Below are 905,303 nucleotides of genomic sequence, written 5' to 3'. Positions count from 1 at the left end.
GAAGCTCGATCGCGGCGAATTGGCGGTGGTGGTGGGCAGCCCGGAACGAATCGAGGCGCTTGTCCCGATCGACGCGCAATCGGGCGTCTATCTCTACAATGCGCGCACCACCGAAGAAACGATGTTCAATTCGTGGTCGCGCGCGCAGTCGATCGTCACCGCCTATGATCGTTTGACCGGCAGCGCGCGGACCTTGCAGCTGCGCTTCAATATTGCGCTGGTCGCGGTAAGCCTGCTGTTGGTGGGTCTTGCGATCTGGTTCGCCTTGCGGTTCGCCGACCGGCAGGTCGAGCCCTTGACCAATCTGGTCGCGGCGGCGCGCAAGGTGGGGCAGGGCAATTTCGCGCTGCGTCTGGAGGGGCGGACCGGCGCGGACGAGATCGGGTTGCTCAACCGCGCATTCAACCGCATGACCGCGCAGCTTGACAAGCAGACGCAGGCGCTGGTCAGCGCCAACCGCCAGATCGATGATCGCCGCGCATTTACCGAGGCTGTTCTCGAAAGCGTGACAGCAGGCGTCGTTTCGGTCGATCCACAAGCGCAGGTGACGCTCGTGAATTCTTCGGCGCAGGCGATGCTCGCGCATGAGGGATTGCCGGGAGCGTTGACTGGCCAGTCGCTTCACACGCTGGCTCCCGAACTTGCCCGCATTCTTGGCGAGGGTAAGGAGCGCGGAATCGTGACCCATGCGAAGGGCACCGAATTGCTGACGCTCGCGGTCAAGATCGCGCCGGGCAGCGGCGGCGGGCATGTGATCACATTCGAGGATATCACCCGCCAGCTCCTCGACCAGCGACAGGCCGCATGGTCCGATGTCGCGCGCCGGATCGCGCATGAAATCAAGAACCCCTTGACCCCGATCCAGCTGGCGACCGAACGATTGAAGCGTCGCTATCGCAAGCAAGTGACCGATGAGGACCGTGAGCTGTTCGACGAGCTGACCAGCACGATCGTGCGTCAGGTCGGGGGCTTGCGCACGATGGTCGATGAATTTTCATCCTTCGCACGCCTGCCCACGCCCGTGTTTCGCGATGAAGATGCGCTCGATCTGGTGCGGCAGGCGGTATTTCTCCAGGAAGTCGCGCACGCCGGGATCGCATTCAGTGTCGCGTCGTCGGAGCTTGTCGACCGCGAAATCCGCTGCGACCGCCATCAGTTCGGTCAGGCGATGACCAACGTGCTCAAGAACGCGGTCGAGGCGGTCGAGGCACGCGCGACCGGTGAAGCCGGCTTTGCAGGCCAGATCGCGGTTGCGATGCGCGATGCGGGCGAGAGCATCGTCGTCACGATCGACGACAACGGGATCGGCTTGCCTGCCAACCCCGAACGCTTGACCCAACCCTACGTCACGACCCGCGAAAAAGGCACCGGGCTGGGGCTCGCTATCGTCAACAAGATCGTCGACGAACATGGCGGCGACATGAGTTTCGCTGGCACACCCGGCGGCGGGACGCGCGTTACCTTGCGGTTCGCGCGCAATCCGGCTCCGGTCGAAGGCGGGCCCGCGTGATATCGTTCGATCCAGATCTTTCGTTTTTGTGTGAAGGACTTGCCTGATGGCTCTCGAAATCCTCATCGTCGATGATGAACGCGATATCCGCGAGTTGGTGGCGGGCGTGCTGGGCGATGAAGGCTATGCCTGCCGCACGGCGGCCGACAGCACCGAGGCGCTGGCAGCGATCGACGAACGGCGTCCGTCATTGGTGCTCCTCGATGTCTGGTTGCACGGGAGCCAGATGGACGGGCTGGAGCTGCTCGACGCCATCAAGACACGCGAGCCCAACCTTCCGGTGATCATTTTCTCCGGCCACGGCAACATCGACACGGCTGTGGCTGCGGTTGGCCGCGGGGCGATGGATTTCATCGAAAAGCCCTTCGAGGCGGAGCGCCTGCTGCTGCTCGTCGAACGCGCGACCGAGACCGAGCGTCTGAGGCGGGAGAATTCGCGGCTGCGCGAGGGGAGCTGGGGGAATGCCGAATTCACCGGCAATTCGCCCGCGATCAACGCCGTGCGCGCGACCTTGAAGCGGGTTGCGAGCACCGGCAGCCGTGTGCTGATCTCGGGCCCTGCCGGTGCGGGCAAGGAAGTTGCGGCGCGGTTGCTGCATGCCTGGAGCGGGCGGGCCAATGGCGCGTTCGTGCTGGTCAACTCGGCACGCATCACGCCCGAACGGTTCGAACAGGAATTGTTCGGCGAAGAAGCCAACGGCAAGCAGGTGCGCCCCGGGCTGCTGGAAATGGCTGACGGCGGAACACTTTACCTTGATGAGATCGCGGACATGCCGCTCTCGACGCAGGCACGCATCTTGCGCGTTCTGACCGACCAAAGCTTCGTTCGGGTTGGAGGAACACGGCAGATCGGCGTGGATGTGCGCGTGGTGTCATCCACGACCCGCGACCTAACGGTCGAGATGGCCGAGAAACGTTTTCGCGAGGATCTGTTCTACCGGCTCAACGTGGTGCCGGTGGTCTTGCCCGCGCTGTCGCAACGACGCGAGGATGTGCCTGCGCTGGCCGAACATTTCTTCACGCGCTATTCGACCGATCAGGGCCTCGCGCCGCCGGAAATTTCGGCCGAGGCGATGGCTGCTCTTCAGGCATACGACTGGCCGGGCAATGTTCGCCAGCTGCGCAATGTCGTCGAACGCACGATCATCATGACCCCGCGCGACCGGCTCGGGGTGGTCGAGCCGGACATGCTTCCGCCCGAAATCATCGGAGGGCAGATCGGCTTGGCCAGCGACAGCCTGACAGCGATCATGGGCGTGCCGCTGCGCGAGGCGCGGGTAAGTTTCGAACGCGAATATCTGTCGATCCAGATCCGCCGCTTTTCGGGCAACATTTCGAAAACCGCGAGCTTCATCGGGATGGAACGGTCGGCACTGCATCGCAAGCTCAAGCTTCTGGGGATGGGGGACCGCCGCGACGAAGAGGAATAGCCGCCGCGTCCCCATGGTGCGTGAATGCGAAAACATGCCTTGTCGGCGCGGATCGCAATCGCCATTATGGGGGAACTAAGCTGTCGCCTTTCGCTTTTTCGCAGCAGCCATTCAAAACGCGGACCGCGCGTCGGTGCGCCAAGAAACAGGAGCCACGACCATGCCCAGCGGGCGAACGCTCTCCCCCCGTCCGATCACGCGTGCAGCCACGCAGGCCGATGCCGCAGATATCACATCGCCCGCGACCGTAGTCCGGCAAAGCGGCAATTTGCAGGATGCCTTTCTCAACCTGCTGCGTAAGCACAAGATTCCGGTGACGATGTTTCTGGTCAAGGGTGTCAAGCTGCAAGGCATCGTGACCTGGTTCGACAACTTCTCGATCCTGCTTCGCCGCGACGGACAGTCGCAGCTCGTCTACAAGCACGCGATCAGCACGATCATGCCCGGACAATCGCTCGACCCGGCGCAATTCGGTAGCCAGAGCGGCAACCGGCGGCAAAAGCTGCTGCAGGATATTTTCCTTAGCCGCGTGGCCGAAGCCGAAGTGCAGGTTACCATGTTCCTCGTGAACGGGGTAATGTTGCAAGGACGGATCGCTGCCTACGATCTGTTCTGCATGTTGCTCGAACGCGATGGCGCTGTGCAGCTTGCCTACAAGCACGCAGTGTCCACCATCCAGCCTGCCTCGCCTGTCGACCTTAGTGTCGACGATGATGATGCAGACATTGAAGATCGGACAGAAGACTGAGTTTTGACAGCGAATTTCAGGACGAGGTGACGCGCGGGGCGCGGGCCGTTGTGCTGTGCCCCGATATCCGGTCGATCCGTTACGATCTCGATTCCGCAGAACGGCTTGCCGAAGCCGAAGGGCTGGCGCTGGCGATTGGCGTGGTCATCGCGCATGCCGCGGTCCTGCCCGTGCGTCAGATGCAGCCCAACACGCTGTTCGGTTCGGGTCAGGTCGAGAATATCGCGATCTGGTGCGAACAGCACCAGGCCGAGCTTGTCATCGTTGACGGCGCTTTGACCCCGATCCAGCAACGCAATCTTGAAGACCGTCTGAAACGCAAGGTGATCGACCGCACCGGTCTGATCCTCGAAATCTTCGGAGAGCGGGCCGCCACCGCCGAGGGGCGCTTGCAGGTCGAGCTTGCCCATCTCGATTATCAGCAGAGCCGCCTGGTGCGAAGCTGGACTCACCTCGAGCGCCAGCGCGGGGGCTTCGGGTTCCTTGGCGGTCCGGGCGAAACCCAGATCGAAGCCGACCGGCGGATGATCCGCCAGCGCATGGGGAAATTGCGCCGCGACTTGGAGCAGGTGAAAAAGACCCGCACTTTGCACCGCGATCGCCGGGGGAGGGCGCCCTGGCCGGTGGTCGCGCTGGTCGGATACACCAATGCCGGCAAATCCACTCTATTCAATCGCCTCACCGGGGCGGAGGTGATGGCGGAGGATCTGCTGTTCGCTACGCTCGATCCGACGATGCGGGCGATCGGGCTGCCGGGTGTCGAGAAGGTGATCCTGTCAGACACCGTCGGTTTCATCTCGGACCTGCCGACGCAGCTCGTCGCGGCATTTCGCGCGACGCTCGAAGAAGTGACTGCGGCCGACGTGATCTGTCATGTGCGCGACATGGCCAATCCGAGCCACGCCGCGCAGAAAAAGCAGGTGCTCGACGTGCTGGCCGATCTTGGCGTGGTCGACGGCGAAACAGGGACCAGCAGCATCCCGATCCTCGAAGTGTGGAACAAGTGCGATCTGCTCGCCGCAGACGACCTTGCCGAACTGCGCGAGGCGGCGACCGGTCAGCCGGCCGTGATGCTGTCGGCGGCAACGGGGGAGGGGATAGACCTCCTCGAAGCCGAACTGGCGCGTTTGCTGACGGGCGAGGCGCGCGAGGTGAGTTTGCTGCTGCCGGTCAGCGACGGACGCAGGCTTGCCTGGCTTCACGCGCACGGCGAAGTGATATCCGATGAGGATGGCGGCGCGAGCGAAGAGGGGCCCTTCCGGCGCATCACGGTGCGGCTCAACCCCAAGGAACTCGGGCAATTCGCGAGCATTTCGTGAAGCTTAAGAGGCTTTCTTGACCTGCTGCCAAAGCTCTTCCTGCGCTTCGAGCGACAATGCCGCGAAGGCTTCGATCCCGGCAAGATCCTCCATTGCCCGGAACCGCCGTTCGAATTTGGCATTGGCCTGACGCAATGCTTCTTCCGCACTGATACCATGGGCGCGGACGAAATTGACGACGGCAAAGATAAGGTCGCCGGCTTCCTCGACCCGCAGTGCATCCGACGGCGCGCTCTTCAATTCCTCGATCTCTTCGCTGATTTTCGCCTCCGATCCCGAGGGATCGGGCCAATCGAAGCCGGTTCTTGAAGCGCGCTTCTGAAGTTTTTCTGCACGCATCAATGCCGGCAGTGCGAGCGCCACCCCGTCGAGCGCCGAGCGCGTGCCCTTGGCGCGGCGTTCCTGGGCCTTCAGGTCCTCCCACCGGGCATTGTCCATCGTTCCGCCGGCATTGCCGAAGATATGCGGATGCCGCGCTTCCATCTTAACGCTGATCGCGTTGGCGACATCGCCGAAAGAAAAGGCACCGGCTTCTTCGGCTATCCGGGAATGGAACACGACTTGAAGCAACAAATCACCCAATTCGTCGCGCAGATCGGCGATATCGTCGCGCGCAATCGCATCGGCAACCTCGTAGGCTTCTTCGATCGTATAGGGCGCGATCGTTGCAAAGTTCTGCGCACGATCCCATTCGCATCCGTCTTCCGGATCGCGCAGGCGGGCCATGATCGCGAGCAAGCGGTCGATAGGGGCTATATCCGGCATGGGCGAAGTCCGCGTTCTGATAGGTGGATAATATATATTATGTAAAATTCATGCCGGCGATTGTCCGTCACCGCTTGCGTACATTACCCATTCGACGATCACCAAAATGCCACCGAAAATCACCAACCATGCCAGCGCCATCTTGATCATTTGACCCCAGCCGAGCCGGCGCGATGCCAAAGCGCTCATCATGACAGCGATCCACGCGATGCTGCTTACGAGCGGCAGCAGCAGTTCGCTGTTCATGCGACGAGCTCCAGTCCGTCATAACCGACCGTGACGAAGTCCGGCACCTCGCTGCACAAGGTCCGATAATCCATGCTCTTGTCCAAATGACTGAGCACAACGCGCCCGGCGCGTGTTTGCTCGCCGAGTTCGATCGCCATTGCCAGATGCGCGTGGGTCGGATGCGGATCGCGCCGCAAGCAGTCGCTGACGAGAATGTCGACTTTGTAGAACAGGTCGATCATTTCATCCGAAATTGCACTGAAGTCCGTGGCATATCCGATCGACTTGCCATCGGCTTCGAAGCGGTATGCGGTCGTCTCGCCGGGTCCGTGCGCCATCTGGCACCAATCGACACCGAAGCCGGCTGTCATGCGCAGCCGGTCCAGCGTGTCGAGCGTGCAGATCGTGGGATAACCTTCCTGCCCGGCAAAGACATAGCCGAACCGCTGGCGCAGGCGGCGCACGGTTTCGGTTTCCGCAAACCCGGGTATCGGCCCGCCGCGGCCATACCGCAGCACGCGCAGATCATCGATACCGTGGCAGTGATCGGCGTGATCGTGCGTCCAGAAAACCGCATCAATATGGCCGATCCGGTTGGCCAACAGCTGGGCGCGGCAATCCGACGACGTATCGACGAGGAGACGTTTGCCCTCGTTGCTTTCAACCAGGATCGATACGCGCGTGCGCCGGTTACGCGGCTCGGCGGGATCGCAATCGCCCCAATCGCCTGTCCCGTCCGGGCCCCCCAGTCGCGGCACTCCGGTCGAAGTGCCCGACCCAAGCATGACCAGTTTCACAGAGCGGCCTTGGTGAAAAGATTGAAGAAATTCTTGGAAGTCGCCGCTCGCAGCGTGGCAACATCGATCCCCCGCAGATCTGCAACGAAAGCGGCGGTGTCCGCCACGAAAGCCGGTTCGCACACCTTTCCGCGGTGTGGCACGGGCGCGAGGAACGGACTGTCGGTCTCAACCAGCAGCTTGTCCTGCGGAATCGTCTTGGCAATCGCCTGCAAGTCCTTGGCATTCTTGAAGGTCACGATCCCCGATAGTGAAATCGTAAGGCCCAGTGCGAGCACCTTTTCGGCAAAGTCGGCCGACGCGGTGAAGCAATGGATCAAAGCAGGATAAGCCCCCTTCCCCATCTCTTCGGCAAGGATCGCATGGGTATCCTCTTCGGCATCGCGGGTATGGATGATCAGCGGAAGCTGGGTTTCGCGTGCAACGTCGATGTGCATGCGAAACAAAGACTTCTGCGCGTCTCTGTCCGACTTGTCGTAATAGTAGTCGAGCCCGGTTTCGCCGATGGCAATTACCTTGGGATCACGCGTCGCGGCGAGCAAGGCCGCGCGGCCGAGATCCTGATGGGCGTCGGCCTCATGCGGATGGATCCCGACGCTGGCGAAGACATCGGGTTCGCGTGCGGCGGTCGCGATCACCTGGTCCCATTCGCTTTGCCGGGTCGAGATGTTGAGGAACGCCCCCACGCCCGCTGCCCGCGCACGCGCCAGCACATTGTCGCGATCCTCGACGAGGCCTTTGTATTCGAGATGGCAGTGGCTATCGACCAGCATCAATCGGCCTCAGCGGGAAGTTCGAGCCGGGGGAACAGCGGCGTCGGCGCGGCGATCTTGTATCCGCTTTCGGCCAGCCCCGAATACCAGTGGCTGCGGATACCGTCGATGGTGCGCAGCACTTCGGGCACTCCCATCATGTCCAGCAGCTTCGAACTGCTGGCAGGGATCACCGGACAAATCGCGACCGCCAACTGGGCGATGCAGATATAGAGTGTCGCCAGAACCGTCTCCATGCGCTCGGGATCGGTCTTGCGCAGCGTCCAGGGGGCCTGCGCATCGATATAGGCATTGCAGGCGAAGACCGCCTGCAGCCAGGCCTCCACCGCCTGCTGAAGTGCCAGGTTGTCGAAGGCCTGCGGAATGTCCTGAGTCAACGCACGATCGACCGCCTCGAACAGGGCGGTGTCCGTAGCGTCATGCGTGTGGATCGCGGGAAGATTGCCTTCGAGGTTCTTGGCGATGAATCCGAGCGTGCGTTGTGCAAGGTTGCCGAAAGCGTTGCCAAGCTCGCCATTGGCGCGCGAGACGATGGCTTCGGGCGAATAGCTGCCGTCCTGTCCGAAGGCGACTTCGCGGATCAGGAAATAGCGCAGCGCGTCGACCCCGAAGCGTTCGGCCAGAGCCACGGGATCGGTGACATTGCCGAGCGACTTCGATTCCTTCTGGCCGCGGTTCAACAGGAAACCATGACCGAACACCTTCTGCGGCACCGGCAGATCGGCGCTCATCAGGAAGGCTGGCCAGTAGATCGTGTGGAACCGCACGATATCCTTGCCGATGAGATGAAGACTGGCGGGCCAGAAATTGCCCATGTCGCCGGGGTAACCAAGACCTGTGAGGTAATTGGTGAGCGCATCGACCCACACATACATCACATGGCCTTCGCTGCCCGGAACCTTGACGCCCCAGTCGAAGGACGTGCGGCTGACCGACAGATCGCGCAACCCCTGCTCGACGAATGCGATCATTTCGTTGCGGCGGCTTGCCGGTTCGAGGAAGCCGGGGCTAGCAAGCAAATCAAGCAGTTGCTGCTGATAGTTTGAAAGCCGGAAGAACCAGCTTTCCTCGACGGTCCACTCTACGGGCGTCCCCTGCGGGGATAGCTTGGCTTCGCCCTCGCCCTCGACCAATTCGCTCTCGTCGTAATAGGCTTCGTCGCGGACCGAATACCAACCCTCGTAGCGGTCGAGATAAAGGTCGCCCTTGGCTTCCATCGCCTGCCAGATCGCCTGACTGGCCTTATGATGATCGGGCTCGCTGGTGCGGATGAAGCGGTCATACGAAATATTCAGCGCGTCGCACATGCTACGGAAATAGCCCGACATTTCATCGGCAAGTTCGCGCGGTGAGCGGCCCTGTTCTTCGGCTTTGCGGGCCATCTTGAGGCCGTGTTCGTCGGTGCCGGTCTGGAACCGGACCGTACGGCCCTGCAACCGCTGGAACCGCGCGATGACATCGGCAGCGATCGCCTCATAGGCATGGCCGATATGCGGCTTGCCATTGGGATAGCTGATAGCGGTGGTGATATAGAAGGGGGTGGTGTCAGCCATGGGCCGCAGCGCTAGCGGGCGCGGCGGTGACAAGCAAGCTGCCGATCTCGAATGGCAGCAGCGACGCATCGAAATTGGCGGTCGGAGCCTCGCCCGCCAGCCGCACCAGGCTTGCGTGAATATCGACCAGTTGCATCCGGCGTTCGGGATCCTGCGCCGTGCGCGCAGCATGTGCGGTGAGCGACTGTGCAAGTTCCAGCACGGCCTGCAAACGTTCCCGGTCGGCACGCGGCCCGATCAACCGCGCAAGTTCGCCGCGCCCGGTCATCCCGCTGTCGCCGACTGCCAGCAACCCTGCGACGATCCGCGCGATCGGCGCAAGGTCCTGCTTGGCAAACCTGACCGCCGCACCGAACGAACCCTCGGCCGCAGCGATCGCCTGCGGGTCGGATGCGAGGCCCGCTTCGCCGAGCATCGCGCTCAATTGGCTGTCGGTCAGAACCGGAAAACGCAACGTCCGGCACCGCGACCGAATGGTGGGCAAGAGGCGTGCAGGACGGTGCGTGACCAGCAGGAAGAATGTTCCGGCGGGCGGCTCCTCCAGGCTTTTGAGCAAGGCGTTGGCAGCGGCCTTTTCCATGTCGTCGGCAGGATCGATAATGATCGCGCGTTTGCTGCCGAGCGTCGGCCGGGTGATCAGGCGCTTTTGCATTGCGCGGATCTGCTTGATGCGGATCGAACGGGCGAGATCGAAGGGTTTGCCATCGGCTGCAGCGCGTTCGGCCTTGTCATCCTTGGGGCCATAGGACAGCGTCAGAATATCGGGGTGTTCGCCGGCGGGCTGCGCGACGCCGGGCTCTGCCACCAGCGCGCGGGCAGCAGCCTCGGCGAAATCGCGTTTGCCCAGCCCTGCTTTTCCGGCAAGCAACCAACCGTGATGCATCCGCTCGCTGCTCATCGCATCGCGCCATTGGCGCCAGGCTTCGGCGTGGTTGGGCCAGTCGGTCATGGCAGCAGATCCGCGATCGCCCGCATGATGCGCTGATGAACCGCAGCGGTGGACCCGACGGCATCGATCCGGGCAAAGCCAGAAGGATCGGCATCGGCAAGATCGGCGAAGGACTGCGCCACCGCGCGGTGATAAGCCGCGGACCTCGCCTCGATCGCATCGGCGGCCTCTCCGCGCGCCGCCAGCCGCTGCGTCAGCGCAGCTTCGTCTCCTTCGAGCAGGATCACGCGGTCAGGACGCAGACCCCCGCTACCGAAGAGGTGCAGATCCGTGATCGCCTGATCGCCGAGATGCCCCGCCCCGCCCTGATAGGCGCGGCTCGAATCGATGAACCTGTCGCAGATCACCCAATCGCCGCGCGCGAGCGCCGGTCGGATAAGCTGCGCGACATGATCTGCGCGCGCTGCCGCAAAGAGCAAGGCTTCGGCCTCTGCCGTCCAGCCGCCGGTTTGGGCGGCCTGCGGCGGATTGAGCAGCAAGGCGCGGATCACCTCTGCGCCCGGTGTGCCGCCCGGCTCACGGGTCACGATGACGCCGAGGCCGCGCGCGCGCAGGGCATCGGCCAGCATCCGTGCCTGGGTCGATTTGCCTGCCCCCTCCCCGCCCTCGAAGGCGATGAAGCGCGCGGGCGCGATCATGAAAACACCGCAGCAACGGCGTTGATGACCCGGTCCACCGGGCCGGCGACGGCCACGTCCTGTGCGGCATACAGCGGAATACGGGCCGGCGCGGCGCCTTCGGCGGTAATTTCGAGCAGCGCGACTTCCTGTCCGGCTTTGATCGGCGCGCGCAAGGGGCCTTCATAGCGGATCGTTGCGGTCAACGCGCTGTTGCTGGCGCGCGGCAGATTGATCGCGACCGGTCCTGCGGCCTTGAGCGGCACGCCGCGTGTTTCGCCATCCTGCACGCGGGCGCTTCCGACAACCGCGCCATTGGCGAACAGCGTTTTCCGGTCGAAGGCCGAAAACCCCCACTCGATATAGGATTTGGCAAGCTTGGCGCGCAGCCGCCCGTTCTCCACGCCCGCCAGCACCAGCACCAGCCGCTGCCCATTGCGCCGTGCAGTGCCAAGGTAGGAGAAACCGGCTTCGTTGGTGAAGCCAGTCTTGATCCCGTCGGCGCCCGGCACGCGGCCGATCATCGGGTCGTGATTGACCTGCGCGATGCCTTTGTAATCAAGCCCGGCGCGGCCGATGTAATAGCCGAATTTGTCCGGGTGGCGCATAACCAAAGCGCGCGCGAGCGTCGCAAGATCGTTCGCCGTGGTGAAAGTACGCCCTTGGTCGGGCCACCCGTTCGGGCTGGAGAAATAGCTTCCGGTCATCCCGATCGAACGGGCGGTGGCATTCATCTGCGCAGTCCAGGCGGCGAGCGAGCCTGCCTGTCCTTCGGCGAGCACGGCTGCGCCATCATTGGCCGAGACATTCGCGATCCCGAGCAGGAGATCATCGACGCTGACCCGTTCGCCCTGGGTGAGGAACATCGTCGAACCCTTTCGCCGCCACTCGCGTGCGATCTGCGGGCTCATTTCGAAAATCTGCGCGGGGTCGAGGCGCCTTTGCTCGATCAGTTCGAATGCCAGAAACAGCGTCATCACCTTGGTGACCGATGCCGGCATGAAGCGCGCATCGGGATGGCGCGCATGCAGCACCTGACCGCTGCCGACATCGACCAGCAGGGCGACCGGCGCTTCGATTGCATCGGGCACCGCAGGCAAAACGGCAGGCGCAAGCGGGGCGGGATGCGCCGGGGCTGCCAATGTCAATGCAGTCAGGGCAAACAAGGGCGCCGCGCGCCGCAATCGTCGAGCAATCATCACGCGCCCGCCTATACCCACCGCGTGCACGCTTGGCGAGGCGGCGGATAGGCTCAGTTCACGATTTCATCAGCCAGCAATCCCACGCTCAGGGCATAATAGCTTGAGCAATTGTATTCGAGGATCGCGCGGTAATTGCCAGTCAGAAGCCAGGCCCGCGTTCCCGGACCATCGGGCTGGAAGAACGACACCATGACGTCATCGGCCAGAGCGCGCTGCGGCACGACGCCGGCATTGCGCCATTCAGCGACCGTCATCCACCGGCTGAGCCGCTCATGCACCCGCGGGCAGACCGGTGAGGCCAGCCGCGTGGCGTAGGGCGATACATCGAAGCCCGAAGGCACGGCGGCGCGCACGCCCCAAGGCTGACCCGGGCGCCAACCGGCATCGCGGAAATAGTTCGCGATCGAGGCAAAGGTATCCGCACGGTTCGCCATGATGTCGGCTCGGCCATCGCCATCGCCATCGGTGGCGAGCCTCAGATACACACTGGGCAGGAACTGCGGATTGCCGAAGGCACCGGCATAGGATCCCACCAGCTGGCTGCGGTCATATCCCTTGTCCGCGACTTTCATCAACGCGACGAATTCGCCCGCGAACAATTCCCGCCGCCGCCCCTCCCAGGCAAGCGTGGCAAGGCTGCGCGCAAGATCGAAATCGCCCTTCACCCGGCCGTAGCTGGTTTCATGCCCGAAAATCGCGACGATGATCTCTGCCGGCACGCCGTACTGCGCCTCGATCCGCGCCAATTGCTCGCGGTGCTGTCCGATCACCGCGCGCCCGCCCCCGATCCGTGCATTATCGACATGGGTGGCGATGTAATTCGCCATCGAGGGGTAGCCGCTCGAGGTTGCAGTGCCGGGTTGGCTGTTGTCGAGCGCGATGACCCGCGGGTTGGGGACCAGCCCGGCGGTCATTCGTTCAAGCGTGGATTCGCGCACGCCCTCGGCCCTTGCCCGCGCCTTGAGCAGTTCGAGATAGGCATCGAACGGAACGCCGTCCACGCTGCTTTGCGCAGCAGCGGGCGCGGCTGCGGGAGGCGCTCCCAGAGTGGCGAATGCCGCAAGCGCGAGCGCGGTGGCAGAAAGGGTCCGGGGAATCATCTGTGCGGGGATGTCACACTCTGTCTGAATTCCCAACAACAGGAACGCCTTTCTCCCCCCCTTGGCATGCCGAAGCCCACAAGATAGGTGACAAGAGCGCAGCACGCGGTTAGCGGATGGCGCCCAAGGACAGGTGGCCGAGTGGTTTAAGGCAGCGGTCTTGAAAACCGCCGTAGGTGCAAGCCTACCGTGGGTTCGAATCCCACCCTGTCCGCCAGTGTTGTTGCGGCTTTTATGACAACCCGCGCCGCGTACGACGCCGGCAGCGATGGCAATGGATCAGAGCGCGCCGACCGGCATGGCCGCCGCGCTCACTGCTGCCTGGATCGCGGCGCGCTCGGCCGGCGACAGGTCGGGGTGCCAGATATCGAAGATGAGGATGACCCGCAGCTCGTCGGTTTCGTTCTTCGCCTCATGTTCGATCGTATCGTCGAACACCCATGCCCGCCCCTCGGCAAAATCGCGCGTGTCCGCGCCGACGCGGAACCAGCAGCGGTCGGGAACAATCAGCGGCAGATGGCACAGCAGGCGGAAATTGCCAACCCCGACATGCGGCGGGATGTGGGTGTTGGGCGCCAGCAGCGAGAACATCGCATTCGCGGCGCAGCCGGCGATGTTCGGCTGCTCCATCCGCGCGAGGAGGCCCATGGTTTGCGGGCAATGCGCTGCGTTGCCCGCGATGGTCGTGCCGCGCTCGATGAGATGGATCGCGGTCCAGTCGCGGCTGAAATTGAGCGCGCGCCATTGGGCCAGCGGCGTGCTGTCCGCATAGGTGACATAGGGCACCAGCGCTGCGTCGGGTGCGCCCGCCACGGCTTCCATTTCCGCGCGGATCGCAGGCGTGAGGGCTTCGAGTTCCTCGATCCAAGGGAATGCGGCGCGGTCGTGGAACTCCGCTTCGCGCAGGCCCGGCCAGGCAAAGTGCGTCGGTTCGGAGTGATAGCACCGCGTCTTGCGCGCGATGTTGCTTGCGAACCGCTCAGCGCGGGCGCGTTCCGAGGGGGTGAGATCGGCGCCGCTCGCCTCGACCGCGCTCGCGAGCAGTGAGGTCATCGATTGCTGATGCTCGGCCCATTTGACCTGCGCACGCTCGAGCGTCCGGGCCAGCATCGGCGGCAGCGGATCGGGCCGCGGTTGTGCCAGGGCCCGGCCATAGGCCTCGCCCGCCTCCGGATGTCCGGCACTGTCCAGCAGATGCGCCCGCATCAGCAATCCGAAGAAGTCGAGCGGCGCGAGCGCCAGCGCCCGGTCGATCGCCTCGACCGCGAGCATCGGCGCCCCGCCCATCTTGCGCACCGTCGCCAGGCGGTGCCAGAATTCGGTCGAGGGCGGATCGAGCCGCGCCGCCTCTTCGAGAATATGGCGCGCCTGCGTTACGTTGCCCCCGGCCAATGCGCGGTCGGCAGCATTGATGCGCATGGCGAGATCGGACGCGTGCTGGTTCACGCGTCCTTTCTGCCTCAGATTACTAACCTATGCAAGAATGCCGAGGGTGCGGTCGAACGGCATGTCCGACCGATCGGCGGCGCTCCCGCAGGCAATCAGATGTGCAACGCCCGGCCATAGGCGGACAATACGCTTTCGTGCATCATCTCGCTCAAGGTCGGATGCGGGAACACCGTCTGCACCAGCTCTGTCTCGGTGGTCTCAAGCGTCTTGCCCACGGTGTAACCCTGAATCAGCTCGGTCACTTCCGCGCCAATCATGTGCGCGCCTAGCAATTCGCCGGTCTTGGCATCGAACACGGTCTTCACGAAGCCTTCGACTTCGCCCAGCGCGATCGCCTTGCCGTTGCCGATGAAGGGGAAGTTGCCGACGCGCACCTCGTATCCCGCTTCCTTCGCCCTGGCTTCGGTCATGCCGACGCTGGCGATCTGCGGGTGGCAATAGGTGCAGCCCGGAATGTTGTTGCGGTTGAGCGCATGGGGATGAACCTCGGTGTTGCCGAGCTCCTGCGCGATCGCCTCGGCGGCGGTGACGCCCTCGTGGCTGGCCTTGTGCGCGAGCCACGGGCCGGGCGTGCAATCGCCGATCGCCCACAGGCCCTTCGATTTCGTCCGGCCATAGGGATCGATCTGGATGAAGCCGCGCTCCATTTCGGCAAGCCCTTCCAAACCGATATTCTCGGTATTGGGCACGATCCCGACCGCGACGATGACATGGGTGAAATCGCTCTTGGCGCTCTTGCCCGCCTTGTCCTTGATCGTTGCCGAGACGCCCTTGTCGCTCACCTCGATGGCCTCGACCCCCGCGCCGGTCATGATCGTGATGCCTTGCTTCTTGAGGCTCTTTTCAAGGAAGGTCGAGATATCCGCATCCTCGACCGGAACGATCCGGTTGAGCATTTCCACCACGGTCACTTCGCTGCCCAGATCGTTGTAGAAGCTGGCAAATTCGATCCCGATCGCGCCTGATCCGATCACCAGCAGCTTTTCGGGAAGCTCTGCCGGCGTCATCGCGTGGCGATAGCTCCACACGCGCTTGCCGTCGGCCTTGGCAAAAGGCAGGTCGCGCGCGCGCGCCCCCGTGGCGACGATGATGTGCTTGGCGGTGAGCTGTTCTTCGCCCTGCTCGCCCTTCACGCTCAGCGAGTTCGCGCCGGTCAGCGTGCCTTCGCCCATGTGGACAGTGATCTTGTTCTTCTTCATCAGGTGCGCAACGCCCTGATTGAGCTGCTTGGCGACGCCGCGGCTGCGCTTGACGATCGCGGCCAGATCGGCCTCGATCTCGCCTGCGACCTTGAGGCCGTAATCGCCCGCATGGCTCATGTAGTGGAAGATCTCGGCCGAACGCAGCATCGCCTTGGTCGGGATGCAGCCCCAGTTGAGGCAGATGCCGCCCAGGTTCTCGCGTTCCACGATCGCGGTCTTCAGGCCCAGCTGCGCGCAGCGAATCGCTGCGACATAGCCGCCGGGGCCCGAACCCAGCACGATCACGTCATAATTGGCAGACATTCAGATAATCCCTCGATTGGCTGTCTGTTGGAGACACATGAGACACTGTTCAGGAAAGGAAAACTCGTCCCTGCACGGGTGCCTTGGAAACGGTGCGCGCCGGGCGCGGCAAGGAGTGGTGGCGGATCATCGCGCGGATGATGCCTGCCGCGGCATGAGTAGGAAAGCGGCTCATGCCGCGCCGCCCCGAGCCAGCGCGCGCGGGCGGCCATCCTCGCCGATCAGCACGAACTTGAAGGTGCCGCGCGCGACGGTCTGCGTGGCCTCGCTGTTGCGTTCCCGCGCAATGGCTTCGGCAGCGATGGTGAGCGAGGTGGTTCCGGTGGTGAGGAGGTCGCAATATACGCTGAGTTCGTCCCCCACCGCCATCGCGCCCGGAAAAGCAAAGTCGGTCGCCGAGACGACCACCGCCTTGCCCTGCCCCACGCGGCTTGCAAGACTGCCAGCGCCCAATGCCATCTGCGCCATCAGCCACCCGCCAAACACCCCGCCATAGGGGTTCGTGTCGGCGGGCATGGCGGTGACGCGGATAAGGGGATCGCGGGTCATTGCCTTTCTCCCGCTGTGGGAGAGGGGTTGGGGAGAGGGGGCTGCGCTGCGTCGAGAATGACGCGCGCCACGCCCTCGGGATTTTTCAAAATATCGTTGTTCCAAAATCTGAGCACTCGGAACCCCTGAACCTGCAACCATCCATCACGCACCGCGTCGCTCGCACTTTCGGCGTGCTGCGAACCATCGGCTTCGACAATCAAGCGCGATCCGAAGCAGACGAAATCGACGATGTAATCGCCCAACTGCTCCTGTCGCTTGAACTTCAATCCCCCGAGGCGCTGGCCGCGGACCATCGACCAAATTTCTGCTTGGGCCTCAGTGGGTTCGCGCCGCATCTTCTTTGCCAGCGGCAGAAGGTTGCGCGTGCCCCCTCTCCTTCCCACCGCTGCGCGGCGGGCCCCTTCCTCTCCCACAAGGGGAGAGGAGTTGGTGGACCGAACAGTCACCTCAAACAACCAGCCCCATCGGGTTCTCGACCAGCTGCTTGATAGCCTCCATCAGCTGCGCGCCGTCGGCGCCATCGATGGCGCGGTGGTCGAAGCTTCCCGAAGCGTGGAGAACGGTCGCGACCTTGATCTCGCCATCGACCACATAGGGCGCCTGCTGCCCCGCCCCGACCGCGAGGATCATGCCCTGCGGCGGGTTGATCACCGCGTCGAACTGCTTGATCCCGAACATGCCGAGGTTCGAAAGGCTCGCTGTGCCGCCCTGATATTCGTGCGGCATCAGCTTGCCATCGCGCGCCTTGCCCGCAAGCGTCTTCATCTCGGTCGAGATCGCGGCGAGGCCCTTGGTGTCGGCATTGGTGATGACGGGCGTGATCAGACCCGAGGGCGCGGCGACCGCGACCGAGATATCGGCGCGTTCATACCGGCGCAGCGTATCGCCGTGATAGCTGACATTGCACTGCGGCACGCGGATGAGCGCGCGGGCGAGCGCCTTGATGAGGAGGTCGTTGACCGACAGCTTCACGCCATCGGGCTCGAGCGACTTGTTGAGCGCGCTGCGCAGTTCCAGCAGCGGATCGAGCCGGATGTCGATGGTGAGATAGAAGTGCGGGACGGTCTGCTTGCTCTCAGTGAGGCGGCGGGCGATGACCTTGCGCACGCCCGACAGTTTTTCTTCCGAATAGGGCGCGCCGCCTTCGATTTCGGGCTGCGGCTTTGGCGCTGGTGCTGTTTCCGAAGGCGCCGCAGTATCCGCCTTCGCCGGGGCAGCTTGGGCGGCAGGCGTGAAGTTGTCGACATCGTCCTTGACGATCCGGCCATTGGGGCCGCTGCCGGTCACTGCGCCAAGGTCGATGCCCCTGTCGCTCGCCATACGCTTGGCCAGCGGCGAGGCGACGATGCGTTCGCCCGAAGGGGCCGCGGCTGGTGAGGTCTGTGCGGGCGCCGCTGCGGGCTTGCCGCCGGCCTTGGCGATTGCCGCCTCGACATCTTCCTTGGTGACCTTGCCCTTGGGTCCGGTGCCTTCAAGGCTCGCCAGATCGATGCCGTTCTGCTGGGCAATCCGTTTCGCGGTCGGGGTCGCAGCCGGACCATCGGCTGCGGCCGGGGCGGCAGGCGCGGTTGCCTTGGGCTGGGCTTCGGCATCCTTCGGTGCGGCGGGAGCCTTGGCGGGGGCCGCTTCCTCGCCTTCGGCTGCGAGCCGTGCGATCACCGCGCCGACCTTCACGCCTTCGGTGCCCGCCTCGACCAGAATTTCCGAAATCACGCCCTCGTCGACCGCTTCGAACTCCATCGTCGCCTTGTCGGTCTCGATCTCGGCCATCACGTCGCCCGATGATACCGTGTCGCCGACCTTGACCAGCCACTTGGCCAGCGTGCCTTCTTCCATCGTGGGCGACAATGCCGGCATCTTGATGTCGGTGGCCATGATCCAGTGATACTCCCGTAAGCTGCTTGGCCCCGTCTCTGGCCAATTCCCTAACGTCGGGCAAGGCCCCGAATCGTCAGGATACGCGCAGGTCTTGCCAATCCATACGAATGCATTGATACCTCGCGCGCAAAACGGGGCCGATCACATGCGCACATTCCTGGTCATCATCGACGAAAGCGAAGAGGCGACTGCCGCGCTGCGCTATGCCGCGCAGCGCGCGGCGGCGGTGAACGGTGCGGTGCATCTGCTTGCGCTGGTGCCGCAGCAGAATTTCAGCGCGTTCGGCGCGGTGCAGGCGACGATCGAGGAAGAAGCGCGCGACCGCGCCGAAATGCTTGCACACGGGGTGGCAGGCAACCTCTTCGCCACCAGCGGGATCATGCCCACGATCTCGGTCAAGATCGGGCAAGGTCAGAAGATCGTCACCGAATTCCTCGCCGAACATGCCGAGGTGGCCGCGCTTGTGCTCGGCGCGGCGAAGGACAGCGCACCCGGCCCGCTGGTTACCCACTTCTCGGCCGCGGCGGGCAGCCTGCCCTGCCCGCTCTACATCATCCCCGCCGATTACGACGAGACAACGCGCGATCACACCGTCTGACGGCGCGGCCTACTTCTTGCGCCCCTGATGCCGGATATTGCCCGGACGCCCGCGCTTGCCCGCCATGAACTTGCCCGCCTTCTTCGGCCCTGAATTAGCACCGCGCCGCCATTCATCGGGCCGCGCGCCGCGGGCTTCGATCCGGCCCGTATCGGCATCGGGCAGCACGAACTTCAATGCACCGGTAAGCGGGTTGGCTTCGGCCAGTTTCAACTTCAACCGGTCGCCGCTGGCATAGGTGGTGCCGCTGTCGCTGCCGACCAGCGCCTGTGCTGCCTCGTCGTGGCGGAAATATTCGCCGCCCAGCGTCGAGATCGGCACCAGCCCGTCGCCGCCCAGCCCGACGATCGTGGCGAAGAACCCGAACGCCTGCACGCCGGTAATCCGCGTTTCGAACACCTCGCCCACGCGGCCAGAAAGCCAGGCCGCGACATAGCGGTCGATGGTGTCGCGCTCGGCTTCCATCGCACGGCGCTCGGTCTGGCTGATCGCGTCGCTGACCTGTTGCAGGCTTGCCCGGTCGCGGTCGGACAATCCGCTGGTGTCGGGGATCGATCCCGGCGGCGCGGGCTGCTCGAGCTTGAAGGCATCGACCAGCGCGCGGTGCACCAGCAGATCGGAATAGCGCCGGATCGGCGAGGTGAAATGCGCGTATGATCCCAGACTGAGGCCGAAGTGGCCTGCGTTGGCCGGCCCGTAATAAGCCTGCGTCTGGCTGCGCAGCACCGCCTCCATTACCAGCGCCTTTTCCGCCTCGTCGGTGACATCCTTGAGCATCCGGTTGAACAGGCCCGGCGTCACCACCTGCCCCAGCGCCAGCTTCTTGCCCATCGTGGCGAGGTAATCGCGTAAAGCCGTCAGCTTCTCGCGGCTCGGCGGCTCGTGGATGCGATAGACCACAGGCGCGGCCTTGGCTTCGAGCGCCTTGGCCGCTGCGACGTTGGCCGCGATCATGAAATCCTCGACCACGCGGTGCGCGTCGAGCCGCTCGCGGATCGCGATTTCGGCAATCTTGCCTTGTGCATCGAGCACCACGCGGCGTTCGGGCAGCTCCAGCTCAAGCGGATCGCGCGCATCGCGTGCAGCGGCGAGCGCCTTCCACGCGGCCCACAGATTGGCGAGATATTCGGGCGGATTGCCGCTATCGACCGCCTTTTGCGCGTCTTCATAGGCGATGTTGTGCGCAATCCGCACCAGCGCGCGAGAAAAGCGGAAGCTCGACATCTTGCCATCGGCGTTGATGTGCATGTGGCAGGCCATCGCCGCGCGGTCCTCGCCTTCCTTCAGCGAGCAGACATCGGCCGAGAGCACCTCGGGCAGCATCGGCACCACGCGGTCGGGGAAATAGACCGAATTGCCGCGCTTCCTCGCCTCGCGGTCGAGCTGGCTGCCGGGGCGGACGTAGAAGGACACATCGGCAATCGCGACCAGCGCGTTGAACCCGCCCTTCCCGTCGGGCTCGGCCCAGATCGCGTCATCGTGGTCGCGCGCATCGGCGGGGTCGATCGCGACGATCGGCAAGTGGCGCAGGTCCTCGCGCGTCTTGTCCGACAGTTTCAGCTTTGCCGCGACCGGGGCTTCGTCGAGCACTTCCTCGGGGAAGATGTGCGGAATACCGTGCTTGGCAATCGCGATCATGCTGAAGCTCTTGGGGGCGAGCGGATCGCCGATCACCTCGATCACCTTCAGGCCGGCGCGTTCCGAACGGCCCACGCGCTCCGCGATCACCAGCTGCCCGGCCTCGGCCTCGCCGATATCGGCGATCGGCGAGGACTGGCGCACCCGCTTGTCGACCGGCGCAAGCCACGCCTTGCCGGTCTTGTCGATCTCGACCACGCCCATCAGCCCCTCGGTGCGCGCAGGCAGTTTCTTCATCGGGACTGCGACCCAGCCTGCATCGGTTTCCTCGGTGCGCGCAAGAATGCGGTCGCCGCGCTTCAACGCCGGGGGCCGCTTGGCGGATTTGGCGTTACGGGCAACCTTCGGTTCGCGCACGATCAGGCGCGGCGCGTTGCCGGGGGCTTCGGGGTCCCAATTGTCGGGCTCGGCAATCAGGTCGCCGTCCTCGATCGCGACGATCTTCAAGGTCGTCACCTTGGGCACGCCGCCCATCCGGTGAAAGGCGCTTTTGCTGCCGTCGATCAGGCCTTCTTCGGCCATGTCGCGGAGCAGAGCCTTCAGCTTGATCTTCTCCTGCCCTTTCAACCCGAAGGCCTTGGCGATCTCGCGCTTGCCGGCAGGAATGCTTGAGGACTGGATGAAGTCGAGCACTTGGCTCGCGGTTGGCATTCCTTGGGGAAGCTTGGGAGGTTTGGGCATGGGACAGGCCCTAGCCGATCTCCCCGATCATTGCGACCCCGCTCGGGTGAGGTGCCATCGGTGCGGGCGGATCACTCCTTGGCGACGGGTTCGAAGGCTCCGCCCGGAACCGCGCTCGACACCGGCGAGCAATAGGTGTCCGCGCAGGCGGCCACGCCGAACATCCAGTCATCGCCGCGCAGTTTCCTGATGTGCGTAAACTTCCGTTCTGTCGTCATTTCCGACATCGGCCCGTCAACATAAACCAGCGCGACATCCTCGCCCCAAGCCGGCGCATCGGTGGCGCGGGTGGCGACGGCATAGACCTGCGCGCCGGGCACCGCCTGCCACGCAAGTTCGGTATCGGTGCGCACTGCCGCATCGACGCTGACCTTGGGCGGCATCGGCGCGCGGGCGAGCGCATCGAGCGCGCGCACGTTCAGCTTGGTGACGCCGGCGAGATAGCCAAAATCCATCTCCTCGATCGTGTCGCCGAACTTGATGCCATTCTCTGTGCGAAGGTCCTGATGCTGGTGGTCGTAATCCTCGACCCCCACGGAAAAGCGGATCGCGGGGTAGCCCTTTTGGAGGAATGGTACCTGATCCCCGCCCCGCCCCATGCGGTCGGTGCGCCAGATTTGGCGGACTTGCAGGCCGTCGGGATGCTTGGCGGAAAGAGCCGCTACCCAGCGCGAGAGGTTGCGCGAAGGCGTGTCGTTCTCGCCGCCGAACCGCGTAGCGGAGGCGCGGAGTTTTTCGGTGAAATCGGCGCGCGGGCCTTCGGAAAAGACGCGCACCACTTTGGGTTCGCAATAGCCGTCGCTGCCGCAGGAATTGCCAACGATGTCGTTGTTCAGCACCGCCTTCACCGTAAAGCCTTGGCGCTCGGCCCAGTTGGCGAGGATCTGCCCGCCGTGAAGCCCCTGCTCCTCGCCCGACAGCAGCGCATAGATGATCGTGGTGGGATATTTCTGGCCCGAAAGCATCCGCGCCGCCTCGATCACCAGCGCCGTGCCGCTGCCATCGTCGTTCGCGCCCGGCGCGTCGGAGGTGGCATCCATCACGTCGCTGACGCGGCTGTCGATGTGACCCTGCACGATCACGACCTCGTTCGGCCGCTGGGTGCCGCGCTGGATCGCTACCGCGTTGCGCACCAGCGTTGGCGTTGGAACGCGCGGACCGGTGACGGTCTCGCCCACGGGCAGTACCTCAAGGCAGCCGCCGCACTTTGCACCGATCCGCTTGAATTCGGCCAGCCCCCAATCGACCGCTGCGCCGATCCCGCGCCTGGGATCGGTTTGCGAGGACAATGTGTGGCGGGTGCCGAAGCTGACGAGCTTTTCGACATCCTTCTCCAGCCTATCGGCAGAGACGGAGTCGGCAGGATGCGTCTGGGCCGCGAGCGGCGCGGATACGGCGGCGGCGAGCAGGAGGAAGCGTTTGACCATCCCCGCTTTCTGCCCGCGCGCCTGCCGCGGTGCAAGCGTCAGTAGGCGCGTGCTACAAGGATGCGTTCTGAGGCCGGCTCGCCCGAGAAGATGCAAGACCCCGTCGCCGCATCGCTGCCGCGCGGCACGTTGCGGATGGTGAGCTTGGCCGCCTTCAGCTTTTCGACCACCGCTTCGAGCGCCGCGCCGGTGGGCTTGGCCCATTCGACCTCGACCCAGCCCGGGTACTTGCCGCCGTTCTCGAAGTGCTCGGTGACCGCCTGCCACTCGGTCACACCGCGCGTGATGTTGGCATCGCGGCGCGCGCGGGCTTCTTCGTAGAGGCCTGTCTGGATCGCTTCGAGCATGGCGCCCGCCTCACCGGCAAACGCGCCGTGCGCGGGATAGGCGAAGGCGGGCTTGCCGTTGGCGGTGTTCCACAAGCGGTCGCGGCGCAGCACCGCGATCTTGCCTTCGGCCATGTCGCGCGGGCCGACCTCGATGATGATCGGCGCGCCCTTGCGCACCCAGTCCCAGCGCTTGGCCGCGGCCTTGCCGGGTTTTACATCGAGCAGCACGCGCACCCGCTCGCCCAGCGCGGTCTGCGATGCGAGCGCCGCGCGGACGGTTTCGCAATAGGCGATCAGTTCCGCATCCTCAGGCGCTTCGCGCAGCATCGGCAGGATGACGATTTGGTGCGGCGCGATAGCCGGGGGAACGCGCAGGCCATCGTCGTCGCCGTGGGTCATGATGACGCCGCCGATCAGCCGCGTCGACACGCCCCAGCTGGTGGTGTGGCAGAACTGCTGCTTGCCCTCGCGATCCTGGAACTGGATGCCGGCGGCGTGCGCGAAATTGGTGCCGAGGTAGTGGCTGGTGCCGGCCTGGAGCGCCTTACCGTCCTGCATCATCGCTTCGATCGACCAGGTCTCGACCGCGCCGGGGAAACGCTCGTTCTCGGGCTTCTCGCCCGCAATCACGGGGAGCGCGAGATCATCCTCGGCGCAGGCGCGATACATTTCCAGCGCGCGGTGCGTTTCGGCGAGCGCGTGCTCGCGGGTTTCGTGTGCGGTGTGGCCTTCCTGCCAGAGGAATTCGCTGGTGCGCAGGAACATCCGCGTGCGCATTTCCCAGCGCACCACATTGGCCCACTGGTTGGTCAGCAGCGGCAGATCGCGCCAGGATTGCACCCAGCGTGCCATCGCATCGCCGATGATCGTTTCCGAGGTCGGGCGGACAACCAGCGGTTCTTCGAGCTTGGCCTCGGGATCGGGGATCAGCCCGCCCTTGCCATCGGCGATCAGGCGGTGGTGGGTGACGACCGCCATCTCCTTGGCAAAACCTTCGACGTGCTCTGCCTCGCGGGTGAAATTCGCCAGCGGGATGAACAGCGGGAAATAGCAGTTCGAGACGCCGGCCGCCTTGATCCGGTCATCCATCAGCCGCTGGATGCGCTCCCAGATGCCGTAGCCCCACGGCTTGATCACCATGCACCCGCGCACACCCGATTCCTCGGCCATGTCGGCGGCGCCGATGACCTCCTGATACCACTTGGAAAAGTCGTCTTCGCGCTTGGTCGTGAGCGCGTGGCGGATCTGGGACACGGGTCTGGTCTTTCTGCTGGAGGCGTTGCGGCGGGCGCTTTTGGGCTATTTGCCGAGTTCGTCCAGCTTCTTTTGCATGGCGGCCATCTGTTCGCGCAGCGCGGCGAGTTCGTCGCGGTTGTCGCCAGCGGGCTTGGCGGCGGTGGCGGCGGGCTTGTCCTTGGCCTTGGCAAGCCCCGGCAGAAACACATCGGCGGCGGCGCGCATCATCGCCATGTTGGTTTCGTGGATCGCGGCAAACGGCGTCGCGCTCAACCCCTTGTCGAAGGCTTCGCGGATCTTCGTCTGGTTGTCGCGGAAATTGGCCATGCTGGCTTCGAGATAGGACGGCATCATCGCCTGCATCGAATTGCCATACATCCCGATCAACTGGCGCAGGAAGCTGACGGGGAGCATCTGCTGTCCGCCGCTGGCCTCTTCGTCCATGATGATCTGGGTCAGGATCTGGTGGGTGATGTCGTCGCCGGTCTTGGCGTCGAGCACCTGGAACTCGACATTTTCGCGCACCATCTTGGCGAGATCTTCAAGCGTGATGTAGCTTGACGAGGCTGTATTGTAGAGACGCCGGTTGGCGTATTTCTTGATGGTGATCGTATCGCCCGTAGCAGCTTTCGTTCTGACCATTTTGTTCGATCCCGCGCCATTTTTTGTTGTGCGCCGCATCTTAGCATTTGCACACGCTGCGGTGCAACAGGATCGCGTCAAACGATCACCCGTTCTTGAGGCGGCGTCCGATCACGGTGAGCATTTCATAAGCCGTCAGAGCATTTTGCTGCGCAGCATCGGCGATGTTCCACGGCACATCGACCCACGTCCCGGCCACCGCTTCGGGCGCTGCGGCAAGATCGACCACGACCATGTCCATCGACACCCTGCCAAGCAGCGGCAAGGCGCGGCCTTGATGGCCAAAGGCGTTTCCCGGCCCCCGGCTGCGCAGGAACCCGTCGGCATATCCGATCGAAACCGTGCCGACGCGCATATGCGTGGGCGCGATGAAGGTGGCGTTGTATCCGACCGCCTCGCCCGGCGCCAGATCGCGACATTGCAGGATCTGTGCCTCGACCCTGACGACGGGCCGGATATGGCCATCAAGCTCGGGCCGGGGAATGCCGCCGTAAAGCGCAAGGCCGGGGCGGGTGAGATCGAAGGCGAAGCTTTCGCCCAGCGCAATCCCGGCGCTGTTGGCGAGGCTGAGGCGCTGGTGGGGGATTGCCGCGGCAGCTTCGGCGAACAGTTCGGCCTGCATCCGGTTCATCGCGGTGCGTTCGTCCGCGCTGGCAAGGTGGCTGAGGAGGATGTCGATAGCGAGCGCCTGAATGACCGGATCGTGCGCCTGCGACGGCGCGATCCCGAGCCGGTTGATCCCGGTATCGACCATCAGATGGCAGCGCCCGCCGCCGGTCGACTGCCACAGCATCGCCTGTTCGCGCGAGTTGATAACCGGGATCGCGCCGATGTGCCGGGCATAGGCGCAGTCGGCTTCGGACAGGACCCCGTGCAGCACCGCGATCTGATCGGCGGGAACGTGGCGGGCCACGGCGGCAACCTCGCTCCAGTGCGCGACGAAGAATGTCCGGCAGCCCGCATCGCGCAGCACCGGGACGCAGGTGTCCGTGCCGAGCCCGTAGCAATCGGCTTTCACAGCCGCGCCTGCGGCCGCCGACCCCGAAAGCGTATCGAGCGCACGCCAATTGGCGGCCAAGGCCTCACGAACGACCGTCAGACGCAGGCTGGCGGGAGGCAGAAGGGGGTCTGGAACGGGGGGCATTTCGGGCAGGTAGCTATCAATCATCGACAAAGTCTCGCGGCGGGCCTCCCGGAAGTCCCCACCATGCGACCACCAGCCCGAAGGCGACCACCGCAAAGGTATACCACAACCCGGCATAGATATCGCCGGTGCGCGCGACGATGACGCCTGCGATCAGCGGCAGGAACCCGCCAAGATAGCCTGCGCCGATGTGATAGGGGATCGACATCGAGGAATAGCGGATGCGCGGCGGAAACATCTCGGACAGCAGCGCCGCGACCGATCCATAGGTCAGCGCCGACAGCATGCCAAGAGCCAGCAGCACGCCGACGATGCCCAGCACGCGGCCGAGCGGCGGGCTCTGCTTGGCAAAGTCGAAGCCATAGGCGCCAAGCGCCGCCTGCAAGCCATTGCGCCGCGCCGCGCCATCGGCAAGCCAGGCCGGATCGATCGCGACCGGCTGCCCGCCTGCCGTGATGCTCAGCGCCGGCGCGGGTTGCAGGGTGTAGGCGACGCCCGAGGCGGTGAGCGTTTCCAGAACCTTGCCGCAATCGGTCTGCTCGCGCTTGAACAGTTCGGCAAAGGGATCGGTCTCGCAAGCAGGGCCGCTGACGACGATCGGCGTCCGTTCCGCCGCGGCGGCAAGCTCGGGATTGGCAAAGCTGCCCATCAGCCAGAACAGCGGGAACAAGAGCGCCAGCGTCGCGACCGAACCGATGATGATCGGCAGCTTGCGCCCGACCTTGTCCGACCACTTGCCGACGATGACATAGAAACTCATCACGATGAGGCCCGAGAACAAGAGGACCAGTTCGACCGTCAGATCGGCAACGTGCATCGGCCCGCGCAGGAAACTCATTGCCGAGAAAAACCCGGTGTACCAGATCGTGGTGAGGATGCCGGTGATCCCGAACAATGCGACGAACAAGCGCTTGGGGTTGCCCGGATAGGTCATGCTTTCGATGAAGGGATTGCCGCTGGTCTCGCCGGCGGCCTTCATCGCCTGGAACACCGGGCTTTCGGAGAGCTTCAAGCGCATCCACAGCGAAATCGCCAGCAAGGCGATCGACAACAGGAACGGCACGCGCCAGCCCCACGCGGCAAAGGCATCGGCGGGTATCAGCGCGCGGCAGGCGATCACGACGATGATCGAGAGCACGAACCCGCCCGCAACGCTGGCCTGAATGAAGCTGGTGTAGAACCCGCGCTTTTCGGGCGGCGCGTGTTCGGCGACATAGATTGCCGCCCCGCCATACTCGCCGCCCAGTGCAAGCCCCTGAATCACGCGCAGCAGGATGACGATGATCGGCGCGGCAATTCCGATGGTGTCGATCGTCGGGATCAGGCCGACGCCTGCGGTCGCGATCCCCATCAGCGTGACGGTGACGAGGAAGGTGTATTTGCGCCCCAGCCGGTCGCCCAGAAATCCGAACAGGACAGCGCCCAGCGGCCGGAAGGCAAAACCGACGGCAAAGGTCGACCACACCAAGAGCAGGCCGAGCGTCTCGTTGTCGGTCGCGTAGAACGCGTCCTTCAGGATGTAGGCGAGCGTGCCGTAGATGAAGAAATCATACCATTCGAAGATGGTACCCGCGCTCGACGCGCCGATCACCAGCCGGATTTCCTTCTCGGACGGCTCGCGTGCTGCGAGCGCCTGCGCCTCTGCCATGTGCCTTTTATCCCCTCTGACGCTGCCGGCCGAGCCTCGCGCGCCGGTCTCTCGGGCGCAGTTCCTAGCGCGGCTCGCCTGCTTCGCAAAGCGCCTGCGCGGCGGCCTTCCACGGCAATAGTAGCGCGCCGTGGCGACCAGGGTGCGGCAGCGCCGGCGCCAGCGCATCGATGCCCGGCCAATCGGGCAGATCGCCTGCGCCTTCGAGCCATGCGCCAAGTGCGTCGCCCGCGGCGATCACCGCATCGGGCGCGCGGCCTTTCGCGCTTTGCGCCAACAACGTGGCCGATGCCTGTCCGATCGCACAGGCCGATACGCGCATCCCGATGCGCTCGATCAGGCCCGCATCGTCCAGCGCAAAGCCGGCGGCAATCACGCTGCCGCAACTGCGCGAGCGCGCTTCGGCCCGCAGCGGCAGATCATCGCTCAAGCCGTAGCGCGCAAGCAGCGTCGCCAGCCCGAGCAGTTCGGGCGAATAAAGCCTGGCAGAGGCACGCGTGTGCACGGGCGCAAATTACCTGAATTCAAGCCCGGCAGCGGCGCGCGCTTCGCTTTCGCCGCGCAGCCGGTCGCGGCGGATCGCGATTTCGGGCAGCAGCTGGCGCGAAAAGGCATCGGCTGCGGCATAGGTGCGCGCCGAAGTGATCCATTGCGGCCGCCCGGCATAGCCCCAGCTTTCATCGAACCCGGTCACCAGCAGCGCAAAGCCGAACACCGCGATCAGCGCGCCCTTGACGCCGCCGAAACCGAATCCGAGCACACGGTCGATCGGGCCCAGCACCGCCCCATCCGATGCCCCGCTGGCGGTGCCCATGATCACCTTCATCGCGGCATAGGGGATTAGCAACAGCAACACGAAGGCAAGCAGCGAAACCGCCGGTTCCGCCCGATACAATGTGCGCAGCCCATCGGTCAGCGCGGGGTGGAGGAAATGCACCGCAAAGGCTGCCATCACCCACGCGGCAAGGCTCAGCACCTCCTGCACAAGCCCGCGCATGAACCCGCCGATTGCGGCGATGGTGACGATGATGCCGATGATGATATCGAGGAGCGCCATAGGCGCGCAGGATTATGCGCTGCCCATCACCTGGTCAACGACGTTCGCCAGGGCCGCCATGCCGCGGTAATCGCCGCCGCGTTCGCCGGTCGCTGCGCCCGCGGGGCCATAGCACCGCGCAAAGCCCAGCTTCGCCGCCTCGCGCAGCCGCAGCGGCGCGTGCGCCACGGGCCGGATTTCGCCCGCAAGACTGACTTCGCCGAACCACGCGGTCTTGTCGGGCAAGGCGCGGTCGGCAAGCGCGGAGACGAGCGCGGCAGCCACCGCCAGATCGGCGGCAGGATCGGTCAGGCGATATCCGCCCGCGATGTTGAGATAGACCTCGGCGGAGGAGAAATTGAGCCCGCAGCGCGATTCGAGCACCGCGAGCAGCATCGCCAGCCGGCCGCTGTCCCACCCCACCACCGCGCGGCGCGGCGTCGCGCCCGATTGCAGCCGCACGATCAGCGCCTGAATTTCGACCAGCACGGGCCGCGTGCCTTCGAGCGCGGGGAACACCGCACTCCCCGCCAGCGGCGTTTCGCGGCCCGACAGGAACAGCAATGAGGGGTTCGCTACCTCTTCCAGCCCCTCGCTCGCCATCGCGAAGACGCCAATTTCATCGACCGCGCCAAAGCGGTTCTTGAGCGCGCGCAGGATGCGGTACTGGTGGCTGCGTTCGCCCTCGAAACTCATCACCACATCGACCATGTGTTCGAGCACGCGCGGCCCGGCGATCGTGCCGTCCTTGGTTACGTGGCCGACCAGCACCAGCGCGCAGCCGGTTTCCTTGGCATAGCGGATCAGTTCCAGCGCGCAGCCGCGCACCTGTGAGACGGTGCCGGGCGCACCTTCGATCGTGTCGGAATGCATCGTCTGGATCGAATCGATCACCAGCAGCGCGGGCGGTTCGCCCTGCCCCAGCGTCGTCAGGATATCGCGCACCGAGGTTTCGGACGCGAGCCGGATCGGCGCATCGGCAACGCCCATCCGCGACGCACGCAGCCGCACCTGTCCCGCGGCTTCCTCGCCGCTGACATAGACCACATCATTGCCGCCGCGCGCGATGGTGGCGGCGGTTTGCAGCAGCAGCGTCGATTTGCCGATCCCCGGATCGCCGCCCAGTAGCACCGCGCTCCCCGGCACCAGTCCGCCGCCCAGCGCGCGGTCGAATTCTGCAAGGCCGGTCGATTTCCGGACCGGAAGCTGCGTGGGGGCATTGAGCGGTTCGAACGCGATATTGCGACCACCGCTCGACAGGCTGTGCTTCTGCGAGAACACGGTCGCAGGCACATCCTCGACCAGCGTGTTCCACTGCCCGCAATCGGCGCATTGCCCCTGCCAGCGGTGTGACACGCTCCCGCATTCCTGACACACGTAGCGGCGTTTTGTCTTTGCCATAGGCAATGCCCCATATCTGGAACAGAAGACGAACGCAATTGCATTGCGCGCGTTCTTCCCGCTAGACCACCCGGCATGCGGCAGAAAGAATTGCGTCTTGCTCTGGTATGTTACGGCGGGGTCAGCCTTGCGGTTTACATGCACGGGATCACCAAGGAGGTGTGGCACCTTGCCCGCGCAAGCCGCGCGTTTCATCACCCCGATGCGCCGCATCTGGATGGGGTCGCGGCGGTCTATCGCGACTTTCTGCAAACGATCGAAACCGCGCACGGCCTGCGGATCAGAGTGCTGCCCGATATCCTCACCGGGGCAAGCGCGGGCGGGATCAATGCGGTGTTTCTCGCGCAGGCGATCCATGCAGGGCACAGCCTCGAACCCTTGACCGACTTGTGGCTTGCCAATGCCGATGTCAGCGAATTGACCGATCCCGATGCCGAGCCGCTGTGGCGTTTTGCCAAGCTTTGGGCGCAACCGATCGCCGAATGGTTCCTGAGCCGCCCGGGCAACGCGGTCAGCGCGACGGTCTCGCGCGAGACCCGGGCCGAGGTGCGCGCCAAGGTCTCGCGGCTTGTGCGCGGACGCTGGTTCAGCCCGCCGTTTTCGGGCGCGCGGTTTTCCGGCATGCTGTCCGAAGCCTTGCGCAAGATGGCCGAGGACGGCGACAATATCCCGCTGCTGCCGCATGGCCATCCGGTCGATCTGATGGTCACCGCGACCGATTTTCGCGGCCACGCCGAAACACTGCGATTGCATTCGCCGCCGCAGGTCGAGGAGACCGAGCATCGCCTGCCGATCACCTTCCGCCGCCGTGTCGGCGATGGCGCGCCGCTGGCCGATCCGCTCGAACTGGTGTTTGCCGCCCGCGCGACGGCGAGCTTTCCGGGCGCGTTTCCGCCGCTCACCCTCGCCGAGATCGATAGGCTCGTTGACGCGGAGCAGCGTGACTGGGCCACCCGTGACACGTTCCTGCAACGCATCATGCCAGCCCATTTCGCGCGCGGCACGCTGGACGAGGTCGCGCTGATCGACGGCGCGGTGCTGGTGGGGGCGCCGTTCGGGGCGGCGCTCGCCGCGCTCTATGGCCGGCCCGAGCAGCGCGAGGTCGACCGGCGGTTCGTCTATCTCGACCCGCGGCCCGAAGGCACCGCGCCCGCGCCTGACCCGGCCAGGCGCCCGCGCGAGATCGGGTTCTTCGGGGCGATCTTCGGTTCGCTGTCGACCATCCCGCGCGAACAGCCGATCCGCGACGATCTGGAACGCATCGCGCAGCAATCGCGCGATGCGACGCGATTGCGGCGGATCGTGCTCGAACTGCAGGGCGACATCGACCGCGCGGTCGAGCGCCTGTTCGGCTACACCTTCCTGCTGTCGCGCCCCACCCCTGCGCGGCTTGCGGGATGGCGGGCAAAGGCGCAGCAGGCCGCCGCCGAACAGGCAGGCTTTGCCTTCGGCGCCTATGCGCTGACCAAGTTCGAAGGCATCCTTGACCAGCTTGCACGCATCACGCTGAAAGCTGCCGGGCAATCGCTCGCCGACCCTGCGCCCTTGGCCGCCGCCTTCCGGCGCGAGCTTGAGCGCCGCGGCTGTGCCAGCCTCACCGCTGCGGACGGCGGCGCGAGCCCGGAAGCCATCGCATTCTTCCGCGCGCACGATACGGGGTTTCGCATCCGCCGGCTCCAGTTGCTTACCCGCAAGCTTGCGCGTGACTGGGAACTCGAACCTGGCATCCCCGAAGACGCATTGGACCGCGCGCGGGAACGCATCTATGCGATCCTCGCGCTCTATTTCGATGCGGAGGAGCGCGCGCTGCAATGCCCGCGGCTTGCCGCACTGGCGGGGGATGCGATCGCCCGGCCGGGCGCGGTGCTGGATATTCTGGCGGCCGAGCGGTTGCTGCCGGCGACCGATCTGCGCGCCGAGGAAATGCTGATCGACGCGATCGAGGACATGCCCAAACCGCTCAAGCGGCGGATGCTGCTGACCTATCTGGGTTTTCCGTTCTACGATGTCGCTACGCTGCCGCTGTCACGGCGCGAAGGGCTCGACGAATTCAACCCGGTCAAAATCGACCGCATTTCCCCCGATGATGCCCTGTCGATCCGCGAAGGCGGGACGGCTGCAACCCTGCGCGGGACCGAGTTCTATAATTTCGGGGCGTTCTTCAGCCGCGACTACCGCGAGAACGATTACATGTGGGGCCGGCTGCACGGGGCCGAACGGATGCTCGATCTGCTCGCCTCGACCGTTCCAGGGGCCGTTGCCCCTGAAGCCTTGCGCGCGGCAAAACGCGCAGCCTTTCTGGCGGTGCTGGACGAAGAGGAAGCCGCGGGCCGGTGCCAAGGCGGGCTTATCGCGCAGATCCGCGAGGAAGTGCGCGAAAAGCTCGGCTAGGTTCCGAAGGCGTCCTTCAGCTTGGCAAAGAAGCTGCGGCTTTCAGGGCATTCCTCGCCCGTCTCGGTCGCCTTGAATTCCTCGAGGATTTCCTTCTGGCGGCGCGAGAGCTTGGTGGGCGTTTCGACCACGATTTCGACCACCAGATCGCCGCGCCCGCGCCCCTGCAGCACGGGCATCCCCGCACCGCGCACGCGCAACTGCTTGCCCGACTGGATGCCGGCAGGAATGTCGAGCCGGTTGGTCGATCCGTCGAGGTCGGGGATCTCGACACAGCCGCCCAGCGCCGCGGTGGTGAAGCTCACCGGAACGCGCGTTGCTAGCGTCGTGCCTTCGCGTTCGAACAGCGGGTGCGGTTTGACGTGGAGGAAGATGTAGAGATCGCCGGGGGGCGAACCGCGCTGGCCCGCCTCGCCCTTGCCCGACAGACGGATGCGCGTGCCGGTGTCGACCCCTGCGGGGATATCGACCTTGAGCGTTTGCGGACGATCGACGCGGCCCTCGCCGCGGCATTCGCGGCAGGGGTTCTCGATCACGGTGCCGCGCCCGTTGCAGGTGGGGCACGGGCGTTCGATCACGAACAGGCCCTGCTTGGCGCGCACGCTGCCGATGCCATGGCACAGGTTGCATTGGCGTTCGGAAGTGCCGGGGGTCGCGCCGCTGCCGTCGCAGGTTTCGCACGATTGCGAGACCTCGATCTCGATCTCGGTCGATTTGCCGTGGAAGGCCTCTTCGAGGGTGACCTGCATGTCATAGCGCAGATCGGCCCCGCGGCGGTTCTGCTGGCGCTGTGCGCCCGCGCCGCCGCCGCCAAAGGCGCTGCCGAAGAAAGTTTCGAATATGTCGCCGATGTCGGCAAAATCGCCGCGGCCGCCGCCGAAGGGACCACCACCGCCGCCGCCACTATTCATGCCCTGCGTGAAGGCTTCGTGGCCATAGCGGTCATAGGCCGCGCGCTTTTGCGGGTCCTTGAGGCAATCATAAGCCTCGCTGATCGCCTTGAACTTGGCTTCGGCCGCAGCATCGCCCGGATTGCGATCCGGGTGCCATTTCATCGCAAGCTTGCGGTAGGATGATTTGAGCGTCGCCCCGTCGCAATCGCGACTGACTTCGAGCTGGGCGTAATAATCGAGCTGTGCGGTGGGCATGTCTTTGACCTTGTTCCCCGTAGCCGCCGCCTGCCGGCCGGTGCCCGAACGCCAAGGGGCTCGGGCACCGGCGGCAGGCCAGCGGAATGTAGCGGGGCCTTAGCCCTTCTTGTCTTCGTCCACTTCAGAGAACTCGGCGTCGACCACCTCTTCGGCCGGCGCTTCGTCTGCCGGGGCAGCAGCATCGCCATCGGGGCCGGCGGCCTGTCCGGCTTCGTAGATCTGCTGGCCCATCTTCATCGCAATCTGGGTCAGCGCCTGTGCCTTGGCGTTGATGTCATCGGCATCGCCGCCTTCGAGCGCGGTCTTGACCGCCGCGATGGCTTCCTCGACTTCGGTCTTGGTCGCCGCGTCGATCTTGTCGCCGTGCTCCTCCACCTGCTTTTCGGTCGCGTGGACAAGGCTGTCGGCCTGGTTACGCGCTTCTGCGGCAGCCCGGCGCTTCTTGTCTTCCTCGGCGAACTTTTCGGCATCCTTGACCATCTGGTCGATGTCGCTGTCGCTGAGGCCGCCCGATGCCTGGATCTTGATCGTCTGCTCCTTGCCGGTGCCCTTGTCCTTGGCGGCCACCGACACGATGCCGTTGGCATCGATGTCGAAGGTCACCTCGATCTGCGGCACGCCGCGCGGCGCAGGCGGAATGCCGATCAGGTCGAAATTGCCCAGCAGCTTGTTGTCCGCCGCCATCTCGCGTTCGCCCTGATAGACCTTGATCGTCACCGCGTTCTGGTTGTCTTCGGCGGTCGAGTAGGTCTGGGTCTTCTTGGTCGGGATGGTGGTGTTGCGGTCGATCATGCGGGTGAACACGCCGCCCAGCGTCTCGATGCCGAGCGAAAGCGGGGTCACGTCGAGCAGCAGCACGTCCTTGACGTCGCCCTGCAGCACGCCCGCCTGAATGGCCGCGCCCATGGCGACGACTTCATCGGGGTTCACGCCGGTGTGCGGCTTCGCACCGAAGAACTGCTCCACGACTTCGCGCACGCGCGGCATGCGGGTCATCCCGCCGACGAGGATCACTTCGTCGACCTGATCCTTGGAGATGCCGGCATCGGCCAGCGCCTTCTTGCACGGATCGAGCGTGCGCTGGATCAAGCCGTCGACCATCTTTTCAAGGTCGGCACGGGTGATCGTTTCGACGAGGTGCAGCGGGGTGGTGCTACCACCTTCCATGCGCGCGGTGATGAAGGGCAGGTTGATTTCGGTCGTGGCCGCGCTCGACAGTTCGATCTTCGCCTTTTCCGCCGCTTCCTTCAGCCGCTGCAGCGCAAGCTTGTCGGTCTTGAGATCCATCTGTTCCTTCTTCTTGAGGGAATCGGCGAGGAACTCGACGATCGCATTGTCGAAGTCTTCACCGCCGAGGAAGGTGTCGCCGTTGGTCGACTTCACTTCGAACACGCCGTCGCCGATTTCGAGGATCGAGACGTCGAAGGTGCCGCCGCCAAGGTCATAGACCGCGATGGTCTTGCCATCGTCCTTGTCCATTCCGTAGGCGAGCGCGGCCGCGGTCGGCTCGTTGATGATGCGCAGCACTTCGAGACCGGCGATCTGGCCGGCGTCCTTGGTCGCCTGACGCTGCGCGTCGTTGAAATAGGCGGGCACGGTGATGACGGCCTGCGTCACGGTTTCGCCAAGATAACTCTCGGCGGTTTCCTTCATCTTCTGGAGGATGAAGGCGGAAACCTGCGAGGGGCTGTAGTCTTCGCCGCCGGCGTTGACCCAGGCATCGCCGTTCTTGCCCTTGGTGATCTTGTAGGGGACAAGTTCCATGTCCTTCTTGGTCAGCGGGTCTTCGAACCGGCGACCGATCAGGCGCTTGATCGCGAACAGCGTGTTGTCGGGATTGGTGACCGCCTGACGCTTGGCCGGCTGGCCGATCAGGCGCTGGCCATCCTTGGTGAAGGCGACGATCGACGGCGTGGTGCGCGCGCCTTCCGAATTCTCGATGACCTTGGGCTTGCCGCCGTCCATGACAGCGACGCAGGAGTTGGTGGTGCCGAGGTCGATACCGATTACTTTACCCATTTTTTCCCCATCCATAGGAACATTGTTGGACACCGCGGCTGCCTGCTCCCCAGTTACCGGCAGAGCATCGTGGCGGCTCGATTGTGACCGCGATATAGGTGTGCTTTTGCTTGGCACAAGATACCGCCCGTTCTAGATTTCGGCGCAATCCCCCGTGTTCTATCAGGAGACAATCCGATGACTTCGCTCCGCAATGTCGCGGCCGCCACGCTGGCCGCGGCGATGATCCCCTTCCTTGGCGCATGTGCCGACAAGGCCGACGCGCCGGCGCAGGAGGCCACCCCCGCCGTCGCCGCCGCCGCGGGCCTCACGGTCAGCAACGCGCGCGTGGTGCTGCCGCCGGTCGCGGGCAATCCGGCCGCGGTCTATTTCGATCTGTCCTGGGCGGGCGCTTCGGGGGTGACGCTCGATGCGGTCGAGGTCGAGGGCGCGGGCATGACGATGATCCACGATTACGCCGAGGCGGATGGCAAGATGAAGATGGTGATGGCCGATTCTGTGCCGCTGACGCCGGGCACGCCGGTCACCTTCGCGCCGGGCGGTCTGCACGTGATGGCGATGGAACCTGCTGGCGTGCTTGCCCCCGGCGGAACGGCGAAGGTAACGCTGACGCTGTCCGATGGCACCGTCACCACGGTTGATGCACCCGTCCGCGCCGCGGGAGACGAGCGCTGAGCGTGTCCGCGCCTTCGTCCCCGCTCGTCTGCGAAGTTGGCGGGGCGCGCCCGCTGACGCCGGGCGAGGTCGCGCTTGCCCGCACTGTCTTCGGCGATGCGATCGATTATGCGCCGGTGAAGATCAAGCGCCGCAAGTTCTTCCCGCTTCAACCGCGCGGGGTGACGATGGCGCCGATGGGGCACTTGCACTTCCACCCGGAAGCCGCGCATTACTGCGACGATTTTTCCGCCGCCTCGCTGTCGCGCCAGGCGCATTTCATTCACGAGATGACGCATGTGTGGCAGGCGCAGACATTGGGCCGCTGGTATCTGGTGCTGCGCCGGCATCCGTGGTGCCGCTATGACTATGCGCTGCGCCCGGGCTGGAAGCTCGAACAATACGGGATCGAGCAGCAGGCAGAGATCGTCGCGCATGCCTTCACCTTGCGGCGCGGCGGGATGGTGCGCGGGGTCGGGGATGCCGCGCCCTATAGAGCGCTGGTCGCCTTTCCCGGGGCGCAGCGGTAGCCCTACCCCAAAAGACGAACGGCACCGGCGCCTTGCGCGCCGATGCCGTCCGGTCCATTCGATTTCAACCGCAGCGGGTCAGTCGGGCTTCTTCGCAACTGCCACCATTGCGGCGCGCAGCAGACGATCCTTGATCATCCAACCGGCCTGCATTTCGGAGACCACCGTGCCCGGTTCGTGATCGGCGCTCGGCACTTCAAGCATCGCCTGATGCTGGTTGGGGTCGAGCGGCAGACCGACGGCGGCGATGCGGGTGATGCCGTTGGCGGCGAAAACCTTTTCCAGCTCGCGCTGTGTCGCTTCCAACCCGATCACCAGACCCTTCATCGTGTCGTCGTCGCGCAACCCTTGCGGGATCGCGTCGATCGCGCGCGACAGGTTGTCGGCAACGCTCAGGATGTCGCGCGCAAAGCCGGTCGCGGCATAGGCGCGCGCCTCGTCCTTCTCGCGTTCGAGCCGGCGGCGCACGTTCTGCGTTTCGGCCTGCGCGTAGAGCACCTCTTGCTTGGCCGCATCGAGATCGCGGCGCAGCGCGTCGAGCGCCTCGGCGGTGCCATCGGTTTCATCGGCATCGCCGCGCAGGTGTTCGGGCACGCCCTTCAATTCGTCTTCAGCCGCCTGATCCAGCGGCTTTTCATTCTCGGTCATGTGTTGTGGCTTTCCATTCAAGCGATGAGCTTGCCCAGCGAACGGGCGGTCAGATCCACCATGGGGACAACCCGCGCATAATTCAACCGCACCGGGCCAATCACACCCAGCACGCCGACCACGCGCCCCTCGCGGTCGCGGTAGGGCGAGGCGATCACGGACGAGCCCGACAGCGCAAACAGGCGGTTTTCCGAACCGATGAAAATCCGCGTGGCATCGGCCTCCCGCGCCGAATCGAGCAGCTCTGCCACCGACTGCTTGTTTTCAAGATCCTCGAGCAGACTGCGCACCCGTTCGATATCGCCCAGCGCCGCGTCGTCGAGCAGGTTGGCCGCACCGCGCACGATCAGCACGGGCCGCGCGGCGGCATCCTGGCTCCACACGGCAAGCCCGCGTTCGACCAGATCGCGGCTTGCCGCATCGAGCTGCGTCTCGCCCTTGCCGATTTCGGCGCGCATCGCCGCTGCGGCCTCGGCCAGCGTGCGCCCGGCAAGCCGCGCGGTGATGTAATTCGAAGCGCGATCGAGCGCGCCCGGATCGAGCGCGCCGCCGATCTGGATCACCCGGTTTTCGACTGCGCCATCCTCTCCCACCAGCACCGCGAGCGCGCGCCCCTGCCCCAGATCGACGAGGCTGAACTGCGCCAGCCGCTGTTCGCGCGGCGCGACGAGCACCATGCCCGCCGCACCCGACAGGTCGGAGAGGATCGCGGATGCCTGCTTCAATGCCGCCTCGACCGGCCCCGCGCCCGCCAGCCGCGCCTCGATCGCGGCCTGTTCCTCGCGCGTCGGTTCGGCCACGCGCATCATCCCGTCGACGAAAATGCGCAGGCCCGCATCGGTCGGCAAGCGCCCCGCGCTGGTGTGCGGCGCGGCGAGTAGTCCTGCCGTCTCCAGATCGGCGAGCACCGACCGGATCGAGGCGGGCGACAGGTTCAGCGTGCCATCGGCGGCAAGCGTCTTCGAACCCACCGGCTGCCCGCTCGCGATATATTCCTCGACCACGCGCTGAAAGATGTCGCGCGCGCGGGCGGTCAGTTCGGTCACGGGGAGCGCAGTCATGGGCGCAATCTTAGTCTTTGCGCTTGCCGCGACAAGTGGCCCACGCCTATTGGCGCGCAACCAATCAAAGGAATTTCCATGCGCCCTTCAGGACGCGCGCCCGATGAAATGCGCGCCATTACGATCGAGACCGGATACACCCGCCACGCCGAAGGATCGGTGCTGATCGGTTTCGGCGACACCAAGGTGCTGTGCACCGCCAGCGTCGAGCGCGGCGTTCCGCCATGGCTGCGCGGCAAGGGCGAAGGCTGGGTAACGGGCGAATATTCGATGCTTCCGCGCGCCACCCACACCCGCGGCGCACGCGAGGCGGCCAAGGGCAAGCAATCGGGCCGCACGCAGGAAATCCAGCGGCTCATCGGGCGTTCCTTGCGCGCTGTGGTCGATCTGCAAAAGCTCGGCGAACGGCAGATCACTCTGGATTGCGACGTGATCCAGGCCGACGGCGGCACGCGCACCGCGGCCATCTCGGGCGCGTGGATCGCTCTGCGCCTTGCGGTCAACGGCCTGATGAAGTCGGGCGATATCAAGCACGATCCGATTTCTGCGCAGGTCGCCGGCATTTCCTGCGGCATCTTCAAGGGCACCCCGGTGCTCGACCTCGATTATGACGAGGATTCGAACGCAGAAGCCGACGGCAATTTCGTGCTGCTGACCGGCGGCAAGATTGCCGAAGTGCAGGCCACCGCCGAAGGCGCGACCTATGACGAGGAGGGCTTGCTGCGCCTGTTGCGCCTCGCCCGGATCGGCGCCGACCGGATCTTCGCCGCGCAATTGGACGCGGTGAAGTGACCGACCGCCGTCTCGGCTCTGGCACCCTCGTGATTGCCACGCACAATGCGGGCAAGCTCAAGGAAATCGGCGCGCTGCTCGATCCTTACGGGGTGCGTTGCATCTCGGCGGGGTCGCTGGGCCTGCCCGAGCCGGCCGAGACGGGCACCACCTTTGTCCAGAACGCGCTGATCAAGGCGCGCGCGGCGGCGGAGGCTTCGGGGCTGGCGGCGCTGGCGGATGACAGCGGGCTCAGCGTTGCGGCGCTGGATGGGCGCCCCGGGGTCTACACCGCCGACTGGGCCGAGCGGCAATGGTTCGAAGGCGCACCGGGCCGCGACTGGTACATGGCGATGGGCAAGGTCGAAGGAATGCTCGCCGAAAAGGGTGATGGCGTCGACCGATCGGCGGCGTTCCATTGCGTGCTGGCGATTGCCTGGCCCGACGGGGAACACGCGGTTTACGAAGGCACGTGCACGGGCACGCTGACATGGCCGCCGCGCGGGACGCTGGGCTTCGGTTACGACCCGGTGTTCGTTCCCACCGGCGCAGAGCAGACCTTTGCCGAAATCGCGCCGGAAGCGAAACACGCGATCAGCCACCGCGCCGATGCCTTCGCCAAGCTGGTCGCCGCGCAGTTCGGCGCCTGATCAGCGGCGCGCGCGGCTCCCCCGCGCGTCGATGCGCTGTCCCCAGATGTTGCCCGCGGGCCAGTAACGGCACACCAGCACTTCCTCGGCGCGGGTATAGGCGATCGCGCAGCCGACCTCGCGCGTTTCGGGCCAGATGATCTGGGTATAGTGCCCGACATCGTTCCAGCGGCCCGTGCGCGAAATGTCGGGGAAATTGCCGGGACGGAAATGCCGCTTTTCCTCGATGAAGAAGCCGACCTTGTCCCACACCGACCACTGATCGCGCGGACCGCGCCACAGGTTCTCGCCCTGCCCGCGCCGCTGATCGGGCGAGGCGTGCTCGTAGAGATCGCGCGCTGCCAGATGCCGCGCCCACGCCATCGCATCGCGTTCGAGCCGGTCGCTCCACACCAGCGGCGGGGCGCCCGCATCGCCTCGGGCTTCGTTGTGCGCGGCGAGGAAATCGCGCTGGTCGGGGGTTGGATAGGCGGAACCCTGCGCATGAGCGGCGGATGCGAGGACGGCGAAACCCGCAGCAAGGGCTTGGGCAAAGGCGGATGCAAGGGTAAAGCGGCGCATGATGCTCCCCTACCCCCACACCCTTAAGCGAGGCTGAAGCAAACCACCGTGGCCCGCGCGCTTTATATTCACTGGCCGTTCTGCGCCAAGAAATGCCCTTATTGCGATTTCAACTCGCATGTGCGCGACGGGGTGGACGTGCCCGCGTGGCAGGCCGCGCTGATCGCCGACATGCGCGCCGAAGCGGCGGTTGCCGGCGGCGAGACGCTGACCTCGATCTTCTTCGGCGGCGGCACCCCGTCGCTGATGCCGCCCGCGCTGGTCGCTGCATTGCTCGCGGAGGCTGAACGTTTGTGGGGCTTCGCTCAGGGAATCGAGATCACGCTGGAGGCCAACCCCTCATCGGTCGAGACGGCGAAGTTTGCCGCGCTCGCGCAGGCCGGGATCAACCGCGTGTCGCTGGGGGTGCAGTCGCTCGACGATGATGAATTGCGCTTTCTGGGACGGCTGCACGGCGCGGACGAGGCGCTGGCGGCGCTGGAAACCGCGCAGCGGCATTTTGCGCGAGTCAGTTTCGACATGATCTACGCGCTCCCCGGCCACACGCCCGATTTGTGGGAAGCGCGTCTGGCGCGCGCACTCGGTTTCGGCACGGGGCATATGTCGCTGTATCAGCTGACGATCGAGCCGGGCACGCGCTTTGCCAGCGATGTGCGGCGCGGGCGATTGGTGCCGCTCGGTGATGACGAGGCGGCGGCGCTGTTCGACATCACCCAGACGATGACGGCGGCTGCGGGGCTTCCCGCCTACGAGACAAGCAACCATGCGCGGGATGGCGAGGAAAGCCGCCACAATCTCGCCTATTGGCGCTATCAGGATTATGCCGGGATTGGTCCGGGCGCGCATGGAAGGCGCGGCGCGGTTGCCACGGTGCGGCACAAGAAGCCCGAGAATTTCCTCGCCGCGGTCGCAGCGCAGGGCGACGGCATCGTCGAAGCCCGTGATCTGGCGGTGAGCGATCAGGCGGCCGAAGCCTTGCTGATGGGCTTGCGGCTTGCCGAGGGGGTCGATCTTGCCGCGCTGTCCGCAAGGTTCGGACTGACGCGGGCGGGTCTGATCGAGGAAGCGGCGCTGGCGCGGCTGTCAGGGCTGGGCCTGATGTGGGCCGATGGCACACGGATCGGGGTGATGCCGCAGGGCCGCGCGCTACTCGACAGCCTGCTGGCCGAAGTGGTCGCCGATACGCTGGTCGCTGCATGACCGCGCCCGCGCTGCTCGAAGCGTGGCGCACGCATCTTGCCGATGGAAGGCGCCGGTCGCCCCACACCGTGCGCGCCTATGTCGCGGCGGCGCAAAGGCTGATCGCTGCGCGCGGGTTGAGCGACTGGGAAGCGGTTGCAAGAACCGAAGCGCATGATCTGCGCGCCCACTTGGCCGCCCGGCGCGGCGATGGCCTTTCCAACGCCAGCACCGCGCGCGAATTGTCGGCGCTCAAGGCCTTTATCGCTTTTGCCCGCAAGCAGGCAGGCGATCCCGACCCCGCCCCGCCGCGTCTTCGGGGCCCGCGGATCAAGAAGGGATTGCCCCGCCCCGTCACCCCCGACGAGGCCAGCGGGCTGGTCGATCTGGTCGACGATCTGGCGCGGACCGACTGGGTGGGCGCGCGCGACCGTGCGGTGCTGCTGCTGCTCTATGGATCGGGTCTGCGGATCGCCGAAGCGCTGTCATTGAAGGGCCGCGATGCAACGCCGGGCGAGGTGCTGGTGGTGACCGGCAAGGGCGGCAAGCAGCGCACGGTGCCGGTGCTGCCGATCACCCGCGCGGCGATTGCCGACTATGTTCGTGCCTGCCCTTGGCCGCTCGATCCCGCAACGCCGCTGTTTCGCGGGGAAAAGGGCGGGCCGCTGTCACCCGGAGTGGTGCAGCGCGCCGTGGCGCAGGCGCGCCGCGCGCTGGGCCTGCCCGATACCGCCACCCCGCACGCACTGCGGCATTCCTTTGCAACGCATCTTTTGAGCGCGGGCGCGGACCTGCGCAGCCTGCAGGAACTGCTCGGCCACGCATCGCTCGGCTCGACCCAGATCTACACCCGCGTCGATGCGGCGGCCTTGCTGGAAAACTACCGCAAGGCTCACCCGCGCGGGTAAGCGATCAAAGCTGCGTGCGGTCCTCGGCCTCGTGTTCCTTGACCGGCTTCCACGTCACCACGCGGTAGATGTAGAAGACGACCCCGGCGAGCACGAAGGCGGCGATCCCGTAGCCTGCAAACTTCTCGAACCGCTCGATCAGCGGTTCGAGCGCCTTGCCGCCGAAAATCAGGATCGCGTTCCAGATACCCGAACCGAGGAAGGTGAACAGGCAGAAATGCCACAGCTTCATGTGCGCAAGGCCCGCGGGCAGCGAAACGATGGTGCGCAAAATCGGCGAAAAACGCAGCGCGAAAACGATCCCGTCGCCATATTTGCGGAAGATGTCGCGCGCCTTGGTGAACTCGTCCCATTCGAAGGTCAGCCAGCGGCCCCAGCGGTCGATGATCGCCTTCAACTGCTCCTCGCTCCAGCGCACGCCGATCCAGTACCAGAACAGGTTGCCCGCAACCGTGCCTGCGGTGGCCACGACCCACACCATCCAGAACGTCATCTCGCCGCGCGCGACCAGCACGCCGGCCCCGCCCATGATCACCTCGGACGGGATCGGCGGGAAGATGTTCTCGGCAGCCATCAGCAGGAAAATGCCGATATATCCGCCCTTGTTGAGCAGTTCGAGGAGGAATGCGGTCATGGTTCGTATGTCGCCTTGGCGGGAGAGGTCGGGTCAGGTCGCGGTGTGACGGTCTGCCAGTCGCCGTTCGATCGCGTCCCAGATCATTCCCGCCGTATCAGTGTTGTTGAACCGGTCAATCGCCACGATGCCCGTGGGCGAGGTGACGTTGATTTCGGTGAGCCACTTACCGCCGATCACGTCGATGCCAACAAAGGTCAGGCCCAGGCGTTGCAAATCCGGGCCGAGCGCCGCGCAGATTTCCTCTTCGCGCGGCGTCAGCTGCGTCGCCTGCGCGCTGCCGCCCATCGCCAGATTGCTGCGGAACTCGCCCTCGCCCGGCACGCGGTTGATGGCGCCCGCGACCACCCCGTCGATCAACACGATCCGCTTGTCGCCTTCGCGCACTTCGGGAAGGAAGGGCTGGACCATGTGCGGCTCGGGCCAGGTCTGGTTGAACACCTCGAACAGGGCGGTCAGGTTCTCGCCGTTTTCGCCGATGCGGAAGATCGCCTTGCCGCCGTTGCCGTGGATCGGTTTGACCACCACCGCACCGTGCGTGTCCATGAAGCGGCGCACTTCCTCGACGCTGCGGGTGACCAGCGTCGGCGGCATGAAGCGGCGGTAGTTGAGCACCATCACCTTTTCGGGGCTGTTGCGCACATTGGCGGGATCATTCACCACCAGCGTGTGGTGCGCGATCCGTTCGAGCAGGTGCGTCGCGGTGATGTAGCCCATGTGGAACGGCGGGTCCTGCCGCATCAGCACCACATCGACATCCGCCCCGAGATCGAGCCGTACCTGCTCGTTCCGCGTGAAATGATCGCCTTCGACCCGCTGCACCGTCACCGGATAGGCGTGGGCAAGCAGGCGGTCGTCCTCGTCGAGCGTCAGGCTTTCGACGTTGTACTCGTAAAGCGTGTATCCCCGCGCCTGGCCCGAAAGCATCAGCGCAAAGGAACTGTCGCCCGCGATCTTGATCTGGTCGAGGGGGTCCATCTGGACGGCTACGCGCAAGGACATGTCTTCACTCCGATCGGTCAGCCAAATGGCATCCAGGCGTTTTCGATGTGGGCGGGCTTTATGCCCGGTGCAAGCAGGATGACATCGATGCGGATGTCCTCGCCCTTGGTGGCAAAGTCCTGCCACACGATTTCCACCGCGGCGGCGACGCGCGCCAGGCGGCGTTCGTCGATGGCGTCGGCGAGGCTCGCGGCCTTTGCGCGCCATTTCACCTCGACAAAGGCGACGATCCCCGCGCGCGCGGCGACGAGATCGATCTCGCCCGCCTTGGTTTTCACCCGCTCGGCAAGAATCTGCCAGCCCGCCTGCGCGAGATACATCGCCGCCGCCGCCTCGCCCTCGCGCCCGCGAGTGTCGGCATCGCGGCGCTGTTCGGGAGAGCGCGGCAGGGTCATCCGCCCTTCAGTTCCAGGGCGCGGGCATAGAGCACCGCGCGGTCGATTCCGGTGGCCTTGGCGACCAGCCCCGCCGCCTTGCCCGGCCCGGCGCCGGCCAGCGCATCGCGCAGCAGTGCATCGGTGTCGAGCACCGGTGCCTCGTCCGCGCCCGGCGGGCCGATCAGCAGCACGATCTCGCCCTTCGGTGGATGGGCCTCGTAATGCGCGGCGAGCTCGGCCGCAGTGCCGCTGCGGCATTCCTCGTGGAGCTTGGTCAGCTCGCGCGCGACCGCGACTTCGCGCGTCGGCCAGATTTCGGCAATCGCCAGAAGCGCTTTCGTCAACCGCGGCGCGGTTTCGTAGAAGATCAGCGTCGCGGCAATATCGGCCAGCGCTTCGAGCGCCTCGCGCCGCGCCTTGTCCTTGACCGGCAGGAAGCCTGCAAACAGGAAGCGGTCGGACGGCAATCCGGCAATCGCCAGCGCCGATACCGCCGCGCAGGGGCCCGGGATGGTGACGACATCGATCCCCGCCTCACGCGCCTCGCGCACCAGCCGGTATCCCGGATCGGAGATCAGCGGTGTGCCCGCGTCCGACACCAGCACGACCGCCGCCTGCCTCGCTTCATCGACAATCCGGCTGCGCACCTCGGGCGATGCATGGTCATCCAGCCGTTGCAGCCGCGCCCTTATTCCGTAATGTTTCAACAGCTTGCCCGTCACCCGCGTATCTTCGCAGGCGATCAGCGCGGCGCCCTGCAAAACGCTGAGCGCGCGCAGCGTGATATCGGCCAAGTTGCCAATCGGGGTGGCAAGGATATACAGCCCGGCGACGGGTTTCCATTCGGGAAGCAAGAGGGGTTCCAGCGGTTTCACGCAGGTAGCCATGGCGCACAGCTGAGGGGTCGGCAAGAATGAAGCTTGATGATTGCAACGATTGGGCAAAGCCGGTGACCGCTCCGGTCTGGCAGATCGCCGCACGAGGCTTTGCACTGTGCGGCGCGGCGCTGCTTGCGGCGGGCTGCGCGGTCGTGCCCAAGGGCGAGGTGGCCACAGGCTCTGCGCCCGCGCCTTCGGCCGAGCCTTCGGAAAGCGTGCTCCCCGCCGATCGCGGCCGTCACCGGATCGCGCTGCTGGTGCCGATGGCGGGCGATACCGCCGCGGTGGGACAGGCGATCGCCAATGCGACCACGATGGCGCTGCTCGATACCGGCGCGGACAATCTGCGCATCACCACCTATGACACCGCGCGCGGCGTCGGCCCCGCGGCGCAGAAGGCAATTGCCGATGGCAACAAGCTGATCCTCGGCCCGCTGTCCGCCGATGCGGTGCCTGCGGTGCAGGCCGCCGCGCGCCCCGCGGGCGTGCCGGTGATCGCCTTTGCCAATGACGCCTCGGTCGCGAGCCCCGATGTCTTCGTGATCGGCCACCTGCCCGAACAATCGATCCGCCGCACGGTTCAGTATGCCCGCAGCAAGGGCGCGGCGCGCTTCGCCGTGCTTGCGCCCGAAGGCGATTATGGCAGCCGCGCGCTTTCCGCCTTCGACAATGCCTTGCGCGATTTCGGCGGCGCGCTGGTGCGCCGCGAAGGTTATGCGCGCGGCAACACCTCGATCGTCAGCGCCGCGGCAAGGCTGCGCGCGGCGGGCGGATACGATACCGTGCTGATCGCGGACAGCGCGCGGCTCGGGATCGATGCGGCAAGCGAGCTCAACAAATCCTCGCGCAACCGCGCGCGCATCCTCGGCACCGAATTGTGGAGCGGAGAATCCTCCATCACCCGCAGCCCCGCGCTCGAAGGCGCGCTGTTCTCGGCCGTGTCCGACCAGCGTTACAAGCGTTTTGCCGACAGCTACGCCGCACGCTTCGGCGCGCAGCCCTATCGCATGGCAACGCTGGGATATGATGCGGTGCTGCTGACGCTGCGCGTCGCGCGCAACTGGAAGGTGGGATCGACCTTCCCCAAGAAGGCGCTGTACGACAAGGGCGGGTTCCTGGGCGTCGATGGCGCGTTTCGGTTCAACACCAATGGCGTGGTCGAGCGCGCGCTCGAAGTGCGCGAAGTGCGGCGCGGCGAAGTGACCGCGGTCGATCCCGCGCCGGCGGGTTTCGGCGGTTGAGCAAAACCAGCGGGGGTGGCTTGTGACGCAGCCTCGCTGCGCTCTATAAGCGCCCCCCTATGGCCGCACCCGACCCCGACGATCTCTTCGCCAACACCCCCACCTCCAGCGGCGATTACAACGCCTCTGCGATCGAGGTGCTCGAAGGGTTGGAGCCGGTGCGCCGCCGCCCCGGCATGTATATCGGCGGGACCGACGACCGCGCCTATCACCACCTCGCTGCCGAAGTGCTCGACAACGCGATGGACGAAGCGGTCGCGGGCCATGCGACCCGGATCGAGATGCGGCTCGATGAGGGCAACCGGCTCTCGATCTCGGACAACGGGCGCGGCATCCCGGTCGATGAACACCCCAAGTTTCCGGGCAAATCGACGCTCGAAGTGATCCTGTCGACGCTGCATTCGGGCGGCAAGTTCTCGGGCAAGGCCTATGCTACCAGTGGCGGTCTGCACGGGGTGGGGATCAGCGTCGTCAACGCGCTGTCGATCGACACCCGCGTCGAAGTCGCGCGCGACAAGCAGCTTTACGCGCAGGAATTCGCGCAAGGGATCACCAAGGGGCCGATCCAGAACCTCGGGGCCACCCCCAACCGGCGCGGCACCACGGTCAGCTTCATTCCCGATCCCGAGATTTTTGGCGACCGCAGCTTCAACCCCAAACGCCTGTTCAAGCTTGCGCGGTCCAAGGCCTATTTGTTTGCGGGCGTCGAGATCCGCTGGAAATGCGCCCCCTCGCTCGCTTCGGAGGATGTGCCCGCCGAGGCGGTGTTCAAATTCCCCGGCGGGCTGGCCGATCACCTTGCCGAACAGATCGGCACCCGCGAATGCGTCACCGCGCAGGCCTTTTCCGGCACGCAGGATTTTCCGCAAGTCGACGGGGTCGGGCAAGGCCGGGTCGAATGGGCGATCGCCTGGCCGCTTTATTCGGACGGCGCGACGAGCTGGTATTGCAACACCGTGCCCACCCCCGATGGCGGCACGCATGAACAGGGCCTGCGCACTGCATTGACCCGGGGCCTGCGCGCGTTCGGGGAACTGGTCGGCGCGAAGAAAGCCAAGGACATCACCGCCGATGACGTGATGACCGGCGCCGAGGTGATGCTCAGCGTCTTCATCCGCGATCCGCAGTTCCAGTCGCAGACCAAGGATCGCCTGACCTCGCCCGAAGCCGCGCGGCTGGTCGAGAACGCGGTGCGCGATCGCTTCGACCTGTTCCTCACCGACAATATGGAACGCGGCAAGGCCTTGCTGGGCGAGGTCATGGAGCGGATGGACGAGCGCCTCAAGCGCAAGCAGGAACGCGAGATCAAGCGCAAGAGCGCGACCAACGCCAAGAAGCTGCGCCTGCCGGGCAAGCTCACCGATTGCAGCGGCGAAGGCGGGCGCGAAACCGAATTGTTCATCGTCGAAGGCGACAGCGCAGGCGGCAGCGCCAAGCAGGCGCGCGACCGCAAGAGCCAGGCGATCCTGCCGATCCGCGGCAAGATCCTGAACGTGGCCTCGGCCACCGCCGACAAGATCCGCGCCAATTCCGAAATCGCCGATCTGGCGCTGGCGCTGGGCTGCGGCACGCGCAAGGACTGCAACGCCGACAACCTGCGTTACGACCGCATCATCATCATGACAGACGCGGATGTCGACGGCGCGCATATCGCGACGCTGCTGATGACCTTTTTCTTCCAGGAAATGCCCGACATCGTCCGGCGCGGGCATCTGTTTCTCGCCCAGCCCCCGCTCTACCGCCTGACTGCGGGCAAGGAGAGCCGCTATGCCCGTGACGATGCGCACCGCGCGGAACTCGAACGCACGGTGTTCAAGAACAAGAAGGTCGAGGTCAGCCGCTTCAAGGGGCTTGGCGAAATGAACCCGCAGCAATTGCGCGAAACCACGATGGCGCCCGAAACGCGCGGGTTGATCCGGATCACGCTGCCGCCCGAATTCGAGGACCGCGCGGGCGTTGCGCGGCTGGTCGACGAGCTGATGGGACGCAACCCCGAACACCGCTTCAACTTCATCCAGAACCGCGCCGGCGATATCGACCGCGACCTGATCGATGCCTGATCGCGGCGGCGCGCAGGAATTTTCGGGCTCCGTGTAAGAAATCCGTGCCGGCGGCGACTAAAGGAGCATGACCGGCACAACCGAACAGCTTTACACCGAGGCGGGCCGCCAGTTTGCTCCCGCACTGGCGCGGCTCGCGCGCTCGGTCGAGCGTGACGGCGACAAGGCGCGCGATCTCGAACAGGAAATGCACTGCGCGCTGTGGCGCAGTCTCGCCCGCTTCGACGGGAAATGCGCGCTCAAGACCTGGGTCTACCGCGTCGCGCACAATGTCGCTGCTGATCACGTCGCCCGCGCCGCGCGCACGCCGCGCCGGGTGCCGCTTGCCGATATCAAAGCGCTGCCCGCTCCCGGCAATATCGAGGCTGCGACCGCCGATGCGGTGGTCATGGCGCAGGTCGCCGAACTGATCCGCCGCCTGCCGCCGCCCGACATGCAGGTGATCGTGCTCTGGCTCGAAGGCGAAAGCGCCGCCGCGATCGCCGAGATCACCGGCCTGTCGTCAGGCGCCGTCAATGTCCGCGTCCACCGGATCAAGACGCTGCTCGCCAGCCACTTCGCCGCCCCCGATCACCCGGAGCACCCCGCATGAGCACGCCCCCTCTGCCCTTCTGGACCACGGCCGCGAGCGATGCGGTCTTCACCGAACCTGCCGGCATCGCAGCGCGCGCGGACCGTTTCGCGCAAGCGATCGCGCGCCGCAACCGGATCGAACGGTGGACCGCGCTCGCGCAGCTGCCGGTGTGGGGGGCAATGGCGGGGTTCTTTTTCTATGCCGGCGAATGGCTGGTCGCCGCCGCGATGATCGCGGTGGGGGTGGGCGTGGTGATGATCCTGCGCAACCTGACGCGTCATGCCGCATTGCTCGAGCCTCGGCCTGAAGAGCCCTGCGTGATGCATCTCGAGCGGCAATACGCGCATCAGCTGAAGGCCCTGCGCAGCGCCGCGCGGTGGTATGTCGCACCGGTGATCCCCGGAGTGGCCGCGCTGTTTGCGGCGATGATCGCGGGCGTCGCGGAGGTGCAGGGCTGGCGCGCGGCGCTCTCGGGCGCGGCGGTGCCGATGGGTGTGATCGCGGGAATTTTTGCCGCGGTGATCGCGCTCAACCGGATCGCGGCGCGGCAACTCGCGCGCGATATTGCCGCGCTCGCTTCGCTGGCCGAACGCGCATGAACAGGTTATCCGAACGTCTTCAAGGGAGGGAACAAAGTCCATGATCCGCAACGCCATTTTCGGGATCGCTCTGGCAGCAGGCATGCTGGCCCCGCTGCCGCTGGCCGCACAGCAGACCGAAACCGCCGCGCCGCCTGCCGCGCGCTCCGCACTTGCCGCCCGCGCCGATCAGGTCGTCGCGCTGATAAACGGCGCGCTTCAGCCCGAGGACATCTTCACCGACGCCTTCCGCGCCGCCGTCGCCGATGCGCAGATCAGGACGCTTTCGGCCAACCTTACCGCGCAGTTCGGCAAGGCGGTCGAAGTCAGCCTGCTCAATCCCGCCGAAGGCACGCGCGCGGCGCTGGAAATCCGCTTCGAGCGCGGGCTTGCCAAGGGCGGGATCGCGATCGACCCGGCGCAGGAGGGCCGGATCAATGAACTGCGCTTCACATCCTTCGATGCGGTCGCGGTTGCCGGCGACACGCCCGCCGCGATCCTTGCCGATCTTGCGGCCCTGCCCGGCACCACCAATGCCTGGTTCGGCCCGGTGGGCGGCGCGCCGGTTCTTGCCCGCAATGCCGACACGCGTCTTGCGCTGGGATCGACCTTCAAGCTTTATGTCCTTGCCGCGCTGGCCGAGGATGTGAAGGCCGGCCGCCGCAAATGGTCCGATGTCGCGGCGCTGAGCCAGAACAGCTATCCCAGCGGACAATTGCAGAACTGGCCGCAAGGTGCGCCGGTGACGCTGCACACGCTTGCCGGCCTGATGATTTCGATCAGCGACAACACCGCCACCGATCAGCTGATCGCGGTGCTGGGCCGGGCTCGCATCCTCAAGCTGATGGCCGACAGCGGGCACAGCGATCCTGCCGCCAATACCCCGTTCCTCACCACGCGCGAGTTGTTCGTGATGAAGGCCGGTTCGCGCGAAGACATCGCGTCATGGCGCAAAAGCGATGCGGCGCGGCGCGCAGCCATGCTCGGCCGCCTTGCAAGCCAAACCACCAGCCTCGATGCGGTCAACGCGGCCTTCGCCGGCGGCCCCAAGGCGATCGACATCGAATGGTTTGCCTCGCCCGCAGACCTTGCCAAGCTGATCGCGCATATGCGCAAGACCGCCGATCCCAAGGCGTTCGAGATCATGGCGATCAGCCCTTCGGCGACCGACACGATCAAGGGCAAATGGCCCTATATCGGGTTCAAGGGCGGCTCAGAGCCCGGCGTCCTCAACCTCACTTGGGCCTTGCGCGATGCGGCGGGGCAGGACTGGCTGCTCACGCTCGGCTGGAACAATGATGCCGCCGTGGTCGATCAGGGCAAACTGGAGGCGATCGCGCAGCGGATCCTGCTGCTCCCTCGCTGATTTGCGAGTGCCGCAGCCCTTGCGTGCTGCGCGCCTGCCGCTTATCGCTGGGTGCAAATTCAGTCTCACAGGAAAACCCATGACCGACCAGCAGCAGCGTTTCGAAGGCACCCAGTCCTATATCGCGACCGAAGATCTGAAGGTTGCGGTCAACGCTGCGGTGATGCTGCGCCGCCCCCTGCTGGTGAAGGGGGAACCCGGCACCGGCAAGACCGTGCTCGCGCACGAAATCTCGCGTGCACTGAACGCGCCGCTGATCGAATGGAACGTCAAGTCGACCACCAAGGCGCAGCAGGGCCTTTATGAATATGACGCGGTGGCGCGTCTGCGCGATGGCCAGCTGGGCGAAGAGCGCGTCCACGACATCCGCAACTACATCAAGAAGGGCAAGCTGTGGGAGGCCTTCACCTCGCCGCAGCTTCCCGTCCTCCTGATCGACGAGATCGACAAGGCCGATATCGAGTTTCCGAACGATCTGCTTCAGGAACTCGACCGGATGAGCTTCGACGTTTACGAAACGCAGGAGCGCATCACCGCGAAGGAACGCCCGATCGTCGTCATCACGTCGAACAACGAGAAGGAACTGCCCGACGCGTTCCTGCGCCGCTGCTTCTTCCACTACATCAAGTTCCCTGATCGCGACACGATGCAGGACATCATCGACGTCCACTTCCCCGGCATCCAGAAGGCGCTGGTGAAGAAGGCGATGGATGTGTTCTACGACCTGCGCGAAGTGCCGGGCCTGAAGAAGAAGCCCTCGACCAGCGAGCTGCTCGACTGGCTCAAGCTGCTGCTGAACGAGGATATGCCGCTGGAAGTGCTGCAGAACAGCAATCCGGCGAGCGCGATCCCGCCGCTGCACGGTGCGCTGCTCAAGAACGAACAGGACATCATGCTGTTCGAACGCCTCGCCTTCATGGCGCGGCGCAACCCGACCTGATCTAGCTCACCGGAAAACAGGCGATCCCGGCGCGTTTCAACGCCGCGCAGGCCGAATGCGCGCCCGCGGCTGACGCACGCAGGCGGTAATAGCGGGTGCCGTTCACCATCGCCGGGATCACCGCCATCTGCATCGCGCGCAATTCGGGGCGCTGCGCGGACAGTTCGGCCCAGCGGGCCGATGCGCGTTCGGCGGTCAATTCGGCGGCAAGCTGGATCGTCTGCCCCTTGCCCGCCGGCATCGCTGCGACACCTGGGGCAGCCGCCGGCGGAGATGGCGGCGGCACCAGTTCGGGGGGCAACAATTCGGTCGGCGTCAGCAATGGTGCGGGCGGCGGTGCGGCGATGATCCGCGCTGCGGGCAGCCGTGCTGATGGCACCTGATCGGCCTTGGCCAAAGCTGCCGCCTCGCGGCGCAGCAGGTCGGCCGGGATCGGCACTGTGCCTTTCGTGGCGCGGGCAAGCGCGAGCGCCTCGTTCCCGCTTTTTGCCGGTTCGTCGACCACGATCACCGCGGTCGATGCGGCATTGGTGAGCCTGAACAGTTCCGCCGCGAAGGGCTTGGGAATGCGGATGCAGCCGTGCGAGGCGGGGTAGCCCGGCAGATCGCCTGCATGGATCGCGATCCCGTCCCATGTCAGCCGCTGCATGAACGGCATCGGCGCGTTGCTGTAGAGGTTCGAGCGGTGGAAGGTCTTCTTCTGCAGGATCGCGAAGACGCCCGTGGGGGTTTCCTTGCCGCGCTTGCCGGTCGACACCGGGCTTGAATGCCACAGCACCCCGTCGCGGAACACGTGCATCTGCTGCGAGGCGAGGCTGATAGTGATCACTACCCCGCTTTGCAGCACATCATCGACGTTGCGGGTGGGCACCGGCGGGGGGAGCGCCGCAGCGGGTTCTGGCGCTAGCGCTGGCGCTGTCAGGGGTGCCGCCGCAATGTCCGGCGGATCTTGCGCAAGCACCGTCAGCAGCAGCAGACTGCCGCTGAGCATTCCCGCAGCCTTGAAAGGCAAAAGCGGCAATCCGCACCTTCTTTCCGTTCACCAGACAATGGTTAACAGTTAGGCGCGGATCGTTAACCCGGCAAGCTGCCGCCGTGGTGCGCGCAGGGTAAGAAAACAGGCATGGTTCGGCCCATGCCTGCGCGTTTTAGACCCTCTTCAGACCCCCTCTAGACCAATTCAGACCCCGTTTTGCGGCGGTTCAGCCAGGCAAAATGGCGATGTTTCATGTGAAACATCGCGTGGTGGACGCATTCAATCGAAGCTGTAAGCCAGCTCGAAATCGCCCCAGCGCCGTCCGCCGATCACCAGCGGAACATAGACATTGCGCACCACCACGTAGGAATCGCCGTCGCCCTCCTGCCGGTAGACCGCCATCATGTAGGACGCGGGCGAATGCTTGGCCTTGTAATCGATCGCTTCGAGCATGATCCGGCCATTGCGGCAGAACTGTGTGTCGTGGTTCAAATCGCCCGTCGGCTTGCGGCTGCGCTCGGTTAGGTGGGTGGGCAGGAACCCGTTGATATCGGTGCAGGCCGCCGCCAGCACGCGCGCATCGCTCGCCTTGGCGCGGTCGAGGAAGGGGCGCCATTCCTCGTGCGCCCAATCGGTCAGCCGGGTGCGGAACAGCGGCGGGTTAGTGCCCGGAACGCTCTGGTAATCGGTATCGAACAACGCTGCCGCGCTGATCGCGCCGCGGGCCAATGCGGTTTCGGTGTGCGCGACGATCTCCTGCATCATCGCCTGCGCCTGCGCGACCATCGCGCTGTCCTCGGGGCTCAACCCGGCGTGGACGATGCGGTCGAACATCTCGGAGGCGGTGATTTCCAGTTCCTCCATCTTGCGATGCGCGCCGTGTAGGCGGTCTTCGTTTTTCCGCGATGCCGCGTCATATCCGGCCAGAACGCGTTGGACTTTGTCGACATGGCCCGAGATCGTTCCGGTCGACCGCGCGATGACATCGTTCTGCTTGTCGACCTCCTCCACCAGCGACCCGACATTGGTGATCGTGCTCTCGATCCGGGCCACGCTGGCGCGCGCCTCGCCGCTGGCGGTTGCGCCGGCTTCGATCCGGCCGATCACGACCGCTGCCTCGCCGCCCAGCGCGTCGATCGTCGCCGCGATTTCCTCGGTCGCCTTGCGCGTGTCGTTGGCAAGGCTCTTCACCTCCGCCGCGACCACCGCGAATGTCCTACCCGCGTCCCCTGCCCGCATCGCCTCGATCGTGGCGTTCAATGCGAGGATATTGGTTGTCTCGGCGATCTCGCCGATGTCCTGCGCGCTGCGGCGCACCTGCTCCATCGCGGCCGAAAAGCTGGTGACGTGCTGGCCCAGCGTGTCGACCAGTTCGATCAGCCCGGCGATCTGGCCGAGCGACGACTGGATCAGCGCGGTGCCTTCATTGAGGCGCTCGATCGCGCGTTCGGACAAAAGCCGCGCCTCGTCGCTCGCTTCGGCCACCTTGGTCTGGTCGGCCTCCAGCGCGCGCACCGTCTCGGCCAGCGCCTCGTGCTCCGAGCGCAGCGTTTTGGAGGACTGGATCACCGCTTCCACAACACCGGCGACATCGGTGCACCCCACCGTCACCGCGCCGCAGCTTTCGGGGATCATGCCCAGGGCATGGGCATTGGCGGTATCGATGGCGAGACTGTTCATGTGTGCGAGCGACCCTGTGTTTCTGTCGGGCCGAACTCTACGCGCAGGATGGTAAGCCAAGCGTTAAGCAGGGGCCGTTTTGCCCTCATAAAGGGGACTGGTCAGGGGAACATGCGCGGTTTAAGCATCGTGCCATGTTCTTCAACTTCGTCGACGAATTGCGCGCCGCCGGGATCGGCGCTTCCTTCAAGGAACACCTCACCCTGCTCGAGGCGCTCGAGAAGGACGTGATCGAGCAGACGCCCGAGGCGTTTTATTACCTGAGCCGCGCAACCTTCGTGAAGGACGAAGGCATGCTCGACCGGTTCGATCAGGTGTTCCAGAAGGTTTTCAAGGGGATCATGGCGGACTACGGGCAGAACCCGGTCGACATTCCCGAAGATTGGCTGAAAGCTGTCGCAGAGAAATTCCTGACACCCGAAGAGATGGAGAAGATCAAGTCGCTGGGCGACTGGGACGAGATCATGGAGACGCTGAAAAAGCGTCTGGAAGAACAGGAAAAGCGCCATCAGGGCGGCAACAAGTGGGTCGGCACCGGGGGCACCAGCCCGTTCGGCAATTCGGGCTACAACCCCGAAGGCGTGCGGATCGGCGGGGAATCGCGCCACGGCAAGGCGGTGAAGGTCTGGGAAAAGCGCGAATTCAAGAACCTCGACTCCACGCGCGAACTGGGCACCCGCAACATCAAGATGGCGCTCCGGCGCCTGCGCCGTTTCGCCCGCGAAGGCGCGCAGGACCAGCTCGACATCGACGCGACGATCGCCGGCACGGCCAAGCAGGGCTGGCTCGACATCCACATGCGCGCCGAACGCCGCAATGCGGTGAAACTGCTGCTTTTCCTCGATGTCGGCGGGTCGATGGACCCCTTCATCAAGCTGGTCGAGGAGTTGTTCAGCGCGGCTACCAGCGAATTCAAGAACATGGAGTTCTTCTACTTCCACAACTGCCTTTATGAAGGCGTGTGGAAGGACAACAGGCGCCGCTGGCAGGAACGCACCAAGACCTGGGACGTGCTGCACAAATACGGCCACGACTACAAAATCGTGTTCGTCGGCGATGCGGCAATGAGCCCCTACGAGGTCACGCATCCGGGCGGCAGCGTCGAGCACATGAACGAAGAAGCGGGCGCGGTGTGGTTGCAGCGCGTGACCAACACCTATCCGGCGACCGTGTGGCTCAATCCGGTGCCGGAAAAGCAGTGGGGGTATTCGCAGTCGACCAAGATGATCAAGCAGCTGGTCAATGACCGGATGTATCCGCTCACGCTCGACGGGCTCGACGATGCGATGCGGGAGTTGAGCCGCAAGCACGGGGCCTAATCGACTGTTCGCCGCAATTGGAGAATGGTAATGAGAACGGTGATTTGTTTATCAACCGTGCTTGCGATCACTCCGACTGCCGTTCCCGCTACCGCGCAGGTTGCTCTGCCGTTCGATAATCCTACCTATGTGCGCTCGCTTAAGCAGGAAGCGTTGATCGAGGCGGCGCAAGGCGCCAAGGTCCCGGTCGCCGCGCAGTGCGCGGCAGTCGCGCGCGCCGGCTCGCAGACCACTGCGGCCGATGAAACGCCCGCCGGTGGTCAGCCCGGAAAGCGTCGCGACTGTCAGGCAGCAACCGGGCGACCGGCGTCGACGCCTCTGCCGTCCGGGCAAAAAGACAGCCCCGAAACCTCAACACAACGCAAGCGCGATTGACCGGGCCCTACATTCCGCTGCGCGCTGAACAGCAGCGCAGCGGAACGCCGGCATCAAGCGCCCTTCTGATCGAGTTCGTTATCGAGGTGCAGGCTGCATCGCCAGAAGAAAAACGCCGGGACCAAGCCAAGAAACGCTGCGCCGTATAGGACGTAACGTACGGATTCCTGCCCGTAAGCCGGTTGCAGCGCATCCGACAGCATTCCGAAGAACAGTGGCCCCAGCCCAAGACCGATAAGGTTCTGGACGAACAGCAGGCATGCCGCTGCGATCGCCCGCGCACGCATCGGGACAAGGCCCTGCGCCGCCGAATAGGTCGGGCCATAATAGAGTGAATTCAGCACCGTCGGCACGAACAGCAGCGTCAATGCCAAGGGCCAGGTTGGCGCCTGATAGGCTGCAAACGCAAGCGGAACGGCAATCGCCATCCCGATCGCGGGCGCGCTCAGGACATGGCGGCGGCTGCGCGCGCCGAACCGGTCGGCAAGATAGCCGCCGAGCCAGGTTCCGAGGATCCCCCCTACCCCGCCCAGTAGCCCGAACCACAGCCCGACCTGTCCGGGGGTAAGCTCATGCGTGCGCTGGAAGAAGATCGTGGTCCAGGTGGTCTTGCCATAGGACAGGAATGCGGCGGCCGATCCGGCGCACAACAGCAGCACATAGGCGCGCGAGCCCATCACTTCCTTCAAGGCTGCACGCAGCGGCAATGCAGGCACCGGGTTCTGCGCGCGCAGGATCGACGCCGCATCGGCGCGGCGCGGGTCTTTCAGCACGAACCACACCACCAGCGCCAGAATGACGCCGGGCAGGCCGACGATCACGAAGGCATCGCGCCAGGTCATCAAGTCAGCCAGTGTGCCGCCGATAATCATGCCCATCAGCGTGCCGATGGGAATGCCCAGCGAGTAGAACGCCAGCGCCGAGGCGCGCTTTTCGGGCGGAACGATGTCGCTGATCAATGAATGCGCAGGCGGGGTGCAGCCGGCCTCGCCCACGCCGACGCCGATACGCGCAAGCAGCAATTGCCAGAAATTCTGCGCAAAGCCGCACAGCGCGGTCATCGCCGACCAGACCGCAAGCGCAGCAGCGATCAGCCGGGGGCGATTGGTCGTAGGTCGGTCTGCGAAGCGGGCGATCGGGATGCCCAGAACGGTGTAGAACAAGGCAAAGGCGAGCCCCGTCATCAACCCGATCTGCGTGTCCGACAGTTGCAAATCGCGCGCGATCGGCTCTGCCAGGATATTGACGATCTGCCGGTCAATGAAATTGAAGATGTAGACTATCAGCAAGATCCACAAGGTCAGCCTGACGGATCGCGCGCCCGAAGCGGGCGGTGCTGTGGTTGCCATTGCTATTCTCTCCCATCGGCGGCGCTTGATGCGCCTGCCGCCATGTCACACGCTTAGCAGCGTCATGACGTCACATTCTGTAAAGTAGGTAAGGACGCACCTCGGCGACCCACCCGGCCTCATCATGTGACGCCAAGGCGTCAAGATCGTCGGGCGCGGCGCGCTCATCGTCGACCCATTCGCGCAAGGCGGGGCCGCCATTGATGACGTCGATCGCAAGCCGCTCGAGCTCGTACTCGTAGGGAAAATCGCGCCACAGCGGATAGTCGGGATAAAGGCGCCGGATCGCCTTGAAGGCCAGCGCCTGCAAGCGCCACGGCCGGAATGCATTGTGATCGTAGAAATTGAGTTCTGCGTGGATCATCAACCCATTGCACAGCGATCCTGCGTGCTTGTGGAAGGTCGGCTCGAACCAGCACTCCCGGATCGCGCAGCCTTCCAGCCATTCAGGCGCAAGCTTGCGCATCACTTTGAGCACGCCGGCTGCGTCGATGTCGGGCGCGCCAAACAGCACTTCGAGCGGGCGCGTGGTGCCGCGGCCTTCGGACAGGGTCGTCCCTTCGAGCATCACCGTCCCGGCATAGGCGCGCGCCATGTTGATGTTGGCGGCATTGGGCGACGGATTGATCCACAGCCGCGTTGTCGGCCACCCATGCCCTTCGCCGTCAGGCTGCCAACCTTCCATCGGCACCACCTTGTATGCGACGTCGAGGCCGAAGTGCGCGATGAACCATTGCCCCATTTCGCCCATTGTCAGCCCGTGGCGCATCGGCATCGGCGCCGCCCCCACGAAACTTTCCTGCCCCGGCACCAGAAGCGTGCCTTCGACCGGGCGGCCAGCGGGATTGGGGCGGTCGAGCACCCAGACTTCCTTGCCTGCCTTTGCCGCTTCTTCGAGAAGATAGAGAAGGGTGGTGACGAAGGTGTAGATCCGGCAGCCAAGATCCTGAAGGTCGAACAGGAATACATCCGCGCTCGCCATCATCGCCGCAGTCGGCCGGCGCACTTCGCCATAGAGCGAGAAGATCGGAATGCCGTAACGCGGATCCATCTCGTCCGCGGTTTCGACCATGTTGTCCTGCTTGTCGCCTTTGAGACCATGCTGCGGGCCGAAGGCGCTATTGATCTGCACCCCTGCGGCGATCAGCGCGTCCAGACTGTGGGTCAGATCCGCTGTGACACTGGCCGGATGCGCGACCAGCGCGGCGCGGCGGCCCTTGAGCTGGGCAAGGAGTTCGGGGTCGGCGAGCAGCCGGTCGATACCGTTCTTCATAACCAAAGCGTTGGATCACTCCACCGCCAAAGGCAATGGCCCTCGCAAAGCTGCTGGGAACATCGCCCACATTATGCCAAGGCGTTGCCCATGGAAATCGACTGGACAAATGCCGCGATTGCCGCCGGGTGGGCGATCATCCTTGGCGGAGCGGGCGGCGCGTTGACCGAAATCGGTCCGTGGTATCGAAACTTGCGCAAGCCGCCGTGGCAACCGCCCGACTGGCTGTTCGGTCCGGCCTGGACGACCATTCTGGGCCTTTCGGGATGGAGCTTCTATCTCGGCCTCACACATGCACCCTCGGCCGGGGCGCAGACCGCTGTGTGGGCGCTTTTCATCGTCAATTTCGCGCTGCACCTGCTGTGGTCGCCGCTGTTCTTCAAATTCAAGCGGCCCGACTGGGCGCTGCGCGAAAACGCGTTTCTGTGGCTGTCGGTGGTCTCGTTGATGGTGGTGCTGCCCCGCCTCATCGGTGACAGTTTCGCAGGCTGGCTCAACGTGCCCTATTTCGTTTGGGTCAGCTTCGCCGTGGTGCTCAACTGGAAGATCGACGTGCTCAACCGCCCGTTCGGCAAGGCGGGCGGCGCCTAGTTAACGAGCAGCGTGCGGTTCGCTTCGGCGTGGAATTCGGGCTGGCCTTCCGGAAAGGCGAGCGCCCAGAACTGTTTGGTCCCGTCGGCAATCTCGACCACGGCGTTGAGCGCTATCCTGGCAGGACGAGGCAAGTCGGAAGCGATCGACGCCGTCAGCACCAGCGCCTCGCCATCGTGGCTGCACGCGAGTGCGATCGCACCCACCGCTGCATCGCGCATGCCTTGACGGAAGGCATCGAAATCATATGCGGCCCATTGTCCTGAAGGGGACAGGTTGAATTCGCGGTAAGCCGCTCCGTCCAAGGGCTGCCAGAAGATTTCGAAACAGGTCGTCTGCCACAGGTTGTCACGCCGTTCGCACGGCTTGCTTGGCGGCACCACGATTGCGCCGATCTCTCCCGTCAGGCGGAAGACGGCTTCACAGCCCGAGGGCGTGGGCGAAATCGTGGCAGTGATCGCGCGGGCGGGACCGGGCGCACATGACGGATGAAGGACAAGCGGCGACATCGGCGCAATGTGCCGCTCGCCGGCGCACGGGGCAAGCCACTTCACGCCAGCCCTGTGCGCTGATAGGGGCGCTTGCCATGAGCACCTACGAATCCGATCTCCTGCGCACACTCGACGAGCGCGGCTACATCCACCAGATGACCGACGCGGCCGGGCTCGATGCCCTCGCCGCCAAGCAGATCGTGCCGGGCTATATCGGATTCGATGCCACCGCGCCCTCACTGCATATCGGCAGCCTGGTGCAGATCATGATGCTGCGCCGCTTGCAGCAGACCGGGCACAAGCCGATCGTGCTGATGGGCGGCGGAACGACGCGGATCGGCGATCCGACGGGACGCGACGAAAGCCGCAAGATGCTGTCCGACGAAACGATCGAGGCCAACATCCGCTCGATCTTCACGGTGTTCGACAAGCTCCTGACTTTCGGTGACGGACCGACCGACGCGGTGATGGTGAACAATCACGATTGGCTGGGCCAGCTTGGTTACATCGAACTGCTCCAGCAGGTCGGGACGCATTTCACCGTCAACCGGATGCTGACTTTCGATTCGGTCAAACTGCGGCTCGAACGCGAGCAGCCGATGACCTTCCTCGAATTCAACTACATGATCCTGCAGGGCTATGATTTCCGGCACCTGTCCAAGGAGCGCGGCGTGCGCCTGCAGATGGGCGGCAGCGACCAGTGGGGCAATATCGTCAACGGGATGGAGCTTGGCCGGCGGATGGACGGGTCCGACCTGTTCGGGCTCACCACGCCGCTGCTGACCACCGCCAGCGGCGCGAAGATGGGCAAGACCGCATCGGGGGCAGTCTGGCTTAACGAGGATCAGCTGCCCGCTTACGATTTCTGGCAATATTGGCGCAACGTGGACGATGCCGACGTGGGCAAGTTCCTGCGGCTGTTCACCGACCTTCCGCTCGATGAAATCGCGCGCCTGGAAAAGCTTGAAGGCGCAGAGATCAATGCCGCCAAAGTCGTGCTGGCCAACGAGGTTACGGGTCTTGTGCGCGGCACCGATGCCGCGGCGCGCGCCGAAGCGACCGCCCGCGAAACCTTTGCCGGTTCGGGTGCAGGCGAGGATTTGCCGAGCATCGCGACCGGCGCGGAAGGCATGCGTCTGGCGGCTTTGCTGACCGAGCTCGGGCTGACGGCATCGAATGGCGAGGCCAAGCGCAAGCTGGCCGAAGGCGCAGTCAGGCTCGATGGCGAAGCGGTCAGCGATCCGGCATTGTTGGTGCTCCCCTCCGATGGGCAGACCCTGCGGCTCAGCCTCGGCAAGAAACGTCACGCGCTGGTGACCAGGTAAGTATTACCCTTTACCAATTGTCAGCCTTTCTCCTTCATTCCGCAAAGCCTGGCTTAAGCGAACGGAAGGATCGCAGCGCGTGGCGGGTGGAGCAAATCTGAGTGTGACAGACCTGCGCCGTGCGGCGCGGCATCCGGTCGATTTCCCGGCAATCGTCGAGCATTTTTCGCACGGCGATCTGCATCTGCATATTTGCAACCTTTCCGCGCACGGCTTCATGGTCGATGATGGCGCAAAGCTCACGCGCGGCGACCGCGTGATCCTGCGGCTGCCCGTCGTCGGGCGGATCGAGGCCTATGTCATCTGGACCCGCGATGCGCGCGCCGGTTTCCAGTTCGAACGCATCATCCGGCTCGACGATTTCGTCGCGATCATCGATCAGTTGCAGCCCAACCCGCGGCTGCGCCGTTCGCGCTGATCGCTTGCCGCGCGGGCGCGATGCCCTGGCTTCCCGCTTTGCAAGTTTCGCATGCTTGGCAGCGCGCGATCCGCCTGCCATGGCGCAGGTGTGACTGACAGCCTTACCACGCCAACATCCCCGCTGCAGATCGGCGATTACCGCCGCTATTGGCTCGCGCGTTTCATGGGCGTGTTTGCCACGATGTCGATGGTGGTGTTGCTGGGCTACCAGCTCTACGCCGTCGCGCGCGACGATTACGGGATGAGCATCGGCGAGGCCTCGTTCCAGCTCGGTCTGCTCGGCCTTGCGCAGTTCATCCCGCTGTTTGTGCTGACGCCCGTGGCAGGGCTTGCCGCCGACCGGTTCGACCGTCGCCATGTTGCAGCCTTTGCCAATGGCATCGATGGTCTTGTCGCGGTGCTGCTTGCGGCGCTGACCTATGCCGATGCTTTGAATTTGCCCGTCCTGTTCGCGCTGGCTGCGGCGCACGGAGCCGCGCGGGTGTTCCTTGGCCCTTCGATGAGCGCGATTGCGCCCAACATCGTGCCCCCTCGACTGCTGCCGCGAGCGATCGCGCTGTCTTCGATCGCGTGGCAGACCGCCAGTGTCGCGGGGCCTGCGGTTGGCGGGCTGGTCTTTGCGGCGATCCCTTGGGCACCGCACGCGCTCTCGGCGGTGCTTCTGGGTTGCGGCATGATCCTGATCCTTACGGTGCGCCCCGTTCGCGCGGCGCAGGACGGGCCAAAGTTGAAGCCGCTCAAACAGATCGCGCAAGGCATGATCTTCGTGTGGCGCGAACGCTTTCTGCTCGGCTGCATCACGCTCGATCTTTTCGCGGTGCTGCTGGCGGGGGCGACAGCGCTGCTGCCAGTGTTTGCGCGCGATATTCTCTTCGTCGGGCCGGAGGGGCTTGGCCTGATGCGCGCAGCACCTGCAGTGGGCGCCGCAGCGGTGGCGCTCTGGCTGTCGTTCCGGCCGTTGCAACGCGAAGTCGGCGTCAAGATGCTCTGGGCAGTAGCGGCATTCGGCGCCTTGACCGTGGTCTTCGCCTTGTCCCGCAGCTTTGCGCTGTCGCTGGCGATCCTTTCGATGATGGGCGCGGTGGACATGATTTCGGTCTTCATCCGCAGCTCGCTCGTCCAGCTGTTCACGCCCGACGACAAGCGTGGCCGGGTTTCTGCCATCTCGGGGCTCGCGATCTCTGCCTCAAATGAACTTGGCGAGATGCAGTCGGGTCTGGCCGCAGGCCTGCTCGGCGCGGTCGGCGCCGTTGTATTTGGCGGCATGGGTGCGATAGTCGTGACATTGGTATGGGCGTGGTATTTCCCCGAATTGCGCCGCGCCCGCAGTTTCGAGCCGCAGGAGCTCAAGAGAGAGGTATCGACATGAAGGCTGACAACATCCTCGCCACGATCGGCGGCACCCCGCATATCCGGCTTGCCAAGCTGTTCCCCGACCATGAAGTCTGGGTGAAGTCGGAACGGTCGAACCCCGGTGGTTCGATCAAGGACCGCATCGCACTGGCGATGGTCGAAGATGCCGAGGCGCGCGGGAGCCTGAAGCCCGGCGGCACGATCGTCGAGCCGACTTCGGGCAACACCGGCATCGGTCTCGCGATGGTCGCTGCGGTCAAGGGGTATCGCCTTGTTCTTGTGATGCCGGAGTCGATGTCGGTCGAGCGTCGCCGGCTGATGCTCGCCTACGGCGCGAGCTTCGATCTCACTCCGCGCGAAAAGGGAATGAAGGGCGCGATCGAACGCGCAATGGAACTGGTGGCGCAAACGCCCGGTGCGTGGATGCCCAGCCAGTTCGACAACGGCGCCAACCCCGCCGTCCACGCACGCACCACCGCGCAGGAAATTCTGGCCGATTTTGCCGATACCCCGATCGATGTGATGGTCACGGGCGTGGGCACCGGCGGCCATCTCACCGGCTGCGCAGAGGAGCTCAAGAAGCACTGGCCCCAATTCAAGGCTTACGGGGTCGAGCCGGCACTGTCGCCGGTGATCAACGGCGGTCAGCCCGGCCCCCACCCGATCCAGGGCATTGGTGCCGGTTTCATTCCCGGGAACCTGCACACCAATGCAATCGACGGTGCGATTGCCGTCGATGCCGAAGATGCCAAGGACATGGCCCGCCGCGCGGCGCGGGAGGAAGGCATGCTTGTCGGAATTTCCTCGGGCGCCACGCTGGCCGCGATTGCATCCAAGCTTGCGGAATGGCCGGCGGGCACACGTGTGCTGGGGTTCAATTACGATACGGGCGAGCGTTACCTCTCGGTCCCCGACTTTCTGCCCACCGAATAGGCGGTCGGCGACAAGCCCTTCACGCAGGAATTTTAGACCGTGCTGGCCCCATTGCCGGCGCGGTCTGCCTTCCATATGAGAACCGGCCGGCGCGCCATAACCACTTCCTTAACTCTGCGCGATCTAACATCCTGACGGGATTGCGCAGGCAATCGGCTGACGATGGGAAGAACGGCGCTCATGAAGTTCATCAAGCTGGAATCGCGCGGCGGAAATTACCTCGTCGTCGCGTCGAACGTGGCGTGGTTGCGCACGGCCGAAAACGGGCAGACCACCGTGGGCATCGTCGGCGGACAGCCCTTGCTCGTCGTCGGTTCGGTGGAAGAAGTCGCTGACAAGATCCTGCAGGGATTGGCGGATTCTGGCGGAGAGGCTCCAATCCCTGCCCCCGTTACGCCGGCCACGTCCGAGCCGACCGGGCAAGCACAGGCTGCCGAAGTCGGCGCTCCGGAACCGCAGCCCGAACCGGAACCGGCGACCGATGCGAAGCCCGCCGCCCCCGCAGACCGTGCGTCAGCGCCCGCCAGACCAAGAGCGGTAGCTGTCCGTTCGGCGGCGATGTGGGAACGTCCTGCCAAGACTGCGCCAGCTGCTCTCAAGCTCAAGTCGGGTTCGCAGCGCATGATGGGAATGCTTGAATAGAAGAGCGCTCTCAGGCCGCGGCAACCCGCGGCCGCCAATGCTCTGCCTTATCACCCGTTCGGAACCCCGCGACGAGCGTATTGAGCTCGCTGGCTTGACGGGCAAGACCGCTTGCCGCAGCCGTAGTCTGTTCGACCATGGCGGCGTTCTGCTGGGTCATGCGGTCCATCTCGCGTGCGGCGATCCCCACCTGATGGAGACTTTCGGCCTGCTGCGCACTGGCCTGCGCGATTGCGCTGATATGGTCGTTGAGGTCGGCCACGTGGACCAGTATGGTGCTAAATGACTGCCCGCTCTGACCCACCAAAACCACGCCGCGTTCGACATGCTGTGTGCTCTCGTTGATGAGCGCGGTGATCTCTTTCGCCGCATCGGCGCTGCGCTGCGCCAATTCGCGCACTTCGTTCGCCACGACGGCAAAGCCTTTGCCAGCCTCGCCTGCGCGCGCGGCCTCGACCCCGGCATTGAGGGCAAGCAGGTTGGTCTGAAAGGCAATGCCTTCAATAAGGCTGATGATCTTCCCCACTTCGCACGCAGATTGCTCGATGGCACCCATCGTTTCCTGAGCTTCGCGCAGCACCGCACTCCCCTCGGTCACTTCGATATGCGCGTTGCTGACCGCGATGGCGGCCTGCTGCGCGCTATCGGCCGTGTTCCGAACACCCGCCGCGATTTCGTCCATCGCGGCCGTGGTTTCTTCGACCCGCGCCGCCTGAAGTTCGTTGCGGCGGGCAAGATCGTCGGATGCGGCGTGGATTTCGCTCGATCCGCCGCTGACACCGCCCGCTGCGCTGACGACATCGCGGATCACCGCGGACAATTCGTGCGCGGTCCGGTTGAAATTCTCGCGAAGCGCTTCGTATTCGGCAGCGAACGGCGTTTCGAGCCGGAAACCGAGATCGCGGCTCGCCAGATTTTGCAAACCTGCTGCAAGATCCTCGACCACCGCGCGCTGCGAGGCATCGGATTGCGCTTTTGCGTGCGCGGCCTTGCGAAACACTTCGGCAGCACCGGCAATCGCGCCGATCTCGTCGCGCATGTCGGCCCCCGATATTTCGACCTCGTAATTGCCTTGGGCCATGGCCTGAATATTACCCGATACGGCTGCAAGTCGTTCCACGATCACATTCTGCACGCTGCGGATCGTGAACAGGATGATGCCGAGGGACAGCAGGGCAAAAGCGACAAGGATGATCCACCCGCTGGCCTGCGCATCCTGGTTGCGCGCCGCAAGTTCGCCTTCATAGGCAATGCCGATCGCCTCCATCGACGTCTCGAGCTTGCGAAATTCCGCGTCGAACCTGGGAAACTGTGCCTCGGCTGCAGCGCGATTTCTTCCTGCGGCATCGATAATTGCCCGGCTCGCAGCCAGGTATTGCGTCACATTCTCGCTGGCGGTTTCGAGCAGTTGGGCGATCTTGGGCGAGGCGGCATTTTTGCGGTTTGCCGCCATGATATTGCGATAGGTTCCGGCATAATCGTCGAAGTCCTTCCGCGCCTCGGCGACCTGTTCGGCTTCGCCCGCCGCCGCGCCGTACAGCGCGCGGTACACCGTGCCGCGCAGGGCATCGTGCATCATGTCGCCCACCATGTGATTGCGCAGCGCGGCGACCAGCTTCTCGACTGCGGCATCGTTCTGCATCCGGGTGTAATCACGCCACGCCGTCACGGCCGTTTGCGCCATGACAAGGCCAAGCAATATCGCAGCCAACAGGATTGCCCGTTTCTTGATTGTCATCATTCAGGCTCCGTGAGAGATCATGCAGTCACCATCCGGCCGCGCCGCTCACAATCAGCCGAAGCCCGACGATGATGGCATCGCGCGCGCCGGGTGAGGTTTGCGTGGTTCGGACGTATTGGGCATCACCCTGAACAGTCAGCCATGGGGCGAGGCGATCGGCATAGGTTACCTCGAACCCGGTTTCGCGTGAGCGGCGGGCTATGCCGGCATCGGCTTCGTTGCTGCGGAATTTGCCGGTCAGGAATGCCTGATTGATCCCCAGTGAGAGTTGGCTGTGGGGCCGACCTTTGACGAGCGATGAAGCCAGGAGTCCCGCCTGCCAGCCGCCGGAATAGGGTGTGGTGTCGCCGTCGGAGACACCGGCGCGCGCGAACAGGGCGGCGGATCGCGTGATCGGCATTTCGGCGAGCACATAGCCGCCACGTGCGCGGCGTCGCAGCGGCCGGCCCGCCGCATCGGCAAGGCGCACATCGTCCTGGCGGCGGGTGTAGCCCCAGGTGCCCAAAGCCAGCTTGCCCGAGCGGACAAGACCCGCTTCGGCGATGAGCAGAGCGCCTTGTTCGAACATGGCCGACACCCCGTGCCGGTCGCCGAGCACGCCGGCTTCGGCATTGACGATCGCGCCTGCGACATAGGTGCCTCTCACGGGTTCGGCGTGGAGCATGACGCTGAGCGCGGTCGACGGAAAAATCGCCGGACCGTTGGGACCGGTCGCCGCCAGTTCGGACCCGATGCCGAACGCAGGCGCGATCAGCAGGCCGGCGGCATCGGTGGCATAGAAGTGGGCGTTGAGATCGATAAAGCCGGCGCGCAGTTCCATGGGAAGCGCGGCCAGTTCCTGCGTCAGGTAGAGCTGGTAGAGTTTGACCCGGTTCGCGGTAACTTCAGCATTGTTGATGCCCTGCAAGGTGCCAGCCAGCAGGTTGGGCTGACCGCCTGTTCCCGCAATCAACTCGCCAACGATGTGCGCGCCGCGCCATCCAGCGGCGCGATCAAGATCGACGGTTCCTGTCAGCGTCAGCAGATCGACGTGCCGCAAGCCGGCCTGCGAGCCTTGCGCAACGCCCACAAGATCGAAGACATATTCGCCTTCGATCGTAACGGTGTCGGACGCATCCTCCCCCTCGTCGCTCTGCGCAGCAGCACCTTGAAAGGGGACAAGCAGCGCAGAGAACGCAAACGCGATCTTCACCGGACCACGCAGGTTCCGCCGCTGCTGCTGGCATGCGAATGCGCGAAAAGGATGCCGCATATCCTGCACCTTCATGACCTTTCGCCCTGCGGAAAGAGCAGGCGGTTGATGTCATGCTGGCGCTAGCAGGGGGGCCGCTAAAAGAAGGACGGAAAGAGGCTTGGGATTCCCACTAAGGGAAAGCCGAAAGACAGGGGGCCGCGCTGCCGAATGACAACGCGGCCCCGACTGACTTCTGTTTCCGCTTACGCAGCGGTGGCAAAAGCCTCGGCAGGAAGCTTCATCATATTGTCGCTGCCTGCTTCCAGTTTGCGCCTAAGCGCGCCAGCATCGGGCAGGAACCGTTCGGCATAATAGTTGGCCGAAACGAGCTTGGCCTCGTAGAATGCGATATCGTCGGTGCCTTGCGCAAGCTTGGCCTGCGCGACCTTGGCCATCTTGAGCCAGAAGAAGCCGAGCGTCACCACGCCCATAATGTGCATGTAATGATGCGCGCCGGCCCCCAGGTGATTGGGGTTGGCCATCGCGTTCTGCATGAACCACATGGTCGCCGCCTTCTGCTCGCCCAATGCCTTTTCGAGGCGTTCGGCAAGGGCTTTCAGGGTTTCGTCCTGCTTGGCCGAAGCGATTTCTTCATCGATCATCGCGAAGAACGCCTGGATCGCCTTGCCCCCGCCGGCTGCCAGCTTGCGACCGCAAAGGTCCATCGCCTGCACGCCGTTGGCGCCCTCATAGATCATCGCGATCCGGCTATCGCGCACGAACTGTTCCATGCCCCATTCCTTGACGTAGCCGTGGCCGCCGAAGACCTGCTGCATGTTGGTGGCAATGTCATAGCCCTTGTCGGTGCCATAGCCCTTGATCACCGGGGTCATCAGGCCGATCAGCAGATCGGCCATTTCGCGTTCTTCGGCGGTCTGCGCCTTGTGGGTCAGATCGACCTGCAAAGCGCCCCACAGGCACAGAGCGCGCATGGCCTCGGTGAAGACCTTGGCGTCCATCAGCATACGGCGCACGTCGGGGTGGACGAAGATCGGATCGGCCTTTGCCGCAGGATCGGCAGGGCCGGTCAGCGCGCGGCCCTGACGGCGATCGAGCGCATAGCTCACCGCGTTCTGATAGGCGACCTCAGCCTGGGCATAGCCCTGGATGCCGACGCCAAGGCGCGCCGCGTTCATCATGATGAACATCGCGGCAAGACCCTTGTTCTCCTCGCCCACCATGTATCCGGTCGCGCCATCATAGTTCAGCAGGCAGGTCGCGTTGCCGTGGATGCCCATCTTCTTCTCGATCGAGCCGCAGGTCACGCCGTTGCGCTCCCCCGGATTGCCATCGGCATCGAGCACGAACTTGGGCACGATGAACAGCGAGATACCCTTGACGTTGTCGGGCGCATCGGGCGTCTTGGCTAGCACCAGATGGATGATATTGCTGGTAAGGTCATGCTCACCGGCAGAGATGAAGATCTTGGTCCCGGTAATCGCGTAAGTGCCGTCGCCATTGGGCACGGCCTTGGTGCGGATCATGCCCAGATCGGTGCCGCAATGCGGCTCGGTCAGGTTCATCGTGCCCGACCATTCACCCGAGATCATCTTGGGCAGATAGGCTGCCTTCTGCTCTTCGCTGCCCTTGGCGATGATCGCCGAGATCGCGCCGGCGGTAAGGCCGGGATACATCGCGAAAGCCTGATTGGCGGTGCCGCTGAATTCCTCGAGCGCGAAGCTCAGCACATGCGGTAGCCCCTGCCCGCCGAATTCCACCGGCTGACCCAGTGTGCCCCAGCCGCTTTCGACATAGGACTGATAGGCTTCCTTGAAACCCGGAGGGGTCGTGACGCTGCCGTCATCGTGACGCTTGCAACCATGTTCGTCACCCGCCTGATTGATCGGCGCGAGCACCTCGGCACAGAACTTGCCCGCTTCATTGATGACCGTGTCGATCATATCCGGCGTGGCATTTTCGAAGCCCGGCAAATTGCCATAGCTGGCAAGATCGAGCACTTCATTGACGACAAAACGCGTGTCGCGGGTGGGTGCGGTATAGGTCGGCAACTGGTGATCCCTTCAGTATGCAGTCGATGTGAAGCGGTTGTGGCCTTGCAGGCTCAGCGCAGATCGAGCTTTTCGATCTCGCCAACGAAGTCGGTAAGCTCGTTGATGGCCGAATCGATGTCATCGCGCTGCGCCGTCAACTTGGCGATGTGAATGCGGCATTTTTCGATCGTCACCCGCCGCTGTTCAACGCGTCCGTCATCAAGATCGTAAAGGTCGATCATTTCGCGGATTTCGGTGAGCGAGAAGCCGACATTCTTGGCGCGCATGATCCACGCAAGCCGGGCGCGGTCGCGCTTGGAATAGACCCGGGTCAAGCCGACGCGCGCGGGACTGATCAGTCCCTCGTCCTCGTAAAAGCGGAGCGCGCGCGCCGTGCAGCCGAATTCCGAAGTCAGATCGGAAATGGTGAACTGTTCGCGTTCATGAACATCGGGCCGTTCAAGATGAGCGCCATTGCGGCGGGCATCGCTGGACGAATCGGCGGGAAGCGGAGCGGGTGCAGTGGCCATGCACCGAGAATTGCCTTACGTTTACGTGAGCGTCAAGTACCTATGAGCTCAAGTCCCAGCGTTCCGTCCTCCGCTGTAAGCAGGCGGTAGAAGCAACTTTCCGCGCCCGTGTGGCACGTGGGCCCCGCAGGATCGGCGCGAATGACCAAGGCATCCTGGTCGCAATCGACTGCGATCGAGACAACCTCGAGCACATTCCCAGAGCTCTCCCCCTTCATCCATAGCTTGCCGCGCGAACGCGACCAGAAGTGCACCTTGCCCGTTTCGATGGTGGCCGAAAGCGCGGCGTCATTCATATGCGCGACCACAAGCACCGCGCCGCTGCTGGCATTCACCACGACTGCCGTCAGCAACCCGGAAGCATCATACTTGGGCGCAAAGACACGGCCGGTTTCGCGCTCCTCGGGTGTGATGGTGGTATCGGGCATTGACGCAACTCCTCGCATGCTTGCCGCGCGCTCATGCCAGATTGTTGCAAGCAGACAACAGGCTGTAACAAAAAACAGCGTTGGTTGCTGTTTCCTCTTTCTGAAGGCGCGCTGCGATGAAAGAACAACCTCGGAGTTGCCGCAAAGGCGCTTCCAACCGAGATCGTGACACCGCCCGGTGTCAGGTTCAGGGGGTGATCGGACCGCATCTGGCAGCGGGGTGCCAGCGCGACCGATTGAACGATAGGGATTGGATCCTGGCAGCGAAATTAGGGGGTCGCTGCCCGAGCTCGCAAGAGCGGATCCTCACCGTTTCGTCACGTGGCGCCCGGGGTCCAAAAGACCTCGGGCGTTATGTTTTAGAGGCAGCATACGTTTGGTAACGGATCGTCCGTCGGATCAGTCCGTGACCTGCGCAAAGCACGTGATCGCAATCGACGCAGGATGCGCAGCCTGAAGCGCCGCCACGCAGGCGCGGCTGGTAGCGCCGCTGGTCAGCACGTCGTCGACCAACACCACATCGCGCGCCTTGATCCTTGCGGCAAATCCGGCGCTCAGCCTGATCGCACCCTTCAGGGCAAGGTCGCGTTGCTGCGCGCCCAGCCCTCCGAGCGAAGGCGTGCGCCGATGCCGCTGAAGCGCGCCAACCATCGCCTGCCCCCTGCCCAACTTGGCCAATTCCTGCGCAAGCACCGCCGACTGGTTGAATCCGCGTCCCCACAATCGCCAGCGATGCAACGGCACCGGAATAAGCAGCGGAGGACGATGGCTCTGTCCCGGCGGCGGCAGGTGCGATGCCATAAGCTGCGCCATCAACCGCGATAAGCCGATCTTGCCGCCATGCTTGTAAGCCAGAACGAGTTTGCGCGATGTCGCGTTGTAACGGGTCGCGGCATGGATCGGCACTAGCTCTCCGGCAGGATGCCAAAGCAGTTGCGGACCACCCGGAATATCGAGCGAGGCCCAGCATTCGGCGCAGAGCCCTGCCTGACTGGCCACTCCCGACCCGCAGGAAGGGCAGCGCGGCGGGTAGAGAAAATCCACGAGCGGCGCAAAATGCCGGGCAAGCTGAGCTACCTGATCCATGTTGCCCGTCTCGCATGGCTTGCGCCGCGCTGGCAAGCACGGCAGGGCCGCATGTCATGGTTGAAAATTCCGTCCCCGCAATCTTTTCCGAACCGCGCCGGATCGCTCGCGTGCGCCGGGCCGCCGTGCGCCAACACGTTCGCGGCGCGCCTGCACGCTTTCTCCTCGACGACATGGCCGAAGACATGGTCGAGCGACTGCGCTTTGTCCGACACCTACCGCGCCGGGCCTTGATCATCGGAGATACCGCGCCGACCCTCCTCGCCTTTCTTGAGCAGTCGGGCAGCGACGTCACCCTTGCGCTCGATGCGGATCCGGTGCTCCCTCAACTCTCGCCGGGTTTCGATTTCATCGGCGTGCTGGGACAGCTCGATGCGGTCAACGACTTGCCCGGCGCCTTGATCCGGCTCAGAGCCGCGCTTGTTCCCAATGGTTACGTGATCGCGAGTTTCATCGGTGGGCAAAGCGTGCCGGTCTTGCGCGACGCGATGCTTGCTGCCGAACCCGATCGGCCCGCGGCAAGGATCCATCCGCTGGTCGATGCCCGGGCAGCGCCGTCCCTGCTCCAGCGGGCGGGGTGGAAAGACCCGGTGGTCGACACCCATACGCTGTTGGTGCGGTATGCACGCTTTTCGCAGTTGATCGACGATCTGCGCGACCAGGGGCTTGGCAGCGCGCTTGCCAGGCCCGCCCCAGCGCTGAGCCGCGCGGCGCTTGCCCGCGCACAGGCCGCTTTTGCAGCGCATGCGGGAGCCGATGGCAAGGTGAGCGAACGCTTCGAGATCGTCACCCTGACAGGCCGCCGCTCGCTCGCTGGAACCTAGCCCTGCTTCAGCGCCGCTTGCGCCGCGGCAAGCCGCGCGATCGGCACGCGGTAGGGCGAGGCACTGACATAATCGAGACCGACCTTCTCGCAGAACGCGATGCTGGCCGGATCGCCGCCATGCTCGCCGCAAATCCCCAGCTTGATGTTGCCCCGCGTGGCCCTGCCACGTTCAGCAGCCAATTCAACCAGTTGCCCGACGCCTTCGATATCCAGACTGACGAAAGGATCGCGCGGGAAGATGCCCTTGTCGACATAGACACTCAGGAACCGTGCAGCATCGTCACGCGAGACGCCGAGCGTCGTTTGGGTGAGATCGTTCGTCCCGAAGGAAAAGAACGCGGCCTCCTCGGCAATCTCGCCCGCCATCAATGCAGCGCGGGGCAGTTCGATCATCGTGCCGACCAGATAATCGACGCGCGTGCCGGTCTGCGCGAACACGGCTTCGGCTTCCTTGTCGACCACCGCCTTCAGCAGTGCCAGTTCGCGTTTGGTGGCGACCAGCGGGATCATGATTTCGGGCAACGGCGCCTCGCCGCTGGCGATCTTTACCGCACACACTGCTTCGAAGATCGCCCGCGCCTGCATCGCGTAGATTTCGGGGAACGTGATCCCCAGGCGGCAACCGCGGTGTCCGAGCATCGGATTGAATTCGTGCAACTCGGCCGCGCGGCGTTTCAGATGATCGACCCCCAACCCGGTGGCGTCCGCCAGTTCGGCAAACTCCTCGTCCGCATGCGGAAGGAATTCGTGCAGCGGCGGATCGAGCAGGCGGATCGTGCAGGGAAGCCCCGCCATCACTTCGAAGATCGCGGTAAAATCGGCCCGCTGTTCGGGCAGCAATTGTTCCAGCGCCCGCCGCCGACCGGCCTCGTCTTCTGCAAGGATCATCTGCCGCACCAGAGAGATACGCGAGGCCTCGAAGAACATGTGTTCAGTGCGGCAAAGGCCGATACCCTCGGCGCCGAACTGGCGCGCCATGCGGCAATCGTCCGGCGTTTCAGCGTTAGTGCGCACCTTCATCCGGCGCAGTTTGTCCGCCCATACCATCAGCGCGCCAAAATCGCCCGCAAGCTCGGGTTCGACCGTGGGCACGATGCCGAGCATGACTTGCCCGGTCGCCCCGTCGAGCGTGATCGCGTCGCCTTCCTTGAGTTCGGTCGCGCCGATCCGAAGGGTTCGCGTCGCGCGGTCGATCGACACCTGACCCGCGCCGGAAACACAAGGGCGGCCCATGCCGCGCGCGACCACGGCGGCGTGGCTCGTCATCCCGCCGCGCGCGGTGAGGATGCCCTGTGCCGCGTGCATCCCGTGAATGTCCTCAGGCGATGTCTCCACCCGCACAAGGATCACCTTTTCACCCCGCCCCGCCCATTGTTCGGCAGTATCGGCATCGAGCACGATCTTGCCCGCTGCTGCCCCCGGAGAGGCGGGAAGCCCGGTGGTGAGCACATTGCGCTCGGCCTCGGGGTCGAGCGTGGGGTGCAGCAACTGGTCGAGCGCCATCGGATCGACACGGCGCACGGCTTCGCGTTCGTCGATCAGCCCTTCGGCCACCATGTCGACCGCCATCTTGAGCGCGGCTTTCGCGGTACGCTTGCCCGAACGCGTTTGCAGCATCCACAGCTTTCCGCGTTCTACCGTGAATTCAATATCCTGCATGTCCTTGTAATGAAGTTCCAGCAGGTCGAAGACGCGCGCCAATTCGGCGTAGGCTTCGGGCAGTGCCTCTTCCATCGAAAGCGGCTTGGCACCCGCAGCCTCGCGCGCGGCGATGGTGAGGTATTGCGGCGTGCGGATGCCGGCGACGACATCCTCGCCCTGTGCGTTGATCAGGTATTCGCCGTAATAGGCGCGCGCGCCGGTCGCCGGGTCGCGGGTGAAGGCGACGCCCGTGGCGCTGGTTTCGCCCATATTGCCGAACACCATCGCTTGCACATTGACCGCGGTGCCCCAGTCGGACGGAATGTCGTTCAGCCGGCGGTAGACCTTCGCGCGGTCGCTGTCCCAGCTGTCGAACACAGCGCGGATCGCGCCCCACAGCTGCGCGTTGACATCTTGGGGAAAGGGCCGCCCAAGTTCCTGTTCGACGATCCCCTTGTATTGGCCCACCAAGGCCTGCCAATGTTCGGACGACATCTCGGTATCGTTATAGAAACCGTTGTCTTCCTTCACGATTTCGAGCGCTTCTTCGAACAGGCCGTGGTCGATCCCCAGCACCACGTCCGAATACATCTGGATGAACCGGCGATAGCTGTCCCAGGCAAACCGCGCATCGCCCGAAGACTGCGCCAGACCCGTAACGGTATCGTCGTTGAGGCCGAGGTTGAGCACGGTGTCCATCATCCCGGGCATCGATACCCGCGCGCCCGACCGCACCGATACCAGCAGCGGATCGCCCGGATCGCCGAACCGCTTGCCGACCGTCCGCTCGACATGGCTGAGCGCATCCAGTGCCGCAGCTTTCAGGCTTTCGGAAAAATCACCGCCATCATTCAAATAGGCAACGCATTCTTCGGTCGTGATCGTGAAGCCCGGGGGCACCGGCAGCCCGATGCTGGCCATTTCGGCAAGGTTCGCCCCCTTGCCCCCGACGATCGTCTTGTCCTTCTGGCGGGGATCGGAATGTGCGGCGCTGCCGCCAAAGGGATAGACTGTCTGCACGTCACATCATCCTGTTAAGCTAGCGCGCCGCAAGCATGAACCATGCGACACATGAGACACAGTCCTAAGATCGAAAAACCCTTACCCCTCGATCCGGCTGAAATCGGCCACGCGGTGAACAGCGTCGCGGAACCGCGCGAGCAGCGCAAGCCTTGCGGCGCGCTTGCCGGCGTCGGCATCATTCACGGTCACCTCTTCAAAGAACCTGTCCACCGCCGCGCGCAAGGTGGCAAGCGCGGCCATGGCATCGGCGAACCGCTCGCTATCCACCGCCGCGGCGGCGCGCGGAGCGGCAGTATCGAGCGCGTCGATCAGCGCCTTTTCGGCCGGTTCGGGCGTGTAGGAAAGCGTCGATGCGGCCGCGTGGCGATCGGCCATCTTGGCCGCGATCACCGGCGCAAGATCGGGGTCGTCGACCCCCGCAAGCGGATCTTCCTCGCCGGTGGCGGCGATTTCGCCTTCGATTCCGTGCCAGTCTTCCTTCTTGAGGATGTTGGCCGCGCGCTTGTAGCCGGCGAGTAGGTTCGCACCGTCCTCGGTGGTGACGAAAGCCTGCAGCGCATGGACGCGGGCGAGCAGGCGGACAAGATCATCCTCGCCGCCGAGCGCGAAGACCGCATCGATCAGATCGTGGCGAACGCCTGCCTCGCGCTGCTGAACCTTGAGGCGGTCCGCGAAGAAGTCGAGCAGATCGCCCTCCGCGACGCCGAGCCTCAGGTCATTTTCTGCAATCAACCGGATAACGGCAAGTGCCGCCCGGCGAAGCGCGAACGGGTCTTTCGATCCGGTGGGTTTCTCGTCGATGGCGAAGAAACTGCGCAACGTGTCCAGCTTATCTGCCAGAGAGACTGCCACAGTAACCGGCGCGGTGGGCACGTCGTCGCCCTGCCCGACCGGCTTGTAGTGATCGCGGATCGCGTCCGAAACCTCCTGCGGCAGACCTTCGCGAGCAGCGTAATAGCCGCCCATAAGCCCTTGCAACTCGGGGAATTCGCCGACCATCTCGGTGACGAGATCGGCCTTGGCCAGCCGCGCCGCCTGTTCGGCCAGCGCCGGGTCGCCAGCGACGATCCCTTGCTCGCACAGCCAGCGCGCGAGGCTGGCAACGCGCTCGACCTTGTCCGCAACCGTGCCGAGCTTTTCGTGGAAGGTGATCCGCGCCAGCTTGTGCGCGTGCTGGGCCAGCGGGGTCTTCTGGTCCTGCTCCCAGAAGAACCGCGCATCCGAAAGCCGCGCGGCGAGGACCTTGCGATTGCCGTCGACCACCACGCTCGCGTCGCTGGGATCGATGTTCGCGGTGCAGACGAAGGCATTGGCGAGCTTGCCGTCAGCATCCTCGCAGACAAAATACTTCTGGTTCACCCGCGCGGTGAGCTGGATTACTTCGGGGGGCACGTCGAGAAAGTCCTCGTCGAACCTTCCGAGCAGCGGCACCGGCCATTCGGTCAGCCCGGCGTTTTCGATCACCAGCCCTTCATCCGCCACCAGCGTAAGGCCAGCGTCGGCCGCAGCCTTCGCCGCGCCTTCGCGAATGATCGCGGCGCGCTCTTCGTGGTCGACGATGACATGCGCCGCGCGCAGCTTTTCGGCATAGTTCCCGGTCGAAGCGATCGTGATGTCGCCATCGTGGTGGAAGCGGTGGCCGCGGGTGGTCGCACCCGACCGGATGCCGCCGACCTCAACGTCGATCACCGCACCATCGAGCAGGGCAACGATACCCGACAGCGGCCGCACCCAGCGCAGCGCATCGGTGGTGATCGACGCCGCGCCCCAGCGCATCGATTTGGGCCACGAAAAATCGCGAATGATCGCCGGGATCGCCGCAGCAAGCACATCGGTCATCGCCCGGCCCGGTTGCGCGATCACCGCGAAATAGGTCATCCGGCCCTTCACATCGCGCAATTCGAGCTGTTCGCGGGTCACGCCGGCTTTCTTGCAGAACCCGTCGATCGCGGCATCGGGCGCGCCTTCGGGCGGACCCTTGGCTTCTTCGCTGACCGCTTCGGTCGCGAGCGGCAATCCGCGTGCGATCAGCGCCAGACGGCGCGGGGTCGACCAGATGGTGAGCTCACCCACCTTGACCCCGGCAGCGTCAAGCTCGCGCCGGAACAGCTTTTCCAGTTCGGCGCGCGCGCCCGCCTGCATCCGGGCAGGGATTTCCTCGCAGCGCAGTTCGAGCAGGAAGTTGGCCATCAGACGAGGCTCCATCCGGGGTATTTCGCTTCCCATTGCGGGGTCATCTTCTTTGCATAGGCTTCGCACGATGCACGCGCGAGGTCGCGCACGCGGCCCATGTAGCTGGCACGCTCCTGCACCGAAATCACGCCGCGCGCCTGCAGCAGGTTGAACACGTGGCTGGCTTCGACCGCCTGTTCATAAGCGGCGATCGGCACGTCCGCGGACAGCGCGTTGCGGCATTCCGCCTCGGCCTTGGCGAAGAGGTCGAACAAGGCGTCGGTGTCGGCGACCTCGAAGTTCCACTTCGACATCTGCCGCTCGTTTTCGAGGAACACGTCGCCATAGGTCACGCCCGACGTGTTGAAAGCCAGATCGTAGACGTTGTCGACGCCCTGGATATACATCGCCAATCGTTCGAGCCCGTAGGTAAGCTCGCCTGCGACAGGCTTGCAATCGAAGCCGCCCATCTGCTGGAAATAGGTGAACTGGGTGACTTCCATCCCGTCGCACCAGACTTCCCAGCCCAGCCCCCACGCGCCCAGCGTCGGCGATTCCCAGTCATCCTCGACGAAGCGGATATCGTGCGCCAGCGGGTCGATGCCGATCGCGGCGAGACTTTTGAGGTAGAGCTCCTGAATATCCGAAGGGCTCGGCTTCAGGATTATTTGGTATTGGTAGTAGTGTTGCAGCCGGTTCGGGTTCTCGCCGTAGCGTCCGTCGGTCGGACGGCGGCAGGGCTGGACGAAAGCAGCATTCCAGGGCTCCGGCCCAAGCGCGCGCAGCGTGGTTGCAGTGTGGAAGGTGCCTGCGCCCATCCGCATGTCATAGGGCTGGAGAATGACGCAGCCGGCATGCGCGCTCCAGAAGTCGTGAAGCGTCAGGATCATGTCCTGAAACGAGCGCGCCGGATCGCGGGCGGGCATGCCCCCGGCGGGTGCAAAAGAGGGTGCTGCATTCATGGCGGCTCGCAATGGCCGAACACCCCCACAGCGTCAATGCCGCAGCTTTTGTAGAGCCGCCAATCACAATCCGAAGTCGCGCCTTCACGACATAAAGTCAGGTTATGTTGACATAGTCAGCGAATCACGACATAAAGTCAGGCATACCTGACAAAAAGGAACTGCGATGACGAGCGAGAAACGAACCATGATCTATCTGACCATGGCCCACATCGGAGGGCTCGCCACGGTGTGCACTTGCCTTGCCTTCGCGTTGGACTGGCCCGATTTTGCCAAGGGCTTTAGCATCGGGGTGATGGTGGCACCGTTGATCGTGATGCTTCTCCCGCGTTTTCGTGACGAATATATCGAGACTTTGTGGCAGGCAGGAACCGCGCTGGCCTTTGCCGCGGTGGTCATCGGTCTGATCGCGCTGCCGTTTCTTGAAGGGGTGTATGACGGCTTCAGGGGCAATGGCTCGGGTCAGGATATCCCGGCCGAGATCGCGGGGTTCGGGGCGATAGCGGCATTCTATCTGGGCTTTCATACCCGCTGGATCAGGGGGCTGCGTTGAGGAACCGGCTCAAGGTGCTGCGTGCCGAGCGCAATTGGTCGCAGGCAGAACTCGCCGGACGGCTGGACGTGTCGCGCCAGGCGGTGAACGCGATCGAGACAGGAAAGCACGACCCCTCCCTCCCCCTCGCGTTCCGCATCGCGCGGCTGTTCGCCATGCCGATCGAGGAGATTTTTGACGATGCTTCAGACAGTTGATCTGCACGCCCGCATGACTTCACCGGCAAGCATAAGCTTGCAATCCCGCAATCTTTTCCCACTCAATGCAAAATCGAGGAGACGTTCCATGACACTGCGCACCCTGCTTTCGATCACCGCCCTGCCGCTTGCGCTGTTCGGCGCGCATCCCGCCGCAGCCGAAGCCGGGACGGATGCGGCGGCGACAGCCCCCGCAGGCAGGGGCCCTGCCCTGTGGAAGGTCGCCGACGAGGACACCACGATTTACCTTTTCGGCACGGTCCATGTGCTGCCCAAGGATGTCGTGTGGTACACGCCCACGATCGCCAAAGCGTTCGAGGCCTCCGACACGCTGGTGACCGAAATCCCGATGGATCCCGCCAGCGAGGCGCAGATGGCGCAGCTGTCCCAGACGCTGGGCGTGCTGCCCGAAGGCACCACACTGCGCAGCCTCCTGACCGGTGAGCAGAAGCAGCAATACGAAGCCGCACTCGCAGACCTTGGCCCGCGCATCGAAGCCCAGCAGCTCGCCGCGCTCCCGGCCGAGGCGCGCGCCGGATACGAGGATGCCAAGGCCAAAGGCCTGGTGCCGAAACCCGCCGATGCGCTGGCTGCTCAGTTCGATCGCATGAAGCCCTGGATGGTCGGCCTGACGCTGTCGATCCTGCCGCTCACGTTGCAGGGTTATGATCTTGCCAGCGGCACGGAAAAGGTGCTGCTCACCAAGACGGGCGACAAGCAGAAGGACGCGCTTGAAACCGCCGCGTTCCAGCTCGGCATCTTCGATGGGATGCCGCAGGATGCGCAGATCGCCTTCATGATGGAGGCCGCCACCAGCATGGACGAAGGCAAGGCGATGATCGACCGCATGGTGTCCGCATGGGTCAAGGGTGAGCCGGAGGCACTTGCCGAGGTGATGAACGAAGGCCTCGATGATCCCAAGGTCGCCGAAGCCCTGCTCTACAATCGCAACGCCAATTGGGCCGAGTGGATCGGCAAGCGTCTGGAAACGCCGGGCACCGTGTTCGTTGCGGTCGGCGCAGGCCATCTGGCGGGTGAGCGGAGCGTGCAGGATTACCTTGCCAAGAAGCGGATCGAGACCACGCGGGTCAAGTAAGGGGCACGGCATCATGGCCATTCCCGGCAGATCACGGCACCCCCCGGCAGGTGCCCGGCTGCGGCGCTGGATCGCCGCGCTCATCATCCCCGCACTGGTGCTTGGCCTGTCCGGGTGCAGCGACGGGCGCAGCGAGGCAGACGCGGACCGCGACCCGCCCGCACCGCTGCTCTATGAACTTGCTGCGGCCGATGGCACGGTGGAGGGCTGGATGGTGGGAACCATCCACGCCCTTCCCGATGGCATCGACTGGCGGACTGCGGCAGTCCAGCGCGCGATCGACGAGGCCGATGTGCTGGTGGTCGAGGTTGCAACGCTCGGCGACACGGCGGCACTGGGCACGACGTTTGCGCAGCTTGCCACCAGCCCCTCCCTGCCCGCGCTCGCCGATCGGGTGCCCGCCGCCCAGCGCGCGCCGCTTGCCGCGCTGATGCACCGCGGCGGCCTCAGCGACGAGGATTTTGCCTCGACCGAAACCTGGGCAGTTGCCCTCGCGCTCGCACGGGTCGATGCGGCGGGCGACCCGGCCAACGGGGTCGATCGAGCGCTGATCAATGATTTTGCCGATCGCCGCGTTTCCGAGCTTGAAGGCGCAGCCGGGCAGCTCGCGATATTCGACCGCCTGCCCGAAGCCCGGCAACGCACCATGCTGGCTGCGGTGATTGCCGAAAGCGCCGCGGCGGACAAGGATCCCGAACGGTTGCAACGGGCTTGGGCTGCGGGCGATGCGGAAGCGATCGAAACCGCCTCGCGCGAAGGCATTCTGGCTGATCCTGATCTTCGCGAGGCGTTGTTGACGGCGCGCAATCGCCGCTGGGCTGCGGCCTTGTTGCCGGTGCTGCGCACCGAGCCCCGCCCGCTGATCGCAGTTGGCGCGGCGCATCTGGTCGGGCCCGACGGCCTCGCCGCGCTGCTTGCGGCGCAAGGCTACCGCGTCCGGCGCATCGAACAGCGCTGAGGCGCTACGGCAAACCGGTTGCCAATCGCGCGATCTGCCTCTAAGGGCCCGCGCTTCGGTGCATTCCCGGTCATCCCTGGAGGCGGCTTGCACCGGATGGTTATTTTTCAAACATGCATTCGAAAGGCATTCGTATGAGCGAGACTCTTACCCTGCCGGCTGAATCGCGCGAACGGGCTGGCAAGGGAGCCTCCCGTGCACTTCGTCGCGATGGTCGGACACCTGCTGTCATTTATGGCGGCAAGGAAGAACCTGTCATGATCCACGTCGAACAGAAGGAACTGGTTCGCCAACTCGGCACCGGTCACTTCATGAATTCGATCGTCAACATCGAGATCGATGGCAAGACCGTTCGCACGCTGCCCAAGGATGTCGCGTTCCACCCGGTGACCGACCGCCCGGTCCACGTCGATTTCCTGCGCCTCTCGGGCAATTCGGAAGTCACCGTGCAGGTGCCCGTGGTGTTCACCAACGAAGACGCTTCGCCCGGCCTCAAGAAGGGCGGCGTTCTCAATGTCGTGCGTCACGAGCTTGAGCTCGTGTGCCCGAACAACGCGATCCCTGACCAGATCGAGATCGACGTCACCGGCAAGGATGTCGGCGATTCGATCCACATCAGCGAAGTGAAGCTGCCCAGCAAGGTCAGCAGCGCGATCACCGATCGCGACTTCACCATCGCCACCATCGTCGCCCCCTCGGCGCTGAAGAGCAGCGAAGGCGACGCGGACGACGCCGAAGCGGCTGGCGCCGAATAAGCGCTCGCCTCTGCGACGATTTTCGAACGCCGGGCTTCGCAGGAAGTCCGGCGTTTCGTTTTGGGCTGCCGTGCCGTAGAGGCTGCGCCATAGGAGCATGTGATGCAAATCTGGGTCGGCCTCGGAAATCCCGGACCGCGCTATGCGCTGCACCGGCACAATGTCGGCTTCATGGCGCTCGACGTTATCGCCGACATGCACAGCTTCGGCCCGGTGCAGACGAAATTCAGCGGATGGGCGCAGGAGGGGCGCATCGGCAGCCAGAAAGTGCTGCTGCTCAAGCCCGCCACCTTCATGAACGAAAGCGGGCGCAGTGTCGGTGAGGCGCTGCGGTTCTACAAGCTGGGCACCGATGTGTTGACCGTGTTCCACGACGAACTCGACCTTGCCCCCTTCAAGGTCAAGGTGAAGCAGGGCGGCGGGCACGCCGGGCACAATGGCCTGCGATCGATCGACCAGCATTGCGCCAGCCTCGGCGCACCCGACTATCGCCGGATCAGGCTCGGCATCGGCCATCCCGGACACAAGGACCGCGTCACCGGCCATGTGCTGGGCAATTTTGCCAAGGATGAAGGCGACGACCTTGCCGAAATGCTGGGTGCGATGGGTGCCGAAGCCGAATGGCTGGCCAAGGGTGATGACGTTCGCTTCATGAACGATGTCGCGCTGCGGATGCAGGGTTAACGGCGCGTTCGCCATTCTGTTTCATTTCGCAACATCTCTGACAGGCCGCGGGAAACGCGTCCGATTGTGCGTTACAACCGGGGTCTCGCCGTCAGGATGATCTTGCCGGCTGCAACTCTCGAAGAGGCAGACGATGACCCGCACGCTGTTTTCCGGATCGCTTGCAATCATGATGGCGGCCGCATCGGTCGCTGTTCCCGCCCATGCCATGAAAGAAACCCCGACCGAGCCCACCGGAACTTCCGGCGGGACCTCCTCGGGCGGCACGGCGGTTCCCGAACCGGCGATGGCCGCGCTGTTCGGCGCCGGCGCCGCAGCAATCCTGCTGGCCAAGCGCCGCCGCAAGGATACGCCCAAGTCCTGAAGCTTCGCGCACCCTACCCCTGCGCCTGACTTTGCGCATTGCACTTGGCCCAAGCTTGCGGGAAACTGTAGCCATGCGCCGCGTCCTCATCATCGGCCCGTGCGGAGCAGGCAAGAGCACGCTGGCGCGAGAGCTTGCGCCGAGCCTCGGATTGCCGCTCGTGCACATGGACAGGCTCGGCTGGCAGCCCGGTTGGTTCGAAACCGACAAGGCGCAGCTCTCGGCAAGGCTTGACGAAATTGTCGCGCAGGATCGCTGGCTGATCGAAGGCAATTACGGTAGCACGCTCGGCCCTCGGCTCGCGCGGGCAGACACCGTGATCTATCTCGATTTTCCCGTTACCCTTTGCCTGTGGCGACTGGTGCGGCGGATTGTCACCCTGCGCGGCACCTCGCGCCCTGACATGCCCGACGATTGCCCCGAACGCTTCGATGTAGGCTTCTTCTGGTATGTGATGAACTGGAATTCCGGCCCACGCCTGCGCACCGAGGCGGCCTTGTCACAGTTCAGCGGCACGCTGGTGCGTCTGACCAGCCCTGCCCGGCTTGCCGCTTGGCGCCGCGACAACGGCCTTGGCTGACGACGGCCTCACCCCACTGGTCATCGCGGCGATCCGGCGCTAAGGGCCTGCGCTTTCCAGATAGCCAAGGCACAATCATCATGGGTTTCCGTTGCGGGATCGTCGGCCTGCCCAATGTGGGCAAATCCACCTTGTTCAATGCGCTCACCGAGACGCAGGCTGCGCAAGCGGCCAACTATCCCTTCTGCACGATCGAACCGAATGTGGGGCAGGTTGCCGTGCCCGATGACCGGCTCCAGCAGATTGCCGCTATCGCCAAGAGCGCCAAGATCATCGAGACGCAGCTCGGCTTTGTCGACATTGCGGGTCTCGTGAAGGGCGCGAGCAAGGGCGAAGGCCTCGGCAACCAGTTCCTCGGCAATATCCGCGAAGTCGACGCCATCGTCCACGTGCTGCGCTGCTTCGAAGACGGCGATATCCAGCATGTCGCGAACAAGGTCGATCCGATTGCCGATGCCGAAGTGGTCGAGACCGAACTGATGCTGTCCGACCTCGAAAGCCTCGAAAAGCGCGTGCCGGCTGCGGCCAAGCGCGGGGCGGCCGGGGACAAGGAGGCCAAGGCGATGGCCAGCGTGCTTGGTCAGGCGCTTGATCTGTTGCGCGAGGGCAAGCCTGCCCGCCTCACCGTTCCCAATGACGAGGAAGAAGCGCGTCTGTTCCGTCAGGCGCAGCTGCTTACCGCGAAGCCCGTGCTCTACGTCTGTAACGTCGCCGAAGAGGACGCCGCCGAGGGCAACGAACTTTCTGCCAGAGTCTTTGCCAAGGCCGCGGCAGAAGGCGCGCAAGCTGTGGTTGTCTCCGCTGCGATCGAAGCCGATTTGGTGACGATGCCGGTCGAGGACCGCGGCGAATTTCTCGAAGCGCTGGGCCTCACCGAAAGCGGTCTCGCGCGCGTCATCCGCGCCGGATACAAGCTGCTGGGCCTCAAGACCTTCTTCACCTGCGGCCCCAAGGAAGCCCGCGCATGGACCTTCCCCGATGGCGCAAAGGCGCCGCAGGCAGCGGGCGAGATCCATTCCGATTTCGAACGCGGCTTCATCCGGGCCGAAACCATCGCCTTCGACGATTACGTCGCCCTCGGCGGCGAAGCGGGCGGGAAGGAAGCAGGCAAGCTGCGGCAGGAAGGCAAGGAATACGTCGTCCAAGACGGCGACATCCTGATGTTCAAGTTCAACGTCTGATCGCTTTCATGGCAGCGGCAATCCGGTAAAGGCCAGCTCATGCGTATCCTTATGATGGTGGCAGCATTGCTGCTTGTGCCGGCCGCCGTGTCGGCCAGAACCGCAGCGCAGCCGGTTACGGTTCTGGTCGGGATCGACGGGTTTCGCGCCGATTACATCGATCGCGGCCTTACCCCGCGCATCGCCCGGCTTGCGAAGACTGGCGCCAGCGGGCCGATGCGGCCGAGCTTTCCGACCAAGACCTTCCCCAATCATTTTGCCATCGTCACCGGCAAGCGGCCCGATCGCAACGGGATCGTCGGGAATTCGATGATCGACCCGCGCCGGCCGGGCGTGATGTTCAGCCTTGGCAATGCAACGCAGGCGCTCGACCCGTTCTGGTGGAGCGAGGCCGAGCCGGTGTGGATCGCGGCCGAACGTGCCGGTCTTCGCACGGCAACGATGTTCTGGCCGGGCAGCGAGCTGGCTTATGGCAACCTGCGTCCGCGCGACTGGATGCGCTTCGATCAGAACATCGGCAATGTGCAGCGGGTCAACACGCTGCTCGACTGGCTGCGGCGCCCGGCGGCGATCCGTCCGCAATTCGCGACGATCTATTTCGACACGGTCGACACGGCGGGTCACCGGTTCGGTCCCGACAGCGCCGAAGTCAACGCCGCGCTGGCCGAGGTGGACGCGCGGATCGGCGAACTGGTCGACGGCGCGGCAGCGATGCGCGTGCCGCTCAATCTGGTGATCGTGGCCGACCACGGGATGCGCGCGACCGATGAAAGCCGTGTGATCCAGCTCGACACACTGATAGACCGGGCGAGCTATATCGCGGTCGAAACCGGCCCTTATGCGGCGATCGAGCCTGTCACCGGCACCGACGACCGCGTCGCTGCCGCGCTGCTGGTGCCGCACGAACACATGACCTGCACGCGCAAGGAAGATTTGCCCGAGCGGCTGCATTACGGACGCAACCCGCGGGTCGCGGCAATCATCTGCATCGCGGAAAATGGCTGGACAATCCTTGCCGGACCGTCTGCCTATCCCGTCAAGGGCGGCGCGCACGGATATGACAATGCCGATCCCGAAATGCTCTCCTTGTTCGTCGCGAGCGGCCCGGCATTCTCCCGCGGCGCAACCTTGCCCGTGTTCGATAACGTCGCCGTCGCGGCACTGCTTCGCGCAGTGCTGGGCCTGCCTGTCGATGCCGATGCCGATGGCAAACTGGACGATGTAAAACCAGCACTGCGCCGTTAAGCTCGCGTCTGGCGCGGCATCTGCCGGTTCTTTGCGGCACCAAGGGAACAAGTTGCCTGTCTGAACGCTCTTGCGTCCCACAAATTCATGGGAGCGGTGCAGTGACGGGACAGGCAGGGAAGATCGAAACGCTGGTTCGGGTGGGCTATTTCAGCCGTGCGATCCTTTACATCACGCTGGGGCTTATCGCGCTGGGTGCGCTAGGCCAGATCAGTCAGGGCACTGCCGGAATATTCGAAACCGTCGATTCGATCCCGGGCGGCAATGCGCTGTTATGGGTGCTGGTGATCGGGCTCACCGCCTATGCCCTGTTCCGGTTCGCCTCCCCCGCCTTCGATATCGAGCACAAGGGTTCGGATGCCAAAGGCTGGGCGCAGCGGATCGGCCATGCCGGCAGCGGCGTCGGCCATCTGGCGCTTGCTTGGACAGCATACCAGTTCGCAACACGCGATGCGGGCCGAGGCGGCAATGGCGCTGCCGAAGCGGCACAGGGTGTGCTGTCCTTCGGCCTTGGCGGCACGGTGATCGGCATCCTCGGCATCGGCTTTTTCGCTGCGGCATTCGCGCAGGCGGAAAAGGCGGTCACGGCGAAGTTCATGGACAAGATCTCGCCCGCTGCCCCGTCGCAGACCAAGCTGATCGGACGGATCGGCTATGCCACGCGTGCGGTCATCTTCACCATCATCGGTTGGTCGCTGATCGAGACCGGGTTCTTCAAGGAAGGATCGGGCAATGTGAAGACGCTGGGCGAAGCGGTCGCATCGCTTGCCGGAACGGGCTGGCTGCTGACCGTGGTCGCGATCGGCCTTTTGACCTTCGGGCTCTTCAGCCTCGTGCTCGCGCGTTATCGCACGATCCCCGATATCGAGGCGCATGCCCGCAAAGCTGCGTCGCGGTAATCCAAGCCGATCTAGTGGCGACCGAACAGCTTCTCGACATCGTCCATGCCGAGTTTGACCCAGGTCGGCCGCCCGTGATTGCATTGGCCCGAGCGCGGGGTCGCCTCCATTTCGCGCAGCAGGGCGTTCATTTCGGCAACGCTGAGCGTGCGCCCTGCCCGCACCGATCCGTGGCAGGCCATCGTGGCGAGCACCAGTTCGAGCCGTTCCGCAAGAAGCAGCGCGCCGCTGTCCTCCTGCTTGCCATGCTTGGCGATGTCGTCGGCAAGATCGCGCAGCAATGCGCCGCTGTCCGCATTGGGCAGCGCGGCAGGTAGCGCACGGACCAGCATCGCCGATGGACCGAAACGCTCGATCGCCAAGCCGAAGCGTGCGAAACCAGCCGCCGCATCTTCGAGCCGGTCGCAATCGACCTCGTCCATCTCGACCACATCGGGAACCAGCAACGCCTGGCTGCGGCGGTTGGCTTCTTCCGCACCCGCGGCCCGCAGCCGTTCGAGCACGAGCCGTTCGTGCGCCGCATGCTGATCCACCAGAACCAGCCCATCGGCAGCCTCGGCAACGATATAGGTGTTGGCCACCTGCCCCCGCGCAATCCCGAGCGGATAGGCCTGCGCTTCGGCGGGCACCGGAACGGCTTCTTCCGCGCGCCCCTGCGGCTGCGCGAGCGGTGCGGCCCACGACGTGCGGGCTTCGCCGAGGCGTGGTTGCGGCGCGTTCCAATCGCGGTTGAGGAACACGTTTTCAAGCAGCGGTGCAATCGGCGCGGATGATGGCGCGACCGGCTCGGATACCCAGCGCGCCATTGCTGCGCGGTCGGGACCTTGCGCGCTGCGCCGATCGCCTGTGCCAAGCGCATGCCGCAGCCCGCTGACGATGAAACCGCGCACACCCGCCGAATCGCGAAACCGCACTTCAGTCTTGGCCGGGTGTACATTCACGTCGACATCCGAAGGCGGCAGATCGAGAAACAGCGCGAGCACCGCATGGCGATCGCGCGCCAGCATATCGGCATAGGCGCCGCGCACCGCGCCCACCAGCAGGCGATCCTTCACGGGCCGCCCGTTGACGAACAGATACTGATGATCGGCCACGCCCCGGTTCCAGGTCGGCAGACCCGCGACCCCGGTCAGGCGCATCACGCCGTGAACGGTGTCGCGCTCGAGTTCGATCGGGACCGAATTGTCCTTGAGTTCGTGCGCGATGATCCGCGCGACGCGGGTGTCCAGCGCTTCTCCCGGCTGAAGCGACAGCACGGTGCGCCGGGCGTTGTCGGTGGCGGTTTCCAGCGTGAAACCGATGTCGGGACGCGCCATGGCCAGACGCCGCACGACATCGAGGCAGGCAGCATATTCGCTGCGCGCGGTGCGCAGGAATTTGCGCCGCGCAGGCACTCTGGCAAAAAGGTCTTCCACCCTGACCCGCGTTCCGGGCGGCAGCGCTGCTGGTTCATCGGCAACGACAGCGCCGTGATCGACGATGCGCCGCCAGCCATCGGTTGCCGACCGCTCGCGGCTTTCGATCGTGAGCCGCGCGACACTGGCGATGCTGGGCAGGGCTTCGCCGCGGAAACCCAGTGTCGTCACCAGCTCGATCGCACCTTCCGCGCCAATCAGCGATTCGGGCAATTTCGAGGTCGCGTGCCGTTCCAGCGCGAGCGCCATGGCCTCGGGCGCCATGCCGCAGCCATCGTCGACCACTTCGATCCGCTGCAGTCCGCCATCGCACAGAACCACACCGATTCGCTGCGCGCCGGCATCGATCGCGTTCTCGACCAGCTCCTTCAGCGCGGCTGCGGGCCGTTCGACCACTTCGCCCGCGGCGATGCGATTGACCAAATCGGAGGGGAGGCGGCGGATTTCGGGCATTGCCACCCGAGGTTAGCGGTAGGCGGCCCCTTTTTCGAGAGCAACCGTGTGCAAAATCGCCGCTACCGTGGACAAATATTTTGGCGTTTTGTCCGTAGATTCGCTAGGCGCGGCGCATCATGTCATAAACCGGCTGGCCAACGTGTCTCAGTCATGTCCTGCGACACGCCTGCGCCCCCACGACCACCTCCACCAACATTGGAAACACGATGAGCTTCCTGTCCAATCTCTTCAAGTTCGGCTCGCAAAACATGGCGATCGATCTCGGCACTGCTAACACGCTCGTTTATGTCCAGGATCAGGGGATCGTCCTCAACGAGCCTTCGGTGGTCGCGATCGAGACGATCAATGGCATTCGCCGCGTGAAGGCGGTGGGCGACGATGCGAAGATGATGATGGGCAAGACCCCTGACACGATCGAGGCGATCCGCCCGCTGCGCGACGGCGTGATCGCCGACATCGAGGTCGCCGAGCAGATGATCAAGCACTTCATCCAGAAGGTCCACGGCAAGAAGTCGATGTTCCGCTATCCCGAAATCGTGATCTGCGTGCCCTCGGGTTCGACCTCGGTCGAACGCCGCGCGATCCGCGATGCCGCCTCGAATGCGGGCGCTTCGGACGTGCACCTGATCCTCGAGCCGATGGCCGCCGCGATCGGGGCCGACATGCCCGTGACCGAACCCGTGGGTTCGATGGTGGTCGATATCGGCGGCGGCACCACCGAAGTTGCCGTGCTGTCCTTGCGCGGCCTCGCCTACACCACCTCGGTCCGCACCGGGGGCGACAAGATGGACGAAGCGATCGTTTCCTACGTGCGCCGACACCACAACCTGCTGATCGGCGATGCGACCGCAGAGCGTATCAAGAAGGACTACGGCATCGCCATGATCCCCGAAGACGGCATCGGCGAAATCATCACCCTGAAGGGCCGTGACCTCGTCAATGGCGTTCCCAAGGAAATCACGATCAATCAGGCGCATGTCGCCGAAGCCCTGAGCGAACCGATCGGCGCGATCGTCGAAGGCGTGCGCATTGCGCTGGAAAACACCGCGCCCGAATTGGCGGCAGACATCGTTGATCAGGGGATAGTGCTCACTGGCGGCGGTGCCTTGATCCGGCGGCTCGACGAGCACCTGCGCGAAGAAACCGGCCTGCCCGTTTCGGTTGCGGAAGATCCCTTGCTGTGCGTCGCCATCGGCACCGGGCGCGCGATGGAAGATCCGATCTACCGCGGCGTGCTGCAGACCGCCTGATCCGCATGCGTATGAGCCGGTCGCAGCGGCAGAAGGGACTGTAAAGCCATGGCGCCCCCCTCTTCGCGCCGCACGGGCTTCTCGAAGAAAGCGCAATATTCGCGGTTTACCGGCTACCTCGTGGCCGCGGGCGGCGCTGTGGCCGGGCTTGGCCTGCTTACGCTGTCGTTGTGGCAGCCGGATGCCTTTGCGCCGGTGCGCGGGGTGGCTAGCGATGCGATTGCGCCCGTGGGTTCGGGCACCGCTGCTGCGCGCGAGCAGAGCAAGGGCCTGATTGCGACGGTTGCAGGCTACCTCAGCGCAGGCGCGCAGAACGCCGAATTGCGCCGCGAAAACGGGCTGGCCCGCATCCGTCTGGCCGAAGCCGACGCGGTCAGGGCGGAAAACCGCCGCCTGAAAGGGCTGCTCGGGCTGCGTGATGCAGAGAACAAGCCGGTCGCCTTTGCGCGTCTGGTCGGTTCCACCGCGACCAGCGCACGGCGGCACGCCTATATCAGCGCCGGCTCGTCGCGCGGGGTGCGGCCGGGGATGCCGGTCATATCCGAACGCGGCGTGATCGGCCGCGTTCTGGAAGCCGGCCGCAGCTCCGCCCGCGTGTTGTTGCTCACCGACAGCGAAAGCGTGCTGCCCGTCCGCCGGGCGAAGGACAATGTGATCGCGTTCGCAGAAGGACGCGGTGACGGCCTGCTGCGCATCCGGCTCGTCAACCTCGGCGTCAATCCGCTCAAGGTGGGCGACCTGATGGTGACCAGCGGGGCCGGCGGCTATTATCGCCCGGATGTTGCGGTTGCGGTGATTACCAAGCTGACCCCCGATGGCGGCATCGGGCAACTGGTCGCAGAACCCGCGGCCACGAATTACGTCTCGGTCATGCCGGTTTACGAAGCGCAGGCCTTGGCCGAACTCGAAGCGGCGGAGACCCCGGCCGCTTCGCCCACGCCCGCGCCCTCCCCTGCCAGCGCCGCGCCCGCCTCTTCGCCCGCGGAGGAATGATGGAGCGGTTCGATCCCCGTGCCCGCTCGGACATCTACGGCCCGCGGATCAATCGCGCGGCTGATCCGTTGCGTGTGCGCCTTGTGCCCTATGCATCGATCATGCTGGGATCGATGCTGCCGGTGCTGCTGATCGCCGACACGATGCCGCTGCTGCCTTCGGTCGGCCTGCTGGTGCTGCTGGCATGGCGCATGGTCCGCCCCGGTCTGCTGCCGCTGTGGGCGGGAGCGCCGCTCGGCGCGTTCGACGATCTGTTCAGCGGACAGCCTTTCGGGAGCGCGGTGCTGTTGTGGTCGCTGGCGATGCTGGCGATCGAGGCCGTTGAAACCAAGTTTCCTTGGCGCGGCTTCTGGCAGGACTGGTTCACCGCCAGCGTGATTTCGCTGTCTTACTGGTTTTTGACGCTGGTCGTCTCCGGTGCGCAGCTAACCCCCGAACTGTTCATCGTCGCTGCACCGCAAGCCGTTTTTGCGGTTCTGCTCTATCCCTTCGTGGCGCGGATGGTGGCAGGGTTCGACCGGTTTCGGCTGTCTCGATCGCGGAAACTCGGCTGATGAAGTTGCCCTTCCTTCGCAAAGGCCCGCAGAAACCCTCGCGGATGATCAGCGCATCGATCCTGCGCGACACCTTCGAACGCCGGGCGGTAATCATTGGCGCGGTTCAGGGCGGCATCGGCGCGCTGCTGGCGCTACGGCTCGGCTATCTGTCGGTAGCCGAGAACGAGAAATACCGGCTCGAATCCGAGAGCAACCGGGTCAACCTGACGCTGGTGCCGCCGCGCCGCGGGTGGATCCTCGACCGGCACGGCGCGCCGCTGGCATCGAACCGGGCCGACTTCCGCGTCGATCTGATCCCCGAGCGTCTGGTCGATGCCACGGCGACGATCGACCAATTGGGCGCGCTGCTCTCGCTTGAACCTGCGCGGATCGCCGACATCAAGGACAAGGTCGCCAGCGCGCGCGGGTTTCAGCCGGTCGAGGTTGCCAGCGGTCTGCGTTACGAGCAATTCGCCGCGCTGAGCGTGCGTTTGCCGGATTTGCCCGGCGTGGTGCCGCAGCGTGGTTTTTCGCGGTTCTACCCCACCGCTTCGAGCGTGGGTCACCTCATCGGCTATGTCGGTCCTGCCTCGGCCGAGGAATACGAAAAAGATCCGAACCCGCTGCTGATCACGCCGGGCTACAAGATCGGCAAGGACGGGCTGGAAAAGCAGTTCGAGAAGAACCTGCGCGGTGTTCCGGGTGCGCGGCGCGTGGAAGTGACCGCTGGCGGGCGGATCGTCCGCGATCTTGAAACCCGCGAGGACGTGCAGGGCAATCCAATTCGCCTCACGATTGACGGGCCGTTGCAGGATTACGCTGCCCGGCGGATCGGCCTTGAAAGCGGGTCGGTGGTGGTGATGGATTGCCATTCGGGCGATCTGCTCTGCATGGCCTCGATGCCCAGCTTCGATCCCAACTCCTTCTCGGACGGGATCGGCGGCGTCGAATACGCGATGCTGCGCGACGACGAACGCGTTCCGCTGCGCAACAAGGTTTTGAAAGGGCTTTATCCACCCGGCTCCACGGTCAAGCCGATGGTGTCGATGGCGCTGATGCAGGCCGGGGTCGATCCCGATGAGACCGTGTATTGCGGCGGCGGTCTGCGTGTGGGCAACCGCGTGTTCGGATGCTGGAACCGGCGCGGTCACGGGCCCACCAACATGGCCAAGGCGATCTACCAGAGCTGCGACGTCTATTTCTATGCGATGGCGCAGCGCACCGGAATCCAGCCCATCGCCGACATGGCGCGGCGTTGCGGGATGGGGCAGGAATTCCCGCTGCCCGTCACCAGCCAGTTTTTCGGCACCGTTCCCGACCCCGCCTGGAAAATGAAGAAGTGGGGCCGCGAATGGCAGGCCTTTGACACGGTGAATGCGACCATCGGGCAAGGCTACATGCTTTCAAGCCCGTTGCAGCTGGCGGTGATGGCTTCGCGCCTTGCCACGGGCAAGCACGTAATGCCGCGTCTGACGCTCGATACGCAGCCGAAGGGGTTCGACAAGATCGATTTTCCCGCTGAACAGGTCTCCTATGTCCGGCAGGCGATGAGCGATGTGGTCAACGGCCCCGGCACGGCGGGCCGCGCGCGGCTGCCGATCGACGGCACGCTGATGGCCGGCAAGACTGGCACCGCGCAGGTCGTCTCGCTGTCGAAATCGAACGGCAAGTCGGGTCCTTGGAAATACCGCGACCATGGCCTGTTCATCTTCTTCGCGCCTTACGACAATCCGCGCTATGCCGGGGCTGTCGTGATCGAGCACGGGGGCGGGTCGGGCGCGGCCTATCCGATCGCGCGCGATGTCATGACCTTCATGTTCGATCCGGCCAAGGGACTGGAAGCGCTCGCCGGGCTCGAGGCCGAATGGGGCGGAACCGCCCAGCAGCGGCTCGAACGGCGCTATGCCGCCTATGCGGCCGAACGCGGGGCAACCGTCAACCGCCCGCCGCGCCGCGAGGAGGAAATCTTCGACCGAGTCGAGGCCGAGGCCCGCCGTGCAGCGGCACAGACCGATGCGATTGCCGGCGAAGCGATTGCACCGCGCCCCGAAGCCAACCCATCGGGCACGCCTCCCGGCGGCGCGGCAGCAGCAGGCGCGACCCCCGTTCCGACAAACGGCGCGGCGGCTGCCGGTTCCGCTTCAACGCCAGCCTCTGCCCCTGCGGCCCCGCCCGCAGCGCCGGAGGGTCTGTAATGAACAGCTTGGGCGCACGCGGCATCGTGCCGGAACCTATCGCGCGCCAGCCTTGGGAGATGCTCATCCCGCTGGTCCTGCTGACCGCTTTTGGCGGGCTGGTGCTTTATTCGGCAGGCGGCGGGGCGATGCAGCCCTTTGCGCTGTCGCATTTTGTCCGGTTCGGTGTTTTTTCGGTAATGACCGCGATCATCGCCTCCTTGCCCCGCGATGCGGTGCGGCTCCTGACCTATCCGGCCTATACGGCGGTGCTGCTTTTGCTGCTCGCGGTCGAAGTGGTGGGACAGGTCGGCGGGGGAAGCCAGCGCTGGCTCGAATTCGGCCCGATCCGCATTCAGCCATCGGAGCTGATGAAGCCTGCCGTCGTGCTGGCGATGGCGCGGTTTTACGAAACCTTGCCGTCGGGGATGATCGGGTCGTGGCGTTCGGTCGTGCCGTCGGGGATGCTGATTGCCTTGCCGATCGGGCTGGTGCTGATGCAGCCCGACCTTGGCACATCGGTTGCCATCGCGTTTGGCGGCGTTGTCGTCATGTTTCTGAGCGGACTGCCGCTGTGGTGGTTCCTGACCGCAGGGGGGCTCGGGATCGCCGCCCTGCCGCTGATTTATTTCTTCGCGCTCCACGATTACCAGCGTGCGCGCGTTACCACCTTCCTCGATCCCGAGAACGACCCGCTGGGCGCAGGTTACCACATCGCGCAATCCAAGATCGCGATCGGATCGGGCGGGATCTTCGGCAAGGGCTTTAATAACGGCACCCAGAGCCACCTCAATTACCTGCCCGAACCACACACCGATTTCGTGTTCGCGACGATGGCCGAAGAATGGGGCTTTGTCGGCGGGATTTTCGTGCTGGCGATGTACACGCTGATCCTGCGCTGGGGCTGGAAGGTTGCCAGCGAAAGCCATGACCGCTTCTGCGCGCTGCTGGCTGCCGGCGCGACGGCGACGATCTTCTTCTATATCGCAATCAATCTGCTGATGGTGATGGGCATGGCACCGGCCAAGGGCATCCCGCTGCCGTGGATGAGCCATGGCGGTTCGTCGATGATGACGAACATGATCTGCATCGGCCTGCTGATGATGGTCAACCGCTGGAACCGCGAGGCGCCGCGCCGCGGCCTGGCAATTTAAATTCGCCGAAGTGTAATTAACGTCTTGCCATCGAATCAGGACGCGCTAAATGCAGCGCCTCACGCGAATCAAGGCGCGGCTCCGGCCCTCCTGATCGGTGTTTCCGGCGGCCCCATCCTTGGGGAATTTGACGGAATGGACGCATAGCTCAGTTGGTAGAGCAGCTGACTCTTAATCAGCGGGTCCTAGGTTCGAGCCCTAGTGCGTCCACCACCCCCCTTCCTCTACATCGGATATCACCACTCTCTCTCAGGGAGAGTGTCACATTTGTTATCTCTCGCCGGATTGCATTCACATTGCGATGTGATACTTAGGTGCTATGAGCACATCGACCATCACACGCGTCCGCGATCTCGTCATCTCCGGTGTCATGACACGTGCGGGGCTTGCCCGCGCTGCCGGTCTGCACGCCAATACCTTGCGCGATTGCGGCGAGGATAGCTGGAACCCGACGGCCGATACGCTTGCCAAGCTTGAAACCTTTCTCGATGCCAATGACGGACGCCCGGTCCTCGCCACGATCGAGGAGATCATCGACGAAGCGCGCAATGGCCGGATGTACATTCTGGTCGATGACGAAGACCGCGAGAACGAGGGCGATCTGATCATTCCGGCGCAGATGGCGACCCCTCAGGCGATCAACTTCATGGCGATGCACGGCCGCGGCCTGATCTGCCTTGCGCTGACCAAGGAGCGTGTCGATCATCTTGGCCTGCAGCCGATGAGCCGCAACAACAAGGAATCGATGCAGACCGCCTTCACGATCTCGATCGAAGCGAAGGAAGGCGTGACCACCGGGATTTCGGCAGCAGACCGCGCGCGCACGATCTCGGTCGCGATCGATGCGGCAAAGGGCGCGGATGACATCGTCACACCCGGACACGTCTTCCCGCTCACCGCGCGCGATGGCGGAACGCTTGTGCGCGCAGGCCATACCGAAGCCGCGGTCGATATCTCGCGGCTTGCCGGGCTCAACCCCTCGGGCGTGATCTGCGAAATCATGAACGAGGACGGGACAATGGCCCGGCTCGACGACCTCATCAGCTTTGCCCGCAAGCACAACCTCAAGATCGGCACGATCCGCGATCTGATCGCTTACCGGATGCGCAACGATCATCTGGTCGAGCGGTTGTCCGAGAGTGCGTTCACCTCCGACTACGGCGGCCAGTGGCGGATGATCACCTATCGTGACCGTGTTGCGGGCAGCGAAGCCTATGTCCTCCAGAAAGGGCATGTCGTCCCCGGCCAGCCCACCCTCGCCCGGGTTCACCCGATTTCGGTGTTCGACGATGTGCTCGGCGCACCGGGCGCGCGCAAGCGCACGCTGCAGCGCGCGATGCAGGCGATCGGCACGCATGGATCGGGTGTTATCGTGATACTCACCGGGCGGGTAGGCACCGGAACCTGGTCGGCCAGCGAGGAGCAGCGCAACATCGGGATCGGCTCGCAAATCCTCGTCGACCTTGGCGTGAAGGATATGGTGCTGCTGTCGAACAGCCGCCCCGATCTGGTCGCGCTCGAAGGCTATGGCCTGACCATCACCGACTTCCACCCCATTCCGGAGTAATTGACCCATGGCCCGTATCCTTATCGTCGAAGCGCGCTTCTATGCCCATCTTAACGACATGCTGGTCGCGGGCGCGCGCGCCGAGCTTGAGGCGCATGGCCATACGGTCGAAGTGCTCACCGTGCCCGGCGCGCTTGAAATTCCCGGCGCGATTTCACTGGCGGCAGAGGCGGAGCTTTACGATGCCTATGTGGCGATCGGTGTCGTGATCCGCGGCGAAACCTACCACTTCGAGATCGTCGCAGGCGAAAGCGCGCGCGCAATCATGGCCTTGACGATGGATGGCATTGCGATCGGTAATGGCATTCTGACCGTCGAAAACGAAGAACAGGCGCTGGTGCGCGCGGACCCTGCGCAAAAGGACAAGGGCGGTGAAGCGGCCAAGGCCGCGCTCGCACTGCTGTCCTTGCAGGAACGGTTCGGTTGACACACCGCGGTGCGGGCGTGCCGTTATGGAGCGCGCCCGCCACTACGTAGTTTCCCTCTGTAGATTTCCATAAGCCATTAACGCGATATCCGACCAGCTTCTGCTGTCCCCCGTTGGTCGCGCGGGTTAGCAGTCCCTCTTGGATTATCGTGGAAATCTCGCCTTGGAAAATGTCGGTTCTGCACTCCCCCGCGACCGGGACTTGCAGCAAATCCTGTCAGACCTGGAATCCCAGCTCGCCGTTCTGGATCGGATCGGGGCCCATATTGCCGCTGCACACATCGATGCCGCGATCCAGCAATTGCGGCTCGACCAGGCGCGACGCGGCGCGCAAGCCAATGGGTTTGCGACGGAAAAATAACCGACTGCGTATTCCCACGTAAAGCCAGATCATTTTGGCGTGCCTATGAAATGCAGAGACATGGCCGGTTGGGGGTAGCCGGATCACTCTTTTGGGCAAGGCGATGGGCAAGATGAAACGCGAGGCGGAGCATCAGATCGGCAGCGAAAGCTTGCCTGATGCCGCTTCGCCCTTTCATCCGCTGGCAGACGAACTGATGGCGATTGCGCTCAGGCTTCGCGGTGAGGCGGGCGTAGGCAATCTGGTGGATGAAAAGCCCGCCGGGACAATCGCTGCCTCCCGCCCCACCCGCAACCATCGCAGCCACCTGGCTCTCGCGCGGCAGGCCTACACGCTACGCCGCAAACGCGCCGCCATTTTCGGCAATCCCGATCTGTTCGGGGAGCCGGCGTGGGATATCCTGCTCGATCTTTACATCGCCCATGGCGAAGGCAAGCAGGTTTCGGTGTCGAGCGCGTGCATCGGATCGGCTGCGCCGTCCACCACCGGCCTGCGCTGGCTGGGCGTGCTGGCGGACGAAGGCCTGGTGGTGCGCGAAGCCGATGCCGACGACCATCGCCGCGTGCTGGTCAGGCTGACGCCTGCCGGACAAGCGGCGATGGATCGCTTTTTCGATTGCGTCGATTAAGCCCGCCCGCCGAAACACCCGCGCCCGGCGAAGGCCGCGCTGTCGCCAAGCTCTTCCTCGATGCGGATCAGCTGGTTGTATTTCGCAAGCCGGTCCGACCGCGCGAGGCTGCCCGTCTTGATCTGACCGCAGTTGGTCGCCACAGCCAGATCGGCAATGGTGGCATCCTCGGTCTCGCCCGAGCGGTGGCTCATCACGCAGGTGTAACGCGCGCGGTGTGCCATATCGACCGCAGCAAGCGTTTCGGTCAGCGTGCCGATCTGGTTGACCTTGACCAGCAGCGAGTTGGCAAGGCCCCGGCCGATCCCGTCCGACAGGCGCGCAGGATTGGTGACGAACAGATCGTCGCCAACCAGTTGCACCTTGTTGCCCAGCAGGCCGGTCAGCGCGCCCCAACCTTCGAAATCATCCTCGCTCATGCCATCCTCGATCGAGCGGATCGGATAATCGTCGCACAGCTTGGCGAGATAATCCGCCATTTCATGCGGGGTGAGGCTGATGCCTTCGCCGCTGATTTCGTAACGGCCATTCTTGAAGAACTCGGTCGCGGCGCAATCGAGCGCAAGCACGATGTCCTCGCCCGGCGTGAACCCTGCCTTGGCAACGCTTTCCATGATGAAATCAAGCGCGGCGCGAGTGCTGGCAAGATTGGGCGCAAACCCGCCTTCATCGCCAACCGATGTCGCCAGACCTTTCTGGGCCAGACCCTTCTTCAAGGTGTGGAACACCTCAGCGCCCCAGCGCACGGCTTCGGCGAGCGAATCCGCGCCGACCGGCATGATCATGAATTCCTGGATGTCGATCGGATTGTCGGCGTGTTCGCCGCCGTTGATGATGTTCATCATCGGCACCGGCAGAACGTGCGCCGACACGCCGCCAAGGTAGGAGTAAAGCGGGAGCCCGCGCGCATTGGCCGCGGCCTTCGCGACCGCCAGCGACGTGCCGAGGATCGCGTTGGCCCCAAGCCGCGCCTTGTTCGGCGTATCGTCGAGCGCGATCAGCGCAAGGTCCACGTCGCGCTGGTCCTCGGCATCGAAGTTGTCGATCAACAGATCGCGGATCTCGGTGTTGACGGCTTCGACCGCTTTCAGCACGCCCTTGCCAAGATAGCGCGCGGCATCCCCGTCGCGCAGTTCGACCGCTTCGTGCGCGCCGGTCGATGCGCCCGATGGCACCGCTGCGCGGCCGAAGCTGCCGTCGTCGAGCAATACATCGACTTCAACGGTCGGATTGCCACGGCTGTCGAGAATTTCGCGGCCGTGAATGTCGATGATCGCGGTCATGTTTGGCTCCGGCAGGATTGTGTTGTAAATTGCAGGCAGCACGCGCGCCATCTGTCGCACGGACTGTGTGGTTTGGTCCTATGCGGTGGAACATTACCGCGCAAGCACGCTTGACCATCTATACCTACACCCCGTTGAAGAGAGTAAGATAATGGCAAACGAAACAAACCCCGGCGCAGGCTCGACCAAGGCCGACACCACGGTTTTCACCCCCGCCAATGGCGGCGTTGCCGATGTCTCGGTCACGCCGGTGCCAGCGGTTCCGCTCACCTCCGGTGCATCCGATGCACCCGCGATCGGCTCCGCGCCCACCAGCCCGCAGGTCGCCGAGGCCAAAACTCGTTTTAATGCCGCGCTTGAAGAAGCCAAGGCTGGCGCGATGGCGCTGCGCACCGAAGCGGAAAACCGCTTCAGCAACGCCAGCGGGCAGGCAAAGGCCAAGAGCAACGATCTGCTCGGCGAAGCGAAGAATTACGGCGAGCAGGCACGCGGCAAGGCCGGCGAACTGGCTGTCGAAGGCAAGAAGGTCACCACCGATGCAATCGCGTCGCTGGGCAAGGTCGTTGGTGATACGGCTCCGCAGATCGACGAGAAGCTCGGCGAGCAATATGGCGACTATGCCCGCAAGGCATCGCGCGTGCTTCAGGAAACCTCGGCCAAGCTCGATGCCAAGAGCGTCGATGAATTGAGCGATGAAGCGCGCGAGATGATCCGCAAGAGCCCCGGCGTCGCCGTTGGCCTCGCGGCGGTTGTCGGCTTCCTCGTCGCTCGCATGTTCCGCGGTAACCGCAGCTGAATCCGCGCCTGAAAGGCGAAATTATGCAAAATATCGAACCCGGCGCAGACGCGCGGGTGTCCGATCCTGGTTTGGTCGACCCGGCAGCAATGCCGGGTCCGGCTGACCCGCAGGATGGCACCTCGGGCTTTTCCGACCTTCGCGCTGAAGTGGGCGCGCTGGTGGAAGACGCGCGAACTTATGCCGAAGCAGAGATCGCTTTTCAGAAAACCCGGGCGAGCCTTGCCGGAAAGCACGGCGCTCGCGCGCTTGGGCTCGTGGTTGTTGCCCTAGTGCTGTTGCATATCGCGCTTATTGCACTTGCGGTCGGCGCGGTGATCGCCTTGGCTCCGCTCGTCACCATCTGGGGGGCGATTGCGATCGTGGTCGGCGTTTTGCTGGTCGGCGTTGCCGTTCTGATCCGGCGCGCGATGCATGATGGCCGCGTGCTTTCGGCCATGTTCGGATCGGGAGATGCGCGATGACCCGGCTGCCCGACCGTTATCTCGAAGACCGCGCGCTGCGCGATGCGGCCCGCGCTGTGCTGACCGAGGACGTGACGGTGCTGCGCGGAAGCCTCGCCGAGGAAGGCATCGCTTCGCGTGTCTCCTCGGGCGTCGCGAGCCGCATTTCGAGCCGTGTGAAAACCGGTGCCAGCGATGTGTGGGCGCAAGCCAGCGCACAGGCTGGCGAGCGCAAGGGTGTGCTCGGCGTGATTATTGCGGCCGTCATCCTGTGGTTCCTGCGCGCACCGATATTCGATTGGCTCGATGAACTGGCAGGGCCGGACACGCCCGCCAAAACCGATGACATGACAGGCGATGACGCTGCACACGGCGCGCCTGAAGGAGATACCCCATGACCGACATTACCCCCGCACCGGCCACCGACAAGCGGGATGCGCTGCGCGCGCGGATCGAGGCGTCCGAGCGCCGCAACGCCGATCGCACGCTGGCCGATCAGGCACGCTCCGCGGCTGATGCGGCCGTGACTTATACCCGCGAAAATCCGCTGAAGGTGGTCGGTGCCGCGGTTGTCGTCGGCGCGGCAGTGGGTCTCGCAAGCCGGCCCGGCCGCAGGGCCGCGTCAAAGGCGCTGCACACCGCGAGCGGAGCCTTTGCTAGCGCCAAGTCGAGTGCGTCGTCGTCGGTCAAGTCTTTGACCGGACACCGGCCTTCGCGACTGCGCAGTCTGGTGAGCAAGTCGGTGATGACCTATGCGATGGCGCTGATCGATGATGTGATCGACGCCGCCGAAGAAGGCCGCAGCAAGGCAGGCGATCTGGGCGATGCGGCCAGCGCCAAAGCCCGGCGCCTGTCGAAGGATGCCTCGCACGCAGCAGGTTCGGCAGCCGATGGCACGCGTGCATTTGCGCGCAAAGCCCAGGGTGCTGCCGCAGACGCAATCAACGATCTGCGCCGCAAGGCCGGGGTCTGATACCTACCTGCGCACGAAGGCTTGCTCTTGAGGATGCGCGCATTTAGGGCGCGCGCATCCTTCCTCCCCAAGGGCAATTATCATGGCAGAAACCACCCCCACCCAGCGCCTCCACCTCGTGATGGGAGGCCGTGTTACCGATCCGCGCGGAATCGAATTCCAGGATCCCGAAAGCCTCCATGTCGTCGGCGTATTCAGCTGCTACGAAGCCGCCGTCGATGCCTGGCGCGCACAGGCGCATCGCACCGTCGACGATGCCGAAATGAAATACGTGGTCGTGCCGATCCACAAGCTGCTCACGCCTGAGGATTGAGCGCGGTGGCGGTCATGAGCCGCCCTTTGCGCGATACCCAAACACCTGCGTTTGAACCTTTGCTGCTCGCGTAAGTCCGCGGCACGGGATCGCGCGCCTACCGAGCCGGTCGCCTGACCGGAACGGTTTTCATCCGACCGAATGTTCACGCGTGCCGGAAGCGATGCGGCGGTGACGATCTATCCACGTGCCAAGGTCGCGTGGTGGTTTGCCCAAGCCGGTTGGCTGGGCCGACCAGCATTCTGCCGCGGGCTGTGCGCGGATTGCGCGCCGCGGTTTCGCGATTGCGCCCGGGCGCCGCGAGATCCCGCTCCGCCGTTGGGCGCTGGAGAAGATGCTGAGCGAATGTTTCACATGAAACATCGCCTTCGGCAGGGCCGAAACGGGGGCGAAACGCGCTTGAAGGGGGTCTGGACAGGGTCAAAGCCGCCCCGAAACCCCACTAGGATCAGCGCAAGGCCGCCGCTGCCGCGACTGCGCCAAACGCGATCAGCGCTAGCACCGCGCGCGTGCGGCGGTGGGAGCGCCGCTGCCGCCACTGCGCTTCATCGAGCCACCACCTGCCCTGCCCGTCGGTGCACAGCACATCGGCGCCCTTGAGCCGCGCAAAGGCACGGTCCTCAGCCGCGGACGCGCAGGTATAGGCGATGGCATCGGCCATGCTGACCGCGCTGGCAGCGACAAAGTGCCGCGCCAGCCTGCGCTCGGCGGCCGGGCGATGCGGAACACCCGCCATGTGCTTTCCCCGTGCGCGCGCAGATGCGTTGCGTCAGATGAATTCGATCTTGTCGACGAGGTAGAACTTCTCGCCCGACGGGACGGTCACTTCGATCTCGTCGCCGACCTGCTTGCCGATCATCGCGCGCGCGATCGGCGAGGAATAGCTGATCCGGCCCTTGTTGGCATCGGCTTCGGTCTGGCCGACGATCTGGTAACGCACCGGCTTGTCGTCTTCGTCGAGCAGCGTCACGGTCGCGCCGAAGATGATCTTGTCACCCGACAGCGTGGTCGGATCGATGATCTGCGCGCGGCTGACCATGCTCTCGATCTCGCCGATCATCGCTTCGACCTGGCCCTGGCGTTCCTTGGCGGCGTGATATTCGGCGTTTTCCGACAAATCGCCGTGCGCGCGCGCTTCCTCGATCGCCTCGACGATCTTCGGGCGTTCGTCGCGCAAGGCCTTGAGGTCGGCGGTCAGCCGCTCGTAACCTTCGGCCAGCATCGGCACCTTTTCCATCGTCGCCATCTTTCTTGTCTTTCTATTGCCCTGCTGCACCCCCGGCCCCGAAAAGCGAAAGAGCGTTTCTATCGCCGTCCAGATGGCTCGACGTCAGACACGCTCGATTTCGGGGGGAAGTTCAATCAAACCCCATAATAGTCCTGCAGACTGCGGACTTCAAGCTGATCGGGCCGGATCGCCGAAATCGCCATCGCCGCGGCGACCGATGCGGTGGCGGTGGTGTAATAGGGCACCTTGCCCGCAAGCGCGGCCTGACGGATCGATTTGCTGTCTTCGAGCGACTGCCAGCCTTCGGTGGTGTTGAAGATCAGCGCGATGTCGCCGTCGATGATCTTGTCGACGATATGCGGCTGGCCTTCGGCGACCTTGTTGACGCGTTCGACCGCAAGCCCTTGCTCGGCGAGGTAGCTTTGCGTGCCGCCGGTCGCGATCACGCGGAAGCCGTGGTCGATCAACTGGCGCACGCCGGGCAGGATCACCGCCTTGTCGGTGTTCTTGACGCTGACGAAAACCGTGCCCGATTGCGGGGGCACCATGCCTGCGCCGAGCTGCGATTTGAGGAACGCGGACTCGAAGGTCGCGTCGATCCCCATCACCTCGCCGGTCGATTTCATTTCGGGGCTGAGCACGGGGTCCGCGCCGGGGAAGCGCGCAAACGGGAACACTGCTTCCTTGACTGCCATGTAGGGCAGATCGCGCCGGAACGCGGGGAAGTTTGCCAGCGGCTCGCCCGCCATGACGCGCGCGGCGATCTTGGCCACCGGCTGACCGATCGCCTTGGCGACGAAGGGCACGGTGCGGCTGGCGCGTGGGTTGACCTCGATCAGGTAGACCTCGCCATCCTTCACCGCGAACTGGATGTTCATCAGGCCCTTCACGCCCAGCGCATGCGCAAGCGCTTCGGCCTGACGCTCCATCTCGGCGATGATTTCGGGCGGCAGGCTGTAAGGCGGCAGCGTGCAGGCGCTGTCGCCCGAGTGGACGCCAGCCTCCTCGATGTGCTGCATCACGCCTGCAATCCGCACCTCGGTGCCATCGCAAAGCGCATCGACATCGCATTCGATCGCATCGCGCAGATACTGGTCGATCAGCACCGGACTATCGCCCGACACGTTCACCGCGGTGGCGATGTAATTGTCGAGCTGCGCTTCGCTGTCGACGATCTCCATCGCGCGGCCGCCCAGCACGTAGGAGGGGCGCAGCAGCACGGGATAGCCGATCCGTGCGGCGACCGCCGCGGCCTCGTCGCGGCTGCGCGCGATGCCGTTGTCGGGCTGACGCAGCTTGAGCTTGCTCACCAGCTTGGCAAAGCGTTCGCGGTCTTCGGCAAGATCGATCGCATCGGGCGAAGTGCCGAGGATCGGAATGCCCGCATCCTCCAGCGCCTGCGCGAGCTTCAGCGGGGTCTGCCCGCCGAACTGGACGATCACGCCCACCAGCTCGCCCCGCGATTGTTCGACGCGCAGGATTTCGAGCACGTCCTCATCGGTCAGCGGCTCGAAATAAAGCCGGTCCGAGGTGTCGTAATCGGTCGAGACCGTCTCGGGGTTGCAGTTGACCATGATGGTCTCGAACTCTTGCTCGGCAAGCGCGAAGCAGGCGTGGACGCAGCAATAGTCGAATTCGATCCCCTGCCCGATCCGGTTCGGCCCGCCGCCGAGAATGACGATCTTCTTGCGATCGGATGGCATGGCTTCGCATTCGGGCTCGCCGAAAGTCGGGGCCTCGTAGGTCGAATACATATAGGGCGTAACCGCCTCGAATTCGGCGGCGCAGCTGTCGATCCGCTTGAACACCGGGTTCACGCCGAGCTTCTGGCGCAGGCGGCGCACCTCGTCCGCGCTGGTCGCGCCTGCCATCGCCTGAAGCGCATCGTGGAGCAGCCCGGACCGCTTCGCCTGGGTTTCGCCCAGACCGCCCGCCACCCCGACCGAACGCACCGCGAGCGTGGCAAGGCGCTTATCCGAAAAGCCCATCGACTTGAGCCGGCGCAGCAGTGCAGCATCGCTCGGCAGGCCGTTGGTCTGCACTTCGGCCTCTGCTGCGATGATCGCTTCGATATGGCGCAGGAACCATGGATCGTAGAAGGTGACCGCGGCGATTTCTTCCACGGTCATGCCTTCGCGGAACGCCTGACCGACTTTCAGCAACCGGTCGGGCGTGCGGCGCGACAGGGCGGCGGTGATGACTTCGCGCCCTGCCCCTTCGAGCTCGGGCACGCGGTTGAAGCCATCCAATCCGGTTTCGAGACCGCGCAGCGCCTTCTGCATCGATTCGGCGAAATTGCGCCCGATTGCCATGACTTCGCCGACGCTCTTCATCGCGGTCGAGAGGTCGGTCGCGGCGCCCTTGAACTTTTCGAAGGCGAAGCGCGGGATCTTGGTGACGACGTAATCGATCGTCGGCTCGAAACTCGCTGGCGTCGCGCCGGTGATTTCGTTGGTCAGCTCGTCGAGCGTGTAGCCGACGGCAAGCTTCGCCGCGACGCGCGCGATGGGGAAGCCGGTGGCCTTGGATGCCAGCGCCGAAGAGCGCGACACGCGCGGGTTCATCTCGATCACGATCAGGCGGCCGTCCTTGGGATTGACCGCGAACTGGACGTTGGAACCACCTGTTTCCACACCGATTTCGCGCAGGCAAGCGATGCTCGCGTTGCGCATGATCTGGTATTCCTTGTCGGTCAGCGTCAGCGCCGGGGCGACGGTGATGCTGTCGCCGGTGTGAACGCCCATCGGATCGACGTTCTCGATCGCGCAGATGATGATCGCGTTGTCCTTGCGGTCGCGCACCACCTCCATCTCGAACTCTTTCCACCCGAGAAGCGATTCCTCGATCAGGACTTCGGTGGTGGGCGAGGCGTCGAGGCCTTCCTTGACGATCTTTTCGAACTCGGCCTTGTTGTAGGCGATCCCCCCGCCCGTCCCGCCCAAGGTGAAGCTGGGGCGGATGATGCTCGGAAGGCCGGTGCGTTCAAGGATCGCAAAGGCTTCATCGACCGTATTGGCCACGCCCGAGCGTGCGGATTCAAGCCCGATGCTGGTCATCGCATCGCGAAACCGCTGGCGGTTTTCCGCCTTGTCGATCGCGTCGGCCTTGGCGCCGATCATCTCGACCCCGTATTCGGCAAGCACGCCCATCTCGTCGAGCTTCAGCGCGCAGTTCAGCGCGGTCTGCCCGCCCATCGTGGGGAGCAGCGCATCGGGCCGTTCCTTGGCGATGATCTTGGCGACGATATCGGGCGTGATCGGCTCGATATAGGTGGCGTCGGCAAACTCCGGATCGGTCATGATCGTCGCGGGGTTGGAGTTGACGAGGATGACGCGGTAGCCCTCCTCCTTCAACGCCTTGATCGCCTGCGTGCCGGAGTAATCGAACTCGCACGCCTGGCCGATGATGATCGGGCCAGCGCCAATGACGAGGATCGAGGAAATGTCTGTTCTTTTGGGCATTAGAAGCCGAACCTGTTTCTTGAGCGATCACTACGCAGAATTTTTACTGCAACACGGCGGAGCGGCGTTTTGGTTTGCCAACGGAGTATGTGTTCCGCAAATCTCGAGGCTCGGTCCGCACTCAATCCATTTGGAAGCACCACCTTGACTAGGCGATTGGTGTGAATCTCAACTGTCATACCGTACAGCTTCACGATGCGACCAAGGCCAGCCTTCTTAAAGTAACGCCCACTATAAATCGGCGGCGTGAAGCTCCGCTTTCCCGACTTGCGAAAATCCCTCCGCAAATGAGTCAGTGATCCCCGGGAGCCGAATTGCCAGCGTGTCATGCGCTCACCCCAGCCCCCCGACGAACTTCTCGAACAGATAGAAGCTATCCTGCGGCCCGGGCGACGCCTCGGGGTGATATTGCACCGCAAACGCCCGCTTGCCCTTGATCGCGATGCCGCAATTCGTCCCGTCGAACAGGCTGACATGGGTCTGCTCGACATTCTCCGGCAAGGTCGCCGCGTCCACCGCGAAGCCGTGGTTCATCGAGGTGATCTCGACGAGGCCCGACGTCTCCCCCCAGCCTTCACCGACACGCTGCACCGGATGGTTCGCGCCGCGGTGGCCCTGGTGCATCTTGATCGTCTTCGCGCCTGCGGCCAGCGCGAGCAATTGGTGGCCAAGGCAGATGCCGAACAGCGGCACATCGGCGTCCAACAGCGCCTTGATTACCGGCACGGCATATTCACCGGTCGCCGCCGGATCGCCGGGGCCGTTGCTAAGGAACACGCCATCGGGCTTGAGCGCCATCACTTCGTCGAACGAGGTCTTGGCCGGCACCACCGTCACCCGCGCGCCTGCGCGAACCAGATTGCGGAAGATGTTGTCCTTCGAACCATAGTCGATCGCAACGACATGCGGCTTGGCATCGAAGGCCGCGCGGCCATAGCCTTTGCCCAATGTCCAGTAGCCGCCTTCCCAGCCTTCGTGCTTGTCGCGGGTGACGCGCACCGCGAGGTCCATGCCTTCGAGCCCCGGCCAGCCTGCTGCACGCTCAATCAGCGCGTCGAGGTCGAACACCCCGTCGGGCGCATGGGCGATCACCGCATTGGGCGCGCCAAGCATGCGGATGCGGCGGGTCAGCGCGCGGGTGTCGACGCCGGCGAGCCCGATCTTGCCGTTGCGGGTCATCCATTCGACGAAGCGTTCGGCCGATCGGAAGTTCGAAGGCTCGGTCACGTCCTCACGCACGATGCAGCCCACCGCGCCCTCGACGCGGCTTTCAACATCCTCGCCGTTCGCCCCGACATTGCCGATATGCGGGAAAGTGAAGGTGACGATCTGCGCAGCGTAGGAAGGATCAGTCATCACCTCCTGATAGCCGGTCATCGCGGTATTGAAGCACACTTCGCCAACATTAGCGCCAACCGCGCCGAAACCGCGGCCCCAGATCACCGTCCCGTCAGCCAGGACAAGACAGCCCGTTGCCCCTGAAGGTTGCGCGCGAAAAGATGCGGGGTCGGCCATAGGGGGGCGCTCCGTTGGGGGTGTTGCCAGCGATGTTGCTAAGTTTCGCCCGCTAAGCTTCTGCGCCGCCCGCGTCAACCTAGGCTTGCGCGGATATTTGCGTTAGGGGCGCGGCAACAACCCCCGTTCCACAGGAAAGACCCCATGATCCGCGACGATATCAAGGCTGCCACCATCACCGCCATGAAGGCCGGCGAAAAGGACCGCACCGCCGCGCTCCGCCAGATCAGCGCCAAGATCAAGGACCGCGATATCGAGGAACGCACCGCCGCCGCGCCCGCCACGGACGATGATGTGCTGGTGACGAGCGTGCTGCAAAAAATGGCCAAGCAGCGCCGCGAATCGATCGAGATGTACGAAACCGGCGGGCGGCAGGAGCTGGCCGACAAGGAAAAGGCCGAGCTTGCGGTGATCGAGGAATTCTTGCCGCAGATGATGGACGAGGACGCCACCCGCGCCGCGATCGAGGCGATCAAGGCAGATCTCGGCGCGTCCACGATGAAGGACATGGGCGCGGTGATGGGCGAATTACGCACCCGCCACGGCGCGGTGCTCGACGGGAAGCTGGCCAGCGGTCTGGTGAAGGCGGCGCTTTCGTAAGTCACAGGCCCGTCCACAGGGCGCGCTTGAACCTTTGCGGGTTCGGGCGCACCTAACCGCATATGGCGATAACCCCGCAATGGAAGGACGAGCTGCGTGCGCGGATCACGCTGTCTTCGCTCGTCCAGCGCAGCGTCAAGCTGACCCGTGCGGGGCGCGAGTGGAAGGGGTGCTGCCCGTTCCACGAGGAAAAGACGCCGAGTTTCTACGTCAACGACCAGAAACAGTTCTACCATTGCTTCGGCTGCGGCGCGCATGGCGATGCGATTTCATGGATGGTCGACCAACAGGGTCTGCAATTCATGGACGCGGTCAAGGAACTGGCCGGTATTGCCGGGATGGAAGTCCCCGCCCCCGATCCGGGAATGGCCAAACGCGCCGAGGCTCGCGCCAGCCTGATCGATGTGACCGAGGCGGCGCAGCGGTTCTTTGTCGAAGCACTAGGCGGGCCGGGCGGCGGCGCGGCGCGTGAATATCTTACGCGGCGCGGATTTTCCGCTGCGGTGATGCGCGAATTCGGCTTCGGCTGGGCACCAGACGACCGGCAGGCGCTCCCCAAGGCGCTGCCGCAATTCGGCGAGGATATGCTCGAAGGCGCAGGGATGCGCGCCGCCAACGAGAAAGGCGAGCGTTACGACCGGTTCCGGGGCCGCGTGATGCTGCCGATCCAGGATGCGCGGGGCCGCGTGATCGCCTTCGGCGGGCGCATCCTCGACAAGCGGGATGGCGTTGCGAAGTATCTCAATTCGCCCGATACCGAACTCTTCGACAAGGGGCGCACGCTCTACAACCTGCACCGCGCCGCGCCGGCTGCGCGCCAGTCGGGCCGTGTGGTCGTGGTCGAAGGCTATATGGACGTGATCGCGCTCGCCAATGAAGGGATCGCCGATGCGGTTGCGCCGCTGGGCACCGCGCTCACTGAAATGCAGCTCGAATTGCTGTGGCGGATGGTCGAGGTGCCGGTCTTGTGTTTCGATGGCGATGCGGCCGGCCAGCGCGCGGCGATGCGCGCAATCACGCGCGCGCTGCCGCTGCTCGCGCCGATGCGCTCGCTCGGCATCGTGCGGCTGCCCGCGGGCCTCGATCCCGATGATCTGATCAAGGCGCAGGGCAAGGGCGCGATGGAAAAGCTGCTCGCGGCCCCGTCCAGCCTGATCGACACGCTGTGGGAGTTCGAACGCGATGCGCAGCCGCTCGCCACGCCCGAGGCCAAGGCGGGTCTCAAGGCGCGGTTGATGGCGCATGTCGAAACCATCGCCGACCCCGAGATCAAAAGCCTCTACCGGCGCGAACTCTCCGACCAGTTTTCGGAATTTGCCTATCCGCCGCGTGCGCCGCGCGCTGCCCCCGCCCCCGGCCAGCGCAACGGACAGCAGCGCGGAGCGTGGAAGGGCGCTCCCCCCGCCCTGCCCGGCCTGTCGGACGAGGCGCGCGCACGGCTTGGCGCCCTCATGGGCGGCGGCCAGCGGGACAGCTTGCTGAGCGCGGTTCTCGCCGGATTGGCGCGCTATCCGAGCCAGATCAGGCGCCACACCGAACCACTCTCGGCGCTGGCGCGAATCCGGCCCGAAGCAGCCGATACGATCGAATCGCTGTTCGAAGTTGCAGAAACGCTTGATTCGCACGGGCCTGTCGCCATATGCAGCGCAACGCGAAGCCAACCTGCCCCGTCGGCAGACATCCGATACGCCTTTCTCGATGAAGGCACCGATCCCGACGCTGCGTGTGAGGAACTGGCTGAAGCTGTGTCGCTGTTGGTCGAAAGGCCGGCACTTGAGGCTGCGCTTGCGGCCACGATAGCGCGTTTCGACAGCGATCCCGAAGGATCGTTTGCCGAGCAGACCAGGCTGCGCACACAGCTCATGGCAGTGGAAGAACGCCTCAAGGTCTTCGGTCGCCGCAAGGCGGGCGCAGGCCACACGGGTGATGAGACCGCCTAGGCGGACAAGACATGGGATCAACAGGCGGCCGCCCCGGATCGGCGGTTCGCCCGGCAACGGATAGACACGAGACATATGGCCGAGAAGGAAGACGCTCCGCTGATCGACCTGAATGAAGCTTCGATCAAGAAGCTGATCAGCAAGGCGAAGAAGCGCGGCTACGTCACCTATGACGAGCTCAACGAGGCGCTGCCTTCGGGCGAGATGAGCCCCGACCAGATCGAGGATATCCAGACCGCGCTGTCGGAAATGGGTGTCCAGATCGTCGAGAGCGACGAGGACGCCGAGGCCGAAGCCGAGGACCGCGAGGAAGGCGAAAGCGAAGACACCGTCGCCGACGACGATGACGACGACGATGACGATGGCAAGAAAGCGCCCAAGGATGCGCGCGCGGCCAACAAGAAGATGGCTACCGGCGAGCGCACCGACGATCCGGTGCGCATGTACCTGCGCGAAATGGGCGCGGTCGAACTGCTCAGCCGCGAAGGCGAAATCGCCATCGCCAAGCGGATCGAAGCGGGCCGCGACATGATGATCATGGGGCTGTGCGAAAGCCCGATCACCTTCCACGCGATCATCCAGTGGTCCGAAGCGCTCAATAACGGCGACATGCAGCTGCGCGAGATTCTCGATCTCGATGCGATGCTCTCCAAGGAACCCCCGGCCGACAAGTTGGCCGAAGGCGCCGAGGATGACGACGACGACGAAATCTCCGAAGCCACCGCCGGCCCGACGATCCGTGAAGACGACGACGTCAAGGACGAGCCCGACGCGGATGGCGAGGACGACGAGGATGGCGAAGGCCGCCCCAAGCGCGAAGAGGAAGAGGAGGAAGACAACACCCTCTCGCTTGCGCAGATGGAAGCGCAGCTGAAGCCCGAGGCGCTCGAGACGTTTGCGCGGATCACGACGCTGTTCCTCGCCTTCGAGAAGCTGCAGAACGAACGGGTCGATACGCTTGCCGCGGGCAATGCCTTCCCGGCGGCCAAGGAAGCCAAATACGAGGCGCTGCGCGAAGAGCTCACCGCCGAGGTCGAAAGCGTCCAGTTCCACGCGACCAAGATCGAATTCCTGGTCGACAACCTCTATGCCTACAACCGCCGGCTGACCACGCTGGGCGGGCAGATGCTGCGTCTGGCGGAGCGTCACAAGGTCAAGCGCGTCGATTTCCTTTCGGCCTACATGGGCAACGAAATGGACGACAGCTGGATCAAGGAGCGCGCCAAGAAGGACAAGAAGTGGGCCGCCTTTGCCGAGCGCGAGGAAGAGCCGGTCGAGCGCATCCGCAGCGAAATCGCCGATATTGCCGCGCAGACGGGCATGAGCCTTCCCGAGTTCCGCCGCATCGTCAACATGGTCCAGAAGGGCGAGCGCGAGGCGCGCATCGCCAAGAAGGAAATGGTCGAGGCGAACCTGCGTCTGGTGATCTCGATCGCCAAGAAGTACACCAACCGCGGATTGCAATTCCTTGATCTTATTCAGGAAGGCAACATCGGCCTGATGAAGGCGGTCGACAAGTTCGAATACCGCCGCGGTTATAAATTCAGCACCTATGCGACGTGGTGGATCCGGCAGGCGATCACCCGCTCGATTGCCGATCAGGCGCGCACCATCCGCATCCCGGTCCACATGATCGAGACGATCAACAAGCTGGTGCGCACTTCGCGCCAGTTCCTCCACGAGGAAGGCCGCGAGCCGACCCCGGAGGAAATGGCCGCGCGGCTTTCCATGCCGCTCGAAAAGGTGCGCAAGGTGATGAAGATCGCCAAAGAGCCGATCTCCCTCGAAACCCCGATCGGGGACGAGGAAGACAGCCACCTCGGCGATTTCATCGAGGACAAGAACGCGATCATCCCGGTGGATGCCGCGATTCAGGCGAACCTCAAGGAAACCGTCACCCGCGTGCTCGCCAGCCTCACCCCGCGCGAGGAACGCGTGCTCCGGATGCGCTTCGGCATCGGGATGAACACCGATCACACGCTCGAAGAAGTCGGCCAGCAGTTCTCGGTGACCCGCGAACGTATCCGGCAGATCGAAGCCAAGGCGCTTCGCAAGCTCAAGCATCCGAGCCGTAGCCGCAAGATGCGCAGCTTCCTCGACCAGTAACCCCCGGAAGACCCCGCTGCGGCGGGGTTTTTCATGCCTCATATTCCCTCAGGCTGCCTTTCCGTATTCGGGGTCGCCCATCAATCCGTGCGCGCGTTGCCTGCCCGGTACGGTTGACCAGCGCCCCTTGGCCTTCGTAAGTGCCTGAGCGTACCGTAGGGGGGATTGATGCGCATCTGCCAACAATTGGCCGTGATCGGCTTGTTTTTACTGCTTTCGGCGCCGGCAGCCAGTCAGGTGCTGTTGCCGACAGGTGTCGTTGTGTCCGCCGATAAAATGCGCAACGCCGATGAGGCGTGCGATGCGAAGATCGCTGATGCTTGTCTGGCTATCGGCTTTGCCGAATATCGCGGCATGGGCCGCATGGTTGATATGGTTAAAGCAACCGCGGCTTTCCAAAAGGCGTGCGAACTGGGCTCGGGCGCGGGATGCGAATACCTCGCCGCTTTCATCGATCAGGTCGATTCCCCTCCTGACGCCGAAACAAAAGCCAAAGCCCTGAAGGTCAAGGCATCAGAAATTTACCAGACAAAGTGCGATCAGCGTGCTTTTGCGGCATGCCACAGCCTTGCCGAGTTGCTGGCTGCTGGAAGCTCAGCATCCGACAAGGCGCGCGCAATCCAGTTTTACAGCAAATCCTGTTTTGAGTTGAATTACGGGCTTTCCTGTGCGCGAGGCGCACAGTTGGTGAACAAGCCCGGTACCGCCACCTACGATGAAGACCTCGCCAACCGGATGACCGCTGCGGTCGAACCCGCGTTCGAAACCGAATGCCGCAATGGTGTGATCGGCTCCTGTGAAAAGCTTGCCGAATGGATTGTTGAAGAGCGCGGCGAGAACGAAGCGTCCTATCTTGCCGAGCTTGCGCAGCAGGCTTGTTCGGGGGGCGTGGCAGGCGGCTGCCTTCGCGCTGCATCGATCGCGCAAAAGATGGACCAGGGACAAGCAGGGTGGGATCGCCGGTTTTCTTTCATGGAGGCGGCGTGCAATCTCCTGCTGGGAACCTGCGACGAGTTGGCCGATCTGATGCGGCGCCCGCGCGCCGGGCGGCAATTTGATCCTGACGAAATTTTCCGGACCGACATGCGTGCCTGTGTTGGCGGGATCGATTCGTCGTGCATCGAATTGCTCAAAATCGCCGGTCCGCTGACAAGCGAGAATGGTTCAGCCGTGATCACGGCCTTCGATCATATCTGCCTGCGGGGACATTACACCTTGGCCGAATTCTGCACCGCCGCTGCCAGAAATCATCTTGAGCGGGCCAAAGCCAATCCCGCAACGTCCGCTGCCGATCGGGCTGAGGCCGCAAATCTCTACCGGCGCGCGCTCGTCCGCACTGACGATATTTACAACACCGATGATGCCCATGGCGAAGCACGCGCTTTCCTGAGCGGTGGAACCTAACGGAGCAGCACGAAAAGCACACCCTTAAGGGGTGGAGAATCTATGCCCATGCGACTATGGGGCTGCCATGCGCATCGCCATTGCTTCCGATCACGCGGCCGTCGACCTGAAGGCCGAGCTTGCCGAATGGCTCATCGAGGAAGGGCACGAGGTCGCCGACCTCGGCCCCGAACCCGGGCAGAGCGTCGATTATCCCGATTACGGGTTTCGTCTCGCCGAGATCATCGCGGAAGGCACGGTCGAATTCGGCGTCGCCCTGTGCGGGTCGGGCATCGGCATCTCGATCAGCGTCAACCGCCATCCGCAGGTGCGCTGTGCCCTGGTCAGCGAGCCGCTCTCCGCTGCGCTGGCGCGCGAACATAATGATGCCAATTGCATCGCAATGGGCGCGCGTCTCGTAGGGATCGAGATGGCCAAATCCTGCATCGCCACGTTCCTCGACACCGAATTCGCCGATGCCGGCGATCCGGCCGGCCGCCACCAGCGCCGCGTCGGCAAGCTCGGCAAGCCGCCCTTCTCTCCCGACCATATCGAGACCCACCAATGAGCACCGCGCCCGTAGACTTCGCCGCCCGCACCGCCGCCCATTCGATGGATGGGTTCTGGAAGGATGACCTTGCCCACGCCGACCCGGAAATCGCGGCCGCGATCGGCAAGGAACTCGCCCGCCAGCGCGACAAGATCGAGCTGATCGCGTCCGAGAACATCGCGAGCCGTGCGGTGCTCGAAGCAGCCGGCAGCGTCTTCACCAACAAGTATGCCGAGGGCTATCCGGGCAAGCGCTACTACGGCGGCTGCGACTATGCCGACGTTGTCGAAACGCTGGCAATCGAACGCGCCAAGCAATTGTTCGGATGCAATTTTGCCAATGTGCAGCCCAACTCCGGCTCGCAGATGAACCAGGCGGTGTTCCTTGCCCTGCTCAATCCGGGCGACACCTTCATGGGGCTCGACCTCAATTCGGGCGGGCACCTCACCCACGGATCGCCGGTCAACATGAGCGGCAAGTGGTTCAACGTGGTGTCGTATGGCGTTGCCCGCGAGACCGAGACCATCGACATGGACGAAGTCGCCGCCAAGGCGCGCGAGTCCAAGCCCAAGATCATCATCTGCGGCGGCACCGCCTATTCGCGCACTTGGGATTTCCCCGCCTTCCGCGCCATCGCCGACGAAGTGGGCGCAGTGCTGCTGTGCGATATGAGCCACATTTCGGGCCTTGTCGCAGGCGGCGCGCACCCTTCGCCCTTCCCTCATTGCGACATCGTCACCTCGACCACCCACAAGAGCCTGCGCGGTCCGCGTTCGGGCATCATCCTGTGGAATGACGAGAAGTATACCAAGCCGCTCAACATGGCGGTCTTCCCCGGCCTTCAGGGCGGCCCGCTGATGCACATCGTCGCGGCAAAGGCGGTGGCCTTCAAGGAAGCGCTCGATCCCTCGTTCCGCGACTATGCCCGGCGCATCGTCGAAAACGCCCGCGCGCTTGCGGCCAGCCTTGAGGAAAACGGATTGCGGATCGTTTCCGGCGGCACCGACAACCACTCGATGCTGGTCGACCTCACCGCCAAGAACGTCACGGGCAAGGACGCCGAGAAGGGCCTCGACCGCGCCTTCCTCACCTGCAACAAGAACGGCATCCCCTACGACACCCGCTCGCCTTTCGTGACCAGCGGGATCCGCCTGGGCACGCCGGCAGGCACCACCCGCGGGTTCGGCGTCGAGGAGTTCCGCACGATCGGCAAGCTCATTGCCGAAGTGGTTGATGGCCTTGCCAAAAACGGCCCCGAGGGCGATGCGCAGATCGAGGAAAGCGTGCGCCAGCGCGTTGCCACGCTGTGTGCGGCCTTCCCTGTCTATCCCGGCATGTGAGGAGACTTTTGCGATGAACGAACGTCAGGACTGGGTCGAAGACGTGAAGACCGAAGTCGCCGGCATGGCAAAGGAAGGGGTCAACCACCCTTCGACCGCCCCCGTGCTCACCGGCGCCGCGATCGGTGCTGTGGCCGGCGCGGTATTGCCGGTGGTCTCGTGGCCGATCGGGCTCGCGATCGGTGCAGGCTTTGCACTGTATCAGAGGATCAAAAAGTAAGCCTGTGTAATGCGTTGTCCATTTTGTGCCCATGACGATACCCAGGTAAAAGATAGCCGCCCGACCGAGGACAATGCCTCGATCCGGCGGCGTCGGCAGTGTTCGTCATGCGGCGCGCGCTTCACCACGTTCGAGCGCGTGCAATTGCGCGAAGTCGTGGTGGTGAAGTCGGGCGACCGGCGCGAGCCGTTCGATCGCTTGAAGCTCGAACAATCGATCGCGCTCGCATCGCGCAAGCGCGGGATCGATCAGGAACGGCTCGACCAATTGATCAGCGGCATCCAGCGTCAGGTCGAAACCTCGGGCGAGGCCGAGGTTCCGTCCTCGCGTATCGGGGGGATGGTGATGGACGGCCTGCGCCAGATCGACAGCGTCGCCTATATCCGCTTTGCCAGCGTCTACCGCGATTTTTCCGAGGCCCGCGATTTCGAGGAATTTGCGAGCACCGTGCAACAGGCCGCGAAAGATTAACGACAAAATGGCTGGTCTCAACAAGCCGGTGATCGTGCTGGTGCGCCCGCAACTGGGCGAAAACATCGGCAAGGCTGCACGCGCGATGCTCAATTTCGGGCTGACCGAACTGCGGCTCGTGACCCCGCGCGATGGCTGGCCCAACCCCTCGGCTGGCCCGGCGGCAGCGGGCGCGGACATCGTGCTGCAGCAGGCCAAGGTGTTTGTCACGACCGCCGAAGCCGTGGCCGATTGCCAGTATGTCCACGCCACCACCGTGCGCAAGCGCGGCGTGACCAAGCCCGTGATCGGCGCGGACGAGGCCGGGCGGCAGATCCACCAGCTTGCCGGACGGCACGCGATCATCTTCGGCCCCGAACGTTCAGGGCTGGAGACCGAAGACGTGGCGCTTGCCCGCAGTATCCTGACGATCCCGATCAATCCCGAATTCGCCTCGCTCAATTTGGCGCAGGCGGTGATTCTGGTCGCCTATGAATGGGCGCGGATCGGGCGCGAGATGGCGGGCGAAGGCTCGGATGCGGGCGGAACGCTGGTGCAGCCGACGCGCGAGGACACCCTTCCGCCCGCCCCGCAGGAAGAGCTCGAAGGCCTGATCGCGCATTTCGAGACGCTGCTCGAACCCAAGGGCTATTTCCTTCCCGAGGGTCGTGCAGAGGCCACGCGGCGCACGCTGCGCGGGGTGCTGACGAAGCCGGGCTGGAACCACCTTGAAGTGCGCACACTGCGCGGGATCCTCAGCTATATGGCGCGGCGCGAACGCAGCGAATAGCGCGGAGTGTACGCAGGCGCTTGACCTGTGCCCCCATCCTGCTATGCGCGCGCCTTCGCAATTGGCCCTGCACCCCGGTGAAGCAGTGGCCGCATCCCGCCTGAGGCGGGATGGTGCGGTGCCGGGTTCAACAGCTGCCCGATGGGGGCGGCTCAGCAAATGAAGGATACGACGTATGTCGAAGCGTAAAAGCGCCAAGTACAAGCTCGATCGCCGCATGGGCGAGAACATCTGGGGTCGCCCCAATTCGCCCGTGAACAAGCGCTCCTACGGCCCCGGCCAGCACGGTCAGCGCCGCAAGGGCAAGATGAGCGACTATGGCCTGCAGCTGCGCGCCAAGCAGAAGCTCAAGGGCTACTACGGCGATGTGACCGAAAAGCAGTTCAAGCGCACCTATGCCGAAGCATCGCGTCTGAAGGGCGACACCAGCCAGAACCTGATCGGCCTGCTCGAGCAGCGCCTGGACATGGTCGTCTACCGCGCCAAGTTCGCGCCGACCATCTTCGCCGCGCGCCAGATCGTCAGCCACGGCCACATCTACGTCAACGGCGTGACGTGCAACATCGCATCGCGCCGCGTGAACGTCGGCGACGTTGTCAGCCTCGGCAGCAAGGCCAAGGAAATGGCACTCGTGATCGAAGCGCAGAGCCTCGCCGAGCGTGACATTCCCGATTATGTCCAGCCCGACGGCACCGACAAGATCACCTTCACCCGCGTTCCCAAGCTCGACGAAGTCCCCTACCCGGTGACGATGGAACCGAACCTGGTGGTCGAATTCTATTCGCGCTGATCCTGCAAGGGACACAGCAGCCAAACAAAAAGGGCGGCCCTTCGCGGGGCCGCCCTTTTTCGTTGGGTCGCTGCGGATCGCATCAGGTTCGGGTGCGGTCCCATTCGTCGAGTTCATAGGCGATCGAACCTTCGACGAGCCGTTCCCAGATATCGCGGATCACGTCGCTCGGAAGCTTGTGAGCCTCGGCTTCGGCGACGGCCGCGGCGATCACACTGGCCTTGCGCTCCTCGTCGCGCACCGCATCGCGGCCCGGCTTGATCCGGGCGGCGGCGCGCATGTAGCCGAAACGGGTCACCAGCAGCGCCACCAGCTCGCGGTCGAGTGCGTCCACCCCGGCGCGCACCTCGGGCATCGTCTGGCAATCGTCGGGCATTTTGGGCATCAGGCGGAACTTCCAAGATAATCGCGCCGGAACGTGGCGGCAAATTCGGCAAATGTGCCAGCGGCAATGGCAGTCCGCATGCCAGCCATCAAGGCCTGATAAAAGCTCAGATTGTGCTCGGTCACCAGCATCGCGCCGAGCATTTCGCCCGACTTTACCAGATGATGGATATAGGCGCGGCTGTAGGTGGTGCAGACCGGGCAGGTGCAGCGGTCATCCAACGGTCCGGTGTCCTCGGCAAAGCGCGCGTTCCTGAGGTTGAGCGGTCCGTTCCAGGTGAACGCCTGCCCGTTGCGGCCAGACCGCGTTGGCAGCACGCAATCGAACATGTCGATGCCGCGTTCGACCGCACCGACCAGATCATCGGGCTTGCCCACCCCCATCAGGTAACGCGGGCGATCCGCCGGCAGCATGTCGGGCGCGTAATCGAGCACGCCGAACATCGCCTCCTGCCCCTCGCCCACGGCAAGCCCGCCGACTGCATAGCCATCGAAACCGATGTCGGTGAGCTTGTCGGCGCTGATCCGGCGCAGGTCTTCGTGCAGCGCGCCCTGCTGGATGCCGAACAGAGCTGCGCGCGCCGCGTGCTCTGCGCCGCTGTCGAAGCCTTCGCGGCTGCGGCGCGCCCAGCGCATCGACAATTCCATCGAAGCCGCGATATCGTCGCGCGGGCGATCGGCGCGGGGGCATTCGTCGAAGGCCATCACGATGTCGCTGCCGAGCAGGCGCTGGATCTCCATGCTGCGCTCGGGGCTGATCATGTGCTTGCTGCCATCGATATGGCTGCGGAATTCGACGCCCTGTTCGGTCAGCTTGCGCAGTTCCGACAGGCTCATCACCTGATAGCCGCCGCTGTCGGTAAGGATCGGGCGGTCCCAGTTCATGAATTTGTGCAGCCCGCCGAGCCGCGCGACGCGTTCGGCACCCGGACGCAGCATCAGGTGATAGGTGTTGCCGAGGATGATGTCGGCACCGGTCTGGCGCACGGCCTCGGGCTTCATTGCCTTGACCGTGGCGGCCGTGCCGACCGGCATGAAAGCCGGCGTGCGGATCTCGCCGCGCTGCATCTGGATGACGCCGGTGCGGGCCTTGCCGCTGGTGGCGTGGAGGGTGAAGGAGAAACGGGGCAGTGTCATCGCGCCAAGCGCCCTAGCCGCGCCGCGCCCCGCTGTCACGCGTGCGCGGATGTGTCGCGGAGGGACATAGGCTGGGATGCGCCTCCGCCAGATACAGCAATGCGGGGCGACCATGGGCCGCCCCGCATCACGTGATCACTTCGGCTCACAGCAAACGGCCGGGCCGTTCGTGTGTGCCTGTCAGTGTCGGATCAGAACTTGAAGCCGACGCCGGCGGTCGCACGCAGGGTGTCGAACGCAACGGTGTCGACGTTTGCGCGAAGCACAAACGAGCTCACCGGAACTTCAACGCCGACGCCGACGAGGTAGTCGCCTGCAACGTCCTTCACGTCGATGTCGTTTTCATCGAGGAAGTCTTCGCTGACGCCGGTCAGGTTTTCGAGGTCGAGGTCGACCCACTGGTAACCGCCGCGTGCGAAGATCTTGGTGCCGCCTTCGGTGCGGAAGCCGAGACGGGCTGCAGCGCCGTATTCCGATTCGATCGGGCCGTCGCCGAAGTGGAAGTTGCCTTCAACACCGGCAAACATGCTTTCGCCGATCGGGAAATCGGCTGCAGCGAAGCCACCGAAGATGGTCGAATCGTCGTCGATGTTCAGATCGTCGAACTCGCCGTCGTCGGCGTCGAGGTCACCGAGGTCGATGCCGAGATCGTGCGTACCAACGGTCGCGCCGATGGTGATGTCGGGGCGGGTTTCCGTCTGTGCCTGAGCGGCAGCGGGAACTGCAAGCGCGCCGGCTGCGGCGAGCGAAGCGAAGACAAGCTTCTTCATGATATTCTTTGTCCTTTTCGAACCGCCGCGGGAGGTGCGACGTCTCGCCGCAGCTAGGTATTCGATCGTTGCCGCGCAATGAACGAAATCTGTGTTGTTCATTAATGTCCGACGAATGGTTCGATATGGCCGACGAAAGACGGAGTTTCTAACCTGGTTTAGTCTCTTAGGCGCCACCCTGTGCGGAAAATGACGGTGATGACGATCGTGCAAAGGGTCAGAAATCCCAGCGTGAGCCCGAGCGACAAGGCAATCGGCACGTCCCCCGTCCCATAAAAGCTGTAGCGCAGCCCGCTGACCAGAAACGCGATCGGATTGGCCAGCGCAATCGTCTCCCACAGCGCGGGCAGGTCGCGGATCGAGTAGAATGTTCCGCCGAGGAACGTCAGCGGGGTCAGGATCAGCATCGGAATGATTCCCAGCTTTTCGAACGAGTCGGCCCAGATACCGAGGATGAACCCGAACAGCGCGAAGCTGGCGGCGACGAGCATGATGTAGATCACTGCCAGCAGCGGGTGCGCTATCTCGTAATCGACGAAACACCGGGCGGTGGCGAGAATGATCGCGGCAAGGATCAGCCCCTTGGTGGCCGCCGCGCCGACGAAACCGGCCAGCGTTTCGGCCACTCCGACAGGTGCGGACAACAGCTCGTAGATCGTCCCGGTGAAGCGCGGCATGTAGATCCCGAAGCTGGCATTGCTGGTCGTCTCGGCCAAGAGGGTCAGCATCAGCAGGCCGGGGATGATGAAGGCGCCGTAGGGCACGCCTGCAACCGATTCCATCCGGGCCCCGATCACGGTGCCGAACACCACGAAGTAGAGCGAGGTGGTAAGCACCGGCGCGAGGATCGACTGGAAGGCGGTTCGAAAAGCGCGCGCCATTTCGCGCTGGTAGATCGCAAAGGCGCTGCGAAGATTGAAGTGCATCACGCAGGCTCCCCTTGCGCGCCGAGAAGACCGACGAAAATATCCTCGAGTGACGAATCGTGGATGTCGAGGCTGGTGAAGGTGATCCCGTCGCGTGTCAGTTGCTGGGCGAGCTGCGCCACCGCGGCGCGGCCCTTGCCCTCGCCATTGCCGCCGCGGTAGATCAACCGCCGCCCGCCATCGGCAAGCTCGAGCGCGTAGGCTCCGAGGCTGGCGGGGATCGCGGTCATCGGTTGCGCCAGATCGATCACGGCTTCGGTCGTTCCGAGCCGTTCCATCATCGCGCGCTTTTCATCGACCATCCGGATCCGGCCGCGCTGGATGATGCCCACGCGATCGGCCATTTCCTCCGCCTCCTGGATATAGTGGGTCGTCAGAATGATCGTCACCCCGCGTTGCTTGAGCGCGGCGATCTGCTCCCACATGCCCTTGCGCAGTTCGACATCGACGCCCGCGGTGGGTTCATCGAGGAACAGGAGTTCGGGATCATGCGCCAGCGCCTTGGCGATCAGCACGCGGCGCTTCATCCCGCCCGACAGCGCGCGGATCTGCGCGTCCTTCCTGTCCCACAGCGACAGGCTCTTCAGGATTTCCTCAAGCCGAGCAGGGTCCGAAGGCTTGCCGAACAGACCGCGCGAATAGGCGACCGCGCGCCAGACCGTTTCGAACATGTCGGTGCTCAGTTCCTGCGGCACCAGCCCGATCCGCGCGCGTGCGCTGCGCCAGTTGGACGCCAGGTCCTGCCCGAACGCGGTGATCGTGCCCGCGGTAGGCCGCACCAATCCGCACACCGCCCCGATCAAGGTGGTCTTGCCCGCTCCGTTCGGCCCGAGCAGTGCAAAAATCTCGCCCTTGCGGATATCGAGATCGACCGCGTCGAGCGCGCGTGTGCCGCCGCGATAAGTCTTGGTCAGCCCGCGGACCGAAAGAATGGGTTCGTGCATGCAACCGGGTTACGGGAGCAGCAGCGAGGAGTCACCATAGGAATAGAAACGGTAGTTGCTAGCGATCGCATGGGCGTAGGCCGCCATCATCCGCTCGCGTCCCATCAAAGCACTGACCAGCATCATCAGAGTCGATTTGGGCAGGTGAAAGTTGGTCATCAGGCCATCGACTGCGCGCAGCCGAACACCGGGGGTGATGAAGATCGCGGTGTCGCCTTCGAAAGGGTGGATGATCCCATCGGCATCGGCAGCGCTTTCCAGCAAGCGGAGCGAGGTCGTGCCGACCGCGATGACTCGCCCACCCGCCTCGCGTGCAGCGTTGAGCTGCGCTGCGGTGGCAGGCGAAATGCGTCCGAACTCGGCATGCATCCGGTGATCGTCGGTGTCGTCCGCTTTGACCGGCAGGAACGTCCCTGCCCCGACATGCAGCGTCAGCGTCGCACGGCCGATCCCGGCGTCGTCGAGCGCATCGACCAGCTCTTGCGTGAAGTGCAGCGAGGCCGTGGGCGCGGCCACCGCGCCTTCCTCGGCGGCGAACATCGTCTGGTAGTCTTCGAGGTCCTGACGATCGACCCCGCGCTTGGAGGCGATGTAGGGCGGCAGCGGCATCGTGCCTGCGCGGTGCAGCAGCACTTCGACCGGTTCATCGCCTTCGAACATCAGGGTCAGCGATCCGTCATCGTGGCGGTCTTCGGCAATCGCGGTGACGCCGCCGCCGAAGATCAGCTGATCGCCCAGCTTCACCCGCTTGGCATTCTTCAGAAACGCCTGCCAGCGGCGCAGGTCGATACGCTTGTGCAAGGTTGCGCCCACCTTGGCTTCGCCGCCGGCGCGCCGACCTTCGAGCTGGGCGGGGATCACGCGCGTGTCATTGAAAACGAGGACATCGCCCGCTTCGAGAAGCTGCGGCAGATCGCGCACGCCACGATCTTCGAACGGCGCATCCTGCCCCTGCACCACCAGCATGCGCGCCGCATCGCGCGGACGCGCCGGGCGCAGCGCGATGCGTTCGGGCGGCAGATCGAAATCGAACAGGTCAACCTTCATGCCGCGCGCCCATAAGGGGTCAGCGCGCGGCGCGAAAGGGGCTTACTTGGTCGGGAGCGGCGCGCTCAGCATGTCGGCCGAGATCGGCTCGGCTGTGGCCGGTGCCGGCGGCGGCGGCGGTGCCTTGTTGTCCGATGCGATCGAGGCCTGGACGATATAGGTCGGCGTTGCAGGCGGCTCGCCCCGGGTGATCGCGTCGACCGCTTCCATGTTCTCGATCACGCGGCCGAAATTGGTGTATTTCTTGTCGAGGCTGAAACGCGGATAGAAGACGATGAAGAACTGGCTGTTGGCGCTGTCGTCGCTCGCCGCGCGGGCCATCGACAGCGTGCCGCGCACATGCGGCATCGGGTTGAATTCGGCCTTGAGATCGGGAAGCTCGCTGCCGCCCTGTCCGGTGCCGGTCGGATCGCCGCCTTGGGCCATGAAACCGTCGATCACGCGGTGGAACACCACCCCGTCGTAAAAGCCCGCACGGGTCAGTTCCTTGATCCGCGCGACATGCGCGGGCGCCCAATCGGCTTGAAGACGGGCCTTGACCCGCTGACCGTTCGACAGGTCGAGCACCCAGATATTGTCCGGGTCCGACGCCACATCGTAATCGATCATCGCATATTGGCGAGGGGCCTTGGGCGCGGTGTCCTCGGCAGCGGCTTCCTTGTTCTCACCGAAGGCCGTCGGCGGGGTGTCGTCCTTGGCCTGCGCAAAGGCAGCGTGCGGCGCGGCCATCAGGGCAAGAGCGGCAAAGGCGGTGGCAAGCTTGGCTGTCATCATGGTTCCGTCCGGATTTGAACCGCGCATGTAGCCACGGCGTTCTGACACTGCAATGAATGAACGAAGGGCAATGGTTTCAGGCGGCGATCAGTAATCGCCCTTCAGTCCCAGTTCGCGCACGCGCGCGACGACTTCCTCGCACACCGGCGCGCTGACAAAGCGGGCGATATCGCCGCCATAGATCGCGATTTCCTTGACCAGCTTGGACGCGATCGGTTGCAGCGACACGTCGGCCATCAGGAACACGGTTTCGATCGCGTGGTCGAGCTGCTGGTTCATGCCCGCCATCTGATATTCGTATTCGAAGTCCGCCACCGCGCGCAGCCCGCGAATGATGACGCTGGCGCGCTGCTTTTGCGCAAACTTCACCAGCAGCGCGTTGAAGCCCACCACTTCGACATTGGTGAGGCCGAGATTTGCAACCTCGCGCTCGACCATCGCGAAACGCTCTTCGGTCGAGAACATCGGGTTCTTCGACGGGTTCGTCGTCACCCCGATGATCAGGTGATCGACCAGCTTCGATCCGCGCCGGATGATGTCGGCGTGGCCCAGCGTGATGGGATCGAAGGTGCCGGGGTAGATTCCGATACGGCGGGTCATGGCAAGTCCTTGTCCGGGCGCCGCGATCAGCGGTCGCGCTCGACGATGTAACGGGCGAGCGCGCGCAGCACGTCGGCCTCCGGCCCATAGGACGCAAGCCGCAGTTCGGCCTGATCGACCAGCGCACGGGCCTGTTCGCGCGCGCGCTCGACACCGAGCAGCGTGACGAAGGTCTGCTTGCCCTGCGCATCGTCCTTGCGCAGCGCCTTGCCGGCCTTTTCGATATCGCCTTCGACATCGAGCAGATCATCGACGATCTGGAAGGCGAGCCCGATGTCGCGGGCATAGGCGCGCAGGTGCGCCCTGCCCTGCGGCGCGACCTTGCCGAGGATCGCGCCCATTTCGACCGCCGCAGCGAGCAGCGCGCCGGTCTTCAACTGCTGAAGCCGGGTGACCGCGTGAAGATCGTAAACCACGCCTTCGGCATCGGCGACCATGTCCATCATCTGGCCGCCCGCCATCCCGCTCATCCCGCTTGCCTGGCCCAGCGTCAGGATCAGTTCGCTGCGGGTGAAGGGATCTTCCGAGGTCGCATCGTCGGCAAGGATTTCGAAGGCGAGCGCATGGAGCGCGTCGCCCGCCAGCACCGCGGTCGCTTCGTCATAGGCCTTGTGCAAGGTCGGCTTGCCGTGCCGCAGATCGTCATTGTCCATGCAGGGCAGATCATCGTGGATCAGCGAATAGACATGGATCGCCTCGATCGCCGCGCCCGCACGCAAGGCGGCATCGCGCGATACGCCGAACAGCGCTGCCGTGCTGCACACCAGCAGCGGACGCACCCGCTTGCCGCCGCCGATTGCGGCATAGCGCATCGCCTCAACCAGACGCGCGCTGGTATCGCCCGGCACCGGGAGCAGCGCATCGAACAGCGAATCGATTTCGGATTGGGTGCGGGTGATCGCTTCGCGCAGCACGTCGCCTTTCGTTTCGAGCAGCATCGCTTACCCTTCCGCGTCGAACGGCTTGGTCGCGCCCGCGCGGCCATCGGCAGCGGTGACGATCCGTTCGATCCGGGCCTGCGCTGCATCGAGCCGCGTCTGGCAGGCTGCACGCAGCGCCTCGCCGCGTTCGTAAAGCCCGATCGACTGGTCGAGCGGCACGTCGCCGCGCTCAAGCTGTTGCACGATCTGTTCGAGTTGGCCGAGCGCCTGCTCGAAACTCAACCCGGCGATGTCCTGTCCGGCGGTTGCCGGTGATGAAGTGCCCTCGTCCATGCCTGCGAGCATTGACGGCGCGCAGCGGTGCGGTCAAGGCTGGCGGCAACGGGCGGGTTCAACCAACACAGGATAAGCCGACATGCTGCTGAAGTGGATCATTGCCTATGGCGTCGCGGCAGTCGCCTTTCTGGCGCTCGATGCGGTCTGGCTGCGCTGGGCTTCGGTCAATCTCTACAAGCCGGTCATCGGCGAGATCATGGCCAAGGATTTCAACCTGCGCGCGGCGATCGCGTTCTATCTGATCTATATCGCGGGCATGTGCTGGTTCGCGGTTCGGCCAGGCCTCGAAGGCGGCGGCGTGCAGGCCGCGATGCTCAACGGAATTTTGCTGGGCGCACTGTGCTATGCCACCTTCGATCTTACCTCTCAGGCGGTGATGAAGGTGTGGGCGACGCAGATCAGCGTGCTCGACATCCTGTGGGGGGCGTTCGTTACCGGGGTTGCCGCATCGGCAGCGACCTGGGCCGCACTGCGGTTTGCGCCTGCGGCACCGGTGGTCGCGGGCTGATCGGGCTCAGGGGGGGGCAGCATCCATGTTCATCGGTCACTTCGCCCCCGCCTTCGTCGCTGCCACGCTGACACCCGAACGGCCGCGTCTGGGCGTCATGTTCGTGGCAGCGCAGCTGGTCGACTGGGCGTTCTTCACCTTTGCCCTGTTCGGGGTGGAAGCGATGCGGATCGACCCGGCGGCGAGCGTGATGGTGCCATACGACCTCTATCACATGCCCTATACCCACAGCCTGCTGGGCACGGGCATATTCGCCGCCGCCTTCATGGGCGTGGTCGCGCTGCACCGCCGCGATCTGCAGCTTGGCGTGCTTGCCGGGATGGTGGTGCTGTCGCACTGGCTGCTCGATTTCCTCGTCCATGTCCCCGATCTCACCATCAGCGGCACCGAACCCAAATTCGGGCTGGGCCTGTGGAATGTGCCGTGGGTGGCCATCCCGCTCGAGCTGGGATTGGTGGCCGCCGGGTTTGCGTTCTACATGCGCCGCACGCGCGGCCCGGCGGGACCGCCGATCGTGCTGATCGCCGCGATGCTGCTGTTCCAGCTCGTCAACTGGCTGGCCCCCCATCCCGCCGCCGCCGGCCCGTTCCTCTATCTTCAGGCACTGCTCGCATTCGCGGTGCTGACCGCACTTGCCGTATGGACGGGGAAGAATCGCTGGTTCAGGAAACGCGGCGGCTTGGCCTTGCAGCCGTGGTGATCTAGGGGCCTGCCGCAAGGAGACCCTCTCATGTCCACCATCACCCCTGAAATCGTCGAACAGCACGGTCTTTCGCCCGAGGAATACGAGCGCGTCCTGTCCGCGCTGGGCCGCGAGCCCAACATGGTCGAGCTTGGCATCTTTTCGGTGATGTGGTCGGAGCATTGCTCCTACAAATCCTCGCGCTTGCACCTCAAGAAACTGCCGACCGAGGCGCCGTGGGTTATCTGCGGTCCGGGCGAGAACGCGGGCGTGATCGACATCGGCGACAATCAGGCCGCGATCTTCAAGATGGAGAGCCACAACCACCCCAGCTACATCGAACCCTATCAGGGTGCGGCGACCGGGGTTGGCGGGATCCTGCGCGATGTCTTCACGATGGGCGCGCGCCCGATGGCCAATGCCAACGCGCTGCGCTTCGGGCGGCCCGAACACCCCAAGATGAAGCATCTGGTGCAAGGCGTGGTCGCTGGCATCGGCGGATATGGCAATTGCGTCGGCGTGCCCACGGTTGCGGGCGAAACCAATTTCCACCCCGCATATGATGGCAACATCCTCGTCAACGCGATGACCGTCGGCGTGGCCGATCAGGACAAGATATTCTATTCCGCCGCCACCGGCCTCGGCAATCCGATCGTCTATGTCGGCTCAAAGACCGGGCGCGACGGGATCCATGGCGCCACGATGGCGAGCGCCGATTTCGGCGAAGATGCCGAGGCCAAGCGCCCGACGGTGCAGGTCGGCGATCCGTTCACCGAAAAGCTGCTGATCGAAGCCTGCCTTGAACTGATGGCGACCGATGCGATCGTTGCGATCCAGGACATGGGCGCAGCCGGCCTTACCTCCTCCAGCGTCGAAATGGCGACCAACGGCAAGGCGGGTATCCGGCTCGACATGAACAAGGTGCCGTGCCGCGAAACCGGGATGACGCCCTATGAAATGATGCTGTCCGAAAGCCAGGAGCGGATGCTCATGGTGCTGAAGCCCGGCAAGGAGGCCATGGCCGAGGCGATCTTCAAGAAGTGGGAACTCGATTTCGCGGTGATCGGCGAAGTGACCGATACCGGCCACATGGTGCTCGAATTCGATGGCGAGGTGGTGTGCGACATTCCGCTCGGCCCGCTCGCGGCCGACGCGCCGCTGTATGACCGGCCCTATCTTTCCAGGGACGAATACGCAGCATGGGCGGGCGTCAAGCCGCTCGGCGAAGTGCCGTCGAGCGACGATATTGCTGCCGATCTGCTGACGATGATGGGCTCGCCCGATCTCGCCTCGCGCCGGTGGATTGCCGAACAATACGATTCGCAGGTCGGCGGCGATACGCTTCAGACCGGCGGCGATGCGGGCGTGGTCCGCGTCCACGGGACGGACAAGGCGTTGGCGATCACCACCGATTGCACCCCGCGCTACGTTTATGCCGACCCCTACGAGGGCGGCAAGCAGGCGATTGCGGAGGCCTATCGCAACCTATGCGCTGTGGGCGCGCGGCCGCTTGCGGTCACCAACTGCCTCAACTTCGCCAATCCGCAGCGGCCCGAAATCATGGCGCAGATCGTCCATGCGCTTGACGGCATGGGCGATGCCTGCCGCGCGCTCGATTTCCCGATCGTGAGCGGCAACGTCAGCCTTTACAACGAATCGAAGGCGACCGGCGGCGGCAGCGCGATCCTGCCCACACCCGCGATCGGCGGCGTCGGCATCATCACCGATCTCGACAAGATGATGACGATGCACTTCAAGAACGAAGGCGACGCGATCTATCTTGTCGGGCCGGAATTCTGGGCCAAGCCCGATCCGACCCGCTCGCACCTCGGCCAATCGCTGTGGCTGCGCGTGGTCAAGGGTATGGAAGCCGGCCGCACCCCACCGACTGATCTCACGGTGGAAAAGAACGCGGGCGAGATCATGCACGAACTGATCGCAGACGGCCTCGTCAACGCGGTGCACGATCTTAGCGACGGCGGGCTTGCGGTCGCGCTTGCCGAAATGGCCCTCGCGGGCGGGATCGGCGCCGAGGTAGAGGCGGCGAACCCCGCCTACACCCCGGCGCAGTGGTGGTTCGGCGAAGATCAGGGCCGCTACCTTGTCACCGTCCCCGATGTCGCCGCGCTCAACGAAGCGCTCGCCAAGGGCACGCGCAACGACGAGACCGCGCAGATCGGCTTCCAGCGGATCGGCACGGTCGGCGGCGACAGCGTTCTGGGCGTCGCGCTCGAAGAATTGCGCAGCGCCAACCAGCGGTTCTTCGCGGAGTGGATGGAGGGCTGATGCAGCCGCCTGCCGCACCCGCTCTGCCGCTGGTGAAGCGGCTGACGTTGCGTGACGGGATGCGGGTGTGGTTCCACGCCATGCCCGAACACGTGATCGACGAGATCGACGAATATGCGCTCGAACTGTTCTTCGTCGCCGACCCGGCGCAGGGGATCGACGCGGCGCATATCTTCGTGACGCACCAAAGCGAACTGGCAGAGCAGCTTGCCGCGCTGCGCAGCGCGCTATCGCCCGAAGGTCAGATCTGGGTAAGCTGGCCCTGCGGCGCAGCGGGAATTGCCACCGACATCACCGAAGATGCGGTCCGCGCCGCGGGCGAACCGCATGGGCTGATCGCGACCAAGGGCTGCGCGATCGACGCGGACTGGGCGGCCCTCAAACTGGTGATCCGCAAGGAGCTGCGCTGACGCGTCAGCCCGCAGCGGTTACGCTGCGAGCAGTTCGGCGGGCTCTTCGGGCACGGCGCTGGCGAGCAGGTTGTAAGGGTTCACCCCTTCTTCGGCCCAGATCCGGTGGCATTCGCGGTATTGCACCGGTTCGGGGATCTTCATTTCGGCGCGCACTTCGGCAAGCGGGCGTTCGAGCAGCTGGCGTATCGGCTGCGCGATCAGTTGCGGCGCGCCCTTGCCGATCCGGTGCGCTTCGCGAACCGCGCGCATCACCGGCGCTTTGCTGGGCTTGACCATGTTGCGGATATTGGCCGCGCCGGCATAGCCGATCAGAAGGTGCCCCTGGCTAGGCATCTGCCCGTGGGTAAACAGCAGCACGCTCGCCTCGCCCAAGGCATCGCGGCCATAGCCGGTGAGGATATGGAACATGTCGTGCGTGTCGCGCGTGCGGTTGATGTACCATTCGACCAGATCGGGAAAACGCGGACGGCCCGCACGCTCGCTTTCGGCCACCAGCCCGGCAGCCGACAGGCCCTCGGACTCCATGAAATCGCAATAGGCATGCGCAAGGCTGCCCTTGGGCGTGCGGCGCAGCATCGCGTGATCGTCGAGGATCTCGGGCAGATAGGGCTCGGTCGAACGCAGGTATTCACCTTTCTCGGACACCACCAGATCGGCGATCCGGGGGAGAAAGTCCTTCGACGGCAATGATTCGAAAATCCGGAACACCGCCGCGGTGTCTTCCTTGTCGCGCATCAGCATCCGGAAGTTCTGCAAGGCGCGCAGCGGGCGATACTTCGCCTCGGGGCGGTCGGGATGGAGCAGCACGGTACCATCCTTGGCAAACATACGGGTGTATTGATCGCGAGCGGTCTGTTTCATGCGAGCGGTTCCTGTGCGTTGGCGCAGAGCGATTGCCACTCATTGCCAAAGCTTGCTTACATGAGTGTTAATAGCCGATTCGGTACGTCGATCAAAACCCTTTTTTTCACGCGTGGCAGCGCTGCCCCGGTGTCAGGCCCGCGAATTCAATCTGTGCGCCACTCGCTTTGCGGGATGCCCAGCAGGATCAGCACCGCGGTCAGATTGCCGCTGTCGACCCGACCATTGGCCGCGTCGCGCGCCTTGGGCTTGGCACGGTAGGCAAAGCCGTAGGTCGCCGCCGCGATCATCGGGATGTCGTTGGCGCCGTCGCCTGTCGCAAGGCTGGGCGTGCCGTCGCCGAGCAGGGCAAGCTCCTCGCGCAGCACCGCAGCCTTGACCGCGCTGTCGGTGATCGGGCCGATCAGCCCTCCGGTAAGCTTGCCGCCGGCCACTTCCAGGCGATTGCCCACCACGCGGTGGAAGCCGAGCATCTCGGCCACCGGATCGGCGAAGTGGTGAAAGCCTCCCGTCACCAGCACCGAGCGCGCGCCCAGCGCATTGAGCGTCGCCACCAGCACCTTTGCCCCGGGCGAAGCGGTGATGCGTTCGGCAAGGCAGGCGGCAATCGCGCGCTCTTCCAGCCCCGCAAGCAAGGCGACGCGCTCGCGCAGCGCTGCTTCGAAATCGAGTTCGCCCTGCATTGCGCGCTCGGTGATGTCGGCGATCTGCGGCTTGATGCCTGCGTAATCGGCCAGCTCGTCGATGCACTCCTGCCCGATCATGGTCGAATCCATGTCGGATACGAACAGCCGCGGCACCACGATCGGCCCGCGCGCCACCAGCATCGCAGGCGCTTCGAAGACGCTGTCGATCGCGGCGAGCACGGCGGCCGGGTCGCCCTCGCCCATCTGCAGTTCGAGCACGCCCGCATCGCCTTCGGGCATCGCCGCCGCGGCAACGGGCGATCCCGCCGCGGCAAGCGCGCCCGACAAAGCATCGAGACGTGTTTCACAAGCGTCAGTCTCTGCTATCAGCCGCGCAATGAGCATTCCTGTATCTCCACCAGCACCCCTCGCGCTCATTGCAGGGCCGACCGCCAGCGGCAAGAGCGCGATTGCGATTGCGCTGGCGCAGCGCCTTGCCGCCGACGGGCGGAAGACGGTGATCGTCAACGCCGATTCCGCGCAGGTCTATGCCGATCTGCAAATCCTCTCCGCACGGCCCACCGAGGATGAGATGGAAGGGATAGAACACCGCCTGTTCGGCGCGTGGGACGGGGCCGAAGCCTGTTCGGCCGCCGCCTGGGCCGCGCGTGCTGCGGCCGAGATCGCCGATTGCCATGCGGCAGGCATCGTCCCCATCCTCGTCGGCGGCACGGGAATGTATATCAAGGTGCTGCTTGAAGGCATCGCGCCGATCCCGCCGATCGATCCTGCGGTGCGCAATGCCGTGCGCGCGCTGAGCGAGGCGGACGCCTACAGCCTGCTTTCGATCGAGGATCCCGAACGCGCCGCGATGCTCGCCCCCGGCGACACGCAGAGGATCGCCCGCGCGCTTGAGGTCAAGCGGTCGACCGGGGTGACGCTGGGCGATTGGCAGCATGCCAAATCTGGCGGGATCGGCGATGTCGTGACGCTGCACCCGCTCATCATCGAGCCGGAACGCCAGTGGCTTTATGATCGGTGCGATGCGCGGTTCGAAGCGATGCTCGATTCCGGCGCGGTGGCCGAGGTCGAGGCCCTGCTCGCCCGCGGGCTCGATCCCGAATTGCCCGTGATGCGCGCGATCGGCGTCCCCGAAATCGCCGCCTGGCTTGCCGGAGAGATCGACGCCGAAGCGGTGATCGCTGCCGGCAGTCAGGCGACACGCAATTATGCCAAGCGGCAGTTCACCTGGTTCAGACGCCAGCCGCCTGCCGATTGGCCGCGGGCGCACCCAACATGGGAATCCGAAAATATCGACATTGTGGCGGCTTTTGCATCATTATTGCGCAAATAGGGGTTGACCCATCAGATTATGACCTTTAGCGCGGCCATCAGTCGGCCCGCTGCGCAGCTTTGTGCACCGGGCCGGTTTTCATATTGAAGCGCGTTTACAGATGGAGTTTCCCGTGCCCGGCCATCAGGCTCCTGCCTCGCCCCCTTCGGATACCCCCGCCACGATGAGCGGCGCGGCGATCCTGGTGCAGTGCCTGATCGATCAGGGGGTGGAATTCGTCTTTGGCTATCCCGGCGGCGCGGTGCTCCCGATCTACGACGAATTGTTCGGCGACGAACGCATCCGCCACATCCTCGTGCGCCACGAAGCCGGCGCCGCACACGCTGCCGAAGGCTATGCCCGCGCCACCGGCAAGCCCGGCGTGGTGCTGGTCACCAGCGGCCCCGGCGCAACCAACGCAATTACCGGGATTGCGGATGCGTGGATGGATTCGATCCCGATGGTGGTCATCACCGGGCAGGTGCCGACAGCCTTGATCGGCACCGATGCCTTCCAGGAAGCCGACACCATCGGCATCACCCGCCACTGCACCAAGCACAATTATCTGGTCAAAGACCCGGCCGATCTTGCCGCGACGATTAAGGAAGCCTTCCTGATCGCCACCACCGGCAGGCCCGGCCCGGTGGTGATCGACATCCCCAAGAACGTCCAGATCGCCGTCCCCTCCGAACGCCGTTCGCTGACGCGCGCGGGCGCGCACCGCTATGCGCCGCAGACCGTTGCCCCGCCCGAACAGGTGATCGAGGCGGTGGAAATGATCGCCAATGCGCAGCGGCCAATCTTCTACACCGGCGGCGGCATCATCAATTCCGGCCCCGAGGCCAGCCGCCTGCTGCGCCAGTTGCAGGACATCACCGGCGCGCCGGTCACGTCGACCCTGATGGGTCTGGGCGCCTTTCCCAGCAACCATCCCGATTGGCTGGGGATGCTGGGAATGCACGGCACCTACGAAGCCAACATGGCGATGAACCAGTGCGACGTGATGGTTTGCATCGGTGCGCGGTTCGATGACCGGGTGACCGGCAGGCTGGATGCCTTCTCGCCCGGTTCGAAGAAGATCCACATCGATATCGACCGCTCCTCGATCAACAAGGTCGTGCCGGTGGATCTGGGAATCCTTGGCGATTGCGGCACGGTGCTGGCGCAGATGATCGCGGCCTGGGGCACGCGGCAGGCGCAGAATCTCGGCGAATGGAAGGCGCGGATCGCGGGCTGGCGCGCGCGTGAAAGCCTCGCCTATCCCGAACGCTCGGCCAAGAACCCGGGCATGATCATGCCGCAAAAGGCGGTCGAGCGGCTGCACGCGCTGACCCATGCGCGAAAGCCGATCATTTCGACCGAGGTCGGCCAGCACCAGATGTGGGCGGCGCAATATTTCGGGTTCGAGGATCCGAACAAGTGGCTCACCAGCGGCGGCCTCGGGACGATGGGCTATGGCCTGCCCGCCGCGATCGGCGCGCAATTGGGCCACCCCGATGCGCTGGTGATCGACATCGCGGGCGAAGCGAGCATCCAGATGAACATCCAGGAACTCGGCACCGCATCGCAATACCGCTTGCCGGTCAAGATTTTCATCCTCAACAACGAATACATGGGCATGGTCCGCCAGTGGCAGGAACTGACCTATGAGAGCCGCTATTCGAACTCCTATTCGGACAGCCTGCCCGATTTCGTGAAGCTCGCCGAGGCGTATGGCTGGAAGGGCATCCGCATCACCGAAGAACGCGAGCTGGACGACGGCATCATGCGGATGCTCGACCATAACGGCCCGGTGATCGTCGACTGCCTCGTTGCGCAGGATGCCAACTGCTTGCCGATGATCCCGTCGGGCGCGGCGCATACCGAAATGATGCTTTACGGCGACATCGTGGACGGCACGATGGACGACGAAGCCAAGGCGCTGGTCTAGGACACCCCGACAATGCCCATGAAGATTGCCGAAGCGGCCTCCGAGCGTCACGTGCTCGCCGTCACCGTCGATAACGAGCCGGGGATTCTCGCCAAGATCACCGGCCTGTTCACCGCGCGCGGTTACAACATCGACAGCCTGACCGTGGCAGACATCTCCGAAGACCACGCGATCAGCCGCATTACCATCGTCACCAACGGCCCGCCGCAGGTGATCGACCAGATCGAGGCACAGCTCGAGCGGCTGGTGCCGGTGCACAAGGTCACCGATCTCACCACCGCTGGGCCGCACGTGGAGCGCGAACTCGCTCTCATCAAGGTTACCGGCACGGGCGAAAAGCGGGTCGAGGCACTGCGCCTCGCCGACATCTTCCGCGCCCGGCCCGTCGACACCACCACCGAAAGCTTCATCTTCGAGATCACCGGCCCGCCCGACAAGGTCGACAGCTTCATCGGCCTGATGCGCGAACTGGGCCTCGTCGAAGTCGGCCGCACCGGGATTGTCGGCATGATGCGCGGGGCGCAGGCCGTCTAACCAAATCCAACGAATACAATCTGCAAGAGAGAACACTGATGAAAGTCTATTACGACGCCGACGCCGATCTCGATCTGATCAAGCCCAAGAAGGTCGCCATCGTTGGCTATGGCTCGCAGGGCCACGCCCATGCCCAGAACCTGCGTGACAGCGGTGTGGCCGAAGTCGCCATCGCGCTGCGCGAAGGTTCGGCCACCGCGAAGAAGGCGGAAGATGCTGGCTTCAAGGTGCTCAGCAACACCGCGGCCGCGCAATGGGCCGATATTATCATGATCCTCGCGCCCGACGAGCATCAGGCCGCGATCTGGGAAAACGACCTCAAGGGCCACATGAAGCCCGGCGCCGCGCTCGCCTTTGCCCACGGGCTCAACATCCACTTCGGCCTGATCGAGGCGCCGTCGGACATCGACGTGATCATGATCGCCCCCAAGGGCCCCGGCCACACCGTGCGCAGCGAATATGTGAAAGGCGGCGGCGTGCCCTGCCTCATCGCGATCCATCAGGACGCGACCGGCAGCGCGCATGACGTGGCGCTTGCCTATGCCTCGGCCGTGGGCGGCGGGCGCAGCGGCATCATCGAGACCAACTTCCGCGAGGAATGCGAAACCGATCTGTTCGGCGAGCAGGCGGTGCTGTGCGGCGGGATCACGCACCTTATCCAGGCTGGGTTCGAGACGCTGGTCGAAGCCGGTTACGCCCCCGAAATGGCCTATTTCGAGTGCCTCCACGAAACCAAGCTGATCGTCGACCTGCTCTATGAAGGCGGCATCGCCAACATGCGCTATTCGATCAGCAACACCGCCGAATATGGCGACATCACCACCGGCCCGCGCATCATCACGCCCGAAACCAAGGCCGAAATGAAGCGCGTGCTCGCCGACATCCAGTCGGGCCGTTTCGTGAAGAACTTCGTGCTCGACAACCGTGCGGGCCAGCCAGAACTGAAGGCCGCACGCAAGCAGGCCGCCGCGCACCCGATCGAGCAGACCGGCGAGAAGCTGCGGGCAATGATGCCGTGGATCGCCGCCAACAAGCTGGTCGACAAGGCCAAGAACTGACGCCACAGCACCGGCCGGATGTTCGACGGCCCGAAACTGAAACTGGTCTATGCCGCGATCGCCATCCTGTGGGTGGCGATCGTCGTGCATTCGGCGTGGACCGTGAAGGGACCGGAAGACTTCGTCGTCACCGTCTCGCAAGGCGAAGTGCAGGATTTCGCGGCTGCGCGTCTCGATGCGATGCAACCGCGCTCCTTTGCCGAAAACGTCGAACTGTGCGCGATCATCTTCGAGGATGACACGGGCGCGCTTGGATCAAGTCCGGTGCGCGCCGGTGACGAGGCGACCTGCGACCTCAGATATTTCGATGAGCCCGGCATGGCGCCCGTGGCAACGATCCATACCCACGCCGCATTCAGCGCCGAATATGACAGCGAAGTGCCATCGGTGACCGATCTCCAGGGCGATATCGGCGAGGGCTTCGACGGCTATATCGCCACCCCGGGCGGGCGCCTGTGGCGCAACGATGCCAACACCGGACGCGCGGTGCTGGTCTGCGGCGAAGGCTGTCTGACTAGCGATCCCGCGTATCGTGCCTGCTCCGATGATACGGTTGCGCAAAGCTACACCCTGGCCCAGCTTGCCGCGCGCGCACGGCGGCCTGTCGCGGAATGCTGATCGCCTGCACGATTGCTGGAACCGGGGCGTGATGCGCGGATTGGCACGGCAAACAAACAGGAGAATTGTCCGATGAAGCAACGCAATCTGTATCTCGCCGCGGCGAGCGCGCTGGTCGCCGTGACTGCCGGAATCACCGCCGCCCCTGCCATCTTCGCGCAAGCCGCCATGCAGGTTCCGGGCCAGCCCGATGCATCGCGCGTGACCGCGGGCACCTATGCCGCCGATTCCGCGCACTCCCTGATCGCCTTCGAGGTCAACCATTTCGGCTTCAACGACTATTACGGACTGTTCGGCGATGTCGCGGGCACGCTCGTGATCGATCCGGCCAATCTCGATGCCGCAAAGGTCGATGTGACGATCCCGATCGCCAACGTGACCACGGCCAGCAAGGGTCTGACCGATCACCTGCTGCGCGCCGGCAAGGACGGCGCCAAGCCCGATTTCTTCGGCCCTGCGCCCGCGCCCGCTCGCTTCGTTTCCACCAGTGTCAAGGCCGACGGGATGAAGGCGACGATCACCGGCGACCTGACGATGAACGGCGTGACCAAGCCCGTCACCTTCGAGGCCGAATTCACCGGCGCGGGCAACAACCCCATGAACAAGAAGGCGACGATCGGCTTCGAAGCCGAAACCAGCATCAAGCGGTCGGACTTCGGGGTGAATTACGGCATCCCGATGGTCAGCGATGAAGTCGAACTCGACATCAGCGTAGCATTCGAAAAGCAGTAAAAAGCCCGCTCGACTTGGGCAAAGCAATCGGGCAGGCGTGTCACTACGATGCGCTTGTCCGATTGCCACAACATCGACGATTTCCGGAAGCTCGCCAAGGCGCGGCTTCCCTTCCCCGTGTTCGATTACATCGACGGCGCCGCCGATGACGAGCGGACCAAGACGCGCAACACCGCCGCCTTCGACGATGTCGATCTGGTGCCCGATGTGCTGGCAGGCGTGGCAAACATCGATACTTCCTGCACCATCCTTGGCCGCAAGTCGGCGCTGCCGCTGATCCTGTCGCCCACCGCGGTCCAGCGCGCGTTCCACTGGCAGGGCGAAACCGCAGTGGCGCGTGCGGCCGAGAAATTCGGCCTGTGGTTCGGGATTTCCAGCCTCGCGACGCGCAGCATCGAGGAGATCGCCGCGCTCACCGCCGGGCCCAAGCTGTTCCAGCTCTATGTTCACAAGGACAAGGGCCTCAACGCCAGCATGATCCAGCGTTGCCAGAGCGCCGGGTTCGATGCGCTTGCGCTGACGGTGGACACCATCGTCTCGGGCAAGCGGGAGCGCTGCCTGCGCTCGGGCTTTACCACCCCGCCGCGCTTCACCCCGGCCAGCATCGTCAGTTACGCCACCCGTCCGCGCTGGACGCTGGACTATGTCTTGCGCGAAAAATTCCGTCTCCCCAACCTCGACACACATGTCTCCGAAGGCACCGGTAAGGCGGTGAGCATCGCCGAATATTTCAACACGATGCTCGACACCGCGATGGATTGGGACACGGCGGCACGGATCCGGCAGGACTGGGGCGGCACCTTCGTGCTGAAAGGCGTGATGAGCGCGGGCGACGCGCGCCGCGCGGTCGAGATCGGCGCCGATGCGATCATGATCTCCAATCACGGCGGGCGGCAGCTCGACGGCAGCCGCGCGCCGTTCGACCAGCTCCCCGAGATCCTCGATGCGGTCGGCGGGCGGATCGAAGTGATTTGCGATGGCGGCGTGCGGCGCGGCACCCACGTGCTGAAGGCGATGTGCAGCGGGGCCAACGCCGCATCGGGCGGGCGGCTCTATCTCTATGCACTCGCCGCGGCAGGACAGGACGGGGTCGAACGCGCGCTCGGCATCCTGAGGGACGAGATCGAGCGCGGGATGCGATTGATGGGGGTGACGCGGATCGACCAGTTGACGGGCGATCGGCTGCGGCGGCGCTGACGCGAAAGAGTGTTTGTCACAAGCCTGTCATTTCATGCAGTCTATGGGCCGCCGAACGCACTTCCTCATGGAGAACCAACGATGATCCGCGCCGCCGGTCTTTGCCTCAGCCTTGCCGCTCTTGCCTTGACCGCCTGCGACAGCGCGCCTGCGACGCCGGGCAATGACGCGGACAGCTTTGCGCAGCGGATCGGCCAGCCCGGCACCGCGCCCGCCGCGTCCTCTCCGGTGGCCAATGCGACCAATGCCCCGCAAGTCGCTGCCCCCCTGCCCGGCGCAGCGCCCGGTGCCTTTGCCCGCGGCACCCTGACCGATCCTGCCGCCGCCAACTGCGGTGCGCCGCTGATGGCCCCCTTTATCGGCCGCCCGGCAGACCAGCCGACCCGCGCCGAAATCGCCGGAGCGCTGGGCCGGACGGACAACCTGCGCTTCGTCGCCTTCGGATCGACTGCGACCGTCAATCCCGATCCAACAAACCCGCGCTTGTCGATCATGCTCGACGGGCAGAACATCATTCGCGACGCCCGCTGCGGGTAGGCGCGCGACACGCGGGCCATTCCCGGCTTGCGCGCCGCGCAATAATCGGCAATGACGCGAGCCATGATGCGTAACGGACTTTCGCTGCTTCGACTTATCCGCCCTTGGGCGTAGGCAGTCGCGCGTCAGGAACGCTCGCGGCGCTGCTCCCAAGGGTCACCGCCGACAGCATTCCTTCCCGCTTCATGACGAGCCTTCCACCATGCCCATGCTCAAGCAGCCTTCCGCGAAATACCGCGCCTTTGGCCAGATCGATCTGCCCAACCGCCAGTGGCCATCAAGGCTGATCGAAAAGGCCCCGCGCTGGCTGTCGACCGATCTGCGCGATGGCAACCAGTCGATCATCGACCCCATGGATGCGGTGAAAAAGCGTCGCTTCTTCGATCTGTTGGTCGAAGTCGGTTTGAAGGAAATCGAAGTCGGCTTCCCCAGCGCAGGCGCGACCGAGTTCGACTTCATCTCGGGCCTCGTCCAGTCGGATGCGATCCCCGAAGACGTAATCGTCCAGGTGCTCACGCAAAGCCGCGAGGATCTGATCCGCACCAGTTTCGCCAGCCTGGAGGGCGCGCGCGCCGCCATCGTCCATCTCTACAATGCGGTCAGCCCCGCATGGCGCGATATCGTCTTTCGCATGTCGAAGGAGGAGGTGAAGGCCATCGCGGTGGCCGGCGCCAAGGTGATGCGTGACGAGGCCGCAAAATATCCGGGCACCGATTGGCACTTCCAGTACAGCCCCGAAACCTTCTCCACCGCCGAACTCGATTTCTCGATCGAGGTTTGCGCCGCGGTGATGGACGTTCTGCGGCCCACGCCCGATCATCCGATCATCCTCAACCTGCCTGCAACGGTCGAAGCGGCGACTCCCAATGTCTACGCCGACCAGATCGAATATTTCTGCCGTCACCTGCCGAACCGCGACGCGGCGGTGATCTCGCTGCACACGCACAACGACCGCGGCACCGGCGTTGCGGCGGCGGAACTGGGGCTGATGGCGGGCGCGGACCGCGTGGAAGGCTGCCTGTTCGGCAATGGCGAGCGCACGGGCAATTGCTGCCTCGTGACGATGGCGCTCAATCTCTACACGCAAGGCGTCGACCCCGAACTCGATTTTTCCGACATCGACCGGGTGATCGAGACGGTCACCTATTGCAACGATCTGCCCGTCCACCAGCGCCACCCCTATGGCGGCGAGTTGGTCTATACGGCGTTCAGCGGCAGCCATCAGGACGCGATCAAGAAGGGCTTCGAAGCCCGCGAGACGCAGAACGACGAAGCATGGCGCGTGCCCTATCTCCCGATCGACCCGGCCGATCTCGGGCGCAGCTACGAGGCGGTGATCCGCGTCAATTCGCAGTCCGGCAAGGGCGGCTTTGCCTGGGTGCTGGAGAAGGATCAGGGCCTCAAGCTGCCCAAGAAGATGCAGGCCGACTTCTCGCGCCACGTGCAAGCCATGGCCGACGAACTGGGCCGCGAATTGAACGCGGGCGACATCTGGGACGCCTTCCGCCGCGCCTATCACGTCAAGATCAGCCCCAAGCATTTCCAGCTGGTCCGCTACGAGGAAAGCCGCGCCGCCGATGGCACGCGCATCTTTGCCGGAACGATCGCGGTCGATGGCGCCGAACAATCGGTTTCGGGCCGCGGCAACGGCCTTATCTCCAGCGTGATGGGAACGCTGCGAGATGCCTTCGGGGTCGAGCTTGAGGTCGTCGATTACACCGAGCACGCACTGGGCGCAGGCACCGATGCGCGCGCGGCTGCCTATCTCGAATGCCGCACCCCCGATGGCCGCACGATCTGGGGCTGCGGGATCGACGAAGACATCGCCACCGCCAGCGTGCGCGCGGTGCTTTCAGCGGCGAATACGGCGGTCGCACCAGCCTGAGGCGTTTCGCGATCGCCCCCCCGCCCGACGCTCCCCGCTTTCCTACCCGGTGCGCGCGACCTATCAATCGCCCGATGACGGCGCGCGCACTCTCCCCTATCGTACCTGCAACAGAGCCTGATGCGGCGTGAGACATTTTCTGTTCCTGGACAGTGTCTCATGTGTCTCCAACAGGCCGCCCACCGATGGAGAGAATGACCGATGACCGAGCTGCGCGAACCGATTCTCGATCCCGATCTGCCGATCATCGATCCGCACCATCACCTGTGGGATCTGCGGCCCATGGTGCCGATGTTCCCGACGCCGCATCACCCCTTCATCGCCGCGATCGCGCCCAATGCGCATTACACCTTCGACCAGCTCCACGCGCATCTGACGACCGGCCACAACATCGTCGGCACGGTCTTCATGGAATGCGGCGCGTTCTACAACGGCGCCTATGGCGACGCGCTCAAACCCGTGGGCGAGGCTGAATTCGTCAACGGCGTCGCCGCGCAATCGGCGAGCGGGCTTTACGGCCCGTCGCGCTATTGCGCTGGCATCGTCGGCCATGCCGATCTGATGCTGGGGAGCGGGGCCGGCGCGGTGCTCGATGCATTGCACGCTGCCGCCCCGCGCCGCTTCAAGGGTATCCGCCATGCGGGCGCATGGGATGCCGATGCCAGCGTGCTCGGCGCGCCGTTCCATCACCCGCAAGGGCTCTACCGCGACACCACCTTCCGCGCAGGCTTTGCCGAGCTGGGCAAGCGCGGACTGACCTTCGATGCCTGGGTGCTCGAACCGCAACTGCCCGATGTGATCGATCTGGCGCGCGCCTTCCCCGATCAGCCGATCTGCCTCGATCATTGCGGGACGCCGGTGGGCCTGGCGCGTTACAAGGGAACCCTGCCCGAACGCTTCGACGAATGGCGCGGCAATATCCGCGAACTAGCGCGGTACGAAAACGTGGTGGTCAAACTGGGCGGGCTGGCGATGGCCTTCTGCGCGCTGCCCGAAGACGGTCCTTGCGCAGGCCATGGTTCGGAGCATCTCGCCGGCCTGTGGCGGCCCTACATCGAAACCTGCATCGAAGCCTTCGGCCCGGAGCGCGCGATGTTCGAAAGCAATTACCCGGTCGATTACTGGGGCGCGGATTACGCCACGCTGTGGAACGCCTTCAAGCGGCTGTCGCGCGGGGCCGGCGCGGATGAGAAGGCGGCGCTGTTCGCCGGTACGGCGGCGCGCTTCTACGGACTTGAAGACCTGCTCGCCTGACGCAGCGTCACCCACAAAATCGCGCTTGGCAGGTGCGCCGTCCGCGTTAGAGACGCAAGCGAACACATCAGTCCCGAGGAGAAACCGATGCCCCTTCCCGCTCCGTTCGATCGCCTGCGCCTGCCGCTGATCGGCTCTCCGCTGTTCATCGTGTCCGGCCCGGAACTGGTGATCGCGCAGTGCAAGGCGGGGATCATCGGCAGCTTTCCCGCGCTGAATGCGCGCCCGCAATCGCAGCTCGACGAATGGCTGCACCAGATCACCGAGGAACTGGCAGCGCACAACCGCGCCAATCCGGATCGCCCGGCAGCGCCCTTCGCGGTGAACCAGATCGTCCACAAGACCAATGACCGCGTCGATGCCGACATGGCCACCTGCGCGAAGTGGCAGGTGCCGATGGTCATCACCTCGCTGGGCGCGCGCGAGGATATCTATACCGCCGTGAGGAACTGGGGCGGCGTGACGATGCACGATGTCATCAACAACCGCTTCGCAATGAAGGCGATCGAAAAGGGCGCGACCGGCCTGATCCCGGTGGCAGCGGGCGCTGGCGGGCACGCAGGCGCCTTGTCGCCGTTCGCCCTGATGCAGGAAATCCGCGAATGGTTCGACGGCCTTGTCGCGCTGTCGGGCAGCGTCGGCCACGGCGCGACGATCCTTGCAGCCCAGGCGCTGCGTGCCGATTTCGCCTATGCCGGCAGCGCCTTCATCGCGACCAAGGAAGCAAACGCCGATCAGGCCTACAAAAACGGCATCGTCGAGGGCTCGTCCGAAGGGATCGTCTACACCAACCTGTTCACCGGGGTGCACGGCAATTACCTGCGCTCCTCGATCGAGGCGGCGGGGATGGACCCGGACAACCTGCCCGAAAGCGATCCCAGCAAGATGAACTTCGGCAGCGGCGGCAACACCAAGGCCAAGGCGTGGAAGGATATCTGGGGTTCGGGCCAGGGTATCGGCACGATCAAGGAAATCGGCAGCGTCGAGGATCTGGTCGCGCGGTTCGAATGCGAATATCACGAGGCCAAGGCGCGTTTGATGGGCAATTCGGCCTACGAAGCGTGGACGGCGGCTGCGGGCAGCGCCTGATGGCCAGGGCCGCGGGCGGTCAGCTTGCGGCCCACAATTCCTCGGCCATCGCATCGAGCTGCGTGAAGTCGAACCCCGTGCCCAGCGGGTCCTTGCGGCTCAGCACGATCCGGCGGCTTTCGGCGAGCAGCTGGCGGCGCAGCGCGGCTTGCAGCAGGTGCAGCCGCATCAGCGCCTCGGCAAGCGCCGCGCCGGAATCGCGTCTGCGCACCGCCTCCCAGCGCGCCTCGATCCGGCCCACGCGCGCGATCACCACTTCGTTGTAACGGCGGTGCGGCCCGCGGTGCAGCGGCATCCCCGTCAGCGCGGAATAGCTTTCGGTTGCGGGCAGGAGCAGGCCGTTGCGGCGGAAATCGTCAAACCCGACATCGCTCAGTCCGACCTCTGCGAACATGCGGCCGAAACAGCGCTGGGAAAGCACCTGGCAAGGCAGGAGACGGTGGCGCTGCAGACCCGGGTTGTATCCGGCGGCCCCGCGCGTGTTGACCGTGCGAAATGTAAGCGGCGGCCGCTTATGCCTGTGCGCCCCCGGCCGCAGGGCTACTCACGCAGCACACTGACCACCGCACGATCGCGCGAAAGGCGCAGCAACAGCCGCGTGCCATCGGGAGCCGTGATGCGATCATCGTTCACAAGCCCCCCTGTAAGCACGAGATGGTTGACAACCCGTATCCCAAGCCGCGTCGCCGCGACCCGGTCGGCGCTGAGCGGCGCTTCGATCCGCAGCTCCTGTCCGATCCAGAACGCAAGGCCGATGCTCTCCAGCGCGCCTTCGGATGCCTCCTCGAAGGCGGCAAGCCCGAGCGCGGGAAACGGCCCGCCTTCAAGCCAAGCGGTGGTCGCGGATTCGAAGAACCGTCGCCCGGTCGCGCTGTTAGCCGGCGTCCAGATCACCGCTGCCAGATCGCCGAACTCGCGCACCAGATGGCACGCGAGCGCCAGCAAACTGCGCATCAGCGGCATCGCGCTGCCTGCACCGGCCAGATGAGGCCCGGGCCGCAGCACAACTGCGTCGAAATCCTGCGCCGCAGGCAGGCTTGCAAGATCGAAGCGGTGACGCACTGCGGGAAAGGCGGCCGAGGGACCGGGCGCCAGACCGCCCATATCGAAGGTCAGGCCATCGTGCAGAAGCTCGGCCCAGATTTCCGCGTCGTGCGATGCAGCGGCGGTTCCGGACGCCGGATGCACTGCCCGGTCATGCGTTACCATCAGCCCCGGCAAACCTTCGGCAAAGGCCCGTATCGCCGCCACATCCGGCCGCTTGTCCCTTGCAAACAGCAGATAAAGCTCAGGCTCAAGGGTGCGCGGCGACTGTGCCATCGTCGAGGCCCCTCTCTGCGTCAGTTGCCCATGTAAAGCCGATACTTGCGCTCCATTTGGCGTGTTTGCCAAGCCGCGTCGAGTCCCCAAAGGGGACGCTTGTCCCATATTGGTGCAATCTTCAGAACAGCCCCATCCGCAATCCTTCGGCAAGCGCAGCCCCGATGTCATGCGCGGTCGCCAGCGTCGATGCCGGAACCTGCTTGGGGGCCGTGATTGCCTCGGGTGTTTGCGCGCCGAGCACGGCGATCACCGGTTCGGCCACGCGCTTCAGCCGCCAGCCCGTGACGATCCGGTCGATCTGACGCTGCGCCCCTGCCCCGTCCGATCCGGCTGCGATCAGCGTGGCGTAGGGCCGCCCCTCGATCCGGCCGAGCAGCGGATAATAGGCGCGGTCGAACATCTCCTTCATCGCGCCGCTCATGCTGCCGAGATTTTCGGGACAGACGAACAGGTATCCGCCCGCTGCCAGCAATGTCGCCGGATCAGCCTCGGGCGCAGCCAGCAGTACCGCGCCCACGCCCGCGCCCTGCGCTGCGGCCGCCGCCAGCGCCGCGCTTGCGCCGGTGCGGCTGTGCCAGACGATCAAAAGGTGCGGTTCAGCAGGATGCATGGCCAATCGCTGCGCCCGCCGCCTGTCGATTGTCAACCACGCGCCGCTGTCAGCCGGCGACACTTTGCGCTATTGCGCGCTGATGGCCACATCTCCCCTTACCGCTCCCGGCTTCGCGCCGGTTCTTGGTGTTGCATCGTCGCTTTCTGGCAAGGCGTGGCGCTGGCGCGGGGGCAACATGGAACTGGGCGACGGCGCGCACAGCCTCGGCCGCTCGATCCTCGACCAGCTGCTGCTCACCCGCGGGGTGGCCGAGGACGATCTGGCGCGCCACGCCGCTCCGACCTTGCGCGCCTTCCTGCCCGATCCCTCGACCTTCCGCGACATGGATCAGGCCGCCGCGCGCCTTGCCGATGCGGTGATCGCGGGCGAGCGCGTGACGATCTACGGCGATTACGATGTCGACGGCGCGACCAGTGCCGCGTTGCTGGTCGAACTGCTGCGCCAGCTCGGGCTGGAAGCGGGCTATTATATCCCCGACCGCCTGCTCGAAGGCTATGGCCCCTCGGGCGAGGCGCTGGTCAGGCTTGCCGAAGCCGGTTCGCAGCTGATCGTCACGGTCGATTGCGGCGCGATGGCGCACGAAGCGCTGGGCATGGCGCGCGATGCAGGCGTCGATGTGATCGTCGTCGACCACCACAAGTGCGCCCCCGACCTTCCCCCCGCGCACGCGCTGGTCAATCCCAATCGCCTCGACGAAAGCGACCTTGGCGCGGCCCACGGCCACCTTGCCGCGGTAGGTGTTGCCTTCCTGCTCGGCATCGCGTTGGTGCGCGTTTTGCGGAGCCGCGGCTGGTTTGCGGGCGAGCGGCGCGAGCCTGAACTGATCGGGCTGCTCGATCTGGTGGCGCTGGGCACGGTCGCCGATGTCGCCGCGCTGCATGGACTCAACCGTGCCTTTGTCGCGCAAGGGCTGAAAGTGCTCGCCAAGCGGTCGCGGATCGGGATGGCGGCGCTGATGGACGCAAGCCGGCTCTCACGCGCGCCGCAATGCAGCGATCTGGGCTTCGCGCTCGGCCCGCGAATCAACGCCGGCGGACGGATCGGCGAATCGACGCTGGGCGTGCGGCTCTTGACCACCACCGATCCCGAAGAAGCGCGCGAGATCGCCGCGCAGCTCTCGGTGCTCAACGACGAGCGCCGCGCGATCGAGGCGGCGGTGCAGGAAGCCGCCGAAGCGCAGCTTGCCGGACAGCACAACATGGCGGTGCAGGTGATCGCCGGCCATGGCTGGCACCCCGGGGTGATCGGGATCGTCGCCGGGCGGATCAAGGAAAAGACCGGCAAGCCCGCGGTCGTGATCGCGCTCGACGATGCCCAGGGCAAGGGTTCGGGCCGGTCGATCAGCGGGGTCGATCTGGGCGCTGCCATCATCGCCGCGCGCGAGGCCGGGTTACTGGTCGCAGGCGGCGGGCATGCGATGGCGGCCGGGTTGACGATCGATCCTGCGCGCCTGGCCGATTTTGCCGAGTTTCTCGACACCCGCCTCGCCCGCGATGTCGAGCGTGCGCGCGCTGGCGCGGCGATGCTGTTCGATCTCGCGCTCGCCCCCGGTGGGCTCACCCCCGACCTCGTCGACACGCTGGAGGCGGCTGGCCCTTACGGTGTCGGCTGGCCAGCCCCGCGCGTCGCGGTGGGGCCGGTCAGGATCGTGAAGGCGGATATCGTCGGCAAGGATCACGTGCGGATCATCGCCAGCGGCAATGACGGCAAGAGCTTCAAGGCCATCGCCTTTCGTGCGGGCGAAACCGAAATGGGCCAGACGCTGCTGCACCGCCATCAGGGCCGCCGCTTCTATCTTGCCGGACGCGCGCGGATCGATGACTGGGGCAGCCGCCCTGCCGCCGAACTGCAATTGGAAGACGCAGCCTTCGCGGATTGAGCACGCGGAACCGCCGGAAAAACGCGCCTGTGCATAAGTTTTTGGCCAACTTGCGGCAAACACCGCTTGACCGTTCCGAAACACCCCCCTATTGGCGCGCTTCGCAATCGCGACGGCCCCTTCGTCTAGCGGTTAGGACGCGGCCCTTTCACGGCTGAAACACGGGTTCGATTCCCGTAGGGGTCACCATCTTCGCGGATGGTTGAACGCTTAAGCGGACAGGGCGGCGGGCTTCGGCTTTGCCGCCCTTTTCGCGTTCTGCCCTCGCTGACGGGCTGCGCTCCCCGGCGACATCCGGAATTTGTGACAAGCCACGCCAGCGCCTTCCCTCGCCCGGAAGTTGCGCGTAAGGGCGGCGTCATGGGCAGCGGCCAGAACATTCCCATAGCCGGCATCAGCCTTGCGGTGGTGACCTTCCTGGCCCTGCTGATGCTGGGCACCGATTTCGTCATTGCGCTGTCGGTGCTGACCGTGTGGGTGGGCTCGCTGCTCGTTGCCGCAGGCCGTCCGCCCGATCCGCCCAAGGCCAAGAAGAAGCAGCCGCTCACGCTCGAATCGATCAGCGACCTGATCGAGAATTCTTCGATTCCCCTCGTCATCACCGATCGCAGCACAGTCGCGCTGGCCAATCACGCGGCGCGCAAGCTGCTGGGGCAGCACGTGATCGGCCAGGACACCCGCGTTGCGCTGCGCAACCCCCAGGCCGTCAAACTGCTTGGCGACAGCAGGCAGAACGAGGCGATCGTGCGCGGCCTCGTGCGGCGCGGCGATATCTGGCAGATCAACCGCCAGATGATCGACGACCGGCTTGCGATCCTCGAATTCATCAACCAGACCGCCGAGGCCGACATCAGCCGCGCGCACACCGACTTCGTCGCCAACGCCAGCCACGAACTGCGCACCCCGCTCGCTGCGATCCTCGGCTATGTCGAAACCTTGCAGGAAGACGGCGGCAACATCGACACGCCGACCGCGCGCAAGTTCCTGGGCACGATCGAGCGCGAGGCGCAGCGTCTTCACGCGCTGGTCAGCGATCTGATGAGCCTGAGCCGGGTCGAGGCCGAAAAGCACGATCTTCCGACCGAGCGGATCGATCTTGCCCCGCTGCTGGAACGTGCCGCCCGCGATGCCGCCGGGCTCAGCCGGGTCGATCGCCTCGCGCTTGAGATTACGGCGCAGCCGGTCGTCACCGGCGATCGCCAGCAGCTTGAACAGGTGGTGCGCAATCTCGTCGACAACGCGCTCAAATACGGCGCGGCGGATCGGCCTGTGGTCGTCACGCTCGATCTGACGCAGAACGATCTGGCACGGATCACGGTGACCGACGAAGGCGAAGGCATCGCGCCCGATCAGATCCCGCATCTCACCCGGCGATTCTATCGCACCGATCCGGGCCGCAGCCGCGCCTCGGGCGGGACCGGGCTCGGCCTCGCCATCGTCAAGCATATTGTGGAACGCCACCGCGGGCGGCTCGACATCACCAGTGCGCTGGGGAAAGGGACCAGCGTGGTGGTGCGGCTACCTGTCGCGCAGGACGGGCTTTCCGCTGCCGCAGAACCTTATTCGGATCAAACCGCGCCTTTGTCACACTAGTGTCTTATTTCTCCAACATGGCCCCGCGATAGCGCAGCCGCCGCGGCCTTGCGGCGCTTGCAAAACCGGGGTGCCAAGCCATCATGCGCCGCAGCAACCATCCGGCAGGGAACACAGGTCTTTCTTCATGTCGCCGATCACACTGATCCTGATTGCGCTGGGCCTCGGCCTTGTCGGCTGGCTTGCGGGCCGCGCCAAGGCGTGGGGTTTCCAGACCGGCGACGCGGCGACGCGTCCGGCCTCGCGCCCGGTCTATCACGCCTGGTATGTCGCGCTGTGGGTGGTGCTGCCCGTCCTCGTCTTCGTGATCGCCTGGGGCATCATCGCCCCGCAGCTGGTGATGCAATCGGTGCTCGCCTCCCCTGCGGCCGAAAGCCTGCCGATCTTCGGGTTCGAGCGTGACGCCTTCCTCGGCGAAGCGCGCGCGGTCGCGCTGGGGCAGGCGCCGGGCGTGTTCAACGACGAGGCAGAGCCGCTGATCGCGCCCTTCCGCGAAGCCTTTGCCCGCTACAACACGATCGGCATTATCGTCACCGTGCTGATCGCGCTGGCGGGCGGCGCGCTCGCCTTCCTGCGCCTGCGCCCGCAATTCGGGGCGCGCACCAAGGTCGAGCGGACCGTGCTCACGATCCTCATGCTCGCCTCGCTGGTGGCGATCCTCACCACGCTCGGCATCTTCGTCAGCCTCGTGTTCGAGACCGTCCGCTTCTTCGGCATGGTCTCGCCGATCGATTTCCTGTTCGGCACCAAGTGGGGCCCGGACACGATGGGCAATCCCGAGGCGGTCGATGCCTCGCGCTACGGTGCGGTGCCATTGTTCTGGGGGACGATCTTCATCGGCGCGATCATCGCGATGATCGTCGCGATCCCGCTCGGGTTGATGAGCGCGATCTACCTTACCCAATATGCCGATCCGCGCGTGCGCCGCTGGATCAAGCCGCTGCTCGAACTGCTCGCGGGCGTTCCCACCGTGGTCTACGGCTATTTCGCCGCGCTAACGCTCGCCCCGATGATCCGCAACGCCGCGGTCGCGGTCGGGATCACCAACGCCTCGACCGAAAGCGCGCTCGCCGCAGGGATCGTGATGGGGGTGATGATCATTCCCTTCGTCTCCTCGATGGCCGACGATTCGATGGCCGCCGTGCCCGGCGCGATGCGCGACGGCAGCCTGGCGATGGGCGCGACCAAGTCCGAGACGATCCGCCGCGTGCTGTTCCCCGCCGCGCTGCCGGGCATCGTCGCCGGCATCATGCTCGCCGTCAGCCGCGCGATCGGCGAGACGATGATCGTGGTGATGGCCGCATCGCCCGCCGCCAATCTTACCGCCAACCCGCTTGAACCGATGTCGACCGTCACGGTCCAGATCGTCAAGCTGCTGACCGGCGAGCAAAGCACCGATCACCCCGCAACGCTCAGCGCCTATGCGCTCGGCTTCGTGCTGTTCATGGTGACGCTCGCGCTGAACTTCATCGCGCTGCGCGTCGTCAAGCGCTTCCGTGAGGCCTACGAATGAGCGATCCCGCCCTCCCCGCAACAACCGTAGATGCGCCCGCCGCGCTCGGCCCGACGCGCACGCCCGCGTTCGAAGCGCGCCTTGCCCGCCGCTATCGGCAGGAACGCAATTTCCGCCGCATCGGGCTTGGCGCGGTGGTGTTCTCGGTTGCGGTGCTGGTGTTCCTGCTCGGCAACATGCTGATGAACGGTGTCGCCGGGTTCCAGCGCACCGAAATGGCGGTCACGATCGACTTTCCCGCCAGCGGCCTTGCGGGCGATGCGACCTCGCTCACCGCACCCAGCGCTGCGCAGACGCTCGAAATGCAGGGTCTGCCCAATATCGTCACCACCTTCGCAAGCGAGCAATTGGGCGCGGATGCCGCCGCCCAGATCGCGCCCGATGCCTGGCGCGATATCGCCGCCGCGCTTGCGGAAGATCCCGATCTCATCAACCGCACCCAGACCTTCCAGCTGCCGACCACCTCGGCGATGTCGGGCGCGCTGCGCGGTGAAGGTTCGCCCGAGCTTCAGGCGCTCGCCGCGCGGTTGCAGGATCAGGGCAAGCTGGGGCGCAATTTCGACGGGGGCTTCCTCACCCGTTCGGATGCCACCAGCCCGCAATCGGTGGGCATCTGGGGCGCGCTCAAGGGCTCGATGCTGACCATGCTGGTGACGCTGGTGCTGGCTTTCCCGATCGGTGTGCTCTCGGCGCTCTATCTCGAAGAATACGCCCCGCGCGGCCGCTGGACCGACATTATCGAAGTCTCGATCAGCAATCTGGCTGCGGTGCCTTCGATCATCTTCGGTCTGCTGGGCCTGTCGCTGTTCCTCGCGGCCTTCCCCGGCTTGCGCTCTGCGCCGCTGATCGGCGGGATGACGCTGGCGTTGATGACGATGCCCGTGATCGTGATTTCGGGCCGCAACGCAATCAAGGCGGTGCCGCCGTCGATCCGTGACGGCGCGCTCGCCATCGGCGCCTCGCCGGTGCAGGTCGTGTTCCACCACGTGCTGCCGCTTGCGCTGCCCGGCATGCTGACCGGCACGATCATCGGCATGGCGCGCGCGCTGGGCGAAACCGCGCCGTTGCTGCTCATCGGGATGCGGATTTTCGTCGCTACCCCGCCCGAAGGCTTCGCTTCGCCCGCCACGGTGCTGCCGATGCAGATCTTCCTGTGGTCGGACGAAATCGACCGCGGCTTTGTCGAACGCACCAGCGCGGCTATCATCGTCCTGCTCGCGTTCCTGCTCGCCATGAACGGCCTCGCAATCTACCTCCGCAACAAGTTCGAGAAACGCTGGTGACTGTAATCCATCCCAACATGGCCGACGAGAACGCGAAGATTCGCGCGCGTGACGTCTGCGTCTTCTACGGCGAGAAGAAGGCGATCGATCACGTGTCGATCGACATTTCGCCCAATTACGTCACCGCCTTCATCGGCCCGTCGGGCTGCGGCAAGTCGACCTTCCTGCGCTGCTTCAACCGCATGAATGACACGATCGGCGCAGCCAAGGTAACGGGTCTGATCGAACTCGACGGCGAGGACATCCACGGCAGCCGGATGGACGTGGTGCAACTGCGCGCGCGCGTCGGCATGGTTTTCCAGAAGCCCAACCCCTTCCCCAAGTCGATCTACGAAAACATCGCCTATGGCCCCAAGATTCACGGGCTGGCCGAGAAGAAGGCCGATCTCGATGTGATCGTCGAACGCTCGCTGACGCGCGCCGGCCTGTGGGACGAGGTCAAGGATCGGCTCGACGATTCGGGCACCGCGCTTTCGGGCGGTCAGCAGCAGCGCCTGTGCATTGCGCGCGCGATTGCGGTCGATCCCGAAGTGATCCTGATGGACGAACCGGCCTCTGCGCTCGATCCCATCGCAACCGCCAAGATCGAGGAACTGATCGACGAGCTTTCGGGCCGTTATGCGATCGTGATCGTCACCCACTCGATGCAGCAGGCCGCGCGTGTCAGCCAGCGCACCGCATTCTTCCACCTCGGCAAAATGGTCGAGTATGGGCCCACCTCGGAAATCTTCACCAATCCCATCGAGGAGCGGACGAAGGATTACATTACAGGACGTTACGGCTGATGGCTGAACATACCGTCAAGGCATTCGACGAAGACATCACCCGCCTGCGCGGCTTGATCGCGGAAATGGGCGGTCTGGCCGAGGTGGCGATTGCCGAATCGCTCGACGCGCTGGTGCGCGGGGACGAGGCGCTGGCCGAACAGGTGGTGGCGCGTGACAAGCGCATGGATGCGCTCGAAATGGAGGTCGACAAGCTCGCGGTGCGGATCATCGCGCTGCGTGCGCCGATGGCGGACGACCTGCGCGAAGTGATCGCCGCGCTCAAGATCGGCGGCGTGCTCGAACGGATCGGCGACTATTCGAAGAACATCGCCAAGCGCACCGGAATGATCGAAGGCCGCGGCCGGTTCGAACCGTTGACGCTGCTGCCCGTGATGGGCGAGCTCGCGGGCGAAATGGTGCACGATGTGCTCACCGCCTATGCCGCGCGCGATCCCGATCTGGCGCGCGAAGTGATCGCGACCGACGTGAAGGTCGACGGGTTCTACAACTCGATCTTCCGCAACCTCGTCAGCTACATGGTCGAAAACCCCTCGACCATTTCGAGCGCGGCGCAGCTGCTGTTCGTGGCGCGCAACATCGAACGCATCGGCGACCACGCGACCAACGTGGCCGAAATGGTCCACTTCGCCGCGACCGGAACCTACCCCCCCGAAGGCGACCGCTAGGCCCGTTTTGACCCGCGCTTGACCCCCTCTAGGGTCGTTTTGCGCCGCCTTTCCGCGCGTTTTCGGGTCGATTTTGCGATGTTTCATGTGAAACATTGCGCCGATTTGCAGCGCATGGTTGAAATCGACGGGCCTTTCATCAAACTGTCGTTTGAGTGACACATAGCGTCCGGGCACCGCCCGCACGCTTGCGGGCCTCGGGGAGACACCTTGCGCATGTCCGCTGCCAAACTGCTGCTTGTCGAAGATGATCCGGCGCTGTCGGAACTGCTGGAATACCGCTTCCAGAACGAAGGCTACGCCGTGCGCTGCACCGGCGATGGCGACGAAGCGCTTGTTTTGGCTGCGGAAGAAACCCCCGACTTGATCATCCTCGACTGGATGATCGAAGGCACCAGCGGGATCGAAGTCTGCCGCCGCCTGCGCCGCGACAAAGACACCGCGCACGTCCCGATCATCATGCTCACCGCGCGCGAGGCCGAGGACGATCGCATCCGCGGCCTTGAAACCGGAGCCGACGATTATCTCACGAAACCCTTTTCCCCCCGTGAGTTGCTCGCCCGGGTCGCCGCCGTCATGCGTCGCATCCGCCCGGTCCTGGCAGGCGAGACGGTTGAGGTGGGCGATCTCAAGCTCGACCCCGTCGCACACAAGGTCCAGCGCCGCGGACAGGCGCTTCAGCTGGGGCCTACCGAATACAGGCTGTTGAAATTCTTCATGGAAAGTCCCGGCCGTGTGTTCAGCCGGGGTCAGCTCCTCGACGGGGTGTGGGGCAATGGCTCGGACATCGAGCTGCGCACGGTCGATGTCCACATCCGGCGGCTGCGCAAGGCGATCACGATCGACAGCGCCCGTGACCCGATCCGCACCGTGCGATCGGCCGGCTACGCGCTCGAACCTGTGTAACGCTCAGCGGCAGACGCCGCTCCAGCGATCGTCCTGATCGAAATGGAAGTGGTCGGCATGTGCGGCGTTGTATTCGGGTGAGAGCACCGTGGCAAAGCCGTTGCACGCCCCGTCACGCACCGCGCGCAGGAATTGTGCCTTCGGCCCTTCGCTGTCCCAATCGCGCAACACGCTGATTTTCTGACCGTCTTCAAGCACGAATCCGGCAATGTCGATCGCGTTCGCAGTGGCATGCTCGCTCCACGCGCCCGCTTCGCTGCCATTGATCCGCCGGCACGAATAGGCACCGAAATGCTCGATCCGGGCGATATCGCTTCCCATGATGTCGCGCGCTGCCGGCCCGACACTGTCGCGTCGCCAGATTTCGAGCGCGGCGGCGACCGGGCAGGTTACCGCGGGCGTATCGGGGCTTAGCGGATAGTCCCCCAGCTGCGTGCGGTCGGTTCGCGCGCATTCGCCCTCGCCCGCCGGGTCGAGCACGGTGAAGGCCACCTCGCTGCGTTCGAGCACCGCACGGCATTCGCCCACATCCTCGCGCAGCTTCGCGATCTTGGTGCGCGTCGCCCAGCCCGGCGGATCATCGAGATCGAGCGGCGCCATCGGGTTGTGTTCGGGATGGTTTTGCAGCCACTGCCAGCCTGCGATCGCGCCGATCAGCACGATGAGCAGGAACACCGCGCGCGCGGCGGCGCGGTAATGCGAATTGGTTTTGCTACGAGACATCGGTGAGCCCTTAATGGAAATCCCGCGATTTGGGCAGAATTCTGTGATCGCGCGGATGCCCCGTCACATTGGGCAGCGGCGCCATTTCATCGATCATGTCGCGCGGCCGCACCGCTTCGCGGGGGTGGGCGGGCTTGCGACCCGACAACGGCGCATTGACATGGTCGGCGCGGGCAAGTGGCGCATCGAGCAGGTCGTCGGACAAGCGGTGCAATGTCCGGGTCGCGTCAGTCATGTGCGCGGCGATGACGTGGATCACTTCATCGTCATACTCCACCCGCCCGCGCACCTCCATCAACCGTGCGCCCATCACGACCTTGCGCTGCTTCTCCTTGAGATCGGGCCAGATCACGAGATTGATCACGCCCGTCTCGTCCTCCAGCGTGATGAAGGTCACGCCCTTGGCGCTGCCGGGACGCTGGCGGATCAGCACCACGCCGGCGACCTGCACCATGCTGCGGAACTTGCGGCTGCGCAGATCGGCCGCGCGCACGAAACCGCGTGCGGCCAGATCCGCGCGCAGGAATGCCATCGGGTGCGCCTTCAGGCTGAGGCGTGTGGTCTGGTAGTCGGTCACGACTTCCTCGGACAGCGGCATCGCGGGCAAGCGGATCGCACTGCGTTCGGCCCCCTCCTCGCGCACACCGGCGGCACGGAACAACGGCAGATCGGGAACGGCGATCAGGCTGCGCGCATCCCACAAGGCCTGCCGGCGGGTCAGCCCGATCGACGTGAAGGCATCGGCGCTGGCGAGCCGTTCGATATGCGCAGGCGAAAGCCCGGTGCGCGCGCGCAGATCGGCGATGGTCGAGAAAGTCCCCCCCGCCTCCCGCTCGGCCACCAATGCAGCGGCAATATGTTCGGGCAGCCCATCGATCTGCCGCAATCCCAGACGCAGCGCATGATTGCCGCCTGCCCCCTCGAGCGTGCAGTCCCACGCGCTGGCATTGACATCGATAGGCCGCACTTCGACCCCGTGCTCGGCCGCATCGCGCACGATCTGCGCGGGCGCATAGAACCCCATCGGCTGCGAATTGAGCAGCCCGCAAGCAAAGGCCGCGGGATAATGGCATTTGAGCCAGCTCGACACATAGACGAGCTGCGCAAAACTTGCCGCGTGGCTTTCGGGAAAGCCGTATTCGCCAAAGCCGCGGATCTGGTTGAAGCAGCGCTGCGCAAAGTCGCGGTCGTACCCGCGTGCGACCATGCGTTCGACCATCATGTCCTGCAGCTCGTCGACCATCCCGCGGCTGCGGAAGGTCGCCATCGCCTTCCTCAGCCGGTTGGCTTCGAGGCTGGAGAATTTGGCCGCATCCAGTGCGATCTTCATCGCCTGTTCCTGAAAGATCGGCACGCCCAAGGTGCGCCCCAGAATGCTGGTCAGTTCGTCGGGCGGGCCGTATTCGGGCGCGGGCGCAGGGATCTGGACAGGCTCGGCCCCGCGCCGCCGCTTGAGATAGGGGTGGACCATGTCGCCCTGGATCGGCCCCGGGCGGACAATCGCGACCTGAATGACGAGATCGTAAAATTCGCGCGGGCGCAGACGCGGCAGCATGTTCATCTGCGCGCGGCTTTCGACCTGAAACACGCCGAGCGAGTCGCCCTTGCGCAGCATCGCATAGGTTTCCGGGTCTTCGCGCGGGACAGTCGCAAGCGTCAGGTCGCGGCCATGATGCGTGGCCAGCAGATCGAGGCACTTGCGCACGCAGGTCAACATCCCCAGCGCCAGCACATCGACCTTGAGGATGCCCAGCGCCTCGATATCGTCCTTGTCCCATTCGATGAAGGAACGTTCCGGCATCGCGCCGTTGCCGATCGGGACGGTCTCGGTCAGCGCGCCTTCGGTGAGGATGAAGCCGCCGACGTGCTGGCCGAGATGGCGCGGCATCCCGATCATCTGCTCGGTCAGCCTTAGCACGCGTCTGAGGTGCGGATCGGTGATGTCGAGCCCGGTTTCGGCAGCGTGCTTCTCGTTGATCTCGCGCCCCCATCCGCCCCACACGGTGCGGGCAAGCGCGCTGGTGATGTCTTCCGACAATCCCATTGCCTTGCCCACTTCGCGGATTGCCATGCGCGGGCGATAATGGATCACGGTCGCGCACAGGCCCGCGCGGTGGCGGCCATATCTGCGGTAGATATACTGGATCACCTCCTCGCGCCGCTCATGCTCGAAATCGACATCGATATCGGGCGGTTCTTTCCGTTCTTCGGAGATGAAGCGGTCGAACAACAGTTGGTGCTTGGCCGGATCGACCGAGGTGATGCCGAGCACGTAGCAGACCGCCGAATTGGCCGCGCTCCCCCGCCCCTGACACAGAATCGGCGGATCGCAGCCGCGGGCGAAATCGACGATATCCTTGATGGTGAGGAAATAGCGCGCCAGATCGAGCTTGGCGATCAACGCGAGCTCGCGCGCGAGCGTGGCGCGGACGGTTTCGGGCACGCCTTCGGGATAGCGCCGCGCAGCCCCCGCCAGCACCTCGCTTTCCAGAAAGCTCTGCGGGGTCTGATCGTCGGGGTAGATTTCCTGCGGGTATTCATAGGACAGTTCATCAAGGCTGAACCGGCACGCATCCGCCACCTCGCGCGCCGCGGTAATCGCGTGGGGCCAGCGCGCGAACAGGTGCTGCATCGCTGCGGGCGATTTGAAATAGCGCTCGGCATTGGGGTGCAGCAGATGGCCGGCCGCCGCGACCGTGGTCTTGTGCCGGATTGCGGTCATCACATCGTGCAGCGCGCGGCGTTCGGGGGCGTGGTAGTGGACATCGTTGGTCGCCAACAGGCCAAGGCCATTGGCCCGCGCAAGCTGATCGAGCCGCTCGATCCGGGCGATATCGTCACCACGGTAAAGATAACTGGCCGCAAGGTGCCGCAGCGTTGGAAGCTGGTGGACAAGGTGCGGAAGCAGTTCGGGCAAAGGCGCTGCCAGTTGCATGGCCTGCCCGCCCCGGACCGGATCGGCAGCGTCGCCTTCCGGCGTGCTGTCATCCGAGGCAGACGGCGGTGCGGGACGCGCGAAAGGGATCACGTTGCTGGGCACGATAACGGTGATCGGCAGTTCCAGATCATCGGGCGGGATGAGGATCAGCTGCACGCCTTCGGCATGGCCCGCGAGCAGCGCAAGATCGATCTCGCACACGCCCTTGTCCTGCCATTCGCCGCTGAGCGTCTGCATCCGCCCGGCGCTGATCAGGCGGCACAGCCGGCCATAGGCGGCGCGGTCCTGCGGATAGGCGAGGAAAGCCAACCCCTCGACGGTTTCGATCCGGCAGCCGATCAGCGGTCTGATCTTGAGCGTCTTGGCCTCGGTGTGGATGCGTACCACGCCGGCCATCGAATTGACATCGGCGATCCCCAGCGCATCGTAGCCCAGCGCATGTGCGGTCAGCACCAGATCGACCGCATCCGATGCACCGCGCAGGAAACTGAAGCAGCTGGCAAGCCCGAGTTCGACAAAGGGCGCGCGCGGCGGAGCGGCGACCGCGTCGGGGTCGATGTCGAGCGTGCGTTTGTCGGGGGTCAGCGGAGCGTCGGGCATATCAGCCCGCAAGCTCCGCGAGCCGTCCCTTCACCGCTGCCAGATCGGCGGCAAACAGCGCCGTCTGCGCTTGCCGCGCGTCGCCATCAAGGCGCAGCAGATAGGACGGGTGAACTGTGAGCCACAGTTCCGACCCGTCGTCGAGCATCACCGGGCGGCCACGTTCGCGCGTGACGCTGACCGTGCGGCCGAGCATCGCGCGCGCCGCGCTGGCACCCAGCGCAAGCACGATCCGGGGCTGGACGATCGCGCGCTCGGCATCGAACCACCAGCGGCAGGTGTCGATCTCTTTCGCGCCGGGCGACTGGTGCAGGCGGTGCTTGCCTTTCCACGTGAACTTGAAGTGCTTGACCGCATTGGTGAGATAGGCGGCACCGCGTTCGATCCCGATGCGTGCCAGATGATCGTCCAGCAATTGTCCCGCCGGGCCGACAAAGGGCCGCCCGGCCAGATCCTCCTGATCGCCCGGCTGCTCGCCGACGATCATCAACCCTGAGAAATCCGGTGCATCCGGCGTGCCTTCGCCCGGCACCGCGCGGGTGCCACATTCGGCAATCGGGCAATCGCGGCAGGTAGCAATGGCCTGCGCCACCTCCGCGAGCGAGGCGGGACGCACGCGTTCTTCGCGTTCGCCCGCCTTGACCATTGCTGCCTCACGCGCCTGAGCGCCCGCGATCAACTGCGGGATAAGCTCTGCCTCTGGCAGGTTCTTCCAGTATTTCTTGGGCATTTCCGACAGCATCGCGCCGACCTTCAGCCGCGCCGGATTGAAGATCGAGGCGTAGTATGAACGCCACAGGTCCTCGACCGGATCGCCGCCGGGGGCATCCTCGCGGCGCGCAGGCGGGCCTTCGCGCATCGTCTCGCCATCCCAGTGGACGCTGCCTTGCGGGGTCAGGATCGACCAGCGCATATTGGCAAAGCGGCGCATGAAGAACGCCGCCTCGGCGCGCACGATATGGTGATCGGGCTCGAACCAGGCGACGAAGTGCGGCGTGCCGTCTTCTTCGGCGACTTCGCGGAAACGCACAAAGGCATGCATCTTGTGCGCATCGCGGCGCACAGATTTGGCAAGTTCCTCAAGCCGTCGCACCTCGGGATCGGCCTTGTCCTCCATCAGCCGCGGGTTGCGCTGTAGCCGCCACAGCAGGCGGTAAAGCAGCGCAAACCGCGTGGGGTCGGAATGCAGCGCGGCGCTGCGGGCAAGCGTCAGGAACCGCTGGCTGGCCCGCACCGCCGGGGCATCGGCGGGCGGCACGGGCAGGCGCTTTTCGCTGCGCGCGGGGCTTTCGGAGGCGAACAGATCGCCCGTTCCGCCGGGCTCGACCCAAGAAACGCGGTCCGGCGGCACATCGGCCTGCACCAGCCCGCGCGCCCGCTCACGCCAAGCGGCAAAATCATCGGGCGCAGGCAGATGCACGGCATAATGCGCGCCGAAAGACACGTGCTTGCGGGGGCCCATCAGAACAGTTCCAGCTGCTCGGACTTGGCGACCAGCATGCCGCGCAAATCCGCGCGGTCGGTGAGGAAGGTCGGGCGCCAGTCGAGGGTGCAGATGAAAGGCCGCACCTTGGCCACCGACACCGTCAGCCGCGCGATATCGTCCAATCGCAGCGTTCGGTGCCGCCGCGAGGCGAGGATGCGCGCCACCGCCTTGGTGCCCAGCCCCGGCACGCGCAGCAGCATTTCCTTGGGCGCGCGGTTCACATCGACCGGGAAACTTTCGCGGAATTTGAGCGCCCAGGCGAGCTTGGGATCGATATCGAGCGGCAGATTGCCATCGGCCTCGGCCGCATCGGCGACCTCCTGCGCGGCAAAGCCATAAAACCGCATCAGCCAGTCGGACTGGTAAAGCCGGTGTTCGCGCAGCAAGGGCGGGCGCTTCAGCGGCAGCACGGCGCTGGCATCGGGGATCGGGGAGAAGGCGCTGTAATAGACGCGGCGCAGACCGAAGCTGCCGTAAAGCCGGCTCGCCTTGCCGATGATCGCGGTGTCGTTGGCATCGTCCGCGCCGACGATCATCTGGGTCGATTGGCCCGCGGGCGCAAAACGCGGCGCGTGGCGGAACCGCTTGCGCTCGTCCTTGGCCTCGATGATCCGTGCCTTGGTGCGCGCAATCGCGCCTTCGATCTGGCCTTCGTTCTTGTCGGGTGCGAGCCTAGTCAGGCCGGCATTGGTCGGCAGTTCGACATTGATCGACACGCGGTCGGCATAGAGCCCGGCGGTATGGATAATCTCGGCATCGGCCTCGGGGATCGTCTTCAAGTGGATGTAGCCGCGAAAATCATGCTCCTCGCGCAGGATGCGCGCGACCTCGACCAGTTGCTCCATCGTGTGGTTGGCGTTCTTGACGATGCCCGAGGACAGGAACAGCCCTTCGATATAATTGCGCCGGTAGAAATTGAGCGTGAGGTCGACCACTTCCTGCGGCGTGAAGCGCGCGCGCGCCACGTTCGAGCTCTTGCGATTGATGCAGTAATGGCAATCGAAAATGCAGTGGTTGGTCAGCAGGATCTTGAGCAGCGAGATGCAGCGCCCGTCCGGCGCGTAGGCATGGCAAATGCCCATGCCTTCGGTCGAACCGAGGCCCTTGCCGCTCAGTGAATTCTTCTTGGCCGTGCCCGACGACGCGCATGATGCATCGTACTTTGCCGCATCGGCAAGGATCTCGAGTTTCTGGCGAAGTGTTTGTTGCATGAACCTGGAACACCTTTCGTGTTCCATATATGTTCTCGCAAGCGCTATGCCAAATGCAAAGCGTGCAAGCGCGCGATTACAGCACGCGGCGCAGCTTGCTGGCTTCGTCGCGCCCTGCCCCTTCGTTGCAAAGATAATCGATCACGGCAGGATGCATCGCGCCTTCGAAGGCCACCCCGGCAAACCCGCCATCGACCCAGGCAATTATCCCGAGCGGCGCATTGATAGTGCCGACCCGCATCGTCACGCTGTCGCCCACTTGCGCAAAGCCCGGCTTCGCGCGGATCTTGCAGCCGCCTTCGGACAGGTCGACCAGTTCGACGAATATCATCCGTGAACGCACCCGGCTTTTCACCGTCAGGTGCATCGGCCGCCGATCGGATGCGCGCGGGATGGAAGTCAGGTTCATGGTTTACGTATCGCACGAATTTCTAAAAGGAAAACTAAGCAGGTTAGAACTTGAAACTACGCACAAAGGCCCTGTAGGAACCAGTCGGGCACCCCGCCGCGGCCGTCGCCCGCGAGCCCTTGGCGGTAGATCCAGTATCGCCGCCCGCTGTCATCCTCGATCCGGTAATAATCGCGCAGCCGCGTGGTCGACCGTTCGCGCCACCATTCGGGCGCAATCCGTTCGGGCCCCTCGACCCGCGCCACATCACGCACCTGCCCGCGCCAGCGGAACCGCTGGGGCACCCCGTCGGGCGAGGCATAAAGCACCGCGATCAGTTCTGGCCGGTCGAGCATTTTCAGCGGACGGGTGTGGAATGCGAGCCGGCTTTGTATCGGCGGAACAGGTGCAAGCGGGGGCTGCCAGCCCTGTGCGCGTTCGGGGATGTGGCTCGCACGGGCAACGGGGCGGGTAACGGCCTTGGCCCCGAGCCGGACGGTCAGCCGGTCGATGCACGCGGCAAGCGAAGTGCCATGGTTTTCGGCCGCTGCATCGAGATCGGCCTGCGACAGATGCAAGGGCTCGGTCCAGCTGGCGCGCAGTTGCACCATCTCGATCCCGAAACCTGCATCGACATCGTCCAGCCGCGCGGCAAACAGCCGGGTGATGTGGTCCGCCGCGCGGGTTGCGGCGGCGAGTTCGATCCGGCGTTGCAGCACCTCGCCATCCACCCGCCACAGCGCCAGTTCAAGCCGCCGTGCGCCCTCCCCCGATGCCTCGAGCGTGCGGACCATGTCGGCGGCAAGATCGGCCACCACGGTATCGAGCGGGGTGCGATGGCGCAGCGGCTCCATCAACCGGCGCTGGACCATCGGCATCGGCCGCGCGAGCACCGGGAGCAAGGGCTCAGGCACGCGGCCGAGCAGCTGGTCGAGACGCAGCAGCGGATTGGCCGCAGGCGCGCGGTGATTGCGAAAGCGGCGGCGCAGCGCATCGCGCGCGGCCGCTTCGCTGTCCGGATCATCGCCCGCACCGCTGACGCCGGCCAGTTCGCCCAGACGCTTGATCCCCAGGCGGCGCAGCACGGTCAGCACATCGTCATCAAGGCGAAGCGCAGCAGCGGGCAAATCGCCCAGCAGATGCAGCGGATCATCGCCGGGGGCAAGGATCGCCGGCCCGCGCGCATAATGCGACAGTGCCCAGGCGGCGCCGGCCGTCGGGGCAATCGCGGCGCGCGCGGTCAGTCCGCGCTGGGCAAAGCCGCGCACGGCGTCTTCAAGCAAGCGCGCCTCGCCGCCGAACAGATGGGCGACCCCGGTAATATCGACCAACAGGCCATCAGGTGGATCAAGCGCGCTCCATGGCCCCCAACGCTGGGCCCACAGTGCAAGCTTTTCGAGCATCGCAAGATCGCCTGCCGGATCGGCCGGCACCGCCGCCAGTTCCGGACACAGCGCACGCGCATCGGCGAGCAGCATCCCGGTGCGCGCACCAGCCTCCGCCCCGCAATCATTGACCGCAACGATGCGCGGCCCGTGCGCGGTATCGAGGATCAGCGCCGTGGGCGCGCGGTCCGCCTCAGCCGAGGACGTGCGCCGCCAGCGATCGACCGACAGTCGCGCGAGCCAGATCGACATGATCCGGCGCGGCAGCGGCATCGTGGTCGGATTCGCCGGCGATGCGCAGGGTTCCTGCATCATCGCTGAGGCTCCATTGGCCGGGCTGATGGGTGCGCGCCCGGAACAGTTCGGCGTACCAGGTCGCCGTGCCCGGCGCCGCCGGGTTCCAGCGCGGGGGCGCAGAACGTGCCGCCGCCACCTGCCAGCGCATCCGGGCCGAAGACAGGTCGGGCGCTGCATCCAGCCGCACCAGCCACAACCGCACGCCGTGCCTTTCCGCCATCAGGCTGAGCCGGCGCGAGGCGGTAAAGCCGAGCGCCTTGGGGTTGCCTGCGATCTCTCCGATCACGCAGGCAAGCTCGCGGCATTTCAGACCCTCCTCAAGCGCAAACAGCGCATCTTCGGGGGTGAGCGCCGCGACATGGATCAGGCGGTGCGCAAGGTCTTGCGGCAAGCCGGCAAGACAGGGCCGTCCGCCCAGCCTGATCGCCGCGCGGTCCTGCACCCACAGAATCTGGCGGGCGTCGTCGTCGCCGCGATCTTCGGCACATGACGTCAGAGCGTCACGAGCAAAGGCCAGCGCCAGCCCTGCGCCGCTTGCCTCATTGGCCGAGGCGAAGATTTCCGAGTGGAAAGGCTGCGCAGCAAGGCCCGGACGCCAGCGCGCATCGGGCAATGCGCAAGGCACATCGCGCGTCAGGGCGCGCGGCAAAATACCGTGGGGCAGCGGCACAGAAGGCATCAAGGACATGGGCGAACGACTCATTTGTTCGCCTTATGTTCCAATCTTGGCGTGCTGACAATGCAAAGGGCGCGAGAAGCTGTGTGCTTCCCGCGCCCTTCGATTTGCGTACCGCTGCGACTTATTCGTCGATCACGGGCCCGGGAAACTCGCCCATATCCGGCGCATCGTCCTGTGTCTCGCCATGCTGCAGGTTCGAATTGCGCAAGCCATAGACGAAATACAGCGCGACTGCCCCGACCATGAAATAGGCGAAGAAGGTCAGCACATTCAGAGGCACGGTCGTGATGAGATAGACGCACGACAGGATGCCCAGCACCGGCAGCACCGGATAAAGCGGTACCTTGAACCCGCGCGGCAGATCAGGCGCCGCGCGGCGCAGGTAGATCACCGAAAGGCATACGATCGCAAACGCCGCCAGCGTGCCAACCGACGTCATGTCGCCCAGCACGTTGATGTCGAAGAAACCTGCCGCGACAGCGGTCACGATCCCCACCACGATGGTGTTGAGCGCAGGGGTCTGGAACCGCGGGTGAACATTGCTGAACACCTTGGGCAGCAACCCGTCGCGCGCCATCGTGTAGAAGATGCGTGTCTGGGCATACATCAGCACCAGCACCACCGAAGTCAGACCGATGATCGCGCCGACCTTGATGATCTTCGCCAGCCAGCCCCACTGCGGACCGAAGTTATCGACCACCACGGCAACCGGATCGGGCACGTTCAGCGTGCTGTAGGGCACCAGCAGGGTCATGATCGCGGCGACCAGCATATAGATCACCGTGCAGACGATAAGGCTGCCGATGATACCGAACGGCATATCCTTCGCAGGGTTCTTGGCTTCCTGGCCCGCGGTAGAAACCGCTTCGAAGCCAATATAGGCGAAGAACACGATCGAGGCGGCGCGCATGATCCCGTCGACCCCGAACTGGCCGGGGCCGGTGTTTTCGGGAATGAAGGGCACCCAGTTGGTGGACACCAGCGTCGGCAGGTTGCTCAGCACGATCCCGCCGCCAACGACGATGAAGGCGGCAAGCACGCTGACCTTGATCGCGACGATGACGTTATTGACCTTGGCGCTTTCCGAGACGCCGACCACCAGCAACAGCGCCAGCGCCATGCAGATCATGAACGCGGGCAGGTTGAAAAGCGTCGTCACAGTCTGACCGTCGACCAGCACCGGTGCGCCGTCACGCATCAGCGTATAGCCGGCAGGCCCGGTAAATTGTGGCGGGATGACAAGGCCGAAGTCTGCCAGCAGGCTGACGACATAACCCGACCAGCCCACCGCCACGACCGACGCGGCGAGACCATATTCGAGCAGCAGCAATGCGCCCATGATCCATGCGACGAATTCGCCCAACGTGGTGTAGCTGTAAGTGTAGGCCGACCCCGACACCGGCAGCGTCGAGGACAGTTCGGCATAGCACAGGCCGGCAAAGGCGCACACGATGCCCGCGACAACGAAGCTGAGCAGCACGGCAGGGCCGGCATGCAGCGCGGCCGCGCTACCGGTGCGGACGAAGATGCCCGCGCCGATGATGCAGCCCACGCCGAGCAGGAGAAGATTCCACTTGCCCAGCGAACGCTTCAGTTCGCTTGTCGCGCTTTCGCGCTGCACCTGTGCGATGGATTTGCGCGCGAACATGCGCGCAGCGATGCTGCCATTTGGTTTGCTGGCCATTACCAGTTCCCCCTGCACGCCTGCGCGGCGCGCGGCTTTACCCGATCAAGAAACATCTGAGTTAGGTCTCCCACTGATCGCAAGCAGATCCCCCGCGCGATCGAATGGGCGCAACGCTAGCGCAACTGCCTCGCAAAACAAGCCGCAATGCGCAGGCTTTCCCCCAGCCTGCACACCCGCTAGAGCCTCGACCCATGTCCACGACCTTCCAGCTCGACACGAGCACAAGCCGCGCCAACCCCACTCCTGCCCCGATGAAGCGCCTGACGGTGCCTGCCATCCGCGCGCGCAAGGTGAACGGGGTGACGGGCGAACCGCTGGTGATGCTGACCGCCTATACCGCGCGGCAGGCGCAGCTGCTCGATGCGCATTGCGATCTGCTGCTGGTGGGCGATTCCCTCGGGCAGGTGATCTATGGCCTGCCCTCGACCGTGCCGGTGACCTTGGAGATGATGGCGAACCACGGCGCGGCGGTGGTGCGCGGCAGCTATCATTCGGTGGTGGTGGTCGACATGCCTTTCGGAAGCTACGAAGCCTCGCCCCAGCAGGCGTTCGAAAGCGCGGCTTTTCTGATGAAGCAGACCGACGCGGCCGCGGTCAAACTGGAAGGGGGCGCGGCGATGGCGCCCACGGTCGCCTTCCTCAACAGCCGCGGCATTCCGGTGATGGGCCATGTCGGCCTCACCCCGCAGGCGGTCAATGTGCTGGGCGGCTATGGCGCGCGCGGGCGTTCCGATGCCGAAGCCGAAAAGATCGTTTCGGATGCCAAGGCGCTCGATGATGCGGGCGCTTTTGCGATCGTCATCGAAGGCGTGGTCGAACCGATCGCGATTGCCGCGACGAAGGCGGTGGCTTGCCCCACGATTGGTATCGGCGCTTCGGCGCAATGCGATGGGCAGGTGCTGGTTACCGAAGACATGCTCGGCATGTTCGAGCGCGTGCCGCGTTTCGTGAAACGGTACGAAGACATCGCCGGTGTGATCGACCGCACTGTCGCGCAGTATGCGGCAGAAGTGCGCGATCGCAGCTTCCCCACCGCAGACCAGACATATCAGCCCAAGGCCTGATCTTTAGGGCCACGCGCCAATCGCCCGGCAAGCGGTGCCGCGATCACAAGCTGCGCAAGATGGTAGAGCAGCAGCGGCGCAATCACGAACCCTGCACTTGCCGGAGGAAACAGGATAGCGGCCAGCGGCGCGCCGATGGCGACGCTTTTTTGCGATCCTGCGAACAGGAACGCGATTCGGTCGGGGCGAGGCAGGCGCAGCAGCCGGGCCACGCTCCAGGCGCTCGCCAGCGCCGCGACCAACATCGCGAGCACCAGAACGACCAGCGCTGCCCAGTCTGCCGTGCCGAACATCGTTCCCAGGCCTTGCTCGACCGCGCCCGAAAACGCGACATAGACCGCAATCCCGATCACCGCTCGGTCAAGCCAGGCCGCGGTGGACTTGTGCGCGATCAGCCGGTCGATGAAACGGTCCTGCACCATCTGCCCAATAGCGAATGGCAGCACGAGGATCAGCACGATCCGCAGGATCGCGCTCGTCCCGATATCGCCTGCCGCTCCGCCGCCAACCGCGGCAAACAGCGGCGCGCTGATGATCACCCCGGCAATATTGATCAGAGCCGCGCCCACCACCGACAGCGCGACATTGCCATTGGCAAGGCTGGTGTAGGACGTGGCTGATTGCACCGTCGAAGGCAGGCATCCCAGATAGATGAAACCCAGTGCGACCAGCGGCGGCAGCCACGGCGCGGCGAGTTTGGCAAAGGCAAGCCCGATCAGGGTCATCGCGCCGAACACGAACAGCATCAGCGGCCCGAAATAACGCCAGTTGGCAAGCCCGCGGCGGATTTCGGACCGTCGGATGCGCATCCCGTTGACGAGGAAAAGGACAAATATCCCGACATTGGAAATCGTCGTCGCGACGGCACGCGCCGGGCCTGCGGCAGGCACGATCAGCGCAAGAAGCGTGGCGAGCACCAAGACCGCGATCATCGGATCACGCAAGGCGGCAAACCGCGCGAGGATTGGCGTAGAACCGGGCATCAGGCGTGCGTCCCTGCCGTGCGTGGACGCAGATGTCGAGCGCGCTTCTACCGCGCAGCAAACTTCCGCGGTCTGATTTCCGCCAAAAGCGCCGCCATTTTTTCTGCGGCTTGCCGGTCGCCCATCGCCAGAGCCGCCCGCAGGCGCAGACCCAGCACAGCCGGATCGTGCCCCGCACCAAGGCCGATGGCATGATCTAGCAAGCGGGCTGCGCGTTCCCATTCGCCGCGATTAGCCTTCCACCGGGCAAGCGCAATGATGGCGCTCGCGGTCCGGGGCTCGCCCTTTACCTGTCGCATAAGCAGGACTCCGGCAGCGGCCCGGTTACCGTGCCGGGCAAAAGTCCACACCGCCTTGCGCGCAGTGGGCCATGGCCGCCGCGCTTCGGAAGCAAGCGCATAGTCGGTCAATGCAGCGCGCGGATCGCCCGCCCCCAGCAAGGCGTCGCCCGCCAGCGCGGCAACATCGGCGGATGCGGGAAAGCGCAAACGCAGCGTGCGAGCTTGCGCGGCGGCACCGTCACGATCGCCATTCCACAAGGCGCGGCGCACATTGCTGGTGGGTTGCGGAAGCCCGTCGCGCAGCGCTAGCACGGCCGCCTCGTCCCGCACCGGACGATAGGCGCGCGCCAGCAAAGGCGCCGCCGCTGCGCGATTGCCCAATCGTTCGTGCGCGCGGGCGACCAGCATCAGCAGATAGGGCGACGTTTCGGGCAAGTCGGCTTCCGGCCCGAACCGGGTGACAACGGACTGGAACTGCCCGCCCATCATCAACGCACAGGCCAGCAGTTCACGCAACCGCGGATTGGCAGGTTGCCGCGCGGTCAATGTCTCCAGCGTTGCCGCAGCACTTTCGCCGTTGCCTTGCGAAAGACTGATCGCTGCATCGAGCAACATCGCGGCCGGAATGCCGCGCTCGGTGATGCGGCTGCGTTCAAGCAGGCTGCGCGCAAGGACGAATTCCTGTCCGCGTGCGGCGAGCACGGCCTGAAAATACAAGGCACGCGGATCGTTGGGAGCGCGTTCGGCCAACTTGCGCACCCCTTCGAGCATCGCTGCCGCATCGCCGCTATCGCCGAGCGTGGCTGCATATTCGGCCAGGATATCGGCGTCTTCCGGATCTGCTACGTGCGCTGCATCGAACCATCCCAAGGCATCCGGCGCGCCGTGGGCATCGCGCACCATAAGCCCGCGCAGACGCAAGGCCGGGGCATAATCCGGCCCGAACGCCAGCGCGCGGTCTGCCGCCTCGAGCGCAGTGAGATGTTCACCGCCGCGCAGGCGAAGCCGCGCGATCGCAAGCCAGAGGTCGGGATTTTCAGGGCCCAGCGCGCGCGCCTCGTCAAGCGTTGCGCCTGCCGCCGCGAGCGCGCCTTCGTCTATCGCGGCGTTGGCATCGTTGATCAGCCGCGTGAATTGCGGGCTGCCCTCACCCGATCCTGACCGCGGCGCCGATACCGGGGTTTGCGAGCAGGCTGCCATCCCCAGCAAAAGCGCCGCCCAAAGACATGCAGCAAACCTACGGCTGAAGGTCATATTGCTTCAGCAGATCGTACAATGTCGGGCGACTTATCCCGAGCATCTTGGCCGTGCTGGAGATATTGCCTTCCGACCGGGCGAGCGCGTGCCGGATCACCCGGCGATCGGCCGCTTCGCGTGCGGCCTTAAGGTTGAGGACATCGCCGTCCTCTTCGTCGCTTGGGCCGAAATCGAGGTCGCCTGCGTTGACCAGCTTGCCATCGGCCATGATCACCGCGCGTTTGACGCGGTTTTCAAGCTCGCGCACGTTGCCCGGCCAGTCATGGGCATCGATCGCCGCCAGCGCATCAGGCGAAAAGCCGGTGACCGCCGGATTCATTTCGGCTGCGAACCGCTTGAGCAGCGCTTTGGCCAGCAACACCGGATCGCCGTGCCTTTCGGCAAGGCCGGGAATGCGGATCACGATTTCAGCGAGGCGGTAGAACAGGTCCTCGCGGAAAAGACCCGCAGTGATCATGCTTTCGACATCCTGATGGGTGGCGCAAACGATGCGGGTGTTGACCGCGATCGCGCGGCGCCCGCCCACGCGTTCGATCGTGCGTTCCTGCAGAAACCGCAGAAGCTTGACCTGTAGCGGGAGCGGAATGTCGCCAACCTCGTCAAGAAACAGCGTGCCCCCATCGGCACTTTCGATCTTGCCTTCGGTAGTCTTGACGGCGCCGGTGAACGCGCCTTTTTCATGCCCGAACAGTTCGCTTTCCAGAAGGTTTTCGGGGATGGCGGCGCAATTGATCGCGACGAACGGCCCGCTTGCCCGGTCGCTTGCCTCGTGCAGCCCCTTGGCCAGCAATTCCTTGCCCGTGCCGCTCGCGCCCAGCAGCATTACCGAAACGCTGGTGCGGGCCACGCGCTCGATCGTGCGCGCGACCTTGACCATTTCGGGCGCGCCGGTGATCATCCGGCCAAGCACGGTCTTGTCCGCACTGGCAGAGGCGACCAGCCGCCGGTTTTCCTCCTCGATTGCGCGCAGGTTGAAAGCGCGCCGCACGATCAAGCCAAGGGCATCGATATCGATCGGCTTCTGGTAGAAATCATAGGCACCGCGGGCGATTGCGGCCAAGGCACTTTCGCGCGCGCCGTGGCCCGATGCGACGATCACCTTGGTATCGGGTTTCAGCGCCATGATCGCGTCAAGCACTGCAAAGCCTTCGCTGGTTCCGTCCGGATCGGGGGGCAGCCCGAGATCGAGCGTGACCACGCCCGGCGCCTCGGACCGCAGAGCCGCAATCGCGCTGTCGCGATCGCCCGCAATCACGACCTCGAAATCATCATAGGCCCATTTCAACTGGGCTTGCAGACCGGGATCGTCCTCGATCACCAGCAATACGGGTTTCTTGTCAGCCATCACGCGACCTCTTGATGGATGGAATTGTCGGTTTCTCCCTGCGCCAGCAGGCTCGCGGCGGCAGCAAGCGGCAGCGTGACGGTGAAACGGGTGCCGAGCCCCTCGCGGCTTTCGACCATCAGCCGCCCGTTCATCGCGCGGATCAGTTCGCGCGCTTCGAAGGCACCGATCCCGAAACCGCCAGGCTTGGACGAGATGAACGGCTTGAATAGTCCGGTCCGCACGAATTCGGGGCTCATACCTTCGCCGGAATCGATCACTTCGATCGTGCCGCTGAGGCCTTCGGCCGTGATATCCAGAAACACCGGACTGCCGGGCGCACTGGCGTCGATGGCGTTCTGGACCAAGTGGATCAGCGCCTGCTCCAACGCCTCGCGTTTGCCCATCACATGAACCGGCAACTCGCGAGTCAGCGCAACGGGATGCACGCTTGCAAATTGTGCGGCAATGCCGCGCGCCAGCGACACCAGATCGATCGGGCCGAGATCGGCAACATGGCCAGACCCGTAACGCCCGAGGCGGGCCAGCAAGGCCGACAGCTTTTCCGAAGAATTGCGCAGCGTCACCAGCATGTCGGCCCGGAACGCAGGATTGTCGGCATGCTTTTCCGCATTTGCAGCCAACAGCGACAACTGGCTGACGAGGTTCTTGATGTCATGCATCACGAAGGCCATGCGCCGGTTGAATTCGTCAAAGCGGCTGGCATCCATCAAAGCCTGCTGGCCGGCCTGTTCCGCAAGGTAACTTGCCAATTGCTGGCCGGCGACGCGCAACAGGTCGAAATCCTCCCAGTCGAGTGGGCGCGGATTGCGCGGGCGGGCAAGGACGATGACGCCCACCAACCGGTCGAAATGGATCAGCGGGACGAGCGCCCAGGCATCCTCGGCCTCCATCAGCCAGCCCGGAACCTGTGCCGCTTCGCCCGCGTGATCGATCCCGGCGCGGGCTTCGTCAAACGCGAGGATCAGGTTGTGCTGTTCGAGCACTGCAGCAAGCGCATTGTCAGCTGCCACTGCCGGGACCGCGAGAGTGGGCCAGTTGAACCGCGCCGTCAGCTCAAGCTGGGCCTGTTCGTTGGGCATCAGCAAGAGCCCGGCCGGGCTTTCGGTGATGTCGGCCAAGGCCTTGACGATCCGCTCCTCAAGGCTTGCTCCGCCCGCGCTGCCCTGCCCGATGGTGCGGGTGAACCGCAGCCACTCCTCGCGGTAATCATAGCGATGCTGAAACAGGTGCTTGGTCGCGGTCACCCGCAGCCACCCGCGCAGCCGCGGCGATGGCAGCGCCAGGCCCGCAGCGACAATCGCAGCGATCACGAATACCGCCTGGCTCGCATGGGCCATGTCGCCGCCAATCATCGCAATCGCCTTGGCTCCGACCACCAGCATGGTCAGATAGACCCCGATCAGAACCAGCGAGAGCGTCCGAAAGGCGACGGCGCGCGAAGGGCTGAATTGCACCCGCGGCCCCGCCGCGCTCAACCCCAGTGCCGCCAACACGGCCATTGCGCCCGAAAACAGTCCGCGCAGGTCTCCCAATGGCTGGGGCAAAGCGCCGCCCAGATAGGCCAGCGTATCGAGGTTGAGGTCGAAAACGAAAATCCCGCCAAGCGCGATCCCGGTCCAGCGCAGCACCGGCCGCATCGCGCTTGCCGCGCCTGCATAAAGGTTATGGAGCAGCATCAGCGCGCCGATTGCGACCAGCATGTCGATCAGCAGCCGCACCGCGAAAATATCCTGCGCGCCGGCCGCGCCATTCGCCGTGGCTGGCAGATCCTGCGCCAGAACGAGCGCGGGTTGCAGCAATTGGACGAGGACGAGCGACACAATCAGCGGACGAACGGGTTTGAGCGTGGCGGTTCTGCCATCCGCTTTGAAAAGGCAGTAGATCGTCGCGATCAGAGCGAGATTGCGCGCCGCAGCGGCAATCGTCGCTGCGGTATGATCGGCGCCCAGAATTGCGGCCAGCAGGCACCAGACAGTGCTGGCGGCTGATGCGGCCAGCAAACCGCCGCGGTCGGGCCGCGAAGGGTCAGCGCGGTAAAAGATGCACAGGATCGCTGCGCCGTTCAGCGCCGCGCCTGCAAGCCAGATCCCCAGCCCCGCCAGCGGCAGGAGCGCACCAAGCCCGGTCATCGCGCACCTTCGGGCCAAAGGATGACCCGCAAGGTCTGCAACAGGATCACCAGATCGAGGAACGGTGTGTAATTCTTGGCGTAGTAGAGATCATATTCGAGCTTGCAGCGGCTATCCTCGACCGACGCGCCATAGGGGTAGTTGATCTGCGCCCAGCCGGTGATGCCCGGTTTCACCATGTGGCGCTCGCTGTAGAACGGAATCTGATCTTCGAGCGATTCGACAAAGGCCGGCACTTCGGGTCGCGGGCCGACGAAACTCATTTCGCCTTTCAGCACGCTCCATGATTGCGGCAATTCGTCGATCCGGACCTTGCGGATAAAACGCCCGAGGCGGGTAACGCGCGGATCGTTCTTCTCGGCCCATTTGGCCCCGTCCTTCTCGGCATCGGTGCGCATCGAGCGCAGCTTGATGAGCGTAAACGGCTCACCATAAAGCCCGACGCGCTGCTGACGGAAAAATGCCGGCCCCTTGCTGTCGAGTTTGACCAGCAGCGCGAACAGCACGATCACCGGCGCGGTCAGCACCAGCAATACGGTGCTGGCCGTGATGTCGAAGATCCGCTTGATCGCGCTTGAAAACATCCGCGAACTTGAAAACCCGTCCGAGAATATCAGCCAGGAAGGGTTGATCGTCTCCAGATCGACCCGCCCGGTTTCGCGTTCGATGAAGCTCGAAAAATCATTGACGTGGACGCCCTTGGTCTTGATCCGCAGGAGATCCTTGAGCGGCAGGGCGTTGCGGCGTTCCTGCAATGCGAGCACCACTTCCGATACGCCGAGATTTTCCACGAACCGGCCAAGATCGTGAATGGCGCCGCGCGCGATCGCCTCTTCGACGACACGGTTGTCCTCGCTCATGGCGACATAGGAAACGACGGAAAATCCGGTTTCGGGCTTGTCGCCCAGTTCCCGCAAGCGCTGCGCCCGCGATCCGGCGCCCAGCACCATGACGCGGCGCCGGAAAGCGGAGGACCCGAGAAAGGAATTGAGCAGCAAGCGGTCGGCGACCAGCACGACGATCGCCAGCCCCATTGTATAGAGCAGCGTCGAGCGCCAGAACATGTCGCTGCGGATCACGAAATCGACCACGGCGAGCGCAATGATCCCGAGACTGATCGCGACCAGCACGCGGGCACCGGCAAAACGCAGGGACCGAAGGGCGTATGGGCCGTAAACCCCAACGGCAATCATCGCCAGCCAGATGACCAGAGCCGTGCCCACAAGCGCGAAACCGCGACCTGATAGGGCACCCAGATCCATGCCGATCTGATGCGCGCGCCATTGCCATGCAAGCTCGCTCGCGATGACCAGCAAGATCAGATCGAGCAGCCCGAGCAGCAGCACGGCGTGCGGGATATAGTGCTTGAACAGGCGGATCATTTGGTCGCGGTCCGGTTAACCATCACAGCCAACCGGACTACGCGCAAGAAATGAAATGTCGGTAAACTTTACACTGTGTCCATTAAGACAGCGAACGCCTTACTCGCCGGTGACCCGGTCGGCGGCATTCTCGATCGCAGCGCCGGCTTTCTGCGCGCTCTCGCCGACTTGGTTCGCTGCATCGGTGATTGCGGCATCGCGGACGATCTCGGAATCCTGACTGCGCATGAAGAAATATCCCGCCGCAAGCAGTGCGACGACCACCAGTGCGATAACGACAAAACCGCTCGACCCGCGCTTTTCGCGAACGATGGTGGTGTGCGTTGCGGGCGCCGCAGCAGGGTTGGCCGGATTGGCAGGCTCGCGGATCTGCGTTTCGGTTTCATATTCCATGATAATTCTCCCTCGTGATGTCAGATTGTTTCAGGGAGCGGCAATCAACCATTCGCTGCAAATGTTCCGCAAGCCGATCAGAGGGCTCGCACATCAGGGCTGCATGACGCTTGCCAGCCGGGCCGTTGCGGGGGTCAGACATTCGATCTTCCCGCAACGTCCGCAGGGTTGGCTAAGCGGCACAGCATCGAGCCGGTCGAGCGAGACACCGCGGGCATGGGCAAGATCGCTGGCAAACCGCGCCTCGATCCCCAGCACGACCGCGCGCCTGCCCGAGCACATGACGCCGTCCCCATCAACGGTGCGGGTGATCGTGAACCAGTGCCGCGCCGCACCCTCGCTTTCCCCGAAGGTGGCCGCCTGCGTCAGCACACTGCCGGGCCGCTCGAACGCGGCGTAGGGTATCCAGGCAGGCCAGCGCGCCCCATCGAGCGGATAGTGCGCGCCGCTCCCTCCGGCAATGAAATGGGTCAGCCGCCCGGCCCTGTCGATCGTGGCAACAAAGAAGGGGAGACCGCGCTCACCGACCCGGCCGAGCGTGGTCAGCCGCACGGCAACCTGATCGAAACTCACCGCAAACCGGCGTTGCAACACCGCCAGATCATAACCGGTCGCCTCGCACGCACGCAGGAACCGGCGATAGGGCAGCAGCAATGCGCCCGCGGCATAATCGGCAATATGTTCGCGCAAGGCGTCGCGTGCTTCGGGGCTCGCCAGATTGGCGCCGCTAACCAGCAGTTCGATGCTGTCGCGCATTTCCAGCTGCGCAACCTGCCGCGCAATCTGAAACCGCCGCGCTGCACCCGGCAGCATTTCCGACAATTGCAGCTGGCGCGCATGGAGATCGAGGCGGTGAACCTGGCCGGGCATAATCTCCGCCGGGAGAATCCGAACCTGCAGCTGGTGCCGTTCACGAAGCTTTTCGGACAGAGCGGCGCTGATTTCTCCGCGCGAAAGCCGCAATTCGTCGGCCAGCGCTTCGGCCGCGTGATCGAGATCGGCAAAGTGGTTCTGCCATCGCTCGACTGCACGGCGCACAGCGGCAGCGGGATCTTCACCCGCGATCTGCGCAGTATCTCCAAATTGGCCGCTCGTGCCCGTAGCGTCATACATCCGCGCAAAGGCAGCCGCGATTTGCGGTGCGGCGGCAAGGAACTCCTGCACCTCCTCGCGGTCGATCCCCAGATCGGCGAACCGCTTGTCGGCCATTCGCCGCGCCAAACCATCGAGCCCGCCGATCGCATCATCTTCGCGCAGGCTTCTGGGATCGAAATCGAAGCGTTCGATAACCTGGACAAGCACGCGCGCGGAAAGCGGACGCTGATTGCGTTCGATCAAATTGAGATAGGAAGGGGAAATGCCAAGGAGGCTTGCCATGGCTGCCTGGGTCAGTCGCTCGCGCTTGCGAAGGCGACGCAACGCGGGTCCGGCGAGAAGGTTTGTATCCTGCATAACCGATTTGTAAAGTTCTTCACCGATTTACACAAGTCGAAGCGCATTTGTGCCCATAGCTACACGATTATCTGTCAATTTTTCTGTCGCGACTCGATCCGGGGGTTCAAACGCTGTCCATCCCCGGCGCCAGCCTCCAACGGCCAGCGTCACTCCCCAGGACGGACAGGAGAACGCCATGACCTACCAAAACACCATTGCCCGGATGCGCGACGTTGTGACCAATGGCGGGCCGGGCTGGAACGCCATCGATCCCGAAAGTGCGGCGCGCATGGTCATCCAGAACCGCTTCCGCACCGGTCTGGATATCGCCAAATACACCGCCGGGATCATGCGCGCCGATATGGCCGCCTATGACGCCGACTCCGCCAACTACACCCAGTCGCTCGGCTGCTGGCACGGCTTCATCGCGCAGCAGAAGCTCATCGCGATCAAGAAGCACTTCGGCACCACCAAGCAGCGCTACCTCTACCTCTCGGGCTGGATGGTTGCCGCGCTGCGCAGCGAGTTCGGCCCGCTGCCCGACCAGTCGATGCACGAGAAGACTTCGGTGCCCGCACTGATTGGCGAGCTTTACACCTTCCTCAAGCAGGCCGATGCCCGCGAACTGGGCATGATGTTCCGCGCGCTCGATGAAGCGCGCAAGGCCGGCGACGCAGTCGAAGCGAAGCGGCTCGAAAACGCGATCGACAATTACGAGACCCACGTGGTGCCAATCATTGCCGACATCGACGCAGGCTTCGGAAATGCCGAGGCGACCTATCTCCTCGCCAAGAAGATGATCGAGGCCGGGGCCTGCGCGCTCCAGATCGAAAATCAGGTGTCGGACGAAAAGCAATGCGGCCACCAGGACGGCAAGGTTACCGTCCCGCACGAGGATTTCCTCCAGAAGATCCGCGCCTGCCGCATGGCCTTCCTTGAAATGGGTGTGGATGACGGCGTGATCGTTGCCCGCACCGACTCGCTTGGCGCCGGTCTTACCAAGCAGATCGCCTTCTCGAAGGAGCCGGGTGATCTTGGCGACCAGTACAACAGCTTCCTCGACGCCGATGAAGTCGATCCGGCCAACATCACCAACGGCCAGGTCTTCATCAGCCGCGACGGCAAGCTGCTTTCCCCCAAGCGCCTGCCCTCGAACCTCTACCAGTTCCGCGCCGGAACGGGCGAGGACCGCGTCGTGCTCGACTGCATCACCTCGCTCCAGAACGGCGCCGACCTGCTCTGGATCGAGACCGAGAAGCCCCACGTCGAACAGATCGCCGGCATGGTCGACCGCATCCGCGAGGTCGTGCCCAATGCCAAGCTGGTCTACAACAACTCGCCCAGCTTCAACTGGACGCTGAACTTCCGCCAGCAGGTGTTCGATGCGTGGCAGGCGGCGGGCAAGGACGTGTCGGCCTATGATCGAGCCAAGCTGATGAGCGTCGATTACGACGGCACCGAGCTGTCGGACGAGGCCGACGAGAAGATCCGCACCTTCCAGCGAGACGCTGCGGCACGGGCGGGCATCTTCCACCACCTCATCACCTTGCCGACCTACCACACGGCGGCGCTGAGCACCGATAATCTCGCGAAGGAATATTTCGGCGAGGCCGGTATGCTCGGCTACGTCAAGGGCGTGCAGCGCGAGGAAATCCGTCAGGGAATCGCCTGTGTGAAGCACCAGAACATGTCGGGCAGCGACATCGGTGACGATCACAAGGAATATTTCGCGGGTGAAGCTGCACTCAAGGCCGGCGGCGCGCACAACACGATGAATCAGTTCGAGGCGGCCTAAGACGCCCGGGAGAGGGCCGGAAGGATGCACATTTGCAGCCTTCCGGTTGCCCCCAAAGCCGCCTAGACAAACGCGGGTGACATCACCCAGCGGAGAGTGACATGACCGATACCGATACCCCGAATGCCGAACCCGCACGCGCCCGCGCGCTGCTCTCGACCGCCGACATGAAGCTGCTGCGCCGCGCGCTCGAAAGCCATGCCCGCGCCACCGAAGACCGCGAGGAAATCGCCAAGATCAACGCGCTGCACCACCGCCTTGGCACCTATGTGCCCGCTTCAGGCGAGTAGGCGCGATACCACCCGTTTCACAGTTCTCCTGGGGAGGAGAAACGGCCGCCGGAGCGCCTCTTTGCAAAAAGGGATCGTTCCGGCGGCCGCCTTTTTTCCGGGCGCATCGACGCGGTTATTTTTTCATGAGTTCCAGTGTTGCCGCCGTCATCGCTTCGGTGGCGGTGGCGATCACCACGGGCGCATCGGGGGCCCAGAAGGGTGAATGCAGCGACGGCAACGTGATTTCGCCCTTCTGCGCCTTGTCCCACTGGTCTTTCGGCACGCCGCCGACCCAGAAGATCAGGCTTTCGAGATTGGCCTTGTCCGCGCGGTAGAACCGGCTGAAATCCTCGCCCCCCATCACCGCAGGGGTTTCCATGATCCGCCCCTCGAACCGCGGTTTCAGCCCGGCCATAACCCGGTCGGTGAATTCAGGCGTGTTGTAGGTCGCCGGCGTATAGGGATCCTGCACGGTGACCTTGGGCAACTTATCGTCCGGCATCCCGGCGGCCATCGCTTCGGCGCGCGCGATCCGCGCGATCCCGTCGAGCAAGTGCTGGCGGGTCTTGTCCTCGTAACTGCGCACGGTGAGCTGCAGGCGCGCTTCGTCGGGGATGATGTTGTGCTTGGCGCCGGCCTGGAAGCTGCCCACCGTGACCACGGCGGAATCGGTGGGGTTCAGTTCGCGGCTGACCAGTGTCTGCAGCCGCATCACGATGCTCGACGCGATGACGATGGGGTCCTTTGCCGTGTGCGGATAGGCCCCGTGCCCGCCCACACCCGGCACCACGATGTCGACCGAATCGACATTGGCCAGCGCAAACCCTTTCGAATAGCCGATCTGCCCGGCCGGAAATTGCGCCGCGTCGTGGAAGGCGAGCACGTAATCGGGCTTGGCGAAGCGGGTGAACAACCCATCATCGAGCATCGCCTTTGCGCCCTGCCCGATTTCTTCGGCGGGTTGCAGGATCATGATCAGCGTGCCCGACCAGTCGCCCTTGCGCGCGGCAAGCTGCTGCGCAGTGCCGATCCACGCGGTCATGTGCGTGTCGTGGCCGCAGGCGTGCATCACCCCGGTTTCGGTGCCGTTTTGCGCCACCGCGCGAACCTTGGAAGCGTAAGGCAGGCCGGTCTGCTCGATCACCGGCAACCCGTCCATATCCGCGCGCAGCATCACCACCGGGCCGGGCCCGTTCTCCATCACCGCAACCACGCCGGTCTTGCCCACCCCTTCGGTGACGACAAAGCCCAGCGCGCGGGCGCGGTCGGCAAGTTTTCGCGCGGTTTCGGTCTCCTGAAACGACAGCTCGGGATGAGCGTGCAGATCCTCGTAGAGCGCGACCAGCGCAGGCAGATCGCTCGTGACCGAATCACGCAGTTCGTCCGCCTTTGCCGGCACCGCGCCCAGCACCATCATGCTGGCACCCGCTGCCCAAGCTGTCATCGCGCGCATCGTCGATCCTTCCATCATTCCATCGGCCGCTAGAGACCGTACCACAGCACCAGCAGCACCGAGAGCACCGCGACCATGATCGCCACCAAGGGCGTTCCAGCGCGCACGTAGTCGCGGAAAGTGTAGCCGCCCTCGGACATGATCAGCAAGTTGGTCTGATAGGCGATCGGTGTGGCGTAACACAGGTTGCAGCCGAACAGCACGGCGAGCACCAGAGGCTCGGGCGGAAGCCCGATCTGGGCCGCGATGTTATAGGCGATCGGTGTGCCGATCGTCGCCGCGGTCGCATTCGATGCAAAGTTGGTGAGCACCGTGACGAACAGCATGATCGCGGCAAGCGTGAGGGCTGGCGGCAGATAGGCAAGCCCCAGCGACAATGCTTCGCCCAGCCAAGCTGCCGCGCCGCTGTCATCGATCACGCGGCCGATCGCAAGGCTGGCGGCGATAAGCACGATAACCTTGGCCGAAAGCGCCCGCCCCACCCGGTCGAATTTCACGCAGCCGGTAACGAACATCGCGATCGCACCGGCAAGCGAGGAAATCGCGATCGGCAGCTTGATCGGAGCATACTGGCCTCCGTCGAACCACGGCAGGCCCAGCGATGCCGTGGCGATCGCAGTCAGCATGATGGCCGCCGCCAGCACGGCTTTGGACCGGCGCGGCAATTCGCGTGCGCCTTCGAGCCGCAGCAGCGCGTCGGCACGGGAAAACGCGGAGAGATCTTCGTCGATCCCCATCACCAGCAGCACATCGCCTTCACGCATGACCGGGTTGGCGTCCGCCTCGGCAGCATTTGCGCCGGGGCGGTGAATGCCCAGCACTGCGACGCCGAACAGATCGGCGATCCCCGAGGTTGCCAGCGTATGTCCGATCAGGCGCGAATCGGCCGTCACGGTCATTTCCACCGCGACGATATCCTCGCCCCGGGCCTTGGAAATCTGCCGGATACGCTCGATGATCCAGACCGGGGCCAATTCGCCCTTCAGCGCGCGGGCCGCATCCGCGATCGCTTCGTGCGTGCCCGAGATGTGGAACGGCCCGATATCCGTTTCCGCGTGATTGTGAAGGGTGATCCCTTCGGGCAGCGTGCCGCCGCGCATCGGCGGCTCCCCGCCGCGCAGCCGGGTGTGGAAAATCCGCGCACCTTGCTCCGGGGCGACGCTGTTGTCCCGCAGCAACCGCGGCATCACCAACCACAGATAGGGCAAGGCGATGATCCCGGCGACCAGCACCAACGGGGTAAACTGGAACACGCTGATCGGATCCATGCCCAGATCATCGGCGATGCTGACGACAAGGATATTGGTCGAGGTGCCGATCGTTGTCGACATTCCCCCCAGCAGAACCGCGGTGTTGAGCGGCATCAACACCCGCGAGGACGGCATCAGTCCCTTGGCCGCAATCGCCATCACGATGGGAATGAGCAGCACCATCACCGGCGTGTCGTTGACGAACATCGACATCAGGAACGCCGCCACCAGCGCGACCAGCAATCCCAGTTGTCCGTTGATCCGGAATACCTTTTCCAGTCCCGCCGCAACGGGTTCAAGTGCGCCGGTCACCACCAGCCCGCGCCCCATGATCATCAGCGCACAGATCGTCACCAGCGCCGAATGACCGAAGCCCGCGAACGCCAGCGTTAGCCCGTCGGTGGGCCGGGTTCCCGGCAGTGGCGCGAAATAGAGGCCGACCCCGATCACCGCGATGGTGACGAGCGAGATGATCTCCTCAGGGTATCTGCCGCGGGCAAAGGCAATGAACATCGTGACGGTCACGGCCATTGCGGCGATAGCGTGCGGATTTGGAGCTTCGAACATAGCCTGCCGGGCTAGCCGTTGGACTGCGCGGCGCACAGCACTAAATTTCGGGAGCCGCACACCTTGGGGCGGAAGCGACGATCAGATCGCACTTCAACGCTTTAGCCTTGCACACATGACGTGCGATCGGGAAATGCTCGGGAGCGGCCTGACGCTGCTTTTGGCGTGAAGGTGGTGCCCCTGGCCAGACTCGAACTGGCACATCTTTCGATAACCGATTTTGAGTCGGTCGCGTCTACCAATTCCACCACAGGGGCAACCCGGACGGACCGCGCGCTGTTAGCGGGCGTGATGCTGGCTGGCAAGCAGCGCGGCGCAATGTTTCACGTGAAACAGCCGCGCAAACGCGAAAAACACGCCGTTTTGCAGGGTCGAAACCGGGCTGAAAGGGGGCAAGGCGGGGTCTGGAGGGGGTCAAACCGCTCCAGACCCGGTGCCCAAACGGGCTAGCGCAGCGCGCCGGCCAAAAGCTTGTGCAGCTTGGAGTGCAGCGCGTCGTTCGCGGCGAGCACCTGGGCCGAATGGATCGCCTCGCTGCGGCCGCGGAAGTCGGAGACGAAACCGCCCGCCTCGCGCACCAGCAGGCACCCTGCCGCGGTGTCCCAATCGGACAGACCGCTTTCCCAGAACCCGTCGAAGCGCCCTTGCGCGACATAGGCCAGATCGAGGCTGGCAGCACCGAAGCGGCGGATGCCCGCGACCTCGGGGCCGATCGCGCCGAAGATGCGCGTCCATTCGGAAAAATCACCGTGGCCGAAGAAGGGCACTCCGGTCGCAACCAGCGCATCGGACAGCCGCGAGCGGGCCGAGACGCGCAGCCGCGCATCGTGCAGCCATGCCCCTCGCGACTTTTCCGCCCAGAAGGTCTGGTCGGTGATCGGCTGATAGACCACGCCGGCCACCACATCGCCCCAGCCCTTGCCGTCCGCGCGCGGCTCCTGCGCGGCGATCGAAATCGCGAAGTGCGGGATGCCGTGGAGGAAGTTGCTGGTGCCGTCGAGCGGATCGACGATCCAGCGCGGCATGCCGGGGTCGCCCTCGATCACGCCCGCCTCTTCCATCACGAAGCCCCAACCCGGACGGGCTGCGGTCAGTTCGTCATAGATCGTGCGCTCGGACCGCATATCGGCCTTGCTGACGAAATCGGCCGGGCCCTTGCGGGAGACCTGGAGGTGTTCGACTTCGCCGAAATCGCGCCGCAAACGCCCGCCCGCCTTGCGCGCGGCGCGTTCCATGACGCGGATGAGGCCGGAAATAGCTGCCATGTGCTGCTTAACCCGCCTTGCCGACGTAGGCTTGTTCATACACATCGACGATGATGCGCGTGCCGCTGCCGATGTGCGGCGGCACCATGATGCGCACGCCGTTGTCGAGGATCGCGGGCTTGTAGCTGGAAGAAGCGGTCTGCCCCTTCACCACTGCGTCGGCTTCGACGATGGTGGCTTCGATCTGCGCGGGCAGTTCGACCGAGATCGGCTTTTCGTCCCACAGTTCGAGCGCGACCTGCATCCCGTCCTGCAGGAACGGGCGCGCATCACCCAGGAGATCGCCCGGAAGCGTGATCTGTTCGTAGGTATCGTTGTCCATGAACACCAGATCCTCGCCTTCGGCATAAAGGAACTGGAAATCCTTGGTGTCGAGCCGGACGCGTTCGACCGTGTCGGCGCTGCGGAAGCGCACGTTGGTCTTGCGGCCATCCTGCAGGTTCTTCATTTCGACCTGCATATAGGCCCCGCCCTTGCCCGGCTGGGTGTGCTGGATCTTGGCGACTTTCCAGATGCCTTTTTCATATTCCAGGATGTTGCCGGGGCGAATGTCGACGCCGCTGATCTTCATGGGCTGTGGGCCTTTTTCACGAGGTGGAAAGAGCTTTTGGGTGCGCAGCCGGAAAGGCGCGCGCCCGAAAATGATGCGCGCCCATAGCCGCGCATCGCGCGCGGGGCAAGCATGGCGCAGGCCCCGCGCCTCAGGAACCCCGCGCGCATCGGTATCAACCAAGGACAGGCGCGCGGTAATGCGTGGCGCACACGCCCGGGCGGTGTTAGAGCGGCGGGCATGAAGACGCGATACATCGTTCTGCTGGTCGTCAGCGCCGCTGCGGCTGCCGCCCTGTCACCGGGCAAGGGCATGGGTCAACAGGTCCAGAGCAACCGCGATGCCGCGCGCCCGCAGGCCGCTGCCGGGATGGCCAGCGGCGGCATGCTGGGCATCCTGCGCCACGGCGAATGGGACTGCGCGCTGCCCGGCGATGCCGGGGGCGAGGCGTTCGTATCGGTCGCGGCCGAAAGCTTCCGGATCGGCACCGCGTCAAGCTATGTCAGCGATGCGGGCAACGGGATCTACCTGCTGCGCGGCACAGAACTGGTCTTCACCCGCGGCCCCAAGAAAGACCAGCGGTTCCGGCTGATCGGCGAAAATTCGCTCCGCAAGCTGAACGCGGACGGATCGGACAGCAAGCTGCTGTGCACGCGCACGGGCAGCGGCAACTAGGGCGGCAGGCTCGCGCAGCGCGGGTCGCCGCCGCGACCTTCGTGACCACGGCGGCATCGCGCGCGGCGATTATTCCGTTTCGGGCCGCTGTTCCTTGATTTCCTCGGCGCCGGTCATTTCCTCGGCGCTGTGCTGCATGTTAGGGTTCATCTTGACGTCGACATCGTCGACATCCTCGCCGTTTGCAGTCCCGAGGCTGGGCGTGGAAGGATCGGCGGAGGGTTCCGCTGCGGGTGGATCGGGCGTCGGGTCGCCCGTGCCGCAACCCATCACCGCAAGGCTGGCCAGCGAGAGCGCAAGAATTCCGTGAAGCTTCTTCATGTCGAACCTCTCCAATTGCCCGAAGGCGATCATCCCGGTTCGGGTGGTGCGCCAGAATTGACCGATCTTCAATGGTCAACGTCGCACAGGTGTCGCACGCAGCCGCGATCGGGACGGGCCGGAAAGCCCGGCTTTGCCGAGCGCGCTATCCCCGCATGACCTTGGCAAACGCCTCGATCGCGGCGACCTCGTCCCCGCCCCACACCGCGTGGCTGACCGCGAGGAAATCCGCGCCCGCATCGATCAGGGGCCGGCAATTGTCAGGCGTGATCCCGCCGATCGCGACGCAGGGAATTTCGAAGATCTCAGTCCACCACTTGAGCAATGCGAGATCGGGCACCTCGGCATCCGCGCCCTTGTCCTTGGTGGCGGAAGGATAGAATGCACCGAAGGCGACATAGTCCGCGCCCGCCTCGCCCGCTTCCATCGCCATGTGGCGGCTGGCGTGGCAGGTGACGCCGATCTGCGCCTCGCGGCCCAATTCCTCGCGCGCATCGCGCGGATCGCCGTCGTCTTGGCCCAGATGCACCCCGTCGGCCTTGAGGCGCTTGGCGAGGCTCACCGAATCGTTGACGATGAAGGCGACATCATGCGCCGCGCAAATCGCTTGGAGCGGCGCGGCCAGTGCTGCGGCGGTGTGGCTGTCGACATCTTTCACCCGGAACTGGAACGCGGTGACAAGGTCGCCGTGCCGCCGCGCGCCGGCGGCCAGCGCGCGTTCGAGCCGGTCGGGAAAATCGCCGCCGCAATCGAGCGGGCTGATGAGATAGAGCTGGGTCTGGGTCATGCGCGCTTCCGCTAAAGCCTTGTCGCGCGCCTGTCACCTGTTCAGGCGCGGCTCAGGCGCGGCCGCGCTTTAAGCTGCGGCATGATCAAGATGTATCGCACGCTCGCCCCTGCCCTGCTCGCCCTGACCTTGGGCGCCTGCGCGGTGATTCCCGACAAGCCGCAGCCCGAAAGCGTCGCCTTGCCGCAAGGCACGCCGGTCGCGTTGGGCCAGTCGGTCACGGTGGGCGGCGTGGTCGTCACGCCGACCAAGGTTGTCGAGGACAGCCGCTGCCCGATCAACGCGCGCTGCATCTGGGCCGGACGGCTGGTGGTGACGACGCAGATCGACGGCGCGGGCTGGCGCGACACCGCCGACCTCACGCTGGGCGAGCCGTGGAGCACGCATGGCACCGTGCTCGCGCTGACTTCGGGGGAGCCGGGCCGCGAGGCGGGCGAAGGCAAGGAAACCCCTGCCAGCGCCTATCGCTTCACCTATGAGGCGCGTGAGGGCTCGGCGCGCTGAACGATCAGACGCTGGCCGAGGCGATCTGGTCGATCGCCTTGCCCAGCACATTGTCGAATTCCTCGTCCGACTGGCCCTGGCGCAGATCCTGCAACAGCCCGCGGCTGAAGCTGGCGATCATGCCGGGGTTGGCGGCAAGGCGCTCGCAAGCCTCGTCGGTCGAGAACCCGCCCGACAGCGCGACCACGCGCAGCACCTTGGGGTGGCCCACCAGCGGAGTGTAGAGGCCAGCCTTCGCCGGGATCGACAGCTTGAGCATCACCTGCCGGCCTTCGGGCAGCGCATCCAGAGCCTTGGTGATTTCGGCGAGCAGCATTTCCTCGCCTTGCGCGCGGGTCTGGGCGGTGATGTCGAATTCGGGCTCGATAATCGGCATGAGCCCGGCGGCGCTGATCTTTTCGCCCACTTGGAACTGCTGCGCGACGACGGCGGCGATGCCGGCGGGGTTCGCGGTCTTGATGACCGAACGCATCTTGGTGCCGAACATTCCTGCCGCGACCGACTTTTCGAGCAGTGCGTCAAGCTTCGTCATCGGCTTCATCAGCTGAACGCCGTCCGCTTCCTCGGCCAGACCCTCGTCGACCTTGATGAAGGGGACGATCCCGCGCGCCTTCAGCGCATCGCCCGTGGTCTTGCCGTCGACCTCGCCATCCATCGTCCGCTCGAACAGGATCGCGCCGATCACCTTGCCGTTGGCAAAGCACGGGCTGGTGATCACCCGCGCGCGCATCGCGTGGATAGCGGCGAACATTTCCTCCTCGCCCGACCATGCGCTGTCATCGACGCCGTAGCCCTGCAGCGCCTTGGGGGTCGAACCGCCCGACTGGTCGAGCGCGGCGATGAAACCCTGTCCGGTGGCGATGCGGTGCGTCATTTCAGCGGTGTTCATGGCGGGCTCTCTTTCAGGCGTGGATGATGTTCCGGTGCGGCGCCGCCCTCTTATGCATAGGTATGCAGAACCGCTCGCAAGCGCCCTTAGCGAGGCCGCAAGCGTGCCGCAACCGCGAAAGAATTACCGCTTGGAGAGGCGGCGGATGATGCCGGAAAAACTGAGCGCGGGCTTGCCGTCGCCGGTCACCGTGCCGCGCACGAAGATCGTCTTGCCCCCGCCGCGCGTCACTTCGCCGCGCGCTTCGACCAGCGCGCTGGATGCAATCGGCCCGAGAAAATCGCCCGACAGGTTGAGCGTGACCGCATGATCGCCTGCCAGTGCATCGGTGGCGATCGCGAACAGCGCGAAATCCGCAAAGGTCATCATGCAGCCGCCGTGCATCGACCCGCCGCCGTTCATATGACGGTCCTCCGCACGAAAGGCGCTGACATAGCTGCCGTCATCCTCGCGGCGATAGAAGAACGGGCCCGAGCGCGTTTCGAACGGATCGCCTTCCCAAAACCGCCAACCGGCAAATTCGCCCTCTTCCATGACCTTCAGGGCGCCGTAGCTGGTTTCGACTGCTTCGCTCATGCTCACTTCCACAATTGCAGGCGGCTGATCGCCGGGGCGAGGGTTTCATCGCCGTCCATCCGCGCAAGACTGCGTTCGGCGAGCTTCCACCCGCCGATCGCGCCCTTGCGCCACAGATCGGTGAGCAGAAATCCGCCGCGCCAGATTTTTGCGCCCAAGGCAAGATCCAGTTCCGCCCCTGCAGACAGCCACGCGGTCTTGCCGTGGCTGCGCACGATGACTTCGCGCATGGTGAACCGCGTGCAGGCGAACCCTTGCCCGGCTGCGGCCAGAAAACTTGGCCGGTCAAGCAGTTGCGGGGGCGTGCTGCCAACCAGCATCATGAAATCGCGGGCCAGCAGCTTCTTCATCGCCTTGGCATCACCCGCGACCCAGGCACGCATCATGCCAAGCGTCAGCGCCTCGATTTCCGCTGCGGGATCGGCCATAGCTCAAACTTCGAGCGCGGCGACACCGGGCAGCACGCGGCCTTCCATCCATTCGAGGAATGCGCCGCCAGCGGTTGAAATATAGGTGAAATCTTGCGACGCTCCCGCGTGGGCCAGCGCTGCGACAGTATCGCCGCCGCCCGCCACGCTGATCAGCGATCCTTCGAGCGTCAACGCCGCAGCGGTGCGCGCGAGCGCCACGGTAGCGGCATCGAACGGCTCGGTCTCGAACGCGCCCAGCGGACCGTTCCAGACCAGCGTGCGGCAGGTCTTGAGCACATCGGCCAAGGCCTCGACCGCCTGCGGACCGAGGTCGAGGATCATCTCGTCCTCGGCAACCTCGTGAACGTTGCATGTGCGCAAGGATGCCGGGTTGGCCGCAAATTCCTTGGCCACTACCACGTCATAGGGAAGGTGCACGGTGCAGCCCTTGGCGTCGGCCTCGTCCATGATGCGGGCGACGGTGGGGGCCAGATCGTGTTCGCACAGGCTCTTGCCGACATTGACCCCGCGTGCGGCGAGGAAGGTGTTGGCCATGCCGCCGCCGATGATGAGGTGCTGCACCTTGCCCACCAGATGTTCGAGCACGGCAAGCTTGGTCGAAACCTTCGCCCCGCCGACCACCGCCGCGACCGGCTGTTCGGGCGTGCCGAGCGCTGCATCCAATGCCTTCAGCTCGGCTTCCATCGAGCGGCCGGCATAGGCGGGGAGAAAATGTGCGAGGCCTTCGGTCGTGGCATGCGCGCGGTGCGCGGCGCTGAAGGCGTCGTTGACATAGAGCGTGCCGTGCGCGGCGATTGCCTGCGCCAGATTGGGGTCGTTCTTTTCCTCGCCCGGCCAGAAGCGCGTGTTGTCGAGCAGGCCGATATCGCCATCGCGCAGGATCGAGGACACCGCCTGCGCCACCACGGGCCCGGCGATCTCGGGGATGAACATGATTTCCTTGCCGATCACCCGCTCGACATCGCCGATCACCATGCTGGTCGACAGCATCGAGGACCGCTGCCCGCCCGGCCGCCCGAAATGCGCGAGCAGCAGCACCTTGGCGCCGCGGCTTGCGAGTTCGAAGATGGTAGGCTTCACCGCTTCGACCCGCGTCACATCGGTCGCGGAACCATCCTTCATCGGCAGGTTCAGATCAACCCGCACCAGTGCGACTTCGCCGGTCAGATCGGCAGGGAGATCATCGAGGGTCTTGAAGCTCATGGTGCGGCAGGTCCGTTCGGTAGGAGCGTTGCAGGCAATGGCCGTGCCGATGCCCCGAGGGACGCGCGGCACGGCCGGGATCAGATCACAGGAACTTTGCCACCACGCCGGCGGTGTCGATCATGCGATTGGAGAAGCCCCACTCGTTGTCATACCAGCTGACCACGCGCGCAAGCTTGCCTTCCATCACGCTGGTTTCCAGCGAATCGACGGTAGAAGACGCCGGGTAGTGATTGAAATCGCTCGAAACCAGCGGCTGGTCGGTGTAATCGAGCACGCCCTTCATCGCGCCATCGGCAGCCGCCTTCAGGGCGGCGTTGATTTCTTCGGCGGTGGTGTCGCGGCTGGGCACGAAGACCAGATCGACCATCGAGACATTCGGCGTCGGCACACGGACGGACGAGCCATCAAGCTTGCCCTTCAGCTCCGGCAACACCAGCCCGACCGCGCGCGCCGCGCCGGTGGTGGTCGGGATCATGTTCTGCGCGCCCGCACGCGCACGGCGCAGATCCGAGTGGATCTGGTCGAGCATGCGCTGGTCGTTGGTGTAGGAGTGGATCGTGGTCATGAATCCGCGCTCGATCCCGATCGCGTCGTTCAGCACCTTGGCCACCGGCGCAAGGCAGTTGGTGGTGCACGACGCATTGGAGATGATCACGTCATCGGCGGTGAGCGTTTCATGGTTCACGCCGAACACGATGGTCTTCGACACACCGGTCGCGGGCGCGGAAATGATCACGCGCTTGGCCCCTGCGGCGATATGCGGGCGGCTGGCTTCGTCGCTCTGGAAGAAGCCAGTGCATTCGAGCACGATATCGATGCCCATTTCGCCGTGCGGCAGGTTGGCCGGATCGCGCTCCTTGGTCACCGCGATGCGCTTGCCATTGACGATGATCGCATCGCCGTCGGCGGTCACATCGCCGTCGAAGCGGCCGTGGACGGTGTCATGCTTGAAGAGCAGTGCATTGGCCTTGGCATCTGCCAGATCGTTGATCGCGACCAGATCGAGATCGTGGTCGGTGCGTTCGAGAATGGCGCGTGCGACAAGACGGCCGATACGGCCGAAGCCATTGATCGCAACTTTGGTAGCCATGCGAGGTTCTCCTGCTTAAGCGTTCAATTTCTGAAGGATTTGCGGGACAATTGCCGCCGCGGTGAAGCCGAAATGGGCAAACAGATCTTCCGCCGGGGCCGAAGCGCCGAAGGTGTCGAGCCCGATATTGATGCCACTGCGCCCGGTGTAACGCTGCCACCCGAGGGTCGAGCCCGCCTCGATCGAGACGATCAACGCGTCGGCAGGGAGCAGATCGGCGCGGTAGGCTTCGTCTTGGGCGTCGAACAGTTCCATGCAGGGCATCGAGACGACATCGGCGCCGATGCCCTTCTCCTCGAGCGCCGCGGCGCAATCGACCGCGAGTTCGACTTCCGATCCCGTGGCGACCAGCACCACCTTGCGCGGGCCATCGGCGGCATGGAGGCGGTAGGCCCCCTTGGCGCTGCGGTTGGTTTCCTGCGTCCAGTTACCCTCACCCTCACCGCGCAGCTGCGGCAGATTCTGGCGGGTCAGCGCGAGCACTGAAGGCGTCTCGGGCGTCGAGAGCGCGAGTGCCCAGCATTCCGCGGTCTCGACCACATCGGCAGGGCGATAGACGTTGAGGTTGGGGATCAGACGCAGGCTCATCACCTGTTCGACCGGCTGGTGCGTCGGCCCGTCTTCGCCCAGCCCGATGCTGTCATGCGTCAGCACATAGACCACGCCGGTCTGCTGCAACGCCGAGAGGCGGATCGCGTTGCGGCAATAGTCGGAGAAGATCAGGAAGGTGCCGCCGTAAGGCACGATCCCGCCGTGCAGCGACATCCCGTTCATCGCCGCGGCCATCCCGAACTCGCGGATGCCGTAATAGACATAGCGACCCGCATAATCATCGGCGCTCATCGGCAGGGTCGAGGGCGTCTTGGTGTTGTTCGATCCGGTGAGGTCGGCCGAACCGCCGACCAGCTGCGGCAGCGCGGCGGTAAGCGGGCCAAGCGCCATTTCGGACGCCTTGCGAGTGGCGACCTTTTGCGGATTGGCGATCAGACCGCGGACATACTCCTCGATCGCAGGCGCCACGCGTTCGGCGATCGGCGCGAGCTGTGCAAGGAAGGCGTCCTTGTGCGTCGATGCTTCGAGCCGCTCTGCCCAGGCACCGTGCGCAGCCCGGCCTGCCTCGCCGGTCTGCTGCCAGTCGGCAAGGATTTCGGACGGCACCACGAAGGGTTCGTGCGACCAGCCCAGCGCCTCGCGCGCGGCGGCAACTTCCGCAGCCCCTAGCGCTGCGCCGTGGACGCCGCTGGTGCCCTGCTTGTTGGGCGCGCCCTTGCCGATCATGGTCCGGCAGGCGACGAGCGAGGGGCGCGGATCGGCCTTGGCTTCGGCCAATGCGCGGTCGATATCGGCAAAATCGTGGCCGTCGCACTCGGTGACGTGCCAGCCCGTCGCGATGTACCGCGCCTTGATATCCTCGGACGAGGACAGATCGGTCGCGCCGTCGATGGTGATGCGGTTGTCGTCCCACAGCACGTTCAGACGGCCTAGCTTCAGATGCCCTGCCAGCCCGATCGCTTCGTGGTTGATGCCTTCCATCAGGCACCCATCGCCCGCGATTACCCAGGTGTGGTGATCGACCAGATCATCGCCGTAGACCGCATTGAGATGCCGCTCGGCCATCGCCATGCCGACCGCCATCGCGAGGCCCTGCCCCAGCGGGCCGGTGGTGCATTCCACACCGTCGATCAGGAAGTTCTCGGGGTGGCCGGCACACGGGCTTCCGAGCTTGCGGAAATTGCGGATGTCGTCGATCGTGGGCGCGGCATAGCCGGTGAGATAGAGCAGGCTGTAGATCAGCATCGAGCCGTGGCCCGCCGACAGCACGAAACGGTCGCGATCGGCCCAGTCGGGCGCGGTCGGATCGAACTTCAGGTGGCCGCCGAACAACACCGCGGCGACATCGGCCATGCCCATCGGCATCCCCGGATGGCCCGAATTGGCGGCTTCGACCGCATCCATCGAGAGGGCGCGGATGGCGTTGGCCATCGGCTGAAGACGGGCGGCATCGAGGGTCATCGGCACGCTATTCTCCTGGCTGGGGAAACACGCGCACAGTTGCGCGATTCGACCCCTGTTCCGGTCGCGCGTGCCATTGCCGAGGGGACGGAGCAGGTCAACCATGCGTGCACAGGATTCCCGGAGCACTTCGGCGCGTTTCTTTATCAACAGCCGTGCGCAAGGCTTTGCGCGCGCAGCCGTGTATTGGTATCTGTCGCCGCCATGAGCGTTGACAGAATTGCCGCAGCCCTTGCCCGCACCGAGGCTGCCCTTGCCCGTATCGAAGCGGCCACCGCTGCCGTGCCGCGCGGCGGCGCGGGCGGCGCGCGTGTGGTCGGGCTGGTCAATGTGCACGAGAAGTTGCGCGAGCAGGTGTCTGAATCGCTTCGCGAACTTGACGATCTGCTCGAACAGCTCGACGAACAGGCCGCATCATGAGCACGGTCACGCTGAGCATCGGCCCCAAGTCCTACACCATCGCCTGCGGTGATGGCGAGGAAGCCCACGTCCGCGCGCTGGGCGCGATGATTGCGGAAAAATACGCCAAGCTCGGCACCGCGCGCGCGCCGCTCGAAGCGCAGAATCTGGTGTTTGCCGCCCTGTTCATGGCCGACGAGCTCGATCAGGCGCGCAAGCGGCTCGCCGAAATCGACGCGGCCCCGCCCGCTCCGGTCGCCGAAGCGGTCGATCCCGAAGCCATCACCGCCTTGCAGAACGCGATCGCCGCGCTCGAAGCCGATCTGGCCGCCGCCCGCGATGCGGCTGCCGCAGCGGCAGAGACTGCTGCCCCGAGCGACCTGTTCGGCGGCGCGGACGATCAGGAAATCGACGGCGAGGCGCTGGCCGCGCGGCTCGAAGCGATCGCCGCCGAGGCCGAGGCCCATGCCGCAGCGCTTGAAGCGATCGCCGCAAGCGCCTAGATAGCAAGGCGGCGGGACTGCCCGGCACGAGCCGATTGAATATCCCTGAGGCTATAAGTAATCCAAATGGGAGTTGTCCCTGCCCTTGCGTGCCGGTTCGTCCGGAACTCTTGGGCATACGGCGCCCACCTGACGTACCACGCGTCAGAGGATTTCTAGCGCAAACGACCCATGGTGGTTCCGTCACTTTTTTGTTTTCCGCAGCCCATCCGGGCTGCGGTCCTCGCTGGACGCGCAGCATAGCTGCGCACGCTGCGGGCGGCCGTTCGGCCTTGCGGCCTTTGCGGCCGATCTTGTTCTTGATTGACGCGCCTTGGCCGTAACCTGCGCCGGGATGCGCAGTGAAGCTGCGGACGACTGCTTGCACTGCGTTCGGGCGGTCGCCCTTGCGGGCCTGCGGGCCGTGGCCTACCTTTAACCGTGAAATGACCATTCCCACAAAATCGGACCTGCGTCGCACCCTGCGCGCCGTGCGCAAGGCGCATGTCCAGGCTTTGCCGCAGAACATTCGCGGCCTGCTGTTTCACCGCCCCCCTGCCCCCTTGCTCGCCCGGATCGGCGACGAGGCGGTGATCGGGCTTTATCACGCAGGACCCTTCGAAGCGCCGGCTGGCGGTTACGCGCGGTTCTTTCACGATGCCGGGCACCGGCTCGCGCTGCCCCGTTTTGCCGCAATGGGCGCGCCGATGACGTTTGCGCAGCACACCGATCCCTACGCGGAAAGCGATCTCGAAGTCGGCCCATACGGCATGCTGCAACCCGGGGCCGATGCCGAAAGGCTGATCCCCGACGTGTTGTTCGTGCCGCTGGTGGGCTTTACCGCCGATCTTGACCGGCTGGGACAGGGCGGCGGGCATTACGACCGCTGGGTCGCGGAACATCCCCTGCGCCTTGCCGTTGGCCTGGCATGGGACGCGCAAGCCTGCGACACCTTGCCGACGGAACCGCATGACAAGGCGCTCGACGCTGTCGTCACCACCACCCGAATCTACGGAAAGTTGTAAATGCGCGAGACCCCTACTTGGCGAATCCCGTTCGGCATCGTCAGCCTGTTCGTTCTGCTGATCGTCTACGGGGTGATCGTGGCGCGCTATGCCCCCGATATCATCGGCAACTGGGGCGGCGCGGCGCAGACGGTCGTCTATGTGGTGCTGGGCCTGATCTGGCTGCTGCCCTTGCGGCGGTTTCTGATCTGGATGGAAACCGGCAGCTGGCACCCGCCCGAGTAAGCCGCGCGTCGCGACCCGGCCCCGCCGGGCGCGATCCGGACAAAAGAAAAGGCGGGCCGAAGCCCGCCTTATCCGTGCCCTTCTGGGCGTTTCCATGAAAAACAAGTGGCGCGAGTGACGGGGCTCGAACCCGCGACCTCCGGCGTGACAGGCCGGCACTCTAACCAACTGAGCTACACCCGCACATCTTGTTTTTCGGAGCGTTCCGGCTGGGCCGTTCCGCTCTGGAGCGCCGCCAATAGGGGGGTCATCAAAAGCTGTAAAGCCCTCTTTTGCCCCTTTGGCGGTTTATTTTTTTCCTAATCCACAAGCAGCAGCGCAGGGGTTTCGATCAGGCGCTTGATCGCCTGCACGAAGCTTGCCGCATCGTGGCCGTCGACCACGCGGTGATCGCAGGAAATCGAGATGTTCATCAGCTTGCGCTTGGCAATCCGTTCGCCGCCCATGCCGTCGGACACGAACATCGGCCGCTCGATGATGCGGTTGGGGCCGATGATCGCGACTTCGGGGCGATTGATGACGGGCGTGGTCGCGACCCCGCCAAGGGGCCCGAGCGAAGTGACCGTCAGTGTCGAGCCCGAGAGCTCTTCCGAAGTCGCCTTGCCGCTGCGCGCCGCTTCGGCCAGGCGGGCGATCTCGCGTGCGAGCTGCCACAGGTTGCGACTTTGCGCGTCGCGAATCACCGGCACCATCAGCCCGGCATCGGTCTGCGCCGCGATTCCCAGATGCACCGCGCCGTAACGGGTCACGACGTTCGCTTCGTCGTCGAAGCGCGCGTTGATCATCGGGAAATCGGGGATCGTCTTGCAGATCGCGCTGATCAGCAGCGGCAGCATGGTGAGCTTGGGCTTTTCGCCCCGCGCGGCGTTCAATTGCGCGCGCAGGGTTTCCAGATCGGTGACGTCGCACTCCTCGACATAGGTGAAGTGCGGGATGTGCCGCTTGGCCGCGGCCATGTTCTGCGCGATCCGCTTGCGCAGACCGATCACCTTGATCGCCTCGTCGGCGCGCGCCTTGCCGCTGCCGAAACCGCTTCCTGCATTGTAAGCAAGGAAGGCATCGAGATCGGCGTGACGCACGCGGCCATCGGCGGCCGGCTTCACCTCAGCCAGATCGATGCCAAGATCGCGCGCACGCTGGCGCACCGCAGGGCTGGCCAGTACCTTGGCATGGGCCGCGGGCGCTGCTGCGGTCGCGGCCGGCGTCGAGGTCGTGGCGGGCGCAGGTGCAGGCGCTAACGCGGCGGCAATCGCGTCGTCAGCGTCGGAGGCATCGGGGTTCTCGACCTCGATTCGTTCGGCAACGCGGTCGGCGCCGTCCGCATCGTCCGCATCGGACATTTCGTCCTCGATCTGCTCGGCTGCGGCTTCGGCCTCGGCTTCCTCTGCGGTGGCTTCGCCTTCGGTTTCGATCACCAGCAGCATCGCGCCGATCGCGACCACATCGCCCGCCTCACCTGCGAGCGTGGTGACGATCCCCGATACCGGGCTTTCGATGTCGATCGTCGCCTTGTCGGTCATCACATCGACGATGTGCTGGTCTTCCTCGACCCGGTCGCCGACCTTCACGTGCCATTCGACGACTTCCGCCTCGGCCACGCCTTCGCCCACATCGGGCATCTTGAAAATGAACTTCGCCATTTGCGGTTACTCGCTCAAAAGCTTGTCGATGGCCTCGCCGATACGGACGGGACCGGGGAAATAGGCCCATTCGAGGCTGTGCGGATAGGGCGTGTCGAACCCGGTGACGCGTTCGACCGGGGCTTCGAGATGGTAGAAGCAGCGTTCGGTGACGAGCGCGGAAAGCTCTGCGCCAAAGCCGCTGGTGCGGGTCGCCTCGTGAACGATCAGGCAGCGCCCGGTCTTCTCGACCGAGGCTTCGATCGCCTTGATGTCGAGCGGAACCAGCGTGCGCAGGTCGAGGATTTCCGCGTCCACGCCCTTCTCGCGGCACACGGCCTCGGCGACGTGGACCATCGTGCCATAGGTCAGCACGGTCAGCGCCTCGCCTTCGCGCACGGTCCGCGCCTTGCCCAGCGGCACCTTGTAATAGCCTTCGGGCACCACGCTGTCGGGATGCTTCTTCCATGGTTCGACCGGCTGATCGTAGAAGCCGGTGAACGGGCCGTTGTAGATCCGCTTCGGTTCGAAAAAGATCACCGGATCATTGTCTTCGATCGCGGCGATCAGCAGGCCTTTGGCATCATAGGGCGTCGCCGGGATCACGGTCTTGAGGCCGGCCACATGCGTGAACAAGGCCTCGGGGCTCTGGCTGTGCGTCTGCCCGCCGAAGATCCCGCCGCCGAAAGGCGAGCGCACCGTCATCGGCGCGATGTAATCGCCCGCCGAACGATAACGCAGCCGTGCCGCTTCCGAGATCAGCTGGTCGAGGCCCGGATAGATGTAATCGGCAAACTGGATTTCGGGCACGGGGCGAAGGCCATAGGCCCCCATCCCCACCGCCGCGCCGATGATCCCGCATTCGCTGATCGGCGTGTCGAACACGCGGTTCTTGCCGTGCTTGGCCTGAAGCCCCGCAGTCGCGCGGAACACCCCGCCGAAATAGCCCACGTCCTCGCCCATGATGATCACATCGGGATCGCGGGTGAGCATGATGTCGAGCGCTTCGTTGATCGCTTCGATCATGTTGATGCGGCGTTCGGGCAACACGTTGTCGCCGAGGCTTGCCGGTTCTTGTGCAGTATCGCCGCTCATCCGAAGGGCCTTTCGGTGCCGAACTTGGTGATGCGTTCGCGGATCGCCTGCTCGGCCTGTTCTTCGAGGTGCCAGGGCAATTCCTCGTAAACGTCCTCGAACATGGTGTGGAACGGGTGGTGCAGGCCGTGGCCCAGGATGCCGTTCTTTTCGGCCTCCTTGGTGTGGCCTTGACCGCTTCGGCGCATTGGAGGTCCATCGCCGCGTGGCGCTCCTCGTCCCATTCGCCGATCGCGATGAGGTGCTTTTTCAGGCGCGTCACCGGATCGCCCAGCGGCCATTCCTCGCGCTCCTGCGCAGAGCGATAGCCCGAGGGATCGTCCGAGGTGGAGTGCCCTTCGGCGCGGTAGGTGAAGTATTCGATCATGGTCGGACCGTGATTGCCGCGTGCGCGGTTGGCGGCCCATTCCGCCGCCGCATAGCAGGCCAGCGCGTCATTCCCGTCGACCCGTAGCGCCGCGATGCCATAGCCAAGGCCGCGCGCGGCAAAGGTCGTGCGCTCGGCCCCGGCAAAACCGCTGAAGCTCGAAATCGCCCACTGGTTGTTGACGACGTTGAGGATCACCGGCGCATTGTAGACTGCGGCGAAGGTGCAGGCGGCGTGGAAATCGCCCTCTGCGGTCGAGCCTTCGCCGACCCAGGTCGCGGCGATCCGGCTGTCGCCCTTGGCCGCGCTCGCCATCGCCCAGCCCACGGCCTGCGGGCATTGCGTGGCAAGGTTGCCCGAAATGCTGAAGAAGCTGTGCTCGCGGCTCGAATACATGATCGGCAGCTGACGGCCCTTCAGCTTGTCCGCCTTGTTCGAGTAGATCTGGTTGATCATCTCGATCAGCGGATAGCCACGCGCGATCAGGATGCCCTGCTGGCGATAGCTGGGGAACACCATGTCGTCGCTCGCCAGCGCCATCGCGGGCGCGATCGAGGTCGCCTCCTCGCCGGTGCACTTCATGTAGAAGCTGGTCTTGCCCTGCCGCTGGCCGCGGAACATGCGCTCATCGAAGGCGCGCACCATCGCCATGTGGCCGAGCATCGCACGCAGTGTGTCGGGGCTAAGACGCGGGTTCCAGGGGCCATGCGCCTGATGATCATCGCCCAGCACGCGCACCAGACCATAGGCCAGGCCCGGCATCGCCGATGGGTGGACGCTTTCATCGGGGCGCGGCTGATCGCCGGGCTGGCCGATATCGATATGCGAGAAATCCGCTTTGTCGCCGGGCCGGTACTTGGGCTCCGGGACGTGCAGTGCGAGCGGCGCGCGATTGCCGCCGTCGGCGTTGGCCCCTCTTTCGGCTGGATCGGCCATCGGACACGCTCTCCCGTTGATGATGCGCGGCGTGATGCCGGTGCAATCATTGCTTGTATACGTATTTTTATTTCAAGCCCGGGGAGCGGTCAAGCACGCCGCGTGGACAGCCTCAAACCGCAACAGGTGCGCTGATCGGGGCCTGCGGCGTGTAATCATGCACCGTGAAATCCTCGATTCGGTAATCGAATATTGTTTCGGGCCGTCGCGCAATAACAAGCCGCGGGTGGCCGCCGGGCGTGCGCGAAAGCTGTTCCTCGATCAGGTGCGCATGGTTGCGATAGAGGTGCACGTCCCCGCCCATCCACACCAGCTCGCCCGGCTGCATCTCGGTCTGCTGCGCGATCATCGCAGTCAGCAATGCTGCCGACCACAGGTTGAACGGCAGGCCCAGCGCAACGTCGCAGCTGCGTTGATAGAGCACGCAGTTGAGCCGCGCGCCCTCCTCCTCGCCCGACACGTGAAACTGGTAGGTCTTGTGGCACGGCGGCAGCGCCATCCGGTCAAGCTCGGCGACGTTCCAGCCTTCGATGATGTGGCGGCGGCTGCCCGGCGATGTGCGCAAGCTGTCGATCACCGCGGCGATCTGGTTGATGCCCTCGCCCTTTTCGTAAAGCCCGTCCGCGCGGTAGCGATAGGTCGGCCAGTCGACCCATTGCTTGCCGTAGACAGGACCCAGATCGCCCCAGCGGTTGGCGAAAGTCTCGTCCTCGGCGATGCGCGCGACGAAATCGTCGAGGCCGATCGGATCGCCGGTTTCGCGCACGTAATTGGCGTGCGGCCACTCGTTCCAGATCTTGACGCCTTGCAGCACCAGCGGGCGGATGTTGGTGGAGCCGGTCAAGAACCACAGCAATTCACGCGTCGCGGTTTTCCAGTAGACCCGCTTGGTGGTGAGCAGCGGCATCGCGCCATCGGCAAGATCGAATCGCAGCATCGCGCCGCAGATCGACCGCGTGCCGATTCCCGTCCGGTCGATCCGCTCGCTTCCTGTCTCCCAGATCTGTCGCATCAGATCGAGATATTGCTGTTCGGGATGGATATTGCCCGAGGGAGAAAGGGGATTCGCGACTGTGACCATGCCAATGACCATAGGCCGAAATTGCCCGCTTGCCACCCTGCACATCCCCCCCTATAGGGCGCGCCTTGCCTCGATCCGCAGGTCCTTTCGGGGGACTTTCGGAACGACACGGTCGGGGAGTAGCTCAGCCTGGTAGAGCACTGTCTTCGGGAGGCAGGGGCCGGAGGTTCGAATCCTCTCTCCCCGACCAATTATCGCGCATGATCTTGCGTGTTTTTATCATCATGACGAATACCTTGCGGAACCGATGCCGCGCTTTGGCGTTTTTCGGCGACCGAACGCTCGATCCTGCAATTTGCACAATCGATTGCAGCACAATCCCGGCCAAGTTTGAGACCAAGTGACTGTTCCGGCGATGTGATCGATTCCACGCGAGCAAGTCTTGCGGCCAGACAAGGAAGGCTGCAATCGCAATATTCGTGCGCGCCGCCGACGGATAGTTGCCAATTTGCGCGGCTACCTATTTAGTATTAGTCCGCCTGGCCTAAGGCTTCACACGGAGCTGCGGAATCTTCGCAGGGCACGATACCCCGCTCAAATCCCGAAAGATTTTTCAAAGACGACCATAGGCCTCCCTCAAGGTTTTGATGGTTGTCTTGACCCCAACAAACCTGGTCGACTGCTCTGGTGATGAGTGGTAAATCATATTCCGGCGGGGGGATTGATGATGCAGGTCATCTGCAACACCCCGAATCATAAGAAACCGGGTCTGCTTACCTCTTCAACCTACGTGCGGGGTTCGGGAAGATGACTAGCTATGACATTGACGTTTCTATTGTTTGCCCAAATTCTTTAGTAAAGGAAGGCCTCAGTCGCATTCTTTCGGAAGACTGCTTCAAGGTCCGCAATTCGTTTCAGGACGCCGGTCCGTTTCTTAGTGAAGCGCCGGGACACGTATTTGTCCGGGACGGGGAAATCATCGTCTTCGAGGGGTCGGTCGCGGATGTTGAACGCCATATATCCGCTCTGCGGGAACGGCTGCCCAACTGCCGGCTGGTTCTGCTTGCCGACAGCTTCAACTTCGACACGATGACAAGCGTCTTTCGTGCCGGGGCGGACGGCTATCTGGTCAAGGATATCGAATGCCGGTCGCTGGTGGAATCGCTCAAGCTGATTGCCTGCGGCGAAAAGGTGCTGCCCAGCCAGCTGGTCAAACACCTGCCCCCCAGCAACGGAATGGCGAGCACCGATCTCAACGATGGAGCCGACCTGCTCGCTACCCTGTCCGAACGCGAACTGGGAACGCTGCGGTGCCTGATCATGGGATACCCCAACAAGGTCATCGCCTACCGGCTCGACATCAGTGAAGCGACCGTCAAGGTTCACGTGAAGGCGATCCTTCGCAAGCTGGGAGTGCAGAATCGCACCCAGGCCGCGATCCGGGCGGTGAACAGCGGCCTCGGTGCGACGGCAACCTTGTCATCGATCTACAGCGCCAACGATATCGTGCTGGATGAAGACGAGGACTATCTGCCTGACCAGCGCCAAATTCCGGCCTGACGCGGCGGAGCCCGGATCAGGCGGATCAATCAATACAAGTCATGGGATCACGCAGTCGGGGCTGGATTACTCAGCCTCGACTGGTGAGAACGCGCTCTTGCGTTCGAATTTGCAACAGGCGGGCCTGTTTGACCATCGCCCCGGGATGGTCGTTATCAAACCCGCATCCGGGGACTGCGATGACCCACAAGGCGAGAACCGAACTGTTCACGATCTTGCGCTTTGTCGCCGTGGGGATATTCAACACCGCGATCGGGTATGCAATCATATTGCTGGGTCTGTCGTTTGGCCTTGGCGACTTTGCCGCCAATGCTCTCGGCTTTGCGCTTGGCATACCTCTCGCGCATCGTCTGCACCGCCATTTCACCTTCCGGGCAGCGCGGGTTGCCGGAGTATCCGAACTGGTCCGGTTTGCACTGGTGCTCGCCGCTGCTTACGGCGTGAACGTGGCGGTGCTTGCGGCCGGGCGGCAGCTTGCATGGCTTGATGGGGTGATTGTCCAGCTCATCGCGATCTGCACCTACGCGGCGGTTTTCTACGTTCTCAATCGACTGATTGTATTCCGCGCAGGCGATACGGCTTCGGTTCCTCGAAGTTCAGCTTCGCCTCGATGATCGGATCGACATTGGTGCGCGACTGCACGAACAACCGGCCGATATATTCGCCGATCACACCCAGAAACATCGCGTTGAGCGAGATCGACATCAACAAAAGGATCGTCGTGGTGGCAAAGCCGGCGGGCCAGTCCTGTCCGAACAATACCCGCCCCACGATATAGCTGCAGGTCAGCACGAGACAGATCAGTCCCACCCCAAGCCCGGCGAACGACGCGAGGCGCAGCGGCAGAAGCGAATGGTTGAGCATGCCGTCGACCGCGAGCGAAATCATCGACTTCAAGGGAAACTTGCTCGTCCCGGCGATGCGATCGGCACGGTCGTATTCGAACCCGACCTGGGAGAACCCCATCGCGCTGATCAGGCCGCGCATATAGGGTGTTGTGTCGTTGACCTTGCGCAGTTCGTCGAGAATGACCCGGTCGCAGAGCCGGTATTCGCCGGCGTTGATCGGCAGGTTGTCGTCGCTGATGCTTGCGATCAGCCAGTAGAACGCCCGCCGCAGCGAGGCCACGACGAAGCCGTCGGCCAGCGTGCGGCGGATACCAAACACGACCTGGTGCCCCATCCGCCACAGTTCGAGCATCTTGGGAATGAGTTCGGGCGGATCCTGCAAGTCGCAGTCGATCTGGATGGAGCACGCGCCCGACGCGCTCTTGTAGCCATAGAGCAGAGAGCGCTGGTATCCAAAATTCCGCGAAAACCGGGTCACCTTGACCCTCTGATCCTCTTTCGCGATCCGCTGCAGGATCTCGAAGGTCCGATCGGTGGAATGATTGTCGGTGAAGATGATTTCGCATTGATAATCGGGCAACCGCTCGAACGTCCGCACGATCGTCTCGTAAGCGCGTTCGACATTCTCCTCTTCGTTGAATGCCGGGACAAGAATCGAAACAAGCGTGGCGCTGCTGCTCTTACCCATAGGTGTCCGCCCTATCCGGTAAATAATGGGAATGGCCCGGGGTGCGCCGGCCTGCGACGAGCTGCCTGATCCCCTGCCGCAGGCTGCATTGCGGGGACCAGCCGTACAGCGCGCGGGCAAGCGACGGATCGCTGCGCAGTTCGGCGAATTTCTCGCCAGCCGATTGCGCACGGTGAACGATAAGCGCGGGACTGCAGCCGCTCGCCGAGACAATCTCGGCGGCGACCTCGCGCATGCTCGGTGCAGCGCCTGTGCCGATGTTGATGATCCTGCTGCGCGGATCGCGCGCGCAAGCAAGCGCAAGCATTGCCGAAACCACGTCGTCGACGTGGATCAGATCGCGCCGGTCACCGGGACGGCGGACTTCGACGCTGCGCCCGCAAATGGCCGCGTCGACAAGCCGCGGGATCAGGAACGCGTCTGACTGGCCGGGGCCATAGGTGAGCGCGAGCCGCGCAGTCGTGACGGGAAAGGCGAGCCCGGGCGCCAGCATCTCGATGGTGCGGGTCGCGGCCAGCATCGCCGCGCCATAGGCGTTGACCGGTTTTTCGCGGTCGCTTTCGCGATAGGGCAAGGACGAGAGGCCGTATTCGGCAATCGTCCCCGCGCGCACGACCGCCCGCGGCGCGGCTGGCAATTGTGCTAAGGCGTCGATCAGGTTGATCGCTGGCGGAAGGATCGCGGCCAGCGCCTTGCGCGCAGCGTTCGGACTGGCCGTATCGAGCCCGCGGTTCTGGCCTGCAAAATGAAACACGAGATCGGGCCTCGCTGCCGCAACCGCCGATCTGACCGCGCAGGCATCGTGCAGATCGACCGGAGCCATCCGGATCTTGTTGCAGAGGGCCTCAAGCCTGACGGGTGCGCTGCCCGGCCGGACCAGCGCATGAACCTGTGCGCCCTCGGCGACCAGGCGCCGCACCATGTGCGACCCGATGAAGCCGGCCGCACCTGTCACAAGACAGATGCGCCCTTGCAAGATCCGCCCTTCCCCCACGTTTCAATCAGGAAACGAGATGCGGTCTGGGGAAGGGAACCAGGAACTGCCCTCCCCGCTCACGGAACGCGCTTTGCTGCGCGTAGATCTCGTCGAAGAAATTCCACGCCAGCATGAACAGCACGTCGGGGCGTTCTTCCTCGATCGCTTCGACCGGTTTGATCGGAATGCGCGTGTTGGGCGAAAACAACCCCTGCTTCAGTGGATTCTTGTCGACGAGGAAATCGAGATGCTCCGGGCCAATCCCGTAATAGGTGATCGTGGTGTTGCCGCGGGCGGAGGCACCGTAGCCTGCGATCTTCTTGCCTTGCGCTTTCAGGTCTTCGATGATGCTCACCAGCACTTCGCCGGTTTCGTCGAATTCCCTTTTGCGCGCATCATAGGTCGCCTTGTCGAACATGCCGACCGCACGTTCTTCGGCGAGCAGCTTGGCGACATTGTCCGAGATGGGAAAACCGGCGGTCTGGCGCGTCATGAAGACCCGGATCGATCCGCCGTGAATGCCCTTCAAGAAGGTCACGTCGCTGACTTCGAGATCGAACTGCTCGGCCAGTTTGACCATCGAGAGCATGCTGAATTCCGACACGTGTTCATGGTACATGTTGTCGAATTCGGCACGCTCGAGCATTTCCTTGGCCCAGGGCACCTCGATGATGAAGGTTCCGTCGGCGGACAGCAAGATGCACACCGCCTCCATGAACTGATGGAGGTTGCCGATGTGATTGAAGGTGTTGGTGGTGGTGATGACCGTTGCCGGCCCGTATTTTGCCAGCAACTCGCGCGCCGAGGCCGGATGGAAATAATCGACATGCGTCTCGACCCCGCGTTTTGCGGCGAGCGCGGCGATGTTCTTTGCAGGGTCCACGCCAAGCGTTGCGCAGCCGCGCGCGTTGCACGCCGCGAGCAGCAGCCCGTCGTTGCTGCCGATATCGACGATCAACCCCCGCGCGCCGACGCGATCGGCGATCACTTCGGCAAATTCCTCGAAATGGCTGTGCATCGTGGCCGCGCCCGAAGGCACGTAGAGGTAATGGGCAAAGAAATTTTCGGGGATCTGGTCGGCCACCGCAATCAGTCCGCAGTTGAGACAGGCCTGCGCGTTCAGCGGGAAGGTGGGCTGCGGTTCGTCGACGCTTTCCGGCCGGATCAGCATTTGGGCCGGCGAATGTTCGCCGTAGGCCAGAAAGAGATAGGGATCGGGCGCACCGCAGGCGCGGCACTTGTCCATCGTCGAAGCGGGAAGCGTCTGGGTCATAAGCGGATCAAGCATGGACGGCCTCGCTGGTCTGGATGCCCGTCCGGGTGCGGGCAAATTCACTGAAACATTCGTGGAGATAGTCGAGCTGCTGGTCGGTCAGCCCGTGATGGCAGGCAAGCAGGATGCCGCCGCGCATGACGGCATCGGACGCCGGGTATCCGCCGTCATGCGTCTTGCACGCGACATTGCGCATCGCCGGCTGGCGCAGGATGTTGCCGGTGAAAACGACCCGCGTCTGGATGTCGTGTTTTTCGAGAAATATCTGCATCTCCCGGCGGCTGAAGGGCGCACCGGGCCGCAGCGTGAGCGGAAAGGCGAGCCAGCCCGTCCGCGAATGCTCTATTTGGCGGGGCAGAACGAACCAGTCCTCATACTGGCTGAAAAAGGCCAGTTGCCGGGCAAAATTGTGTTCGCGAAGCGCGATATTCCGGTCGAGCTTGTCGAGCTGGACGAGGCCGAAGGCGGCCCCCATTTCCGACGGCTCGACATTGAAGCCGAGTTCGGAGAACACGAATTTGGCATCATATTCGATGCCATCGAGCTCGATGTTGAAGCGGTTTTCGATGCTTTCGGAATCGCCCGCATCGGTAAACAGCGACGATGACCGCCCCCACGATCGGAGCAGCAGCGCCTGCCGCGCCAGATCCGGATCGGATACGCACAGCATCCCGCCATTGCCGCCGGCGTTGATCACGTGGCTACCGTAAAAGCTCGTCGTGCTGATATGCGAGCGGGTGCCGGTGCTGGTGCCGCGCAGCGTCGCGCCCAGGGTATCGGCGCTGTCCTCGATCACCATCAGGCCGTGCCGATCAGCAATTTCGCGGATGCGGTCCCAATCGGGAAGGTTGCCGATCAGCGAGGGGATCATCATCGCCCTGGTCTTCGGCCCGATCATCTCCTCGATCCGGTCGGCATCGATGTTGTAGGTGCCTTCGCGGCAATCGACGAAAGCGGGAACCAGCCGCCCGCGCACGATGGGCGCAACGGTTGTCGCAAAGGTGAGCGCCGGGGTAATGACCTCGCTGCCTTCGGGAAGGTTGAGCAACTCCATCGCAAGATAGTTCGCCGAGGACCCCGAGTTGACCATGATCCCGTGGTTCTTCGCAAACAGCTTTGCAACGCGTTGCTGCATCAGGCGCACCTTGGGCCCCATCTGCGTCGAGGTGCGCAGCACATCGACGACCGCAGCGATTTCTTCTTCCCCGTGAACGGTCTGTCCGTAATTCACACGCATAATGGCATCTTCTCTGCTGGCTGAGGGATGGACGTTTCGCCGCCGACATATTCCCCGATCTGGGCACGGGTGAATGCCTGCATGTCGGCATCGCCCCCGGCAAAGGCGCGGTACCAGTCGGCGGTCATCGCAATGGCCGCGTCGGTCGACAGACGCGGGCGCCAGCCGAGCCGCTGACGCGCCTTGCTGCTGTCGAGCGTGAGCATGCCCGCCTCGTGCGGATCGCAAGCGCTGGCGCCCAATTCGATTTGCGGCCGGCCATCGCCCCACTGCGCAAGCAGTCCCCGCGCGATATCGTCGACCCGCAGGAAGGCGTCGGCGGGCGGCCCGAAATTCCACGCTCCGGCAAATTCGCCGCCGCGTGCCGACATCAGCAGGCTGCCGAGCAGGAGATAGCCCGACAGCGGTTCGAGCACATGCTGCCACGGGCGGACACTGGCAGGATTGCGGATCCGCACGCTCCTGCCGGCCATCGCCGCTCGGATGATATCGGGGATCAGGCGGTCGGTCGCCCAGTCCCCTCCCCCGAACACATTGCCCGCGCGAACGGTCGCCACATGAGCCGACCCGGGTTCGGAGAAATAGGAGCGGCGAAAAGCGCCCGCGACGATTTCAGCGCAACCTTTCGAGGCGCTATAGGGATCAGCCCCGCCGATCTGGTCGTTCTCGCGGTAGGGCCAGGCCCATTCGTGATTTTCGTAACATTTGTCGCTGGTGACAACGACAATCCCCTTGAGCATCGGCAAGCGCCGCGCCCAGTCGAGCACGACTGCGGTGCCCGTCACGTTGGTGGCGAAGGTGCCCGCCGGGTCATCGTATGACGGCCGCACCAGTGACTGCGCAGCCATGTGGATCAGCAGATCCGGCTGGCACCCTTGCGTTGCCTCGGCGAATTCCTCGGGCTTGCGGATATCGGCGATCCGGTGGTCGACGAATTGCGCGATACGCGCGCTTTCGAACAGCGAGGGTTCTGCTGCTGGCGGCAAGGAAACGCCCGTCACATGCGCGCCCATTTGCGATAGCCAGAGGCTCAGCCAGCCACCTTTGAAGCCGGTGTGGCCGGTGACGAGCACCCGCCGGCCGCGGAATGCCTCCGCGATCGCGGTGAAATCTGTAGCCGCCCGGTCACGCACTGATCAGCTCGGCGGGGATATCGGTGCTGGTGATCGCTTTGCCGTTTTCGAAATCCATCCAGGGTGGCAGCACGCGCGCGCCCAGATTTTCGAGCAGGTCGCGGTCGCGGATCGTGTCCATCGGATGCCAGAAACCGTGATGCCTGAACGCCATCAGTTCGCCATCGCGCGCGATCTGCGTCAGCGGTTCCTTTTCCAGCGGTTCGTCGTCCCCGGTCAGGTAATCGAGCACCGCAGGCTCGAAGACGAAGAACCCGCCGTTGATCCAGGTTTCGTGACGCTGCACCTTTTCGGTAAAATCGGTGACCTTGTCGCCGGCCAGTTCGAGATTGCCGAACCGCGCAGGCGGCTGGACCGCCGTCACGGTCGCCAGTTTGCCGTGCGCCTTGTGGAACGCGACAAGCTTGCCGATGTCGACATTGCCGACCCCATCGGAATAGGTGACCATGAAAGGCTCATCGCCGATCCAGTCGCGCAGCCGCCTGATCCGCCCCCCGGTCATCGTCGACAGGCCCGTGTCGACCACCGATACCCGCCAGTTGAGCTTGCAGGTGGGCGAAAGGCACATTTCCCCGTCGCCGATCCCGACCGTGAAGTCGTTGTTCATCAGGTGTAGATCATGAAAGAACTTCTTGATCAGCATGCCCTTGTATCCGCATGCGACGATGAATTCGCTGAACCCGAAACTGTGATAGATATCCATAACGTGCAGGATGATCGGGCGCCCGGCGACTTCGACCATGGGCTTGGGAATACGGATGGTTTCTTCGGCAAGCCGTGAACCCATCCCGCCAGCCAGCAAGACAACCTTCATCGCCACACCCCTATACTTGGCAGAACTGCGGCTTTCGCGTGCCTGCCTGATCGGGAACAATTCTACGCGCTGCGCCGGCACCGCTGTAATGGGCATTCGGAGTAGGCAGCTTTATCCACCCGCACTATCTTCTGGCTGATGGCGGGCTTGCGGCATTCCCGCTCGAAGGAATGTAAAGGTCGAAGCTGCCGTACCTGTTGAGGTTGTCCAGGCGAACGAACCCACGCGCCCGCGCATATTCGGCAAGGCGTGTCTCGATCGGTTCGGCAGGATTGACGAGAATGCCGGCCGGAGGGTTGGCATCGAGAAACTCGAACAAACCGGCCGGCGAGGTCGTTCGGTAGAAGCGCCGGTCGGCTGGCGCGATATAAGGCGCGACGCGGTAGACGAACTGCCCCGCAGCAAATTCAGGGTAGATCGCGTATCCCCCTTCGAGGGCCGGCACCGGGGTAAGCGCAGCAATCCGCGCCCCTTTGGCAAGGCCGGCAGCGCGCCCCATCTCGCGGATTTCGCGGTGAATTTCGAGCGATTGCCAGCTTCCGGGATCGCGAAACGCGAGCAGTCCCGGCAAAACCCGCGATGCGCCTGTAACAAGACCAAGCAGCGCAAACACGATCATCAGCACTTGCACGAAGGCCCGGCTGCCGCCCTCGACCATGCTGGCCAGAACGATCATCAGCAGGATCAGAAATGGCACCGGCGGGACGAAATATTGCGGGAACGAGGGGGTGGGCACGAAAGCCACCAGCACGCTGCATGCAAGCAGGCCCGACAATATCAGCACACGCCAATCGAGAAGCCCCCGCGCGCCCGATCGCAGAATCACGATCCCGCACAGAACCGCGCTGGTAGCCGCAGCCATCAGGACGACGCCGCTCATCCAAACCTCTTCGGCGAGCAGGATCTTGTCCGCGATGCTGACGGTTTTGGGGCCATCGACGCTGCGCCAGAATGCCGGCTGCAATTCGGTGAAGTAGCGCAGCGTATGGGCGATAAAGCCTTGGGGATCGAGCGCCATATGGATCAGAACAGGCAGCCCGCCGACCAGACCGCCGATCGCCAGCGGTAGGCTTCCCCTGAGAAGGCGCTGACCGATCGATAGAGCCCTTGGTGCGATCACGGTCGCCAGTGCGAAGAATGGCGCAAGGATGATGTAATTCGCCTTGAGGCCGATTGTCAGAGAAACCAGCACTCCGGCAACGAATGCGTCGATGCTGCGAGGGGGCCCGTGTTCGAGCGCGCGCCACAGGAGAAAGAACGCGAACAGGATGCAAGGGATCGGGATGAAGTTGTTACTGACCAGCATTCCCGAGGGGCCAAGCAAAAACACATTGCCCACCAGCAGGGCCGAGGACGCGAAGAAAAGCTCGATACCCTGCCGCGCTTTTCTGACCAGCAGCCAGATTGCGCAGAGCGCCGCAATCCACCCGACAAACATGAGGAGGCGGCCTGACAGCAGCAGATATTGCGCATTCGTGAGCCGGTAGAAGCCCCCTAGCAGATAGGCGAAGTTGGGAAGATGGTTATAACCGAGGTCGCGGTAGAGGTCCCCGCTGCCAAGCTGGCTCGCTGCGGCGATGAACAGGTTTTCGTCACGATTGAGGGGATAGGAAAGGATCCGCCCCGCGATACCTGTCAGGATGAGCGAAAGGGCGGCAAAGCCGGCGAATGCCGCCGGGCGCCGCATCGGATGCTCACCTCTGCCTGTCGCCACGCCCCGGGTCTCCCGCGTTTTTAGTATTCCTGCTTTGCCGCGATGATCCTTGTTGCCGTCTCAAGCGAGCGCAAAACCGGCGTAATCATTCTTGGCGAAGCGCGCGCCATCCAGGTTTGGCGCAATCGGCGCCTTTCCAAAACGGGGTAGCCCGCAAGATTACTTCAGCGTGCGGGCCACGCTGCTACTACCTTGCATGCAACAGCGTTCGGGGTGGACGATCAGTGTCGGCGCAAAAGCACATCGCGATCCTCATCACCGCGCTTGGCGCAGGGGGCGCCGAACGGGTGATCGCGATGCTTGCGCACCATTGGGTCGATCGCGGGCACCGCGTGTCGATCATCACTTTCGACCGGGCCGACGATCCTGTCTATCACCCATTGCCCGCGCAGGTGACGCTATGGAGGCTCGGCGCGCAGGTCTCGGTGGGGTATCGCGGGAATGCCAGACGCCTGCTTCGCCTGCGCGAAACGCTTGGCCAAATCCGGCCCGACGCGCTGGTTTCCTTCCTCACCAAGAACAATCTGCTCGCCGCGCTGGCCTGTCTCGGCACGCCCACGCCTTTGATCTGTTCGGAGCGCAACAATCCCGAACGCCAGGATGCCAACCGGCTCTGGAACCTGCTGCTCAAGGTCGGTTATCGCCGCGCGGATTTCATCGTCTGCCAGACCAATGCGATCAGGCGCTGTTTTCCGCGTTCGGTGCGCGACCGCCTGGTCGTGATCTACAATCCGATTGCGGGCTTCGATCGCGATCCGGACGCAGACGATGCCAGGACGCTGTGTGCGGTGGGACGGTTGACGCCGCAGAAAGGCTTTCCGCACCTGATCGATGCCTTCGCGAAAGTCGCCGATCATCACCCTGAATGGAACCTCACGATCTGGGGCAACGGGGAGATCAGGGCGGCGCTGGAACAACAGGTCGAACAAATGGGACTAGGCAGCCGCATCAGCCTTCCCGGGACGACCGAACAACCAGGTGACTGGGCGCGCCATGCGACCATATTCGTCCAGTCATCGCTCTATGAAGGCTTCGGCAATGCCCTGGGCGAGGCACTGGCATCGGGTTTGCCGGTGATTGCGACCGATTGCGATTTTGGCCCTGCAGAAATGATCGCCAACGGTGAGAACGGGGTGCTCGTCCCGGTGCAAGATGCCGATGCGATGGCAGATGCAATCTCCGGCCTGATAACCGATCACACGCTTCGCAGCAGCTATGGAGCGATGGCCAAAGTTTCGATGCGGAAGTTCGAGCCCGCAGCCATTCTGTCACGCTGGGACGATCTGATCGAAGCGACCACCCGCTCGCGGCGAAAAGCAGCGCCTTGGCCGCAGCCCGAACTCGTTATCGAAAACACCGCCTCGTGAGTGGACAAGTGCTTCGCATCCTCATCACGTCGGCGGGGCGCCGGGTCGAATTGATCCGCTGTTTCCGCAAGGCGGCCATGAGCATCGGGATGGGCCTCGAAGTTCACGCCTGCGATTTCGATCCCGCGCTCAGTGCCGGGTGCCGGGAGGCCGACCACTCTTTTGGCGTCCCGCTATGCAGCGCACCGGATTATGCCGATGTCCTTTTCGATTATTGCCGGACTAATTCCATCGGTTTGCTGGTTCCCACGATCGATCCGGAGCTGATGCCGCTTGCGCAAGCGCGCGACCGCTTCGCTGCCGCCGGGACGCTGGTTCATGTCAGCGGGCCGGAAACGATTGCCATCGTGCGCGACAAGGAGAGAACCACCGATGTCTTGCGGGCGGCGGGGGTTCCGGTGCCGCGGACCGGCACGCCCGAAGAGGTGCTCGCAGCGCCTGATGACTGGATGTGGCCGCTGTTCATCAAGCCTGCGGGCGGAAGCGCGAGCCGCGGTATCGGCGTGATCCGTTCGGCCGATCAGCTTGCCCGCAATTATTCCGAGCCGATGATCCTTCAGGAACTCCTGCAAGGCAACGAATTTACGGTCAACATCTACGTCGATCAGGCCGGAGCGCTCATGGCCGCGATCCCGCACCGCAGATTGTCGATCCGCGCCGGCGAGGTCGAAAAGGGCGAGACGGTGCGCCGGCCCGAGTTCGAAGAAATAGCCCGAACGCTGGTTGCGGCCCTGCCCGATCCTGCCGGAGTGATGTGTTTCCAGCTAATCGATGATCGCACCCACGGGCCAAAAGTGTTCGAGATCAACGCCCGTTTCGGCGGCGGATACCCGCTGGCTGACAGGGCAGGCGGCCGCTTTGCCGAAAGCCTGCTCGCGCGCGCGATCGGGCAGCCAGAATGCGCCAGCAATGCCTGGCGCGAGAACGTGCTGATGCTGCGCTACGACGCAGCGGTCTACCATGAATGACCTCGTCCGGATCGCGGCGGAAGTTGTGGTCTTCGATCTGGACGACACGCTGTATCTCGAACGCGATTTTGCCCGTAGCGGGTTCATCGCGGCAAGCCGGCAGTTTGGCGGACAATTCAATCCGGAAAGATTTTCCGCCTGCTGCCTGCAACTGCTCGATGCCGGCCAGCGGGGCGATGTCTTCGACCGGGCATTGGAGATTATGGGCGTCACTCCGCCGGTCGGACTGATCGAAAATCTCGTCGAAGCTTACCGCAGCCATCGGCCCCAAATAACCTTGTGCCTTGATGCAGAGCGCTTTCTGGCGCGGACGGTGGTGAAAGCGACGGGTCTGATCAGCGATGGACCTGCCCCGACCCAGACGGCGAAGGTCGTGGCGCTGGGTCTTGCCGACCGGATCGGTCACATCGTTCTGACAGGCGCCTTCCCGGCAGGGTATGGCAAACCTCACCCGCGAGCGTTCGAACACATCGAAGAGGCGACCGGCTTTTCGGGTTCCGCCCTCGTCTATATTGCCGACAATGCCGCGAAGGACTTTATCGCGCCGAACAGGCGGGGATGGCAGACGGTCCAGATCCTTCGTCCGGGCCGGATCCACAGAGGTGCGCCCATCAGCCCCGACCGTGCAGCCGGGCATGTCGTGACGAGCCTCGACCAGATCATAGTCGGCACAAAGGCGCATAGTAATGATGCGGCGCGCGGCGTGATGGTGCATGCGGGCCGAAAAGAGCGCTGACCCCTCACGATTTTTCGCCCTGGTGAGCTGCACGCCGGACGGCCTCGGTGTCCTTTTCACCCAGGGTCATCACCGAAAAAGTGCGGGCGAGAATCCGCAGATCGAGCCAGCGGCTGCGATTGGCGATATACCAAAGATCAAGCTCGACCTTGCGATCCAGCGGAAGTTTGGTGTTGCCATTGACCTGGGACCAGCCGGTAAGCCCGGGCTTGACCGTGCCCCGGGCAACGCCCTTTGGCCCAAGATCGCGGATCGTTTCCGGAAGCAGCGGCCTCGGTCCCACAAAGGCAATGTCGCCGGTGACGATATTGGCAAGCCCCGGCAGCTCGTCGAGCCGCGAACGGCGCAGAAACCGCCCGAATGCCGTGACCCGCCGATCATCGGGCAGCAACACACCGTCCGCGCCTTTGGCATCATGCATGCTGCGAAACTTCAGCATCGCGAACGTCCGCCCCCCCTGCCCCGACCGCGTCTGGCGGAACAGGACGGGCGATCCCACGGACGCAAACACGCCCAGCGCGAGCAGCAGCATCAGCGGCGCCAGCACAGCCAGCAGTACAATCGCAAGAAGCCGGGCGCCCATCTTGTTCATCCCGTAGGGAGCAGTGCCGCGAAGTTCATGCCGCGCGCGGCACGCCCCCGACCATCGCGCCCCGCCGCCTGCCAAGGAACCCCGAACCCGGCTGAGCCGTGGGAGGCAGAGTGTAATAGTCCGACGACGCCATGTAGAACTGGATGGAATCGCCGTAGCGGCGACGGGCGTGCTCGGCGAAGTCGACATGGTCGAAGATCACCGCGCTCGTCTGATAGCTGACCAGTTGCAGCGCAGCACGCATCTGCTCGCTGGTGGTTCGTCCCCAGCGTGCGACCATGATCGTGTGATCGGCATAATCGCACATCGTCCGGGCATCGCGGACAGCGAGGACCGCCGGTGCATTGATGACCACCAAATCGAAACGCTCGCGCAGCGCGCCAACAAGCTTGATAAGGCGGCGCGAGGAGATCATCGAGTTAGGATGGTCGACCTTGCGGTTGGAGCTCAAGACAAGCACTTGCCCGATCTCGTCATCCCCGGCGTCCTTCGGGACATGCCGCGGAATGAGCGTGTCGAGTTCGATCTTGCCCGCAATCAGATCGATAAGATCGGCAGTGGGGATCGATTCCTGCAATTGCTGGAGCAGACCACGCTTGCGCAAGTCCAGATCGAGCACGATCGTGCGGTCGCCCAGCGCCGCGCCCGCAGCGGCAAGCGCCAGCGACACTGTCGATTTGCCATCTCCCGGAAGCGGCGATGTGATCAACACCACCTGGCAGCCGCTCCCCTGCTGCAACCCCCGGACATCGCTGTAAGCCGAGCGTGCCACTTCCGCGAACAGCGATTGCGGGTCCAAAATCACGGGGCTGTGGTTGGGATCTTCCAGCAGGGCTTCGCGCGGAATCAGCGGCAACATGCCGAAGGTGGGAAGGTTGAAATGGCGGCTTACCTGCGCGGCCGTGCGCAGACGGTCGTCGAGCAGTTCGCGGATATAGGCGAGCATGAAACCGAGCATCAGAGAGGCCAGGATCGCGAACAGCGTGGTCTTGACCGGAGAGGGAGAGATCGGGTCGAAGCTCGGCACGGCAGGCGATACCACCGATGACGACACGCCTTCGGGCTGCATTTGCGCCCGAACCTGTTCGAGGCGCTCCGCAATAGACTGATAGGCCTTGTCCGAAAGTTCGGAAGCACGCACCAGTTCGGCCAGTCTTACCGAGTTGGCGACATTCTCGAACGCCTTGCTCTCGATGCTGGCCGCAATCCCCGAGAGACGCCCGGCCGCAGCTGCATCGCGGGCCATTTCGCTTTGCGCCAGCCCGGTCATCCTTCCCGCCTCGGCAGCGTTCATCTCGGCCGCATTCGCCCGAGCCTGGCTGCGCTCGATCCGGATGTTCGCGTCAACCTCGGCAAGCTGCGATGTCACCTTGACCATTTCGGGATGGTTAGGGCCGAAGGTGGGCGCCATGCGCGACCGGTCGGCAATCAGCTGCGCGCGCTGGCGTTCGAGCTGATCGAGCACTGCCGACGTGGCGGTTGCCGTGCTGGAATAATTCGCAGCCGCAGCCACGCCGCTTGCGCGTGCGGCTGAACCTGCGCGGCCGGAACTGGCATTGGCTGCTGCAGCCGCGATCTGGTTCAGTTGCGACAAATCCTCGATCCCGCCTGCACCGACCAGCATCCGGTTGTCGCGCCGGAATTGCGCGACCCTTTCCGAGGATACGACCGCGGCCTTGCGGCGCAATTCGAGCTCCTGTTCGAGCGCGCCAAGCAGCTTTTTCCGGCGTTCGGTGATGATCGCATTGCGCACCGCGCCGACAGATTCCGGAAGCTGGTTTGCAATCCGCGCCGACAGTGTGGGCGAACGGCTCGACACCGAAACCTGCAGCAGATCCGATTTCGGCTCGGACGTGACCTCGATCATCGACAACAGCGTGTTCGTCGCGCGCTGGCGGACTTCATCGCGGGTCCCCGACAGATCGCGCACCTCCTTGCGGAAATCGGGATCGTTGATGAGATCAAGGTCGTCCAGCACCCGCGCGGCAGAGGTGCGCGATCGGTGGAGGCGGACGGCATTGGTCACTCGCTGACTGTTGAGCGACGCCACATCGGCCTGGTTGAGCCCCACCGCGTCGATCAGTTCGACCTGAACATGGGTCGTCGACTGGTAGATTTTCGGCGAAAGCAATTGCTGGGCAAGAACGGGGATCGTCACCAGCAGCACGGTGGCGATGATCATGACCCGGTACCGGCTGGCGATGCGGACCAGATCGCGCAGTGTCACAGGCGCATTGTCGGCGGGCAGCATGCCGCCGGAATTGAACGCTGCCGGCGCCTCTGCGGGCGGCGGGAACTGGGGATTTGCGGTCAGAGCCTGTTGCATGTCTTGATCCCCTGCATCTCGTCCATCCCGGTGCGCGCAAGAAAAGGACCGGTTTTCCGAGTCCCGAAAGCGCGCGCGCCCCTTGGCGGATACTATGCGGGTTCTGCGGCAGGCTTTCTAACGCGCATCGGGATGGAATACTGGCACTTTCATCCTAGCCCCATTGGCGCAGGCCCTATCCATTGGAGACCAGCGAGGCATAAAGGGCGCGGTGATCGGCGGCCGTCGCTTCGACGGTGAACTGCCGCCCCGTTGCACGCGCGCCATCCGACATGCTTGCGTAAAGCTGCGGATCATCCGCCAATCTTATGATCGCATCGGCAATCGCGCCGGGGTCGTCCAGCGGCGCGAGCAGACCATTGTGTCCGGGGACGACAAGATTGCGGTTCCCCGGCACATCGGTCGCCACGACGGGAAGCGCCATCGCCATTGCCTCCAGCATCGCGATCGACTGGCCTTCGTAGCGCGAAGTGTTGAGAAACAGATCGGCAGTGCCCAGCAGGATCGGCACATCGGACCGCTCTCCCACGAATTCAACGCTGCCCGCAAGCCCCGCCGCATCGACCTCGCAGCGGAGGCTGTCGAGGGATTGCCCGCCGCCGGCGATCCTGAATTTTACAACCGGATTGCCGGCAGCACGATTTCGGATTTCGCGGGCGGCGGCGATGAGCAGCCGGTAATTCTTCTGTTCGGATATGGCGCCGACGCTCATAACCGTGAACGGGGGTCGGCGTGGCGCGGACCTGCGTTCCGAAAGGAACGATTCGGGCACGCCGTTCGCTATTCTTCGCACAGGCTTGCGGCACACCGCGCGGTATAGCGCTTCGGTCTCGGCACTGATCGCGACATAGGTGTCGACCACGAGATCGAGATAGCGGAACGCACCGCGGGGAAATGACAGGCGGCTGTTGTGATGGGTCATCACCAGCGCGCCGCGATGCCGCGAATGCGCGGCGATGGGCACCGCCCTTGCGGTATGCGCGTGGATGACGTGCGGCCTGCCAGTTTGCAGCAGCCTGTTCAGTGCGGCGATTCCGGCAAGGGGATTGCGGTTCCGGCTCAGCCCCAAACTTACGAATGTACCGCCATCGTCCTCGATCCGGTTCGCAATGCGCCTTTCGGTCTTGCACGAATTGCCCAGCGTTGCGGCATCGCACAGCGCAACGACCTTATGGGTCATTCCCGCTTGCCGGAAGCTGCGGTCGAGATTGACCACCAGACTTTCCGCGCCGCCCGTCGTCAGACTTGTCAGGATCGACCAGACCTCGAGTCCGCCGTGCGGTTGCGGGGCCAGCGAGCAGGCGGGCGCTATGGTCTGCGGCGCGTTCAACCCACCAACTCGCGCGGCTGCCGTCCGATGCCGCGCCACAGAGCGGCGTCGAGCGCGATCGCTGTGACGATTCCGAATGCGATATGCGCGAAATTGGCACCGATTGCTCCGTAGTGCGGAATGGCAAACAGCGCCGTCGCAAAGAAGACAACGGTCGATACCGCTGCTGTCGCGAGTACGAATGCGGGGCGGTTCATCGCCAGCAGCGCGGACCGGGAAGGCGCGGCGTGCAGGATCAGGGCGACCGCCACCAGCTGGGCCAGCAGCATCGGGTAGGCATCGACGAAATCCGGACCGAAGGCCGCAGCGAGAACCGGTTTCCCGAACAACCAGACACCAAAAATCGCCGTCAGACCAAAGCCGGCAAGGACGATCTGGACGAAACGTACCAGCCGACCGAAGGCCGCCCGTTTCGCCGCATGCCAGCTGCGGGCAAGGTCGGGATAGGTCACCATCTGGACAAGGTCGCCGATCTGTTGCGCGACTTTGGCGATGCGCCGGGCAAGGAAATACAGACCGGCGGCTGCCGGCCCCATGAAGAACCCGACCAGCAAGGTATCCGCCTCATGCGAAAACGTGCGCAAGGTGGAGGACAGGTTGGTCGACATCGCGAACCGCAGAAACCCCGGAAAGGCTTGCCGCAGGCCCCGCCAGCTCACCGAAAAGAGCGAAGGCACGCCCTGATCGCGCAGGCTCTTCAGGCCGAGCAGAAAAAAGATCGCCGCATCAAGGATCTGAATGGCAGTCCACAGCACCACGAAAGCGGCAAGCCCCGCCCCCTGGAACAGCAGGACGAAAGCCAGTGCCAATCGCATGATTGCCGACACGGCCTGAATATAGGCAAGCGTCCTGAACCGCCCCGCCATCCGCAGTGCGGCACTCGGCACGCCGCGGATATTGCAGGCAATCGCCAGGGCATAGATCGCGACCAGTCCGGCGTGTTCCGGTCGAAGCCCGATATAGGGGCCAAGCACTAGACCCGCACCAACCGCGACCAGTGCCGCGGCAAAGGCGGCCGTGATGTCGAGCAGCAGCCCGTAAAGATAGAGGCGGGCGATATTGGCGTTGTTACCGGCTGCTTCCTCGAGCGCGACATAGCGGATCAACGGCTGCCATGATTCGAACCGCAGCAACCGCTCGCACACCCGGCCGATCGCAAGGATGAGCACGAGCGTGCCGAATGCCGCCGGACCGAGCGCCCGTGCCGCGATCGAGATGCTGGCAAACATCAGCAATGCCGTGCCGATGCTCCCCCCGATCAGATGAAGCAGGCTTTCCGATCGGCGCCGGAAAAGCGATTTTTCGGTGTTGAATCTACCTTCGGGGTTTTCGGAATGATCGGAGGTGCCGGCGATCGCGCTCCGCAAATGGCTTGACCGACCGAGGTTCATGAACCGGCCCCGGAGAAAGAGGTTGCAGCCGAAGGTGATGCCGAACGCGCAAAACCCCTGATCGCCGCGACCCGCGGGACAAGATAATACGTGTAAATCAGCAAGACAGGCCCGAACCAGTGGCGGGCATACATGTGCGGCAACGACATGATGTAGATCATCAGCACCGTAAGTGCGGCAAAGCAGATGGCGCCGCCAACCGTATCGGTGCCCCCGGCCATGGCCGATGAAAAAAACAGGCAGATCACAAGAATCGCAAGTCCGGCGAAGGACAGCAGACCGCCCTCGTTCAGCAGCAGCAGCGGCAGATTATGGACAGGCGCGCCGTAGATGCTCGCATCGCGGAACTGATCGACCCCCAGCCCGACAAGGAGGTTCCCATTGGCAAGGTGCCAGGCATCGAGGATCAGCGACGTGCGGCCTTCGAAGGTTCCCGCCTTGCTCAGGTCCCATTCGATGATGGCGCTGCCGACCCGTTCCATGAAAATGTCGGGGATCGGGCCGCCCAAGCCGATATAGACCGTCGCCAGCATGATGCCCGCCACCGCGACGCGATTGAAGCCGCGCGACCAGGTGAGCGGCGCGATGATCGCGGTTAACGCAACAAGCGCAAGCAGCGAAGTAAAGCTGGCGCTGAACACAAGGCCCGCGACCACCGTTGCCACCGTCGCCGCACAGAGGAGCGGCCGGATCCGGCGTTCGAGCAGCGCCGATGCCAGGATCACCAGGGCAAACACACAGACCGCCCCATTGGCATTGGGCTCGGCAGTCAGCGCACCGATCCGGTCGTTACCCAGGACAATGGTTCGACCGACGATCGGCGTGAGCTGTTCGTAGCCCACGAGTTTCAGCGCCGCGATGCCCACCACCTGCGACACCGCGACGCCATAGGCGAAGGCAAGACCGGCTTTGCCCAGAAATTCCCGGTCGAAACTGGCCAGCACCAGCGGAAGCACGAACAGCGCGAGCAGATATTGCACCGCGACATTGAACCAGCGCTCGACTTCCTCATGGAAAAGCGAGCCGAGAAACAATCCGCCGAGCAACAGCAGGACGCCCACCATCCACATCACGGTAAGTCGTCCGAATGGGGAAGGCGTCAGCCTCCCCCCCAGCAGCACAGCTCCCAGCGCAACCAGAAATGCGGCATCGGAGATGGTGAAGTTGAATTCGGGGATGCGTACGAGTTGCCATGACAAAAGGAACGCGCCTGCAAGCGCGAACATCCGAGCGGTCTTGTCGACCGACGACATCGCAAGCACCGGCGCCGGACTGCGCGCCAGGAGCATCTGGCTTTCGTGGAGGCCTTCACCGCCATATCTCGCCGCTGTCGACATCGCGCGATTTTGCGCGAACATCAGCGCTTTGACAAAGGAGCCCTTGGGCTAGCTTGGGGGGCATTGGCAGTACGTCGTTTGGCAATATGCCAGACATCGTCATCTCCAATTGATAGCTTTCTCGGCGCACGATCCGCGGATTAGATGCACGGCTACGCAGATGGCTGCACGTGGCAGCCAAAGCACGGCGGTCCGATGCGATGGCTGATTTGGTCAGGTCCTGTCTTGATGCGCGCCGGTTGTGGCGCAGCGCATGCGCTTGTCTGCTGTGGCCCATGGTCTTGTCGGCGCAGGCCTGTGCCCAGACGCCGTCCAGACCAGACCAGTCACCGCCATTGCAGACTGGCGATATTGCCCCTGGCGGTCCGTCAATCGCCTTTCCCGCAGCGGTCGGCCACGGCAATCAGAGCCGCGGCGGACAGGGCGGGCAGATCATCGAAGTCACCAATCTGTCCGATGCAGGCGCAGGCTCCTACCGCGCCTGTGTGGAGGCATCGGGCCCGCGGGTATGCGTTTTCCGGGTCGATGGGGTGATCCGCTTTTCGACCCGGCCGCCTGTCATCCGCAATCCGTTCCTGACCATTGCCGGGCTCACCGCGCCGGGCAACGGCATCACGCTCAGCCATGCGGGGGGGCCAAGCGGGCGCACCCCGCTGGTCATCAAGAACACCCACGATGTGATCGTCAGGCATATCCGCATCCGCCTCGACCGGCCCGGCGCGGACCGGGCGGCCGAAGACGCGATCACGATTGAAAACAGCAGAAACGTGATCATCGATCACGTCAGCGCGTCGGGTGCCCGCGACGAACTGGTCGATGGTCATGGCGACAATGACGCCATTACGGTGAGCCACTCGGTGTTTTCCCATGGCGTGCCGGGCCATGACAAATGCGCCCTGCTCGCGAGCGACCCCACTGGCCCGGTGCGGTTCAGTTTTGTCGGCAATATCTGCGCCCATAACGGCGACCGGAACCCCGACGCCAATTTCCCGCCCGGCTCCTGTGTCGAGGTGGTCAACAACGTGCTTTACAACGCCCAGTCCGAATTTGCCGAAATCTGGGAAAGCGAGGGCGGAACGCCGATTGCGCTTGTGGGCAACAGCTTCATTGCCGGGCCCGATACGCACAAGGCTTCGGTGGGGATCGAAAATGACCGGACCGCATCGACCGGGCGGGCGCGGCTTTATGCGAACGACAACCAATTCGAAGGGTTGTTCGTGCCGATCAGCCCCAATGCGAAGGAAATCCTCGTCGCTTCCCCGCCGTGCAAGCTGACTTTGCGCCCGCTTGCCGCTTCGGCTGCGGTGGGCCGAGTGCTCGACACGGCCGGGGCTTTTCCGCGCGACCCGATCGATACCCAGGTGGTCGCGGAAATTCGCAGCCGCACGGGGAGGATCGGCTATCTGCCACGCGATCTTGCCGCATCGACCGGGGCCGATGCCTATAAGGATGCGGACAGTGACGGGATGGACGACTGGTGGGAACGCAACAACGGCGCCGATCCAAAGCGCGCCGACCCGTGGGCGATCGTCGGAACCACGGGCATCAGTAATTTCGAAGCCTTCCTCGCGTGGCGCGAGAATGAACTGATGCGCTGATGCGAATCTCTCCCGCGTCACCCCTGTCGGCCTCAGCATTGCCGGAAGGCGCGCTGGCGGCTGCGCCCCGGCAGTTGACCGTTTTCTACCCGATGGCGGGCGACACGATGGGCGGCAGCCATGTATCGCTGCTGGGGTTGCTGGAAGGGCTCGATCCGTCACAGGTGAGGATCCTGATCGGGCTGGAAGTGCCGCATGGGCGCCTTGCGGCACATTACGCGAAATTCGAGCAGGTGGCAGATCCTGCCCCGCCTGCCAGATCCTTCGACGCCGGCGCGCGTTTCGGACCGCTCAGCGTGCTGCGGACCTTGCGCGGACTGAAGCGACGGCGCGATTTTCTGATGCGGAACGATATCGACATCGTGCATACGAATGACGGCCGCACGCATGCCACATGGGCGCTTGCCGCGAAACTGGCCCGCAAGCGCCTTGTCTGGCATCATCGCGGCAGCCCCGATGCCCGGGGTGTGCGGCTTGCGGCACCATGGCTGGCAGACCGGATCATCACCGTGTCGTCCTTCGCCCTGCCAGCCCAGCCAGGTTCCCTGCGGCGTAAGGCCAGCGTGGTCTACAGCCCCTTCGATGTGTCGGTTACTGTCGACCGGGCGGCCATGCGCAAGCTGATCCTCGCCGAATTCGATCTGCCTGACGACGCTGTCATATGCGGCTTCTTCGGCACGTTCATCCCGCGCAAACGCCCGCAAGCCTTTGTCGAAGCAATCGATGCGTTGTCCGCAATCAGCTCCAGACCTGTAAAGGGCCTCTTGTTCGGCGAGGCCACAAATGCTGCCGAACATTATGCGATCCGCCGGAGCATCGACGGCAGCAAAGGCCGCGTCGAGGATGCCGGATACCGCACGCCGGGGCACGAGTGGATCGGCGGCTGCGACCTTCTGCTCGTCCCTGCGGTGGACGAGCCTCTGGGGCGCACTCTGGTCGAAGCGATGCTCGTGGGGACGCCCGTCATCGCGACGCGTTCGGGCGGCAATCCGGAAGCGCTTGCGAATGAGTGCGGCGTTCTTGTGCCTGATCTCGATCCGGCCACCATGGCACAGGCGGCCAGCGATCTGCTCGCGGACCGCCCCCGCGTCGAGGCGATGGTTGCACGGGCCATGACCGCCGCACGCACGCGATTTTCGCGCGAACGCCATGTCGGCGAGATAATGGAGACATACCGCGCGCTGACGGTGCGCCGGGAACTCGTCAGAACCTGAACCGGATGCCGATATTCGCGCGAAGGCGTTCGAATTCATCGCGCGCCAGGTCGCTTTCGCGCGTCCCGTAGGTGATGTTGCCGACCAGCGAGAGATTGCGGGTCATGAGATATTCCAGACCGCCCGACGCGATGAAAGTCTGTTCCTCGATACCCGATCCGATGAAATCGCTTTTGCGGTAGCCGGCAGAGACACTGGACAGGAGATTGTGGCGGATCTCGTGTTGCCAGACGAGCCTCAGCACCGTGTCCGTCCGCCCGCTTGTCCCGCCGCGGAATGTCGCGACATCGCCGTTGAAGGCATCGAGCACCAGCGCCATCCGCCTTGTCGGCCGATATGTGAGCAGCCCGTTTAGCGAAAATCCGGTCCGCGCAGTCAGCTGCGGGTCCGATGGCTCGTTGCGGAAGACCCCGGCAGAGATGCTGCCTTCGAAAAACCCACCGGGTATGAATTCGATGCCTGCACGCGCACCATAGATCGTGGCATCGCGATTGATCCCGCCAAAGTCGGTCGCCAGCCTGAAATCCCGGACCGACACGAAGGCTGTCGCGGTCGCATACATCCGCCCCCCCGTACGCACACCGAGCTTGGCGGTGCCCCCATAGACGGTGAAGTCACGATCACCATCGAGCTGATCGACGGCATCGAGCTCGGTCACCTCACCCGTCAGATCGAACAACAGCTTGCCCCGTGCCCGGTGATAACCCGCGACCACCGATGCGATGTCGATCAGGCGCGGCCCGCGGTCGAGTTCGAGCCGCGCTTCGGGGTCGCCGCGATCCTCGACCCCGCGCTGCAAGGTGCCCGAGACTTCGAAGGTTTCTTCCTGATGCGGCTCCCAGGCCAGCCCCGCCCGCACCCGCATGGCCTCCGAATCCTGCGAGGTTTCTTCGAAGAACCGGCGCGCGGTTACGGACGCATCCAGCTTAGCGGTAAACGCGCCGGCGCGGTGCTGCAGTCCGGCCTCGAGCGAGGCGACCGCGATCCCGTCGCTCGTCGGATTGTCCGGCAAGGCAAAGACATTGTCGTCATATTCGATCCGGACATTGCCATCGATGCTCAATCGCACCGGCCCGATATCGATCGGGGCCGGCTCGTATTCCGGATCGAAGCGGGCGATTGCGGGTGTGATATCGGGCAGGGTCTGGGCCGACAGCGCGGCCGGGATCGCGCCGGCAGAAACCGCAAGCACCGCGCCCGATAGCGCGCGCGACCGGTTCAGAACCATTTTTCGAGCACGCGAACGCGGTCGCCCGGCGTGATCGGGGTGAGGTTTGTCGCCGCGCCGACCACTTCGCGCCCGTTCACCGTGCGGGTGATCTCGACCACGTCGCTTTTCGCGCGATAGGTGTAACCGCCCGCAGCCGAGATCGCTGCCTGCACCGTCATGCCCTGCCGATACGCGAATTCGCCGGGCCGGTTCACTTCTCCCGCCACGTAATAGGGGCGCAGGACAGCGGGCTGGACGTTCACCTCGGGCGTCACGAAAATGCCGGCCGACCGGTAAGCTTGCACGATGTTCGCCTGAGCCTGCGCTATCGTCAGGCCGCGGACGGCAAGTTCACCGACGAACGGCAATGTAACCGTGCCCGCACCATTGACGACATATTGCCCGTCGCCGTCCTCGATATCGTTGACTTTGACGCGGATGCTGTCGCCGGTTTCCAGCGGCTGAGGCCCGGGCGGAGCGGCAGCAATCGGGGCGAGCCGGTCCAACCCGCTGCTGCATCCTGCAACCACGAACAATGCTGTCGCGGCGAGAAATGCCGTCTTTGCTGCATGCCTGAAAATCGTCACTTCGCCCTCCCCGTCAGATGATGATCGAAATCCTTATCTCTTGCGTGTCCGCCGCCAGCGTCATGTCATGGCCGCTGCGCGAACAACGGCGCCATCCCCGTTGCGCCAGCCTGACAAATCCAACTCCAGCAGGCTTTCGGCCAGCGCGATGTCTTCGCGGTAAAATTCTGCCAGATGACAGCGCAGATCGTCGGGCAAGGGGGGATAGGCGATCTCTTTTGCGAGCAGCGAACGTGCGCCCTCGAACCATGGTCTGCCGCGAAACGGCTTCGCGCTCTGTTTGAGCGGACCAAGCAGGTTGCGCACCGGAAGCGGAAGTATGCGGGCACGGCTATCGTTCTCGCGCTGGCTCGCGGCTGCGGGATCGAACACCGTTTCGGCACCGATGTGCCGGCTGACCCGCCCGACGATGCGCTCGGCGTCTGTTCCGACATCCTCGTATCGGAAGGCGAGGATTTGCCGCTTGTCGAAATGGGCCTGCCAGTTCCGGATGTGGCGGCCGTAAAGGCCATCGAGCAAAAACTGCGGAAACGCGTTGTCGGGACTGCGCAGATATTGCTCGGGCGAGGCGCTGACGAGGCCGCGCCGGAAGAACATCTTGTAATGCGAATAGGCCCGCTCGACAGGATCGCGCAATTGCACGACCAGCCGCGCATCGGGCAGCATCGCAGCGATCCGGCGAGGCACTTCGGGATCGGAAAGATAATCGGCCGATTTCTCCCCGACAAGGCTGGCGCCGCGCGGGGCGGGTTCGAACCAGCTTCGATAATGCTCCTTGCCCAGATGATATTCCCGCGAGAAGAAATGCGGTTCGGGATCGGGCATGAAGATCGCGGGATTGGCCTGCAACTGCACCTGAATCCAGGTCGTCGCCGCCTTGACCGCGCCGATCACGATGAAATCCGGTAATCTGCCCCTTGCCATCGCGCTATACCTCCAGTGCCTTGAGCAGTGCATCGGCCATGCGATGCATCGCTTCATCGCCCAGCGTATGATCGACCGGCAGCATCACGGTGCGGCGGCCAAGGCGGCGCGCTTGCGGAAGATCGCCGTCGCGGCGGATGTCCATGTTGGCGAATGCGCCCTCGCGGCTCATGTCGGGACACGAACCCGATCCTGCCGGAATCCCCGCAACCTGCAACCTGCCGATCACCTGCGAACGGTAGCCCGGCAAATCTTCCGCGCCCGGTAGTTGCAGGTAGAACTTGTACCAGGCGTGGGTGATGTCGGGCCCCGGCAAAGGCAGTCGGATGCGGTCGTCGCCCGCAAGCCGCATCATCAGCACCCGCGCATTGTGCCGGCGCGCGGCCAGCCACTGCGGGAGCTTGGACAGCTGACAGTTTCCGATTGCTGCCTGGAATTCGGTGAGCCGGAAATTCGAGCCAGCAAAATCGTGGATGAACCGGAACTCGCCGGGGCGGCCCTGCCCGTCGGCCATGCGTGCGAAGTTCTTGCCATGATCCTTGTAACTGAAACCGGCCTCGCAGTGGCCTGCGGTCCTGAACAGCACCAGTCCGCCCTCGCCCGCGGTCGACATGATCTTGTCGGTGCAGAACGAAAAGGCCGCAGCATCGCCGAAGGAGCCCACCTTATGCGATCCGATCGCGGCACCGTGAGCCTGCGCGCAGTCTTCGATCAGGAACAGCCCGTTGCTGTCGGCAATGCCTCTCAATGCTTTCATGTCGCATGGCCAGCCTGCCAGATGCACGGCCAGGATTGCCTTGGTCGCCGGACCGACAAGCCGAGCGACCGACTGCGGGTCGATGTTCTGGCTGTCGGGACAGACATCGGCAAAAGCGGGCTTTGCTCCCACTGCCAGCACCGCGCCTGCGGACGCGAAGAACGAGCGCGCGGGCACGATGATCTCGTCGCCCGGTCCGATCCCGAGCGCGCGCATCGCAACTTCGAGTGCGAGCGTGCCGTTGGCCACGCAAAACCCGTGTTCCATCCCGCAAAACGCGGCAAAGGCGCGCGCCAGTCTGGTCGTCTGCTCGCCGTGGAGAAGGGCGTTGACCCGGCCGCTTTCCAGCACCGAAAGAGCGGCATCGATCTCGTCCGGCTCATGGCGCGGCCATTGGCTGACGACGGGCACCGCGGCGGGCGCGGCAGGCGAAAGGGGCATAAGATCCGCGCGGCTCATGACACGGTATCGATCGAAAGGATCTTGCCGCGATTGGTGTGTGGCGGTGGCAGATTGAATTGGACACCGCTGTTGGGCAATCTGGCCAGATGATGCGTAACGCGCACCGCCTCGTCGTGGTCACCCGCGCGAACCGCTCTTTCCAGCTGCTCGATGCTTTTCTTGATGAAGGGGAGCGGGATCGGCTGTGAACGCGCTTCGAGAATTCCCTCGAGCCGCGACTCCAGTTTTTCCTCGCAGGTGTCGAACAGTTCCTCGAACAGCTTTTCGCCCGGCCGCAGGCCAACGATCTTGATCGGGACATCAACCTCGGGCTCGAGCCCGTAGGCGGCAATGAGGCGATAGGCCAGATCGATGATCCGCACCGGATTTCCCATGTCGAGCACGAAGATGGTTCCGCGTTCGGAATCGGTTTCCAGCGCGGACGAGCTGCTTTGAAGGATCAGTTGCACAGCCTCGCGAACGGTCATGAAATAGCGTTCGATCTCGGGATGCGTCACGGTCAGCGGCTTGCCCTGTTCAAGCTGCCTCTGGAACAGCGGAAGGATCGATCCGCTCGAGCCCAGAACATTGCCGAACCGCACGGTCATGAACCGCGGTGCGTTGGGATCATCGACCCCGCACATGTCGAGCGCCTGGCAGTATAGCTCGCCCACGCGCTTGGTCGCGCCCATCATTCCCACCGGGTTCACCGCCTTGTCGGTGGACACCTGAACCATCGCCCGCGTGCCGAATTCGCACATCGCATCGGCCACGATTTTTGTGCCGAGAATGTTGGTGTGAACGCCGCCGCACGGGTTTGTCTCGACAATCGGCACGTGTTTCAGCGCAGCGGCATGATAGACGATCGAGGGCCGGTGCGCGTCGAACACCCGGCGCACCTCGCCCGCGTCCCGGATGTTGCAAATCTCGGCGCAGATATCGAGCCCGGGGTATTGTTCGCGCAAGGCCAGCTCGATCTTGTAGAGATTGTATTCGCAGTGATCGACCAGCACGAGGCGCGAAGGCTTGAAGCTTGCCAGTTGCCAGCACAATTCGCTGCCGATCGTGCCGCCGGCTCCTGTCGTCAGGACGCAGTTGCCTTCGACTTGCCCCGCCACGATCGCGCCGTTGGTCTTGTATTCGGTCCGGCCGAGCAGCGACCTCAGATCGACGTCCTGTGTCCGGCTGCTGTTGCTGTTGAGCAGGATCTGGCTCCAGCATTCGCGGATTTTCGATACTTCCAGTCCCAGTTCCTTGGCGCGGTGCGACAGGCGCGCCATTTCGCGCTGGCTGAGATGGATGCCGTCCGCACTGGCGATCAGGATGGTGGGGCGGCGGCCCTGCAACGCCAACCCGTTCACCACGTCGACAAGCATGTCGTGGCTGCCAAGAACCCTGGCCTTGCCGACACGGTCGATCGGATCGCTGAGCGAGGGAAGCAGCAGACCGGCGACCTCGAAGCTCGGGCTGTCCTCGGCCTTGATGAGTTCGAGCACCGACATGGCCCATTGCGGCGACCCGACCAGCAGCGCGATGGCCTGCCCTTCGCTCGCAGGCCCGGCCATCAGCGCACCGACCGCCCTGCCCGGTCGCACCCATTGCCGAAGCGACCGGCGCAGCGAGCGCGCACTGAGCATGAAGGCGGTCGCCAACAGCAACTGCAGAAGCGCGGCCGCGATAAAACCGAGCCCCGGAGCCTTGCCGAGCAGCGACAGCGCGAACGCCCACGCGACGCCATGCGCGAAAAGACTGACCGCCACGACGTGGATCGCGTGGCCGAAGCTGAAGAACCGCCAGCTGAAATTGTAGAGACCCGACGCGTAGAACGTGAAAGCCGTTATTCCGGCAAAGGCAGCGATCAACGGGGCTGTCTGGAACTGTTGCGCCAGATCCGGCGAAAACACCAGCATGACCGTGACGAGATAACTGCCGACAACCGCGCCGCTGTCGAAGCCGAGCAAAATTACCCGTCGCAGCACGCGGCGCAGGCTCACCTTGCGTTTGCGGGTGTTTTGCGATCCGGTTGCCGCACCCTTGCCGGGCAATTCGGGCACGCGCCACAAGTCGGCATCATATGAGCGAGCAGGGATTGGCGAAGATTTCTCGTTCATCCTCTTTCTCCGCAACCCCGCACCGGCCCGTCCTGTCCCCTTGTCGGGGCGATGACATATCCACGAGCCGATGAAATATCCGATCCGATGGCGGTCGCTAGGCGGGCAGAGTGGCGATAGCCGAAATGGTCATGCCTCCATCGAAGGGATGGGGCCTGCGCGGTGCTGCGCCGCGATGTGGCTGGTGCGAGGCGGGGAGCCGGCGCTGCAAAGCTTCGCCATATCGGATGGATATGCCCGTAATGCCGATTGCCGCTACGCCCGCGCGATCCGTATCCCATTGGCGGACGCTGGCTTCCCAAATGCCGCCAGCGGGGGAAGGTTTGATAACGCCATGAAAGTCGTCGTGCTGTGCAGTCTGGCCTATTCGTTGACCAATTTCCGCGGCAATCTGTTGCGTGCCATGCGCGCCAACGGCCACCAGGTCATCGCGGTGGCCCCCGATTACGATCCCGCCGTCGCCAAGGAGCTGGCCGACAGCGGGATCGCGTTCAGGGTCATCCCGATGCAGCGAGCGGCCGTTAATCCATTCGCCGACATCCGCCTTCTTGTTGCCTATTTCTGGCTGATGCTGCGCGAGCGCCCGCAGCTCGTTCTGGCCTATACGCAAAAGCCGATCATCTACGGCGGGCTGGCCTCCCGCCTCGCTGCCGTGCCGCGGTTCTATGCGCTGATGACGGGACTGGGCCACGTTTTCAGCGCCGGAAGCAGCGTGAACCCGGCAGTCAGGCGCCTTGCGGCCGCGCTGTACCGGGCAGCTATCCGCCGGGCGCGCGCGATTTTCGTGTTCAACGCGGATGACCGCAAGGACATGATCGCACTTGGCATCATCGACCAGGCCCGGAAGGTGATCCGCGTTCCGGGCTCGGGGGTGGATCTGGCAAAATTCGAAGCACGACCCGTTCCGGCAGGGCCGCCCTTGTTTCTGATGATTGCGCGCCTGCTGCGCAACAAGGGTATCGCCGAATTCGCCGAGGCTTCGGCACTGGTCAGGCAAGCGCACCCGGACGCGCGTTTTGCGGTCCTCGGACATCTCGACGACCAAAACCCCGAAGGCTTCGGCCGGGCCGAAATTGCCGAAATTGCGCGCCGCTACCCGGTCGATTTCCTCGCGGGAACATCCGATGTCCGGCCCTGTCTGGCCGATGCGGCGGTTTTCGTTCTTCCCTCCTATTACCGCGAAGGGCTGCCGCGGACGATCCTCGAAGCGATGGCGACAGGCCGGGCAGTGATTACCACCGACCAGCCGGGTTGCCGTGATCCGATCGAGGAGGGGGGCAACGGCTTTCTTGTGCCCCCGCGCGATCCGCGCGCGCTGGCCGCTGCCATGATACGGTTTGCCGAAGACCCGATGCTTGCCGTGCGCATGGGTGCGCGATCCCGCGAGATCGCCGAGGCAAGCTACAGCGATGCGCTCGTCAACCGGATGCTGCTCGATGCGATGGATCTGGCACCCGCATCATATCGGTTCGCGCCCAGACAGGCGGACAGCACGCCGGCAGACGCGCGTCTTCCGGGGGCGGATGCCGCAGCTGATCCTGTCGTCTGATGCGGGCAGCGGTCATCGGGGCGGTCGGCAGCACCGCGGTACTTCTGGACGCATTGCGCGATGCCGTTGGCTGGGAGGTGCCGATCATCGTCACGTTGCCAACGGACCAGTATCACCGCCATTCCGATGTGGTCGAACTCGCCCCCTATGCCAAGACGCTGGGGGCCAGACTGTACCGCACGGCAAAGACGAACGATCCTGCAACGCTTGCGGCGATCGAAGCTGCCCGCCCCGATTATCTCTTCGTGGTTGGTTGGTCGCAGCTGTGTTCGGACGCGTTCCTCGCTTTGCGACCCGGGAAGGTCATCGGCTATCATCCGTCGGCCTTGCCCCGATTGCGTGGCCGCGGCGTGCTTGGCTGGACAATCCTGCTTGACGAAAGGATCACTGCCGGAAGCCTGTTCTGGATGGCAGGCGGGGTCGACGACGGCGATCTGCTAGCCCAGAAATTCTTTCATCTGGCCGGCGATACCACGGTTGCCGAGCTTTACGACCGACACATGGAATGCCTGCGCGAAATGCTCGCAGAGGTTTTGCCGATGCTGCAGATCGGCACGGAGCGGCGCGTCAAACAGGACGAACGCTTTGCGACATGGGCGACAAGGCGCACACCTGCCGACGGGCTTATATCTTGGCATAGAAGCGCGCGGGACATCGACCGGCTGGTTCGCGCGGCAGGTCGCCCCTATCCCGGGGCATTCTGCTATGCGCGCGGGCGCAAACTGGTGGTCTCGGCCAGCAGGATCGAGCCGGATGAAAAGCGATACCACGCGATCATCGGCCAGATTGTCGAACGCAGCGATCGTGGTCTTTGCGTCCAGACCGCGGACGGCATGCTGCTGCTGACTGATTGGGAAATCGAAGGCGGCGACGCCCCTCCCCTTCACACCGTGCTGCGGAGCGACCCTGGCCATGATTGAAACATTCGGGCGCGTGCTGGTCGTTGCCCCCCACCCCGACGATGAGGTGCTGGGGTGCGGCGGAACGATTGCGCGGCTGACGGCCACGGGCATTGAGGTTCATGTCCTGGTCGCAACCGTAGGCAAGCCTCCGCGCTATACCGCCGACAGCGTCGCGCAGGTTCAGGCCGAAATGCGCCGCGCGCATGCGGTTCTGGGCGTGCACGAGACGCATCTGCTCGATCTTCCGGCGGCCGAGCTCGACACGGTTCCTGCCAGCCGCATCAATGCAGCGGTCGGCGACGTCATCGCCGGCGTGCAACCCGACACGCTGTTCCTGCCATTTTTCGGCGATATCCACACCGATCATCAGCTCATCTTTACCGCGGCGATGGTCGCAGCCCGGCCGCGCAGCACGACAGCCGCGCGGCGTATCCTGTGTTACGAAACCCTCTCGGAAACCAACTGGTATGCGCCGCCGGTGACACCAGCTTTCGTGCCGGACATATTCATCGGTATCTCCGACACTCTCGAACGGAAGATCGAAGCTTTCCGGCACTTCGAGAGCCAGGTCCGACCGTTCCCGGACGAACGCTCGGTCGAAGCGATCGAGGCGCTTGCGCGGCTGCGGGGTGCCACAGCATTCCTGTTCGCAGCGGAAGCTTTTGTAAATATTCGCCAAATTATCCAGTAATCGTTCGTCGCGAAAATTTTTCTCCAAGTATTCAATACGATATTTAAGATGACGATTCGCGGTCTGACAGCAAAACCCGACCAATGCACTTGGCGGTTTGCCGGATCGCAACATATCTTTTGGCGAATTACTGGTCGATCCGCCGATTATTTGCCACGTCTTGGCCGACATCGGACACGTCTGCGCCATGGGACGGTTGCCCGAAAATCCTGATCGATTGTAGCGGCGTGCCCGATCCACTCGGATCAGTCGCGCTCCCCCCCTTCGGACAGGTCGATGCCCACCAAACCTTTCGTCTCAATGCCGTTGCTCGCGGCCACGCTGCTTTCGCTTAACGCCTGTGGAGGAGAGGACACCGCCGGGCCTCCATCCCCGACCGGAGGGGCGGCCACGCTGACACCCAGCGTCCCCCCGGTGGCAACGACCGCGCTGAGCGCGACGACGACACTGACCTCCGGAACAGGCACTGCGGATGCGTTCACAAACCCCGACAACGGCAACATCCCCGACCGGGCGAAACATCCGCTGGCGTTCCCCACCGCCATCGGCTTCGGAAGTGCCACATCGGTGCGTGCTTCCAATGCTGTCGTCTACAAGATCAACTCGCTCGAAGACAGCGCGGTTCAGGGCGATGGCAAGATCACCTATCGCGAATGTGCGCTGGCCCTGCCGGTTACCTCGCCCTACCAGATTCCCGGCGGCCGGCCGCGCTATTGCGTCTTCGAAGTGGCAGGCGCGATCGTCATCCAGTCGCCGATCCGCATTACGACCCCGCGCATCTACATTGCCGGACAGACTTCGCCTGGCGGTATCGAATTGCGGCTCGGGGCGAACTACAACCCGGTCGATGCGCTGATCGACACGCGGCGCGGCGGGGACCACATGATCCTGCGCCATATCCGCGCCAGACTGGGCGAACATCCCGGTCGCACATCGATCAACGGGGATCCGATCCGCATCAACGTGTCGAAATACCAGATCATCGATCACGTTTCGTCGATGTTCGGGACGGACGAAAGCCTCGAGCTCGCCGATTGCACGAACTGCACCGTGCAATGGTCGATCATCGGCCCGAACATCTGCCGCAATGCGGGCCACACGTCTGCGCTGCACTGCAAGACCTTCTTCATCAAGCCGGGCAACCGCGTCTCGATCGCCTACAATCTTACCCAGCATGGCGAACAGCGCGGGATGAACCTTGCTCCCGGCGTGAGCCCGGTGACCGCTGGCACGACAAGTCAGGCCGATATTTTCAACAACGTCATGTATCACTTCGTCGAAGAAAACGGTCTGCTGTCGAACCAGTTTGCAAGTCCTTACGCAAACTACATCGGCAATGTTTACCTGCGCGGACCGCGATATCAGGCGAGCCAGCCCAATTATCTTCTTGCGCTCTACAGCGGCGCGACATCCAATCCGCGCGGTTTCAGTGTCTACATGAAGGACAACGTCACCCCGCGCCGCAGGATGGCGGGCCAGTTCGGTCAAAGCGTTACCGATCCGTTCCTGCGCAGCGTCGGCCTTTTTCCGGGTGTTTCGGCAGGCCAGGTCTGCGGTCTCAACACCGATGGCAGCGTGAACTGTTCGATCACCGGCCTCAACGTGGTGAAAGACACAAGCCCCGTCAGAGCGCCCGGCGTAACCGCGCAAGCGTTCGAGCCGTGGATGATTTCGACGCCGGAACAGGCGATGCGCAACGTGCTCGCGTTTTCGGGCGCCGATTTATGCCGCCACGGCAGCTGCCGCGACAATGTCGATGCGCTTTATGTCGAAGATGTGCGAACCTGCGACCGCGCGCCCTATCTGTTCGAAACCGGCTGGACGTCACGCGTTGTGGATTCGGGCGGATTTGCGAAGCTTTCGACCAGCGGCGCAGTGCCTTCCGATCAGGACAAGGACGGCATGCCCGATGCCTGGGAGCGCCTGTATTCCGGCACCAATCCGGCGGTGTGGGATGCAAACGCCGATCCCGACGGCGACGGCTATCCCAATATCGAGGAATATCTCAATCTGCTCGCCAACGAGCATACGCGGTATCGGGGGATCTACACAGCCGGTACCGGAACGCTTCCGGCCTATAACTGCGGCCGGCCGATGGCCTGACATGCGGTGTGTGGGGGCGAAGGCACAGCGCCTTCCCCCCGCCGCCTTCAGCTGCCGACGAGGAATTTGGATCTGTTGCCCGCAGCGATCTTCACGACGTGAACGACCAGCCATGTCAGCACCAGCGCTGTAACGAATGACGCCATGACAGCGAGCACCAGCGCCCATGCCGGATTGCCTGCCGGAACCAGCGGGCCGATCACGCCTACAATCGGGCGAAGCAGCGGCGCGTGCAGGAAATAGATCCCGAACGAATAGGCGGCGATCCGGTCCAGCGCACGCCGCGCGGCCGGGCCGAGCGACCCCATTCCAGCCCGCAGCCCGATCAGCATCAGAACGGCAAGGCTCATCCGCAGCACATAGATCGCGCTTTCGCGGAACGAAACCGGCCCTGCAAACTCGATCCCCGAACGGTCCAGCAACCACACCGTGACAGCCGCGCCTGCGGCGACAAACGAAAGCGGGGCGATGCTGCGTGACAGGCGCGCGAGGATCCTCTCGGGATCGCGTCCGATGACAAGGCCCGCCGTGTAAACGCCGGAGAAATACACCAGCATCGCAATGGTGATATCTGTCGCGGTCCGCGAAAACACCAAGGGCAGGCAAACCATCGTCACCGCGAATACGCGGCCCGTGCGCGGATTTTCCACCGCCCGCAAAAGCAATGGGCTGATCAGGTAAAGGATCGCCACGACCGGAATGTACCACAGATGATTCCAGGCATCGCCGGTCAGGATATTGCCGATGATCCGAAGCAGCGCTTCATGGGCGCGGGGCCATTCGCCGCTGCGGCGGGCCGCCATCGCAAGCATGAGCGCGGTCAGCCCCGTCGACACCAGGACGTAGGGAATGATGACCGCCTCGAAGCGGGAACGCAGAAAGGCGGCGTGCGGCTTGTCGTGAAGGCGATAGGCGTAAAGTATGCCCGATATCAGCGCGAAGTAGACGGTCGCGTTGTGCGACAGGATGTGAAAAGCCGTCCAGACCGGTGAGAACGCGTCAGGGGTCAGCGCGACACCGCGTTGCAACATCGCATTGTTGGCGTGGATCAGCACGACGAATATGATCGCCACCCCGCGAAATCCGTCGAGGTATTCGAGACGAGCCGCCTTAGCCGGGGCCGAGGACTGCACCGCCGCCGGGATCGATCCCACTGAAAGCTCTATCCCGCCGCTCATCGCGCATTCCGTGAGAGGGTGCGTGGCAATACGATCGCTGCGGGGTGTTCGCGCGGGAGCATGCTCGCCGGGGGATCGGGACAGCAAACCGCCGGATCGAACGAGCGTTTATCGTGGAGCGGTGGCAGGTTGACCGCAAGGCTGGCGGCAGCCGCCGCTCCGGCCCAGGCAGCAACGCCGCGAAAATCGGGCGATGCGGCGAAAAACACGGCAAGCAGCCACTGCGGACTGTAAAGCAACGCTTCGTCCGGGTTGAACAACAGATAGAACAACAGGATCAGCGCCACTGCGGCAAGGATACCGCCGACTTCTGCTCCGCGCGCCTTGCGCGCCGAGCGCGCGATGCCTGCGATCAAAAGCGTGATCACCGATGTCCACGCGATCACAGCAATCGGACGGTCGAAAAGTGCGAACAGGTGTTCGACCACAAAGCGGCACTGGATGAAATCGAGCGGTGCGACAAACGAGAACACCAGCACTGCGGCGGCATAGTTTGCCAGAGTTTGCACGTCGGTCAGGTTGTCCGGACTGGCATAACGGCCGAGATAATCGCGGTGCCACGCGGTCCCGCCCACGCCTTCGGCGACAATTGCCGGGGCGATGACTGCAAGCAAGGTCATCAGCATCGGCAAAACGATACAAAGGCCGAGCTTGCGCCGGTCCGCCCGGCTGCCGGGCTTCAGCGGCAGGCAGGCATAATAGACCAGCATGAAGGCAATCGCCGGAGCGTTGGCGAGCGCGAGCCCCGCGCCGACAGCGCCAGCCATCATCGCGCTTTCGGCCGTATGTCCGGCTGCGATCGCGGCCGCTGCGGGAAGGATCAGGCAGGCGACTGCGATCATCAAGACGGTAACGCCGTAAGTCTCGACGATGCCGGAATGCGTTATCAAACCGAAACTCGACATCGCGAGGGCGGTGAAAGCTGCCGATGCAAGCCGCGCCATTTTCGCCTGGCGAAAATAGAGGAATGCGGCCCCTGCGCCGCCGCCCCAGATCGCGGCCATGGCCAGCCCCGCCGCGATCCGTTCGGGCACGCCTGCAAAAGCGAGCGGCTTTGACAGCGCCCCGACCAGCAGGACTGCGAGCGTATGCTTTTTCACCCCTAGGCCCAAGGGATTGCCGGCATCGAGCCACATCGCGTAGGTCGCGGAATCGGCACCGAAAATGCAGTTGTTGACGATGGTTGCCAGCTGGGTGTCCCTGATCCGCCACGCCGACACTGCCGTCATCATCAGCCCGGTGGCAATCGCGGCATACATGTCCCTGGAATCCAGCCCGGAAAAATACGCGCGCAGTTCCTGCAGCACCGCAATCGCGCGGTGCGCGGGCTGCGCTTCGGGGTCTGCCGGGATGCGCATGTCAGACCGCAGCAAAAGCGATCAGCGCCACAGCCAGCGTGCAAATCTGACTTTTGCGATCCTTGAAGGTGAAAACCACCGGGTCTTCCCTGATCTTGCCGCGGTTCGCCAACAGGATCATGCGCAGCAGCCAGAAAACAATCACCGGCACGACAAGCCACAGCGTATCGGGATTGCGGTAACTTTCCGTGACGGTCTTTGAATCAATATACCGCATCAGGATCGCGATCGAGGCCATCGCGGAAGCCGCCGAGAACGCCATCAGGACGGGGAAGTCCTCGGTCCTATAGGAGCGCCCGGCCATGCGCCCGTCGACTTCTGCGCGGATCGCAGAAAGGTCCGAGCACCGTTTGACGAGCGCGAGTGACAGGAAAAACAGGCAGCAAAAGCCGAGGATCCAGTTCGATGAATCGATCCCGTCGAATTGCGCGCCGATCGCCTCGTCGCCTGCGACAATCCGCAAGACGTAAAGACAGGCGATCGTCACGACATCGATCGCCAGCATCCGCTTCAGCACCAGCGAGTAGGCAAGAGAGCCAGCCACATAGAGCAGCAGGGCAACCCCGAACTGCCATGGCAGGCGGGTTGCAAGCAGAGCCGCCGCCATCCCGAGTGCGGCTATGAGCGCAAAGCCCGCAGGCGGCGACATCTGGCCAGATGCAAACACCCTGTACCGCTTGTGATGGTGATTGCGGTCGGCTTCGCGGTCGACAAGGTCGTTGACGACATAGGTTGCCGAAGCAGCGAGGCAGAAGGCGACGAAAGCCGTCGCCGCGTCGAAGACTGTCTGCGCGTCGAATGACCGGGTGACCGATACGGGGGCGAAGATCAGCAGGTTCTTCGACCATTGCGGGACACGTAGCGCCGAGACAATATTCCGCCACAACATGCTGTTGGACGATCTGCCGTGTATCGGCATGCCTTCCATCGCTCTTTGGTCTGCCTTGCTCACGGGTGTCAGCGCCTTTGCTTTGTCGTGCTCCTCTCGGGGGTCGCAATCACTATAGGGCGGTTCGTCTTGGCCGGTGTGACCATTCGGGATGATCATCATTGTTGGCAGCGGACGCGGCCCAGTAATCACACCCCGTAATATTCGCGGTACCACGCAACGAACTGCGCGACGCCTTCGCGAAACGGCGTTTGCGGGGCGTAGCCGGTGAGCGCCCTGAGCAGCGAGGCATCAGCCCAGGTCGCGGGCACATCGCCTTTCTGCATCGGCAGGTAGTTGCGGATCGCGGCGCGCCCGCATTCGGCTTCGATCGCCTCGACGAAATCGAGCAACCGCACCTTGTCGCCATTGCCGATATTGACCACGCGGTAGGGCGCAGCCGGGGAAAGGCTGTCGCCGTCCGCGATGTCCTCCGGGCTCTCGGGCCGCACCGGGGCGGCATCGATCAGCAGCCGGATCCCGCGCACCAGATCGGTAACGTAAGTGAAATCGCGGTACATCGCGCCGTCGTTGTAGATGTCGATCGGCGTGCCTTCGAGGATCCCGCGCGTGAACTTGAACAGCGCCATGTCGGGCCGTCCCCAGGGCCCGTAGACCGTGAAGAACCGGAACATCGTGGTCGGCAGGTTCCAGAGGTGCGCGTAGGAATGCGCCATCGCCTCGTTCGCCTTCTTGGTCGCGGCGTAGAGCGTGAGCGGCGTGTCGACCTTCTGCGCTTCGCGGAACGGCATGTCGGTCTCGGCCCCGTAAACCGATGAGGTCGAGGCCATCAGCAGGTGTTGGACGCCAAGCTCGCGCGCGCATTCCATCACGTTGAACGCGCCGACCAGATTGGCATCGACATAGGCACGCGGGTTTTCGAGGCTGTAGCGCACCCCCGCCTGCGCGGCGAGATGAACGATCACATCGGGCTTTTCCGCCAGCGCCAGCGCGTGCAGTGTCTCGAAATCCTCCAGCAGCCCCTCGGTGCAGGAAAAGTTCGGATGCTGGAGCAGCATCTGGTGCCGCCGCTGTTTCAGCCGGACATCGTAATAGTCCGTCATCCCGTCATAACCGACGACGCGGAACCCCTCGGCCAGCAACAGCGCCGACAGGTGATACCCGATGAACCCGGCTGACCCCGTGACGAAAACAGTGCGCATTTCGGTCGCCCCCCTTCCGGCTCCTTGCCGCTTCGCCAATGCCCCCTCACACACCGGCGCGAGAAAAGCCGGGTTCCGGCATCGCATCCGGGCACCGGTCTTGTGCTGTTGCGCAAGGCGAGGAATACCCGACGAAATCAGCCGCAGAACGCCATAGCCCGCAGCGCCTGCCATTCAAACGCGCGACAGGGGTTGATATCTTTATTTCCGGCGATGCCAGTTGGACCCTAGGAACACGGTCAAATGGATTAGCCGAGAGGCCAAACTGGCGATACGCCAGCCCGTCCGGATCAGGCTGTCGGCTGCGATCAGGCCGGCGATATCCGCCAGCGGCGCTCCGCGAGCCATAATGCGCTACTTGCCGCGAGCCAGCCAAGCAGCCACGGCCATGCCGGACCGCGCCTTTCGGTGTCTTGCGCGCTCGTCGCGGTGCCCGATCGCTGCGTCGCAGCCCATCGCGCGGTCGCTTCGCCGGTTTGGGCCGCGCGCATGGCACCAAATCTTTGTGCAGGCACAACGGCAAAATCCCATGTCCGCTCGCCCTGCTCGCCCGGCTGGATGATCGTGTGGACCCCAGTGCGTTCAGGCCAATAGGCAGCGCAGCCGCGCGGGCCTGCGCGCGGGTCGATCGCCAGCGCGGTTTCTCGCCCGTCGGGTGCGCGCACGCGCGGCGCGCCCGTCAACCCGCACAAGGCGGTGCGTTCGCCGGTCATGACCAGCGGCGCGGTCTCGGCCCGGAATGCGCGGGTGGGCCGGGCCACGGCGCTCACCATCGTGCTCCACCACTGGTAATAGCGTTCCTGCTGCCCGCCCAGCACCAGCGCAAAACTGCCCGCCACCGCCCACAGTCCGGCGCGCCCCTGCCCGCGCTGCTGCCATCCGGCGAGCACCGCGCCTTCGGCATCGCGCAGCGCGGGCACGAAATCGCCCCCTCCCCGCACCGCGAAACGCGCCAGATCCGGCATGGGGTCTTCAAGCGTGTTGAGCGATGCCGGAACCTCTCCAGCTGCCGGTCCGCGGCGCACAGCGAGCGTTTCGGCATCCTCGGCGAGCGGTGCCAGCGCGAGCGGCACGGCATCGCCCCCGCCGCCGACATCGATGCCCAGCGCGCGCCAGTTCTGCCGCGCCGCGCCGGTCGCGGGCCCCGTCATCCGCACCACGACGCCGAGCCCGCCCGCCACCGCCCGCGCCAGCGCCGCCCGCGTTCCGCCGCCCAGCGCGCTATCGTCGATGATCACCACATCGGCCTTGGCCAGCGCGCCCGGATCGAGGCGCGCGCCGCCATCGCCCAGATCCACGCCCCCGCCCGCTGCCAGACTGATCGCAACGTCCAGCCCCGCGTCTTCGGCCCAGCGGCGCAGATACTTGTTCTCGGGCGATGGCGCACCGATCAACAGCAGGCGCACCGGTTCGGGCTCGGCCAGTGTGCGCAGCGGCACCGGCGTTTCGGATACCGTGCTGCCATCGTTGCTCCGCAGCCGCAGCGTGAACAGCGTCAGACCCGGCGCGCGCGCGGCAGCGCCGAGCGTGAAGCCGCCATCATCACCGATCACTCGGCGATCCACCCGCGCGCCCGAAGGATCGAGCAATTCGGCCCAGCCGCCTGCAAGCCCGTGTGCCGCGCCGCCGAGCACGAAGACCGCGCCCGCCGGCGTATCGGCGGGAGGGTCGAGCCGCACCAGACCGCGCGGCGCCGGCAGCGGGGTAAAGCGGGTGGGGAGGCCGGCGGCCTGTTCGCGGTCGCGCGATGTGAGCCCGCGCCCAAGGATCGTGAGCGCGGAGCCGCGCGGGTGGCGGCGCAGCGCGGTTGCCAGATCGGGGACACGCTCGGCCCCGGAAATCGGCGGGGCTTCGGGCAGTGCGATCAGCCGCTCGCCGACCCCTGCTTTGGTGGTCGCAGGCGTTTCGGCGGTGGCAATGATCAGCCGTTCGCCTCCCAAGGGAAGCATCGGCGGGAACAGCGTGAGGTATAGCAGCGCGCCGCTGGCCAATGTCAGCAAGGCAAGCGCGGCGGTGCGCAGGTCGCGGCGCATCACCAGCCAGCGAATTGCGGCAAGCGCCGCGCCAGCACCGATCAGCACCGCAGCAAGGGTTTCGGGCGCTGGCATCATCGCAGGCCCCCGGCATAGCGGCGGCCCATATCACCGCCATCCGGACGCCGCCGCACTGTCGCAGGGGGCCGCGTGAGCACGCTCCACAACTGCGCGCGCAGTTTTTCGCGCGCGGCCTTGGATGATGGCGCGCTGCGCAGGCCATCGACCGCGGCCAGCACGCTCAGCGGATCGCGCAGCCGCGCGCTGTTGACGCGCAGCCACTGGTCGAGCCCGGCCAGATCGATCGCGCCCGCCGCCGCCAGCGCGCGCCACGCGGTTGCCGGCACCGCATCGGCGATCGCAAACGGCTCCAGCACCGCGCCGCGCCCGACGATGCCTTCGCGCTTGCCCGTCATCCGCCGCGCCATATCGACCGGCGGCAACTGCGTGCCCACGCGCGGCAGATAGATCCGCGTCGCCTGCTGGATACGCTTGATGTAATCGAGCGCGGTGTTCTCGAACGGCAGCGCGGCCTCGGGCTTGCCGGTGCGCAGATTGACCTCTGCCTCCCACATCGCATCGAGCGCCAGCTTCAAGAGCGCGCGGGTATCGGGATCGAGCAGCGTCGCCGCTTCGCTTTCGTCATGCGTATGGCCGAATTCGGCGAGCACATTGCCGAGCCCGCCGAAGGTCGGGTTTTCGGGCGCTTCGCCGTGATCGTGGCCGTCGCCGTCGTAATGATCGGGCTCGGGCGGCGCGCCATCTTCCTTGTCGCTGACGGGCAGCGGCGGGCGCGGGGTTTCCTCCGCTTCCATGCCAACGAACTGTCCGTATCGCAGCCGCAGCAGCCGCTGATCGACCCCGATCGTGTCGGAGCGGACGAGGAATTCGTCGGCGGAAAGGCTGCGGCGCTGGCGGATCAGCGCCTCGGTATCGATGATGACTTGCCGCTGGCTGCGGAAATAGGCGGGCATCTGCTGCTTCGCCATGAGGTCGAGACCCGCCACCTCGGCGAGTCTGGGCGCCGGGTAGCGAAGGATCACGCCCGGCCCGCGCACCACTTGCGGCGCGCCTTCGCGGGTGTCGGCAACGGTCAGTTGCACCACCAGATCGCTCCCGGGCTGAAGGCCGAATCCGCCAAGCGGCAGGTTGATCGCAAAGCGGCGGCGGCGCGGATCGCCGGTTCCGGTGACGGTGATGCTGCGCTCGGCAAAACGCACGTTCTCGCCCTCGCCGATCGCGGTGGTGATCGCGGCGCGAGCCCCCGCCGCGACCGCGTAATCGTCCGATGCCTCGAACACCACGCGCCAGCGGCTCTGCCCCGGGCGCATCGTGGCAAGGCCCGAGGCAGGCTCGATCACGCGCACCTGCGGGGGATCATCCGCGATGGGTTCGAGCCGGTGCACGGGCTGCTGTGCGCCGAGGCCCTCGGCGGTCAGGCGATAGAGCGAAGGGATGTCGAGCCGCACTCCGCCCACCCATCCCTCACTCGCGCGTGTGAGCGGGATCGCCTGACCCCCGACCAGTTGCACGGCGGCGGCGGCGGGTTCGGGATCGAAGGCAAAAGTCCACTCGATCCGCGAACCCTGCGGCGCACGGATGTCGAGGCTGTCGGAATAGCGCGGCGGCAGGCGCGTGTAGGCAGGCGGGATGATCCGCACGCGCTGGCCGACAAGCCGCGGCGCGCCAGGCGCGGCGGGGGCCGTGGCCGGGTCCGCCGGGGAAAGCGGGGGCACCGCAGGCTCTTGCGAATACCATACTGCAATCGCTGCAAGCGCAGCAGCGGCTAGCATCCAGGCCAGCGCGATGCGGCGCTGCGCCAGATCATCGGCAAGGCCGGCGGGGTCGAGCGCGGCAATCCGCGCAGCGATGCGCCGCGCCTGAAGCTGTTCGATCCCGGCGAGCGGCTGCCCGCCGAAGACCAGCGCGGCGCTGTCCTCTAGCGCGGCTTCGCGCGCGTTAAGACGCAGGATCAGCCACTGCGCATCGAACCGCGCAGCCGCAGCGCGCGCCGCCCAAACAACGGCAAGCGCGCTGACCACCAGCATCGCCACGGTTGACCACGTACCGGCCAGCACGAACACCAGCGCGGCACAAACCAACGCCAGCGGGCTCCACACAAGCACAGCGCCGAGTGCCGCGCGGCGGCGGGCGGGCGCAAGCCAGTGCGCGGGATCGGGCATGTTGCTCACGGCGCGAACCGCGCGGCGCGGCTGGCGATCCAGCGTTCGGCGAGGAACAACGCGGCGATGAGTAGCGCAAACCATTCGCCAAGCTCGCGCGGCAGAAGCGGAAAGGGCGCTGCTCCTGCCATCGGCGCAAAGCCCGCCGCATCGACACGCGCGGGCGCTGGCGCAGGGGCGGCGATCATATCGCGCAAGGCTGCCGGAAAGCTCCCCGCGACCAGATCGGGCATGGCAGCAGGCGCAAGCGGCCGCGTGAAACGGATCAGCCTGCCTTCGCCCAGCGCCCCGCCTTCGGCCAGCACCGCCCCGCCCTCGTCCCGCCACAGCGGCGCGGTGGTGGCAGGCATGGCGATCTCGGCCTCGGCGGCGAGCAGCGCGGTGCCACCGGCGCTGACCCAGTCGCTGACAGCCGCAGGCACGCGGCCCGGCTTCAGCCATACCAGCACCGTGCCGCGCTCCGGCAGATCGCTTGCGGTCGAGGCATCGAAACCGGCCTTCCCGCCCCACGCTGATGAGGCCGCGCGGAAGAACCGCAAGGCGCCGCTTTTCCCTTCGGCGTAACGCAGCGCAAGCGCAGGCACGGGCGGCGCAGCGGGGGCGGCGGCGGCGGCGGGCGCGGCGATGATGCGCCAGTCGACATTGCGGGTCAGCCGCAGCTTTTCGGCATCGACGCTGCCAAGAACCGGCGGGACGAGGATCGTCAGCGCAGCACCTTCCGGCAGTTCGGCATCATACTGGCGGATCAGACTGGACACCGGGATCAAGGCAGAGGCGGGCGAAGTGCGCTCGCCCACCAGCGGAAAACCCGGTGCGATCCAGCGCAGGTCGGCTTCCTCCCCGGCAGCCGCGCGTGCAGCGGCAACATCCACCCCCGGCGCGGCGAGCACGCGGGGGCCATCATCCTCCCACCCCAGCACCGCGGGCCGCGCGAGCAGCAATGCGAGGGCGGCAACGATCAGCAAGCGCAGCGCCAGCAGCAGCCATTCGTCGAGCCGCAGCCGGCTGCGTGGACGCGGGCGCGGATCGAGCCAGCGCAGCGCCGCAAAATCGAGCGGAATCTCCTCGGTGCGGCGGTGAATATGGATTGCCAGCGGCACCGCGAGCGCGGCCAGCGCCAGCAGGCCCAGCGGCGCAAGCAGCAGCGGTGTCATGCGGCGCGGCCCTTGGCTGCGAAGAACGACTGCAACGGCGCATCGACCGGCTGGTCGAGCACATAGGCGGCGTGGCGGATTCCAGCGGCATCGAGCCGCGCAGCCAAGGCTTCGCGCGCAGCGGCAAAGCGCTCGAGGAAGGTTTCGCGCAGCATCGCGCCGTCGGTCACCAGTTCCTCGCCCGTTTCGGGGTCGCGAAACCGGAAGCCGCCATGGAAGGGAAAGTCACGCTCTTCGGCGGTGAGCATCTGCACGCTGAGAACCTCGCGCCCGGCGCGCGCGAGACGTTCGATCATCGCGATCCCGCCCTCGTCGAAACAGTCGGACAGGAAAATCACGAGATCGCGCGCGGCGATCCGGTTCCACAAGGGCGCGAGCGTTGCTGAGTCGGCAAAGGTGCCGCTTGCGCCAAGCCGCGCAAAATCGACCTGCATCCGCGCCATCTGTGCGCGCCCGCGGCGGGGATCGGCAAGCCCCAGCGCGCCTTGCTTCGGCGTGATCCAGCCAAAGCGATCGCCCTGCATCGTGGCGAGTTCGGCGATGCACAGCGCGATGAGCTTGGCTGCATCGAGCCGCGACCAACCGGGCCGGGCGCGGTCGGCCTGCGCCATCGAGGCGCTGGCATCGATCAGTACCCAGACCGAAACCGGGCTTTCCTGCTCGGCCTCGCGGACGAAGAACCGGTCCGAGCGCGCGAACAGTTTCCAATCGATCCGGCGGGGCTCGTCGCCGGGTTCGTAGCTGCGGTATTGCGAGAATTCGATACCCGAACCCTTGTTGCGGCTGGCGTGCATCCCGAACCCGGCATCGCCCCTGTCGCGCCGGGTGCGCAAGGCGAGCCGCCGCAGCCGGCTGCGCACCTCGGGCGGGATGGTGAGCGGCGCGCGGGTCATTGGGGTCAGGCCGCAGGCGGCGGCAGGTGAGCGAGCAGCGCGGCCACGATATCGTCGGCGCTGCGCCCCTCGGCTTCGGCAGCGAAGGAAAGCAGCATGCGGTGGCGCAGCACGGGGGCGGCCAGCATCGCGATATCCTCGCGCGTGGCGGCAAACCGCCCGTGGAGCAGCGCGCGCGCCTTGGCACACAACACCAGCGCCTGTCCGGCGCGCGGGCCGGCGCCCCAGCGCACGTAATCGGCGACAGCCTGCGGCGCATGCGCATCACCGGGGCGCGTCGCGCGCACCAGCGTGGTGATCCATTCGAGCAGATCGTCGCTCAGATAGACCCCGCGCACATCGGCCTGCAGCGCCAGCACATCGCCCGCTTCCATCACGCAAGGCACCGCCTCCGCCGCCGTGCCCGTCGTCATCGACAGGATCGCGCGCTCTTCAGCAGCGGTGGGATATTCGACGCGTACCAGCAGCAGGAAGCGATCGAGCTGGGCCTCGGGCAGCGGATAGGTGCCCGCCTGTTCGAGCGGGTTCTGCGTCGCCAGCACGAAGAACGGCCGCGGCAATTGATAGGTCTGCCCGCCGTAGCTGACGGTCTTTTCCTGCATCGCTTCCAGCAGCGCCGCCTGCGTCTTGGGGGGCGTGCGGTTGAGTTCGTCGGCGAGCAGCAGGTTGGTGAAAACCGGGCCCTGCTGGAACCGGAAGCTGCGGTGGCCGGTGCCGTGGTCTTCCTCGAGCAGCTCGGTGCCGAGAATATCGGATGGCATAAGATCGGGGGTGAACTGCACCCGCCGGAAATCGAGCCGCAGCGCCTCGCCCAGCGTGCGCACCAGCAGCGTCTTGCCGAGGCCCGGCACGCCTTCGAGCAGGCAATGCCCGCCCGCGAGCAACCCGATCAGCAATTGTTCGACCACATCGCCCTGCCCCACGATCGCGGTCGCAATCGCGCCGCGCAGATCGTCAAGCTTGGCGACGCGCTGTTCGATGGCGGCGGCGCTGTCGGGGGCCTGCTGTGTCACTGGTCAAAACCCTTCAATTGGTCAGCGCATACATCACGATGTTTACCGCAAAGCGCGTGTTGTCGACGGCAAGGAAACGCTTGTTGCGCCAGTCGTAATCCCATTCGCAGCCGTAATCCTTGTTGCTGTAGAGCAAGCCGAGCCGACCATTGATGGTGATGCCCTTCAGGTAGTCATGGACGAGATCGTCGCCCCAACCGTTCAACTCGAAGGACGTCGCCGGCGGCCCGTCGAACTTGAAGAAACTCGAGTAGAGCGGGTGGCTGTTAGGCAACTTCTTCAAGGCGTCGCCTCCGAAAATGCGGCCCATCTGCATCTCGAAGGATTTGGCGAAAAGCCCGTCGATATCGTGGTTGCAATCATCCACGAACACGAAGCCGCCATTCCTGACATAGCGTTCGAAATTGCGCGCCTCGACACCCGAAAACTCGACCGCCTTGTGCCCGGCCAGATAGCAGAACGGGGCGGACAGCATCGCCGGATCGGCAAGGTCGACGACATGCTCCTTGGGGTCGACCCGCAGGCTGGTGTAATCGACCAGCGAGGTGAGGATGTTGGCAGGCATGCGCTGGTCGACATCCCAATCGCCCGAATTGTAGCGCAGCCGCGTGAACCAGAAATCATAGCCGCCCGCCGCAGCCCCGCCCGCTCGCTGAGCAGCGGCCAGCGGCCCGCCCAGCAGCGCACCGCCAGCTATTGAGGCAGCAAGCCGGAGAAAGCCGGCGCGGGTCATGGCTGGATCGCGCATGTCTCCCGCGCCCGCGTTCGCCGCGCCTTCAGACCGCGTCGGAAAGCGAGGTGAAGGTGAAATCGCGCAGCTTCATCGGCGGCAGCATCATCGAGCTGCCCTCGTCCGCCTTGACGCGCACTGTGCGGCCCAGTTCGTCGATGTTGTTGAGCATGATCACCGGGCTTTCGTTGAAGCGGAAGTTCTTGATCGGATACTTCAACTGCCCGTTCTCGATGTAGAAGGTGCCATCGCGGGTGAGGCCGGTAAGCAGCACGGTCTGCGGATCGACCATACGGATATACCAGGTGCGGGTCAGCAGGATGCCGCGCTCGGTCCCGGCGATCAGATCGGCGGTCGACTTGGTGCCGCCTTCCATGATCACATTGCCCCAGCCGGCGGTTTCGGGCTTGCCCTGTTTCTGCGCCCAGAACCGCGAATATTCGAGATTGGCGACCTTGCCGTTCTCGATGATGTTCGTCCGTTTGCGCGGCAGACCCTCAGAGTCCCACGGCAGCACCGGCACCACCGGATTGGCGGGGTCGGTGTAGATATTGACGCGCGGGTCCATGATCTGCTCGCCGATCTTGTTGCCGCCGCCCTGCTTGGACAGGAAGCTGCGCCCTTCGTCGGCCGAGCGGGCATCGAAGAAACCCATCATGAAGCTGATGAGCCCGGCTGCGGCCGCCGGTTCGAGGATCACGGTGTATTTGCCCGGCTCCAGCGCCTGCGCATCGACCGATGCGGCCGCCTTGCGCATCGCAATCTGCACATCGCGGCCCGCATCGAAATCGGCGATGTCCTTGATGCTGCTGCCGACCCAGCCCGATCCGCGCCCGTCTTCGGTGCGCACCGTGCAGGTGTAGTCGGCGCTTGTCGATTGCTGGTATCCGAAATTGCCGTTCGAATTGGCATGCGCGAAGAAACCCGTGGCATCTTCGAGGAAGCCTGCGGCCACCAGCCCCTTTTCGCGGCACGGCGCAATAGAGGCTTCGGCGATCCTGGCGCGCGCTTCGGGTGTCAGCGCTGCGGTCGAGGCGCTGTAGGTATCGGTTGCGCTGTAGCTCTGCTTGCCCACCGCGGGCACAAATTCGGGATTTTCGGGCGCGAGTTTCGCCAGATCCTCCGCGCGGCGCACCACGCGTTCGAGGCTGGCGTCGTCGAACTGGTTGATCGTCGCGGTGCCGACGCGCTTGCCGAATGCGACCTGCACGCCAAGCTCGGTGCTGTCGACGATCCCGGCGGTCGAGATGTCGTTGCGGGCGAACCGGACGTTGCCCGAAATGCCCCCGCCCAGTTGCGCGCTGCATTCGTCGGCGGTGGAATAGGCGATGACCTTGTCGAGGATGGCTTTCGCCTGCGCTTCAGTAAGGATGCTCATGTCTGCTTCTCCTGCGCTGGCTTAACCGAGCGACCGGGCGGTGCTGATGACGTTGATGCCGTCGAAACGGGTGGTCGAGGAGCCGTGGCTCACGGCCGAGACCTGGCTGGGTTGGCCCTTGCCGTCGAAGAACGAGCCGAACAGGCGGTAATCGCTCTCGTCGCAGATGGCCGAACACGCGCCCCAGAATTCGGGGGTGCGCATCTGGTAGGCGACATCCTCGATCATCGGGCCCAGCTTGCCATTCTTGATTTCGTAAAACACCGTTCCGCCGAACTGGGCGTTGTAACGCTGCTGGTCGATCGAGAACGATCCGCGCCCGGCAATATAGATGCCGTTTTCGACACCCGAAATCATGTCCGCGGGGCTCATCTTGGTCTTGCCCGGTGCAAGGCTGACGTTCGCCATCCGCTGGAACTGCACCGAAGACCAGCTGTCGGCATAGCAGCAACCATCGGATTCGTTCTTGCCGACGATGTGTGCCTGATCGCGGATCGTCTGGTAATCGACCAGCACGCCGTCCTTGATGAGATCCCAGCGCTTGGTTTTGACGCCTTCATCGTCATAGCCGACCGCACCGAGCGATCCTGCCTGCGTCTTGTCGGCGAACAGGTTGACGATGTCGCTGCCATATTTGAACGCGGCATCGCGCTTGTCGAGCGTGGCGAAGCTGGTGCCGGCGTAATTCGCCTCGTAACCCAGCACGCGGTCGAGCTCGAGCGGGTGACCGACGCTTTCGTGGATCGTGAGGCCAAGGTGGTTCGGGTCGAGCACGAGGTCATACTTGCCCGGCTTGACCGAGGGCGCCTTCAGCTTTTCGCGCGCATCGCGGGCGGCCGCGACAGCATCTTCCTTCATGTCATAGGAATTGCCATACGTCGTCAGCCCGTTCGACAGCACGAACTTGTCTTCGCTGCGACCATCCATGTATTCCCAGCCCAGCCCCATGGGCGCCGATAGCCCTTCGCGCGAGCGGAACTTGCCCGTGGTCTTGTCGACCGCAGTGACCGTGATCGGCGCCCAGATGCGATGGACGTCCTGATCGATGTATGACCCGTCGGACGAGGCGAAATATTTCTGCTCGTTGACGAGGAACAGCAGCGAGTTGACGAAGCTCGCGCCGGCCCCGAACGCCGCCTCGTTCACGCCCATCAGCAGATCGACCTTGTCGGCGATCGGCACGTCCATCGCATTCTTCTTGATCGGGGTGCGCCAGCTCACCTCGCCCACACCGGGCGTGGGGGCGAGCTGGACGGGCTTGAGCTGCGTGCGCGCATTGGCCTTGGCCATCGCGGTCGCCTGACGCGCGGCATCGGCCACGGCATCTTCGGTCATCGCGTTGGTCGCGGCAAAGCCCCATGCGCCATCGGCAATCACGCGCACGCCGGTGCCGGTGGATTCGGTGTTGACGATATTTTCGACGTTGCGGTCGCGGGTAATCACGAACTGGCGGAGATACCGCCCGACGCGCACGTCGCAATAGGTCGCGCCGGCTGCCTTGGCAGAGGTCAGCGCGGCATCAGACAGACGCTTCTTTACGGCGATGTCGATGCCGTCCTGCAACTGGCTGGCGGCGATCGCCTTCCCGAAAATCGAGGGTGAAAGCGCAGCGCCTGTAAAAAAGGTGCTGAGCGCCAGAAAATCCCGTCTGTCCACTTGCGTAACTCCCCGATCCGGCCGGTCGCGGTGTCCCGGGGCATCCGGTCACTGCGCAAGGCGGTTGTCTTGTTGTGGGGAGAACAAGTGCATGGCGCCGGAAGCATGGTCAAACGCTTTGACCCTGACCCGCATCCGGTCTGCATGCACCCTTGGTGCCGCCCCTCGCCATCATCCATGCAGGCGCGAGGGGCGATTGCGGCACTCCAGACGACGAAAGGCGCCCGTCGCTCGACGAATGTTTGCGCCTGAGTTGTGAAAATGGGGGGGACATGACCGGAGAATAAGAGAGCCGCGGCTGGTCAGCGGCGATTCGCAAAGGTTAACAACAGCCTGCGAGGCAACGCGACAGATGGCTCGAAGGGCTTTGCCGCACAGCGCGGATAACCAACAAAAAAAGGTGCTAGAACGAAAAAAGCCCCGGTTTCCCGGGGCTTATCCTTGATTACGTCAAGCGCAAAATTAGCGCGAGCCGAACAGGTAACCGAAATAGGCCCACATAAGATTTCTCCATCCAGCGCCAAAAGCTGTAGGATGGGTTTAACACTTTATTAACCTTAATCAAGCGGTAAGTATGGCTTGCCGAACTCCCATCATCGCGAGCAGTTCAGGCATCGCGATGGCTTGCGAGAAAAGATAGCCCTGGGCCTGATCGCAGCCCATCGCGCGCAAGGCGGCGGCGACGGAAAATTCCTCGACCCCCTCGGCGACGACGATCTTGCCGAGCGAATGCGCGATCTCGATCGTGGCGCGCACCACGGCGCGGCTTTCCTCCGAGGTCGCCATGTGCTGCACGAAACGCTTGTCGATCTTCAGTTCGGAGCTTGGCAGCTTCTCGATATATTCGAGGTTCGATTGGCCGGTGCCGAAATCGTCGATCGACAGGCCGATCCCGCGGGCCTTCAACGCCGCGATCTGCGGCGCGATGCGGTGATCCTCGAGCTTGGCGGTTTCGGTCAGTTCGAGCGTCAGGTTCTCGGCCGGGAAATCGAAGCGGCCCAGCAAGGTCATGATGTCGAACAAGAGGTGCGTATCCGACAGGCTCTTGGCCGACATGTTGACGGCAAGCTTGAAGCGCGGGTCGAGCGTGATCGCCTGCTTTCCGTCGATCAGCGCCGCTTCCATCACCACCAATGTCAGTTCGTTGATGCGGTCGCCGGCCTCTGCGGCGAGCACCAGATCCTGCGGGTTGATCAATTCGCCGCCGTCGGGCCGCCAGCGGATCAGCGTTTCCGCGCCGACGATCCGGCCCGAGGACAGATCGATCTTGGGCTGGTAGGCGACGCCGATATCGCGGTCGCGCAACCCCTTCTCGAGCACGCGAATGAGGCCCAGCCGGTGATTGCGGGCCTCGAGATGTGCGGCATCGTTGATGATGAAGCGCACGCCGCGCGAGGCAGCCTCTTCGGCCGCCTGCATCGCCCGCTTGATCCGCAGCGCGACAGGTAGATCGTGGTTGGTGTCGATCCCCAGCGCCGGCGCGCCTTGCGAAGATTGCCAATCGTGGCTGATCGCGGTCTTGAGCATCATCGCCAGACCATCGGCATGGCGTTCGAGATCGGCAGTTTCCATCCGCGGGGCGAGCCATACGAGGATATCGCGGTCGAACGCGATGTCGCCGACTTCGCCAGGGCCGCGCACATAGGCGATCAGCGTGTTGACGAAGTCGCCGATCTCGCGCTCGCTCCAGTTTTCGGACAATTCGGCAAGATTGGCGATCTTGAGCGCATAGACATCGCGCTCGCTGCTGGGCCGCTCCGAACTGATCGCCGATGTCGTCATCGCATCGACCCCGACATTATAATATTTGCGGTTGATCCGGTGGAACCCGAAGGCGGCAAATCCGATCGCCAACAGCGCGGGCATGATATCGGCGTGGATTGCGAACTCGTCGAGCACGAACGGCACCAGAAGCAAGGCGAAAACCACGATCCACAAGTCCCGGGCACCCCTTGGCCGGCCACGCGTCTGCGCAAAGATGACCGCGGCGGCCAGCAGCATCGCGGGATACCAGAGCAGATCAATGGGCGTGTCGCGCCTGAGGGTGTGCGCCCCGAGTATGTGGAAGTAAGGGCCGGCAAGCCGACCGTAGATTGGATGATTATGAAAATCGGGCGATTCGATAAAGGTGCGGCCGACTACGACACTCTTGCCGGCAAGCTCCCCTGATTTAATTCGGCCATGCAAAACATCGACATAGCGAAATGTAGGAATGGTCTTCGGATCAAAAGCATAGTCTGGCCGATACTCTTGCGTCGGCCCGTTATAACCCGACAAGAGCGCCGAAATCGAGGGATAGGCTGTGCCAGCCATCTCTACTCTGGTTGGGAATTTGACGGAAAATCCGAAAGGACCAACGTAACCCGCCATCGATGCTTGGAGTGCCACATCGCTGAATTGTTTGAGTGGAACGATCGGGTCAGAAATTCTGAACCCGTTTGCGATCGGCGTAGCCATCCCCAGCCACACCTTCCCGCGGTGCCGGGCAAGCGTCTGCGCGAAAATCGCATCGGTTGCGGCTGTTTCGGGATCGGCATGGGCGCGGTCGAAAACGATCTTCTGCACCCCGGCGGCCACAAGCTGATCGACGACCTGGCTGTCATGCGCCCGCGTCGGCAGGGCGACCCGTAACTCATTAAGCGTCGCATCGTCGATCGCGATCATCGCGATGTCCTGCGGTGCCGGGCGCTGCCGAAGCTGCGCGCGCGCGGCGGTGTAGGCGTCTTCGGCCGGCAACGGCAGTTCGATGATTGCGCTGAAGATGCCGAACAACACCGCGCACACAGCGACCATCAGCCGCTTCTTGCCCAGCAGCTCGGATGCCGAACGCCGCCGCGCGCTGTCCGTGCGGACAGCACCCTGCCCCCCGGTCGTGCCGAGGCTCTGGCGCATCTGATCGGCCATCTGCTGAAGCCTTGCGTTCATTAACCGGACTATCCTGTCGGCAAACCCTTCGTCTGCCCTAGGCTTGGGTGGTTAATTTATCGCAAAGGTTTGAGAGGGGCGTTCTGCGGCAACCGCGCTCAGAGCACCTGCGGCGCGAGCAGGCCCAGCGCGATCGTCAGGCTGCCCAGCCCGATCGACAGATGCCAGCGCAATTTCAGGAAATCCGCGCCCGCAAATCCGAGCCCGCGGTCGATCAGCGGCGAGCCGAGGATCAGCGCGCCGAGATACAGAAGCGCCGGACCCGGCCAGTCCCACCCGAAGCTCCACGGCAGGAACAGGCCAACCGCCAGCAAACTTGGCATCACCGCGAGCAGATAGGCCCCGGTGGTCGCGCGCCCGCTCTGCACCGCCTGCCCCCACCAGACGCCGCCCAGAAAACTGAAGATCGCCGCAGAATAGGCGAACCCGCCGGCGAGCGCGGCATATCGCCATTCATGGCCCGCCAGCACCATCGCGACGCAGAAGATCTGCGGCAAGAGCCCGGCATAGCCCAGCGCCCTGGCGGCGGATGGCAGGGCGGGCGCGGTGTGCGGTGATCGTTCGTTCATGCCGCGGGTAACCACAGGGCGGACGCGCGGTTCCCGCCGATCGCTATCGCCGCCTTGCGCGGCCCCCGGCTTTGCGCCAGTTTCATGGCCATGACCCTGTTCGATCTTACGGGCCGCACGGCCCTCATCACCGGCGGCAATGGCGGGCTGGGCCTGTCGATGGCGCGCGGGCTGGCCAAGGCTGGCGCGAATGTCGCAGTCCTTGCGCGCAATGCCGAAAAAAACGCCGCAGCTGCGGCGGAATTGCGCGGTCTTGGCGCAGGCGAAGTGATCGCGCTGGCCTGCGATGTGGGCGAGGATGACGCAATCGAGGCCGCGGTCGCGCAGACGCTTGCCGCGTTCGGGCGGATCGATGCATGCTTTGCCAATGCCGGGATTTCGGGCGCAGGCACCGCGATCCCCGACATTACCGCCGATGGCTGGGATCACACGATGGCGGTCAACACCCGCGGCGCGGCGCTGGTTTACAAGCATGTCAGCCGCCACATGATCGCGCGCGCGAAGGATGGCGATCCGGGCGGCAAGCTGATCGCGACATCGTCGGGCCAATCGATCATGGGGGTCAACCGCTCGTCCGATTATGCCGCATCGAAGGCCGCGCTCAACGGGCTGACCCGCGCCGCCGCATTCGAACTTGCGCGTTACCGGATCACCGCCAACGCGCTGCTTTTCGGGTTTTACGAGACCGAGATCACCGCGAAGGCCGATCCCCGCTTTGCCGAGTGGATGAGCCGCCGGATTCCGCTGCGCCGCGCGGGCGATCATGCCGGGCTTGAAGGGCTGGCGGTGTTCTATGCCTCGCCGCATTCGGATTACATCACCGGGCAATGCCTGCCGGTGGATGGCGGGCTGTCGATCTCGTAAGGCGTGGAACAGGCGCGCGGGCGGATCGTTGGCGATCACACTGGCCCTTTCCGGAAAGCCCTCCCCACCGTGTCCGACGATAACCTTCCCCCTGAATTTGCCGATCTTCCGGAAGACCGCAGCCGCCAGCGCGCGGTACCTGCCGGGCGGATCGCCCGGCTGGGCACATTCGGCCGTCTGGTCGGCGGGGTCGCGGGCGGAATGGTGGCCGAAGGCGCGCGGCGGATCGCCAGCGGCGAAGGCATCAATGCGCGCGACCTGATCCTCACCCCCGGCAACGTCCAGCGCCTCACCGACCGCCTGTCGCACCTGCGCGGCGCGGCGATGAAGATGGGCCAGATGATCAGCCTCGACGCGGGCGATTTCCTGCCCGACGAATTGTCGACGATCCTCGCGCGTCTGCGCGATCAGGGCAATTTCATGCCCGCGCGCCAATTGGACACCGTGCTGCGCGCCGAATGGGGCGCAGACTGGCGCAAGCAGTTCCGCTGGTTCAACCCCCGCCCCATCGCCGCCGCGAGCATCGGGCAGGTCCACAAGGCGCTGACCCGCGATGGCGAGGAACTGGCGATCAAGGTGCAGTATCCGGGCGTCGCCAAATCGATCGACAGCGATGTCGACAATGTCATGACGCTGCTCAAGGTCGCAGGTTTCGCGCCGCCCGAACTCGAAATGGGCAAGCTGATGGCCGCGGCCAAGCAACAGCTGCACGAAGAGGCCGATTATGCGCGCGAAGGCCGCCAGATGGCGCTGTACCGCGACATGCTTGCCGACACGCCGGGCTTTGTCGTCCCGCGCCTGCACGAAGGGCTGACCCGCGGATCGATCCTCGCGATGAGTTTCGAGGACGGGGTCAGCATCGAGGAACTGGCGAACGAACCGGCCGAGGTGCGCGATGCGGTCTTTGCCCGGCTGCTGCGGCTGGTGACGCGTGAATTGTTCGATCTGGGGGTGATGCAGACCGATCCCAATTTCGCCAATTTCCGTTATCGCCGCGGCACGGGCGAGATCGTGCTGCTCGATTTCGGCGCATGCCGCCCCGTCGATCCGGTGGTGGCGAACGGCTATCGCCGGATGCTTGAAGCCGGGCTTCGCGGCGATGCCGAGCAAGTGCTTGCCGCGACAATCGAAGCGGGGTTCATGATGCCGATCGTCGCCGAGAAACACCCCGAACGCGTGCGCCGGATGATCGATATCGTGATCGGCGAAATGCGCGCCGATGCGCCGTTCGATTTCGGCGACCGCGCCTTCATTCCGCTGCTGCGCGAAGAAGGCTGGGCGATCGCGCAGGACAAGGACACCTGGGCCTTCCCGCCGATCGAAACCCTGTTCGTGCAGCGCAAGGTTTCGGGCATCGCGCTCCTGGGCGCGCGGCTCCAGGCAAAGGTGAATGTGCGCCGGATCGTGGAGGACATTCTCGGCTCGACAACGCCGCGCGCCGCCGACCCGTCGTGACAGCGTTTCGGTGCCGCCTCGACCCCGCCTTGCCCCACGTTAGCCCGGGTTTGCTGCCATCGTGCCCCCGGCCAGCCGTCGCCCGCATCATGTTTCACGTGAAACCAACATGATAGCGTGTGGACACCCGAGTTTGTTTGTTATAGGCGACCCCGATGCATGGGGGGGCTCAACATAAGATCGGCGTGCTGTTCGTGTGTCTCGGCAATATCTGCCGGTCACCGATGGCCGAAGGCGCGTTCCGCGCCGCTGTGGCAACGCGCGGGCTGGAGGTGATGGTCGATTCGGCGGGAACCGCTTCCTACCACATCGGCCACGCGCCCGATCCGCGCGCGGTGGCGGTTGCGGGCCGGAACGGGATCGACATTTCCGGCCAGCAGGCACGGCAGGTGGAACGCGACGATTTCTACCGCTTCACCCACATCATCGCGCTTGACCGCGCCAACCTCGAAGGCTTGCGCAGCAAGGCCCCGCGTGATGGGACGGCGCGGCTGGCGATGCTGATGGATGCGGTCGACGGGTGCCGAGGACAACCCGTGGCCGATCCCTACTATGGCGATGCGGCGGCCTTCGAGAAAGCGTGGGCAGACATCGTGCTCGGAACGCGGGCTTGGGCCGACCGGCTGGCAAGCGAATCCGCGCTGCGGCAGCCGGTCTGAACTAACCGCCGCGCAGCAGCTGAACGCCCCAGTCGCGCTCGAACAGATAGAGCAGGATCCGTGCCGCTTCACCGCGCGGGCTGGTAAGGCCGCCGTCACGCTCCATCAGCAGGCGTGCATCGGAATGCGCGATGGGCAGCAGACGCTGGGTCTGTTCCAGATCGGCGATCCGGAACCCTGCTTCGCCCGATTGCCGCGTGCCGAGCAGTTCGCCCCCGCCCCGAAGCGTCAGGTCTTCCTCGGCGATCCGGAACCCGTCCTGCGTCTCGCGCATCAAGGCCAGCCGCGCGCGGCCTGTCTCCGACAACGCCGCCCCGCGCAGCAGCAGACAGGTCGACTTCTCCGAGCCCCGCCCTACGCGCCCGCGTAACTGGTGCAGCTGCGCAAGGCCGAAGCGCTCGGCCTGCTCGATCACCATCAGCGTTGCCGAGGGCACATCGACCCCCACCTCGATCACTGTGGTCGCGACCAGCAAGCGGGCTTCGCCGCTGGCAAACCGCTCCATCGCGGCGTCTTTGACCTCGGGCCGCAATTGCCCGTGGACCAGCACCACCGCTTCGCCAAACCGCTCCTTCAGACTGGCATAACGCGCTTCGGCCGCGGCGATGTCGGCCATATCGGGCGCGCCGTCGGCCTCGCGCACCATCGGGCACACCCAATAGGCCTGCTGACCGCCCGCGATATGCCGCGCGACGCCTTCGATCACCTCGCCTTCGCGCTCGATCGCCACCACGCGGGTGTCGATCGCCTGCCGCCCCGGGGGAAGCTCGTCGAGCCGGCTGACATCCATCTCGCCATATTGCGCCAGCGTCAGCGAGCGCGGGATCGGGGTCGCGGTCATCGCCAGCGTGTGCGGGGCGCGGCGACCCTTTGCCGCCAGCGCGAGCCGCTGCGCCACACCGAAACGGTGCTGCTCGTCGATCACCACCAGCCCCAGATCGCGGTAATTGACCGTGTCCTGAAAGATCGCATGCGTGCCGACGAGCATCTGGATCGACCCGTCGAGCAGGCCCATCAGAATACTCTCGCGCTCGCGCCCCTTGGCGCGCCCCGTGAGCAGCGCAATTTCGGCGCCCGTTGGCCCGAGCATCTTGCGCAGCGTTTCGAAGTGCTGGCGCGCGAGGATCTCGGTCGGTGCCAGCAGCGCCGCCTGCTTGCCCGCCTCGACCGCGATGAGCATTGCGTTGAGCGCGACGACGGTCTTGCCCGCGCCGACATCGCCTTGCAGCAGCCGCAGCATCGGAGCTTCCTGCGCCATGTCACCGGCAATCTCGGCAATCGAACGCGCCTGTGCGCCGGTCAGCGCGAAAGGCAGTTGCAGCTTTGCGCGCAGGGCACCGTCACCCACCAGCGCCTGCCCCCGGCGGCGGCGGCCATCGGCCTTGACCAGCAGCAGCGCGAGGCTGTTCGCCAGCAATTCGTCATAGGCGAGCCGGTCGCGCGCCTTGGGATCGGTGCTTTCGTGCGCCAGCCGCAGGGCCTCGCGCCATGCGGGCCAGCCTGCGCGCTCGAGCTGTCCGGGTTCGATCCACTCGGGCAGATCGGGCACGCGCCCAAGCGCTTGTCGCGCAAAGTCGGCGATGCGCGGCTGGGTCAGCCCGTCGGACAGGCGGTAAACGGGTTCCGAAAGCCGCGCCATGTGCGCCGCGCTTTCGGTTTCGATGTGGTCGGGATGGACGATCTGGAGCATGTCGCCATAACGGTCGAGCCGCCCGGCGACCCAGCGTTTCTCGCCCACCGGAACCAGCTTCTTGCCGCTGAAGGCTGCCCTGCCGAACCATGTCAGCGCGCAGATATTGCCCGCATCGTCCTGCGCGAGGACACGATACGGACCACGGCTGCCAGCGCGCGGGGCGCGGTGTTCGATCGCGGTCAGCGCGATCACCACCTGTTCGCCTTCGCTCGCCGAATCAAGATCGGCCACCGCCCGCCGGCTGACGAAGCGTTCGGGCAGATGATAGGCGACATCCTTGATCCGGGTCAGGCCCAGTTTTTCGAGCGGCTTCATCAGCTTGGGGCCGACGCCTTCGAGCATTTCGACCTGAGCGAACAGCGGATTGAGGGCCTCGGGGCGCATTGCCGCTCTCGCTAACACCGTGCTTGCATGATTGCGAGTTGAAGCGTCCGGCAGCTGTGGCTAGGTGATTTTCATGACCCAAACGCCCCCCTTCGAACAACGTCTCGCCCGGGCCAAGTTCCGCGCCTGGCACCGCGGCACGCGTGAGGCCGATTACATGATCGGCGGGTTCTTCGATCGCTATCACGGTGCATGGGGCGAGGCGGAGCTGCAATGGTTCGAAGCGCTGCTCGACGAAGACGATGTCGATGTCATGGCGTGGGCGCTGGGCACGCAGCCGCCGCCGCCCGCGATCGCAGGCGACTTGCTGACCGCGATGCAGCGGCTCGATTACGTCGATATTCCGCGCTGACCTGCGCGCGCGGGTTCGACAAGGTGCGGCGCCGCGGATAAAGGCTGGAACGAAAGCGCCAGCGCGGCTGTTAGGCCTGTGCGCGATGCGCTCTGCAACACACCTTTCTGCGCGCCTGCGCCGGAGGGAAATCTGCGTCCCTGTTCCGGCTTCGAGTGAAGTGATCTTATGCCCGACCTCAACCGCATTCTGGCCGCCCGCGAACCGCTGACCCTTGCGTCGCTGCCGCGTGGCAGCCTGCCGATGGTGCTGGCCGATCTGGCGCGCGCGGCGAAGCGGCGCGCGGTGTTCATCGCGCCCGACGATGCCGCGATGCGCGCCGCTGCCGAAGCCGCCCGGTTCTTCGCGCCCGAGGTCGAGGTGGTGACCTTCCCGGCGTGGGATTGTCTCCCCTATGACCGCGCCAGCCCCGCGCTGTCGATCAGCGCCGAACGGCTGGCGGCGCTCCACAAGCTGCAATCTCCCGGCAAACAGCAGCAATTGCTGGTGACCACAGTGAATGCCGTGCTGCAACGCGTGCTGACGCCGTTCCGGGTGCGCGAGAGCGTGCGCGAGTTCAGGGTGGGCACGCAGATCGGGCACGAAAGCCTTGCCGCGCTGCTGGTGCGGCAGGGTTACAGCCGCACCGACACCGTGATCGATCACGGCGAGTTCGCGGTGCGAGGGTCGATCGTCGATATCTTCCCCTCCTCGCTCGAAAGCGGCCTGCGGCTCGATTTCTTCGGTGACGAGCTCGAATCGCTGCGCCTGTTCGACCCCGCCACGCAGCGCACGGTCGAGCGGATCGACAGCCACCTGCTGCTGCCCGCTTCCGAAGCCCTACTTGACGAGGACAGCATCAAGCGGTTCCGCAGCCGTTACCGCGAATTGTTCGGCGCCAACGCGACACAGGACCCGCTTTACGAGGCTGTCTCCGAGGGACGCCGGCTGGCGGGGATGGAGCACTGGCTTCCGCTGTTTGAGACCAAGCTTGCAACCCTGTTCGATCATCTGGGCAAGGACGATGTCGTCGTTATCGATCAGGGCGCGCTCGGCGCAGCCGATGAGCGGTTGACCGACATCCGCGACTACCACGATCAGCGTGGACGGATCGCGGGTGAGAAGAAGGGCAGCTACCGCCCGCTGGCGCCCGATGCGCTGTATCTGTCACGCGCCGAATTCGATGCGGCCCTGGCCGGAATGCCCGCCCACCGCGCAACCGGCTTCGCCTCGGAAGAAACTGCGGGCGTAGTCGACTTCGGGTTCCGTTCTGCACGCGACTTCTCGCCCGAACGCGGGCGCGGCGAGAATGTCTACGAGGCTGCGGCTGCGCACCTGAAGAAGGTCGCCAAGTCTTCGCGCAAGTCGCTGGTCGCGGCCTATTCGACCGGCAGCGCACGGCGCATCGCGGCGATCATCGACGAAGCAGGCGCGCCCACGGCGCTTGCCGAAAGCTGGCAGCAGGCGCTGGGCCTTGCCGCGAAAGGCACGACCGCAGTGGTCGTTCTGCCGCTCGAGACCGGGTTTGCGAGCGATGCCCTCGAAATCCTGACCGAAGCCGACATTCTCGGCGACCGCCTCGTGCGCCGCAAGAAGAAGCGCAAGGATGCCGATGCCTTCCTCGCCGAGCTTCAGGCGCTCAGCCAGGGCGATCTGGTGGTTCATGTCGAACACGGGATCGGGCGCTATCTCGGGCTTGAGGCGATTCCCGTCGGCAAGAGCAAACATGATTGCGTCGCGCTCGAATATTCGGGCGGCGACAAGCTGTTCATCCCGGTCGAGAATATCGACGTTCTCACCCGCTATGGCTCGTCCGATCAGGTCGTCGCGCTCGACAAGCTGGGCGGCGAGGCATGGCAGCGCCGCCGCGCGCGCCTCAAGGAGCGGATTACCGCGATCGCGGGCGAGTTGATGCAGGTCGCCGCCGCGCGCGCGCTGCGGCAGGCCCCTGCCCTCCCCGCCGATCCGGCCACGCTCGGCCAATTCACCGATCGCTTCCCGTGGTCGGAAACCGAGGATCAGGAACGCGCCATCGCCGATGTGCTGGGCGATCTGGAAAGCGGGCGGCCGATGGACCGGCTGGTGTGCGGCGATGTCGGTTTCGGCAAGACCGAGGTGGCGCTGCGTGCCGCCTTCGTTGCCGCGATGAACGGCCAGCAGGTCGCGATCGTCGCGCCCACCACGTTGCTTGCCCGCCAGCACTACCAGAACTTTGCCGAACGCTTTGCCGGCTTCCCCTTGCAGGTCGGGCGCCTGTCGCGCCTCGTCACCGCCAAGGAAGCGGCCGAAACGCGCGAGGGCCTTGCCAATGGCCAGATCGACCTTGTGGTGGGCACCCACGCGATCCTGTCGAAGAACACCAAGTTCAAAAACCTGGGCCTCGTGATCGTCGACGAGGAGCAGCGCTTCGGTGTCACGCACAAGGAAAAGCTGAAACAGCTGCGCGCCGATGTTCACGTGCTCACCCTCACCGCCACACCGATCCCGCGCACGCTGCAGATGGCGATGAGCGGCCTGCGCGAACTCAGCACGATCCAGACCCCACCGGTCGACCGCCTCGCGGTGCGGACCTATGTGATGGAATGGGACGACATGGTGATGCGCGAGGCGCTGCTGCGCGAGCATCACCGCGGCGGTCAAAGCTTCATCGTCGTGCCGCGCATTTCCGACATGGCGGTGATCGAGGACTGGCTGCGCGAAAACGTGCCCGAGGTGAAGACCGTGTCGGCCCACGGCCAGATGGCACCGGGCGAAGTCGAGGAGCGCATGGGCGCGTTCTACGACCGCAAGTATGATGTGCTGCTGTCGACCACGATCGTCGAAAGCGGGCTCGACATCCCGAGCGCCAACACGATCATCATTCACCGCGCCGACCGCTTCGGTCTTGCCCAGCTCTACCAGCTGCGCGGACGCGTGGGCCGGGCAAAGCTGCGCGCCTATGCCTATCTGACGCACGAGGCCGGCGTGGCGCTGTCCGAAGTCGCGCAAAAGCGGCTGAAGGTGCTGGGCGATCTCGATACGCTGGGCGCCGGCTTCCAGCTCGCCAGCCACGATCTCGACATTCGCGGCGCGGGCAACCTCCTGGGCGACGAGCAATCGGGCCACATCCGCGAGGTCGGCTTCGAATTGTATCAGGCGATGCTGGAGGAAGCGATCCTGGCAGCGAAGGCGGGCGAGATGGGTCTGGAGCGTCCGCGCGACAAGGTTTCCCCGCAGATCACCGTCGATGCGCCGATCATGATCCCGGAAGATTACGTCCCCGATCTGGCGGTCCGCATGGCGCTTTATCGCCGATTGAACCAGGCCGACGGGCAGCACGAGATCGAAAGCCTTGCCGCCGAAATGATCGACCGCTTCGGCGATCTGCCGCAGCCGACCAAGAACCTCATCCGCCTGATCGAGATCAAGCATCAGGCGATCGAGGCCTGCATCGCCAAGATCGATGTCGGCGCGCGCGGGACGCTCGTGACGTTCCACAATGACGACTTCCCCGATCCGGCGGGCCTGATCGCCTATGTCGCGCGGCTCAACGACGGCGGCAAGGATACTGCCAAGCTGCGCCCCGACATGAAACTGGTGATCAACCGCGCATGGGGCGATCCGCTCAGCCGGTTGAACGGGCTGTTCCAGCTGACCAAGGGCTTGTCCGGGATCGTGAAACGGGCCGCCAAGGCGAAGAAGGCCGCCTAGCGGCGCACCAGCCGTGGTGGTGCGCAAAGGCCACAAGCGGCACTGCCAATCGCGCCCGCGGATTGGTCTCGCTTGCTGTGCCCAGATCGGTGTGACACCTTTTGCCTCTTACAAATATCAGAGACTAAACTCTGGATTGAGAGGGCACTCACATGATGAAATCGGTCGATCACCGCCACCTTCGGCGCGCCATTCTGCTGGCTGGCGCGGCTGCCGTGCTTGTCGGCGCACCCGCCGCTGCGCAGGATGCCGCGGCAACCGCGGCGCAGGAAACGGAAGCCTATGACGGCAACGTCATCATCGTGTCCGCGACCAAACGCGATACCACGATCCAGGACGTGCCTTTCTCGATCAACGCGCAGACGCAGGAGGACATCCAGCGCTCGGGTGCGGTGACGCTCGAAGACCTGTCGCGCAATGTCGCCGGCCTGACGATCCAGAATTTGGGGCCGGGCCAAAGCCAGGTTTCGGTGCGCGGGATTTCGGCAGGCCAGGTCGTGCGCGATCAGCCGGGCGTGAAGGAACAGGTCGGCGTCTATCTCGACGAATCGGTGATTTCGCTTTCGCTGTTCACCCCCGATATCGACCTGTTCGATCTGAATCGCGTCGAGACGTTGCGCGGGCCGCAGGGCACGCTGTTCGGCTCGGGCTCGGTCGGCGGCACGATCCGTTACATCACCAATCAGCCGACGCTGGGCGTCAGCGAAGGGCAGGTCGAAGCCAACATCAACCTGATCGACGGCGGCAATATGGGGGGCCACCTGAAAGGCGCGATCAATGTGCCGCTGGGCGATAATGCTGCAATCCGCGCGGTAGGCTATTACACCCGCTATGCCGGGTTTATCGATGCGCAGGGTCCGGGCGGTGGCGAGAACGTCAACGATGGCGAGCGTTACGGCGGTCGCCTCGCGCTGACCTTCGCGCCCACCGACACGCTGTCGATCACCCCGCGCGTGATCTATCAGAAGATCAAGGCGAACGGGTTCAACCGGCAGGAAATCTTCAACCTTTTCGCCAACCGGTTCACCACCACCCGGCCGGCGGTGCAACTGGGCGAGCGCGAGCAATATCTCTTGCTGCCCGAACGCTTCGAGGATGAAACCTTCATCGCCGACCTCACGGTCAATATCGGCGTGGGCGAACACGAGCTCACCTCCGTCACGTCCTATATCAACCGCGACATCCTCGTCAGCCGTGATGCCAGCGCGCTGACGGGCTCGGTGTCGGTCGATCTGGAATTCCCCGATGCCGCCGTGCTGCTGCCGTCGAACCTGCGCGACACGACCGACCTCCAGACCTTCACGCAGGAGCTGCGGTTTGCTTCGGATTACGACGGCCCGTTCCAGTGGCTGATTGGCGCGTTCTATTCCGACGTGAAGCGCGACTACCGCCAGCGCCTGCCCACCCCGGGCTATGATGCCTTCACCGATGCTACCCTGGGCGCAGGCACCTCGGCGGCGGTGGCAAACGGGTTCCCGGCCAACTCGCCGTTCAATTCCGATCTGCCGTTCGATATCGAGCAATTCGCTGTCTTCGGCGAGGCGAGCTACGAAATCACCGACAGCCTGACCTTTACGGCTGGCGGGCGCTATTACGACTTCGAGGAAACCCGCACCATCACCACCGGCGGGTTGTTCGCCAACGGCGATGCCGGCGTGGTCGATCGCACCGCATCGAACGGCGTCACGCCGCGCTTCCTGCTCAGCTACAAGGCGAGCGACAATGTCACCGTCAACGCGCAGGCCGCTCAGGGCTTCCGGCTGGGCGGGGTCAACGATCCGCTCAACACCCCGCTGTGCAACGCGACCGATCTGGCGCTGTTCGGCGGCTTCCAGGATTACGGCGACGAGAAGCTGTGGAACTACGAGTTGGGCGTGAAGACGCAAGGCAGCGGCTTCACCTTCAACGCGGCGGCGTTCTATAACGACATCAGCAATCTGCAGGTCACGCTCGATGCGGGCAGCTGCTCGTCACGGATCGTGTTCAACGTGCCCGAAGCCTTTGCGGCCGGGGTCGAGGCCGAAATCGGCTTCGAACCGTCACCGGGGCTCAACTTCAACCTGTCGGGCAGCTACGTGAAGTCCGAATTCAACAGCACGCTCCCGGGCGCGCTGGCGACTGCGACGGGGATCCGCGATGGCAATCGCCTCCCCTCGGTGCCCGAGTTCCAGTTCTCGGCGAGCACGAGCTACGAATGGGATATGGGTGACAGCGCGACCGCGTTCGTCAACGGATCGGTGCAGCATGTCGGCTCGCGCTACACGCAGCCGTCGGATCAGGAAAACAACCCGCGCACCTTCGTCCACGGCCTGCCCTTCGGCGGCGCGCCGGCCACGGCGGCGACCACGGTCGATCTGCTGCTGCCCGACTATCAGCTGGTAAACCTCAGCGCCGGGGTCGAGCTCGACAGCGGATTGTCGTTCACCGCCTACGTCAACAACCTGTTCGACGAAAATCCGCTGCTCTCGTTCGATCGTGAACGCGGCGGCCGGGCGCGGCTGGGCTACAATATCGGCCAGCCCCGCACATTCGGCATCACTGCGCGTCAGACGTTCTGACAACGGCGCCGTGGCGGCGGGTGGGTCTGGTCCCGTCCGCCGCGACGCGTCTGTCAGCCGTGCCCCATGCCGCGTGCGGTGCGCGCGAGTGCGAGCACATTGGCGCTCGGCATCGGCTGCGCGCGCAGGAACCCCTGCCAGTAATCGCAGCCCTCCGCCGTGATCGCCGCGCGCTGGATCTCGTCCTCGATCCCTTCGGCATAGACCGTAAGGCCCAATGCCCTCGCCAGCGCCATGATCGCGCGCAGCACGGCCAGCGCGGTGCCGTCGGCGGGCACACCCTCGACCATCGCCTTGTCGAGCTTGAGCGCATCCAGCGGCAATTCGCGCAAGTAACGGAAGTTGCAGAAGCCCGCACCAAAATCGTCGAGCGCGGTGCGAAAGCCGAGGCCGCGCAGCGCCTTCAGCGCGCTGACCGCCTGCGCCAGATTGCGCAGCAGCACGTCCTCGGTGATTTCGAGCATGAGGCGGCCCGGCGCAATTTCGGATTGCCCGATCAGTGCGGCAAAATCGGCGGCAAATCGTGGATCACCCAATTCTTCGGGCGTGATGTTGAGCGACAGCGTCAACCCCTCGGGCCAGGTCGCGGCATCTTCCAGCGCACGGGCGACCACATGGCGCGACAGCGGCGCGACCAGCCCGGCGCGTTCGGCCACCGCAAACAGATCGCGCGCGCCGATCGAGCCCAGCGTCGGATGGCGCCACCGCGCCAGCGCCTCGGCCCCCACCACCGCCCCGCTGGCGCAGGCAAATTGCGGCTGGAACAGCACCTCGATCTCGCGCCGGTCGAGCGCGCAGAGCAGATCAGCCTCCAGCACCCCCGCGCTCACGCCCGGCAACCGGCCGCGTGTCAGCGCCCCGCGCAAGGATGTCCTGCCCTTTTCCATGATGATTCCTCTGCGCCCTGTCGCGACCATAGCCTTTGCTGGCTTGCACTGCGCGCATCAATTGCAATCCGCCCGAATCTGGCACATCAGGTCAACCGCTTAGCGTCCCTGCGGGGACGACATCGGCCATCGCGTCGCGGTGGCTGAAGGGGAGAGAATGGCAAGCAACGGCAACACCTATCAGCGCCTCGCACTGCTCGCGTCGGATACCGAGCGCGCGCAGGAAGCGCACGCCGCCCTCATCGCGCAAGGTGACTGGGTGCCGTTGGCCGAGGCCGATGCGGTGGTTGTGCTGGGCGGCGATGGGTACATGCTGCAGGTGCTTCACGCGATGCTCGATGCGGGCCGCGTGATCCCGGCTTACGGCATGAATCTCGGCACGATCGGTTTCCTGATGAATCGCTACGACAAGCGCGCGGTATTGCCGACACGGGTGAACAAGGCGCGCCGCTGGACGATTTCGCCCTTGCGGGTGGAGGCAGTCACCCATGACGGGCAGATCCACGTGCTCAACGCAATCAACGAGATCTCGCTGCTGCGCGAAACCCGCCAGACCGCCAAGATCGAAGTCACCGTAGGCGACCGCGTGCGGATCCGCGAACTGGTGTGCGACGGCGTGCTGGTGGCAACGCCCGCAGGCTCCACCGCCTACAACCTGTCGGCGCAGGGGCCGATCCTGCCGCTCGACAGCAAGATGCTCGCGCTCACCCCGATCAGCCCGTTCCGCCCCCGGCGCTGGCGCGGCGCGATCCTGCCCGACCGGATGAAGATCGTGCTGCGCGTGCTCGACCCCGGCAAGCGCCCGGTGGCTGCGGTGGCGGATCAGAAGGAACTGCGGGACATTTCCGAAGTGCGGCTCGAAATCGCACACGACAATGATCTGACCCTGTTGTTCGACCCCGGACAAAGCCTTGAGGAGCGCATCGTTGCCGAGCAGTTCATCACCGCGTGATGCGCTTGTGCGGGGCGCTTTTCACCCCCTCGCGACACGCAAAATGCATTAAGCGCAAACAGAGTGACAAAACCCTCTTGCAATCCGAATCCGCCCCCCATATAGGCGCGCTTCCGCTCTTCCTGACACCGCTTGGAAGAGTTGCTCCCCGATAGCTCAGCGGTAGAGTAGGTGACTGTTAATCACTTGGCCGTAGGTTCGAATCCTACTCGGGGAGCCAATTTCTTCTTCCAGATCCAGCGCTGACTGACCGCGATTGTCGCGGCCTTTGGCGTGCGTGATTTTTGCACGTCTTGCGCGGCAGCAGCGGGCCGCGCTGTCAGATCCCCGCCAGCAGGCGCACGCCGACGACCGCGACCAGCAATGCGGTGAGCCAGCGGATCCAGTGCGGCGGCAACAGCCGCGCTGCCATCAGGCTGCCGATCTGCCCGCCGATCACCACCGCCACCAGCAGCGGCAACGCCGCGCCCAGCGCCTGCCCCAGCAAGCCGGGGCCGTGCTTGATTACCTGCCCGCCAAGCCCGAAGATCGAATTGACGAGGATAAACAGGCTCGCGGTCGCGGCGATGCCTCGCGCACAATGCCAGCGGGCAAGGTGCAGCAGCGGCGCCAGAAATATCCCCCCGCCGATCCCCACCAATCCTGCGAAATAGCCAAGGGGCACAGCCGCCAGCGGCATATAGCGCGCGGCCCTGGTGGCCCTCCCCCCTTCAGCCTCGCGCACGGGAATCAGCATGGTCAGCGCGGTCAGCACCAGACTGCCGCCGAGCAGCGCAAGGAAGGTCGCTTCCTTGATCGGGGTCAGCCCGCCAAGGAAACTCGCCGGTGCGCCCAGAAGGACGATCACCGCCGCCTTTTTCCATGGGGTCAGACCGGCGCGCGCAAAACGGATGCTCGCCCCGGTCACGACCACGATGTTGCACGCCAGACTGACCAGCGGGAGCAGCCGGTAATCGAGCCCCGACAGCGCGAGCAGCGCCGAATAGGTCGAACCCCCGCCGAAGCCGACGCTGGCATAGAGCAGCGCGGTCACCAGAAATGCTGCCGCAAGCAGCACCGGGACCGCGCCGATCATCGCCTATCTCCCCCCGCCAACAGCGTCAGACAGTCTGGTTCGCGCCAACCGCGCCGTGGCAATGCTTGTACTTGTTGCCCGACCCGCACGGGCACAGCGCATTGCGGCTGATATCGAGGTTCGCCCACGGGTTCTCCGGGTTGACCCCGCCCGGCCCGAAGGCTGCGCGCGGGCTGCCGGCGAGCGAGCCGAACAGTTCGGGGCGCATCTCCGATCCGTCGCCATCATCCGAATTGTCGAGGCCGGTCAGCGGATCGATGTGACCGGTCAGGAAATCGGGCAGTTCGGGCAAGGCTGCGGGCGCGGGCTCTTCGAAGCGCAGTTCGGCGCGGAACAGGATCTTCGTCACCTCCTCGCGCAGATCGTCGAGCATGGTTTCGAACAGCACGAAGGCTTCCTGCTTGTATTCGTTGATCGGCTGCTTCTGCGCGATCCCGCGCATCCAGATTACCTGCCGCAGCGCGTCGAGCGTCGAAAGGTGCTCCTTCCAGTGATGGTCGAGCTGGCGCAGCAGCACGTCCTTTTCGATCATCCGCCAGATCGAATGGTCCTGCTCGCCCATCTTGTCGGCCATCATCTGATCGGTCAGCGCGCGCAGACGCTCTTCGAGCATTTCGGGCTCCACCTCGTCTTCGGCGAGCCATTCGTCATAAGGCGGAACGAAGCCGAAGATCTCCTCGGTGCGCGCCTTGAGCCCGGCAATATCCCATTGTTCGGGATAGGAACCCGGAGGGCAAGCAGCGCCCACCATCGCGTTGACCGTGTCGTGGCGCATGTCGAGCACGACATCGTCGACCGCTTCGCTGTCCATGATTTCCGAGCGCTGTTCATAGACGACCTTGCGCTGGTCGTTCATCACGTCGTCGTATTGGACGACCTGCTTGCGCATGTCGTAATTGCGCGCCTCGACCTTCTTCTGCGCGGTCTCGATCGCCTTCGAAAGCCACTTGGAACCGATCGCCTCGCCATCGGCAAGGTTGGAATTCATCATCTTGGAGAACAGCGTATCGGGGCCGAAGATGCGCAGCAGATCGTCTTCGAGGCAGAGGTAGAAGCGCGACAGGCCCGGATCGCCCTGACGGCCCGAACGGCCGCGCAGCTGGTTGTCGATCCGGCGCGATTCGTGGCGTTCGGTGCCCAGCACGAACAGACCGCCTGCAGCGCGCACCTGATCCTTCTCGGCGGCGACTTCGGCCTTGATCCGCGCGACGGCGGCATCGCGTTCGGGGCCCTCGGGCATGTCGCCCAATTCGTCGAGCACGCGGTATTCGACATTGCCGCCCAGCTGGATGTCGGTGCCGCGGCCCGCCATGTTGGTCGCGATCGTCACCGCGCCAAGCCGCCCTGCCTGCGCCACGATGCGCGCTTCCTGTTCATGGAAGCGGGCGTTCAGCACCGAGTGCTGCACGCCTTCCTTGTCGAGATAGTTGCTGAGCAGTTCGGACTTCTCGATCGACACGGTGCCGACCAGCACCGGCTGGCCGATCTCCTGCTTCTCGCGGATTGCCCGCGCGATCGCACCGAACTTGTCGGCGGTGTTCTTGTAGAATTCGTCGTCCTCGTCGATGCGGGCGACGGGCAGGTTGGTCGGGATTTCGACCACCCCGACCTTGTAGATGTCCCAGAATTCGGCCGCTTCGGTCGCCGCGGTCCCGGTCATGCCCGAAAGCTTGGGATACATGCGGAAATAGTTCTGGAAGGTGATCGAGGCGAGCGTCTGGTTTTCGGGCTCGATCCGCACGCCTTCCTTGGCTTCGACCGCCTGGTGCAGACCGTTCGACCAGCGCCGGCCATCCATCATGCGGCCGGTAAATTCGTCGATAATCACGACCTTGTCGTCCTTGACGATGTAGTCGGTGTCGCGCTTGCGAGCGAAATTGGCGACCAGCGCCTGGTCGAGGTGATGGACGACCTGCGTGTTCTCGACATCGTAGAGATTGTCGCTCGCCAGCAGGCCCTTCTCGATCAGCAGCGCCTCGACCTGCTCGAGCCCGTCCTCGGTCAGCTGGACGCGCTTGGACTTCTCGTCGATGTCGAGCCATTCGATCGGGATCTCGCGCGCGACCTGATCGAGCTGGACGTAAAGCTCGCTCTTGTCCTCGGTCGGGCCGGAGATGATCAGCGGGGTGCGCGCTTCGTCGATCAGGATCGAATCGACCTCGTCGACGATCGCGAAGTTGAACGGCCGCTGCGCCATGCCGCTGCGTTCGTGCTTCATGTTGTCGCGCAGGTAATCGAAGCCGAATTCGTTGTTGGTGCCGTAGGTGATGTCGGCATTGTAGGCGTCGCGCTTGTATTCCTCGGGCATGCCGGGGACGATCACGCCGACGGTCAGGCCGAGCCAGTTGTAGAGCTTGCCCATCTCGGCCGCGTCGCGGCGGGCGAGGTAATCGTTCACCGTCACCACGTGCACGCCCTTGCCTTCGAGCGCGTTGAGGTACACCGCGAGCGTCGCCATCAGGGTCTTGCCTTCGCCGGTGCGCATTTCGGCGATCTCGCCGCGGTGGAGCACGAGGCCGCCGATCAGCTGGACATCGAAATGGCGCATCCCGAACACGCGCACCGATGCCTCGCGCACCGTCGCAAAGGCTTCGGGCAGGATATCATCGAGCGATGCGCCGCCATCGATCAACCCGCGCAGCTTGGCGGTCTGGCCCTGCAGTTCTTCGTCCGACAGCGCCTGAAGCTGGGGTTCGAGGCCGTTGACCTGCGCAACGATTTTCTGGGCGGACTTGATGTAACGCTCGTTCGCCGAGCCGAAGACGGATTTGATGAGGTTCTCGAACATGGAAATAGGCCTTTGATTCGCAGCCGCCGCCCGTCGCAATGCGGGCGTCATGCAGAAGCTTTTGAAAAAATCACGGCGCGCCAAGCCGGATCGGGGCGCGCCCGGAAACGGGAAAGTCGAACGAATGCGCGCCTATTCGAAGGCGCGTTCGATCCCCATCAAGACCGGCAGACGCAGCGCATCGGGCCGCGGGGCGCGCCGCTCGGGCGCTTCGATCTCGCGGCTTTCATGAACGGTCGCAGGCACCGGCTGGATCGCGACGTGTTCGCAACCCTGCGCTTCGTCCCCGCTTGCCGCAGCAATGCTCGATCCGCAGGCCAGCGCCTCGGCCAGCGACGCGTTCGCCGGGCCGCCAAAGGCGACGAGCCCTGTAAGCAGGGCCAGAAAGGCTAGAAAGCGCCGGGTCATCGCTGCGTCAGATAGGTAATCGCGGGCGCTTCGTCCACCCGATTTGCCGATTTACGCCATGCGCGCGGGCTTATAGAGGCCGTAAGCCATGCAGATCGATCGTTCCCCCCTCGCCCGCCCCTTCCCCGCGCTTCCTGCAATTGCGGGCGTCACGCTGCGCGTTGCCCGGGCGCGGTACAAGACATGGGATCGCTGCGACCTGACGATCGCCGAACTGGCCGAGGGCACCAGTGCCGCAGGGGTCTTCACCAAGAGCGCCTGCGCCTCGTCCGAAGTCGAACTGGGCCGCGAGGCGGTGAAGCTGGGCCGCGCACGGGCGCTGGTGGTCAATGCGGGCAATTCCAACGCCTTTACCGGCTGGCGCGGACGCGCCGCGGTCGAAGCGATCCGGGCGCAGGTATCGGGGGCGCTGGGCTGCGGTCTCGACGATGTGTTCGTCTCCTCGACCGGCGTGATCGGCGTGCCCTTGCCGATCGACAAGGCCGAGGCCGGGATCGCCGCCGCGCTCAATGCGCAGCCGTGCGGGTGGGAGGATGCCGCCAATGCGATCGGTACCACCGACACTTTCACCAAGGGCGCGGGCGCAGCTGCGATGATCGGGCCCTACCGCGTGGAACTGGCGGGGATCATCAAGGGATCGGGCATGATCGCCCCCGATATGGCGACGATGCTGGGTTATGTCTTCACCGATGCCGACGTGGCGCCGGCCTTCCTGCAAGAGGCGCTGGAACGCGCGAACGCCGCGACGTTCAGCTGCATCACCGTCGATGGCGATACGTCGACCAGCGACACGGTGATGGCATTCGCGACCGGCAAGGCCGGCAACCCGCGGATCGAAAACTGGGACAGCGCGGGCGCGGATGCCTTTGCCGCGGCGTTGACCGATGTCTGCCGTCAACTCGCGCAGCTCGTGGTGCGCGATGGCGAAGGCGCGCGCAAGTTCATCACCATCCGGGTAAGCGGCGCGGCGAGCGATGCCAGCGCGCGCACGATCGGGCTGGCGATCGCCAATTCGCCGCTGGTCAAGACCGCGATCGCGGGCGAGGATGCCAATTGGGGCCGCGTGGTCATGGCGGTGGGCAAGGCCGGCGAGCCGGCGGACCGCGACCGGCTGTCGATTGCGTTCGGCGGGGTCTGGGCCGCGCGCAACGGGGTTCCGGTCGAAGATTACGACGAGGCCCCCGTCGCCGCGCACCTGAAGGGCGAGGAAATCGATATCGCGGTCGATCTCGGGCTTGGCGATGGCCACGCGATCGTGTGGACCTGCGATCTCACGCATGGCTACATCGCGATCAACGCGGATTATCGTTCGTGAGCGCTTTGAACGATGAAATCCACGACCTGATGCGGTTTGCCGCGCAGCGTTCGATGTTGCCGCGGTTTCGCAACCTTGCCGCCGGTGAGGTCGAAATGAAGGGCAAGGACGATCCGGTCACGATCGTCGACCTCGAGGTCGAAGCCTTCCTGACCGAGGCGCTGACCCGGCTTGCCCCCGGGGTCGCGGTGGTGGGCGAGGAAGCGGTGCATGCCGACAAGGCAGTGCTCGACCACCTCAAGCACCAGTGCTGGATCATCGATCCGCTCGACGGGACGGCCAATTTTGCCGAAGGCAAGGAACCCTTCGGAATCATCATCGCGCTCGCCGATGCGGGCGAGACGGTGGCGGGGTGGATCTACGATCCGCTGAAAGACCGGTTCTGCCACGCGCAACGCGGGGCGGGCGCATTCGTGAACGGTGAACAGGTCATCGCGCGCACCACCGGGCAGACCCCGCCCGTCACCGCGGTCAGCCGGATTTTTCTGACCCCCGAACAATCGGCAATGGTCGATGAAAAATTGGCACCGCATTACACGCTGGTCGACATTCCGCGTTGCGCTGCCGAACAATATCCGCGCCTCGCGCTGGGCGAAAACGACGTGTCGAGTTTCCAGCGCACGCTCGCCTGGGATCATGCCGCGGGCGTGTTGTGGCTGAACGAGGCCGGCGGAAAGGCAGCCCGGCTCGACGGCAGCGCCTACCGGGTCGACCAGCACGATGCGCCGGGACTGGTGGGCGCATCATCGCCCGCAATCTGGGATGCCTTCGTCGGCCGCGCGCTGGGCTAGACAGGGCTTTCCTACCTGCCCGCGCGCTGCCAGCCTGCGGGGTATGTCCATGCCGCAAAATCAACCCGCCCCTGTCGCCGCATCATGCGCGGCAGGGGCGGGTTTTTGCGTTCTGGACAGTGTCTCATGTGTCTCCAACACGTGCCGGAGACGAGCGGGCGATCAGAGTTCGCTTTCGAGCCAGGCCTTGAGCTGGCTCTTGGGCGCAGCGCCAAGCTTGCGCGCGACGACTTCGCCATTCTTGAACAACAGCATCAGCGGGATCGACTGCACGCCCATCTGGGCTGCGACATCGGTGTTTTCCATGATGTCGACCTTGGCGATCTTGACCTTGTCACCAAGCTCGTCGCTGATTTCCTCGAGCGCAGGCGCGATCATCTTGCACGGGCCGCACCAGTCCGCCCAGAAATCCACCAGCACCGGGGTTTCGCTGTTCAGCACATCGGCGGCAAAGCTCGCATCGGTTACATTCACGGTTGCCATTATCTGTCTCCTTTGCCGGCCTTCATAGGGGTGCCGGCGTTGCTTGTGCAATCTAATGCGGCCCGCCGTTCACTCAATATGGGCTGGTAACAAGGATTGCTGCGGCATCTGCAACGCGTTCTTGTGTAGCGACAGTGTCGGCGGGTCGAGTTCGAACATCTGCGGCGCATGGGTGTAAAGCACCAGCGCGCGCACCGCGCGGCCGGGGTAGATCGTCTCGAGCGCCGCGACATAGGCAGCCATCTGGCGGATGGTCGCAACCGGAATATCGGCAGCGCTTACCGGTGGTCGCCGGGTGGTCTTGAAATCGACCACGGTCACGCTCGAATCCTCGATCAGCAACCGGTCGGCGGTGCCTGCCACCACCACCCCGCCAACGGTCGCGGCCAAGGGCACTTCGGCAAGCGCCGCGGGCGAAAACAGCGCGGCAAAGGCGGGATCGCCGATCACGCCAAGCGCGGCGGCGAGCATCTCCTCCCGCGCGTCGTCCGCAATGTCCGCTGCCTGCCGCAGCAACCAGCCGCGCGCCGCCTCCACGCGTTCGGCAGGCGGCACGTCGGGCAGGCGTTCGAGCAGGGCATGGATCAGGCTCCCGCGCCGGGCGGCAAGGCGGTTGGCCTGCGGATCGAGCGGCGGCTGGCCTGCGCCATCCTCGCCTGCGGCCGAAGGCGCGAGCGGGCGCGGCGGGCGCGGTTCTGGCCCGATCGGGGTCACCGCCCAGTCGGGCAGGCTGGCTTGGGCGGGTGCATCGGGGTGGATGTCGGCATCGCTCACCAGTGGTTCGGCAGCCTCGCCCCATTCCTTGCGCCAGCCCCACAGATTGTCGGGCAGTTCTTCGCCCTCGAACAGCGGGGCGAGCCTTGCATACCAGCTGTCGTCATGCGGAACGCGCTTCTTCGCCTCGTTGCGGTTGAGCGATCCGCCGATGAACAGCGCCTCTTCCGCGCGCGTGATCGCGACATACAGCAGCCGCCAATGCTCCTGCAGCGCGGCCCGCTTGCGCGCTTCCTCAGCCTCGACGATGGGGCCGCGCTTCTCGTCCTTGGTCAGCGGCGGCAACGGAACGGCGCGGCGGCGATCGGGCTTGTGGCCAAGCGGCGCATCGTCGAGTGCAAGATCGCCCGCCTCCCCCGGCGCACCGGTTGCATCGGCGAGGATCACGATCGGGGCTTGCAAGCCCTTCGATCCGTGCACGGTCATCACCCTGACCTGCCCGCTCGCCGCATCCGAATCGCGTTTGAGATCGCCCGTCCCGGCATCGAACCACGCGATGAAACCCGAAAGGCTGGGCCAATGCTCGGCTTCGTAGGCGAAGGCGGCGTTGATCAGTTCGTCGAGCGGATCGTTGGCCTCGGCCCCCAGCCGTTCGACCAGCCGCGCCCGGCCCTGCCACGGGCCGGTCAGGAGCCAAGTGATGAGCGCCTGCGGAGTCTGATAATCCGTGCGCCGCAACAGATCGCGCAGGCGCTCGGCGGTTTCGAGCACCGGCTCAGGCGCATCCGGCCGCCGCAAGTGGTCCCAAAGGCGCACCTTTGCGGGACGCGGGACATGCGCCAGAATGTCGTCTTGGCTCCACCCGATCAGCGGCGAGGCAAGTAGGTTTGCGAGGCTGAGATCGTCCTGCGGCTGCGCGGCAAAGCGCAGCGCCGCCAGCACGTCCCTGACCGCCAGCGGCGCACCCAGCCGCAGCCGATCGACCCCGGCAACCGGCACACCGCGCGCATAAAGCTTGGCCACGATCTGCGCGGCGAGTTCCTTGCGCTGGCGCACCAGCACCATGACGTCTCCAGCGGCCGCGTGACGACGCGTCCCCTTTTCGAGAACGAACGGCTCGGCCCCGCTGACCCAGCGCTGCACCTGCTGCGCGATCCGGTCGGCCAGCAGCGTATCGTGACGGGGCAACCAGTTCTGCTCGCCGCTCGCCGCACCGTCATCGGTGATATCATCGTCGCTCTGTGTCTCGCCCTTGTCGGGCATCACCGGAGGCCACAGCGTGACCAGCCCGGGACGCTGCGCGCCAACATGATCGGTCGGCGGCTTGTCGAGCCCGAATTCGCCAAAGCCCAGATGCGCGATCACCCGGTTGACGAAACCTAGCACGATATCGGCGGTGCGGAAGGACCGGCCGAGGTCAAGATCGTGCCAACCCGGTTCGCGCCGGTTCTCGCGCGATGTCCGGATGCCGTGCCGCGCGGCTTCGATCCTTGCGTGTATGCGCACTTTGGCCTTGGCGAAGTTTTCGGGACTGGTGCCCTGAAATCCGAAGATCGCCTGCTTGTAATCGCCGACGGTGAAGATCGTGCGCAGCTTGTCACCGCGCGCGCCTTCACCGCTGAAGAAGTCGTCGATCAGCGCCTCGACGATATCCCACTGGTTCTGGTTGGTATCCTGCGCCTCGTCGATCAGGATGTGATCGAAATGGCGATCGAGCTTGTAGCGGATCCAGTCCGCGGCATCGGACTGTTCGAGCAGGCTGGCCGCCTTGCGGATCAGGTCGGGAAAATCGAGCAGGCCCTCACGCGCCTTGCGCGCTTCCCAGCGCACCGCGAACGCCCGTCCGATTTCGAGCGAAGACGTAACGATCTCGGCGCAGGACAGCATCGCGCGCCGGGTTTCGTATTCGCGCAGCGCGTCGGCGATAACTTGCTGATAGGCCGGTATGTCGGGATCGTGCTTGACCGCGCCGTCCATCTTGCGCGGTTCGCCATCGGCCTTCAGCACGGTCGAGAGAAATCGCGATACCGCCAACACCCGATCGGCCAACGCCATGTTCACCCATTGCCTGATGAACGCGGCACTCTCAATTCCGGTCTTGGCTGTTTTCCAGGCGTCGAGCGCTGGCAGCATCGCGATCAGCGCATCATCGGGGAAGATATCGGGATCCAGCGGCTCCGCGGCCCACGCCTCGTCCGCGTCCGCGTCCGCCGGCATTCCAAGCGTCTGGCGCACCCGCGCCGCCATCGGCGATTGCCAGCTTCCGGGCCCTTCCCACATCTCGTGCGCATCGGCAGCGCGCATCAGCCACTTGTGGAGCGCGCCAGGATCCTTGCGGGTGGTAAAGAGAGCGAGCCCGTCGAGCACGCGGACGTCATTCGTGCGTTCGGCTTCCTCGAACAGATCGGTGAGCACTTCGCGCGCCAGCAATTCGCGGCTGCGATCGTCGAGCACCACCGTTCCGGGGGCAAGCCCGGCCTCCTCGGGGAAATTGCCGATCAGGAACTGGGCAAAGGCGTGGATCGTATCGATCCGCAGGCCGCCGCCCGGACAATCGAGCACGCTGGCAAACAGACTTCGCGCGCGCGCGATCGTCTCCGGATCAAAATCGGCTCCCAGATGCCTGAGTTCCTTTGCAAGCGCGGTTTCCGGCAAACGCACCCAGCGCGCCAGAACCGCGTTGATGCGGTTGGCCATCTCGGCGGCGCCGGCCTTGGTGAAAGTGAGGCACAGGATCTGCGACGGCGCGACATCCTCGCGCAGCAGCAGTCGCAGCACGCGCGCGGAGAGAACCTGCGTCTTGCCCGTCCCCGCCGACGCCGAAAGCCAGACATTCGCTTCCGGGTCTGCGGCCAGCAGCTGGTTGTCCTGCAAGGGATGGACGAGGCCGTTGCCGCCGCTCATGCTTCGGTGTCCTTGTCCGTCATGCGCACCAGCCATTCTTCGAGCCGCATCAGCTGGTCATATTCGTTATAGCCTTGGTAATCCGGATTTTCCCGCGCCAGAAAAGGTTCGCTGCCCTTGATGAAGCGGGTGATCGCCAGCTTCAGCTTGTCGGCGTGATGCGGCAGGAATTCTTCGGGAGGAAGCCCGCTTCTGGCATCGCCGATTTTCAACGGCGTCTCGGTGTAGCCGAACCCGCCCTCTTTCTTGGACCGGCCAAGCGACCAATATTCGAACGTGCCGGCCGTTCCCGTGACGACCTGGCCCGTCTTGTCATCGGCAAACCGGCCCTGTCCGGCGATCAGGCCGAGCAATCCGAGCTGCAATGCGAAGCCCTCTTCAACCTGCTTTTTCGAAGGGGGGCTGCCGGTCTTGTAGTCGACGATCGCAAGCGTACCGTCGGCGAGCCTGTCGATCCGGTCGGCGCGGCCGATCACCTTGACGCCGGCAACCTCCATCTCGCCCGCGATCTCGGCGGCGAGCACCGTGCGGCCATCCGCCTGTGCCTTGTCGACCCATGTTTCGAACCGTTCGAGCGCGGCAATCAGCCGCGGCTGCCACAGGGCGCGGAACAGCGGATGCACGCGTTCGGCCGCGAAATGCGCCGCGGCGAAAGGGGCAATCGGCAATCCCGGCTGATCCTTGCGCGCCTTGTGCCATTTATCGAGGATGTCGTGCACCAGTGTGCCGCGCAGTGCAGGATCGCTGAAGGGATCGGCGGCAAGCGGCGACAGTTGCCGCAGATCGAGGATCGCCTGCGCGTAGAACTGGTAAGGATCGCCCAGCAGCCGGTCGAGCGCGGTGACCTTGATCGGGACATCGCGCCGCGCTGGCGAAGGATCGGGCGCGGGGCGCGGATAGGGTGCGGATGGCGGACGCCGACGATCGATCAGCGGCAGCATCGCCGGGATCGCGCGCTCGCGATGCTCCTTGTCGAGATCCGCGCCGAGCAGCGCTTCGACCCGCAGCAGGAAGCGCGACGGCAGCGCCGGCCCTTCGGCGTCGCGCAGACTGCGCGACAAGACCACCTGCGGCGCGCCCATTGCGCCCGCCAGATCGTGCGCGGCCAGCCCGATGCGAAAATCCGCGCCCGGCACACCCAACGCGCGCAGGATCGCGGGGGCAAGCAGCGCGTCCGCGCCGGGCGGCTGCGGCCAGCTGCCCTCGTTCAGCCCGCCGCAGATGATCAGATCCGCGCGCGCCATCCGCGCTTCGAGCAATCCGTAGATCGCAATCCGCGGATGGCCGCCATAACCCGGACGCACCGCGACAGCTTCCATCGCATCGCGCAATGCGCCGGCAAAGTCCGCCGTTTCGATCCTGGTCCCCAGCATTGCCGCGGTCGACCGCAGATCCTCGACGAAGGCACCCAGCGCGCGACCATCCTCGCGCTCCCAGATCATCGTCCGGGCAAGCGCTTCGGCCACCGCAGCCAAACGGTCGAGCGCATCTTCGAGCGCGATTTCGGCAGGCCAGTCGATCAGTGGCGCGATCAGCGCCTCGGCCTCGCCCCACCACCCTTCAACCTTGGCCTTGGCGGCGGCGATGCGCAGCGGCTCCATCCCGGGCGCGGGCGCAGGGCCGCGCAGTTGGCGGTCGAATGCACGCAGACCTTTCAGCCACTCCGCGCGCACCTCGCCGTCCCACCCGCGCACCAGCGGGTGACCGAAGGTGGCGATCAGCCCGGCAGGGTCCGCGCCGTTTGCGGCAATCCCGGCCAGCAGCCCGAACAGGCGGCCCGCGGGCGTCAGCGGCAAGGGACGACCCGCGGTGTCGTCTGCGATGATATTCCAGCGTTCGAGATGCTGCGCCACCCGCCGCGCAAGCCCGCGATCGGCGGTGACGACGGCGACACGCTTTTCCGGGGCAGCGATGGCTTCGCGCACCAGCAACGCGATCGCTTGGGCTTCCTCCTCGATCGTCGCGCTCGCCATCAGCCGCACGCCATCGAGCCTGCGGTCCTTCGCCTCGAGCGAAATCCACGAACGGCTGGCCTGCGGGGGCAGAAACAGCGAGGAGATGGCGCGCGCGCGCGCCGGATCGGCCGCGCCGATTCCGCGGCGGTGCCATTGCTGCACCTCGCCGCGGTTCACACCCATGCGGTTGAGCAGCAGCTTGAGGTGGTATTGCGGGTGGCTGAGCGCGTCGCCAGCGGCAAACACCGGGCCACCGGGTTCGGTGCTCGCGCCCGCCAGCCCGAGTTCCTCCCAGGCATCGTCCGCCATCGCAAGGTCGAGGTCGGGTAGCACCACGGCGCCTTGCGGTAGTCCCGCGACCACGCGCAGCAAGCGCGCCAGCGCGGGCGATGCGCTGGTCACGCCGGCAGCGACCACAGGGTGCGCTGGCGGCGTTTCCCGCCAGCGGCGCGCGGCACGGTCGAACAGCAAGTTGCGCCGTGTCGCGGCATCGACTTCGCCCCGCGCGGCGAGTTCGGCCTGCCAGCGCACAATGACCCGCAGAAACAGCCGCACCGATCGCTGCCAGTGTCCGGCAAGCCCTGCAACGCTGTCGAGCACCGCCTCGCTTTCCCACAGGTCGCTGACCGCTTTTTCCTCGACCAGCAGCCGGTCCATCGTTTGCGCCATTTCGCGTGCGAGATTGAGCCTCGCCCTGCCCGGCAACGGGTTCATTCCCTCGCCCGCTCTTTCTTCGGCGATCAGCCGGTCGAGCGTCAGCCAGCGGCGCACCGGATCGCTCGCAGGCGGAATGTCGGCCGCCCCCAGCGGATCGAACGCCGCGCCCAGTTTCTCGTCAAGATCAAGGTCGCCCACCGCCACCATGCGGGGCATCAGCAAACCGCCTGTGCCGGTTTCGCCCGCGTGACGAATAAAGGCCTCCGACAGCGTCCGCGCTGCGCGGGTCGAAGGCACCAGCAGCGTCAGCCGCGCAAGCCCGAAGCCCTCTTCGCGGTAACGCGGAACAATGCCGGCCACCAGCGCATCGGCAAATCCGCGATGCGCCGCAATCGAATAGACGTTGAGCCCGCCGCCGCCTCGATCAACCACCACTGAGCGCTTCTTCGGTCGGCCGGATCATCTGCGGGGTGCCCACTTCGAACCACTGGCCGGTAAAGCTGATGCCGAACAGGCGCCCTTCCTCCATCGCCCGGTTCCAGAGAATGTTGGTCGAAAACGGCCCTTGGGGCGCATCGCGCAGCAGCCGGTGACTGACCAGCTGGATGCCAGTGAAGATGAAGGGTGCAATGCGTCCAGCGCGGCGGCGGGTGACATGACCCAGCGGGTCCATGTGAAAATCGCCCGGCCCCGCAAAATTCATCGCCCGCGCGTGCGGCACTACCAGCAGCAGTGCATCCATTGTGTCCGCATCCCACCGCCGCGACAGATCGTGGAACGCGCTCTTTGGCCCGTCCAGCCAGATATTGTCGGCGTTGAGCGCAAAGAACGGATCGGGCAGCAGCGGCAGCGCCTTGACCATCCCGCCCCCGGTTTCGAGCAGCTGCGCCCGCTCGTCCGAAACCGTGACCGCAGGATTCTGACGCGCCAATACATGGGCTTCGAGTGCGTCGGCGAGGTAGTGCACGTTGACCACCGCGCGCGCCACACCCGCATCCGCGAGCCGGTCAAGCGCGTGATCGATCAGCGCCTTGCCTGCCACGCGCACCAGCGGCTTGGGCTGACTGGCGGTCAGCGGCCGCATCCGCTTGCCGAGCCCTGCGGCAAGGATCATCGCGGTGTCGGATGCAAGCTTCGTCATTCGGCAAAGGCGCCATTGCGGGCGCGCAATTCGTCCGGGATATTGGCATCGAACCACCGGGCGACGGGTGCCAGCGCAGGGTGCGCCAGATCGCGTTCGAGCGCGGCCCATACCCGCGGGATCATCGCCAGATAGCGCGGCTTTGCGTCACGGGCATTGAGCCGGGTAAAGATGCCGACGATCTTGGCATTGCGCTGCGCGCCAAGCGTTGCGTAGTCGGCGAGAAAGTCATCGCTCGCAACGCCGGTCGCCTGCGCGTAATGCAGCAGCATCGCGGTTTCCAGATGCACATCGACATCGCGCCGCGCATCCTGAAGCAGCGATACCAAATCATAGGCGGGATGCCCGACCAGCGCGTCCTGAAAGTCGATCAGCCCCTGCGGCGCGCCGGGCTTTCCGCCCAGCAGCATGATATTCTCGGCGTGATAATCGCGCAGCACCGTAACGCCCGGGTTCTGGCGCGCGATTACCGGCTGCATCACTTCATCCCATGCCGCAGCATAACCGGGGTTATCGACATCGAATTCTTGCGCAGGGCACCACCATTCGGTCAGCAGCGCTGCCTCGCGCTGATAGACCGCCATGTCATAGGGTGCGAAGGGGCCGGGCGGAAGGCGGTGGAGCGCCACCAGCGCATCGACCGCGGCCTGATAGGCCTCATGCTCGTCGCCGGGATGCACATCGAGCCAGTCGCGCATCCGGTCATCGCCGAAATCCTCGGTCAGCACCCAGCCTGCCGCAGGCTCGGCAGCGAGGATTGCCGGGCCACGCATGCCGCCTTCGGTCAGCCACTGCGCGACGTCCAGAAACGGCGCCGGATCCTCGTGCGGGGGCGGCGCGTGCATCAGCATGGCCGTTTCGCCGCCCGCGTGCGTCAGCCGGAAATAACGCCTGAACGAGGCATCGCCCGGCAGGGGATAAATCGCGGCATCGGCCCAACCGGCGCGGGCAATGAATTCGGCAAGACCTTGGGGCAAATCGCTCATGGCATCCGCCCTACCCAATCCGCGCCCCCGTGGGCAATCGCAATCCGCCCGCCTTGGCCGCTTTCCCCCAGCCCCGTCAGGGCGATCGCGAGGCACCCTCGTTCCTGCCCAAAACCACCTGCATGGTCGGGCCATTCGGCGATCAGGGCCGCGCCGTCGCGATAATCGTCGAGCCCGATTTCCGCGAGCTCCGAAGGATCGTCGAGCCGGTAGAAATCGGCATGCACGACCGGCAGGCGAAGCGGCGGCGCGGCATAGGCTTCGATGATCGTGAAGGTGGGCGACGGCACCTCGCCATCGTGACCGAGCGCGGCAAGGATGGCGCGCGCCAGCGTGGTCTTGCCTGCCCCCAGCCCGCCTTCGAGCGCGACGACATCGCCGGGTTGCAATCGCGCAGCGATGCGCTCGCCAAACGCGGCCATGGACGCAAGATCGGGCAGAACCTCCCGCGAGCCCGTCATGGCAGCCGGATGGTCGCGGTGGTGCCGGTACCCTTGCGGCTGACGATATCGAGCGTCCCGTCATGGGCGGCGATCAGTTGCCGGGCGAGCGGGATGCCCAACCCGGTGCGGCGCTCGCTCGCCTCGCCGCTGCTGCGGCTTGCCCCGCCTTGGGCGATAGCGAGTTCCTGCGCGCTCATTCCGCGGCCATTGTCGGTGATGCTGATTTCGATCCCCGCGCTCCCGTCCTCGCTCGCGCGCCTGATTTCGATGACGATGCGCCCGCCGCTCGGGGTGCCGTTGATGGCGTTGTCGAGCAGATTGCCGATTGCGCGTCCCATCTGGCGTGGGTCGGCATCGATGATCCGGCCGCGCCGCGCCTTCAGATCGAGGCTCAGCCCTGCGCCAATGATTGCCGCCTCGCGCTCGCGCACCAGCTTGGTGAGGAACTCGAGCAGGTCGAGCCGTTCCTTGCGGATCGGCAGAAGGCCCGCCTCGCTCTGCGACAGATCGAGCACGTTTTCGACCTGTTCGGTCAGCCGCTCGACCGCCGAGAGAATGGCATCGACATACTCGCTTGCCGCCGCGGGATCGCTCGCAGCCCCGCTCTTGAGCAGTTCGGCATAGCCGCCGATGGTGGTGAGCGGGGTGCGGAATTCGTAGCTCATGTTTGCGAGGAACCGGGCCTTGACCGCGTCGGCCTCTTCCAGCGCCTCGGCGCGTTCGCGCAGCGCTTGCTCCGCTTTTTGCGATGCGGTGATATCGAGCACGGTCAGCAAGCCGTTGCCATCGGGAAGCGGAATGCCTGCAAAGCGCAAGGTGCGCCCATCGGCCAGATCGACGCGCCCCTCCTTCTCGCGCCGGTCAAGCGTTGCGGCCCGAACCGCCGCGCCGATCAGGCTTGCCTCTTCGGGCCGCACAAGATTGCGGCCGATCGCGTTCAGCAACTCATCGGCGCTCGGGTGCTGGTCGAGCAGTTCGGTATTGAGACCCCATGTCCCGGCAAAGCTGCGGTTCCACAATTGCACCGAACCATCGGGGGCGAAAATCGCCAAGGCCTCGAACAGACTGTCGAGCGTCGCGGTGCGCGTGCGCAGCAAGGTATCGCGCACCGCCGACAGCGCGAGGCTTTCGGTGCGGTCTTCGGTAATCAGCACCAGCCCGCCATCGGGCATCGGCTGCGCCACGACGCGCAGGTGCGTGCCACCGGGCAGCGGCCATGCTTCTTCATAGGCGGCCTGCAAGCCGAACCAGGATGCGCGCTCGCGTCGCCATTCGGGAAAATCGCGCACTTCGGGTGTGCGCCCGCGCTCGCGCGCTTCGGCAAGGAAGCGGTCGAACGGGGTGAGCGCTTCGACCGCATCCTCCGTCAGGCTGAACAGTCGCCGGAACGGGCGATTGGCAAAGGTCAGGCGCTCCTCACCGTCGAACAGCGCAACCCCGACCGACAGCTGATCGAGCAAGGCGCGCTGGGCATCGCGGAACGCCCGGAATTCGCGTGCGACCTGTTGCTGCTCCTCGATATCGATCGCGTATCCGGCAACGCCCTCCTGCCCCAGCGGGAGGTCGGAGACACGCAGACTGCGCCGTGCGCCGTGGATCGTGGCAGCAACGATCCGTTCGGACGCGGTCTGGCTTTGCAGCGTGGCGCGCGCGATGTCGGCCGGAGCATTGCCATCTTCGGGTTCGAGCAGTTCGATCTGGCCCTGCACCACTTCTGCCGCGCCCGGCGCTCCCACGGCATCGACATAGGCCTGATTGACCAATTGCAGCTTCAGCCCGTCGTCGCGGAACCACATCGGCATCGGCGCGGCTTCGATCAGGCCGACAAGCGCCGCAAAATCGCCGGTCGCACGCGCGGCGGCCGCGCGCAGGCGGGCCATTTCGCTGTGGCTTTCGGTAAAGTCGAAAATCCACACCAGCGCCGCGCCGCCCGGCGACACCTGCGGATCGGCGAGCGTGCCATACAGCGCGAGGCTGCGCTGCGACCCGGGCAGATTGATCGCCATGCGAAATGGTGCAGCGCTTTTCTGGGTGGTCTGGATCTTGCTCCACAGCTGGTCGAGCTGGCTCTGCGCCAAACCACCGCCACGCGCGCCGCCCACGGGCGCGGCAAGTTCGGACAGATATTGCGGCATCGACGCCAGTCCCAGCATCCGCGCCAGTCTGTCGGGGGCTTCGATCCGGCCATCGACCCGCACCAGCAAGGGCAAGGCAGGCGCGACATCGAGCAGAGTCTGCATCCGTTTGAGGCCAGTGCGCATGGCCTTGGCCCGGCGTGCGCTGCGGCTTGCCCGCAAAACGACAACGCCCGCCCCCACCGCCCAGGCGGCAAGAACGAGCGCGATCAGCACCAGCGAGAGCGGCGTTACATCCATTGCACAACCGCTATGCGCGTGCGCGCGGGAGTGCAACGGGGGAAGCACCGCCCGCCCCCAACCCCGTGATAAAACAAGGCGGAGCGGGCGGGTTCATGGCTTAGTAGCGGTAGTGGTCCGGCTTGAACGGGCCAGCCTGCGGCACGCCGATGTAGCTGGCCTGCTTGTTCGACAGTTGAGTCAGCTTGACGCCCAACTTTTCGAGGTGAAGCGCGGCGACCTTTTCATCGAGGTGCTTGGGCAGCACGTAGACGTCGTTGTTGTAGTTGTCCGACTTGGTGAACAGTTCGATCTGCGCCAGCGTCTGGTTGGTGAAGCTTGCGCTCATCACGAAGCTGGGGTGGCCGGTGGCGCAGCCCAGGTTCACCAGACGACCCTTGGCGAGGATCAGGATCGACTTGCCATCGGGGAAGGTGACGAGGTCGGTGCCTTCCTTGATTTCCTTCCACTCGTAGTTCGACAGTGCCGAAATCTGGATTTCGCTGTCGAAGTGGCCGATGTTGCAGACGATCGCCATCGGCTTCATGTTCATCATATGATCGGCGGTGATCACGTCTTCGTTGCCGGTGGCGGTGACGAAGATGTCGGCGCGCTTGACCGCGTCTTCCATGGTGACGACCTCAAAGCCGTCCATCGCGGCTTGAAGCGCGCAGATCGGATCGATTTCGGTGACCATGACGCGGGCGCCGCCGTCACGCAGCGAAGCGGCCGAGCCCTTGCCGACATCGCCGTAACCGGCAACACAGGCGACCTTGCCGGCCAGCATCACGTCGGTCGCGCGGCGGATCGCGTCGACCAGCGATTCCTTGCAGCCGTAAAGGTTGTCGAACTTCGACTTGGTGACCGAATCGTTCACGTTGATCGCCGGGAAAGGCAGCTTGCCCTGCTTGGCGATCTGGTAGAGGCGCATCACGCCCGTGGTGGTTTCTTCCGAAACGCCCTTGATCGCCTTCACCGTCTTGGTGAGGTAGCCCGGCTTGGCAGCGACGAAGGCCTTCAATGCGCGCTGGAACTCGATTTCCTCGGCGTTGGTCGGCTCGCCCATTTCCTCGCCCGCTTCGATGCGCGCGCCCCACAGCGCAAACATCGTGGCATCGCCGCCATCGTCGAGGATCATGTTGCAGGTGAGGTCGGCGTCAGCCTCGCTCGACCAGTCGAAGATGCGGCCCACATAGTCCCAGTAATCGGCCAGCGTTTCGCCCTTGATGGCGAAGACGGGGATGCCGCGCGCGGCGATCGCGGCAGCGGCGTGATCCTGGGTCGAAAAGATGTTGCAGGTCGCCCAGCGGACTTCGGCACCCAGTGCGACCAGCGTTTCGATCAGCACGGCGGTTTGAATTGTCATGTGGAGCGAGCCGGTGATGCGCGCACCCTTCAAAGGCTGCGATGCGCCATATTCTTCGCGCAGCGCCATCAGGCCGGGCATTTCGGTTTCGGCGATCATAATCTCGTCGCGGCCGAACTGGGCAAGCGCGATGTCCTTGATCACATATTCATGGGTCTGCGTGGCAGCGAGAGTGGCCATCATTCTATCTCCTAAGCACAGCGTCGCGCCCGCACAGGCGGGCGGTCTGTTCATGCGGCGGCTCCCTAGCGTCAGACGGTTCCGGAGGCAAATATAAACTTATCTTTATATGTCTATTTGTTGCTCGACAGGTGGCTGCGCGATAAAGGTCGGGAGCACTTCCGCAAAACAGGACAATCCGATCATGACAATTTCCGTCGGCGACAAGATTCCCGAAGTCACCTTGATCAAGGCCACTGCCGAAGGGCCGCAGCCGGTCAAGTCCTCGGAATACTTCGCGGGCAAGCGCGTCGCGCTGTTTTCGGTTCCGGGCGCCTTCACCCCGACCTGCTCGGCCAAGCACCTTCCCGGCTTCGTCGAAAAGGCCGATGACCTCAAGGCCAAGGGTGTCGACGAGATCGTCGGCACGGCGGTCAACGATGCCTTCGTGATGGGCGCGTGGAACAAGGCCCAAGGCTCGGAGGCGATCACGATGCTGGCGGATGGCAATGCCGATTTCGTCGAAGCGATCGGGCTGACCATGGATGGGTCGGGCTTCGGCCTCGGCAAGCGCGGTCAGCGTTTCTCGATGGTGATCAACGATGGTGTGGTCGAGCAGCTCAACGTCGAGGAACCCGGCGATTTCCGCGTTTCGAGCGCGGAGCACATGCTCGGCCAGATGTAAGGTTGCAGCACCGCGCTGAAATTCGAAAGGGGCGTTCCGGAAACGGGACGCCCCTTTTTTCGTGGCTCAGTTCAGCCGGAATGCTCGCATCCTGCGATCAAGCAGGCTAGCACACCAAGCAGCGTCGCCTAACCGCGCGGGGTGGCAGCGGCGCTGTCAGCTTCGGCAAGCAACGCAGCACGGTCGATTTCCACCAGCGCCATCATGCTGCGCCGGAATTCTTCCCGGCGACCATCGACCAACTTGTCGATAGCCTTGGCGTTGGTTTCGCACCATCCGGACCGAGTGCCCTTGGCGACATTGTCGCGGGTCAGCGTCCGGTGCGACTTGACCGCTTTAGCGAGGTCTGCCGCGCGTTCGACAGACAGCTTGGCGCTCCACCGGCACGCCAGCGTGCTGGGTCGTCCAGCCGCCCCCACGGTTCCGGTTTGCGCCGTGGTGATCGTCACAGTCCCGCGATAATCGGCGGCAATCGGACCGGCATCGTGTTCGATCACGACGGTATGTTCGAGCGCAAGCGTAGGGGCGGACACCGCCGCCGCAATACCTGCAAGCGCCAGGGCAAGCCTGTTCATCGTTTTATCTCCTGCAAAAGCCCGACCTTTTTGGCCGTAGCGATTGCAGCAAATAGCATTGCTCTACTGCGCATCCAAGGCAGCCGGCACCGCCGTTATGATGGCTGGCTGGAACGGATCGACAATCAGCCGCGCACGATAAACCGCGCGGTCAATAGCCCATCAGGCTCATGACTTCCTTGCGGCTGCTGCCGTTGTCGAGGAAGCAGCCGAGCATCCGGCTCGTGATCATGCCGACGCCCGGGGTTTTCACCCCGCGTCCGGTCATGCAGCCATGCTGAGCCTCGATCACGACCGCGACGCCCTGCGGGTCGAGGTGATCCCAGATGCACTGCGCCACCTCGGCAGTCAGCCGTTCCTGAATCTGCAACCGCCGCGCATAGCCGTGCAGCACGCGTGCGAGCTTCGAGATGCCCACCACCTTGTTGCGCGGAAGATAGGCGATCGCCGCCTTGCCGATGATCGGGGCCATGTGATGTTCGCAATGCGACTGGAACGGGATGTCCTTCAGAAGCACGATCTCGTCATAACCGCCCACCTCGCTGAACTGGCGGGTCAGGTGGATCGACGGGTCTTCGCGGTAACCCTCGCAATATTCGAGCCATGCGCGCCCCACGCGCTTTGGCGTATCGAGCAGTCCTTCGCGCGCCGGATCATCGCCCGCCCATGCGATCAGCGTACGGATCGCATTCTGGACGTCTTCGGGGACCTCGGGCTTGCCCAGCGGATTTTCCGGATCGAAGGTTTCGTCGTGATCGTGGGCGGAGATGTAATTCATGGATGTGTTGTCTTTCTCGCTCATCGGCCCTTGCGGAGACCCCTCGCCTGTCAATCCCGAGTGACCTCAACCACCCAGTCCGCAAGCCGTTCCGTAAAAGTTACGCCGGTTGCAAGGATGGATGCCGCCCCCATTTCGGCGATGTAATAGGATTTTCCCGCAATTCATCCCCTTGCGGACAAGAAAGAAAGCAAAACCGCCATGTCCGAGCCGAGCATCGCCGCATTCGAAACCGCTGCCGCCGAGGTATTGGCGCGTCTTCCCGCGGTCTTCCGCGACGGCCTGGCGGGCGTCGTCCTCAAGGTCGAGGAATTTGCGACGAGGGAGCAGCTGGACTCGCTCGACATCGACGATCCGCTCGATCTGACCGGATTGTATGAAGGTGTCGCGCTTACCGAAAGATCGCAGTTCGAGAGCGACGGGCTGCCGCCGGTCATCACGTTGTTCCGCCAGCCCCTGCTCACCGAGATGCGCGAAACGGGGGTGAGCTTTGCCGAACTGGTCCGGCACGTGGTGATCCACGAAGCGGGCCACCATTTCGGCCTTTCGGACGATGACATGCACAATCTGGAAGACAGCGTCGCAGACTGAACGCGAGACCGGCCCGAAACGACAACGCCCGCCTCTCTTGCGAGAGGCGGGCGATATTGGCGCACCCGGAACGATTCGAACGTCCGACCCCCAGATTCGTAGTCTGGTGCTCTATCCAGCTGAGCTACGGGTGCGCTCTGGAGGGGCGCCTTTACGGGTGCCCTTCAGGCTTGGCAAGGGGTTTTGGAAGAATTTTCGATATTTTCGAAAAGTCTCTGTGCCAGCGCGATGTCCAGTGGCGGTTTGGGCAGCGCCAATGCCTCGGCAGGAGTGAACCAGCCGACAGTGCCACCTTCGAGTGCCTGCGGATCGCCTTCCCAGTCGTTGACGATGTAAAGCAGGATGACAATCGGCGGATTGGCGCCCGTGTCACCCGTTTCGGCGAACCCACAAGGGCTTAGCGCGTCGGCGCGGCAATTAATTCCCAGCTCCTCGCGCAATTCCCGGCATAAAGATTGCGCAGGCATTTCAGAGCCTTCAACCTTACCCCCGGGGAATTCCCATAGGCCGGCGTGGTGCTTTCCTTCAGGCCTGCGCTGCATCAACCAGCGACCATCGGGGCCATGCAAGGCTCCCGCCACCACTGCGATCCATCCTCGTGTCATGTCGGAATTTCTTCCACCCTCGCCCATGCTCTCAACCTTTTCTTAACAGATAGGCGCGAATTATGCGGATGTCAGAACGAAGAATGTGGGGGGCACCCTGATGTTGTCGATTTTCATCAGAGAACTGATCGACGACCAGTCGGGCGCAACTGCAATCGAATACGGTCTGATCGTTTCGCTTATCGTCGTCGCGATGATCGCCGCGCTGCAAGGTGTTGCCGGCAGCACGATCGCCACGTGGACGAGGGTCGAGACGGAGAGTGTTGCAGCGATGGGAGCATAGGCGAAGCCAGGGGCACCCCGCTTCGTGCATTTCAGCCGCTGCATCACGATCGTCATCGAGCCCGCCATGACCAGGCGGGTGCGGGTACCGAAGACCAAACCAGGAGACTACACATGACCTTCTTCAAGAACCTCGTCCGCGACGAACAGGGCGCCACCGCCATCGAATACGGCCTGATCGCTGCGCTGATCGCCGTTGCTGCCATCACCGCGATGACCTCGCTGGGCGGCACGCTCTCGGGCACCTTCAACAACGTCAACACCAAGATGGCCCCCGGCACCGGCGCGTAAGACGCGAAGGGCTTTAGCCACACAGACGAAGCGGCGGGGAGCGATCCCCGCCGCTTTTTCATTTGTGCAAACGGTCGACACCGCACTGCAGAGCCCCACTCCGACGGCGCGGAGAAAGGTTGATGGCAATCCAAACATTCCAACCCGTGTTAGGAATTCTTCAACCAGTCGGGGGCTAGCAGATGAGTGTCCACCGTGACCGGGGGGCACGGGTACCGAAGACCAAACCAGGAGACCAGACATGACCTTCTTCAAGAACCTCGTCCGCGACGAACAGGGCGCCACCGCCATCGAATACGGCCTGATCGCTGCGCTGATCGCCGTTGCTGCCATCACCGCAATGACTTCGCTGGGCGGCACGCTTTCGGGCACCTTCAACAACGTCAACACCAAGATGGCTCCCGGCACCGGCGCGTAAGACGCGACGGCCAAAAGCTAGACAAACGAAGCGGCGGGGAGCGATCCCCGCCGCTTTTTCGTGTGCGGTACATCAGACACGGAATGTGATCGGACATCGCCCCCGTGACCCGTGGCAAGCACCTATCTCGAATTCGGCAATTTTCTAACCACCATCGTCCTAGACCGCACCGGCACGCATGGCACCCGATCGCACGGGGCAATCGCGAGCCAGCGTCAGGAGATGCCGAATGACCTTTTTCAAAAATCTCGCCGCCGACGAAAGTGGCGCCACTGCGATCGAATACGGCCTGATCGCTGCGCTGATCGCCGTTGCCGCGATCACCGCGATGACATCGCTGGGTGGTACGCTGGCGGGCACCTTCAACAACGTCAACACGCAGATGACCCCGGGCACAGGCGCATAGCCAAACGCGCCCACAACCAAAAACGGCGGGGAAAGATCCCCGCCGTTATGGTTTTGTAAAAAAGCCCTGATGCCGGAACCGAATCGCACATTCCGGCGGAGCGAATCGCCTAGCGGGCGCGAACCACCAGCTTCACCTTCTGACCCGGCGTCAGAGTGCTGCTGCTGGTCAGCGCATTCAGAACCCGGAACCGCTCTTCCTGCGCGCTGTCGTAGGCCATGCGGCGGGCGAGACTTGCGACCGTATCGCCGCGGGCGACCGTCACCACCTGCAAGCGACGCGGAACAACAGAGCTTGCTTCGGTTTGCGAAATCCGGCGCATCGACTGGAACATCGGATTGAACGTCGCCGCGCCGCCTGCGGGCGCGATAACGGCGAAGTGATAGGCGCGGTCGCGTGCGAATTCATAGGCAAAGACAATCACATCCACCTGCGAATTGCCGTTTGCCACACGCGCGGTCCCATAGACAGCCGGAAGACCGTTAACGGTCGTGCGCTGCAATTCCTGCGGTGCGAGCTGCGAATTCTGGCCGCCCAGCGCGGTGAAAGCGGTGCGCACATAGGTTTCGAGATTGCCGTTATAGGCCGCGGTCGTCATCTGCGCCTGGCCGCCCTGCCCCTGGATCGTCACCGCGCGGGTGCCGTTGACCATGTAGAAGCCCTGCGGCGCATTGAAGCTGAGCAACAGTTCGGGGTGAATGAACCGGCTGCCTTCGATCAGGCCCTGGGCCGGATCATCGCCATAACGCAGGCCATCGATCCGCGTCAGGAACGTATCGCGATTGGTGATGCCGCCGGCGGTTGCCGGACCGGCCTTGGTCAGCGCGGCCTGCACGCGGCTGGCCGGATCGGGGTGGGTCGACGCCCATTCGGGAACGCTCGCATTGCGGCCTGCAAGGCGCGCATCAAGGCTGTTCTGCGCCGCAAGGCTCGCCAACACCGTGCCCATGGCGCGGCGATCATATCCGGCCTTGCCGAGATACTCGATCCCCAGATCATCGGCCTGCAATTCCTGTTCGCGCGAGAAGCGCAAGGTCAGAAGCTGCGAGCCCTGCATCAAGGTGCGCGAAAGCGTCTGCCCGGCTTGCGAATTGCCCAGCAGCACCGACGATCCGATCGCACCGAGCAGCCCGAAGATCGAGTTGCGCTGCGCTGCCTGCTGGCGCCGTTGCGAATGGCGCGCGGCGACGTGGCCGACCTCGTGGCCGAGCACTGCGGCCAGTTCAGCCTCGTTGTTCATCAATGTGACGAGCTGGCGCGTGGTGTAGACATAGCCGCCGGGCACCGCGAAAGCGTTGTGCACGGGCGAATTGAGCAGGCTGACAGTGAAGCTTTCGCGTGCATTGCCAAGGCCCGACTGGACGGCGACGTTCTTGCCGATCTGTTCGACGTAAGTAGCCTGCGATCCGGTCATCGCGCCGCCGAATTCGGCGAGGAACTGCGGATGGTATTCCGCGCCCATCCGGGCTTCGTCCTGCGTGATCGGGGCAGAAGCGGGGGGAATCGAGCCGGCGGGGCCCATGCAAGCGCCAAGCGCCAGCGAAAGCGTTGCGGCGCCTGCCGCCAGAAGAGTGCGTGAAATTCGTGCCATCGGTTGTCTCCCGCAAGAATGGGTCAGGGACGGGAAATCATGTCCCGTGCGAACCAATCCTGACCTGTTGCGGGGGGCGTTAACCGCCGATCGCGAGAAAACGTTCCTCTCGTTCCGAAATCAATTCAGACGGGCTTTTCGCGCCGAGATTGGCGATCTCTTCGCCCAGCGCCTCGCCCAGCATCCGGGCTGCGGCCGCCGGGTCGCGGTGCGCGCCGCCAAGGGGCTCCTTGACGATCCGGTCGATCACATTGAGCCGCTTGAGATCCTGCGCGGTAACCTTCATCGCCTGCGCGGCATCAGCAGCCTTTTCAGAAGTGCGCCACAGGATCGAAGCGCAGCCTTCGGGCGAAATCACCGAATAAACTGCATGTTCGAACATCAACACGCGGTTGGCCGCTGCCAGCGCGACCGCGCCGCCGGAGCCACCCTCGCCCACGACGGCTGCGACCATCGGCACGCCGATCGCAAGACAGGCCTCGGTCGAACGGGCGATGGCCTCGGCCTGGCCGCGTTCCTCGGCCTCGATCCCCGGAAACGCACCCGAAGTATCCACCAGCGTCACAACCGGCAAACCGAATCGGCCCGCCAGTTCCATCAGGCGGATCGCCTTGCGGTAACCCTCGGGCTTGCCCATCCCGAAGTTGTGCGCGATCCGGGTCTTGGTGTCGTTGCCCTTTTCGTGGCCGATCAGCATCACCCGCTGGCCGTTGAGCCGGGCAAAGCCGCCCATGATCGCCAGATCATCGCCATATAGGCGGTCACCGCCCAGCGGCATGAAATCGGTGAAAGCATGCGCGACATAGTCGCGGAAATGCGGGCGCTGCGGGTGCCGTGCGACCTGCGTCTTCTGCCAAGGCGTGAGCGAGGCATAGGTGCTGGCAAGGAGCTCGGCGCTCTTGTTTTCAAGCCGGCCGATCTCGCTCGCGACATCAACGTCGTGCAGCGCGTTGACGCTGCGCAACTGGGTGATGCGCTCTTCCAGCGCGGCGACGGGCTTCTCGAAGTCGAGGTAGGAAATCATCGCAGCGGGCTAGTCGGATGCGCGCGATGTTGCAAGCGGATGACACGAATTGACCAGAGCAATCAGCCGTGACGGCTCGACATGGGTGTAAATCTGGGTCGTTGATATGTCGGCATGGCCGAGCAATGTCTGGAGCACGCGCAGATCCGCCCCGCCTTCGAGGAGGTGCGTGGCAAAGGCGTGGCGCAGCACATGCGGGCTGATCGCGGCAGGATCGAGCCCCGCCCGTCCAGCCAGCGCCTTGACCAGCTGGAACAGCCTGACGCGCGAAAGATGGGGCTCCTTGCCGCGCGAGGGAAACAGATAGCGCGACGGCGGCACTGCCGGGCGCAGCGCCAGCCAGCGGCCCAGCGCCGCGGTTGCGCGCGCGCCGACCGGGACCAGACGGGTGGCCCCGCCCTTTCCTGTCACGGTGATGAAGGGTGCATCGCGCGGCACTGCGGCAAGCGGCAAGCCGACCAGCTCCGTGGCGCGCAGACCCGATCCGTAAAGCAGTTCGATCAGCGCCAGCAGCCTTACCGCTGCCGGCTCGCCGCTCTCCGCCTCGTCCTCCGCACGTGCAAACAGCGCGGTGATCGCATCGTGGCTCATCACCTTGGGTAGCGGGCGGCGGGTGCGCGGCGCAGGCAATGCGCCCGAGGGATCATCGGCGCGCCAGCCTTCGTCAGCAGCGAAACCAAAGAACTGGCGCAGCGCCGACGCCTTGCGTGCGGCGCTCGACGGGGCAAGATCGGCCCAAACCCGGGCAAGCCCCGCCACCGCATCGCGCGGCGCATCGGCAAGATCGCCGATGGCCTCTTCGGCCTGTTCGAGGTCGCGGCGATAGGCCGCCAGCGTGTTGCGCGCGGCACCGCGCTCGGTCGCCAGCATCGCCAGAAACGCCTCTGTCGCGGCGGACATCAGCCGCGGGCAACCGCCTCGGCCGCGATCATCCGCGCCTCGCCTTCAAGCCCGACACGGTTCAGGGCCGAGGTGATGTGATAGAGATGCAGCGGGGTCATCTGCGACCAGCTTGTCCCCTGCATGCCAAGACCTGCCAGCAAGACCACCAGGGCCGGGTTGCCGACCTGCGCCGCGCGGTCGATCGCGCCGCTCCACCGGGTGCGGCGCGAAAGGTCGAAGCCCTTGTCGCTGGCGATCGAGGCCGCATCGTCCATCCCCAGCCGGCCAAGCCCCGCAAGACCCGCGACCAGAAAGGCCGATTTGCGCGCCTTGTCGCTCGTATCGCCATCGATGAAACCTTCGACCGCGCCTTGCGACACCTCGGTGACACGCGGATCGGACAGCGCGATCAGCGCCCAGCCCAGCGAACCTTCCTCGACCACCCCGGCCCAGCGCACGGCATTGGCATCAAGCCCGGCAGAGAGCATGGCGGCGATCAGATCACCCGATGCTGTCACATGCGCGGCGTCCGCGCGGATGCGCGCCGCGGCATAGGCCGTCATCACCCGTGCACCATACCCGTCACCGCCGCCAAGTTTGGCACCATCTGCCCACAACCGCTGCATCGCTGCAATCCGCGCCGCCGGATCGGCTGCCAGATAGGCTTCGCGCAAGGCCGAAGCATGGGCCTGCGGATCGCCGCTGGCCGCCGAATCGGCATAGACCTCGGAATAGATGTCGATCATCGCATCGGCCGACAGGATACCTTCGCTGGCCGCTTGCCCGGCAAAGGCTGCACGTTGCAGCGCAGGGAGCATCGGCAGCACCGCGCCCGATCGCGCATAATAGCCGCCGTCCGGCTGCTTCATCGCCGCGGCGAGCAGGCCGTCGGGCAGGGGTTCGCCGACTGCGCTCGCCAAGCCGAATCGCCACGGATTGAGGTCGTCGACCCCGTTCCACTCGATCTGCACACCGCGTTGCCCGCGCCCGGCAGCGCCCGCAAACCGCCGCGCAAGGAGAACGTCGATGCGCGGCGCCGCGCCGCGGAACAGCGCGCGGTCAAGCTTGGTCGCTGCGAGCGCGTTTTCGCCGGCATAGGCGCTGCAAACTGCGGTCCACATCTGCCACTGTCCGTCGTCGCGCTGTGAACCCTGCTGGCGCACCGCCGGACACGCCCCGGTGATATCGCCGCTCGCCAGATAGGCGGTCAGCGCTTCCTGCGTCAGCGCGGGCGACCAGCGGGCGGTGTCTACATCCTGCACCACCGCGCGGGCGACCGCATATTCGCCGATCCGGTTGAGCACGCCGACCCGCAACGCGGCAAATTCGACCGGGTCCATGCTCAGCGGCGCGGCCATACGGCTGGCCAGCGCGCGGCGCATGAGGATGTGTCCCCAGCGCGACACCATCGGCGCCTGCGTGCCCTGCAGCACCGCGCGCACCAGCTTGTCCGACTGGTTGGCCAGTGCGCCGGGCGGTAGCCCGCCCTCGTCCGCGGCCATCACCCCCACCCGCGTCAGCGCACGTTGCGCGCCGGCAGGCATGTCCGATTTGGGCCTCAGTCCGAGCAACGTGTCGAGCTCTTCGGTCGACATGGCCTCAAGCTCGGCAAGACTGGGAAGCCGCGACAGATCATCGCGGCTGATCGCGGGGAGCGGCGGCAGGCTTTGGGGCTGCGGCGATCCCGACACGTCCGGTGCCGCGCCGGGGACAGGCGCCTGAGCCCCCGCTTGCGGCGCTGCGGGAGAGCGCGGACCGGCCGATGGCGAAGGGGCCGGCGCAGGGGCTGGATCGTCGAACCCGGGCGGAAGCAGCGATTCGGGCCGGTTCTGGGCGAAAGCAAGCCCGGCCAGTCCTGCCGCGCCCAAGGCCCCGGCAAGGCCGATCGCGATCATGCTCGCGCCAAGCCTCACCCGTTTGCGGCGCTGCATCGTCATTGCCCCTGCTCCGGCAGCGTGATTTCCTCGGCAATCGGGCGCAGCGGTTCCTCGCCCCCTTCGAACCATGCCAGCGCGATCACCACCACCGCGCCAAGCCCCAGCACCCACGGCCAGCGCCGTGCACGGACAGGGGCCGGTTGCTCAAAGCCGGACGGGGTCAGTCGCGGGTGCCGCTCGTTTGCCATATTGCGCGTGCCCTAGCCCATCTATAGGCGTTCCGGCAATGTCCGCTGCATGCCCTTCCCCGCAAGATCGCGATGTTGCCGCGATCGCCGCGCGCATCACGCGTCCCGTGGTGCTGGTGGGGCTGATGGGGGTCGGCAAATCGACCGTGGGACGCAAGCTTGCGATGATGCTGGGCCGCGATTTCGTCGACGCCGATGACGCCATCGTCGAGGCCGCACAGCGTTCGATCCCCGAAATTTTCGCGACCTTCGGCGAGGCCTATTTCCGCGACGGCGAACGGCGCGTGATCGCCCGGCTGATCGACGAAGGGCACGGCGTGATCGCGACCGGCGGCGGCGCATTCGTCGACCCTGCCACCCGCCAGCGCGTGCTCGACCGGGCAATCGCGGTGTGGATCGATTGCGACACCGATACGCTGGTCGAACGCACATCGCGCCGGCCGACGCGCCCGCTGCTTCAGCAAGGCGATCCGCACGCGATCCTGTCGCGGCTCGCGGCCGAACGCGCGCCCTTCTACGCCGAAGCGCCGATCCGGGTGTTCAGCGAGAACGGCCCCCACGCCGACACCGCGCGCGCGATAATCGAGGCGATCGACCAATGGCTGTAAGCAGCGTTGCCCCCATCCGTGTCGCCCTTGGCGGACGCTCGTATGACATTCATATCGGCGATCGCTTGCTGGACGAGGCGATGAGCCATGCTCGCCGCTTCATCGCGCCGTATGGCGACCGCCCAGTTCCGGTGGTTGCCGACATCAACGCCCGCCATCACCATGGCGCGCGTCTAGCCGATTCGCTCGCAGCCGAAGGGTTCAGCATCGCCTGGTTCGATGTGGCCCCGGGCGAAGGATCGAAAAGCTGGGCCGAGCTTGAGCGGCTGACCGACTGGCTGCTTTCGCTGGGCGTCACCCGCAAGGATCACGTGTTCGCGCTTGGCGGCGGCGTAGTGGGCGATCTGGTCGGGTTTGCCTGTGCGATCACCAAGCGCGGGTGCGGGTTTGTGCAACTGCCGACCACGCTGCTCGCGCAGGTCGATTCCTCGGTCGGCGGCAAGACCGCGATTAACACGCGCGCGGGCAAAAACCTGATCGGAGCCTTCCACCAGCCCTCACTCGTGTTGATCGATACGCAGACGCTGGCGACACTCCCGCAGCGCGAAATGCGTTCCGGATTTGCCGAGGTGCTGAAATATGGCCTGCTCGGCGATGCAGAATTTTTCGCCTGGCTGGAAAGCAATGGAAACAACGTTCTGGCGCGCGAACCTGCCGCGCTTCATTATGCGATTAGCTCCAGCGTCGCGATGAAGGCACGCATCGTTGCCGCCGACGAACGCGAAACCGAAGATCGCCGCGCACTGCTCAATCTCGGGCACACATTCGGCCACGCGCTGGAGGCGGAAACGGGCTTTTCGGACAAGCTACTCCATGGCGAGGGGGTTGCCTTGGGCATGGTGCTTGCCGCGCGATATTCCGCGCGCCGCGGGGAGATTGCGCAGGCGGATGCCGAGCGCGCCGCCTCCGCGATCGCAGCAGCAGGGCTGCCCGCCGCGCTCGCGCCGCTAGGGATGGCGTGCACCGGCGCGGATCTGGTCGAGCACATGCGGCACGACAAGAAGGCCGAAGGCGCGACTTTGCCTTTCCTGCTGCTGCGCGCAATTGGTGAGGCCTATGTTGCGCGCGATGTCGATCTTGCTGATATCGCGGCATTTCTTGATGAGGAACTGGCACGGTGAAGGTTGCGCTGGCGGACCTTTCCGACAGCCAAGTGATCGCGCTGATCACCTATCACCAGCAGCAGATGATCGCCGGATCGCCCCCAGGTCACAGCTTCGCGCTCGACCTGTCGGGGCTGCGCGCCGAGGGTGTCACCGTCTGGGCAGTCCATCGCGAAGGCGTGGTCGCGGCCATCGGTGCACTGCATCGCTTCGACAAAAACCTTGGCGAAATCAAGTCGATGCGAACGCATCCTGAGCATCTGCGACAAGGTTGCGCAGCCGCACTGCTCGATACGATCATTGCCCATGCACGTGCCACGGGACTGACCCGGCTCAGTCTCGAAACCGGCAGCGGCGACGCCTTCGAGCCCGCACTCGCGCTGTATCGCAGCCGCGGGTTCGAGAACGGCCCCGCCTTTGCCGATTACACCTTGAGCCCCTTCAACCAATGCCTGCATTTAAGCATTGATTGAAAACGACTTACTTAGTGCGATGGGCGAAGATGCAAGGGTGTAACCTTGCCGGCCGCATCCTCGATCCGTGCCGCTTTCAAGGCCGCTTCCTCACCCAGCATCCGGTCGTGCTCGGCGAACAATTGTTCAATCTCGCTGCGCCGTTCGAGCAGCATGTTGGCGATGCCCGGTGCCAGACTTTCGCCATCGCCGATCTTGCCCAGCAGTGCCGCGAGATCGCTTACGGTCGCATCGTGCGGCGATTTGTAGAAATTGCCCTTGCGGTCGAAATATCCTGTACCCGTATGTGCCATGATCAAATCCTCCCACTAAGATTCAATCCACCGCGCGGGGAATTCCGCGATTCGGCATCATCAACATGACGTATGAGGGTCGGCGTAGGACAGTGGGTTAAGCACGATTCGACCGAAAATTGATGTTTTGACGCAAAACTACAACAGTTTTTGAATTTATATTGCGCTTCCGTGCAATTTACTTTGCGGAATTTCGCCCTGTCGATGCTGCGGCGCAGCGTGCAAACGCGCGCCAGCCTCGGAAAGTTGGAAGTGTCGGCGCATGTTGCACCGCGCAAAACGCCGCCAAAACCAGCCTGACGCGGCGCGAAACCGGGCAAGCGGGGGTCTGAAGGGGGTCAGGACGGGGTAGAATGGTCGGCCGATCGGGCGACACAGCGCGCCCTCCTCCGACCTTGTAGGAACCGCGCAGACCGGTTCCGACATAAGATCAGCCCGCCGCCCGCCGCGATCCTACAGCCGGGCCCCACAGACCCGGCCGACCGTCCTACAGATGCTTGCAGCGCTGCGGCTCTATTCGAGTTCGAGGATCACCGCATCGACTGCCAGGCTCTCGCCTTCGGCAGCGTTGATCTTGGCGATCACGCCTTCCTTTTCGGCGCGCAGGATGTTCTCCATCTTCATCGCCTCGACCGTGGCGAGCGGTTGGCCGGGCTGCACCGTCTCGCCCTCGGCAACGTGCAGCTTCACCAGCATTCCGGGCATCGGGCAGATCAGGAAGCGCGACAGATCGGGCGGCACCTTTTCGAGCATCAGCCGCTCATGCTGTGCCAGCCGCAGCGGCAGCACCAGCGCGCTATGCGCTGCGCCGCGGGTGGTGATCTTCCAGCGATTGCCGATCCGCTCGACGATCAGACCCAGATGCTGCGTCGCACCCTCGCCCACCTTGCCGGTGGCTTCGGCCTGCACCATGCCCGGAAGCCAGCTGCAGGTGCCATCGACGCGCACGCCATCGACGATCGCGTGGCCTTCGCCCAACCGCACTTCGAAGCGTTCATCGCCCAGCTTCACCAGCCATTCGCTGGTAACGGACAGCGGGCCATCGAGCTGCCCGCTGATCCGGCGGCTGCGGGCTTGCAGCGTGAATTCGTTGCCCGCACACACCGCGGCCAGAATGCGCTTCATCTCGTCGCCGGTGGCCGCGCCGTGGAAGCCTTCGGGATATTCCTCGGCGATGAAGCCGGTGGTCAGCTCGCCCGAACGGAAGCGCGGGTGCTGCATGATCGCGCTGAGGAAATCGACGTTGTGGCCCAGCCCCTTGATCCGGAACTTGTCCAATGCCTCGATCTGCAGGTCGGCTGCCGCATCGCGCGTGGGCGCCCAGGTGATCAGCTTGGCGATCATCGGATCGTAGAAGCGCGAGACCTCGCCGCCTTCGTAAACCCCGTCATCGACCCGCACCGAGCCTGCGCCATGCGCAACCCCGCGGCGCGCCTTGCCCGCGACCGTCTCGTCCTCGACCCAGCCGGCGATCGGCGGGCTGTAATGCACCAGCCGGCCGGTGCTCGGCAGGAACCCGCGATAGGGGTCTTCGGCATAGACGCGGTTCTCGATCGACCAGCCGTCGATCCCGATATCGTCCTGCGTCATCGCGAGGCGCTCGCCCGCCGCGACGCGGATCATCTGCTCGACCAGATCGATCCCGGTGATCGCTTCGGTGACGGGGTGTTCGACCTGAAGCCGGGTGTTCATTTCGAGGAAGTAGAAGCTTTCGCCGCTCGGGTCCGCGCCGCTGACGATCAGCTCGACCGTGCCCGCGCTGTAGTATCCCACTGCGCGCGCCAGCGCGACGCATTGCTCGCCCATCGCCTTGCGCATTTTCGGCGTGACGAAGGGGGACGGCGCTTCCTCGACCACCTTCTGGTGGCGGCGCTGGATCGAGCATTCGCGCTCGTTCAGGTAGAGGATGTTGCCGTGCTGGTCGCCGAGGATCTGGATTTCGATGTGGCGCGGGTTGAGGATGAACTTCTCGATGAAGACGCGGTCATCGCCGAAGGAGTTCAATCCTTCGCGCTTCACGCTTTCAAAGCCTTCGCGCACATCGGCTTCGGAATAGGCAAGGCGCATGCCCTTGCCCCCGCCGCCTGCCGACGCTTTCATCATCACCGGATAGCCGATCTCGTTCGAGATGCGCACCGCGTGCTCGGTATCCTCGATCTCGCCGACGAAGCCCGGAACCACGTTGACCCCGGCCTGCATCGCAAGCTTCTTGCTCTCGATCTTGTCGCCCATCGCCGCGATCGCGCCCACCGGCGGGCCGATGAAGGCTATGTTTTCCTTCGCCAGCGCTTCGGCAAAGCTCGTGCGCTCGGACAGGAAGCCGTAGCCCGGATGCACCGCTTCGGCCCCGGTCTGCTTGGCCGCGGCAATGATCTTGTCCGCGACCAGATAGGATTCCGCCGCGGGCGAGGCACCGATATGCACCGCTTCATCCGCCATCGCGACGAAGGGCGCGCGGGCATCGGCATCGGAATAGACCGCGACGGTCTTGATCCCCATCCGCCGCGCGGTGGTGATGACCCGGCAGGCGATTTCGCCGCGGTTGGCAATCAGGATTTTCGAAAACAAGGCAAAACCTCCGGGGGCGGTCAACGCATGAAAACGCCTATGCCGCCCCCGGGGCTACCGATCAACCTGACAGATTTGGGGCGCGACCGGGATCAGTGATCGCTGTGCGCATGGCCCACTTCGGTGACGGTCATCGCAATCAGCGAATCGAATTCGGCAATGATCTTTTCCGCCGCTTCCTTGCTGCCGGCGAGCTTGATCATCTGCTCCATCCACTTGGCATCCTCGGGCGTGCCGCGCTTGGCCATGTCGCCCGGCCCGCCCTTCATCGGGAAAATGTAGATGACATCCCATTGCCCGGTTTCCATGTGGATGCCGTGGGCCCCGCTATCGACGCCCGAGGCGGCGTCGGCCTTGGCGAAGTAGTTCTTGATGATCTCCAGCCCGCGGTCGCGCTTGCCCGCGTGGAACCGGGTCATCGCCACCCGCGCCCAGGTGAGATTTTCCGCGGCCGGTGCAGCGGTATCCTGCGCCTGCACGCCCGCAGGCGCGGCGATCGCTGCCAGCGCAAGTGCGCCCGCAGCGGCCGAAAGCTTTGCTTTTGAGAATTTCCCCATGATGCATTCTCCCCCCAGATGAACGCGACCCAAGGAGGACTATGCGCCGAAACGCCGGGCCCCACAAGTCCAGCGTTTCGTAGCGTCAAACAGTCGGGGGGATGGCCCCGCCGCGCGCATTTTTGCAGCGCGCGACGGGAATTGGGTTACTCCGCGGGCTCTGCGACCTTGCAGGCGCGGGCGGGTTCTTCTCCCTTCAGCGCGGTGAGGCCCAGTTTGGCAAACAGCGCGCCGTCGCTGTCGTCGCCCGCATTGGGCGCGGTGAGCAGCTTGTCGCCGGTGAAGATCGAGTTGGCACCGGCGAGGAAGCACAGGGCCTGCGTGGCCTCGGACATGGACTCGCGCCCAGCCGAGAGCCGCACCATCGAGCGCGGCATGGTGATCCGCGCGACCGCTACGGTGCGGACGAATTCGATGTCGTCGATTTTTGCCAGCGGCGTGTCGGCTAGCATGTTGCCCAGCACCGTGCCCTTGACCGGCACCAGCGCGTTGACCGGCACGCTTTCGGGATGCTGCGGCAGCGTGGCGAGCGTGTGGACGAAGCCCACCCGGTCCTCGCGCGTCTCGCCCATCCCGACGATCCCGCCGGAGCACACATTGATCCCGGCCTTGCGGACATGGTCCAGCGTATCTAGCCGGCACTGGAAATCGCGGGTGGAGATGACGCGCTCGTAATACTCAGGGCTGCTGTCGATATTGTGGTTGTAATAATCGAGCCCCGCCTCGGCCAGCTGTGCAGCCTGATGCGGTTCGAGCATCCCCAGCGTCATGCAGGTCTCCAGACCCATGTCGCGTACCCCCTTCACGATCTCCACGATCGCGGGCATATCGCGGTCCTTGGGATTGCGCCACGCCGCGCCCATGCAGAAGCGTTGCGAGCCCGCATCCTTCGCCTGCGCCGCGCGCTGGAGCACGGCCTGCACGTCCATCAGCTTGGTGGCTTCCACGCCCGAGTCAGCCTTCACCGACTGCGAGCAATAGCCGCAATCCTCCGGGCACCCGCCGGTCTTGATCGACAGAAGCGTGCACAGCTGCACCTCGGTCGCGGGGTGGTATGCGCGGTGGACGCTGGCGGCCTGAAACAGCAGTTCGGTAAACGGCAGGTCGAAGAGGGCCGCGATTTCTGCGCGGGTCCAGTCGGTGCGGGGGTGGGTGGCAGTGGTCACTGATACTCTTTCATAATGGCGCGCCCTCTTCGCAGACCTGCGAAAGTCAGGATCGCGGGAACAACGAAACAGCCGACCCAATACCAGAGAGGTGGAGGACAGTCTGGATCAGGTTTGCTCAGTTCGGCGGCGTTCTCGCAGAAGCCCATTTGCGAGAACAGGAGCATTGGCAAGTTAAAGGCGATGAGCCAGCACACGCTTCCCAAGGCGACGAGTGCGACGACAGCGAGGATGCGCATCCATTTCAATATCCGCCTCCTACGTCATTGCGAGGAGCCGAAGACGACGTGGCAATCCAGTGACTGCCTTTCGCTCTTGGTGCAACGTTCGAAGCTGGATTGCTTCGCTCCGCTCGCAATGGGGTTAGCGCCTACTCCGCCGCCTCGTCCAGCCCCTCGCCCAAGGGCGGCATGTTGTGGCCGAGCAAGACCAGAATATCCGCCGCACACTCCACCACGTTGGAGCCGGGGCCGTAAATCCCCTGCACCCCTGCCTCGCGCAGGTAGTCATAGTCCTGCGGCGGGATCACGCCGCCTGCCGTCACCTTGATATCCCCGCGACCGGCTTCGCGCAGGAGGCGGATCAGTTCGGGGATGAGCGTCTTGTGGCCCGCGGCAAGGCTCGACGCGCCGACCACGTCGACGTCATGCTCCAGCGCCATCGCGGCCGATTCCTGCGGGGTCTGGAACAGCGGGCCGGAGATCACCTCGAAGCCCATGTCGCCGAAGGCGCTCGCGATCACGTTGGCGCCGCGGTCGTGGCCGTCCTGGCCCATCTTGGCGATCATGATGCGGGGGCGGCGACCCAGGCGGCGGCCCACGGCTTCCACGCCGTCGGTCACCTGCGCCCAGCGACGGTCGAATTCGTAGGCGCTCTTGTAGACGCCCGTGACCGGTGCCGGGGTGGCATCGTGGCGGCCGAAGACCTCTTCCATCGCCGAGGAAATCTCGCCCAGCGTCGCATCATGGCGCGCGGCTTCCACCGCCAGCGCCAGCAGGTTTGCGCCCGACTTGCAGCCCTCGGTCAGAGCGCTGAGCGCGGCGCGGCAGGCGACCTCGTCGCGCCCCTCGCGCACCTTGGCGAGGCGGGCGATCTGGCCTGCGCGCACCTTCTGGTTGTCGACCTCCAGCGTCTCGAGCGCGTCTTCCTGTTCCTTGCGGTATTTGTTGACGCCGACGATCACCGTCTCGCCCTTGTCGACCTTGGTCTGCTTTTCCGCCGCCGCGCGCTCGATCGCGGCCTTGGGCGCGCCGGTGGCGACGAAGGCGGTCATGCCGCCTGCCGCGTCGACCTGTTCGATCAGTTTCCACGCCTCGTCGACGAGGGTGGCAGTCAAAGCCTCGATGTAGTGCGAGCCGCCGAGCGGATCGACGACGCTCGTGATCCCGCTTTCCTCCTGTAGCACCAGCTGGGTGTTGCGGGCGATGCGGGCGCTGAAATCGGTGGGGAGCGCAATCGCCTCGTCGAGCGCATTGGTGTGGAGCGACTGCGTGCCGCCCAGCACCGCCGCCATCGCTTCGACCGTGGTGCGGATGACGTTGTTGTAGGGGTCCTGTTCCTGCAAGCTCACACCGCTGGTCTGGCAGTGGGTGCGCAGCATCTTGGAGCGTTCGTCCTTCGCCCCCAGCCCGTCCATCACCCGCCACCAGAGCGTGCGAGCGGCGCGCAGCTTGGCGATCTCCATGAAGAAGTTCATGCCGATGCCGAAGAAGAAGCTGAGGCGGCCGGCGAAGGCGTCGATGTCGAGCCCGGCGCTCATAGCCCGCTGGGCATATTCCTTGCCGTCCGCGATGGTGAAGGCGAGCTCCTGCACCGCGGTCGCCCCGGCCTCGTGCATGTGGTAGCCGCTGATCGAAATGCTGTTGAATTTTGGCATGTTGGCCGAGGTGTATGCGATGATGTCGGAGATGATCCGCATCGAAGGCTCGGGCGGGTAGATATAGGTGTTGCGGACCATGAACTCCTTGAGGATGTCGTTCTGGATGGTCCCGTCGAGCTTGTCCTGCGAGACGCCCTGACGTTCGGCGGCGACGATGAAGAAGGCCAGCACGGGGATGACCGCGCCGTTCATCGTCATCGACACGCTCATGGAATCGAGCGGGATCTGGTCGAACAGGATCTGCATGTCCGCAACCGTGTCGATCGCCACCCCCGCCTTGCCGACATCGCCGACCACGCGCGGGTGATCGGAATCGTAACCGCGGTGGGTGGCAAGGTCGAAGGCGACCGACAGGCCCTTCTGCCCCATCGCCAGATTGCGGCGATAGAAGGCGTTGGATTCCTCGGCGGTGGAGAAGCCCGCATATTGGCGGATCGTCCACGGGCGGCCCGCATACATCGATGCCTTCACACCCCGCGTGAAAGGCGCGAAACCGGGGAGGCCCGGATTGAAGCCTGCGTGATCTTCCGCGGTGTAGAGCGGCTTGATCGCAAAGCCTTCGGGCGTTTGCCAGGTGAGGTCGCGGCCCTTCACTTCCTTTTCGGCAAGGGCGTTCCAGTGGTCGAGCGTGGGTTTGTCGGTCATGTCACATTCCATTGCGGCGCGGCAATCAGGCGCCCTTAAATTCGGCTTTCCGCTTCTGGAGGAAGGCCATCCCGCCCTCCATCGCGTCCGCGCTCGCGCCCGCGACGCGCTGGCCTTCCGCCTCGGCGAGCAGCACCATCTGCAGGTTCTGGTCGAGCGCGACTGCGATGTTGCGCTTCATCGTGGCGTAGGCCACCGTCGGCCCGTTCGCGAGGCGTTCGGCCAGCGCGCGGGCTTCGGTCATCAGGTCGGCATCCTCGACGCACTTGTAGACGAGGCCCCATTCCTCGGCTTGGCTCCCGCTGATCTTCTCGCCCAACATCATCATCCGCGTCGCGCGCGCGCGGCCGATCGCGCGGGTGAGCAGCCAGGTCGAGCCGCCATCGGGAACGAGGCCGATATTGACGAAGGCTTGCAGGAAATAGGCGCTCTTGGCGGCGATGGTGAAGTCCGCCGCCAATGCGAGGCTGCACCCGACGCCCGCGGCGGGGCCGTTGACCGCGCAGATCACCGGCACATTCGCGCGCAGCAATTGGCTGATTGCCGGGTTGTAGTGATTGATCAGCGCCTCGTGGCTGCCCCCCTTGCTGCCCAGCGCGCTGCCTTCCCCGCGCGCGGAAAGGTCCGCGCCCGAACAGAAGCCCTTGCCCTCGCCCGTGATCAGCACCGCGCGCGCATCACCGAGGTCGTAGAACGCCTGGCCCAGTTCGTCCGCCATCTGCGGCGGCATGGCATTGAGCCGCTCGGGACGGTTCAGCGTGATGGTGAGCAGCGGGCCTTCGCGGGTAACGCGGATGGTTTCGTAGGACATTTCTCTCTCCCGTAGGTAGCGTCAGTTCGACCAGTGCGCGTCTTCGCGCGGGGTCTCCATGATCTCGGTAAGCATCCCGCCCATGTCCTTGGGATGGACGAAAAAGATAGGCGTGCCGTGCGCGCCGATGCGCGTGGGGCCGAGGATGCGCTTGCCTTGTCCCTCGAATTCGGTGCGCGCCTCGGCGATGTCGGGCACCTCGAAGCACAGGTGATGCTGCCCGCCCAAGGGGTTCTTGGCGAGGAAGCCGGCAAGGGTGGAGTTCTCCCCCAGCGGCTCGATCAGCTCGATCTGGGTGCCGTTCATCGCGCCATCGGCGCCGGGCGTGTCGACGAAGCAGACCTTCACGCCCTGCTCCTCAAGGTCGAACGGGGTGTGGATTTTCGTCGCGCCCATGACGTCGCGGTAGAACGCGATCGAGTCGGCGATGGAGGGCGTGGCGACTCCGATGTGGTTTAGCCGTCCGAGTTTCATGAATTCCCTTCCTCATTCGTCATTGCGAGGCGACGCAGTCGCCGCGGCAATCCAGAGCGGCTCGCGATGACGGTTGCAGGTTCACTGTGCAATTTCCTCAAACAGGTCACGCCAAGTGGAGTTGTCAGCTTCAATCAGAGCCAGCTTCGCCTTCCGGTTACCAGCCTTGATCTGCTTCTCACGCATTATCGCACTTTCCATCGTTTCGTGCCGCTCAAACCAAACCAGCAATTTGCATCCGTATCGCTTGGTGAACCCCTGGACGATGCCATCGCGGTGTTGCCACGCGCGGCCGGGCAAGTCGGACGTGACGCCCACATAAATTGTTCCGTTCCGCCTGCTTGCCATGATGTAGACAGCCGGAACCTTCGTCATTGAGAGATACCGCAGGCACCGCGGCAATCCATAGCGTCTTGCGGGTCGCTCTGGATTGCTTCGCTACGCTCGCAATGACGAGAAGAAGGCAACAGAGTTCCTCACAACGGAATATTGTCATGCTTCTTCCACGGGTTCTCCAAGCTCTTCGTCCGCAGCTTCCTTAGCCCCAGCGCGATCCGGCGGCGGGTCGAGTGCGGGTGGATCACCTCGTCGATATAGCCGCGCTGCGCCGCCACGAAGGGGTTGGCGAAGCGGTCTTCGTATTCCTTGGTCTTCTCGGCGATCTTCTCCGCATCGCCGCGGTCCTGCCGGAAGATGATCTCCACCGCGCCCTTCGCGCCCATCACCGCGATTTCCGCCGTGGGCCAGGCGTAGTTCAAGTCGCCGCGCAGGTGCTTGGAGGCCATCACGTCATAGGCCCCGCCATAGGCCTTGCGGGTGATGACGGTGATCTTGGGGACGGTCGCCTCTGCATAGGCGAAGAGCAGCTTGGCGCCATGCTTGATGATCCCGCCCAGCTCCTGCGCGGTGCCGGGGAGGAAGCCGGGGACGTCGACGAAGGTGACGATCGGGATTTCGAACGCATCGCAGAAGCGCACGAAGCGCGCGGCTTTCTTCGAAGAATTGATGTCGAGCACGCCCGCCAGCACCATCGGCTGGTTCGCCACCACGCCCACGGTGCGCCCCTCCACCCGGCCGAAACCGCAGATGATGTTGCCCGCATGGGCCGGCTGGATCTCGAAGAAATCGCCCTCGTCCAGCACCTTGGTGATGACCTCGTGCATGTCATAGGGCTGGTTGGCATTGTCGGGGATCAGCGTGTCGAGGCTCATGTCGAGCCTATCCCACGCATCGCCGGTGGGAAGCACCGGGGCCTCGTCACGGTTCGACAAGGGCAGGAAGTCCATGAACCGGCGGGTCGCCAGCAGCGCCTCGACATCGTTCTCGTAGGCGAGGTCGGCGACACTGGTCTTGGTGGTGTGCGTGATTGCGCCGCCCAGTTCTTCCTGCGTCACCACCTCGTTGGTGACGGTCTTCACCACGTCCGGGCCGGTGACGAACATGTAGCTAGAATCCTTCACCATGAAGATGAAGTCGGTCATCGCGGGTGAGTAAACCGCCCCGCCCGCGCACGGCCCCATGATGAGGCTGATCTGCGGCACCACGCCGCTGGCCAGCACGTTGCGCTGGAACACCTCGGCATAGCCGCCGAGGCTCGCCACGCCTTCCTGAATGCGCGCCCCGCCCGAATCGTTCAACCCGATCACCGGCGCGCCGACCTTCATCGCGGTGTCCATGATCTTGCAGATCTTCTCGGCATGGCGTTTCGACAGCGAGCCGCCGAAGACGGTGAAGTCCTGGCTGAAGACATAGACCAGCCGCCCGTTGATGGTGCCGCTGCCGGTGACCACCCCGTCACCCGGGATCTTCTGGTCCTCCATCCCGAAATCGACGCAGTCATGTTCGACATAGGTGTCGACTTCCTCAAAGCTGCCTTCGTCGAGCAGCACGTCGAGCCGTTCGCGCGCGGTCAGCTTGCCCTTGGCGTGCTGGGCATCGATCCGCTTCTGGCCGCCGCCAAGGCGGGCGGCTTCGCGGCGACGTTCCATTTCGGCAATGTTGGCGGACAAGGGACTTCCTCTCGTGATGACTTATCGCACGCGGTGCGTTGCCTTAGCGCGTGCGGGGCGTCAACGTGGCAAAAGTGGCGGGAGCTTTGGCGCGATGGAAACGGCGTGGGTGGTGGTGATCGGCGGCGGGATCGCGGGACTGTCGGTCGCTGCGCGCCTCGCACCGCGTGTGCGTGTGGTGGTGCTGGAGGCCGAAAGCGCGCCCGGCTATCACGCGTCGGGCCGCTCGGTCGCCTTTGCGCATTATGGCCTCGGCAATGGGCCGGTGCGCGATCTGACCGCGCTGAGCATGGGGGAGCTTGTCGCGCATGGCAGCGTGCATCCGGCGCTGCATATCGCGAGCGAAGCGCAGACCGGGTTGCTCGATGATCTGGAGGCGGTGCACCACCATTATGGCTGCGATTACACACGTGTCGGCGCGGCGGGCGCACAGGCGCTGATGCCGGCCTTGCGCGAAGATGCCTGCCTCGCCGCGCTGGTCGATCACGGGTCGCTGAAGCTCGATACCCACGCGATGCTGCAAGCCCATGTCGCCACCTTGCGCGAACACAACGGCAAGCTGGTCACAGGCGCGCGGGTCCACACGATCGAAAGAGACGGCGATAGCTGGCGGATCGGAACGTCCAAGGGCACTTTCGGCGCGGCCATCGTCGTCAATGCTGCGGGCGCATGGGCGGACGAGATCGCGCGATTGGCAGGCGCTGCGCCCATCGGTATCGCGCCGCGCCGCCGCACCGTGATTTCCTTCGCCGCGCCCGAGGGCAAAGACGTCAGCCGCTGGCCCTTTACCAAGACCGTGGGCGAAGGCTTCTACATCCTCCCCGAAGGCCGCGGGCAATTGCTGGCGTCATCCATGGATGAAGGGGCAAGCGACCCTTGCGATGCCGCTCCCGAAGAACTCGACAAGGCGGTTGCCGCCGACCGCGTCGAGCAGGCGACCACGCTTGCGATCCGCCGGATCGGTCACGCCTGGGCGGGCCTCAGAAGCTTTGCCCCCGACGAACTCCCCGTCATTGGTGAAGCGGCCGGCGCGCGCGGGTTCTTCTGGTGTGCCGGCCAAGGCGGCGCAGGCTTCCAGACTTCGCCCGCGCTGTCGCGGATCGCCGCCGCCGCGGTGCTGGGAGAGCCTTTCCCCGAGGACTGCGCAGCAGCCGGCCTCTCGGCGGCGTTCTTTTCGCCTGCGCGCCTCGGGCCCTAGAACCGCAGCGTCATCCGCCGGGCGAGCGAAGGCGCGATCGATTCCATCACCCGCAAGGCGCGGGTCATGCCGATATTCGCCTCGTCGCGGCCCTCTTCGATCGCGGCGATGATCTGCGCCGCGCACTCGGCGGCAGGCATCTTCTTCATCGGGTTGCCATCGTTCATCTGCGTGTCGACCACCGGCGGCAGCGCCTCGATCACCTTGATCGCGGTGCCCTTGAGCTGTTCGCGCAGCGCCAGCGTGTAGAACCGCAGGCCCGCCTTCGTCGCGCAATAGACCGGCTGGCGCGCAGCAGGGGCGACCGCGAGGCCGCTGGTGACATTGACGATCGTCGCCTCGGGCCGCGCGCGCAGGTTCGGCATCAGCGCGGTGATCAGCCGCACCGGGGCGGACAGGTTGGCATAGATGCAATCATCCGCGTCCTGCGGATCGGGCGCATCTTTGCGAAAATCGTGATCGACCAATTGACCCGCATTGTTGATGAGAATGTCGATCGCTTGCCCTTCGACCGCGGCAATCAGCGCGTCGACCCCTGCGGCATGGGAAAGGTCGGCGGCTATCGTCTTGAACCCTTGCGCTTCCATCGCCGCCAGCCGCGTGCGATCGCGGCCCGTCAGGATCACCGCCGCGCCCTTGGCCTGCAACTGCCGCGCGATCTCGCGTCCGATCCCGGCGCTGCCGCCAGTCAGCAGCACGACCTTGCCCGCTACGTTCATCGCCCCTCGCTCCCCTATTTGAACAGGACCAGTTCTTCGGCCATCGTCGGATGGATCGCGACCGTCGCATCGAAATCGGCCTTGGTCAGCCCGGCCTTCACCGCGATCGCGGCGGCCTGCATGATTTCGGGCGCTTCGGGGCCGATCATGTGGATGCCCACGATCCGGCCCGACGAGGAATCGACGATCATCTTGTAAAGGCTGCGCTCGTTCCGCCCGGCGACCACGTTCTTCATCGGGCGGAAGTCCGACTGATAGACCGCGATATTGCCGATCGCATCGCGCGCTTCGCTTTCGGTCATGCCTACTGCGGCGATCGGCGGATGGCTGAACACCGCCGAGGGCACGCAGGAATGGTCGACCGCATAGGGTTCGCCCGGGCCGAAGGTGCTGTCGGCAAAGGCCTGGCCTTCGCGAATCGCGACCGGCGTCAATTGCACGCGGTCGGTGACATCGCCCACGGCGTGGATGTGGTCAACGCTGGTGCGGCTGAAGGCATCGACGATGATTTCGCCGCGCGCGCCCAGTTCGACGCCGACAGTCTCAAGCCCCAGCCCTTCGACATTGGGAACGCGGCCCGTCGCCACCATCACCGCATCGTAAACGCATGGCTCCTGCCCCGTCAGCTTGACCAGCAGCGTGCCGTCCTCCTGCTTCTCGATGCTCTCGAACTCGGCATGGAACAGGAAGTTGATGCCCTTGACGATCGAGATCTGGAGCAGCCGGTCGCGCAGCGCCGCATCATAGGAGCGCAGGATCGTGTCCGAGCGGTTGGCGATCGTCACCTTGCAGCCGAATTCGTTGAAGATCCCGGCAAATTCATTGGCGATGTATCCGCCGCCCGCGATCAGGATGCGCGGGGGGAGTTCGTCGAGGTGGAACGCCTCGTTCGAGGTGATGACATGTTCGCTGCCCGGGAAGGTCGGCACGAAGGGCCGTGCGCCGGTGGCGATCAAAATGTGCTTCGCTGTAAATTTCTGCCCATCGGCGAGCATGATCTCGTGCGGGCCGGTGATCACCGCGCGCTGGTTGAAGATCGTGACGTCGTTGTTGCCCAGCGTCTGGCCATACAGCCCTTCGAGCCGGGTGACATCGGTCTGCACCGCATCGCGCAGCGCCTTCCAGTCGAAACGCTTGCCTTCGATTGTCCAGCCGAACGCGCGGGCATCGACCAGATCCTCGGCGAAGTGCGCGCCGTAGACGAGCATCTTCTTGGGCACGCAGCCGCGGATGACGCAGGTGCCGCCGACACGGTATTCCTCGGCCACGGCGACGCGCGCACCGTGGGCAGCGGCAACGCGGCTGGCGCGCACCCCGCCCGAACCTGCGCCAATCGTGAAGAGGTCGAAATCATATTCGTCGGCCATGCATCGCTCCGCTCGCTAACGGGACGCATATGGCGGCGCTATGCAGGCGCGGCAACCGCGAGAGCGCGGCTGGCGCGGATTTCGGGCAAACAAAAGGCGGAAGGCTTGCCGCCCCCCGCCGTTCGTTTGTTCAATAATGCCTGCGATCAGACGCTGGCTGCGCGCGGACGCCCGCCGCCGCCGCCGCCGGGACGACCGCGGCCGCGGTTGCCACCGCCGCCATTGCCGCCACCATTGCCCCCGGGACGACCGCCGCTGCCGGGCGAACGACGATCACCGCCGCCGCCATTGCCGCCGGACCGGCCCTGCCCATGCGCTTGCTGCGGCTTGCGATCGCCTTGCGGACGACGCTCACCCTGCGGAGCACCGCGGCGTTCGCCCTGCGGTGCGCTGCGGCGCTCGCCCTCGCCACGGCGACCTTCGCCCTGCTGCGGACGGCGATCCCCGCCGCCGCGCGCTTCGCCCTGCGGCTTGCGCTGGCCGAGCGGGCGCGGCTGCACGCGCTTCATCGGCACGCGCGGCGCGGGCTTGGTCGGGCCTTCGCCTTCGACCACGGCACGGAAATTGTCGGGCAGCGGCAGCCGTTCAAGCTCGGCTCCCGTCACCTTGCGGATGTCCTTGAGGTATGCGCGTTCGTCCTCTGCGCAGAAGGCGATCGCGATCCCGTCACGCCCGGCGCGCGCGGTGCGGCCGATGCGGTGGACATATTGTTCGGGAACGTTGGGCAGTTCGTAATTGATGACGTGGCTGACGCCCGGAATATCGATCCCGCGCGCGGCAACGTCCGTGGCAATCAGCACCGGCACGCGTGCCTTGCGGAACTCGTCGAGCGCGCGCTGGCGCTGCGGCTGCGACTTGTTGCCGTGGATCGCGTTGGCGGGGATGCCCGCCTGCTCCAGCTTCTTCACCACGCGGTCCGCGCCGTGCTTGGTGCGGGTGAAGATCAGCACGCGTTCGAATTCGCCCGGCACCTCGTGGCGGCGCTGCAGGATCATCGTGAGAAGGCTCAGCTTCTCGTCCTGCTGCACCATGAAGAGATACTGGTCGATCCGTTCGGCGGTGGTGCTTTCGGGCGTCACCGAAACCTGGACAGGGTTGTTGCAATAACCGCTTACCAGCTCCTTGATCGCCTTGGGCATGGTGGCGCTGAAGAACAGCGTCTGGCGATCCTTGGGCGCCAGTTCGCGGATCTTGCGCAGCGCGTGGATGAAGCCGAGATCGAGCATCTGGTCCGCTTCGTCAAGGACGAGGACTTCGATCCCATTGAGGTTGAATGCCTTCTGGTCGATCAGATCGAGGAGACGGCCCGGCGTTGCCACCAGAATATCGGTGCCGCGGTGCAGCTTGTTGCGGTCCTTGCCCACGCTGGTGCCGCCGACAATCGACTGCACCTTGAGGCCCGCAAGCGCGCCGTAATCCTTGGCGCTGTCGGCAATCTGCACGGCCAGTTCGCGCGTGGGTGCAAGCACCAGCATGCGGCAGGATTTGAACGGGATCTGCTTGTCGGCTTCGCGCAACCGGTCGATGCTGGGGAGCATGAACGCGGCGGTCTTGCCGGTGCCGGTCTGCGCGATGCCGAGCAGGTCGCGGCCCTTCAATACGGGGGGAATCGCCTGTTCCTGGATCGGGGTGGGCGTGTTGTAACCCTTGAGGTCAAGGGCCTGGAGCACGGGCTGCGACAGCCCGAGGTCAGCAAAAGTCGTCATGGTAGAATGCACTCGCATAATATCTGCGACGCGCGCTGGGCGGCCCGGCACGCAATGCGTCAACGGGCACGCCACGCGCGGCGCGGGGGTTGAAACCGCCCGCGTGAAAAGGGAAGTCTTGGGGGTAGAACCGAGGCGCGGCCGGGGCGGATATCTGTTGGGCATCCGCCGCTTCACGCATGGCTAGCGCGCTTCGATGGCGGCCATGTGGGCGCGGGCTGCGCGAAAGTCAATCTTTTCCCGCGTTACCCCAACCCCGCCGCCGCCATCAGCGCCTTGGTCGAGGCGTCGAAATCCCCCTCGCCGCTTTCGATCTGCTTGGCGATCGCCTTGCCCAGTTCGACGCCGAACTGGTCGAAGGGGTTGATGCCCATCAGCACCGCATTGGCAAAGGTGCGGTGTTCGTGGAACGCGATTAGCGCGCCGAGCGCCGCCGCATCGCAATCATCGACGAGGAAGGTGGTCGAGGGCCGATCCCCCGGATAGGCACGCGCCGGATCGTCCGAGGTCTTGCCCGCCATCAGCGCTGCGCCCTGCGCAAGGCAGTTCATCAGCAGGATGCGGTGGTGCGCGGGATCGAGATCGTCGCCCGGCGCGATGCTGGCGATGAAATCGACCGGGATCAGGTGCGTGCCCTGATGGAGCAGCTGGAACACCGCGTGCTGCGCGTCCGTCCCCACCCCGCCCCATGTCACCGCCGCGGTCGGCCCGTCGACAGGGGCGCCGCCTTGCGTGACCGATTTGCCGTTCGATTCCATTTCGAGCTGCTGGAGATAATCGGGCAGCAGCTTCAGCCGTTCGTCATAGGCGAAGACCGCGCGGGTCTGGCAGCCCTTGAGGCGCGTGTAATACTGGTCGGCAAAGGCGGCGAGCAGCGGGGCATTGGCACGCGCGTTCGTGTCGCGGAAATGGTCGTCCACCGCCTTGGCGCCGGCAAGCATGTGCGCAAATTCATCCATCCCCACCGCCAGCGCGACGGGGAAGCCGATGCTAGAAAACAGCGAATAGCGCCCGCCCACGCTTTCGGGGAACGGCAGCACGCGGGTTTCGTCCACGCCCCATTCGACCGCCTTCTCGGGCGCGGCGGTCAGCGCGATCACCCGCCCGCCCGGGTCTTCGACGCCGTTGTCGGCGAGCCATTTCAGCGCGCTCGCCGCATTGGTCATCGTCTCGGTGGTGGTGAAGGTTTTCGATGCCAGCGCGATCAGCGTGGTCGCGGGATCGCAGGCGCGGAATGCCGCTTCCAGTGCCAGCCCGTCGATGTTCGAGACGACATGGACATCGACCAGCGCCAGATCGCGGGTCAGCGCGTCGATCGCGAGCGCGGGGCCGAGCGCCGATCCGCCGATGCCGATCGCGATGCAATGCTTGATCTCGCCCAGCGCGCCTTCGTGGATCGCCTCGAGCAGCATCCCCATCCGCGCGAGCAACGCCTCGGCCTCCTCGACCGCCGCAGGCGTGCCGCTGCCGCGCAGCGCGCCGTGGGTCGCGGCGCGGCCTTCGGTGGTGTTGACGATTCCGCCGCCGAACAAGGCCTCGCGCGCCGCATCAAAACCCGCCGCATCGGCCAGCGCCTCGAACGCGGTGAGCGTATCCTCGCCCAGATGCGTCTTGGAAAAATCGATCAGCATGCCCGCTTGCGCATCGCTCTGGCCGCCGGGCGCGGCGGGCCATGCGATGTGCCGGGTCATCGCCTGGGGCCGCTGCGCATCGGCGGCGAACAGGTCGGCCAGGCTGTGCTGCGGCAGACCGCGCAAGGCTGTCCATGCCGCCGTCATCGCTTCGCCCGATCCGCTCATTACCGTTCCCCTTTGCGCAAGTGTGAGGAGCCGAGTAAGGGCATGGACGATGGATGCAAAGACCCAATCGCTTGGCACCGGCCAGCCCGACGCAGTCCAGCCCCGTTCGGGCGACAGCTGGGGCAGCTTTGCGTGGTTTATCATCAAGCTGTTAGTCGTGGTGCTGGCCTTCCGGGTATTCGTATTCTCGCCCTTTTCGATCCCGTCGGAAAGCATGCTGCCGCGGCTGATGAACGGCGACTACCTGCTCGCGTCGAAATGGCCCTATGGCTTTTCGCGCCGGTCGCTGCCGTTCGATTTCGACCTGCCCGAAGGGCGGCTGCTGCCCGGCACGCCGGAACGCGGCGATATCGTGATCTTCAAGCATCCGGTCGACGGGCGCGATTACATCAAGCGCGTGATTGGCCTGCCGGGCGACCGTGTGGCGGTGGTGAGCGGACAGGTGGTGCTCAACGGCGTGCGGCTGCGCCAGGTGCCGATTGGCGATGCGCTGGTGCCGCTTTCTCCCAATACGGGCTGCGCATGGGGCGGCGAAGCGGGACGCATCCCGGGCGGCACCGAGGCGTGCCGATACCGCGCGTCGCGCGAAACGCTGCCCGGCGGGCGCAGCTACCGCGTGATCGATTTCGGGCGCACCCCGGCCGATAACTACCCCGAACGCACTGTCCCCGAAGGCGCGCTGTTCCTGATGGGCGACAACCGCGACAATTCGCTCGACAGCCGCTTTCCTGCCGCCGCAGGCGAAGGCGTGGGACTGGTCGCGCAAGACCTGCTGGTCGGCCGCGCGGAGGTGATCGTCTGGTCGACCGATGGCAGCGCGGACTGGCTCAAACCCTGGACCTGGTTCTCGGCCGCGCGCTGGGACCGTATCGGAGACCGCCTGTGACCGCCGCGCTTGCCCCCGACACCCGCGCCTGGCTGACCGCGCAGGGCTTTGCGCCCGCGGCTGACGCGGTCTGGCTGGAGGCGCTGACGCATGGCAGCTTCAACGGATCGGGCAGCGCCGATGCGGCCGATTACCAGCGGCTCGAATTCCTTGGCGACCGGGTGCTGGGCCTGTCGGTCGCGGCGTGGCTGTTCCGTGCGGGCGATGCGCCTGAAGGCAAGCTGTCGCAGCGCCTCAATGCGCTGGTCAGCGGCGCCACTTGTGCGCGGATCGCACGCTCCATCGGCCTGCCCCCGCATATCCGGCTGGGCAAGCAGGCGCGCGACGATGGCGGATCGGACAGCGACAAGATTTTGGGCGACGTGATGGAGGCGCTGATCGGCGCGTGCTTCATCGAACACGGGTTCGAGGCGGCACAGACGCTGATCTACCGCCTTTGGGCTAGCGAGCTTGAAGGCGATGTCGGCAAGTCGAAGCATCCCAAGAGCGCGCTTCAGGAATGGGCCGCGGGCAACCGGCGGATGACCCCGCTTTATGAAGTCGTCGACCGCTCGGGCCCCGATCATGCCGCGCGTTTTACGGTGCGCGTTTCGGTGCGCAATGTCGGCGCTGCCGAGGCGACCGCTTCGAGCAAGGGCGAGGCGGAAAAACTCGCCGCCAAGGCGTTCCTCGAACAGTTCGGCTGAGCGGCGGGCGGGCTTTGATGTTTCACGTGAAACAGCGCCGCAAACCCTTGGCAAGACGGGGCTGAAAGGGGTCTGGCAGGGGTCTGGAAGGGGTCAGGGGCGGCCCGAACACGTGCTGGGCTTCGACAAACGCGTGCCAAGCGGCTATGGGCGCGGCAATGACCGACATCGAAACCTCTTCCGCCGCCCCTGCCCCCGCCAACACGCGCTGCGGCGTCGTCGCCGTGCTCGGCGCGCCCAATGCAGGCAAATCGACGCTGGTGAACGCGCTGGTCGGACAGAAGGTCGCGATCACCTCGCCCAAGGCGCAAACCACGCGCGCGCGGATGCTCGGGATTGCACTGCACGAACTGGCGGGTGTGCCGACACAGATGATCCTCGTCGACACCCCCGGCATCTTTGCCCCCAAGCGCCGGCTTGACCGCGCGATGGTCAGCGCCGCATGGGAAGGCGCCGAAGCGGCCGATGCGGTGCTGCTGATGGTCGATCCGATCAAGCAGCGCCGCCACGAGCTTGAACCCCTGCTCGAAACGCTGGCAGGCCGGCCCGAACGCAAGATCCTCGTCCTCAACAAGGTCGATCGCGCGAAGAAGGAACCGCTGCTCGCACTTGCGCAGGACCTTGCCGCCAAGGTCGACTTTGCCGAAATCTTCTTCATCTCGGCGCTCAACGGCGACGGGGTTGCCGAACTCAAGGATCACATCGCCGGGATGATGCCGCTGGCTGAATGGATGTATCCCGAAGATCAGGTGTCCGATGCTTCCGAGCGCCTGCTCGCGACCGAGATCACGCGCGAACAGCTCTACCAGCAGCTCCACGAGGAACTGCCCTATGACAGCGCGGTGCGGCCCGAACGCTATGAAGTGCGGCCCGATGGCAGCATCGAGATCCACCAGCAGATCGTCGTCACCCGCGACAACCAGCGCGCGATCGTGCTCGGCAAGGGCGGATCGAAGATCAAGGCGATCGGGGCGGCTGCGCGCGCCGAACTGATGGAGGTGCTGGGCACGAAGGTGCACCTGTTCCTGCACGTCAAGGTTCTGGAAAACTGGGCCGAAGACAAGGAAGTGTTCGAGGAAATCGGGCTCGACTGGGTGCGCTGAACATGCGCCCCTGACAAGGCCGGATCACGCACGCTTGCAACGCCCGCAAACCGGTGCCATCGGGCGCCGGCTCACCCGCGGAGGATGCGATCTGCAAATGATTGCAAACCGCATCCACGATGGTCCAAAAAATGTCATATCGCGCTGGAACACCCGCGCACAAAATCACTTTTGAGAAGCATGTCAGACCCCATCCTCATTGTCGAAGACGAGTTCTTCATCGCTTTTGAAATGAAGCGCATCCTTGAGCAGCACGGCTACGAGGTGGCAGGGATCGCGGCAGACCGCGAAGGCGCGATGGCGCTCGCCAATCAGGGGATCGCACTGGCGCTGGTCGATCTGAACCTGCGCGACGGGCTGACTGGCCCCGATATCGGTGCGCGGCTTGCGCAGGATCTGGGTGTGACCGTGATCTTCATCACCGCCAACCCGCGCCAGCTGGGCGACGGGGTTGCCGGAACCATCGGCGTGCTGACCAAGCCCGCCGATGCCCAGACGCTGACCGATGCGGTCAGTTTCGCGCTGGAACGCCGCCGCGGACTTGCCAAGGATCCGCCGCAGGCGCTGCGCTGCTTCGGCTGATTTCGCGCCGCCGGGCGCACGCGCCGCAGGTCAGCGGCGCAGGCGTTCCGCCAAAATCCTGATCGTGACCCGCAGACCCTCGGGCAGCCATTCGCGGTCAATCGTTCCGCCCAGCTGTGCGACGATCGCGATTTCCGTGAGCTCGGTGCCGAACCCGATGAAGTCCGGCTTCACGACCGGCGGGCCGCCCGTCTCGATCCATTCGATCGTGACATTGCCATCTTCCGACGACACCACGATCCGCACCTGGCCATCGGACGCCGACAGCGCGCCGTATTTCATCGAATTGGTCGCCAGCTCGTGGAAGGTCAGACCGATCGGCGTCGCGCCGCGATCATCGACGGTCAGCTGCTCGCCCTCAATCGTGATCCGCCCTTCATCGAGCGCGGGATAGGGGCTGAGCAACTGGCGCAGCATTTCGGTCAGCTGCGAGGGGCCGCCATGCGGCGCGCTGTCTTCGCTGTGCGGGCGGGCGTAATCATGCGCGCGGCCCAGCGCGGCGACGCGCGACTGCAGCTGGGTGGCCAGCGTTTCGAGCTGCGGGAACTGGCGCGAGGAAATTCCGATGATCCCGCCGATCACGGCAAAGATGTTCTTGATCCGGTGGCTGAGTTCGCGGCTCAGAACCGCGTTCATCTGTTCGGACTGCTTGTGTTCGTGGATATCGGTGCAGGTGCCCACCCAGCGCACGATCTGCCCCTCTTCCCCGCGCACCGGCAGCGCGCGGCCCAGCGCCCATCGGTATTCGCCGCTGTGATGGCGCAGGCGATATTCGATTTCGTAAGGCTCGCCCGTTGCCAGGCTGCGGCGCCACACTGTCCAGGCGCGTTCCTGATCCTCTGGGTGGAACATGTCGTTCCAGCCCTCGCCATCGGTCGAACCCAAGGGCGCGCCGGTGAATTCGTACCAGCGCGCGTTGTAATAATCGTGCAGGCCGTCGGGCAGCGTCGACCACACCATCTGCGGCATGGCATCGGCCAGCTGGCGGAACGTGATCTGCCCGAGCAGGGGCGAATGGGCTTCTTGAAAGGTTGTCGGCACTGCGTCGCCTTACTGGACAAATGGAGACCACAAGGTCGAACCCTTGCGGTCGCAGAGGCAGCCGAAATTGTCCAGTATCCTATGTTAGGGGTGCGGCGCCCCCGGTCTCTGCCGATCAGCCGCGGTCGAGCCGTTCGAGCTTGGCCTTGAGCGCCGCCTCGTCGAAGGGTTTGACGATGTAATCATCCGCGCCTGCGGCAATGCCATCGTGGATGTCGCGCGCTTCGCCGTTGGACGTGCAGAACACCACCGTCGGCTCCTTGGGCGTCGGGATCGCGCGCAATTTGGTGACGAAGGTGATCCCGTCCATTTCGGGCATGTTCCAATCGGTCAGCACCAGATCGGGCATCGATTTCTTGCACCGGGCAAGCGCCTCTTCGCCGTTCTCGGCTTCGATGGGGGTGTAGCCGAGGCTGATCGCGATCTTGCTCGATACCTTGCGGATCACGCGGCTGTCATCGACGATCAGGCAGGTGCGCTGTGCGGGCGCGGCGTTATCGCGCGCCGGGTAGCGGTCGCGCATCGCCTTGGCCGCCGCGACGATCGCGGCGGTATCATCGCCGTGGTTTGCAGCCGCACCGGGCGCAGCGGGCGCGCCGGCGGGCGGCGTGATTTCGGCGGTCGCGGGTTCGGGTTCGGCGGCTTCGCGCGTCTGCTGCGCAGCGATTTCCTGCGCGGCGGCAGCGATCCCGGCTTCGAGCGCCTTTTCGTTCTGCGCCAGTTTTTCGGCCAGCGTCTTGCCTTCCATCGCGGTGCGGCGGTGGGGACCGGAATTGCGCTTGATAAGATTGTGCATGCTAGCGCCCTCCGCCCATCGCGGCATAGGCCGGCTGATCGAAGCCCTGATCGTAGGCGGGCTGGTCGAAGCCTTGCTGGTGCAGGCCCTGCGCGGCGTAATCGTCCGAGAAGCGATCGGCTTCGATCGTGCCGACCATTTCGCCCGGGGTCACACGGACATGGAGATAGGGCATCCATACATCGCCGAATTCGGCTTTCTGATACCACACGTCGATGACGTCGTAGCTCGCCCACATGCCATCGGGTTCGCGCAGGCGCAGGCCTTCGCCGATCCGCGGCACCGCGGCAAAGCGGATGCGGCTCTGGGATTGGTGGGTTTCGTTCTGGACTTCGATTTCGATCACGGCGCAGCCCTTTGTCTGGCGCCATTTTTAGGGGGCAAATGCTTTATGTTTTGTCAACGCGGACAAGGCGGAGCGGCGTTTTGCGCCGCTCCCGACCTCAGTTCGTCGCAGGCGTGGCCTTCTTTGCCGCGGGCTTCTTGGCGGGCGCCTTCTTGGCCGCCGGTTTTTTTGCCGCCGCCTTCTTTGCCGCAGGCTTCTTGGCGGGCGCTTTCTTGGGAGCGGCCTTCTTTTTCTTGCCCTTGGCCGGGCCTTTCGCCGCGCGCGCATCGATCAGTTCGATCGCGATGGCGAGCGTCACGTCCTCGGGCTTCATGTCGCGCGCGATCGTCGCGTTGGTGGTGCCGTCGGTGACATAGGGGCCATAGCGGCCCGGCATCACCTTGATCTCGCCCCCGCTGGTGGGGTGCGCGCCGAGCGTGGCGATGGGTTCGGACTTGCCGCGCGCCGCGCCGCCGCGGGTGGCGGCCTGCGCGAGGATATCGACCGCGCGGTTCATCCCTACCTCGAAGACCTCGCGGGTATTGGTGAGCCGGCCATACTTGCCGTCATGCCGCAGGTAAGGCCCGTAACGCCCGATATTCGCCTCGATCTCGAGCGCGGTCTCGGGGTGCGCGCCGATGATGCGCGGCAGGCCCAGCAGTTTCACCGCCCAGTCGAGATCAAAATCGTCGAGATCCTTGGGGATGCTCGCGCGCTTGGCTTCCTTGCCCTCGCCCATTTCGACGTAGGGGCCGAACCGCCCGGTCTTGCGCAGAATGTTCTCGCCGGTTTCGGGATGCTGGCCCATGATCCCGTCTTCGGCCCCGTCCCCGCCATCAGCGCCCGGCTGGGCAAAGCGGCGGGTGTATTTGCATTCGGGATAGTTGGCGCAGGCCACGAACGCACCGAACTTGCCGCCGCGCAGCGCCAGCCTGCCGCCATCGCGCCCTTCGGCCGCGCACAGCGGGCAGGCGCGCGGGTCGCTGCCGTCCTCGCGCGGGGGGAACAGGAAATCGGCGAGATATTCGTCGAGCGCCTCGGTCACTTCCGAGGGTAGCTTCTCCATCACCTCGTCGGCCTTGGGCTTGAAATCGCGCCAGAACCGTTCGAGCAGCACCTTGTATTCCTCGCGCCCGTCGGAGACGACATCGAGCTCGTCCTCCATCCCGGCGGTGAAATCATAGGCGACATAGGTCGGGAAGAAGCGTTCGAGAAAAGCGGTCAGGAGACGGCCCGATTCCTCGGCGAAAAAGCGGTTCTTCTCCACCCGCACATAGGCGCGGTCGCGCAGGGTCTGGATGGTCGAGGCATAGGTCGATGGGCGCCCGATGCCGAGTTCCTCCAGCCGCTTGACCAGCGACGCTTCGGAAAAGCGCGGCGGCGGCTGGGTGAAGTGCTGGGTCGCATCGACGCTGCGCTTGGCGGGCAGATCGCCGTTTTTCAGCACGGGCAGCAGACTGCCGTCCTCGTCATCGCTGTCGTCGAAGCTTTCCTGATAGACCGCAAGGAAGCCCGGAAATTTCACCACCTGTCCGGTGGCGCGCAGTTCGTGCTGCCCGGTCGGATCGCGCAGCGTGACCGTGGTGCGTTCGAGCAGCGCGGTCGCCATCTGGCTCGCCATCGCGCGCTTGAAGATGAGGTCGTACAGCTTCGCCTCGTCGCCCGTGCCGGCACGTTCGCGGGTGAAATCGGTCGGACGGATGGCCTCGTGCGCTTCCTGCGCGTTCTTGGCCTTGGTCGAATACATCCGCGGCTTTTCGGGGCGATAGTCGGGGCTGAAGCGCGCCGCGATCGCATCGCGCGCGGCGTGGATCGCGCTCATGTCCATCTGCACGCCGTCGGTCCGCATGTAGGTGATCGCGCCCGCTTCATAGAGGCTCTGCGCCAGCCGCATCGTGTGCTGCGCCGAATAGCCCAGTTTGCGCGCGGCTTCCTGTTGCAGCGTCGAGGTGGTGAACGGCGGCGCGGGGTTGCGCTTGACCGGTTTGGTCTCCACGCCTTCGACAGTGAAACGCCCGGCTTCGACCGCGGCCTTGGCTTCCATGGCGATGCCCTCGGTGCCGAGGCTCAGGCGCTCAAGCTTTTCGCCGCGGAACTTGACGAGGCGCGCATCGAACGCGGTGCCATCGTGCATCAGGCGCGCGACCACGCTCCAGTATTCGTCCGCGCGGAAGGCCTCGATCTCGCGCTCGCGCTCGACGATCAGACGCAGCGCGACCGATTGCACGCGGCCCGCCGATTTTGCGCCCGGCAGCTTGCGCCACAGCACCGGCGACAGGGTGAAGCCGAACAGATAGTCGAGCGCGCGGCGCGCGAGATAGGCATCGATCAGCGGTTGATCGAGGTCACGCGGGCGGGTCATCGCCTCGGTCACCGCCTGCTTGGTGATCGCGTTGAAGGTGACGCGGTCGACCTTGGCGGGCAGGCTTTTCCGCTTCTTCAGCAGCTCCTGCACGTGCCAGCTGATCGCCTCGCCCTCACGATCAGGGTCGGTGGCGAGAACGAGGCGGCTGGCGCCCTTGGCCGCGTCGGCGATTTCCTTGAAGCGGCTCTGCTTGTCGCGGTAGAGTTCCCAGTCCATCGCGAAGTCCTCGTCGGGCTTCACGCTGCCATCCTTGGGCGGCAGATCGCGGACGTGGCCATAGGACGCGAGAACCTTGAAGTCCTTGCCGAGATATTTCTCGATGGTTTTCGCTTTGGCGGGGGATTCGACGATGACGAGCTGCATGGGCTGAAGAAGAGGTCCTTACGTGTACGTGTGCGCGAGGGTGGGCCGCGCCGGGCAAAACCGTCAAGAGGCTTGTCGTGCGCGCCTGCTACACCAAACGCCGCACCATGCCATCCGTCTCGCGCAGCAGATCGCCGGCGAGTTCGAGTTCGAGCAGCGCCATGTGGACATGGCCGGCAGGCGCGCCGGTCTGGCGGATCAGCTCGTCGAGCGCGATCGGGGTGTGGGTGACGAGGCTGGCGAGATCGTGCGACAGATCGGCGCGCGCTTCGCCCCAGTCGAGCGTTGCCAGTTGGGCGTAGTCGAAGTCCTGCGCATCCTCCGCCACCCGGAACCGCGAGCGCGGCGCGCCGGTGAAGCCTTGCAGCAGTTCGGCGACCTCCGACGGCGATTGCACCAGCACCGCGCCGTCGCGGATCAGTTGGTTGCATCCCAGACTGCGCGCATCCAGCGGCGAGCCGGGGATCGCCATCACCTCGCGCCCCGCCTCGCCCGCCAGCCGCGCGGTGATGAGGCTGCCCGATTGCGGCGCGGCCTCGACCACCAGCGTGCCCAGCGCCAGCCCGGCGATGATGCGGTTGCGCGAAGGGAAATGCCGCCCGCGCGGCTCGGTGCCCGGCGGCTGTTCGGCGATCAGCAGGCCGTGGCTCGCTATGCGCTCCTGAAGGTCGGCGTGCTGCGGCGGATAGGCGATGTCGATCCCGCTGGCGATCACGCCGATCGTGCGGGGAAATGCGCCTTCGTGCGCGCCGCCGTCAATCCCGCGCGCCAGCCCCGAGACGACGGTGAAGCCCTCCTCCGCCAGCGCCGCGGCGAAATCGCGGGCGAGTTTGACCGCCGCAGCGCTGGCATTGCGCGCACCGACCAGCGCGACGCAGGGCTGGCTGGCGAGCGCGAGATTGCCGCGGCAGGTAAGGATCGGCGGCGCGCTGGCGATTTCCCCCAGCAGCGCCGGGTAATCGGGTTGGTCGTGAAACACGTAACGCCCGCCGCTGCTGCGCAAAGCGGCGACTTCGCGCTCGATGCTTTGGGCGCTGGCCGGGCGATACGGCCCCCTCCCCCGGCTGGCGAGATCGGGGAGCGCTTCGAGCGCCGCGCCCGCGCTGCCGAACCGCGCGAGCAATTGGCGATAGCTGACCGGCCCGATATTGGGCGAACGCAGCAGGCGAATGCGCGCGAAGGCTTCGGCCTGGTTGAGAGCGGCTGGCTGCGACCCCGTGCTCTCCATCAGATGATGCCCGCGATCATTTGGCGGACGCGCCGACGCGCGGCTCCTCCCCGCGCATCAGCCGGCCGATGTTGGCGCGGTGCTGGACGATGACGATCGCGGCGATCGCCAGCAGCGGGGCGATCACCTGCGGGTAGCCCAGCGCCCATGCCGCGATCGGCGCGGCAATCACGCTGACCAGCGAGGACACGCTCGAAATCCGGCTGAGAAACAGCGTCAGCGCCCAGATCCCTGCGCACAGCAGCATCACCGGCCATGCCAGCGCGGCCAAGGCGCCCGCGGCGCTGGCGAAGCCCTTGCCACCCTTGAAGGCGAGCCAGGGGGTGAAGCAATGCCCTGCCACCGCGGCGACCGCGGCAATGCCCTCCGTGCCGGGCCAGACGGATTTGGCCACCAGCACCGGGATGACGGCCTTCAATGCATCGAGCAGCACGGTTGCCGCGGCCAGCCCCTTGTTGCCGGTGCGCAGCACATTGGTTGCGCCGATCGAACCGCTGCCGATCTGGCGCACATCGCCCAGCCCGGCCGCGCGGGTGAGGATCAATCCGAAGGGGATAGAACCCAGCGCAAAACCCAGAAGTGCGGCAAAAACGACGTCCATCAATTCCCATCCCATCGCGGGCGCTTGCCCGGCCTTTCCACTTCTTCTAGCGCCCGGTAAGGCAAAAGAAAGTCAGGCTGGCCGCATGCCCGCCGTGACACGGAGATTTTTTTGAACGTCGCAGCCTCCTCCCCCATCCTGCTGTTCGATTCCGGGGTCGGCGGGCTGACCGTCTATGATGGCTTGCGCAAGGTGCTGCCGCAGGCGCCGGTGATCTATGCCGCCGATCTTGCCGGCCTGCCCTATGGCACCAAAACCGAAGCGCAGATCGCCGCGCGGGTGGCCGGGTTGCTCGGGCGGATGGCCGAACGCTTCCAGCCGCGGCTCGCCTGCATCGCCTGCAACACCGCCAGCACGATCGCGCTTGGCATGGTGCGCGATGTGCTTGAAATCCCCGTGGTGGGCACAGTGCCCGCGATCAAGCCCGCCGCCGCGCTGACGCGGACCGGCACGATCGGCCTCGTTGGCACCGAAGCGACGATCCGGCAGGCCTATGTCGACGATCTCGAAGCCGCGTTTGCGGGCGGCAAGCGTCTGCTGCGGATCGCTGCGCCGGGTCTGGTGCAGGCCGCCGAAGCCAAACTGCGCGGGCGCGCCGTCGATCCGGCGCTGATCGCGGATGTCCGCGACCGGCTGACCGCGATGGCGGGGGCCGACCGGATCGACACGCTGGTCCTCGCCTGCACGCATTTCCCGCTGCTCGAGGACGAACTGGCCGATGCTTTCGGGCCGGACGTGCGGCAGGTGGACGGCGCGGCGGGCATTGCGCGGCGGATTGCGCATCTGCTCGAAGGGCAGGACTTCGCCCCGCCCGCCGCCAACCGCTTTGTCGTGACCGGCCCGCTGTCAGGCGCTGACGGGCTTGCCGATGCGCTGGCGGCGCGCGGGTTCGGCGCGGCGGAGGTGTTCTGAAATCCGCACCACGCCTTGCGAAACGCTCGCAAAGATCGGCATAGCAAAAGCCTTCCCGCCGCCTTAAATAAGCGCGCAACCAACCGCCCTTTCGGGCGTTATGGCCGGACAACAGATCCACGGCAGGAACCCCGCGCCCGCCCCCACCTAAGGTCGGCCCGCGAGAGGAGCGAGACGGACTTGAACTACGACCAGATCTTCGATTCCGCGATCGACCGGCTGCACGAGGAAGGCCGTTACCGCGTCTTCATCGACATCATGCGCAACAAGGGCGCCTATCCCAATGCGCGCTGTTTTCACGGGCATAACGGCCCCAAGCCGATCACGGTGTGGTGTTCCAACGACTACCTGTGCATGGGCCAGCACGACAAGGTGATCGGCGCGATGGAAGCCGCGCTGCACGATGTCGGCGCAGGCTCGGGCGGCACGCGCAACATCGGCGGCAACACGCACCTCCATGTCGAACTGGAACGCGAGCTCGCCGACCTCCACGGCAAGGACACCGCGCTGCTGTTCACGTCGGGCTATGTCTCGAACGATGCGACATTGTCGACGCTGGCCAAGCTCTTGCCGGGCTGCGTGATTTTCTCGGACGAATTGAACCACGCGAGCATGATCGCCGGCATCCGCAATTCGGGCTGCGAGAAGAAGGTGTTCCGCCACAATGACGTGGCGCACTTGGAAGAACTGCTGGCGAGCGTCAATATCGACACGCCCAAGCTGATCGCCTTCGAAAGCGTCTATTCGATGGACGGCGATGTCGCCCCGATCCACGCGATCTGCGACCTTGCCGAGAAATACAACGCGCTGACCTATATCGACGAAGTTCACGCGGTCGGCATGTATGGCGCGCGCGGCGGCGGGATTTCCGAACGCGACAATGCCGCGCACCGGATCGACATCATCGAAGGCACGCTGGGCAAGGCGTTCGGCGTGATGGGCGGCTATATCGCGGCGAGCACCAAGGTGGTCGATTGCATCCGTTCCTATGCGCCGGGCTTCATCTTCACGACCTCGCTTTCGCCGGTGTTGGTGGCGGGCGTGCTGGCGAGCGTCCGGCACCTGAAAGAGAGCGCGGTCGAGCGCAACGCGCAGCAACGCGCCGCCGCGATGCTCAAGCTGAAATTCGCCGAAAACGGCCTGCCGGTGATGGATTCGGTCACCCACATCGTGCCCCTGATGGTGGGCGATCCGGTGCGCGCCAAGAAGATCAGCGACATCCTGCTCGCCGAATACGGCGTCTATGTGCAGCCGATCAACTTCCCCACCGTGCCGCGCGGGACCGAGCGCCTGCGCTTCACGCCGGGGCCGCACCACACCGAGGCGATGATGGACGAGTTGACCGCGGCGCTGGTGGAAATCTGGGATCGGCTCGATCTCGGGCTGGCCGAGGCGGCATGAGCACTTCCGCCCCGCATAAAGTGCCCAGCCTGCGAATAGGGGTTGTCCCTTAGTTGCGCGCCATTAGAATCTCCCTCGGCAACATATTCTCGGGGGAGATTCTTGATGATCGGACGTTTTCTGACGAGCGCGGCTCTCGCACTGGCGCTTGCATCATGCGGCGGCGGCGACAGCGGCGGCTCCCCGCCTCCCACCGGCGGCGGCCCCACTCCAACCCCCACACCAACGCCGACACCCACTCCCACTCCTACGCCAACGCCGACCTATTCGACGTTCGCGCAGCTCACCGGCGATCAGCAGTTCTCCAGCGCCTGTGCCGGCACAACCGACCAGTTCGGCAACTTTGGCATCATGCCCGATGTCGGTTTCATCCGGTCGAGCACCTTCCCGCTGGCGATCGACCACGATTTCCAGGCGGCCACCAACAGTTGGCGCATAGCCAGCCGGTCGCAAGATGGTGTCGATTATGCGCTGGTCTTCGGCCCAGGCGATGTCGTCACCACCGCGCAGCCCAACACGGTTGCCTATCGCCAGGTCGGGGCCAACGGGTTCGGCAACCGGTTTGCGATCACCCAGCCAACAATCGGCACGACCAACGCCGAATATCTGCGCTCGACGCGTGTTCTGACCCGCCCGGGCACGCTGACCACCAACGCATTCTGCATCATCGGGGTGCCCACGCGGCTCAACGATCGTCCGGCGACACCGATTTCCTATACGCAGTTCACTTATGCCGGAACCGTGTTCATCACCGACCGCACGCTTGGCACCCGGCGGCAGTTTGATATCAGCGAGAGCACCGCGTCAATCTCCGCAAACCCCACCACCGGCGCAGTCAACGTCAGCCTGACGATCATCGGGCGCGAATTCCTCGCCGGCGGTGCGCTGGCACCGACCACCACCCCGCTGGGCACTTATGCCGGACAGTCGGGCATTGACGGCACCCAGCAGACCTTCGCGGCACCGCTCAACCGGCAGCCCGACGGGTCGGTCGGCGGCGGCTTTTCCGGCTGGTTCTTCGGGCCGCAAGGACGCGAAGCCGGGCTCGCCTTCAGCTTCCGCATCGTCGACGGTAATGACGATATTGTCATTGGCGGATCGCTCGCCGCGCGGCGCTGACCCCTTTGCATCCCATCTCCCTTGCGCTAGCCGATGCGGCAAAATGCAAGGGAGAGCATGATGAGCGGAACGCCTGACCAGACTTATGCCGAAGTGGTGACCGGGCGGCGCTCGATCCGCGGCTATCTCGCACGTGAGGTGCCGCGTGCGCTGATCGAGGAAATCCTCCAGATGGCGATGCGCTCGCCCTCGTCGATGAACACGCAGCCCTATCATTTCCACGTCATCAGCGGCGAGCCGCTGGACCGGATCCGCAAGGGCAACACCGAGCGGATTCTGGCGGGCGAACCCGACAGCCGCGAATTCCGCAAGGGTCAGCCGTTTCAGGGTGTCCACCGCGACCGGCAGGTCGGCTGCGCGATCCAGCTGTTCGAAGCAATGGGGATCGCCCGCGACGACAAGGACGCGCGGCAGGACTGGGTGCTGCGCGGTTTCCGCCAGTTCGATGCGCCCGTCTGCGTGATCATCACCTACGACAGGGAGCTGGGCGATGCCGACGATACGGTGTTCGATTGCGGCGCGGTCACCACCGCGCTGGTCAATGCGGCGTGGAGCAAGGGGCTGGGCTGCGTCATCAATTCGCAAGGGATCATGCAGAGCCCGGTGGTGCGCGAACACGCCGGCATCCCCGATGATCAGGTGATCATGAAAGCCGTCGCGATGGGCTGGCCCGATCCCGACTTTCCGGCGAACCCTGTCACCATCACGCGCCGCGATGTGAGCGAGGCCGCGCGCTTCGTCGGTTTCGACTAGACGCGAACGCGGGGCCGCGCGCGCCGGGCGGCCCCGCTATTCGTGGCGCAGCGCGTCGATCGGGTCGAGCTTCGAAGCGCGGCTGGCGGGGTAGTATCCGAACACGATCCCCATGCCTGCGGCAAACACGAAGCTTACCACGTTGATCACCGGATCGAAGGTGAACGGCACATCGATCGCCGTCGCCAGCCCGAGGGACGCGACAAAGCCCAGCGCGATGCCCGCAAGTCCGCCCAGCGCGCACAGCACCACCGCTTCGGTCAGGAATTGCAGCCGCACCTCGCGCGCCAAGGCGCCGATCGCGAGTCGGATGCCGATCTCGCGGGTGCGTTCGGTGACGCTGACCAGCATGATGTTCATGATCCCGATCCCGCCGACCAGCAGGCTGATCGAGGCGATGATCGCCACCATCGCGGTCAGCGCCCCGGTCGCCGCGCCCAGTGCCTGATTGACCTGGGCTGTGTCGATCACGTTGAAGTCGTTGGGCTCCGCGCCCTGCAACAAGCGGCGTTCGCGCAGCAGCGCGACCAGCGAATCCTGGATCGTCCTGGCTTCGTAGGCCGGATCGTATTTGACCACGAAGAAATCGAGCTTGTCGTTGCCCTTGAAGCGGCGCTGCACGGTTTTGAGCGGCATGTAGACCGTATCGTCGTCATCCGCGCCGCCGCCGCCCTGCCCGCGTTCCTCCATCACGCCGATCACGTCGCACGAGACATCGTCCAGCCGCATCCGCGCGCCCACGGGGCTGGTGCCGGCGGGGAAGATCGCATCGCGCACCTTGAGGCCGAGCAGGCAGACCGCGTTGCCTGCTTCCTGTTCCTGCGCGGTGAACAGGCGGCCTTCGGACAGCGTGATCGACTGCGCTTCGAGCAGGTCGTTGTTGCCGCCCTGCACGCGCGTGTCCCAATCCTGCCCATTGTAAAACGCGGTCACGCTGGCCCCGACATTGCCCGCCGCGATATCGACGCCCGCGATCTGCTGCGAGACCGCGCGGACATCCGCCTCGTCGAATGGACGCGGCGCGCCGCGTGTGGTGCGCACCGGAAAGATGATGAAATTGCTCGCCCCCAATGCCGATATCTGGCCTTGTACCTTGGCGGTCACCCCGTTGCCCACCGTCACCATCGTCACCACCGCGGCCACCCCGATGATGATCCCCAGCGTCGTCAGGATCGAACGCAGGATATGCCGACGGATCTCGCGCAGCGCGAGCAGGATCGTGGTGCCGAGCATCAGGCGCGGCCCTCAGCCATGGCAGTGGCGCCGCGGTCGATCCGTTCGACCAGCCCGTCGCGGAAGCGCACGATCGTGCCGGCAAAGGCCGCCATGTCTTCCTCGTGGGTGACCATGAGGATCGTGATCCCCTCCCCGTTCAGCCGCCGCAGCAATTCCATGATCTCGACCGAGCGTTCGCTGTCGAGATTGCCGGTGGGCTCGTCGGCGAGCAGCACGTCGGGCTGCGTCACCAGCGCGCGCGCGATCGCGACACGCTGCTGCTGCCCGCCCGAAAGTTCGGCGGGCGTGTGATCGGCCCAGGGCGCCAGCCCCACCTGATCGAGCGCGCGCATCGCCGCCTCGCGCCGCGCAGCCTTGCTTGTCCCCCGATAGACCAGCGGCAGTTCGACGTTCTCCAGCGCGGTCGTGCGCGCGAGCAGGTTGAACCCCTGAAAGACGAAGCCGAGATAGCGACGCCGCAGAAGGCTCCGCTGATCGCGGTCGAGTTTCTGCACCTCCACCCCGCGAAACCGGAACACGCCTCCGCTGGGCACATCAAGGCAGCCGAGGATGTTCATCGTGGTCGATTTGCCCGAGCCCGAAGGCCCCATCACCGCGACAAATTCGCCGCGATTGATGGTGAGGTCGACGCCCTTCAGCGCCTGAAACGCCGCCGCCCCGCTGCCGAAGGTCTTGGTGATCCCTTCAAGCTGGATCAGCGGGTCTGCGGGCGCGGCTGGGGTCACTTTGTTTCTGCTTTCACGCCGGTGACGACCTTCATTCCGGGCTTCAATGCGCTCGAGCGGACCACGGTGCGCCGCCCGTCGCTGCGGCCAGTAATTACTTCGACCGCTTTCAGGCTGCCGTCGGCCTGCACCACCTGCACCTGCTGGCGGCTGCCTTCGCCGATGGTGGCTTGCTGTTTCTGATCGTCGAGCCCCCACTGCGGCCGGAACACCCCGCCTTCCTCCTCACCCTTGGCTTCGGGTTTGAACCGCAGCGCGGCGTTGGGGACCAGCAGCGCAGAGCCGGTGTTCTGCGTGGCGATGGTGGCGGTTGCGGTCATCCCCGGGCGCAGGAGGCCTTCGGTGTTGCGCACGATCAGCCGCGCTTCGTAGCTGACCACCGATCCGCCCGCGCCTGCAGCGGCTGCCGCGCCGCTCGCGCCGGTGCTGCCTTCGACCGTGCTGCGCGAGGCAAGATCGACGCGTTGCAGCGTCGCGGGGAAACGCTTGCCCGGATAGGCATCGACCGTGAAGGTCGCCTGCTGCCCTGCGGCGACCTGCCCCACGTCCGCTTCGTCGACCCCGACGCGCAGCTGCATTTCGGACAGGTCTTCGGCAATCACGAACAGCGTGACGGTGTTGAAAGCGGCGACCACGGTCTGCCCCGGTTCGATCCGGCGGGCGAGCACCACGCCGTTGACGGGCGAGCGGATCACCGCACGCGAGCGCGTGGTGAGGTTGCCGTTCAAAATCGCCTGCGCCGCGTCGATATTGGCGCGCGCCGATGCAACCGCGGCCTTGTCCCGCTCGACCGCGGCTTTCGCCTGATCGAGCTCGATCTGCGAAGGCACGCGCCCGCCCGACAGGCGGCGCACGTCCTCAAGCCGGGCAAGCTGCACCCGGTCGATATCGAGCGTCGCCTGCGCCTGCGCCGCCGCGGCGCGTGCGGCGTTGGTGTTGGCGCGCGCCTGCGCGATCTGCTGGTCGATGATCTCGGTGTTGATCACCGCGATCACCTGACCCCTGGTGACGCGGTCGTTGACGTCGACCAGCACCTCGTCGATCGGGCCGGTGACCTCGGCGCCGACCTCGATCTGGTTGGTGGGGCGCAGATTGCCCGTCGCGGTGACCGACAGCGACAGCGATTCGCGAGTCACCGGCTCGGTCACATATTCGGGCGGCGGCGCATCAGCCGTGCAGCGCGCGATCAGAAGCGCGAGCAGCACAAGACCGATGCCGGGCAGCCAGTATTTCATCGTCCGGCGCCAGCGGGGCACAGGCTTGGTGCCCAGAAATTCGTCGACGCTCGGCTGATCGGCAGGGGTCGCGGTGTCATTCACTGGGTCGGCTCCTTCGCCGCAGATTGTTCAATTCCCGCGCCGTCCGGCACTTGCCAGCCGCCGCCCATCGCGCGCGCCAGCGTGATGAAGGCGACCGCACGCGCGCCTTGCGCATTGGCGAGCGCGGTGCGCGCGGACAGAAGCTGGCTTTCGCTCACCAGCAGCCGCTGGAAATCGATCAGCCCCGCCTGATACTGGCTGCGCGCGAGGATCGCGGCATTCTGCGCGCCTTCGCTTGCTTCGGTCAGTTCAGCGACCTGCTCGGCGCTGGCGTCGAGATCGACGCTGGCGCTCTCGACCTCCTCAAGCGCGGTTAGGATCGCCTGTCGCCACACGGCAAGCGAGCCATCGGCGTTGGCGCGCGCGCCCCCGATCTGGCTGCGCGCCCGCCCGCCATCGAAGATCAGTTGCGAAATTCCGGCAAAGATATTGCCCGTGACGAGGTCGAGCAGATCGCCCGGACTGACCGCGCTGGTGCCGATCGAACCCGACAGGCGGGCAAGCGGCAGCAACTGCGTGCGCGCCACGCCGACGCGCTGCAGATCCGCCGCCAGCCGCGCTTCGGCCCCCGCCACATCGGGACGGCGGCGCAGCGTATCGGCGGGTGCCTCCAGCGCCACGCCGGCCGGCGGCGCGGGAATTGCGCGCGTGCCGCCTTCGAGCGCGCGGTATACCGCGCCCGGCGGCTCTCCGATGAGCGTCGAAATCGCATTGGCGGTCGCCGCGAGGCTGCTCTCGAGCTGCGGGATCGAGGCCGCGGTCTGCGCGCGCTGGGTGCGCGCCTGTTCGACATCGAGGCTGCTCACCAGCCCCGCCTGATTGCGCCAGCGGGCGATCTGGAGATTGTCGTCCTGCACCGCCAGCGTCTCGCGCGCGATCGCTAGCTGCGCGGCCAGCGTGCGCGCGTTGACCGTCTGCGCCGCGACCGTGGCGACGATCGCCCGCTCGACATCGGCAAGCGAATAGCCTGCCGCAGCCAGATCGCCCCGCGCCGCGCCGATCGAGGCATCGATCCGGCCGAACAGGTCCGCTTCCCACGATGCGTCCGCGCCTGCGCTGAACACGACATCATCTTGCGCCAGATCGCCGACATCGCGCCGCGCGCCGCCGCTGGCGGTGATCGTCGGCACGCGGTCGGCGCGCGCCTGCCGCAAGCCCGCACGCGCCAGCCGCAACCGCGCCGCGCCTTGCGCAAGATCGAGGTTTTCGCTGCGCGCGCGCGCGACAAATTGGTCGACCAGCGGATCGCCCAGCATGGTCCAATAGGTGCCGAGCGGGATCGCAGTCCGGCCCGGTTCGGCCAGCACCCAGCGTTCGGGCACGCTCTGCACGCTCGCGATGTCGGGCATGGCGGGCGCAAGGCTGGTGCAGCCAGCCACCACTGCCGCCAGCAGCATCGCTGCCGCGCTGCGCGAATGGGGCAACGGATCGGGGCGCAAAGTGCCCGGCCGCGTCACGAATGCGTCTGCCGTGTGGTGCCTGTCATGGCGGTGCTCCCCGATCATCTCCCCCCCCGCCCGTGCGCTGTTGCGCTGCATGCGGGTCGCCCTCTACCTCGCTGCAAAATCGGCAAAGCGGTGCAAGATCAGGCAAATGCTATCAGTGATGCGACAGGGCGACAACGGCGCTTCATCGCTGCACGTCATAGACTTGTCGACAACTCGAGCGCGCCGCGGGCCGACAACACGAAACGGCGCGGCAAGCCCGAAAGCCTGCCGCGCCGCAATGTCTCGTCCTGCCCGATCGACCAGGCCGCAAGGATCAGCGCAAGCTGACCACGTTGTCGGTCGCCTCGCGCACGCGGGTGCCGTTGAACAGGCTCATCATCGGCTCGTCCTCGACCGTGACGACAAGCGCATTGCCATAGCCGTTGAACCCGGTCTTCATCGCTGCGCCATAGGCACCGAGCATCCCGACCTCGATATAGTCGCCTGCCTGGATATCGGCGGGCAGCTTGAAGGGGCCCTTCATGTAATCGGCATCGTCGCACGTAGGCCCGTAGAAGGCGAAGTCCGCATCTTCCTCGATCAGGTCGTCTTCGAGCGCGCGCACCGGGAAGCGCCATTCGACATGCGCCGCATCATACAGCGCGCCATAGGCGCCGTCGTTGATGTAGAGCTCTTCGCCGCGGCGCTTGTTCACCTGCACGATCATCGAGGAATACTCGGCCGACAGCGCGCGGCCGGGTTCGCACCACAGTTCGGCGTTGTAGGCGATCGGCAGGGCTTCGAAATGCTTGGCGATGATCGCGAAGTAATCTTCCATCGGCGGCGGTTCGAGACCGGGATAGGCGCTCGGGAAGCCCCCGCCGACATCGATCATGTCGATCACGACCGATGCCTCGGCGATGGCCGCACGGGTGCGGTCCAAGGCCTGGACATAGGCGAAGGGGGTCATCGCCTGGCTGCCGACATGGAAGCACACGCCCAGCCAGTCGCAATGCTGGCGTGCTTCCTGAAGCAGCTTGGGCGCTTCGATCAGGTCGCAGCCGAACTTGCTCGCAAGGCTGAGTTCCGAATATTCGCTCGACACGCGCAGGCGCACGCACAGCCGCAGGTCGCGCGGCGCTTCGCCGGTGGCGGGATCGGTGCAGGCCGCGACGATCTTCTCAAGCTCTTCGACGGTGTCGAGGCTGAAGGTGCGCACGCCGTGATCGAAATAGGCCTCGCGGATCGCCGCCGGGGTCTTGACGGGATGCATGAAGCACAGGACCGCGTGCGGAAGGATGCCGCGCACCAGCCGCACTTCGGTGATCGAGGCCACATCATAATGCGTCACGCCCGCATCCCACAGCACTTCGATCAGATCGGGCGCGGGATTCGCCTTGACCGCATAGAGCACCTTGCCCGGAAACTTCTCGACGAAGAAACGGGCGGCGCGCCGCGCGGCGTGCGGGCGGTTCAGGATGACGGGTTCGTCCGGCGAAAGGGCGCGAACTACAGCCGATGCGTCAGGATAAATGTGCAACTCAAGGGACCCCCGAAACGGTTTTTCAAAAAACCATAAAACGACAAGCTGCCTTGCGGTTAGGAAGTCCCCTTGGGGCAGCGGGAAGCGGGCAAATAGGGCCTGGGGGGGGAATGCAATCGAAAAATGCCCCCCGCTGCGCCCGGATGTGACTTTTCCGCGACACGAATGCAAAACCATCGGAAATACCGCGAAAATTCGGGCGCCCTCGCGCGCGGTCAGAAGCCGACGCGCGGGACCTGATCGACGCGGCCCTGCTCGCTTTCATCCAGCCGGTGGAAGTCGGCAGGCGCGAATCCGAGCGCATCGGCAAACAGCACCGCGGGGAAGGATTCGCGCGCGCCGTTGTATCGGGCAGCGGCGGCATTGAGCGCGCGGCGCGCGGCAGCCAGCTTGTCCTCGACATCGGCAAGCTCGTGCTGAAGCGCCTGGAAATTGGCCGATGCCTTCAAGTCGGGATAGGCTTCGCCCAGCGCGATCAGATTGCCCAGCGCAGCGGCAAGCCGGCGCTCGCCATCCGGATCGGGGGTGCCGGTGGCGGCAGCGTTGCGTCCGCGGATCACCGCATCCAGCGTCGCCTGTTCGTGCCCGGCATAGCCTTTGACGGTCTCGACCAGATTGGGGACGAGATCGTGGCGCTGGCGCAGCTGCGCATCGATATCCGCCGTCCCCTGCCGCACCTGCTGGCGCAGCCCGACCAGCCGGTTGTAGATCGCAATCACCGCCAGCAGCAGCACCACCACGATCGCCCCAAGCACCCACACCATATTCATCCCCCTTTGCCTCACCCGCGTAAATGTGCTGACACTGGTTAAAGAATCGCGCGGGAGAGGCAATGCGCAGCGACATCGACGGGTTGATGGCAAGCGGGCTGGGAGACTGGCTGGCAGGGCAGAACGCCATGCGCGACACGGCCCGAAAACAGGCGAGCAATCGCTGGGTGTGGTCGGCAGTGATCCTGTTGCCCGCGCTGTCGTTCTTGTGGTTCAGTCCCGCATCGCCCCGTCTGGCCGCGGGGATCAGCCTGTTCGCAATCATCTGCGCCGGACTGTGGGGCTATGCCCCGATCACCGCGGCCAAGCGCGCGATCAAGATCGGGATCAACAGCGCGATCGCCGCCGCGCACGGGCTGGCCTATTCGCACGAGGTGACGCCCGGCCCCGAATTCGCCGCCGCGCGCGCCTATGGCCTCGTGCCCGGGTTCGACCGGTCCGCGTTCGAGGATCGCTGGCACGGCACGCTCGAAGAGCACGATTTCGAACTCTATGAAGCGCATCTCGAAGATCAGCGCGGATCGGGCAAGAACCGTCACTGGGTGACGGTGTTCCGCGGGCCGGTGATCCGCATGGGGTTCGGCCGGCGGTTTCGTTCGACCACACTGCTCGAACGCGCGGGCAAGCACCGCAAGTGGCTGGGTCTCGGCGGGGCAAGCGACCATGTCGATTTCGATGGCCACCGGCTCGACCGGATCGATCAGGTGCACCCCGCCTTCGCCGAGACATTCTGCCTCTATTCGGACGATCCCGTCGAGGCCCGCGTGCTGGTGCATCCCGCCTATGTCGAGCATCTGCTGCGGCTTGAGGACGCATTCGAGGCGCGCGAGTTGCGCGCATTGTTCGTGGGGGGCGAAGTGGTGATCGCGATCGAGGCGGGCAACCTGTTCGAAAGCGGCGGAATGGACGCGTGCGCCGACCGCGATAACGCCGCCCGCGCCGCGCGGCAGTTTGCCGCGCTTGCGGGCCTTGCGCTGGCGATCAACCAGAATGCGCGCGGGCGGGTGCTTGCCGAAACCCCGCCCGACGCTGGCGGACTTTAGCTCAGCCGGTCGCGGAAATCGGTGTAGTCGAAGCGCTTGATGCAATCGAGCGCGTCGGTTTCGCTGTCCCACATCCAGATGCTCGGCAACACCACGCCGTTGAAGGTGTTGGTCTTGACCATCGAATAATGCGCCTGATCGAGAAACGCGAAACGCGCGCCCGGCTCGGCCGCGACCGGCAGGCGGTAATCGCCAATCACGTCGCCCGCGAGGCAGGACGGGCCGCCAAGGCGGATCGGGATCATCTCCTCATCCGCGATTTCGCCCAACATTGCCGGGCGATAGGGCGCTTCGAGCACGTCGGGCATGTGGCAGGTCGCGCTGATGTCGGTGATGCCGACGGGCATTTCGTTGAAATGGGTGTCGAGCAGCGTGCCCACCAGAATGCCCGCGTCGAGCGCGACCGCTTCGCCGGGTTCGAGGATGATCTGGCAGCCGGTATCCTCGGCCGCGTCCTTGAGGAACTCGACCAGTTCCTCGCGCTGGTAATCGGCGCGGGTGATGTGGTGGCCGCCGCCCATGTTGATCCATTTCAACTGCCCGAAGAACGGCTCGATCACGTCGAACACGCGGTCCCACGTCGCCTTCAGCGGCTCGAAATCCTGTTCGCACAGGTTGTGGAAGTGGATGCCTTCGACGCCCTCCATGTGCTCTTCGGTGAGCTGGTCGAGCGGGAAGCCCAGCCGCGATCCGGGCGCGCTAGGGTCATATTTGGCGACTTCGCCTGTGGCTACCTGCGGATTGATGCGCAGGCCCACGCTGACGGGCGATCCGCTGGCGGCGGCCTGTTCGAGGATCAACCGCGCGCGTTCGTGCTGGAAGGGGGAGTTGAAGATCACGTGGTCGGAAAGCCGGCAGATCTCCTCAAGCTCCTCGGGCTTGAAGGCGGCCGAATAGGTCGCGATCTCGCCGTCGTAGAACTCGGATGCGAGGCGCGCTTCCCACAATCCGCTGGTCGAAACCCCGTCGAGATATTCGCCGATGATCGGCGCGGCCGACCACATCGAAAACGCCTTGAGCGCGCAGAACACCTTGATGTCCGCGCCGTCGGCGGCGGCGGCGTCGCGCACGCCGGCGAGCACACGGCAATTGGCGCGCAACTTCGCGGCATCCACCACGAAAGCGGGGCTGTCGACGCGCGACAGATCGAAATGGGCAAAGGCGCCCGGATCACCGGCCTTGGTTTGCATTAGCCGAAAGGACTCCTGAAAATCATGAAAGCGCCCCCGGCGATGAGGGCGAAACCGAGAATCTGGCTCAAAGTGGGCGTCTCGCCGAACAGCGCCCAGGCTACCAGCACGAAGGCGCCGAGAGATAGGACTTCCTGTATGGTCTTCAACTCGGCGAGCGAATAGTGCGCGATGCCGATGCGGTTGGCGGGCACGGCAAAGCAATATTCGAACAGTGCAATCCCCCAGGCAAGCCCGATCGCGGCAAGCATGCCCAGCGAGGGCTGCTTCAAGTGGTAATACCACGCAACGTTCATCAGGATGCTCGATCCCGCGAGCAGCAGGATCGGCAGCAGCGAGCCCATGCCAATCATTGCATCGCCTTTCCGGGGAGCGTCAGCCGCACCACGCGTCCCGCGGCGGCATCGGTGACATAGACCTGCCCGCCGGGCGCGATGGCCAGATCGTGCCCCCGGCTCGCATCCTCGCCGGACAAGCCGATATTATAGGCCGCCTCCACCGCGCCATCGGCGGCATATATCCGCAGCACCGCGCCCGTGCGATCCGCCCCGTCGCGCCCTTCGAGCGCGAGCAGCCGCCCCGCCCCCAGCGCCCGCAGACCATAGGTGTGGTTGCCCGCGGGTGAGGCCCATGCGGCGATGTCGTTGCCCTGATGATCGTAAACCGCGATCCGTGCGTTCTCGCGGTCGGCAACGTAAATGCGCGCATCATCCACCGCGACCGCATGGGCAACCTTGAAATCGCCCCAGTCGCGCAGGAACGCGCCCTGCGGTGAAAGTTCGGCGATGCGCGTGTTGACGTAGCCATCGGCCACCAGCACGCGGCCCGGCAGAAAGGCGACATCGGCGGGGCGGCCAAAATGGCCCGCGTCCTGCGCGCTCACGCCCCTTTCGCCCAACGCCAGTTCAAGCCGACCATCGCTTGCAAAGCGCAGCACCTGTTCGCGGCCCGCGTCGGTGATCCAGACCTTGCCATCGGGGCTGACCGAAATGCCGTGCGGCATCACCATCTGCCCTCCCCCCCACTGGTCCAGCAGCGTCCCATCGGGCGCGAACTTGAACACAGTGTTGTGGGCGATGGGATCGGCCGGAAACGGCTCTGCCCAGGCGCGTCCTGCGCGGTGGAGCACCCAGATATTGCCCGCAGCATCGACATCGACCCCGCTGACCTCGCCGAACCGCGTGCCTGCGGGCAGCTTCATCCAGCCCGCATCGACGGCAAGGCGCGGCAGGTCCTCGCGCGGGGGCGACACGGCACCGCAGGCGGCCAGCGCCGCACAGGCCAATGCCGCCCCCAGCAAGCGCATCAGAAATCGACCGGACCGGCCATTTCCTCGACCGTCCACGGCAGGCCGTGCTGGTTGAGCATTTCCATGAAGGGATCGGGATCGAGCTGTTCGATGTTGAACACGCCGTCGCCTTCCCACATGCCTTCGACCATCATGGCTGCGCCGATCATCGCCGGAACGCCGGTGGTATAGCTGACCGCCTGGTTGCCGGTTTCCGCGTAAGCCGCCTCGTGGCTGCAGATGTTGCGGATGTAGAAGGTCTTCTCGCCCGATCCGTCCATCGCCTCGCCGGTCGCGATCACGCCGATATTGGTGTTGCCCTTGGTCGTCTCGCCCAGCGTTTCGGGCTTAGGCAGCACGGCGGCGAGGAACTGCAGCGGGATGATGTCCTTGCCCTGATACCTGACCGGCTCGATCGCGGTCATGCCGACATTCTGCAGCACGGTGAGGTGGGTGATGTATTGATCGCCAAAGGTCATCCAGAAGCGCGCACGCTCAAGCTCGGGAACGAACTTTGCGAGGCTTTCGAGCTCCTCATGATACATCAGATACATGTTCTTGGGGCCGACCGCTTCGAAATCGAAGTTGACCTTGGTGCTCATCGCCGGGGTTTCGACCCACTGGCCGTTTTCCCAGTGGCGCGCGGGCGCGGTGACTTCGCGGATGTTGATTTCCGGGTTGAAATTGGTCGCGAAATGCTGGCCGTGATCGCCGCCGTTGCAATCGAGAATGTCGAGCTGGCGAATGGTCTTCAGCTTGTGCTTCTTCAGCCACATCGTGAACACCGAGGTGACGCCCGGATCGAAGCCCGAACCCAGCAAGGCCATCAGGCCTGCATCCTTGAAGCGGTCGTGATAGGCCCACTGCCAGTGGTATTCGAACTTGGCTTCGTCCTTGGGTTCGTAATTGGCGGTGTCGAGATAGTCGACGCCCGCTTCGAGGCAGGCGTCCATAATCGGCAGATCCTGATACGGAAGCGCGAGGTTGACCACGAGGCCTGCGCCGGTTTCGCGGATCAGGCGCACCATCGCGGGCACTTCCTCGGCGTCGATTTCATAGGTCGCGATATCGCGGCCACAGCGTTGCTTGACGCTGGCGGCGATCGCATCGCACTTCGACTTGGTGCGGCTGGCGAGGTGGATTTCGGGGAAGATTTCGGGGTTGAACGCCATCTTGTGGACGCAAACCGAGCTGACCCCGCCTGCACCAATGACGAGAACGGTGCGGGATTTGGCTGCCGACATGATAGGAACCTTTCGTGAAGCGATGCGAATCTTGCGCGTGCCTTAGAGCATTGCCCCGAAAAGTGGGAACCGGTTTTCGGTCGAGGCAATGCGACGGGCGATAAAGCATTGCCCCGAAAAGTGGGAACCGGTTTTCGGTCAAGGCAATGCGACGGGCGATAAAGCATTGCCCCGAAAAGTGGGAACCGGTTTTACGAAGGGGCAATGCGGCAGGGACTAAAGCATTCCGGTAATGCCGGCGATAACGGATAATGGGCGAGAAATGATCCAGACAGATACGCGTTTTCCGACGAGCGCAGGCGTGGAAGCGGCGGCGGCCGCGATTGCCGCGATCCTGCCGCCCACCCCGCTGCTGCCGGTGGAGATCAACGGCGTGCGCGCGTGGGTCAAGGCGGACAATCTGCAACCGATCGGATCGTTCAAGATCAGGGGCGCGTGGTGGCGCTTGTCGAACCTGTCGGCGCAAGAACGCGCCGCGGGTGTGGTCGCGGTTTCATCGGGCAATCATGCGCAAGGGGTTGCGTGGAGCGCGCGAAGGCTCGGGATCAGGGCGGCGATTGTGATGCCGCACGATGCGCCGCAGGTGAAGCTCGACAACACGGCTGCGCTGGGGGCCGAAGTGGTGCTGTATCAGCGGCCGCAGGAAGACCGCGATGCGGTCGCCGCGCGGCTGATCGCGGAGCGCGGCGGCACGCTGGTCCATGCTTTCGGCGATCCGTGGGTAATCGAGGGGCAAGGCAGCGCCGCAATCGAAATTGCTGCGCAACTGGGGCGTGCACCCGGGCGGATTATTGCCTGTTGCGGCGGCGGCGGGCTGACCGCGGGGCTTGGCCTTGGGGCGCCGGATGCCAGAATTCATCCGGTCGAGCCGGTCGGCTGGGACATGGTGGGCCGGGCAATGGCGGCAGGCGAACTCGTCCACGCCGCGCCGGATGCGCCAAAAACGATCTGCGACGCGCTCCAGCCCAATGTCACGAAGCCCTTGAACCTTACGCTGCTGAAAGACCGCGCCGAGCCGGGCGTGACCGTCACCGACGATGAGGTGCGCGACGCGCAGCGCTTCGCCTTTGCGCAGCTTCGGCTGGTGGTCGAACCGGGCGGCGCGGCGGCGCTCGCCGCGGCGCTGGCGGGCAAGGTGCCGGTGGATGCGGGTACGGTGATCATGATTACCGGCGGCAATGCCGATCCTGCGGCCTATGCGGCGACGATCGGCGGCGGCGCAGGGGCATCCTGACCCCGTCCAGACCCCCTTCACACCCCCTCCAGCCGCGTTTTGCCCTGCTTTCGCGGCCCGTTGCAGCGCTGTTTCACGTGAAACATCGCGCGGTTTGCACCTCAATTGCAACCCGCCACGGGCCGTTTGCCAACGGCAGATTTGCGCTGCCCAACCGCGGTTCATTTTGCACCTGCGAAGATTTCGCGCGCCAGAATTGCAAAAACTTGCTATGAGCATGTTTCGCTCCGGCGGGCGATGACAGCCCTGCCCCTTTGCTACCTGGAATTCCTAGCGTCCCTTCAGCGCCTAGCAGCGCCAAGGCCGCATTGCCTTTCCCGACGAGTTTGCCTCCCCTATGAATTTCCCCCCTCTGCCCGCCACGATCGAAACCGCCCTTGCCGAGCGCGGTTACGAAGCCGCCACCCCGGTTCAGGCCGAAGTCCTGAAGCCCGAAGCCGAAGGGCGCGATCTCGTCGTCTCGGCGCAGACCGGCTCGGGCAAGACGGTCGCCTTCGGCCTCGCCATGGCCCCGCAACTGCTTGGCGAGGAAGGGCGAATTGGCTACGCGCAAGCCCCGCTCGCGCTGGTCATCACGCCGACGCGCGAACTGGCGCTGCAGGTCAGCCGCGAACTGGAATGGCTTTACGAACGCACCGGCGCGCGGGTTGCGACCTGCGTCGGCGGCATGAACCCCTCGGCCGAACGCAAGGTGCTCAATTCCGGCCCCGCGATCGTCGTCGGCACGCCGGGCCGGTTGCGCGACCACTTCGAACGCGGCGCGCTGAACCTGTCGCAGCTTGCCGTCGCCGTGCTCGACGAAGCCGACGAGATGCTCGACATGGGCTTCCGCGAGGAATTGGAGGCAATCCTCGACGGCACGCCCGAAACCCGCCGCACGCTGCTGTTTTCGGCAACGATGCCGCGCCCGATCGAAGCGCTCGCCCGCCGCTACCAGACCGATGCACTGCGCATTGCGACGATCAGCGAAGGCGGCCGAGGGCATGGCGACATCGCCTATCAGGCGGTCACCGTCTCCCCGCCCGAGGTCGAGAACGCGGTTGTGAACCTGCTGCGCTTCCACGAAGCGGAGACCGCGATCCTGTTCTGCGCAACCCGCGAAAAGGTGCGTCACCTGCACGCCACCTTGCAGGAACGCGGCTTTGCCGTGGTCGCCTTGTCGGGCGAGCATTCGCAGTCCGAACGTAACCACGCCCTCCAGGCCCTGCGCGATGGCCGCGCCCGCGTTTGCGTGGCGACCGATGTTGCCGCGCGGGGGATCGATCTGCCCACGCTCAGCCTCGTCGTCCACGTCGAAATTCCGCGCGATGCCGAAACGCTCCAGCACCGTTCGGGCCGCACCGGCCGTGCGGGGCGCAAGGGTATCGCGACCCTGATCGTGCCCTTCTCCGCCCGCCGCCGGGTCGAAGCGATGCTGGGCCGCGCGCAGATCGCTGCCGAGTGGATGGACGTGCCCGGACCCGAGGCGATCGGCGAACGCGACCGCGAGCGACTGCTGGGCAAGCTGCTTGCCCCCACGCAGTTCGACGATGCCGATCGTGAACTTGCCCAGCGCCTGCTCGCCGAACGCAGCGCCGAGGATATCGCCGCGATGCTCGTCCACGCGCACCGCGCACGCCTGCCCGAGCCCGAGGAAATCTCCGCCAACACCCGCGATGCCCAGAAGGAGCGTCACCGCCCCGGCTTCGAGGATACGGTGTGGTTCCGGATGGGGATCGGCCGCAGCAACGGCGCCGATCCGCGCTGGCTGCTCCCGCTGATCTGCCGCCGCGGCCATGTGACCCGCGGCGAAATCGGCGCGATCCGCATCGGGCAGGACGAAACCTACTTCCAGATCCCGCGCGCGCTGGCCGAAAAGTATGCCGCCACCGCCGCCCGCACCTTTGCCGCTGAAGGCGATGACGAACCGCTGGTGATCGAGCGTTCGGATGCCGGCCCGCGCGAAGCGGCGCGCTACAACCGCCAGCGTCGCCCCTCGCGCAGCGGCAACGATGCCGGCTTCGTCAAAGCCAAGCCGCTGGGCAACCGCGGCTTTGCCAAGGATGGCGCCGGCAAGCCCGGTTTCGGCAAGGGCGGCCCGCACAAACACAAGCGCAAGTTCAAGCCCAACTGACGGCCGGATTGCAGGACGGAGGGGCATGAGGAATCACATGCCCGCCTTTCCCAAGCGGCCACGACACGCTGGCCGTCGCCGCCGGTTTTGCCCGATCCGTCCGCAAGCGGGCGCAACAATACTTGCGCTTTGGTCCGAGAGGCTGGATGCTGTGCGGACTGCAAACTGGAACACGACACCTTGAAACTCGACGTGATGAACGAATGGCAGCCGACCGATACCCCGGCGCCCGCTCTCGATCCCCGCAAACTGGTTGGCGAACTGAAGCCCTTCACCGCAGTCCACACCGGGCGCAGCATATGGGAGCTGACCGCGACGCTGGTGCCTTTCTTTGCGCTGATCCTGGCGATGCTGTGGGCGGTGAGCGCAGGCTATCTGGCGGCGCTGCTGCTGCTGCCGGTCTCGGGCCTGCTGCTGCTGCGCACCTTCATCATCCAGCACGATTGCGGGCACGGCGCCTATCTTGCAAAACGCACCAGCAACGACTGGCTGGGCCGGATGCTGGGGGTGCTGACCTTCACCCCCTATGATTGCTGGCGGCGGTCGCACACGCTGCATCATGCGAGCACCGGAAACCTCGATGCGCGCGGTTTCGGCGATGTCGATACGCTGACGGTGGCCGAATTCCGTGCGCTGAAGCCGTTCCAGCGGCTGATGTACCGGATCTATCGCCACCCTGTCGTCCTGTTCGGGATTGCGCCCGCCTATCTGTTCATGCTGCGCCACCGCCTGCCGATCGGGCTTATGCGCGATGGGCGGCAATATTGGGTGAGCGCGCTCGGCACCAATCTCGCGATGGCGGGAATGTTTGCCGCATTGATGGCGTTCTTCGGCGTTGGTGCGACCCTGATGGTGCTGCTCCCCACCGTGCTCGTCGCCGCGACCGCAGGTGTGTGGCTGTTCTATGTGCAGCACCAGTTCGAGCAAGCCCACTGGGACAAGGCCGATGCCTGGAAGTTCCACGAGGCCGCGCTGCATGGCAGTTCGCACCTCGACCTGCCGCAGCCGCTGCGCTGGTTCACGGGCAATATCGGGATGCACCATGTGCACCACCTGGCGAGCCGCATCCCGTTCTACCGGCTGCCGAACGTGCTGGCTGCCTACCCGCAGCTTGCTTCGCTCAACCGCATGACGATCCGTGAGGCATTCAAGCCGTTCCTGCTGACTTTGTGGGACGAGGATCAGCGCCGGCTGATTTCTTTCCGCGAGGCGAAAGCCACTGCCGCTGCTGCCTGATGGGATTTGATTTGGGCGCGGCGCGATAGAGTGGTAGGGGCGCGCCCATGCTTACCATAGACAATCTCACCGTTCGGCTTGGCGGCCGGGCCATCCTCGAACGCGCCAGCGCAACCGTTCCGGTTGGCGCGCGCGTCGGGCTGATCGGGCGCAACGGCGCGGGCAAATCGACGCTGATGAAAGCGCTCATCGGCGAGATCGAGCCCGACGACGGAGAAATTTCGAAGCCCTCGCGCGCGCGCATCGGTTACATCGCGCAGGAAGCGCCAAGCGGGGCGATGACCCCCGAAGAGGTTGTGCTCGCCGCAGCGACCGAGCGCGCCGAACTGCTGGCGGAACTCGAAACCTGCACCGACATGGATCGCATGGGCGATGTCCACGACCGCCTGCTCGCGATCGATGCCTACAGCGCCCCTGCGCGCGCGGCCAAGATCCTCAATGGTCTGGGTTTCGACGAGGAAATGCAGCAGCGCCCCGTCGACAGTTTCTCGGGGGGTTGGAAAATGCGGATCGCGCTGGGCGCGCTGCTGTTTTCCGAACCCGATATCCTCCTGCTCGACGAGCCTTCGAACCACCTCGACCTCGAAGCGACGCTGTGGCTGGAGAATTTCCTCAAGTCCTATCCCGCAACACTGGTGGTAATCAGCCACGAACGCGACCTGCTCAACAAGGTGGTGGACCATATCCTCCACCTTCAGGGCGGCGAATTGACGCTTTATCCCGGCGGATATGACGCGTTCGAGAAACAGCGCGCGGAACGCGCCGCGCAGCTTGCCGCCGCCAAGGCCTCGCAGGAAGCGCAGGCCGCACGCCTGAGGGATTACGTCGCGCGCAATTCGGCCCGCGCCTCGACTGCGAAGCAAGCCCAGTCGCGCGCCAAGATGCTCGCCAAGATGCAGCCGATCGCCGCGCTGATGGAAGACCCGACGCTGAGCTTCGATTTTCCCGATCCGGCGGAGATGAAATCGCCGATGATTACGGTGGAACAGGCGGCGGTCGGATACGGCGAGGCGCCGCCGATCCTCAAGCGGCTCAATTTCCGGATCGAGGCTGACGACCGGATTGCACTGCTTGGCCGCAACGGCAACGGCAAGACCACGCTGGCGCGGCTGCTCGCCTCGCAGCTTGACCCCGCCGAAGGCGCGGTCAATGCGCCGGGCAAGCTGAAGGTCGGCTATTTCACGCAGTATCAGGTCGAAGAACTGGCGGGCGAGGATACCCCGCTCGATCTGATGAACCGCGCGATGGAGGGATCCTCGCAAGGCGCGATCCGCGCGCAGCTTGGACGTTTCGGCTTTTCCGGCCCGCGCGCGACGCAGCGCGTCGACAAGCTATCGGGCGGAGAGCGTGCGCGGCTAGCATTGGCGCTGATCACCCGCGATGCGCCGCATCTCCTCATCCTCGACGAGCCGACCAACCACTTGGATGTCGACGCCCGCGAGGCATTGATCCAGGCGTTGAACGCCTATTCGGGCGCGGTGATCCTGATCAGCCACGATCGCCACATGGTCGAGCTGACGTCGGACCGGCTGGTGCTGGTCGATGGCGGCACCGCGCGCGAATATGACGGCAGCATGGATGATTACATCGACTTCATCCTCGGCCGCAATCAACCCAAGGGCGCAGGCGGCGGCAAGGGGCGCGGCGCGCAGCGCGGCGAGGCGGCGGCGGACCGGCGCAGCGCGCAAGCTGCGCTGACCAAGGCGGAAAGCGCCGTCACGCGGCTGACCGCCGAGGTCGATCGGCTCGACCAGTCGATCCTTGCCTCCAGCCATTCCGCATCTGGCACGGCAGGTGCCAAGATGCAGAAACTGCTCACCGAACGCGCAGCAGCAGCCGCTGCGCTGGCAGAGGCCGAGGAAGCCTGGCTGGCGGCCAGCGCGCTGATAGAAGCCGCCGAAGCGGCCTGATTTTGCCCAAGCGCTGCGGCGGCGATCAAGGCCACGCAGCGCCGGCGACGCGCAAAAAACTTGCAATTTCGCGATATTGGCTTAGATACTTATTGCTTCACGTCGCTTGCGACGGAATTTGATTGGCGCCCGATGGCGTTCTTGCGCCGGGCCTGATTTGCCCGGCAGCGACAAGACCGCTTTTTTGCGGTGCCTCATCTTCCCTTTCCAGCAGCATGGCAGCGCGCCGGGATTGGCCCGAGCGTGCACAATCTTATTTCAGAGAATTCATGACATTTATGACCACTGGCGCAAATGCAAACCGCGTCGCCACCAACCGCAGCCTCGCGGCCCATGCCACGCACCGCACCAGCCAGCATCACCCCTACGCCTTTCTGACTGCCCGCGATCTTCGCGGGATCGTCGCGGCGATGGTCGATTGATGCAGGCATTTGCGGGGCACGCCGCCCCTTCCCCCAACCAAGCACAAGCGAGACCGGACATGGATATCAATTTCGAATATGCCGCGCACCAGTCCGCTCTGATGCGCGCCGCCAGCGCAACCAGCGCGGAATTTCGGCGCAAGCATATCGCAACCGCATCTCGCATTGCAGGCCAGATCGGCCTATTCCAGCGCCAGCTGGGTGCTGCCGCGGCGTGTGCGTGGAGCGCAGGCCCGCTTATCACCACCGAATGATGCGGTCCGAAATTGATTGAAACCTTTGCCCGCCCTGTGCATCGCGCGGAGCCGCAGGAGAATACGACAAATGAGTGGTTACAAACTTCCCAGCTTTCAGGACCGCGCCGCAGCATCGCTGAAGGCCAAGCAGAAGGCTCTGGAAACGCTGAAGCAGGCCCCGCGTCTCAGCGAAGCCGAAATCGCCGAGCGCGCGGCACGGCAGGCCAAGCGCGAGGCTGCGCGCGAAGCGGCTGCCCGCGAAAAGGCGGAGAAGCTCCAGGCCGCACGCGAAGAAAAGAAGCGCCTCGCCGAGGAAAAGCGTGCCGCTGCCGAGGCGGCATTGCTGAAGGCGAACCAGCCGAAGAAAACCGAGGCCGAGCTCAAAGCGGCACGCGATGCGCGCTACGCGGCGCGCAAGAACCGCAAGTAAGCGCCGGCAATGCGATAGCCCGGGCGGAGCCATTTCGTGCGAGGGTGCTGCGGCATTTTCGACGATATCCTCCGCCCCGGCGATCGGTTTGAACACCATGGCGTCGACGCCCGACGCCCCCGCATGGCAGGCATCACAGTCCCGCTTGGGGCAAGGCTCCCAAACCCCGCCTTTGGGCACCCAATGACGCACTAACCGAGCGCGATGAAAATCGTGATAATCGGAACTTTGGACGCTAGGTCGAGCGCTGCCGCGCAGGACCGCTTTCCATGATCTCGCGCCAAGAATGAAGTTGGTAGCGGAGGAGGGACTCGAACCCCCGACACGCGGATTATGATTCCGCTGCTCTAACCGGCTGAGCTACTCCGCCCCAAGAGGGCATCCGGCGGGTCGTCCCAGGCCGGATCCGGCGCCGGGTCTCCCCGGTGCGAGGGGGGCCATTAGGGCGGTGCGCGCGCGGGGTCAAGCCTGTTTCATGCACTGTTTTACAACCTTGCCCGGCCGCGAAATGCGCAAGTCTTGACCGCCTCCCACGGCCCCCCACGATACCGCCACAATTCGAGCGCGGGGAACACGAAAGGCGGCCGGTCGAGCCACGGTGCAAGGCTTGCCGCAAGGCTGGCCTGGAGCGCGCTCGCTTCCTCCTTGCCGACCTTGTTCTGGATCGTGATATGCGGGCGCGGCTCGTGCAGGTCCTGCGCTGTCAGGCTGCCGTGGAAGTGTTCTGCAACAAGCGCGCGCAGTTCGAGCAGTTGCGGCGCGTCGAGCGCGATTGCAGTGCCCTTGCCGAGATCCATGATCCCCTTCACCCGCCCCTGCGGCGGCGCGTATTCGCCCGCGAGCCGGGGAAGAAAATCGCACAATTCATCGAGCAGTGACGGGGCAAATGCGTGGAACAGCGTCACATGCGCATGCAGGAAGTTGCGTTCGGGTGGGAAATGCGCGCGGCGCAGGCCCTCGGCAAAGCCTGCAAGATCGGCCGGCAAGGCGGCGGTCAGGATGAAAGGGTCGGCGATCCCCCGCGGTCCTTACATTTCCCCGCGGTCACGGCGGATCGCATACCACTTGGCGACGTTGGCGTTGTGCTCGGCCAGCGTATCGGCGAACCAGTGTCCGCCGGTGCCATCGGCGACCATGAACAGCGCAGCCGTCTTTTCCGGATTCATGACCGCAGCGATGCTGGCGCGCCCGGGATTGGTGATCGGCCCTTCGGGAAGGCCGACGATCGTATAGGTATTGTAGCCGTTGACCGCCGCAATCTCGGATTGCTTGATCCGCCGGCCCAAGGGCTTGCCCTTGGTGATCGGGTAGATGATGGTGGGATCGGCTTGCAACTTCATGCCCGTGCGCACGCGGTTGGAATATAGCCCGGCGACCATCCGGCGCTCATCGGGCTTGCCGGTTTCCTTCTCGACCACCGAGGCAAGGATCAGCGCATCGCGCATCGTGCTCACCGCGATACCGGGCGCGCGCTTGGCCCATTCCTCGGCGACCGCCTTGTCCATTGCGGTCTGCATCTGTTCGACAAGGCTCGCGCGAGACTGGCCGCGTTCGAAGGCGTAAGTATCGGGCAGGATCGAACCTTCGGGCGGAACCGCCACCTCGCCCGTCAACAGGGGTTCGGCCATCAGCCGCTCCCACACGAGGATCGAGGGCATGCCTTCGGGCACGGTCACGAAGCGGCGGATCACATCACCCGACTGGAACGCCGCGAGGATATCGCCTTGGCTCATCTCCGGTTTCAGCAGGAACTCGCCCGCTTGGATCGGTGCGTCGCTGCCAAAGATGCGCGCATGCAGGGTAAAGCCGCTGGCCGAGGAGATCAGCCCTTCCGCTTCAAGCTTGGCTGCGACAGTGCCGACAGATGCGCCCGCAGGGATCGTGAACGGCGTTTCCCTGGCGATGCTGGCAGAACCGAGCATCGTCCAGGCGAGCACCGCCCCGGCCACAACAAGGCCGAGCACAATCAGAACGAAGCTGCGCCCGGCCTTCATCGGATCAGTCGACCTTCTGCATGACGATCGAGGCGTTGGTGCCGCCGAAGCCGAACGAATTGTTCAGCACTGCACGCACTTCGCGCTTTTTCGCCTTGAGCGGCACGAGGTCGATGCCTTCGGTGCCCTCGTCGGGGTCGTGGAGGTTGAGCGTCGGAGGAACGATCCCGTCGCGCATCGCAAGGATGCAGAAGATCGCTTCGACCGCACCTGCGCCGCCCAAGAGATGGCCGATCGCGCTTTTGGTGGACGACATGGAGGCGCCGCCCAGATCATCGCCCAGCACGCGCTTGACCGCAGCCAGTTCGATCGTGTCGGCCATGGTCGAGGTGCCGTGGGCGTTGACGTAATCGATATCGCCCGGCCCCAGGCCCGCCTTCTTCAACGCCATCCGCATCGCGAGTTCCGCGCCCCGGCCTTCGGGATGCGGCGCGGTGACGTGATAGGCATCGCCCGACAGGCCATAGCCGGTCACCTCGGCATAGATCTTCGCGCCGCGCGCCTTGGCGCGTTCGTATTCTTCGAGCACGACAACGCCCGCACCCTCACCCATGACAAAACCGTCGCGGTTCTTGTCGTAGGGGCGGCTGGCTTCGGTGGGCCGATCGTTCATGCTCATGTTGAGCGCGCGCGCCTGCGCGAACCCGGCGATACCCAGCGGGTTTACGGTGCTTTCCGCGCCGCCTGCCAGCATCACGTCCGCATCGTCCATCATGATCATCCGCGCCGCATCGCCGATCGAATGCGCGCCGGTGGAGCATGCGGTAACAACCGCGTGATTGGGGCCCATGAAGCCGTATTTGATCTGCACCTGACCGGTAATCAGGTTGATCAGGCGGCCGTGCACGAAGTGCGGGCTGACCCGGCCCGGGCCGCGTTCATGCAGGTTGACGCTTTCGATCTCGATCCCCGGCAAACCGCCGATGCCCGATCCGATCGAGCAACCGGTGCGCTCCTTCTCGGCATCGGTCATGTCGAGCAGACCCGCATCTTCGAGCGCCTGGCCCGCAGCATCAATGCCGTAAACGATGAACGGATCGACCTGCCGCTGGACCTTGTGATCGACGCGCTTGTCAGGATCGAAACCCCAAGGATGGTCCTTGCCCTTCACCTCGCAGGCGATGGTGCATTTCTGGTTCGAGGCATCGAAACGGGTGATCTGCCCCGCCCCGCTTTCCCCGGCGATCAGGTTCGCCCAAGTCGTTTCGACATCGCCCCCCAGCGGGGTGACGAGCCCAAGCCCGGTAACAACCACACGGCGCATATCATTCTCCCAAAACGCACAACAGGCTCAACCCGTGCGGGCTGAGCCTGTCGAAGCCCCGTTTTTCCTGACAGGTCAAGCGGCCAAAATGGACCCTTCGACAAGCGCAAGGCAAACGGGAATGGTCGGGCTATCAGCCCTTGTGTTCTTCGATGTACTTGGTCGCGTCACCAACGGTGGTGATCTTTTCGGCCGCATCGTCGGGAATTTCGACACCGAATTCCTCTTCGAAGGCCATCACCAGCTCGACGATGTCGAGGCTGTCTGCGCCAAGATCATCGATGAAGCTTGCATCCTGAGTGACCTTTTCGGCCTCGACGCCGAGATGCTCGACGACAATCTTCGCCACCCGGTCAGCAGTATCGCTCATGGTATTCCCTCTTGAAACTGGGGTTAGATAGTTCGCGTCCGCCCTAATGAACGCCGCGCCGCAGCGCAAGTGGGCATGATGCGCAGGCGTGGCTGGCCGACCGATTGTGTCGGCAGAAGGCGCGCGGAATACGGTTCGGTCGTATTTCCCGAGGGGTGGCGGGCACTTGCCAGAATTGGCAGCCGCATGCGAAGGCGTGGCGGCTATGCTGACATTTTCCTCCCCCGCCCAGATGGGCCATGCGCCGCTTCTCGAACTCGTCAACGGCGCGGCCGAGGATCATGCCGAGACCCCTGCCCGGCTTGCAAACATGCTGACGATGGCGGGCACTGTCGAAGCCCCAGGCGACCATGGCCTTGCGCCGATTCTGGCGGTCCACGACCATGACTATGTCGCCTTTCTCAAGGACGCCCACGCGGCATGGCTGGCGGCGGGGCGGACGGGCGATGCGATCGGTTATGCCTTTCCGGTGCGCGCGCGCCGGCCGCTGGCGCTCGACCGGATCGACGGCAAGCTCGGGCAATACGGGTTCGATACGGTGACGCCGATTGCGGCCGGCACGTGGGAGGCGGTCCATGGCGCGGCGCAGGCTGCGATCGCTGCTGCCGAAGCGGTCGTCAGCGGCAGATCGGACAAGGCGTTCGCGCTGTGCCGCCCGCCCGGACATCATGCCGGAAGGGACTATTTTGGCGGCTATTGCTATCTCAACAATGCGGCGATCGCGGCGCGTTTGGCCGTAGCGAGGGGCGCCGGGCCGGTCGCGGTGCTCGATGTCGATTACCATCATGGCAACGGCACGCAGGACATCTTCTACGCCGATGGCGACGTGTTCTTCGCCTCGATCCATGCCGATCCGCGCACCGATTTCCCCTATTTCTGGGGCCATGCGGATGAGCGCGGTGCGGGCGAAGGCGAAGGCGCGAATTTGAACCTGCCGCTACCGCGCGGGACGGACTGGCGCAGCTACGAAAGCGTGCTTGCCACCGCGATGGAGGCAATCGCCCGGTTCGGCGCGCGCACGCTGATCGTGAGCTACGGCGCGGACACCTTTGCCGAAGACCCGATTTCGCAATTCTCGCTGAGCACCCAGGACATGCAGCGCATGGGCACGATGATCGGCGCGGCCGGCCTGCCCACCATCGCCGTGATGGAAGGCGGCTACAACGTTGCGGCGCTGGGCCGCAACGTTGCCGCTTTCATCGCCGGTCTCGAGGGCGGTTAGGCGCTCGTCACCGGCTTGGCCTGTGGCTCGACCACGCGCAGGTGCAGATCGCGCAAAGACCGCGGTTCGGCGGGCGAAGGCGCACCCATCAGCAGGTCTTCGGCGCGCTGGTTCATCGGGAAGAGCGAAATCTCGCGCAGGTTCTTGGCGCCGCACAGGAGCATGATGACCCGGTCGACACCGGCGGCCATCCCGCCATGCGGCGGCGCGCCATACTGGAACGCGCGGTACATCCCGCCGAAGCGCTCCTCGACATCGGCCTGCGTCAGCCCGGTGATCTCGAACGCCTTGACCATCGTTTCAGGCCGATGGTTGCGGATCGAGCCTGAGGCGATCTCGTAGCCGTTGCAGACCAGATCGTACTGATAGGCCTTGATGGTGAGCGGGTCCTGCCCTTCGAGCGCTTCGATCCCGCCCTGCGGCATCGAGAAGGGGTTGTGGCTGAAGTCGATCTTCTTCTCGTCCTCGTTCCACTCGTAGAACGGGAAATCGACGATCCAGCACAGTTCGAACCGGCTTTCGTCGATCAGACCGAGGTCTTCGCCGACACGGATACGCGCCGCGCCTGCCAGCTTGGCCGCATCGGCTTCCTTGCCCGCGGCGAAGAACAACCCGTCGTTTTCGCCCAGCCCAAGCTCGGCGTAGAGCTTTTCCATGCCTTCGGTGCCGTGGTTCTTGGCGATCGGCCCGCCGAATTCGCCGCCCTTGCGGGTGACATAGCCCAGCCCGGCATAGCCTTCGCGCCGCGCCCAATCGTTCATCTCGTCGAAGAACTTGCGGCTCTTTTCATGCGTGCTGGGCGCGGGGATCACGCGCACCACGCCGCCGCTGCCGACGATCTTCTCGAACAGGCCGAAGCCGCTCTGCGTGAAGTGCGACGAGACATCGCTGATAATCAGCGGGTTGCGCAGGTCGGGCTTGTCGCTGCCGTATTTGAGCATCGCTTCGTCATAGGGGATGCGCGGGAATTCGCCCGCCGGGGTGACGTGCTTGTCGCCCGCAAAGGCAGCGAAGGTGCCCTGGATAACGGGCTCCATCGTCTCCCAGATTTCTTCCTGCGTGACGAAGCTCATTTCCAGGTCGAGCTGGTAGAATTCGCCCGGCAGCCGGTCAGCGCGCGGGTCTTCGTCGCGGAAGCACGGCGCGATCTGGAAATAGCGGTCGAAGCCGGCGACCATCAGCAGCTGCTTATACTGCTGCGGCGCCTGCGGGAGCGCGTAGAACTTGCCCGCATGGATGCGGCTGGGCACCAGAAAGTCGCGCGCACCTTCGGGGCTCGACGCGGTCAGGATCGGGGTCGAAAATTCGTTGAAGCCCGCCGCGTTCATGCGTTGACGCATATCGGCGATCACCGCCACGCGGGTCATGATGTTCTTGTGCAGCGTCTCGCGGCGCAGATCGAGGAAGCGATATTTGAGGCGCACGTCCTCAGGGTAAGGCTGCTCGTCGGCGACCGGCATGGGCAGCTCTTCGGCTGCGCTCTGCACGGTCACGCCGCGCGCGAAAACCTCGATCTCGCCGGTCGAAAGGGCCGCATTCACCGTGCCCGCGGTGCGCGCCTTGACGCTGCCTTCGATTGTGATGACGCTTTCTACGCGCAAGCCTTCGAGCACGGGCAGCGCCGGGCTGTCGGTGTCGGCGACGATCTGGGTGATGCCGTAATGATCGCGCAGGTCGACGAACAAAACGCCGCCGTGATCGCGCTTGCGGTGGATCCAGCCCGACAGCCGGACGGTCTCGCCCACATGGGCGGAAGAAAGCTGTGCGCAAGTATGCGAGCGATAGGGGTGCATCTAAACTCTTGTCCTGTTGGCAGCTATGACGCTAGGGCGCGCGGGCGCGTCTGGAGCCTTGCTCCGTCGTCGGCGCGCTAACAGGGCAAGCCTTGCACTTTGTCAAGCCGTGCGGGGCAATCTGGGTTCGAACCCGAGGGCGGCACTCCGCCCGCGACAAGTGAAAAGAACATATGAAAATCCATCCGCTGATCACCACCACCGAAGCGCTCACCGAACTGTGCGAGCGGCTTGCGAAATCCGATTTCGTCGCGGTCGACACCGAATTCATGCGCGAGAACACCTACTGGCCCGAACTGTGCCTGGTGCAGATCGCCAACACCGAAGAAGCCGCCGCGATCGATCCGATGGCGCCGGGGATCGACCTTGCGCCGCTGCTCGATCTGATGTGCGACAACGAGGACGTGCTCAAGGTCTTCCACGCCGGATCGCAGGATGTCGAAATCATCGTCAACCTCACCGGCAAGACCCCTCACCCGATCTTCGACACGCAGATCGCGATGATGGCGATCAGCCAGTCCGAACAGATCGGTTATGCCAATTTGGTCGAAACATGGGTCGGCATCACGATCGACAAGGGCGCAAGGTTCACCGACTGGAGCCGCCGCCCCTTGAGCGATCGGCAAATCGAATATGCAATCGGCGATGTGACGCATTTGGCCGGGATTTTCCCCAAGATCCTCAAGAAGCTGATCAAGACCGGGCGCGGGCTGTGGCTCGATGCCGAAATGGAAAAGCTCGCCGATCCGGCGAATTATCTCACCGATCCGCAGGTGGCATGGAAGCGCATCCGCCAGCCGGGGCGCAATCCGCAGGTGCTTGGCCGGATGAAGGCGCTTGCGGCATGGCGCGAGGCCGAGGCGCAGCACAAGAACATCCCGCGCGGGCGGATCATGCGCGACGAAACGCTTGCCGACATCGCCAGCCATCCGCCCAAGGTGCAAGGTGACCTTGCCAAGGTGCGCGGGCTTTCGCCGGCGTGGAAGGACAACGACATCGGCAAGCGCCTGATGAAGATCCTAGCCGAAGCCGATCCGCTGCCCAAAAGCGAGATGCCCGAGAAGATCAAGCAGGGTGCGCCGCTGGGCAAGGAAGGCGCGCTGGTCGCCGATCTTCTGAAGCTGCTGCTCAAGATCCGCGCGCGCGAAATCGATGTCGCCCCGCGCCTGCTCACCCGCGCCGACGAGATGGAAGCGCTTGCCGCCGGCGCACGCGATCTGCCGGTGCTCGAGGGCTGGCGTTACGAGGTGTTCGGCAAGGACGCGCTTGACCTTGTCGAAGGCAAGGTCGCCTTTGCGGTCGAAAAAGGCCGGATGAAGATGACGCATATCGACGATGTCGCTCCGCAGGCTCAACCCGCAGCCGATCCCGTGGAAGGATCGGACGATACCGCCCTACCCGGCACGCTGGCAGCGCAGTAGCCCCCCGCGGTGTCGACCTATCTTCCCACGATCAAGCAGCTTCAATACCTGGTGGCGCTGCATGAACACGGGCATTTCGGCAAGGCAGCCGATGCCAGCTTCGTCTCGCAATCAACGCTGTCGGCGGGGATCCGCGAACTCGAATCGCTGCTCGGGGTAACGCTGGTCGAACGCTCGCGCCGGGTGGTGCGTTTCACCGCGCTGGGCGAAACCGTGGTGTCCAAGGCAAACCGCTTGCTGCGCGAGGCCGAGGAACTGGCCGATCTTGTGCAGGCCTCGGGAAAGCCGCTGTCGGGCGAACTGCGGATGAGCGTGATCCCCACGATCGCGCCCTTCCTGCTGCCGCGCATGCTGCCTCGTCTGCGCAAGGAGCGCCCCGATCTCAAGCTGATGCTGCGCGAGGAGACGAGCCACGATGCGCTCGAATCGCTGTCGCACGGCCGGGTCGATTGCGTGCTGCTGGCCCTTCCCTTCGACACCGGCGATGCGGCGATCGCGCATATTGCCGACGACCGGCTGTTCATCGCCTTTCCCAAGGATGATCCGCGCGACCCGCCTGCCAGCATCAAGCCCGACATGATCGATCAGGGCCGGTTGCTTTTGCTCGAAGACGGGCACTGCCTGCGCGATCACGCGCTGGCCGCCTGCAACCGCGCCGAATTGCGCGCCAGCGCGGCGATGATCGGCACGTCGCTGCACACGCTGGTGCAACTGGTCGACAATGATCTGGGCCTTACGATGCTGCCCGAAATGGCACTGAGCGCAGGTATCCTTGCTGGCACCGAAGTGGTTGCACGGCCCGTCGATAGCCCGACCGCCAAACGCGAGATCGTGTTGGCATGGCGCAAGAATTCCCCACGCGAAGCCGACTTTCTCTTATTGGCGGAGGAATTGCGCGCGGGGTAGCCGGAGGCCAGGCCCATGCCCGGCGGGCCTACCCTATCCCGCCTAATCCATGTGCTTGAGGCCGACCCGCAGATAGTCCCAGCCGGTGATGCAGGTCAGCACCGCTGCGGTCCACAAAGAGATCAGGCCGACGAGGTGAACCCAGCTTTGCGCGATGGTGCCGCAGCCCTCGCCCACCGACTGGCATGGTGCGCCGTGAACCGCACCGCCAAGAATCAGCGCGCCCAGCGCCATCAGCTGAAACGTGGTCTTCCACTTGGCCAGCCGCGACACCGGCACTGAAACCTGCGCCCCGCCCAGAAATTCGCGCAGCCCGCTCACCGCGATTTCGCGCACCAGAATGACGAGCCCGGCAATCACGTGGACATCGCCCGCATAGGGCCCGCGCAGATAGCCTTGTGCGGTCAGCACGAGGATGACCGCAGCGACCATGATCTTGTCCGCGATGGGATCGAGGAACACGCCCATTTTCGACACCGTGCCCTGCGCGCGTGCGAGATAGCCGTCGAGAAAATCGGTCAGCGCAATCACGCAGTAAAGCACGAAGCCGATCAGATACCCTGCGCGCCATTCCGGCCACCACAGGAAGAAGGCAAGCAACGGCACCGCAAAAATGCGCGACAGGGTGAGGATATTGGGCAGGCTTGTCATGGTTCCGGCAACAGCCCTAGCGCGCGTTCGCACGCTCCGAAAGCCCTGCACGCATCGCTACGCCAAGCTATGCGCACTTGTGTAACTGCGCGCCCTCGCTATGGCGCGGATAATTGTCCGGGAGCAACAGCGTAACCGCCGCATGACCACTTCGATCGATCTCATGCGCCGGCGCCGGTTCGCGCCGCTGTTCGTCACCCAGCTGCTCAATGCGCTGAACGACAATCTCTACAAGAACGCGATGGTGCTTTTCATCGTGTACCAATTGTATGATTCGCCCGAGATGGAGACGCTGATCAGCGGCGTCGCCACGGCATTATTCGTGCTGCCTTTCGTACTGTTTTCCGCCACCGCCGGGCAGCTCGCCGACATGCGCAACAAGACCACGATCATCCGCTGGATCAAGTTTGCCGAAATCATCATCATGTCCGCCGGCGCGTTGGGACTGGCGATGGCAGCGCGCGGGTTCGAGGTCGAAACGCTCGCGATCCCGCTGATGTTTGCTGCGCTTTTCGCGATGGGCGTTCATTCGACCTTCTTCGGTCCGATCAAATACGCGATCCTGCCGCAGCATCTGGAAGACGGCGAAGTGCTCGCAGGCACGGGGCTGGTCGAGGCGGGAACCTATGTCGCGATCCTTTCAGGCATGATCCTGTCGGCGGTGCTGACCGTCGATCAGAGCACGGTTGCGGTCGTGCTGATTGCCGTCGTCGGATATGCGGTGTGCCGCGCAGTGCCGCCCGCCCCTGCCCAGACCGACGAGGTCAAGGTCGACTGGAACCCGATCCGCGCCTCGCGCTCCTTGATCGCCTTTTCGATGGGGCATCTGGAACTGCGCTATTCAGTGCTCGCGATCAGCTATTTCTGGGCGATCGCCGCGATCCTCGGCGTGCAGTTCTTCCCGCTCGCGAAAAATGTGCTGCTTGCCGACAAGCAGGTGGCGATGGTGATGCTGGTGGCGTTCTCCGCCGGGATCGCGATCGGTTCGGTGGCGATCAATGCGCTGCTTAAAGGGCAGATATCGGCGCGCCATTCGCCGGTGTCGGTGATGGTCATGGGCGCGCTGCTGATCGCGTTCTATTTTGAATGCCGGATGTGGGATTTGACCCCGCAGGGCGAATTGTTCACAGTGAGCGAATTTCTGGCCCAGCCGCTGGCGCTGTTACTGGTAGCGACGCTGTTGCTGATCGCGGTCGCGGGCGGGATGTTCGTCGTGCCGCTCTATGCGTTCCTGACCACCCGCGTCGACAAGTCCGAAGCCTCGCGCTCGGTCGCGGCGAACAACTTCATCTCGTCGATCTTCATGGCGGTAGGTGCCGGCGTTGCCGGGGTGCTTGGCTTCTTCGGCATCCCCTTGGCAGAACAGTTGCTGCTCAGCCTCGCGCTGTGCCTTGTATCGGCGCATCTGGCGCGCAAGCTTTACGCGGCCGAGCAACAGCGGGTGCTATAATTGCGCTACGCGATCCGGCCGTGTTTCAGACGATGAAGGCAAACACCGCCAGCGTCATCGCGACATAGGTGCTGGCAACGCCGCGAACGTCATCCAGCGTCAGCCGCCACAGGGCTTCGGCCGGAATCGGGAACAGGTCGCGTTTGACATGCGGCGGCAAGCTGGCGCGGAACCAGTGACGGGCGCTCTCTTCGGTGAGAACCAGGCTGCGACGCATGTGGGCGAATCTCCGATTGCGAGACCAGCATTTTTAAGAATTTCTTAACCATTGAAAATGCTTTGCGGCAGGGCTGTTGCAGGGTGGGACAGGACGAGTTTGCGCCGCGCCGCGCACGCCGTTAGACGCACTCGCGTTCACGGGAGAGTTCCGACATGTCTGATTCCACCAGCCCGCAAGCCACCCGCAGCGCCGCTGCCTTGCTGGTCGATTGCCTTGCCGCCGAAGGCGCGCGCCGCATCTTCACCGTTCCGGGCGAAAGCTTTCTCGCCGTTCTCGACGCCCTGCCCGACCGGCCCGAGATCGAGATCGTCACTTGCCGGCAGGAAGGCGGCGCGGCGTTCATGGCCTGCGCGGACGGTGCGATGAATGCCGCCGACGGCACCGCGCTTCCCGGCATCGCCTTTGTCACGCGCGGCCCCGGCGCGACCAACGCCAGCATCGGCGTGCATGTCGCGCATCAGGATTCGCAGCCGATGATTCTGTTCGTCGGCGATGTCGCGCGCGGGATGCAGGGGCGCGAGGGTTTTCAGGAAGTCGATTTCAGCGCCTTCTTCGCGCCGATCTGCAAATGGGCCGCCCGGATCGACGACCCTGAACGCATCCCCGAATATATCGCCCGCGCCCATGCCGTCGCGATCAATGGCCGCCCCGGGCCGGTGGTGCTCGCCCTGCCCGAAGACATGCTGGCGCAACCCGTGCCTGCGAGCATCCTTTCTCGTCCGCAGGCCGTCCGCCCGGCACAGGCCGTTTGCCCGGACGCTATGGCAACGCTGTTCGATCTGATCGGCAATGCGGCAAGCCCGATTGCGATCATCGGGGGCGCAGGCTGGAACGCCAAGGCGCGGACCTATTTCCAGCAATTTGCCGAACGCATCGGCCTGCCCGTGGCCACCGCCTTCCGCCGGCAGGATGCGATTGCGCCCGACAGCCCGGTCTATGCCGGCAATCTCGGCTACGGCCCCAACCCCAAACTGCTCGACCGCGTGCGCAATGCCGATCTGATCATCGCGGTCGGCGCGCGGCTGGGCGAGGCGACCACCGATGGCTACACCATTCCCACGCTCGAGCATCCGGGCCAGTTGCTTGTCCATATCCATCCCGACCCCGAGGAACTCGGCCGGGTCTACCGCACCGATCTGGCGCTCGCCTGCAGCGTCGACGAATTCGCCGAAGCCGCGATGCTGTGGGACGACAGCGAGATAATCGCGTTCGATGCCGGCGCCGATGCGCATGCCGAATGGCGCGCTTGGGCTACCCCGCAGCCTTCGGAGGCGGCGCTCGATCTGGCTGCTTGCGTAAGCGCCATGCGCGATGCGCTGCCCGCCGACACGATCATCTGCAATGGCGCGGGCAATTTTGCCGGGTGGTGGCACCGCTATTGGCGCTATACCGCCTATCCTGGCCAACTCGCGCCAACCTGCGGCGCGATGGGATACGGCGTGCCCGCTGCTGTCGCTGCGGCGCTGCACCATCCCGAACGCACCGTCGTGGCAGTGGCAGGGGACGGCGATTTCCTGATGAACGGTCAGGAACTGGCGACCGCCGCGCAATACGGCGCAAACCTGATCGTCGTGATCATCGACAATGGTGCTTACGGCACGATCCGGATGCACCAGGAACGCGAATATCCGGGCCGCGTGTCTGCGACCACGCTGGTCAATCCCGATTTCGCCGCGCTGGGCGCAGCCTATGGCGCGTGGAGCGTCGCGGTCGAAACGACAGATGCGTTCGTTGCCGCACTCGATGATGCCAAGCAGCGCAGCGGTATCCGGCTGATCCACGTGCTGACCGATCTCGAACGCATCGCGGCAAGTGGGGCAACGATCAGCGGCTTGCGCGCTCGCGTGCGCGATTGACACGAAAAAGGCCGCCTCCGGGGGGAGAGGCGGCCTTCGCATTGATCGTCAGGGGGGCGTGACGATCAGATCTTGTCGCCGAGGGCGCCCTTCACGTTGCCAGCAACCTTCTGGGCTTCGCCCTTGCGTTCCTGCGCAACGCCTTCGGCGCGCGTCTCGGGGTTGCTCGACTGCTGCTTGATGTTGCCAGCGATTTCGTTGGCGGTGCCCTTGATGTTGTCGGTGAGCTTACCCATGATGTCTTCCTCTCGTTTGCGCCTGCCGGGGGGTCAGCGGCGCTTCGACATGAGATAAGCGGATGCTCGGAGCGATGTTCCGCCGCGCAAAATTCTGATGCGACGAACCGAGGCAACCGGTCGACAAAATGTGTAATCCCGGTTCACATCGTTGAATTAGCGAAGATATTTTTCAGCCTTCCCCCATCCGGCAGATGGTCTGCCACTCATCGGCTGTGACCGCGCAGACCGAAAGCCGCGACAATCTGATCAGTTGCATTTCGGATAGGCGCGGTTCGGCCTTGATTGCGGCGAGCGTCACGGGACGCGCAAACTTGCGCCCTGCCTTCAGTTTGACGGCCGCCCATTTGCCCGTGTCGTCGGTCGGATCGCCGATCCCGGTGACGGTGATATGCGCGATTCCGACAATCTCCAGGCCTTCGCGGCTGTGATAGAAGAAGGCCTCGTCGCCCGGCTGCATCGCCATCATGTTGTTGCGCGCAAGGTAATTGCGCACACCGTCCCATGTACCCTCGCCTTCGGCAACCAGATCGTCCCAGCTGTATTTGAACGGTTCGGATTTCATCAGCCAATAGGCCATCGCGCAAAGGTCTCCGTGAAATTGCCGCCCCGATAGCCCGCCTGCCCGTGCTTCGCCAAGTCCCCATGCGGCGCGGGCGCGTTAACCCGATCTTCAGCGCATTCTGCGATGAATTGCGCAGCTGACGAGGATTGCGAGGGGGGAACCGCGTGATCTGCACAAGACACGGGGCAACGATTTTGACAGATCCCATGCCGTTCAATCCACTGCAGAGTGCCCGCCGCGATATCGTCGCGCTGGGGATCGCCGTGGCCGCGGTGCTGATGCTGATCGGGACCGGCGGCTCCGTGCTGCCGCAGACGCTGCGCGCACTGCTGGGCAGCGGTGGGCGGCCCGATGTGATCCTCGCCAACGCGCTGCTGTTGAACATCGCCCTGATCATCTTCGGCTGGCGCCGTTACCGCGAGTTGCTGCGCGAAATCGAGGTGCGGCGGCAGGCCGAAGCCCGCGCGCAGGTGCTTGCCGCAACCGATCCGCTGACCCATTGCCTCAACCGGCGCGCGATGCTCGACGCCACCGAACAGATGCGGCTGCGTGCAGCCGCGCGCGGCGACGTGGTTGCCTATTGCATGATCGATCTCGATAATTTCAAGCAGATCAATGACATGCACGGTCATGCCGCGGGCGATGCGGTGCTGGTGACCTTGTGCGAGCGGATCCGCAAGCTGCTTCCGCGCGATGCCCATCTTGCGCGTCTCGGCGGCGATGAATTCGCGATTGTCACCAGTTTTCCGGCGGGCAACACCGACCGCGTCGACGATCTCGTCATCCGCCTGTTCGCGGACATGGCCGAACCTTTCTGCCTGACCGATGTGACGATCGCATTGACGATGTCGATCGGGGTCGCCGCCGATGTCGAGACCGACAGCGGCGCGGGCAGCGCCGGCGATGCCGCAACGCTGCTGCATCGCGCGGACATGGCGCTGTATCATGCCAAAAAGCAGGGCCGGAACCGTTACTTCTGGTTCGAGACGGGGATGGAGGCCGAACTGCGGTTCCGCAACCAGCTCGAAACCGGCATCCGGCGCGGATTGGCGCTCGGCGAATTCGTGCCGTTCTACGAACAGCAGGTCGATCTGGACACAGGCGCACTGGTTGGTTTCGAGATGCTCGCCCGCTGGCGATCGCCGCAGCTTGGCCTGATCAGCCCCGAGATCTTCGTGCCGATCGCCGAGGAAATCGGCCTGATTACCGAGATGTCGGAAAAGCTCATGGATCAGGCGTTTCATGATGCGCGCGAATGGGACGAGAGCCTTACCCTCTCGATCAACATTTCGCCTGTGCAATTGCGCGATCCGTGGTTTGCCCAGCGCCTGCTGAAACGCCTTGTCGCAGCCGGCTTCCCCGCACGCCGGCTCGAAATCGAGATCACCGAAAGCTGTCTGCACGAGAATATCGGGCTGGTGCGCTCAATGATCGTCTCGCTGCGCAATCAGGGCGTGAAAATCAGTCTCGATGATTTCGGCACCGGATATTCCAGCTTCGAACAGCTGCGCGACCTGCCCTTCGACCGCATCAAGATCGATCGCAGCTTCGTGAGCGAACTGCGGCATCAGGACAAGCGATCGCGGATCGTCGAGGCGATCGTGTCGCTTGGCCGCGGGCTTGATCTGCCGCTGACCGCCGAAGGCGTCGAGGATGAGGAAATCCTCAACGCGCTCAAATCGATGGGCCGGCTAAAGGCGCAGGGCTATTTCTATGGCCAACCCGAAGATGCCGATGCGGTGCGCGCGCGTTTGCAATCGGCGGGCCGGCTGATCCAATCCTCCGCGCCTGGCGCATCCCCTGCCCCCACGCCGGATAGCGGCACCGAGCAATCGAGCTTTCGCACCGCGTAACCTTCACGCGATGATGGCCGGGCGCGCAGGCACTGGACGCGCCGCCTTTGCGTGCATAGATGCACCCGCGTGACGCGTGCGATCCCCTTCATCAAGATGCATGGCCTCGGCAATGATTTCGTGGTGCTTGATGCGCGCGCGGACGCCCTGCCCGCGATGACACCCGCGGTCGCCCGCGCCTTGGGCGACCGGCGCACCGGGATCGGCTTCGACCAGCTCGTCCTCCTCGAACCGAGCGCGACGAACGCCTTTCGCATGCGGATTTTCAATTGTGACGGCAGCGAAGTGGGCGCGTGCGGCAATGCCAGCCGCGCTGTCGCCTTGCTCCACGGTGAGGCGGTGACGATCGAAACCGGCAGCGGGCCGATTGCGCTTGAGCCGCTCGACGGCGGCGCGCGGGTCGACATGGGCGCACCGCGGTTTGGCTGGGACGAGATTCCGCTGGCCTATCCGATGGACACCTTCAATCTGCCGGTCGGCTGGGAAGGTCTCGATGCCCCTATGGCCGTAAACGTCGGCAACCCGCACGCCGTCTTCTTCGTCGAGGATTCGCACGCAGTCGATCTCGAACGGCTCGGCCCGCTGATCGAGCATGATCCGATCTTTCCCGAACGCGTCAACGTCAACATCGTGAGCCACGCAGGCTCCGATCATCTGACCTTGCGCGTATGGGAGCGCGGCGCCGGGATCACGCGCGCCTGCGGCACCGGCGCCTGTGCCACAGCGGTTGCGGCGATCCGCCGCGGGCTGGTGCAAAGTCCCGTGCGCGTGACACTGCCCGGCGGTGACCTGGTGATCGCCTGGGAACCGGGCGGAACGATCCTGATGAGCGGCCCGGCAGCCGAAAGCTTCCGCGGCACCTTCGACTGGGACGACTATTCTTGAACGCCCCGCACATCATCAGTCTGGGCTGCCGCATGAATATCGCGGAAAGCGAACGGATGCGCGCAATGCTGGCCGGAACGGGCGATCTGGTGGTCGTCAATTCCTGCGCGGTGACCAGCGAAGCCGTGCGCCAGACCCGGCAGGCAATCCGCCGCGCGCGCCGCGATCATCCCGCTGCGCGGCTGGTGGTGACCGGCTGCGCTGCCGAAATCGACCGCGCGGTGATCGGCGCGATGGACGAGGTCGATGGACTGGTCGCGAACGCCGCCAAGCTTGATCCGCGCGCATGGAATGTGCCGCTCGACGCGCCGCCGATCGCGCCGCAGCGCACGCGGGGCTTTGTCGCGGTGCAGAACGGCTGCGATCATGCCTGCACCTTCTGCGTGATCCCGCAAGGGCGCGGCGCGAGCCGTTCGCTTGGCACGGCGCAGGCGCTGGCAGAGGTCGAAGCGCACATGTCTGCGGGCGCACAGGAAATCGTGCTGACGGGTGTCGACCTGACGTCATGGGGTCATGACCTTGCAGGCCAGCCGCGCCTTGGGACACTGGTGGCGGCGATCCTTGCCGCATTCCCCCGCCTGCCGCGCCTGCGCCTGTCCTCGCTCGACGGGATCGAGATCGACGACGCGCTGTTCGAACTGCTCGCGCACGAACCGCGGGTGATGCCGCATGTGCATCTCTCGCTCCAGCACGGCGCCGACCTGATCCTCAAGCGGATGAAGCGCCGCCATCTGCGCGCCGATGCGGTCAACCTTGTTGCGCGGTTGAAGACGGTGCGGCCCGAAATTGCGATCGGAGCCGATCTTATCGCCGGTTTTCCGACCGAGGACGCCGTCCATCACGAGGCGAACCTTTCGATCATCGATGCGCTCGACATCGTTCACCTCCACGTCTTCCCCTATTCGCCGCGGCCCGACACGCCTGCGGCCCGAATGCCGCAGCTGCCGCGCAACCTCATCAAGACCCGTGCCGCACAACTGCGCGCGCGTTCTGCCGCCCGGCGCGATGTGTGGCTCGCCGGGCTTGTGGGCGAAACGCTCCCCGTCCTCGCCGAACGCGACGGCACGGGCTATGCGCCCAATTACGCGCCCGTTGCCCTGCCCCCCGGCACGGCGGCGGGCACCATCATCGACGTGACCCCAAGCGGCCTCAGGGAGGGCCTGCTCGCATGACAGAAACCAGCTGGACCCAGCGCTTGTTCGGCGGCTTTGCCAAGACCTCGGAGCGGCTTTCAGCCAATCTTCCGGTCGCAAGCGGCGGCTCTGCCAAGCTTGACGAAGCAACGCTCGACGAGGTCGAGGACGCGCTGATCCTGTCCGATCTCGGCCCGTCGGCTGCCGCGCGCATCCGTGCGCGGCTGGCGGACAAACGCTTCGGGCTCGAAATCACCCAGCGCGAATTGAAGGAAGCCGTCGCCGAGGAAATCGCCGCGATCTTGCGCCCGGTGGCAAAGCCGCTCGAAATCACCGCTTTCCCCCGCCCGCAAGTAATCCTCGTGATCGGGGTCAACGGCAGCGGCAAGACCACCACCATCGCCAAACTGGCGCACCTGTTTCAGGAAGACGATTACGGCGTCTTGCTGGCCGCAGGCGACACCTTCCGCGCCGCGGCGATTGGCCAGCTGGCGACATGGGCAGGCCGGATCGGGGTCGATCTGGTGCGCGGACCCGAAGGCGGCGATCCGGCAGCGATCGTGTTCGATGCGGTCAAACAGGCGACCGACACGGGGATCGATGCCCTGATCGTCGACACTGCGGGGCGTTTGCAGAACAAGAAGGAATTGATGGAGGAACTGGCGAAGATCCGCCGCGTGCTGGGCCGCATCAATCCCGAAGCCCCGCACGATGTGGTGCTGGTGCTTGATGCCACGAACGGCCAGAATGCGCTCGCGCAGATCGATGTCTTCAAGGAAGTCGCGGGCGTCACCGGGCTGATCATGACCAAGCTTGACGGCACCGCGCGCGGCGGGGTGCTGGTCGCGGCGGCCGAACAATACGGCCTGCCCATCCATGCGATCGGCGTCGGCGAAAAGATGGAAGACCTGCGCCCCTTCGATCCCGATCTGGTCGCGCGCGTGATTGCAGGAGTGGCATGATGGCCGAAGCCGAAACGAAGAAAGCCGCCTCGAGCTGGCTCAACGTTGCGGTCGATTACGGACCGCTGCTGGTGTTTCTCGGCGTCTACAAGTGGCAGTCGCCGGCCGAACCCAACCCGGTGGGCGAAGTCGCCGCAATCATTGCGGGGACGGGCGCTTTCATGGTGGCGGCAGTCGCTGCGCTGCTGTTCTCGAAATTCCGGCTGGACAAGGTATCGCCGATGCTGTGGTTCTCGACCGCGCTGATTGTGGGCTTCGGCAGCCTCACGATCTTCTTCGGCGATCCTACTTTCGTGCAGCTGAAGCCTACCATCATCTACGCCAGCTTTGGCGTGGTGCTGCTTGCCGGTGTGGCGATGGGCCGCGCGCTGCTCAAGATCCTGCTCGAAGCCGCGTTCGAGGGGCTGACGGATGAAGGCTGGCTCAAGCTGTCGCGCAACTGGGGGGTGTTCTTCCTCGTGCTCGCCGTCCTCAATGAAGTGCTGCGCGCGCAGATGGATTTCGAAGGCTGGCTCTGGGCCAAGATCTGGGTCTTCCTGCCGCTGACCTTCCTGTTCACTTTCCTCCAGATCCCGATGCTGCTGAAGCACGGTTTGAGCTTCGAAGAGCAGGATGACGTGCTGAAAGACGAACCGCCGACGGGTGCCTGACGCCAGCGGCGGCGATCTTTCGCAAACTGGGTCAACGGAATCAGCGCAACAGTAAAAGCGCATGGCGCAGCAGGCGCGAATGTCAGGTTATCCCCCCGACCAGCGGGCGTACTCTCTTGTATGAGGTCAAACTCGCAACCCATTGCACCGAAGTCGCCGCCCCGCCCGTATTGGTCGCGGCGTTGCATGGTCTGTGCCTCTCGCGAAAAGCGGTTCGAACGCCGATGCAGTAATAAAGCTGCGCTCCAGCCCAGCACCATCGCCAGCGACATTTAACCGACGCGCGCTCATTTACGTCCAAGCGATCAGATCTCGACCTGACTCCCCAGTTCGACCACCCGGTTGGTCGGCAGCCGGAAGAAAGCCATCGCGCTCGCCGCATTGCGCAGCATCCACGCAAACAGCTTCTCGCGCCAGATCGCCATGCCGGGCTTGCTCGACGGGATCAGGGTCTGTCGCGACAGGAAGAAGCTGGTCTGCATCATCTCGAACGCACCGCCGCACAGATCGAGCGTGCCGAGCAGACGCGGCACATCGGTTTCTTCAAGGAAACCGCAATAGATCGTCACGCGGTAGAACCCGTTGCCCAGATCCTTGCACTCGTAACGCCGAGCGTCCTCGACATAAGGCATGCCCTTCACCTGCACGGTCAGAATCAACACGCGCTCATGCAGCACCTTGTTGTGCTTGATGTTGTGCAGCAGCGCGCTCGGCACCCCCGAATTGCTCGACGCCATGAACACCGCCGTGCCCGGAACCCGCGTAGAGGAATTGTGCGCGCTCTTTGCGAAAATCTCGATCGGCAGCGAACCTTCGGCCATACTCGCGCGCATCAGTTCGCGCCCGCGCGACCATGTGGTCAGCAGCGTGAAGATCACGAACCCGATCAACAGCGGCACCCAGCCGCCACTGGGCACCTTGATGAGGTTCGCACCGAAATAGGCGATGTCGACGATCAGGAATGCGATCACCAGCGGGAGCGCCTTCCAGATCGGCCAGCGCCAAAGGCTGAACAACACCGCCGACAGCAGCAGCGTGTCGATGAACATCGCCCCGGTCACGGCGATCCCGTAAGCCGCCGCAAGCGCGCTCGATGACTGGAAGAACAGGACGAGCAGGATGACCATGATCATCAGGCCCCAGTTGATCGTCGGGATGTAGATCTGGCCAGCGGCCGACGCGCTGGTGTGACGGATTTCCATGCGCGGGATGAAGCCCAGCTGGATCGCCTGCTGCGTCAGGCTGAACGCGCCCGAGATCACGGCCTGGCTCGCGATGATGGTGGCAAGCAGTGCAAGGATGATCACCGGCACGCGCACCAGATCGGGAATCATCAGGAAGAAGGGATCCTTGACCAAGGCCGCAGCCTCGGCAGGCGAACTTTGCGACAGGATCAGCGCGCCCTGCCCCATGTAATTGAGCATCAGCGCGGGGTAAACGAAGGTCAGCCACGAAATGCCGATCGGTTTGCGCCCGAAATGGCCCATGTCGGCATACAGCGCCTCGGCACCGGTCACGGCAAGCACGACGCTGCCCAGCGCGACAAAGGCAACGAAGCCGTCCGTGGCAAAGAAGCCCAGCGCATTGAGCGGATTGATCGTTTCAAGAATGATCGACGGGTTGGCCGACAGGTGCATCACGCCCAGCACGGCAAGCATGCTGAAATAGGTCAGCATGATCGGACCGAACAAACGCCCGACCCGGTCGGTGCCGCGCGACTGGATCGCGAACAGGCCGAACAGGATCGCGACCGCGGTGGGCACGATCCACGGCTTGAAGCCGGGGACGATGTATTGCAGCCCCTCCGTCGCGGAGAGCACCGAGATCGCCGGCGTGATCATGCTGTCGCCATAGAACAGCGCGGTCGCAAACACGCCGAGCAGGATCAGCGGGCCCGTCCATGTCTTGGCCGACGAATTGCGCTTGATCAGCGCCAGCAGCGCAAGGCTGCCGCCTTCGCCGCCATTGTCCGCGCGCATGATGGTAAGCACGTATTTGACCGTGACCACCATCATCATCGACCAGAACACAAGGCTCAGCACGCCGTGGATGTGATCGGCATCGGGTGAAATCCCGGGTGCGCCGCCGTGCGAGGCGAAGGTTTCGCGGAAGGCGTAAAGCGGACTGGTGCCGATATCGCCGAACACCACCCCGATCGCACCGATCGCGAGTGCGACCGGCGATCCGCCGTGGCCATGGCTTTCGCCATGCGAGGAAGAATTGTCGGAGGCTTGGGTTGAAGTGGTGATCATCGGATTTCCCGTATCCCTCCGGTACTGCCCAACCGGCGCGGGACTCGCAGCCGGAAAGGCGGCGCGCCTAGCACTCGATCCTCGCACCTGCAACACCCCGCAAACCGGCGAGGCAGGCGGCGCATTGTTCTAGCGCCCCTGCAACATCGGTGCGCGGGCGATCATGTCATCGAGCCGCGCGACTTCGGCAGACAGCCCCTCGCGCCAGGGCGCATCGGCCGGCGAACGTGCGACAAGCCCGCTCCAGACGTTGCGCGCGGCAACAATCTCGCCGCTTTGCAGGTAGGCGTTGCCAAGGAAATAGGCTGCGCCGGGGTGGCGCGGATCGATCGCCTCGGCGCGGGCAAAGGCCTGCACCGCAGCCGGGGTGACGAAGCCATCGGCATGTCCCACCAGCGCCATCGCAAGCGCAAGCCAGCTTTCCTGATCGCGCGGGTTTTCCGCCAGTCCGCGCTGGAGTAGCGCAGCGGCGTCAGCAAACCGCCCTTGCCGGGCGAAGGCGTCGGATGTCAGCAGATAATTCGGCGGTGCCAGCGTGCGACCGAACAGCGCTGCGCGCCCTTCGACCATCGCTGCGCCTTGCCCGCCGGCCACAGGGGCGGCGGCCTTGGGCGCTGCCGGCTGACCCGGAGAGCCTTGCGAGGCATAGCCTGCGATCCCGAACACCAGCACCGCGCCAAACAGCGTAAGCCCCTCACGCGGAAGCTTCAACACCAGCACCGCAAAGGCGAACGCCGCCAACGCCAGCGCGCCTACCATCAACAGATCGCCGATCACGCCGCAGTCTCCGCATCATCGTCGCCGCGCCGCTTGCCCAGCCTGCGCAGCAACACCACAGCGACGATCAGGATGACCAGCACCGGAACCGCGAACAGCGGCCAGGTGGTGGCGCTGACCTCGGGCTCGTAACTGACGTAATCGCCGTAGCGCGCGATCAGCCAGCGGCGGATCTGTTCGGGGCTTTCGCCCGCGGCAATACGCGCGCGCACCTGATGGCGCATGTCGCCTGCCATCGGCGCGTCCGAATCCGCGATGCTTTGCGATTGGCACTTCAGACAGCGCAGCGTGTGCATCAACGCCGAAGCTTCGGCTTCGAGCCTTGGGTCCGCAAGCTGGTTATAGGCATAGGGCGCAGGCGGCATCGAATCCTGCGCTGCCAGCGACGTTGCAAACACCAGCGCCAGCGCTGCCAGCGCACGGGCGAAAACCGCGCGGATCATCGCGCCTTCTCCAGTTCGGCGAGCAGCGTTGGGACATCGTCATCGCGGATGTCGCCGATATGCTGATACCGGATCACGCCCTGGGCATCGATCACGAAGGTTTCGGGCACGCCGGATGATCCGATTCCCAGTTGCACCTCCGAAATCGGATCGCTGCCGATCCGGGTGTAGGGATTGCCGTATTTGGCGAGAAATCCCGCGACATCCTCGGGCCGGTCGCGGATCGCGATCCCGATGATCTCCACACCTTGCCGCTTCAACGCATCGAGCTGCGGGGCTTCGGCGATGCAGGGCACGCACCAGCTCGCCCAGATGTTGAGCAGCTTGGGCTTGCCGGCAAAATCGGCCTTCGCTGCGCCCGGCAGCCCGGCGAACGCCGGTTGCAGCGCGAAGGCGGGCAGCGGCTGTCCGATCATCGTGCTTTCGACGAACTGGTCCTTGTCCTGGGTCAGCATATAGGCTGCCAGCCCGGCAAAGAAGGCGAACAGGGCCAAGGGCACCCACAAGGCAAGACGAGAACGCATCTGTCGCTACTCCGCCGGAACCGGGTCGGCCACGCCCAAGGCGCCAAGGTCTTCCCGCCGCTGGTTGCCGCGCGATATGGCAACACGGCGGCGCAGATCGACGCGCACACGGCCTGCAATGGCCAGGATGCCGCCCAAGGCAATCAGCAGCCCGCCATACCAGATGAAGGTGACGAACGGCTTCCACCAGATGCGGATCTGCCAACGACCATCGGGCGCCTGATTGCCGATCACCGCGTACATCTGCCCGTTCCAGCGCGTCAGCAGCGCGCTTTCCGACGTCGCCTGCGGGGGCGACCAGAAATTGCGCGCTTGCGGGGTGAGGATCGTGGGCGCATCGCCATCGCGTCGCACCGAAAGCTGGGCTTCGATCGCGGTCCAGTTGGGCCCGGCAACCGGGGTCACGCGGTCGAGCGTGACGGCGAAATCGCCGATCTGCTCGGTCGCGCCCGGCGCCATTGCCGCAAGCCGTTCCTGAGAGAAAGCGCCCTCGCACGCCATTCCGAACAGGGCGACCGCCACGCCGAAATGCGCCAGCACCATGCCCCATGTCGCAACCGGCACGCGCGAGAGCACCCGGCCCTTGAGCGGCAGAAACGCCGCCACCGCCAGCGCGGCGGCAAGGCCAAGGCCAAGCAGCGGGAGTAGCGGGAAACGACCGAAGAAACTGACCGCAGCGATCACCCCGATCACGAGCGCGGCAATCAGCAGGACCTCGAACTGGAGCCGCGCGGGCTTGTCGCTCTTCCAACGCAGCAGCGGGCCGACCGCCATCACCAGGAACATCGGGATTGCAAAGATCGCTCCTGCCGGATTGAAATAGGGCGGCCCCACGCTGACGCGCACATCGAACGCCTCGGTCAAAAGCGGGTAAAGCGTGCCAAGCAGCACGATCGCAAGGATCGCGGACAGCATGACGTTGTTGAACACCAGTGCGCCTTCACGGCTGACGAGCGCGAACCGCTTGCCTTCGGCCACCGCGCCCGCGCGCAGCGCAAAGATCGTGAAGGCCCCGCCGATATAGATCGCCAGCAGACCCAGAATGAACGCCCCGCGTTCGGGATCGACCGCAAAGGCGTGGACGCTGGTCAAGACACCCGACCGCACGAGGAAGGTACCCAGCATCGACATCGAGAAGGCGAGCACGCCCAGCATGATCGTCCAGGTGCGCAAGGCATCGCGCGCGGCGAGCACGCTGACCGAATGCAGCAGCGCGGTCGCGGCCAGCCACGGCATCAGCGAAGCGTTCTCGACCGGGTCCCAGAACCACCAGCCGCCCCAGCCAAGCTCGTAATAGGCCCAGTATGATCCCGCCGTGATCCCGAATGTCAGCAGCACCCACGCGCCAAGCACCCACGGGCGCAGCACGCGGGCGAAAGCGGGATTGACCTCGCGCGTCAGCAGCGCGCCCATCGCGAGGCTGAAAGCGACCGACAGGCCGACATAGCCCGCATAAAGTGTCGGCGGATGGATCGCGAGGCCGATGTCCTGCAGCAGCGGGTTGAGGCCGTTGCCCTCGGGTGCGGGGGTGGCAAGCCGCTCGAACGGGTTGGAGGACAGGAGCAGAAAGGCATAGAACCCCAGCGCCACGAACCCCTGCACCGCCAGCGTCGCACCCATCGTGCGTTCGGGCAGCCGCCGCTCGAAGCCGGCCAGCAATCCGCCCGAAGCCGCCAGGACGCCGACCCACAGCAGCATCGAGCCCTCGTGGTTGCCCCAAGTGCCGGTGAGCTTGTAAAGCATCGGCTTCATCGAATGCGAATTGGTCGCGACGAGCTTCACCGACAGGTCGGTGACCGCAAAGCAATAAAGCAGCGCGAAGAATGCGAGCACCGCCAGAAACGCCTGCACCACCGCTGCCGGGCGCGCATAGATGCCCAGCGGATTGAATTCGCCCTCGCCCGCCTTGAGCACGAATGCGCCCGAGACCATCTGCAACGCCGCCAGCGCCGCGGCGAGCCACAGGGCGGCAAGTCCGATTTCGGCCATCATTGCTTCGCCCTTGCCTGTGTCACGCGGTTAATCGAGCCCGACCGTGGTTTCGGCCGCGACCTTCGCGGCCTGCGCCGTGCCCATGCCTTCAAGCTCCTTGGGCACGTAATTCTCATCATGCTTGGCGAGCAGGTTGGTGGCGATGAACACGCCGTCCGCGCCAAGGCTGCCTTCGGCGACAACGCCCGAGTTTTCGACGAAGAGATCGGGCAGAATGCCGGTGTAGCGCACCGGAATGGCATCGGTGGTGTTGCCCGTGACCATGAAGTCGACCGTCACGCCGTCTGCCGCGGTCTTGATCGATCCGGCCTGCACCATGCCGCCCAGCCGCACTGCCTGCCCCACTTCCGGGGGCGTCGCGGCCATCTGTTCGGGAAGGTAGAAATAATTCGCCTGATTGCGCAGGGACCACGCCGCGAGCAGGCCTGCTCCGACGATTGCAATCAGTGCAATCACCACCAGAACCAGACGCTGATGCTTGGCCTTCATGGCTTGTCCTTCACGCGTTTGCGACTGGCATCACGGCGCGCTTCGGCAGCGATCATCGACCGCCAGGACCAGATGATCAGCAAGGCGAGCGCAGCGCCGGCCACACCGTAGGCGAGCCAGACGAAATCCCACTGGTTCAAACTCTCGCGCATCACAGCGCCTCGGCCACGGCGTGCGTGGGCGCCGGCGCATCGTCATCGAGCGCGCGGCGACGCAAACGGGCCTCGACCTGCGCCTGCGCGATCAGCGCGCGCATCCGCATCAGCACGAGCGCGCCGAACAACAGCGAAAAGCCCACCACCGCAACCAGCAGCGGAACAAGGAACGTGCCCTGAATGGCGCTTTTGCCCAGCGTGATGCTGGACGGCTGATGGAGCGAATTCCACCACACCACCGACCGGTTGATGATCGGCACGTTGACCGCGCCGACCAGCCCGAAGATCGCGGCGATCTTGCTCGACGAGCCTTCCTGCTCTGCCGCCTCGGTCAGCGCGATGTAGCCGGCATAAAGGAACAGCAGCACCAGCATCGAGGTCAACCGCCCGTCCCACTCCCACCAGGTGCCCCAGGTCGGGCGCCCCCAGATAGAGCCGGTGGCCAGACAGACCGCGCAAAACACCATCCCCGGCACCGCGATCGCGCGCGCGGCGATGGCGGCCAGCGGGTGCTTCCAGATCAGCAGCATCGCCGAGGAAATCGCAATCCCGGCCCAGCCCCCCATGCCGAGCCAGGCGGCAGGAACATGGATGAACAGGATCCGCACGGTATCGCCCATCAGGCGGTCGGGCGGCACCATGAACAGCCCCCACGCCACCGCGCCCAGCGACAAGACCAGCCCGCTCCAGAACAGGAGCGGGGTCAGCCAATTGGCAAGACGCAGGAATCGGGTCGGGTTTGCGTAGATGTGCATGGTTTTGTCTGTCGCAGCGGCTTGTAGCCTTACACCCGCTGCCGACAAGAGAGCAAATGACGACAGGGCGGATTCGTTCCCGCCGCTCCGCCCTCCCCGGCCTTGCGCAATCAGCCGCGCCCGATCAGCTTTTGCGCCATCCGGTCGGCGACCTCATCGGCGGTGAGGCCGCTGGCATCGCTCTCGGCCCAGATCGTTTCGAGCCGTCCGGGGATCTGTGCAATCAGCGCGTCGACCTCGGCGATACCACCATCGCGGCCATCGCGGCGGGCAAGGTATTCGGTCGCGACCGAAATGATGCCGCCGGCGTTGATGACATAGTCGGGCGCATAGAGAATGCCGCGCGCGGCAAGCTTCGCGCCGTGCTCCGGACGGGCCAGCTGGTTGTTCGCCCCGCCGGCAACGATTGCGCAGTCGAGCGCGGCAATCCCCGCATCGTCAAGAATCGCGCCCAGAGCATTGGGGCTGAAGACATCGCAGGCCGTGCCCATGATCGCATCGCTGGCCACAGCCACGCCCCCAAGCTCGGCCGCCAAGGCCGAGGCGCGGGCCTGATCGATATCGGCGAGCGTCAGCTTCGCGCCGTCCTTGGCCAGCAACCGCGCCACACCGCCGCCGACGCTGCCCGTGCCCTGCAAGGCCACATGCACGCCGGCCACGCTGTCCTTGCCCAGCTTGTGGCGCACAGCGGCCTTGATGCCGAGATAGATACCGTGAGCCGTGAACGGACCCGGATCGCCGCCCGCGCGGCCTGCGCCTTCGACAGGGAGGCCGGAGACATGCGCGGTGCGCTGCGACACGGCGACCATGTCGGCCTCGGAAATCCCGACGTCTTCGGCGGTCACGTAACGCCCGCCCAGACCTTCGACCGCATCGCCGAACGCAGCGAGCAGTTCGGGGGTCTTGGTGCGCTGTTCATCCGCGAGGATAACAGCCTTGCCGCCGCCCATCGGCAGGCCTGCCATCGCGTTCTTGTAGCTCATCCCGCGCGACAGACGCAGCACATCGCGCATCGCACCGGCGGGATCGTTGTAATGCCAGAAACGGGTGCCGCCCGCGGCAGGGCCGAGATGGGTGGAGTGGACGGCGATGATCGCGGTCAGCCCGCTCGCCCGGTCATGGACCAGCTGCACAAGTTCATGCGCGTCGAAATCGGGCTCGGCCCAGAATGCGGTCATGTCGTCTCCCCTGTGGGTGGCAGACTATGACAGCAGCAGGGGGAAAATGGGGCGATCGAGGGGTCTCGAACCCCCGACCTCCGGTACCACAAACCGGCGCTCTAACCAACTGAGCTACGATCGCCACACACCCCTGCTTGCATACCACCGTTCCGGTCGCTGCCAAGCCCGCTTGATGAGGGCCGTTTACGCATGGCAGCAACACCGTCAAGCGTGGTTGCACGGGAGGCGCGCCTCTTGCACAAAGCCTTGCCCAAGGGAAGCGAAAACTGCGCACCGCAAGATTTAGCGCAAGATTCTTACGTTGCGCCAAAATGATTGCCTGACGGTTCGCGGGATATATCGTCGCCGTCCATGTCGATGATGAGCGATTCTGTTGCCGCCCGGCTTGCCGCGACCAAGGCGATGCAGCGCGTGCCCACCGCCAAGGCCGAAATCTTTCAGCAACGTGGCTTTGTCGCAAAGCCGCTGGCCGAAGCGTTGATTGCGCTGATCGATGCCGGTCGCCGCCCCTCGACCATCGCCGACGACAATGGCGATGCCGCCTTCCGCACCAGCGAGACCTGTGATCTGGCCGCACATCTGGCCGAAGTGCAGGCGATCGAAGCGCTATTGACCACGCTGTCGGGGATCGACCCTGCCTATGGCGAGCCACTGCAGGGCCAGCGCTATGCCAAGGGGCAGGAGTTCAAGCCGCATACCGACTATTTCACCCCGGGCGGACGCGATTACGACAGATATTGCGCGCTGTCGGGCAACCGCACGTGGACTTTCATGGTCTATCTCAACGATGTCGAAGCGGGCGGCGCGACGCGGTTCAAGGCGCTGGACAAGACCTTTCAGCCGGAAGCCGGCAAATTGCTGTGCTGGAACAACCGCCACGCCCCCGCCTCCGGCGAGACGGTCGGCGGCGTCAACCCGGCGACGATCCATCACGGGATGAAGGTGCGCCAAGGCGTGAAATACGTGATCACCAAATGGTATCGCGAGCGCCCCTGGCAGGGGTGACCTCCGGAAACGAAAAAGGCGAGCCCGTCAGCCCGCCTTCCTCGTTACAGCCCCGAAGGACTGCGCAGCTTGTGATCGAACTTACTTCTTGAGAGTAAGGCCGCCGAAACGCTTGTTGAACTGGGCCACACGGCCACCTTCGGAAACCTGCTGCTTGCCGCCGGTCCAAGCAGGGTGGCTCAGCGGATCGATATCGAGCGCGAGCACATCGCCTTCCTTGCCCCAGGTCGAACGCGTCTGGAACTCGGTGCCGTCGGTCATCTTGACCGTGATCATGTGGTAATCGGGGTGACCTTCGGTCTTCATGTCGTGTGTCCTTGTCAGCTTTCGCCGGTGCCGACCGGCGGTGCTATGAATTGGAAGCGCGCGCCTTAGTGGCGAAAACGGCGCAATGCAACCTTCGATGTTGCCGCTCGCGATCAGGCGGGCGGATCGGTCATCATCGCGGTGAATTCGACCTCGCAGGTGGTCTTGCCTTCGACGCTGGCAATACCCTTGAACTTGTAGACGCGGCTGCGCCTCTGCGTGAATTCGACGTGGAGATCGAGCAGACAGCCCGGCGTTACGGGACTGCGGAACTTCGCGTTCTCGATTCCCATGAAGATCACAAGCTTGCCTGTGCCCGCCAGCTCCATCGTTTCGATCCCGAGGATGCCCGCAGCCTGCGCCAGCGCCTCGATCTGGAGCACCCCGGGCATGATCGGCGCACCGGGGAAGTGGCCCTGGAAGAACTGCTCGTTCATGCTCACGGCCTTGACCGCGTGAATGCGCTCTCCCAGCTGTATGGCCTTCACCCGGTCGACCAGCAACAGCGGGTAGCGGTGCGGCAAGGCCTTGAGGATCTTGACGATGTCGTAATCCAGCACCTCGGCCGGCATGCTACCCGTGTCGTTCATCGGTCGCTGTTCCTCGCGCGCAGTTTAGCGACCGGCCGGTGCGGCAGGGGCTGCCTGCTGCTGGCCTTGCGCAGCCTGGGCGGCCTGGATCTGTGCTGCCAGCTGGAGGCGCTGCGCGATTTCCTGATAGACCTGCACGCTGTCACGGCTGGGCTGCCAACCGGCGGGCGGCACAACACCGACCGCAGGCACCTTGAGGTTGAGCGCTGCCGTCACCTTGGTGGTGATGTCGGCTTCGGGTGGAGCGAACAGCAGCGCCGACGGATCGAGCACCAGCTTGATCTGCTCCTTGGTGGTCACTTCCTGAAGCGCCGCCGAATACTGGGCAATGATCTGCTCGACCGCGAACACCCGCGCGCCGTCGATCTGGTTGTTGATGCCCTGGATTTCCTGGTCGACCGTCTGCAGCTTGGCGAAATCGGCCGACTTCTGCATCGCTGCCTGTTCGGTTTCGTCGATCTGCTTGTCGCCGTTCTTGTCGAACTTGGCGAGCATGGTCTGGCGCTCCTGTGCCTTGGTGCGGCGCAGTTCGGCTTGCGCGGCATAGGTGGTGTTCACCTGCTCGTAGGCGGTCTGGAATGCGGTGGTGCCGATGATCGTGCGCGAAACATCGACCGTCGCCAGCTTGCCGGTGACCTGCGCCTGAGCGGGCAGAGCAGCAGCAACGGCAAGGATCAGGCCGGCAGGTGCAATAAGCTTGGCAAGACGTGTCATCAGAATTGGGTTCCTACGTTGAAGGTAAAGCGCCGCTCGTCATCCCCTTCGACCTTGCGGATGGTCTGGGAGAAGTCGATGCGGAAAGGTCCGAAGGGCGAGTTCCAGTTGACCCCGATCCCCGCGGTGACGCGCGGACTGGGCGAATTGCCGAGGAAGAGTTCGCGGATGTTCGAACCCGGGACGATCGCCCGGCGGTTGACCGTGCCGTCAGCCTCGGTGGCATTGGTGGTGATGCTGCCCGATGCGGTCTGATACAGCAGCACGCCATTGGCGTCGCGTTGCTGCGTGCCGGCAGGGTTGACCGTCAGGACCGGCGTCTCGACACCCCACAGGGCGCCGACGTCGGCCCAGATCGACGGCCGCAGGCCCAGATCGCGCGCGCCGCTGCCCAGCGGAATTTCGAGCTCGGCGCGGCCAAGGTAATAGTTGCGCCCGCCGATCGCGTCGTCGCGGTTGTTCTCGCGCACCGTGTCGTAAGTGGGGTTGCCGTTCGCATCGAGGATCGGGTTGCCCGCGTTGTTGAGCAGCGACACCTGCGTCAGGATGCGCGGGCCCACGCCGCGGATTGCAAACCCGCGGAACTGCGGTTCGCCAAGGAAGAAGCGGTCGGTCAGCAGCACGTCATCGACGCCCGCGCCTTCGCGTTCCTGCAGCGGAATGATCGTTCCGCCCTCGGCCAGCAGCGAGAAGATGAAGCCCGAGTTGCCCACGTTCCAGAACTGCTGCGCACGCCCGCGGAAGCGCGCATAGCGCACATCTCCGCCCAGCCCTGCGAATTCCGCGCTGAGCGACACCGTGCGTCCGCGCGACGGGCGGATGCGCGAATTGAGCGAGTTGTAGTTGAGGCTGAGCCCCACGATCGAGCTCAATCGCTCACCGATCGCATCGCACAGGAACCGGCCCGCGCGCAGCGGATCGCATTCGGTCACCCCGTCGCCGTTGACGTCGGTGAAGAACAGGTTCTCGTCCAGCGACACATCATCGTAGTTGAGCGTGTAGCTGCCCACCAGCGACATGTATTCGGTCAACGGCACACCCGCGCGCAGCGACATGCCCGTGGTGGCCTGCTGGAAGGTCGTGTTGCGGTCGTTGCCGGTGAAGTTGAAGCTGTTGAAATCGCGACGATAGATATCGAAACCGCCCGAAATGTTGCGGTCGAAGATATAGGGGTCGGAGAAGCTGACCTGCGCCGAACGCGAGAACTGCGAATAGTTGATGCTCAGCCCGACAGTCTGCCCGCGCCCGCGGAAGTTGCGCTGACGGATGCTGCCGGCAAGAATGAACTGTTCGATCGACGAGAAACCGGCCGAGAACTGCAATTCGCCGGTGGGGCGTTCCTCGACGTTGGCTTCAAGGATGATACGGTCGGGCGCGCTGCCTTCGACCTGCTTGACCTCGAAGTTTTCCTGGAAATAGGCGAGCGAGTTGATGCGTGCGGTGGTGCGCTGAACGCCCAGCGAGTTGAACGCGTCGCCCTCGGCCAAACGGAATTCGCGGCGCACGACCTTGTCCTGCGTCAGCGTGTTGCCGTTGATGTCCACCCGCTCGACATAGACCCGCGGCGCTTCGCGCAGATTGAAGGTCACGTTCATCTTGCGGTTTTCGGGATCGCGCCGGAATCGCGGCTGCACATCGGCAAAGGCATAGCCATAGCGGCCCGCCAGCTCGGTCAGCTGCTCGACCGTGTCTTCGACCGTCTTGGCGTTGTAGAAATCGCCTTCCTTCATCGGCAGCTGCGTGCTCATCACGTCGCTGTCGAAGTCGCGCAGCTGGCTGTCGACCTTCACCTCGCCGAACTGGTAGCGCTCACCCTCTTCCACCACGTAGGTGATGATGAAGTCGCGCTGGTCGGGCGTGAGCTCGGCCACGGCCGAAACCACGCGGAAATCGGCATAACCTTCGGTGAGGTAGAACTGGCGCAGCTTCTGCTGGTCGAAGGCGAGACGATCGGGATCGTAGCTGGTGTTCGAGCTGAAGAAGCTGGTGACGCGCGCCTGCTTGGTCACCATTTCGCCGCGCAGATCGCCATCGGAGAACTTTTCGTTACCGAGGATGTTGATCTGGCGAACCTTGGACTTGGGCCCTTCGGTGATTTCGAACACGATATCGACGCGGTTCTGCGGCAGCTGCACCATCTTGGGCTCGACCTGCGCGGCGAACCGGCCCTGACGCTTGTAGAGCTCGATGATGCGCGCAACGTCGGCGCGCACCTTGGAACGGGTGAAGATCTGACGCGGTGCGAGCTTGATTTCGGGCAGGATCTTGTCGTTCTTGAGGCGGCTGTTGCCTTCCAGAACGATGCGGTTGATCACCGGGTTTTCGGTGACGTTGATCACCACGTTGCCCGCATCATTGCGGATCGAGAAGTTGGCGAACAATTCGGTCGCGCCAAGATCCTTGAGCGCCTCGTCGGCGCCGGCAGAAGTGTATTCCTGGCCAACGCGCAGCCGGATATAGCTGAGGATCGTGCTCGCTTCGAGCCGTTCGGCGCCAACCACGCTGATCGACTGGATGATGCTGCCGCGCGGTGCGACGGGCGCCGGAGTTGCTGCGGGCGCAGGTGTGGGCGTGGCTGACGGCGCAGGCACCGGCGCAGTCTGCGCATGCGCGAGCGCGGGCATCCCTGCGAGGATCGAACCACAGGCCAGAAGGCTTGCCAGCCTGAGCGCCGGGCGTGCGGAAACAGGATTGCCAACGACGGGCATCGCGCCTGTCTCGATCATTCGGTTCATGCAGCTAAAATCCCGTTCTCAACCCATGCCGCCCGGTCCCGTTCGGACCGCAAGACGTCAATCTGCCAGATACCACCCGAGGCCCCCTAGCCCCGTCTCGTCCAACCCCGACCCGCCATTGCCTGATGTGCCTTGCGCAATCAAGCTGCCAGCGCGCAGGCGCCTGCGCGTTTTGCACCAATCGGCACTCAGCTGCCGAAAATCGGCAAAGTCACAATGTCGTTCACCGTCACCACCACCATCAGCATCAGCACCAGCGCGATTCCGGTGCGATACGCCCATTCGGTCACTTGCGGGCCCACCGGCTTGCGGCGGATCGCCTCGGCCAGGTAGAACATCAGGTGTCCGCCGTCCAAGGCGGGAATTGGCAAGAAGTTGATGAATGCCAAATTAAGCGAAATCAGCGCAGCCAGTTCGATGAAATTGAGCGGGCCCTCACTCATCTGCTCGCCAGAGAATTTGGCGATCTTGATCGGGCCGCCCATCTCGCTGAAATCGCGGTCGCCGCGCACGATCTGCGCAATCCCCGTGACCATCGCCTGCATCGCATCAGCGCATTGCCGCACGCTGCGCAGCAAGGCTTCGCCCACCGCCATCGGCGCATAGCGTTCGGCGGTTTCCTGCGTGCGGACGCCGATCAGGCCCACGGTCTGCGTGTTGCCGAAGCGATCGGTGAACTTTTCCGCCGCGCTGGTCACCGGCAGGTCGATCCGGTCGCCGCCGCGCTCGACGGTGATGACAAAGCGCTGGTTGGGCCGCAGCATGATCGTTTGCTGGATTTCGCGCCAGCTGGCCTTGGACCCGCCATCGATCGCGACGATCCGGTCACCGACCCTGAAGCCCGCCGCCTCGGCCCGCGAATTTTCGGCAAAACCGGCGACCAGGCCGACCTCGTCGGGTTCGGCGGGAAGCGGTTTGCCGAAGTAGAGATTGAAAGCGAAGAAGATCGCGATCGCGACGACAAGGTTCGTCACCGGCCCCGCCGCAACGATCAGCGCGCGTTTCCACAAAGCGGCGGCCTGAAAGCTTCCCGGCTCGACCGGCGCACCCGGATCGGGAACGCTGGCGGGGTTCATGTCGCCCTTGAACTGGACATATCCGCCCAGCGGCAGCGCGGACAGTTTCCAGCGGGTGCCATGCCGGTCGTTGAAGCCGACCAGCTCCTTGCCGAAGCCGACCGAGAAACTCTCCGCCTTTACCCCGAACAGGCGGCCCATCAAGAGGTGACCCAATTCGTGCAGTGTCACCAGCGGCCCCAGCAACAGCAGGAAGCCGGCCACATACATCCAGAACGGGGGCGCTTCAAACAAGGGCGTGGCTCTCCAGCAGACGTTGCGCTTGCAGCCTTGCAGAACTGTCCACCGCCAGCACCTCTTCAAGGCTTGCCGGGCGCGGGGCATCATTGCTGCGGGTCAAGGTTTCCTCGACCAGTGCCGCGATGCTGGTGAACCTGATCTGACCGGCCAGGAATGCGGCCACCGCAACCTCGTTTGCCGCATTCAGGATCGCGGGCGCGGAGCCCCCTGCCCTGATCGCATCGCGCGCCAGCCGGGTCGCGGGAAAACGCTGTTCGTCGGGCGCGTGGAAGGTCAGTTCGCCGATCTGAGCGAGATCGAGCGGGCCGAGCGGCGTTTCCATCCGTTCGGGCCAGGCAAGACACGAGGCAATCGGCACGCGCATGTCGGAAGGCCCAAGCTGTGCCAGCGTCGACCGATCGCGGAATTCGACCATCGAATGCACCACGCTTTGCGGGTGGATCACGATGTCCAGCTTGTCGAGCCCGACGGGGAACAGGTGGTAAGCCTCGATGTATTCGAGTCCCTTGTTCATCATCGTCGCCGAATCGACGCTGATCTTCGCGCCCATCGACCAGTTCGGGTGCGCCACCGCTTCGGCCGGGGTTGCATCATCAAGCTGCGCCTGCGACCAGGTCCGCAACGGGCCGCCGCTGGCGGTCAGCGTGATCTTCGCGACATCCTCGATCCGGTTTCCGGCAAGGCACTGGAAGATCGCGTTGTGTTCCGAATCGGTCGGCAGGAGCGTCGCGCCGTGCCGCGCCACCGCCTCCATCAGCACTTCGCCCGCCGAAACCAGCGCTTCCTTGTTGGCCAGCGCAATCGTGCCGCCGCGCTCGACCGCGGCCATCACGGGGGCAAGACCAGCGCAGCCGACGATCGCCGCGACGGTCATGTCGACCGGGCGCGCCGCCGCTTCGGCCAGCGCCTGCTTGCCGCCGGCGGCCGCGATCCCGCTGCTGCCCAGTGCGGCGCGCAGTTCGGGCAGACAGCCTTCGTCGCCAACCACCGCCAGCTTCGCGCCGAATTCGATCGCCAGCGCGGCCAGCTCGCTCGCGCTGCAATTGGCGGTGAGCGTGTCGATCCGCCATTCGTCCGGATTGCGCCGCACCAGATCGAGCGTCGATGCACCGATCGATCCGGTCGCGCCGAGCAGGGTCAGGCTGCGGCTCATACGGAGAGCATGCCCGACACCAGCCGCACCTGCTCGATCACGAACAGCATGAAGAACACCGCGATGAACCCGTCGAGCCGGTCGAACAATCCGCCGTGGCCGGGGATCAGCGCGCCCGAATCCTTGACCCCTGCCCGCCGCTTCATCCAGCTTTCGAAGAAGTCGCCCGCCTGCGCCACGATCGCGATCAGAATGCCGCCGATCACCGCCATCCCCAAAGCGAGCGACGATGTGCCCGGATAGGCCGCAGGGCCGAAATCGGTCAGTTCCACCGCCACGGCGAGCGATGCGGCAAGGCTCGCTCCGCCGAACAGCCCTGCCCAGGTCTTGGACGGGCTGATCTTTGGCGCGATCTTGGGCCCGCCGATCGCGCGTCCCGCAAAGTAAGCCCCCACATCGACCGCCACCACGGGAAGCAGGAAGCTGACCAGAACCACCAGCGGCGCATAGCCCAGCGCCTGCGGATCAAGCGGGAGCACCTGCCGCCCGTTCCTTACCGCCATGATCGCATAAGCCGCACCGCCGACATACAGCACACCGGCGAAGAACCACAGCGTCTCGCCCACGCCCGACAGGCCGAAGCGTTCGATCAGGCGGTTCCATTCCCACATCACGCCGGCAGCGATCACGATGACGAAGGCGGTCCAGAACCAGCCGCCCAGCCACAAGGCCCCGCCCGCCAGCACCAGCATGACGATCGCGCTCGCCAGCCGCACCGGCAGATCGGATACGCCCGCCCGCGGATCCCTCACCCGCACTGCCTCACCGTCCGCCATAGCGCCGCTCCCTCCGCGCAAAATCATCAAGCGCCTGGCGAAGATGCGCAGGCTCGAAATCGGGCCACAGCGTATCGACGAAAAGCATTTCGGCATAGGCCGCTTGCCACAACAGGAAATTCGACAGGCGGATTTCCCCGCTGGTGCGGATCAGGAGGTCGAGCGGCGGCAGATCGGCGGTGTCGAGATGCGCCGCGATCGTATCGATGTTGATCGCGCCCTCGGCCGCAGCCTGCGCCGCGGCGCGCGCGATTTCGTGCTGCCCGCCATAATTCAGCGCCACCGCCAGCGTCTGCGTGCCGCCTGCGGTCTGCGCCAGTGCATCTTCGAGCATGGCGACAATATCGGGCGCAAGGCTGCGCCAGTCGCCGATGATCTTCAATTTCACATTGTTGGCGACGAATTCGGGGAGATCCGATTTGATGAACCGCCGCATCAGGTTCATCAGATCGTCGACCTCGTCCTCCGATCGTTTCCAGTTCTCCGAGGAAAAGGCATAAAGCGTCAGACACTCGAGCCCCGTGCCGTCGAGGCTGCGCACCAGCCGGCGCACCGCCTCGACCCCGCGCTGGTGGCCGACCGCGCGCGGCAAGGCGCGGCGCTTGGCCCAGCGGCCATTGCCATCCATGATGATGGCGACGTGCCTCGCGCGCGACGTGTCCAATCCGTTCCCCACGATCCGTGCCGCCTGTTACTGCGTCAGGATTTCCTGTTCCTTCTTGGCCGCCGCGTCATCGGTGTCCTTGACGTATTGGTCGGTCAGCTTCTGGACCTGATCTTCGGAACGCTTGCGATCGTCCTCCGAGATTTCCTTCTTCTTCTCGTCGGTCTTCAGGCTTTCCATCGCATCGCGGCGCACGTTGCGGATCGCGATCTTGGCTTTTTCCGCATACTGCCCGGCAAGCTTGGCCAGTTCCTTGCGCCGCTCCTGCGTGAGATCGGGGATCGGCAGGCGCAGCGTCTGACCGTCGATGATCGGATTGAGGCCGAGGTTGGCATAGGCGATCGCCTTTTCGACCGCATGCATGTTCGACTTGTCCCACACCTGCACCGACAGCATCCGCGGTTCGGGCGCGGACACGGTGGCGACCTGCGAGAGCGGCATCATCGAGCCGTAAACCTCGACCTGCACGGGATCGAGCAGGGTGGTGTTGGCGCGGCCCGTGCGCAGACCCTGAAGATCGCTTTTCAGCGCTTCGACAGCGCCCTTCATCCGGCGCTCGACATCGGCTTTGTCAAATTGCGGCATGATCTGGCTTCCTTTGGTTCTATCGGTCTTGAACGATGGTCTGGACACCCTCGCCCGCCAGCACGCGGGCAAGATTGCCCTGCTCGCGGATCGAGAAGACCACGATCGGAATGTGATTGTCACGGCACAGCGCCACGGCCGAGGCGTCCATCACCTTGAGATTGTCGGCAAGGACGCGGTCATAGGTCACGGTATCGAACCGCACCGCATCCGGATTATGCTTGGGATCGCTGTCATAGACCCCGTCGACGCTGGTGCCCTTGAGCAGCGCGTCGCAGCGCATTTCGGCCGCGCGCAGGGCGGCCCCGCTGTCGGTGGTGAAATAGGGCGCGCCCACGCCCGCGGCAAAGATCACAACGCGGCCCTTTTCCAGATGGCGTTCGGCGCGGCGGCGGATCACCGGCTCGCACACCTTGTCCATTTCGATCGCGGATTGCACGCGGGTCTGGACGCCAAGCTGTTCCAATGCGTTCTGCATCGCGAGCGCGTTCATCACGGTCGCCAGCATCCCCATGTAATCGGCCTGCGCGCGGTCCATCCCCTTGGCCGCGCCCGCCATCCCGCGGAAGATATTGCCCCCGCCGATCACGAGGCAGATTTCGAGCCCCGTTTCCTTCGCCGCCTTCACTTCCTTGGCGAGCTCGGAAACGAATTCGGGATCGATCCCGAACTGCTGGTTGCCCATCAAGACCTCGCCCGAAAGCTTGAGCAGGACACGTTTGATGGCAGGCAAGGACATGGGATTATCGGCTTTCTGGCGGGAATGGGCTTGCGCAGGGCCTTTATCGGGGTGTCACCGTGCTGCCAAGAGCATAGCGGGGTTATCGACCAAGACAATCATCGCCTTTGCCGCCCCTGCGCGCGGGCGCGTGAGGCATGCAGACCAGACTGGTCGGCAGGCTTTCATGGAGTTAGGCTGCTGGAATGAAACAACTGCGCGCCGCCTTGCAGGCCTATGACGAATGGCACGTGCCGCATCCCGGTGCGCCCGATGCCCTGACCGCTGCCCAGCGCGAGGAAAACTTCGCCGCGACGATGGCGGTCAAGTCCGCGCGGATCGCCACCTTGCGCGGCGCGCTGCCCGCGCTGGACGATGCGTTCGGGACGCTGCTCGATCCCCTTGCCGATCCGGTGCCGGCAATCCGCGCGCTGGAGGCATGGTGGAACGAATGCCTGTCACAGATCGATCTTGTTCCACCTGTCACCAGCACCTTGCGCCGATTGCTGCGACCGGGCGCCTATCTGGCGAAAAATGACGCGATGGCCGCGGCCTATTGGGACGAGCGGCATGATCATCCGCTGGTGCCCAAATTGGCATCGATGCTTTGCGATCTGGGGCTGATTCTTGGCGAGGCGGTGGTGCTGCGCCGCCCGGACTTTGCCTGGACGCTCAACCACGAGCCGATCGAAAAACGGCTCAAGACGATGGAATGGGGCCGGGTTTGCGTGCTGCGGCCCAAGCTCGGCGCGTTTCCGGTCAAGGCATTTGCGATGCCTTTCCTAGCGCGCTCGGCCTATGGCCAGATGATCCTCGACAAGCGCAACCGGATGCTCGTTCCGGCGAGTTACAAGGATGGCGCCTGGTATGGCCGCTTCTTTGGCTGGACGGTGGTGGACATCTGCGGCGGCGGGTTCACCGAAGATCACTATCCCGACGGCCCGGGCGGCGAACGGGTCGCCGGGCGCCGCTATCAAGAACCGCCCGCAACCTAGAAACGCAAACGGCCGCCGCAGCGTGAATGCTGCGGCGGCCGTACGTGTTGTTGCGGCGAAGGATCAGCCCTTGAGCGTGGCTGCGACTTCTGCGGCGAAGTCGACTTCTTCCTTCTCGATGCCTTCACCCAGCTGGAAGCGCGCGTAATCGACCAGCTTGATCGACTTGCCAGCGTCCTTGGCAGCCTTGGCGATGTATTCTTCAACCGTCGCCTTGCCGTCCTTGACGAAGATCTGGCTGAGCAGCGCGTTTTCCTTGGCGAACTTCTTCACCGCGCCGTCGACCATCTTGGCCTGCACGTCTTCGGGCTTGCCGCTTTCGGCAGCCTTTTCGGCAGCGATCTTGCGCTCGCGCTCGATCACGTCGGCATCGAGGCCATCGGCGTTGAGCGCCTGCGGGAACATCGCGGCTGCGTGCTGCGCGATGTCCTTGCCCAGTGCATTCAGCGTGTCGGCATCGACATCCGATTCAAGCGCGACCAGCACGCCGATCTTGCCGAGGCCTTCGCCCGCAGCGTTGTGGATGTAGGGAACAACCGCGCCCTGCGTCACCGAAACCTGCTTGATCCGGCGGATCTGCTGGTTTTCGCCGATGGTGGCGACGTTGTCCGTGAGCTTGTCGCCGACCGTGCCACCTTCGGGATAGGCAGCGGCCTTGAGTTCTTCGACATCGCTGGTGCCGGTTTCAAGCGCGACTGCGGTGGCATTGCGCACGAAGCTCTGGAACTGGTCGTTCTTGGCGACGAAATCGGTTTCCGAGTTGATTTCGACCGCAACGCCCTTGGTGCCCTGAACGAGGACGCCGACGAGACCTTCAGCCGCGGTGCGGCTCGACTTCTTCTGGGCGGTGGCGAGGCCCTTGGCGCGCAGTGCGTCAACCGCAGCTTCGATGTCGCCGCCCGCTTCGGTCAGCGCCTTCTTGGCGTCCATCATGCCAGCGCCGGTGCGCTCGCGCAGCTTCTTCACATCGGCGACAGAAATATCGGCCATGGGAAATTCCTTCTTGAGTGTGTGGTGGCGCCCGGCCCCGCCATCCCGACAAGGAACGGCAATGCCGGGCGCGCTAGAGGGGGATTGTGACGCGAGCATGGCGAGCGGATCGCCCATGCCCGCGTGCAGAAAATCAGGCTTCGGTTTCTTCCGCAGCCACGTCAGCTTCGGCGGGCGGGTTCGCCATCGCGCCGAAATCGCTCGACACGTCGGCCTGGAACTTGCCCTTGCCGGCCAGCGCCGCTTCGCCGATCGCCTGGCAGTAGAGACGCACAGCGCGGCTGGCGTCGTCGTTGCCGGGAACGGGGAAGGCGATGCCGTTCGGATCGACGTTGGTGTCGAGGATGCCGATCACCGGAATGCCGAGCACGTTGGCTTCCTTGATCGCGAGATCTTCCTTGTTGGCGTCGATCACGAACATCACGTCGGGAATGCCGCCCATGTCGCGGATTCCGCCGAGCGAGGCTTCAAGCTTCTCGCGCTCGCGGGTGAGGTTCAGGACTTCCTTCTTGGTCAGACCGCTGGTGTCGCCCGAGAGCTGCTCTTCGAGGCTCTTGAGACGGCGGATCGAACCCGAAATGGTCTTCCAGTTGGTAAGCATGCCGCCCAGCCAGCGGTGGTTGACGAAGTGCTGACCCGACATGCGCGCCGCTTCCGCGATCGGCTCCTGCGCCTGACGCTTGGTGCCGACGAACAGCACCTTGCCGCCCGAACGCACGGTCGATTCGACGAAGTCGAGCGCGCGCGCGAACAGCGGCACGGTCTGCGACAGGTCGATGATGTGAACACCGTTGCGCGCACCGAAGATGTACGGCTTCATGCGCGGGTTCCAGCGGTGGGTCTGGTGGCCGAAGTGTGCGCCGGCCTCGATCAATGCATTCATGGTGACGACGGGAGCCGCCATAGGGAATTCCTTTCCGGTTGGTCCTCTGGAAGGCTGGAACCGCGTGTGCGGATCTCCCGCAAACGGCACCGGTATGTGCACCTTCCATGTGAATTTGCCGCAGCCTGGATACGCGATCCTATTCGCAGCAGGCGGGCCCTTATCCGCGCACCGGAACAAAATCCAGCCCCGAATGCTTGTGGCTGTTGAAAAATCGCTCGACGATCCTGCGGATGGCGCTTGACACGCCGGAACATCTAGAGAACATTGCGTAGGAACAAAGAACGAACACAGGTTTCAGAGGACTTCGCCATGCTGAGCACCGCCATCACCGTCCTGTTCACCTTCACCGGTGTCTTCGCCATCATCGCGATTGGTTATGCCCTGCGCGATGCGCGTGCGGTCTATGCGGCACTGCTGCGCGAAGGGCAGTTGCTGCGCGCCGGTCTGGCCGAGGCTCAGCCGGAATTGCACACAGCGAAGCTGCCCGCCCCGCGCCGCGTGATCGCTACGCCGCGCCCGGCGCTGGCGCAGCCGCGGCTGCGTCCTGCATACGCCGCTGCCTGATCCGGCCATATTTCACCAGACCATAAGGCATCAGCAGCAGATAACCGATGCTGATGGCTGCCAGCGTCCACCACGGTTCGAGCAGCAGCGCGGCAAACGCCAAGCCGGTGAACGCGATCAGGGGCAGACGGACCGAGCGGCGCGGCCGGATCGATCCCCAACTCAATGTCGGCAGGTTCGAAATCATCAGGCTTGCGATCACCGCCAGCCACACGGTGTTGAGCACCGGATCGCGAAACAGTTCGATCCCGGTTTCATTCCACAGATAGAACGGCGTGAACGCCAGCCCTGCGCCGACCGGCGCAGGCACGCCGGTCAGGAACCCGGCGGACTTGTGCGGCTGATCGTCGAGATCGATCCGCGCGTTGAACCTCGCAAGGCGCAGCGCGCAGCAGATCGCGAAAGCCAGCGCCGCAAGCCAGCCGAAGGTCGACCACCCTTCGAGCGACCACATGAACACGATCAGCGCGGGCGCGACGCCAAAAGACAGCGAATCGGCCAGGCTGTCGAGCTCGGCGCCGAATCGCGATTGCGCGTTGAGCAGCCGCGCAACGCGGCCATCGAACCCGTCGAGCACGCCGGCCAGCACCACCAGCCCGATCGCAAAGGCCCACATGCCCTCGGTCGCAAAGCGAATGCCCGTCAGCCCCGAACACAGCGCGGCGGCCGTGATCGCATTGGGCAGCATCGCGCGCAGCGTCAGCCCGCCCCCGCCGCCACTGGCGGGGATCGGACGCTGGTCATCCTCGTCCTCGGCCGCCTTGGGGCCGAACCGGGCCATCAGGAACCGCGCACCGGGAAGCTTGCGCCCCTCGCTGGACGGGCGAACAGGGGGGCGGCTCATTGGGAAATTCCTTCGATCAATCCGCGCATGCCGATTTCGGCAAGCACTGTTTCACCGGCGACGACGCGCTGCCCGGTCATCACCCGGGCATCGGTGCCCGCTGGCAGATAGACATCGACCCGGCTGCCGAACCGGATCAGCCCGACCCGCTGCCCCTTGGCGAGGATATCGCCCGGCTTCACGAACGGCACGATCCGCCGCGCCACCAGCCCGGCGATCTGGGTAAAGCCGACGCGAATGCCATCACTGCGCTCGACCAGAATGTGCTGGCGCTCGTTTTCCTCGCTCGCCTTGTCGAGCTGCGCGCTGATCGCGCGGCCGGGGATATAGACCACGCGCCGCACCGTTCCGCCTACCGGCGTGCGGTTGATGTGGACATCGAACACGCTCATGAAAATCGATACCCGCGTGACCATGCCCGAAGGCAGGCACGCCGCGCCCGTTCCATCGTCGATCTGCAATTCGAACGGCGGCTGGGTTTCGGTGATCAGCGTCACGATCCCGTCGGCGGGTGACAGGATCACGTTGTCGGTCTGCGGCACCACGCGTTCGGGATCGCGGAAGAAGGCGAAAATCCCCGCCGATGCCAGCGCCAGCGGCCATCCGATGATGCCCCAGCCCACGATCAGCAGAAAGAACGCCGAAAGCCCGGCGGCGATCAACCCCAGCTTGCGGCCCTCGGGATGGATCGCGGGCCATTCCCATTCGGCCTCACCGCGGCCTTTGTTATCGAGTATTTCGCCTGCCATCGTATCGCTTCTAGGGAGGGGTTGCGTCCCTCGCAAGGAAAGTCGCCCGTTCAGCCGACCTTGCGCACGAACACGGTGCCTGCCGAATAGCCCGCGCCGAACGAACAGATGAGGCCCGTGTCGCCTGCGGCCAGTTCCTCATTGTGCTTGTGGAAGGCGATGATCGAGCCTGCGCTCGAGGTGTTGCCATAGGTGTCGAGCACGGTCGGGCTTTCGTCCTCGCTTGCCTCGTGGCCCAGCACGCGGTGCGCGATCAGCCGGTTCATGCCGGTGTTCGCCTGGTGGAGCCACAAGCGGCGCAGCGATGCCGGATCGATCCCCAGCCGCGCGGCCTCGTCGACGATCATCTGCGCGACCATCGGCACGACTTCCTTGAAGACCTTGCGGCCTTCCTGAACGAACAGCTTGTCCGCGGTGCCCTGGGTCTCGGGCGCGGCGCGGTTGAGGAAGCCGAAATTGTTGCGGATGTTGTTCGAAAACACGGTCTTCAGCCGCGTGCCGAGAATGTCCCAGTGCTGCGCAGGCGCGATGGCCGCGTCCTCGACCAGCACCGCGGTCGCCACATCGCCGAAGATGAAGTGGCTGTCGCGGTCACGCCAGTTCAAGTGGCCCGAGGTGATCTCGGGGCTGACCACCAGCACCGAGCCCGCATTGCCCGCGCGAATGTAATCTGCCGCGGTCTGGATTCCGAAGGTCGCCGAAGAGCATGCGACATTCATGTCGAAGCCGAAGCCTTCGATGCCCAGCGCGTGCTGGATCTCGATCGCCATCGCCGGATAGGCGCGCTGCATGTTCGATGCCGCGCACAGCACCGCATCGACATCCTCGGGGCGGCGGCCAGCACGTTCCAGCGCCTCGCGCGCGGCGGCAACGCCGATTTCGGCCATGATCGAGATTTCGTCATTGCCGCGTTCGGGCAGGCGCGGACACATCGTGTCGGGGTCGATGATCGCCGCCTTGCTCATCACGTGGCGCGCCTTGATGCCGCTCGCCTTCTCGATGAACTCGACCGAGGAATGGTTGAGCGCCACAGCCTCGCCGGCCGCGATCGCGTCGGCGTTGGCGGCATTGTGGCAGTCGACGAAGGTGTTGAAGCTGGCGACCAGCTCTTCGTTGGTGATGCTTTCGGGCGGGGTGAACAATCCGGTGGCCGAAATGACCGGGCGGCCCGTAAGTGCGGCGTGCATGTCCTGCATGAAACTCTCTTGGCTGGGGGAGAGCGGCCATAATCCCCGCCACGGACGGCTGCAAGCCTTGCCGCGCCGATCAAAGCCGCCGCATCGCGCCTTTGCCGGGCGAAGGAGAAGCACACCTTCTCGGCCGCGCTCTTGCCGCTGTGCAATGCCAGCCGCAGACCCGTTTTAACCCCCTCCAGACCCCGCCCAGCCCCGTTCAGACCCCGTCTTGCCCCGCCCTTGCGCCCGTTAGATACAGCAAAAGGCACATGTTTCACGTGAAACACGCGCGCCACCGTGCGGCGGTTGGCGGAACGCGAAAATCGGGCGGGATAGAAAGGGGAAGTGGTGGACAGGGCTGGATTCGAACCAGCGTACGCTTGCACGGGCAGATTTACAGTCTGCTGCCTTTAACCACTCGGCCACCTGTCCACACAGTCCCTCCGAAGAGGGGGCCTTCCGAAAGCGATGATTCGCCCTGAAATTGCGCGGTTCCCCGAGGGGCCCCGCTGCCGAGAGGCGCCCCTTTGGCGAAGCGATGCTTGCCTGTCAATGGTCCTGCTGGCAGGGGGCAACTTTGGAATGGCGCAGCCGGGACACAACATGACCAAAGTCGAGAAGAAACGAGCATTGCGCGGGCGCGCCGGACGGATGAAAGGCGGCCGCGGTTCGGGCCGCGCCTCCACCGGGCAGGTGCGCCTGTGGGGCCGCCATGCGGTCGAAGCCGCGCTCAAGAACCCCGAACGCCAGCACCGCAAGCTGTGGGCCACACCCGAAGGGCTCGACAGCCTCGACGGCGAACTGCCTGCCGATTTCCCGATCGAACGCGCGCAAGCCGCTGATCTGGCACGACTTGTCGCCAAGGACGCACCGCATCAGGGGCTGGTGCTCGAATGCGCCCCGCTCGAAGATGTGTTCCTCGACGAGGTCGCGCTCGGTGAAGCCGATCGTCCGATCGTGGTGCTCGATCAGGTTACCGATCCACACAATGTCGGCGCGATCCTGCGTTCGGCCGCCGCGTTCGGTGCCGCCGCCATAGTGACGCAGGACCGCCACGCTCCGCCCGAAGGCGGCGTTCTGGCCAAGGCGGCCTCGGGCGCACTGGAAACCGTGCCCTGGGTCCGGGTGGTCAACCTTGCCCGCGCCTTGGAAGAACTCGCCGAGGCAGGCTATTGGCGCATCGGTCTGGCGGGCGAAGCCGATGTGGTGCTCGCCGATGTCATGCCCACCGGTCCGCTGGTCATCGTTCTAGGGGCCGAGGGCGATGGCATGCGGCACAATATCGCAGGCCATTGCGATGTGCTCGCCAAGCTGCCGATCTCCTCCGCGATCGAGAGCCTCAACGTCTCGAACGCTGCCGCGATTGCGCTTTATGCGGCGGCCAGCCGAAGCTAGATAACGGCACAAACGGGGGAAGTGTTATGATCGATCTGACTGATATGCGCGTGCGGGCCGCGGCCATGCTGACGGGCCTTGCACTTGCGCTGACGGGGTGTTTCATGACCCCCGGCAAGTTCACCTCCGAGCTTGCGCTGACCGGACCCGACACTTTCACCTTTACCTACGAGGGCGAGATATTCTTTCTTGGCATGTCCAGGCTAGCGCGTCTGGGGGCGGGTACCGAAGAAGCCTTTGCTGCGAACTGTTTCGACGACGAAACCTACGAAAGCCGCGATTGCACGGCCGAGGAAACCGCCGAGCAACGCGCAGATTGGGAAGCCGGCGCTGCCGAACGCGAACAGAAAGCGCGCAAGGATGCCGAGACCATGAACGCGATCATGGGCGGGATCGACCCGTCCGATCCCAAGGCGGCAGAGGAACTGGTGCGGCTGCTCGAACGCCAGAAAGGCTGGAACCGCGTGGTCCACAAGGGCGACGGCGTATTCGAGATCAGCTATGCCATCAGCGGCACGACGGGGCATGATTTCATGTTCCCAATGATCGAAGGCTTTCCTTCGGTGAATCCTTTCGTCCAGATGTTCCTGCGCGATGGCAATCAGGTGCGCATCAACGCGCCGGCCTTCCTGTTCCAGAGCGGCGAGAACCCGCTGGGAGGACTTGGCGGAGGTTTTGGATCGCTTGCCGGCCTTGCAGCGATGAGCGCCGGCGAGACCGCCGGCGAAGGAAGCGAAGGCGGCGAACCCGCAGAGACACCGCCGGGGGTGCCTGCGCTCGACGGGACGTTCACTATCCGCACCGCGCCCGGCATGCGGATCCTCGCCAACAACACCGACGAAGGCCCACAGGCAGCGCCCGGCGGCGGCGAAGTTCTGCGCTGGACGATTTCTTCGCGCACCGCACAATCGCCGACTGCCCTCGTCGTCACCGCCATGCGTTGATCGCGGCGCTGCCGCACCGCGGACCAAACGAAAAACCCCGCCAGCCACAGGGCCGGCGGGGTTTTTCGCGTCCGCAGTCAGTCCGTTGTCAGGCAGGCTGCCCGATCAGTTGACCGCATCCTTCAGGCCCTTGCCGGCCTTGAACTTGGGCTGGTTCGATGCCTTGATCTTCATCGGTTCGCCGGTGCGCGGATTGCGTCCCGTCGATGCCTTGCGCTTGGCCACCGAAAAAGTGCCGAACCCTACCAGCCGCACTTCGTCGCCGCTGGACAATGCCTTGGTGATCGCCTCGAAAACGCCTTCAACCGCGTTCGAAGCATCGTTCTTCGAAAGACCGCTGGCGTCGGCAACCGCGCTGATCAGGTCGTTCTTGTTCATCTGGGAACCCCCTCGTGTCAGGATTTCGTCATATCGGGATGGATCGCACATTGCGAAAGCTGACGAATTGAGACGTTTTCGCAAGGACTGTCAAAGGCAAACCGCCCATATGGACGGTCTTGCCAAAACCTGTCAGCCCCCGCGCCATCGCCGGCGGCGTGGAACCCGTCTCGTCACTGCCTCTTTCGGAAAGTGCGACCCTGCCGCGAATCACGGCAGGGTCGCCTTCTAGCGGGTCAATGCGCGGTTGGCACCTCTGACGGCGCGCCGCCGGACGCCGTGGCGGCACTGCCCGGCTGGCTCGCCAGATCATCCGCCTCGGTCCACTCGATCGCCTCGAGCGGCCCGGTCAACGCGCGCGCGAGCACCTCGTCGACATGCGAGACGGGAATGATCTCCAGCCCCTCGCGCGCGTTGGCCGGGATTTCCGCCAGATCCTTGACGTTTTCCTCGGGGATGAGGACCGTCTTGATCCCGCCGCGCAAGGCTGCGAGCAGTTTTTCCTTCAATCCTCCGATCGCCAGCACGCGTCCGCGCAGAGTGACCTCTCCGGTCATCGCCACGTCGGGCCGCACCGGGATCCCGGTCAGCGTAGAGACGATCGAGGTGACCATCCCGATCCCTGCGCTCGGCCCGTCCTTTGGAACCGCACCTTCGGGAAGGTGGATGTGGACGTTCTTGCGCGCGATCAGGCTCGGCTTGATCCCGTAGGCCGGCGCGCGCGCCTTCACGAAGCTGAAGGCCGCCGCGACGCTTTCATTCATCACCTGGCCAAGCTTGCCCGTGGTTTTCACATCGCCCTTGCCCGGCGTGGTCACGCTTTCGATGGTCAGCAGCTCGCCGCCCACCGATGTCCACGCGAGGCCCGTCACCGCGCCGACCTGCGGTTCATCCTCCGACACACCATGCTTGAACCGCCGCACACCGGAAAATTCGGCGAGATTTTCGGGCGTGATCGTGACGCTGGTCGCTTTCTTTTCGAGGATCTGGCGCAAGCTCTTGCGCGTTAGCTTGGCAATCTCGCGTTCCAGCGTGCGGACACCGGCCTCGCGGGTGTAGTAGCGGATCAGATCGCGCAAGGCGTCCTGCGTGAGCGTGAACTCGGCGGGCTTCAGCCCATGAGCCTTGACCTGCTTTTCGATCAGATGCCGCTCGGCAATCTCGACCTTTTCATCCTCGGTATAGCCTTCGAGCCGGATGATCTCCATCCGGTCGAGCAGCGGCTGCGGCAGGTTGAGGCTGTTCGCGGTGCACACGAACATGATGTCGCTGAGATCAAGATCGAGTTCGAGATAGTGATCCTGGAACTTGGCGTTCTGTTCGGGGTCGAGCACTTCGAGCAGCGCCGAGGCCGGATCGCCGCGGAAGTCCTGACCCAGCTTGTCGATCTCGTCGAGCAGGAACAGCGGGTTCGACGTGCCGGCCTTCTTGAGGTTGGCAACGATCTTGCCCGGCATCGAACCGATATAGGTGCGCCGGTGGCCGCGGATTTCCGCCTCGTCGCGCACGCCGCCCAGCGACTGGCGGACAAACTCGCGGCCGCACGCCTTGGCGATCGACTTGCCGAGCGAGGTCTTGCCCACACCCGGCGGCCCGACGAGGCACAGGATCGGCCCCTTCAGCTTGTTGGTGCGTGCCTGCACCGCCAGATATTCGACGATCCGGTCCTTGACCTTTTCGAGCGCATAGTGATCGGCATCGAGCACGCTCTGCGCTGCGGCGATGTCCTTCTTGAGCTTGGACTTCTTGCCCCACGGCAGGCCGAGCAGCACGTCGAGATAGTTGCGGATAACCGTCGCCTCGGCGCTCATCGGCTGCATGCCGCGCAGCTTCTTGAGCTCGCCCAGCGCTTTGGCCTTGGCTTCGACCGACAGCTTGGTCTTTTCGATCTTCTCGGTCAGTTCGGCGATTTCATTGGCTTCGCCATCATCGCCGCCGCCCAGTTCGGACTGAATCGCCTTCAACTGTTCGTTGAGGTAATATTCGCGCTGGGTCTTTTCCATCTGGCGCTTCACGCGGCCACGGATCCGGCGCTCGACCTGCAGCACCGACAGCTCGCCTTCCATGAAGGCCATGACGAGTTCGAGCCGCTTCAAGGGGTTGCTTTCTGTCAGCAAGCCCTGCTTGTCGGCCACCTTGGCGCTGATCGCGGCGGCGATGGTATCGGCCAGCTGGCCCGCATCATCGACATCCGACAGGTCGACGCCGGTGTCCTCGCCCATCTTCTTGTTGAGCTTGACGTATTCGCCGAATTGTTCGGTCACCTGCCGCATCAGCGCAGTAACCTCGCTGCCAGCGACGGTTTCGGGCTCGAGCACTTCGACTTCGGCGAGCATGTGGGTTGCCGTGCTTTCGAGCGAAGCCAGCTTTGCGCGGGTCTTGCCTTCGACCAGCACACGCACGGTGCCATCGGGCAGCTTGAGCAATTGCAGCACCTGCGCGATCACGCCGACATCGTAGAGATCATCGCCCTCGGGATCGTCGCAGCCCGGATCGAGCTGCGCAATCAGGACGATATCCTTCGACGATTCCATCGCCGCTTCGAGCGCCGCGACCGACTTGTCGCGTCCCACGAAGAGGGGGACGACCATGCCGGGAAAAACAACAATGTCCCGCAAGGGGAGAAGTGGGTAAGTCTGGTTCATTCCCGAGATATGGGAAGACCGCCCCGCCCCTGCAATGGCCGCGTCAGGCTAAGCTGTGGACGCGGGCCATTGCGGGACCGGTTCAGCCAAGGCCCGGCAGATTGAAGCCCGGCGGCAGGCCCATCGAGGACTGCATGTCCTTCATCTGCTGCTCCGAAACGCGGTCGGCGCGGTCGCGCGCATCGTTGAATGCGGCGGCGACGAGATCCTCCAGGATCTGCTTGTCATCGGGTACCATCAGGCTGTCGTCGATGTGAACGCCCAGGATGCGGCCCTTGGCGCTGGCGCGGACTTTGACCAGCCCGCCGCCTGCGGTGCCTTCGACCTCGATCGAATCGAGCTTCACCTGCATCTCGTTCATCTGCTTGCTGATGGTTTCGGCTGCCTGCTGCGCAGCTGCCATCATCTCTTCCATCGACTTCATCGGGGGTTCTCCATCAATTCCACGGGGGGCTCTCGCCAGCGGCGGCGACAGCGGGTTCGGTTGCGATCAGTTCGGCATCGGGGAAGGTTTCAAGCGCCGCCTTGACCAGCGGATCGGCGCGAATGCGCGCGTCCTCGGCGGCGGCTTCGGCTTCGGCGGCCTCGCGCAGGGTTGGCTGCGCGGCGCCGGTGCCGCGCTCGATCGACCAGCGCTTGCCGGTCACCTTGAACAAGGCTTCGCGGATATCGGACGATGGGTCGTCGGGGAAATTGTCGGCCTGTTCGAAGACAATGCGTTCCGGACCGATCTCGATGACGCGGACCCGGTCGCGCATCATCTGTGCGACACGCAATTGTCCTGCGGCATCGACCTGATCGACCAGCGCGGCCCAGCCTTGCACCGCAGATGTCGGGGCGGGCGCGGAAGTATTGCCCCCGACTGCTGCCGGCGACTCTGTTGCAGACGGCCCTCCACCCGCAGCAGGCGAGGCCACAACCCCACTCGCCGCGATTTCCTCGATCCTGCGCGCAAGCTTGCCTGGATCGGGCATCTGCGCTGCGTGGAGGATCCGCAGCAACGCCATCTGAAGCGACACCAGCGGGTCGGGCGCTGTGCGCACCTCGTCGTGGCCTTTGAGCAGCAATTGCCACAAGCGGTGCAATTCGCCTGCGCCAAGACGCTGCGAAAAGTCTGCCAGCGCGGCGCGCTCTTCTTCCGACGGGGCCTCCGGCGCGCCGCCCGACACCTGTGCCAGCGTGATGCGATGCACCAGATCCATCACCGTCCGGATCAGTGCCAGCGGCTCGACGCCCAGCGCGTACTGCTCATCGACCGCGCCAAGCAGCGCCGCAGCATCGCCTTCGAGCAGATGGCCAAGCAGGCGGCGCTGCGCGCTCTTGTCGGCAAGCCCGAGCATATCGCGCACGCGCCCTGCGGCGACCTTGCCCTCGCCATCGAGATCGGCATGCGCGATCGCCTGGTCTAGGATCGACAACCCGTCCCGCACCGATCCTTCGGCGGCATTGGCGATGATGCTGAGGCCCTCGGCCTCGGCCTCGACCCCTTCGAGCGCGCAAATCCGCGCAAAATGTTCAGCCAGCAGATCTGCCGGAATGCGCCGCAGATCGAAGCGCTGCGTGCGGCTGAGCACGGTGACGGGCAGCTTGTCGACTTCGGTTGTCGCAAACAGGAATTTCACATGCGGCGGCGGTTCCTCAAGTGTCTTGAGCAAGGCATTGAAAGCATTGCGCGACAACATGTGAACTTCGTCGATGATATAGATCTTGTAGCGTGCGGAAACCGCAGCGTATCGAACCTGCTCGATGATCTCGCGGACATCGTCGACCCCGGTGTTGGAGGCGGCGTCCATCTCGATCACGTCGATATGACGGCCCTCGGCGATCGCGGTACACGGCTCGCACACGCCGCACGGATCGATCGTCGGTCCGCCCTGACCATCCGGCCCGACGCAATTGAGCGCCTTGGCAATCAGACGTGCGGTGGAGGTTTTGCCCACCCCGCGCACCCCGGTCATCAGAAAGGCATGCGCCAGCCGGTCGCGTGCGATCGCGTTGGCCAGCGTGCGCACCATCGCTTCCTGGCCGATCAGTTCCGAAAAGGTTTGCGGGCGATATTTGCGGGCGAGAACGCGGTAGGCCTGCCCGCCGGCGGAGCGTGCGGCCGGCGCAGGGGCTGCGGCATCCATCGCGACGGGTTGCGGTGCCGCCTCGGCAAGGGGCTCGGCATCCGGTGCGGGTGCGGGTGCGGGTGCGGCAGGTTCGCCGAACAATCCGCCCTGCCCCGCAGCCTCAAGCTCGGTGGCAGAAGGGCCGGTGGCTTCTTCCGGAAGTTCGGGGTCGGATTCGTTCATGCCGACAAGCTAGGCGCTTGGCACCTGTTTGTCATGATGGACAGGCCTGCGATGTCGTTGAAAAAGGAGCCGAGCGACCCGCCGCAATCCACCTGAGCTGCTTCCTTCCGGACCTGACTCGGTGAGCGGACGCAAACGTCCACCCGACTCCCGGGGGAGCCTATGGCGCAGCCTGCACGAAACGTCAACTCAGCGGAAATTGTCCGCGTAGGCCTGCAGCTTGAGCCGCTTGGGCGGGGTCGCGAACACGCGTGCGGGGATGCCGTATTTCTCGGCATAGGACCGCGCGGCGGCCTTGTCGGGGAAGGTCAGGCGAACCTGCGACTGGGTGTCGCCGGTCCCGGTCCAGCCCATCAGCGGATCGGCAAACCGCGCCTGCGATTGCTCAAACTCCAGCACCCATTCATCGGTGTGCGCCTTGCCCGATTGCATCGCGTGCTTGGGCTTCTGATAGATCCTCGCCGTCATGCCGTGCCCCTTAGATCACGAATCGCTGCGGTTGAAGGCATTTTTCGTCTTCATGCTCGGCCGTTCGAGCCACGGCTGATCGGGCCAGCGGTGCTTGGGATAGCGGCCCTTCATGTCTTTCACTACATCGCGCCAGCTGCCCCGCCAGAAGCCCGGCAGATCGCGGGTCGATTGCACGGGACGCCCACCCGGACTGGTCAGCTTCAGCAGCAACGGCGTGGTGCCGATCATCGGCTGGCTGTCGAGCCCGAACACGCCCTGCACCCGCACCTCGACACTTGGCGCGTCATCGCCCGCATAATCGATCGCATGGCGGGTATCGGCGGGCGAGATGAAATGCGTCGGTGCCGCGCTGTCGAGCCGCTGGCGTTCGTTCCAGTCGAGCAGGCCGAGCGCTGCCTCGGCAAGGCGGTGGGGCGGCAAGTCGAGATCGCGCCGCCCCGCCAGCACCGGGGCGAGCCACGTGTCGGCGCTTTCACGCAAGGCATCGGGCGCCAAGGCGGCAATCCCTGCAAAGCGCGCGCGCGCCAGGAACCCCGCGGGCAATATATCCCCCAGTCTTTCCAGAGCCTTTTCGACAAGGATATCCACAAGCAGCGCGGGATCGGGCGAAGGCTCGGGAACGCTGGCGAGCACGATCGCGCCAAGCCGCCGCTCCCGCCGCGCCTCGACGCGGGATTTCTCGCTATTCCAGCGCGTTGTCACGCGTTCCTGTAGTTCGTCCGCAAACAGCGTTGCAATCCGTCCCGCCGCGATCTCGGCCCCAGCTGTGATCCGCGCCCCCTTTGCCTGGCCTTGCGCATCGCCGATCACGATCCACTCCGCGCGGGCCAGCGGCGCGGCGGGATCAAGCATGTAGCCGCGTCCGCCTGCGCTCAGCCAATGTTCGCCCGTGGCGTCGCGGCGGCGTGCCACGAAATCGGGCCGCGCGAGCGCAAGCGCCTCTGCCGCATCCGTGGCCGGGCTTTCGCCGATCGCCTGTGCAAGCGAGCGTGCCTGCGCCGCCCACCCGCGGGCAATCCCCGCCGCCGACTTGCTGCGCGCGCTGTTCTCGCCCCGCCAGCGTGCCAGGCGCTGCGCCAGATCTTCTCCGCGCCCGCCAAGCCCGCGTTCCTGCAGCAGCATGATCAGCCGCGCGGCATCGTCGCCCACCCCTGCCGCCGCGCCGTGAAGCACTGCGGCGGCCTGATCGGGTGCCATCGGCAGCGCGGCAACCGCTTGCCCCAGCGCGGTGATCCGCCCGCCTGCATCAAGTGCTCCCAAACCTTCAAGCGCGCGCCGCGCCGCCGCGACGGACGGCTCCGGCGGGGGATCGAGCCATGCCAGCGCCCCCGGATCGGCGGTCCCCCATTTCGCCAGCCGCAGCATCAGCGGCGCAAGATCGGCCTGAAGGATCTCGGGCGGAGCAAATTCGGGCAGTCCGGCATGACCGGCTTCTTCCCACAGGCGGTAGGCCACGCCCGGCCCCTGCCGCGCCGCACGGCCTGCGCGCTGTGCTGCCGATGCGCGGGATGCGCGGCGCGTCACCAGACGCGTAGTGCCTGCCGCGCGGTCGAATTCGGCAAGCCGCGCCAGCCCGCTGTCCACCACGACCCGCACCCCGTCGAGCGTTAGCGACGTCTCGGCAATCGCGGTTGCGAGCACGATGCGTCGCCGCCCCTCGGGATCGCAGCGGATTGCGGCGCGCTGCGCAGCAGGATCGATCTGGCCGTGAAGCGCATGAACCGGGGTTTCGGGCAGCCGCGCTTCGATCCGTTCGCGCACCCGCTCGATCTCGCGCACCCCGGGGAGGAAGGCAAGGATATCGCCCTCTTCGTTGCGCCACGCCGTCATGATCGCGGATGCCATGCGATCCTCGATCCCGAGCGAGGCATCTCCGCCAAGCCATTTGATCGTCAGCGGAAAACTGCGCCCCTCACTTTCGATGATGGCAGCATCACCGCCAAGCAGCCGCGCAAACCGCGCGCCGTCGATCGTCGCGGACATGACGAGCAGGCGCAGATCCTCGCGCAGGATGCTGCGGGTTTCGAGCGCCAGTGCAAGTCCCAGATCATTGTCGAGGCTGCGTTCGTGCGCCTCGTCGAACAACACCGCCGACACCCCGGACAGTTCAGGATCATCGACCAGCCGGTTAACCAGAATCGCCTCGGTCACGACCAAGATACGCGTGCGGTCTGACACCTTGCTGTCGAGCCGGGTGATGTAACCCACCGTCTGCCCGGGTGTCTCGCCGAGCATCTGCGCGATGCGCTCGGCTGCGGCGCGGGCAGCCACACGGCGCGGCGAGGTGAGGATGATTTGTCCGGTGCACCATGCCTCGCCCAGCAGATCGGGCGCGACAGCCGTCGTCTTGCCGGCTCCCGGCGGCGCGACCAGCACCCCCGCACCCGTTTCGGCGAGCGCAGCACGGATCTGCGGGAGGACAGACTGGATGGGAAGAACCGGGCTCATCGCCCCGCCCGATAGCCGGATCAGTGGCCCCGTGCGACCGCGAATTGCGCCGCTTCGGCCATTGCCGCGCGCGCCTTGGAATCCGGGAAGATCGCGATCGCATCGATCGCGCGCTGCGCGAAAAGGCGCGCGCGTTCCCGCGTATCGGCGAGCGCATTGTGCTTGCCGATCAATCGGATCGCGTGGGCGAGGTCATCATCGGACGTGCGATGGCCGATGATCGCATCTTTCCAGAACTTGCGTTCTTCCTCGTTCCCGCGCGCATAGGCGAGGATCACCGGCAGCGTCATCTTGCCTTCGCGGAAATCGTCGCCCTGATCCTTGCCCATTTCGGCGGCGTCGGAATCGTAATCGATCGCATCGTCGACGAGCTGGAAGGCCACGCCAAGGTTGCGGCCATAGGCCTCGAGCGCACGCTCCTGCTCGTCCGAGCATTCCGCAACCACGGCGGCGATCTGACTGGCGGCGGCGAACAGTGCGGCGGTCTTGGCGCCGATGATGTGGAGATATTGCTCTTCGCTGGTCGCAATCTGGCGCTGTGCGGAAAGCTGCGACACTTCGCCCTCGGCGATCACCGCACTGGCGCGCGACAGGATTGACAGGACGCGCAAGGAGCCGTCCTCGGTCATCAGTTCGAACGCGCGGCTGAACAGGAAGTCGCCGACGAGAACGGTGGCGGGATTGCCGAAAATGATGTTGGCCGCCGCCTTGCCTCGCCGAAGTTCACTGCCGTCGACCACATCGTCGTGCAGCAGCGTTGCGGTGTGGATGAACTCGACCGCCGCGGCGAGCTTGTGATGGCGCGTGCCCTTGTAGCCCACCAGTTCGGCACCTGCGAGGGTGAGCATCGGGCGCAGCCGCTTGCCCCCACCGCTGATCAGGTGGCCAGCAAGACGCGGGATCAACGGAATTTCGCTTTGCATCCGGTCGAGGATGACCGCGTTGACCGAATTCATGCCGCCGGCCGTCAAGGACAGCATCGGGTCGAGTGTCGGCGCCTTGCGGGGCATAGGGAGGATGTCGGCACTCATGCTGCTTGCGGCTCTAGGGCGGGCCGCGCGTGCTTGGCAAGCGCAGAATTGCTGCTAGTTTTGCGTTCCATGCCGCATGATCCGCAAGCCTCGCCCCTGCCCGAACACGCGCCCGATGCGGTGCTGGCGGCGTTTCGCAAGAGCATCGACAATATCGACGCCGCGATCATCCATATGCTCGCCGAACGTTTCCGGATCACGCAGGCAGTGGGCGAATACAAGGCACGCGCCACACTGCCGCCTGCCGATCCCGAACGCGAGGCACGCCAGATCGCACGGCTGCGCAAGTTGTCGGAAGACGCCGATCTCGATCCCGAATTTTCCGAAAAATTCCTGCGCTTCATCATCGACGAGGTGATCCGTCACCACGAACGCGCCGCCGCGGGCTGAACCGGGATTTCAGCTGGCGCGCGGCAGGCGTAGTTCGACAAGCAGGCCGCCCAGGTCCTCGCTGGTGCCGAGTGTGACGCTGCCACCGTAGATTTCTGCGACATCGCGCACGATCGCAAGGCCAAGACCGGTCCCGGGCTTGCCCGTGTCGAGCCTTGCGCCGCGATCGAAGATCCGCACGCGCTCAGCCTCAGGGATGCCGGTGCCGTCATCCTCGACCCAGATCAGACACATCCCGGGATCCTGCGGTGCCTCGGCTTCGTCGGGGTCGATCGTCACGAACACCGACCCGCCACCATATTTGGCCGCATTCTCGATCAGATTGCCGAGCAGCTCGTCCAGATCCTGCCGTTCGAGCGAGACCATCGCATCGCGGCCGCCCGCGATATCGAGGCGGCCTTCGGGATAGAGCCGCTCGACCGCACGGCGCACGGCTTCGGCGCTGTCGCGGACATTGGTGCGCGCATGGCCCACCGCGCGGCGCCCCACCGCGCGGGCGCGCGCCAGGTGGTGATCGACGTGGCGCTGCATCGTCCGCGTCTCGCGCATTACCGCTTCCCCCAGATCGGGCGCGCGCGCGGTGGCCGCGTTGGTGAGCACGGTCAGCGGGGTCTTGAGAGCATGCGCAAGATTGCCGGCGTGGCGGCGGGCCTCTTCGGCCTGATGCTCTGAATGTTCGAGCAGCGCGTTCAGTTCGTCGACCAGCGGCTGCACTTCGAGCGGCAATGGCTCGGTGATCCGGCCCGCGCCGGTGGTGCGCAGGTTCTGGATCGCGGCGCGCACGCGGCGGAGCGGCGAGAGGCCATAGCGCACCTGCATCAGCGCCATCAAAAGCAGGCCAAGGCCCAGCACCGCAAAGCTCCAGATCAGGATCAGCCGCACCCGGCTGACCTGCGCGTCCATCTGTTCGGTTGCGCTGGCAACCGCGAAGGTCCAGCGCGTCTCGCTGCCCGGGAGGATCACGGTGCGCTCGGCGATCCGCAGCGGTTCGCCTGCGAACTGGTCCGAATCATAGACGTGAACATCGCTGTCGAAATGGCCGGCCTTGGCGTCCATCCCCTGCAACTTGAGCGTCCGGTCCCACAGGCTGCGCGAGGGCCAGGGTTCGTAGTTGCCGCCCGATATCTGCCAGTAAAGCCCGCTGCCCGGCTCAAGAAAACGTTGATCGCCCAGCGTGCGATAGAACCATACCTCGCCGCTGGCATCGATCTCGGCCGACGCGATCATCGCGGTCAGCTGGTAATCGAGCTGTTCGTCGAAGTTGGCTTCGACCTGGCTGGTGAGCGTGCGTTCAAGCGCGATGCCGCCGCCCAGCAAGAGAACCGAAATCCACCCGGCAGCGATCAACCCCATGCGCCGCGCAAGGCTGGCGCGCGGCTGCGGCGGGTGTGTCAGATCGTCGGCGGGCGCACCGAGGCCGTCCCCGCCACCGAGCGGAGAAGCGGAACGATCGCCGCCGCCGGAAGCCGGATCAGGCGCGCGGCTGATCGGCGGGGTCGTCGAGGCTGTAACCGAGGCCACGGATGGTCGTAATCACGTCTGCACCCAGCTTCTTGCGAATACGGGTGACGAAGACTTCGATCGTGTTCGAATCGCGGTCGAAATCCTGATCGTAGATATGTTCGATCAATTCGGTGCGGCTGACGACCTTGCCCTTGTGGTGCATCAGGTAGCTCAGCAATTTGTATTCCTGCGCGGTCAGCTTGACCGGCTCGCCCGCCAGCGTCACGCGGCCAGAACGGGTGTCCAGCCGCACGTCGCCTGCGGTGAGTTCGGAGGACGTATTGCCCGATGCGCGGCGGATCAACGCGCGCAGACGGGCGATCAGTTCTTCGGTCTGGAACGGCTTGGCGAGGTAATCGTCCGCGCCTGCATCAAGCCCGGCGACCTTGTCGCTCCACGAATCGCGCGCGGTCAGCACCAGCACCGGGAAGGCGCGCCCCTCGCGGCGCCACATGCCCAGCACGCTCAATCCGTCGATTTCCGGCAGCCCCAGATCGAGCACGACCGCATCATAATCCTCGGTCGAACCCATAAAATGCCCGTCCTCGCCATCGACCGACAGGTCGACCGCGTAGCCCTGGCCTTCAAGTGTCGACTTGAGCTGTGCGCCAAGGGTGGGTTCGTCTTCGACGATCAGAATGCGCATGAGGATCCGGTTTCCTGATTAACGTTGGCCGGGTTGGTGCGCGATTGACGCGAATGCGTCAAGCAAGGCTGACGGCAATCCTTGCCGACTGTCCCCGGCACGTTGTCAGCGAGAGCGCCCGATAACCCTGCCCGTGCGGGCATCGACATCGACATAGGTGACACGGCCATCCTTGATGAACTTCAAGCGGTAGGCGCGCGCGGTCGAATCGTAGGCAAATCCGAGATATTCAGCCCCGCGCATCGCAGGCAGGATGCGCGCCTCGATCTCGCTCGAGCGCATGATCGTGCCGGCCTGAAGCTCGCGCCGCGCTTCGCCTTGGTCACCGCGCGGCTGATCCTTCTGCGCCATGGCAGGCGCGCCGATCAGGGCGAGAAGAGCAAGCGAAATTCGCAGCGAGGCGCGGGGAGCATTCATGACAGAACCATGCCTACCCCCCGGCCATTGAACAAGCCGTGAATGGCTTATCGCGCGGCAGGTGCTCCCGTCAGCTCGAAGGTGACGGTCACAGTCACGCCTGCGGAGACCATCCCCGGCTCGACCGGGGCAACCGGCGCAGAGACATCTGCCGAAACGACGCGCATCTTTGCCGATTCGAACGGCATCGGCATCCCGGTCAGGCTTTCGTTGATCGCCAAGACGCGGGCGCCCGAATAGCCGAACATACCGGCATAATCCTTGGCCTGCGCGGTGGCGCGCGCAACGGCACGTTCGCGCGCCTGCTTCTTGGCGGCGGTATCATCGTCAATGCTGAAGGTCGGGCCATTCAGATCGGTCGCACCCGCGGCGACCAGCGCATCGAGCACGCGGCCCGTATCGGCGACCTTGCGCAATTTGACGCTGACGCGGTTCGATGCCTGATAGCCGCGGAAAATCTGGCGCTGCGTGGTCTGGTCGTAATCGTAGCGCGGGTTGAGATTGATGCCGGTGGTCTGGATATCGCGCGCGGCAATCCCGAGCGATTTGATCCGGTCGACCACCTTCTTCATTTCGACCGAATTCAGACGCAGGGCTTTAGTCGCAGTCGTAGCCTCGGTGCTGACGCCGGCACCGATCGTGGAGGTGTCGGGCGCGATCTCGACGTTTTCGAAGACGGTCAGTTCGACCACGGGGCCGGTCGCGGCGATATCGACCTGCGGTGCAGCGGCTGCGGCTGCGGAGATGGACATCGCCGATGCGGCGGCAAGGATAGTCACTGATTTCATTGGGGCATTCCTCCGGTTCGCCTCGTGCCTGACACGGCTCGGCTTTCTGGCGGTTGAACCGGACCGGGCGGTCACATGTTCCCTGCCCTTGTGGCGATGGCCGCCAGCCCTTACGTGCTCCGCCTATGGCACAGCCCCCAATTTTCTCGTTCGAAGGTCTCGCATTGCAACAGGGGGGGCGCTGGCTGTTCGGCGGGCCGACACCCACCAGCGGCGCGGCGCCGATCGATCTGCATGTCCTGCCGGGCGATCGGCTCGCGCTGATCGGACGCAATGGCGCGGGCAAGACAACGCTGCTGCGGCTGATCGCCGGGCAGATCGATGCCGACCGGGGGGAGCGCCGGATCAAGCCAGGAACGCGGCTGGTGTTCCTCGAACAAGATCCCGATTTCACCCCCTTCGCCACGCTGATGGACTTTGCGATCGGCGGCGACGATGCGCCCGCAGCGCATGAGGTGGAAGCCATTGCCGGTCAGCTCGGGATCGACCTGACCCGCGAGGCCGCCACCGCGAGCGGGGGCGAGAAGCGCCGCGCCGCGCTCGCCCGCGCGCTGGCGCAGGACCCGGACCTCATCCTGCTCGACGAGCCGACCAACCACCTCGATCTGGCCGCGATCGACTGGCTTGAGGACTGGCTGTCGCGTTACCGCGGGGCCTTCATCACCATTTCCCACGACCGCACCTTCCTGACCCGGCTGACGCGCGCGACCTTGTGGCTCGACCGGGGGACGCTGCGGCGCAAGGAAGTGGGCTTTGGCGGATACGAGGCGTGGGAGGAAACCGTCTATGCCGAAGAGGCGCGCAATGCCGATCGGCTCGATGCCAAGCTGAAGCTCGAAGCGCACTGGCTCGAACGCGGGGTGACCGCGCGGCGCAAGCGCAATCAGGGCCGGCTGGAGAAACTCTACCAGATGCGCGAAGTGCGCGCCGCGATGATCTCGGGTGCCGGCACCGCCAAACTAAAGCTCGCCAGCGATGCCGATTTCAAATCCAAGTCAGTGATTGTCGCGGACAATATTTCAAAGACTTACGGGACACGCGCGATCATCAAGCCGTTCTCGCTGCGGATCCAGAACGGCGACCGCATCGGCATCGTCGGATCGAACGGCGCAGGCAAGACCACCTTGCTGAAACTGCTCACCCGCGAAATCGAGAGCGATACCGGCTCCGTCACCCATGCCCGCACGCTGACCGGGGTGATGATCGACCAGCAGCGCAAGCTGCTCGCGCCCGATGCGACGGTGCGGCAGATCATTGCCGAGGGCGGCGACTGGATCGATGTGCGCGGGGTGCGCAAGCACGTGATGGCCTATCTCAAGGATTTCCTATTCGATCCGGGCCTCGTCGATACCAAGGTCGGTATTCTGTCGGGCGGCGAACGCTCGCGTCTGCTGCTCGCGCGCGAATTTGCGCGCACCGCGAACCTGCTTGTGCTCGACGAGCCGACCAACGACCTCGATCTGGAAACGCTTGATCTGCTTCAAGAAGTCATCGCCGATTTCGACGGCACCGTGCTGATCGTCAGCCACGACCGCGACTTCCTCGACCGCACGGTCACGATCACGCTGGGGCTCGACGGATCGGGCAAGGTGGATATCGTCGCGGGCGGATACGCCGATTGGGAAGCGCGCCGCAAAGCGCCGCCAGCGGGAGGCAAAACGGGGTCCAAAGCGGGTCAAGGTGGGTTCGAGACGGGGTCTAGAGGGGGGCAAAAACCCGTTCCTACAAAACCCGCCGCAGCACCGAAATTGACCTACAAGGATCAGCGCGATTACGAAATCCTGCCTGCGCGGATCGAGGAACTCGAAGCCGCGATTGCCAAGGGCGAGGCGCTGCTGAGCGATCCCGAACTCTACACCAAAGACCCGGCGCGGTTTGCGACGATCAGCACCGGGGTGGCGAACGCGCGGGCGGAAAAGGACGCGGCAGAGGAACGCTGGCTGATGCTGGCGGAAATGGTCGAGGGTTGAAGAAGACCGAACGGGGCGGGGATTACATCGACGACCTGCGCCGGCGGATCGCCGCTTGCACCCTGTGCGCCGCGCATCTGCCGCTCGGGCCGCGCCCCATCGTGCGGTTTTCGCCCACCGCGCGCGTGTTGCTGGTGGGCCAGGCGCCGGGCACGAAGGTCCATGCCAGCGGCGCTGCGTGGGACGATGACAGCGGCGACCGGCTGCGCGAATGGCTCGGGCTCGACAAGGCCACGTTCTACGACGACGACAAGATCGCGCAGATGCCGATGGGGTTCTGCTATCCGGGCCGCGCGGGCGGCGGGGATGCGCCGCCGCGCCGCGAATGTGCGCCGCGCTGGCATGATGCGGTGCTCGACATTCTGCCCGACGACCGGCTGACGCTGCTGATCGGGGTGCATGCGCAGGCGCGCTATCTGCCGCATCTCAAGCGGATGGGCCTGGCGGAGCGTGTCGCACGTTTCGGCGAAGACCTGCCCTTTGTCGCGCTCCCCCACCCTTCATGGCGCGCGCGGATGTTCGTGGCCAAACATCCGTGGTTTGCAGACGAGGTGCTGCCGACCTTGCGCGAGATGATCGCCGCGCGGGTCAGGTGATCCGGTAGAACCCCGCAACCCGTTCGAGCGCGAATCGCAGCACAAGCTTGCCGCTGCGCGCGGGCCACCCCATCCCTTTTTCCGCGTCGGGCAAGGCCTCGCCAGCGCAGACCACGCGCCACAGAATATCCTCGAGCCCGTGCCCGGCGGCCTTGATCGCCCCGTCGAATCGCTGACGCGCGGCGATCTGGCGTTCGGTCGGGTCGAGCCCGCCCGGTGCGGTCGAGGCGCTGCGCACCGGGTCCCAGCGCATCGTGATGCTGGCAGGCAGCTGTGCGCGCTCGTAATCGGCACGCAATGCTTCGCCGGCATCGAGCAACCGCTGCGACAGATGCCCGCGCGCATGCAGCCAGACCAGCGGGCTTTCGGCAAGATTGACCGTCACCGAACGGCTGCGGCGCAAACCGCCTGGCCCTGCGGCGCGGCTCCGCGGGCCTTCGGAGGTGAGTTCGCGTTCGACGAGATGGCGTTTCATGCAGGGCTCCTTGGCACGTTGTGGCCGACAGGACTTGCCAAGCGGCACAAAGTGTAGGAAAGAAAAAACCAATCCGGTTAATTCTGCGGGCGACTTTAGCCGCCACGCGATCGAGCCAAAGAAGGCGTGACATGACCAACCGCATCCGCGATTTCCGCAAGGCCAAGGGCATGACGCTGGCCGATCTGGCTGCGGCCTGCGATCCGCCAACCACTGCGCAGACCATCGGTCGTCTCGAAACCGGGATGCGGCAATTGTCGCTTGGCTGGCTCAATCGGATTGCCGCCGCTCTGGGCGTCGAGCCTGCCAGCCTGATGCGCGCAGGCGAACAGAGCGCGGTTCAGATCGTCGCCGAGCTGGGCCCCGCGGGCGCAGAGGCGCTGCGCACCCCGCGCGAAGCCGTCGCGCCCAGCGCGCTTTCAACCGGCGATGGCCCTTCGCCGATGGTGCTTGCGGTGAGCCACAGCGCGGGCGAATATCGCAGCGGCGATCTGGTGTGGCTGCGCCCGATCAACATGCAAGCGGTGGGCGCCGCGATGAATTGCGATTGCCTCGTGCCGCGTCCGGGCGGGCGGTTTGCCTTTGGCCGGTTGATCGACCGGCGCGGGACGATGGTGGGCCTGCTTCCCCCCGGCGCCGGGCAGAAGCAGGTGGTGGTCGACAACCCGCCATGGATCGCGCGCGCATTCATGCTGGTGCGGTCGCTGTAACCGCCACCGCTTGCAAGGGAGGCCTTCGTGAACCACGTTCTGGCAATCTCGACCCTCTATCCCAACCCGGTCACCCCGCGGTTCGGGACCTTTGTCGCGCGCTCGCTCGAGGCGCTGGCGCGGCGCGGCGACTGGCGGGTGACCGTGATCAATCCGATCGGCCTGCCGCCGGTGGCGTTTGGTCGCTATCGCGCGCTCGCCGATCTGCCTGCTGTCAGCGAGGAGTGCGGAATTACCGTCCACCGCCCGCGTTTCACGCTGATCCCGCGCATCGGCGCGCGTTACAATGCCGCCGCGATTGCCGCCGCCGTGCTGCCATTGGCGCAGCGACTCGATACCGAAACCCCGGTCGATGTGATCGACGCGCAATTCTTCTTCCCCGATGGGCCCGCTGCGGCCCAGATCGCGCGAAAGCTTGACCGGCCCTTGTCGATCAAGGCGCGCGGAAGCGACATCACGCTCTGGGGGGAGCGCGGCTTTGCGCGCACGCAAATGGTCGCCGCGGCGCGGCAGGCCAAGGGGCTGCTTACCGTGAGCGCCGACTTGGCCGACCGGATGGCCGCAATGGGGATGGAGCGCGCCAAGATCACGCTGCATTACACCGGCCTCGACCGCGACCGGTTCCGGCCCTTCAACCACCCGCAACTGCGCCGGCAATTGTCCGAGGAGTTGGGCTTTGCCCTTCCCGATGGCGTGCCGCTGCTGGTGTGTGTCGGCGCACTGATTGCGCGCAAAGGGCAGGCGATCGCGATCCGCGCGCTGCATGCCATCCCCGAGGCCTTGCTGGTGCTGGTCGGCAAGGGCGAGGACGAGGCCGATCTGCGCGCGCTGGCGGCAAGCGAGGGCTTGGCACCCCGCGTGTTCTTTGCCGGCTCGATCGACCATGATCTGATGCCGCTGATCCTGTCGGCGGCCGATGTGATGGTATTGCCCACCGCGAACGAGGGGCTCGCCAATGCCTGGGTCGAGGCGCTGGCCTGCGGAACCCCGGTGGTCACCTGCGATGTCGGGGGGGCACGCGAGCTTATCGCCACCGACACGGCAGGCAGACTGGTCGAACGCACGCCCGAAGGCGTCGCCGCAGGGGTCAACGCGGTGCTCGCCGCCCGGCCCCCGCGCGAGGCGGTGGCGGCCTTGGCCGAAGGCTTCAGCTGGGATGCGAACGCCGCCGGTTTGGCGGCGCATTACGAAAAGCTGGTGAGCGGGGCCTGAGCCCCGCCCGCCTTCAGCCTTCGCCGCGTGCGAGCTTTTCCTGGCGGTCGACCGCGCTTTCGGTCTGCACGAAGCTGTTCGAGGTCACCCCCATCCAGATCAGCAGCGGCCCGGCCATGTAGATCGACGAATAGGTGCCGATGAACAGGCCCGTGGTGATCGCCGCAACCATGCCGAACAGGCTTTCCGGCCCGAGGAACAAGAGCGGGATCAGCGCGATGAACAGCGTCAGCGAGGTCATCACGGTGCGCGCCAGCGTCTCGTTGACCGACAGGTCGAGCAGTTCGAACATCGGCATCTTGCGATACTTCTTCATGTTCTCGCGGATGCGGTCATAGACCACGATCGTATCGTTCAACGAATAGCCGATAATCGCGAGAATCGCGGCGACGATCTGCAGGCTGAACTCCATCTGGGTCAGCGCGAACAGGCCCACCGTGACCGACACGTCGTGCACCAGCGCGAACATCGCGCCAACACCGAACTGCCATTCGAAGCGTATCCAGATGTAGAGCGAAACCGCTGCCATCGCCGCGAGCAGCGCCAGCATCGCCTGATCGCGGAATTCGCCCGCGACCTTGCCCGAAACGGTGTCGTTGCCGTCCTTGCGCGCGTCGGGATAGGCCTCGGTGATCGTTGCGATCACGCGGTCGCCGATCGCGGTTGCTGCGCCCGGGGTATCCTCGGCCCCTTCGGGCAGCGCGACGCGGATCGACACCTGGTTGGGCGCGCCGAATTCCTGCACCACGGGTTCGCCGTAACCCAGCCCGCCGACCAGTTCGCGCAACGGCGCGATGGGTGCGGTCTGCTGTTCCTGGAAGGTGATGCGCACTTCCTGTCCACCGGCAAAATCGACCCCGAAGTTGAGGCCGTTGACGGCCACCGCGATCCAGCTCCCCACGATCAGCACGATGCTGAGCACGAAGAACGGCACACGCAGTTTCAGGAACTTGATATTGGTGTTGTCGGGGACGAGCTTCAGAAGTTTCATGGGTCAGCCCTCCTCAGATATTGATGTCGTTGGGGCGCGCCTTGCGCAGCCACCCGGCGACGAACATGCGGGTCAGCGTGACCCCGGTGAAGACCGAGGTGACGATGCCGATCACCAGCACCACCGCAAAGCCCTTGATCGGGCCCGACCCGAACGCGAACAGCGCAACGCCCGAAATGACGTTGGTGAGGTTCGCGTCCCAGATCGCGCGGCTGGCTTCCTTGTAGCCGGTCTCGACCGCGGCAACGACCTTGCGGCCGCGCGCGCGTTCTTCGCGGATGCGTTCGTTGATCAGCACGTTGGCATCGACCGCCGCCCCGATCGTGATGACGAAGCCCGCGATCCCCGGCAGCGTCAGCGTGAACCCGCCCAGCGCCATCAGCCCCAGCAGCATCAGCACGTTGAAGACCAGCGCGACCGTGGCGTAGATGCCGAAGCGGCCATAGGTCGCCACCATCAGCGCGATCACCGCAAGGCTGCCGATGCCCATCGCGAGCAACCCCTTGCGGATAGAATCCGCGCCGAGATCGGGGCCGACGGTGCGTTCTTCGACCACCGCAAGCGGCACGGGCAAGGCGCCCGAACGCAGCGAGATCGCGAGATTGTTCGCGCTTTCCGGCGTAAAGCTGCCGGAAATCTGCGCGCGCCCGCCGATGATCGGTTCGTTGATGTTGGGCGCCGATAGCACCTTGCCATCGAGGATGATCGCGAAGGGCTTGCCGACATTTTCGGTGGTGAGCTTGGCAAACTTGGCCCCGCCCTGCGCATCGAACGAGATCGAGACGATGCTTTCGTTGGTCTGCTGGTCGCGGCTCGCCTGTGCGCCGGTGAGGTTGTCACCGCGAATCCCGCCAAGCCTGCGCACCGCGATCGCGCCGCTTTGCCCGTCGGCATAGGGGACGATCTGGCTACCGGCAGGCGCGATGCCTGCCTGCACGTTGCTGGGCAGTGCGTTCAAATCGACCAGCTTGAATTCGAGCTGCGCGGTCTGGCCGAGCAGGTTCTTGAGCGCGTCGGGGTCCTGCAGGCCGGGCACCTGCACCACGATCCGCGTGTCGCCCTGTCGGATGATCGTCGGCTCGCGCGTGCCCAGTTCGTCGATCCGGCGGCGCACGACTTCGGTGGCGCTGTCCATCGCATCGTCGATCGCCTGCGCGACGCCCGCGTCGGTCTGGCTGAGCACCATGCGCTGGCCATCGACCACGTTCAATTCCCATTCGCGCACGGTGGTCTGGCCCTGCATCACCGGTTCGATCAGCCCGCGTGCGCGGTCGATATCGGCGGCGTTTTCGAGCATGAAGGACAATTGCCCGCCCGCGGTCGAGACATCGCCGATGCGGATCCGCGGGGTCGCGCCGCGCATGAGCTGACGCACGGTTTCTTCCATGTTGTCGAGCCGCTGCGCGCGCACGTCGCTCGCCTTGGCTTCGAGCAGCAAGTGCGAGCCGCCGGCAAGGTCAAGCCCGAGATTGACTTCGGGGCGCGGCAGCGACGCGGGCCAATCGAGCCCCGCGACATTGAACAGGGATGGCAGCGCGAGCAGCGAGGCTGCCAGCGTCACCGCCCACAGCGACAGCTTTTTCCAGAGGGGAAAGTCGAGCATTGCGTCAGGATCTCACACGCAGGAAGAAATTATGCGGCGCTCGCGCGGCCGGCCGGATCAATCGTTGGCGGGCGCGCCGCCGGGCGTGATGATGTCGCCCAGCGTCGCCTTGACCGCCTTGACGCGGACATTGGCGCCAAGCTCAAGCTCGACATAGGTTTCGTCGACCTTGATCACCTTGCCCAGAAGACCGCCGGCAGTGATCACCTGATCGCCCTTTTTGACGGCGGCGACCTTTTCCTGGTGCTGCTTCTGCTTTTTCATCTGCGGATTGATGATCAGGAACCAGAAGATCGCGATCATGCCGACGATCGGCACGATGTTCATCAGCAGCGCGGTACCCGAAGAGGCGCCCGCCCCGGCGGCAGCAAGAAGGTCGATTGTCATGCGATAAAGAGCCCGTCAGATCCGGTGATTGCGACAAGGAGGCTCGCGCCCCCCGTGATTTCAAGTGGGCGCGCCTAGCAGCAATGCAAGCGTCTCGCAATCTTTGCCCCGTGGTTGGCACGCCGCCTGCCGCAGCGTTCGGCCGAAGTGCAGATTGCGGCACGAAAGCGGCTTGCCAGCCTTGCAGACCCCCCCTATAGGCGCCCCTCCACTGGTGACGGGACGTAGCGCAGCCTGGTAGCGCATCACACTGGGGGTGTGGGGGTCGGAGGTTCGAATCCTCTCGTCCCGACCAGTGGAATTTTCCTTCTTTCTTTGGCTGACCGGGGCAGATTGCCCGCCTTTCAGGCGCTGCGGCGCGATTGCGCGCCCGCGTTCGGCGGCGTAGGCGGGCGGCATGTTCCTGCCAAAACGCCTTGTCCCATGATCCCCCGCCAACTTTCCGCCGCGCTCGACGATATTCGTCAGGCGCTCGTCGCCATGCCTGCGCTGCCGCCGCGCCTCGCAATCGCGACGCTGGTCGAGGTCGACGGTTCGGCCCCGCGCGATGTCGGCGCGCAGATGCTGATCACGCCCGATGCGCAGTGGGGTTTCCTGTCGGGTGGGTGCATCGAGGATGATGTCGCGCAGCACGGGCGCGCGGTGCTGGCCGAAGGCGCGCCGCGGCTGCTGCGTTATGGCGAAGGCAGCCCGTGGTTCGATATCAGGCTGGCCTGCGGATCGGGAATAAGCGTGCTGGTCGAACCGGTGGCCGCCGATGATCCCGCGCTGGCGGTGCTGTGCGATAGCTGGCGGGCGCGGTATCCGGTGATGTGGAGGAGCGACGGCAAGGCGCGCAGCATCGCTGCTTGCAGCGATCCCGCCCGCGATGAGTGGGACGGGGCGCGTTACACGCGGTTCTATCCCCCACCTTTGCGGCTGGTTCTGATCGGCGAGGATGGCGCGGCGCTGACGGCGGCCCACCTTGCGCAGACGATGGGCTGGGAGGTTGTGCTGGTGTCCCCCGGCGGGCCCGAGGCTGCGCCTCTGCCGGGACTTGCCTATCATCGCGGCGATCCTGCCGCCGCGCTCGCCGCCATCGCACCCGACCGGTGGACGGCAATCGCAGTGCTATCGCACGACCGCGAGGATGACGAGCGCGGCCTGGCCGCTGCGCTGCAATCATCGGCGTTTTATGTCGGCGCAATCGGCGCGCGCGCGCGGCTGGAGGGGCGGATCGCGCGGCTTGCGGGTCACGGGGTCGGCGAAGCGGACATTGCCCGGCTCAACGCGCCGATCGGTCTGGCGGGCTTTGCCAAGACACCGCGCGATGTCGCGCTGTCGCTGGTCGCCGAGGTCGCTCAGGCCGCGCAGGCTGCCGCGATTCGCGCCAGATCATCCGGCGTATCGATATCGAGCAGCACGCCCGCATCATCGGTATCACAATAGTCCACCCGTTCGGGGTGCGCCCTGAACAATGCGGCGGCGCCTTCGTCGCCTGTCAGCGCCTGCAAATCGGCAAAGGCTGCGCGGGTGAAAGCGACCGGATGCCCGGGCTTGCCGTCATGGCGCGGGCGCGCGGCATAGCCGTTGTCGAGCGCGGCTTGGGCAAGGTTCGTGCAAATACCTTCGGGCACCGACGGCATGTCGCCCAGAAATACGCACACGCCCTGCATGCCGGGCGCGAGCGCGGCGATTCCCATCCGCAAGGTGGCTGCCATGCCTTCGGCCCAGTCCGCTGCCGCGATGATCCGGCATGCCGCACCTTCGAGCGCCGCGCGCACCGCAGCCTCGTCGGCGCCGGTCACCACCACCACATCGGCAAAGCCTGCGCTGCGGGCGCGATCCGTCACGCGGCGGATCACCGGCACGCCGGCAAGATCGGCAGAAAGCTTGCCCCCGCCAAAGCGCCGCCCCGCTCCGCCGGCGAGCACCAGCGCGGCCCAGCCGTCGAGCGGTGCGCCGCCGGTCAAGCGCTGGCCTGCGTCAGCACTGGCAGGTTGCGCACCCGCTTGCCCGTCAGCGCGGCCAATGCGTTAGCGAGCGCGGGGCTGGCGGGCGGCAGGCCCGGCTCGCCGATCCCGCCGGTCTTCGCTCCGCTTTCGATGAAGTGGACATCGACCTGCGGCGGGGCATCGGCAAGCTTGAGAATCGGGTAATCGGCAAAGTTGCTCTGCACCACCGCACCCTTGTCGAGCGTGATCGCTTCGCCCAATGCGGAGGACAGCCCCATGATCAGACCGCCCGAAATCTGCGCTTCGGCGTTGCGCGGATTGATCGTCGTGCCGCAATCGACCACCGCAAAGGCGCGGACCACCCTGGGGGTGCCGTCGTCCTTGAGGGTCGCTTCGACCACCTCGGCCACGATCGTATCGAAGCTTTCGACGATCGCGATGCCGCGGCCCACGCCTTCGGGCAGCGGCGTGTTCCAGCCGGCGCGCCTGGCGACTTCGTCCAGCACCCTGAGATGCCGCGAGCCAGGTGCCAGATGCCTGCGCCGGAACTGGTAGGGGTCCTCGCCCGCTGCCTGGGCGAGCTCGTCCATGAAGCTTTCGGTGTAGAATCCGATCTGCGTCGCATTGACCGATCGCCACGGCCCGTCGACCTGGTTCGACTGATAGGCGAAATGCCGCCGCGAAGTGGCCGGGATGGCGTAGATGAAGGGGACCTCGCCCTCGGCATTGCCGCTTTGCGCGTAATCCATGCGCAGGGCGGTGATGCGGCCATCGTCCAGCACCGCCTTCATCCGCGCCGAGGATTGCGGGCGATAGGTGCCGTGGGTGACTTCCTGCTCGCGGCTCCAGATCAGCTTGACCGGGTATGGCACCTGTTTTGCCAGCAACGCGACCTGATCGATGATTTCGGTCACATCGGGGAAGCGCCGGCCAAAGCCGCCCCCCATGATCATCGGGTGGAAGACGACGTTGCCCACCTCCAGCCCGGCGGCCTTGGCGGCGCGTACGCGGGTGCTGAGCGGGTCCTGCAATCCTCCCCACATGTGCAGCGTGCCATCCTTGAAATGGCCGGTGAGCGCGAAGGGCTCCATCATCGCATGGTGCAGGAACGGCACGCGGTATTCCGCCTCGACCAGCTTCGCGCCCGCAGCGCCGAACGCCGCCTCGACATCGCCGTCACCCGCCGCGTTGTCGGCCTTGCCGCCATCCATCAGTTTGGCCTGCGCGCCGTAGATCGCTGCGGTGGAGACGCTGGCATGCCCGCCATCGGTGAATTGCGGGGACAGCGCCGCCAGCCCCTTGGTCGCGGGCCAATAGCCGTTGGCAACCACGATCACCGCATCGTCGAGCGTGACGACCTTTTCCACCCCCCTGACCGCCAGCGCGGGCGCGGCATCGACCGATTGCAGCGTGCCGCCGCGCACCGGAGCGGCAGCAATCGCGGCAATCCGCATGTCGGGGAGCGTGAAGTCGATCCCGTAAACCGCGCTGCCATCGACCTTGGCGGGAATATCGCGGCGGGGCACGTCCGTGCCGATCAGCGTCCATTGATCACGCGTCTTGAGCGGCGGATCACCGCTGAGCGACCGCTCGGCTGCGCCCGCCGCCAACTCGCCATAGCGCAGCGCGCGGCCCGAGGCGGCGTGCGTGACGCGGCTGTTCGCGGTGGTCAGTTCGGCTTCGGGAACGCCCAGCCGTTCGGCGGCCTCGGCCACCAGCGCCGCACGCACCGCTGCGCCCGTGCGCCGCATCCCGACCTCCCCGGTAAAGCGCACCGCGGAGGATCCGCCCGTAATCTGGAGCGGCATCGAACGCGCCATCATCCCGATCACTGCGTCGGGCAACAGCCCGGCCACGGCCTCTCCCGTCATCGTCGGCAGGAAGCCCTTGGCCAGCGCATCATTGGCGAAAGCCGGATCGGCCGGGGCCTGTTCGATCCGCACCTTTTCCCAGTCGGCGTCAAGCTCGTCCGCGAGCATCTGGCCAAGCGCGGTGTGCGAGCCCTGTCCGAAATCGATGTGCGGCGAATAGACCGTGACGGTGTCATCCTCGGCGATCTTGAGGAAGGTGGCAAAACCATGCTCGCCCTTGCCCACGGTCAGCGCCCGCGCCCGCGCGCTGGCCGAATTGCCCGACCACCACACGCCGAAGATCCCGCCGCCCACCACCAGCGCCGAACCGGCCAGGAAGATGCGGCGCTTGATCCCCTTGCGCTTTGGTGCGGGCGCAGCGCTCTCTGCCTCGGGATAGTCGAGATGCGGGGTCGGATTGTCGGCCATTATGCCTCTCCCGTCCGGGCCGCACCGGGCGCTGCGGCTGCCGCGCCGGTGGCCGCGAGGATCGCCTGGCGAATGCGCGGATAGGTGCCGCAGCGGCAGATATTGGTCATCGCCTCGTCGATCTGCGCATCGGTCGGCGTGCCCACAGCCTCGATCAAAGCGGCGGCCGCCATGATCTGGCCCGACTGGCAGTATCCGCATTGCGGCACCTGCGCGTCGATCCAAGCCGCCTGCACCTTGTGCAGCGTGCCGTCGGTGCCCTTCAACCCTTCGATCGTGGTCACCGCCTTGCCTGCAAGCTCGCTCACCGGAATGCTGCACGACCGGCCGATCGCCCCATCGATATGCACGGAGCACGCTCCGCACGCGGCGATGCCGCAGCCGAACTTGGTGCCGGTCAGCTTGAGCTCGTCACGCAGCACCCAGAGCAGCGGCGTATCGTCGTCGACCGCGACGCTGACCGGCTTGCCGTTGACGGAAAATGCTATGGCCACAGACGTCGCTCCCCCAAGGATCGCAAAATTTGCGTCTCTTGTAGCAACCGGATTGCCGCCGCGCCAAACGCAAAAGAAGGTAGGCGCCGACTCCGCCGCTCACACCCTTGCAGCAAGCCCGCGCCGTCCGTAAGCGCCAAGGGCACGACAAGAGGATTGCCAGACCATGCTGCCCACCGCGCCCGCCCTGCCCAAGATGCGTTCATGGCTGTTTGCGCCAGGCGACAGCGAAAAGAAGATGGGCAAGGCAATCGCCGGCGCCGCAGATATCGCGCTGCTGGACCTCGAAGATTCGGTTGCTCTGGAAAACAAGCCCGCCGCGCGTGCGCTGGTGGCCGAGACGATCAAAGCGTCGGACAACCGCGCGCGGTTGTGGGTGCGGATCAATCCGGTTTCGACCGCGGACTGCATCGCCGATCTGGTCGCGGTGATGCCCGCGCAGCCCGGCGGCGTGTTCCTGCCCAAGGCCGAAGGCGCAGCCGATGTGACGCGGCTGCACCACTATCTCACCGCGCTGGAAGCGGCGAACGGGATCGTGCAGGGGCGCACCCTGATTGCCGCGCTGGTCACCGAGACTGCGGCGGCGATGTTCAAGACCGGCGATTATGCCGGCGACTATCCGGGGCGCGAGCGGCTGGTGGCGATGAGCTGGGGGGCCGAAGACCTGTCCTCGGCATTGGGCGCACGCGAACAGCGCGGCCCCGACGGAGAATATGCACACACCTACGAAATGGCGCGCAGCCTGTGCCTGATCGGGGCCGCCGCGGCAGGGGTTGCCCCGATCGAAACCGTGCAACCCGAGTTTCGCGATCTCGACGCGCTGGGAGCGCGCGCGCGGCGGGTGCGGGCGCAGGGGTTTGCCGGAATGCTGGCGATCCACCCGGCGCAGGTCGATCCGATCAATGCCGCGTTCACCGCCAGCGCCGAGGAACTCGCCCACGCGCGCGCGGTGGTGCAGGCCTTTGCCGATCATCCCGGCGCGGGCGTGGTCGCGCTGGACGGCGCCATGCTCGACCGCCCGCATCTGGTGCTGGCACAGCGCCTGCTTGCCGACGCAGAGAGGTAATCGGTTAAATGATTTTTCTACTCTAACCTATTTGGTCATTTGATGGCGCGACTCACCAAACAGGAGCGCGCGCATCATGGCCCTCGTCGACATTCTCATCGGCCCCATCGCCTCGATCATCGATAAGATCATCCCCGACAAGGAAGCGCAGGCGCGTGCCGAGCTTGAACTGATCGCGCTGCAGGGCACGCAGGACATGCAGATGATCGAGACGCAATTGAAGGCGATCGTCGCGGAAGCCAATTCCGCCGACCCTTGGACCAGCCGCGCACGGCCCAGCTTTTTGTATGTGATGTATATACTGCTGCTCGCCGCACTGCCAATGGGGGTGCTCTCCGCCTTCAGCCCCGCCGCCGCGCAGGATATCGCGGCGGGCATGAACGCCTATCTCGCCGGCCTGCCCGAACCGCTCTATGCGCTCTTCGGCACCGGCTACCTCGGCTACACCGCCGCGCGCCAGTGGGGGAAGGCCAAGGGCACCGACAGGTAGCGCTTTTGCATTCGCGCGCCGCGCGCTAACGGCGGGGCCATGACCAACCTCGTATATGTCCTCAACGGCCCCAACCTCAATCTTCTCGGCACGCGTGAGCCGGAGATTTACGGCACCACCACGCTCGATGATATCGCCGGGATGCTCGAAGACCGCGCGCGCGATCTGGGTCTCGAAATCGAGATGCGCCAGACCAATCACGAAGGGATGCTGGTCGATTGGCTGCACGAGGCACAAGCCGAAGGCGCGCGCGCAGTGCTGCTCAATGCGGCCGCCTATACCCACACCTCGATCGCGCTGCTCGATGCGATAAAGGCGATCCGCACACCGGTGATCGAGGTGCATCTGTCCGATCCCAAAACCCGCGAAAGCTTCCGGCACACATCCTATGTCGGCATGGCGGCGGCGATGACAGTCGAGGGGCATGGCGCGGATTCATACCGCATCGCGCTCGAAGCCGTAGCGTCCGGCGCGGTCTGATCCGTCACCAGACTTTCACATTTTCGATCCCTTGCCACTTGCCAGCCGCAATTGGTGGCAATAGTCCCGCGCGATATTCGGGCGAACCAAAGGATAAGGGATCTTCATGTCGAACGACGAGGGACAGGACAAGCACTCGGCAACGCGCAAGTCGGGGGGCATGAACATCGACACCGCACTGGTGCGCGAGCTCGCAGAACTGCTCAACGAAACCGGCCTCACCGAAATCGAGGTCGAGGACGATGATCGCAAGATCCGTGTGTCGCGCGGCGCTGTCGCCGCTGCCGCGCCGGTCTATGCCGCAGCGCCCGCTCCTGCCGCCGCAGCAGCGCCGGCTGCCGCCGCTCCCGCTCCGGCAGAGCCTGCCGCACCCGCTGGCCCCGACATGACCAATGCGGTCAAATCGCCGATGGTCGGCACCTGCTATCTCACCCCCGAACCGGGCGCAGCGCCGTTCATTTCGGTGGGCCAGGCGGTCAAGGAAGGCGACACGCTGCTGATCGTCGAAGCGATGAAGGTGATGAACCCGATCACCGCACCGCGCGCCGGCACCGTCACCGCGATCCTGATCGAGAGCGCGCAGCCGGTCGAATTCGACCAGCCTCTGGTGGTGATCTCGTAAGCTCATGGGCATTAAACGCATCCTGATCGCCAACCGGGGCGAGATCGCCTTGCGCATCCACCGCGCCGCACATGAAATGGGTATCGAAACCGTCGCGGTGCATTCCACCGCCGATGCCGACGCGATGCACGTGCGTCTTGCCGACCACGCGGTCTGCATCGGCCCGGCACCTGCGGCCGAGAGCTATCTCAACATCGCCAACATCATCTCGGCGGCCGAGATCGCGCAGTGCGATGCGATCCACCCCGGCTATGGTTTCCTGTCCGAGAATGCCAAGTTCGCCGATATCGTCGAGGCGCACGACATCATCTGGATCGGGCCCAAGCCCGAGCATATCCGCACGATGGGCGACAAGATCGAGGCCAAGCGGACCGCGGGCGCACTGGGCCTGCCGCTGGTGCCGGGCTCGGACGGCGCGGTATCGGACATCACCGAGGCCAAGGCGATCGCCGAGGCGGCGGGCTATCCCGTCATCATCAAGGCGGCGAGCGGCGGCGGCGGGCGCGGCATGAAGGTGTGCAACAGCCCCGACCAGCTCGAAACGCTGATCCAGCAGGCGGGCAGCGAAGCCAAGGCCGCGTTCGGCGATGCCACGGTCTATATCGAGAAATACCTCGGCAACCCGCGCCACATCGAATTCCAGGTGTTCGGCGATGGCAATGGCAACGCGATCCATCTGGGAGAGCGCGACTGCTCGCTTCAGCGCCGGCACCAGAAGGTGCTCGAAGAAGCCCCCTCCCCCGTCATCAGCCACGAAGAACGCATGCGCATGGGCGAGGTTTGCGCCAAGGCAATGCGCGACATGGGTTATCGCGGCGCAGGCACGATCGAATTCCTGTGGGAAAACGGCGAGTTCTATTTCATCGAAATGAACACCCGCCTGCAGGTCGAACACCCCGTGACCGAAGCGATCACGGGTCTCGATCTGGTGCGCGAACAGATCCGCATCGCCGAGGGCCGGCCGCTGTCGGTCACGCAAGAGGATATCGAGTTCAAAGGCCACGCGATCGAGTGCCGGATCAACGCCGAGGATGCGTTCAACTTTGCCCCCTCGCCCGGTCTCGTGACCTATTTCCACGCGGCTGGCGGCATGCATGTGCGCGTGGATTCGGGACTCTACGCCGGATACCGGATCCCGCCCTATTACGACAGCATGATCGCCAAGCTGATCGTCTATGGCCGCACCCGCGAAGGCTGCATCATGCGCCTGCGCCGCGCGCTTGAAGAGATGGTGGTTGAAGGGGTGAAGACCAACATCCCGCTGCACCAGGAACTGCTGCGGCAGGACGACGTGCTCAACGGCGATTATTCGATCAAGTGGCTCGAGGACTGGCTGGAAAAGCGCGAAGTCTGACAGCCATAATTCAGCGGTGCAATTTTGCTGCACCGCAACACAAATCGACATGCCATGCGGGCGGGAAGGTTGGACCTTTCCGCCCGCTTCGCTATGCAAGCCCTTTCCTCCCCCGGGAAACATCATGCCCGGCAGACAAGCCGCATGATTTGACGCGATTTTGCCGTGCAGACCCGCTATTGCTGCGGCGGGATTGCGTTGCACGGCTGTGCCAAGGGGGGCTGAATGGACCGCAAGACCCAGATTGTCGTTGTTGGCGGAGGCGCAGGCGGGCTTGAACTCGTGCGCCGGCTGGGCGCCAAATATGGCCGCAAGAGCCACGACATCATCCTCGTCGACAAGAACCTCAGCCATATCTGGAAGCCCTTGCTGCACGAGGTCGCGGCCGGATCGCTCGACGCCAATCTCGACGAGGTCGGGTATCGCGGGCATTGCTACCGCTGGGGTTATCGCTTCTTTCAGGGCAGTTTCGAGGGTGTCGACCGCGCGGCCAAGACCATCCGGCTGGCCGCGGTCAAGGACGAGGACGGCAGCGAGCTGATCGAATCCCACACGATCCGCTACGATATTCTCGCGCTGGCACTGGGGTCGGTGTCGAACGATTTCGGCGTGCCGGGGGTTAAAGAGCATTGCCTCTATCTCGACAGCCGCGAACAGGCGGACCGGTTCCGCACCCGGCTATTGAACCACTGCCTGCGCGTCAGCCGGGCGATGATGAACGATCCCTCCGCCGACGAACAGGTGCGCATCGCGATCGTCGGCGGCGGCGCGACGGGCGTGGAACTGGCAGCAGAGCTTTACAATGCCGCAGGCGCCCTCAGGCATTACGGGCTTGAGGTGTTCGACGAAAGCCGGATGCATGTCACCCTGCTCGAAGCCGGTCCGCGCATCCTTCCCGCATTGCCCGAAAAACTCGCTGCTGCGGCCAAGCACGAGTTGGAAGCGCTCGGCGTGGCCGTGCGTCCCGATGTGCAGGTGGTCGAAGCCCGCCCGCGCCAGCTCGTCACCAAGACCGGCGAGGTGATCGAAGCCGATCTGATCGTCTGGGCAGCCGGGGTCAAAGGCGCCGATTTCCTGTCCGGGCTCGGACTTGAAACCAACGGGCGCAACCAGATCATCGTCACCGACACGCTGCAGACCCGCGACGATCCCTGCATTTTCGCGCTGGGCGACTGTGCCAGCTACACCCCTCCGGGTGAGGATCGCCCGGTTCCACCGCGCGCGCAGGCCGCGCATCAGATGGCCGAGACCGTGTTTGCCAATATCGTCAGGCTGCAACAGGGCCGCGCGCTGACGCACTTCGTCTACCGCGACAAGGGCTCACTGGTGTCGCTTTCGCGCTTTTCGACCGTGGGCAGCCTGATGGGCAATCTGATCGGCGGCAGCATGGCGATCGAAGGGCGGCTGGCGCGGTTCATCTACACCTCGCTCTACCGGTTGCATCTGATCGGCATTCACGGCTGGGTGAAGGCGACGTTCCTGATGCTGGTAGGCCGGGTCAACCGCATCGTGCGGCCGCGGCTGAAACTGCATTAAAAGTCGATCTTCACCCGCACCTCGCCGCCATCCGCATCGAAACCGCCGACGCCTTGGCTGATGAGGTTCGCTTCCGCCTCGGCATTGTCCGATAGCTTGATCCGCGCACGCGGGATCGCGCTCGCAAACCCGTCGTCCACCGGCCCCACCACCGGGCCAAGCCGCGGTGCAGGCCCCGTGTCGGCGCATACAAGAATGACAGGGTTGAGCGGATCGGGCTGATCGTCATCGCACGGCTCGCTGGGCGGCGGCGGCGCCAATCGGGTCAGGTCGATCACTGTCCCGCCGGTGGCGGGCGGCACATCCAGAACGGGAACCGGTTCGCACCGCACCGCGTTTGGCTGCGCCGGATCGATGGTGTAGCTGGCGCAGACATGGCCGGGTAGTTGCGGGACCGTCTCGACAATCGCCGCTGCATTGCCATCCCCTTGGGTGGCTGGAACTGGCGGCGGTTCGTCAAACATCGACAGCGCCCCTCCCCTTGCGATCAGCCGAAGGTGAAGCCCGCAGCCTCCGCCTCGGCGACGCATTCCGGCCCGGTCAGCATCGGGCTTTGCTGAAGGATATCATACCAGTCGGGCTTTTCATCGACGAAAATCTGCCGCTCGATACCGAAACCCGGCGGCAGATCGAACAGTCCGGCAAGAAAGCTGCGGCTGCCGGTGGGCAGAAAGCGATACCACAGGTTGCTGCCACAGGTGCCGCAGAACGCGCGCTCGGCCCATTCGCTCGAACGATAGACAGTGATCGCTGCTTCGCCCGCAATCTCGCAAGCATCGCCTTTGACTCCGGCATAAAACGCCCCGCCCCACCGCTGGCACATCGCGCAGTGGCAGATGTCGACTTCGGGGTGCATCGCGGTGACAGTGATGCTGATTGCGCCGCACAGGCAGCGCCCGGTGACAGGCTCTGCGAGGCGCGGCGCTTGGGTCACAGCGGAACGCCGGGTTCCTGCTTGGCCGTGCGGATCGTCAGCGACGTCTTGACGCTTTCGACGTTGGGGGCCGGCGTCAGCTTGCCCGTCAGGAATTCCTGAAAGCTTTGCAGATCCTTGCTCACGATCTTGAGGATGAAATCGATCTCGCCGTTGAGCATGTGGCATTCGCGCACTTCGGGCAGCGCGCGCATGTGCTCCTCGAATTCGCGCAAGGAACTTTCGGCCTGGCTCTTGAGGCTGACCATCGCGAACACGGTGATCGCAAAGCCCAGTTTCGACGGGTCGAGATCGGCATGGTAGCCGCGGATCACGCCGTCCTCCTCAAGCCCGCGCACGCGGCGCAGGCACGGGGGCGCGGTCAGTCCGACACGCTGGGCGAGTTCGACATTGGTAACGCGGCCTTCCGCCTGCAATTCCGCCAGCAAGCGGCGATCGATTTCATCGAGATTGGCCACGTGACCCAAGCTCCCCTAAGCAAACCGCCGATCCTTCACGGACCGGTCCGGTGCTGCATCATCCCAAAGAAACAAGACGCGCGCCGGGTGGGCCGTCTGGCTAATATTATTAGGTCTGCCAGCAATTGTCCCGCTTTGCAACGCACCTTTCACGTCAGACTGTGACAATTCCCCTACCGTGGTAGGACGCCGTGCTGGAGACGGGATAGTGTGCGCGTGCTGCCCGCGGCGATGATCGCGATTCGCGCGCGCGCTTGCCTTTCACGATTGGAGACCGGTTGGTGTTTTTCGACGATCGCCTTGCCACAGTGCTGCGCCAACGCGCCGCAGGTGAGGGATCGCTGCGCACGCAATACCGGCAGTTGCTCGATCTTCTGGGCCGCGATCGCGCGCCCGATCCGGGCGGCGATCAAAGCCTGCTGGCTGCCGCCTGGCTGCGGCTCGATGCGCTTGCCCAAGCCATTCCCGCCGCCTCGCGCGCGCGGATGATCCGCGAGCCGGGCTGGCGCTTTCGCAACCCCGATCTGGCCGAACATCTCGCCGATCAGGAACCCGAGGTCGCCTCTGCCGCGCTGTCGCGCGCCGACCTTTCGGTCGATGACTGGAGCGCGCTGATCCCGCGCATGCCGGTGCGCGCGCGCGGGTTTCTGCGGCTGCGGCGCGATCTGCCGGTCGATGTCGAGGCGCTCTTGTCCCGGCTGGGAGTGCACGACCGCGGCTTGCCTGCGCCCGGCGCACTGGCCGATCGCGCGAGCGAGGCGGCGCCGGTGTCCGGGGTGCCGACCCCGCTCAGGGTAATGACGGGCGAAAGTCGGGAAGCGCAGCCCGCAGCGCCGGCCGGGCAGAGCCGCGACGATGCCGGACGCAGCGAAATCTCCGCGCTGGTCGAACGGATCGCGCAGTTCCGGCGCACCCGTACCGAAAACGGTGTGGAGCACGATTCCTCGCCGCGGCTGCCGCTGGGCGAATTGCCCGAACGCCCTGCCCGCAATGCGGCCAGCTTCGGCTTTGCCACCGACACCACCGGCCGGATCGTCTGGGCCGCGCCCGATGTCGCGCCGATGGTCATCGGGGTGCGGCTGTTCGGCGCGCAGGCAGGACTTGGCACCGATGCCGATGGCGCGGTCTTGGCCCGTGCTTTTGCGCGCCGACAGCCGATTACGCATGGCGAAATCGCCTTGGCCGGCGCGCCTGCGATCACCGGTGACTGGATCATCGATGCCGAACCCCGTTTCAGCGAGGACGGACATTTCACCGGCTATGCTGGCCGGTTCCGCCGCGCGCCTGACCCGCATGCCGCCGCGTCGTCCGCCAGCCCTGCCGCGCGTGAGGCCGATCGCATCCGCCAGTTGCTGCACGAATTGCGCACCCCGGTCACCGCGGTCCAAGGCTATGCCGAAGTGATCCAGCAGCAATTGTTCGGCCCTGCCCCGCACGAATATCGCGCGCTGGCCGCGGGGATCGCGGCGGATGCTGCGCGCATCCTCGCCGGGTTCGAGGAACTTGACCGGCTGGCCCGGCTCGAAACGGGGGCGATCCGCACCAGCCCGGGCGAAACCGATCTGGTCGCGATCCTGCGCCGCACCACGGCGCAGCTCAACGCCGCGCTGGGCACGCAGGATGCGGGACTGGCAATCGATATCGCCGCGGATGTCGAATTGATCGTCGGCCTCGATACCGAAGAGACCGAAGCGCTGGTCTGGCGCGTGCTTGCGAGCCTCGCCGCGGCGGTGGTTCCGGGCGAAAAGGTGGTGGTCGGGGTCGATCCGCTGATCGGCCGCGAGGGCGCGTTTGCGCGGCTGCACTGCCAGTTGCCCGGCCGGCTTGCGGGCCCGGACAACCTGTTTGCCGCAACCATCCGCGGCGCCGACAGCACGATCAGCCCCGGCCTGTTCGGGGCCGGGTTCGCCTTGCGCCTTGCCCGCGCCGAAGCGCGCGCCGCGGGCGGAAGCTTGCGACGCGACAAGGATGTCCTGCTCTTGACCCTGCCCCTGCTTGGCGGGAATAAGCTAGCCCGGGGTCCGGTTGGCACCTGACAATCGGGGGCGGGTGCGATGATGACGACAGGGTCGATGCTTGAGGTGCCTCCTGAGGGGCGCGAAGCGGGTTTTGCGCCCGCCTTCGGGCAGCGCGTGTTGCTGACTGTCGACACCGAAGAGGAATTCGACTGGCGCGCGCCCTTCCGGCGCGAAGGCTACGGGCTGAGCCATGTCGCTGCGATCCCGCGCTTTCAGGCCTTTTGCGAGAAGATCGGTGCCCACCCTGTCTATCTGTCCGATTGGCCGATCGTGCATGACCCTGCGGCGGCCGAAATCATCAGGGACGCGGTATCGCGCGGGACCGCCGATATCGGGGTGCAGCTCCATCCGTGGGTCAATCCGCCCTTCGAGGAAGACATCTCGGCGCACAATTCCTTCGCCGGCAACCTGCCGCCCGCACTCGAAGCGGCAAAATTTCGCGCGCTGCGCGATGCGATCGAGCAGACGTTCGGCACCGCGCCGCTGATCTACCGCGCCGGGCGATATGGCCTGGGGCCGCATACCGCCGCGATGCTCAAGGATGCCGGCATCCGGATCGACACATCGGTCAGGCCCCTGTTCGATTACAGCGCCGAAGGCGGGCCCGATTACAGCAATCACCCCGTTGCGCCCTATTGGGCCGATGCCGAGCACCGCTTGCTCGAGCTGCCCGTGACCAGCGCCTATTGGGGCCCGCTGCGCCGATTGGGACCGATGATCCACCGCGTCCAGCGGCACACGCCCACGTTCTTCTCCGGCTTTTCGCGGCTGCGTCTGCTTGAGCGGATCGCGCTTACCCCCGAAGGCGTTTCGGCGGACGAGGCGCTGCGCGGGATCGATCTGTCGCTCGATGCGGGGCTGCCACTGCTGGTGCTGTCGTTCCACAGCCCCACGCTAGCGCCCGGCCACACGCCCTATGCACGCACGCAGGACGACGTCGAGGCGCTGTATGACTGGTTCGCAAAGGTTTACGCGCATCTCGCGGCGCGCGGCGTGCGCAGTTGCACCACCGCCGATGTGATCGCCGCAACCGGCGGATAGCGCGGCAAATCATCGCCGCGTCCCCGCTTGTCTCACCGCCCCGCGCACAGTAGAGCGAGCGCTCTTGCCCCGCCTTCCGGCGCACATTTGCGCAACGGGCCTGTAGCTCAGCGGTTAGAGCTGGCCGCTCATAACGGCTAGGTCGCGGGTTCGAATCCTGCCGGGCCCACCGGAAGGCGGGCGAGAGCCTGAAAAGGCGTAACAATCTGGGAAAGAAGGGTTTTCTCGGTCGGACTGTGACACGAGAGCGTGACACATGGACGATGATATGGCCCGATATCTCGGTTTGGCCGAGAGAGATAGCGTGAGGCAGATCCGCAAGCGCATTCGTCAGCGAAATACGCGCCATCCAGACTTTATCTAACAATAACCATTCACCCATTTCCCGCAGCTAGATCGCGAAAAATCGGCATTTGCTTGGCACCGATTTGATCGCAATCAATCCCCGCCATCCCGCCGCTACGTATAAATACTTGCTGGCTAATTCGGGAACTTGTCAAACTAACATGCGTTAACACAAATACCTGTCCGAATGCGGGGGCATTTGATTGGGGGCTTTACTATGTATGCACCAAAATCGTTTGTTCAGACTGAAGACCATCCTGACGGAGAGGATGGCTTCCTCTCCGTTGTTACCGAGCTTGTTATGATCACGGAACGTTTGGCAAACATGGGGCCGGTTGAGCGTAACCCTGTTCGCCCTGGACCGAATACTGCGCCGATTATCGATCGCCAAACTCATCTTGTCGGACTCGCCGAAGAAGAATTGCGTCGCCGAAAATTGCGTGCGCGTTTCCTTCCCGCCCAATTTTTCGGCGAAGCCGCGTGGTCGATGCTTCTCGATCTGTATGTGTCAGAGTTTCGGCAGCGCCCTGTCGCAACGACAAGCGCTTGCATCGCCGCCGATGTTCCCGCTTCCACAGCCTTGCGGTGGCTCGACCTTTTGGAACAGCGCTCATTGATCGAGCGCTATGACAGCGATCAGGATCGGCGGGTAAAATTCATCAGGCTTACCGGCGACGGCCGGCAGGCTCTCGAAGCTATCTTGTCCAGCTATTGAGGATTTGGTAACTTAATTTAAGTCGCAAGCTCGGGCGCCCTCTTGGGCGTGCCCCGGAGTGTGACATGAAGAGAGATGCTGTGGTCCACGAATATTCGAAACGTCTGGCCAAACTAGCCGATGAACTGGCACAATTGGGCCTGCTGGTGCCAGCAGCACATGCCCAAGCCGCAGCGGACAGCCTTTCAGAAAGCGCGCAATAGGCGCATCTTGTAGATCCAAAATTTTGTTTTTTGGCGCCGGGATTAGCCGGGCCCTGCTTTGCCAAGCCTTCTTGCCGATGGATATGCCTGAAGCCAGACACCGCGATTGCAGCGGCGGCTAAGGTTTCGAGCATCGTGTGGGCTTGGCAGGCAACAGATCAGGACTAGGGTTCGGGACTAATCCGGGAGTTCTAACGCCAGATCCTGCCTTGTTCTGCCATTCTTTGCGGCGAGGGGTTGCCATAATCTGCGGTAATACATAGGGGCCAGCGAGCGTCGGGGAGTGGCGCAGTCCGGTAGCGCGCTTGCTTTGGGAGCAAGATGTCGCAGGTTCGAATCCTGTCTCCCCGACCACTTTCTACGCAAAGCATTGAAGGAAAACCGCTTTTCACCTCTCGTTGAGGCGGAGTGTCACATGCGTTGTCACATGCCGGTTCACCGAGGCATTTCGGAAGAGCCCTTCAATGCCCAAAATCCCCTTCAGCTCGCGCCGCGCTGGCCGCTACTATTTCCGCCGACGTGTCCGTTTGCACGATGGCAAGGATATCCATGTAATCGTGCCGCTTTCCACCTGCGACGGGCAGGAAGCGCGGGAGCGGGCCGCGATTCTCGCCGCGCAGTTCGACAGGGTGCGCCGGACCGTGAACGCCTACTTCAAGCTCGACCAGACGATCGACCCCGCGATGCTCAAGGGCCTGTTCGAGAGCGAGCTGCGCCACTGCCTCGCCGCCTTCGTCTCCGAGTTCCACGAAGGGGTCCGCGATCCGCGCGCCCTGGTTGCCATCCACCGAACCCACGCAAGCGCCTATGACATCGCCCAGCGTCCCGGGACTGGAAACGAACTCACGGACGAGCAGCGCCAAAAGCTGGCGGCCGCAGGTCATGATGAATTTGCGATCGAGTGGGTCGCCTGCGATCTCGACCGCTACTGCAGCAAGGACAGCGTCGGCGATGACAGCCTCGCTCTGATGGCAGAAGGGCTCGGCCTCGAGCCCACCGACGCGATAATCGGCCGCCTGCGCCACATCCATCTCCAGGCCCGCGCCGAAGCGCACCGGCTCGCGGCGCACTTCATGGACGAGGACGTGCAATCGGCTTTCGATCAGGAAGAGGCCCTGCTCGCCAAGCGCCGCCGTGGCGGTGAGCCGCTGACATTTGTGCCGCCTGCCGCCCAGGATCCGCAGCCTGTTGCACCGCCCTACCCTGTAGATCCGGCGGTTGCGGGGGTCGAAGCCGGCAGAGACGATTGCCTGTTCAAGACCTACCATGCCACCCGGTTCGGCGCCGTCATCCCGAAGGTTCTTCGGCTCGCGCGGGCGGCGGGACACTGGAACAGGGGCCTGGCGCAATACGAACGCGTGCTGCATACCTTCGCTTGGGTGACAGGCGACAAGCCCCTCGGCGACTACGGCCACTCTGATGTCGCCAAGTTCAAGAACGCTCTCCTCGAGATGCCGCGCACTTACCGGCCTAGCAAGGATTTCCAGCGCCCCTTTGACGAGGTGCTCGCCACGCTGAAGGTCACCCAGGCCAACGCCCGCTCGGTCAACACGATCAAACGCGACCTCTCCTATATGTCGACCGCCTATCAGATCCTCGCCGAGGACGAGTGGGCACCCAAGGCCGCGAATACGAAGGCACTCGACTTCGCCGGGTTCAAGTTCGGGAAGCACAAGAAGGTATCCGAGAAGACCGAGCGCCCGCCGTGGACCCCTGAGCACATGAAGTGCCTGTTCTCAGCCCCGATCTGGACCGGCGGCGGTGGCCACTTGCGCCGCCTGACTGCCGGAGCGGGACCGGCTGTGTATCAGGACGCGGCCTATTGGCTGCCGATCCTGCTCTACTACACCCATGCCACCTTGAACGAAATCGCCGGCCTGCGCACCGACGAGGTGCACATTGACGATGCCGTCCCCAATCTCGTGATCAAAAACAACGACCTGCGTGGAGAGGACGGGGTTGAAGGTGGCGAGAAGAACATCAAGCGCGGCCGGATGATCCCGCTCCATCACGAGATCCTCCGCCTCGGCTTCGCCGAATACGTGCAAGCGATCCGGGCCGAAGGCCACACGGCCCTGTTTCCCGAGCTCTACCTCAACCAGGCACGGATCGGGGGCCACCAGTTCCGCAACATCGCATGGGGCCACATGAGGGACTGGATCGGTCTGCACATGCCGATCCCGGTCAATGTGATGTCTGGCAAACAGGCGGACATGCATTCGATCCGCTCGCTGGGCTCGAGCTTCTACGCCACCTCGGAAGCCCCAGATCTCATGCGGGCAGACGTGATGGGCCATGCACGGAGCGGCACCAATGCCCTGCACTACTCCAAGCGCACCAAGACTCATGGTGTCGATAAGGTGCTCGCCGAATACAAGGCGTTCATGGCGAGGTGGACGGATGTCGCTACCAGTCACCTCCAGCCGCATCCGGTAAAGCTGCTGCCGATCAATCACCGGTCGCGGACGGGCAAACCGCGATTAAAGGCTTTATGATGATGGCGCGGGGCTGCCGCGATCAGTGGCAGCCCTGTCAGCGCCGTCCTTGGAATTCGCGTGCCGGACTGCAGGTCGTATTGAAGATCACGAGAATGCTGACTGCCTGCAGATCCTTCCGCCCCAGCCAAGAAAATCTTCAAATTCAAACGCCTGAAAAATAACGCGTTTCTCTTCGAGTAAAAACCCCGTGGCACCCTGCCGGGGCACCCTATGGTGGTCCTGATTTCGCCACCATGATTCGAGCGGATTCCGGGTGCAAGACGACCATCCGATTTGCGCAGCTTTTCCACCGGCAAGTGCACAGGTTTTACACCGTGTCTCGGCGCCGTGCCAGTTCGTCGCTTGCATGCAGATGAGGCTGCCGATCAGCTCAATGACTGGGTTTGGGACAAAGCCGTCGTTGCTAAACGGCATGCCGAATGACCGGTATTGCCGGAAGGGGACATGCGCCTGCTAGGCACTGAAGTTGGCGGCTATTGGTTCGTTTCCTGAAACACGCCAACCAGGAAACGACCTGTTGCCGAAGAAGTTCGCGCGTGCGATATCCGTAAAGGGCTAGGAGACAGGTAATGATTTTATCTACCATTATCGCAGTGAGCGTTGCTACCCAATCGGCACCGGCACCGGCATCAAAAAGCTCGCCTGCCCCTGCAGCCGAAAAGAAGATGGCATGCTGCGAAATGATGGCGAAGGGCAACGGTTGTTGTTGCTGCAAAGACATGGCCGCGGAAAGTCCGAGCAACCAAGGTGGAAACCAAGAGAGCGATGACGCCAAAAGGCATGCTCACTAAGCAGGGCATCGGGTTCCTACTCACTTCCGGCCATGAGTGGCGCAACTGGGTGTAGCGGCCCTCGAGCCCCTGTATCCTGACATTGGCAGCGCCGAGCGCGGGCGATGTCACCTGCACGCGGACCCCTCCGATTTCGTTAACCAGCATTGCGATATTGCCGGGGCGCATCAGCGCCTTTTCCTCGATCTCCTCGCCCGCGATTACCTCGACCCGCAGCGGCTCATGTTGCAAGCGCCTCCCGAGGCGCGTGCCCTGAACGATGATCTCGACTTCTTGTTCTTCCGCTCTCTCGTGATCGTGTTCAGCGACTTCGCGGAGGTGTGCCGACCCTTCGGGAAGCGCCTGCGCAAAAGCAGGCACAGGCGCAGCAAGGACGCAAGCCATGCCAAGTAGCAGCGCAGCGTGGAAGCGGTGGATCACATCAAGTCTTTTGTTGGAACGGTGGCGCAAGGTCGCGCCGTGAAGAGTCAATCGGGCGTGCGGTCGATTATCGCACGCAGGTCAGACGGAATATCCATCGCGGTAAAGGCGCTCACCGTGCTGCGTCCGGTGTTGCCGATTGGCAGGCGCCCCGTCAGATTGCCGAGCGGTGCAAGCGCGAGCCGCAGGAGCTGTCCTGCCGCTTCCGGCCAGTCGCGGAGCTGAACAGCAAAGGCGAGCATTCTCCGGTGCGATACGCAATGCGGGCCAAGGCGCGTCTGGGCGAGGATGTGCGCACGCCCAAGATGGTGCCATGCCAGCGGGACATCACCCTGCCGCGCAGCCTCTTCCCCCATACGATATTCTTCTGCAAGTGCTGCAGCGATAGCGTGCATTGTCCGCTGGTTGGCGGTGAGCTGTGTCATGCCTTGCTCCTCAACGTAATCGTTCTCCTCGGCGATCGTCAGATAACCATCTTCGCTGCCATCCAGAGCGCCATCGCGATCATCATCAGGTTTTCGGTTAGCGAAACGAAACCAAGCGGAACGTTGCTCGATCCCCCGACGCATGCGCACTTGAGCTCGCGCCGGTCGATGTAGACCGCCTTGAACACGGAAACCGCGCCGATCGTGCCGATGAACAGTGCTACCGGGATCGAGACCCAGTGCAGCACGCCTGCTACCATCAGGACGCCGGCAAGACCCTCAGCGAAGGGGTAGATGCGCGCATATGGAACCCAGCGCTGCGCCAGCAGGTCATAATTGAGGAACATTGTCGCGAATTTGTCGACATCCTGCAGCTTGAGGAGCGCGAGGACACACATCGAAAAAGCGATGAACCACTCGGCCACGTGGACACTGATGGCGTTGCCGTCGGCGGCAATACCAACCGCCACGGCCATCAATGCAGTCATAGCAAACAGCGCCATGACCGGGCGATAGGTGGTCGCAGTGGGATCGGCGACCTTGAGGCCGAAAAAGCGACGGAGGTCATCGTGGCCGCCGATCCGCTGCCCATCAATGAAGGTCTGCGGCGTTGTAGTGACGCCATGTTCAGCTTTGAAAGCGTCGGTTTCTTCCCGCGTCGTCAGGTGATGGTCCTCCACCTCGTAACCGCGAGACGTAAGCAGGTGTCTCGATTTCAGGCCGTATGGGCAAGTATGGCCGGGCATGACCATGCGATGAAGCACAGCTATCTTGGCAGATTGGGGCATTGGCGATTTCCTTTGATTCGCTTGCAATGCGGCCGCTATAAACTCCGTACCATGATACGGGATCAAGTGCCTTTATGAAAATCGGCGAATTCGCTCGCGCGGGCGGCGTGAACGTTGAGACAATCCGCTATTACCAGCGACGCGGGCTCTTGATCGAGCCGCCGCGCGGACAAGGGCCGCGGCGTTACGGGATCGATGACCTTGATCGCTTGCGGTCAATTCGCGCCGCGCAGACGGCAGGCTTCACGCTCGAAGAGATAGCGACCTTGCTGGCGCTGGACATGGCAGACCGCTCTGCAGCGCAGGCGCTTGCAAACAGCCGCATCGCTGCCCTTGATGAAAAGATTGCGACCTTGCAGACCATGCGCGGCGCCCTCGTCCGTCTGGCGGAAGCCTGCGCAGCCGAAGACGCCGGGCCGTGTCCCATCATCTCCGCCTTCAATCCGATCGGCGTTGCCTAAGCTTCGGATACCTGACGAACGCTCCCCATCCTGATCGAAGGCCGCTTACATCATCGTCGGCGACATCGATCCGAAGACCGCGACCAGGCTGATGACAAAAAGCCCGAGCAGGAATTCGGCAATGAGGGTGCGCTGCAACGCACCCAAGGTTTGAGCGGGATAGGCATTGCTAAGCCTCACAGCTGTTGCAGCGCTCCTGCTCACGCGCGCATGATGTGCGCCAAAGGCGACCATGGCTGCCACTAGGGCCAGTTTGATCGCCAGAAGGATGCCGTATGGCGTTGAAAGGGTCGCCGCAACGTTCGGTAAACCGAAGATCAGGTGAGAGTTGACTGTCCCGGTAACCGCGACAAGCGCAACCAGTGAGATCCCCTTAGGTGCAAAGGCGTGCATGGCCCTGAGCACTGCATGCGCCTGGGTGACGTCAGGATCCTTGTAACATCGGATGGTCAGAACAAGGAACCAACCGATTGCTCCAAGCCACAGGCCCGCGCTGACCAGATGGATGCCGTTGTTGAGGCGATGGAATAGCCCCAATCCGCCTTCGGTTGCAGCGGCATGACCACTCCAACCTAGAGTCACAAGGGCGCTTCCGTAGCAGCCCGCCGCAAATACCACCGCTGCCCGGCGGTTTCGAAGCGCGAGAATAGCGGCCAGCCCTGCAAAGAGCAGCCCAGAGCGGACAATGAAGGCAAACCCAATGTCGGTGCCGAAGATCATCGCTTCGACCATTGCCCGGTCGAGGTCGAAGACCGGCACGCCCATCATCGCAGCAATCGACATTAGCATGAGTGCCGCTGATACCACCGGTGCGACAAGAGCCGCCAGAACGGCTAAGCCTGGCGCGCGGTCAGCCCTCAGCCCGTCGACGCTTCGCAGGCCAAGCAACCAGAAAGCCGACCACCCGAACAGGCCCAGCAGCAGAGCATATTGCGCAACCCGCAAGACCGTTTCGAAGAAACCCTCTATCACCGACTCAGCCGATGATGAACGTGACGGTGCCCTTCATCCGGTGACCGTCAGCCCCGGCTGCCTGCCAGCGAACCTCGTAGGTCCCCTTGGGCAGTGGCTTTGCCAGATTGAGAGTCATGGTCTTGTTGTCGTTCGACCATGCGGTCTTGAAGTTGCGGATCGCCATCTCGCCGTGGTTTGCCATGCCCGGCATCGCAGTCATTACGATGCTGGCTGCGGCAGTGGGCGGCAGCAGGGCTTCGCTGAACGTCAAGGAAACGGTCCGCGCGCTTGCGACTGTCGTGCCCTCAGCCGGGGTCGAGGCAACCACCTTGGTATGCGCCAGCGCGGTAGCGGGCAAAGCGAGCGGGGATGCCGCAATCGCAAGGGCGGCAAATAGTGATGCGATCTTCATGTGAGTTTATCCTTCGTGTTGATCAGAACCAGAAACGGATGCCGGCGATAAAGCTGGTGGCAGAGGGGTCTTCGCCGCGAGCGCGGGCGAAGTCGGCGCTGCGCCCGGTGCGCCATGATTGCTCCACGCCAATATAGGGCGCGAACTCGCGCCGGATCTCGTACCGCAGCCGCGCGCCGACCTCGATCTGGTCGAACCCCGCGCCAATGCCGAGCAGGGGAATGTCCTGCGCTGACAGGTTGGCCTCGATCCGCGGCTGAAGGATCAGGCGCTGGGTGATGCGCTGATCGACCTCGGCCTCGACCCGTGCGGTTAAATCGCCGCGGTGCGACAGGAACAGCCCAGCATCGACCTCGAACATGTAGGGTGCCAAGCCCTGCACGCCGATCACGGCATGGGTGGTGTCCGGCCCGCCGATGTCGTGACGGATGCCTGCCTGGAAATCCCAGAACGGCTTGAAAGCCTTTGAGAAGAGCGCTTGAACCTCGGCATCCTCAGGCGAGGAGCCCCATTCGCCTTCGCCCTCGCTCTTGAACCAGAGGCGCTCGGTGGGGCCGCCGTAGTAACCCTGGATATCCCACAAATAGGCGTCCTCGCCGCCGCGCACCTGCGTCTCCAGTCGGTCGCCCTGGAACCAGAACACCGGAAAGTTTCCGTGCGTCCTGCGCAGGTCGTTGCGCGAGGAAGCCATCGCCTCTGCGCCCCATATTGCATCGGCGGCGCGCGGCGGCCCACTTCCGGCCTCCGGCGGCGGCGGGGTTTCCATGTCCGGACCAGGTGAGGCGGTCGGTGCAGCCATGCCTGCGCCATGGCCCATAGTGCTGTGATCCATGCCGTCCATCGGCTCGGCATTTCCGTCCGATGGAGCTCCCATATCATGGCCTGCGTGGGGATCGGCAGGATCGGCGTCGGCCTGTCCGTCCATGTCATGACCGGCATGCGGGTCGTTTGTCGCAGGGGCGGGTTGATCGCCCATATCGTGACCGGCATGGGGGTCAGCCTTGGCCTCTGCCGGGGCCGGCTCGGGCATATCGTGACCCTGATGCTGCGCCAGCGCCGGCGCTGCGCTCAGCAGTAGGACAATCGCGAGGGCGGGTTTCATTGCCCGCTCTCCGGACCCATCACCGTTACTGTCTGCATCATCCCGCCATGCATGTGGTAGAGCAGGTGGCAGTGAAATGCCCAGTCGCCCGGTTCATTGGCGGTCAGGTCGAACTGTGCGCTCGCTCCAGGCTGGACAATGACGACGTTTTTGCGGGGCTGATGGGCGGCATCCTCGCCGTTGACCAGCTCGAAGAACATCCCGTGAAGGTGGATCGGGTGCGCCATCATGGTATTATTGACGAGTTTGACCCGCACCCGCTCGTTCCACGCAAAGCGGATCGGGACGTCGCTGACGGCGGAATACATCTTCCCGTCGAATGACCACATGTAGCGTTCCATATTGCCGGTGAGATGCAGCTCCAGCAAACGCGAAGGCTCGCGCGTGTCTGCATTGGGCTCCAGCGCTGACAGCAAGCGGTAATTGAGCACGCGATGTTCGACATCGCGCAGGCCGAGACCGGGATCGCCCATCTTGTCCACCGGAGCCATCGAGACCATGTCAATCCCTGGCCCCACCTTCACGTCGGGCGGCAACAGCAGCGTGTCACGCATCTTCATGCCATCCATCGAATGCCCGCCGCCGCCGTCATCCCCGTGCCCGCCATCGCCATGGTTCATTCCCATGTCGCCCATGTCGAGCAGGGGCGGCTTTCGTGGCGGAGGGATGGCCGCGCGCGCGCCGGGACGGCTCGCCAGCGTTGCAAGCGCCATGCCGGAGCGGTCCATGCTCTCGGCGATAATGGTATAGGCCTCCGCGTCGCGCGGGGTGACGATCACATCGTAAATCTCGGCGGTGCCGATCTGGAGCTCATCGACTTCAACCGGCTTCACGTTTTGGCCGTCCGCCGCGATCACCGTCATGGCTAGGCCGGGTATGCGCAGATTGAAGAAGCTCTGCGCCGCGCCGTTGATAACGCGAAGCCGCACCCGCTCACCGGGCTTGAACAGGTATTCCAGCCCCTCTTTCGGCCCGCGCCCGTTGGCGAGGTAGGTATAGGTGGAACCCGTCACATCGGCGATGTCGGTCGCAGGCATGCGCATCTCGGCCCACATCCGGCGGTCGGCGGCGGTCAGCGGGTAATCGTCGGCCCAGCTGGTCTGTTGATAGTTGAAATAGCCTTCGCCCTTGCGAAGCCGATCCATGATGAAATGCGGATCGAGGGGGGTGAATTCGCTCAAGAGCAGGATGTAATCGCGATCATACGCGGCAGGCTCGTCGCCCGCCGGGTCGATAATCAGCGGGCCGTAATGCCCCTGCTGTTCCTGAAGCCCCGAATGGCTGTGATACCAGTATGTGCCCGCTTGCCGGATAGGGAATTCATAGGGGAAGGTCTGACCCGGCTTGATACCGGGAAAGCTGATGCCTGGCACACCATCCATTTGGAACGGCAGGAGCAGCCCATGCCAGTGGATCGAAGTATCGGTATCGAGCGTGTTGGTGACATTGAGGCGGACATTCTGCCCTTCGCGCAGGCGGATCAGCGGCCCAGGCACCGAGCCATTGACTGCGATCCCGTGCCCCTTGCGCCCTTGCACCGTCCGAGGGCCGTGGCCGACAGTAAGATCGATCACTGCGCCTGACACCTCGTCGAAGCCCACACGGATCGGCGAGCCGCCGCGCATGCGGTGGACAGAGTGCCCTTGCGCCCATGCGGGCATAGCGGCGAAGGCCGAGGCTGTCCCCAGCCCTGAAAGCAGGTGGCGGCGTGAAAGTGTCAGATGGTCCATACCCAGCATTACGCATGGACGCGGCTCACCCCTCAAAGTTTCTTTCGTCCACCCTCGTTTGCCAGAAGCTCACTGAGCTTGCTGCGCGCACGATAGAGCCTCGTTTCGACCGCTTTTTCGCTGATACCAAGCACGTCGGCTGTCTCGGCCTGACCAAGGCCCTCGACGGTTCGCAGGATCAAGGTTTCGCGCAGACGTGCCGGCAGCCGCACTATTGCTGCATTGACCCGCGCGAGCTCGGCGCGGTCGGCCGTCTGCACGTCTGGCGCGATAGCATCGTCGGGCATGTCATGGGCCGCATCGATCGGAGCTGTGCGCCACAGCATCGTACGCAGCCGGCGCCTGCGCCCCCAATCGCGGCATTTGTTGAGCGCAATCCGCCTGAGCCAAGTCAGAAGCGGCCGTGAACGATCGTAGCCATCGAGTGCCGAAAATGCGGCAATGAAGGTGTCCTGTGTAAGATCGAGCGCCTCTTGCGCGTCACCGGTCGAAGCACGGATGAAGCGGTAGATCGGCTCGCGGTAGCGGGCGAGCAGTTCCCGGTAGGCATCCTGCCTTCCGATGAGCGCCAGTGCCACCACCTCGGCATCGCTCCCCTCGGCAAGCGGGAGGCTCACTTCGTATCGGGGGCGAGAGCCTTGGCCACAGCCCGGTCAAATGCCGCGGCCTGATCGGGCCTTAAAACGGAGCGCATTTCGAAGAGGTGTTCGAGCGTTTCCTTCTGCATCTCGCCCATGACGTGGTGCGTGTGATCAACGGCTGCTGTGACTTCGGGGCCGTAGCCGTGCTCGGCCTCCATGGCTTCGGCCAAATGCGCATTGGCCGCCCTCATATCGAGCTCCAGCACCTTGCGGCGTATCGCAAAACGCTGCTCGATTGCCTCGATCTTCGCCGCTTGCGCTGCGTCCAAGTCGAGGTCGCCGTGCAGTAATGCATGTAGCTCAGTCTCGCTTTGCCTGCCATTGTTGAGCAACTTCTGACCCAAAAAGGTTCCCGCAAACGCGGCAATGAAGGCGACCACGATGAGCAAAGCCAACCACGCAGGTCTCGTCACGGATGAACATCCAGAAGATTCGAGGGTGCGAGAGGATTGTCGGAGGCAAACGGCGCGATCCCCTGCGCCTGTGCAGGCGGCCCGGTCACAAGCCCACCGGTGGTCAGGCCCAGCAACAAAGCAAAGGCCCCTGCTAAGAATGTCGCGCGCTTGCCAAACGATGCTTCGCGGCGTTGCGCGGCAAACCCTGCGATAATTGCATCGTCAATCAGCTCGAGGCCCGCAGGAACGGGCAAGCTTGCGAGTTGTCGCAGGGATGAATCAAGTTCGGACACAGGCAATCTCCGTGTTGCACGTGTTCTATACGCAAGCGATGCGCCCGCCCCTCAGAAAAAATGGATATCACTGAAGCGGTCGGATCGCAGAGCGTGATCGCCAGACGGCCTCGCAGCGCGCGGATAACCGGTTTCGGCAGGAGCGGCCATTCGTTTTTCAGCGAGCGAACGACCGACCCTGGTCGATAGCCGAAGGTCGATATTGAGCAAAAACGACGCCCATCTGATAGAATGCGCATCGCTCGCAAATGGCCGACCTTAGCTACCCTTGACGGACTCGTCCGGGCTGCACGTCAAGAATCTCGAGCGCGCAGGCCTGAAAGCTCGCCCTCCGGCTATGTCCCGTAAATTGAGGCTGTTCTGCGAAGCGTTGGGACAAATCGGGTTATTTTACTGTTTGCAGCAGCTGATTGTGTCCCGATTTAATACTAATTTACGCCAAGCGGTGAACGATTGAGTTTTTTTGCCTCGCGGGGTCACATTTTGTCTCTTTTTGGCCCGAAGCCACTTGGCAGGGAATGGGGTTACCGTCCTATTAGGCATGTCGCCTTGCGAAAATTCGCCGGGCGGCGCGATCATCTCAGACCGCGCCTGGATCAATCCGCCGTACGTACACCCCGTACGGCGTACAGGAGCGTACAATCATGCCCGACGAACCGAAGACGCCCGTGACCTACCAAGAGGTCGTCGAAGCCGTCGTTACCTCTTTGGCCGAAGGCAGGACCAAAAGCGAGATAACAGGTCGCCTCATTCGATCCAAGGTGGGAGACAGAGGAAGCCTGGAAACCCTGCTCAAGCACAGGGACAAGTATTTTGCCGAACTGGAGAAGCCCAAGGCCGAAGAGTTCGTCACCGACGAAGACCTTGCCGCGGTTCGGAGCGCCATCAACAGTATCGTCGCCCGACAATTGGATGCGGATCGTGCGCAGGCCGGTTTCGAGCGTGAAACATCGCGGGCAGAGATCAAGGCACTTCAGGCGAGGATCACCGACCACGAGGACGTCGCGGCAGAAAACGAGGGCCGCTGGAAAGAGGCGCAGGCCGCGGCAGATGCGGCCCAAGTTGTGCAATTGAGGCTCGAGTTACGCGCGGTTGAAGCCGAAGCCGCCCTGAATGAGGCTCGTAGAACAAACGAGGCATTGGCCGGGATGGTTGAACGGCTAGTCAAGCAGTCAGAGATCGCTCAATCTTCGGCCGCGAGCATCCATCGTGATGGGTCAGACGAAGTTGCCGATGCTGCCAAGGATGGACGGAGTGCAGGCCTTACGCCCGCAGGCCGTGACGTGCGAGCAGGCGATGATGACGAGAGCCCGGTAGAAAATTTCGACGATGCTGCGGTCTTCCCGATGGATGTAGCGCGCAATCCTATTGCCTCCGAAATCGACTACGACGCCGCGGTCTTCCCCTTGGATGAAGCGCGGTATCATGCCCCCTTCGAAGTCGACAAGGACACTAAGCCTGACTGAAATGGGCCGACTGTCCCAGTTTCGATCTAATTGTGTCGCCGACAGCGGGTGCGAAGGTGGCTGCAAAAAAGGGTGTCGAGTGGGGGAGTTCGGCTGATTGTAAACCCAGTTAAAACGATCGTCAGCCAGATGTACTGCTTGCCGTTGGGCTGATGGCGCTCTCCATCGCTAAAGGTCATTGGACCCCGGCATCGCAACCGGGGTCCAACGAAGTTATGCCGCTAGTCGCCCAGATCCCGCCAACTTGTCGAGCCACGCATTGGTCGGAAATCGATTGGCGAGCGCGGCAACAACCGCGTCGTCACCGGCATCCGGCAAGCCGACTGCCAATCCGGTCGCGATAAAGTAGCGCCAAGCCACCTGCGCGATCGTGCAGACGTCGGCCACCACCTGCTTTTCGACATGATCCCACGCGCCATGCCTCACCGCGCGCGAGATGTCCTTCGAAGGCATGGGCTTTGATGCCACGCCAATAGCCTCGCAGAATTCCGGCAGATGGACGTAGTGGCCGAGCGAACGGACAGCGCTCGCCAGATCCAGTCGCATGCGCGCGAACGGTGCCGGATCGCGCAATTGCGGCGGCAGGATCATTCCTCGCTCAATCGCGGCGCGCTTGAGACAGAGGAAGTCCTTCGATTCCCCGCCCCAGCTGACGAGCCGGGCATCCTGGAACGTCGCGCACATGGTGAAGAAGGCGCCGATGATGTCCGCTTCGGGGCGGTTCGAGATCACCTCGATGTTGGTGACGACAGGGCGATCCATGTCCGGCGAGATCGTCAGCATACACCATGCGCCGGCAACGATGCGATGGAACGGCCAGCGAACGAAGCCTTGCGTGGGATCGCCTTCCGCGATCTGGTAGCGTTTGAACGCGTCGATATCGTACTGGTATTCGAAATCGCAGACGATGACCCGCTGCCACGGACTGGGGGCGGATCGATCGGCGAGGAAGAGCGCGGCTTCTTCGCCGAGCGTGTTGGCCTGATGGCGAAAATCAGCATCCTGCTCGTCAGGCAGGGGATTGGTCGTATGATTGGTCATGGTAAAGTACTCCGGGCATTAAAAAGCCCGCATTCAGCGGGCGGAAGAATTCGAGATTGGGTGTCGCCGGGGCAGCCGGCGGGGCGCGTTGCCGATAGGTGGTCCCGATCATATTCAACCGAGCTCGGCACCGCGCCCGAGCGCCTTGATGGCCAGGCGCCCGATAAGTTCGGCCTCGGCAATGACCGACCTGTGCAACGTGACGAGGGGCAGGTCCTTCGCGTTTCGCATCATGCCGACCAGTTCGCGATTTCGATCGTCGCCCCGCGCTGCTTGCCTCATGGACCCCGCATGCGGATAATGGGCATCAACTGACGGGATCACGCTCCGACCAAAAGCCATGCGGATTGCTTTCAGATCTTCAGCCGGGTCGGCATCGCCCATCAGATCAACCTGATCAGCCAAGGCGAACGCCTGTTCGACAGCCTCATGCAACGACCAGAACACCAGCGGTTGCACGGCGGCGTGATGTGCGATCCAGTGCAGGGCTGTGCCATCCGGATCAGAATGTCCCCCGCACAGCCAGCTTGATGTGTGGGCTGTCCAGGTCCCGTTTTCGAAGACGAACCGAGCTGCTCCGACGGCTCGGACGTAAATCGTGTCGCCGCGATCGTTTGCATCGGCAGGACGCGTGCGCAGGCAGCACGCGGTGAACGTGTCAGTCATTTCGTATTTTCCTTTCAATTCCCATCCCTGCCTCGTTCCCTGGCAGAGAAGGTCAGATCACATGGCGCTGGGTCGCATGGCGGCGATGCTCGCGCGCCTTTCGGTCCGCTCGATAAGTTGATCGAGCCGGAAGACGGGGGCCGCCTCGCGGGCGTGTCGGAACAGCGGGAGATCGCGCAAATGCTTGAGGTGGGCGTACCGGCCGTTATCGTCATCGGCGAGCCAGCGGTCGAATGCGGCAAGCGGGTGTGCCAGTTTGCCCGGATCGGCATAGCGCGCGGCGGCATAGTGTAGCCACGCCAGCCACGTGATGGCGACGTCTTCCTCGCAGTACCGGAAGACCTGCTCCTCGCGGCCATCGGCGATCATCGCAGCAACACCATCGCCACTGCCCTGAGTCTTGGCGGCAATGCCGAGCGCCCTGCAAATGTTCGCGAGGCTCGGCCTGCCTGCGCCGCCGAAGCGGCCATAGAGCTCGGCGAGGTCGGCGTGGTTGATCGCCCAGCGCGGCGCCAGCCATGCTATGCGCAGGGCGTTGTCCGCGAACAGCAGATGGCGTGCGGCTGCGATCTGAAGCACGGGGATATCAAAGCCGCGGCCGTTCCATGTAACGAGCGTAGCACCTGCATCGAGCAGGCCGAACAGCTGCCGCAGGCCGTCAAGCTCGTTTGCGAACTCAACGGTGCGGATGTCGAACTCGTAGCTGTCGCCGACCTTCTTCTGGGTCAGCACACTGGCGCAAACAGCCTCGTGGAGCGGCCAGGGCGGGAACGAGCCGTCCTCGGTCTCGGGCGCCAGCGTCTCGATATCGAGCACTTGAATGTGATCGGTCTGGTAGCATTCTGGATGATGAAATTTCTGATACTTCACGAGTTCGGCCTCCGGCCCGAACCCGGCGAAGCGCAAGCGAGCACCTTGCCCCCTTTTCCACTCCCTCAACCGGGCTCACCGAAATCCTCTGATCCTACCCTATTCCATCATGATCGGTCGGAAGGCCAAAGCCGTTTGCGCGCGATATGTCATGCGCCGCGCGAGCCGCGCCTGTCTTGTTTTCAATTGGCGGTGGAAGCGGCACAAGGTCCGGATAAATTGTAACAAGGAACGCCTCAAGGCGCCTTGACCATTCCTTGCTGTCTCGCTCTGCCGGTTGCAGGCCACGAAGCGTGTCGAGCGCGGATTGGACCACGGGTTCATTCCGCCAGAGAAACAGTTTGTCTGCGATCGTCTTGTCGCAGCTTGAGAGGACATGCCAGCAGTGCTCGTCTCGAACCATCGAATCCGGGCGAGCGGCCAAATGCTCGACGATCACGCTCAATCCCTGAAGCTGTTCTTCATGTTCCGTTCGGAGCCACGTTTGTACCGATTGATCAGCGATATCATCCGGTCCCAGTTCAACGCGCTCGAGGAGATCGCGCGGTAACGTGAACTCATCAACCCGGCGGCCGACAAGACGTTTGCTTTCGTAGCGTCGCTGACCTTCGAAAAGCCACTCGATCCGCTCCAAGGGCCCCACATGGCGATCCACCCTCCTCCAATCAGCCTGATCCACCTTTTCTATCACCCAGAACCTCTTGGCGGCAGTGTCGTTTGGTGGGGTAAGCTCTGGCCCTGAGTCGCTCGGGAATGGATTGGACGCAACAGCAGACGCAGCAAATCGTCCGCTGCCAGCATTCGGGTCCTGCGCAGGATCGCTTGCATCTTGTTGAGTGTGTGAAATCCTTCGCGACAACTGATCGGACTGCTTGGCTCGCGAGCTCCTGTCACGCATCGCGCGCCGAAGTGCGGTATGCAACACTTCTGCTGTTGCTGCGGGTGGTGATATGGTCGGCGCTTCAGGCTGCTTGGCCGGACTCGGCTCCGGGACATCAGGAACTTTGTTAACCCCATCTCGTGCTGCCGCGCGCGCGATTTCGAGCATGCCAGGCTCGCGCAACAGCTTATGCAGATCGGGTAATGCCGTATCCCCCTTTGCGCTGATCACTTCCACCTTGCCGGTTTCATCGACGGTCACCACGCCGCTGATGAGGGCGTCTTTGACGGCAAAATACCTTTGGCGAAAGTTGAGCAGGGCATCCTCCGCAAACTTTCGCAAGCCATTGGGAATGGCCGCTATTTTCCAGTCGTCGCTGCCGATAAGTCGCACATGGAAGCGATCGCCCTCGACACGCCCTACCGCGTCGAGCTGGCCGACCAGTTTGATCGCCTCGTGGAACTTCATTTCGAGAAGTTCGCGGGCGGGTACGGATTCCGGTGGTGCCTGTTGCTGTTCTGTGGGAAGCCTTGACGGTATCTCGGCTGGCCGGGCGTCGTGATGTGATGCTGGCCTTTGGGCTACTTCCGCCGATCTATCTGGCTGCGTTTGTCCCGGATCGCTGGTTAGGGATGCCGAAGCCCCGCCCCGCTCATCCACCTTTGGCTGCTCGTGCGAGATGGCCGGGGCTCTGGCGGCAACTGGCACGCTTGACGTGGGCTTAACGCCCCGAGGCATTGCAACGCCCGCGTCCGGGGCAACTTCTGGTTGCCGCTGCGGTTGCAGACGGACAGGTTCGACCGGTGGCGGCACCGGAGCTGTGGGCGCAGGACCGCGCGCGGGTGCTGTGATCGGCTGATTGATGGAGGGCTGTGGTTCTGCGCGGGCCATGGTTGTCTGTTCGAGTGCTCGGCGCGCAAGCTCCTTCTCGGCAGCGAGACGTTCCTGTACGACCGACAATCGTGTCGACAATTGCAGCGATCTTGCACGCCATTGGGCGTGATTGCGCTGGATGGAAGGTAATGCCGATTGCAGCGCCGCATGCGCTTCGCCGAGCGCCAGCCTACCAGCGTGGATCAGGCTTTCGCCGGCCGCTGCAAGGCGGTCTGTCATGCGCGCAAGCCGGTTCTGACGGCGGTTCGCGTCCTCCGCCTGCGCCAGGACCAGTTCTGGGTTGCTCAAAATGACATCGCAGGCCTGTGCTGCGCGGATCCACGACCGCCGATCTGCCGGTTTGCAATGCGCCTGCACATCACCGCCGAAGTCGAGCTGTGCCAGCCTCATGATATGCTCTTTGTCTGCCGGGGTCGCTTGATGCACGACGATCAGGCCCGGCCCAAAGGTTGCCACCGGTTGCGAGCCTCGAGTGACATGCCACAGCGGCCCTGCCTTTCTGACCCTGACACCTCCCCAGATTGGAGGGCCGTTCCAGCGGGTGTGATGGACGGGGCCAACAAGTGTCGCGGTATCGTGCTTGAGATTCACCACCGGCAGCTTGCGGTCGTGGGCGATAGCTGGGGTGAGTGGCGGCCTGCCCCGCGCCCCTTGGCAGTAATGAAGTGCGCGTTGCAACCGTTCGGCCTGCCATATTCCCGCAGGTGTAGGCCGGTCTAGCAAGCGCTTGATGCGATCACGTATTGGGTCGCTGTCCATCGCTGCTGGCTTGGGAAGGTTCTGCTCCAGGCGTTGATCAGCATTATGCTGCATCCACCTCGCCTGAGCGCCCGGCATCGGAAGTAGCGCATCGGCACGATAATCCAGCGCCTCAGGAAGACGGATCGGTTGTAGTAAGCCCGCCTCGTCTGGTGCGTAAAAGCCGACACCTGTTACGAGCCCTAACCGTTCAGCCTCTTTCTGGGTTAGATGCGTGACACCAAAACGGTTGGCAATTTTCTTGGGTGGAGCAGCCCGGGCTATGTCGCTGGCCTTGAACCACTGGTTGTCCAATCCGATCATCGCACCGCTTCCCTTCAACTGATAGGAAATGCGGTCTGCCGCCAAGTGCGCGGCGAACATCTCGAGTGTTCCAGCTCTTAATGCTTGGTCAAAGCTCTCCCGGATGCGTCGCTGTATCGACGGCAATCCGGTTTCCTGTTCAAATGCTGCGGAACGAGCTTTCTGTGCCGGTTCCTTGCGAAGATCCTTGGTGACCTTGCGAAAATCAGCGTCGCGGAGCTTGGCCCCGTCTACCGTTCGGAAAACGCCCTCGCTGGTCGCGTGGAAGCCCAAGCCTGCCTCCGGCTCGAAACCAAACTCGTGGCACAGCTGCGCATTGATGTGTGCAAGGAGAACCTTGCTGTATCCTCGTTCGAGAATGATCTGGCTGCCGCTCGCATCGAGCGCGGATACAGCGATGTGTACGTGATTGTCGTCGGTGTCGGTGTGGACCGCGATCAAGGCCTTCTGCTTATCAAGGCCAGCAAGTTGCAAGAGACGTTTCGCCATACTGGCAAGAATCTGAGGGTCGGTACGCCCCCTGCGACTGATCATAAAGTGGTAAACGCTTCGGCCTTGGCCGCGCTTGGGCTTACGATCTTGCTCGCGTCGAAACTCGGCGAGCAAGGCTGGCTTTGAGGCGGCTGCGCAGTTGAGTGCCTCGAAGAATTCGGCGCGGCCGTGGGCTTCCGAGCCCACATAGTGCGCCAACATCGCATGATGGCTGAGGTCATGCCCGGTCAGGGACGTGAGGTAGTCCGCCAAGTCTCTCTTCGACCTCATTTCCTTGATTACCACCCCTGATCGGTCGGATGTCATTTGCGCATCTCGTCCCACAGGTTTTGAACCTCGATAATTAACCAGTCCAAGGCCTGCTGGAATTCATCTGCCGCTTCCTTGCTTGTGGGGTCATCACGGAACCGAACGAATTTTTTCGAAAGGGAATACAGGTGTCCCCAAAGCATGGCCACGTCCAGCCAGCTGACGCTGTTGGCGTCCCGTTTTGCGTAGGCGCGGAAAGCTTCACGCGTCAGTTCCGAAACCGTCATACCAAGTTTCTTCGCAGTCCATTCGATGTCCTCTTTCATATCGCCGACATCGACCGACAGCCTGCAACGGGCAGCCGAGCTTCGCTTTTTCCGGGTCATCGTGAACCCTCCCAGCCATGCGAGAAGCAACGCGCCGAGCAGGGCAAAGTAGATGGTGTCAGACACCATCCATCCTGTAGAATTATTGACCTATAGATTTTCCTTCTCTTGCCCCATGGAGGGGTGTGTCGGGGATCCAGCCTGAATGTTAGAGATGGTGCGGAATGTGTTGGTGCATGTGTCATACCAGCATTTTAGGCTGGCGAGGTTTTTTCAGGAAGTTCGCAAAGCGTTATTTCTGAAGGCCTGCCGAGTTTTGCACCCCGCTCGAACAGGTCCGGCGCTTGTTATCCCGAGACTTAAGGGTCAACTTTCCAATGGGAAACTTTCCTACCTGAGCCTCTTAATGGAGGCTCATCACGGATCGCCAGGTCACTGGAAGTAGGTGTTCGCATGCATCTTGCGCTTGTTAGCGCTGTGCTGCGCGTCAAACGAGACAACGCCGCTCACGTCGAAAACGAACTAGTTCAAGCGTCGAGATGACCGCTTTCGGCATCGCTGATATCACCTGCTGATGTCCGCAACTGGGTGGGGAGCGGAAGGGCGGCTTTCGAGTGATAGAACCCGATAGCTGCTGTTGATCGCAGGCGAGCGACGCATCGCCAATCGCCGCCAACCAAGACGTTCTTGAAGCCACGGCACGGCGAGAGTTTTTTCTCAAACCAACCTCTCCAGCTTGATAGATTGGACCGCAAGCTGAGGACATGTCGCAAGTTCTGGTCGGACGGACATGGACCGTTGCTGTGACCCGCCACTGCTAACTCGCTCGTCCCGGTCCCATCAGGATCAACCCTGCTCCGGCGAGACAAATTGCAGCGCCGATTACATCCCACCGGTCGGGTCGTGCGCCTTCGACACTCCAAAGCCAAATCAGTGACGCTGCGATGTAGACGCCGCCATAGGCTGCGAATGCGCGGCCCGCAGCGGATGTATCGACCAGCGTGAGGAGCCAGGCAAAAATCGCGAGCGACACCATGCCCGGCGCAACCCACCAGGCAGATTTGTCGAGCCGCAACCATGCCCAGAACGAGAAGCAACCGGCGATCTCCGCCAGCGCGGCGAGCGCATAGATGAGTCCGGTTTGCAGGGTTGGCATGGTTAGTGCTCGATCCGTGGCGATAGTGGGGCTGGGCAGACCATTGCCGGGTGTCGCAGCATCGTCAACGCGGTCTAGTGGATCCATGCACGCGAGGCCGAAGCGTCGGCGCCAAAGCAGCGATCTTCGATCACGTTGCGGTCAGCGTGCGCGGGGCGAGGGTCTCGATGATCTTGCAGTCGGCCACGGTCCCGTGACGGCAGGATCCGATGACCCGGTCCAGTTCGCCGCGCAGTGCGCTCAGATCGGCGATCTTGCGGTCGATTTCGGTGAGGTGGACGCGCGCGATTCCGTCAACGGCATCGCAGGATTGGGCCTTGTCATCCGACAGCGTGAGCAGTTCGCGCACGGCTTCGAGCGTGAAACCGAGATCGCGGGCGCGGCGGATGAACGACAGGCGCGCCAGATGATCATTGCCATAGGCACGGTAATTGGCACTTGTCCGGGCGGGTGGCGGCAACAACCCGATCTTTTCATAATAGCGCACCGTCTCGACCTTCGTCGCCGTGGCGCTCGCGAGTTCGCCAATTTTCACTGCCACTCCTTCGGGCTTGACCCTATAGTTGCTACAGGGTGTAGATAGAATGCCGACTCGCAGATTGTCGAGAAGGCAAAAAGATGGCTGATGATTGCTGCAAGGCCGCGTGCGGAACGACGGCAACTCTGAACGACCCGCGCTGGCGCAGGGCTTTGTGGATCGCGCTCGGCGTGAACGCCGGCATGTTCGCGGTGGAAATGGCGGCAGGGGCCGCTGCGGACAGCCGCGCGTTGCAGGCGGACGCACTCGATTTTCTGGGCGATGCCACCAATTATGCGATCAGCCTGCTGGTCGCCGGGATGGCGCTGGCATGGCGCGCGCGGGCGGCGCTGGCCAAGGGGCTCGCCCTCATTGGTCTGGGTGGTTGGGTCATGATCACAGCCGTTCTGGCGGCGCTCGGCGGAGCTGCACCCGAGCCTGAACTGATGGGAATCATCGGCGCGCTCGCGCTGGCGGCCAACACCGGTGTCGCCGTCATGCTCTACCGTTTTCGCACTGGAGACGCGAACATGCGCTCGGTCTGGATATGCTCGCGCAATGACGCGATCGGCAATATCGCCGTTATGGCGGCCGCACTTGGCGTGTTCGGCACCGGAACAGCCTGGCCCGACCTCATTGTTGCAGCGATTTTGGCGCTGCTCGGGATCAGCGGCGGCATTCAGATTGTCCAGCAGGCACGGCGTGAATTGCGGAGCGTTGCGGCATGAAGGTTTCCCGTTCGACACATATCGCGCTCAAGCCGGAGACGGTCTGGGCCGAGGTGCAGACGGCGGGCCTGTTGCAGCATATCGCTTGGCCGCTGGTGCGCTTCATCCCGGTCGATGACGCGGCGTTCGAGAGCTTTCAGCCCGGCGGGCGCTACCAGGCTAAGGTCCGGCTCTTCGGCATGATCCCCTTTGGGACCCAGTGGATTGTGACCTCGCTGCATGAAGCGAATGACAGCGAATGGCCCAAGCGATTGCGCGATGAAGGCAATAGTGCCCTCATCTCGAAGTGGGATCATTGGATTACGGTCGCGCCGGACAAGGACGGCGGGACGCGCTACAGCGACGAGGTCGAAGTTTCGGCAGGTGTCCTGACCCCGTTCATCTGGGCCTTTGCGCAAATCTTCTATTGGCACCGGCAGCGGCGCTGGCGGGGGCTTGCCAAGAGCCTGGCTGCGCGGCGGGTAATCGCGATTGAAATGGCGGCAAACCGTTCAGCGGTAGAAGCGGGCGACGACGATCGTGCGTGGCACCATCTGGAGCGGGTTCATATCGTTTCGCAGCCTTTTCTGGGTCCGCATCTCGCCAGTCATGGCGCCATGCTGGGGTTTGCGATCCGACGGCGCGATTGGAACGAAGTTCTGGGCCAGATGGTCCGGATCATTCTGGCCCCGCTCGGTTCGCTGACGGGCCGGTTGCCGGTGGGTAACACCGGGCGATCCAATGTAAGCGCGTTTGCGCCGATGCCGATACCTGCGGATCTGGCGGAAGCGTTGCGCCAGCAGGAACTAAGTTCGTGACATCGCAGCTGTCAGATTGCTTGATTAACCCCTTTTCAGTATTGCGGCGGTGATGGTGCGTGTGCTTCTTCTGTTTTGGCTGGCGGTTGGACTGGCATTTGGCGGCGCAGAATCGCCGTCGATGGCGCACGACGCTCTGCCCTACAGTGCTGTCCTTGCTGCGTCCGACGTAAGCGGTCATGCCGAAGCAGCGCATCGCGACCATGCTCCCGATGATGAAAATTCCCCCTGCCATGCCATGGTTCATCACCATTGCAGCGTGGGTCTTAATGCCGGCGCGCCGGTCATGGTCGAAAGCCTGTCGCTGGCCCGTGTCGCGATGCGGCCACAAGACAGCGCCATCCTGAGCTCTTTGGCGCAAGCCCCGCCGCTTCAGCCGCCTTCTGCCTGAACTTGCACCGTAACGGCGCACGGACCTGTGGGTTCGCGCACTGAACGCATGCCAAGTTCAGGAGTTTTTCATGCCCATATCCTTGCGCGCCGCCCTTATGGCTGCGGCGCTCGTCACTGCCTTTCCGGCCTTGGCCGAACCCATAACGCTCGAGACTGCAATCGAGCGCGCCATTGCAAGCCAACCGCGCCTGGCAGCCGCTGAGGCGCGTGTCGACGCTGCCGAAGCGCGCACGCGTCAGGCGAATGTCGGTCCCAATCCGCAAGTCAGCCTCGAGGTCGAGGATTTCGCCGGAAGCGGTCCGTTCCGCGGCTTGGACAGCACACAAACCACGCTGGCGCTTAGCCAACAGCTCGAGATCGGGGGTCAGCGAAGCGCAAGGCGGTCCGTTGCGGCAAGCGAGCGTGAGGTGGCGGCCCTTGCCCTGCTTCGCGAGCGCATTGATCTGGTCCGTGACGTTGAACTGGCCTTTGCCGAGCTGGCAGCGGCGACGGATCAGGCAACGCTGGCGCGCGACAATGCCGCGCAGGCGGCATCGCTTGCCAACACGGCGCGCATTCTGGTCGAAGCGGGCCGCGATCCGCCGCTCCGGCAATTGCGCGCCGAAGCGGCACTCGCCGAAGCGCGCGCCGCCGAGGTTGAAACATTCAGTCTCATGCTTGCCGCGCGTCGAAACCTCGCAGTGCTAGTTGGGTCAGATGATCCGGAACTGACGGCCGCAGTGGGCACCCCGCCGCAACCTCGACCAACGAACGATCCTGCCTTTATCGGCATCGACGAGCGGCTTGCCGAGGCGGAACGCCGCGTTGCTGCCGCGCGGGTAACGCTGGCGCAGTCGGCTGCTGTTCCTGATGTTACGGTAAGCGGCGGGCTGCGGCGTTTCAATGACGGGCGCGATACTGCCCTCGTTGCAGGCGTGTCGCTGCCGATCCCGATCCGTGACCGCAATCGCGGCGGGATCGAAGCGGCGCGGGCGGAACAGACCGCAGCCGAATTTCAGGCAGAGCGGGTCCGGGCCGAGGCGCGGCGCGACAGGGCGCAGGCACAAATGCTGGTCGAAGCTGCCGAGACGCGATTGGCCGCGCTTGAAGGGCCCGGCCTTGCCCAAGCCGAAGAGGCGGTGAGGCTGGCGCAGATTGGCTACAATGCAGGGCGCTTCTCGCTACTCGAATTGCTCGACGCCCAAGGCGCGCTGACCACGGCGCGACGTTCCATCATTGAAGCCCGGCTCGACCGGGCCCGCGCGATTGCCGCGCTCAATCGCGCCTACGCGCGCGAGGAGAACTGATCATGACGATTGACCGGAAAATGCTGGCTCTGATCGGCGGGGCCGCGATCATTGCCCTTGTGGGTGGCGGCGCGGGCTATGTGCTGCGCGGCGACGCAGCACATAGTGATGAAGCTGCCCAAAGCGCTGAGTCTGGCGGCGATGCCGATGCCGAGGCGGCGCCCGGGGAAGGCACCATCATGGTGACCGAAGCGCAGCTGCGCACAGCAGGGATCGTGGTTGCAGCGGTCGGAGAAGGCTTTGCCGGGGGCGAAGTGACAACGGCGGGCGTGCTGGTGCCGCCGACACAGTCGGTCGGTCATGTCACCGCACGCACGTCGGGCGTTGTCGTGCGGATCCTGCGCCAGCTTGGCGACCGGGTCGCGGTAGGCGATGCGCTTGCTGTCATCGACAGCCGCGAGGTTGCCGAGGCGCAGGGCGCCTCGGCACGCGCACGGCGCGCAGCCGAAGCCGCACGTACTGTTCTTGCGCGAGAGGAAAGTCTGTTCCGCCAACGCGTCACAGCACGTCAGGATTATGAAGCAGCAAGGGCCGCCTACGATGCGGCGCGAATTGATGCGCAGCAAGCCGAGCAAGCCTTGCGCGCGCTCGGCGCGGGAACGGGAGGAGGCACCACCCGGCTGATGACGCTGCGTTCGCCGGTCGCCGGCGAAGTGACGTCGGTGACCGTAACGCCGGGTGAATATGTTCCGCCCGAGCGCGAGCTGTTTCAGGTCGCCGATCCGCGCACGGTCTGGGCGGAGTTGATGATTCCCGCGCGCGATATCCAGCGCGTTCGGGTCGGCCAGACGATCATGCTTTCTGTCCAGGGAAGCGATCATCCGCACACGGGCAGCATCCGCTTTCTCTCACCCGCCGTTGATCCAGCCACTGGCGCGGCCAAGGCCATCGCCACCATCGACAATCGCGATGGCGACCTTCGGGTTGGCCAGAATGTCAGCGCGCGGGTTACGACGCCCGGGAGCGATGGCCAGCGGGTGCCAGTCGTGCCGCGCAGCGCAATTCAGGAGGTTGAGGGGCGCAGTGTTGTTTTCGTGCGCACGCCGCGCGGCTTTGTCGTGCGGCCGGTGACGGTGGGCACCGGCAGCGATTCCGCCGTGCCGATCATCTCGGGTCTGCGCGTCGGCGAACGCGTCGCGACCGTCAATGCCTTCGTCCTCAAAGCGGAACTCGGCAAGGCCGAGGCCGAACATGATCATTGAGAGGACGAACCATGATTGAAAAAATCCTCGCCTTCGCCGTCGAGCGAAGGGTGCTGGTGGTCCTCCTGACCGCCTTCGCCGCCGTTTATGGCGCAACCCAGCTTGTACAGCTGCCCGTCGATGCGGTGCCCGACATTACCAACCGGCAGGTGCAGATCAACGCCGTCGCGCCCTCGCTCGGGCCGACGGAAATGGAACGCCAGGTCAGCTATCCCATCGAGACTGCCATGGCGGGCATGCCCGGCCTCGTTGAAACCCGCTCGATTTCGCGCAACGGGTTTGCGCAGGTCACGGTGATCTTCACCGACGATACCGATCTCTATTTCGCCCGCCAGCAAGTGGGTGAGCGCTTGACGCAGGCGGCGGGCACATTGCCGCCCGGGGTGGATCCACAAATCGGACCGGTGTCGACCGGCCTTGGCGAAGTGCTGATGTGGACAGTCGACTTCGCGCATCCCGACGGGCGCGGGGCTCCGCGCGCGCGGACCGGGCAGCCGGGCTGGCAAAATGACGGCAGCTATCTTACGCCTGAGGGACAGCGGCTGACTACGCCGGAAGAACGGCTGACCTACCTGCGCACGGTCCAGGACTGGATCATTCGGCCACAGATGCGTCAGGTTGCCAATGTGGCGGGTGTCGACGCCATCGGCGGTTTCGTGAAGCAGTATGAAGTCGCACCCGATACGGTGCGTCTGGCCGCCGCCGGTCTTTCGATGACCGATCTCGTCGACGCGCTCGAACGAGGCAATGTATCGAGCGGTGCGGGCGTGGTCGAGCGCAGCGGGGAAGGACTTGTGGTTCGCGCCGATGCCCGTGTGTCACGCGGGTCTGAAATTGCCAATATCGTGATTGCCCAGCGTGGCGGGGCGCCGGTGCGGGTCGTTGATGTGGCGACCATTTCGTCGGGCCGCGAGGTCCGCACGGGTGCAGCCAGCGTCAATGGTCATGGCGCTGTGGTTGGCACCGCCCTGATGCTTGCAGGTGGCAACAGCCGCACGGTGGCGGCCGAATCCGCCGAAAAGCTCGAAGAGATCGGCGCGGCCCTCCCGCCCGGTATTGTCGTGACGCCGGTGCTTGATCGTTCGGTGCTGGTTGATGCGACGATCAGCACGGTGGCCAAGAACCTGACCGAGGGCGCGCTCCTCGTCATTGTCATCTTGTTTCTGCTGCTCGGAAATTTTCGCGCTGCCATCATCACGGCACTGGTGATCCCGCTGTCGATGCTGCTGGCGGCAATCGGGATGGTCAAAGGGGCTGTTTCAGGCAATTTGATGAGCCTCGGCGCACTCGATTTCGGGCTGATTGTCGATGGCGCGGTCATCATCGTTGAAAATTGCCTGCGCCGTCTGGCCGAGCGTCAGCATCATGAAAACAGGTTGCTCAGTCTGCAGGAGCGGCTTCACGAAGTGATGGTTGCTGCGCGCGAGATGATCCGCCCGTCGGTGTTTGGTCAGGCCATCATTATCTTGGTGTATCTGCCGCTGCTCGCGTTCGACGGGGTGGAAGGCAAGATGTTCGCGCCGATGGCGATCGCGGTGATGCTGGCGCTTGCGGCAGCGTTTATCCTGTCGCTGACCTTCGTACCAGCGATGGTGGCGCTGCTCGTGACTGGTAAGGTCGAGGAGAAGGAGCCGCGTGTGCTGGCGGCAACCCGGAGCCGCTATGAGCCCTTGCTCGACAAGGCGCTGGCCCGGCCATGGGTGGCTGTCGGCTCGGGAGCGGCGATTTTCCTTACCGCGCTCGTCGCCTTCACCAGCCTTGGTAGGGAGTTCATTCCGCAGCTCGATGAAAAGAATTTCGCGCTCCATTCAATGCGGATCCCGTCGACGAGTGTCGAGCAATCGGCCTCAATGCAGTTGCAGGTTGAGCGGGTGATTGCTGGCTTTCCGGAGGTAACGACGGTCTTTTCAAAGACGGGCACGGCGGAAGTTGCGACTGACCCGATGCCGGGCAATGTGTCCGATACTTTCGTGATCCTGCGCCCTCGAGACGAGTGGACCGATCCGTCTGAAACGAAGGCCGCGCTGATTGCCCGAGTGGAAGCCCGCCTGAACACGCTGCTCGGCAACAACTTTGAGTTCAGCCAGCCCATCCAGATGCGGTTCAATGAGCTGATTTCGGGCGTGCGCTCCGACGTGGCGGTCAAGGTCTATGGCGATGACTTTGAAACTTTGAATGCCACGGCGCAGCGCGTTGCAACTGCGCTGCGCGCGGTCGACGGCGCTTCGGATGTCAAAGTCGAGCAGACCGAAGGCCTGCCGGCACTGGTGATCGATTTCGACCGGGCCGCGATTGCCGCTTATGGCCTGTCCGTTGGCGATGTAACCGATGTGGTGCAGATCGCGCTCGGCGGCCGCGAAGCCGGGCTGGTGTTCGAAGGCGATCGGCGGTTTGATGTCGTGGTGCGCCTGCCCGAAGAACAGCGGCGCGATCTAGATGCGCTTGCGGCCTTGCCAGTGGCATTGCCATCGGCAGATGGCACGGCGCGGTCAGTGCAGCTGGGCCAGCTCGTTCGCTTCCGCATCGAAAACGGTCCCAACCAGGTCAGCCGCGAGAATGGCAAGCGCCGGGTGGTGGTGCAGGCCAATGTCCGCGGGCGGGACTTGGGCTCGTTTGTTGCCGACGCGCAAGACGCGGTTGCCAATGATGTGCAGATCCCTCCGGGTTTGTGGATCGACTGGGGCGGCCAGTTCGAGAATCTCGAGCGCGCCCAAAGCCGCCTCAGCATCGTGGTGCCACTCGTCTTTGCGGCGATCTTTGCGCTGCTTTACGCAGCGCTGGGATCGGCAAGCCGTGCGGCGATGGTCTTCTCCGCCGTCCCGCTCGCGCTGAGCGGGGGCGTGCTGCTGCTATGGCTGCGTGGCATGCCCTTTTCGGTCTCTGCAGCGGTTGGCTTCATCGCTCTGTCGGGCGTGGCAGTGCTTAATGGGCTGGTCATGATGTCGAGCATCCTGGCGCTGCGCCAGAACGGCAAGGGCGTGCTGGAGTCGGTGCGCGAAGGAGCGCTAATGCGCCTGCGGCCGGTGCTGATGACGGCATTGGTAGCCAGTCTCGGCTTCGTACCGATGGCGTTGGCGAGTGGCACGGGGGCAGAAGTGCAGCGACCGATCGCGACGGTGGTGATCGGGGGGCTGATCTCGGCAACCTTGCTGACATTGGTTGTCCTGCCCGCACTGGCCCGGCTTGTGCTCGACCGGGAAGCCCGAAACTTCCCCGACGATGAGCCGCAGGCTTTATTGCCCGCGACGGCGTAGGATGAGGATCAGATGCATAGGAAAATGGACCAAGAGAGAGACGATGAACCACAGCGATAAGCGATTTGCATCGCCGTTTTGCGAACGGTGCTTGAACACAGAGGAGGCAGGCTGATGGGCGCGAGCCATGATCATGGCGCGGGTGGTCACCAAGGGCACAGCCACGGTGCCGGTGCTAGCACCCGGCGCCTTGCCATCGCACTTGGGCTGACCACGACCTTGCTGATCGCCGAACTCGTCGGTGCCATTGTCTTTGACAGCCTGGCGCTGCTTTCCGACGCTGCGCACATGGTCACTGACAGTGCGGCGCTGGCGATTGCGCTGGCGGCGGTCAAGATCGGTCAGCGTCCGCCCGATGATCAGCGTACCTTCGGTTATCGGCGATTCGAGATATTGGCTGCTGCCTTCAACGCGATCCTGCTGTTTGCGGTTGCCGGATATATTCTGATCGAGGGGATTGGGCGGTTCTTTGCACCACAGCCCGTCGGATCGGTCGGGATGCTGATCGTCGCAACGCTCGGGTTGCTCGTGAACGTCATTGCGATGCGGATACTCGCCGGTGGCAAAGAGGACAGCCTGAACCTCAAGGGGGCCTATCTCGAGGTGTGGGCTGACATGCTTGGCTCGCTTGGCGTCATTGGTGCGGCCATCGCAATCTATTTCACCGGTCTCAACTGGATCGACCCGGTCGTTGCGATCGCAATCGGTCTCTGGGTGCTGCCCCGCACGTGGATATTGCTGCGCGATACCACGCATATCCTCCTGCAAGGCGTGCCGCGTGGGTTCGACCTCCAGGCCATCCGGGGTGCGATGGGCGAGATTAGGGGCGTCTCGGGAGTGCATGACCTGCACTTGTGGTCAGTGGCGGGCTATGACGCCAGCCTGACTGCGCATGTTGCGATTGGTGACACTGAGGATGCGGATACTGTGCGGCGCGACGTTGCAAAGATGCTGGAAGCGCGGTTCGCAATCAATCACGTCACGATCCAGACAGAAGCCGTGCCGTGCACTGATGCGGCGGCATTGCATCGCTGAAGGTCCCTTCACCCCTTCTGCATGGGTGTAGCATTACGCCTTCGCGCCAGAAAACGACTGCATGACAGATCCGGCCATTGGTTCGGCATAGAGCACTTTCCGACCGGTTCGAGCCTTGAGAATATGTGGCCGCTTTCGGGAAAGCGCAGGTCGTGACCGGACGGTACAAATGGGGTCGATAGCTGACGGACAGGAAATTTTTGCGAACCGGGCATAGCCGACGCAGCCCCTAAACGATCGCCGAAGCGGCTAGCTGGCGACTTAATGAGCTTTGCTAGCGGGGCGGTCACGCCCCCCTGATCACGTTCGCCGATCAGTCCTCAGCCCCGCCCGCATTCGGCCCTTGCAGCGGGATTCGTCCTATGTCACATGCCTGTGCACACGGCGTTCGCGGCGTGCTGCAACCCGCGGTTTTCCGGGCTTTGCGGGTGGTCGGAAGAGTGGACTCGCATCCTGTCTCCCCGACCATTTTGCCATCTCAGGGCGTCTTGACGGCTCGTCGGGCTGGATTTTGACAAAGCCCACACCGCTTTCAAAGGCCCAACATTGCATTCGCGAATGCAATGTTGCGAAGCCTGCCCGCCGTCAAGCGCTGGGGGATCAGCGGGGACAGCGTGTGAACCCACCTCGGCGATTGCGTGTTTACCTCAGCGGCAGGCCCCGGTGCGGCGCTGCCGGACGATGCGTGCGGCGCCGCTCGATCGGGCCGGGCAGCGCCAGATAGCGCAGCCGCTTGGCTTCCTTGCGTCCGCGCGTGACGGTGTCGAGAATCAGCGCGCAGCACAGGCTCAAGGAGGCAAGGATCATCGCGGCGGCCGCCAGCACTGCGGTCGGCAGCCGGAGCACCAGCCCGGTTTCGAGAAAGTCCGCGACCACCGGCAAGCCGAGGCCAAGCGATGCCGCCGCCAGCGCAAGCGCGATCAGACCGAAGAACTGGAACGGGCGCTCCATCCGCAGCAGCACCGAAATCGTCGCAAGGATACGCAGCCCGTCCGAAACGGTGCTGAGCTTGCTGACCGACCCTGCCGGACGTTCGGCGAACTTGGTCGGCACTTCGGCGGTCGGCATTTCGAGTTGGAGGGCATGGATGGTGAGTTCGGTTTCGATCTCGAAACCCTGGGCCATCACCGGAAAGGACTTCACGAAGCGGCGGGAAAAGACCCGGTATCCGCTCAGCATGTCGTTGAACCCGCGCCCGAAGGTCGAGCGCACGAGCGAGCTCAGCATCCAGTTGCCGAACTTGTGCGCGGGCCGGTAGGCACCGCAGGCAGCATCGGCGCGCGATCCGACCACCATGTCGAGGCCTTCATCGAGCAGTTTCCTGACCATCGCGGGCGCTGCCTCGGCTTCGTAGGTCTCGTCGGCATCGCACATCAAGTAGATATCGGCGTCGATATCGGCGAACATCCGGCGCACCACGAACCCTTTGCCCTGCCGCGTCTCGCGGCGCACGATCGCCCCCGCCTCGCGCGCAATCGCGCCCGAACCATCGCTGCTGTTGTTATCGAAGACATAGATCTCGGCGTCGGGCAAAGCCGCCTGAAACCGTGCGATCACGGCCCGGATCGCGAGCGCTTCGTTGTAGCACGGCAGAAGCACCGCGATGCGCGGATGCTGCGCGAGCGCGGCCTCTTCGATCTCGAAGATCTGGTGGTGCAGCATGTTCATGCCGAGATCCCTTCACGCTGCCCCATCGGCCGCTTCCCCTTCGCAAACGTCACGGGTCTGATGAAGAATATTGGTCAACAATTGGTGAACGCGGGGGCGTTTGCCGGCTTCGTGCGGGCTTGCTGGCACAGCGGGCGGCGGCACAATTTGTTAACCAATAAATGCAAGAGATTGCGGCACGCCACGAAGGGGACGGCCATGGAAATCGCAATGACCAAAATCGCTGATGCCGCGGGCCCCGACCGTCGTTCGGCAATCGACGCGCGCGGACAGCAGGTTGACGGCGCCATACAGCGGCGGCGGCGGCGTCCTGGCATCGTCGATGCCGACTGGCTGGTGCTGCGCGAATTGTCGCGCGCGATCGATACCCATGCCGCAAGGCTTGCAAAAATGTGCCGCAGGGTGATCGACCTGGGCTGCGGCGAACAACCTTATCGGGCCTACTTCGAACAGCGCGGCATCGCCTACCGCGGCGCGGACCTTGGCGATGGGAGCGAAATTGCGATCACGCCCGATGGCCGGGTGTTGGCCGAGACTGCGTCCGCCGATCTGGTCACGAGCTTTCAGGTGCTCGAACACGTGCGCGACCTCGATACCTATCTGTCGGAAGCCGCGCGCCTGCTTGCACCCGGCGGCAAGCTGCTTTTGTCGACCCACGGAACCTGGCTTTATCATCCCCACCCCGAAGATCATCGCCGCTGGACGCGCGAGGGGCTTATCAACGAACTCCAGTCGCGCGGGTGGAAAGTGGAAAGCTGGCAGGCGATCTGCGGACCGTTGGCGTGGACGACCATCGTCAGACTGACGGGCTATTGTTACGTGCTGCGCCGCGTGCCGGTGGTCGGCGCCGGGCTTGCCGGTATGCTCGCGCTGGTGATGAACCTGCGGGCTGCGCTCGAAGACGGGATCACGCCGCCGGCGATCCGCGACGATAATGCCTGCGTCTATCTGGTGCAGGCCCATTTTACGGGGGAGTGAGCGCACTTGTCTGGTTGGCGCAACCTCGTTTCCTATGGCCTGATCGCCGCGCTGTGTGCCGGGTTGCATCTTGCGATCCTGGTGACCGGCGATGCTTTGGGCCTGCATTTTACGGTGCTGGTCACAGCCTCTTTCGTGGTCTGCGTGATCGTCGGCTATCTCGGGCATTGCCGTTTCACCTTCGGGGTCGCGCCGCGGCTGGCCGAACTGGGGCGTTATACGCTGGCAATGACGGCCAATTATCCGCTGACCTTGGCGATTGTATGGCTGTTGCATGATCGCATGGGCCTGCCGATGCTGATTGCCGCACCCGCCAGCACCGTGCTGCTGACCGCCTACAACTTTCTTTCGAGCCGCTGGGCCGTCGCCCACTCACTCGCCCGCCAGTCCGACGGAGCAACGCAGCCATGACCGCCATCACCATCGGCGCTGTCGCCGATATTCTCGAACAGCACACGCCGCTGTATCGCAATCGCCCGCCAGTCTATCAGACCGTGATGCTGGCCGATCTTGCGCAGGTCTGGAAGGTGCATCATGCCAATCTGCTCGATGTGGGGGGCGGAACCGGGGTGATGGCGCAGGCGATGCAGGCCCTGCTGCCGGTCGACAAGGTGACCGCGATCGACGTCGTCGACCGCTATTTTCCGACCCTTTCGGTGGAAACCCGGGTGTATGATGGCGCGGTGCTGCCTTTCGCGGATGCAAGCTTTGCCGCTGCAACCATCAACAACGTGATGCATCACGTCGACCTTGATTACCGCGCGGGCCTGATGCGCGAGATCCGCCGCGTGGTGGATGGCCCCGTTTACATCAAAGACCATGTCGCGATCTCGAAGCTCGACCATGCCCGCCTTGCCGTCCTCGATGCGATCGGCAACATCCCGTTCGGCGGCCAGGTCAACGCGCGTTACCTGTCCCCTGCCGAATGGGATGCGCTGGCGCGCGAGGCCGGCTACCGCATTGCCGCCACCAGCAGCGGGACATATCGCAGCGGCATCATGGCGCGGATCTTCCCCAACCGGCTCGAGGCCGCCTTCCGCCTCGATCCTGCCTGATTGCGCCCGGGTCGCTCGATGCGCATTCTGACGGTTTCCTCGTTTTTCGAAAGCCACGGCGGCGGGCTGGAGATTGTCGCCGGGGCGCTGGCGCAGGCCTTGGCCAAGCGCGGGCATGACAGCCGCCATGCCGCCGCTGCGGTATCGCCCACACCCACGGGCGGCGGGGTGCAGCGCATCGCGCTGGCGGCGCATGATCCGCTCGAGGCGGTGACCGGCCTGCCCATGCCTTTGCCAAGCCGAAAAGCGAGACAGCAGCTCGAAGACGAGGTGCGATCCGCCGATGCGATCGTGATCCACGATGCGCTTTACGCCAATTCGCAGCTCGCACGCCGTTATGCGCGGCGGCATTCCAAACCGTGGCTGGTGATCCAGCATATCGGCGCGATTCCCTATCGCCGGATCGCGCTGCGGGCGGCGCTGATGGCGGCCAATCGCCTCGTCACCCGTCCAACGCTTCGCGCTGCCTCGCAGGCGGTGTTCATCAGCGATACCGTGCGGTGCCAGTTTGCCGATGTCGGCTTTGCGCATCCGCCCGAACTGATGTTCAACGGGGTCGAAGGCGAGCTTTTCCGTCCGCTCGCATCGGCCGAGCGCAAGGCACTGCGCCGCCGCCTCGGATGGCCCGACGCGCGGCCGCAGCTATTGTTCGTCGGCAGGTTCGTCGAGAAGAAAGGGCTTGAAACGCTAAGAGCGCTCGCCTCTTTGCGCCCCGATTGCGATATCGTGATGGTCGGCAGCGGGCCGATCGATCCGGCGGACTGGAACCTCCCGAACCTGCGCCTGCCGGGCCGCAAATCGCACGCCGAACTGGCCGAGCTCTACGCCGCTGCCGACGCGCTGGTGCTGCCTTCGGTGGGAGAAGGCTATCCACTGGTGGTGCAGGAAGCGATGGCAAGCGGACTGCCGGTCTATTGCGGGCTCGACAGTGCTCTGGCGGACCCGGACGCGACCCGGTTCCTGACCGGGATCGCGGTGGATCCGCTGGCGCCGGAAGCGACCGCGCGCAGATTTGCCAGCGCGATCGGCAAGGCGCCCCTGCCTGCCCACGACGAGGCGGCGGCGGCTTATGCGCGCGGCCGTTATGATTGGGATCGCAATGCAGCCTGGATCGAACAAAGGCTCGCCGCGCTGGTCGCCTGAGCCCGTTTCGCGTTCGGCCTGCCGCGCGCGAACGCTGGCGCTGGATCTTGCGGTCGAAATCTAGCGCGGCGATGGGGTGCAACCGGCAGGGATGATGCGGGGCGCGTCGTCGCTCGGCACCGCATGCAGCCCGAACCTTGCGGCCTCGGCATCGGTGAAGAGCGCGACCTTGTAGCGGCGGCACAGCGCGGCGAGCTGTGCATCGTCCAGCAGACCGGCAGCCATGCGCTTGGGCCGGTTGCGCAGCAGCGGGTCATTGCGGATCAGATCGACCGCATAGATGTGCTGCGGCGCATCGATCAGCACCACATCCACATCGCGCGCGGAAATCCACGCATCTGCCGCCCGATATGGCGCGGCGAAGGCGTAGGCCTGCCACGCCCGGATCGGCACCAGCAGCAAGGATACCGCCAGCGCCGCACCGACCATAGCGCGCGCGCGTGCATACCCCTGCGGCTGATCGCTCAAGCGGACAAAACCATAGGTCGCCAGCAGGCAGGCGCTGCCGAGATGACCGTGGAGATAGCGGTAGCCCCAGCCGTGCCCCTGAAACGCCAGAATGACGACGAGGAAGCCCACCGTAAGCGCGATCGCGCCCAGCATCGCCCGCCACACGCCCGCCATCCGCGCAAATCCTGCCACGGCGATCAGCATCAGCGGCAACAGCAGCGCGTTCTGCCAGGTCACAAACCGGATCAGATTGAGCATCATCAACGTGAAGTTGCCCGGATTGAAGTCGGCGACAAGGACCAGAAAACGGCTGAGTAGCAGCGCGGTGCCGGTTCCCGTGCCGCCGCCGCTGGTCGTCACCGCCGCTACACCCAGCGCGTTGTAGAGAATGCTGTCATAGGCGCTCCAGATCAGGAAACTTGCGGCAATGGCAAACGCCTGCAGCGCAGCGGCCGCACGGCGCTTTTCCAGCCACGCATTCAGCAGGAAGGGCGCGGCGAACAGCGGGAAGAACACCACCTGATGCAGCCCCACCGCCAACAGCGGCACGGCGGCAGCGGCACACTGCGCGCGCCAGTCGCTGCGCAGAAACAGCCACAGCCACCCGAGGTTCAGCGCCAGATGCGCGCTCATCGCGTAGGGTGTCATGCCGGTGATCAGCAACTGGCTCGAACTGACCATCAGCAACGCGCACAAGGCGGGCGCGTAAGGCGCCTCGGGCAGCAGCCGCCGCGCCAGATCGGCCGCGACCAGCACCGCAAAACCGGTGAGCAGCGGTGAAGCGAGCGGTCCGCCCAGATATTGCAAGGCGGCGTTGCCCGGCAGATATTCCGACGCCCACCAGCCATCGGGCGTGATCCGCGCAAAGATTGGCTGCAAGGCTTGCGCATAATCGCGCCATTCGGCGGGGATCTGCACCAGACCCGCTCCGTTGGCCAACACCACCCCGTCGGCCTGCGCCCAGAATTCGTCCATCGACAGCGCAAACCGGCCGAACACCAGCCACACGCCCGCCGCGCATACCCCGGCAGCGCCAAGCGCCAGCAGTGCCGGATTGACGCGCAACGCCGCGGCAAGAAACCGGTTGAGGCGAAGCGCCAGGCGATTATCCGCGCGCCACGCGCGCAGCCCCATGAAAGCAATCACCAGCCCGATCAGGACCGGCAGATCCTGTGTCAGGAAGTATCTGGCCGTTATGAACGGGATGTTCGCACCATTGTTCATCGACCACACCAGCGGCACGATCGTCGGCAAGACCAGAACCGTGATCACGAACAATGCACGCGAAAGGGCCTTGTCCAGAAGATCCCCACCCAGCCGCTCGGGCGGTTGCGACGCGTTGTTCATATGCCCCCGAATGCTTGCCTGCGGCGGGCCTAGGTGATCGTCGCAAGCTTGGAAAGTGCATGTGAACCGGTCCCGGCGATCGCAAGCGCGTGAAGGGCCTCACCTTTGCGCAAAGCGAGGCAATGTCGGGCGCGGGGAAACGCGAAGTTGTCGGCGCGCCTTCGGGCCGAGAATTGGCGTGAGAGGCAGAGTCCCCGCCGCTGCTCCGCCCTCGCTGCCTACGCGGCCCCTCGTCTCAAGCCGCGTTGGTCGCTCCGAGAATCCATTCGGGGATCGCTTCCTGCCGCAGATCGGCAAGCTCCATTCCTTGGGCGCGCACCGCATCGTAGCGGTCGCGCGGCGCATAGTCGGCGGGACGCTGCACGAAGACCTTGCCGCCGGCATCCGCCAGGATCGCAAGCCCGCGCACCCCATCGGTGCCGCTCCCCGTCAGCAGGCCGCCGAGCGCGGGCAATCCGGCACGCGCGATGCTGCCGAACAGCAGATCGGCCGACGGGCGGCAGCCGTTGACCGGATCGCGCTCGACCAGGCGCAGGCGCGGCGGTTCGCCCGCTTCCACGATCACATGGCGGGTGGGATCATGCGCAAGCCACACCTTGCCGGGCTCAAGCGATACGCCATCGACCGCGTCGCCCAATTGGCACGGCAGCGAATGGCGCATCGCGCGCACCGCGTTCTCGACTGCGGCAGGTTCGGCATCGAACACCACGATCGTCGGCGGACAGCCCGCATCATAGGCGGCAAGCACCTGGCGCGCGCTTTCGATCCCGGCCGCCCCGCAGGCCAGCACCACGATCCGCCCGTCCGAACGATAGCGGGCCTCGCCGCCCGCACCGGCATCGCCGCTTTGCCCGCCCGGTTTCAGCTCGCCCGATGCCGCCTTGACGACGATATCGCCCAACTGCCGCACGGTCGCATCGAACTCCTCGCGCGAGGTGTGCAAGGGCTTGGGGAAGCAATGCACCGCGCCCAGTTCAAGCGCGCGGCGCGCGGTGCCGGTGCCCGCCTGCGTGATGCTCGACAGCATGATCACCGGCATCGGGCGGTTGGCCATGACCTCTTCGAGAAACTCCATCCCGCTCATCCCCGGCATCTCGACATCGAGCGTGAGGACATCGGGTTTGAGCGTGTCGAGCTGATCGCGCGCATCATCGGCATTCTTGGCGGTGCCGCACACCGTCACACCCTTGGCATTGTCGAGAATATCGCAGAACAATGCGCGCATTGCCGCGGAATCGTCGACGACCATCACTTTCACATTGGCCATGTTCGCTCAGCCTCATCTTGGCGGCGCTGGCGGCCCGGCAGGGCGACGGGCAGCAGCCGCGAGCGCGGTTTGTTGCAATTAGCCCTAGGCGGCGATCCGCGAAGAAATTGGCGCTGCGGATCTAGGGGCTTGCGCATAGGCCCCGGTCGACGCGGATTTATCGATGCCGTCGCTATCCAGCAGCCTGCAATGCGCCCGTTTTGCTATTGTCTGTGCGGGCTTTGATCGGGAACCCGTGCAATGACGATTGAAAGGATCTCGCGGCTGGGCGCGATTGGTCTTGCGATACTTATCGGGCTGGTCGTGCTCGGCATCGGTCTGGGCGTGGCGCATATCCGCAATGGCGGCGCGCTCGATTTCAAGGAACAGCAATTGTCCGATTTCCGCGCGGACATCTTGCCGCCACCCGCATTTCTGGTCGAGGCTTTCGCCAATGCCAGCACGATCGCACTGCATCCTGCCACGCTTGGCGACAACACCGCGCGGCTCGAAAAGCTCGAAACGGAATATCGCACCGCGCAGGACAAATGGGCGCGAAGCACGCTCGACGAAGGGCTCAAGGTCGGGCTTGCACGGGATATGGCCAGAAACGGCGATGCTTTCTGGGCGCAGGTGAACACGCGGCTGATCCCGGCGGCGCGGCGCGGCGACGGGGCCGCGGTGCAGGCAGCGCATGCGCGGCTGCTGGCGATCTACGCTCGGCACCGCGAGGATATCTACGCGCAGGTCGGCGCCAGCGAAGGCCTGACCGAAGCGGTGATGGCGGAAAACACCGCGACGGGAATTGCGATCATGGCCGGCGCAGTGGTGGCGACCGGGCTGCTCGGTGCGGCGCTCGTATTTTCCTATCTGTTCGTGCGGCGCGGATTGTTGTGGCCGGTGTGGGAAACGGGCGAGACGATGCGCCGAATGGCAGGCGGCGATTACGACAGCAATATCCTCACCCGTCACCGCCGCGACGAGATCGGGGTGATGACCGAAGCGATCGAGACATTCCGCACGGCGCTCAAAGCCGACAGGGCGCGCGCCGACGAACAGCGCAAGGTGGTCGAGGCGTTGAGCGCTGCGCTCGACCGTCTGGCCGAGGGCGATCTGACCTATCGGATCAGCGGGATGCCCAAGGGCGAGCATGAGCGGTTGCAGGACGCCTTCAACACCTCGGTCGGCAAGCTCGAGGCGATGATCGGCGCGGTGCATGCCACGGTCGGCGGGGTGCGCACGGGCTCGGACGAGATTCGCGCCGCCTCCGAGGACCTCGCGCTGCGCAACGAACAGCAGGCCGCGAGCCTTGAGGAAACCGCAGCCTCGGTCGGCAGCACGGTCGGGCTCACCCGGCAGGCGGCCGAAAACGCCAGCGCCGCGCGCCATGCGATCGCCGAAACCCACGAACGCGCCGCGCAAGGCGGTGCGGTGGTGGGCAAGGCGGTGGCGGCGATGGGCGCGATCGAGCAATCGGCGCGCGAGATCACCCAGATCATCGCGGTGATCGACGGGATCGCCTTCCAGACCAACCTGCTCGCGCTGAACGCCGGGGTCGAGGCCGCCCGCGCGGGCGAGGCGGGCAAGGGCTTTGCCGTGGTCGCCAACGAAGTCCGCGCGCTCGCCCAGCGCAGCGCCGAGGCGGCGCGCGACATCAAGGCGCTGATCGACAAGTCGACCGGCCATGTCGGCGACGGGGTGAGCCTGGTGGGCGAGACCGGCACGCTGCTCGCCGAAATCGTCGCGCAGGTGGGCGCGGTGACCGGACAGGTGACCGCGATCGCCGAAACCGCCGCGGCGCAGGCGAGCAATCTCGAACAGGTCAATACGGCGGTCGGCAGCATCGACCGGATGACGCAGCAGAACGCGGCGATGGTCGAACAGGCAACCGCAGCAACGCGCAGCCTCTCGTCCGAGGCGGCACGGCTGGGCGAATTGGTCGCGCAGTTCCGGGTCAGCGGTGCGCAGCTTGCACCTGCCGCCAGCCCCCCCGCTCCAGCCCGTGCGCCAGCACCGGCCCCACTCCCCGCGCCCGCGCCAAAACGAAAAACACCCGCCCCCTGCAAACCCGCGGCATCTTCCAGCCTGCCGGTCAGCGGCAACCTCGCCCGGCAACCGGCCGCCGCCTCCGCGGCATTCGCCGACGACGACTGGAGCGAATTCTAGGGGCCCAGCCGTGTGCGGCGTCTCCACCCGGCTAGGGAGTTTTACCGAGGCCGGCGGCTGAAAATCCCAATTCTCCGCCCGCTAAGTATTCTTGCAGAACCCGGGAGCAGGTCCATCCCCATGTTGAAGCAGATCGCCGTCTCCGAACTCGAACTCGGCATGTTCGTTCACAAGTTCGAAGGCAGTTGGTTCGAGCATCCCTTCTGGAAGGCCAGGTTCCTGCTCGACGATGCGGAGCGATTGGCGACGATCAAGGCGAGCCGCATCAGCGCGGTGGTGATCGATACCGAACGCGGCCGGGATATCGTTCCCCACCCCGCCAGCGCCGCTGCCTACGAAGTGCCGGGCGCGAAGCCTCCTGCCTATGACGGCCCCGAACGGCGCATGCGCAACCTCAGACGCCGGGTTGCCGTGCAGGTGGCCGCGGACCGGCGCGTCTCGATGGAAGACGAACTCGCCGCTGCCGCCACCATCGCCGAAAAGGCGCGCGATAAGCTCAACAACGCCTTCATCGCCGCGCGCCTTGGCCGCGCGCTCGACGTGCGCAAGGTCGAGCCCGTGGTCAGCGACATCCTCGCCTCGGTCCGGCGCAATCCGCAGGCCTTCAGCGGGCTGATGCGCTGCAAGCTAAAGAACGAGCAGGTGTTCCGCCATGCGCTGTCGGTCAGCGCGCTGATGGTGGCGCTCGCCGACCGGATGAAACTGCCCGCGGCCGATATTCACAATTGCGGACTCGCGGGGCTGCTGCTCGATATCGGGGTAAACTATCTGCCGCATGCGGTCGAACCGCCGGGCGGGGATTACCGCAATCTGGGCGAGCCCGTGTGGCAGCAGCATGTCGTGCTAGGGCACCGTGCGTTGGTGAACGATGGCGGATTGCCGCAACTGGTGCTCGATGCGTGCCTCTATCATCACGAACGGATCGACGGGCGCGGTTATCCGCAACAACTGGCGGGCGACAAGATCCCGCTGATCGCGCGCATGGCGGCGATTTGCGACAGTTTCGACTTTCATCTGACCGGCACCGATCGCAGCCACGCGCTCGATCCGGCGGCCGCGATTGCGGCGATGCGCGACGAGCCCGGAGCCTATGATCCGGAAATCCTGCGCCTGTTCATCGAAACGGTCGGACTTTATCCGGTGGGCTCCTTCGTGGTGCTCGCCAGCCAAAAGGTCGCGATGGTGATCGATGAGGACCGCAAGGACCCGCTGCGACCCGTGGTGCAGGCGTTCTATTCGCTGGGTAGCGGCGAGCGCATCCTGCCGCACCGGATCACCTTGGCGCAGGGCAATGACAACGAACGGATCATGGGGATCGCCGATCTGACCGGGCTTGACCTGCCCGAGGATGCGCAGCTGCGCGAGCTGGTGTTCCTGAGCACCTATCGCAACGCCGCGCAGGGCTGATCCCGGCTATCCCAACCCGCGCCATTCGATCCATTCGCCATAGGGATGGCACAATGCGGCAAGCCGGCTTTCGCCGCGCTGCGCGGCGCCGTCCCACTGCGCCACCCGCAACTCGACCGCGCCGCGATCCGCGCGCCATTCGAGGCTGATCCGCGCCAGCGGGCGGCCGGGTTCGGCGCGCGCGCCCGCGAGCGAGAAAGCGAAATCGATCGCCGCACGCTCGGCTGCGCTGGCATATTGCAGCACCATCGAATGAAACACCGCGCGGCGCGTGCCGTGCGCCTGCGGCTCGGCAAAGCGTTGCAGCAGCCATGCGCTGGCAAGCCCGCTATCGACCATCGGCGGGTGGCACCGCGCAACGTCCAGTGCGGCGACGAGCCGCGCCGCGCGTGCCGCTTCGCCGGGCCACAGATAGGCCGAAAGGCTGCGGCAATCATCCGCGTTGGCGGGATCGAGCGGGTGCAGATCGACCCCGCGCGCGCCGATGATATCGCACGGTGCCATCGCCGCGGCCCGCCCGCGCCAATCGGGGGCGAGCGTGACGCGGGCATCGCCCGGTCCCACCCGCGCGGCGCCAGCTACGATCGCGTAGTGGGGAAAATTGAGATTGAGCCCGGCGCTTGCGCCCAGTTCCAGGACTTCGCAGGGCAATCCGTCCCTGGCAGCCAATTCGCCCAACACAGCCACCAGCCCGGCGACACGGGCCACTTCGTTGGTCTGGGTGGGGTGGGAAAGCCAGCGCGAAAGCGCCGCTGCGCGCTCATCCAGCACCCGCGCGAGCACGCGGTCGAGCTGCGCATCGGACGGCAGCGGGCCGGAGCCGTAAAGCGCGCCCAGCACGCCGCCATGATCGGACAGGGCAAAATCGTGCAGTCCGGCGGTGAGCCGGAAGATCACGCCATCGGATGCCAGATCGCCCGGCCAGCGCTCGATGATCGCGAAGATGGTGGCCGCCCGCGGTAGCACGCGCGCCAGCGCCTCCATCAGCGCGGCGGCGCGCGGCTTGCCGAAACCATGCGCCTTACGCGCTTCGATCCGCAATTGCCGGACGGCGCGGCCTTCGCTTGCCGGAAGTGTCGCCGGGTCATGAGGGTGGGAGAGGAAAGGCACAGATACCGCCGCGAATGATCGATGGGTCGGCCCCGCTTAGGGACGGGGAGCACAATATTTGCGCGCCCCGCGCCTAGGGAAAATCGCGCAGAGCCCGCACCGCGCCTGTCCCCGTATCATTACCGAGGCGGCGGCGGCGTCAGACTTAAAACCCGCTGAATTATCGCGAGCATTCCATTCGTGCCGGACCTTATCGGAGCCAAGCCAACATGCATCGCTGCACCGCTTTTACCGCTGCTCTTCTCGCCACCGCCGCTGCCGTCCCCGCCCACGCCCACGCCCACGCCGAAGACCGCGAAGCCGACGCGTCCGGCAACACGGTCGCAGCGCCCACGCCTGCGCCCGCGCCCGCCGGCAAAAGCTTCACCACCGGCGTCGCGAAGGGACGCGACCTGCTCGACACCGCGATTTCCGCCAGCGTGCTCGACGAGGCCGATCTGGCGCAATTGTCGGTCAGCTCGATCGCCGGTATCATGCAGAACATTCCCGGCATCCGTTCGGAAACCTCGGATATCGACGGCTATTCCGCGATCACGATCCGCGGGCTGCCGCTGGCGGCGGAAGGGTCGAAATTTCTGCAATTGCAGGAAGACGGCCTGCCCGTGCTCGAATTCGGCGATATCCAGTTTGCCGGCATCGACCAGTTCCTGCGCGCCGATCTGACCTTGTCGCAGGTGCAGGCGATCCGCGGCGGATCGGCCTCGACCTTTGCCTCCAATTCACCCGGGGGATTGATCAACTTTATCTCCAACACCGGCGAACGTGCCGGCGGCGTGCTGCAGGTGTCGAGCGGGGTCGGCCACGATCTCAAACGCATCGATTTTGCCTATGGCGGCCCGCTGGGCGGCGGCTGGCGGTTCCATGCGGGCGGGTTCTACCGTTCGGGCGAAGGACCGCGCAAAGTCGGGCTCAATGGATTTTCCGGCGGCCAGATCAAGGCCAACCTGACCCGCGACTTCGCCGGCGGCCATATCCGGTTCTATGGCAAGTATCTCGACGACCGGCAGCCCAATTACGGTGCGCTGCCGGTAACGGTGGGCGGCACCAATGCCGATCCCGACATCGGTTTTCTGCCCGGCTACGACATCCGTGACCGCGCCTATCTCTCGCCGCTCACCGCATCCTATACCGAGACCGACCGCAACAACGGGCCCAGCATCATCGACATGCGCGACGGGCTCGCTGCAAAGGTCGCCGCTTTCGGAATGGAAGCGCAGTTCGAGATCGCGGGCTTTACCGTCACCAACCGGTTCCGCTTTTCCGATATCAGCGGCGCCTATAACGACGCGACGCCATTCGTCACCGCACCTGCGCCCTTCTTCACCCGGTTCGGAGGCCCGGGCGCACGGTTGAATTATGCTGCCGGGCCGCTGACGGGCCAAACGATCACCGATGCGCGGCTGCTCGCGCTCACCGTGCGGCTGCATGCCGATCTCGAAAGCCTCGACAACACCACCAACGACCTGCGCGCCAGCCGCGTGTGGGACATGGGCGGCGGCAAGCTGACGACGACGCTGGGCCTCTACAACGCGAAACAGCAGATCCGGATGTTCTGGAACTTCACCAGCACCTTGCAGGACTTGGCCGGCGGCGGATTGAGCGCGCCGGTCAACATTACCACCGCCACCGGCGTGCCCGTCACCGATGCCGGAACGCTCGCCTATGGCTTTGCGGTGGGGCTGCCGTTCAGCATCTATCACAACCGCTACGACGTCGATTACGATGTGCTGGCACCCTATGGTTCGGTCAATTTCCAGATCGGCAAGCTGTCGGTCGGTGCAAGCCTGCGCTGGGACAAGGGCGATGTATCGGGCCAGGTCTTTGCGCCCGGCTTCGGCGATGGCCGCCCGTTGTTCGCAGCCGTCGATGTCAATGGCGACGGGCAGATCTCGGTCGCGGAAAGCCGCGTGCCGGTGCTGCCGCTGACCCGCCCCGCCCCCGTCAATTACGGGTATGATTACCTCTCCTATTCGGCCGGGGTGAATTACCGGTTCGCCGATAGCCTTTCGGCCTTTGCGCGGATCAGCCGCGGCGGCCGCGCGACCGCCGAAAATGCGATCGGCACCGAAACGCTCGACCCGCTGACCGGCCGGCCCAGCGATCCGGGAATCCTCGTCTCGGTGGTCAAGCAGGCCGAAGCCGGCATCAAATACCGCAAGGGCGATCTCAGCCTGTTCCTGACCGGCTTCTGGGCCTCGACCGACGAACGCAATGCGCAGATCACCGCAGACGCCAACGGGCAGGCCTTCGTCGCCCAGATCGACCGCACCTACAGCGCCAAGGGCCTCGAATTCGAAGGCGAATGGCGGCGCGGCGGCTTCAGCCTGGTGACTGGCGCGACCTATACCCGCGCCAGGATCGACAAGGATGCCAACGCCCCTGCGTTCGAGGGCCTGATCCCGCGCCATATCCCCGATTTCGCCTTTTTCGCGCGTCCTTCGGCCGATTTGGGCGCGGTCACGCTGGGCGCGGTGATCAACGGCACCACCGAAAGCTTTGCGCAGGACACCAACCAGCTGGTGCAACCGGGTTACGTCCTCGTCAGCCCCTTCGTGCAAGTCCGCCCTGCCCCCGGCCTGACGCTTGCGGTCAACGCCTTCAACATCTTCGACGAACTCGCCGTGGTTTCGTTGCAGGCTCCGGCGATCCCGCCTTCGGGCCTCACCAACGCACAGGTCATGAACGGCCGCACCGTCTCCGCCTCGCTGCGCTACGCGTTCTGACGGCGCGGCGGCGGCAAGACCTGATGGACGAGAGGACCCCGGCCCGTGCTTGAACGAATGAATATCCCCCGCCGGCTCGGCTTTGCCTTTCTGGTGCTCAATGTGGTGGCGGCCTGCGTGATGATCGCCTGCGCGATCAGTCTGGCGATGATCGCCTCGGTCACCGCGCGCAACACCGCCAGCCAGGAAGTGCTTGCCGATGTGCTCGCGCTCGAAACGTCGCTCCTGCGCCAGAACAGCCAGCTGCGCGGGTTCCTCGTCACCGCCGATGAAAGCTATCTCAAATCCTATTACGAGGGGCGCGACGATTACGACCGCGCATCACGCACGCTCGAAACCGCGCTGGCGGGATCGCCGCTCGTGAAAAAGGTCCGCACCAGCCGCGCCGAAACGCTGAAATGGCGGCGCGACTGGGGTGACAAATATGTCGCCGTGGTCAAGGCCGGCGGGCGCGACCGCGCGCAGGCGGCGATCCGCGCGGCGGGCAAGAAGGTGCTGGTGTCGGATGCCGTCAATCCCTTGCGCGATATCCGCGATGCCAAGCAGGCCGACATTGCAGCGCAAAGCGCGCGGCAGGCGGCGGTCATCACCAGCGCGTGGATCGCGCTGGGTCTTGGCGCGGCGATCCTGATCGGGCTTGCGCTGATGCTGGCGCGCGCCCTGTCGCGGTCGATCGCGCAGCCGATCGCAAGCCTCACCCGCGCGGTGACCGATCTGTCGCGCGGCAGCAATGATGTCGCCATACCCGGCACCGAGCGCAGCGACGAGCTGGGCGCGATGGCGCAGGCGATGCTGGTGTTCCGCGACGCGGCGCAGCAGCGCCAGATTGCGGTCGCCCAGCGCGAACAGGCGGTCGCGCGGATCGGCGAACAACTTGCCGCGGTCGCGCGGTCGGACCTGACCGTACGTCTCACCGACATGCCGCCCGCGTTCCAGTCGCTGGCGGATGATTTTAATGTCGCGATGCAGCGTCTGGCGAGCGCGATGGGCACCGTCAACGAAAGCATCGGCGCGATCGGGCTTACCTCTGCCGAAATCGAACACGCGATGACCGATCTGGCCGCCCGCTCCGAAGATCAGGCCGCACGGCTGCAAACTTCCAGCAGCACGATGGCCAACCTGTCGGCCAATATCGAAGCCAATGCCACGCTGGCGATCGGGGTCAGCGCGTCGATGCGCGACGCGCGCGAGGAGGCGACCAACGGCGGCGAGGTGGTGGGCCGCGCGATCCAGGCGATGGGCCAGATCGAGACCGCCAGCAGCGAGATTTCCGACATCACCGCGATGATCGACAATATCGCCTTCCAGACCAACCTGCTTGCGCTGAACGCCGGGGTCGAGGCCGCGCGCGCGGGCGAAGCGGGCAAGGGCTTCTCGGTGGTGGCAAGCGAGGTGCGCGCGCTGTCGATGCGCGCGACCGAAGCGGCCAGCGAAATCAAGAAACGCGTTGCGGCGGTCGGCGAACACGTCCGGACCGGGGTGACGCTGGTGCATGAAACCGGATCGGCGCTGGAAACGATCATCGCGCGCGTGGGCGATGTGACCGACGCGGTCACGCGCATCGCCGATGCGGTGACAGAACAGAGCATCGCCTTGCGCAACGTGTCGGACACGATCGGCGCGATGGACCGGATAACGCAGCAAAACGCCGCAATGGTCGAACAGACCAATGCCGCGACCAAGAATCTGAACCACGAAGCGCGGGCGCTCGCCGATACCTTTGCCGCGTTCCGCATTGCCGAGGATGGCGTCGCGGCCGCCCCGGCCCGCGCCGCCCGGCACCTGCCGGCGCGCGCGGCATAGCCCTGAGCGCCTAGGGATTTGCTCCTAGGCGCGGTGCAATCAGGCTTTCAGCGCTCGACCCTACAGTCGCTCTATAATCAGATACCCAAGGACGGACCCGATGATCAGCTGGTTCAAGAAACACGCTCCGATCCGCACCAAGTTCGTGGTTCTTGTCGCGGCCAATGCGGCGCTCGGGGCGGTCGGCGTGCTGGCGGCGTTGCTGGCCATGCAGCAGATCATCGCACCCGGCACTGCGGTGGCGATCGCGGCCGCCGCGATGCTGGCGCTGACCGGGGTCATGCTGCTTGCCAAGGCACTGATCACCGGTCCCTATGTCGATACCGTGGTGCGGATGGAAAAGCTGGCGACGGGCGATCTGACTTCGCCAATCCTGTTCACCGAATATCGCGACTGCGTGGGCCGGATGACCAAGGCGATGGAAACCTTCCGCGCCAATGCGATCCGCGTCGCCGAAGCCGAGGCCGATCAATCGGGCAAGGTCGTCGCTGTGCTGAGCGATGCGTTGGACCGGTTGTCGCAGGGTGATCTGACGTTCCGGATCAGCGGGATGGCCGATGGCGAGCATCGGCGGTTGCAGGATGCCTTCAACACCTCGGTCGGCAAGCTCGAGGCGATGATCGGCGCGGTGCATGCCACGGTTGGCGGGGTGCGCACGGGCTCGGACGAGATTCGCGCCGCCTCCGAGGACCTCGCGCTGCGCAACGAACAGCAGGCCGCAAGTCTCGAAGAAACCGCCGCCTCGGTCGGCAGCACGGTCGGGCTCACCCGGCAGGCGGCCGAAAACGCCAGCGCCGCGCGCCATGCGATCGCCGAAACCCACGAACGCGCGGCGCAAGGCGGCGCGGTGGTGGGCAAGGCGGTGGCGGCGATGGGCGCGATCGAGCAATCCGCGCGCGAGATCACCCAGATCATCGCGGTGATCGACGGGATCGCCTTCCAGACCAACCTGCTCGCGCTGAACGCCGGGGTCGAGGCTGCCCGCGCGGGCGAAGCGGGCAAGGGCTTTGCCGTGGTCGCCAACGAAGTCCGCGCGCTCGCCCAGCGCAGCGCCGAGGCGGCGCGCGACATCAAGGCGCTGATCGACAAGTCGACCGGCCATGTCGGCGACGGGGTGAGCCTGGTGGGCGAAACCGGCACGCTGCTCGCCGAAATCGTCGCGCAGGTAGGCGCGGTGACCGGACAGGTGACCGCGATCGCCGAAACCGCCGCGGCGCAGGCGAGCAATCTCGAACAGGTCAACACGGCGGTGGGCAGCATCGACCGCATGACGCAGCAGAACGCGGCGATGGTCGAACAGGCAACCGCAGCAACGCGCAGCCTCTCGTCCGAGGCGGCTAGGCTGGGCGAATTGGTCGCGCAGTTCCGGGTCAGCGGTGCGCAGCTTGCACCTGCCGCCAGCCACGCCTCCATCCCTGCCCGCACACCGGCACCGGCACCGGCACCGGCCCCGCTTCCCGCGCCAAAGCGAAAAGCGCCCGCCCCACGCAAACCCGCGGCAGCCTCCAGCCTGCCGGTCAGCGGCAACCTCGCCCGGCAACCGGCTCCGACCGCCGCAGACTTCGCCGACGACGACTGGAGCGAATTCTAGAGGCCGCCAGACCCCGGCCAGACCCCTTCTTGCCCTGTCCTGATGCCATTTCGCCCCCGCCTTGACCCCCGGCAGACCCCCTGAAAAACCGCAAAACGAGGCCAAAATGATCGCTCTTCCCCCAATTTGCGACCGCAGTGCGGCCTCTGCGCTCTATCCGGAAATCGCCGAAGCGCTCGGCCCGGCGCCGCTTGTGCTCGACGCCTCCAAGGTCGAGCGGATTGGGCAAGCCGTGCTGCAACTGCTTGTTTCAGCGGCAAGAACCGAAGGCGGCATCGCGATCCACCAACCCAGCCCCCCCGTCACCGCCGCGTTGCAACTGACGCGGCTCGATCATGTCGTGCTGGAAGGGGGCGAAGCATGACCGAAGACGACATCCAGCAAATCTTCTTCGTCGAATGCGAAGAATCGCTCGAAGCCACCGAAACGGGTCTGGCCGCCTGCCGTGATGGAACCCACGACGCGGAAACCATCAACGCGATCTTCCGCGCGGTGCATTCGATCAAGGGCGGCGCGGGCGCATTCGGCCATTCGGCGCTGGCTGCCTACACCCACGGGTTCGAAAATCTGCTCGGCGAAATCCGCGAAGGTCTGGTGCCGCTCGAACCCCCGCTGGTCGACCTGTTGCTGCTGGCGCTCGATTGCCTGCGCGATCACGTCGAGGCCGCCCGCGCCGCCGGCAGCAGCCCACCCGACGATGCCGAACTCCTCGCACGACTAGAGGCCGCCAGAGCCGGCGGCAGCGGGACGCCGATCGCCCCCAACGCGCCCGAGCCCGCGGCGCAGGCCGCCCCGGCCTCCGGTTTCGACGATCTCGATTCGCTGCTCGATGAACTCGCCCTCCCCGTCCCGGCGGCTTCTCCGCCCGCGCCGCCGCACTGGCTCGTCCATATCCGGCCGCACGCCGGCGCAATGACCAAGGGCAGCGAGCCCTTGCTTTGGCTGCGCGAGCTCACCGATCTCGGCGGTACGTGCGAATTGTGCGACATCGGTTCCATCCCCACCTTCGAACGCCTGGTGGTGGAGGAAGGCTATCTTGGCTGGACCTTCCGCATGCCGGGAACGGTCAACCGCGACGCTGTCGCCGAGATTTTCGATTTCGTCGGCGACGATGTGACGTTGGCCTATGATGGCGACGACATGCCCGCGCCGCGGCTCGCGACGGGCAAGCCCGCGCTGGCAGCACCGCGGTCCGACGAACCTCAACCGATCATCAAACCCGAAGCCGTCGTCCCCGCCTCAACCGTGCCGGCGGCGTCCGCCGCTGCGACCGGAGCCGCGGCGGCGGGCGGCGGCACTGCCAACCAATCGGTCCGGATCGATCTGAAAAAGCTCGACATGCTGATCGACGGTGTTGGCGAGTTGGTGATTGCGCAGGCGATGCTCGCCCAGCGGCTGACCAACGAGAACCTTGCGCATATCGAGGAACTGGCGCTGATCGACGGCCTGGTGCGCGATATCCAGGAACACGCGATGGCGTTCCGCGCCCAGCCGATCAGTTCGGTGTTCGGCCGCGTTCCGCGGCTGCTGCGCGAACTGGGGGCAAGCACCGGCAAGCACGTGAAACTGGAGGTCGCGGGCGAAACCACCGAGCTCGACAAGACCGTGATCGAACGGCTGAGCGAGCCGATGACGCACCTGATCCGCAACGCGGTGGATCACGGGATCGAAAGCCCCGAGGAACGCCGTGCCGCAGGCAAGGACCCCGAAGGCACGCTGACGCTGTCGGCCGAACAGAAGGCGGGGCGGATCATCATCCGCATCGCCGACGATGGCCGCGGGATCGACCGCGACCGGGTGCTGGCCAAGGCGATCGCCAACGGGCTTGTCGCCCCCGATGCGCAACTGTCCGACGACGATATCAACCTGCTGATCTTTGCCCCCGGCTTTTCGACCGCGGCGCAGGTTTCGAACATCTCTGGCCGCGGGGTGGGCATGGACGTGGTCAAGCAGAACGTGAAGGAACTTGGGGGTCGCATCACCATCGAAAGCCAGCCCGGCAAGGGCACCACCTTCAGCCTCGCCTTGCCGCTGACGCTGGCGATTTCGGACGGGATGATCGTGCAGGTCGGCGACCAATCGCTGGTGATCCCGCTGACCCATGTCATCGAAAGCCTGCGACCCAGCCCCGCCGACGTCAAGGGCATGGGCACGCGCGCACAGATGCTCAACGCCCGCGGCAGCTTCGTGCCGATCGTGCCGCTGGCGGTGCTGACCGGGGCCGATGCCGCAGTTACCAACCCGTGCGAAGGCGTGCTGGTTCTGGTCGAAACCGAAGGCCACGGGCGCGCCGCGCTGCTGGTCGATGCGATCACCGACCAGCGCCAGTTCGTGATCAAGGCACTGGACGCGCATTACCGCCAGATCGACAGCGTCGCCGGCGCGACGATCCTCGGCAACGGCAAGGTCGCGCTGATCGTCGATGTCGATTTCATCGCCAGCACTGCCGCACGCCAACACGCCGCCATCCCCTTTGCCGCCGCGGCTTGACCGATGCACACCGCGAGCATTGCAGCAGCGACCGAGAGCATGGTGCCCGGCGTCAGCCCCGCGATCTACAGCGAGGCCGACTTCCGGCGCATTTCCGGCCTGATCCATGCCGAAACGGGAATTGTCCTGTCCGATCGCAAGCGGATGCTGGCCTATTCGCGGCTTGCCCCGCTGGTGCGGCGCAGCGGCCTGACCAGCTTCGGCGCGTTTCTCGATACGCTGGATGGCGATGCCCGGCTGTTGACCGAAGTGGTGGCTGCGCTGACCACCAATCACACCTATTTCCACCGCGAACCGCACCATTTCGACCATTTCGAAACCACCGTGCGCCCCGATCTGGTGCGCCGGGCGACCGCGGGAGAAGAAGTCCGGATCTGGTCGGCGGGATGTTCCACCGGCGAGGAAATCTGGACGCTCTTGATGGTACTGCTGGGGGCAGATCGCGGTGCAGGCATGAGACTTGCCCAGTCGCGCCTGATCGCGCTGGCCAGTGACATTTCGATCAATGCGCTCGCCGGCGCGCGGGCGGCGACCTATCCCGCCAGCGCGCTCGAGGCCGTGCCCGAACCCTTGCGCCGCGCTTGGAGCATCGCGGCCCCCGGCTCCGGCAGCGAGCCGCGGCTTGGCATCGACCCTGTTTTGCAGGCGATGGTCCGCTTTCGCGAGCTCAACCTGATGGGCGAATGGCCGATGCGACGCCCCTTCGACGTCATCTTCTGCCGCAATGTGATGATCTATTTCGACGGGCCGACCAAGGACCGGTTGCTGACCCGTTTTGCGAACGCATTGCTGCCGGGCGGCTATCTTTACATCGGCCATTCCGAACGCGTCAGCGGGCCTGCCGCCGAACTGCTCGATCCTGTCGGGCCCACGATTTACCGCCGAAGGGAAGCAGCATGAGCATTCGGGTCCTGATCGTCGACGACAGCCCATTGATGCGCGCACTGCTGCAGCACCGTTTGGGGCAGCACAGCGATATCAGCGTGGTGGGCACCGCTGCCGATGCGAGCGAGGCGCGCGGCATGATCAAGGCGCTCGACCCCGACGTGGTGACGCTCGATATCGAGATGCCGGGGATGGATGGCTTGTCCTTCCTCGAAAAGATCATGCAGCTGCGCCCCACCCCCGTAATCCTGGTTTCGGGCGCGACCGAAGCCGGCGCGAGCGCGACCGCGCGCGGGCTGCAACTGGGCGCGGTCGGGTGCGTCGCCAAATCGCAGTTGCGCGTGCGCCCGAGCGAAATGGTCGACGATTGCCCGCTGGTGGACATGGTGCGCGAGGCTGCGCGGGTGCACCTGGTCCCGCATCCAATCCATCCGCGCGCCACCGCCAATGCCAACCCGCCCCAGGAACCAGGGTTGCGGCGCGGCGCTGGCATCGGCGCGGTGCAGCCGCAGGCCGGACAGCCGGATATCATCGTGATCGGTGCATCGACCGGCGGCGTCGAGGCGTTGCACACCGTGCTCGCCGGATTTCCCGCCGATTGCCCGCCCACGCTGATCGTCCAGCACATCAACGCCTGCTTTGCCGGAGCGATCGCGCAGTCGTTCGACCGCTCGGCCCGCCCGAAGGTGATGCTGGCAGAAAGCGACATGCCGCTTGAACGCGGGATGGTGCTGCTTGCGCCGGGCAGCGATCGCCACTTGCAGGTCGCCGCCGCAGGATCGCGCGGATGGCGCTGCGTCCTGCGCGAAGGCGATCCCGTCAGCGGGCACCGCCCGAGCGTCGACCGCCTGTTTTCCTCGCTCGCCAGCACGTTGGGCGCCAGTGCCGGACCGCGCGCACTGGGTGTGCTGCTTACCGGGATGGGTCAGGACGGGGCGCAAGGCATGGCGCAACTGGCCAGCATCGGCGCGCGCACGATCGCGCAGGATCAGGCAAGCTGCGTGGTCTACGGGATGCCGCGCGCCGCGATCGAACTGGGCGCGGCAAGCGATGTGTTGCCGCTCGACCGGATCGCGAGTGCGATCTTCGCGCCCGCTGCGCCGGCCAAGGCGCGGGCTGGTTTTGCATGACGGTCATGAGCCCCTTCTCGTCAGCCGCCGATGGCACGGGCGTTCCCGACATGATGCGCATGACCATCGTGCAGGGCGAAGCCAAGGCCAGCAGCGACCCGCGGATCGAAATGAGCACGATCCTGGGCAGCTGCGTTGCGACCTGTCTGTTCGATCCTGTCTCACGGGTCGGCGGGATGAACCATTTCCTGCTTGCCGAACCCCCCGCCCATGTGCGCAGCCAGGCCTTCGACAGCGATTACGGCCTGTTCCTGATGGAACTGCTGATCAACGAGATGCTGGGACTGGGTGCCAGCAAGAGCCGGATGCGCGCCCGGCTTTACGGCGGGGCCAACCTCAACCCCGATCTCAGCCCGATTGGCACCGCCAATGCCGTCTTTGCCCGCCAGTTCCTCGAACGCGAGCGCATTCCCTGCGTGTTCGAGGATCTCGAAGGCGTTCAGGCTCGGCGAATCCAGTTTCGTCCCGCCAGCGGACAGGTTCGCGCGCGCCTCGTGACAGCCGATGTCGCGCCTAAGGAAAAACCACTGGGGCGGCCGCAATCGGCGCTTGGGACGGTCGAGCTATTCTGACGTTCAAACGGAGCACATCATGCAATCCAGCAACACTGCCTCAATCCGTGTTCTCACGGTCGATGACAGCGCCTCGATGCGCGCGCTTCTGCTTGGCGCACTGACTTCACGCGGGTTCGCGGTCGAGCAGTGCGAAGATGGTCAGGAAGCGCTGGAATGGCTCGCCTCGAACGAAGTCGACGTGATCATCACCGATATCAACATGCCGCGGCTCGACGGGTTCGGGCTGATCGAGAAACTGCGCACCAGCGCGCTGCACGGCGAACGCCCGATCCTCGTGCTGACCACCGAAAGCTCGGACGAGAAGAAACAGCGCGCGCGCAATGCCGGTGCGACGGGATGGATCGTCAAGCCGTTCGACGCCGACAAGCTTACCGCAGCCTTGCGCCGCGTGATCCACTGATCCTGCCCGGGGGACACTTGCCATGCGCCACGAACTCATCACCTTCGGCATCGCCAACCAGCGGTTCGGCATCGACATCATGACCGTGCGCGAAATCCGCGCCTGGTCGCCCGTCACGCGGCTGCCGCGCGTGCCCGATTATGTCGCGGGCGTGGTCAATCTGCGCGGCGCGGTGCTGCCGGTGATCGACCTGGCTGCGCGACTTGGCTGGACTCCGACCGAGGCGACCCCGCGCAACCCGATCATCGTCATCGAGCACGAAGGCCAGATGCGCGGGCTGATCGTCCACGATGTCGCCGATATCGTCTCGATCGAAGCGGGCACGCTGCAGCAACCCGACGCGATGGGACAGGAAACCATCACCCATTTCCTCGAAGGAATCGCCCCACTGGGCGACGACATGGTGATGGTGCTCGATCTGTCGCGGCTGATGGCGGATGAGCCGATCGAGCTGGCGGCGTGACGATGCCGCACGCTCGATCCGCCGACCACGTGCCGCGCGGCACCGCGCCCCATTCGGCGGCGCTGCTCGATGCGATTTCCGCGCGGCTCGGCCGGTTTGCCGAGGATGCCGAGACCTTCGGGATCGTGCTGTGCAGCGATCCTGCGGTGGCCGGGAAGCATCTGGTGCAACTGCAACAGATCGACCGGCTTGCGCAGTCGCTGCGCGAAATGGCCGATGTGCTCGCCGCGCGCGACCCCGCTGCCGCGGTCGCCGCGATCCGGCTCGGCGATCTGCGCAATGCGCTCGAGCGTGTGGCCAGCCATTGAATTCACCCACCCCGGGGTCGCGCCCATTCGACATGCAGGAGTGCCGTTATGGCTATCGATCCGCTCAAAGAGCGCCTTGATTACTATGGCCTTGCCGATGTGCGGCAAGGTGTCCTGACCGGCGTGGGCCGCGCATTGAAACGGCGGCTCGACGAAGCGCTCGACGGGTTTTACCGGGTCATTGCCTCGCGCCGCGAACTGTCGGCGCATTTCGATAGCCCGCAGCAGATGGACCGCGCCAAGGCGATGCAGGCCGAACACTGGCTGGCGGTGTTCCGCGACGGGGTCGATCAGCGGTTCTACGACCGCGCGACGCGGATCGGCAATGTGCATGCCCGGATCGGTCTGGAACCCAAATGGTATGTCGGTGCCTATGGTCTCGTGCTCGACGAGTTGATCACCGCGATCATCGCACCGGGCTGGCGCGGGATGCTGCCGTGGCGGCGGGCGCAGGCGCGGCAGGTGGCCACCCTGGTCAAGATCGCGCTGCTCGATATCGACCTGGCGCTGTCGGGCTATTTCCACAATTCCGAAGAACGCGTGCGCCTGCTGGTCAGCGACAAGCTTGGCACCGCGCTGGCGCAGGTATCGGGCGGAGACCTGACCGCACGGATCGACGGCTTCCCGACCGAATACGAACAGGTGCAGCACAATTTCAACGCCGCGCTGGGAACCTTGAGCGAGACGCTGGGCCGGGTGATGGCAGGCATGGGGTCGATGAGCGCAGGCGCGACCGAGATCCGTTCGGCCGCCGACGATCTGTCGCGCCGAACCGAGGAACAGGCCGCCAATCTCGAAGAGACCGCCTCCGCGATCGCGTCGATCAACGCCAGCGTCCAGGAAAGCGCGTCGACCAGCGCGGGCGCGCGCAGCACGATCAACGCCACCACCACCCGCGCCACCGAAGGCACACAGATCGTGTCCGAAGCGGTGGGCGCGATGCAGCAGATCGAAAGCTCGTCGCAGGAAATCACTTCGATCATCGCGGTGATCGAAAGCATCTCGTTCCAGACCAACCTGCTCGCGCTGAACGCCGGGGTCGAAGCCGCGCGTGCGGGCGAAGCGGGCAAGGGTTTCGCCGTGGTCGCCAACGAGGTTCGCGCCCTTGCGCAGCGCTGCGCCGAGGCGGCGGACGAGGTCAAGGCGCTGATCTCGGCCAGTTCGGTGCAGGTCAATCGCGGGGTCGATCTGGTGGGTCGCAGCGGCGATGCCTTTGCCGCGATCACGCGCGATATCGCCGCGCTGTCGGGTGCGATCCAGACGCTTGCGGATTCGGCAGCGATGCAGGCCGAGAACCTCTCCCAGATCAACACCGTGGTGGGCGAACTCGACCGCTCGACCCAGCAAAACGCAGCGATGGCCGAGGAATGCACTGCCGCTGCCACCTCGCTCACGCGCGAGGCGGGCCTGCTCGACAGCGCGTTGGCACAGTTCGATGTTGGCGCACGCGGTCTGCACGCCGGCGCGCCGATCGATCTGCGGCTGGGCCGCGCGGCCTGATCCTTACTTGTTCTGCATGATCGGCGGCGCGGACGGCACGACGCCGCCGGTCAGGATCGCGCTTTCTTCGTTGGCGAGGATACCGGCAACCTGAGTCCACACCGCCACGTTCTGGCGAAGCTGGACGATGTCGATCTTGTCGAGCGTATCGTCCGGCGTGTGGTGCAGGTCGAAATAGCGCGTGCCGTCCTGCTGAAGATCGATCAGCGCGCCCTTCTGGTCCCGCACGATGTTGATGTCAGCCCCGCCGGTTGCGACATCCGTTCCAGCCGACACCCCGAAGCGCGCAACCGCGGCGGCGATCTTCTTGTGCAGCGCGGGGTTGGTCTCGCGGAAATTGCTGTCGAAGCGCCAGATCCTGTCCGCGCCGAAATCGCTTTCGAGGCCGACCGCGATCGGTTCGTCGATGTGCGCCTTGCTGTAGGCGACCGAGCCGAACAACCCGACTTCCTCTGCGCCCGCCATCAGCACGCGGATCGTGCGCAGCGGCTGACCGGCGCGCGCGGCATTGCGTGCGGCCGCCGCGATGATCGCGCAGCCCGCGCCATCATCGAAGGCGCCTGGCGAATTCCACCAGCTGTCGATATGGCAGGCCAGCAGCACCGGCGGGAGCGACGGATTGCGACCGACAATCTCGCCCACCACATTGCCGCTTTGCGTGCGGCCAAGGCGGCGAGGGTTCAATTCCAGCTTCATCCTGATCGGCTTGCCCGCAGCGCGCGCGAACATGCGTTCGAGATTTGCGGCATCGGGCAGGCTCAACGCGCCTGCCGGAGTGGGCTTCACGCCGTCGGGGAAGTCGGTGCCGCCGGTGTGGGGGTTGCGATGGTGATCGGTTCCGACCGATTTGATCACGGTTGCCAGCGCCCCCTTGCTCGCCGCGATCCCCGCGCCGACCCAGCGCGCCGGCCCGGCAAAGCCATATTGGCTGCCATCCTGGGTCCGCGACATGGCATGACTGATGAACGCGATCTTGCCCTTCAGACTGCCCGCGGGCGCCGCGCGCAGATCATCCACGGTGCGGAAATAGACCACTTCAGCTTCGATCCCGCCAACAGGCGTCGCGGCACTGTCGCCCAGAGGGAGCACCGCAAGATCCTGCGCAAACGGCGCGGTGATCCGCGCGCGGGCGATATCGCCGGGCACCCAGGTGTCCATCATGAACGGCTCGTCGGCGACATTGGCAAAGCCATTGGCCTTGAGCCATGCCACAGCCCATGCGCGCCCGCGCGCCTCGGCCTCGGTCCCGGCCTGACGCGGACCGACTTCGGTAGTGATGCCCTCGAGGAAATCCCAGGCGATCGTGTCACCGCGATGGGCCGCATCGGCCGCTTCGGCAAGCGTGGGCAGCGGGTTGGCCAGAGCGGGGATGGCGAGCGTCATCGCGCCGAGCGCGGCAAGGGTTCTGATCATGGGGCCGGTGCTATCGGGCGCAAGGCGCCAAGTCTAGCCGCTTGCCCTTCCTTCTCCCCTTCCCTATCTGCACGCCCAAACCGACAACCCAGATACCACGATCCGAAGGACCCATCCGATGGCCGCGCAATACGCCTATGTCATGAAGGGCATGACCAAGACCTTCCCCGGCGCCCAGAAGCCGGTGTTGAACAACATCAACCTGCAATTCTACCAGGGCGCGAAGATCGGCATCGTCGGCCCCAATGGCGCGGGCAAATCGACCCTGATCAAGATCATGGCCGGGATCGACAAGGACATCACCGGCGAGGCGTGGCCGGGTGAGAATATCACGGTCGGCTATCTCGAGCAGGAGCCCGAGCTCGACCCCACCAAGACCGTGCTCGAAAATGTGCGCGAAGGCGCGAAGGAAACCGCCGATCTGGTCGCGCGCTTCAACGAAGTCAGCGCGCTGATGTGCGAGCCCGACGCCGATTTCGACACGCTCGGCGCGGAAATGGGCGAACTTCAGGACAAGATCGACGCGGTCGATGGCTGGACGCTCGACAACCAGCTCGAAGTCGCGATGGAAGCGCTGCGCTGCCCTCCGGGTGACTGGCCGGTCAAGGACCTGTCCGGCGGCGAAAAGCGCCGCGTGGCGCTGACCCGCCTCTTGATCCAGAAACCCTCGATCCTGCTGCTCGACGAGCCGACCAACCACCTCGATGCCGAATCGGTCCAGTGGCTCGAAAACCACCTCAAGGACTATGCCGGCGCGGTGCTGATGATCACCCACGACCGCTACTTCCTCGACAACGTGGTCGAATGGATCCTCGAACTCGATCGCGGCTCCTACTACCCCTACGAAGGCAACTACTCGACCTATCTCGAGAAGAAGGCCAAGCGGATGGAGCAGGAAAACCGCGAGGAAAGCGGCAAGCAGAAGGCGTTGCAACGCGAACTCGAATGGATCCGGCAGACCCCGGCGGCACGCCAGACCAAGTCGAAGGCGCGTGTCCGCAAGTTCGAGGAACTGCAGAACAGCCAGGACAATCGTCAGGTCGGCAAGGCACAGATCGTCATCCAGGTGCCCGAGCGTCTGGGCGGCAAGGTGATCGAAGCCAAGAACATCTCCAAGGCTTACGGCGACAAGCTATTGTTCGAAAACCTGTCCTTCATCCTGCCCCCGGGCGGGATCGTGGGCGTGATCGGTCCGAACGGCGCGGGCAAGTCGACGCTGTTCAAGATCCTGACGGGCAAGGAAGAACCCGACAGCGGCACGATCGAAATCGGCTCGACCGTGCGCCTCGGCTATGTCGACCAGAGCCGCGACCACCTCGACCCCAAGAAGAACGTCTGGGAAGAGATCAGCGACGGGCTGGATTACATGACCGTCAACAAGCAGGAAACCTCGACCCGCGCTTACGTGGGCGCGTTCAACTTCAAGGGCGCGGACCAGCAGAAGAACGTCGGCAAGCTGTCGGGCGGTGAACGCAACCGCGTGCACATGGCCAAGATGCTGAAGCAAGGCGGCAACGTGCTGCTGCTCGACGAGCCGACCAATGATCTCGACGTCGAAACGCTCGCCGCGCTGGAAGACGCGATTGAGAATTTCGCAGGCTGCGCCGTGGTCATCAGCCACGACCGCTTCTTCCTCGATCGGCTCGCTACGCATATCCTCGCCTTCGAAGGCAACAGCCATGTCGAATGGTTCGAAGGCAACTTCGAAGCTTATGAGGAAGACAAGCGCCGCCGTCTGGGCGATGCGGCGGATCGTCCGACGCGGCTTGCCTACAAGAAGCTGACCCGCTGAGCGGGCGCCGGGTGGGCCTTGCCAGGCGGCAGGCTCACCCCCGCCTCTGCCCGACGGCCAATTTAATGCTTTACGAATTTTTAAGCAGAGCTACGTCATTCCCCAAGAGACAACATAAGTTGCAAAAAGGGGCACGGGGCATGTTCTTGGGAATCGAGGTGCCACTCGAAGTGGCATCGCTGGCGGGCGCAATCTGTCTGGCGGGCGGCATATGGGCCGGGCAGCGCGTGGCCCATCATCGCAGCGGTCAGCACCGCGGCCGTTCAGCCGAACTGATCCACGATCTGCTCAAACCCGAAACGCTGACCCGCACGATCGATCTTGCCGCGCGCCGCCACGCCATGCGCGCACGCTCACGCGCGGTGCTGCACGGGCAGGTCGAGCACCACTCGTCTTCTTTCCATGCTTCGGACCATCCGCTCCGCGAACAGGTGCGCGACCACATCGCGCAGGTGCTGCGCGCGGGCCTGCGGCAGAACGACCGGTTCGCGATAGGCAAGGGATACGACTTCACGATCGACGTTGCGGGCGCGGACGAGCGTGCCGCGGTAAGGATCGCCGATCGCCTGCGCCGCCGGCTTGCAAAGCTGCGTTTCGGGCATGACGGCGGTGGCGCGCCGCTATCGGTCCGCTTTGGTGTCGCTGCCGCCCACGCACCCGAGGATCGCACGCATCTCGCCGCGCTGGCCCGGCGCGCGCTGCGCGTCGCAATGGCGCGCGGGGAAGACCACGTCGTGCCCGCAAGCGACATCGAGGAAATCAAGCTGTTGCCTGCGCCCTCCCCGTCCGTGGTCGGCATCGCGGCAGCCGCCTGAGGCACGTTAGGGCGAAACCCAGCGCCCCTCCCACGCCGCCGCCGCATCCTTGCGCGCGAATTGCGCGCGCACATGCCCGGTGTGCGCAAGGTAAAGCCAATCGAGCGTCGTCAGCGTGATCTTGAGCAAGGCGAAGTTCTCGCGGGCGGGCAAAAGCTGGGCATCATCGGGTTCGGTCCGCTCGAACTCTGCCGGAAGGCCTGATGTCGGCACATCCGATGCCGCCCCCGGCCCTTCGCCAAGATAGCAGCGGCGCGCAAAGTTCGTGCTGGCCGCCCACGCGGCTTCGACCTCGTCACCCTCGCTTGCGATCACGCCCGTGCCACGTGCACGGACCTGGATCTTGGCGCCCTTGTCATAGAACAGCACCGCGACCCGCGGATCGCCTGCGATCACCTGTGCCTTGGGCGCGCGCACATCTGTGTGCAGGCGAAGAGTCCATGCGGCGGGGTCGAACGCGCGCAGCACCATCACCCGCGCATCCACATCGCCCGTGATGATCACCGGGGTATGCATCGGCGCCTTGCGATCGCGCGGTGCGCGAATCAGGCGGTTGCGGCAGTCGGCCAATGCGGCATCAAGCGTGTCGAACATGGGGCGCAGCCTTTGTCGGCTGCATTGTCCGCGTCAAGCTTGACCAAAAATATTCAGGGTAGGCGCAATTTTTCTGAACATCGGCGGTCCGGTTCATCCGCGCGACAGTCTGCCAGGTCTATTGGGGGTTCATCTCAGGAAGCCTGTGGTGGGCTGGCGAATTTTGGAGGCACTTGCCATGAATAGAATTTTTGCCCCCTTGGCTCGTACCGGCGGATCGCTGGTCGCGCTTGCTGCTGCCCTCACCTTTGCAATTCCGGCGCAGGCTGCCGATAATCCCGGCCAGCGTGACCGCCCGCGTGCAGAGCGGCAAGAGCCCCGCGCAGAACGCGCCGCGCCGCAGCGAGCCTACAATCAGGAAATGACCCGCCGCGTCCAAGCAGCACAGCAGGCACGGCGGATTGATCAGCGCAGCGAACAGCGTGCCCGGCAGGTTGACCGGCGCGCCGAACAGCAGGCCGTCCGCGTCGAGCGGCGCGGCGAGCAGCAGGCCGATCGGCTTGAACGGCGCGGCCGCGATGTCGCCGCCCGGCGGGTCGAACAGCGGGCCGAAGCCCGTGCCGACCGCATCGAGCAGCGCGGCGACGTGCGTGCGGGCCGGATCGAACAGCGCGGCGATCGCCGTGCCGAGCGGGTGCAGGATCGCGTCGTGACCGGCCGTGATGCATGGCAGCGCGATCGCCGCGATACGCGGGTCGAGCAGCGCGACGGCTGGCGCGACGGGCGCCGCGATGGCTGGCGGGACGATCGTCGCGACGATCGGCGGGCCGACCGTCGCAACTGGCGGCAGAATGACTGGCGGTGGGGTTACAACGGCCGCCAGGGCTGGGATAACCGCGATTTCCGGCGCTGGGATAATGGCTGGCGCAACAACCGGACCTACAACTGGTACGATTACCGTCGCAGCAATGTCCGCATTTTCCGCCCGGGCGCCTACTATGCACCGTTCCGCAATTACCGCTACAACCGGGTGAACATCGGCTTCTATTTGGACAGCCTGTTCTTCCAGCCGCGGTACTTCATCAACGATCCGTGGGCCTATCGCCTGCCCCCGGCCTACGGCCCGTACCAGTGGGTTAGGTATTATGACGATGTCCTGCTCGTCGATATCTACACCGGCGAGGTCGTAGACGCGATCGAGAATTTCTTCTGGTAGGTCTCCACCCGTAACAGAAGATACCCCGCCGGAGCGATCCGGCGGGGTTTTTCGTTTCTGCAAGACAGATTGGGTTCAGCCGCGCACCCGGCCGAACGGCAGCATCCGGAACAGCGTGCCGTCCTTGTCGATGATCGTATGCTTGAGCGCGCCCAGCGCGTGGACCACAATCAGGATCAGCAAGGTGGTTCCGGCCAGCGCGTGAAGCTCGAAAATCTGCTCGCCCAGCGCCTGGTTGATCGGCACCGGAAGCCGCGGCAATTCGAACAGGCCCCAGACGCTGATCCGGTTGCCGAAGCTCGACATCGCGATCCAGCCGGCGATCGGCATTGCCAGCAGCAGCACGTAAAACGCGGTATGGACGATCCGCGCCAGCGTGCGCTCCCAGCCCTTGTGGCCTGCGGGCGCGGGCGGCGGGGGGTTCATCAGACGCCAGATCAGCCGCACCGCGACCACGGCGAAGATCACCACGCCGATCGCAAAGTGGTTGGCCATGATCTCGCCCCGCGCCTCCCGCGTGGCCGCGCCTTCGGCGCCTTCGGCAATCCGCCAGCTGACAATGACAAGCACCGCGATCAGCCAATGCAGCAGCATCGCGAACCCTGTGTATTTCCCTGCAGCGTGATTGTGCATTCCCGTCCCTCCCATGATCGACCGATCCGGCAAGCCTAGCATCGCTCTACGCGGCTGCAATGGCGATACTTGCACGGCTGCAACCGATTGCTACCGAGGTCGCGATGACTGCGCATTCGCTCTCTGCTGTTCCCGATCAGGAAGCGCTGCGATCGCTTGGCGCGTCGGTGTGCGCGCGGCTCGCCGACAATGCCGCGGTTCATCGCATTGCCGCGCCGGCAATCGCGCTGTTCGCAGTCGGCGACTTTCTGGCGGACCATGAATGCGCGCAGCTTTGCCGGATGATCGATGCCGCCGCGCGCCCTTCGGGCTTGCACGAAATGGACTACGACAGCGGTTATCGTACCTCCTTCTCCGCCGATCTCGACCCGCAGCATCCGCTCACGGCGCAGGTGTCGGCACGGATCGATGCGCTGATTGGATTGCCGTCGCCTATCGGAGAACCGCTACAGGGCCAGCGCTATACGCCGGGGCAGGAGTTCAAACCGCACAACGACTGGTTCTACACCTCGGAAAGCTACTGGCCGATGGAGGCAGCGCGTGGGGGGCAGCGTAGTTGGACCGCGATGGCCTATCTCAACGCGGTGGAAGCTGGCGGCGCGACCGCCTTCACGCTGCAGAGTCTGGAAATCGAACCGACGCCCGGCGCGCTGCTGCTCTGGAACAATGCCCTTCCCGACGGCACCCCGAACGAGGCCACGCTCCATGCCGGCCTCCCGGTGATCGCGGGCAGCAAATACATCGTCACCAAGTGGTATCGCACCCGCGCATTCGGCTGATCGAATGTCAGTCCGCTTATGGCAAGGAAACAGTCACTTGGCGCGGGCTGCGACTATACCTTGGCGAGCGCCTCGGCAATCAGCGTGCGGGTGGGGGCGATGCCGTAGAGCGCGATGAAGCTGCCCATGCGCGGGCCCTGTTCGCTGCCGAGCAGGGTTTCGTAGAGCGCCTTGAACCAGTCGCGCAAAGAGGCGAAACCGAACTCCTCGACCTTGCCGATTTCGTAGACGATGGTCTGCAGATCCTCCGCGCTGGTCGCAGGGTCGGCGGCTTCAAGCGCTGCATCAAGTGCCTGCAATGCCGCGATTTCACCGCCCACCGGCGCGCGCTTTTCGAGCGTCGGGGCAACGAAGTCGCGGTTGTAGGCAAGCGCGCGGCCCACCAGCGCGTCGAGCGCGGGGTGCGCGGCCGGATCTGCATTCTCGACATAATTGCCAAGGTAGGACCACACCGCCTCGCGCGTCGCACCGGCACCCAGAACCCCTACGAGATTGAGCAGCAGGCTGAAAGGCACGGGCAGCGTATCGCCCTCGCCCGGCGCTTCGATGCCGTGCTGCGCTTCGTTCACCCGCAGCAGATGCCACACCGGATTGCCCAGCCGCTTGTCCGCGTCCTGCGCCGGGATCGCACCGCGGAACTGCCAGTAATCGTCGACCGCCTTGGGGATTACGCCGGCGTGCAGTTGCTTGGCGCTCTTGGGATTGGCGAAGATGTAATAGGCCAGGCTTTCGGGGCTGCCATATTCGAGCCATTGCTCGATCGAGAGGCCGTTGCCTTTGGATTTGCTGATCTTTTCGCCCTTGGCATCGAGGAACAGCTCGTAGATCAATCCTTCGGGCTTGTGCCCGCCTAGCACGCGGGCGATCTTGCCCGACTGGATGCCGCTATCGGTCAGATCCTTGCCATACATCTCGTAATCGACGCCCAGCGCCACCCAGCGCATCGCCCAGTCGACCTTCCACTGGCACTTGGCCATGCCGCCCAGCGCGGATTGCTCGACAATGCGGCCATCCTCGTCGGTGAAGCGGATAATCCCGCCTTGCGCATCAACGACTTCGATCGGCACCTGCAGCACCGCACCGGTCGCCGGGCTGATCGGCATGATCGGCGAATAGGTGCGGCGGCGTTCTTCGCCCAGCGTCGGCAGCATGATGTCGAGGATCGCGCCGAAGTTGGAGAGCACCCCGCGCAGGGCATCGTCGAACATGCCGCTGTTGTAGCAGTCCGAAGAGCTGACGAATTCATAGTCGAACCCGAACCGGTCGAGAAAGTCGCGCAGCATCGCATTGTTATGCGCGGCGAAACTTTCAAACTTTTCAAAAGGATCGGGAATACGCGACAAAGGCTTGCCCAGATGCTCGGTCAGCATCGCCTGATTGGGGACGTTGTCGGGCACCTTGCGCAGGCCATCGAGATCGTCCGAAAAAGCGACCAGCCGGGTGGGCGCGCCGGTCAGCGTTTCATAGGCGCGCCGCACCAGCGACGTGCGCAGAACCTCTTGAAAAGTCCCGATATGCGGCAGGCCCGAGGGGCCATAGCCGGTTTCGAACAAGACCCCGCCGGGCTTGCCTTGCGGCAGGCGCTTGGCAAGGCGCTGGGCCTCCTGAAAGGGCCATGCCTTGGAGTTGGATGCTGCGGCGATCAGGGCGTCTTGCGAGATGGTCATGATGGCCGGGGCCATCGCGCAAGCTTGGCCGGCTTGCAAGCATCAATGGCGCGATCCCGGCCAAGAGGATGTTTCACGTGAAACAGTGCCGCTTTTGCCGCATTTCGCCGGGCTGACGCGGTGTAGAACGCCCCCAAACGGGGTCAAGGGAATAGCGACACGGGGCTGGAGGGGGTCTGGAGGGGGGCAAGCGCACGCCTTTCGAAGCCCGCGTCGCTAACGGCAAAACTTCAGCGCAAATCGTTTACATTGGCGCGCGGGCACCCCATCGTTAGCCTTGTGACCTCCCCCGGCCCCCTTCCCGATCCGCTGAACCTGCCCGCGCTGCACGCAAGCTATGGCGGGCACTGGCTGCGCGGCAACGCCGGCAGCACGCAGGCCGTGTCGAAGGGCGATGCGATCATGGCCGCCGCGGATACCCCGGTGCTGATGCTCAACGCGCCGCTGGTAGCCACCCGGCTGGGCTATCCCGATCTGTCCGGGCTCGACCTGCTCGAAGCCTTTGCCTTCATCCACCCCGCGCGCTTCTGCGTGCCGACCCCGCGCGGGCTGGCCGAGGCGCTGGGCTTGCCCGTTCCCGAAACCGACGCCGACGTCCCCGAAATGCTCCAGCGCGCGGGCGGCGCATTGATTGCCGCGTGCCGCGATCCCGCCTGGCCCGAACGCGAAGGCGCGTGGAGCGCGGTGCAATCGCTCGAACGGCTGCGCTGGCCGTGGGCGCAGGTGCTGCGCCCGCACATCGCCAAGCCGGACCGCGCCGAACGCTGGCTGTTTGCCAGGCTGCCCGAATGGGACGAGGCGGGTGAGCGCCCCTCCCCCCGGCAGGTCGAGATGCCCGCCGAAGCGGTGAAGGCGCAGCTTGCCCGGCTGACCGGCGAAGGCGCGGAAAGCCGCGAGGGCCAGCGCGCCTATGCGCAGGATGTCGCCCGTATCTTTGCCCCGCGTTCGGCGCCGGGCCGCCCGCATCTGGCCTTGGCGCAGGCGGGCACCGGGATCGGCAAGACGCTGGGCTATCTCGCCCCCGCCTCGGTCTGGTCATCGCTGAGCGGCGGGACGGTGTGGGTGTCGACCTTCACAAAGAACCTGCAACGCCAGCTGCGCGCCGAGGCGCGCCGTGCATGGCCCGCAAAACGCGCCGACGGCACCCCGCCCGTCGTGGTGCGCAAGGGCCGCGAGAATTACCTCTGCCTGCTCAACCTCGAAGACGCGTTGCAGGGCGGTTTTGCCGGGCGTCCCGCAGTACTGGCGCAGCTCGTGGCGCGCTGGGGGGCCTATACCGCCAATGGCGACATGATCGGCGGCGATCTGCCCGGCTGGCTCGGCACGTTGTTCAGGAAACGCGGGATCGCCGCGCTGACCGACCAGCGCGGCGAGTGCATCTATGCCGGGTGCCCGCATTACCGCAAATGCTTCATCGAACGCGCCGCGCGCGATTCCGCGCAGGCCGATCTGGTGATCGCCAACCATGCGCTGGTCATGGTCAACGCCGCGCGCGCGCGCGATCCGAACCAGCGCCCCACCCGGCTGATCTTCGACGAAGGTCACCATGTCTTCGACGCCGCCGACAGCACCTTTGCAGCGACCCTTTCCGGGCAGGAAACGATCGAACTGCGCCGCTGGATCATCGGCCCGGAAAAGGAATCGCGCGGCCGCCGCCGCGGGCTCGCCGCGCGGCTTGCGGATATTGCGAGCTATGACGAGCCCGGTGCAGAGGCGATTGCCGCCGCGTGCAAGGCGGGGCTGATGCTGCCGAGCGAAGGCTGGCTGCAACGGGTCGGCGAAAACCAGCCCTTCGGCCCCGTGGAGGCGCTGCTCTCCGCGGTGCGCAGCGCGACCTATGCGCGCGATGAAAGCGGGCAGGAGGCAGGCTACAGCATCGAGACCGAGGCCGCGGGCCTTCCGGGGGATGTCATCGAGGCCGCAGGCGCAGCATCCGAGGCGCTGGCGAGCATCCGCGTGCCGCTGATCAGGCTTGGCGGACGGCTCGAGGCGATTTTGGCCGACCCGCCCGACTGGCTCGACGCGCAGGGGCGCGCGCGGATCGAAGGCGCGCGCTTTGCGCTGACCTGGCGGATCGAATTGATCGGCGCGTGGGAGGCGCTGCTCGATCGGCTCGGCGGGCCGGTCGATCCCGAATTCGTCGACTGGCTGGCGGTCGATCGCAGCGATGCGCGCGAATTCGATGTCGCGATCCATCGCCGCTGGCTCGATCCGATGAAGCCCTTTGCCCGCGTGGTGCTGGAACCGGCGCACGGGGTGCTGATGACCAGCGCCACGCTGACCGACCGCACCCGCGACGATGACAAGTGGGTCAGCGCGGTCGCGCGGTCGGGCGCGCCGCATCTCGATGTTGCGCCGCTTTTGTCCGAAGCGGCCAGCCCGTTCGATTATGCCGCGCGCGCAGAGGTGCTGATCGTGACCGATATCGCCAAGGGCGATTTGCCCGCGCTGGCCGGGGCTTACGCCCGGATCATCGAGGCGAGCGGCGGCGGGGTGCTGGGCCTATTCACCGCGATCCGGCGCTTGCGCAGCGTGCACGGGCGGATTGCCGACCGGCTCGCGCGGGCGGGCCTACCGGTCTATGCCCAGCACGTCGATCCGATCGACACCGGCACGCTGGTCGATATCTTCCGCGACGATCCGCGCGCCAGCCTGATCGGCACCGATGCGCTGCGCGACGGGGTCGATGTGCCGGGCGAAAGCCTGCGCTGCGTGGTGCTCGAACAGGTGCCTTGGCCGCGCCCCGATATCCTCCACAAGGCGCGCCGCGCGGCGGGCGGCGGCAGCGTCTATGACGACCGCATCATCCGCGCGCGGTTGGCGCAGGCCTTCGGGCGGCTGATCCGCTCCAAGGACGACAAGGGGCATTTCATCGTGCTCTCCCCCGCCTTCCCCTCACGGCTGCTGTCGGCCTTTCCCGATGGCACCCCGGTGCTGCGCGTGACGCTTGATGAGGCTTTACAACGGCTCGCAGATGGGCTTGGAGCCTCGGCACGCGAACCAGCCGGAGGAGCCTTGCAGCCATGAAGATCCTGGGTCTCCTGCGCCATGCCAAGTCCGACTGGGACGACACCGCGCAGCGCGATTTCGACCGCGGGTTGAACGCGCGCGGGCGCAAGGGGGCCGAGGCCATCGGCCGGCATATCCGCGACCACGGGGTGCGCTGGGACAAGGTGCTCGCCAGCCCCGCGGTGCGGGTCAAGCTGACGCTGGAGAGCGCGCTGCCTGATACCGCGCCGATCTATGACCAGCGGCTCTATCTCGCCAGCTTCGACAGCATCGTCGAAACGATCGAAGCCCATGCCGGATCCGGCGCGGACGAGGCGAAGGCGATCCTGATTTCGGGCCACAATCCGGGCTTGCAGGACGTGCTGCTCGAACTGGTCGCGCCGGGCAAGGAAAACGCATTGTTCAAGGAAGCGGTCGTGAAGTTCCCGACCGCCGCCTATGCCGTGCTCGAATGCGATATCGCGCACTGGAGCGAGCTGAAGCGCTATTGCGCCGAGCTCGTCCATTTCGCGCGGCCCCGCGATCTCGATCCCGAATTGGGCCCCGAAGGCTGATCGCAGGCGGGGCGCGTTTCCGCCCCCCGCCCTATCGCCTCAATTCACCGCCACGACATTATCGTCCGCATCGCGGTCGATATAGAAGTTGTAGGGATCGATCCCAGCAAAGGCGGGCTTCTTCGCGGTGACGATTTCGACCACCTGCCTGCCCGTCTTCGCCGGCATCCGCTGCATTGCGAGCACCGCCTGCCGATCGAACGCGCCGGTGCCGGGGCGCTGGGTGAAGGCACCCACTTCGATGCTTTCGGCGAGAGAAGCCGGGGTTTCGACGCCCTTGCCATCGGCATAGAATTTGCCCGCCTCGACAGTGATGCGCGTCACCCACTTGCCGTCTGCGCGCTTCGTTGAGGTCGCGTCCTTCGCCTTCAGATCGTAGATCGTGATCTTCTCGAACAGATCGGTGATCAGCGCCTGATCCTGCGGGGTTTTGGCCTCCTTGCGCAGTTCGGCGATCAGATCGAGGCTGCGCGGATAGGGCGCGCCCTTGAATCTGAAGCGCTCAATCAGCCGCGACAATGCGCGGTTGACCGCATCCTCGCCCATCCGGTGCTGGAGCAGATACATCGCAAGGCTGCCCTTGCGGTAATGGATGTGCTGCTGGTTTTCGACCCGGTACAGCGGTTGTTCGGGCAGCGGATCGCCCTTGCGGCCCGCCAGATACCGGTCGAGCTCGAAGGCGAGGAAGCGGCGGATCTTGTCCTCGCCATAGAGCTCCTTCATCACCATCAGCGCCGAATACTGCGCCAGCGTTTCCGACAGAAGCGTCGAGCCCTGCATGTTCGCACCGACAACCTGGTGCGCCCAGTACTGGTGCCCGACTTCATGCGCGGTGACATAGGAGACGTAGTCGATTGTCTCAGGGTCACGCACGTCGGCGGCAAAGCCGATGCTTTCGGAATAGGGCATCGTGCCCGCAAACGCCTGCGCAAAACTGGCGTAGCCCGGAAACTCGATGATCCGCGCATAGCCGAACTGGTAGGGGCCGAAATTGCGCTCGTAATAGGCGAGGCTCGTCTTCAGCGCCCTTTGCATCGCGGGCACGTTCCAGGCGTGTTTGGGATCGTAATAGATGCTCAAGGCGACGCGCCCGGCCTGCTCCTCGGCCACGGCATAGCGCGCCGATTGCACCGAGAAGAAGTTGAGGATCGGCGCAGGCGACTGGAACACCGCGATGCGGCGCCCGCCCCTGACCGTATCGGACAGCTTGTTGCCCGGCGCGATCGGCACCTGATCGGCCGCGGTCGAAATGGTGATCCGCGAATTGACCCAGTCCGCGCCGATGTAGTTGCGCGCCTGAGCCGAGGTATCTTCCAGCTTTGCCATCCTGAGTTCGGCAGGCAGCCCCTGCCGCCGGCGCGCGGTGCGGTCCTGCAGCAGCCGGCCCCGGTCCATCCCGATGATCGGCGCAAAGGTATCGTTGTTCACGAAGGTGCCGTTGTCGACGATGTCGGTCGCCGCCCCGCTGTTGGCAAAGCCGCGCCGCCAAGTGTCGGAGGCAAAATCGAGCCTCGTCGTCGCGCCGGGTGCCAGCGGCGTGGCAAAGCGGTAGATCCGGTGGCCGTTGGCCTTGTCGTTCTTCGCCAGTGTCGCGCCCGCCAGATCGAGCCGGGTGAAGGCGACCTCGGGATCGCCCTGCCGCACGTGGACTTCGCTGATCGCGGTGCCGCTGTCGTTGCGCAGCAGATAGTGCCCCGTCACCTTCATTCGCCGCTGGTCGGGATAGACCGCAACGTCGAACACGACATCGGTCACCACCGGGCGCGGCAGGTTTTCGTATTTGAGGTAGGCGCGCTCGTATGCGGCGAGCCGGGCCTCGGCCTCGTCCTGCGTTTCGAAGCGGTTCAGTTCCTTGATATTGTGGTGGATCACAAGGCCGGTGCCGACCATCCCGGCGACCGCGGCCAGCGCAACGCCGCCCGATGCCAGCGTCACGCGTTTGCCCATGCCCTTCAGCCGCGGCGTCACCGCTACCACCGTGCCGCGCGGCCATGCCCAGTGCGCCAGCACCAGAAGCAGCACGCCGAAGCACAGCCAATAGGCGCGCGCGATCAGCCCGCCGACCCAGAAGCCGCCCGTGCCGTTCATGTCGGAGAGCGGCTCACCCGGGCCGGCCCCGAACATGTAGAGCATGTTGGTATAGCCCATGTTGGTCAGGAAGATCCGCCCCACGAACCACACCAGCAGCACGCCCCAACCGACATACTTGTTCGGGCTGACCACCTGGAAGAACACCGACAATACCGCCAGCAGCAGCAGGTCGACGCTTTGCGGCCAGACGAAGGCGGCGAGATAGAGCGCAAGGTCGATATGCTCAGCGCCCTTGGCCAGCTGGAACAATACGCCTGTCACCATGCCCGCCAGCGACATCGCGATCAGCACCGCGAAGATCGCGAGGATCTTGGGCACGAACACCGCCCAGGCAGGCGCAGGCGTCGCATCGAGGATTTCGTTGATCTTCACATCGCGTTCGCGCCAGACCAATTCGCCGCCATAGAACACCGCGACGATAAGGCTGAAGATCGAGACGCTGCCCGTCAGCGTGGCGATGACATTGGCGGTCAGCGGATAGGACGGGGTGCCATACAGCGTCTCGGCACTGACGAGGTTCAGGGTCGCAAAGGCGATCGCGAGCAGCAGCAGCACGATCAGGCCGGGGCTTTTGAGCACGAATTGCACTTCGGCCTTCAACCGCGTGGCGAAGGCGGCCAGCGCGTGGGCAAAGCCGAAGTCGCGGCGCACCGGCGCGGTCAGGGTGGCGGGCGGAACCGCCGCGGCCTTGGCGGCGCGTGCGGACTGGCGCGCGAGGCGCTTCTGCCGCCAGCGCGACGGCGCACGCTCGGTCATGCTGAAGCGCGCCCAGGCAAGGCCGAGGAACAGCGCCGACAGGCCCAGCGTGAAGATGCGGTTGAACAGCAGATTGCCTTCGAGCGGGATCAGCCGCGTGTTCATCTCCGCGGCGGTCCAATAGCGCGTCGCTTCGCTGATCGCGGCGCTGCCCAGCGGCTCGTAACGCGCGGCGATCGGCAGATTGGTCGGGTCCGCACTCGCGACGATGCTCACCGCCAGATAGGCCATCACCAGCACCAGCACGCCGATATAGCTCGCCAGCATCGAACGCGTCAGCGTGGCGAGCGTGAACAGCAGTGCGGAGGACAGGATGATGTTGGGGATCGCGATGACGAGGAACGGCCAGGCATAGGTGGCAAAGCTCCCTGGCCCCACGGTCTCGGGATCGACCCAGGGCATCGCCGCGCCGATCGCAATGCCGAGCGGTATCGACAGGTAGCCTAGGGTCGCGATCGTCACCCCGCCCAGAAACCGCCCGGCAAGAAAGGTGCTGCGCCCCACCGGGGTTGCGCGGATCATCGGCCCGAACTTGGTCGCATCGTCGCGCACCACCGCGTTGGCGACGAAGGAGGTGATCACGAAAAGATAGAAGATCGAGAACAGCGCCATCGCGGTCGTGACCGTGTAGGGCGAGTTTTCATGCACCGCGCCGGGCGAGCCGAAGCTGACCGCATCGCTCGATGCAAGGCCGAAGCCCATCAGGAAAAAGATCGCGGTCGCTACCCAGAACACCGGGTTGCGCAGCTGGTAACGGATCTCGAACGCGGCGAGGCGGGCGGTCAGCATGGTCGCGGCCCTTCCGTTCAAGCGGCGTGCGCAGCGGGCGCGCGGCGGGTTTCGGCGAGCGTTGCGAAATAGACATCCTCAAGCCCGCCGCTGACCGGTGCAAAGCCTTCGGGCTGGGTATCGGACAATACGTGGACGACGATATCGCCCGCAAAGAAGCGGTGCGAGATCACCTCGTGGGCGGCCTGCATTTCGGCCAGCATCGTGTGCGGCACGGTTTTCTGCCAGACGCGGCCGCGCGCCGCATCGATCAATTCGCGCGGCGCGCCTTCCAGCCGCAGCTTGCCGCCTGCCAGCACCGCCATGCGCGGGCACAGGTCGGCGACATCGTCGACGATGTGGGTCGACAGGATCACTACCACGTTCTCCCCGATCCCGGCGAGCAGGTTCAAAAACCGGTTGCGTTCTTCGGGATCGAGCCCGGCGGTGGGCTCATCGACGATGATGAGCTGCGGATCGCCGATCAGCGCCTGCGCGATGCCGAAGCGCTGTCGCATCCCGCCAGAAAAGCCCGCGATCGCCTTGCCGCGCACGTTCCAGAGGTTGGTCTGGTTGAGGAGGTGTTCGACCAGCGCCTTGCGCTCACCCTTGGCGGTGACGCCTTTGAGCACCGCCATGTGATCGAGCATCGCCTGCGCGGACACCCGAGGATAGACGCCGAAATCCTGCGGCAGATAGCCCAGCGTGCGGCGCAGGCGATCGGGCTCGGCCAGCACGTCGATCTCGCCGAAGCGGATCGCGCCGTGGGTCGGCGCCTGCAACGTCGCGATGGTGCGCATCAGCGTCGATTTGCCCGCACCATTCGGACCCAGCAGCCCGAACATTCCCTTGGGGATCGACAGCGTCACATCGTCGAGCGCGTGGGTGCCGTTGGGATAGGTGTGGCTGACGCCGCTGAGTTCGAGCATGATGTTTGCGATCCCCTGATGCAATTCATCCGCAACCTAACACGTCCTGCCGCGCGATAAAGGCGTGTTGGCGGGTTAATACACACCCCCGTCCGCATGCGATGGCGGTTCGTCGATTGGGCGCGCGTAAGGCGGCGTGCGATCAGAGCAAGTTTTGTTGTGCAGGGGTGGCGGCGGATCGGGCCCACGGCTCGCTTGTCGCGTCGATGGTGAGCGCCCCTTCCCACCCCCGGCACAGCGCCAGCGCCTCGGCCGGGGAGCCTTGCTGCCAGATATCGCGTGCTTCCGCATCGAGCAGCACGGGCATGCGGTCGTGAACGGCTGATGCGGCGGTGCCTTCGCTGTCGGTCATCACCATCGCGTAGCAATCGCCCCAGGTGTCCGACGGCCGCCACACACCCGCCACCGCGAACAGCGAGGCATCGGGCAGGCCCATCCAGGTGCGGGTCATGCGCCCCTTGGGCCCTTGCGCCTCGGCCCATTGGTCGAGCGGGATCAGGCAGCGGTTGTGCGTGAAAGCATGACGCCAGAACCCCGTTTCCAGCTTGTCGGTGCGCGCGTTGTTGACCGGCTTGGGCTTCAGGGGCTGGCCCTGCTTGCCTTTGAGCACCAGCGGAAAGCCCCATGTCATCGGCCTGACCGCGCCTTCGGCCACGACAAGGCCGGTGTAGCCGGGATAGACCTCGCCCGCAAAATTCGCGCCTTGCGCCTTGTCGACCGCATCGAACCACGCCGCGACCTCGCTGGCGTTTTTCGTCATGCGGTAGAGGTTGCACATGGCCTTACGCGTTCCCGACCACGTAACACGCCGCCGCCATCAGCGCGCCCGCCAGACGGTTCGACCGGAACCGCGCGAGCGGGTTGGCGGGATCGTCGGCGTCGAGCGTTGCGACCTGCCACGCCAGATGCGCCGCGACCGGCAGCAGCGCGAGCAGCGCGAAGCCATCGCTGCGATACAGCCAGAAGCCCAGCGCCCACAGCCCGATCGTCAGCGCATAGAACGCACCCACACCGGCCTTCACCCGCCCGCCCATCGCCAGCGCGGAAGAACGGATGCCGACCATCGCATCGTCCTCGCGGTCCTGCAGCGCGTAGATCGTGTCGTAACCGATCACCCAGCAGATCGCCCCGGCATACAGGCAGGCGAGCACTGGCCAATTGTCCCAGCGCAGCTCGGTCCAGCCGACCAGCAGCCCCCAGGTGAACACCATCCCCAGCCACGCCTGCGGCCACCAGGTGATGCGTTTCATGAAGGGATAGGCTGCAACCAGCGCAAGACTGCCCAGCGCGACGGCCTGCGCCTGCCAGCGCAGTTGCAGCAGCACGATGAGCCCGGCGAGGCACAGCGCGATAAGCCAGCCCCATGCGAGTTTTTTCGACACGCGCCCGCTCGCCACCGGGCGCAGCGCCGTGCGCGCGACCTGCCGGTCGAGATCGGCATCGACGATATCGTTGTAAACGCAACCCGCCCCGCGCATCGCGATGCTGCCGACGAGCAGCCAGCCGAGCAGCGCAAGCTGCGGCCCCGCGCCTGCCAGCCACACCCCGAACACACAGGGCCAGAAAAGCAGCCACCACCCGATCGGCCGGTCGAACCGCGCCAGCATGGCAAGATCGCGCAGACGCTGCGGCAGGCGGGCGACAAGGCCGCCCGAAACGCTGCTGCGCTCGCTGTCGGGGACGATGGTGTCGCTCATGCCGTCTCGCCCTTTGACGCCCGCCATCCGAGCCCGGCCAACACCAGCATGATCGCGTTCCCCGCAAAATCGAGCATCCCGATGCTGGTCAGGACCGGCACACGGTAATGAAACCAGTAATTGAAGGCAAAAAACGGCAGAAGCGCCGCGGCAAATACCGCAAAGCTGCGCGCATTCCAGCGCGTCACCAGCGCCATCACCCCGAACAACACCGCCTGCGCGCCAAAGCAGGCGACTGCAAAGCGCGCGAAATAGGCACTGCTCCGATAGGGCGCGGTGATCGCAAGTTCGATCACGCTCGAAGGTGCAAACAGCGCCCAGCCCCCGAGGATCAGAAACACGGCGGCAATCAGGAATTGAGCGGTGCGCGCGGACATGGCTTGCTCCCTAGCGGCCTGCGCGCCTAGTGCAAAGCCATGCCTGCCACCCCAACCTGGCCGCCCAAAAGCGCACCGCGCCTGTTCGTTGCCGAAAAACTCGCGGCGGGCGCGCATGTGCGGATCGAAGGCAATCCGGCGCATTATCTGGCGCGCGTCATGCGCGTGGGCACGGGCGATATCGTGATCCTGTGCGACGACGTGACCGGCGAATGGGCCGCGCGCGTGGTCGATACGGGCAAGCGCGACGTGACGCTCGAAGTTGCGGACATGCTCCGCGCGCGCGAAGCTGTGCCCGATCTGTGGCTGTGCCCCGCATTGCTCAAGAAAGACCGGTTCGACCTGATCCTCGAAAAAGCGACCGAACTTGGCGTGGCGACGATCCGGCCGATCGTCACCCGGCGCTGCGTCGCGGACAAGTTGAACCTCGAACGCGCCGCCGCGATCACCACCGAAGCGGCCGAACAATGCGCGCGCACCGCGCTGCCCGCGCTGTCCGCACCGGTGAAGCTCGATGCGCTGCTGGCGGACTGGCCCGAAGGGCGCGCGCTGTTCTTTGCCGACGAAAACGGCGGCGCGCCCGCTGCCGCAGCGTTCGGCGCCCACCATGGCCCGGCAGCCATCCTCACCGGCCCCGAGGGCGGGTTCGACGATGCCGAACGCGCCGCGATCCGCGCGCATCCTGCCGCGCGCGCCATCACGCTCGGCCCGCGAATCCTGAGGGGCGAAACCGCCGCGATGGCCGCGCTGGCGCTGTGGATGGGCACCGCGGGCGACTGGTAAGGCCGCGCGCGAAGCGGATTTTGCAAGACAAACGGCGATACCATGCGCAAAGGCGAATCTGCCTTTGCATCGGCAAACCAGTTTTATGAAGCAACCGGCCAGAGAGAGCCTGTCATGAGCACACGCGAAGCTTCCACCGCCGACGATCCGGTGATCGAAAGCCCGGACCAGCTGATCCTGCCGATGGTCCGCGGCGAAAAACCGCCCGCCGACTGGCGCATCGGCACCGAACACGAAAAGCTGGTCTTCAATACCGCCGATCACAGCGCCCCGCCTTATGGCGCCCCCGGCGGTATCCGCGATCTGCTGAAAGGCATGGAGCAGTTCGGCTGGACCCCGGTCGAGGAAACCGGCGCGGACGGCACCACCAACGTCATCGCGCTGAAAGGCGCGGACGGCGCGGTCAGCCTTGAGCCTGCGGGCCAGCTCGAACTGTCGGGCGCGCCGCTCGAAAACCTGCACCAGACCTGCGCGGAAACCGGCCGCCATCTGGCGCAGGTCAAGCAGGTGGGCGAGGCCTTGGGCGTCGGCTACCTCGGTCTGGGCATGTGGCCCGACAAGACCCGCGAAGAACTGCCGATCATGCCCAAGGGCCGCTACGACATCATGCTGCGCCACATGCCGCGTGTGGGCAGCATGGGTCTCGACATGATGCTGCGCACCTGCACGATCCAGGTGAACCTCGACTATTCGAGCGAGGCGGACATGGTGAAGAAATTCCGCACCAGTCTCGCGCTGCAACCGCTGGCGACTGCGCTGTTCGCCAATTCGCCCTTTACCGAAGGCAAGCCCAACGGCTTCCTTTCCTACCGCTCGCACATCTGGTCGGACACCGATCCGCACCGCACCGGGATGCTGCCCTTCGTCTTCGAGGACGGCTTCGGCTACGAACGCTGGGCGGAATACATGCTCGACGTGCCGATGTATTTCGTCTTCCGCGAGGGCAAATATATCGACGCGGCGGGGCTTTCCTTCCGTGATTTTCTCGAGGGGAAATTGAGCGTGCTGCCGGGCGAACGCCCGACGCAGAGCGACTGGTGGGATCACCTTTCCACCGCGTTCCCCGAAGTGCGGCTGAAGTCGTTCCTCGAAATGCGCGGCGCGGATGGCGGGCCGTGGAGCCGGATCTGCGCGCTCCCCGCCTTCTGGGTCGGGCTGCTCTATGACCAAGGCGCGCTCGATGCGGCGTGGGATCTGGTCAAGGGCTGGTCGATGGAGGAACGCGAGCGTTTGCGCAATGAAGTGCCGCGGCTTGCGCTCGCCACCCGCTCACCCGATGGCGGCACCTTACAGGACCTGGGCCGCGAAGTGCTCAAGATCGCGCATGCAGGTCTGAAATCGCGCGCGCGGCTGAATGCCGCGGGCGATAACGAGACGGGCTATCTCGAAACGCTCGATGAGATCGTCGCCAGCGGCAAGGTGCCCGCGCAACGCTTGCTCGATGCTTATCACGGCGAATGGAACGGGGATATCACTCGCGTTTACGAACAACAGTTCTGAAGGCGCGCCCTTGATGTGATCTATTCCGCCGGGACAGCGTGGGCCGCGACCGGCGCTGCCCCGCCCCCGGTGATCCGCCGCGACAGACGGGCCAGCCTTGCGGTGATCGCGCCGCGGCTTTGCATCCAGACGTAATATTCGCGGTATTTGGCATCTTCGGCGAGCAGGTGCGCTTCCTCGGTCCGCGCGCGCCAGTAATAGATGCCGTTGACCACGCCCAGGAACACGCAGTTGCGCAAGGCTTCGAGCGCGCTGTCGCTGGTGACCATGAAGGGCAGCACGCTCGCCCACCAGAACAGGTTTTTGGCAAGATAGGCCGGGTGCCGGGTAAAGCGATAGGGCCCGTGGGTGATCACCCCGCGATAGGTCAGGTTGGAAAAGCGCAGACCGAAAACCACCGTTGCCCAAGCATAGACCCCGGTGAGAAACACCAGCAGCGCGCCCCACGCCCACAGCAAGGCCGGATTGCCGCCAAACCAGTGCGCCCAGCCCGGCGTTGCCAACTCGTAGGACAGGATCTGGTCCTTGGGCCCGATGATCCCCCACACGAAGGGCGGATAGCACATCAGCGCCGCCAGCCAGCCCGCGAGCAGAGGGTTGCCCGAACGGATATGCGAATCGAGCGGGCGCAGCGTCAGCAGATACCCCACCGTGCCGATCTGGACATCGACGAGGAACAACAGCGTCACCAGCAGCATCGCGAACGCCACCGGATCGCCCAGCACCTGCGCTGGATTGGCGGTTACCACCTGCGCGAAGCCGGGCGGGAGGATCGAGATCATGAACGCCCCGAAGAAGCCCTTGATCGCCCACGCCCTCCAGTGCCGCAGGATCGCGCTGCGCTCCCACTGGTCGCGGCCCGCAATCCCGCCGCCGACCACGAAGGCGCCGAACTGGAACGCCCCGTCGCGCGGGTGCACCAGATAGCGATCAAGCCAGATGACATAGGGAACAGAGAAGATCACCAGCGGGAAGATGGCAAAGCTGAGCACTTCCATCGCGAACAGGTAATTGCCGCTCCAGTACCACCGGGCAAGCGTGTAGAAGCCAGCAATCAGCGCCCATGTCGCCCACAGGCCGACCAGCTTGATCACTGCATCCGGCATCACCTCGGCCAGCGGGCGTTTCAGCGTCCAGTCGATCCCGGTCGAGGGGCGCAGGTGCACCTTGTCGACCAGCAGCGACCATGCCGCCATCGGCACCGCCGTGAAGAACAGCGCCGCCAGCGCCGCGTAAGGGCCTGACAACTCGCCTCTTTCAGCCGACAATGCACCGCCCAGATCGAGCATCGCGGCGATCTGCGGATAGTTACGGCAAAAGGTGATCCACGCCGCCAGTCCGGCGAGCCCGACCATGCCGACGCCGGTCGACACGTCGCTTCGCGGCCGGGCGGCCGGCGCAGCTGTTGGATGGGCGGAAAGCGGCGCAGTCATGATGCCCCGCCCTACACCACAAGGGTTAACAGACGGGCAAACACCCCGCCGCTGCCCGGCAAAGGCGGGGCACGGTGCAGCAAAAAGGGGGCAAGCGGGGGTCTAACCCCCCGCAAGCACGCACCGCCGGGTTGGCGATCACTTCCAGGCGTGGATCGTGCCCGCGTCGTCCAACACGTACAGCACGCCGTCCGCCACCACGGGCGCAAGGCTGACCGGCGCGCCGACATCGGCAAACAGCGTCGCCGAGCCTTCGCCCGCGCTGATCCGCCACACTTCCCCGCGCGAGCTTGCCGCCCACAGCTGGCCGCCGGCAAGCACCGGGCCGGTCCAGAAGATCGGGCCCTTCTTGTCTTCGGCATCGCGGTAGCGTTGCAGCTGGCTGATCCAGCGCACCCGGCCCGACGAACGGGCAATCGCGAGGAGGCGGGCATCGTCGGTCAGCGTGAAGATCCACTCGCCCGCGATGGCTGGCGTGGAAATGCCCGCAAGGTTCAATTCCCAGATGCGCTGGCCGGTGACCAGTTCATAGGCGGCCATGCGTCCACCCTGACCCAGCGCATAGACGCGGCCCGAATCGATGATCGGATCGGCATCGATGTCGGTGATCGACCCCACGGTGGTCGAGATATTGGTCCGCGCCAGCGCGTCCGACCACAGCGAGCGGCCGTTTTCATAGCGGTAGGCGGTCAGTTCGCCGCTCGAATAGCCTGCAACGATCGAGCCCTGGCCAGCCGCCGGAGCGGCCACGCCGAACACGCCCGACTGGGTGTTGGAACCGCTTTCGTCCCACACCAGCGCGCCATCGGCAGTGTTCAGTGCGATCAGCTGGTTGTCCTGCGTCATCACGAAGACCTGGCCGAACGCGATCGTGGGCGATCCGCGCAAGGGGCCCGCGGGCTTGACCTTCCACAATTCGTCCCCGGTTTCGGCGTTCAGCGCGCGCACTTCGCCCACCCCGTTGGTGGCGTAAAGCTTGCCCGCTTCGAAGCTGACCCCGCCGCCGAAGGCGGAAGGCGCCTGATCCTTGGTGATCGATTCGTCGCCGCGCGACCACACACGTGCGCCCGTCGCCTTGTCGAAGGCCGAAATCGCGCCGTCGGTGCCCACGGCAAAGACCTTGCCCCCGCCGATCACCGGCGAGGCGGCCAGCCGCATGCGGTTCGACGATCCGGCAACCTTGGCAGTCCAGATCTTGGTCGGGGTTTCTGCAAGCGCGAGGTGGCCATAGGACTTGCTTGCCGCGCCGCCGGCCTGCGCCCATTCGGCATTCGCGCGCGCCGGGGGCAGCACCACCGACACCGCGGCAAGCGCCGGATCGACTTCCGCACCGCTTTCGATCCGCGACAGGATCGGCGTGCGATTGCCCACGGTCGGCGTGGTCTTGTCATCGCCGCCGCCGAACAGGCCGCCCTTGCAGCCGGTCAGCCCTGTGGCCAGCACGCCAGCGAGCAATGCGGCCCGCGCCAGTTTGGTGTGTGTCATGATCGCTTGTTCCAATCGTGTATCTTATTGCGCGGCGACGGGCGCAGCGTTCGCACCGGCGTTGGTCGCGGAAGCTGCCGCTGGCGCGGGTTCATCGGTGACGCCCTGTTCCTTGAGCAGCTTGTCGACATCGACCACCGCATCGACACCCATCAGCCCGGCCATCTGGCGTGCGCGGCTGCGCAGGCTTTCGGGCTGGCTTTCATCGGCGGCGATTGCGGCAAAGACCTTGCCCGCCTGCGTCCGGTCACCGGCTTCGAGATGCGCCATCGCGACCAGTTCGCCCGCCGAACCGAGATAGGGGTTGCCCGTCTTCGCCAAGGGGCCGAGCTGCGCGATCACATCGGCAGGCTTCATCCGGTCGTAATTGATCGTCACGTCGCGGATCCGCGCCAGATCGCGCAGTGCGGGCGGTGCATCGGCATCGGCGACGATCTGCCTGTAGATCCCGCTCGCCTTGGCATTGTCGCCCGCCTCGATCGCGGCGCTGGCCTGCACGAACCGCGCCGCGGTGCGCGCGCCGGGGGTGTTATCGTCGCCCAGCAGCGGCGCGACCTTTTCGGCGGCGGTCTTGAAATCGCCCTGATCGGCATAGTCGAGCGCGCCCACCAGCGTTTCGGACTGCTGTTCGAGCCCGCGTTCGGCATAGTGATCCCAGATCATGTAACCGCCAAGGCCGGCCAGCCCCAGCAGCACCACGCCGAGCACCTTGACCCCGTGATTGCGCATGAAATCATAGACCGCATCCTCGCGCACCGCCTCGTCGATCTCGCGGATCAAGACGTCGTCCTCGCGCGAGGTTTCGGGAATGGCGGGGGGTGTGGTGGGCGTGCGCGCCATGCTGGCTATCCGTGTCCTCGTAACATGCGTGCCCTGACCAAGCCGGACACCGCCGCGCTCTTTAGGCAGGTGGAAGGTCGCGCGCAATGGCGGCGGCAATGATCTGCAGGTATCGGGGCGGCGGATTGAACCGCAGATGAAGCGGGCGCGCGCATCAGAACCCGCGTCCCATCGCCCCGGCATAGACTGCTTCGTAGGCGGCGCGCATCGCTGCACTATCGAATTGGCTGCGCGCACGGTCGCGATTGGCTGCGCCTGCGCGGGCGCGCAACTCGGCATCGCTCGCCAGCCGGGCCAGCGATGCGCCCAGCTTTTCCACATCGCCCGCAGGCGTAATCAGCGCGGCGTTGGGTTGCGGCAGGATCGTGCGGATATCCCCCACATCGGGCGCGGCAACGGGCAATCCTGCTGCCATCGCCTCGACCACCGAAAGCGGGAATTGCTCGGAAGCGGAGGACAGCGCGAAGATATCGAACAGGCCGACCACCCGGGCCGGATCGACATTGCCGGGCAGATGCACCCGGCCCGACAGCCCGCAGGCTTGCGCCGCGGCAAGGATCGCGGCGCGCTCCGGCCCCTCGCCGCAGATCACCAGTTCCCATTCGGGCGGCATCTGCGCAAAGGCCGCGACAAGATCGGGCAACCGCTTGACCGCGCGCAGGCCCGCCAGCGTGCCGACCCAGCGCGTGCCCGGCCCCTTGCGGATCGGCAACGCGTGCGGATCGGCGGGCGCGGCAAAGGCGGCGGTGTCGATCCCGTTGGCGATCCGGTGCAATCGGGCGGGCGGCTGATGCCAGACATCGCGCGCGATGCTCTCAAGCACCTGCGAGGGCACGATCAACCGCGCCCCGCCGCCAAGCGCGGCGCGGCGATAAAGGTTGCGGCTGCGTTTCAGACCCGCCGCTTCGTCCTCGTTGAAGCCGTCCTCGTGGTGGATTAGCGGCGCTAGACCGAGCGCGCGGGCGAACAGGCGGTGCGCCATCACCGCGTCCATCGCGCCCCAGTTGTAGGTGCAGACGAGATCGAACCCCCGCATCGCGCGCGCGATCCGCAGCAGGCGGGCGGGCGTGGGGCGACCCTTGAGCGGGGGGAAATCCACCGGATAGGCAACCGGCACGTCCGCCGCGATCAGCGCGGCGGCGCCCAGAGCGGCGGGCTCTGCCGACACGATCGTATGCGATAATCGCCCGCCCCAGCCGTTCATCAGCCGGGCGCAGCGCACTTCCTTGCCGCCGGGCGAAAAGGTCGAATGGCAGTGCAGCACGCGCGGCGGCTGGGCTGCGGCGGCGATGCTGGTCACTCGGCCCCGGCGAAGAGATCGAGGATCGCGGGCCGCACCTCGGGCTCGTCAAGCGTCGGGGCATGGCCCACGCGCGGCACGGTGACGGTGCGCATCGCGGGGTTGACCACGCCCATCTGGCGCACGGTCGCCTCGCTCAACAGATCGGACAATTCGCCGCGCACCAGCAGCACCGGCACGCCTGCCAGCGCGGCAAAGGCGCGCCACAGATCGGGCGGCGCGGCGTTGCCGGGTTTGGCGAAGGGTTCGGCGATCGCCATGTCGTAATCGAACACGATCCGCCCGTTCTGGCTGACCACCATCGTGCGCTTGGCAAGGTCGAGCCACTGGTCGAGGTCGTAATCGGGGAAGGCCGCGCCGTGCGCCTCGCACAATCCGCGCGCGGCGTGGACCCAAGTGGGATAGCTGCGGCCCTGCCCGACATAGCCCGAAATGCGCGCAAGGCCCGCAGCGTCGACCTCGGGGCCGATATCGTTCATCACCAGCGCGCTGATCCGGCCGGGCTTGGCCGCCGCCATCAGCATCGCCATCAGCCCGCCCATCGAGGTGCCGACCACGGCAAAGCGATCAATCCCCTCGCCGGCCAGCAGCGCTTCGACATCCTGAACATAGGTCAGCGGCGAATAGGTATCGGAATCGGGAGCGTAATCGCTCATCCCGCGGCCGCGCATCTCGGTCACGATCACGCGGCGGGTGGCGGCGAGCACCTCGGCCAACGCTGCAAAATCGCGGGCGTTGCGGGTGAGGCCGTGCATGCACAGCACCGGCAGCTTGTCGCCGCCGTCGGGGCCGGGATAATTGCGGTAATGCAAGGTCAGCCCATCGCTGCTGGTCCAGTAACGGTCTTCGTACGTCGCGGCCATGAACTGCGCTATTCCCTGTTGCCTGCCTTGCCCGGCGCTTGCGCGCGGCCGGGCTTGTCCCCACTATCGCGGGATGACCCAGCCCATGCAACATCGCGATCAACCTGTCACCTATCGCCCCGATCCGGCGATCGCGATGCTGGCGGACTGGCTGGGCGATCCGGTGGCGCCGGCCGATTTTCCCGAAACACAGCTACGCTGGCGCAATGATCGCGCGGCGGCAAGCGTGGGGCTTCAAAGCTTGTCGGACACTGAATGGACGGCGCATTTCGGGCGCTTTGCCCCGCTTGAAGGCAACTTGCCCCGGCCGCTCGCGCTCAGATACCACGGCCACCAGTTCCGCGTGTACAACCCCGAGATCGGCGACGGGCGCGGGTTCCTGTTTGCGCAAATGCGAGGCAGCGATGGCCGGCTGCTGGATCTTGGCACCAAGGGTTCGGGCCAGACCCCGTGGAGCCGCAGCGGCGATGGGCGGTTGACGCTGAAAGGCGCAGTGCGCGAAATTCTTGCAACCGAAATGCTCGAAGCTTTGGGCGTGAACACCTCGAAAACCTTCAGCGTGATCGAGACCGGCGAGGCCTTGCATCGCGGGGACGAGCCTTCGCCGACGCGTTCGGCGGTGCTCACCCGGCTGTCGCATTCGCACATCCGCTTCGGCACGTTTCAGCGCTTGCTCGCGATCGAGGCGGCGGACGAGATGGCGGCGCTGATCGACTATTGCCTAGCGCACTTCCCCGCCCCGCCCCCGCCCGAAGACGCGCCCGACCGCGACAACCCCGCGATCCGGTTGATCCATGCCGTGGTCGAACGCATGGCGGACCTTGCCGCAAGCTACATGGTGGCAGGTTTTGTTCACGGGGTGCTCAACACCGACAACATGAACGTGACCGGCGAAAGCTTCGACTATGGCCCGTGGCGCTGGCTGCCCGCGTGGGACCCGGGCTTTACCGCGGCCTATTTCGACCATGCGGGGCTTTATGCGTTTGGCCGCCAGCCCGAGGCGCTGCACTGGAATTGCGGGCAGTTGGCCGTCGCGCTCAGGATGCACGCCGAGACCGCACCGCTGGTGGCCGCGCTCGAACGGTTCGGGCCGCTTTACATGGAAAATGTCGCGCGGCGGTGGTGCTGGCGGCTGGGGGTGGAAAGCCGCGGGCTCGAGGCCGACACGCAGTTCGTCGCCGCGTGCGAGGCGCAGATGCGCGAGACGGGCGCTCAGCCCGACGCGTTCTTTTTCGCACACCGCGGCGGCCGCGGCGCGGCATCGGGCGCGCTGGGCGAAGCGCTGGCGCAATATACCCCGGCACCGTCCGATCACCCCTATTGGTCGGACGCGGCCCCGCAATCGATGCTGATCAACGAGGTCGAAGCGATCTGGGCCGCGATTGCCGAACGCGACGATTGGGCGCCGCTCCACGCCAAGGTCACGGCCCTGCGCCGCATGGGCGAAGCGCACGGCGCAGCGCCGCTGCCTGCGGGCCATTCCTGAGCCGCGGCCCCTATCTTTTGGAAATTAGCCGCGTTAGGGGAAAAACCCGAGGGCGACAGCGCAACAGGCACGGGATTTCGGCAACTTGACCGACAATGTTCTCATTTCGATCGAACCGGCCAGTGGCGAGGAAATGTGGCGCGGCCCGGTCAGCGACATTGATGCAGCGGTGGCGGCGGCGCGCCGCGCCTGGGCGCCGTGGGCGGGCCGCGCGCTGACCGAACGGATCGAGGTGCTGCGCGCCTTTTCCAACACCGTGCGCCGCGATGGCGACATGCTCGCCGATCTGATCGCGCGCGAAGCGGGCAAGCCCTTGTGGGAAGCGCGCACCGAAGTCGACGCGGTGGTCGCCAAGGTCGATATTGCGGTCGGTGCCTATGCCGAACGCACGGGCAAGAAGAAGCTCGACGCCGGCGTGGGCGCAAGCGCCGCGTTGCGGCACAAGCCGCACGGGGTGATGGCGGTGCTTGGCCCCTACAACTTCCCCGCGCACCTGCCCAACGGACACATCGTGCCGGCGCTGCTGGCGGGCAATGCGGTGGTGTTCAAGCCTTCGGAAAAAACCCCGGCGACTGGCGAAGCGCTGATCGCCGCGCTGCACCGTGCCGGCGTGCCCGAGGATGTGGCGCAATGCGTGATCGGTGGGCCCGAGGAAGGCCGCGCGCTGGTCGCGCATCCGGGCATCGACGGGGTGCTGTTCACCGGGTCGGCGCAGGCCGGGATCGCGATCAACCGCAAGCTTGCTGCCAATCCGGGCAAGATCGTCGCGCTTGAAATGGGCGGCAACAATCCGATCGTGGTGATCGACACGCCCAAGCTCGCCGATGCCGCCGCGCTGATCGTGCAAAGCGCCTTTGCCACCGCCGGACAGCGCTGCACCGCGGCGCGGCGGCTGATCGTGGTCGAAAGCGTCTATGATGCGCTGATGGCCGAGCTGGTGCCGCTGGCGCGCAAGCTGATGGTCGGCCACCCGCTGGGCGAACCGCAGCCCTTCATGGGGCCGGTGATCGACAACGACACTGCCGACCGCTTGATGGAAAGCTTCGTCGCGCTGCTCACAGCAGGCGGGCGGCCGCTGCTGCACATGCGCCGCACCATGCCCGATCTACCCTTCCTCAGCCCCGGGATCATCGATGTCAGCGACGTGCCCGAACGCCCCGATATCGAACTGTTCGGCCCGCTGCTGCAGGTGATCCGCGTCCCCGATTTCGACAGCGCGATTGCCGAGGCGAACAACACGCGCTTTGGCCTTTCGGCGTCGCTGATCGGCGGCAGCCCGGATGATTACGGGCGGTTCTGGGCCAATATCCGCGCCGGGATCATCAACTGGAATGCGCCCACCAACGGCGCATCGTCGAAGGCCCCGTTCGGCGGGATCGGGTTGTCGGGCAATCACCGTCCCGCGGCCTATTACGCCGCGGATTACTGCGCCTACCCGGTCGCCAGCACCGAAATGGACCAGCCGCGCGCCAACGTGATGGTGGGCGTGCGCCCCTGAGTGCGGCGCGTGGTGCTCACCGCCCGCGCCATACCAGCGTTACCCCGGTCAATCCGCCCGCGCGCGCGCGCAGATGCACCGCCAGCCGCTCGCCTTTTGCGCCCTTTGCCACAATGGCAGCGGCAGGCTGGGCATACCGATTGGCAGCAAGACCCGCGCGCCGTGCGCGGACGACATGATATTGCATCAGATCATCCGCAGGCGCTTCGCTGTCATAGCGCACGATCCGCAAGTTGCAGCCCGCCCGGTCCGCTCCCCCTGCCTGCACCACCATCGCCTGCGCGGGAATCGCGGCAACTGGGGGCAGATCGGCAGCCATCAGAAAATCCTCGCGCAAAGCTGCCGCGCAAGTTTGCGGCGCGCCGACCGCGGCGAGCAGTTCGGATGCTCCCGACATCGGGCCTAGCACCGGCGGCCCGGCATCCGCACGCGCCGGGGGCAATTCGGGCAAGGGCCCGCCTTCAAGCATTTCGATCCGGAGCGCCTCGCGCGCGGCGCTCGCCTGCGCGCTGTCGGCGGTGAACACCGGCAGCGCTGCACTGTCGACGAAACCGATCGCGGCATTGGCTTCGTTGCGGCTGGCAAGATCGGGGTCGGTCAGCAGCGGATCGAACAACGCGCGCGCCACCACCGGATCGCGCGCGACCAGCGCTGCTGTATCGCTCTCGTGTCTGGACGCAGGCATGCACCCGGCGATCGGACCGGCACACAGCAGCAGCATCAGGATCGAGGCACGGCGCATCGGCCAAGGCTTTGCCAGCAACGGGTTAATTTGCGCTCAACCGGATATGGAAACGCCCCCGGCGCCCAATGGCTCCGGAGGCGTTTCGCCGCGATGGCACCATCGCCTTCGCGCTTGCCGTCACTGGTGGGGGTGACGCCAAGTTCTCAGGCGACGCGTGCGCGAAAAGGGGCAAAAACGCACGCGGGGTGCCCGCTTCTTGTCGTTCATTTATAGAGCAAGGTTTCTGAACGCGGCCAAATCGGGCCTGAAAGCTGCGGTTCACCCTGCGGTGCGGCTTGCAGGCGTGCGCCAGCGCCCCTAACGCGGCGCGCAGATGACCAGCCCCGCACCCTCCGCCGCCTCTCAGTCAGCCAAGCCATCGGGCCTTGCGCCGGCGCTGGGCGCCTACCTCATCTGGGGGTTCCTGCCGCTTTACCTGATGCTGGTCAAAAGCGTGCCGCCGTTCGAATTCGTCGCCTGGCGGATCATCTGGACACTGCCGCTGTGCCTGTTGATCGTCGCCTTCCGCCGCCAGTTCGGCGAATTGCTGGGCGCGCTGAAAAGCCCGCGCAGCCTGTTGGCGCTGCTCGCCAGTTCGGTGCTGATCGCGGTCAACTGGTTCGTCTATATCTGGGCGATCATGGCGGGCGAGGTCTATGCGACCTCGATCGGCTATTATCTCAACCCGCTGGTCAATGTCCTGCTCGGCACGCTGGTGCTGGGCGAGAAATTGTCGCGCCGGCAATGGATCGCTGTCGCTATCGCGGCTGTCGCAGTCGCATTGCTGGCCGCGGGCGCGCTCACCAGCCTGTGGATCAGCCTGTGCCTGGGTGTCAGCTTTGCGCTCTATGGTCTTGTGCGCAAACAGGTTCAGGTGGGCTCGCTCCCCGGCCTGACGATCGAAAGCGCGATTCTGCTCCCCGTCGCGGGGGGAATCGCACTGTGGTATGCGGCAAGCCCCGCCGGTTCGGCCTTCGGGCAGGATGCGGGCCTGAGCGCGTTGATCGTGTTCTCGGGCGTAGTCACCGCGGTGCCGCTGCTGCTCTTCGCGATTGCGGCGCGGCGGATGGATTATTCGACGCTGGGCTTCCTGCAATATATCGCACCCACGATCGTGTTCTTCCTCGGCCTGTTCGTGTTCGAACAGCCGCTTGCGCCGGTCAAACTCATCAGCTTCGTGCTGATCTGGATCGCGGTGGCGATTTTCGCCTCGGATCTGTGGGCCAAGCGCAAAGCGGCGTCAGCCTAGGAACTTCCACCCCAGCGTCTGCCCGCCATGCCAGGGCACGATCTCCTCGCCTGTCACGGCGAGATATTGCGGCACCGCCACGTCTGCGCGTTCGAGCGTCACAGTCTCTTCGTTCACCGGCAGCCGGTAGAACGCCGGGCCGTTTAGCGAGGCAAAGCCTTCGAACTTATCCAGCGCGCCTTCCTCGTCGAACACGGTGAGATAGGATTCGAGCGCAAAGGGCGCGCCGAAGATGCCGGCGCAGCCGCACGCGGCCTCTTTCGCGCGGCGCAGATGCGGGGCCGAATCGGTGCCGAGAAAGAACTTGGCGCTCCCGCCCGTCGCCGCCTTGCGCAGCGCCAGCCGGTGCTCCTCGCGCTTGGCCACGGGCAGGCAGTAATTGTGCGGCTGGATCCCGCCGACCAGCATCGCGTTGCGGTTGATGTGGAGGTGCTGCGGGGTGATCGTCGCGGCGACATTCGGCCCGGCTGCCAGCACGAAGTCCACCGCATCGGCGGTGGTGATATGTTCGAACACCACGCGAAGCTTCGGGAAGGCCTCGACAATCGCGCGCAAGTGCCGGTCGATGAACGCTTTTTCGCGGTCGAACACGTCGACATCGTGGTCGGTCACCTCGCCGTGGATGCACAGCACGATGTCCTCCGCCTCCATCCGCGCGAGCACCGGATAAAGGCCCTCGATGCTCGAAACGCCCGCCGCCGAATTGGTGGTGGCGTTGGCGGGATAGATCTTGGCAGAGGTGAACACGCCTTGGGCCGCGCCGCGCGCCAGATCATCGGCATCGGTGGTGTCGGTGAGATAGCAGACCATCAGCGGCTCGAAGCTGACGCCCGCTGGCACGGCGGCACGGATACGGTCGCGATAGGCGGCGGCGAGCGCGGTGGTCGTCACCGGCGGGGTAAGATTGGGCATCACGATCGCGCGGGCAAACTGGCGCGCGGTATAGGGCACCACGTCGCGCATCACATCGCCATCGCGGAAATGCAGGTGCCAGTCATCGGGGCGGCGGATCGTGATGCGGTCGCTCATGGCTTCCCCTTAGCGGCGGCCATGCCTATCTGTCACGCATGACTGCAACCCTCCTTTCCGCCCGCGCGCTGGTGCGCCTTGCCCCGCTCGATGCTGGCGAGGATGTCGGCGCCTTCCTCCAAGGCCTCGTCACCAATGATGTCGCATGCCCCCTGCCCTGCTATGCCGCGCTGCTGTCACCGCAGGGCAAGCACCTTTTCGATTTTCTGGTGTGGGGCGATGCCGGCGGGTTGCTGATCGATTGCGAGGCCGAGCAGGTCGATGCGCTGGTTAAGCGATTGTCGATGTATCGTCTGCGCCGCAAGATCGCGATCACCCGCGAAGATACGCTCGGTGTGCATTGGAGCATCGCCGAACAACCAGGCGCGGTGCCCGATCCGCGTCTGGCACAGCTCGGCTGGCGCTGGATCGGCGCGCGCGAAGGCGACAGCGCGGATTCCGCATGGACCGCGCACCGCCTCTCGCTCGGCGTGCCCGAGGGGCGCGGCGAGATGGGCGATATCCTGTGGCTTGAAACCAATGCGGTCGAGCTTTCGGGGGTGAGCTTCACCAAGGGCTGCTACGTCGGGCAGGAAAACACCGCGCGGATGAACTGGCGCCAGAAGGTCAACCGCCGGCTGGTGGTCGTGCCGCTTGACCGGTCGGACGAGGCGCGGCGCGTGGCCGCTCATCCCGACCTCGGGCTTGCGGTCGATCACCTGCGCGTCGAAAATCTCGACCCTGCAAGGCTGCCCGTATGGCAGGCTGCGGGGCTGGCCGGCGCCGGCGACTAACCCAGCTGGTGTTCGCCGAGGCTCGCTTCAAGCATCGCAGTCGCCCGCTCGCGCGCCGAATCGCGCGGCAAACCGAGCGATTTTGCAAGCGCCCCGCCGATCAGCGCATCCCCCAGCGCCATCAGCACCAGCGACAGCGTATCGCCGTGGATCCGCAGCGGCGCGACCCCGTGGCTGGCTTCTTCGGGCGCGAGCTCGTCGACCAGATCGTGGATGGTCGAAATGATCGGGTCGAGCGCATCCTCGTTCCCGGTCAGCAGCATCCAGCTGGTGAGCGCGCCCGCCCCTTCGCGGTCGAAGGCATCGAAGGCCAGATCCACCACTTCGCGCGCCGATCCCAGCCCTGCGCGACTGGCGCGCACGGCATCAATGATCGTTTCGCACACCGTGCGGGCGAGATGTTCGGCCAGCGCCTTCTGCAACCCCGAAGCCGAACCGAAATGGTGAAGCAGGTTGGCATGCGTGCGCCCGATCCGCGCCGACACCGCCTTGAGCGTGACCGATTGCGGCCCCGTTTCGATAAGCAGGCTGCGCGCCGCTTCAAGCGCGCTGTTGCGGGATTCTTCGGGCGTTAGCCGTTTGCGGGCGACCATAATGGACGCGGCACTAACGGCTTTTGCAGGTGCGAACAAGCCGCCCCGGCCATGTCCCGATCGTCAGGCGGCCACCGCGAACGGGCCTGAATCCATGTCAGGCTCCAGATCGCGCGCGTATTCGATCGAATCGGCCGCTTCGCCCCGGCCGAGGCTGAAACGACGGCCCGCGCGCCCGGTCGGCACGAAGCCGAGCTTGCGCAGCACCCTGCCCGATGCCGGATTGTCGGCGAAATGTCCGGAGACGATGCGCCGGTGCCCCAGCGCGCGTGCGATCGACAGCACCGCGTCGGCCGCCTCGGTCGCAAACCCGCGGCCCCAGTGGCTGCGGGCGATCCAGTAACCCAGCTCCGCCTCGCCCTCGTGGAGGCCCAGGCCAGCCGACCCGATCACGCCATGACCGGGCAATGTCACCAGGAAATGCGGAAGCCGGATATCCTGCGGCATCGCGGCAAAGGCCTGCGCATCCGCGATACCATAGGGCCAGGGCGCGCGCGCCAGATTGCGCACGATCCCTTCCTCGCCGATCCCGGCGTGGATTGCGCCGCAATCCTCGGGGAATGCGGGCCGCAGGAACAGTCTTTCAGTGCGATGGAACACATCGGTCTCCCTTGGTCGCCCTGCACCGCGCATAGCCCGGCTGCATGACGCTTTCGTTGCCACGAAACTCGATTTTTCCGTGACTTGTTCCGAGGGAGAGAACGAAAAAAGGGAGACGGACCCCCTCGATCAGAGGATGGTCCTGTCTCCCTCATTGCGCGGGTCTTGCACCCGCCGGGACCATCCTTGCCGGACGATCCCTTTCACGAATCGTCCGCTTATTCGGCCGCTTCGGCCATCGCGTCGACGCTGACGTATTTGCGGCCGAGCTTGCCCGAGTGGAAACGGACAACGCCTTCGGCGAGCGAATACAGGGTATGGTCCTTGCCCATGCCCACGTTCACGCCCGGATAGACGCGGGTGCCGCGCTGACGGATGATGATGTTGCCGCCGATTACTTCCTGACCGCCGAACTTCTTGACGCCGAGGCGACGACCGGCCGAATCACGACCGTTACGCGACGAACCGCCTGCTTTCTTATGTGCCATGGTTCACCTCGCTCCTTATTCGACCGATGCCGCCGCGGGGGCGTCTTCGGTCTTGGCCTTCTTGGCAGCGGCCTTCTTGGCCGGCTTTTCGGCAGCGCCGACAGCGGTAATGCGCAGCAGCGTCATCTGCTGGCGGTGGCCGTTCTTGCGGCGATAGTTGTGGCGACGACGCTTCTTGAAGACGATCACCTTCTCGCTCTTGGCCTGAGCGATGATTTCAGCCGAAACGGTCACCTTCGCGACGTCGGCGATGTCATCGCCTTCGCCTGCGAGCAGGATGTCGCCCAGGGTAATCGTGTCGCCGGCTTCGCCTGCGAGCTTTTCAACGGCAATCTTGTCTCCGGCGGCAACCCGATATTGCTTGCCGCCCGTGCGCACAACAGCGAACATGGCTTTTAACTCTCTTGTGTCTTGCGAAATCCGGAAAGACGAGCCTGAGCACACCCACCGAACGGCAATGCGAGGCATGCGAAGATGCAGCCCCGTGAAGGATGCGTGCCGTTAAGGGAAAGATTGGGCCAAGTCAACGCCGGTGCGCCTGCGGATGCTGCAAAAAACATCCGTCCGGCGCCCGGATGCCCTGCACCGGCCTGCCGCTTTGCCATTTGCAGGCGGCGTGGTAAGCACGCGCGGGATCACCATGCGCCAAAACCTGACACAAATCATCGCCCTTGTCCTGCTTTATCCGGGCCTTGCCGCCTGCGCGCGAGGCGACGACACCTATCCCTCGTTGGCGATCCGTCCGGCAGAGCTCGGCTTGCCTGCCGAACCCCCGCCGCCCGCCGGACCGATTCGCCCCGCGACGCCCGCGGCGCGCCTGGCGCAATTGCGCAGCACGGTGCAATCGGCCGACACCGCCTTTGCCACGCGCGCCGCGCAGACCGCGCGACTCGCCGAGGCGGCTGCGGGTCAGCCGTTCGAAAGCAACGCCCGTGCAGCCGCGATGGTCGCGCTCGCCGATCTCGACGGCTTGCGCGCGCGCACCGCGAACGCGCTGGTGGAAATCGACGTGATGGCGGCCGAGGCTGCCAACCTGCTCAGCCCCGATCAGCCGCTGACCGATTTGCAGACCGAAGTGGCCGCAACGCTTGCGCGCGAGGATGCGACGATCGCGCGGCTGTGGGCACGGATCGGATCATGAACCTCGCCTGCGCCACCTGTCCGGTCAAGGAAAGCGCCGCCTGCGCGGTGCTGACGTCCGAGGAACGCGATGCGCTGGCCGCGGCGGGACGCACCCGCACGTTGAAGCGCGGCGAGATGCTGTTTGCCGCAGGCGACGAGGAGGCCGCCTGCGCCACCCTGCTGACCGGCGCGCTGAAGGTGTCGGCGGTCGATGTCGAAGGGCACGAGCAGATCCTCGCGCTGGTTCACCCGGCGGGCTTCATTGGCGAATTGTTCGCGCCGTTTGCCCACCACGATGTCGTGGCGCTGACCGAAAGCCGGCTGTGCACCTTTGCCCGCGCCGATATCGAACGCGCGGTCGAGGAATATCCCGCGCTGGCCCGCGCGCTGCTGCGCCGGAGCCAGGCCGATCTGCTGGCGAGCCGCAACCTGCTCGAACTCACCGGCCATGCCAGCGCCGAAGCCCGGCTTGCCGCGCTGCTCCACGATTTTGCCGCCGCCGCGAGCGACAGTTCGTGCCATCTGGCGCAAAGGTTCGAGCTGCCGCTGACCCGCGGCGAGATCGCGAACATGCTTGGCCTCACGATCGAAACCGTCAGCCGCAAGCTGGGCGAGCTCGAAGACATGGGCGCCATCCAGCGCGAGGGCAAACGCGGGATCGCGCTGCGCGATCCGGTGTTGCTGCACGAGATTTCGGGGCGGTAGCCCGAGGGAAAGGCGACCGTCCCGAAGGGGGAGCTTACCGGGTCGAGGCAGGGTTTACGCCACTACGGCAGCGATCACCGCAACCGCGAGGCCCCAGCCCACCAGCAGCACGGGCAGGATCAGCATCTGCACCGTGGCCTCGCCCGCGGTCAGTCGGCCGGTCAGTGTCATGATCCCGCGCTGGCGGAACTCGCCCAGCGTCTGGGGCTCGGTGGTATTGCCCGCCAGCCGCGTCCACAGCGCCGGGACGCCGAAGCCCGCGACGATGAACAGCACGAAAATCGCCATCGGGATCGCCAGCACGGGGTTGGCAAAAGCGCTGCCGACCACCAGCAGGAACCCCAGATACCCCGCCACGGTCGCGCCATAGAGCGCGGTGGGGAGGCCGAAATTGCGATCGACCGGGTGGCTGCGATCGGCGGCGGCAACCTGCGGCTGGGCGACGATCCGCGCATCGCCGCGGGCAAGGTGGTCGTTGACGATGTGGCTCATGGGAGGTTCCTTTCGCTGTGTTGGAAAGGATGTATCCCGCGCACTGGAGGCCCGCTTTGATCCCGATCAAATCAGCCTTGCCAGCGCGAAAGATCGCGCGCGTCCTGCTCGCGCGGTTCGATCCAGTGCCACTGGCCATCGCGCCGTTCGCGTTTCCAGAACCATGCCGCGCTCTTGAGATGATCCATGCAGAAATCGACCGCATCGATTGCGTCGCGGCGGTGCAGCGCGGCGGCCGATACGCAAACGATCGGCTCGCCCGGATGCATCTGGCCCACGCGGTGCACCATCAACAGCCCCATCAGGGCGAAACGCGCAAAGGCGCTGTCGGCAAGTTCGTGCATCCCCGGCAGCGTCAGCGGCGCATAATGCGTGAGTTCGAGCAGCTCGACCCCGGCATCGGCGCGCACTTCGCCGACGAAGGTGCAGACCCCGCCGAGGCCCGGGTTGGCACTGGTGAACGGCCCGATCAGCGCGCCCGGATGGAACACGTGATCGATCAGGCGGATGTCGCGCATCAGCCCCCCGACACCGGCGGCAGCAGCGCGATCTCGTCGCCAGCGCCTGCCTGCATCATCAGCTTGTTCGGCAGCAATGCCCCATTGATCGCCACCCGCACGCGCGGATCGTCGATCGCTTCGGCAAGCATCGCGGGAAGCGCAGCCTTGAGCCCCTGCCAATCGAGCGGATCGGACAGCGGCAGCGGCACGGCAAGCTGCGGCGCGCCCGCCAGATCGGCAAGCTTGCCCAGGGGTATCACGCGCGCCATCGTTTCAGCCCCCCGTCATCGACATGTGCCGCGCCAGCGCCGGCGCAGCGCCGCGTTCCTGCATGCGGAAATGGTGTTTCTCGGGCTTGATCCTGAGCGCCTCGTCAAGCGCAGCGGCAAGGCTTGCCTCGGGCGTATCTGATCGCAGCGCGCTGCGCAGATCGACCTGCTCGCCCCCGCCAAGGCACGGGTAAAGCTGCCCGGTCGCGGTCACCCGCAGCCGGTTGCACCCGGCGCAGAAGTTGCTGGTGTGCGGGGTGATGAAACCCAGCCTGCCGCCGGTTTCGGCAATGTCGACATAGGTCGATGGCCCGCCGGTGCTGTGCGCGCTGTCGGTCAGCGTCCAGCGCCGCGACAATCGGCTGCGCACCGCGTCGAGCGGGAGATACTGGTCGAGCCGTTCCTCCTCGACATCGCCCAGCGGCATCACCTCGATCAGCGTGACATCGTGGCCTTGCGCATGGCCCCATGCGATCAGATCGGGAAGCTCATCCTCGTTCACGCCCTTCAGCGCCACCGCATTCAGTTTCACCCGGATACCCGCCGCCCTGGCCGCGGCGATCCCTTCGAGCACCTGGGCAAGGCTGTCGCGCCGCGTGAGCGCGGCAAACCGGGCGCGGTCGAGCGTGTCGAGCGAAACGTTGACGCGCGCGACCCCGGCCCGCGCCAGCGCATCGGCGTGTGCGGCCAACTGCGTGCCGTTGGTGGTCAAGGTCAGTTCCTCGAGCCCATCCCCCAGCCTGCGCCCCAGCATCGCGAACAGATCGCCGATATCGCGCCGCACCAGCGGCTCGCCCCCGGTGATGCGGATCTTGGTCACGCCGCGCGCGATGAACCCTGACGAAAGCTGGTAAAGCTCCTCAAGGCTCAGCACGTCCTTCTTGGGCAGGAAGGTCATGCGTTCGGGCATGCAATAGGCGCAGCGCAGGTCGCAGCGATCGGTCACCGAAAGGCGCAGATAGGTGATCCGGCGCTGAAACCCGTCGACCAGCGGGCGCGGGCCCGCGCCGGCGAAGATCCTATCAGGCTGGCGGGGCACGGGCTGCGGCACAAGATCAGTCATGACATACCAGATACTGCCCTGTCACCCCGGGTGCATTTGCCAAAAATCGCAAGGTCGCGGTGCGCGCTGCGCCGGGCAACGCAGCGACGACGTTGACGCGCAGCGGCGCGGCCTCGCGGGCCAGATCGCGGGCGAGTGCGAGGCGCCAGTCGCGGTGATCGTAAGCGGCGGGCGGCAGGACGATCGCCAGTGCGCTGGTCGCCGGATCGGCCAGCACCGCGCGCACAGCGGCAAGATGCAGCGCCATGAACGCGGTCGCCGCATCGAGCGGCGCATCGGGCAGCGTGCCGACCGCGATCTCGCACTGCACCCGCCTCAGCCCCCGTGTTCGGGACGGCGCTGACGGCGCAGGGTGATGCCGATCTGCTCGCCCGCTTCGGCAATCGCCAGCTTGACGATCTTCACCGTCACCGCGAGCACGCGCGCATCCTGCACGAACAATGTCTCGCAGATATGATCGGCAACCGCCTCGATCAGCTTGAAGTGCACGCCCGCAGGCAGCCCTTCGGACGCGGCGAATTTGAGGTCCATGTAATTCTTCGACGCTTCCAGCGGCGTGTCGGGATCATAGCGATCCGCGACCGCATAATCGGCCGCGATCGAAATGCGCAGCGGCTGGGGCTTGCCGGTTTCTTCGGAATAGATGCCGGTGAGCACATCGACGACGAGATCGTTGACTTCAAGGATAAGCGAATCGGACATGCGCGCCCCTTAAAGCATCGCGCCCGAAAGTGGGCAGCGGTTTTCATCCCCTGCGCGGTCGGCGGCGATCAGGCCGGATTGCTCCACCGGGCAAAGATCGCGGTGGGCAGCAGGCGGCCCCGCGCGCCCTCTTCGCGCACCGCGAGATCGCCGTGTTCGATCCGCCCGGGCAGGCTCCCCAGCGCTTCTTCGAGCAGTCCGGCGATCGCAAGGCTGCTCATCCGCACGGCATAGACGGTGAGGAACAGGAAGCGGCTGTCGCCGTCCAGCAGGCGCGCGCAATCGGCGATCAGGCCGGGGAGATGTTCTTCGAGCCGCCACACCTCGCCATCGGGCCCGCGCCCGAATTTGGGTGGGTCGAGGATAATCCCGTCATATCGCTTGGTGCGGCGCACCTCGCGCGCGGCGAACTTGGCGGCGTCATCGGTCAGCCAGCGGATGGGCCGCTCCGCCATGTCGGACAGCAGCGCGTTCTCGCGGGCCTGCGCGACCGATTTCTTCGAGGCATCGACATGCGTGACCCGGCCGTGCTGCGACAAAGCGAGGCTGCCGAGCCCGGTGTAGCCGAACAGGTTCAGCGTTTCGGCCGCGTCCATCCCGGCAAGCTGGCCGCGCATCCAGTCCCACACCGGGGCCATGTCGGGGAAGAACTGCAAGTGGCGGAAGGGCGTGGGGCGCGCGGTGAAGCGCACCTCGTTCCAGCCAAGCTCCCACCCTTCATCGGGCAGGCGGTCTGCGCTTTGCCCCGAAAACTGCCAGCGTCCGCCGCCATCCTCGTCCGAGCCGGGGATGAATTCGCCGTTCGCCTGCCAATTGTCGCTGTGGGGCTGCCACAGGGCCTGGGGTTCGGGCCGAATGAAGGAATAGGGGCCGAACGCCTCCCACTTGCGCCCCGCCCCGCTGTCGAGCAGGCGGTAACTATCCCACCCGGTGCATTCCATCACCAGCGGCTGCTGGACAAGCATCGCCATCAGGCGTTCCCGGCGTGGCCGAGCACGTAATCGCGGGTGGTCGCGTAATCACCGGCAAGCTCGACGAGGCTTTCCTCGCGCCCGAACAGGTCGCCCACGCGCGCGGGCAGCGCGGGGCGCATGCCGACCGCGCGTTCGACCGCATCGGGGAATTTGGCCGGGTGCGCGGTGGCGAGCGTGACCAGCGGGACATGCGCCGGGATCGTGCCGGCGTCCGCCAAAGCCCGCGCGGCATGGAGCCCGACACCGGTGTGCGGATCGATCACTTGGCCCGCAGCAAGGTGCGCCCATTGCAGCGCGCGCGCGGTTTCGGTCTGATCGGCGCGCGCGCTCGCGAACAACGCGCCTGCGCCCTCACGCTGGGTGTTGGTGAGATGCATCGCCTTGGTGTCTTCGAAGGCATGCATCTGCGCGGCCAGCGCCGCGCCGTCGCGCCCGCCGGCATCGAACAGCAGGCGTTCGAAATTGGAAGAGACCTGAATATCCATCGACGGCGTGATCGTGGGCGTCACCCCGTCGGCGGCGTAATCGCCCTGCGACAGCGCGCGGTGGAGAATGTCGTTGATGTTGGTGGCGACGATCAGCCGCTCGATCGGAAGCCCCATCTGCTGCGCGACATAGCCTGCAAAGACATCGCCGAAATTGCCGGTCGGCACGCTGTAGGCGACTGTGCGATCGGGCGCGCCGAGTTGCAGCGCGGAAGCGAAGTAATAGACCACCTGCGCCATCAGCCGCGCCCAGTTGATCGAATTGACCGCGCCGAGGTTGAGCACGCTGGTCACATCCGCATCGGTAAACATCCGCTTCACATGCGCCTGCGCATCATCGAAGCTGCCTTCGATCGCGAGGTTGTGGACGTTGGGGCTCAGCACCGTGGTCATCTGGCGGCGCTGCACATCGCTCACCCGGCCCTTGGGGTGAAGCATGAAGATCTCGACCCGTTCGAGCCCGGCGACGGCATGGATCGCAGCAGAGCCGGTATCACCGCTGGTCGCGCCGACGATGGTGAGGCGCTGATCGCGGCGGGCGAGGAAGGTCTCGAACAATCGGCCGAGCAATTGCAGCGCCACGTCCTTGAACGCCAGCGTCGGTCCGTGGAACAGCTCGAGCAGCCAGTGCTGCTGATCGAGCTGCACCAGCGGGGTGACGGCGGCATGGCCGAAATCGCCATAGACCTTGTGGCAGATGGCGAGCAGCTCGTCATCGGTCAGGCTGCCGGCGACAAACGGCGCCATCACGCGCGTGGCGAGATCGGGATAGGCTAGCCCGCGCATCCCCCGGATCTCGTCGGCGGTAAAGCGCGGCCACTCGGCAGGCAGGTAGAGCCCCCCGTCGCTCGCGAGGCCTGCCAGGGTCACCCCTTCGAAATCGAGCGCCGGTGCGCGCCCCCGTGTCGAGACGTATTGCATGGGAGCGCGGGTTAGCGGGCGCGGCGGCGGATTGCCAGCACGTAGATGACAAGCGCGGTCAACGCGAAGAAGAACCACTGCCCGGCGTAGGCGAGGTGATTGTTGGGCAGATCGCCCGGATCGGGCCGTGCGAGCGGTTGCAGACCCGCCACCGGCGGATCGGCGACAAGCCGCGGGCCGGGCGCGATTACGCCGGTCACCTCCCCGCCTTGCCATTGCGGGGTCGCAAGATCGCGGGTGAAGCCGAGGTCGATCGTGATCGGCTTGCCGAAGCCGCCTTGGGTGCAGGTGGCGCGCACCGCAAGGCCCTTCTGGCCCGTTGCCGCAGTGCCCGAAACGGTGGTCAGTCCCGAGACCCGCCCGCAGGTGATCCGGCTGCGGCGAAACCATGCGCCTTGTGCATGGTCATCGGCGGGAAAAGGCACCTCGGCCGTGGTGGTCGCGGCGGCCTGATAGCGCGCGATCAGCGCCTCTTTCTCGCCCTTGCGCTGCAACTGCCAGAAACCGAGGCCCACCATCGTCAGCACCGCTGCGATCACCACGATGGTCGAGAATATCGGAATGCTGCGCGCGGTCATGACTGGCTCTCTTCGTATTCATGATAGACCCACATCGTCTTGTAGATCCGCAATGCGGCGATCACGGCCCCCACCGTCACCGGCGCCCAGAACAGCAGGCTCGCCCACAGCGGCGGCCGCAGCCACTCGTCGATGCCGAGTGCGGCCACGATCAGCACCAGCGCGAGCAGCATCGTGACCACGCCCACAAACCGGCCGCCGCGTTCAAGCTTTCGCAGATCAAGCCCGCAGGCGCGGCATTCCTCCGCCAGCGCGGCGGGCGCGGCAAACAACGTTCTGGCGCCGCAACTCGGGCACAAACCGGAAAGGGCAGCCGAGACGAATCCCGGCTGCCCTTTTTCCTGGTTCGGACTCTCGTCCGGACGCATCAGTGGTATTCAGCGCCCCAACCGCCCCACACGTAGATGGCGACGAACAGGAACAGCCACACCACGTCGACGAAGTGCCAATACCATGCCGCAGCCTCGAAGCCGAAGTGCTGACGCGGGGTGAAGTGGCCCTTGTAGGCGCGGAACAGGCACACCGCGAGGAAAATGGTGCCGACAATCACGTGGAACCCGTGGAAGCCGGTCGCCATGTAGAAAGCGCTAGAATAGGTGTTGCCGCCGAAGCCGAACGGCGCTGCGGCATATTCGTAGGCTTGGATCGCGCTGAACAGCACACCAAGCGCGATGGTCGCCCACAGGCCCTGCTTCAGGCCTTCGCGGTCGCCGTGGATCAGCGAGTGGTGCGCCCAAGTCACGGTGGTGCCCGAGCACAGCAGGATCAGCGTGTTGAGCAGCGGCAGCGCGAAGGGATCGAGCACTTCGAGGCCTTCGGGGATGAAGCTTGCCGCAGCCGCGCCCGCTTCGCCGAACAGGCTGGTGGTCGCACCGGTCGCCGCGTCATAGGTCAGCGGCGTCGGGAACAGCGCGAAGTCGAAGAAGGCCCAGAACCAGCCGACGAAGAACATGACTTCGGACGCGATGAACAGAATCATCCCGTAACGCATGTGGAGCTGCACCACCGGGGTATGATCGCCGCGCTGGGCTTCAACCACGATGTTCTTGAACCACATGAAGAAGGTCGCGATCAGGCCGGCAAGGCCCGCCCACATGACGATGCCCGCCGACGAACCGAACACGTCGGGATAGAGGCTGAGCACCAGACCGCTGGTGAAGGTCAACGCCGAGAACGAGCCGACAATCGGCCAGATATCGGGTTCGAGGATGTGATAGTCGTGGTTTACCTTGCCAGCCATGTGGTCGTTCCCGTCCCTGGGTTTAGCGGATCAATTGGTGCGCTTGGGGGCCGCAGCTTGCGGCGCTTCGGCGCGGTGGAAAGTATAGCTCAGCGTGATCTGTTCGACACCCTTCATGTTGGGGTCGTCAAGCATCGCCGGGTCAACGAAATACAGCACGGGCATGGTCACTTCCTGCCCCGGCTGCAAGGTCTGCTCGGTAAAGCAGAAACACTGGATCTTGTTGAAATACTTGCCGGCCTGTTCAGGCTCGACATTGAAGGTTGCCATGCCGGTGATCGGCTGGTCGCTGTCGTTGCGCGCGGTGTAGGTCGCGATGTCGCGTTCGCCGATGGTGACCGTGTCGGTCGCCTGCACCGGGCGGAAGGTCCATGGCATGCCCATTGCGGTCGTCGCATCGAAGCGGATCGAGATTTTCTGCCCCGTCGCCGCCGCCGCTGCGGCCGCTGCCTTGCTTTCGGACGCCACCATCGTCGTGCCGCCGAAGCCCGTCACCTGGCAGAACAGGCGATAAAGCGGCACTGAGGCATAGCCCAGCCCCAGCATCGCGAGCGCGCCGGCAAAGGCCAGCGCCCCGGTCCGCAGGTTCGCGCGCGCGGTGTCGGTAGCAGGAGACGCGATGCTCGCCATCAGCCCGCCTGCCCGCCGATCCGCACGATCGTGATCGCGTAGAACAGCACCACGAAGAACACCAAGGTCCCCGCAACGACCCAGTTGCGCGCCTTGCGGCGGCGCAGGAATTCACGCTCTTCTTCGGGGGTCATGCGATCCATCCCTGATAAAAGGCCACGCGGTCCGCCACTAGAGCGGCAAACAGGATGAAGAGGTAGAGAATCGAGAATTTGAACAGCGTCTTTTCGGGCGTCATCGCGTCATCTTCCGCGCGGGTGCGCGTGAAGACCGGCAGCGCAAGCAGCACGAACAGTGCGGACAGCACGACCGCGACGGAGCCATAGATCCAGCTCGTCCCGCCGATCACCCACGGCGCAATCGCGATCGGCACGAGCAGCACGGTGTAACCCATGATCTGGTTGCGCGTCACCTTCTCGCCCGCGACGACCGGGAGCATGGGGATGCCGACCTTCGCGTAATCGGTCTGCACGAACAGCGCGAGCGCCCAGAAATGCGGCGGCGTCCAGAAGAAGATGATCGCGAAGAGCAGCAGCGGCATCGCGGTGATGTCGCCGGTGACAGCGACCCAGCCGATCAGCGGCGGGAAAGCGCCCGCGCCGCCGCCGATCACGATGTTCTGCGGGGTGCGCGGCTTCAGCCACATCGTGTAGATCACGGCGTAATAGATGATCGCGCCCAAGAGCAGCGCTGCGGCAAGCCAGCCCACCGCAAGGCCCATCAGCACGAGCGAGGTCGCCGACAGGAAAATTCCGAAATCGCGCGCATCCTCGCGGCGCATCCGGCCACCGGGGAGCGGACGGCTCATCGTGCGCTTCATGCCGGCATCGATGTCGGCTTCCCACCACATGTTGAGCACCGCCGAACCGCCCGCACCCATCGCGATCGCGAGCACTGCGGTAAAGCCGATGATCGGGTGGATCGTCCCCGGCGCAGCGAGCAGGCCGCAGATCGCGGTGAAGATCACCAGCGTCATCACCCGCGGCTTGGTCAGCGCGAAGAAATCGCGCCATTCCGTGGGCATGGTCGCCGTGGCTTCGTTCGCCGTCGTCTGGGGTGCGGTGCTTGCCATCGTCAGGTCGGTTCCATTGCGAAGGAGCGCGAGACCGTGCCCGCGCTCCCCCCGTTTCATGTCGCTCCGGTAAAGGAGCCGATCAGTGTCCGGCGCTTATGCGGTTGCCGGACGGTGATCGTGATAGTCGTGCGCGTCCGTGATGATCGGCAGCGTTTCGAACTGGTGGTAGGGCGGCGGGCTGGGAAGCGTCCACTCGAGCGTGGTCGCACCTTCACCCCAAGGGTTCGCTTCGGCCTTCTTGCCCGCCAGCAGCGAGTAGAGAATGTTGACGAAGAAGAACACCATCGAACCGGCCATGATGTAGTACCCGAGGGTGCTGATCTGGTGCCAGTAGGTGTAGGCCTCGGCATAGTCGGGGTAACGACGCGGCATCCCCTGCATCCCGAGGAAGTGCTGCGGGAAGAAGATCACGTTCACGCCGATGAAGAAGGTCCAGAAGTGGATGTGGCTGAGCAGTTCGGAATGCATCCGGCCGCTCATCTTCGGGAACCAGTAGTAGAAGCCGGCGAACATCGAGAACACCGCGCCCATCGACAGCACGTAGTGGAAGTGCGCGACGACGTAGTAGGTGTCGTGCAGGTTGTCGTCGATCCCGCCGTTGGCAAGCACCACGCCGGTCACGCCGCCCACGGTGAACAGGAAGATGAAGCCCATCGACCAGACCATCGGCGACTTGAAGCTGAGGCTGCCGCCCCACATCGTCGCGATCCAGCTGAAGATCTTCACGCCGGTCGGAACCGCAATCACCATCGTTGCCGCGGTGAAATACATCTTCGTGTTCACGTCGAGGCCCACGGTATACATGTGGTGCGCCCAGACGATGAAGCCGACCACACCGATCGCGACCATTGCGTAAGCCATGCCGAGGTAGCCGAAGACCGGCTTCTTCGAGAAGGTGGCGATGATCTGCGAGATCATGCCGAAGCCCGGCAGAATCATGATGTAGACTTCAGGGTGACCGAAGAACCAGAACAGGTGCTGGTAGAGCACCGGATCACCGCCGCCGGCCGGGTTGAAGAAGGTGGTGCCGAAGTTGCGGTCGGTCAGCAGCATGGTGATGGCAGCAGCCAGCACCGGCAGCGCCAGCAACAGCAGGAAGGCGGTGACCAGCACCGACCACACGAACAGCGGCATCTTGTGCAGGGTCATGCCCGGCGCACGCATGTTGAAGATCGTGGTGATGAAGTTGGTCGCACCGAGGATCGAGCCTGCGCCCGAGAGGTGCAGCGAGAAGATCGCGAAGTCGACCGCAGGACCGACCGAACCGGTGGTCGAAAGCGGTGCATAAACCGTCCAGCCGGTGCCCGCGCCCGGACCCGTGCCACCGGGCACGAAGAGCGAGAACAAGAGGCTGAAGAAGCCCGCCACCGTCAGCCAGAAGCTGACATTATTCATGCGCGGGAAGGCCATGTCGGGCGCGCCGATCATCAGCGGCACGAACCAGTTGCCGAAACCGCCGATCATCGCAGGCATGACCATGAAGAACACCATGATCAGGCCGTGCGCGGTGATGAACACGTTCCACATGTGGAGCGCGGTGTTCAGGTCGTTGCCGCCGCCCATGAACTGGGCCCACCACTGCAGGTACTGGATGCCCGGTTCGGCGAGTTCGACCCGCATGATCCCCGAGATCCCGCCCCCGATGATCCCCGCGATGATCGCGAAGATCAGGTACATCGTGCCGATGTCCTTGTGGTTGGTCGACATGAACCAGCGGGCGAAGAAGCCCGGCTTGTGGTCGGCGTGGTCATCATGGGCGCCATGCCCGTGGTGAACGTCGAAGCCTTCTGCGGTGGTTGCCATGATCAGCTACTCTTCTGCTTCAAAGTCATGTTGTCGGTTCAGCCGGCAGCTGCCGGAGCGGCAGCCTCGGCTTCGGCTGCGGGCGCGGCAGCCGGAGCCGCCGCTTCTTCGCCCGGCATGCTGCCGCCCTGCGCGCGGACCCATGCGGCGAATTCGGCCGGGGGCAGCGCTTCGATGGCGATCGGCATGTAGGCGTGACGCGCACCGCACAGCTCGGAGCACTGACCGTAATAGACGCCCGGCTCCTTGATGGTCAGCAGCTTTTCATTCAGCCGGCCTGGCACCGCGTCCATCTTGAACCACAGCGAGGGCACCGCAAAGGCGTGGATCACGTCCGACGCGGTGGTCTGAATGCGCAGCGGAACACCGGCGGGCACGACCATGCGGTTGTCCACCGCCAGCTGCCCGGGCTCACCACGGCGCACCGCCTCGCCTTCGTCGAGCATGTTCGAGATCACTTCGATATCGCCGTGATCGGGATAGTTGTAACCCCAATACCACTGGTAACCCGTCGCCTTGATGGTGACCGCGTCGGCCGGCGGGGTTTCATACTGGCGCGCGAGCAGCGTGATCGAAGGAACCGCGATGATCACGAGGATGATCACCGGAACGATCGTCCACACCACTTCGATCAGCGTGTTGTGCGTGGTCTTCGATGCCACCGGGTTGCGGCGACGGTTGAAGCGCACCACCACATAAAGCAGCAGCGCGAGCACGAGCAGGCTGATCACGGTGATGACCGGCATCAGGATCACGTTGTGCATCCACAACGCGTATTCGCCATTGTCCGAATACTGGTCCTGGAAAGTCACGCTCTGCGCGGGATCGTCCTGATAGGAAGTCGGCATGCCCTTGCCCTTGGTCGGGGCCATGGCAGTGTAGCTGCCGGCATCCGCTGCCGCTGCCGGCGCGGCCGCTTCGGCGGTCACGGCGGGAGCATCAGCCGCCGGCGCAACGGCCGCAGGCGCAGCCGCCTCGGTGGTCGCGGGAACAGCGGGAGCGGCGGCATCCTGCGCCGCCACACCGAGCGGCGTGAATGCCGCGAGCCCGGCAGCAACCGCTGCCAGAAAAACCTTTTTCATACGGGTGTCCCTCTGACCCATGAGCATGTGTCCAGTTGGTTCGAATCTGATCCCATACTGCCCATGCGGGACGGCCGATTCCAGCCATTCTGCGGACAGCGTTTGGCCAGCCCTCGGGCCAGCTTCATTCCCGCCCTTAGCGATGCTTGCCGAGGGCCTCAAGCGCTTCTAGGGAGAAAATTATGCAAGGCGGGATGTTTGGCACGCAAGCCGGGCCGATTTCCGCAACGGTCTTAAGGCTTTCAAACATGACTGAAGAACAGGTTCTCGACGAATTTCGCAGCTCCGGCGCTTTGCTCGAAGGGCATTTCAAACTCTCTTCCGGGCGCCATAGCGGACATTACCTGCAATGCGCGCGGGTGTTGATGAACCCGCAGCGCGCCGCGCGCCTTGCCGAGGCCGTGGTCGCCGGCATCCCTGCCGACGTGCGTGCAGCGATCGATGTCGTCGTCTCGCCCGCAATGGGCGGGATCATCATCGGCCACGAGGTCGGCCGCGCGCTGGGCAAGGATGCGATGTTCCTCGAACGGCCCGAGGGCACCTTCCACCTGCGCCGCGGCTTCGCGCTCGAAAAGGGCGCGCGCGTGCTGATGGTCGAGGATGTGGTCACCACCGGCCTCTCCAGCCGGGAGGCGATCGCCGCGGTCGCGCGCGAGGGCGCCGAAGTGATCGCCGAATGTGCGATCATCGACCGTTCGTGCGGGTCAGTCGATCTGGGCGTGCCGTTCTACCCGCTGCTCGCCATCGATTTTCCGACTTATGATGAATCCGACATCCCGGCCGCGCTGGCGAGCGTAGAGGTAACGAAACCCGGAAGCCGCAAGGAATAGCGCCGCCGATGATCCGTTCGCTTGCCGCCCTGATCGCCCTGTGCCTGCCCGCTGCGGCAGTATCCGCGACGGTGCGGGATGCCGAAACCGCGTTCCCCTTCGCTGCGGTCAACGCGGTGATCGAATCGGCAGGCTTCCAAGGCGATGTCGTGATCTCGGACAGTCTCGATGCGCCCGATGACTTCCCGCCGACCTACCGCTGGGTCGGACTGCTTCCCGAACCCGACCGCGGCTGGCCCGACGGGCTGACCTGGCGCTGGGCTAGCGTGACAAAGCAGATCGTCGCGATCCTCGTGATGCGCGAGGTCGAGGCGGGCCGGATCGATCTCGACCGCCCGGTGGCGACATACCTGCCCGCCTTCGCATCGCCCAACGCAAGCACCGCGACAATCCGCAATCTGCTGCAACACCGCGCAGGCCTGCCCAACCCCGCCGATACGCCCGCGTTCTACGATGCGGACTTCAAGGGCAGCCGCGATCCCGTCACCGGGTTCTGCGCGGGCCCCGTCACTGGCGCACCGGGCGGCGATTGGGCTTACAACAATTGCGACTTCATGGTGCTGGGCGCGGTGCTTGAAGCGGTCACGGGCATTTCGTGGGACAAGCTGTTCCTGCGCGACATCGCCGGACCGCTGGGCTTCGAATTCGCCGGGGCCTATCCGGGCGAGCAATTCACGCGCTGGGGCCTTGTTGACGGCCTGCGCGAGAGCGAGGTCGATCTGTCGACCTATGGCGCATCTGCCGGGCTTTATGGCGAGCCTGACGACATCATCGCGATCGACAACGCGCTGATGCGCGGCGAATTGCTCGGGCCGGAGGCGCTGGCCGAAATGTGGCGCGGCGATCCGATGCTGGGATACATGGCGCTGGGCCAATGGGTGTTCGACGTGCCGCTCAAGGGCTGTGATGCCCCCGTCAGGATCGTCGAGCGGCGCGGCGATATCGGCGCTGTGCAGGTGCGCAATTTCATCCTGCCCGAGAAGCGGATGGCGGTGGTCGCCTTCTCGCAGGAAAAACCGTTCGAATTCGGCGAAGTGTGGCAGGGCAGCGGCTTCGCGCACGATCTGCTCAGCACAGCCGCCTGCCCGCAAGGAACCCCATGACCCCTTCACACCTGCGCCTCGGCGTCAACATCGATCACGTCGCCACTATCCGCAACGCGCGCGGCGGCGACCATCCCGATCCGGTGCGCGCGGCAGAGATCGTCGCGGCCGTGGGCGGCGACGGGATCACCGCGCACCTGCGCGAAGACCGCCGCCATATTCGCGACGAGGATCTGGCGCGCATTCAGGCGGCGACCGATCTGCCGCTCAACCTCGAAATGGCTGCGACCCGCGAGATGCTCGCCATCGCCTTGCGCCACAAACCGCACGCCGCCTGCATCGTCCCCGAAAAGCGCGAAGAGCGCACCACCGAGGGTGGGCTCGACGCCGCCGGAATGCACAACACGCTGGTGCCGATCTGCGAGGAACTGCGCGATGCGGGCATCCGCGTCTCGCTGTTCATCGAAGCCGATGAGCGGCAATTGGACGCCGCGCTGCGGCTGGGCGCACCGGTGGTCGAATTCCACACCGGCGAATATGCCCACGCCTTTCTCGACGGCGACCGCGACCGCGTGGAGCGCGAATTGCGCCGCATTTCGGATATGGCCGCGCTCGCCGCCAAGAACGGGATTGAGCCCCACGCGGGCCACGGCCTCACCTTCGACAACGTCCAGCCGATCGCCGCGATCCCGCAGATCGCCGAACTCAACATCGGCCATTACCTCATCGGCGAAGCGGTGTTCGTGGGCCTCGAAAACGCGATCCGCCGGATGCGCGAATTGATGGATGAAGCGCGATGAACACGCCCCCGGCCCTCACCGGCGAACAGAAACGCTGGGCACTCGCCGCCGCCGCGCTGTTTCTGCTCGCGCTGGGGTTCCTGGGCTTTGCACTGAGCGCGCGCGTGATGGTGGTGTTCGCGGTCGGCTGGCTGGCGCTGATGATCTTCGGCTTCGCCGGCGCAAGCCGGGTGGCGAAAGGCGATTTTTCGCACCCCTTGTTCAAGGCGCAGGTGATGCTCCATCTGGTTGCCGTCGGCCTGCTCGCGGCTGTCATCATAAGGGCGCTCAAATGATCATCGGCACCGGCAGCGATCTGTGCAACATCGAACGCATCGCCAATTCGCTCAGTCGCTTCGGCGAGCGGTTCGAAAACCGCGTCTTCACCGATGTCGAAATCGCCAAGGCCCGCCGCCGCCCCTTTACTTGTCCGGGCACCTACGCCAAGCGCTTCGCCGCCAAGGAGGCGTTCTCCAAGGCGGTCGGCACCGGGTTCAAGCGCGGCGTGTTCATGAAGGACATCGGCGTGGTCAATGCCCCCTCGGGCGCGCCGACGCTGGCGCTGACCGGGGGCGCGGCATTGCGGCTTGAAGAAATCACCCCGGACGGGCATGAGGCGCGCATCCATCTCACCCTGACCGACGATCACCCTTGGGCGCAGGCCTTCGTGATCATCGAAGCCATCCCCCTGCGCCAGCCCTGATCGCTGGCAATGCCCATAGTTTCAGCGAAAGCCCCCCTGTGACCGACAGCGAAAATCCGGACAAGATCAACTGGTTTGCCGAAATTCGCGGCCTTGCGGTGATGCTGCTTGCCGTGCTGGCGTTCCACAGCCTGGTCGCCAAGCCGTTCTACATCCCCTCGACCTCGATGATGCCGACGCTGTGGGTGGGCGACCGGCTGGTGGTGAGCAAGTATCCCTATGGCTGGTCGTGGGCCTCGGCGAGCTTTCATATCCTGCCGCGTTCGGCCACGCGGGTGATGCCGCGCACGCCCGAATACGGCGATATCGTGATCCCCGTGCACCCCGAACGCGACGAGGATTATATCAAGCGCGTGGTTGCGCTGCCGGGCGACACGATCGAAGTGCGCCGCGGGCAGATCATCCTCAACGGCACGCCCGTCAAGCGCGAGGTCGTGCCCCCTGTGCGCATCCCGTTCGAGCCCGAATTGCTGTGCGCCGACGATATCGGCCAGCACCCCTGCCTCGATTCCTACGAACAGTTCCGCCGCACCGGGCCTGACGGCAAGGACTACTTCGATCCGCCGACGTGGCGCGAAACCTTCCCCAACGGCGCGACCTTCCTGACGATCGACTATGTCGATCAGGAGCTCGACAATTTCGGCCCCTATACCGTGCCCGCCGAAAGCGTGTTCGTGATGGGCGACAACCGCGATCTTTCGGCCGACAGCCGCGCGCCGCTGCCGCGCGGTCTGGGTCAGGGCGCGGTGCCGCTGGCCAATATCGGCGGGCGCGCGGAATTCATCACCTTCAGCCTCGACGGATCGACCACCTGGAACCCGGCGACGTGGTTCTCGAGCCTGCGCGGGGACCGGGCATGGACCACGCTGCGTCCTGCAATTGCCGAGGGCGACGCACCAAGGACCAACTGAAAGGCGCGCGAAGAATGGCTCGCAAGTTCCTCTATTTCGTCGCCTTCTGCATCCTTCTGGCGATTGCGGGCGCGTTCGCGCTGGCGCTGTTCCCTGCGCAATTGACCAAGTGGGCCAGCGTGCCTTCGGTGGCCTTTGCCCCGGTTGCGCCGCTTGCCGCCAATGCCTACGAAGACCCCAAGCTGTGGCATTCGCGCCCCGGGATCGGCACCAGCGATCCGGCCCGCTGGCAGCCTGCCTATGCGGGCGAGCGTAGCGGCCTGCCCACGCCTGCCGACCCGAAACAGCGGTTTGCGGTGTTCTTCGTCCACCCGACCAGCTTCGTCAGCCGCACCGGCTGGAACGCGCCGCTCGACAACGGCGGCGATGCCGACGCGGAGCGCATCGCTCGCCTCTACCTGCGCGGCATGGCGAGCCCGTTCAACGCGGCATCCGAAATCTGGGCGCCGCGCTATCGGCAGGCGACGGCGGGCGCGTTCCTTACCGACCAGCCCGAAGCGCGTCAGGCGATCGATGCGGCCTATTCCGACGTGCGCGAGGCGTTCCGCTTCTTCCTCGCTTCGGTCGACCCGGGCACGCCGATCGTGCTGGCCGGCCATTCGCAGGGCGCGCTGCATCTCAAACGCCTGATCGCGCAGGAGGTGAAGGCAACGCCAACCGCGCAGCGTCTGGTCGCGGCCTATATCATCGGATGGCCGATCTCGCTGGCGCATGATCTGCCCGCGCTCGGCATGCCTGCCTGCGCTTCGCCGACGCAAACCGGCTGCGTGATCAGTTGGTCGAGCTTTGCCGAGCCCGCCGATCCTTCGCTCGTGCTCGAAGCCTATGGCGCGGCGCCCGCGCTCGACGGCAAGGCGCCGGGGGATGATCCGATGCTGTGCACCAACCCGCTGACCGGCGCCCCCGGCGGCGCGGCCGACAAGGCGGCCAATCTGGGCACGCTGGTGCCCGAAGAAAGCATGGACAAGGGCAGCCTCGTGCCGGCGCTGGTGCCCGCGCGCTGTGCGCCATCGGGCCTGCTGCTGATCGGCCCGCCGCCCGAAATGGGCGCCTTCGTGCTGCCGGGCAACAACTACCACGTTTACGATCTGCCGCTGTTCTGGGCGAACACGCGCGCCGATGTGAACCGCAGGGCGGACGCATGGAAACCGCAGGCCTGATCTTCGAGGACGCGCGCGGCTTCGGCGATTCGGTGGGCGAGGCGGGCGGCGTGCTGCTCGGCCTCGACCTCGGCACCAAGACGCTGGGCACTGCGACCTGTGACGCGGGCTGGCGCTTTGCCACCAACGGCACCACGATCGCACGCGGCAAGTGGGGCAAGGACCGCGAGACGCTCGCCCAACTCATCCGCAGCCGCTCCGTGCGCGGTATCGTGCTCGGCCTGCCGCGCAACATGGACGGCTCCGAAGGCCCGCGTGTCCAGGCAAGCCGCGCCTATGCCCGCAATTGCGCCGAGGCTTTCGGCCTCCCCGTGCTGCTGTGGGACGAGCGCTGGTCGACACAGGCCGCCGAAGCCGCGATGATCGGGATGGACATGAGCCGCGCAAAACGCGCCGCCGCAATCGATAGCCACGCCGCTGCGGTCATCCTGCAAGGCGCGATCGACCGGCTGGCCGGCGGCGTGCTTTAGCGACTGCCATTTTTACGCCATTGCAACAGGGGCCTCCGCCCTCCTATGCACCGCGCCCATGAATACGCCCCCCACCCCCCGGTTCGACGCGCGCGAGGCGTCCAAGTGGTTTTTCCGGCACGGCCATACCGGCTGGCTCGGCCTCAAATTCACCGAGCAGGGCGACAACTGGGTCGAACTCGAACTCCCCTGGCGCGAGGATCTGCTGGGTGACCGTGATCGCCCGGTGCTTGCTTCGGGCCCGATCATCAGCCTGATGGACATGGCGAGCGGAATGGCGATCTGGCAGACGCAGGGCACCTTCCGGCCGGTCGCAACGCTCGACCTGCGGGTCGATTACCAGCGCCCCGCGCGCGAACGGGCCAGCGTCAAGGGCCGCGTCGAATGCTACCGCATCACGCGTTCGGCCGCCTTTGTCCGCGGGATCGCCTATGACGACGATATTGCCGATCCGGTCGCGCATGTGGCGGGCACCTTCATGACGATCGGGGCCGATCCGCGCACCGCCAACCCGGCGCTTGGCGGGAGCACCGGCCATGACTGACACCGCGCTTGAACTGCCCGCCTATGCCCGCTCGCTCGGGATCACCGCGACCGGCGCCGAGGAAGGCGGCATGCCAGTGCTGACGGTCGATTTCGGCAACATGGTCGAAGGCCGCCCGCAGCATTTCCACGGCGGCGCGACCGCGGGCCTGCTGGAGAATGCAGGTTACGCTGCCCTCCGCACCGCGCTGCTTGCGGGGGGACGCGATCCGCAATTGAAGCCGATCAACATCACCGTGCAATATCTCGCCGCGGGCAAATCGCAGGAGAGCTTTGCGGTGGGCCGGATCACCCGGCTGGGGCGGCGCAATGCCAATATCACGGTCGAAGCCTGGCAGACCGACCGCGCGCGGCCCATCGCGACCGCGGTGCTCAATATCCTGATGGTTGAACGCTCGCCGGACCAGAATAGCCCGGGTTAGGGCGGCGGCGAAGGGGTGGTCTGCGGCGGCGGCTGCACCGCCACGCCCTGCCCGTCGACCCTGAGTTCGACCGGCAGCCCTTCCTGCCGCAAGGTCACCCCGCCCTCGTCGATCCGGATGCTCGCGCCTTCCTGCCCCAGCGGGATGTCGCCGCCTTCGGGCACGTCGAGCGGCTGCACCGGCCCTTCGGGATCGGGCGTGTCGCTGGCGCGCGGCGCGGGCGCGGCTTCGATCTTGAGCGCGCCATACATGAAATCGCGCCAGATCCGCGCAGGCACGCTGCCGCCGGTCACGCGCTTCAAGGGCGTGTTGTCGTCGTTGCCGATCCACACGCCCACCACCAGATCGCCGGCATAGCCCACGAACAGCGCATCGCGGTAATCCTGCGTGGTGCCGGTCTTGCCGTAATTGGCAATCGGCAGCGCGGCATTGCGCCCCGTGCCGCGGTTGATCGCGGCGCGCAGCATCTCCTCCAGATCCTCATGCTCGCCCGAGGACATCGAATGCGTGCGCGTGGTCAGCCACTGCCAGAAATTGCGCTTCCCGCGTGGGAAGGCGTGGGGTTCGACCGGGTATTCGTTCGCCGCGATCCCGGCATAGGCGCTGGTGAGTTCGAGCAGCGTCATCGACGATGTGCCCAGCGCAAGGCTTGGATCACCTTCGGTCATGGGCGCAGCGATACCCAGCCGGCGCGCGGTGGCGATCACCTTCTCGCTGCCCACCGCCTGAAACAGCCGCACCGCGGCAACGTTGCTCGATGCGGCGAAGGCTTCCTTCAGCGTGATCTGGTCGGAATAGCGCCCGCCCGCGTTCTTGGGGCGATAGCTGCCTTGCGTGATCGGCGTGTTGGGGATCGTGTCATCGGGCTCCCACCCGTTTTCCAAGGCGGCGAGATAGACGATCGTCTTGAAGGTCGATCCGGGCTGCCGCTTGGCCTGCGTGGCGCGGTTGAACGGCGATTTGGCATAGTCGCGCCCGCCAACCATCGCCACGACCTCGCCGTTCCTGCGCATCGCCACCAGCGCGACCTGCGCCCCGCCCACGCCGGCGCGCGCAACGATCCGCGTGGCCAGCGCCTGCAACCGCGAATCGAGCGTGGTGGTGAGCACCTGGCGCGAATAGCTCGCCTCCATCCCTTCGCGGGCCAGCGGCAGCGCCCAGTCGGCAAAATAGGTGCCGGTCGGCAGGTTGCCGTCGCGCGTGCGCACATCGATCCGCGGATCGGGCAGCGCATCGGCCTCGGCCTGCGTCAGGTATCCCGCGGCGACCATCGAGCCGACCACCAGATCCATCCGCTTCCTGGCCTTGTCGTAATGCTTGGTCGGCGCGTAGCGCGACGGCGCCTGTAGCAACCCGGCCAGCATCGCCGCCTGTTCGGGGCGCAGCTTTTCGGGCTGGCGGTAGAAATAATGCAGGCTGGCCGCGCGCAGGCCATACTGGTTGTCGCCGAAATAGGCGTTCGACAGATAGCGTTCGAGAATCTCGTCCTTGGTCAGCCAGCTTTCGAGCCAGATCGCGATCAACGCCTCGCGCGCCTTGCGGCTGATCGATTGTTCGGCGGTGAGGAAGGTGAACTTGGCGAGCTGCTGGGTGATCGTCGAGCCCCCGCCATATCCCGTCCACGCCGCGCGCGCGATCCCGCGCGGATCGATCCCCCAGTGGCTGTAGAAGCGCCGATCCTCGATCGCGATGAAGGCTTGCGTGACGTGCGGCGGCAGGTCGGCCACCTTGACCGGCGCCTCCACCACGGCGCCCTGCCGTGCGATCGGGGTGCCGTCGCTGGCGAGAAGCGTGACCTGTGGCGGGGCGATCGGTTCAAGGCTTTTGGACAGCGGCGCGGTGACCAGCAGCCAGCCGATCACCAGCGTCAGCGCGGCGACAAAGGCGAGCGCGGCGCGCCCGGTCCACCACAGCTTGCTGCGTTCCTGCCAGTATGCGCGGTGCCACCACCGCTGGCGGCGGCGCTCCTCGCTTGCCAGCGCCGCATCGACCCGGCCGAGCCGCGCGTCCCACGCATCGAAATCGGCAAAGCTGGCACTGCGCGGGCGCGTCAGATCGTCGTTGTCGAAATCGTCATCGCCGAAAGGACGCGTCGATTCGTAGGTTGCGAAATAGCCCTCGTCCGCGCCGCCGCGGTCATCGGCGGGGGCGCGGGAGCCTTTCCAGAATCGGTCGAAGAACGCCATCAGGCCGCTGTGTTACCAGCATAGGACAGTGGCGCGCAAGCGGTGCGTTACCGCTTCTTCGCCGCGCCTTCGGGCAGGTCTTCGCCAAACACGCGCTGGTAATATTCGGCCACCAGCGTGCGCTCGGCCTCGTCGCACTTGTTGAGGAAGCTGAGCCGGAAGGCAAAGCCGACCGACTTGAAGATGCTGGCGTTCTGTGCCCAGGTGATCACCGTGCGCGGGCTCATCACGGTCGAGATATCGCCGTTCATGAAGCCCTGCCGCGTCAGTTCGGCAACCTTCACCATGTCCGCGATCAGCTTGTCGTCGCTTTCAGGAGTCTTGGACTTGACGATCTGCTGCTCGACCGCGGGCGCGAGGTAATTGAGCGCGACGACCACGTTCCAGCGGTCCATCTGCGCCTGGTTGATCGCCTGCGTGCCGTGGTAAAGCCCGCTGGTGTCGCCGAGGCCCACGGTGTTGGTGGTGGCGAACAGGCGGAAGAACGGATTGGGCGTGATCACCCGGTTCTGGTCGAGCAGCGTCAGGCGGCCATCGAATTCGAGGATGCGCTGGATCACGAACATCACGTCGGGACGCCCTGCGTCATATTCGTCGAAGGTCAGCGCGACCGGGTGCTGCAGCGCCCAGGGCAGGATGCCTTCCTTGAACTCGGTCACCTGCAGCCCGTCCTTCAGCACGATCGCATCGCGCCCGATGAGGTCGATCCGGCTGATATGCGCATCGAGGTTCACGCGGATCGAGGGCCAGCCCAAGCGGCTCGCGACCTGTTCGATATGGGTCGATTTGCCCGTCCCGTGATAGCCCTGCACCATCACCCGGCGGTTGTGCGCAAAGCCTGCCAGGATCGCCAGCGTGGTGTCGGGATCGAAGACATAGGCGCCGTCGGTCTCGGGCACATGCTCGCTCGCTTGCGAGAAGGCGGGCACCTGCCAGTCGATATCGATGCCGAAGGTTTCGCGCACGTCGATGGTGGTGTCGGGCTGGGCGGGCATGGCGCTGGCGCCGGAGGGGATCGTGGTCATTGCCGGTTTCGGTTAAACGGCAAGGCTGCGCCCTGCAAGCGTTTGCGCCCGCGTGCTGGCAAATTGGGCAGCGCGTCTTTCGCCCGCGCGCCGCCGCCCTATATTCCCCCCATGCCCGATCCGGTCGAATCGCTGCGCCTGAAACTCGTATCGCAGGTGCGCGGCGTGTTTCACGATGCAAGCAAGGGGCAGACCCCCACCCCGCCCTCCGACGATGCGCTGTTCGCGCGCGACACCCCGATCCGGCAGGTCCATGCCGATATCGTGGGGATGATGACCGGCGGGGTGCGCGCGCTGCTGCTGCAGATGCTGCACCCCCACGCGTTGCAGGGCGTGCTCGACCATTCCGATTTCCGCGCCGACATGCACGGCCGGCTGCAACGCACCGCGCGCTTCATCGCGGTGACCACCTTCGGCCACCGCGACGATGCGTTGGCCGCGATCGCGCGCGTGAACCGCATCCACGTCGCCGTCGGCGGCACGCTGCCCGACGGGACGCCCTATGCCGCGACCAATCCGCGCACACTCGCCTGGGTTCACGTGACCGAGGCGCAGAGCTTTCTGGCGGGATACCTGCGCCATGTGCGCCCGTCGATGCCGGGGGACGAACAGGACGAATATTACCGCCAGTTTGCCGTGATCGCGCGGATGCTGGGGGCCGATCCCGTGCCCGAGACCCGCGCCGAGGCCGACCGCATCTTTCGCGAACTGCGCCATGATCTGAAAGCCTCGACTGAGGCGCGCGAGGTTGCGCAGCTGGTTCTGTCGCAGCGGCCCACCGGCACGCCGGCGGCGGTGCAGACGATGCTCACCGCCGATGCGGTCGCGATGCTGCCCGATTGGGCGCGCCAGATGCTGCGGCTGCAACGCCCGCGACTGGCTGCGCTGCCTGCACGTGCGGCGACATGGGGCATGGGCCGGACGCTCCGTTGGGCCTTCGGGCAGAATTGATACGCACCGCTCTGCTCCCCTGCTATGATGCGCATGGAGGGAGAGAGATCATGTATGTTCAGGGATTTGTGCTCGCCGTGCCCGAAGGCAAGAAGGATGCCTATCGCGACATTGCCGAACGGTTCTGGGAAATCATGAAGGACTACGGCGCGCTGTCGCAGGTCGAATGCTGGGAGGCCGACGTCAAGGACGGCACCACCACCGATTTCCGCATGGCGGTGAAGGCCGAGGCGGGCGAGAAGATCGTGTTTTCATGGGTCACCTGGCCCGACCGTGCCACCGCCGATGCCAGCCATGACAAGCTGATGGCCGACCCGCGCATGGCCGAACAGTTCGGCGCGCCCGATGGCAGCGACATGCCGTTCGACGGCAAGCGCATGATCGTCGGCGGGTTCGAGCCCATCGTGAACAAACAGGCATAATCACACGCAAGGCGCGGGGGACGCCGCGCGCCGCAGGAGACAGACAATGAATGAACTCTGTGTCACCCGAACCATCGCCGCCCCGCCCGAAGTGGTGTGGGAAGTGATGGTCAACCGGCAGGAAGAATGGTGGTGCCCGCGGCCCTGGCGCACCGAGATCGTCGCGCAGGAACGCCGGGTCGGCGGGCGCAGCGCGATGATCATGCGCGGGCCCGATGGCGAGGAAATGCCGCAGGAAGGGATCGTGCTCGCTTGGGACGAAGGCCGCCGCTTTGCCACAACCGATGCGGTCGTCGGCGATCTGGAGCCGGCCGGCCCGTTCATGATCGGAATCTGGGAAATCGCCCCCGAAGGTGAAGGCACACGCTACACCGCGCGCGCCCGGCACTGGTCGGACGAGGCGCGCGCCGAGCATGAGGCGATGGGCTTCGTGCAAGGCTGGGAAGCCTGCGCCGCGCAGCTTGCCGAGCTGTGCGAAGCGCGCTGATCAGGCGAGCGCCGCGCTTTTCTTTAGCACCTGATAGGCATCGACCACCGCGGTCAGCTTGGCCTCGTGCGCGCGGTCGCCGCCGTTGCGGTCGGGGTGATAACGCCTGACCAGCTCGGAATAGCGGCGGCGCAGGCGCGCAGCGTCGGTGTCGCTGCCCAGCCCCATGACTTCGAGCGCGGCGGATTCTTCGCGGCTGAAACGGCTGCGCGCAAAATCCTGCGCGGCGCGGGCCTCGCGTTCGGCGCGCGAGCGGATAGTGCGGGCGCGCGCGCCGATCGCATCCAAGGGATCGGCATAATCGGCCCAGCGCGGCGCATCGTGGATTCCGGCCGTGGGGCGGAAGGCCTTGCTTTCGGTCTGCCAGCCGGCAACCGGGGATTGCGCGTGCAGGATTTCCTCGGCGCTCATCCCCTCGAACCAGTCGTATCCGGCGTTGAATTCGCGCACATGCTGCAAGCAGAACCAGCGCCATTCGCCCGGCCCGTCGAACCCGTTGGGGCGGCGGCCCGGCGCGCGGAATTCGCCGTCCTCGCGGCAACCGGGCGCTTCGCACCGGCGTCCGGGGCTCTCGACGCGGCCATGAAATCGTGGTGAAGGCATAAGCCCCCATGAATGGCGATTGCGGCGGCAAGTTCCAAGCCCGAACGCCTGCCGAACCGTTGCAAAGAAGGAAATCCGTGATGAGTGTCGCCGAGGAAATGCACACGCTTCTGACCGAGGCTTTCGCGCCCGCGCGCCTTGCGATCATCAACGACAGCGCCAGCCATGTCGGCCACATGGGCGATGACGGCACGGGCGAAAGCCACTTCACGATTGAGATCGAGGCCGCCGCCTTTGCCGGCATGACCCGCCTCGCCCGCCAGCGCGCGGTGATTGCGACGCTGGGCGATATCGTCGGCCAGCGCGTTCACGCTGTCGCGATCAGGGCGAGCGTGCCGGGCGAATGACCGACGGCGCGCGCCTCAACCCCGCCTTGCGCCTGCGGCAAGCCGCGCGGCTGATCGTGGTCGATGCTGCGGGGCGAACGCTGTTGTTCCGGTTCGACGTGCCGGGCCGCGCGCCGTTCTGGTGCACGCCCGGCGGCGAAGTCGATGCAGGCGAGACGTTCGAGGATGCGGCGCGGCGCGAATTGTTCGAGGAGGCAGGGATCGCGATCGACGATCCCGGCCCGCAGATCGCGCGGATGACGCCGGAATTTGTCACGGTCGAAGGCGAACCGGTGCAGGCCGACGAGCGGTTCTTCCTCGTCCGCGTCGCCAATGCCAGGGTCGATACCGGCGGCCACACCGCGCTCGAACAGCGGGTGATGACGCAGCACCGCTGGTTCACGCTCGGCGAGTTGGAGGCTTGGCCAGAAGCGGTGTTTCCGGTGGAACTGGCCGCAATGATAAGGTCGCAAATCGCAACCTGATTGCCCTGCCCGCTCTGCCTCGCTAGTCCTTTGCCGAAAAAGGGAGAGAGCGATGGATTATCAGGGCAAGGTGGCGTGGATCACCGGGGCATCGTCGGGCATCGGCGCGGCGCTGGCGCGCGAACTGGCGGCGCGGGGCGCGTCGGTCGTTCTGTCGGGGCGGGACGAGGCGCGGCTCGCCGAGGTTGCGCAGGCTTGCGGCGGCGACACGCTGATCCTCGCCTTCGATGTGCGCGACGAGACGGCGCTGGCCGATGCCACCGCGAAAGCAATCGGCTGGAAGGGGCATGTCGATATCGCCTTTGCCAATGCCGGCATCTCGCAGCGCAGCCGCGCGCTCAAGACCGCGATGCAGGTCTACCGCGACATCATCGAGGTCGATCTGGTTGCGCAGATCGCCTTTACGCAAGGGCTGATCGGCCACATGGCGGAGCGCGGCTCGGGCGCGCTTGGGTTCATTTCCTCGATCGCAGGCAAGGTCGGCGTGCCGATGCGCACGGCCTATTCCGCGGCGAAATTCGGGCTGGCTGGCTATGCCGATGCGCTGCGCGCCGAGCTGACCGTGAACGGCGTGAGCGTCCATACGATCTACCCCGGATCGGTCGCCACCAATGTCTCGCGCAATGCGCTGACCGCCGAAGGCACCGCGCGCGGACGCTCCGACAAGGCAATCGACGAGGGCATCCCCGCCGATGAGGCGGCGCGCCAGATGCTCGACGGGATCGCCAGGGGCACGCGCGAGATCATCGTCGCCGAAGGGATGGAACTCGCCATGGGCGAAGCGCGCCGCACGCCCGAGGCATTGTTCGATCAGGTCGCGGGCATGGTCGCCAAGGGTTACATGGACAAGCTGGAGCAGCAGTGATGTTTGATCTGAAGCGCGTGGCGCTGCCGAATGGTATCCACCTCAACATCGTCGACGAAGGCCCGACAGAGGCCCCGGTGCTGATCTTCCTTCACGGCTTTCCCGAAAGCCACCGCACCTGGCGCCATCAGATCGCGCATTTCAGCGATCGGTTCCGCTGCGTCGCGCCCGACCAGCGCGGCTATCGGCAATCGTCGAAACCGCAGGCGGTCGCCGCCTACACCCCCGACAAGCTGATCGGGGACGTGTTCATGCTGGCGGACGCGCTGGGCATCGCGCAGTTCACGATCGTCGGGCACGACTGGGGCGGCGCGATTGCCTGGGGCGTGGCGCTGGGCGGGCAGCACGCGCGCGTCACCCGCGCGATCATCGCCAATGCGCCGCATCCCGTCACCTTCCAGCGTCTGCTCTACACCCACGAGGGCCAGCGCGCGGCGAGCCAGTATATCCGCGGCTTCCGCGACCCGGCGAACGATGCGCTGGTCAAGGAACACGGGCTCACGGGCCTCTTGCTGCAAGAGGTCAAGTGGGACCGCCCGAGCAAGATGGAGCCCGAGGAACGCGACGCGTTGCTGCTCGACTGGCAGAACCGTGACGCCGCCTTCGGAATGCTCAACTACTACCGCGCGAGCCCGATCGACGTGCCGACGATGGACGCGCCTTTCGCGATCCCCGAGGGCTGGACGCCGCCTGCGCTGCCCAAGCTGACGATCCCGACGCTGGTGATCTGGGGCCTCGACGATCTTGCCCTTCCGCCCGAGAACCTCGACGGGCTCGAGCACATCATCGATCCGCTGACCATCGTGCGCGTGCCCGATTGCGGGCATTTCGTGCCGTGGGAGGCACCAGAGGCGGTCAACGCGGCGATGGAGGCGTTTCTGGCGGACTAATCCGCCAGCCACTCCACCCATGCGCCGTGCGGGTGTGCATGGGCGAGCAGATGCGGCGCGCCAGCGTGGCTCTCCCCGTCCCACAATCGCACGCGCAATTCGTGGCGGAAGGTGGCGGGGTCTGTCTCCAGCGCAATCCAGCCGAGTGGCGTATCGGGGGTGGCCGCAGCAGCAGCAGCCTCAAAGGCGGCGGTGATGCGGGCTTGCGTGGCGGCGGGCAGGTATTGCCACATGATCGAATGGAACATCACCCGTGCTGTCCCAGCCTCGGCCGGGCGCGGGAGCATTGCCGCAGCAAAATCGCCCGCGTCCCCGGCCACCAGATCGGGCGGCTCGGCGCCAGCCAGCGCAATCGCGGCGTCGATCCGCGCCAATCGCTCGCCCGCGTCGGGCCAGACATAGGCTTTGAGCCGCAGCGCCGCTTCGGGATCGGTAAGGTCGATCGGCGCGATGTCGCAGCCCTTCACCCGCGTTATCGCGAAACCCGCAGGCGGCGCGGGCGGCGAGGCCCCGCGCCATTCGGGCACGATCCGCATCGGCGAACCCGGCGGCCCCACCCGTGTATCGCCCAACCGGAAGAAATAGCGGTCCAGCATCGTGTTGACCCCCGCGCTCGCGCCCAGTTCGAACAGATCGAAGCGCGCCGGTCTGACCCGCGCCGCCAGCCACAACAGCCCCGCCATGATGCTCGCCGCGCGGCCCGCCTCGTTGGTCTGCGGCGGGCCATCCAGCCAGCCCACCAGCCGCGCATCGAACCGGTGCACCAGATCGAGCACCAGCGCATCGACCGCGCCCTGATCGCTCACCGCGCCCGCATAGACCGCCGCGAGCCGCCGGTCCGCCCCGGTCAGCACCAGGTGGTGCAGCCCGCCGGCAATGCGCAGCGGCATCGCGTCCTTCAGCGTCAGCCCCGGCCAGTGCGCGATCCGCTGCCCCGTCGCGGTATCGCTGTCGCGCACCCCGGCAAGCGCGCGGATCACCCGCGCGGTCGCCGGCGCGCCGTTTTCCTCGGCGTGGGCCGCCTGCCATGCGAGCGCGGCGGCAAAGTCTTCGAGCGCCATGATTCCCTGCGCCCCGCCTGCCATCACCATTGCCCTTTTGCCTCCCCGCCCTTAAGTGCGCGGGCGATCATGACCACCACCGGCACATCAGACAATAGCATCTTCCGGCCCGGACAGTTGACCTTCGCCGTGCCCAAGGGCCGCATCCTCGACGAGGCGCTGCCCGTGATGGCGCGCGCAGGGGTCGAACCGGGCGCGGAATTCCACGATCCCAAGAGCCGCGCGCTGGCCTTTGGCTGCCTCCGCCCCGACATGCGGATCATCCGCGTGCGCGCCTTCGATGTCGCGACCTTCGTTGCCCATGGCGCAGCGCAGGTCGGGATCGTGGGCAGCGACGTGATCGAGGAATTCGACTACGCCGATCTTTACGCGCCGGTCGATCTCGGCATCGGCCTGTGCCGGCTCTCCGTGGCCCGCATGGCAAATGACAGCGATGAAGCCACCAGCATCAGCCACCTGCGCGTGGCGACCAAGTATCCCAGCCTCACCCGCCGCCATTTCGAAGCCGCAGGCGTGGCGGCCGAATGCGTCAAGCTGAACGGTGCGATGGAGCTTGCGCCATCGCTGGGCCTTGCGCGCCAGATCGTCGATCTGGTTTCGACCGGCACCACCTTGCGCGAAAACGGCCTCGTCGAAACCTCGGTGATCCTCGACATTTCCGCGCGCCTGATCGTCAACCGCACCGCGTTGAAGACCGATGCCCGCGTTGCCGCGCTGGTCGATGCCTTCCGCCGCGAAGCTGAGGCACGGGAGCCAGCATGACGGTTAGCCTCCTCTCCACCCGGGACGCCGATTTCGAACGCACTTTCGCACGGCTGGTCGATGCCCGGCGCGAATCCGACACCGATGTTGCAGGCCAGGTGCAGACGATCCTGCAGGCGGTCAAAGGCCGGGGCGATGATGCGCTCGTCGAATACAGCCAGCGGTTCGATGGCTATGCGCTGGTCGACGATGCCGACTGGGTCATCACCCGCGAGGCGTGCGAAGCGGCGTATGACGCGCTCCCCCCCGATCTTCGCGATGCGCTCGAACTCGCTGCGGCGCGCATCCGGGCCTATCACGAAGCGCAGCTGCCGCAGAACCGCGATTACATCGATGCCGCAGGCGTGCGGCTGGGCGCGATCTGGCGCGCGGTCGATGCGGCCGGGCTCTATGTCCCCGGTGGCCGTGCGGCTTATCCCTCCTCGCTGCTGATGAACGCGATCCCCGCGCGCGTTGCGGGCGTTGAGCGGCTGGTGGTGGTCACCCCCACGCCGAAGGGCGAGGCCAACCCGATGGTGCTGGCCGCTGCGCACATCGCGGGCGTAGACGAGATCTGGCGTATCGGCGGCGCGCAGGCCGTGGGCGCGCTCGCCTATGGCACCGAACGTATCCGTCCGGTCGATGTCATCACCGGCCCGGGCAATGCCTGGGTCGCCGAAGCCAAGCGCCAGCTTTACGGCGTGGTGGGGATCGACATGGTCGCCGGGCCTTCCGAAATCCTCGTGATCGCCGATGGCAAGAACGATCCCGACTGGATCGCCGCCGATCTGCTGTCGCAGGCCGAACACGATCCCACCTCGCAATCGATCCTGATCACCGACGATGCGGGTTTTGCGCGGCAGGTCGAAGATTGCATCGACTTGCAGATCGGCCAGCTTGCCACAGGGAAAACCGCGCGCACATCGTGGGACGCGCATGGCGTGATGATCGTGGTCGATGATCTGCTGGCCGAGGCGCCGGCGCTGGCCAATCGCCTTGCCGCCGAGCACGTCGAGATCGCGGTCGACGATCCCGAACCCTATCTGTCCGCGATCCGCCATGCAGGCTCGATCTTCCTTGGCCGGATGACGCCCGAGGCGGTAGGCGATTATGTCGCCGGGCCGAACCATGTGCTGCCCACCGGGCGCCGCGCCCGCTTTTCGAGCGGGCTGTCGGTGCTCGACTTCATGAAGCGCACCAGTTTTCTGGGGCTCGATGCAGGCTCATTTGCCGCGATCGGCCCTGCCGCTGCAACCCTCGCCCATGCCGAGGGGCTGCCCGCCCACGCCAAGTCCGTGGAATTGAGGATCAAATGAACCACCCCGCCAAATCGCAGGCCCGCTCGGCCGCGCGTCTCGCCGCCGTGCAGGCGCTGTATCAGCAGCACATGGAAGGCACCGCGCTTGCCCGGCTGCTCGACGAATTTCACCAGCACCGGCTGGGCCGCACGATCGACGACGATGATTTCGACGAAGCCGAATATGCCGACGCCGACGTCCTGTTCTTCGACGATGTCGTGCGCGGGGTCGCCGCGCGGCGCGACGAGATCGACGGCGTGGTCGCAGGCAAGCTCGCCGCCGGGTGGAGCGTGACGCGGCTCGACAAGGCGATGCTGCAGGTGCTGCGCGCCGGCACCTATGAATTGCTGGCGCGCCACGATATTCCCGCCGCAGTAGTGATCAACGAATATGTCGAAGTCGCCAAAGCGTTCTTCGATGATGGTCAGGCCAAGTTCGTCAACGGCATCCTCGACGCGGTGGCGAAAGACGCGCGCTGACCGGTTTTGATGCGCTCCGACACCGCGCCAGACCCCCTTTAGCCCCCCGTTAGCCCCGTTTTGCTATCAGTTAGCGGGCACTAAAAGCGCTGTTTCACGTGAAACATCGCGCGCCATAGGCATGTGGGCGGCGATCGGCTAATCGGGCTGTGCCATGAACGAAGCTGATTTCATCGCCGCGCTGCGCGCCCTCCCCTTGCACTCTGCCGCGCGGGGATTGGCGGATGATTGCGCGGTGCTGATGGTGGGGGGCGAAACGCTGGTCCTCACCCATGACATGATGGTCGAAGGCACGCATTTTCGCGAAGGTGCCGACATGGCCGATGTCGCCTGGAAACTGGTCACGACCAACCTGTCCGACCTTGCCGCCAAGGGCGCAGAACCCGTCGGCGTGCTCCTCGGCCACATGCTCGGAAGCGATGATGCGCTTTTTATCAAGGGCTTGCACGAGGCATTGCGGGCCTTTGCCACCCCACTGCTGGGCGGCGATACCGTGGCGGGCAAGGGCCTGCGCTGCTTCGGTCTGACGGCGATCGGGCGGGCAAGCCATACGCAAGTGCCCTCGCGCAGCGGCGCTGCGGCGGGCGAGGGGGTGTGGATCACCGGCCCCGTCGGGCGGGCGATGCTGGGCTTCGAAGGCGCGTCCGACCATCTCGCCGCTTTCAACCGCCCCGTCCCGCGCCTCGCCGAGGGCCGCGCTCTGGCCCCACACGTCACGGCAATGATGGACATTTCCGACGGGTTGCTGCTCGACGCCTGGCGCATGGCCGATGCGAGCGGCGTGACCTTCGCGCTCGATCCGGTAGCGATCCCCGTCGCCGATCCGGCCCGCGCCGACGATTGCATGCGCTGGGGCGATGATTACGAACTGCTGTTCACCGCGCCCGCCGATACCGCTCTTCCCGTGCCCGCACACCGCATCGGCACGGTGACCGCGCGCGGCGAGGCACCCTTGCAACTTGGCAGCACGATGCTGCGCGCAAGCGATCGCCTCGGCTACCGGCACGGCTGACCCACGCTCTGCTTTTGCCGCCCCGATGCCGTTACGGCGGGCGGATTTTCGCGGCTGTTGCCCTGTTATCCCGGCTCTCTTGCCAGCGTGGTTCAAGCGCCTACAACATCCCCATCGCGCCCGAGGGATAATGGGAGGCGCGAGCACCCCTCGCAGAAGGGGGACGCAACATAACGAGAGGGGATTGCTCGTGAATCTATTGCTCATATCGATTGGGCTGGGACTGCTCGCCATTGTCTATGGCGTGGTCACCAGCCGCCAGGTGCTCGGCGCAAGCGCGGGCAATGCGCGGATGCAGGAAATCGCCGCCGCGATTCAGGAAGGCGCGCAGGCCTACCTCAACCGCCAATACACCACCATCGCGATCGTCGGCGTCGTCGTTGCCGCGATCGTCGCCTTTGCGCTCGGCACCACGGCAGTCATCGGCTTTCTGACCGGCGCGATCCTGTCGGGCGTCGCTGGGTATATCGGGATGAACATCTCGGTGCGTGCCAACGTGCGCACCGCCCAAGCCGCCAGCACCGGGTTGCAGGCGGGCCTGACGCTCGCCTTCCGCGCGGGCGCGATCACCGGCATGCTGGTGGCCGGCCTTGCACTGCTGGCGATCGCGGTGTTCTTTGCCGTCATGATCGGGCCGATGGGCCTTACCGCTGCGAGCCGCGAAGTGATCGACGGGCTTGTCGGCCTGGCCTTCGGTGCCTCTCTGATCTCGATCTTCGCGCGGCTTGGCGGCGGGATCTTCACCAAGGCGGCCGACGTTGGCGCAGACCTTGTCGGCAAGGTCGAAGCGGGCATCCCCGAGGATGATCCGAGGAACCCCGCCGTGATCGCGGACAACGTCGGCGACAATGTCGGCGACTGTGCAGGCATGGCCGCCGACCTGTTCGAAACCTACGTCGTCACCGTCGGCGCAACGATGGTGCTGACCGCACTGCTGCTCACCGGGCTTGGCGACATGCTGCTGCCGATGATGGCGCTGCCGCTGCTGGTCGGGGGCGTGTGCATCGTCACCTCGATTCTCGGCACCTATTTCGTGCGCCTTGGCGGCGGAACCAATGTGATGGGGGCGATGTACAAGGGCTTCATCGTCACCGCGGTCACCTCGATCCCGGCGATCTATGCCGTGATGACCTATGCGCTGGGCGACATGGGCGCGGTGATCGGCGGCACGAACGAAACCCTCACCGAAGCCTTCGATCCGGTCACCGGACGCGCGGTGGTGCAGGAAACCGTATCGCTGGGCTTTACCGGCATGGACCTGTTCCTCTGTGCGCTGCTGGGCCTTGCGATCACCGGGCTGATCATCTGGATCACCGAATATTACACCGGCACCAAGTATCGCCCGGTGCGCTCGATCGCCAAGGCTTCGGAAACGGGGCACGGCACCAACGTGATCCAGGGGCTTGCGATCAGTCTGGAGTCGACCGCGCTGCCGACACTGGTGATCGTCGCGGGCATCATCATCGCCTATGGTCTCGCCGGACTCATGGGCATCGCCTATGCGGCCACCGCGATGCTGGCGCTGGCGGGCATGGTCGTCGCGCTCGATGCCTATGGCCCCGTCACCGACAATGCCGGCGGCATTGCCGAAATGGCGGGTCTGGACGACAGCGTGCGCGAAAAGACCGATCTGCTCGACGCGGTCGGCAACACCACCAAGGCCGTGACCAAGGGCTATGCCATCGGTTCCGCGGGCCTTGGCGCGCTGGTGCTGTTTGCCGCCTACACCACCGACCTTCGCACCTTCTTCCCGGATGCGAATGTCGATTTCAGCCTTGAAAATCCCTTCGTGATCGTCGGCCTCTTGCTCGGCGCGCTGTTGCCCTACCTGTTCGGGGCGATGGGGATGACCGCGGTGGGCCGCGCGGCGGGCGATGTGGTGCTCGACGTGCGCAACCAGTTTCGCGACAATCCGGGGATCATGGCGGGCACGTCCAAGCCCGACTATGCCCGCACGGTCGACCTTGTCACCAAGGCGGCGATCAAGGAGATGATCATCCCCTCGCTGCTGCCCGTGCTGGCACCCGTGGTGGTCTATTTTGTGATCACCGCGATTGCCGGACAGGACAACGGCTTTGCCGCACTGGGTGCATTGCTGCTGGGTGTGATCGTGGGCGGCCTCTTCGTCGCATTGTCGATGACCGCCGGCGGCGGCGCATGGGACAACGCCAAGAAGTATATCGAGGACGGCCACCACGGCGGCAAGGGTTCCGAAGCCCACAAGGCTGCGGTGACGGGCGATACGGTCGGCGATCCTTACAAGGACACCGCCGGCCCGGCGGTCAACCCGATGATCAAGATCACCAACATCGTCGCGCTGCTGCTGCTTGCCGCGCTGGCGCATGGTGCTGGCTGAAGCCCGAAGTCCCTGATCTGACGCGGCGATCGCGCCGCGGCACGTACACCCCGCCGGCCGATCTGTCCGGCGGGGTTTATTTGTGCGCCAGCGCCTGTCCCCGCTTCGGACAGCAGGTGCGCGTGCTGAGGCTTTCTTAATCGCGCTGTGCGATGAGGCATGCCGGGAGGCGCGGAATATCTGCGCCAAGGCAGGGAATTTTTCCGGCGATGAACATGGCCCGTGCGATCAGTTTTCGCACCCGTGCAGACAGCACCGACGCACTGCCTGCCGCGGCTCCGGGCGGACGGCTGCGCCTGATCGGCCGCGATGATTGCCATGACGCAGCCTTTCTTGCCGAATGGGAGCGGCTGGTCGCCCATGCCGCCGAACCCAATCCCTTTTTCGAGGCATGGTACCTGCGCCCCGCGCTGGACCAATGGGGCACAGCGCGCGGGGTGCGGATCGCGGCGTGGTATCACGGCGGGCGTCTGGCGGGGCTGATGCCGGTAGAACGGCCGGCGCGCTACTATGGCCACCCTTTGCCGCATCTCGCCGGCTGGCTGCATGCCAACGCCTTTTGCGGGGTGCCGCTGGTGATGGCGGGCCATGAGGCAGCGTTCTGGCGCGATGTCCTGGCCCATTTTGACGACAATCCGGGCAGCGCGCTGTTTCTGCATCTGCCGCTGCTGCCCGAGGGCGGTCCGCTCGATGCCGCATTGACCCGCGTGCTCGCCGCCGCACCGCGCGCGCATTACGTCGCCGCGCGCGAGGAACGCGCGATGCTCGAAGGGAAGGTTTCGGCCGCCGCCTATTGCGATGCGGCGATGAGCGCGAAGAAGCGCAAGGAGCTTCGCCGCCAGCACAACCGGCTTGCCGAAGAAGGCACGCTCACCTTCGACCGGGTGGAGGGCGATGCGGGGCTTGCCGCATGGACCGCCGAGTTTCTGGCGCTCGAGGCGGCGGGCTGGAAAGGCGCGGCGGGTTCCGCGCTGGTCTCGTCCCCCGACACGCGGGCATTGTTCATCGAGGCGCTGGCCGGCGCAGCGGCAGCGGGACGGCTCGAACGGCTCGCGCTCAGGATCGATGGCCGCGCGATTGCGATGCTGGTCAATTTCCTTACCCTGCCCGGCGTCTACAGTTACAAGACCGCTTTCGACGAAGCCTATGCGCGGTTTTCGCCCGGCATGCTGTTGCAGCTCGAAAACCTCGCGCTGCTCGAAAAGCCGGGCTTCGGCTGGGCCGACAGCTGCGCGGTCCAGGGCCACCCGATGATCGAACGGCTGTGGCGCTCCAGGCGCGCGATGGTCAGCCGTAACATTGCAATCGGCGGCCCCGTGCGCCGCGCCGTTTTCCGCCTGCTCAAGGCCTATGAAACCCGCCCGAGGAGCCACGCATGAACGCCCCTGCCCGGTTTGCCGCGCCCCATGACACCGCGCTGCCTGTGACCGTCTTCGATCCCTCCGCACGTGCGCAGTTTGCCGCGCACTATCCCGAAGTCCCGCATATCCTGAAGCATTCGCTCACCAGCCATCCGCTGCTCGAGATCGAGGCGCTGGCGCAGCTGGCCGAAGGGCTGCCGCCCGCATCGGTCGAATACAACCGCGGCGATCTGCCGATCGGGGTCGATGGCAAGCCGGGCCCCAACGGGCTGACGATCGCCGAAACGATCCGCCGCGTGGCCGAGGCCGAAAGCTGGGCGGTGCTCAAGAATATCGAACAGGTCCCCGCCTACGAGGCCTTGCTGATGGGGCTGCTCGGCGAGATCCGCGCCGAAATCGAAGCGGCGACCGGCGCGTTGCTCAAGCCGCAGGGATTCATCTTCGTCTCCAGCCCCAATTCGATGACGCCCTACCATTTCGATCCCGAACACAACATCCTGCTCCAGATCCGCGGCAGCAAGGTGATGACGCAGTTTCCCGCCGGCGACACGCGGTTCGTGCCCGACGAAGCGCACGAGACCTATCACACCGGCGGCCCGCGTGAATTGCGCTGGGACGATGCAATGCTGGCCCACGGCACTCCGTTCGCGATCGGCCCGGGCGAGGCCTTGTTCGTGCCGGTGATGGCACCGCATTTCGTGCGCAATGGCCCGGCCCCATCGGTCTCGCTGTCGATCACGTGGCGTTCGGAATGGAGCTACCGCGAAAGCGATGCGCGCACCTTCAATGCGATCCTGCGCGAACGCGGGTTTCGCCCGCGCGCACCCGGCCGCTTCCCGCAGCAGAATTACGCCAAGGCCTATGCATTCCGCGCAATGCGCAAGCTCGGCTTGACGCGATCCTGACCGGCACGCATGGCCTTGCGCGATGAGTGAGGAACCCACCCCTGCGCAGCTTGCCGCCGGTCTGATCCGGTTGCTGACGGTCGAAAAACGCGCCGCCGATGTCTTTGCCGGACCGCCGCAGACCGACGGGATCGGGCGGGTGTTCGGCGGGCAGGTGCTCGCGCAGGCGCTTCAGGCCGCACAAGCCAGCGTGACCGACGGCAAGCGCGCGCATTCGCTCCACGCCTATTTCCTGCGCGGCGGACGCGAGGGCGCGCCGATCGAATACCGCATCGAGCGCGATTTCGACGGGCGCAGCTTTGCCAATCGCCGGGTGGTGGCAGCGCAGGAGAACGAGGACGGGATCGCGGTCCCTATCCTCAACCTCACCGCCAGTTTCCAGCTTCCCGAGGAGGGACTGGAACACAGCGATTCGCCGATGCCCGATGTGCCGCTGCCCGACACCCTGCGCACCGACATGGACCAGCGCCGCGACCTTGCCGCGGCATGGGGCGACAGGCTGTCCGACCAGCAGCGCCGGATGATGCTGCGCGCGCGACCGATCGAGATGCGCACCTGCGACGCGCTGCACTGGATGAGCCGCGAGCCGAAAGAGCCGCGCGCGCACAGCTGGTTCCGGATCTGCGCGCCGATCACCGGTGCAGACGACACGCCCGAACTGCACCGCGCGATCATCACCTATGCCAGTGACTACACGCTGCTCGGCACCAGCGCGCTGCCGCATGGCCTGTCGTGGATGCGCAACGAACTTGTCGGCGCGAGCCTCGACCATGCACTGTGGTTCCACCGCGATGCGCGGGCGGACGAATGGCTGCTTTACGCGACCGATGCGCCGTGGTCGGGCGGCGGGCGCGGGTTCAACCGCGGGCGGATCTTCAACCTCGCCGGAGAACTTGTCGCCAGCGTCGCGCAGGAAGGCATGATGCGCAAACGGGTTCCGAAATCATAAGGACCGTGTCGGCGCGCAGCGCCGCACGGCCGACCGGCCGCCCGCAGCGACGCGCCCACAGGGCGTGTGAGCGAGGATTTTGCCCGCCGGATGGCGTGCGGACAAACTAATGCGCCAGCAGAACGGGAATTTCGGGCGCGCTCAGCATCCGGCGCGTGACGCCGCCAAGCACCAATTCGGCAAGGCGCGTGTGGCCATAGGCACCCATCGCGATCAGCCCGCAGCCGCGCACTCCGGCGGCGGCCAGCAGGGTTGCCGCGACATCCCCCTCGCCCCGCGGAAGTTCGACCATTTCGCAGGCGATGCCGTGGCGGGCGAGATATTTCGCGCCTTCGGTCGATGGCAGATCGAACCCCGTCTTCGCCGCATCTTCGGTAACGCAGGCGAGCGTGACTTCGCACGCGCAGGCCAACAGCGGCACCGCTGCCCGCAGCGCGCGGGCGCTTTCGGCCGAACCGTTCCAGGCGACCAGCATCGGCGCGCCCACATCAAAGCTTTTGGCGTTTTCCGGCACCACCAGCACCGGCAGGCCCGCCCGCAGCACCACATCGCCCACCAGCGCCGAAGGCCCGCGTCCGTCGCCTCCCGTCTCGGCCGGGCCGAGTAGCGCGATATCTGCCAGCGGCGAGGCAGCGATCAGGCGCTGAGCGGCGACCCCGTATTCGAACCGCCAGTCGAACGGCACGCCTTCATGTTCGAGTGCGGCTTCGGTCTGCGCGCGCAGCTTCTCGGCATTCTCCTTGATCACCGGCAGCGCCGCCGCGATCGCCGAGCCATAGAAATCGCCGGGCATGAAAACATCGTAGCTGACCGCCTGAAGGCAGGTGATGTGGCCGTTGCAGGCCCGCGCCAGATCAAGCGCGACCTGCAGGCGTGCGGGCATGGCGCGGTCGTGGTCGATGTGCAGCAGAATGGTTTTCATGGCAGCTCTCCCGATATGCTTCACGCTTATGCGCTCCTGCCCGGGCATCCGCCTTGATCAGGATCAAAATTTCGTGCGCTTGCCAGCGGGGCGCGGCTCAAGCATCTTCTCACCCGAGGGAGAGAGACATGCAGATCACGCGCCATCCGCCGGTAAAAACCACGCTGGAGCCGTCGAACCACCCCTATCTGACCGGACCGTGGACCCCGTGCCACGAAGAGGTCGATGTGGCCGAACTGCGCGTGATCGAAGGCGCAATTCCTGCCGATATCGACGGCATTTACCTGCGCAACACCGAAAATCAGGTGCATCAGCCGCTGGGCCGGCATCACCCCTTCGATGGCGATGCGATGATCCATCAGGTCAACATTTCGGGTGGCAAGGCAAGCTATCGCAACCGCTTCGTGCGCACGCATTGTTTCGAGGCCGAGCAGATTGCGGGCCGATCGTTGTGGGGCGGGTTGATGGACCCGTGGGGCACGAGCGTACGCCCCGGTTTCGGCGCGCACGGGGGCCTCAAGGACACCGGTTCGACAGATATCATCGTTCATGCCGGCACGGCCTACGCGACGCTGTATCAGTGCGGCGAGGCGTGGATGCTCGACCCCGTGACGCTGGCGAGCCGGGGCAAGGCGCCCTGGGTGCCGCTCGATGGCATTTCGGCCCACCCCAAGGTCGACGAGACGACCGGGGAAATGATGTTCTTCAACTACTCCAAGCATGCCCCCTTCATGCACTACGGCGTGGTCGATCGCAGCGGCGCGCTGGTCCATTATCTCCCCGTCCCGCTGCCCGGCCCGCGCCTGCCGCATGACATGGCGATCACCAAGAACTGGTCGATCCTCAACGACATGCCGCTTTACTGGGATGGCGAGTTGCTGGAGCGCAACATCCACGCCGCCCGCATCCATGACGGCGTGCCCACGCGTTTCGCACTGATCCCGCGGCATGGTCAGCCCGAGGACATTCGCTGGTTCGAGGCTGCGCCGACCTACGTGCTCCATTGGACCAACGCGTGGGAGGACGGCGACGAGGTGATCCTCGAAGGCTATCATCAGGCCAAGCCCATGCCCGACCCGCTCGAGGAAATGGGACGTTATAGCCACATGATGGCCTATGTCGACGAACACTCCTTCCAGAGCCGGCTGCACCGCTGGCGGTTCAACCTCAAGACCGGCGAAACCCGCGAAGAACGGCTAACCGAGCGCATCGTCGAATTCGGGATGATCAATCCCGCCTATGCGATGCAAAAGAGCCGGTATGTCTGGTCGACCACCACGCGGCCCGGCTGGTTCCTGTTCAACGGCTATGTCCGCCACGACACCGAGACCGGCGAAGAACAGGTCTTGTCCCTGCCAGAAGGCGTCTATGCGAGCGAAAGTCCGATGATCCCCCGGAAAGGCGCTACCGGCGAGGATGATGGCTATCTGATCACCTTCCTGATCGACGAGAACTCTGGCACGTCCGAATGCGCGATCCTTGATGCAGGCAATATCGCGGCAGGGCCGATCTGCCGCCTCGCGCTGCCGCACAAGATCTGCTCGGGCACGCATTCCGTCTGGGTCGAACATGACCAATTGCGCAAGGACGCGGCCTTTCATGCAGCGCGGTTCGCGCCCACCTGATACGGGCTGCCTTTTCCCAAGCGGCCTACCCGCCATGCCGCCGGTCGAAGGCGGGATGACGCTGGTCGCCGCAGAGCTTGCAGGGCGCGCATCGCTGACGTAGCGCGCCGCGCTTGCCATTCCCTCAAGCGACCGGAAATTCAGCCCATGACCCTGCGCCTTGCCCTTGCCACTTCGAGCGCGCTGTTGCTGGCGGCTGCAGCGCCTGCGCTGGCGCAGTCCGCGCCTGCCGAGGCGGTTGCCGCGACCAGTGCATCGGAAAGCAGCCACGACCGCCTGTTTGCCTTGTTCGCCGATGCCGATGCGCGCGCGCTTGCACTCGATCCGCTCAGCCGCCTTTATCGCGGCGACGACGAGGGGGCCGACCGTCTCGGCGATTTTCTGACCGACTCGAATTTCATCGCCGCGCGCACCGATACCAAGCTCAACCTTGCGCTGCTGGCACAGATCGACCGCGACAGCCTCGATGCGACCGACCAGCTGGCCTATGACGTGTTCCGTTACACGCAGGAACGCGCGCTTGCCGGCACGACCGATGCGGTGCGTGCGCTGACCGAGGTGCGGCCGCTCAACCACTTCTTCGGCTTCCACAATTCCTACCCCAACTTTGCCAGTGGCAAGGGGGCCGCGCCGTTCAAGACGCTCGCGAACTACGAAGACAACCTTTCGCGCCACGACGATTACATCGCCTTCCTCGACCGCGCGATCGGGCGGTTCCGGCAGGGGATGCGCGCAGGCGTGCTCGAAACCAAGTTGACCGTCGGGATCATGGTCACGCAGCTGACCACGCAGCTTGACACCCCGCTCGCCGACTCGCCCTTCATGGCGCCGAGCAAGGCGTTCCCCGATGAGGTATCCCCCGCGGATCGCACCCGGCTGACCGCGGCCTATCAGGCCAAGACTACCGAACTTTACGCTGCAACCGAACGTCTGCGCAATTTCCTGCGCGATGAATATCTGCCCGCCGCGCGCGACAGCATCGGCCTGTCGCAGATGAAGGGCGGCAAGGAACTCTACGCGCTGCTGGCCGAGGATTCGACCACGCTCCCGCTCGATCCCGACACCATCCACCAGCTCGGCCTGTCCGAGGTGGCGCGGATCCGGGGCGAGATGGAAAAGCTGAAGAAGGAGGTGCGCTTCAAGGGCACGCTGGCGCAGTTCTTCGACTATGTCGCCACCAACCCCAAGTTCCAGCCCAAAAGCCGCGAGGCGCTGACCGAGGCCTATTACCAGACCGGTCGCGACGTCGATGCACGGATCGGCGCGCTGTTTTCGAAGGTGCCCAAGACGCCGCTCGAAATCCGGCCCTATGATCCGGCGACCGAACAGTTCGAAGCGGGCGGATCGTATGAGCAGGGCTCGGCCGATGGGACGCGGCCCGGCGTGTTCTATTTCAACGCCTATGATCTGCCCACGCGCACCACGCCGGGGATCGTGACGCTCTACCTGCACGAAGGCGCGCCGGGGCATCACTTCCAGATCAGCTTGGCTCAAGAAAACGAGGCGCTGCCCGCCTTCATGCGGTTCGGCGGCACCACGGCCTATGTCGAAGGCTGGGCGCTCTATGCCGAGACGCTGGGCTACGAGATGGGGTTCTACAAGGACCCCTGGAACCGTTACGGCACCTTGCAGGACGAACAGCTGCGCGCGATGCGGCTGGTGGTCGACACCGGGATCCACACCAAGGGGTGGACCCGCGATCAGGCGATCACCTACATGCTGACCAATTCGGGCATGTCGCGCACCGATGCGGTTGCCGAAGTCGACCGCTACATCGCGATCCCAGGGCAAGCGCTGGCTTACAAGATCGGCGCGCTCAAGATCCAGGAACTGCGCAAGCGGGCGGAAACGAGGCTTGGCAAGCGGTTCGACATTCGCGAATTCCACGATCAGATCCTGAACACCGGCGGGCTGCCGCTGGTTGTGCTCGAATCCAAGATCGACCGCTGGATTGCGGCAGAATTGGGACGTTGACCGGGTTTGGCCGCGTGCCTTGACCTTCGGCTCACCGCAACCGGAAACCCGGTTACCCGCTCCTGACGGGGTGTTTGCACGCGCGTTCATGTACGGGCAAGGTGCCGGCCAACAACCGGACGCCGCGCAACACGACGCATAGGGGCCCGACCGGGATCGCGGGCCCAATGTCAGGAGCAACAATCAGTGAAAACCGCCATGAACACCCCCCGCCGCATCATGCTGGCCGCGCTTTTGGGCGCCGCCGCGGCATCGGGCCTTGCCGCGCAGACCGCGCCCGCAGGCCAGGCCAACTACGACATGGAAACCACCGTCTACGGCAACCTCCCCCCGCTTGCGGAAATGGAGGAAGGCCCGCGCGTTTCCGGGATCATTTCGGCGCGCAAGGGTTCGCGTCTGCAGATCACCGGGGATGACGGCACGGTGACGATGGTCACGCTGCACAGCGAAACCGAAATCCGCACCCGCGGCGGTTTCCTCGGCATCGGCAACAAGACGCTCGACCAGTCGGCGCTGCTCAACGGCCTGCCCGTCACTATCAAGACCTCGAAATATGCCGAAGGTCTGGTCGCCAGCGAGGTGCGCTTCACCAGCGATGACCGCATGATCGCGGCGATGATCCGCGGCGGGACGCAGCAGCAGTTCGGCGAACAGGGCGCGGCGATCCAGCAGAACGCTGCCGCCACCGAAGCGCTGCGCGGCCGTCTGGGCGACATCGACAAGTACAACCTCAAGGGCACGACCAACGTCTATTTCGACACCGGCCGTGCGACCCTGAGCCCGGCGGCGAAGAACGAACTTTGCGCCGCTGCGCAGACCGCCGGTGCGGACGAGAACTCGCTGATGCTGGTGCTCGGCTACACCGACATCACCGGCTCGCAGGAGGTCAACCAGACGCTGTCGGAAAAGCGCGCTGCGGCCGTGGTCAACCACCTGCAGCAGGTCTGCAAGTGGAAGCCTTACCGCATGCTGACCCCGACCGGCATGGCGACCGCCGATCCGGCTGCGGACAACACCACCGCTGCCGGGCGCGCGCAGAACCGCCGCGTTTCGGTCAATATCCTGGTGAGCAAGGCGCTCGACGGGATGTAAGTGCAAAAAGGGGGCGGGCCGCATCGGTCCGCCCCTTTTTTCTTGCAGTGTTTCACGTGAAACAGTGCTGCAAACCGGCAGCAAAACGGCTCTAACGCGGGTCTGAACGGGGTCTAACCGGGGTCAGGGCCGCACCAAAACCACCCTGCCCGCGCCGCCTGCGGGTATCACCCGCCCGCGTGATAGAAATCATAGACCTTGCGCGCCACGGTCGCGCTCACCCCGGGCGCACGCTGCAAATCTTCGAGCGCCGCGGCCCGCACCTTGCTCGCGGTGCCGAAATGCAGCAGCAGCGCGCGCTTGCGCGCCGGACCGATGCCCGGGATCTCGTCAAGCGGGCTTGCGGTGATCGCCTTCGACCGCTTGGCCCGGTGCGCGCCGATGACATAGCGGTGCACCTCGTCGCGCAGGTTCTGCAGGTGGAACAACAGCGGCGCATTGACGGGCAGCATCTTCTCGCGCCCGTCGGGAAAATGAAACACCTCGCGCCCCTCGCGCCCGTGGTGCGGGCCCTTGGCGATCCCGATCACCGCGACCTCGTCCGCGATGCCGATCTCCTCGAGCACGCGCATCACGCTGGACAGCTGGCCCTTGCCGCCGTCGATCAGCATCAGATCGGGCAGCACGGTTTCGTGCCCGCCGGGTTTCGCCGCGGGGTTTTCCTGCCTTTCGGCAAAGTTGCGGAAGCGCCGCGCCATGACTTCGCGCATCATCGCAAAGTCATCATTCGATTGCGCCTCGCGGATGTTGAACTTGCGATACTGGCCCTTCTCGAAGCCTTCCGGCCCGGCGACGACCATTGCGCCCACCGCCTTGGTGCCCTGGATATGGCTGTTGTCGTAAAGCTCGATCCGCTGCGGCGGGCTGTCGAGTTCGAGAAATTCGGCAAGCTCGCGGTTGAGCCGCGCCTTGGTGCCAGTCTCCGCCAGCCGCCGATCAAGCGCCTCGACCGCATTCCGCTGCGCCTGCGCCATCAGCTTGCGCCGGTCGCCGCGTTCGGGGATCGACAGCCTGACCTTGCGCCCGGCAAGTTCGGACAGCGCGGCCTCGATCAGCTCGGCCTCGGGCAATTCGCGGTCGACGAGGATTGTCGGCGGCGGCGGCACTTCCTCGTAGAATTGCAGCATCACATCGGCGAGCACCTGCGCCTCGTCGACATCGCTGGTGTGGCGCGGAAACAGCGCGCGGTGGCCCCAGTTCTGCCCGCCGCGGATGAAGAAGGACTGCACGCTCATCTGCCCGTTCTTCGCCGCCAGCGCGAAGACATCGGCATCGCCCAGCCCGACCGCGTTGATCGCCTGTGACCCCTGAATGAAGGTCGCCGCGCGCAAGCGATCGCGCAGCATCGCCGCGGTTTCGAAATCGAGGTTCTTGGCCGCATCGGCCATCTGCCGTTCAAGATCGGCCTGCACCGCACCCGATTTGCCCGACAGGAAATCCTTGGCCTGCCGCACCAGCGCATCATAGCCTTCGGCATCGATCCGCCCGACACACGGCGCCGAGCAGCGCTTGATCTGGTAAAGCAGGCAGGGCCGGTCGCGATTGTTGAAAAAACTGTCGGTGCATGAGCGCAGCAGGAACAGTTTCTGCAATGCGTTCAGCGTGGTGTTGACGCTGCCCGCGCTGGCGAACGGGCCGTAATAATTGCCCTTGGCCCGGCGCGCGCCGCGGTGTTTCTGGATGCGCGGAAATGTGTGATCGGCGCGCAGCAGGATGAAGGGGAAGCTCTTGTCGTCGCGCAGCAGCACGTTGAACGGCGGGCGGAACCGCTTGATCAGCTGCGCTTCCAGAAGCAGCGCCTCGGCTTCCGAATTGGTGGTGATGATCTCCATGCTGCGGGTCTGGCTGACCATCCGCTGGAGCCGCCCCGAAAGCCCGGCAACCTGCGTGTAATTGGCCACCCGCGCCTTCAGGCTGCGCGCCTTGCCGACATAGAGCACCTCGCCCTGCCGATCGAGCATGCGGTAAACGCCGGGGATCGGTTTGAGCACCCGCACGGTTTCGCGGATCGCATCGACGCCGCCTTGAAGATCGGGTTTGGCACCGGCCACGGTCTGCGCGGCGCGCGCTTCGTTGAAGCGCTCCGCGCCGCGCGGATCGTTGGGGGTGCCTGCGGGGGTTCGGGCCATGGGGTGCAGATAGGGACTGCGCTACCCGCTTGGCAATTCCCCTGCGGGCAGTTTTGATCAGGCCGCCGCGATTGCCGCGGTAATGTCGCCGAGCGACTGGTTGGTCATTTCCTTGCCGATCTCGCCCACCAGACGCTGTTCGAGTTCGACATGGTAATGGCGGCGCAATTCGCCCAGCGAACGTTTGTCGGCGACCACGATCAGGTTTTCGATTTTGTTGGTCTTGGCCTGATGGTTGAGCCATTCGGCCACCGCCGCCACATGCGCGGCCTCGTCCAGATCATTGCCGGCCGGTTCGCCCGAGGTGATCGAGTGGCGCTGTCCGCCCTGGCTGCGATTGGTGCCATCCATTTCGGGGGTGTCGACCGCTTCGAGCTGCGGGTCGGCTTCAGTGCCGCTGTTGCGCAGCCACACGAAGCGTTCGCCATCGATCACGGCGACATGGGTGTTGTCGGAAATCTTCATTGTTCTTCTCCTCTTTGCGCGCTGCCTTCGCAAAAGCTTGCGCGCTGTGTGACGGGAGACAAGGGCGCGGGCGTGGGCAAGTTCCCTGAAAAGTCACGCGAACGCGCCGGATCGAAGGCGCGCATGCGGCAGGGCGTGGCGGTGATTGGCATTTGCGCAGCGCTCGCCTATCCGCGAGGGCATGGAACACAGCGATGTCATCATCCTTGGCGCGGGCGCCGCGGGCCTGTTCTGCGCGGGCCAGGCCGGGCAGCGCGGGGTGCGCGTGGCCTTGCTGGAAAAGGCCGATGCGCCGGGCAAGAAGATCCTGATTTCGGGCGGCGGGCGGTGCAACTTCACCAACCTTGGCGCAGGGCCGGCCAATTACCTATCCGCCAACCCACACTTCGCCAAGAGCGCGCTGGCGCGCTACACGCCCGCCGATTTCATCGCGCTGGTGGAACGCTACGGGATCGCGTGGCATGAAAAGACGCTGGGCCAATTGTTCTGCGACGGTTCGGCGCGGCAGATCGTCGACATGCTGCTGGAGGAATGTCCGCGCGAACAGGTGGCGCTGACCTGCGGGGTCGATATCGCTGCCGTTGCACGGGGGGAGGACGGGCAATTCACCGTCACCGCATCCGATGGCCGCATCTGGCGCGCGCCCGCGCTGGTGATCGCCACCGGCGGCCCGTCGATCCCCAAGATGGGGGCGAGCGATTTTGCCTATCGGCTGGCGCGGCAGTTCGGATTGAAGGTCGCCGAACCGCGCCCCGCGCTCGTCCCGCTGACGCTGGGGGGCGAGGACGTATTGTTTCGCGAATTGTCGGGCGTCGCCGCCCCGGTACGCGCGCGGGCGGGCAAGGCCGAATTCGCGGAAGCCGCGCTGTTCACGCACAAGGGGTTGTCGGGCCCGGCGATCCTTCAGGTGTCGAGCTATTGGCGGCACGGCGATCCGGTCGCGATCAGTTTCGTTCCCGATGCCGCGACCGACTGGCTGGTCGATGCCAAGCGCGACCGGCCGAGGGCGACGCTGCGCACGCTGCTGCGCGAACGGTTGCCCGCGCGGCTGGCGGATGCATTGACGGACCGGCTGGGGCTGGACCGCGAGCTTGGCAATCTGTCGGACCGCGATCTTCGCCGCGCACAGGGCCAGCTGGCCGACTGGCGCTTCGTGCCCAATGGCACCGAAGGCTATGCCAAGGCCGAAGTCACCGCCGGCGGAATCGCCACGGGCGAGCTGTCCAGCCGGACGATGGAAGCCGCCAAGGTCCCCGGCCTCTATGCCATCGGCGAGGCGGTCGATGTGACCGGGTGGCTCGGCGGATACAACTTCCAGTGGGCCTGGGCGAGCGGCCATGCCTGCGCCGAGGCGCTCGCCCAGGCGCGCGGCTAGAACAGCTTGCGCAAGTCGAGCCCGAGGTAAAGCCCCAGCGGGTCGATCACGAAGGCGTTATAATTGATCGGCGTCACCCCGTTCGAATCGCGCACGCGGCGCTGGGCGTCGAACAGGTTGTCGGCGACGAGGCTGACGCGCAGGTCCTTGAACAGGCCTTCGTTCTTGCCGGTGACTTCGCCCATGTTGGCGAACACGCGCAGGTTGAAAGTGACGATGTCGTCGAAGAACAGATCGGTCGCGCCCGCCGCGCCGTCGAGCCGGGTTTCGCCGGTGTAGATCCCCGACAGGCGGAAGCCCACGCCCTTGCCGAACAGGCCCGCTTCCAGACGGCTCGAATGGCGCGGCTGGCCAAAGGCACCGGTCGCCTCGCCATCGAGCTGGTCGAGCGGATCGAGACCCGGCGCGATCAGGATTTCGTTGGCGAGCTCGATCGTGTGCGTGAGGTTGGCGAAATAACGCCAGCCCTGCATCTGCCGCCCGCCCGCCAGCGGGTTGAACGCCGGAGCGCCGCCGCCTGCCGCCGCAGGTGCGCCGCCTGCGGCCTGTGCCGGCGCTGCACCGGGCGCACTGCCGCCGCCCATCATCGCCGGATCGATCGCGCAGATACGGGTGCGGAAAGTCGCGAGCCTGGCGGGGTCGAGCTTGCCATCCTCGCCGCGCAGGCGCGACAGCATCGGTGCAAGGCGCGCCGGGTCAACGCCCGGATACTCCGCCGAGATGTCCGCGCCGCTGTCGATCGCAGCGGCGAGCTTTTCAAGGAAGGCCTGCCCGTCATCGGCGCAGAGCCGCGTGCGGAACGCCATGAACTGGTCGCGCTGCGCCTGTGTCGGGGCAAAACCGCCAGCCGGCGGCGCGCCAGCCGCCTGCGGAGCGGGTGCAGCGCCGGTCGTCGGCGGTGCAGGCTGGGCGGATGCAGCCGCAGCCGGCGCCGGTGCCGCGGCCATTGCGCCGAAACGCCCGCCGCCGCCGAAGCGTCCCCCGCCCGGCCCACCCTGACCTTCGGGCGGCGCGCCGATGCTGCCGTTGGTCGACAGCGTGAACTGGATCCGGTCTGCCTTCGTTTCGGCAAAGCTCACCGAACGCCGGTCGACACGCACGATCCGCCCGTCGACATCGCGTGTCACGCGGCCCGGAAACGCCGCTTCGATTCCCGGCGCGATCTGCGGGAAGGCGCTGACCACATTGTCCGAACGGTTGCGGATGTAATCAACCTGAAAGCGCGAATTTTCCCAGAAGGGCAGTTCCCAGTTGGCCGAAAATTTCCAGTCGCGCTGGGTTTCGGCCGGAAGGTCGGGATTGCCGCCGGTCAGCACAGTCGCCAGCACGGTCTCGCCGCGCACCAGATCGAACACGGGCACGTTGAAGTTGGTGATCTGGGGATTGCCCAGCGCCGACAGGCCCGGGGCCACCTCGCGCCAGATATAGGTCGCCGACAGGTCGAGCCCGTCGACCGGCTTCCACGTGATCCCGGCATTCCAGTCGCCCAGCACGCCGAAATCGCTGAGATCCTCGACCCCCGCCTGCAGGTTGAGTGTGAAATCGCCCAGCGCATCCAAGAATTCGTCGCGGCGGCTGGTCAGCGGCACGACCAGATTGGCCCCCGTCGAGAGCGTGCGGCGGGTGAGGTTGGCCTCGGTAAGCGAGCGCGTGTCCGCGCTTTCGATCCGCTGCCAGTTGAGGCCCACATCGAAGGTCGCGCGCACTTCGCCTGCGGGCAGTTCGGCAAGGCCCCCTTCGAGCGTGGTCAGCGATCCGGCCACGATGCTGCGGCTGCGCGCGGTGTCGAACCCGGCTGCGGTGTTGCCGGGCAGATCGCCATTGATCGCCAGTGTCCCGGCAAGCGCAGCATCGCGCAGCGCCTGCAATTGCGGCTCGCTCAAGCGGCGGTCGATCTCGGTCTCGCTTCCGGCAAAGGAGCCATCGAAGGTGCTGGTCAGCCGGAACGCGCCAAGCGGGCGGGTCAGCGATCCTGCGGCCGATATTGTATCGGTCGAACTGCGCCGGGCGAGCGGGGTGTCCTCGCCGAAGGTGCGCAGCGCGCTGGCCCCGCCCTGCCCCGGCGCGGTCAGGACGATCGTGTTGAGGCCATCGAGACTGCGGCTTTCGTCGCGCGCGTAGTTGAGGTTGGCGCTGACCGATGTGCCGCTGTCGGTGAAGGCCTTGGCCCACGAGACATTGGCTTCCAGCCCGAAAGTATCGGCCAGCAGGCTGCGGAACCGCGCCTGATCGGGATCGCCCGCGATATCGGACACCGACCCCGGCGTCTGCGGCACATCGCGCTCGTCCTCGGTCAGCAGATTGGTATCGCTGACTTCGATATTGGCATTGATCCGCCCACCATTGGCGATCTTGAGGATGCCGAGCTGCTGTTCGGTGCGGTAATAGCCACCGCGCGAGGGCATCTCGAATTCCAGATCGGCCTGCCGGTTGGAATAATTGTCCTTGAGGATCAGGTTGATCACCCGCCGGTCGGGCGAGAAACCGAACCGCTGCGCGACCTCCTCGGGAAACACCTCGACGCGCAGCAGCGCTTCGGGCGGGTAATTGGCGAACTCGCGGAACGAGCCGATGCGGATGCCGTTGACGAGGATCACCGGCCCGCCGCCCCCGCGCCCGCGGGCAGACCCCGTTCGCGCGCTGATCTGCGCGATAAGATCGGTGATCGAAGTGACGCCCTCGGCAGCGATCGCGGCTTCATCGAGTTGGAGCAAGGGCGCCTGTTCGACGAACAATTGCCCGCGCACCCGGCCCGAACGCACGATGATTTCGGTCACCGCGCCGGTATCGCTGGCGCTGTCGGGCTCGGCATCCTCGCTTTGTGCGGCGACGGGCTCGGGCTGCGGCTGCGCGGTTTCGGCGGCCAGCGGAAAGGCCAGCACGGCTCCGGCAAGACAGGTGCCGGTGCGCAAGAAGGCGCGGGAAAACGGGGAGAGGGTCATCATGGTCCTTCGAATCGGTATCGGGGCGCTGGCGATTGCCGATTGTGGCGCCCGTGCTTGCGGCATTTCCCGACCAGAAAGTTGCTCTTCCCCGCCGGCAGCCATTGTCATGCATTTCGGGCACTAACGCACGAGCCTTCCCTTTTGGTTCCCGCATCGCTAAAGCGCGGCCAGCAATCGACGGGCGCATTGTGCGCCGCAACGCAAAACCAAAGGGAATACATGGCCAAGGAAGAACTCCTCGAAATGCGCGGGCGCGTGGTAGAACTGCTGCCCAATGCGATGTTCCGGGTGGAGCTTGAAAACGGCCATGAAGTGCTCGGCCACACGGCGGGCAAGATGCGCAAGAACCGCATTCGCGTGCTGGTGGGTGACGAAGTGCTGTGCGAACTCACCCCCTACGATCTGACCAAGGCGCGCATCACCTATCGCTTCATGCCGGGTCGCGGCGGCCCCGGCCCGCAATAAGGCCAGTGGCCCAGACGATGGGCGCTGTTCACCTGACATTGGCATCCGCATCGCCCCGGCGGCGCGAACTGCTTGGCCGGTTGGGTCTTGCAGCGGATGCGGTGACGCCCGCCGATATCGACGAAACTCCGCTGAAGGGCGAACTGCCGCGCGCCTATGCCTTGCGCATGGGCCGCGAAAAGGCGCTGGCTGTGGATGCGCCCGGCTTCGTGCTGGCGGGCGACACGGTGGTTGCCGTAGGGCGGCGCATTCTACCCAAGACAGAGACCGAGGCCGAAGCGCGCGCCTGCCTCGAACTGATGAGCGGGCGGCGGCATCAGGTGCTCTCCAGCGTGGTGCTGCGCGGTCCCAATGGGTCGTTACGCGAACGGCTCGATGAAACCGTGGTGTGTTTCAAGCGCCTTTCGGCCGAGGAGATCGGGGCCTATCTGGCGGGCGGCGAATGGCAGGGCAAGGCCGGCGGCTATGCCATCCAGGGCGCGGCCGAGGGGCTGATCGCGTGGATCAGGGGCAGCCATTCGGGCGTGATGGGCCTGCCGCTCTATCACACCCGCGCGCTGCTCAAGGCGGCTGGTTTCCCAATTGGCTGAGTGGCTGATCGAGGAGGGCATCGGGGAAACCCGGGCGCTGCTGGTCGAAGGCGAACAGGTCCGCAGCGCAAGGCTGCTCTGGCCGGGTGAGCTTGCCGCAGGCTCGCAGGTTTCCGGGCAGCTGACGACGAAATTGAAAGGTACGCGGCGCGGCGTGGCACGGCTCGCCGATGGCAGCGAGGCGCTGGTCGATCACCTTCGCCCGGATGTGACCGAGGGGCAAAGCCTCGATCTGGTCATCACGCGGGCGAGCATTGCCGAACGCGGGCGATTGAAGCGCGCACAGGCGCGCGCTGCCGGGGCCGATGCACTCTCGCCAGTGGCAGGCTTTCTCCAAGGCCGCACCGTGCGCCGCTTTCCTGCCGGCTTGTGGGAAGAAGTCTGGCACGCGGCATCATCGGGCAGCCTCGCCTTTCCCGGCGGGGAGATTCTCGTCAGCGTGACCCCGGCGATGACCCTGATCGACATCGACGGCATCGGCACGCCGCGCGACGTGGCGCTATCCGCAGTGCCCGCGATTGCGCAGGCGCTGGCGTGGTTCGATCTTGGCGGGAATATCGGGATCGATTTTCCCACGTTGCAGGCGAAGGAGGATCGCCGCGCGGTCGACACCGCGCTCGGCACCGCGCTGGCGGACTGGCCGCACGAACGCACGGGCATGAACGGCTTCGGCTTTGTCCAGATCGTAGCGCGGTTGACCGGCCCCTCGCTGCTCCACCGCTTCGCCCGCGCGAGGCTGGGCATGGCCGCGCGCATGGCGCTGCGTCAGGCGGAACTGGCCGCGCAATCGGGCGGCACCGGCCGCATATTGGAACTGGCGGTGCACCCCGCGCTCAAGGCGAAGCTGAAAGACGCATGGCTCGCCGAGCTTGCGAGGGCCACCGGGCGCGAATTGCGGATTGTCACCGATCCCGCCCTTGCCATCGAGGCCGCGCATGCCCAGCTTCTGACCGCATGACCGCCGCCACCAAACCCTGCCCGATCTGCCGCAAGCCGCGTTCGGAAAAGCACCATCCCTTCTGTTCCGAGCGCTGCCGCGACCGCGATCTGGCACGCTGGTTCTCCGATTCCTATGCCGTGCCGGGCCGCCCGGCCGAGCCCGAGGAACTGGCGCAGGAGAGCTGGCGCGAGCAGGATTGAGCCCGCGCGCAATTTTCCTGCGCACCTGTGGACAAAAGCCTCTTGCCAAGGCCAGCGCGCTTCGCCATAGGGCCGCTCTCATTTGCTCGCCGGGCCATCCAGCCCGTCGCTCGCAGCGAATGCCCGAGTAGCTCAGGGGTAGAGCAGCGGATTGAAAATCCGCGTGTCGGTGGTTCAAATCCGCCCTCGGGCACCATTCGCTGAAAAGGGCCAAGGCCCAAGGGGAAAGTGCCGATGTCCCGTCGTACCAAACTCTACGAAGGCAAGGCCAAGATCCTCTATGAAGGCCCCGAACCGGGCACGATCATCCAGTATTTCAAGGACGATGCCACCGCCTTCAACGCGGAAAAGAAGGGCACGATCAACGGCAAGGGCGTGATCAACAATCGCATCAGCGAGCACGTCTTTACCCGCCTTGCGCATATCGGCATCCCCACCCACTTCATCCGCCGCCTGAACATGCGCGAGCAGTTGATCCGGCAGGTCGACATCATTCCCCTGGAAGTGGTGGTGCGCAATGTCGCGGCGGGTTCGATCTCCAAGCGCCTCGGGATCGAGGAAGGCGAGCCGCTGCCGCACACGCTGATCGAATATTACTACAAGGACGATGCGCTGGGCGACCCGCTGGTCTCCGAAGAGCATATCGCCTGCTTCAACTGGGCGTCGAACGACGAGATGCACGACATTTCGTCGATGGCGATCCGCATCAACGATTTCATGTGCGGCATGTTCGCCGCGATCGACATCCGGCTGGTCGATTTCAAGCTCGAATTCGGGCGGCTTTACGACGGCGATTTCAGCCGCGTGATCCTGGCCGACGAAATCAGCCCCGACGGCTGCCGTTTGTGGGACATGACCACGGGCGAAAAGCTCGACAAGGACCGCTTCCGCCGCGATCTGGGCGGCGAGGAAGAAGCCTACCGCGAAGTCGCGCGCCGGCTCGGCCTTTTGAACGCCGAGGACAATGGCCCGGGTGAGGTGTTCGACTTGTCGCACGCGCGCTCGCGCCTGCGCGGGCCCCCGCCACTCAAGAAGTAGGCCTGCAAAGAAACTGGCTGACACGCGCGTTTCGGGCGCTAGTCTCTCGTCTGGTCACCCCCGATCCGAGAGACGCCTGAAATCCATGCGCAAATCAGCTTTTACTGCCAGCCTGCTGCTGGCCCTGTCCCCGTTCGCGCTTGCAACCGGCCTTGCCGCGCAGGATCAGCCTGCGCCCGCCGCGGCGACCCGCCCGGCCGCTTCGCCCGCCCCCGTCTGGCCGTTCGCAGCCAGCGACGTGCCGGTCGATAGCAGCTACACCTTCGGCCAATTGCCCAACGGCATGCGATACATCATCCGCCGCAATGCGACGCCTGCGGGCACCGCGCTGGTCAGGATGCGGATCGGTTCGGGTGCGCTGGAAGAAACCGATACGGAACGTGGGCTGTCGCATTTCCTCGAACACATGGCCTTCAACGGATCGAAGGGCATTCCCGAAGGCGAGATGATCAAGCTGCTCGAACGCGAAGGGCTTGCCTTCGGTGCGGACACCAATGCGTCGACCGGGTTCGAGAACATCACCTACATGCTCAACCTGCCGCGCAACGACGATGCCTTGCTGGGCACGGCACTGATGCTGATGCGCGAAACCGCGAGCGAATTGACGATCACCGACGACGCGGTCGCGCGCGAACGTGGGGTGATCCTGGCTGAACGGCGCGACCGGGCAGGCTATGCCTTGCGCAATTACGAGGACAACGTCGCTTTCCTCACCCCGCAGGCGCATTATGGCAGGCGATTGCCGATCGGCACCGCAGACGTGCTCGAAAACGCCACCGCCGCGCAACTTCGCGCGCTCTACCGGCGCACCTATACGCCCGCGAACACCGTGCTGGTGGTGGTGGGCGATTATCCGGTCGATGTGGTCGAAGCCGCGATCAAGGCGCGCTTTTCCAATTGGGCACCCGCCCCTGCCCCCGCGGTTCCCGATGCCGGGCCGATCGATGTCGCGGCATCGGGCCGAACCGATATCCATCTCGATCCCGCCTTGTCCGAAAGCGTCACGATCAGCCGCCTCGCAGCCTGGCGCGACGAACCCGACACCATCGCCAATCGCCGCACCAATCTCTTGCGTGCGATCGGTTACGCGATCGTCGAGCGCCGCCTTGCCCGGCTCGCGCGCGGGGCCGATGCGCCGTTCCGCAGCGCGAGCTACGGCACCGGCGACATTTTCGAAGCCGCGCGGATCACCAGCCTTTCGGTGAGCACGGCGGACGGCGAATGGGCCAAGGGCGTCGCGGCGGCGGTGCGCGAAGTCAATCAGGCGCTGACCTATGGTTTCACCCGCGCCGAACTTGACGAACAGATCGCCAATATCCGCACCGCGCGCGAAAACGCGGTGAAGGCGGCCGATACGCGCGGCAATGCGGTGTTTGCCGGCGCGGCGCTGGCGCTGGTGAGCGATGAGCGCGTGCCCACCACGCCGCAATTCGCGCTCGATGAGTTCGAACGGCTAGCGCCTCAGATCACGCTCGATGCGGTGTGGCAGGCCATGCTGGCCGATGCCGCGCCGCTTGCCGATCCGCTGATCCGGTTCGAAGGGCGCACGGCGCCTGCGGGCGGCGAGGCGGCTTTGCGCGCTGCCTTCGCCCAAGGCATGGCCCGCGCGATTGCAGCCCCGGTCGATCAGGGGGCGCTGGCCTTCGGCTATTCCGATTTCGGCCCTGCGGGCACGATCGTCTCCGACACGGTCGAGCCATTGCTTGGCCTGCGGCTGATCCGCTTCGCCAACGGTGTGCGGCTGACGCTGAAGCAGACCGATGTGCGCAAGGACCGCGTGGCCTTCTCGCTGGCGGTGGATGGCGGCGATCTGCTCAACACGGCCGATGCGCCGCTCGCTACCTATCTGACCAATTCGCTCGCGGCGGGCGGGCTTGGCAAGCATAGTCAGGACGAGCTCGACAGCGTGCTGGCCGGGCGCAGCGTCGGCTTTGGCCTGTCGAGCGAAGCGGACGCCTTCACCAGCGGCGGCACCACCACCCCGCGCGATCTGCTGCTCCAGATGCAGGTGCTCGCCGCGACGCTGACCGATCCCGGCTACCGCCCCGAAGGCGTCGAACGCTATCGCAAGAACATCGACAATTTCTTCAACACATTGGACGCGACCCCTTCGCGCGCGCTGTCGAGCGCAAGCGGGGGCGTGCTGTCGGACAATGACCCGCGGTTCAGCCTTCAGCCAAAGTCTGCCTTCGAACGCCTGGATTTCGCGGCCTTGCGCGATGCCATCGGCGACCGGCTGGCCAAGGGCGCGATCGAGGTGGCGCTGGTGGGCGATATCGATCCCGACGCCGCGATCGCCACGGTCGCATCGACGCTCGGCGCCTTGCCGCAGCGCGAGGCGGAGTTCGAACCGCGCACCGACAACCGCACGCGCAGCTTCACACCTGCGCGCGGCGCAAAACCGCTGACGCACAAGGGCGAACCCGATCAGGCACTGTTGCAATGGGTCTGGCCGACCACCGACGACAAGGACCATGCCGAAGCGCTGCGGCTGCAAATGCTCGCGCGGATCGTGCGGCTCGAACTGACCGACCGGCTACGCGAAGAGCTGGGGCAGGCCTATTCGCCGTCCGCGGGATCGAGCCCGAGCCGGATCTATCCCGGTTACGGCACCTTCGCGATCAGCGCCTCGGTCGCAGCCGATCAGGCGGATGCCACGCAAGCGGCAATGACGGCACTGGTCGCCGACTTGCGCAAAGGCCCGCTGTCCGCCGACGTGCTCGACCGGGCGCGCAAGCCCCTGCTTGAGGAACATGCCAATGCGCTCAAGGATCTGGGCGGCTGGATCGCGCTTGCCGCGCGCGCGCAGAGCCAGCCCGAGCGGCTCGCGCGGTTCCTCGCGGTGCCGCAGGTCGTCGGCGCGATCACGCCCGAAGCCATCCACCAGACCGCGCTGCGCTATCTCGCGCCCGATGCCGCGGTGCGCTTTGCCGTCCTGCCCGAGGCCGGGGCCAAGTCTTCGGCGATGCGCTGAAGCCACGAAAAAAGCCGGCAGGTCGCCTCCTGCCGGCTTTCCCCTGATGGTTCTCCCTTCGCAAAAGAAGGGCCCTCCCATAAGCTTGTCAGCAAGGCCGGCGGGCACCGCCCGCCAGCCTGCCGGATGCCTCAATACTTCAGGCTCACCATCGCGCCGATCACGCGCGGTTCGTTGACGAAGGCGGTGTTGTTGTTGAAGTCGATCACGCCGAGCACGTTGTCTTCGTCGGTGATGTTGCGCGCGAAGGCGGCGACTTCCCATTCGCCGTTGCCACCCGAATAACCAACCTTCAGACCGCCTTCGAACCGGCTCTTGGCGTTGAATTCCCTGCTTTCGTAAAGCAGGAAGTTGGTTTCGCCCAGATAGACCCAGTCGGTGAAGACGAAGAATTCGCCGTCATTGCCAACCGGGATGCCATAGCGCGCGGTCAGATCGCCGCTCCATTCGGGTGCGTTGGGGAACGGGTTGCCGTCGATCAGCGCGCGGGTGCTGCCGCCGATCACGCGGGTCGGATCGGTGACGGTGCACTGGAAACAGGTGCCCACGGCCAGCGTGGAATCCTTGATTTCGGTGTTGTTGTAAGCCGCGCCCAGCGTGACGAGGAAGCGCGGGGTGATCTGGAACGCGCCGTCGAATTCGAAGCCCCAGCCCTCGCCCTTGTTGGCGTTGACCAGTTGCACCAGATTGCCTGCGCCGCCTACCGCGGTGAACTGCGGATCGCTGACGGTGTAGTAATAGGTCGCGCCGTTCAGGCGAACGCGCCGGTCGGCAAGCTCGCTCTTGAAGCCGATTTCGTAGGACGTGATGTTTTCCGACTGCGCCACCGAAGGCGGGCTGAAGAAGGCAACATCGCGGCCCTGGATCGTCGGCCCGCGGAACGAATTGGCGGCCTTGGCATAGACGCTGGCATCATCCGACACGTCGGCAAAGATGCTGATGTCCCAGTCGACGTTCTTGTCGCCCACGCTGCGCGGCTGCGGTGCGGCACCCGAACGCACGAAGAAATTCTTCTGATCGTCGGTATAGCGCAAGCCCCCGGTGACGCGCACGGCTTCGGTCAGCTGATAACCCAGCTGGCCGAACACCGCCCAGGCTTCGTTGGTGTGGTTGACGGTGACCGGCGGCGGGAAGGTGAAGCCGACCGTGGTGACATCGAAATCGCTGTCGAAATAATAGCCGCCGACCTGCCAGCTCAAAGGCCCGTCGCTGTCCGAGGCGAGCCGCAGTTCATGCGTGCGCTGTTCCAGATCGAGCGAATCGCGCGTGTCCGAAGGGAACGGGATCAGGCCCGGACCGCCGCCACCCGGCAGGAACACCGCGCCGAAACCGCCATCGACATCGCCGCGGCTGCTGCCTTCGCTCGACCAGTAGCTGCTGATCGCGGTCAGCGTCGCACCGTCGAACTCGACCGTGCCGGTCACGCTCGCGCCAAGCTGTTCGTAGCGCGCGATGTTGCCGCCGCCCGCATCGTAGAACACACGGTCGCGATCGTAATTGTCGTTGAGCTGGTTGGTGTTGCCCGGCTGCGCGGTGGTTGCCCCCAGCACGTTGGCGCGGAAGATCGTCGAGGAGCCGTCAAGATCGCGGTAGTTGAGCGAGGCGAGGATGCTCACGCGGTCGGCCGGGGTGATCAGAAGCTGCCCGCGTGCGGCAAAATCGGTGTAACCGCCCAGCGAATTCTCGCGGCCGGTAAAGCCGTTGTCGATCCAGTCGCCACGCTTTTGCAGCTGGCCCGAAATACGTGCGGCAACGAGGTCCTCGATGACCGAACCGCCGATCGCGGCATTGACCGAGAGCGTATCGAAGCTGCCATAGGAGGCCGAGGCCGCCACGCGCATGTCGTGGGTTGGCTTGATCGATTCGATCTTCACGATCCCGGCGGGCGTGTTGCGCCCGAACAATGTGCCCTGTGGCCCGCGCAGCACTTCAACGCGTTCGACATCGAAGATCGGGAAGCTTTTCAGCGTGACGTTCTCGAGCACGACATCATCGAGAATCACCGAGACCGGCTGCGATGCGGCCAGATCGAAATCGGTGTTGCCGAGGCCGCGGATATAGAACCGCGGCGCGACGCGCCCGTTCGAGCTTTCGACGTTGAGGCCGGGCGCCGTGCCGGCCAGCGCGGTGATATCCGCGCCCGCGCTGAACACCGCGCCGACGCGTTCCTGATCGAGGATGTCAGCCGACACCGCCACGTCCTGCAGGCTTTCGGCGCGGCGGTTGGCGGTGACGATGATGGTGTCGAGCTGGCCTTCGCTCTCGGCGGCGGCGGCGGCGTCGCCGGCATTGTCCTGCGCGGCGGCAGGCGCTGCGACAAGGCCGATGGCGGCAGCGGCGAGGATCGAGGAGCCGGCCCACGCGGCACGGATGGCTAAGAAGCGGTGTGGCATCGGATTACCCCATGGTTGCGTCTGCTCGGATGCAGATCGTGTGCCCGCGCGCCGTGCCACTTTTGCCCGATTCGCGCGAGGATCGAGGCAGCATGCGCCCGCGCACAATGCTCTGTCCGCGACGTTCCCGAGACACCTGTTGCATCGATGTGACACGTCTTGCCACGCCCGCGTTCAAACGCCGGCGTCACGAGCCCGATTGCACCTGCGCCCGAGGACGCTATAGCGGGCCCCGCAAGCGGCCCCCATGTGCCGTCAGACCCCAATCAACGGAGCATCCGGCCATGCAAGTGCGCGTTCTCGTCCGATTGAAGCCCGGCGTGCTCGACCCTCAGGGCCGCGCGGTGCACCACGCGCTCGAAGGCCTCGGTTTCGAAGGCGTCGAGGATGTGCGGGTCGGCCGGCTGATCGAACTCGATCTCGCCGATGGCACCGATCACGACACGATCAAGGCGATGTGCGAGCGCCTGCTCGCCAACACCGTGGTCGAAAGCTTCACTATCGAAGGCGCGGCATGATGGCGTTCCGGGCAGCGGTGATCACCTTCCCGGGTTCGAACTGCGACCGGGACATGGCAACCGCGCTGGAAGCGGTGTCGGGCGCCCCTGCGATCCGGGTGTGGCACGGCGATGCCGACCTGCCCGAACGGCTCGACCTGATCGCGCTGCCGGGCGGGTTTTCCTATGGCGACTATCTGCGCTCGGGCGCGATGGCGGCGACCAGCCCGATCATGCGCGCGGTCATCGATGCCGCCGCACGCGGCGTGCCCGTGCTGGGCGTGTGCAACGGCTTTCAAGTGCTGACCGAAGCGCGGCTGCTGCCCGGTGCGCTGCTGCGCAATGCCGGCCAGCGGTTCATCTGCCGCACTGCGGCGCTGACCGTCGAGAACGCCTCTTCGATCTTCACGCAAGGTTATGATGCGGGCGAGACGATCCGCATTCCGGTCGCGCATCACGACGGCAACTATTTTGCCGACAGCGAAACGCTCGACATGCTCGAAGGCGAAGGGCTGGTGGCCTTCCGCTACAACGAGGCGGTCAATGGATCGGCGCGCGATATTGCGGGCGTGGTCAGCAAGAATGGCCGGGTGCTGGGAATGATGCCGCACCCCGAACGCGCGATCGCCCCGGCGGCGCATGCATCGCTTGGCGGCGCTGACGGGCGGCGGTTGTTCGAAGGCCTGATCGCCAGCCTCGCATCGGCCTGATCGCCAAGCGCCGCGCCGGCGCGCGGCGATCAGGAGGCGAGCCGCCCTTCGACGACATTGAACAGCCGCAGTGCATCGGGCGCGGTCATCGGGCGGCCGAAGTAAAAGCCTTGGATCTTGTCGCAGCCGAGGTTGCGGATCAGTTCGGCTTCCTCGATGGTTTCCACGCCTTCGGCCGTCGTGCTCATCTTCAGGCTTTTCGCCATCGCCACCACAGCGTTGATAATCGCGAGGCTTTCCGCGCTTCCCTGCGCTGCGCCCTGCACGAAGGTGCGATCGACCTTGATCGTCGAGAACTTGAGCTTGCGCAGGTAGCCGAGCGACGAATAGCCCGTGCCGAAATCGTCAAGCGCGACCGAACAGCCCAGCGCCATCACCTGTTCGAGCGCATTGCGGGCAACGCTCGCATCGCGCAGGAAAATGCTCTCGGTCACCTCGATCTCGAGCCGTTCGGGCCGCAGGCCGGTCGCCGCCAGCGCCTCGACCACTTCGCGGTGGAAACCGGGTTCGAGCAATTGTTCGGGCGATACGTTGACATTGACCTTGATATGCTCGGGCCAGTTGCGCGCTTCCTCGCACGCCCTGCGCATCACCCACTGCCCGATCGGCACGATCAGCCGGGTGTCCTCGGCCAGCGGGATGAACTTGCCCGGGCTGACAAAGCCATGCTCGGCGCTGTTCCAGCGAACCAGTGCCTCGAAACTGACCACGTTCTCGCTGCGGGCATCGACCACGGGCTGGTAATGCAGCACCATCTCGTCGCGGCCCAGGGCCTTGCGCAAGGCGACTTCGAGCTGGCGGCGCTCTTCTGCCGATGCGTGCAGCACCGGCTCGAACCGGCAATGCTCCCCGCCGCCCAGATCCTTGGCCTGGTAGAGCGCAAGGTCGGCGTTGCGCATGATTTCCTCGACCGTCCTGCCATCGCGAGGACCTTCGGCCGAACCGACGCTGGCCCCCACATACAGGGTATGATGATCGACCATGTAGGGTTCCGACAGACGGTGGATCACCCGTTTCGCCAGATCGCCGATCACGCCCGGCGTGCCCGCATCGCGGATCACGATCGCAAATTCGTCGCCGCCCAGACGGCCCACCATCTGATGGTCGCCCATCAGCGATTGCAGCCGCGCCGAAACCTGCGCGAGCAGCTTGTCGCCGGTCATGTGGCCAAGCGAATCGTTGACCGACTTGAACCGGTCCAGATCGACCATCAGCAACGCACAGCGCCCGCGCCATTGCGAGGCATAACGCAGCGCCTCGCCCATCGCCTCGGTCAGTTGCAGGCGGTTGGGCAGTTGGGTCAGCGTGTCGTAGCGCGCAAGATAGGCGATCTTTTCCGAAGAATTGCGCTGCTCGGTGACGTCCGATCCGACCCCGCGGAACCCGGTAAACCGGCCCAGTTCGTCGCGCATCGGCGCGCCCGAAAGCTCCCACCAGCGTTCCTCGCCGAGGATCGACACCTGCACCAGCAGGCTCGAGAAATTCTCGCGGTTCTTGAGGCATTCGGCCAGATCGTGAAGGCTGGCTGGGAACTGTCCGCTTTCCCAGCCGGCTCCGGCAATCATCTCGAACAGCGAACGGCCTTCGATCTCGCTCTGCGTGCGGCCCAGTGCAAAGGCGAAACGCGGCGATACCGCCCGCAGCCGGCGCGAGGGATCGACCTCCCACAGCCAGTCGGCCTCGTTCTCCTCGAACTCCCGAAGCAGGAGCGAGACGACTTCCTCTTTCTCGGTCACCGCGGCCTCGGCCAGCCGCGCTTTGACGAAAGCGGTGCGCACCTGCACGATCGCCACAAGGCTGGCGATCGTGAACAGGATCGCCCCGCCCGCTGCCTGCCATTGCCCCTGAAGCGCGAGCGATGCGATCGTACCCAGCCCCAGCGTGCCGACATAGATCATCACGCTCAGCGGCGAGGTCGAGAAAACGTAGGTCGACGAGACCATCAGCACCAGCATCACCAGCAGCAGCGTGATTTCCTGCGCGCCGCCGGCGAGCCAGGGAAACCCGATCAAGGCCGCGACCCAGCACACGGCACCGGCAAAGGCATTGCGGTTCTGCAGTAGCTCGAGCCGCGCCGGATCGGGGCGGCACGAAGGATCGGCGATTGTCAGATCGGTGCGGCGCGAGATGTACATGACAATGCCGAGCACCGCGGCCCAAGGGGCGACGAAGGCGAGCCCGATCAGCGGCGTGAACACCACGCCGACGAATGCCGCGACGATCGCGCTGGCGAGCATCCGGTTGCGACTGGCCTGCGCCAGTTCGGCGTATTCGTCGTTGCGCAGCCGGGTCGGATCGAACGCCGGATTGCGCGACAGGCCGAGCACGTCGGCAATCGGCAATTCAGGCGAAGACGCCGGTTGCGGTGACGGGTTTTGCTTGCTCACGCACCCGCCTTAACCGTGAATCGTTATGCTCCGGTAAACCGCCGCAAACGATTGAAAGGGCATGGCGAAGCCGGAAACGCGGCTATTCGACGGTCACCGATTTGGCCAGATTGCGCGGCTGGTCGACATCGGTGCCCTTTACCACCGCCACGTGATAGGCGAGCAACTGCACCGGCACGGCATAGACCAGCGGCACGATCAGCGGATGGACGACCGGCATTTCGATCGTCGCGATGCAGCCCTCGCCCGCAGCGGCCAGGCCCTCGGCGTCCGAAATCAGCACCACCTGCCCGCCGCGCGCGCGGACTTCTTCCATGTTCGAGACGGTCTTTTCGAACAACGGCCCCGAAGGCGCGATCACCACCACCGGCACGGCATCGTCGATAAGCGCGATCGGGCCGTGCTTCATTTCGCCCGCGGCATAGCCCTCGGCGTGAATATAGCTGATTTCCTTGAGCTTGAGCGCACCTTCGAGCGCGAGCGGATAGTCCTGCCCTCGGCCCAGATACAGCACATCGCGCGCCGGGGCGACAAGGTGCGCCATCGCGGCGATATCGTCGTCATGCGCAAGCGCTGCATTGAGCGCTGCGGGAGTTTCGAGCAGATGCCGCACGATCTCGGCCTCCTCCTCGCGCGAAAGCCGCCCCTTCTTGACCGCCATATGCGCCGCCAGTGCGGCGAGCACGGCCAGCTGGCAGGTGAATGCCTTGGTCGAGGCGACGCCGATTTCCGGCCCTGCGTGCGTGGGCAGCAACAGATCGGCCTCGCGCGCCATCGTGCTGGTGGGCACGTTGACGATCACGCCGATGGTCTGGCCATGCGCCTTGCAATGCCGGAGCGCGGCGAGCGTGTCGGCGGTCTCCCCGCTCTGCGAGATGAACAATGCCAGCCCGCCATCTTCGAGCACGGGATTGCGATAGCGGAACTCGGATGCGACATCGATATCGACCGGAACGCGCGCGAATTGTTCGAACCAGTATTTGGCGACCAGCCCCGCATAGAAACTGGTGCCGCAGGCGACGATCGTCAGCCGGCGGATTTGCGAGAGGTCGAAATCGATCTGCGGCAGCGCGACCGAATTGTCCGAACGGCGCAGATAGGAGCCAAGCGTCTGCGCCACCACGGTGGGCTGCTCGTAAATCTCCTTCTGCATGAAGTGGCGATAATTGCCCTTCTCCACCGCGGCGGCCGAAGCGCCCGAGGCGCGGATTTCGCGCGTGACGGGATTGCCCTGCGCATCGAACACCTCGGCACTGTCGCGGCGCACCACGACCCAGTCGCCTTCTTCGAGATAGGCGATCCGCTGCGTCAGCGGCGCAAGCGCGAGCGCATCCGAACCCAGATACATCTCCGCCTCCTCGCCCTCGGGCCCATAGCCGAGCACCAGCGGCGAGCCGAGCCGTGCGCCGATCAGCATGTCGGGATGCGCGCGGAACGCGATCGCCAATGCAAAGGCGCCGCGCAGCCGCGGCAGGACGTTGCGCACCGCTTCGACCGGGTCGGCGCCGCCCTCGACCTCGGCAGAGATCAGGTGCGCGACCACTTCGCTGTCGGTCTCGCTTTCGAAGACGCGGCCCGCGGCCGCCATTTCGCTGCGAAGTTCCTTGTAATTCTCGATGATGCCGTTGTGGACGATCGCGACCTCGCCCGTCGCGTGCGGGTGCGCGTTCGCCGCGGTCGGCGCGCCGTGGGTGGCCCAGCGGGTGTGCGCGATCCCGACATTGCCGGGCGCCGGGTCCTGTTCGAGCACCGCGACCAGATTGGCCAGTCGCCCTTCGGCGCGGCGGCGCACCAGCGCGCCATCGTGCAGCGTGCAGATGCCCGAACTGTCATAACCGCGATATTCCATGCGCCGCAGCCCATCGACCAGGCGCCCTGCGACGCTGCGTGTCCCGACGATACCGATAATGCCGCACATAGAGCTGGCTCTTCCTTTGCTGGTGTCAGCGCCGCTCTAGCGCGCAGGCCCTTAACGGCAAGCCCCTCAAACCGCGGCGGCGGCGAATGCTTAGGAAAAAAACAACCATTCCGTTCTATTCACCATGCCACGTAACGTCCCTTCGACCATGGGTGCAGGAAGGTGCGTCAGAACATAAGGACCCTCGGGGGCTGGGAATGAGCGCATTCGGGAAAAAGGGCAATGCAGGCGGACTGAAGCCGGGCGCGAGACCCGCTTTCGGCGTCGCACGGCCGATGAAGGGTGCGGGCATTGCTCCGCGCGGCGGCGAACAGTTTCCGCCGATCCCGGGCGAGGACGCTGCGCCGCGCCCCGCCGCGGCGCCAGCCAAAGCGCACCGCCCCGCCACCACATCCGAGGCGATCGACCGGCTGAACGAGCGCATGGCCTCGGTCAATTCGGGCGAATCCGAGGTCGGCGGTTTCGAAGCCAGCGTCCACAAGATCAAGGAACAGGTGCTTCCGCGCCTGCTCGAACGGGTCGATCCGGAAGCCGCGGCAACGCTCTCCAAGGAGGAACTCTCCGAGGAATTCCGGCCGATCATCATGGAAGTGCTGGCCGAGCTGAAGGTCACGCTGAACCGGCGCGAGCAATTCGCGCTGGAAAAGGTGCTGATCGACGAATTGCTCGGCTTCGGTCCTTTGGAAGAGCTGCTGAACGATCCCGACGTGTCCGACATCATGGTCAACGGGCCGGACCAGACCTACATCGAAAAGAAGGGCAAGCTGCAACTCGCCCCGATCCGGTTCCGCGACGAACAGCACCTGTTCCAGATCGCGCAGCGGATCGTGAACCAGGTCGGCCGCCGCGTCGACCAGACCACGCCGCTGGCCGACGCCCGTTTGAAGGACGGCAGCCGCGTCAACGTGATCGTGCCGCCGCTCAGCTTGCGCGGCACCGCGATCTCGATTCGTAAGTTCTCCGAAAAGCCGATCACCATCGACATGCTGCGCGATTTCGGCTCGATGTCGGACAAGATGGCGACCGCGCTGAAAATCGCGGGTGCGTGCCGGATGAACATCGTGATTTCGGGCGGTACGGGTTCGGGCAAGACGACCATGCTCAACGCCCTGTCGAAGATGATCGACCCGGGCGAGCGCGTGCTGACGATCGAAGACGCGGCCGAATTGCGCCTGCAACAGCCGCACTGGCTGCCGCTCGAAACCCGCCCGCCCAACCTCGAAGGCCAGGGCGCGATCACCATCGGTGACCTTGTGAAGAACGCGCTGCGTATGCGGCCTGACCGCATCATCCTCGGCGAAATTCGCGGCGCGGAGTGTTTCGATCTCCTCGCGGCGATGAACACCGGTCACGACGGATCGATGTGCACGCTTCACGCCAATAGCCCACGCGAATGCCTTGGCCGTATGGAAAACATGATCCTGATGGGCGACATCAAGATCCCCAAGGAAGCCATCAGCCGCCAGATCGCCGAATCGGTTGACCTCATCGTGCAGGTGAAGCGTCTGCGCGACGGTTCGCGCCGCACCACCAACATCACCGAGGTGATCGGGATGGAGGGCGACGTGATCGTGACGCAGGAATTGTTCAAGTTCGAATACCTGGACGAGACCGACGACGGGAAGATCCTCGGCGAATTCCGCGCTTCGGGCCTGCGCCCCTATACGCTCGAAAAGGCGCGCCAGTTCGGCTTCGATCAGGCGTATCTGGAGGCCTGCCTTTAAGGCAGGCGGTTCGGCCTGACCGGCCGGCGGCCATTTGGCCTTGCGACGCTTTGCGTCGTTGGCATCGCCTGCCTTTTGCGCCGACGGTTCGGCCTAACCGGCCGGCGGCCGGTTGGCCTTGCGACGATCTGCGTCGTTGGCAAAAGATGAGGCTACGCTCAGCCCTTGATCAATGATGGCAGCGCCGCTGTCATCAGGGCCGCGCCCGACATTGCGGCCAGCACGAACAGCGTCGTCCACGGCACCCACCCGACTTTCTCGAGCTTCGCCAGATTGCGCGCGCGGGTGCGGCGGCGTTCCATCAGCGTGAAGATCGCGGCGAGCACCCACAGCCCCGCGCCCGCCCACACAAGCTGCGCGGCGTCGCTCATCAGTTCGAATTGCCGGATCATCTCCATCGCGCGCCCATGTAAGGCGCGCGGCGGGTTGCGCAATCCTCGCCCTCGCGCCAAGGCTCGATGCATGGATGGCTCGATCGCCCGCCCCCGCCCGATGTTGGCGCTGTTCGTGCGGCTGCTGGCGGCGGGCGCGCTTGCCACGATGGGCATGCTGGTGAAGCTGGCGGGGACACGCGGCGCGCATCTGATGGAGCTGATTTTCTGGCGCCAGCTGCTCACCGTCATTCTGCTGGGCGGTGGTCTTGCGCTGACCGGGCGGCTTGCCTTGCTACGCACCCGGCGTCTGCCAGCCCACGCGCGCCGCGCGGCGGCGGGCCTGTTCGGGATGATCTTCACCTATGGCGCGGTGCTGCTGCTGCCGCTGGCCGAGGCGACCACGCTTGGCTTTACCGCGCCGGTCTTTGCCACGCTGCTCGCCATCGTGCTGCTGCGCGAGCGGATCGGCCCCTATCGCTGGAGCGCAGTCGTAATCGGTTTTGCCGGGGTGATCGTGGTCATGCAACCGTTTGGCGGTCTCGATGCTGGCGTGACATGGGCCGGCATTGCGGTCGGCCTTGTCGCGCCCTTCATGGTCGCGCTGATCAGTTTCCAGATCCAGGACCTCAACACCACCGAAAATCCGTGGAGCATCGTCTTCTGGTTTGCCGCGCTGACCACACCCGCTGCTGCGCTTGCGCTGCCCTTTGTCTGGGCCGCGCATGATCCGCTGACGTGGGGGCTGATCCTTGCGATGGGGCTGGTCGGCGCGGCGGCGCAGATGCTGCTGACCACATCGCTGCGCTTCGGATCGGCGGCGGTGATCTTGCTGATGGATTACACCGCGCTGCTGTGGGCAAGCTTTTACGGGTTTTACGTGTTCGACCGCGCGGCCCCTGCCAGCCTGTGGCTGGGCGCCCCGCTGATCATCGGCGCCGGCCTGCTGATCGCGTGGCGCGAACGGCAATTGGCCCGGTCGCGCGTGCATTCGGGCGAATAGATGGAACAAGCGGGCCTCAGCCACGCTTGGCATGTTCAGGGATAACCAAGAAGGAGCACCCCTTGTCATGACCACCCGTAACCTCGTCACCGCCGTCGCCCTCGCCGCTGCTGCGCTGACCACCGCTGCCTGCAACACCGTTGAAGGCGCCGGCGAAGACCTGCAGTCGGCATCGCGCGAAGTTCGCGAAGAGATCTGATCTCCGTTTGAACGGCAAGGGTGGCAGTTCATCGCAGTGTCAGGATCATCACGGCAGGGCCCGCGCGATTTTCATTAATCGCTCTCAAAGGACCTGCACGATGACTCGCACGATGATGACAGCCGCCGCCCTTGCCGCTCTCGCGCTGGGCGCGTCGGCCTGTAACACGGTCGACGGGCTTGGCGACGATATCAAGTCGGTCGGTCAGGCCGGCAAGCGCGTCATCGACTAGCGTTTCCTGAAAACCAGAACGATATTGTTCGCCGGCAGCGCATATCGCGCGCTGCGGGTCATTTTGTGCTGCGCGGCAAGCGTGTCGAGCGCTTGAGCCGAACGCAGCCCCCAGCGCGGATCGCGCTGCTTCAGACTGGCATCGAATTCGCGGTTCGACTGTGCCGTCTCGATCCCCTCCTCGATATAGGGACCGTAGAGGATCAGCGGCGCCCCGCTGCCCAACAAACCGGCCGCCCCCCGGAAAAGCCCCAGAGTCGCGTCCCACGGACTGATGTGAACCATGTTGATGCACAAGATTGCATCAGCCGCATCCGTCCCCCACGTGTCGGGCATGGCGGCATCGAGGAGACGCGGGGCGACAAGGTTTGCCCCTACATAATCCGCGCGGTAAGCCGCGATTGATGCGACCGCCTCGGGCGAGGGGTCGGTCGGGTGCCATTCCAGCGCGGGGAACGTGCCGGCAAAGAACACCGCGTGTTCGCCCGACCCTGCCGCGATTTCGAGCACGGTTCCGCTTGGGGGCAATTCGGCCGCCAACACCTCGGCAATCGGCCCGCGATTGCGCAAAGCCGCGGGCGCGTGCTGTTTGGCGCTCATGAGACTTGCCGCTCCTGCCCTTCCCAATAGGGCGCGCGCAATTCGCGGCGCAGGATCTTGCCGCTGGCATTGCGCGGCATCACGGGGATGATATCGACGCTCTTGGGGGCTTTGAAAGCCGCAATCCGTTCGCGCGCCCAGGCGATCACGTCATCGGCATCGACCGCATGCCCCGGCTTGGCAACGACGCAGGCCTTCACCTCCTCGCCCCACTTGGCCGATGGCACGCCGATCACCGCGACCTCGGCGATTGCGGGGTGGCCATAGATCGCGCTTTCGACCTCGGCGGGATAGACGTTCTCTCCGCCCGAGATGATCATGTCCTTGATCCGGTCCTGGATATAGACATAGCCGTCATCGTCCATCACCCCCGCATCGCCGGTGTGGAGCCAGCCATCGGGATCGATCGTGCGCGCAGTCGCATCGGCCAGTTTCCAGTAGCCTGCGGTGTTGCTGGGCGAACGGATACACACCTCGCCGATATCGCCGCGCGGCACTTCCAGATTGTCGGCCCCGCGCACTTCGATTTCCACCCCGGGGCAGGCCTTGCCCGCCGAACGCATCCGCCGGTTGCCTTCAAGTCTGTGATCCTCGGGCGGCAGAATCGAAATCGTGCCGCTGGTTTCGGTCATCCCGTAAGCCTGCAGGAACCGCGTCGTCGGCATCGTGCCCACCGCCTCCTTGAGCAGTTCGAGCGGCATCGGCGCTGCGCCATACATCAGGTATTTGAGGTTGGTAAAATCGGTCGTCGCCGCGCGCGGGTGCTGAACCACCATCTGCAACGCGGCAGGCACGATGAACATGTGCGTTGCGCCCGCCTCGATTGCTTCGAGCACACCTGTGGGCGTGAATTCCGCCTGCACCAGACTGCGCACACCGTTCGCAACCGCGATATTGACCAGCCCCGTCCCGCCGATATGCGCACACGGCATCGCCACCAGCATGCAATCATCGGCATCGTAGAACTGCCAGTCGAGCCCCGCTTCATTGCCGGCATTCCTCAACCCCAGCAGGTTGCCGTTCGACAGCATCGCGCCCTTGGGGTTGCCCGTGGTGCCACTGGTATAAAGCTGGAGCACCGGATCGTTGAGGCCGGGCGGCGTATAATCGGCAGGCGCCATCGCCGCAGCAGCGGCGCGGGCGACTTCGGCCTCGATCACCTCGGGATGTGCGGGCAGATCGGCGGCCACCGCCTTGGCGGTGTCGACGAACCCGGCATCGGCAAACACAAGCCGCGCTTCGGTATCGCCGAGGATATAGGCGATCTCGCGCGGGGCCAGCCGCCAGCCGATGGGCACCATCACCGCCCCCATCCGCGCAGCTGCAATATAGAGCAGGAAGTAGGTGTCGCGATTCTTGCCCAGCCACGCCACCCTGTCGCCCTTGGCGATCCCGCGCGCCTGCATCAGCGCGATCATCTGGCGGGTCAGGACATCGGCCTCGGCATAGGTGGTAACGCGCCCGTCCTGATCGAACGCCGGCCCGTCAGGCCGCGCGGCCGCCCAGAAATCGAGGATCGCGTCGAAGGTCTGATGGTCGTGATAGGCTTTGCGGGCCATGGCGCTGCTCTCTCCCAAAAGCGTTTGGGCAAGTTAAGCGCATGGCGCCGCGCGGGTCTAGCGAAACCGCCCCTGCCGCCGGGCCGCCGGTTCGCGCACCAGGAGCCAGATCCCGAGGCCCAGCGGCCCTGCCATCAGGGTCGCCAGCAGGATCGGCGCCTGGATAAAGCGCGAAATCCCCTTGGCATCGGCATCGCGCGCGATCCACAGGCCGGCAAACAGATCGAAAGCAAGATAATGCGTCCAGCCGATGGTCACCCCCGCATCGGTCGCAAAGATCGCGCGCACACCGGCGATGGTCGAGAAATCCGCGCCCCCGCCGCCCGTATTGGCAATCACCCCGGTCAATACCCCGATCAGCCCCGCGGCATAGATGAAACACAGCAGCCCGACGCCGAGGTAGAGCACCGCCGACAAAAGCGCCGGCCAGCGCGGCAGCACGGCCAGCGCAATCCACGCGATCAAAGCGAGCATGTTGACCGCGCTGAACACCACGACCCAGTTCACAAGACCTCTCCCGCATCGGCAAGTCGCCGCCAGTCGCGCGCGGCGCGGCGCATGGCTGCATTGTCGTGGACCGCACGCCCGCTGCCCCGGCGCAGCGCGAGGCCAAGCGCCGCTTCGGCAACCACGCGCGCATCGATCGACCGGAACCGCTCCCACGATCCGCGCAGCAAGGGATCGATCAGCGGTGCCGCGATGATCGCCGCGCGTTCGGCCAGCCGCGGATCGTCCTGCCGTGAACCGCGCAGCAATCCGGGGTGGAGGATATCGAGCCGCTTGAACCCGATCCGCCCCAGCGCCGCCTCGGTCTCGCCCTTGACCTTGAGATAGCGGTTGCGGGCATAGGGATCGGCCCCCGCGGCGCTGACCACCACCATGTTGGCAACGCCGGCGCGGTGCGCGGCTGCCGCCGAGGACAGCACCAGTTCCTGATCGACCGCGCGGAACGCCGCTTCGTCGCGCCCTGCCTTTTTCCAGGTGGTGCCCAGCGCACAGATCAGCGCGGCGGGGCGGACGGCATCGAGCACTTCGCCCCACTGTTCGGGGGGCGCCACGAACATCTCCATCCGCGCACCGGGCGGCAAGGCCGCTTCGCGCCGGGCGATGCCCAGCACGCGCACGGTGTCGACCAGACTGGCGCTTTCGATCACGCGCCGCCCGACCAATCCGGTCGCGCCGACCAGCGCGATCCGCGTCGGACCGTGTCCGGGGGCACTATACATTGATCAGGCCTTCGGGCTGCGTTCCGTTGATGCGGCCCACCGCCTGCATCGCGAAACGATCGCTCATCCCCGCAATGAAATCGGCGATGGCGCGGGCGCGCGCAGGGTTTTCCTGCGGCAACCGTGCCTGCCAGTCGGCGGGCATCAGCGCCGCGTCCCCGGCGAACGCTTCATAAAGCTGCGTTACCACGCCGCGCGCCCTTTCAGCGGCGGCAATCTGTTCGGGGTGGTAATAGAGCCGCTCGTACATGAAGGCCTTCAGCCTGCGTTCCTGCACCGCCATCGCGGGCGAGAACCCTGCCAACTGCCGCCCCGCCGCGCGCACTTCGGCGACCGATCCGCAGTCCCTTGCCGACTGCGCGGTATGCGCGATCACATCATTCACCATCAATCCGATCTGATCACGTATCATCTCGCGCAGCAGACGCTCCCGCGGCGCGTGGGGAAAGCGTTTTTCGACGCTCCGCCACTGGTCTGCGAGGAAATCCAGCGTCAGCAAGTCGTCAAGGCAAAGGAAGCCTGCGCGCAGGCCATCGTCGATATCGTGATTGTCGTATGCGATATCGTCGGCAACCGCCGCCACTTGTGCTTCGAGCGAGGGCCAGGTCAGGAGATCGAGCGGAAAGGCCGCGTCCAGTTCTGCCAGCGCCCAGCCGGGCGCTGCGACCGGCCCATTGTGCTTGGCCAGCCCTTCGAGCAGATCCCAGGTCAGGTTCAGCCCGTCATGTTCGGGATAGGGGCATTCGATCCGCATTACCGTGCGCAGCGCCTGCGCGTTGTGATCGAACCCGCCATGCGCCGCGAGCGCCTCGGACAGCGCATCCTCGCCCGCATGGCCGAACGGCGGATGACCCAGATCATGCGCGAGGCACAGCGCCTCGGTCAGATCCTCGTCAAGCCGGAGCGCACGCGCAATCACGCGGCCGATCTGCGCGACTTCCAGGCTATGGGTCAGACGGGTGCGGTAATGGTCGCCGTCGGGCGCGATGAAGACCTGCGTCTTCGATTTCAGCCGGCGGAAGCTCATCGAATGGACGATCCGGTCACGGTCGCGCTGGAACGGGCTGCGCGGGCCGCGCTGTTCGCCCACATCGCGGCGCGCAAATTCGCGGCGGGGGTTGGCAGCAGGATCGGCGGCATAGGGGGCGCGGGTCATCACGCGGTCGCTTACGGGCAAGCCCGCGCCCGCTCAACCGGAACGGGACGAGAACAGCATGAAAATACCGGAAATTCAGGATATTGCGCGCAACGAAATCGGGGAAACTTGCGCATCATCGCAGATATGGGGCCGCTCTCCGGTGATTGGGGGGGAGGAGAACGACCCCACGGGTCTGCGGTGCGACCCGAAGACCCGGATGATGCCAATGCGTTTCCACGGCAAAATCCTGAGGTGGCCCTAGCGAGAGTGTTAACAAGTTGCACCCCATGCAACCAACAATAGCGCCGAAGCGCCCTCCGCCATCGACCAGCCGAGTTTTATCCCCCGTCCTGCGATGAGAGGATCCAGTCGACCGCAGCATCGCAGTGGATTCGTGTGCTGTCGAAGATTGGCAGGACATTGGCATCGACATCGACGACGAGGTCGAGTTCGGTGCAGGCCAAAACGATCGCCTGCGCGCCGTCCTGCGCCATGTTGGTGATGATCGTCTTCAAGCTGCGCTCGGCCTCGCGCGTGACCTTGCCCACCATCAGCTCGCGGTAGATGATCCGGTCGAGCTGTTCGACATAATCGAGATCGGGCGGCAACAGATCGACCCCGTGCGCCACCAGCCGCTTGCGATAGAAGCTTTCGGTCATCACGTTGCGCGTGCCCAGCAATGCAGCATTGGTGGTGCCCGCGCGCGCCATCGCCAGACCGACACAATCGGCGATATGCAGGATCGGGATGTTCACCGCGCCCGCGACCTCGTCATACAGGCGGTGCATCGAATTGGCGCCGATCAGCAAGCCTTGCGCCCCCGCCCCTTCGAGCCGTTTGGCGCTGTCGATCAGCACGCCGGCCGCACGCTGCCAGTCGGCATCGGCGGTGAGCGCGCTGAGATGGGCGAAATCGAGGCTTTCGATCAGCAAGGGTGCGCTGGTCATTCGGGTAGTGCGCCTTTGCACAAGGCGGTTGATCCGGTCGTAATAGGTCGCGGTCGACACCCAGCTCATGCCGCCGATGATCCCGAGTTTACGCAATGCGGCTGCCCTTTCCTTTAGAATACGCCCCTGCGCGCCCCGTCTAGGGCGCACATGCGGCGCGCGTCCAGACCGGGCGGCGTTGCGGTTGGGGTTATCGCGCGGCCGCGCGCGGCTTTGCGGACGAGGCGTGCTCGGCAAGCCACAGCTCGAGATCGCGGAGCGTCGCCTGCGGCGCTTCTTCCTGCGGCAGATGGCCGATCCGCGGATAGACGACCAGACGGCTGTCGGGCAGCGTCTTCGCCAGCCAGCGCCCCGCTTCGACCGGGATGATACGGTCTTCCTCGCCCCACAGGATCAGGGTGGGCACCGTCAGCCCGGCGATCGCAGCGGCAGGGATCGGATCATAGGGCATCGCAAAACGGTTGAGCGTTGCGCGGCGGTTGCCGGGATAGCGCAGAAGCTCCCAGTAACGGTCCACCGCCGCCGGGTTGGCGACCGACTTGACGCTGACCGATTGGGCCAGGCTGGTAGCGATCAGCGAGCGCGGGGTGATCTGTTCGGCAATCAAGCGGACGCCGGGAATCCGCGCGATCGTGAAGCCCAGATTGCCACTGTCCTTCTTGGGCGCGCCAGCTTCACGGCGGGGCATCGGCCCGCCGCTGCCATCGACCAGCACCAGCCCCGCGACGCGGTCCGGATGCGCGATTGCATAGGCGAGCGCGTGCTTGCCGCCCATCGAATTGCCTCCGACCACGAAGTTCGAAAGCCCCAGCCTGTCCGCTACCGCGTCGATATCGGCGACGTAGTTCGCGGTCGAGTAATCCTCTGCCGGATCGGGGCCGGTCAATCCGTGTCCGACCTGATCGAACCGGATCACGCGATACTTTCGCGCCAACGCTGCACTCCACGGGTCCCAGGTGTGCAGATCGGCGTTCGAACCATGCAGCAGGATGATCGCGGGCGCATCGCGCGGCCCCTCGTCGCGCAGATGCACCGTCACCCCGCCGCCGATAGCGACGAATTGCGACGGCGGCGCGCCGTATTTGGCGCGCATCCGCGCAGGATCGGTATCGGGCGTGCGGAAGATCAGGAAGGCGGCGACCAGCACTATTCCCAGCGCGAGCAAGCCGCGCACGATCCATTTTGTCATTTCATCTCCGCAATCCAGCGCCGCACCACCGCGACGCCTGCCGGATCGATCCGCGATTTGCCGAGTTCGGGCATCGCGATGCCGGGCTCGGCGCTGTTCATCCGGTAAACGAGGATCGACTTGTCGGGATGGCCGGGCAGGACCGAGAATTCCAGGTCCCCCGCCCCGCGCCCGGCGGCGACGGGCCGTTTCATGATGCCGAGCGCGTGGGGATCGCTCTGCTCCCAGCGCAGATCGAGGCCAGAATTGGACGCCGCCCCGCCCGGCTGGTGGCAATGCGCGCAGTTCACATCAAGATAGGCGCGCGCCAGAGGTGCTGCGGGGCCACTGGCATGCGTGCGCCAGTCGGGCAGCCGGCCCCCGCCCGCAAGATCGCCCGCCAGCAGCCCGCGCGCAGCCATCTCGCCAAGCCAGCGCGCCGAAAGATTGCGCGCCTTGGGCCCGATCGGGATCACCGCGCCGTCCTTGCCGTGGCACGATTTGCACTGGTTCTTGTTCGGGATCGCATAGGACAATGCTTCGCCGGCGGGCGTGACCAGATCCACCCGCCCGCCGGTCAGCGCGAGCGTGGCATCGGTCTGTGCGTCGTTCCAGCGATAGGGCAGCGCCGTCCAGCCATCCGCGCGGTGCAGCAGCACGCGGGTTTCGATCAGCCGGCGCTGCGCCCCCTCGCCAAAGGCAAAGGTCTTGATGATTGCCGCGCCCACGGGGAATTGGAGCAGCCCCTCGCCATCTGTCTGCAACCGCGTGCCTTGGGGCAGGTAGATGAAGCGCAGCTTCTCCGCCCCGTCGGACCACAACGGGGTGTTGAGCGCGTAAGCCACCACGCGCGGCGCCGGCTGCTGGCGCGCGGCATCGGTGAAGAACCCGTATTCGGATAGCGTCCGCGGCATCCCCTTGCCCGCGACCACCGCATCATCGACCCCGGCGTCCGGCGCAGCCGCGCGGACCGCCATGGTTCCGCCAAGGGCCGCCAGCGACAGGCCGAAAAGCGCGCGGGTAAGCCTCACTTCAGCCGCGCCTCCAACGCGGCGGGCGCGCCGACATGGGGAAATTCCCAGCTTTCGAGCGGGGTCAGGTCAAGCGGGCCCGGCGATGCTTCGGCAAGGCTTTGCCCCGGTTTCGACAGGTTGAGGCTCCACCCTGTCACGCCTGCGGCAATCTTCAATCCGTTATCATCCTCGACGATCCCGTCCCACAGCACCGGTGGCAGCGCACCGCCGAAGGCAGCAAGCAGCATCTCCTTGCCATCGATTTGCGGATCGTATCCCCCGCGCCCGAATTCATTGGGCCCGATGATGACGTTTCGCGCATAGGGATTGTAGCGCGGATCATCGTAGCTTTGCGTGTAGGCGATCACCATCACATGCGCGGTGGCATTGCCTTGGAAGGCGTTGTTCTCGATCAGCACGCCATCATTCGCCATCACCAGCACCCCCGTCCCGCGCCGCACATTGGCGACGATATTGCCCGGCGGCGCGAAATTCGGGGTGTCGTTGTCCTTCACCACGTTGCCGCGCAGGATCACGTTGCCGCCGTTCATCACCGGCAGGCCCGGCAGATCGAACACCAGCAATCCGCCGGTGTTCCGGCTGGCGATGTTGTTGGTGACCAAAGCATTGCGGCTGTTCTCGATCTCGATCCCGGCGACGTTGAAAGTGACGATGTTCTCAGCCACGGTGATGTCGCGGCTCTGGCCGACATAGATCCCGGCGTCCGATGCGCCCGAAACCTTGGAATTGGTGACCAGCACGCCCACGCTTTCGACCGGGTATATGCCGTAAGCGCCATTCGAGGCCTTCGGCCCGCCGGTCCATTCCACCCGAATGCCCGAATAGACAATCCCGTCCGCACCCTTGGACTTGATCCCGTCGCCCTTGGGGTTTTCGACCGCGAAACCTTGCAAGGTGACATTGTCGGAGGTGACCAGCAGCCCCTCGCCCGCGCCCTGCTGGCCGGTGAAGTCGAGGACCGTCTTGTCCATCCCCTGCCCGCGCACGGTGACCCCCGCGACATCGAGGCTGAGCCCGTCGGTCAGCGTGAAGCGCCCCTCGCCCAGTTCGATCACATCGCCCGGCGCTGCCAGAATCAGCGCTTCCTGCAATGCGGCCGCGCCCTGGGCCGGATCGACGCGATGCGTTTCGGCGGCAAGCGGCGCCGATGATGCCAGCAGCGCGGCGGCCAATGCCAATCGGTTCATATTATACTCCCTCTCCCGGCGCGGAGTGTGGCGCATGGAGGGGAGAATGCAAGCGCCTCAAGCAGCGCGAGCGGTAGGCGGACAAGGACGCAAGCGCCTCAAGCAGCGCGAGCGGTAGGCGGAGAGGAACCTTAGCCGATCCCGATCGCGCAAAGCCCGGCCGAGGATGTGAGCACGCCCACGGTCTCGCTGTCATCCACCCGGTCGAGCCGCTTGACCAACTCGCCCAGCCCGTAGCCTTCGGCAGGCTCACCCTCGAGCGGTGCCATCGCACGGCGCAGGTTGAGCAGCTGACCGATGGTGAGGCGCTTTGTCATACGCTCGGCCATGCAGCCCGCGCGGACTTCGCCGATCCCGGCATCGACGAGCGCAGCTTTGACCTGCCTTTCGACCAGCGGGTCGGCAAGCCCGGTGAACAGCGCGCCTGCACCGAGCGCGATAATCAGCACCAATCCGATCAGCAATCTGCGCATGACAGCTACTTTCCCCTGCTCAGCCCAGACCCGCCACGCACAGCGCCGCCGAACTGCTGGTCACCGCCAGCACTTCGGCATCGCCAACGCGCGCAACGCGATCGACATAGCCTTGCAGCGTCGTTGGCCGCGCCGGTTCATTGCCCTGCGGTTTCAACGCTTCGAGCTTGCGCAACTGGTCGATCGTCAGCCGGTCGACCATCCGGGTCGCCATGCAATCGGCATTGGCGCGGTCGAGCCCGGCGTCCACCAGCGCGGATTGCACCCGGCTTTCGGCAATGGTCTGCACGCAGCCCGCCAGCATCACTGCGCCTAGGCCCAGTGCTGCAAGAGATGCAGAATGCCCGCGCGCACACTGGAAAAACCGAACCTGCATCTGATCGTCCTTCGTGGCCATGGCCGCAATCAAGAACGATAATCCGCCATTAGTCCAGCGACTTGACGATTTCCTCGACCATCTTCTTCGCGTCCGCCAGCAGCATCACGGTCTGGTTCATGTAGAACACGTCGTTGTCGACCCCGGCATAGCCCACACCTCCCATCGAGCGCTTGATGAAGAACACCTGCTTGGCCTTGTCGACATCGAACACCGGCATCCCGTAGATGGGGCTGGACTTGTCGGTCTTGGCCGCCGGGTTCACCACGTCGTTCGCGCCGATGATGAAGGCGACATCGCACTGCGCGAATTCCGAGTTGATGTCCTCAAGTTCGAAGACTTCATCGTAGGGCACCGAGGCTTCGGCCAACAGCACGTTCATGTGCCCCGGCATGCGGCCGGCAACGGGGTGGATGGCATATTTCACCTCCACGCCCTTTTCCTTCAGCTTGTCGCCCATTTCGCGCAGCGCATGCTGCGCCTGGGCCACCGCCATCCCGTAGCCGGGGATGATGATGACCTTCTCGGCTTGTTCGAGCATATAGGCCGCGTCTTCCGCGCTGCCCTGCTTGTAGGGCCGCTGCTCGCGCGCCCCGCCGCCGCCGCCGCCCGCGCCCGCATCGGCACCGAAGCCGCCCGCGATCACTGAGATGAAGCTGCGGTTCATCGCGCGGCACATGATGTAGCTGAGGATCGCCCCTGACGAACCCACCAGCGCGCCGGTGATGATCATCGCGCTGTTGCCCAGCGTGAAGCCCATCGCCGCCGCCGCCCAGCCCGAATAGCTGTTCAGCATCGACACCACGACCGGCATGTCCGCGCCGCCAATCGGGATGATCAGCAGGAAGCCGATGATGAAGGCGAGGATCGCGATCGCGATCACCATCCAGCCCTCGCCCGCCCCGCCCTGCGGCGAAATGGTGTAGAGCGCGATCAGGCCGAGGATCGCAGCCAGCGTGCCGAGGTTGATGACATGGCGCCCCGGCAGCATGATCGGCGAACCGCTCATCCGGCCCGACAGCTTGAGGAAGGCGATGACCGAGCCCGAGAAGGTGATCGCCCCGATGGCAATGCCGAGGCCGAGTTCAATGCGGCTCACGGCGAGGATCTGCCCGGCGCCATCGACGATCCCGAAGGACTGCGGATCGAGCCACGCGCCAAAGCCCACCACCACGGCCGCCAAGCCGACAAGGCTGTGGAAGCCTGCAACCAGTTCGGGCATCGCGGTCATCGCGATGCGGCGCGCGATCACAACGCCGATCACGCCGCCAATCGCCAGCGCTGCGGCGATCTCGAAGATATTGGCAAGGTCATGCGTCACCAGCGTCGTGATGAGCGCGATGCCCATCCCGATCATGCCGTTGCGATTGCCCGCTTGGCTGGTCGCCGGGCTCGAAAGCCCGCGCAGTGCGAGGATGAAGAACACGCCCGACACGAGATAGGCGAGCATCGCCCAAGCCGGGGTTCCGCCGCCATGCGCCGCGCCTGCGGCAAGAATAGAGAAGCTCATCTCTTACTTCCCCTTCTTCTTGTACATCGCGAGCATGCGCTGCGTCACCGCAAAGCCGCCGAAGATGTTGATGCTGGCCAGCACCACGCCGAACAGGCCGAGATACTTGGCAATCGGGCTGTTTGCCTCAGCCGCCGCGATCAGCGCGCCGACGATGATGACGGACGAAATCGCATTGGTCACCGCCATCAGCGGGGTGTGCAGCGCCGGGGTCACCGACCAAACGACGTAGTAGCCCACGAAGCAGGCCAACACGAAGATCGAAAGAATCGAAATAAAGTCCATGTCAGCCCCTTGTTGCGGTCCATGGCAGAACGAAATTGCGGCCCTCGGCCCAGGTCTGGCCGACCATCTTGCCATCCACGAGGCAGGCCGAGGTGTGATAGAGGCCCTGCCCGTCAGTCGTGCGGAAGGCGACGCAGGTGCGCCCCTGTGCCGACCCGGCCCGCCCGGCGAGGATTTCACTGTTGTAGAAGCTGCCGGTGATCGCGCCGTCTGCGGCAATGCTCAGAACCATCGGCTGCGAATAGGGCTCGTCAGCCAGATCGACCCTGAGATCGACGGTCCACGTGCCCGACAGTGCGGCAGCGCGCTCTTCGGCAGGCGTTGCGGCGGCGAGCAAAGCGGCTAGCGGAAGAATGGCAAGCCGCGCGACGTGATGTGAAAGCCTGCCCATGCGCGTTCCCCTATTTCCCCGGCGCGAGATATTCGGTCAGCAGCGTCACCAGCCCCGGCACGTCCGCCCCGCGGCTGACGTTGAAGGCAATCGGCGGCGACCCCGAAACGGTCAGCGTGACCTCGGTATCGAGATCGAAATGGCCTGCGCTTTCGAGCGTAAAGGTCGTGATCGCGCGGTAGGGGATGGTCACAAAGCGCTTCTTCGATCCTGTCAGGCCCTGCACGTCGATCATCAGGATGCGGCGATCGGTGAAGATGATCGAATCGCGCACCAGCTTGAACGCCATCCGCATCACCTCGCCGCGCCCGAGCGCATAGGCGAGGTCTTCGGCAGCGTCGGCGGTGTCCCAGACGGTGGCGTTGATCAGGCCCATCGGCTCAGCCGAGCAGCCGTTCGCTGACGACCTTGCCGCCCTGCGTCAGCCGGATGGCATTGCCGATTTCCTCGTCGAGCACAGGCTTGCCGCTTTCCTTGTCCCAGAAAGCGCTGAGGAAATTGTAGTGGTTCCTCGCAAACAGCGCCGAGGCGTCGGCGGGAAGCGTGGCGGGGGTGTTCGAATAGCCGATGATCTTGACGCCGTGCTTTTCCACGACCTGATCGGCGACCGACCCTTCGACATTGCCGCCTTGGGCGACCGCCAGGTCATAGATCACGCTGCCGGGCTTCATCGTCGCGATCTGCACGTCGGTGATCAGGCGCGGGGCGGCGCGGCCCGGGATCAGCGCCGTGGTGATGACGATGTCCTGCTTGGCGATGTGGCCGCTCACCAGTTCGGCCTGCGCGCGCTGGTATTCCTCGCTCATTTCGGTGGCATAGCCGCCCGAGCCTTCGCCTTCGATCCCCGCGACATTCTCGACGAAGATCGCCTTTGCACCCAAAGACTGGATCTGTTCTTTGGTGGCGCTGCGCACATCGGTCGCCGAAACCTGCGCACCCAGACGCCGCGCGGTGGCAATCGCCTGAAGGCCCGCGACGCCCACACCCATGATGAAGACGCGCGCGGCCTGCACCGTGCCGGCCGCAGTCATCATCATCGGGAAGGCGCGGCCATAGGCATCGGCGGCTGCCAGCACCGCCTTGTACCCCGCAAGGTTCGATTGCGAGGACAACACGTCCATCGACTGCGCGCGGGTGATGCGCGGCATGAATTCCATCGAGAGCGCTTCAAAGCCCGCGCCCGCATAGGCATCGACCACGTCGCGCCGCGTGAACGGATCGAACAAGGCCGCCACCCACGCACCAGGCCGTGCCCCCTGAAGCAGCGCCACATCGGGCGCCTGAATGCCGAGCACGATGTCGGCATCCTTCACCGTCGCCGCCGCATCGCCGACGCTTGCACCTGCTTCGGCATAGGCCGCATCGGGGCAGGAAGCGGTCTCTCCCGCCCCCGTTTCGACGGCGACATCGCAGCCGAGGCTGGCGAATTTCTTGACCGTTTCCGGCGTCGCGGCGACGCGCGTCTCGCCCGAGGCGCGCTCCTTCAGGATGGCGATTTTCACGTGCGCGAGGCTTAGCTTGCGATCGTGATGACGACGACGGCCGCGATGACCGCGATCAGCGGCACCGCCCATTTGAGCGTCGCCATGAAGCCGGTGTAGGTGGCTTCGGCCTTTTCCATGTCGTGAACAGTCATTCTTTGGTCTCCCCTTGGCCTCCGAACGCTCGGGCGAGCGTTTGGTTGCCGCATGGTCTTCGAAAATCGGGCCGGACGGCCCATGCCAATCCACGTATCGCGCCCTCGCGCCTATCTCAAGCCAACTTTAATATCAGGCTTGCGGCTTTGGCCCGGGTGCGCCCACCGCCAGGACCTGTCCCGCCCCGGCACAGCCTTAATCACGTTTTTACCTCCCGCGATTATTGCAGGCCGCTGATGGCGCGCAGCCCCTTGTTGCAGCGCCAAGGGAGCCGAGCGGCACGAGAGATGGCAGAGATGGATTGCCTCCCCCAGGCACAGGACGATGCGCGAATCGTCATGCTGATCGATGACGAGCCGGCACAGGGCCGTCTCATCACCGCAATCGCCGCGCGCGATGGCTGGCGCACGATCGTCGCGCCCGATGCCGAAACCGCGATCGCGATGCTCGGCACGCGCGAGGGGATGCAATTGTCCGCGATCCTGCTCGACCAGTGGGTGCCGGGCGACGATGCCTGCGCGCTGATCGCCGAATTGAAATCGCGCCGTCCCGCCCTGCCGATCCTGATGCTCACCACCAGCGCCTCGCCCTTGCTCGCGGTCGAGGCGATGCGCGCCGGCGCTTCGGATTATCTGGTCAAGCCTGTCTCCCCCGACCGGTTGATGGAAGCGCTGCGCACGGTCACGATGCGCGCCTCGCCGCGCGACGAACTGGCACCGCTCACCGAGAAGATGTCCGCCACGCTCGATTTCGATGCGATGATCGGCACCGCCCCCAGTTTCCGCACCGCGCTGGCGCAGGCCGCGAAGGCCGCGCGCGGGCATGGCCACGTGCTGATCGAAGGCGAAAGCGGCACGGGCAAGGAAATGCTGATGCGCGCGATGCACGGCGCATCGCCGCGGGCGAAAGACCCGCTGCGGATCATCAGCTTGGCCTCGATCCCCGCAGGATCGATCGATTCGGTGTTGTTCGGGCATGAACCCGGCAGCTTCCCCGGCGCCTTCGACCGCCAGATCGGCGCGTTCCAGCATTGCGACGGCGGGACGCTGATCCTCGACGAGGTCGACCGCCTGACCCCCGCCATGCAGCAGCGGCTGGCCGAGGCGCTGGGCAGCGGGATCATCCGCCCGGTGGGTGCAAGCTATGGTTTCCGTGTCGATGTGCGCCTGCTCGTCACCAGCAATATCGGGCTCGACCGGATGGTGGCGGCGGGCAAGTTCGATGCCGCGCTTGCTGCGAAACTTGGTGCGACGCGGATCGTGCTGCCGCCCTTGCGCGATCGCAGCGGCGATATTCCCGCGCTCACCCGCCATTTCCTCGCCCGGATCGGCGAACAGCCGGGGCTCAACCACCTGTCGGTGTCGGACAGCGCGCTCGCGCTGCTGGCCGCCTATGACTGGCCGGGCAATGTCCGCCAGCTGCAATCGGTCCTGTTCCGCGCGGCAGTCTATTGCGAAGGCAATTCGCTTACCGCCGACAGCTTCCCGCAATTGTCCGAAATGCTCGGCGAACAGGGCAGCGTGACCGCGGCGAGCACGCACGAGGGCGTTGGCATCATGCTCTACACCCCCGATGGCAATCTGCGCCCATTGGAAGAAATCGAGGCCGACGTGATCCGGCTCGCCATCGGGCACTATCGCGGGCGGATGACCGAAGTGGCGCGCAGGCTGGGGATCGGGCGCTCGACGCTTTACCGCAAGCTCAGCGATCTGGGGATCGACAACGCGGCATGACCGCGCGCCGCAATCACACGGCTTGATTGCGCTTGCTTGCGGGCCTAGCCCTTGGGCCATGACACATATTCAGGAATTCAGCGGGCGCAGCGCACTGGTCACAGGGGCCGCATCGGGGATCGGAGCGGCCTGCGCGCGCATGCTGGCCGCACGCGGCGCGGGTAAGCTAGTGCTGGTCGATGTCGATGCGGCCGGGATGGACGCGCTCGATCTTGGGCCTTGCGAGGTGCATCGCATCGTCGGCAGCGTCGCGGACGAGGCGCTTTGGGTGGGTCTAGACCCCCTCTTGGCCGGTTTAGACCATGCCGTGGTCAACGCAGGCATCGGTTCGGGGGGGCAGATTTCGTCGATTTCGCTCGCCGAATGGCGCCGCGTGATGGCGGTCAATCTCGACGGCGCATTTCTGACCTTGGCCCATTCGCTGCGCGCAATGGCGGATGGGCCCGGCAGCGTGGTGGTGGTCGCCTCGACCACGGGGTTGAAGCCGGTGCCGGGGATCGGGCCTTATGGCGTGTCCAAGGCCGCTGTTGCCCACATGGCGCGGATCGCCGCCGCCGAAAACGCCGAAAAGGGCATTCGTGTCAATGCGATAGCGCCCGGCGGCGTGGACACGGCGATCTGGGACGAAGGCGAAGATTTCAAGGCGCTGGTCGCCGCGGTCGGACGCGAAGCCGCGATTGCGCGGATGGCCAAGACCACGCCCCTGCGCCGCTTTGCCTCCTCCGACGAAATGGCGGACACGATCTGCTACCTGCTCGGCGACGGGGCGGCGAATATCACCGGACACGTGATGGTCACCGATGGCGGGTTCACGCTCTGACGGATTGCTACTGCGGGAATCCTACCGCAAGCCATTGAAATGTTTCACGTGAAACATTTTGCCGCCGGAAACGCCCGCTTCAGGCTGGCGTGATCGTGAACCCTTCGACCGCTGCGGCCTCGCGGTGGCCGGGGTGATACATGTCCATGTAGATCATCGTCGTCTCGGGCGTGCTGCCTTCGCAGCGCACGTCATAACCGTCGATGATCCGACCGAAAACCCCGATCCCCATGCTGCCAGCCCGCTCGAAGGCCGGGCGCTTGCCATCGGCGCAGCGCAGGCGCGCAAGATAGGCACGCTGGCCCTTGGGCATGTCGGCGCGCACCGGGTTTTCCTTGCTGCCGAGCGGATGAGCCTGAGCGTCCGCGACCAGCTTTTCAAGCGCCTTGCCGCCCGGCGCCTTGAAACCGAAGATATCGACCGCGTCCTGCGCAGCCCCGGGCACCGCCAGCCCGCCCGCCAGACCGAGCGAAAGCGCCGCTGCCACCGCACAGATCACCGGATTCCTCGCCATTTCGCCCTCTCCCCAATGGACTGAAATATTTCACGAAACGCGAGGTCGCACAAGCCGCGACTGCCCGCACTGACGAAATCAGAGCGGAAGCAACTGGCTGAAATCGGTAAGCCCGGTATCGCGCAGGCCCCGCCAGACATTGCGCGCCTGCACCGTCTCGGCCACGTCGTGGACGCGCAGCAGGTGGACGCCCGCCTCCATGCCCCTGAGCGCGAGCGCCAGCGATCCCGCCAGTCGTGCGTCCGCCGCTTCCTCGCGCGACAGGGCCCCGATCATCCGCTTGCGGCTCGCCCCCAGCATCAGCGGGCAGCCCAGCGCATGAAACAGCGGCAGCGCGTTCATCAGCGCAAGGTTTTCGGCGAGCGACTTGCCGAAGCCGATCCCGGGGTCGAGCACGATCCGCCCTGGTGCGATGCCTGCGGCCAGCGCCCGGTCGCGTGCGGCGGCGAGGAAATCGAAGACGTCGCTCACCACATCGGTATAGCTTGCACCCGCGTGCAGATCCTCGCCTGCGCCGGGTGCGTGCATCAGGATGACGGGGCAGGCCTGGCTCGCGACCACCTCGATCATGCGCGGGTCATAGCGCATTGCCGAGACATCGTTGGCCATGTGCGCGCCCGCCGCGAGGCCCGCCATCAGCACCCCGGCACGCCGCGTGTCGAGGCTGATCGCAGCGCCCATCGCGGCGCAGTATTCGACCGCCGGGCGGACCCGCCCGATCTCCTCGTCCTCGAAGGTCGCCGCAGCGCCGGGCCGCGTGCTTTCCCCGCCGATGTCGATCATCGCCGCGCCTGCCTCAAGCATCGCGGCGGCATGCGCACGGCCTGCCTCGGCGGCGTCATGCCGGCCGCCATCGGAGAAACTGTCGGGGGTGACGTTGAGGATGCCCACCACCTGCGGCTGGTCGAGCCGGACCGTGCGTGCGCCCAGTTCGAGCGGTGCGTGCGCCTTGGCGAGGTTGGCCCATTGCGCCGCCGCATCATCCGCCAGCGCTCCCGAAAGCCGCGCAATCGCCGCCTTGATCTCGCGCGGCGTGCCGACCATGCGCTCGGTCACTGTGCCGCCTTTGCGCACCACCAGCGCAAATTCGCGGGCGTAGGCCATCGACCCGCCCAGCCGCACCGCTGCGCCGTCGACCGCCTGCGGCCCGGAAACCAGCGTCAGCGGGTGGAGATAGACGCGCGCCGACATCGCGACCGTCAGTCTTCGGCGGCGAGCAGGTAAAGCTGGCGTGCGGCATCGATCGGTTGGACATCGCCTGCCTTTTCGAAGTGCCAGAAGGTCCACCCATTGCACGACGGCGCGCCCTGCAATTCCTTGCCCAGCCCGTGGATCGAGCCGGTCTTGCCCTGCCATTCGAGGCTGCCATCAGCGCGCACCGTGGCGATCCAGCGGCGCTTCTTGTCGAATACGGCGCTGCCCGGCGGGATCAGCCCGCCTTCAACCACCGCACCGAACGCGACCTTGGGAGCAGAGCGCGGCGACTGCATCGTGGTCAGCGCGCTTTCATCGAGCGGAAGTTCCTTGGCGATCCGTTTTTCCGCGACACTGCGATAGCTCGCCTCGCGCTCGCACCCGATCCACTGGCGCCCCAGGCGCGTTGCGACCGCGCCAGTGGTGCCGGTGCCGAAGAAGGGGTCGAGCACGACGTCGCCCTTCTCCGTGGTTGCAAGGAGCACGCGATAGAGCAGCGCTTCGGGCTTTTGCGTCGGGTGCGCCTTCTTGCCGTTTTCCTTCAGCCGTTCGCCGCCCGAACAGATCGGCAGCACCCAGTCCGAACGCATCTGAAGCTCATCATTGAGCGTCTTCATCGCGCGATAGTTGAAGTGGTAGCGCGACTTCTCGCCCATGCTCGCCCAGATCAGCGTCTCGTGCGCGTTGGTGAAGCGGGTGCCCTTGAAATTGGGCATGGGATTGGTCTTGCGCCAGACGATGTCGTTCAGAATCCAGAAGCCCAGATCCTGCAAGATTGCACCCACGCGGAAGATATTGTGGTAGCTGCCGATCACCCACAGCCCGCCATCGGGCTTGAGCACCCGGCGCGCTTCGGTCAGCCATTCGCGGGTGAACTTGTCATAGGCAGCCATGCTATCGAACTGGTCCCAGTGATCGGTCACCGCATCCACATGGCTGCCATCCGGACGCGCCAGATCGCCGCCCAGTTGCAGGTTATAGGGCGGATCGGCGAAGACCAGATCGACGCTGGCGGAAGGAAGCGAACGCATCGCTTCGATGCAGTCGCCGGGCAGGATACGGCCCAGCGGAAGATCCGCCGCGCGGACGATTTCCTGCGTCTTTTGAACGCTTTTCGCGCGCGACTTCACCTTTTCTATTACGCTTGCCACTTGACCCTCATTTGTCATGTCCCGATTTATCCACAGGCATGAGTCTTTGAAGAGTCCGCGTCAAGCGACTAATTTTTCGCAACTTGTCCCGCTGCGTCGGGCCGTGTGCGGAACGAAACGAGTCCCGCACAAGATGTTGAGTCCCCGCCCCTTGGCCGGACTCCAGATGCAGCGGTGTGGCGGGGAGGACTCACCCGAACCGGGAAAAAAGCCCGCGGTCAGATCAGCGGCAATTGCGCCACGGGGGCAAAGCTGCGGCGGTGCAGCGGGGTCGCCCCGTGGGTTCGCAGCGCCTCCAGATGCTCGGCGGTGCCATAGCCCTTGTTGCGCTCCCAGCCGTAGTGCGGATGCGCCGCGGCAGCCTCAAGCATGATCCGGTCGCGCCATTCCTTGGCGATGATCGAGGCGGCCGAAATGCACGGCTCGCTCGCGTCCCCGCCGACGATCGGGCGCGCAGGCCAGCGCCATTCGGCACAGCGCCCCTGCGGTGTCATGTTGCCATCGATCAATACCGCGTGCGGCATCCGGCCGAGCGCTGCGGTGAGCGCATCGACCGCGCGGGTCATCGCCAGCATCGTTGCCATGAAAATATTCACGCGGTCGATCTCGTCGGTTTCGACCACCGCGACGGCCCAGCCGCAGCCCTGCCGGATCTGGGGATCGAGCACCGCGCGCCGCCGGGCCGATAAGCGCTTGGAATCGTCGAGCCCTGTGGGTATCCCCTCCCCCAGAACCACAGCCGCGGCCACCACCGGCCCGGCGAGCGGCCCGCGGCCTGCCTCGTCGACGCCGATGACCAGCGATTTTCGCGATGCCGCAATTTCCGGAGTGATCCCAAGCATGATCCGTCCTGTCCGTATGCTCGCCGCTCTTTCGACCGCCGCCATCGCACTGGCAAGCTGTGCCAGCGCCGATCCGGTGGAAACCGCCGCCGCATCGGGCGACATCGTTGCCACCACCGGTCCGGCCACGCCCTTTGCCTCCGCCAAGGTCGCCACCTTCGAGGAACCATGGGCGCTCGCCTTTGCGCCAGGCACCGCAACGCTGTTCGTCACTGAGAAATCGGGCAAGCTCAAATTCATCGACACCGCCACCGGACAGGAAGGCAGCGTCAGCGGCGTGCCGGCGGTGGATTATGGCGGTCAGGGCGGGCTTGGCGATGTCGCCTTCCTGCCGGCCGAAAAGTCAGGCCCGCTCGCCGGACGGACAATCTATCTCTCCTTTGCCGAAGCGGGTGAAGCCGACACGCGCGGCGCGGCGGTGGGCATGGGCAAGCTTGCCTGCACCTCGGCAACCGCGTGCAGCATCGAAGGCTTCCGCGTGATCTGGCGCCAGACCCCGAAGGTCACCGGGCGCGGGCACTATTCGCACCGGCTCGCCTTCTCGCCCGATGGCAGATACCTGTTCGTTGCGAGCGGCGAACGCCAGAAGATGCAACCCTCGCAGGAAACCGGCAACACGCTGGGCAAGATCGTGCGGCTCAACCTCGATGGCACGCCTGCCGCCGGCAATCCGCTGGCTGCCAAGGGCGGCGTCAATGCCGAGATCTGGTCATGGGGCCACCGCAACATTTTGGGGATGGACTGGGATGCGCAAGGCCGCCTGTGGGAGGTCGAACACGGCCCTGCCGGCGGGGACGAGCTGAACCTTGTCGCAGCGGGCGCAAACTACGGCTGGCCGGTGCGGTCGAACGGCGACCATTACGATGGCAAGCCGATCCCCGATCATGCTGCCGACGATGGTTTTGCCCAGCCGACCTTGAGCTGGAACCCGGTGATCGCGCCGGGCGACATGCTGATCTACACCGGCGCGATGTTCCCGGCGTGGAAAGGTCATGCGCTGATGCCTGGTCTTGCCACCGAGGCGCTGATCGATGTCGCGATCACCGGCACGACCGCGCGCGAGGCCAAGCGTTACGGCTTTGAAAAGCGGCTGCGCGCGATTGCGCAGGGGCCGGATGGCGCGGTCTGGATTGCCGAGGACGGCAAGGGCGCCAGCCTTTACAAGCTGACCGCGCGCTGATGAACGCCGAGCCCTCTCCGACACAGTCGGCAACGCTGATCCCATTGGAAGCGGTCGATCCGGCGATGATCGAAGCGTTGCTCGACCGTGCCTTCGGCGCCGATCGCCATGCCCGCACCGCCTATCGCATCCGCGAAGGCATGGACTGGCTGCCGGGATTGAGCCTTGCCGCGCTCGATGAAAACGACATGCTGGTAGGCACGATCCAGTGCTGGCCGATCGCGCTGCAGACCAAACAGGGGCAGGTGCCGCTGGTGATGGTGGGGCCGGTCGCGGTGGTTCCCGAACGGCAGGGCGAGGGCTTTGGCGTTGGCCTCATGAGCGCGATGATCGCCGAGGATGCGCGGCTTGCGGCAGGCGGCGGCCCGGCGCTGCCGCAGGTGCTGATCGGCGATGCGTCCTATTACGGACGCTGGGGTTTTTCCGGCGCGTTCACCGGCGGGTGGCGCTGCCCCGGCCCATACGAACAGGACCGGCTGCTCGCCCGCGGGCACGGTCTGGCGGCGATGCCCGCCGAGGGGATGCTGGGGCCGTGGGAGCGTTAGGGACGCGTTCCCTCTTCACCTTGCGCGGCGCATCTGCCATCGGTTCGCGGCTATGCCATACGAACCTCCCCCGCACCTTGCCGGACTGACCCTTGCGCAGATCGCTGCGCTGGTGGACGAGCGCAAGCTGCCCCCGATCGAGACCTGGACCCCGCAGCAAAGCGGCGAAAGCCACATGGTGATCGCCGCCGACGGGACGTGGTTTCACGAAGGCGGCGAAATCCGCCGCGAGGCGATGGTGCGCGCCTTTGCCAGCCTGCTGACCCGCGACGAGGACGGGCAGCACTGGCTGGTCACCCCGTTCGAGAAGCTGCGCATCGAAGTCGAGGATGCCGCCTTCATCGCCACCGATTGCGTGCGCACCGACGATGCGCTGGTGTTCCGGCTAAACACCGATGAACTGGTGATCGCAGGGCCCGATCACCCCTTGCGCGCTGGCGGCACCGCCGATGCGCCGGCGCTCTATCTCCACGCCCGGCGCGGGTGCGAGGCGCGATTGAACCGCTCGACCTGGGCGCAACTGGCCGAGATCGCGCTGGCCGAAGGGGCGGAGGACAATGGCTGGCATGTTGCGAGCCAGGGCGCCCAGTTCCGCCTTCTGCCGTGAGCCTCCATGCGCCCCTGTCGCGCGCCTTTGCGCAAGGCCATGCGCAGAGCGTTGACGGCCTGTTGAGCGACGCGCATTTTGCGCAAGGGGGCCGTGCGACCCCGGCGGCGGTGCTGGTGGCGATCACCGATGTCGCCGATGATCCGCAGGTGATCCTGACCCAGCGCCCGCGCGCGATGCGCGATCATCCGGGACAGGTCGCCTTTCCCGGCGGCAAGCTCGATCCGGGCGAGGACGCGGTCACCGCCGCGCTGCGCGAAGCCGAAGAAGAACTCGCCCTGCCGCGCGATGCGGTGCAGGTGATCGGGGCCAGCGACCTCTATCACACCGGCACCGGGTTTCTGGTGACCCCGGTGGTGGGCCTGGTGCCCCCCGGGCTACCGCTCGTCCCCAACCCTGCCGAAGTCGAAGCCTGGTTCGAGGCGCCGCTGCGGCTGCTGCTGGATCCCGCCAACTGGACCACCAACGAGGTGTTCTGGCGCGGTGCGAACCGGCGCTATCTGGAACTCGAATGGCAGGGTTTCAGGATCTGGGGCGTGACCGCGGCAATCATCGCCAACCTGTCGCGGCGCATCTCGCTGGAGGCGCTGCATGATGCTGCGTGATCTGCGGACCGCGTCGTGGACGCGGCGCGAGGGGCTGGCCCTGCTCACCGCAGCGCTGGGGGCGGAGAATATCCGCTGGGTCGGCGGTGCGGTGCGCGACGGATTGCTGGGCGTGCCCGTCCACGATGTCGATTGCGCCACAAGGCTGCTGCCTGCCCAAGTGATCGCCGCCTGCGGGCGGGCGGGCATTCGCACCGTGCCGACCGGGATCGACCACGGCACGGTGACAGCGATCCTTAAAGACGGCCCGGTCGAGATCACCACGCTGCGCCGCGATGTGGCCACCGACGGGCGGCGCGCGACGATCGCATTCGCAACCGATTGGCCGGAGGATGCCGCGAGGCGCGATTTCACGATCAACGCGCTCTACGCGCATCCCGAAACGCTCGAAATCAGCGACTATTTCAGCGGGCTTGCCGATCTCGCCGCAGGCCGCGTGCGGTTTATCGGGGATGCACGCCAGCGGATTGCCGAGGATCACCTGCGCATCCTGCGCTATTACCGCTTCCAGACGCGGTTCGGTGCGGAACTGGATGCAGAGGCCGAAGAAGCCTGCGCCGAGCTTGCGCATACGCTTAAAGGGTTGAGCCGCGAACGGATTGCAGCCGAACTGCTGGCGCTGCTCGCGCTGCCCGATCCCCATCCCACGATCGCCCGGATGCGCGCGAGGGGCGTGTTGCCGGTGATCCTGCCCGAAGCCTGCCCGCCGCAGATCGCGCTGCTGGCGCAGGTGATCGCCGCCGAACACCAACAGGGTGTCGCGCCCGACCCGGTCCGGCGGCTTTCCGCGCTGCTCCCGCCGATGCCCGAAGTGGCCGAAACGGTGGCAGCACGCCTGCGGCTGTCGAAGGTGCAGCGCGGGCGGCTGATCGTCGCGGCGCAGCGCACGCCCGGCGATGCCGCGGACCCGCGGGCGCTGGCCTACAAGCTGGGCATCGCGGGAGCGACCGACCGCCTGCTCTTGGGCGGCGGCGATGCTTCGGGCTTGCAAGACTGGAGCATTCCCGTCTTTCCCTTGAAAGGCGGCAGCATCGTCGCGCGCGGGATCACCGCCGGGCCGCTGGTCGCGCGCACGCTTCAGGCGGTCGAAGCGCGCTGGGTGGCCGAAGGCTTCCCCGATGCGGCGCGGATCGACACGCTGCTCACCGAGGAAATCGCCCGCCTCACCCCCTGATCGTAGCGATGCCCGTGCGGGCGCGCGATCAGCCGAATTTGCCCGATTTCGGGAAGCCTTGCGGCGGCATCCGCCCGGTTGCCCCGCGCGCCACCTTCCACAATCGGATTTCGGTTTCTGTCCGCGTGCGCTCTCCGCTGCCGCCCATCTGCCAGCTGAGGCCATCGCCCAGCACGAAGGTGGTCGCATCGGACAGCCCGCCATCGCGATAACGCTGCAACTGCACCCCCTGCCCGCGCGACATCACGGGCAGTTCCTCAAGGTTGAAGACCACCAGCTTGCGGTTGTCGCCGAACACCGCGACATGATCGTCGGCCTCCCCGATCGGGCGGATCACCGCGAGCTTTGCCCCGTCCTTCAGGTTCACCACCTGCCGGCCCTTGCGCGTTTCGGCGAGCAGATCGTCGAGCAGCGCGACAAAGCCCTTGCCGTGGCTGGATGCCAACAGCAGCTTGCCGCCGGGCTTGTGGACCATCATTGCGCTGATGCTCGCATCGCTCTCCAGATCGACCATCGTGCGCACCGGCTCGCCGAACCCGCGCGCACCGGGCAGCTTGTCGCAGCCCAGCGTGTAGAACCGCCCGTCGGACGCGGCGAGCAGCAGCTTGTCGGTGGTCTGCGCGTGGAGGATGAAGGCGAGCGCGTCGCCTTCCTTGTATTTGAACTCCTGATCCAATGGCACGTGCCCGCTCGCCGCGCGGATCCAGCCTTTCTGGCTGAGGATCACGGTGATGGGTGCCTTCTCGATCATCGCTTCCATGCTGAACACCGCGGTCGGCACCGCTTCCGCGATCAGCGTGCGGCGGCGGCCCAATGGGGTATCCTCGGCGTAATTCTTGCGCAGCGCCTTCAGATCCTTGGTCAGCTTGCGCTTCTGTTTCTTGGGATCGGCGAGGAGTGCGTTGAGCTCGGCCTCTTCGGCGGTCAGCGCGTCCTGTTCTTTTCGCAGCTGCATTTCCTCAAGCTTGCGCAAGCTGCGCAGCCGCATGTTGAGGATCGCTTCGGCCTGCCGGTCGGTCAGACCGAATTCGGCCATCATCACCGGCTTGGGCTCGTCCTCGGTGCGGATGATCTCGATCACGCGGTCGAGATTGAGGTAGGCGATGATATAGCCGCGCACCAGTTCGAGCCGGTTCGCGATCTGGTCGAGCCGGTGCTGCGCGCGGCGCTGGAGGATGTCGATCTGCGCGAAGGTCCAGCTTTCGAGCAGTTCCTTCAGCCCCATTACCATCGGCGTGCGCCCGTACCCGGGGCGCGCGTCGAGCACGTTGAGATTGAGGCTGAACCGCGTTTCGAGATCGGTGAGCTTGAACAGGCTCTCCTTCAATAGTTCGGGATCGACATTGCGGCTTTTGGGGACAAGCACGATGCGGATCGCCTCGTCGCTTTCGTCGCGCACGTCTTCGAGGATCGGCAGCTTGCGGTCGGCAATCGCCTGCGCGATCTGTTCGATCAGCTTGCTCTTGGGCACCTGATAAGGGATTTCCGAGATGACAAGCTGCCACTGCCCTGCGCCCATCCGCTCGATCCCGGCGGCGATATCGGCCTCGTCCTTGGCCTCGGGCGCATGAAACCGCCCGCGCAACCGGAACGCGCCGCGCCCGGTGCGGTAGGCGTGGCTGATCGCTGCCGGACTGTCGATCACCTGCCCGCCGGTGGCAAAATCGGGGCCGCGGAAGATTTCCATCAGCTCTTCATGCGTCACCGCCGGATTGTCGATCAGCGCGAGCGTCGCATCGACGATTTCCGCGACATTGTGGCTCGGGATGCTGGTCGCCATACCGACCGCGATCCCGCTCGACCCGTTGGCGAGCAGATTGGGGAACAGGCCGGGGAAGATCTCGGGCTCGATCTCCTCGCCGTTATAGGTCGGGATGAAGTCGACCGTGCCTTCGTCAAGGCCCGCCATCAGTTCCAGTGCGGTGCGCGTCAGCCGGGCTTCGGTGTAACGATAGGCGGCGGCGTTATCGCCATCGACATTGCCGAAATTGCCCTGCCCTTCGACCAGCGGATACCGCAGCGCGAAATCCTGCGCGAGGCGGACCATCGCGTCATATACCGAGGCATCGCCATGGGGGTGATACTTGCCGATCACGTCGCCCACCACGCGCGCGCTTTTCTTGAAGGCGCTGGATGGGTCGAGCTTCAGCTGCCGCATCGCCCACAGCAGGCGGCGGTGGACCGGCTTCAACCCGTCGCGAAGATCGGGCAGGCTGCGCGCGGTGATCGTCGAGAGCGCATAGACCAGATATCGCTCGGACAAGGCGGCATCGAAGGGCGCATCGACAATCGCATCGAAGCCGTCGTCGGGCTCGGCAGGAAGAACGGGATTGGCCATATCCGCTGTCTAGCAACCCGCAGCCCCGCGAGGGAGAGGGGTTCTGCAAAAGCCGCAAAGATTTACCCCGCCGCGTTGCCAGCCAATGCGTTCTGCACCCTTTCGCCCTGCCGCGCGCATCTCGCGCTCCGGCGCGCAGGGAGGAACATCGGCGGCCCGGCCGTGCTTGCACTTCCCGACACACCCAACAGGAGACTTACCATGCAGCACGTTCTCATCATTTCGACCGACGGTTTCGAGCAATCGGAGCTGATGGAACCCAAGCGCATCCTCGAGGAAGCCGGCGCTAAGACAACCGTCGCCAGCCTCAAGGAGGGCGAGATCAAGGGCTGGGATCAGAAGGACTGGGGCAAGAGCGTTGCGGTCGACATGCTCGTCGGCGACGTCAAGGTCGACGATTACGACGCGCTGCTGCTTCCCGGCGGGCAGATGAACCCCGACATCCTGCGCATGGAGCCCAAGGTGATCGAGACGATCCGCGCTTTCGATGCCGCGGGCAAGCCGATCGCCGCGATCTGCCACGCGCCCTGGCTGCTGGCCGAAGCCGACATCATCGAAGGCAAGACCGTGACCGGCTGGCCCTCGATCCGCACCGATCTCACCAACGCCGGCGCTGCCGTGGTGGACGAGGAAGTGGTGGTTGACGGCAACTTCATCACCAGCCGCAAGCCCGAAGACATCCCTGCCTTCGCAAACGCGCTGATGGCCGCGATCAATATGGAAACCGCAGACGCAGCGGCGTAATCACATCCGCCTTGCATCGGTGCTGGCCGCGGGGATGGTCACGGTCAATCCGTCCATCTCCGCCGTCAGTTCGATCTGACACGACAGCCGCGAAGTGCGCCGCGCGCCCGCGGCAAAATCGAGCATGTCCTCTTCCTCTTCGGCCGCGGGCAATAGCCGGTCGAACCATTCGGGCGCGACGATGACGTGGCAGGTCGAGCATGCCATCTGCCCCTCGCAGGTGCCTTCGAGCGGGAGGCCAGCCGCCTGGCCCACACGCAGCAGGTTATCCCCGCTGTCAGCGGCGACTTCGACCGGTTTGCCGCGCGGATCGATGAACGTGATCGTGATGCTCAAAAACCCTGCTCCCTTGCCGCATCGTTCAGCATGACCGCCGCAGCCTCGATATCGGCTTCGGTGGTATAACGCCCGAAACCCAGACGGATAGACGATTTTGCCTGGGCATCGGACAGCCTGATCGCCCGCAACACGTGACTTGGCCGCCCCGACCCGCTGGCACAGGCGCTTCCGGCGGAGAACATCACCTGCCGGCAATCGCTCATCAAGCGTGCCACATCCAGCCCTTCGCGGCGCAGGTTGAGATTGCCGGGCCAGCGGTGGTCGAGACTGCCGTTGACCTGCCAATCGGCCAGAAGATCACGGGCAATGTTCGCCAAATGTTTCACGTGAAACATTTGCGCCTCAAGCCCCTCGGCAGCGAGGCGGCAAGCGGCCCCGAAACCGGCGCAAAGCGCGGGCGAAAGGGTGCCTGAGCGCACCCTGGCCTCCTGTCCGCCGCCGTGAACCAGCGGCTCAATTTGCGCGCCCTTGGCCACCCATAGCGCGCCGATCCCCTTGGGGCCGTGGATCTTGTGCGCCGAAACCGCGATGTAATCGGGGGCTAGATGGCGTCTGGAGGGGGTCAAAGGCAGCCTGCCAAGGGCCTGGACCGCATCGACCAGCACGCTGGCGCCGGTCTCCCTTGCGATGGCGACGGCGTCTTCGATCGGGTGGATCACACCGATTTCATTATTAACCGCCATGATCGCGACCAGCCCCGTTTCGGGCGTGATCGCGGCGCGCAGGGCATCAAGGTCGGCGCGGCCATCGGCAAGCACCGGCAGCACGGTGAACCGCCGCCCCTGCGCTTCGACCGCGCCCGCGCAATCGAGCACGGCGGCATGTTCGGTCGCGAAGGTGATTACATCGCCCGCAGTGCCCAGCAGCACCATGTTGAGCGCCTCGGTCGCGCCGCTGGTGAAGATCACGCGGCCCCCTTCCGGCATCATTGCGGCCACATTCTCCCGCGCCGCCTCGACTGCGGCGGCGGCCATGCGGCCCATCCGGTGCGGGCTGTGCGGATTGCCGAAAGTGTCGCTGTCCGGCCCGCCGAGCCAGCGCAACATCGCCTCGCGCGCCTCGGGCGCTAGCGGGGTGGTGGCCTGATAGTCGAGGTAGATCATGTGAGCGCCGCCCATGCGTCCGCAAAGCGCTCCAGTTCCTCGGGCGTGGTCGACCACCCGAGGCTCACCCGGATCGTGCGCGCGGCCGTCTCATCGGGCACCCCGAAGGCATCGAGCACCCGGCTTTTCTTCAGGGTGCCCGAGGAACACGCGCTCCCCGCCGATACGGCAAAACCCATGGCGTCGAGGCGGATAAGGAGGGCCTGCGCGCTCATGGTGGGGTGCGTGAGAGCAAAGATGTAATCGACCTGTTCGCCGATGATCAGCCGCTGTTCCGCGACGGCCTGGGCAAACCCAGCGCGTTGTCCGGATGTGGTTGCCCAAGCATCCGCCTCCAGCGCCGCCGCCATCCCCATCGCCCCGGGCAGGTTCTCCGTCCCCTGCCGATAGCCGCGCTCGTGTCCGCCGACAGGTTCGAGCAGGTTGAAATCGCGCACCAGCAGCGCACCGATCCCGATCGGCCCGCCGAACTTGTGCGCGCCGACAACCACCATGTCGGCCTGCGGCAGGACGAGCTTGCCCGCGCTTTGGGCACAATCGCTGAGCAGCAACGCGCCGCTTTCCCGCAAGGTCGCGGCCATGTCGCTCACCGGGTTGATTGTGCCGGTTTCGGAATTGACATGCTGGACCGCGATCAGCGTGTCCTGACCCAAAGCTTCCGCGCCGGTGAAGAACGCAGCGTCGGGCGCCGCGCGCAGCACCGCGTCATGCTCAACCGCGCTCACGATGCGGCGTTTTGCCTTTGCGCGGCCCAGCGCAATCACCAACGCCTCGCTCGCCCCTGAGGTGAAGATCACTTCGCCCTCCCAGCCCAGCGCGCGCTTCACCCGCTCGCGCGCATCTTCCAGTGCGGCGCGCGCTTTGCGGCCTTCGGCATGGGGCGAAGATGGGTTGGCCCAGATCGCAAACCCCTCCTCCATCGCCGCGCGTGCTTGCGCGCGCAGCGGCGAGGTGGCGGCGTGGTCGAGATAGACCCGGTGGGAAATGATCGTGTCCTCACAATAATTGCGATTTTTGCGTGTGCCCCTATATAGGCCGCGCAATTCCGGCGCCACCCGGCGCGGTGCCCGTTTACAAGGTAGCCAATGCCCTCAGTCATCTTCCCCGGCCCGGAAGGCCGCCTCGAAGGCCGTTTCTCGCCCCCGCCCCGTCCGCGTGCGCCGGTGGCGATGATCCTGCATCCGCACCCCGAAGGCGGCGGCACAATGAACGACCGGATCGTGCAGCGGCTCTACAAGACCTTTGCCGACCGCGGCTTTGCCACGCTGCGCTTCAATTTCCGCGGCGTGGGCCGTTCGCAAGGCAGCTTCGATTCCGGGATCGGCGAGTTGTCCGATGCGGCATCGGCGCTCGACTGGGTGCAGTCGATCCACCCCGAAGCGCAGAGCACCTGGATCGCGGGCTACAGCTTCGGCGCGCTGATCGGCATGCAATTGCTGATGCGCCGCCCCGAAGTGCGCGGCTTCATCTCGGTCGCGCCGCCCGCGAACATGTATGATTTCAGCTTCCTTGCCCCCTGCCCCGCCAGCGGCATCTTCGTGCAGGGCGCGGCCGATACCGTGGTGCAGCCGGGCGCGGTGCAGAAGCTGGTCGACAAGCTGCGCACGCAAAAGCACATCACGATCCATCACGAGGAAATCCCGCGCGCCAACCATTTCTTCGAAAACGAAATGGATGAACTGATGCGTTCGGTCGACAACTACCTCGACTTCCGCCTCTCGCCCGATTGCCCGATCAAGTAAGCGTGATTGCCGGCGTGGTGGCTGCCGCCGCCACGCCAGCAAAATCAATCATTTCTCTACCGATTTGATTGCAAAAAATACAGTCCTGAAAAACAACGCGAAATTCCTTCGCGCCTGACAAAAGTCATAGTATCCTCGGCATCGAGCGGGGCCGGAGTGCCGCGCCCCTTTTGCCAAGGCGCTCCGGCGGCCGCTCCCACGATGATGGAGAGAGGAGCCTACGGATATGACTTATGCTTCTGCCAATCGCCGCCCCAACCCCGCCGCGCTCGCCGGCGCATTGGGTATCCCCGGAGCCTTCGGTACTTTGCTGGTGGTGGGCCTTGCGGTCACGGTGGTGACCGTGCCGCCCCGCCCCCGCCCGCAGGCCACCCCGGTCGCCGAGATCCCTCTGCCCCCGCCGCCGCCCACGCCCGACACGGCCACGCCCGATGCGAAGACAGCGCAGACCCCGCGCACCGACAGCCGGCCCGACGCGCCGAGCCTGCCCACCCTGCCGCCGACCGATTTCGGCACCGGACCGGTGATCGATGCGCTGCCGGGTTTGGGTGATCCGGTGATCGCCGGCCCGGTCGATTTCGGCCTGCCCCCCGGCCCCTCGCCCAGCACCTCGCCTTACGATCCGGTGGCTGCGAAGGTTAAGGGCAATGCGTCCAAGTGGGTGACCACGGATGATTACCGTCCGCGCTGGATCATGGAGGACATGGCGGGGACGGCGCGCTTTGCGCTCTCGATCGATGCGCGCGGGAAGGTGACGGGCTGTTCGATCACGCGTTCGACCGGCCATGCCCCGCTCGATGCGGCGACCTGCGATCTCGTCAGCAAGCGCGCGCGCTTCGATGCGGCGCGCGATGGCACGGGGAAGCCGGTGGCTGGCAGCTATTCGGGCAGCGTCACCTGGCAGATCCCGGAATAGGGATGCGATTTTGCCGGGGGAGGCGGCGTTCTCAGCCTTCCCCGGCCGCTTTTTCGACCTGCCGCAGCGGCACATCGCCCGCCGCGTTGGGCACGGTCCAGATCAGGACATTCACGACAGCGATCACCGCCAGCAGCACCATCAGCGCGGGGTTCTTTGCCTCGCCCGTGCGGCGCCACAGCACGAACGCGCCCGCCACCAGCGCCAGCGCGGCGAGCATCACGATGGCAAGCACGATATTGGTCACGTCTTTATCCTCTGGCAGCAGCACACCGGCGGAACATCCGCAAGGCCGCGCCTCTTAGTCAGGTTCACAATGTAACGGAGGCTATGATGGGTATCTTCTCTTCGATCAAGAATGCGGTGTTCGGCAAGAAGAAGGAGGCAGCCCCGCCAGCCTCGCCCGCCGCACGCCCGGCGCCGGCCGCAGCCCCCGCGCCCGCGCCCGCGCCAGCGCCAGCGCCGGTGGATAACGCCATTTCCGAGGCCGAAATGGCCGCGCGCATCGCTGCCCTGCCCGATGCGGACAAGTACAACTGGAAGACCTCGATTGTCGATCTGATGAAGCTGGTCGATATCGACCCCAGCTATGCCAACCGCAAGGAACTGGCCGGCGAACTCGGCATGACCGATTACGAAGGCACTGCCGAACAGAACATCGCGCTGCATCACGCGGTGATGAATCTGCTCGCGCTGGAAGGCGGCAAGGTCGAGGGCATCCTCAAGGATTGAAGTCCCCCTGTGATTGACACGTGCCGACGGGGCTTTAAGCCTCGTCGGCATGAGAGAGATCGCCACCAAAATCACCCGCCGCCAGACCCTAGCAGGGCTTGCCGGCGCATCGACCATCGCCTTGCTGCCGGCCTGCGCCGCCAAGCCTGCGCCCACCAGCGCATCGGGATCGATCGCGGGCCTTGCGCCAGACGCTGCGCTTGAAAACATCGCTTACCGCATGCTCGCGCACGAACCGGGCCGCGCCACCGGGCTTGGCGTCGACGTGGGCGAATATACCGCGTGGCGATCGACCTTCGGCACGGGGGGCGAAGAAGGGCGGCAGGCCTATGCCGCAACGCTGAAGGAACTCGTCGCCGAAGTGCGCGCCTATCCCAAGGCAGGGCTGACCAGCGACCAGCAGATCGGGTTCGAGGTGGTCGAAACCGCCTTTGCCAGCGCGCTTGAAGGTTTTGCCAAGCCTTACGGCGATGTTGCCGTGGGCAGTTGGCGCAACGCGCCCTATGTCGTGATCCAGAACGTCGGCGGCTATATCGACATGCCGCGCTTCTTCGGCTCGTCACAGCCGCTCGCCGCGCCCGAGGACATCGGGCCTTACATGAGCCGCCTGGCCGAAGTCCCCGCACTGCTCGACGGCGAGCTTGACCGCATCCGCGACGCGCGCGGGCAAGGCGTGGTGCCGCCCGCCTTCCTGATCGACAAGGCGATCGCTCAGATGGAACGCAGCCTTGCCGCGGCCAACGAAAGCTATGCCGGGCCGCTGACCGCAAGCAAGATCGCCGGCTCCGAGAAAGCGGCCGAGCAGGCCGCGCGGATTACCGCTTCGGGCATCGTCCCCGCGCTCGAACGCCAGATGGCCGAACTGAAGGTCCAGCGCGGGCTCGCCAAGGATGCTGCCGGCATGTGGGCGCAGCCGCAGGGCGAGGCCTATTACGACTGGGCGATCCGCGCTTCGACCACCACCAGGCTGACGCCCGACGAGATCCACCAGCAGGGTCTCGACGAATTGCGCACGCTCCACGGGCGGATGGACCCGATCCTCAGGGAAATCGGCTATACCAAGGGCAGCGTGGGCGAACGGATGCGCGCCCTTTCAGCCGATCCGCGCTACCAGTTTGCCGAAGGCGATCCCGGCCGCGACGAGATCTTCACCTTCATCAACGACCGGCTGAAATGGATCCGCGGGCAGATGCCGCGCGCGTTCAACCAGCTGGTCAACCCCAACATGGAAGTGCGCCGCCTGCCGCTGGCCGAAGAACCGGGCGCGCCGGGCGCCTATGGCGGCGCGGGCAGCAAGGACGGCAGCATTCCGGGCCGCTTCTGGATCAACTTGCGCACCACCGATCTGCACCGCAAGTACGATCTGGCCGATCTGACCTTCCACGAAAGCATCCCCGGCCACGTGTGGGAGGGCGAATATTCGAACCGCCTGCCGCTGATCCGCTCGATCCTCGCCTTCAACGCCTTTTCCGAAGGCTGGGCGCTGTATGCCGAACAGATCGCCGACGAGCTTGGCGCCTATGACGAATTCAAGGTCGGTCGGCTGGGATACCTGCAATCCCTCGCCTTCCGCGCCTGCCGGCTGGTGGTCGACACGGGCCTGCACCACAAGCGCTGGACCCGCGAACAGGGCCGGCAGTTCTTCGTCGAGGAGAACGGATCGAAGGCCGAGGAGGTCGCATCTGAAGTCGACCGCTATTGTTCGTGGCCGGGTCAGGCCTGCGGTTACAAGATCGGCCACAGCGAAATCGTGCGCCAGCGCGCCCGCGCCGAGGCCGAGCTTGGCAGCCGTTACGACTTCAAGGCGTTCAACACCGCTGTCGTGCTCGGTGGCAATGCGCCGCTCTCGGTGATGGCCAATACGGTCAGCCGCTACATCGCCGGGGCCAAGGCGTAAGGCGCCCCAACCTCCCCCCTTCCCTTCCTGCGCCGATGGCTCCATGAGGCGGGTCATTCGGCGCATCGCGGGAGGGCGGCATGGAAACCTTGGGAGCAGACCTTGAAACCATGCGCCGGGTGCCGCTGGCGCCTGAGCATGTCGATGCGATCTGCGCGATCGGGGGCGATAAATTCTACCCCGCGGGCAGCATCGTCATGGATATCGGCGAGGCGATGGACCGCTTCGTCTACGTGATCGAGGGCGAGGTCGAGGTCGTCAATCCCTACACCGATGAACGGATGTTCGAATCCACGCTCGGCCCGACGCAGTTTCTGGGCGAGATCGGGTTCCTGAGCGGGTCGACCAATTACCTGAAGATGCGCGCGCACGTCGACACCCGCGTGATCGAAGCGCCGCGCGAAGGCGTGCTCGACCTGATGAGCCGGGTGCCCGAATTGTCCGATCACCTCATCACGGTCTTTGCCGCAAGACGGCGCAAGCAGTTCGAGCATGGCAATGCCGCGGTCAAGGTGATCGGCGCCGACCGCGACGGCGCGGTGCAGGCGGTCGAGCGGTTCCTGTCGCGCAACCGCATCCCCTTCCAGTCCTATGATCTGGACCGCGACACATCCGAACAGGACGATGCCTGCGCGTCGCTGCCGGCCGTGCCCGCGGTGGTGCTCGGCGCCGATACGCTGCTGGATGATCCCACCCCGCGCAAGGTCGCGCAATATCTCGGGCTCGATCTCGATATCTGTTCGCGGCGGACCTACGATCTGGTGATCGTCGGCGGCGGGCCTGCGGGCGTGGCGGCCGCGGTCTATGCCGGGTCCGAAGGGATCGCTGCGCTGGTGGTCGAGGACATGGCCGTCGGCGGGCAGGCCGGCACCTCGAGCCGGATCGAGAATTACATGGGCTTTCCCACCGGGATCAGCGGCGCCGATCTCACCTGGCGCGGACAGGTGCAGGCGATGAAATTCGGCACGCGCTTCGTCATGCCGCGCCGGGTCGAGGGGCTGACCCGGCGGTCGGATGGCACCTATTGCGTCACGCTCGACGGCGGCGACGAATTGTGCGCCCGCGCGCTGCTGGTAGCAACTGGGGTGCAATATCGCCGCCTGCCGCTTCCCAACCTCGAACGGTTGGAAGGCGCAGGCGTATTCTATTCGGCGACCGACATGGAAGCGCGGTTCTGCCTCAGAACTGACGCGGTGGTGATCGGCGGGGGCAATTCGGCAGGGCAGGCGGCGATGTATCTCAGCCGCGCGGCGGGCCACGTGCATCTGGTGGTGCGATCGGGCAGCCTTGCCGAATCGATGTCGAGCTATCTTTCGCAGCGGCTCGAAGCCGATCCGCGCATCACGATCCATTACCGCGCCGAAGTCACCGCGCTGCACGGCGAAGACTGGCTCGAAGCCGTCACGCTGACCAGTGCCGAGGGCGAGCAGCGGATCGATACCCGTGCGATGTTCATCATGATCGGCGCCGCGCCCAATACCGGCTGGCTGTCGGGCATCGCCGACATCGATTCGAAGGGCTTTGTGCTGACCGGCGCGGCGGCGGGCGTGGGCGATGATTACGTGACCACAGCGCCCGGTATCTTTGCGGTCGGCGATGTGCGCGCAGGCTCGGTCAAGCGCGTGGCGAGCGCGGTAGGCGAAGGATCGGTGGTGGTCAGCCGGATCTGGCAATATCTCGAAGAAACCCGCACGCCGAATTGACCGGCCGCTGCCGACAAGCCTCTGGCAATGCGCGGGTTTCGCGATATTCTGCCAGCGTTGTCGCGCGGTGATCGCAGACCGGGCGGTGGGGGGAAAATTCGGGTCATGATCAGAGCAGTGTTTCGCACCTTTGCCGCCGCCATTGCGCTTGCGGGGATCGCGGCGCCGGCATCGGCCGAATGGCATCAGGCCTCGTCCGATCATTTCGTCATCTATGCCGATGACAAGCCTGCGGACATCCGCATCTTTGCCGAAAATCTCGAACGCTATCACAGCGCCATGGAGTTCGTGACCGGGCGCAAGGCGGAAGCACCCAGCCCGTCGAACCGCGTGGTCATCTATGTGGTGGGGGGCGAACGCGCGATGCGATCGCTTTCGGGCGACAGTGAAACCGCCGGGTTCTACATACCGCGCGCGGGCGGCAGCCGCGCGTTCGTGCAGGACATCCGCAACCAGAAAAGCGGCTATCCCGATTTCAGCACCGTGGTGCTGCTGCACGAATATGCGCACCATTTCCTGATGTCCGCCTCGCGCTTTGCCAAGCCGCGGTGGTTCAACGAAGGCGCGGCCGAGTTTTTCGCGGCAGCCAGTTTCGAGCCGGGCGGCAGCGTGTGGGTCGGGCGTCCGGCAGAACATCGCGCGGGCGATCTTGCCTTTGCCGACCCGGTGCATGTGCGCGAACTGTTCGATCCGGCGCTCTACGAAAAGAAGAAAGTCAAAGGATACGACACCTTCTACGCCAAAAGCTGGCTACTCTATCACTACCTGTTCTTCAGCGAGAGCCGACGCCAGCAGGTCAGCACCTACCTTGCGAAACTTGCAGAAGGCATGGATCAGAAAGCCGCCGGCGAGGCTGCATTCGGCGATCTCGACGTGTTGGAACGCGAACTGCGGGCCTATCTGCGGCAATCGCGCACTTCGGCGCTGAAACTCACGCCCGACAAGCTTTCGACCGGAACGATTACCCTGCGCGCGCTTTCGGCGGGCGAAGGGGCGGTGATGCCGCTGCAGGTTCGCTCGCAGCGCGGTGTGAACCGCCAAGAGGCGACCGCACTGGTCGGCAAGGTGCGACTGGTGGCGGCAAGATATCCCGATGATCCGGGCGTCCTGACCGCACTCGCCGAAGCTGAATACGACGCGGGCAACGATGCTGCCGCGATCGCCGCCGCCGATGCCGCGCTCGCCCGCGATCCGGCGCGCACCAATGCCTATGTCCAGAAAGGCTATGCATTGTTCCGGCAGGCCGCGGCGGCAGAGGGCGAGCAGCGCACCGCCGCCTATGCCGCTGCGGTGCGGCCCTTCGTCGCGCTCAACAAGCTCGAAAACGATCACCCGCTGCCGCTGGTCTACTTTTTCCGGGCGCAGGTCGAGCGCGGGGTCGCGCCGAGCGAGAACGCCCGCGCCGCGCTCGAACGAGCGGCAGTGCTCGCGCCGTTCGACCACAGCTTGCAGATCAATGCCGGGATGATGCTGGCGGGCGAAGGCAAGATCGAAATCGCCCGGCGCTTTCTCGCCCCGGTCGCCGCCAATCCGCATGGCGGGCCGGCTGCGGCTCGCGCGCGGCAATTGATCGCCGCGATCGCGGATGCTCCCGAAGACACGCCGATCGAGCTCCACAGTCTGCCCGAACCGGTCGATGTGCCCGAAGTGGCTGCGGCGCACGAAGGCTGATCGCGCGCCGCCGCAGCGGTCAGGACTTGCCGAAAAGTCCCTTGGCGATGTCCACCACATCGTCGACCGGATTGCCATCGCCGTCACGGTCGAGCATCGATGCGAAATTGGTGAGCGAGCCTTCGCCGCCGATCGCGGCGACGATCTGGCTGAGGATCGCGGGCGAGAGCCCGGTGTGGTCCGCTGCCAGCGTCACGGTGTCGCCCGGCATCTGATGCGTCCTGCCCAGCGCGGCGATCGCGCTTTCGGCGGTCTTAGGATCGATTCCCAGCTTCGCTGCAAGGTTGGCGACATCATCGGGCGCGCCGCCGATGCTCTTCAGAATACTGTCGAAAATGCTCATCCGCGTTGCTCCTTCGAATCGAGCCGCGCAGGAGTGTGCCGCAGGCGAGCCGCCATGCAAAAGGAAAAGGCCCCGCTACCGATCTTGCGCCGGGCGGGGCCCCTCTCCCTAACTGGTCAGAATGTTATGCCGCGACGGTCGCCGGGGCCGGTGCGGCCTGGCGCACGCCTTCGTCGACATGGGCTTCGAACTGCGCAAAGTTGGCGATGAACAGGTCGACCAGCTTCTTGGCGGTCGCATCATATTCAGCGCCATCGGCCCAGGTGCTGCGCGGGTCGAGGATCGTCTGGTCGATCCCGGCCTCGGCCAGCGCGGGCACGTGAACCGGCACATCGAAGCCGAAATTCGGGTCCTTGCGGAATTCGACATCGTCCATCTTCCCGTCGAGGACAGCGTTGAGCAGCGCGCGGGTCGCCTTGATCGGCATGCGGTGTCCGGTGCCATACTTGCCGCCGGTCCAGCCGGTATTGACCAGCCAGCACTCCGCCCCGCCCCGCGCGATGCGCTCCTTCAGAAGGTTTCCATAGACGCTGGGGTGACGCGGCATGAACGCCGCACCGAAACAGGTCGAGAAGGTTGCTTCGGGCTCGGTCACGCCGATTTCGGTGCCTGCAACCTTGGCGGTGTAGCCGCTGAGGAAGTAATACATCGCCTGGTCCGCCGAAAGCCGCGCGATCGGGGGCAGCACGCCGAACGCGTCCGCCGTCAGCATGATGACGTTAGACGGTGCCGGGCCGAGGTTCTTCTCACTCGTGTTCGGGATGAACTCGATCGGATAGGCGCCGCGGGTGTTCTCGGTCTTGCTGCCGTCGGTGAAGTCGAGCTCGCGCGTCGCCGGGTCCATCGTCACGTTTTCGAGGATCGTCCCGAACATCTGCGTGGTGGCGTAGATCTCGGGTTCGCCCTCGGCCGACAGGTTGATCATCTTGGCATAGCAGCCGCCTTCGAAGTTGAAGACCGCGGTGTCCGACCAGCCATGCTCGTCATCGCCGATCAACGTCCGGCTGGCATCGGCGCTGAGCGTGGTCTTGCCCGTGCCCGACAGGCCAAAGAAGATTGCCGATTTACCGTCTGCGCCGACATTGGCCGAGCAATGCATCGGCATCACGCCCTGCGCGGGCAGAAGGTAGTTGAGCAGGCCGAACACGCCCTTCTTCATCTCGCCCGAATATTCGGTGTTGCCGATCAGGATCAGCTTCTCGGTGAAGCTCACCGCGATCACCGTATCGCTGCGGCAGCCGTGACGTTCCGGATCGGCCTTGAAGCTCGGCAGATTGATGATCGTGTATTCGGGGACGAAGCTGGCCAGTTCCTCCGCCGTGGGGCGCACCAGCAGCGTGCGGATGAACAGGTTGTGCCACGCCATCTCGTTGATGACGCGCACGTTGACGCGGTATTCGGGCTGCGAGCCGCCGAACAGATCGGCGACGTAAAGTTCGACCTGCCCTTCCAGAGCCGCGAGGAAATCCGCCTTGAGATTGGCGAAATGCTCCGGGCTCATCGGCTGGTTGATCGGGCCCCAGTTGATCGTGTTTTCGGTTTCGGCATCGCGGACGATATACTTGTCCTTGACGCTGCGGCCGGTGAAGCGGCCCGTATCGACCAGCAGCGCGCCATGCCTGGTCAGCTGCCCCTCGCCCTTCTTCAAGGCATGTTCGACCAGCGCCGAGGTGCCGAGATTGGGATGGATCGTCGCCCGGGTGGCGAGGTTCTGAGCGGCCAGCGGGGTTGCGAGCGGGGTCAACTTAACTCTCCTGGGCAGGAAGCCGTAAATGGGTGCGCCAAGAGCCTGCCGATCCGCGACGAATCCTGCGCAGCCCTTGTTCTGCCCCCCTAGCACCCCCGCATACGTATGCAACATTACCCATGCGATACTGCCATAAAGACTGGGGGGTGATCTTCCTTGCAAACGATTTTACCGGCCGCTCGCCAAAAAGCGCATCGATATCGGGCCGTTCGCGCAGCCAAGCATGTCTGTCCGTCCAGCCGATTGCGGCGCACGCGCGATGGCGCTACCGATGCACCATGAAATTCCGGCACGATCCCGCATGACCATGATCGAAGGCGCATCCGCCGATCCTGCCCCCGTGGGCCACGACCCGGCAGCCGCCGAAGCACCGCGGCTGCAGATCGCGCTGGTCGACGATGATCGCAACATCCTGACAACGGTGTCGATCGCGTTGCAGGCCGAAGGCTTTGCCACCCGACTCTACACCGACGGCGAAACCGCGCTGAAGGCGCTGCTCGACAATCCGCCCGATCTTGCGGTGTTCGACATCAAGATGCCCAAGATGGACGGGATGGAACTGCTGCGCCGCCTGCGCCAGAATTCGGCGCTGCCGGTGATCTTCCTCACCAGCAAGGATGACGAGAGCGACGAGGAAGCGGGCCTCGAACTGGGCGCGGACGATTACATCGCCAAACCATTTTCGCTGCGCCTGCTGGTCGCGCGCATCCGCGCAATCCTGCGCCGCGCCGAACCGCTGGTGCCGGGCGCTGCCCCCAGCATCTCGCCCGAGCCCGCGCCCCCCACGCTGACCCGAGGGCGATTGTTCATGGACCCCGCGCGCCATCAGGTGACGTGGGCGGGCCAGCCGGTCAGCCTCACCGTCACCGAATTCCTGATTCTCGAAGCGCTGGCGATCCGTCCCGGGGTGATCAAGAGCCGCAATCAGTTGATGGACGCCGCCTACCCCGACGACGTCTTCGTCGACGACCGGACGGTGGACAGCCACATCAAGCGGATGCGGCGCAAGTTCAAGGTGGTCGACAATTCGTTCGATGCGATCGATACGCTGTATGGCGCGGGCTACAGCTTCACCGATGGCTGAAGCTGCGTCGCGCGGCCAGAACGGCGGCGAGCAGATGAGCGCGACGGGCCGTTTCGCGCTGACCGGGCGGATCCTCGCGGTCAACATCCTGCCCTTGCTGATCATGGGCGGCGGGCTGTTCTATCTCGATTCTTACCGCACGCAGCTGATCAACGAACGTTTCAAGCTCGCGCGGATCGAGGCGCAGATCACCGCCGAGGCGCTGGCCGGCGCCACGCGCGAGCGGCAGGATGCGCTGCTGGTGCAGATCGGCAAGGAGCAGCGGATGCGGCTGCGCACCTTCGATGCCAAGGGCAAACTGACCGCCGACAGTTTCACGCTCGCCGACCCGGCGTTCCGGTTCAACGACATCTCCGACGACGATTGGGAACAGCGCTTTGCCGTGTGGCTCGATCGCACAATCGACACCATCGTCAGCGCCGAGGCTGTGCAGGATTATCAGGAGCCCGAAGCACAGGACGCCGATGCCTGGCCCGAACTGGCCCGCGCGCGCGAATTGGGACTGTCGCAGGTGCGGCTATATGACTGGCGCGATGGCACTCCGGTGATCACCGCGGCGGTGCCCGTCGGGCTGCAGGGTGCGACCTTGCTTACCGTGCGCAACGCGGTCGACATCACTGAAAGCGTGCGCTCGGCGCGCTCGACGCTGTTTCTCGCGATGCTGATGCTGATGGCGGCATCGGCCGCGCTGTCGCTGTTCCTCGCGCGGACCATCGTCACCCCGCTCCGACTGCTGGCGCGCGCCGCGGTGCGCGTCAAACAGGGCCGCGACCGCGAAGTCGAAGTGCCGCGCCTGCCCCAGCGCAGCGACGAGATCGGCCTGCTCGCCCGCGCGGTGTCGGACATGACCGGGGCGCTGCGCCAGCGGATCGACGCGGTTGACAGCTTTGCCGCCGATGTTGCGCATGAAATCAAGAACCCGCTCGCCAGCTTGCGCAACGCGATCGACACCTTGCCGCGCGTTGACGATCCGGCCCTGCGCGCGCAGCTGACCGACATCGCCGCGCATGATGTGCGCCGGATCGACCGGCTCGTCACCGAAATTGCCGCGGCGAGCAGGGTTGACGCTGAAATCAGCCGCGCCACGCTTGAACGCGTGGACCTGAGCGAATTGTTCGCCAACCTGATCCGCAGCCGCGAGGATCGCGGATTGAACGGCGGGCGGCGGATCGCGCTGGAGGTTGACGACCGCACACGCGTGACCGTGATGGGCGTGGCCACACAGCTTGAACGCGTGGCCGAAAACCTGCTCGACAATGCGGTTTCCTTTTCGCCGCCCGAGGGAATCGTCGAGGTGAAAATCCGCGCGAACGGCCGCCAGATCGTGACCGAGGTGTGCGATGCGGGGCCGGGCATCGTGCCCGAAGCGCGCGAGGCGGTGTTCCGCCGCTTCCATTCCGACCGGCCCGAGGGCGAAAGCTTCGGCAACCATTCGGGCCTTGGCCTCGCGATCGGCCGCGCGATTGCCGAGGCGCACGACGGCACGCTCGTGGCCGATGAACGCAGCGATGGGACTGCGGGTGCATGTCTGCGCCTGACGCTGCCTGCGGCGGCTTCCTCGTGACCGCACTGGTCTTTCAGGCGAGCGCGGTGGTCATCGGCGGCCGCGCGTTGCTGATCGAAGGCGCGCCGGGCAGCGGCAAGTCGAGCCTTGCGCTGGCGCTGATCGACCGCGGCGCGGGGCTGATCGGCGATGATGCGGTGACGCTTACCGCTGACGGCGATCGGCTTGTCGCGAGCGCGCCGCCCAATATCGCCGGGCTGCTCGAAGTGCGCGGCGTGGGCCTGGTCCGCATGCCGCTTGCCCCGCCCGCACCCGTCGCGCTGATCCTCAGCCTCGGGACCGCCGCGCCCGAGCGGCTGCCGGAAACGCCCCTCCCCACCCTGATCCTCGCCGGGATCGCGGTGTCCCTGCTGCCCTTCGATCCCGGCCAGATTGCCCCCGCGCAGCGTGCTGAATGGGCGCTCGCCATGCACGGGCGGGTGTTTGCCCCATCTTCCCTTTCCCAGCCGCCAGCGCCACATAACGCATCATGATCGATGCCGCACCGTCCCCCGCGCCGCCGTCCGTGCGCCCCTTGCTCTTGGTCACCGGTCTTGCCGGCGCAGGCAAATCCACCGCGCTCGCCGTGCTCGAGGATCTGGGCTGGGAGACGATCGACAACTTCCCCGTGCGGATGCTCAAAAGCCTCGTCACCACGCCTGACGACGCCCATGCGCCGCTTGCGATCGGGTTCGATTCGCGCACCCGCGGCTTCGTGCCCGCCGAGATCATCGCGCTGGTCAAGGAACTGAGCGAGCGCCCCGATCTTGCGCTGACTTCCCTGTTCCTCGACTGTGCCGGCGGCGAACTTGAACGCCGGTTCAACGAGACCCGCCGCCGTCACCCGATGGCCGATGGCCGCGCGGTGCAGGAAGGGATCGCAGCGGAACGCGAACTACTCGAACCGCTCCGCCGCTGGGCCGAGGTGCTGATCGATACCTCGCTGATGACCAGCAACGATCTGCAAACCCGGATGCGCGAACTGTTCGCACCCGCCGACGCGGCGGCCGCCTTGACCGTGACCATATCGAGCTTCGGTTTTGCACGCGGAATGCCGCCGCTTGCCGATCTGGTTTTCGACATGCGCTTTCTCGACAATCCGCACTGGATTCCCGGCCTCAGGGAGCAGACCGGGCAGGACCGCGCGGTGGGCGAGCATATCGCGCGAGACCCCGCCTTTGCCGAGGCGTTCGCACGCATCCGCGACCTTCTCCTGCTGCTGCTCCCGCGCTACGGCGCACAGGGCAAACCCTATGTCCACATCGCCTTCGGCTGCACCGGCGGACGGCACCGTTCGGTCTATACCGCCGAAACCATGGCCGATGCCTTGCGCGCCGCGGGATTTTCGCCCACTGTCCGCCACCGCAACCTGGGATCGCGCACCGCCGACGCCATCGAAGGCAATGCCCGGTGATGGGCGAACCTGCAAATCTGCGCGACCATGCCCAAGCGCATTGTCGCGCTTGGACAAAACGCGTAAGGCAAGCCCGGCGGGCGCGCAGTTAACGGACCCTTTTTCACACATGATCGGCTTGATCCTGGTAACCCACGGCCGCCTTGCGGACCAGTTTGTCGAGGCAATGGAGCACGTGGTCGGCCCGCAAGAGGCGATCGTGACGGTGTGCATCGGCCCCAACGACGATATGGAACAGCGCCGCGCGGATATCGCCGGCGCGATCGCCGCGGTCGATACCGGTGCGGGCGTCATCATCCTCACCGACCTGTTCGGCGGCACCCCGTCCAACCTCGCGATCTCGCTGCTCGATGCAGGCCATGTCGAAGTGATCGCGGGCATCAACCTGCCGATGCTGATCCGGCTGGCGGGCGCGCGCAAGGCGATGGACGTGACCGCCGCGGTGCACGCCGCGCAGACCGCGGGGCGCAATTACATCACGATCGCCAGCGAATTGCTGGGCACTGGCACCGCGCAACCGGCACGGGCCAAGGGCTAGGGGAAGAGGCGCGTGGGGGAAGCCAGCCAGAGCATCGTGATCGTCAACCGCCGCGGCCTGCACGCGCGGGCAAGCGCGAAATTCGTGGGCGCGGTCGCGGGCTTGCCCGAAGGCCACAAGGTCACCGTGTCGAAGGCACCGCACAGCGCGGCGGGCGGATCGATCCTCGGCCTGATGATGCTGGGCGCTGCCAAGGGCGACACGGTCGAGGTCGCGGTCGAAGGCGCGCAAGCCGACGCGGTGCTTGCCGATCTGGTCGCGCTGATCGCCGACGGTTTCGGCGAGGATTGAGGCGCGCCGCCTCAACGGATCATTCCTGCCATGCGCAAACACATCACCGGCTTTTCCAATCCGACAGTCAAATACCTGCGCGCGCTGCGCGACAAGAAACACCGCCAGCGCGCAGGCCAGTTCCTAGTCGAAGGCCTGCGCCTGATCGAAGACGCGCGCGCTGCGGGCCGGGTGCCGCAGACGCTGGTGATGGCCGAAGGCCGCGAACATGCGCTGCTGGCACGGCTCGAAGCCGAGGTGCTGGCGGCCGGCGGCGAGGTGATCGAGACAACCCCCGACATCCTTTCGAAGATCACCGGCAAGGACAATCCGCAGAGCGTTGCGGGCGTGTTCGATGAATGGGACACCGCGCTTGCCATGCTCGACCGCGCCGCCGCGCCGATCTGGCTGGTGGCGCAGGCGCTGCGCGATCCCGGCAATTTGGGAACGATGCTGCGCACCGCCGATGCTGTGGGTGCCGGCGGATTGATCCTGATCGACGACTGCGCCGACCCGTTCAGCGCTGAAGCGGTGCGCGCCAGCATGGGCGCGGTGTTCACCGTGGGCCTTGCACAGGCGCGGTGGGAGGAATTCTTAAGCTGGCTGCGTGCGGGCGAAGGCCAGCTGGTCGCGGCAAGCCTGCGCGATGCGGTGCCCTATCGCGGCGCGCCCTACGCTGCGCCGTGCTTCATTCTGGTTGGCAACGAATCGCAAGGCTTGCCCGAAGATTATGAGATCGCCTGCGACTTGCGCGTCACCATGCCGATGAAAGGCCGCGCGGATTCGCTGAATGCAGCGGTGGCGGGCGCAGTGCTGGCTTACGAGGTGCTGGCGAGCTTGTAGGCAAGGTGACGAAGATGACACCGTGCCACTTTCCCAACAGCACATTTACCTTCTTTATTTCAACGCTTTGATGCACAAATCGGCGCGGACGGTCACAAAAGTTTTCGCGCGCGAAACAGGGCCTGATGCCAACGGCGACGGACGATGGGAAAGAGCGGAGCGCCGTCCTGCGCCGCAGCCTGTCAGTAGGAAAGCCCGAACTTACGCCTCGCTGTCGGGCGCTTCGAGCGCTGCGACATCCTCGGCATTGTAGCGCGGCGCGCTCGCGACCAGCGGCACCTCCTCGATTTCGCGCTTGCCGATCTCGATGCCCTTTTCCGCCAGGCGCCGCCCGGATGACAGCACATTGCGCTCGAAGGAACCAACGAACTTGTTGTAATTGTTGACCGCGCTCTCGAGCCCGCCCCCCACGCGCTTCAAGTGATCGGCGGCCATCGCAAGGCGATCATACAATTCGGCGCCCATCCGGCCGATTTCCTGCGCTTCTTTCGCCAGCCCGTCCTGCCGCCAGACCTGAGCCACGGTGCGCGCGATCGCGACGAGGTTGGTGGGCGTGGCAAGCAGCACGCGCTTGTCGAAGGCGAAGTTCCAGAGGTCGGGATCCGCTTCCAGTGCGGCGGCGACGAAATGTTCGCCGGGAACGAACATCACCACATAATCGGGCGCATCCTCGAATTGTGACTGGTAGCTCTTGGCCCCCAGCGTCTGCACGTGATTGCGCATCGAGCGCACGTGATCGGCCAGCGCCCTTGCACGGGCATCGTCGTCCACCGCCTCGAACGCCTGCTGATAGGCGTTGAGCGACACCTTGGAATCGATCACCAGCACCTTGCCGCCCGGGATGCGGACGATCGCATCGGGGCGCAGGCGGCCATCCTCGGTCGAAACCGAATGCTCCATGATGAAGTCGGTGTGCTGCGCAAGGCCGCATTGTTCGAGCAGGTTCTGCAATGCGCGCTCGCCCCAGCGTCCGCGGGCTTTGGGCGCATTGGTGAGCGAATTGCCCAGCCGCTGCGCCTCGCGCCGCACCTGCTCCTGCCCTTCCTTCATCGACTGGATCAGCCCGGCCAGCTGGCCGAAAGCATCGGTGCGCTTGGCTTCGAGATCGGCGACCTGCCGTTCGTAGCTCGCAAGTTTCTCGCCCACCGGCGAGAGCAGCGCCTTGATCTTGGCCTCGCCGGTTTCTTCCGACTGGCGGAAGCGCGCTTCGGCGCGGTCGAGAAACGCCTTTTGCGCCTGTTCGAGGACGCGGTTGCCGGCGTTCTCGAATTCCTTTTTCAAGCTTTCCTGCGCGCTCAGCAGCCCTGCCCGTTGTTCGGCAAAGGCCTTTTCGCGTTCTTCCGAAGCGCTTTCGAGCGCCGCCAGCTTTTCCGCAAGCTGCGCCCGCCCTGCCAGCGCCGCGTCGAGGCGCACCAAGAGGCCATCGACCTGCCCGGCGCGCTCTTTCAGCGACGCGACCTCGACCCGCGCCTGGCCCAGTTCGGCAATGGCGCGCTTGAATTCGCCTTCGCGTTCGGCGGCGTTGCGTTCGGTTTCGGACAGCCGCGTGCGCAGGTCGACAAGCGGGCGCGAGGCGAAGAACCAGCCTGCGGCCGTGCCGGCAACGAGCCCGAGGAAAAGAAGCGAAACGAGGGGGATAAGATCGGTCATGCGCGGAACATAGACCGAACACCGGGCGCCGCCAAGCCCATGGCGTGCGCAAATCGGGGGAACAATGCTGCCAGCCCCCGCTTCATCCACGCAGCAAGGAGAAGCCCCATGTCCATCAAGCAAATGATCGCCGAGCATCCGCAGGTCGGTGCCGATTACAACGAGACACTGGCCGAGGCGGTCCGCCATGCGATGTATTGCGCGGCCATCTGCAACAGCTGCGCCGATGCCTGCAGCGCCGAGGATGGCGACATGCGCGCCTGCATCCGCAAGTGCATGGACTGCGCCGACATCTGCACCGCCACCTATCGCGTCGCAATGCGGCGGACCGATGGCAATGTGGCGGTGATCGAAGCGCAGCTGCGCGCCTGCATTGCGGCGTGCGAGCAATGAATCGATGAATGCAGCAAGCACGACCACGACCATTGCCGCCGCTGTGCGCAGATGTGCCGCGAATGCGCCGATGATTGCCTCAAGGCGCGCAATGGACTGATGCAGGGCGCCTGAACGGACATCAAAAGGGCCGGGATAGCGCGAACGCCCCCGGGCCCTTTGCAATATGCGGCGGCGGTCAGGCCGCGCGGCGGATCTTGTCGAGTTTCTTCAGCACCATCGCGCGCTTCAGCCGCGACAGGTGATCGATGAACAGGATGCCTTCGAGGTGGTCCATTTCGTGCTGCAGGCAGGTCGCCATCAGCCCGTCGAGCGCTTCCTCGTGGGTGTTGCCGTCAAGATCCTGATAGCGCACGCGGCAGGTCGCCGGGCGGTCGACATCGGCATAGATCTCGGGAACCGAAAGGCAGCCTTCCTGATAGCTCGAAAGCTCGTCCGCGGGATCGAGGATCTCCGGATTGATGAAGACGCGCGGTTCCTTCTTCGTGGCAGGGTGCGTGTGCGCGCCGTGACCGTGATCGTGGCCGCATTCGACCGGCGGCGCGTCGGGATCGTCGGGCTGGAGATCGATCACCAGCACCCGCTTGGGCACGCCGATCTGGATCGCGGCGAGCCCGATGCCCGGGGCATCGTACATCGTCTCGAACATGTCTTCGACAAGCGCGTTGAGCTCGGGGCCAAACTCATGCAGTTCGACCGGGGTCGAGACGGTTTTCAGCCGGGGGTCCGGCACTTCGAGGATTTCGCGGATAGCCATAATCCGCGCTAGATAGGGACGCTGCGCCCGTCCGGCAAGCGCGTTGCTGCGATCAGCGTGATCGCTTCAGCCGACCGGACGGCGTGCGCGCAATGCCTGCGCCAGCGTGCCTTCGTCGAGATAGTCGAGCTCGCCCCCCACCGGCAGCCCGTGGGCAAGCTGCGTGACGCGCAAGGGATAGGGTTCGAGCCGTTCGGCGATGTAATGCGCGGTGGTCTGGCCTTCCAATGTCGCGTTCATCGCCAGAACCACCTCGTCGACCGCGCCATCCGCGACGCGGGCGATCAGGCTGGCGATGTTGAGATCATCAGGCGCAATCCCGTCGAGCGCGGAAAGCCGCCCGCCGAGCACATGGTAGCGCCCGGGGAACAGCCGCGCGCGGTCCAGTGCCCAGACGTCGGAGACTTCCTCGACCACGCACAGCGATCGCGCATCGCGGCGCGGATCGGTGCAGATTGCGCATGGATCGCGCGTGTCGACATTGCCGCAGATGGTGCATTCGACCAGTGTTTCGGCGACCCCGGCCAGTGCCTCGAGCAATGCGGGCAGCGCGCTTTCGCGGTGCTTGACCAGCCACAGCACCGCGCGGCGTGCCGAACGCGGGCCAAGACCCGGCAGCCGGGCCAATGCGGAACTGAGCGCCTCGATCTCTTGCGATGCCATGGCGTGACAGATAGGGGCTCTGCTTCGCTTCACAAAGGCTGACGGCACCGATTATGCGCATCATCTTCATGGGGACACCCGATTTCGCGGTGCCGGGATTGCGCGCGCTGCACGGCGCGGGGCATGAGGTGGTCTGCGTCTATACCCAGCCGCCGCGTCCGGCGGGGCGGGGAAAGAAGCTCAGCCCCTCCCCCGTTCAGGTAGCGGCAGAGGCCTTGGGGCTGCCGGTGCGTTCGCCCAAGTCGCTGCGGGGCGAGGCAGAACAGGCCGAATTCGCCGCGCTTGGCGCCGATGTCGCGGTGGTGGCCGCCTATGGCCTGATCCTGCCGCAAGCGGTGCTCGATGCGCCGGTGCATGGCTGCCTCAACATTCACGCGAGCCTGCTGCCGCGCTGGCGCGGGGCGGCACCGATCCACCGCGCGGTGATGGCGGGCGACGACGAAACGGGCGTTACGATCATGCAGATGGAGGCCGGGCTCGATACCGGGCCGATGCTGCACAAGGTGACCGTGCCGGTGGGCCGCAAGACAACCGGCGAATTGTTCGACGCGCTTGGCGCGGCGGGCGCGGCGGCGATGCTTGACGTGCTGGCCGACCTGTCCGCTTTCCCGCCCGAAGCACAGGACGATGCCGCCGCAATCTATGCGCCCAAGATCGACAAGGCCGAAAGCCGGATCGACTGGGCGCAGGACGCCGACGCAATCGAGTGGATGGTGCGCGGCCTTGCCCCCTTCCCTGGCGCGTGGTTCGAGCTTGGCGGCGAACGCGTGAAGCTGCTGCTGGCCGAAGTGACCGATGGCAGCGCTGCGCCCGGCATGGTGCTCGACGAGGAGTTCACGATCGCCTGCGGACAAGCGGCGATCCGTCCCCTGCGGCTGCAACGCGCCGGCAAGCCTGCGCTGACCCGCGAGGAATTCCTGCGCGGACGGCCCGTGGCGGCAGGAACGGTGCTCGCTTGACCCGCTTCGCGCTCACCCTCGAATTCGACGGCACGCCGTTCTTCGGGCTGCAGCGCCAGAGCCACGGGCCGAGCGTGCAGCAGTCGGTCGAGGATGCGCTGCACCGGATCACGGGCGAGCGCGTCGTGATGCATTCGGCCGGGCGCACCGATGCCGGCGTCCATGCGCTCGGGATGCGCAGCCATGTCGATATCGACAAGCCCTTCGATCCCTTTCGGCTCGCCGCCGCGCTCAATGCGCAGTTGCGCCCCGATCCGGTGGCGGTGACGCATTGCGAAGTGGTGCCGGATGATTGGCACGCGCGCTTTTCCTGCACGGGGCGGCGTTATCTCTACCGCATCCTCAACCGCCGTCCGCCGCTCACGCTGCAGCGCGGGCACGTGTGGCACGTCGCCCAGCCGCTCCATGCAGACGCAATGCACCGCGCTGCGCAAAGCCTTGTCGGGCGGCACGATTTCACCACGTTCCGATCGGTTCACTGTCAGGCAGCAGACCCCGTAAAGTCGCTCGACGAATTGCGGGTCGAGCGCGTGGGCGAGGAAATCCACATCCACGCCGCCGCCCGCAGCTTTCTGCACCATCAGGTGCGCTCGATGGTCGGGTGCCTCAAGCTGGTGGGCGCAGGCACCTGGCCCGAAACCCGGATCGCTTCGGCGCTCGCCGCGCGCGATCGCAACGCTTTGGGGCTTAACGCGCCCCCACACGGCCTCTATTTCGTCGAGGCCACCTACCCGGACCCGAGAGAGGAACCACGATGACCACCACCGGAAAGCAGCTTTTCACCACGCTTACTCCCGACGGCAAGCTGACGCTGGAAGTCGCGACGAGCGAATTTCCCGCGCCCACCGGCAATCAGGTGCTGGTCAAGATGGAAGGCGCGCCGATCAACCCGTCGGATCTTGCCATCCTCACCTCGGCGGCCGATTTCGAGAACGCCGAATATACCCCCGGCAAGGTCGTCGCCCAGATGCCCGAGCCGTTCCTGTCGGGTCAAAAGGCGCGCCACGGCCAGCGCCTGCCCGCTGGCAACGAGGGCGCAGGCACCGTCATCGCCACGGGTGACGGCGACATGGCGAAAGCCCTGATGGGCCAGCGCGTCGCCTGCGTTCCGGGCAATGCCTTCAGCCAGTATGCGATTGCGGACGCAATGATGTGCCTGCCGCTCGGCGATCATTCGTCCGAGACCGGCGCGTCGAGCTTCGTCAACCCGATGACCGCGCTGGGCTTTGTCGAAACCGCGAAAATGGAGGGCCACGAGGCGATCGTCCACCTCGCCGCTTCGTCGAACCTCGGCCAGATGCTCAACCGCATCTGCATCGAGGACGGGATGAAGCTGGTCAATATCGTCCGCAAGGACGAGCACGTCGAACTCTTGAAATCGCAGGGCGCAAAATATGTCGTGAACTCGTCGGCCCCCACCTACATGGCCGATCTGCGCGACGCGATTGCCGAGACCGGCGCCTTCCTCGGTTTCGACCCGATCGGCGGCGGACAGGCCTCTGACGGCGTGCTGAAGGCGATGGAGCAGGTCGCGGTCAAACAGATGAGCGAGTTCTCGCGCTACGGCTCGAACCAGCAGAAGAAGATGTACATCTATGGCCGGCTCGACCTGTCGCCGACGATCCTGACGCCGTCTTATGGCCTCCAGTGGAGCATCGCCGGCTGGCTGCTCACCCCGTTTCTCCAGCGCGCAGGGATGGAAACCGTGGTGCGGATGCGCAAACGGGTGATGGACAACCTCACCACCACCTTTGCCAGCAATTACAAGGCCAAGGTCAGCCTTGAAGGGATGCTGGAGAAGGACGCGATCTGCGACTATCGCCAGATGAAGACCGGCGAGAAGTATCTCGTCACGCCCTGGGCCTGATGCGAGACGGGGCGGGCCGCGTTTCGGCGTCCTGCCCCTTCCCGTCCAAGCCTAGATATTGCCCTGCTCGTCTTCGGGCACATCATCGTCCGGCCCGTAATAGAGCGCGGCGCATTCGTCCTTCAGACATCCGCCCTCAAGGTTGAGATCGTCGCGATAGGCGTCACGGATGAAGTCCACCGTGTCGAGGTTGCGGTCCTCGAAATACATCTTGTGAACATCGTCGCGGCCCGCGCCGTAGACGATGCGCCCTACCTTGGCCCAGATGCTCGCCATCGTGCACATGCCGCAGGGTTGCAGCGTCGAATAAAGCGTCGCCCCGCGCAGTTCCATATCGCCCACCTTTGCCCCGCCCGCCCTGAAAGCGCAGATTTCGGCATGCGCGGTGGCATCATTGTCCTCTTGGGTGCGGTTGGTTTCTGCCGCAATGATTTCGCCCCCACGCACGATGACCGCGGCAATCGGCGTGTCGGCAGGCGTGGTGCCCTTGGTTTTGGCAAGCCGGATCGCCTCGCGCATCCATTTCTCGTCTTCGGGGGTCATCGCGCGTTCCTTTGCATTGTTGCAGTAGGTAACGCCCCGCATGCCGAAGGGGGTCCAAGATCGACTGAATTTGTCGGCAACTAGCCTGCGTCGAAAGCGGCCTGCACTTGGCGCGGATCGGTGATGCCGTTGGCGATCAGAACCATCAGCAGCATCCGCGCCCGCGCCGGGCCAAGCGCGCGTGCCGCGACCAGCCCCAGCGCATCGTCATCGACTTCGACATTGCGGTCGACCAGACCTTCATCGACGCGGGCCGCGCGCACCACCGGCACGCCAGCGGCTGCGCAAGCGGAAAGCGCTTCGAGCACGACGCGCGGGGCGTTGCCTTGCCCCATCCCGGCGAGCACGATGCCCTTGACCCCGATCCCCAGCAAGGCCTCCACCGGCAGCGCATCCATGCCTGCGCCCGCGGTCAGGATCGCGGTGCGCGGCAGCGCCGCCGGAAAGGCATAGCGCGCCGCCTCGCCAACCCGGTGCGCCGGCCCGAACCAGTCTAGCGTGGCAGGCGTGACCCGCGCCAGCGGCCCGCGCGGGAAGCTGCGGAAAGCATCGATCGCGGATGTCGCCGCCTTGCGCGCATCGCGCGCGGCGAGCACCGCATCGCCCATCACCAGCATCACTCCGCGCCCCGCCGCCTGCGGGTCGCCCGCGACCTTTACCGCATTGGCAAAATTGCGCATCCCGTCGGCCCCCACCGCATCGGCCGGACGCATCGCGCCGACAAGGATCACGGGCTTCGTCGTCGGCAGCGTCAGGTCGAGCAGCAGCCCGGTTTCTTCGGCAGTGTCGGTGCCGTGCGTGATGATGACCGCATCGATTGCCGGATCGGCGTTTGCGGCGCTGCAGGCGGCATGCAGCGCCTGCCATTCGGCAAATCCGATGTCCTGCGACCCGATCCGCGCGATTTCCTGCGGGTGCAAATCGGCTTCAAGGCCAAGCGCGGCGAGATGGCCCACCAGCACATCGAGCGACAATCCTCCGGGGCGATAGGCCGCGCCCGTGCCGCGCGCACCGGCCCCTGCCCCTGCGATCGTGCCGCCGGTGCCCAGAACCAGAATGCGGGGCGGCTTGGAAAGATCGGTGTCGGTCATGCACCCGCCCCTAACCGGCGGAAGGGCCATCGCCTAGCGGTTCGTCGGCAAACTGGTCGAACACCGCTGCAAGCCCGGGCACATCATCCTCCGCACGCAGGGCAACCAAGGCGCTGGCAATATCGATCTCCATCACGGAAATGCCCGCATCATACCCCACCCCCGCCGCGCCGAGCGACCGCGCGAGCGCCAGCGCCGGGCGGTTTTCGGGAAGCACGTGGACGGTAAAGCGCTCATAGCCTTCGCGTGCGCAATCCATCAGCAGCACCGCGGTCAGCAACCGCGCCAATCCCCGTCCGTGATATTCGTCGACCACTGCGACCGAGAATTCGGCTGCATCGGGATCATCCCGATCGCGAAACGCGTGCACCACGCCCAGTGCGGGCGTATCGGCCAGATCGCTGCGCAGTGCGCCCCAGGCGATATGATCGTGCCCGTCGGGCGATACCAGCGTGCGCACCACCTGCGGCGGTGCCTCGCGCATCCCCGAAAAGAACCGCAGGTAGCGTGACTGCGGCGACAATCGCGCGATCCCGTCGCGCAGCCGCGTCTCATCCTCGCGGCGGACGCGGCGAATGCAGACCGGGATGCCGTCGTTGAGGTGCGTGTGAATGGTCATCGCCTGGCTTTGCCCCCGTCCTTGCGCTGCTGCGCCTGCTTTAGCAGCTTGACCGCCGCGCCGACATGGCTAAACGCCCCCGCAGCCCACAGGCGCTGGGGCGGTTAGCTCAGTTGGTAGAGCATCTCGTTTACACCGAGAGGGTCAGCGGTTCGAGCCCGTTACCGCCCACCATGCGCCCGGACCTTTCCCGCAGGCGCCATTTTCAGAACTTCAGCACCTTGGCCAGCATGTCGCGGGCAAGCGCGACGCGCGGATGGCGCAGCGATGCGCGCGCCCAGACCAGATAGAAGGCATTTTGCGGCACCCTGATCGGCGCCGCGATCTCGACCAGCGTGCAGGCCGCACGCTCGGCTGCGGTGAGGTAGGCAGGCAATACCGTCCAGCCGAGGTCGGCGCACAAGGCCGAGCGCAGCACGCGCAGATCGGGCGCGGTCAGCGCAGGCGCGCGGTTCACCGCGATCCGGTTGGCATCGAGCCAAGTCCGCACCAGCGGCCGGTCGAGATCATAGGCAAGATGCGGCACGGTGTTCAGCGCCTCGCCCAGCGGTTTGCGCGCGATCGCCTCGGCGACCGGCGGCGCCGCGACCGCGCGCAGGTCTTCGGTGCCGATTTCCTGATAGGCCAGCCGCGGATCGTCGGGCTGCGACGCGGTAATGCCCAGATGCACCTTGTCGTCGAGGAGAAGCGCATACAGCGCCTCGCGCCCGCCGATGTGCAGCCGCAGATCGAGCCCCGCTGCCAGCAATGGCCCAAGTTTTGGCGCAACCACCTCGCCCAGAAGGTCGGACGGGGCGGCGATATGAACCGTGCCCTTCATCCGAACCGAGCGCGCACGGGCCGATGCCAACGCCGCTTCGGCGGTGTCGAGGCTGCTCCCGATCGCGAGCGCCAGATCATCGGCAAACCCCGTGGGCCGCACGCCGCGCGAATGGCGGTCGAACAGCGGGTGGCCAAGCTGCGTTTCAAGTGAGGCGATGTGCTGCGAGGCGGCGGGCTGCGTGATACCCAGCGTGCGCGCGGCATCGCTCAGCGAACGGCGGCGATAGACTTCCACAAAGGTGCGAAGCTGCTGAAGCGACATTTGTGTTCCATAAGCCGATTTATGGAAGCTGGCTATTCCTGTTGGGTTTGCTGATCCGGCGCGCGTCTTATCTTTGCCGTGATGACAAGGACGCCCCGATGCCCGACCGCCGCACGATCCTGACCGCAATGACCGCCGCTGCGGCGGCCGGTCTGGCCGCGCGGTTGCCTGCGGCATCGCAGCGCCCTGCCTTCGGACCAACCAGAGGAACCCATTCGATGACCCGTATTCTGATGATCGCCACTTCCGCCGACCGGATGACCCCCGGCACCGAACCGACCGGCGTGTGGCTTGAGGAATTGACCACGCCCTACTACGCTTTCCGCGATGCGGGGGCCGAAGTGACGCTTGCCTCGATCAAGGGCGGCGCGATCCCCATCGACCAGCGCAGCGTCAACGCCGATGGCGAAAACGACGCCTCGGTCGAACGCTATCTCAAGGACGAGGCCTTCAAGGCCGAAGTCGCCAATACGCCCGCATTCACGGGCATCGATCCGGCGGGCTACGACGCCGTATTTCTGCCCGGCGGGCACGGCACGATGTTCGACTATCCCGACAGCGAGGAACTCGCGCGGCTGATCGAACGCTTCGACCGCGAAGGCAAAATCGTTGCTGCGGTCTGCCACGGCCCGGCAGGACTGGTTTCCGCGAAGAAGCCCGACGGCACCCCGCTGGTCGCCGGTCGCCGTGTCGCGGCCTTCACCGACAGCGAGGAACGCGCCGTGGGTCTTGCAGAAGCGGTGCCTTTCCTCCTCGAAACGCGGATGAAGGAACTCGGCGCAAAGCACGAGAGCGGCCCCGATTTCCAGCCCTTCGGCGTGCGTGACGGCAACCTCGTCACCGGTCAGAACCCCGCCTCGGCTACCCGCACGGCCGAACTCGTCATGGAAGCTCTCAAGGACAAGGACGCCTGATCATGCACTATCTTCACACCATGCTGCGCGTCAGCGACCCCGAAGCCACGGTGCGGTTCTTCGAACTGCTCGGCCTGCGCGAAACCCGCCGGTTCGACAGCGAACAGGGCCGTTTTACGCTGATCTTTCTGGCGGCGGACGAAGACAGCCGCGGCGTCGGCGAACGCGCTTCGGCAGAGGTCGAGCTGACCTATAACTGGCCGCCCGAAGACGGCAGCGCGCCCGAAGTCTACACCGGCGGACGCAATTTCGGCCACCTCGCCTACCGGGTCGACGACATTTACGAGACCTGCGCGCGGTTGCAGGCGGGCGGCGTGACGATCAACCGCCCGCCGCGCGATGGCCACATGGCCTTCGTGCGCTCGCCCGACGGCATCTCGGTCGAATTGCTGCAGAAGGGCGAGCACAAGGCACCGGCCGAACCCTGGGCTTCGATGCCCAACACGGGCGAATGGTAATGGCACAATTGTTCGAACCGATCGAGGTTGGCGGGCTGCGGCTCGCCAACCGCATCGTGATTGCGCCGATGTGCCAGTATTCGGCCGAAGACGGTGCGATGAATGACTGGCACCAGATGCATTTGGGCCAGCTCGCGATGTCGGGCGCGGGTGCGCTGACGATCGAGGCCACTTCGGTGACCCCCGATGGCCGTATCACCTATGGCGATGTCGGGCTCTACGACGACCGCACCGAAGAAGCGATGCGGGAGGTTATCGCGAGCGTGCGCCGCTGGTCGGACATGCCGCTGGTGATCCAGCTTGCGCACGCAGGCCGCAAGGCAAGCTGCGCCAAGCCCTGGGATGGCGGCGCGCAGATTGCGCCCGGCGATACCAATGGCTGGCAGACGGTTGCGCCCAGCGCGCTTGCCTTCGAAGAGGGCGAGAACCCGCCAACCGCGCTGGACCGTGCCGGGCTGGACCGCATCATCGCCGCCTTTGCCGATGCGGCGCAGCGATCGGGCCGGCTGGGCCTCGATGCGATCCAGATCCATGCCGCGCATGGCTATCTGCTGCACGAATTCCTCTCGCCGCTGTCGAACACGCGCAGCGACGAATACGGCGGCAGCCTGGAAAACCGGATGCGTTTCCCGCTCGAAGTGTTCGACGCGGTGCGCGCGGCGTTTCCGGCCGACAAGCCCGTGACGGTCCGCGTCTCGGGCACCGACTGGGTCGAAGGCGGCTGGACGGCGCAGGAAACCGCCGCCTTTGCACGCGAACTCGAAGCGCGCGGGTGCGCTGCAATCCACGTGTCGAGCGGCGGGCTCGATCCGCGGCAGGATATTCCGGTGGGTCCGGGCTATCAAGTGCCGCTGGCCCGCACGGTGAAGGACGCAGTGACGATGCCGGTGATCGCGGTCGGCCTCATCACCGAGCCGCAGCAGGCCGAGGACATCCTTGCCGCGGGCGATGCCGACATGATCGCGATCGCGCGCACCGTGCTGTGGGATCCCCGCTGGCCGTGGCACGCCGCCGCCGCTCTGGGTGCATCGGTCAAGGCGCCGCCGCAATATCTGCGCTCCGAACCGCGCGAAGCCGGACGCATCCTGAAGGAGATGAAACCATGAAACGTCCGATCAAATTGCTGCTCGCCGCGACCGCCGTGCTGTCGCTCGCGGCCTGCGCGACCACCCCGCAGACCACCTCGGCACCGCAAATCGAACAGGTCGCCACTTTCGATGGCGCGATGCCGACCGGCGTGACCGTTGCCCCCAATGGCCGCATCTTCGTCAACTTCCCGCAATGGGGCGACAACGCGCCGTTCACCGTGGCCGAACTGGTCGATGGCAAGGCGGTGCCCTACCCCGACGCGGCGACCAACCGCCCCGATCCGGCCGACCCGGCAGGCCATTTCATCTCGGTGCAGAGCGTGGTCGCAGACGGGGCCAACCGGCTCTGGGTGCTCGATACCGCCGCACCCAATTTTGCTCCACCGCAGGCCGGCGGCGCGAAGCTGGTTGCGATCGACCTTGCGACCAATCGCGTGGTCAAGACCATCGTGCTGCCCCCCAGCGTCGTGCTGCCGACGACCTACCTCAACGACGTGCGCTTCGATCTGCGGCAGGGTGCCGAGGGCGTTGCCTATATCACCGACAGCAGCAATGCGGGCATCGGCGGGATCATCGTGGTCGATATCGCCAGCGGGAAGGCGGTCCGCCGCCTTTCGGGCCATGCGACCACCAATCCGGAACCCGGTTTCACGCCGGTCGTCGACGGCGACGTGCTGATGAACCGCCCTGCACAGGGACCGGCAACGCCGGTGGCGATCGCGAGCGATGCAATCGGCCTCAGCGCGGATGGGAGCCTGCTCTACTACGGGCCGCTTTCGGGCCGCACGCTCCACGCCGTGCCCACCGCGATGCTGCGCGATCCCGCCGTATCGGAACAGGAACTCGCGCGCGCGATCCGCGACTTGGGGCGCAAGGGTGCATCTGACGGGATCGCCGAAGACGATGCCGGCCGCGTTTTCGCCGGGGATTATGAGAACAACGCGATCCGCATGCTCGACCGCGGCAAGTGGACAACGCTGGTCAGCGACCCGCGCATCAGCTGGCCCGACACGCTGTCGATCGGGACCGACCGCTATCTCTACTTCACTGCCAACCAGCTACACCGCCAGCCCGGTTTCCACGGCGGGCGCGATCTGCGCCGCAAACCCTATGAGCTGCTCCGCATCAGGGTGGGCAGCGGGCCGGTTCTGTTGCGCCCGAATTGACGATAAGGCTCCGGGCAGGCGCAGCAACGCGTCTGCCCGGTGTGCCATTCACGCAGGGTGGAGTCACGTCCCATGGCAGCCGGATCGCGGCGCAAGATCTTCTTCGACGGGGGCTGCCAACCCAATCCCGGGCCGATGTCCGCGGCGGTCGTCGTGCGCGGGGAAGCGCATTTCTTCGATGATCTGGGAGACGGCAGCTCGACCGATGCCGAATGGACCGCGCTCGTCCTCGCACTGACGCTCGCCCATGATCTTGGCGAGCGCGACTTCGATCTGGTCGGAGATTCGCGCGAGGTGATCGCGCAGGCCAGCGGCTCGACGCGCTGCGCACCGGCAGCGCTGCATCACCTTGCCCGCTATTCGCGGATCGCCGCGCTCGGACCCCCGCGCCGGCTGGTCTGGACGCCGCGCGCGCAGAACCTTGCCGGGATCGCGCTTGCACGCCGGGCGGCGGGGCTTTAGCGCGATAGCCATGTCCAGTCTTTTCATCGCGCTCCAGCATCTTGTTCCGCAGCACGCGCTCTCGCGGTTTGCAGGGCGCCTTGCCGCCAGCGAAAGCCCGTGGCTGCGCGACCGGATGATCCGCCGCTTTGCCGCCGCCTACGACGTCGACCTTTCCGAAGCGGCACGCGGGATCGGCGAGTTCACCAGCTTCAACGACTTCTTCACGCGCGAACTGAAACCCGGCGCACGCCCCCTGGCGGACACCGCGCAATTCATCGTCTCGCCCGCCGATGGCGCGGTCAGCCAGCTTGGCCCGGTCACCGGCGGACGGATCATCCAGGCCAAGGGACGCGATTACAGCGTCGCCGAAATCCTCGGCTGTTCCCCAACCGAAGCCGCGCGCTTCGAAGGCGGCAGCTTCATGACGATTTACCTGTCGCCCAAGGATTACCACCGCGTCCATATGCCCGCCGCGGGCACGCTGACGAAGACCAGCTACATTCCGGGCGACCTGTTTTCGGTCAACACCGCGACCGCCGCCGGGGTCGACCGCCTGTTCGCGCGCAACGAGCGGTTATCCTGCCGGTTCGACGGGCCCGACGGGCATTTTGCCAGCATCATGGTCGGCGCGATGATCGTCGCCGGGATCGACACGGTGTGGCCCAACGCCTTCCGCGTCCATGCCGACGCGCCCGTGCACGAGGATTTTACCGGCCAGCAGCGCAGCTTTGCCGCAGGCGACGAAATGGGCCGCTTCTACCTCGGTTCGACCGTGGTGATGCTGTTCGAACCCGGCCGCGTGGTGTGGCACGAAGACCTTGCGCCCGGTGCGCCGCTGCGGATGGGCGAAGCGATCGGCCGGCGCGGCACCTAGCGCGCGGCGAGGCTTTCGCGCACCAGCGCTGCGGCCTCTGGCGTGCCCCATTCGTAACCGCCCGCCACCCGCAGTACCTCCTTGCCGCTGGCATCGAACAGCACCGTCAGTGGTAGCGCGCCTTCGGGGGTGAACTGGGCTGACAGCTGCGCATCGGGATCGAGCCAGGGTTCAAGCCGCGCATAGCCGCCCTTGGCAAAGAACGGCGTGACCACCTCGGCCGCGCGGATATCCTGACTGACGGTGACAACCCTCACCTCGCCTTCGAGCGCGGCTGCCAGCGTGTCGAGCGCGGGCATTTCCTTGACGCAGGGGCCGCACCACGTCGCCCACAGGTTGAGCAGCACCGGCCCGTCCTGCGCAGCGAGATCGAGCGTCTTGCCTTGCGCGTCGGAAACCGTGATCGCAGGCATCGGCGTTCCGGCAAACTGGCGGGTCAGCAGTCCGGTCGGTATCGCTGCCGCATCGGCAGCCTCAACCGGTTGCGCTGGCGCGCCGGCTTCCCTATCGCATCCCGCCAACAGCAGGAGCGGCAATCCGAGAATGAGCGAGACGCGCGACATGACAGGCTCCGATCACAAGCCAGCGACCAACGCGATGTGGGGCGGCCGCTTTGCTGATGGCCCTAGCGCGATCATGCGCGAAATCAACGCCTCGATCCCGTTCGACAAGGCGCTGTGGCGGCAGGATATCGCCGCGTCCAAGGCGCATGTCGCGATGCTGGGCAAGGCCGGGATCGTCGCGGCCGAGGATGCCGGGGCGATCAGCGCGGGTCTGGACGCGGTCGCCGCCGAATACGAAGCCGACGGCGTGCCCGAGGACTGGGACCACGAAGACATCCACATGACCACCGAGGCGCGGCTCGCCGAACTGATCGGCCCGGTCGCAGGGCGCCTTCACACCGCGCGCAGCCGCAACGATCAGGTCGCGACCGATTTCCGCCTGTGGGTGCGCGATGCCTTTGCCCAGATGGACGAAGGCCTCGCCGCCCTGCAACAGGCGCTGGTGCGCCGCGCAGGCGAGCATGCGGACAGCATCATGCCCGGTTTCACCCACCTGCAGACCGCGCAGCCCGTCACATTGGGCCACCACCTCATGGCCTATTACGAAATGTTCCGGCGTGACCGCGCCCGCATCGCCGATGCCAAGGAGCGCATGAACGAATGCCCGCTCGGCAGTGCCGCGCTTGCCGGAACGGGCTTTCCGATCGACCGCGAAGCGACCGCGCAAGCATTGGGCTTCGACCGGCCCACCGCCAATTCGCTCGATGCCGTATCCGACCGCGACTTTGCGCTCGATTTCCTGTGGTGCTGCTCGGCGACCGCGCTGCACCTCTCGCGTCTTGCCGAGGAACTGATCCTCTGGGCGAGCCAGCCCTTCGGCTTCATCCGCTTGCCTGACAGCCTCTCGACCGGTTCGTCGATCATGCCGCAGAAGAAGAACCCCGACGCTGCCGAACTGGTGCGCGGGCATTCGGGCCGCGTGATCGGCAGCCTCACCAGCCTGATGATCACGATGAAAGGCCTGCCGCTGGCCTATTCCAAGGACATGCAGGACGACAAGCCGCCGGTGTTCGAAGCCGCCAGCCTGATGGGCCTCAGCATCGCGGCGATGACCGGAATGATCGCCGGCGCAACTTTCAACACCCCGCGCATGCGCGCCGCTGCCGAACTCGGCTATGCCACCGCGACCGATCTGGCCGACTGGCTGGTCCGCGAGGGCGGCATTCCGTTCCGCGAGGCACACCATATCACCGGGGCCGCGGTGAAACTGGCGGAGAGCCGCGGCATCGCGCTCGACCAGCTTCCGCTCGCCGATTTGCAGGCGATCGATGCGCGCATCACCGAAAACGTCTATGCCGCGCTGTCGGTCGATGCCTCGGTCGCGGCGCGCGCGTCCTATGGCGGCACCGCGCCCGAACAAGTGCGCCGTCAGGTCGCCGCCGCGCGGGGCGTATTGGGAATGGAGGAATGATGCGGATCACTGCTGCTACGGCGTTGGCGCTGGTGCTGGCCGGGTGCGGAAGCGTATCCCCGCTCACCCCGCCCCAAGGCGCGAAAATGCCCGAGGCCCCCTATGGCGCGGCCGCCACGCCGTCTGCCGAGGAACTTCTCCGGCGCGAAGCGTTGGCCGCACCCGAACGCAGCGTCGAATTGCGCCGCCGTTCGGAAGAACGGCAGGACGACCCCTTCGACCTCCCGCCTGAATAGACTGGAACCATGGATCATTTTGCCCTGAACGGCGGCGTCATGCATGCCGAAGACGTCCCCCTGCCGGAGATCGCCGAGGTGGTCGGAACGCCGGTCTATGTCTATTCGCGCGCAACGCTCGAACGCCACGCGCAGGTGTTCCGCGACGCGCTTGCCGATGTGCCGGACAAGCTGATCGCCTTTGCGGTCAAATCGAACCCCAATCTTGCCGTGCTCAAAGTCTTGGGCGCGCAGGGCATGGGGGCCGATGTCGTCTCGGTGGGCGAAATGCGCCGCGCGCTTGCCGCCGGGATTGCGCCCGAAATGATCGTTTTCTCGGGCGTCGGCAAGACCGCTGCCGAGATGACCGCCGCGCTCGAAGCCGGGATCGGCCAGTTCAATATCGAGAGCGAGGAAGAGGGCCTCGAACTTGCCGCGATTGCGGCCGCCAAGGGCCTGACCGCGCAGTGCACGCTGCGGATCAACCCCGATGTCGATGCCGGCACGCATGACAAGATTTCGACCGGCAAGGCCGACAACAAGTTCGGTGTGCCGATCAGCGAGGCAGGCCAGATCTTCGGCAAGCTGGCCGGTCTGCCGGGGGTGAACCTGCGCGGCGTTGCGGTGCATATCGGCAGCCAGCTCGCCGATCTCGCGCCGCTCGAGACCGCCTTCGAGAAGCTCGGCGCGCTGGTCGCCGCGCTGCGCAGCGCGGGGCACACGATCACGCATGTCGATCTCGGCGGCGGGCTTGGCGTGCCCTACCGCATGGGCGAGGTGCTGCCCGCGCCGGCCGAATACGGTGCGATGGTCGCGCGGGTGACGAAGGACTGGGGCGTCAAGCTGATCTTCGAACCCGGCCGCGTGATCGCGGGGAATGCCGGCGTGCTGCTCACCCGTGTGGTGCGGGTCAAGCGCGGGATCAAGGACCCCTTCGTGATCGTCGATGCGGCGATGAACGATCTCGCGCGGCCTGCCCTTTACGGCGCCTATCACCATTTCGAAGCGGTCGAGCCCAGCGCTGCGCAGATGACCGCCAATATCGTCGGCCCGATCTGCGAAACCGGCGATACCTTCGCGATGGGCCGCGAATGCGATGCGTTGGAAGCGGGCGACCTCGCCGTGTTCCGCACCGCGGGCGCCTATGGCGCGACGATGGCCTCGTCCTACAATTCGCGCGGGTTCGTGGCCGAAGTGCTGGTTGATGGCGACCGGTTCGCGGTTGTCGCCGACCGGATCGAGGCCGGTGCGATCATGGACGCCGAACGCGTGCCCGAATGGCTGCTCTGACGCGGTCATGAGCACGATCGCCAGCCTGCCGCTGTTTCACCAGATCACCGGCAAACAGGTGCTGGTGATGGGCGACGGTGCGGCGGCAGAGCCCAAGCGGCGGCTGGTCGAACGGGCCGGGGGGCGGATCGTCGATGATTTCGCCCGCGCGGTGGACGAAGGCGTGCGGATCGCCTTCATCGCCTTCGACGATGCCAAGGCCTGCGAGGTCGCGGCGATCAATGCGCGCTGTGCCGGGATGCTGGTCAATGTCGTCGACCGCCCGGAATTATGCGATTTTACAACGCCTTCAATCCTCGACCGCGACCCGCTGCTGATCGCTGTGGGGACCGGCGGCGCGTCGGCCGGGCTGGCCAAGCATGTCCGGCTGCGGCTGGAGCGGGTGCTGCCTGAAACGCTGGGACGGTTGGCGCGGGCGCTGGAGGCGGCGCGGCCTGCCCTGCGGCGGCGGTTTCCCGACGGCGCCGACCGGCGGCGGGTGGTGGATGCGGCCTTGCGCGAGGGCGGCCCGATTGATCCGTTCGATCCGCAATCTTTTGAACGGGTTGGGGACTGGGCCGAGGGAACGCTATTGCCCCGCTCGCTCGCGCCGGTGACGATTGTTCTCGACAGCGACGATCCCGAGGATCTGACGCTGAGGCAGGCGCGGTTGCTGGGTGAGGCGGATGTCCTGTTGATCGATGGCGATGTGCCGCCGGCAATCCTTGCCCGCGCGCGGGCCGATGCGCGGCGCGCCGTGTTTCACGTGAAACATGACGACCAAAGCGATGCTGGCGGGGGTCTGACAGGGGTCAAGACGGCATTGGAACCGGGCAAAGCCGGATCAGACACGCGCAAGGCGGGGTCTGATGCAGGGCAATCCGAAGGGCTCACCCTGATCATCCGCTGGCGAGGTCCAGCGCGCGGCTAGCCGCGCCGCTTGCCCGCCGGCGTCAGGCGGCTTGCAGCAGCGGTGTGCGCAGGCTGGCGAAGTAGCCCGCCATCGCGGTCAGTGCCTTGTCGCTCAGCGCGATGAAGGCGCGGCGCCGGTCGGCCGGGTCGGGAACACGCACAAAAATCCCGCTTTCGACCATCTGCGTCAGCCAGCGCAGCGCGGTGGTCGCCGGAACGCCCGCCGCAATGCACAGTGATGTGACCGAAACGCGCGCGCCTTCGCCGTGGGCAGCGGTGAGATCGAGCAGCATGTCCCACGCCGGATCGCCGAACAGGTCTGCATCGAAGAACCGCGCGCGCGCCTGCCGGTTGGCGATGATCTGCCGCACCATTCGTGCATCGGGCAGGCTCGGCGCGCCCTGCCCGGCTGCGGCATCGGCTGCCCCCTGCCCACCGCGCGGCGCGGCAAAGCCGTGTTCAAAAACCGCTTCGGGGCCGCGGTAATCCTGCCGGAATTCGGCCAGGGGAGCCGCCCCCGGCGCGGCGGCATGACCGAACCGGTCGAGCGAATGGGCGATCGCTTCGACCTGCTGCGACAATCGCAGCAGGGCAACGCGGTCCTCATCCGCCATTTCGCGCAGGCGCGAGGCCCCCACCTCGCCCATCACCCGGCCGACCGCGACCACGCGTTCGGCGCGGCTGGGATCGACCAGGATCTGCGGGTTGGACTGGTCGAGCACGGCAAACACATCATCAAGGCCGCCTAGATTGGTCGACACGATCAGTCTGGCCCCGGATCGTGCCACCCGCATATCGAGACGCGCAAGCCCGGCGAGCAGCATCGGATCGAGCCCGCGCGCGTCCACCGCTGCGCAATCGACCACCACCACATCGCCCAGAAGCGTGATCGGACCATCCAGCAGCGCCTCTACCCCGCCGCCGTCGATCGCGCGGAAACCGGCGCCTTCGAGATCATCGCCGACCTGCCGGCGCAGGCCCTCATTCTCGGCAAAGATCGCCACGCGTGCGGCAAGCCCGGCACCGTCATCGGCGCAGCCATAGGCAAAATCAGCGATCGGGGAGGCAGTTGTGGAAGGTGTTGTCAGCATCGACTCGTCTCCAGCAATGTTGGAACGAGACTAGAACAAAAACGGATCAGGTCAAGTAATTCCTACATTTCCCAACCGCTTGCGCCGATGCCGCGCAGAACCCGGCGGCAGCTTACGGGCGAATTTCGATCACCGTGCCATCGGGAACGATGCGCCACAATTCGGCGATTTCGGCGTTCGAGAGCGCGATGCAGCCGTCGGTCCAGTCACCCGGCATGCGGCCAAAGGGAAGGCCGTTGGGCTGGCCATGCAGGAAGATATCGCCCCCGGGCGAGCGTCCCTGCGCCCGCGCAAACGCGCGATCCTGCGCATTGGGGTAGGAGACCTTGAGACTGAGGTGATAGGCGCTTCCGGGATTGCGCCCTTCGATCACATAGCGGCCTTCGGGCGTGCGTTCGTCGCCTTCGAACTGCTTGTGCCCCACCGGCGCATCGCCCAGTTGCAGGCCCCGCCATGCCCTGACCGGCTGCCCGCCCGCATAGGCGACCATCAGCCGTTCGGACTTGTCGACGATCAGGTAATCGACCTGCGTCAGTCGCGGTGCGGCGGTGATCCGGGCAGCCTCGCGCGCCAGCGCAGACTGCGCGGATGGGGCCTGCGCAGCCTCGCGCGGCGGCGCGGTGCAGGCGGCGAGCAGGCCGAGCAGCGGCAGAAGGGCAAGGCGGCGCATCGGCGGGCATGATAGGCACGCACCCGCCCTGTGATCAATCCGCGTCCTGCGCCTAGTCGACGAAAGGATCGCGCATCAGGATGGTGTCGTCACGCTCGGGCGAGGTCGACACCAGCGCGACCGGGCATTCGATCAGTTCCTGAATCCGCTGGATATACTTGATCGCCGCTGCCGGCAGATCGGCATAGGAACGCGCGCCCGCAGTGCTTTCGTGCCAGCCGGGCATCTCCTCGTAGATCGGCTCGCACGCGGCCTGATCGGCGGCGTGGCTGGGGAGGTAGTCATAGACCTTGCCATGCAAGCGATAGCCGGTGCAGATCTTCACCTTCTCCATCCCGTCGAGCACGTCGATCTTGGTCAGCGCGATCCCGGTGACGCCGCTGATCGCGCAGGACTGGCGCACCAGCACCGCATCGAACCAGCCCACGCGGCGCTTGCGCCCGGTGACCGTGCCGAATTCATGGCCGCGCTCACCCAGCCCTTGCCCGATTTCGTCCTCGAGCTCGGTCGGGAACGGGCCCGAACCGACGCGGGTGGTGTAGGCCTTGACGATGCCGAGCACGAAGCCGGTCGAATTGGGGCCGAGGCCGGAGCCCGAAGCCGCGGTGCCGCTGACCGTGTTCGACGAGGTGACGAAGGGATAGGTGCCGTGATCGACATCGAGCAGCACGCCCTGCGCGCCTTCGAACAGGATTTTCGCGCCTGCACGGCGCACCTTTTTCAGCCGCTTCCACACCGGCTGCGCGAATTTCAGAACGAAGGGCGCGATTTCGCGCAGTTCCTCGAGCAGCGCGGCGCGATCAACCGGGGGCTGTCCAAAACCTGCACGCAGCGCATCGTGGTGCGCGCAGAGGCGATCAAGCTGCGGCTCGAGGCTTTCGAGATGCGCCAGATCGCACACGCGGATCGCCCGCCTGCCGACCTTGTCCTCGTAAGCCGGGCCGATCCCGCGGCCGGTGGTGCCGATCTTGCCCTTCCCCGCCGCCGTTTCGCGCAAGGCATCGAGATCGCGGTGGAGCGGCAGGATCAGCGGGCAATTGTCGGCAACCGCAAGATTTTCCTCGGTGATCGCAACGCCCTGCCCTTCGACCTTGGCGACCTCGTCGCGCAAGGCCCACGGATCGAGCACCACGCCATTGCCGATCACCGACAGCGTGCCCGAGACGATGCCCGAGGGCAGCAGCGAAAGCTTGTAGGTCTTGCCATCGATGACGAGCGTGTGGCCGGCGTTGTGCCCGCCCTGGAAACGCACCACGGCATCCGCGCGGCTGGCGAGCCAGTCGACGATCTTGCCCTTGCCTTCATCGCCCCATTGGGCGCCGATCACGGTGACGTTGGCCATTTCAATCCTTCTTTCCGGCAAGCGGGGTTTTTTCGCGCGGGGCCTAGGCGTTTGGGCGGCCAAGGGCAAGGGCATGGGGGCATGCGCGTGCAAAGGGTTTTGCCTCGGCGGGGGGACTTGTGGCAAAAGGGGCAGGCAAACCTTGCACGGGGGTTCGGGCGCGATGGGGATTGTTGCAAAGACACTGGTGGCGACGGCTGCGCTGGCGATGCTGGGTGCGCCGATCCTAGCCCGCCAGCGCGCAGACGCGCCGCAGACGATTGCCTATGGCAGCGAAGCGTTGCAGCGGCTCGACCTGTGGACGCCGCAGGGCGCGCAAAAGGCGCCGCTGGTGATGTTCGTGCATGGCGGCGGATGGAAGCGTGGAAGCAAGGACAACGCGGTGAGCCGCGCGCTGCCCGCGCATCTGCTGGCGCAGGGCTATGCCTTTGCCGCGATCGATTACCGGCTGGTGCCCGATGCGAGCGTCGAACAGCAGGCAGCCGATGTCGCCGCCGCGCTTGCCGCCTTGCTGGCGCGCTCGGACAGTCTCGGGATCGACCGCGGGCGCGTTGTGCTGATGGGGCACAGCGCGGGCGCGCATCTGGTCGCGCTGGTGGGGACGGACGAGCAGTATCTGCGCGCCGCGGGCCTGTCCTTTGCCGATATCGACGGGGTGATCCCCAATGACGGCGCAGCCTATGACGTGCCCGTGCAGATGGCGCAGGCGGGGCGGTTCATGGCGCGAACCTATACCCAAGCGTTCGGGACCGAGGTCGTGCGCCAGCGCGCGCTGTCACCGACGTTGAACGCCGCAGCGCCCAATGCGCCCGCCTTCCTGCTGCTCCACGTCCAGCGGCCCGATGGCATCGCGCAGGCCGATGCGCTGGCCGAAGCGCTGCGGCGTGCGGGCACCCGGGTCGAGATCGGCAGCTTTCCGGGTGAGGGCCTGCGCGGCCATGCCGAGATCAACCGCAAGCTGGGCGAGCCGGATTATCCCGCAACGGCACTGGTCGATGCGTGGCTGGCCAAGGTATTCGCGAATTAACTCCGCTACGGTCGGCCAGGCACGGCGGGCGGGATGGCGCGGGTCATCCAGCGGGCCTCGGCACCGTAGCCTGCGACCTTGTCGCGCAAATCGCCGCTGACCGCGCGCTCGGCAAATCCGAGCTTGCGCCAGAAGGATGCCGCGCCTTCGACCGCGATCAGTTCGGCGCAGGCAAGGCCTTGGCGGGCGGCCATCGCGAAGACAGCGTCGATCAACGCCCGCCCCAGCCCCAACCCGCGCCCCGCAGGCCCCACGGCAAGATCGTGGATGAACAATACCTCGCTCGGCGCATCTCGGGGCAGGACCGCACCGACCGGCGGCGGGCTTTCGCGCGGCCAGCCATGCGCGAGCAGATAGGCCGCAAGCTCGCCATCGCGGAGCGCGGCAAGACAGAACGATGCCGCGACCGCAAGCCGGCTGGCAAAGGCGTCCTCGGGCTCGACCAGAAAGGCGGGATAGGCCCCCGCCTGGATCGTCAGCGCCTCGGCAAGATCGCCGTGCGCCAGCGGGCGGATTATCACATCGGGCATCGCGGATGCCGCATCACAGCGCGACCGGCTCGCCCTGTTCGAGCGTCCAGCCGCAGCCCAGTGCGCGCGCATCCTCGCCGTCTGCCAGCTGCGCACGGGTGCGCCAGCCCGCCGCGCGCAGAGCCGCAGCGGCGCTGCGGTCGTGGCCGAAGGGGAGGTAGCACACACGCGCCGCTTCGGGCTGGGGCGCAGCATCGGCGAGGCGATCAAGATAGAGCGTGAAGCCCGTCGCCGCCTCGTCGCTGCCCGCGATCCGGTAGGTGCCACCCCGCCCCGCCGCGCGGCGCAAGCCATCGGCATAAAGCGTGAAGCCCAGCCACGACTGGTATTCGAACCCGTGCCGTTCGGTCGGGTCGAGCGTGATGCGCGCCGCATCGCCGATATGCGCGGCAATCTGTTCAAGCGCATCGAGCCGCGTTTCGAGCGCCCCGCCCGCATCGACCGCCCGCAGCGCGGCCAGCGCGCCCTCGAACGGGCCGGTGGCGTAAAGCAGCGGCAGATAGGCCGCGCCGCCCGCCGCCTTCAATCCGCCGGCATCCTTGGTATCAAGCTCGCGCCGCACTCCTTCGATCTGGCCTGCGTCCAGCGGGAATGCCTTTTCGGCGAGCGTATCGACGAGGTCGGGCAGCGTGAAATCGACCGAGATCCCGGTGAGGCCCGCAGCCTTCAGCGCCTCGACCGCGAGCATCACCACCTCGCCCGCTGCTGCAACGCTGTCCGCGCCGATCAGTTCGGCGCCCAGTTGCAAGTGTTCGCGCGCCGGGTCGAGCTGGCTCGCCTTGATCACCACCGTATCGCCGCAATAGGCAAGCCGCAGCGGACGCGGCGCGGCAGCCAAGCTGGTCGAGGCGATGCGCCCGACCTGCGGCGTCATGTCGCTGCGCAGCGCGAGCGTGCGCAGGCTCGCCGGGTCGACGAAGCGGAACATCGCGCTCGTCTCGCCCACGGTAACGCCCGCCATCCGGCCCACCAGCGCGGCTTCGAATTCGAGCAGCGGCGGACGCACGCGGTCATAGCCGTGCGCGCCCAGTACATCGAGACAGGCGCGCATCGCAGCGGTGATCCGCGCGGCTTCGGCAGGCAGGCGGTCTTGCAGACCTTCGGGCAGGAGATCGTTGGGCTTGGTCATCGGCCCGCGCTTAGCGGGGTATGCGCGCGGGGTGAAGGGGCAAGCGGCCAAAGCTGCCATCGAACAACGCCGCTGGCCCGGCACACGCAGGCAGGCCGTTTCCCGTCGGGGAAGCTGGCGCAGCCAGCCTCCCCGCGCAGGCTCAGAAGCTCAGCGCCTTGACCAGCTTCACGCCTTCGAGCTTTTCAGCTTCGGCAACGACATTGGCGGGCAGCGCCTCGTCGAGGCTCAACAGCAGCACCGCTTCCCCGCCCGCTTCGCGCCGGCCGAGGTTGAAGGTGCCGATGTTGATCCCATGGCTGCCCAGCAGCGTCCCGATCCGGCCGATGAAGCCCGGCTTGTCGTCGTTGACAATGTAGAGCATGTGGCCGGCGAGTTCGGCTTCGATCCCGATGCCGAAGATTTCTACCAGACGCGGCGCTTCGCTGCCGAACAGCGTGCCGGCGACCGAACGCGGCCCCTGCGCGGTTTCTACCGTCACCCGCACCAGCGTGTTGTAGGCGCCGTCGCGGTCGTGGCGCACTTCGCTCACCGCCAGTCCGCGCTCCTTGGCGAGGAACGGCGCGTTGACCATGTTCACCGTGTCCGAATAGCGGCGCATGAACCCGGCGAGCACCGCGGCGGTGATCGGCTTGCCGTTCAACTGCGATGCCGCGCCTTCACGCTCGATCCCGATCTGGGTGAGGTTGCCATGCGCCAGCTGGCCGACAAGGCTGCCGAGCTTTTCGGCCAAGGCCATGTAGGGCTTGAGCTTGGGGGCTTCTTCCGCCGACAGGCTGGGCACGTTCAGCGCGTTGGTGACGCCGCCGTTGACGAGGTAATCGGCCATCTGTTCGGCCACCTGCAAGGCAACGTTGACCTGCGCTTCGGTGGTCGATGCCCCCAGGTGCGGGGTGCAAATGAAGTTTTTCGTGCCGAACAGCGGGTGATCGGCGGCCGGCGGCTCGGTCTCGAACACGTCCAAGGCCGCGCCGGCAACCTGCCCGCTGTCCAGACAGTCCTTCAGCGCCGCTTCGTCGATCAATCCGCCGCGGGCGCAGTTGATGATGCGGATGCCCTTCTTGGCGTTCTCCAGCCGCTCACGGCTGAGGATGTTGCGCGTCTCGTCGGTCAGCGGTGTGTGCAGCGTGACGAAATCGGCACGGGACAGCAGCGTGTCGAGATCGACCTTCTCGATCCCCTGTTCGATCGCGCGCTCTTCGGTGAGGAAGGGATCATAGGCGATCACCTTCATCTTGAGGCCGAGCGCGCGCGATGCGACGATCGAACCGATATTGCCCGCCCCGATCAGGCCCAGCGTCTTGGCGGTGAGTTCGACGCCCATGAACCCGCTCTTGGGCCATTGGCCGGCCTGCGTCTGTGCATTGGCTTCGGGAATCTGGCGGGCAAGCGCGAACATCAGCGCGATCGCGTGTTCGGCGGTGGTGATCGAATTGCCGAAGGGCGTGTTCATCACGACGACGCCCTGCGCACTGGCGGCCGGGATATCGACATTGTCGACGCCGATCCCGGCGCGGCCGATCACTTTAAGGTTGGTCGCGGCATCGAGGATCGCCTTGGTCACCTTGGTCGAGGACCGGATCGCAAGGCCATCATATTCGCCGATGCGGGCGATCAATTGTTCGGGCGTTTCGCCGGTGATGACATCGACATCGCAGCCGCGCTCTTCGAAAATGCGCGCGGCGTTGGGGTCCATCTTGTCGGAAATGAGAACTTTGGGCTTCTGGGACATGGTATTTTTCCCTTCGTCATGCTGAACTTGTTTCAGCATCCATCGAGCCTCCGATAGCGGAGCTCGATGCGGAGAAATGGACCCTGAAACGAGTTCAGGGTGACGGGATTGGCTGGGTAGAGACGGACGGCCTCAGCCGTTCTTGACCTTCTCGTAGGCCCATTCGATCCACGGCAGCAGACGCTTGAGGTCCTCCTGCTCGACCGTCGAGCCGCACCAGATGCGCAAGGACGGGGGCGCATCGCGGTAGCCGTTGAAGTCGTAGCCGACCGCGCGTTCTTCGAGCAGCTTGACGATCTTCTTGGGAACGCCCGCCTTGTCCTCTTCGGCAAGGCTGTCGTACCAGTCGCCCTGGAAGACCATGCAGACGCCAGTGTTGGTCTGGAGCGCGGGATCGCTCGCCATGTTGCGCAGCCACGGGGTCGCCTCGATCCAGTCCTTGACCAGCTTGGCATTGGCATCGGCGCGTTCGATCAGCGCCTTGCGCCCGCCGATCGCCTTGGCCCATTCGAGCGCGGCGATATAGTCTTCGGTCGCCAGCATCGAGGGGGTGTTGATCGTTTCGCCTTCGAAGATGCCGCGGTTGAGCTTCGCGCCCTTCTTCATGCGGAACAGCTTGGGCAGCGGCCAGGCCGGATCGTAGCTTTCGATCCGTTCCACCGCCTTGGGCGAGAGGATCAGCATGCCATGCTGCGCTTCGGAGCCCATCACCTTCTGCCACGAATAGGTTGTGGCATCGAGCTTGGACCAGTCCATCTCCATCGCGAAGATCGCGCTGGTGGCGTCGTTGATCGTGATCCCTTCGCGGCCCGGCTCGAGCCAGTCGGTGTTCGGGATCTTCGCACCGCTGGTGGTGCCGTTCCAGGTGAACACCACGTCATTGCGCTGCGGGATGGTGGTGAGATCGGGGATCTCGCCGTAATCGGCGGTCAGCACCTGCAGGTTGGGCAGCTTCAACTGCTTCACCGCGTCCTGGATCCAGATATTGCCGAAGCTTTCCCACGCCGCGACCGTGACGGGGCGCGCGGGATCGAGCATCGACCACATCGCCGCCTCGATCGCGCCGGTGTCGGATGCGGGCATGATGCCGATCAGGTAATCGTCGGGGATGCCGAGCAGTTCGCGGCTCAGGTCGATCGCATATTTCAGGCGGTTCTTGCCCAGCGCCGAACGGTGCGAGCGGCCGAGAACTTCGGTCTTGAGCTTATCCAGCGACCAGCCGGGGAATTTCGCCGTGGGGCCCGAGGAAAAGAAGGGGCGTTCCGGCTTAAGCGTCGGCTCGTGTGCGAGCCCGCGTGCATACTCAGTCATGTATTCTCTCCTTGCAGAGAGCTCGCGCGGCGTTGGGACCGCGTGGCCCGTGGGCCGAACTAGAGTTGCGCGGGCAAGAGTCAATGCGAAATATCGCGGGCCCGTTCGATTGCCTTCCTGAAACGATCAATCGAAGCGCCTCGCCCACTCGCCAAGCTTCAAGAATGCGCCTATTGGCGGGCCTCCATGGACATTTCAGACCTTCGCATCGCCCTGTTCAGCGGCAATTACAACTACACCCGCGACGGGGCCAATCAGGCGCTGAACCGCCTCGTCGGCTCGCTGCTGCGGCGCGGCGCGAAGGTGCGCGTCTATTCGCCCAAGGTCGCCAATCCCGATTTCCCCCCGACCGGCGATCTGGTCGGCCTGCCCAATGTGCCCATGCCGGTGAAGGGCCGCGGCGAATACCGGATGCCGACGCATCTGGGCGCAAGCGTGAAGCGCGATCTCGATGCCTTTGCGCCGCACATCGTGCACCTGTCCTCGCCCGATCCGGCCGCGCATGCCGCATTGCGCTGGGCGCGCAGACGCGGCTTGCCGGTGCTGGCGAGCGTCCACACCCGGTTCGAGACCTATCCGCGCTATTACAACATGGCCTTCCTCGAGCCCGCGATCATCGCGATGCTGCGCCGGTTCTACAATCGCTGCGATGCACTGGTCGCGCCGTCGCAGTCGATGATCGACGAATTGCGCGCCATGGGGATGCACCGCCGGATCGGCCTGTGGAGCCGCGGGGTCGACCGCACGATCTTCTCCTCCGCGCGGCGCGATCCCGAATGGCGCCGCAGCCTTGGCCTTGCCAGTGACGATGTCGCGATCGTGTTTCTCGGGCGACTGGTGATGGAGAAGGGGCTCGACGTGTTTGCCGAAACCATCGCCCAGCTTCAGCAGCAGGGCGCGGCGCACAAGGTGCTGGTGATCGGCGATGGCCCCGCGCGCGGCTGGTTCGAGGCGAACCTGCCCAAGAGCGCGATCTTCGCCGGGTTCAAGACGGGCGAGGCCTTGGGCGCAGCACTGGCCAGCGGCGATGTGTTCTTCAACCCCAGCGTCACCGAGACCTTCGGCAACGTCACCTTGGAAGCGATGGCGAGCGGACTGCCCGTGGTCGCTGCAGGGGCCACCGGCAGCGCAAGCCTTGTCGCCGACGGGGTCACAGGGCGGCTGGTCGCGCCCTCGGGCAACATGAAAACCGACGCCTCGGCCTTTGCCGCCGCGCTCGCGCCCTATTGCAACGACCCGGGTTTGCGCAGAGCGCACGGCGCGGCGGGCGAGACGCGGGCCAGCGAATACAGCTGGGAGGCGATCAACGCCGTGGTCGCCGACACCTATCTCGATCTGGTGCGCCAACGCGGCAGCGAAGGCTGATCCAGCCTCAGCGCAGCACACCACGCGCCGCCATCGCGCGGGCGTAGAACAGCAGGAACAGCGTCACCAGCCAGATCGACACGTCGAGCGCAGGCGCCTGCATATCGGCGGGCACCTCGATCAGCACATGGTGATAGATTGTCGTGACCAGCAGCCCCGCGAGCGCGGTTCCCATCGCCGCAACCGCAAACCGCGATCGCAGCAACAGCAGCACCGACCCGGCAAAGGCCCCCCACACGCCGAGCGCCCAGAAGCCGCTGACCCACGCGGGATAGCTTTCCATGAAAGCGATCTGGCTCGGCGTCAGGCCCATTTGCGCGAGCATCCCGAGCCTGGTCGTGGTGTAGCTGATGATCCCCATGCTGTTGAACAACAGGGTGACAAGGCCGACCGCCCACAGGTGCCACGGCGCGGCGGTGCGGTTTGCAATCGATCCTGTCATGGGCATCCCCTCCCCTGTCCGCGCCCGCGCGGACGGGGGAGAGAATATGCCTTTACCGCGCGCGCTGCAACTGCGCGTGCTGTAACGTCAGAGCCGCTCGATCCGCTTGGCCATCTCGTCGATCATGTCGACGATCTGGTTGATCGTTTCCTCGTCGAGCTTGCCCGCCTTGGCGCGGTTCTTGAGCACACTGCCGAGATTGCCCATCGCGCGGAACACATCGTGCGAACGGACCGTGGTGGTGCGTTCCCCGTGGCGGCCCAGCCGGCGCAGCAGCGCCTTGACCTCGTCCCGGCGATCCTCGAGTTCCTCGCTGCCTTGAGCGGTCACTGCGAACGGCTTCTTCGCGCCCTCCGCCTCGGCCTCTTCGATCGCGCCCTCATCTTCGAGCAGTTGGAGCGTCGGATAGACCGCGCCCGGGCTCGGCGCGTAATCGCCGCCGGTCATTTCCTCGATCGCCTTGATCAGTTCATAGCCGTGCGACGGATTTTCCGCGATCAGCGCCAACAGCGCGAGTCTGAGTTCGCCAGATGCGAACATCCGCCCCCGGCGCCCGCCACGGCGGCCGCGATAACCCTCGCCGCGCTCGTCGCCATCGGCATCGCGCCCGCGTGCAAAACCATCGTCGAATTGCGCGCGCATCTTGAAGCCGGGGCCGAAACCCTTGCCGCCGAAGTTCACGTTGCCGTTCATTGCCATCATCGCCAGCCCTTCGGCGAGCTTTTCCCAGCCGCCGCCGCGGCCATTCCTGTTGTAGGTCATCGGTTTCCTCCTCGCCTGTATCAGCGATACATTGAAGATATATCTTAGACCTATCTTTGCAAGAAGCGAACGCGCGCGAAGGTTTCCTTTTCCGCCGGGCGTCCTATCTCCACCGACGAATGACTGATCTGTTCGGACAAGACGCGCCGCAAGCGCCCGCAGCCGCCCCCGATTCCGATGCGCCGCTGGCCGACCGCCTGCGCCCGGCAACGCTTGGCGAGGTGGTGGGGCAGGAACATCTGACCGGGCCGCAAGGCGCGATCGGGCGGATGGTCGCGGCGGGCCGCCTGTCGAGCATGATCCTGTGGGGGCCGCCCGGCACGGGCAAAACCAGCATCGCCCGGCTGCTCGCCGATGCGGTGGGCATGCGCTATGCCGCGATCAGCGCCGTGTTTTCGGGCGTGGGCGACTTGAAACAGGCCTTTGCCGAGGCCGAGAAAATGGCCAAGGCGGGCCGCAAGACGTTGCTCTTCGTGGACGAGATCCACCGTTTCAACCGCGCGCAGCAGGACGGTTTTCTTCCCTTCGTCGAACGCGGCGTGGTGACGCTGGTGGGCGCGACCACCGAAAACCCGAGCTTTGCCTTGAACGCCGCATTGCTCAGCCGCGCGCAGGTGCTGATCCTCAACCGGCTGGACGAGGCGGCGCTGTCCGCGCTGCTGGCAAAGGCCGAAAGCCTCGAAGGCCCGCTCCCGCTCACCGCGTCTGCGCGCGAGGCCTTGATCGCGCAGGCCGATGGCGACGGGCGGTTCCTGCTCGGTCAGGCCGAAACGCTTTACGCAGCGGGCCTGTCCGACCCGCTCGACCCGGGTGCGCTGGGCCAGTTCCTGCAGCGCCGGGTCGCGGTTTACGACAAGGACCGTGACGGGCATTACAATCTGATTTCGGCGCTGCACAAGGCGGTGCGCGGCTCCGATCCGCAGGCCGCGCTCTACTGGCTCGCGCGGATGCTGACCGCGGGCGAGGAACCGCTGTTTCTGGCGCGGCGATTGGTGCGGATGGCGGTCGAGGATATCGGCATGGCCGATCCCCACGCGCTGCCGCAATGCATGGCCGCGATGGAGGCCTATCGCTTCCTCGGTTCGCCCGAAGGCGAACTCGCGCTGGTGCAGGCGTGCATCTATCTGGCGACTGCGCCCAAATCGAATGCAGCCTATCTGGCGCAGAAGGCCGCGTGGAAAGCGGCAAAGGCCACCGGCAGTCTTGCCCCGCCCGCCAATATCCTCAACGCACCCACCAAGCTGATGAAGGAGATCGGCTACGGCGCGGGCTACACTTACGATCACAACGCCGCCGATGGGTTTTCGGGTGACAATTACTGGCCTGAGGGCATGGCCGCCGAGGCGTTTTACGCGCCGGTGGATCGCGGGTTCGAACGCGAGGTGAAGAAGCGGCTCGATTATTGGGACAAGCTGCGCAGGACGCGCGGGTGAGCCGGTTCGCCCGGTTCCTCGCGGTCGACTGGTCGGGCGCGAAGGGCGCGCGGCAAAAGGGGATTGCGCTCGCGGTCGCGCTCGCCGAGGGCGGGCCGCCGGTGTTGGTCGCGCGGCCCGATCCCAAGGGCTGGGCGAGAGCTGAGGTGCTGGCGCTGATCGCAGGGCTCGAAGCGCCGACGCTGGTCGGGCTCGATCTCGGCATCGGCCTCCCCCATGCCGATGCGGGGGCATTCTTCCCCGGCTGGGATGCCTCGCCAAAGGATGCGCGCGGGCTATGGGCGCTGATCGATGCGCTGTGCACTGATAATCCGCACCTCGAAGCGGGCGGGTTCGTCACCCATGCCGAAGCGGGCCGATACTTCCGGCACGGCAAGGGCGCAGAGGGCGACCGCTTCCTGCTGCCCGGTGCCGCCAGCCGCGAGGGCCGTTTCCGCGTGGCCGAGATCGCCCAACGCAACGCCGGGGTGCGGCCGGTGAGCAACTTCAACCTCGTCGGCGCCGCGCAGGTCGGCAAGTCGAGCCTGACGGGGATGCGGATGCTGCACCGCCTCGGAGGCAAGGTGCCGGTGTGGCCGGTCGATTCATTGCCGGAACACGGCTCGGTCGTGACCGAGATCTACACCTCGGTCGCCGCGCGGCTCGGCGGTGTGACCGGTGCGGCGACCAAGATCAGGAGTTTCGAGGCGCTCAACGATGCACTCGATCTGCTCGGCTCGCCGCCGGTCAAAGGGAGCGGGCCGATCGACGATCATTCTTCCGATGCGCTGCTGACCGCGGCATGGTTGCGACGCGTGCATGGAATGCGCGACCTGTGGCACCCGCCCGGACTCACCGCGCAAGTGGCACGCACCGAAGGCTGGACTTTCGGCGCGGTGTGATCCAAGGGCGCTTGATGGTCAGCCGGCTTAGCTCAGTTGGTAGAGCACCTGATTTGTAATCAGGGGGCCACGGGTTCGAATCCTGTAGCCGGCACCATCGCTCCTTCATCAATAAACGATCGTCACCACGATAGTGTCGGCATAGCTGCCGGTTCTGGCCCATTGCCGCGCCGGGATCCGGCCGTGAACAAGGGCGCTTTGCCCGAAAATCAGCAAGCCGTTGAGCGGGAGCGTGATGTTCTGCGTTCCTGCGGTTCCGTCACCGAACACGATCGTACGCGCAGGATCGGTGTAGAGATTATATGCCAGCGCGTTGCCCCCCTGGCGCAAGGTGCGCTGCGCCCGGTTGCCTGAGGAACCAGCACTCGCCGAAATTTCGACCGATCCGAGCAGTGAGACCAGCCCGGTGCAATTGACGGTGATCGTCGCGGTCGTATCGGTGGGCGCTGTGGAGACCGGGTTATAGGTCCCGAAACTCGCTGCCGATGCGGTCGCGGTGCAGGAGCACAATGTGCAGGCCAGCGCGGGGCTTGGCGCGGTAAGGCCCAGCATCAGGAACGCGGCAAGAAGTGTGCCCAGCATCCGGATCAGGCGGGCGGGCGTCACGCTCATGGGACAGGCTCCGCAATTGCGGCAGGCAGGCAGCGCACGGGTGCGATCCGGCGATCGGGCGTGATCGAGAGCGCGGCGGGAATGCGCGCTTCGCAGCGGAAGGCGGGCCCGCTCACCAAAAGCGTTTCGCCGCCCGCAAGATCGGCCGCGAAGACCAGTCCGTCGTAGCCCGTCACGCCCAGTTGCTGCGCGCCCGAATGCACGGCCATCCCCGGCTTCAGCGGGCGGTCGTCGGAGCCGATCAGCGGCACGGTGACGGGCGATTGCGGCGCCCCGCCCAGTTTGGCGCGCACCGCCTGCCGGAACCCGGGCACCACCAGCGTCTCGCCCGTCGCGATCTCGGCGGTGATCGGCAAGGCCGCGACATCGACCGCGATCCGGTTATGGGTGTAGGGCTGCAACCCCGTGACCAGCGCCGCCCGCCCCGCGCCGGCGCGGACCGCCACGGGACGGTTTTCGAGAAACAGCGTCACCGCCTCGTCGCTGCCGAGATCGACCAGCGCGAACGCATCGTCGAGCCGCGGTGTCGCCATCACCTGCCCGCCGACTGCAACCACCGATCCGCGCAGGCCCAGCCGCACGCCGTGCGCCACGCCACTGCGTCCTCCGGCAAGCTCCACCTCGCCGATATCGGTGCGCAGCAATGCAGCCGCATCGATGATCGGCGCACCCGACGCCGCATCATATCCCAGCGCCATTTGATAGCCCGCACCCGCGCCATCGGGCGGTGCGATCTGAAAGGTCGCCAGCGCACGCTGATCGTCGATCCTGAAGCCTGCATTGCTGCGCTGGCCGAGCGGCATGCTGAGCGATACGAAGGCGGCATCGTTGGTGCGTCCGGCAAAGCGGTTGCGGCGCAATCCGATCGTGTAAAACGCAGTGCTGATATCGCCGTTGAGCGCAAGGCTGGTGGTATTGAAATGCTCGCCATCGGTGTTGCGGGTCTGGGCGTGCCCCAGCACGATATCGCCCACCCGCCCCAGCGACAGGCTGGCGGCCAGTGCCAGTTCGCTGCGCTGCGCACCGGCGATCCGCGCGCCATCGGCTAGGCCGCCGGCCTGTGCGAAAGTGCCGCTGGTCCGCTGATAGCTGGCGGTCAAGGCATGCGTTGCCGCAGTGCGCTGGAACTGCGCGCGCCACAGCATTCCGGTGCCGACCGCGCTGTCCGATACCGCCGCGGCCAGCGCGAATTCGCCGATCGCCGGAACCACCCACCCCGCCCCTGCGCCAAGCATCCGCACGTCGCGGCCCGCCTCTGCCCGAACCCCGAGTGACAGCGTATCGGACAGTCCGGTCCGCACGAACCCCGCCGCAAAGGGCGCGCCGTAATCGAAGCTTGCGATCCCGTAATTCTCGCGCAGCACCCCCGCTTCGATCGAAAAATCGACCAGGCCGGGGCGCAGCAGGCGCGGGCTGGTGTAGAAGCTGCGGGTGATCTGGCGCGACAGGCCGTTGGCATCGGTAATCATCATCGTCACCTCGCCCGCGCCCGAAAAGACCGGCTGATAATCGATGCTGAAAGTGCCGGGCTGCACCGCGATGGTCTGCTGGCTGGCTGCCGAGATCAGCGCCACGGTCGACGGGAGCGTCGCAGCCGCGGTCAGCACGGGCAAGGGCGAGGTGACGAGCGTGGGGGCGAGCGAGAAATCGGTGCCGATCCTGACCCCGGCAAAGCGCACTGGCGCGCTCCATTCGGTTGCGCGGGTGATGGTGTCGCCAGCGACCAGCCGCACGCGATCCCCCGGCCAGTCGCGCTGGAAATAGCTGTCGAGCCTGACCGCCCCGGCCCCGCCCGATTGCACCGTGGCGGTGGTGCCGACCAGACCCCAGCCACCCGACACGCCGGCATCGAGAAAGGCAAAGGCCGTGCCCTGCCCGTTCCAGCGCGCAAAGCTGAAATCGTAGCTGATGAAGGCGGCAGGCACGATGTCGCCGACCTGCGGCGCTTGATCGGCCCGGGCATGGCGGCTTGCGGGAAACATCGCCGGATCCGCAGTGATCGCCAGCACACTGCCATCGTCCTCGAGCGCTACCCTCAGGCCTGAAAGCTGCGACAAGGCCACGTAATCGTGCCCGGCAATCTGGAATGCGCTCGGTTCGTCGGCGAGCAAAAGCCCGGTGGGAGCAAGATCGCTGCGTCTGATGAACACCGCGTCGCCCGACACCACAACCAGCGCCGGGTTCGGCGCGGGCTGCCGGTTGATGACCAGTCCCATCGGCTGCGGACGGATCAGCACAGGTGACGCCGGTACCGCGGCGGCGGCGCTGCTGCGGGCGGGCATGCGCTGTGCATCCTCGGCGCGCGCGTCAGACATGCAAGCCATCCCGCCAATCGCCAGTGCGGCGGTGGCGGCACGCAAGAAGGCCGCAGCAGGATCTGCACTGCCCACTCAAGGCTGCGAGACGCGCTCAGGCTGAACGGTGAGGACAGCGCCGTCCTCGTCGACAGCCTCGATCGCGGCGATCTCGCCCGGTGGCATATCCGGGTGTGCAAAGACGCGCGTGGCCCCGGCAAGGAGATAGGCATTGGCTTTGACGCGCGCGGAATCGCTGGCGGTGGCGGGGCGAAGCACCAGATCGGCGACCCGCACGTGCCGCGTGCCCGTGTTGGTCACTTCCAGCCGCCCGTCCGGCGCAGCGCGCCAGGACAGCGCGGCACGGGTATCGGGATTGGCGCGAAACACCGGAATGCTGAGCTGCAACAGCGTTTGCACTGTCCCTGCCGCGCCGTCGGCCAGCGGCAGTTCGCTGACGATCAGACGAAAGGTGTCTTCGGCCGGGCCGGTCGGTTCGGGCAGGCTGCACCGCACCAGCCGGCGGGTGCCCGGCGGGATCGTGACGATTGCCGGATTGACCGCAAGCCGCTGGCTTTCGTCGAGCGCATCGGTGCCGCCGTCCTGGTGCCAGCGATAGCCGCGAATCTGCACGGCAATGTCCGTAGCCCCTTCGTTGCCGAGGGTGATTGCGCAGAACTGGCTGTGGGCAGGCACCGCCACCCGCACGGGCAGCGCGGTCAGCGCTCCGGCGGTCGCCGGAACTGCGGCAAGGCCCAGCAAGCCGGCTGCGAGCACCGGCCAAACACGGCGCAGGGCGATGGTCATCTCCTGCCCCTCCCCGTCAATAGCTGACCGTGATCGTGACCGTGTCGGTATAGCTTCCCGCTGCGACCGCTTGCTGCGCGGCAATCCGGCCATAGACCGGCAGCACGGCGGGCGTGATCAGCGCGGTGGCTGCTGCCGGGGTGTCGACCCCCGGGGTGTTGCCCCAATTGGTCGTGCGCGCGACATTGGTATAGAGCGCATAGCCGAGCCGGTTGGCCCCGCTCGCCATCTGCCGCGTGGTCACGGTGGCGCCCGCTGTCGTCCCGGCGTTGAGACCCACGGTGTAGGTCGTCCCCGGCGTGCACGTGACCGTGATCGCGCTTGCCGCGTCGGCGGGGCTGGCACTGGTGGGGTCGTAAATGCCGAAGATCAGATTGGTCGCGCTGACAGCACAGGCATTCACCACCGTCGCGGACACCTCCATCGTGGTTTGCGCGGTCTGCGCCGATGCCGATGATGGCAGGATGATGAGACCGGCGGCCAGTGCGGCCAGAGATCGTGCAGACATGCGTCTATCCTTCAATTGCCCTGGCAGGATAGGACACAGGGCTGAAGGAGCCGGCGCGCAGGGCCTAGGGACTGTTCCTGAGGCAGCAACGCATCATTCGAGCTCGAGGAAAAAACCCTCGCGCGCGCTGCGCAGTTCGGCGGGGGCAAGCGCGGCAAGCGCACCCAGCTCGGCGCGCAGCGCAAGCGCGAGCCGTTTGATCGCCTCGGCAGGGTTGCGCTGCGCGCCGCCGCTGGGTTCGTAAACGATGCGGTGGATCACGCCGAGCCTTAGCAGATCGGCCGCAGTCACCCGCATCGCTTCGGCGGCATCGGCAGCGCGTGCGGCGCTGCGCCACAGGATCGATGCGCAGCCTTCGGGCGAAATCACCGAATAGACTGCATGTTCGAACATCAGCACGCGGTCCGCCGCCGCGAGCGCCACCGCCCCGCCCGATCCGCCTTCGCCGATGATGACCGCGATCAGCGGCACACCAAGGCCAAGACAGGCCTCGGTCGAGCGGGCGATGGCTTCGGCCTGACCGCGCGCTTCGGCATCAACGCCAGGAAAGGCGCCGGGCGTGTCGACGAGCGTGATCACCGGCAGGCCGAAGCGGTCGGCCAGTTCCATCAGCCGGATCGCCTTCCTATACCCTTCGGGCCGCGCCATTCCGAAGTTGTGGCGAAGGCGCCCGGGCGTGTCCTCGCCCTTCACGTGGCCGATCACCATGACCTTGCGTCCCTCGAACCGCGCAAAGCCGCCGATGATCGCCTGATCATCGCCGAAAGTGCGGTCGCCCGACAGGGGCAGGAAATCGGTGAACAGCCCGGCCACCAGCTGCGCGAACCGCGGCCGCTGGGGATGGCGCGCCACCAGCGTGCGCTCCCACGGGGTGAGCCGCGCATAGGTATCGGCGAGCAGCTTGTCCGCGCGTTCGGTCAGCATCCGCGCTTCGGCGGTGCCTTCGGGATGCGCGGCCAGCGTCGCTGCATGGCGGTGCAGCGCCTCGACCGGCTTTTCGAAGGGCAGATACTGGATCACCGCGCCCCCTCCCCGGCCCGCCTCACACCGTCATCGACATGCCGCGATAGATACGCGCGCGATACCGCGAATCCTCCGCGTCCGGCAGCGGCGCGCCGACCAGCAGCACCGCGCGGGCAAAGCGGCGGACCTCTTCCAAGTGCTCGTCGAGATCGCGCGGTTCTTCCGATTGCACGCGGCGCGTGAGGTTGATCTGGTTGACGGGCACATCATGCACCAGCCGCTCATTCTCGACCGCAAGCGTGGCGGTAAAGGCGTGGAGCGTGGTCTTGATGAAATTCGCCAGCGCAAAGGCCGGGGACTTGTCGCCCATCGGCACGTCCGGGCTGGTCAGCACCAGCTGGCAATCGTCGTAGAGCGAGGCGCGGCGCGCAACGCGGAAGTGATGCGTGAGATTGTCCGCCACCACCGCGCGGAATTCCTCGGGCGTAAGCGGATCGTCGCTGCCGAAGAGCTTGCCCGGCAACGGGGCCATCGGGGTCGAGAGGATCGTGGTCGGCTTGCCCCATTGGCTCAGCGCTTCGTCCATAGCAGCCTCGATATCGCTGGAGACCACCAGTGATGTCAGCGACTGGGCCACGTCCTCATCAAGCTGGGCCCGGATCGCATCGAAGGCTTCGGCGGTGCGGGTTATGATGACGACGTTCGCCGCATGGCAATCCTCGATGAAGGCGCGCGCCGTTTCGGCGAGGTAATCGGCAAGATGCTCGCCGATGATCCAAACGGTCTTGCCCCGCATCTGGTCGAGCCGTTCCTGCTTGGGGCTGCCGAACAGCTCGCGCTCGGTGGTCGAGCGTTCAACCGACAGGCCGCCCGACGGCATGAAGGTTTCCCCCGAAACCGCGCGGTCGGCGAGGAAGAACACCGTCGCCTGCGCCACGTCATGCTCGGTCGGCATCTTGCCGAGGTAGAGCTTGGACAGCACCCCGCTGCCGACCTTCTTCGCCTCGACCTCAATCTTGTCGGCGGGGAGATAGGGCGTGTCTTCGGGCGGCACGCGCATCAGCCAATTGCCGTCGTCGGCTGGCGAACGGTCGTTCCACTCCGGCGCGTCGAGGAACAGGCCCGCCTGCCGCAGCCGCCCGATCAGCGCGGCCGCGATCTCGGGGGTGAGGAGATACTGGTCCCAGGTGCAGGTGCCATCGCCTTCGCGCGCGCAGGCGAGCGCCAGCTCGCGCAGCTCGCGCGGGTTGTTGGTATCGTGGCTCATCCTGGTGGTGTCGTTGCGCGCCAGCCGCGCCAGCACCGCTTCGACCCTGACCCCGCGCCGGATCGCGCGAATCGCGGCGGCGTGGACCGCGTTCAGCCGCTTGTTGGCAAGGATCAGCTTGCCGCGCCGTTCGAACAGCCCCGGTTTGCCGCCGGTGCCCGACAGGCGGTCGCCATCGACCGGTCCCGGCGCGATCGCGTTGAACTGCACCTCGGGCCCGAGATAGCGCGCCATGCTTTCGACCATCGCGCGCTGGCCTGCCTTGGACACGGCGTAGTCCGCACGGTTGGGATAGGCGACCGCGAGATATTTCTCGCCCCCGAAATAGGACGAGACATTAAGGATATAGCCCGAGCCTTGGCGCTTCATCAGCGGCGCGACGTGGTGCATCAGGAAGTAGTTCGACACGAGGTTCGCATCGAGCGTGTAGTTCCAGGCATCGACCCCCATGTCGACGACCATGTCTTCCGCGCCCGCAACGCCTGCGTTATTGATGAGGTAGTCGATCCGCCCGAAAGCCTTCAATGTCGCATCGACCGCGCCCTTCAAACTCTCGAAATCGCTGACATCGACATTGGCGAGCGTCTGGACGCGGCGTTCGACACCGGCAAAGCCGATGTCCTCAAGCTCGGAGACGATCCGCGCGCGCGCGACCGCAAGCTCGCTTTCGCGCCGGGCGACCATCATCACCTTGCCCCCCGCGAGCGCCAGCAGCCGCGCGACCTGTCCGCCGATCCCGGCCGACCCGCCGGTGATCAGCGCGACCTTGCCCAAATGCAGCCCGGTGATGTTCTCGCTGAACCCGGGCATCGCCTTCCTCGCCCCGGTCGCCTCGCCGATATTGCCGGGGACGTAGAGGGTGATTTCGGCAAGCTTGCTTTCCTTCAGCAGAATGCGTGCGGCATGGCCTGCGGCAAAGCGGATGTTTTCGGCTTCGGCGTTGGTGAAACGGACGATCTGGTTGCCCCACTCCGCTTGCCGACGACGCCCATGCGCGGTGTCGATTTCGCTTTCGTCGCGCCAGATGCGGATCAATTGTTCGGTCGCGGCGCGAAGGATGTGATTGTAGACATTGCCCTTGCCGTCATCCTTGTGGCTGACGAACACGAAGCGCGGCGGTTGCAGCAGGTTGTCGTGGCGTTTCCAGTAACGGCTCATCGTCCGCGCGAGCGCCATGTTGCCTGCAAGTTCGGTATCCATCAGCGCCTCGACCACGCTGTCATCGGCCGCGGTGATTGCGCCGCCGAGTTCGCCTGCTCCCAGCGCCGGCAGGAACAGCGCGCCGCTGACGGGCGTGCCCTTCCTGGTGTAGTCCTCGAGCGCGGCTTCCATCGCCGCGGGGTCCTTGCGGCTGAAGCGGATGATCGAGAGCTTGTCGCCCAGCCCCAGCGCGGCGCAGCGTTTCTCTGCGATCGCGACGTCGGCGGCGCGCGGCAGGCCGAGCACGACCCCGGCCCCGCAGGCAAGCTGAACCTGCGCGATTTCGAGCGCTTCTTCCCAATCGTCCCCCGCCGCTATCAGCACGGCAAGCCCGGTGCCATCCATCGAGCGCATCGTGGGCCGCGCCAGATAGGTCGCGCGCTGCTCCTTGCGCACGGTCATGCCGTGGGTGACCTCGAAATCGTGGCCATTATACGCCGCGCTCTCGTCCGAACCGAGGAACACGCAGGTGGTCGCGATATCGGTGGGGGTGGGGAAGGTCTTGGCCTTGGCATTGCCCCCCGTCGCGCGTTCGAGGCTCATCATGTCGAAGAACTGCGTCGCGGTGGTCCCCGCCTCGTCGCCGCGCGCTGTGTCCATCGCGGCAAACACGTTGCGGATCCGCTCGCTCTCGATCGGGCCGGGATAGACGAGGTTGACGCGGATGCCCTTGGGGCCAAGCTCGAGGCTCAATTCGCGGCTCCAGGCGTTCATCGCCGCCTTGGGGACCACGTAAGCCGCGCGCGCATAATAGGGCGTGCGGCTGAAGATGGTCGAGACGTTGACGATCGATCCGCCTTCGGGGATGTGCTCTGCCGCAGCGTGCGCGACGTTCCAGGCGACGCCGAAGATGTTGCGCAGCGCATCGCCTATGGTTTCACTGTCGGTGCTGCCCGCGGCCTGCAAGCGGGCCAGTTCCTCGGCCGACAAAGGCAGATTCTCGATCGGCTGCTTGGGCCCGGCGCTGCCGGCATTGTTGACCAGAATGTCGATCCGCCCGAACCGCGCGACAACCTCGGCGATGGCGGCGCGCACCGAAGCCATGTCCCCGCCATCGAGCGTGACGGTGGCGACCCGCGCGGGATCGGCACCCGTCGCCTCGCGCAGCGCTGCCGCCGCAGCCTCGGTGCGTTGGGGCGTGCGCCCGGTCATCACCACGGTCGCGCCCTCGGCAAGATAGTGCGCAGCGATATGCCCGCCCAGATTGCCGGCGGCGCCCGTAATCACCGCGATCTTGCCAGCGAGGCGCCCGGGAATATCGCCCTGCAAGGCGGGCGCGGGGTCGGTAGCTTTCAATTTGGCCATAAGCTCTCTCCTCACGGAATTGCCGGACGCAGCCGGCATGGTGTTGCATCGCGTTCAAACCCTGGGGAGGAGCCGGGAACGGTTACATCGGGGTCGGGCAGGTCACGGCGGCGGTTCGGTGGATGGCTGTGCTGCCCAGGCTTCAAGCAGCGCATCGCGGCTTCTGAGGCCCATTTCGGGCAGCGCGTGGTTGACCACATAGGTCGATCCGGTGTGCCGGTTGTCCCACATCGCCTGATGCGCTTCCGGCAACCCATCCCACGGCACGACCTCAGGCTCGGTCACTTCGAGCAGGCCGGCGGCGATCATGTCGTTCATCCGCGCGACCTCGTAGGCGTTGCAAAGGTGCGTGCCAAAAATCTGCGCGGTGGGCATGTAGATGCGCCGCTGGCGGGTCCAGACCTGCGGGGCGTAGAAGGTGAAGCGGCAGCCGCTGAGATCCTCGGCAAAGATCACGCGGCCCGTGAAGGGCTTGACCAGCGAGGTCGAGATGCCGAGCGTGTCCTGGCCTGCGCGCTCGATCACCAGATCGGGGCTGCCGCGCGGATTGTCGGGCGAGCGCAGGATCTTGCCCACCGCCGACCCGAAGGGCTTCATCACCCTGTCCTGATAGTCGCGCACAGCGGCCTTGAAGACCTCGATATCGGCCTTGGCATCGGGCAGGCGCGGCATGGTATCGGGCCAGTGGAAGTTCGCGCCTTCGCGGCGGCGGATGCTCTCGAGCGACACGATCCCCTCGATCGCGTCCTCCAGCCCCAGCGATTGCAGAAACTCGCGCTGGCCGTCGGTGGTGGTGGCGATCACCGAGCGCGCGTTGAAGCGCCGCGCGGCCTCGATCATTTCGAGGCCGGTTTCATCGAGCAGATCGTTCGACCCCGGCCCGTAGAAGATCAGCACCGCTTCGCCGCCACGAAGGCTGGCGCGCCGCAGCATCTCTTCGGGGCTTGCCGTGCCCGGCTTGCCCATGAAGCTGAAGTGGTAGCCCGACGAGGCACCGTAGAAGGCCAGCGTGCCGCCCTCGGCGAGCAATTGGAACGAGCGCGGGAAGGCGGTCTCGCCCGCATGGCTCACCACATAATCGGCAAGCTTGCCGCCGTTCATCGCCTTGTATTCCTCGACCAGCGGTGCGCCTGCGGCTTCCCACGCCTGCGCTTCGGCCTTGTCCTCGGGCACCACGGTGTAGAGGTCGGCGAAATGCGCATCCTTGCGGTTGATCGCGCCCACCGCGCCCTGCACCTTGGTGATGAACGCCGCGCGTTCCTCCGAGGAAACGAGCCCCGTCACCTGCAACCCAGTCCGCACCGACGAGCGCAAGGCATCGAGCCCCGTCCCCGTCGCCGCGCCCTCGACGAACAGCGTCCGCCCCGGCGCGATCTGCAAGGTCGTGAACAGGCAGCGCGCAATGGTGCCCAAGTTGAGCACGTAGCTACCCGCCTGCTCCAGCGTCAGATCGGGCGGCACCTTGTGCATCTGCGGCGCCTGCACCGTCAGGAACTGCGCGTGGCTTCCCGTCTCAGTCTCGTAGCCCTGAATGGAGAAATCGGCATACATCGGATCATTGCCGACCAGCGGCGAGAGCAGGTCATTGGTGCCGGAATAGACCGTCACCAGATCGCCGACCTTGATCCGCCCCTGCGCGCGCGTCTCGCTGCCCAGCGCCGCGACCAGCGCGATGCCGCCCGATCCGGTGATCTGCACGTCCTCCTCATGCGCATCGAAGGGCGAGACCGGGATACCGGTCAGCGCCCAGATGTCGTTGAAGTTGACCTCGCTCGTCAGCATGTAGAGCAGCGCCTCGTTGGGCGCAGGCTCGGGGGTCTTGACGATCAGCTCCTTCTCGTGGCTCGCCGGCGGGCCGAAGCGGGGCTGGCCAGTGTCGGGATCGCGGGCGATGCCAAAGGCGTATTGGTGGCTCGGGATCGGGGTGACGCCGGGATAGAACGGCGCGCCGACGGGAAGCAGCTCGCCTGCCGCCTCCAGCGCCTGTGCGCGCATCTCGTGTTCCGCGTCGATCCACACGCCATCGCGCCGCACCGGAAGCGGGGGCGCGACCTTGTCCATGAACTGGCGGATGCCGGTCTTGCCGCCTTGCGGGTCGACGATAGCTTCGGAGAACAGCCGCGCCTCGCGCGCCGTGCCTTGCGAAATGCCATGCTCCAGCCCCGTGCGCACCGCGTCCAGCGCCCGCGCGCCCGCCACATCGCGTCCCGCCCATGCGAGCTGCCGAAGGATGCGCTGGAGGAAATCGTCTTCGAGCACCGCATCGAGGCTGACGTCGGATGCCGCTTCCCAGCGCACTGTCGCCGCCTGCCGCTCGGCGAAGGCGAAGCCGAGCGCGCTGTCAGGACCGCGCTTGACGAAGTCGCGCACCGCTGCATGGGCCGCCGAGAGCGCATCCTCGGCGCCGTCGACCAGTTGATCGACCACACCGATCGCCGCCGCCTGCTCCGCTGTGATGCTGCGCCCGCCGAGGATCAGGTCGAGCGCATCGCGCAGGCCCTCGCTCCCTCGCCGGTCGGCAAGCAGGCGCGGCAGGCGCTGGGTGCCGCCGTATCCGGGGAGCAGCCGCAAGCGGATCTCGGGCTGGCCGAAGCGCGCCACCGGCTCGGCGATGCGGTAATGGCACGCGAGCGCGAACTCCATGCCGCCCCCCAGCGCCACGCCCTGCACCGCCGCGACGCAGGGCTTGTTCATGCTCTCGATGGTGCGGAAGGCGAGGTGCGCGTTGTTGGGGAGCACCATCGCTTCGTCGACCGTGTGGATTTCCTCGAGCATCTGGCGGATGTCCGCGCCCGCAACGAAAGACGAGGTGCCCTCGCCGGTGAACACCACCGCGACCACGCTGTCATCGCGCGCCAGTGTCGAAGTGACCAGCACCAGTTCGTCGATCGCGCGCTCGTTCAAGGCATTGACCGGCGGGTTGGTGACGGTGACCGTCGCCACCTGCTTGCCCGGCGCGACGGTGTTGTATTGCACGAGGAAATAGCGGTGCCGGTCGAACAGCGCCTGTTCGTCGCTCATCCGCTGCTTGCGCTGCCAGTCGTCGATGACGCGCTTGAGCTCGTCGAGCGCTTCGGGGTTGCGCAGCGTGGTGACGTCGCCGACATCTTCGCCCACCACCAGCGCGCGCACCATGCGGCGCATGTATTTGCCGCTGCGGGTTTCGGGGAACTGGCTGACCTCAATGAAGTCCGCCGGCACCGCGACCGCGCCCTTTTCGGTGCGCACCAGATCGAACAGCCGCCGCTTGTCCTCGTGCGTCAGCTTTCGGCCCGCCACGGGCACCACGAAGGCGAGCGGGGTCAGTCCCTTCTCGCGGTGCGGCGCGCCGACCACCAGCACGTTGCCGACCGGCGAGTCCGGCGCCAGTGCCTTGTCGCGCAGCACCGCGCCCTCGATCTCCTCTGTCCCCATGCGGTGGCCCGAGACGTTGATCACGTCGTCAGAGCGGCCATGCAGAGAGAACGAACCATCGGCATGCTGGATCGCGAAGTCGCCCTGGGTATAGGCCCATGCGCCCTTCCAGCGCCGCCAATAGCCTTCCTCCCAACGCTTGGCATCGCCGCGCCACTCGGGATCGACGCGGCCGTCGGCAACCTTGAAGCCCGCGATGTCGCCCCAGATGGTGCGCGCCAGATAGGGGTAAGGCGCGGCGATCACGATCTCGCCTTTCTCGCCCGTTTCCGCGCGCCGCCACGGCACCCCGCCCTCATCGGCGCGCGTGAACGGAGCATCCGCGCCAATGCCGGCCTCGTCCTCGACCCACACATCGCCCACGATCCACGGCAGCGGATAGGCGTGGGCATCGGGGCGCAGGGGGAAGTCGTCATTCGCGAACATATGCGTCCACGCGATCCCGCCGTGTTCGGTCGCCCAGTAGGAGTTGATGTAGCGCGGCGTCACGTGCTCCATCCCGAAAGCCTGCACGCTCGGCGACACCGGCTCGGCGCAGAAGGTCGCGACGCGCAGCCCGCTCATGTCGTAGCGCTGCACTTCGGCAAGGTTCGCCGGGTCCGACATGATCGACTTGAGGAAGGTCACCCCCGCCTTGAAGATCGTCACCTTATGCCGCTCGATCATCGAGGCGAAGCGGCCCGCGTGCGGGAACACCGGCGAGCCTTCGGACACCAAAGAGGTCACCCGCGTCATCAGCGGCGCGCAGATCAGATAGCTCTGCCCGGTGATCCAGCCGGGATCGGCGACCACGAACAGCGTGTCGCCCGGGCGCGCGTCGAAGCTCGCCTTCATCGTCTCGGCGACGCCCGCCGCATAGCCGTGTGAATGGACGATCCCCTTGGGCTTACCGGTGCTGCCCGAGGTGTAGATGAAGAACATCGGATAGTCGGCATCGACCGGCAATGGCTTGGACGAAGCCCAGATCGCGCGGACAAAATCGGCATCGCAAAGCGCCAGCAGATCGGCTTCGCCCTGCACTGCAAATCCAGCGCCGCGCGCCTTGTCCAGCACTGTATCCATCGCGGCGTCGGTCAGTTCATGGCTCCAGCGGTCGCGCTCCTCGCGCCAGATCATGTCGGGCTGGTGCGTGTGGCGGCACACGATCACCGCTTCGACCCGCGGCGGCAGCGTGACGAGGCTGGAAGCGATCGCGATCCGCACCCGCGCGGCATCGGCAGATGTGATCCGCCCCTCAGTGCCAAGATCGATCAGCGCCCGCCCAACGCCGCGCATCACGTCCGACCGGTCGACCGTGATCTCGCCCGCCAGCGCCTCGCGCACGGTGGCAAGGATTGCGTCATGCCCGCCTTCGGGCAGGTCCAGGTCGAGCCCCCCCAGAATATCGAGCGCGGTCGACACCGGCACGAAATTGTCGAGCGCCGGGTCGGTATAGGCGTTCTTGAAGGCGGCGACCTGCGCGTTGCGGTAGCTGCCGTCGCTCGTCACGATCACCCGCGCGCCGGTATCGGCGATCCGGTCGGACAGGGTCTTGTCCGAGAACCCGCCGAACACCGCCGTATAGACCACGCCCATCCGCTTGGCGGCCTCGGTCCAGTAGATCTGCGGCACGATGCTCGGCATGTTCAATGCCATGCGGTCACCCGGCTTCAGGCCCAGCGTTTCGAGCGCGACCGCGCATTTGGCGACTTCGAGCAGCAGGCGCTTGCGGCTGACGGTGAAACAGTCGATCGGCGCACCCTTGCCGCCGTTTGCGCTCATATCCCAGCGGTCGCCCTCGAAGATCAGCGCAGGCTCATCGCCGTGGCCGGCGAGCACATGGCGATCGAGTTCGGAGAAAGCGGCATTGGTGCGCCCGCCGACGAACCAGCGCCAGTGCGGTGCGTTGCTGCCATCGAAGCCGGTGTGCCACGGGGCAAAGCTATCGGGCAGGTCCGGGCTGACGGGCGCTGCACTCAGCGCGTCCCAGCCGTGCCAGCGGCCATCCGTGCCGCGCGCAAGCCATGCCCCGGCCTCGCCAGCGTCGGCCACGAACCAGTGCATGTTGCGCGCCGCGATGTCGCCGTGGAATGCACCCGGGTCGGCGAGCGCGGCGGCGCGCATTGCGTCCCACCCGGCACGCGTGTTGAGGGCAGCGGAAAGCGCTTCGGGCGCGCGCGCGGTCTCGGTCTTGACCAGAATGACGTCATCCCCCCGTTCGTCGCAAGAATGCGAAGCAAAAGTCGCTTGGGCGCGATCCCGAACGCCGGCGGTGATGCAGCAATATTATATGAAACGGCCATAACGGGCAAGAATATGCCAATCGGCAGTTCCATCCCGTAACGCTGCTGCGCAGATTCGGTTCCAGGCCGTGCATCGCGGATCATGCCCGGTTCGCCGCAGCGTGGGTAACGGTTTGGCAACGACGACCAGACTATGGCGTGCGCCGCAGCGTGCTCCTGCCGGGCACGCCAAGCAAGGACACCTTATGCCGCTCGGCTTTCGCAAGGCCATTCGCGATGCCCGGAACGCGCCGTCCACTTCGGGTGAGGCGGTGCGTGCGCCGGCGCCCGACCGCGCGCTGGTGCTGGGCGAGGTCGAGATGCTGGGCATCGGCATGTTCTGGGCGACCGATGCGCAAGGCAATCTGAGTTTCCTGTCGCAGCGCGCGCTCAGCGATCTGGGCCGTGACAGCGAGGACCTGATCGGCCAGCCGCTGACCCAGGTGTTTCACGATCTCGACGAAGAGGACGGCGGCCCGACGCAGCGCAGCCTCGCCTTCAAGCTCAAGGCACGCTCGCGGCTCGATGAACAGATTGTCGCGGTCCCAAACGGGCGCGGCACCACCCGCTGGTGGCGCCTGAACGGCCGGCCGTTGATCGATGAGGCGGGCGCATTCCAGGGTTATCGCGGCAGTGCGGTCGATATCTCGTCGCAATATGTCTACGAAACGCAGGTCGCCCGGCAATCGCAAGTCGATGAACTGACCGGGCTTGCCAACCGCCGCAAGCTGGGCGAGCGGCTCACGGCGATGCTCGCGGCCTTCCGCGTCAGCCGGCGCAGTTGCGCGTTGATGATGCTCGACCTCGACCGCTTCAAACAGGTCAACGACACGCTGGGGCATCCCGGCGGAGACGAATTGCTGCGTCAGGTCGCGCAGCGGCTGACCGCGATCGTCGGCACGCATGGCGAAGTGGGCCGGCTGGGCGGCGACGAGTTCCAGGTGTTGCTGCCCGACATGGACGACCGCGGCACGCTGGGCGAACTTGCCAGCCGCATCGTCCAGTCGATCTCGCAGCCCTATCAGGTCAATGGCCGGCGCGCGATCATCGGCACATCGGTAGGCATAGCGATTGCGCCCTATGACGGGGTCGAGGCGGACGAACTGACCCGTTCTGCCGACATGGCGCTCTACAGCGCCAAGGAGACACGCGGCGGCACGTTCTGCTTCTTTAAAAGCCAGTTGCGCGAAGCCGCCTCAAAGACCGCAGTGCTCGGCGAACGCTTGCGCGATGCGGTCGACAAGGGCGAGTTGAACCTCGCCTACCAGCCGCTGGTCGATCCGGTGACGCATGAGGTCAAATGCTTCGAGGCGCTGCTGCGTTGGCACGACACCGACGAAGGCGACATCAGCCCGGCGCAGTTCATTCCGGTCGCCGAAAACGACGACATGATCATCCGCATCGGCGAAATGGCGCTGCGTCAGGCGTGCCTCGATGCGCTCCAATGGCCGCCGTCGATCCGGGTCGCGGTCAATGTTTCGGCCAAGCAGTTCGTGCGCCCCGGTTTCCGCAAGGTCGTGGCAAATGCGCTGCAATCCTCGGGCCTGCCGGCCGGGCGGCTCGAACTGGAAATCACCGAGAGCGTGTTCGTCGGCGACCTCGACACGGTCGACAGCGTGTTCCGCGATCTCAAGAAGCTGGGCGTGCGCCTGTCGCTCGACGATTTCGGGACGGGCTATTCCTCGCTCGGCTATCTCAAGCATGGCCATTTCGACAAGATCAAGATCGACCAGAGCTTCGTGCGCGGCTGCACCGAGAACGGCGGCACCAACCCCGCGATCATCGCCGCGATCGTCGCCCTTGCGCAGGCGCTCGGGATGGAGACCGTGGCCGAAGGCGTCGAGGCGATGGACGAATTGAACCTCGTGCGCGAACGCGGCGCCAATCTGGTGCAGGGCTACATCTTCTCGCGCGCGATCACGCAGGCCGAGGTGCTCGAACAGTTCGCGCAAGGCTCGAGCCTGTTCCGCCCCAGCGGCCCGCCGCGCCACCGCGCGGAACGCATTACCATCTTCCGCAAGGTGGGATTGATCCACGAGGATCACTACTACGACGTGATCCTGCGCAACCTGTCAAAGACCGGCGCGCGGATCACGGGCCTTGCCGGGGTGCCGGTGGGAACCGATGTCGTGCTCGATCTGGGGCATGGGCAATTGGTGGTGAGCAAGGTCGTCAATGCGACCGAGAACAGCCAGGGGCTCCAGTTCGAGACCGCGCTGATTGCGGATGGCAGCGGCGGGTTCATGACCCGGCACCGGATTTCGCCCTATTCGCTCGCCGAAGCGGGCATTCCACTGGCCGCGCTGGGCGCTGGGGCCTTCCCGCTCGCCAAGTGGCGCGATGCGCACAAGACCATGCCCAGATTCATCCAGCTGGCCTTGAGCATGCCGAGCCACTGATCGAACGTAAACGCGGCGCATGTTTCACGTGAAACACCGCCGAAACCCGCGCGCAAAGGCGTGTTGGCAGGGGTCTAAAAGGGTCAAGGCAGGGTCTGGACGGGGTCGGACCCGGGGCGAGACCTAGCCGCGCCCGCGATAGCCCGGCACGCCCTGATCGGGCAGCCACAATCCTTCGGGCGGCTGGCCCGATTGCCAGAACACATCGATCGGGATGCCGCCGCGCGGATACCAGTATCCGCCGATCCTGAGCCATTGCGGGCGCATTTCCTCGAACAATCGCACCCCGATCCCCACGGTCACATCCTCGTGGAAACCGTTGTGGTTGCGGAACGAGCCCAGAAACAGCTTGAGGCTCTTGCTTTCGACGATCGTCTCGCCCGGCACGTAATCGATCACCAGATGCGCAAAATCGGGCTGGTTGGTCACCGGGCACAGCGAAGTGAATTCGGGGCTGACGAAGCGCACCATATAGGTGAGGCCGACTCGCGGATTGGGGACGTAATCGAGCACCGCTTCCTCGGGCGAGGTCGGCAGCGGGGTGTCCTTGCCCAGAAACTGCGGGGCGGGCTTTGCAGCAGGTGTGGTATCCATGCCGCGCTGTTGCCCCGATCCGCCGCGCTTCGCAAGCCGCGAACTGGACGAAGGGCGCAACCTTTCTCTATGGGGGACAGGCAGGGTTCAGCGATGCGACTGCACAGAGGCGATGCCCCGTGCCGCACGATTGCTCTGCTCCCTTTGATTTCGCCCCGCTTCTTACCTTACTGCACCGAGCCCCTGCCCGCGCCATGATCCGCCTGCCTGCCCGCGTCACTTTTCTTGCGGCCGCCGCGCCCGCCGCGCTGCTGGCCTTTGCCCCGCTGCCGCTCGCTGCGCAGACCTTCAGCCTGCCGCCCGCCAGCCCGACCCCGACGCCCGCCCCCGCCGGCCCTGCGGACGAGCGCGCGGGCGTGGCGATTCCGCCGCGGGCTGCGCCAACCGCAACGCCCACCGCGACCCCGACACCGACACCGATTCCCCTCCCCACCCCGCTTCCGACAAGCGCGCCCACCAGCGCGCCGCGTCCGGTGCCCACGGCCACCGCACCCGCGCGCACCGCGCCGGGCGCTGGCGGGGTTCCGGCCCCGCAGACCGGCGCCGCTCCCGCGCCCTCCCCCGCGCCCGCACCGGATGGGATCATCGCGCCCGAAGATAGCGGCACCGCGGCCCAGACGCTTCCTCCCGCGCCATCGACGCTTCCCGGAAACGCGCCCGACATCGCCGCGCCCGCGCCCGCGACCGACCCGGTCGGGCAAAGCGCATTCGGCGATTGGTGGCCCTATCTTGCGGGCGGGCTTGGCCTGCTGACACTGCTGGGTGCAGCGCTCCTGTGGCGCCGCCGGTCTCGGCCTGCGGCAATGCGGATCGCGCCGCCGCTGGCAGGCCTGCGCGCCGAAACGCCCGCCGCCGCAGCGCCGCCGCGGCTCGACCTCACGCTCGAAATCGCTTCGGCGACGCGCAGCCTGATGATGTTCACGGTGGAATACCGCTTGGTCATCGCCAACCGTTCGGACCGCGCGGTGAATGATGCGCGGATTGCGGTGCAACTGGTCTGCGCGCGCACGAGCGGCGGCGCGGGGCCTTCGGCGGGCGCGGCGCAGGCGTTGGCCGATGCCGGGCGGATCGGCCCGCATCAGGCGCGCACCGTCACCGGCACGGTGCAACTGCCGCTGTCGGCGATCACCCCCTTGCGGCAGGGCCAGACCCCGCTGTTCATCCCGCTCGCGCATGTCACGCTCGAAGGCGACGGCCTGCCTGCGCAATTGCGCAGTTTCGTCATCGGCACGCGCAGCAACAGCGGACGGGTGCATCCGATCGCGCTCGACGTGCCGCCGGGCGGGATTGCCGGGCTGATCGCGCAAGCCGTCGCGGTGCCGCCGGCCGAACAGGCCGCCTGATACCTTAGAGATACGGGCGGCCTTTGCGCAGGCTTTGCAGCATCGCCCCGCGCACGCTAGAATGCGGGGATGACCCAGCTTCCCGCCTCGCTCGTTTCGACCCAATGGCTTGCCGATCATGTTTCGGCCCCCGGTATGGCGCTGCTCGACGCATCGCACCACCTGCCTGCCGCCGGGCGCGATGGACAACGCGAATTTGCCGCGGGCCACATTCCCGGCGCGCGGTTCCTGGGGCTGGCCAGCCTGTTCGATGGCAGCTCGCCCGTCCCCTATGCCGCGCCGACCCCCGATCAGCTCGCCGCGCGGCTCGCGCTGCTGGGCGTCGGGCCGAGCGATGCAATCGTGCTGTATGATGACAGCGCGCTGCGCAGCGCGGCGCGCGCGTGGTTCGTGCTGACTGCGGCGGGGTGGGAGAATGTCGCGATACTCGATGGCGGCCTTGCCAAGTGGCGCGCCGAGGGCCGCAGCCTCGAAACGGGTGAAGGTCACGGCGATCCGGCCACCCCCGCTGCCCTGCGCCCGCTTGCCGCCGTGCGCAGCAAGGCCGACATGCGCGAAAACCTTGGCACGGGCCGCGAACAGGTGGTCGACGCGCGCACCGCCGACCGCGTTTACGGCACCGGGATCGATCCGGTGCATGGCCTGCCGATGGGGCGCATTCCCGGCGCGCTCAACCTGCCCTTCACTGCCGTGCTCAATGATGACGGCACCTACAAATCGCCGACCGAAATCCGCAGCGCCTTTGCCGACGCCGGGATCGATCTCGATCGCCCGATCGTGGCGAGCTGCGGCAGCGGGGTGACGGGCAGCGTGCTGTTGTTCGCGCTGCACCTTGCCGGCGTTCACGATTACGCGCTTTACGATGGCAGCTGGAGCGAATGGGGCGCGGACCCCGATACGCCCAAGGCGCAGGGGCCCGAGGGCGGAGCCGCCGAAGCGTGAGCGGCGCGGGGGACGATCGCCATCTGAAACCCGCCAGCCGCCTCGTGCGCGGCGGGCGGCGTGCCGAATGGACCGGGCCGGTGGTGAACCCGCCCGTGTGGCGCGCCTCGACGCATCTTTATGCCTCGGATGCGGAACGGCAGGCGGCGGGCGGCAACAATGCCGACGGGCAGTTCTTCTATGGACGGCGCGGGGCACCGACGCAGTGGGCGCTGGCCGATGCGCTGACCGGATTGGAGCCGCAAGCGCACGGCACCGTGCTTTATCCCAGCGGTGTGGCCGCGGTTGCCGGCGTGATGCTCGCGGTGCTCAAACCGGGCGACCGGCTCCTGATGGCGGACAATGCCTATGACCCCACGCGCAGCATGGCGACCGGATTGCTCGCGCGGTTGGGGGTGGAGACGACCTTCTTCGATCCGCGCGACCTCGATGGCTTTGCCGCGCTGGTCGCCGGTGCGCGCGGTGTGTGGCTCGAAGCGCCGGGCAGCCTTACCTTCGAGATGTGCGATGTGCCCGCGATTGCGGCGCTGGCCCGCGATGCGGGCGCGGTGACGATGATCGACAACACCTGGGCCAGCCCGCTGGGCTTTGCCGCGCTCGACCGCGGCTGCGACATCGTGATGATGAGCCTGTCGAAACATGTCGGCGGGCATTCCGACCTGATGATGGGCAGCGCGAGCGCGGGCAAGCGCTGGTATGCCGCGCTGCGCCGGGTCAGCCATGAATTGGGGCAGGTCGTCTCGCCCGACGATGCGGCCCTCGCCGCGCGGGGCTTGCGCACCATGGGCGTGCGGCTGGAGGCGCAGACGCGCTCGGCCCTGCGGATCGCGCAGTGGCTCGAAGCCCAGCCGCAAATTGCGCGCGTGCTGTGCCCGATGCTGCCGTCCGACCCCGGCCATGAATTGTGGCGGCGCGATTTCACCGGGGGCTGCGGATTGTTCGCCTGCGTGCTGGCGAGCGACGATCCCGCCGCCTCGGCGCGGGTTGCCGATGCCTTGCAGATGTTCGGGATCGGTTACAGCTGGGGCGGGTTCGAAAGCCTCGCGCTGCCGATCCGCCCGGCCGATTACCGCAGCGTGATGCCCGCCACCGACGGCGCGCCGGCACTGCGCCTGTCGATCGGGCTGGAGGATGAAGGCGATCTGATCGCCGATCTCGCCCAGGCGCTGGCGCAGGTCTGATGGCCGCCTTGCTCAGACCCGCGCCCGCCGCCTCCGCTACGCCTGCGCCTGAACCCGCCGCGCCCGGCGGGGTTGCGGGCGCCGATATCGTGCGCGAGGATCTGGCCGAACGCTCGCAGACCATCGGCGGGATCGCCGACCGGCTCGACAGTTTCGCGGTCGAACTGGGCACCTGGCGCGTGTCGCTGTTCGATGTGATCTTTGCGGTCGCCGCAGTGCTCTTGGTGCTGGCTGCGGCGATGATCGCGACCCGGCTTGTTCGCAGCGCCTTGCGGCGGATCAAGGGGCTCGACGGCACGCAGACCGTGCTTGCCGAAAAGATCGCGACGATCGTGATCTGGACCGCGACCTTCCTGATCGGGATCGACCTGCTGGGCATCGATCTTACCGCGCTGACGGTGTTTTCGGGCGCCTTCGGCCTTGCGATCGGGTTCGGCCTCCAAAAGACCTTCGGCAATCTCATCGCCGGGATCATCCTCTTGCTCGACAAGTCGATCAAGCCGGGCGACGTGATCGCGGTGGCCGACCAGACCGGCGCGCAGACCTTCGGCCAGATCCGCCGCATCGGCATCCGCGCGGTCTCGGTCACCACGCGGGACGAGCGCGAATACCTGATCCCCAACGAAAACCTGATGATCAATCAGGTCGAAAACTGGTCCTATTCCTCGCGCAATGTCCGCGTGCAGGTGCCCGTCGGCGTCAGCTACGGCGCAGATATGGCGCTGGCCGAAAAGCTGATGCTCGAAGCGGCTGGGGCGGCGCGCCGGGTGCTCACTGATCCGCCGCCTTCGGTGTGGTGGAGCGGGTTTGGCGAGAACGCGGTCAATTTCACGATCCACTGCTGGATCAACGACCCCGAGGAAGGCACGGGCAACGTCAAGAGCGACGTGCTGCGCCGATTGTGGGCGGCGTTCAAGGAACACGATATCGCCCTGCCCTACCCCCAGCGCGACATCAATCTGAAGGAGAGCGACGCGCTCAGCCAGCTGATCGCCGCGCTCGAAGCGCGCCAGCCGCCGCCCGCGCCCGCACCCCCGCAATAGTTTCGCTTCACGCCTGCCAACCCATTCTCGCTGGAACGGATTGCAGCGCTCGCCCATTTGCTACGGGTATGCAGAAAAGCGGCACCATCTATCTCGTCGGCGCGGGGCCGGGTCCGGTGGACCTTCTCACCCTGCGCGCGGCGCGCCTGATCGAAAATGCGCGGCTGATCGTCCATGACGGATTGATCGGCCCCGACATTCTCGGCCTCGCGCGGCCCGATGCGCGGCTCGTCAGCGTCGCCAAGCAGCGCGCGCGCCACACCATGCCGCAGGAAGAGATCAACGCGCTGCTGATCCGCGAAGCGCGCGCCGGGCACGATGTCGTGCGGCTGAAGGGCGGCGATCCCTTCATCTTCGGGCGCGGCGGCGAGGAAGCCGAGGATGCGCGCGCTGCGGGCGTGCCGGTCGAAATCATCCCCGGCATTTCCGCGGCCAACGGCGCTGCGGCGGCGAGCGGAATCGCGCTCACCCACCGCGATGCGTCGAGCATCGTCAGCTTCGTTGCGGGCCAGTGCAAGGGCCTCAGCGAACAGGACTGGTCGGGTCTTGCGGGCAAGGGCCGCACGCTGGTGATCTACATGGGCGTTTCGACCGCCGCAGCGATCGCCGACAAGCTGATGGCCGATGGCCTTGCCCCCGATATGCCGGTCGCGGTGATCGAGAACGCCGCGCGCCCCGAAATGCGGGTGCTGCGCGGGCTGCTCGCAGCCCTGCCCGATCTGGTCGAACGCGAGGCTGTGAAAAGCCCCGCCCTCATCGTCATCGGCGAGGTGACCGCCCGCGCGGATATTGCGCTCGCCGCCATCGCCCAAAGTGCCAAGGAACAGGCTGCACAATGAAGATCCTCACCGGCAACGACTTGCGCAGCGGCGCTGTCACCTGGTGGACCGGCACCGGCTGGTCGCTATCCGTCGACGATGCCGTGGACGTGGGCGACGCGGCCACCGAGATCCTCGCGCGCGAGGAAGCCGCGCGCCGCGTCAACGTGCCTTACGCCATCGAGGCGACCATCGACGCTGCTGGGCATGTCCGCCCGGCGCATATCAAGGACCGGGTGCGCGCACTCGGCCCCACCGTGCGGCGCGATCTGGCCGTGCCGACTGCCGCCAAGACCGGCTGGGACTGGGTGATCTGATGTATAGATATGACCAATACGACCAGGCCATGGTCGATGCCCGCGTCGCCGAATTCCGCGATCAGGCCCGCCGCCGCTTGGAAGGCAAGCTGACCGAGGACCAGTTCAAGCCGCTGCGGCTGATGAACGGGCTCTATCTGCAACTCCACGCCTACATGCTGCGCGTCGCGATCCCCTATGGCACGCTCGATGCGCGCCAGATGGAGATGCTGGCCGACATCGCGGACAAGTATGACCGCGGCTACGGGCACTTCACCACGCGGCAGAACATTCAGTACAACTGGATCAAGCTCGAAGACACCGCCGACGCGCTCGCCGATCTGGCGACGGTCGAAATGCACGCGATCCAGACCAGCGGCAATTGCATCCGCAACATCAGCTCCGATCACTTCGCGGGCGCTGCGGCGGACGAGGTGATCGACCCCCGCCCCTATGCCGAGCTGATGCGCCAGTGGTCGAGCTTCCACCCCGAGTTCACCTATCTGCCGCGCAAGTTCAAGATTGCGGTGATCGCATCCGAGAAGGACCGCGCGGCGATGCGGCTGCACGATATCGGCGTGCGGATCATCAGCCGTGACGGCGAGATCGGTGCGCAGTTCTATGCCGGCGGCGGCATGGGTCGCACCCCGATGATCGCGCCGCTGATCCGCGACTTCGTGCCGATCGACCAGTTCATCACCTATGCCGAGGCGTGCCTGCGCGTCTACAACCGCTACGGGCGGCGCGACAACAAGTACAAGGCGCGGATCAAGATCCTCGTCCACGAGCTTGGCGCGGCGGAATATATCGCCCAAGTCGAAGAAGAATTCGCGCACATGCTCAGCGTGGGCGTCGAACCTCCGGCTGAGGAACTGGCGCGGATTGCCGAATATTTCGCCCCGCCGGCCTTCGTCGACGGACCCAAGACGATCGACCGCTCGAACCCCGATTTCGCGCTCTGGGTCGATCGCAACACGCATCGGCACAAGCACGATGCCTATGTCTCGGCGGTGATCAGCCTGAAGCCCGCCGGCGGCATCCCCGGCGATGCCACCTCGGAGCAGATGCGCGTCGTCGCCCGGCTCGCACGCGAATACTCGTTCGACGAGCTGCGCGTGATGCACACGCAGAACCTGTTGCTGCCCCATGTGCGGATTGCCGATCTTGCCGCAGTCTATGCCGCGCTGGAGGCCGCAGGGCTTGCCGCGCCCAACATGGACACGATCGAGGACATCATTGCCTGCCCCGGCCTCGATTATTGCAGCCTCGCCAATGCGCGCTCGATCCCGCTTGCCCAGCGCATCTCGGAGCGCTTCGCACAGACGGGCCGCACCGAACAGGTCGGCGAGTTGAAGCTGAAGATCTCGGGCTGCATCAACGCCTGCGGGCACCACCACGCGGGCCACATCGGCATCCTCGGCGTCGACAAGAAGGGAGTGGAAAATTACCAGCTCTCGCTCGGCGGGTCGGAGGCCGAGGACGTCAGCCTCGCCAAGATCACCGGCCCCGGTTTCGATGAGGATGGCGTGATCGCCGCGGTCGAGAAGGTGACCGATGTCTATCTCGCCAAGCGCGAGCAGGGCGAGCGGTTCCTCGATACCTACCGCCGCATCGGCATGGAGCCGTTCAAGGAGGCCCTGTATGCCTGACGCCCGCGATCTTGGCACCTCGCCCGACGAGGTGCAGTTCCGCTTCCGCGACGACGAGCCGGTCGATCACGGCACGGTGACGGTCGATGCCGCGCTTGAACAGACCAACGCCAATGCGGTCAGGATCGAGCCGGGCGACGATGCACGCCTGCTGCTGCCGTTTCTCGATCGCCTTGCGCTGATCGAGGTCAACTTCCCCAGCTTCGGCGACGGGCGCGGCTACTCCTCGGCCCGCATCCTGCGCGAAGCGGGCTATACGGGCGAACTGCGCGCCGTGGGCCAGGTGCTGATCGACCAGCTTTCGCACATGCGCCGCTGCGGCTTTGACAGCTTTGCCCCGGACAAGCGCCTCAACGAAGAGGACGCCGCGCGCGCCTTTGCGACGTGGGAGAACGTGTATCAGCGCGCCGTCGATGGGCGCCGCACCATTGCGGACAAGCGCCATGAAGCCTGAGCTGGGCCTGTCGGGCGCGGCGCGCACGCGCGACAGGCTCGATCTGTCGCCGCGCTTTACCGAGCATGATGCCTTGCGCCTGAACCGGATGTTCCGTGGCAGTTCGACGCAGGAAATGCTCGAAAGCGTGATCCGTGACCGCTTGGCCGGCGATCTGGCCGTGGTGTCGAGCTTCGGGGCGGAAAGCGCGGTGCTGCTGCATCTGGTCGCCAGCGTCGATCCCACGGTGCCGGTGCTGTTCCTCGACACGGGCAAGCATTTTGCCGAAACGCTCGCCTACCGCGATCTGCTGGCAGCGCGCCTCGACCTCAACCTCGTGGTGCTGACGCCCGATCCCGAAGACCTCGCAAAGCGCGACGAGACGGGCTTACGCTGGTCCTACGATCCCGATGGCTGCTGCGAAATCCGCAAGGTCCGCCCGCTCGAACAGGCGCTGGCGGGGTATGATGCGAGCTTCACCGGCCGCAAGGCGTTTCAGGCCGCAACGCGCGCCAATCTGCCGCGGTTCGAACTCGATACCTCGGACGCGCAGGGACGGCTCAAGATCAATCCGCTGATCGACTGGTCGGCGGACGATATCAACGCATGGTTCGAAGCCCACGACCTGCCGCGCCACCCGCTGATCGCGCAAGGCTATCCGTCGATCGGCTGCTCGCCCTGCACCTCGCAGGTGGCCGAGGGTGAAGACCCGCGCTCGGGGCGGTGGAAAGGCTGGGACAAGACCGAATGCGGCATCCACAAGCCAGGCGAGGAACCGTTTTTGTAAGGGCGCTTTCGCAAGGCACGGCAATGCGTTAGCCTGCCGCCATGTTCGCCCTGCTCCTCGCCGCCACCCAGCCCGCCGAACCGGCGTCCGCACCCGATTGCTCCTATGACCTTGAGGCGATGCTCGCGCTGAACCGCAATGCCTTCGATCAGGACATGGGCGGCGGCTGGCGGACGCTGGCGAACAAGGACGGCTGCGAAATCGCTGCCGCCGAACTGATCCGGGCCTGGCGGCACGAAAAGCGCGATCACGCGCATATCCTCTATTGGCACGAAGGCCAAATGCGGGCGTACGGCGGGCAGACCGTCGAAGCGATTGCGCTATTCCGGTTGACCTACAAATCCGCCGAGGAGGATGCCGAGTTTGGCTGGAACCACTATGTTTCCGGCTCCATCGCCTTTCTCACCGGTGATCGCGACAAATTGCACAAGTCGATCGAGGGGCTGAAGACAATTCCAAAGCCGGCTGGAGAAATGTTTGGCCCCGATGGTAAGCCCATTAGCATCATCTGGCCGCCCAATCTCAATGTGCTGGAGGCCTTCGAGCGGTGCTGGGGCAAGCCCTACAAGGAAGCCTATGGCACCTTTGCCTGCGCCGCGCCCGGGTTCTAAAGCCAGCCTTCGCGGCGGTACCATTCGGCGGTGGCCTTCAAGCCCTCCTCGCCGTTGATTGTCGGCTGCCACAGGCCCGGCGGCGGCTTGCGGTCGAAGCGCGATACCCAGTTGGGATGCGCCATGTAGCCCACCCGGTCCGCGGTCAGCCGCGCGCGGTCGCCGCGCATGATCCGGTCGGCCTTGGCGGCGGCATCGAGCACGCGGCGCGGGAGATGCGGTGCGAAGATCCGGCCCCGCCCCACGGCCCGCCCGATTGCGGCGGCCAATTCCTTATGGCTCCACCCGCCCTCGCGCGCGTCGTCGGGCTCGTAGAGCTTCTTGCGCGTGGGCGCAGGATTGGTGCCGGCGAGAGCGACCAGCAGCGCGGCCAGGTCATCGACATGGATGATCGAACTCGCCCCGCCCGGCGGCAGCGGCACGAAGCCCCATTTGGCGGTGCGGAACATCTCGAGGTAGTCGACATCGCGCGGGCCATAGACCCCGGGCGGGCGCACCGTCGTCCAGTCAAGCCCCGAGGCTTCCACCAGCGCCTCGGCGCGCGCCTTGGAGGCGCCATAGGCCGACAGATCGGGCTGCCGCGCAGCGAGCGAGGAGACGAACACCAGCCGCCGCAGGCCCGCCCCCTGCATCGCGGCAAGCACATTGGCGGTGCCGGTGACATTGGCGGCCTCGAACGCGGCCGGATCGGGGGTGTTGGTGAGGCCTGCGACATGGATCACCGCATCCGGCCCCGCCACCAGCGCGGCCAGCGCGGCGGTATCGGAAAGGTCGCCGCGCACCCATTCGACGCCTTCGCGCGGGCGCTGATCGCGGCGCGTCAGTGCGCGGCAGGTGTGCCCTGCCGCCAACGCGGCATCGATCACCGCATGGCCCACAAACCCGGTCGCGCCGGTGATCGCCAGCAGGCTCACAGCAAGACCATGTGGTCGCGGTGGATCACGCAGGATCGCGGCGCATAGCCCAGCCGATCGGCCTGATCCTCGGCGCGGCGGCCCGCGATCAGCTGCATTTCGGAAGAGTCGTATTCGGCCAGCCCTTGCGCCAGCCGCTCACCGCGCAGGGACAGGACGCTGACCAGATCGCCGCGCCGGAATTGCCCCGACACGCCGACCACGCCCGCTGCCAGCAAGCTCGCCCCGCCCGCTTTCAATGCCTCGGCGCAGCCCTTGTCGACGCGCAGCTCGCCCGCCGGGGCAAGCCGCCCGCCAAGCCACGCCTTGCGCGCATTGTCCGCGCGCACGGGCAGGAACAGCGTCCCGGTGCCCGCCCCCAGCGCGTGTGCGATCGGCGCATCATGCGTTCCGTTGAGGATCGCGAGCGCGATCCCGGCGCGCGTCGCGATCTGTGCCGCCTGCAACTTGGACACCATCCCGCCTGAGCCGAGGCCGGAGGACGAGGCGCTGCTTGCCATCGCCATCACTTGCGGCGTCACCGCCTCGACCACCGGGATCAGCGCCGCGCCCTCTGCCCGCGGGTCGCGGTCATACAGCCCGTCGACATCGGACAGCAGCAGCACCAGATCAGCGTTCGCCGCCTGCGCAACGCGTGCGGCCAGCCGGTCGTTGTCGCCGAAGCGGATTTCCTCGGTCGCGACGCTGTCGTTCTCGTTGATGACCGGGACCACGCCGGCTTCCAGCAACCGGTCGAGCGTCGCCGAGGCGTTGAGATAACGCCGCCGGTCTTCCAGATCGCCCAGCGTCAGCAGCATCTGCGCTGCCGTAATGGCGTGTTCGCCCAGCGCACGGCTCCACAGATCGGCAAGCTGGATCTGCCCCACCGCGGCCGCCGCCTGCGCATCGGCCAGACTGCCGCGCCCGCCCTTGGGCAGCGCAAGCCGCGCCGCGCCCAGTGCAATCGCGCCCGAACTCACCACGATCACCTGCGCGCCCGCTTGCCGCAATTGCGCCAGATCACCCGCCATGCGGCCGAGCCAGCCTGCACGCGGCTGCCCGCCGCCCACCAGCAGCGCCGAGCCGATCTTGACCACGATCCGGCGCGCCGAAGCGATATCGGACAGCCGCGTCAGCATGACCGCCTCACCATGATTGCGTTACAGCGGCGACCACGCGGGCGCTTCGTCCTCGTCCTCGATCTCGACCGCCTTGGTTTCGGTGGCGGTGCGATCGGGCAGGTAGCTGAGCACCGCGTCGAGCAATTCGGGAATGCCCGCGCCGGTGATGCCCGACACCGCGAACACCTTGTCCGCGCCGGCTTCGAGCAGTTCCTTGCTGTAGGCTTCGACCAGTTCGGCATCGGCAAGATCGAGCTTGTTCAGCACCACCAGCCGCGCCTTGTCTTCGAGGCCTGCGCCATAGGCGATCAGTTCGTCCTCGACGATCCGCATCGCTTCGGCGGGGTCGGCATCGTCGGTGCCGGTAATGTCGATCAGGTGGATCAGCACCCGGCAGCGTTCGATATGGCCAAGGAAACGGTCACCGATCCCGACGCCTTCGGACGCGCCTTCGATCAGGCCCGGAATATCCGCAAGCACGAATTCGCGGCCCTTGTGGCGCACCACGCCAAGCTTGGGCACCAGCGTGGTGAAGGCGTAATTGCCGACCTTGGCCTGCGCGTTCGACACCGCGTTGATAAAGGTCGATTTGCCCGCGTTGGGCAGACCCACAAGCCCGACATCGGCGAGCAGCTTGAGCCGCAGCCACACCCAGGCTTCCTGTCCGGGGATGCCGTCCTGATGCTGGCGCGGGGCGCGGTTGGTCGAGGTCTTGTAGCTGGCGTTGCCGCGCCCGCCCATCCCGCCTTCGAGGAAGACGACCCGCTGGCCGACCTCGACGAAATCGAGCAGCACCTCGCTCTTGTCTTCGGACAGGACCTGCGTGCCGACGGGCACCTTGATCACCAGCGACTTACCGCCGGCGCCGGTGCGGTCCTTGCCCATCCCGTGGCCGCCGCGCGGGGCCTTGAAGTGCTGCGAATAGCGGAAGTCGATCAGCGTGTTGAGGCCCGCGACCGCTTCGAACACGATATCCCCGCCGCGGCCGCCATTGCCGCCGTCGGGCCCGCCATATTCGACGTACATCTCACGCCGAAAGGAGACGGCCCCGGGGCCGCCTCCACCGGATTTCACATAGATCTTGGCTTGGTCGAGAAAATGCATGGCGCGCGCATAGGCAATTTTTGCTGCAAATGCGAGCGATACTGTCTTGTCGCCCCAGCCAACGACCCGCGAACCTCAAAAACGCGCTTCGATCCCCACGACCGCGCTGCGGCCCGGCGACACAAAGCTGAACACCTGTTCGTATTCCTCGTCCAGCAGGTTTTCGGCGCGGGCAAAGGCGGCGATGCTGTCGTTGAGCTTCACACGCGCGTTAAGGTTGACCAGCGTGTAGTCATCGAGGCTCACTCGCACCGGCACGAAGCTGGGATCGGTGAAGGCGACATCGGGGGTCGCGCCGTTGTGGCGAACCACCAGCGTTGCCGAGGCGGCATCGCCGGGCGCCTCCCAGGTCAGCGCGGTGCTGGCGATGTGACGCGGCCGGCGCACCTCGCGCACGCCGTTCTCCTCGGCATCGAGATAGGAATAGGCCGCATCAAGGCGCCATTGCGGCGCCAGCCTCGCCGAGAGCGCGACTTCGATCCCGCGCTGCGTGCTGGTGGTGGTGCGGTTGGCGGGGGTGGCGATGAAGTTCGGGGGCGGGAACGTGGTGAAGATTTCGCCGTCGAGCTCACTGTCGAAATATGTCACCGCAAGGCTGGCGTTGTCGCCCAGCTGCTGATCGATGCCCGCTTCCCACCCGGTCGATTTTTCAGGGCGCAGCGCAGCGTTGCCGATGAAGCGTCCGTCGACGAAGCCGTAAAGCTCGAAGAAGCCGGGGTTTTTGACCCCGCTGCCCGCCGCCGCGCGCAGCCGGGTGCTTTCGGTCAGGCGATAGCCTGCGCCCACGCGGAAGGTGGTGGCATCGCGGAACAGGTCGTTGATGTCGTGCCGCAGCGCCGCGGTGAGATCGAAAGCCTCGCCGGTGTAGCGATATTCGCCAACCAGCCCGACCTGCTCGATTTCGCGCCGCTCGTCGAACACGAAGCCGCCCGGCGTTGCATTGCGGAAGCCTTCGACCTCGTAATCGGCGGCGAAGGTGAGGTTGTGCGCGTCGGCCACGTTCAGTGCGCTGACATAGGACACCTTGAAGCGGTCGCCCTCGCTTGCCGAAGTGATGCCGAAGGGGCTGTCGGTCTCGCGGCTGACATTGGCGATCTGCGCGGAAAGGTCATGCGTCCAGCGCCCGTCCAGCGTGCCAAGCCGTGCACCGGCGAGCGCATAGACCGCCTCGTTCGTAAAGGCGACGCCGGGGCTGTCGATGATGAAGCCGAAGGTGGGGCTCGCCGGGTCGAAATCGCTGTCATTGGTCTGGCCTTCGGTGCGGATGAAGCGCGCGGCGGCGCGCAGCGTGACCGCATCGCCCACCGCAACGCTGCCCTTGCCCGCCAACGTGTAGCTGTCGCGCCCGATATCGCGCGTGCCGCCGCGCGCATTGGGCTGGCCATCGGTGCTGACAACCACGGCGGAAAGCGCCGCGTCCCAGCTTTCGCCGGAAGCGCCGTAACGCAGCGCGCCGTTCACCGTGTCATCGGTGCCGCCCTCGATTCTTGCGGAAAAGCCCGGCCGCGCGCGGCCGGTGGCGCTGTCATAGGCGATCACGCCGCCAATCGCGTCGGGGCCGTAGAGCGCCGATTGCTGCCCGCGCAGCACTTCGAGGCGCGCGCCGGGTTCGGCCTGCAGCGTGCCGACATCGAACTCGCCCGCGAAGGGATCGGACACTTCGATCCCGTCGACCAGCACGAGGACGTGATTGGCTTCCGAGCCGCGCAGGCGAATCTGCGTCTGGCCCGCGACGCCTGCGACCGCGATGCCGGGCACATCGCGGAGAATATCGGCGACGTCGCGGGTCTGGCGGTCTTCGACCTGTTCGGCGGAGATCACGAGCGCGGAGCCGGTGAAGCTGTCACGCCCCAGCAATCCGTCGCGGCTGGCCGAAACCAGAATTTCCTCGCCGGGGTAGCACAGCAATTGCTCGGCGTCAGGTGTTTCGGTGCTGCCAGTCACATAACATTGACCGCGCGCGCGGCCGTCGTCCTGCGCCATTACCGGCGCAGCCCAAACCAGCGCCGCCCACGCGACGCTGTTCAACAATGCAAAATTCTTCACGGATTCCTCCCGTCATCAGCAACATGGTGGCCGCAAGAGAGGCGATCCGTCCCCCGTGCAGCCCAGCGATGTCGCTCACAACGAAAGTGTCTTGTTTCCGCGCCTGGCCAACCCCTGAGCCAAGCAAAGAGCGACACGCCCCGGTCGGTCTCCTGGCTCACGGATCAACGCATGGGATGCTCGCCTTCCCGGATGGTCCGAAGACCCCCAGTGGCTGCCCTTCGAAAAGGGAGCGCACCCCGCACTCACCGCTTACAGTTGCAGGGACAGCTGCGGATTCAAACCGCATTCCCGTTACCGAAACGCAGGCGCGCGATAACGTCCCGTCGACCGGACGGCAAGGGGCGGATACCAGCGCAAGAATGATAGCTGTGGTTCGGCGCGACGCGCCGCAAGGCCGATCGGCCGCCCGAGCTTGTGCGAGGAGAGCCAAGCCGAACGGACGTCCGCCACCCTGCGTTTGAGGGCCGGGACAAAAAATCAGATATCTGGCGAAGCTGGAGAACTGGTGGAGCCGAGGGGGATCGAACCCCTGACCTCGTCATTGCGAACGACGCGCTCTCCCATCTGAGCTACGGCCCCGTTCCAGTTCGCTGTGCGCCCCGCAGGGTGGGTACTGCCGGGCGTGGGGGAAGTATTACTGCCAAGCAAAAGGGCTGGCAACGGCGATTTTGCCAGCCCTTTCAGTCCTTGGGTCTACTTGCCCGAAGCCCCGCCCGTGGCCGGCGCGATCGGCTGGACGACCGGCTGCGAGGTCACGCCTTCGGTCACCGGGATCACCGGCACCGCAGCCCCGGTTTCAGGGTCGATCACGGTCTGTGCTGCGGGCTGGCTCGGTGCAACCGCGATCCCTGCGCGGTGTTGCTGCACCGCGACCCAGCCGGGCTGCGATGCGCCATAGAGCGTGCCCCACTTGGCATCCCACTGCGCCGATGCCTGCTGATAGGCTTCGTATTCGTCGAAGAAGGTTTCGAACGGCACCATCAGCCCGCTGAAATTGTCCTTCGCAAAGGCGAGCGGATCGGTCGGCGGGGTGATGATCGCCCGGTTCGCCATGTCCAGCGCGGCACGGCAGAACCCGGCGCGCGCGGCCGGTTCGGCGAAGAAGTTATAGACCTGCGTGGTGTAACCATCGCGCGCGACGATCGCATCGCGGCGCACGCGGTAACGGCTGGTATAGCTCTTCTCGATCCGGTCGTTGACCGCCTTCAGCCCCTTGACGTTCTTGGTCAGGAAAGCGCGGTAGCTGTCGAGGATCGGCTGGTATTCCGGCGCGAGGCAATTGAGCGCGGCGACATTCCAGGCCGAGCGCAGGTTCCAGACCAGCTGATCGTCGGACAGGTTGGAATTGACCGTGATCCGGCGCCCGTCGGCCCCGCGTGCCGGCAGATTCATCACGTAATAGGCCCCGCCCGGCGGCAGCGGACGATAGGGCACCGCTTCGACCACCGCGGGCGGCGGCGGGGGCGGCGGGGGCGGCGGCGGCGGAGCGGGCGTGGCGCAACCGGCCAGCGCGCCGGCACCCATCATCAGCGCGGCAAGCGCTGCGCGCAGGCGCGTAGGGGGCGTGGTGGCAGGGGCAAGGGCCAAGGGAAGGTTCGTATACGGGGCCGCGCTCGTCAAAGGTCTCTCTCCTGCTGCAAGGGGATGATCGGATTGCCTGCGCGGCGGTGCGCAGGCTAACCCTGTGTTGCAGCCTAAGCCCTTGGGATAGCCTAGCAAGCTAACAAAGCAAATGCCCGAGACCTTGGGAAGGCCCCGGGCATTCGATATTTTTTCATTCTTCCCGCAGGCGTTGGCCCGCGCAAGGCACGCGATTATTCGCGGTTGCCCATGAAGCTGAGCAGGAACTGGAACATGTTGATGAAGTCCAGATAGAGGCTCAGCGCGCCGAGCACGACGGCCTTGCCGGCAAATTCGGTGCCGCGCAGATATTCATACTCGTTCTTCAGGCGCTGCGTATCGTAGGCGGTGAGGCCTGCGAAAATCAGCACGCCGATGAAGCTGATCGCGTAGTGGAACGCGGGGCTCTGCAGGAACAGGTTGATCACCATTGCGACCAGGAGGCCGATCACCCCCATGATCAGGAAGCTGCCGAGACCCGACAGGTTCTTCTTGGTGGTGTAACCGAACAGCGACAGGCCGGCGAAGGCCGCCGCGGTCGCGAAGAAGGTCGTGGCGATCGAAGCCCCGGTGTAGACCAGGAACACCGACGACAGCGACAGGCCCATAAGGACGGCGAAGCCCCAGAACATCAGCTTGAGCGTGCCGGTGCTGAACTTGTTCGCGCCGAAGCTCATCGCGAACACCACGATCATCGGCGACAGCGCGACGATCCAGCGCAGCGCGCCGCCCGAAAAAATCGCCGCTGCAGTGCCGGTGGTGAACGACAACAGCGCAACGATCCCGGTCAGCAGGATGCCCGAGGTCATGTAATTGTAAATCGAGAGCATGTGCTTGCGCAGGCCCTCGTCAAAGCTCACGCGGCTATCGACGCTGCCCCCGGCCCGCGGAACGGAGCCGAACCGCTGCGCACTGCGCGGAGAGTCATTCCAGTCAGCCATTGCGAAACCCTTAGCCTTTCCATGTCCGAGCGCGCGAGAACGTCGGCGCTCTTCGTCCGGCGAATATCGGGATTTCCGCAGCGCTTTTCAAGGGAAACCGGATTGCAAAGCATGCAATCCGTTCAGCTTTGCATAGGCCTTGGTTAACCCTGTCGCGAAAGCGCCGCACCCTTTGCCGCGGTGGCGCGCAAGGTTTCGGTCAGCAGGCGGCGCAGCGCCATGTCCCGGTCGAGCACGTCGAGCCCCTCGCGGGTCATTCCGCCGGGGCTGGCGACGCGGTCGGCCAGTGTCGCGGGGCTCGCATCCGAGCCGGCAGCGAGCATCGCCGCGCCCTCGACCGTGGCGAGCGCAAGAGACGAAGCGGTCGGCGCATCCAGCCCCAGATCGATCGCCGCCCCCGCAAGCGCATCGATAAAACGATAGACGAAGCCCGGCCCCGACCCGGCGAGCGCAGTGACCAGATCGAACTGCGCCTCGTCGTCCAGCCACACCGCGCTGCCCAATTTCCCGAACAGCGCGAAGGTTTCGGCGCGCGCGGCCGCGTCCAGCCCGCGCTCGGCGAGGATCACCGGCGACTTGTTGATACGCGCAGCAAGGTTGGGCATCACCCGGACATGCGCGGACGCTTGGGGGAAGGCAGCGGCAAGCTGCGCACAGGTAATCCCGGCCAGCAGCGAATAGACATTGCGGCCCGCGGTCAGGCCCTGCAGCCCCGACCCCAGCGCCGCCAGTTGCTGCGGCTTGAAGCCCAGCAGCACCGCATCGTGATCGCCCGGCAGCGCGGCGGCATCGCGGTAGAGCGCGACGCCTAGCGGCGCCTCGGGCAAGGCGGGGTCGAGCACGCTGAACCGCGTCGCCGGCTCGCCCGCAGCGAGCCAACCGGCCAGCATCGCGCCGCCCATGTTGCCGCAACCGGTGATCAGCAGGTGCGCCACCGCAGCCGCCCTCAGGCCTCGCCCGCGGCGTCGACCATCGCGGCTTCGAGCGCGTCGCGCGGGCTTTTCCCGCCCCACAGCACGAACTGGAACGCGGGGTAGAAGCGGTCGCATTCGTCGATCGCGCTTTCGACCAGCGCCTGCGCCATATCGAGGCTCAAGCGCCCGTGATCGCCCAGCAATGCGCCGTGGCGATAGAGCAGCACATCGCCGTTCGACCAGATATCGAAATGGCCCAGCCACATCTGTTCGTTGACGAGGCAGAGCAGCTCGTAAGCCGCCGCGCGCTTGTCTTCGGTGACGCGGATATCGGGCAAGCACAGGAATTGCAGCACGCCGTCTTCGGGCCGCCAGATCGCGCGCAGCTGGTAATTGGCCCAGCTGCCCTGCACTTCGCCGGTCATCTCGTCTTCGGACACCAGTTCGCACGGCCAGCCGCGTGCCATGAACAGGCTTGCGAGCATATCGACGGGGGCGGCGTCATCCTCGGCGGAATAATCCATTTCCTGGGTTCTCATGGCTGTGCGCGGGGCGGCGAAAGGGGGTGTGTTTCCATCGCCGAAAGGGATGGACGCAACCGCCCCTGCTTGGCAATCGCGCATCCGAGAGGGGTTGGGGAGAACCGGACAAGCCTGTGCAAAGCCTGTGCAAAGAAATCGGGGGAAGCTAGTTAAGCGGTTGAACCGCCTCGCCTTCTTCGCTGAGCCACAGGAATACGTCGGCCCCCTGCTTCTTCAGATCGCGCACCAAGGCCTCGGCCTTGTCGCGGTTGGCGACCGGGCCGATCACGAGCCTGTTGGTCGCGCCCCAGCGTGCGGTGTGCGGCTTGTAGGGCGCCATCAGCTTGCCGCCTTCACGGCTGATCCGCTTCCAGTCGAACGCCAGCGCGTCGATCCTCTTGCCCGTCGCCACCTGCACCCAGACGCGGCTGGGGTGAGCGGGCTTGGCGGGCTCCTTGGGCTTGGGCTTGGGCTTTTCGGCGGGCTTCGCCTCGGGCTTGGGCGCAGGCGCGGCGGTGATCGGCGGGGCTTCGCGCCGAACCGCGATTCGCGTAATGTCGACCGCATCGCCCCCCACCCGCGCATCGGGAAGCGGAGCGCCGAGATCGGCAAAGGCATCTGCTACGCGCAGCGGCAGCTGCTGGACTTGCGGCTGCGGCTGGGGTTGGGGTTGGGGTTGGGGTTGGGGCTGCGGCGCTGGCTGGGGCACGGATGCTGACGCCGCAGCGTAGGTCGGCGCAGGCGGCACAGAGGCAGGCGTGGAAGCCGCAGCCACGTAGGTGGGCGCAGGCGCGGGAGCAGACGCAGAGGGAGGCCCGGCAACCGGCGCGGGCGCGGCAGCCACAGGTGCCGCAGCGGCGGGAACAATCGCCGGCGTCGTGGAAGGCTGCGGCACCGTGCCGATCGCCGAGGCCGACACCGGGGTGGTGAAGATCGTGGTGCTTGGCGGCGGAGTCGGCGCCACGGCCGCAGACGCGGTGCTGCGCGTTCCCAGCGGAGCGCCAGCGGGCGTCAGGCGGCTGTCGGCACGCTCTTCTGCCGCGAACCGAGCCAGCCGCGGATCGTCACGCCCGATATCGGCGGCGCGCGGAAAAATCCCGAGATTGGCTGCGGCGGCCTGCTGCGGCTTGGTCAAGCGCGGCATATAGCCGAGATAGGGCACCAGCCGCGTCGCCAGATCGCGCGGCATCACCTGCTCGACGATCGCCCCGGCCCGGTCGGCGTCGCCCATGATCGCCAGCCCGAAGGCGCGGGCGCGCTGCGCGCCGACATCGCGCCGGTCGAGCATCGGGCGCAGCGTATCCTCGAACCGCGCGCGGTTGCCCGAAATCGCATGGCTGATCGCCAGCCGCCGCCGCGCTTCGTCATTGCCCGGATCGAGCACGAGTGCGCGGGTATAGGCGGTCTGCGCCGCGGCATGTTCGCCGACGAGATCGAGCGTCAGCGCGCGGTCGGGAAGCACCGTCCGCTCATCCGCCCCGGCGGCAAGCGCGCGATCGAATTGCACCAGCGCCTCGCCCGCACGGCCTGCACGGAGGTAAACCGCCCCCAACCCCTGCGCGACCGCGGCATTGCCCGGATCGACCTCCGCCGCGCGCCCGAAAAAGCCGATCGCGGCATCGAGATCGTCGACACCGAGCGCGGCCTGCCCTGCCTCGACCAGCGTATCGCGGTCGCGCGGGGCCTTAGACAGCGCCACCAGCGCGCGGTTGAGCCGCTGAACCTGTGAATTGGGAAGCGCCTGCACCACCGGCCGCGCGACGGTATCCTGCGCCGATGCCGGGGCGGTCGTGCCGGCAAGAGACAGCACCGCCCCGGTCGCGCTCAGCGCAAGGGCTCTGGAAACACTGAAGCGCGACACCATGATGCGGCCTTTACCATGCCGCCGCCGTGTCGCCATCAGGCTTGCGACACGGCGCGGCTGACACGCGGTTACTGGTTGTTCTGGCGACCGAGGAAGCGCGGGATGCTGAGCGCCGGGCCATCATCGCCGTCATCGTCCTCGTCGTCGTCGCGCGCGGTGCTGCGCGACAGGTTGGCCATGCGTTCGAACAGCGTGCTGCCCCCGCCCGACGGCGCGCCGCCTGCCGGAGCCCCGCCAGCGCCATGGTCGCCGCCGCCAAGCAGCCCGAGCCGGCGTCCGCCGCCAAGCCGCGCTTCGACCGGGCGATCTTCGGCAGCCAACCGGTCCGCGCTGGCCAGCAGATCGTCCTGCACCGGGGTGCGATCGGCTTCGGCGTAAGGGGTGTAGCCATCGTCGAGTTCGAGCGCGTCGTCTTCACGCGCCGCGCCGCCGGTGCTTTCCGCACCGCGCAGACCGGCGAGCGGATCGACGATGCCATCGACATCGTCGTCATACTCGTCGCCGTATTCGTCGCCCGCCTGCATCCCGGTCAGTTCGAACGGCGCTGCCGAGCCATAGGCGTCGGCATCGTCGCCGTCAGCCTCGTCCGCCAGATCGAGCGGTTCCTCGGCGTAGCTTGCGGGCGCTGCCGGTGCCTGCGATCCGCCGCGGTCGAATGCGGGCGTGGTCGCGATGGTTGCGGGCGCAACTGGAGCGGTAGCCTGCGGCGGAGGCGCAAAGCCATTGCCTTCCGACAGTTCGAGCACCGGCCGCTTGGGCGCGCGCGAGGTGCCGAGCGAGACATTCTGCGAGCGCTCGGACTGGCCGATCGCGCTCTGCTCGATCCCGGTGGCAACCACCGAAACGCGGATCTTGCCCTTGAGGTCGGGGTTGAACGCCGAACCCCAGATGATATTCGCGTCCTCGTCGACCAGTTCGCGGATGTGGTTGGCAGCCTCGTCGACTTCGAGCAGGCGCATGTCCTCGCCGCCGATGATCGAGATGATCACGCCGCGCGCGCCCGCCATGCTGACGCCGTCGAGCAGCGGGTTGGCGATCGCCTGCTCGGCCGCGTCGAGCGCGCGGTTTTCGCCCTCGCCCTCGCCCGTGCCCATCATCGCCTTGCCCATTTCGGACATGACCGAGCGCACGTCGGCAAAGTCGAGGTTGATCAGGCCCGGCATCACCATCAGATCGGTGATCGAGCGCACGCCCTGCTGGAGCACTTCGTCGGCAAGCTGGAAGGCTTCCTTGAAGGTGGTTTCGGCCTTGGCGACCAGGAACAGGTTCTGGTTGGGAATCACGATCAGCGTGTCGACGTGCTGCTGCAGTTCCTCGATGCCCGCTTCGGCCGAACGCATCCGGCGCGTGCCTTCGAAGAGGAACGGCTTGGTCACGACGCCCACGGTCAGCACGCCCATCCGGCGCGCGGCTTCCGCGATCACGGGCGCGGCGCCCGTGCCGGTCCCGCCGCCCATGCCGGCCGCGATGAAGCACATGTTGACGCCTTCGAGCGCGCGCTCGATCTCGGCGACGGTTTCTTCGGCTGCCGCCTTGCCCACTTCGGGCCGCGCGCCGGCGCCAAGGCCGCCGGTGATTTCCGGGCCAAGCTGGATGCGGCGCTCTGCGGGCGACGTGCTCAACGCCTGCGCGTCGGTATTGGCGACGATGAACTCAACGCCTTCGATTTCGGCCGCGATCATGTTCGCGATCGCGTTCCCGCCGGCGCCGCCGATACCGATCACGGTGATGCGCGGGCGCAGATCGTCGCTGGCTGCGGGTCCGATATTGATGCTCATCTGCTGGTCCTCCAGGCGGGGGCGCGGGGTGCTCTTACCCGGTTTCCGCACATATTGTTCGTCTGTGACATAATCGGGCCACACATTTTATAGCGGCATGACCCTTATCCACAGCATCGCTTGGGCTTTTTTGCACGTTTGGCCGCTACGTCAAAGCGGTTGCTTGCGCGCTCAGAAATACTCTTTCATCGCGCGCATCAGCCGCGATGCCAACGCCATGATCCCCGCCTTGCTGGCCGCCGGGTTGTAGACGCCGGTGCGCCCGCTGCCCACCGCGCGGATATCGACCGGATCGTCGGCGGCGTAAAGGCACAGTCCGGCAAGCGTCGCAAAGCCTGGTGCATGGTGCGCCTCGGGCATTCCGGGAAGCTGCGGCGGCCGCCCCAGCCTGACCGGCTGGCCCAGCGCGCTCTGCATGAAGTCGGCCATCCCGGCAAGCTCCGCCCCGCCGCCGGTGAGCACCACCTGCCCCGCGCGCGGCCCGGCAAATCCCATCGTTTTCAGCGCCTTGCCAACCTCGCCCGTCAGCACGCCGAGCTGCTGCGTCACCACTGCGATCAGTTCTGCACGCACGATCCGGTTCTTGTCATCGGCCCCGCGCGCAAGCGGCCCGACCGGCTGACCGCTGTCGCTGCCTTCGCCGCCGAGTTCCGAGGGGCCGGTCACCGGAACCAGTTCGCGGTGATCGGACGGGCTGGCCACCGCCGAGCCGGCAACGCATTTCAGCCGCTCGGCCTGGCTGCGGCGGATCCCGAAATTGGCCGCGATCGCATCGGTGATCGATCCCGAACCCATCGCAATCGCATGAAGGCCCAGGAGCATCCCACCAGCAAACACCGCGACGTTGGTGATATCCGCGCCGATTTCGACCAGCGCCACACCCAGTTCGCGTTCCTCGGGCGTAAGGCAGGCATGGCCCGCGGCAAGCGGGGCTGCGACCACGCCTTCGACTTCGAGGTGCGCGTTCTGCACCGCTTCGGTCAGATTGCGCACCGGCGCGCCGTCCGCCAGCATCACGTGGATATCCACGCCCAGCCGTTCGGCATGCAGGCCCTTGGGATTGGCAACCCCGTGCGCGCCGTCGAGCGTGTAATGTGCCGGCTGCGCGTGCAGCACCTTGCGCCCGTCGGGCTGGATCATGTCCTGCGCCTCGACCAGCAGCGCCTCGATGTCCTCATCCTCGATCCGCCGCCCGCCGATCTCGATATCGACCGCGACCACGTGGCTCGCCAATCCCGCACCCGCACAGGCGATCCAGACGCTGCGCACCGGCGTATTGGCGCTTTTCTCGGCGCGTTCGACCGCGTCGCGGATCGCGTGCGCGGCGGCGGCCATGTCGGTGACATAGCCGCGCTTGACCCCGGCGCTGGCGCGGTGGCCGCTGCCGAGCACCTGCAATTCGCCGCTTTCGGTTTCGCCCACGATCATCGCGCTGATCCGGAACGAGCCGATATTGACCGCGGCATGGGTGCGCAGCACGCGGCGCGGCGCAGTGACGGCGCGCGATGCCATCAGGTGGTCTCCTTGCCGGCGTCGCCGCCGACATCCTTGGGCTGCCCGACCGCTTCGGGCAGACGCATGTAAAGCCTGGGCGGGGTGCGCATGTCGAAGGCGAGCACCTTGCCGCCCAGCAGCCGGTTCTTGCCATCAAGCCGCGCGAACTTGACCAGCGCGGTCGCGCCTTCGATCTCGCCTTCGGGCAGTGCAAGCAGCTGGCCGGTGGTGAATGTGAGGTTCCAGCGGCGGTTGCCGACCCATTCGGCCGCCTCGACCTTGGGCGCGAGCGCGGGGGCGGCGGATAGCAGGGTTTCGAGCGCACGCGCCTGCCGCCCGGCGCCCGGCCCGGCCAGCCGCAGCATCCCCTTCGCCTTGGCCTGCGCGATCGGTTCGAGTTCAACCCCAGTGGCATCGATCAGCATCAGCCGGTCGGCCTTTTCGAGCACGGCGTGCGGCTTGCGCTCGACGATGTCGATCGCCAGCGTATGCGGCAACTGGATCGAGACACGCGCATCGCTCACCCACGGCAGCGCGCGCAGATCGTCGCGCAAGGCGGCGATATCGACATCGGGCATCGCTTGATTGCGGACGGCGAGCGCGCGGGCATACACCTGCTGTTCGTCCATCCGGCTGGTGCCGGTGACGCGCACGTGACGCACCTCGAACCCCGCATCGGCGGCGACGGCAGCAACCTGCGCCTGCGCCAGCGCGGGCACGCCGGCCAGACTGGCGATAATGAAGGCGATCCCCACCGCACCGCCGATGATCATGGCGAGCCAGATGCGGCTCCACTGGTCTTCGGTGAAAGGCAGCACGCCCATTACCCGGTCGATCACGCCGGTCGCAGACCCCCGCGCTTTGCGCACGGTGACAGCGCGGCTTTGCGCCTTGACCGCGCGCCTGACCCCGCCGGTGCCGTTACGCCGGATCTGCTGCGCCATGCGCGCCTCCGTGCTTGGCACCGTGCACCCGCAAGGCTTCGGCGCACAGCATCTCCACCAGATCGGCATAGGCGATGCCGCAGCCCGCGGCCTGTTCGGGAACGAGGCTCAAGGGGGTCATGCCCGGCTGGGTGTTGGTTTCGAGCACGAACAGACCTTCCTCGCCCGCTTCGTCGTCCCAGCGGAAATCGGTGCGGCTGGTGCCATGGCAACCGAGCACCTGATGCGCTTTTACCGCATAGGCTTCGCACAGCGCGGTGATCTCGGGCGGCAGCTTGGCGGGGAAGATATGTTCGGTGCGCCCGGCGGTGTACTTGTTTTCGAAATCGTAGAAGCCGCTGGCGACCACCAGTTCGGTCACGCCCAGCGCGCGCGGCCCTTCGGGCCCGTCGAGCACCGCGGCAGTCAGTTCGCGGCCCTTGATGAAGGGTTCGGCGAGCAATTCGGTAAATTCCTGCCACGGCCCGCGCGCGTCGGCGCTGATCGGGTTGCCGACATTGCTGTCCTCGGTGACGATCGCGACACCCACCGACGATCCTTCGTTGACGGGTTTCAGCACATAGGGGCGCGGGAGCGGATCGCGCTCATACAGCTCTTCGCGGGTCACGATCCGCCCGCCGGGCATCGGGATACCGTGCGGCACCAACGCCTGTTTGGTCAGCTGCTTGTCGATCGCGATCACCGAGGTCGCAAGGCCCGAATGGGTATAGGCAAGGCCCATCAGGTCGAGCATGCCCTGCACCGTCCCGTCTTCCCCCGGCACGCCGTGAAGCGCGTTGAAGACGACATCGGGCTTGGCTTCATGGAGGCGCAGCGCGACATCGCGGCCCATATCGATGCGGGTGACGCGGTGGCCCTTGCTTTCCAGCGCATCGGCCACCCCCGCCCCGCTGGTCAGCGACACGGGGCGTTCATTGGCCCAGCCGCCCATCAGGACAGCGACATGGAGTTTCGAAAGGCTCACGGACGTCCCACTCTCTGAATTTCCCACTCAAGGCTCACGCCCGTCTGCGCATAGACTTTGTCGCGCACCATTTCGCCCAGCCCTTCGATGTCGGCGCTGGTGGCGGTGCCGGTGTTGATGAGGAAGTTGGTGTGCTTCTCGGAAACCTGCGCGCCGCCCTGCTGGAGCCCGCGGCAACCTGCGCGGTCGACCAGTTCCCAGGCCTTGTGGCCTTGCGGGTTCTTGAAGGTCGACCCGCCGGTCTTGGTGCGCAAGGGCTGGCTCGCCTCGCGCGCGGCGGCAATGCGGTCCATTTCCGCGCCGATCTCTGAGGGTTCGCCGGGGTGGCCCCGGAACCGCGCCGAGACGACGATCGCACCCTCGGGCAGCGCGGAATGGCGGTAGGAATACTCAAGTTCCGCGGCGCTCAGCGTGACAAAGCTGCCATCGTGCAGGATCACCGCGCAGTCGCGCAGCACGTCTGCCACCTCGCGGCCGTAAGCCCCGCCGTTCATCCGCACGAAACCGCCGACGGTGCCGGGGATACCGCGCAGAAACTCTAGGCCTGCGATCCCCAGATCGCGCGCGGTGGACGCGACCAGAATACCGCTCGCCCCGCCGCCGCAGGTGAGTTCCAGTTCACCCGAATGCTCGACCTTGGCGAAAGCCTTGCCGAGCCGCACGACCACGCCCGGCACCCCGCCATCGCGGACAATCATGTTCGAACCCAGCCCCAGTGCCATCACCGGGACTGCGGGGTCGAGCCGCGCAAGAAAGGCTTCGAGATCGTCGATATCGGCGGGTTCGAACAGCCAGTCGGCCGGCCCGCCGGTCTTGAACCAGGTATAGGGCGCCAGCGGCGCGCCTGCGGTCAGCTTGCCGCGGATGCCGTCGCGCGGCACGGGGGCCTGCACCGCTTCGCCGCCCGCGCAGGTCGGGGCCGCTGCGGCGCTTCCCGGCAAGATATCGCCCGGCTGGATCATGCCGCCGCCCGCCGCGCGGTGATCGCAGGCGCAAGCCCGGCGGCCCAGCGGGTGATGTCGCCCGCACCAAGGCATACAACGATATCGCCCGCCGCGATTTCGCCGCTGAGCGTTTCCGCGAGCACGTCGGCCCCGGCGATCTCGCGCGCGGCACGGTGCCCGCGCGCCTTCATGCCCGCGACCAGCGCCGAGTGATCGACACCCGGCAGCGGCTCCTCACCCGCGGCGTAGACCGGCGCAACATAGGCAATGTCGGCATCGTCGAAGCAGGACTGGAATTCGTCCATAAGATCACCCAGCCGGGAATAGCGGTGTGGCTGCGCAACCGCGATCACGCGCCCGCCGCTGGTGCCGACCGCTTCGCGCGCGGCGGCAAGCACCGCACGGATTTCGACCGGGTGGTGCGCGTAATCGTCGATCACCGCGACCGTGCCGCCCGGCAATTCGATGCTGCCGACGCGGGTAAAGCGCCGCCGCACCCCGCCGAACCGCGCAAAACCGGTGCGGATCACATCGTCGTTGCAGCCCATCTCGATGCTCACCGCAATCGCCGCGAGCGCGTTCTGGACATTGTGTCGGCCCGGCATCGGCAGGTGCACCCCTTCGATCCGGCGATCCTCCAGTCCGCGCTGGCGCACGATCACATCGAAGGTGTTGCCGCCTTCGGCGCTGCGGACATTGACCCCGCAGATATCGGCCTGAAGCGAGAAGCCGTAGGTGACGACCTTGCGGTCGCGCACCGATCCGATCACCGCCTGCACCACCGGATGATCGACGCAGAGCACCGCTGCGCCGTAGAAGGGCACGTTGTGGATGAACTCCACGAAAGCGCGCTTCACCCCATCGAAATCGCCGTAATGGTCGAGGTGTTCGGGATCGATGTTGGTGACCACCGCGATCGTGCCGTCGAGACGCAGGAAGCTGCCGTCGCTCTCGTCGGCTTCCACCACCATCCAGTCGGAATCGCCCAGCCGCGCGTTCGAACCATATTGTTCGATGATCCCGCCATTGATGACGGTGGGATCGATCCCGCCGGCATCGAGCAACGTTGCGATCATGCTGGTCGTCGTCGTCTTGCCATGCGTGCCGGCAACCGCGACGGTGGATTTCAGCCGCATCAACTCGGCCAGCATTTCGGCGCGGCGCACCACGGGAACGCGCGCTTCCAAGGCGGCGGCAACTTCGGGGTTGGTGCGGCGCACCGCAGTCGAAGTGACGACCACGGCCGCACCTTCGACGTTTTCGGCGCGGTGGCCGATATGCACCGTCATCCCGCGCGCGCGCAACCGCTCGACGCTCGGCCCTTCGGCGATGTCGGACCCTTGCACGGTATAGCCGAGGTTATGCATCACCTCGGCGATGCCCGACATCCCGATCCCGCCGATCCCGACGAAATGGATGGTGCCGATATCGGTGCCTACGCCCTTCATTATTCAACCCGTTCCTTTGCCGCCTTGCGCGGTGTGCCGGTGGCGGGCCGCAAGGCTGCGGCAACTCCGGCGCTCTCGCCCACGCGGATCACGTCCATCAGATCGATCCCGCTCATGCTCTCGACCAGATCGGCCAAGTCCTTCGCCGCATCGGGCCGCCCGCAATTGAATGCGCAATGCGCGGCATTGGCGAGGCTGGCAGGGTTCATCGCCATCGCCTGAATCTGCTTGGCGAGTTCCTTGGGCTGGAAGGCGTCCTGCCGGATCATCCGCGCGCCGCCCGCGCGCGCCATCTCGCGGGTGTTCGCGGCCTGGTGATCGTCGGTCGCGATCGGCAAGGGCACGAGGATCGCGGGGCGGCCCACTGCAGTCAGTTCGGCAATCGTCGATGCGCCCGCGCGCCCGATGAACAGATGCGCGCCGGCCAGCCGTTCGTGCATGTCCTCGAAATAGGTGCCGAGTTCGGCGGGAATATCGTGGCTGGCATAACGCCCGCGCACCGCGTCGAGATCTTCGGGGCGGCACTGCTGCGTCACTTGCAAGCGCTGGCGCAGCGCGGGCGGCAGCATGGCCAGCCCGTCGGGCACCACTTCGGACAGGACGCGCGCGCCCTGCGATCCGCCCGTCACCAGAATCCGGAACAGGCTTTCATCGGTGAAATCGGGGAAGTCCTGTTCGCGCAAGCGCAGCACCTCGGCGCGCACCGGGTTACCCACCAGATGCACCTTGCCCGCGTGCTTGGGCGCGAGCCGGTCGACCTGATCGTAAGACGTGGCAATCGCATCGACGCGGCCCGCCAATAGCCGGTTCACCCGGCCCAGCACCGCGTTCTGTTCGTGAACGATGCTCGGCAGGCCCGCCGATGTCGCCGCGAGCAATGCGGGCAGCGCAGGATAGCCCCCGAAGCCGATCACCGCGGAAGGCTGAAAGCTTTCGAACAGGCGCAGCGCCATCGCGCGGCCCTGCAGCACCGCGCGCACCCCGGCAAACCAGCCCAGCGGGTTTTTGCCGAACCGGCCGGCGGGCAGGACATGCGCGGGCATGAAGTCGGGCTTGCCTGGAATGTTCGCGCCGCGCTCATCGGTGATCAGCGCGACATGGTGGCCGCGTGCGTTCAGTTCTGCGGCCAGCGCGAAGGCCGGGATCAGGTGGCCACCAGTGCCGCCTGCGGCCAGCACGAAGTGGCGGGATGCACCCTTGCGGGGTTCGCTGCTCATGGGCGTTCTTCCTTACGCTCGATCAGTTCGCGCAAGGACCCTCCCTCGCGGGCGAGGAACGGATTGCGCCGTGTAATCGCGAGCAATAGCCCAAGCGTGAAGCACACCGCCAGTGTCGATGAGCCGCCATAGGAAATCAGCGGCAGCGTCATCCCCTTGGACGGAAACAGCTTGAGGTTGACGAGGATGTTGATGAAGGCCTGCCCGCCGAACTGGGTGATGAGCCCCGCGCCCGCGAGCAGCGCGAACAGATTATCCTCCCCCGTCAGCCGCACCAGCGCGCGCAGCACCAGCGCGCAGTAGAGCAGCACGATCATCCCGCAGACGATCAGCCCGAATTCCTCGCCGATCACGGAGAAAATGTAATCGGTGTGCGCTTCGGGCAGGTTCATCTTGCGGATGCCGAGCCACAGGCCCGTGCCCGTCCACCCGCCCGCGGTGATCGTGCGCTGCGCCAGATCGACCTGGTCGAACGCGGTGCCGCCGCCCAGAAACCCGTCGATCCGGTGGCGCGCATTGTCGTAGAACACGTAAGCGAGCGTCAGACCGACCACGCCGAGCCCGCCCAGCGCCGCAATCCGCTGCCACTGCAAGCCCGCCAGCAGGACCATCACCAGCCAGATCCCGCCGAACAGGATCGCATCGCCAAGGTTGGGTTGCAGCATCAGCAGCGCGGCGATCAGGCCGAAGAACCCGGTTACGAAAGCGATCACCGGCAAGCCCGGATCGCGCAGCTTCCAGCTCAGAATCCAGGCGCAGATGATTGCAAAGCCGGGCTTCAGGAATTCGGACGGCTGCAGGCTCATACCGACATTGATCCAGCGTTTCGCGCCGTTCTTTTCCTCGCCGATGATCGGCACCACGAAAAGCAGCGCAAGCATCACCGCGCCGACCAGAATGCCCAGCCTGCGCGCGGAATCGCGCGACAGGAAGCTCAAAGCCAGCATCAGGCCCAGCCCCAGCGTCTGGAACACGATGTGCCGCTTGAAGAACATGAATTCGGGGACGCGTTCCTTCAGCGTCGAAAGCTGGTCCGCGCTGGCGGGTGATGCGGCCGCGACCGCGACGATGCCCACCGCCATCAGCAGGCAGATCAGCAACAGCAGGACGCGGTCGATTTCGCGCCACCAGATCCGCACCCGGTCGCGCAGGCGGCGCTGCGCCGGGACCGGGGCAAGATAATTGCCGCTGGTGCGCGCGCGGTTCTGCAAGGCAAATGTGCGCGCGTTCATGATCCGGCAGGCCCGCTGGCGACCGGTTCGGCGGCAAGGTCGACACAGGTTTCGCACCCGGTGATCGCGCCGACCATCTGGCGGAAGTGATGCCCGCGCTTCTCGTAATCGCGGAACTGGTCATATGATGCGCAGGCGGGCGACAGGAGCACCACTTCGCCGGGCCGTGCGGCTTCGACCGCGCGGCGCACCGCCTCGCTGATCAATTCGCAGCGTTCGACCCTGATCTCGCCTTCGAGCAGGCCTGCGAACATCGGCCCGGCCTCGCCCACGGTATAGGCCGCCGCGACATTGCCGAGGTGATCCGCACACGCGCCCAGCCCGTCATCCTTGGGCAGGCCGCCGACGATCCAGTGGATGCGCGGGGCTCCATCATTGATCGCGGGATCGGGCGGGAAGGCAGCGAGCGCAGGCGCTGCCGATGCGGCATTGGTCGCCTTGCTGTCGTTGATGAAGGTAACGCCCGAGACTTCGCAGACACGCTCCATCCGGTGCGGCAACCCGCGATAGCTCGCAAGGCCCGCCGCAATCTGCGCATCTTCCAGCCCGAGTTGGCGGCAGATCGCCACTGCGACCGCCGCATTCTGCGCATTGTGCGGGCCTGCGAGCGATGGCGAGCGCGCTTCGGCAAGTCCGTCGGCGGCAAGGTCGCCTGCCGCGACCCGCACCACGGGCTTGCCCTCCGCCGTCAGCGTATCGGCAACCGCCAGGCTGGGCGCATCATCGGTGCAGATCACCGCGACCCCATGCTGCTGCATCCCGAACAGGCGCTGCTTGGATGCGGCATAGGCGGCAAAATCGGCATAGCGGTCAAGGTGATCGGGGGTGATGTTGGTCAGCGCGGCGACATCGCAATCGAGGCTGAAGGTCAGATCGATCTGGAAGCTCGACAGTTCGAGCACATAGACGCCGCCTTCGGGCAGCGCCGCCTGCCCGAGGATCGGATCGCCGATATTGCCGCCCATCACACAGGGCACGCCGTTGCTGTGCAGGATATGGTGGACGAGCGCGGTGGTGGTCGATTTGCCGTTGGTGCCGGTGATGCCGACGACCTTGTGCGGCGGCAGATCGGCGCGCGCGGCGGCGAACAGTTCGATATCGCCGATCACCGGCAGGCCATATTGCCAGGTATGCGGGCCGATGGGATGGTTGTTGAGCGGCACGCCGGGCGAGACGACCACGCCTGCAAAGCCGGTGAGATCAAGCTCCAGCGGATCGATCAGCCGGCATCGGCCTTCGAACACTTCGCGCGCATGCGGCTGGCGGTCCCAGGCGATCACCTCCGCGCCGCTTGCAAGCAAGGCTTCGGCCGCGGCCGCGCCCGATCGGGCAAGACCGAGCACCGCGAAACGCTTACCCTTGAAGGCGGCAGAGGTGATCATGCGCGTGCAGCCTTCCCCTTACCGCAGCTTCAGCGTCGAAAGCCCGATCAGCGCGAGCACGATCGCGATGATCCAGAACCGGATCACGACCTTGCTTTCCTTCCAGCCGAGCTGTTCGAAATGATGGTGGATCGGCGCCATGCGGAAGACGCGCTTGCCGGTGCGCTTGAACCAGAAGACCTGTACGATCACGCTGACCGCTTCGAGCACGAACAGGCCGCCGACGATCCCCAGCACGACTTCGTGATGCGACGCAACCGCGATCGCGCCCAGCGCCCCGCCCAGCGCGAGACTGCCGGTGTCACCCATGAACACCGCCGCGGGCGGCGCGTTGAACCACAGGAAGGCAAGCCCCGCCCCCATGATCGCCGCGCAGAAAATCGCCAGCTCGCCCGCACCGGGCACATGCGGAATGCCGAGATAGGAGCTGAAATCGACCCGGCCCACCAGATAGCAGATGATCGCGAAAGTGCCCGCCGCGATGATCACCGGCATGGTCGCCAGACCGTCGAGCCCGTCGGTCAGGTTCACCGCGTTGCCCGCGCCCACGATCACGAAGGCGGCAAAAACGTAATAGGCCGGCCCCAGCGGAATGCTCACCCCGGTCAGGAAGGGGAGATAGAGGTTGGTGTTGATCTGGCTGACGATCAGCCAGCTGGCGATCCCCGCCACCACGAATTCGGCGAGCAGCCGCACCCGGCCCGGAACGCCCGCATGGCTGTTCTTCGACACCTTGTCGTAATCGTCGAGGAAGCCGATGATCCCGAACCCGATCGTGACCGCGAGGCACGCCCAGACAAACGGGCTGGTCAGATCCATCCAGATGATCAGCGACAGCGTGAGCGAGACGAGGATCATCAGCCCGCCCATCGTGGGCGTGCCGCGTTTTTCGAGGTGGCTTTGCGGGCCGTCGAGCCGGATCGGCTGGCCCTTGCCCTGCCGCACCCGCAGGAAATTGATGAAGCGTTCGCCGATCAAAAGGCCGATCAGCAATGCGGTCATCAGCGTCGCGCCCGCACGGAAGCTCTGGTAGCGCACCAGATTGAGGATGCCTTCAAAGCCAAGCCACTCGGCAAGCAGGTAGAGCATTCAATCGTCCTCAAGCGCGCACCGCCGCGGCGGTTTGGCGGGAATTTCAGGCAGGCGTCGTTACGTCAGCTGCGAAACCAGCTTGCCGAGCCCCACCGAATTGGATCCTTTGACCAGCACCGCGTCGCCCGCGGCAAGGCCATAGGTCCCGAGCAGTTCGATCGCCTCGGCAGGGTTATCGCAATGCGCGAAGGTCAGCCCCTTGCCAAGCATTGCCGCAGGCAGTTTCCCCAACTCGTCCGCCAATGCGGCCATCTCGGCCCCGACCAGCACCGCGTGAACCACGCCGGCCTCAAGGATCGGGTTGGCAAGCTGGCGGTGGAAGGCGTCGGCAAAGTCGCCCAGTTCCTTCATGCTGCCCAGCACCGCGATCCGCCGGGCGGCGGTGGTCTGGCTCAGCGCCTTCAGCGTGGCGCGCATCGAAGCGGGGTTGGCGTTGTAGCTCTCGTCGATCAGCAGCGCCGTGCCGCCGCGCACCGCGATCTGGTGGCGCGCACCGCGGCCCTTCATCCCGCCGAGTTCGGCGAGCGCCAGCCCGGCGCTTCCCAGATCGCCGCCCGCCGCGCGCACCGCGGCAAGCACGCCGAGCGAGTTGACGATCCAGTGTTCGCCCGGTTCGGCGATGGTGTAGCACACGCGCCGGTCGCCCAGATCGGCGGTCACCAGCGAACCCGAACCGCCCGCCGCCGGGATCGCGTCGAGCAGCCGCACATCGGCGGTCCTCGCGCGACCGAAGGTAACAACATGTGCGCCGCAAGCCTTGGCGTGGGCAATCATGCGCTCGGCAAATTCGCTGTCGGCCGGAACGACCGCGACCCCGCCGGGCACGAGGCCGGTAAAGATCTGCGCCTTTTCATCCGCGATCCCCTCCATGCTGCCGAGGTTCTCGATGTGCGCGGGCGCGATCGTGGTGATCAGCGCGACATGCGGGCGGACGTGATCTGCCAGCGGGGCAATCTCGCCCGCGTGGTTCATCCCCATCTCGAACACGCCGAACTTGGCTCGCGCGGCCATCCGCGCGAGGCTCAGCGGCACGCCGACATGGTTGTTGTAGCTGCGTACAGAGCGATGCGCCGCGCCGCGGCTGGAACGGTCGAGGCAGGCGAAAATCGCTTCCTTTACCCCGGTCTTGCCGACCGATCCGGTCACCGCGATCCGCACCGCATCGACTGCACGCTCGCGCGCGGCGTGCGCCAGCGCGTGGAGCGCGGCGGTGGTATCGGCAACCAGCACATGCGGATAATCGACCGGGCGGTCGACGATCGCGGCGACCGCGCCCTTGGCAAAGGCGGCATCGATGAAGCGGTGCCCGTCCATCGCTTCGCCCTTGAGCGCGACGAAAACGTCGCCCGGCTTCACATCGCGCGAATCCATTTCGACGCCGGAAGCTTCGAAATCGTGGCTGGCAACACCGTCGGTGGCGGCGGCGATCTCGGCAGCGCTCCACAAGGCGAGCGGCAGGCTGTCGCGCGGACTGACCGGCCATTGGTGCAGCATCGGGTGGGCAAGCGGCATGTTCATCAGCACTGTCCTCCGGCGCATTCGCGCGCAACTTCGACATCGTCGAAGGCTTCGATCCGCATCGTCTCTCCCGCCCCGAAGATCTGACCCTGTTCGTGGCCCTTGCCCGCGATCAGGACGATATCGTTCGAACCTGCCTCGGCAATCGCGGCGGCGATCGCCTCGCGCCGGCCTGCGACCTCGCGCGTGTTCTCTCCGGCCCCCGCCATGATCGCGGCGCGAATTGTGGCCGGATCTTCGGAACGCGGATTGTCATCGGTGACGATCGCGACATCGGCGGCGCGCGCGGCGACTTCGCCCATCTGCGGACGCTTGCCCGCATCACGGTCGCCGCCCGCGCCGAACACCACGATCAGCCGGCCTTGTGATGCCACATGCGGGCGCAAGGCGGCAATCGCCGCCTCGAGCGCATCGGGGGTATGCGCATAATCGACATAGGCCGGCGCGCCCGCCTGGTTCAGCGCCGCACGCTCGAGGCGTCCGCGCACGGGTTGCAGGCGGGTCAGCGCATCGAACACGGAAGACGCCGGCACACCCGTTGCCAGCGCCAGCCCGGCCGAAACCAGCGCATTGGCCGCCTGATAGGCTCCGATCAGCGGCAGGTTCAGCTTGCGGACGGCGCCTTCATGTTCGATCTGAAGAACCTGCCCCAACTGTCCGGGTTCGCGGGCGATCAATTTGAGAAACGAACCGCCCTCGCCCACGGTGAGCACTTCGAGCCCGCGCGCCGCTGCGGTTGCAATCGCTTTGGCGGTCCATTCCGACCCATCGCCTGCATCGTGGATCACTGCCGGAGTGCCGGTCGCAGCAACCTCCTTGAACAATCGCATCTTGGCCGCGAAATAGCTTTCCATCGAACCGTGATAGTCGAGGTGATCGCGGCTGAAATTGGTGAACGCCGCCGCCGACAACGTCAGCCCTTCGTTGCGGAACTGGTCGAGCCCGTGGCTCGATGCCTCGTAAGCCACGTGGGTCACGCCTTCGCGGGCGAGCCCCGCCATGTTGGCGAGGAAGGTGACGATGTCGGGGGTGGTCAGCCCGGTCGACACGCTGCCATCGGGCGTGGTCACGCCCAGCGTGCCGATACTCGCCGCGCGCTCGCCCGCCATGCGCCAGATCTGGCGGGTCATTTCCACGCAGGAGGTCTTGCCGTTGGTCCCGGTCACCGCGACCAGCGTGGCGGGGTATGGCGCGAAGAAGCCTGCGGCAAGCGTTGCGAAGGCCCGGCGCGGGCTTGGATCGGCGATATGCAGCGCGCCTTCGACGACAGCCTCGGGCCGCGCAACTACCGCGATCGCGCCTGCGGCAACCGCAGCGGCAATGAAATCCTCGCCGTTGACGCTCGCCCCCTGAAACGCGCCGAACACCGTGCCCGGGGCAACCTTGCGGTGGTCGATCGCAAAGCCGGTGACTGCGCGCGCATCCCCGCCCGCAAGGCCGGCGCGGGCCAGAAGATCGCCGAGCGTCATTCGCCCTTGTCCACCAGATAGCGCAGGTCCGAAATATCGACATCGCGCCCGTTGTCGGGGTTCACGCCCAGCATCGGCCCGATCCGCGGCACCAGCTTGCCCACGATCGGGGCCGAGGTGAAGGCGGCGGTGCGCTGGAAGCTCGATGCGATCGTGCCCTTGGGCTCGTCGACCACGATCACCACGACATAGCGCGGCGCATCCATCGGGAAGGCGGCGGCAAAGGAGGAGACGAGCGCGGTCTTGTTGTATCCGCCCACGCCCGCCTTTTCGGCCGACCCGGTCTTGCCGCCTACGCGGTAGCCGGGCGCATCGGCGCTGCGGCCGGTGCCGTAAAGCGAGATCATCCGCAGCATCTGGCGCATCTTGGACGAGGTCGATTCCTTGAACACCCGGCGCCCCTGCGGCACATCGGCAGGCGCCAGCTTCATCAGCGTGGCCGGACGCCAGATCCCGCCGTTGACCATCGCGGCATAGGCGCTGGCAAGGTGCAGCGGGGTCACGGCGAGGCCGTGGCCGAAGCCCACGGTCATGTTGGTCACGCGGCTCCAGTCGCCCTGCGGCCAAAGCGGCTTGCCGCGCGCGGGCAGTTCGATGAACGGGCGGCGGTCCATGCCGAGGTCGATCATCGCGCGGCGCAGGCGTTGCGGGCCGAGTTCATCGGCGACGCGCGCAGTGACGGTGTTCGACGAATGCACCAGCGCCTGGGGCACGTTCATGCTTGCCCCCATTGCGTGCGAGTCCTTGATCGTGCGGCGCCCCACCGGCACGGGCGCCGCGTTCCACTGGCGGCCCAGATCGCGCACCACGCCCGCATCGATCGCGGCGGCGACGGTCAGCGGCTTGAAGGTCGAGCCGAGCTCGTAAACACCGTTGGTCGCGCGGTTGAAGACATTGACCGCGCCCGCCGCGCCCGCGGTGTTGGGATCGAATTCGGGCAAGGATGCCATCGCCATCACTTCGCCCGTGTCGACATCGAGCACGATGCCCGCCGCCCCGATCGCGTTGGTCGACAACATCCCGCGGCGCAGTTCGTCCTCGAGCGCGCCCTGAACGCGGACATCGATCGACAGCGCCACCGGCTTGGTGCGCATTTCGGGATGGCTCAGCCGGTCATCGAGCACCTGCTCCATCCCGAGCTTGCCGCCCTGATCCTCGACCACATAGCCCAGCACGTGTGCGCCCAGCGTGCCTTGCGGATAGTAACGATCGGTCTCGCGCGGAATTTCGAGCGCGATTTCGCCCAACGCAAACACCTTGTTCGCCTCTTCGGGCAGAATGCGGCGGCGCAGGTAGCCCGACTTGCCCGATGCGAGCCGCTTGGTCATGCGCGCTTCGTCGATATCGGGGAAGATCGCCTTCAGCGCCGCGGCCACCTCGGCCGGGCTGCGCACCAGCGCCGAACCGCTGTCCCCCATCGCCTTGGGGTTGAACCACATCGCGTAGGCGGGGAACGCGCGGGCGAGCGGCGCGCCGCTGCGGTCGGTGATTTCGCCGCGCGGGGGCAGCAGCGCTTCTTCAAGGCTGGTGCGCTGCGGCGCATTGCCGCCAAGGCCCAGCGAGACGATCCGCACCAGCGCGATCAGCGCGATCACCACAAAGGCAAGCAGCAGCAGCAACAGCCGCATCCGCGCCGACCAAAGGGCCTGTGCGCGCAGGCCTGCGCTGGGCAGGCGGCCAGCCGGAATGACGGGGGTGGCAGCGTGGGCTGCCAGCGCGTTCATTCGCCGGTTCCCTTGGCGGCAGCCGCACTGATGCGCGCGGGCGTTTCAGCGCGCGCGGGCCGGATGGGGGAGGCATCGATCAGGAAATCGCCAAAGGCCTGCGCGAACACCGCGCCCGCGTCCTTCTCGGACGATGCCGAAGCCAGCGTGACCTTCGCGCCCGACACGGGCGAGCGCATCGGGGCGTCGTCGCTGGCTGCGACCTCGGCGCCATCATTGCTGGCCAGCCGGATCGGATCGGGCGCATTGGGGCCGCGCACTTCGCCAAGGCTTGCCAACTGGCGCTCGCCTTCGAGGAACTGGCCCGCGCGCGGCGCTTCGTAACCGAATTCGACGCGGTTCCATTCCGCAAGCTGGCGCTGGCTGGCGCGGGTTTCGAACTCGGTTTCGAGCAGCAACGTCTCGCGCTGCAGGCTGATCAGCTGGCGTTCGGCGAGCAGCACTTCGCTGCGCACCGCATGCACCCGGAAACTGAGCACCACCACCGCGGCAAGACAGACCGCAAGCACAGCGGCCCAGCCAAGCGAACGGGCCTGAGAGCTGGTCATCATGCGGCAAGGCTCCTCGCTGGGGCGCCGGTGCGGATCGCGTGGCGCAAGGTGGATGAACGGGCGCGCGGGTTGCGGGCGATTTCGGCCTCAGATGGTCTGATAGCCTTGGAAACCTGCGCGAAGGTAGGCGCAGGACCCGGGATTTCCCCGGGCAGATGGCGTGAAACCGCACGTCCCGCGCCCGAAGCGGTCTTGAAGAACTGCTTGACGATCCGGTCTTCGAGGCTGTGGAAGGTGACCACCGCCAGAACGCCGCCCTCGCCAAGCAGCGCCTCGGCTGCGGCAAGCCCGGCTTCGAGCTCGCCCAGCTCGTCGTTGACGTGGATCCGCACCGCCTGGAACGTGCGGGTCGCGGGGTCTTTCTTGTCGTGCGGCTTGTGCCCCAGCGCGCGGCGCACCACGCGGGCCAGCTCGCCCGTGGTGGTCAGCGGCCGCGCGGCCACGATCGCGCGCGCGACACGGCGCGACTGGCGCTCTTCGCCATAGGTGTAGAGCACGTCGGCGATGGTTTCGTCGTCCGCGGTGTTGAGAAAATCGGCCGCGCTCTCGCCCGCCTGGCTCATCCGCATGTCGAGCGGGCCGTCGTGCATGAAGGCAAAGCCGCGCTCCCCCTGATCGAGCTGCATCGACGAGACGCCGATATCCATTACCACCGCATCGACCTTGGCGATGCCCGCAGCGGCCAACTCGCTGCGCATCGCGGAAAAGCGGTGTGGGTAGAGTGCGAGGCGGCCATCATAGCGCGCGACCATCGCTGCGCCTGCGGCAATCGCATCGGGATCGCGGTCGAAAGCGTGCACGTTCGCGCCCGCATCGAGCAACGCGGCGGAATAGCCGCCTGCACCGAAGGTCGCATCGACAATCGCCATGCCTTCGCGCGGACCGATCGCCGCAACCACTTCGTCGAGCAGCACGGGAATGTGCGGGGCGTCTTGCGCGGTCATGCGGCACCCCCCTTGCGTGCGCCGGCGAGCAGCGTTTCGCACGCGGCCTGCGCGCTTTTCCATTCGGGGCCCATCAGCTTCAACTGCTGCGGCGCCCAGATGAAGAAAAACTCACCCGCGGCCTGGAAATAGAGGCCATCCTCGACCTTGCCGAGTTCCTTAAGGTGCTCGGGCATCACGAAGCGGCCCGAATCGTCGAACGGAAGTTGCTCGAACCCGAACAACTGGGCGGCGCGCACTTCGCGGTCGAAATCGGGCTGGTTCATGCGGATCGCGCGCTCTTCCTCGCGGTCGAGCTGTGCGTCGAGCTTTTCGGTGCGCGACAGGCCGAAGCCGATCAGGCAATCGAAGCGGTCGTGCGCGGCAAGGCACAGCGTGCGGTTGCCGCCCGAGCTTTCCTTGACGGCCTTGCGGAAGGCGGGCGGGAGCACAAAACGGCCCTTCTCGCCGGCGGGCGAGTAAGCTTGGCCATTATATCCTCCAAATGCAGACACGTGCCTGCGATCCCCTTCAAACCCCCGAGGTGCCGAAGGCCGGCAAACCCCTGATGACGCGCTATAATCCCCCGGACACGCCCTCCCCGTTCCGGCCGCAGCAAGGCGTGCGGCACGGTCTGCGCCAGCCTTGTGGCCGGACGCACGACATACAGGCGTGTCTGATGGTCCCCGGTCATATCGGGGAACACGGGGGGATGGAAGGTATTTTTCGGGGATTTTACGGGAAAACTTGGCAATAGCCTGATATTACTATCTTTTCCGCAATATCGGACGATATGCCACTACCCGGAAGGATAAGGCAAAACCCTGAATTTCCCGGAACAAATCGGGAATTTGGCAGGCAATCCCCGGCCCTCCCTGAAAGCGACTCCGGCGCGTCCCGCAATTTCCCCGAACCTCATGGCAGCGCGGCTTTGATCACCCGCGTCAGCGCGCGCGGTTCGCCTTGCGAAAACGCTTCGTGCTCGAACACTGCGGCATCGGCGATCAGCGTCACGCTTCCCTTGCCCACGCGGCATCGCGCCGCCGCGCCATCGGCCAGCAGCGTGCATTGCGCGGCCTTGGCATCGGTGACCACGATCTCGCCCGCAAGCTCGGTCGGCAGCATGGCATCGCCCAACGTGCGCACCTGCACATCGCCGGGCTGCGCATCGTCATAGCGCACCATCATTCCCCAGCGCGCCACCACCGGCGGGATCTGCGCAGCATCGACCGGGCGGCGCGGATCGCCCAGCGCCAGATCATATTCGCCCGTCAGCATCGGATCGAGGGCAAGTAGCAATCGCCCCCCGCCGCGCACCCAATCGTCGAGCGCGACATTGTCCGCCGGCGACAGCCCGCGCGGCTGGATGATCGCGATCCGGTCGAGCCCGGCGAGCGGATCGGTCTCCGGATCCTGCGGGCTCAGGCCGGGGATCGACGCCAGGCTGTCGAGCGGTTGAAGCACGTAGCTGCTTTCAAGGAGCACGCGCTGCCAAGGTGCTTCCGCCGTGCCGCTGGCGATTTCGGCGACCCCGGCGCCAAGCGGCCAGTAGATCGGCAGGCTGGTCATCAGGCCCAGCCGCGGCCGGCCCTCAGGCACATCGGCCAAAGCGGGCGTGTCCGCCGCAACCGGCGCGGCGGCGGCGGTCTGGGCGCTGGTGGGCGCATCCTTGCACCCGCCTGCCAGCGATACCGCAGCCAGCGTGAGCGACAGCCAGCCTGCGCGCACCGGCCCGTTACCGGGCCGCAGGGTCATCGCCCGCTTCGTCGGCAGAGCGCGGCAATGCGCCAACGTTCGGGCTGGCCGAAGGGTTGGGCTGCGCGCCGATATCGGGCACCACCCCTGCATCGGCGAGCGGATTGGCCTGTGCGCCCTCGACGCTGGGCTCGGTCGTGGGTGCAGCTTCGGGCACGGCCAGTTTGTCGTTGCGATCTGCCTGCCCGCCGATGATGCTGGCAAGCCCTACCAGCAGCACCATCGTCCCGATCCCGGCAAGTCCGACCTGCAAACGCTGCACCGCCTCGGCGCGCGCGGTGATGGGGGTATCCCGGTCGAACGCCTCGTCGGCCGGGGCAGCGGCAGCATCCTCGCCCGTCCGGGTGCCTCTGCCGATCCGCACCGCCGATCCGGCGCCCGACAGCGCGCGGCGCGGGGCAAACAGGCTGCGCTGGTTCATCCGCCGCAGCCGCTCGCGCCAGGACAGGCGGTTCATGCCGCAGCCGCTCCCTTGGCGAGCCAGCCGAACACCGGCAGCCCCTTGGCGCTCAGCCATTCGGCGTTGTAGAGCGTCGAGAGGTAACGGAAGCCCGTGTCGCACAGGATCGTGGCGACCTGCGGACGTTCGCGCCCTTCGGCCACCAGCTCGCGCCCCAGCATCACCGCGCCTGCGACGTTTATCCCTGATGACAGGCCAAGGCACAGCCCTTCCTCGCGCAGCAGCCGTTCGACCCAGACAAGGCCTTCCTCGTCGCTGATGCGGTATTGCGTGTCGATCGGCGCGCCTTCGAGATTGGCGGTGATCCGCCCCTGCCCGATCCCTTCGGCGACCGACGATCCTTCGGCCTTCAGTTCGCCGTGCGCGTAGTAATTATACAGCGCCGCGCCGTGTGGGTCGGTCAATGCGATGCGGATATTCTCGTCGAAGGCCTTCAGGCCCATGCCCACGCCCGCGATCGTTCCCCCGGTGCCTGCCGCGCAGGTAAACCCGTCGATGCGCCCGCCCAGCTGCTCCCAGATTTCGGGCGCGGTGCCTTCGATATGGGCCTTGCGGTTGGCGACATTGTCGAACTGCCCGGCCCACACCGCGCCCGGCGTCTCCTCGGCCATCCGGCGCGAGACATGCTGGAAATGCGCAGGGTCGGCATATTTGGTCGGCGGCACCAGCACCAGCTGCGCCCCCAGCGCGCGCAGCGTGTCCATCTTTTCCTTGGACTGGTTGTCGGGCATGACGATGATCGTCTTGTAACCCAGCGCATTGGCGACCAGCGCGATCCCGATGCCGGTGTTGCCCGCGGTCCCTTCGATCACCGTGCCGCCGGGCTGCAATTCGCCGCGGCCTTCCGCATCGCGGATCATCCACAAGGCCGCGCGGTCCTTGACCGAGGAGCCGGGGTTGGCAAATTCGCACTTGCCCCAGATGTCGCAGCCTGCGGCTTCTGAAGGGCCGGCGAGGCGGACGAGCGGGGTGTTACCGATCAGTGCGAGCGTATCGCCAAAGGGGCGCGTGATGTTCATGCGCGCAGAGTTAGGCGTTCGCAGCCTCCGCCGCAACGGCGAAGTCCCTCACGCCAGCGCCAGCACCGCCTGCGTGGCCGTGTCTTCGGTGAGCTTCTCGGCCTTGCGCACCGCGGCTTTGAGCGGCAGCAGCCAGCCGCCATGCGCCTTGGACGGGAACAGCGAGGTGCGCCACGTGGTCGCGCCGATCGTGGCCTCGACCGGGACCGAACCCCAAGCCGCGGGATTGGCGGCGTTGGCGCGGATCGCCTGCGCGGTGTCGCCGCCCACCACGAGGAAATACCACGCGCCCTTGGCGGCGACCTCGCCCGGGCCGGGCCACAGCATTACCGGGCCGCCGACAGTCCACGGGCCGGCCGCGCCATTTTCGGGCGCGTGGCCCAGTTCATCGCGCAGGAACCGGGCAAGATCGGCGTCCACCCCCGGCCCCTTTCGCGATCAGTCTTCCGGCGCGATCGTGACGTGCAGGCCGTCGAGATCCGCGGTCAGCGGGATCTGGCACGACAGGCGGCTGGTCGCGACGCGGTGATCGGAGGATTCGAGCAGATCGTCTTCGTCTTCGCTGATCTTGGGCAGCTTGTCCGCAAACGCCGGGTCCACGACCACATGGCAGGTCGCGCACGAACAGCATCCGCCGCACAATGCCAGCAATTCGTCGAAGCCATTGTCGCGGATCGCTTCCATCACGGTCAGGCCATCGCCGACCTCGATCTCGCTGGTGGCGCCTTCGCGGTTGGTGACGACCAGTCTGGGCATGGATCGAAATTCCTTTTCGGCTATTGGGCGCAAGAACGGCCGCTGTCAGAGTGCGGCATGGCTGCTAAGACACTCTCGGGGCCAAGGCAAGTTAAGGAAAATGCGAGTGGGATTGTCGGCCGAACAATTGCGCGCGGACTTGGATGCGCTGGCTGCGCGCGATCCGGTGGTGGCCCGCGCGATCGAACGCGTCGGCTATCCCGATGCGCGCATCCGCGAGCCGGGCTTTGCCACGATGCTGCGCACGATCGTGGGGCAGCAGGTATCGGTCGCATCGGCCCAATCGGTGTGGCGCAAGCTTGAAGACGAGTTGGGCACCGACTTTGCCCCGCAGGCGCTGCTGTCGCGCGATTTCGACACCTTGCGCGCCTGCGGCTTGTCGCGCCAGAAACAGGGCTATGCGCGGTCCTTGTGCGAACTTGCGGAGAGCGGCGCGCTCGACTTTTCGGCGCTGCCTGCGGATGATGAGGAAGCGATCGCGCTGCTGACGCAGATCAAGGGGATCGGGCGCTGGTCGGCGGAAATCTATCTGCTGTTCGCCGAAGGGCGCGGCGATATCTGGCCCGCGGGCGATCTGGCGGTGCAGGAAGGCGTCAAGCGGCTGTTGAAGCTGGACGAGCGCCCCGGCGAAAAGGCCACGCGCCAGATTGCCGAACCATGGTCGCCGCAGCGCGGCAGCATGGCGGTGTTCATCTGGCATTTCTACGCCAACCCGGCCCTGTAGGCCCGGACAGCCGGACAAGGAGCGCGATGCCGATGATGCCCGCCAGTGCCCATCCCGACGATCCGCATTATGTCCACCGCACCGGATGGCTGCGCGCAGCGGTGCTGGGAGCGAATGACGGGATCATCTCGGTCGCATCGCTGATCATCGGGGTAGCGGCGGCCACGACCGATCCGGCGCCGGTGCTGGTCGCGGGTGTCGCGGCGCTGATGGCGGGCGCGATGTCGATGGCGGCGGGCGAGTATATCTCGGTTTCCAGTCAGGCCGATTCCGAACAGGCCGACATCCGCCGCGAACACGAAGCGCTGCTTTCCACCCCCGAGGACGAGGAGCGCGAGCTTGCCGCGATCTACCGCGAACGGGGGTTGAGCGCCGAGACCGCCGCGCTGGTCGCGCGCGAACTGACCGCGCTCGACCCGCTGGCAGCGCATGTGCGCGACGAGCTGGGCCTGTCCGATCATCTCGCCGCGCGGCCCTTGCAGGCGGCGCTGGCCTCGGGCGCGACCTTCAGCGCGGCGGCGGCGGTGCCATTGATCGCGGCCTGGGCCGCGCCGGCGGGTGCAATGATGTTGACGGTGGTCGCGGTTTCGGTGCTGGCGCTGGCGGTGCTGGGCGCGGCGGGCGCGAAGGCCGGGGCAGCGCCGCTGCTTCCGGCAACCTTGCGGGTGGTCGGCTGGGGCATCTTCGCGATGGCGACCACCGCGCTGGTGGGACGCTTGTTCGGTGTCAGCGTCTGAGCCCCCCGGCGCGGCGCGGGATCAGCGCGCGGGCACAACCTTCCAGACCATCAGACCGCCCGCCGCGCCCACATCGACGCGTTCGAGCCACGCGGGCGGCGTTCCGGCGGCAAGCTGCGCTGCGAGGCTGCGTGTCCCGCCGACGGTGCGGTAAACCTTCGCGTCCCCCACCGACGGGCAGATCGCTACGAACTGCGCCCCGCGGGCCGCGACAATCGCGCGCGCGGTTTCGGGTTCGCGGGTGAAGGCGACAATGACATCGCGCATCGCCCGTTCGGCGCGGTGGTGGCTCGATGCGACAACCCCGTGGTGCGAATAGGCCAGCACCAGCGGCGCAAAATCGAGCGTGGTAAAAATCGTCGCCGAGCCCAGCGCATCAAGCCGCCGCAAGTTGGCGGGCAGCGCGCATTGCGTTGTCGTGGCGGGCGCGGCGGATGCGCCCGCGTCCTGCACACCGGCAGCGCCAAGCAGCGGGCCGACCAGCGCACCGGGCAGAAATGCCGCGAACAGCACGGCCGCCACGCCAAGCTTGGGTCCGATCCGCGGCGTGGCCTGCCAGCGCGCGATCAACTGCGCCGCCAGCCAGCCCAGCGGGATCGCCGCGACCAGCCCGGCAAAGGCAAGCGAGCGCTGGGTCGCAAACCCGGCGAGCGCCGCCACCGCCATCACCACCGCCAGATCGCGCCAGAAGACGCGGTGCTGCACCGCGCCTCTGAGCGCAGCCCATGCCGCAACCGCGACCGCCACCAGGCATTGCAGCGCCGCCGGCAACGCCTCACCCGGCGGCTGGCGCCACAGCGGCTGCCCTTCGGCAATCAGCACATACCAGTATTTCTGCACCACCGGATCAAGCCCGGCGAATGGCGGCGCAAGGCAGGCGGGCGCGGTCGACGCGATGACCACAATCCCGCACAGCGCGCTTGCCCCGAGCCCGCCGATCAGCACCGCCGGATGCAGGTGCGCGGGGACCGCAAGCAAGCTCGCCCCGATCGCCACCAGCGCGAACAGCGCCAGATGCGGGGGCGAGATCGCATCGCAATGCGCCGCCAGATCGGGCAGCCCGCGGGTCAGCGCGAACAACACCACCAGCCCCGTGGCGAGCGCCTGAACATAGCGCACCAGCCACATCCGCTGCGCAGGATCGAGCAGCCAGCGCAGCGTGAGCACTGCGGCAAATCCGGCCGCCATCACGATCGTTTCCAGCGAGATCATCAGGCCGGCTGCCATCGCGAGCCCCGCGATTGCCCCCCCGCGCTGCGGATCCTTGCGGAATATCGCCCACAAGGCGGCCGCCACGCTGAGCACCTGCCAGGCGTGGTGATCGATCCGCATCGGCTGGAACTGGCCCGGCAGCACCGGCACCAGCACGAAGGCCAGCAAGGTCAGCACCGCGGGCAGACGGCCAAGCCGGTGCCACACCAGATCGCCGACGAACAGCATGGTGCCAAGCAGCAGCAGCAGCGGCACCGCAACGGCGGCAAGAAATTCGGCATCGCCCACCGGCATCGCCAGCGACAACAACGCGATCGCCGCAGCTAGCGGCAGATCGACCAGCCGCGACCAGTGCATCAGCGTGCCTTCGGGCGGGGTCAGCCGGTATTGGTGGAGGTCATACCAGCCCTGCCCCGCCAGCAGATCGCGCACCTGCACCAGCCGGAGCGCATCATCGACATCGGGAAAGCTGCGCTGCGTAAGACCCGGCGATAGCGCCGCAAGCAGCACTGCCACCAGCGCCCAGATCAGCGTGATCGCCGGCACCGGGCGGCGCTGCACCACCGATCCGGCCTGCGCAAGTCCGGCGTTCATCGAAAGACGATATGCGCGCGCAGGGCATAGGTCAGCAGGAAACTTGCCCCGATTGCCGCGATCTTGGCGATCCTGAGATCGAGCCCGGCCATCTGTGCGGCGCTGACGATCAGCGTGGTCAGCACCAGGCCGGCAACGGCCGAAACGACGAAGCTCGCCTTTTGCGCGGTGCGCGCGCGGCCCGTGGCAGCAACACCTTCGCGAAACACGAGCCGGCTCGAAAGCAGCCAGTGGACCGCAATCCCCAGCGAATAGCCCAGCGCCGTGGCGAGCGGGGCCATCACCTCGCCGCCGATCAATGCGAACATCACCGCCGCATCCACCGCCAGCGCACCCACGCTTGCCCCCAGATAGCGCAGAAAGCGGATATCACCCGCACGCTGCGCCAGCATCGCCAGCGGGTGAGCCATGCCACGCACCATCGAAACTTCCGCCCTATGCCGATTTGCGCTGCGGCTGTCCTTCGCGCGTGCCGGCGGCGCCGGGCGCGGATGCCAGAGGCTCGGGAACGCCGCGCAGGCTGGTCAGCGCTGCGATCTGATCGGGGGTGAGCGGACGGGTCGCCGGATCGCTTTCGGGTGCGAGCAGATCGGTCTGCGCGCCTTCCTCGCCCGCCTCGTGATACTCGGCATCCTCGTTGACGCACCAAGTGTCATAGACGCGGCGACCGGCAAGGATATTTTCCGCGGTCAGCATTGCGGTCATCATCGCGTGATCCTGATTGTTGTAACGGTGCATCCCGTTGCGCCCGACCAGATGCAACGTCGGGAAGCGCGCTTCGAGTTCGCGGCGCATCGCGGCGACATTGGCGGCGTAATCCTCGTCATAGACCGGATATGCCTTTTCCTGTCGCACCACCGCGCCGCCGATCACCTTGGCCGGATCGACCAGGCCGAGGATTTCCATCTCGCGCTTCGCCAGTTCGACAAGCTCGGCATCGGGCGCGGACCACAGCCCGTCGCCTTCGAAGCAGAAATATTCAAGGCCCACGCAGGCGACCTTTTCATCGGGCACCATTTCGGGCGACCACGAGCGGAAGTTCTGCACCCGGCCGACCTTCACCTTGCTGTCGTGGATGTAGATCCAGTTGTCGGGGAAAAGGTCTTCGCTGTCGATCATCAGCGCCACGGTCAGGAAGTCGCGGTAGCGCAAGCGGCTCGCTTCCAGCGTGGTGGCGGGCAGCGGGTGCAAACGCTTGGCCAGTTCGCGCATCGGTGCCGAGCTGATCGCATGGGCGGCGCGGATCTGCACCAGACCTTGCGTGCCTTGCGCGGTCATCGACCAGCCGCCCTGCCCGTCGCTCGCCAGCCGGTCGAGGCTGTGGCCCATCAGCACCTGCCCCTTGCCGCTGGCGATGATCTTGTCGCGCGCGGCATCCCACATCATGCCCGGGCCAAGCCGCGGATAGCGGAAGGTTTCGAGCAGGGTCTTGACCGCCTGCCCGTCATTGGGCCGCTTGTTGAGACCAAGGCTGCGCTTCAACCCGTCGACCACTGCGCCCATCAGGGACAGGCCCTTGATCCGCTGCGCGGCCCAGTCCGCGCTCATTTCGTTGCAGGGCATGCCCCACACCTTCTCGGTGTAGGTCTTGAAGAAGATCGAATAGAGCTTTTCGCCGAACTGGTTGGTGGTCCAGTCCTCGAAGCTTTTCACCTCCCGGATCGGGAACGCGCGGCGCCACAGGTAGCTTGCCATGCACGCGGTCGAACGCAGGATGCCCAGATTGCCCAGCGCCTCGAAGGCGCGCAGCGGGTAGGAGTAGAACTTGCCCTCGTAATAGATGCGGCTCATCCGCGGGCGCTGGATGAAATCGTCAGGCAGGATCTCGTTCCACAGATCGACCACAGCCTGCGACTTGGAAAAGAAACGGTGTCCGCCGATGTCGAAGCGGTAGCCTTCGTGTTCGACCGTGCGGCTGATCCCGCCGACATAGACCGGGTCCTGCTCGATGATCGCGACGGTCTTGCCCGCCTTGGTCAGCTGGTAGCCTGCGGTCAGCCCGGCAGGCCCGGCCCCGATGATCACCACGTCGACATTCAGCACGCCCGGAAGGTCTGCTGCAATCGGGCCGGCCTCGTTGTCCATGTCGTCCATTTTCCCCACGTATGTCCCGCAATGCCCCGCACCCGGATGTGAGGTGTCCTATCTGCAAAATGGTTAATTCATCCTAACCATCTGCGGCAAAATCTGGCCGGAGCGGAACGATGCTGCGGCAGCGGTGCACTGCTGCAAGCTGATGGCTGACAAGCGCGCGCGGGCGCTCTAGACCTGCACGCAAACGACAATCGGGAAGAGGCAATATCCATGAGCCAGCAGCGCAGCATTTTCATCACCGGCGGCGGATCGGGCATCGGACGCGCCGCCGCGTTGCATTTTGCAAAAGCCGGATGGTTCGTCGGGGTGGCGGACATTTCCGAAGACGGCATGGCCGAAACGCTGGCGCAGGTTGCGGGCTCGGCGAAATGGTCGGGCAGGCTCGACGTGCGCGACCGGGCGGCATGGGACAGCGCGCTGGCAAGCTTCGCCGCGGCGGCGGGCGGGCGGATCGATGTGCTGGTCAACAATGCCGGGATCGGCACGGGCGGCTCGCTGTCCGAACTCGACCCAGAGGAAATCGACCGCTGCCTCGATATCAACCTGAAGGGCGTGCTTTACGGTGCGCAGGCCGCCTACCCCTATCTCAAGGCCGCCGGGCCGGGATCGGCGCTGGTCAACATCGCCAGCGCCGCCGGTATCGCGGGCAGCGCGGGGATGAGCGTGTACTGCGCGACCAAGTTCGGGGTGCGCGCGGTCAGTGAAAGCCTCGATGCCGAATGGGCGGCGGACGGGATCACGGTCGCCTCGGTGTGCCCGGGCTTCATCGAAACCCCGCTGCTGAACGGCACGGGCAACCGCAAGTCGAACATCGCGATCCGCGACAATGTGCGCGCAGCGGGGCTGGAGATCACTCCGGTCGAACGCGTCGCCGAAGCGATCTGGGACGCGGTGCACGGCAGCAAGCTCGACTATTTCGTCGGCGCGACGGCAAAGCGGATGGCCTTTGCCAAGCGCTGGATGCCGGGCAAGGTGCGCAAGCAGCTGCGCGGCAGTTCGAGGCCGCTGGGGCGGTAACAGGTCCGCCTGTCTTGCAAAGAGGCGCTGAACGGTCGCGCCAGTGACCGCAAGGCCGAACGGCCGCCCGCAGCGATGCGGCCGTCAGGCCGCGTGAGCGAGGAACGCGCGTCCCGGATGGGACACGCTCCTCAAAGAAGACGATCGATCGCCGCTGCCATCTTGGCATCGCGTGCGGACAGCCCTCCCGCAGTGCCCGCATCATGCGTGGTCAGCGTCACCTCGACCCGGTTGTAGACGTTGAACCATTCGGGGTGATGGTCCTGTGCTTCGGCGAGCAGCGCGACGCGGTTCATGAAGCCCCAGGCCTCGGAAAAATCCTTGAACAGGAACGTGCGCGCAATCGCCTTGCCATCGCGTGCGCTCGCCCAGTCGGGATGCGCGGCCAGCAATGCGGCGGTTTCTTCGGCGGCAAGTTCGGGCACGGACATCGGGGCAATTCCTTGAACGGGGTCGCTTGTTTGGGGCGGCCCTTTTCCCTAACGCTTGGGTCCAATGCAAGCGCCCTCCCCCTTTCTCGCGGCTGAAAATCTCGCCTGCCGGCGCGGGGACCGCCTGTTGTTCCGGCGCCTGTCGTTCCGGCTCGATGCGGGCGCGGCGTGCCATGTGACGGGCGCGAACGGCGCGGGCAAGACCACGCTGATCCGCGCGCTCGCCGGGCTGACCTCCCCCTATGCCGGGCGCGTCAACCGCGACGGCGCGCTGGCGCTGCTGGGCGAGCGCACCGGGCTCGATCCCGACCTGCCGCTGGCCCGCGCGCTGGCGTTCTGGTTCGCACTCGACCGCGCGGACGACACGCCCGCGATCCTCGCGCGGCTGCGGCTCGATGGGCTTGCCGAAGTGCCCGTGCGCTATTTGTCGACCGGGCAGACCAAGCGCGCAGCCTTGGCCCGCGTGCTGGGACAGGCGGCGCCGATCTGGCTGCTCGACGAGCCTTTGAGCGGCCTCGATACCGCATCGCAAAGCCTCGTCGGCGAACTGGTGCGCGATCACTGCGCAGCCGGCGGGATCGCGCTGATCGCCTCGCACCAGCCGCTCGACGTGCCGGGGATGACACGGCTTGCCATCGAGGATTTCGCGCCTGCCGAAACGGAGGACGCGGCATGATTGCATCCCTTCTCCGCCGCGATCTGGCGCAGTTCTTCCCCTTCACCGGCAGCGGCGCGGCGCTGCCCACGGTGTTCTTCGTCGCGGTGGCGATGCTGTTTCCCTTTGCCGTCGGGCCGGATGCCAATGTGCTGGCGAAAACCGGCGGCGGGGTGGTGTGGATCGGCGCGCTGCTTGCCGCGATCCTGCCCTTGGAAAAGCTGGTCGCGCGCGACATCCAGCTGGGCTTTTTCGACCAGCTCAAACTGCGCGGGGTGGCCGAAGAGGCGATGATGGCAGTGCGATTGCTCGCCCATTGGCTCAGTTTCGGCCCGCCGCTGCTGCTCGCCACCTTCCCCGCTGCCGCGCTGCTCAAGATCGAGGGCGAAACCTTCACCATCCTGCTGCTCGGCCTGCTCACGGGCACACCGGGCCTTGCCGCAATCGGGCTGATGATCGCCGCGCTCACCGCCAGCTTGCGCGCAGGTGCGGCGCTTTCAGGGCTGCTGCTGATCCCGCTCGCGCTCCCGATCCTGATTTTCGGGGCAGGCGCGCTTGCACGGTCGGACCCGGTCAGCATCGGCTTCGTCGGCGCGATCAGTCTTGCCCTTGTCGCCGCAGCGCCCTTCGCCGCCGGAGCCGCGATCCGCGCCGCCCGCGAGAATTGATGCGATAAGCCGCACGCGGGCGGGATCAAGGGGCACCTGAGATATGCGCCTCCCCGGTGTGGCCTAAGCCCGGGGAGGCGTTATTGGCACTGCCTCAAACGTAAGGCGGGCAGTCGCGTCCGGTCGGGCTCTTGGTGAAGATCTCGTTGCCCGTTTCGGTGATCGCGATCGAATGCTCGAACTGCGCCGAAAGGCTCTTGTCGCGCGTCACCGCGGTCCAGCCATCGCCCAGCACCTTGGCCCAGGGCTTGCCGAGGTTGATCATCGGTTCGATCGTGAAGAACATTCCCGGGCGCAGTTCCGGTCCGGTGCCGGCTTTCGCCGCATGGACCACTTCGGGCGCATCGTGGAACAGGCGGCCAAGACCATGCCCGCAGAACTCGCGCACCACGCCGTAACGATACTGGCTGGCATGGGCTTCGATCGCGGCGCCGATATCGCCCAGTCGCGCGCCGGGCTGCGCCGCCGCGATGCCCAGCATCAGGCATTCATAGGTCACCTCGACCAGCTTGCGCGCCTTGATCGAAGGTTCGCCGGCAAAGAACATCCGGCTGGTGTCGCCGTGCCAGCCATCGACCAGCGGGGTCACGTCGATGTTGAGGATGTCGCCATCCTTCAGCACCTTGTCGCCCGGAATCCCGTGGCAGATCACATGGTTGATCGAAATGCACGAACTGTGTGCATAGCCGCGGTAACCCAGCGTTGCGGGCACCGCGCCCGCATCGAGCATCATTCCCCGGATCGCATCGTCGATGCTGCCCGTGGTGACGCCCGGCTGCACCATCTCGGCGCAGGCATCGAGAATTTCAGCGGCCAGCCGCCCGGCCTTGCGCATGCCCTCGAACCCTTCGGGGGTGTGCAGTTTGATGGAGCCATCGCGGTAGACGGTCTTGTCGCCGTCAACGAGTTGATAATCGTGCATCGCCCTTACATAGCGCAGCCTTGGCCGGATTGCTACTTTCCGAGGTTAAAAGCCGCCTTGTATTCGGGTTTGACGATCGCGAGGATATCGGCGGTGACGGGGATGGTCACCTCGTAATCGCCTTCGGCATAGGAGCCTGCGACATAGGGATCGGCGATCAACCCGATCCGGTCGAAGCCGGTTTTGCCCTTCGATCCCAGCAGCACGGTGAGATCGGCGATCGGCGGGCACGGGAAGGTGCTTTCATCGACCGGGCCCTCGCCCCCCATCTTGGCACGGCGCGCACCCGACAACGCCTTGCACCAGCGCGGGCCCAGCACATCCTGCATCGCCTTGGCCGAAGTGAAGAAGGCGCGTGGTTCGACCGCTGCATCCGCCTCGCGGTCCCACACCAGACCGCCCGATGCGCTGTTGCCATGCGCGCCGCCGGTGTAGGCGTAAAAACCGTAGGACAGCGACAGGAAGCGCGGCAGGTTGGCGACCACTTCCCACGTCTTGGAAAAATCGCGGTTGACGCAGCCGATGCAGTCGCTGTTGCCGAACTCCTTCAATGCGCTGCTCCAGTCGGCCTTCTGTTCGGCAAGCAGCTTGTCGCGGTCGGCGGTCAGCCGCGCGGCAAGCGCTGGGATCGCGGCGGCTTCGGCGGGCCAGCCGTAAGCAAACTCGCGCTTGGCCTCGCCATCGGCGGCATTGTCGGTGAATTCAACCTTCGCTGCGTCCACGGCCGGCGGCGTCGGAGGTGCGGGCGGCTGCGCTGCGGCGGTGGTGGCCTGCGCGGTTGCGGTGCCTTGCGCGATCTCCTCGGGCGAGGAACAGGCAGCGAGCATGACCGCGCTTGCCACCATCAAAAGCGCGGTTCGCGCCTTCTTGATCCGGGTTTGATCCCGGTTAGACCCCTGCCAGACACCGTTTGGGGTGCCGAAATCGCGCTGTTTCACGTGAAACATTGCCGGTGTCATGATCGCTCTCCCGTGCCATGCCCGAATCCACTGGTGACATTGGGCAGGCAAGGCTTATGGAACGGGAATGAGCGAAGCCAAAGCCCTGATCCGCCCCGACCGCGGCGAAGACGCAATTGCGATCCACCTCGTCAACAAGGAAAGCTTCAGCGACTTTGCCAAGCGCCTCTCCGCCGGCCAGCGCGCGGTGCTGGCAGGGCAGAAGTTCGAAGGCGCGGGATACCAGTATGCCATTGTTCCCGATGGCGATTCCTGGTTCGTCGTCAGCGGTGTCGCCAACCCCGACAGCCTGTCGAGCTGGTGCCTTGCGAAGCTCGCCGAGGAACTGCCCGAAGGCATCTACCGGCTCGCTTCCGAAAGCGAAGGCGCTGGCCCGGGGCCCGCGATGTTCGGCTGGATCACCGGGCAGCACCGCTTCACCCGCTACAAGAGCGAGGACAAGGTGCAGGGGCCCCGCGTGCTGCTGACCGCGCAGGTCGGGCAAATCGATGCGCAAGTCGCTGAAGCGGCAGCCGAATGTCTGCTGCGCGATCTGGTCAACACCGCGCCTGAAGACATGGGCCCCGCCGCGCTCGAAGCCGAATGCGAACGGCTGGCCAAGGCGCACAACGCCGAACTCACCGTGGTGCGCGGCGATGCGCTCGAACAGGAATACCCGATGGTCCACGCCGTGGGCCGCGCCGCCGCGCGCCACCACGCGCCGCGGTTGATGCATCTTGTCTGGGGCGATCCTGCGCATCCGGTGCTGGCAGTGGTCGGCAAGGGCGTGTGCTTCGACAGCGGGGGTCTGAACATCAAGCCGGGCGCTAGCAGCCGGCTGATGAAAAAGGACATGGGGGGTGCTGCCCATGCCATTGCGCTGGCAGGCCTCGTGATGGACGCGCGGCTGAAAGTGCGGCTCCATCTGCTTGTTCCGGCAGTCGAAAATGCGATTTCGGGCAATGCCTTTCGCCCCGGCGACGTGCTGAAGACGCGGCAGGGCCTGACGGTCGAGGTGGACAACACCGATGCCGAAGGGCGGTTGATCCTGGGCGATGCGTTGACCCGCGCGTCGGAGGAAAATCCCGATCTGATCGTCGATTTCGCCACGCTGACGGGCGCCGCGCGGGTTGCGCTCGGTCCTGATCTGCCTGCGCTGTTCGCGCGCCATGATGCGACGGCAGACGAATTTCTCGCCGCAGGCAAAGCGCATGACGATGCCGCCTGGCGACTGCCGTTGCATGATGGCTACCGCGAATACCTTGCTTCCGATGTCGCCGACATGGCGAACTCGGCAGCCAACCCCTATGCCGGGGCAAGCGTCGCCGGACTGTTTCTCGACCGCTTCGTGGGCGAGGGAATCGACTGGGTGCATTTCGACACCTTCGCCTGGTCCCCCACCCCCAAACCGGGCCGCGCCCGCGGAGGCAGAGGGCTTGGGCTGCGCGCATCGTGGCATGCGATCCGCGCGCGATACGCGCCCTGAGCTTGCCCCGCGTCCCGCTTGGCGCTAACGGCCCTGCCACGCCGCGCTCTGGGGAGAGCTGCGGCGCTACCAGTATCGGGAAAGCAGATGAGCGGCGCGACGCCCATGGACAGTGATTACGCAGTGCCCCAAGGCGTGCTGGGTCTGAAAGGCCCGGTCGAACGCCCTGCGCCCGGCACGCTGCCGCTGCGCGGCGATCTGGCGCACATGGCGCTCGCCGGGACGCACCTGTCCGCGCATTACGTGATCCCCCATATCCACACCGTCGGCGAAGCCGGGGCGGGTCTGAGGCTGACCCCGCGCGCCGATGCCGAGGTGTTCGTTACTCTGCCTGCGGGCAGCCGTTTCGAGCTGCTCGATGTTGCGGGGGAATGGGTGTGGGGCTGCCCCGGTCCGCAAGGGCCTTCGGGGTGGTGCCGGATGGGCGAACTTGCCCCGCAGACCGCTGCCTGACGCGTGGCGATCCGCCTGTTCATCGACGGTGCGGCAGGCACCACCGGCCTTGAAATCCGCGAGCGTTTGCAGGGGCGTAGCGAGTTCGATCTGATCGTGCTGGACGATGCGCAGCGCAAGGACGAGACCGCGCGGCGCGATGCGCTGCACGCCGCCGACATTGCGATCCTGTGCCTGCCCGACGAAGCGGCGAAGGCCGCGGTAACCCTCGCGCAGGGCTCCGATGTCCGGATCATCGACGCGTCATCTGCGCACCGCGTGGCGCAAGGGTGGACCTATGGTTTTCCCGAGATCGTCGGCCATGCCGCAATCGCCGATGCCCAATTCGTGAGCAATCCGGGGTGCTACCCCACAGGCTTCCTTGCCTTGATCGCGCCGCTGGTGCGTGCGGGCCACCTGCCCACGGATTTCCCTTATTCGGTCAATGCGGTGAGCGGATATTCGGGCGGCGGCAACGCGCTGATCGACCGCTTCGAGGCCGACCCGACAATCGCCTTCCGCGCCTATGGTCTGGCGCTGGGGCACAAGCATCTGACCGAGATGCAGGCCTATGCGGGCTTGACCCATGCGCCGGTATTTTCGCCGTCGGTCATTCCGGCACACCGCGGCATGCTGGTCGATGTGCCGCTGCCGCTGACGGCGCTGCCGGGCCAGCCGCAGCCCGGGGCGCTGCACGCAGCCCTCGCCGAATTTTACGGCAGCAGCGCGGTGGTCACGGTCGCACCTGAAGGCGAGGCACCGGCCGAATTGCTGCTCCATCGCTCGGCTGCGCCGTGGGACGGGAGTGCGCTGCACGTGTTCGGCAGTGCGGATGGTTCGCAGGCACGGTTGATCGCGCGGCTCGACAACCTCGGCAAGGGCGCGTCGGGCGCGGCGATCCAGAACCTCAACATCATGTGCGGCCTGCCCGAAACAACGGGTCTGCGCCTCTAATCACCGCACCCATGCTTAAAATTTAGGCATGCGTTGATCTGATGCTGTGCACCATTGCGCGGCGCACCATAATCTTGCTAACCGCCCCTCATCGGCGAAAGACATCCCTCCCCTTGAGTCTTCAAGCGGCAAGGATCGTTCAAGGCTTTCACCTTATGGGCTTGGCACGATTCTTGTATTGGGTCGGCCACCAATCAGCCAGGCGCAGACAGGCCTGAACGGCAGGGGACGACGTGAAAAAGATCGAAGCGATCATCAAGCCTTTCAAACTCGACGAAGTGAAAGAGGCGCTGCATGAAATCGGCGTGTCGGGCATCACGGTCACCGAAGCCAAGGGGTTCGGCCGTCAGAAGGGCCATACCGAGCTTTACCGCGGCGCCGAATATGTTGTCGACTTCCTGCCCAAGGTGAAGCTTGAAGTCGTGGTTGCCGACGATCAGGCCGAACGCGTGGTGGAAGCCATCGCGGCGGCTGCCAAGACCGGGCGCATCGGCGACGGCAAGATCTTCGTCACCGCGATCGAAAGCGCGCTGCGCATCCGCACCGGCGAAACCAACGACGACGCAATCTGATTTTTCCCAACCCTCTCCTGCCCTGCCGATCCGGCGGGCCGGCAAGACGAAAAACTGCTATAAAACCGGAGGCACTACGCAAATGTCGAAAGCAAAAGACGTCCTGAAGAAGATCAAGGACGAGGAAATCGAGTGGGTCGATCTGCGCTTCACCGATCCCAAGGGCAAGTGGCAGCACCTCACCATGGTCGCGGGCGTCATGGGCGAAGACGAGCTTGAAGACGGCCTGATGTTCGATGGTTCGTCGATTGCCGGCTGGAAGGCGATCAACGAATCCGACATGATCCTGAAGCCCGACCTCAGCGAAACCTGGATCGATCCCTTCAGCGCGACGCCGATGCTGGTCATCAACTGCGACATCGTCGAGCCTTCGACCGGCGACTGGTACAGCCGCGACCCGCGCACCACCGCGAAGCGTTCGGAAGCCTACCTCAAGTCGACCGGGATCGGCGACACGGTCTATGTCGGCCCCGAAGCCGAATTCTTCATGTTCGACGACGTGCGCTTCGAAGACGGTTATGCCGGTTCGGGCTTTGCGATCGACGATATCGAACTGCCGGGCAATACGTCGAAGGAATACGATGGCGGCAACATGGGCCACCGTCCGCGCGCCAAGGGCGGTTACTTCCCCGTCGCGCCGGTCGACAGCGCGGTCGACATCCGTGCCGAGATGGTCTCGACCATGCTCGAAATGGGCCTGCCCTGCGACAAGCACCACCACGAAGTCGCCGCAGCCCAGCACGAATTGGGCCTGACCTTCGGCACGCTGGTGCAGACCGCTGACCGGATGCAGATCTACAAGTATGTCGTGCATCAGGTCGCGCATGCCTATGGCAAGACCGCGACCTTCATGCCCAAGCCGATCAAGGCCGACAACGGCAGCGGCATGCACACGCACATCTCGATCTGGAAGGATGGCAAGCCGATGTTTGCCGGCAACGAATATGCCGGTCTGTCGGAAATGTGCCTCTATTTCATCGGCGGCGTGATCAAGCATGCCAAGGCGCTGAACGCCTTCACCAACCCCACCACCAACAGCTACAAGCGGCTGGTGCCGGGCTTCGAGGCCCCCGTGCTGCTCGCCTATTCGGCGCGCAACCGCTCGGCGTCTTGCCGCATTCCTTACGGCACGGGCGACAAGGCCAAGCGCGTCGAGTTCCGCTTCCCCGACGCGATGGCAAACCCCTACCTGTGCTATGCGGCGCTGCTGATGGCCGGGCTCGACGGGATCGAGAACAAGATCCACCCGGGCGAGGCGATGGACAAGAACCTTTATGATCTGCCGCCGGCCGAACTGGCCCAGGTGCCGACCGTGTGCGGCTCGCTGCGCGAAGCGCTCGACAGCCTTGCTGCCGACCACGAATTCCTGCTGAAGGGCGACGTGTTCACCAAGGACCAGATTGAAAGCTATTGCGAGCTCAAGTGGGAAGAGGTGATCCGCACCGAAACCACGCCGTGCCCGGTCGAGTTCGACATGTATTATTCGATGTAATCCGGTCCAGCCGGACAGGATTGAATGGGGCGGGAGGAGCGATCCTTCCGCCCTTTTTCATGGGCTGCGCGCAATTGCCGATTGTCGGCCCGCCCTGCTGGCATTAGCTTTTGACGCATGGGGCTGTTCGACATTTTGCGCCGCGGCACGCCCGCGCCTTCGGACATCTGGGAGCGGCGCGACCGGATGAGCCGGGTGGAGTATCTGCTTGATATCCGGCTTGAACATCTCGAAGCGCCCAACGAAGCGTGGGACGGGCTGACCTTCACGCAGCTTGTCGAACGCCAGCTTGCAGGCGGCGAGATCGAGCTTGCGATCTTCAATCTCAGCTCGCAGATCGCCGACAACTTCGAGGTCGCCGTGCTCTACTGGGGCCAAGGCGATCTGGCGAAGGCCGAATTCTATCTGCGCAACACGCTCGAACGCCACGAACGCCGGCAGCTGGCGGCGATCGCACATGATGCTCCCTATCCGCCGAAGCACCATTGCGCCGATGCCTATGCCAAGATCGCCGCGATCCTGCTCGATGAACCGCTCGACGGTGCGGCCCCGCTGTCGGCATTCGAACAGGGTTTTTCGCCCTGGTTCGACAACGCGCTGCTCGATGCCTGCCGAACCGGGGAGGATTTCAATCTGGGCGCATGGCAGGCGGCCGAGGACGCATGGCTCAAGCGCCGTTTTGCCAAGACCAAGCTCAAGGAATACGAGGTCTACGTAAAGGCGCTGACCGGGGGTTTCGCCTCGGACGCTGCGATGCTTTCCGCACACGAAGCGATGTTCACCGCACGCGCAGGCAAGAATTACCTCGGCGGGCACGTCGAAGGTTACACCGACAACACATTGATGATCGATTACCTGTTTGCCGCGATCCTCAAGCGGATCGGCTGGGAAGGAACCTATCGGCACAGCTGGCCCGGCACCGCCCCCGTCGGTCAAGCGGCGGTAACCACACAGCCCGCCAACGGCCACCTCGCAATCGTGGCAGCCCCCCTGCCCGCCGCTGACACAACAACCGGCATCATCGCCGATACACGATCCGCGCGACGGTTCATCGACATCTGCCTAGGCGAACAGCGCGATAGCTGGGATGGCACGCCGCGCGATGCGGTGCGCCCGGTGCGGGAGGCTGGCAGGGTCGCCAAGGCGATGAAAGATCTCGGCTGGGACAGGGACCGCGCGGCGCTCGACCTGATGCGGGCGTACCGGATGGACGCGATCCTCAACGACAGCACGCATATCCACCTCGCCGATCCGCTGGGCAAGGGACACATGGGGCTGAAAGGCTGGACGCAATTGCTCCGTGACACGTTCGGCCTGCACCCGGACTTCATCCCCATCGCCCAAAGCGAGGAACGCGCCGACTGGAGCGATCCGCAGGGCGCGTGGTATGTGTTGTGGAAGAAAGACCGCCGGATCTACGCCGTTCAGCGCGAAGATTGGGGTGATCCCGAAAAGGCCACCGCCAGCGCGCGGCCAAGCAAGGAATTGTGGCCCTCCTATGTCAGTTTCGTCGCCTGGTGGGCGGGCGAACACCGCAAGTTCCGGCCCTGAGGCACTTCACCCTGATGACGCGGTGAAACCTTTCATCGCCGCGAGACTTTATCACGCTGGTTGGCTGCACAAGGGTGTGGCCCGCATTGCTGATTTGGGGGCTGAATGACGAACGCGATCCTGCTTGTGGCCGCAGGGCTGGTGCTGTTGGCGATCGGGGGTGAATTGCTGGTGCGCGGTTCCGTCGGAATGGCCACCAGGCTGGGCATCTCGCCGCTTCTGGCCGGCCTGACGATTGTCGGCTTCGGAACCTCGACCCCGGAATTGGCGACCAGCATTCAGGCTGCAATGGCCGGATCACCCGGAATTGCGGTCGGCAATGTCATCGGCTCGAACATCGCCAATATCCTTTTCATCCTCGGCGTATCGGCCCTCATTCTGCCCTTGTCGGTCAATCCTGCGTCTTTCAAGCGCGATTCGATTGCCTTGGGCGGTTCGGCGTTGCTGTGCACCGGCGCGGTGTTGACGGGGGTGATCGGACCTGTGATCGGCATCATCTTGATCGCCTGCCTCGTCGGGTATCTGTACTGGGCTTACAAGACCGAGAGCGCCGCTCCCTGCCCCGAAGGCGCACGCCATGAGGCCGAAGCTGCCGAACATCCCGTGCCCGCAACCACCGCACCGATCCTTTTGATCGGGATGATCATTGCCGGCCTGGCAGCAGCGATCTTCGGTGCCGGCTGGCTGGTCGATGGTGCCGTCGTGCTCGCCAGCGCCGCGGGGCTGTCCGAAGCGGTGATCGGCCTGACCGTGGTGGCCGTCGGCACATCGCTGCCCGAATTGATCGCCTGTGTCATCGCGGTCTTGCGCAAGCACGAGGATGTCGCGCTGGGCAATGTCGTCGGCTCGAACATCTACAATATCCTCGGTATCCTCGGCATCACCGCCATGGTGAAGCCGATCACGATCCCTGAGGAAATCGCGCGCTTCGATGTGTGGGTCATGCTCGCGGTGACAGCCTTGCTGCTTGTGCAGTTGCGCAGCGGCTGGCGGCTGTCACGGGCCGAGGGCGGCCTGCTGGTGCTGATCTATGCAGCATACACCGCATTTCTGGTGATGCGGTAATCGGGGCCGGTCAGCGCGGGGCCAGCATCCCGCGCTTGCCGATCACGATGAAACTCGCGACGAGAACGAGCACATAAAGCAGGCTGAGCAGATCGAGCGGCTTCGGGGCACCGGCATAGCCAAGGTGAGCCAGCATCGCCCAGCCGCCGGCGATCAGCATGACCAGACCATAGCTGATCGCCCCTGCCTCCAGGTTGATGGCGCGCATCAGCTCGTCGCAGGCGCGGTAGACCGATACCGAAATCACTCCGCCCAGCACCAGCCCGCCTGCGCCAATCGTCAAGGCGGCAGCCTGCGGCAACACACCGGCAGGCGCGGCAAGTGCCAAGGCGACAAGGCTTACACCCCAGAGCGCCATTGCCGCGCCCGAAAGCGTGAGCACCTTCTTTTGTTCGCGCAGTTCATCGGCATCTTCGACGTTGAGGAAATGCGCGCCCACCTTGGGGCGTAGCGCGCCGACCCACACGCCGGCGCCGATCACGAGATAGAGCGATCCGACCAGCGCCGCGACCACTGCCGATTCGTCGAATGTGCCGATGGTCTTGCTGTCCATCACCGACAGCACGCCCGAAGCCGCGGCGAAGCCGACAACACCGCCGATCAGCGCGGGCAGGATGATCTTGCGGATGAACCGCTGCGTCTGCGGGGACTTGTCTTCCATAATCATGCCTCTGGCTCCCAATGATCGATGAAAAGTTCGGGCACCGGCACCGCGAACAACCGCGCCATCCGCAATGCGAGCGGCAACGAAGGGTCATACTTGTCGGTCTCGACCGCGTTGATCGTCTGCCGCGACACGCCCAGCCGGCGGGCAAGTTCGCCCTGGCTCCAGCCTTGCGCCTCGCGGTATTGCTTCAGACGATTTTCCACTGGCGTGCCGGTCTCCGGGGCGGTGAATGCTGTCAGAGGCGTGCACCCCACACATTTATTTCGCGGGCGTCGCTGACAAGAGCTCTTTACAGACAAGAGTTCTTGTCAGTCAAGAGCTCTTGTCACTCCCTCGCTCCGTCCTGCACTAGTGTGGCCCGCAAAATCATTTTCCTACTTGCATGCAAGCTGCTGAATCGGTCGCCCCTGTCTGTGATTATCGGAGGCGTTTCGTGATGCCCTATCAACCGTCCAGCCCTTTTCGCGAATTGCTGCGCAAGCTGGCCGCCCTGCCTGCCGTCGGCGCAATTCCCGATCGCAGCCGCGTGGTGAGCCCTGCCGGGATTGCCCTCATCAAACGGTTCGAAGGCTGTGCTCGCCTCCGGACCGACGGAATGATCGAAGCCTATCCCGATCCGGGCTCGGGCGGGGAGCCTTGGACCATCGGATGGGGCGCGACGGGGCTTGATCGGTTCAATGGAGGCCGGATCGGACCGCACACCCGCTGGACGCAGGCGCAATGCGACCTTCGCCTGGCGCAGGATGTCAGCCGTTATGCTGCCGAGGTTGCGCGAGCGATCGGGCCGGCGTCGACCACGCAGGCCCAGTTCGACGCACTGGTCAGCTTCCACTACAACACCGGCGCAATCGGCCGCGCGACGCTGACCAAGCGGCACAATGCGGGCGATCACACTGGCGCGGCCCGCGAATTTGCACGCTGGACCCGCGCATCGGGCACAGTGCTGCGCGGGCTGGTGTATCGCCGCGCCGCCGAGGTCGAGCTTTACCTCAGCGACGCGGACTGAGCCCGCCGTGCCTTCGGGTCAGTAGTCGCGGCTGGCCTGCACCAGCACCGAATCGCGGCCGATGGTCGATACCGTTCCCAGCAAGGCCAGCCAGCTGGTGATGCGGTATTCGATCTGGGTGGCGCTGTAACCGCGGCCATCGGTGACCAGCTCGACATAGATCTTGCGCGTGATGTTCTTGCCGATCGCGATCCCGGTGCCGCGACCGATCAGCGGATCGGCGCTGATGATGCGCAGCTGATCGAGACCGATCGAACGGCGCAGCGTCCCGATCGGGTCGAGCCCGCCGTCGCCGCCCTGCAGCGCGGCCAGCGCGGCGGCAAGCTGCACCGCATCGGTGGCCGAAAGTGATGTCACCGAACCGCCGAACAGCAGGCGGGCAAGAATTTCCTCCTCGGGCAATGCGGGATCGCTTGAAAATGCGATGCTCGGCGACTGCGCATTGCCGGTGATCGCAATTTCGACATTGATGCCGTTCTTCTGCGTTTCGGCGACCACATCGAGCCGCGGATTGATCGGTTCGCCCGCGTCGAACAGGATGCGCCCCCGGGTCAGCTCGAACCGGTTGCCGGCAAAGGTATAATCGCCTTGCACCAGCCGAGCGGTCCCGCCGATGCGCGGATCGGCAACCGTGCCGCGCAGTGCAATATCGATTCCCCACTCGCTTTCGAGCCCGAGCCCTTCCACCGCGACCCGGTTGGGTGCGGCCGCGTTGACGAGGTAGCGCCACTGCGCATCGCGGCCGGATACTTCCTGCCGCCCGCGCCCTTCGCCGTTGATCTCGCGCGTGGCGATCCGGGGAAGCGCGCGGTTCTCGTCGGCATTGCCCAGCGCCCAGCGCGCCCGGTCGATCCGCACCCGCCCGGCGATCGTCCCGCCCATCCCGTTCGAAACGATCCGCAAGGGCCCGGTGATCGTGGCCTGAAGCCCGTTGGCATCGAGCAGCCTTGCCTGCTTGACCGCGGCGCGCAGATCGAGCGTCGGGCCGCGCACCGCGCTCATCCCGCCGAGATCGACCGTCCCGCTGCCACTGATCGTGCCGCCGCCCGAAGTTTGCCCGGCAAACCGGCTCAATTCGAGGCGCGAACCGGCAAACCGTCCGCGCGCGGCCACCTTGGTCACCCGCGTGCCGGTCAGCGTGCTTTGCACCGTCAGGTCGTCGCTTGCCAGAGTGCCAGTGATCCGCGGCCGTTCCAAAGTGCCGCTGGCGCGCGCGTTGACCTTGAGCGGTCCGGCAAGATCGAACACTTCGATTGCGGCCAGCCGCCACAGGGTTTCGGCCGCACCGTCAAAGATCAGTCGCGCGTCGAGCTGGCCGCGCATCACACGATCCCCCAGCGCGCCGCCGCTACCCATCCCGCCAATCGTCATGGTCAGATCGCCGCGCCGTGCATCGCCTTCGAACAGGCGGGCGGCAGCCGTAAGCCGGTCTGCCCCGACGTCGATCACACCCAACACGTTCACGGGCTTGGATGACAGCACCAGCCCCGCCCGGCTGAACCGGTCGATCCGGCCCCGCGCGCGCGCGGTCGGCGCAGCGCGCCCGACCTGGCGGTAATCAATGATCCCGGTCAGCCGCCCGCCAAGCCCGAGGTCGGAGCCGGCGAGATCGAGCAGCCTCAGCGGCATGCGCGACACCTTGAGTTCGAGATCGGTGGCGCCGCCGCCAAATGCGCCGCTGGCAATCACGAACCCGCCGCCGAACCCGACCTGCGTCGGAGCAAGCTGCCATCCGCCGTCATCCTGCGCGGTCAACACCGCGCGGCGCGGCATCGTGATCGGCGCATCGCCATATTGACCGCGCGCGACCGCCGCGATCTGTCCGGGCGCGACATTGGCATCGAAATTGAGCGCAAAACGATCGGCACGGCGACCGGACATCGTACCGGTGACCTTGCCCCGCCCATTGGCGATCGAAGCCTTGGCAGAAAGGTTGGCGAGGCTCAGCCCGCCATATTCGAATCCGGCGGCGGTAATATCGGCATCGACGTTGGTGTTGCCATCGGCAAAGCGCCCGGTCGCCGTGATGTCGGCGCGCTGGATGAAGATCGGGCTCGCCCCGCCGAAGCTGGCATTGCGTGCAGCCAGATCGACCGCAAAGCCGATCGCGCCGCCGCCTTGGGGACGGAAAGCGAGCGTCCCATCGATCCCGCCCCCCGCCAGCCGGAGGTCGCCTGCCACCCCTTCGTCGCGCAGCTCCACCTCGCCGCTGACGTTGGTGCGATAGACATTGAGCCGGTTGATCGCGATCCGTGTGGGTGCATTCTCGGGCAGGAACAGTTCGAGCGCACCATCGAATGGACCGAGCAGCGATTGCCCCGCCACGTCCAGCCCGAAACCGTTGGTACTGGGGGCCAGCGCGATGCGTACATCCTTCAGCCCGGCAGCCGGATAGGGATCGGCCAGCACCAACACTGCGCGCGGCCCGTCGCCAGCGATTTCGGCGTCGAAGCGGAAGGGGCCATATTGCGCCTGTCGCCCGCTGCCAGCCAGCACGGTGCGGGTCACGCCGCCGCCGGTAACGATCCGGCTGTCGAGGCGCGCGGTCAGGCGCGGTGCGGTGATCGTGGTGTTGCGCAAAATAATCGGCTGGCCTGCGCCCATGCCAAGCTCGCCCTTGAAGCGCACCTGATTCCCGGCGAGATTGACGATCGTGGCATTGCCGATCCGGCTGAGCACACCGGCCAGATTGGCGCGCAGGCTCCAAGGGACTGCGGAACCGAACTTGGCGAGGATCTTGGCATTGGCGGTGACCTCGCCTGCGCCATCGACCTTCAGCCGGCGCGCCTCGATCGGCCCGGCCACCGCATAGGCCCCGGCACCGATATCGCCGCGCAGACTCAAGGCCGCATCGAGCCCGGGAAACACGATCCGCGCGCGATCGGCCGAAAGATAATTGCGGGCCAGATCATAGCTCAGCACGCCGGTTGCCCTGCCACCGACCAGACGTGGATCGGCCTGCGCGTTGCCCGTCGTGACGCGGCTGGCTGTGAGCGCCAGCGGGACAGTGAGAACATCGTCCTTGAACAGCGCGCTGCCCTGCTGCGCAAGGCCTGTGGCTGCCACGCCGCCTGCTAGCTCCAGGCGTCGTACTGCGATTTCATGCTTGATCGCAAGGTCGGCGAAGTCGCCGCTGAGATTGGCAACCAGCGTCCCTCCTTCGACCTTCAGCGCGCTGCCGAACAGGCCGGGGTTGCGCACTGCAAGCGAAACCCTTGCGCCATCGATATGCTTGGCAGCCAGATCGGCCACACCGCCGACACGCAGATCGGCGCCTGACGAAACCGCCGCGCCGCGCCCTTCGATCACCGATTCGGCAAGCGTGAAGCTCGCCGCGATCGACGTGGTCTCGCCCAAGGCGCGCGCTGCAATGCTGTCGCCGGCAAGCCTAGCGCGCAATTGTCCGAGCAGGCCATAGCGGCCGGCATCGTTGGTAATCTGGAAGGCTGCCACCCGCGCATCGGGCACGCCGATCTTTCGAGCGGTGGCCGCCCCGCGCCACCGCGCCCACGTGCCATCGCCGACGATCCGCGCGGCGTAGCCCTCCCGCAGCCCTGCTAGGCCGGCCAGCACGCCGCCCGCCGGCGCACGCGCATTGCCCGACAGCTCGAACTGGTCGCCATCAGGCTCGGCATCGAGCAGCAGCGCGATCCGGTCCTGCGCGCCAAGCTGCGCCTTGGCATCGATCAGCGCGCGGCCCTGCCGGATATCGACCCGTGCGGTAATGTCCGCGCGTTCGTCCTGCGGTGTCGCAACGCCTCGCGCGATCACCAGATCATCGATCACCAGCTTGTCGATGCGAATATCGAAATCGGGGAGCAGCGGCGCATCGGGATCGCCCGGAAGCAATTGGGGGAGCCGCGTCAGCCGCCCACGCCGCGCGGTCACTTCGCGAATATCAAGCCCGCTCCACAGCCAGTTCAGCGGCCGCCAGTCGAGCGCGACTTCGGGAATGGTGAGAAACACGCCCTTGGGATCGCGCAGCACCACCGAACGCAGCACCGCCTGCCCGTAGATATCGCCTTCGATCCGTCCGACGCTGATCCGCAAGCCGGACGCCGGCGCGCTCGCCGCGATCTGGTCGGCGATAAAACGTTTGCCGATCGGGCTGGCGAGAAAAAGCGCGGCAAGCAGGAAGGGGGCGACCAGCAGCCCCAGTATCCACCCCGCGCGCTTGCCCCAGCGTGCGCGGCTGCGCTTTGCCGGCGCAAGCGATGTTTCAGCCACGGGTGCGCCATCCGGATTGCGCAGATCGGCCATCAGAAGGCCTGCCCCAGACTGACATAGACCACCACAGGGCTGTCGAACGCGGTCGGGTTCAACGGCGCTGCGACATCCACCCGGATCGGACCGAAGGTGGTCTTGTAACGCAGACCAACCCCGGCACCGAAGCGGATCTCGTCGAAGTCCGGGGTCGACCCGCGCGCGACCGAGCCACCGTCGACAAAGGGCACGATCTCGATTGCGCCATCGAACAGCGGTGTGGGGATTCGCGCTTCGAGCGCAAACTCGACGAGCGATGCCCCGCCCGTGGGGTTACCGAGATCGTCGCGCGGGCCGACACCCTGGAACCCATAGCCGCGAACCGATGCCCCGCCCCCGCCATACAGCCTGCGCGACGGCGCGATATCGTCTGCCGATACGCCCTGAATGGTCGCGGCCCGCACCCGGCCCGCCAGAACCGTGCCGCCGAGGCTCTGGTAATAGCTCGCATCACCCTGCGCACGAAGATAGAAGCTCTCGGTGCTGTCCGAACGCGACACTTCGGGCGCGAGGAACATGGTCGTCCGCCAGCCTTCGGTGGGGTCGAGCAGATCGTCACTGGCATCCAGCGTGACGCTGCCGAACAGCCCGCCGATCAGATAGGTCTGCCGCGGCACCACGGTATCGGGCGCGGTTCGCGCGGTGCGATTGCGTTCGTCGGTGTAGAGCAATTCGCCGCCCACCTGCCAGCTGACCGGCTTCTGGAACAGGATGTTCGACACCTTCTCGAAGGTCGCGCGCATCCCGAATCCGCGCGAATCCACTGCCTGCGTGGTGATGTCGCTGGCAAACAGATCCGCGGTCAGAACCTGATCGCGCCCGCGGAAATTGTTGCGCCGGATGCCGACACTCGCCAGCGCCTCGCGCGTTCCGAGAATGCCGCGCAGCCGCAGCGCACCTTCGGGTGGAAACAGGTTGCGGTGTTCCCAGCGCCCTTCCAGCTTGAAGCCGTCCTCGGTGCCGTAACCGATGGCGCCGGCCACGGTGCGCAGCGGCGCGCGTTCCAGCGCCACATCGAGCGCCACCTCGCCCGGGCGGCCATCCGCTGGTGCGCGGGTTTCGCGCGGGGTGACGGTCACGCTCGATACGAGCCCCGTCGCGATGATCGCGCGCCTCAGATCGGTTTCCAGGCTTTGCTGGAAGATATCGCCCTCATCGAAGCGCGCGATCCGAGCAAGATGCCGCCCGGACAGGAAACGCGGGTCGCTGCTGATGATCGGGCCGAACACATATTTGCCGCCCGGCTGGACATCAAGCGTGAGATCACCTTCTTCGCGCGCGTGATCGATCAGCAGTTCAGGCTCATCGAGGCGGGCGAACGGATAACCGCTTTCGCCCAGCGCGACCCGCAGTTCGAGTTCGCGCTCGATAATACGGTCGGCGTAAAGCGGATCGCCCGGCTTGATCGCGAACGCGCTGGTCAGCCGCACCGCATCGGGCTGCGGCAAGGCGGGCAGCGCGCCAAGATCTATGCGACCGAAACTGTAACGCGGCCCGGGAAGAATATCGAACCGCACGCTGGGTTCACGGGAAGCGGCTTCGGCATCGCTTTCGCTTTGACTTTCGGCTCCGGCCCCTGCGCGCCGGCCGCCCGAAAGCTGGCGCACCACATTACCGCTGTAATAGCCATAGGTCCGCAGGATATCGCCCAGCAATTCCTCGTCCGCGCGTGCGCGTGCGGCGACCTGCGGCGCGGCATCTTCGCCGGCATCGAGTTCGCGCAACGTCGACAGATCACGGAAACGCTCGACGAATTCGGCCTTTTCGGGGAAGGCTCCGGGCGCTGCGGGGAGCGCCAGCACCAAGGTTGAATTGATGCGGGTTTCAGTCAGTTCGGGCAAGTCGGCGACCACCGGCGCGGAAATGCTCGCCAGTGCTTCAAGCTCCGGATCGGCCGGCAGTGGTTCGATTTCGCCAACGGCAAGTGCGGTTTCGCCATCGGCCTCGCTGCCCGCGTTGCCATCAACAGGCGCAGGCGCCGATGGATCACCGAGTGCTGCAAATTCCGCCTCGAACGCGGGATCGGGCGCCTGTGCCAAGGGATCTTCGACAAATTCGCCGGGTGCCGCCGGATCGGCCACCCCGGTCGCAGCCCACGCCTCCGGATCGGCAACCGCGGCTTCGGGAATCAGGTCATCAAGCGATTGCGGCACCGGCGCAGGGTCGGGTGCGCCCTGCGCCGCGACGGCTTGATCGGCAGACGCGGCAGCCGGCGCCTGCGCAGGTTGAGCGGCCTCACGCTCGACATCGTCCTGCGCGGACGCTTGAACGCGCGAAACAGCAGCGACTGCCGACGCACCAAAGGGCATCCATGCAGCATGCCCCAGTCCGACGATGATGGCGAGGCGGAGCGCGGCCCGCCGGCGGACCTCAACCGGCCGTGAACTTGACAGGCTGGCCATCCTTGCCCCGTGCATTGGCGAGGCTTTCGCGCGGTGCGTTGCGCGGTGCGGTTGCTGCCGCGATCAGGCGGTGCTGCTCGTCGGAGGCCATCTGCTGCCAGCCATCGCGCGTCAGCCGCTCAAGCGGGCGGTAACGAACCTTGTATTGCATGCGCGCGGAACCTTCGACCCAATAGCCCAGATAGACGTAGGGCAATGCCTCATCGGCGGCACGGCGGATATGATCGAGGATAATGAAATTGCCCAACCCCGCGCGGGTGGGGTGTTCGGGGTCGTAGAATGAATAGATCATCGACAGGCCGTCGCCCTGACGGTCCGTCAGGCATGCCCCCACCAGCCGGCCGGGTTTGCCGTTGGGCCCCGGCTCGCGGTATTCGGTGACCACACTGGTTACCGGAGTATGCTCGATCATGTCCGCGTAATCGAGTTCGTCCATCGCCGACATTCCGCCATCGGGATGACGCTGCCCCAGATAGCGCGAAAGCAGTTCGAACTGTTCGTCGGTCGCCCACGGGCGGCATTCGGTGACGATGAGATCGCTGTTGCGCTTCAGATCGCGCTTTTGCGTGGACGATGGCTGGAACTTGCCCGCCACCACCCGCACCGAAACGCAGGCCTGGCAATCGAGGCAGGACGGTCGGTAGGCAACCGTCTGGCTGCGGCGGAACCCGATCCGGCCCAAGGCCTCGTTCAACTGATCGGAATGCGCGCCCTTCAGTTCGGTGAAGACCTTGCGCTCGCTGCGGCCCGGCAGATAGGGGCACGGCGCGGGGCTCGTCACGAAGAAGCGGGGGAAGCGGATCGGTGCCGTCACGGGTGGGGCCTGTCCTTGGAGCGATGAATCGCTTCGGTGAGCGAAAGTGTTAAGAAAATCTTATGCCCACACCTTCGCTCAGGTGAAAGAGCCTTAACCATGAAAATGTCACGAAATCTGCGCGATCACCCCACGGGCGCCGCGCAACTGCACCCGCAACGGTGCTAACCGGGGGCGCCGCCCGGCACTATCCGACCGAAAATACCCGATTTATCAGCCAAGTTCGACCAACTGCACGATGTAACCGTTGGCGCGCAGGCCCTCGACCAACCGATCGACCTGTTCGGCGTCGCGCGCCTCGCATTCGATATCGGTGATCAGGCCCTTGGCGGGCAGCGTGGTGAAGATGCGCTGATGGTAGATCTCGATGATGTTGACATTGTGCTCGTCGAACAGGCGCATCACCCGGAACAGCGCGCCAGGGCGGTCCTGCAAGGTGATCCGCAGCCGCGCCAACCTGCCCTGCCGCGCCAGATCGCGCAGCAGCACATTGGCGAGCAGCCGCGTGTCGATATTGCCGCCGCACAGCGCCAGCCCGATGCTCTTGCCAGCAAAGCGCGAAGGATTGCGCAGCACCGCGGCAAGACCGGCAGCGCCTGCACCTTCGACCACGGTCTTTTCGATCTGGAGCAGCAGCGCCACCGCCTTCTCCAGCGCCGGCTCGTCGACCAGCAGGATATCGTCGACCTTCTCGGCAATCACCTTCGAGGTGAAATCGCCCGGCTGCTTGACCGCGATGCCTTCAGCCAGCGTATCGCCGCCGCACGGCAGATTGGCGCCCTTGATCCGGTCGAACATGCTCGGGAACAGGCCCGCCTGCACACCCACGACCTCGATATCGGGGTTTAGCGCCTTGGCGACGGTCGCCATTCCCGAAATCAGCCCGCCCCCGCCGATCGGCGTAACGATGCAATCGAGATCGGGCTTCACAGCCAGCATTTCGAGCGCGACCGTGCCTGCGCCGGCTGCCACATCGGGATCATCGAAGGGGTGAACGAAGGTCAGACCCAACTCGCCTTCGAGCTTGCGCGCATGGGCATAGGCTTCATCGAAGGTTTCGCCTTCGAGCACCACCTTGCCGCCGACGCTTTCGGTCTGCATCACCTTTACCGTCGGCGTGGTGCGCGGCATCACGATTGTGACCGGCACACCCAGCCGCGTTCCGTGATAGCTCAGCCCCTGGCTGTGGTTGCCCGCCGATGCCGCGATCACGCCGCGGTTCCGCTGTTGCTGCGTCAGCAGCAGCAGCGCGTTCAATGCGCCGCGCTCCTTGTAAGCGGCGGTGAATTGCAAGTTCTCGAACTTCAGCCAGATATCCGCGCCGGTGATTTCCGACAATGTTATCGAATGCATCATCGGCGTGTGGACGATCGCATCGCCGATCCGCGCCGCGGCGGCGCGCACGTCATCGATGGTGAGATTCGCCGGAGTGGCGGCGGCGCCCTTGGGGCTGGCTGCTGCAAGCTGTGTCGACATGGTGCCGAACCGGTTATAGCCTCGCGCAGCCAAGGGCAATCAGCCACGCACCCAAACCGCAAAAGGAATTCCTGTGCGGCTGAAAGTTGGCAAGCGCGCGCGAAGGCTCTAGCACCCGCGACCTGCCATTTTGCCAAGGATCGCCATGCGCCCTTCTTTGTTTTCCGCCCTTGCCGCCGTTTCCGCGCTCGCGCTTTGTGCACCCGCGTTTGCCGATACGCTGATCGACAATGTCGACGGCGTGACGATCGATCAGGGCGGCAAGGTCAAGCGGTTCAACGCGATCGTGTTCGACGAGGCGGGCACGATCACGATGGTGCTCGAACGCGGCGACAAGCGCCCGAAGGTCGACTATCGGCTCGACGGCGAAGGCCGGGTGATGGTGCCGGGCATGATCGATGCACACGTCCATGTAATGGACATGGGCTTTGCCGCGCTGACGCTTGACCTTTCGGACACCACCTCGCTCGAAAATGCGCTCGCCAAGATCAAGGCCTTTGCCGAGGCCAATCCGGGCCGTCCGTGGATCCTGGGGCGCGGCTGGAATCAGGAAAAATGGGGCCTTGGCCGCTTCCCCACCGCTGCCGAGCTCGACAGTGTGGTCGCCGATCGCCCGGTGTGGCTGGAGCGCGCGGACAATCACGCGAACTGGGCGAACAGCCTCGCGATCCAGACCGCCGGCGTCACCGCGAAGACTGCCGATCCCGCAGGCGGCAAGGTGATACGCGATGCCAAGGGCGCGCCCGCTGGCGTGTTCGTCGACAATGCGATCGCGCTCGTCGCCAAGGTCGTGCCTGCGCCGCGCCCGGAAGACCGCGACCTTGCGCTGGCCAAGGCGCAGGAGGTGCTGCTCGCCAAGGGGGTGACCGCAGTCGCCGACATGGGCACCAAACCTGCCGACTGGACCGCCTTCCGCCGTGCAGGCGACGAAGGGCGCTTGGCGATCAGGATCATGTCCTATGCCGATTCGGTCGAAACGCTCGAACTGATGGCGGGGCCCGAGCCGACCGGCTGGCTGTATAACGACCGGCTGCGGATGGGCGGGATCAAGCTGTTTCTCGACGGCGCGCTCGGTTCGCGTGGGGCGAGCCTCAAGGCGCCCTATGCCGATGATCATGGCACGCGCGGGCTCGCCTTGCTATCGGCCAGCCAGCTCAGGAACCTGATGAGCCGCGCGGCGATGGACAATTTCCAGACCGCAGTCCACGCGATCGGCGATGCCGCCAACGCCGAAGTGCTGGCCGCGATCGCGGAATTGTCCGAAAGCTACAAGGGCGACCGCCGCTGGCGGATCGAACATGCGCAGATCCTGGATCCGGCCGATATCGCGAGGATGGGCCAGCACGGGGTGATCGCTTCGATGCAGCCGCTGCATCAAACGTCCGACCGCCTGATGGCTGAAGCACGCCTCGGTCCGGACCGGTTGGCGGGCGCCTATCCGTGGCGTTCGGTGATGGTGGCGGGCAGCAAGCTCGCCTTCGGTTCGGACGCGCCGGTTGAGCCTGCCGATCCGTGGGCCGGCATGGCCGCCGCAATCAGCCGCACCGATGCTGCCGGCGAGCCTTTCGGCGGCTGGTTCCCGCAGCAGACAGTCAGCCGCGAGGCTGCACTCGCGGGGTTCACCGCGGATGCCGCCTATGCCGGGTTTGCCGATGGCCGTTTCGGCCGGCTGATCCCGGGCGAGCGTGCCGACTTCCTGCTGATCGACCGCGACCCATTGTTCGCCGCGCCCGAAGCCTTGCGCGAAACCAAGGTGCTTCAGGTGTGGATCGGCGGGGTGCGGGTGCGCGGGGACTAATTACTCCGCCGCCGCTGCGGCCGCCGCTTCCTCAGCCTCGCGCGCTGCCTTGTCGGCAGCAACCGCGCCTTCCTGCAAGCGCATCAGCACCAGCGAGGCTTCGAAAAGCAGCCATAGCGGCAGCGCCAGAATGATCTGCGATCCCGGATCGGGCGGGGTGACGACCGCCGCGATGACGAAGATCGCGACGATCACATAGCGCCGCGCGGCAACCATCTGCGCGCGCGATACGATCCCTGCGCGGTGAAGCAGCAGCAGCAGCACCGGAAGCAGGAACGTGACCCCGAAGCCCAGAATGAACTGCATCACGAGATTGAGATATTCGCCCGCGCTCGGCAGTGCCTGAACCTGCAAGCCGCCTGCCTCGCCGCCGAAGCCGAGGAAGAACTTGAACGCGGTCGGCATGACGATGAAATAGGCCAGCGATGCGCCCGCGGTGAACAGCACGGGCGTGGCAAACAGGAACGGCAGAAATGCCTTCTTCTCGCGCGCGTATAGTCCTGGCGCGACGAACGCCCACAGCTGGTTCGCGATCACCGGGAAGCTGACCATGAAGCCTGCAAACAGCGCGACCTTCAGTTCGACGAAGAACACTTCGGGCAGTTTGGTGAAGATCAGCTGCCCTTGCCCGTCGGGGAAGGCCTGCTTCAAGGGCCGCACCAGCAGACCGAGAATATCGTCGGCGAAATAGAGACAGATCGCAAAACCCACACCCAGCGCCAACAGCGCACGCACGATCCGGGTGCGCAGTTCGATCAGGTGATCGAGCAGCGGCGCGCGGCTCTCGTCGAGATCGGCGATCTTAAACATCGCTGTTCCCCTTGGGCGCGGAACCATTTGCCGGTGCTTGCGCAGGAGCAGGCTCGGGATCGGGCAGCGGAAGCTGCGCAAGCGGTTCGGCCAGCGCCTCGACCGGGGGCGTGTCCGTGGCAGACGCCTGAGCGTTCATCGGCGCCGAAGTTTGTCCTTGCGCAACGGGCGGCGGGCCGGTCATCACCGGAGCGCCCGCCTCGGCTTCGGTCAACGCAGCCGAACGGCGCATGATTTCTTCATTCTGCGCCTTCCACTTCTTTTCCATTTCCTCCAGTTCTGCCTCGCGCACCATCGCGTCGATGCCCGAACGGAAATGGGCCGACACGCGCCGCATCTTGCCGATCCAGCGGCCCGCGGTGCGCATCGCCAGTGGCAGATCCTTGGGCCCGATCACCACCACCGCGACGATCAGGATGACCAGCAGCTCTCCGGCGCCGATGTCGAACATGGGATAACGCCTGCGCTGCCGTCGTCAGGAATCGCGGATCAGACGCCGGTTGTGTCGGGCTTGTCACCCGGCACAGGTGCCGGTGCCGGTGCCGGTGCCGGTGCCGGTGCCGGTGCCGCGACCGTGGCCGGCGTTGCGACGGGCGCAGGCGCTTCAACCGGAGCGACGGGCGCGACGGGCGGTTCGATCCGCACGGTCTTTGCCGCGGTATCCTCGGTTTCGTTGAGGCCCTTCTTGAAGCTCGAGATGCCCTTGCCGAAATCGCCCATCATTTCCGAGATGCGGCCACGCCCGAACAGCACCAGCACGATCAGCAGAACGATGATCCAGTGCCACAGCGAACCAATACCCATTGTCTCAACTCCTGAAATGCGCACCCGCACGCAGCGGTGTCGCATGGCCGGGATGCATCTCCGGCCGCTCACAGCGGTTCATTTAGGCCAGACGCCGGGCAATTGCCAGTCAATCGGGCAGATTCTCGTCGCCCGGCATCCCGCTTTCGTCGGGCGCGAAGAGCATCTGTGCGGCCATCGCCTCGTCCACCGGATCGAGCAGGCCCGCCGCTCGCAGCTCATCGATGCCCGGCAGATCGCGGCGGCTGGCGAGGCCGAAATGGTCGAGAAAATCGGGCGTCGTCGCATAGATCACCGGGCGGCCCGGCACTTCACGGCGGCCAGCGGGCTTTACCCATCCTGCCTCCATCAGCACATCCAGCGTCCCGCCGCTGGTCTGCACGCCGCGGATCGATTCAATTTCGGCGCGGCTGACCGGTTCATGATAGGCGATGATCGCCAGAACTTCGGTCGCCGCGCGGCTCAAGCGGCGCACCTGCTCCTTTTCGCGGCGCAGCAGATGCGCAAGATCGGGCGCGGTCTCGAAATGCCAGCGCCCGCCGCGCTCCACCAGATGCACGCCGCGCGCAAGGTATCGCTCTGCCAGCAACGCGAGCGCGGCGCGCACTTCGCTGTGGGCAAGCCCGCCCAGATGCGCTGACAGCGCCTCGATGCCCAAGGGCACGTTGGATGCGAAAAGCGTCGCCTCCACCGCCCGTTCGAGCGTGGCGGGTTCCTCTCCGGTCATTGCGCGGCGTCCCGGCAGGCGCGGATGCGCAGGGGTGCGAAAGCGCCATCCTGCTCAAGCTGCGCGCGCCCGCGCTTGGCAAGTTCGAGCGCGGCGACGAAGCTCGACGCGAGCGCCGACCGCTTCAATTCGAGCGAGGCATGCGGCGGCAGAAAGTCGCGGATCTCCATCCATTCCAGCGTCACGCCGAGCATCGCGGCGACGCGTTCCAATGCGGTGTCGAGCGTCATCACCGGTCGGTTTGCGACGTGGTAGATCCGCGGCGCGGTACGCGCCTTGACCTGTCCATAGGCCTCGATCAGCGAGAACAGGTCGCTGCGCCAGGCGGTCTTGCGATCCGTGCGGAGACCTTCGGGCTTTCCGCGCAGAAAAACATCGCGCCCGATCCGGTCGCGCCCCATCAACCGTGCAGCCGCCTCACGCATCGCGCCGAGCCGCTGCAAGCGGATTTGGAGCCGCAGCGCGAGTTCCTCGGGGCTCGGATCCTCCTGCTCGGCCTTGGGCAGCAACATCGCCGATTTGAGATAGGCGAGCCACGCCGCCATCACGAGGTAATCGGCAGCCAGTTCCAGCTTCAACTCGCCCGCCTGCTCGATGAAATCGAGATACTGGTCGACGAGCGCGAGGATCGAGATTTGGAGCAGATCGACCTTCTGCCGCCGCGCCAGATCGAGCAGCAGGTCGAGCGGCCCTTCCCACCCGTCAAGCTCGAGGTAGAGTGCCTCGGGATCGGGCCGCGCGGCCTCGGGCGCGAACAGGAAGGCCTGATCGTCTGCGGTCATGCAGACGCGGTGGCAAGCGCAAGCAGCGCATCGCGTTTGGCCAGCAGCTCGCCGGCGCGTGCCGGGATCTGGTCAGCGACGCGGGTTTGCGCCAGCGCGCGGTCGAGCCGGACGGCGCTGGCATCGGACATGGCGGGCAAGGCCGCGCAAATGCCTTGCATGTCATCCATCTTGGCCCAGCAATTGAGGACGATGTCGCAACCTGCAGCATGGGCACGTGCAGCCCGTTCGGGGATCGCGCCGCCCAGCGCTTCCATGTCGATATCGTCGGTCAGCAACAGCCCGTCGAACCCGATCTTGCCGCGGATCACGTCGCGGATCACCTTCTGCGACAAGGTCGCGGGATTTTCGGCATCCCAAGCCGTAAATACCAGATGCCCGGTCATGCCGATAAGCGCCTGATTAAGCGCACGGAAAGGTTCCAGATCAGCTTCGAGTTCCGCTGGCGACGCGGTTACTGTGGGCAGCGCCTTGTGCGTGTCGACATCGGTGCGGCCGTGCCCCGGCATGTGCTTGATGCATCCCGCGACCCCGCCTGCGGCAAGTCCTTCGAGCACCGCGCGCCCGATCGCGGCGACCTGCGTGGGGTCACTGCCGAAAGCGCGGTCGCCGATCACGTCGTGCGCGCCCGGAACGCGCAGGTCGAGCGGCGGGTGATAATCCACCGTAATCCCCATCGCCGACAGTTCGAGCGCCATCGCCGTGGCATTGGCACGGGCCGCCTCGATCGCGCTGGCGGGGGCGATTTGATAAAGTTTTTCAAAGGCATCGCCTGCCGGATAGGCGGCCCAATGCGGCGGGCGCAGGCGGGCGACACGGCCGCCTTCCTGGTCGATCGACACCAGCAACCGGTCGCGTCCGTGGATCGCGCGCAGGTCGTCGGTCAGGCGGCGCAATTGCACCGGGTCGACGCAATTGCGACCGAACAGGATATAGCCCGCCGGGTCGCAATCGCGAAAAAATGCGCGCTCATCGGCGGTCAAAACGGGGCCGGAAAGGCCGAAAATTGCCGGAATCATGCCGCTGAATCGCACGCAAACGCGGGTCAGGCAAGGGCAAGAGGGGGTCAAGGCGGGGTCAAGGCCGCCTCGATCCACGCCTAAATCACCCTATTTTACCTGGCAGTCGACCCCATCGGCCTTGAGCGCGCCGCACAACCGGTCGGCCTCGGCGCGGCTGCCCGCAACCGCCTGCAACCGATAGACGGTGCCGATATCGACCTTGCCTTCGACGATCCGGTATTTCACGCCGGAAAGCTTGTCGGTGCGGCGCTGGGCATCGAGCCAACCCTGTTCGGCGCGGGCGCGGGTGCCGTAGGCGGCGAGCTGGACGCCGGTACCGGGCACAGGCGCGGGCGAAGGCGTGGCGGCGGGCGTCGGTTTGACCGCTCCGCCCGAAGCTGTCGCGGACGCCGCAGGCGTAGCGCCAGGGGTGCCGCCGGGCAGCGCGGGCATGGCGGGTTCCGCGACCACCGCGTTGCGCGATCCGCCCTCGCCCACGACGGGCGCGACATTGCCGGTGCCGGCGAATGTCTTGCCGCCTGGATCTTCGGGCGCCTGCTTGATCGGGCCCTCGGGCGCTTCGATCACGCTGCCATCGGCCACCAACGCATCGTCGCCGGCGCGGTTGGTGAACCACCACACCCCGCCCACGACCACCGCGAGCAGCGCGATCAGCCCGGCGGCGAAGAGCATGATCTGCGAGCCGTCGAGCCCGCCCGCCTCGTCGTCCTCTTCATCGGCTTCGAGCCAGGGCAGGCTGTCGGTATCGACCAGATCGAGCTCGCTTTCGGGCTCGGCCAGTTCTTCGTATTCGGCATCAACCATCATGAAACCCTGCGCCCTCCCCGGGCCTCATCACATGCTCTCGACCGCCTCGACGCCAAGGACGGCGAGGCCATTGCGGATCACTTGCCCGATTGCGCTTGCCAGGAAAAGCCTTGCCGCTGTCAGCGCAGAGTCCTGTTCCACGATGAACCGCTTTTCCGGGCGATCATTGCCGAGGTTCCAATAGGAATGAAGGTCGGCGGCCAGATCATAGAGGTAGAAGGCGATCCGGTGCGGCTCGCGCGCACGCGCCGCGGCCTCGATCTCGCGCGGGAATTGCGCTGCGCGCGCGATCAGCGCGTGTTCTTCGGGTCCCAGCCTGTCCACCGCAGCATCGGAGGGGGTGATCCCCATCTCCGCCGCTTTGCGCAAGCTCGAACGGATGCGCGCATGGGCATATTGCACATAGAAGACCGGATTGTCTTTCGAGGCTTCGACCACCTTGTCGAAATCGAAATCCATCTGCGCGTCGGGCTTGCGGGTCAGCATGGTGAAACGCACCACGTCCTTGCCGACCATCTCGACGACATCGGCGAGCGTGACGAAATTGCCCGACCGCTTGGACATCTTGAACGGCTGGCCGCCCTTCATCAGCTGGACCATCTGCACCAGCTTGACCTCGAACGGTTTGGCGGTTGCCCCGTCGGCACTGGTCAGCGCCGCGACCGCAGCCTTGATCCGCTTGACCGTGCCGGCATGGTCCGCACCCCAGATGTCGACCAGCGCATCGGCGCTCTGGGCCTTCTGGAAGTGGTAGGCGAGGTCCGCGCCGAAGTAAGTCCACGCGCCGTTCGATTTCTTGATCGGGCGATCCTGATCGTCGCCGAACTTCGTCGAGCGGAACAGCGGAAGCTGGACCGGTTCCCAGTCTTCGGGCGGGGCCTTGCCCTTGGGCGCTTCGAGCACGCCGTCATAGACGAGATCGTGGTCGCGCAGCCATTGTTCCGCCGCGTCGACCTTCCCCGAGGCCTGCAATTCGGCTTCGGAGGAGAACAGGTCGTGCTTGATGCCGAGCGTCGCCAGATCCTCGCGGATCATGTCCATCATCGCCGCCACGGCGCGGGTGCGGAACAAGGGCAGCCATTCGGCTTCGGGCGCAGCGGCGTAGCGATCGCCGAATTCGGCGGCGAGCGTTTCGCCCACGGGCTTCAGGTATTCGCCGGGATAAAGGCCTTCGGGGATAACAACCGTTTCCCCCAGCGCCTCGCGGTAGCGCAGGTGAACCGAGCGCGCGAGGACATCGACCTGCGCGCCGGCATCGTTGACGTAATATTCCTTGGTGACGCGGTGCCCGGCGAATTCGAGCAAGCCGGCCAGCGCATCGCCCACCACCGCGCCGCGGCAGTGGCCCATGTGCATCGGGCCGGTCGGATTGGCCGAGACATATTCGATGTTGACCACCTTGTCCCCGCCCATCGCCGAGCGCCCGTAATCGCCGCCCATCGCGGCGATGGCGGCAAGCTCGTCGAGCCACGCCTGCGGGGCGAGCCGCAGGTTGATGAAGCCCGGCCCGGCGATATCGGAGCTGGTGATGCCGGGGTGCGCGGCGAGCTTGCCCGTGATCGCTTCGGCCAGCTCGCGCGGGTTCAAACCGGCGGGCTTGGCCAGCACCATTGCCGCATTGGTGGCAAGATCGCCGTGGCTCGCATCGCGCGGCGGTTCGAGCGTGACATTGGCAAAGCTGGTGCCCGCCGGCAGCGTACCTTCGGCGACAAGCTCGGTCAGCACGCTTTCGATAAGCGCGGCATGGGCGGCGTAAAGGGTCTTGCGTTCGGTCATCGGGTTCTCGTGCGTCTGGCGCGATATGTCGCGCGTGCAAGATAGGAAGCGGGGCCCCGGGTCAAGCCCGGGGCGGGGAGGAAGGGACACAAACGAAACGCAGCGTGTGGCGATGGCCGGTGCCAACGGCACCGCAAGGCCGAACGGCCGCCCGAAGGCGCTCCGTAGCGAAGCGAAGGAAACGCGCCGAGGACGCTCCCGCGGAACCGGGAGCGCAAAGCAAACTATCTCGTCGCGTTATACCGCAGCTGCGCTTCGGTCAGCTGGAACCCGACCAGCATTTCGAAGCGGGTGCGCGCGATCGCGGCCTTCACTTCGGGATCGGCGAGCGGATCGAGCGCGGCATCGGCATCGCCCGCCCGGCGGCGCTTGGTGATCTTTTCGCGGATATCGGCGGGCAAGGCGGCATCCGCGCGGTTGACGTAGCTGCCGGCCTTGGCGGTCGTGCTGGCGCGCTCCTGCCCATCGGCAAAGGCGAGCGTGACCGTCCCGACCCGCTTCGAGACGACAGCATTTCCGCCGCGCACCACGGTGACGAAATAGGGCAATTCGACATTGCGCGCGCCGCGCGGGTCGGTGCGCCGCGCATTGACGGTGAAGGTCGCTTCGGAGAAGACCTTGTCGGTGGTGTCGTTGCAGGTCGACCGCAGCCCGGTCATCGCTGCGCTCACATCGAGGCTGGCGACCGAAGTGTCGGCAGGGTTGCGGAAGGTGGTGACATCGCCGGTATAGTCGGGGATGCCGACCGCCGGGCACAGCGTCAGGACGCTGGTGATGCCGACACCCTGGTCGATCACCAGTTCGCCTTCCTTGGCGCAGGCAGACAGCGCCATGACGGTGCCAAGAGCAAATGCCGTGGTGGCAAGCGGAGCGCGCGCGCGAAGCATCATCACAAAAAGCCGTCCTCGAATTACGATCCCTTGCGCCCTAGCGAGGACGCGGCGCTTGCGCTAGAGGGAGCGATATGAACGCGCCCTTTCCTGCCGCCGACGTGCCGGCGACCGACCTTCCCCCGCTCAACCTGCTGATCGCTGCCCCGCGGGGCTTCTGCGCCGGGGTCGACCGCGCGATCGAGATCGTCGAAAAGGCGCTCGAACGCTATGGCTCGCCGGTCTATGTCCGGCACGAGATCGTCCACAACAAATATGTCGTCGAAGGGTTGAAGGCCAAGGGCGCGATCTTCGTCAAGGAACTCGACGAGGTGCCCGACGATGCGCCGGTGGTGTTCAGCGCGCACGGTGTGCCCAAGGCGGTGCCGGCCGAAGCGCGCCGCCGCGAACTGCTCTATCTCGATGCGACCTGCCCGCTGGTGAGCAAGATCCACCGCCAGGCCGAACGCCAGATCGAGAAAGGCCGTCACATCATCTTCATCGGCCACGAAGGCCACCCGGAGGTGATCGGCACGATGGGTCAGGTCGAGCCCGGGCAGATGACGCTGGTCGAAACGATCGAGGATGTCGACAAGCTGCCCTTCGATTCGGACGAGGACCTGTCCTACCTCACCCAGACGACGCTGTCGGTCGATGACACGCGCGAAGTGATCGAGGCGCTCGAATGGCGCTATCCCAATATCTCGGGGCCCAAGGCCGAGGACATCTGCTATGCGACCTCGAACCGGCAGGCAGCGGTCAAGGAACTGGCGCATGATTGCGACCTGGTGCTGGTGATCGGCGCGCCCAATTCGTCCAATTCGCTGCGGCTGGTCGAAGTGGCCGAGCGGCTGGGAACGCCCGCCAAGCTGATCCAGCGCGCGAGCGAGATCGATTTTGCCTGGCTCGACGGGGTGACCACACTGGGGCTGACCGCCGGGGCATCCGCGCCCGAAGTGCTGGTGCGCGAAGTGGTCGCCGCGCTGGCACAGCACCGCACCATCCACGAGCGCGAGATCACCGCGACGGTGGAGAAGATGGTGTTCAAGCTGCCCCGCCAGTTGACCGAATAGGCGCAGAAGAGCGGCGCGGGCATGGCGGTTTACACCCATCTGGGGGCGGAAGACCTTGCCCGGCTGATCGGCGAATATGACGTCGGTTCGCTGGTCATGGCCAAGGGCATCGCCGAGGGCGTGTCCAATTCGAACTGGCTGGTGGAAACCACCGGCAGCGGCGGGTCGGGAACCCGGTTCATCCTCACGCTGTACGAACGGCGGATCGACTATGCCGATCTGCCTTATTTCCTCGGCCTGCTCGATCATCTGGCGGCCAAGGGCTGCCCGGTGCCGCGCACGATGCACGACCGCGATGGCGCATCGTGGCGGATGGTCGAGGGGAAAGCGGCGGCGCTGATCGAATTCCTGCCCGGTGTCTCCCCCACCCGCCCCACCCCGACACAGGCGCGAAGCATCGGCGCGGTGCTGGCGGGGCTGCATCTGGCCGCCGCCGACTTCCCGCAGACCCGCGCCAATGCGATGGATTTTGCCGCCAGCGCGGCGATACTCGATGCCTGCGGTGCTGCAGCCCTCGAAACGATCGACCCTGCGCTGCCCGCGATGCTCGATCACGCCCGCGTGGCCGCAGCTCTTGATCTGTCCGCGCTCCCGCAATCGCAGACGCACACCGACCTGTTCCCCGACAACGTGCTGATGCTCGGCGAGGACGTGACGGGGCTGATCGATTTCTACTTTGCTTGCACAGGGCCGATGCTGCTCGATCTGACGGTGACGCATGCGGCATGGTGTTTCGATGCAGCCAATGCCTACCGCGCGGATTGCGGCGTAGCGCTGATCGATGGGTATCAGTCGGTCCGCCCGCTCACCCCCGAAGAACGCGCGCTGTTTGCAGACGTAGCCAAGGGCGCGTGCCTCAGGTTCGTCGCCAGCCGCGCCGAAGACTGGCTCGATACCCCCGACGATGCGCTGGTGACGCGCAAGTACCCGATGCAATTTGCGCAGCGCTGGCAGTTTTACCACGATCACGGCGCAGCCCTGCTTGCCGGATAAGCCGCGCCGCGCCATGTCGCGGGCGATGAAACAGGTCGACATTTTCACCGACGGTGCGTGCAAGGGCAACCCCGGACCCGGCGGCTGGGCCGCGATCCTGCGCATGGGCGTGCATGAAAAGGAACTGGTCGGCGGGGAGCCCGAGACCACCAACAACCGCATGGAAATGACCGCGGTGCTGCGCGGCCTCGCCGCCCTCACCGAACCGTGCGCCGTCACAGTCCACACCGACAGCCGCTATGTCATCGACGGCATGACGCAGTGGATTTTCGGCTGGCAGAAACGCGGCTGGGTCAACGCGGCCAAGAAGCCCGTCGCCAACGAGGATATCTGGCGCGAACTGATCGCCGCGGCGCGCCCACACAAGGTGCAATGGCAGTGGGTCAAGGGCCACGCCGGTCACCCCGAAAACGAACGCTGCGACGCGCTCGCCAGCGAAGAAGCGAAGCGTCAGGCCGACAGCCGGTCAGCCTTCAAGCACTGATCGCCGAAGCGCGTTGTGCGCGCCAGAGGATCAACTGTTGTCGACAACCTCGGCGTTCGGGCCGTTTTTCTTGAACGAATCGATCGCGTTTTGCGCGCCCGCCTTGCTCGAATAGCCTTCGGTCGAGAACATCGTTTCCGAATTGTATTTGAACTTCACGCGGTATTCGCCCGCCTTGTCCTTGCTGATCTCGAAATGGTGCGCCATCGGCCCCTCTCCCCCCTCATGTGACCAATCCACTTGCAGAAAGGTGGCAGAAGCGATCACGCTTGCCTAGATCGAATGCAGCGAAGGCGCGAAGCGTGCGGGGCTGAACATCGCCCGATCGATTCCTGAGGTCATCGCGTCCGCCCCCTGCCCCAGCAGCATCTGCGCCGCCAGTCTTGCCGCAGCAGGCGCGGTCTGGATGCCGAAGCCGCCCTGCCCTGCAAACCAGAAGAAGCCCTCGGTGTCAGGCGCGTCGCCATAGACGGGCATCCGGTCGGGCGCGAAGCTGCGCAGGCCCGCCCAGCGATGCTCGACCGCAGCGATGCGCCAGTCGGTGACCTGCTGGAAGCGGTCGATCGCCACCGCGACATCGAGCTCTTCGGGCGCGGCATCGCAGGGGGCCGAAGGAATCTCGTCGTGCGGGGACAGCCACAGCCGCCCGCCATCGGGCTTGAAGTAGAAGCCGCCGTTGATGTCGAGCACCAGCGGCAGATCGGCGGGTGCGGCCGGATCGACCCGCAGCACCGCGACCGTGCGGCGCAGCGGCGCGATGCCGATGGGCGAAATGCCTGCGGCTTGCGCAACCTCGTCCGCCCATGCGCCGGCGGCATTGACGATCGTCGCGGCCTGCCACGTCTGCCCGTTCGCACAAGTGATCGTCCATGCGCCGCCCGCGCGGGTCAGCGCCGTCACTCTCGCGCGGCAGGCAATCGTGACGCCATGCCGCCGGGCTGCAGTCAGATAATGCTGATGCAGCCCCGCCACATCGATATCCGCGCAGGCCGGCTGATACAGCGCCTCGCTCCACTCGGGGCGGATGAAGGGCACGCGATCGGCCAACGCCGCAGCACCCAGCGGGGCGATCTCGACCCCGGTGCCTTCGTAGGACGCGCGGAAATCGGCCATTGCCGCGCGGTCTTCGGCGCGACCGATATACAGTGCGCCGCGCGGGGTCAGAAACCCGTGTTCGGCAAGATAGGCCCCCGATGCGCGGGTCAGCGGGACCACGCCGGGCCCGCCATAGCATTCTTCCCAGAACGCGGCAGACCGCCCGGTCGCGTGATAGCCCGGCGCGTCCTCGGCTTCGAGCAGCAGCACGCGGGCATGCGCGCCCAATTCGGCCGCAAGGCTCGCACCCGCCATTCCGGCACCGATGATCGCGATATCGTGGATCATCAGACGGCTGGCTTGGGGGCGCAGGTGCGACTGAGGAAGGCGTCGATCTTCTGCATCAGATCGTCGCGGACGGGATCGGCTTCGCGCAGCACCTCGTGGAACGCCTCATCGCCCAGCGCGATCAACTCGGCGCGCGGCAGGCGCGCGGCGGCGCGCAGGTTGGCAGGGTGGCTCACCAGCCTGTCGGCTGCGGTCGAGATGATCAGCACGGGCACATCGACCGCTTCGAGCGCGCCGGGCGCTTCGAGCATCATCCACGAGGCATAGGCGCGTTCGACCCAGCGCCAGCTTGCCGGGCCCATCACCAGCTCGGGGCGCGCCTCGCGCCACCACTGTTCGTCGGCATAACGGTCGCCGTCGTGCGTCAGCAGCTTGTCGCGGTTGGCCGGCAGCACGCCGGGCTTCTCGCTCCACTTCCACGCCTGTCGCTGCGGATCGCCGATCCGGCACATTGTGCCGGCCACCGCGTGGAGCACGCGCAAGGGCAGCGGCGGGCCGGCGATCCCGGTCATCGGCGCGCTGAGGATCACCGCATCGGGCGCGATCCGGTGTGCCGCCAGCGCGCGCAGCACGATATGCCCGCCCATCGAATGCGCGGCGAGAATATGCGGGCCGGGGGTTTCGGCGGTCCACGCTGTCCACAGCTGCGCCAGATCGTCGACCCAGATGCTGAAATCCTCGACATGGCCGGTGATCGGATCGCTCCCAAGCCGCCCCGATCCGGCCTGTCCGCGCCAATCGGCCGCAGTCACCCGCCAGCCGGCATCGTGCCACTGGTCAAGCGTTTCGAGATATTTTTCGTAGAAATCGCCGCGTCCCGGGAGGAACAGGATCGACCCGCGCGGCGCAGAACCGGCGGCGGGCCAGTCGATACGGCGAATCGCATGGCCATCGGCCGCCGTCCACATGCTTTCGCGCGCGGTATCGGGGATCGCGCGGCGGTTCATGGGCGCAAATGCCCTGCCGGCAAGCGATCGGGCGGCGAAAGTGTGGTTACTATTTGGTAAGTCATAACCTGTATCAGTGTCCCAATGAAGGACGGTCCGGGCGCGGCAGCGCGCAGATGGGCGGGCCGATCCGGGGGACTTCGAGAATGAATGCCATTTCCTACGGGCTGCTGATCGCCTTGGCAATTGCGCTGCTGATCGCGGCTTTCACCGATCTGCGCCGCCGCCAGATCGACAACTGGCTCAATGCGGCGATCGCCTTGACCGCGCCGGTGTTCTGGTGGGCGAGCGGGATGGAATTGTGGCCCGATGTCGCAATCCAGCTCGCCGTGGGCCTGGGGGCCTTTGCGGTTCTGGCGGCATTGTTTGCGTTCAAGGTGATGGGCGGCGGTGATGTGAAGCTGCTGGCCGCGCTCGCACTGTGGCTGCCGTTCTACAATTTCATGCAGTTGTTGCTGATCATGGCGATCGCGGGCGGCGTGCTGACGGTGCTCTTGATCTTCTGGCACACAGCGCGGCGCCAGCGCGACCGGATCGCGGTGCCATACGGGGTGGCGATCGCTTTCGGCGGATTGTGGGTGCTGGCGCAGAACTATCTGCCCGCCGGCGCGATCGCGGGCCTCGGCGCATAACCCGATTTTAACCAGTCAAAGCTTACGCATCGAAACCATACCTGCCCGCGACCGACCAAGGGCGATTACGAGGGGGCTACTTGAGCCATGGATAGGAAGAAACTGGTTCTGCTGCTTGGCGCGCTGATCATCGCGATCGGCACCGCCTTTGGCGCGCGCAGCATGTTCGCAGGCGGCGCCGCGCCTTCGGCCGAAGCCGCTGCGGTGCCGACCGGCCCGCGCGTGCTGGTCGCCAAGCGCGCGCTGACCGCGGGCACGATCATCACTGCCGACGCGCTGGGCTTCCAGCCCTGGCCCAAGGAACTGGTGCAGGACGCCTATTTCATCGACGGCGAGGCCGACATGAACAAGCTGCTCGGGACGGTCGTGCGCTATCCGATCACCGCAGGCGAGCCGGTGACGCAAGGCTCGCTGGTCGCGCCGGGCGACCGCGGCTTCCTTGCTGCGGCGCTTGGCCCGGGTATGCGCGCCGTCACCGTTCCGGTGTCTGCCACCACCGGGGTTGCCGGCTTCATCTTCGCGGGCGACCGGGTCGATCTCGTGCTGACCCAGCAGATCGACGGGGCCGACCAGTCCACTCCGCTGCGCACCGCCGAAACCGTGCTGCGCAACCTGCGCGTGCTCGCCACCGACCAGACCACGGAAAAGAGCACCGACGAGAACGGCAAGACCGTGGTCGCCGAATTCCGCACGGTGACATTGGAAGTGACCCCCAAGATCGCAGAGAAGATCGCGGTCGCCCAGACGATCGGCACGATCAGCCTTGCGCTGCGCTCGATTGCGGACAGCCAGTCCGAACTGGAAAAGGCGGTTGCCGCAGGCGATGTGCAGATCCCCGAAGGCGCGACGCCCGAACAGGAAGAAAAGCTGCTCAAGGCCGCGATGGCCCGACCGCTCGACAAGGGCACGACCTTCGTGACCGGCGGCGATGTGTCGCGCTTCCAGCGCACCACCGTGCCGCCGCGCGCAGCGCCGCAGAACGCAGGGGCGATGGCTGCACCTGCCCCGGCACCGGTCGCAGCCGCACCGTCCGGCGGCGCAGCGCCTGCCGCTGCCCCCGTCTACCGCGGGCCGAGCGTGCGGGTCACCCGCGGCAAGGAAACCACCGAAACCGCCATCAGCGCCAGGTCCGGCCTCGCGCAGGACTGACTGACGCCGGACTAACATGTCGACCAAATTCGAGGGGGGGAAACCCATGACACGCAACTTCAAGACCAAGCTGCTGCTGGCTGCGCTCGTCGCGGTGCCGATGGCAGCGGTGCCTGCCGGGATCGCAGGCGCCCAGCAGATCGTCCGCCCGTCGCAGGAAATCGTCCTGTCGATCGGCAAGGGCGAACTGGTGACGGTGCCTGGCACGATGGCCGATGTCTTCGTCGCCAACGAGGATGTCGCCGACGTTCAGGTCAAATCGCAGAACCAGCTCTATGTCTTCGGCAAGGCGGGCGGCGAGACCACGGTTTATGCCAGCAACGCGCGCGGCGAAGTGATCTTTTCGGCCAACATCCGCGTCGGATCGAGCATCGGCACCGTCTCGCAGATGCTCGCGCTGGCGATGCCCGATGCCCGCGTGAACGTGTCGACGATGGGCACCAACACCGTGCTGCTGACCGGCACCGTCTCCGCCCCTGAAGACGCGGCCGAGGCCGAACGCCTTGTCACCGCCTTCATCGGCAAGGACGCCAACGTCATCAGCCGCCTCAAGACCGCGACCCCGCTGCAGGTCAATCTGCACGTCAAGATCGCCGAAGTCAGCCGCAGCCTGCTGCGCGAGGTGGGCGGCAACCTCACTTCGATCGACGGCACGGGCGGCTTCCGCTTCGGTGTCGGCACGGGGCGGCCGCTGGGCGGAACCAAAGAATGGTCGTCTGCCGGGCCGCTGGGCACAGGCAATGCGCTTGCCCAAAGCTCCTTCGTCTTGCCCGATGGTACCACGATCCCCGGCCCCGCGGTCGATTCGCGCGGTGGCACATCACTCGCGGGTCTGGGCAAGCTGTTCGGGATCAACGTGCTGGGCGCGCTTGATCTGTCCGAACGCCTCGGCCTGGTCACCACGATCAGCGAACCCAATCTTACCGCGCTGTCGGGTGAAACCGCGACCTTCCTTGCGGGCGGCGAGTTTCCGATCCCGGTCTCGCAGGGCCTTGGCCAGGTGACGGTGCAGTTCCGCCAGTTCGGCGTCAGCCTCGCCTATACCCCGACCGTGCTGTCCAACGGCCGGATCTCGATGCGCGTGCGTCCTGAAGTGTCCGAGCTTTCGACACAGGGCGCGATCACGCTCAACGGGTTCCAGGTGCCCGCGATCACCACGCGCCGGACCGAGACGACCGTCGAACTGGGTTCGGGCCAAAGCTTCATGATCGCTGGCCTGATGTCCGCCAACTCGCAGAACCAGATCGAAAAGGCACCCGGGCTTGGCGACGTGCCGATCCTTGGCAACCTGTTCCGCAGCCGTGGCTTCAGGAAGGGCGAAACCGAGCTCGTTATCGTGGTCACCCCCTATCTGGTGAACCCGGTCGATGCGAAGGACATCGCATTGCCGACCGATGGTTTCCGTTCGGCCAACGAATTCGAGCAGCTGCTCGGCTATCAGAACGCGGCGGGCAATTCGGGCGGCATGCGCCCCGGCCCCACCGCTGCCGAGCCGACCGCGCCCGAACCCAAGGTCAGCGCCTACGACCCGGCTGCGATCGTGCCCGCAGGCCCCGCCGAGCCGCGCCGTGCGGAGAAGAAATCCCGTCGCCCCGAACGCGCTGCCAAGGCCGATGCCGCCGCTGCGCCGGGCTTCAGCCTCTAACGTGAGAAAGGTGACTGCGATGCCCCATGCACGAACATTCCGGCCGGCGCTTGTGCCCGCCCCCGCCACCCGACTCGCGCTTGCTCTGGCCCTCGGCCTCGGGCTGGCAGGCTGCGGCGGCATGCCGAGCAACAACCTGCTCACCAGCGTCAAGCAGCCGGTGGTCTCGACCACCAACTACACCTTCGACCTCAACACCACGCCGGGCGGCGTTCCGGTGTCCGAACAGCAACGGCTGAACGGCTGGTTCGAGGCGATGGACCTGCGCTACGGCGACCGGATCGCGATCGAGAACCCCGGCCAGAACCCGGCAGTGAACAGCGCGATCCGCGATATTGCCGGGCGTTATGGTCTGATGATCAGCGAAACCGCACCGGTCACCGCAGGCTATCTCCAGCCGGGTCTGGCGCGCGTCGTGATCACCCGTTCCAGCGCAAGCGTGCCGGGCTGCCCCGACTGGTCGGAAAAGTCGGACATGAATTACCGCAATGGTCTGAGCTCGGGCTACGGCTGCGCGGTCAACAGCAATCTGGCGGCGATGATCGCCGATCCGCAGGACCTGCTCGAAGGCAAGAAGGGTTCGGGCGAGACCGTGATCGCGACCGGAACCAAGGCCATCTCGACCTATCGTGAAATGGAACCGACCGGCAAGGGCGGCTTGCAGGAAGCCAGCACTGCCGGAAGCGGCGGCGGCTCAGGAGGTAACTAAGCCATGAATGCTCCCTGGAAATCCGGCATCCCCGGCAACCGCGACCCCTTCTCGGCCTATATCTGCGATGACGCTGCGCTGGACGTGATCCGTCCGGTGGTGATCGAAATGGGCTGGGCCCCGGAAAAGTGCAACAAGGGCGGCCTGCGCAATGCAGTGCAATCGCTCTCGGTCAGCGCCTCGCCCGCAATCCTGCTGGTCGACCTGTCCGAAAGCGGCGACCCGCTCAACGATATCAACGCGCTCGCCGAAGTGTGCGAACCGGGAACGGTGGTGATCGCGATCGGGCAGGTCAATGACGTGCGCCTCTACCGCGACCTGCTGGCCAGCGGGATCCACGACTACCTGCTGAAACCGCTCTCGCCGCAACAGATGCACGATGCGCTGGGTCAGGCGCTGGCACAGTTCATGGCGCCCAAGTCGGGCGATGCCGATGGGGCCAAGCGCCACATCTCCACCGCTGTCGTGGGCACCCGCGGCGGGGTCGGCGCATCGACGCTGGCGACGTCGCTCGCGTGGCTGTTTTCCGACCACCACAAGGCCGCGACCGCGCTGCTCGATCTCGATGTCCACTTCGGCACCGGCGCGCTCGCGCTCGATCTGGAGCCGGGCCGCGGCCTGACCGACGCGATCGAAAACCCGAGCCGGATCGACCCCTTGTTCATCGAACGCGCGATGGTGCGCGCTGGTGACAACCTCTCGATCCTGTCCGCCGAAGCCCCGATCAACCAGCCGCTGATGACCGATGGCGCCGCCTTCGTGCAGCTGGAAGACGAGTTCCGGCAGGCGTTCGAGATGACGGTGATCGATCTGCCGCGCAACATGCTGATCAATTTCCCGCAGCTTCTGGCAGATGTGAACCTGGTGGTGCTGACCTGCGAACTCACACTCGCCTCGGCGCGCGACACGATCCGCATTCTGGCCTGGCTCAAGACCAATGCCAGCCACGCGCATCCGATGATCGTCGCCAACAAGGTGCAGCCGGGCCTGTCCGAAATCAGCAAGGCCGATTTCGAAGCCTCGATCGAACGCAAGGTCGACTTCGTCGTGCCTTACGACGTCAAGGCGGCGGCCAATGCGGCAAAGCTGGGCCAGGTGTTCGTCGATGCCAACCGTTCGAGCAAGGCGACCGCGGCCATCCGCCAGATCGCCGAGCGCGTGATGGGCGTCAGCACCGAGGACGACGTTGCCGCCGCCGGCGAGAAAAAGTCGCTGCTGGGCAATTTCGATATCAAGGCGCTGCTGCCCAAGAAGACCAAGGGCGAAGCGGCGGTGGTGCAGTAAACCCGGTGGTGCGGACGAAGCGGCGCAGGGCCTGTCCCTGCCCTGCACGCCCGCCGCACCGCAAGATGACCAAACGATACGCCGCGGCCCTTCACGGCCACGGCAGTTAGGCAGGACAATTCGGCATGGACTTCTTCCAAACGCTGCTGATCACGCTGGTGATCTTCTCCGTGCTGGTCATGGGGTATGTCCTGCTGTCCGGTTCGGGCACGAAGAAGGCGCAGAAGCGTCGCGTCGAATCCTTGCGCTATCGCCATTCGGACAGCCTCGATGCCAAGGTCGATGCGCAGTTCAAGCGCGCCATTGCTGCACGCAAGCCCAAGACCCACAAGGTCGCAGGTTCCGGTTCGCGCACCGAAGCGCTGGCGATGCGGCTCAACCGCACGGGCAAGTCGTGGACGGTCACGCAATATCTCTACACCTCGGTCGGCATCGCGCTGGGCGTGGCGGTGGTGATTTTCGCACTCACCCGCGCGCCGCTGCTGTCGCTAGGCGTGGGTCTGTTCCTCGGGGCTGGCCTGCCGCATTTCTGGGTCGGGCGCCTGATCAGCAAGCGCACCAATGCCTTCATCACCAAGTTTCCGGACGGGATCGAACTCCTCGTGCGCGGTCTCAGATCGGGCCTGCCCGTAACCGAGACGCTGCAGATCGTCTCGACCGAAGTGCCCGGCCCTGTCGGCTATGAATTCAAGTCGGTGATCGACCGCATCAAGGTCGGCAAGACGATGGAAGACGCGTTGCAGGACACCGCCGACAAGCTGGGCATCGCCGAATTCAACTTCTTCACGATCACCTTGGCGATCCAGCGCGAGACCGGCGGCAACCTTGCCGAAACGCTGTCGAACCTGGCCGATGTGCTGCGCAAGCGCGCGCAAATGAAGCTCAAGATCCGCGCGATGAGCTCGGAATCGAAGGCATCGGCCTACATCGTCGGCTCGCTGCCGTTCCTGGTGTTCTTCGCCATTCTCTACATCAACCCCGATTACATGATGACCTTCTTCACCGACGATCGCCTGATCGTGGCGGGTCTGGGCGGCGGTGTGTGGATGGGCATCGGCGTGTTCATCATGGCCAAGATGGTCAACTTCGAGATCTGACGGGCGAGGAAGCAGGCACATGATCAATCAACCTTCCGGCCCCACTCTGCTCGGCTTCGATGTCGTCCTCGTCGGCACGCTGCTGGTCGGGCTCGCCGCCTTTGCCGCGATGCTGGCGATCTATGCCGCGGTCACGATCCGCGACCCGATGGCCAAGCGCGTGCGCGCGCTCGAAGCACGGCGCGATCAGCTTAAAGCCGGGATCGTCACGTCCTCGGCCAAGAAACGCACCAGCCTGGTGCGCCGCACCGACACCACCGACAAGGTCAAGTCGAGCCTCGACCGGCTCAACGTGCTCCAGGACAGCCAGATCAAAGTGATCCAGCAGAAGCTGGCGCATGCCGGCTACCGCAACAAGGAGCTGGCGGTGCTGATCATCGGGGCGCGCGCGATCGCGCCGCTGGTGGTCGGCGCGGTGATGGGCTTCCTGATCTACGTCGTCGAATTCTGGCCCGACTGGGGCCCGATGACGCGGCTGGGCGCTTTTGCGATGAGCGTGTTCCTGTCCTACAAGGGGCCCGAAATCTATCTCAGCAACAAGGCGACCAAGCGCACCAAGGAAATCCAGAAAGGCCTGCCAGACGCGCTCGACCTTCTCGTGATCTGCGCCGAAGCGGGTCTGACAGTCGATGCCGCCTTCAACCGCGTCGCCAAGGAACTGGGCCGCGCCTATCCCGAACTGGGCGACGAGTTCGCGCTGACCGCGATCGAGCTGAGCTTCCTCAACGAACGGCGCCATGCGTTCAACAACCTGGCCTACCGCGTCAATCTCGAAGCGGTGAAGGGCGTGGTGACCACCATGATCCAGACCGAACGCTACGGCACCCCGCTCGCCTCGGCGCTGCGGGTGCTGTCGGCCGAATTCCGCAACGAACGCATGATGCGCGCCGAGGAGAAGGCCGCACGCCTGCCCGCGATCATGACCGTGCCGCTTATCGTCTTCATCCTTCCGACGCTGTTCGTGGTCATTCTTGGCCCGGCGGCGTGCTCGATCTCGGACAATCTCGTCAAGTAGACCGCCAAAAGCTGCTGATTGGATGCCGAGCGCGGCCGGAGCGGGGAGCAAGCCTCACTGCTCCGGCCGTTGCTTCATCGGGCCTCATGAATGTTGCGCCAGCGCCGTCGCACGCGCGCGCAGCGATGCCAGCAGACCGCGCAGCGCCTCACGCTGGGCCGGCTCGAGTTCGGCGAGCAGATCGGCCTCGGTCGCACGCGCCAGCGGCATCACCTCGGCATGGATCGCGCGGCCTTCGTCCGTCAGCGCCAGATGATGCGACCGCCCGTCGCCCGGATTGGGCAGGCGCGCGATCAGCCCGCGATCTTCGAGCACCTTGACCGCGCGGTTGACCGCGACCTTGTCCATCAGCGTCGCCGCGGTCAGCGCGCGCTGGGTCATCCCCCCGCCCGCGCCGCCGGCATCGCCCAGCACCGCCATCACCCGCCATTCAGGGATCTTGAGCGCAAACCGCTTGCGATAGCGTTCGGCGATCAGGCTGCTGACCGCGTTCGAGGTGACCGACAGCTGATAAGGCAGAAAGCCTGCCAGATCGCCGCTTTCCAATTCAGCCATAGGCGCGTTCATCCCACCAGGGATAGAAATCGGGCATGTCGGCGCTGACCCGGCCGGGATAGGCGGGCGCGCGCTTTTCGAGGAAGCTGGCGATCCCTTCCTTCGCGTCCGCTCCTCGGCTGAGGCGGTAGATCGCGCGGCTGTCGATCTTGTGCGCTTCCATCGGATGATCCGCGCTCATCAACCGCCACATCATCGCCCGCGTCATCGCCACCGACACCGCACTGGTGTTGTCGGCGATCTCGCGCGCGAGCGTTTGTGCCGCGCCAAGCAGATCGCCCGGTGCATGAAGCGACCGCACCAGCCCGCCAGACTTTGCCTCTGCCGCATCGAAAATCCGCCCAGTATAGCACCATTCCAGGGCTTGCTGGATGCCGACCAGCCGCGGCAGGAACCAGCTCGATGCGGCCTCGGGCACGATCCCGCGACGCGCAAAGACGAAGCCGTAGCGCGCGGTTTCGCTGGCAAGGCGGATGTCCATCGCCAGCTGCATGGTCGCCCCTACGCCCACCGCCACGCCGTTGCAGGCCGAGATCAGCGGCTTCTTGCTCTCGAACAGGCGCAGCGTCAGCAGACCACCGCCGTCGCGCACCTTGGGATCGGACAGATCATCGACCTCGCTCGGGTCGGAGAACACATGGCCCCCGCCCTCCGGCGTGAGATCGGCTCCGGCGCAGAACGCGCGCTCGCCGCTGCCGGTGAAGATCACCGCGCGCACCTTATCGTCGGCATCGATATCGTCCATCGCAGCGATGATCTCCTGACCCATCGTGCGGGTATAGGCGTTCATCTTGTCGGGACGGTTCAGCGTGATCGTGGCGATGCCATCGGCCTTGGTGACGATGATCTGGGTGTAGTCGCTCATTGCGGTTCTCTCTCGCTCGGGCGTCGGGGATGCGTGTTGGAGACACATGAGACACTGTCCAGAACAGGAAAACAAGCCTCGCACGGGGGCGCGAATTTGACAGGGACGACAGCGGCGAAGGAGCGGGTTGTAGCCATGCGGGGAACGCTATGCCTGGCGTGCGAAGTAGGAAAGCGCCGCCACGAAGATGCCTGCCTGCAAGGCCCCGAATGCAAAACCGCCCCCGTGCCGGGCGGCACGGAGGCGGTCTTTTGAAAGGTCTGATCAGACGTCGAGGATTAGCGCGGGGCCATCCGGATGCCGCCGTCGAGGCGCACGTCCTCGCCATTGAAATAGCCGGTTTCGATCATCGTCATGGCGAGCTTGGCATATTCGGTGGGGATGCCCAGACGCTTGGGGAACGGCACCGACGCGGCCAGCGCATCGCGCACGTTCTGCGGCGCTGCGGCGAGCAGCGGGGTATCGAAAATGCCCGGCAGGATGGTGTTGATGCGGATGCCTTCGTTCATCAGGTCGCGCGCGATGGGGAGCGTCATGCCGATCACGCCGGCCTTCGATGCCGAGTATGCCGCCTGACCGATCTGACCGTCCTCGCCCGCCACAGACGCGGTGTTGACGATCGCGCCGCGCTCACCGAATTCGTCCAGCGGATCGAGCGTCAGCATGCCCGCCGCCGACTTGGCGATGCAGCGGAAGGTGCCGATCAGATTGACCTGGATCACGAAATCGAAGGCCGAGACGGGGAAGTGCTTGATCGAGCCGTCTTCCTTGGAACGGCTGGCGGTCTTGATCGCGTTGCCGATGCCGGCGCAGTTGACGAGGATACGCTCCTGCCCGTGGGCTTCGCGGGCCTTGGCGAAACCGGCATCGACGTCTTCATCGCTGGTCACGTTGACCTTGCAGAAGATGCCGCCGATTTCGGCAGCGAGGGCCTCGCCCTTTTCCTCGTTCATGTCGAAGATCGCGACCTTGGCGCCCTTGGCCGCCAGCGCGCGCGCGGTGGCCGCACCAAGGCCCGAGGCACCGCCGGTGACGACGGCGGGAGTGTTGGCTGAAACTTCCATTGTTATTCCTCTCGAGATTTTAGGGGATCAAAGCGCCTCGACGATGGTGACGTTGGCGACGCCGCCGCCTTCGCACATCGTCTGGAGGCCGTATTTCTTGCCGCGCGCACGCAAGCCGTGAACCAGCGTCGCCATCAGCTTGGTGCCGCTCGCGCCGAGCGGGTGGCCGAGCGCAATCGCGCCGCCGTTGACGTTGAGCCGGGCCGGGTCAGCCCCGGTGTGCTTGAGCCATGCGAGCGGCACCGAGGCGAAGGCTTCGTTGACTTCGTAAAGGTCGATATCGTCGATGCTCATGCCCGCACGCTGCAACGCCCGGTCGGTGGCGAACAGCGGTTCTTCGAGCATGATGACCGGATCGCCCGCGGTCACGGTCAGGTTGTGGATGCGCGCCAGCGGGGTGAGGCCGTGGGCCTTCAGCGCCGCTTCGGACACCACCAGCACCGCCGATGATCCGTCGCAGATCTGGCTGGCAGAGGCCGCGGTCAGCGCGCCATCGGGCTGGATCAGCTTGACGCCCGCAATCGCTTCGAGCGTGGCATCGAAACGGATGCCTTCGTCGACGTTGTGGATCTGCGTGCCCTCGGGCGTGTCGATCTCGACGCCCACGATCTCGCGCTCGAACGCCCCGCCGCGCGTCGCAGCAATCGCGCGCTGGTGGCTTTCATAGGCAAATCGGTCGAGATCGTCCTTGGTGAAGCCGTGCTTCTTGACGATCATCTCGGCGCCCATGAACTGGCTGAAGTTGATGCCGGGAAACTTGGCTTCGATCCCGTCGGCCTTGGAATAGAGGCCTTCCTTCATGTGCAGCGTCACGTTCGATCCCATCGGCACGCGGCTCATGCTCTCGACGCCGCTGGCGATGACCACGTCCTGCGTCCCGCTCATCACGGCCTGCGCGGCAAACTGGATCGCCTGCTGCGATGATCCGCACTGGCGGTCGATGGTCACTGCCGGGGTCGATTGCGGGAGCAGCTTGCTCGCCAGTACGCCCATCCGCCCGACCTGCATCGCCTGCTCGCCCGCCTGACTGACGCAGCCCGTCACCACATCGTCGATCGCCTTGGGATCGATCCCGCTGCGCTCGACGATGGCATCGAGCGACTTGGCCAGCAGATCGACCGGATGCACCCCGGCCAGACGCCCGCCCCGGCGACCGCCCGCAGTGCGGACGGCTTCGACGATATATGCTGTGCTCATGATCTCTCCTCTGTCCCGGCATCCCGCAGGATGGGCGCGTGGTCAATCGGTTGCGCATCGCCACTCGCTTGCCCTTTCGCCTATTGAACCGGGGGGGCCAAATCAAGCGACGAAAATGATGGCCTGCCGATGGAATCGTACAGAGCCGATCACGAAAGTGGTGTTGCAGATTTAATACATCGCCCGGGCAAACTGTTGCAGCGAATAGACACGGAATTGCGCCGCTGTGCGGCATGGCGCATGCGTCCCGACTGGAGGGGGCCGCCAGCTATCGATGTCGGGCGCCCTTGACGTTGAAAGTTCACGTGACGGTCAAACCTAGAGGAGGACGACCACAATGAAGAAGCACACGCTTCTCAAGGCCGGTGCGGCAACTGCCGTTATCGCCCTGACAATCGGAGCCCCTGCGTTCGCGCAGGATGCGGACGTAACCACCGGCAATGCTGCCGATGCCGCCGAAGATACCGGCACCGGCATCGTCGTCACCGGTACGCGCCTGCGCTCGCCGAACCTCGAATCGGCCAGCCCGGTCACCGTCGTGACCGCAGAAGAAGTCTCGCTGACCGGTACGACCCGCGTTGAAGACCTCGTCAACTCGCTGCCGCAGGTGTTCGCTGGCCAGGGCGGTAACGTCTCGAACGGCGCCACCGGCACCGCGACCCTCAACCTGCGCGGCCTCGGTTCCGAGCGTACGCTGGTGCTGGTTAACGGCCGCCGCCTGATGCCCGGCACGCCGAGCACTTCGGCTGCCGACATCAACGCCATCCCCGCCGCCCTGATCGAGCGTATCGACGTGCTGACCGGCGGTGCATCGTCGGTGTACGGTGCCGACGCGGTTGCCGGCGTTGTCAACTTCGTGCTCGACACGGACTTCGAAGGCTTCAAGCTCAACGCCAACTATGGCGTGTACAACCACAACAACCGTTCCGGCCGCGATGTCCGTGAAGCGCTCGACGCACGCGGCTTCGGCTATCCGACCGGCATGGTCACCGATGGCGGCACGCTTGACGCCACCATCGCCTTCGGCAGCAGCTTCGACGACGGCCGCGGCCGCGTCACCGCCTATGCCGGCTACCGCAAGATCGACCCGGTGCTTCAGGCCCGTCGCGATTACTCGGCATGCGCCCTTTCGGCCACTTCGCTCGCTTCGGTGAACGCCGGCGGCCGTGCATACAACTGCGGTGGTTCGGCCACTTCGGCGACCGGCACCGTGTTCTTCAACACCGGCCTCGGCGAAGACTTCACCTCGACGGCTGCACAGTTCGGCCCGAACCGCACGTTGCTGGGCGGCACCACGCCGTTCAACTTCGCACCGCTGAACTACTACCAGCGTCCCGACGAACGCTACACCGCGGGCGTCTTTGCCGATTACGAAATCTCGGGCGCGATCAAGCCCTACATGGAATTCATGTTCATGGACGACCGCACGGTCGCCCAGATCGCTCCGTCGGGTGACTTCGGCAACACGCTGTCGATCAACTGCGACAACCCGTTGCTCTCGCCTGCCCAGCGGGACACGCTGTGCAACGCCGGCAACCTCTTGGTCAGCCCGCTGCCCGGCGATGCCTTCATCGTCACCGGCAACGTCGCTGCCGAAAATGCTGCCCGCGCAGCGCGCAACATCGGCGAGCCCTTGCTGCCGACCACGCCGTTCAACTTCATCGATCCGCTGACCGGCACCGGCTACAACCGTGCCTTCGCGCAGATCCTTCGTCGTAACGTCGAAGGCGGCGGTCGTCAGGATGATCTCCAGCACGTCAGCTATCGCGCCGTCATCGGTGTGAAGGGCGACCTGTCGCCGGCATGGTCGTATGATGCGTTCTATCAGTATGGTCGCAACAACTACTCGCAGACCTACCTGAACGACTTCTCGGTCACGCGTCTCAACCGCGCGCTCGATGTCGTCACCGGTCCGGGCGGCACCCCCGTCTGCCGTTCGACGCTCGATGGCACCGATCCGAACTGCGTGCCGTGGGACATCTTCTCGCCGGGCACCGTCGCTCCGAGCGCAGCTTCGGTTGCCTACCTCGCCACGCCGGGCTTCTCGCGCGGTATCGTGAGCCAGCAGGTCGCCAACGCGTTCCTGTCGGGTTCGCTGGGTGAGTATGGTCTGAAGAGCCCGTGGTCGGAACAGGGCATCGACGTCGTGTTCGGCGCCGAATACCGCAAGGAAAGCCTCGAGTTCAATTCGGACCAGGCCTTCAGCACCGGCGACCTCGCCGGCCAGGGCGCCCCGACCCTTCCGGTCGCCGGCAGCTTCGATGTGAAGGAATTCTTCACCGAAGTGCGTATCCCGATCGCGCAGGACAGCTGGGTGGAAGACTTCACCGTCACCGCCGGCTACCGCTATTCGGACTACAGCACGGGTGTGAACACCGACACCTACAAGATCGAAGCCGAACTCGCTCCGGTTCGCGACATCCGCTTCCGCGGCGGTTACAACCGCGCCGTGCGTGCGCCCACGATCCAGGATCTGTTCGCACCGAACCGCGTCGCGCTTGACGGTTCGACCGATCCTTGCGCAGGCTTCGTGATCGGTTCGGGCGGCTCGGGCCGTGCGGGCGATCCGGGTTGTATCGCTCAGGGCCTGACCGTTGGTCAGTTCGTGGCTGAAAACCCGGCCGGTCAGTACAACGGCTTCGTTGGCGGCAACGTCAACCTGCAGCCGGAAATCGCCGACACCTACACCGTCGGTGCCGTCCTGACCCCGACCTTCCTGCCCGGCTTCACCGCCAGCGTCGACTACTTCGACATCAAGGTCGAAGGCGCCATCGGCGGCATCGGGGCCGACCTGATCGTCCAGCAGTGCACCGACACCTCGGATGCGTTCTTCTGCGGTCTCGTCAACCGCGATCCTTCGGGTTCGCTGTGGCGCTCGAACGCAGGCTTCGTGATCAACCTGCCGCAGAACATCGGCTCGCTGAACACGTCGGGCATCGACGGCCAGATCAACTACAACACCGAAATCGGTGATGCAGGTACTCTGAACCTGAACTTCATCGGCACCTGGCTTGAAGAACTGTCGTCGAACGCGGGCGTCCCGGGCGCTCCGGACGTCGATTGCGTCGGCCTCTACGGCAACCTGTGCGGCACTCCGAACCCGGAATGGCGTCACCAGGCCCGTGTCGGCTTCAACGCCAAGAACGGTCTCGGTGCGTCGCTGCGCTGGCGTTACTTCGACTCGGTGGTGTTCGACGGTCTGACCGCGACCACCCAGCCGGGTATCCGTGGGTTCGATGATGTCAGCTACTTCGACCTCACGCTGACCTACGAAGCAGCCGACAACTTCAACTTCCTGATCGGTGCGAACAATATCCTCGACGAAGCACCGCAGGTCACCGGCTCGCAGGCTTGCCCGGCGGGTTCGTGCAACGGCAACACCTTCGCGCAGGTCTATGATGCGCTGGGTCGTTACATCTTCGCTGGCGTGACGCTTGATTTCTAAGCTTCCGCTTCGATAGACAAGGGATGGCGGGCCGAAAGGTCCGCCATTTCCTTTTGTGCGAGACCTTGACCCGCGTGAACCACAAGGATGCCCTCGCCCGGATTGCCCAGCTGTCCACCGCCGAACCCGCTGCGGCGCTGCGTGACGGGCTGGCGCTGATCAACGCGGATTATTCCGAATTGCTGCTTCCGGCAGCGCGCCGCCTTGCCGAGCATCACGCCGCAAGCGCGCAGGCGCACCAGCTGGCGGGGCTTGCTGCCCGGGCAGCCGGCGAAAGCGCCATCGCGCTCGCCGCCTTTGCCGCGGCCGCCCGCCTCGCCCCGCGCGATGCCCTGATCGCCCATTCGCACGCGCGCACCGCGCTGGAAGCCGGGACGCCCGCGACCGCCTTGTTCGCCGCTGCGGGGGCGCTTGCGCCGCAGGATGGCGGCGTGATCCTCGGTCATGCCGCCGCGCTGCTTCATGAAGGTCAGCCCGATGCGGCGATCGCGCGGCTCACCACGGTGCTCCGCGCCAACCCGCTGTGGCTTGACGGACATCGCAGCCTTGCCGCGATCCTTGCGCAGATGGGCGGCGATCCGCTCAGCGAAATCACCGCCGCGCTCGCGCGCAATCCACGCAGCGCCGAACTGCACCACTGCGCGATCGCAATCGCGCTGCAGGCACGCGATCTCGAACAGGCGGACGCCGCTGTCGCCGCGGCGCGCACCGCGCTCGGGTTGCCGGGCTGGCTCGCTTTGATGGCCGCGCACGTCGCATCGGAACGCGGCGCGCTCGCGGCGGCGGATGCGCACCTTGCCGCGGCTGGCGCGCCTGTCGATGCCGGCAATGGCTGGCTCCATGCACGACACCAGATCCGTGCGCGCCGACCGGACGCGGCGGCCGCGGTGCTCGAACCCCTGCTCGGCACGCCCGGCGATGCGCAGCTGTGGCCATACCTGTCGCTCGCCTGGCGGATGCTGGGCGATGAACGCGCCGCGTGGCTCGAAGCCGACCCGCAGCTTGTCGGCGTCTATGATCTGGGCCTGTCGCCTGCGGAGCTTCGGACGCTGGCCGATCACCTGCGTGCGCTGCATTTCGCCAAGGCCGCGCCGCTCGATCAGTCGGTGCGCGGGGGAACGCAGACCGACGGCAACCTGCTGCTGCGCATCGAAGCGCCGATCCGCGATCTCAAGGCACGCCTGCTCGCGATCGTCGATCGGCATGTCGCGCAGCTCCCCCCGCCCCCGCCCGCCGGATTGCCCGCGCACCCGACCTTGCCGCAGCGCCGCAGTCCGCAGCGGATCGCGGGCTCGTGGTCCGTGCGGCTGACCGGAGCCGGGTTCCACACCGATCACGTCCATCCGCAAGGCTGGTTCAGCTCGGCGCTCTATCTTGCGCTTCCCGAGACGCTGGGCGACGGCGCGGCCGATCACGCCGGGTGGCTCAGCCTCGGCGAAGCGCGCGATCTCGTTCCCGAACTCGGGCCGTTCCGCCTGATCGAGCCCAAACCCGGCAGGCTTGTCCTGTTTCCCTCGACAATGTGGCATGGTACCCGCACATTTCCGGCGGGCGAGCGGTTGACGGTCGCCTTCGATATTGCCCGACCCCGACAGGATTTGCCCTCATGAACCCCACCATCGCCCCGCCGTCCGCTTTCGACGAGGCCATCCGTCTGCGCCGTGCGGGCGACACGCAGGGCGCACTCGCGCTGGCCGAAGCGCATGCCGCGCCGACCGAGGCGGGCGCGCCGTTCCTGGCGATTGCCGGCCTTGCCGCGCTCGAACTGGGCGATGCGGCGCGCGCGCTCGGCCATCTCGAACCGTTGGCGCGGCTGCGTCCGGATGACCTCGAAATTCGCGCGGATTACGCCAACGCGCTGCTGGCCACCGGGCGCGAGGATGAGGCGCTGCGCCTTTCGGCCGGCTCACCGCATCCCGATCTTGCCCGCGTCGAGGCGTGGGTCCGCCAGCAGCGCGGAGAGCGCGGCGCGGCGATTGCAGCCTATGCGCGCGTGCTCCAGGCCGAGCCGGGCGATGCGGCGAGCTGGAACAATCTTGCCAATATCCATGCCGAAGCCGGGCGCTATGACGATGCGATCGTGGCGTTCGAACACGCGATCACGCACCGCCCGGACGAGCCGGGGATCTACCTCAACCTTGCCGATGTGCTGCGCCGCGCGGATATCGGCCCGGCGCGCCTCAAGGTCGCGCGCGATGTGGCCGCGATTGCGCCCGATGACCGCCAGGTGCAGACCGAACTCGCGATGGCGCTGGCACACAACGAGGAGCTCGACGAGGCGATCGCGGTGCTCGAAGCGGCCACCGCGCGCTGGCCCGAATTCGGCGAATCCCATCTTGAGCTTGGCCGGCTTTACGAAGCGACCAACCGCACCGATGACCTTGCAAAACTGCTCGCCTCGCTCGATCCCGAGGCTTGCCCGCCCGAGGTGGCGTTCCTGCACGCCTGGCTGGCCCAGCGCGAAGGCCGGTTCGAGGATGCGTCGCGCCATGCTGCCGCGATCCCGGCCACGATCCATCCGATCCGCAGCCAGGCCCTGATCGGCAATATCGCCGAGCGGCTGGGCGATTCGGAGCGCGCCTTCGCTGCCTTTGCCGCGATGAACGCCGAAGCGGTCGCCGAAAGCCCTGCCGCGCCGGGGCCGACCTACCGCCAGAAGCTCGAAGCCGATCTTGCCCGCTGGACCCCGCAATGGGCCGCCGGCTGGACGCCCCCTGCCCCCGCCGATCCCGCCCGCCGCGATCCGATCTTCCTCGTCGGCTTCCCGCGCTCGGGCACGACGTTGCTCGACACGATGTTGATGGGCCTGCCCGATCTGTGTGTGCTCGAAGAACGCCCGATGATGGCCGGGGTCGCGCGGATGGTGGGCGAGGCCGATCTGGCGCGCCTGTCGCCGGAGCAGATCGCGCAGCTGCGCGAGGCCTATTTCGCATCCGCCCGCGCCGAAGGCTGGGACGGGATGCGCTGGCTGGTCGACAAGCACCCGCTCAACATGGCCCGTGTGCCGCTGATCCTGCGCCTGTTTCCGAACGCACGTTTCATCCTTGCAGAACGCCACCCGGCCGACGTCGTGCTGAGCTGTTTCATGGCGAACTTCACGCTCAATCACGCGATGCGCAGCTTCACCGATCTCGAAGAGGCCGCGCGCACCTATGACACCGTGTTCCGCGCCTGGACCCGCGCAGGCGAACTGTTCGCACCGGCTGCGCATGCCGTGCGTTACGAACGACTGGTCGAAGATCCCCGCGCCGAGTTGCAACCGCTTGTCGCATGGCTGGGTCTCGGCTGGGACGACCGCCTGCTCACCCACGAGGAGACCGCGCGCAGCCGCACCCGCGTTCGCACCGCCAGTTATGCCCAGATCGGCGAGAAACTCTACACCCATGCGCGCGGCCGCTGGCAGCGTTATGGCGATGCGCTGACGCCGGTGATGCCGATATTGCGGCCATGGGCCGAACGGATGGGCTATCCCGGCTGAGCACACGCCATTTGCCGTTATGCAGGACCGGCGATATTCACCGGTGACACAAGATCGGGCGGCCGCCGCCGCGAGGGGAGACAACGAGGATGATTCGACTGACTGCTGCCGCTGCGGCTATGGCCGTGCTCGCCGGAACTCCGCTTGCCGCTCAGGATACCAAATCCGAAAGCAGCTACATCAAGGGCCTGCGCGAATGTCAGGCCAAGACCGATCCTGCCGCCCGCCTTGCATGCTATGACAGCGCGGTTGCCGCGGTGGTGGAAGCCACCAGCGAAGGCGAGCTGCGCGTCGTCGACCGCGAGGAAGTGCGCCAGACCCGCCGCAAACTGTTCGGTTTTTCGCTGCCCGATTTCGGCATCTTCTCCGGCAAGGACGACAAGGACGATTCCGCCGAGGCCGAAGAGTTTACCTCGCTCCAGACCACGATCAGCGGCGTGCGTTCGGTCAACGGCAAATATGTTCTCGTCACCGCCGAGGGTGCGCAGTGGCAGCTTGACGAGACACCGGCCCGGCTGATGCGGCCCAAGGTCGGACAGCCGCTGGAAATCAAGGCGGGCGCGCTCGGGAGCTACTTCCTGCGCATCAACGAGCAGAAGGGCGTGAAGGGCCGCCGCGTCCAGTGAACCGGTAATCGGCTGCAGCGGAGCGGACGCTCTGCTGCTACCGGTTGAAAGTCCTCTGTTTCCCGCTTTGGGATGGCGAAGGCCTTACGGCCATTTTGCGTTGGGTTCGCTGCGCAGTTTCCCTCGGCGTGCGCACCGCTGTGCCGTTCGCACCCGATGCCGTGACGGCCGGGGCACCATGCTGCAGGCTTTTTCGACCGGCGAAGGATCGTAAGTTGCCGCATTGTAATGGTGTTGCAACATTGACACAGAATTTCGCCAAACTGGTATTCCGGGGCTGTTTTCGTTTGCGGCCGTTGCGGGCAATGAAGCATTCATTTCCCCGTCATGCCTCCTCCGATTTTGTCGGGAAGGCAATCTGACCACCTAATACGAGCGGATCCGGCGTTCGTCGGGCAGCTAGGGGACCAATACAACATGAGAAGCATTTCAATCCTGAAGACAGGAACGGCATCGCTGGCCATGAGCCTGGTGCTGGTCGCATCGCCGGTGTTCGCACAGAACGCCGCTGCACAAGAAGATGAAGAGTCTGCAACCGAAGAGCAGACCCCCGAAGCCGCGCCGGGCGGGATCATCGTTAGCGGGACGCGTCTGCGCGTGCCGAACCTCACCTCACCCGAACCGATCACCACGCTCAGCAGCCAGCAGCTTCGCGAGCGCAACTTCACCAACATCGCCGATGCGCTCAACGAACTGCCCGGCAACCGCGGCAGCGTGACCCCGGCAGGCGGCCAGGGCTTCGGCCAAGGCACCAACTTCATCAACAACTACGGCCTTGGCTCGAACCGCACCCTGACCTTGGTGAACGGTCGCCGCTTCGTTAGCTCGAATGTCGCCACAATCTTCACGAACGCCGCGGCGGGCACGCAGGTTGACCTTAACGTCATCCCCAGCATCCTCGTCGACCGGATCGACGCTATCAGCGTTGGCGGCGCACCGCTTTATGGTTCGGATGCCATCTCCGGGACGATCAACGTCGTCTTGCGCTCGAAGTTCGACGGCGTCGACATGCAGGGCACGATGGGCATCTCGGAAGAGGGCGACAACCAGACCTACAACCTGTCGGGCCTGTTCGGCAAATCCTTCATGGACGATCGCCTGAACCTGACCTTCTCGGTTTCGCACGATAACGTTGAAGGCCTCGTTTACAACGATCGCGAATTCCTGCGTCGCCGGATCGGCGGGGCAACCAACCCGACCAGCGCACAAGCCGTGTCCTTGCGTCCCGGCGTGGTTTCGACCCCCTTGAACGACGGCCGCCTCAACCCTGCCTTCGGCTTCAACAACTCGCTGACCGACGGCAATCCCGGCACCGTACTCATCCGCGGTGTCAACATTCCCTATCTGACGCCGGGCGGTCTGATCACCGGGACCAACCTTGCGGGCGCCGATCCACTGAACCCTGCGGTTCGATTCGGGTTCGCCACGAACAACGGTCTCCAGTTCGCGCCCAACGGAAACCTTGTGCCCTTCAATCAGGGGATCGTGTTCCCCGGCACATCCGGTTCGGGCGGCGACGGTTTCCGCTTCTCCGACTACACGCAGATCACTTCGGATCTGAAGCGCACCACACTGAACGGCTTCATTACCTTCGAAGTCGCGCCCAGCATCGAACTGTTCGCTGAAGGAACCTATTTCAAGTCGCGCGCGGATGAACTGGTGCAGCAGCCCACGTTCAACAGCTCGCTGTTCGGCGGCCTCAGCGGCGCGCTCACCTATTCGGTGAACAACCCGTTCCTGACCGCACAGGCCCGCGATGCCCTCGTATCGCGCGGCGTGACGCAGTTCCAGGTGTCGCGTTCGTCTGACGACTTTGCCGACCTGACCGGCTTCAACAAGACGAACATCTATTACGGCACCGGTGGTATCCGCGGCGACTTCAGCCTGTTCGGCAACGCCTGGAACTTCGAAGCCTTCGCCAGCCATGGCCGCACCCGCAGCCGCGACTTCGGCCAAGACGTCAATGCCCAGAACTTCATCAATGCCACCAACGTTGCTTTGGTGAATGGGCAGATCGTCTGCACCACCGCACAGACCCGGACGGGCGGCTTCGCCGCGCCGGGCGGCACGCCGATCGCCGACCCCAACTGCCAGCCGCTCAACGTCTTCGGACGCGGCGTGGCCTCGCAGGCGGCGCTCGACTACATCATCGAAGATTTTGTCACCACCAGCACGCAGGAACAGACAGTCTACAACGCCAACTTCGGTGGTGGGCTGTTTGATCTGTGGGGTGCAGGTCCGCTGGCCCTTAACATCGGTTACGAGCACCGCGACGAAGCGGCGAGCTTCATCCCGAGCGATTTCCAGCAGGCTGGTCGTGGCCGTTCGGTGGCCATCGTTCCGGTGACGGGCAAGTACAACCTCGACGAAGTGTTCGGCGAAGCCGTGCTTCCGCTCATCTCGCCCGATAACAACTTCTTCCTGCACAGTGCCCAGCTGTTCGGTCGTGGTCGTTATTCGGATAACTCGATCAACGGCGGGCAATTCTCCTACACCGTCGGCGGCACGATCGCGCCGGTTGAGGACATCCAGTTCCGCGGAAACTACACCCAGTCGTTCCGTTCGCCGGGCATCACCGAACTGTTCCTGCCGCAGGTCAACACGTTCGCAACCGTCCCCGATCTCTGCCAGGATGCCGCGATCGGTCTCGGTGCAGTGCCTGACATCCGTCGTCGCAACTGCACCGCGTTCCGCAACGCGTTCCCGAACACGAACTTTGCGGTTCCGGATCCGGCATCGCAGGCGACCGTGCCGGCGCGTTCGGGCGGCAACCCGAACCTCGAGAACGAGCGGGCGACCAGCTTCACCTACGGCGTGATCTTCCAGCCGCGGTTCATCCCGCGTCTCGCTATCACCGCTGACTATGTGAGCATCCGCCTCAAGGGTCCGATCTCGAGCCTTACGGTCCCTACGATCGTCAGCGGCTGTTTCGATAACGAGAACTTCAACACCGACGATGTGCTCAACGCCAACAGCTTCTGCTCGCAGATCCGTCGCGATCCGACCACCGGTCGCGTTCTTGGCGATCCGCAGAACCCGGCAGTTTCCAGCGGCTTTGTGAATGGTCAGGAGATCAAGTTCAGCGGCATCCAGGGTACAATCGGCTACAGCATTCCGATGACGGACCTTGGCCTGGACGGCACACTCTCGTTCGGCGGTGACATGCTCTATGTGCGTCGTCGCCTCGTCAACATCACGGGCGTTGCTCCGGCACGCAGCGACGGAACCATCGGCGATCCCGAGTTCTCGGGTCAATTGCGGATCCGTTATGTCGAGCGTGATTTCGGTATCAACACGACGATCAATTACACGGGCGAACAGCTGTTCAGCCGCCTTAACCGCGAAATCGGTCAGTCGGGTCAGGGCTTCGACGCTCGCGAGATCGATCAGCTTAACGACTACGTGACCGTCAACGGGTCGATCTTCTTCGATCCGACCGACAACTTCCGTCTGACCCTCGCGGTGAACAACCTGTTCAACCGCCAAGGCCAGAAGTATCAGGGCGAGTTGATCCCGGCGAGCTTCACCGATCTGATCGGCCGTCGCTTCAGCGTGAGCGCCAACGTCAGGTTCTGACGCGACGACGCACTGCGAAAAGAATGGGGCGCTTTCGGCTACGAAAGCGCCCCGTTTTCGTATTAGCCGGCGCGCATCGCCAGCTGCCCATCGCCTTCGTCGATGGTGAGCGTGCTGCCATCGGGAAGCTGACCGGCGAGCAGCATCTCGGCGAGCGGATCCTGCACATAACGCTGCACCGCACGCTTCAGCGGCCTTGCGCCGTAGACAGGATCGTAGCCAACACGGCCCAGCCAGCGAAGCGCCGCCTCGGTCAGGTCGAGCGTGATCTTGCGATCGGCGAGCAGCTTCTGCACGCGCTTGACCTGGATATCGACGATCGGTGCCATGTGTTCCTGACCCAGACGGTGGAACAGGATGATCTCGTCGAGACGGTTCAGGAACTCGGGCCGGAAATGCCCGCGCACCACGTCCATCACGTCCTTTTCGACGCTTGCGGTGTCCGCCCCGTCGGGCAGGTTGGCAAGATACTGGCTGCCGAGGTTGCTGGTGAGGATGATCAGCGTGTTGCTGAAATCGACCACGCGCCCCTGCCCGTCGGTCAGGCGCCCGTCGTCGAGCACTTGCAACAGCACGTTGAAGACATCGGAGTGCGCCTTCTCGACCTCGTCGAACAACACCACCTGATAGGGGCGGCGGCGCACGGCTTCGGTCAGCACCCCGCCCTCTTCATAACCGACATAGCCCGGAGGCGCGCCGATCAGGCGGGCGACGGCGTGTTTCTCCATGAACTCGCTCATGTCGATCCGCACCATCGCGCTGTCATCGTCGAACAGGAAGCCGGCCAAAGCCTTGGTCAGTTCGGTCTTGCCGACGCCCGTGGGGCCGAGGAACAGGAACGATCCCAAGGGTCGACCCGGATCCTGCAAGCCTGCACGCGCGCGGCGCACCGCCTTCGATACGGCCTGGATCGCCTGGCTCTGCCCGATCACGCGCTTGCCGAGGATGTTCTCCATGTCGAGCAGCTTTTCGCGCTCGCCCGCCATCATCTTGTCGACCGGAACGCCCGTCCAGCGGCTGACGACGCCGGCGATGTCTTCCTCGGTCACTTCCTCGCGCAGCATGGCGTTGGCGGCCTGCCCCTGTGCTTCGGCAAGCTGCTTTTCCAGTTCGGGGATGCGCCCGTAGGACAGCTCGCCCGCCTTCGCCAGATCGCCTTCGCGCTGCGCCTGTTCGAGTTCGAGACGCGCGGTGTCGAGCGCTTCCTTGATCCTGCCTTCGGCCTCGATCTTGTCGCGCTCGTTCTGCCAGCGGGTGGTGAGCTCGGCCGATTGCTGCTCGAAATTGGCCAGCTCCTCGCGCAAGGCGACAAGCCGGTCTTTCGAGTTCTGGTCGCTTTCTTTCTGGAGCGCCTGTTCCTCGATCTTCAACTGGATGATCCGCCGGTCGAGCCCTTCGATCTCCTCGGGCTTGCTCTCCACCTCCATGCGGATGCGGCTCGCCGCCTCGTCCATCAGGTCGATCGCCTTGTCGGGGAGGAAGCGGTTCTGGATGTAGCGATCGGACAGCTTCGCCGCAGCGACAATCGCGCCGTCGGTGATCCGCACGCCGTGGTGCAGCTCGTATTTGTCCTTGATCCCGCGCAGGATCGAGATCGTGTCTTCCACGGTCGGTTCGGCGATGAACACCGGCTGGAACCGCCGCTGGAGCGCGGGATCCTTCTCGACATACTTCTGATATTCGTCGAGCGTCGTCGCGCCGATGCAGTGCAGCTCACCGCGCGACAATGCGGGCTTCAACAGGTTCGAGGCATCCATCGAGCCTTCTGACGCGCCCGCCCCGATCAGCGTGTGCATCTCGTCGATGAACAGGATGATCTGGCCTTCGGCATGCTTGACCTCGTCGAGCACGGACTTCAGCCGTTCCTCGAACTCGCCGCGATACTTCGCGCCTGCGATCAGCGCGCCCATGTCGAGGCTCATGAGCGTCCGCCCCTTGAGGCTGTCGGGCACGTCACCATTGGCAATGCGCAGCGCGAGGCCTTCGGCAATCGCGGTCTTGCCGGTGCCGGGCTCGCCGATCAGCGCGGGGTTGTTCTTGGTGCGGCGCGCAAGGATCTGGATCGTGCGGCGAATTTCCTCGTCGCGGCCGATGACGGGATCAAGCTTGCCGTCGCGCGCGGCCTTGGTGAGGTCGCGGGCGAACTTCTCCATCGCGTCATAGGTGCTTTCGGCGCCCGCGCTGTCTGCGCGCTTGCCGCCGCGCAATTGCTCGATCGCGGTGTTGAGCGATTGCGGCGTGATCCCTGCGGCCTTCAAGGCCTCGCCCGCCGCGCCCGGTGCAAGCACCAGCGCGGTCAGCATCCGCTCGACCGTGACATAGCTGTCGCCCGCCTTGTCGGCGAGCTGTTCGGCCTGGTCGAGCAGGCGCACCGCATCATTGTCGAGCCCAGGGGTCGCCTGCGCGCCGCCGCCGGTCACTGCCGGAATCTTCGACAGGCCCGCGTCCACCGCGGTCGCCGCCAGCGGGGCCTGCCCGCCCGCACGCTGGATCAGCCCGGCGGCCATGCCTTCGCTGTCTTCGAGCAGCGCCTTGGCGATATGCAGCGGTGTGATGCGCTGGTGATTGAGCCGGATCGCGACGGTCTGTGCGGCTTGCAGGAAGCCCTTGGCGCGGTCGGTGAACTTTTCGAGATTCATGGTGAGCTTACCCCTCCAAAGTGGTCCACCCGCAGATGGTGTTGCACAATGGCAACACAAGAGCCGGCGGTGAATTTTCTGCAATCAGGTGTATTACCCGGATAGGTGGGTTCGCCAAGCATGATCGGCAAGAGCAGGTGCGCGCCTTGACCTTGGCCGCGCCTCAAGCGATGGAGTTACCACACGATTTGGGAGAGAAATCGGTCATGAAATGGGTAAAACGCGGCAGCTTTGCGCTGCTGGCGGTGGCAGTGCTTGGCGTTGCAGGGCTTGCCACGTGGGAACCGTTCATGGCCGAGGCTGCCGCCCCGCAATCTCAGCGCACCTATTCCGCCGAGATCATCCGCGACGAATGGGGCGTGCCGCGCATCACCGGAAAAACCGACGCTGATACTGCTTATGGTGTGGCAATCGCGCATGCCGAGGATGATTTCTTCACGCTGCAGGATGTCGTTGCGATGAGCCGCGGGCGATACGGCGCAATCGCAGGCGAGGAAGGCGCGAAGATTGATTTTGCCTATCACCTGATCGATGCGCGTGGCACGGCGGAGCGCGAATATCCTAGGCTTCCCGCCGATACCCGCGCGCTCTTCGAAGCTTATGCCGCGGGCCTCAACCAATATGCCAGCGAGCACCCGGGCGAGGTGAAGCTGGCCAATCTGTTCCCGGTGAACGGCATGGATGTGGCCGCAGGCTTTGCATTGCGCCAGCCGTTCTTCTTCGGGCTCGACGCGGTGATCGGGCCACTTGTCGCAGGCGAGGATCTGCGCCGCGAACATGGCCCCGATATTCCAGGTTTCCCGCGCGCCCCCCTGCCCGGCGCACAGGAACCTGCCGCCCCTGCTCCGCAGCAGGCCCGCACGCTGGTCCTCCCGCTGGGGGAGGATGCCGAACACCTGGGCTCGAACGCCTTTGCCATCGCGCCGCGGAAGGGCGGCGGCATCACCACGCTCGTCTCCAATTCGCACCAGCCACTGCGCGGCGGCGTGGCGTGGTATGAACTGGTCGTGGAAAGCGGCGAAGGCTGGCACTTTGCCGGCGCGAATTTCCCGGGATCGCCCTTCCCCTTCCTCGGCCATAACGAACATCTGGGCTGGACCAACACGGTCAACACCCCCGACATGATCGACGTCTACCAGCTCGAGCTCGACGATAGCGGCACGCGTTACCGGCTCGACGGGCAGTGGCGCGATCTGGAAAGCCGGATGGTGACGCTGCCGGTCAAGCTAGGACCCGTGGTGCTGCCGATCCGCCGCGAAATCCTGCGTTCGGTGCACGGCCCCGTGATCCGCAATGCCAAGGGCGCGTTTGCAATCCGTTATGGCGGGATCGGGCAGTTGCAGCAGCTCGATGCCTATTACCGCCTGAACAAGGCGAAGACCTTTGCCGAATGGGAAGGCCAGCTGTCGCGGCTCGCGATTCCTTCGACCAATTTCATCTATGCCGACAAGACCGGGACGATCGCCTATGTCTACAACGCCGCGATCCCTGCGCGGCCCGAGGGCATCAAGGCCGACTGGCGCAGCATCCTGCCGGGTAATCGCAGCGATCTGATCTGGCAGGGTTCGGTCGATTACACCGCGCTGCCGCGGGTCGTGAACCCGGCTAGCGGATGGCTCTACAATTCGAACAACACCCCCTTCACCGCGGCGGGCGCAGGCAGCGATCTTGTTCCTGCCGCGTTTTCTCCCACGCTGGGGATCGAGCTGAAACAGACCAACCGCTCGCGCCGCGCATACAAGCTCCTGTCCGAGGCGGGCGTGATCGACCGCGCGGCATTGGAAGCGATCAAATACGACACTGCCTACGCGCGCGAAGGTTATGTCGCGCGGCTGTTCGATGCGCTGGAGGGCCTGAAGGCCGAGGGGCAGACAACCAAGGCACGCGATCTGCTGCTGTCATGGGATTTCACCGCCGATGGCAAGGGCGCAGCCGATGCAATCGCGATGCTGATGCTGCGCGATTTCATGGCCGCCGATTACAACAACAAGCCCTTCCCCGATGTCGCCCAGAAGCTGAACGCGGCCGCTGACCATCTTATGACCCATTTCGGCAGGCTCGACCCGCCGCAGGGCGATCTGGTGCGGCTGCGGCAGGGCAATGTCGATCTGCCGGTCGATGGCGGTTCGGACACCTTGCGCGCGGCGACCACGTGGGATGTTGACGATGACGGTCGCCTCAGCCTCAAGCATGGTGACAGCTTCATCATGTGGATCGAATGGGCGCCCGGCGCGCGGGTATCCTCGCGGTCGGTCCAGCCTTTCGGCGCGGCCTCCACCCGGCCCGCCAGCCCGCATTACACCGACCAGATGCGCCTGTTTGTCGATCACAAGCTGAAGCCGGTGCATTTCTGGCGCGATGACCTGCTGGCACAGGCCAGCTCACGCCGCAAAAGCAAGACCGTGACCAACGCCCGCTAATTCGCCATACTCTGTCCCGAACTTCCGTCTTTATCTCCGGAGCATTCGTCCCATGACCTATCGTTTTGCTGCCGCCAGCCTTACGGCGCTCGCCGCTGTGCTGGCATCGGGCTGTGCGCCCACGCTTGCCGGCCCGCAGGCTTCGGCCCCTGTCGCCGTTAGCCCCGCCCAGCCAGCGCCGGCCGCGCTGCCGACGCTGGTTGAGAAGGTGAACATTCCTTACGAAAAGTTCGAGCTGGAGAATGGTCTTACCGTGCTTGTCCACGAAGACCGCAAGAGCCCCGTGGTCGGCGTCACCACCTATTACCGCGTCGGCAGCAAGAGCGAGCCGCGCGGGCGCACGGGCTTTGCCCACCTGTTCGAACACCTGATGTTCGGCGGGTCGGAAAACGTCGAGAATTTCGACATTCCCCTGGAAGCGGCCGGTTCCACCTCCACCAACGGGTCGACCTGGTATGACCGCACCAACTACGTCGAAACCGTTCCGACCGGCGCGCTCGATCTGGCGCTGTTCATGGAAAGCGACCGGATGGGCTATCTGCTCGGCGCGGTCAGCCAGGACAAGCTCGACAAGCAGCGCGGCGTTGTCCAGAACGAGAAGCGGCAGGGCGACAATGATCCCTACGGCCTCGTCGAATACAAGGTCGCCGAGGGGCTGCTGCCGGTCGGCCACCCCTATCGCCACTCGACGATCGGCTCGATGGCCGATCTCGATGCTGCCAGCCTGACCGATGTGCGCAAGTGGTTCACCGACAATTACGCGCCCAACAACGTCGTGCTGGTGCTGGCGGGCGATATCGACGCCAAGACCGCGCGCCCGATGGTCGAACGCTGGTTCGGTGCGATCCCGCGCGGTCCCGAGGTGGTGCGCAAAGCGGCCGAGCCGGTGACGCTGGCCGCGGACAAGCGCGAGACCATGACCGATCAGGTGCCGGTCACGCGGATCCTGCGCAGCTGGACCGGCCCTGCGATCACCCACCCCGACGCGGTGCCGCTGGCTGCGGGTCTGACCGTGCTGGGCGGGCTTGCTTCCTCGCGGCTCGACAATGCGCTGGTGCGCGGGGACGAGCTGGCGGTCTCGGTCACCGCAAGCGCGCAGCAGCATGAACAACTGAGCTTCCTGCAGGCGCAGATGGATGTGAAGCCGGGAGTCGACCCGGCGGTTGCCGAGGCGAAATTCAACGCGATCATCGACGAGCTGATCGCGCGCGGCCCCACGCCCGACGAGTTGGCCCGTGCCGCGACGCAGATCGTGTCGGGCCAGATCAGCGCGCTCGAACAGGTGGGCGGCTTCGGCGGCAAGGGTTCGACGCTGGCCGAAGGGCTGCTCTACACCGGCGATGCGGGCCATTACCGCGCCGAGCTTGAAGCGGTGGCACGCGTCACACCGGCACAGGTGCAGGCCGCGATGCAGCGCTGGATGGGCCGGCCGAGCTATACGCTGACGATCGAGCCCGGCGAACGCACGCTCGACGGGGCGACGATGGGCGGTTGGGGCGACGAGGCGACGGCCGGTGCGATCTCCCCCGATCCCAAGACCCCTATCCCCGTCACCCGCACCGCGCCCCCGCGCGAGGCACCGGCGGTCGCGCCCGTGGGCGCGCTGACCTTCCCGGCGGTGGAAACCGCGCGGCTTTCGAACGGAATCGAGGTCGCGCTTGCGCGGCGCAGTGCGATCCCCAAGATCAGCATGGCGATCAGTTTCGATGCGGGCAGCGCCGCCGATGGTGCGGCGCGCGCGGGCACGCAGTCGCTGATGATGGGTCTGCTCGACGAAGGCACGCTCACCCTTACCGCCGAACAGATCGCGGTGGCGCAGGAGCGGCTGGGCGCGTCGATTTCGACCGGCACGGGCACCGACACCAACACGGTGCAGATGACCGCGCTGACCGCCAATCTGGTGCCCTCGCTCGCGCTGGTGGCCGATATCGTGCGCAACCCCGCCTTCAAGGCCGACGATGTCGCGCGCGCCAAGACCCAGCAGCTTGCCGCGATCGCGCAGGACCGGGCCAATCCGGTCGGGCTTGCCCAGCGCGCGATCGGCCCGATCCTGTTCGGCGCGGATCACCCCTATGGCGGGGTTGGCGCACGCGGCCTTCCCGAGGTGGTCGAAGCGCTCGATCCCGCCGCGCTCAAGTCCGAACACGCGCGCTGGCTGAGGCCCGACAATGCGCGGATCACCGTTGTCGGCGACGTGACCATGCCCGAACTGGTCGCCGCGCTCGAACAGAGCTTCGGCGACTGGCGTGCGCCGGCCACGGCCAGGCCGGTCAAGAACCTCGATGCCGGCGTCCCTGCCGCGCGTCCGCGCGTGGTGGTGATCGACCGCCCAAACAGCCCGCAAAGCGTGCTGCTGCTCGGCCGCGTGCTGCCGGTGCGCGGCACGACCACCGGGCTGGAGGCGCTCGAACTGGCCAATGAAGTGATCGGCGATGGTTTCCTGTCGCGCCTCAACATGGATCTGCGCGAGGAAAAGGGCTGGACCTACGGCATCCGCAGCGGGCTGAACGCCGGTGTCGGTCCGCGTGCCTTCACCGTCTTCACGCCGGTGCAGTCCGACCGAACCGCGGATTCGATCAAGGCGATCCTTGCCAACCTTTCCGCCTTCCCGGCGAGCAAGGGCATCGATGAGACCGAACTGCAGCGCGTGACCGAAGGCAACGTCCGCGGTCTGCCCAACCGGTTCCAGACCAACGGGCAGGTTCTCGGCGCGATCCTTGGCAATCAGGTGCTGGGCCGTCCGGCGGATTACCAGACCAAGCTGCCGCAGATCTACCGCGGGCTCGATGCGGGCCGGATCAACGCCGCCGCGCAGCAATATCTGGGCAGCGATAATCTGGTGATCGTGGTGGTCGGCGACCGCAAGCAGATCGACGACCAGATCGCAGGGCTCAGGATGCCGGTCGAATATATCGAAGCGGGCAAGCTGTGACGGCGGCGCGCTTCGGCCCGAATGGAGTTGAAGCGCGCTGACACTCGTGTAAATAGCGCATCTTTCCAATGCCGGTCCCGATCAAGGGCGGGCAACATAACCCAAGGGAGTTCGAACATGTCCGTTGCAGGCACCTACAAGACCACCGTCAAGAGCCCGATGGGCGACCAGACCGGCACGCTGACCGTCGTTCCCGAGGGCGACACCTTCTCGGGCTCGCTGATCGGCAGCCTGGGTTCGATGGACATCACCGGTGGCACCATCGAAGGCAACACGATCAAGTGGAAGATGAACATGGTCGTGCCGATGCCGATGACGCTCGATTGCGAAGCGACCATCGACGGCGACAACCTGACCGGTTCGGTCAATGCCGGCGCGTTCGGCGCGATGCCGCTGTCGGGCACCCGCGAAGGCTGATCGCCCGCGCGGCCCAGCTAAGACTTTGCGAAAAGCCGTCGGAGCGCCCGCGCCCCGGCGGCTTTTTTGCGCCTGCCGTGCGCGCCAGACTGGCAGCGTTCATCACCCCCGGGTAAAAGATGCGCGTGCTCACCAAAAAGGGGACAACACCCATGAAACTGCCCGCCGCCGCGCTGCTTGCCGCCACTTTCGCCATCGCAGGCTGTGCCACCGTGTCCGACGATCACCCGCTCACCGGCACCCGCTGGCAGCTGACCGCGATCGATACCGCCGGCAGCACCACCACTTTGACGCCTGCATTGCAGGAACGCCATACGCTCACCTTTGCCGAAGGCGGCGCACTCGAACTCGGGCTCGATTGCAATCGCGGACGGTCGACATGGACCGCTGGCAAACCGTCCAGCGGCGCGGGCAATATTGACATCGGCCCGGTCGCCAGTACCCGCGCGATGTGCCCCGAACCCAGCTTCGGCAACCAGCTTGCCCGCATAGCGGAGGCAGAGCGTTATTCGACCACGCTCGACGGGCGCCAACTGGTGATCGAGACCCCGGACTTGCGGTTCTCCTTCGCGCCGCAGAACCGATAGTCCGCGCTCCGTCCGACCATTGTCTAGCTTTCGCCGCGCTGCCTGAAGCGCGATTGTGCAATCCTCGAATGGGAAGACCGCCTCAAGGGACGGTCACGGGATCGAGCGCACAAGCGGGAGAGAGACAATGGCAACGGCATATGATGGCGCCATGCCCAAGCATCACGAGGCCAGCGCGACGGAAAAACGCGTCATTCTGGCCTCGTCGCTGGGCACGGTGTTCGAGTGGTACGACTTCTACCTCTACGGCCTGTTGGCCACGATCATCTCGGCACAGTTCTTTTCCGGAGTGAACGAGACCACCGGGTTCATCTTTGCCCTCGCCGCTTTTGCGGCAGGCTTTGCGGTGCGCCCCTTCGGCGCGCTGGTGTTCGGGCGGCTGGGCGATCTGGTCGGGCGCAAATACACCTTCCTCGTCACGATGGGCCTGATGGGGGCGGCGACCTTCACGGTCGGCGTGCTGCCCTCCTATGCGAGCATCGGCGTTGCCGCGCCGATCTTGCTGCTGGTGCTGCGTCTGGTGCAGGGGCTCGCGCTGGGCGGCGAATACGGCGGCGCTGCCACTTATGTCGCTGAACACGCCCCCAACAACAAGCGCGGGCTTTACACCAGCTTCATCCAGACCACCGCAACTCTTGGCCTGTTTGCAGCATTGCTGGTAGTGATCGGCACCCGCACGATGATCGGCGAGGAAGCCTTCAAGGAATGGGGCTGGCGCCTTCCGTTCCTCATCTCGGCAATCCTTCTTGGCGTGTCGATGTGGATCCGGATGCAGCTGCAGGAAAGCCCGGTGTTCCAGAAGATGAAGGAAGAAGGCACCAACTCGAAGGCGCCGATTTCCGAAGCTTTCGGCAACTGGAAGAACGGCCGCTGGGCGCTGATCGCACTACTTGGCGCGGTCGCAGGGCAAGCGGTGGTGTGGTACACCGGCCAGTTCTACGCCCTGTTCTTCCTTGAGAAGATCCTGATGGTCGATGGCGCGACCACCAATATCCTTATCGCCACCGCGCTTGCCATCGGCACGCCGTTCTTCATCTTCTTCGGCTGGCTGTCGGACAAGATCGGGCGCAAGAAGATCATCCTCACCGGCTGCGCGCTGGCGGCGGTGACTTATTTCCCCGCCTTCCACCTGCTTACCAAGGCCGCCAATCCGGCGCTGGCACAGGCACAGGCCACGGCGCCGGTGACCGTGATCGTCAACGATGCCGATTGCTCGGTCCAGTTCGATCCGATCGGCAAGAACAAGTTCGACGCCAAAAGCTGCGATATCGCCAAATCCTTCCTCGCCAAGGGCGCCGTCAGTTACTCCAAAGTGGAGGCGGCCGAAGGCAGCATCGCCCAGGTCCGGATCGGCGCACAGACCTTCACCGCGCCCGATCCGGCCAAAGTAATGGGAGAGGAACGCAACGCGGCAATCACGGCGTTTCAGGACGAGGTGAAAGCTGCGCTCACCGCAGCCGGATACCCGGCCAAGGCCGATCCCGATGCGATCAACATGCCGCTGGTGATCGCCGTGCTGACCTGGCTCGTGCTGCTGGTGACGATGGTTTACGGCCCGATCGCCGCGCTGCTGGTGGAGCTGTTCCCCACCCGCATCCGCTATACCGCGATGAGCCTGCCCTATCACATCGGCAACGGCTGGTTCGGCGGGTTCCTGCCCACCACCGCCTTCGCGATGGTCGCAGCAACCGGCGATATCTACTATGGCCTGTGGTATCCGATCATCGTCTGCGCGCTGACTGTGGTGGTGGGGCTGTTGTTCCTGCCCGAGACGTTCCGCCGCAACATCGACGAATAACCGTGCCCGCAAAGGGTCGCAAGGAAGGGGCGGTATCCGGAAAGGGTGCCGCCCCTTTGCTTGTGCAGGAGCTTGCAGTAGCTTTGCGAAGGAGGGAGAGGTCGGGATCATGATGCTGGGCGCGGCGCTGGCTGCTGCATCGCTTTATCTGGGCGGATTGTTCTGGCTGGCCGCATGGCGCGACAAGGTGGCGCGCGGCGGGCAGGCCGAAGGCTGGCTCGCGCGCCGGGCGGGCACCATCTACGGCCTAAGCCTTGCGGTCTATTGTTCAAGCTGGACGTTTTTCGGCGGCGTGGGCACGGCGGCCAATGCCGGGCTCGATTACCTCGCGATCTATCTGGGGCCGATCCTCGTGTTCACACTGGGTTTCGGCCTGGTGCGCCGCATTCTGGTGCAAGCCAAGGCGCAGCATTCGACATCGATCGCCGATTTCCTGTCCGCCCGTTACGGCAAGAGCGCGAGCCTTGCCGCACTGGTCACGGTGATCGCCACCGCGGGCACGCTGCCTTACATGGCGCTCCAGCTGGAATCGGTCGGCACCACATTGCTGCTGCTCGACCCGTCGCTGCGCGCGCAGGTGGCCGCTGACGAACTGGTGCTGATCGTCGCGATGCTGATGGGGCTGTTCGCGGTCCTGTTCGGCGCGCGCCGTGCCGACCGGCCGGGCGCCAATGCGGGGCTTGTGCTGACCATCGCGGCCGAAGCGGTGGTGAAACTTGCCGCGCTGCTGGCGGTGGGCGCGCTGGCGCTGGGCTGGCTCATGTCGGGCAAGGCACCGCTGCCCGCTGCGACGACCGCGCTGCTTGCCCCGGGCCAGTTCGACGCGCGGTTCGCTGTTCTCACGCTGATCGCGGCCGCAGCGATCCTGTGCCTGCCACGCCAGTTCCACATGACTTTCATCGAAGCCCCGGGCGAACGCGCCTCGCCAGAGATGCGCTGGGTGCTCCCCGCCTATCTCGCTCTGACCGCGCTGGTGATCGTGCCGATCGTGCTGGCAGGACAGGTGGTGCTTCCGGCAGGCAGCGATCCCGATACCATCGTGCTGGCCCTGCCCATCGCCAGCGGCGCGCCGATGCTGGCCATTCTGGTCTTCATCGGCGGGCTTTCGGCGGCGACCGGGATGATCGTGGTCGCCTGTGTGGCGCTGTCGATCATGATCACCAACGATCTGGTCGCGCCGCTGCTGCTGCGCCGGGCGCTGGCGGGGGGCGGCGACCGCAGCCGCATCGCGCGCCGGCTGCTGCTGATCCGGCGCGTGGTGATCGGGGTGCTGCTGGGAGCGGCCTATGCCTTCTATCGCGGGTTTGCCGGGATCACCGATCTGGCAGGGCTCGGCACGCTGGCCTTTGCCGCTGCCGCGCAGTTCGCGCCCGGGCTGGTGCTGGGCATGGTCAGCCAGCACGGCAACCGCGCCGGGATGCTCGCAGGGCTTGCCACCGGATTTGCGCTGTGGCTCGTGCTGCTGATCGTCCCCGCCGCCACCGGAGCGAGAGCGCCCTTTGCCATCCACCCCGATCCGCTGGTTTCGGGCGTGGTCGTCAGTCTCGCGGTCAATATCGCGCTGTACTGGCTGGTCTCGGCGATCGTGCGCCCGTCGCTGCTCGACCAGGCGCAGGCGGCCGCCTTTGTCGGCACCAAGCCCCCCGGCACAATGCCGCGCCGCGGCACTGCCAAGCGGGTGGGCGATGTGCGCGCGCTGCTGGCCCAGTTCGTCGGGCGCGAGCGCGCCGATGCGGCGCTCGCCTCGCTCGATCTGCGTAATGCCGATCCTGCCGAAGCGGCCGTCCTCGAACTGGCCGAGCGCATGATTTCGGGCGTCATTGGCACCTCCTCGGCGCGGATGCTGCTGGGATCATGGGCCGGCGGCGATCCGATCCCCCTGCCCGAGGTCGTCGCGATGTTCGACGAGACCAGCCGCCGGCTCGGCTTTTCCGCCGACCTCCTCCAGACCGCGATCGAAAGCATCGATCAGGGGGTGGCGCTGGTCGACGGGGAGATGCGACTGGTGGCGTGGAATAGCCGCTATCAGCAATTGTTCGATCTGCCCGACCGCCTGGTGAGCGTCGGCACCCCGATTGCCGATCTGATCCGGTTCAACCTTGCCCGCGGGCAGCTGTCCGGCGCCGAGATCACCGAACAGGTCGAACGCCGCCTCGCCTATATGCGCGCGGGAACCGAACACCGGATCGAACGCATCCAGCATGATGGCCGCGTGCTGCGCATCGTCGGCGCGCCGACTCCCGGCGGCGGTTACACGACGTCCTATACCGACATCACGGCTGACCGGCTGGCCGAACAGGCGCTGGAAGAAAAGGTCGCGCAGCGCACCCGCCAGCTCTCAGAAGCCAACGCCCTGCTCGCGCAGGCGACCCAGTCCAAGACCCGCTTCCTTGCCGCAGCCAGCCACGATCTGATCCAGCCGCTGAACGCCGCGCGCCTGTTTGCCTCGGCCCTTGGCGAAGAAATCAGCGGCCAGCCGGCGCTGGAGCGGTTGGTAGCCGACCTCGACGGGTCGATCGTTGCCGCGGACCGGCTGATCCGGGTGCTGCTGGAAATCTCGCGGCTGGACAGCGGCGCGATCGTGCCCGCGCCCGAACCGATCGCGCTCGACCAATTGTTCGCGGATGTCGCACGCGATTTCACGCTGCAGGCACGGGCCAAGGGGCTGCGCCTGACCCGCGTGCCCACCAGCGTCTGGGTGATGGCCGACCGCGCGTTGCTGACCGCGGTGCTGCGCAATCTCCTCGCCAACGCTGTGCGCTATACGGCCACCGGGAGAATCCTGATCGGGGTGCGGCGGCGCGGGGCGCAGGCGGTGATCTGCATCCACGACACGGGGCGCGGGATTGCGCCGGAGAACATCGAACGGATCTTCGGCGAATTCGAACGCGGGACTTCGACCGATCGCGAAGGGCTGGGTCTGGGCCTGGCGATCGTCAGGCGTGCCGCGGCACTCTTGGATGCCGAGGTTGAAACCACCTCGATACCGGGCCGGGGCAGCCGCTTTGCGCTCTGCCTGCCGGTGCTGCGCCGCGAAAGCGTGGTCGCCCCCGCGCCGCTTCCCGCACAGCGCGCAGGGGGCCTCGGTCATGCCCGCGTGCTGGTGGTCGACAACGATCCCGCCGCGCTGGCTGCCACCGCCGCGCTGCTGGCCCGCTGGGGCCTGTCCGTCACCGGTGCTGCCAGCCTTGCCGAAGCGCGCACGGCCATGCCCGCGCCCCCCGATATCGCGATCATGGACTACCGGCTCGACGATCCGGAGCGCGGCGATGCGGTGTTTGCCGCGCTGTGCGAGGAATGGGGCGCGCGCTGTCCGGCGATCCTGCTGACAGCGGAAGCCTCGGACGAAACTGAGGCTGCGGCAGCCCGGATGCTCGCCAATCGCCTCTTGAAACCCGCCGCGCCGGCCGCGCTGCGGGCGCTCATCGCGACCGCGCTGGCAGAAGGCCGCGCGGCCGCGAACGATCAGGCTTGGGCGGGCTCTGCCACCGGCTGATCGACATCGAGCTTGGCGGCGACCAGCACCGCCTGGGTGCGGCTGCCCACCCCCAGCTTGCGCAGGATCGCGGTGATGTGCGCCTTGACCGTCGCCTCGCTGATCGAAAGTTCATAGGCGATCTGCTTGTTGAGCAGCCCCTGCCGGATCCCGGCAAGGATGCGCCGCTGGGCCGGGGTAAGGCTGGCGATGCGGGCCAGATCGTCGTCCTCGCCTGCGTGGCCTTCCGCAAACCAGGCATCGCCGCCCTGCACCGCCGCCAAACCTTCGCGGATCGCATCGAGACTGGCCGATTTCGGGATGAAGCCCGCCGCGCCCAGTTGTGCCGCCGCTGCCGCAACGCGCGGCTCTTCCGAGGCGGAGACGATCACGATCGGCAGCGCAGGATAATCCTGCCGCAAGTCCATCAGCACGCTGAGGCCCGAGGAATCGGCCATGTGCAGGTCGAGCAGCAGGCATTCGGCCCCGCCCGCCTGCAAGGCGGCCCGCGCCTCGGCCGCCGAACTCGCCTCGAACACCGCCGCACCCGGCCAGACCCGCGCGACCGCATGGGCGAGCGCGCCGCGGAACAGCGGATGATCGTCGGCAATGACGATACGGGGCTGCATCAGCGGTTCTGCCGACCGTCGATCAGTCGGTCGACAAGACCGGGGTCGGCCAGCGTCGAGGTATCGCCCAGCGAACCGAAATCGTTCTCGGCGATCTTGCGCAGGATCCGGCGCATGATCTTGCCTGAACGGGTCTTGGGAAGACCATCGGTGAAATGGATCACGTCGGGCGTCGCGATCGGGCCGATTTCCTTGCGCACATGCGCCTTCAGCTCGGCGAGCAGTGCGTCGGTGCCCTCCTCGCCCGCATTGAGCGTGACGTAGCAGTAGATGCCTTGCCCCTTGATATCGTGCGGATAGCCGACGACCGCGGCCTCGGCCACGCGGGCGTGCAGCACCAGCGCGCTCTCGACCTCGGCAGTGCCCATGCGGTGGCCCGAGACATTGATGACATCGTCGACCCGGCCGGTGATCCAGTAATATCCGTCCTCGTCGCGCTTGCACCCGTCGCCGGTGAAATACTTGCCCGTGTAGGTGCTGAAATAGGTCTGCCCGAAACGGTCATGGTCGCCATAGATTGTGCGCGCCTGCCCGGGCCAGCTGTGCGTGATGGTGAGGTTGCCCTCGGTCGCGCCCTCCAGCACCGCGCCCTCGTTGTCGACGAGCTGCGGACGGATGCCGAAGAACGGCAGCCCTGCGCTCCCCGGTTTCATGTCGTGCGCGCCGGGGAGCGTGGTGATCATGCAGCCGCCGGTTTCGGTCTGCCACCAGGTGTCGATGATCGGGCAGCGGCCCTCGCCCACCACGTCGAAATACCAGCGCCAGGCTTCCGGGTTGATCGGCTCGCCGACGCTGCCGAGCAGGCGCAGCGAGGCGCGGCTGCGGCTGGTCACATGGGCATCACCCTCGCGCATCAACGCGCGGATCGCGGTGGGGGCGGTGTAGATGATGTTGACGCCGTGCTTGTCGACCACGTCCCAGAAGCGCCCGTGATCGGGGTAATTGGGCACGCCTTCGAACACCACCGCGGTCGCAGCGTTCATCAGCGGGCCGTAGACGACGTAGCTGTGCCCCGTGACCCAGCCAATATCGGCGGTGCACCAGAACACCTCACCCGGCTGGTAATCGAAGATGTAGTGGAACGTCGTCGCCGTCCACACGCCGTAGCCGCCGGTGGTGTGGAGCACGCCCTTGGGCTTGCCGGTCGAACCCGAGGTGTAAAGGATGAACAGCGGGTCTTCCGCGTTCATCACCTCGCAGGGGCAATCCGCGTCGCTGGCAAGATCGGCGAGCCAGTGGTCGCGGCCCTCCTGCATCGCGATGTCGCCGCCGGTGTGCGGGATCACCAGCACGCCTGCCACATCGGTGCCCGGATGGGCGAGCGCGGCATCGACGTTGGCCTTGAGGGGGATGTGCTTGCCGCCGCGCAGGCCTTCGTCGGCGGTGACGACGAAGCGGCTGCCGCAGTCCTCGATCCTTCCGGCCAGCGCCTCGGGCGAGAAGCCGCCAAACACCACCGAATGCACCGCCCCGAGCCGCGCGCAGGCAAGCATCGCGACCACGCCTTCGAGGATCATCGGCATATAGATCGTCACCCGCTCGCCGCGGGTCACGCCCAAAGATTTCAGCGCGTTGGCCATCCGCACGACCTCGGCGTGCAACTGACCATAGGTGAGACTGCGGCTCTCGCCGGCGGGATCGTCGGGTTCGAAAATCAGCGCCGTGGTATCGGCATGGGTGGGCAGGTGCCGGTCGACCGCATTATGGCACAGGTTCAATTGCCCGTCCGCGAACCATGCGATCGCCACGGGGTCATAGGACCATTGCCCGCCGATCGTGGGCGCCTTGACCCAGTCGAGCCGCCTTGCCTGATCGAGCCAGAAGGCGTCGGGCGTGTCCACCGACGCGCGGTACATCGCGGCATATTGCTCGGGCGTGCAGTGCGTGGGCGTGTGGGCCTCGGGCCGCTCAACGGCGTGGATCATCTCGACTCTCCCTAATCTCGGCCTGTCTTTACATCAGGCTATCAGTCCCGCGCCCTCAGACAAAGGTCTTACGACCATCCTCCAACTGTCCGCCTTGCCCGGTCGGGCGCAGTCTTGGCGGCATAAGAAGAAATGGGAGGGGTTGATGGGTCACAAGCGGATCGTGTGCAGCCTGCGCGGCGTGCTGCTGGCAGCGAGCATTCTGTCCTCGGCGCCGGCGCTGGCGGAACAGCAGAGCGTGGACGCGCGGCTCGACCGGCTCGAACGACTGGTCGAAGGGCTTGTCGCGCGGCTCGATGCCGATGCGAATGCACAGGCGCAGCAGGCGAACGCTCTCGCGGCGATCCGCACCGAGACCGGCGCCATCCGCGCCGAGCAGGAAGCGATCCGCGCGCAGACCGCCGCGACCGAAGAAACCGCGCGGTCGCTGGCGGTACGGCAGGCGGAAATGTCCGACAAGCTGATCGAATTCGCCATTCCTGCGGGCGAGGGTTTCAAGGTCGGCAAGACGCGGGTCACCTATGGCGGCTATGTCAAACTCGACGCGATCAGCCAGCGCACCAGTGGCGGGCAACTGGGCGGCAATTCGATCTTGCGCGATTTCCTGTTCCCCTCCTCGATCCCGGTCGGCGGGCAGGCGAGCGGGTTCGACACCGATTTCTCCGCCCGCCAGACCCGGTTCCTGTTCAAGACCGAGACCGATGTCGGCACCGATCACAAGCTGTCGGGCCTGATCGAGCTCGATTTCAACGTCACCGATGGCGGCAACGAACGGGTGACCAACAGCTTCACGCCGCGGATCCGGCATGCCTTGATCAATTACGACAACTGGACCTTCGGACAGGGGTGGTCGACCTTCCAAAACGTTGCCGCGCTGCCCGATTCGCTCGACTTCATCGGGGTGACGCCGGGCACGGTGTTCGACCGTCAGCCGTTGGTCCGCTACACCAAGGGCGGGCTGCAAGTGGCTGTAGAACAACCCGAAACCGTCGTCACCGCGCAGAACGGGTCGATGGTGACGCCGGGCGACGATCAGGTTCCCGACATCATCGGACGCTACAACTGGAGCGGTGACTGGGGCAGCTTCACCGCGGCCGGGATCGTGCGGCAACTGCATGTTTCGGCTGACGATCTCTTGGGCGTGGACGATGCGGCGTGGGGTTATGGCATCAGCCTGTCGGGCAAGCTCAAGGTGGGCGAGCAGGACGATTTCCGCTTCATGGCCACCGCCGGGGACGGGTTGGGTCGCTATATCGGGCTCAATATCGTCAACGATGCCGCGATCCGGCCCGACGGGACGCTCGACCCGATCTTCACCTGGTCGGGCTTTGCCGCCTACCGGCATGTATGGACGCCGAGGCTGCGCTCCAACATTGCCGGGTCGTGGTTCAAGGCCGACAACCCGGTCGCGCTGACCACCCGGCAAGTGACCGATGAAAGCTGGAACGCCTTTGCCAACCTGATCTGGACTCCCATCCCCCCGCTCAATGTCGGGGTCGAGGTGATGTATGCCAGCCGCACGCTGGAAGATGGCCGGAGCGGCAATCTGCAGCGGGTACAATTGTCGACCCAGTACAGCTTCTGAAACGGCCTTGGGCATGCGCGGAGGCGGATGTTTCACGTGAAACACCTCTCCCCGACAGGGTCTGGAGGGGGTCGAAACGGGGCTGGAGGGGGTCTGGATGGGGTCAGACGGGCCTCGAAACCGGCCGACACGCCAGCGAAAAGGCCCTGCCGGGCAGACGCCGGCAGGGCCTTTTCGCATTATCCTGGCAAGCGGCGCGGTCAGAACCGGAAGGCAAACCCGGCGCTGATCACCCACGGGTCAAGCTTGTGCACGGTCTCGATTGCCAGCGTGTTGCCGACATACCAGCGCGCGGTGGTGTCGATGAAATAGCGTTTCACATCGACCGACAGGGCCAGCCCCGTATCGTTGAGCGGCACGTCGACCCCGGTCTGCAACGCAAGCCCGAATTCGTCCGACAGATCGGTGCGCGTCACGCCCAGCGGCAGCGCTGCGGCGCCCGGCTTGTCGCCGACCCACAGGAAATAGGCCGGGCCCGCGCCGACATAGGGTTTCACCCCGCCCAGATCGAAGTGCAGCTTGGCCGTGACAGTCGCAGGCACCAGCTTGGCATTGCTGACCAGTTCCGCGCCGGCGGGCAGGCCCGCGGTCGCATCGACATCGTGCTGGGTGATCCCGGCGATGGTTTCGATCGAGACATTGTCGGTCACGAAATATTCGACCGCGACAGTCGGTGTGACATTGTCGTTGGCCTTGGTCTGCGTGGTCGCCGGCAGCCCCGGCAGATTGACGTTGATGTCGGTGATCTTGCCGTCGGGCGCGACGTAGGTGCCCAGCACCTTGGCCTGGATATGCCCGGCGCGCGCAAGCGCACCTTGCGCCATTGCCGGGGCCGCCCCCAGCATCAGCGCCGCGGTTCCCAGAACGGTTCCGGCCAGAACGATGCTGCGCGGCGTTGCAAGTCTTGTCATGTTCCCATCCTTGTCGGCAGCAGTGGCCGCGCCCATGCGGCCCAGGAAAGTTGCTGCCTGTGGGGGCGCCGATAGCCCCGCCCGCCCCCCTTCCTCATTGATCGGGATCAAAGACCTTTGCGCTCGCTGTGCGCATTGCCATGCGCATCATGGCAAGCCTCAGCCCTTCTCCCTGCGCCGTGCGCCTGCGTGCCACCGCCGCGTTCCGCGCCGCCTTGCCGCAAGGCTGCGGCGATGGCGATACCGCTGCCCGGCTGTGCACGCTGGGCATGGCTGCGGTGCTCGCCCGCGGCGCCGAACTCGCGCCCGATCCCGAACGCGACAGGCTGGTCTGGATCGCCAGCGGCGCTGCCAAGCTGGTCGCGCGTCACCCCAGCGGCGCGCCCGGCGGGCAGGTGCTGGCGTTCCATTTCGCGGGCGATCTGGTGTCTGTGCTGCGGCAGAGCAGCGCAGCATCCGGCGGTGATTTCCGGCTGATGGCGCTGGAGAACAGCAACCTGCTGGTCTTTCCCTCCGATGCCTTTCTCGACACCGCGCAGGCCGATCCCGCGGTGCTGCGCGCGGTGCTGACCCGGTCGCTTCAGGCACTGCACCGCAGCCGCACGCGGATGATGCAGATGGGGCACAAGTCCGCATCCGCACGGGTCGCCGATTTCCTGGTGTCGATGGCCGAACGGCTGGCCGATTGCCGCGCGGGCGCGTGCCGGTTCGTGCTGCCGATGAGCCGCCGCGATATCGGCGACAGCCTCGGCCTCACGATCGAGACCGTCAGCCGCCAGCTCACCGAACTGCGCGAGGCCGGGCTGGTCGCGACCGAGGGCCGTTCGGGGGTCGCGCTGCGCGATGTCGCGGCGCTGGCCCGGATCGCGCACCGCGCCAGCGCCTGAACCACCGCAAACACCGCTTTCATCAAATTCCGCCGCCGATTTGATCTGGCTCAAACACAAGGGACCCCGCCGCGGATTAGGGGTCGGCCTGCGAAACAAGGGATTAATCGAAATGGAATCAGTCGTTGGGCGGCTGGGGGTATGGGCGCTTGTCCTGCTCGCCAGCATCGCTGCCATTGCGCTGACCCCCGATGCGGGGTTTGCGATCCACATGGGGATCGTCGGGCTTGTCGCGGTCGTGCTGATCGTGGCGACGCTGGGCACCTATGATCCGGTCGCGCGGGCGCAAAGCCTGTTCAGGATGCCCCCCGGGCCAAGCCGGTATGATGACGACGTGATCCGCTGGGGCGTGATCGCGACGATGTTCTGGGGCGTGGTCGGTTTGCTGGTGGGCGTGTTCATCGCCGCGCAGCTTGCCTTCCCCCAGCTCAATCTCGAACCCTATCTCAATTTCGGACGGGTGCGCCCGCTGCACACCTCGGCGGTGATTTTCGCCTTCGGCGGCAATGCGCTGCTCGCGACCAGTTTCTACGTGGTGCAGCGCACCTGCCGCACCACGCTGGCGCTGCCGGGCACCGCGCGCTTCGTGTTCTGGGGATACCAGCTGTTCATCGTGCTCGCCGCGACCGGCTACATCCTCGGGATCGGCCAGGGCAAGGAATATGCCGAGCCCGAATGGTATGTCGATCTGTGGCTGACGATCGTCTGGCTCGCCTATGCCGCGGTGTTTGTCGGCACGCTGCTGAACCGGCGCGAACCGCACATCTATGTCGCCAACTGGTTCTACCTTGCCTTCATCATCACGATCGCGATGCTGCACGTGGTCAACAACCTGGCGATGCCCGTCAGCCTGCTGGGCGCGAAAAGCTACAGCGCCTTTGCCGGCGTGCAGGATGCGCTGACCCAGTGGTGGTATGGCCACAACGCGGTGGGTTTCTTCCTCACTGCGGGCTTCCTTGCGATGATGTATTACTTCGTGCCCAAGCAGGCCGGGCGGCCGGTGTACTCCTACCGCCTGTCGATCATCCACTTCTGGTCGCTGATCTTCCTCTACATCTGGGCCGGCCCGCACCACCTCCACTACACCGCGCTCCCCGACTGGGCGCAGACGCTGGGCATGGTGTTCTCGGTGATGCTGTGGATGCCGAGCTGGGGCGGGATGATCAACGGGCTGATGACGCTGAACGGCGCATGGGACAAGGTCCGCACCGATCCGATCATCCGCATGATGGTGCTTGCGCTCGCGTTTTACGGGATGAGCACCTTCGAAGGGCCGATGCTGTCGATCAAGGCGGTGAACAGCCTGTCGCACTACACCGACTGGACGATCGGCCACGTGCACTCCGGCGCGCTGGGGTGGAACGGGATGATCACCTTCGCCTGCGTCTACTACCTCACCCCGCGCCTCTGGAACCGGGAGCGGCTCTACAGCTTGCGGATGATCAACTGGCACTTCTGGCTCGCGACGCTGGGGATCGTTTTCTACGCCGCCTCGATGTGGGTCGCCGGGATCACGCAAGGGCTGATGTGGCGTGAATATGGCGCGGATGGATACCTGGTGAACAGCTTCGTCGACACGGTCGCGGCGCTCCACCCGATGTATATCCTGCGCGCCGTGGGGGGCCTCATGTACCTCAGCGGTGCGATCATCATGGCCTTCAATATCGCCATGACCATCGCCGGAAAGCGGCGCGCCGAGGCCCCGATGGGCGACGTGTCCGCCGACACGTCCGCCGATCACCCCCTGCCGCAATCCCCCGCCCCGTCCTTTGCCGCACAGCCGGCCGAATGACCGCGCCAACGGGAACCTGACACCATGAGCAACACTGCAAACACCCCCAACGCTTCGGGCGGCGCCTTCGACGGGCACAAGAAGCTCGAACGCAACGTCACCCTGCTTGCCGCGCTGACCCTTGGCGTGGTGGCGATCGGCGGGATCGTGGAAATCGCCCCATTGTTCTGGGTCGACAACACGATCGAGAAGGTCGAGGGGATGCGCCCCTACACCCCGCTCGAACAGGCGGGCCGCGACATCTATGTGCGCGAGGGGTGCTATACCTGCCACAGCCAGATGATCCGGCCCTTCCGCGACGAGGTCGAACGCTATGGCCACTACAGCCTTGCCGCGGAATCGATCTACGATCACCCCTTCCAGTGGGGATCGAAGCGCACCGGGCCCGATCTGGCGCGCGTCGGCGGGCGCTATTCGGATGCCTGGCATGTCCAGCATCTGAAATCCCCGCGATCGGTGGTGCCCGAAAGCATCATGCCCAATTACAGCTTCCTGTCGCAAACCGCGCTGAAGGTGCCCGATCCCGCCGCCAGCCTTGCCGCGCTGCGCGCAGTGGGCGTGCCCTATTCGGATGCCGATCTGGCGGCCGCCGCAAACGACCTCGAAGCCCAGGCCAACCCCGAAGCCGACGCCGGCGATCTGGCCGCGCGCTATCCCAAGGCGCAGATCCGCGACTTCGACGGCGATCCGGGCCGCGTGACCGAAATGGATGCGCTGGTCGCCTATCTCCAGATGCTGGGCACGCTGGTCGATGTGAACAGCGCCGCCGCGCAGGAGGAACTCAGCAAGGGAGCGCAGGGGCGATGACCCTCTACACCGCCTTGCGCCACTTTGCCGACAGCTATGCGCTGGCGATGATCGTCGGCCTCTATCTGACCTTGTGCCTGTGGCACTTTCGCCCCGGCGCGCGGGCGCACCGCGATGCTGCCAAGCACCTCATCTTCAAGGATGACACCAATGACCACCTTTGACAGCCCGGCCCGCGCCGGCAAACGCATCGACGCGCCCACCGGCACCGAAACCGTCGGCCACGAATGGGACGGCATCGAGGAGCTCAACACCCCGCTGCCGCGCTGGTGGCTCTACACCTTCTATGCGACGATCGTGTTCGCCGCGGTCTATGTCGTGTTTTACCCCGCCTGGCCGATGGTCGAGCGCGCGACCGCGGGCACGCTGGGCTGGTCGAGCCGGGGCGATCTGGTGCGCGAAATGGGCGCAGCCGATGCGGCGCGCCAGAGCGTGACCGAGCGGATCGCGGTGACCGACATCGAAAAGCTGGCCGCCGATCCGCAGCTGATGCAGGCCGCGGTGGCCGGCGGGGCTGCCGCCTTCAAGGTCAATTGCGTCCAGTGCCACGGCGCAGGCGCGGCAGGATCGGCGGGCTATCCCAACCTCAACGACGATGACTGGATCTGGGGCGGCACGCTGAGCGAGATCGAATACACGCTCACCCACGGGATCCGATGGGAAGGCTCGGACGAGACGCGCACCAATTTCATGCCCGCCTTTGCCGGGATGTTCGACAAGAGCCAGACCGCCGCGCTTACCGGCCATGTCCTCTCGCTGTCGGGCAAGCACAAGTCCAGCCCTGCCGGCGCGCAGCTTTTCGCCGACAATTGCGCCGCCTGCCACGGCACCGGCGGCGAAGGCAGCCCGGCGATGGGCGCGCCTGCATTGAACGATGCGATCTGGCTTCTGGGCGGCACCGAAGCGGACATCGCCCGCCAGATCGAGGCACCGCGCCACGGGGTGATGCCCGCATGGAAAGGGCGGCTCGATCCGGTCACGATCAAGATGCTCGCCGCCTATGTCCACTCGCGCGGCGGCGGGCAGGATGCCGCCCCTGCCACCCCCGATGCCCCCGCCGCCGCTCCTGCGGCTCCCGCAGCGACCAAGGTCGCCAGCAAGTAGGTCACGTCCCATGGCCCAGGCCGACGAACTCGCCCGCCCCGCCCCGCCCGCCCCGCCCGCTCCACCGCCTGCGCGCGACTGGGCGGGCGCGCTCGGCGCTCCTGCACCGCAGCCCGCGCCTTCCGGCTTCATGGGCGCAGCGCTCTATGAAAAGGGCAGGACGGTCCACAACAAGCGGATCGACGGGCCGTTTCGGCGTTTCAAGTGGCTGATGATGCTGGTGACGCTGGGGATCTATTACGCGACCCCGTGGATCCGCTGGGACCGCGGTCCCTTCGCCCCCGATCAGGCGGTGCTGGTCGATCTCGCCAACCGCCGCTTTTACATGTTCGATATCGAGATCTGGCCGCACGAATTCTTTTTCGTCGCGGGCCTGCTCATCATGGCGGGGATCGGGTTGTTCCTCGTCACCAGCGCGGTGGGCCGCGCATGGTGCGGCTATGCCTGCCCGCAGACCGTGTGGACCGACCTGTTCCAGCATGTCGACCGCTTCTTCGACGGCGATCGCAATGCGCGGATGCGCCTTGACAAGGCACCGTGGACCGCATCGAAGATCGCGCGGCGGATGGCCAAGTGGGCGGTCTATCTTGCCATCGCCTTCTGGACCGGCGGCGCGTGGATCATGTATTTCGCCGATGCGCCAACCCTCACCTACGCGTTCTGGCGGGGCGAGGCGGCCCCGGTCGCCTATGCCACCGTCGCGGTGCTGACCGGCACGACCTTCTGGCTTGGCGGGTTCATGCGCGAACAGGTGTGCGTTTACATGTGCCCCTGGCCGCGCATCCAGACCGCGATGCTCGACGAAAAATCGCTGATCGTAACCTACAAGGACTGGCGCGGTGAAAAGCGCGGCAGCGTCAAAAAGGCGGCCAAGAACCCGGATGAATATGGCGACTGCATCGATTGCAACCTGTGCGTCGCGGTCTGCCCCACGGGCGTCGACATCCGCGCAGGCCAGCAGATCGGCTGCATCACCTGCGGATTGTGCATCGATGCCTGCGACCGGGTGATGCAGGATGTCGGCCGCCCGCGCGGGCTGATCGATTACGCGACATTGGACCAGTGCAAGGCCGAGGCCGCGGGCGCGCCGGCAACGCCCGCATGGAAGGCGCTGCTGCGGCCCCGCCTGTTCGTCTATTTCGGGGTCTGGGCCGCGATCGGCGCGGGCCTGCTGTTTGCGCTGGGCACCCGCAGCCACACCGACCTGACGGTGGCGCCCGATCGCAACCCGCCCTTCATGCTGTTGAAGGATGGATCGGTGCGCAATGCCTTCACGCTGCGGCTGCGCAACATGGAGGCGCGCCCGCGCGAGATGGAGGTCGCGATGCAAGGCCTACCCCAAGGCGCGGTGATGTGGACCGAGGCGGTCAGCATGGACAACGCCGCCCCCGTCCAGCGGGTCACGGTCGATGCCAACGCCACCCGCGTGCTGCGCGCCTATGTGCTGTTGCCCCAAGGCACTGTGGCAGGCGATTTTGCCTTCCGCCTGACCGCGCTCGACGAGCAGCGCGAAAGCGACCTTGCCCCGACGACATTTGCCCATCCCCAATCGGATATGGCGGAGAACAAGTGATGGCCCGCACCAGAAGTCCTTTCACCGGCCCGCGCATGGCGGTCGTGCTGGTCGGCGGATTTGCCGTGGTGATCGCGGTCAACCTGCTCATGGCGAGCATCGCGGTGGGCAGTTTCCACGGCACCGTGGTCGACAATTCCTATGTCGCCAGCCAGAATTACAACGGTTGGCTGCGCCAAGCGGCCGCGTCCGAGGCGCTGGGCTGGCAGGCGGTGCCCCACCGGCGCGAGGATGGCCGCATCGTGATCGAGACGCTGCACGTTCCCGCGGCGGCGCAGATCACCGCGACCGCCAGCCGGCCGCTCGGCGTGCGCGAGGAAACGCCGCTGTCCTTCGTCGCCGGGGCGCAGGGCCGCTGGGTTTCGCGCGAGGCGGTCGCACCGGGCCGCTGGCAGCTGCGCATGGCGATCCGCGCGGGCGATCAAGCCTGGGCGGGGGAGGCCGAAATCCGGTGAACGCCCCTGCCCTCTTCGACACCGAGCGCCCGCTTGCCACCACCCGGCTGACCGTGCCGGGGATGAAATGCGCCGGCTGCATCGGCAAGATCGAACGCGAACTTGCCCGCGTGCCCGGCATCGCGTCCGCGCGCGCCAACCTGTCGGCAAAGAAGGTCGCGATCCGGCACGATCCTGCAATCGAGGATGCCGCGCTGGTCGCTGCCGTACAGGCATTGGGGTTCGAAGCCCAGCCTATCGCCGACAACCCGCTTGGCGCCGACGATGCCGAACGCGGGCGGCTGGTCCGCGCGCTGGGCGTGGCGGGCTTCGGGATGATGAACATCATGCTGTTGTCGGTCAGCGTCTGGTCGGGCGCGGACGGGGCGACGCGCGGGCTGTTCCACTGGCTGTCGGCGCTGATCGCGCTGCCGGTGGTCGCCTATGCGGGCCGCCCGTTCTTTGCCAGCGCGTGGATGGCGCTGAAACACCGGCGCACCAACATGGATGTGCCGATCAGCATCGGCGTCATTCTGGCGACCGCGATGAGCCTGTACGAAACGGTGACGGGGGGCGAGCACGCCTTCTTCGATTCTGCCGTTATGCTACTCTTCTTCCTCCTCGCCGGACGCGCGCTGGATGCGATGATGCGCGACCGCACGCGCGCGGGGATCGGTGCGCTGCTCGGCCGGATGGGGCAAAGCGCCAGCGTCATCGCGCCCGATGGCACCACGCGGCGCGTGCCTGCGCGCGATCTTGCACCCGGAATGCTGGTGCTGGTCGCCGCTGGCGAGGCGCTGGCCGCCGATGGCGAGGTGACCTGCGGGCAAAGCGCGCTCGACAATGCGATGCTGACCGGCGAAAGCGCGCCCCAGCCCGTGGGCCCGGGCGCGGTGGTGCATGCCGGCGCGATCAATCTGGGCGCGCCCTTGCGCGTCCGGCTGACCCATGTGGCAGAGGACACGGTGCTGGCCGAAATCGCCCGCATCATGGACGAGGCGGGGCAATCGCGCAGCCACTATGTCCGCATCGCCGACCGCGCCAGCCGGCTTTATGCGCCGGTGGTCCACACGCTGGCCGCGCTGGCCTTTGCCGGGTGGATGATCGCGGGCGCGGGGTGGCACGCAGCGCTGACGATCGCGATTGCGGTGCTGATTATCACCTGTCCGTGCGCGATGGGGCTTGCCGTGCCTGCCGCACAGGTGGTGGCGAGCGGGGCGTTAATGCGGCGCGGGCTGCTGGTAAAGGATGGCAGCGCGCTCGAACGGCTGGCCGAATGCGACACCGTGCTGCTCGACAAGACCGGCACACTGACGCTGGGCGAACCGCGCGCGGATATCGGCGGCCTCGACGATACCGCGCGCAGCATCGCGCTCGCGCTGGCGCAGGCCAGCCGCCATCCGCTCAGCCGCGGGCTTGCCGCTGCCACCTTGCGTGCGGGCACCGTGCCGGCGGCTGTCAGCGACATCGCCGAGGTCGGCGGACAGGGCGTTTCCGGTCTGTGGAACGGCATTCCGGTGGCGCTGGAGCGGCCGCATGCGGCGGCAGAAACGCTCGCCGTCAGCTTGCGCATCGGCGACGCGCGCCGGACCATCGCCTTTGCCGATCCGCTGCGCCCCGACGTGCGCGCGGCGCTCGCCGCGCTGGCGGCGCAAGGGTTGCCGGCAAGCATCCTGTCGGGCGACCGCGCCGCGCCGGTAGAAGCGCTCGCCCGCGCGCTCGGCCTGCCCGCGACCGCAGAGGCAAGCCCGCAGGGCAAGCTCGCCGTGCTCGAAGCGCTGAAGGCTAAGGGCCGCCGCCCGCTGATGGTAGGCGACGGGCTCAACGATGGCCCCGCGCTTGCCGCCGCCCACGCTTCGATCGCGCCGGGCAGCGCGTCCGATGCGAGCCAGCAGGTCGCCGATGCGGTGTTCATCGGCGAGGGGTTGATGCCCGTCGCGCTTTCCGTGCGCACCGCGCGCGCCGCCATGCGCGTGGTGCGGCAGAATTTCGGCTTCTCGATCGCCTATAACGCGCTCGCCGTGCCGCTCGCACTGACGGGACATGTCACCCCGCTGGTCGCCGCGATCGCCATGTCGGTCTCCTCGCTGGTGGTGATCGCCAATTCGCTGCGGCTCGCGGGCGCTGCCGCAGATACGGGAGCTGCGCGATGACCGGACTTGCCATCCTCATCCCCATCGCGCTCGGCATGGGATTGATGGGGCTGCTCGCCTTCCTGTGGTCGATGCGCGAAGGCCAATACGAGGACATGGAGGGCGCTGCCGCACGCATCCTGATCGACGAGGAGGACGGCGCGTGAACATGCTCCCGCTTGCGCTTGCCGCGCTGATGCCGGTGATGATCGGCCCGCTGCCCGCGCCGACCGGCCCCGTGCTGACGATGCACCTGTGCAATGGCGGCACGATCACCATTCCGCTGGGCGGCAAGGTGCCCGCCGAAGATCGCGGTTGCCACCCCAAGGGCTGCCACGCCGGGGCCTGCCGCGAGGAGCGGAACGGCAAATTGATCTCGCGCAAAGACGCCGCCTGACCGGGCCCGCTATCGCGCACTCCACAAGGAGCGCCCGACAACCATGTGGACCTATCACCCCGAACTGCTGGCAACCGCCGTGCCGCGTTACACCAGCTATCCCACCGCCGCCGATTTCGGCGCGCTGGAGGAGGGCGCGCTCGAACGCGCGGTCGCAGGCGCGGCGGGCGACATCTCGCTCTATCTCCACATCCCTTTCTGCGAGGCGATCTGCTTTTACTGCGGCTGCAACACCGCGGTGTCCGGCAAGCGCGCGCGGGTCGATGCCTATCTCGCCGCGCTGCACCAGGAAATCGCCACGCTCGGCGGCCTCTTGCCCGCCGGGGTGCGCGTGCGGCGGATCGCGTTCGGCGGAGGCAGCCCCAATGCGATCGCCGCGCCCGAACTGCTTGCGCTGGTCGGCGCGCTCCATGCGCACCTGCCGCTGGCCGCGCCCGAATGGTCGATCGAGCTCGACCCGCGCAGCCTCACCGCCGAATGGAGCGGGGTTATCGCAGAGGTCGGGATCACCCGCGCCAGCATGGGGGTGCAGACCTTTGCCGCGCACTGCCAGAAGGCGATCGGGCGCGAACAGTCGCTCGGGATGATCTGCCGCAGCACCGACTGGCTGCGGTCGGGCGGGGTCACCTCGCTCAATTTCGATCTGATGTACGGCCTGCCGCACCAAAGCGAGGCCGATCTTGCCGACAGCCTCGAATATACGCGCAAGCTCGGCGCGGACCGGGTCGCGGTGTTCGGCTATGCCCACGTGCCGCATCTGGTACCGCGCCAGACGATGATCCGCGAGGCCGATCTGCCCGGCGCGCGCGAACGTTTCGCGATGGCAGGCGAGGCGCATCGGATGCTGACCGGATACGGCTATGACGCGGTCGGGTTCGACCATTTCGCCCTGCCCCACGATCCGATGGCGCGCGCGGTGCGCGCCGGCACCCTGCGGCGCAATTTCCAGGGCTTTACCGATGATCCCGCCGATATCCTGATCGGGCTTGGCGCAAGCGCGATCAGCGGGTTTCCGGGCCTGTTGGCGCAGAACCAGAAACACACCGCGACCTACCGCCAGCTTTGCGCCGAAGCGCGGCTGACCGCGTCGCACGGGATCGCCCGCAGCCTTGAAGACCAGCGCCGCGGCGCGGTGATCGAAGCCTTGCTGTGCCGCGGCGCGGCGATCCTGCCCGATGATTTTCTGGCCGACGCCGCACCGCGGCTGGCGCCCTTCTTCGACGCTGGGGTCGCCAGCCTCAGCGGCAACCGGCTCGCCATCCTAGAGGGCGGGCTGCCCTATGCCCGCGGCATCGCGGCCCAGTTCGATGCCTACCGCGCGGCGGCCCCGCGCACGTTCAGCTCGGCGATCTGAAACACCGGCCCGCGCGGGCGAGCGACGGGCTGCGTGCTAGCGCAGGCCGAGCGTCGCGGCATCGCTGCGCAATTGCGCGGCGGCTTGCGGATTGGCGGCGATCCCTGCGTCGAGCGCGGCGCGCGCGCCAGCCGCGTCGCCGAGCATCATCCGGCTGCGCACCAGCATGCTCCAGCCGGCCGGGTCCTGCGGGTTTTGCCTGAGCTTCTGTTCAAGCTGGGCAACCATGCCATCGATCATCGCGCGCTGCTGGGCGGCGGTCATGTTGCTTGCCGCCGCAACATCGGCCGCACCCGGCCCTGCCTGTCCGCCCGCGATCATCGCGGCGGGCCGTGCGGCCTGTGCTGCGGCAATGCGCGGGGCGACCGGGATCGCGTGCATCTGCCCGACCTGTTCGATCGTGCGCACCAGATCCGCTTCCCACGGCGCGCCCGCAGGGCTGTCGGCAAGCAGCGCCAGCCAATCGGCCACCGCGCCTTCGTGATCCTTGTCGAGATCGCGCCGCGCCGCGAGGAAATAGCGCGCGCGCGGGTCCTTGGGGTCAATCGACACCGCCTGCCGGAACGCGGCAAGCGCATCGGCGGGCAAGGGATCGGACGCGCTCGACAGCACCAGCGTTTCGCCCAGCGCGGACCACAGCGAGGCATCGCCCGGCATGATTTCGATCGCGCGGCGATAGGCCGCCGCGGCATCGGCATACTGGCGCTGCCCGAACTGGGCCATCGCCAGTTCGCGCCACGGCGCCGGGTCGGTCGGCGATGCTTCGGCGCGGGTGCGCAGCTGCTCGATCGACGCCGCCCCGCCCGCGTCCGCACCGGCGCCCGCATCGGCAAAGGGCGGCGGGTCGCCCGGCCCGCGGGTCAGATGAAACGCCGCCGCGCCTGCGGCAAGCATCAGCGCGCCCGCGAGCAACCCCCAGCCGATGCGCGATGATCCGGGTGAGCTGTGCGTGTCCTGCTGGGCCATGCCGCAGCCTAGCAGCTTGATGATGCAGGGGCAATTCGCCGCAGCATCAGCCCGGTTCGGCGCGCGCCGTCAGTTGCCTGCGGCGAGCATCACCTTGGCCGACGCCCCCGACAATGCGCCGGGCTGTTCGGGCAGCGTCGCGGGGCGCGCGGCCCCGGGATAGGCCTTGCCGAGCAGTGCGAGCGCTTCGGTGATGCGCGTGTGCGCGGCTGCGTTCTCGGCCTTGATGGCCGCGCCATTGGCGGCAAAGGCGGTCTGCGCGACGCGGGCAAAGCCATAGCCGTCGAGATAGGGCTCGTAAGCATCGTTGGTGGGCAATTGGCGATACATCGCGCTGGCGCGTTCGATCATGTCGGCGATCACCCCGGTGGCGACCTTGGCGCTGCTGGCGTCGGTCTTGGGCGCCTTGGTCGCCGCACCGCGCAGCGCCGCGATGATGGCGTCATAGGCCTTGCCGACCTCGGCGGTGCTCTTGCCTGCCAGCGCGGCTTCGGATGCGGCGCTGAACAATGGCTTCATGTCGGCAACGCCCAGCTTGGCAAAGGCGGGGTCCATGTCGAGCAGCACTTCGCTGACCGGGTGCGCGAACATTTCGGCCGCCGCGTCCTTCTTGCCCGCCGCATAGGCATCGCGCGCGGCCACGACATGCGCTTCGGCCACGGCGAGCGCGATGCCATAGGCAACCGGATCGGTCGCGGCATCGGCGGTTGCGACGCCGCCTTCGCCTTCGCCGCCGGCAGCCGCGCTGCCTTCGCCCTCGCCTGCGCCGCCTTCGCCCTCGCCCGCGGTGGCGGCGGTGTCGGGCGCGATGCCCGCCTCACCCGCGCCGGCCTCGCCCGTGCCCGCCTCGCCGCTGCACGCGGCCAGCAACCCGCCGGCAAGCGCGGTGCCGAGGCCAAGCTGGGTCCAGAGTTTGAGCGTGCTGTTCATGGGGGCATATCCTTCGCGTGTTCGGGAGGTGCCTCTTGGCCCAGATGATAATCACTCGCAAGAGCCTTTGCGCAACGACGGGTGGTTGCGGATACCGGTCTCTGCCGCTAGTGATGATACAACATCACTCAAAGATTTTGAGGATCATCCCATGTCCGACGTCTTGACCCGCATGTCCCGTATCGCCCCCGGCCCTGCCGTGCTGTCCGCTATCGCGGATGCGGATTGCAATCTTGCGATCTGGCAGCGGCCGTCCTTTGCCGATTTCGCCCCGCTGCTCGAAAGCGATCCGCAAGACCTGCGTTTTGTCAGCGACGAGGCCGCAGTGCGCGGCGCGGTGCTTGCCGGATTGCGCAGCGGCGGCTTCGGCGGGCCGCCCGCGCTCCACGATGTTCTGGCCGAGGATATCGCCGCGCTTGCCCGGCTGTATTGCGCGGCGATGGACCTTGCCCGGTTCGAACTGCGGCTGGAAGTGGTGCGCACCGATTCGTGCCGCAAGTTCCATGCCGACTATGTCACCGCGCGGCTGATCACGACCTATGCCGGCGAGGGCACCGACTGGCTGGACGAAGCCGATGCGCTGCGCGTGGCCGCGGGCATGCCGCCCGAGCGGATCAATCGTCTTGCGGCCTTCGATGTCGGGCTGTTCAAGGGCAGGCTTGCGACCGACAGGCCCGCCATCCACCGCTCTCCGCCGATTGCCGACACGGGGGCGGTGCGGCTGCTGCTGGTGCTCAACCCCGTCAGTCGCCCGTTCGTCGATAGCGCGCAATCGCCCCTTCCGCCGCAATCTGATCTGGCCTAACAGCGGGCCCACGCGCCGCCAGGTGCGACCAACTTCGGTGCGCTGCACCCGCAGCGCCCCCCTTTCGCATGAGGTAAGTGCTCGATGAAGAAGTTCCTGCTCGCCGGGGCCAGCGCCCTGATCGTGGCTGTTCCTGCTGCCGTGCAAGCCGACGAAGGCATGTGGCTGCCGAGCCAGACCGCCGCCATCGCCGATGAGATGAAGGCTGCCGGGCTCGAACTCGATGCCAAGACGCTGGGCGACCTGCAACGCCCGCCGCTGACCGCGATCGCATCGCTGGGTGGCTGCTCGGCGGCGTTCCTGTCGCCCGAAGGTCTGGTCGCGACCAACCACCACTGCGTGGTCGGCTCGCTGCAATACAATTCCTCGCCCGAGAACGATTACTTGACCGACGGTTTCCTCGCCAAGACGCTGGGCGATGAACTGCCCGCCGCGCCCGGCAGCCGGATCTATGTGATCGAGGACCTGCGCGATGTGTCGAAGGCGATGCTGAAAGGCGCCGACAAGCTTGAAGGCCGCGCGCGGTTCGACCGGTTGCAGGCCAACCGTGCCGCATTGATCGAGGCATGCGAAAAGCAGGCCAACCGCCGCTGCGACGTGCGCGCCTATTTCGGCGGCGCGCAATACTGGCTCCAGCAGCAGCTCGAAATCCAGGACGTGCGCCTCGTCTATGCCCCGGCGGCGGGCGTGGGCAATTTCGGCGGCGAGAAGGACAACTGGATGTGGCCGCGCCACACCGGCGACTTCTCGTTCTACCGCGCTTACGTGGCCCCCAACGGCGCTTCGGCCCCGTTTGCCAAGGAGAACGTGCCCTTCAAGCCCAAGGCGTTCCTGCCGATCGCCAAGGACGGCGTGAAGGCGGGCGATTTCGTGATGGTCGCCGGCTTCCCCGGCACCACCGAACGCCTGCGCACCGCGGATGAGGCGCGCTTCTATTACGAGGAACTCTACCCCTATCAGCAGCGCATGCTGGCCGAATACGGCGACCGGATCGACGAGCTGACCGCGGGCAACCAAGCCGCGACGATCGCCTATGCCGCGACGCTGCAGGGCACCGAGAACTACGAAAAGAAGATCGCCGGCCAGCTTGCCGGGGCCGACGCGATTTCGCTGGTCGCCAAGAAGCAGGCCGACGAGGACGCTTTCCGCGCCTGGATCAAGGCCGACCCCAAGCGCGAGGCGCAGTATGGCGCGGCGCTCGTCGAACTTGACCGCCTGATCGCCGAAACCAACGCCGCAGCGCTCGCCGATCAGCGCAAGGGCATGCTCTCGCGCGGGCAGCTCTACAGCGCGGCGCGCACGCTCTATCGCTGGTCGAACGAGCAGACCAAGCCCAACAAGGACCGCGAACCCGGTTTCCAGGACCGCGACAAGGCCTTCATGACGCAGCGCATGGCGATCATCGACCGGCGTTATGTCGAAGCGATCGACCAGCAATTGTTCGCCGATGCGATCGCCGAATACCGCCAGCTTCCCGCCGAAAGCCGGATCAAGAGCTTCGATGCCTTCATCGAAGGCCGCGATATCGCCTCGCTCTACGCCACCAGCGAACTTGGCACCTCGGCCAAGCGGATGGAATGGATGGGCAAGACCCCGGCCGATTTCCGCGCCTCGAACGACCCCTTCATCCAGCTGGCGGTCGCCACCTATGACGAGGCGATGGCAGGCGAAGCGGCCGACAAGGCGCGTTCGGGCGCAATGCAGAAGGCCCGTTCCAAGGTCATGGAAGCACGTCTTGCCTATGCCGCATCGCAGGGCAAGACGATGTACCCCGACGCCAACGGCTCGCTGCGCTTCACCTATGGCAAGGTGACGGGCAAGAAGGTCGACGGACAGGAATGGACGCCCTTCACCACCGCCGAAGGCATCGTTGCCAAGCACACCGGCCGCGGCGAATTCGACGCGCCCGACAAGATGATCGAGTTGATCAAGGCCAAGGATTACGGCCGCTATGTCGCGCCTGAACTGGGCACGCTGCCGGTCGACTTCATGTCGACGGTCGACATCACCAACGGCAACTCGGGCTCCTCGACGCTCAATGCGCGCGGCGAGTTCGTGGGCCTGGCCTTCGACGGCACGATCGAAGGCGTGGTCAGCGACTGGATGTATGATCCGGCGATCAACCGCACGATCCACGTCGACAGCCGCTTTATGCTGTGGACGATGGAAAAGATCGACGGCGCAGACCGTCTGCTGACCGAAATGGGCGTTGCCGCGCAGTAAGCGGCTCCCCGATCTGAATAAGTATGCGGCGCGTGGGATTCCCGCGCGCCGCCTGCTACACCCCTGCCGATCAAGGCCAACCGACAGGGACGAGGATATGCGCGAGATGGTGCCGGAGTTAGTCGTCGTCGATATCGGCGGAACCCACGCGCGCTTTGCCATCGCCAGCCTTGGCGCCGACGGGTCGATCACGCTCGACGAGCCCGAGACGCTCCACACCGCCGATCATGCCAGCTTCCAGACCGCATGGGAGGCCTACCGCCAGCGCAAGGGCGGCACGCTGCCGCCGGCGGTCAGCATCGCGATTGCCGGGCCGGTGGGCAGTCCGGGCAAGCCCAATCCGGTGATCCGCTTCACCAACAATCCCTGGATCATTCGCCCCGCGCTGATCGAGGAAAAGCTGGGTGCGACCCGGTATACCATCGTCAACGATTTTGCCGCCGTGGCGCACGCGGTGGCGCGTGCCGACGACAGCCAGTTCCTGCATCTTGCCGGCCCCGACCAACCGCTGGGCCGCGAAGGCACGGTCAGCGTGATCGGCCCGGGCACCGGGCTGGGCGTGGCGCACCTCTATCGTTCGGGCAGCCACTACCGCGTGCAGGCGACCGAGGGCGGGCATATCGACTATGCCCCGCTCGACAGCATCGAGGATGCGATCCTTGCGCGGTTGCGCCAGCGGCACCTGCGCGTCTCGGTCGAGCGCGTGGTCGCCGGCCCCGGGATCGTCGACATCTATCAGGCGCTTGCCGCGCTCGAAGGCCGGACCGTTCCCGAACGCGACGCAATCGAGATCTGGAACCTCGGCACTGCGGGCGACGACAGCCTGGCCGCCGCCGCGGTCGACCGGTTCTGCCTCTCGCTGGGTTCGGTCGCGGGCGATCTGGCGCTGGCGCAGGGGGGCTTTGCGGGCGTGGTGATCGCCGGCGGGCTCGGCTACCGCATCCGCGACACGCTGCTGGCCTCGGGCTTCGGTTCGCGGTTCAAGGCCAAGGGGCGGTTCGAAAGCCTGATGGCGAACATCCCGGTCAAGCTGATCGTTCACCCGCAGCCCGGCCTGTTCGGCGCAGCGGCCGCCTTCGTCTCGGAACATCAGACGCCAGCCGGTGAAGCGGAATGAAGACCGTCGCGGCGCTCGAAGCGCGGCTGGGCGATCTGCATCAACGCACGCGCGAAACCCCGCTGTTCAATCCGGTGTTCCAGCTGTCGCTCGACGTGTCGCGCAGCCTCGAGGCGGGCGAGATCAGCCTCGATTACCTTGCCGAACTTGTCGCGCAGCTCGAATGCGACGGGCTGGAGGCGCGCGCGCGCAAGCTGCGCACCCTGCTTGCCCCGCCCGCCGCACCCGCGCCGCTTGCCGGGCTGGACGAGGATTTCGACACCTTCCGCGAACGCTGGGAACGCCCGCAGCTGCACGCGGTCTTCACCGCGCACCCGACCTTCCTTCTGACCCCCGACCAGAGCCGCATCGTCGCCGCTGCTGCGGCCGGCAGCGACCCGGTCGATCCGGCAAGCTGCAGCAGCGAGCCCCCGCCGCGCAGGCCAGTCACACTGGAGCATGAACACCGCGAGGCAATGGCCGCGATGGCCCGCGCGCAGGATGCGCGCGATGCGATCACCGCGCGGCTCCTGACCGAGGCCGAGGCACGCTGGCCCGGTCAGTGGCGGTCCTTGCGCCCCCTGCCCTTCCGCTTTGCCAGCTGGGTCGGATACGACATGGACGGGCGCACCGATATCGGCTGGCATACCTCGATCGCCTTCCGCCTGCAGGAAAAGGCCGCGCGGCTGGCGCGCTACACGCAATCGCTTGCCGCGATCGACGCAGGCCATCCGCTGCTCGGCCCGCTCACCCGCGCGGCCGATTTCGCCGCGGCGCGCGCGGGCGATTTTGCGGGCGATCTGGGGGACGCAGAGGCACTGGCCGCTGCTGCCAACCGGCTGACCCAGCCGAGCGATGACAATCTCCTCACCCTCACCCCGCTGATCGCCGCACTGGAAGCCGAGGCGCGCGATGCCGCGTCCGACCGCGCGGTCGCGCTGCTGACGCTGGCGGCAGCGATGCGCGCCGATGGGCTTGGCATGGGCTGGATCCATTTCCGCGTGAACGCCAAGCAACTGCACAACGCGGTGCGCCGCCGCCTTGGCGATGCTCAGGCGATCGATCTCGCCAGCAAGGGCGCGATCGTGACGCTGCGCCGCATGGTCGACGAAGCGCAGCCCTTGCGCACCAATTTCGCCGCGCTCGCCACCGAAAGCTCGACCGCGATCCGGCAATTCCTCGCGATGGCGCAGATCCTGAAGCACATCGATGCCGATGCGCCGATCCGGATGCTGGTGGCCGAATGCGAACAGCCCGCCACGGTGCTCGCCGCGCTCTATTTCGCCAAGCTGTTCGGGGTAGAGGGCAAGGTCGATGTCTCGCCCCTGTTCGAGACCGAGACCGCGCTGGAACACGGCGGGCGCTTCCTCGATGCGCTGCTCGCAGAGCCGGCCTACCGCGCCTATGCGCGGGCCCGGGGGCGGGTGGCGGTGCAGACCGGCTTTTCGGATGCGGGCCGCTTTGTCGGACAGGTGCCCGCCGCGCTCGCGATCGAGCGGTTGCAGGGGCGGCTGGCCGAAGCGATGGCCGCCAACGGACTGGGCGATATCGCCGCGCTCGTCTTCAACACCCACGGCGAAAGCATGGGCCGCGGCGCGCATCCCGCGAGCCTTGCCGACCGGCTCGAATGGCCATTGTCGCCCTGGGCCAAGCGCCGTTTCGCGCGCGCGGGCATCCGTCTGGAACCCGAGGTCAGCTTTCAGGGGGGCGACGGTTATCTGTTCTTTGCGACCCCCGAACTGGCGCTGGCGACGCTGACCCGGATTGCCGAACTGCGCCCCGCCGACGCCGACACGGGCGCGCCGGCCGATCCGTTCTATCACCGCACCGATGTCAGCCTCGATTTCTACCGCGCGGTGAAGGAGCATCAGGGCGATCACCTCGCCAGCCGCACCTATGCCCGCGCGGTGACCGCCTTCGGCCTCGGGCTATTGAACCCCACCGGCAGCCGCGTTTCGCGCCGGCAGAGCGACATCAACGCCGACCGCGAAATGAGCCTGCGGCAGATCCGCGCGATCCCGCACAACGCGATCCTCCAGCAGCTGGGCTACCCCGTCAACGTGATCGCCGGGATCGGCAGCGCGGCGGATGCCAACCGCGAGGAGGTCGCCGCGCTGCTCGCCGATTCGGCGCGCGGGCAGCAGATCCTGCGGCTGGTGCACCGCGCCAATGCGCTGGCCAGCATCAAGACCGTCGCGGCTTACGGCGAGCTGTTCAATTCGGCCTATTGGGCGAGCCGCACCTATCGCGGGACCGAGGATCATCTGGCGGGGCCGTGCGCGGCGCTGGCCGAATATCTGGTCGGGGATGACCGCACGGGCGTGTTCCGCCGGCTGGCCTCGCGGCTGCGCATCGATGCGCTGAAATTCCACCGCCTGCTCGACCTGCTGCCCGCACCCGACGAGGACAGCGAGGCGCGCGAACATGTCCGCCGCCGGATCGGGGTGCTGCAGGCGCTGCGGCTGGCGCTGCTCCAGCACATGTTCCTGAAAGCCGTCGCGGTGCCTGCCTTCAGCCGCGCGAACGACATCAGCCGGCGCGACGTGGTCGAGATGGTGCTGACCTTGCGCGTCGACGAGGCGCTGGCGCAATTGCGCCGCGCCTTCCCCGTGCGCGTGCCGGGACCGCGCGATTTCCCGCTGGATGAACCCAGCGATTACCCCGACGGCGGCGAGGAGGGATACGGCGCTTACGAGCGTGATTTCATGACCCCGATCGCCCGCGCGCACGAACTGGGGCTCAGGATCAGCACCGCGATCGCGAACGAATTCGGCGCGCACGGCTGATCGCGGCAAGGCTTGCGTGTTTCACGTGAAACACGGCTGCAAACGGTTGCTGAATGCAGGCTGGCGGGGGTCTGGAGAGGGTCTGAAGGTGCCAAGCAGCGGTTTGGCGGGTATCAGCACCGCGCTGTGCTGCCCCGCGCGATCAGGCTGACGGGCACCCGGCGGCGGGCCTCGGCGCGCTCGCCTTCCAGGACCGCTTCGACCAGTGCGGCGCCGGCCTCGGCAGGGTCGGGAGTGAGCGTGGTCAGCGGCGGGCGGCTGAAACGGCCGGCGACCAGATCGTCGAACCCCATTACCCCGACCTCGCCCGGCACCTGGATATCGGCAGCGGCAAACGCCTCGATCGCGCCGAGCGCCATCGCATCGCAGGCAGCGAAGATCGCATCGAAGCCGCCCGGCCCGGTCAACCCGCGTTCGATCAGCCCGCGCGCGGCGCGAAAACCCTCCTCCTCGCGGGTGGCGGCCTTGACCGTGGGGGCAAGGCAGGGTTCGAGCCCGGCATCGCGCATGCCTTGCGCATAGCCTTCGTAGCGTTCGGTGAACTGCACCTGCGGGGTATTCAGCGCGCCAAGGAAGCACGGGCGCCGGTAGCCTGCGGCCAGCAGGTGCTCGGCCGCGAGCTTGCCTGCGGCGACATTGTCCGATCGCACCCAGTCAAGCTCGTCGAAGGGCGATCCCCAATAGGCGACACGGCGCGTGTCTCCGCCGATCCCGCGGAAATGCTCCCACGCGGGCGCGTTGGTGGTGGTGCCGATCACGATCAGGCCATCGGCGCGGCCCTGTTCCTGGTAATGGCCGAAGAAATCCTGCCCGCGCGCCTGAAAGCTGACCAGCGTCTCGAACCCCTTTTCGGACGCCGCCACGCACACGCTGCCAAGCAGCGCATAGGCGAAGGGATTGATCGAGGAGGCGCTGTCGCCTTCGCGGCAGATCACCACCACCGCGAGCGTGCCGGTCGAACCCCGGCGCAGGCGCGCGGCGCGTTCGTCGACGAAATAGCCCAGCGCTTCGGCCGCTTCGATCACCTTGCGGCGGGTCGCCTCGGCGATCGCGGGGCTGCCCGACAGGGCGCGGCTGACCGTCGGCTGGCTGACGCCTGCCCGCTCCGCCACATCGAAGGATGTCGGCCGTCTGCGCGAACCCCCATTCATGCCCCCTCTCTAGGGGCGATGGGCGCCTGCGCGCAAGCGTGACGCGTGAATTGCTATGCCGCGCGAGCGATTGTCACTGGATTTGTACGCCGGGGTCTTGCAATTGTGAGGCAGCGCGCGGATTGTGAACGTTACCAAAAAGACAGCGCGCTATGGGAGAGAGCGACAATGGCAATGGGAGCGGGCCTTGGGGCACCCGGGGTGAGTGCGGCTACGGCCGTGGGCGATGATGCGGGCGACGAACGCCAGGTCCATGCGCCCGGCCTCAATTATTTCGTCTTTGCGCTGTTCTTCATCATCGGCGGGATCACCTCGCTGAACGATGTCATCCTGCCCAAGCTGAAAGAGCTGTTCACGCTGAGCTACACCGAGGCGATGCTGGTGCAGTTCTGCTTCTTCACCGCATATCTGCTGATCGGGATTCCCGGCGCCGAACTGGTCAAGCGCGTGGGCTACATGCGCGGCGCGGTGGCGGGCTTGCTGACCATGATGGCAGGCTGCCTCCTGTTCATTCCCGCCAGCCAGACCGCGACTTACGGCCTGTTCCTTGGCGCGCTGTTCATTCTCGCCAGCGGGGTCGTGGTGGTGCAGGTCGTCACCAACCCGCTGATCAGCCTGCTGGGCCCGCAAAAGACGGTGCACAGCCGGCTGACCTTTGCGCAGGCCTTCAACAGCCTTGGCACCACAGTGTTTCCGCGGGTGGGATCGGGCCTGATCCTCGGCGGGCTTGCCGGTGTGTCGGCGGCCGAATTGAGCGGCGCGGAGCTTGACGCCTATCGCACCGCCGAAAGCGCGGCGATCGTGTCGACCTATATCGGCCTTGCCGTCGCGCTCGCGGTGATCGCGGCGATGGTGTGGGTCTATCGCAACAAGCTGCCGCATGATGCGGGCGCGGCGCGCGATGCCGCGCTGACCACGCCGGTGCGTTATCTGGCCGGGCTGTTGCCGATCCTGATCGGCGGCTGGCTGGTGATCCAGGGGATCGAGCTTCCCGGTATCGCGCTGCTGATGGCAGGCCCGGCGATCTGGCTGTGGGGCAACCCGCTGCTCTCGCGCACGCGGTTCTCGTTCGGGGCGGCGTGCATTTTCCTCTATGTCGGCGCGGAGGTTGCGATTGGTTCGCTGATCGTCAACTACCTGATGGAATCCAGCGTCATGGGCCTGTCCGAACGCGCGGCGGGCGACCTCATCTTCCTTTACTGGGGCGGCGCGCTGGTCGGGCGGATCATCGGTTCGGCGGTGCTGCGCTTCGTCAGCCCGGGCCTCGTGCTCGCCGGTGTTGCGGTGGGCGCGATTGCCTTGGTCGCCTTCTCGACCAATGCGACCGGCACCACCGCGGGTTACAGCCTGCTTGCGGTCGGCCTGATGAATTCGATCATGTTCCCGACGATCTTCAGCCTCGCCTGCGAGAAGCTGGGTGCAAAGGCGGCGGATGGATCGGGGATTATCAACATCGCGATCTTCGGCGGCGCGGTGATCCCGCTTCTGACCGGGATGATCGCCGATGCCAGCGGGAGCCTCGGCACCGCGATGCTGCTGCCGATCGCGTGCTATGCGATCATCGCCTGCTTCGGTTTCTACGCGCGCCGGCCTGCCAAGGCCGAGCCGGAGGTTGCCACCGCATTTGAATAAGTATGCGCGCACTGGCGGATAATCCCTCGTGCGCCTAGGTAGGGCGCACGAGGGATAAGGGCCAATTGCATGAGCTTCACCGCCGACCGCCTGCTGTTGTTCGGAGCCACCGGCGATCTGGCGCAGCGGATGCTGCTGCCCAGCCTGTTCGCGCTTGACGCCGACGGCTTGCTCGCCCCCGAACTCAAGATCATCGGCACCGCGCGCAGCGACATGTCGGACGGCGAATACCGCAATTTCGCACGCGCCGCGCTCGAGAAATACCTCCCCGCCGAACGCCGGGGCAGCATGGCGGGCTTCCTCAACCGTCTGACCTATCAGCCGCTCGATGCGACCACGCTCGAAGGCTATGACGATCTCGCCAAGAAGGTCGGCAAGCCCAAGCGCGGCCTCGCGATTTTCCTCTCGACCGCGCCCAGCCTGTTCGAACCGACGATCAAGGGGCTGCAATCGGCCGGGCTGACGGGCGACAATGTCCGCATGTGTCTCGAAAAGCCGCTCGGCACCGACCTTGGCACCAGCCGCGAAATTAACGACGCGGTGGCCGAAGCCTTCCCCGAAGACCGGATCTTCCGGATCGACCACTATCTCGGCAAGGAGACGGTGCAGAACCTGCTCGCGCTGCGCTTTGCCAACATCATGTTCGAGCCGCTCTGGAATGCGGCGCACATCGATCATGTCCAGATCACCGTTGCCGAAACCGTCGGGCTCGAAGGGCGCGTCGCGTTCTACGACGATGCCGGCGCGCTGCGCGACATGGTGCAGAACCACATGCTGCAATTGCTCGCGCTGGTCGCGATGGAGCCGCCCGCGCACTTCGATGCGACCGCCGTGCGCGACGAGAAGGTCAAGGTGCTGCGCGCGATGCGGCCCGTGACCAAGGGCGAGACCGTGACCGGCCAATACCGCGCGGGCGCGATCCAGGGGCAGGCGGTGCCCGGTTACGACGAGGAGCTGGGCAAGGCGTCGGACACCGAAACCTTCGTCGCGATCAAGGCGCATGTCGACAACTGGCGCTGGAAGGGCGTGCCCTTCTACCTGCGCACCGGCAAGCGGATGCCCAAGCGCGTCACCGAGATCGTGATCCAGTTCGCCTGCGTGCCGCATTCGATCTTTGCCGGGAAAGGCGCGACGATGCAGCCCAACCGGCTCGTCATCGGTATCCAGCCCGAAGAAAACATCACGCTGTCGCTGATGGCCAAGGTGCCCGGTCTCGACCGCGAAGGCATCCGGCTGCGCTCGGTCCCGCTCAACATCGCGATGCCCGATGCCTTTACCGGCGCGGTGCGGCGGATCGCCTATGAACGCCTGCTGCTCGACCTGATCGAAGGCGACCAGACCTTGTTCGTCCGCCGCGACGAGGTGGAAGCGCAGTGGGAATGGGTCGATGCGGTGCGCGCCGGGTGGGAGGCGGAGGGGCTTGCCCCCAAGACCTACACCGCGGGAAGCTGGGGCCCGTCGGCCGCAATCGCGCTAGCCGAACGCAACGGGGTGACATGGCATGAGTAAGCCCTTGAACGATACGCTGCACCGCGTGACGAGCCGCGTGATCGAACGTTCGCGCGAAACGCGGCAGGCCTATCTCGACCTGATCACCCGCGAGGGCGACTCCATGGGCGAACGCAGCGCGGTGTCGTGCTCGAACCTCGCGCACGCCTATGCCGCGGCCGAGGAGGATCAGGCGACGCTGGTATCCGGGCGCGGCGCGAATATCGGGATCGTCACCAGCTACAACGACATGCTCTCGGCGCATCAGCCCTATGGCCGCTATCCCGAGCGGCTGAAGATCTACGCGCGCGAAGCGGGCGCCACCGCGCAGGTCGCGGGCGCCACCCCGGCGATGTGCGACGGCGTGACGCAGGGCGAGACGGGGATGGAGCTGTCGCTGTTCAGCCGCGACGTGATCGCGTTGTCGACCGCGGTGGCGCTGTCGCACAGGATGTACGACGCCGCGCTCCTGCTCGGCGTATGCGACAAGATCGTGCCGGGCCTGCTCATGGGCGCATTGCGGTTCGGCCACCTGCCGATGATCTTCGTGCCCGGCGGCCCGATGCCCAGCGGCATCCCCAACAAGGAAAAACAGCGCGTCCGCCAGCTTTATGCCGAGGGCAAGGCGACCCGCGCAGAACTGCTCGCAAGCGAGATGGGCTCCTACCACTCGCCCGGCACCTGCACCTTCTTCGGCACGGCCAATTCGAACCAGATGATGATGGAGATGATGGGGCTGCACGTCCCCAATTCGGCCTTCATCAATCCCGGCACCAAGCTGCGTCAGGCATTGGACCGCGAGGCGGTGCACCGCGTCACGCAATTGACCCGCAAGGGCGAGGATTACCGCCCACTCGGCCACGTGGTCGATGAAAAGGCGATCATCAACGCCGCGGTCGGCCTGCTTGCGACGGGCGGATCGACCAATCACGCGATCCACCTGCCAGCGATGGCGCGCGCCGCGGGGATCATCTTCGACTGGAACGATCTTTCCGATCTGTCGGGCGCGGTCCCGCTGATCGCGCAGGTCTATCCCAACGGGTCGGGCGATGTGAACCATTTCCACAATGCGGGCGGGATGGGCTTCGTCGTGGGCGAATTGTTGGCCGAAGGGCTGGCGCATGGCGATATCCTCACCGTGGCCCGCGGCGGCTTTGCCGATTATGCCAAGGAGCCCGGGTTCGAGGGCGAAGACCTCGTCTGGCGCCCGGTCGGCGCTGCGGGCGACGACACGATGCTGCGGCCCGTCGCCAATCCGTTCAAGCATGATGGCGGGATGCGCCTGATCGAAGGCAATCTCGGCCGTGCCTGCTTCAAGACCTCGGCGGTGGACGAAGCCCGCTGGACCATCGAGGCGCCATGCCGCGTGTTTCAGGACCAGTCCTCGGTCGCCGCCGCCTTTGCTGCGGGCGAGCTTGACCGCGATGTCGTGGTCGTCGTGCGCTTTCAGGGCCCGCGCGCCAACGGGATGCCCGAACTCCACAAGCTCACCCCAGCATTGGGCGTGTTGCAGGACCGGGGTTTCAAGGTCGCGCTGGTCACCGATGGCCGGATGTCGGGCGCAAGCGGCAAGGTGCCCGCCGCGATCCATTGCACCCCCGAGGCGCTGGGAGGGGGGCCGCTGTCGCGCTTGCGCGATGGCGATATCGTGCGCGTCTGCGCGGCCACCGGCACGCTCTCGACCAGCGCCGATCTGTCGGACCGCGAGCCTGCACCCGATCCCGCACCCGAAAGCGGCACGGGACGCGAATTGTTCGGCATGATGCGCCACCTGGCCGATGGCGCGGAACAAGGCGCAAGCGCGATGCTCGCGTCGGGAGGAATGTGATGAATATTGACGCCATCATGCGCACGGCGCCCGTGATCCCGGTGATCGTGATCGAGGAAGAGGCTCACGCCGTGTCGCTGGCCGAAGCGCTGGTCGCCGGCGGCCTGCGCGTGCTCGAAGTCACGCTGCGCACCCCTGCGGCGCTCGGCGCGATCCGCGCGATGAAGCAGGTGCCCGGCGCGATCGTTGGTGCTGGCACCGTTACCAACCCCCGCGATCTCGACGCCGCGCTCAACGCAGGGAGCGAATTCATCGTCTCCCCCGGCCTCACCGAACCACTGGGCAAGGCCGCGATCGCGGCGGGCGTGCCGTTCCTGCCCGGTATCGCCAATGCAGGCGATATCATGCGCGGGCTCGATTTGGGGCTCGACCGGTTCAAGTTCTTCCCCGCGATGGCAGCGGGCGGCCTGCCTGCGCTTAAGGCGCTCGCCGCGCCGTTCGGCAACGTCCGGTTCTGCCCCACGGGTGGGATCAGCCTTGAGAACGCGGCCGAATGGCTCGCCTTCGATCCCGTGCTGTGCGTCGGCGGAAGCTGGGTGTCGCCCAAGGGCGCGCCCGACAAACCGGTGGTCGAACGCCTGGCGCGCGAGGCCTGCGCTCTGCGTTAATCCGCCGCCAGCAGCCAGCCGAAAATCTCGGGCAGGCGCGCCGCCCAGGCGTTTTCCTCGTGCTCCGCGCCTTCATAGACGCGGCTTTCGAAATCGCGTCCCTTCTGCCAGCCGGCTGCGGCAAATTGCGCGTCGATCGCCTGCTGATAGGGCGCATAATACTGGTCGAGCGTGGCGGTGCCGTGGTCCATCCACACCCGCCGCCCGTCAGCTGCACCGAGCCTTGCGGCAAACCACGCGTCCCACATCTGCCTGACCCCGCTGTCTTCCCCCGCCACCGCGCGCGGGTCGACCGCGGGCCAGTGCGATGACACACAGCCCGCGCGCCCGAACACCTCGGGGCGTTCGAGGATGGCATAGCAGCTCATCAATCCGCCCATGCTCGATCCGATAATCGCGGTATCATCGCGCCCCGGACGGGTGCGGAAGCTGGCATCGACCCAATCCTTCAGCGGCCCGGCGATCCACGCCAGATAGCGGTCCGACACCACTTCGCCGCCTGCGGCCGCATCCATCTGCGCACGCAAGGCAGGCGGCGCGAGGTCATAGGCGCTGCGGGGGAGATACTGGCGGTAACGGTCCTTGCCCGGTGCCCAGATGCCGATAATGATATGCGGTTCGACCTTGCCAGTGCGAACCGCCGCCAGCATCGCGCCGTCCGCCGCCCAGATCTTGTTGAAATTGCTGTTCTTCACATCGAACAGGTTGTGCCCGTCGTGCATGTATACGACCGGATAGCGATGCTCGCCCGCGTCGTAGCCGGGGGGCAGCCAGATCGTCAGCCGCTGGTCGGGGAGGCCGGCTGCGGCGATGCGATCATATTCGATGCGGCGTCCACTCTCCTGCGCGTTAAGCGGCGCGGCAAGCCCCAGCAGCGTGAGCAAAATGGCAAGCAGGCGAACCATCGGCAAAGCACCCATCCCTTCCCTGCGGTCTATCGCGGGAAAGGCGCGCTGCCTCAAGCCCCTGCCGCTGCCTCGGCGGCAAGCATCAATGCCCCGGTGATCCCGCTGTCGAGGCCAAGCCGCGGCGCGCGAATGGTGTGCCGCGTGCCGCCGGGCAGGTAGCCTGCGTCGAGTTCGGCGGCGCGCTGCGCCACGCGCGCGATCAGCCCCGGGGTCTGCGCGACCCCGCCGCCGATTACCACCTCGCCCACCGCCACACTGGCGAACAGCGTGTGGCAGCATTGCGCGATATAATCGGCGATGATCGCATGGGCGGCGTGATCCTGCAGCAGTTCGGACAGCGAAGCGCCCCAGCGCGCGATGATCGCAGGGCCGCTGGCCAGCCCTTCAAGGCAATCGCCATGCACCGGGCAATTGCCGGCAAAGCCTGCATCGTCCGGATGGCGGCGCGGATAGATATGGCCGATCTCGGGGTGCGCGATCCCGTGGACGGGCCTGCCATCCAGCACCAGCCCGCCGCCGATCCCGGTTCCGATCGTGAGATAGGCAAGGCTCCCGCCGCGCGCGTCGCTCTGCGCATATTCGGCCAGCGCGGCGGCGTTGACATCGGTATCGAAGCCCACCGGCACCCCGCCCAGCGCCCGCCCCAGCGCCCCCGCAAGGTCGCAGTGCGACCACCCAGCCTTGGGTGTGGCAGTGATGAAGCCCCACTGCGGGCTCGCCCGGTCAAGCTCCACCGGGCCGAAACTGCCGATCCCCAGCGCTGCCACCCCGCCCTGGGCGGCAAACCATGCCGCCGCCTCGGCAAGCGTTGCTTCAGGCGTGCGGGTGGGAATGGTATGGCGGGCGGTGATGCAGTCGGGCGCCGGGCCGACCGCGAGCACGAACTTGGTGCCGCCCGCCTCGATCCCGCCCAGCAGGTGTCCGGGCATCAGGCAGCGCCCTGCGCCGCTGCCGCGCGCGCCCCGTCAAGCGTCAGATCCATCAATGGCGCAGGCACTCCGCCAAATTCGCCGCCCGGCAGAACATCGACAAAACTGCACACCTGAAGGCTGGCATCGACGAACCAGCTATAGGTTTGCAGCGGGGCATCATCGGGGTTGGCGAGCACCAGCCCGCTGCCGTTGAGCGGCTGCCACGGGCCTTCAAGACTGTCTGCAACCATCCCGTAAAGCCCCCCCGGCGAATGGCGCAGGTGTTCGGCGAAAGTCACCGTCTGCGTCGACCAGAAAGCGTAATAGCGCCCGGCGTGAAACACCAGATGCGCGCGTTCAAGCTCGTTGTTGACCGCTTCGGCGTGGATGCAGGGGGCGATCAGTTCCCACCCCGCAGCCGTCCGCCGTGCCAGCCCAAGCGCGCCATTGAAGGCGCTGTCCGATCCGGCAAGCGATGCGGTGAAGGCGATATATTCCGCCCCGTCCGCCGGATCGCGGAAATAGGCCGGATCGCGGAACGCCTTGATCTTGCCCGCCTCGCCCTCGTGAGCGTCGGCGGGCATGTAATGGGGGGCATATCCGGTGACGATCGGGCGCGGCGCGGACCAATCCGCAGGCCAGCCATCGGGCCCGAGCCGGGCGTGCGCTTCCCACAATTCCTGCTGATATCCCCCCGCCCGCGATGCGGTGCCAGCGGCGGTGAAGAACAGCGTCAGCATGCCTGCTTCATCGAGCAGCGCGCAGCCTGCCCACTCGCGTTCGTAAGCCACCCCCTGACCCTCGGGCAGCACGGGGCCGCAATCGTGCCACCTGCCATCCTTGCGTTCGAGCCAGTGGATCTTCGCTTCGAAATGGCGCAGCGCCGGATCACCGCGATCGGGCGCGGTCAGCGCCATCCACATCTCGCGCCCTGCGAGGGTGGCGGGAAAACCGGCTGCGTCCTGCACGGGCCACATGTCCCAGTAAAGGCGCGCAGGGTCGAGCGCGGAGCGATCAGCCTGTCCGACCACCGGGATCAGCGCGGCAGGATCGCGCGGGCCGTCAAGCAGGCGAACGTGCCTTTCAGTCCATGCGCTGGTCATTCGCGTGATCCCATCCCGCTTTTGCATTCGTCATTGAAAAGTGGGGCTGGCCACCGGGGGAGAATGGTGGCCAGCCCATTGGTCATCGATCCGGCGATCAGAAATCGAACCGGACCGAGGCAAGCACCGTGCGGCCCGCGATCGAACGCGCGCGCACCAGGCCATTGGCCGGGATCGAACCTTCCTCGGCCTCGGTATAGCCTTCGGCGTTAAACAGGTTGGTCGCATTCAGGCCCAGTTCGATCCGCTCGATCGGACGGAAGGCAAGGAAGGCGTTGACCTGTGCATAGGCCGGCAGGATCAGATCGTTGTTGTCCTGCGTGAAGCTTTCGGTCGTGCCCACCACGTTGGCGCCCAGCGTGAACATGTCGGCTTCGTATTGGGCGGTCGCCTGATAGACGAAGTCGGCCTGCCGGCGCGGGGTGTTGCCGATTACCGCAGCGCGGCCGGGGTCGGTGTCCTTGATCTCGGCGTCGGTCCAGGTCGCGCCTGCCGACAGCGAGAACGGGCCGCTGCGGTACGAGCCTTCAAGCTCGACCCCGTAAGCTTCGTATTCGTTGTTGAACACGCGGTTGGGCAGTTCGATGTTGTTCTCGTTGGTCTTGGCGAAGAACCCGGTCGCATAGAGCGCCACGCCGCCCGACTGGTATTTCAGACCGGTTTCAAGCTGGTCGACCCGCGCGATCACACCGGTATCGCCGCCCGGCAGACCGCCATCCACGGTGCTGACGGCAGGCGAGAACAGCGATCGGTCGGCCGTGTGGCGGCCACCTTGGCTGTAGCGTGCGAAGATGCCCAGATCGTCGGTGACGAGATAATTCGCCCCCAGCGAGAAGCTGAAATAGTCGAAGTTGTAATTGACCGGACGCGCCGCCGGGATGATCGCGGTCGAGGCTTCGGCCGGGTTGATGACGCCGTTGCCGTCGAAGTCGAAGCTGCGGATCCCGGTGCCGAAACCGGTGTCCGACCCTGCGATCGTGCCGCTGGCATCGCCGAAATCATAGCGGATCGAAGCGTCGAGGGTCAGCTGCCCGGTCTGCACCGACAGCGAGGCGAACGGCGCATAGGTCGAATAATCGACATCATACGACCGGCGGCAGCAATTGCCGAAGAAGTTGGCGCTGTAGGCCACGGTGCCGCCATCGGTGACCAGCTGGCCGCCGGCATTGCGGATATCCACCAGCACCGCCTGCCCGTCGCCCTGCACGGTCTGGACATGGCTGGTCCACAGCCAGTCGGTATCGACCGTTTGGCGCGAAAGGTAGAAACCGGTGGTGAAGTTGGCCGAGCCGCCGCCGAAGTCGAATTCCTTGTTCACGCGGAAATCGTTGGTGACGTTGTCGAGGCTGTTCAGCCGGACGTTGAAGTTGATGACATTGGTCAGCAGCCCGTTGCCGCCGATGTTGGCCGCATTGGCGACCTGCCCGGCATTGGGGCCGGTGGCAAAGACGATGCTCGACCCTGCCCCGCCGATCGCATTGGCAACCGCCTGCGCGCTGTCGACGCCTGCCGGGAAGGGCGACATGAAACCGCCCGAATTGTCGGCAAAGCGGAACCGGTTGGTCAGCGTCCAGCCGCTACCCACGTCGATCTCGCTTTCGATCCCGAAGGCCATCGACTTGACCGACAGCCCGTCACGGAAATCATAGGACGCCGGGTTGTTGTTGCCATCCAGCGTGCGCGCGGGCGTGAGGAAGGGGCTGTAGAGCGAATCGGTGCGCGGATCGAACCCGGCGATGCCGCTGTAATCGGGGTTGCCCGCCGAACCCGTCACCCGCACCGGCTGGGGCAGGATGGTCGGGGTGGTGTCGTCGAGATACTTCGCCGAAAAGCGGATATAGCCGCCGTCGAATTCCTTGGTGATGTTGGCCTTGATCTGGCCGCCGTCATAGCCGTTGTAACCGATGTCGCGCGGGCCTTCGCCGGTGCGGTAGAAACCGCCGACGTGGAAATAGAGGGCTTCGGCCAGCGGCGCGCCGTAATCGAAATCGAGCCGGTAACTTTCATAATCGAGCCCGACGCTTGCCTGAATCGCCCCGCCCTCGGTCTCGCCGGTCTTGGAGATGAAGTTGATGACAGCGCCCGGGGCGTTCGATGCAAAGGTCGAGGCCGAACCGCCGCGCACCGCTTCGACGCGGGCAACCGAACGATCGGCGCGCAGGAAGTTGTCGGCGTTGCCGAAGACGATATCGCCGAATTCGAGGATCGGCAGGCCATCTTCCTGCAGCTGGACATAACGCCCGCCGCCGGTCGACACCGGAATACCGCGCACCGCGATGTTGGCATTGCCCTCGCCGCCCGATGCTTCGGAACGGATCCCCGGGATCTGGCGAATGAGGTCAGCCGCGGATGGCGCGGCCAGGTTGGCGATGGCTTCGGCGCCGATCGCGCTGACCGAGACCGAGCTTTCGATGCGGTTCTGCCCGCGCGCAACCGCGGTGACAATGATTTCCTCGCCCTCGACCGTTTCGCCGGCAGCCTGATCCTGCGCGAAGGCGGGAGCGGCAAGCAGAGCGGACAGGGCAGCACTGGCGCAAAGCGCGGAACGCAATTTCATGGTTGGTTTCCTCTCGAATTCGCGCTTCTTGGGGCGCTGACGGATCATGGACTATCAATCTTGCAAACGATTGCAAGAGGAATCTTGCAATCGTTTGCAAATGTTCCCGAAACATGTCACCTCTTGGCCACAGCACCGGCTATAAGGTGCATGCATATACCATGGGATGAGGCGCCATATGTCGGAAAAGCCACGGCTTTCGCTGCTCAGAATCATCGAGATGAACATCGGTTTCTTCGGCCTGCAATTCAGCTTCGGATTGCAACAGGCCAATATGGGCCCGATCTATGGCTTCCTCGGCGCGGACGAGGCTTCGATGCCGCTATTGTGGCTGGCGGGCCCGATGACCGGGCTCATCATCCAGCCGATCGTCGGCGCGATGAGCGACCGGACCAACACCCGTCTGGGCCGCCGGACGCCATACTTCCTGATCGGCGCAGTGATCTGCACCCTCGCCCTGTTCGCGATGCCCTATTCCGCCACGCTGTGGATGGCGGCCTCGCTGCTCTGGATCCTCGATGCTGGCAACAACATCACGATGGAGCCCTACCGGGCCTATGTCGCCGACCGCCTCGCGCCCGACCAACGTTCGATCGGGTTCCTGACGCAAAGCGCCTTTACGGGACTTGCGCAGACGCTGTCCTATCTTGCCCCCAGTCTGCTTACCGCATTCGTCGCGCGCGATGTGCTCGATGCCAACGGGATCCCGGTGATCGTGCGGATCGCCTTTGTGATCGGTGCGATCCTGTCGCTCTCGACGATCCTGTGGTCGGTGCTGCGGGTGCGCGAATTGCCGCTTTCGGCCGCGGAGCAGGCGGAACTTGACGCAAAGCCGCTGACGGTGCGCGCGACTTTGGCCGAGATCGGCAATGCAATCGCCGAAATGCCGCGCCCGATGCGCCAGCTCGCCGCCGCGATGCTGTGCCAATGGTATGCGATGTTCGCTTACTGGCAGTATATCACCTTTGCGGTGGGCCGCTCGCTTTACAACACCAGCGATCCTGCCAGCGCCGCCTTCCGCGCGGCGACGCTGACCACACAGCAGGCGGGCGCGCTTTACAACTTCATCGCCTTTATCGGCGCCCTGGTGCTGATCCCCGTGGTGCGCCGCTTCGGCGCGCGGCCGACACATGCGGTGTGCCTTGCCGCATCGGGCGCGGCGATGCTGCTGATCCCGGGTGTCTCGACGCCTGCGGGGCTGTTCGTGCTGATGATCGGGATCGGAATCGGCTGGGCCGGGATGATGGGGAACACCTACGTCATGCTGGCCGACTGCATCCCGCCGCACCGCAACGGGATCTACATGGGCATCTTCAACCTGTTCATCGTCATCCCGATGCTGATCCAGACGCTGACGATGCCGCTGATCTATCGTCCGCTGCTGGGCGGCGATCCGCGTCATGTTCTAATGCTGGGGGGTGTCTTGATGCTGGCGGGCGCGCTCGCTACGCTGCTGGTGGATGCCGGACACCGCCGCCCCCGCGACACGGGGGAGCTGCTTGCCGGCTAAGAGGACAGCAATGCCGAGCGGCGACGACAAGCCTATGCGCACCGCGGTGCGCACCATCACCGATCTGGCGCGGCTGGCGGGGGTCTCCCCCGGCACGGTCAGCCGCGCGCTGGCGGGCAAGAGCCTCGTCAACACCCAGACCCGCCAGAAGATCGAGGCATTGGCGCGCGAACACGGCTTTCGCCCCAACCAGATGGCCAGCGGCCTCAGGCGGCAGAAAACCGGGGTGATCGGGGTCGTGATTCCCTTGGGTCACGATATCCGCCAGCAGATTTCCGACAGCTTTTTCATGACCTTGCTCGGCTTTCTCGCCGACGAGCTGACCACCAACGGCTATGACCTGATGCTGCGCCGGGTGGTGCCCGAAACCGATCCCGACTGGCTCGACCGGTTCATCGGTTCGGGGATGATCGACGGGGTGATCGTGATCGGCCAGTCCGACCAGTTCGACCGGATCGAGGAGGTTGCCGATAGCTATCGCCCGATGGTGGTGTGGGGCAACCACACCGAGGGCCAGCGGCATTGCGTGGTCGGCACCGACAACCGCCTTGGTGGCAGGCTGGCAGCCGAACGCCTGATTGCCGCCGGGGCCAGCCGCATCGCCTTTCTGGGCGACACCGGCCCGATCGAATTTGCCGCGCGCTTCGCCGGGGCCGAGGATGCCGCGCGAAAGGCTGGTATCGCACCCATCCTGCCGCTCTCCACCCACCTTTCGCCCGACCGCGCAAGCATCGAGATTGCCGCACATGTCGCAGCGCATGGTGCTGATCTGGAAGGGATTTTTGCCGCGACCGATACGCTGGCGGCGCTCTGCCTTACCGAATTGCGCAAGCAGAAGATGGCGGTGCCCGGCGATGTCAAAGTGGTCGGGTTCGACGATCTGCCGATCGCGCGCCAGACGCTGCCGGCCTTGACGACGGTGCGGCAGGATATCGCTGCGGGCGCGCATGGTCTTGTCGATCTGCTGCTGCGCCGGCTGGCGGGCGAGGCGACCGAGAGCCTTGTCCTGCCGCCCGAACTGGCGCTGCGCGATACCGCCTGAGCGCATCAAAAAACCCCGCCAGCGGCATACCGCGGGCGGGGTTTTTCCCTAATAGCAGAACGACTTAGCTGAGCGCGACGTGGCGCTTCAGGTGATGGTCGACATTGCCGAATTCGCTGTCGAAAATGGTCAGCCGCTTGAAATAGTGGCCGATCGCATATTCATCGGTCACGCCGTTGCCGCCGTGGATCTGGACCGCTTCCTGACCGATCAGGCGGGCGGCCTGGCCGACCCCGACCTTGGCGGCCGAAACCGCCAGCTTGCGGGTCCGTTCGTCCGAACCCAGACGCAGCGTGGCGAGGTAGGTCAGCGACACCGCCTGTTCGTAGGCGGTGTACATGTCGACCATGCGGTGCTGTAGGACCTGGAAACTCCCGATCGGCACGCCGAACTGCTTGCGCTGGCGGCTGTATTCGACCGTCATCGCGTGGGCGACCTTCATCGCCCCGCAGGCTTCGGCACACAGCGCGGCGATCGCTTCGTCGGTGACGGTTTCGATCAGCGCAAGGCCCTCGCCCTCCACGCCGATCAGCGCGTCTGCGCCGACCGCAACGTTCTCGAAATAGACTTCCGAGGCGCGGCGGCCATCGACCGTGACATAGTCGCGGGTGGTGACGCCGGGCGTATCCTTGGCGAGCAGGAACACCGAAACGCCGCTGCGATCGCGCCGCTCGCCGCCGGTGCGTGCGGTGACGATCAGGTGGCTGGCCCAGGGCGCGCCGATCACGACCGCCTTGTGCCCGTTCAGCACATAGCCCGCGCCGTCCTTCTTCGCGGTGGTTTCAAGATCGGCATAGTCGAAGCGTCCGCGCGGTTCAGCATAGGCGAAGGCGAACACCGCAGCGCCCGAAACGATCGCGCCGATATGCTCTTCCTTCTGCGCCGCGGTGCCTGCGTGCTTCAGAAAGCCACCTGCGCAGACCACCGTGGGAAGGAAGGGCTCGATCACCAGACCCTTGCCGAATTCCTCCATGATGACCATCGCATCGACCGCGCCGCCGCCGAAGCCGCCATCGGCTTCGCTGAAGGGCATGCCGAGGATGCCGAGTTCGGCCAACTGGCTCCACACCTCGGGCCGCCAGCCTTCACTGCTCGCGATGGCCTTGCGGCGCTCCTCGAACCCGTATTGCTCACGCACCAGCCGCGAGAGGCCGTCGCGCACCATGCCCTGTTCTTCGGTGAAGTTGAAATCCACGAATTCTCTCCCGTCGTCCGGCTTAAAGGCCGAGGATCATCTTGGTGATGATGTTGCGCTGGATCTCGTTCGATCCGCCATAAATACTGGTCTTGCGCATGTTGAAATAGGTCGCCGCCGCGTGAGCCGCGTAGTCGGGGCCGACCGGGTGTTCGTTCGAGCCGTTGTCGTTCGACACCCCGCCCATATAGGGCGCACTGTAAGTGCCGACCGCTTCCAGCGTCAGTTCCGTGAGGCGCTGCTGGATTTCGGTGCCCTTGATCTTGAGGATCGAGCTTTCCGGCCCCGGCCCCTTGCCCGCCTGCTCGCCCGCGAGCGTGCGAAGTTCGGTGATTTCGAGCGCGGCCAGATCGATTTCGAGCTGGCTGACCTTCTTGGCGAAGTCGAAATCCTTGATCAGCGGCTGGCCGTCCAGCGTTTCATGCGCCGCGATCTCGCGCAGCTTCTCCACGCCGCGCTTCGAGCGGGCGACCCCTGCGATACCAGAGCGTTCGTGCGCAAGCAGGAACTTGGCATAGGTCCAGCCCTTGTTCTCCTGCCCGACGAGGTTTTCGACCGGCACGCGCACGTCAGTGAGCCAGGTTTCGTTGACCTCGTAGCCGCCGTCCAGAAGCTTGATCGGCTTTACCTCGACACCCGGCGTCTTCATGTCGACCAGGATGAAGCTGATGCCCTCCTGTGCCTTGGCGGTGGGATCGGTGCGGCACAGGAAGAAGCCCCAGTCGGCGTGCTGGGCGAGCGTGGTCCAAGTCTTCTGGCCGTTGATGACATAGTGGTCGCCATCGCGCACCGCGGTGGTCTTGAGGCTGGCAAGGTCGGAGCCCGCGCCGGGTTCCGAGTAACCCTGACACCACCACACTTCACCGCTGCGGATGCCGGGCAGGTGCTTGGCCTTCTGTTCCTCGTTACCGAAGGTGTAGATCACCGGGCCGACCATCGAGACACCGAAGGGCAGCGGCATCAGCGCGTTGACGCGGGCGTTTTCTTCGCCCCAGATGTAACGCTGGGTCGGGGTCCAGCCGGTGCCGCCATATTCGACCGGCCATGCGGGAACCGACCAGCCCTTCGCCCCAAGGATCTTGTGCCACGCGACGAAGTCTTCGCGGTCCATGTCTTCGCGCATGCCGAAATCAGCGAGGTGCTTGGGGTAGTTCTCGGCGATGAAGCTGCGGACCTCTTCGCGGAACGCCTGCTCTTCAGGGGTGAACTCGAGGTTCATGGGGTCTCTCCTCAAAAAATCGGTTTCGATTTGCGATACGTCTTGTCACCCTGCGCGGACGCGGAAAAGAGGAAAATGTCGGGCCGTTGCCGAGGGTGGGGGAGCCGTAGGGGAATGTTTCACGTGAAACACGCAAGGCAAGGGGGTCAGGACGGGTCTAGAGAGGGTCTGGAGGGGGTCTGAACGGTGCCAAACGCTGTTTGAGTCGCTTTGCGAGGGGGGCAAAACCGACCTACAAATTGGCCGATGTCAGGCGTTGGAGCCCCTGCCCCGAACCCCGGTCTGCCTAGGGCCGAGCAGCAAGCGCACGCGCTCTGCCGCGCAGCAGCAGACACGCACCGCGGGCGGGCCTGCACAAGGCAGGCTCGCACACGAAACGCCCCTTAAAATTCGAGCGGGCCGTGGCTAATATGCGGCAGCACATGGCGCGCGAACAGGTCGGCCTCCTGCGCATGCGGGTAGCCCGAGAGGATGAAGGCTTCGATCCCCTCGGCCTGATAGGCGCGCAGCTTGGCCAGCACCTGATCGGGCGTGCCGACGATCGCGGCCCCGCAGCCCGAACGCGCACGGCCGATGCCGGTCCACAGGTTCTCTTCCACGAAGCCGTCGCCGTCCGCCGCGCCGCGCAGTTCCTGCTGGCGCTGGACGCCGTAGTTCTTCGCATCGAGCGACTTTTCGCGGATCGCGCGGCCTGCCTCGTCATCGAGCTTGGAGAGCAGCCGGTCGGCATAGGCGCGCGCCTCGTCCTCGGTCTCGCGCACGATCACGTGGGCGCGGTAACCGAACTTGAGGCTGCGCCCGTAATTGGCCGCGCGCGCTTTCAGATCGGCGATGTTCTCACGCACCTTGGCAAGCGTGTCGGGCCACATCAGGTAAACATCCGCCGCCTCGGCAGCGCATTCGCGCGCCTCGTGGCTGAGGCCGCCGAAATAGAACGGCGGGCACTTGCCATTCAATGTGGTGATGCGCGGGGGATCGAGTTTCAGATTGTAAAACTCGCCCTGAAAATCGAGATGTTCGCCATTCAGGAGCGTGCGGACGATCTTCATGATCTCGGTCCCGCGGCGATAGCGCGGGCCGCTCTCGATCTTTTCGCCCGGCATGTCGGAGGAGATGATGTTGACGTTCAACCGCCCGCCGGTGCCGCTCGCATTGGGGCCGAGGATGCGGTCAAGCGTCGCGATCCGGCGCGCGAGCTGCGGCGGCCAGTCCTCGCCCATGCGCGTTGCCCACAGGAGCTTGATGCGCTTGACCTGCGTCGCGACCGCGGCGGCGAAAATGGTGGTGTCGACGCCAAGCTGATAACCCGAGGGCAGCAGGATATTGTCGAACCCACCTTCCTCGGCGCGCAGGACGATGTTGCGGCAATGCTCCCAGCTTGACGCGAGATAGGGGTCGGGAACGCCGAGAAACTCGTAATCGTCATCGCACAGCGCGGAAAACCACGCGATTTCGCATTGCTGTGCCGAAGCCTGCTGGGTCATGTCTTACGTCCTCGTCCAAGTCTTGTGTTCTGGTGCGGCGCGCGTGTCAGGGCAGTGGCACGCCCCGCGCCGCGACCAGCACCGCATACCATTCGGTGCGCGTCCAGCGGACGGTAAGCGCCTGCGCGCCCTCGGCAATCCGGGCGGGGTTCTGCGATCCGATGATCGGGATGATCCCCGCCGGATGCGCCATCAGCCAGCTGTAGGCTGCGACCGTGCGCGACACGCCCTGCGCCTCGGCCACGGCATCGAGCGCGGCGGCCACCGCCTTGTCGCGCGCGGTTTCGGGCGCAGCAAGACGACCGCCGCCGAGCGGCGACCATGCCATCGGGGTGAGGCCCAGCATCATCGCCTGATCAAGCTCGCCGTTTTCGAAGCAGTCGATGCGCAGCGGGCTGATTTCAGGCTGGGTCGTCGCCAGCTTGTGCCCGAGGAAATGTTGGAGCGCGGCGGTCTGTGCAATCGTGAAGTTGGAAACGCCCAGTGCCTTCACCTTGCCGCTCGCCACCGCATCGTCGAGCACGCGCGCGGTTTCCTGCGGATGGGCGAGGATATCGGGACGGTGAATCTGCCACAGATCGACACTGTCCACCTTCAGCCGGCTGAGCGAATTGTCGATCGCCTCGCGCAGGTAATCCGCGCTCTGATCGTAAGGGAGCGGGGGCAGGATGCCGCCCTTGGTGGCGAGCACCATCTTGTCCCGCAGCGACGCATCGCCGGCCAGCACCTCGCCCAGCAGCGCCTCGGCATCGCCGAAACCGCTCTTGCCGTCGAAGCCGTAGATATCGGCGGTGTCGAGGAAGGTGATCCCGGCATCGAGCGCAGCGTGCACCAGCCTGGCCGCGTCAGCGGCGGTGCGGCCATCCTCGGCCAGCCGCCACATCCCCCACGCGATCGGGGAGACTTCGATATCGCTGTTGCCAAGACGGCGGGTGGCGGGCGGCAGGGGCAGTTCACTCATGCTTAGTTCCTCTTTGGGGGCGCGACCGAAGCGCGCTCGACAAGGTCGTGGGGCAGGCGTTTGTGGGTGATGTCCCCGCCTGCGATCAGGATCTGGGTCGCTGTGCGGGCGAGGTCCGCCATCGGCTGGCGAATGGTGGTGAGCGGCGGCCACACGGTGCGCGCCAGCGTGGTATCGTCGAACCCCGCGACCGACAGTTCGGCAGGCACGTTGATCCCGCGATCATGCGCGACCGCGAGCACGCCGGCGGCCATGTCGTCGTTCGAAGCGAAGATCGCGGTGGGCCGCTCGGCGCTATCGAGCAGCATCCGCGCGCCCGCGACCCCGCTGTCGAAATCGAACTCGCCGTCGACCACAAGGCTCGGCTCGAACGGGATGCCGACGCGGTCCAGCGCGCGGCGGTATCCGAACAGGCGGTCGTCGGACGCCATGTGGTTGGTGTGGCCCTTGATGAACCCGATCCGCCGGTGGCCTGCATTGATCAGATGCGTGGTCATGTCATCGGCGGCCTGCGCATCGTCCATGAACACGCTCGAGGTGAGCGCATGGTTGGTGCCGGGCGAAATCCGCACGAAGGGCACGTCCATCCCTTCGAGCGCGCGCAGCACGCTTTCGCAATCGGTCACGGGCGAGGACAGGATGATCCCGTCGACATGGGTTTCGCGCACCAGCCCGCGCACCTGATCGCCCACCGCCGGATCGGCGACATCGACCGGCTGGGCGAGCAGGCGGATGCCGTTGTCGTGGCACACCTCCCAGCAGCCCTTCTGGATCTGGAACATGTAATAGGGGCTGTGATTGTCGTAGATCAGCGCGACCTGCCCCGATTTTGCGCCCGACAAGATGCGCGCCGCGACCGAAGGGCGATAGTCGAGTTCCGCCATCGCCTTTTCCACCCGCGCCTTCAGTTCGGCGCTGACATAGGGGTGGCCGTTCATCACCCGGCTGACGGTCTTCACCGCCACCCCGGCGCGCGCGGCGACATCGCGGATGTTCGCGCGGCTCATGCGGCTAAGCTTTCGAAGATGTGGGCAAAGGCGCTGGCCGGGCGATAGAACACCGGCGGCGCGCCGATCGGGGCCTCAACATCGTGCCAGCCCGGCGCGTAATCGCGCCCGCTCCACAAGTGGCGCCACGCGCCCTCGCCCGGAAGATAGACCCGGCGCGCCTCGGCGCCTTGCTCGATCACGGGGGCCACCAGCATGTCCGCGCCATACAGGAACTGGTCCTGGATGGTGAAGGTCTCGGCGTCCTTGGGATAGTGCAGGAACAGTGCGCGCTGTGCGGGCAGGCCGTTTGCCTGCGCCTCGGTGACAAGGTGCTGCACATAGGGCGCGAGCGCGGCGTGGACCCGGCTCCAGCGCACGAAGCCCGCGATCAGCGTGTCGTTGCTGTCGATCTGGAGATTGTCGTCGGGCCGGTTGCCCTCGTGGGTGCGAAACACCGGGCTGAAGGCGCCCAGTTCATACCAGCGCAGCATCAATTCCTCGCTGCGGACATTGCCGAACAGGCTGGTGTAGCCGCCGACATCCGAATGGCTGAAGGCATTGCCGACCAGCCCCGATGACAGCGCGGCGGTGATCACCGTGCCGATCCCGTCATGGCGGCTGAAATCGACCGACTGGTCGCCTGCCCACAGCAAGGGGCAATGCACGGAGACGCCGGTGTGCCCGGCGCGCATGAACCACAGCACATCGCCCGTGCGCCCGCGCGAGGCGACAGCGCGCGCATTGACCTCGGCCCAGCGCACCGGCCAGCGGTTGTGCTCCTGCATCGGGTCGCCATCGAAGAGGCGCAGGTCGGTGGGGAGATATTCGCCGAAATCGGCCATCCAGCCATCGAGCCCGAAATCGAGCATCCGCTTGCCGATCACCTCTTCGGCAAACCACGCGGCAGCCTCGGGATTGGTGAAATCGACCACGCCGGCATAGAATTCGCCGAAATCGACCGCGTAGGGTTCATCGCTGTCGAGGCATCTGGCGAAATATCCCTTGGCCGCAGCCTCGGGATACAGCGGGCCATCGACCGCGAGATAGGGGTTCACATAGCCAAGAAAGCGGATGCCGCGCTGTTTCAAGGCGGCGATGCGCAGCGGCAGATCGGGATAACGCTGCGCATTCCACTGCCAGTCCCAGAACAGCCGGCGCCCGAAACTGGTCTCGCGCACGCCGACCCAGTCTTCGCACCACAACCCGCTGATGGCGGCTCCGGCTTCCAGCAGATGTTCGAGCCGTTCGAAACTGGCATCGCCCTGTTTCAGCCCGACCACCGCGCCGCCGATCCCCCATTCGGGCAGGGGCTGACGCGGGCCGAACCGCTCGCCCAACTGCCGGGTGAGTTCGGCGGGAGTGCCTTCGAACAGGTCGATAATAACCTCGCCAGACCAGACATGCACCCGCAGGATGCCCGGCTGCCGCGCGTCGAGTTCGGCATATTCGGCATTGGCGAGGCTTATCGCCCAGCCGCCCGAACACAGCACGGTGGGTTCGGGATAGTTGGTCGTCCAGTAATCGCCGCCGGCAAAGCTGCCATCGGCGCTCGCCTGATCTGTAAGATGCGTGCCGGGTTCGCGCCCGACGCCGGGCTCGCTCGTCCAGATCGGGAAATTGCGGCCGTTCAACGCGAGGTAGCTCATCTGCTCACCCCCGCCCCACAGCACGTCGCCATCTTCGAGCGCGAAATCCACCGTGATCCGGTCGTGCGGCGACAGCGCGGTGAGCGTGAGGCGCGCCCCATCGAGCACGACCGCGAGTCTCGCGGTATCATCGGCGCTCGAAAGCACCATCCGCCCCGCCCCCTCCGCTTCTGCGCGCGATAGTGGCCCTGCGGCAACAGGCGCATCCAACAGGCGAAAATTGCCGCGCACCATCGTCACCTCCGGCGCGCCGCAAGCCAAGGAAATCGCGAGGCTTTCGGGCACATGGCGCAGCACGTCGCGGCCTGCCAGACGCAGTGCAAATCCCCCGTCGCATGGTGTCATTTCGACCATCTGCGCTGTGCAATCCCTCTCCGACCGGTTGCTCGGTCTCGTCTGACACCGCTTGACATAGCCAAGCCAAAAGCGCAACCCGACCCGCAAAGATCGACCGTTCGAGCGGAGGCTGAAACCTGCCGCCCGTAAGAGTCGATCACGTCCAGAGGGGAGAACACAGCAATGCCCACCACCACCCGATTCGCGCTGCGCACGCTTGCGCTGACCGCCAGCACACTGGCCTTCACCGCCGCCGCGCCGGTGCTGGCACAGGTCGAAGAAATCGTCGTAACCGCCCAGAAGGTCGAGGAAAACGTCCAGGACGTGCCGATCGCGATCAGCGCGGTTTCGGGCGACCGGCTGGATCAGGCTGCGGTCTTCAGCCTTGAGAATATCGGCGCGGTCGTGCCTTCCGTGACCTTCCGCAAGGGCACCACCAGCGCCAACAGCGCGATCGTGATGCGCGGTGTCGGCACGATCACCTTCTCGGTCGCGGCAGAACCCAGTGTGTCCACCGTTGTCGATGGCGTCGTGCTCAGCCGTTCGGGTCAGGCCTTCATGGATCTGGTCGATATCCAGCGCCTCGAAGTGCTGCGCGGGCCGCAGGGCACCCTGTTCGGCCGCAACGCTTCGGCAGGTCTGGTCAACATCGTCTCCAAGGGCGGGACCGACACCCTCGAAGCCGAAGTCGGTGCGGACTGGTTCGAAGGCGACGAATACCGCCTGCGCGCCGCGATCAGCGGGCCGATCGCCGAAAACCTCAGCGGCCGCGTGACCGGGTTCTACGGCAGCTATGATGGCAACATCACCAACATCAATGGCGGCCGGAACAACAAGGTCAACGGCTACGAACGGTTCGGCGTGCGCGGCATTCTCGACTATGACGACAACATCAGCACCGTCCGCCTGATCGCCGATTACTATGAGGCCGACGACGATTGCTGCACCGATGTCACCGGCGCCAGCCGCGGCGCGGTGCAGGATGCGCTGCTCGCGCTGCCGAACGGCGTGGCAATTGGCGAGCGACAGCGCTTCGTCAATCACGACTTTGAAACCCGCGCCGAGGACCAGCAGTGGAGCCTGACCGGCAACGGCGATTTCGAACTCAGCGACACGCACACGCTCAGCGTCGTGCTGGGCTATCGCAACTGGGAAAATACCGAATTTCGCGAAGGCGATTTCCTGCCGCGGGCGATCGTCGGCGCGGGCCAGTTGCACGATGTCGGCACGGTCAAGACCGAGCAGGTTTCGGCCGAAATCCGGCTTGCCTCGGATCAGAGCGCGCCGTTCTTCTATCAGGTCGGCGCGTTCGCGTGGCGGTCCGACAACTCGCAGGATTTCACCCGCAGCGGCGTGACCTGCGCGACCTCGACCCTGCCCGCGCTGCCGGGCGGCGCGGTGCCGTGCAATCTCAATGACCGGGTCAACACGCTGTTCCCGACCGCAACCTCGCGCAGCGACGTGACATCGAAGAACTATGCGATCTTCAGCCAGGCGACCTACCGCTTCACCGAGCAGCTCTCGCTGACGGGCGGCCTGCGTTACACCTGGGACGATCTGTCCTTCACGCACACCCGCGCGCCCGCCGTGAATGCGGCGACCGGGCTTCCGGCGGCAGGCCCGGGCACCAACCTCAACCCCGCGGGCGGCCTGATCGCCAACGGCGGCAACGGCACCAACACCAGCCGCGGCGAAACAACCAACGGCAACCTGTCGGGCAAGGCGGTGCTGCAATTCACGCCGAGCGACGATGTGATGTTCTACGGGTCCTACACCCGCGGCTACAAGGGCCCGGCCTTCAACGTCTTCTTCAACCACACCGCCCCCAACAACGCGGTGCCGATTGACGAGGAATTGTCCGACAGCTTCGAAATTGGCGCAAAGACGCAGTTCCTCGACAACCGCGTGCAGTTGAATGTCGCGGCCTTCACGGTCGAATATGACGGGTTCCAGGCCAACAACTTCATCGTCGTCAACGGCGCGACGATCTCGAACCTGACCAATGCGGGCACGGTGAAGAGCGAAGGCTTCGAAGCCGATCTGATCGTCAACCCGGTCGATGGCCTCAACCTGCGCGCCAGCGCCGCCTATGCCGATGCGCGGGTCAAGGAATTCAACCCCAACCCCACCACCGGCGCGCCCGATGCGCGCAACGGCACCGTGCTGCCGCTCGCCCCGCGCTTCGTCTATACGCTGGGCGGCGACTACACCAAGGAGCTCGGCGATGCGGCGGTGCTCTATCTCAACACCGATTACCGCCATACCAGCACGCAATATTCGGACCTTGGCCAGTCGCCCAACACCCGGATCGATCCCTATGGCATCTGGAATGCCTCGATCGGGGTGTCGGATATCGAGGACAAGTACCGGCTGACCTTCCACGTGCGCAACATCACCGATGAAAGCTACGTGCTGCTTAACATCGAGAACGGCCGCCGCTTGCAGATCCCGCGCGATGCGGATCGTTATGTCGGCGTGTCCCTGCGCGTGCGGACGCGCTGATCGCGCCCGAGGATTGCAATCACGAGGGGCCGTCGGAGCGATCCGGCGGCCCTTTGTGTCTCGGCTTGCCCCATGCTTGCGCTTTCCCTGCTGCTTTCGTTAGGAACCCGTGATGGCCGCTGACATTTCTCCACCCCATCACACCGCCATCCCCGTGCGGCTGCGCTGGGCGCTGTTCACGGTGCTGTGCATCGCGGGCGTGTTCAACGCGATGGACCGCCCGATCATCGCGATCCTGAAGCCCGACATGATGGCCGATTTCGGCTGGAGCGACAGCGACTTCGGCGATCTGGCCGCGGTGACGCAGTTTTCCGCGGCCTTTGCCTTCCTGTTCACCGGCTGGCTGGTCGACCGCCTGTCGGTCAACCGCGCAATGCAGGTCGGCGCGTCGGCGTGGAGCCTTGCCGCGATCGCGCACGGCTGGGCGATCACCACCTCCCACGTGATCGCGGCGCGCATGGGCCTCGGCGTGACCGAGGCGGTGCAGACTCCGCTGACGATCAAGACCGTCGCCACGCTGTTCCCGCCCGACAAGCGCAGCTTCGCCTTCGGCTTTGCGACGCTGCTGGCGGGCGCAGGCACGATCGCGATGCCTTTCGTGATCCCCGCGCTCGCGCTCAGCGTCGGGTGGCGCGGGGCCTTGGTGGCGGGCGGGATCGGCGGCTTTGTCTCGCTCATCGCGTGGATGTGGCTGGCGCGCGGGATCGCGCAGTTGCACACGCGCCGGGACGCATCGAAAGGCGAGGTTGCCGGCGGCGAGGCTTACGGCGCGATTCTGAAAAGCCGCCAGACGTGGGGCATCGTCGTCGCCAAGGCGCTTTCCGACATGACCTGGTGGTTCATCAATTTCTGGCTCGCCGATTACTACCGCAAGGAATTCGGCCTTTCGACACTGGAGCTTGCCGTGCCGCTGGCAATTGCCTTTGCCGGATCGGGGCTTGGCGCGCTGGGTGCCGGATGGATTTCGACCCGCCTGCTCGAAGCCGGGTGGAGCCCGAACCGCGTGCGCAAAAGCGTGATGCTCGCCTGCGCGCTGATCGTCGCGCCGCTGCCGCTGGTGCTGGCGATGGACAGTTTCTGGCCCGTGGCGGTGATGATCGGGGTGGTGATGGCGGGGCATCAGGGCTTCTCGCTCTCGCTGTTCTCGACGATCACCGATGTCGTTCCGCAGGCCAAGGTCGGCCGCGTCACGGCCTTCGGCGCGTTCATGGGCAACATGGGCGGGGTCGCGATCAGCCTTGTCGCGGGCCGCGTGCTCGATGCAGGTTATGGCTTCGTGCCGCTCTTCGTGTTTGCCTCGGCCTCCTATCTGGTGGCGCTGGCGTGGTTCCAGTGGCTCATCCCCGTGATCCGGCGCCCGCAAGACGGGGCTGATCTGTTCGCATAGGCGGCCGTGGTTGCCAAAGCGGACGGCTCGGGTTAGGGATATGACACCGTGAGACAGAGCAGGATCAGACGCGCATGAAGCGTGGCCCCGCCCCCCAGTTCGAGGCTTTTGCCGGCGATCTCTATGGCGAGATGATGCTCGCCGATACGGCGGATGCGGCGCGCGCGCAGAAGAAGCCGCTGTCGCGCTTCGTCCCCGGTCTTGCGATCAGTGCCATCGCGGGCGCGGCGGCGGCGTGGCTGTCGCAGAATTACGGGGTGCCGGTGATCCTCGCCGGGCTGCTGCTCGGCCTTGCGCTCAATTTCGCCTCCGCCGATCCGCGCACGCATGACGGGCTCGACGCGGTATCCCGCCACGGCCTGCGCGCAGGGATCGCGCTGTTAGGATTGCAGGTCACCGCGATGCAGGTCGCCGCGATGGGGCTGGTTCCCTTTGCGGGGCTCGCGCTGGTGATGGCCTCGGCGCTTGTCGCCGCGCTCGCCGCCGCGAAGGCGACGGGGCAGAGCCCGGCGATCGGGCTGCTCGGCGGCGGGGCGACCGCGATCTGCGGCGCGTCGGCGGCGCTGGCGCTTTATGGCGTGATCGGGCGCGAGCGGGTGGATCAGGCGCAGTTCACCCTGACACTGGTGATCCTTGCCGCCGCAAGCGCGATCGCGCTGATCGCCTATCCGCCCTTGACCCAGATGCTCGGCTTTACCGATGCGCAGGCGGGTTTTCTGGTCGGCGCGTCGATCCATGACGTGGCGCAGGCCATCGGTGCAGGCTTTGCCGTGTCGGATGCAGCGGGCGCGCAGGCAACCGTGGTGAAGCTCACCCGCGTCGCATTGCTCGCCCCGCTGGTCACGCTCGCGGCGCTGTGGATCGCGCGCGCGCAGCCGCTGCCCGCCGGCGTCGGCCGCGCAAAAGTGCCGCTGCTGCCGGGCTTCATTCTGGCCTTCCTCGCGCTGGTTGCGTTGAATTCGCTCGTCACCCTGCCCGCGCAGGTTGCCGCCGCCTCGCTCACTTTGTCCAAGACATTGCTGCTGCTCGCGGTTACCGCCACTGCGATGCGGACGCGCACCGATCTGCTGCTGGGCCTCGGTTGGCGCGCGGTGATGCCGGTGCTGGCAGCAACCATCGCCTCGCTCGTGGTGGCGCTGGGCTTTGCCGAATGGGTGATCTGATGGAGCAGACTTTCGACCTTGCGGTGATCGGCGGCGGCGTCAACGGCGCAGGGATCGCGCGCGATGCGACAGGGCGCGGAGCACGCGTGCTGCTGCTCGAACGCGGCGATCTGGCGGAGGGGACATCGTCCAATTCGACCAAGCTGATCCACGGCGGACTGCGCTATCTCGAACATTACGAATTCGGTCTGGTGCGCGAGGCACTGAGCGAGCGCGAGGTGCTATGGGGCATTGCGCCGCATATCATCTGGCCGCTGCGTTTCATCCTGCCCCACCGCCCCGGACTGCGCCCGCGCTGGCTGGTGCGGCTGGGGCTGTTTCTTTACGACCACCTTGGCGGCAGAAAGCGGCTTCCGGCGGCCGAGGGCGTCGATCTGACCCGCCATCCCGCCGGCGCGCCGTTGCAACCGCAATACACCCGCGCCTTTGCCTATTCGGATGGCTGGGTCGACGATGCCCGCCTCGTCATCCTCAACGCGCGCGATGCGGCGGATCGCGGGGCCGAGGTGAGGACGCGCTGCGAGGTTACCGCGCTCGCCCGCGAGGGTGAGGTGTGGCGGATCACGGCGGGCGGCGAGACCTTCCGCGCCCGCGCCGTGGTCAATGCCGCCGGGCCGCGCGTGCTCGACCTCTTGGGCCGTGCGGGCGAGCCTTCGGCGCAGAAGATGCGGCTGGTGCGCGGCTCGCATATCGTGGTGCGCCGCCTGTTCGATCACGACTATGCCTATTTCTTCCAGCTGCCCGACGGGCGGATCTTCTTTGCGATCCCCTACGAGACCGATTTCACGCTGATCGGCACCACCGATGTCGATCACGACGGATCGCTGGCCGAAGTGAAGGCGAGCGCGGAGGAAATCGCCTACCTGTGCGCGGGCGCATCGGAATATTTCCGCACACCCGTCACGCCCGACGATGTCGTCTGGACCTATTCCGGCGTCCGCCCGCTGGTCGACGACGGTTCGGGCAAGCCCGAGGCGGCAACGCGCGGCTACCGCTTCGAGGTCGATGGCGGCACCGACGGCACGCCGCCGCTATTGTCGGTGTTCGGCGGCAAGATCACCACCTATCGCCACCTCGCCGCCGAAGCGGTCGATCAGCTTGCGCCCTACCTCCCCGCGCTGAAAGGTGGCGACTGGACGGGCAGCGCCAGCCTGCCCGGCGGCGATTTCGCCATAACCGAGGCGGGTGCCAGGATCGCCGAGCTTGCCGCAGCCTATCCCTTCCTCTCGCAGCGCGCCGCGCAGCGGTTGATCCGGCTTTACGGCACGCGCGCCTCTGCCTTCCTTGGCGATGCGGTCAGCCTTGCCGATCTGGGCGAGGATTTCGGCCACGGCCTTACCGCTGCCGAAGTCGACTACCTTGTCGCCAGCGAATGGGCGCGCACCGCCGCGGATGTCCTGTGGCGGCGCACGAAGCTCGGCCTCCATTTCACGCCTGCGCAGACCGCGCGGCTCGAAGCCTATCTCTCTGAAAGGATCACCCCCCAATGACCCGCATTGTGGCCCTCGGCGGCACGGTCAATCCCGGTTCCTCGACCGAACAGGCGCTGCGGCTCGCGGCCAGTATCGCGGCTGCCGACGGGGCCGAAGTGACCGTGTTCGGCGGCGAATATTGCGCCGCCCTCTCGCACTACCGCGGGCCGGGATACACTTCCGAAATGGGCGCAGAACTGGTCGAAGCGGTGCGCGCGGCGGACGGTCTGCTGATCGCCGCGCCGGGGTATCACGGCACGATTTCGGGCGTGATCAAGAACGCGCTCGATTATCTTGAAGACCTCGCGCGCGATGAGCGCCCCTATCTCGATGGCCGCGCGGTCGGGCTGATCGCCACCGCCTTCGGCGATCAGGCATCCATGTCGACGCTGCTGACGATGCGCGCGATCACCCATGCCTTGCGCGGCTGGCCGACCCCGATGGGCGCCACGATCCGCACCTATCAAGGGCTGTTCTCCCCCGATGGCGAATGCCTTGACGAACGCGCGCGCGGGCAGATCGAGCTGGTGGGCAAGCAGGTGGTGCTCGGCGCGAAAAGCTTTGCCGCCGGACGGGATCTCGCCTGATGAGCGGCGATCTGGACGCGGCGCTGGCGGCGATTGCTGCCGGGCGGATCGTGGTGATCGCGGGCGACGCGCTGCGCGGCGGGGATATCGACCTGATGGTGGCCGCGCACCACGTGACCCCCGAAGCGATCAATTTCATGGCGACGCATGGCCGCGGCCTGATCTGCCTTTCGGTCACGCCGGAGCGTGCTGCGCAGCTTGGCCTCACCCTCATCAATCCCGGCACCGCGCGCCAGACCGGGCGGCCGTTCGCGCGCTCGATCGAGGCCGAGGAAGGTGTCTCGACCGGCATTTCGGCGGCTGACCGCGCGCACACGGTGCGCGTGGCGATTGCCGACGATGCGGGCCCTCAGCACATCCATTCGCCCGGCCACGTCTTCCCGCTGATCGCCCGCGCGGGCGGCGTGCGCGAGCGCGCGGCGGCGTGCGAGGCGGCGATCGATCTGGCGAGGGCAGCGGGCGCGGGCGATGCGGCAGTGATCTGTTCGATCATGCGCGACGATGGCGAAATGGCGCGGATCGACGATATAGCCGATCTGATCGCTGCGCATGGTCTCGAAGTGGCCGATATCCGCGCGCTGATCGCCCGGCTGGAAGCGGCGGACGCATGACCGAACGGGCACTGACCCGGCGCGCGCTGATCGCCGGTGCGGGCACCGCTGCGCTGGCGGCGCCTGCGGTCGCATCGCTTTCCGGGATGATCGACCTTGGCCTGCCCGGCGGGCCGAGCCTCAGGCCCACCACCCCCGATTTTCCGGGCAAGAGCGGGATGATCGTCCAGCGCATCCGCCCGCCGCTGCTCGAAGCGCCGATGGCCGTCTTCCGCGAAGGCACGATCACCCCCAACGCGCAGCATTTCGTGCGCTGGAACTGGGCGATGCCGACCGAGGTGAAGGCAGGCGCGCACCGCGTGGCGGTGGGCGGCGCGGTCGGCAAGCCGGTGTCGCTGACGCTCGACCAGATCGCGGCCGCGGGCGAACAGCTCTCGATCGTTGCGGTCAACCAGTGCGCGGGCAACGGGCGCGGCCTGTCGCAGCCGCGCGTCACCGGCACGCAGTGGGGCAACGGCGCGATGGCCTGCGCCAAGTGGACCGGGGTGCGGCTGCGCGATGTGCTGGCGCTGGCGGGCGACATCGCCCCACAGGCGCGGCGCGTGCGCTTTGCCGGGCTCGACGTGCCGCTGACCGACGGCGCGCCGCAGTTCATCAAGTCGGTGCCGATGGATATTGCGCTGCGCGATGATGTGCTGGTCGCCTGGGCGATGAACGACGAGCCGCTGTCGATCCTCCACGGCTTTCCCCTGCGGATCGTCGTGCCGGGGTGGTTTTCGACCTATTGGGTCAAGATGCTCTCGACCATCGAGGTGCTGACCGGCGAGGACGAGAGCCATTACATGGCCGAAACCTACCGCTTTCCCACCGCACCGGTCGCGCCGGGTGACAAGGATTTTCCCACCGTCCCGATCACCGCGATGCCTCCGCGCAGTTTCATCACCAGCCACGCCGATGGCGACACGGTTGCGCTGGGCGAACCCGTGACGCTCGAAGGCTTTGCCTTTGGCGGTGATTGCGGGGTCGAACGCGTCGATCTGGTCGGCAAGGGCTGGGAAATTCCCTGCGAACTCGGACCCCAAGAACACGGCCCCTATGCCTTCCGCCGCTGGCGGTTGACGCTGCCGCAGGTCGCGGGCGACCTTGCCGAAATCGGCGTGCGCGCGGCCAACACCAAGGGCGCGGTTCAGCCCGATGCGCTGGTCTGGAACCCTTCGGGCTATGCCCGCAACGTGATCGAACGCATCACCCTGAGGGCATCATGAAGCCGCTGATCGCTCTACCGCTGCTGGCGCTGCTCGCCGCCTGCGATTCCGCGCCGCCGGTGACGTTTCAGGATGCGAGCATCACGCTGCCCGACGATCCCGGTGAGCTGCCCGATCTTGCAGGCCGCGATGCGGTGATCGCCAATTGCACCGCGTGCCATTCGCCCTCGACCATGCTCCAGCAGCCCCGCGTCCCGCGCGAGAAGTGGGAATCGATCGTGGGCAAGATGCAGTCGCTCTACAAGGCGCCGGTCGACGCGGCCGCGGTGCCGCAGATCGTCGATTATCTGGTGGCGATGCAGGATGATGCTGCGGGCGATGTTTCTACTCCGTAGAGCTTCGCTTCCACCTGAAACAGCGCCGTGACGCTCCGCTGAACGCGGTCTAACAGGCGTTTGAACGGGTCTGAAGGGGGTCTGGCACGGGCCAAACCCCCTCCTGCCGTATCGTCAGAAACCGACCCGCAGCGACGCGCGCAGGCTGTAGCCCAGATTGCCGAACTGGTCTTCGAGGCCCGCCTCGCCGCCGATCCGGTAGCTGCCGCTGCCGCCCATCACGCGTGCGCGCGCAAACCAGCCCGAGCCGCCGCCTTCGCTGGCCAGCGTGAACGGCGTGCCGGTGTTGTAGCGCGCACGGGTATCGCCCAGATCGTCGGTCAAAAGTTCGCGCCAGCCGCCTTCTGCCTCGATCCGCAGCCAGCCGCGGTCGTTGCGCTGCATCCCGAACAGATCGGCCCCGACTGCCAGCGCGCCGTTGATGCCGACCTGCTTGCTCGACCGCGCATCGACCGTAAGGTTCAAGGCATTGCCGCCGCCGGTTTCGGTATAGCCGTCTTCCTTCAGGCGCAGATAATCGACCACCACCGACGGGCGGAAGAAGAAGAACTGCCCGCCGCCCTCGATCGAGGCACCACCCGCGGCGCTGATGAAGTCGCCCTTCCATTCGCGTGCGATGGTGTAGTTGGCGGCATCGGTGCCCGCGCCCTGGAACAGCCGCGTGCCCGAGAAATCTGCCTTGCCCGCGCCCGCGCGCGCAAAGGCGATGACGGGGCCGAACTTGCCGCGCCAGTGTGCGCCCGCTTCGTAGCTGGTGCCCTTGACGGTGTTGGCGATGAGGCCGCTGTCATGCTCGTTCGACAGATAGCTGCCGGTCACGCCGAAAGCGCCGATCGCGGTGAGGTATTCCACCCCGAGCCGTGCGCCATAGCCCGACAGGTCGAAGGCCGCGCTCTCGCCGCGGTCCTTTTCGCTGTTCCAGCTGGCGACATCGGCCAGCACCCGGAACTTGCCGACCGCGTCGAACGGCGCATCGGGGTCCATGAAATGCCGGTTGAAGGCGCGCAGGCCCTGGCTCAGGCCCTGGAAATTGCCGCCCGCATGATCGGGCAGCGTCTGCGCGACATAGGCTTGGAACACGGTCGCATCGGTGATGCCGAGGAACAGGTTCGACACCTTCACGTCCTTCGACAATGCGGCGAACAGCGGGTCATAGGCGATCGTTTCGGAGGCATTGAGCCCCAGCTCCGCGCCGGTCTTGCGCGCCACGGTGACGTTGAGCGTGTTCCCGCTCACCGCCAGCGCGCCCTTGAACAGGAACGGCAGCAGCGTGTTGTCGGCGGTGAGGTTGCTCGCGCCGGTCAGGCTGCCTGCGGTCAGCACGCCATAGGTGCCGCCGGCGGTGGTGAGATCGGTCAACCGCACGCGCACCTTGGTGCCGGCGGCAAAGGTTGCCGCACCCGTCACCGTGATCGCGGTGTTGGTGCCCGCCGCACCGCCCACTGTCACACCGAGGATCGAATTGGCCCCCATGTCGAGGCTGGCGATGGTCGATGCGCCGGTGATCCCGAAGGAGCCGCCCGCCACATTGACCGCGACATTGGCCGAATTGGCAAGCACGCCGGCAAAGGCCGCGGTGCCCGCAAGGCTCATCGTGCCCGCGCCGCCGCCGAAATCGGCATTGCCCAACATCACCGCGTCACCCGACAGGACCAGCCGGTTGGTGCCGGCACCGAAGAAGATATTGCCCGCCAGCGCGCCGTCGAGCACTTCGACGAGGTCATTGCCGCTGCCCAGCCGGATATCACCGGTGATCGTGGGTGCGGCCACGCTGGGCGACACCACGATCTGGCGCACGATGCTGTCATCGCTGCGCGCGGTCAGATCGATCGCGATATTGCGGCCCGAACCCGCCGCGGCGCCGGTCGCGCTGATGGTCGCGCTGTTTTCGATGAGGCCCAGCGTCCCCGAAAGATCGCGGATCGCATAGGCGCTGCCGGTTGCGATGGTGCCGGCCGAAATCGTGCGATTGGTGCGCAGCACGGGAACCGTGGCATCCGCGCCGATCAGCAGGCCGGTGGCGGTGCCGGTGCCGGTGGTGCCGCTCACCGCAGCGGCCAGCGTGCCGTTGTTGCGCAGCAGCGCGGCAGTGGTGGTTCCGGCGATTTCGAGCGCGGTGGCATTGCCCCCGCGCGATGCGGCGCCGATCTGGCCGTTGATCTCGATCCCGCCTGCGATGGCGACATCGCCGCCGCGTCCGCCGATCCGCATGCCGGTGGCATTGACGCCCTGATAAACGCCGTCGCCAAGGATCGTGCCCGCCATCACGATGCCGAACCCGCTGTTGGTGCCCTGCGTCGCGCCGATCGTCATGTCGGCTGCGCCGCCGATCTGAACTGCAGGTGCCGCGCCATAGGCGATGATCCGGGTGGTGCCTTCCTTGGCATCCTCGATCCCGTCATTGTCTTCGTCGAGGTTGGCGGTGTCGGTGTCGGTCGGGGCGATCTCGAACACGATCCCGCGCGCCAGATTGCCTTCGATCACCAGCGCGCTGCCGCCTTGCAGCAGGTCGTCCGCGTCAAGCTTGGTCACGTCAGCGGGGAGCGTGGTCGAACGATAACCGGTTGCGGTGATCGTGCTCTGGACTTTCAGGGTGCCGGCGTAATCGCCGGTCAGCACCGCCCCTTGTGCATCCTGACCGCGCACCGAGATCGTGCCGGCCAGCCGGACATTGCCGGTGGCGCCGGCCAGCGCGACGCCGACGGTGTTGTTGCCCGTCACCGTGGTCGAGCCTTCGAGCGTGACCGCGCCGTTGATCGGTGCCGATGCGCGCACGCCGGCCGAATTGTTGCCTTCGACCACCAGCGTTCCGGTCTGGACGAGGTTGCCGGTCAGCGGCCCGTCGATGCGGATCGCGGTGCGGCCCGTGCCGGACGCGAACGGCCCGTCAAGATCGCCGTCGGTATCGGTGTCGGTCGGGGCGAAGGTTTCATCGATCGTGATCGTGCCCGAATTGGTGATGTTGGCGGTGCGCGCGCCCGTCACCAGAATGCCGGTCGCATTGTCGGCGTTGGTGACCGTGATCTTGCCCGCATTGGTGACCGCGTGGTTGCTGTCGACCGTGACCGCAGCGCCGCTGGTGACGGTGACCGACCCCGCGGTCTCGATCCGCACCGAATCGGGCTGACCATTGTTGACCGTGGAGGTGACGACCGGGGTGGTGCGCGCCGTGGAAATGACGGTCTGGGCCGAAAGCGGCGCGGCAAGCGCGGCAAGCGCGGTTCCGGCGAGAAGCGTGCGGGGATGCATTACGGGGATTCCTCCAAGTCTGTCCAAAGGTCAGATGGCTCCCTTGGCGCGAAACCATCAGGAGCGCGATGTTTTTTCGATATTTGTGCGACGAAACGCCGACCAATGATGCATCCGTGCCGCGGTTGCGGGCCTGCGCCCCCGGCGCGGCGGCGATGCATCGCGCGGCTGATCGGTCTGCCCTGCACCGCGTTCGTCCTGCCGGATTTTCCGGGGCGCGGCAGACACATATTTGTGGCAGGAAAGTTTGTGAGGCGAACAGCGCGCGATCATGCGCGGCCGCCCTTTGCCATCTGGAGAGATCGATGACCCGTCCTGCCGCTTTCGCCCTTGCTTCCGCGCTTGCGCTTGCCGCGGTGGGCGCCGCGGGCTGCGCGCCGGTGGTGGCGCAGACCGCGCCTGCGCCTGCCCCCGCCGCCGCCACGCCTGCGCCCGCCGCCTTCACCCTCGCGCCGCTGCCCTATGGTTATGATGCGCTCGAACCGGTGATCGACACCGCGACGATGACGGTTCACCATTCCAAGCACCACCAAGCCTATGTCGACAATCTTAACAAGGCGGTCGCCGCCGATCCGGCGCTGGCGGGGATGACCATCGAGCAACTGGTGGTGCGCGCGGGCACGCTGCCGGCCGCGGTGCGCAACAATGCCGGCGGGCACTGGAACCACACCTTTTTCTGGGAGACGATGGCGCCCGCCGCGCGCGTCGGTGCGATCTCGCCCGCGCTGGCGGCGGCGATCGATGCGCAATTCGGCTCGATGGATGCCTTCAAGGCCGCGTTCAAGGCCGCGGGCACCGCGCGCTTCGGCTCGGGTTGGGTGTGGCTGATCGTCGGTGCCGACGGCAAGCTGGCGATCACCTCGACCCCCAATCAGGACAACCCGCTGATGGATGTCGCCGAGGTGCGCGGCACCCCGATCATCGGCAACGACGTGTGGGAACACGCCTATTATCTCAAATACCAAAGCCGCCGCGCCGATTATCTCGACGGGTGGTGGCAGGTAGTCGACTGGGGTAAGGTCTCGGCGCGTTATGCCGCGGCCAACGCCGCGCGCTGACCACCCGCACCGTGATCTGCCGCGCCGTCACGCATCGGCGTGGTGGCGCAGCAGGTTGTGATAGGTGCCCGTCAAGGCAACGATCCCCGGATCGTCGACCCCCACCTTCGCGGCGAGCGACTGGATCGCCTGATCCATCCGATAGAGATTACCGCGCACCGTGGGATCGCGCACCATCGACTGCACCCAGAAGAAACTCGCCCGCCGCCGCCCGCGTGTGACCGGCTCGACCCGGTGGAGCGAGGAGGCGGGATAAAGCACCCCGTCGCCTGCGGCGAGCTTCACCGATTGCGCGCCGAAATCGGTTTCGATCACCAGTTCGCCGCCATCGTAGCTATCGGGGTCTTCCAGAAAGATCGTCATCGACAGGTCGCTGCGCACCCGCCAGTCGGTGCCCGCGCGCACGCGCAGCGCGTTGTCGACATGGTTGCCGAACGCCTGCCCGCCTTCGTAGTGATTGAACATCGGCGGATAGAGCCGGTGCGGCAGCGCGGCGGAAATGAACTGCGGATTGGCCTGCAATGCGGCGAGCACGATCTGCCCGGCGCGCACGGCGGCCTCACTGTCTTCAGGCAGCTGGAGGTTGTTCTTCACCAGCCGCGCCTGCACCCCCGATGTCACCGTGCCGCCCGTCCATTCGCCCGCGTCGATCACGCTGCGCACCATCGTCAGCCGGTCGGCATCGAGAATTCGGGGTATCGCAATCAGCACGGTGATGGGACTTTCTGCCGGAGGTGAGAACAAAGGGAATTTCGACGATCCCGCGCACCTTGATCGCCTGGCCCGCCTGTCGCCGGGGCTGCCAGCGCCAGCCGCGCACGGCATTGAGCGCAGCCTCGTCAAGCCGGCGCGAGCCGCTGCTGGTCGCGACCGAGATCGCCTCGACCCGGCCGTCGGTGCCGACGATCACGAGCAGCACCGCGGTGCCTTGTTCGCGTTTGCGGCGGCTTTCGTGGGGGTAACGCGGCGGATCGCCGGCGACAAGGCTGGTCTCGAGCCCGCTGTCGGCAATCATCGGCGGCGCAGCGGCGGGCGCGGGAGCGGAGACTAAGGCCGGGGCTGACGCGGGCACCGGCGGCATCGGAACAGGCGCGGGCGCAGGCGCGGCAAGGTCGAGCCGCACCGGCACCACCGGCCCCGCCACCGCCAGCGCGAGCGGCGCGGGCGGCGCGCTGACCGCGGCCGGCGCATCGACGGGCGGCTCCGCTGTGGGCGCGGGTGGCGGCGGCGGCGGTGGGGCGGGCGGCGGCGCGGCGGTGGTCAGATCGACCGTCACCAGCCGTTCTTCGGGCGCTGTGCCGATCTCCGCCGACAAGCTCAGCGCCAAGGGCACGAACACTGCCTGCGCCGCCGCCGCCAGCGCCAGCGCGCGCCAGCTCGGCCGCCGGCCTGCACCGAAGCGCGCACGCCCGCTGACGGGGATGTCGGAGGCGAGCGCTTGCGCGATCATCGGATCAGAAGCTCACCCGAAGCGTGCCCATCACCGTGCGCCCCTCCCCCGGCACGGCAATGACGTAGCCATCGGTCGCGCGGATCCGCTCGAAATAGCGTTCGTTGGCAAGGTTGTTGGCATTGATCTGCAGCGCGAGATTGTCGGTGAAGCGGTATTCGGCCATCGCGTTGAACAGCCAGTAATCGCCCCCCTGCCAGGCAGCGTTCGCGACCGAGGAATTGCGGGTGTTGAATTCGCCGACATAGTTGAACCCGCCCCCGACGCGAAGCCCGATCCCGGTGTCATAGGTGCTCCACAGCGTCGCGCTGTGCCGCGGCGCGCCGGCCAGTTCCTCGCCCACGGTCAGTTCCGCGCCGGTGGCAGCGCGCTGGATCTCGGAATCGAGATAGGTGTAGGCCGCGAAGACCTGCCAGGCATCGGTGATGTTGCCCGTGGCGGAAACCTCTGCGCCCTGCACCCGCTGGCGTCCGGCCAGCACGATGTCGCCGTCGATCGTGATCGGCTGGTTGACGCGGCTATTGCGGAACAGCGCGGCGGCGAGCGCGAGGCGATCGCCGAAGAGGTCGATCTTGCCGCCGATCTCGTAATTCTCGTTCTTCAGCGCAGGCAGCGCGGCATTGGCGGTGGTCACGGTGCCCGTGCCGGTCGCGCCCAGCGTCTGCGGCTGGCGCGCATCCGAATAGCTGACATAGAGGCTGGCGTTTTCAGCCGGCTTGTAAACCGCGCCCGCCTGCCAGCTGAACAGGTCCTCGCGGAAGTCGCGGGTGGTCAGCATCGCGTAATTGGTGCCGCCCAGCGTGACATCGAACCGTTCGAACCGCCCGCCGAGGCTGAATTGCAGTGCCTCGCCGATCTTGAGCGTGTCGAAGGCATAGACCGCGAGGCGATCGGCGGTGTTGTCGAACAGGCCATAGGTGCGGCTCTGCGTGAAGGGCCCGGCAAAGTCGGGTTCGGGCGCGAACAGGTTGCGCTGTGTGCCGGCAAGCCCGGTGGTGGTGATGGTGTCACGGGTCAGGCTTTCGCGGCTGATCTCCGCGCCGATCGCGAGGCTGTTGCCGATCCCGCCTTCGCGCACCGGGTGGTCAATCACGACCCCGGCACGCGCGGCGGCGACTTCGTTGCGGCTGATCCGGCCAAAGCCCTGCGGCCCGCCGATGGTGTAAAGCGCGCCTGCGGTGTTGCCCGCCGCGATGGCATCGACTGCGGCCTGCAGGCTTGCCTGACTGGCGGGGCGCGGGGTCGACCACACCGCCTCGCGCTGCACTTCGCCCCAGCGTAACCCTGCATTGAGGCTGACGACATCGCTGATCCGGTGATCGAGCGTGACCGTGGCGATCAGCAATTGCTGCTCCTCGCGGTCGATATTGCGCCAGCCATAATAGTTCGACAGCGGGAAATTCGCCGCCGCGCCGCTGGCCAGCAGCGGCACGCCGTAGTCGATCAGGTTGTCGTCCTCCTGATATTGGAGGCTTGCGGTCAGCGTCGTGTCCTGCCCGATCCCGAAGGCCAGCGACGGTGCGATCCCGAACCGCGAGCGGCCGACATGATCGCGCCCCGCGACATCCTGATCATGCGCCATGAGATTGATCCGTGCCGCGATCCCGCGCGCCTCATCAAGCAGCACATTGGCGTCCGCGGTCGCGCGCCGCCAGCCGCGGTTGCCCACGCTGAGATCGGCATTGGCGAAGGTTTCGGCCGCAGCGCGCTTGGTAACAAGGTTGATGAATCCTGCCGCCCCGCCCGCGCCCGACAATGCGGTGTTCGCGCCTTTATAGACCTCGATCTGTTCAAGGTTGAACACGTCCGAACGGCTGTATTGCAGGCGGTCGGCAAAGCCGTCGATCGCAATGTCGTTGCTGGCATCGAACCCGCGCAGATTGATGAAATCGCCCGAGCCTGCGCCCCCCTCGCCCACGCCCAGCGTGATGCCCGGCACATTGCGCAGCGCATCGCTGAAGCTGACCGCCTGCGTATCGTCGAGGAAGCTCTTGTCGAGCACGGTGACAGTGCGCGGCGTGTCGCGCAGCGGCTGGGTGACGAGCGGGTTGGCGACGGTGTCAGGCCTGTAGCTGTCTTCGATCACGGTGCCGGTCACGGTGATAGTTCCCAGCCGCCGTTCTGGCTGGGGCGCGGTGTCCTGCGCCAGCGCGGCTGCGGGCATGCCAAAGGCGGCAGCACCGACACAGCCGAGTGCGAGAAGCTGCGGGGCAAGGCGAGTGGAGGACATGGCAATTCCTGTCAGGGGGATGAACAATGCCGTCCTGCTATTGCGAGTCACTCTCATTGTCAAAAAGGAATTGCGGTGTTAGGCGATGATTCCCTGACGCGGTGCACTGGCTCGCCGGACATACTGTCCGGCGCCGCCAAGCCACCGTTTCCGTCCCTTTTTTTCCATCCGGCCCGGCGATTGCGCGGGTGCCGAGAACAGCCTGATTTCACATCGCAAGGACCCGAACCGACGTGGCAAGCAACCTTTCGCACAACCGCAGCACCGCGCTGCCTGCGGCGCGAACCGCCAAACCTCTGCGCGCTGCCGGCAAGACCCGCTCGCGCCAGTTCTGGTCGAAGCAGTTGCACACCTGGCACTGGATAAGCGCGGCAGTGTCGCTGGCCGGGATCCTCGTCTTTTCGGTCACCGGGATCACGCTGAACCATGCCGCCAGCATCGGCGGCGAACCGCAAGTGCGGCAGATCAACGACCGGCTCTCGCCCGCGGCACAAACCGCGCTGGCCGGGGCGCGGGACAGCGGCCTTGCCCCGCTGCCTGCGCGGGTCGCGCGCGATCTCGAAGCTGTGACGGGGATCGCCGCCGGCGGGCGCGCTGCCGAATGGTCGGCGGACGAGGTCTATCTCACCGTGCCCGGCCCCGGGCGCGACGCCTGGGCCAGCATCGACCGCACCACCGGCCGGATCGAGGCCGAAATCACCAATCGCGGCGCGGTGTCTTTCCTCAACGATCTCCACAAGGGCCGCAACACCGGCACCGCGTGGTTCTGGTTCATCGATGCGCTCGCGGTTGCTGCAATCATCTTCACCGTCACCGGGCTGCTGCTCCTGCAACTCCACGCACGCCGCCGCCCATCGACTTGGCCGCTGGTCGGGATCGGGGTCGCCGTGCCGGTCGTGGTGATCCTGTTCTTCCTCCACCTCTGACGCCTTTTGCAAAGGAGCCTGCCCCTTATGAAACTCCCCCTCCTCCTCGCCGCGGGTGTTGCGGTCGCCCCGGCCGTGGCTGCCGCGCAAAGCGTGACCATCACGATCCCGCAGATGAAGGTTGCCGAATATCACAAGCCCTATGTCGCGGTGTGGCTTGAGCCTGCCGCGGGCGGCCCGGCGCGCACGCTGGCGGTATGGTATAACGTGGCCAAGCGCGGGAGCGAGCCGGGGACCAAGTGGCTCGCCGATCTGCGCACCTGGTGGCGCAAGGGCGGGCGCAGCCTCAACTTGCCCGCCAACGGCGTGAGCGGCGCGACGCGTGCGCCCGGCGCGCACCGCATCCCGCTGCCCAAGGGGCTGAACGCCGGCGCCTACACGCTCCACGTCGAAGCCGCGCGCGAGGATGGCGGGCGCGAGCTGGTCTCGGTGCCGCTGACGATCCCGGCGAAGGGCGCGCGCGTTGCAGGCAAGACCGAACTTGGCGCCGTGACCATCGCCGTCCGCTGAACTTTCGATACGAACAGGAGAACCTCGATGATCCGCACTCTCGCCCTGCTGGGCACCGCTGCGCTGACCTGCGCCGTGCCTGCCGCCGCGCACAATGCCTGGCTGCTTCCCTCCACCACCGTCCTGTCCGACACGGGCCAATCGGTGACGGTCGATGCCGGCGCTTCGACCGCGCCGTTTGAGGCGGACCACGCCGCGTTGCCGGCCGAGAACGTCAAGGTCTGGGCGCCCGACGGGACGATGGGCGCGGTCGAAAACGCCGGCCGGCTGCGTTATCGTTCGACCTTCGATGTGCGGATCGACAAGCCCGGCACCTGGCGGATCGGGATGGAGACCGCCGGGATTTCGGGCAGCTTCAAGGTCGAGGGCGAGGCGTGGACGATTGGCCGCCGCCGCGGCCCGCCGCCTGCCCCCGGCGCGGCCCCGGCACCCGCTCCGCGCAGCATCGCCAGTATCGACGAACTGCCCGCAGGCGCGACCGATCTCGACCTCACCGAAACCTCGGGCCGCAACGAATTCTTCGTCACCGCGGGCGCACCCGACGATGCGCTATTCGCGCCGGCGGGCAAGGGGCTGGAATTCGTCCCTGAAACCCGCCCCACCGATCTGGTTGCCGGCGAGCCTGCGCGGTTCCGGTTCCTGATCGACGGCCAGCCAGCCGCCGGCCTCGCGGTCGACGTGATCCCCGGCGGGCGGCGCTATCGCAGCGACAGCGCTGCGCAAAGCCTGACCACCGATGCCGAAGGGCGGATCACGATCGAATGGCCGGGCGCGGGGTTCTACTGGCTCAACGCGGTGGCCAGCGACGACAAGCCGCAAAACCCCAAGGCCGCCAAGCGGCGGATGACCTACACCGCAACGCTCGAAGTCCTCGCACCGTGATCGCCGCCGCCGCGCCGTCGCGAATCGCGGTTCCTGTCGCAATCGACCCGGCAGTCTTTGCCGGGCACGATCCAGCAGCGCGGGTGGCGGTGTTCGGCGGGGAGACGATGGGAACCACGTGGTCGGTGCAAGCGGCGCTATCCGGCGGTCACGCCGCGGGCGAGGCGGCGCTGACAGAGGCGGTTACCGCGCGGCTGGCGGCAATCTGCGCGCAGATGAGCCATTGGGACAATGCCTCGCTGCTGTCGCACTTCAACACCGCGCCGGCGGGCAGCACGATCACTCTGCCGCGCGATTTTGCACAGGTGATGGCCGGCGCGCTCGCGGTGGCGCGGGTGAGCGGCGGAGCATTCGACCCCGCGCTGGGACGGCTGACCGACCTTTGGGGGCTTGGCCCCAACCCTGCTCCCGCACCGCCTTCGCTCGCCGCGCTCACGCAAGCGCGTGCGGCATGCGGGTGGCACAGGCTCGCCTTCGATCCGGCCAGCGCGACACTGCACCAGCCCGGCGGGGTATGGCTCGACCTGTCGGGGATCGCCAAGGGTTTTGCGGTGGATGCAGTGGTCGATCTGCTCGCAGCGCGGGGCGTGCGCCATGCGCTGGTCGAGATCGGCGGCGAATGCGCGGGGCGCGGATTGCGCCCCGATGGCGATCCGTGGTGGGTCGATCTGGAGGCTCCGCCCGCCGCGTCCCTGCCCGGATTGCGGGCCGCGCTGCACGGCCTCGCGGTCGCGACCTCGGGCGATTATCTGCGCGGCGCGCATACGCTCGATCCGGTGACGGGCCAGCCGTTGATCGGCTCGGTCACGGCGGTCAGCGTGCTGCACCCCTCGTGCATGCAGGCCGATGCTTGGGCGACCGCGCTCGGCGCGGCGCCGTTGCCGCGCGCGCAGCAGCTTGCCACCGCGCACGCGCTTGCCGCCCGTATGGTCCTGCGCAGCGGCGAGGAATGGCTCAGCCCCGCATTGCAGGCGATGCTGTGACAACGGGGTCAGGTCTTCATTTCGTAGGGGATCACCCCGCGCCTAAACAGGTCGACCGCGATCTGCTGGTCGCTGGGCGGATAGGCGCGCTGGTCGCAATCGAGCCGCGGGCAGATGCGGCACGACACGCCGATCGGGGTCGCCGCGCGTTCGGACAACAGATCGATCCCGTCGGCATAGACGAATTCGGCGGCGTGCTGCACCTCGCATCCCAGCGCCACCGCGAACCGGCGCGGGGTGCGGTCGAACCTTCCGGACGATTTCACCAGCCCCTTGGCAATCGAGATGTAGCGCAGACCATCGGGGGTTTCGGCGACCTGCACCAGAATGCGGTCGGGGATCGCGGCGGCCTCGTGCACCACCCACAGCGGACACGCCCCGCCGAAGCGTGCGAACTGGAAGCGGGTGGCGCTATGGCGCTTGGTGATGTTGCCCGCCATGTCGACCCGGCAGAAGAAGATCGGCAGGCCCCGCTCGCCCTCGCGCTGCATGGTCGAAAGGCGGTGGCAGGTCTGCTCGAAACTGGTCTGGTAAAGCAGCGCCAGCCGGTCGACATCATGGCGGCAGTCGCGCGCCGAGCGGCGGAATACGCCGTAAGGCATCAGCAGCGCGCCCGCGGCATAGTTAGCCAGCCCGATGGTGAGCAGTTCGCGCGCGGCATCGCTTTTCAGCCGCGCGCTTTCGGCAATCTCGCGGATCGCCGCGCTGAGGCTGGTGGCGGCGACGTGATAGGCGATCTGGAACCGGATGCTCGGCCCGGTCTGCGCCGCGGCGACATGCAGCACGCGGGCGCGCGGGTCATAGCGTCTGAGCGCCTCGCCGGGGGCAATCGCGACATTGATCGCGTGCGCATCCTCAAGATGGCGGCGCAGCGCCTCGGTCGAGGCGACCCCGTCCGGCCCGGCGATCGAATGCGCGAGGCTTTCGGCCGAACGGTCGATCAGGTCGACATAGTTGTTCGACAGATGAAACCAGTCGCGCACCTCCTCCCACGGCAGACGCGCATCGTCATCGGCATCGAGCGTCAGCGCCTCGTCGACCATTTCGAGCCGCTGCGTGGTGCGCCGATAGCTTGCATGGAGCGCGACGAAGGCCTTGGCAAAACCGGGCTGCTGCTCGGCCAGCCGCGCGATCGCATCGGGCGCGAAGGGCGCGGCGAAGAGCGGATCGGCCAGCGCCTCGCGCAGCGTCAGCGCAAGCTGTTCGGTATCGTCGCTGCGGAAATCCTGCCAGTCGAGCGGGAACTGGCGCGCCACGCGTTCGACCAGCTTGGCGGTAAGCGGGCGGTCGTCATGTTCGAGCTGGCTGAGGTAGGACGGGCTGATGCCGAGTTGCGCGGCGAGTTCGGCCTGCCGCAATTCATGCTTTTCGCGCAGTTGCTTGAGCTGGGTTCCGGCAAACAGGCGTTGGCGCACCGACATGAGGCAGTCTCCCACTTTGCAAAGTTGCGCTTTGCAAATTTGCAACATTGCATTGGACTCGTCGCCGCGCTTGCGCAAGTCTTCCGGTCCTGCGGAAGCGCGGTTGCGCTCCGGTCTGATCCCTCCACCTGCCGTATGGCGCCACGGGAGATGCGAATTGGCCACCAATGTTCTCGAACTGCATCGTTTCGATCGCGCACCCGATCCGCGGGCGCTGATCGATCTGGTCACGGTCCGCGACCGTGCGGCGATCCTTCCCGCAGCGCTCGGTCTTGCACGCGAGGTTCGGCGGCTGGGTCTGCGGCTGATGCTGTGGGATGATCTGTCGAGCCTTGCACCGATGGTCGATGCCTCGGGCGCGGCGCTCAATTCCGCGGTGTTCGGCTGGGACGAGGACACGCTTGCCCCCTGGCAATGCCGCGAGCGTGCGCTCCACAACCCGGTGCTGCGCGCTTGCCGGATGGAGAGCGAGCCGTTCCTAATCGATGGCAGCGGCGTACGCGGGATCTGGGCAGATCCCCTGCCCGCGCGCGGATCGCAGGGCGATTTTGCCGCCCGCACCGGCTTTGCTGCCGCGATCGTGGTGCCCGTCCACCTGCCGTTCGGCCAGATCGGGGCAGCGGTCCTCAGCGCAGCCGATCCTGCCGCGGGCCTCGACGATGTCTTCGATACCCTGCCCGATACGCTGGCGCCCGCGATCCGGCGGTTCGTGCGCGGCTATGTCGGGTTGTGTCGCGACACACGCTATCTTCCGCCCGCGTGCCAGTTGAGCCCACGCGAGGTCGAGTGCCTGAGCTGGATCGCGCAGGGCAAGACCGATTACGAGATCAGCATCATTCTGGGCTGCAGCCATGCCGGTGTGCGCTACCACATCACCCGCGCGTGCGAACGGCTGAACGCGGTCAACCGCGCGCAATCGGTGTTCCGCGCCAGCCAGCTCGGCTATATCGGGCCGGGCGCACCCTGACCGGGTGAGAGGGGGCGCAAGGCCGCCCCCTCGCCGGAATCAGTCGGGCATCGCCGCGATCACGCGGTCGGGCGTCATCGGAAATTCGAGCACCCGCGCGCCGCTGGCATTGTAGATCGCGTTGGCGATCGCGGCAGCGCCGCCGCACATCCCAAGCTCGCCGATGCCCTTGGCCTGGATCGGACTGGCCGCTCCGTCGCGTTCCTCGACCATGATGACATCGAGTTCCGGAACGTCGCGGTTTACCGGGACGTGGTATTCCGCAAGATCGCGGTTGACGAGGTGGCCATCGCGGCCATCGAACTCCAGCGCTTCGGTCAGCGCGGTGCCGATGCTCCACGTGATCCCGCCAAGGCATTGCGAGCGCGCAGTCTTGTCATTGAGCACCCGGCCGAACCCGAACGCGCCGAGCATCCGATCGACCCGCGTTTCGCCGGTGAAGTGATTGACGCGCACCTGCGCAAAGAACGCACCGAAGCCCGAAGCGGTGAAATCTTCGGCAATCGCACCGGGTTCGTAATGGCCGATCTTGGCGATATCCTTGCCGTCCAGCACTTCGACGAGGCTGGTGCCGCTTGCCGCCTTGCCGTCGCGCAGCGCCAGTTCGGGTTCGTCGACGCCGAGCCGCTCAGCCAGTTCCTCGCGGATCGCCTTGCAAGCGACATAGAGCGCCGAGCCGATCGAGGGCGCGCCCCAGCTTCCGCCCGAGCCTGGCCCGCGCGGATGGCGGCTGTCGCCGAGGTCGACCAGCACGCGGTCGGGCGCAAGGCCCAGCATTTCGCCCACGACCTGCGCGGCGATGGTATAGGTGCCGGTGCCGATATCGGTCATGTCGGTTTCGACCACCGCCGTCCCATCGGCTTTCAGCGTCACGCGCGCCTTGGCTTCCATCACGTTGTGGACGCGCGCCGCGCTCGCCATGCCGGTGCCGACCCACCATTCGCCCTCGCGGGTGTGGCGGGGGGTGCGGATCGTCTTGTTCCAGCCGAACGCTTCGGCGCCCTGATTGAGACAATCGGCGAGCGTATGGCTGGAGAAGGGAATGCCCTTTTCGGGGTCCTTGTCCGGAATGTTCATCAGGCGCAGCTTGACCGGGTCGATCCCGGATCTTTCGGCGAGCATGTCCATCGCAACCTCGAGCGCGGGCATCCCCACGGCTTCGCCCGGCGCGCGCACCGAGCCTGCGGTCATCATGTGGACGCGCGCCAATTCGAGCTTCAGCTCGCGGTTTTCGCCCGCATAGAGGAAGTGCGAGGATTGGAGGATCGGTTCGGCAAAATCCTCACCCGGCAGGTTGCTCACCAGCGCATGGTGGCCGAATCCGGTCATCTTTCCGGCCGCATCGACGGCGAGCCGCAGGCGTTGCTTGCTTTCCGAGCGGCGCATGATCGTTTCGAAGACCTGCTGGCGGGTCATCACCACCCGCACCGGGCGGCCGATCTGCTCGGCTGCGATCGCGGCGGCGACGACTTCCTCGCTCACCCCCAGTTTCGATCCGAACCCGCCGCCGACATAGCGCGCGATCAAGCGGATGTGCTGTTCGCGGATGCCCAGTGCGTCCGCAAGTTCGGTGATGTTGTAATTGAGCATCTGGAGCGATGCGTGCACCGTCAGATCATCGCCGTCCCAGCTGGCGATCGCGGCGTGCGGTTCCATTGCGGCAGACGCGTGGCCCTTGGTCCGGATCGTCACATCGACGCTGTGCGCGGCATCGCGCATCGCTGCGTCCAGATCGCCCTGGCTGATCGTTTCTTCGGTCTGTTCTTCGGTCTTGGCGGTTTCGGGGTCGAGCGGCGGATTGATCTCCTCGCCGTAGTCGACGACGATATGCTTTGCCGCATGCCGCGCCTGTTCAAAGGTTTCGGCGACGACCAGCGCGATCGGCTGGCCCCAGTAATCCACGCGGGCCGGGTTCTGTTGCGGGGCTTCGTCGGCGGTGCCTTGCGCGGCGCGCGTGGTAAGACGCGGATCGTCGATCACCGCGATCACGCCGGGCATCGCCAGCGCGGCTTTCTTGTCGATCGCGTTGACCACGCCGCGCGTAATCGTGGCGGTGATGAGCACGCCCTCGGCGCAATCCTGCACCGGATATTCGGCGGCATAAAGCGCGGTGCCGGTGACCTTGGCGAGCCCGTCGAGCCGCGACACGGGCTTGCCCAGCACGCCCTGCTTCATCCCGTCCAGCCGATTGGCGTTGTCGGGCTTGTCCTGCTTTTCGTGGGCGATCATCATGTTGTCATTCCCGTCGCATCTTCGAGCACGGCACGGAGCGTCCGGCGTGTCAGGGGGATCTTGAAGTCGTTCTCGCCATAGCCGCGCGCGTCTTCGAGCAGGAGATCGGCGGCCTTGTCGAACAGGCCTGCGCTCGGCGCTTCGCCCACCAGCAGTTCGCCGAGGCGCTGATCGTGCCACGGCTTGTGCGCCAGCCCGCCAAAGGCGAGATCGGCGCGCGCGATCTTCCCGTCCTCCATGTCGATGATCGCCGCGACCGACACCAGCGCAAAGGCATAGGACGAGCGTTCGCGCACCTTGCGATAGATCTGTCGGCCCGCCACCGGCGGGGGCAGCGTGACCGCGGTGATAACGTCGCCGTCCTCAAGCACGTTTTCACGCCACGGCGTATTGCCGGGCAGCAGGTGAAAATCGGCCACGGGAACGCTGCGCTCGGCGCCGTCTGCGCCCGTGATCTCGACCGATGCGCCCAGCACCGTGAGTGCCACCGCCATATCGCCTGGATAGGTGGCGATGCATTGATCGCTTGTACCGAGGATTGCGTGCAGCTTGGCAATGCCCTCGATCGCGCCGCAACCCGAACCGGGCTCGCGCTTGTTGCACGGCTGGTCGAGGTTGGTGAAATAAAAGCAGCGCGTGCGCTGGCACAGGTTGCCGCCGGTGGTTGCCTTGTTGCGCAGCTGCTGTGTCGCGCCGGCAAGGATCGCGCGCGACAGCACCGGATAATCCTTGCGCACGCGTTCGTGCACCGCGGTATCGGTGTTGGTGACGAGTGCGCCGATCGTCAGCCCGCCATCGTCGGTGTCTGCGATATCGGTCAGCCCGACGCGCGAAATGTCGCACAGCGTTTCAGGGGTTTCGACCTGCAATTTCATCAGATCGATCAGGTTGGTGCCGCCGGCGATCAACATCGCTGAGGCATCGCCGGTGTGCTGCGAAATCTCGGCGAGCGAACCGGCGCGGGTGTAGGCGAAGGGTTTCATGCGCGTTGCTCCGCCACTTCGCGGATCGCCGCGACGATATTGGCATAGGCGCCGCAGCGGCACAGATTGCCGCTCATCCGCTCGCGGATTTCCTCGTCGGTGATCGTCAGCCGGGCGAGGAGATCATCGCTCGCATCGCTGGGCCAGTTGGCATCCATCTCATCGAGCAGGGCGGTCGCCGAGCAGATCTGTCCCGGTGTGCAATAACCGCACTGGAACCCGTCATGGTCGAGAAACGCCTTCTGTAGCGGCGAGGGCGCTTCGGGGGTGCCGATCCCTTCGATCGTGGTCACCTCGTCGCCATCGTGCATCGCGGCCAGCGTCAGGCAGCTGTTGATGCGCACGCCGTTGAGAATGACGGCACACGCGCCGCACTGGCCGTGGTCGCAGCCCTTCTTGGTGCCGGTCAGCCCAATGCCATCGCGCAGGAAATCGAGCAGCGAGACCCGCGGATCATCGGGCAGCGCATGCACCTCGCCATTTACTGTCAACGTCTGGGTCACACCGATCTCCTTTGCCTACAGAAGCGCGCGATGTGCCGCAGAGTTCCGCGCATGCGCGGGCGGATACGCTCTGATGTGCACCGTGTGAGAGCAAGCGACTGCAATCCCGCACATCCTGCCGTGAAGAAAACACATCGCGGCAATTTGCCCGCACCCGGTGGAACATCATCGCCTCGACCCTGCTTGAGTGGGCACAGCCGGACACAGATCCGGCGCCAACGCATGAAGGAACTGCCATGAAATTCGACACCACTTCGCTCGAAACGCTGATCGACACGACCTACGATTCGGTCGAAGGCTATCGCAAGGCCGGCGAAACCGCCAAGTCGCCCGAACTGAAGCGCATCCTGTCGGAACAGGCCGCCAAGCGCCAGAAGACGCTCGATACGCTGAATGCCGAACTGACCCGTCTGGGCGGCAACCTCGTCACCAAGGGCACCGCGACCGGCGGCCTCCACCGTCTATGGATGGACCTCACCGACCTCTTCGCCAACGGCGACAAGGTTGCGGTGAACCGCGTCGAGGAAGGCGAAGACTACCTTGCCGAGAAGTTCGAGGAAGTGCTCAAGGCCACCGACCTTGATCCGACCACGCGCACCGTCGTGCAGACCGCACTGAATGAAATCCGCGAAGGCGAGCGCATGGCCGATCGTCTCGCCGACCAGTACGACTGATTTACCGCCCGGCAGCGCAGCGCCAACCCGCCGCGCTGCCGGGTTTTTCCTTTTTACCGCTTCGAGGATACCCATCATGGCCCGCAAACCCACCCCCGCCGATACATCGCCTGCAACCGGCAACGCGCTGCGCGATCACCAGCAGGGCCAGGGCTCGGCGGCCTTCACCGACAACACCGGCAATGCGGGCGAACTGCATCAGGATATCGCCGCTGACGGCGACCATTCGGATGGCCCCGCTCATCTGACCGACAACCACGGCCACCGCATTGCGGACAATCAGAATTCGCTGCGTGCAGGGACGCGCGGCCCGACGCTGCTCGAAGATTTCGTGCTGCGCGAGAAGATCTTCCATTTCGACCATGAACGCATCCCCGAGCGCATCGTCCACGCGCGCGGATCGGGCGCGCATGGCACCTTTGAAGTCACCCGCGCGATCCCCGAATGGACCCGCGCCGGACTGTTCCAGGAAGTCGGCACCACTTGCCCCGTCTTCGTCCGCTTCTCGACCGTCGCGGGCGGCGCGGGCAGCGTCGACACCCCGCGCGATGTCCGCGGGTTTGCGGTCAAGCTCTATACCCAGGAAGGCAACTGGGATCTGGTCGGCAACAACATCCCGGTGTTCTTCATTCAGGATGCGATCAAGTTCCCCGATCTCGTCCACAGCGTGAAGATGGAGGCCGATCGCGGCTATCCGCAGGCCGCCAGCGCGCACGACACCTTCTGGGATTTCGTCAGCCTGATGCCCGAAACCATGCATATGGTGATGTGGGCGATGTCCGACCGCGGCATCCCGCGCTCGCTACGGATGATCGAAGGCTTCGGCGTTCACACCTTCCGCTTCATCAATGCAGAGGGCGAAGGCCGCTTCGTGAAGTTCCACTGGAAGCCCGTGCTCGGCCTCCAGAGCACGACTTGGGACGAAGCGGTGAAGATCGCCGGGGCCGACCCCGACTTCCACCGCCGCGACCTGTGGGAAGCGATCGACGCGGGCGATTTCCCGCAATGGGATCTGGGCGTGCAGATCTTCGACGAGGCCTGGGCGGCGAAACAGCCCTATGACGTGCTCGATGCGACCAAGCTGATTCCTGAAGAGGAAATCCCGGTCGAGGTGATCGGCCGCATGACGCTGAACCGCAACGTCGACAATTTCTTCGCCGAAACCGAGCAGGTTGCGTTTCTGCCGACCAACATCCTGCCAGGCATCGACTTTTCCAACGATCCGCTGCTCCAGGGCCGCCTGTTCAGTTATCTCGACACGCAGAAGTCGCGGCTGGGAACCACCAACTTCCACCAGATCCCGATCAACGCGCCCAAGTGCCCGTTCCACAACATGCAGCGCGATGGAATGATGCAGACGCTGGTGCCCAAGGGCCGCGCCAATTACGAACCCAATACGCTGGCGCAGGCCGGTGAGGACGGCGGCCCTCGCGCCTGCCCTGAAACCGGTTTCAGCTCGTTCCGCGAGAACGGCGAGCGCAACGATCCGACCGAGAAGCTGCGCGTGCGCCCGGAAACTTTCGCCGATCACTACAGCCAAGCGCGGATGTTCTACCTTTCGCAGACCGAAAACGAGCAGGCGCATATCGCATCGGCGATCGTGTTCGAATTGTCGAAGGTGTCGATCCCGCATATCCCGACGGCGGTCATCGCTCGCCTGCGCAATATCGACGAGGATCTGGCCAAGCGCGTGGCCGAAGGGCTCGGCATCGATCTGCCAAAGAAGGCCAAGGCTGCCAAGGAGCCGGTCGATCTGGGCACGTCGGATGCGCTGTCGATCCAGAAGAACGCCAAGGCGACGCTTGAAGGACGCAAGGTCGGCATCCTGTTCGACGAAGGATCGAACAAGGAGACGATCGACACGCTGGTCGCCGATATCGAAAAGGCGGGCGGAACCAGCTTCCTCGTCGCGCCCAAGATCGGGCCGCTGAAGGTCAAGGGCGGCACGCTAAAGGCCGATGGTCAGCTTGCGGGCACGCCTTCGGTGATGTTCGATGCGGTCGTCGCGATCCTGATGCCCGAACGCGCCGAAAAGCTCGCGCAGGATGTCGGCGCGGTGGCGTGGTTTGCCGATGCATGGTTCCACTGCAAGACGATCGGCGCCTGCGGAGGCACGCGCAAGCACCTGCTGCCCAAGGCCAATATCGAGCCCGACGACGGTATCGTCGATCCCGAGGACTTCATGAAGACCGGCGCGATCCGCCACTGGCACCGCGAACCCAAGGTCCGCGATCTGGCGTAACGCCGCCTGACAGGACGAAACGCCGCCGGTGACTGCAAGTTCAGTTACCGGCGGCTTTTTCCTGTCTCGCCTCGACGTAATCCTGCGAAATGTCCTGCGTATCTTCGCGGTCGCCCGCGTCGGCCTTTTCGGGGGTGTCGTTCACCGCCTTTGCGCGCGAGGGGTCGAGGCACAGGTCGCTGACGATCGCACGGTGATCCGATCCCACATCGCGCAGCACCCGCATGTCCTTCAGCAGGAAATGCTCGCTCACGAACACATGGTCGAGCGGCCATGCCAGCCAGATCATGTTCGACGGGAAAGTGGCATAGCTGCCCCGCCCGATCCGCGGATCGAGCAGGCGCGCGGTCTTCTTGAACAGTTCCGACGTGTTCGACCAGGCAACATCGTTGAAATCGCCCAGCACCAGCACCGGACGCCGTTCCTGTTCGAGCAGCTTGCCGACTTTCAGCAATTCGTAATCGCGTTCATCGGTGTCGCTGCCGGGCCGCGGCGGGTGCGGATGGATGCCGAAGAAGCGCACCGCCTGACCATCGATTTTCAGCGTTGCCATCACCGAAGGCGTATCGGGCTTCGCCAGATCGCGGATCGCCGCGTCCGACATCGGGAAGCGCGAGGCGAACATCATGCCGTAGGTGTTGGGCAGTGGCCGGTCGAGCCGGTGCGGATAGGCCTTCAGCACGGGTTCCAGCGCTTCGGCCCATGCCGCATCGGTCTCGGTCAAAAGCAGGATGTCGGGCCTTTCCTCGCGGATCAGTTCGAGCGCGGCGGCATAATCGCGATTGTCTTGCAACACGTTGAAGGCGAACACCCGCAGGCACGAGGCGTCCTTGCTGCGCGCATCGGCCGAGGCGACTTCGGTGGGAGCGAGGAAGCTGTGCGGGAAGATGCGATAGGCCTGCCAGCCCGCGCAGGCCGCCAGCGCCAGTGGCAACCACGGGCGGGTCTTGCGGTCGAACAGCGCTGTCAGCACCAGCAGCACCAGCATCGCAATGAATATCTGGAGCCGCGGGAAATCCCACACCCTGATCCACCATTGTTCGAACCGCGTGGCGCTGGCCAGCGATCCGGCGATCAGCACCGCGGCGAGGACGCGCAGCGCCCATACGCCAACGTTACGCGCGACGCGCGTTCCCTTCAACATCCCCGAATTTCCCCTGTCTCGTGACGTTTTCTATCGGCAAGCGATATGCCGGATCGTCGCCAAATGCCAAGGGTGTTGCGAACGCCTTACTGCGGCGCGCCGCCGACCGCCTGATACAGCCCCACCAGCGTCGTCAGCTCGTCCGCGCGGGTCTGGATCAGCGACAGATCGACCCCCAGCAATGCGCGCTGTGCATCGACCTGTTCGATATAGGCGGTGTAGCCTGCGCGGTAACGATTGCCTGCATGCCGCAGCGCATCGGCGACCGCGGCGCGCTGGGCGCGCTGGGAACGCTCCTGTTCAGCCAGATTGGCAAACACCGCCATACGGTCCTCGACCTCGCGGAAGGCATTGAGCACCGCCGAACGGTAAGCCCACGCGGCCTGATCGCGCTGTGCGGTGGCGCCGTCGAGCTGCGCGGTCAGGCGTCCGCCCTGAAAGATCGGGGCAAGGATGCTGCCGCCCAGCGACCAGACGCTGATCGGGTTCGCCAGCAGGTCGGAAATCGCCAGACCCGCATTGGCAGCCAAGTTGATCGACGGCATGAACTGCGCGCGCGCGGCGCGCATCTGCGCATCAGCAGCGGCAATGCGGTATTCGGCGGCGGCGATATCGGGCCGGCGGCGCAGCAGCTCGGACGGGAGCACCTGCGGCGGCGCAGGCATGTCGAGATCGCTAAGCCGCCCGCCGCGCGCAATCGCGCCGGGCAATTCGCCGGTCAGCACGGCGAGCGCATTTTCCTGCCGCGCGATCTGCGCCTTGATCTGCGGGATCAGTTGCACCGCCGCTTCGTATTCGGCTTCGGCCTGCCGCAATTCAAGCTGCGATGTGTAGCCGACCTCCGCCCGGTCGCGCGCGAATTTGAGCGCCTGCGCGCGCGCGGTCACCGTCTCGCCCAGCACCACCAACCGCGCGTCGAGCGCGAGCAGCGTGATGTAACCGCTCGCGGTGGCGGCAGTGACCGACAGGCGCGCGGCCTCTTCCTCGGCGGCGCGCGAGGCGGTGGTGGCCTCGGCCGCGTCGATCCGCGCGGCGTTCTTGCCGAACAGGTCGATTTCGTAACTTGCGCGGAAGGCGGGCTGTGCGACCAGCGATTCCTGCCCGCGCCCGAACGGGCTGACCTCGCGCCGGGCCCCGCCGTCGAGCCCTGCGCCGAGGGTCGGCAGCAGCAGCGCGCGCGATCCGGCTTCGGTCGCGCGCGCTTCCTCGACCCGCGCGGCGGCAAGCTGCACATCGGGGTTGTTCGCACGCGCGCGTTCGACCAGCGCGGACAATTGCACGTCGCCAAACCCGCGCCACCAGTCCGCCTCGACCGGAGCGGTCACCGCCAGCGGCGTGCGCCACTGCGCGGGCGCGGATGCCGCGGTTGCAAGCGGCGCCTCGCGCAACGCCGGCGCGCAGGCGGACGCCAGCAGCGCTCCGGCAAGCGCGGCGATGGTGGATTTACGCATCGCGCTCACTCCCCGGTATGCACGGTGGCGACCACCGACATGCCCGGCCCCAGCCGCTTGGCCGCCGCCTGCCCGCGATCGAGCACGATCCGCACCGCGATCCGCTGCGGCACCTTGACGAAATTGCCCGCGCCCGTGTCGGGTTTGACGATGCTGAACTCGCTGCTGGCGGCGGGCGCGATGCTCTGCACCTTGCCCGTCAGCCGCGCGCCGCCCAGCGCGTCGATCGCCAGCGTGGCGCGCTGGCCGACCGCCATCTTCTCGGTCTGGGTTTCCTTGAAATTGGCGACCACCCACAATTCGTCCGGTACGATCGACATCAGCTGCGTGCCGGCGCTGACCAACTGGCCTTCGCGCGCGGTGATTTCGCTGAGCTTGCCCGCCCGCGGCGCGCGGATCTCGGTGCGCGACAATTCGAAGGCGGCCAGATCGCGCGAAGCCTTGGCGCCCGCGACCTGCGCCTCCAGCGCGCCGCGGCCGACCTTGACCGAGCGCACGTTCTCCTCGGCGATCGCGCGCTGCGCCTGTGCCTGCCGCACGCCTGCCTGTGCCTGACGCAGCGCGGCGAGCGCCTGATCGCGTTCGCGCAGCGAGACCGAGCCTTCGTCGACCAGATCGTTGATCCGGTTCATGTCGGCCTGCGCCTTGAGATAGCCCGCCTGCGCGCTCGCCACCGCGGCGTCCTGCAACTGCATCTGCGCCTGTGCCGAACGCAGGCTCTGCTGGCTGTTGGCAAGCGTTGCCTGCTGCGCGGCGATGTTGGCATCGCTCTGCTGGACCTTGCCTTCAAACGGGGTGGCATCGATCCGCGCGAGCAACTGGCCCTCCTTCACCTCCTCGAAATCGGTGACGGTGACATCGACCAGGTAGCCTGCCACCTGCGGACTGACGATCGTGGTGCGCCCGCGGACATAGGCGTTGTTGGTGGTCTCGTCGCTGCCACCGAAGGGCGGCAGGCCCCATGCCGCCATCGCCACCAGCGCGCCCGCCATGAGCAGGATCACCGCCGGGATCACCCGCTTTCTGGTGATCTGCGGCGACCAGCCCTTCTCGGTCTGTGCCGGGGGCGCATCGCTGCTGCGCGGGATGTCGGCGGTGTCCGGCTGCGGATGGGATGGGTTCATGGCTTGGTTCCTGCACGCATGGCCTCGATAAAGGCCAGTTCCTTGGCGAGCGGATTGCGCCCGCGGATCTTGTTGTTGACCCATGGCACCAGCATCACGGCAAGCGTGATCGCAGACAATGCGCCGATGAGGAAGAAAACATCGTTGAAGGCCAGCACCGCCGCCTCGCGGCCGATCTGTTGCGAGATGGTGGCGGAGGTGGTCTGCTGCACCAAGGCGCTGTCGGTCTGGAACGGCGCGGTGCGGCGCGCAACATTCGTCATCGCCTGCGAAAGCTGGCTGTTGGTCAGCGTCAGCGTCGATCCGGCATCGATCAGGTGCGTCTTCAGCCGGATCGTGTGGAATGCGGATAGCAGCCCCACCCCCGCCAGACCGCCGATCGATTGCGACAGCGAAAACACCGCGATGAAGCTGACCACGTAATTCTGCCCCGCAGCGAGCGCGCGCAGCATGCCTTCCATCATCACCGGCCCCATCGCAAACACCGCGGCAAAGGCAATCGCGGCCTGACTGAGATAGAGATCCTCGGGCCGGCTCAGCACCCCGGCGCGGGTGTCGGCAAAGGCGGCGATGCAGATCACCAGCACCGCGAACAGCACCGGGCGCACCAGATCGCGCGGATCGAGCCGCGCGACCGAGGCGACCATCCCGCCCGCGGTCGCGCCGGTCAGCACCCAGAAATAACTTACCAGCTGATCGTTGCCGTATCCCAGCGCGGTGAACAGCCCGGTCGCGCCGAAGCCCTGTTCAGCCACGAGAATGCGCACGCTCGCGCCCACCAGCGCGATGTTCAGCACCGCGCGGCTCGACAGCCACGAAAGGTCGAGCATCGGCGATTTGCGGTTGGCCTCGATCAGCAGGCACCCGCCCAGCCCCAACACCGCCAGCGCCAGCGCATAGCCGAGCCATGGCGTGTCCCACCACTGGATCCGCCCCTGGATCAGGAACGCGCACAGCGATCCGACGCCGAGCATGAACAGGCCGAAACTGGGAATGTCGAGTTTCTCGAAGGTCACTTTGCGCACCGCGGGCGGCAATCGCAACAGCCACACCAGCCCGAGCCCCCCCAGCGACAGCGCGAACTGGAACTGGAACACGCGCGACATGTCGCCATCGACCAGCAGCGCGGGCGATATCGCGCGCGCCAGCGGGAAGGCGATCTGCGACAGGCCAAGCGACAGCACCAGCCCCACGGTTCTGACCGCAGGGGGAAGCCCCTGCATCAGGTAATAGATCGCCAGCGCCGACAATCCGCTTGCCGCAATCCCTGCGACAGCGCGCGCGGCCAACTCGGCGTGATAGCCCGGCCCGATCAACTGGACGAGATTGGCGGTGACCAGCCCCGCCATCGCCCAGCGCACGAACAGCTGGATGCCGAATTCCTGCCGAACCCGGAACAAGAGCATGCTCATCGAGGCATAGGTCGCGTAGAAGGCGACCGACATCCAGCCGGCCTCCACCGGGGTCAGCGCGAATTCGGCCTGGAGCGCAGCGTTGTTGGCGAGCAGAAAGCCGTTCTGCGCCCCGCCGACGAGCCCGATATAGACCCCGATCGCCAGATAGGCGGCGCGGCGGCGTGGCGGGTGGTCGGGATTGGCGGGCGATCCGGGCAGGATCGGCATCTCATGCGGCTTGAAAGTGTAACCATCGGCCGTGTCGACCAGCGGACGTGGCGGTTCAGCCATGGGCGGTCTGCCCTGCGGTTGCGCAATGTGCCGAATTGCCCCGTGTCACATCTGATCCATTTCTTGCGCCGGCCTTGCGCCCCCAAATGGGCGTTCTATCCCGTTTGCGCCCAAGCGAAACGAGACCGCGGTTGTTCCGCGCGCCTTGGCACAATATGCATCATGCTGCGCCGCAGCACTGATTTGCTTGGCCAAAAAATTTCTATGCCGCTTGGGTGCTGGCGGCGGAAAAGCGGCTCAGGCGCCGGGCGGCGATCCGGTGTCCTGATTGTCGGGGATCGCGATGGGGGTCGCCGCGCACACCATCCGCAGCGCCTGTTTGAGGCCTTCCTCGATGGTCGGATGATAGAAGGGCATTTCCAGAACCTGCGTCGCGGTGAGTTTCTGCTGCATCGCCCAGGTGAGCAGATGCCCGAGATGCTCGGCCGCAGGCGCGACCATGTCGGCGCCGATCAGCACGCCGTCAGGTGCCGCGGCGTAGAGCGTCAACGCGCCTTCGTTCCGCGCCTCTACCCGCGCACGGCCCTGATCGGTGAAATCGCTGGTCCCGCTGACCGCGCTGTCGGCTTCGGCGCGGCCGATCGAAACGACCTGCGGGTCGGTGAAGGTGATGCTGAAGGGCACATAGCGTTCGATCCGGATCGGCGCGGGGAACGCGGCGGCATTGCGGCCCGCGATCGCGCCGTCGTGCGAGGCTTCGTGGAGCAGCGGGTAATCGGCCGCAACGTCGCCTGCGAGAAACACGTTGCTCTCGCCGCAGCGCATCGTTTCGCGCTCGTGGCAGGGCACGCCCTTCTCGTCGGTTTCAAGCCGGGCCTTTGCGATATCGAGCCCGTCGAAGGTCGGCGGGCGGCCCACGGCGACCAGCACCTTGTCGAACACTGCTTCCCCCTTGCTTGCGCCCTTCCACCGGATCGACACACCGTTTTCGTGCGGCCTGGGCGTGACTTCGACCCCGAGGTGCAGATCCATGTCCTTGGCGATAATGTCCTTCAGCGCCTTGTGGACGCGCGGGCAGCGCAGCTTTGCCAGCGTATCGGCCTTGTCGAACAGCGCGACCGCGACACCCAACCGGGCAAAGGCCTGCGCCATCTCAAGCCCGATCGCCCCCGACCCCACCACCGCCATCCGCTTGGGCAAGGCGGTGAGGCTGAACACGGTTTCGTTGGTCAGCGCGGCGCTGCCCAGCGCGGCGAAGGCATCGGGCATTGCAGGGCGCGATCCGGTGGCCACGACAATCGCGCGCGCCTCGATCCGGCGGCCATCGTCGAGTTCGAGCACGCCGGGTTTGACGAACTTTGCCGAAGCCTTGATCCGCACCTTGGCGGGCACGTCCTTGATGCCTTCACGGGTCAGCTTGACGAAGCGGTCACGCTCGGCCCGGATGCGACCGAACATCGCCTTGTCGTCGACCGTGACGCCTTCGACATCGATCCCGAAAGAGCCTGCACGCAGCGCCGCATGCCGTGCCTTGGCCGCTGCGATCAGCAGCTTGGACGGCATGCAGCCCACGGTCGCGCAGGTCGTTCCGTTGAAAGCAGGATCGATCAGCAGCGTCGAAGCGCCATTGGCACGCGCGGCACGTTCGGCGGCGAGGCCGGCAGTGCCGGCCCCGATCACCGCGACATCGCATTCGAGCGTGCCGGCCTTGCTCATGCGACGAGGATCGCCTTGGCGTTCACGAACTCCTTGAAGCCTTCCTCGCCGTGCTCGCGGCCATAGCCCGAATCCTTTACCCCGCCGAACGGCATGTCGGGCGATGCGACGTTGAAGTTGTTGATGAACACCATGCCGGTGTCGAAATGCTTCTCGGCCAGTGCCTTGGCGCGTTCGGTGTTGCGCGAGAAGATGCCGCCGCCCAGACCATAGCGGCTGTCATTGGCGAGGCGCATCGCGTCCTCGTCATCCTTGGCGCGGATGATCGAGGCGACCGGGCCGAACAGTTCGTCGTCATAAGCGGGCTGTCCCTTGGCGACATCCACCAGCACCGTGGCGGGATAGAACCAGCCGGTGCGATCGGGGATCTTGCCGCCGACCAGCACGCGCGCGCCCTTGGCGACGCTTTTCTCGACCTGTTCATGCAGCGAATCGCGCTGGCGCTTGGAGACGAGCGGGCCAAGCTGCGTGTCGTCGTCGGTGGGATCGCCCATGCGGATGCCTTCGAAGGCCTGGGTATAGCCCTTCACGAAAGCATCGTAATTGGCATCAGTCACGATAAACCGCTTTGCGTTCACGCAGGTCTGACCATTGTTGTAAAGGCGGCCTTGCACGCAGGTCTTGATCGCCAGATCGAGATCGGCGTCGTCCAGCACCATGTAGGCATCGTTCGACCCCAGCTCGAGCACGGTCTTCTTCGCCATCGACGCCGCCTTGGCACCGACCGCGCGGCCCGCCTTGTCGCTGCCGGTCAGCGTAACACCGCGCACCAGCCGGTTCTCGATAACCTTGTCCGATTGTTCGTGGCTGATGATCAGCACGCCGAACAAACCCTTGGGAAGCCCTGCGCGTTCATAGACATCGCGCAGGAACAGCCCGCTGCCGGTGCAGTTCTCGGCGTGCTTGAGCAGCACGCCATTGCCCGCCATCAGGCTGGAGATCGAATAGCGCACTGCCTGATAGGCTGGAAAATTCCATGGCTGGATGCCGTAGATCACGCCAATCGGCGCGTGATGGACATAGCCCTGCCCGCTTTGGGTGTGGCGCTTCTGATCGGCCAATGCGCCCGGGCCGTTGTTCGCGGTGTAATCGCAGATCGCAGCGACCAGTTCGACTTCCTGCCGGCTGTCGCGCATCAGCTTGCCGACTTCGCGCGTCATAAGCTTGGCGAATTCTTCCTTGCTCGCGCGCAGTTCGGCGCCGATCTTGCCGATCACCGCAGCGCGGTCTTCAAGGCTGACCATGCGCCATTCGAGGTGCGCCTTGTGCGAGGCTTCGATAGTGGCGAGCATGTCTGCATCGCTCATGTAATCGTAGGTTTCGATCACCTCTTCGGTGAGCGGGTTGGTGGTCTGGATGCCGGTGTCGGTCATGGGTCGTCTCCGTTGGGGGGCGGGGTTTTGCGGGGGGTGTCGTAGACTGGCCGGGGTTCAGCCATATTCCTTGCGGTGATCGGCAAGCGTGTCCTCGACCTTGTCTAGCGCCGCGAGGATTTCGGTTGCGAAGCCACCGGGGGGAAGTTCGCGCACGGCGGAATGCGCGGCGCAGACGATCGGCGTGCCAGCCCAGTCGCGTGCAAGATCGCGGGCCCAGCGGGCGTAATCGTCGGCGGCGCCCGCGCGCTTTTCGAGCGCCTTGGGCAGCATCGGGTGGAAGCCGAGCTTGGGTTCGGGAAGCACTGCGGACAGAATGCCGGGCGCCATCCAGACGTTGATCGTATCGTCGACATGGACGATCCCGCTCGCGCGGTGGCGCGCGATCACCGACCCGACATGCACCTTTTCGTCGGCGCTGATGAAATCGACACCGGCAGGAATGCTGAATTCGAGGTCTTCGGCGAAATCGGCCTGAGTCGACGCGTGCTCGATCAGGGCCGGGTCCCATGCGATTTCAGGTACCTCGGTATGGTGACGCGCGGTGCCGATCATCCGGGCCTGCGGCAAGGCATCGGACAGCGCGGTGCAATGAATGGTGTGGAACGGGTGGAGGTTGATGACAGCATCGACCTGGGCGCCGCCGCCCGTCAGCGCCAAAAGCTGCGCCAAATCGTCATCGGCCAGCCCGTAGCTGTCGAGCACGAGAAAGCGCCCGTTGGCGCGCCGCAGCAGGGACATGTGCGTGCCGATCTCTATGACCTTTGCGGTCTTGAACGATCCGCGAAAATTCCAGAAATCGTGATGGAGCTGCTTCACCGGGGGCCTCCTTCGCTGGTGCCGCAGACGATAAGCGCACGCAGCCCTCAGTGTTCCGCCCGGGCCGCGAGGAACGGCCCGAGGATCCGGAGACGATTGATATCGTGGAAAAGCATTCTGACCGATCCGGCCTTCAAAAGCGGAGCGGCAGCAGGCACCCGTGCCGCTGGCATCAGGCCAGCGGCAGGCACACTTCGAAAATGCTGCCCTCGCCCGGCTCGCTTCTGACGAGGCTTATCCGTCCGCCGTGCAATTCGACCAGCTGCTTCACCAGCGCAAGCCCGATCCCCAATCCTCCGCCGCTGATGCCGCGCACATTGTCCGACTGCCCGAACATCTCGAAGATGATCGACTGCTGGTGCGGGGGGATGCCGACGCCATTGTCCTTGACCGTCAGAATTGCATCGGCCGCGCTTTTGACGACCGTGACCTCGATCCGCCCGCCATTGGGTGTGTAGCGGGCCGCATTGCCCACGATGTTCCCCACGATCTGGACGATGCGTGCCGGATCGGCATGCAGCGTGATCTGGTCATCGGGCAGGGAAACCGTCAACGCGTGCCCGCCGGCATCGATCGCCGGCCGGGCGATTTCCAGCGCGTGCGGAAGAATATCGCCGAGCGCGACCTTTTCCCGGCGCAGGGAAATCTTCCCGTTTTCGATCCGGTTGATATCGAGCAGATCATCGATCAGACGCGACATGTGGCGCACGTTCTGCCGCATCGACGCGTGCACGGCTGCGGTGTCGGCTTCCTCCATCGGCATTTCCAGCAGGGACACGCCCGATGACAAGATCGCCAACGGGTTGCGCAACTCATGCGCAAGCACGCCCAGGAACCGGTTCTTCTGCCGGTCGGCCGCCTGAAGTGCTGCGGTCAGGGCGGCAAGCTCGTCGCGCTGGGCGACGATCTGCTGGCGCTGGACGAACAGGTCGAGGAAGATGTTCGACTTGGACTGCAGGATCGTGGGTTCGATCGGCTTCTGGATGAAATCGACCGCGCCCGCTTCGTAACCGTGAAACTTGCGCGCCGCATCCCCGCTGCCCGCGGTCAGGAAGATGATCGGAATATGCCGCGAGCGCGAATTGGCGCGCATGATCTCGGCCAGCTCGAACCCGTCCATTCCCGGCATCTGCACGTCGAGCAGGGCAAGCGCATATTCGTGCGCGAGAATAAGCTCGAGCGCTTCCTCGCCGCTGCGGGCACGGTGCAGCTCCAGACCCTCGCGCGCCAAGAGGGCTTCGAGGGCAAGGAGGTTTTCCTCAAGGTCGTCGACCAGCAGGAATTTGGGAGTTTCGGTCATTGCTCCACCATCTCCATGAGCGCGGCTGGCATGTCGTTGAGCGTGATCGAACGCGCGGCGGGGGATGCCGCGAGCGCGGCCTGCGGCATGTAGGAAACCTCGGCAGTGGCAGGCGTCTGCACGATTGCTGTGCCGCCCGCATCGGATATGGCGCGCAGCCCCATCGCGCCATCGTGGTTGGCGCCTGTCAGCACGATCCCGGCAAGCTGCGGCCCATAGGCATCGGCCGCGGTTTCGAACAGGACATCGATTGCCGGGCGCGAGTGATTGACCGCGTCATCCGACGACAGCGCGATCCGTCCGTCGTCCTCGACCAGCAGGTGATAATCGGGCGGCCCGAGATAGATCGTGCCCGGCACGATCGGCTCCTTGTCTTCGGCTTCCTTCACGATCAGGCGGCATTTTTCGGACAAGAGCGAAACGATCGCGTTCTCGCGGCGGGGCGGAACGTGGATGACAACCAGAATTGGTGCCGGAAAGTCGGCCGGGAGTGCCGGGAGAACCTGCAATAACGCGTGAACCCCGCCTGCCGAGGCGCCGATGACAATCGCCTGAACGCTCATTGCGCGTTTCTCCGGTAGATGCGTTCCGCGCGGTCGAATTCGGTGAAGAGATCGGCATGCGGCGAAAAGCGCAGACTTTCCTTCGAGCCGATTCCAAGGAACCCGTCGCGCACCAGCGATTCGCCGAACAGGCCGACGCTGCGGTCCTGAAGGTCGCGGTTGAAATAGATCAGGACGTTACGGCAACTGACCAGATGCATCTCGCCGAATGCGGCGTCGGTCACCAGACTGTGGTCGGAAAAGACGGCGCGTTCGCGCAGGGACTTGTCGAAGACCGCCCGGTCGTAATCGGCGGTGTAATATTTGGACAGGGACGAATGGCCGCCCGACAACCGGTGGTTCTCGGTGAACAGCTGCATCCGGTCGAGCGGGAAGATGCCCGCCTGCGCCGCCCGCAAGGCGGCGGGATTGATGTCCGTTGCATAGAAGATCGTGCGGTCGGCAAGGCCTTCCTCGTGGAACAGGATCGCCAGCGAATAGAGTTCCTCGCCCCGGCTGCAACCGGCGACCCAGACCTTGAGCGATGGGTATGTGCGCAGGTGCGGGACGACCTTTTCGCGTATGCTGCGAAAATAGGACGGATCGCGGAACATCTCGCTGACCTGCACGGTCAGATAGTTGAGCAGCCGTGGCAGCATGGTTTCATCGCGCAGAACCTCCGCCTGCATTTGCGAGATGCTGTCATACCCCCACTGCGCGCGTGCCTGCAGCAGACGCCGCTTGATCGACGCCTTGGCGTAATGCCGGAAATCGTAGTGATAGTGGTGATAGACCGCATCCAGCAGCAGCCGGATCTCGATGTCCTCGATGCTCTCGCTCATCGCGGCATCCAGACCCGGACGAGGGACAGCAGCTTGTCGACATCGAGCGGCTTGGCCATGTAATCGTTCGCGCCCGCGTCGATGCATTTCTTCTGGTCGTCGGGCATCGCCTTTGCGGTGAGCATGATGATCGGCAGCTTTTTCCATTGCGGTTCGGCGCGGATCGCGCTTGCCGCCGTCAACCCGTCCATCACCGGCATCATCACATCCATCAGTACCAGGTCGATCGCCTTGGCAGGGTCGGCCGCCGCTTCTGCCAGCGCATCGAGCGCCTCTTGCCCGTTGCGCGCGATCCGGGTGAGCGCGCCGCGCGGTTCGAGGATGCTGGTGAGCGAGTAGACATTGCGTACATCGTCTTCGACGATCAGGATCCGCCGTCCTTCCAGCGCGGCATCGCGGTGGCGCGCCTTCTCGATCATTTGCCGCTGTTCGTGCGGCAGGTCGGAGACGACCCGGTGCAGGAACAGCGAAACCTCGTCGAGCAGACGTTCGGGTGACTTGGCGCCCTTGATGATGATCGAGCTGGAATAGCGGCGCAGGCGCTGTTCTTCCTCGGGCGAAAGATCGCGCCCGGTGTAGACGATAACCGGCGGAAATGCGCGGGTTTCGTCGGCGCTCAATTCTTCGAGCAGCGAGAAGCCCGAAGCATCGGGCAGGGTAAGGTCGAGCACCATGCAGTCGTAATGCCCACCGCGCAGTTCGCTCAGGCATTCGGCCGCGGTGCCGACGCCGACGGTTTCGACATCCTGCGACGACAGCAACTGGCTGACCGCATCGCGCTGGACCTCGTCGTCCTCGACGATCAGCACCCGGCGCACCCGTGCTGCCAGCTTGTCCTGCAATTCGGCGAGCACTTCGGCAAGCCGTTCGCGCGGGGCGGGCTTTTCGAGGAAGCCGACAGCGCCAAGGGCCAGCGCGGTCTGGATCTGATCGGACCCGGAAACGACGTGGATCGGGATGTGCCGCGTCTTCTCGTCATGCTTCAGCCGGTCGAGGACCGTAAGACCGGACTGGTCGGGCAGACCGATGTCCAGAACGATCGCATTGGGTTGATATTCGCCCGCCAGTTCGATCGCTTCGCCGGCGGTTCCGGCGACGATGCACTGGAAGCCCATCTCGCGCGCGAGATCGGACACGATCCCGGCAAAGACGGGGTCATCCTCGATCACCAGCAGCACCTGCTTGCCGTCCGACAGGTCGCGGCGGTCGTCCTCGACGATCTGCGGTGCGGGCCGCGCAGCACTCGGCGCGGCAGCCGGTTGCGGCGCGGCAAATTCGGCCGCTGCCACGGCGCGGGCCGGCACCGGATCGCGCGTCCTGACCACGGCAGCGTCATAGGCTTCGGGCAGGGTGACGATGAAGGTGCTGCCTTGGCCGGGCTGGCTTTCGAGGCGGATTGTTCCGCCCAGCAACCGAACCAGCTCGCGCGAGATCGACAGGCCGAGCCCGGTTCCCCCGAACCTGCGACTGATCGTGCCGTCGGCCTGGCGGAACGCCTCGAAAATGGTTTCGCGCTGGGCTTCGGCAATGCCGATGCCGGTGTCGATCACCCTGAATTCGAGCGCGCCCTTCCCGGCCCTGGCAATGCGCAGCGTCACACTGCCCTGTTCGGTGAACTTGATCGCGTTCGACAGGAGGTTCTTCAGCACCTGTTCGAGCCGCATCCGGTCGGTTTCGAACGAGGCGGGCATATCCTGCTCGACATCGACGACAAGATTGAGCCCGCGTTGCTGCGCCAAGGGTTCGAACACCTTGCGCAGATCGGATGCCAGACGATGGGGCGCAACCGGAGCGGGCTCGATGGTCACGTGCCCTGCCTCGATCTTCGACAGGTCGAGAATATCGTTGATCAGCGTCAGCAGATCATTGCCCGAGGATTCGATGGTGCGGGCAAATTTCACCTGCTCGGCCGAAAGGTTGCCCTTGGGATTGTCGCCGAGCAGCTTGGACAGGATCAGCAGCGAATTGAGCGGTGTGCGCAATTCGTGGCTCATGTTCGCAAGAAAGTCCGACTTGTACTGGCTTGCCTGCTCAAGTTCCTGCGCCTTGGCCTCCAGCGTTGCTGCCGCACGCGACAGCTCGTCGCGTTGGGCCTCAAGCGTCTGGGCCTGTTCCTCGAGCTGGCTGTTGGTTTGCTCCAGTTCGACCTGCTGAAGTTCAAGCCGCGCCTGCGTTTCCTTCAGCGCGTTGCCCTGTTCTTCGAGCTCCTCGTTGCTGACGCGCAATTCCTCGCCCTGCGCCTGCAGTTCGCCGGCCTGCCGCTGGGTATCTTCCAAGGCTTCCTGCAACCGCTCCCGGAACCGCGCCGAACGAAGCGCGACGCCAACCGATCCCGCGATCGCATCGAGCAGGTCGTGAACCAGCGGGTCGATGTCCCTGAAATAGCCGAGTTCGACGATCCCGTTGACTTCGCCCTCGTAGAAGAACGGCGCGACGACCAGGTGCCGCGGCTGATCGTTGCCCAGCGCCGATCCGATCTTGAGATAACCTTCGGGAATGTCGCTCAATGTCGTCGACCGGGCATCGGTCGCCACCTTTCCAAGCAGCCCTTCGTTCATGCCGAAGGACGCCGGGACCGACGACTGATCGGCGATCCCGAACACGGCCATGCGATTGAACGTCCCGAACTCGCCCTTGAACAGCGCGCCGGCGTTTGCGGCCGTGCGTTCGGACAGGAAGGCGAGCACGATCGACGAAACTTCCGCAACGGTCTTGTCGCCGCGGATCGCTTCGCTGAGCTCGACCTGCGCGGTCTTGATCCAGCGCTCGCGCTCGCGGCTGCGATTGCTCCGCGATACCATCACGAAAATCGCGATCGTAAGCACCGTGCCGATGAGGCTGACGACCAGCGCGGTCAGGACGGCGAGATCCGTCGCAGTCTCAAGCGCTGCGATACGCTCCTCGCGCTCACTTTCCTCCTGCTGGATCATGGCGTCCGATCGCTGCCGGACGAGGTCCATCGCGATCCTGCCGCTATCGCTGTCCATTTGCGCGATGACGGCGGAAATGCCCTGCTCGCGCCGGGCGGCAATCGAGGTTTCCGCAATGCGCATCTTGCGCTCGGTCGCGGACCGCAACGCTTCCAGCTTCCGCGCCTTTTCGGCGCTGCCCTTGGTCAGGGTCTCCAGCGAGGCGAGGTTTCTCTGCGCTGCGGCAATGCCCTCGTAATAGGGTTCGAGATAGCGTTCGTTCCCGGTGAGCGCATAACCACGCTGCCCCGTCTCGACGTTGAGCATCGCCGCGACCAGCCCATCGAGCGCCGCCAGCACTTCGTGCGTGTTGCGGATGCGTTCGTCGCTGTCCCGCATGGTGGTGATGTTAAAGTAGGCGGCGCATGCGGTGAGGACAAAAAAGGCCACACCCAGCACCGCACCCAGGATGGATCGGCGCGTGAAGGAAGCCCGGACATTCTGACTGGTGTGCGCGGTCTGCAAGATGAAGCCCCTTTGTTCTGCCCAAGCCATAAGGACACCCGCGCCGCACAATCAAATATTTTCAGGCGGACGTGCGATTGTGACGCGGCTGGACAGTGTTCCGCCCTGCATCACGCTGTCGGGGGCCATCGGGCCACGCACAGGATCGACCGGGGAAGCGATCAGGCGACCGGCGCGTCGACCGGACTGTTCGGCGATATTCGCGAGGGCCGGTGGCGGAGCAGGAGGGATTCGAACTTGATCCTTAGTGCATTGAATTGGTGAGTTTTACGAATACCAAACCTTATCGGCTACCCTTGGATTTACCCCACGATTTGATCGGTCAACCTCGAGGCTTGTCCACTGATATCGAAGCTCTCTGAGACCTTCGTCACCACCACTCCAAAAAAGCACAAGCCGCCCGCATTCATCTACATCCTGACAAACCACCAGCTCCCGCAAAGCAAGCTCGAAACCTTGGGTACAAAGCTAATCCGCTGCAAAAGGTGGGAAACCCCCCAATCTAGCGCAGGGGTGTCAATTCTAGCTGGCGCTCACACGCCATCAGACAGATAATAAACATTATGTAAATAGCAAAACCACAACTGTCCATGTAAACTGTGTCTAGTGTGATTGTGCGACGGTTGCTATCATGGCGGCCCCATAGACTCGATTTGTCGTGCCCGATAGTCGCCGCGACTCAAGCGCAAAGCTCGCGCAATCGCGCGGTTCGCAGCCTCAAGATCAAAGCGTTCCGGGTCAAACTTGCGTCCCGCCCAGCGCCGATTGTCAGCATGCTCCTCGTGATCAGGATCGCGCCACGCCTCAAGGAAGGCTTCATAGCCGATGTCTCCGCCGACATCCTCCGGCGGACAGGCCCGCGATCCGGCAAGGCAGCGGGGATATTTGACGCCTTCCGCCGGTGGCACTTCGCTCAGGATCAGCCGGTGCTGCCAGTTGTCGCCAAAATCGTACTGATAGAGAATCTCGAGCTGCGCGTCTCGCCCATACGGAAACCGCAGGTCGCGCAGGTGCACCTCGGTCGCCTCAATCACCCGGGGGCCATCGACATCCTCTTCGAGGTATTCAGGCGCGCCGATAACCAGCCCGCCCACGATGAACTGGTGCAAATGGCTGTCGGTCCACCCAAAGGCCGCCTGCAGCACCTCGTGCAATTGCGCGAAGTTGAGGTCGCGCGGCAATTCCAGCGACCGGCTGATAACCGGCTCGATCCCGAGGATCTGGGCGTCGAGCCGGATGATGAAGTCGTAGGGATCGAAGTGCTTTGCCATGCTGCAATGATGCCGCCGCATCGCGGCGCCCGCAAGTTCGAGGGCACCAGCAGCGCCCGCAAACAGCTCTGCGCTGGCCTTAGCGCAGAAGCTCGCTGACCAGCGAGGGTCGGCGGGCGATCATCGCCAGCAGCACCTGCGCCGGGCCGGTCGGCTGCCTGCGGCCATGCTCCCAATTGAGCAACGTGCCCTTGGCGACACCGATGCTGCGAGCAAACGCGCTTTGCGACAGCCCTGTCCGGGCCCGGATCGCCGCAACATCCACAACCGGCACTTCGATGGTGTGCAGCCGCGCGCCGGCATCCTTGCCCTCGGCATGGTCCAACGCCTCGTTCAGCCCCTGCATAATGCTCTCGTAAGCCGTGCTCATCATCGATCTCCATAGGCCGCGATCAGGGCCCTGCTCAGTTCAACCGCTGCCGCCTGCTCGGCCCTGGTGAGATTGTCCTTCTCGTTCTTGGCGAAGACGGTGATCAGGTAGATCGGCATATGCCGACCGCCGAACACATAGATGGTGCGGTAGCCACCGCTTTTGCCGCCACCTTCGCGCGGGATCCGGACCTTGCGCAGTCCACCGCCCAGCGACACCCCTGCCTCCGGGCTGGCCGCGATGAAGCTGATCAGGCTCAGGCGTTCGTCATCGCTCATGATGGCCTTGGCGCGCCGTTGGAACTCGGGAAGTTCGACAACGGTCTGCAAGGTCGCCATGGCCTCAGTGCATTATTGGGACACGGATATACGGTAGTTGGCTGTAATGCGCACCATATATAAGTCAATGACGCATAGGTCAATGACGTATAGCGCCTGGCTCCGTTATCCTTCCCCCCGGAGCGGTCAGGCCGAGGGTCAGCCGTCTGGCGAAGCGCGCAGCTTCTCGGCGGTGCGGCTACAGCCTGGCGTTGGCATCCCGAGCCACTCGTTGAGCTTGGACCAGCGGCGGCGACCCGCGGCATTTCTGACGGCGATCGCGATGGCCCGGGGCTGGCCGACCAGCACCACCAGCTTCTTGCCGCGGGTGACTCCGGTGTAGAGCAGGTTTCGCTGCAGCATCGCGTAATGCCGGGTCATGACCGGGATCACGACCGCTGGGTATTCGGATCCCTGGCTCTTGTGGATCGTCGCGGCGTAAGCTGGCACCAGAGTGTCCAGTTCTCCGAACTGGTAGGTGACCACGCGGCCGTCGAAATCGACCGTCAACTCGCTCTCTTCGGAATCGATGGCCTGAATGTAACCGATGTCCCCATTGAACACGTCCTTGTCGTAATCATTCTCGATCTGCATCACCTTGTCGCCGGGGGCAAAGCTCCATCCGAACCGCTCGACCTTGGCGGAAGGATTGGGATTGAGCGCCTTCTGCAATTCGATGTTGAGGGAGCGCGCGCCGACCCCGCCGCGGTTCATCGGGCACAGGACCTGAACATCCCGCACGGGGTCGAACCCGAATTTGCGGGGGATATGCTTGCCCACAAGATCGATGATCTTGAGCCCGGCCTGCTCGGGATCTGCGGCTGACACGAAATAGAAATCGCTCTCGCCTTCAACCTTGCCCAATTCAGGGCTCCGGCCCTGGTTGATCTGATGGGCAGTGGTGATGATCCGGCTCTGTGCGGCCTGGCGAAACACCTCGGTCAACCGGACTACCGGCACTGCGCCGGACTGGATGATGTCGGCAAGGACCTGCCCCGGCCCGACCGAGGGTAGCTGGTCAATGTCACCGACGATCAGCACGGCGGCAGTGTCGGGCACGGCCTTCAGCAGCGACTGCATCAGCATCACGTCGACCATCGAGCTCTCGTCGACCACCAGCAGATCACATGACAGCGGGTTTTCCTCATTGCGCTTGAATCCGAACGCCTTGGGATCAAACTCAAGCAGGCGGTGAATGGTCTTTGCCTCCATGCCCGTCGCCTCGGTCATCCGCTTGGCCGCCCGGCCTGTGGGCGCACAGAGCAAAAGCTTGACCGCCTTGGCGGCGACAATCCGCAGGATCGCATTGACGATGGTGGTTTTGCCAACGCCAGGGCCGCCGGTGATCACGGTGAGTTTGGATTGCAGGGCCAGCGTGACAGCCTCCTTTTGGCTTGCGGCTAGAGTCAGGCCCGTGCGCCCCTCAATCCATGGCAGTGCCTTGCCCGGATCGATCATCGACCAGGGCAAGGGTCCGTCCATCAGGGCGTGGAGCCGGGCAGCGATGACCTTCTCGGCGTGATAGAGGCCGCCCAGAAATACGCACGCCTGCCCAGCCACACTATCGGCGACCACCGTGCCATCATCCAGTTCCAGCGCCAGCGCGGTCTCGATCAAGGCGCTGTCGACTTCGAGAAGCCG

The 905,303-nt window shown here is 65.4% G+C and carries 830 protein-coding genes, 18 tRNA genes, 2 other RNA genes, 2 pseudogenes and 1 riboswitch (2 of these 853 cut by a window edge); of the genes and pseudogenes, 388 read left to right on the top strand and 464 right to left on the bottom strand.

Annotated elements, in window-relative coordinates; genetic code table 11:
- The 4 genes from A9D12_RS12345 to hflX form a co-directional block, all read left to right on the top strand.
- Nucleotides 1-1,510, top strand: partial view of a sensor histidine kinase gene (locus A9D12_RS12345; protein WP_068352267.1) — the 3' portion only. Its footprint begins 719 nt before the window's first position; 1,510 of the gene's 2,229 nt are visible here — the last part of the coding sequence; its start codon lies beyond the left edge, outside the window; the stop codon is at nt 1,508-1,510.
- 46 nt (nt 1,511-1,556) lie between these two features.
- The gene (ntrX, locus tag A9D12_RS12340; protein WP_068352265.1) at nt 1,557-2,939 is read left to right on the top strand and encodes a nitrogen assimilation response regulator NtrX; all 1,383 of its coding nucleotides are present in this window, start codon (nt 1,557-1,559) and stop codon (nt 2,937-2,939) included.
- Nucleotides 2,940-3,099: 160 nt separating this feature from the next.
- Nucleotides 3,100-3,687, top strand: coding sequence for an RNA chaperone Hfq (hfq, locus tag A9D12_RS12335; RefSeq protein ID WP_068352260.1), 588 nt, complete (start codon nt 3,100-3,102; stop codon nt 3,685-3,687).
- A 26-nt stretch (nt 3,688-3,713) separates the two neighbouring features.
- A complete protein-coding gene (gene hflX / locus A9D12_RS12330) occupies nt 3,714-5,006 on the top strand; it encodes a GTPase HflX (protein ID WP_197489819.1) in 1,293 nt (430 codons plus the stop codon).
- Between the two features lie 3 nt (nt 5,007-5,009).
- Here hflX and mazG read toward each other — a convergent pair whose 3' ends face one another.
- The 9 genes from mazG to A9D12_RS12285 all read right to left on the bottom strand — a co-directional run bounded on the left by mazG (nt 5,010) and on the right by A9D12_RS12285 (nt 12,990).
- Complete coding sequence (gene mazG / locus A9D12_RS12325; RefSeq protein WP_068352257.1) at nt 5,010-5,771, bottom strand: nucleoside triphosphate pyrophosphohydrolase; 762 nt, start codon at nt 5,769-5,771, stop codon at nt 5,010-5,012.
- A gap of 48 nt (nt 5,772-5,819) precedes the next feature.
- A complete protein-coding gene (locus A9D12_RS12320; protein ID WP_068352253.1) occupies nt 5,820-6,017 on the bottom strand; it encodes a hypothetical protein in 198 nt (65 codons plus the stop codon).
- A complete protein-coding gene (locus A9D12_RS12315; protein ID WP_068352251.1) occupies nt 6,014-6,796 on the bottom strand; it encodes an MBL fold metallo-hydrolase in 783 nt (260 codons plus the stop codon). Before A9D12_RS12315 ends, A9D12_RS12320 begins: the two co-directional genes overlap by 4 nt.
- Nucleotides 6,793-7,569, bottom strand: a complete 777-nt coding sequence (locus A9D12_RS12310) for a TatD family hydrolase (RefSeq protein WP_068352249.1) — start codon at nt 7,567-7,569, stop codon at nt 6,793-6,795. The genes A9D12_RS12315 and A9D12_RS12310 overlap by 4 nt, the downstream gene beginning before the upstream one ends.
- Nucleotides 7,569-9,122, bottom strand: a complete 1,554-nt coding sequence (gene metG, locus A9D12_RS12305) for a methionine--tRNA ligase (RefSeq protein ID WP_068352248.1) — start codon at nt 9,120-9,122, stop codon at nt 7,569-7,571. Before metG ends, A9D12_RS12310 begins: the two co-directional genes overlap by 1 nt.
- Nucleotides 9,115-10,071, bottom strand: a complete 957-nt coding sequence (locus tag A9D12_RS12300) for a DNA polymerase III subunit delta' (RefSeq protein WP_068352246.1) — start codon at nt 10,069-10,071, stop codon at nt 9,115-9,117. Before A9D12_RS12300 ends, metG begins: the two co-directional genes overlap by 8 nt.
- Nucleotides 10,068-10,706: a dTMP kinase gene (tmk, locus tag A9D12_RS12295; protein WP_156522935.1), complete on the bottom strand. Its 639-nt coding sequence runs from the start codon at nt 10,704-10,706 to the stop codon at nt 10,068-10,070. The genes A9D12_RS12300 and tmk overlap by 4 nt, the downstream gene beginning before the upstream one ends.
- Nucleotides 10,706-11,836, bottom strand: coding sequence for a D-alanyl-D-alanine carboxypeptidase family protein (locus A9D12_RS12290; RefSeq protein ID WP_231889624.1), 1,131 nt, complete (start codon nt 11,834-11,836; stop codon nt 10,706-10,708). The genes tmk and A9D12_RS12290 overlap by 1 nt, the downstream gene beginning before the upstream one ends.
- Nucleotides 11,837-11,940: 104 nt before the next feature.
- A complete protein-coding gene (locus A9D12_RS12285; protein WP_068352240.1) occupies nt 11,941-12,990 on the bottom strand; it encodes a lytic murein transglycosylase in 1,050 nt (349 codons plus the stop codon).
- A gap of 127 nt (nt 12,991-13,117) precedes the next feature.
- Here A9D12_RS12285 and A9D12_RS12280 point away from each other — a divergent pair.
- Nucleotides 13,118-13,207 (top strand) — tRNA-Ser (locus A9D12_RS12280).
- Between the two features lie 62 nt (nt 13,208-13,269).
- On the opposite strand, the gene A9D12_RS12275 is transcribed toward A9D12_RS12280, so the two are convergent.
- The 6 genes from A9D12_RS12275 to A9D12_RS12255 all read right to left on the bottom strand — a co-directional run bounded on the left by A9D12_RS12275 (nt 13,270) and on the right by A9D12_RS12255 (nt 18,371).
- The gene (locus tag A9D12_RS12275) at nt 13,270-14,436 is read right to left on the bottom strand and encodes an aspartyl/asparaginyl beta-hydroxylase domain-containing protein (RefSeq protein WP_231889623.1); all 1,167 of its coding nucleotides are present in this window, start codon (nt 14,434-14,436) and stop codon (nt 13,270-13,272) included.
- Between the two features lie 95 nt (nt 14,437-14,531).
- Nucleotides 14,532-15,944 carry a dihydrolipoyl dehydrogenase gene (gene lpdA, locus A9D12_RS12270; RefSeq protein WP_068352239.1) on the bottom strand — a complete coding sequence of 471 codons (1,413 nt, stop codon included), beginning with the start codon at nt 15,942-15,944 and terminating at the stop codon, nt 14,532-14,534.
- 49 nt (nt 15,945-15,993) lie between these two features.
- A complete protein-coding gene (locus A9D12_RS15115; protein WP_257737034.1) occupies nt 15,994-16,119 on the bottom strand; it encodes a hypothetical protein in 126 nt (41 codons plus the stop codon).
- Nucleotides 16,116-16,493, bottom strand: a complete 378-nt coding sequence (locus A9D12_RS12265) for an acyl-CoA thioesterase (RefSeq protein ID WP_068352237.1) — start codon at nt 16,491-16,493, stop codon at nt 16,116-16,118. Before A9D12_RS12265 ends, A9D12_RS15115 begins: the two co-directional genes overlap by 4 nt.
- Nucleotides 16,490-16,831 carry an endonuclease domain-containing protein gene (locus tag A9D12_RS12260; RefSeq protein ID WP_068354461.1) on the bottom strand — a complete coding sequence of 114 codons (342 nt, stop codon included), beginning with the start codon at nt 16,829-16,831 and terminating at the stop codon, nt 16,490-16,492. The genes A9D12_RS12265 and A9D12_RS12260 overlap by 4 nt, the downstream gene beginning before the upstream one ends.
- A 112-nt stretch (nt 16,832-16,943) precedes the next feature.
- Nucleotides 16,944-18,371, bottom strand: a complete 1,428-nt coding sequence (locus A9D12_RS12255; protein ID WP_068352235.1) for a dihydrolipoamide acetyltransferase family protein — start codon at nt 18,369-18,371, stop codon at nt 16,944-16,946.
- Between the two features lie 148 nt (nt 18,372-18,519).
- Here A9D12_RS12255 and A9D12_RS12250 point away from each other — a divergent pair, with 148 nt between their 5' ends.
- Nucleotides 18,520-18,972 (top strand): universal stress protein, encoded by a 453-nt coding sequence (locus A9D12_RS12250; RefSeq protein WP_068352233.1) that lies wholly within the window; start codon nt 18,520-18,522, stop codon nt 18,970-18,972.
- 9 nt (nt 18,973-18,981) lie between these two features.
- Here A9D12_RS12250 and rnr read toward each other — a convergent pair whose 3' ends face one another.
- The 9 genes from rnr to radA all read right to left on the bottom strand — a co-directional run bounded on the left by rnr (nt 18,982) and on the right by radA (nt 30,154).
- Nucleotides 18,982-21,261, bottom strand: coding sequence for a ribonuclease R (gene rnr / locus A9D12_RS12245; protein ID WP_197489818.1), 2,280 nt, complete (start codon nt 21,259-21,261; stop codon nt 18,982-18,984).
- A gap of 101 nt (nt 21,262-21,362) precedes the next feature.
- Nucleotides 21,363-22,718, bottom strand: coding sequence for a M20/M25/M40 family metallo-hydrolase (locus tag A9D12_RS12240; protein ID WP_068352229.1), 1,356 nt, complete (start codon nt 22,716-22,718; stop codon nt 21,363-21,365).
- A 38-nt stretch (nt 22,719-22,756) separates the two neighbouring features.
- Nucleotides 22,757-24,301, bottom strand: a complete 1,545-nt coding sequence (locus A9D12_RS12235; RefSeq protein WP_068352227.1) for an aminoacyl--tRNA ligase-related protein — start codon at nt 24,299-24,301, stop codon at nt 22,757-22,759.
- Between the two features lie 45 nt (nt 24,302-24,346).
- Nucleotides 24,347-24,925 carry a polyhydroxyalkanoate synthesis repressor PhaR gene (phaR, locus tag A9D12_RS12230; protein WP_068352225.1) on the bottom strand — a complete coding sequence of 193 codons (579 nt, stop codon included), beginning with the start codon at nt 24,923-24,925 and terminating at the stop codon, nt 24,347-24,349.
- An 85-nt stretch (nt 24,926-25,010) separates the two neighbouring features.
- On the bottom strand, nt 25,011-26,093 hold the full coding sequence (gene alr, locus A9D12_RS12225; RefSeq protein WP_068352223.1) for an alanine racemase: 1,083 nt from the start codon (nt 26,091-26,093) through the stop codon (nt 25,011-25,013).
- Nucleotides 26,086-27,717, bottom strand: coding sequence for an MFS transporter (locus A9D12_RS12220; RefSeq protein WP_068352220.1), 1,632 nt, complete (start codon nt 27,715-27,717; stop codon nt 26,086-26,088). Before A9D12_RS12220 ends, alr begins: the two co-directional genes overlap by 8 nt.
- Nucleotides 27,718-27,781: 64 nt before the next feature.
- On the bottom strand, nt 27,782-28,222 hold the full coding sequence (locus A9D12_RS12215; protein ID WP_197489817.1) for an iron-sulfur cluster assembly scaffold protein: 441 nt from the start codon (nt 28,220-28,222) through the stop codon (nt 27,782-27,784).
- A gap of 9 nt (nt 28,223-28,231) precedes the next feature.
- Nucleotides 28,232-28,774 (bottom strand): CvpA family protein, encoded by a 543-nt coding sequence (locus A9D12_RS12210; RefSeq protein WP_068352219.1) that lies wholly within the window; start codon nt 28,772-28,774, stop codon nt 28,232-28,234.
- 12 nt (nt 28,775-28,786) lie between these two features.
- Entirely contained in the window at nt 28,787-30,154 is a 1,368-nt protein-coding gene (gene radA, locus A9D12_RS12205; protein ID WP_068352218.1) for a DNA repair protein RadA, read from the bottom strand.
- A gap of 75 nt (nt 30,155-30,229) precedes the next feature.
- Between radA and A9D12_RS12200 the strand changes: the two genes are divergently transcribed.
- The gene (locus tag A9D12_RS12200; RefSeq protein WP_068352216.1) at nt 30,230-32,545 is read left to right on the top strand and encodes a patatin-like protein; all 2,316 of its coding nucleotides are present in this window, start codon (nt 30,230-30,232) and stop codon (nt 32,543-32,545) included.
- Here A9D12_RS12200 and dnaJ read toward each other — a convergent pair.
- On the bottom strand, nt 32,542-33,693 hold the full coding sequence (gene dnaJ / locus A9D12_RS12195) for a molecular chaperone DnaJ (protein WP_068352214.1): 1,152 nt from the start codon (nt 33,691-33,693) through the stop codon (nt 32,542-32,544). The two genes, A9D12_RS12200 and dnaJ, sit on opposite strands and share 4 nt — an antisense overlap.
- A 99-nt stretch (nt 33,694-33,792) precedes the next feature.
- Nucleotides 33,793-35,715 (bottom strand): molecular chaperone DnaK, encoded by a 1,923-nt coding sequence (gene dnaK / locus A9D12_RS12190; RefSeq protein WP_068354455.1) that lies wholly within the window; start codon nt 35,713-35,715, stop codon nt 33,793-33,795.
- A 177-nt stretch (nt 35,716-35,892) separates the two neighbouring features.
- Between dnaK and A9D12_RS12185 the strand changes: the two genes are divergently transcribed.
- Nucleotides 35,893-36,390 (top strand): copper chaperone PCu(A)C, encoded by a 498-nt coding sequence (locus A9D12_RS12185; RefSeq protein WP_068352211.1) that lies wholly within the window; start codon nt 35,893-35,895, stop codon nt 36,388-36,390.
- Between the two features lie 2 nt (nt 36,391-36,392).
- Entirely contained in the window at nt 36,393-36,899 is a 507-nt protein-coding gene (locus A9D12_RS12180) for a vgr related protein (RefSeq protein WP_068352210.1), read from the top strand.
- A 78-nt stretch (nt 36,900-36,977) separates the two neighbouring features.
- Here the strand turns inward: A9D12_RS12180 and A9D12_RS12175 are convergent, their stop codons facing one another.
- Together A9D12_RS12175 and hrcA are read right to left on the bottom strand one after the other, a co-directional pair.
- Complete coding sequence (locus A9D12_RS12175) at nt 36,978-37,547, bottom strand: nucleotide exchange factor GrpE (protein ID WP_068352209.1); 570 nt, start codon at nt 37,545-37,547, stop codon at nt 36,978-36,980.
- A 17-nt stretch (nt 37,548-37,564) separates the two neighbouring features.
- Nucleotides 37,565-38,608 carry a heat-inducible transcriptional repressor HrcA gene (hrcA, locus tag A9D12_RS12170; protein ID WP_068352206.1) on the bottom strand — a complete coding sequence of 348 codons (1,044 nt, stop codon included), beginning with the start codon at nt 38,606-38,608 and terminating at the stop codon, nt 37,565-37,567.
- 78 nt (nt 38,609-38,686) lie between these two features.
- On the opposite strand from hrcA, the gene rph reads away from it, so the two are divergent.
- Together rph and rdgB are read left to right on the top strand one after the other, a co-directional pair.
- Nucleotides 38,687-39,400, top strand: coding sequence for a ribonuclease PH (gene rph / locus A9D12_RS12165; RefSeq protein WP_068352204.1), 714 nt, complete (start codon nt 38,687-38,689; stop codon nt 39,398-39,400).
- Nucleotides 39,397-40,029 (top strand): RdgB/HAM1 family non-canonical purine NTP pyrophosphatase, encoded by a 633-nt coding sequence (gene rdgB / locus A9D12_RS12160; RefSeq protein ID WP_068352202.1) that lies wholly within the window; start codon nt 39,397-39,399, stop codon nt 40,027-40,029. Before rph ends, rdgB begins: the two co-directional genes overlap by 4 nt.
- Here rdgB and A9D12_RS12155 read toward each other — a convergent pair whose 3' ends face one another.
- On the bottom strand, nt 40,030-40,590 hold the full coding sequence (locus A9D12_RS12155) for a CAP domain-containing protein (RefSeq protein WP_068352201.1): 561 nt from the start codon (nt 40,588-40,590) through the stop codon (nt 40,030-40,032).
- 48 nt (nt 40,591-40,638) lie between these two features.
- Here A9D12_RS12155 and hemW point away from each other — a divergent pair, with 48 nt between their 5' ends.
- Both hemW and A9D12_RS12145 read left to right on the top strand, forming a co-directional pair.
- The gene (gene hemW, locus A9D12_RS12150) at nt 40,639-41,790 is read left to right on the top strand and encodes a radical SAM family heme chaperone HemW (protein ID WP_068352199.1); all 1,152 of its coding nucleotides are present in this window, start codon (nt 40,639-40,641) and stop codon (nt 41,788-41,790) included.
- Nucleotides 41,787-42,677 (top strand): tyrosine recombinase XerC, encoded by an 891-nt coding sequence (locus A9D12_RS12145; RefSeq protein WP_068352197.1) that lies wholly within the window; start codon nt 41,787-41,789, stop codon nt 42,675-42,677. The genes hemW and A9D12_RS12145 overlap by 4 nt, the downstream gene beginning before the upstream one ends.
- A gap of 4 nt (nt 42,678-42,681) precedes the next feature.
- On the opposite strand, the gene A9D12_RS12140 is transcribed toward A9D12_RS12145, so the two are convergent.
- The 4 genes from A9D12_RS12140 to rsmI are packed head-to-tail and all read right to left on the bottom strand — an operon-like array spanning nt 42,682 to nt 45,556.
- Nucleotides 42,682-43,311: a DedA family protein gene (locus A9D12_RS12140; RefSeq protein WP_068352196.1), complete on the bottom strand. Its 630-nt coding sequence runs from the start codon at nt 43,309-43,311 to the stop codon at nt 42,682-42,684.
- A gap of 33 nt (nt 43,312-43,344) precedes the next feature.
- Complete coding sequence (gene gshB, locus A9D12_RS12135; RefSeq protein WP_068352195.1) at nt 43,345-44,313, bottom strand: glutathione synthase; 969 nt, start codon at nt 44,311-44,313, stop codon at nt 43,345-43,347.
- Between the two features lie 17 nt (nt 44,314-44,330).
- Complete coding sequence (locus A9D12_RS12130; protein ID WP_068352193.1) at nt 44,331-44,708, bottom strand: YraN family protein; 378 nt, start codon at nt 44,706-44,708, stop codon at nt 44,331-44,333.
- Complete coding sequence (gene rsmI, locus A9D12_RS12125; protein ID WP_418251583.1) at nt 44,705-45,556, bottom strand: 16S rRNA (cytidine(1402)-2'-O)-methyltransferase; 852 nt, start codon at nt 45,554-45,556, stop codon at nt 44,705-44,707. The genes A9D12_RS12130 and rsmI overlap by 4 nt, the downstream gene beginning before the upstream one ends.
- A 47-nt stretch (nt 45,557-45,603) precedes the next feature.
- Between rsmI and A9D12_RS12120 the strand changes: the two genes are divergently transcribed.
- The 6 genes from A9D12_RS12120 (at nt 45,604) to A9D12_RS12095 (ending at nt 52,327) form a co-directional block, all read left to right on the top strand.
- Entirely contained in the window at nt 45,604-46,809 is a 1,206-nt protein-coding gene (locus tag A9D12_RS12120; protein ID WP_082925553.1) for a penicillin-binding protein activator, read from the top strand.
- A 59-nt stretch (nt 46,810-46,868) separates the two neighbouring features.
- On the top strand, nt 46,869-48,869 hold the full coding sequence (gene parE / locus A9D12_RS12115) for a DNA topoisomerase IV subunit B (RefSeq protein ID WP_068352187.1): 2,001 nt from the start codon (nt 46,869-46,871) through the stop codon (nt 48,867-48,869).
- 67 nt (nt 48,870-48,936) lie between these two features.
- Nucleotides 48,937-49,461, top strand: a complete 525-nt coding sequence (locus A9D12_RS12110) for an RNA polymerase sigma factor (RefSeq protein WP_068352185.1) — start codon at nt 48,937-48,939, stop codon at nt 49,459-49,461.
- On the top strand, nt 49,458-50,042 hold the full coding sequence (locus A9D12_RS12105; RefSeq protein WP_068352182.1) for a hypothetical protein: 585 nt from the start codon (nt 49,458-49,460) through the stop codon (nt 50,040-50,042). Before A9D12_RS12110 ends, A9D12_RS12105 begins: the two co-directional genes overlap by 4 nt.
- A gap of 40 nt (nt 50,043-50,082) precedes the next feature.
- Entirely contained in the window at nt 50,083-51,387 is a 1,305-nt protein-coding gene (locus tag A9D12_RS12100; RefSeq protein WP_068352180.1) for a serine hydrolase, read from the top strand.
- Between the two features lie 79 nt (nt 51,388-51,466).
- Nucleotides 51,467-52,327 carry an AAA family ATPase gene (locus A9D12_RS12095; protein ID WP_068352178.1) on the top strand — a complete coding sequence of 287 codons (861 nt, stop codon included), beginning with the start codon at nt 51,467-51,469 and terminating at the stop codon, nt 52,325-52,327.
- Nucleotide 52,328: 1 nt separating this feature from the next.
- Here A9D12_RS12095 and A9D12_RS12090 read toward each other — a convergent pair whose 3' ends face one another.
- Both A9D12_RS12090 and A9D12_RS12085 read right to left on the bottom strand, forming a co-directional pair.
- Entirely contained in the window at nt 52,329-53,198 is an 870-nt protein-coding gene (locus A9D12_RS12090; RefSeq protein WP_231889621.1) for a L,D-transpeptidase family protein, read from the bottom strand.
- A gap of 384 nt (nt 53,199-53,582) precedes the next feature.
- Complete coding sequence (locus A9D12_RS12085) at nt 53,583-54,983, bottom strand: methyl-accepting chemotaxis protein (protein ID WP_068352176.1); 1,401 nt, start codon at nt 54,981-54,983, stop codon at nt 53,583-53,585.
- 134 nt (nt 54,984-55,117) lie between these two features.
- Between A9D12_RS12085 and A9D12_RS12080 the strand changes: the two genes are divergently transcribed.
- Together A9D12_RS12080 and A9D12_RS12075 are read left to right on the top strand one after the other, a co-directional pair.
- On the top strand, nt 55,118-56,302 hold the full coding sequence (locus A9D12_RS12080; RefSeq protein ID WP_068352174.1) for a vWA domain-containing protein: 1,185 nt from the start codon (nt 55,118-55,120) through the stop codon (nt 56,300-56,302).
- Nucleotides 56,303-56,332: 30 nt separating this feature from the next.
- On the top strand, nt 56,333-56,677 hold the full coding sequence (locus tag A9D12_RS12075; RefSeq protein ID WP_156522877.1) for a hypothetical protein: 345 nt from the start codon (nt 56,333-56,335) through the stop codon (nt 56,675-56,677).
- A 53-nt stretch (nt 56,678-56,730) separates the two neighbouring features.
- Here the strand turns inward: A9D12_RS12075 and A9D12_RS12070 are convergent, their stop codons facing one another.
- Both A9D12_RS12070 and A9D12_RS12065 read right to left on the bottom strand, forming a co-directional pair.
- A complete protein-coding gene (locus A9D12_RS12070) occupies nt 56,731-58,026 on the bottom strand; it encodes a spinster family MFS transporter (RefSeq protein ID WP_068352170.1) in 1,296 nt (431 codons plus the stop codon).
- Between the two features lie 70 nt (nt 58,027-58,096).
- Nucleotides 58,097-59,299 carry an exo-beta-N-acetylmuramidase NamZ family protein gene (locus A9D12_RS12065; protein WP_068352168.1) on the bottom strand — a complete coding sequence of 401 codons (1,203 nt, stop codon included), beginning with the start codon at nt 59,297-59,299 and terminating at the stop codon, nt 58,097-58,099.
- Between the two features lie 90 nt (nt 59,300-59,389).
- Between A9D12_RS12065 and A9D12_RS12060 the strand changes: the two genes are divergently transcribed.
- Nucleotides 59,390-59,890: a TspO/MBR family protein gene (locus tag A9D12_RS12060; protein WP_068352166.1), complete on the top strand. Its 501-nt coding sequence runs from the start codon at nt 59,390-59,392 to the stop codon at nt 59,888-59,890.
- On the opposite strand, the gene A9D12_RS12055 is transcribed toward A9D12_RS12060, so the two are convergent.
- Entirely contained in the window at nt 59,887-60,399 is a 513-nt protein-coding gene (locus A9D12_RS12055; RefSeq protein ID WP_068352164.1) for a DOMON domain-containing protein, read from the bottom strand. The two genes, A9D12_RS12060 and A9D12_RS12055, sit on opposite strands and share 4 nt — an antisense overlap.
- A gap of 77 nt (nt 60,400-60,476) precedes the next feature.
- Between A9D12_RS12055 and tyrS the strand changes: the two genes are divergently transcribed.
- The 5 genes from tyrS (at nt 60,477) to A9D12_RS12030 (ending at nt 65,054) form a co-directional block, all read left to right on the top strand.
- Entirely contained in the window at nt 60,477-61,706 is a 1,230-nt protein-coding gene (gene tyrS, locus A9D12_RS12050; RefSeq protein ID WP_068352163.1) for a tyrosine--tRNA ligase, read from the top strand.
- A gap of 79 nt (nt 61,707-61,785) precedes the next feature.
- Nucleotides 61,786-62,124 (top strand): PilZ domain-containing protein, encoded by a 339-nt coding sequence (locus A9D12_RS12045; protein WP_068352161.1) that lies wholly within the window; start codon nt 61,786-61,788, stop codon nt 62,122-62,124.
- Between the two features lie 90 nt (nt 62,125-62,214).
- A complete protein-coding gene (locus tag A9D12_RS12040) occupies nt 62,215-63,495 on the top strand; it encodes an MFS transporter (RefSeq protein ID WP_231889620.1) in 1,281 nt (426 codons plus the stop codon).
- On the top strand, nt 63,492-64,412 hold the full coding sequence (cysK, locus tag A9D12_RS12035; protein WP_068352157.1) for a cysteine synthase A: 921 nt from the start codon (nt 63,492-63,494) through the stop codon (nt 64,410-64,412). The genes A9D12_RS12040 and cysK overlap by 4 nt, the downstream gene beginning before the upstream one ends.
- A gap of 180 nt (nt 64,413-64,592) precedes the next feature.
- Nucleotides 64,593-65,054 (top strand): hypothetical protein, encoded by a 462-nt coding sequence (locus tag A9D12_RS12030; RefSeq protein ID WP_068352156.1) that lies wholly within the window; start codon nt 64,593-64,595, stop codon nt 65,052-65,054.
- Nucleotides 65,055-65,064: 10 nt separating this feature from the next.
- Here the strand turns inward: A9D12_RS12030 and A9D12_RS12025 are convergent, their stop codons facing one another.
- From A9D12_RS12025 to A9D12_RS12000, 6 genes are all read right to left on the bottom strand, one after another.
- Complete coding sequence (locus A9D12_RS12025) at nt 65,065-66,792, bottom strand: methyl-accepting chemotaxis protein (protein WP_197489816.1); 1,728 nt, start codon at nt 66,790-66,792, stop codon at nt 65,065-65,067.
- A 28-nt stretch (nt 66,793-66,820) separates the two neighbouring features.
- Nucleotides 66,821-68,047: a carbohydrate porin gene (locus A9D12_RS12020; RefSeq protein WP_082925654.1), complete on the bottom strand. Its 1,227-nt coding sequence runs from the start codon at nt 68,045-68,047 to the stop codon at nt 66,821-66,823.
- 185 nt (nt 68,048-68,232) lie between these two features.
- On the bottom strand, nt 68,233-70,038 hold the full coding sequence (locus A9D12_RS12015) for an acyl-CoA dehydrogenase C-terminal domain-containing protein (protein WP_068352152.1): 1,806 nt from the start codon (nt 70,036-70,038) through the stop codon (nt 68,233-68,235).
- Between the two features lie 53 nt (nt 70,039-70,091).
- A complete protein-coding gene (locus A9D12_RS12010; RefSeq protein ID WP_068352151.1) occupies nt 70,092-70,550 on the bottom strand; it encodes a MerR family transcriptional regulator in 459 nt (152 codons plus the stop codon).
- 32 nt (nt 70,551-70,582) lie between these two features.
- Complete coding sequence (hisI, locus tag A9D12_RS12005; protein WP_068352149.1) at nt 70,583-70,978, bottom strand: phosphoribosyl-AMP cyclohydrolase; 396 nt, start codon at nt 70,976-70,978, stop codon at nt 70,583-70,585.
- Between the two features lie 399 nt (nt 70,979-71,377).
- Complete coding sequence (locus A9D12_RS12000) at nt 71,378-72,064, bottom strand: ComF family protein (protein ID WP_068352147.1); 687 nt, start codon at nt 72,062-72,064, stop codon at nt 71,378-71,380.
- Nucleotides 72,065-72,120: 56 nt separating this feature from the next.
- On the opposite strand from A9D12_RS12000, the gene A9D12_RS11995 reads away from it, so the two are divergent.
- Nucleotides 72,121-72,888, top strand: coding sequence for a hypothetical protein (locus tag A9D12_RS11995; RefSeq protein WP_068352145.1), 768 nt, complete (start codon nt 72,121-72,123; stop codon nt 72,886-72,888).
- Here A9D12_RS11995 and ppdK read toward each other — a convergent pair.
- The 3 genes from ppdK to A9D12_RS11980 all read right to left on the bottom strand — a co-directional run bounded on the left by ppdK (nt 72,885) and on the right by A9D12_RS11980 (nt 78,688).
- Nucleotides 72,885-75,551, bottom strand: a complete 2,667-nt coding sequence (gene ppdK / locus A9D12_RS11990; RefSeq protein WP_068352143.1) for a pyruvate, phosphate dikinase — start codon at nt 75,549-75,551, stop codon at nt 72,885-72,887. The genes A9D12_RS11995 and ppdK overlap by 4 nt on opposite strands.
- 81 nt (nt 75,552-75,632) lie before the next feature.
- Nucleotides 75,633-77,744 carry a glycine--tRNA ligase subunit beta gene (gene glyS, locus A9D12_RS11985; protein ID WP_068352142.1) on the bottom strand — a complete coding sequence of 704 codons (2,112 nt, stop codon included), beginning with the start codon at nt 77,742-77,744 and terminating at the stop codon, nt 75,633-75,635.
- Nucleotides 77,744-78,688, bottom strand: a complete 945-nt coding sequence (locus A9D12_RS11980) for a glycine--tRNA ligase subunit alpha (RefSeq protein ID WP_231889619.1) — start codon at nt 78,686-78,688, stop codon at nt 77,744-77,746. The genes glyS and A9D12_RS11980 overlap by 1 nt, the downstream gene beginning before the upstream one ends.
- A gap of 166 nt (nt 78,689-78,854) precedes the next feature.
- Here A9D12_RS11980 and A9D12_RS11975 point away from each other — a divergent pair, with 166 nt between their 5' ends.
- The 11 genes from A9D12_RS11975 to A9D12_RS11925 all read left to right on the top strand — a co-directional run bounded on the left by A9D12_RS11975 (nt 78,855) and on the right by A9D12_RS11925 (nt 87,200).
- Nucleotides 78,855-79,241: a hypothetical protein gene (locus tag A9D12_RS11975; RefSeq protein ID WP_156522876.1), complete on the top strand. Its 387-nt coding sequence runs from the start codon at nt 78,855-78,857 to the stop codon at nt 79,239-79,241.
- Entirely contained in the window at nt 79,238-79,438 is a 201-nt protein-coding gene (locus tag A9D12_RS11970; protein WP_068352136.1) for a helix-turn-helix transcriptional regulator, read from the top strand. The genes A9D12_RS11975 and A9D12_RS11970 overlap by 4 nt, the downstream gene beginning before the upstream one ends.
- Before the next feature lie 88 nt (nt 79,439-79,526).
- Nucleotides 79,527-80,534, top strand: coding sequence for a TraB/GumN family protein (locus A9D12_RS11965; protein ID WP_068352134.1), 1,008 nt, complete (start codon nt 79,527-79,529; stop codon nt 80,532-80,534).
- A gap of 13 nt (nt 80,535-80,547) precedes the next feature.
- Complete coding sequence (locus A9D12_RS11960) at nt 80,548-81,492, top strand: TraB/GumN family protein (protein ID WP_068352132.1); 945 nt, start codon at nt 80,548-80,550, stop codon at nt 81,490-81,492.
- A gap of 134 nt (nt 81,493-81,626) precedes the next feature.
- On the top strand, nt 81,627-82,247 hold the full coding sequence (locus A9D12_RS11955) for a 50S ribosomal protein L25/general stress protein Ctc (protein ID WP_068352130.1): 621 nt from the start codon (nt 81,627-81,629) through the stop codon (nt 82,245-82,247).
- A gap of 102 nt (nt 82,248-82,349) precedes the next feature.
- Entirely contained in the window at nt 82,350-82,931 is a 582-nt protein-coding gene (gene pth, locus A9D12_RS11950; protein ID WP_068352128.1) for an aminoacyl-tRNA hydrolase, read from the top strand.
- Nucleotides 82,932-83,064: 133 nt separating this feature from the next.
- Nucleotides 83,065-83,295 (top strand): PEP-CTERM sorting domain-containing protein, encoded by a 231-nt coding sequence (locus tag A9D12_RS11945; protein WP_068352127.1) that lies wholly within the window; start codon nt 83,065-83,067, stop codon nt 83,293-83,295.
- Between the two features lie 73 nt (nt 83,296-83,368).
- Entirely contained in the window at nt 83,369-83,875 is a 507-nt protein-coding gene (locus A9D12_RS11940; protein ID WP_068352126.1) for an AAA family ATPase, read from the top strand.
- An 80-nt stretch (nt 83,876-83,955) separates the two neighbouring features.
- Entirely contained in the window at nt 83,956-85,056 is a 1,101-nt protein-coding gene (gene ychF, locus A9D12_RS11935) for a redox-regulated ATPase YchF (protein ID WP_068352125.1), read from the top strand.
- A gap of 39 nt (nt 85,057-85,095) precedes the next feature.
- The gene (locus A9D12_RS11930) at nt 85,096-86,301 is read left to right on the top strand and encodes an alkaline phosphatase family protein (RefSeq protein WP_068352123.1); all 1,206 of its coding nucleotides are present in this window, start codon (nt 85,096-85,098) and stop codon (nt 86,299-86,301) included.
- A gap of 101 nt (nt 86,302-86,402) precedes the next feature.
- Complete coding sequence (locus A9D12_RS11925; RefSeq protein ID WP_068352121.1) at nt 86,403-87,200, top strand: DUF1206 domain-containing protein; 798 nt, start codon at nt 86,403-86,405, stop codon at nt 87,198-87,200.
- Between the two features lie 11 nt (nt 87,201-87,211).
- On the opposite strand, the gene mutL is transcribed toward A9D12_RS11925, so the two are convergent.
- Complete coding sequence (mutL, locus tag A9D12_RS11920) at nt 87,212-89,068, bottom strand: DNA mismatch repair endonuclease MutL (RefSeq protein ID WP_068352118.1); 1,857 nt, start codon at nt 89,066-89,068, stop codon at nt 87,212-87,214.
- A gap of 209 nt (nt 89,069-89,277) precedes the next feature.
- Here mutL and A9D12_RS11915 point away from each other — a divergent pair, with 209 nt between their 5' ends.
- From A9D12_RS11915 to ribH, 8 genes are all read left to right on the top strand, one after another.
- Nucleotides 89,278-90,321 (top strand): rod shape-determining protein, encoded by a 1,044-nt coding sequence (locus A9D12_RS11915; protein ID WP_068352116.1) that lies wholly within the window; start codon nt 89,278-89,280, stop codon nt 90,319-90,321.
- 48 nt (nt 90,322-90,369) lie between these two features.
- Nucleotides 90,370-91,314, top strand: coding sequence for a rod shape-determining protein MreC (locus tag A9D12_RS11910; RefSeq protein WP_068352114.1), 945 nt, complete (start codon nt 90,370-90,372; stop codon nt 91,312-91,314).
- Nucleotides 91,311-91,868, top strand: a complete 558-nt coding sequence (locus tag A9D12_RS11905) for a rod shape-determining protein MreD (protein WP_231889618.1) — start codon at nt 91,311-91,313, stop codon at nt 91,866-91,868. Before A9D12_RS11910 ends, A9D12_RS11905 begins: the two co-directional genes overlap by 4 nt.
- On the top strand, nt 91,868-94,045 hold the full coding sequence (mrdA, locus tag A9D12_RS11900) for a penicillin-binding protein 2 (protein WP_068352112.1): 2,178 nt from the start codon (nt 91,868-91,870) through the stop codon (nt 94,043-94,045). The genes A9D12_RS11905 and mrdA overlap by 1 nt, the downstream gene beginning before the upstream one ends.
- Entirely contained in the window at nt 94,045-95,178 is a 1,134-nt protein-coding gene (rodA, locus tag A9D12_RS11895) for a rod shape-determining protein RodA (RefSeq protein ID WP_068352110.1), read from the top strand. Before mrdA ends, rodA begins: the two co-directional genes overlap by 1 nt.
- A 137-nt stretch (nt 95,179-95,315) precedes the next feature.
- Nucleotides 95,316-95,391 (top strand) — tRNA-Lys (locus tag A9D12_RS11890).
- Between the two features lie 106 nt (nt 95,392-95,497).
- Nucleotides 95,498-96,745: a 3,4-dihydroxy-2-butanone-4-phosphate synthase gene (gene ribB, locus A9D12_RS11885; RefSeq protein ID WP_068352108.1), complete on the top strand. Its 1,248-nt coding sequence runs from the start codon at nt 95,498-95,500 to the stop codon at nt 96,743-96,745.
- 7 nt (nt 96,746-96,752) lie between these two features.
- On the top strand, nt 96,753-97,172 hold the full coding sequence (ribH, locus tag A9D12_RS11880) for a 6,7-dimethyl-8-ribityllumazine synthase (protein ID WP_068352106.1): 420 nt from the start codon (nt 96,753-96,755) through the stop codon (nt 97,170-97,172).
- A 217-nt stretch (nt 97,173-97,389) separates the two neighbouring features.
- Here ribH and A9D12_RS14760 read toward each other — a convergent pair whose 3' ends face one another.
- Nucleotides 97,390-97,566, bottom strand: coding sequence for a hypothetical protein (locus A9D12_RS14760; protein ID WP_156522875.1), 177 nt, complete (start codon nt 97,564-97,566; stop codon nt 97,390-97,392).
- 79 nt (nt 97,567-97,645) lie between these two features.
- On the opposite strand from A9D12_RS14760, the gene A9D12_RS11875 reads away from it, so the two are divergent.
- Nucleotides 97,646-98,161: a MarR family winged helix-turn-helix transcriptional regulator gene (locus tag A9D12_RS11875; RefSeq protein WP_231889617.1), complete on the top strand. Its 516-nt coding sequence runs from the start codon at nt 97,646-97,648 to the stop codon at nt 98,159-98,161.
- On the opposite strand, the gene eno is transcribed toward A9D12_RS11875, so the two are convergent.
- Complete coding sequence (gene eno, locus A9D12_RS11870; RefSeq protein WP_068354436.1) at nt 98,158-99,444, bottom strand: phosphopyruvate hydratase; 1,287 nt, start codon at nt 99,442-99,444, stop codon at nt 98,158-98,160. The two genes, A9D12_RS11875 and eno, sit on opposite strands and share 4 nt — an antisense overlap.
- A 151-nt stretch (nt 99,445-99,595) precedes the next feature.
- On the opposite strand from eno, the gene A9D12_RS11865 reads away from it, so the two are divergent.
- The 5 genes from A9D12_RS11865 to A9D12_RS11845 all read left to right on the top strand — a co-directional run bounded on the left by A9D12_RS11865 (nt 99,596) and on the right by A9D12_RS11845 (nt 101,969).
- Complete coding sequence (locus tag A9D12_RS11865) at nt 99,596-100,240, top strand: hypothetical protein (protein WP_082925550.1); 645 nt, start codon at nt 99,596-99,598, stop codon at nt 100,238-100,240.
- Between the two features lie 23 nt (nt 100,241-100,263).
- The gene (locus tag A9D12_RS11860; RefSeq protein WP_082925549.1) at nt 100,264-100,704 is read left to right on the top strand and encodes a phage holin family protein; all 441 of its coding nucleotides are present in this window, start codon (nt 100,264-100,266) and stop codon (nt 100,702-100,704) included.
- Nucleotides 100,701-101,081, top strand: a complete 381-nt coding sequence (locus tag A9D12_RS11855; protein WP_068352104.1) for a hypothetical protein — start codon at nt 100,701-100,703, stop codon at nt 101,079-101,081. The genes A9D12_RS11860 and A9D12_RS11855 overlap by 4 nt, the downstream gene beginning before the upstream one ends.
- Nucleotides 101,078-101,656 carry a hypothetical protein gene (locus A9D12_RS11850; protein ID WP_068352102.1) on the top strand — a complete coding sequence of 193 codons (579 nt, stop codon included), beginning with the start codon at nt 101,078-101,080 and terminating at the stop codon, nt 101,654-101,656. The genes A9D12_RS11855 and A9D12_RS11850 overlap by 4 nt, the downstream gene beginning before the upstream one ends.
- A gap of 82 nt (nt 101,657-101,738) precedes the next feature.
- Nucleotides 101,739-101,969 (top strand): DUF4170 domain-containing protein, encoded by a 231-nt coding sequence (locus A9D12_RS11845; RefSeq protein ID WP_068352100.1) that lies wholly within the window; start codon nt 101,739-101,741, stop codon nt 101,967-101,969.
- Between the two features lie 448 nt (nt 101,970-102,417).
- Here A9D12_RS11845 and A9D12_RS11840 read toward each other — a convergent pair whose 3' ends face one another.
- The 4 genes from A9D12_RS11840 to carA all read right to left on the bottom strand — a co-directional run bounded on the left by A9D12_RS11840 (nt 102,418) and on the right by carA (nt 108,173).
- On the bottom strand, nt 102,418-102,705 hold the full coding sequence (locus A9D12_RS11840; RefSeq protein WP_068352098.1) for a hypothetical protein: 288 nt from the start codon (nt 102,703-102,705) through the stop codon (nt 102,418-102,420).
- A 33-nt stretch (nt 102,706-102,738) separates the two neighbouring features.
- Nucleotides 102,739-103,215 (bottom strand): transcription elongation factor GreA, encoded by a 477-nt coding sequence (gene greA / locus A9D12_RS11835; protein ID WP_068352096.1) that lies wholly within the window; start codon nt 103,213-103,215, stop codon nt 102,739-102,741.
- A 116-nt stretch (nt 103,216-103,331) separates the two neighbouring features.
- Nucleotides 103,332-106,658 (bottom strand): carbamoyl-phosphate synthase large subunit, encoded by a 3,327-nt coding sequence (carB, locus tag A9D12_RS11830; RefSeq protein ID WP_068352094.1) that lies wholly within the window; start codon nt 106,656-106,658, stop codon nt 103,332-103,334.
- A 333-nt stretch (nt 106,659-106,991) separates the two neighbouring features.
- A complete protein-coding gene (gene carA, locus A9D12_RS11825) occupies nt 106,992-108,173 on the bottom strand; it encodes a glutamine-hydrolyzing carbamoyl-phosphate synthase small subunit (RefSeq protein ID WP_068352092.1) in 1,182 nt (393 codons plus the stop codon).
- A 144-nt stretch (nt 108,174-108,317) separates the two neighbouring features.
- Between carA and A9D12_RS11820 the strand changes: the two genes are divergently transcribed.
- The 10 genes from A9D12_RS11820 to rpsD all read left to right on the top strand — a co-directional run bounded on the left by A9D12_RS11820 (nt 108,318) and on the right by rpsD (nt 118,342).
- A complete protein-coding gene (locus A9D12_RS11820; RefSeq protein WP_068352090.1) occupies nt 108,318-108,773 on the top strand; it encodes a GatB/YqeY domain-containing protein in 456 nt (151 codons plus the stop codon).
- Between the two features lie 62 nt (nt 108,774-108,835).
- Nucleotides 108,836-110,713, top strand: coding sequence for a DNA primase (dnaG, locus tag A9D12_RS11815; RefSeq protein ID WP_068352088.1), 1,878 nt, complete (start codon nt 108,836-108,838; stop codon nt 110,711-110,713).
- A gap of 75 nt (nt 110,714-110,788) precedes the next feature.
- Nucleotides 110,789-112,819, top strand: a complete 2,031-nt coding sequence (rpoD, locus tag A9D12_RS11810) for an RNA polymerase sigma factor RpoD (RefSeq protein WP_068352086.1) — start codon at nt 110,789-110,791, stop codon at nt 112,817-112,819.
- A gap of 168 nt (nt 112,820-112,987) precedes the next feature.
- Nucleotides 112,988-114,223 carry an SEL1-like repeat protein gene (locus A9D12_RS11805; protein WP_068352084.1) on the top strand — a complete coding sequence of 412 codons (1,236 nt, stop codon included), beginning with the start codon at nt 112,988-112,990 and terminating at the stop codon, nt 114,221-114,223.
- A 67-nt stretch (nt 114,224-114,290) separates the two neighbouring features.
- Nucleotides 114,291-114,770, top strand: a complete 480-nt coding sequence (locus A9D12_RS11800; protein WP_068352082.1) for an RpiB/LacA/LacB family sugar-phosphate isomerase — start codon at nt 114,291-114,293, stop codon at nt 114,768-114,770.
- Nucleotides 114,767-116,092 (top strand): serine hydroxymethyltransferase, encoded by a 1,326-nt coding sequence (gene glyA / locus A9D12_RS11795; RefSeq protein ID WP_068352079.1) that lies wholly within the window; start codon nt 114,767-114,769, stop codon nt 116,090-116,092. The genes A9D12_RS11800 and glyA overlap by 4 nt, the downstream gene beginning before the upstream one ends.
- A 13-nt stretch (nt 116,093-116,105) precedes the next feature.
- Nucleotides 116,106-116,312: a hypothetical protein gene (locus A9D12_RS11790; protein WP_068352077.1), complete on the top strand. Its 207-nt coding sequence runs from the start codon at nt 116,106-116,108 to the stop codon at nt 116,310-116,312.
- Nucleotides 116,313-116,321: 9 nt separating this feature from the next.
- Complete coding sequence (nrdR, locus tag A9D12_RS11785; RefSeq protein WP_068352050.1) at nt 116,322-116,783, top strand: transcriptional regulator NrdR; 462 nt, start codon at nt 116,322-116,324, stop codon at nt 116,781-116,783.
- Nucleotides 116,784-116,790: 7 nt separating this feature from the next.
- Nucleotides 116,791-117,552 carry an RNA methyltransferase gene (locus A9D12_RS11780; RefSeq protein ID WP_068352048.1) on the top strand — a complete coding sequence of 254 codons (762 nt, stop codon included), beginning with the start codon at nt 116,791-116,793 and terminating at the stop codon, nt 117,550-117,552.
- A 175-nt stretch (nt 117,553-117,727) separates the two neighbouring features.
- Nucleotides 117,728-118,342, top strand: a complete 615-nt coding sequence (gene rpsD, locus A9D12_RS11775; RefSeq protein WP_068352045.1) for a 30S ribosomal protein S4 — start codon at nt 117,728-117,730, stop codon at nt 118,340-118,342.
- 82 nt (nt 118,343-118,424) lie between these two features.
- Here rpsD and A9D12_RS11770 read toward each other — a convergent pair whose 3' ends face one another.
- The 10 genes from A9D12_RS11770 to A9D12_RS11725 form a co-directional block, all read right to left on the bottom strand.
- The gene (locus A9D12_RS11770; RefSeq protein WP_068352044.1) at nt 118,425-118,727 is read right to left on the bottom strand and encodes a chorismate mutase; all 303 of its coding nucleotides are present in this window, start codon (nt 118,725-118,727) and stop codon (nt 118,425-118,427) included.
- The gene (gene tgt / locus A9D12_RS11765) at nt 118,727-119,863 is read right to left on the bottom strand and encodes a tRNA guanosine(34) transglycosylase Tgt (RefSeq protein WP_068352042.1); all 1,137 of its coding nucleotides are present in this window, start codon (nt 119,861-119,863) and stop codon (nt 118,727-118,729) included. The genes A9D12_RS11770 and tgt overlap by 1 nt, the downstream gene beginning before the upstream one ends.
- Nucleotides 119,864-120,054: 191 nt before the next feature.
- Nucleotides 120,055-120,633 (bottom strand): outer membrane beta-barrel protein, encoded by a 579-nt coding sequence (locus tag A9D12_RS11760; RefSeq protein WP_156522874.1) that lies wholly within the window; start codon nt 120,631-120,633, stop codon nt 120,055-120,057.
- A gap of 158 nt (nt 120,634-120,791) precedes the next feature.
- Nucleotides 120,792-121,559, bottom strand: a complete 768-nt coding sequence (locus A9D12_RS11755; RefSeq protein ID WP_068352038.1) for an ABC transporter permease — start codon at nt 121,557-121,559, stop codon at nt 120,792-120,794.
- A complete protein-coding gene (locus A9D12_RS11750) occupies nt 121,559-122,503 on the bottom strand; it encodes an ABC transporter ATP-binding protein (protein WP_068352036.1) in 945 nt (314 codons plus the stop codon). Before A9D12_RS11750 ends, A9D12_RS11755 begins: the two co-directional genes overlap by 1 nt.
- 9 nt (nt 122,504-122,512) lie before the next feature.
- On the bottom strand, nt 122,513-123,550 hold the full coding sequence (gene queA, locus A9D12_RS11745) for a tRNA preQ1(34) S-adenosylmethionine ribosyltransferase-isomerase QueA (RefSeq protein ID WP_068352033.1): 1,038 nt from the start codon (nt 123,548-123,550) through the stop codon (nt 122,513-122,515).
- Between the two features lie 42 nt (nt 123,551-123,592).
- Nucleotides 123,593-124,321, bottom strand: a complete 729-nt coding sequence (locus A9D12_RS11740) for a peptidylprolyl isomerase (protein ID WP_068354426.1) — start codon at nt 124,319-124,321, stop codon at nt 123,593-123,595.
- A gap of 90 nt (nt 124,322-124,411) precedes the next feature.
- A complete protein-coding gene (gene coaD, locus A9D12_RS11735; protein ID WP_068352032.1) occupies nt 124,412-124,924 on the bottom strand; it encodes a pantetheine-phosphate adenylyltransferase in 513 nt (170 codons plus the stop codon).
- A 26-nt stretch (nt 124,925-124,950) separates the two neighbouring features.
- A complete protein-coding gene (locus A9D12_RS11730; RefSeq protein ID WP_068352030.1) occupies nt 124,951-125,862 on the bottom strand; it encodes a polyprenyl synthetase family protein in 912 nt (303 codons plus the stop codon).
- 3 nt (nt 125,863-125,865) lie between these two features.
- A complete protein-coding gene (locus A9D12_RS11725; RefSeq protein ID WP_068352028.1) occupies nt 125,866-126,138 on the bottom strand; it encodes an exodeoxyribonuclease VII small subunit in 273 nt (90 codons plus the stop codon).
- A gap of 82 nt (nt 126,139-126,220) precedes the next feature.
- On the opposite strand from A9D12_RS11725, the gene A9D12_RS11720 reads away from it, so the two are divergent.
- From A9D12_RS11720 to A9D12_RS11705, 4 genes are read left to right on the top strand one after another with little or no spacing between them, the layout of a single operon-like run.
- Nucleotides 126,221-126,649 carry a DUF2177 family protein gene (locus A9D12_RS11720; protein ID WP_082925547.1) on the top strand — a complete coding sequence of 143 codons (429 nt, stop codon included), beginning with the start codon at nt 126,221-126,223 and terminating at the stop codon, nt 126,647-126,649.
- Between the two features lie 25 nt (nt 126,650-126,674).
- Nucleotides 126,675-127,349, top strand: coding sequence for a hypothetical protein (locus A9D12_RS11715; protein WP_068352027.1), 675 nt, complete (start codon nt 126,675-126,677; stop codon nt 127,347-127,349).
- Between the two features lie 30 nt (nt 127,350-127,379).
- Nucleotides 127,380-129,617 (top strand): phosphoribosylformylglycinamidine synthase subunit PurL, encoded by a 2,238-nt coding sequence (purL, locus tag A9D12_RS11710; RefSeq protein ID WP_068352025.1) that lies wholly within the window; start codon nt 127,380-127,382, stop codon nt 129,615-129,617.
- Nucleotides 129,617-130,027, top strand: a complete 411-nt coding sequence (locus A9D12_RS11705) for a DUF3052 family protein (RefSeq protein ID WP_068354420.1) — start codon at nt 129,617-129,619, stop codon at nt 130,025-130,027. Before purL ends, A9D12_RS11705 begins: the two co-directional genes overlap by 1 nt.
- Before the next feature lie 18 nt (nt 130,028-130,045).
- Here A9D12_RS11705 and A9D12_RS11700 read toward each other — a convergent pair whose 3' ends face one another.
- Both A9D12_RS11700 and serB read right to left on the bottom strand, forming a co-directional pair.
- Entirely contained in the window at nt 130,046-130,891 is an 846-nt protein-coding gene (locus A9D12_RS11700; RefSeq protein ID WP_197489815.1) for a Coq4 family protein, read from the bottom strand.
- Nucleotides 130,892-131,037: 146 nt separating this feature from the next.
- On the bottom strand, nt 131,038-131,922 hold the full coding sequence (gene serB, locus A9D12_RS11695) for a phosphoserine phosphatase SerB (protein WP_068352023.1): 885 nt from the start codon (nt 131,920-131,922) through the stop codon (nt 131,038-131,040).
- On the opposite strand from serB, the gene miaA reads away from it, so the two are divergent.
- From miaA to A9D12_RS11640, 11 genes are all read left to right on the top strand, one after another.
- Nucleotides 131,915-132,871, top strand: a complete 957-nt coding sequence (gene miaA, locus A9D12_RS11690) for a tRNA (adenosine(37)-N6)-dimethylallyltransferase MiaA (RefSeq protein WP_068354413.1) — start codon at nt 131,915-131,917, stop codon at nt 132,869-132,871. The genes serB and miaA overlap by 8 nt on opposite strands.
- A 163-nt stretch (nt 132,872-133,034) precedes the next feature.
- A complete protein-coding gene (ilvB, locus tag A9D12_RS11685) occupies nt 133,035-134,780 on the top strand; it encodes a biosynthetic-type acetolactate synthase large subunit (RefSeq protein ID WP_068354411.1) in 1,746 nt (581 codons plus the stop codon).
- A gap of 18 nt (nt 134,781-134,798) precedes the next feature.
- On the top strand, nt 134,799-135,314 hold the full coding sequence (gene ilvN / locus A9D12_RS11680) for an acetolactate synthase small subunit (RefSeq protein ID WP_068352021.1): 516 nt from the start codon (nt 134,799-134,801) through the stop codon (nt 135,312-135,314).
- Between the two features lie 38 nt (nt 135,315-135,352).
- On the top strand, nt 135,353-136,372 hold the full coding sequence (ilvC, locus tag A9D12_RS11675) for a ketol-acid reductoisomerase (protein ID WP_068352019.1): 1,020 nt from the start codon (nt 135,353-135,355) through the stop codon (nt 136,370-136,372).
- A gap of 18 nt (nt 136,373-136,390) precedes the next feature.
- Nucleotides 136,391-136,990, top strand: coding sequence for a DUF4329 domain-containing protein (locus A9D12_RS11670; protein WP_068352018.1), 600 nt, complete (start codon nt 136,391-136,393; stop codon nt 136,988-136,990).
- 72 nt (nt 136,991-137,062) lie between these two features.
- Entirely contained in the window at nt 137,063-137,722 is a 660-nt protein-coding gene (locus A9D12_RS11665; protein ID WP_068352016.1) for a YceI family protein, read from the top strand.
- Between the two features lie 48 nt (nt 137,723-137,770).
- Nucleotides 137,771-138,919 (top strand): alpha-hydroxy acid oxidase, encoded by a 1,149-nt coding sequence (locus tag A9D12_RS11660; RefSeq protein WP_068352014.1) that lies wholly within the window; start codon nt 137,771-137,773, stop codon nt 138,917-138,919.
- Between the two features lie 81 nt (nt 138,920-139,000).
- Nucleotides 139,001-139,456 carry a hypothetical protein gene (locus A9D12_RS11655; RefSeq protein ID WP_068352012.1) on the top strand — a complete coding sequence of 152 codons (456 nt, stop codon included), beginning with the start codon at nt 139,001-139,003 and terminating at the stop codon, nt 139,454-139,456.
- A 202-nt stretch (nt 139,457-139,658) separates the two neighbouring features.
- A complete protein-coding gene (gene leuA, locus A9D12_RS11650) occupies nt 139,659-141,341 on the top strand; it encodes a 2-isopropylmalate synthase (protein ID WP_068352010.1) in 1,683 nt (560 codons plus the stop codon).
- Between the two features lie 201 nt (nt 141,342-141,542).
- Nucleotides 141,543-142,595 carry an amidohydrolase family protein gene (locus A9D12_RS11645; protein ID WP_068352007.1) on the top strand — a complete coding sequence of 351 codons (1,053 nt, stop codon included), beginning with the start codon at nt 141,543-141,545 and terminating at the stop codon, nt 142,593-142,595.
- Between the two features lie 87 nt (nt 142,596-142,682).
- Nucleotides 142,683-143,684 carry an NAD(P)H-dependent flavin oxidoreductase gene (locus A9D12_RS11640; protein WP_068352004.1) on the top strand — a complete coding sequence of 334 codons (1,002 nt, stop codon included), beginning with the start codon at nt 142,683-142,685 and terminating at the stop codon, nt 143,682-143,684.
- Nucleotides 143,685-143,703: 19 nt separating this feature from the next.
- Here A9D12_RS11640 and A9D12_RS11635 read toward each other — a convergent pair whose 3' ends face one another.
- The 3 genes from A9D12_RS11635 to A9D12_RS11625 all read right to left on the bottom strand — a co-directional run bounded on the left by A9D12_RS11635 (nt 143,704) and on the right by A9D12_RS11625 (nt 145,617).
- On the bottom strand, nt 143,704-144,117 hold the full coding sequence (locus A9D12_RS11635) for an AHH domain-containing protein (RefSeq protein ID WP_231889755.1): 414 nt from the start codon (nt 144,115-144,117) through the stop codon (nt 143,704-143,706).
- 107 nt (nt 144,118-144,224) lie between these two features.
- Complete coding sequence (locus A9D12_RS11630) at nt 144,225-145,004, bottom strand: hypothetical protein (RefSeq protein ID WP_068352000.1); 780 nt, start codon at nt 145,002-145,004, stop codon at nt 144,225-144,227.
- Nucleotides 145,005-145,125: 121 nt separating this feature from the next.
- The gene (locus A9D12_RS11625; protein WP_068351998.1) at nt 145,126-145,617 is read right to left on the bottom strand and encodes a flavodoxin family protein; all 492 of its coding nucleotides are present in this window, start codon (nt 145,615-145,617) and stop codon (nt 145,126-145,128) included.
- An 82-nt stretch (nt 145,618-145,699) separates the two neighbouring features.
- Between A9D12_RS11625 and recJ the strand changes: the two genes are divergently transcribed.
- From recJ to phoB, 8 genes are all read left to right on the top strand, one after another.
- On the top strand, nt 145,700-147,499 hold the full coding sequence (gene recJ, locus A9D12_RS11620; protein ID WP_068354408.1) for a single-stranded-DNA-specific exonuclease RecJ: 1,800 nt from the start codon (nt 145,700-145,702) through the stop codon (nt 147,497-147,499).
- A gap of 114 nt (nt 147,500-147,613) precedes the next feature.
- Nucleotides 147,614-147,688, top strand: a tRNA-Glu gene (locus A9D12_RS11615).
- Nucleotides 147,689-147,859: 171 nt separating this feature from the next.
- Nucleotides 147,860-149,092: a sensor histidine kinase gene (locus A9D12_RS11610; protein ID WP_068351996.1), complete on the top strand. Its 1,233-nt coding sequence runs from the start codon at nt 147,860-147,862 to the stop codon at nt 149,090-149,092.
- A 127-nt stretch (nt 149,093-149,219) separates the two neighbouring features.
- Nucleotides 149,220-150,605, top strand: a complete 1,386-nt coding sequence (gene pstC, locus A9D12_RS11605) for a phosphate ABC transporter permease subunit PstC (RefSeq protein ID WP_068351994.1) — start codon at nt 149,220-149,222, stop codon at nt 150,603-150,605.
- Entirely contained in the window at nt 150,602-151,888 is a 1,287-nt protein-coding gene (gene pstA / locus A9D12_RS11600) for a phosphate ABC transporter permease PstA (RefSeq protein WP_068351992.1), read from the top strand. Before pstC ends, pstA begins: the two co-directional genes overlap by 4 nt.
- 17 nt (nt 151,889-151,905) lie before the next feature.
- Nucleotides 151,906-152,673 carry a phosphate ABC transporter ATP-binding protein PstB gene (gene pstB, locus A9D12_RS11595; RefSeq protein WP_156522930.1) on the top strand — a complete coding sequence of 256 codons (768 nt, stop codon included), beginning with the start codon at nt 151,906-151,908 and terminating at the stop codon, nt 152,671-152,673.
- A complete protein-coding gene (gene phoU / locus A9D12_RS11590) occupies nt 152,673-153,341 on the top strand; it encodes a phosphate signaling complex protein PhoU (protein ID WP_197489814.1) in 669 nt (222 codons plus the stop codon). Before pstB ends, phoU begins: the two co-directional genes overlap by 1 nt.
- 216 nt (nt 153,342-153,557) lie before the next feature.
- Nucleotides 153,558-154,247: a phosphate regulon transcriptional regulator PhoB gene (gene phoB, locus A9D12_RS11585; RefSeq protein WP_068351987.1), complete on the top strand. Its 690-nt coding sequence runs from the start codon at nt 153,558-153,560 to the stop codon at nt 154,245-154,247.
- A gap of 3 nt (nt 154,248-154,250) precedes the next feature.
- Here phoB and A9D12_RS11580 read toward each other — a convergent pair whose 3' ends face one another.
- From A9D12_RS11580 to A9D12_RS11545, 8 genes are all read right to left on the bottom strand, one after another.
- Nucleotides 154,251-154,970 carry an extensin-like domain-containing protein gene (locus A9D12_RS11580; RefSeq protein ID WP_068351985.1) on the bottom strand — a complete coding sequence of 240 codons (720 nt, stop codon included), beginning with the start codon at nt 154,968-154,970 and terminating at the stop codon, nt 154,251-154,253.
- 10 nt (nt 154,971-154,980) lie between these two features.
- Complete coding sequence (locus A9D12_RS11575; protein ID WP_068351983.1) at nt 154,981-158,508, bottom strand: error-prone DNA polymerase; 3,528 nt, start codon at nt 158,506-158,508, stop codon at nt 154,981-154,983.
- Nucleotide 158,509: 1 nt separating this feature from the next.
- Nucleotides 158,510-159,970 (bottom strand): UdgX family uracil-DNA binding protein, encoded by a 1,461-nt coding sequence (locus A9D12_RS11570; protein WP_068351981.1) that lies wholly within the window; start codon nt 159,968-159,970, stop codon nt 158,510-158,512.
- Nucleotides 159,970-161,205: a putative DNA modification/repair radical SAM protein gene (locus A9D12_RS11565; protein ID WP_068351979.1), complete on the bottom strand. Its 1,236-nt coding sequence runs from the start codon at nt 161,203-161,205 to the stop codon at nt 159,970-159,972. Before A9D12_RS11565 ends, A9D12_RS11570 begins: the two co-directional genes overlap by 1 nt.
- A gap of 76 nt (nt 161,206-161,281) precedes the next feature.
- Nucleotides 161,282-161,614: a PilZ domain-containing protein gene (locus A9D12_RS11560; protein WP_082925545.1), complete on the bottom strand. Its 333-nt coding sequence runs from the start codon at nt 161,612-161,614 to the stop codon at nt 161,282-161,284.
- 56 nt (nt 161,615-161,670) lie between these two features.
- On the bottom strand, nt 161,671-163,251 hold the full coding sequence (locus A9D12_RS11555; protein ID WP_068351977.1) for a DUF6504 family protein: 1,581 nt from the start codon (nt 163,249-163,251) through the stop codon (nt 161,671-161,673).
- A complete protein-coding gene (locus tag A9D12_RS11550; RefSeq protein ID WP_231889616.1) occupies nt 163,172-163,963 on the bottom strand; it encodes a recA-like protein in 792 nt (263 codons plus the stop codon). Before A9D12_RS11550 ends, A9D12_RS11555 begins: the two co-directional genes overlap by 80 nt.
- A 112-nt stretch (nt 163,964-164,075) precedes the next feature.
- The gene (locus tag A9D12_RS11545) at nt 164,076-165,638 is read right to left on the bottom strand and encodes an amino acid permease (protein ID WP_068351975.1); all 1,563 of its coding nucleotides are present in this window, start codon (nt 165,636-165,638) and stop codon (nt 164,076-164,078) included.
- Nucleotides 165,639-165,832: 194 nt separating this feature from the next.
- Between A9D12_RS11545 and panB the strand changes: the two genes are divergently transcribed.
- Nucleotides 165,833-166,705, top strand: a complete 873-nt coding sequence (gene panB / locus A9D12_RS11540; protein WP_068351973.1) for a 3-methyl-2-oxobutanoate hydroxymethyltransferase — start codon at nt 165,833-165,835, stop codon at nt 166,703-166,705.
- Here panB and A9D12_RS11535 read toward each other — a convergent pair.
- The 7 genes from A9D12_RS11535 to A9D12_RS11505 all read right to left on the bottom strand — a co-directional run bounded on the left by A9D12_RS11535 (nt 166,690) and on the right by A9D12_RS11505 (nt 175,930).
- The gene (locus A9D12_RS11535; protein WP_068351971.1) at nt 166,690-167,688 is read right to left on the bottom strand and encodes a bile acid:sodium symporter family protein; all 999 of its coding nucleotides are present in this window, start codon (nt 167,686-167,688) and stop codon (nt 166,690-166,692) included. The two genes, panB and A9D12_RS11535, sit on opposite strands and share 16 nt — an antisense overlap.
- 47 nt (nt 167,689-167,735) lie before the next feature.
- Nucleotides 167,736-169,169, bottom strand: coding sequence for a tetratricopeptide repeat protein (locus tag A9D12_RS11530; protein ID WP_068351969.1), 1,434 nt, complete (start codon nt 169,167-169,169; stop codon nt 167,736-167,738).
- Between the two features lie 37 nt (nt 169,170-169,206).
- A complete protein-coding gene (gene prsR / locus A9D12_RS11525) occupies nt 169,207-170,571 on the bottom strand; it encodes a PEP-CTERM-box response regulator transcription factor (protein ID WP_068351966.1) in 1,365 nt (454 codons plus the stop codon).
- Nucleotides 170,571-172,703: an XrtA/PEP-CTERM system histidine kinase PrsK gene (gene prsK / locus A9D12_RS11520; protein WP_068351965.1), complete on the bottom strand. Its 2,133-nt coding sequence runs from the start codon at nt 172,701-172,703 to the stop codon at nt 170,571-170,573. The genes prsR and prsK overlap by 1 nt, the downstream gene beginning before the upstream one ends.
- Nucleotides 172,700-174,085: a TIGR03013 family XrtA/PEP-CTERM system glycosyltransferase gene (locus A9D12_RS11515; RefSeq protein WP_068351963.1), complete on the bottom strand. Its 1,386-nt coding sequence runs from the start codon at nt 174,083-174,085 to the stop codon at nt 172,700-172,702. Before A9D12_RS11515 ends, prsK begins: the two co-directional genes overlap by 4 nt.
- 99 nt (nt 174,086-174,184) lie before the next feature.
- Nucleotides 174,185-174,478 carry a hypothetical protein gene (locus tag A9D12_RS11510; protein ID WP_156522872.1) on the bottom strand — a complete coding sequence of 98 codons (294 nt, stop codon included), beginning with the start codon at nt 174,476-174,478 and terminating at the stop codon, nt 174,185-174,187.
- 93 nt (nt 174,479-174,571) lie between these two features.
- Nucleotides 174,572-175,930, bottom strand: a complete 1,359-nt coding sequence (locus tag A9D12_RS11505) for a helix-turn-helix domain-containing protein (protein WP_068351961.1) — start codon at nt 175,928-175,930, stop codon at nt 174,572-174,574.
- Between the two features lie 178 nt (nt 175,931-176,108).
- On the opposite strand from A9D12_RS11505, the gene A9D12_RS11500 reads away from it, so the two are divergent.
- Both A9D12_RS11500 and A9D12_RS11495 read left to right on the top strand, forming a co-directional pair.
- Nucleotides 176,109-177,707, top strand: coding sequence for an isocitrate lyase (locus A9D12_RS11500; protein WP_068351959.1), 1,599 nt, complete (start codon nt 176,109-176,111; stop codon nt 177,705-177,707).
- Nucleotides 177,708-177,808: 101 nt separating this feature from the next.
- Nucleotides 177,809-177,997, top strand: a complete 189-nt coding sequence (locus A9D12_RS11495) for a hypothetical protein (protein ID WP_068351957.1) — start codon at nt 177,809-177,811, stop codon at nt 177,995-177,997.
- A gap of 115 nt (nt 177,998-178,112) precedes the next feature.
- Here A9D12_RS11495 and A9D12_RS11490 read toward each other — a convergent pair whose 3' ends face one another.
- The 5 genes from A9D12_RS11490 to efp form a co-directional block, all read right to left on the bottom strand.
- Nucleotides 178,113-179,432 carry an amidohydrolase gene (locus tag A9D12_RS11490; protein ID WP_068354396.1) on the bottom strand — a complete coding sequence of 440 codons (1,320 nt, stop codon included), beginning with the start codon at nt 179,430-179,432 and terminating at the stop codon, nt 178,113-178,115.
- A 29-nt stretch (nt 179,433-179,461) separates the two neighbouring features.
- A complete protein-coding gene (locus A9D12_RS11485) occupies nt 179,462-181,249 on the bottom strand; it encodes an SLC13 family permease (protein WP_068351955.1) in 1,788 nt (595 codons plus the stop codon).
- A 172-nt stretch (nt 181,250-181,421) separates the two neighbouring features.
- A tRNA-Leu gene (locus A9D12_RS11480) sits at nt 181,422-181,506 on the bottom strand.
- A gap of 189 nt (nt 181,507-181,695) precedes the next feature.
- Entirely contained in the window at nt 181,696-182,514 is an 819-nt protein-coding gene (locus A9D12_RS11475) for an inositol monophosphatase family protein (RefSeq protein ID WP_068351953.1), read from the bottom strand.
- Nucleotides 182,515-182,521: 7 nt separating this feature from the next.
- A complete protein-coding gene (gene efp / locus A9D12_RS11470; RefSeq protein ID WP_068351950.1) occupies nt 182,522-183,085 on the bottom strand; it encodes an elongation factor P in 564 nt (187 codons plus the stop codon).
- 219 nt (nt 183,086-183,304) lie between these two features.
- Here efp and A9D12_RS11465 point away from each other — a divergent pair, with 219 nt between their 5' ends.
- Entirely contained in the window at nt 183,305-183,739 is a 435-nt protein-coding gene (locus tag A9D12_RS11465) for a hypothetical protein (RefSeq protein WP_068351948.1), read from the top strand.
- Between the two features lie 69 nt (nt 183,740-183,808).
- Here A9D12_RS11465 and A9D12_RS11460 read toward each other — a convergent pair whose 3' ends face one another.
- Nucleotides 183,809-184,132, bottom strand: a complete 324-nt coding sequence (locus A9D12_RS11460; protein WP_068351946.1) for a hypothetical protein — start codon at nt 184,130-184,132, stop codon at nt 183,809-183,811.
- Nucleotides 184,133-184,205: 73 nt separating this feature from the next.
- The gene (gene thiE / locus A9D12_RS11455) at nt 184,206-184,847 is read right to left on the bottom strand and encodes a thiamine phosphate synthase (protein WP_068351945.1); all 642 of its coding nucleotides are present in this window, start codon (nt 184,845-184,847) and stop codon (nt 184,206-184,208) included.
- Between the two features lie 81 nt (nt 184,848-184,928).
- Here thiE and A9D12_RS11450 point away from each other — a divergent pair, with 81 nt between their 5' ends.
- The gene (locus tag A9D12_RS11450) at nt 184,929-185,351 is read left to right on the top strand and encodes a hypothetical protein (RefSeq protein WP_068351944.1); all 423 of its coding nucleotides are present in this window, start codon (nt 184,929-184,931) and stop codon (nt 185,349-185,351) included.
- A gap of 4 nt (nt 185,352-185,355) precedes the next feature.
- Here A9D12_RS11450 and A9D12_RS11445 read toward each other — a convergent pair whose 3' ends face one another.
- The 6 genes from A9D12_RS11445 to tkt all read right to left on the bottom strand — a co-directional run bounded on the left by A9D12_RS11445 (nt 185,356) and on the right by tkt (nt 191,556).
- Entirely contained in the window at nt 185,356-186,240 is an 885-nt protein-coding gene (locus A9D12_RS11445; RefSeq protein WP_068351941.1) for a fructose bisphosphate aldolase, read from the bottom strand.
- Nucleotides 186,241-186,363: 123 nt separating this feature from the next.
- Complete coding sequence (locus tag A9D12_RS11440) at nt 186,364-186,816, bottom strand: PaaI family thioesterase (protein WP_068351940.1); 453 nt, start codon at nt 186,814-186,816, stop codon at nt 186,364-186,366.
- 2 nt (nt 186,817-186,818) lie between these two features.
- Entirely contained in the window at nt 186,819-187,244 is a 426-nt protein-coding gene (locus A9D12_RS11435; RefSeq protein ID WP_068351938.1) for a YybH family protein, read from the bottom strand.
- Between the two features lie 3 nt (nt 187,245-187,247).
- Nucleotides 187,248-188,450 carry a phosphoglycerate kinase gene (locus A9D12_RS11430; protein ID WP_068351936.1) on the bottom strand — a complete coding sequence of 401 codons (1,203 nt, stop codon included), beginning with the start codon at nt 188,448-188,450 and terminating at the stop codon, nt 187,248-187,250.
- 85 nt (nt 188,451-188,535) lie between these two features.
- Nucleotides 188,536-189,543: a type I glyceraldehyde-3-phosphate dehydrogenase gene (gene gap, locus A9D12_RS11425; protein WP_068351934.1), complete on the bottom strand. Its 1,008-nt coding sequence runs from the start codon at nt 189,541-189,543 to the stop codon at nt 188,536-188,538.
- A gap of 15 nt (nt 189,544-189,558) precedes the next feature.
- The gene (gene tkt / locus A9D12_RS11420; RefSeq protein ID WP_068351931.1) at nt 189,559-191,556 is read right to left on the bottom strand and encodes a transketolase; all 1,998 of its coding nucleotides are present in this window, start codon (nt 191,554-191,556) and stop codon (nt 189,559-189,561) included.
- A 204-nt stretch (nt 191,557-191,760) separates the two neighbouring features.
- Here tkt and A9D12_RS14900 point away from each other — a divergent pair, with 204 nt between their 5' ends.
- The 5 genes from A9D12_RS14900 (at nt 191,761) to A9D12_RS11395 (ending at nt 193,687) form a co-directional block, all read left to right on the top strand.
- Nucleotides 191,761-191,976: a hypothetical protein gene (locus A9D12_RS14900; protein WP_068351930.1), complete on the top strand. Its 216-nt coding sequence runs from the start codon at nt 191,761-191,763 to the stop codon at nt 191,974-191,976.
- Complete coding sequence (locus A9D12_RS11410; RefSeq protein ID WP_068351928.1) at nt 191,973-192,458, top strand: cell division protein ZapA; 486 nt, start codon at nt 191,973-191,975, stop codon at nt 192,456-192,458. The genes A9D12_RS14900 and A9D12_RS11410 overlap by 4 nt, the downstream gene beginning before the upstream one ends.
- Before the next feature lie 11 nt (nt 192,459-192,469).
- A non-coding RNA gene (gene ssrS, locus A9D12_RS11405) (6S RNA) lies at nt 192,470-192,643 on the top strand.
- 240 nt (nt 192,644-192,883) lie between these two features.
- Entirely contained in the window at nt 192,884-193,462 is a 579-nt protein-coding gene (locus tag A9D12_RS11400; RefSeq protein ID WP_068351927.1) for a 5-formyltetrahydrofolate cyclo-ligase, read from the top strand.
- On the top strand, nt 193,463-193,687 hold the full coding sequence (locus A9D12_RS11395) for a DUF2842 domain-containing protein (RefSeq protein ID WP_068351925.1): 225 nt from the start codon (nt 193,463-193,465) through the stop codon (nt 193,685-193,687).
- 106 nt (nt 193,688-193,793) lie between these two features.
- On the opposite strand, the gene A9D12_RS11390 is transcribed toward A9D12_RS11395, so the two are convergent.
- The 5 genes and pseudogenes from A9D12_RS11390 to A9D12_RS11370 form a co-directional block, all read right to left on the bottom strand.
- Nucleotides 193,794-193,870 (bottom strand) — tRNA-Asp (locus tag A9D12_RS11390).
- A 116-nt stretch (nt 193,871-193,986) separates the two neighbouring features.
- The gene (locus A9D12_RS11385) at nt 193,987-195,327 is read right to left on the bottom strand and encodes a dihydrolipoamide acetyltransferase family protein (protein ID WP_068351923.1); all 1,341 of its coding nucleotides are present in this window, start codon (nt 195,325-195,327) and stop codon (nt 193,987-193,989) included.
- Nucleotides 195,328-195,333: 6 nt separating this feature from the next.
- Complete coding sequence (locus A9D12_RS11380) at nt 195,334-196,401, bottom strand: alpha-ketoacid dehydrogenase subunit beta (protein WP_068351922.1); 1,068 nt, start codon at nt 196,399-196,401, stop codon at nt 195,334-195,336.
- A pseudogene (locus A9D12_RS11375) lies at nt 196,398-197,704 on the bottom strand (thiamine pyrophosphate-dependent enzyme). The gene A9D12_RS11380 and the pseudogene A9D12_RS11375 overlap by 4 nt, the downstream one beginning before the upstream one ends.
- A 112-nt stretch (nt 197,705-197,816) precedes the next feature.
- Complete coding sequence (locus tag A9D12_RS11370; protein ID WP_068354393.1) at nt 197,817-198,785, bottom strand: thymidylate synthase; 969 nt, start codon at nt 198,783-198,785, stop codon at nt 197,817-197,819.
- A gap of 113 nt (nt 198,786-198,898) precedes the next feature.
- On the opposite strand from A9D12_RS11370, the gene A9D12_RS11365 reads away from it, so the two are divergent.
- From A9D12_RS11365 to A9D12_RS14545, 3 genes are all read left to right on the top strand, one after another.
- Nucleotides 198,899-198,975: transfer RNA gene (locus A9D12_RS11365), tRNA-Pro, on the top strand.
- Nucleotides 198,976-199,532: 557 nt separating this feature from the next.
- Nucleotides 199,533-200,285 (top strand): LuxR C-terminal-related transcriptional regulator, encoded by a 753-nt coding sequence (locus A9D12_RS14550; protein WP_082925543.1) that lies wholly within the window; start codon nt 199,533-199,535, stop codon nt 200,283-200,285.
- 128 nt (nt 200,286-200,413) lie between these two features.
- Nucleotides 200,414-200,899 carry a GtrA family protein gene (locus A9D12_RS14545; RefSeq protein ID WP_197489813.1) on the top strand — a complete coding sequence of 162 codons (486 nt, stop codon included), beginning with the start codon at nt 200,414-200,416 and terminating at the stop codon, nt 200,897-200,899.
- Here the strand turns inward: A9D12_RS14545 and A9D12_RS11355 are convergent.
- The 7 genes from A9D12_RS11355 to A9D12_RS11325 form a co-directional block, all read right to left on the bottom strand.
- A complete protein-coding gene (locus tag A9D12_RS11355; RefSeq protein WP_068351918.1) occupies nt 200,829-201,821 on the bottom strand; it encodes a glycosyltransferase family 2 protein in 993 nt (330 codons plus the stop codon). The two genes, A9D12_RS14545 and A9D12_RS11355, sit on opposite strands and share 71 nt — an antisense overlap.
- Nucleotides 201,814-202,776, bottom strand: a complete 963-nt coding sequence (locus A9D12_RS11350) for an NAD-dependent epimerase/dehydratase family protein (RefSeq protein ID WP_068351916.1) — start codon at nt 202,774-202,776, stop codon at nt 201,814-201,816. The genes A9D12_RS11355 and A9D12_RS11350 overlap by 8 nt, the downstream gene beginning before the upstream one ends.
- A gap of 46 nt (nt 202,777-202,822) precedes the next feature.
- Nucleotides 202,823-204,085, bottom strand: a complete 1,263-nt coding sequence (locus tag A9D12_RS11345; protein WP_231889614.1) for a class I SAM-dependent methyltransferase — start codon at nt 204,083-204,085, stop codon at nt 202,823-202,825.
- A complete protein-coding gene (locus A9D12_RS11340) occupies nt 204,078-205,307 on the bottom strand; it encodes an aminotransferase class I/II-fold pyridoxal phosphate-dependent enzyme (RefSeq protein ID WP_068351915.1) in 1,230 nt (409 codons plus the stop codon). The genes A9D12_RS11345 and A9D12_RS11340 overlap by 8 nt, the downstream gene beginning before the upstream one ends.
- Nucleotides 205,298-206,440 (bottom strand): CDP-glucose 4,6-dehydratase, encoded by a 1,143-nt coding sequence (rfbG, locus tag A9D12_RS11335; RefSeq protein ID WP_197489812.1) that lies wholly within the window; start codon nt 206,438-206,440, stop codon nt 205,298-205,300. The genes A9D12_RS11340 and rfbG overlap by 10 nt, the downstream gene beginning before the upstream one ends.
- Nucleotides 206,433-207,254 (bottom strand): glucose-1-phosphate cytidylyltransferase, encoded by an 822-nt coding sequence (gene rfbF, locus A9D12_RS11330; protein ID WP_082925540.1) that lies wholly within the window; start codon nt 207,252-207,254, stop codon nt 206,433-206,435. The genes rfbG and rfbF overlap by 8 nt, the downstream gene beginning before the upstream one ends.
- 124 nt (nt 207,255-207,378) lie before the next feature.
- Nucleotides 207,379-208,968 (bottom strand): hypothetical protein, encoded by a 1,590-nt coding sequence (locus A9D12_RS11325; RefSeq protein ID WP_197489811.1) that lies wholly within the window; start codon nt 208,966-208,968, stop codon nt 207,379-207,381.
- Between the two features lie 224 nt (nt 208,969-209,192).
- Between A9D12_RS11325 and A9D12_RS11320 the strand changes: the two genes are divergently transcribed.
- Genes A9D12_RS11320 through A9D12_RS11310 form a run of 3 tightly spaced genes read left to right on the top strand, consistent with a single transcriptional unit; the run spans nt 209,193 to nt 212,039 of the window.
- On the top strand, nt 209,193-210,335 hold the full coding sequence (locus A9D12_RS11320) for a glycosyltransferase family 4 protein (protein WP_068351911.1): 1,143 nt from the start codon (nt 209,193-209,195) through the stop codon (nt 210,333-210,335).
- Nucleotides 210,332-211,303, top strand: a complete 972-nt coding sequence (locus A9D12_RS11315) for an ATP-grasp domain-containing protein (RefSeq protein ID WP_231889613.1) — start codon at nt 210,332-210,334, stop codon at nt 211,301-211,303. The genes A9D12_RS11320 and A9D12_RS11315 overlap by 4 nt, the downstream gene beginning before the upstream one ends.
- Complete coding sequence (locus A9D12_RS11310) at nt 211,296-212,039, top strand: HAD family hydrolase (RefSeq protein ID WP_068351907.1); 744 nt, start codon at nt 211,296-211,298, stop codon at nt 212,037-212,039. The genes A9D12_RS11315 and A9D12_RS11310 overlap by 8 nt, the downstream gene beginning before the upstream one ends.
- 4 nt (nt 212,040-212,043) lie before the next feature.
- On the opposite strand, the gene A9D12_RS11305 is transcribed toward A9D12_RS11310, so the two are convergent.
- The 5 genes from A9D12_RS11305 to A9D12_RS11285 all read right to left on the bottom strand — a co-directional run bounded on the left by A9D12_RS11305 (nt 212,044) and on the right by A9D12_RS11285 (nt 219,036).
- Nucleotides 212,044-212,631 carry a sugar transferase gene (locus tag A9D12_RS11305; protein WP_156522870.1) on the bottom strand — a complete coding sequence of 196 codons (588 nt, stop codon included), beginning with the start codon at nt 212,629-212,631 and terminating at the stop codon, nt 212,044-212,046.
- A gap of 25 nt (nt 212,632-212,656) precedes the next feature.
- A complete protein-coding gene (locus A9D12_RS11300) occupies nt 212,657-214,957 on the bottom strand; it encodes a GumC family protein (RefSeq protein ID WP_068351905.1) in 2,301 nt (766 codons plus the stop codon).
- Between the two features lie 175 nt (nt 214,958-215,132).
- Nucleotides 215,133-216,287: a glycosyltransferase family 4 protein gene (locus A9D12_RS11295; RefSeq protein WP_068351901.1), complete on the bottom strand. Its 1,155-nt coding sequence runs from the start codon at nt 216,285-216,287 to the stop codon at nt 215,133-215,135.
- Nucleotides 216,284-217,678 (bottom strand): lipopolysaccharide biosynthesis protein, encoded by a 1,395-nt coding sequence (locus tag A9D12_RS11290; RefSeq protein ID WP_082925537.1) that lies wholly within the window; start codon nt 217,676-217,678, stop codon nt 216,284-216,286. The genes A9D12_RS11295 and A9D12_RS11290 overlap by 4 nt, the downstream gene beginning before the upstream one ends.
- The gene (locus A9D12_RS11285) at nt 217,675-219,036 is read right to left on the bottom strand and encodes a hypothetical protein (protein WP_068351899.1); all 1,362 of its coding nucleotides are present in this window, start codon (nt 219,034-219,036) and stop codon (nt 217,675-217,677) included. Before A9D12_RS11285 ends, A9D12_RS11290 begins: the two co-directional genes overlap by 4 nt.
- Before the next feature lie 314 nt (nt 219,037-219,350).
- Here A9D12_RS11285 and A9D12_RS11280 point away from each other — a divergent pair, with 314 nt between their 5' ends.
- Nucleotides 219,351-220,613 carry a pectate lyase family protein gene (locus tag A9D12_RS11280; RefSeq protein WP_231889612.1) on the top strand — a complete coding sequence of 421 codons (1,263 nt, stop codon included), beginning with the start codon at nt 219,351-219,353 and terminating at the stop codon, nt 220,611-220,613.
- Between the two features lie 74 nt (nt 220,614-220,687).
- The gene (locus A9D12_RS11275; protein WP_197489810.1) at nt 220,688-221,827 is read left to right on the top strand and encodes a glycosyltransferase family 4 protein; all 1,140 of its coding nucleotides are present in this window, start codon (nt 220,688-220,690) and stop codon (nt 221,825-221,827) included.
- Here A9D12_RS11275 and A9D12_RS11270 read toward each other — a convergent pair.
- From A9D12_RS11270 to A9D12_RS11250, 5 genes are read right to left on the bottom strand one after another with little or no spacing between them, the layout of a single operon-like run.
- Entirely contained in the window at nt 221,817-223,055 is a 1,239-nt protein-coding gene (locus A9D12_RS11270) for an outer membrane beta-barrel protein (RefSeq protein WP_068351893.1), read from the bottom strand. The two genes, A9D12_RS11275 and A9D12_RS11270, sit on opposite strands and share 11 nt — an antisense overlap.
- Nucleotides 223,046-223,624: a polysaccharide biosynthesis/export family protein gene (locus A9D12_RS11265; protein WP_082925536.1), complete on the bottom strand. Its 579-nt coding sequence runs from the start codon at nt 223,622-223,624 to the stop codon at nt 223,046-223,048. The genes A9D12_RS11270 and A9D12_RS11265 overlap by 10 nt, the downstream gene beginning before the upstream one ends.
- Nucleotides 223,625-223,684: 60 nt before the next feature.
- On the bottom strand, nt 223,685-224,548 hold the full coding sequence (locus tag A9D12_RS11260; RefSeq protein WP_068351890.1) for a sulfotransferase family protein: 864 nt from the start codon (nt 224,546-224,548) through the stop codon (nt 223,685-223,687).
- A gap of 4 nt (nt 224,549-224,552) precedes the next feature.
- The gene (locus A9D12_RS11255; protein WP_068354372.1) at nt 224,553-225,746 is read right to left on the bottom strand and encodes a DegT/DnrJ/EryC1/StrS family aminotransferase; all 1,194 of its coding nucleotides are present in this window, start codon (nt 225,744-225,746) and stop codon (nt 224,553-224,555) included.
- Between the two features lie 14 nt (nt 225,747-225,760).
- A complete protein-coding gene (locus tag A9D12_RS11250) occupies nt 225,761-227,857 on the bottom strand; it encodes a polysaccharide biosynthesis protein (RefSeq protein WP_082925535.1) in 2,097 nt (698 codons plus the stop codon).
- 334 nt (nt 227,858-228,191) lie between these two features.
- Here A9D12_RS11250 and A9D12_RS11245 point away from each other — a divergent pair, with 334 nt between their 5' ends.
- The 4 genes from A9D12_RS11245 (at nt 228,192) to A9D12_RS11230 (ending at nt 233,102) form a co-directional block, all read left to right on the top strand.
- Nucleotides 228,192-229,406 (top strand): glycosyltransferase family 4 protein, encoded by a 1,215-nt coding sequence (locus tag A9D12_RS11245; protein WP_068351886.1) that lies wholly within the window; start codon nt 228,192-228,194, stop codon nt 229,404-229,406.
- Nucleotides 229,406-230,326, top strand: a complete 921-nt coding sequence (locus tag A9D12_RS11240) for a methionyl-tRNA formyltransferase (RefSeq protein ID WP_068351884.1) — start codon at nt 229,406-229,408, stop codon at nt 230,324-230,326. The genes A9D12_RS11245 and A9D12_RS11240 overlap by 1 nt, the downstream gene beginning before the upstream one ends.
- Entirely contained in the window at nt 230,319-230,999 is a 681-nt protein-coding gene (locus A9D12_RS11235) for a PIG-L deacetylase family protein (RefSeq protein WP_068351883.1), read from the top strand. The genes A9D12_RS11240 and A9D12_RS11235 overlap by 8 nt, the downstream gene beginning before the upstream one ends.
- A 276-nt stretch (nt 231,000-231,275) precedes the next feature.
- Nucleotides 231,276-233,102, top strand: a complete 1,827-nt coding sequence (locus A9D12_RS11230; RefSeq protein ID WP_156522869.1) for a hypothetical protein — start codon at nt 231,276-231,278, stop codon at nt 233,100-233,102.
- A 47-nt stretch (nt 233,103-233,149) separates the two neighbouring features.
- Here the strand turns inward: A9D12_RS11230 and A9D12_RS11225 are convergent, their stop codons facing one another.
- The 14 genes from A9D12_RS11225 to A9D12_RS11160 all read right to left on the bottom strand — a co-directional run bounded on the left by A9D12_RS11225 (nt 233,150) and on the right by A9D12_RS11160 (nt 252,263).
- Nucleotides 233,150-234,280 carry an acyltransferase gene (locus tag A9D12_RS11225; protein WP_082925534.1) on the bottom strand — a complete coding sequence of 377 codons (1,131 nt, stop codon included), beginning with the start codon at nt 234,278-234,280 and terminating at the stop codon, nt 233,150-233,152.
- A complete protein-coding gene (locus A9D12_RS11220; RefSeq protein ID WP_068351877.1) occupies nt 234,277-235,638 on the bottom strand; it encodes a hypothetical protein in 1,362 nt (453 codons plus the stop codon). Before A9D12_RS11220 ends, A9D12_RS11225 begins: the two co-directional genes overlap by 4 nt.
- Before the next feature lies 1 nt (nt 235,639).
- On the bottom strand, nt 235,640-236,689 hold the full coding sequence (locus A9D12_RS11215) for a UbiA family prenyltransferase (RefSeq protein ID WP_082925533.1): 1,050 nt from the start codon (nt 236,687-236,689) through the stop codon (nt 235,640-235,642).
- 26 nt (nt 236,690-236,715) lie between these two features.
- Nucleotides 236,716-237,729: an NAD-dependent epimerase/dehydratase family protein gene (locus A9D12_RS11210; RefSeq protein ID WP_068351873.1), complete on the bottom strand. Its 1,014-nt coding sequence runs from the start codon at nt 237,727-237,729 to the stop codon at nt 236,716-236,718.
- Between the two features lie 308 nt (nt 237,730-238,037).
- Nucleotides 238,038-239,840, bottom strand: coding sequence for a hypothetical protein (locus A9D12_RS11205; protein WP_082925532.1), 1,803 nt, complete (start codon nt 239,838-239,840; stop codon nt 238,038-238,040).
- On the bottom strand, nt 239,837-241,954 hold the full coding sequence (locus A9D12_RS11200) for a DUF4175 family protein (protein ID WP_082925531.1): 2,118 nt from the start codon (nt 241,952-241,954) through the stop codon (nt 239,837-239,839). Before A9D12_RS11200 ends, A9D12_RS11205 begins: the two co-directional genes overlap by 4 nt.
- Complete coding sequence (locus A9D12_RS11195; protein ID WP_068351871.1) at nt 241,951-243,099, bottom strand: BatA domain-containing protein; 1,149 nt, start codon at nt 243,097-243,099, stop codon at nt 241,951-241,953. The genes A9D12_RS11200 and A9D12_RS11195 overlap by 4 nt, the downstream gene beginning before the upstream one ends.
- Nucleotides 243,096-243,992: a DUF58 domain-containing protein gene (locus A9D12_RS11190; protein WP_068351869.1), complete on the bottom strand. Its 897-nt coding sequence runs from the start codon at nt 243,990-243,992 to the stop codon at nt 243,096-243,098. Before A9D12_RS11190 ends, A9D12_RS11195 begins: the two co-directional genes overlap by 4 nt.
- Before the next feature lie 5 nt (nt 243,993-243,997).
- Nucleotides 243,998-245,005: an AAA family ATPase gene (locus A9D12_RS11185; RefSeq protein WP_068351867.1), complete on the bottom strand. Its 1,008-nt coding sequence runs from the start codon at nt 245,003-245,005 to the stop codon at nt 243,998-244,000.
- A 13-nt stretch (nt 245,006-245,018) separates the two neighbouring features.
- Nucleotides 245,019-245,738: a DUF4159 domain-containing protein gene (locus tag A9D12_RS11180; RefSeq protein WP_068351866.1), complete on the bottom strand. Its 720-nt coding sequence runs from the start codon at nt 245,736-245,738 to the stop codon at nt 245,019-245,021.
- A 43-nt stretch (nt 245,739-245,781) separates the two neighbouring features.
- Nucleotides 245,782-247,113 carry a TldD/PmbA family protein gene (locus A9D12_RS11175; RefSeq protein ID WP_068351864.1) on the bottom strand — a complete coding sequence of 444 codons (1,332 nt, stop codon included), beginning with the start codon at nt 247,111-247,113 and terminating at the stop codon, nt 245,782-245,784.
- A gap of 21 nt (nt 247,114-247,134) precedes the next feature.
- Nucleotides 247,135-248,769, bottom strand: coding sequence for a TldD/PmbA family protein (locus tag A9D12_RS11170; RefSeq protein WP_068351862.1), 1,635 nt, complete (start codon nt 248,767-248,769; stop codon nt 247,135-247,137).
- Between the two features lie 561 nt (nt 248,770-249,330).
- Nucleotides 249,331-251,694: an EAL domain-containing protein gene (locus A9D12_RS11165; protein ID WP_068351860.1), complete on the bottom strand. Its 2,364-nt coding sequence runs from the start codon at nt 251,692-251,694 to the stop codon at nt 249,331-249,333.
- Between the two features lie 98 nt (nt 251,695-251,792).
- Nucleotides 251,793-252,263, bottom strand: a complete 471-nt coding sequence (locus tag A9D12_RS11160; RefSeq protein WP_068354363.1) for a DUF3429 domain-containing protein — start codon at nt 252,261-252,263, stop codon at nt 251,793-251,795.
- An 84-nt stretch (nt 252,264-252,347) separates the two neighbouring features.
- Here A9D12_RS11160 and A9D12_RS11155 point away from each other — a divergent pair, with 84 nt between their 5' ends.
- The 3 genes from A9D12_RS11155 to A9D12_RS11145 all read left to right on the top strand — a co-directional run bounded on the left by A9D12_RS11155 (nt 252,348) and on the right by A9D12_RS11145 (nt 255,241).
- Nucleotides 252,348-253,127: an SDR family NAD(P)-dependent oxidoreductase gene (locus A9D12_RS11155; protein WP_231889611.1), complete on the top strand. Its 780-nt coding sequence runs from the start codon at nt 252,348-252,350 to the stop codon at nt 253,125-253,127.
- 69 nt (nt 253,128-253,196) lie between these two features.
- Nucleotides 253,197-254,582 carry an ABC1 kinase family protein gene (locus tag A9D12_RS11150; protein WP_068351857.1) on the top strand — a complete coding sequence of 462 codons (1,386 nt, stop codon included), beginning with the start codon at nt 253,197-253,199 and terminating at the stop codon, nt 254,580-254,582.
- Nucleotides 254,583-254,806: 224 nt separating this feature from the next.
- Nucleotides 254,807-255,241 (top strand): low molecular weight protein-tyrosine-phosphatase, encoded by a 435-nt coding sequence (locus A9D12_RS11145; protein WP_231889754.1) that lies wholly within the window; start codon nt 254,807-254,809, stop codon nt 255,239-255,241.
- A 1-nt stretch (nt 255,242) separates the two neighbouring features.
- Here A9D12_RS11145 and recG read toward each other — a convergent pair whose 3' ends face one another.
- A complete protein-coding gene (gene recG / locus A9D12_RS11140) occupies nt 255,243-257,318 on the bottom strand; it encodes an ATP-dependent DNA helicase RecG (protein ID WP_068351853.1) in 2,076 nt (691 codons plus the stop codon).
- Between the two features lie 73 nt (nt 257,319-257,391).
- Here recG and A9D12_RS11135 point away from each other — a divergent pair, with 73 nt between their 5' ends.
- The 3 genes from A9D12_RS11135 to A9D12_RS11125 all read left to right on the top strand — a co-directional run bounded on the left by A9D12_RS11135 (nt 257,392) and on the right by A9D12_RS11125 (nt 263,897).
- Complete coding sequence (locus A9D12_RS11135) at nt 257,392-257,670, top strand: FAD assembly factor SdhE (RefSeq protein WP_068354358.1); 279 nt, start codon at nt 257,392-257,394, stop codon at nt 257,668-257,670.
- A 168-nt stretch (nt 257,671-257,838) separates the two neighbouring features.
- Complete coding sequence (gene mfd, locus A9D12_RS11130) at nt 257,839-261,339, top strand: transcription-repair coupling factor (RefSeq protein WP_068351851.1); 3,501 nt, start codon at nt 257,839-257,841, stop codon at nt 261,337-261,339.
- Nucleotides 261,340-261,494: 155 nt separating this feature from the next.
- Entirely contained in the window at nt 261,495-263,897 is a 2,403-nt protein-coding gene (locus A9D12_RS11125; protein ID WP_068354355.1) for a TonB-dependent receptor, read from the top strand.
- 53 nt (nt 263,898-263,950) lie between these two features.
- Here A9D12_RS11125 and A9D12_RS11120 read toward each other — a convergent pair whose 3' ends face one another.
- Nucleotides 263,951-264,727 carry an EAL domain-containing protein gene (locus A9D12_RS11120; protein WP_231889609.1) on the bottom strand — a complete coding sequence of 259 codons (777 nt, stop codon included), beginning with the start codon at nt 264,725-264,727 and terminating at the stop codon, nt 263,951-263,953.
- A gap of 214 nt (nt 264,728-264,941) precedes the next feature.
- On the opposite strand from A9D12_RS11120, the gene A9D12_RS11115 reads away from it, so the two are divergent.
- Together A9D12_RS11115 and A9D12_RS11110 are read left to right on the top strand one after the other, a co-directional pair.
- Complete coding sequence (locus tag A9D12_RS11115) at nt 264,942-265,736, top strand: NAD kinase (RefSeq protein ID WP_068351849.1); 795 nt, start codon at nt 264,942-264,944, stop codon at nt 265,734-265,736.
- A gap of 145 nt (nt 265,737-265,881) precedes the next feature.
- Nucleotides 265,882-265,956 (top strand) — tRNA-Asn (locus tag A9D12_RS11110).
- Between the two features lie 99 nt (nt 265,957-266,055).
- On the opposite strand, the gene A9D12_RS11105 is transcribed toward A9D12_RS11110, so the two are convergent.
- The 3 genes from A9D12_RS11105 to A9D12_RS11095 form a co-directional block, all read right to left on the bottom strand.
- Nucleotides 266,056-266,811: a sulfite exporter TauE/SafE family protein gene (locus A9D12_RS11105; protein WP_068351847.1), complete on the bottom strand. Its 756-nt coding sequence runs from the start codon at nt 266,809-266,811 to the stop codon at nt 266,056-266,058.
- 25 nt (nt 266,812-266,836) lie between these two features.
- The gene (gene secA / locus A9D12_RS11100) at nt 266,837-269,599 is read right to left on the bottom strand and encodes a preprotein translocase subunit SecA (protein WP_068351845.1); all 2,763 of its coding nucleotides are present in this window, start codon (nt 269,597-269,599) and stop codon (nt 266,837-266,839) included.
- 132 nt (nt 269,600-269,731) lie between these two features.
- Entirely contained in the window at nt 269,732-270,007 is a 276-nt protein-coding gene (locus tag A9D12_RS11095) for a hypothetical protein (protein WP_068351843.1), read from the bottom strand.
- Nucleotides 270,008-270,095: 88 nt separating this feature from the next.
- Here A9D12_RS11095 and argJ point away from each other — a divergent pair, with 88 nt between their 5' ends.
- Nucleotides 270,096-271,322, top strand: coding sequence for a bifunctional glutamate N-acetyltransferase/amino-acid acetyltransferase ArgJ (argJ, locus tag A9D12_RS11090; RefSeq protein WP_068351841.1), 1,227 nt, complete (start codon nt 270,096-270,098; stop codon nt 271,320-271,322).
- The gene (locus tag A9D12_RS11085) at nt 271,319-272,113 is read left to right on the top strand and encodes an inositol monophosphatase family protein (protein WP_231889608.1); all 795 of its coding nucleotides are present in this window, start codon (nt 271,319-271,321) and stop codon (nt 272,111-272,113) included. Before argJ ends, A9D12_RS11085 begins: the two co-directional genes overlap by 4 nt.
- A 162-nt stretch (nt 272,114-272,275) precedes the next feature.
- Here the strand turns inward: A9D12_RS11085 and trxA are convergent, their stop codons facing one another.
- The 8 genes from trxA to ahcY form a co-directional block, all read right to left on the bottom strand.
- Entirely contained in the window at nt 272,276-272,596 is a 321-nt protein-coding gene (trxA, locus tag A9D12_RS11080) for a thioredoxin (protein WP_068351840.1), read from the bottom strand.
- Between the two features lie 69 nt (nt 272,597-272,665).
- A complete protein-coding gene (gene addA, locus A9D12_RS11075; protein ID WP_068351838.1) occupies nt 272,666-276,214 on the bottom strand; it encodes a double-strand break repair helicase AddA in 3,549 nt (1,182 codons plus the stop codon).
- Entirely contained in the window at nt 276,211-279,258 is a 3,048-nt protein-coding gene (locus tag A9D12_RS11070; RefSeq protein ID WP_068354345.1) for a PD-(D/E)XK nuclease family protein, read from the bottom strand. Before A9D12_RS11070 ends, addA begins: the two co-directional genes overlap by 4 nt.
- Complete coding sequence (locus A9D12_RS11065; protein WP_068351836.1) at nt 279,251-279,967, bottom strand: nucleotidyltransferase family protein; 717 nt, start codon at nt 279,965-279,967, stop codon at nt 279,251-279,253. Before A9D12_RS11065 ends, A9D12_RS11070 begins: the two co-directional genes overlap by 8 nt.
- A complete protein-coding gene (locus A9D12_RS11060) occupies nt 279,964-280,953 on the bottom strand; it encodes an aminoglycoside phosphotransferase family protein (RefSeq protein ID WP_068351833.1) in 990 nt (329 codons plus the stop codon). Before A9D12_RS11060 ends, A9D12_RS11065 begins: the two co-directional genes overlap by 4 nt.
- A complete protein-coding gene (gene tsaE, locus A9D12_RS11055; protein WP_068351831.1) occupies nt 280,950-281,414 on the bottom strand; it encodes a tRNA (adenosine(37)-N6)-threonylcarbamoyltransferase complex ATPase subunit type 1 TsaE in 465 nt (154 codons plus the stop codon). The genes A9D12_RS11060 and tsaE overlap by 4 nt, the downstream gene beginning before the upstream one ends.
- Complete coding sequence (locus tag A9D12_RS11050; RefSeq protein WP_068351829.1) at nt 281,411-283,771, bottom strand: PAS domain-containing sensor histidine kinase; 2,361 nt, start codon at nt 283,769-283,771, stop codon at nt 281,411-281,413. Before A9D12_RS11050 ends, tsaE begins: the two co-directional genes overlap by 4 nt.
- A 100-nt stretch (nt 283,772-283,871) precedes the next feature.
- Nucleotides 283,872-285,296, bottom strand: a complete 1,425-nt coding sequence (gene ahcY, locus A9D12_RS11045) for an adenosylhomocysteinase (RefSeq protein ID WP_156522926.1) — start codon at nt 285,294-285,296, stop codon at nt 283,872-283,874.
- A gap of 184 nt (nt 285,297-285,480) precedes the next feature.
- On the opposite strand from ahcY, the gene A9D12_RS11040 reads away from it, so the two are divergent.
- Entirely contained in the window at nt 285,481-285,960 is a 480-nt protein-coding gene (locus tag A9D12_RS11040) for a peroxiredoxin (RefSeq protein ID WP_068351826.1), read from the top strand.
- Between the two features lie 128 nt (nt 285,961-286,088).
- Here A9D12_RS11040 and A9D12_RS11035 read toward each other — a convergent pair whose 3' ends face one another.
- Nucleotides 286,089-286,535, bottom strand: coding sequence for a hypothetical protein (locus A9D12_RS11035; RefSeq protein ID WP_068351823.1), 447 nt, complete (start codon nt 286,533-286,535; stop codon nt 286,089-286,091).
- A 151-nt stretch (nt 286,536-286,686) separates the two neighbouring features.
- Nucleotides 286,687-287,313 carry a GTP cyclohydrolase I FolE gene (gene folE / locus A9D12_RS11030; RefSeq protein WP_068354341.1) on the bottom strand — a complete coding sequence of 209 codons (627 nt, stop codon included), beginning with the start codon at nt 287,311-287,313 and terminating at the stop codon, nt 286,687-286,689.
- A 201-nt stretch (nt 287,314-287,514) separates the two neighbouring features.
- Between folE and A9D12_RS11025 the strand changes: the two genes are divergently transcribed.
- Nucleotides 287,515-287,904 carry a metallopeptidase family protein gene (locus A9D12_RS11025; protein ID WP_068351821.1) on the top strand — a complete coding sequence of 130 codons (390 nt, stop codon included), beginning with the start codon at nt 287,515-287,517 and terminating at the stop codon, nt 287,902-287,904.
- Nucleotides 287,905-287,961: 57 nt separating this feature from the next.
- On the opposite strand, the gene A9D12_RS11020 is transcribed toward A9D12_RS11025, so the two are convergent.
- Nucleotides 287,962-288,038: transfer RNA gene (locus A9D12_RS11020), tRNA-Arg, on the bottom strand.
- Nucleotides 288,039-288,068: 30 nt separating this feature from the next.
- A complete protein-coding gene (locus A9D12_RS11015) occupies nt 288,069-288,509 on the bottom strand; it encodes a (deoxy)nucleoside triphosphate pyrophosphohydrolase (RefSeq protein ID WP_082925530.1) in 441 nt (146 codons plus the stop codon).
- Between the two features lie 100 nt (nt 288,510-288,609).
- On the opposite strand from A9D12_RS11015, the gene A9D12_RS11010 reads away from it, so the two are divergent.
- The 4 genes from A9D12_RS11010 to A9D12_RS10995 all read left to right on the top strand — a co-directional run bounded on the left by A9D12_RS11010 (nt 288,610) and on the right by A9D12_RS10995 (nt 289,906).
- Nucleotides 288,610-288,792, top strand: coding sequence for a Flp family type IVb pilin (locus tag A9D12_RS11010; protein ID WP_068351818.1), 183 nt, complete (start codon nt 288,610-288,612; stop codon nt 288,790-288,792).
- A gap of 113 nt (nt 288,793-288,905) precedes the next feature.
- Complete coding sequence (locus A9D12_RS11005) at nt 288,906-289,082, top strand: Flp family type IVb pilin (protein ID WP_068351816.1); 177 nt, start codon at nt 288,906-288,908, stop codon at nt 289,080-289,082.
- A 241-nt stretch (nt 289,083-289,323) separates the two neighbouring features.
- A complete protein-coding gene (locus A9D12_RS11000) occupies nt 289,324-289,500 on the top strand; it encodes a Flp family type IVb pilin (RefSeq protein ID WP_068351816.1) in 177 nt (58 codons plus the stop codon).
- Between the two features lie 229 nt (nt 289,501-289,729).
- Nucleotides 289,730-289,906 (top strand): Flp family type IVb pilin, encoded by a 177-nt coding sequence (locus tag A9D12_RS10995; RefSeq protein ID WP_068351814.1) that lies wholly within the window; start codon nt 289,730-289,732, stop codon nt 289,904-289,906.
- Nucleotides 289,907-290,015: 109 nt separating this feature from the next.
- On the opposite strand, the gene A9D12_RS10990 is transcribed toward A9D12_RS10995, so the two are convergent.
- The 5 genes from A9D12_RS10990 to A9D12_RS10970 all read right to left on the bottom strand — a co-directional run bounded on the left by A9D12_RS10990 (nt 290,016) and on the right by A9D12_RS10970 (nt 295,528).
- Nucleotides 290,016-291,497: a M48 family metalloprotease gene (locus tag A9D12_RS10990; RefSeq protein WP_068351811.1), complete on the bottom strand. Its 1,482-nt coding sequence runs from the start codon at nt 291,495-291,497 to the stop codon at nt 290,016-290,018.
- 79 nt (nt 291,498-291,576) lie between these two features.
- The gene (locus A9D12_RS10985; protein ID WP_068351809.1) at nt 291,577-292,521 is read right to left on the bottom strand and encodes an acetyl-CoA carboxylase carboxyltransferase subunit alpha; all 945 of its coding nucleotides are present in this window, start codon (nt 292,519-292,521) and stop codon (nt 291,577-291,579) included.
- A 9-nt stretch (nt 292,522-292,530) separates the two neighbouring features.
- Entirely contained in the window at nt 292,531-293,421 is an 891-nt protein-coding gene (locus A9D12_RS10980) for a tyrosine recombinase (RefSeq protein ID WP_068351806.1), read from the bottom strand.
- Nucleotides 293,421-295,340 carry a hypothetical protein gene (locus A9D12_RS10975; RefSeq protein WP_231889607.1) on the bottom strand — a complete coding sequence of 640 codons (1,920 nt, stop codon included), beginning with the start codon at nt 295,338-295,340 and terminating at the stop codon, nt 293,421-293,423. Before A9D12_RS10975 ends, A9D12_RS10980 begins: the two co-directional genes overlap by 1 nt.
- On the bottom strand, nt 295,337-295,528 hold the full coding sequence (locus A9D12_RS10970; RefSeq protein ID WP_068351803.1) for a hypothetical protein: 192 nt from the start codon (nt 295,526-295,528) through the stop codon (nt 295,337-295,339). Before A9D12_RS10970 ends, A9D12_RS10975 begins: the two co-directional genes overlap by 4 nt.
- 38 nt (nt 295,529-295,566) lie before the next feature.
- Between A9D12_RS10970 and A9D12_RS10965 the strand changes: the two genes are divergently transcribed.
- From A9D12_RS10965 to A9D12_RS10955, 3 genes are read left to right on the top strand one after another with little or no spacing between them, the layout of a single operon-like run.
- Nucleotides 295,567-296,136 carry a shikimate kinase gene (locus A9D12_RS10965; RefSeq protein ID WP_068351802.1) on the top strand — a complete coding sequence of 190 codons (570 nt, stop codon included), beginning with the start codon at nt 295,567-295,569 and terminating at the stop codon, nt 296,134-296,136.
- The gene (gene aroB, locus A9D12_RS10960) at nt 296,127-297,257 is read left to right on the top strand and encodes a 3-dehydroquinate synthase (protein WP_068351800.1); all 1,131 of its coding nucleotides are present in this window, start codon (nt 296,127-296,129) and stop codon (nt 297,255-297,257) included. Before A9D12_RS10965 ends, aroB begins: the two co-directional genes overlap by 10 nt.
- A 32-nt stretch (nt 297,258-297,289) precedes the next feature.
- Entirely contained in the window at nt 297,290-297,712 is a 423-nt protein-coding gene (locus A9D12_RS10955) for a GNAT family N-acetyltransferase (protein ID WP_068354335.1), read from the top strand.
- 11 nt (nt 297,713-297,723) lie between these two features.
- Here the strand turns inward: A9D12_RS10955 and A9D12_RS10950 are convergent, their stop codons facing one another.
- The 10 genes from A9D12_RS10950 to A9D12_RS10905 form a co-directional block, all read right to left on the bottom strand.
- Nucleotides 297,724-298,005, bottom strand: a complete 282-nt coding sequence (locus tag A9D12_RS10950; protein WP_068354332.1) for a hypothetical protein — start codon at nt 298,003-298,005, stop codon at nt 297,724-297,726.
- A gap of 513 nt (nt 298,006-298,518) precedes the next feature.
- Nucleotides 298,519-300,573: an acetyl-CoA carboxylase biotin carboxylase subunit gene (locus A9D12_RS10945; protein ID WP_068351799.1), complete on the bottom strand. Its 2,055-nt coding sequence runs from the start codon at nt 300,571-300,573 to the stop codon at nt 298,519-298,521.
- Between the two features lie 92 nt (nt 300,574-300,665).
- Nucleotides 300,666-301,130 carry a hypothetical protein gene (locus A9D12_RS10940; protein ID WP_068351796.1) on the bottom strand — a complete coding sequence of 155 codons (465 nt, stop codon included), beginning with the start codon at nt 301,128-301,130 and terminating at the stop codon, nt 300,666-300,668.
- A gap of 146 nt (nt 301,131-301,276) precedes the next feature.
- The gene (bioB, locus tag A9D12_RS10935; protein WP_068351794.1) at nt 301,277-302,296 is read right to left on the bottom strand and encodes a biotin synthase BioB; all 1,020 of its coding nucleotides are present in this window, start codon (nt 302,294-302,296) and stop codon (nt 301,277-301,279) included.
- Complete coding sequence (locus A9D12_RS10930; RefSeq protein ID WP_156522868.1) at nt 302,293-302,544, bottom strand: hypothetical protein; 252 nt, start codon at nt 302,542-302,544, stop codon at nt 302,293-302,295. Before A9D12_RS10930 ends, bioB begins: the two co-directional genes overlap by 4 nt.
- Before the next feature lie 122 nt (nt 302,545-302,666).
- Complete coding sequence (scpA, locus tag A9D12_RS10925; RefSeq protein ID WP_068351790.1) at nt 302,667-304,820, bottom strand: methylmalonyl-CoA mutase; 2,154 nt, start codon at nt 304,818-304,820, stop codon at nt 302,667-302,669.
- Nucleotides 304,821-304,845: 25 nt separating this feature from the next.
- Complete coding sequence (locus tag A9D12_RS10920) at nt 304,846-305,631, bottom strand: enoyl-CoA hydratase-related protein (RefSeq protein ID WP_068351787.1); 786 nt, start codon at nt 305,629-305,631, stop codon at nt 304,846-304,848.
- Nucleotides 305,632-305,652: 21 nt separating this feature from the next.
- Entirely contained in the window at nt 305,653-306,105 is a 453-nt protein-coding gene (mce, locus tag A9D12_RS10915; RefSeq protein WP_068351785.1) for a methylmalonyl-CoA epimerase, read from the bottom strand.
- An 81-nt stretch (nt 306,106-306,186) separates the two neighbouring features.
- The gene (locus tag A9D12_RS10910; protein WP_068351784.1) at nt 306,187-306,480 is read right to left on the bottom strand and encodes a GIY-YIG nuclease family protein; all 294 of its coding nucleotides are present in this window, start codon (nt 306,478-306,480) and stop codon (nt 306,187-306,189) included.
- Between the two features lie 101 nt (nt 306,481-306,581).
- Complete coding sequence (locus A9D12_RS10905; RefSeq protein ID WP_068351781.1) at nt 306,582-308,114, bottom strand: acyl-CoA carboxylase subunit beta; 1,533 nt, start codon at nt 308,112-308,114, stop codon at nt 306,582-306,584.
- Nucleotides 308,115-308,208: 94 nt separating this feature from the next.
- Between A9D12_RS10905 and A9D12_RS10900 the strand changes: the two genes are divergently transcribed.
- Entirely contained in the window at nt 308,209-309,312 is a 1,104-nt protein-coding gene (locus tag A9D12_RS10900) for an NAD(P)/FAD-dependent oxidoreductase (RefSeq protein ID WP_068351779.1), read from the top strand.
- On the opposite strand, the gene A9D12_RS10895 is transcribed toward A9D12_RS10900, so the two are convergent.
- The 4 genes from A9D12_RS10895 to pgi form a co-directional block, all read right to left on the bottom strand.
- Nucleotides 309,309-310,031, bottom strand: a complete 723-nt coding sequence (locus tag A9D12_RS10895) for an SDR family oxidoreductase (RefSeq protein ID WP_068351777.1) — start codon at nt 310,029-310,031, stop codon at nt 309,309-309,311. The two genes, A9D12_RS10900 and A9D12_RS10895, sit on opposite strands and share 4 nt — an antisense overlap.
- Nucleotides 310,032-310,045: 14 nt before the next feature.
- A complete protein-coding gene (gorA, locus tag A9D12_RS10890; RefSeq protein ID WP_068351775.1) occupies nt 310,046-311,398 on the bottom strand; it encodes a glutathione-disulfide reductase in 1,353 nt (450 codons plus the stop codon).
- 146 nt (nt 311,399-311,544) lie between these two features.
- On the bottom strand, nt 311,545-313,104 hold the full coding sequence (locus A9D12_RS10885; RefSeq protein ID WP_068351773.1) for a DEAD/DEAH box helicase: 1,560 nt from the start codon (nt 313,102-313,104) through the stop codon (nt 311,545-311,547).
- Between the two features lie 245 nt (nt 313,105-313,349).
- Nucleotides 313,350-314,903 (bottom strand): glucose-6-phosphate isomerase, encoded by a 1,554-nt coding sequence (gene pgi, locus A9D12_RS10880; RefSeq protein ID WP_068351771.1) that lies wholly within the window; start codon nt 314,901-314,903, stop codon nt 313,350-313,352.
- A gap of 49 nt (nt 314,904-314,952) precedes the next feature.
- On the opposite strand from pgi, the gene lepB (A9D12_RS10875) reads away from it, so the two are divergent.
- The 4 genes from lepB (A9D12_RS10875) (at nt 314,953) to A9D12_RS10860 (ending at nt 318,160) form a co-directional block, all read left to right on the top strand.
- A complete protein-coding gene (lepB, locus tag A9D12_RS10875) occupies nt 314,953-315,789 on the top strand; it encodes a signal peptidase I (RefSeq protein WP_068351769.1) in 837 nt (278 codons plus the stop codon).
- A complete protein-coding gene (gene rnc / locus A9D12_RS10870) occupies nt 315,786-316,475 on the top strand; it encodes a ribonuclease III (RefSeq protein WP_068351768.1) in 690 nt (229 codons plus the stop codon). Before lepB (A9D12_RS10875) ends, rnc begins: the two co-directional genes overlap by 4 nt.
- A 158-nt stretch (nt 316,476-316,633) precedes the next feature.
- A complete protein-coding gene (era, locus tag A9D12_RS10865) occupies nt 316,634-317,578 on the top strand; it encodes a GTPase Era (RefSeq protein ID WP_068354329.1) in 945 nt (314 codons plus the stop codon).
- Between the two features lie 180 nt (nt 317,579-317,758).
- A complete protein-coding gene (locus A9D12_RS10860) occupies nt 317,759-318,160 on the top strand; it encodes a response regulator (RefSeq protein ID WP_068351766.1) in 402 nt (133 codons plus the stop codon).
- Nucleotides 318,161-318,190: 30 nt separating this feature from the next.
- Here the strand turns inward: A9D12_RS10860 and A9D12_RS10855 are convergent, their stop codons facing one another.
- The 6 genes from A9D12_RS10855 to plsY form a co-directional block, all read right to left on the bottom strand.
- Nucleotides 318,191-319,201: a PAS domain-containing protein gene (locus A9D12_RS10855; RefSeq protein ID WP_068351764.1), complete on the bottom strand. Its 1,011-nt coding sequence runs from the start codon at nt 319,199-319,201 to the stop codon at nt 318,191-318,193.
- 115 nt (nt 319,202-319,316) lie between these two features.
- A complete protein-coding gene (locus tag A9D12_RS15080; RefSeq protein ID WP_231889606.1) occupies nt 319,317-319,997 on the bottom strand; it encodes a response regulator in 681 nt (226 codons plus the stop codon).
- 1 nt (nt 319,998) lies between these two features.
- Nucleotides 319,999-320,343: a hypothetical protein gene (locus A9D12_RS15045; protein ID WP_231889605.1), complete on the bottom strand. Its 345-nt coding sequence runs from the start codon at nt 320,341-320,343 to the stop codon at nt 319,999-320,001.
- 97 nt (nt 320,344-320,440) lie between these two features.
- A complete protein-coding gene (gene topA / locus A9D12_RS10840) occupies nt 320,441-323,050 on the bottom strand; it encodes a type I DNA topoisomerase (RefSeq protein ID WP_068351761.1) in 2,610 nt (869 codons plus the stop codon).
- An 88-nt stretch (nt 323,051-323,138) separates the two neighbouring features.
- Nucleotides 323,139-324,278: a DNA-processing protein DprA gene (gene dprA / locus A9D12_RS10835; protein WP_068351759.1), complete on the bottom strand. Its 1,140-nt coding sequence runs from the start codon at nt 324,276-324,278 to the stop codon at nt 323,139-323,141.
- A 16-nt stretch (nt 324,279-324,294) separates the two neighbouring features.
- On the bottom strand, nt 324,295-324,879 hold the full coding sequence (gene plsY, locus A9D12_RS10830) for a glycerol-3-phosphate 1-O-acyltransferase PlsY (protein ID WP_068354323.1): 585 nt from the start codon (nt 324,877-324,879) through the stop codon (nt 324,295-324,297).
- A gap of 111 nt (nt 324,880-324,990) precedes the next feature.
- Here plsY and murI point away from each other — a divergent pair, with 111 nt between their 5' ends.
- From murI to A9D12_RS10810, 4 genes are all read left to right on the top strand, one after another.
- On the top strand, nt 324,991-325,791 hold the full coding sequence (gene murI, locus A9D12_RS10825; RefSeq protein WP_068351757.1) for a glutamate racemase: 801 nt from the start codon (nt 324,991-324,993) through the stop codon (nt 325,789-325,791).
- Between the two features lie 180 nt (nt 325,792-325,971).
- Entirely contained in the window at nt 325,972-327,192 is a 1,221-nt protein-coding gene (gene hemA, locus A9D12_RS10820) for a 5-aminolevulinate synthase (RefSeq protein WP_068351755.1), read from the top strand.
- Nucleotides 327,193-327,297: 105 nt separating this feature from the next.
- The gene (locus tag A9D12_RS10815; RefSeq protein WP_082925529.1) at nt 327,298-328,311 is read left to right on the top strand and encodes a hypothetical protein; all 1,014 of its coding nucleotides are present in this window, start codon (nt 327,298-327,300) and stop codon (nt 328,309-328,311) included.
- Nucleotides 328,312-328,371: 60 nt separating this feature from the next.
- On the top strand, nt 328,372-329,064 hold the full coding sequence (locus A9D12_RS10810) for a nitroreductase (protein WP_068354320.1): 693 nt from the start codon (nt 328,372-328,374) through the stop codon (nt 329,062-329,064).
- A gap of 36 nt (nt 329,065-329,100) precedes the next feature.
- Here A9D12_RS10810 and A9D12_RS10805 read toward each other — a convergent pair whose 3' ends face one another.
- From A9D12_RS10805 to A9D12_RS10780, 6 genes are all read right to left on the bottom strand, one after another.
- Nucleotides 329,101-330,297 (bottom strand): ABC transporter permease, encoded by a 1,197-nt coding sequence (locus A9D12_RS10805; RefSeq protein ID WP_068351752.1) that lies wholly within the window; start codon nt 330,295-330,297, stop codon nt 329,101-329,103.
- Nucleotides 330,297-331,025: an ABC transporter ATP-binding protein gene (locus tag A9D12_RS10800; protein WP_068351750.1), complete on the bottom strand. Its 729-nt coding sequence runs from the start codon at nt 331,023-331,025 to the stop codon at nt 330,297-330,299. The genes A9D12_RS10805 and A9D12_RS10800 overlap by 1 nt, the downstream gene beginning before the upstream one ends.
- Nucleotides 331,022-332,344 carry an efflux RND transporter periplasmic adaptor subunit gene (locus A9D12_RS10795; RefSeq protein ID WP_068351749.1) on the bottom strand — a complete coding sequence of 441 codons (1,323 nt, stop codon included), beginning with the start codon at nt 332,342-332,344 and terminating at the stop codon, nt 331,022-331,024. Before A9D12_RS10795 ends, A9D12_RS10800 begins: the two co-directional genes overlap by 4 nt.
- Nucleotides 332,341-333,882, bottom strand: a complete 1,542-nt coding sequence (locus tag A9D12_RS10790; RefSeq protein WP_231889604.1) for an efflux transporter outer membrane subunit — start codon at nt 333,880-333,882, stop codon at nt 332,341-332,343. Before A9D12_RS10790 ends, A9D12_RS10795 begins: the two co-directional genes overlap by 4 nt.
- Nucleotides 333,883-334,105: 223 nt before the next feature.
- Nucleotides 334,106-335,311, bottom strand: a complete 1,206-nt coding sequence (locus A9D12_RS10785; protein WP_068351747.1) for a type III PLP-dependent enzyme domain-containing protein — start codon at nt 335,309-335,311, stop codon at nt 334,106-334,108.
- A gap of 218 nt (nt 335,312-335,529) precedes the next feature.
- Nucleotides 335,530-336,084 carry a LemA family protein gene (locus tag A9D12_RS10780; RefSeq protein WP_068351746.1) on the bottom strand — a complete coding sequence of 185 codons (555 nt, stop codon included), beginning with the start codon at nt 336,082-336,084 and terminating at the stop codon, nt 335,530-335,532.
- Nucleotides 336,085-336,146: 62 nt separating this feature from the next.
- On the opposite strand from A9D12_RS10780, the gene A9D12_RS10775 reads away from it, so the two are divergent.
- Complete coding sequence (locus A9D12_RS10775) at nt 336,147-337,127, top strand: DUF3137 domain-containing protein (RefSeq protein ID WP_068351744.1); 981 nt, start codon at nt 336,147-336,149, stop codon at nt 337,125-337,127.
- Here the strand turns inward: A9D12_RS10775 and A9D12_RS10770 are convergent.
- From A9D12_RS10770 to A9D12_RS10755, 4 genes are read right to left on the bottom strand one after another with little or no spacing between them, the layout of a single operon-like run.
- Nucleotides 337,124-338,317 (bottom strand): carboxynorspermidine decarboxylase, encoded by a 1,194-nt coding sequence (locus A9D12_RS10770; RefSeq protein WP_068351742.1) that lies wholly within the window; start codon nt 338,315-338,317, stop codon nt 337,124-337,126. The genes A9D12_RS10775 and A9D12_RS10770 overlap by 4 nt on opposite strands.
- Nucleotides 338,317-338,670 (bottom strand): DMT family protein, encoded by a 354-nt coding sequence (locus tag A9D12_RS10765; protein ID WP_197489808.1) that lies wholly within the window; start codon nt 338,668-338,670, stop codon nt 338,317-338,319. Before A9D12_RS10765 ends, A9D12_RS10770 begins: the two co-directional genes overlap by 1 nt.
- Nucleotides 338,667-339,623 (bottom strand): peptidyl-alpha-hydroxyglycine alpha-amidating lyase family protein, encoded by a 957-nt coding sequence (locus A9D12_RS10760; protein WP_068351738.1) that lies wholly within the window; start codon nt 339,621-339,623, stop codon nt 338,667-338,669. The genes A9D12_RS10765 and A9D12_RS10760 overlap by 4 nt, the downstream gene beginning before the upstream one ends.
- Nucleotides 339,623-340,849 (bottom strand): saccharopine dehydrogenase family protein, encoded by a 1,227-nt coding sequence (locus A9D12_RS10755; RefSeq protein ID WP_068351736.1) that lies wholly within the window; start codon nt 340,847-340,849, stop codon nt 339,623-339,625. Before A9D12_RS10755 ends, A9D12_RS10760 begins: the two co-directional genes overlap by 1 nt.
- Before the next feature lie 262 nt (nt 340,850-341,111).
- Between A9D12_RS10755 and A9D12_RS10750 the strand changes: the two genes are divergently transcribed.
- The 7 genes from A9D12_RS10750 to A9D12_RS10725 all read left to right on the top strand — a co-directional run bounded on the left by A9D12_RS10750 (nt 341,112) and on the right by A9D12_RS10725 (nt 348,430).
- Entirely contained in the window at nt 341,112-342,083 is a 972-nt protein-coding gene (locus A9D12_RS10750; protein WP_068351728.1) for a threonine ammonia-lyase, read from the top strand.
- Nucleotides 342,084-342,420: 337 nt separating this feature from the next.
- Nucleotides 342,421-344,196: a DEAD/DEAH box helicase gene (locus A9D12_RS10745; protein ID WP_082925528.1), complete on the top strand. Its 1,776-nt coding sequence runs from the start codon at nt 342,421-342,423 to the stop codon at nt 344,194-344,196.
- A 180-nt stretch (nt 344,197-344,376) separates the two neighbouring features.
- Entirely contained in the window at nt 344,377-345,432 is a 1,056-nt protein-coding gene (locus tag A9D12_RS10740) for a fatty acid desaturase (RefSeq protein ID WP_231889603.1), read from the top strand.
- A gap of 47 nt (nt 345,433-345,479) precedes the next feature.
- Complete coding sequence (locus A9D12_RS10735; RefSeq protein WP_068351723.1) at nt 345,480-347,342, top strand: ABC-F family ATP-binding cassette domain-containing protein; 1,863 nt, start codon at nt 345,480-345,482, stop codon at nt 347,340-347,342.
- A gap of 269 nt (nt 347,343-347,611) precedes the next feature.
- The gene (locus A9D12_RS14750) at nt 347,612-347,764 is read left to right on the top strand and encodes a hypothetical protein (RefSeq protein WP_197489807.1); all 153 of its coding nucleotides are present in this window, start codon (nt 347,612-347,614) and stop codon (nt 347,762-347,764) included.
- A 59-nt stretch (nt 347,765-347,823) separates the two neighbouring features.
- Entirely contained in the window at nt 347,824-348,018 is a 195-nt protein-coding gene (locus A9D12_RS10730; RefSeq protein WP_068351721.1) for a hypothetical protein, read from the top strand.
- Between the two features lie 70 nt (nt 348,019-348,088).
- Entirely contained in the window at nt 348,089-348,430 is a 342-nt protein-coding gene (locus A9D12_RS10725; RefSeq protein WP_068351720.1) for a DUF6481 family protein, read from the top strand.
- 293 nt (nt 348,431-348,723) lie between these two features.
- Here A9D12_RS10725 and A9D12_RS10720 read toward each other — a convergent pair.
- The 5 genes from A9D12_RS10720 to A9D12_RS10700 form a co-directional block, all read right to left on the bottom strand.
- Nucleotides 348,724-348,800: transfer RNA gene (locus tag A9D12_RS10720), tRNA-Met, on the bottom strand.
- Nucleotides 348,801-348,915: 115 nt separating this feature from the next.
- The gene (locus A9D12_RS10715; RefSeq protein WP_231889602.1) at nt 348,916-349,416 is read right to left on the bottom strand and encodes a 2'-5' RNA ligase family protein; all 501 of its coding nucleotides are present in this window, start codon (nt 349,414-349,416) and stop codon (nt 348,916-348,918) included.
- Between the two features lie 42 nt (nt 349,417-349,458).
- Nucleotides 349,459-350,424 (bottom strand): endolytic transglycosylase MltG, encoded by a 966-nt coding sequence (mltG, locus tag A9D12_RS10710; RefSeq protein ID WP_068351716.1) that lies wholly within the window; start codon nt 350,422-350,424, stop codon nt 349,459-349,461.
- Nucleotides 350,425-350,428: 4 nt separating this feature from the next.
- Nucleotides 350,429-351,688 carry a beta-ketoacyl-ACP synthase II gene (fabF, locus tag A9D12_RS10705; RefSeq protein WP_068351715.1) on the bottom strand — a complete coding sequence of 420 codons (1,260 nt, stop codon included), beginning with the start codon at nt 351,686-351,688 and terminating at the stop codon, nt 350,429-350,431.
- Between the two features lie 133 nt (nt 351,689-351,821).
- Nucleotides 351,822-352,058, bottom strand: a complete 237-nt coding sequence (locus A9D12_RS10700) for an acyl carrier protein (RefSeq protein ID WP_068351714.1) — start codon at nt 352,056-352,058, stop codon at nt 351,822-351,824.
- 205 nt (nt 352,059-352,263) lie between these two features.
- On the opposite strand from A9D12_RS10700, the gene A9D12_RS10695 reads away from it, so the two are divergent.
- Entirely contained in the window at nt 352,264-353,280 is a 1,017-nt protein-coding gene (locus A9D12_RS10695; protein ID WP_068351712.1) for a histone deacetylase family protein, read from the top strand.
- Here A9D12_RS10695 and aspS read toward each other — a convergent pair.
- Nucleotides 353,277-355,073, bottom strand: coding sequence for an aspartate--tRNA ligase (aspS, locus tag A9D12_RS10690; RefSeq protein WP_068351709.1), 1,797 nt, complete (start codon nt 355,071-355,073; stop codon nt 353,277-353,279). The genes A9D12_RS10695 and aspS overlap by 4 nt on opposite strands.
- A 173-nt stretch (nt 355,074-355,246) precedes the next feature.
- On the opposite strand from aspS, the gene rnd reads away from it, so the two are divergent.
- Together rnd and A9D12_RS10680 are read left to right on the top strand one after the other, a co-directional pair.
- On the top strand, nt 355,247-356,494 hold the full coding sequence (rnd, locus tag A9D12_RS10685; RefSeq protein WP_068351705.1) for a ribonuclease D: 1,248 nt from the start codon (nt 355,247-355,249) through the stop codon (nt 356,492-356,494).
- Nucleotides 356,495-356,503: 9 nt separating this feature from the next.
- Nucleotides 356,504-357,400, top strand: coding sequence for a hydrogen peroxide-inducible genes activator (locus tag A9D12_RS10680; RefSeq protein WP_068351702.1), 897 nt, complete (start codon nt 356,504-356,506; stop codon nt 357,398-357,400).
- Between the two features lie 42 nt (nt 357,401-357,442).
- On the opposite strand, the gene pgsA is transcribed toward A9D12_RS10680, so the two are convergent.
- Nucleotides 357,443-358,051, bottom strand: coding sequence for a CDP-diacylglycerol--glycerol-3-phosphate 3-phosphatidyltransferase (pgsA, locus tag A9D12_RS10675; protein WP_068351699.1), 609 nt, complete (start codon nt 358,049-358,051; stop codon nt 357,443-357,445).
- 142 nt (nt 358,052-358,193) lie between these two features.
- Here pgsA and A9D12_RS10670 point away from each other — a divergent pair, with 142 nt between their 5' ends.
- Nucleotides 358,194-359,501, top strand: coding sequence for an MFS transporter (locus tag A9D12_RS10670; RefSeq protein ID WP_068351695.1), 1,308 nt, complete (start codon nt 358,194-358,196; stop codon nt 359,499-359,501).
- Nucleotides 359,502-359,526: 25 nt separating this feature from the next.
- On the opposite strand, the gene A9D12_RS10665 is transcribed toward A9D12_RS10670, so the two are convergent.
- The gene (locus A9D12_RS10665; RefSeq protein WP_068351693.1) at nt 359,527-359,718 is read right to left on the bottom strand and encodes a hypothetical protein; all 192 of its coding nucleotides are present in this window, start codon (nt 359,716-359,718) and stop codon (nt 359,527-359,529) included.
- 155 nt (nt 359,719-359,873) lie between these two features.
- Here A9D12_RS10665 and A9D12_RS10660 point away from each other — a divergent pair, with 155 nt between their 5' ends.
- Complete coding sequence (locus tag A9D12_RS10660) at nt 359,874-361,577, top strand: thiamine pyrophosphate-binding protein (protein ID WP_068351691.1); 1,704 nt, start codon at nt 359,874-359,876, stop codon at nt 361,575-361,577.
- 65 nt (nt 361,578-361,642) lie between these two features.
- Here the strand turns inward: A9D12_RS10660 and A9D12_RS10655 are convergent, their stop codons facing one another.
- Nucleotides 361,643-361,813 carry a CsbD family protein gene (locus A9D12_RS10655; protein WP_068351688.1) on the bottom strand — a complete coding sequence of 57 codons (171 nt, stop codon included), beginning with the start codon at nt 361,811-361,813 and terminating at the stop codon, nt 361,643-361,645.
- 172 nt (nt 361,814-361,985) lie between these two features.
- Nucleotides 361,986-362,393 carry an EVE domain-containing protein gene (locus tag A9D12_RS10650; protein ID WP_068351685.1) on the bottom strand — a complete coding sequence of 136 codons (408 nt, stop codon included), beginning with the start codon at nt 362,391-362,393 and terminating at the stop codon, nt 361,986-361,988.
- Between the two features lie 191 nt (nt 362,394-362,584).
- Here A9D12_RS10650 and A9D12_RS10645 point away from each other — a divergent pair, with 191 nt between their 5' ends.
- From A9D12_RS10645 to A9D12_RS10625, 5 genes are all read left to right on the top strand, one after another.
- Nucleotides 362,585-364,231: a putative bifunctional diguanylate cyclase/phosphodiesterase gene (locus tag A9D12_RS10645; RefSeq protein ID WP_068351682.1), complete on the top strand. Its 1,647-nt coding sequence runs from the start codon at nt 362,585-362,587 to the stop codon at nt 364,229-364,231.
- 96 nt (nt 364,232-364,327) lie between these two features.
- Entirely contained in the window at nt 364,328-365,116 is a 789-nt protein-coding gene (dapF, locus tag A9D12_RS10640) for a diaminopimelate epimerase (protein WP_068354313.1), read from the top strand.
- Between the two features lie 32 nt (nt 365,117-365,148).
- Nucleotides 365,149-366,288: a MiaB/RimO family radical SAM methylthiotransferase gene (locus tag A9D12_RS10635; protein WP_068351680.1), complete on the top strand. Its 1,140-nt coding sequence runs from the start codon at nt 365,149-365,151 to the stop codon at nt 366,286-366,288.
- Nucleotides 366,285-367,211, top strand: a complete 927-nt coding sequence (gene ftsY / locus A9D12_RS10630; protein WP_068351678.1) for a signal recognition particle-docking protein FtsY — start codon at nt 366,285-366,287, stop codon at nt 367,209-367,211. Before A9D12_RS10635 ends, ftsY begins: the two co-directional genes overlap by 4 nt.
- Nucleotides 367,211-367,861 carry an inner membrane-spanning protein YciB gene (locus tag A9D12_RS10625; protein ID WP_068351675.1) on the top strand — a complete coding sequence of 217 codons (651 nt, stop codon included), beginning with the start codon at nt 367,211-367,213 and terminating at the stop codon, nt 367,859-367,861. Before ftsY ends, A9D12_RS10625 begins: the two co-directional genes overlap by 1 nt.
- A 305-nt stretch (nt 367,862-368,166) precedes the next feature.
- On the opposite strand, the gene A9D12_RS10620 is transcribed toward A9D12_RS10625, so the two are convergent.
- The 10 genes from A9D12_RS10620 to A9D12_RS10580 all read right to left on the bottom strand — a co-directional run bounded on the left by A9D12_RS10620 (nt 368,167) and on the right by A9D12_RS10580 (nt 376,550).
- Nucleotides 368,167-370,113, bottom strand: coding sequence for a potassium transporter Kup (locus tag A9D12_RS10620; RefSeq protein ID WP_068351673.1), 1,947 nt, complete (start codon nt 370,111-370,113; stop codon nt 368,167-368,169).
- Between the two features lie 129 nt (nt 370,114-370,242).
- Nucleotides 370,243-370,890: a tetratricopeptide repeat protein gene (locus A9D12_RS10615; RefSeq protein WP_231889601.1), complete on the bottom strand. Its 648-nt coding sequence runs from the start codon at nt 370,888-370,890 to the stop codon at nt 370,243-370,245.
- Nucleotides 370,887-371,333: a cytochrome c-type biogenesis protein gene (locus A9D12_RS10610; protein WP_068351670.1), complete on the bottom strand. Its 447-nt coding sequence runs from the start codon at nt 371,331-371,333 to the stop codon at nt 370,887-370,889. The genes A9D12_RS10615 and A9D12_RS10610 overlap by 4 nt, the downstream gene beginning before the upstream one ends.
- Nucleotides 371,330-371,857, bottom strand: coding sequence for a DsbE family thiol:disulfide interchange protein (locus A9D12_RS10605; protein ID WP_068351668.1), 528 nt, complete (start codon nt 371,855-371,857; stop codon nt 371,330-371,332). The genes A9D12_RS10610 and A9D12_RS10605 overlap by 4 nt, the downstream gene beginning before the upstream one ends.
- Before the next feature lie 6 nt (nt 371,858-371,863).
- The gene (locus A9D12_RS10600; RefSeq protein WP_068351666.1) at nt 371,864-373,849 is read right to left on the bottom strand and encodes a heme lyase CcmF/NrfE family subunit; all 1,986 of its coding nucleotides are present in this window, start codon (nt 373,847-373,849) and stop codon (nt 371,864-371,866) included.
- 27 nt (nt 373,850-373,876) lie between these two features.
- A complete protein-coding gene (ccmE, locus tag A9D12_RS10595; RefSeq protein WP_068351663.1) occupies nt 373,877-374,338 on the bottom strand; it encodes a cytochrome c maturation protein CcmE in 462 nt (153 codons plus the stop codon).
- Nucleotides 374,335-374,490, bottom strand: a complete 156-nt coding sequence (locus tag A9D12_RS14745) for a heme exporter protein CcmD (RefSeq protein ID WP_156522865.1) — start codon at nt 374,488-374,490, stop codon at nt 374,335-374,337. Before A9D12_RS14745 ends, ccmE begins: the two co-directional genes overlap by 4 nt.
- Entirely contained in the window at nt 374,490-375,248 is a 759-nt protein-coding gene (gene ccmC / locus A9D12_RS10590; RefSeq protein ID WP_068351659.1) for a heme ABC transporter permease CcmC, read from the bottom strand. Before ccmC ends, A9D12_RS14745 begins: the two co-directional genes overlap by 1 nt.
- 110 nt (nt 375,249-375,358) lie before the next feature.
- Nucleotides 375,359-376,426, bottom strand: coding sequence for a Leu/Phe/Val dehydrogenase (locus tag A9D12_RS10585; RefSeq protein ID WP_068351656.1), 1,068 nt, complete (start codon nt 376,424-376,426; stop codon nt 375,359-375,361).
- Nucleotides 376,427-376,473: 47 nt separating this feature from the next.
- Nucleotides 376,474-376,550: transfer RNA gene (locus A9D12_RS10580), tRNA-His, on the bottom strand.
- Nucleotides 376,551-376,780: 230 nt separating this feature from the next.
- Between A9D12_RS10580 and A9D12_RS10575 the strand changes: the two genes are divergently transcribed.
- Complete coding sequence (locus A9D12_RS10575) at nt 376,781-377,434, top strand: prolyl hydroxylase family protein (protein WP_068351653.1); 654 nt, start codon at nt 376,781-376,783, stop codon at nt 377,432-377,434.
- 81 nt (nt 377,435-377,515) lie between these two features.
- On the opposite strand, the gene rpmE is transcribed toward A9D12_RS10575, so the two are convergent.
- The 10 genes from rpmE to pyrH all read right to left on the bottom strand — a co-directional run bounded on the left by rpmE (nt 377,516) and on the right by pyrH (nt 387,012).
- Entirely contained in the window at nt 377,516-377,740 is a 225-nt protein-coding gene (gene rpmE / locus A9D12_RS10570) for a 50S ribosomal protein L31 (protein WP_068351650.1), read from the bottom strand.
- Between the two features lie 113 nt (nt 377,741-377,853).
- Nucleotides 377,854-378,330, bottom strand: coding sequence for a 3-hydroxyacyl-ACP dehydratase FabZ (gene fabZ, locus A9D12_RS10565; protein WP_068351647.1), 477 nt, complete (start codon nt 378,328-378,330; stop codon nt 377,854-377,856).
- Between the two features lie 24 nt (nt 378,331-378,354).
- A complete protein-coding gene (locus A9D12_RS10560; protein ID WP_068351644.1) occupies nt 378,355-379,044 on the bottom strand; it encodes an OmpH/Skp family outer membrane protein in 690 nt (229 codons plus the stop codon).
- Nucleotides 379,044-381,770, bottom strand: a complete 2,727-nt coding sequence (gene bamA, locus A9D12_RS10555) for an outer membrane protein assembly factor BamA (protein WP_082925525.1) — start codon at nt 381,768-381,770, stop codon at nt 379,044-379,046. The genes A9D12_RS10560 and bamA overlap by 1 nt, the downstream gene beginning before the upstream one ends.
- A 197-nt stretch (nt 381,771-381,967) precedes the next feature.
- Nucleotides 381,968-383,089 (bottom strand): RIP metalloprotease RseP, encoded by a 1,122-nt coding sequence (gene rseP / locus A9D12_RS10550; protein WP_231889600.1) that lies wholly within the window; start codon nt 383,087-383,089, stop codon nt 381,968-381,970.
- Nucleotides 383,082-384,248, bottom strand: a complete 1,167-nt coding sequence (dxr, locus tag A9D12_RS10545; protein WP_068351637.1) for a 1-deoxy-D-xylulose-5-phosphate reductoisomerase — start codon at nt 384,246-384,248, stop codon at nt 383,082-383,084. Before dxr ends, rseP begins: the two co-directional genes overlap by 8 nt.
- On the bottom strand, nt 384,245-385,024 hold the full coding sequence (locus A9D12_RS10540; RefSeq protein WP_068351634.1) for a phosphatidate cytidylyltransferase: 780 nt from the start codon (nt 385,022-385,024) through the stop codon (nt 384,245-384,247). The genes dxr and A9D12_RS10540 overlap by 4 nt, the downstream gene beginning before the upstream one ends.
- On the bottom strand, nt 385,011-385,652 hold the full coding sequence (gene uppS / locus A9D12_RS10535) for a polyprenyl diphosphate synthase (RefSeq protein WP_068351631.1): 642 nt from the start codon (nt 385,650-385,652) through the stop codon (nt 385,011-385,013). Before uppS ends, A9D12_RS10540 begins: the two co-directional genes overlap by 14 nt.
- Nucleotides 385,653-385,715: 63 nt before the next feature.
- On the bottom strand, nt 385,716-386,273 hold the full coding sequence (frr, locus tag A9D12_RS10530; RefSeq protein ID WP_068351628.1) for a ribosome recycling factor: 558 nt from the start codon (nt 386,271-386,273) through the stop codon (nt 385,716-385,718).
- 19 nt (nt 386,274-386,292) lie between these two features.
- Nucleotides 386,293-387,012 (bottom strand): UMP kinase, encoded by a 720-nt coding sequence (pyrH, locus tag A9D12_RS10525; protein WP_068351625.1) that lies wholly within the window; start codon nt 387,010-387,012, stop codon nt 386,293-386,295.
- Between the two features lie 185 nt (nt 387,013-387,197).
- Between pyrH and A9D12_RS10520 the strand changes: the two genes are divergently transcribed.
- On the top strand, nt 387,198-387,986 hold the full coding sequence (locus A9D12_RS10520; RefSeq protein WP_068351620.1) for a hypothetical protein: 789 nt from the start codon (nt 387,198-387,200) through the stop codon (nt 387,984-387,986).
- 63 nt (nt 387,987-388,049) lie between these two features.
- On the opposite strand, the gene tsf is transcribed toward A9D12_RS10520, so the two are convergent.
- Together tsf and rpsB are read right to left on the bottom strand one after the other, a co-directional pair.
- The gene (gene tsf / locus A9D12_RS10515) at nt 388,050-388,976 is read right to left on the bottom strand and encodes a translation elongation factor Ts (RefSeq protein ID WP_068351618.1); all 927 of its coding nucleotides are present in this window, start codon (nt 388,974-388,976) and stop codon (nt 388,050-388,052) included.
- Nucleotides 388,977-389,109: 133 nt separating this feature from the next.
- Nucleotides 389,110-389,880, bottom strand: coding sequence for a 30S ribosomal protein S2 (rpsB, locus tag A9D12_RS10510; protein WP_068351615.1), 771 nt, complete (start codon nt 389,878-389,880; stop codon nt 389,110-389,112).
- Between the two features lie 291 nt (nt 389,881-390,171).
- On the opposite strand from rpsB, the gene A9D12_RS10505 reads away from it, so the two are divergent.
- Complete coding sequence (locus A9D12_RS10505) at nt 390,172-390,426, top strand: hypothetical protein (RefSeq protein ID WP_068351612.1); 255 nt, start codon at nt 390,172-390,174, stop codon at nt 390,424-390,426.
- Here A9D12_RS10505 and A9D12_RS10500 read toward each other — a convergent pair.
- The 4 genes from A9D12_RS10500 to A9D12_RS10485 all read right to left on the bottom strand — a co-directional run bounded on the left by A9D12_RS10500 (nt 390,368) and on the right by A9D12_RS10485 (nt 393,626).
- Nucleotides 390,368-391,270, bottom strand: a complete 903-nt coding sequence (locus A9D12_RS10500) for a CDP-alcohol phosphatidyltransferase family protein (RefSeq protein WP_082925524.1) — start codon at nt 391,268-391,270, stop codon at nt 390,368-390,370. The two genes, A9D12_RS10505 and A9D12_RS10500, sit on opposite strands and share 59 nt — an antisense overlap.
- On the bottom strand, nt 391,267-392,019 hold the full coding sequence (locus A9D12_RS10495; RefSeq protein ID WP_068351609.1) for a phosphatidylserine decarboxylase: 753 nt from the start codon (nt 392,017-392,019) through the stop codon (nt 391,267-391,269). The genes A9D12_RS10500 and A9D12_RS10495 overlap by 4 nt, the downstream gene beginning before the upstream one ends.
- Nucleotides 392,020-392,069: 50 nt before the next feature.
- The gene (locus A9D12_RS10490; RefSeq protein WP_082925523.1) at nt 392,070-393,215 is read right to left on the bottom strand and encodes a beta-ketoacyl-ACP synthase III; all 1,146 of its coding nucleotides are present in this window, start codon (nt 393,213-393,215) and stop codon (nt 392,070-392,072) included.
- A 325-nt stretch (nt 393,216-393,540) separates the two neighbouring features.
- Nucleotides 393,541-393,626: transfer RNA gene (locus tag A9D12_RS10485), tRNA-Tyr, on the bottom strand.
- 171 nt (nt 393,627-393,797) lie between these two features.
- Between A9D12_RS10485 and rlmB the strand changes: the two genes are divergently transcribed.
- Entirely contained in the window at nt 393,798-394,589 is a 792-nt protein-coding gene (gene rlmB / locus A9D12_RS10480) for a 23S rRNA (guanosine(2251)-2'-O)-methyltransferase RlmB (RefSeq protein WP_068354300.1), read from the top strand.
- Between the two features lie 26 nt (nt 394,590-394,615).
- Nucleotides 394,616-395,533: a hypothetical protein gene (locus A9D12_RS10475; RefSeq protein WP_068351603.1), complete on the top strand. Its 918-nt coding sequence runs from the start codon at nt 394,616-394,618 to the stop codon at nt 395,531-395,533.
- A 105-nt stretch (nt 395,534-395,638) separates the two neighbouring features.
- Here the strand turns inward: A9D12_RS10475 and A9D12_RS10470 are convergent, their stop codons facing one another.
- From A9D12_RS10470 to A9D12_RS10435, 8 genes are all read right to left on the bottom strand, one after another.
- A complete protein-coding gene (locus A9D12_RS10470) occupies nt 395,639-395,911 on the bottom strand; it encodes an HU family DNA-binding protein (protein ID WP_068351600.1) in 273 nt (90 codons plus the stop codon).
- 236 nt (nt 395,912-396,147) lie between these two features.
- The gene (gene lon / locus A9D12_RS10465) at nt 396,148-398,556 is read right to left on the bottom strand and encodes an endopeptidase La (protein WP_068351598.1); all 2,409 of its coding nucleotides are present in this window, start codon (nt 398,554-398,556) and stop codon (nt 396,148-396,150) included.
- A gap of 82 nt (nt 398,557-398,638) precedes the next feature.
- A complete protein-coding gene (locus A9D12_RS10460; RefSeq protein WP_068351596.1) occupies nt 398,639-398,980 on the bottom strand; it encodes a YbaB/EbfC family nucleoid-associated protein in 342 nt (113 codons plus the stop codon).
- 13 nt (nt 398,981-398,993) lie between these two features.
- Nucleotides 398,994-400,850 (bottom strand): DNA polymerase III subunit gamma/tau, encoded by a 1,857-nt coding sequence (locus tag A9D12_RS10455; protein ID WP_068351592.1) that lies wholly within the window; start codon nt 400,848-400,850, stop codon nt 398,994-398,996.
- 59 nt (nt 400,851-400,909) lie between these two features.
- Nucleotides 400,910-401,004, bottom strand: an RNA gene (gene ffs, locus A9D12_RS10450) — signal recognition particle sRNA small type.
- A 35-nt stretch (nt 401,005-401,039) separates the two neighbouring features.
- On the bottom strand, nt 401,040-401,318 hold the full coding sequence (locus A9D12_RS10445; RefSeq protein ID WP_068351589.1) for an ETC complex I subunit: 279 nt from the start codon (nt 401,316-401,318) through the stop codon (nt 401,040-401,042).
- Between the two features lie 15 nt (nt 401,319-401,333).
- Nucleotides 401,334-403,769 carry an ATP-dependent helicase HrpB gene (gene hrpB / locus A9D12_RS10440; RefSeq protein WP_068351586.1) on the bottom strand — a complete coding sequence of 812 codons (2,436 nt, stop codon included), beginning with the start codon at nt 403,767-403,769 and terminating at the stop codon, nt 401,334-401,336.
- Between the two features lie 20 nt (nt 403,770-403,789).
- Nucleotides 403,790-404,800 carry a polyprenyl synthetase family protein gene (locus A9D12_RS10435; RefSeq protein ID WP_068351583.1) on the bottom strand — a complete coding sequence of 337 codons (1,011 nt, stop codon included), beginning with the start codon at nt 404,798-404,800 and terminating at the stop codon, nt 403,790-403,792.
- A 69-nt stretch (nt 404,801-404,869) separates the two neighbouring features.
- Between A9D12_RS10435 and A9D12_RS10430 the strand changes: the two genes are divergently transcribed.
- On the top strand, nt 404,870-405,190 hold the full coding sequence (locus tag A9D12_RS10430) for a chorismate mutase (RefSeq protein ID WP_068351580.1): 321 nt from the start codon (nt 404,870-404,872) through the stop codon (nt 405,188-405,190).
- A 9-nt stretch (nt 405,191-405,199) separates the two neighbouring features.
- Here A9D12_RS10430 and A9D12_RS10425 read toward each other — a convergent pair whose 3' ends face one another.
- The 4 genes from A9D12_RS10425 to A9D12_RS10410 all read right to left on the bottom strand — a co-directional run bounded on the left by A9D12_RS10425 (nt 405,200) and on the right by A9D12_RS10410 (nt 408,544).
- Nucleotides 405,200-406,711, bottom strand: a complete 1,512-nt coding sequence (locus A9D12_RS10425) for a sensor histidine kinase (protein ID WP_197489806.1) — start codon at nt 406,709-406,711, stop codon at nt 405,200-405,202.
- Entirely contained in the window at nt 406,662-407,339 is a 678-nt protein-coding gene (locus tag A9D12_RS10420; RefSeq protein ID WP_068351578.1) for a response regulator transcription factor, read from the bottom strand. The genes A9D12_RS10425 and A9D12_RS10420 overlap by 50 nt, the downstream gene beginning before the upstream one ends.
- Before the next feature lie 105 nt (nt 407,340-407,444).
- The gene (locus tag A9D12_RS10415) at nt 407,445-407,756 is read right to left on the bottom strand and encodes a PepSY domain-containing protein (protein ID WP_068351575.1); all 312 of its coding nucleotides are present in this window, start codon (nt 407,754-407,756) and stop codon (nt 407,445-407,447) included.
- A 47-nt stretch (nt 407,757-407,803) separates the two neighbouring features.
- Complete coding sequence (locus A9D12_RS10410) at nt 407,804-408,544, bottom strand: SIMPL domain-containing protein (RefSeq protein WP_068351572.1); 741 nt, start codon at nt 408,542-408,544, stop codon at nt 407,804-407,806.
- A 125-nt stretch (nt 408,545-408,669) separates the two neighbouring features.
- Between A9D12_RS10410 and A9D12_RS10405 the strand changes: the two genes are divergently transcribed.
- A complete protein-coding gene (locus A9D12_RS10405) occupies nt 408,670-410,514 on the top strand; it encodes an ABC-F family ATP-binding cassette domain-containing protein (protein WP_068351569.1) in 1,845 nt (614 codons plus the stop codon).
- Nucleotides 410,511-411,110 (top strand): uracil-DNA glycosylase family protein, encoded by a 600-nt coding sequence (locus tag A9D12_RS10400; protein WP_068351565.1) that lies wholly within the window; start codon nt 410,511-410,513, stop codon nt 411,108-411,110. The genes A9D12_RS10405 and A9D12_RS10400 overlap by 4 nt, the downstream gene beginning before the upstream one ends.
- On the opposite strand, the gene A9D12_RS10395 is transcribed toward A9D12_RS10400, so the two are convergent.
- Nucleotides 411,103-411,585 carry a DUF6456 domain-containing protein gene (locus A9D12_RS10395; RefSeq protein ID WP_068351561.1) on the bottom strand — a complete coding sequence of 161 codons (483 nt, stop codon included), beginning with the start codon at nt 411,583-411,585 and terminating at the stop codon, nt 411,103-411,105. The genes A9D12_RS10400 and A9D12_RS10395 overlap by 8 nt on opposite strands.
- A 131-nt stretch (nt 411,586-411,716) precedes the next feature.
- On the opposite strand from A9D12_RS10395, the gene A9D12_RS10390 reads away from it, so the two are divergent.
- Nucleotides 411,717-412,295 (top strand): helix-turn-helix domain-containing protein, encoded by a 579-nt coding sequence (locus tag A9D12_RS10390; RefSeq protein ID WP_068351558.1) that lies wholly within the window; start codon nt 411,717-411,719, stop codon nt 412,293-412,295.
- Nucleotides 412,296-412,322: 27 nt separating this feature from the next.
- Entirely contained in the window at nt 412,323-413,507 is a 1,185-nt protein-coding gene (locus tag A9D12_RS10385; protein WP_068351555.1) for a glycosyltransferase, read from the top strand.
- Between the two features lie 13 nt (nt 413,508-413,520).
- Here A9D12_RS10385 and secF read toward each other — a convergent pair whose 3' ends face one another.
- Genes secF through yajC form a run of 3 tightly spaced genes read right to left on the bottom strand, consistent with a single transcriptional unit; the run spans nt 413,521 to nt 416,488 of the window.
- The gene (gene secF / locus A9D12_RS10380) at nt 413,521-414,498 is read right to left on the bottom strand and encodes a protein translocase subunit SecF (RefSeq protein ID WP_068351552.1); all 978 of its coding nucleotides are present in this window, start codon (nt 414,496-414,498) and stop codon (nt 413,521-413,523) included.
- Nucleotides 414,499-414,511: 13 nt separating this feature from the next.
- Nucleotides 414,512-416,101 carry a protein translocase subunit SecD gene (gene secD, locus A9D12_RS10375; protein WP_068351549.1) on the bottom strand — a complete coding sequence of 530 codons (1,590 nt, stop codon included), beginning with the start codon at nt 416,099-416,101 and terminating at the stop codon, nt 414,512-414,514.
- A gap of 57 nt (nt 416,102-416,158) precedes the next feature.
- Complete coding sequence (yajC, locus tag A9D12_RS10370; RefSeq protein ID WP_068351546.1) at nt 416,159-416,488, bottom strand: preprotein translocase subunit YajC; 330 nt, start codon at nt 416,486-416,488, stop codon at nt 416,159-416,161.
- A 218-nt stretch (nt 416,489-416,706) separates the two neighbouring features.
- Between yajC and A9D12_RS10365 the strand changes: the two genes are divergently transcribed.
- Nucleotides 416,707-416,783: transfer RNA gene (locus A9D12_RS10365), tRNA-Pro, on the top strand.
- Between the two features lie 128 nt (nt 416,784-416,911).
- Entirely contained in the window at nt 416,912-417,916 is a 1,005-nt protein-coding gene (locus A9D12_RS10360; RefSeq protein ID WP_068351543.1) for an XdhC family protein, read from the top strand.
- Here the strand turns inward: A9D12_RS10360 and A9D12_RS10355 are convergent.
- From A9D12_RS10355 to A9D12_RS10345, 3 genes are read right to left on the bottom strand one after another with little or no spacing between them, the layout of a single operon-like run.
- The gene (locus A9D12_RS10355; protein ID WP_068351539.1) at nt 417,829-418,440 is read right to left on the bottom strand and encodes a nucleotidyltransferase family protein; all 612 of its coding nucleotides are present in this window, start codon (nt 418,438-418,440) and stop codon (nt 417,829-417,831) included. The genes A9D12_RS10360 and A9D12_RS10355 overlap by 88 nt on opposite strands.
- Entirely contained in the window at nt 418,437-420,701 is a 2,265-nt protein-coding gene (locus tag A9D12_RS10350; protein WP_082925521.1) for a xanthine dehydrogenase family protein molybdopterin-binding subunit, read from the bottom strand. Before A9D12_RS10350 ends, A9D12_RS10355 begins: the two co-directional genes overlap by 4 nt.
- Nucleotides 420,701-421,195, bottom strand: coding sequence for a (2Fe-2S)-binding protein (locus A9D12_RS10345; protein ID WP_082925520.1), 495 nt, complete (start codon nt 421,193-421,195; stop codon nt 420,701-420,703). The genes A9D12_RS10350 and A9D12_RS10345 overlap by 1 nt, the downstream gene beginning before the upstream one ends.
- Before the next feature lie 166 nt (nt 421,196-421,361).
- On the opposite strand from A9D12_RS10345, the gene A9D12_RS10340 reads away from it, so the two are divergent.
- From A9D12_RS10340 to A9D12_RS10315, 6 genes are all read left to right on the top strand, one after another.
- Nucleotides 421,362-422,261: an HpcH/HpaI aldolase/citrate lyase family protein gene (locus A9D12_RS10340; protein WP_068351536.1), complete on the top strand. Its 900-nt coding sequence runs from the start codon at nt 421,362-421,364 to the stop codon at nt 422,259-422,261.
- A 76-nt stretch (nt 422,262-422,337) separates the two neighbouring features.
- Nucleotides 422,338-422,751: a holin family protein gene (locus A9D12_RS10335; protein ID WP_068351533.1), complete on the top strand. Its 414-nt coding sequence runs from the start codon at nt 422,338-422,340 to the stop codon at nt 422,749-422,751.
- A gap of 39 nt (nt 422,752-422,790) precedes the next feature.
- Complete coding sequence (locus A9D12_RS10330; protein WP_068351530.1) at nt 422,791-423,231, top strand: type II 3-dehydroquinate dehydratase; 441 nt, start codon at nt 422,791-422,793, stop codon at nt 423,229-423,231.
- A 106-nt stretch (nt 423,232-423,337) separates the two neighbouring features.
- Nucleotides 423,338-423,853, top strand: coding sequence for an acetyl-CoA carboxylase biotin carboxyl carrier protein (gene accB / locus A9D12_RS10325; RefSeq protein WP_418251562.1), 516 nt, complete (start codon nt 423,338-423,340; stop codon nt 423,851-423,853).
- Between the two features lie 4 nt (nt 423,854-423,857).
- Nucleotides 423,858-425,207: an acetyl-CoA carboxylase biotin carboxylase subunit gene (accC, locus tag A9D12_RS10320; protein ID WP_068351527.1), complete on the top strand. Its 1,350-nt coding sequence runs from the start codon at nt 423,858-423,860 to the stop codon at nt 425,205-425,207.
- Nucleotides 425,208-425,432: 225 nt separating this feature from the next.
- Nucleotides 425,433-426,743 carry an NAD(P)/FAD-dependent oxidoreductase gene (locus A9D12_RS10315; RefSeq protein WP_068351524.1) on the top strand — a complete coding sequence of 437 codons (1,311 nt, stop codon included), beginning with the start codon at nt 425,433-425,435 and terminating at the stop codon, nt 426,741-426,743.
- On the opposite strand, the gene A9D12_RS10310 is transcribed toward A9D12_RS10315, so the two are convergent.
- Nucleotides 426,740-427,207 (bottom strand): hypothetical protein, encoded by a 468-nt coding sequence (locus tag A9D12_RS10310; RefSeq protein WP_068351521.1) that lies wholly within the window; start codon nt 427,205-427,207, stop codon nt 426,740-426,742. The genes A9D12_RS10315 and A9D12_RS10310 overlap by 4 nt on opposite strands.
- A 23-nt stretch (nt 427,208-427,230) precedes the next feature.
- Nucleotides 427,231-427,599 (bottom strand): GFA family protein, encoded by a 369-nt coding sequence (locus A9D12_RS10305; protein WP_197489921.1) that lies wholly within the window; start codon nt 427,597-427,599, stop codon nt 427,231-427,233.
- On the opposite strand from A9D12_RS10305, the gene A9D12_RS15200 reads away from it, so the two are divergent.
- On the top strand, nt 427,580-427,729 hold the full coding sequence (locus A9D12_RS15200) for a hypothetical protein (RefSeq protein WP_418251561.1): 150 nt from the start codon (nt 427,580-427,582) through the stop codon (nt 427,727-427,729). The two genes, A9D12_RS10305 and A9D12_RS15200, sit on opposite strands and share 20 nt — an antisense overlap.
- Here the strand turns inward: A9D12_RS15200 and A9D12_RS10300 are convergent.
- Nucleotides 427,674-428,135, bottom strand: a complete 462-nt coding sequence (locus A9D12_RS10300; protein WP_066525791.1) for an Lrp/AsnC family transcriptional regulator — start codon at nt 428,133-428,135, stop codon at nt 427,674-427,676. The genes A9D12_RS15200 and A9D12_RS10300 overlap by 56 nt on opposite strands.
- A 281-nt stretch (nt 428,136-428,416) precedes the next feature.
- Here A9D12_RS10300 and A9D12_RS10295 point away from each other — a divergent pair, with 281 nt between their 5' ends.
- The 7 genes from A9D12_RS10295 (at nt 428,417) to A9D12_RS10270 (ending at nt 434,952) form a co-directional block, all read left to right on the top strand.
- Complete coding sequence (locus A9D12_RS10295) at nt 428,417-430,171, top strand: histidine kinase dimerization/phospho-acceptor domain-containing protein (protein ID WP_068354283.1); 1,755 nt, start codon at nt 428,417-428,419, stop codon at nt 430,169-430,171.
- Between the two features lie 21 nt (nt 430,172-430,192).
- A complete protein-coding gene (locus A9D12_RS10290; protein WP_068354280.1) occupies nt 430,193-431,194 on the top strand; it encodes a polysaccharide deacetylase family protein in 1,002 nt (333 codons plus the stop codon).
- Nucleotides 431,195-431,290: 96 nt separating this feature from the next.
- A tRNA-Ile gene (locus tag A9D12_RS10285) sits at nt 431,291-431,363 on the top strand.
- Nucleotides 431,364-431,756: 393 nt separating this feature from the next.
- Nucleotides 431,757-432,254, top strand: coding sequence for a helix-turn-helix domain-containing protein (locus A9D12_RS14740; RefSeq protein WP_156522863.1), 498 nt, complete (start codon nt 431,757-431,759; stop codon nt 432,252-432,254).
- Between the two features lie 65 nt (nt 432,255-432,319).
- Entirely contained in the window at nt 432,320-432,457 is a 138-nt protein-coding gene (locus A9D12_RS14895) for a hypothetical protein (RefSeq protein WP_197489805.1), read from the top strand.
- A gap of 277 nt (nt 432,458-432,734) precedes the next feature.
- Nucleotides 432,735-432,811 (top strand) — tRNA-Pro (locus A9D12_RS10275).
- A 110-nt stretch (nt 432,812-432,921) separates the two neighbouring features.
- Complete coding sequence (locus tag A9D12_RS10270) at nt 432,922-434,952, top strand: site-specific integrase (protein ID WP_068351515.1); 2,031 nt, start codon at nt 432,922-432,924, stop codon at nt 434,950-434,952.
- A gap of 632 nt (nt 434,953-435,584) precedes the next feature.
- On the opposite strand, the gene A9D12_RS15040 is transcribed toward A9D12_RS10270, so the two are convergent.
- The 3 genes from A9D12_RS15040 to A9D12_RS10255 are packed head-to-tail and all read right to left on the bottom strand — an operon-like array spanning nt 435,585 to nt 437,379.
- The gene (locus A9D12_RS15040; RefSeq protein WP_231889599.1) at nt 435,585-436,166 is read right to left on the bottom strand and encodes a hypothetical protein; all 582 of its coding nucleotides are present in this window, start codon (nt 436,164-436,166) and stop codon (nt 435,585-435,587) included.
- 47 nt (nt 436,167-436,213) lie between these two features.
- Complete coding sequence (locus A9D12_RS10260) at nt 436,214-436,591, bottom strand: DUF3703 domain-containing protein (RefSeq protein WP_231889598.1); 378 nt, start codon at nt 436,589-436,591, stop codon at nt 436,214-436,216.
- Nucleotides 436,592-436,629: 38 nt separating this feature from the next.
- Nucleotides 436,630-437,379 (bottom strand): glutaredoxin family protein, encoded by a 750-nt coding sequence (locus A9D12_RS10255; RefSeq protein ID WP_068351509.1) that lies wholly within the window; start codon nt 437,377-437,379, stop codon nt 436,630-436,632.
- Between the two features lie 74 nt (nt 437,380-437,453).
- Between A9D12_RS10255 and A9D12_RS10250 the strand changes: the two genes are divergently transcribed.
- A complete protein-coding gene (locus A9D12_RS10250) occupies nt 437,454-437,840 on the top strand; it encodes a MerR family transcriptional regulator (protein ID WP_068351506.1) in 387 nt (128 codons plus the stop codon).
- A 45-nt stretch (nt 437,841-437,885) separates the two neighbouring features.
- Here A9D12_RS10250 and A9D12_RS10245 read toward each other — a convergent pair whose 3' ends face one another.
- Genes A9D12_RS10245 through A9D12_RS10215 form a run of 7 tightly spaced genes read right to left on the bottom strand, consistent with a single transcriptional unit; the run spans nt 437,886 to nt 443,367 of the window.
- Nucleotides 437,886-438,812, bottom strand: a complete 927-nt coding sequence (locus tag A9D12_RS10245) for a CopD family protein (RefSeq protein ID WP_068351503.1) — start codon at nt 438,810-438,812, stop codon at nt 437,886-437,888.
- 4 nt (nt 438,813-438,816) lie between these two features.
- A complete protein-coding gene (gene copC, locus A9D12_RS10240; protein WP_068351500.1) occupies nt 438,817-439,206 on the bottom strand; it encodes a copper homeostasis periplasmic binding protein CopC in 390 nt (129 codons plus the stop codon).
- A 22-nt stretch (nt 439,207-439,228) separates the two neighbouring features.
- Complete coding sequence (locus A9D12_RS10235) at nt 439,229-440,308, bottom strand: copper resistance protein B (RefSeq protein WP_068351497.1); 1,080 nt, start codon at nt 440,306-440,308, stop codon at nt 439,229-439,231.
- A complete protein-coding gene (locus A9D12_RS10230; protein WP_082925516.1) occupies nt 440,305-442,047 on the bottom strand; it encodes a copper resistance system multicopper oxidase in 1,743 nt (580 codons plus the stop codon). Before A9D12_RS10230 ends, A9D12_RS10235 begins: the two co-directional genes overlap by 4 nt.
- A 23-nt stretch (nt 442,048-442,070) precedes the next feature.
- On the bottom strand, nt 442,071-442,655 hold the full coding sequence (locus A9D12_RS10225) for an RNA polymerase sigma factor (RefSeq protein WP_068351492.1): 585 nt from the start codon (nt 442,653-442,655) through the stop codon (nt 442,071-442,073).
- Nucleotides 442,652-443,074, bottom strand: coding sequence for a periplasmic heavy metal sensor (locus A9D12_RS10220; protein ID WP_231889596.1), 423 nt, complete (start codon nt 443,072-443,074; stop codon nt 442,652-442,654). The genes A9D12_RS10225 and A9D12_RS10220 overlap by 4 nt, the downstream gene beginning before the upstream one ends.
- 14 nt (nt 443,075-443,088) lie before the next feature.
- Entirely contained in the window at nt 443,089-443,367 is a 279-nt protein-coding gene (locus A9D12_RS10215; RefSeq protein WP_068351486.1) for a hypothetical protein, read from the bottom strand.
- 644 nt (nt 443,368-444,011) lie between these two features.
- On the opposite strand from A9D12_RS10215, the gene A9D12_RS10210 reads away from it, so the two are divergent.
- Entirely contained in the window at nt 444,012-444,833 is an 822-nt protein-coding gene (locus A9D12_RS10210) for a hypothetical protein (protein ID WP_156522862.1), read from the top strand.
- 213 nt (nt 444,834-445,046) lie between these two features.
- On the opposite strand, the gene A9D12_RS10205 is transcribed toward A9D12_RS10210, so the two are convergent.
- From A9D12_RS10205 to A9D12_RS10165, 7 genes are all read right to left on the bottom strand, one after another.
- Nucleotides 445,047-445,874, bottom strand: a complete 828-nt coding sequence (locus tag A9D12_RS10205; protein ID WP_068351480.1) for a 3'-5' exonuclease family protein — start codon at nt 445,872-445,874, stop codon at nt 445,047-445,049.
- Nucleotides 445,875-445,988: 114 nt separating this feature from the next.
- Entirely contained in the window at nt 445,989-446,540 is a 552-nt protein-coding gene (locus A9D12_RS10200; protein WP_068351477.1) for a hypothetical protein, read from the bottom strand.
- A gap of 57 nt (nt 446,541-446,597) precedes the next feature.
- Nucleotides 446,598-447,446: a 3'-5' exonuclease family protein gene (locus A9D12_RS10195; RefSeq protein WP_068351473.1), complete on the bottom strand. Its 849-nt coding sequence runs from the start codon at nt 447,444-447,446 to the stop codon at nt 446,598-446,600.
- 58 nt (nt 447,447-447,504) lie between these two features.
- Nucleotides 447,505-450,990 (bottom strand): relaxase/mobilization nuclease domain-containing protein, encoded by a 3,486-nt coding sequence (locus tag A9D12_RS14530; RefSeq protein ID WP_197489804.1) that lies wholly within the window; start codon nt 450,988-450,990, stop codon nt 447,505-447,507.
- 50 nt (nt 450,991-451,040) lie between these two features.
- On the bottom strand, nt 451,041-451,439 hold the full coding sequence (locus A9D12_RS10175; protein ID WP_156522861.1) for a hypothetical protein: 399 nt from the start codon (nt 451,437-451,439) through the stop codon (nt 451,041-451,043).
- Nucleotides 451,440-452,130: 691 nt separating this feature from the next.
- A complete protein-coding gene (locus A9D12_RS10170; RefSeq protein WP_068351460.1) occupies nt 452,131-452,469 on the bottom strand; it encodes a YnfA family protein in 339 nt (112 codons plus the stop codon).
- A gap of 130 nt (nt 452,470-452,599) precedes the next feature.
- Nucleotides 452,600-453,004, bottom strand: a complete 405-nt coding sequence (locus A9D12_RS10165) for a MerR family transcriptional regulator (protein ID WP_052241857.1) — start codon at nt 453,002-453,004, stop codon at nt 452,600-452,602.
- Nucleotides 453,005-453,087: 83 nt separating this feature from the next.
- On the opposite strand from A9D12_RS10165, the gene A9D12_RS10160 reads away from it, so the two are divergent.
- The 7 genes from A9D12_RS10160 to A9D12_RS10130 all read left to right on the top strand — a co-directional run bounded on the left by A9D12_RS10160 (nt 453,088) and on the right by A9D12_RS10130 (nt 461,681).
- A complete protein-coding gene (locus A9D12_RS10160; RefSeq protein ID WP_068351457.1) occupies nt 453,088-453,714 on the top strand; it encodes a cation efflux transmembrane domain-containing protein in 627 nt (208 codons plus the stop codon).
- Nucleotides 453,711-454,511, top strand: a complete 801-nt coding sequence (locus A9D12_RS14735; RefSeq protein ID WP_231889595.1) for a DUF3703 domain-containing protein — start codon at nt 453,711-453,713, stop codon at nt 454,509-454,511. Before A9D12_RS10160 ends, A9D12_RS14735 begins: the two co-directional genes overlap by 4 nt.
- Before the next feature lie 52 nt (nt 454,512-454,563).
- Nucleotides 454,564-454,902, top strand: a complete 339-nt coding sequence (locus A9D12_RS10150; protein ID WP_068351454.1) for a hypothetical protein — start codon at nt 454,564-454,566, stop codon at nt 454,900-454,902.
- Between the two features lie 97 nt (nt 454,903-454,999).
- On the top strand, nt 455,000-456,190 hold the full coding sequence (locus tag A9D12_RS10145; protein WP_197489803.1) for a TolC family protein: 1,191 nt from the start codon (nt 455,000-455,002) through the stop codon (nt 456,188-456,190).
- A 2-nt stretch (nt 456,191-456,192) separates the two neighbouring features.
- Nucleotides 456,193-457,392, top strand: coding sequence for an efflux RND transporter periplasmic adaptor subunit (locus A9D12_RS10140; protein WP_068351447.1), 1,200 nt, complete (start codon nt 456,193-456,195; stop codon nt 457,390-457,392).
- An 11-nt stretch (nt 457,393-457,403) separates the two neighbouring features.
- A complete protein-coding gene (locus tag A9D12_RS10135) occupies nt 457,404-460,646 on the top strand; it encodes an efflux RND transporter permease subunit (protein WP_068351444.1) in 3,243 nt (1,080 codons plus the stop codon).
- A 114-nt stretch (nt 460,647-460,760) separates the two neighbouring features.
- Nucleotides 460,761-461,681: a cation diffusion facilitator family transporter gene (locus A9D12_RS10130; protein WP_068351441.1), complete on the top strand. Its 921-nt coding sequence runs from the start codon at nt 460,761-460,763 to the stop codon at nt 461,679-461,681.
- A gap of 642 nt (nt 461,682-462,323) precedes the next feature.
- Here the strand turns inward: A9D12_RS10130 and A9D12_RS10125 are convergent.
- Complete coding sequence (locus A9D12_RS10125; RefSeq protein ID WP_082925513.1) at nt 462,324-463,349, bottom strand: glycosyltransferase family 2 protein; 1,026 nt, start codon at nt 463,347-463,349, stop codon at nt 462,324-462,326.
- Here A9D12_RS10125 and A9D12_RS10120 point away from each other — a divergent pair.
- The 4 genes from A9D12_RS10120 to A9D12_RS10105 are packed head-to-tail and all read left to right on the top strand — an operon-like array spanning nt 463,293 to nt 466,525.
- On the top strand, nt 463,293-464,327 hold the full coding sequence (locus tag A9D12_RS10120; protein WP_082925512.1) for a class I SAM-dependent methyltransferase: 1,035 nt from the start codon (nt 463,293-463,295) through the stop codon (nt 464,325-464,327). The two genes, A9D12_RS10125 and A9D12_RS10120, sit on opposite strands and share 57 nt — an antisense overlap.
- A 6-nt stretch (nt 464,328-464,333) precedes the next feature.
- Nucleotides 464,334-464,738 (top strand): GtrA family protein, encoded by a 405-nt coding sequence (locus A9D12_RS10115; RefSeq protein WP_068351435.1) that lies wholly within the window; start codon nt 464,334-464,336, stop codon nt 464,736-464,738.
- The gene (locus tag A9D12_RS10110; protein ID WP_068351432.1) at nt 464,735-465,382 is read left to right on the top strand and encodes a class I SAM-dependent methyltransferase; all 648 of its coding nucleotides are present in this window, start codon (nt 464,735-464,737) and stop codon (nt 465,380-465,382) included. Before A9D12_RS10115 ends, A9D12_RS10110 begins: the two co-directional genes overlap by 4 nt.
- Before the next feature lie 18 nt (nt 465,383-465,400).
- Nucleotides 465,401-466,525: a glycosyltransferase family 4 protein gene (locus A9D12_RS10105; RefSeq protein ID WP_068351429.1), complete on the top strand. Its 1,125-nt coding sequence runs from the start codon at nt 465,401-465,403 to the stop codon at nt 466,523-466,525.
- 60 nt (nt 466,526-466,585) lie between these two features.
- On the opposite strand, the gene A9D12_RS10100 is transcribed toward A9D12_RS10105, so the two are convergent.
- Together A9D12_RS10100 and A9D12_RS10095 are read right to left on the bottom strand one after the other, a co-directional pair.
- On the bottom strand, nt 466,586-468,322 hold the full coding sequence (locus A9D12_RS10100; RefSeq protein ID WP_068351426.1) for a hypothetical protein: 1,737 nt from the start codon (nt 468,320-468,322) through the stop codon (nt 466,586-466,588).
- A gap of 235 nt (nt 468,323-468,557) precedes the next feature.
- Nucleotides 468,558-469,589 carry a chemotaxis protein CheB gene (locus A9D12_RS10095; protein ID WP_068351421.1) on the bottom strand — a complete coding sequence of 344 codons (1,032 nt, stop codon included), beginning with the start codon at nt 469,587-469,589 and terminating at the stop codon, nt 468,558-468,560.
- A 240-nt stretch (nt 469,590-469,829) separates the two neighbouring features.
- Between A9D12_RS10095 and A9D12_RS10090 the strand changes: the two genes are divergently transcribed.
- A complete protein-coding gene (locus A9D12_RS10090) occupies nt 469,830-471,734 on the top strand; it encodes a methyl-accepting chemotaxis protein (RefSeq protein ID WP_068351417.1) in 1,905 nt (634 codons plus the stop codon).
- A gap of 120 nt (nt 471,735-471,854) precedes the next feature.
- Nucleotides 471,855-473,141, top strand: coding sequence for an HD-GYP domain-containing protein (locus A9D12_RS10085; protein WP_068351414.1), 1,287 nt, complete (start codon nt 471,855-471,857; stop codon nt 473,139-473,141).
- Nucleotides 473,142-473,147: 6 nt separating this feature from the next.
- Here A9D12_RS10085 and A9D12_RS10080 read toward each other — a convergent pair whose 3' ends face one another.
- Nucleotides 473,148-474,251 carry a DUF2332 family protein gene (locus tag A9D12_RS10080; protein WP_156522859.1) on the bottom strand — a complete coding sequence of 368 codons (1,104 nt, stop codon included), beginning with the start codon at nt 474,249-474,251 and terminating at the stop codon, nt 473,148-473,150.
- A gap of 209 nt (nt 474,252-474,460) precedes the next feature.
- On the opposite strand from A9D12_RS10080, the gene A9D12_RS10075 reads away from it, so the two are divergent.
- The 12 genes from A9D12_RS10075 (at nt 474,461) to A9D12_RS10020 (ending at nt 488,119) form a co-directional block, all read left to right on the top strand.
- The gene (locus tag A9D12_RS10075) at nt 474,461-476,974 is read left to right on the top strand and encodes a TonB-dependent receptor domain-containing protein (RefSeq protein WP_068351411.1); all 2,514 of its coding nucleotides are present in this window, start codon (nt 474,461-474,463) and stop codon (nt 476,972-476,974) included.
- Between the two features lie 57 nt (nt 476,975-477,031).
- Nucleotides 477,032-478,777, top strand: coding sequence for a methyl-accepting chemotaxis protein (locus tag A9D12_RS10070; protein ID WP_068351407.1), 1,746 nt, complete (start codon nt 477,032-477,034; stop codon nt 478,775-478,777).
- A gap of 100 nt (nt 478,778-478,877) precedes the next feature.
- A complete protein-coding gene (locus A9D12_RS10065) occupies nt 478,878-480,368 on the top strand; it encodes a methyl-accepting chemotaxis protein (protein ID WP_068351404.1) in 1,491 nt (496 codons plus the stop codon).
- A gap of 106 nt (nt 480,369-480,474) precedes the next feature.
- Nucleotides 480,475-480,732, top strand: coding sequence for an STAS domain-containing protein (locus A9D12_RS10060; protein WP_156522858.1), 258 nt, complete (start codon nt 480,475-480,477; stop codon nt 480,730-480,732).
- A complete protein-coding gene (locus A9D12_RS10055; RefSeq protein WP_068351395.1) occupies nt 480,729-482,858 on the top strand; it encodes a chemotaxis protein CheA in 2,130 nt (709 codons plus the stop codon). The genes A9D12_RS10060 and A9D12_RS10055 overlap by 4 nt, the downstream gene beginning before the upstream one ends.
- A 3-nt stretch (nt 482,859-482,861) precedes the next feature.
- On the top strand, nt 482,862-483,758 hold the full coding sequence (locus A9D12_RS10050; protein WP_082925510.1) for a CheR family methyltransferase: 897 nt from the start codon (nt 482,862-482,864) through the stop codon (nt 483,756-483,758).
- Nucleotides 483,755-484,873: a protein-glutamate methylesterase/protein-glutamine glutaminase gene (locus A9D12_RS10045; protein ID WP_068351391.1), complete on the top strand. Its 1,119-nt coding sequence runs from the start codon at nt 483,755-483,757 to the stop codon at nt 484,871-484,873. The genes A9D12_RS10050 and A9D12_RS10045 overlap by 4 nt, the downstream gene beginning before the upstream one ends.
- Nucleotides 484,870-485,445 (top strand): chemotaxis protein CheD, encoded by a 576-nt coding sequence (locus A9D12_RS10040; protein WP_231889594.1) that lies wholly within the window; start codon nt 484,870-484,872, stop codon nt 485,443-485,445. The genes A9D12_RS10045 and A9D12_RS10040 overlap by 4 nt, the downstream gene beginning before the upstream one ends.
- 19 nt (nt 485,446-485,464) lie before the next feature.
- Nucleotides 485,465-485,848, top strand: a complete 384-nt coding sequence (locus tag A9D12_RS10035; protein ID WP_082925509.1) for a response regulator — start codon at nt 485,465-485,467, stop codon at nt 485,846-485,848.
- Nucleotides 485,849-485,870: 22 nt separating this feature from the next.
- The gene (locus A9D12_RS10030) at nt 485,871-486,311 is read left to right on the top strand and encodes a chemotaxis protein CheW (RefSeq protein ID WP_068351388.1); all 441 of its coding nucleotides are present in this window, start codon (nt 485,871-485,873) and stop codon (nt 486,309-486,311) included.
- The gene (locus A9D12_RS10025) at nt 486,308-486,619 is read left to right on the top strand and encodes a hypothetical protein (protein ID WP_156522857.1); all 312 of its coding nucleotides are present in this window, start codon (nt 486,308-486,310) and stop codon (nt 486,617-486,619) included. Before A9D12_RS10030 ends, A9D12_RS10025 begins: the two co-directional genes overlap by 4 nt.
- A 48-nt stretch (nt 486,620-486,667) precedes the next feature.
- Nucleotides 486,668-488,119, top strand: a complete 1,452-nt coding sequence (locus A9D12_RS10020; RefSeq protein ID WP_068351383.1) for a globin-coupled sensor protein — start codon at nt 486,668-486,670, stop codon at nt 488,117-488,119.
- 3 nt (nt 488,120-488,122) lie between these two features.
- Here the strand turns inward: A9D12_RS10020 and A9D12_RS10015 are convergent, their stop codons facing one another.
- The gene (locus tag A9D12_RS10015; protein ID WP_068351380.1) at nt 488,123-489,532 is read right to left on the bottom strand and encodes a M20/M25/M40 family metallo-hydrolase; all 1,410 of its coding nucleotides are present in this window, start codon (nt 489,530-489,532) and stop codon (nt 488,123-488,125) included.
- Nucleotides 489,533-489,650: 118 nt separating this feature from the next.
- On the opposite strand from A9D12_RS10015, the gene ettA reads away from it, so the two are divergent.
- Together ettA and A9D12_RS10005 are read left to right on the top strand one after the other, a co-directional pair.
- Nucleotides 489,651-491,324 carry an energy-dependent translational throttle protein EttA gene (gene ettA / locus A9D12_RS10010; RefSeq protein ID WP_068351378.1) on the top strand — a complete coding sequence of 558 codons (1,674 nt, stop codon included), beginning with the start codon at nt 489,651-489,653 and terminating at the stop codon, nt 491,322-491,324.
- Between the two features lie 140 nt (nt 491,325-491,464).
- Entirely contained in the window at nt 491,465-492,139 is a 675-nt protein-coding gene (locus A9D12_RS10005; protein ID WP_068351375.1) for a diguanylate cyclase domain-containing protein, read from the top strand.
- A 6-nt stretch (nt 492,140-492,145) separates the two neighbouring features.
- Here A9D12_RS10005 and A9D12_RS10000 read toward each other — a convergent pair whose 3' ends face one another.
- Nucleotides 492,146-492,733, bottom strand: coding sequence for a pyridoxamine 5'-phosphate oxidase family protein (locus A9D12_RS10000; RefSeq protein ID WP_068351373.1), 588 nt, complete (start codon nt 492,731-492,733; stop codon nt 492,146-492,148).
- 178 nt (nt 492,734-492,911) lie between these two features.
- On the opposite strand from A9D12_RS10000, the gene A9D12_RS09995 reads away from it, so the two are divergent.
- The gene (locus tag A9D12_RS09995; RefSeq protein ID WP_082925508.1) at nt 492,912-493,889 is read left to right on the top strand and encodes an RcnB family protein; all 978 of its coding nucleotides are present in this window, start codon (nt 492,912-492,914) and stop codon (nt 493,887-493,889) included.
- A 75-nt stretch (nt 493,890-493,964) separates the two neighbouring features.
- Here the strand turns inward: A9D12_RS09995 and A9D12_RS09990 are convergent, their stop codons facing one another.
- On the bottom strand, nt 493,965-494,522 hold the full coding sequence (locus A9D12_RS09990; protein ID WP_068351364.1) for a cytochrome b: 558 nt from the start codon (nt 494,520-494,522) through the stop codon (nt 493,965-493,967).
- 104 nt (nt 494,523-494,626) lie between these two features.
- On the opposite strand from A9D12_RS09990, the gene A9D12_RS09985 reads away from it, so the two are divergent.
- The gene (locus A9D12_RS09985) at nt 494,627-495,301 is read left to right on the top strand and encodes a prolyl hydroxylase family protein (protein WP_068354252.1); all 675 of its coding nucleotides are present in this window, start codon (nt 494,627-494,629) and stop codon (nt 495,299-495,301) included.
- A gap of 53 nt (nt 495,302-495,354) precedes the next feature.
- On the opposite strand, the gene A9D12_RS09980 is transcribed toward A9D12_RS09985, so the two are convergent.
- Entirely contained in the window at nt 495,355-496,968 is a 1,614-nt protein-coding gene (locus A9D12_RS09980; protein WP_156522855.1) for a lysine--tRNA ligase, read from the bottom strand.
- A 279-nt stretch (nt 496,969-497,247) separates the two neighbouring features.
- Here A9D12_RS09980 and A9D12_RS09975 point away from each other — a divergent pair, with 279 nt between their 5' ends.
- Nucleotides 497,248-499,995 carry an ATP-dependent DNA helicase gene (locus tag A9D12_RS09975; RefSeq protein ID WP_082925507.1) on the top strand — a complete coding sequence of 916 codons (2,748 nt, stop codon included), beginning with the start codon at nt 497,248-497,250 and terminating at the stop codon, nt 499,993-499,995.
- On the top strand, nt 499,992-500,531 hold the full coding sequence (locus A9D12_RS09970; RefSeq protein ID WP_068351361.1) for a SixA phosphatase family protein: 540 nt from the start codon (nt 499,992-499,994) through the stop codon (nt 500,529-500,531). Before A9D12_RS09975 ends, A9D12_RS09970 begins: the two co-directional genes overlap by 4 nt.
- Before the next feature lie 39 nt (nt 500,532-500,570).
- Here the strand turns inward: A9D12_RS09970 and A9D12_RS09965 are convergent, their stop codons facing one another.
- From A9D12_RS09965 to A9D12_RS09945, 5 genes are all read right to left on the bottom strand, one after another.
- Nucleotides 500,571-504,167, bottom strand: a complete 3,597-nt coding sequence (locus tag A9D12_RS09965) for an ABC transporter permease/M1 family aminopeptidase (protein ID WP_068351358.1) — start codon at nt 504,165-504,167, stop codon at nt 500,571-500,573.
- A 17-nt stretch (nt 504,168-504,184) separates the two neighbouring features.
- Nucleotides 504,185-505,075 carry an ABC transporter ATP-binding protein gene (locus tag A9D12_RS09960; RefSeq protein ID WP_068354243.1) on the bottom strand — a complete coding sequence of 297 codons (891 nt, stop codon included), beginning with the start codon at nt 505,073-505,075 and terminating at the stop codon, nt 504,185-504,187.
- Nucleotides 505,076-505,217: 142 nt separating this feature from the next.
- Nucleotides 505,218-505,853 (bottom strand): SOS response-associated peptidase, encoded by a 636-nt coding sequence (locus A9D12_RS09955; RefSeq protein ID WP_068351355.1) that lies wholly within the window; start codon nt 505,851-505,853, stop codon nt 505,218-505,220.
- 4 nt (nt 505,854-505,857) lie between these two features.
- The gene (ubiA, locus tag A9D12_RS09950; protein ID WP_068351352.1) at nt 505,858-506,772 is read right to left on the bottom strand and encodes a 4-hydroxybenzoate octaprenyltransferase; all 915 of its coding nucleotides are present in this window, start codon (nt 506,770-506,772) and stop codon (nt 505,858-505,860) included.
- Nucleotides 506,769-507,149: a hypothetical protein gene (locus tag A9D12_RS09945; RefSeq protein WP_068351349.1), complete on the bottom strand. Its 381-nt coding sequence runs from the start codon at nt 507,147-507,149 to the stop codon at nt 506,769-506,771. Before A9D12_RS09945 ends, ubiA begins: the two co-directional genes overlap by 4 nt.
- 39 nt (nt 507,150-507,188) lie before the next feature.
- Between A9D12_RS09945 and A9D12_RS09940 the strand changes: the two genes are divergently transcribed.
- Together A9D12_RS09940 and A9D12_RS09935 are read left to right on the top strand one after the other, a co-directional pair.
- Nucleotides 507,189-507,932, top strand: coding sequence for a 16S rRNA (uracil(1498)-N(3))-methyltransferase (locus A9D12_RS09940; RefSeq protein ID WP_068351347.1), 744 nt, complete (start codon nt 507,189-507,191; stop codon nt 507,930-507,932).
- A 114-nt stretch (nt 507,933-508,046) separates the two neighbouring features.
- A complete protein-coding gene (locus A9D12_RS09935) occupies nt 508,047-509,432 on the top strand; it encodes a glutamate--cysteine ligase (protein WP_068354240.1) in 1,386 nt (461 codons plus the stop codon).
- 20 nt (nt 509,433-509,452) lie between these two features.
- Here A9D12_RS09935 and A9D12_RS09930 read toward each other — a convergent pair whose 3' ends face one another.
- The 5 genes from A9D12_RS09930 to A9D12_RS09910 form a co-directional block, all read right to left on the bottom strand.
- Nucleotides 509,453-510,865 carry a methyltransferase family protein gene (locus tag A9D12_RS09930; RefSeq protein WP_068351345.1) on the bottom strand — a complete coding sequence of 471 codons (1,413 nt, stop codon included), beginning with the start codon at nt 510,863-510,865 and terminating at the stop codon, nt 509,453-509,455.
- A gap of 138 nt (nt 510,866-511,003) precedes the next feature.
- A complete protein-coding gene (locus tag A9D12_RS09925) occupies nt 511,004-512,350 on the bottom strand; it encodes an outer membrane protein assembly factor BamB family protein (protein ID WP_068351342.1) in 1,347 nt (448 codons plus the stop codon).
- Between the two features lie 24 nt (nt 512,351-512,374).
- On the bottom strand, nt 512,375-513,190 hold the full coding sequence (locus A9D12_RS09920) for a tetratricopeptide repeat protein (protein WP_082925506.1): 816 nt from the start codon (nt 513,188-513,190) through the stop codon (nt 512,375-512,377).
- A gap of 154 nt (nt 513,191-513,344) precedes the next feature.
- Nucleotides 513,345-514,490: a glycosyltransferase family 4 protein gene (locus A9D12_RS09915; RefSeq protein WP_082925505.1), complete on the bottom strand. Its 1,146-nt coding sequence runs from the start codon at nt 514,488-514,490 to the stop codon at nt 513,345-513,347.
- Nucleotides 514,487-515,353, bottom strand: coding sequence for an alpha/beta fold hydrolase (locus A9D12_RS09910; RefSeq protein ID WP_068351339.1), 867 nt, complete (start codon nt 515,351-515,353; stop codon nt 514,487-514,489). Before A9D12_RS09910 ends, A9D12_RS09915 begins: the two co-directional genes overlap by 4 nt.
- A gap of 73 nt (nt 515,354-515,426) precedes the next feature.
- Between A9D12_RS09910 and A9D12_RS09905 the strand changes: the two genes are divergently transcribed.
- Both A9D12_RS09905 and astD read left to right on the top strand, forming a co-directional pair.
- Entirely contained in the window at nt 515,427-516,839 is a 1,413-nt protein-coding gene (locus A9D12_RS09905) for a protein adenylyltransferase SelO (RefSeq protein WP_156522854.1), read from the top strand.
- Nucleotides 516,840-516,972: 133 nt separating this feature from the next.
- On the top strand, nt 516,973-518,337 hold the full coding sequence (gene astD, locus A9D12_RS09900) for a succinylglutamate-semialdehyde dehydrogenase (protein WP_068354232.1): 1,365 nt from the start codon (nt 516,973-516,975) through the stop codon (nt 518,335-518,337).
- 16 nt (nt 518,338-518,353) lie between these two features.
- Here the strand turns inward: astD and A9D12_RS09895 are convergent, their stop codons facing one another.
- On the bottom strand, nt 518,354-519,079 hold the full coding sequence (locus A9D12_RS09895) for a hypothetical protein (protein ID WP_068351335.1): 726 nt from the start codon (nt 519,077-519,079) through the stop codon (nt 518,354-518,356).
- A gap of 316 nt (nt 519,080-519,395) precedes the next feature.
- Between A9D12_RS09895 and rarD the strand changes: the two genes are divergently transcribed.
- Nucleotides 519,396-520,310: an EamA family transporter RarD gene (gene rarD / locus A9D12_RS09890; protein ID WP_068351331.1), complete on the top strand. Its 915-nt coding sequence runs from the start codon at nt 519,396-519,398 to the stop codon at nt 520,308-520,310.
- Here rarD and pyrC read toward each other — a convergent pair.
- Nucleotides 520,302-521,339, bottom strand: a complete 1,038-nt coding sequence (gene pyrC / locus A9D12_RS09885; RefSeq protein WP_068351328.1) for a dihydroorotase — start codon at nt 521,337-521,339, stop codon at nt 520,302-520,304. The genes rarD and pyrC overlap by 9 nt on opposite strands.
- A gap of 38 nt (nt 521,340-521,377) precedes the next feature.
- Here pyrC and ygfZ point away from each other — a divergent pair, with 38 nt between their 5' ends.
- Nucleotides 521,378-522,112, top strand: coding sequence for a CAF17-like 4Fe-4S cluster assembly/insertion protein YgfZ (ygfZ, locus tag A9D12_RS09880; protein WP_068351327.1), 735 nt, complete (start codon nt 521,378-521,380; stop codon nt 522,110-522,112).
- On the opposite strand, the gene A9D12_RS09875 is transcribed toward ygfZ, so the two are convergent.
- The 4 genes from A9D12_RS09875 to rplU all read right to left on the bottom strand — a co-directional run bounded on the left by A9D12_RS09875 (nt 522,109) and on the right by rplU (nt 524,183).
- Nucleotides 522,109-522,705 (bottom strand): TetR/AcrR family transcriptional regulator, encoded by a 597-nt coding sequence (locus A9D12_RS09875; RefSeq protein ID WP_068351325.1) that lies wholly within the window; start codon nt 522,703-522,705, stop codon nt 522,109-522,111. The two genes, ygfZ and A9D12_RS09875, sit on opposite strands and share 4 nt — an antisense overlap.
- Before the next feature lie 63 nt (nt 522,706-522,768).
- Entirely contained in the window at nt 522,769-523,305 is a 537-nt protein-coding gene (locus tag A9D12_RS09870) for a GNAT family N-acetyltransferase (protein WP_068351321.1), read from the bottom strand.
- 218 nt (nt 523,306-523,523) lie between these two features.
- Nucleotides 523,524-523,793 carry a 50S ribosomal protein L27 gene (rpmA, locus tag A9D12_RS09865; RefSeq protein ID WP_068351314.1) on the bottom strand — a complete coding sequence of 90 codons (270 nt, stop codon included), beginning with the start codon at nt 523,791-523,793 and terminating at the stop codon, nt 523,524-523,526.
- A 15-nt stretch (nt 523,794-523,808) separates the two neighbouring features.
- Entirely contained in the window at nt 523,809-524,183 is a 375-nt protein-coding gene (gene rplU / locus A9D12_RS09860; protein ID WP_068351311.1) for a 50S ribosomal protein L21, read from the bottom strand.
- Nucleotides 524,184-524,433: 250 nt separating this feature from the next.
- Between rplU and A9D12_RS09855 the strand changes: the two genes are divergently transcribed.
- Nucleotides 524,434-524,934 carry a hypothetical protein gene (locus A9D12_RS09855; RefSeq protein ID WP_156522853.1) on the top strand — a complete coding sequence of 167 codons (501 nt, stop codon included), beginning with the start codon at nt 524,434-524,436 and terminating at the stop codon, nt 524,932-524,934.
- Nucleotides 524,931-525,620 (top strand): Crp/Fnr family transcriptional regulator, encoded by a 690-nt coding sequence (locus A9D12_RS09850; protein ID WP_068354228.1) that lies wholly within the window; start codon nt 524,931-524,933, stop codon nt 525,618-525,620. The genes A9D12_RS09855 and A9D12_RS09850 overlap by 4 nt, the downstream gene beginning before the upstream one ends.
- Before the next feature lie 54 nt (nt 525,621-525,674).
- Here the strand turns inward: A9D12_RS09850 and A9D12_RS09845 are convergent, their stop codons facing one another.
- From A9D12_RS09845 to coxB, 16 genes are all read right to left on the bottom strand, one after another.
- Complete coding sequence (locus tag A9D12_RS09845) at nt 525,675-526,112, bottom strand: hypothetical protein (protein ID WP_068351307.1); 438 nt, start codon at nt 526,110-526,112, stop codon at nt 525,675-525,677.
- Nucleotides 526,113-526,183: 71 nt separating this feature from the next.
- Nucleotides 526,184-526,630 carry a molybdenum cofactor biosynthesis protein MoaE gene (locus tag A9D12_RS09840; RefSeq protein WP_068351305.1) on the bottom strand — a complete coding sequence of 149 codons (447 nt, stop codon included), beginning with the start codon at nt 526,628-526,630 and terminating at the stop codon, nt 526,184-526,186.
- Entirely contained in the window at nt 526,630-526,881 is a 252-nt protein-coding gene (locus tag A9D12_RS09835; protein ID WP_068351303.1) for a MoaD/ThiS family protein, read from the bottom strand. The genes A9D12_RS09840 and A9D12_RS09835 overlap by 1 nt, the downstream gene beginning before the upstream one ends.
- 4 nt (nt 526,882-526,885) lie before the next feature.
- Nucleotides 526,886-527,944: a GTP 3',8-cyclase MoaA gene (moaA, locus tag A9D12_RS09830; RefSeq protein ID WP_082925503.1), complete on the bottom strand. Its 1,059-nt coding sequence runs from the start codon at nt 527,942-527,944 to the stop codon at nt 526,886-526,888.
- Complete coding sequence (locus A9D12_RS09825; RefSeq protein ID WP_068351301.1) at nt 527,937-528,254, bottom strand: Rossmann fold domain-containing protein; 318 nt, start codon at nt 528,252-528,254, stop codon at nt 527,937-527,939. Before A9D12_RS09825 ends, moaA begins: the two co-directional genes overlap by 8 nt.
- Before the next feature lie 5 nt (nt 528,255-528,259).
- Complete coding sequence (locus A9D12_RS09820) at nt 528,260-528,646, bottom strand: dihydroneopterin aldolase (protein ID WP_068351299.1); 387 nt, start codon at nt 528,644-528,646, stop codon at nt 528,260-528,262.
- A 68-nt stretch (nt 528,647-528,714) separates the two neighbouring features.
- Nucleotides 528,715-529,617: a class I SAM-dependent methyltransferase gene (locus A9D12_RS09815; protein ID WP_068351296.1), complete on the bottom strand. Its 903-nt coding sequence runs from the start codon at nt 529,615-529,617 to the stop codon at nt 528,715-528,717.
- Nucleotides 529,617-531,026: a threonine synthase gene (thrC, locus tag A9D12_RS09810; protein WP_068351294.1), complete on the bottom strand. Its 1,410-nt coding sequence runs from the start codon at nt 531,024-531,026 to the stop codon at nt 529,617-529,619. Before thrC ends, A9D12_RS09815 begins: the two co-directional genes overlap by 1 nt.
- 11 nt (nt 531,027-531,037) lie before the next feature.
- Complete coding sequence (locus A9D12_RS09805) at nt 531,038-531,604, bottom strand: SURF1 family cytochrome oxidase biogenesis protein (protein ID WP_068351292.1); 567 nt, start codon at nt 531,602-531,604, stop codon at nt 531,038-531,040.
- A complete protein-coding gene (locus tag A9D12_RS09800; protein ID WP_231889593.1) occupies nt 531,601-531,876 on the bottom strand; it encodes a DUF983 domain-containing protein in 276 nt (91 codons plus the stop codon). Before A9D12_RS09800 ends, A9D12_RS09805 begins: the two co-directional genes overlap by 4 nt.
- A 95-nt stretch (nt 531,877-531,971) precedes the next feature.
- A complete protein-coding gene (locus A9D12_RS09795; RefSeq protein ID WP_068351284.1) occupies nt 531,972-532,844 on the bottom strand; it encodes a cytochrome c oxidase subunit 3 in 873 nt (290 codons plus the stop codon).
- Between the two features lie 30 nt (nt 532,845-532,874).
- A complete protein-coding gene (locus tag A9D12_RS09790) occupies nt 532,875-533,474 on the bottom strand; it encodes a cytochrome c oxidase assembly protein (RefSeq protein WP_068351282.1) in 600 nt (199 codons plus the stop codon).
- Nucleotides 533,474-533,608, bottom strand: a complete 135-nt coding sequence (locus tag A9D12_RS15110) for a hypothetical protein (protein WP_257737033.1) — start codon at nt 533,606-533,608, stop codon at nt 533,474-533,476. The genes A9D12_RS09790 and A9D12_RS15110 overlap by 1 nt, the downstream gene beginning before the upstream one ends.
- On the bottom strand, nt 533,605-534,546 hold the full coding sequence (locus tag A9D12_RS09785) for a heme o synthase (RefSeq protein WP_068354222.1): 942 nt from the start codon (nt 534,544-534,546) through the stop codon (nt 533,605-533,607). Before A9D12_RS09785 ends, A9D12_RS15110 begins: the two co-directional genes overlap by 4 nt.
- 96 nt (nt 534,547-534,642) lie before the next feature.
- Nucleotides 534,643-536,352 carry a cytochrome c oxidase subunit I gene (gene ctaD, locus A9D12_RS09780; protein WP_068351280.1) on the bottom strand — a complete coding sequence of 570 codons (1,710 nt, stop codon included), beginning with the start codon at nt 536,350-536,352 and terminating at the stop codon, nt 534,643-534,645.
- A gap of 38 nt (nt 536,353-536,390) precedes the next feature.
- A complete protein-coding gene (coxB, locus tag A9D12_RS09775; protein ID WP_068351278.1) occupies nt 536,391-537,434 on the bottom strand; it encodes a cytochrome c oxidase subunit II in 1,044 nt (347 codons plus the stop codon).
- Between the two features lie 248 nt (nt 537,435-537,682).
- On the opposite strand from coxB, the gene pyrE reads away from it, so the two are divergent.
- The 10 genes from pyrE to A9D12_RS09725 are packed head-to-tail and all read left to right on the top strand — an operon-like array spanning nt 537,683 to nt 544,295.
- Nucleotides 537,683-538,264, top strand: a complete 582-nt coding sequence (gene pyrE, locus A9D12_RS09770; RefSeq protein ID WP_068351276.1) for an orotate phosphoribosyltransferase — start codon at nt 537,683-537,685, stop codon at nt 538,262-538,264.
- 8 nt (nt 538,265-538,272) lie between these two features.
- Nucleotides 538,273-539,367: a serine hydrolase domain-containing protein gene (locus tag A9D12_RS09765; RefSeq protein ID WP_068351274.1), complete on the top strand. Its 1,095-nt coding sequence runs from the start codon at nt 538,273-538,275 to the stop codon at nt 539,365-539,367.
- Nucleotides 539,364-540,107, top strand: a complete 744-nt coding sequence (locus A9D12_RS09760) for a pyridoxine 5'-phosphate synthase (protein WP_068351272.1) — start codon at nt 539,364-539,366, stop codon at nt 540,105-540,107. Before A9D12_RS09765 ends, A9D12_RS09760 begins: the two co-directional genes overlap by 4 nt.
- The gene (locus tag A9D12_RS09755; RefSeq protein WP_068351270.1) at nt 540,104-540,382 is read left to right on the top strand and encodes a pyridoxal phosphate biosynthetic protein; all 279 of its coding nucleotides are present in this window, start codon (nt 540,104-540,106) and stop codon (nt 540,380-540,382) included. Before A9D12_RS09760 ends, A9D12_RS09755 begins: the two co-directional genes overlap by 4 nt.
- Nucleotides 540,379-540,789 carry a holo-ACP synthase gene (acpS, locus tag A9D12_RS09750; RefSeq protein ID WP_068351268.1) on the top strand — a complete coding sequence of 137 codons (411 nt, stop codon included), beginning with the start codon at nt 540,379-540,381 and terminating at the stop codon, nt 540,787-540,789. The genes A9D12_RS09755 and acpS overlap by 4 nt, the downstream gene beginning before the upstream one ends.
- A gap of 38 nt (nt 540,790-540,827) precedes the next feature.
- Entirely contained in the window at nt 540,828-541,700 is an 873-nt protein-coding gene (gene lepB, locus A9D12_RS09745) for a signal peptidase I (protein WP_231889592.1), read from the top strand.
- Between the two features lie 14 nt (nt 541,701-541,714).
- On the top strand, nt 541,715-542,860 hold the full coding sequence (locus tag A9D12_RS09740) for a DUF3089 domain-containing protein (protein ID WP_068351266.1): 1,146 nt from the start codon (nt 541,715-541,717) through the stop codon (nt 542,858-542,860).
- A complete protein-coding gene (ruvX, locus tag A9D12_RS09735; RefSeq protein ID WP_068351264.1) occupies nt 542,842-543,330 on the top strand; it encodes a Holliday junction resolvase RuvX in 489 nt (162 codons plus the stop codon). The genes A9D12_RS09740 and ruvX overlap by 19 nt, the downstream gene beginning before the upstream one ends.
- 58 nt (nt 543,331-543,388) lie before the next feature.
- Nucleotides 543,389-543,874, top strand: coding sequence for a PaaI family thioesterase (locus A9D12_RS09730; RefSeq protein WP_068351262.1), 486 nt, complete (start codon nt 543,389-543,391; stop codon nt 543,872-543,874).
- Nucleotides 543,867-544,295 (top strand): PaaI family thioesterase, encoded by a 429-nt coding sequence (locus tag A9D12_RS09725; RefSeq protein ID WP_068351260.1) that lies wholly within the window; start codon nt 543,867-543,869, stop codon nt 544,293-544,295. Before A9D12_RS09730 ends, A9D12_RS09725 begins: the two co-directional genes overlap by 8 nt.
- Here the strand turns inward: A9D12_RS09725 and A9D12_RS09720 are convergent.
- Together A9D12_RS09720 and A9D12_RS09715 are read right to left on the bottom strand one after the other, a co-directional pair.
- Complete coding sequence (locus A9D12_RS09720; protein ID WP_068351258.1) at nt 544,292-546,481, bottom strand: transglycosylase domain-containing protein; 2,190 nt, start codon at nt 546,479-546,481, stop codon at nt 544,292-544,294. The genes A9D12_RS09725 and A9D12_RS09720 overlap by 4 nt on opposite strands.
- Before the next feature lie 47 nt (nt 546,482-546,528).
- Entirely contained in the window at nt 546,529-547,506 is a 978-nt protein-coding gene (locus A9D12_RS09715; RefSeq protein ID WP_068351256.1) for an AAA family ATPase, read from the bottom strand.
- Between the two features lie 111 nt (nt 547,507-547,617).
- Here A9D12_RS09715 and A9D12_RS09710 point away from each other — a divergent pair, with 111 nt between their 5' ends.
- Genes A9D12_RS09710 through A9D12_RS09700 form a run of 3 tightly spaced genes read left to right on the top strand, consistent with a single transcriptional unit; the run spans nt 547,618 to nt 549,366 of the window.
- Nucleotides 547,618-548,457: an oxygenase MpaB family protein gene (locus A9D12_RS09710; protein WP_068351254.1), complete on the top strand. Its 840-nt coding sequence runs from the start codon at nt 547,618-547,620 to the stop codon at nt 548,455-548,457.
- 50 nt (nt 548,458-548,507) lie between these two features.
- Nucleotides 548,508-548,879, top strand: a complete 372-nt coding sequence (locus A9D12_RS09705) for a DUF1428 domain-containing protein (protein ID WP_231889591.1) — start codon at nt 548,508-548,510, stop codon at nt 548,877-548,879.
- 46 nt (nt 548,880-548,925) lie between these two features.
- Nucleotides 548,926-549,366, top strand: a complete 441-nt coding sequence (locus A9D12_RS09700; protein WP_068351251.1) for an SRPBCC domain-containing protein — start codon at nt 548,926-548,928, stop codon at nt 549,364-549,366.
- Here the strand turns inward: A9D12_RS09700 and A9D12_RS09695 are convergent, their stop codons facing one another.
- Nucleotides 549,367-549,969 (bottom strand): J domain-containing protein, encoded by a 603-nt coding sequence (locus A9D12_RS09695; protein ID WP_068351249.1) that lies wholly within the window; start codon nt 549,967-549,969, stop codon nt 549,367-549,369.
- An 80-nt stretch (nt 549,970-550,049) separates the two neighbouring features.
- Here A9D12_RS09695 and A9D12_RS09690 point away from each other — a divergent pair, with 80 nt between their 5' ends.
- Genes A9D12_RS09690 through A9D12_RS09675 form a run of 4 tightly spaced genes read left to right on the top strand, consistent with a single transcriptional unit; the run spans nt 550,050 to nt 552,535 of the window.
- Nucleotides 550,050-550,316 (top strand): BolA family protein, encoded by a 267-nt coding sequence (locus tag A9D12_RS09690; protein WP_068351247.1) that lies wholly within the window; start codon nt 550,050-550,052, stop codon nt 550,314-550,316.
- Nucleotides 550,313-550,780 (top strand): NUDIX hydrolase, encoded by a 468-nt coding sequence (locus tag A9D12_RS09685; RefSeq protein ID WP_068351245.1) that lies wholly within the window; start codon nt 550,313-550,315, stop codon nt 550,778-550,780. The genes A9D12_RS09690 and A9D12_RS09685 overlap by 4 nt, the downstream gene beginning before the upstream one ends.
- A 52-nt stretch (nt 550,781-550,832) precedes the next feature.
- The gene (locus tag A9D12_RS09680; protein ID WP_068351243.1) at nt 550,833-551,645 is read left to right on the top strand and encodes an SDR family NAD(P)-dependent oxidoreductase; all 813 of its coding nucleotides are present in this window, start codon (nt 550,833-550,835) and stop codon (nt 551,643-551,645) included.
- Complete coding sequence (locus A9D12_RS09675) at nt 551,645-552,535, top strand: alpha/beta fold hydrolase (RefSeq protein WP_068351241.1); 891 nt, start codon at nt 551,645-551,647, stop codon at nt 552,533-552,535. The genes A9D12_RS09680 and A9D12_RS09675 overlap by 1 nt, the downstream gene beginning before the upstream one ends.
- Here the strand turns inward: A9D12_RS09675 and A9D12_RS09670 are convergent.
- Nucleotides 552,532-553,620, bottom strand: coding sequence for a DUF2332 domain-containing protein (locus A9D12_RS09670; RefSeq protein WP_068354211.1), 1,089 nt, complete (start codon nt 553,618-553,620; stop codon nt 552,532-552,534). The genes A9D12_RS09675 and A9D12_RS09670 overlap by 4 nt on opposite strands.
- 45 nt (nt 553,621-553,665) lie before the next feature.
- Between A9D12_RS09670 and hisG the strand changes: the two genes are divergently transcribed.
- The 8 genes from hisG to A9D12_RS09630 all read left to right on the top strand — a co-directional run bounded on the left by hisG (nt 553,666) and on the right by A9D12_RS09630 (nt 562,697).
- Nucleotides 553,666-554,358, top strand: coding sequence for an ATP phosphoribosyltransferase (gene hisG, locus A9D12_RS09665; RefSeq protein ID WP_068351239.1), 693 nt, complete (start codon nt 553,666-553,668; stop codon nt 554,356-554,358).
- Nucleotides 554,355-555,653, top strand: a complete 1,299-nt coding sequence (gene hisD, locus A9D12_RS09660; RefSeq protein ID WP_068351237.1) for a histidinol dehydrogenase — start codon at nt 554,355-554,357, stop codon at nt 555,651-555,653. Before hisG ends, hisD begins: the two co-directional genes overlap by 4 nt.
- On the top strand, nt 555,650-556,114 hold the full coding sequence (gene nusB, locus A9D12_RS09655) for a transcription antitermination factor NusB (RefSeq protein WP_068351235.1): 465 nt from the start codon (nt 555,650-555,652) through the stop codon (nt 556,112-556,114). Before hisD ends, nusB begins: the two co-directional genes overlap by 4 nt.
- A gap of 154 nt (nt 556,115-556,268) precedes the next feature.
- Entirely contained in the window at nt 556,269-557,126 is an 858-nt protein-coding gene (gene thiL, locus A9D12_RS09650; RefSeq protein ID WP_068351233.1) for a thiamine-phosphate kinase, read from the top strand.
- 190 nt (nt 557,127-557,316) lie between these two features.
- Nucleotides 557,317-559,482: a sodium-translocating pyrophosphatase gene (locus A9D12_RS09645; RefSeq protein WP_068351231.1), complete on the top strand. Its 2,166-nt coding sequence runs from the start codon at nt 557,317-557,319 to the stop codon at nt 559,480-559,482.
- 209 nt (nt 559,483-559,691) lie between these two features.
- The gene (locus A9D12_RS09640; RefSeq protein ID WP_231889590.1) at nt 559,692-560,861 is read left to right on the top strand and encodes a GNAT family N-acetyltransferase; all 1,170 of its coding nucleotides are present in this window, start codon (nt 559,692-559,694) and stop codon (nt 560,859-560,861) included.
- Nucleotides 560,858-561,748, top strand: coding sequence for a cupin-like domain-containing protein (locus A9D12_RS09635; protein WP_197489802.1), 891 nt, complete (start codon nt 560,858-560,860; stop codon nt 561,746-561,748). The genes A9D12_RS09640 and A9D12_RS09635 overlap by 4 nt, the downstream gene beginning before the upstream one ends.
- 22 nt (nt 561,749-561,770) lie before the next feature.
- On the top strand, nt 561,771-562,697 hold the full coding sequence (locus A9D12_RS09630) for an acyl-CoA thioesterase (protein ID WP_068351230.1): 927 nt from the start codon (nt 561,771-561,773) through the stop codon (nt 562,695-562,697).
- Nucleotides 562,698-562,803: 106 nt separating this feature from the next.
- Here A9D12_RS09630 and A9D12_RS09625 read toward each other — a convergent pair whose 3' ends face one another.
- A complete protein-coding gene (locus tag A9D12_RS09625; protein WP_068351229.1) occupies nt 562,804-563,619 on the bottom strand; it encodes a universal stress protein in 816 nt (271 codons plus the stop codon).
- 128 nt (nt 563,620-563,747) lie between these two features.
- Between A9D12_RS09625 and A9D12_RS09620 the strand changes: the two genes are divergently transcribed.
- The 3 genes from A9D12_RS09620 to A9D12_RS09610 all read left to right on the top strand — a co-directional run bounded on the left by A9D12_RS09620 (nt 563,748) and on the right by A9D12_RS09610 (nt 568,310).
- Nucleotides 563,748-565,244 (top strand): carotenoid oxygenase family protein, encoded by a 1,497-nt coding sequence (locus A9D12_RS09620; RefSeq protein WP_068351228.1) that lies wholly within the window; start codon nt 563,748-563,750, stop codon nt 565,242-565,244.
- A 147-nt stretch (nt 565,245-565,391) separates the two neighbouring features.
- A complete protein-coding gene (locus tag A9D12_RS09615) occupies nt 565,392-567,218 on the top strand; it encodes a DUF885 domain-containing protein (protein WP_068351227.1) in 1,827 nt (608 codons plus the stop codon).
- A gap of 198 nt (nt 567,219-567,416) precedes the next feature.
- Nucleotides 567,417-568,310: an OmpA family protein gene (locus A9D12_RS09610; protein WP_068351226.1), complete on the top strand. Its 894-nt coding sequence runs from the start codon at nt 567,417-567,419 to the stop codon at nt 568,308-568,310.
- A 167-nt stretch (nt 568,311-568,477) separates the two neighbouring features.
- Here the strand turns inward: A9D12_RS09610 and uvrC are convergent, their stop codons facing one another.
- On the bottom strand, nt 568,478-570,439 hold the full coding sequence (gene uvrC / locus A9D12_RS09605; protein WP_068351224.1) for an excinuclease ABC subunit UvrC: 1,962 nt from the start codon (nt 570,437-570,439) through the stop codon (nt 568,478-568,480).
- A gap of 57 nt (nt 570,440-570,496) precedes the next feature.
- Nucleotides 570,497-570,904 carry a baeRF12 domain-containing protein gene (locus tag A9D12_RS09600; RefSeq protein ID WP_068351222.1) on the bottom strand — a complete coding sequence of 136 codons (408 nt, stop codon included), beginning with the start codon at nt 570,902-570,904 and terminating at the stop codon, nt 570,497-570,499.
- Nucleotides 570,905-571,085: 181 nt separating this feature from the next.
- On the opposite strand from A9D12_RS09600, the gene A9D12_RS09595 reads away from it, so the two are divergent.
- A complete protein-coding gene (locus tag A9D12_RS09595) occupies nt 571,086-572,279 on the top strand; it encodes a BaiN/RdsA family NAD(P)/FAD-dependent oxidoreductase (protein WP_068351218.1) in 1,194 nt (397 codons plus the stop codon).
- On the opposite strand, the gene A9D12_RS09590 is transcribed toward A9D12_RS09595, so the two are convergent.
- Nucleotides 572,276-575,224, bottom strand: coding sequence for a TonB-dependent receptor (locus A9D12_RS09590; RefSeq protein ID WP_082925501.1), 2,949 nt, complete (start codon nt 575,222-575,224; stop codon nt 572,276-572,278). The two genes, A9D12_RS09595 and A9D12_RS09590, sit on opposite strands and share 4 nt — an antisense overlap.
- 219 nt (nt 575,225-575,443) lie before the next feature.
- Between A9D12_RS09590 and infA the strand changes: the two genes are divergently transcribed.
- The 7 genes from infA to A9D12_RS09555 all read left to right on the top strand — a co-directional run bounded on the left by infA (nt 575,444) and on the right by A9D12_RS09555 (nt 581,431).
- Complete coding sequence (gene infA / locus A9D12_RS09585; protein WP_007163491.1) at nt 575,444-575,689, top strand: translation initiation factor IF-1; 246 nt, start codon at nt 575,444-575,446, stop codon at nt 575,687-575,689.
- 17 nt (nt 575,690-575,706) lie between these two features.
- Complete coding sequence (locus A9D12_RS09580) at nt 575,707-576,279, top strand: Maf family protein (RefSeq protein WP_068354198.1); 573 nt, start codon at nt 575,707-575,709, stop codon at nt 576,277-576,279.
- A complete protein-coding gene (locus A9D12_RS09575; RefSeq protein WP_068351216.1) occupies nt 576,272-577,237 on the top strand; it encodes a ribonuclease E/G family protein in 966 nt (321 codons plus the stop codon). The genes A9D12_RS09580 and A9D12_RS09575 overlap by 8 nt, the downstream gene beginning before the upstream one ends.
- Nucleotides 577,234-577,419 carry a DNA gyrase inhibitor YacG gene (yacG, locus tag A9D12_RS09570; protein ID WP_068351214.1) on the top strand — a complete coding sequence of 62 codons (186 nt, stop codon included), beginning with the start codon at nt 577,234-577,236 and terminating at the stop codon, nt 577,417-577,419. Before A9D12_RS09575 ends, yacG begins: the two co-directional genes overlap by 4 nt.
- 121 nt (nt 577,420-577,540) lie before the next feature.
- Nucleotides 577,541-577,615 (top strand) — tRNA-Phe (locus tag A9D12_RS09565).
- Nucleotides 577,616-577,653: 38 nt separating this feature from the next.
- Nucleotides 577,654-578,457: a phosphoribosylaminoimidazolesuccinocarboxamide synthase gene (purC, locus tag A9D12_RS09560; RefSeq protein WP_068351212.1), complete on the top strand. Its 804-nt coding sequence runs from the start codon at nt 577,654-577,656 to the stop codon at nt 578,455-578,457.
- Nucleotides 578,458-578,542: 85 nt separating this feature from the next.
- A complete protein-coding gene (locus A9D12_RS09555) occupies nt 578,543-581,431 on the top strand; it encodes a M16 family metallopeptidase (protein WP_068351210.1) in 2,889 nt (962 codons plus the stop codon).
- Nucleotides 581,432-581,562: 131 nt separating this feature from the next.
- Here the strand turns inward: A9D12_RS09555 and A9D12_RS09550 are convergent, their stop codons facing one another.
- Nucleotides 581,563-583,824 (bottom strand): TonB-dependent receptor, encoded by a 2,262-nt coding sequence (locus A9D12_RS09550; RefSeq protein WP_068351208.1) that lies wholly within the window; start codon nt 583,822-583,824, stop codon nt 581,563-581,565.
- A gap of 284 nt (nt 583,825-584,108) precedes the next feature.
- Here A9D12_RS09550 and purS point away from each other — a divergent pair, with 284 nt between their 5' ends.
- Nucleotides 584,109-584,342 (top strand): phosphoribosylformylglycinamidine synthase subunit PurS, encoded by a 234-nt coding sequence (gene purS / locus A9D12_RS09545; RefSeq protein WP_068351206.1) that lies wholly within the window; start codon nt 584,109-584,111, stop codon nt 584,340-584,342.
- The gene (purQ, locus tag A9D12_RS09540) at nt 584,342-585,031 is read left to right on the top strand and encodes a phosphoribosylformylglycinamidine synthase subunit PurQ (RefSeq protein ID WP_068351204.1); all 690 of its coding nucleotides are present in this window, start codon (nt 584,342-584,344) and stop codon (nt 585,029-585,031) included. The genes purS and purQ overlap by 1 nt, the downstream gene beginning before the upstream one ends.
- Nucleotides 585,032-585,060: 29 nt before the next feature.
- Here purQ and A9D12_RS09535 read toward each other — a convergent pair whose 3' ends face one another.
- On the bottom strand, nt 585,061-587,418 hold the full coding sequence (locus tag A9D12_RS09535) for a putative bifunctional diguanylate cyclase/phosphodiesterase (protein ID WP_231889589.1): 2,358 nt from the start codon (nt 587,416-587,418) through the stop codon (nt 585,061-585,063).
- 82 nt (nt 587,419-587,500) lie between these two features.
- Nucleotides 587,501-589,336, bottom strand: coding sequence for a glutamine--fructose-6-phosphate transaminase (isomerizing) (gene glmS, locus A9D12_RS09530; protein ID WP_068351202.1), 1,836 nt, complete (start codon nt 589,334-589,336; stop codon nt 587,501-587,503).
- A 197-nt stretch (nt 589,337-589,533) separates the two neighbouring features.
- Here glmS and A9D12_RS09525 point away from each other — a divergent pair, with 197 nt between their 5' ends.
- Nucleotides 589,534-591,060, top strand: a complete 1,527-nt coding sequence (locus A9D12_RS09525; RefSeq protein ID WP_068351200.1) for a CpaF family protein — start codon at nt 589,534-589,536, stop codon at nt 591,058-591,060.
- Between the two features lie 158 nt (nt 591,061-591,218).
- Here the strand turns inward: A9D12_RS09525 and A9D12_RS09520 are convergent, their stop codons facing one another.
- Nucleotides 591,219-591,458 (bottom strand): hypothetical protein, encoded by a 240-nt coding sequence (locus A9D12_RS09520; protein WP_068351198.1) that lies wholly within the window; start codon nt 591,456-591,458, stop codon nt 591,219-591,221.
- Nucleotides 591,459-591,522: 64 nt separating this feature from the next.
- Between A9D12_RS09520 and A9D12_RS09515 the strand changes: the two genes are divergently transcribed.
- From A9D12_RS09515 to A9D12_RS09510, 3 genes are all read left to right on the top strand, one after another.
- Complete coding sequence (locus A9D12_RS09515) at nt 591,523-592,434, top strand: DMT family transporter (RefSeq protein ID WP_068351195.1); 912 nt, start codon at nt 591,523-591,525, stop codon at nt 592,432-592,434.
- 67 nt (nt 592,435-592,501) lie between these two features.
- Nucleotides 592,502-592,633: an entericidin A/B family lipoprotein gene (locus A9D12_RS15105; RefSeq protein WP_156522852.1), complete on the top strand. Its 132-nt coding sequence runs from the start codon at nt 592,502-592,504 to the stop codon at nt 592,631-592,633.
- A 100-nt stretch (nt 592,634-592,733) separates the two neighbouring features.
- Nucleotides 592,734-592,865, top strand: a complete 132-nt coding sequence (locus tag A9D12_RS09510) for an Entericidin EcnA/B family protein (RefSeq protein ID WP_068351193.1) — start codon at nt 592,734-592,736, stop codon at nt 592,863-592,865.
- Here A9D12_RS09510 and A9D12_RS09505 read toward each other — a convergent pair.
- The 17 genes from A9D12_RS09505 to A9D12_RS14725 form a co-directional block, all read right to left on the bottom strand.
- Entirely contained in the window at nt 592,862-593,464 is a 603-nt protein-coding gene (locus A9D12_RS09505; RefSeq protein ID WP_068351191.1) for a DUF938 domain-containing protein, read from the bottom strand. The two genes, A9D12_RS09510 and A9D12_RS09505, sit on opposite strands and share 4 nt — an antisense overlap.
- Complete coding sequence (locus A9D12_RS09500; protein ID WP_068351189.1) at nt 593,461-595,023, bottom strand: long-chain-fatty-acid--CoA ligase; 1,563 nt, start codon at nt 595,021-595,023, stop codon at nt 593,461-593,463. Before A9D12_RS09500 ends, A9D12_RS09505 begins: the two co-directional genes overlap by 4 nt.
- Before the next feature lie 57 nt (nt 595,024-595,080).
- Entirely contained in the window at nt 595,081-595,530 is a 450-nt protein-coding gene (locus A9D12_RS09495; RefSeq protein ID WP_082925500.1) for an ABA4-like family protein, read from the bottom strand.
- Nucleotides 595,527-596,249: an NAD(P)H-binding protein gene (locus tag A9D12_RS09490; RefSeq protein ID WP_068351187.1), complete on the bottom strand. Its 723-nt coding sequence runs from the start codon at nt 596,247-596,249 to the stop codon at nt 595,527-595,529. The genes A9D12_RS09495 and A9D12_RS09490 overlap by 4 nt, the downstream gene beginning before the upstream one ends.
- Nucleotides 596,242-597,405 (bottom strand): deoxyguanosinetriphosphate triphosphohydrolase, encoded by a 1,164-nt coding sequence (locus tag A9D12_RS09485; RefSeq protein WP_068351185.1) that lies wholly within the window; start codon nt 597,403-597,405, stop codon nt 596,242-596,244. The genes A9D12_RS09490 and A9D12_RS09485 overlap by 8 nt, the downstream gene beginning before the upstream one ends.
- A gap of 320 nt (nt 597,406-597,725) precedes the next feature.
- Entirely contained in the window at nt 597,726-598,430 is a 705-nt protein-coding gene (locus tag A9D12_RS09480) for an aspartate/glutamate racemase family protein (protein ID WP_068351184.1), read from the bottom strand.
- A 94-nt stretch (nt 598,431-598,524) separates the two neighbouring features.
- Nucleotides 598,525-599,523: an alpha/beta fold hydrolase gene (locus tag A9D12_RS09475; RefSeq protein ID WP_068351183.1), complete on the bottom strand. Its 999-nt coding sequence runs from the start codon at nt 599,521-599,523 to the stop codon at nt 598,525-598,527.
- On the bottom strand, nt 599,520-600,533 hold the full coding sequence (locus tag A9D12_RS09470; protein WP_335645777.1) for an SO2930 family diheme c-type cytochrome: 1,014 nt from the start codon (nt 600,531-600,533) through the stop codon (nt 599,520-599,522). Before A9D12_RS09470 ends, A9D12_RS09475 begins: the two co-directional genes overlap by 4 nt.
- The gene (locus A9D12_RS09465; RefSeq protein ID WP_068351181.1) at nt 600,530-601,723 is read right to left on the bottom strand and encodes a parallel beta-helix domain-containing protein; all 1,194 of its coding nucleotides are present in this window, start codon (nt 601,721-601,723) and stop codon (nt 600,530-600,532) included. Before A9D12_RS09465 ends, A9D12_RS09470 begins: the two co-directional genes overlap by 4 nt.
- Before the next feature lie 131 nt (nt 601,724-601,854).
- Nucleotides 601,855-602,196 carry a hypothetical protein gene (locus tag A9D12_RS09460; RefSeq protein WP_068351179.1) on the bottom strand — a complete coding sequence of 114 codons (342 nt, stop codon included), beginning with the start codon at nt 602,194-602,196 and terminating at the stop codon, nt 601,855-601,857.
- A gap of 19 nt (nt 602,197-602,215) precedes the next feature.
- A complete protein-coding gene (locus tag A9D12_RS09455; RefSeq protein WP_082925498.1) occupies nt 602,216-602,593 on the bottom strand; it encodes a hypothetical protein in 378 nt (125 codons plus the stop codon).
- 28 nt (nt 602,594-602,621) lie between these two features.
- A complete protein-coding gene (locus A9D12_RS09450) occupies nt 602,622-604,082 on the bottom strand; it encodes an NAD(P)(+) transhydrogenase (Re/Si-specific) subunit beta (protein WP_068351177.1) in 1,461 nt (486 codons plus the stop codon).
- Between the two features lie 3 nt (nt 604,083-604,085).
- Entirely contained in the window at nt 604,086-604,367 is a 282-nt protein-coding gene (locus A9D12_RS09445) for an NAD(P) transhydrogenase subunit alpha part 2 (protein ID WP_068351175.1), read from the bottom strand.
- A gap of 1 nt (nt 604,368) precedes the next feature.
- Nucleotides 604,369-604,758, bottom strand: a complete 390-nt coding sequence (locus tag A9D12_RS09440; protein WP_068351172.1) for a hypothetical protein — start codon at nt 604,756-604,758, stop codon at nt 604,369-604,371.
- A gap of 10 nt (nt 604,759-604,768) precedes the next feature.
- The gene (locus tag A9D12_RS09435) at nt 604,769-605,134 is read right to left on the bottom strand and encodes a PH domain-containing protein (RefSeq protein ID WP_068351170.1); all 366 of its coding nucleotides are present in this window, start codon (nt 605,132-605,134) and stop codon (nt 604,769-604,771) included.
- A 4-nt stretch (nt 605,135-605,138) separates the two neighbouring features.
- Nucleotides 605,139-606,260, bottom strand: a complete 1,122-nt coding sequence (locus A9D12_RS09430; RefSeq protein WP_068351168.1) for an NAD(P) transhydrogenase subunit alpha — start codon at nt 606,258-606,260, stop codon at nt 605,139-605,141.
- A gap of 11 nt (nt 606,261-606,271) precedes the next feature.
- Nucleotides 606,272-606,394: an aa3-type cytochrome c oxidase subunit IV gene (locus A9D12_RS14725; protein ID WP_156522851.1), complete on the bottom strand. Its 123-nt coding sequence runs from the start codon at nt 606,392-606,394 to the stop codon at nt 606,272-606,274.
- Nucleotides 606,395-606,691: 297 nt separating this feature from the next.
- Between A9D12_RS14725 and A9D12_RS09425 the strand changes: the two genes are divergently transcribed.
- Both A9D12_RS09425 and A9D12_RS09420 read left to right on the top strand, forming a co-directional pair.
- Nucleotides 606,692-608,128, top strand: a complete 1,437-nt coding sequence (locus A9D12_RS09425) for a sigma-54-dependent transcriptional regulator (protein ID WP_068354181.1) — start codon at nt 606,692-606,694, stop codon at nt 608,126-608,128.
- 58 nt (nt 608,129-608,186) lie between these two features.
- Nucleotides 608,187-608,948: an SDR family NAD(P)-dependent oxidoreductase gene (locus tag A9D12_RS09420; protein ID WP_068351166.1), complete on the top strand. Its 762-nt coding sequence runs from the start codon at nt 608,187-608,189 to the stop codon at nt 608,946-608,948.
- 79 nt (nt 608,949-609,027) lie between these two features.
- On the opposite strand, the gene A9D12_RS09415 is transcribed toward A9D12_RS09420, so the two are convergent.
- The 4 genes from A9D12_RS09415 to A9D12_RS09400 all read right to left on the bottom strand — a co-directional run bounded on the left by A9D12_RS09415 (nt 609,028) and on the right by A9D12_RS09400 (nt 612,649).
- Complete coding sequence (locus A9D12_RS09415) at nt 609,028-609,462, bottom strand: hypothetical protein (RefSeq protein WP_068351163.1); 435 nt, start codon at nt 609,460-609,462, stop codon at nt 609,028-609,030.
- A 78-nt stretch (nt 609,463-609,540) separates the two neighbouring features.
- Nucleotides 609,541-610,653 carry a dihydropteroate synthase gene (folP, locus tag A9D12_RS09410; protein WP_068351161.1) on the bottom strand — a complete coding sequence of 371 codons (1,113 nt, stop codon included), beginning with the start codon at nt 610,651-610,653 and terminating at the stop codon, nt 609,541-609,543.
- Nucleotides 610,654-610,661: 8 nt separating this feature from the next.
- A complete protein-coding gene (locus A9D12_RS09405; RefSeq protein WP_068351160.1) occupies nt 610,662-611,825 on the bottom strand; it encodes a site-specific DNA-methyltransferase in 1,164 nt (387 codons plus the stop codon).
- 200 nt (nt 611,826-612,025) lie between these two features.
- Nucleotides 612,026-612,649 carry a ribonuclease HII gene (locus tag A9D12_RS09400; RefSeq protein WP_068351159.1) on the bottom strand — a complete coding sequence of 208 codons (624 nt, stop codon included), beginning with the start codon at nt 612,647-612,649 and terminating at the stop codon, nt 612,026-612,028.
- On the opposite strand from A9D12_RS09400, the gene A9D12_RS09395 reads away from it, so the two are divergent.
- The 5 genes from A9D12_RS09395 to A9D12_RS09375 are packed head-to-tail and all read left to right on the top strand — an operon-like array spanning nt 612,648 to nt 616,760.
- Nucleotides 612,648-613,829, top strand: a complete 1,182-nt coding sequence (locus A9D12_RS09395) for a PQQ-dependent sugar dehydrogenase (RefSeq protein WP_068351158.1) — start codon at nt 612,648-612,650, stop codon at nt 613,827-613,829. The two genes, A9D12_RS09400 and A9D12_RS09395, sit on opposite strands and share 2 nt — an antisense overlap.
- The gene (locus A9D12_RS09390; RefSeq protein WP_068351156.1) at nt 613,829-614,374 is read left to right on the top strand and encodes a GNAT family N-acetyltransferase; all 546 of its coding nucleotides are present in this window, start codon (nt 613,829-613,831) and stop codon (nt 614,372-614,374) included. The genes A9D12_RS09395 and A9D12_RS09390 overlap by 1 nt, the downstream gene beginning before the upstream one ends.
- A 52-nt stretch (nt 614,375-614,426) precedes the next feature.
- Nucleotides 614,427-614,981, top strand: coding sequence for a DUF1285 domain-containing protein (locus tag A9D12_RS09385; RefSeq protein ID WP_068351154.1), 555 nt, complete (start codon nt 614,427-614,429; stop codon nt 614,979-614,981).
- Nucleotides 614,978-615,586 (top strand): CoA pyrophosphatase, encoded by a 609-nt coding sequence (locus tag A9D12_RS09380; RefSeq protein WP_068351153.1) that lies wholly within the window; start codon nt 614,978-614,980, stop codon nt 615,584-615,586. Before A9D12_RS09385 ends, A9D12_RS09380 begins: the two co-directional genes overlap by 4 nt.
- Nucleotides 615,576-616,760: a CCA tRNA nucleotidyltransferase gene (locus A9D12_RS09375; RefSeq protein ID WP_068354178.1), complete on the top strand. Its 1,185-nt coding sequence runs from the start codon at nt 615,576-615,578 to the stop codon at nt 616,758-616,760. Before A9D12_RS09380 ends, A9D12_RS09375 begins: the two co-directional genes overlap by 11 nt.
- A gap of 28 nt (nt 616,761-616,788) precedes the next feature.
- Here the strand turns inward: A9D12_RS09375 and parC are convergent, their stop codons facing one another.
- Entirely contained in the window at nt 616,789-619,098 is a 2,310-nt protein-coding gene (gene parC, locus A9D12_RS09370) for a DNA topoisomerase IV subunit A (protein WP_068351152.1), read from the bottom strand.
- A 201-nt stretch (nt 619,099-619,299) separates the two neighbouring features.
- Between parC and A9D12_RS09365 the strand changes: the two genes are divergently transcribed.
- Nucleotides 619,300-619,842 carry a type 1 glutamine amidotransferase domain-containing protein gene (locus tag A9D12_RS09365; RefSeq protein ID WP_068351151.1) on the top strand — a complete coding sequence of 181 codons (543 nt, stop codon included), beginning with the start codon at nt 619,300-619,302 and terminating at the stop codon, nt 619,840-619,842.
- Here the strand turns inward: A9D12_RS09365 and A9D12_RS09360 are convergent, their stop codons facing one another.
- The 3 genes from A9D12_RS09360 to A9D12_RS09350 are packed head-to-tail and all read right to left on the bottom strand — an operon-like array spanning nt 619,843 to nt 622,204.
- Nucleotides 619,843-620,172 (bottom strand): 2Fe-2S iron-sulfur cluster-binding protein, encoded by a 330-nt coding sequence (locus A9D12_RS09360; RefSeq protein ID WP_418251581.1) that lies wholly within the window; start codon nt 620,170-620,172, stop codon nt 619,843-619,845.
- Nucleotides 620,173-620,174: 2 nt separating this feature from the next.
- On the bottom strand, nt 620,175-621,284 hold the full coding sequence (locus A9D12_RS09355; protein WP_068354171.1) for a cysteine desulfurase family protein: 1,110 nt from the start codon (nt 621,282-621,284) through the stop codon (nt 620,175-620,177).
- A complete protein-coding gene (locus A9D12_RS09350) occupies nt 621,281-622,204 on the bottom strand; it encodes a cysteine desulfurase family protein (RefSeq protein WP_231889750.1) in 924 nt (307 codons plus the stop codon). Before A9D12_RS09350 ends, A9D12_RS09355 begins: the two co-directional genes overlap by 4 nt.
- 165 nt (nt 622,205-622,369) lie before the next feature.
- On the opposite strand from A9D12_RS09350, the gene A9D12_RS09345 reads away from it, so the two are divergent.
- Both A9D12_RS09345 and A9D12_RS09340 read left to right on the top strand, forming a co-directional pair.
- On the top strand, nt 622,370-623,026 hold the full coding sequence (locus A9D12_RS09345; protein WP_068351145.1) for an alpha/beta hydrolase: 657 nt from the start codon (nt 622,370-622,372) through the stop codon (nt 623,024-623,026).
- Nucleotides 623,027-623,252: 226 nt separating this feature from the next.
- Nucleotides 623,253-623,942 carry an energy transducer TonB gene (locus A9D12_RS09340; RefSeq protein ID WP_068351143.1) on the top strand — a complete coding sequence of 230 codons (690 nt, stop codon included), beginning with the start codon at nt 623,253-623,255 and terminating at the stop codon, nt 623,940-623,942.
- Between the two features lie 31 nt (nt 623,943-623,973).
- Here A9D12_RS09340 and A9D12_RS09335 read toward each other — a convergent pair whose 3' ends face one another.
- A complete protein-coding gene (locus A9D12_RS09335; protein WP_082925641.1) occupies nt 623,974-624,189 on the bottom strand; it encodes a hypothetical protein in 216 nt (71 codons plus the stop codon).
- A gap of 86 nt (nt 624,190-624,275) precedes the next feature.
- Here A9D12_RS09335 and A9D12_RS09330 point away from each other — a divergent pair, with 86 nt between their 5' ends.
- From A9D12_RS09330 to A9D12_RS09315, 4 genes are all read left to right on the top strand, one after another.
- Nucleotides 624,276-624,674, top strand: a complete 399-nt coding sequence (locus tag A9D12_RS09330) for a DUF3597 family protein (protein WP_068354163.1) — start codon at nt 624,276-624,278, stop codon at nt 624,672-624,674.
- Nucleotides 624,675-624,723: 49 nt separating this feature from the next.
- Complete coding sequence (locus tag A9D12_RS09325) at nt 624,724-626,571, top strand: DUF885 domain-containing protein (RefSeq protein WP_068351141.1); 1,848 nt, start codon at nt 624,724-624,726, stop codon at nt 626,569-626,571.
- An 80-nt stretch (nt 626,572-626,651) separates the two neighbouring features.
- The gene (locus A9D12_RS09320) at nt 626,652-628,274 is read left to right on the top strand and encodes an FAD-dependent oxidoreductase (RefSeq protein ID WP_068351135.1); all 1,623 of its coding nucleotides are present in this window, start codon (nt 626,652-626,654) and stop codon (nt 628,272-628,274) included.
- A gap of 105 nt (nt 628,275-628,379) precedes the next feature.
- A complete protein-coding gene (locus A9D12_RS09315) occupies nt 628,380-629,945 on the top strand; it encodes a hypothetical protein (RefSeq protein ID WP_068351133.1) in 1,566 nt (521 codons plus the stop codon).
- A gap of 19 nt (nt 629,946-629,964) precedes the next feature.
- On the opposite strand, the gene A9D12_RS09310 is transcribed toward A9D12_RS09315, so the two are convergent.
- Both A9D12_RS09310 and A9D12_RS09305 read right to left on the bottom strand, forming a co-directional pair.
- Nucleotides 629,965-630,288 carry a hypothetical protein gene (locus tag A9D12_RS09310; RefSeq protein WP_068351131.1) on the bottom strand — a complete coding sequence of 108 codons (324 nt, stop codon included), beginning with the start codon at nt 630,286-630,288 and terminating at the stop codon, nt 629,965-629,967.
- A gap of 124 nt (nt 630,289-630,412) precedes the next feature.
- Nucleotides 630,413-632,032 (bottom strand): phosphoenolpyruvate carboxykinase, encoded by a 1,620-nt coding sequence (locus A9D12_RS09305; RefSeq protein ID WP_068351129.1) that lies wholly within the window; start codon nt 632,030-632,032, stop codon nt 630,413-630,415.
- 310 nt (nt 632,033-632,342) lie between these two features.
- Between A9D12_RS09305 and A9D12_RS09300 the strand changes: the two genes are divergently transcribed.
- The 7 genes from A9D12_RS09300 (at nt 632,343) to A9D12_RS09270 (ending at nt 637,727) form a co-directional block, all read left to right on the top strand.
- Nucleotides 632,343-633,119, top strand: coding sequence for a response regulator transcription factor (locus tag A9D12_RS09300; protein WP_231889749.1), 777 nt, complete (start codon nt 632,343-632,345; stop codon nt 633,117-633,119).
- Nucleotides 633,112-634,683: a sensor histidine kinase gene (locus tag A9D12_RS09295; protein WP_068351125.1), complete on the top strand. Its 1,572-nt coding sequence runs from the start codon at nt 633,112-633,114 to the stop codon at nt 634,681-634,683. Before A9D12_RS09300 ends, A9D12_RS09295 begins: the two co-directional genes overlap by 8 nt.
- Nucleotides 634,644-635,156 carry an HPr kinase/phosphorylase gene (locus tag A9D12_RS09290; RefSeq protein ID WP_068351123.1) on the top strand — a complete coding sequence of 171 codons (513 nt, stop codon included), beginning with the start codon at nt 634,644-634,646 and terminating at the stop codon, nt 635,154-635,156. Before A9D12_RS09295 ends, A9D12_RS09290 begins: the two co-directional genes overlap by 40 nt.
- Entirely contained in the window at nt 635,153-636,076 is a 924-nt protein-coding gene (rapZ, locus tag A9D12_RS09285) for an RNase adapter RapZ (protein ID WP_068351121.1), read from the top strand. The genes A9D12_RS09290 and rapZ overlap by 4 nt, the downstream gene beginning before the upstream one ends.
- Before the next feature lie 109 nt (nt 636,077-636,185).
- Nucleotides 636,186-636,614 (top strand): PTS sugar transporter subunit IIA, encoded by a 429-nt coding sequence (locus A9D12_RS09280; protein ID WP_068351120.1) that lies wholly within the window; start codon nt 636,186-636,188, stop codon nt 636,612-636,614.
- 12 nt (nt 636,615-636,626) lie between these two features.
- Complete coding sequence (locus A9D12_RS09275) at nt 636,627-636,905, top strand: HPr family phosphocarrier protein (protein WP_068351116.1); 279 nt, start codon at nt 636,627-636,629, stop codon at nt 636,903-636,905.
- Nucleotides 636,906-636,935: 30 nt separating this feature from the next.
- Complete coding sequence (locus tag A9D12_RS09270; RefSeq protein WP_068351114.1) at nt 636,936-637,727, top strand: TrmH family RNA methyltransferase; 792 nt, start codon at nt 636,936-636,938, stop codon at nt 637,725-637,727.
- Nucleotides 637,728-637,928: 201 nt separating this feature from the next.
- Here the strand turns inward: A9D12_RS09270 and A9D12_RS09265 are convergent, their stop codons facing one another.
- Nucleotides 637,929-639,377, bottom strand: a complete 1,449-nt coding sequence (locus A9D12_RS09265) for a DNA recombination protein RmuC (protein ID WP_068351113.1) — start codon at nt 639,375-639,377, stop codon at nt 637,929-637,931.
- A 39-nt stretch (nt 639,378-639,416) separates the two neighbouring features.
- Here A9D12_RS09265 and A9D12_RS15210 point away from each other — a divergent pair.
- A pseudogene (locus tag A9D12_RS15210) lies at nt 639,417-639,884 on the top strand (four-helix bundle copper-binding protein).
- Between the two features lie 64 nt (nt 639,885-639,948).
- Here the strand turns inward: A9D12_RS15210 and def are convergent.
- Together def and recR are read right to left on the bottom strand one after the other, a co-directional pair.
- Nucleotides 639,949-640,527, bottom strand: coding sequence for a peptide deformylase (gene def / locus A9D12_RS09255; protein ID WP_068351109.1), 579 nt, complete (start codon nt 640,525-640,527; stop codon nt 639,949-639,951).
- A 66-nt stretch (nt 640,528-640,593) separates the two neighbouring features.
- Nucleotides 640,594-641,190: a recombination mediator RecR gene (recR, locus tag A9D12_RS09250; RefSeq protein ID WP_068351108.1), complete on the bottom strand. Its 597-nt coding sequence runs from the start codon at nt 641,188-641,190 to the stop codon at nt 640,594-640,596.
- Nucleotides 641,191-641,243: 53 nt separating this feature from the next.
- Between recR and fmt the strand changes: the two genes are divergently transcribed.
- The 3 genes from fmt to A9D12_RS09235 are packed head-to-tail and all read left to right on the top strand — an operon-like array spanning nt 641,244 to nt 644,016.
- Nucleotides 641,244-642,149 carry a methionyl-tRNA formyltransferase gene (gene fmt, locus A9D12_RS09245; protein ID WP_068351106.1) on the top strand — a complete coding sequence of 302 codons (906 nt, stop codon included), beginning with the start codon at nt 641,244-641,246 and terminating at the stop codon, nt 642,147-642,149.
- Entirely contained in the window at nt 642,146-642,907 is a 762-nt protein-coding gene (gene truA / locus A9D12_RS09240; RefSeq protein ID WP_068351104.1) for a tRNA pseudouridine(38-40) synthase TruA, read from the top strand. Before fmt ends, truA begins: the two co-directional genes overlap by 4 nt.
- Nucleotides 642,904-644,016: a zinc-binding dehydrogenase gene (locus A9D12_RS09235; RefSeq protein ID WP_068351102.1), complete on the top strand. Its 1,113-nt coding sequence runs from the start codon at nt 642,904-642,906 to the stop codon at nt 644,014-644,016. The genes truA and A9D12_RS09235 overlap by 4 nt, the downstream gene beginning before the upstream one ends.
- Nucleotides 644,017-644,067: 51 nt before the next feature.
- Here A9D12_RS09235 and A9D12_RS09230 read toward each other — a convergent pair whose 3' ends face one another.
- The 3 genes from A9D12_RS09230 to A9D12_RS09220 all read right to left on the bottom strand — a co-directional run bounded on the left by A9D12_RS09230 (nt 644,068) and on the right by A9D12_RS09220 (nt 646,269).
- Nucleotides 644,068-644,559: a nucleoside deaminase gene (locus A9D12_RS09230; RefSeq protein WP_068354162.1), complete on the bottom strand. Its 492-nt coding sequence runs from the start codon at nt 644,557-644,559 to the stop codon at nt 644,068-644,070.
- A gap of 80 nt (nt 644,560-644,639) precedes the next feature.
- The gene (locus A9D12_RS09225) at nt 644,640-645,650 is read right to left on the bottom strand and encodes an asparaginase (RefSeq protein ID WP_068351100.1); all 1,011 of its coding nucleotides are present in this window, start codon (nt 645,648-645,650) and stop codon (nt 644,640-644,642) included.
- A 10-nt stretch (nt 645,651-645,660) separates the two neighbouring features.
- Nucleotides 645,661-646,269: a GNAT family N-acetyltransferase gene (locus tag A9D12_RS09220; RefSeq protein WP_068351098.1), complete on the bottom strand. Its 609-nt coding sequence runs from the start codon at nt 646,267-646,269 to the stop codon at nt 645,661-645,663.
- 98 nt (nt 646,270-646,367) lie between these two features.
- Between A9D12_RS09220 and A9D12_RS09215 the strand changes: the two genes are divergently transcribed.
- Nucleotides 646,368-646,443, top strand: a tRNA-Val gene (locus tag A9D12_RS09215).
- A gap of 31 nt (nt 646,444-646,474) precedes the next feature.
- Here A9D12_RS09215 and A9D12_RS09210 read toward each other — a convergent pair.
- Nucleotides 646,475-647,353 (bottom strand): LysR family transcriptional regulator, encoded by an 879-nt coding sequence (locus A9D12_RS09210; protein WP_068351096.1) that lies wholly within the window; start codon nt 647,351-647,353, stop codon nt 646,475-646,477.
- A gap of 98 nt (nt 647,354-647,451) precedes the next feature.
- On the opposite strand from A9D12_RS09210, the gene A9D12_RS09205 reads away from it, so the two are divergent.
- The 6 genes from A9D12_RS09205 (at nt 647,452) to asd (ending at nt 652,297) form a co-directional block, all read left to right on the top strand.
- On the top strand, nt 647,452-648,267 hold the full coding sequence (locus A9D12_RS09205) for a type 1 glutamine amidotransferase domain-containing protein (RefSeq protein WP_231889588.1): 816 nt from the start codon (nt 647,452-647,454) through the stop codon (nt 648,265-648,267).
- Nucleotides 648,267-648,725, top strand: coding sequence for a VOC family protein (locus tag A9D12_RS09200; RefSeq protein WP_068351094.1), 459 nt, complete (start codon nt 648,267-648,269; stop codon nt 648,723-648,725). Before A9D12_RS09205 ends, A9D12_RS09200 begins: the two co-directional genes overlap by 1 nt.
- The gene (locus tag A9D12_RS09195; protein ID WP_068351092.1) at nt 648,725-649,831 is read left to right on the top strand and encodes an NADH:flavin oxidoreductase/NADH oxidase; all 1,107 of its coding nucleotides are present in this window, start codon (nt 648,725-648,727) and stop codon (nt 649,829-649,831) included. The genes A9D12_RS09200 and A9D12_RS09195 overlap by 1 nt, the downstream gene beginning before the upstream one ends.
- Nucleotides 649,828-650,979, top strand: a complete 1,152-nt coding sequence (locus A9D12_RS09190; protein ID WP_068351089.1) for an L-dopachrome tautomerase-related protein — start codon at nt 649,828-649,830, stop codon at nt 650,977-650,979. The genes A9D12_RS09195 and A9D12_RS09190 overlap by 4 nt, the downstream gene beginning before the upstream one ends.
- A gap of 72 nt (nt 650,980-651,051) precedes the next feature.
- Nucleotides 651,052-651,441 carry a reverse transcriptase-like protein gene (locus A9D12_RS09185; protein ID WP_068351087.1) on the top strand — a complete coding sequence of 130 codons (390 nt, stop codon included), beginning with the start codon at nt 651,052-651,054 and terminating at the stop codon, nt 651,439-651,441.
- Between the two features lie 10 nt (nt 651,442-651,451).
- Nucleotides 651,452-652,297 (top strand): archaetidylserine decarboxylase, encoded by an 846-nt coding sequence (gene asd / locus A9D12_RS09180; RefSeq protein WP_068351085.1) that lies wholly within the window; start codon nt 651,452-651,454, stop codon nt 652,295-652,297.
- On the opposite strand, the gene A9D12_RS09175 is transcribed toward asd, so the two are convergent.
- Nucleotides 652,294-652,860, bottom strand: a complete 567-nt coding sequence (locus A9D12_RS09175; RefSeq protein WP_068351081.1) for a TlpA family protein disulfide reductase — start codon at nt 652,858-652,860, stop codon at nt 652,294-652,296. The two genes, asd and A9D12_RS09175, sit on opposite strands and share 4 nt — an antisense overlap.
- A gap of 34 nt (nt 652,861-652,894) precedes the next feature.
- Here A9D12_RS09175 and argH point away from each other — a divergent pair, with 34 nt between their 5' ends.
- The 4 genes from argH to A9D12_RS09155 are packed head-to-tail and all read left to right on the top strand — an operon-like array spanning nt 652,895 to nt 656,686.
- A complete protein-coding gene (argH, locus tag A9D12_RS09170) occupies nt 652,895-654,271 on the top strand; it encodes an argininosuccinate lyase (protein ID WP_068354156.1) in 1,377 nt (458 codons plus the stop codon).
- Entirely contained in the window at nt 654,268-654,507 is a 240-nt protein-coding gene (locus A9D12_RS09165; RefSeq protein ID WP_082925497.1) for a hypothetical protein, read from the top strand. Before argH ends, A9D12_RS09165 begins: the two co-directional genes overlap by 4 nt.
- A gap of 9 nt (nt 654,508-654,516) precedes the next feature.
- Nucleotides 654,517-655,776: a diaminopimelate decarboxylase gene (gene lysA / locus A9D12_RS09160; RefSeq protein ID WP_068351079.1), complete on the top strand. Its 1,260-nt coding sequence runs from the start codon at nt 654,517-654,519 to the stop codon at nt 655,774-655,776.
- A 7-nt stretch (nt 655,777-655,783) separates the two neighbouring features.
- Nucleotides 655,784-656,686, top strand: coding sequence for a precorrin-2 dehydrogenase/sirohydrochlorin ferrochelatase family protein (locus A9D12_RS09155; protein WP_082925496.1), 903 nt, complete (start codon nt 655,784-655,786; stop codon nt 656,684-656,686).
- A gap of 22 nt (nt 656,687-656,708) precedes the next feature.
- Here A9D12_RS09155 and A9D12_RS09150 read toward each other — a convergent pair whose 3' ends face one another.
- The 3 genes from A9D12_RS09150 to A9D12_RS09140 all read right to left on the bottom strand — a co-directional run bounded on the left by A9D12_RS09150 (nt 656,709) and on the right by A9D12_RS09140 (nt 659,770).
- Nucleotides 656,709-657,758 (bottom strand): helix-turn-helix domain-containing protein, encoded by a 1,050-nt coding sequence (locus A9D12_RS09150; RefSeq protein WP_068351077.1) that lies wholly within the window; start codon nt 657,756-657,758, stop codon nt 656,709-656,711.
- Between the two features lie 112 nt (nt 657,759-657,870).
- The gene (locus A9D12_RS09145) at nt 657,871-658,428 is read right to left on the bottom strand and encodes a L,D-transpeptidase family protein (RefSeq protein ID WP_068351075.1); all 558 of its coding nucleotides are present in this window, start codon (nt 658,426-658,428) and stop codon (nt 657,871-657,873) included.
- Nucleotides 658,429-658,480: 52 nt separating this feature from the next.
- Nucleotides 658,481-659,770: an adenylosuccinate synthase gene (locus A9D12_RS09140; protein ID WP_068351073.1), complete on the bottom strand. Its 1,290-nt coding sequence runs from the start codon at nt 659,768-659,770 to the stop codon at nt 658,481-658,483.
- Between the two features lie 163 nt (nt 659,771-659,933).
- On the opposite strand from A9D12_RS09140, the gene A9D12_RS09135 reads away from it, so the two are divergent.
- A complete protein-coding gene (locus tag A9D12_RS09135; protein ID WP_082925495.1) occupies nt 659,934-660,797 on the top strand; it encodes an alpha/beta hydrolase in 864 nt (287 codons plus the stop codon).
- Between the two features lie 5 nt (nt 660,798-660,802).
- Here A9D12_RS09135 and A9D12_RS09130 read toward each other — a convergent pair whose 3' ends face one another.
- From A9D12_RS09130 to A9D12_RS09115, 4 genes are all read right to left on the bottom strand, one after another.
- A complete protein-coding gene (locus A9D12_RS09130; RefSeq protein ID WP_068351070.1) occupies nt 660,803-661,327 on the bottom strand; it encodes a GNAT family N-acetyltransferase in 525 nt (174 codons plus the stop codon).
- A gap of 13 nt (nt 661,328-661,340) precedes the next feature.
- Entirely contained in the window at nt 661,341-662,456 is a 1,116-nt protein-coding gene (locus A9D12_RS09125; protein WP_068351065.1) for an ATP phosphoribosyltransferase regulatory subunit, read from the bottom strand.
- Between the two features lie 142 nt (nt 662,457-662,598).
- Nucleotides 662,599-664,188 carry a phosphoglycerate dehydrogenase gene (gene serA / locus A9D12_RS09120; protein ID WP_068354143.1) on the bottom strand — a complete coding sequence of 530 codons (1,590 nt, stop codon included), beginning with the start codon at nt 664,186-664,188 and terminating at the stop codon, nt 662,599-662,601.
- A 132-nt stretch (nt 664,189-664,320) separates the two neighbouring features.
- Nucleotides 664,321-665,499, bottom strand: a complete 1,179-nt coding sequence (locus A9D12_RS09115; RefSeq protein ID WP_068351062.1) for a phosphoserine transaminase — start codon at nt 665,497-665,499, stop codon at nt 664,321-664,323.
- Between the two features lie 186 nt (nt 665,500-665,685).
- Between A9D12_RS09115 and A9D12_RS09110 the strand changes: the two genes are divergently transcribed.
- Complete coding sequence (locus A9D12_RS09110) at nt 665,686-666,864, top strand: glycosyltransferase family 4 protein (protein WP_068351057.1); 1,179 nt, start codon at nt 665,686-665,688, stop codon at nt 666,862-666,864.
- A 7-nt stretch (nt 666,865-666,871) separates the two neighbouring features.
- Here the strand turns inward: A9D12_RS09110 and A9D12_RS09105 are convergent, their stop codons facing one another.
- Nucleotides 666,872-667,306 carry a hypothetical protein gene (locus A9D12_RS09105; protein ID WP_068354140.1) on the bottom strand — a complete coding sequence of 145 codons (435 nt, stop codon included), beginning with the start codon at nt 667,304-667,306 and terminating at the stop codon, nt 666,872-666,874.
- 87 nt (nt 667,307-667,393) lie between these two features.
- Complete coding sequence (locus A9D12_RS09100; protein ID WP_068351055.1) at nt 667,394-668,068, bottom strand: PadR family transcriptional regulator; 675 nt, start codon at nt 668,066-668,068, stop codon at nt 667,394-667,396.
- 119 nt (nt 668,069-668,187) lie between these two features.
- Between A9D12_RS09100 and A9D12_RS09095 the strand changes: the two genes are divergently transcribed.
- The 3 genes from A9D12_RS09095 to A9D12_RS09085 all read left to right on the top strand — a co-directional run bounded on the left by A9D12_RS09095 (nt 668,188) and on the right by A9D12_RS09085 (nt 670,479).
- Nucleotides 668,188-669,501: a replication-associated recombination protein A gene (locus A9D12_RS09095; RefSeq protein ID WP_068351054.1), complete on the top strand. Its 1,314-nt coding sequence runs from the start codon at nt 668,188-668,190 to the stop codon at nt 669,499-669,501.
- Entirely contained in the window at nt 669,498-670,382 is an 885-nt protein-coding gene (locus A9D12_RS09090) for a hypothetical protein (RefSeq protein WP_068351053.1), read from the top strand. Before A9D12_RS09095 ends, A9D12_RS09090 begins: the two co-directional genes overlap by 4 nt.
- Nucleotides 670,383-670,403: 21 nt before the next feature.
- A tRNA-Thr gene (locus A9D12_RS09085) sits at nt 670,404-670,479 on the top strand.
- 11 nt (nt 670,480-670,490) lie between these two features.
- On the opposite strand, the gene A9D12_RS09080 is transcribed toward A9D12_RS09085, so the two are convergent.
- From A9D12_RS09080 to A9D12_RS09050, 7 genes are all read right to left on the bottom strand, one after another.
- Entirely contained in the window at nt 670,491-670,994 is a 504-nt protein-coding gene (locus tag A9D12_RS09080; RefSeq protein WP_082925493.1) for a Csu type fimbrial protein, read from the bottom strand.
- Nucleotides 670,991-673,309, bottom strand: a complete 2,319-nt coding sequence (locus tag A9D12_RS09075) for a fimbria/pilus outer membrane usher protein (protein ID WP_197489801.1) — start codon at nt 673,307-673,309, stop codon at nt 670,991-670,993. Before A9D12_RS09075 ends, A9D12_RS09080 begins: the two co-directional genes overlap by 4 nt.
- Before the next feature lie 75 nt (nt 673,310-673,384).
- A complete protein-coding gene (locus A9D12_RS09070) occupies nt 673,385-674,095 on the bottom strand; it encodes a fimbrial biogenesis chaperone (protein WP_068351051.1) in 711 nt (236 codons plus the stop codon).
- 16 nt (nt 674,096-674,111) lie between these two features.
- Nucleotides 674,112-674,603, bottom strand: a complete 492-nt coding sequence (locus tag A9D12_RS09065; RefSeq protein WP_068351050.1) for a Csu type fimbrial protein — start codon at nt 674,601-674,603, stop codon at nt 674,112-674,114.
- Nucleotides 674,604-674,696: 93 nt separating this feature from the next.
- Complete coding sequence (locus A9D12_RS09060) at nt 674,697-675,623, bottom strand: acetyl-CoA carboxylase carboxyltransferase subunit alpha (protein WP_082925491.1); 927 nt, start codon at nt 675,621-675,623, stop codon at nt 674,697-674,699.
- 22 nt (nt 675,624-675,645) lie between these two features.
- Complete coding sequence (locus A9D12_RS09055; RefSeq protein WP_068351048.1) at nt 675,646-679,338, bottom strand: SDR family NAD(P)-dependent oxidoreductase; 3,693 nt, start codon at nt 679,336-679,338, stop codon at nt 675,646-675,648.
- Nucleotides 679,339-679,440: 102 nt separating this feature from the next.
- On the bottom strand, nt 679,441-684,855 hold the full coding sequence (locus A9D12_RS09050; protein ID WP_082925490.1) for an AMP-binding protein: 5,415 nt from the start codon (nt 684,853-684,855) through the stop codon (nt 679,441-679,443).
- Nucleotides 684,856-685,219: 364 nt separating this feature from the next.
- Here A9D12_RS09050 and A9D12_RS09045 point away from each other — a divergent pair, with 364 nt between their 5' ends.
- A complete protein-coding gene (locus A9D12_RS09045) occupies nt 685,220-687,412 on the top strand; it encodes a putative bifunctional diguanylate cyclase/phosphodiesterase (protein ID WP_068351044.1) in 2,193 nt (730 codons plus the stop codon).
- A 123-nt stretch (nt 687,413-687,535) separates the two neighbouring features.
- Here A9D12_RS09045 and queF read toward each other — a convergent pair whose 3' ends face one another.
- Nucleotides 687,536-688,006, bottom strand: coding sequence for a preQ(1) synthase (gene queF / locus A9D12_RS09040; RefSeq protein WP_068351042.1), 471 nt, complete (start codon nt 688,004-688,006; stop codon nt 687,536-687,538).
- Nucleotides 688,007-688,200: 194 nt separating this feature from the next.
- On the opposite strand from queF, the gene A9D12_RS09035 reads away from it, so the two are divergent.
- The 10 genes from A9D12_RS09035 to A9D12_RS08990 all read left to right on the top strand — a co-directional run bounded on the left by A9D12_RS09035 (nt 688,201) and on the right by A9D12_RS08990 (nt 697,109).
- Nucleotides 688,201-689,349, top strand: coding sequence for a hypothetical protein (locus tag A9D12_RS09035; protein WP_068351040.1), 1,149 nt, complete (start codon nt 688,201-688,203; stop codon nt 689,347-689,349).
- Between the two features lie 69 nt (nt 689,350-689,418).
- Nucleotides 689,419-690,291 carry a sulfurtransferase gene (locus tag A9D12_RS09030; RefSeq protein ID WP_068351039.1) on the top strand — a complete coding sequence of 291 codons (873 nt, stop codon included), beginning with the start codon at nt 689,419-689,421 and terminating at the stop codon, nt 690,289-690,291.
- A complete protein-coding gene (gene metC / locus A9D12_RS09025; protein ID WP_068351036.1) occupies nt 690,288-691,472 on the top strand; it encodes a cystathionine beta-lyase in 1,185 nt (394 codons plus the stop codon). Before A9D12_RS09030 ends, metC begins: the two co-directional genes overlap by 4 nt.
- Entirely contained in the window at nt 691,472-692,515 is a 1,044-nt protein-coding gene (locus A9D12_RS09020; protein ID WP_068351034.1) for a mechanosensitive ion channel family protein, read from the top strand. The genes metC and A9D12_RS09020 overlap by 1 nt, the downstream gene beginning before the upstream one ends.
- Before the next feature lie 68 nt (nt 692,516-692,583).
- Nucleotides 692,584-693,354 carry a uroporphyrinogen-III C-methyltransferase gene (gene cobA / locus A9D12_RS09015; RefSeq protein ID WP_068351033.1) on the top strand — a complete coding sequence of 257 codons (771 nt, stop codon included), beginning with the start codon at nt 692,584-692,586 and terminating at the stop codon, nt 693,352-693,354.
- Nucleotides 693,351-693,650, top strand: a complete 300-nt coding sequence (locus A9D12_RS09010) for a DUF2849 domain-containing protein (RefSeq protein ID WP_068351030.1) — start codon at nt 693,351-693,353, stop codon at nt 693,648-693,650. Before cobA ends, A9D12_RS09010 begins: the two co-directional genes overlap by 4 nt.
- Nucleotides 693,650-695,278: a nitrite/sulfite reductase gene (locus tag A9D12_RS09005; RefSeq protein ID WP_068351029.1), complete on the top strand. Its 1,629-nt coding sequence runs from the start codon at nt 693,650-693,652 to the stop codon at nt 695,276-695,278. The genes A9D12_RS09010 and A9D12_RS09005 overlap by 1 nt, the downstream gene beginning before the upstream one ends.
- Nucleotides 695,271-695,732 carry a DUF934 domain-containing protein gene (locus A9D12_RS09000; RefSeq protein WP_068351028.1) on the top strand — a complete coding sequence of 154 codons (462 nt, stop codon included), beginning with the start codon at nt 695,271-695,273 and terminating at the stop codon, nt 695,730-695,732. The genes A9D12_RS09005 and A9D12_RS09000 overlap by 8 nt, the downstream gene beginning before the upstream one ends.
- Nucleotides 695,722-696,498: a phosphoadenylyl-sulfate reductase gene (locus tag A9D12_RS08995; protein WP_068351026.1), complete on the top strand. Its 777-nt coding sequence runs from the start codon at nt 695,722-695,724 to the stop codon at nt 696,496-696,498. The genes A9D12_RS09000 and A9D12_RS08995 overlap by 11 nt, the downstream gene beginning before the upstream one ends.
- 41 nt (nt 696,499-696,539) lie before the next feature.
- Nucleotides 696,540-697,109, top strand: a complete 570-nt coding sequence (locus A9D12_RS08990; protein ID WP_068351024.1) for a hypothetical protein — start codon at nt 696,540-696,542, stop codon at nt 697,107-697,109.
- Here the strand turns inward: A9D12_RS08990 and A9D12_RS08985 are convergent.
- The 31 genes from A9D12_RS08985 to A9D12_RS08835 form a co-directional block, all read right to left on the bottom strand.
- On the bottom strand, nt 697,106-698,023 hold the full coding sequence (locus A9D12_RS08985; RefSeq protein ID WP_068351018.1) for an NAD-dependent epimerase/dehydratase family protein: 918 nt from the start codon (nt 698,021-698,023) through the stop codon (nt 697,106-697,108). The genes A9D12_RS08990 and A9D12_RS08985 overlap by 4 nt on opposite strands.
- Nucleotides 698,020-699,141 carry a glutamate 5-kinase gene (gene proB / locus A9D12_RS08980; RefSeq protein ID WP_068351014.1) on the bottom strand — a complete coding sequence of 374 codons (1,122 nt, stop codon included), beginning with the start codon at nt 699,139-699,141 and terminating at the stop codon, nt 698,020-698,022. The genes A9D12_RS08985 and proB overlap by 4 nt, the downstream gene beginning before the upstream one ends.
- Nucleotides 699,142-699,162: 21 nt before the next feature.
- On the bottom strand, nt 699,163-700,227 hold the full coding sequence (gene obgE / locus A9D12_RS08975; RefSeq protein WP_068351011.1) for a GTPase ObgE: 1,065 nt from the start codon (nt 700,225-700,227) through the stop codon (nt 699,163-699,165).
- A 75-nt stretch (nt 700,228-700,302) separates the two neighbouring features.
- Entirely contained in the window at nt 700,303-702,273 is a 1,971-nt protein-coding gene (locus A9D12_RS08970) for a TonB-dependent receptor plug domain-containing protein (RefSeq protein ID WP_068351009.1), read from the bottom strand.
- A 125-nt stretch (nt 702,274-702,398) separates the two neighbouring features.
- Nucleotides 702,399-702,590, bottom strand: a riboswitch (cobalamin riboswitch).
- A gap of 189 nt (nt 702,591-702,779) precedes the next feature.
- A tRNA-Ala gene (locus A9D12_RS08965) sits at nt 702,780-702,855 on the bottom strand.
- Between the two features lie 114 nt (nt 702,856-702,969).
- On the bottom strand, nt 702,970-703,863 hold the full coding sequence (locus A9D12_RS08960) for a hypothetical protein (RefSeq protein WP_231889587.1): 894 nt from the start codon (nt 703,861-703,863) through the stop codon (nt 702,970-702,972).
- 227 nt (nt 703,864-704,090) lie between these two features.
- A complete protein-coding gene (locus A9D12_RS08955; protein WP_068351007.1) occupies nt 704,091-704,837 on the bottom strand; it encodes a Bax inhibitor-1/YccA family protein in 747 nt (248 codons plus the stop codon).
- 143 nt (nt 704,838-704,980) lie between these two features.
- A complete protein-coding gene (locus A9D12_RS08950) occupies nt 704,981-705,772 on the bottom strand; it encodes a pyrroline-5-carboxylate reductase family protein (RefSeq protein ID WP_231889586.1) in 792 nt (263 codons plus the stop codon).
- Nucleotides 705,773-705,783: 11 nt separating this feature from the next.
- Nucleotides 705,784-706,290: a type III secretion system chaperone family protein gene (locus A9D12_RS08945; RefSeq protein ID WP_068351005.1), complete on the bottom strand. Its 507-nt coding sequence runs from the start codon at nt 706,288-706,290 to the stop codon at nt 705,784-705,786.
- A gap of 148 nt (nt 706,291-706,438) precedes the next feature.
- The gene (locus A9D12_RS08940) at nt 706,439-708,082 is read right to left on the bottom strand and encodes a tetratricopeptide repeat protein (RefSeq protein WP_231889585.1); all 1,644 of its coding nucleotides are present in this window, start codon (nt 708,080-708,082) and stop codon (nt 706,439-706,441) included.
- A 122-nt stretch (nt 708,083-708,204) separates the two neighbouring features.
- Entirely contained in the window at nt 708,205-709,914 is a 1,710-nt protein-coding gene (gene ftsZ, locus A9D12_RS08935) for a cell division protein FtsZ (protein ID WP_068354123.1), read from the bottom strand.
- Nucleotides 709,915-710,085: 171 nt separating this feature from the next.
- Nucleotides 710,086-711,426, bottom strand: coding sequence for a cell division protein FtsA (gene ftsA / locus A9D12_RS08930; RefSeq protein ID WP_068351001.1), 1,341 nt, complete (start codon nt 711,424-711,426; stop codon nt 710,086-710,088).
- Nucleotides 711,426-712,352: a cell division protein FtsQ/DivIB gene (locus tag A9D12_RS08925; RefSeq protein WP_068350999.1), complete on the bottom strand. Its 927-nt coding sequence runs from the start codon at nt 712,350-712,352 to the stop codon at nt 711,426-711,428. The genes ftsA and A9D12_RS08925 overlap by 1 nt, the downstream gene beginning before the upstream one ends.
- Nucleotides 712,330-713,283, bottom strand: coding sequence for a D-alanine--D-alanine ligase (locus tag A9D12_RS08920; protein ID WP_068350995.1), 954 nt, complete (start codon nt 713,281-713,283; stop codon nt 712,330-712,332). The genes A9D12_RS08925 and A9D12_RS08920 overlap by 23 nt, the downstream gene beginning before the upstream one ends.
- A gap of 29 nt (nt 713,284-713,312) precedes the next feature.
- Nucleotides 713,313-714,278 (bottom strand): UDP-N-acetylmuramate dehydrogenase, encoded by a 966-nt coding sequence (gene murB / locus A9D12_RS08915; RefSeq protein WP_082925485.1) that lies wholly within the window; start codon nt 714,276-714,278, stop codon nt 713,313-713,315.
- A complete protein-coding gene (murC, locus tag A9D12_RS08910) occupies nt 714,275-715,708 on the bottom strand; it encodes a UDP-N-acetylmuramate--L-alanine ligase (RefSeq protein ID WP_068350994.1) in 1,434 nt (477 codons plus the stop codon). Before murC ends, murB begins: the two co-directional genes overlap by 4 nt.
- Nucleotides 715,708-716,925 (bottom strand): undecaprenyldiphospho-muramoylpentapeptide beta-N-acetylglucosaminyltransferase, encoded by a 1,218-nt coding sequence (gene murG, locus A9D12_RS08905; RefSeq protein ID WP_068350993.1) that lies wholly within the window; start codon nt 716,923-716,925, stop codon nt 715,708-715,710. Before murG ends, murC begins: the two co-directional genes overlap by 1 nt.
- Nucleotides 716,922-718,157, bottom strand: coding sequence for an FtsW/RodA/SpoVE family cell cycle protein (locus tag A9D12_RS08900; RefSeq protein ID WP_068350992.1), 1,236 nt, complete (start codon nt 718,155-718,157; stop codon nt 716,922-716,924). The genes murG and A9D12_RS08900 overlap by 4 nt, the downstream gene beginning before the upstream one ends.
- Nucleotides 718,154-719,539: a UDP-N-acetylmuramoyl-L-alanine--D-glutamate ligase gene (gene murD / locus A9D12_RS08895; protein ID WP_068350991.1), complete on the bottom strand. Its 1,386-nt coding sequence runs from the start codon at nt 719,537-719,539 to the stop codon at nt 718,154-718,156. The genes A9D12_RS08900 and murD overlap by 4 nt, the downstream gene beginning before the upstream one ends.
- Before the next feature lie 18 nt (nt 719,540-719,557).
- On the bottom strand, nt 719,558-720,628 hold the full coding sequence (gene mraY, locus A9D12_RS08890; protein WP_068350985.1) for a phospho-N-acetylmuramoyl-pentapeptide-transferase: 1,071 nt from the start codon (nt 720,626-720,628) through the stop codon (nt 719,558-719,560).
- Nucleotides 720,629-720,688: 60 nt separating this feature from the next.
- On the bottom strand, nt 720,689-722,149 hold the full coding sequence (locus A9D12_RS08885; protein ID WP_068350984.1) for a UDP-N-acetylmuramoyl-tripeptide--D-alanyl-D-alanine ligase: 1,461 nt from the start codon (nt 722,147-722,149) through the stop codon (nt 720,689-720,691).
- The gene (locus A9D12_RS08880; protein WP_068350983.1) at nt 722,149-723,618 is read right to left on the bottom strand and encodes a UDP-N-acetylmuramoyl-L-alanyl-D-glutamate--2,6-diaminopimelate ligase; all 1,470 of its coding nucleotides are present in this window, start codon (nt 723,616-723,618) and stop codon (nt 722,149-722,151) included. The genes A9D12_RS08885 and A9D12_RS08880 overlap by 1 nt, the downstream gene beginning before the upstream one ends.
- The gene (locus A9D12_RS08875; protein WP_068350980.1) at nt 723,615-725,342 is read right to left on the bottom strand and encodes a peptidoglycan D,D-transpeptidase FtsI family protein; all 1,728 of its coding nucleotides are present in this window, start codon (nt 725,340-725,342) and stop codon (nt 723,615-723,617) included. Before A9D12_RS08875 ends, A9D12_RS08880 begins: the two co-directional genes overlap by 4 nt.
- The gene (locus A9D12_RS08870; protein WP_068350979.1) at nt 725,339-725,893 is read right to left on the bottom strand and encodes a hypothetical protein; all 555 of its coding nucleotides are present in this window, start codon (nt 725,891-725,893) and stop codon (nt 725,339-725,341) included. The genes A9D12_RS08875 and A9D12_RS08870 overlap by 4 nt, the downstream gene beginning before the upstream one ends.
- On the bottom strand, nt 725,890-726,837 hold the full coding sequence (gene rsmH, locus A9D12_RS08865) for a 16S rRNA (cytosine(1402)-N(4))-methyltransferase RsmH (protein WP_068350977.1): 948 nt from the start codon (nt 726,835-726,837) through the stop codon (nt 725,890-725,892). Before rsmH ends, A9D12_RS08870 begins: the two co-directional genes overlap by 4 nt.
- Nucleotides 726,834-727,268: a division/cell wall cluster transcriptional repressor MraZ gene (locus A9D12_RS08860; protein WP_231889584.1), complete on the bottom strand. Its 435-nt coding sequence runs from the start codon at nt 727,266-727,268 to the stop codon at nt 726,834-726,836. The genes rsmH and A9D12_RS08860 overlap by 4 nt, the downstream gene beginning before the upstream one ends.
- 463 nt (nt 727,269-727,731) lie before the next feature.
- On the bottom strand, nt 727,732-728,571 hold the full coding sequence (locus tag A9D12_RS08855; RefSeq protein ID WP_068350971.1) for a motility-associated ABC transporter substrate-binding family protein: 840 nt from the start codon (nt 728,569-728,571) through the stop codon (nt 727,732-727,734).
- Nucleotides 728,552-729,028, bottom strand: a complete 477-nt coding sequence (locus A9D12_RS14525) for a hypothetical protein (protein WP_082925484.1) — start codon at nt 729,026-729,028, stop codon at nt 728,552-728,554. The genes A9D12_RS08855 and A9D12_RS14525 overlap by 20 nt, the downstream gene beginning before the upstream one ends.
- Nucleotides 729,025-730,050 (bottom strand): cysteine synthase A, encoded by a 1,026-nt coding sequence (locus tag A9D12_RS08845; protein ID WP_068350969.1) that lies wholly within the window; start codon nt 730,048-730,050, stop codon nt 729,025-729,027. Before A9D12_RS08845 ends, A9D12_RS14525 begins: the two co-directional genes overlap by 4 nt.
- Nucleotides 730,051-730,098: 48 nt before the next feature.
- Nucleotides 730,099-730,470, bottom strand: a complete 372-nt coding sequence (locus A9D12_RS08840; RefSeq protein WP_068350967.1) for a DUF1905 domain-containing protein — start codon at nt 730,468-730,470, stop codon at nt 730,099-730,101.
- 18 nt (nt 730,471-730,488) lie between these two features.
- Nucleotides 730,489-730,806 (bottom strand): 2Fe-2S iron-sulfur cluster-binding protein, encoded by a 318-nt coding sequence (locus A9D12_RS08835; RefSeq protein ID WP_068350965.1) that lies wholly within the window; start codon nt 730,804-730,806, stop codon nt 730,489-730,491.
- A gap of 106 nt (nt 730,807-730,912) precedes the next feature.
- On the opposite strand from A9D12_RS08835, the gene A9D12_RS08830 reads away from it, so the two are divergent.
- A complete protein-coding gene (locus A9D12_RS08830; RefSeq protein ID WP_068350962.1) occupies nt 730,913-731,530 on the top strand; it encodes a DNA-3-methyladenine glycosylase family protein in 618 nt (205 codons plus the stop codon).
- A 32-nt stretch (nt 731,531-731,562) separates the two neighbouring features.
- The gene (locus A9D12_RS08825) at nt 731,563-732,267 is read left to right on the top strand and encodes a VIT1/CCC1 transporter family protein (RefSeq protein WP_068354115.1); all 705 of its coding nucleotides are present in this window, start codon (nt 731,563-731,565) and stop codon (nt 732,265-732,267) included.
- Nucleotides 732,268-732,288: 21 nt separating this feature from the next.
- Here the strand turns inward: A9D12_RS08825 and A9D12_RS08820 are convergent, their stop codons facing one another.
- The 3 genes from A9D12_RS08820 to A9D12_RS08810 are packed head-to-tail and all read right to left on the bottom strand — an operon-like array spanning nt 732,289 to nt 736,158.
- Nucleotides 732,289-734,073 carry a hypothetical protein gene (locus A9D12_RS08820; RefSeq protein WP_082925483.1) on the bottom strand — a complete coding sequence of 595 codons (1,785 nt, stop codon included), beginning with the start codon at nt 734,071-734,073 and terminating at the stop codon, nt 732,289-732,291.
- On the bottom strand, nt 734,070-734,483 hold the full coding sequence (locus A9D12_RS08815) for a GtrA family protein (protein ID WP_068350960.1): 414 nt from the start codon (nt 734,481-734,483) through the stop codon (nt 734,070-734,072). Before A9D12_RS08815 ends, A9D12_RS08820 begins: the two co-directional genes overlap by 4 nt.
- A gap of 25 nt (nt 734,484-734,508) precedes the next feature.
- A complete protein-coding gene (locus tag A9D12_RS08810; protein ID WP_068354111.1) occupies nt 734,509-736,158 on the bottom strand; it encodes an NAD(P)/FAD-dependent oxidoreductase in 1,650 nt (549 codons plus the stop codon).
- Between the two features lie 219 nt (nt 736,159-736,377).
- On the opposite strand from A9D12_RS08810, the gene A9D12_RS08805 reads away from it, so the two are divergent.
- A complete protein-coding gene (locus A9D12_RS08805) occupies nt 736,378-737,184 on the top strand; it encodes an SDR family oxidoreductase (protein ID WP_068350958.1) in 807 nt (268 codons plus the stop codon).
- A 131-nt stretch (nt 737,185-737,315) separates the two neighbouring features.
- Here A9D12_RS08805 and A9D12_RS08800 read toward each other — a convergent pair whose 3' ends face one another.
- Nucleotides 737,316-737,615, bottom strand: coding sequence for a 4a-hydroxytetrahydrobiopterin dehydratase (locus tag A9D12_RS08800; protein ID WP_068350956.1), 300 nt, complete (start codon nt 737,613-737,615; stop codon nt 737,316-737,318).
- A gap of 64 nt (nt 737,616-737,679) precedes the next feature.
- Between A9D12_RS08800 and ccmA the strand changes: the two genes are divergently transcribed.
- Nucleotides 737,680-738,291, top strand: coding sequence for a heme ABC exporter ATP-binding protein CcmA (ccmA, locus tag A9D12_RS08795; protein ID WP_068350954.1), 612 nt, complete (start codon nt 737,680-737,682; stop codon nt 738,289-738,291).
- On the top strand, nt 738,288-738,938 hold the full coding sequence (locus A9D12_RS08790; RefSeq protein WP_068350952.1) for a heme exporter protein CcmB: 651 nt from the start codon (nt 738,288-738,290) through the stop codon (nt 738,936-738,938). The genes ccmA and A9D12_RS08790 overlap by 4 nt, the downstream gene beginning before the upstream one ends.
- Nucleotides 738,939-739,032: 94 nt before the next feature.
- Here the strand turns inward: A9D12_RS08790 and map are convergent, their stop codons facing one another.
- Both map and A9D12_RS08780 read right to left on the bottom strand, forming a co-directional pair.
- Nucleotides 739,033-739,860 carry a type I methionyl aminopeptidase gene (map, locus tag A9D12_RS08785; protein ID WP_068350951.1) on the bottom strand — a complete coding sequence of 276 codons (828 nt, stop codon included), beginning with the start codon at nt 739,858-739,860 and terminating at the stop codon, nt 739,033-739,035.
- A gap of 32 nt (nt 739,861-739,892) precedes the next feature.
- On the bottom strand, nt 739,893-740,819 hold the full coding sequence (locus tag A9D12_RS08780; RefSeq protein WP_156522848.1) for a PdaC/SigV domain-containing protein: 927 nt from the start codon (nt 740,817-740,819) through the stop codon (nt 739,893-739,895).
- A 67-nt stretch (nt 740,820-740,886) separates the two neighbouring features.
- Here A9D12_RS08780 and A9D12_RS08775 point away from each other — a divergent pair, with 67 nt between their 5' ends.
- From A9D12_RS08775 to A9D12_RS08745, 7 genes are all read left to right on the top strand, one after another.
- Nucleotides 740,887-742,284, top strand: a complete 1,398-nt coding sequence (locus tag A9D12_RS08775; protein ID WP_068350950.1) for a leucyl aminopeptidase family protein — start codon at nt 740,887-740,889, stop codon at nt 742,282-742,284.
- 105 nt (nt 742,285-742,389) lie between these two features.
- Nucleotides 742,390-742,737 carry a hypothetical protein gene (locus A9D12_RS08770; protein ID WP_231889583.1) on the top strand — a complete coding sequence of 116 codons (348 nt, stop codon included), beginning with the start codon at nt 742,390-742,392 and terminating at the stop codon, nt 742,735-742,737.
- A gap of 3 nt (nt 742,738-742,740) precedes the next feature.
- Nucleotides 742,741-743,670, top strand: a complete 930-nt coding sequence (gene argC / locus A9D12_RS08765) for an N-acetyl-gamma-glutamyl-phosphate reductase (protein WP_068350946.1) — start codon at nt 742,741-742,743, stop codon at nt 743,668-743,670.
- Nucleotides 743,671-743,903: 233 nt separating this feature from the next.
- Nucleotides 743,904-744,242, top strand: coding sequence for a P-II family nitrogen regulator (locus tag A9D12_RS08760; protein WP_068350941.1), 339 nt, complete (start codon nt 743,904-743,906; stop codon nt 744,240-744,242).
- Between the two features lie 82 nt (nt 744,243-744,324).
- Nucleotides 744,325-745,734, top strand: a complete 1,410-nt coding sequence (gene glnA / locus A9D12_RS08755; RefSeq protein ID WP_068350939.1) for a type I glutamate--ammonia ligase — start codon at nt 744,325-744,327, stop codon at nt 745,732-745,734.
- Between the two features lie 117 nt (nt 745,735-745,851).
- The gene (locus A9D12_RS08750; protein ID WP_068350937.1) at nt 745,852-747,285 is read left to right on the top strand and encodes a hypothetical protein; all 1,434 of its coding nucleotides are present in this window, start codon (nt 745,852-745,854) and stop codon (nt 747,283-747,285) included.
- A gap of 105 nt (nt 747,286-747,390) precedes the next feature.
- Nucleotides 747,391-748,350, top strand: a complete 960-nt coding sequence (locus tag A9D12_RS08745; RefSeq protein WP_068350935.1) for a calcium/sodium antiporter — start codon at nt 747,391-747,393, stop codon at nt 748,348-748,350.
- A 10-nt stretch (nt 748,351-748,360) separates the two neighbouring features.
- Here the strand turns inward: A9D12_RS08745 and A9D12_RS08740 are convergent, their stop codons facing one another.
- Both A9D12_RS08740 and A9D12_RS08735 read right to left on the bottom strand, forming a co-directional pair.
- Nucleotides 748,361-749,017: a hypothetical protein gene (locus A9D12_RS08740; RefSeq protein WP_197489800.1), complete on the bottom strand. Its 657-nt coding sequence runs from the start codon at nt 749,015-749,017 to the stop codon at nt 748,361-748,363.
- Complete coding sequence (locus A9D12_RS08735) at nt 749,014-749,220, bottom strand: helix-turn-helix transcriptional regulator (RefSeq protein WP_068350930.1); 207 nt, start codon at nt 749,218-749,220, stop codon at nt 749,014-749,016. The genes A9D12_RS08740 and A9D12_RS08735 overlap by 4 nt, the downstream gene beginning before the upstream one ends.
- Nucleotides 749,221-749,453: 233 nt before the next feature.
- Here A9D12_RS08735 and A9D12_RS08730 point away from each other — a divergent pair, with 233 nt between their 5' ends.
- Entirely contained in the window at nt 749,454-750,023 is a 570-nt protein-coding gene (locus A9D12_RS08730) for a lysozyme (protein ID WP_068350929.1), read from the top strand.
- A gap of 18 nt (nt 750,024-750,041) precedes the next feature.
- Here A9D12_RS08730 and A9D12_RS08725 read toward each other — a convergent pair whose 3' ends face one another.
- The 4 genes from A9D12_RS08725 to A9D12_RS08710 all read right to left on the bottom strand — a co-directional run bounded on the left by A9D12_RS08725 (nt 750,042) and on the right by A9D12_RS08710 (nt 758,978).
- The gene (locus A9D12_RS08725; protein ID WP_068350928.1) at nt 750,042-754,283 is read right to left on the bottom strand and encodes a translocation/assembly module TamB domain-containing protein; all 4,242 of its coding nucleotides are present in this window, start codon (nt 754,281-754,283) and stop codon (nt 750,042-750,044) included.
- A complete protein-coding gene (locus A9D12_RS08720; protein ID WP_082925639.1) occupies nt 754,283-756,595 on the bottom strand; it encodes a BamA/TamA family outer membrane protein in 2,313 nt (770 codons plus the stop codon). Before A9D12_RS08720 ends, A9D12_RS08725 begins: the two co-directional genes overlap by 1 nt.
- A gap of 61 nt (nt 756,596-756,656) precedes the next feature.
- Complete coding sequence (locus A9D12_RS08715; RefSeq protein ID WP_068350927.1) at nt 756,657-757,502, bottom strand: arginyltransferase; 846 nt, start codon at nt 757,500-757,502, stop codon at nt 756,657-756,659.
- Between the two features lie 213 nt (nt 757,503-757,715).
- Nucleotides 757,716-758,978, bottom strand: a complete 1,263-nt coding sequence (locus A9D12_RS08710) for a threonine ammonia-lyase (protein ID WP_068350926.1) — start codon at nt 758,976-758,978, stop codon at nt 757,716-757,718.
- A gap of 145 nt (nt 758,979-759,123) precedes the next feature.
- Here A9D12_RS08710 and A9D12_RS08705 point away from each other — a divergent pair, with 145 nt between their 5' ends.
- Nucleotides 759,124-760,776 carry an amidohydrolase gene (locus A9D12_RS08705; protein ID WP_068350925.1) on the top strand — a complete coding sequence of 551 codons (1,653 nt, stop codon included), beginning with the start codon at nt 759,124-759,126 and terminating at the stop codon, nt 760,774-760,776.
- Here A9D12_RS08705 and tatC read toward each other — a convergent pair whose 3' ends face one another.
- The 9 genes from tatC to A9D12_RS08660 form a co-directional block, all read right to left on the bottom strand.
- Nucleotides 760,777-761,586 carry a twin-arginine translocase subunit TatC gene (gene tatC, locus A9D12_RS08700; RefSeq protein WP_068350924.1) on the bottom strand — a complete coding sequence of 270 codons (810 nt, stop codon included), beginning with the start codon at nt 761,584-761,586 and terminating at the stop codon, nt 760,777-760,779.
- Nucleotides 761,579-762,037 (bottom strand): Sec-independent protein translocase protein TatB, encoded by a 459-nt coding sequence (gene tatB, locus A9D12_RS08695; RefSeq protein ID WP_068350923.1) that lies wholly within the window; start codon nt 762,035-762,037, stop codon nt 761,579-761,581. Before tatB ends, tatC begins: the two co-directional genes overlap by 8 nt.
- 38 nt (nt 762,038-762,075) lie before the next feature.
- Nucleotides 762,076-762,390 carry a twin-arginine translocase TatA/TatE family subunit gene (locus A9D12_RS08690; protein WP_068350922.1) on the bottom strand — a complete coding sequence of 105 codons (315 nt, stop codon included), beginning with the start codon at nt 762,388-762,390 and terminating at the stop codon, nt 762,076-762,078.
- Between the two features lie 109 nt (nt 762,391-762,499).
- Nucleotides 762,500-763,117, bottom strand: coding sequence for an SMC-Scp complex subunit ScpB (scpB, locus tag A9D12_RS08685; RefSeq protein WP_068350921.1), 618 nt, complete (start codon nt 763,115-763,117; stop codon nt 762,500-762,502).
- Nucleotides 763,114-763,899 carry a segregation and condensation protein A gene (locus A9D12_RS08680; protein WP_068350920.1) on the bottom strand — a complete coding sequence of 262 codons (786 nt, stop codon included), beginning with the start codon at nt 763,897-763,899 and terminating at the stop codon, nt 763,114-763,116. Before A9D12_RS08680 ends, scpB begins: the two co-directional genes overlap by 4 nt.
- Nucleotides 763,896-764,918, bottom strand: a complete 1,023-nt coding sequence (nagZ, locus tag A9D12_RS08675; RefSeq protein ID WP_068350919.1) for a beta-N-acetylhexosaminidase — start codon at nt 764,916-764,918, stop codon at nt 763,896-763,898. The genes A9D12_RS08680 and nagZ overlap by 4 nt, the downstream gene beginning before the upstream one ends.
- Nucleotides 764,919-765,008: 90 nt before the next feature.
- Nucleotides 765,009-765,728: an SPOR domain-containing protein gene (locus A9D12_RS08670; RefSeq protein WP_231889582.1), complete on the bottom strand. Its 720-nt coding sequence runs from the start codon at nt 765,726-765,728 to the stop codon at nt 765,009-765,011.
- Nucleotides 765,729-765,755: 27 nt separating this feature from the next.
- Entirely contained in the window at nt 765,756-767,504 is a 1,749-nt protein-coding gene (gene argS, locus A9D12_RS08665) for an arginine--tRNA ligase (protein ID WP_068350918.1), read from the bottom strand.
- Nucleotides 767,505-767,728: 224 nt separating this feature from the next.
- Nucleotides 767,729-768,394 carry a hypothetical protein gene (locus A9D12_RS08660; protein ID WP_068350917.1) on the bottom strand — a complete coding sequence of 222 codons (666 nt, stop codon included), beginning with the start codon at nt 768,392-768,394 and terminating at the stop codon, nt 767,729-767,731.
- A 74-nt stretch (nt 768,395-768,468) separates the two neighbouring features.
- Between A9D12_RS08660 and ispH the strand changes: the two genes are divergently transcribed.
- Genes ispH through rnhA form a run of 3 tightly spaced genes read left to right on the top strand, consistent with a single transcriptional unit; the run spans nt 768,469 to nt 770,923 of the window.
- The gene (gene ispH / locus A9D12_RS08655; protein WP_068350916.1) at nt 768,469-769,446 is read left to right on the top strand and encodes a 4-hydroxy-3-methylbut-2-enyl diphosphate reductase; all 978 of its coding nucleotides are present in this window, start codon (nt 768,469-768,471) and stop codon (nt 769,444-769,446) included.
- 21 nt (nt 769,447-769,467) lie between these two features.
- Nucleotides 769,468-770,439, top strand: coding sequence for a homoserine kinase (gene thrB, locus A9D12_RS08650; protein WP_068350915.1), 972 nt, complete (start codon nt 769,468-769,470; stop codon nt 770,437-770,439).
- A gap of 25 nt (nt 770,440-770,464) precedes the next feature.
- Nucleotides 770,465-770,923 (top strand): ribonuclease HI, encoded by a 459-nt coding sequence (gene rnhA, locus A9D12_RS08645; RefSeq protein ID WP_068350914.1) that lies wholly within the window; start codon nt 770,465-770,467, stop codon nt 770,921-770,923.
- A gap of 30 nt (nt 770,924-770,953) precedes the next feature.
- Here the strand turns inward: rnhA and A9D12_RS08640 are convergent, their stop codons facing one another.
- The 3 genes from A9D12_RS08640 to A9D12_RS08630 form a co-directional block, all read right to left on the bottom strand.
- The gene (locus A9D12_RS08640) at nt 770,954-771,130 is read right to left on the bottom strand and encodes a YegP family protein (protein WP_068350913.1); all 177 of its coding nucleotides are present in this window, start codon (nt 771,128-771,130) and stop codon (nt 770,954-770,956) included.
- A gap of 66 nt (nt 771,131-771,196) precedes the next feature.
- Complete coding sequence (locus A9D12_RS08635; protein WP_068350912.1) at nt 771,197-772,306, bottom strand: NAD(P)/FAD-dependent oxidoreductase; 1,110 nt, start codon at nt 772,304-772,306, stop codon at nt 771,197-771,199.
- Nucleotides 772,306-773,253, bottom strand: a complete 948-nt coding sequence (locus tag A9D12_RS08630; protein WP_068350911.1) for an alpha/beta fold hydrolase — start codon at nt 773,251-773,253, stop codon at nt 772,306-772,308. The genes A9D12_RS08635 and A9D12_RS08630 overlap by 1 nt, the downstream gene beginning before the upstream one ends.
- Before the next feature lie 146 nt (nt 773,254-773,399).
- Here A9D12_RS08630 and A9D12_RS08625 point away from each other — a divergent pair, with 146 nt between their 5' ends.
- The 7 genes from A9D12_RS08625 to A9D12_RS08595 all read left to right on the top strand — a co-directional run bounded on the left by A9D12_RS08625 (nt 773,400) and on the right by A9D12_RS08595 (nt 780,784).
- Nucleotides 773,400-773,885 carry an A24 family peptidase gene (locus A9D12_RS08625; protein WP_068350910.1) on the top strand — a complete coding sequence of 162 codons (486 nt, stop codon included), beginning with the start codon at nt 773,400-773,402 and terminating at the stop codon, nt 773,883-773,885.
- Nucleotides 773,886-773,972: 87 nt separating this feature from the next.
- Nucleotides 773,973-775,034, top strand: coding sequence for a Flp pilus assembly protein CpaB (cpaB, locus tag A9D12_RS08620; RefSeq protein ID WP_068350909.1), 1,062 nt, complete (start codon nt 773,973-773,975; stop codon nt 775,032-775,034).
- Between the two features lie 46 nt (nt 775,035-775,080).
- Nucleotides 775,081-776,679, top strand: a complete 1,599-nt coding sequence (locus tag A9D12_RS08615) for a type II and III secretion system protein family protein (RefSeq protein WP_068350908.1) — start codon at nt 775,081-775,083, stop codon at nt 776,677-776,679.
- Nucleotides 776,680-776,800: 121 nt separating this feature from the next.
- On the top strand, nt 776,801-777,388 hold the full coding sequence (locus A9D12_RS08610; protein ID WP_231889581.1) for a CpaD family pilus assembly protein: 588 nt from the start codon (nt 776,801-776,803) through the stop codon (nt 777,386-777,388).
- A 3-nt stretch (nt 777,389-777,391) separates the two neighbouring features.
- Entirely contained in the window at nt 777,392-778,672 is a 1,281-nt protein-coding gene (locus tag A9D12_RS08605) for a pilus assembly protein CpaE (protein WP_068350906.1), read from the top strand.
- 125 nt (nt 778,673-778,797) lie between these two features.
- Entirely contained in the window at nt 778,798-779,769 is a 972-nt protein-coding gene (locus tag A9D12_RS08600; RefSeq protein WP_068350905.1) for a type II secretion system F family protein, read from the top strand.
- A 19-nt stretch (nt 779,770-779,788) separates the two neighbouring features.
- The gene (locus A9D12_RS08595) at nt 779,789-780,784 is read left to right on the top strand and encodes a type II secretion system F family protein (RefSeq protein ID WP_068350904.1); all 996 of its coding nucleotides are present in this window, start codon (nt 779,789-779,791) and stop codon (nt 780,782-780,784) included.
- An 84-nt stretch (nt 780,785-780,868) separates the two neighbouring features.
- Here the strand turns inward: A9D12_RS08595 and A9D12_RS08590 are convergent, their stop codons facing one another.
- The 4 genes from A9D12_RS08590 to A9D12_RS08575 all read right to left on the bottom strand — a co-directional run bounded on the left by A9D12_RS08590 (nt 780,869) and on the right by A9D12_RS08575 (nt 784,465).
- Nucleotides 780,869-781,339 carry a MarR family winged helix-turn-helix transcriptional regulator gene (locus A9D12_RS08590; RefSeq protein WP_068350903.1) on the bottom strand — a complete coding sequence of 157 codons (471 nt, stop codon included), beginning with the start codon at nt 781,337-781,339 and terminating at the stop codon, nt 780,869-780,871.
- On the bottom strand, nt 781,332-782,204 hold the full coding sequence (locus A9D12_RS08585) for a crotonase/enoyl-CoA hydratase family protein (RefSeq protein ID WP_068350902.1): 873 nt from the start codon (nt 782,202-782,204) through the stop codon (nt 781,332-781,334). Before A9D12_RS08585 ends, A9D12_RS08590 begins: the two co-directional genes overlap by 8 nt.
- Before the next feature lie 278 nt (nt 782,205-782,482).
- Nucleotides 782,483-783,268, bottom strand: coding sequence for an SDR family NAD(P)-dependent oxidoreductase (locus A9D12_RS08580; protein WP_068350901.1), 786 nt, complete (start codon nt 783,266-783,268; stop codon nt 782,483-782,485).
- Between the two features lie 27 nt (nt 783,269-783,295).
- Entirely contained in the window at nt 783,296-784,465 is a 1,170-nt protein-coding gene (locus A9D12_RS08575; RefSeq protein WP_068350900.1) for an acetyl-CoA C-acetyltransferase, read from the bottom strand.
- A gap of 337 nt (nt 784,466-784,802) precedes the next feature.
- Here A9D12_RS08575 and A9D12_RS08570 point away from each other — a divergent pair, with 337 nt between their 5' ends.
- The 5 genes from A9D12_RS08570 (at nt 784,803) to A9D12_RS08550 (ending at nt 795,590) form a co-directional block, all read left to right on the top strand.
- The gene (locus A9D12_RS08570; RefSeq protein ID WP_068350899.1) at nt 784,803-787,910 is read left to right on the top strand and encodes a TonB-dependent receptor domain-containing protein; all 3,108 of its coding nucleotides are present in this window, start codon (nt 784,803-784,805) and stop codon (nt 787,908-787,910) included.
- 74 nt (nt 787,911-787,984) lie between these two features.
- On the top strand, nt 787,985-789,520 hold the full coding sequence (locus A9D12_RS08565) for a putative 2OG-Fe(II) oxygenase (protein ID WP_068354102.1): 1,536 nt from the start codon (nt 787,985-787,987) through the stop codon (nt 789,518-789,520).
- Nucleotides 789,517-791,388 carry a tetratricopeptide repeat-containing sulfotransferase family protein gene (locus tag A9D12_RS08560; RefSeq protein ID WP_068350898.1) on the top strand — a complete coding sequence of 624 codons (1,872 nt, stop codon included), beginning with the start codon at nt 789,517-789,519 and terminating at the stop codon, nt 791,386-791,388. Before A9D12_RS08565 ends, A9D12_RS08560 begins: the two co-directional genes overlap by 4 nt.
- An 89-nt stretch (nt 791,389-791,477) precedes the next feature.
- The gene (locus A9D12_RS08555; protein WP_068350897.1) at nt 791,478-792,014 is read left to right on the top strand and encodes a hypothetical protein; all 537 of its coding nucleotides are present in this window, start codon (nt 791,478-791,480) and stop codon (nt 792,012-792,014) included.
- Between the two features lie 327 nt (nt 792,015-792,341).
- A complete protein-coding gene (locus tag A9D12_RS08550; RefSeq protein WP_231889580.1) occupies nt 792,342-795,590 on the top strand; it encodes a TonB-dependent receptor domain-containing protein in 3,249 nt (1,082 codons plus the stop codon).
- Between the two features lie 62 nt (nt 795,591-795,652).
- Here A9D12_RS08550 and clpB read toward each other — a convergent pair whose 3' ends face one another.
- Nucleotides 795,653-798,229: an ATP-dependent chaperone ClpB gene (gene clpB / locus A9D12_RS08545; protein ID WP_068350895.1), complete on the bottom strand. Its 2,577-nt coding sequence runs from the start codon at nt 798,227-798,229 to the stop codon at nt 795,653-795,655.
- A 206-nt stretch (nt 798,230-798,435) separates the two neighbouring features.
- Between clpB and A9D12_RS08540 the strand changes: the two genes are divergently transcribed.
- The 6 genes from A9D12_RS08540 to A9D12_RS08515 all read left to right on the top strand — a co-directional run bounded on the left by A9D12_RS08540 (nt 798,436) and on the right by A9D12_RS08515 (nt 809,879).
- Nucleotides 798,436-800,649, top strand: coding sequence for a penicillin acylase family protein (locus A9D12_RS08540; RefSeq protein ID WP_068350894.1), 2,214 nt, complete (start codon nt 798,436-798,438; stop codon nt 800,647-800,649).
- A gap of 52 nt (nt 800,650-800,701) precedes the next feature.
- Nucleotides 800,702-803,581 carry a M16 family metallopeptidase gene (locus A9D12_RS08535; RefSeq protein ID WP_068350893.1) on the top strand — a complete coding sequence of 960 codons (2,880 nt, stop codon included), beginning with the start codon at nt 800,702-800,704 and terminating at the stop codon, nt 803,579-803,581.
- A gap of 117 nt (nt 803,582-803,698) precedes the next feature.
- On the top strand, nt 803,699-803,998 hold the full coding sequence (locus A9D12_RS08530) for a hypothetical protein (RefSeq protein WP_068350892.1): 300 nt from the start codon (nt 803,699-803,701) through the stop codon (nt 803,996-803,998).
- Nucleotides 803,999-804,150: 152 nt separating this feature from the next.
- The gene (locus A9D12_RS08525) at nt 804,151-804,585 is read left to right on the top strand and encodes an META domain-containing protein (protein WP_068350891.1); all 435 of its coding nucleotides are present in this window, start codon (nt 804,151-804,153) and stop codon (nt 804,583-804,585) included.
- A 127-nt stretch (nt 804,586-804,712) separates the two neighbouring features.
- Nucleotides 804,713-806,383 carry an MFS transporter gene (locus A9D12_RS08520; RefSeq protein WP_068350890.1) on the top strand — a complete coding sequence of 557 codons (1,671 nt, stop codon included), beginning with the start codon at nt 804,713-804,715 and terminating at the stop codon, nt 806,381-806,383.
- Between the two features lie 109 nt (nt 806,384-806,492).
- Entirely contained in the window at nt 806,493-809,879 is a 3,387-nt protein-coding gene (locus tag A9D12_RS08515) for a sensor histidine kinase (protein ID WP_068350889.1), read from the top strand.
- On the opposite strand, the gene A9D12_RS08510 is transcribed toward A9D12_RS08515, so the two are convergent.
- Both A9D12_RS08510 and acs read right to left on the bottom strand, forming a co-directional pair.
- The gene (locus A9D12_RS08510) at nt 809,849-810,487 is read right to left on the bottom strand and encodes a response regulator transcription factor (RefSeq protein WP_068350888.1); all 639 of its coding nucleotides are present in this window, start codon (nt 810,485-810,487) and stop codon (nt 809,849-809,851) included. The two genes, A9D12_RS08515 and A9D12_RS08510, sit on opposite strands and share 31 nt — an antisense overlap.
- The gene (gene acs / locus A9D12_RS08505) at nt 810,487-812,412 is read right to left on the bottom strand and encodes an acetate--CoA ligase (RefSeq protein ID WP_068350887.1); all 1,926 of its coding nucleotides are present in this window, start codon (nt 812,410-812,412) and stop codon (nt 810,487-810,489) included. The genes A9D12_RS08510 and acs overlap by 1 nt, the downstream gene beginning before the upstream one ends.
- Nucleotides 812,413-812,557: 145 nt before the next feature.
- Here acs and A9D12_RS08500 point away from each other — a divergent pair, with 145 nt between their 5' ends.
- Nucleotides 812,558-813,997 carry a DcaP family trimeric outer membrane transporter gene (locus A9D12_RS08500; RefSeq protein ID WP_068350886.1) on the top strand — a complete coding sequence of 480 codons (1,440 nt, stop codon included), beginning with the start codon at nt 812,558-812,560 and terminating at the stop codon, nt 813,995-813,997.
- Between the two features lie 200 nt (nt 813,998-814,197).
- Here A9D12_RS08500 and A9D12_RS08495 read toward each other — a convergent pair whose 3' ends face one another.
- The gene (locus A9D12_RS08495) at nt 814,198-814,908 is read right to left on the bottom strand and encodes an OmpW/AlkL family protein (RefSeq protein WP_068354099.1); all 711 of its coding nucleotides are present in this window, start codon (nt 814,906-814,908) and stop codon (nt 814,198-814,200) included.
- Between the two features lie 149 nt (nt 814,909-815,057).
- On the opposite strand from A9D12_RS08495, the gene A9D12_RS08490 reads away from it, so the two are divergent.
- The 11 genes from A9D12_RS08490 (at nt 815,058) to A9D12_RS08440 (ending at nt 825,388) form a co-directional block, all read left to right on the top strand.
- A complete protein-coding gene (locus A9D12_RS08490; protein ID WP_197489799.1) occupies nt 815,058-815,795 on the top strand; it encodes a Crp/Fnr family transcriptional regulator in 738 nt (245 codons plus the stop codon).
- A gap of 112 nt (nt 815,796-815,907) precedes the next feature.
- Nucleotides 815,908-817,587 carry a cytochrome-c oxidase, cbb3-type subunit I gene (ccoN, locus tag A9D12_RS08485; RefSeq protein ID WP_068350884.1) on the top strand — a complete coding sequence of 560 codons (1,680 nt, stop codon included), beginning with the start codon at nt 815,908-815,910 and terminating at the stop codon, nt 817,585-817,587.
- 24 nt (nt 817,588-817,611) lie between these two features.
- Nucleotides 817,612-818,394 (top strand): cytochrome-c oxidase, cbb3-type subunit II, encoded by a 783-nt coding sequence (gene ccoO / locus A9D12_RS08480; protein WP_068350883.1) that lies wholly within the window; start codon nt 817,612-817,614, stop codon nt 818,392-818,394.
- Nucleotides 818,391-818,558, top strand: coding sequence for a CcoQ/FixQ family Cbb3-type cytochrome c oxidase assembly chaperone (locus A9D12_RS08475; protein ID WP_068350882.1), 168 nt, complete (start codon nt 818,391-818,393; stop codon nt 818,556-818,558). Before ccoO ends, A9D12_RS08475 begins: the two co-directional genes overlap by 4 nt.
- The gene (ccoP, locus tag A9D12_RS08470) at nt 818,545-819,498 is read left to right on the top strand and encodes a cytochrome-c oxidase, cbb3-type subunit III (protein WP_068350881.1); all 954 of its coding nucleotides are present in this window, start codon (nt 818,545-818,547) and stop codon (nt 819,496-819,498) included. The genes A9D12_RS08475 and ccoP overlap by 14 nt, the downstream gene beginning before the upstream one ends.
- 130 nt (nt 819,499-819,628) lie before the next feature.
- Nucleotides 819,629-821,071: a cytochrome c oxidase accessory protein CcoG gene (gene ccoG, locus A9D12_RS08465; RefSeq protein ID WP_068354096.1), complete on the top strand. Its 1,443-nt coding sequence runs from the start codon at nt 819,629-819,631 to the stop codon at nt 821,069-821,071.
- Nucleotides 821,071-821,526, top strand: a complete 456-nt coding sequence (locus A9D12_RS08460; RefSeq protein ID WP_068350880.1) for a FixH family protein — start codon at nt 821,071-821,073, stop codon at nt 821,524-821,526. The genes ccoG and A9D12_RS08460 overlap by 1 nt, the downstream gene beginning before the upstream one ends.
- Entirely contained in the window at nt 821,523-823,658 is a 2,136-nt protein-coding gene (locus A9D12_RS08455) for a heavy metal translocating P-type ATPase (protein WP_068350879.1), read from the top strand. The genes A9D12_RS08460 and A9D12_RS08455 overlap by 4 nt, the downstream gene beginning before the upstream one ends.
- Complete coding sequence (ccoS, locus tag A9D12_RS08450; protein ID WP_068350878.1) at nt 823,655-823,804, top strand: cbb3-type cytochrome oxidase assembly protein CcoS; 150 nt, start codon at nt 823,655-823,657, stop codon at nt 823,802-823,804. The genes A9D12_RS08455 and ccoS overlap by 4 nt, the downstream gene beginning before the upstream one ends.
- Complete coding sequence (locus A9D12_RS08445; protein ID WP_156522847.1) at nt 823,801-824,034, top strand: hypothetical protein; 234 nt, start codon at nt 823,801-823,803, stop codon at nt 824,032-824,034. Before ccoS ends, A9D12_RS08445 begins: the two co-directional genes overlap by 4 nt.
- Nucleotides 824,035-824,077: 43 nt before the next feature.
- A complete protein-coding gene (locus A9D12_RS08440) occupies nt 824,078-825,388 on the top strand; it encodes a radical SAM protein (RefSeq protein ID WP_068350876.1) in 1,311 nt (436 codons plus the stop codon).
- A 36-nt stretch (nt 825,389-825,424) separates the two neighbouring features.
- Here A9D12_RS08440 and A9D12_RS08435 read toward each other — a convergent pair whose 3' ends face one another.
- Nucleotides 825,425-826,354: a tetratricopeptide repeat protein gene (locus tag A9D12_RS08435; protein WP_082925477.1), complete on the bottom strand. Its 930-nt coding sequence runs from the start codon at nt 826,352-826,354 to the stop codon at nt 825,425-825,427.
- A gap of 69 nt (nt 826,355-826,423) precedes the next feature.
- Entirely contained in the window at nt 826,424-827,284 is an 861-nt protein-coding gene (locus tag A9D12_RS14890) for a hypothetical protein (protein WP_068350875.1), read from the bottom strand.
- A gap of 172 nt (nt 827,285-827,456) precedes the next feature.
- Here A9D12_RS14890 and A9D12_RS08425 point away from each other — a divergent pair, with 172 nt between their 5' ends.
- The 4 genes from A9D12_RS08425 (at nt 827,457) to A9D12_RS08410 (ending at nt 834,194) form a co-directional block, all read left to right on the top strand.
- The gene (locus tag A9D12_RS08425) at nt 827,457-828,089 is read left to right on the top strand and encodes a DUF1826 domain-containing protein (RefSeq protein ID WP_068350874.1); all 633 of its coding nucleotides are present in this window, start codon (nt 827,457-827,459) and stop codon (nt 828,087-828,089) included.
- 84 nt (nt 828,090-828,173) lie between these two features.
- The gene (locus A9D12_RS08420; protein WP_068350873.1) at nt 828,174-830,312 is read left to right on the top strand and encodes a S46 family peptidase; all 2,139 of its coding nucleotides are present in this window, start codon (nt 828,174-828,176) and stop codon (nt 830,310-830,312) included.
- A gap of 106 nt (nt 830,313-830,418) precedes the next feature.
- Nucleotides 830,419-831,429 carry a glucokinase gene (locus A9D12_RS08415; protein WP_068354090.1) on the top strand — a complete coding sequence of 337 codons (1,011 nt, stop codon included), beginning with the start codon at nt 830,419-830,421 and terminating at the stop codon, nt 831,427-831,429.
- Nucleotides 831,426-834,194 (top strand): phosphoenolpyruvate carboxylase, encoded by a 2,769-nt coding sequence (locus tag A9D12_RS08410; protein ID WP_068350872.1) that lies wholly within the window; start codon nt 831,426-831,428, stop codon nt 834,192-834,194. The genes A9D12_RS08415 and A9D12_RS08410 overlap by 4 nt, the downstream gene beginning before the upstream one ends.
- 113 nt (nt 834,195-834,307) lie before the next feature.
- Here A9D12_RS08410 and A9D12_RS08405 read toward each other — a convergent pair whose 3' ends face one another.
- Nucleotides 834,308-835,345, bottom strand: coding sequence for a LacI family DNA-binding transcriptional regulator (locus A9D12_RS08405; protein ID WP_082925474.1), 1,038 nt, complete (start codon nt 835,343-835,345; stop codon nt 834,308-834,310).
- A 174-nt stretch (nt 835,346-835,519) separates the two neighbouring features.
- Between A9D12_RS08405 and A9D12_RS08400 the strand changes: the two genes are divergently transcribed.
- The 4 genes from A9D12_RS08400 (at nt 835,520) to eda (ending at nt 840,901) form a co-directional block, all read left to right on the top strand.
- Nucleotides 835,520-836,977, top strand: coding sequence for a sugar MFS transporter (locus A9D12_RS08400; RefSeq protein WP_418251580.1), 1,458 nt, complete (start codon nt 835,520-835,522; stop codon nt 836,975-836,977).
- A gap of 69 nt (nt 836,978-837,046) precedes the next feature.
- Nucleotides 837,047-838,486, top strand: a complete 1,440-nt coding sequence (gene zwf, locus A9D12_RS08395) for a glucose-6-phosphate dehydrogenase (RefSeq protein ID WP_068350870.1) — start codon at nt 837,047-837,049, stop codon at nt 838,484-838,486.
- Nucleotides 838,479-840,293: a phosphogluconate dehydratase gene (gene edd / locus A9D12_RS08390; RefSeq protein ID WP_068350869.1), complete on the top strand. Its 1,815-nt coding sequence runs from the start codon at nt 838,479-838,481 to the stop codon at nt 840,291-840,293. The genes zwf and edd overlap by 8 nt, the downstream gene beginning before the upstream one ends.
- A complete protein-coding gene (eda, locus tag A9D12_RS08385) occupies nt 840,293-840,901 on the top strand; it encodes a bifunctional 4-hydroxy-2-oxoglutarate aldolase/2-dehydro-3-deoxy-phosphogluconate aldolase (RefSeq protein ID WP_068350868.1) in 609 nt (202 codons plus the stop codon). The genes edd and eda overlap by 1 nt, the downstream gene beginning before the upstream one ends.
- Here eda and A9D12_RS08380 read toward each other — a convergent pair.
- The 4 genes from A9D12_RS08380 to A9D12_RS08365 all read right to left on the bottom strand — a co-directional run bounded on the left by A9D12_RS08380 (nt 840,898) and on the right by A9D12_RS08365 (nt 846,380).
- Nucleotides 840,898-841,806 (bottom strand): alpha/beta hydrolase, encoded by a 909-nt coding sequence (locus A9D12_RS08380; RefSeq protein ID WP_068354084.1) that lies wholly within the window; start codon nt 841,804-841,806, stop codon nt 840,898-840,900. The genes eda and A9D12_RS08380 overlap by 4 nt on opposite strands.
- Nucleotides 841,807-841,859: 53 nt before the next feature.
- On the bottom strand, nt 841,860-842,738 hold the full coding sequence (locus tag A9D12_RS08375; RefSeq protein ID WP_068350867.1) for an ROK family protein: 879 nt from the start codon (nt 842,736-842,738) through the stop codon (nt 841,860-841,862).
- Nucleotides 842,738-843,823 (bottom strand): glycoside hydrolase family 68 protein, encoded by a 1,086-nt coding sequence (locus tag A9D12_RS08370; protein ID WP_068350866.1) that lies wholly within the window; start codon nt 843,821-843,823, stop codon nt 842,738-842,740. The genes A9D12_RS08375 and A9D12_RS08370 overlap by 1 nt, the downstream gene beginning before the upstream one ends.
- 97 nt (nt 843,824-843,920) lie before the next feature.
- Nucleotides 843,921-846,380: a TonB-dependent receptor gene (locus A9D12_RS08365; RefSeq protein WP_068354081.1), complete on the bottom strand. Its 2,460-nt coding sequence runs from the start codon at nt 846,378-846,380 to the stop codon at nt 843,921-843,923.
- Nucleotides 846,381-846,558: 178 nt separating this feature from the next.
- Here A9D12_RS08365 and A9D12_RS08360 point away from each other — a divergent pair, with 178 nt between their 5' ends.
- Nucleotides 846,559-847,890, top strand: coding sequence for an MFS transporter (locus A9D12_RS08360; protein WP_068350865.1), 1,332 nt, complete (start codon nt 846,559-846,561; stop codon nt 847,888-847,890).
- 10 nt (nt 847,891-847,900) lie between these two features.
- Nucleotides 847,901-848,932, top strand: coding sequence for a LacI family DNA-binding transcriptional regulator (locus tag A9D12_RS08355; protein WP_068350864.1), 1,032 nt, complete (start codon nt 847,901-847,903; stop codon nt 848,930-848,932).
- Nucleotides 848,933-848,996: 64 nt separating this feature from the next.
- Here A9D12_RS08355 and A9D12_RS08350 read toward each other — a convergent pair whose 3' ends face one another.
- From A9D12_RS08350 to A9D12_RS08325, 6 genes are all read right to left on the bottom strand, one after another.
- On the bottom strand, nt 848,997-850,127 hold the full coding sequence (locus A9D12_RS08350; protein ID WP_068350863.1) for an acyl-CoA dehydrogenase family protein: 1,131 nt from the start codon (nt 850,125-850,127) through the stop codon (nt 848,997-848,999).
- A gap of 22 nt (nt 850,128-850,149) precedes the next feature.
- Entirely contained in the window at nt 850,150-851,346 is a 1,197-nt protein-coding gene (locus A9D12_RS08345; protein ID WP_068350862.1) for an acyl-CoA dehydrogenase family protein, read from the bottom strand.
- 383 nt (nt 851,347-851,729) lie between these two features.
- On the bottom strand, nt 851,730-852,830 hold the full coding sequence (locus A9D12_RS08340) for an LLM class flavin-dependent oxidoreductase (protein WP_068350861.1): 1,101 nt from the start codon (nt 852,828-852,830) through the stop codon (nt 851,730-851,732).
- A 46-nt stretch (nt 852,831-852,876) separates the two neighbouring features.
- The gene (locus A9D12_RS08335) at nt 852,877-853,791 is read right to left on the bottom strand and encodes an aldo/keto reductase (protein ID WP_068350860.1); all 915 of its coding nucleotides are present in this window, start codon (nt 853,789-853,791) and stop codon (nt 852,877-852,879) included.
- A gap of 2 nt (nt 853,792-853,793) precedes the next feature.
- The gene (locus tag A9D12_RS08330; protein ID WP_068350859.1) at nt 853,794-854,798 is read right to left on the bottom strand and encodes a LacI family DNA-binding transcriptional regulator; all 1,005 of its coding nucleotides are present in this window, start codon (nt 854,796-854,798) and stop codon (nt 853,794-853,796) included.
- Nucleotides 854,795-856,780, bottom strand: a complete 1,986-nt coding sequence (locus A9D12_RS08325; RefSeq protein ID WP_068350858.1) for an alpha-glucosidase — start codon at nt 856,778-856,780, stop codon at nt 854,795-854,797. The genes A9D12_RS08330 and A9D12_RS08325 overlap by 4 nt, the downstream gene beginning before the upstream one ends.
- Nucleotides 856,781-856,945: 165 nt before the next feature.
- Between A9D12_RS08325 and A9D12_RS08320 the strand changes: the two genes are divergently transcribed.
- The 8 genes from A9D12_RS08320 (at nt 856,946) to A9D12_RS08285 (ending at nt 866,024) form a co-directional block, all read left to right on the top strand.
- On the top strand, nt 856,946-859,264 hold the full coding sequence (locus A9D12_RS08320; protein WP_068350857.1) for a TonB-dependent receptor: 2,319 nt from the start codon (nt 856,946-856,948) through the stop codon (nt 859,262-859,264).
- A gap of 112 nt (nt 859,265-859,376) precedes the next feature.
- Complete coding sequence (locus tag A9D12_RS08315) at nt 859,377-860,651, top strand: MFS transporter (RefSeq protein ID WP_082925473.1); 1,275 nt, start codon at nt 859,377-859,379, stop codon at nt 860,649-860,651.
- Nucleotides 860,652-860,725: 74 nt separating this feature from the next.
- Nucleotides 860,726-861,814, top strand: a complete 1,089-nt coding sequence (locus A9D12_RS08310) for a YeiH family protein (RefSeq protein ID WP_068350855.1) — start codon at nt 860,726-860,728, stop codon at nt 861,812-861,814.
- A complete protein-coding gene (locus A9D12_RS08305) occupies nt 861,802-863,304 on the top strand; it encodes a glycerol-3-phosphate dehydrogenase (protein ID WP_231889579.1) in 1,503 nt (500 codons plus the stop codon). The genes A9D12_RS08310 and A9D12_RS08305 overlap by 13 nt, the downstream gene beginning before the upstream one ends.
- The gene (locus A9D12_RS08300; RefSeq protein WP_068350854.1) at nt 863,301-863,873 is read left to right on the top strand and encodes an NADPH-dependent FMN reductase; all 573 of its coding nucleotides are present in this window, start codon (nt 863,301-863,303) and stop codon (nt 863,871-863,873) included. The genes A9D12_RS08305 and A9D12_RS08300 overlap by 4 nt, the downstream gene beginning before the upstream one ends.
- Complete coding sequence (locus A9D12_RS08295; RefSeq protein ID WP_068350853.1) at nt 863,873-864,484, top strand: 3,4-dihydroxy-2-butanone-4-phosphate synthase; 612 nt, start codon at nt 863,873-863,875, stop codon at nt 864,482-864,484. The genes A9D12_RS08300 and A9D12_RS08295 overlap by 1 nt, the downstream gene beginning before the upstream one ends.
- Nucleotides 864,481-865,689, top strand: coding sequence for a molybdopterin-dependent oxidoreductase (locus A9D12_RS08290; RefSeq protein WP_068350852.1), 1,209 nt, complete (start codon nt 864,481-864,483; stop codon nt 865,687-865,689). Before A9D12_RS08295 ends, A9D12_RS08290 begins: the two co-directional genes overlap by 4 nt.
- Nucleotides 865,686-866,024, top strand: a complete 339-nt coding sequence (locus tag A9D12_RS08285) for a hypothetical protein (protein ID WP_068350851.1) — start codon at nt 865,686-865,688, stop codon at nt 866,022-866,024. The genes A9D12_RS08290 and A9D12_RS08285 overlap by 4 nt, the downstream gene beginning before the upstream one ends.
- A gap of 114 nt (nt 866,025-866,138) precedes the next feature.
- On the opposite strand, the gene A9D12_RS08280 is transcribed toward A9D12_RS08285, so the two are convergent.
- On the bottom strand, nt 866,139-869,273 hold the full coding sequence (locus A9D12_RS08280) for an autotransporter outer membrane beta-barrel domain-containing protein (RefSeq protein ID WP_068350850.1): 3,135 nt from the start codon (nt 869,271-869,273) through the stop codon (nt 866,139-866,141).
- 305 nt (nt 869,274-869,578) lie between these two features.
- Between A9D12_RS08280 and A9D12_RS08275 the strand changes: the two genes are divergently transcribed.
- On the top strand, nt 869,579-870,331 hold the full coding sequence (locus tag A9D12_RS08275) for a superoxide dismutase (RefSeq protein WP_068350849.1): 753 nt from the start codon (nt 869,579-869,581) through the stop codon (nt 870,329-870,331).
- 27 nt (nt 870,332-870,358) lie between these two features.
- On the opposite strand, the gene A9D12_RS08270 is transcribed toward A9D12_RS08275, so the two are convergent.
- The 3 genes from A9D12_RS08270 to A9D12_RS08265 are packed head-to-tail and all read right to left on the bottom strand — an operon-like array spanning nt 870,359 to nt 874,011.
- Nucleotides 870,359-870,997, bottom strand: coding sequence for a Fe2+-dependent dioxygenase (locus tag A9D12_RS08270; RefSeq protein WP_231889578.1), 639 nt, complete (start codon nt 870,995-870,997; stop codon nt 870,359-870,361).
- Nucleotides 870,900-871,781, bottom strand: a complete 882-nt coding sequence (locus A9D12_RS15035; protein ID WP_082925472.1) for an energy transducer TonB — start codon at nt 871,779-871,781, stop codon at nt 870,900-870,902. The genes A9D12_RS08270 and A9D12_RS15035 overlap by 98 nt, the downstream gene beginning before the upstream one ends.
- A 4-nt stretch (nt 871,782-871,785) precedes the next feature.
- Nucleotides 871,786-874,011 carry a TonB-dependent receptor gene (locus A9D12_RS08265; protein ID WP_197489798.1) on the bottom strand — a complete coding sequence of 742 codons (2,226 nt, stop codon included), beginning with the start codon at nt 874,009-874,011 and terminating at the stop codon, nt 871,786-871,788.
- A 233-nt stretch (nt 874,012-874,244) separates the two neighbouring features.
- Here A9D12_RS08265 and A9D12_RS08260 point away from each other — a divergent pair, with 233 nt between their 5' ends.
- From A9D12_RS08260 to A9D12_RS08245, 4 genes are read left to right on the top strand one after another with little or no spacing between them, the layout of a single operon-like run.
- Nucleotides 874,245-874,937 (top strand): PepSY-associated TM helix domain-containing protein, encoded by a 693-nt coding sequence (locus A9D12_RS08260; RefSeq protein WP_231889577.1) that lies wholly within the window; start codon nt 874,245-874,247, stop codon nt 874,935-874,937.
- Nucleotides 874,938-874,964: 27 nt separating this feature from the next.
- Entirely contained in the window at nt 874,965-875,447 is a 483-nt protein-coding gene (locus A9D12_RS08255; RefSeq protein ID WP_068350846.1) for a DUF2271 domain-containing protein, read from the top strand.
- 27 nt (nt 875,448-875,474) lie between these two features.
- A complete protein-coding gene (locus A9D12_RS08250; RefSeq protein ID WP_068350845.1) occupies nt 875,475-876,329 on the top strand; it encodes a DUF4198 domain-containing protein in 855 nt (284 codons plus the stop codon).
- Nucleotides 876,326-877,312 carry an FAD:protein FMN transferase gene (locus A9D12_RS08245; RefSeq protein ID WP_231889576.1) on the top strand — a complete coding sequence of 329 codons (987 nt, stop codon included), beginning with the start codon at nt 876,326-876,328 and terminating at the stop codon, nt 877,310-877,312. The genes A9D12_RS08250 and A9D12_RS08245 overlap by 4 nt, the downstream gene beginning before the upstream one ends.
- Nucleotides 877,313-877,320: 8 nt before the next feature.
- On the opposite strand, the gene A9D12_RS08240 is transcribed toward A9D12_RS08245, so the two are convergent.
- Nucleotides 877,321-878,733 carry a helix-turn-helix domain-containing protein gene (locus A9D12_RS08240; RefSeq protein WP_068350844.1) on the bottom strand — a complete coding sequence of 471 codons (1,413 nt, stop codon included), beginning with the start codon at nt 878,731-878,733 and terminating at the stop codon, nt 877,321-877,323.
- A gap of 157 nt (nt 878,734-878,890) precedes the next feature.
- Between A9D12_RS08240 and A9D12_RS08235 the strand changes: the two genes are divergently transcribed.
- Entirely contained in the window at nt 878,891-879,700 is an 810-nt protein-coding gene (locus tag A9D12_RS08235; protein WP_197489797.1) for a helix-turn-helix transcriptional regulator, read from the top strand.
- A gap of 39 nt (nt 879,701-879,739) precedes the next feature.
- On the opposite strand, the gene A9D12_RS08230 is transcribed toward A9D12_RS08235, so the two are convergent.
- From A9D12_RS08230 to A9D12_RS08220, 3 genes are read right to left on the bottom strand one after another with little or no spacing between them, the layout of a single operon-like run.
- Nucleotides 879,740-881,929: a xanthine dehydrogenase family protein molybdopterin-binding subunit gene (locus A9D12_RS08230; RefSeq protein ID WP_068354064.1), complete on the bottom strand. Its 2,190-nt coding sequence runs from the start codon at nt 881,927-881,929 to the stop codon at nt 879,740-879,742.
- Nucleotides 881,929-882,915 carry an FAD binding domain-containing protein gene (locus tag A9D12_RS08225; RefSeq protein WP_068350843.1) on the bottom strand — a complete coding sequence of 329 codons (987 nt, stop codon included), beginning with the start codon at nt 882,913-882,915 and terminating at the stop codon, nt 881,929-881,931. Before A9D12_RS08225 ends, A9D12_RS08230 begins: the two co-directional genes overlap by 1 nt.
- Nucleotides 882,912-883,418 carry a 2Fe-2S iron-sulfur cluster-binding protein gene (locus A9D12_RS08220; protein WP_082925469.1) on the bottom strand — a complete coding sequence of 169 codons (507 nt, stop codon included), beginning with the start codon at nt 883,416-883,418 and terminating at the stop codon, nt 882,912-882,914. Before A9D12_RS08220 ends, A9D12_RS08225 begins: the two co-directional genes overlap by 4 nt.
- Before the next feature lie 236 nt (nt 883,419-883,654).
- Between A9D12_RS08220 and A9D12_RS08215 the strand changes: the two genes are divergently transcribed.
- Together A9D12_RS08215 and A9D12_RS08210 are read left to right on the top strand one after the other, a co-directional pair.
- Nucleotides 883,655-884,092 (top strand): ferritin-like domain-containing protein, encoded by a 438-nt coding sequence (locus A9D12_RS08215; RefSeq protein WP_068350841.1) that lies wholly within the window; start codon nt 883,655-883,657, stop codon nt 884,090-884,092.
- Nucleotides 884,093-884,168: 76 nt separating this feature from the next.
- Nucleotides 884,169-886,334: a catalase gene (locus A9D12_RS08210; RefSeq protein WP_082925468.1), complete on the top strand. Its 2,166-nt coding sequence runs from the start codon at nt 884,169-884,171 to the stop codon at nt 886,332-886,334.
- Between the two features lie 40 nt (nt 886,335-886,374).
- Here A9D12_RS08210 and A9D12_RS08205 read toward each other — a convergent pair whose 3' ends face one another.
- The 15 genes from A9D12_RS08205 to recD2 form a co-directional block, all read right to left on the bottom strand.
- Complete coding sequence (locus A9D12_RS08205; protein ID WP_068350840.1) at nt 886,375-887,478, bottom strand: endonuclease/exonuclease/phosphatase family protein; 1,104 nt, start codon at nt 887,476-887,478, stop codon at nt 886,375-886,377.
- Between the two features lie 86 nt (nt 887,479-887,564).
- Nucleotides 887,565-888,929 (bottom strand): efflux transporter outer membrane subunit, encoded by a 1,365-nt coding sequence (locus tag A9D12_RS08200; RefSeq protein ID WP_068354058.1) that lies wholly within the window; start codon nt 888,927-888,929, stop codon nt 887,565-887,567.
- Between the two features lie 5 nt (nt 888,930-888,934).
- Nucleotides 888,935-890,053: an HlyD family secretion protein gene (locus A9D12_RS08195; protein WP_068350839.1), complete on the bottom strand. Its 1,119-nt coding sequence runs from the start codon at nt 890,051-890,053 to the stop codon at nt 888,935-888,937.
- Complete coding sequence (locus A9D12_RS08190) at nt 890,050-891,738, bottom strand: MFS transporter (RefSeq protein WP_068350838.1); 1,689 nt, start codon at nt 891,736-891,738, stop codon at nt 890,050-890,052. Before A9D12_RS08190 ends, A9D12_RS08195 begins: the two co-directional genes overlap by 4 nt.
- Nucleotides 891,739-891,975: 237 nt before the next feature.
- Nucleotides 891,976-893,394 carry a dihydrolipoyl dehydrogenase gene (locus tag A9D12_RS08185; RefSeq protein ID WP_068350837.1) on the bottom strand — a complete coding sequence of 473 codons (1,419 nt, stop codon included), beginning with the start codon at nt 893,392-893,394 and terminating at the stop codon, nt 891,976-891,978.
- Nucleotides 893,391-894,767 carry an NAD-dependent succinate-semialdehyde dehydrogenase gene (locus A9D12_RS08180; protein ID WP_068350836.1) on the bottom strand — a complete coding sequence of 459 codons (1,377 nt, stop codon included), beginning with the start codon at nt 894,765-894,767 and terminating at the stop codon, nt 893,391-893,393. Before A9D12_RS08180 ends, A9D12_RS08185 begins: the two co-directional genes overlap by 4 nt.
- 57 nt (nt 894,768-894,824) lie before the next feature.
- Nucleotides 894,825-895,586 carry a hypothetical protein gene (locus A9D12_RS08175; RefSeq protein ID WP_068350835.1) on the bottom strand — a complete coding sequence of 254 codons (762 nt, stop codon included), beginning with the start codon at nt 895,584-895,586 and terminating at the stop codon, nt 894,825-894,827.
- A 172-nt stretch (nt 895,587-895,758) separates the two neighbouring features.
- Complete coding sequence (locus A9D12_RS08170; RefSeq protein ID WP_068350834.1) at nt 895,759-896,886, bottom strand: hybrid sensor histidine kinase/response regulator; 1,128 nt, start codon at nt 896,884-896,886, stop codon at nt 895,759-895,761.
- Nucleotides 896,883-897,449, bottom strand: coding sequence for a chemotaxis protein CheB (locus A9D12_RS08165; RefSeq protein ID WP_068350833.1), 567 nt, complete (start codon nt 897,447-897,449; stop codon nt 896,883-896,885). Before A9D12_RS08165 ends, A9D12_RS08170 begins: the two co-directional genes overlap by 4 nt.
- Nucleotides 897,446-898,270: a CheR family methyltransferase gene (locus tag A9D12_RS08160; RefSeq protein ID WP_068350832.1), complete on the bottom strand. Its 825-nt coding sequence runs from the start codon at nt 898,268-898,270 to the stop codon at nt 897,446-897,448. The genes A9D12_RS08165 and A9D12_RS08160 overlap by 4 nt, the downstream gene beginning before the upstream one ends.
- Complete coding sequence (locus A9D12_RS08155; protein ID WP_231889575.1) at nt 898,267-901,578, bottom strand: response regulator; 3,312 nt, start codon at nt 901,576-901,578, stop codon at nt 898,267-898,269. Before A9D12_RS08155 ends, A9D12_RS08160 begins: the two co-directional genes overlap by 4 nt.
- Nucleotides 901,579-902,333: 755 nt before the next feature.
- Nucleotides 902,334-902,975, bottom strand: a complete 642-nt coding sequence (locus A9D12_RS08150) for a plasmid pRiA4b ORF-3 family protein (protein WP_068350831.1) — start codon at nt 902,973-902,975, stop codon at nt 902,334-902,336.
- 79 nt (nt 902,976-903,054) lie between these two features.
- Entirely contained in the window at nt 903,055-903,345 is a 291-nt protein-coding gene (locus tag A9D12_RS08145; protein ID WP_068350830.1) for a helix-turn-helix domain-containing protein, read from the bottom strand.
- Nucleotides 903,345-903,683, bottom strand: a complete 339-nt coding sequence (locus A9D12_RS08140) for a type II toxin-antitoxin system RelE/ParE family toxin (protein ID WP_068350829.1) — start codon at nt 903,681-903,683, stop codon at nt 903,345-903,347. The genes A9D12_RS08145 and A9D12_RS08140 overlap by 1 nt, the downstream gene beginning before the upstream one ends.
- 138 nt (nt 903,684-903,821) lie before the next feature.
- On the bottom strand, nt 903,822-905,303 hold the 3' portion of the coding sequence (gene recD2, locus A9D12_RS08135) for an SF1B family DNA helicase RecD2 (protein ID WP_068350828.1). 747 nt of this gene lie beyond the right edge of the window; only the last 1,482 of its 2,229 coding nucleotides appear in the window; its start codon lies beyond the right edge, outside the window — the gene reads right to left on this strand; the stop codon is at nt 903,822-903,824.

This window comes from Erythrobacter neustonensis (assembly GCF_001663175.1).
Lineage (GTDB): Bacteria > Pseudomonadota > Alphaproteobacteria > Sphingomonadales > Sphingomonadaceae > Erythrobacter > Erythrobacter neustonensis.
This window is presented reverse-complemented; position numbering and strand designations above follow the sequence as displayed.

Excerpts from the sequence above, each read along its gene's own strand:
- ntrX (WP_068352265.1), top strand. The coding sequence starts at position 1,557 with ATGGCTCTCGAAATCCTCATCGTCGATGATGAACGCGATATCCGCGAG.
- hfq (WP_068352260.1), top strand. The coding sequence starts at position 3,100 with ATGCCCAGCGGGCGAACGCTCTCCCCCCGTCCGATCACGCGTGCAGCC.
- mazG (WP_068352257.1), bottom strand. The coding sequence starts at position 5,771 with ATGCCGGATATAGCCCCTATCGACCGCTTGCTCGCGATCATGGCCCGC.
- A9D12_RS12320 (WP_068352253.1), bottom strand. The coding sequence starts at position 6,017 with ATGAACAGCGAACTGCTGCTGCCGCTCGTAAGCAGCATCGCGTGGATC.
- A9D12_RS12310 (WP_068352249.1), bottom strand. The coding sequence starts at position 7,569 with ATGCTGGTCGATAGCCACTGCCATCTCGAATACAAAGGCCTCGTCGAG.
- metG (WP_068352248.1), bottom strand. The coding sequence starts at position 9,122 with ATGGCTGACACCACCCCCTTCTATATCACCACCGCTATCAGCTATCCC.
- A9D12_RS12300 (WP_068352246.1), bottom strand. The coding sequence starts at position 10,071 with ATGACCGACTGGCCCAACCACGCCGAAGCCTGGCGCCAATGGCGCGAT.
- A9D12_RS12285 (WP_068352240.1), bottom strand. The coding sequence starts at position 12,990 with ATGATTCCCCGGACCCTTTCTGCCACCGCGCTCGCGCTTGCGGCATTC.
- lpdA (WP_068352239.1), bottom strand. The coding sequence starts at position 15,944 with ATGTCTGCCAATTATGACGTGATCGTGCTGGGTTCGGGCCCCGGCGGC.
- A9D12_RS15115 (WP_257737034.1), bottom strand. The coding sequence starts at position 16,119 with ATGAGCCGCTTTCCTACTCATGCCGCGGCAGGCATCATCCGCGCGATG.
- A9D12_RS12265 (WP_068352237.1), bottom strand. The coding sequence starts at position 16,493 with ATGACCCGCGATCCCCTTATCCGCGTCACCGCCATGCCCGCCGACACG.
- A9D12_RS12260 (WP_068354461.1), bottom strand. The coding sequence starts at position 16,831 with ATGCGGCGCGAACCCACTGAGGCCCAAGCAGAAATTTGGTCGATGGTC.
- A9D12_RS12255 (WP_068352235.1), bottom strand. The coding sequence starts at position 18,371 with ATGGCCACCGACATCAAGATGCCGGCATTGTCGCCCACGATGGAAGAA.
- A9D12_RS12250 (WP_068352233.1), top strand. The coding sequence starts at position 18,520 with ATGCGCACATTCCTGGTCATCATCGACGAAAGCGAAGAGGCGACTGCC.
- rnr (WP_197489818.1), bottom strand. The coding sequence starts at position 21,261 with ATGCCAACCGCGAGCCAAGTGCTCGACTTCATCCAGTCCTCAAGCATT.
- A9D12_RS12240 (WP_068352229.1), bottom strand. The coding sequence starts at position 22,718 with ATGGTCAAACGCTTCCTCCTGCTCGCCGCCGCCGTATCCGCGCCGCTC.
- phaR (WP_068352225.1), bottom strand. The coding sequence starts at position 24,925 with ATGGTCAGAACGAAAGCTGCTACGGGCGATACGATCACCATCAAGAAA.
- alr (WP_068352223.1), bottom strand. The coding sequence starts at position 26,093 with ATGATTGATAGCTACCTGCCCGAAATGCCCCCCGTTCCAGACCCCCTT.
- A9D12_RS12220 (WP_068352220.1), bottom strand. The coding sequence starts at position 27,717 with ATGGCAGAGGCGCAGGCGCTCGCAGCACGCGAGCCGTCCGAGAAGGAA.
- A9D12_RS12210 (WP_068352219.1), bottom strand. The coding sequence starts at position 28,774 with ATGGCGCTCCTCGATATCATCATCGGCATCATCGTCACCATCGCCGCA.
- radA (WP_068352218.1), bottom strand. The coding sequence starts at position 30,154 with ATGGCAAAGACAAAACGCCGCTACGTGTGTCAGGAATGCGGGAGCGTG.
- A9D12_RS12200 (WP_068352216.1), top strand. The coding sequence starts at position 30,230 with ATGCGGCAGAAAGAATTGCGTCTTGCTCTGGTATGTTACGGCGGGGTC.
- dnaJ (WP_068352214.1), bottom strand. The coding sequence starts at position 33,693 with ATGCCCACCGCACAGCTCGATTATTACGCCCAGCTCGAAGTCAGTCGC.
- dnaK (WP_068354455.1), bottom strand. The coding sequence starts at position 35,715 with ATGGGTAAAGTAATCGGTATCGACCTCGGCACCACCAACTCCTGCGTC.
- A9D12_RS12185 (WP_068352211.1), top strand. The coding sequence starts at position 35,893 with ATGACTTCGCTCCGCAATGTCGCGGCCGCCACGCTGGCCGCGGCGATG.
- A9D12_RS12175 (WP_068352209.1), bottom strand. The coding sequence starts at position 37,547 with ATGACCGAGAATGAAAAGCCGCTGGATCAGGCGGCTGAAGACGAATTG.
- hrcA (WP_068352206.1), bottom strand. The coding sequence starts at position 38,608 with ATGACTGCGCTCCCCGTGACCGAACTGACCGCCCGCGCGCGCGACATC.
- rph (WP_068352204.1), top strand. The coding sequence starts at position 38,687 with ATGCGCCCTTCAGGACGCGCGCCCGATGAAATGCGCGCCATTACGATC.
- A9D12_RS12155 (WP_068352201.1), bottom strand. The coding sequence starts at position 40,590 with ATGCGCCGCTTTACCCTTGCATCCGCCTTTGCCCAAGCCCTTGCTGCG.
- A9D12_RS12145 (WP_068352197.1), top strand. The coding sequence starts at position 41,787 with ATGACCGCGCCCGCGCTGCTCGAAGCGTGGCGCACGCATCTTGCCGAT.
- A9D12_RS12140 (WP_068352196.1), bottom strand. The coding sequence starts at position 43,311 with ATGACCGCATTCCTCCTCGAACTGCTCAACAAGGGCGGATATATCGGC.
- gshB (WP_068352195.1), bottom strand. The coding sequence starts at position 44,313 with ATGTCCTTGCGCGTAGCCGTCCAGATGGACCCCCTCGACCAGATCAAG.
- A9D12_RS12130 (WP_068352193.1), bottom strand. The coding sequence starts at position 44,708 with ATGACCCTGCCGCGCTCTCCCGAACAGCGCCGCGATGCCGACACTCGC.
- A9D12_RS12120 (WP_082925553.1), top strand. The coding sequence starts at position 45,604 with ATGAAGCTTGATGATTGCAACGATTGGGCAAAGCCGGTGACCGCTCCG.
- parE (WP_068352187.1), top strand. The coding sequence starts at position 46,869 with ATGGCCGCACCCGACCCCGACGATCTCTTCGCCAACACCCCCACCTCC.
- A9D12_RS12110 (WP_068352185.1), top strand. The coding sequence starts at position 48,937 with ATGACCGGCACAACCGAACAGCTTTACACCGAGGCGGGCCGCCAGTTT.
- A9D12_RS12105 (WP_068352182.1), top strand. The coding sequence starts at position 49,458 with ATGAGCACGCCCCCTCTGCCCTTCTGGACCACGGCCGCGAGCGATGCG.
- A9D12_RS12100 (WP_068352180.1), top strand. The coding sequence starts at position 50,083 with ATGATCCGCAACGCCATTTTCGGGATCGCTCTGGCAGCAGGCATGCTG.
- A9D12_RS12095 (WP_068352178.1), top strand. The coding sequence starts at position 51,467 with ATGACCGACCAGCAGCAGCGTTTCGAAGGCACCCAGTCCTATATCGCG.
- A9D12_RS12085 (WP_068352176.1), bottom strand. The coding sequence starts at position 54,983 with ATGAACAGTCTCGCCATCGATACCGCCAATGCCCATGCCCTGGGCATG.
- A9D12_RS12080 (WP_068352174.1), top strand. The coding sequence starts at position 55,118 with ATGTTCTTCAACTTCGTCGACGAATTGCGCGCCGCCGGGATCGGCGCT.
- A9D12_RS12075 (WP_156522877.1), top strand. The coding sequence starts at position 56,333 with ATGAGAACGGTGATTTGTTTATCAACCGTGCTTGCGATCACTCCGACT.
- A9D12_RS12070 (WP_068352170.1), bottom strand. The coding sequence starts at position 58,026 with ATGGCAACCACAGCACCGCCCGCTTCGGGCGCGCGATCCGTCAGGCTG.
- A9D12_RS12065 (WP_068352168.1), bottom strand. The coding sequence starts at position 59,299 with ATGAAGAACGGTATCGACCGGCTGCTCGCCGACCCCGAACTCCTTGCC.
- A9D12_RS12060 (WP_068352166.1), top strand. The coding sequence starts at position 59,390 with ATGGAAATCGACTGGACAAATGCCGCGATTGCCGCCGGGTGGGCGATC.
- A9D12_RS12055 (WP_068352164.1), bottom strand. The coding sequence starts at position 60,399 with ATGTCGCCGCTTGTCCTTCATCCGTCATGTGCGCCCGGTCCCGCCCGC.
- tyrS (WP_068352163.1), top strand. The coding sequence starts at position 60,477 with ATGAGCACCTACGAATCCGATCTCCTGCGCACACTCGACGAGCGCGGC.
- cysK (WP_068352157.1), top strand. The coding sequence starts at position 63,492 with ATGAAGGCTGACAACATCCTCGCCACGATCGGCGGCACCCCGCATATC.
- A9D12_RS12030 (WP_068352156.1), top strand. The coding sequence starts at position 64,593 with ATGAAGTTCATCAAGCTGGAATCGCGCGGCGGAAATTACCTCGTCGTC.
- A9D12_RS12025 (WP_197489816.1), bottom strand. The coding sequence starts at position 66,792 with ATGACAATCAAGAAACGGGCAATCCTGTTGGCTGCGATATTGCTTGGC.
- A9D12_RS12020 (WP_082925654.1), bottom strand. The coding sequence starts at position 68,047 with ATGCGGCATCCTTTTCGCGCATTCGCATGCCAGCAGCAGCGGCGGAAC.
- A9D12_RS12010 (WP_068352151.1), bottom strand. The coding sequence starts at position 70,550 with ATGGCCACTGCACCCGCTCCGCTTCCCGCCGATTCGTCCAGCGATGCC.
- hisI (WP_068352149.1), bottom strand. The coding sequence starts at position 70,978 with ATGCCCGATACCACCATCACACCCGAGGAGCGCGAAACCGGCCGTGTC.
- A9D12_RS12000 (WP_068352147.1), bottom strand. The coding sequence starts at position 72,064 with ATGGATCAGGTAGCTCAGCTTGCCCGGCATTTTGCGCCGCTCGTGGAT.
- A9D12_RS11995 (WP_068352145.1), top strand. The coding sequence starts at position 72,121 with ATGGTTGAAAATTCCGTCCCCGCAATCTTTTCCGAACCGCGCCGGATC.
- glyS (WP_068352142.1), bottom strand. The coding sequence starts at position 77,744 with ATGGCCAACTTCCTGCTCGAACTGCGCTGCGAGGAAATCCCTGCCCGG.
- A9D12_RS11980 (WP_231889619.1), bottom strand. The coding sequence starts at position 78,688 with ATGAATGCAGCACCCTCTTTTGCACCCGCCGGGGGCATGCCCGCCCGC.
- A9D12_RS11975 (WP_156522876.1), top strand. The coding sequence starts at position 78,855 with ATGACGAGCGAGAAACGAACCATGATCTATCTGACCATGGCCCACATC.
- A9D12_RS11965 (WP_068352134.1), top strand. The coding sequence starts at position 79,527 with ATGACACTGCGCACCCTGCTTTCGATCACCGCCCTGCCGCTTGCGCTG.
- A9D12_RS11960 (WP_068352132.1), top strand. The coding sequence starts at position 80,548 with ATGGCCATTCCCGGCAGATCACGGCACCCCCCGGCAGGTGCCCGGCTG.
- A9D12_RS11955 (WP_068352130.1), top strand. The coding sequence starts at position 81,627 with ATGAGCGAGACTCTTACCCTGCCGGCTGAATCGCGCGAACGGGCTGGC.
- pth (WP_068352128.1), top strand. The coding sequence starts at position 82,350 with ATGCAAATCTGGGTCGGCCTCGGAAATCCCGGACCGCGCTATGCGCTG.
- A9D12_RS11945 (WP_068352127.1), top strand. The coding sequence starts at position 83,065 with ATGACCCGCACGCTGTTTTCCGGATCGCTTGCAATCATGATGGCGGCC.
- A9D12_RS11940 (WP_068352126.1), top strand. The coding sequence starts at position 83,369 with ATGCGCCGCGTCCTCATCATCGGCCCGTGCGGAGCAGGCAAGAGCACG.
- ychF (WP_068352125.1), top strand. The coding sequence starts at position 83,956 with ATGGGTTTCCGTTGCGGGATCGTCGGCCTGCCCAATGTGGGCAAATCC.
- A9D12_RS11930 (WP_068352123.1), top strand. The coding sequence starts at position 85,096 with ATGCGTATCCTTATGATGGTGGCAGCATTGCTGCTTGTGCCGGCCGCC.
- mutL (WP_068352118.1), bottom strand. The coding sequence starts at position 89,068 with ATGCCCGAAATCCGCCGCCTCCCCTCCGATTTGGTCAATCGCATCGCC.
- A9D12_RS11915 (WP_068352116.1), top strand. The coding sequence starts at position 89,278 with ATGAGCTTCCTGTCCAATCTCTTCAAGTTCGGCTCGCAAAACATGGCG.
- A9D12_RS11910 (WP_068352114.1), top strand. The coding sequence starts at position 90,370 with ATGGCGCCCCCCTCTTCGCGCCGCACGGGCTTCTCGAAGAAAGCGCAA.
- A9D12_RS11905 (WP_231889618.1), top strand. The coding sequence starts at position 91,311 with ATGATGGAGCGGTTCGATCCCCGTGCCCGCTCGGACATCTACGGCCCG.
- mrdA (WP_068352112.1), top strand. The coding sequence starts at position 91,868 with ATGAAGTTGCCCTTCCTTCGCAAAGGCCCGCAGAAACCCTCGCGGATG.
- rodA (WP_068352110.1), top strand. The coding sequence starts at position 94,045 with ATGAACAGCTTGGGCGCACGCGGCATCGTGCCGGAACCTATCGCGCGC.
- ribB (WP_068352108.1), top strand. The coding sequence starts at position 95,498 with ATGAGCACATCGACCATCACACGCGTCCGCGATCTCGTCATCTCCGGT.
- ribH (WP_068352106.1), top strand. The coding sequence starts at position 96,753 with ATGGCCCGTATCCTTATCGTCGAAGCGCGCTTCTATGCCCATCTTAAC.
- A9D12_RS14760 (WP_156522875.1), bottom strand. The coding sequence starts at position 97,566 with ATGATCTGGCTTTACGTGGGAATACGCAGTCGGTTATTTTTCCGTCGC.
- A9D12_RS11875 (WP_231889617.1), top strand. The coding sequence starts at position 97,646 with ATGAAACGCGAGGCGGAGCATCAGATCGGCAGCGAAAGCTTGCCTGAT.
- eno (WP_068354436.1), bottom strand. The coding sequence starts at position 99,444 with ATGACCGCGATCATCGACATTCACGGCCGCGAAATTCTCGACAGCCGT.
- A9D12_RS11865 (WP_082925550.1), top strand. The coding sequence starts at position 99,596 with ATGGCAAACGAAACAAACCCCGGCGCAGGCTCGACCAAGGCCGACACC.
- A9D12_RS11860 (WP_082925549.1), top strand. The coding sequence starts at position 100,264 with ATGCAAAATATCGAACCCGGCGCAGACGCGCGGGTGTCCGATCCTGGT.
- A9D12_RS11855 (WP_068352104.1), top strand. The coding sequence starts at position 100,701 with ATGACCCGGCTGCCCGACCGTTATCTCGAAGACCGCGCGCTGCGCGAT.
- A9D12_RS11850 (WP_068352102.1), top strand. The coding sequence starts at position 101,078 with ATGACCGACATTACCCCCGCACCGGCCACCGACAAGCGGGATGCGCTG.
- A9D12_RS11845 (WP_068352100.1), top strand. The coding sequence starts at position 101,739 with ATGGCAGAAACCACCCCCACCCAGCGCCTCCACCTCGTGATGGGAGGC.
- A9D12_RS11840 (WP_068352098.1), bottom strand. The coding sequence starts at position 102,705 with ATGGCGGGTGTTCCGCATCGCCCGGCCGCCGAGCGCAGGCTGGCGCGG.
- greA (WP_068352096.1), bottom strand. The coding sequence starts at position 103,215 with ATGGCGACGATGGAAAAGGTGCCGATGCTGGCCGAAGGTTACGAGCGG.
- carB (WP_068352094.1), bottom strand. The coding sequence starts at position 106,658 with ATGCCCAAAAGAACAGACATTTCCTCGATCCTCGTCATTGGCGCTGGC.
- carA (WP_068352092.1), bottom strand. The coding sequence starts at position 108,173 with ATGGCCGACCCCGCATCTTTTCGCGCGCAACCTTCAGGGGCAACGGGC.
- A9D12_RS11820 (WP_068352090.1), top strand. The coding sequence starts at position 108,318 with ATGATCCGCGACGATATCAAGGCTGCCACCATCACCGCCATGAAGGCC.
- dnaG (WP_068352088.1), top strand. The coding sequence starts at position 108,836 with ATGGCGATAACCCCGCAATGGAAGGACGAGCTGCGTGCGCGGATCACG.
- rpoD (WP_068352086.1), top strand. The coding sequence starts at position 110,789 with ATGGCCGAGAAGGAAGACGCTCCGCTGATCGACCTGAATGAAGCTTCG.
- A9D12_RS11805 (WP_068352084.1), top strand. The coding sequence starts at position 112,988 with ATGCGCATCTGCCAACAATTGGCCGTGATCGGCTTGTTTTTACTGCTT.
- A9D12_RS11800 (WP_068352082.1), top strand. The coding sequence starts at position 114,291 with ATGCGCATCGCCATTGCTTCCGATCACGCGGCCGTCGACCTGAAGGCC.
- glyA (WP_068352079.1), top strand. The coding sequence starts at position 114,767 with ATGAGCACCGCGCCCGTAGACTTCGCCGCCCGCACCGCCGCCCATTCG.
- A9D12_RS11790 (WP_068352077.1), top strand. The coding sequence starts at position 116,106 with ATGAACGAACGTCAGGACTGGGTCGAAGACGTGAAGACCGAAGTCGCC.
- nrdR (WP_068352050.1), top strand. The coding sequence starts at position 116,322 with ATGCGTTGTCCATTTTGTGCCCATGACGATACCCAGGTAAAAGATAGC.
- A9D12_RS11780 (WP_068352048.1), top strand. The coding sequence starts at position 116,791 with ATGGCTGGTCTCAACAAGCCGGTGATCGTGCTGGTGCGCCCGCAACTG.
- rpsD (WP_068352045.1), top strand. The coding sequence starts at position 117,728 with ATGTCGAAGCGTAAAAGCGCCAAGTACAAGCTCGATCGCCGCATGGGC.
- A9D12_RS11770 (WP_068352044.1), bottom strand. The coding sequence starts at position 118,727 with ATGCCCAAAATGCCCGACGATTGCCAGACGATGCCCGAGGTGCGCGCC.
- tgt (WP_068352042.1), bottom strand. The coding sequence starts at position 119,863 with ATGACACTGCCCCGTTTCTCCTTCACCCTCCACGCCACCAGCGGCAAG.
- A9D12_RS11760 (WP_156522874.1), bottom strand. The coding sequence starts at position 120,633 with ATGAAGAAGCTTGTCTTCGCTTCGCTCGCCGCAGCCGGCGCGCTTGCA.
- A9D12_RS11755 (WP_068352038.1), bottom strand. The coding sequence starts at position 121,559 with ATGCACTTCAATCTTCGCAGCGCCTTTGCGATCTACCAGCGCGAAATG.
- A9D12_RS11750 (WP_068352036.1), bottom strand. The coding sequence starts at position 122,503 with ATGCACGAACCCATTCTTTCGGTCCGCGGGCTGACCAAGACTTATCGC.
- queA (WP_068352033.1), bottom strand. The coding sequence starts at position 123,550 with ATGAAGGTTGACCTGTTCGATTTCGATCTGCCGCCCGAACGCATCGCG.
- A9D12_RS11740 (WP_068354426.1), bottom strand. The coding sequence starts at position 124,321 with ATGACAGCCAAGCTTGCCACCGCCTTTGCCGCTCTTGCCCTGATGGCC.
- coaD (WP_068352032.1), bottom strand. The coding sequence starts at position 124,924 with ATGACCCGCCGTATCGGAATCTACCCCGGCACCTTCGATCCCATCACG.
- A9D12_RS11730 (WP_068352030.1), bottom strand. The coding sequence starts at position 125,862 with ATGCTGCTCGAAACGAAAGGCGACGTGCTGCGCGAAGCGATCACCCGC.
- A9D12_RS11725 (WP_068352028.1), bottom strand. The coding sequence starts at position 126,138 with ATGGACGAGGGCACTTCATCACCGGCAACCGCCGGACAGGACATCGCC.
- A9D12_RS11720 (WP_082925547.1), top strand. The coding sequence starts at position 126,221 with ATGCTGCTGAAGTGGATCATTGCCTATGGCGTCGCGGCAGTCGCCTTT.
- A9D12_RS11715 (WP_068352027.1), top strand. The coding sequence starts at position 126,675 with ATGTTCATCGGTCACTTCGCCCCCGCCTTCGTCGCTGCCACGCTGACA.
- purL (WP_068352025.1), top strand. The coding sequence starts at position 127,380 with ATGTCCACCATCACCCCTGAAATCGTCGAACAGCACGGTCTTTCGCCC.
- A9D12_RS11705 (WP_068354420.1), top strand. The coding sequence starts at position 129,617 with ATGCAGCCGCCTGCCGCACCCGCTCTGCCGCTGGTGAAGCGGCTGACG.
- A9D12_RS11700 (WP_197489815.1), bottom strand. The coding sequence starts at position 130,891 with ATGAAACAGACCGCTCGCGATCAATACACCCGTATGTTTGCCAAGGAT.
- miaA (WP_068354413.1), top strand. The coding sequence starts at position 131,915 with ATGAGCATTCCTGTATCTCCACCAGCACCCCTCGCGCTCATTGCAGGG.
- serB (WP_068352023.1), bottom strand. The coding sequence starts at position 131,922 with ATGCTCATTGCGCGGCTGATAGCAGAGACTGACGCTTGTGAAACACGT.
- ilvB (WP_068354411.1), top strand. The coding sequence starts at position 133,035 with ATGAGCGGCGCGGCGATCCTGGTGCAGTGCCTGATCGATCAGGGGGTG.
- ilvN (WP_068352021.1), top strand. The coding sequence starts at position 134,799 with ATGAAGATTGCCGAAGCGGCCTCCGAGCGTCACGTGCTCGCCGTCACC.
- ilvC (WP_068352019.1), top strand. The coding sequence starts at position 135,353 with ATGAAAGTCTATTACGACGCCGACGCCGATCTCGATCTGATCAAGCCC.
- A9D12_RS11670 (WP_068352018.1), top strand. The coding sequence starts at position 136,391 with ATGTTCGACGGCCCGAAACTGAAACTGGTCTATGCCGCGATCGCCATC.
- A9D12_RS11665 (WP_068352016.1), top strand. The coding sequence starts at position 137,063 with ATGAAGCAACGCAATCTGTATCTCGCCGCGGCGAGCGCGCTGGTCGCC.
- A9D12_RS11660 (WP_068352014.1), top strand. The coding sequence starts at position 137,771 with ATGCGCTTGTCCGATTGCCACAACATCGACGATTTCCGGAAGCTCGCC.
- A9D12_RS11655 (WP_068352012.1), top strand. The coding sequence starts at position 139,001 with ATGATCCGCGCCGCCGGTCTTTGCCTCAGCCTTGCCGCTCTTGCCTTG.
- leuA (WP_068352010.1), top strand. The coding sequence starts at position 139,659 with ATGCCCATGCTCAAGCAGCCTTCCGCGAAATACCGCGCCTTTGGCCAG.
- A9D12_RS11645 (WP_068352007.1), top strand. The coding sequence starts at position 141,543 with ATGACCGAGCTGCGCGAACCGATTCTCGATCCCGATCTGCCGATCATC.
- A9D12_RS11640 (WP_068352004.1), top strand. The coding sequence starts at position 142,683 with ATGCCCCTTCCCGCTCCGTTCGATCGCCTGCGCCTGCCGCTGATCGGC.
- A9D12_RS11630 (WP_068352000.1), bottom strand. The coding sequence starts at position 145,004 with ATGGCACAGTCGCCGCGCACCCTTGAGCCTGAGCTTTATCTGCTGTTT.
- A9D12_RS11625 (WP_068351998.1), bottom strand. The coding sequence starts at position 145,617 with ATGCATCCTGCTGAACCGCACCTTTTGATCGTCTGGCACAGCCGCACC.
- recJ (WP_068354408.1), top strand. The coding sequence starts at position 145,700 with ATGGCCACATCTCCCCTTACCGCTCCCGGCTTCGCGCCGGTTCTTGGT.
- A9D12_RS11610 (WP_068351996.1), top strand. The coding sequence starts at position 147,860 with ATGGGCAGCGGCCAGAACATTCCCATAGCCGGCATCAGCCTTGCGGTG.
- pstC (WP_068351994.1), top strand. The coding sequence starts at position 149,220 with ATGTCGCCGATCACACTGATCCTGATTGCGCTGGGCCTCGGCCTTGTC.
- pstA (WP_068351992.1), top strand. The coding sequence starts at position 150,602 with ATGAGCGATCCCGCCCTCCCCGCAACAACCGTAGATGCGCCCGCCGCG.
- pstB (WP_156522930.1), top strand. The coding sequence starts at position 151,906 with ATGGCCGACGAGAACGCGAAGATTCGCGCGCGTGACGTCTGCGTCTTC.
- phoU (WP_197489814.1), top strand. The coding sequence starts at position 152,673 with ATGGCTGAACATACCGTCAAGGCATTCGACGAAGACATCACCCGCCTG.
- phoB (WP_068351987.1), top strand. The coding sequence starts at position 153,558 with ATGTCCGCTGCCAAACTGCTGCTTGTCGAAGATGATCCGGCGCTGTCG.
- A9D12_RS11580 (WP_068351985.1), bottom strand. The coding sequence starts at position 154,970 with ATGTCTCGTAGCAAAACCAATTCGCATTACCGCGCCGCCGCGCGCGCG.
- A9D12_RS11575 (WP_068351983.1), bottom strand. The coding sequence starts at position 158,508 with ATGCCCGACGCTCCGCTGACCCCCGACAAACGCACGCTCGACATCGAC.
- A9D12_RS11570 (WP_068351981.1), bottom strand. The coding sequence starts at position 159,970 with ATGGGCCCCCGCAAGCACGTGTCTTTCGGCGCGCATTATGCCGTGCAT.
- A9D12_RS11565 (WP_068351979.1), bottom strand. The coding sequence starts at position 161,205 with ATGCAACAAACACTTCGCCAGAAACTCGAGATCCTTGCCGATGCGGCA.
- A9D12_RS11560 (WP_082925545.1), bottom strand. The coding sequence starts at position 161,614 with ATGAACCTGACTTCCATCCCGCGCGCATCCGATCGGCGGCCGATGCAC.
- A9D12_RS11555 (WP_068351977.1), bottom strand. The coding sequence starts at position 163,251 with ATGCCGCTGCCGCGCCGGATCATGTCGATCTGGCTCGCGCGACTGTCG.
- A9D12_RS11550 (WP_231889616.1), bottom strand. The coding sequence starts at position 163,963 with ATGTCCTTGATGCCTTCTGTGCCGCTGCCCCACGGTATTTTGCCGCGC.
- A9D12_RS11545 (WP_068351975.1), bottom strand. The coding sequence starts at position 165,638 with ATGGCCAGCAAACCAAATGGCAGCATCGCTGCGCGCATGTTCGCGCGC.
- panB (WP_068351973.1), top strand. The coding sequence starts at position 165,833 with ATGTCCACGACCTTCCAGCTCGACACGAGCACAAGCCGCGCCAACCCC.
- A9D12_RS11535 (WP_068351971.1), bottom strand. The coding sequence starts at position 167,688 with ATGCCCGGTTCTACGCCAATCCTCGCGCGGTTTGCCGCCTTGCGTGAT.
- A9D12_RS11530 (WP_068351969.1), bottom strand. The coding sequence starts at position 169,169 with ATGGCAGCCTGCTCGCAAACCCCGGTATCGGCGCCGCGGTCAGGATCG.
- prsR (WP_068351966.1), bottom strand. The coding sequence starts at position 170,571 with ATGGCTGACAAGAAACCCGTATTGCTGGTGATCGAGGACGATCCCGGT.
- prsK (WP_068351965.1), bottom strand. The coding sequence starts at position 172,703 with ATGACCGGGCTTGGTGCGCTCCTGCCGCTGGCGGGGCTGGGGATCTGG.
- A9D12_RS11515 (WP_068351963.1), bottom strand. The coding sequence starts at position 174,085 with ATGATCCGCCTGTTCAAGCACTATATCCCGCACGCCGTGCTGCTGCTC.
- A9D12_RS11510 (WP_156522872.1), bottom strand. The coding sequence starts at position 174,478 with ATGGAATATGAAACCGAAACGCAGATCCGCGAGCCTGCCAATCCGGCC.
- A9D12_RS11505 (WP_068351961.1), bottom strand. The coding sequence starts at position 175,930 with ATGCAGGATACAAACCTTCTCGCCGGACCCGCGTTGCGTCGCCTTCGC.
- A9D12_RS11500 (WP_068351959.1), top strand. The coding sequence starts at position 176,109 with ATGACCTACCAAAACACCATTGCCCGGATGCGCGACGTTGTGACCAAT.
- A9D12_RS11495 (WP_068351957.1), top strand. The coding sequence starts at position 177,809 with ATGACCGATACCGATACCCCGAATGCCGAACCCGCACGCGCCCGCGCG.
- A9D12_RS11490 (WP_068354396.1), bottom strand. The coding sequence starts at position 179,432 with ATGCGCGCGATGACAGCTTGGGCAGCGGGTGCCAGCATGATGGTGCTG.
- A9D12_RS11485 (WP_068351955.1), bottom strand. The coding sequence starts at position 181,249 with ATGTTCGAAGCTCCAAATCCGCACGCTATCGCCGCAATGGCCGTGACC.
- A9D12_RS11475 (WP_068351953.1), bottom strand. The coding sequence starts at position 182,514 with ATGGCAGCTATTTCCGGCCTCATCCGCGTCATGGAACGCGCCGCGCGC.
- efp (WP_068351950.1), bottom strand. The coding sequence starts at position 183,085 with ATGAAGATCAGCGGCGTCGACATTCGCCCCGGCAACATCCTGGAATAT.
- A9D12_RS11465 (WP_068351948.1), top strand. The coding sequence starts at position 183,305 with ATGAAGACGCGATACATCGTTCTGCTGGTCGTCAGCGCCGCTGCGGCT.
- thiE (WP_068351945.1), bottom strand. The coding sequence starts at position 184,847 with ATGACCCAGACCCAGCTCTATCTCATCAGCCCGCTCGATTGCGGCGGC.
- A9D12_RS11450 (WP_068351944.1), top strand. The coding sequence starts at position 184,929 with ATGATCAAGATGTATCGCACGCTCGCCCCTGCCCTGCTCGCCCTGACC.
- A9D12_RS11445 (WP_068351941.1), bottom strand. The coding sequence starts at position 186,240 with ATGAACACCGCTGAAATGACGCACCGCATCGCCACCGGACAGGGTTTC.
- A9D12_RS11440 (WP_068351940.1), bottom strand. The coding sequence starts at position 186,816 with ATGAGCGAAGCAGTCGAAACCAGCTACGGCGCCCTGAAGGTCATGGAA.
- A9D12_RS11435 (WP_068351938.1), bottom strand. The coding sequence starts at position 187,244 with ATGGCCGATCCCGCAGCGGAAATCGAGGCGCTGACGCTTGGCATGATG.
- A9D12_RS11430 (WP_068351936.1), bottom strand. The coding sequence starts at position 188,450 with ATGAGCTTCAAGACCCTCGATGATCTCCCTGCCGATCTGACCGGCGAA.
- gap (WP_068351934.1), bottom strand. The coding sequence starts at position 189,543 with ATGGCTACCAAAGTTGCGATCAATGGCTTCGGCCGTATCGGCCGTCTT.
- tkt (WP_068351931.1), bottom strand. The coding sequence starts at position 191,556 with ATGACCCTCGATGCCGCCCGTCTTCAGCCGATGGCCAACGCCATCCGC.
- A9D12_RS14900 (WP_068351930.1), top strand. The coding sequence starts at position 191,761 with ATGAGCGTTGACAGAATTGCCGCAGCCCTTGCCCGCACCGAGGCTGCC.
- A9D12_RS11410 (WP_068351928.1), top strand. The coding sequence starts at position 191,973 with ATGAGCACGGTCACGCTGAGCATCGGCCCCAAGTCCTACACCATCGCC.
- A9D12_RS11400 (WP_068351927.1), top strand. The coding sequence starts at position 192,884 with ATGACCATTCCCACAAAATCGGACCTGCGTCGCACCCTGCGCGCCGTG.
- A9D12_RS11395 (WP_068351925.1), top strand. The coding sequence starts at position 193,463 with ATGCGCGAGACCCCTACTTGGCGAATCCCGTTCGGCATCGTCAGCCTG.
- A9D12_RS11385 (WP_068351923.1), bottom strand. The coding sequence starts at position 195,327 with ATGGCGAAGTTCATTTTCAAGATGCCCGATGTGGGCGAAGGCGTGGCC.
- A9D12_RS11380 (WP_068351922.1), bottom strand. The coding sequence starts at position 196,401 with ATGAGCGGCGATACTGCACAAGAACCGGCAAGCCTCGGCGACAACGTG.
- A9D12_RS11370 (WP_068354393.1), bottom strand. The coding sequence starts at position 198,785 with ATGGTCACAGTCGCGAATCCCCTTTCTCCCTCGGGCAATATCCATCCC.
- A9D12_RS14550 (WP_082925543.1), top strand. The coding sequence starts at position 199,533 with ATGACTAGCTATGACATTGACGTTTCTATTGTTTGCCCAAATTCTTTA.
- A9D12_RS11355 (WP_068351918.1), bottom strand. The coding sequence starts at position 201,821 with ATGGGTAAGAGCAGCAGCGCCACGCTTGTTTCGATTCTTGTCCCGGCA.
- A9D12_RS11345 (WP_231889614.1), bottom strand. The coding sequence starts at position 204,085 with ATGCTTGATCCGCTTATGACCCAGACGCTTCCCGCTTCGACGATGGAC.
- A9D12_RS11340 (WP_068351915.1), bottom strand. The coding sequence starts at position 205,307 with ATGCGTGTGAATTACGGACAGACCGTTCACGGGGAAGAAGAAATCGCT.
- rfbF (WP_082925540.1), bottom strand. The coding sequence starts at position 207,254 with ATGAAGGTTGTCTTGCTGGCTGGCGGGATGGGTTCACGGCTTGCCGAA.
- A9D12_RS11310 (WP_068351907.1), top strand. The coding sequence starts at position 211,296 with ATGAATGACCTCGTCCGGATCGCGGCGGAAGTTGTGGTCTTCGATCTG.
- A9D12_RS11305 (WP_156522870.1), bottom strand. The coding sequence starts at position 212,631 with ATGAACAAGATGGGCGCCCGGCTTCTTGCGATTGTACTGCTGGCTGTG.
- A9D12_RS11300 (WP_068351905.1), bottom strand. The coding sequence starts at position 214,957 with ATGCAACAGGCTCTGACCGCAAATCCCCAGTTCCCGCCGCCCGCAGAG.
- A9D12_RS11290 (WP_082925537.1), bottom strand. The coding sequence starts at position 217,678 with ATGAACCTCGGTCGGTCAAGCCATTTGCGGAGCGCGATCGCCGGCACC.
- A9D12_RS11285 (WP_068351899.1), bottom strand. The coding sequence starts at position 219,036 with ATGTTCGCGCAAAATCGCGCGATGTCGACAGCGGCGAGATATGGCGGT.
- A9D12_RS11270 (WP_068351893.1), bottom strand. The coding sequence starts at position 223,055 with ATGGTTCTGAACCGGTCGCGCGCGCTATCGGGCGCGGTGCTTGCGGTT.
- A9D12_RS11260 (WP_068351890.1), bottom strand. The coding sequence starts at position 224,548 with ATGGCAAGGGGCAGATTACCGGATTTCATCGTGATCGGCGCGGTCAAG.
- A9D12_RS11255 (WP_068354372.1), bottom strand. The coding sequence starts at position 225,746 with ATGCCCCTTTCGCCTGCCGCGCCCGCCGCGGTGCCCGTCGTCAGCCAA.
- A9D12_RS11250 (WP_082925535.1), bottom strand. The coding sequence starts at position 227,857 with ATGAACGAGAAATCTTCGCCAATCCCTGCTCGCTCATATGATGCCGAC.
- A9D12_RS11245 (WP_068351886.1), top strand. The coding sequence starts at position 228,192 with ATGAAAGTCGTCGTGCTGTGCAGTCTGGCCTATTCGTTGACCAATTTC.
- A9D12_RS11240 (WP_068351884.1), top strand. The coding sequence starts at position 229,406 with ATGCGGGCAGCGGTCATCGGGGCGGTCGGCAGCACCGCGGTACTTCTG.
- A9D12_RS11235 (WP_068351883.1), top strand. The coding sequence starts at position 230,319 with ATGATTGAAACATTCGGGCGCGTGCTGGTCGTTGCCCCCCACCCCGAC.
- A9D12_RS11230 (WP_156522869.1), top strand. The coding sequence starts at position 231,276 with ATGCCCACCAAACCTTTCGTCTCAATGCCGTTGCTCGCGGCCACGCTG.
- A9D12_RS11225 (WP_082925534.1), bottom strand. The coding sequence starts at position 234,280 with ATGAGCGGCGGGATAGAGCTTTCAGTGGGATCGATCCCGGCGGCGGTG.
- A9D12_RS11220 (WP_068351877.1), bottom strand. The coding sequence starts at position 235,638 with ATGCGCATCCCGGCAGACCCCGAAGCGCAGCCCGCGCACCGCGCGATT.
- A9D12_RS11215 (WP_082925533.1), bottom strand. The coding sequence starts at position 236,689 with ATGATGATCATCCCGAATGGTCACACCGGCCAAGACGAACCGCCCTAT.
- A9D12_RS11210 (WP_068351873.1), bottom strand. The coding sequence starts at position 237,729 with ATGCGCACTGTTTTCGTCACGGGGTCAGCCGGGTTCATCGGGTATCAC.
- A9D12_RS11205 (WP_082925532.1), bottom strand. The coding sequence starts at position 239,840 with ATGATGCCAGCGCCCGAAACCCTTGCTGCGGTGCTGATCGGTGCTGGC.
- A9D12_RS11195 (WP_068351871.1), bottom strand. The coding sequence starts at position 243,099 with ATGACACCGCTGCTGCTTGCGCCGCTGGGCCTGCTGGCGCTGGCCGCG.
- A9D12_RS11190 (WP_068351869.1), bottom strand. The coding sequence starts at position 243,992 with ATGACCCGCGCGCCGCTCACCATCCCGCCCGAGGTGCGCAGCCGGCTG.
- A9D12_RS11180 (WP_068351866.1), bottom strand. The coding sequence starts at position 245,738 with ATGACCCGCGCCGGCTTTCTCCGGCTTGCTGCCTCAATAGCTGGCGGT.
- A9D12_RS11175 (WP_068351864.1), bottom strand. The coding sequence starts at position 247,113 with ATGAGCATCCTTACTGAAGCGCAGGCGAAAGCCATCCTCGACAAGGTC.
- A9D12_RS11165 (WP_068351860.1), bottom strand. The coding sequence starts at position 251,694 with ATGAACGCAAGGCTTCAGCAGATGGCCGATCAGATGCGCCAGAGCCTC.
- A9D12_RS11160 (WP_068354363.1), bottom strand. The coding sequence starts at position 252,263 with ATGAACGAACGATCACCGCACACCGCGCCCGCCCTGCCATCCGCCGCC.
- A9D12_RS11155 (WP_231889611.1), top strand. The coding sequence starts at position 252,348 with ATGGCCATGACCCTGTTCGATCTTACGGGCCGCACGGCCCTCATCACC.
- A9D12_RS11145 (WP_231889754.1), top strand. The coding sequence starts at position 254,807 with ATGGCCGAAGGCGCGTTCCGCGCCGCTGTGGCAACGCGCGGGCTGGAG.
- recG (WP_068351853.1), bottom strand. The coding sequence starts at position 257,318 with ATGCGCCCCGAGGCCCTCAATCCGCTGTTCGCTCAGGTCGAAATGCTC.
- A9D12_RS11135 (WP_068354358.1), top strand. The coding sequence starts at position 257,392 with ATGACCCAAACGCCCCCCTTCGAACAACGTCTCGCCCGGGCCAAGTTC.
- mfd (WP_068351851.1), top strand. The coding sequence starts at position 257,839 with ATGCCCGACCTCAACCGCATTCTGGCCGCCCGCGAACCGCTGACCCTT.
- A9D12_RS11125 (WP_068354355.1), top strand. The coding sequence starts at position 261,495 with ATGAAATCGGTCGATCACCGCCACCTTCGGCGCGCCATTCTGCTGGCT.
- A9D12_RS11115 (WP_068351849.1), top strand. The coding sequence starts at position 264,942 with ATGGCAAGCAACGGCAACACCTATCAGCGCCTCGCACTGCTCGCGTCG.
- A9D12_RS11105 (WP_068351847.1), bottom strand. The coding sequence starts at position 266,811 with ATGATCGGCGCGGTCCCGGTGCTGCTTGCGGCAGCATTTCTGGTGACC.
- secA (WP_068351845.1), bottom strand. The coding sequence starts at position 269,599 with ATGTTCGAGAACCTCATCAAATCCGTCTTCGGCTCGGCGAACGAGCGT.
- A9D12_RS11095 (WP_068351843.1), bottom strand. The coding sequence starts at position 270,007 with ATGACCCGGCGCTTTCTAGCCTTTCTGGCCCTGCTTACAGGGCTCGTC.
- argJ (WP_068351841.1), top strand. The coding sequence starts at position 270,096 with ATGCAGATCGATCGTTCCCCCCTCGCCCGCCCCTTCCCCGCGCTTCCT.
- trxA (WP_068351840.1), bottom strand. The coding sequence starts at position 272,596 with ATGGCAACCGTGAATGTAACCGATGCGAGCTTTGCCGCCGATGTGCTG.
- addA (WP_068351838.1), bottom strand. The coding sequence starts at position 276,214 with ATGAGCGGCGGCAACGGCCTCGTCCATCCCTTGCAGGACAACCAGCTG.
- A9D12_RS11065 (WP_068351836.1), bottom strand. The coding sequence starts at position 279,967 with ATGACGAAGCTTGCATCCGACACCGCGATGATCCTTGCCGCAGGGCTC.
- A9D12_RS11060 (WP_068351833.1), bottom strand. The coding sequence starts at position 280,953 with ATGAGCGATTTGCCCCAAGGTCTTGCCGAATTCATTGCCCGCGCCGGT.
- tsaE (WP_068351831.1), bottom strand. The coding sequence starts at position 281,414 with ATGACGGGCTCGCGGGAGGTTCTGCCCGATCTTGCGTCCATGGCCGCG.
- A9D12_RS11050 (WP_068351829.1), bottom strand. The coding sequence starts at position 283,771 with ATGGATGTAACGCCGCTCTCGCTGGTGCTGATCGCGCTCGTTCTTGCC.
- ahcY (WP_156522926.1), bottom strand. The coding sequence starts at position 285,296 with ATGGCCACTCTCGCTGCCACGCAGACCCATGAATATGTGATCAAGGAC.
- A9D12_RS11040 (WP_068351826.1), top strand. The coding sequence starts at position 285,481 with ATGACAATTTCCGTCGGCGACAAGATTCCCGAAGTCACCTTGATCAAG.
- A9D12_RS11035 (WP_068351823.1), bottom strand. The coding sequence starts at position 286,535 with ATGAACAGGCTTGCCCTGGCGCTTGCAGGTATTGCGGCGGCGGTGTCC.
- folE (WP_068354341.1), bottom strand. The coding sequence starts at position 287,313 with ATGAATTACATCTCCGCCCACGATCACGACGAAACCTTCGATCCGGAA.
- A9D12_RS11025 (WP_068351821.1), top strand. The coding sequence starts at position 287,515 with ATGTCCGAGCCGAGCATCGCCGCATTCGAAACCGCTGCCGCCGAGGTA.
- A9D12_RS11015 (WP_082925530.1), bottom strand. The coding sequence starts at position 288,509 with ATGACACGAGGATGGATCGCAGTGGTGGCGGGAGCCTTGCATGGCCCC.
- A9D12_RS11010 (WP_068351818.1), top strand. The coding sequence starts at position 288,610 with ATGTTGTCGATTTTCATCAGAGAACTGATCGACGACCAGTCGGGCGCA.
- A9D12_RS11005 (WP_068351816.1), top strand. The coding sequence starts at position 288,906 with ATGACCTTCTTCAAGAACCTCGTCCGCGACGAACAGGGCGCCACCGCC.
- A9D12_RS11000 (WP_068351816.1), top strand. The coding sequence starts at position 289,324 with ATGACCTTCTTCAAGAACCTCGTCCGCGACGAACAGGGCGCCACCGCC.
- A9D12_RS10995 (WP_068351814.1), top strand. The coding sequence starts at position 289,730 with ATGACCTTTTTCAAAAATCTCGCCGCCGACGAAAGTGGCGCCACTGCG.
- A9D12_RS10990 (WP_068351811.1), bottom strand. The coding sequence starts at position 291,497 with ATGGCACGAATTTCACGCACTCTTCTGGCGGCAGGCGCCGCAACGCTT.
- A9D12_RS10985 (WP_068351809.1), bottom strand. The coding sequence starts at position 292,521 with ATGATTTCCTACCTCGACTTCGAGAAGCCCGTCGCCGCGCTGGAAGAG.
- A9D12_RS10980 (WP_068351806.1), bottom strand. The coding sequence starts at position 293,421 with ATGTCCGCCGCGACAGAGGCGTTTCTGGCGATGCTGGCGACCGAGCGC.
- A9D12_RS10975 (WP_231889607.1), bottom strand. The coding sequence starts at position 295,340 with ATGACGATGCAGCGCCGCAAACGGGTGAGGCTTGGCGCGAGCATGATC.
- A9D12_RS10970 (WP_068351803.1), bottom strand. The coding sequence starts at position 295,528 with ATGGCAAACGAGCGGCACCCGCGACTGACCCCGTCCGGCTTTGAGCAA.
- A9D12_RS10965 (WP_068351802.1), top strand. The coding sequence starts at position 295,567 with ATGTCCGCTGCATGCCCTTCCCCGCAAGATCGCGATGTTGCCGCGATC.
- aroB (WP_068351800.1), top strand. The coding sequence starts at position 296,127 with ATGGCTGTAAGCAGCGTTGCCCCCATCCGTGTCGCCCTTGGCGGACGC.
- A9D12_RS10950 (WP_068354332.1), bottom strand. The coding sequence starts at position 298,005 with ATGGCACATACGGGTACAGGATATTTCGACCGCAAGGGCAATTTCTAC.
- A9D12_RS10940 (WP_068351796.1), bottom strand. The coding sequence starts at position 301,130 with ATGGGGAAATTCTCAAAAGCAAAGCTTTCGGCCGCTGCGGGCGCACTT.
- scpA (WP_068351790.1), bottom strand. The coding sequence starts at position 304,820 with ATGACCGACAAACCCACGCTCGACCACTGGAACGCCCTTGCCGAAAAG.
- A9D12_RS10920 (WP_068351787.1), bottom strand. The coding sequence starts at position 305,631 with ATGTCCTACGAAACCATCCGCGTTACCCGCGAAGGCCCGCTGCTCACC.
- mce (WP_068351785.1), bottom strand. The coding sequence starts at position 306,105 with ATGAAACTCGGACGGCTAAACCACATCGGAGTCGCCACGCCCTCCATC.
- A9D12_RS10910 (WP_068351784.1), bottom strand. The coding sequence starts at position 306,480 with ATGACGAAGGTTCCGGCTGTCTACATCATGGCAAGCAGGCGGAACGGA.
- A9D12_RS10900 (WP_068351779.1), top strand. The coding sequence starts at position 308,209 with ATGGAAACGGCGTGGGTGGTGGTGATCGGCGGCGGGATCGCGGGACTG.
- A9D12_RS10895 (WP_068351777.1), bottom strand. The coding sequence starts at position 310,031 with ATGAACGTAGCGGGCAAGGTCGTGCTGCTGACTGGCGGCAGCGCCGGG.
- gorA (WP_068351775.1), bottom strand. The coding sequence starts at position 311,398 with ATGGCCGACGAATATGATTTCGACCTCTTCACGATTGGCGCAGGTTCG.
- A9D12_RS10885 (WP_068351773.1), bottom strand. The coding sequence starts at position 313,104 with ATGACGACTTTTGCTGACCTCGGGCTGTCGCAGCCCGTGCTCCAGGCC.
- pgi (WP_068351771.1), bottom strand. The coding sequence starts at position 314,903 with ATGAGCGGATCGGGCGAAGCGATGACGGCGGCATGGACAGCCTTGCGC.
- lepB (WP_068351769.1), top strand. The coding sequence starts at position 314,953 with ATGGATGCAAAGACCCAATCGCTTGGCACCGGCCAGCCCGACGCAGTC.
- era (WP_068354329.1), top strand. The coding sequence starts at position 316,634 with ATGACCGACATCGAAACCTCTTCCGCCGCCCCTGCCCCCGCCAACACG.
- A9D12_RS10860 (WP_068351766.1), top strand. The coding sequence starts at position 317,759 with ATGTCAGACCCCATCCTCATTGTCGAAGACGAGTTCTTCATCGCTTTT.
- A9D12_RS15080 (WP_231889606.1), bottom strand. The coding sequence starts at position 319,997 with ATGCACAATCTTATCAAGCGCAATTCCGGTCCCCACCGCCGCACCGCG.
- topA (WP_068351761.1), bottom strand. The coding sequence starts at position 323,050 with ATGCAGCTCGTCATCGTCGAATCCCCCGCCAAAGCGAAAACCATCGAG.
- dprA (WP_068351759.1), bottom strand. The coding sequence starts at position 324,278 with ATGGAGAGCACGGGGTCGCAGCCAGCCGCTCTCAACCAGGCCGAAGCC.
- plsY (WP_068354323.1), bottom strand. The coding sequence starts at position 324,879 with ATGGACGTCGTTTTTGCCGCACTTCTGGGTTTTGCGCTGGGTTCTATC.
- A9D12_RS10815 (WP_082925529.1), top strand. The coding sequence starts at position 327,298 with ATGATCGGACGTTTTCTGACGAGCGCGGCTCTCGCACTGGCGCTTGCA.
- A9D12_RS10810 (WP_068354320.1), top strand. The coding sequence starts at position 328,372 with ATGAGCGGAACGCCTGACCAGACTTATGCCGAAGTGGTGACCGGGCGG.
- A9D12_RS10805 (WP_068351752.1), bottom strand. The coding sequence starts at position 330,297 with ATGCTCGGCACCACGATCCTGCTCGCGCTGCGCGAGATCCGTCGGCAT.
- A9D12_RS10790 (WP_231889604.1), bottom strand. The coding sequence starts at position 333,882 with ATGCAGCGCAACAGCGCACGGGCGGGGGGGGAGATGATCGGGGAGCAC.
- A9D12_RS10780 (WP_068351746.1), bottom strand. The coding sequence starts at position 336,084 with ATGAATATGGTGTGGGTGCTTGGGGCGATCGTGGTGGTGCTGCTGCTG.
- A9D12_RS10775 (WP_068351744.1), top strand. The coding sequence starts at position 336,147 with ATGCGCAGCGACATCGACGGGTTGATGGCAAGCGGGCTGGGAGACTGG.
- A9D12_RS10770 (WP_068351742.1), bottom strand. The coding sequence starts at position 338,317 with ATGCAAACCAAGGCCGGTGATCCGGGCGCCTTTGCCCATTTCGATCTG.
- A9D12_RS10765 (WP_197489808.1), bottom strand. The coding sequence starts at position 338,670 with ATGATTGGCATGGGCTCGCTGCTGCCGATCCTGCTGCTCGCGGGATCG.
- A9D12_RS10760 (WP_068351738.1), bottom strand. The coding sequence starts at position 339,623 with ATGCGCTTGCTGGGGGCGGCATTGGCCTGTGCGGCGCTGGCCGCCTGC.
- A9D12_RS10755 (WP_068351736.1), bottom strand. The coding sequence starts at position 340,849 with ATGTCGGCAGCCAAATCCCGCACCGTTCTCGTCATTGGTGCAGGCGGG.
- A9D12_RS10750 (WP_068351728.1), top strand. The coding sequence starts at position 341,112 with ATGATCCAGACAGATACGCGTTTTCCGACGAGCGCAGGCGTGGAAGCG.
- A9D12_RS10745 (WP_082925528.1), top strand. The coding sequence starts at position 342,421 with ATGAATTTCCCCCCTCTGCCCGCCACGATCGAAACCGCCCTTGCCGAG.
- A9D12_RS10735 (WP_068351723.1), top strand. The coding sequence starts at position 345,480 with ATGCTTACCATAGACAATCTCACCGTTCGGCTTGGCGGCCGGGCCATC.
- A9D12_RS14750 (WP_197489807.1), top strand. The coding sequence starts at position 347,612 with ATGACATTTATGACCACTGGCGCAAATGCAAACCGCGTCGCCACCAAC.
- A9D12_RS10730 (WP_068351721.1), top strand. The coding sequence starts at position 347,824 with ATGGATATCAATTTCGAATATGCCGCGCACCAGTCCGCTCTGATGCGC.
- A9D12_RS10725 (WP_068351720.1), top strand. The coding sequence starts at position 348,089 with ATGAGTGGTTACAAACTTCCCAGCTTTCAGGACCGCGCCGCAGCATCG.
- mltG (WP_068351716.1), bottom strand. The coding sequence starts at position 350,424 with ATGAAGGCCGGGCGCAGCTTCGTTCTGATTGTGCTCGGCCTTGTTGTG.
- fabF (WP_068351715.1), bottom strand. The coding sequence starts at position 351,688 with ATGCGCCGTGTGGTTGTTACCGGGCTTGGGCTCGTCACCCCGCTGGGG.
- A9D12_RS10700 (WP_068351714.1), bottom strand. The coding sequence starts at position 352,058 with ATGAGCGATACTGCTGACCGGGTGGCGAAGATTGTCGTCGAGCATCTC.
- A9D12_RS10695 (WP_068351712.1), top strand. The coding sequence starts at position 352,264 with ATGCTGACATTTTCCTCCCCCGCCCAGATGGGCCATGCGCCGCTTCTC.
- aspS (WP_068351709.1), bottom strand. The coding sequence starts at position 355,073 with ATGCACCCCTATCGCTCGCATACTTGCGCACAGCTTTCTTCCGCCCAT.
- rnd (WP_068351705.1), top strand. The coding sequence starts at position 355,247 with ATGAAAATCCATCCGCTGATCACCACCACCGAAGCGCTCACCGAACTG.
- pgsA (WP_068351699.1), bottom strand. The coding sequence starts at position 358,051 with ATGACAAGCCTGCCCAATATCCTCACCCTGTCGCGCATTTTTGCGGTG.
- A9D12_RS10670 (WP_068351695.1), top strand. The coding sequence starts at position 358,194 with ATGACCACTTCGATCGATCTCATGCGCCGGCGCCGGTTCGCGCCGCTG.
- A9D12_RS10665 (WP_068351693.1), bottom strand. The coding sequence starts at position 359,718 with ATGCGTCGCAGCCTGGTTCTCACCGAAGAGAGCGCCCGTCACTGGTTC.
- A9D12_RS10660 (WP_068351691.1), top strand. The coding sequence starts at position 359,874 with ATGTCTGATTCCACCAGCCCGCAAGCCACCCGCAGCGCCGCTGCCTTG.
- A9D12_RS10655 (WP_068351688.1), bottom strand. The coding sequence starts at position 361,813 with ATGGGTAAGCTCACCGACAACATCAAGGGCACCGCCAACGAAATCGCT.
- A9D12_RS10650 (WP_068351685.1), bottom strand. The coding sequence starts at position 362,393 with ATGGCCTATTGGCTGATGAAATCCGAACCGTTCAAATACAGCTGGGAC.
- A9D12_RS10645 (WP_068351682.1), top strand. The coding sequence starts at position 362,585 with ATGCCGTTCAATCCACTGCAGAGTGCCCGCCGCGATATCGTCGCGCTG.
- dapF (WP_068354313.1), top strand. The coding sequence starts at position 364,328 with ATGCATGGCCTCGGCAATGATTTCGTGGTGCTTGATGCGCGCGCGGAC.
- A9D12_RS10635 (WP_068351680.1), top strand. The coding sequence starts at position 365,149 with ATGAATATCGCGGAAAGCGAACGGATGCGCGCAATGCTGGCCGGAACG.
- ftsY (WP_068351678.1), top strand. The coding sequence starts at position 366,285 with ATGACAGAAACCAGCTGGACCCAGCGCTTGTTCGGCGGCTTTGCCAAG.
- A9D12_RS10625 (WP_068351675.1), top strand. The coding sequence starts at position 367,211 with ATGGCCGAAGCCGAAACGAAGAAAGCCGCCTCGAGCTGGCTCAACGTT.
- A9D12_RS10620 (WP_068351673.1), bottom strand. The coding sequence starts at position 370,113 with ATGATCACCACTTCAACCCAAGCCTCCGACAATTCTTCCTCGCATGGC.
- A9D12_RS10610 (WP_068351670.1), bottom strand. The coding sequence starts at position 371,333 with ATGATCCGCGCGGTTTTCGCCCGTGCGCTGGCAGCGCTGGCGCTGGTG.
- A9D12_RS10605 (WP_068351668.1), bottom strand. The coding sequence starts at position 371,857 with ATGCGTTCTCGTCTTGCCTTGTGGGTGCCCTTGGCCCTGTTCGCCTTC.
- A9D12_RS10600 (WP_068351666.1), bottom strand. The coding sequence starts at position 373,849 with ATGATGGCCGAAATCGGACTTGCCGCCCTGTGGCTCGCCGCGGCGCTG.
- ccmE (WP_068351663.1), bottom strand. The coding sequence starts at position 374,338 with ATGAAGGCCAAGCATCAGCGTCTGGTTCTGGTGGTGATTGCACTGATT.
- A9D12_RS14745 (WP_156522865.1), bottom strand. The coding sequence starts at position 374,490 with ATGCGCGAGAGTTTGAACCAGTGGGATTTCGTCTGGCTCGCCTACGGT.
- ccmC (WP_068351659.1), bottom strand. The coding sequence starts at position 375,248 with ATGCACATCTACGCAAACCCGACCCGATTCCTGCGTCTTGCCAATTGG.
- A9D12_RS10585 (WP_068351656.1), bottom strand. The coding sequence starts at position 376,426 with ATGACCGCATTCTGGGCCGAGCCCGATTTCGACGCGCATGAACTTGTG.
- A9D12_RS10575 (WP_068351653.1), top strand. The coding sequence starts at position 376,781 with ATGTCGATGATGAGCGATTCTGTTGCCGCCCGGCTTGCCGCGACCAAG.
- rpmE (WP_068351650.1), bottom strand. The coding sequence starts at position 377,740 with ATGAAGACCGAAGGTCACCCCGATTACCACATGATCACGGTCAAGATG.
- fabZ (WP_068351647.1), bottom strand. The coding sequence starts at position 378,330 with ATGAACGACACGGGTAGCATGCCGGCCGAGGTGCTGGATTACGACATC.
- A9D12_RS10560 (WP_068351644.1), bottom strand. The coding sequence starts at position 379,044 with ATGACACGTCTTGCCAAGCTTATTGCACCTGCCGGCCTGATCCTTGCC.
- bamA (WP_082925525.1), bottom strand. The coding sequence starts at position 381,770 with ATGATCGAGACAGGCGCGATGCCCGTCGTTGGCAATCCTGTTTCCGCA.
- dxr (WP_068351637.1), bottom strand. The coding sequence starts at position 384,248 with ATGAGCCGCAGCCTGACCCTGCTCGGCGCGACCGGATCGATCGGTGCA.
- A9D12_RS10540 (WP_068351634.1), bottom strand. The coding sequence starts at position 385,024 with ATGGCGGACGGTGAGGCAGTGCGGGTGAGGGATCCGCGGGCGGGCGTA.
- uppS (WP_068351631.1), bottom strand. The coding sequence starts at position 385,652 with ATGGATGGCAATGGCCGCTGGGCCAAGCGCCGCGCCTTGCCGCGCGCG.
- frr (WP_068351628.1), bottom strand. The coding sequence starts at position 386,273 with ATGCCGCAATTTGACAAAGCCGATGTCGAGCGCCGGATGAAGGGCGCT.
- pyrH (WP_068351625.1), bottom strand. The coding sequence starts at position 387,012 with ATGTCCTTGCCTGCCATCAAACGTGTCCTGCTCAAGCTTTCGGGCGAG.
- A9D12_RS10520 (WP_068351620.1), top strand. The coding sequence starts at position 387,198 with ATGAAACAACTGCGCGCCGCCTTGCAGGCCTATGACGAATGGCACGTG.
- tsf (WP_068351618.1), bottom strand. The coding sequence starts at position 388,976 with ATGGCCGATATTTCTGTCGCCGATGTGAAGAAGCTGCGCGAGCGCACC.
- rpsB (WP_068351615.1), bottom strand. The coding sequence starts at position 389,880 with ATGGCGGCTCCCGTCGTCACCATGAATGCATTGATCGAGGCCGGCGCA.
- A9D12_RS10505 (WP_068351612.1), top strand. The coding sequence starts at position 390,172 with ATGCTGAGCACCGCCATCACCGTCCTGTTCACCTTCACCGGTGTCTTC.
- A9D12_RS10500 (WP_082925524.1), bottom strand. The coding sequence starts at position 391,270 with ATGAGCCGCCCCCCTGTTCGCCCGTCCAGCGAGGGGCGCAAGCTTCCC.
- A9D12_RS10495 (WP_068351609.1), bottom strand. The coding sequence starts at position 392,019 with ATGGCAGGCGAAATACTCGATAACAAAGGCCGCGGTGAGGCCGAATGG.
- A9D12_RS10490 (WP_082925523.1), bottom strand. The coding sequence starts at position 393,215 with ATGCAGGACATGCACGCCGCACTTACGGGCCGCCCGGTCATTTCGGCC.
- rlmB (WP_068354300.1), top strand. The coding sequence starts at position 393,798 with ATGACCAAAGTCGAGAAGAAACGAGCATTGCGCGGGCGCGCCGGACGG.
- A9D12_RS10475 (WP_068351603.1), top strand. The coding sequence starts at position 394,616 with ATGATCGATCTGACTGATATGCGCGTGCGGGCCGCGGCCATGCTGACG.
- A9D12_RS10470 (WP_068351600.1), bottom strand. The coding sequence starts at position 395,911 with ATGAACAAGAACGACCTGATCAGCGCGGTTGCCGACGCCAGCGGTCTT.
- lon (WP_068351598.1), bottom strand. The coding sequence starts at position 398,556 with ATGAACCAGACTTACCCACTTCTCCCCTTGCGGGACATTGTTGTTTTT.
- A9D12_RS10460 (WP_068351596.1), bottom strand. The coding sequence starts at position 398,980 with ATGAAGTCGATGGAAGAGATGATGGCAGCTGCGCAGCAGGCAGCCGAA.
- A9D12_RS10455 (WP_068351592.1), bottom strand. The coding sequence starts at position 400,850 with ATGAACGAATCCGACCCCGAACTTCCGGAAGAAGCCACCGGCCCTTCT.
- A9D12_RS10445 (WP_068351589.1), bottom strand. The coding sequence starts at position 401,318 with ATGACGGCGAGGATCTATCAGAAGCCCAAGCACGCGATGCAATCGGGC.
- hrpB (WP_068351586.1), bottom strand. The coding sequence starts at position 403,769 with ATGAGCCCGGTTCTTCCCATCCAGTCTGTCCTCCCGCAGATCCGTGCT.
- A9D12_RS10435 (WP_068351583.1), bottom strand. The coding sequence starts at position 404,800 with ATGAGTGCCGACATCCTCCCTATGCCCCGCAAGGCGCCGACACTCGAC.
- A9D12_RS10430 (WP_068351580.1), top strand. The coding sequence starts at position 404,870 with ATGCCGCATGATCCGCAAGCCTCGCCCCTGCCCGAACACGCGCCCGAT.
- A9D12_RS10420 (WP_068351578.1), bottom strand. The coding sequence starts at position 407,339 with ATGCGCATTCTGATCGTCGAAGACGAACCCACCCTTGGCGCACAGCTC.
- A9D12_RS10415 (WP_068351575.1), bottom strand. The coding sequence starts at position 407,756 with ATGAATGCTCCCCGCGCCTCGCTGCGAATTTCGCTTGCTCTTCTCGCC.
- A9D12_RS10410 (WP_068351572.1), bottom strand. The coding sequence starts at position 408,544 with ATGAAATCAGTGACTATCCTTGCCGCCGCATCGGCGATGTCCATCTCC.
- A9D12_RS10405 (WP_068351569.1), top strand. The coding sequence starts at position 408,670 with ATGGCACAGCCCCCAATTTTCTCGTTCGAAGGTCTCGCATTGCAACAG.
- A9D12_RS10395 (WP_068351561.1), bottom strand. The coding sequence starts at position 411,585 with ATGAAACGCCATCTCGTCGAACGCGAACTCACCTCCGAAGGCCCGCGG.
- A9D12_RS10390 (WP_068351558.1), top strand. The coding sequence starts at position 411,717 with ATGACCAACCGCATCCGCGATTTCCGCAAGGCCAAGGGCATGACGCTG.
- secF (WP_068351552.1), bottom strand. The coding sequence starts at position 414,498 with ATGAAACTTCTGAAGCTCGTCCCCGACAACACCAATATCAAGTTCCTG.
- secD (WP_068351549.1), bottom strand. The coding sequence starts at position 416,101 with ATGCTCGACTTTCCCCTCTGGAAAAAGCTGTCGCTGTGGGCGGTGACG.
- yajC (WP_068351546.1), bottom strand. The coding sequence starts at position 416,488 with ATGACAATCGACCTTCTTGCTGCCGCCGGGGCGGGCGCCTCTTCGGGT.
- A9D12_RS10360 (WP_068351543.1), top strand. The coding sequence starts at position 416,912 with ATGATCCCCCGCCAACTTTCCGCCGCGCTCGACGATATTCGTCAGGCG.
- A9D12_RS10350 (WP_082925521.1), bottom strand. The coding sequence starts at position 420,701 with ATGGCCGACAATCCGACCCCGCATCTCGACTATCCCGAGGCAGAGAGC.
- A9D12_RS10340 (WP_068351536.1), top strand. The coding sequence starts at position 421,362 with ATGCTGCCCACCGCGCCCGCCCTGCCCAAGATGCGTTCATGGCTGTTT.
- A9D12_RS10335 (WP_068351533.1), top strand. The coding sequence starts at position 422,338 with ATGGCCCTCGTCGACATTCTCATCGGCCCCATCGCCTCGATCATCGAT.
- A9D12_RS10330 (WP_068351530.1), top strand. The coding sequence starts at position 422,791 with ATGACCAACCTCGTATATGTCCTCAACGGCCCCAACCTCAATCTTCTC.
- accB (WP_418251562.1), top strand. The coding sequence starts at position 423,338 with ATGTCGAACGACGAGGGACAGGACAAGCACTCGGCAACGCGCAAGTCG.
- accC (WP_068351527.1), top strand. The coding sequence starts at position 423,858 with ATGGGCATTAAACGCATCCTGATCGCCAACCGGGGCGAGATCGCCTTG.
- A9D12_RS10315 (WP_068351524.1), top strand. The coding sequence starts at position 425,433 with ATGGACCGCAAGACCCAGATTGTCGTTGTTGGCGGAGGCGCAGGCGGG.
- A9D12_RS10310 (WP_068351521.1), bottom strand. The coding sequence starts at position 427,207 with ATGTTTGACGAACCGCCGCCAGTTCCAGCCACCCAAGGGGATGGCAAT.
- A9D12_RS15200 (WP_418251561.1), top strand. The coding sequence starts at position 427,580 with ATGTCGACTTCGGGGTGCATCGCGGTGACAGTGATGCTGATTGCGCCG.
- A9D12_RS10305 (WP_197489921.1), bottom strand. The coding sequence starts at position 427,599 with ATGCACCCCGAAGTCGACATCTGCCACTGCGCGATGTGCCAGCGGTGG.
- A9D12_RS10290 (WP_068354280.1), top strand. The coding sequence starts at position 430,193 with ATGACGACAGGGTCGATGCTTGAGGTGCCTCCTGAGGGGCGCGAAGCG.
- A9D12_RS14740 (WP_156522863.1), top strand. The coding sequence starts at position 431,757 with ATGTATGCACCAAAATCGTTTGTTCAGACTGAAGACCATCCTGACGGA.
- A9D12_RS14895 (WP_197489805.1), top strand. The coding sequence starts at position 432,320 with ATGAAGAGAGATGCTGTGGTCCACGAATATTCGAAACGTCTGGCCAAA.
- A9D12_RS10270 (WP_068351515.1), top strand. The coding sequence starts at position 432,922 with ATGCCCAAAATCCCCTTCAGCTCGCGCCGCGCTGGCCGCTACTATTTC.
- A9D12_RS10260 (WP_231889598.1), bottom strand. The coding sequence starts at position 436,591 with ATGACACAGCTCACCGCCAACCAGCGGACAATGCACGCTATCGCTGCA.
- A9D12_RS10255 (WP_068351509.1), bottom strand. The coding sequence starts at position 437,379 with ATGCCCCAATCTGCCAAGATAGCTGTGCTTCATCGCATGGTCATGCCC.
- A9D12_RS10250 (WP_068351506.1), top strand. The coding sequence starts at position 437,454 with ATGAAAATCGGCGAATTCGCTCGCGCGGGCGGCGTGAACGTTGAGACA.
- copC (WP_068351500.1), bottom strand. The coding sequence starts at position 439,206 with ATGAAGATCGCATCACTATTTGCCGCCCTTGCGATTGCGGCATCCCCG.
- A9D12_RS10235 (WP_068351497.1), bottom strand. The coding sequence starts at position 440,308 with ATGAAACCCGCCCTCGCGATTGTCCTACTGCTGAGCGCAGCGCCGGCG.
- A9D12_RS10230 (WP_082925516.1), bottom strand. The coding sequence starts at position 442,047 with ATGCTGGGTATGGACCATCTGACACTTTCACGCCGCCACCTGCTTTCA.
- A9D12_RS10210 (WP_156522862.1), top strand. The coding sequence starts at position 444,012 with ATGCCCGACGAACCGAAGACGCCCGTGACCTACCAAGAGGTCGTCGAA.
- A9D12_RS10205 (WP_068351480.1), bottom strand. The coding sequence starts at position 445,874 with ATGACCAATCATACGACCAATCCCCTGCCTGACGAGCAGGATGCTGAT.
- A9D12_RS10200 (WP_068351477.1), bottom strand. The coding sequence starts at position 446,540 with ATGACTGACACGTTCACCGCGTGCTGCCTGCGCACGCGTCCTGCCGAT.
- A9D12_RS10170 (WP_068351460.1), bottom strand. The coding sequence starts at position 452,469 with ATGCCAACCCTGCAAACCGGACTCATCTATGCGCTCGCCGCGCTGGCG.
- A9D12_RS10160 (WP_068351457.1), top strand. The coding sequence starts at position 453,088 with ATGGCTGATGATTGCTGCAAGGCCGCGTGCGGAACGACGGCAACTCTG.
- A9D12_RS14735 (WP_231889595.1), top strand. The coding sequence starts at position 453,711 with ATGAAGGTTTCCCGTTCGACACATATCGCGCTCAAGCCGGAGACGGTC.
- A9D12_RS10150 (WP_068351454.1), top strand. The coding sequence starts at position 454,564 with ATGGTGCGTGTGCTTCTTCTGTTTTGGCTGGCGGTTGGACTGGCATTT.
- A9D12_RS10145 (WP_197489803.1), top strand. The coding sequence starts at position 455,000 with ATGGCTGCGGCGCTCGTCACTGCCTTTCCGGCCTTGGCCGAACCCATA.
- A9D12_RS10140 (WP_068351447.1), top strand. The coding sequence starts at position 456,193 with ATGACGATTGACCGGAAAATGCTGGCTCTGATCGGCGGGGCCGCGATC.
- A9D12_RS10135 (WP_068351444.1), top strand. The coding sequence starts at position 457,404 with ATGATTGAAAAAATCCTCGCCTTCGCCGTCGAGCGAAGGGTGCTGGTG.
- A9D12_RS10130 (WP_068351441.1), top strand. The coding sequence starts at position 460,761 with ATGGGCGCGAGCCATGATCATGGCGCGGGTGGTCACCAAGGGCACAGC.
- A9D12_RS10120 (WP_082925512.1), top strand. The coding sequence starts at position 463,293 with ATGCTGCGCGAGCGCGGCCTCTTCGATCTCGAAGATCTGGTGGTGCAG.
- A9D12_RS10125 (WP_082925513.1), bottom strand. The coding sequence starts at position 463,349 with ATGAACATGCTGCACCACCAGATCTTCGAGATCGAAGAGGCCGCGCTC.
- A9D12_RS10110 (WP_068351432.1), top strand. The coding sequence starts at position 464,735 with ATGACCGCCATCACCATCGGCGCTGTCGCCGATATTCTCGAACAGCAC.
- A9D12_RS10105 (WP_068351429.1), top strand. The coding sequence starts at position 465,401 with ATGCGCATTCTGACGGTTTCCTCGTTTTTCGAAAGCCACGGCGGCGGG.
- A9D12_RS10100 (WP_068351426.1), bottom strand. The coding sequence starts at position 468,322 with ATGAACAACGCGTCGCAACCGCCCGAGCGGCTGGGTGGGGATCTTCTG.
- A9D12_RS10095 (WP_068351421.1), bottom strand. The coding sequence starts at position 469,589 with ATGGCCAATGTGAAAGTGATGGTCGTCGACGATTCCGCGGCAATGCGC.
- A9D12_RS10090 (WP_068351417.1), top strand. The coding sequence starts at position 469,830 with ATGACGATTGAAAGGATCTCGCGGCTGGGCGCGATTGGTCTTGCGATA.
- A9D12_RS10085 (WP_068351414.1), top strand. The coding sequence starts at position 471,855 with ATGTTGAAGCAGATCGCCGTCTCCGAACTCGAACTCGGCATGTTCGTT.
- A9D12_RS10075 (WP_068351411.1), top strand. The coding sequence starts at position 474,461 with ATGCATCGCTGCACCGCTTTTACCGCTGCTCTTCTCGCCACCGCCGCT.
- A9D12_RS10070 (WP_068351407.1), top strand. The coding sequence starts at position 477,032 with ATGAATATCCCCCGCCGGCTCGGCTTTGCCTTTCTGGTGCTCAATGTG.
- A9D12_RS10065 (WP_068351404.1), top strand. The coding sequence starts at position 478,878 with ATGATCAGCTGGTTCAAGAAACACGCTCCGATCCGCACCAAGTTCGTG.
- A9D12_RS10060 (WP_156522858.1), top strand. The coding sequence starts at position 480,475 with ATGATCGCTCTTCCCCCAATTTGCGACCGCAGTGCGGCCTCTGCGCTC.
- A9D12_RS10055 (WP_068351395.1), top strand. The coding sequence starts at position 480,729 with ATGACCGAAGACGACATCCAGCAAATCTTCTTCGTCGAATGCGAAGAA.
- A9D12_RS10050 (WP_082925510.1), top strand. The coding sequence starts at position 482,862 with ATGCACACCGCGAGCATTGCAGCAGCGACCGAGAGCATGGTGCCCGGC.
- A9D12_RS10045 (WP_068351391.1), top strand. The coding sequence starts at position 483,755 with ATGAGCATTCGGGTCCTGATCGTCGACGACAGCCCATTGATGCGCGCA.
- A9D12_RS10040 (WP_231889594.1), top strand. The coding sequence starts at position 484,870 with ATGACGGTCATGAGCCCCTTCTCGTCAGCCGCCGATGGCACGGGCGTT.
- A9D12_RS10035 (WP_082925509.1), top strand. The coding sequence starts at position 485,465 with ATGCAATCCAGCAACACTGCCTCAATCCGTGTTCTCACGGTCGATGAC.
- A9D12_RS10030 (WP_068351388.1), top strand. The coding sequence starts at position 485,871 with ATGCGCCACGAACTCATCACCTTCGGCATCGCCAACCAGCGGTTCGGC.
- A9D12_RS10020 (WP_068351383.1), top strand. The coding sequence starts at position 486,668 with ATGGCTATCGATCCGCTCAAAGAGCGCCTTGATTACTATGGCCTTGCC.
- A9D12_RS10015 (WP_068351380.1), bottom strand. The coding sequence starts at position 489,532 with ATGATCAGAACCCTTGCCGCGCTCGGCGCGATGACGCTCGCCATCCCC.
- ettA (WP_068351378.1), top strand. The coding sequence starts at position 489,651 with ATGGCCGCGCAATACGCCTATGTCATGAAGGGCATGACCAAGACCTTC.
- A9D12_RS10005 (WP_068351375.1), top strand. The coding sequence starts at position 491,465 with ATGTTCTTGGGAATCGAGGTGCCACTCGAAGTGGCATCGCTGGCGGGC.
- A9D12_RS10000 (WP_068351373.1), bottom strand. The coding sequence starts at position 492,733 with ATGTTCGACACGCTTGATGCCGCATTGGCCGACTGCCGCAACCGCCTG.
- A9D12_RS09995 (WP_082925508.1), top strand. The coding sequence starts at position 492,912 with ATGAATAGAATTTTTGCCCCCTTGGCTCGTACCGGCGGATCGCTGGTC.
- A9D12_RS09990 (WP_068351364.1), bottom strand. The coding sequence starts at position 494,522 with ATGCACAATCACGCTGCAGGGAAATACACAGGGTTCGCGATGCTGCTG.
- A9D12_RS09985 (WP_068354252.1), top strand. The coding sequence starts at position 494,627 with ATGACTGCGCATTCGCTCTCTGCTGTTCCCGATCAGGAAGCGCTGCGA.
- A9D12_RS09980 (WP_156522855.1), bottom strand. The coding sequence starts at position 496,968 with ATGACCATCTCGCAAGACGCCCTGATCGCCGCAGCATCCAACTCCAAG.
- A9D12_RS09970 (WP_068351361.1), top strand. The coding sequence starts at position 499,992 with ATGAAGATCCTGGGTCTCCTGCGCCATGCCAAGTCCGACTGGGACGAC.
- A9D12_RS09965 (WP_068351358.1), bottom strand. The coding sequence starts at position 504,167 with ATGCTGACCGCCCGCCTCGCCGCGTTCGAGATCCGTTACCAGCTGCGC.
- A9D12_RS09960 (WP_068354243.1), bottom strand. The coding sequence starts at position 505,075 with ATGCTCGAACTCAGCGGCGTCAGCCACACCTATCCCAACGGCACCCAC.
- A9D12_RS09955 (WP_068351355.1), bottom strand. The coding sequence starts at position 505,853 with ATGTGCAACCTCTACCGCATGACGAAAAACGCCAGCGAGGTCGCGGCG.
- ubiA (WP_068351352.1), bottom strand. The coding sequence starts at position 506,772 with ATGAGCGACACCATCGTCCCCGACAGCGAGCGCAGCAGCGTTTCGGGC.
- A9D12_RS09945 (WP_068351349.1), bottom strand. The coding sequence starts at position 507,149 with ATGTCCGCGCGCACCGCTCAATTCCTGATTGCCGCCGTGTTTCTGATC.
- A9D12_RS09940 (WP_068351347.1), top strand. The coding sequence starts at position 507,189 with ATGCCTGCCACCCCAACCTGGCCGCCCAAAAGCGCACCGCGCCTGTTC.
- A9D12_RS09935 (WP_068354240.1), top strand. The coding sequence starts at position 508,047 with ATGAGCACACGCGAAGCTTCCACCGCCGACGATCCGGTGATCGAAAGC.
- A9D12_RS09930 (WP_068351345.1), bottom strand. The coding sequence starts at position 510,865 with ATGACTGCGCCGCTTTCCGCCCATCCAACAGCTGCGCCGGCCGCCCGG.
- A9D12_RS09925 (WP_068351342.1), bottom strand. The coding sequence starts at position 512,350 with ATGACACACACCAAACTGGCGCGGGCCGCATTGCTCGCTGGCGTGCTG.
- A9D12_RS09920 (WP_082925506.1), bottom strand. The coding sequence starts at position 513,190 with ATGGCGCGCACGCCCACCACACCCCCCGCCATTCCCGAAACCTCGCGC.
- A9D12_RS09910 (WP_068351339.1), bottom strand. The coding sequence starts at position 515,353 with ATGGCCGCGACGTACGAAGACCGTTACTGGACCAGCAGCGATGGGCTG.
- A9D12_RS09905 (WP_156522854.1), top strand. The coding sequence starts at position 515,427 with ATGACCCAGCCCATGCAACATCGCGATCAACCTGTCACCTATCGCCCC.
- astD (WP_068354232.1), top strand. The coding sequence starts at position 516,973 with ATGTGGCGCGGCCCGGTCAGCGACATTGATGCAGCGGTGGCGGCGGCG.
- A9D12_RS09895 (WP_068351335.1), bottom strand. The coding sequence starts at position 519,079 with ATGCGCCGTGCCTCGATCCTGATGCTGCTGCTGTGTGCCGGTCCGATC.
- rarD (WP_068351331.1), top strand. The coding sequence starts at position 519,396 with ATGACCAGCCCCGCACCCTCCGCCGCCTCTCAGTCAGCCAAGCCATCG.
- pyrC (WP_068351328.1), bottom strand. The coding sequence starts at position 521,339 with ATGAGCGACCGCATCACGATCCGCCGCCCCGATGACTGGCACCTGCAT.
- ygfZ (WP_068351327.1), top strand. The coding sequence starts at position 521,378 with ATGACTGCAACCCTCCTTTCCGCCCGCGCGCTGGTGCGCCTTGCCCCG.
- A9D12_RS09875 (WP_068351325.1), bottom strand. The coding sequence starts at position 522,705 with ATGGTCGCCCGCAAACGGCTAACGCCCGAAGAATCCCGCAACAGCGCG.
- rpmA (WP_068351314.1), bottom strand. The coding sequence starts at position 523,793 with ATGGCACATAAGAAAGCAGGCGGTTCGTCGCGTAACGGTCGTGATTCG.
- rplU (WP_068351311.1), bottom strand. The coding sequence starts at position 524,183 with ATGTTCGCTGTTGTGCGCACGGGCGGCAAGCAATATCGGGTTGCCGCC.
- A9D12_RS09855 (WP_156522853.1), top strand. The coding sequence starts at position 524,434 with ATGCGCCAAAACCTGACACAAATCATCGCCCTTGTCCTGCTTTATCCG.
- A9D12_RS09850 (WP_068354228.1), top strand. The coding sequence starts at position 524,931 with ATGAACCTCGCCTGCGCCACCTGTCCGGTCAAGGAAAGCGCCGCCTGC.
- A9D12_RS09845 (WP_068351307.1), bottom strand. The coding sequence starts at position 526,112 with ATGAGCCACATCGTCAACGACCACCTTGCCCGCGGCGATGCGCGGATC.
- A9D12_RS09840 (WP_068351305.1), bottom strand. The coding sequence starts at position 526,630 with ATGCGCGACATCCGCCTGATCGATCACGTGTTCCATCCGGGCGCGCTG.
- A9D12_RS09835 (WP_068351303.1), bottom strand. The coding sequence starts at position 526,881 with ATGGCGCGCGTGATACCCCTGGGCAAGCTTGCCGATCTGGCGGGCGCG.
- moaA (WP_082925503.1), bottom strand. The coding sequence starts at position 527,944 with ATGACTGATCTTGTGCCGCAGCCCGTGCCCCGCCAGCCTGATAGGATC.
- A9D12_RS09820 (WP_068351299.1), bottom strand. The coding sequence starts at position 528,646 with ATGTCCGATTCGCTTATCCTTGAAGTCAACGATCTCGTCGTCGATGTG.
- A9D12_RS09815 (WP_068351296.1), bottom strand. The coding sequence starts at position 529,617 with ATGGCGATGCTTGTCCAGCAGCCGCTGGTGATGGAATGCACCGGGTGG.
- thrC (WP_068351294.1), bottom strand. The coding sequence starts at position 531,026 with ATGCAATACGTCTCGACACGGGGGCGCGCACCGGCGCTCGATTTCGAA.
- A9D12_RS09805 (WP_068351292.1), bottom strand. The coding sequence starts at position 531,604 with ATGACCGCGCGCAGCATTCCGATATTCTCGACCATCGTGGTGATCGCA.
- A9D12_RS09795 (WP_068351284.1), bottom strand. The coding sequence starts at position 532,844 with ATGGCTGGCAAGGTAAACCACGACTATCACATCCTCGAACCCGATATC.
- A9D12_RS09790 (WP_068351282.1), bottom strand. The coding sequence starts at position 533,474 with ATGGCGAGCATCGCGTCTCCTGCTACCGACACCGCGCGCGCGAACCTG.
- A9D12_RS15110 (WP_257737033.1), bottom strand. The coding sequence starts at position 533,608 with ATGACCCCCGAAGAAGAGCGTGAATTCCTGCGCCGCCGCAAGGCGCGC.
- A9D12_RS09785 (WP_068354222.1), bottom strand. The coding sequence starts at position 534,546 with ATGGCAAGCACCGCACCCCAGACGACGGCGAACGAAGCCACGGCGACC.
- ctaD (WP_068351280.1), bottom strand. The coding sequence starts at position 536,352 with ATGGCAACCACCGCAGAAGGCTTCGACGTTCACCACGGGCATGGCGCC.
- coxB (WP_068351278.1), bottom strand. The coding sequence starts at position 537,434 with ATGAAAAAGGTTTTTCTGGCAGCGGTTGCTGCCGGGCTCGCGGCATTC.
- pyrE (WP_068351276.1), top strand. The coding sequence starts at position 537,683 with ATGACTGAAGAACAGGTTCTCGACGAATTTCGCAGCTCCGGCGCTTTG.
- A9D12_RS09765 (WP_068351274.1), top strand. The coding sequence starts at position 538,273 with ATGATCCGTTCGCTTGCCGCCCTGATCGCCCTGTGCCTGCCCGCTGCG.
- A9D12_RS09760 (WP_068351272.1), top strand. The coding sequence starts at position 539,364 with ATGACCCCTTCACACCTGCGCCTCGGCGTCAACATCGATCACGTCGCC.
- A9D12_RS09755 (WP_068351270.1), top strand. The coding sequence starts at position 540,104 with ATGAACACGCCCCCGGCCCTCACCGGCGAACAGAAACGCTGGGCACTC.
- acpS (WP_068351268.1), top strand. The coding sequence starts at position 540,379 with ATGATCATCGGCACCGGCAGCGATCTGTGCAACATCGAACGCATCGCC.
- A9D12_RS09740 (WP_068351266.1), top strand. The coding sequence starts at position 541,715 with ATGGCTCGCAAGTTCCTCTATTTCGTCGCCTTCTGCATCCTTCTGGCG.
- ruvX (WP_068351264.1), top strand. The coding sequence starts at position 542,842 with ATGGAAACCGCAGGCCTGATCTTCGAGGACGCGCGCGGCTTCGGCGAT.
- A9D12_RS09730 (WP_068351262.1), top strand. The coding sequence starts at position 543,389 with ATGAATACGCCCCCCACCCCCCGGTTCGACGCGCGCGAGGCGTCCAAG.
- A9D12_RS09725 (WP_068351260.1), top strand. The coding sequence starts at position 543,867 with ATGACTGACACCGCGCTTGAACTGCCCGCCTATGCCCGCTCGCTCGGG.
- A9D12_RS09720 (WP_068351258.1), bottom strand. The coding sequence starts at position 546,481 with ATGGCGTTCTTCGACCGATTCTGGAAAGGCTCCCGCGCCCCCGCCGAT.
- A9D12_RS09715 (WP_068351256.1), bottom strand. The coding sequence starts at position 547,506 with ATGACCACGATCCCCTCCGGCGCCAGCGCCATGCCCGCCCAGCCCGAC.
- A9D12_RS09710 (WP_068351254.1), top strand. The coding sequence starts at position 547,618 with ATGCCCGATCCGGTCGAATCGCTGCGCCTGAAACTCGTATCGCAGGTG.
- A9D12_RS09705 (WP_231889591.1), top strand. The coding sequence starts at position 548,508 with ATGTATGTTCAGGGATTTGTGCTCGCCGTGCCCGAAGGCAAGAAGGAT.
- A9D12_RS09700 (WP_068351251.1), top strand. The coding sequence starts at position 548,926 with ATGAATGAACTCTGTGTCACCCGAACCATCGCCGCCCCGCCCGAAGTG.
- A9D12_RS09695 (WP_068351249.1), bottom strand. The coding sequence starts at position 549,969 with ATGCCTTCACCACGATTTCATGGCCGCGTCGAGAGCCCCGGACGCCGG.
- A9D12_RS09690 (WP_068351247.1), top strand. The coding sequence starts at position 550,050 with ATGAGTGTCGCCGAGGAAATGCACACGCTTCTGACCGAGGCTTTCGCG.
- A9D12_RS09685 (WP_068351245.1), top strand. The coding sequence starts at position 550,313 with ATGACCGACGGCGCGCGCCTCAACCCCGCCTTGCGCCTGCGGCAAGCC.
- A9D12_RS09680 (WP_068351243.1), top strand. The coding sequence starts at position 550,833 with ATGGATTATCAGGGCAAGGTGGCGTGGATCACCGGGGCATCGTCGGGC.
- A9D12_RS09675 (WP_068351241.1), top strand. The coding sequence starts at position 551,645 with ATGTTTGATCTGAAGCGCGTGGCGCTGCCGAATGGTATCCACCTCAAC.
- A9D12_RS09670 (WP_068354211.1), bottom strand. The coding sequence starts at position 553,620 with ATGGCAGGCGGGGCGCAGGGAATCATGGCGCTCGAAGACTTTGCCGCC.
- hisG (WP_068351239.1), top strand. The coding sequence starts at position 553,666 with ATGACCACCACCGGCACATCAGACAATAGCATCTTCCGGCCCGGACAG.
- hisD (WP_068351237.1), top strand. The coding sequence starts at position 554,355 with ATGACGGTTAGCCTCCTCTCCACCCGGGACGCCGATTTCGAACGCACT.
- nusB (WP_068351235.1), top strand. The coding sequence starts at position 555,650 with ATGAACCACCCCGCCAAATCGCAGGCCCGCTCGGCCGCGCGTCTCGCC.
- thiL (WP_068351233.1), top strand. The coding sequence starts at position 556,269 with ATGAACGAAGCTGATTTCATCGCCGCGCTGCGCGCCCTCCCCTTGCAC.
- A9D12_RS09640 (WP_231889590.1), top strand. The coding sequence starts at position 559,692 with ATGAACATGGCCCGTGCGATCAGTTTTCGCACCCGTGCAGACAGCACC.
- A9D12_RS09635 (WP_197489802.1), top strand. The coding sequence starts at position 560,858 with ATGAACGCCCCTGCCCGGTTTGCCGCGCCCCATGACACCGCGCTGCCT.
- A9D12_RS09630 (WP_068351230.1), top strand. The coding sequence starts at position 561,771 with ATGAGTGAGGAACCCACCCCTGCGCAGCTTGCCGCCGGTCTGATCCGG.
- A9D12_RS09625 (WP_068351229.1), bottom strand. The coding sequence starts at position 563,619 with ATGAAAACCATTCTGCTGCACATCGACCACGACCGCGCCATGCCCGCA.
- A9D12_RS09620 (WP_068351228.1), top strand. The coding sequence starts at position 563,748 with ATGCAGATCACGCGCCATCCGCCGGTAAAAACCACGCTGGAGCCGTCG.
- A9D12_RS09615 (WP_068351227.1), top strand. The coding sequence starts at position 565,392 with ATGACCCTGCGCCTTGCCCTTGCCACTTCGAGCGCGCTGTTGCTGGCG.
- A9D12_RS09610 (WP_068351226.1), top strand. The coding sequence starts at position 567,417 with ATGAACACCCCCCGCCGCATCATGCTGGCCGCGCTTTTGGGCGCCGCC.
- uvrC (WP_068351224.1), bottom strand. The coding sequence starts at position 570,439 with ATGGCCCGAACCCCCGCAGGCACCCCCAACGATCCGCGCGGCGCGGAG.
- A9D12_RS09600 (WP_068351222.1), bottom strand. The coding sequence starts at position 570,904 with ATGAAGATTTCCGACAACACCCATGTCGCCGTGATCGATGGCGAACGC.
- A9D12_RS09595 (WP_068351218.1), top strand. The coding sequence starts at position 571,086 with ATGGAACACAGCGATGTCATCATCCTTGGCGCGGGCGCCGCGGGCCTG.
- A9D12_RS09590 (WP_082925501.1), bottom strand. The coding sequence starts at position 575,224 with ATGATGACCCTCTCCCCGTTTTCCCGCGCCTTCTTGCGCACCGGCACC.
- infA (WP_007163491.1), top strand. The coding sequence starts at position 575,444 with ATGGCCAAGGAAGAACTCCTCGAAATGCGCGGGCGCGTGGTAGAACTG.
- A9D12_RS09580 (WP_068354198.1), top strand. The coding sequence starts at position 575,707 with ATGGGCGCTGTTCACCTGACATTGGCATCCGCATCGCCCCGGCGGCGC.
- yacG (WP_068351214.1), top strand. The coding sequence starts at position 577,234 with ATGACCGCCGCCACCAAACCCTGCCCGATCTGCCGCAAGCCGCGTTCG.
- purC (WP_068351212.1), top strand. The coding sequence starts at position 577,654 with ATGTCCCGTCGTACCAAACTCTACGAAGGCAAGGCCAAGATCCTCTAT.
- A9D12_RS09555 (WP_068351210.1), top strand. The coding sequence starts at position 578,543 with ATGCGCAAATCAGCTTTTACTGCCAGCCTGCTGCTGGCCCTGTCCCCG.
- A9D12_RS09550 (WP_068351208.1), bottom strand. The coding sequence starts at position 583,824 with ATGCCACACCGCTTCTTAGCCATCCGTGCCGCGTGGGCCGGCTCCTCG.
- purS (WP_068351206.1), top strand. The coding sequence starts at position 584,109 with ATGCAAGTGCGCGTTCTCGTCCGATTGAAGCCCGGCGTGCTCGACCCT.
- purQ (WP_068351204.1), top strand. The coding sequence starts at position 584,342 with ATGGCGTTCCGGGCAGCGGTGATCACCTTCCCGGGTTCGAACTGCGAC.
- glmS (WP_068351202.1), bottom strand. The coding sequence starts at position 589,336 with ATGTGCGGCATTATCGGTATCGTCGGGACACGCAGCGTCGCAGGGCGC.
- A9D12_RS09525 (WP_068351200.1), top strand. The coding sequence starts at position 589,534 with ATGAGCGCATTCGGGAAAAAGGGCAATGCAGGCGGACTGAAGCCGGGC.
- A9D12_RS09520 (WP_068351198.1), bottom strand. The coding sequence starts at position 591,458 with ATGGAGATGATCCGGCAATTCGAACTGATGAGCGACGCCGCGCAGCTT.
- A9D12_RS09515 (WP_068351195.1), top strand. The coding sequence starts at position 591,523 with ATGGATGGCTCGATCGCCCGCCCCCGCCCGATGTTGGCGCTGTTCGTG.
- A9D12_RS15105 (WP_156522852.1), top strand. The coding sequence starts at position 592,502 with ATGACCACCCGTAACCTCGTCACCGCCGTCGCCCTCGCCGCTGCTGCG.
- A9D12_RS09510 (WP_068351193.1), top strand. The coding sequence starts at position 592,734 with ATGACTCGCACGATGATGACAGCCGCCGCCCTTGCCGCTCTCGCGCTG.
- A9D12_RS09505 (WP_068351191.1), bottom strand. The coding sequence starts at position 593,464 with ATGAGCGCCAAACAGCACGCGCCCGCGGCTTTGCGCAATCGCGGGCCG.
- A9D12_RS09500 (WP_068351189.1), bottom strand. The coding sequence starts at position 595,023 with ATGGCCCGCAAAGCCTATCACGACCATCAGACCTTCGACGCGATCCTC.
- A9D12_RS09490 (WP_068351187.1), bottom strand. The coding sequence starts at position 596,249 with ATGTATAGTGCCCCCGGACACGGTCCGACGCGGATCGCGCTGGTCGGC.
- A9D12_RS09485 (WP_068351185.1), bottom strand. The coding sequence starts at position 597,405 with ATGACCCGCGCCCCCTATGCCGCCGATCCTGCTGCCAACCCCCGCCGC.
- A9D12_RS09475 (WP_068351183.1), bottom strand. The coding sequence starts at position 599,523 with ATGACAAAATGGATCGTGCGCGGCTTGCTCGCGCTGGGAATAGTGCTG.
- A9D12_RS09465 (WP_068351181.1), bottom strand. The coding sequence starts at position 601,723 with ATGAACCGATTGGCATTGGCCGCCGCGCTGCTGGCATCATCGGCGCCG.
- A9D12_RS09460 (WP_068351179.1), bottom strand. The coding sequence starts at position 602,196 with ATGCGCAGATTGCTGATCGGATTGGTGCTGATTATCGCGCTCGGTGCA.
- A9D12_RS09455 (WP_082925498.1), bottom strand. The coding sequence starts at position 602,593 with ATGGCCACGAAGGACGATCAGATGCAGGTTCGGTTTTTCCAGTGTGCG.
- A9D12_RS09450 (WP_068351177.1), bottom strand. The coding sequence starts at position 604,082 with ATGAGCTTCTCTATTCTTGCCGCAGGCGCGGCGCATGGCGGCGGAACC.
- A9D12_RS09445 (WP_068351175.1), bottom strand. The coding sequence starts at position 604,367 with ATGGACTTTATTTCGATTCTTTCGATCTTCGTGTTGGCCTGCTTCGTG.
- A9D12_RS09440 (WP_068351172.1), bottom strand. The coding sequence starts at position 604,758 with ATGGGCAGGCTTTCACATCACGTCGCGCGGCTTGCCATTCTTCCGCTA.
- A9D12_RS09435 (WP_068351170.1), bottom strand. The coding sequence starts at position 605,134 with ATGGGCCTGATCAACGCCACCGTCTGGGACACCGCCGACGCTGCCGAA.
- A9D12_RS14725 (WP_156522851.1), bottom strand. The coding sequence starts at position 606,394 with ATGACTGTTCACGACATGGAAAAGGCCGAAGCCACCTACACCGGCTTC.
- A9D12_RS09425 (WP_068354181.1), top strand. The coding sequence starts at position 606,692 with ATGGATTGCCTCCCCCAGGCACAGGACGATGCGCGAATCGTCATGCTG.
- A9D12_RS09420 (WP_068351166.1), top strand. The coding sequence starts at position 608,187 with ATGACACATATTCAGGAATTCAGCGGGCGCAGCGCACTGGTCACAGGG.
- A9D12_RS09415 (WP_068351163.1), bottom strand. The coding sequence starts at position 609,462 with ATGGCGAGGAATCCGGTGATCTGTGCGGTGGCAGCGGCGCTTTCGCTC.
- folP (WP_068351161.1), bottom strand. The coding sequence starts at position 610,653 with ATGTCGGCGCGCGTCTATCTCCACCCGCTGACGCTGGTTTCCGGGCCG.
- A9D12_RS09405 (WP_068351160.1), bottom strand. The coding sequence starts at position 611,825 with ATGACAAATGAGGGTCAAGTGGCAAGCGTAATAGAAAAGGTGAAGTCG.
- A9D12_RS09395 (WP_068351158.1), top strand. The coding sequence starts at position 612,648 with ATGATCCGTCCTGTCCGTATGCTCGCCGCTCTTTCGACCGCCGCCATC.
- A9D12_RS09400 (WP_068351159.1), bottom strand. The coding sequence starts at position 612,649 with ATGCTTGGGATCACTCCGGAAATTGCGGCATCGCGAAAATCGCTGGTC.
- A9D12_RS09390 (WP_068351156.1), top strand. The coding sequence starts at position 613,829 with ATGAACGCCGAGCCCTCTCCGACACAGTCGGCAACGCTGATCCCATTG.
- A9D12_RS09385 (WP_068351154.1), top strand. The coding sequence starts at position 614,427 with ATGCCATACGAACCTCCCCCGCACCTTGCCGGACTGACCCTTGCGCAG.
- A9D12_RS09375 (WP_068354178.1), top strand. The coding sequence starts at position 615,576 with ATGCTGCGTGATCTGCGGACCGCGTCGTGGACGCGGCGCGAGGGGCTG.
- parC (WP_068351152.1), bottom strand. The coding sequence starts at position 619,098 with ATGGCCAATCCCGTTCTTCCTGCCGAGCCCGACGACGGCTTCGATGCG.
- A9D12_RS09365 (WP_068351151.1), top strand. The coding sequence starts at position 619,300 with ATGCAGCACGTTCTCATCATTTCGACCGACGGTTTCGAGCAATCGGAG.
- A9D12_RS09355 (WP_068354171.1), bottom strand. The coding sequence starts at position 621,284 with ATGATCTACCTCGACTATCAGGCCACCACCCCGCTAGCGCCCGAGGCG.
- A9D12_RS09350 (WP_231889750.1), bottom strand. The coding sequence starts at position 622,204 with ATGGAGGAGGGGTTTGCGATCTGGGCCAACCCATCTTCGCCCCATGCC.
- A9D12_RS09345 (WP_068351145.1), top strand. The coding sequence starts at position 622,370 with ATGCCCTCAGTCATCTTCCCCGGCCCGGAAGGCCGCCTCGAAGGCCGT.
- A9D12_RS09340 (WP_068351143.1), top strand. The coding sequence starts at position 623,253 with ATGACTTATGCTTCTGCCAATCGCCGCCCCAACCCCGCCGCGCTCGCC.
- A9D12_RS09330 (WP_068354163.1), top strand. The coding sequence starts at position 624,276 with ATGGGTATCTTCTCTTCGATCAAGAATGCGGTGTTCGGCAAGAAGAAG.
- A9D12_RS09325 (WP_068351141.1), top strand. The coding sequence starts at position 624,724 with ATGAGAGAGATCGCCACCAAAATCACCCGCCGCCAGACCCTAGCAGGG.
- A9D12_RS09320 (WP_068351135.1), top strand. The coding sequence starts at position 626,652 with ATGGAAACCTTGGGAGCAGACCTTGAAACCATGCGCCGGGTGCCGCTG.
- A9D12_RS09315 (WP_068351133.1), top strand. The coding sequence starts at position 628,380 with ATGATCAGAGCAGTGTTTCGCACCTTTGCCGCCGCCATTGCGCTTGCG.
- A9D12_RS09310 (WP_068351131.1), bottom strand. The coding sequence starts at position 630,288 with ATGAGCATTTTCGACAGTATTCTGAAGAGCATCGGCGGCGCGCCCGAT.
- A9D12_RS09300 (WP_231889749.1), top strand. The coding sequence starts at position 632,343 with ATGATCGAAGGCGCATCCGCCGATCCTGCCCCCGTGGGCCACGACCCG.
- A9D12_RS09295 (WP_068351125.1), top strand. The coding sequence starts at position 633,112 with ATGGCTGAAGCTGCGTCGCGCGGCCAGAACGGCGGCGAGCAGATGAGC.
- A9D12_RS09290 (WP_068351123.1), top strand. The coding sequence starts at position 634,644 with ATGTCTGCGCCTGACGCTGCCTGCGGCGGCTTCCTCGTGACCGCACTG.
- rapZ (WP_068351121.1), top strand. The coding sequence starts at position 635,153 with ATGATCGATGCCGCACCGTCCCCCGCGCCGCCGTCCGTGCGCCCCTTG.
- A9D12_RS09280 (WP_068351120.1), top strand. The coding sequence starts at position 636,186 with ATGATCGGCTTGATCCTGGTAACCCACGGCCGCCTTGCGGACCAGTTT.
- A9D12_RS09270 (WP_068351114.1), top strand. The coding sequence starts at position 636,936 with ATGCGCAAACACATCACCGGCTTTTCCAATCCGACAGTCAAATACCTG.
- A9D12_RS09265 (WP_068351113.1), bottom strand. The coding sequence starts at position 639,377 with ATGACCGATCTTATCCCCCTCGTTTCGCTTCTTTTCCTCGGGCTCGTT.
- def (WP_068351109.1), bottom strand. The coding sequence starts at position 640,527 with ATGGCTATCCGCGAAATCCTCGAAGTGCCGGACCCCCGGCTGAAAACC.
- recR (WP_068351108.1), bottom strand. The coding sequence starts at position 641,190 with ATGGCATCGCAAGAGATCGAGGCGCTCAGTTCCGCATTGGCCCGGCTG.
- fmt (WP_068351106.1), top strand. The coding sequence starts at position 641,244 with ATGCGCATCATCTTCATGGGGACACCCGATTTCGCGGTGCCGGGATTG.
- A9D12_RS09235 (WP_068351102.1), top strand. The coding sequence starts at position 642,904 with ATGACCACCACCGGAAAGCAGCTTTTCACCACGCTTACTCCCGACGGC.
- A9D12_RS09230 (WP_068354162.1), bottom strand. The coding sequence starts at position 644,559 with ATGACCCCCGAAGACGAGAAATGGATGCGCGAGGCGATCCGGCTTGCC.
- A9D12_RS09225 (WP_068351100.1), bottom strand. The coding sequence starts at position 645,650 with ATGACCGACACCGATCTTTCCAAGCCGCCCCGCATTCTGGTTCTGGGC.
- A9D12_RS09220 (WP_068351098.1), bottom strand. The coding sequence starts at position 646,269 with ATGACCATTCACACGCACCTCAACGACGGCATCCCGGTCTGCATTCGC.
- A9D12_RS09210 (WP_068351096.1), bottom strand. The coding sequence starts at position 647,353 with ATGTCGCTTCAGCAGCTTCGCACCTTTGTGGAAGTCTATCGCCGCCGT.
- A9D12_RS09205 (WP_231889588.1), top strand. The coding sequence starts at position 647,452 with ATGCCCGACCGCCGCACGATCCTGACCGCAATGACCGCCGCTGCGGCG.
- A9D12_RS09195 (WP_068351092.1), top strand. The coding sequence starts at position 648,725 with ATGGCACAATTGTTCGAACCGATCGAGGTTGGCGGGCTGCGGCTCGCC.
- A9D12_RS09190 (WP_068351089.1), top strand. The coding sequence starts at position 649,828 with ATGAAACGTCCGATCAAATTGCTGCTCGCCGCGACCGCCGTGCTGTCG.
- A9D12_RS09185 (WP_068351087.1), top strand. The coding sequence starts at position 651,052 with ATGGCAGCCGGATCGCGGCGCAAGATCTTCTTCGACGGGGGCTGCCAA.
- asd (WP_068351085.1), top strand. The coding sequence starts at position 651,452 with ATGTCCAGTCTTTTCATCGCGCTCCAGCATCTTGTTCCGCAGCACGCG.
- A9D12_RS09175 (WP_068351081.1), bottom strand. The coding sequence starts at position 652,860 with ATGTCGCGCGTCTCGCTCATTCTCGGATTGCCGCTCCTGCTGTTGGCG.
- argH (WP_068354156.1), top strand. The coding sequence starts at position 652,895 with ATGTGGGGCGGCCGCTTTGCTGATGGCCCTAGCGCGATCATGCGCGAA.
- A9D12_RS09165 (WP_082925497.1), top strand. The coding sequence starts at position 654,268 with ATGATGCGGATCACTGCTGCTACGGCGTTGGCGCTGGTGCTGGCCGGG.
- lysA (WP_068351079.1), top strand. The coding sequence starts at position 654,517 with ATGGATCATTTTGCCCTGAACGGCGGCGTCATGCATGCCGAAGACGTC.
- A9D12_RS09155 (WP_082925496.1), top strand. The coding sequence starts at position 655,784 with ATGAGCACGATCGCCAGCCTGCCGCTGTTTCACCAGATCACCGGCAAA.
- A9D12_RS09150 (WP_068351077.1), bottom strand. The coding sequence starts at position 657,758 with ATGCTGACAACACCTTCCACAACTGCCTCCCCGATCGCTGATTTTGCC.
- A9D12_RS09145 (WP_068351075.1), bottom strand. The coding sequence starts at position 658,428 with ATGCGCCGCCTTGCCCTTCTGCCGCTGCTCGGCCTGCTCGCCGCCTGC.
- A9D12_RS09140 (WP_068351073.1), bottom strand. The coding sequence starts at position 659,770 with ATGGCCAACGTCACCGTGATCGGCGCCCAATGGGGCGATGAAGGCAAG.
- A9D12_RS09135 (WP_082925495.1), top strand. The coding sequence starts at position 659,934 with ATGGGGATTGTTGCAAAGACACTGGTGGCGACGGCTGCGCTGGCGATG.
- A9D12_RS09130 (WP_068351070.1), bottom strand. The coding sequence starts at position 661,327 with ATGCCCGATGTGATAATCCGCCCGCTGGCGCACGGCGATCTTGCCGAG.
- A9D12_RS09125 (WP_068351065.1), bottom strand. The coding sequence starts at position 662,456 with ATGACCAAGCCCAACGATCTCCTGCCCGAAGGTCTGCAAGACCGCCTG.
- serA (WP_068354143.1), bottom strand. The coding sequence starts at position 664,188 with ATGTCCCAGAAGCCCAAAGTTCTCATTTCCGACAAGATGGACCCCAAC.
- A9D12_RS09115 (WP_068351062.1), bottom strand. The coding sequence starts at position 665,499 with ATGACTGAGTATGCACGCGGGCTCGCACACGAGCCGACGCTTAAGCCG.
- A9D12_RS09110 (WP_068351057.1), top strand. The coding sequence starts at position 665,686 with ATGGACATTTCAGACCTTCGCATCGCCCTGTTCAGCGGCAATTACAAC.
- A9D12_RS09105 (WP_068354140.1), bottom strand. The coding sequence starts at position 667,306 with ATGACAGGATCGATTGCAAACCGCACCGCCGCGCCGTGGCACCTGTGG.
- A9D12_RS09100 (WP_068351055.1), bottom strand. The coding sequence starts at position 668,068 with ATGACCTACAACAGGAATGGCCGCGGCGGCGGCTGGGAAAAGCTCGCC.
- A9D12_RS09095 (WP_068351054.1), top strand. The coding sequence starts at position 668,188 with ATGACTGATCTGTTCGGACAAGACGCGCCGCAAGCGCCCGCAGCCGCC.
- A9D12_RS09080 (WP_082925493.1), bottom strand. The coding sequence starts at position 670,994 with ATGAGCGTGACGCCCGCCCGCCTGATCCGGATGCTGGGCACACTTCTT.
- A9D12_RS09075 (WP_197489801.1), bottom strand. The coding sequence starts at position 673,309 with ATGTCTGACGCGCGCGCCGAGGATGCACAGCGCATGCCCGCCCGCAGC.
- A9D12_RS09070 (WP_068351051.1), bottom strand. The coding sequence starts at position 674,095 with ATGACCATCGCCCTGCGCCGTGTTTGGCCGGTGCTCGCAGCCGGCTTG.
- A9D12_RS09065 (WP_068351050.1), bottom strand. The coding sequence starts at position 674,603 with ATGTCTGCACGATCTCTGGCCGCACTGGCCGCCGGTCTCATCATCCTG.
- A9D12_RS09055 (WP_068351048.1), bottom strand. The coding sequence starts at position 679,338 with ATGGCCAAATTGAAAGCTACCGACCCCGCGCCCGCCTTGCAGGGCGAT.
- A9D12_RS09050 (WP_082925490.1), bottom strand. The coding sequence starts at position 684,855 with ATGCGCGCCGCCGCGCTCGCCGACCCGGGTGCATTCCACGGCGACATC.
- A9D12_RS09045 (WP_068351044.1), top strand. The coding sequence starts at position 685,220 with ATGCCGCTCGGCTTTCGCAAGGCCATTCGCGATGCCCGGAACGCGCCG.
- queF (WP_068351042.1), bottom strand. The coding sequence starts at position 688,006 with ATGGATACCACACCTGCTGCAAAGCCCGCCCCGCAGTTTCTGGGCAAG.
- A9D12_RS09035 (WP_068351040.1), top strand. The coding sequence starts at position 688,201 with ATGATCCGCCTGCCTGCCCGCGTCACTTTTCTTGCGGCCGCCGCGCCC.
- A9D12_RS09030 (WP_068351039.1), top strand. The coding sequence starts at position 689,419 with ATGACCCAGCTTCCCGCCTCGCTCGTTTCGACCCAATGGCTTGCCGAT.
- A9D12_RS09020 (WP_068351034.1), top strand. The coding sequence starts at position 691,472 with ATGGCCGCCTTGCTCAGACCCGCGCCCGCCGCCTCCGCTACGCCTGCG.
- cobA (WP_068351033.1), top strand. The coding sequence starts at position 692,584 with ATGCAGAAAAGCGGCACCATCTATCTCGTCGGCGCGGGGCCGGGTCCG.
- A9D12_RS09010 (WP_068351030.1), top strand. The coding sequence starts at position 693,351 with ATGAAGATCCTCACCGGCAACGACTTGCGCAGCGGCGCTGTCACCTGG.
- A9D12_RS09005 (WP_068351029.1), top strand. The coding sequence starts at position 693,650 with ATGTATAGATATGACCAATACGACCAGGCCATGGTCGATGCCCGCGTC.
- A9D12_RS09000 (WP_068351028.1), top strand. The coding sequence starts at position 695,271 with ATGCCTGACGCCCGCGATCTTGGCACCTCGCCCGACGAGGTGCAGTTC.
- A9D12_RS08995 (WP_068351026.1), top strand. The coding sequence starts at position 695,722 with ATGAAGCCTGAGCTGGGCCTGTCGGGCGCGGCGCGCACGCGCGACAGG.
- A9D12_RS08990 (WP_068351024.1), top strand. The coding sequence starts at position 696,540 with ATGTTCGCCCTGCTCCTCGCCGCCACCCAGCCCGCCGAACCGGCGTCC.
- proB (WP_068351014.1), bottom strand. The coding sequence starts at position 699,141 with ATGCTGACGCGGCTGTCCGATATCGCTTCGGCGCGCCGGATCGTGGTC.
- obgE (WP_068351011.1), bottom strand. The coding sequence starts at position 700,227 with ATGCATTTTCTCGACCAAGCCAAGATCTATGTGAAATCCGGTGGAGGC.
- A9D12_RS08955 (WP_068351007.1), bottom strand. The coding sequence starts at position 704,837 with ATGGCTGACTGGAATGACTCTCCGCGCAGTGCGCAGCGGTTCGGCTCC.
- A9D12_RS08945 (WP_068351005.1), bottom strand. The coding sequence starts at position 706,290 with ATGAGAACCCAGGAAATGGATTATTCCGCCGAGGATGACGCCGCCCCC.
- ftsZ (WP_068354123.1), bottom strand. The coding sequence starts at position 709,914 with ATGAGCATCAATATCGGACCCGCAGCCAGCGACGATCTGCGCCCGCGC.
- ftsA (WP_068351001.1), bottom strand. The coding sequence starts at position 711,426 with ATGGCATCGCGCGCCGTCACTGCGCCGCGCCGCGTGCTGCGCACCCAT.
- A9D12_RS08925 (WP_068350999.1), bottom strand. The coding sequence starts at position 712,352 with ATGGCGCAGCAGATCCGGCGTAACGGCACCGGCGGGGTCAGGCGCGCG.
- A9D12_RS08920 (WP_068350995.1), bottom strand. The coding sequence starts at position 713,283 with ATGGGCGGCTGGGCCAATGAACGCCCCGTGTCGCTGACCAGCGGGGCG.
- murB (WP_082925485.1), bottom strand. The coding sequence starts at position 714,278 with ATGATCCAGCCGGGCGATATCTTGCCGGGAAGCGCCGCAGCGGCCCCG.
- murC (WP_068350994.1), bottom strand. The coding sequence starts at position 715,708 with ATGAAGGGCGTAGGCACCGATATCGGCACCATCCATTTCGTCGGGATC.
- murG (WP_068350993.1), bottom strand. The coding sequence starts at position 716,925 with ATGAGCAGCGAACCCCGCAAGGGTGCATCCCGCCACTTCGTGCTGGCC.
- A9D12_RS08900 (WP_068350992.1), bottom strand. The coding sequence starts at position 718,157 with ATGAACGCGCGCACATTTGCCTTGCAGAACCGCGCGCGCACCAGCGGC.
- murD (WP_068350991.1), bottom strand. The coding sequence starts at position 719,539 with ATGATCACCTCTGCCGCCTTCAAGGGTAAGCGTTTCGCGGTGCTCGGT.
- mraY (WP_068350985.1), bottom strand. The coding sequence starts at position 720,628 with ATGCTCTACCTGCTTGCCGAGTGGCTTGGCTTTGAAGGCATCCTCAAT.
- A9D12_RS08885 (WP_068350984.1), bottom strand. The coding sequence starts at position 722,149 with ATGAACATGCCGCTTGCCCACCCGATGCTGCACCAATGGCCGGTCAGT.
- A9D12_RS08880 (WP_068350983.1), bottom strand. The coding sequence starts at position 723,618 with ATGACGCTCGGCGATCTTCTGGCCCGCGCCGGCCTTGCGGGCGGGGAT.
- A9D12_RS08875 (WP_068350980.1), bottom strand. The coding sequence starts at position 725,342 with ATGAACGCGCTGGCAGCCCACGCTGCCACCCCCGTCATTCCGGCTGGC.
- A9D12_RS08870 (WP_068350979.1), bottom strand. The coding sequence starts at position 725,893 with ATGATGACCAGCTCTCAGGCCCGTTCGCTTGGCTGGGCCGCTGTGCTT.
- rsmH (WP_068350977.1), bottom strand. The coding sequence starts at position 726,837 with ATGACCGCGCAAGACGCCCCGCACATTCCCGTGCTGCTCGACGAAGTG.
- A9D12_RS08855 (WP_068350971.1), bottom strand. The coding sequence starts at position 728,571 with ATGACCCTGCGGCCCGGTAACGGGCCGGTGCGCGCAGGCTGGCTGTCG.
- A9D12_RS14525 (WP_082925484.1), bottom strand. The coding sequence starts at position 729,028 with ATGAACCGCCTGTCCTGGCGCGAGCGGCTGCGGCGGATGAACCAGCGC.
- A9D12_RS08845 (WP_068350969.1), bottom strand. The coding sequence starts at position 730,050 with ATGAACATCACGCGCCCCTTTGGCGATACGCTCGCACTGATCGGTAAC.
- A9D12_RS08835 (WP_068350965.1), bottom strand. The coding sequence starts at position 730,806 with ATGCCCAGACTGGTCGTCACCAACCGCGAAGGCGCCACCAGCGAGATC.
- A9D12_RS08825 (WP_068354115.1), top strand. The coding sequence starts at position 731,563 with ATGATGCCCGCCAGTGCCCATCCCGACGATCCGCATTATGTCCACCGC.
- A9D12_RS08820 (WP_082925483.1), bottom strand. The coding sequence starts at position 734,073 with ATGAACGCCGGACTTGCGCAGGCCGGATCGGTGGTGCAGCGCCGCCCG.
- A9D12_RS08815 (WP_068350960.1), bottom strand. The coding sequence starts at position 734,483 with ATGGCTCACCCGCTGGCGATGCTGGCGCAGCGTGCGGGTGATATCCGC.
- A9D12_RS08810 (WP_068354111.1), bottom strand. The coding sequence starts at position 736,158 with ATGGACAACGAGGCCGGCCCGATTGCAGCAGACCTTCCGGGCGTGCTG.
- A9D12_RS08805 (WP_068350958.1), top strand. The coding sequence starts at position 736,378 with ATGAGCCAGCAGCGCAGCATTTTCATCACCGGCGGCGGATCGGGCATC.
- A9D12_RS08800 (WP_068350956.1), bottom strand. The coding sequence starts at position 737,615 with ATGTCCGTGCCCGAACTTGCCGCCGAAGAAACCGCCGCATTGCTGGCC.
- ccmA (WP_068350954.1), top strand. The coding sequence starts at position 737,680 with ATGCAAGCGCCCTCCCCCTTTCTCGCGGCTGAAAATCTCGCCTGCCGG.
- A9D12_RS08790 (WP_068350952.1), top strand. The coding sequence starts at position 738,288 with ATGATTGCATCCCTTCTCCGCCGCGATCTGGCGCAGTTCTTCCCCTTC.
- map (WP_068350951.1), bottom strand. The coding sequence starts at position 739,860 with ATGCACGATTATCAACTCGTTGACGGCGACAAGACCGTCTACCGCGAT.
- A9D12_RS08780 (WP_156522848.1), bottom strand. The coding sequence starts at position 740,819 with ATGACACCGGCAATGTTTCACGTGAAACAGCGCGATTTCGGCACCCCA.
- A9D12_RS08775 (WP_068350950.1), top strand. The coding sequence starts at position 740,887 with ATGAGCGAAGCCAAAGCCCTGATCCGCCCCGACCGCGGCGAAGACGCA.
- A9D12_RS08770 (WP_231889583.1), top strand. The coding sequence starts at position 742,390 with ATGGACAGTGATTACGCAGTGCCCCAAGGCGTGCTGGGTCTGAAAGGC.
- glnA (WP_068350939.1), top strand. The coding sequence starts at position 744,325 with ATGTCGAAAGCAAAAGACGTCCTGAAGAAGATCAAGGACGAGGAAATC.
- A9D12_RS08750 (WP_068350937.1), top strand. The coding sequence starts at position 745,852 with ATGGGGCTGTTCGACATTTTGCGCCGCGGCACGCCCGCGCCTTCGGAC.
- A9D12_RS08745 (WP_068350935.1), top strand. The coding sequence starts at position 747,391 with ATGACGAACGCGATCCTGCTTGTGGCCGCAGGGCTGGTGCTGTTGGCG.
- A9D12_RS08740 (WP_197489800.1), bottom strand. The coding sequence starts at position 749,017 with ATGATTATGGAAGACAAGTCCCCGCAGACGCAGCGGTTCATCCGCAAG.
- A9D12_RS08730 (WP_068350929.1), top strand. The coding sequence starts at position 749,454 with ATGCCCTATCAACCGTCCAGCCCTTTTCGCGAATTGCTGCGCAAGCTG.
- A9D12_RS08725 (WP_068350928.1), bottom strand. The coding sequence starts at position 754,283 with ATGGCCGATCTGCGCAATCCGGATGGCGCACCCGTGGCTGAAACATCG.
- A9D12_RS08720 (WP_082925639.1), bottom strand. The coding sequence starts at position 756,595 with ATGCCCTTTGGTGCGTCGGCAGTCGCTGCTGTTTCGCGCGTTCAAGCG.
- A9D12_RS08710 (WP_068350926.1), bottom strand. The coding sequence starts at position 758,978 with ATGTCGACACAGCTTGCAGCAGCCAGCCCCAAGGGCGCCGCCGCCACT.
- A9D12_RS08705 (WP_068350925.1), top strand. The coding sequence starts at position 759,124 with ATGCGCCCTTCTTTGTTTTCCGCCCTTGCCGCCGTTTCCGCGCTCGCG.
- tatC (WP_068350924.1), bottom strand. The coding sequence starts at position 761,586 with ATGTTTAAGATCGCCGATCTCGACGAGAGCCGCGCGCCGCTGCTCGAT.
- tatB (WP_068350923.1), bottom strand. The coding sequence starts at position 762,037 with ATGTTCGACATCGGCGCCGGAGAGCTGCTGGTCATCCTGATCGTCGCG.
- A9D12_RS08690 (WP_068350922.1), bottom strand. The coding sequence starts at position 762,390 with ATGGGTATTGGTTCGCTGTGGCACTGGATCATCGTTCTGCTGATCGTG.
- scpB (WP_068350921.1), bottom strand. The coding sequence starts at position 763,117 with ATGACCGGAGAGGAACCCGCCACGCTCGAACGGGCGGTGGAGGCGACG.
- A9D12_RS08680 (WP_068350920.1), bottom strand. The coding sequence starts at position 763,899 with ATGACCGCAGACGATCAGGCCTTCCTGTTCGCGCCCGAGGCCGCGCGG.
- nagZ (WP_068350919.1), bottom strand. The coding sequence starts at position 764,918 with ATGATTCCGGCAATTTTCGGCCTTTCCGGCCCCGTTTTGACCGCCGAT.
- A9D12_RS08670 (WP_231889582.1), bottom strand. The coding sequence starts at position 765,728 with ATGATGGTTGATGCCGAATACGAAGAACTGGCCGAGCCCGAAAGCGAG.
- argS (WP_068350918.1), bottom strand. The coding sequence starts at position 767,504 with ATGACCGAACGCAAGACCCTTTACGCCGCCCATGCCGCGCTTATCGAA.
- A9D12_RS08660 (WP_068350917.1), bottom strand. The coding sequence starts at position 768,394 with ATGATGCTTCGCGCGCGCGCTCCGCTTGCCACCACGGCATTTGCTCTT.
- ispH (WP_068350916.1), top strand. The coding sequence starts at position 768,469 with ATGAACGCGCCCTTTCCTGCCGCCGACGTGCCGGCGACCGACCTTCCC.
- thrB (WP_068350915.1), top strand. The coding sequence starts at position 769,468 with ATGGCGGTTTACACCCATCTGGGGGCGGAAGACCTTGCCCGGCTGATC.
- rnhA (WP_068350914.1), top strand. The coding sequence starts at position 770,465 with ATGAAACAGGTCGACATTTTCACCGACGGTGCGTGCAAGGGCAACCCC.
- A9D12_RS08640 (WP_068350913.1), bottom strand. The coding sequence starts at position 771,130 with ATGGCGCACCATTTCGAGATCAGCAAGGACAAGGCGGGCGAATACCGC.
- A9D12_RS08635 (WP_068350912.1), bottom strand. The coding sequence starts at position 772,306 with ATGATCCACGATATCGCGATCATCGGTGCCGGAATGGCGGGTGCGAGC.
- A9D12_RS08630 (WP_068350911.1), bottom strand. The coding sequence starts at position 773,253 with ATGAACCGCCGCGCGATCCCCGATACCGCGCGCGAAAGCATGTGGACG.
- A9D12_RS08625 (WP_068350910.1), top strand. The coding sequence starts at position 773,400 with ATGAATGCCATTTCCTACGGGCTGCTGATCGCCTTGGCAATTGCGCTG.
- cpaB (WP_068350909.1), top strand. The coding sequence starts at position 773,973 with ATGGATAGGAAGAAACTGGTTCTGCTGCTTGGCGCGCTGATCATCGCG.
- A9D12_RS08615 (WP_068350908.1), top strand. The coding sequence starts at position 775,081 with ATGACACGCAACTTCAAGACCAAGCTGCTGCTGGCTGCGCTCGTCGCG.
- A9D12_RS08610 (WP_231889581.1), top strand. The coding sequence starts at position 776,801 with ATGCCGAGCAACAACCTGCTCACCAGCGTCAAGCAGCCGGTGGTCTCG.
- A9D12_RS08605 (WP_068350906.1), top strand. The coding sequence starts at position 777,392 with ATGAATGCTCCCTGGAAATCCGGCATCCCCGGCAACCGCGACCCCTTC.
- A9D12_RS08600 (WP_068350905.1), top strand. The coding sequence starts at position 778,798 with ATGGACTTCTTCCAAACGCTGCTGATCACGCTGGTGATCTTCTCCGTG.
- A9D12_RS08595 (WP_068350904.1), top strand. The coding sequence starts at position 779,789 with ATGATCAATCAACCTTCCGGCCCCACTCTGCTCGGCTTCGATGTCGTC.
- A9D12_RS08590 (WP_068350903.1), bottom strand. The coding sequence starts at position 781,339 with ATGGCTGAATTGGAAAGCGGCGATCTGGCAGGCTTTCTGCCTTATCAG.
- A9D12_RS08585 (WP_068350902.1), bottom strand. The coding sequence starts at position 782,204 with ATGAGCGACTACACCCAGATCATCGTCACCAAGGCCGATGGCATCGCC.
- A9D12_RS08580 (WP_068350901.1), bottom strand. The coding sequence starts at position 783,268 with ATGGAAGTTTCAGCCAACACTCCCGCCGTCGTCACCGGCGGTGCCTCG.
- A9D12_RS08575 (WP_068350900.1), bottom strand. The coding sequence starts at position 784,465 with ATGAGCACAGCATATATCGTCGAAGCCGTCCGCACTGCGGGCGGTCGC.
- A9D12_RS08570 (WP_068350899.1), top strand. The coding sequence starts at position 784,803 with ATGAAGAAGCACACGCTTCTCAAGGCCGGTGCGGCAACTGCCGTTATC.
- A9D12_RS08560 (WP_068350898.1), top strand. The coding sequence starts at position 789,517 with ATGAACCCCACCATCGCCCCGCCGTCCGCTTTCGACGAGGCCATCCGT.
- A9D12_RS08555 (WP_068350897.1), top strand. The coding sequence starts at position 791,478 with ATGATTCGACTGACTGCTGCCGCTGCGGCTATGGCCGTGCTCGCCGGA.
- A9D12_RS08550 (WP_231889580.1), top strand. The coding sequence starts at position 792,342 with ATGCCTCCTCCGATTTTGTCGGGAAGGCAATCTGACCACCTAATACGA.
- clpB (WP_068350895.1), bottom strand. The coding sequence starts at position 798,229 with ATGAATCTCGAAAAGTTCACCGACCGCGCCAAGGGCTTCCTGCAAGCC.
- A9D12_RS08540 (WP_068350894.1), top strand. The coding sequence starts at position 798,436 with ATGAAATGGGTAAAACGCGGCAGCTTTGCGCTGCTGGCGGTGGCAGTG.
- A9D12_RS08535 (WP_068350893.1), top strand. The coding sequence starts at position 800,702 with ATGACCTATCGTTTTGCTGCCGCCAGCCTTACGGCGCTCGCCGCTGTG.
- A9D12_RS08530 (WP_068350892.1), top strand. The coding sequence starts at position 803,699 with ATGTCCGTTGCAGGCACCTACAAGACCACCGTCAAGAGCCCGATGGGC.
- A9D12_RS08525 (WP_068350891.1), top strand. The coding sequence starts at position 804,151 with ATGAAACTGCCCGCCGCCGCGCTGCTTGCCGCCACTTTCGCCATCGCA.
- A9D12_RS08520 (WP_068350890.1), top strand. The coding sequence starts at position 804,713 with ATGGCAACGGCATATGATGGCGCCATGCCCAAGCATCACGAGGCCAGC.
- A9D12_RS08515 (WP_068350889.1), top strand. The coding sequence starts at position 806,493 with ATGATGCTGGGCGCGGCGCTGGCTGCTGCATCGCTTTATCTGGGCGGA.
- A9D12_RS08510 (WP_068350888.1), bottom strand. The coding sequence starts at position 810,487 with ATGCAGCCCCGTATCGTCATTGCCGACGATCATCCGCTGTTCCGCGGC.
- acs (WP_068350887.1), bottom strand. The coding sequence starts at position 812,412 with ATGATCCACGCCGTTGAGCGGCCCGAGGCCCACACGCCCACGCACTGC.
- A9D12_RS08500 (WP_068350886.1), top strand. The coding sequence starts at position 812,558 with ATGGGTCACAAGCGGATCGTGTGCAGCCTGCGCGGCGTGCTGCTGGCA.
- A9D12_RS08495 (WP_068354099.1), bottom strand. The coding sequence starts at position 814,908 with ATGACAAGACTTGCAACGCCGCGCAGCATCGTTCTGGCCGGAACCGTT.
- A9D12_RS08490 (WP_197489799.1), top strand. The coding sequence starts at position 815,058 with ATGGCAAGCCTCAGCCCTTCTCCCTGCGCCGTGCGCCTGCGTGCCACC.
- ccoN (WP_068350884.1), top strand. The coding sequence starts at position 815,908 with ATGGAATCAGTCGTTGGGCGGCTGGGGGTATGGGCGCTTGTCCTGCTC.
- ccoO (WP_068350883.1), top strand. The coding sequence starts at position 817,612 with ATGAGCAACACTGCAAACACCCCCAACGCTTCGGGCGGCGCCTTCGAC.
- A9D12_RS08475 (WP_068350882.1), top strand. The coding sequence starts at position 818,391 with ATGACCCTCTACACCGCCTTGCGCCACTTTGCCGACAGCTATGCGCTG.
- ccoP (WP_068350881.1), top strand. The coding sequence starts at position 818,545 with ATGACCACCTTTGACAGCCCGGCCCGCGCCGGCAAACGCATCGACGCG.
- ccoG (WP_068354096.1), top strand. The coding sequence starts at position 819,629 with ATGGGCGCAGCGCTCTATGAAAAGGGCAGGACGGTCCACAACAAGCGG.
- A9D12_RS08460 (WP_068350880.1), top strand. The coding sequence starts at position 821,071 with ATGGCCCGCACCAGAAGTCCTTTCACCGGCCCGCGCATGGCGGTCGTG.
- ccoS (WP_068350878.1), top strand. The coding sequence starts at position 823,655 with ATGACCGGACTTGCCATCCTCATCCCCATCGCGCTCGGCATGGGATTG.
- A9D12_RS08440 (WP_068350876.1), top strand. The coding sequence starts at position 824,078 with ATGTGGACCTATCACCCCGAACTGCTGGCAACCGCCGTGCCGCGTTAC.
- A9D12_RS08435 (WP_082925477.1), bottom strand. The coding sequence starts at position 826,354 with ATGGCCCAGCAGGACACGCACAGCTCACCCGGATCATCGCGCATCGGC.
- A9D12_RS14890 (WP_068350875.1), bottom strand. The coding sequence starts at position 827,284 with ATGAACAGCACGCTCAAACTCTGGACCCAGCTTGGCCTCGGCACCGCG.
- A9D12_RS08425 (WP_068350874.1), top strand. The coding sequence starts at position 827,457 with ATGTCCCGTATCGCCCCCGGCCCTGCCGTGCTGTCCGCTATCGCGGAT.
- A9D12_RS08420 (WP_068350873.1), top strand. The coding sequence starts at position 828,174 with ATGAAGAAGTTCCTGCTCGCCGGGGCCAGCGCCCTGATCGTGGCTGTT.
- A9D12_RS08415 (WP_068354090.1), top strand. The coding sequence starts at position 830,419 with ATGGTGCCGGAGTTAGTCGTCGTCGATATCGGCGGAACCCACGCGCGC.
- A9D12_RS08410 (WP_068350872.1), top strand. The coding sequence starts at position 831,426 with ATGAAGACCGTCGCGGCGCTCGAAGCGCGGCTGGGCGATCTGCATCAA.
- A9D12_RS08405 (WP_082925474.1), bottom strand. The coding sequence starts at position 835,345 with ATGAATGGGGGTTCGCGCAGACGGCCGACATCCTTCGATGTGGCGGAG.
- A9D12_RS08400 (WP_418251580.1), top strand. The coding sequence starts at position 835,520 with ATGGGAGCGGGCCTTGGGGCACCCGGGGTGAGTGCGGCTACGGCCGTG.
- zwf (WP_068350870.1), top strand. The coding sequence starts at position 837,047 with ATGAGCTTCACCGCCGACCGCCTGCTGTTGTTCGGAGCCACCGGCGAT.
- edd (WP_068350869.1), top strand. The coding sequence starts at position 838,479 with ATGAGTAAGCCCTTGAACGATACGCTGCACCGCGTGACGAGCCGCGTG.
- eda (WP_068350868.1), top strand. The coding sequence starts at position 840,293 with ATGAATATTGACGCCATCATGCGCACGGCGCCCGTGATCCCGGTGATC.
- A9D12_RS08380 (WP_068354084.1), bottom strand. The coding sequence starts at position 841,806 with ATGGTTCGCCTGCTTGCCATTTTGCTCACGCTGCTGGGGCTTGCCGCG.
- A9D12_RS08375 (WP_068350867.1), bottom strand. The coding sequence starts at position 842,738 with ATGCCCGGACACCTGCTGGGCGGGATCGAGGCGGGCGGCACCAAGTTC.
- A9D12_RS08370 (WP_068350866.1), bottom strand. The coding sequence starts at position 843,823 with ATGACCAGCGCATGGACTGAAAGGCACGTTCGCCTGCTTGACGGCCCG.
- A9D12_RS08365 (WP_068354081.1), bottom strand. The coding sequence starts at position 846,380 with ATGAAATTGCGTTCCGCGCTTTGCGCCAGTGCTGCCCTGTCCGCTCTG.
- A9D12_RS08360 (WP_068350865.1), top strand. The coding sequence starts at position 846,559 with ATGTCGGAAAAGCCACGGCTTTCGCTGCTCAGAATCATCGAGATGAAC.
- A9D12_RS08355 (WP_068350864.1), top strand. The coding sequence starts at position 847,901 with ATGCCGAGCGGCGACGACAAGCCTATGCGCACCGCGGTGCGCACCATC.
- A9D12_RS08345 (WP_068350862.1), bottom strand. The coding sequence starts at position 851,346 with ATGAACCTCGAGTTCACCCCTGAAGAGCAGGCGTTCCGCGAAGAGGTC.
- A9D12_RS08340 (WP_068350861.1), bottom strand. The coding sequence starts at position 852,830 with ATGACCCAGCAGGCTTCGGCACAGCAATGCGAAATCGCGTGGTTTTCC.
- A9D12_RS08335 (WP_068350860.1), bottom strand. The coding sequence starts at position 853,791 with ATGAGTGAACTGCCCCTGCCGCCCGCCACCCGCCGTCTTGGCAACAGC.
- A9D12_RS08330 (WP_068350859.1), bottom strand. The coding sequence starts at position 854,798 with ATGAGCCGCGCGAACATCCGCGATGTCGCCGCGCGCGCCGGGGTGGCG.
- A9D12_RS08325 (WP_068350858.1), bottom strand. The coding sequence starts at position 856,780 with ATGGTCGAAATGACACCATGCGACGGGGGATTTGCACTGCGTCTGGCA.
- A9D12_RS08320 (WP_068350857.1), top strand. The coding sequence starts at position 856,946 with ATGCCCACCACCACCCGATTCGCGCTGCGCACGCTTGCGCTGACCGCC.
- A9D12_RS08315 (WP_082925473.1), top strand. The coding sequence starts at position 859,377 with ATGGCCGCTGACATTTCTCCACCCCATCACACCGCCATCCCCGTGCGG.
- A9D12_RS08310 (WP_068350855.1), top strand. The coding sequence starts at position 860,726 with ATGAAGCGTGGCCCCGCCCCCCAGTTCGAGGCTTTTGCCGGCGATCTC.
- A9D12_RS08305 (WP_231889579.1), top strand. The coding sequence starts at position 861,802 with ATGGGTGATCTGATGGAGCAGACTTTCGACCTTGCGGTGATCGGCGGC.
- A9D12_RS08300 (WP_068350854.1), top strand. The coding sequence starts at position 863,301 with ATGACCCGCATTGTGGCCCTCGGCGGCACGGTCAATCCCGGTTCCTCG.
- A9D12_RS08295 (WP_068350853.1), top strand. The coding sequence starts at position 863,873 with ATGAGCGGCGATCTGGACGCGGCGCTGGCGGCGATTGCTGCCGGGCGG.
- A9D12_RS08290 (WP_068350852.1), top strand. The coding sequence starts at position 864,481 with ATGACCGAACGGGCACTGACCCGGCGCGCGCTGATCGCCGGTGCGGGC.
- A9D12_RS08285 (WP_068350851.1), top strand. The coding sequence starts at position 865,686 with ATGAAGCCGCTGATCGCTCTACCGCTGCTGGCGCTGCTCGCCGCCTGC.
- A9D12_RS08280 (WP_068350850.1), bottom strand. The coding sequence starts at position 869,273 with ATGCATCCCCGCACGCTTCTCGCCGGAACCGCGCTTGCCGCGCTTGCC.
- A9D12_RS08275 (WP_068350849.1), top strand. The coding sequence starts at position 869,579 with ATGACCCGTCCTGCCGCTTTCGCCCTTGCTTCCGCGCTTGCGCTTGCC.
- A9D12_RS08270 (WP_231889578.1), bottom strand. The coding sequence starts at position 870,997 with ATGGTGCGCAGCGTGATCGACGCGGGCGAATGGACGGGCGGCACGGTG.
- A9D12_RS15035 (WP_082925472.1), bottom strand. The coding sequence starts at position 871,781 with ATGATCGCGCAAGCGCTCGCCTCCGACATCCCCGTCAGCGGGCGTGCG.
- A9D12_RS08265 (WP_197489798.1), bottom strand. The coding sequence starts at position 874,011 with ATGTCCTCCACTCGCCTTGCCCCGCAGCTTCTCGCACTCGGCTGTGTC.
- A9D12_RS08255 (WP_068350846.1), top strand. The coding sequence starts at position 874,965 with ATGAAACTCCCCCTCCTCCTCGCCGCGGGTGTTGCGGTCGCCCCGGCC.
- A9D12_RS08250 (WP_068350845.1), top strand. The coding sequence starts at position 875,475 with ATGATCCGCACTCTCGCCCTGCTGGGCACCGCTGCGCTGACCTGCGCC.
- A9D12_RS08240 (WP_068350844.1), bottom strand. The coding sequence starts at position 878,733 with ATGTCGGTGCGCCAACGCCTGTTTGCCGGAACCCAGCTCAAGCAACTG.
- A9D12_RS08230 (WP_068354064.1), bottom strand. The coding sequence starts at position 881,929 with ATGATCGCCCACGAAAAGCAGGACAAGCCCGACAACGCCAATCGGCTG.
- A9D12_RS08225 (WP_068350843.1), bottom strand. The coding sequence starts at position 882,915 with ATGAAACCCTTCGCCTACACCCGCGCCGGTTCGCTCGCCGAGATTTCG.
- A9D12_RS08215 (WP_068350841.1), top strand. The coding sequence starts at position 883,655 with ATGAAATTCGACACCACTTCGCTCGAAACGCTGATCGACACGACCTAC.
- A9D12_RS08210 (WP_082925468.1), top strand. The coding sequence starts at position 884,169 with ATGGCCCGCAAACCCACCCCCGCCGATACATCGCCTGCAACCGGCAAC.
- A9D12_RS08205 (WP_068350840.1), bottom strand. The coding sequence starts at position 887,478 with ATGTTGAAGGGAACGCGCGTCGCGCGTAACGTTGGCGTATGGGCGCTG.
- A9D12_RS08200 (WP_068354058.1), bottom strand. The coding sequence starts at position 888,929 with ATGCGTAAATCCACCATCGCCGCGCTTGCCGGAGCGCTGCTGGCGTCC.
- A9D12_RS08195 (WP_068350839.1), bottom strand. The coding sequence starts at position 890,053 with ATGAACCCATCCCATCCGCAGCCGGACACCGCCGACATCCCGCGCAGC.
- A9D12_RS08190 (WP_068350838.1), bottom strand. The coding sequence starts at position 891,738 with ATGGCTGAACCGCCACGTCCGCTGGTCGACACGGCCGATGGTTACACT.
- A9D12_RS08185 (WP_068350837.1), bottom strand. The coding sequence starts at position 893,394 with ATGAGCAAGGCCGGCACGCTCGAATGCGATGTCGCGGTGATCGGGGCC.
- A9D12_RS08180 (WP_068350836.1), bottom strand. The coding sequence starts at position 894,767 with ATGACCGACACCGGCATCCAGACCACCAACCCGCTCACCGAAGAGGTG.
- A9D12_RS08170 (WP_068350834.1), bottom strand. The coding sequence starts at position 896,886 with ATGACCGAAACTCCCAAATTCCTGCTGGTCGACGACCTTGAGGAAAAC.
- A9D12_RS08165 (WP_068350833.1), bottom strand. The coding sequence starts at position 897,449 with ATGAGCGTTCAGGCGATTGTCATCGGCGCCTCGGCAGGCGGGGTTCAC.
- A9D12_RS08160 (WP_068350832.1), bottom strand. The coding sequence starts at position 898,270 with ATGAGCGAGAGCATCGAGGACATCGAGATCCGGCTGCTGCTGGATGCG.
- A9D12_RS08155 (WP_231889575.1), bottom strand. The coding sequence starts at position 901,578 with ATGCGGGACAGCGACGAACGCATCCGCAACACGCACGAAGTGCTGGCG.
- A9D12_RS08150 (WP_068350831.1), bottom strand. The coding sequence starts at position 902,975 with ATGGCAAAGCACTTCGATCCCTACGACTTCATCATCCGGCTCGACGCC.
- A9D12_RS08145 (WP_068350830.1), bottom strand. The coding sequence starts at position 903,345 with ATGAGCACGGCTTACGAGAGCATTATGCAGGGGCTGAACGAGGCGTTG.
- A9D12_RS08140 (WP_068350829.1), bottom strand. The coding sequence starts at position 903,683 with ATGGCGACCTTGCAGACCGTTGTCGAACTTCCCGAGTTCCAACGGCGC.